Source organism: Streptomyces sp. NBC_00667 (assembly GCF_036226825.1).
GTDB lineage: Bacteria > Actinomycetota > Actinomycetes > Streptomycetales > Streptomycetaceae > Streptomyces.
This window is the reverse complement of record NZ_CP109022.1, coordinates 5,057,407-5,977,832: the sequence shown is the minus strand read 5'-3', so window position 1 is coordinate 5,977,832 and position 920,426 is coordinate 5,057,407. Positions and strand designations below refer to the sequence as shown.

Sequence of the window (920,426 nt, the reverse complement as noted above, 5' to 3'; positions counted from 1 at the left end):
GGGGACGAGCAGTTCGGCGAGGGCCGCCATCAGCCTCTGCCGGGCGGGCAGGTGCATCAGGACGAAGCGGGCGTGGACCAGGTGGAACCGCCCGGGGTCGAACCCGGGGTCGGTGAGGTCCGCCTCCAGGACGTCGAGACCGGGCTCGGGGTGGGTGGCGAGGAAGCGGGTGTCGCGGTCCACGGCAAGCACCCGCGTGACGCCGAGCTCCCCCAGCAGCCGGCGGGCCACGCTCCAGGTGCCCGCCCCCACGTCGAGGCAGCTCCACCCGGGCCCCGCGCCCAGCTCCCGCAGCCGGGCGATGGTGGTGTCGTCGTAGGTGAGCGCCCCGAGGTCGATGCGCTCGTCCTCCCCGGCGCGCCCGGGCGGGAACACGGCCTCGCCGTACCGGCCGGAGGCCGAGGAGCCCGCGGGCGCTCCACCGTCACTCGGATGCATTCGCCCACCGCCTCCCGTACCCGGCGGGCGGCACTGCCCCCGGGGGCCCGTCACTGGCAGTATCCGCCACCCGGCGGGGTCCCGCAGCAGGGGCGGGCCGCGGCGCCCGGATACCCTCGCCCGTGCACACGAGGATCTACGGGCGGGGGTTTCGACATGGGGCTCGGACGCACGGGGCTCGGACACGACCCCGGCCAGGCCACCAGCAGGACGGCGCCGGCGACCACGGGCTCCGGTGCCGTGTCCGCCGCCTGGCGCCGACGCGCGCTGCTGCCACCGCTGTTGTGGGCGGTCTCGGCCGGACTGCTGGTCGCGCGGACAGCCTTCGACTCCGACACGTTCCGCAACTGCCGTTACCTCGGCCCTTCCCCGCGGATGTACGTCACCTCGTGGGGCGGGCTCGCCTGTGTCCTCGGCTCCCTCCTGGCGTACGCCGTCCTGCGCCGCACGGCGCACCGCTTCGGACCGGCGGCGTGGTCGACGTGGCAGGGTCGCTGCGCGACGGTGTCGGCACTGCTCGCACCGCTGTTCCTGCTCGCGCTGCTGATGACGACCTACTGGCTGTACGCCCCGGATCCGAGCGGCGGCTACGACTGTTCGGGCCTCCACCGGCTCACGGGTCCGTGACACCGCGGCCGGGCCGGCCCTAGGCGCCCCTCTCGAAGGTGCCGAGGCCATTGGCGTCCAGATACTCCACCCGCATCCTGCCGTCGGTGAAGGTCACCCCGGTGCGGCCCATGGCGTTCTCGCCGGTGGTCTCGAAGCTGAAGGTGTTCCCGTCGTAGTGGGTGAGCGGGAAGTCCATCGGCTTCGGTCCCAGGTGCAGGACCAGTCCGCCGCCCGGGCCGGCCGTGACGGTGGCCCGCCCGTAGAACGGGTTGGTGTAGGTGCCGGTGTACGCGCTGTCCTCGCGGCCCGGCTCCGGGGTGGCGGGCGGCTTGGCGAAGTCCGTCTTCGAACGGCCCTCGCCGAGCTGCTGCTTGTAGGCCTCGGCCACCACGGGCAGCCAGTCCCGGCTGGGCTTGCCGTACTCGGCGGTGTCGAAGAAGTCGAGGGCGACGGTGTCGGGCAGGCCCGTGGGGGCGCCGTTGGTGAGCACCACGATGGCGAGCTTCTGGGCGGGGACCAGGGTGACGTTGGTGTTGGCGCCGAGTGCGAAGGCGCCGGCGTGGCTCAGGCGCAGCCGGCCGTGGTCGTCGTACCGCACGTTCCAGCCCAGGCCGTAGAAGCCGGGCTGGGTGTTCGGTTCGGCGGGCGGCCGGCTGATGCTGTGCGGGACGTGGGTCTCGGCCAGGCCCGCGCTGTCGATGACCTGCCGGCCGTCGATCTTTCCGTCGCCCAGCTGGAGGCGCAGCCAGCGGGCCATGTCCCGGGCGTTGGAGCTGACGCCGCCGGCCGCGGTCTGCGCGTCGGCGTCGCGGACGTAGCGCGGCTTCCACGTGCCGTCCGCGGTCTTGACGTGGGTCACGGCGCGGTCGGCCGCCTTCTCGTAGTCGCTGAAGCGGGAGCTGGTGTGCGTCATCCCGGCAGGCTTGTACAGCAGGTCCTCGGACAGCTTGTCCCAGGGCACGCCCTTGGCCTTGGCGACGGCCTCGGCGGCCGCGGTGAAGCCGAAGTTGGTGTACGCGTAGCTGGTGCGGAACGGGCTGAGGGGCTCGTAGCGCAGGTGGGACAGGATGTACGCCTGGTCGTAGCCCAGGTCCTCCAGGAGGTCGCCCGAGTGGTCGGGCAGGCCGGAGCGGTGCGAGAGCAGGTCGGCCGCGGTGACGTGCGAGCTGACCCAGGGGTCCTTGAGGGTGATGCCCTTGAGCGGGTCGTCGAAGCCGTCGGCGCCGAGGGCCTGTGCCAGCACGGTGGAGGCCACCGGCTTGGAGACCGAGGCGAGCTGGAAGACGGTGTCAGGACCGACCTTCCCGCCCGGCGAGGCGGTGCTGCGGACGCCGAAGCCCTTGAGGTAGACGACCTTGTCCTCGTGGACCACGGCCACCGAGACGCCGGGCACCCCGGTGCGCCGCATGCCGTCCTGCACCTGCGGGTCCAGCGCGTCCAGGGCCCTCGTCAGGTCGAAGCCGCCGGGGCTCGGCGGCGGTGCGGCGGCGAGGGTCCCCGCGGCCAGGGCGAGCCCGGCGGCCACGGTCAGCCCGATGCGCTTGCTGTCGCGTCGCATACGTCCATTGAACGCCGGTCCCGGGTCGGGCGCCCGGGGAGGGCCGGGGCAGGGAAAACGCGGCGGGACCGCGCTCGCGGCCCCGCCGCCCCGGTGGACCGGGGCCCGATCCGGCAGACAGGGCACGGCCCGGCCGACGCAGGCCCCCTCGGCCCGGACCCCGGCGGTTCGGGCCCCGTCGGCGCAGGCCCCCGGGGCTCACGGGCCTCAGGGCGGCATCAAGAGCTCCGCCGCGCCCGTACGGAGGGCGTCCAAGGGGCGCACCTCCCGGCTCAGCCATCGTGAGTTCCTCGAGCCGCCTGCCCAACTCCCGCCGTCCACGGCGCGCTTAGCCTCGGGCCGCCCACCGCACCCCGCCCGCTCACCCCCGGAACCCGGCATACAGAATGACCCGTATGTCGATGACAAACACCCCGAAAACGGCAACGCTCGCCGACGCACCGCTGATCAGTGCCACGCTGGCCCGTGCCTTCGACGACGACCCGATGATGCGCTGGTTCTTCCCCGACTCCCCCTCGCGCGGGGCGACGCTCGCCCGCTACTTCAGCACCCTCTTCACCCGCCAGTACGCCCTCCACGGCGTCTGCGAGCGCACCGGGGCCTCGGCCGCGTTCTGGGTGCCGCCGCAGGCGCGGGCCAAGGCCGTGCCCGACGCGGAGACCATCCGGCAGCTGATGGACATCCTCGGAGGCCGCGCCCCGCTGTTCCGGGACGCCGTCGGCGAGGCCGCCCAGCACACCCCCCAGGAGCCGCACTGGTACCTGGCGCTGATCGGCGCCGACCCGGCCGCCCAGGGCCAGGGCCACGGCGCGGCCCTGCTGCGCTCGGGCCTGGCCAAGGCCGATGCGGCGGGCCTGCCGGCGTACCTGGAGTCCTCCAAGCCGGAGAACCTGCCCTTCTACGAGCACTTCGGCTTCGCCGTGCGCAAGGAGGTGCAGCTCCCGGGCGGCGGCCCGGTGCTGTGGGGCATGTGGCGCGAGCCGGGCCGCCCGGCCGACGCCGCCTGAGCCGCTCACCGCACGCCCGAGGGCCCCGCACCGGCCGGTGGGGCCCCGGTGGGGACCTGCGGGATCAGGCGGACGCGAGGGAGATCTCCGTCGACTTGATCAGGGCGACCACGGAGGAGCCGGCGGCCAGGCCCAGCGCCTCCACGGCGTCCTTGGTGATCGCGGCGGTCAGCTCGCCGCCCTCGACGGACACCTTGACCGAGCCCATGGCGCCTCCGGTGGCGACGTCGGTGACGGTGCCCGGGATCTGGTTGCGGATCGAGACGCCCGCGACGGGGCCGGTCGCGAGGGCCACCTCGGTGGACTTCACGAGCGCGTTGACGGCGGAGCCCTCGGTGAAGCCGAGCTCCTTGACGGCGTCCGCGGTGATGGCGGCCGTGATGTCCTGGCCTCCGGCCAGACGGACCTTCACGGTCGCCATGGCTTCGCCGGCCGTAACGGAGGTGATGGTGCCGGGGATCTGGTTGCGGATGCTCAGGCTCATGCGAAAACGCCTCACAAGGCTCGGGGGAGGCAGGGCCGTTCGTGGTCCTGCTCATCGCCCGACGCTACTGCCCTGCGCGCCTCGTGTGCGGTACCGCACCAACCCGTCTGACCCCGCGTCTGCTGCGCTGCGCGCAAGCCCGTACGGCGCGTACATTCAGGTCATGTCGACGCGCGACCAGGTCGTATCGGCGCGCTACCGCGGGCCTCCGGTGCCAGGCTGAGGTGACACAGGACCTGCGGAAGGCAATCGCCATGATCACCAGTGACTTCGCCCCCGGCTCCCCCTGTTGGCTCGACCTCGGCACCCCCGACGTCCGGGCCACCGCGGCCTTCTACGGCTCCGTGCTCGGATGGGAGTACGAGTCCATGGGCGACGGGCAGGACATGGAGGGCGGGATCTTCCGGAAGGACGGGAAGGTCGTCGCCGGACTCGGCAAGCTCACCGAGGAGGGCGCCCGCCCGGCCTGGATGATCTACTTCGGCGTCACCGACGCCGACGCCACGACCCAGGCGGTGGAGCGCGCGGGCGGCACGGTCCGGGTGGCCCCGAGGGATCTCGGCGAGTGGGGCCGGATGGCGCAGTACAGCGACCCGCTCGGTGGACAGTTCGCCGTCTGGCAGCCGGGGAAGGACTCCGGCGTCGAGTTGGTGGACGAACCGGGTTCGCTGTCCTGGACGGAGCTGTACACGAGCGACGCCGCGGCCGCCAAGGAGTTCTACGGCGGCGTCTTCGGCTGGCAGTTCAGCGACACGGAGCTGCCCGGCGGCGGGGGCACCTACACCCTCATCACCCCCGCGGGGCTTCCCGAGGAGCGCATGCACGGCGGCCTGATGCAGCTGCCCGCGGAGCACCTGACCCTCACGGACGGACGGCCGTACTGGCACCCCGTCTTCGCCGTCACCGACTGCGACGCGGCGGTGGCCGAAGTCACCGCGAACGGCGGCAGCGTGCAGATGGGACCGCAGGACGCGGAAGGCGTCGGCCGGCTCGCCGTCTGCCTGGACCCGTCGAACGCCGACTTCGTCCTGCTCACCCCACCCCGCGGCTGATCCGTCCGGGCCGGTGGCCACCGCCCACGTGCGAGGGCGACACTCCCCCGGCCACGACTGACCCCACGGCCGCGCATGCGCTGATCAGAGCTCGGTTCACGGGGCACGTCCTCACACGGCACTGTCACCCGAATGGCCCAACATGACGTGCCACCCACATGGGTGAAGATCAAGCTGGCTAGTGCCCCAACAGATGCAATCCGTGAAAGGGGAACCACATGCGCCTTCGACGAATACTCGCCGCCGTCGTCACCACGGCAGCCCTCGCCGGACTCGGCCTCACAGGCGCCGCCACCGCCTCCGCCGCCACCGCACAGGGTGTCTCGTCCGACGTCACGCCTTCCCAGTGCAAGCAGGGCGGCGGAACGCCCGACCTGACGGACAACGTCTGCAAGGGCGGTACGTACGACGGGCAGAAGGTCGACTGATCCCTCCAAGGCGCCCCGCAGCCGCGTGCCGCGGGGCGCTCCCGCGCGGGCGCGGCGAACCGCCGGGGTCTGGCCTGGAGGAGACCCGGCTCACCCGACGGCGGCGCCCGCTCCGGTCAGCGGGTGCGGAAAGTGGCGGTGTAGACGTCCGTCCGGTTCCGTGGTGCGCCGGAGTGGGTCTCGGTGAGCACCGCCCGTACTCCCTTGCCGTCCGCAACCAGGCCTTGGTAGTCGCCGAGGAAGTAGCCTCCGGCGAACGGCGCCTGCAACCAGTCGAAGACCCGCGAGATACGTCGTTCGGCCTGCAGCTCCGGGTCCCCGTGCGGCAGCGTCGCCAGCTGGTAGGCGGTGGGCAGGGTGGTGGTGTCGCCCGGCTTGAGGAAGCGCAAGTCGTAGTAGGTGAGCGCGACCGTGCCCCGCTCGTCGACCGCGATCGACGGGGAGAAGGCCGGCACTCCGTCGGGGCTGATCAGCTCGGGGCTCCCCCAGGTGCGTCCGCCGTCGGTGGAGCGCACCAGCTGGATGGAGTCGAACTCGCCGGCGGAGAAGTCTGCGCCCTCGTAGGCCATGTAGAGCGTGCCCGTCCTGGGGTCGACGGCCGGGCTGGGCAGGGTGGACGAGGCGCGCAGCAGCTTGGTGGGATCGTTCGGGTCGACCTCCGGTACGGCGGTATCCCGTGCCACGGTGACCGGCGTGCTCCAGGTCTCTCCGGCGTCCGTCGAGGTGACCATGGCGTAATGGGCATCGAGGACGGTGGTCAGGTCGTCGGCGAAGGTGATCGTGTCGAAGAAGTCGTACAGGGTGCCCGTGCGCCGGTCGGCGACGATCAGATGGCCGATGGTCTGGGTGTTGGGCACGGCGCTGGTGTCGACGAACGGCCGGGCCTTGCTCCAGGTCCGGCCGCCGTCACGGGTGAGGGAGATGTATCCGGGGCCGTCGAGGGAGCTGGGGCCGGGCGGGTCGTTGTCGAGGCGGTCCCAGACCTGGTAGGCGGTGCCCTTGCGGATCGGGTCGGCGGTGAGTGAGGGCTTGTCGTTGAAGAACGGCTGCTCGTCGACGTGCGTGGTGGTGAGGTTCTGCCAAGTGCGGCCGTCGTCACGGGACGTGACTGTCAGGAGGGCGCTGCGCGTGCTCTTCGTGAAGTCGACGCCCTCCCCGCCTGCGTAGACCGTGCCGTCCGGTCCGGTGCTCACCCACGGGTCGGTGGCCCTTTCGTAGTCCGCGCCGCCGGGGGCGCACAGGCTGAACGGCAGCGTGCTCCGGTGGAAGGTGTGGCCGTCCGTGGTCCAGCCGGCCGCCAGGCCGCGGGCGCCACCGTCGTTCCAGCGGTCCTGCTGGAACACGGTGACGACGCGCCTGGGGTCGCGCGGATCGACGGCGAGGTACGGCTCGACCTCGGTGCCCGGGTAGACGACGCTGTCGGGGGACCTCGCTCCGATGGTGCATTGCGCGTACGGGTCACCCTGCGACACCTTGACCAGTGGTCGGCCATCGGGGTTCCGGTCTGCTGCGGCGGGAGTCGCGCCGGTGACCGTGACGAGCAGGAGAGCGGCGGTGGTGACGGCGGTCAGGGGCAGGCGGACGCGCATGCGGGGATCTCCTCCGGGCCTGGCGGCCGGGGTACGGGACCGCCGGCATCAGGGCGGCCTGGGGCGCGGAGGGATACCGGAACGCGAGGGTGGGGCGACTCCGCTTGATCCTTTTCGGCGTAGCTGCCGGCGCCCTTGAGGGGCCGAACGAGGGAGTCGTCCCGGGTGCGTGGAGGAGCACGGGGGAGCCGACCGGCGGGTGCGGTGCCGGTCGGCTCCTCGGTCGTGCTGTTACGTCGTCGTCTCGTGGACCCCCGAGCGGGTCGTGGGCCGCATGCCGGGTGGCGGTTGCCGACGGGGCCCGCCTCGTCTCAAAGGGGTTGGCACAGCGGGTTGGCCTGATGGACCTCTTCCACGGCCGGGATGCGTCGGGGCATCGGCAAGGGCCACTTCGACACGGGCGATCCGCCCGACGGGGCACCGGGTGCCGTCAGTCGCCACCCGTCGCGACGGGCGAAACCGCCTTGACTGGTTGCCCAGCCGTGCGCCGACCGGTCAAGTGATCGCCACCGTGGTCCCGTCAGGCAGGGCGCAGTAGTCGCCGGCGTAGGGGCGTGAAACCAGCTGTCCGCCGGCGGCCGTGCAGTCGTCTCTGGAGATGTTCACAGACGAGGCGGCCGCGGCGCCGACGGCGCCGACTGCGCTCATGCCGGCCAGGGTCGCCGCGGCCAGGGCGAGGCCCAGGATCCTTCGTACGCGCATGACTTCCTCCTCTCAGGCGCCTTCGTTCGGCCCTCGGGAAGGAGAGGTCTCAAGACGACGGCGCCCTCGTACTCAGCGTGGGCGCTCCGCGTGGGGCCCGCGCGGCGGGCCTGGGCGCCGGGCTCGGTCGGTGACTGCCCGGGCACGGAGCATGACGTCGCCGGCCGGCCTCGACCGCCCGCACCGGTACGCCGCGTGCGCGTCGGCGACGGCGGGCCGCGTGCGCGTCGGTGACGGCGGGCGGGTGCCCCGCGGTTCGCTAACGTGGTTCGTGGGCCGCGGCCCGGCAGGCACCGGTCGCGGCGCCGCCCGCCACTCCGGCCCCCGTCAGCCCGGTCACACAACCCTGGAGGTCACCGGACACGCCGCGGCTACAGGCCGCTGTGACCGAGGCGGAATCGGTGGCGCCGGCCAGTTCGGCCATCCTCGCGCAGGCGGGGATGTCCGCCCGGGCCGCGGGAGCGGCGAGGACCGCACCACCGACGGTGAGGGTCAGGCCGGCGAGGGCACCGGCGATACGGGTCGACGTGCGCATGGGACGCACCTGCCTTCCGGGTCGGTCGCGCGGTCCTGGTCCCGGTGGCCCGGACCCACGCGGTAGGGCCGCCTGCTGGCGCCCGCTCGCATCCCCCGAGCCGCACCGGGACCTGGCCACCGGGGCCGGCGCAGAGGGCCCAGGGCTTCCACTCACGGACCCCTCACTCCAGCGTCGCACCCTCTCCCCCGGCCGTCCTGGGCACGCCCCCCGGCCTCGCCGACCGGGTGGACGTCGCCGCTTTGCGCTCCCTGCTGCCCCTGCCGTCGGACGCCGGCGCCGAGCGCGGCCCCGACCCGCGGATCCGCCGGCGGGAAGGCGCGGGAGATCGCGGTCCTGGCCCGCGGCCCGGCCCAGGGCACGGACACGATCACCGCCGCACTCGCCCCGAACGCGCCGACACGGTGCGGTACTTCGCCGAGCAGTTCAGCGCGTCCTTCCCCTGGGCTTGAGGTGGGTCGCAGGGAGCGCCGGGGCCGGGATCGGGGGGCCGTCGTAGCCCTTTACCTCGCCGAACCGCGACCGTTCATCCAGTCGTCGCGGGCCTGCACGATTTCTTCGTGCGAGCGGCCGATCCAGTTCCAGAACCATCGGATCACAGCATGTTTTCCCAGGTCAGGGCGTTACCCGTCCCTTAAAGTCAGCAAAAGTCAGCATCGGAGCACCCTTCTGGTGGCCTCGACCCGGGGAATTCGTTTCTGCGAGCACTGGATTCCGGTCGCCCGATGAAGCGAATTGTATGTTTGTCCTCTGCGGTCCACCCGGGAACGGGAGGCGCGGCCGGAATGTGCGGGCCGGTCGGAGCGGCGTTCAACTCTCCTCGCTTGGCGCCTGCCAGAGTCGGGCCCGTGCTCATTCGTCATGTTCGCACGGTGGCCCTCTCAGCTGCCGCCGTGTTTGTCGTAACCACCTTCGCTGGCTGGGATCCGACCGCTCTCACAGCTGGGCGCGGGCCGGGCGATGTGGTCGTCCGCGTCGACCAGGCCGTTTATGGAGCGGGCGAGACGAAGGTCGCTGTCGTGTTGGGAGCGGAGGATTCACTGGCGGGACGCGGGTTTCATGGTATTCGACGGTTAGCACCGCGCTGTTCTGACGGGTCGGCTCGGCCCCCGCACGACGAGTTGGAACTAGCGCTTGCATGCACACTGTGGACCTGTCCGCGCTCACCGCAACCGGCACCTACCCTCTGACCCTCACCGGAACCGCGACTGGTACCTCGCCCCGATTCCCGGTGGCTCCGGCCAGGGAGTTGACGACTCCCCTCGTCGAGCGGAACGTCCGATCCCATCAGGTCCAGCGTGACGGCGCGGAGGTGGGGCCCGGCTGAGTGCGAATGCTGTGCAGCAGGTCGATGCGCTGGGGACTGTAGGGGCGGGCTTCGAGCCGATGGCCAGCCAGGTGCCTGTCGGCAGGGTGAACTGCCGCAGCCCTGTGGCACGGGCCCTTCGGGGCCGGGTCGGAAGAGGGTACGCAGAGCGGGCCGACCGGTTTCCCGTTCAGGTAGGTGCCGGTGGCGGTGCGCAGTCCCTGTACCCCTGTAGGACCGGAGAGCCGGCGGGCGTAGGCGTCAAGACGGGCGGCGCCGTCACGGCCGGCGGGGTGCCAGTAGGGCAGGACGACATCGACCTCCGCCCCCACCTGCGGGAAGTCGGTGCGCAGGTCCTGCATGTCCCTGGCAATCGACGAGTCGGCGGGCAGGGCCCGCTCGTCGCTGAGGCTGAAGACGGCGTCGCGGAAGGGCAGGGCGAGCAGGAGCAGCAGCGCGCTGGTGAGGGCGAAGACGGTGACGGGGCGGCGCATGACGGCGGTGGCCAGTGTGAGCCATCGGGCTGCGGATCGGGCGGAGCGGCGTCGGCGGGCCAGGATGTCGCGGCTCGCCAGGCGTTCACCGAAGCAGGCCAGAGCGGCTGGAATGATCAGGAGAGACGCGATCGCGGCCAGCAGGACGACGCTGATGCCCGCGATGGCCAAGGAGCGGATGAGGGTAAGCGGGAACACGAGGAGGCCCAGCAGAGCGGCGGCGACGATGCCCGCCGAGACGACGACGGTCCGCCCGGCTGTGCAGGTGGCGCGGATCAGGGCTTGATCGTGCGACACGCCGGAGGCGGTCTCCTCGCGGTACCGGGCGACGAAGAACAGGCTGTAGTCGACGGCCAGGGCGAGGCCGACGGCCGTAGTGAGGCTGAGGGCGAAAGCGGACACTGGGGTGACGATGACAAGGGCGCGCAGGATCGCGGTGGTGCCGGTCACCGCGACGGCGCCGACGGCCAGCGGCAGGAACGCTGCCGGGATGCTGCCGAACACCAGGAGCAGCAGCATGAGGGTGGCGGGCATGACCAACAGCTCCGTGCTCAGCAAGTCCCGCTCACTGTGGAGTTGCCGCGCGCGCGACGGCGGCCTGACCTGCGGCCTGGGTCTCCAGTGGGCTGTTGGGCCCGGTGGCCCGGGCGAGCACACGTTCCGCGACGTTGAGCTGGGTGCGCTCGTCCGCCTCGAGCCACAGGGCGATGAGGGCCGTACGGCCGTCGCTGGAACGGAGCAGCGGGTCGGGCGGAGGCGACGGCCGGTCCTTGGTGGCCTGGCCGAGTGGGCCCGTCCAGTACGAGTCGACGGCGGTGACACCCGGTTCCTGCCGCAGGTCCTCGACGAGCCGGGTGCCGGCGCTGCGCGCTGCGGCGTCGTCGACGGAGCCGGTGATGCGGGCGAGAAGCAGGAGAGGTGGCATGCCGCCGTGGCGCGACTGGCCGAGCATGCTGCGCACACGGGCCGACGGGGTGTCTTCGGCGATCCAGCCACCGGCGCCGAGGTGCGCGGAGACGCCACTGGACAAGAGGCCCGCGACGACGAGCAGCGCGGCAGCGGCCAGAACCAGCCGGTTGCGGCGCACGGCCCAGCGGGCCAGCGCGGCGAGGAGGCCCGGAGTGTGCGAACGGCCGGACTGCTGGGACTGCTCGCACATCACGGGTGGCTCCTGCATGGGGCGGGGACGGGCAGGCACGTCGGCGGGATCAGCGGGTGGGCGGGGTCTGGCTGGGTGCCTCGTAACCGAGGCGGATCAAGGCGCGCCTTGCGAGGTCGGTGATGCCCCGGGCGTTGAGGAACTCCAGCGTCGGCAGTTCGCAGCCCAGTCGACGGCGAGCGGCGATGACGGCCTCGACGGCCATGAGGGAGTCCAGCCCGAGTTGGTCCAGACGGCGGTCGCGGTCGAGTCGGGCGGGGTCGGTCTGCAGGATGTCGGCGAGGACCTGGGTGATGGCGTCGGCCGCCAGGGTGACGGCCTCGTCGGTGGTGGCGGTGGCGAGACGGTGGCGCAGGTGGTCGGGGCCGTCGTCCTGGGGAGTGTGGGCGGGGATGAGACCGGCCAGCCGGGGGGTCTGCACGGCCGGCATCATGCTGCGGATGCGGGCCCAGTCGATCCTGGCGGCGGCGCTGACGTCGGTGTCCCGGGCGATGGCGTCTTCGAGGGCGGTGCAGGCTTCGGCGGGTGTGAGGTTGTCCAGGCCGAGGCGGGCGAGCATGTTGGTGATGCCGTGGCGGGCTGCGTAGCCGGTGTCGCCGATGGCGCCCCAGGCCACGGTCGTACCGGGCAGCCCGGTGCTGCGCCGGTTGCGGCTGAGCGCTTCGAGGTAGCCGTTGGCGGCGGTGTAGTTGGCCTGGTAGGCGTTGCCGAACCAGGTGGTGACCGAGGAGCAGGCAGCGAAGAAGTCGAGGTCGCGGCCGCGTGTGAGGGAGTCCAGGTGTGCCGCGCCGAGCATCTTGGGCTCCAGGGCGGTGCGGAGGCGCTCGTCGGTGAGTTCGGCGAGCGCTGCGTCGTCCAGGGCCATCGCGGCGTGGATCACTCCGCGCAACGGGTGGGGTCCGGCGTCGACGGCGTCCAGCACCCGGCGTAGGTCGGCTTCCCGTGTGACGTCGGCCGTGTGGGCGGTTGCTTGGGCGCCGCGGTCGGCCAAGGCCTGGATGAGGTCGGCGGCGCCGGGGGTGTCGGCGCCCCTGCGGCCCAGGAGGGCGAGGTGGCGGGCACCGTGGTCGACGAGGCGGTGTGCGAGAGCGGCTCCGAGGCCGCTGAGTCCGCCGGTGATCAGGTAGGTGGCGTCCGGGGACAGCCGCAGGGGCGGGTGGGTCCTGTCGAGGGGCGGCGGCTCCTCGAAGGTGATGACGACCTTGCCGAGGTGGCGGGAGCGTTGCAGGGCTCGCAGGGCCTCGCCGATCCGGGCGGCGGGGTAGGCCAGGTGCAGCAGTGGTCCGTAGGTGCCGTCAGTGATCCGTTGTGCCATCTCATCGAAACAGGTGCCGGCCTGGGGCAGGCGGCTGGAGATGAGCTGGTGCGCATCGACACCGAAGAAGGCGATGTTGTTGCCGAAGGGCCGGAGGGCCAGGGGGGTGGACGCGTAGATGTCGCGCTTTCCGAGCTCCACGAAGCGCCCGCCGGGCCGCAGCAGTTCCAGACTGCGGCCGATGGCCTCGCCCGCGAGGGAGTTGAGGACGACGTCGACGCCCTGCCCTCCGGTGAGGTCACGGACCTGTTCGGCGAAGGCCAGGGTGCGTGAATCGAGGACGTGGGGGACGCCGAGCATGCGCAGCAGGTCGCGCTTGGCGGGGGTGCCGGCGGTGGCGATGACGGTGGCACCTCGTGCCTGGGCGAATTGGAGGGCGGCCAGCCCGATGCCGCCGGCGGCGCCGTGAATGAGGACGGTCTCGCCTGCCTGGAGGTGGGCGAGGCGTTCGAGAGCGTGGTGGACGGTGAAGTAGACCACGGGCAGGGTGGCGGCTTCGGCGAACGTCATGCCGGTGGGGATGGGGCCGACGAGGCGGGCGTTGACGGTCACCTGGGAACTGAGGCTGCGGGGTGTGAGGGCGTAGACGCGGTCGCCCGGTGCGAGGTGGGTGACGGTACGACCGGCGGAGATGACCGTGCCGGCGCATTCGAGGCCCAGGGCAGGGCCGTCCGGCAGCGGTGTCTCCGCTCCCGGCGGCAGGAGACCGACGGCGAGCATGACGTCGCGGTAGTTGAGCGCGGCCGCTTCGACGGCGATGGTGACCTCGTCGTCGGCGGGCCGCTGCGGGTGGTCGGGTGCCCAGGTGAGCCGGGGGTGCAGGCCTGCGTCGTGCAGGCGCAGGGTGAAGGGCACCGGGGCGGGGGCGTCGTGGGTGTCGGTGGCCGTGCGTAGGGCGACGGTGCGGGGGACGAAGCGTCCGCCGCGGGTGAGGACGACCTCGTCCTCGTCGGTGGGGTGGAGCAGTTCGGCAGCCAGGCGCCGGGCGTCGTCCGTGGGGCGGGGTCCGGCGTCCAGGGAGATGCGCCGGATGGTGAGGTGGGGGATCTCGTTGGCGAGGGAGCGGGTGGCGCCCCACAGCACTGCGTCCTGGGGAACCTGGGGCTGTTCGGGAGCGGAGTGGATGCCGCTGGGGCGCGTGATGATCCACAGGTTGGTGATGGATCCAGCCGGCAGGTGCGAGGCGGGACCGGCTAGGGCCCGTAGCGCGCCCAGACGGGTGACGGCCTGCTCGGATGCCTGGGAGGGGCCGGCGCCGGACTGCGCGGCGTCGAAGAGCAGAACGGTGTTCGGCGGTTGTTGATCGACCGCGAGCCGGTCCCAGTGCTGGGGGGCGTCGTCCAGCCCGGCGAGGTGGACGTCGGCGCCCGTGCCGGTGAGGGCGTCGGCGAGGGTGCGGATCAGGTCGCTGTCCGGGCTCTCACCGGCGAGCAGCCAACGGGTGTCCTGGACGGCCGGCGGCAACACGGGGGCGGGGCCGGCGGCGGCCCGTTCGGTGCGGCGGGCGCAGAGGACGGAGTACTCGAGATCGGGCAGGGGCTCGTCGTGTCCGAGCTGGGCGACCTCGTCGAAACCGCAGTCGCGCAGCAGCGGTTGCCAGGCGTCTGCGGGCAGCAGCGGGGAGTCCTGCCGGAGTGCGGTGTCGGTGAAGTCCCAGAAGCCGTCGAGGGTTCCGAAGCAGGGTGCCAGCAAGCCGGGTTCGTGGGTCTCGTGGGCGAGGAGCTGCCCGCCGTCGGCGAGGAGGTGGGTGATACGGGCGAGGGTCGCGCGCAGGTCTCGGGTGGCGTGCAGGACGTTGGTGGCGATGACCACGTCGAAGGACGCTTCGGTGAAGCCTTGCTCGGCGGGGTCCTGGTTGAGGTCGAGGGTCCGGTAGTCGACGAAGTCGAAGTCTGCGAAGCGGGCCTTGGCGTGGGGGAAGAACCCGGCCGACAGATCGGTGAAGGTGTAGGTGGTTCGTTCGGCCGGGAGGTGGGGCAGCAGCAGGGCCGTGCTGCTGCCGGTACCGGCGCCGACCTCCAGGATCCGCAGCGGCCGGTCGGACGGCCAGGTGCGGACCTGCTCGCGCACCAGGGCGCGGAGCAGTTGGTTGTGGAAGCGGGGCTGGACCGCGTCGCTGTAGAAGTACTCGATCAGGTGGCGGTCGGGTTCGTCGAAGAGCAGCGTCAGCGGATCGCGCTTGCCGCGCAGGACGTCGGCCAGATGCAGACAGCACCGGCCGAACAGGGCGATCTCCACTGCTTGGTGGGGGAAGTCCCGTACGAGCTGCTGGTACAGCTCCAGCGGCGGGGGGCCGTCCGTCTCGGGGAGGTGCCAGCGGGCGGGGCGGTCCTCTTGGGCCGGCCGGGTCTGGCGCACCAGGCCGCGGGTGGCGTGGGCGAGCAACTCGGCCAGCCGGGCGTGCTGGGGCCGCGTGCCGCCCGCCACCAGGTCACCGGTGTCGAACTCGACTTGCCCCGGGGGCAGCAGCTGGGCGAACGCGTCGGCGGTCAGACGGGAGCAGCACTCGCGAAGGCGTTGCAGTCCGACTCCGTGGCCCTCTGTGCGCCAGGCATGCTCCAGGCGGTCGCGGTGGGGCAGGCACGCCTGGACCAGGGTGGTGGGCGAGGGCAGCGGCGCGGGCTGTGCGGGGGTGGTGGCGCTGGGGGCGGCGCGCAGTACGTTGACGAGATGCTGTACGGGTTCGGTGGGGGTGTTGCCCATGCGGCGCAGCCGACAGCCGGTAAGTTCGAGGTATACCTGGCCCTCGGTGTCGGACAGGGTGATGTCCCAGCACAGTTCCTGGGGGCTGCTCTCGCGCAGGCGCACGTGGATCAGCCCCGTCTGCGGCGGGGTGTGCCACAGGCGCAGTGCTTCGACGGCGACCGGAAGGAACGGCAGGTACTCGCCGTCGACGGTGGTCAGGCAGCCACCCGCCTGCAGGGCTCCGTCGAGCAGCGCGGGATGGACGTGGTAGCCGTCGGCGGGCTCCGTCAGGGTGTAGGAGCCGAGAACTTCGCCCTCCCCCAGGCGAAGGTCGGTGAGGACCTTGAAGGCGGGGCCGTAGGCGAGGCCGGCGCGCCGGGCGCGGGCGTAGTGCTCGGCGGCGTCCAGCCGGGTGTGCAGACGCCCGCGCAGGGCGGTGAGGTCGACGGACGCCGGTGCGGAGGCCAGCAAGCGCCGTACACGGGCGCGGGCGTACGGCTGCCAAGGTAGGTCGTCGCCGGTGCGGGCGGCGATCTCCAGGGCCTGGTCGGGCTCGTGGAGGGAGACCTGCACGCGGAGGTCGGTGGTGTCGTCGTCCCAGGGCAGGTCGAGGGCGCGGGTGATGAGGAGGTGGTTGACCTCGACCGGGGCGTCGTGGACGAGCCGGCCGGCGGCGAGCGCCATCTCCAGGTAGGCGGTGGCGGGCATGACGACGGCGCCTGCGACCTGGTGGTCGGTCAACCAGGGCAGCCGGGTCGGCTCCACCAGGTTGGACCAGGCAGGGTGCTGAACGGAGACGCGCGCCCCCAGCAACGGGTGCTGGACGGGAGTGGTCTCGCCGGTGACGCGCAGCCACCACTGGGGGTCGCCACGCCAGTGCCGTTCGCGCTGCCAGGGGTAGGCGGGGAGGTCCGCGGTCCGGCCGGGGTGGGGGAAGAAGGCGTCCCAGTGGGCGCGGGCGCCGGCGGCCAGCAGCTGAGCGGCCGCGGTGTCGACGGCGGCAGGCCCGGGCACCGCCCGGGCGCAGGTCCCCGCGATCAGAGCCGGCCGTTCCAGGTCTTTGGTGGCCTTGCGGAGGTAGGGCCGCAGGACGGGGTGGGGGCCGATGTCGACGAAGGTGTCGTAGCCGTCGTCGAGCAGGGTGTGCAGCGCCGGTCCAAACAGGACGGGTTCGCGGACGTTGCACCACCAGTAACCGGCTCCGAGGTCCTCGCCCGGGCAGGTGGTGCCGGTGACCGTCGAGACGAACGGGATGCCGGTGGCGGCGGGGCGCAGCCCGTCCAAGGAGTCGAGCAGGGCGCCCTGGATGGCGTCCATGGCGCGGCTGTGGAAGGCGTAGTCCAGCTCTAGCATGCGGAAGAACACCGCACGCAGGTCCAGGTCACGGCCCAGGGCGCGGAGTTCTTCCTCGGGGCCGCACACGGTGACGTCCTGGTCACCGTTGACGGCGGCGATCTCCAGGGTGCCGGCATAGGGGGCGAGTTCCTTGGCCGCTTCCTCCGCGGACAGGCCGATCGCGGCCATGCGTCCCTGGCCGCGGGTGGCTGCCTGCGCACGGCTGCGTTCGGCGACCACGCGAGCGGCGGTGGGCAGGTCGAGGGCGCCGGCGACGTGGGCGGCGGCGATCTCGCCGACACTGTGGCCCAGGACGGCGGCCGGGCGGATACCGCGGGCCTTGAGCAGTTCCACCAGGCCGATCTGGAAGGCGAACAGCAGCGGCTGGGCGACCTCGGTTGCCAGGATGCGAGCGGGGTCGGCTCCGGCCATCTCCTCGCGCACCGACCAGCCCAGGTGGGGCTTGAGTGCGTCGTCGACCCGGGTGAGCGCGGCGCGGAAGACCGGCTCCTCGCGCAACAGGTCCGCGCCCATGCCGGCCCACTGGGAGCCGTTACCGCTGAAGGCGAACACCACCCGGCCGTCCGTGACCGCCTGTCCGGTGGCGGTGGCGGCGGGCAGCGGGTGTGCGCCCTGACCGACGGCCTCCAGTGCTTCGGCCGCCTGCTGGGCGTCGGAGGCGAGGGCGACGGCCCGGTGCGGGTGAAGGGTGCGGCGGCGTGCGGCTGTCCACGCGGCGTCGTAGAAGCCCTCCGGGCCCTCCTCTCGCAGCCGCTGGGCCATGCCGGCGGCCGCGGCTTCCAGCGCCTCGGGGGTACGGGCCGAGACCACCACCGGAAGCAGGCCGCCGTGTTGCAGCACGGGTGCGCCGGGCGCGGGAGCCGACGGCGCGGCGGCGAGGACGGCGTGTGCGTTGGAGCCGCCGAAGCCAAAGGAATTGACGCCGACCACCGGCCGCTGCTTGTCCAGGGGCCTGTCCTCGGTGCAGGGGTCGAGTTTCCAGCCGTGGAAGTCGATGTGGGGGCTCAGCGGCTGGGCGTGCAGGGTTGCCGGGATGTGGCGGTGGCGCAGGACGAGCAGGGCCTTGAGCAGCCCGGCCATACCGGAGGCGGCCTCCAGGTGGCCGGTGTTGCTCTTGACCGATCCGATCGGCAGGGGCGCGACCGTGCGGCGGGCGCCCAAGGCCCGGCCGATGGCGTCACACTCGATCGGGTCGCCCACCGGGGTGCCGGTGCCATGGGCTTCGAAGTACGAGAGGTCGTCGGCCGTCACGCGGGCCTGGGCGTAGACCTGCTCCAGGAGCGCCGCCTGTGCCTCGGCACTGGGAAGGGCCAGCCCGGTGGTACTGCCGTCGCTGTTCACGCCGCTCGCCAGGATCACCCCGTGGATGCGGTCGCCGTCCGCGAGGGCGTCGGTCAGCAGCTTGAGCGCCACCACGCCGCCGCCTTCGGCGCGCACGTAGCCGTCGGCCTCAGCTGAGAAAACCCGGCAACGGCCGGTGGGCGACAGCATGGAGGCGGCGGAGAACCCGGTGAAGCCGAAGGGGCTGAGCAGGACGCTCACTCCGCCGGCCAGCGCCATGCGAGTCCGGCCCGCCCGCAGGGTCTCGCAGGCCTGGTGCAGGGCGGTCAGCGCCGACGAGCAGGCGGTGTCCACCGTCATGCTCGGCCCGTGCCAGTCGAGCAGGTGGGAGATGCGGTTGGCGGCGTTGGTGGCCGCGAGACCAGCCATCGTGTACGCGTTGGGGGCGTCCGCGCCGGATGCTTGCAGGTCGGCGTAGTCGTGGCTCGACATGCCGACGAACACCGCCGTGTCGGAGCCGGCGGTCGCGACCTGGTCGATGCCGGCGTCGTCCAGGGCCTCGACCGCCATCTCCAGCAGCAGCCGGTGCTGCGGATCCATGCGCGCCGCCTCGCGCGGCGAGATCCGCTGGAAGTAGCCGGTGTCGAAACCGGTCACGTCCTCCAGGAACCCTCCTGCGGCCGTGTAGCTCTTGTTGCTCTTGCGCCGCTTGGTGTCGACGAACCGTTCGGGATCGAAACGGTCGGGCGGTACCTCGCCCACCAGGTCGCGTCCCTCCCGCAGCGCCTCCCACAGGCCGTCCAATCCGGAGATACCGCCCGGCAATCGGCAGGAGAGACCTACGATCGCCACGGCCTGCCTGTCGGGGTTTGCGGGGGCGACGGTCACAGAGTTCTCCCAGTGCACAAGAGGGGGCAGCGTCGGCGCTAGAGGTGATGGCGGTCCGGCGGTGTGTTTCCGTCGCCGAAGCATCCGCGATCTTACGGAGCGGTGGCACGGCCCTTTCACGCGTTGCTCCGTTCAGGGGAACGCGAGGGGTGATCTCAGCGCGCATCGAGGGGTACTTCAGCCAGCCAGCGCCCGTGCCTGCCCTGGCGTATTCACCACTGCGGGTGAACCTGCGTAGCGCCTCCACCGGTATCCACCTGCGGACATGCCGAATCGGGAGGTGGAAAGGCGTCAACCTGCCGCGCGTCGGCCCCCGGAAGGGAAGCGGCAAGCCACCGGTCCAGCGGCCGCCGGTAGGGTCGCCGTCGTCCCGATACCCGCCCCCAGGGCCCGCCACCTTCGCATCCGCAGGCAGGCGGATCCGTGTCGCCGTCGCGACTCCCGCGCGGCCGGGCGCAACCGTGCCGACGAAGGCCCACCCCAACGCGGCCACGACGACTTTTCCGGAAGGTAGGCCATGAGCAGTTCACAGGTTGCCGCACCCACCGTCCGCACCGACCTGACAGCATGCGACTGGTGGCGTCCGTGCACCGTGCAGGTGATCGGGGAAGTGCCGGCCGGGCAGCCGGCGCTGCGGGCGTTCCTGGACCGTCTGCTCGCCTCGTTCGAGGTGCAGGGCCACACAGTCTTCGACCGCTCCCATGGCGATGTCGACCTGGTGCTCATGTGCGGGGAGGTCCCGGACGGGCCCGAGCCTCTGCGGGAGCGGATCCCCGAGGGGTACCCGCCGCTGAGCGCGATGCTGCGCCAGCGCCACGGGCTTCGCCGCAACCCGCGCCACGTCGTCGCCGTGGTCGAAGTGCCGGAACTGCTCAGTGCGCTGCCCCATGCCGAGGTCGTCGCCACCGCACGCACGGCCATGGGCCGGCTGGGCGCGGCCAAGGTCCTGTTCGTGTCGCGCGGTGAGACTTCCGGCCAGGTCCGGGAGGTGACCTTCTGCAACATGGAGGGCGGCCACCCCACCGAGGTGGACGACATCGCCGACCGCATGCGCGATCGGCTGGTCACCGCGGCGTGCGCCCAGCAGGTCGCCGAGGACTACGACACCGTCCGCGACGCCATCACCACCGAGGCGTGGCAGGCCAGCACCACACCCGAGCAGCTGGCTATCGCGGGCCGCAGGATGGGCGAGCTGGGCCTGCTGTCCCCGCCGTTGAAGGTGTCCGACTTCGTCTCGGAGCAGCTGGCCGACATGTACGAGATCTATATGGGGGTGCGGGGCTTCAGCGAGGGCATGCTGTTCGCCTTCGACCCAGACCTCGACTGCCTGGTGGTCAGCGCTTCCGGCTCCTGGGACGTCGACAAGCGGTCCCTGACGCGCGACCAGGTCGTCGCCGTCGAACCGCGCCTGGCCGGCGGTCGACGCCTGCGCGTCTTGGCGCCGAGCGGCGTGCTGCCGATGCAGCCCTCGGTCGAGACGTGGGAGATCTGCGCCCTGATGGAGGCCTGCCCGACCGTCCGCGTCACCAAGGACGCGGACGGCGTGTGGGTGCCGGACCCGCACGGGGAACGCGAGGTTCCCCTCATCAGGGCCGGCATCCACGCCCACGTCGGCGTGACCTCCAGCGACGACGCGGTGATCGAGACCGTGGAAGCGGACCGCGAGCAGTTCCCCTACGGATTCGGCTGCGGCACGGACCTGACCGTCGAGATCGCCCGCAACACCGTCCGCCGCTCCCACGCGGTCAACGACCCGGACGATTCGCGCACCTACGTCCGCTGGCCCCTGCTGTACCACGGGGAGATGGCCGTCGAACTGTGGAAGCCCGGCCTGCACTCCCAGCCCTTCCAGGGCCTGCTCGACCTGTACGGCACAACGGTGCGGTTCACGCCCGACGACGTCCCCCAGCCGGTATGAGCCGAAGCTCACCCTCCCTCCGAAGAGAAGAAGCGTCATGCCCACAGCGGTGATCACCGGTGCCACTTCGGGCCTCGGACTGGCCTTCGCCGCACACCTGGCCCGGGACGGTTACGACCTGACCCTGGTCGCCCGCATTGAGCGCGACCTGGAGAGCACCGCTGACCGGTTGCGACACTCCGGCCACCGGATCACCACCATGGCCGCCGACCTGGCCACCTCACCCGGCAGCCGCCGCCTCACCGGCCGTCCGGCCCGGAGCGTCCCGGACCTGCTGGTCGACAACGCCGGCATCGCCCTCGCCGCGCCCTCCACCGGCGACCCCGGCGCGGAAGACGGTCGCCTGCAGCTGAACATCGGTTGTGTGCTGCGCACGACCCAGACCGTCCTGCCCGCCATGATGCGCCGCGGCTCGGGTACCGTGATCAACGTCGCGTCCGTCGCCGCACACGGACCGACCTGGCTGGCCGGCACCTACCCCGCCGGCAAGTCCCGGGTGCTCGCCTTCACCGAGTCCATCGCCCGCTCCGCGCCGGTCAGAAGCAGCGGCGTCCGCGTCGTGGCTCTGCTGTCCGGCTACATGCGCACGGCATTCCACGGGCGGGCGGGGCTGGAGGTCGGCCACCTGCCTTCGTGGATGTGGCTGAACAGCGAGCAGGTGGTCACCGCCACCATGCGCGACCTCGCCACAGGGCGCCCGGTCAGCCCCCCCGGCCGCCGCTACAGGGCCTGCGCCTGGGGCTTGCGTCACCTGCCCCGGACCCTGACCGCCGCATTCAGCCGGGACCTCGGCCGCAGCCAGCCGATCCTCCCCCAGGCCGGTGTCCCCCACCGTGCGGACACCGGGACATGACCGTCCTGACGGCTCACGCCGGACGCACCAAAAGGCCCCTCCCCCCACCCGGCGCGGCCGCCGTACCGCGCATCAGCCCCCGTCTCCTACCCGGCAACCGGACGCTGCTCGCTCTGGCCGCCGTCCTCTCCCTGGCCTCGGCCGCTGCCGGGCTGGCCGTGCCGTGGCTGGCCATGGACGTGACGGACGCCCTCACCCGGCACCAACCGATCACCCGTCCTGCCGTGAGCATGAGCGCCGCCGTCCTGGGAGCGGCCGGACTTCAGGCCCTATACGGATGGCTGCTGGCCGGAGTCGGCGAGCGGGCCGTGCTGCGCCTGCGCCGCCAGGCCATGGACCACCTTCTGCGACTCCCGCTGCGTACCGTCCGCGGCGAAGGCGCCGGAAGTCTCACCGCCAGGGTCACCTCGGACGCCGTGCTGCTGCGCGTACTCATCGAAACTGGTCTCGTCCACCTACCGGTGGCGCTGATCGCCACCGCGGCCACGCTCACCGCCATGGCCGTCCTCGACCCGGTACTCACCCTGATCGCCGCCGGCGCCTACGGCCTGGCCTGCGCCTGCATCGCCCTGATGACGGCTCGCATGAAACGCCTCGCCGGCGCCCAGCAGCGCGCCCTCGGACAACTCGCCCAAGCTCTCACGGCCCACCTCACCGCGCTCATCACCGTGAAGGCCTGCCGCTATGAGGCCGTGGCGTCACGGAAGCTCGGACACGCGGCGGCCGACGTACGCGCCGCATGCCTGCCCGCCTCCCGTCTCCAATGTCTCACCGGCCCGGTCGTGAGCCTGGGCCAGCAGGTCGCGGTCCTGGCCGTCGCCCTGGCCGCAGGGCAGCGGATCACGCACGGCGAACTGTCTCTCGCCTCCTTCAGCGGCTTCTTCCTCTACCTGCTGCACCTCACCTCCCCCATCGCCGTCACTGCCATCGGCATCGGCCACCTGCAGGCGGGGCTGGCCGCGCGTGGCCGCTTCCTTCGCCTCTTCGCCCTGACGGCGGAAGCAGACCGCACGGCACCACCCACGCCACAACTCCCACTCCCCGTAGCGGAAGCCGTAGTCTTCCACGACGTCACCTTCCGCCATTGCGAGGGCCCCCCGGTCTTGGACCGTGCGAGCTTCCACATCCCCGCGACCGGCCTGACCGCCCTCGTCGGCTGCTCAGGTGCGGGAAAATCCACGGTGCTGACTTTGATCAATCGTCTGATCCAGCTCGACGAAGGCGAGATCCGTGTCCTGGGAAGTCCCGTCGACAGCTGGCCGCTCAACGAGCTTCGCCGGCGCACCACCTACGTCGACCAACAAGCCACCCTGGTGGAAGGCACCGTCCGCGAGAATCTCCAACTCGGCGTGACGAGGCCGGTCAGCGACGAAGAACTACTGGACGCACTGGAGACGGTCGGCCTGCGCCAAGCCGTCCTGTGTCTCCCACAGGCCCTCGACACCACCCTCGGCCGCGACCAGGACCTTTCCGGCGGCCAACGCCAACGCCTGGCCGTGGCCCGGACCCTTCTCACCGACAGCGAGATCGTCCTGCTCGACGAGCCGAACTCCCAACTGGACGGCAGCAGCGAACGCCGCATCACCCGAGCCATCGGTGACCTGGCAGCCACCCGTTGCGTCATCGTCGCAAGCCACCGGCTGTCCACCGTCCACAACGCCCGGCACGTCATCCTGATCGGAGAGGACGGAACAGTTATCACCGGCAGCCACGAAGACCTCCTCGCCACCAACGGCCACTACAGAGAACTCGTCGCCGCCGAATGCGCAAGAGACCCCTCCGACCACCACCCGTTCTGACCGCTACCGGTCGCTTCAACTATGAGGACACGGTCCATGGCCAAGTACTCCCTGTCGAACAAGACCGTGCTCATCACCGGTGCCGCCGGCGGTATCGGCGCGGCCGGCGCACGAGCACTGCACGCTCGTGGAGCCAACCTGGTTCTTGTCGGCCGCAACGCCTCCTCGGTCGCAGACCTTGCACGTGAGTTGGGAGAGGAACGAGTGCTCTCCCTGGGTGTGGACGTCACCGATCGGTCGGCCTTGCAGAACGCTGTGGCTTGCACCGTCGAGCGGTTCGGCGCGCTCGACGTCGTCTTCGCCAACGCGGGGGTCGCACCCGACCTTCCCGCCACCATCGCCACCGTCGATCCTGAGCTGTTCGAGCGCATCATCGCGGTGAACCTGCTGGGTGTGTGGCGCACGGTGCGAGCGGCTCTGCCGCAGATCATCGCGAATCGCGGCCACATCCTGGTCACCTCGTCCATCTACGCTTACGTCAACGGCGCCGTTAACGCCCCCTACGCGGCGTCCAAGGCCGCAATCGAGCAGTTCACGCGTGCTCTGCGCGTGGAACTGGCCATGCATGGGGCCACCGCGGGTGTCCTCTATCCGGGGTGGGTGGAGTCCGCGATGAGCAGGCCTGCCTTCGGGGGCGACGCTCTCACGACCAGGATGCGCGAGGTCGCCTTTCCTCGCCCCCTCGCTGTCGCGATCAGTCCTGAAGCAGTGGCACGCCGGGTGGCCCGGGGAATCGAGCGACGTGCGGCAAGCATCACCGTTCCTCACCGCTGGCACCCGGTCGGGATCCTGCGCGGCATTGTCAATCCCGTCTCGGACCGGCTCCTGACCCGGCACACCAGGCTCCAGCCGCTTCTGCGGGCGCTTGAAAACAGCGCACGCGACGGAGCTGCAGGAGACCGCGCCGGCGCTGCCGCAGGTCATGAACTGTGCGGCGCACAGAGGGAGCTTGATGCCCGGAAACCGTTGGCGGGTCTTGAGCGCGAGTATCGAGGTGGCCGATGATGCGGCCCACGGCCGCCTGGGACACGCCGAGCACTCCGGCGATCACTCGAAGCATTCAAGGAATCACTGTACGTTTGGTCACTCCGAAAACGGGTGCATGCCGCTGGCTTGGCCGACGGTTGTGCGTCAGCGGGAGCATCACACGCCAGTGGATTGCGCTTGCGTCGGCCTTGTGCGCGCGTCTGGCGCGGGAAGTCGATGAAGTGGCACTGCGCAGGGGACATCACCCTGGCCGGTGAACGCGACCGACTGTTCACCACCAATGTCCAGGGGCACCGCACACATGCTGGAGTTCACTGACGCAACGGCCTCCAACTGCCGCCTCATTCACGTCACCACGATGGTTGTGGCCGGCGGATCTGGCGGCGAGCACATCATGGAAGACGACTAGTCCGGCAGTGTGCGCGGAGCCGACAGCGTTGCGCTGTCGTCCTACGCCCTAGCGTGGTTGCCGAGCGCCGGGGCCACCCTCTGTCGGCGTTCGGGCAGATGGTGGAAACGGTCGCTCGCGGCGGTGCACCCGGGATCCCGGCTCAGCGCCCGCGGGGAACGCGGGTGAGGCTGCGGCTACAGGCATCGCCGCAGGCGACGTTCAGTATCCTGCCGGACTCTTACGCCACAGAGGCCCTGGTCCGCATCGGATGCGACGCGCCACTTGGTGAGCAGGGCGTTCAGACGATTCACGTGGTGCATCCCCAGCCGACGCACATGAGCCGGCTCGTCGGCGTGGTCGAGGACCACTTTCTGGGATTGCGGATCGAGTGCGTCGATGAGGTTCCCGATCCGACCGACACCGAACGGTTCATCGCCGCACATCTGGAAAAGAGCCCCAGGTCAGAGCTGGTGTGCCGGGGGGAGTCCAACGGTGTAGCGCTGGCACCGAAGTTTTTCCTCAGCTGCTCTGGGATGGCGTAGTACATGACGCGTCCGCGGGTGAGGGAGGCGACCGCCGTATACGGGCCTTCACCGACCCGAGCCACCTCATGCGCCGACTCCGATACGGCCTCCGCCAGGTCCAATGCCGCAGCAACATCATCGTCGGATGCCTCACCGGAACAGGACTCAGACCGACGACACCACGACTACAAACTCAGCTACGCAACGTGACCCACTGACGGAACCACCGATCGATGCACCCGGGTGACCGATGGACTCAGAGATCGTTAGCGGACCGGAGGTGTGCCCGCGTCACTTCACCGGGCAGGGCGTCCGCACCCCCGTGTCCAGCTTGAAGGTATTCGATATGTTGACGGCATTGACCGGAGCAACCGGTTTCCTGGGCTCCTATCTTCTGCGTGAACTCTTGGCCACCGGAGGCGAGGTGGTGGCCTTGGTCCGTGGCTCCCTGGCAACCGCCGCGAGGCGAGTCCGTCACGCGGTCGAAGCCACCGGGTCGCCCCTGCCCGAGGACTTCGATCAGCGGGTCCACTTGCTGCGGTACGACCTGCACGACCACGCACTCGGCTTGGACCGCGCCGCCTACACCGCTCTGGCCGAGTCAATCGACGCGGTCTGGCACTGCGCCGGTTCCATCGCTCTGACCGGACCGTGGGACCAGCTGTACCGCACGAACGTGGACGGCACGAGGCACGTGCTGGAACTGGCCAGAGCCGCCGGCCCCACAACCAGGGTGATGCACACCAGCACCGCCTACGTCGCCGGCGCCCGACTGCACGGTCTGGTCCGAGAAGACGAACTCGATGACACGGCAGGGTTTCAGACGCCCTATGAGAAGTCGAAGTTCCTGGCCGAACAGGTGGTACACGACTGGGCTCGAAGGCATCAGCACCCTGTCACCATTCTCCGCCCCAGCGTGCTGGTCACCGACCGTCCCGTGCCTCCTGGTGCCCCACGGCACCCGCTGGCGGAGATCGCGGCGAAGATGTCCCTGCTCCACCAGGAAGAGAACATCCGCGCCTTGATCGAACTGACCGGCCGCGACACTCTCCACCTGAGAATCCAAGGGGACCCCGAGGCGCTGCACAATGTCGTCCAGGTCGAGCACGCGGCCGCGGCCATGGTGCGGATCAGCGGCCGAGCACCTGATCGTCTGGTGAACACCTGCCACATCGTGCACCCGCGCAACACCCCTGTACGGATGATCACGGACGCCATGCATGTCTGCTGTTCCCGGCTGAAGGTCGACATCGTGCGGGAGGCTGTGACGGAAGGGGAGGCCGAACGGGCCGCCATCGATGTGGGTGCCGGCATCAGTTCGTACGCGACCTTGCGCCGTGAGTACGACCGCACTCAGTACCTCGCTGCGGTCGGTCGGCTCCCCGATCCTCCCCCTGTCGACGAGGACTACTTGCTGTCGGCTCTCGCTATCCCCGCCTCAGTCGACGTCGCTGCCGATCGGATGCGAAGCCTGTGAGTCCGCATCGTCCGGGACGGGAGCCGTGATGACAACGGAATTCTGAGCGTGGCGGAGTGTCGAGAGGCGGTGGGTGGCCACGACCACCACCCGCGTCGCAGCGAGACGCTGGAGGGCACACATCACGCGCTGCTCTCCGGCATCGTCCAGCTGGGACGTCGGTTCGTCCAGACGTCCTGTCCCAGAATCCGGACGTGTCCGTGATCGGCCTGCACAAACCGCGGAGGTGCCCGATCCCCAACACGACAACAGTGACCGGTGAAGTGAGGTACAGCAGAAGAAGGAAGAACGCGTTGGAGGCGGCCGACGACAGGTCACCGGCGATGACTCCCTGGGTCGCGACCACGGCGACGGCCATCATGGCCACTTGCTGTCCCAGCCCCACCAAAGGCCCCATCAGTGACCGAAGGTGGGCCGCGGTGACCGACACGGCGCCCAGGTGGCCCGCGGTCCGTCCGAGTCGTGCGGCCGCCATGGCCTCGTGTCGGTGAGCCTTGACCCGCGTAAGCGCGGTCATGTATCCGAACGATTGCTGCCCGAAGTCCGCGAGTGCGGCCTGCCGGGCGTCGGCCGCACGCCTGGTTCGCGCGATCACGCTGATCAGGGGACTCCGACGACGCCGAAGGAGCCCACGGTGAGCAAGGTCAGGGCAGGATTCAGGCAGCCCGTTGCCGTGAGGGTGGCGACCGTCCCGAGCGCAGCCACCTGGATGTGGACCAACGCGGCCTCGGCTCATGCGTGCACGCGCGCGGCGCCGGACGTCACTCGGGTGGTGAGGTCACCGGCTCCCTGTGCCTGCGCGGCAGAGAGCTGCAGACGCAGTACATGGTCGATGACGCGACGTCGTAACCGGAGCAGCAGGGCCTCGCCGGCCCGGGCGAGCAGCCACCCGCTTCCCGCCTGGGTACCCGCCGCGCCCAGGGCCAAGGAGCTGAGCCGCATCACTGGGCCTGCGATCGGCTCTCTGCGGGCGAGGGCGATAGTCACGTCCCACACCGCCCACGGCAGGGCCAGTGCCGATCCTGTCGAGCACACGGCCAAGAGGGCGGCGATCACCAGCAAGGCACGGCTTCCGCGCGACAGGCAGGACAGGCGCAGATGTACCCGTGCCGCGGGTGCGGCACCGAGCCGAGGCACCGGGGCGCCGGTTGCCGTCGGGGCCCCCGTGAGACGTGCGGCGGCTCAGGTCGGGAGCGTTCCGAGCCCGCCGCCCTGCGCGGTCGCCGACTCGGTCGAGTGCGCGATACCCCTGCTCACCCGGTGGGCGTCGGCGCGTCTCGGGGCATTACGGTTCCCGCCCAAGGGTCATCATCTCTGTGACCTCCTGAGCGCGGGCCTGTTCCTCGGCGGCGAACCGCTCGGCGTCCAGCCGCTCGGCAACCTCCTCGTCCTGCCTCATCAGCCGGTCGAGGACGGCGTTCTGAGGGTCCCCGTCGCACAGGTCGGTGAAGGTGTCCTGAACCTCGGGGCTCCACAGGCCGATGTCCTTGACGCACGGCATGATGCGGGAGAACAGCGTGCGTCGGAACAGTCTCAGGTAACTGCTCTCCTCGATAATTCTGGCGGCTTTCGCAGCAGGAACACCGAAGTTCTCCAGCACCTCAGTACCGCGTAGTCGGTCGTGCATCAAGTGGCACCCCTCGATGACGAACTCCTCCCGGTCGGCCAGTTCACTCGCACTCAACTGCCGGTAGTGGTCACGCAGTGCCATCCTGCCGAAGGCCACGTGACGAGCCTCGTCCTGCATGACATACGCCAGCAGCTGACGCGGCAGGGGCTTGTTGGTGGTGTCCCGCAGCAACCCGAAGGCGGCCAGGGCCAGTCCCTCGATCAGCACCTGCATGCCGAGGTACGGCATGTCCCAGCGGGAGTCCGTGAGGGTGTTGTTCAGCAGGACGCGCAAACTGTCGTTGATCGGGTAGTGCATGGCGAGCTTCTCGGACAAGAAGCGGGAGAAGATCTCCACGTGTCGGGCCTCGTCCATGGTCTGCGTCGCGGCGTAGAACTTCGCGTCCAAGTCAGGGGCGCTCTGCACGATGCGGGACGAGCAGATCATGGCGCCCTGTTCCCCGTGCAGGAACTGGCTGAACTGCCATGCGGCGTAGTGCATCCGCAGTTCGCTGCGATCAGCCGTACTGAGCCGGTCCCAGTAGGAGGTGCCATGCAGTGGCAGCACCTCGTCCGGTGTCCCCAGCGGGTCGGCGGGGTCTACTGCGTGGTCCCAGTCGATCCGGCGCATGGCGTCCCACTGCCGGTCCTTGCCGCGCTGGTACAGCGCAAGCATCTGCTCACGGCCGCCGCCGTACTCCCACGTGAAGCTGGCGGCTCCACCGGCGGGCACGGCCCACCGGCCGGCCTCTGCTCCTGACCGGGGCGGTGGTGCCGACATGATCGTCCTCCTGGTGTTGGTGTGAGCGGCTGGTCCCGGTTTCCGGTGGTGTGGGACGTCACCGAAGTGCCCTCTGCCGGCTGTGGGCCGTCCGGGGGGTAGTGGCCACGACGCTGATTCCCGCACCGGGAGCGAGTGCCGTCAGGCAACCGCTCCCCGTGTCCGTCCGGCGTACGGCGCCCGCTGGTCATCCGCAACGGCCGACGACGAGCAGGCGGATGCGGCGCGCCAGGTCCTCCAGACTGCTCGCCGCGAGGAACTCGAGGGCCGGCACCTCACATCCGATGCTCCGGTTGACCTTCACGGAAAGCTCAACAACCATCAGTGAGTCGAGCCCGAGTTGGTCGAGTGCGCAGGCTCGGTCGATACGTTCGGGATCGGTCTGCACCACCTCGGCGACAAGTCCGGCCAGTTCGTCGCAGATCACGGACGTCGCGGCTTCCTCCGGCAGACCGGCGAGACGGGAGCGCAGCTCTTCCGACCGGCTGGTGCCCTTGTGACCACCGTGCTCCCGCCAGGTCGAGAACAGGGGTCGGTTCAGTCCGGGAAGAAGCTGTGCCACCCTTCCCCAGTCCACCCGGCCGAACACACCGACCTCACGTCCGCCGGCCAGTGCGCTCTCGACCGCCCGCCAGATCTCGTGTGGCGTCACTGAGCCGAGGCCCATCTGGTGCAGGGTCTGCTCGATGCCGGTGCGCACGACGAATCCGGTTTCGCCGACGCCGCCCAGTGCCATCGCAGTGCCGGGCCTCCCGTGGCTTCGGCGGCGCCGGACCAATGCCTCCAGGTACATGTTGGCGGCCACGTACGAGCTCTGCCGGAGATTACCTGCGAGAGCGGTCAGCGATGAGCAGACCAGGAAGAAGTCCAGTTCCCGGTCCCAGGTGAGCTCGGACAGTACGGCGGCACCGCGCACCTTGGGGTGCAGCACTGTCTCGATGCGGTCGGCCGTCAGCTCTGCCAGGGGGGCGTCGTCCAGCACCATGGCTGCGTGCAGGACGCCACGCACCGGATGTCCGGCTGCGTCGGCGTCGGCCAAGACCCTACGCATGGCCAGGCGGTCCCCGGCATCGGCGGCGACGACGGTGACCTGCACCCCCATGTCGGCCAGCCGCGCCAGCAGCGCCGGTGCCTCGGGCGAGGCGGACCCTCGACGACCGACGAGGACCAGGTGACGCGCGCCGTGCTGCGCCATCAGCTCCGCCAGGGCCGCTCCCAGTCCGCCGAGCCCGCCAGTGATCAGATAGCTGCCTGTCGGCGCCAGAGCCACCGGCGCAACGGGCTGCTCGACCGGCACCGGATCGCCCAGCTCGACGACGACCTTGCCCATGTGCTTGGAGTGGCGCAGGGAACGGAAAGCGTCGGTGATCCTGCCCGCCGAGTACACCTGGTGTGGAAGGGGCCGGTAGCGGCCGTCGGTGACACGGCGGCAGAGTTGGGCGAACTCCTCGGCCGCGACGTCGGGCATGTGCACTGGCAGGGTCGCCACGTCAACACCGAAGTAGGCGATGTTCCGCCGGAACGGGCCGAGAAGCAGCGGCGTGTTGGCGTAGAAGTCCCTCTTGCCCAGTTCCACGAAGCGTCCGCCGGGCCGCAGGCACTCCAGCCCACGGGAGATGGCTTCGCCGCTCAGGGAGTTCAGCACCACATCGACGCCCTGGCCGCCGGTCAGCTCCTTGACATCCTCGGCGAACCGCAGGTCACGGGAGTTGAGTACGTGCTTCACCCCGAGCATGTGCAGCAGGGCACGTTTGGCCGGTGTGCCCACGGTGGCCACGACAGCGGCACCCGCCAGCCGTGCGTACTGCAGGGCCGCCAGGCCGACGCCGCCCGCCGCCCCGTGGATCAGCACCCGCTCTCCGGAACGGAGCCTGGCCTGCCGTCCCAGGCTGTACTGGGCGGTGAGGAAGACTGCGGGCAAGGTGGCGGCTTCGGCGAAGGTCATCCCAGCGGGTACGTGCCCGAGTTGCTCGGCTCGGACAGTTGCGTGCGAAGAGAACCAGCCGATTCCTGAGCCGAAGACCCGGTCGCCCGGCTGGAATCCGCTGACGCCTGCTCCGACCGCCACCACCTCGCCCGCGCCTTCCAGCCCGAGAGCGGGGCCTGCGCTGTTCGCCACCGGCTGGTCGTCCGGGATCAGGCCGGTGGCCAGCATGACGTCCCGGTAGTTGAGGGCGGCGGCACGCACCGAGACCAGGACCTCCCCCGCCGCTGGCGCGCTGGCCTCCTGCGGCTCCCACACCAGCTGGTACGACATGCCGGGGTCGCGCAGGCTGAGCCGGTACCCCTCGGACTGACGACGCGACGGCGGTGCGGCCGCAGTCAGCCGGGGGACGAAGCGCCCTCCCTCGGTGAGCACGATCTCCCGTTCATCGCCGGGCTGCCGGAGCTCCTCGATCAGCCGGTCGACATCCCGCCCGGCCGCGGGCGATCCTTCCAGGGAAATGAGGCGGACCTCGATGTGCGGGTGTTCACTGGCGATCGTCCGGCCGAGCGCCCAGATGGCCGCCGCCTCGGGCGACTGGGGTCGCTCGGGCGCCGGGAAGACCCCGGTCGGCGGCAGGACGAGCCACAGGGCGACATGACGGCCGTCGAACCGACCGACCAGGTCACGCATGCGCTCGACGGTGTGGGTGATGGAGGTGACCGGATCAGCATGCGCAGCGGGTGAGCCGATCAGTGCCACGATTCCCACCTCGGTACCGGGTTCGGGGGGCAGCACGTCCTCCAGGCCCCGTCCGTCGAGCGGGAGCAGCGGCGCGACGAGCGTCCCGGCCAGCGATGCGGCCAGCCCGCCCGTCACGTCGGCGGCCACCATCCAGGTTCCGGTCGGAGCGGGCCGGTCAGCGGGCCGTCCCACCGTGGCCGCCGGAGCGCGCCGGGCGAGGATCACCGAGTCACTCGGGCGTTCCGGGTCCGGCGCTTCACCAGTGCATGCCACGGCGTCGAATCCGTTCGCCGTGAGCAGCGTCTTCCACTGTGCCCGGGGCAGCAGTGGTGATTGCGGCCGCAGATCGGTGTCCGTGTGGTTCCCGTAGCCGTCCAGCATGCCGAAGAAGCTGGAGACCCACAGGTGGTGGTCGTGGCTTTCCAGAGCCAGCAGCATGCCTCCGTCCGCCAGGAGTTCCGACAGCCGTGCGACAGAGGTGGTCAGGTCTTTCGCTGTGTGCAGCGCGTTTCCGGCGACCACCACGTCGTAGTGGCCGGGGTGGTAGCCCTGCTCTGTCAGGTCTTGGTCCAGGTCGAGGGTCCGGTACTCGATGAAGTCATATCCCGCGAACCGCTGCTTGGCCCCGGCCAGGAACGCGGCGGATCGGTCGGTGAACGTGTACCGAGTGCGTTCGGGAGGCAGTACGGGCAGCAGCGCCCCGGTCAGGCCACCGGTCCCCGCCCCCACTTCCACGATCCGCAACGGCCGGTCGTTGGCCCAGTGCCTGGTGGTCGCCGCCAGCAGTTCCGCCGCGTAATCGTTCTGTAGCCGCAGGTGAGCGGCGTTGCTGTGGAGCTGTGGGATCAGGTGCTGGTCGGCCTCACCGAAGAGAAGCTCTCGGGGGTCGGCCTCGCCGCTCAGGAGCTCGGGCAGTTGCATGCCGCAGCGCAGTCCGGGGAGTGTCAGGGTCAGGGCCTCGGGCCGATCGGCGATCAGCGCGCGGACCTGCTCCAGTGGGTCCGGGGCGGCGGCCGGGTCCGTCAGCCGCAACCGGCCAGTACCGGGGAGTGCCTCGGCCAGCCCTGTGTCGCACATCAATGCGGCAAGGTGCCGCAGATGGGCACCGTGCTTGGGCCGCTGGGCAGCCGCGCACAGCTCGTCGATGTCGAATTCGGTTTGCCCCGGCATCAAGGCTTCGACGGCCCGCCTGGCGAATCCGGCCACGATGGCCACGGTGCGGGCGGACACCTCGTCGTAGTGATCAACGCTCCGGCTGCGCAACCGGTCACGGGCCGGCCCGGTCTCGGCCATCAGGTCGGCAGGAGCGGGCAGCCGGACGGGAGCCGCCGCACCGCACGGAGCTGCCCGCAGGACCAGTTCCTGGAGTGTCGCGGGTTCGGCCGCCTGGTGATCGAACCGTCGCAGTCGGCAGCCGTCCAGCTCCACGGTGACCCGGCCGTCCAGGTCCGTCACCCGCACGTCCCAGATCGCTTCCCGGGAGTTGGCCCGGACCAGCCGCACGTGCAGGTATCCCTCGGCAGCCGGAGCGTGCCATCGCCGCACCGCCGCCAGCTGGACGGGCAGGAAGAGCCCGTCACCGGCCACCTCGGCCAGCAGCGGGGCGCCTGCCTGCAGTGCTCCGTCCGTGACCACGGGATGGGCGAGATAGCCGTTCAAGGGTTGTTCGGTACGGTAGGAGGCCAGCAACTCGGCCTCTCCCAGCCGGAACTCGGTGAGCACTTGGAAGGCCGGACCGTGCGTGATGCCGTTGTCGGCCAGCGCCTTGTAGTGCATGTCGGCGGGCCAGGGAGCCGCTTGGAGGCGGTTCCGTAGCTCGTCCAGGTCCGTTGCCGGGGGCGCGGGACGCATCAGTCGCCGGACCCTGCCCTGTGCGTGGGGCTGCCAAGGGGAGTCGTCCGCCCGACGGCTGGCGATGCTCACCGTTCCGGTCTGCGGATCGACACCGGTCTGCAGCATCAGGTCGTCCGTACTGTCGTCACCGGGGAGGACACAGGCGCTGGTGACGGACAGCTCGGTGACTTCCAGGGTGGATGTGTCGAGGAAGTGCTGACCGGCCGCGAGGGCGGCTTCCAGGAACGCGGTCGCGGGCAGCACGGTGGTCCGTCCCACACGGTGTTCGGGTAGCCACGGGACGCGCACGCTGCTCAGCACACCATGCCAGGCGGGTTGGGCGGTGAGTGCCCGCTGTCCGAGGAGCGGATGGACCGTCACACCGTCACTGCTCAAGCGGGACCAGCAGCTAGGGTCGGCTCCCCACAGCCGTTCCCGCTGCCAGGGGTAGCTGGGCAGGTCGACCGGTGGGGTGGGGTGAGGGAAGTGCCTCTGACCGTCGGTGGCCGCCCCGGCGGCCAGCACGTGAGCGACCGCGGTGTTCATGGCGGCCGGTCCGTCGGCCTGCCGGGCACCCGTACTGACCACCTCGACCGGCGACCGGTCACCGTGGACCAGACGGCGCAGGTAGGGACGGAGAACGGAGTGGGGCCCGATCTCGACGAAGACGTCGAGCTCTTCCGCTGTCAGGGCTTCGACGGCCGAGGCGAACTGCACGGGCTCGCGAACGTTGCGCCACCAGTAGTCGGCGTCCAAGGGCCTGTCGTCCAACACGCCACCGGTCACCGTGGAGGCGAACGTGAGCTGCGGCCGGCTCGGTTCCAGACCCTGCAGCCCGTGCAGCAGGACGTCCTTGACAGGGTCCATGGCCCTGCTGTGGAAGGCGTAATCGAGGTCGAGTTCACGCGCGAAGATGCCCCGCTCCCCCAGCACGTCAGAAAGCTTGGCCACGTCCTCGGCCGGTCCGGCGACCGTGGTGTCGGTGCGACTGTTGACTCCCGCTAGTTCCAGACGGTGCCCGAGAGCGGCGATCTCGGCGGTCAGTTCCTCCTCGGACAGCCCTACGGCAGCCATCCGGCCGGTGCCGACCGCCACTTCCTGCGCCAGGCTGCGTGCGGCCACCACCCGGGCAGCGGTCCTCAGATCGAGCGCTCCCGCCGTGTAGGCCGCAGCGATCTCCCCGACGCTGTGCCCGACCACTGCTTCCGGGCGTACTCCGTGGGAGCGGAGCAGTTCCACGACGGCGAGTTGGTAGGCGAACAGCAGCGGCTGCGCCACTGCGGTGGACTTGAGCCGCTCCGGGTCACCCGCGTTCATCGCCTCTTCGACGGACCAGCCGATCAGCGGCTCCAGGACCCGGTCCACGGACTCGACCGTCCGGCGGAAGACGGGCTCGGTGCGCAGCAGTTCGGCCCCCATGCCGGACCACTGAGATCCGTTGCCGGAGAAGACGAACGCCACTCGGCCCTGGGTGACCTTCCGGGCGGTCGCCGAGCCTGGCACGGAACGATCCCCACGCGCTGCCGCGAGCAGAGCCCTCGCCGCTTCCTGCGCGGTTGCGGCCATCACCACGGTGCGGTGGTCGTGCCGTGCGCGGCGGCGTGACGTGGTGTGCGCGATGCCGTAGAAGGTGCTCGCATCGGCGTCCTCCAGCCTCTCGGCGAGCCGTTCGCATGCCTCGGCGAGCGCGGCGGAGCCACGGGCGGAGACCGTGACGGGCACGGGACCCGCCGGCGGCGGCGGCTTGTGGCTCTCCGGGGCGCGTCCCAGCAGGACGTGGGCGTTGGCGCCGCCGAAACCGAACGAGTTCACTCCGACCACCGCGTCAGCGGTCACCTCGACGGTCTGCGACCGGACGGTGGGACTGAGGTTCAGTTGCCGAAAGTCGATGCGGGGATTCAGGGGTTCGGCGTGGAGGCTGGGTGGCACCGCACGGTGCCGCAGGACCAGGATGGCCTTGAGGAGGCCGGGAAGGCCGGACGCCGCTTCCATGTGCCCCAGGTTGGTTTTCACCGAACCCAACGGCAGCGGACCGACCGTACGCCGGACGGCAAGCGCCCGGCCGATGGCATCGCACTCGATCGGATCACCGATGGGCGTTCCCGTTCCGTGGGCCTCCAGGTAGACCAGACGGTCCGGATGCACCGACGCGGCGTCGTAGGCCCGGCGCAGCAGTGATTCCTGAGCTCGTGCGCTGGGCAAGGCGAGACCCTGGGTATGGCCGTCGTTGTTGGCCCCGCTACCCAGGATCACGGCATGGACCCGGTCACCGTCTGCCAGCGCGTCCTCAAGTCGCTTCAGCAGCAGCAGGCCACCACCCTCAGCTCGGACATAGCCGTCGGCGTCTGCCGAGAAGGCCCGGCAGCGGCCGGTGGGTGACAGCATGGAGGCGTTGGAGAACCCGGCGAACACCCCCGGGTCCAGCAGCACGTTGACCCCGCCGGCCAGGGCCAGCGCTGCCCGGCCGGCACACAGATGCTCGTAGGCGCGGTGCACGGCGGTCAGAGCGGAGGAGCAGGCGGTATCGAGGGCGAAACTCTCACCGTGCCAGTCCAGCAGGTGGGAGATGCGATTGGCGGTGTTGGCGAGCGCGGTCCCGGTCATCGAGTAGACGTCGCCCGCCGACGCTTTGGCCTTGGCCAACCGTCCGAAGTCGTGGCTGGAACAACCTACGAAGACAGCGCCGTCCGCCCCGGCGTAGTGTTCGGGATCGACGCCCGCATCGTCGAGTGCCTCGACCGCTAGCTCCAGCAGCATGCGCTGCTGCGGATCCATGGTGAGGACCTCACGGCGCGAGATGCCGCGGAAGAACTCGCAATCGAAGCCATGGATGTCCGGAAGGAAGCCGCCCGCGAACGTGTAGCTCCGCCCAGGACGGCGTCGTCCGCCGTCCAGGAAGTCCGCCGTGTCGAAGCGCTGCGCCGGTGCTTCGCTGACCAGGTCCTCGCTCTTCGTCAGTGCCGTCCACAAAGCGTCCAGATCGCTGATCCCGCCCGGCAGTCGACACGATGTGCCGATTACGGCGACGGATTGAGACGTTGGCAAGATGTTCTCCCAGGTCACTCCAAGGCAGTCCGCGACAGTCTCCAGTCCCGCGCCGGACCGCTCTGACACAATTCACCCGACCAGCCCACACGAGTGATCAAATCGTCTGGAAGTCCACGGACTACTGGTCACCCGGCGCCGGTGGGCAGGCTCGGTTCGGCAGCCGTTGCGCAGCGACGCAGTTCGGGTCTCCACCAGTTGGCCCGTCCGGCCAGCTGCATGACCGCGGGAACGAGGATGCCGCGGACCACGGTGGCGTCGAGTACGACGACCGCGGCCATCGTGGCTCCCAGGACCACCAGCAGGGTGACCTGAGACATCACCAACGCACCCATGCTGACCGCGACAACCAGGGCTGCGGCCGTGAACAGCCGGCCCGTGTGCTCGATACCGAACACGATGGAGCCGGTGTTCTGTCCCGTGCGCCGCCATTGCTCCGCCATCCGGGCGATGAGGAAGACCTCGTAGTCCACGCAGAGGCCGAAGGCGAGCGCACTCGCCAACAGCGGCATGGTGATCTCCAACGAGGGCTCTCTTCCGTCGACCGACGGTCCCAGAAGGTGCAGGTCCTGAAAGAGGAAGACCATCAGACCGACCGCAGCGACGACACTCAGGCTACCGAGCACCGCCGCCTTCACCGCCACGACCAGGCTCCTGGTGAACACCAGCAAGCCGACAAGGCTGCCCCCGAGCATCAGACCGGCCCACCATGGCAGCGCGGCGCTGATCTGTGCCTTGGTGTCCGCGAGTTGGACGGCAACACCTGCGACCTCGGCCGGTCCGGGTGCTGCGGCGGTACGCAGCGCGTCGACCAAAGCGGTCGTGGTCGCCGATTGGGGCGGCCCGGCCGCAAAGACCACCAGCAAGGTTCCGGTCCCGGGTGGCAGATCCGTCTGCCGGGCCTCGACGAGCCGCCCCTTGGCGTAGTCCCCCGCCAGGGTGCTCACTCCGTCTTGCCCCGGCAAGCCGGCCAGGCGCCGGGCGTAGGCGTCCAAGGCGGCCGATTGCCTCACCGGATCGGTTTTCGGCAGCACTACGGTCAGCTGTCGCTCCGGTGGGTGCGGGAAGTCGGCGCGGACACGGTCGGCGACGGCATGTGCCTCTGCTCGGGCTGGCAGGATGGACTCGTCCATCAGTGCCGGCCGCAGTTCGACAGCCGGCATTGCCAGCGTCAGAAGCAGTGCCGCTCCCGTCCCCGCCCAGAGCAGTGGCCTGCCAGTCACCGCTACGGCGATGCGACGCCAGGTCGGGCTGGCCGATGCCTCCAGCGGTGATCGGCGCCAAGGAAGTCCGCGAAAGGGATCGAACCGTTCCAGCCGGTCACCCAGAGCTCCGATCAGCGCGGGCAACACAACGAACGTCGTGATCGCGCAGCATACGACGACGATGATCGAGGCCACCGCCAACGAGCGGACCAAGCCCAGCGGGAATACGAACAAGGCCGCCATGCACCAGGCCATGGTCACCGCGCAGACCATCACTGAACGGCCGGCCGTGCACATCGCCCGGGCGACCGCCGCCTCACCGGTTAGACCCCGCCCCCGTTCCTCGCGGTACCGGGACAATGTGAACAGCCCGTAGTCCACGGCCAGTCCGAAACCGAGCGCGAAGCTCAGGTTGGCGGCGAAGACAGATACCGGGAACACCCAGGTACTTACGGTCAGAATCGCCAGCGCCCCGGATACGGCCACACCACCGATGAGCACCGGCACCAATGTCGCACCGATCGACCCGAAGGCCAGTACAAGTACGGCAGCGATCACCGGCAGGGCCAACAGCTCGGAACGGAGCAGGTCTTCCTTGACCAGGTCCGTGGCCTGCGCATTGATCCAGCTCGGCCCACTGGCCGACAGTGCCAAGCCGGGGGCTGCGGCCCGAAGCGCGGGCACCAGAGTGCGAGCCGTCCTGGCTTCCTGCGACTGGTCTCCCTTGAGATCGATCCGCAACAAAGCGCCCTTGCCGTCCGCCGAGCGCAGAGGCTCAAGCCCAGTGGTCCAGTACGACAAAGCCGAACCGACTCCGGATGTCCGCTGAGCCAGTTCCGTGGCCCGTCGGCCTTGTACCGCTACGTCATGAGAGTCGACCGGTCGACCTGGCCGTGCGTACAACACCAGGTCGGCCGTACCCGCACCGAACTTCTGTGCCACGGCCTCTGCGCGCTGAGCGGCCGTGCGCTCGGCGGTGTAGCCACCGTTGGACCAGTGACCTCCGACGGTGAAGCCGACTGCGGCACACGTCACGATCAGCAAGGCCGCCAGGCTCAGTACCAGTCGGCAGTGCCGGAACGACGTGCGTGCCATCGCGCCCAACGCGTCGGTCAGCATGTGAGCGCCGTCCTGGCAGTTACGTCGGGCGCGGGAGGGAGGGCGGGAAGAGCACGGCCGATCGATGCGACCGCCTGCTTCACCGACCGGGATGGTGGCAAGCAAGCGGCCGTCGACGTGCCACCATCATGACCGGCTTTCCTGGCGAGCATTGCCATGACAATTTCCCAGCATCGATCGAAGGAGCCGCACGCAGCGGTCGTGGAGTCTGATCAACGCGCAGGGCAAAGTTCCCGATGCGGGGAGTCACCCGTCCGTGGCAGTCGGGGTCGCTCGGCAAGTGGCGGCACGCCGCCGCATGGACCAGTTCCATCGAGGCAGCCGGACGTGCGAGCGCCTCGTTGTCGGACTCCTCGGCCGCACGCCACCCCCAGTAGCCGCTGGCCGCCGCAACCGCGGCCGGCGGCGAGAAAGCAAGATCGATCCAGACGAGATGCACGACTTCTTCGGCCAGAAAGCCCGCAGGGGCTTGTCGATACGCTCCTTGAAGACGACTGGATCCCAGCATTCAGGCACGACTAACGGATGCCGCCCACCGGGTGACTGCGTGCTGGGGTCAGCACCTCCAGGTAGGTGCTGGGCCGCTCCCACGGCTGCGCCGATCGCGTTCGGCGCCAGGTCCACCAGCCCTGCGGCGACGAGAGCCACGTGTCGTCGGCACGTGTTCCCTTGTGCGGAGTGTCTGTCACGCTGACACCCTCTCCCACGGTCGGTCACGCCCCGCCAGTCGCCGACTCGCGGCAACCGTCAATTACAGCTCGACCTCCGCGATCACTCTGCATTGCCCGGGTTATCGGATGTCGCGACGAGTTCGGACCGACGTGCGACCGGCGTTTTGCTCCGGGAGTATCACATCAGCTGGGCGGCTGACCGTGAGTGTCGGCCTCTGAGGCTTCATCTATGGCCCATCGGGCCTCGCGACCTCGCAGAGGCAGGCTGCGGTCGAGGCTGAAGCGTGTGGTCACTGCGAGGGGCAAGTGACGCAGTGCCTGAGACAGAAACCGGTAGCGCAGTCTCGGGATACTGAACGTGCGACCGTGCTCCAGATCCTTCAGGCTACGGAACCACCTTCTCGCTGGCCAGCCAACATCCATCGCGGCATGTAGGTGCCTAGGCGGCGGCTCGAGCGAAGGCGGCCCACGTGGAAGCAAGGCGGGTGCGGCCTACCCGGTCGAGCCGAGCGTCCAGCCGCCTCGGAGCCGTAAGTCTCCGGCGCGCACACGGCGCTCCGTCACAACCTGGCGGAGGGGACTGGGCAGGCGAGGGCGTTGTCTTGTACACAAGATCCACCACGCACACTTCATCGACGAATCGCGCGCCCGGCCAGATCCGAAGTCGCGATCGTCGAAGCTGGCGGCGCAGCGGCGGCCACCGCCGTCCTTCGCGTGCAAGCGGACTCGACTAACCAGCGGTTAGATCTAACTACTCGTCAGTAAAGTCAGCAAAGGGTCAGCATTCGTCCGACCAAACTTGGTTACAGCCTGCGACACATGAGCCGCCTCGACCGTCGACGCCGAAGGCTCTCACACCATGTCCGGCGGCCTCCCCTGCGAAACCAAAACCGGAGGGCCGGGTGCGAGCACGACACCCAGCCCTCGTCCACACAAACCAGCAGGTCAACGCACCCTTCCCCTGGGCTTCAGGTGGGTGGGAGGGAGTTCAGGAGCCGGAAGTGGAGGGCCGTCGTAGCCCTTTACCTCGCCGAACCGCGACCCGTTCATCCAGTCGTCGCGGGCCTGCACGATTTCTTCGTGCGAGCGGCCGATCCAGTTCCAGAACATGACGATCTCCTCCTCGAACGGTTCGCCGCCCAGGAGCATCACGCCCGCGTCCGAGGAGGCGCGCAGGGGGAGTTCCGTGCGGCCGCAGCCCAGGTAGAGCATCGCGCCCGGCAGGAGGGGGACGCCGTCGACGTGGGTTTCGCCCGACATCGACAGGACCGCGTACTCGAAGTCCGGGTCGAGCGGCAGCCGGGTTTCGGTGCCGGCCGTCAGAGCGAGGTCGGCGCCCACGATGGGGGTGTAGGCCGTGCCGGGCGAGGTGGCCGTGTCCAGGGTGCCCAGGATGACCGTCGCGGTCAGGCCCGGGGCCGTGACGCGGGGCAGGTCCGCGTGGTGCTGGAAGTGCGGGGCCACGTGGCGGTGCGCATCCGGGAGAGCCACCCACAGCTGGGCGCCGTGCAGGAAGCGGGCGTGCCGGCGCGGGCTCTCCTCGGAGTGGCTGATGCCGTGGCCCGAGGTCATCAGGCCCAGCTCGCGCGGCCGGATCGTCGCGAGGCTGCCCACGCTGTCGCGGTGCAGGACCTCCCCCTCGTGCAGCCAGCTCACGGTCTGCAGGCCGGTGTGCGGGTGGGGTGCCACCTGCATGCCCGGCTCGTCGGCGATGTCGTCGGGCCCGTAGTGGTCGACGAAGCACCAGGCCCCCACCATCCGGCGTCCCAGGTTCGGCAGCAGGCGGCGCACCTCGGTGGACTCCCCGAGCTTGACCGTACGCGGGCTGAGGAGCTCCCGTACCGGCTCGGCGACGACGAAACCGCGGCCGCCGCAGACGGAGAGGGCGGGCTGGCGATCGAGATTGCTCATACCGCACAACTTAGTACCGCCGGGGCCGCCGCGTTCCGTGGAATGCGGCGGGGTGCCACCGTGTTGGAGCGACCGGACACACCACCTGAACGGCGGAAGGAACGGTCATGGACGCCAAGGAGGCCCGGGAGACCCAGGACGCCGTGCGTGACGCGCAGACGGCGTACTACGGGCACGGAACGGCCGCCGAGCGCTGGGCGCGGGGCAGCCTCTTCTTCGACGCGAAGGAGTACGCGACGGCGGCCCGGGTCCTGGCCACGCTGACCGCCGAGGCCCCCGAGCAGCTCGCGCCCCGCCTGCTGCTGGCCCGCGCCTACTACCACTCCGCCCAGCTCTCGCGGGCCGAGCTGGAGCTGCGCGCCATCCTGGAGCGCTGGCCGGTGGAGGACTACGCGCAGCTGATGCTCGGCCGCACCCCGGAGCGCCAGGGCCGCGCCGCCGAGGCGGCCCCGTACCTGCGCCTCGCGGCCGCCATGGCGGGCGAGCTCCCGGCCTAGGTGTATTGACCCGCAGCGTTGTTCACTCGGCTGATGGGCGGCTTGCCGTCCAGTGCGGTGTGGCAGCGGTGGTGGTTGTAGGTGTGGAGGAAGTCTGCCAGGGCCGCTGTCCGCTCGTTGTTCGATTGGTAGGGCCGTAGGTAGGCCCATTCGTCGAGGAGGGTGCGGTTGAAGCGTTCGACTTTGCCGTTGGTCTGCGGCCGGTAGGGCCTGGTCTTCTTGTGGGTGATGCCGGCCGCGGCCAGGGTCTGGGTGAACTGCTTGGACTTGTAGCAGGAGCCGTTGTCGGTCAGGACGCGTTCAACGGTGATCCCGTGGGCGGTGAAGAACGCCTGGGCTCGCTGCCAGAAGGCGACGGCCGTCTGCTTGCGTTCGTCGGTGAGGACCTCGCTGTAGGCCAGGCGGGAGTGGTCGTCGACGGCGGAGTGGATGTAGCTGTAGCCGATGACCGGCGTGGAGCTTTTGCGCTGGTCGGTGGTGGCTTGGCGGTTGCGGTCGCCTGCCGCCCGGCCCACCACGCGCCATCCGCCGCCTTCGGGGATGTTCCCGAGCTTCTTGATGTCGACGTGGACCAGTTCGCCCGGTCGGGCCCGTTCGTAGCGGCGGATCGGCTGGCCGGTGGGCCGGTCCAGCCAGGCCAGCCGGTTCAGGCCGTGGCGGGCCAGGATCCGGTGGACGGTGGAGGCGGGCAGGCCCAGGACCGGGCCGATGCGGGCCGGCCCGAGCTTGCGGCTTCGGCGCAGGTCACAGACGCGGGCCTCGATCGTCGCGGGGGTGCGGTGCGGGGTCGTACGCGGCCTGCTGGAACGGTCGTGCAGGCCGCCCTCGCCTTCGGCCCGCCAGCGGCGGACCCATTTGTGGGCGGTGGGCCGGGATATGCCCATCTCGGCGGCCACGTGGGCGACCGGCCGCCCGGCCAGAACCCGCTCGACCAGGATCCGCCTGCCGTGAACCGTCAGCCGGGCATTACGGTGGGACACGAAGACCTCCGTGTGTGGTGTGGAGCCTAGACACCTCCACCACACCGGAGGTCTTCGCCATGATCAAGACCCGGCTCTGTTAACAACGCTCGTGATCAATACACCTAGGCCGTCGGCATGCGGCCCGCGGCAGGCGGCCTGCGGCCCCGCCCGGCCCCGTCCGTGCGGGGCCGGGCGGCCGTCTCCGATAGCCTGGGGCCAATATGAACCGTCTGACCACGCCTTTCGGCTCCTACGAGCTCACCCGCTTCCCCCAGGACCCGCGCGACCGACTCCGCGCCTGGGACGCCGCCGACGAGTACCTCCTGCACCACCTCGAATCCGGGACCGGGGACCGCGGACCGGTCGACCTCGGCGGCGGCCGGCAGATCACCGTCCTCGGCGACCGCTGGGGGGCGCTGACGACCGCCCTGGCCGCCTACCACCCGACGCAGATCACCGACTCCTCCCTGACCCGCTCGGCCACCATGGCCAACCTGGACCGGGCCGGGATCGGCACTGCCAAGGACACGGTGACCCTGCTGACCACGCAGGACGAGCCGCCCGCGCGGATCGACGTGCTCCTGGTCCGGGTTCCCAAGAGCCTCGCGCTGCTGGAGGACCAGCTCCACCGGCTGGCGCCGCGGCTGCACGCGGACAGCGTCGTGGTCGGCGCCGGCATGGTCAAGGAGATCCACACCTCCACGCTGCGCCTCTTCGAGCGGATCCTGGGGCCGACCAGGACCTCGCTCGCCGAGAAGAAGGCGCGGCTGATCTTCTGTACGCCCGCCGACGCGACCGGCGCGGCGAGTGCGCCCTCGGCGACGAAGACGGGTGGCGCGTCCGCCGACCCGTGGCCGGTGACGTACACCGTCGACGCGGACGGCGGTTCCGGCGCCGGGCTGACCGTGGTCAACCATGCGGGCATCTTCTGCGCGGACCGGCTCGACGTCGGCACCCGCTTCTTCCTGCAGTCCATCCCGACCAACACCGACGGCGCCCGCGTCGTGGACCTCGGCTGCGGCAACGGCGTCATCGGCACGGCGGTCGCGGTCGCCGACCCCCGGGCGGAGGTCGTGTTCACGGACGAGTCCTACCAGGCGATCGCCTCGGCGAAGGCCACGTTCCGTGCCAACGTGACGCGCGACCGCGACCGGGCCGACTTCCTGGTCGGTGACGGCGTGGCCATGCTCGACCCCGGTTCCGTGGACCTCGTCCTGTGCAACCCGCCGTTCCACTCCCACCAGGCCACCACTGACGCGACCGCGCTGCGGATGTTCGCCCAGTCCCGCAAGGTGCTGCGGCCGGGCGGCGAGCTGTGGGTGGTCGCCAACCGCCACATGGGCTACCACACCCACCTCAAGCGGCTCTTCGGCAACAGCGAAGTCACGGCGAGCGAACCCAAGTTCGTGGTGCTGCGGGCGGTCAAGCGGATGGAACGGGAACAGCGCCCGTAGGAGCGCCCGTAGGACCCAAGTGACCTGCCGGTACGTCCTACACTCGGCCGCGTGGGCAGCCAGGCGGATCAGGAAGCACCGGACGACGGCCGGAGCGGCGCCGGCCGTTACCGCCGCGAGGACGTGGCGCGGGCGGCGGGCGTCAAGGTGCGCAACCTGCGCTACTACCAGGAGCGCGGGCTGCTGCCCCCGCCCCGCCGGGAGGGCCGGCTCGCCTGGTACTCGGACGACCACCTGACGCGGCTGCGGCTGATCAGCGACCTGCTGGGGCGCGGCTACTCCGTCAACGGCATCGCCGAGCTGCTGCACGCGTGGGAGCAGGGCGGCGGACTGTCGCAACTCCTGGGCCTGGAACGGGCGATGACCGACGGCTGGGAGCGGGAGGAGCCGGTCACCATGACGACGGCCGAGCTGGGCGAGCTGTTCGGCCGGGCGGCGACGGCCGAGGACACCCGGCGGGCGGTGGAGCTGGGTTACCTACGGGTCGAGGGCGACCGGGTCACGCACCGCAGCCGGCGGCTGCTGGAGGCGACGCTGGCGCTGGTGCGTCAGGGCGTGCCGCTCGCGGAGATCCTGGACGCCGGGGACTTCGTACAGGACCAGGCGGCCGCGCTCGCCGACCGGTTCGTGGGGCTGTTCCGGCGGCACGTGATCGGTCCGGACGGGCTCGTCGGCCCGGACGGGGCGGAGCGGCTTTCGGCCACCCAGCTGGATCACATCTCGGAGGCGGCCGCGGCGCTACGGCCGGTGGCCGGCGAGGTCGTGGCCGCCGAGTTCGCCGTCGCGATGGCCCGGCGGGTGGAGGCGGAGGTCGCCGAACTGCTGCGTACGGAGGCCGGCGAGCGGCGTACGGGGCAGTAGGACTCGGCCGAAAAGGTACGTTCGAGCAACCTTGCCAACCTCCATTGGCACTCTTACATTCAACTCGTCGGTAACAAAGGTGCACAGCCGAGATACAGGGACGATCTCATGGCAACCTCACCGAACTTATCCGAACCACCCGGTACCGGGGACACCACCGGCGAGGACGACCGAAGGGGCACCGGGCGGGTCCGGTGGCGGCGTTTCGCCCTTCTGACCGTGCCCGCCGTGGCCGTGACCGCAGGCCTCGGGATCGCCCTCGCGCAAGGCGCGCTCGCCGCCTCCTTCGCCGTCTCCGGACAGCAGTTCAAGGTGTCGGCGAAGAGCCTGGAGGGCGAGGGCTTCGCCCAGTACGGCAGTGTCGACGTCAACGCCCGCGAGGACCTCATACCCGTGGCCGTCACCGCCATCAAGGAGGCCAAGCTCCACAGCCTGTGCCAGTCGGTGGTGACGACCCTCCCTCTCATCGGGGACATCTCGCTCAACCTCACCGCGGGTGATAAGGACCCCGTGGAGGCGAGCAACCTGTTCGTCGACGCCACCCAGCTCTCCGGTGACGCCGTGTTCAGCAACATCGAGATCGGCCGCGACGCGTCGACGCTCGACAAGGGACCGGCGGAGGCGGTGGGCATGCAGGACCTGTTCGCCCAGCAGGCCGACACGGTCGCCATCAGCAACCTGCACCAGACCGCGTGGGCCACCAACGCGGGCACCTTCAAGCTCTCCGGGCTGAGCATGGGAATCAGCAAGGGGAAGAAGGAATGCTTCTGAGCGGTCGCCGGAACGGTCGTGAGCCGTCCTCGCGGCCGAGCAGTCGCAAGCCGTCCTCGCGGCCGAGCAGCCGCCGGCTGTCGTGGCGGCGCTGGCGGCGCGGCAGGCCCTTCTGGGGCGGGCTGGCCGCCCTCGCGGCCGGGGCCTGGATCTGCGTCCTGCCGCTGGCCCCGTTGAAGATCATGCTCCAGCAGGGGGTGGCGGGCATCCCGTCCGTCCTGATGGGGATCGTCATGATCGTCCTCGGGCTCACGGCGTGGTTCGCCCCGCAGCAGCGCACCCTCGCCGGAATCCTCACCACCCTGATCGCGACCGCCGCCCTGGTGCTGTCGAACCTCGGCGGCTTCCTGATCGGCACCCTGCTCGGCATCCTCGGCGGCGGGCTGATCTTCGCCTGGCAGCCGTACGCCGCCCCGCGCGCCCCGGACGCCACCGAGGCCGCGGACCCCACCGCTTCCCGGGATCCCATCCCCGACCGGGACGCGGCAGCGGACCCCACCCGCTCCCCCACCCCGCTCCACGATTCCCAAGGAGTACAGCCATGAGCCGTACGCGCACCGCGTTCGCCCTCGGGATGGCCGCCGCCGCGGCCCTGACCGTGGTCTCCACCTCCGCCACCGCCGCGCCGTTACCGCTGGCCGGGTCGACCACCGTCACCCCGGCCGGGCACGCCTTCCGGGCCACGCTCAGCGGCAAGGCCACCCTCAAGGCCGGTTCGGTGACCGTCACCTGCACGGTCTCCGTCTCCACCGGTACGGTGCCGGCCGCCCCCGGCAACCACAACGCCGCCGGGCCGGTCTCCTCGCCGATCTCCCCGCCCACGTACAGCTCCTGCACGTCGAGCATGCCGGGCGTCACCCCGACGGTGACCACCAGCGGCGCCTGGTCGGTGTCGATGCAGAACGGCTCGCCCGTCACGGCCACCATGACGGTGCCGACCGGCGGCCTGGTCGTCCACACCACCGGCTTGGCCAGTTGTACGGTCACGGCCGCCCCGACGGGCCCGGCGAGCGTCGGCGGAGCCTGGGCCAACGGCGCCCCGTCCAGCCTGACCTTCACCAACGCCTCGGTGCCGGTCACCGTCACCGGCGGCTTCGGCTGCCCGACGAGCGCGACGTCGTCCACCTTCAACGCCCTCTACAAGGTCACCGACACCACCGACCCGGCGCAGCAGATCACCGTCGCCCCCTGAGTCACCCCCTGAGCCCGGCGCGCACGAGCGGGTCCGCCGGCCCCGGAGGACGTCCGGGGCCGGCGGGCCACACGCCCGGATGAATGGCGAGCGCCGTCAATTGCGTTGCACGAACGGCATCGGCGGAGCGAAGCTGCACGGCATGTCACAGAGCACCGAAACGTCACACCACACCCGACCCGAGGACCACGGCGCGGAGCCCCGCCGCCCGCGAGGTGTCGACGACCTCTTCTCCCACGGCCGCCTCACCGCCCTTCCGCGCAAGGCGGCACGACGCGAGCAGTTGCTGGCCCACCTCGCCGGAACCCTCTTCACCCCGGGACGCGAGTACACGGAGCCCGAGGTGAACGACGCTTTGCGCACCGTCCACGAGGACTGCTCGGCGCTGCGCCGCTACCTGGTCACCTCGGGCCACCTCACCCGTACCCGCGACGGCAGCAGCTACCGGCGGTCCACGACCACCCGGTAATGGGTCGTCAGCCGCCCGTCCTCACCCAGCACGTGGAAGGCGACGACCGGCGGCTCGTCGAGGTGGACGTGCTCGTCGGGGCCGCTCTGCGCCTCCCACGGCAGCCGCGTCGTGGACACCACGCCGGGCGCCACCAGCAGCGGCCGGCCCGCGAACGTCGTGGCGGCCCCGGTGTGGGCGTGGCCGCAGAGGAACGCCTTGAGGTGCGGGTGCCGTTCGGCGAGCGCCGCGAGCCGCTCCTCGCCGAACTGCCGGATGCCGTCCACGTACGGGATGTGCAGGGTGACGGGCGGGTGGTGGAAGGCCACCAGAACCGGTACCTCGCGCGGTGTTCCGGCCAGGACACCCTCCAGCCACTCCAGTGTCGACTCCGCGAGGAAACCCTGGTGTTCGCCGGGCACGGAGGAGTCGCACACCGCGAGTACGAAGCCGTCGCCGCGCACCACCTGGTCCACCGGCTCCGCGGTCGGCTCGGTCTCCCCGAGCAGTCCCTGCCGGAAGGCGAGCCGCTCGTCGTGGTTGCCCGGGCAGATGACCGACGGGTGGCGCGAGCGCAGCAGTTTGCGTGCCTCGTCGTACTCCTCGGGGGTGCCGTGGTCGGCGATGTCGCCGCTCACGAGCACCGCGTCGAGGTCGTACGGCAGACCGTCGAGGTACTCCATGACGGCGCGGGCGCGGTCGGCGGCACGCGCGTCGCCGTCGAAGTGGACATCGCTGAGGTGGGCGATCACTATCACGGACGGTGGCTCCTTCGTTTCGTCGGTGCCTCCCATCCAACCGGCCCCTCAGCCCGCCTTCCAGGGCCAATTGATCACCGGCGGCCTCCGGCGGCGCAGCCGCCGTCACCACCGGCGGCGTCAGCACCGCCGCCGCCGCCGGCGCCGGCACCGCCGCTAGCCGCGATACGTCTCCAGCAGCCTGAGCCAGATCTCGCTGACGGTCGGGAACGCCGGGACCGCGTGCCACAGCCGGCTGATCGGCACCTCTCCCGCGACGGCGATGGTGGCCGCGTGCAGGAGTTCCGCCGCGCCCGGCCCGACGAAGGTGGCGCCGAGCAGCACCTCCCGGTCCAGGTCGACGACCATCCGGGCCCGGCCCGGGTACGGGTCGGCGTACAGGCCGGCGCCCGAGACCTTCCCGAGGTCGTAGTCCACCGCGCGGACCCGGTGGCCCGCCTTCTGCGCCTCGGCCAGGGTCAGGCCCACGGCCGCGGCCTCGGGATCGGTGAACACGGCCTGCGGGAGGGCCGCGGTGTCGGCGATCGCGGTGTGCGCGCCCCAGCGGCCGGTGTCGGCCGGTTCCCCACCGGCCGCGCGGGCCGCGATGACGGCGCCGGCGATCCGGGCCTGGTACTTGCCCTGGTGGGTGAGCAGCGCGCGGTGGTTGACGTCACCGACGGCGTAGAGCCAGTCGTGGCCGGGGACCCGGCAGCTGTCGTCGACGCCGATCCAGTCCCCCGGGGTCAGGCCCACGGTGTCGAGACCGATGTCGTCGGTGCGCGGGGCGCGGCCGGTCGCCATCAGCAGTTCGTCACCCTCGACGGTCTCGCCGCCCTCCAGCACGACGGTGACGGGCCCGGTCGCCCCGTCCCGTACGACCGCCTCCACCGTGACGTCCGTACGGATCTGCGCGCCGGCCTCGCGCAGCGCCTCGGCGACCAGTTCCCCGGCGAACGGTTCCATCCTGGGCAGCAGCCCCGAGCCCCGCACCAGCACGGTGACGCGGGAGCCGAGGGCCTGCCAGGCCGTCGCCATCTCTGCGGCGACCACCGAACCGCCGACGATCAGCAGCCGCTCCGGCGCCTGACGGGCGGAGGTCGCCTCCCGGCTGGTCCAGGGGCGGGCCCCGACGATCCCGGGGAGGGGCGGGATCACGGCCCGGGTGCCCGTCGCGACCACCACGGCGTGGCGGGCGGTCAGGACGTGGTGCTCGCCCTCGGGGCTGGTGACGGCGACCTTGCGGATCCCGTAGAGCCGGCCGTGGCCCCGGTACACGTGGGCGCCGATGGAGTCGAGCCACTCGATCTGGCCGTCGTCCTTCCAGCTGCCGGTCCAGTAGTCGCGGTGCGCGTACACCGCCTCCGCGTCCAGGGCGCCCCCTACGGCTGCGGCCAGGCCGGGCACCCTGCGCGCATCGGCCCGGGCCAGCACCGGGCGCAGCAGTGCCTTGCTGGGGATGCAGGCCCAGTACGAGCACTCCCCGCCCACGAGCTCGCTCTCCACCAGCGCCGTGGTCAGCCCGGCCGCCCGGGTCCGGTCCACGATGTTCTCGCCGGCCGGTCCCCCGCCGAGCACCACCACGTCGTATTCCACCGCTTCAGTCATGCGGCCAGTGTCGCCGGGGGCCCGGGGCGCGTGCGGGCAATTTCAGGCCTCCGGCGTGCCGGAGCCGCCCTGGTCCGTGCCGGAGCCGCCCTCGTCCGTGCCCGCTCCCCCCGGTCGGTCCGAGGAGGCGGGCCGGTCCGAGGAGGCGATCTTCGCCCGGACCTCGTCCATGTCCAGGGCGCGGGCCTGAGCGATGAGGTCGGTCAGCGCCGCCTCGGGGAGCGCGCCGGGCTGCGCGAAGATCGCCACCTGGTCCCGGACGATCATCAGCGTCGGGATGGAGGTGATCTGGAAGGCCCCGGCCAGCTCCTGCTGCGCCTCGGTGTCCACCTTGGCGAAGAGCAGGTCCGGATTGGCCTCGGAGGCCTTCTCGTAGACCGGTGCGAACTGCAGGCAGGGACGGCACCAGCCGGCCCAGAAATCGATCAGCACGAAGGGGTTTTCGCTGACCGTCCGGTCGAAGTTCTCCTTGGTGAGCTCGATTGTCGCCACGGTGTCCGAACCTCCTGATGTAGCCGGTTGTCCTGCGTGAACGAACGATCCGTCCCCAGCATTCCTGGTGCGCCGCCGTTCCCTAGAACGGGTGAGCGGGCGCGGCCGTGCGGACCGTGGTCCAGCGGAGTTCGGTGAAGGCTTCCAGGTTCGCTTCGCCGCCGAAGCGGGCTCCCGTGCCCGACGCGCCGACGCCGCCGAAGGGGGCCACGGCCTCGTCGTTGACCGTCTGGTCGTTCACGTGCGCGATACCGGTCGGGATGCGGCCGGCCAGGTCGAGCCCGTGCGCCGCGTCGCGCGTGACGATGCCGAGGGAGAGGCCGTAGGGGCCGGCCGAGGCCAGTGCCACCGCCTCGTCCTCCGTAGCGAAGGACCGTACGGGCGCCACGGGGCCGAAGACCTCCTCCGTGTAGGCCGGGCAGTCGTCGGACACCGCGGCCAGCACCGTCGGCCGGTAGAACAGGTCCCGGTGGGTGCCGCCCGCCACCAGCTTGGCACCCTGCTCGGCGCTCGCCTCGACCAGGGCGTGGACGCGCTCCACCTGACCCCGGTCGATGAGCGGCCCCAGGTGCACGCGCTCGCGGTACGGGTCACCCACCGCCAGCGCCTCCGCACGCGCGGCGAGCCGCTCCACGTACTCGTCGTACAGGGAGGCGTGCACCAGGTGGCGCCCGGCGGTCATGCAGATCTGCCCCTGGTGGAAGAAGGAGCCCCACGAGGCCTGTGCGACGGCGGCTTCCACGTCGGCGTCCTCCAGCACGACGAGCGCCGAGTTGCCGCCCAATTCCAGATGCGCACGCGTCAGGTGACGTCCCGCCAGCTCTGCGACCGTGCGTCCGGCAGCGGTCGATCCGGTGAACGACACCACCCGTACGCGGGGATCGGCGACGACCGCCGCCCCCGTCGCGGCCCCGCCCGGCAGCACGTGCAGCAGCCCCGCGGGAAGCCCCGCCGCGGCGAACACCGCGGCCAGGGCGATGCCGCCGCAGACGGCGGTGCGCGGGTCGGGCTTGAGCAGGACCGAGTTGCCCAGGGCGAGGGCCGGTGCCACCGAACGGATCGACAGGATCAGCGGCGCGTTGAACGGGGCGATGACCCCGACCACCCCGGCCGGCACCCGCCGGGTGAAGGAGAGCCGGGGCGCCTCGCTGGGCAGGACCTGCCCGGCAGGACGCGAGGCCAGCGCGGCCGCCTCGTAGCACTCCTGCGCGGCGACGTGCAGCTCGAAGTCCGCCTTGCCGGGTATGGAGCCGGACTCCCGTACCAGCCAGTCCCGCAGTTCTTCGGCGTGCTCGGCGAACAGGTCCCCGGCGCGGCGCAGCACGGCCGCCCGCTCCAGGTGGGTGGCCCGGGCCCAGTCGCGCTGCGCGGCCCGGGCCCGTACGGCGGCCTCGGCCACGTCCGCGGGCCCTGCGAGGTCGAGGGTGGCGAGGGTGCGCCCGGTCGCGGGTTCGACGACCGGGGCGGTGCCGCCGGTCAGGGTGGGTCCGTCCTGCCAGAGCGTCGGGTCGAGGAGCGGCATGGCGCGGGGCCTCCGGGTCTGGGTGGGGCGGGGGGTGCGGCAGCACGCGCCATCGTGCCAGACCCGGGGCGGCACTTCTGTTCAGTTATTGGGCAGTTGGGGCGCTGGTTTGACCGGAAATGATCGACGGAGGTGAGGGCGGGGGGTGAGGGTTGGAGGCGGGGCGGGGCGGGGCGGGGGCGACTTCGCCCGCGGCCCGTCGTCCGGCTGTGGGGCCGGTTCTACGTCCGGGTCCGCGTCCGGCTCGCGTCCGGCTCTGGGTCCGGCCCGCGTCCGGTTCGGCGTCCGGCCCGAGTCCCGCCCGCCCGGTCAGCGCTCCAGGACCAGCGCGATGCCCTGCCCGACGCCGATGCACAGCGCCGCCATGCCCGTACCGGAGCCGGCCGCCGCGAGCTGGTGGGCGACCGATCCCGCCAGCCGGGCACCCGAGGCGCCGAGCGGGTGCCCGATCGCGATCGCACCGCCGCGCGGATTGACCACCGCCGGGTCCAGCTCCGGCCAGGCGGCCAGACAACCCAACGCCTGCGCCGCGAACGCCTCGTTCAGCTCCAGCACGGACAGCTCGCCCATCTCCCGGCCGGCCTTGGCGAGAGCCCGCTGGACGGCCTCCACCGGTCCGAGCCCGAACAGCTGCGGCTCGATCCCCGTGACGGCGCTCGCACTGATGCGGGCCAACGGCTCCCGGCCGGTGGCGGCGAGCCCCGCCTCGTCCGTCAGCAGCAGCGCCGCGGCCCCGTCGTTCAGCGGGGAGGCGTTGCCCGCGGTGACCGTGCCGGAGCCGTCCGTACGGAACGCGGGCTTGAGCCGCGCCATCGCCTCCGGGGTGGAGCCTTCCCGGATCGACTCGTCACGTACGAGCTCCGCTCCGGGGTACGGGACGACCTCGCCGTCGTAGAGCCCCTCGGCCCAGGCCGCCGCGGCCTTGCGGTGGCTCTCCAGGGCGAACAGGTCCTGCGCCTCGCGCGTGACGGCGTACTTGTCCGCGACGAGTTCGGCACCCTCGCCGAGCGAGCCCGTCCACTCCGCGGGCATCCGGGGGTTGGTCATCCGCCACCCCAGGGTGGTGGACCACATCTGCTGGTGCCCGGCCGGGAAGGCGCGCTCCGGCTTCTGCACCACCCACGGCGCGCGGGACATGGACTCCACCCCGCCCGCGATGGCCACGGAGGCGTCGCCGAGCGCGATGGCGCGGGCGGCCTGGATCACGGCCTCCAGGCCGGAGCCGCAAAGCCGGTTGACGGTGACGCCGGGGACGGACACGGGCAGTCCCGCGAGCAGCACCGCCATGCGCGCGACGTCCCGGTTGTCCTCGCCCGCCCCGTTGGCGTCGCCGAAGACGACGTCGTCGATGCGGGCCGGGTCGAGGTCGGGCGTACGGTCCACCAGCGCGCGCACCACGTGGGCGGCCAGGTCGTCCGGTCGGACACCGGCGAGCGCCCCTCCGAACTTGCCGATCGGGGTGCGGACGGCGTCGACGACGTAGACGTCGCGGACGGTGCGGATGCTCATGGGGTCTCTCCTGGGCGGATCCGTACGGGCGGAGCCGGGCCGGCGCCGGTGGCGGCACCGGCGCATGGCGCCGGGTGCGCCCGGATGGGGCGCGCCCGCAGTCTCCGTCCGCCGATCACCGCCTGTCAACGGCCTGCCCGGGGCACCGGACCTCGGGAGCCCGCCGGGCGGACCGGGCGGACCGGGCGGACCGGGCCGACCGGGCCGACTGATTCGGCTCAGCCGGAGTCGGCTCAGGTGAACTCGGCTCAGGTGGACTCGCGCCGTACCGCCACGGCTGTCATCAGGTCGTGCCGCTCGGTGAGGTGGGAAGGTTCCCGCACCGCGCGGTCCACGAGGGCGGCCAGGTGCTCCCCCGTGGGCATCTCGATCTGCACCGTACTGAGCCGGGGGCGCAGCAACCGCCCGATCAGCAGGTCGTCGGCGCCGATGACGGCCACGTCCTCGGGGACGCGCAGGCCGGCGTCCTGGAGGGCCCGCATCAGCAGCGTCGCGTAGTCGTCGTTGTACGCGAAGACACCGTCCAGCCCGAGCGACCGCCAGCGGGCCGCGAGCGCGGCGGCCGACGCCTCGTCGTAGGCGAGGGGCAACGGCTCCACCGCGGCGGACGCCACCGACCGGGCGCCCGCGAGCCGGGGCTCGGAGAAGAGCCCCAGTCCTTCCTCCTGCGGGACGACGACCCCGATCCGGCGCCGGCCCCGCTCGACCAGGTGGGCGGCCGCCCGGGCGCCGACTTCCGCCTGGTCCATGACCAGCGCGTGCGCCCCGGGCACCCGTCCGGGCCCCAGCGTTATCACCGCGCGGGCACCGGCCCGTTTGAGCGTCGCGACGTTGCCCGCACAGAGGGTGATCTCCCCGAGCGAGATCACCGCGACGGGGCGCAGCTCGGCCCAGGAACGGGCGGCCTCGTCGCCGGTGAGGCCGAGGCTGCCGTACTGCACGACGGTGTAGTCGAGGCGGCGCAGGGCCTGCTGGAGCTCGTTGAGGAAGGTGCGGTAGAGCGGGCCGAAGGGGACCTGGGAGGTGGGCAGCAGCACGATCCGGGTGTGCCCGGCCCGCAGGCTGCGCGCGGCGGCGTGCGGTACGTAACCCAGCTCCTCGGCGGCTTCGCGCACCTTGCGGCGGGTCGGCTCGCTGATGCGTACGGCTTCGGCGTTGTTCAGCACGTACGAGACCGTCGCGCGCGACACCCCGGCGACGCGGGCGACGTCGGCGCTGGTGGGTACGGCGGATGTGGCGGGTGTAGCGGGTATGGGAGATGTGGCGGATGAGACGGATGTGGCGGATGTGGTGGTGGTTTGGGTGTGAGGTGTCTGAGGCATTGCCCTGGAATCCTTGCAGACCGGGTACGCGTGGGGGGTTGGCGGATGGCCTGAAACACGCGTTGGCACGCCTAATCCGCTGGCGGGGGGCGGTGCGTACTTCGGCAGGGCGGGGTGGGGGCGCGAGGCGGGTTCCCCTGCGGGGTGTGGGGGAGGTGCGGGCCGACTGCCGCTGGCGGAGTGCCCTTGGGCGGTGTCGGGGGTGCTGGGGGCGTCCCGTCAGTCCACTGTCCTTTCGTGTCGGTCCGGTCCGTCAAGGGCGCTCGCTGCGCTCGCGTCGCTCCGCGATGGCCTGCGGCCACCCTTGACTGCCCGTCCCGCCCCGAAACGCCACAGACTGCCGGGAAGCCCCCAAGGAAACGGCCGGGAGGTCATGTTCCGATGACCCGGTCTCAACGACGCCCGCCCGAAGCCCCGGTCCAGGCCCGTCCTCTGCGACCCCTTCCATGCCCGGCTGTTGCGCCGCCCGAAGTTCCGGACGCCGGTCGGGAAATTCAGCCCCGCCGGCGATTGAGGCGCGGGGTCTGGGGCCGAGCCCCAGGGAGCCCCGAGCGCAGCGAGGGGGCCCACCCACCCACGCGACAGATCGCTACGCGCTCCCCCCGGCATAGCGTCCGCAGCCCGTCCCCGGCTGGGCATAAGCCGCCAACGACCGCTACGCGCTCCTCCCGGCTTGGCGTCCGCAGCCCGGCATGGGCTGGGCGTAGGCCGCCACGGTCGCTACACGGCTGACGTGCTCCGGCGTCGTACCGGCCACCGTTTTCGGCCCGTGGGGCGCCTGCCGGCGTTCGGCGCCGATCCGCAAATTCAGCCTCGCCGGCGATTGAGGCGCGGGGTCTGGGGCGGAGCCCCAGAAAGCCCCGAGCGCAGCGAGGGGGACCACCCACCCGCGCAACATTCGCTACGCGCTTCCCCCGGCGTAGCGTCCGCAGGCCGTCCGGGGCTGGACATAAGCCGCCACCGATCGCTACACAGCTGACGTGATCTGGCGTCGTACCTACCGCCATTCCCGGTCCGTGGGGCGCCTCCCAGCGTTCGACGCCGGCCAGCAAATTCAGCCCCGCCGGCGTTTGAGGCGCGGGGTCTGGGCCGGAGCCCCAGGGAGGCCCGAGCGTAGCGAGGGGGCCCGCCCACCGGCGCGACAGATCGCTACGCGCTCCCCCGGCACAGCGTCCGCAGGCCGCCCGGGGCTGGGCATGCCGGCGATCGATGCCCGGCTGTCGCGCTGTGGCGTCGAACACGGCACCGTTCCCAGCCGGAGGCCTACCGCCCCGGGCGTTCCCGCAGGACCGTCACCGCGCGCTCGTACCAGTCCCGGTTGGCCCGTTCGAAGGACAGGCCGCGGAGGCAGGTCAGGTAGGGGCCGACGCGGTCGCCGTGGCGGAGGAACTCCTCCTCGGCCAGCTCCCCGCGCATCGTGCGCAGGAGGGCGTCGAACAGCTCGATCTTGGCTTCGGCGAAGGTGATCCGCTCGGCGAGCTGGGCGACCAGCGCGTCGGTGTTCACGTGGTCGGCTGCCTGCACCTTCACCAGCAGGTCGTCCCGGATGAAGGAGGGCTTCGTGGCGGCCGCGGTGAACCGTTCGAGTTCACCGAGTCCGGCACTGGTGACTTTGAACAGGCGCTTGTTCGGCCTGGTCTCCTGAACCACCTCGCGGCCGGCGATGAGGCCTTCGTGTTCGAGTTTGGCCAGTTCGGCATACAGCTGTTGCGGGAGCGCGTGCCAGAAGTTCGCCACGCCCATGTCGAACGCTTTGGCCAGCTGGTATCCGCTCAGTTCCTCGTCGAGCAGTGCCGCCAGGACGGCGTGGCGCAGAGCCATCGGAGCGTTTCCTTCCTCTGGTCAGGGATGCCGGCCACATGATAGTCAAGAAACTGACTAATCACATTGAGGAGTGTGCCACGATGACCACCGCCGACCGCTTCCGCTCCGCCGTCGACAGCCGCGACCTGACCGCCATCGGGGAGCTGTTCACCGAGGACGTGCGGCTGTACAGCCCGGTGAAGTTCACGCCGTTCGAAGGCAGGCCGATGGTCCTCGGTCTGTTCGGCGTACTCCTGCGCACCTTCGAGGACTTCCGCTACGTCGGCCGGCTCGACGGCGCCGCCGAATCCAGCACTGCCGGGGCGGCCACCGACGCCGCCGTACTGGTGTTCCGGGCCACCGTGAACGGGAAGCAGATCCACGGCATCGACCTGCTGCACCTCGACGCGGAGGAGCGGATCAAGGAGATCACGGTGATGGTCCGCCCCCAGTCCGCGGTCATGGCCCTGGGTGAGGCGGTGCTGGCCGGGCTGGTGGCCGACGGCCTGGTCCCGGCCACGTAGGGCGGGCCACCGGCAGGCAGTAACCTCTCGCGCATGACGGCACTTTCACAGCACGGCAACAGCCACGTCGAGCAGCCCGGGCGGGACGGGGAGACGGCCACCACCGAGGCCGATCCGCACGCCATCGGGCCCGTGCGGACCTCGTACGCCCCCGACAAGGACGGCGATCCCGACCCGGGGGAGATCGTCTGGACCTGGGTCCCCTTCGAGGAGAACGACGGGCGCGGCAAGGACCGGCCCGTGCTGGTGGTCGCGCGGGAGGCGGGCGGGAACACGCTGCTCGCGGTGCAGCTGTCCAGCAAGCGGCACGACCACGACCGGGAGTGGGTGCCGATCGGCACCGGTCCGTGGGACGCCGCGGGGCGGGAGTCCTGGGTGGATGTGGACCGGGTGCTGCGGGTGCACGAGTCGGGCATGCGCCGCGAGGCGTGCGCGCTGGACCGGGGCCGGTTCCAGCTGGTGGTGAACCGGCTGCGGGAGCGGTACGGCTGGCAGTAGCCGGGCGGGGCTACAAGCGGCGCGGCGGCCCCGCCCGTTGTCCGGGTGGGGCCGCCGCCGTTCGGCCGCGCAGCGGGCCGGACGGTCAGCCGACGCAGTGCGCGACGTTGCCGGCGCAGTTGGTGGGCAGGTTGTGGATGACCTTGTCGTCCCGGAGCTCCACGATCCCGTTCACGTCGTTGTTGATGCCGCCGCCGTTCTCGGCCGCCCGGTTCTGTACGACGAGGCTGCGGACGAGGGTGACCCGCGCGGCGGGCAGGCCCGCCACCCAGTTGTTGATGCCGCCGCCGTTCCGGCCGGCGGAGTTCTTCTCGATCTTGATCCGCTCCAGGAGCGCGGTGCCTTCGTTGTCGATGGCGCCCCCGTCCCGGCCGGCCTTGTTCAGGTCGAAGACGGTCTCGCGGGCCTCCAGCGCCGCACGCACGCCGTTGAAGACGGCGCCGCCGTCGAAGCCGGCCCAGTTCGCGGTGAACTTGCTGTCGCTGATCGCGGTGTGGGCGGTGGGGCCGATGTTGCTGAGGGCACCGCCGTTGCCGTCATGCGCCTCGTTGTGGGTGAACACGCTGTGGTCCAGGACCCGGAGCGTGCCGTTGTTCTCGACACCGCCCCCGTTGATGCTGGAGGTGTTGCCCGCGACGGTCGTCTTCTTCAGCGTGACGCTGCCGTTCGTCGTGTTGAAGAGGGCGCCGCCGTCGACCGCGATGGCGATGTTGGTCAGGAGCTTGCTGTCGACCACCGTGACCCGGCCGTTGTTGTTGAAGATGGCACCGCCGTTCAAGCCGGCCTGGTTCCCGGAGAGGGTGCTGTCCTCCACCAGCAGGGTGCCCTCGTTGCTGATGCCGCCGCCGTTCGTGAGGGTGCGGCCGCCGTTGACCACGACGCCCTTCAGCGTCAGTTCGCCGGTCGGGGCGACGCTCAGCAGCCGGAAGAGGGTGGTGGCCGCCGTGGAGCGGATCAGGCTCGAGTCCAGGCCCTTGATGGTGACCCTGGTGGTGATGGGCGGCAGCGCGTTGCCGCCGGTGCCTGCCGTGAAGCGGTAGACGCAGCGGTGGGCCAGGTTGATCGTCGCGCCGTCGGGATTGGCGTTCGCCTGCACGACGGCGGCGATGAGTCCGGCAGCGCCGGCGTTGCAACTCACGTTGAGGTTCAGGGGCTGGGCCACGGCCACAGCCGGAGCTGCCGCGACGGCCAGGCCCAGGCTTGCCACCACAGCGGATCCGGCGAGCACGAGACGCTTCTTCATTCGCTTGTGTTCCTCTCAGTACCCAGGTGGGCCCCCGCGCCGTCGTCCTGCGTCCAGCCGTGGTGGAGTGGAGTGGGGAGGGAAGTGAGGGGCGCCGTCATGACGTGACAGGGTTAGCCGATGGGTCCCGGCGTGTCCCGGCACCTGCGTACGGACTCTCCGGAAATTCATACGAATGGTGGCCGCTGCACTCCGTGCCCTACGCCGACGGGCGCGCGGCCCCCTCCCCCGCCGTGCTGCCGAACCCCGCGAAGGCCCGCTCGAAGGCCTCCCGCGGCCCCGGATCGCGGTCCAGGACGGCGAACACCACCTGCTCGAAGGCGCCCGCGAACCGCCCGGCGAGCAGCGCCCGGAAGGCCTCGGCGACCTCACCCGGGTCGTTGCGGAACACCCCGCACCCCCAGGCGCCGAGCACCAGCCGCCGGTAGCGGTGCATCGCGGTGACCTCCAGCACCCGTTCGGCCCTCCGGGCGAGGACGGCCGGGATCTCGTGCGCGCGTTCCGGCTCCTGGCGGCGGATCGTGCCCGCGTTCGGCGCCGGGGAGGTGAGGAATCCCGCCCGGTACGGGGTCTCCAGCAGTTCGCCCCGGTCGTCGCGGAACACGGGCACGCCGGGCGAGTGAATCACCCGGTCGGTGTAGAAGGTGCTGCGGCCGGCGCGGTGCACCTCGTAGTACTCCGGCGCCTCCAGCAGCGTCTCGTAGAGCGCCGAGGCGCGGCACAGCGCTTCCTCCTGGGCCTTGGCCCCTCTGACGTAGCCGCCCCCGGGATTGCGGGCCGAGGCGAAGCACAGCACCGCGACCGAGGGCTCTTCGCCGGGGCCCCCGGCGAGCCTGCGGGCCGCGGCCGTACTGCTCTCCCCGGTGACCTGTACGACGGTCCGGTCTGGGCCCGCCTTCGGCTCATCACTTGGAATGACCTGGTTCGGCCCATATATCCTGGTTCCCGCCTTGGCTTCCGCCAGGGCGGCGGCCAGGGAGACCTGCCGTCCGGAGCGTGTCCGGTAACCGCCGGCCGCCGAGATGATCGCGTTGTGGCGCGCGATTTCACGCAATCTGCTGCTCACGCCGTGATCCTGCGGCGCAGGACGCGCTGACGGCAAGGGAATTTGTACCGGTCCGGCGGGTAGGCACAGGTGACATCCGAGCCGTCGACAGGTGACGGCCGACGACAGGAGATGAGGTTCCGGTCATGCACCAGGACTCACCCGCTCCGCCCTGGCAGCCCCCTCCCGACGTCCCCCTCTCCGAAGCCGCCGCCGAGGACGTGGTCCACGGCATCTGCTTCAAGACCGGCCCGCCGCGCCTGGTCGGCGCCGAGCTCGAATGGCTGGTGGTGGACGCCGAGCGCCCCTGGATACCGCTGGACGCCGGCCGGCTGACCGCGGCGCACGACGCCGCGGGGGCCCTGCCGCTGCGGTCCCGGTTCACCGTCGAGCCCGGCGGCCAGCTGGAGCTCAGTTCCGCCCCCGCCGCCTCCCTCACGGCCTGCGTGGACGGTCTGCAGGCCGATCTCTCGGCCGTGCGCGGCACCCTCGGCGCGCAGGGCCTGGCCCTGCTCGGTCTCGGCCGTGACCCGCGCCACCCGTACCGCCGCCTCCTCGACAGCCCGCGGTACCGGGCCATGGAGAGCTACTTCGACCGTACCGGGCCCGCCGGGCGCGCCATGATGCGTGCCTCCGCCTCCGTGCAGGTCTGCGTGGACGCCGGCCAGGAGGAGCCGGGCCCGCTCGGGCACGGCCGGCGCTGGCGGCTGGCGCACCTGCTGGGCGCGGTGCTGGTGGCCGCGTTCGCCAACTCCCCCGCGCACGAGGGACCGTACGCCGGATGGCGGTGCGCCCGGCAGGGGATCTGGAGCGACATCGACGCGCGGCGCGCGCTCGCCCCGCCGCTGGACGCGGAGCCACGCGGCGCCTGGACCCGGCACGCGCTGGACACCGAGGTGATGTGCGTGCGCTCCTCCGGGCCGTCCTGGCAGGTCCCGGGCGGGCTGACGTTCCGCGACTGGTTGCGCGCCGGGGGCCCCCGGCCGCCGGGCCGGGCGGATCTGGACTACCACCTGACGACCCTGTTCCCGCCGGTCAGGCCGCGCGGCCACCTGGAACTGCGGATGATCGACGCCCAGCCCGGTGAGGACGGCTGGCTGGTTCCGCTGGCGGTCACGCACGCACTGTTCGACGACCCCGAGGCCACCGAGACCGCCTACCGGGTGGTGAAGGCGCTCGCCGACGCGTACGGGGGCAGGCCCGCGCCCCGCAACCGGCTGTGGCGGACCGCCGCCCGGGCGGGGCTCGCCGACCCGGATCTGCGTGCGGCCGCCGTCGCCTGCTTCGCGGCGGCCGGCGAGGCGTTGCCCCGGCTCGGGGCGAGCACCCACGTCAGCGACACGGTCGGCGCTTTCGCCGAGCGCTACGTACTGCGCGGCCGCTGCCCGGCCGACGACCAGGACCAGCGGCAGCCCGCCGGGAAGGAAACGCGACCGTGACCACCGAATCCAGCCCCATCGGCTCGCGTGAGCGGGCCGCCGCGGCGCTGACCGCCGCCCGGGCCCGTACCACCGCGCTGACCGACGCCGTGTCCGACGAGGACCTGACGGCGCAGCACTCCCCCCTGATGTCGCCGCTGGTCTGGGACCTCGCGCACATCGGCAACCAGGAGGAGCTGTGGCTGCTGCGGCGGGTGGCCGGGCGCGAGTCCCTGCGGCCCGAGATCGACCCGCTCTACGACGCGTTCCAGCACCCCCGCTCCGAACGGCCGAAGCTGCCGCTGCTGGGGCCCGGCGAGGCCCGCCGGTACGCGGCGGAGGTGCGGGGGCGGGTCTTCGACCTGTTGGAGCGCACCGCTTTCGAGGGCACCCCGCTCCTGGACGGCGGGTTCGCCTTCGGCATGATCGCCCAGCACGAACAGCAGCACGACGAGACGATGCTGATCACCCATCAGCTCAGGCGCGGTGCGCCCGTACTCACCGCCCCCGACCCCGGCCCCCCGCCGGGTCCGCCGCTCCCGGCGGCCGAAGTCCTCGTGCCCGGAGGCCCGTTCACGATGGGGACGTCCACGGAGCCGTGGTCCCTGGACAACGAGCGGCCCGCGCACACCCGCGACGTCGCACCGTTTTGGATCGACACGGCGCCGGTCACCAACGCCGCCTACCAGGCCTTCATGGCGGACGGCGGGTACCACGAGCCCCGCTGGTGGGCCGACGAGGGCTGGGAGCAGATCCGCGCGCACGGGATCGAGGCCCCGCTGTTCTGGCACCGGGAGGGCGGGATCTGGCTGCGCCGCCGCTTCGGCGTCACCGAGCCCGTACCGGACGACGAACCGGTACTGCACGTCAGCTGGTACGAGGCCGACGCCTTCGCCCGCTGGGCGGGCCGCCGGCTGCCCACCGAGGCGGAGTGGGAGAAGGCGGCCCGCCACGACCCCCGCACCGGGCGCTCGGCCCGCTACCCCTGGGGCGACGCCGACCCGACGCCCGCTCACGCCAATCTGGGCCAGCGCCACCTGCGCCCCGCCCCGGCGGGCAGCTATCCGGCCGGCGCCTCCCCGCTCGGGGTGCGCCAGCTGATCGGCGACGTGTGGGAGTGGACCGCCTCGGACTTCCTGCCCTACCCGGGGTTCAGGGCGTTCCCGTACCGCGAGTACTCGGAGGTGTTCTTCGGCCCGGAGCACAAGGTGCTGCGCGGCGGTTCCTTCGCCGTGGACCCGGTGGCCTGCCGTGGCACGTTCCGCAACTGGGACCTGCCTGTCCGCCGGCAGATCTTCGCCGGCTTCCGGACCGCGCGTGGCGGTGGTGCGTGATGTGCCGTCACTTGGCTTATCTGGGACCGTCGGTGTGCCTGGGGCGGCTGCTGAGCGAGCCCGAGTACTCCCTGGTCCGGCAGTCGTACGCACCGCGCCGCCAGCGGTACGGCACGATCAACGCCGACGGCTTCGGCGTCGGCTGGTACGCGCAGGACGATCCGGTACCGGCCCGCTACCGCCGCTCCGGGCCCGTCTGGGGGGATCTGACCTTCGCGGACCTGGCCCGCGTGGTGCGCAGCACGGCGGCGCTGGCCGCCGTCCGGGACGCCACGCTGGCCGGGGCGGACGGGGAGGCCGCAGCCTCGCCGTTCGCTTCGGGGCCCTGGCTGTTCAGCCACAACGGGGCGATACGGGACTGGCCGCACGCGGCGGGCCCCTTGGCGGCCGCGCTGCCGCCGCACGAGCTGCTCCAGTTGTCCGCGCGTACCGATTCGGCGCTGATCTGGGCGCTGGTGCTGCGCCGGCTCCGGGAGGGGGCGGGTCTCGGCGAGGCCCTCGCGGGGCCGGTGCAGGAGCTGGCGGCCGCTTCCCCCGGGTCCCGGCTGAACCTGCTGCTGACGGACGGGACGGGCATCGCCGCGACCGCGTGGGGCGACTCCCTCTGGTACCTGTCCGATCCGGGGGCCGGGTCCACGGTCGTGGCGTCCGAGCCGTACGACGAGGACAGCCGCTGGACCGAGGTGGACGACCGCACCTTGCTGACCGCCACCCCCACCCGGGTCGATCTGATCCCGCTCAAGGAGAGTCTGTCGTGAATGATTTCCAGCTGACCCGGACCCTCGACGAGCACTCCGCGGATACCGCGCTGCGGGCGGACGTGCGCGGTGGCCTGACCCGCTCGCCGAAGGAATTGCCTCCCAAGTGGTTCTACGACGCCCGGGGCAGTGAACTCTTCGAGGAGATCACCCGGTTGCCCGAGTACTATCCGACGCGCGCCGAGCGGGAGATCCTGCTGGGACGGGCCCGGGAGATCGCGACGGAGAGCGGCGCGCGCACGCTGGTGGAGCTGGGTTCCGGTTCCTCGGAGAAGACCCGGCACCTGATCGAGGCGATGCCCGCGCTGGAGACCTACGTCCCGGTGGACGTCAGCGAGAGCGCCCTGCGGGGGGCGGCACAGACGCTGCTGGGAGAGCATCCGGGGCTGCGGGTGCACGCCCTGCTGGCGGACTTCACCCGGCCGCTGCGCCTGCCGGAGTCGGCCGGCCCGCGGCTGGTGGTGTTCCTGGGCGGCACGGTCGGGAACCTGAGGCCTCCGGAGCGCGCCGCGTTCCTGGCGTCCGTACGGGCGATGCTGTCGCCGGGTGACGCGCTGCTGATGGGTACGGACCTGGTGAAGGACGAGGCGGTGCTGGTGGCCGCGTACGACGACTCCCAAGGGGTGACGGCGGAGTTCAACAAGAACGTACTGGCGGTGATCGACCGGGAGCTGGGCGCTGATTTCCACACGGCCGACTTCGAACACGTGGCGGTGTGGAACCGGGAACAGGAGTGGATCGAGATGCGGTTGCGGGCCCGGTCGCAGGCGCTGGTGAAGATCCGGGCACTGGATCTGGTGGTGCCCTTCGAGGAGGGTGAGGAGATCCTGACGGAGATCTCCGCGAAGTTCCGTCAGGAGGGCGTACGGCGCGAACTGGCGGCGGCCGGGCTCGAGCTGACGCAGTGGTGGACGGACGCGGAGGGCCGTTTCGCGCTGTCCCTGTCGGTGGCCGACGGCCTGGAGGGCTGAGCCGGCACGCCCGGCAGCGTCGGCTGTCCCGCGTCGCCGCATACCGCTCGCTGAGCGGCCGCGGCGAGGTCCCGCCGGTCCGGGTGACGGCCCGGCGGGATCCGCGGCAGCAGCCGTACCTCGGCCCGGATCCCGCGGGCCCGGGCGATCCGCCACAGCGAGGCGGTCAGCGGATCGTCCCCGACGAACGCGGGCGCCCCGGCGAGGCTCCCGTCCGCCCCGGACCGGTACGCGAGCCGCACCGGCTGTACGGGGACCCGCGCGTCCAGCGCCGCCTGGAACACGGCCCGCCGGAAGGGCCCCTGGGCGCGCCCGCACCAGGTCGAGCCTTCGGGGAACACCGTCACGCGGTCTCCGGCGAGCAGGGACCGGCTGACGGCGTCCACGGTGCGCGGCAGGGCCCTGATCCGGTCGCGTTCGATGAACAGGGTTCCGGCCCCGGCGGCGAGGCGGCCGAGTACGGGCCAGGCGCCGATCTCGCTCTTGGCCAGCATCCGGCAGGGCAGGGCGGCGGCCACGAGGGGGATGTCCAGCCACGAGATGTGGTTGGCGACGACCAGGCGGCCGCCGTCGGGCCCGGGGCTTCCGTGCACGGTGATCCGTATGCCCAGGGCGCCCACCAGTGCGGCGGCCCAGGCCCGCACCAGGGCGTGACGGGGGCGCTGCGGCAGGAGCCGGACCGGCGGCGCGGCCAGGACCGCGAGCAGCATCAGGGCGGCGGCGCAGACGAGCCGCGCCACCGCGTGCGGGATGCTCGCCGCCCGCCCCTCGTGGCCGGCGCAGGCCTCGGGGGTGCAGGGTGCGGTGGGCAGCCAGACGCTCATGCGCCCGGGGCGAGCGAGAGGAAGTGGTTCAGGTAGCGCGGGTTGGTCCGGCGCAGTGAGAGCAGCACGTACAGGTCGGCGCAGCCGAAACCGGCGTCGAGTGCGGGCTCGCCGCACACCCAGGCGCCCAAGCGCAGGTAGCCGCGCAGCAGCGGGGGCAGTTCCGTGCGGTCGGGGAAGGCGATGCCTTCGGGGTTCCAGGGCAGGTGCGGGGTGACCCGGTACTCCTCGGGGGCGAGGTTGCGGGTCAGGACGTTCGCGCGGGTGGCGGCGGCCAGGACGCCGCCGTCGGCCAGCGGGATGGAGCAGCAGCCGGCGAGCCAGTTGTGGCCGGAGCGGTCCATGTAGCGGGCGAGTCCGGCCCAGATGAGGGCGATGACGGCGCCGTTGCGGTGGTCCGGGTGGACGCAGGAGCGGCCGACTTCCACGAGGTCGGGACGGATGGGGGCGAGGGCGGTCAGGTCGAATTCGGTCTCGGAGTAGAGACGGCCGGCGACCGCGGCGCGTTCGGGGGGCAGCAGCCGGTAGGTGCCGACGACCTGCCCGGTGTTCTCGTCCACCACCAGGAGGTGGTCGCAGTAGGCGTCGAAGGCGTCGGCGTCGATGCCCGGCTCGGGTCCGTCCAGGCGGGCGCCGAACTCTCCGGCGAAGACGAGGTGGCGCAGCCGCTGGGCTGCGCGTACCTCGTCCTCGTCGCGGGCGATCCGGACGGCGTAGCGGGGGGCGGGGGAGGCCGGGGATGCGGGGGGTGCGAGGGGGGACGGGGACAGGGGGGCGAGGGTCATGACTGCTCCTGATCCGGGCGCGGGGGCCAGGGCCGGCAGGTCGGCGGCCCGGCTCCTCTACTTCTTCCGTGACCGGCTGGATTCGACATGACCGCTCAGCGGCGGCGGGATGTGCGGACGCTGAACTCGGTGCCCGGACGGCTGGGGCGCACGCGGCCGCGGGGCCCGGGCCGGCCCCCTCCGGGGCCGACCGTCGGTACAAAGTTCGCGGGAGCGGACTTACTGGGGCACCGTAGTACCAGGCAATAGCGACCACTGTCGGGAGAGGCCCATGTCCAACCACACCTACCGGGTGACCGAGATCGTCGGCACCTCCCAAGAGGGCATCGACCAGGCCGTCCGCAACGGGATCGCGCGGGCGGGCGCGAAGCTGCGCAACCTGGACTGGTTCGAGGTCACGCAGGTGCGCGGGCACATCGAGAACGGCGAGGTCGCCCACTACCAGGTGGGCTTGAAGGTGGGCTTCCGGCTCGACGACGAGGAGTGACGGGCACCGCGGCCGGCCGCGGTGCCCGGCGGCGCGTCAGGTCCGGCCCTCGGTCTCCTGGGCGGTGGTGAGTTCCGGGGCGTCCGCCGCCCAGTCGGCGAGCACCACCCGGAAGCCGGCCTCCCGGGCGGCCCGGCAGACCAGTTCGTCGTCGTCCACGAGCATCCGGACCTCCCGGCCCCGGGCGATCCGGCCGAGCACCTCCAGCTTGGTCGCCCGGGCGGGGCGGCGGTCGCGGTCACCGCGCATCCACAGCCGGCCCTCCGGCAGCCCGTGCCGCGCCAGCCACTCGACGGTGTCCGCGCGGCAGCGCTCCGGCCGGCCGGTCAGGTACACCACCTCGCAGTCGGCGGCGCTCTCCACCGCCAGGGCCACCCCGCGCGCGAGCGGCGGATCGGCCGGGGCGGCGCCGAAGAAGCCGTCCCAGTCGCGCGGGCGGCGCTCCAGGAAGTGCTGGCGGTGGTCGGTGTCGGACAGGGTGTTGTCGATGTCGAAGACGGCCAGTGGCCGCCGGTGGGCGCTCTCACGGGACATGGGCAGAAGCCTAAGGGCCGCCGGGGCTGCGGGAATCCTGACGGCCCGGCGGCGTTGAGAGGTGTGTGATCCCGCGCATCTCGCTACTCGACCGGTCCCGCACGCGCCAGGGGCATCCCGACCCGCAGGCCCTGCGGGACACCGTGGAGCTCGCGCGCGAGGCGGAGCGGCTCGGGTACCACCGCTTCTGGGTGTCCGAGCACCACGGTGTGCCGGGCGTCGCCGGTTCCGCGCCCACCGTGCTGGCCGCAGCCGTCGCCGCCTCCACCCGGCGGATCCGGGTCGGTACGGGCGGGGTGATGCTGCCCAACCACCAGCCGATGGTCGTCGCCGAGCAGTTCGGGGTGCTGGAGGCACTGTTCCCCGGCCGCATCGACATGGGGGTGGGCCGCTCGGTCGGCTTCACCGACGGGATCCGGCGGGCCCTGGGCCGTGGCACCGAGGACGCGGACCGGTTCGAGGAGCAGCTCGCCGAGCTGCTGGGCTGGCTCGACGGGACCCAGCGGGCCCATCCCGGGGTGCACGCCCGCCCGGCGGAGGGGCTGCGGATCCCGGCGTACGTACTGGCCACCGGCGAGGGCGCGCGGATCGCCGCCCGGGCCGGGCTGCCGGTGGTGGGTGACCTGCGGGCCCGCAGCCGGGTCGCGCAGGCGGTGGCGGCCTACCGCGAGGAGTTCCGGCCCTCCCCCTGGGGCGCGCGGCCGTACGTGGTGGTCTCGGGAACGGTGGCGGTCGCGGCCACCGGGGAGGCCGCCCGGCGGATCCTGCTCCCGGAGGCGTGGGCCCTGGCGTACTCCCGCACCCGGGGGAGTTTCCCGCCCCTGAGGCCGGCCGGGGAGATCGAGGCGCTGGAGATGACGCCGAAGGAGCGCGAGCTGTACGAGGGCGCGCTCCAAGGGCACGTCCACGGCGCCGAGGAGCAGGTCGCGGCGGAGCTGACCGCGGTCGCCCAGGACCTCGGCGCCGACGAGCTGCTGGTGACGACCTCCACGTACGACCGTACGGCGCTGCTGGATTCGCTCGGCAGGCTGGCGCGGCTGGCGGGCCTGCACACGAGAGCCGAGGGCGACGCCCCTTAAACTGGGACGAATGCACCCCCACAGCGCTCCGGAGACCGACGCCCGCGACCCTTACGTGCGGGTGCGGGGCGCCCGGGAGCACAATCTGCGCGGCGTCGATGTGGACATTCCGCGCGACGCCCTCACCGTCTTCACCGGCGTCTCCGGCTCCGGGAAGAGTTCCCTCGCCTTCGGCACCCTCTACGCCGAGGCGCAGCGCCGTTACTTCGAGTCCGTGGCCCCCTACGCCCGGCGGCTCATCCACCAGATCGGCGCCCCGAAGGTGGACTCCGTCACCGGACTGCCGCCCGCGGTCTCGCTGGAGCAGCGGCGCTCCTCCCCCGGTTCCCGCTCCTCGGTCGGAACGGTGACGATGCTGTCCAACTCGCTGCGGATGCTGTATTCGCGGGCGGGCACCTATCCGCCGGGCGCGGAGCGGCTGGACTCCGACTCCTTCTCCCCCAACACCGCCGCCGGGGCCTGCCCGTCCTGCCACGGCATCGGCCGCATCCACCGCACCAGCGAGGAACTCCTCGTACCGGACCCCGAGCTGTCGATCCGGCAGGGCGCGATCGCCGCCTGGCCCGGCGCGTGGCAGGGCAAGAACCTGCGGGACATCCTGGAAGCGCTCGGCCACGACGTGGACGCGCCCTGGCGGGAGCTGCCCGCCGAGGACCGCGAATGGATCCTGTTCACCGAGGAGCAGCCGGTGGTCACCGTGCACCCGGTACGGGACGCCGACCGCATCCAACGGCCCTACCAGGGCACATACATGAGCGCCCACCGCTATGTGATGCGGACCTTCGCCGACAGCAAGAGCGCCACGCTGCGCGCCCGCGCCGAGAAGTTCCTCGCCGACTCTCCGTGCCCGCGCTGCGGGGGCCGCAGGCTCCGTCCCGAGGCCCTGGCCGTGACCTACGCGGGGCGGACGATCGCGGAGCTGGCGGCGCTGGCGCTGACCGCGCTGGACGAGGTACTCGCCTCGACGCCCGCGGCCGGGGAGGCGGCGCGGGTACTCGTCGAGGACCTGCGTGCGCGGATCGGCGCGGTCACCGAGCTCGGTCTCGGCTACCTGAGCCTGGACCGGAGCGCGCCGTCGCTGTCGGCGGGCGAGTTGCAGCGGCTGCGGCTGGCGACGCAGCTGCGGTCGGGGCTGTTCGGGGTGGTGTACGTGCTGGACGAGCCGTCGGCGGGCCTGCACCCGGCCGACACGGAGGCGCTGCTCGGCGTGCTGGACCGGCTCAAGGCGGCCGGGAACACGGTGTTCGTGGTGGAGCACGACCTGGAGGTGGTGCGGCACGCGGACTGGCTGGTGGACGTCGGGCCGCTGGCCGGGGAACACGGCGGGCGGGTGCTGCACAGCGGGCCGCCGGAGGCGCTGGCCGCGGTGGAGCGGTCGGCGACGGCCCGGCACCTGTTCGGGACGGGTGGGGCGTCCCCGGCCCGGGCGGCGCGCACCCCGACGGGTGCGGTCCGGCTCAGCGGGATCGAGCGGCACAACCTGCGGGGCGTGGACGCCGAGTTCCCGCTGGGCGTGTTCACGGCCGTCACCGGTGTGTCCGGGTCCGGGAAGTCCACGCTGGTCGGGCAGGCGCTGGCCGGGGAGGTCGGGGAGCGGCTCGCGGACGGGGCGTTCCCGGTACGGCGGCTGGTGGAGGTGGACCAGAAGCCGATCGGCCGTACCCCCCGCTCCAACCTGGCGACGTACACGGGGCTGTTCGAAGTGGTGCGCAGGCTGTTCACCGCGTCGCCGCAGGCGCGCGAGCGGGGGTGGAAGGCGGGGCGGTTCTCCTTCAACGTGCCGGGCGGCCGCTGCGAGACCTGCCAGGGCGAGGGCTTCGTGTCGGTGGAGCTGCTGTTCCTGCCCAGTACGTACGCCCCCTGCCCCGAGTGCGGCGGCGCGCGGTACAACTCCGGGACGCTGGAGGTGCGGTACGAGGGGCTGAACATCGCGGAGGTGCTGGCCCTGACGGTGGAGTCGGCGTCGGAGTTCTTCGCGGGGGTCCCGGCGGCGGCGCGCAGCCTGCGGGCGCTGGAGGACGTCGGACTGGGCTACCTGCGGCTGGGGCAGCCCGCTACGGAGTTGTCGGGCGGCGAGGCACAGCGGATCAAGCTGGCGACGGAGCTGCAGAGGCTGCGCCGCGGCCACACGCTGTACCTGCTGGACGAGCCGACGACGGGGCTGCACCCGGCCGATGTGCGGGTGCTGCTGCGGCAGTTGCACGGTCTGGTGGACGCCGGACACTCGGTGGTGGTCGTGGAGCACGACATGGAGGTCGTCGCGGGCGCCGACTGGGTCATCGACCTGGGACCGGGCGGCGGGGCGGACGGCGGCCGTGTGGTGGCGGCCGGAACCCCGGCGTCGGTGGCCCGGGCGCCGGGCAGCGCCACGGCCCGCTACCTCGCCCGGGCGCTGCGGACGGCGTAGCGGGGGGCTCAGGTGATCTGCCACTGCTGGTAGGGCGAGGACTGGACCGGCTGCTGGGTGACGGGGGCTCCGTCCGTGCCCGAGGCGGTGGTCAGCAGGAGCGCGCTCTTCTTGTTGGCCACCGAGTAACCGCCGGCGCCGAGGGCGGTGAGCTGCCAGCGCTGGCTGTCGCCGCCGGTGCAGGTCGCCTGGACCACGGCCGCTCCCGCCCCGCTGCCCGGGACGTCCGCGCAGAGGGTGGAGGCGCCGTTGACGAGGGTGTAGCTGCCGTCGCCGGCCGGGTCCAGCCGCCACTGCTGGTTGGCGCCGCCGTGCGGTGCCCAGGTGATCAGCTGGGTGCCGGAGGCGGTGGAGCTGCCCGGGTCGTCGAGGGCCTTGCCGGCCGCGGTGAGGGTGCGGGCGCCGCCCAGGGGGTCTCCGTACACCTCGAACTCGTAGAGGGAGTAGCCGTACGCCGTGCCGCGCTGGGTTCCGTGGACGCGGATGTAGCGGCCGGTGCCGGTCAGGCCGGTCAGGTCCTGGACCGCGCCCGCGCCGGTGCTGGTGGTGTAGACGGTGCGCCAGGTGGTGGCGTCGTCGGAGAGCTGGATCTGGAAGGACTTCCCGTACGCCGTCTCCCAGCGCAGCACCACGCGGTTCACGCGGCGAGCGGAGCCGAGGTCGACCTGGAGCCATTGCGGGTCGGCGTAGGCGCTGGACCAGCGGGTGGCCAGGTCGCCGTCGGTGGCGGAGGTCGCGGGGAAGTTCGCCGTCTCGGTGCTGGAGGCGGTGGTCGGGCGGCCCAGGGCCAGGTTGCCCGGCTGGGCGGCGCCGGGCCAGGCGGGGTGGTGGCCCACGGCGGCGACGATCGGGGTGAAGGCGGCGTACGTCGCGACCGGCTTGGGTGAGCCCCAGGTCTGCTGGGCCAGTGCGCGCAGCGGGTACATGATGCCCGCGGCGATCTGGTCCTCGCTCTCGGCGGTGGGGTTGTCGCACCAGACGTGGAGGAGCGAGCCCGGGTTCCTCGCCGGGTCCAAGAGGGTGGCGCCGCCCTCGAAGCGGTCCGCGGTCCAGGTTTCGTACATCCACTTGGTGTCCGGTTTGGCGCCGCCGAGTACGTAATAGGTGGGCGTCCAGGAGTCGTTGGCGACGGTGTGCCCGGCGGCGGCCAGCTGCTGCGGGGTGAGGCCGTAGCTGTACCAGTACTCGACGACGATGGCGGGGTTCGGGGTGAGCGTTCCGTCGCCGGACTTGATTCCGTCGTTCCACATGCGGGTGGTCTTGCCGCCGGCCCGGACGAGGGCGTCGGCCCAGTTGACGAACCCGTAGAAGGTGTCCTTGGCGGTGGCGTTCGCGCCGTAGTGGGCGCGGGCGTAGCCGAGGAGCTGCGGGTACTTGGCGTAGTCGGTGACGTACTCGTCGGCGCCGATGTGCCAGTACGGTCCCGGGAACAGGGGCAGGTACTCGGTGATCAGGTCCTTGATCAGCGTGTAGGAGGCGGGGAGCGAGAGGTCGATGAAGTCGGGGCTGAGGGCGCCGGAGCTGCTCTTGAGCCGCAGTTCGGGGTGCGCGGCCAGCAATGCGTTCATGTGTCCGGGGGTGTCTACCTCCGGGACGATGGTGACGTGGTATTTGCGGCCGAGGGCGACGAGGTCGGCGATGTCCTGCTTGGTGTAGTGGTCGGTGGAGACGATCTCCGGGTGCGTGGAGCTTTCGAGGCGGAAGCCGAAGGTGTCGGAGAGGTGGAAGTGGAAGGTGTTGAGCTTGAGGTAGGCCAGTTCCTTGATGTGCTGCTTGAGCCAGTCGACGGTGAAGAACTTCCGCCCCTGGTCGACCATGAGGCCGCGCTCCGCCTTGGTGGGCCAGTCGACCGCCGTTCCGGCGGGTACGGTCGTGGACTGGTGCAGGAGTTGCAGGACGCTGCGGGTGCCGTTGAAGACGCCGGCGGTGGTGCCCGCCTGGAGGGTGAGGGACGCGGCGACGGTCATCCGGTAGCCCTCGGCGGGCAGGGAGGGCTCGCCGAGGGCGAGCCCGATGTCCCCTGGCGCGGCGCTCCCGGTGACGACGGGGACGCTGCGTCCGGTCAGTGCGCGCAGGTCTTCCGCGAAGGTGGCCGCTTCGTCGGAGAGCTGGGCGGCGTGGGCGGGGTCGAGGGCGATGCGCGTGGTCCCGGTGAAGGTGTACGTGCCGGTGCCGGCCGTCCATTGCCGAAGGGCGGGCACGGTCTGCGGCGCCGCCCCGGCGGCCGCCGGGGCGGCGCCGGCGCTGACGCCGGGCAGGGCCAGTGCGCACACGGCGCAGACGGCGGCGATCAGGAACCTGAGCAGACGCATGGCTGCCTCCAGCCGGCTGTGGCCGCAGAGCGGGACGGTGCACAAGTGCAGCCCAGTGTCGAGAACATGTCAATACATGCTCGGAACACGGCTGGATCGAGCACTGCCGCGCAACAGGACGCCCGCCTTGCGCGCCGGAAGAAACGGTCTAGGCGTCGCCGGGCAGCAGGTGTTGCGGGAGTTCGCGAAAGCTCCACCGGCCCCGGTGGCGGGTGAACATCCAGACGAGGTCGTGGCGGTCGGGCCAGGCCGCGGGGACCCCCAGCACCTGGTGCACGCCGAGGGCGCGGACGAGGCGGGGGATGCCGGGGTGCTCCCAGCAGACGAGTACGGGCATCCGCGCGGCCAGCACCGCCTGCGCGAGGGCCGGTTCCGCACCGACGGCGAACTCGGTGCGTACGGGCAGGTGCAGGGCGGTGGCCAGCGGCTCGACGGTCTGCTTGCAGCGGGCGGGCGCGGACGGGCCGCCGGTCGCGAAGAGCGCCGCCGGGCGGGGCAGCGGGGCCCGGGCCGCCGGGGGGAACAGCCGCCGCAGTTCCTCGGCGCGGCGCTCGCCCCGGCCGGCCAGGGAGCCGGGGTGTTCGGTGCCGTCCTCGTCCTCGCCGGTGTCTCCCGGAGGCGGCTGCTCGCCATGCCGGATGATCATGACGAGGGCGTCCTCGGGAAGGGCCTCGGGGCCTGGGGCCGGGTGCGCGGACCGCGTGGTGCAGCCGGCCACCGCGAGCGGTGCGAGGGCGGCGGCCAGCACGGCTCGGCGGCGCGGTCCGGACCCGGCGGGGGCATGTGCCATGGGGCCACTCTCCCCCACGCCCGGACCCGGCCCCGGCGCGGCGCGGCGCACGGCCCCCACGAGCCCCCGGTCGGCGGATCGCGCCCCCCTTCCGGAGGCCGGGCGGTCCCCCGGCCGCGCGCAGCGGCCGGGGGTTACGCCTTGCGGACCGCCCGGAGCCACTCCTTGTTCATCGCGGCGATCGACGGCAGCGGGATGCCCTTGGGGCAGGCGGTGGCGCATTCGCCGGTGAGGGTGCAGCCGCCGAAGCCTTCGTCGTCCATCCGGGCCACCATGTCCAGTACGCGGGTCTCCCGCTCGGGCGAACCCTGCGGCAGCACGTTCAGGTGGTTGACCTTGGCGGAGGTGAACAGCATCGCGGAGCCGTTGGGGCAGGCCGCCACGCAGGCGCCGCAGCCTATGCACTCGGCGTGTTCGAAGGCGTAGTCGGCGTCCGCCTTGGGCACGGCGTTGGCGTGCGCCTCCGGCGCGGAACCGGTGGGGGCGGTGATGTATCCGCCGGCCTGGATGATCCGGTCGAAGGCGCTCCGGTCGACGACGAGGTCCTTGACCACCGGGAAGGCCGAGGCCCGCCACGGTTCGATGTCGATGGTGTCGCCGTCGGTGAAGGCCCGCATGTGGAGCTGGCAGGTGGTGGTCCGCTCGGGGCCGTGGGCGTCGCCGTTGATGACGAGGCTGCAGGCGCCGCAGATGCCTTCGCGGCAGTCGTGGTCGAAGGCGACGGGGTCCTCACCGCGCAGGATGAGGTCCTCGTTGAGGGTGTCGAGCATCTCCAGGAAGGACATGTCCTTCGAGATGCCTTCGACCTCGTAGGAGGCCATGGCGCCGGGGGATTCGGGGTTGCGCTGGCGCCAGACGCGCAGGGTGAGCTTCATGCGTAGCTCCGCTGGGTGGGGTGGACGTACTCGAAGACGAGGTCTTCCTTGTGCAGGACGGGCGCGATGCCCGTGCCCCGGTACTGCCAGGCCGCCGCGTAGCCGAACTCCTCGTCGCGGCGGGCGGCTTCGCCGTCCGGGGTCTGGGACTCCTCGCGGAAGTGCCCGCCGCAGGACTCGGCGCGGTGGAGCGCGTCGAGGCACATCAGCTCGGCGAGCTCCAGGTAGTCGACGATGCGGTTGGCCTTCTCCAGCGACTGGTTGAACTCCTCGCCGCTGCCGGGGACCTTGATCCGCCTCCAGAACTCGTCGCGGATCTCCGGGATGCGGACGAGGGCCTTGCGCAGTCCGGCGTCGGTGCGCGCCATTCCGCAGTACTCCCACATCAGTTCGCCGATCTCGCGGTGGAAGGAGTCGGGGGTGCGGTCGCCGTCGACGGCGAGCAGTTTCGCGAGGGTGTCGCGGGTTTCGCGGACGGCGGCCGCCGCCTCGGGGTGGGTGTCGTCCACGGTGTCGTGGTGCGGGTTGCGGGCCAGGTAGTCGTTGATGGTGGAGGGCAGGACGAAGTAGCCGTCGGCCAGGCCCTGCATGAGCGCGGAGGCACCCAGACGGTTCGCGCCGTGGTCGGAGAAGTTGGCCTCACCGATCGCGAACAGGCCCGGGACGGTGGTCTGGAGGTCGTAGTCGACCCAGAGCCCGCCCATCGTGTAGTGGACGGCCGGGTAGATCCGCATGGGGACTTCGTACGGGTTCTCCGCGGTGATCCGCTCGTACATGTCGAAGAGGTTGCCGTACTTCTCGGCGACCTTGTCCTTGCCCATGCGACGGATGGCGTCCGCGAAGTCCAGGTACACGCCCTGGCCGCCGGGGCCGACGCCGCGGCCCTCGTCGCAGACGTTCTTCGCGGCGCGGGAGGCGATGTCGCGGGGCACGAGGTTGCCGAAGGAGGGGTAGATCCGCTCCAGGTAGTAGTCGCGCTCGGCTTCGGGGATCTCGGCTGCGGGGCGGTTGTCGCCCTTGGCCTTGGGGACCCAGATGCGGCCGTCGTTGCGCAGGGATTCGCTCATCAGCGTGAGCTTGGACTGGTGGTCGCCGGTGCGCGGGATGCAGGTGGGGTGGATCTGGGTGAAGCAGGGGTTCGCGAAGTAGGCGCCGCGCCGGTGCGCCCGCCAGACGGCGGTCGCGTTGGAGTTCATGGCGTTGGTGGAGAGGTAGAAGACGTTGCCGTAGCCGCCGCTGGCCAGCACGACGGCGTCGGCGTAGTACGTGCTGATCTTCCCGGTGATCAGGTCGCGGGCGACGATGCCGCGCGCCACTCCGTCGACGGTGATCAGGTCGAGCATCTCGGTGCGGGCGTGCATCTCGACGTTGCCGGCGGCGATCTGCCGGGACAGCGCCTGGTAGGCGCCGAGGAGCAGCTGCTGGCCCGTCTGGCCGCGTGCGTAGAAGGTGCGCGAGACCTGGACGCCGCCGAAGGAGCGGGTGTCGAGGAGACCGCCGTACTCGCGGGCGAAGGGGACGCCCTGGGCGACGCACTGGTCGATGATCTCGACGGAGATCTGGGCGAGGCGGTGGACGTTGGACTCGCGGGCGCGGAAGTCGCCGCCCTTGACGGTGTCGTAGAACAGGCGGTGTACGGAGTCGCCGTCGTTGCGGTAGTTCTTCGCGGCGTTGATGCCGCCCTGGGCGGCGATGGAGTGGGCCCGGCGCGGGGAGTCGGAGTAGCAGAACTGGACGACGTGGTAACCCTGTTCGGCGAGGGTCGCGCCGGCCGCGCCGCCGGCCAGGCCGGTGCCGACGACGATGACGGTGTGCTTGCGGCGGTTGGCGGGGTTGACCAGCTTGGCCTCGAAGCGGCGGCGGTCCCAGCGGTCGGCGATGGGGCCGGCGGGCGCCTTGGTGTCGGCGATGGGCTCGCCGGTGGTGTAGGCGGTGTAGTCGCTGTTGTCGGTGTTGCTCATCTCAGCTCACCACTCCGGTCATGACGGCGACGGGCACGGACGCGAAGCCCGCGAAGAGGACGAGGGCCAAAACGTTCGCCAGGAACCTGAGGGAGCGCTCGCGCCGGGCGTTGCCGGCCCCGAGGGTCTGGGCGGCGCTCCAGAAGCCGTGCCGCACGTGCAGGCCGAGCGCCGCCATGGCGACGAGGTAGATCGTGTTGCCGTACCAGGTGGAGAAGGTGGCGAGGACGTTCTGGTAGGGGTGGCCGGCCCACGCGCGCGCGTTGACGGTGAGCGTGGTGAGGTCGAGGAGGTGCCAGACGATGAACAGGGCGAGGATGACGCCGCCCCAGCGCATGGTGCGGGTGGCGTAGCTCGCGCGGCGCCGCTTGTGGGCGTACTTGACGGGGCGCGCGTTGATGTCGCGGCGGCTGAGCTGGTAGGCGCAGGTCCCGTGGGCGACGACCGCGGCGACGAGCACGACGCGGACGATCCACAGGGCCCACTCGTGGTGCAGGAAGGGGGATCCGAGGGTACGCAGCCAGTGCGCGTAGCCGTTGAACTCCTCCGGCCCGAAGAAGATCTTCAGGTTGCCGAGCATGTGGACGACCAGGTAGCCGAGCATGATCAGGCCGGAGACGGCCATCACGGACTTCTTGCCGACGGTGGAGTCCCAGAGCGTTCGCGTGGTGGACGGCCGTCGATCCGTCCGCGGTGCCAGAGCCATGGGACGACGGTAGGGACCCCCGTCCTGAAAGGTCCAAGACATGATGGAGCTGCATTCGATAGGGAATGCCTATGTAGGGCGCTAGCCTGGGGTGATGCAGTTCCAGCAGCTCCTGTATTTCGTGGCCGTCGCCGAGACCCGGCACTTCACCCGGGCGGCGGAGCGGGTCCATGTGGCCCAGCCGTCGCTCTCGCAGCAGATCAGGGCCCTGGAGCGGGAGCTGGGGGCGGAGCTGTTCAGCCGGGCGCGGGGCAACATCGCCCTCACGGATGCGGGAGAGGCGCTGCTTCCACTGGCCCGGCGGATCCTGGCGGACGCGGACACGGCGCGGCTGGAGGTGCAGGAGCTGGCGCAGCTGCGGCGCGGGCGGGTGCGACTGGGAGCCACGCCGAGCGTGTGTACGGGGTTGCTGCCGGACGTGCTGCGCGCCTTCCACAGGGCGCACCCGGGGATCGAGTTGCTGATCGAGGAGAGCGGTTCGCTGGATCTCGTACGGGAACTCGCGCGCGGGGTACTGGACCTGGCCTTGATCGCGCTGCCGCTTCCCCCGTCGGCGCCCGCGCTGACGACGGTGGAGCTGCTGACCGAGGACCTGGTGGTGGTCTCGTCGACGGACCGGCCCGCGCCGGGCGGGGGGCGGCCGCTGACCGTCGCGGCGCTGCGCGAGGAGCCGATGGTGATGTTCCGGCACGGCTACGATCTGCGGGACCTGACGGTCGCGGCCTGCCGGGCAGCGGGTTTCGAGCCGGTGTTCACGGTCGAGGGCGGCGAGATGGACGCGGTCCTCGGCTTCGTCCGTGCGGGGCTCGGTATCGCGGTGGTCCCTGCGATGGTCGTCGAGCACGGCGGCCCCGGCCTGCGCGCCACCCCGCTCGCCGGCTCCCCGCTGCGCCGCACGATCGCCCTGGCCCACCGCACGGACGTGGCTCCCCCGCGCGCGGCACGCGAACTCAAGCGGATGCTGCTCTCCTGACGCCCGCACGCACCGGCCACGGGCCGGCTCCCGGCGCGGCGCGGGTCAGGACCGGCGTGGGGGCAGGGCCCGGTCGAGGCCGTCGGCCAGCATCGCGAAGGCCTGTCCGGCGTCGGCGACGGCGGTGGGATAGGCCGCGTCGGCGCTCTGCCCGGCGGCGAGGCGGCGCCAGTTCTCGCGGCCCAGTTCCTGTCGGACGGTCACCAGGTGCTGCGCCGCCAGCCGCGCGACGAGCGGGGCGACCTGCTCCGCCTCCAGCACCGCGGCGAGCAGCTCCACCTCGCGGGCGGTGTAGTGCTTCAGCCGGGACTCCAGGCTGGCGGTGGTGTAGAGCAGGTTCTGGAACGCGAGCACGTTCGGGTGGTCGCAGAGGCCGGTGATCGGATCGCGCGCGGCGAGCGCCGCCAGGAAGTGCGCCCGCACGGCCCCGACCGGGCTCTGCCCCGCCTCGCGGTCGCGGACGACGCGGGCGGCTTCGTCCTGGTGGTCGGCGAACCGGTCGAGCACCAGGTCTTCCTTGGTCGGGAAGTAGCGGAACAGGGTGGGTTTGGAGACCTCCGCCGCGGCGGCGACGTCGGCCACCGAAACGGCGTCGAACCCCCGCTCCATGAACAGCTCTATCGCCGTGGCCGCCAGTTGCTGCCGCGTGCGCAGCTTCTTGCTCTCGCGCAGGCCTGGTGCGCCGGTCGCGCCCGTCGTGTCTTCCATGCCCCCGAGCGTACCACGGAGATGTGACTCGGTTAATTTCATTACCCGGTTGCTTTTTCGCTCGTCGGCGGCTTTCCTTGGACCAACGACGAGGAGAGGAACTCCCATGACCGACGTACTGATCGCGGGCTCCGGCCCCACCGGACTGACCCTGGCCTGCGACCTCGCCCTGCGCGGTGTCGCGGTCCGGGTCATCGACCAACGCGCAGCGCCGCACCGCGAATCGCGCGGCAAGGGACTGCAGCAGAGCAGCCTGGAGGTCTTCGAGGCCCTCGGCGTGGCCGGTGCCGTGACGGCCGCGGGCAGCCGGGGCGTGGTCCTGCGCAAGTACTTCGACGGCGAGCACGTCACCGACACCCCGGTCGGTGACGGCGTGCTGATCGGGCAGTGGCAGATCGAGCAGGTCCTGCGCGACCGCCTGGCCGGGCTGGGCGTGCACGTCGAATACGGCTCCGCCCTCGCCGCGGTCACCCAGGACGCCGACGGCGTACGGGCGGAGCTGGCGGACGGCGGCGTGATCGCGGCCCGGTACCTCGCGGGATGCGACGGCGGGCGCAGCACCACCCGGCGCCTGCTCGGCATCCCCTTCGAGGGAAGTACCCGCGAAGAGCCGGCGATGGTTCTCGGGGACGTACGGGCGCCCGGGCTCAGCCGGGACTTCTGGCACCAGTGGTTCACCTCGGAGGGCGGCGGGATACTGCTCTGCCCCATGCCGGGAACGGACAGCTTCCAGCTCCAGGCCGCACCCGAGCCGGACGGCGCGGGCGGCTACCTGCCACCCTCGTTGGAGGGCTTCCAGCGGATCTTCGACCGGTGCGCCCGGGTGCCCGGGATCCGGCTTGCCGACGCCACCTGGCTGTCCAGCTGGCGGGTCAACGTACGGGTGGCTGCCCGCATGCGGGAAGGGCGGGCCTTCCTCGCCGGGGATGCGGCGCACGTCCACCCCATAGCCGGCGGACTGGGCATGAACACCGGCATCCAGGATGCGGCCGCCCTCGCCCGGACGCTGGCCGCCGCGCTCGCCGAGCCGGGCCGGCCGGACCTGCTGGAGACGTACGAGGCGGAGCGGCTGCCGGCGGCCGCGGAGGTCGTGGCCGACACGGAGCGGCGGTGGGACCGGGTCGTGGACGCCGTCCGCACGCCCGGCCGGGGGACGGAGGTGGGACGGGACTGACCCCGCACCTCGGCCCCGCTCCCTCGGACCGCTGTGACGCGGCTGAGGCTCCGGGCCCCCGGTCCCGACCCGGCTCGGGACCCGAGTACGCGTCAGGAGTGCGTGGGCACGGCGTCCGAGAGGGACAGCGCGTAGATCCGGTCCGGAGAGCCGGGGCGCGCGTAGTACCATCCCTGGGCCGTGTCGCAGCCGAGGTCGCGGAGCTGGGCCGCCTGGACGCCGGTCTCCACGCCCTCGACGGTGACGGCGAGTTCGAGGCTGTGGGCCAGTGCGACGATGCCTTCCACGATCTTGAGGTCGACAGGATTGGCCGGCTGCTGCTGCATCCCCTGCGTGAACGAGCGGTCCAGCTTGAGCACGCTGACCGGCAGGCGGCGCAGGTTGGCCAGGTTGGAATAGCCCGTGCCGAAGTCGTCCAGGGCGATGTCCACGCCGAGGGCGGCGAGCCGGCGCAGCGGTTCGAGCAGTTCGTCGTCGGCGCCGATCAGCGCCGACTCGGTGACCTCCAGGCACAGCGTGCCTGGGGCGAGGCCGGAGGCCTCCAGGACGCGGACGGTGTCGGCGACCAGGCCGGGATGGTGCAGCTGCGTCGGCGACAGGTTGACGTTGATGCGCAGGGAGGAGCCCGCGTGCTGGCGCTGCCAGTTGCAGGCCTGGCGCACGGACTCTTCGAGGACCCACCGGCCGAGGGGCACGATCAGCCCCGTGCGCTCGGCGAGCGGGATGAAACGGTCGGGTCCCAGCACCCCGTACTGCGGGTGCGACCAGCGCACCAGCGCCTCCGCCCCGTGCACGCTGCCGTCGTGCATGTGCACCAGCGGCTGGTACTCGATGAAGAACTCGCCGCGCTCCAGGGCCGCGGGCAGCGCGTTGGTCAGGCCGTGCCGGGTGATGGCGCGGGCGTCGGCCTCCTCGTCGGCGAACTCGAAGCGGTTGCCGCCCGCCGCCTTGGCCCGGTACATCGTGATGTCGGCGCTGCGCAGCACCTCCGCCGGGGTCCGTTCGCCCGCCGGGCCCTCGACGATGCCGATGCTGCCCCGGACCGTCAGCTCCCGCCCCTCCAGCCGGATCGGGGTGGACAGTGCGGACAGGACCCGGACCGCCAGTTCGGTGACGTTCTCCTCGGTGTCGTGGCCGGTGGTCAGCGCCACGAACTCGTCGCCGCCGAGCCGTGCGACGACCTCGCCCGGTCCCGTGGCGCAGCTCTGGAGCCGGTCGGCGACCTCCACCAGCAGCCGGTCGCCCGCCGAGTGCCCCAGGCTGTCATTGACCGCCTTGAACCCGTCGAGGTCCAGGTAGCACAGGCCGAAGCGGGGCCCGCCGGCCCCGCTCAGGGCCTTCTCCAGCCGCTCGAAGAACAGCGTCCGGTTGGGCAGGCCCGTCAGGGCGTCGTGGGTGGCCTCGTAGCGCAGCCGCAGGTTCAGCAGCCGGCGTTCGGTGGTGTCCTCCATCAGGGCCAGCTGGTACTGCGGGCGGCCTTCCGCGTCCCGCAGCAGCGACACCGTCAGGTTGGTCCACAGGACGGTCCCGTCGTTGCGGTAGTAGGGCTTCTCCACCCGGTAGTGCTCGCGTTCCCCGCGGACGAGTTCCCCGTACATCCGCCAGACGTGCGGGGTGTCGTCGGGGTGGCCCCACTCGCTGACGTTGCGGCTGCGGACGTGTCCTTCGAGGCCGCCGAACATCTGGAGCAGCGTGTCGTTGACCTCCAGGACGTTGCCTTCGAGGTCGGCGATGCCGATCCCGATGGCCGCCCCTTCGAAGACGGCCCGGAAGCGTTCCTCGCTGGCGTGCAGTGCCTGCTGGGCGTCGGCGCGGGCGGTCAGCGCGGAGCGGGCGATGGCCTCCTGCTCCTTGAGCGTGCGCTCGCGCAGGGCCCGGGCGAAGCCGGCCGCGATGCCGTGCTGGAGCCGGGCGCAGCGGGACCGGTACTCCTCGGTGCTCTCCGCCCCGGCGCCGTCGGGGCCGCAGTACAGCACCAGGTACGACTCGACGACCCCCAGGGTTCCGGCGAGGGCCTCGGGGTCGGTGCAGTGCACGGCGACGAGTTCGGCGCCCACCCGCTGGGCGGGCGAGGCGTCGAAGGGCCGGGCGTGCAGGGCCTCGGTGAGCGTGCGGGTCAGCGGGACCAGGTGCCGTTCGAACTCGGGGCGGGTCAGCGAGGTCGCCGTGACGGGGAAGATGGCCCGGCCCCAGATGGTCGCGAAACGCGCGATCCGGTCCTCCAGCCCGCTGTGCTGCTCCCGCACGGCCGCCCGGCCCGCATGCGGGCCGGGCGGCGTGTCGCGGGCCGAGGTGTCCTTCGGCGTCACGGTCCCGGCCTCCGGTGGACGGGCCGGGCTCGGGCTGACGGGCGGTGGGGTCGGGGCCGGGAGTCTCACGCCTTGCGTCCCACACCGGCGAAGCCCGAGAAGGCGAACGGGTCCTCCGGCGTGTCACCGTCCGCAGGGGTTTCGGTGCGGTCCGGGCGCCAGTCCGGCATCGACACCAGACCCGGTTCCAGCAGTTCGAACCCGTCGAAGAAGCGGGTGATCTCCTCGCGCGTGCGCATGACGAGGGGGTTGCGGATGTCCCGGTAGACGCCGACGGCCCCGACCGCGACGTCTTCGGAGAGCGGGATGCCCTCGTAGGAGGCGTGCGTGAGGATCAGCATGCTGCCCGGGGCGAGCGCGTCACGCAGCTCGGCGACGGCGGCGTACGGGTCGTCGGAGTCCTCCAGGAAGTGCAGGACGGCGACGAGCAGCAGGGCGACGGGACGGCTGGGGTCCAGCAGCCGGGCGACTTCCGGGGCGCCCAGGATGTCCTGCGGCTTGCGCAGGTCGGCGGAGACGACGCCGGTGCGGTCGTCACCGGCCAGGACGGCCTGGCTGTGCGCGACGGCGACCGGATCGTGGTCGACGTAGACGACACGGGCCTCGGAGGTGGCCTGGCGGGCGACCTCGTGGACGTTGCCGAAGGTCGGGATGCCGGAGCCGATGTCGAGGAACTGGGTGACGCCCTCGGCGACGGCGTGGCGCACGGCGCGGCGCATGAACGCCCGGTTGGCCTGCATGATCTTGGGAAGCCCCGGCAGGAATTCCATGGCGCGGCGGGCCGCCTGACGGTCGACCTCGAAGTTGTGCGAGCCGCCCAGGTAGTAATCGTAGATGCGGGACACGCTCGGCACCGATATGTCGATGCCTGGCGGGGCCCAGGCGGGGCGCTCCATCGGGGTCTCCAAGCCGTAGTCGTGCCGTGGTCCGGTCCGCGGTCGGTCGGGAACCGGACTCCTGTCCGAGCCGAATGTACTGATCATTGGCCAACGGAGCGAGTAAAAGCGGAAATTGGCGATCCGTTCTTGGTCACACACCTAACCCGGGCGGGGGTCACAGCGCCCTACATGACAGAAACCGACAAATACCTTTTGAGAATTGACCGGACTGTCATGGAAGACGCTCAAAAGCTGGCTCAAACCACTACGGTCCGAACTCCGCCCGTTCAGGCGAACCCGGGCCGACGCCCGCGTGCGCAGGCGCGCGCGGGCCCATGCTCCCGGGGTGAACAGAGCATGTGCCCGGCGCCTGCTGGCGGTACCGGTCCTGGTGTGGGCGGCGATGTCCGCCACACCGGCCGTGGCCGATAGCCGCGCCCACACGTCGATCGACCCGTGGGACGGCGCGGGACCCGCCGGGGTGTCCGCGGCCGCCCACAGCGGCTGGGCGGTGGCCGGCCGGGGTGGCGGACATCACGGAGACGGCCGCGCAGACGGCCACGGAAACGGTCCGGCAGACGGCCACGGAAGCGGACACGGAGACGGGCACGACGGCCACGGCTGGGGCCACCACCACCACTGCCCGCCACCCCCTCCGCCGCCCTGCCCCCCGAAGCCGACCCCGCCACCGACCCCGACGCCCACCCCCACGCCGACTCCCCCACCGCCTCCCCCCTCCCCGAAACCCACGCCGCCACCACCGAAACCCACCCCGCCGCCGCCCGCGCCGCCGAAGCCCGCGCCGCCACCCCCACCCGTGGCCGCCGCGCACCCCGCGCCGCCCCCGCCCGAACCGGCCCCGGAGCCGGAGCCCACTCCCCCGCCGAGGGTGACGCCCCCGCCCGCCCCCAAGCCGGTGGCCCGTCCCGCGTACCACACGCCGTCCCGCAAACCGCCCGCACACCACATCTCGCCGGTCACCTTCACGCTCATGACCGCGGCCCCCGCGGTGCTCGCGATCGTCGCGCTGCGCCCCCGCTAGGCCCACCCCCATCCCTTGTTTGGAGTCATCGTGTCGGAATGGCTCGTCCTGTCCCTGGCGATGGCCGCGGCCTGCGCCGTGGTGCTGACCATCGCCTTCTTCAACCACCGCCGGATCAGCGAGGACGACGATCCCAACGAGACCCCGGACGTCATCGAGTACATGACGATGATGATCGGGGTGATCTACGCGATCGTCCTCGGCCTGGCGATCGCCGGCGTCTGGGAGGGCCGCGGGGCCGCCCAGGAGTACGTGCGCCAGGAGTCCCAGGCCCTGCACGAGATCAGCGTCCGCTCCGAGGTCTATCCCGCCGATGTCCGCAAGACCATCCGCTCGGACGTCGACGCGTACGTGACGTACGTGGTGGACACCGAATGGAAGGAGATGGCCGACCACGGCGAGATCACCGACCGCAGCGGACAACTGCTGGAACGCATCCGCCGGGACGTCACGGACTACGAGCCGAAGACCGACCACGAGGGGCAGGCGTACCAGCCGCTGGTCGACCAGGTCGCGGCGGTGGACGACGCCCGCAACGCCCGCGGCCAGAGCGCCCAGGCCACCATGCCCGGCGTGGTGTGGTTCGGCCTGATCGTGGGGGCGCTCGTGACGGTGGGCCTGATCTTCACCCTCCAGATCCGGCGCTCGTTCCGGGAACTGCTGCTGGCGGGGCTGTTCAGCGCGCTGATCGCCTTCCTGCTGTTCCTGATCTGGGACTTCGACGCGCCCTTCGGACGGGGCATCGCGGCCACCGCCGAGCCCTTCTTCGCGCAGTTCCCGCACCTGGGGCTGAGCGACTGAGCGCCTCGGGCGTCCCGAGAGGTGCAGCCGGCCACCCGGTAAACCGGGGACGGGGCCCCCGTCCCCGGTTCGGCCCATCGTTGTGACCCGTTCGCCCGTTCCTGATCGCGGGCACCCGGGCCCCGGCCTAGCGTGACGGACGTCGAGGCGCACGTCCTTCCACGTGCGGAAACCATTCCGCGGCTGCTCCTCGGGGATCCGGAGAATCACTCATGGGTGCGATACGCAGCTCCGCCACAGCCCTGCTGAGCGCCGGCGCCACCGGCGTCGTCCTCGCGCTCGGCCCGGCGGGCACCAGTGCCGCCACCGCGGCCGAGGCCCAGCCGGTCACCTCGTTCGCCTTCGCCATCACCCCCTCCACGGTCGCCCCCGGCGGCCAGGTGGTGCTCTCCGTCAGCGGCTGCAACTCCGCCTTCGCCACCTCCTCGTCCGGCGTCTTCGACACCGTGAGCATCGCGCGCGGCCAGACCGCCCGGGTCACCGTCGACCGGGACGCCCGGCCCGGGGCGCTGTACTCCGTCACCTTCACCTGCAACGGCGAGACCGGTTCGGCCGACCTGACCATCGCCGGTGGTACGAGCCGTCCCACCACGAGTTCGACCGTCGGTCCCCCGCGCCGCCTCCCCTTGCCGCCCACGGCCCCCACGGCCCCCGCGGCCCCCGCCTCCGGCACCGCCACCCTCGGCGTGCGGGGCGGCCTCGGCGGCAGTGTGGCCGGGATGGACCTCCTGGAGTTCGGCGTCGGCGCCGGCTTCGTGCTGGCCGCCGTGGCCGGTACGGGCTACGTACTGCGCCGCCGCTCCTCGCGCGGCCACTGACCGTGGCGGACGTCCCTGCCGAGCGGCGGGAAACCCACGCGCCCCGAGCCCTCGTCAGGACTCGGGGCGACCGCGGTGCCGGGCTGACCGTGGAGGTCGGCCGGTCAGGCCCGGCTACCGATCGGGCGGCGACGGCGCATCACGTGGATGCCCGCGCCGAGGGCCGCCGTGGCGACGAGACCGGAACCGATGGCGGTCTCGGTGGCGGACGGGCCGAAGGAGCCGCCGATACCGCCCTGGGCACCGTTGCCTTCGAGGATCGTGAAGCGGTGCGTGGCGACGAGGCTGCTGTCGTTGCACCTGACGGACAGCGTCTGGTGGCCGGGAGAGGCGTGGTTGAAGATGCGTACGGTCGCGAATCCGATGGACCCGGCCGACAGTCTCGTCTCGGGAAAGTTGCCGTGCGACCAGACCGTGCCGCCGTGGGTGCATCCGGCCGCACTGACCTGCATCGTGGAGCCCTGGTGCACGGAGTACGGGTTGACCGTGACGTTGCTGGGACCGTTGCCTCCGCCCAGCGGCGGCCCGCCCGCCGGGTTCGCCGAGGCGAAGGGTGCGCTGAGGGCGACGGCGGCGCAGGCAGCCGCGGTCACGGTGAGTGCGCGCAAAACACGCATGGTGGAACCTCCAGCGGGAAGCGCCCCGGAGCGGTCGCCCGGGATGATCGACGAGAACGCCTCCCATCACGAACCCTCGGGGCGGCTCGCAACCAGCGCATTTCCGGCTTTGGGCCGCCCGGTTGAGCGACACGCCGAACAGCCGGAAGGGTTTCTGACGGATCCGCAGGTCACGACCCGTCAGGCATTTATGTGACGATTACCTGGATGGGCGCACCCCTTCCGGCCCCACCACCCGTTCGCCCGTCCCCGATCGCCGTCCCGGCCGTGCACCCTTAGCGTGCGTGAAGAAGGGCGTACAGGGGAGGGACTTGCACGCGGGTCGGGACCCCCGCGTCGGGAAGGGAGAGCCATGACCGAGGACGAGGGTGAGCAGCGGCGGAGGAGGCGCTCTCCGTGGGGACCACTCGCACTGGTCCTGCTCACCGGCCTCGCCATGATGCGCAACGGCGTGAACCTGAACGACGGGCCGCCACAGCCCGCCGCCGCGGCGGCCGTCGCGGTACGGCCCGACCAGGCGGCCGTGGCCCCGCCCGCGCCGCCGCCGGACCTGGAGGTGCTGGAGCACTCGTCGGTGCAGCGCATCCGGATCCCGGCGATCAAGGTGGACGCGCCGGTGATGACGGTCGGGCTGGACGCGCAGGGCTTCATCGACGCGCCGCCCCCGCAGGACCCGAACCTGGCCGGCTGGTACCTCAACGGTATCTCCCCGGGCCAGCAGGGCTCGGCGGTGATCGTGGGCCATGTGGACAACGCGCAGGGCCCGGCGGTGTTCTACGGCCTGGGCTCGCTGAACAAGGGCCAGCACATCGAGGTGGAGCGGTACGACGGGCGCACGGCGGTGTTCGAGGTGTACGGCGTGGAGGTGTTCTCCAAGGAGACCTTCCCGGGGGCCCGGGTGTACGGGGACACCGGCCACCCGGAGCTGCGCGTGATCACCTGCGGCGGCGGCTACTCGAAGGGCCGGGGCTACGACGGCAACGTGGTGGTGTTCGCCCGGATGGTGGAGGCACGCTGAGGGCCCCCGGGCGGGGGCCCGGCCCCCGCCCTCAGTGCGGCCGCGCCGCCGGGAAGACGGGGAGCGTCATCCGGTAGCCCCTGGCGAGCAGCTGGGGCAGGTACGTTTCGAGCGCCTCGACGCTCTGGGAGCGGTTGCCGCCTGCGTCGTGGGACAGCACGATCACTCCGGGCGCGGCGCCTGCCAGTACGCGGGAGACGATCGTGGTGGTGCCCGGTTCCGTCCAGTCGAGGGTGTCGACGGTCCAGGCGAGGGGCTCCATGCCGAGCTCCGCGCCGATCTCGAAGGCGGCCCGGTTCCAGGCTCCGTAGGGCGCCCGGAACCACTGGGGAGCCGTACCGGTCGTCTGCTCGACGACCTCGCTGGTGCGCTCGATCTCCGCGGCCAGGTCGGGGCGTCCCAGGGTGGGGATGAGCGGGTGGGTCCAGGTGTGGTTGCCGATGAGGTGGCCCTCGGCGGCCATCCGGCGCAGCAGGTCGCGGTTGTCGGTGGCCATCTCCCCGCAGACGAAGAACACCGCGCGGACCCGGTACCGGGCGAGGGTGTCCAGGATGCCGGGCGTGTAGCGGGGGTCGGGGCCGTCGTCGAAGGTGAGGAGCATCTCGCCGGACCGGCTCGTGCCTGCGGGCAGTTCCAGGATGGGCCGGGTGCGGACCGCGGGCTTCACCGCGGGCGGCCGGGCCGGGGCCTGCGCCGTCATCGGGGACAGCCGGTAGCTGTTGGGCGGGAGCCCCCGGGCGCGCAGGGCGGGGGCTCCCGGCGCGCCCCGGCCGGCCGCGCCCGCGCCGCCGGGTCCCGGCGCCGGGCCGGCCCCGCCGCCGGAGGCGGGGGTGTCGCTCTCGCCGCCGGTGATGAGGGAGACGGCTGCCGCGGCGCCGAGGAAGGCGGCGGTGCGCAGGAGCACGCGTCGCCCGACTGTCGGCTCGTCATTTTTCATTCTCAACTGGTATCAACGTCATGGGTTGAGACGCCCGCAGGCGCGATGGCGCCGACTGCCCGTCACCCGCCCGGCGCAGCCGGGGGGCCGGTCAGCCGCGTCGTACGAGCGGGAACGGAAGCGTCTCGCGGATCGTCAGACCGGTGAGGAACATGACGAGCCGGTCCACGCCGATGCCGAGCCCCCCGGTCGGCGGCATCGCGTACTCCAGCGCGTCCAGGAAGTCGTTGTCGAGCTCCATCGCCTCGGGGTCGCCGCCCGCCGCCAGCAGTGACTGCGCGGTGAGCCTGCGGCGCTGCTCGACGGGGTCGGTGAGCTCCGAGTAGGCGGTGCCGAGCTCGGTGCCGAAGGCGACCAGGTCCCAGCGTTCCGCCAGCCTCGGGTCCTTGCGGTGCTGCCGGGTCAGCGGGGAGACGTCGGTCGGGAAGTCCTTGTAGAAGGTGGGCAGCCCGGTCTTCTCCTCCACCAGCCGCTCGTACATCTCCAGCGCCACGTCGCCCCGGGTGTCGTCGGGCGAGTGGGGGACCCCGGCCCGGTCGCACAGGCGGCGCAGCGCCCGTTCGTCGGTGTCGGCGTCGACCTCCTCGCCCAGGGCCTCGCTGATGGCCCCGTACATCGTCTTGACCGGCCAGTACCCGGAGATGTCGTGGACGACGAGTTTGCCGTCGGCGTCGGCCTTGTGGGCGAGGGGCGAGCCGAAGGCGGCGGTGGCGGCGCCCTGGATCAGCTCGCGCGTCAGGTCGAGCATCACGTCGTAGTCCGCGTACGCCTGGTAGGCCTCCAGCATGGTGAATTCGGGATTGTGCTTGTAGGAGACGCCTTCGTTGCGGAAGGTGCGCCCCATCTCGAAGACCTTTTCCATGCCGCCGACGCAGAGCCGTTTCAGGTACAGCTCCGGGGCGATGCGCAAGTAGAGGTCGAGGTCGTAGGCGTTGATGTGGGTGCGGAAGGGGCGGGCGTTCGCCCCGCCGTGGATCTGCTGGAGCATCGGGGTCTCGACCTCCAGGTAGCCGCGGTCCAGGAGCCCCTGGCGCAGGGCCTGCACAGCGCTGGAGCGGGCCCGTACGACGTCGCGCGCGTCCGGGCTGGCGACCAGGTCGAGGTAGCGGCGCCGGACGCGGGCCTCGGGGTCGGAGAGGCCCTTGCGCTTGTCGGGGAGCGGGCGCAGGCACTTACCGGTGAGCTGCCAGGAGTGGACGACGACGGACAGCCGGCCCGTCCGGCTGGCGCCGACCTCGCCGGTCGCCACCACGTGGTCGCCGAAGTCGACCTGTGAGGTGAAGGAGTCCAGTACGTCCGGGCCCGCCTCGTCGCGGGTGAGCATCAGCTGGGTGTCGCCGGTCCAGTCCCGCAGTACGGCGAACACGACGCCGCCGAGGTCCCGTACGACCATCACCCGGCCCGCGAGGGTGACCTGTTCCCCGGTCCGGGTGCCGGGCGGGTAGCCGGGGTGGGCTTCCTCCAGGCGGGCGACGGTGTGGGTGCGCCGGGGGACGCCGACGGGGTAGGGGTCGGTTCCGGACGCCCGGATCCGGTCCAGTTTGGCGTGCCGGACCCTGACCTGCTCGGGCAGCCGCTCGACCATCGCCCGTTGGCCCGCCTCCGCCACGAGGTCCAGGCCGAGGGAGTCGATGGAGGGCAGGCCCTCGGTGGTGGCGGGCGCGGTGAGGCCCTTGGGGTGGGCGTTGCCCCACAGCTTGCGCAGGCTCGGTACGGAGACGAACCCTTCGGCGATGCCGGAGGCGAGGCTGACCCGGGCGAGGGAGCCGGCGTCCTGGTAGCACAGGAACCGCGGGTACCACTCGGGGCCGTACTTGACGTTGGAGCGGTACAGCGCCTCCAGCTGCCACCAGCGGGAGAAGAACAGCAGCAGCCTGCGCCACAGCCGCAGGACCGGCCCCGCGCCGATCCGGGCGCCCTCCTCGAAGGCGGAGCGGAACACGGCGAAGTTGAGGGAGATCCGGCGCACGCCCAGTCCGGGTGCGGCGGCGCAGAGCTGGGCGACCATGAACTCCATGACGCCGTTGGGGGCGGTGCGGTCGCGGCGCATCAGGTCCAGGGAGATGCCGTCCTTGCCCCAGGGGACGAAGGACAGCAGGGCGATCAGCCTGCGCTCGGCGTCGAAGGCCTCGACGAGCAGGCAGTCGCCGTCGGCAGGGTCGCCGAGCCGGTCGAGGGCCATGGAGAAGCCGCGTTCGGTCTCGGTGTCGCGCCAGGTGTCTGCCCGGTCCACGATGGTGCGCATCTCCTCCTCGGAGAGGGCGGAGTGGCGGCGGATGAGGGTGGTGGCCCCGGTGCGCCGGACGCGGTTGACGGCCTGCCGGGTGACGCGCATGTCCCGGCCGTCGAGGTCGAACTGGGCGACGTGCAAGATGGCCTCGTCACCGAGCTGGAGGGCGCCGAGCCCCGAGCGGGCGTAGGCGGTCGCGCCGTCCTCGGAGGCGCCCATGACGGCGGGCTGCCAGCCGTAGCGGCGGGCCACGGCCAGCCAGGCGTTGATGGCGGGGGTCCAGGCGGCGGGGTCGCCGACCGGGTCGCCGCTGGCGAGGCAGACGCCTGCTTCGACGCGGTAGGTGACGGCGGCCTTGCCGTTGGGGGCGAAGACGACGGCCTTGTCCCGCCGGGTCGCGAAGTAGCCGAGGGAGTCGCTGCGCCCGTAGGCGCCGAGGAGCGCGCGGATGCGGGGTTCCTCGTCCCCGTGCAGGGCGGCGGTCAGACGCTGGGAGCGGAAGAGGGCGGCGGCCGCGTTCAGCAGGGCGAGCGCGCCGAAGAGGCCGAGCACGAAGGACAGCGGGCGGGGCGGGCGGCCGTCGAAGCGGCGGTCGGAGAAGAGGCCGCCGAAGACCTCCTTCGCGGCCCAGTCGAGCCACTGGCCCTTGGGCAGGGTCCCGGGGAACAGGGCGACCAGGCCCCACCCGGCGAGGACGGCGAGGAGCAGCCCCAGCCCGAGGACGAGCATCGCCCGCCAGAACGCCCCGGGCCGGGAGGCGGCGTAGAACTCCTGGCGGGCGGCGATCAGGAGGGCGAGGGCGGCCGCGGCGAAGGCCAGGGAAACACCGCCGACCCAGTACTCGTCGGCCGCGATGAACAGGACGTCGACCAGGATCAGCAGGGCCAGATAGGTGACGACGATCCACCAGGCGACCTTCTTGCGGGCGCCGAGGGCGGCGGCGAGCAGGAAGAGGAAGACGGCGTAGGCGAGGTTCGCGCTGACGGGGATCACGAAGTCGTCGAGGAAGCGCACGACGGGGCGCAGCAGGCGGCGCAGTCCCGGGGAGAGGGACAGCAGGGCGCACAGCAGTCCGAGGGTTGCGAAGAACGCCCCGGACGCGTCGGGGACCCGGTTCAGGAACCGGTTGCGGGTCCCCCGGGCCTGCTCCGCGGTGGCACTCATGGTTCGCACTGTAGGGAGGGCCGGGCCGGTCCGCGCGGCGACGGGATAATCTCGGGGACGTGACGGAGCACGTGGGTACGGGATTCGAACGCGGTACGGACGGTCCGAAGGTGGTGCTGGCCGGGGTCGACGGCTCGGAGTCCTCGCTGCGGGCAGCGGCGTACGCGGCGGGGCTGGCGAGGCGGCAGGGCGCGCTGCTGGCGCTGGTGTACGTGCAGCCGGTGATGGCGGCCGGTGCCTCGCTGGGCGCGCCGGTGGCGGATACGACGGAGGAGATCGCGCAGGGCCTCGTCGCGGAGATCCGTGCGGCGGCCGAGCGGCTGAGAGGCATCTTCGAGGTGCGCTGGGAGTTCCACACCTTCCGCGGCGACCCGTACGCCGGTCTGGTGGACGCGGCGGATGAGCTGAAGGCGGACGCGGTGGTGGTGGGGGCCTCCGAGCAGGCCGGGCACCGCATCGTCGGCTCGGTGGCGGTCAGGCTGGTCAAGGCGGGCCGGTGGCCCGTCACGGTGGTGCCGTAACGGGCCGGGGCCGCGGGGCGGGCGCCGTACGAGGCGGGTGCTACCTGCCCATGGTCAGGCCGTCCTTCGCGGCGCCGCGGCTGAGGACCGCTTCGCTGATGGCGTCCCGCGCGGTCTCCCAGTCGTCGTTGCCGGGCTGCTTGGCGAGGCCGTCGGGAAGGTTGACGACCCTCCAGGGTGACTCGTCGGTCATCTGCGGGACGAACTCGGCTTTGGTGACCCGCCAGCGCTGTCCCGCGGCGGCCGGCGGGGCGAAGGTGAAGCGGCCGAGGGAACCGTAGTTGCCGCGCGGGTCCCGCTCGCCGGTGTGGTTGAACATCTCGCCCGCCACCTGGTCGCCCATGCCGTAGATGATCCAGGTCCCGTTGACCTTCTCGTAGGGCTGGGGGATGTGGGCGTGCGTGCCGAGGATCAGGTCGATGTCGGGGCGCCCGGCGGTCTGCGAGGCGGTCAGGGCCTTGCCCAGCGACAGCTGGGTCTCGTCGGGCTCGGTCTGCCACTCGGTGCCCCAGTGCACGCTGACGAGCACCACGTCCGCGCCCGCTTTCCGGGCGGCCCGCGCGTCCGCGATGATCTTGTCCTGCTTCATCAGGTTGACGGCCCACGGCTGCCCGTCGGGCATCGGGTAGCCGTTCGTGTCGTACGTGTAGGCGAGGTGGGCGACCTCGGCGGAGCCGGCCCGGTAGCGGGTGACGGTGGCCGCCTCGGCGGCCGTCCGGGCCGAACCGGCGTGCTTGAGGCCGGCCTTGTCGAACGTGTCGAGCGTGCGCCGCACGCCGTCGGCGCCGTCGTCCAGGGTGTGGTTGGAGGCGGTGGAGCAGCCGTCGTAGCCGGTGGCCTTGAGGCCGTCGGCGATCTGGGGCGGGGACTTGAAGGCCGGGTAGCCGCTGAACGGGCCGCCGTCCTCGCCGTAGACGGTCTCCATGTGGCACAGGGCGAGGTCGGCGGCGGACACCACCGGTCTGACGCCGGCGAACATCGGCCGGAAGTCGTAACCGTCGCCCTCGGCGTCGGTGGCGCCCTGCCGGATGATCGAGGTGTGCGGCAGTACGTCGCCGCTCGCGACCAGGGTGAACCCCTTGGCTCCGTCCGGGGTGGCGGAGCCGCCGGTGGAGGTCCCGGGGGCGTGGCCGCGGGCGAGGCGCGCGGACGCGGGCTTCCCGGTGGCGGAGCAGGCGGCGGCCGTGGCGGACAGCAGGAGGGCAGACAGCAGGGCCATGGCCTGGCGGGTGCGCTGGGTCATCTGTACCGGCTCTCGCTCGGAGGGACGCTCCGGACACCTGCGACACCTGGTCACTCAGGACCCGGAAATTCGTAGGACTATCTGATGAGCTGAATTCACAGAAGGCGACGTCGCAAGTCAAGGAACGGCGCCGCCGCGGTGGGGCCGGTTCACCCCCACGGCCGTTCGCCGCGCCGTTCGACCGTTCACCGTGCGGCGCGGCCGCCCACCGGAGGACCGGGGTGCTTGGGCGCAACGGCCGTGCCGGACGGTTCCCGGGCGGCCCCGTGCAGGTCAGGGTGGATCCGTCGGACCCGAGACGGGCGCCGGGACGGTCCCCGGCAGACCCGGCGAACAGCGGAAGGAGCCACTCGTGCCACCCTCCTCCACCCTCCGGCGTACGGATCCCGAGGCGCTGGCCGAACTCCAGCGCGAGCACGGGCGGGCGCTGTTCGGTTTCCTGGTCGGCCTGACGGCGGGGGACGCCCAGCGGGCCGAGGACCTCGTCCAGGAGACCCTGGTACGGGTCTGGCAGCACCCGGAGGTGCTGGCCAGCGGGCACGACTCCATGCGGCCGTGGCTGTTCACGGTCGCCCGCCGCCTCGCGATCGACGCGCGCCGCGCCCGGCTGTCGCGGCCGCAGGAGGTGGATCCGGACGGTCTGGAGCAGGCGCCCGCGCCGCAGGACGCGGTGGCCGGTTCGGTGACCGCGATCGACGTCAGGCGGGCCGTGGGCAGTCTGGGGCCGGAGCACCGCGAGGTGCTGATGCAGGTCTACTTCCGGGACCGCTCGGTGGCCGAGGCCGCCGCGGAGCTCGGCATACCGGCCGGAACCGTCAAGTCCCGTACGTACTACGCCCTGCGAGCCCTGCGCAAGGGCCTCCAGGGCTACGGCCTCGGCGCCTGAGGTACCGTCGGGACGGAGCGGCGGCGGACTGCGGCGGCGCGTCGACAGCCGGTCCGGAGAACGCCACGGATGGGCACGGACCGGACACAAGCCGCATCAAAAGTGTTATCAGTCCGGTCAAGTTGAGTAAACATCCTCCGCTCCGCGAGGCCCTCGGTGAAGGCTCGGGGCTGACGACGGGAAGCTCGACACGCGGGAGAAGGTGGAACGGTGCGGCCCGAGGGTACGAACGGCACCAGTGACGGTGGCGGTGGTGGGCTGGCGGTGCCCATGGCTTGGCTGTACGCGGAGTACATCGCCGACGAGCTGCTGCGCACGGGCCGGCTGATCCCCGTCAGCACGCTGGAGTTCCGGGCCGGCCGGGACACGCTCGCACTGACCATCTACCTCTCGGACGCGGCCGGCGAGCTCTCCGGGATCCGGGTGGTCTCGCAGCTCGACGAGTGGCTGTCGCTGACGGCCTACGGGCACCCGTGGCGCGACTGGGTGGAGACCCGGTTCCTCCAGCTCGGCGAGGAGGCCAGGGAGGACGGGCGCGAGGAGGACCCGGACCTGGAACTGGCCCGGGCGGCCTGGCGCTGGCTGGACCACACGGAGCTGTTCGCGACGAACCTCGACCCGGGACGGCACGGCCACGCGGACACCCCGGCGGGTCTGGACGAGAACGCCCGCGTCTGGACGCCCGCATGGCAACTGGGGCTTCCGCTCGGCCACTTGGCGATGCACTTGTTCTGAGGCCCGGGCCTCAGGTGCCCGCGCCACGGGCACCGGGCGCCTCGGCGGGGTCGGTGACGAGCCCGGTGAAGTCGGCCTCGTTGCGCTCGGCCCGGGTCACGTACCAGCGGGCGATGAGCCACATCACCGGGTACACGAGCAGTCCCAGCGCCACCCAGACCAGCGGTCCCGACGCGACCCGGGGCAGCAGGAACACCAACGGCAGCACCCCGACCAGCAGCGCGAGTGCGCTCAACGCGCAGAGCGCAGCCCGGAGCTGACTGCGCATCAGGGCGCGGACATAGGTCGCCCCGACGCTCGTCTGCTCCGAGATCTCCGACCGCGCCGGCGTGTGCGCGGGCGCCCTGCGCCGCACGCCCCGCGCCACCCCGGTCACGACCTCCCGCCGCCCCACCGCCTGCTGCTCCTCGGCCATGCCCCGGAAGTCTACGCAGCGCACCCGCTCCGAGCAGTTCGAAGCGTCCGGGCCTCGCCGGGCGGTGGGGCGGTGGGGCGGTGGCCGGGGGCTACTTGAGGAGTCGGGACAGGCGGCGGTCCGCGAGCGGTTTGCCGCCGGTCTGGCAGGTGGGGCAGTACTCCAGTGAGGAATCGGCGAAGGACACCGACCGGATGGTGTCCCCGCACACCGGGCACGGCTCACCCGCGCGGCCGTGGACCCGCAGGCCGCTCTTCTTCTCGGCCTTGAGCCGTCCCGCCGCCACCCCGTGGGCCCGCTCGACGGCCGTGCGAAGGGTTTCCCGGACGGCCTCGTACAGGTGCGTCACCTGGTCCTCCTCGAAGGAGGCGGCGAGCTTGAACGGCGAGACCTTCGCGGCGTGCAGGATCTCGTCGCTGTAGGCGTTCCCGATGCCGGCGATGACGCTCTGGTCGCGGAGCACGCCCTTGATCTGCCGCCGTTCCCCCGCCAGCAGGGCGGCGAACGCGTCACGGTCGAAGCCGTCGGCGAGCGGGTCGGGTCCGAGCCGGGCGATGCCGGGGACCTCCTGGGGGTCGCGGACCACGTACACCGCGAGCCGCTTCTGGGTGCCGGCCTCGGTGAGGTCGAAGCCCCCGCCGCCCTCCAGGACGACGCGCAGCGCCAGCGGCCCCTTGCCGGGGCGCGGCGGCTGGGCGGGCAGGGTGTCCTGCCAGCGCAGCCAGCCGGCCCGGGCCAGGTGGGTGACGAGGTGGAGTTCGCCGATCCGCAGGGCGAGGAACTTCCCGTACCGGGTGGTGGACCCGGCCGTCTGCCCTTCGAGGGCGGTGAGCGGGGGCTCGTACGTCTTGAGCACGCTGACCGCGAGCGGGAGGACGCGCTCGACCACCCGCCCGCCCAGGTGCTCGTCGAGGAACTCCCTCAGGGCCTCGACTTCGGGCAGCTCCGGCATGCTCCCAGCCTGCCGTCACCGCCCGCGGAACGCGAGCCGTGCACCGGCCCCGGTCGGCGGGCTACCCCAGCCCGAACTCGCACCACACGCACTTGCCGCCGCCCCTGGGGTCCACGCCCCACACGTCCGCCAGCCGGTCCACCAGCATCAGGCCGCGCCCCGAGACGCCCCCCTCGCCCGCATCGCGGCGCCGCGGCAGCGCGCTGGAACGGTCCTCGACCTCCACCCGCAGCCGCCGCCGGTCGCCCGGCAGGACCCGGAGCGTCACGATGGCCGGGCCGTCCGTGTGCATGAGGGCGTTGACGATCAACTCGTCCGCGACCAGCTCGATCTCGTCGGCCCGCTCCCGCGCACCCCATGCCCGCACGGCCGCGCCGATCATGTGCCGGGCCGCGACCAGGGCTTCCGGGTCCGCCGGCGCCACGTGCTGCTGGAGCCGGCCGCCGCCCTGCGGCGCGTCGGGCACCTGGCGGCGCAGCAGGAGCAGCGCCATGTCGTCGTCACCGCCGCGCTCGTCGATGACCCCGCACAGCTGGTCCGCGAGCTTCTGGAGGTCCGCGGGGCCGGCGCACACGAGCTCCGTCAGGTGCCCGATCCCGTCGTCGAGGTCCGTGCCGGGCTGCTCGACCAGTCCGTCCGTGCACAGTAGAAGCGTTTCTCCCGGATCCAGTTCGCAGGTCGTGACGGCGTACTCCAGCCGGCCGAACTCCGCCGACAGCCCCAGCGGCATCCCGCCCTCCACGGCCAGCCGGCGGCAGTCCCCGTCGCGGCTGCGCAGGAGCGGGTCGAGGTGGCCGGCCCGCACCAGCTGGAGCACGCCGGTCGCGAGGTCGGCCTCCACGTAGGTGCAGGTCGCGAAGCGGTCGGTGTCCAGCTCGTGCAGGAACACCGAGGCACGGGCCATGACGGTGGCCGGCGAGTGTCCCTCGGTGGCGTAGGCGCGCAGCACTATGCGCAGCTGGCCCATCACGGCGGCCGCGTGCGTGTCGTGCCCCTGGACGTCGCCGATGACGGCCCCGACCCGGCCGCCCGGCAGGGGGATGACGTCGTACCAGTCGCCGCCGATGTCCTGGCCCATGCGCGCCGACCGGTAGCGGACCGCGATGTCCGCGCCGGGGACGGACGGGATCCGGCGGGGCAGCATCGCCTGCTGGAGGCCCTCGGCGAGGTCGTGTTCCTGCTCCAGCAGCATGGCCCGTTGCAGGCTCTGCGCGATGCTGCTGCCGAGGGCGACCAGCAGGTTGCGCTCCTCCTGCGTGAAGCCGTCCTTGTCCTGGTAGAGCAGGCCGATGGCGCCTATCGGGCGGGCCTGGGCGATCAGGGGCAGGTAGGCGGCGGCCGAGATGTCCATCTCGGAGATCTTCGCCCAGAGGTCGGGGTAGCCCTCGGCGAACTCCTTCGCGGAGTCCAGGAAGCGGGGCTGGAGCGAGCGGACGACCTCGCTCATCGGGTACTGCTCGTCGATGCGGGTGTACCGGGTACCGGGGACGAAACTGCCTTCCGGGCCTTCGGCCACCAGGTGGATGCGGCCGGCCTCGACCAGTCCCATGACCATGCCCATCGAGCCGAGCCGTTCCAGGCCGTGCGCGTCCCCGAGGGCGTCGATGACGTCCTTGACGGTGCGGGCGTGCGCGAGGGCGGCGGTGGTGCTCTCGACGACCGACGTCTGGCGGCGGCGCTCCTCGTCCAGTCCGAGCCGTTCCGCCGAGTGGCCGAGTTCCTCGGTCGCGTCCCGGACGATGCCGATGATCCGGTACGGGCGGCCGTCGGGGTCGCGCATGACGCGGCCCTGGGTGTGGGTCCAGCGGAGCGTGCCGTCGTGGCAGCGGATGCGGAAGTAGGCGCCGTAGCTGTCCACGCCGCTCTTGAGGGCGCTGGAGACGAGCCCGTCGAGCCGGGCCGCCTCGTCGGGCGGCACGCGGGCGGCGAGGGTCTCGGGGCGGCCGTCGTACGCGCCGACGTCCGTGTCGAAGACTTCGAGGGCCGCCGCGTCCATGTGCATGAGACCGGTGAGCAGGTCCCAGTCAAAACTGCCCATCCGGTTCAGCGAGAGCGACCGGTCCGGGTGCGCGGGCCAGTCGTCCGGCAGCGATACGGCGGTCGGCACCGGTCCACCATGACACACCCGCCGGTCAGGCGCTCTCCCTGGAGGGGACCGGGTCGTAGGGCTGCTGGGGGTCGGGCGTCAGGTACGGGTCGTAGGGCTGCTGCGGGTCCGGGGGGAGGTACGGGTCATAGGGCGCCGAAGGGTCGTACCCGTGCGGGTCCGCCTGCTCCGGTGCCACGCCGTCGGGCCCCGTCGGCAGCCCGGGGTCCGCGTACGGCGGCACTGCCTGCGGGGCATCTTGCGGGGCGTCCTGCGGCAGGCTCGGCGCGGGGCCGTCCGGGAGGTCCGGGGGCAGCGCGGCGGGAGGGTCGGAGCGCGGCGGGGACGGCGGCTTGGGCAGCGGCCGGGACGGCTGGACCGGCCGGCTCTGGCCGGTGGGCGGCGTCGGTTCCGTGGGGCCGCCGGGGCCGGTCGGGGCGGCGGGGCCCTCGGGGGTGAGCGGGCCGCTCGGGATGCTTTCCGCCGGGTCGTAGGGGGGCAGGCCTTCGGGGGTCTTGTCCTGGGCGCCGTCGTCGCCGGTCCTGCGCTCCAGCCAGGTGTTGTCGGCGAGGTTCACGAGCACGAGGTGGTCCAGCTGCTGGACGGTCGGCTCGATGACGATGACCTGGTTGGCCTGGTAGCCGTTCCAGGGGTCGCCCTTGATCACCGGGTTCCCCTTGGGCGCGCGGGGCGGGGAGAGGGGGTTGCCGGAGCCGCAGCGGACGCGCGGCATGCCGTGGTCGTCGACGAGGACGGCCGTCCCGGCCTGGAGCACGGACTGGAAGGCGGCGGCCCGGCCGCCTTCCTGGAAGCCGTGGCTGGTGACCCGGGTGTCGGCGCGCAGGACGACGGGGGTGAGCGCGCGCAGGAAGTCGCCGATCTTGTCCTGGGCGATGCCGGAGGCCTCGGCGAAGGCGCCCGTCTTGGCGCTGTCGGCGGTGATGAGGCTCGACTGGTGTTCCACGTCGCAGCTGCCGAGCCGCTGGATGCCGCCGTACAGGCCGGGGGTCGCGGCGTTGACGGTGCGGATGCCCTGGCCGCTCTGGTTGGGCAGCGGGGGCTGGGCGGGGGCCGATTCCCCGGTGGCGGTGGAGGTGGTGAAGGGGTCCGGTCCCGCGGAGCCGACGGGCTGCAGGTGTACCTCCTGGGTCTGCGGGCCGGGAGCGCTCACGGGTTCCTCGGATCCTCCGCAGGCGGTGGCGAGCAGCCCGAGCAGGCCGATGGCTGTGAAGAGGGGTGCCCGGGCCGGTGTGTGACGGCGCGGCGCCTGACGGGGTGTCGGTGCGGGCACGTCGCTCACGAGATTCTCCCTTTTCGCCCCGGTTGCTCCCTCCTGTCTGCCGTATCCGCGTCCGCAGCGCAACCGGAACGCCACCCCGACTCCTTGAACATGTTCAAAGCCTGGCGTAGGGTCGCGACTGCGATTGAACGCGTTCAAGACTGTTCGGCGCACCGACCCTCGGGAGGGGCCGTGACGGTACTCGTGAACCTGATCGTCACGCTGGGCATGCTCTACGTCGTCCCCACCGGCCTGCGCCTGATCGACCGGACCGCCTTCCGTCGCACCGCCCGGCTGTGGCCCCTGCTCGCGGCCCCCGGGGCGCTGTGCCTGTGGCTGCCGCGCGGCGCCACCGCCACGGTGCTCGCCGCGCTGTACGCCGCTGCCGCCTTGGCCCTGGCCGCCAGGGCGCCGGTCCGGCTGCTGCGCACCCTCCCGCGAACCGGGTCCCCCGTGCCCGTCCCGTCCGAGGCCGCCGTCCTGACCGCGCTCGTCTCGCCCGCCGTCGCCGGCAGCGCCCTCGTCGCGGAACGCGCCGGCTACCGGCTCTTCGGCTTCGACCTCGACGTCCTCGCGCTGACCGTGCCGCACTTCCACTTCGCCGGGTTCACCGCGGCCCTGGTCGCCGGCCTGGTGTGCCGGGCGACGGTGACCGGCGGCGCACCCGGGACGGACGCCGGACGGGCGGACGCCGGACGGGCGGACGCCGGACTGCCGGACGCCGGACGGGCGGCCGCCGGGCCCGGGGCGCCGCCGGCCCGCTGGGCCGCGTACAGCGTGCCCAGCGGGACGCTGCTCGTCCTCCTCGGCTACTTCATCGGCGACTGGGCCGAGCTGGTGGGGGCAGCCGTACTGACCGCCGGGATGTGGGCGGTGGCCCTGGCGACCTGGCGCGGCATCCGGCCCGGCGCCCGCGACCGGACCACCCGCACCCTGCTGGCCACCTCGGCGGGGGTCCTTGTGGCGACGATGCTGCTCGCCCTGTGGTGGGCGACCGGCGAGGCGACCGGGATCACCCACCCCACCCTGACCTGGATGGCCGCGACCCACGGCCTCGGCAACGCCGTCGGCTTCGCCCTCTGCTCGCTGCTGGCCTGGCGCCGGCTCACCATGGACCGACAGGAGATGACCCGATGACCCGACTCCTCAGCACCGGCCGCGACGCGCTCAGCTACCCGGAACGGGGCGCGACGGAGCACCGCCCGCTGCCCGCGGGCTACAACCACCTCCACCACCGCACACGGATCGGCGACGGCCGGGCCGTCTTCGAGGCGGCCGGGGTCGCTCTGACCACCTTCGGCGCCCACCGTGCCTCGGGCATGCGGATCCGGGCCGAGACGGGAGCCGTCCGGCCCGGCACACGGGTCACGGTCGGGATCGGCTTCGGGCCCCTGCGCATCGACGCCCGCTGCCTGGTCCTGCGGACCGCGTACGAGAGCACCCGTGTCGGCTTCGCCTACGGAACCCTGGTGGGTCACCCCGAGTCGGGCGAGGAGTCCTTCATGGCGCTCATGGACCCCGACGGCACCGTCTGGTTCGAGGTGACCGCGTTCAGCCGCCCGGCCAGCTGGTACACCCGCCTCGGCGGCCCGGTGGTCCCCCTCCTCCAGCTCGGCTACGCCCGTCTGCTGGGCCGCACCCTGCGCAAGCTGGCAGCCGGGGCCCCCGGCGCCTGATACTGGAGGGGATGGACTGGTTCACGGCACCCGGCTACTGGTTGGGCCGGCTGGTCTTCCAGCGGGCCCTGGCCGGCGTCTACCTCTGCGCCTTCACCGCCGCCGCCCTCCAGTTCCGCGCCCTGATCGGGGCGCACGGCATGCTCCCCGTGCCGCGCTACGTGCGCCACGTCCCGTTCCGCCGCGCCCCGAGCCTGTTCCAACTGCGATACTCCGACCCGCTCTTCGCCTGCTGCGCCTGGGCCGGTGCGGTGCTGGCCGCGGCGCTCGCGGCGGGGGCCGGGGACGCCGTGCCGCTGGGGGCGGCGATGGCGATGTGGGCGGTGCTGTGGCTGCTGTACCTGTCGATCGTGAACGTGGGGCAGACCTGGTACTCCTTCGGCTGGGAGTCGCTGCTGCTGGAGGTGGGCTTCCTCGCCGTCTTCCTCGGCAACGCCCGGACGGGGCCGCCGGTGCTGGTGCTGTGGCTGCTGCGGTGGGTCGTGTTCCGGGTGGAGTTCGGCGCCGGGCTGATCAAGATTCGGGGCGACGCCTGCTGGCGCAAGCTCACCTGCCTCTACTTCCACCACGAGACGCAGCCGATGCCGGGACCGCTGAGCTGGTTCTTCCACCACCTGCCGAAGCCGCTGCACCGGGTGGAGTGCGCCGCGAACCACGTGACGCAACTGGTCGTCCCGGTCCTGCTGTTCACCCCGCAGCCGGTGGCCTCGTACGCCGCCGGGATCATCGTCGCGACGCAGCTGTGGCTGGTGCTGTCGGGGAACTTCGCCTGGCTGAACTGGATCACGATCGCGCCGGCGCTGTCCGCCATCGACTTCACGGGGCTCGCCGGGCCGCCCCCGGCCGCGGCCTTCCGCCCGGCGCCACTGTGGTACGTGGTCCTGGTGTGCGCGGTGACCGCGCTGGTGCTCGTCCTCAGCCGGCATCCGGTGGCCAACATGCTCTCCCGGCGCCAGGTGATGAACCGCTCCTTCGATTCCCTGCACCTGGTGAACACCTACGGGGCCTTCGGCACCGTGGGCCGGATCCGGGACGAGGTCGTGGTGGAGGGCACGGCCGAACGGACGCCCCGCACTGACGGCGACTGGCTCGAGTACGGCTTCAAGGGCAAACCGGGCGATCCGCGCCGCGCGCCCCGCCAGTTCGCCCCCTACCACCTGCGGCTCGACTGGCTGATGTGGTTCGCGGCCCTCTCCCCCGGTTACGCGCGGGACTGGTTCGGGCCGTTCGTGGAGCGGCTGCTGTCGGGTGACCGGGACACCCTGCGCCTGCTGCGCCACAACCCCTTCCCCGACGCGCCGCCGGTGTACGTGCGGGCCAGGCTGTACCGCTACCGGTTCACGACCTGGCGTGAGCTCCGCGCGACGGGCGCCTGGTGGCACCGGACGCTGCTGCGCGAGTACCTGCCGCCCACCCGGCTCGCGGAGGCGGCCTGGTCAGAGCCCGAGTAGCGCCGCCTCCTGTTCCGGCGTCACGCCCTTGGCCGGCCGGTCGGGACGCTGCGGGGCGATACCGCCGAGGCCGCGGAGCCAGGCCCAGGTGTCGGCCACGGTCTCCTCGACGGGCCGGCAGTGCAGACCTGCGGCGAGGGCCTTGGTGACGTCGCCGCCGAACATGTACGCGTGCAGTTCGCCCGGCGGGAGCCAGACGGGCAGGGACGTCCACGGCTCGATGCCGGCTTCCGCGATCCTGGCCGGGTCGGTCCAGCGGAGCTCCGCCCCGCCTCCGGTGACGCGCACGCAGGCTTCCAGCAGGCCGGCCATCGTGGTGTGCCCGGGCGGGGACGCCAGGTCGTACGCGCCGCCGAGCCCGGCCCGGGCGGCTCGCAGGGTCCAACGGGCCAGGTCCCGTACGTCGATGTACTGGATCGGAAGGTCGCGCGGGCCGGGGGCGAGCATCGGGCCGCCCCGCGCGGCGCGGTTCAGCCACCACGGCAGGCGGCCGACGTTCTCGTACGGGCCGAGGATCAGCCCGGCGCGCACCAGCAGGGCACGCCCGCCGAAGGCGTCGAGCGCGGCGAGTTCACCGCCCCGCTTGTCCTCGGCGTAGGCGGTGGCCTCCGCGTCGGGCGAGCCCCCGACGAGCGGGCCGTCCTCGGCCAGGCCTGCGGGGCCGGGGAACCCGTACACCGAGCGGCTGGAGACGTAGGCGTACCGCCCGGCCCGGTCCGCGAGCAGCCGGGCGGTGTCGCGCACGGCGGTGGGGGCCCCGCTCCAGGTGTCGACGACGAGGTCCCACTCCCCCTCGGCGAGCGCGGCCAGGCCGTCGGGGGCGGTGCGGTCTCCGTGGAGCGCGGAGGTTCCCGGAGGGGGCGCGTGGCGGCCGCGGTGGAAGACGGTGACGTCCCAACCCAGGTCCACGGCTTCTTCGGTGAGGGCGCGTCCGACGAATTCGGTGCCGCCCAGCATCAGTAGTCTCATGCCGGTCAGCCTGCCCGCCGGGGACCCGGTCCGGAACCCTTGATCGCTTTCAGCGATGACGCCCAGGGCGTACGGGGCCCGGGACCCGTCGGGGACGTGGGGCGCCCCCGCCGCCGGGTCGGCGCGGGGGCGCTGTGTCACCGAGGCCGCCAGGGCCGGTCGCTCTAGTCGATGCCGGGCAGGATGTGCGGCTCCGCCAGGTCGTCTTCGTAGCCCGCCAGCCGGATCGGCGCGGAACGGGCCCACACCTCGAGGCTGCCGAGTTCGTCGGAGCGGGCCTTGCCGTGCCGCCCCGAACGTTCCAGCAGGACCTGGTCGGACTTCGTCAGTTCTGTCACCGCGCACTCCTTTGTGTCGCGTAACCCGGCGGGCGAACCCCGCGTCGGGCAGGAATAAAGGGATACCGGACGCGGTGGCGCCGTGATGGAGCGAGGGAGGGCCGTGGTGGGGCCCTTTCATGCGCTCAAGAGTACACATATGAGCGGGCCCCCGCTCGATGGAAAGGCAAAATTCACTCGCGCCCTCTTGTGTCCTTCCCCTCTTCCCTGGGTCGGGAAGTCGTGTTCCCCGGGTCGGGAAGTCGTGGCACGGCGTGTCGGCGGCCGGTGCTCCGCCCGGGCCCGCGTGGGGGAGGACGGGCGAGCGGTACCGGAACCGGTGGCGCCGGGACGTGCGCGCGTACGACCGCCCGCCGCACGGCCCGGGACGACCGCGCCCCGGCCTCCACGAGGGAGACCGGGGCGCGAGCAGGGCTGTAGCGCTTACCAGTTGGCGGGCGCGTAGTCCTTGAGGAAGACGCCGTACAGGTCCTCGCCCGCCTCGCCGCGGACGATCGGGTCGTAGACCCGGGCCGCGCCGTCCACCAGGTCGAGCGGGGCGTGGAAGCCCTCCTCCGCGAGACGGATCTTGTCCGGGTGCGGGCGCTCGTCGGTGATCCAGCCGGTGTCCACGGCGGTCATCAGGATCTGGTCCTTCTGGAACATCTCCTGGGCGCTGGTCCGCGTCAGCATGTTGAGGGCGGCCTTGGCCATGTTGGTGTGCGGGTGCCCGGCGCCCTTGTAGCCGCGGCTGAACACGCCTTCCATCGCCGAGACGTTGACGACGTAGCGGCGGCCCGCCTCGGCCGCGGCCATCGCCGGACGCAGCTTGCTGATCAGGATGAAGGGCGCGGTGGAGTTGCACAGCTGCACTTCGAGGAGCTCGATCGGGTCCACCTCGGACACCGTCTGGATCCAGCTGTTGGTGTCGTGCAGGTCCGGGACCAGGCCGCCCGCGTCGATGGCGGTACCGGCCGCGATGCGCTCCAGCGAGGCGGAACCGGAGACCAGCGCGAGTTCGGTGATGTCCTGCGCGCTGAGCTTCTCGCCCTTGCCGGTGGGCAGGGCGGCGACCCGGTCGACGGTGCCGCTGCCGAACGTGCCGATCACCTCGGCGGAGGGCAGCTCGCCGGCCGGCAGCGGGGCGCTCTCGGCGGCGACCAGCTCGCTGTAGGCGCCCGGGGACCGGCGCACGGTCTGGGCCGCGTTGTTGATCAGGATGTCGAGCGGACCCTCTGCGGCGACCGAGTCGGCGAGCGCGACGACCTGCGCGGGGTCGCGGAGGTCGATGCCGACGATCTTGAGGCGGTGCAGCCACTCGGAGCTGTCCGGCATCGCCTTGAAGCGACGGATCGCGTCATTGGGGAAGCGGGTGGTGATGGTGGTGTGGGCGCCGTCGCGCAGTAGCCGCAGCGCGATGTACATGCCGATCTTGGCGCGGCCGCCGGTGAGCAGGGCGCGGCGGCCGGTCAGGTCGGTGCGGGCGTCGCGGCGCGCCCGGTTGAAGGCGGCGCAGTCCTGGCACAGCTGGTGGTAGAACGCGTCGACCTCGACGTAGCGCGTCTTGCAGACGTAGCAGGAGCGCGGGCGCTGGAGTATCCCGGCGATCGGGCCCTTGGTGGCGGCGGTCAGGGCGTTGCCCTGGGTCTCGTCGTCGATGCGCTCGGCGGAGCCGGTCGCGGTCGCCTCGGTGACGGCCTTGTCGTTGGCGGTCTTGGCGGCGCGGCGCTCTTGGCGGCGGCGCTGCTTGACCGTGCGGTACAGGCCGGCGGTGGCACGGCGTACGGTGACGGCGTCCGGGTGGTCGACGTCGAGCTTGTCCAGCTCGTCGAGGACGCTGAGGCAGAGGGCCAGCCGGTCGGGGTCGATGCCCGGGCCGTACGCCTGGTCGTCCCCGGTCACAGGGTTGTCTTCGGTCACCGTCATGGCCGCTGCCGTTCCTTGCTCACTCGTCCGCATCCGCCTGCTGCGGAGGTCCCAAAACCGCAACTGTACGACAGGGCACACGTCCGGCACCAAACCCGCGGGCGGGCTCCTCACGGAGTGCGAGGAACCATCACGGTACGCAAGGGAGCCGGGGTCGAAGCCGGGCGGGGCAGGGTCAGGAATAGGCCGGTCGGGTGGGGCATTGTGGACAACATGAGTGCCTTGGCGCTGTCGGTCCTGCTCTGCCTCGCGTCGGCCGTGGCGTACGCCGCGGGCGCGATCGTCCAGGAGCGGGTCGCGGACGGCTCGCCGGACCGTTTCTACGCCCCGCTCCACCGGCCCGTCTGGTGGGTGGCGGTGGCACTGAACGGCCTCGGCGCGGCACTCCACGTCCTCGCGCTGGCCTACGGGCCACTGAGCCTGGTGCAGCCGCTCGGTGCGCTGACCATCGTCTTCGCGCTCCCGATGGCGGCCGTGTTCGTACGGCGCCGGGCGGGCGCGGCGGCCTGGCGCGGGGCGCTGCTGGCGACGGCCGGGCTGGCCGGGCTGCTGGCGCTGACGGGCGGCGACCGGGACCCGGGGCGGACCCTGACGGGCGGCGAGCAGGGCCTGCTGATGAGCGTGACGGCGGCGGGGGTGACGGCGCTGGTCCTGGTGGCGCGCCGGGTGCGCCGGGTGGTGCTGCGCGGTGTGCTGCTGGCCGCCGCCGCCGGAACCGCCTTCGGCATGGCCTCGGTGTTCACCAAGTCGGTGGCCGACGGCTTCTCCCTGGACGCGCCGTTCTCCCGCTGGCCCGAACTGCTGGCCATCGCCGTCCTGGCGTCCGGCGGCCTGCTGCTGTCGCAGGCCGCCTACCGGGGTGCGGGGCTGACGGCGCCGCTGGCGACGGTCACGGTGGTGGACCCGGTGGTGGCCGCGGTGGTCGGCCTCTCGCTGTTCGACGAGGGCTTCCGGTACGGGTACGCGGGGACGGCGGCGGCCCTGGTGAGCGGCGCGGCGGCGGCGGCCGGCCTGATCCTGCTCACGGCCGCGCCGCCGCCCGTACGGGGGTCAGATGTCGACGCCCCGCCCGCGGAGGTACTTGAGGGGGTCGATGTCGGTTCCGTACCCGGGCCCGGTGCGCATCTCGAAGTGGAGGTGCGGTCCGGTGGTGTTGCCGGTGGAGCCGGAGCGGCCGATGCGCTGACCGCCGGAGACCTGCTGCCCGGCCTTGACGCCGAGGGCGGAGAGGTGGGCGTACTGGGAGTACCGGCCGTCGGCGTGCCGGATGACGACCTGGTAGCCGTACGCCCCGGCCCAGCCGGCGGAGAGGACGGTGCCGGGCCCGACGGCCTTGATGCTGGTGCCGGTCGGGACGGGGAAGTCGACCCCGGTGTGGTAGCCGCTGGACCAGGAGGAACCGGCGACGTGGTACGCCGTTCCGAGCGCGGCGTCGACCGGCGCGGTGAAGCCCGCGGACGCCGTCCCCTGCTTCGCTGACGCGGACTCGGCGGCCTTCGTCTGTTCGGGCTTGGCCTGCTCGGGCTGCGTCTTCTGCGGCTGTGTCTTCTCGGGTCGGGGGGCGGCCGGCTGTACGGGCTTGACCGGCTCGGCGACCCGCGGCGGCTTCTCCGGGTTCTGGGAGGGCGGCGCGACGGGGGCGGCGGTGATGCGCAGCGTGAGCCGCTGGCCGGGGAAGATCAGGTTCGGGTTGCCGCCGATGGTGTCCCGATTGGTCTCGTACAGCGCCTGCCAGCCGCCTTCGACGTGCTGGCCGGTGGCGATCGCCGAGAGCGAGTCCCCGGGGGCGACGACGTACGGGTTCGGCAGGACCGTGGTGTCGGTCGGTCGGGTCGGGCTCGGGGCCTGCACCCGGGTGGCCTCGGGAGCCGCCTGCTTCTGGCGCGGGATCGCGGCGGGTGCCCCAGCGGGGGCGGGGCCGCTGCGGCTCAGCCCGGCCTGCGGTCCGCAGGCGGGCCAGGCGCGGGGCCCCTGGCCCTTGAGCACCTTCTCGGCCACCGCGATCTGTTGGTCCTTGGTGGCCAGGTCGGCGCGGGCCGCGAAGGCGGTTCCGCCGAAGGCGCGCCAGGTGCTCTGGCTGAACTGGAGGCCGCCGTAGTAGCCGTTGCCGGTGTTGACGTGCCAGTTGTTGGTCGACTCGCAGGCAGCGACCTTGTCCCAGGTGCCGATGGAGGCCGCGTGGGCGGCCCCGGCTCCGATGAGCGGCAGCGCGATCCCGGCGCCACCCGCGGTGACGGCGAGCGAGGCGCGGTTGATGCTGCTCGGCTGGTACCGGCGGTGCCGGCCCCGTACACCCATGGGAGCCCCCCTTGAAGACGTGCCGGAACCGCACAAGCTAACGGCGCCGGTGGAGGCTGACAATAGCGACAACCGGCTGTCTCCGAGGGGGAATTGACGCTTTGCCCGCTGACCTGCCCCGACGGCGCCGCGAGGTGCGGTGTCGGGCGGCGCGGGCCAGGGAGGATCCGGAAGAGACGGCTAGCCCGCGGCGCGGCCCAGCGGCCCGGGCTGCGGGATCGGGGCCGGCCCCGGGGGCGGCGGCACCGGATCGGGCTCCGGCACGGGACCCGGGATCGGGGGCGCGGGACGCGGCACCGGGTCGGGCTCGGGGAAGGGTCCGGGCCCCGGCCGGGGCGCGGGGACCGGGTCGGGCTCCGGGGTGGGGGGCTGCGTCTGGTCTTCGTCTTCGTCGAGCACCACGAGGTTGAGCACCATACGCACCACCTTCCCCGGAACCGGGCGGGTACGCCCGTCGGCGTCCGTCGGCCGCCTACGGGCGCAGGGCCGCGGCCAGCCCGGTGGAGGGGCTGCTCAGGACGGGCACCGCCGTCCGCACCAGGTCCGCCGCGCCCGCCATCGACGCCTGGGCGAGGAGGATGACGTCCGCGTCGGCGACCTCGTCCGCCGCGCGGGCCACCCGGCTCAGGTACCCGTCGGTGTCCCCCGCCTCGAAGCACTCCCACGCCTCCGCGACCAGGTGCGTGCGTACGGTGACGGCCCGGCCGGCGGCCTCCTGCTCCAGCAGCTCCAGCGTCGGGGCGACGGTGGACCGGACGGCGGCGAGTACGACGATCCGGGGGCCGGCGTCCACGGCCGCGGCCGCCATGGGCCGGTCCACGCGGAGCACGGGCCGTCCGAGGGCGGGTGCGAGGGACTCGGCGACGGCCCCGATCGTCGAGCAGGTGACCAGCACCGGCCCGTTCGCCCCGGCGAGGGCCTCCCGCACGCCGGGAGCCACCGACGCGGGCCCGTGCGTACGGGCCCGCTCCAGCAGCTGCGGGACGACGAGGTGCCGCAGCACCGCCCCGGCGTGGTCGCGGTCCCGCAGCGCGTCGAAGACCGGGACGTGGACCGGGGAGGTGTGCAGCAGGGTCAGGGCCCGGCCGCTCACCAGCGGCCGGAGTCCGCGATCAGCTGGGCCTTCGCCGCCTCGGCCACCCCGGCGGGGGCGGCGGGAGCCTCGTCGGGATGTTTGGCGGCCCAGGCCGCCGCGTAGGGACACAGCGGGACCACGGGAACCCCTTCGGCTGCGGCGATCGCGTAGAAGGTCCTCACCAGCTGCCCGCCGATCCCGCGGCCCTCGTGGCCCGGCTCGACGATGGTGTGCACGGCGACCAGCGCGCCGGGCTCCCCGGCGAGCACGAAGTAGGCGATGAACCCGACCACCGCCCCGCCCTCGATGGCGAGCAGCCGCCCCGCCTTCCGGTCGTCCTCGAACTCGATCGCCTGGTTCTCGGCCATGCTCGCCCGCTCCCCTCAGACAGCCACCGCGTGGGGGCTGCGCTCCTGGTCCGTTCCGGGAACCGGGGCGGAGGGATCCGCCCCGAGTTCGATGATGCGGTTGTCGGCGTCGACGTGCACGACCCGGGGCTTCAACGCCCGCGCCTCGGCGTCCTCGACCTGCGCGTAGCTGATGAGGATGACGAGGTCCCCGGGATGCACGAGGTGCGCGGCGGCCCCGTTGATCCCGATGACCCCGGACCCCCGCTCCCCCTCGATGACGTACGTCTCCAACCGTGCCCCGTTGGTGATGTCCACGATGTGGACGAGCTCCCCGGGCAACAGGTCGGCGGCGTCCAGCAGGTCGGCATCGATGGTCACGGAGCCGACGTAATGCAGATCGGCCTGCGTGACGGTGGCCCGGTGGATCTTGGACTTGAACATGGTACGAAGCATGCGGAAACTCCCGGAATGTCAGCTCCCTGCCTGCTCCTCGCAGGTCAAGGGCGGTCTCCGGAGCCTACAACGACTCGCCGGCGTACGCACTGGGCCAGGGGACGGCCACGGCGACCGGCGCCGACGTGACGACCGGCTCGCGGGTCAGGGGTGGTCGTGCCAGGAGAGGGCGGCGATGCGCCAGCCCTCGGGGGTGCGGACGAACTGGAGGGTTTTGGTGCCGGCGCCCTCGAAGGGGGCGCCGTCCAGGATTCCGGACTTGCGGTAGCCGCCGAAGCGCGAGGCGATGTCCCCCTGGATCTCGGTGCTTTCGGAGGTCTCCCACTCCGAGAAGTCGACCAGTCGGCCCTCGGCCAGCAGCCGTTGGCGGGGTTCGATGAATTCCTCCACCGTGTAGACCGTGAAGTCCGGGCCCGTCTTGACGATGACACCGCCGGGGAGGAACAGTCGGCGGAGCCTGTCCACGTCGGCGGTCTTGCCGTCCCGGTTGTCGAAGGCGCCGAAGAAGTCGGCGGTCAGGGCGTCGAGTTCGGGCTTGTGCGACATGTCTTGCTCCCCCGGGTCGGATCGCCGGCCGCCTTCCGCGGGCCGGGCGCCGACCCATTGTCCACTTGTCCACGGCCCCGGACCCTGTCCGAGCGGCCTCCCGGGCCGGACCGGCCTAGCGCAGCAGGACCAGCACGGCGAGGAGCAGGGCCGGCAGCACCGGGACCGCTGCCACCACAGTGGCCGTCAGGCGTCGGCGCAGCACGCTGTAGCGGTGCTCGTACGCGGTCGCGAGTTCCTCGCCCCGGGCCACGACGGCGGCCAGCATCTGCCGCTTGAGGCGCAGGTGGTGCTCCGCGAAGAGGCCCGCGACCTCCTGCCGTTCGCCCGGGCCGAGCCAGGTCAGGCGTCCGGCGAAGGCCTGCGCCTCGGCGTGTGCCTCATGGAGGGCCGCCTGGCTGATCAGGTAGCCCTCCAGGCGCGCGAGGCCGGCCGCGGCCTCCCTCTGGGCCTTCTCGTCCATCGTCGCTCGCCGCCGTCCTGCTACCCGGCGGCCGTCGGTCCGGCGGAGTCGTCGCGGGGCGGGGAGACGGCCCTGTCCTGGTCGATCACGTCGCGCTGGCCCTCGTTCTCGATGCGCTCCAGTTCCGAGACCTCGAAGTGGTGCAGGTCGAAGGCCGGTGATTCGGAGCGTACGCGCGGCAGCGTGACGAAGTTGTGGCGCGGCGGCGGGCAGGAGGTGGCCCATTCCAGCGAACGGCCGTACCCCCACGGGTCGTCGACGGTGACGCGCGGCGCGTACTTCGCGGTCTTCCACAGGTTGTAGAGGAAGGGGAGGGTCGATCCGCCGAGCAGGAACGCGCCGATGGAGGAGACGGTGTTCAAGGTGGTGAACCCGTCGGCGGCGAGGTAGTCGGCGTAGCGGCGCGGCATGCCTTCGGCTCCCAGCCAGTGCTGGACGAGGAAGGTGAGGTGGAAGCCGACGAACAGCGTCCAGAAGTGGATCTTGCCGAGGCGTTCGTCGAGCATGGTGCCGGTCATCTTCGGCCACCAGAAGTAGAAGCCGGCGAACGTCGCGAACACCACCGTGCCGAAGACCACGTAGTGGAAGTGGGCGACGACGAAGTAGGAGTCCGTGACGTGGAAGTCCATCGGCGGCGAGGCCAGGATGATGCCGGTCAGACCGCCGAAGAGGAAGGTCACCAGGAAGCCGATGGACCACAGCATCGGCGTCTCGAAGGACAGCGAGCCCTTCCACATCGTGCCGATCCAGTTGAAGAACTTCACCCCGGTCGGCACCGCGATCAGGAACGTCATGAAGGAGAAGAACGGCAGCAGCACGGCCTGCGTGGCGAACATGTGGTGCGCCCACACCGTCACCGACAGCCCCGCGATCGCGATCGTCGCCCCGACCAGGCCGAGGTAGCCGAACACCGGCTTGCGGGAGAAGACGGGGAGGATCTCGGTGATGATCCCGAAGAACGGCAGGGCGATGATGTAGACCTCCGGGTGCCCGAAGAACCAGAACAGGTGCTGCCACAGGATCGGCCCGCCGTTGGACGGGTCGAAGACGTGCGCACCGAACTTGCGGTCCGCCTCCAGCACCAGCAGCGCCGCCGCCAGGACCGGGAAGGCGAACAGGACCAGCACCGAGGTCAGCAGGATGTTCCAGGTGAAGATCGGCATCCGGAACATCGTCATCCCGGGCGAGCGCATGCAGATGATCGTGGTGACGAAGTTGACGGCGCCCAGGATCGTCCCGAATCCCGACATGGCCAGCCCCATGATCCACATGTCGCCGCCGATGAACGGGGTCCGCTCCACGCTGCTGAGCGGGGTGTAGGCGGTCCAGCCGAAGTCGGCCGTGCCCTGCGGCGTGAGCAGGCTCCCCACGACGATGATGCCGCCGAACAGGAACAGCCAGAACGACAGCATGTTCAGCCGGGGGAACGCCACGTCCGGCGCCCCGATCTGCAGGGGCATGATCGCGTTGGCGAACCCGGCGAACGTCGGCGTCGCGAAGAACAGCAGCATGATCGTGCCGTGCAACGTGAAGATCTGGTTGTACTGCTCGTTGGAGACGATCTGCATACCCGGCCGGGCCAGCTCCGCCCTCAGCAGGAGGGCGAGCACGCCGCCGAAGACGAAGAAGACGAACGAGGCGATCAGGTAGAGGTGCCCGATCTTCTTGTGGTCCGTCGTCGACAGCCAGGCCACCACGACCTGTCCCACGGTTCTCCCCCGCGTGGGAATGGGCGCGATCGGCTCGGTGACAGTGGTCATGCGGATCCCCTGGACATCATCGGACGGCGACGGGCGGTCTGCCGCGCGGGCAGCCGGCTCGGGCTGCCCGCACACGTCGTCCCTGTCTACTGCCACGGCCGGGCGGACGCGCGGCGGCGTGCACGCGCGTACGGGTGAAGGTGGCGCCGGGTGAAGGTGGCGGCGCGGCGTCAGTCCCGCTTCTCGCCGCCCAGCAGGTTGCGGCGCATCAGGCGGGTGATGTCCTTCGCGGTGACGATGCCGACGAGACGGCCGTCGTCGACCACGAGGAGGCGGGTACCGGTGGCCGTGCTGAGCCGGTCGAGGGCCTCGGTCAGGAACTCGTCGGCGGAGGCGACCGCACACCTCGCGAGCGGGGTCGCCACGTCGCGCACCTGGGTGGTGTCCCGCAGCGGGTCCTGGACCGCTCCCAGCCTGCGCAGTTCGACGATGCCGCTGGGGCGGCCGTCGAAGTCGAGCAGCGGCACGGCGGAGTGGCGGGACGGGAGGGCCACCTCGTCGATGAAGCGGCGGACGGTCAGCCAGTCGGCGCCGGTGGCGACCGGGCTGCTCATCGCGTCGGCGACCCGGACGCCCTGCAGGGCCGTGCCGATGACGGCGCGCTGCCGTTCCGCGCCCGCGACCACCATGACGAACAGGCCGGTGAAGACCAGCCACAGTCCGCCCGAGGACCCGCGCAGCAACGAGACCCAGCCGGCGCCCATCAGCAGGACTCCGAGCACCTGGCCGCTGCGCGACGCCGCGCGGTCGGCGCGGTCGCGGTCCCCGGTGCGCCACCACAGCAGGGCCTGCACGACGCGACCGCCGTCCAGCGGAGCCGCGGGCAGCAGGTTGAACACCCCGAGGGCCAGGTTCACCCAGCCGAGCCATCCGAGGACCGCTGCGGGCACTGCCCAGCCCGAGAGGGTGTTCAGGCCGATGCCGGCGCCGAGGGCCGCCCCGCCGATGACCAGGCTGGTCAGCGGCCCGCTCACGGCGACCGCGAAGGCCGCCGCCGCGCTCTGGGGGCGGCCCATGCGGGTCATCCCGCCCAGGGCCCACAGCGTCACGTCCTGTACGGAAATCTTCTTGCGGCGGGCCGTCGCGGCGTGCGCCGCCTCGTGCAGCAGCAGGCTCGCCATCAGCAGCAGGGCCCCGACGGCGCTGGCGAGGGTGTACACGGCGTTCGAGTATCCCGGTGTCCAGAGGGGGAGGGTCCGGCGGCCGAGGCCGTACGCGAGGAAGACCGCCAGCAGCGGCACGCTCCAGTGCATGCGCAGCGGTACGCCGACCACGCGTCCCACGGGGACAGAGCCGTTCATGGCCTCTCCAGCCGGCCCGGCGTACCGGTCCACCCGGGGCGCACCGCGCGTCCCGTACCCCGTGGACCGGACGGCCGGGGCCTCACCTCCAGTGTCCCTCTCGCCGTGCCGCTACCCGGGTGACGGACCGTGCCCGGGGCTGTGGGAGGCGTCGCCCTGCGGGGCATCGCCGTGTGCGGCGTCGTGGCTCGCGTCCCCGTGGCTCGCGTCCCCGTGGCCGGGGGCGTCGTGGCCGGAGTCGGCGTGGCCGGCGCCCCCGTCGTGACCGGCGTCCCCGTGCTCGGGGCCGTGCGCGTCGCCGGTCTCCACCTTGCCGCCGAGGCGCTCCCGCAGCGGCGCCAGGGCTTCGGCGGAGGCGGCGGTGACCACCCACCGGTCTCCGACCAGGTAGGTACCGCCGTACCCGCGGGACTCCGCCAGCCACTCGCACTGGCCCTCGTCGGCGGTGAAGGTCGCGATCCGGTAGCCGGCCGCCCCCGCCCCGCACGCCCCTTCCCGCAGTTCTTCGGCGTCGACGGTGATCTCGGCGGTGCAGCCGAGGGCCGCCGCCAGGTCCTGGACGCTGACGCCGTTGGCCCGGGCGGAGGCGGCGGCGACCGGGCGGACCTTCGCGTGTCCCGTGGCGCACCCGCCGCACAGCAGGGAGGCGACCAGCACGGCCACGCAGGGCGCCAGGTGGCGGGCGGTGACGCGGGGTGGTTGCGGCATGTCTGGTCTCCCTCGCAGAGGTGGATGTGCCCTACCGGTCCGCGGGGACCTTCTTGCCGGCGTCGTCGACGGCGAACCACAGGCCCTGCTTGTTGTGTCCGTTGGTCTGGCCGGGCTGGGTGTCGCCGGTGAACAGGTAGACGGGCCAGCAGTCGATCGTCAATTGCTGTGACCCGTCGGGCCGCTTCACCGATCCGACGAGTCCGGCGGCGATTCCGGACACCTTCGTCTTGTCCACCGGCGCGGCGGGCTTCCAGGTGTCGAGGCAGGCGTCGAGGCAACCGAATTTCATGGGCCACGCACTGTCCTTGTTGAACCGGTAGAGGGTGCGCCCCTGTGCGTCGACGAGGATCTTCCCGAGTTTCGTGTCGGTGGCGACGGAGAGTTCCGTTCCCGTCCGGGCGTTCATATCGCCCATCCCGCTCCCCATTCCGCTGCCCATTCCCGAGCCCATGGCCCCGGTAGCGGGCGTGCCGGGTTTTTGGCCGCCCTTCTGGTCGACGGCCTTCTTGCCGTCGGCGGCCAGCGCGTGCCAGGTGCCGCCGACGCCTTCGCCCTTGGCCTCCCCGGCCTGGGTGTCCTTGGCGTAGCGGTACACGGGCCAGCCGCCGAGGGTGAGCTGCTTGCTGCCGTCGGCGCGGGTGACCTCGCCGAGCTGGGAGGCGTCGATGCCCTGGGCGGCGGAGGCGTCCGCCGCGGGGACGGGCGGCCAGGCGGTGGCGCAGTCGCCGGAGCAGTTCGATGTGGGGGGCTTGGCGGTGTCCTTGTCGAACCGGTAGAGGGTGAGGCCGGCGCTGTCGGTGACCACGCTGCCCACGTTCGCGATGTCCCGTACGGCGAGCTGGCCGGCCCGCACCGACGTCCCGGGCTCCACGCCGCCGTAGCCGGATCCGGCGGCGCCGGCCGCCCCGGCCGCGCCGGCCGCCGGGTCCGCCCCCGAGCCGCCGGAGCCGTATCCGCTGCCGTACCCGTTCCCTATCGCTTTGCTGTCCCCGACCGGCTGTACGGCATTTCCCGAGCGGCCGGCGTTGGTCCCGCCGCTCCCGCATCCGGCCGCCAGTACCAGTACCGCCATCACCGATCCGGCGGCGGCCGCCCCACGACGCTTGTTGTTCACGGTTGCTCACTCCCTGCGTTTCCATTCGGCGTTCACTCTTCCTGGGTCATTCATAAAGCCTGGGAAGCCCCCGGAATTCGAATGGACGGGAATTTGTCAGATCACGCCAAAGGCTGAACTGGGGCCGGCCGCAGCCGTTCACGGCCGGCTCGTTCCCGGACGCGCTCGTGGCCGGCGGCGCCCATTCCTGGCCGCGCCGATTCCTGGCCGCGCCGATTGCCGGCCGCACGCATTGCCGACCGTGCGCGAGGCCGGCCTCGCGCGAGGCCGGCCTTCCATTCCTGACCGTGGTCATTCCTGACCGTGCTCATTCCTGACCGTGCTCATTCCTGGATGCGCAGCGCCAGCGCCGGGCAGCGGCGGACCGCGCGCAGCGCCTTCGGCCGCAGCCGGCCCGGGACGGGCATGACTCCCTGGGCCGGGTAGCCGTCGGCGTCCAGCCGGACGATGTCGGGCAGCAGGTCCACGCACAGCCCGTGGCCCTTGCACAGCGTCCAGTCCACGACGAGCCGTTCGGGGTTCTCGTCGGCCGGCAGCGGCAGGGCGCCCAGGACGCGCCGCCCGCAGCCGCTGCCGAGCGCGTGGTCGCGGAACTCGTCGGGGAACACGGCGAGGGCGGAGGCCACGAAGGCGGAGGTTCCGTCGGGGTGGCTGCACGCCCCGCGGCCGAGCACCGAGCGCATCCGCGCCTGGACGGCTTCGAGGGCCGGCCGGCCGCCACCGCCGACGAGGGCGTCGACCGCGTCCGCGAGCGAGGGCAGCCCCCGCGCGCACGGCCCGCACTGCCCGGCGGACTCGTCCGCCATCCAGCGGGTGACGCGGGCGACTTCCCCGGCCGGGCAGGTGTCGTGGGGCAGCGGCAGCACGGCGCCCGCCCCCAGTACGGCGTCGTACGAGGCGAGCGAGTTGCGGGAGAGCGCGGCGGAGCGGGCGGCGGGCGGGGCCAGCCAGCGGCCGTGATAGCCGCCTACCAGGACGCCCTGGCCGGGTTCCGATCCGCACAGGTCCAGGACGTACGCCAGGGACGTCCCGGTCGGCACTTCGACGACCGTGGCTCCCCCGACGGTCAGCAGGACGGTGCCCGGCTCGTCGTCGAGGCCCGCCATGCGGTACTCGGCGGCTCCGAGCCGGGCGGCGACGGCCAGTTGGGCGTAGGTCTCGGTGTTGGACAGCAGGGTCGGCAGCCCGCCGAGGCCCCTTTCGCTGGTCCGCACCTTCTGCCCGGACGGCAGCGCGGGTCCGCCCTCGATCCCGTTGATCAGGGCGGTGCCCTCCCCCGTGACGAAGCGTTCGGGGAGGCGGGCCACCCGGACCCGGCGGTCCGCCGCGGCGCGTTCGGCGACGGCGGCGCGCAGCGAGCCCTCCACGTCGTCGCGGGTGACGCCGATGACCACGTCCTCGGCGCCGAGCGCGTCGGCGGCCAGGAGTGCCCCGTCGAGCACCAGGTGCGGGACGTGCAGCAGCAGGGCGGTGTCCTTGAGACAACTCGGCTCGCCCTCGCTGCCGTTGACGACGACGGCGGTGCGGCCGTCGCGGGCCCGGGCCGAGCGGGTGACGGCGCGGAGTTTGCGGGCGAAGGGGAAGCCCGCTCCGCCGCGCCCCTTGAGGTCCACGTCCTCGGCCAGCCGCACCAGTTCCTCGACGGGGTAGCGGGGCAGCGTCCCGTGCACGGTCAGGTGCCCGGCGAGGTCGAGGCGGGGTGCGGCGTCGAGCCCGGCCAGCAGACGGGGCATGCCCACGCAGCCGAGGGCCGGGCGGGACACGCCGGTCACTGGCGCCCCCGCGCGCCGCCGAGCGGTTCACCCGGGCGGTCTGCCACGCCGAGCCTGCTCGGTATGAACACCGCGGGATAGGGCGGCGCGCCGTACGGGGGTGCGGGGTACGGCGGGGGCGGATACGGCGGCGGGGCCGGCCTGGACTGCGTCCCCGGCCCGGCCGCGGCCCGGGCGGTGAGCAGCGGATCTCCGGGCAGCGGGTCTCCGGGCAGCAGGTCTCCGGGCAGCGGGTCTCCGGGCAGCGGACCGGAGCCCGCCCCGCCCGCGGCGGCCGGCTGCGTCTGGCGGGCCAGCCGTGCGGTGAGGCGGGCCGCCGCCCATTCGGCGGGTTTGCGGACGAACGGCCTCGGCGTGCGCGGCGGCCCCTGGCCGGGCGTGCGGGACGGGGGCGGCGCCACGACGGCCGGGCGGGCCGGGAGTGCGCGCAGCCGCGCCCGCAGCCGGATGACGAGGACGGCGGCGACACCGGCCAGGCAGAGCCCGTACGCCACGGTCACCCAACCGGCCGCGGCGCGGCCGGCTTTGAGGCCGTGCACCAGTGAGGCGCCCCAGGCGGGGTACGCGCCCATGTGCAGGGCCCGCCACCACAGCGAGCGGCCTTTGGTGGCGAAGGCGCTGCGGGCCGCGCCCGAGACGGCCACGGCGACGAAGAGGTACCCGGCCAGTGTGCCGAGCCCGATCAGCAGGGGCCGGTCGGGGTCGGCGAACGGCAGGACGGCGGATGCGGCGCCGGTCTGCGACTGCGCGACCTTGACCCATATGTGCAGGGCGAGGAAGCCCAGGCCGGCGACGCCGAGTCCGCGGTGCACACCCTGGGCGACGAGCCGGTGGCCGGAAGCCAGGAGCGTGCGATCGGTGGCGGCCAGGCCCCACAGGACCGTGGAGGTGAGTGAGACGAGGGACAGGACGCCCGCGCCGTAGTCCAGGAATTCCCACAGCCTGGTCAGCGCTCCCGCCCGGACCGCCACCGTCAGCGAGACGAGGCCGGCGAGGGCCGCGGCGGACAGTGCGGCGGGGTGCAGCCCTCCGGCGGCGGACAGCAGCGGCGGCCGGCGCACGGCGCGCCGTCCCGCCGCCGCGGTGGCCGCACCGGCGTGGCGTCTGGTGTGGCGGGCCCGGTGAGAGCGTGGCGTACGGGGCTGGGACAAGGGCATGTGGTTCTCCCATACGCCCGGGCCCGAGCACTCCACCTCACGCTCGGCGCCCGGGGTAGTCGTCGGAACTGCTCAGCGGCGGGCGGGAGATGAGGCCTCGCCCGGCCGGGGAGCGGGGGCCGGAGTGCAGAAGCATCGTGGAGCTTCGCAGCACCTCCACGGGATTTATCGAAACGTGATAATTTCTGGCGCCCGCGCAGTCATCGCATCGAACATCCCCGGAAGATTCCCTTCCAGTGGTGCGGTTGCGACGAGGTTGACGCCTTGTCCGCCGCCACACCTCCCCGACGGCAAAATTCAGGCAAGGTCGCGGGACTGCAAGTGGATGGCACGCTCCTGGAGGGAGTACGAGGCGCCCGAACCGCTGCCGGCACTGACGCCGGCGGGGAGCCGGGCGGCCCCGACAGGCCTGTCACCCTCCCACGGGGCAGGCCATACCCCGGCACGAACGAGGTAACGATGTGCGAACTGCTGAACCGCATCTGGTCCCGCCCGCGCGGCGAATGGACCCGGGTCCTGCGAAGGGAACTGCCCGCGCTGGCCGCAGGGATCGTGGAGGAGCTCCAGGAGAGCATCCCCGGATTCCGCGAGCTGATCGCCGACTCCGACGAAGAGGTGGTCAGACAGCGGGTGGAGACGGCGCTGCTCACCGCTCTCGGGTACCGGGAGCCTTCCTGTCACCCTGAGGGCGAGCGGTCGGGAACCGCCGCGCGGCCCGAACGGGAACCTTCCGAGAGCGGGCAGCTGGTGCCCCTCAAGGCCATTCCCTCGCAGCGTTCCCCCGAGGCGGCCGTCACCGCTGCCGAACGCGCTCGGCGGGAGCTCTTCACCGGCCTTACAGGTGACATGCCCATGTCTGAAATTGCCCTCTCGGAACTGGCCGCCACGGCCGGATGGCCCCTGCCGGCCACCGTACGCGCCGTCGCCCCGGCCACTCCGGGGGAGATGCAGCAGCTGGCGGGCGTACTGGACGACGCCCTCACCGGCATGGTCGGCGGGCAGCCGTGCCTGCTGGTCCCCGCCCCCGATCCGGAAGCCCGCGGGCCCTTGGAATGCGCGCTGCGCGGGCGGTTCGCCGCCGTCGGGCACCCCGTCGCCCTGCGGGACACCGCCTCCTCGCTGCGCTGGGCGCTGCGCCTGCTCAACCTGACGCCGGCCCGGCCCGGCACCGAGGCCCGCGCCGTCTTCGTGGACGACCACCTCTCGACCCTGCTGCTGCTCCAGGACGAACCCCTGGCCCACGCGCTGGCCGCGCGGTGGCTGCGGCCGCTGGCGGACTTGACCCCGCGCCAGAGCGAACGGCTGGAAGTGACCCTGCTGGCCTGGCTGGAGGGGGGCGGTGCGCCGGAGGCCGCCAAGGCGCTGAGCGTGCACCCCCAGACGGTGCGCTACCGCATGCGCCAGCTGGAGAAGCTCTTCGGAACGGGCCTGCGTGACCCGCGGACCCGCTTCGAACTGGAGATGGCCCTGCGCACCCGCCGTCTGATGGCGCAAGTACGGCGCCAGCACTCACGGGTGAGCCGCCGGGCCCGTGTCGTGACCGCCGAGTTCCGGCCTCCGCTGGGGGCGGGCCGCATGGCCCGGGTCAACGGGCTGTAGATCCCGCCGTCCGGCCCCGGTTCCCTCCTCGTCAACGCGGGGAGGGCCCGGGGCCGGACGCGTGTGCGGCCAGGGCCGCGTTGAGGTCGCGCAGTTCCTCGTACGCCCGGGAGCAGGAACGGCATCCCGCCAGATGCCGGCGGAGCCCCGCGCCCCGGGGTGCGGCCCGGCGCCGGACGGCCGAGCCGAGCAGCGGCGCGTACGGCCGGCACCGCTCGTCGCCGACCGCGGCCGCACCGAGGTGGGCGCACAGATAGGCCTCGCGCAGCCCCTCGCGGGCGCGGAAGGCGAGCGAGGTCACGGCGCTGGGGGTGATCCCGAACAGCACCGGCATCTGGTGGGGGCAGTCGTCCTCGACGAGCGTGTGCCACAGGACGGCCTTCCAGCGCCGGGGCAGGGAGTGGAAGGAGCGGGCGGCCAGTCGGCGCTCCTCCTCCGACAGCAGCCGCTGCTGCGGGTCCTCGCCGCAGGGGCCCGGGTGGCACCAGGCTTCGACGTCCGGGGTCAGGACGGTCCGGCCGTCTCCCGCCCGCCATTCGACGGCGGTGTGACGGACCACCGCCAGCAGGTACGGGCGCCAGTGCTCCCGCGGCCCGGCGCCGGAACGGACGGCCTGGAGGGTACGGACGAAGGCCTCCGAGACGAGGTCTTCGGCGTCCTGCGGGGCACGGCAGCAACCGCGCGCGCAGGCCAGCAGGGCAGCCCGGTGGCGCCGGTACAGCAGGTCGCAGACGTCGGCGTCCGCGGCGCCGCGAGCGTACGAGCGTCTGAGCCGCCGGATGAGTTCCCGGTCGCTCGGCGTCGCCCCGCCGATCGGCGGCGCGCCGTCATCGGCCGCTGCCCCGCCCTCGGGCCGTGCGACGTCGCCGGGCCGTGCAGCGTCGTCGGGCCGTGCAGCGTCGTCGGGCAGCGCGCAGTCGTCGGACAGCGCGCGCGCCGTGGGGCCGTGGGAGCCGGACATGACGATCGCTCCTCGTTCGTGTCGGTGCCGGCCGCCGCAGGGGCGACGGCACGGCGCGGTGCCGGTCCGAAGTCGGCTTCGGACCGGCACCGCTCTCGGGGCGACGCGGGGAGTGGGAGGGGGCGTCGCCCCGAGGGTTTCAGCGGCAGGCCCGCCCGCCGTTGATGCAGCGCACGGCACCGGCCATCAGCCCGTCCGACATGACGTTGATGAAGTCGCCGTGGTCGGTCACCGGCTTGTGCAGCTGTTCGGGGAAGCTGTCCACGGCGAACCGCGCACCGGGCGGCACCGCGTAGGTGATCCGCTGCACGAGCTGCGGGATGGCCTTGAACCCGGACGGGCAGGAGCCGTCGCGGCGGGCGAAGGCCACGTGGGTGCGGTGGTTGGCGCTGTCGGCGTTCTTCCCGTCCCAGCAGCTCTGGAAGTTGAAGGTCCGTACGACGTCACTGCCCTTCGGGCAGACCGGGTACTTGTCCTTCAACTGGCGGTTCTCGAACCCGGTGCAGCTCCAGGAGGCGTTCGCGTTGGCCGTGCCGTTGGTGAGGGCCTTCGCGTCACCGGTGATGATCCGCAGGAAGCGCGGCATCGCGGTGACCGGTCCCGTGGCACTGCCCTTGTAGTCGATCGTCACCTGCTTCGGCTGGAGGATGGTGCCGACGTTGGCGTCCTGGCCGCCGCCCGGCGCCTTCGCGTCCTTCTCCGCCCGGCCGTCGCGCAGCCGCAGCACCGGCCAGTAGTAGGTGGACTGGTCCCCGTTCGTGCAGGTGGTGCCGGACGCCGCGAGGCTGTTGTTGGTGGAGAACCCGTCCGTGGTCTTGTTGCCGACGTAGTCGTGCATGTGGTGCGCGCCGTTGCCCACGCCCGGCGCCACGATCACGTTGTCCGGGTTGAGGTGGCGGTTCTCGTTGCGTCCGCACTGGACGGAGAAGGACCCCTTCGACGCCCTCGCCTGGGGGGCGGGGGTGCGCACGTTGGGCTTCACCGTGCCGATGACGACGAAGTCGGAACGGGCCGGGCCGCCGGCCTTGCTCTTGGCGAGGCCCTGTGCGTCGGCGGGAGCGCCCGCCTCGGCGGCGGCATCGCCGGCGTCGGCGGCCGGCGCCTGCTTCATCGAACAGCCGCTGAGCGCCTCCAGCCCCTGCGGGCGGGCGGCGGACCGGCCGATGGCGTCGGCCATGCCGGTGATCGTCTTCTGCCGCTTGTCCTTCAACTCGCCGAGCAGGGCGTCACCCTGGGCGCGGCCGGTGGCGAGGCGCTGGTAGGAGTCGGCTATCTGGGTGTCCAACTGCGCCAGGTTCTGGTCGACTTCCGCCCGTACGGGCTCCGGCACCTCGCGGAGCCGGTCGCCCACGTCGGGACAGTCGATGGTGGCGGTCACCGGCGCCGAGCGCGCGGAGTCCTGTCCCGCGGAGGCCGCCTGTTCGACGATCACGACTCCGCCGCCGCCCAGGACGAGGGCGGACACGAGGGCGAAGGCCTTGTGGGACGGCCTCAGTCGGCGTTTGTGGCCTTTTGGGCTCATGCGATCACTTCACTTCGTCGGTCGGGGAACGGTGGAAGGGGCGGGCGAGACGTCCGCCAGCCCGTCGAAATCGACGAGGCCGCTGGCTTCGAGGACCGAGATGTGGTCCAGGACGGTGTTGTTGGCGTCCGTGGCCAGGTCCCGCACCATCGAGTTGCGCGTCTGCGCGCGGATCTGGGCGACCAGGGTGAACACCTTGCCGTGCGCCCGGCGCAGCAGCTGGACGAACAGGCGCTCGTACTCGTTGCCCTGGGCCCTGTCGAGCTGGTCGAGCCAGCCCTGTTGCTGGGCGCTGGGCCGGTCGGGCAACTCCATGCCGAGGGCCTGGCCCACGTCCCGGACGTGGCGGTCGAGAGCGGTGTGGCCTTCGATGAGGTGTTCGCCGGCGGTGCGGACGGCGGGGCGCGTGGCCCGCTGTTGCGCCTGCCGTCCTGCGGGAAGTTCCCACAGCCCGGCGAGCCGCACTTTGCGGACGAAGTCCCGGTCCTGGGGCGTCAGCGGCCCGAAGGCGGTGCTCAGCGTGCCGGCGCCGTCGTCGTCGGGGGACGGGGCGGTGGCGGCCGAGGCCGTGGTGCCGCCGAACTTCTGCACGGGGACCAGCAGCGCGACCAGCGTGAACGCGAGGGCGCCGATGACGATGAGCGTCCCCATCACGTGCCGCGAGGCGACCGACATGGCGGCGACGTTCGACCGGCGGAATGACAGCACTGTGCCTCCTTGCTGCGTGGGCAGGGAGGGGCGGCGTGGCCGGAGTGTCCGGCAGCGACGCCGTGTGCACCCGCGCTCCCTGGGTGCCAAGGGACGCTAGCGCCAGTCGGGGCACCCGTTCGGAAGGACCATCACGAACGGACAAAGATCCGGGCAACACCTCGTACGGCTGGTACGGTGCCGCGTTCGGCCTGTGCCGAGTGGCCGGTCAAACTCCATGGCGTGTCGGCCAGTTGTCCGGAATTGCCATCATTCGCGGGGACGAGGCCGATCAGCACTCGGGGAGGATCCGCCCCCGGCCCGGGTGCCACAGGGTTAACGGGAACCGTCGCCCCTCCGAAAGGAACGGCTTCCCTGTGCGCAGGAACCGCCTCACCCCGCTGCTCGCCGCAGCCGGCCTCGTCGCCACCGCCGTCCCCCTGCTGACCGCGCCCCCGGCGTCCGCCGCCCCGGCCGCCGAGTTCGTCGCGCAGCGGCCCGCATGGCACCGGTGCAGCCCGGACCAGCCGGCGTCGTACGAATGCGCGTCCGTCAAGGTCCCGCTGGACTACCGGCGCCCCTCGGGGCGCACCATCGAGCTCGCGATATCCCGGATGAAGAGCGAGAACCCGGCGAAGCGGCACGGCGTGATGCTGCTGAATCCGGGCGGTCCGGGCGGCCCGGGACTCGACCTGCCGCTCCAGGCGAACGAGCAGATGCCCAAGGACGTCCGGGAACAGTACGACCTGATCGGATTCGACCCGCGCGGAGTCGGCGCCAGCAGTCCGGTCAGCTGCGGACTGCGACCGGAGGAGGAGAACATCCTGCGGCCCTACCGGCCGGAGAACTTCCCCTCCGACGTGGCCTGGGCGCGGACCGTGGCCGACAAGTGCCGTGAGAAGGCGGGGGCGGTGCTGCCCTTCATCACCACCCGCAACACCGCACGGGACATGGACGCGATCCGCTCGGCACTGGGCGAGCGGAAGATCTCGTACCTGGGCTACTCCTACGGTACCTACCTGGGCGCGGTGTACACGCAGATGTTCCCGGCCCGCACGGACCGCTTCGTACTGGACAGCGGCGTGGACCCGCAGCGGATCTGGCGCGGCATGTTCCAGGTGTGGGCGAGCGAGGCGGAGCCGGCTTTCGCGCGCTGGACGCAGTGGACCGCGCAGCGTTCGGCGGAGTACGGGCTCGGCGATACCCCGCAGGCGGTGTCGCAGACGTTCTGGGCGCTGGTGGCCCGCGCCGACAAGGACCCGATCCCCCTCGACGGCATGAAACTGACGGGTGATGACATCCGGGCGCGACGGGCGCTGTTCTTCTACCCCGCCCAGGCGGCCCCCGCCGTCAAGGCGCTCAAGGACGCGGCCGACGGCAAGCCGGCGACGCTTTCACCGGCGCAGCGGGAACTGCTGGCTCCCGCTTCCGGGCCGGCCTCCGACAACGGCACCGCCGCGATGCTGGCCGTCGTGTGCGGGGACACGGAGTGGCCGCGCTATCCCGAGCAGTACGAGCGGGAGACGGTCCTGGACAAGGCGCGGTACCCGCTCTACGGGGACTTCACGTCCGGGATCAAGCCGTGTGCCTTCTGGTCGAGGCCGATCGAGGCCGCCACCCCGATGAGGACCGGCGCCCCGGTCCTGACCGTGCAGAACGAGTGGGACTCACAGACCCCCCTGGTCAGCGGCCAGGGCCTGCACCGCGCGCTGGGCGGCTCGCGGATGGTGCTGGCGGAGGGGGGCGAGGGCCACGGCGTGTACCTGGTCGATCCCGCCTCGTGCGTCAACGCGCCGGTCGGCGCGTACCTCACCACGGGCCGGCTGCCCGCGCGGGACGTGACCTGCCGTAGCGCGCCGGGCTCGGCCGAACGGCGCGCGGCCTCGCCGCGGCCGTCGCTGCCGTCGCCGTTCCTGTTCTGACCCTTCCCCGCCCCAGTTCCGACCCTGCCCCGCCTCCGCACGCGCGGTACCGGCGGGACGCCCCCGACGCCTCGAACGGCGCGGGGGCGTTCGCGTGTGTACGGGAGGCCTCAGGCCGGTCGGGAGTTGCGGGCCCGGGCCAGCAGTCCCGACAGCAGGACCTCCAGCGTCCCGCGCAGCGTGGGGGCGAAGTCGACGCACAGCGCGGCCAGCGACGGGTCGGCTTCGTAGGCCGCCAGCATGGCGGCGGAGGGGTGGGCGTGGGCCCAGACCGCGCCGCTGATCATGGTCGCGGACAGGACGAAACGGAAGGCGTCCTGCTCCCCCAGCTCCGGAAGGTGATGGGTGATCCGGCCGGCCAGGGCGGTGGCGTGGGCCATGGCGGCCCGCTTGTAGGCGGCGGCGACCTGAGGGGAGACGTTGCGCTCCAGCACGGCGGCCTGGGCGCTGATCAGGTCGCACAGCACCGGGCGGGCGACGAGGGCCTGCGCGAGGCAGGCCGCGATCCGGTCGGCCCGCTCGGGCGCGGGGGCGTCGTCCACCGCCCGGGCGAGCGCGCCGTCGAGGTGGACGACGAGCTCGTGGGAGGCGTCGTCGAGCAGTTGCAGCAGGACGGCCTCGCGGGACTCGAAGTAGCGCAGCACGTTCGACTTGGCGAGGCAGACCCTGCGCGCGAGCTCGTTCAGCGTCAGCTGGGCGACCGGCATCTGCGTCAGCATGGCGGCCGCGGTGTCCAGGATCGCCTGGCGGCGGGCGGCGCGCTGCTCCTCGCTGCGGGCGCGCTGGAACTTCGTAGGCAGGGTCACGCCACCAGCGTACAGACCTGCGGTCTGTTGTTATCAGACCAGCGGTCTGCTAGCTTCGGGGCAACATCAGACCAGCGGTCTGTTATCGCGCTTCCCCGAGGAGTACGCCATGTACGCCGTTCCCGACCAGTCCGGAAAGCTCGCCGTCGTCACCGGCTCCAACAGCGGTACGGGCAAGGAGGCCGCCCGCCGGCTCGCCGAGGCGGGTGCGCGCGTCGTGCTCGCGGTGCGTACGCCCGCCAAGGGAGAGCAGGCCGCCGCGGAGATCCTGGCCCGGCACCCGCACGCCCGGGTGGAGGTGCGCCGGATCGACCTGGCCGACCTCGCCTCGGTCGCCGACTTCGCCGACGCGTTCCTCGCCGACGGCGTCCCGCTCGACCTGCTGGTGAACAACGCCGGGGTGATGGCGCCCCCGACCCGGATGACCACCGCCGACGGCTTCGAGCTCCAGTTCGGCAGCAACTTCCTCGGCCCGCTGGCACTGACGGTGCGGCTGTTGCCGGCCCTCCTCGCGGCGCCCGCCCCGCGCGTGACGACGATGAGCAGCGCCACCGCCAACTTCGGCAAGATCGACTTCACCGACCTCCAGTGGGAGCGGCGGCGTTACGTCCCGATGCTCGCCTACGCCCAGTCCAAGCTGGCCGACCTCGTGCTGGCCCGCCATCTGGCCGTCCTCGCCGAGGGGCAGAAGTGGCCGCTGCTCAGCACCGCCGCCCATCCCGGTTACACGAAGACGAACCTCCAGACCGCCGGTGCCAGCCTCGGCCGGGGCAGGCCCTCGCGGCTCCACGGCCTCGTCAGCTCGGTGGACTTCCTCCCGAAGCAGGAGGTCGGACCGGGCACGGAACCGCTGCTGTACGCCGCCACGAGCCCGCAGGCGAGCGCCGGGGGCTACTACGGCCCGACCCGGATGTTCGGCCTCGTCGGCCCGGCCGGTGAGTCCCGCATCACCCGGCGCTCCCTGGATCCCGCCGCCAACGCCCGGCTCTGGGCCGAGGCGGAGCGCCTCACCGGTGTGGGCCCCGCAGTGGCCGCCGCAGCCGGCTGACCGGCGGGGGCGCGGCGGCGGGGGCGGTGGCGGCTCCGGAGCCCCGCAACGGGGTGAGCACTCCCGCGCCCACGAGCAGCAGACAGAACGCCCCGCCGGCCAGGCTGACGGCGGGGACCCCGTGTCGCGCGGCCAGTGCGGTGAGCGCGGCGGCCCCGGCCGGGCCCGAGGCGTTGTGCACGGTCCAGAAGGCGGAGGTGACCCGGCCCAACAGGTGAGGAGGAGTGACCTCCTGGCGCAGGGTCATGGAACAGACACCGCCCACGGTCAGCCCGAACATGAACAGGGCGGCCAGTACCGCGACGACCGGGACACTGCGGCTGACGCCCATCCCGGCGAACCCCACCGCCGTCGCGGCGACCGAGCCCAGCCAGCAGACCCCGAATCCGAGCCTGCCCCGCAGGGCTCCGGCGGTGACGGCGCCGACGAGCGTGCCCAGACCGCTCGTCGCCATCACGTAGCCGAGGGTGGCGGAGCCCTGGTGCAGATCGTGCCCGACCCGGTAGATCAACAGGTCGGTCGCGCCGACGGTGACGAAGGTCAGCAGCGTGAGCAGGACGGTCAGCGGACGCAGCAGCGGGTGCGCCCACAGGAACCGGAAGCCGGCCGCGAACACCTCGCGCAGCATTCCGGCTCCGCCCGGTCCGGGCCGCCGCTCCTGCTCCTCGTCGGGCCGTGGGGTGAACCGGACCCACAACAGGCTGACGGCGGACACCAGGAACGTCGCGCCGTCCAGCCCCAGGGCCCAGGCCGCGCCCACCCCGCCCGTGACGACCCCGGCGATCACCGGCCCGAGCAGGGTCCCCAGGGCGAAGGTTCCCATCAGCCGCCCGTTGGCCCGTACCAGGTCCTCGGGCGGCACCAGGCTCGGCACCGCCGTCACGTAGGCCACGTCGAAGAGGCCCTGCAACACGCCGACCGGCGCGGTCAGCAGGAACAGCAGCCAGATGCGGGGCCCGGCGAGCCACAGGAAGGGCACCGCCCCCAGCAGCAGGGCCCGCGCCAGATCGCAGACGATCATCAACCGACGGCGGTCCACCCGGTCGACCACGTAGCCGGCGAAGGTTGCGGTCACCACCGAGGTGGCGGCGCAGACCACCGTGACGAGGCCCATCCGGAAGACGGAACCCGTCGCGGTCAGTACCAGCAGCGGCAGCGCCACCGCGGAGGCGGAGCCGCCGAGGACGGACAGGGCCTGCCCGAGCCAGAAGACGTTGAAGTCCCGGTTGCGGGAGAGCGGCCTCAACCGAGGAGGGCGTAGACCGTGGAGGCCGTCGCGGCCGGTTCGGGCGAGCCCTCGGGGGTCATGGTGATGTCGGCGAAGGCCATCCGCTTGCCGAGCTTGGTGATCCGTACGTGGATCAGCACATCGGCGCCGGTCACGGGCCGCTGGAAGCTCGTGGACTGCTGGACGGTGGTCATCGGCCCGTACCCGCCGCGGGCGCCGGAGACGGCGATGACGGTGGCGGTGTCGGCAGCGGCCATCAGGGCCTGGCCCGAGAGCCCGCCGCCGTCGCGGGCCAGCGCCTCGGACCACGGCAGCCGCAGGACGGCGTCCCGCTCGCCGGTCTCCTCGACGGTGAGGCCGAGAGCGAGCACCCAGGGGGCGAAGTTCTCGGCGAGGATCTGTTCCGCGTCTGCCGGTGTGAAGGTCATCAGGGGATTGTGGCGGCCCGAGCGGGGCCGCCACAACACCCTTTTCCCTACCGGTTCACAGGCGCGCCGCGAGCTCCGTGCCCTGCCGGATGGCCCGCTTGGCGTCCAGTTCGGCGGCCACGTCGGCGCCGCCGATCAGGTGGGCGTCGACACCGGCCGCGCGCAGCGCCTCGTACAGGTCACGGCGCGGCTCCTGCCCCGTGCACAGGACGACGGTGTCGGCGGGGACCAGGCGCTGCTCGCCGTCGACGGTGATGTGCAGGCCCTCGTCGTCGATCCGGTCGTACGTCGCCCCGGCCACCGAGACGACGCCCCGGTGCTTGAGCTCGGCGCGGTGGATCCAGCCGGTGGTGGTGCCGAGGCCGGCGCCGACCTTGGTGGTCTTGCGCTGGAGCAGGTGGACGCGGCGCGGCGGCGCGGGACGCTCGGGCGCGACGAGCCCGCCAGGGCCGGTGTAGGCGGTGTCGACGCCCCAGTGGCGGAAGTAGACGGCCGGGTCCTGGGAGGCGCCCTCGCCGCTGTCCGTGAGGAACTCGGCCACGTCGAAGCCGATGCCGCCGGCGCCGACGACGGCGACGCGCTCGCCCACCGGGGCACCGTCGCGCAGGACGTCGAGGTAGGTCACCACGTTCGGGTGGTCGACGCCCTCGATGTCGGGGGTGCGGGGGGTGACGCCGGTGGCGACGACGACCTCGTCGAAGCCCTGGAGGGTCTCGACGTCGGCACGGGTGTCGAGGCGCACCTCCACGCCCCGCTCGACGAGCTGGTTGCCGTAGTAGCGGATGGTCTCCTCGAACTCCTCCTTGCCGGGGATGCGGCGGGCTATGTCGAGCTGGCCGCCGATGTGCCCGGAGGCCTCGAAGAGGGTGACGGCGTGGCCGCGTTCGGCGGCGGAGACGGCGCAGGCGAGACCGGCGGGGCCGGCTCCGACGATGGCGACGCGCTTCTTCAACTGCGTGGGCGACAGGACGAGTTCGGTCTCGTGGCAGGCGCGGGGGTTGACCAGGCAACTGGTGATCTTGCCGCTGAAGGTGTGGTCGAGGCAGGCCTGGTTGCAGCCGATGCACGTGTTGATGGTCTCGGGGGCGCCGGCGCGCGCCTTGCTCACGAAGTCCGCGTCGGCGAGGAACGGGCGGGCCATCGACACCAGGTCGGCGCGGCCGTCGGCCAGCAGTTCCTCGGCGATCTCCGGGGTGTTGATGCGGTTGCTGGTGACGAGGGGGACGGACACCGCGCCCATGATCCGCTTGGTGACCCAGGTGTAGGCGCCTCGCGGGACGGAGGTGGCGATCGTGGGGATGCGGGCCTCGTGCCAGCCGATGCCGGTGTTGATGATCGTGGCGCCGGCCGCCTCGATCTCCTTGGCGAGGGAGACGACCTCTTCCAGGGTGGATCCGCCGGGGATCAGGTCGAGCATCGACAGGCGGTAGATGAGGATGAACTCCTCGCCCACGGCCTCGCGGGTGCGCCGCACGATCTCCAGCGGGAAGCGGACGCGGTTCTCGTACGCCCCGCCCCAGCGGTCGGTGCGCCGGTTGGTGGCGGCGGCGATGAACTCGTTGATCAGGTAGCCCTCGGAGCCCATGATCTCGACGCCGTCGTAGCCGGCCAGCTTGGCGAGGCGGGCGGCGCGGACGAAGTCCTCGACGGTCCGCTCGACCTCGGTGTCGCTGAGCTCGTTGGGGACGAACGGGCTGATGGGGGCCTGGAGGGCGGAGGGGGCGACCAGGTCCTTGTGGTAGGCGTAGCGGCCGAAGTGGAGGATCTGCATCGCGATCTTCCCGCCTTCGGCGTGCACCGCGTCGGTGATCACCCGGTGCTCGGCGGCCTCGTCCTCGGTGGTGAGGCGGGATCCGCCCTCGAAGGGGCGGCCGGCGTCGTTGGGGGCGATGCCACCGGTGACGATCAGGCCGGCGCCGCCGCGGGCGCGCTCGGCGTAGAAGGCGGCGAGGCGCTCGAAACCGCCCTCGTGCTCTTCGAGGCCGGTGTGCATCGATCCCATGATCACGCGGTTCGGCAGCGTGGTGAAGCCGAGGTCCAGGGGGCTCAGCAGGTGCGGGTACCGGGTCATGGGGGGTGTGCCTCCTCGCGCGGGGGTGATGGACCTGTTCTAGCGAGGGGCGCAGTGTTTTGCAACTAGGTGCATAACCGGTCGGGGCCCCGGACCCCCGGTATTACCGGGCCCGGCGCCCCGGCCCGCCCGGCCCTGTGGCGCAGTTCACGCGCTCGGGCGGGACGGGGCGGCCGGGCCTGCGGGCGGGCGGCCCGGACGAACCGGGGCTCAGGCCCGGTGCAGGCGGACCGTGACGAGCTGGAACGGGCGCAGGGTCAGCGGGAGCGCGCCGCCGGGCGTGAGGGCGCCGAGCGCGGTGCGCGGCAGGGGCCGCTCCAGCAGGTCGCACTCGGTGGCCCCCCTCGGCGCGAAGTCCGCCGTCAGGGTGGCCGTGGCCCGCCCGCCCAAGGACTCGTACAGCCGGACGACGACGTCCCCGCTGCGGTCCTCGGCCAGCTTGACCGCCTCCACCACCACCGCGTCGTCGTCCACCGCCACCAGCGGCGCCACCGGACCCTCCCCGGACACCACCCGCTCCGGCAGGTTCAGCGCGTGCCCCTCGCGTACGGCGTCGGCGATCGACGCGCCGGGCGCGAGCGAGAAGGCCACGGTGTGGGTGCCCTGGTCGGTCTCCGGGTCGGGGTAGCGCGGGGCGCGCAGCAGCGAGAGCCGGATGGTGGTGGTCTGCCCGCCGTCGGGGCGCACGTCCCGGGTCACGTCGTGGCCGTACGTGGAGTCGTTGAGGACGGCGGCGCCCCAGCCGGGTTCCTCGGCGTGGATCCAACGGTGGGCGCAGATCTCGAACTTGGCCGCCTCCCACGAGGTGTTCGTGTGGGTGGCCCGGTACACGTGCCCGAACTGGATCTCGGCGGCGGAGCGGTCGGCCTTCACGTCGAGCGGGAAGGCCGCCTTGAGGATCTTCTCCGTCTCGTACCAGTCCACCTCGGTGCGGATGTCGACCGTCTTGGCGCCCGCCCGCAGCCCGATGGACTGCACCACGCCGGACGAACCGAAGGAGCGCACCACCCGGACCGTCGCCGAATCCCTCCCGGCTCCGGCCGCTTCCAGTGCGTCCAGCTCCACCAGGTCGGTGACCCGGTGGCGGTAGGAGGCGTCGAGGTCCCAGGCGTCCCACATGTTCGGGAAGTCGGGGTGGATCTGCAGCAGGTTGGCGGCGGCGCCCGGCGCGACGGTTTCCCGGCCGGCCTCCAGGTCGTACGCGGACACGATCAGCCCGCGCCCGTCGACCTCCACCCGCAGCCGCCCGTTGCCGAGCACGTACCCGCCGCCCGCCCGCTCCCCGACGGTGACGGGCGCCCCGGCCGGCTCCGGTGTCCCGGCCCCGCCGGCCGGGACACCGCGCCGGGTGTGCGGGGCGCAGTTGAAGACCAGTTCCCGTGTCCCCTCGCCCGCCAGTGCGCGCTGCGCGGCCAGGGTGATCGCGCCGAGCTCCTCCCGTACGCGGGCGTACGTCCCGCGTGCCTCGCGGTGCACCCAGGCGATGGAGGAGCCGGGCAGGATGTCGTGGAACTGGTGGAGCAGCACGGTCTTCCAGATCCGCTCCAGCTCCTCGTACGGGTACGCGTACCCCGCCACCCGCACGGCGGCGGTCGCCGCCCACAACTCGGCCTCGCGCAGAAGGGATTCGGACCGACGGTTGCCCTGCTTGGTCTTGGCCTGCGAGGTGTAGGTGCCCCGGTGCAGTTCCAGGTACAGCTCTCCGGCCCAGACGGGCGCGTCGGGGTACTCCGCGTGGGCCTTCTCGAAGAAGGCGTCGGGCCGTTCGATCTCCACGCGCGGCGCGCCCTCCAGGTCCCGCTGGCGCCTCGCCCTCGCCAGGTGCTCCCGGGTGGGGCCGCCACCGCCGTCACCCCAGCCGAAGGGCACCAGGGAACGCGAGCCGCGTCCCTTCTCCCGGTAGTTGCGGGCGGCGTGGGCCAGTTGGGCGCCGCCGAGGTCGCTGTTGTAGGTGTCGACGGGCGGGAAGTGCGTGAAGACGCGCGTGCCGTCGATGCCCTCCCACCAGAAGGTGTGGTGGGGGAACGCGTTGACCTGCGACCAGGAGATCTTCTGGGTCAGGAACCAGGTGGAGCCGGAGAGCTTGACGATCTGCGGCAGGGCGGCGGTGTAGCCGAAGGAGTCGGGCAGCCAGACGTTGCGGGTCTCGATTCCGAACTCGTCCAGGAAGAACTTCTTGCCGTAGAGGAACTGGCGGACCATCGCCTCGCCGCCCACCATGTTGGTGTCGGACTCCACCCACATGCCGCCCACCGGCACGAACTGCCCGTCGGCGATCTTCTTCTTGATCCGCCCGAAGAGTTCGGGCCGGTGGGTCTTGATCCAGTCGAGCTGCTGGGCCTGCGACATGGCGAAGACGAACTCCGGGTGCTCGTCCATCAGGTTCACCATGTTCGACGTCGTCCGCGCCACCTTGCGGACCGTCTCGCGCAGCGGCCACAGCCACGCGGAGTCGATGTGCGCGTGGCCGACCGCGCTGATCCGGTGCGCGCAGGCGTGGGCGGGGGCGGCGAGCACCCCGGCCAGCCGGGCCCGGGCGGCGGCGGCCGTTCCGGGAACGTCTTCGAGGTCCAGGGCGTCCAGCGAGGCGTCCAGGGCGCGCAGGACCTCGTACCGCCGGGCGTCGCCCTCGTCGAGCTGTGTCATCAGGGCGTAGAGGACGTCGAGGTCCTGTACGAGTTCCCACACCTCGCTCTCGAAGACGGTGAGGTCCATGCGGGCGAGGCGGTAGAGCGGCCGGTCCCCGCTGGTCTGCCGGTCCCCCTCGTAGGTGGGCCGGTGCTCGACCAGGACGGGGTTGGCGGCGGCTTCGACGTACCACTCGATCCGCTCGCCGCCCTCGGCACGGTCGGCGACGCGCACCCAGTCGTTGTACGGGTTGAGCGCCTTGAGCTCGCAGCCGTCCGGCCCGTGGACCAGGCCCTCGCACTGGAAGCCCGGCATCATGCGGTCGAAGCCGAGGTCGAGGACGGCTTCGACGGTGCGGCCCGCCCAGTCGGCCGGGACGGTGCCGGTGACCTTGAACCAGGTGGTGTTCCAGGCCGGACCCCACGGGTCCCCGGCCTGGCAGGGCTCGTAGCGGGCCGCCAGCGCCTGCGCCACCGGGACGGGCTCGTCCGGCGCGTCCCAGCGCTCGACGGTCAGCGGGAGCGAGCGGGAGTGGACGGCGGGTGCGACGCGCTCCTTGAGGACCCGGCGGAGGCGGTGTTCGGCAACGCTGCGGTCGTCGTGCATGACGGCTGCTCCAGGAGGGGGAAGGGCGGCGGGTGACGGGCGGTGGCTCAGAACTTGACGGCTCCCTCGCCCACGCCCTTGAAGAAGAAGCGCTGGAGGGCGAAGAAGAGGAGCATCATCGGGATCAGCGCGGCCATCGCGCCTGCGGCGATGATCCGCTGGTCGTTGACGGTGGTGGCGCCGGCCAGGGTCTTCAACCCGAGTTGAAGGGTGTAGTGCTCGCTGTCGGTCAGGACCAGCAGGGGCCACAGGAAGTCGTCCCAGGCGCCCATGAAACTGGTGATGCACACGACGGCCAGGGCGCCCTTGGCGGACGGCAGGAACACCCGGGTGAACCGGGTCCACTCGCCCGCCCCGTCCAGCAGTGCGGCCTCCTCGATCTCCCGGGGGACGGCGAGGAAGGCCGCCCGCATGACCATGATGTTGAGGACGGAGACGGCGCCCGGCAGCCACACCCCGACGAGCGTGTCGACCAGCCCCATCCCGCGCACGGTGAGGAACATCGAGATCATGACGGACTCGAAGGGGAACATCAGGGTCGCCACCAGCACGGTGAACACGCTCCTGCGGCCCTTCCAGCCGGTGCGGGAGAGCGCGTAGCCCGCCATCGAGCCGAAGACGACGTTCGAGGTGACGGCGAGGGCCGCCACCACCAGCGTATTGCCGGCGTACTGCACGAGTGGGAACGACTGGGCGACGCGGACGTAGTTGTCGAGGGTGGGCCGGGACGGCAGGACGCCGTCGTACACGTTCTCCGTCCGGCCGCGCAGCGAGGTCAGGAACTGCCAGACGATCGGCCCGAGCATGACGACCAGCACCAGGGTCAAGGTCGCGTACCGGCCGGCCAGTGCGGCCCGGCGGCGCCGGCGCCCCGCGCGTCGGTCCGCAGCCTCCCCGGCCCGGGCCGCGGCTCGTGTGCTCACCCCTCGTCCCCTCTCGAAAGGCGGCGGCCCAGCAGGCTGAACACCAGCGTCAGGAGGAACAGCAGGAGGGAGACGGCGGAGGCGTAGCCGGTCTCGCCGGCGAACCCGAGGCCGACCTGACGGATCAGGAAGGGCAGGGTGCGGGCTCCCCCGCCCGGGCCGCCGCTCTCGCCGCCCAGGATGTAGACCTCGGTGAACACCCGCAGCGCGGAGATCGCCGAGAGCGTGCCCACGAGGAGCATCATCGGTTTGACCTGGGGGACGGTGACGCTGAAGAACCGCCGGACGGCGCCCGCGCCGTCGAGGGCGGCGGCCTCGTAGAGGGAGACGGAGACGTTCCCGAGGGCCGCCAGGTAGAAGACCATGTAGTAGCCGAGGCCCTTCCACACCGTCACGATCATGGCGGAGACCAGCAGCATCGTGCTGTCCGTCAGGAACGGGACCGGCTCCGAGACGGCGTGGAGCCCGCGGAAGACGGTGTTGAGCAGGCCGTCGCTGCGCAGCACCCACTGCCACATCAGGCCGACGACCACCGCCGAGGCGATCACCGGGGTGTAGAAGGCCGAACGGAAGAACCCGATGCCGGGGATCTTCGTACGCACGAGGACGGCCAGGGCCAGTGGGAGCAGGACCAGGCAGGGCACGACGACCAGCAGGTACAGGACGCTGTTGCCGGTCGCGAGCCAGAAGTCGCGATCGGCGAAGGCGCGGCGGTAGTTGGCGAGGCCGGTGAAGTGGCCCCCGCGCAGGATCCGGGCGTCCGTGAAGGAGAGGATCACCGTGTTGAGGAACGGCCAGATGCCGAACACGAGCACGAGCAGCAGCCCGGGGGCGAGGAAGAGGTAGGGGGCCCAGCGCGCGGGCCCGCGCGGCGGGTGAGGGCCCGCGGCTGCGGCCGGGCCGGGCGCCGCCGTCATTTCCGCGCCGCGCCGGCGAGCAGCCTGTTCGCCTCCTCCTGCGCCTTCCTCACCGCCGTCCTGGCGTCCTGCTCACCCTTGATGGCCTTCTGTACCTCGCGGACGACCGCGTCGCCTACCTGGCTGGTCCACTGGACGGGGGTGTTCGCGTCGAGCTGGGCGCTCCTCAGCTCCTCGGCGCCCACCGCCCGGGCCAGCGTCTCGGCGTCCGTGCCGTCGCCCCTGTCGGAGAAGTACGGGTCCGCCAGGCCCTGGGCGTTGGACGGGTAGATGGTGGCCTTCTTTGAGAAGGCGACCTGGTTGGGGCCGTTGGTGACCCACTTGGCGAATTCCGCCGCCGCGTCCGGGTGCGGTGTGTCCTTGCGGATGCCGAGCGACTGGGCGTAGATGCCGATGTGGCCGAGCTGCCCGGTGACGGCGCCCGCGACCCGGGTGGTGGCGTAGACCTGGGGGGCGTTCTGCTTGATGTCCTTGACGAAGCCCGGTGAGCCGGGGCCGAACACGAGTTTGCCCGCGCCGTAGAGCTGGTTGATGTCATCGGACTTGAGGAGGGATTCCTTGGGCATGGCGCCCTTGGCGTAAAGGGATGTCATCCGCTCGACCCACGCGACGGCCTTGGGGGTGTCGAAGGTGAAGGCGTCCTTCGCGCCGTTCAGGATCGGGACGCCCATCTTCTGCCAGTCCCCGGGGAGCCGTCCCTTGGGGTCGGCCATGAAGGCGGAGTACCGGCCGCCGGACCGTGCGGCGATCTGCTCGGCGTAGTCGAAGAACTGCTCCAGGCCGGCCGGTGGCATGGCGGGGTCCAGTCCGGCCTCCCGGAAGAGGTCGGTGTTGTACGTGAGGATCTCGGGCGTCACGTACCAGGGGTAGGCGTACACGCTGTCGCCCTTGCCGGGCAGTTTGAACTGCTCCCAGGCTCCGGGGACGTACTCCCGGGCGATCTGCGGGTCGAGTACGGCGACGTCGGCGAGCATGCCGCGGTCGCCGAGGAGCTGGAAGGAGTCGGTGGAGAGGTTGACGACGTCAGGCAGGGCGCCGGCCTGGGCGTCGGCGACGAGCTTCTCGTTGTAGCCGTCGCCCGGCACGTCCTCCCACTTCACCTTCACGTCGGGGTATTTCCGCTCGAAGGCGTCGATGACTTCCCGGACGTAGGTGGTGAACACCGGTTTCAGCTGGAGGGTGCGGAAGGTGATGTCGCCGGCCACCTTCCCGGTCCTTACCGCTTCGTGTGCTTCTCCCGGGCCGCCGCTGACCCCGCATGCGGCGGTCGACAAGAAGGTGCCCGCCGCGAGGGCGGCGAGGACCGTGCGCGTCAGGGGGGAACGGGGCATCGTCGCGGCCTCCAGGGGGGATTCCGGCAGCGCTGCCGGAGAGCGGTGACCACGCTCGCCCGGATCCCGGGGCCCGTCAACGTGGCCGGGGAGGCACTGGCCGGGCCGCGGCGGGTCCCCCGTTCCCCCGGTCGGCTCCAGGCAGAGGCAGGCCTTTTCGTCAATACCGCGGCCACCTGGACTAATGCGCTTTAGTCAGCAACTCTCCGGCCGGTGTGCCCATTCCATGACGCATGCGCTTTCCCGCCGGATGTTGGCTCCTTGTGGACGTCTCCCCACCGGGGATCCGGATCCCGCACTAATGCGCTTTACCCTGCGGCCGGCGAAAGGTCGGCCGGGTCGGTGTTGGCGCCGCAGAGGACCACGGCGACCCGCGCTCCCGGCGCCCGCCGGATGCGGCCGAGCGCCGCCAGGGCCGTTGCGGCGCCGGGCTCGACCACGATCCGGTGGCCCTCCCACAGCCCGCGGCGGGCGGCCGTGATGTCCGCGTCCGGCACGAGCACCGAGTCGACGCCCTCGTACCGGGCCGCGGCCAGCGCGTCGGCCGAGACCCGGGGCGCCCCGAGCGAGTCGGCGGCCACGGAGTCCACCGGCACGTCGACCGGCCGGCCCGCCTCCAGCGCCGCGTTGAGCGCCCGGCAGTGCTCCGGTTCGGCGGCGACGACCCGCACGCCGTGTTCGCGGGCGGCGGTGGCCACACCCGCGAACAGCCCTCCCCCACCGACCGCCACGACGACCGTGTCCAGGCCGGGCAGAGCGGCCCGGACCTCGTCGAGCAGGGTTCCGGCGCCCGCCGCGATCAGCGGATGGTCGTAGGCGTGACTGCTCAGGGCGCCACTGTCGGCCGCGAACTCCCGGCACGCGGCGAGGGCTTCGCCGTAGCGGTCACCGACGAGGCGTACGTCGGCCCCGTAGCCGCGCAGCCGTTCCACCTTGACCCGGGGCGCGTTGGCGGGCAGGAACACGGTGGCGGGCACGGCCTGGGCGCGCGCCGCCCAGGCGCAGGCGAGGCCGGCGTTGCCCCCGGAGGCGATGGTGACGCCGGCGGGCGGGAGGGTGCCGGCGGCGCGGTGGGCGGCGAGGAAGTTGTGGGCGCCGCGGGCCTTGAAGGAGCCGGTGTGCTGGAGGTACTCCAGCGCGTAGAAGACGCCGTCACCGGCGGCCACCACTGCGGCGGGCCGGGTCACCCCGGCTATCCGGTCGGCGGCGGCGCGTACGGCGGCGTAGTCGAGCTGCTGTTCCATGGGCGTCGGCCCCTTTCAGGAGGCGTCGGGACGGGCCGCTTCGATGAGTTGGCGCAGGGCGCCGTAATACACCTCGTGGTCGGTCAGGGCGGGCAGCACGTCGGTGATCCCGGCGGAGAGCACCGGGAACTCGGCGGGGTCCAGGGCTGCCAGCGCGGCGCGCGAGGCGGCCGTGGCTCCCGCCGGGTCGCGGTGGTCCACGAATGCGGCGCTGCCGAGGGTGAGCAGGTACATCCGGCGGTAGACGGTCATCGCCTCGGCGGCGCCCATGCCGGCGGCGACGCTGTCGGCGAGGGCCGGTTCGACGAGCCGGGCCAGCAGCTGGCGGCCGAGCCAGGGCCGGCCGCCGCGCAGCACGAGCAGCCCCGGGTGTGCGACGAGCAGCCGGTAGAGGGCGCCGAAGCGCAGCTCGGTGGCCTCGGCCCAGTCGGTGGTGGGCGGAATCTCGGGCAGTCGGGCGGCCAGGTGCTCGGTGCAGAGGTCCAGCAGTCCGGCAAGGTCGACGCAGCGCCGCTGGACGGTGGCGTGCGAGACGTCGAGCCGGTCGGCGAGGGCGCGGAAACTCAGGGTGCCGGGGCCTTCCTCGTCCAGGATCGACAAGGCGGCTTCGGCGATCGCCCCGGGCGTGGCGCGGTCGAGGGCGGCTGATCTGCGCGGCATGGATACACCGTAACAGACAACGTCACATACGGCGCCACACATCCTTCCGCCGCCTCTAACGTGTGACGCGACTGCGCCCATATTGCTGGTGATCGGGACGAAAGCCCCCGACGCCGTTGACAGCGTGTAGTCGCACCGCTGCACTGAGCGCTCGACAGCCCGTCGGTACCTCCCCCACTCAAGGAGATCCCGTGCCGCCTCGCCCGCGTGCGTCGCTCCCCTGTCTGACCGCGGCCGCCCTGCTCGCCCTCGCCCTCGGCGCCGCGCCCGCGGCCGCCGGGCCCGCGGCCGCCGGGCCCACCACCACCTCCGACACCCCGCTCGCACTGACCCCGCCGATGGGCTGGAACAACTGGGCGCACTACATGTGCGACATCAACGAGGCCAAGGTGGTCGCGAACGCCGACGCGCTCGTGTCCACCGGGCTCGCCGCCAAGGGCTACGACACGGTGACCGTCGACGACTGCTGGATGACGAAGTCCCGCGACGCGGACGGCGATCTGGTCACCGACACCCGCAAGTTCCCGCACGGCATGGCATGGCTCGGCGACTACCTGCACGCCAAAGGGCTGCGGTTCGGCATCTACCAGGACGCCGGCTCCCTCACCTGCGAGGGCTACCCCGGCAGCGGCGCCCCCGCGGGCGGCGGCGCGGACCACTACGCCCGCGACGCCCGGCTGTTCGCGTCCTGGAACGTGGACTACGTCAAGATGGACGGCTGCAACCTGCAGGTGCCGCCCGGTGCCACGAAGGAACGGGCCTACCACGACGCCTACCACGCAGTCGCCGGGGCCCTGCGCGACAGCGGCCGGGACATGGTGCTGTCCGCGTCCGCGCCCGCCTACTTCCAGCAGGGCGAATGGGGCGGATCGGACTGGCACAAGGTGCTCCACTGGGTCGGCGAGACCGGCCAGCTGTGGCGCGAGGGACGGGACATCAAGGTCTACAACCCGAAGGCGCCCAACACCTCCCGCTGGAGTTCGGTCCTCGGCAACTACGGCTACAACCGCTGGCTCGGCCGGTACGCGGGTCCCGGCAACTGGAACGACCCGGACTTCCTGATCGCGGGCGCACCCGGGCTGAGCGCGGCCGAGAGCCGCAGCCAGGTCGGCCTGTGGGCCATGATGGCGGCCCCCTTCATCCTCTCCTCGCAGGTCTCCCAGCTGAGCCCGGCCGGGCTCGCCGCCCTCGGCAACACCGATCTGATCGCACTCGACCAGGACCCGATGGGCCGTCAGGGGGCCGTCGTCTCCTCGAACCCCACCTTCGACATCCTGGTGCGGCCGCTGGCGAACGGCGACCGCGCAGTGGCCGTCCTCAACCGCTCGGGCGCCGCCCGCGACATCAACGTGCCGCTCGGGGAGGTCGGCCTGCCCGGGTGCACCGCCGACGCCAAGGACCTGTGGAGCGGTCAGCGCCGCCTGGTCGGCGGTTCATTGACCGGAAGGGTGGCCGCCCACGACACCGGCGTCTGGCGGCTCACTCCGCGCGGCTGCGCCGGGGCGGTGCCGACCGGGCAGATCGCCGGAGCCGGCGCCAGGTGCGCCGACGGGGCCAACACGACCGCGGCCGGAGCCGTCGTCATGGCGGCCTGCACCGGCGCCCCCGACCAGCGGTGGAGCCTCGGCAACGGGCAGACACTGCGGCTGGCCGGCGCCTGCCTGTCGGCGGGCGACGGCGGCCTGGTGGAGCTGGCCCGCTGTGCGCCCGGTCAGCCGGGGCAGAGCTGGGAGCACGACCGCAGCGGCACCCTGACCGACACCGTGAGCGGGCTGTGCCTGACCGCCCCCGCCGCGACGACCGCCCCGGACGCCCCCGCCGAGCGGCTCCGGCTCGCCGCCTGCGGTGACCACCGGATCGACCAGACCTGGGCCCTCCCGGTCTGACGACGGCCGCCCCCTCAGCCCCGACCCGTCACAGCACCCCCACACCAGAGGACGACGCACACCCGATGCCACGCGTTCCCCGCCCCCGCAGGCGCCGGTCCGTCGCGCTCGCGACGCTTCCCACCGCGCTGCTGACCCTGATCCTCTCCGGCACCACCCCCGGGACCGCCGCCCCCGCCGCTGCCTCCCCCGCACGAGCGGACGTACGCGAGGCCCCGCGTCCCGCCGCCCGGCCGCGCAGCTTCGACACCGGCCCGGCGCGCGACGCCCTCCGGCGGCTGCTGCCCCGCCACGCCGGCCAGTTCACCCTGGTGCCCGACACCTCCGCCGGGGCCGACACCTTCACCGTCTCCGGCACCCCGGGCGCCGTCACCGTACGCGGCTCCACCGGTGCGACCCTGCTCACCGGCGTCGGCTGGTACCTCCAGCACGTCGCCGGCGCCGACATCGGCTGGCCCGGCGACAGCCTCGGCATGCTGCCCGCCACGCTGCCCGGCGTGCCCGCCCCCGTCACCCGCAGTGCAAAAGTCCCCCACCGGTACGCCCTCAACGACACCGACGACGGCTACTCGGGCCCGTACCGCACCTTCGAGGAACACCAGCGCCAGATCGACCTGCTCGCGCTGCACGGCGTCAACGAGGTGTTCGTCCAGACCGGCGCCGAGTACCCGTACTACCGGGCCCTCCAGCGGTTCGGGTACTCCGCCGACGAGCTGCGCACGTGGATCCCGGCCCCCGGCCACCAGAGCTGGTGGCTGCTGCAGAACCTCAGCGGCTTCGGCGGCCCGGTCACCGAGCGGCTGATGCGCGAGCGCGCCGACCTGGGCGCCCGGATCGCGGACCAGCTGCGGGGCCTCGGCATGACACCGGTACTGCCCGGCTACTTCGGCACCGTCCCGCCGGGCTTCGCCGCGCGCCACCGGGGCGCGACCACCGTGGCACAGGGCGACTGGGCCGGCTTCGACCGGCCGGACTGGCTCGACCCGGCCTCCCCGGCGTTCGGGGAACTGGCCGCCGCCTACTACGACGAGCAGCGGGAGGTCTTCGGCGACAGCGCCATGTACCGGATGAGCCCGCTGCACGAGGGGGGCCGGACGGGCTCGGTGGACGTCCGGGCCGCCGCGGGGGCCATCCAGCGGGCGCTCTGGGCGGCCCACCCGGGCGCCCTGTGGGCGGTGCTGGGCTGGCAGGACGACCCGACGAAGGAACTGCTGGCCGGGGTCGACACCTCGAAGCTGCTGATCCTGGACGGTCTGTCCGACCGGTACAACCGCCTGGACCGCGAGGCCCGCTGGGGTGGCACCCCGTACGCGATGGGCACGATCTACAACTTCGGCGGCCACACCACCATCGGCGCCAACACCTCGGTGTGGACCGAGCGGTTCGACACCTGGCGCGACAAACCGGACAGCGCCCTCCGGGGCACCGCGTACCTGCCGGAGGCCACCGGCACCAACCCGGCCGCCTTCGACCTCTTCACCGACCTGGCCTGGGAGCCGGGGCCGGTCGACCAGCGCAAGTGGTTCGCCGACTTCGCGGCCCGCCGCTACGGACGCCCCGACGCCCATGCCGCCGCGGCCTGGGAGGAGTTGCGCAAGGGCCCGTACAGCACCTCGTCGGGACTGTGGTCGGAGTCGCAGGACAGCCTCTTCACCGCCCGGCCGAGCCTGACAGCGACCGGAGCGGCCCACTGGAGCCCCCGATCCATGCGCTACCAGGCCGATTCGGTCCGCCGGGCCCTGGACCAACTGCTGGCGGTGCCCCCGGCGCTCAGGTCCTCCAGCGCCTACCGCTTCGACCTCGTGGACACCGCCCGCCAGGCCCTCGCCAATCACTCCCGGGTGTTGCTTCCCAAGATCCGGGCCGCCTACGAGGCCAAGGACCTGACGCGGCTGCGGCAGCTGACCGCCCAATGGCGCGACGGAGAGCGGAAGCTGGACGCCGTGACCGGCTCCGACCCCCACTTCCTGCTGGGCCACTGGCTGGCCGCGGCCCGCTCGCACGGCGCGGACCGCGCCGAGCAGGACCGGTACGAGTACGACGCGCGCTCGCTCCTGAGCGTGTGGGGCGGGCGGAGCACCAGCGAGGGCGGTTTCCTGCACGACTACGCGAACCGCGAATGGAGCGGCCTCGTATCGGAGTTGTACGCCGCCCGCTGGGACCGGTACTTCGCCTCGCTGGAGGAGGCACTGGTCAAGCGCGCCGCCCCGAAGGCGATCGACTGGCACGCCTTCGAGGAGGCGTGGGCGCGGCGCACCACCCGCCACCCGACGAGCCCGAGCGGGGACCCGCACGCGCTGGCCGCCTCCGTGGCGGCGGCCCTGCCGAAGGCCGGCGCCTGAGCCGCACCGGCGCGGGCGCCGACCGCCGGGGGTGAGCGTCACCCTCCCGTGGGAAATTCGGCACTCGTGCGAGGGAGAGGGCGCGCAGCGCGGCGGCGTGCGGTCCGGGTCGTCGGTTCACTGACCCGGACCCGACAGGGGCGGCCACCCGGAGTACTCCGGTGGCCGCCCCTTCCGACGCCGTCAGGAGTGCATGGGGCATGTCCGAGACCGAACGCGAGCGGCCCTCCGCGACGCTGGAGCTGCTGGCGCTGCTCGCGGCCACCGAGGGGGTGGTGGAGCTGCGCAAGCGGGGTGGACCGGCGGCCCGCCCGACCGCCGCCGGCTGTGAGGACTGTCTGGAGACCATGGCCCGGCGGGCCGCCGAGCGGGCCGGTCATCCGCTCGCCTGACAGGGGCGGCCGCGCGGCCCGCGGGCTCGTACAGTCGTAGAGGGACAGTCGTGGACGAACAGTCGTAGTCGTAGGGGGACAGTCGTAGGGGGGCCGGTCTCGGGGGCCGGTGCGAGCCCGGGCGGTGACCCTGATGAGCGATGTGCGGTCGGCGTCGGGGCGTCCGCGGGCCCGGACGGGCCTCGGCGCGCTCTGTGGAGTGCTCGCCGCCTTCGCAGGGCTGGCGGCGGCGCAGTTGGCAGCCGCGCCCATCCGTCCCGAGGCGTCCCCGGTGACCGCTGTCGGCGGGGCCGCGGTGGACCGTACGCCGGCGGCCGTCAAGGAGTGGGCGGTGCAGACCTTCGGCACGGCCGACAAGACGGTCCTGACCCTCGGCATCGTCCTGGTTCTGGCCCTGATCGCCGTGGCGGCCGGAACGCTCGCGGTGCGCCGGCCGCGCGCAGGCATCGCGGTCGCCGCGTGCTTCGGTGTCGTCGGAGCCGTGGCCGCGCTCGGTCGGCCCGGGGCGGCCTGGCCGGACGCCCTGCCCTCGCTGCTGGGCGGCCTCGTCGCGGCCACAGTGCTGTACCTGCTGGTCAGGGCCTTGAACCGGCCGCGTACGGGAGGCGCGCCGGCCGGTGGGGCCGGCGTGATGGACCGGCGGGGCTTCGGGCGGCTGGTGCTGGGCACCGCGGCCGTCTCGGCGGGCGCCTGGTACGCCGGGCGGCGCCTGGGCGCGTACGGGTCGGCCGGGGCGTCGGCCTCCCGGGCCGGCCTCGTCCTGCCGGCTCCCGCGGTACCGGCCCCGCCGGTGCCGGCCGGGGCGCAGGCGCGGGCGCCCGGGGTGTCGCCGTTCCTCACTCCCGCCCGTGACTTCTACCGGGTGGACACCGCGCTGGTCGTGCCGCGCGTCGACGCCGACGACTGGCGGCTGCGGATCCATGGGGACGGGGTGACGAGGCCGCTGACCCTCGGCCTGCGGGAGCTTCTCGCGCGCCCCCTGGTCGAACACGACATCACCCTCACCTGCGTGTCGAACGAGGTGGGCGGCCCGTACGCGGGCAACGCCCGCTGGCTCGGCGTCCGCCTCGCCGACCTGCTGCGGGAGGCGGGGGTGCGGCCGCCGTCGCAGGGCGGCCGGGCCGACCAGCTGGTGGCGCGATCGGTGGACGGGATGACGATCGGCACCCCGGTCGAGGCCGTGATGGACGGCCGGGAGGCACTGCTGGCGGTGGGGATGAACGGCGAGCCGCTGCCTTTCGCGCACGGCTTCCCGGTGCGGATGGTGGTGCCGGGCCTGTACGGGTACGTGTCGGCCTGCAAGTGGCTGCGCGAGCTGCGGCTGACCACCTTCGCCGCGTACGACGCGTACTGGGTGCGCCGGTCCTGGGCGCAGCAGGGTCCGGTCAAGACACAGTCGCGGATCGACACGCCGCGTGCGGGCGCGCAACCCGCGGCGGGCCGGGTGGCGGTGGCCGGGGTGGCGTGGGCGCAGCACCGCGGCATCACCCGGGTCGAGGTACGGGTCGACGGCGGCCCCTGGCACGAGGCCCGGCTGGCGGACGCGGACGGCGACGACACGTGGCGCCAGTGGCTGTGGCCCTGGGAGGCGGCGCCGGGCCGCCACACCCTGGAGGTCCGGGCCACGGACCGTACCGGCGCCGTACAGACGGGCGAGCGCAGGGGGACGGTCCCGGACGGGGCCACGGGATGGCACGCGGTGACGGTGCGGGTGCGGGCCGCCGACACGGTGCGTTCCGCCGCCCGCTCGGGCGGGGGCGCCGTACATTGAGGCGATGGAGCTGACCAGTACGTCGTTCCTGGTGACCCTGGTGGCGATCACCGCGCTCGCCATGCTCGCGGCGCTGCTGCTGTGGAACCGGCTGCCCGGGCCCGGCTGGCTGCGCTGGACCGCGCGGGTGCTGATGATCGGGCTGTGCCAGCTGACCGCCATCTGTGTCGTGGCGGCCTGGATCAACGGCAGCTACGGGCTCTACGCCTCCTGGGACGACCTGCTGGGCACCCCGGCCGGGAACGACTCCACGATGACGGGCCCCCCGGTGGGCCGGGCCACCTTCACGCTGGGCGAGGACGGCACCCGCAGCACGTACTTCCGGGGCTCGCACTCCAAGCTGGCCGGGCAGGTGATCGTCTGGACTCCCCCGGAGTACAACGCGGCGGGCGCGGCGAAGACCCGCTTCCCGGTGCTGACGCTGCTGCACGGTTATCCGGGCTCGCCGCGCTCGTGGATGGAGCTGGGTGACATGCCGGGGGCGCTGGAGGACCTGGTCCGGCTGGGCGCGGCGCACCCCTTCATCCTGGTGATCCCGGAGATCTACCCGGGCGGGGTGAACACCGACTGCAGCGACGTGCCGGGGCACAAGGTGGCCACCTGGCTGGCGGACGACGTGCCGGGGCTGGTCGCGCGGCACTTCCGTACGCTGCCCCAGCCCAAGGGGTGGGCGGTGATGGGCATCTCGACGGGGGCGTTCTGCGCGGCGAAGCTGCCGCTCCAGTACCCCAAGGCGTTCGGGGCCGGGGCGGCGCTGGACCCCGACGCGCTGACGGGTGACGCCGGGGTGCTGGCCGACCGGAGCCTGCGCGAGCGCAACAGCCCCATGTGGCTGGTCACGCATGCGAAGAAGGCGGACGTCGGCCTGTTCCTGGCCACGTCCGCGCAGGACAAGGACAGTCCGCCGCGACAGCTGGAGGCTTTCGCCAAGGCCGCCGCGGGGACGGGGGTGCGGGTCAAGACGCTGGTCCGCCCGGCGGGCGGCCACAACTTCCAGACGTGGACGGGGATGTACCCCGACGCCCTGGGCTGGCTGAGTTCGCAGGTTCCGGCCCCGTCCGCGCCGCCTCACTGACCGGGCTCCACGGCGGCCGGTGCGGCATCCACGGGCTGATGGCCGGCCGAGCCCCGACGCCGTCACGGACATTCCGACCACATCTACAGGCAGACTTGCAAGTCTGCCTGTAGATCATTTAGCGTGGGGCGCATGGCCGAAGCCCCGCCCCGCGACACCGCCGAGGAGCTCCAACTGGCCGTCGCCATGCTGGTCCGGCAGTGGCGGGCGGCCGCCGGGGACGGGGTGAGCCTGTCCCGGATGTCCGTGCTCAAGCGGCTGGACCGGCTCGGGCCGTCCACGGCCTCCGAGCTGGCGCGGGCCGAGAAGATCCGGCCGCAGTCCGTCATCGCCACCGTGAACTCCCTCCAGGCCGAAGGCCACGTCGCCCGCAGCCCGCACCCCACCGACCGGCGGCAACAGCTGATCGCCCTGACGCCGCAGGGGCGGGCCCTCGTACAACGGCGGCGCGAGGCGGGACACGGGCGGCTCGCCGAACTCATCGCCGAGCGGCTCGGCCCGGCGGAACAGCAGCTGCTCGCCGAAGCGGTTCCGCTGCTGCGGCGCCTGGCCGAGGACTGAACGCCCACCGAACCGAGGAGCCCTCATGACCGCCCCCGCGCCCGCCCTCACCCTGGACCGCGGCACCGCGCTGGTCCTCATCGACCTCCAGCAGGGCATCCTGGCCCTGCCCACCGCCGCGCCGGCGGCGCGGATCCTGGAGAACGGCATCGCCCTCGCCGAAGCCTTCCGGGCCCACCGGCTGCCGGTGGTCCTGGTCAAGGTGGCCTGGTCCCCCGACGGCGGCGACCTGCCCACCGCCAATGTCGACCGGCCCGGCCCCGCCTCGGCTCCGCCCGCCGCCTTCTCCGAGCTCCCCGCGCAGCTCGCGGCGCTCGGGGACGTCGTCGTCACCAAGCGGCACTGGGGCGCCTTCACCGGAACGGAACTCGACCTCCAGCTGCGCCGTCGCGGCGTCCACCGGATCGTGCTGGGCGGCATCTCCACCAGCATCGGGGTCGAATCCACCGCCCGCACCGCCTGGGAGCACAGCTACGACCTGGTCTTCGCCGAGGACGCCACCACCGACATGGACGCCGACTCCCACGCCCACAGCTTCGGCAAGATCTTCCCCCGCCTGGGCAAGGTGAGCGCGACGCAGGACATCATCACGGCCCTCAAGGCCCTGGACGACGAGCCGGTCAGCCGGGACTGACCTCCAGCCAGACGCACTTCCCGCCGTTGCCGGGGTGCGAGCCCCAACTGCGGGACAGGCGGTCCACGATGAGCAGCCCGTGCCCGCCCGGCCGCCCCGGATCGGCGGCCCGGGCGCGTACCGGCGGCGCCGGGTTGCCGTCGGTCACCTCTATCCGCAGTCGCTCCGGCGTCCAGTGCATGAGCAGCGTTCCGGCGCCCCCACCGTGCAGGGAGGCGTTGGACACGAGCTCGGACACCAGAAGCAGGACGTCCTCGGCTGCTTCGGGGAGCCATTTCCAGGAAGCGAGCGCCCGGCGCGCGAAGTCACGGCTGCGGGACACCGGGTCCGCCGCACCCTCCAGCAGCAGGACCCGCGCCCGGCCGGGGGACCCTCGCTGCGGCATGGCTCATCTCCTCGTGTCGCCTCGGCCCCACGGGCCTCCTTGCGCCGGCCGCCCGAGTGGCTAGCCGGGCTGTCGTTCCAGTGCTTGCGCCACGTCCGCGTACACCGGGAACACACCGTCCGCCCCGGTGATGCGGAACATGCGTGCGACCGGTCCGCTCAGACCGGCCAGCTCCAGCGCGCCGCCGGCCTCCTGGACCGCGATCCTGCCGTGCAGCAGCACGTTGAGTCCGGTGGAGTCGCAGAAGCCCAGCCCCGACACGTCGACCAGCAACCGGCCACCCGGGGTGACCGCCGCGTCCAAGGCGTCCCGCAGCGGCTGGGCCGTGTCATGGTCCAGCTCTCCGGCGAGCGCGAGGACGACGGTTCCGTCCACGGCCCGCACATCGACCGTGAACCGCTCATTGCCCGCTCCCGGCACCATCGGCACCACCTTCCGTCCAGCTGTGGGTGCACCTGCCCGGATCCCGCCGGTATACGCGTGGGCGGCTGCCACGCCACCGACGACCACCCCAGACGCCCCCGAAAACGGTCAGGGGCCGTTTCAGATTGCTCTGAAACGGCCCCTGAACTGCGACTTCGAAAAGTCGGGACGACAGGATTTGAACCTGCGACCCCTTGACCCCCAGTCAAGTGCGCTACCAAGCTGCGCCACGTCCCGTTGTGCCTCGGCACTGTGCCCCCCGCCAGGGGTTTCCCCCTCCGCGGCGGGCACATGCAGAACATTACCGCACGCCGGGGGGTGTACGTGCACGGGTGATCGACGGGGAGGCACGATGGGCGGGTGAACGTACGGGATCGCGATGACGAAGGGCGGGCGCGCAGCGCGCGGCCGCGGGACGGGCTGGGGCGGCCGTTGCCGTACGGGGCGCCCGGGGTGGAGCGGCAGCCCGAGGGGGTGGTGCGGACGCCGGCCGAGACGGTGGCCGAGGCGCAGCGGCTGCTGCACGACGGGATGCCCTTCCACGCGCACGAGGTGTTCGAGGACGCCTGGAAGTCCGGGCCGGGGGCGGAGGCTCCGTTGTGGCGGGCGCTCGCGCAGCTGGCGGTGGGGCTGACGCACGCCGCGCGGGGGAACGCGGTGGGCGGGGCGCGGCTGCTGCGGCGCGGAGCCGATGCCCTGGCCGGGCTGGAGGGGGCGGGGGCAGCGGGCCTGACCGGGGTGGATGCCCGGGGTGGGGTAGCTGCCCCGTACGGGATCGAGGTGGCCGGGCTGGTCCTGTGGGCACGGGAGCTCGCCGGGCGGGTGGAGGCCGGGCAGAAGGTTGACGCGGCGGCCGAGGCCCCGCTCCTCACCTCGCCGCCGGACCGGCCGGACTCCGCCTGATCGGCGGCCCGCCGGGCCGCCCCGCCGAGTCGGCCCGTGCTGGCCGGCCCGGAAAGAGTCCCGCGGACAGGGCTACGCCGGCTGGAGCAGGTCCCAGCGGTTGCCGTAGAGGTCCTCGAAGACGGCGACGGAGCCGTACGTCTCGTGGCGCGGCTCCTCCAGGAAGCGGACGCCCTCGGCGGTCATCCGGGCGTGGTCGCCGGCGAAGTCGTCGGTGTACAGGAAGAAGCCGACGCGCCCGCCCGTCTGGTCGCCGACCCGGGAGCGCTGCGCGTCGTCCTTGGCGCGGGCCAGCAGCAGCGCGGATTCGGTGGCGCCGGACGGGCGGACCACGACCCACCGCGAGCCGTCGGGCCGGGCGGTGTCCTCGACGAGGGTGAAGCCGAGGGCCCGGGTGTAGAAGTCGATGGCCTCGTCGTAGTCGTGGACCACGAGGGCGGTGAGGGCGAGGTGTGCGGACATGCCCCTCATTGTGCGGGTGCGTCGATCAGGACGACCTCCAGGGTACGGGGGCCGTGGACGCCCTCCACCCGGTCGAGTTCGATGTCACTGGTCGCGGAGGGCCCGGAGATCCAGGTCAGCGGCCGGGTGGGGTCGAGGCGTTCGAGTGCCTGCGGAACGGAGTCCACCAGCTGGCCGGGGACGCGGACCACGCAGATGTGGTGGTCCGGGATCAGGGTGATCCGCCGTCGCCCCTGGTCGGGGCCGCCGTCCAGGACGATCGTGCCCGTCTCGGCGACGGCCAGGGCGCAGCCCGTCACCACGCTGTCCACGGCGTCGAGTGCGTACGGGGTGGAGTCGGCCCGGTCCTCGACGCGGACGGCCTGCGCCCCGTCGAGCCAGGACGGGGGCAGGCCGGGCGGTACGAGTACGGTCCGCGCGCCGCGTGCGGCGAGCAGCCGGGCCAGGAGGGGCGCGAGGCCGTCCTCGTCGGTGCGGTGGACCTTCGCGCGGTACTCGCGAAGGTGGGCGGCGAGGAGGTCCGCGGACTCGGCGGGCGTGCGGTCGCCGTGGACGCGGAGGTAGTCGCGGGGGATCCCGTCCTCGCCGGCGGCCGCCTCCACCGGCGCCCGCCCGGTCCCGGCCCCGCCCGCGCCCGGCTCGCCCAGGGCGCGCCGGATCCGGCCCAGCACGCGGTCCCTGCCGCTCATGCGCGTCCTCCCCGCTCCCGGGCCCACCAGTCGCGGAACGGTTCCCGTGGCGGCCGGGGCAACTCCCGGCTGTCGGTCCAGGCGCTCCCCGGTCCGGGCAGCCGGCGCGGCCGCAGCCGCCGGGCCCGGGACAGCAGCCGCTCCCCCGCGCGCAGCGCGCCCGGGCGTTCCAGCAGCAGCCGGGCGGCGCGCATCGCGGCCCGCTCGGCGGTGTGGCCGCGCGCGGGGCGGATCCGTACGCGGATGCCCTCGCGGGTCACCGGGCCTCCCTGGGCCACGCGTTCGCGCAGGTGGAGGAGGACTTCGGGGATGTCGATGGCGACGGGGCACACCTCGTAGCAGGCCCCGCACAGGGTGGAGGCGTAGGGCAGTGACGCGTCGATCCCGCTGCCCGTGCCCCGCAGTTGGGGGCTGAGGATCGCGCCGATGGGGCCGGGGTAGACGGAGCCGTAGGCGTGGCCGCCGGCGCGTTCGTAGACGGGGCAGACGTTCAGGCAGGCGGAGCAGCGGATGCAGCGCAGGGCCTGGCGGCCCACCTCGTCGGCGAGGGTGTCCGTACGGCCGTTGTCGAGGAGGACGAGGTGGAAGGCGGCGGGCCCGTCGCCGTCGGCCCCTTTCGACGGGACCAGTCCGGTCCACATCGTCGTGTACGGGTTCATCCGCTCAGCGGTGGAGGAGCGCGGCAGCGTCTGGAGGAAGATCTCCAGGTCCCGGAAGGTCGGCACCACCTTTTCGATGCCCACGACGGAGATGAGCGTCTCGGGCAGGGTCAGGCACATCCGGCCGTTGCCCTCGGACTCGAAGACGACCATCGTCCCGGTCTCGGCGACCATGAAGTTGGCCCCCGAGACGGCGACTTTGGCGCGCAGGAACTTCTCGCGCAGGTGCAGGCGGGCCGCTTCGGCCAGTTCCCGGGGGTCGTCGCCCAGCCCGTCGGGGGCGGGCCGTCCCCAGCGGCCCATTTCGGTGCGGAAGACGTCGCGGATCTCGGCGCGGTTGCGGTGGATGGCCGGGACGAGGATGTGCGAGGGCCGGTCGTGGCCCAGTTGCACGATGAGTTCGGCCAGGTCGGTCTCGTACGCGGCGATCCCCGCCGCCTCCAGTGCCTCGTTGAGGCCGATCTCCTGGGTGGCCATCGACTTGACCTTGACGACTTCCCGCTCGCCGGTGGCCCGCACCAGCTCGGTCACGATCCGGTTGGCCTCGGTCGCGTCCGCCGCCCAGTGCACGGTGCCGCCGGCGGCGGTCACCGCCGCCTCCAGCCGCAGCAGGTAGTGGTCGAGGTGGCGCAGGGTGTGGTCCTTGACGGCCTTGCCCGCCGCGCGCAGCCGGTCCCAGTCGGCGAGTTCGGTGACGGCGCGGGCCCGTTTGTCGCGGATGGTGTGCGTGGCGCGGCGGAGGTTGGCGCGCAGCACGTCGTCCCGTACCGCCTCGCGGGCGGCGGCGGGGAAGGCGGGCATGCCGAGGTGGGTGGCCGTCATCGCGGGTGCTTCCCCTCTGTCGCGGTGGCGGTGGTGTCCGTCGAGGCCAGGATCTCGGCGAGGTGCAGGGTCCGCAGGGGGGCGCCGGCCCGGCGGAGCGTTCCGTCGAGGTGGGCGAGGCAGGAGTTGTCCGCGCCGCAGAGCACTTCGGCGCCGGTGGCCCGGGCGGCGCGGATCTTGTCGGCGCCCATCGCGGCGGACACGTCGGGGTTCTTGAGGGCGAAGGTGCCGCCGAACCCGCAGCACTCCTCGGCGCCGGGCAACTCGATCAGGTCCAGGCCCCTGACGGCGGCCAGGAGGCGCCGGGGACGGTCGCCGAGTCCCAGGGCGCGCAGACCGTGGCAGGAGGGGTGGTAGGTGACGGTGTGGGGGAAGTGGGCGCCGACGTCGGTCACGCCGAGGACGTCCACCAGGAACTCGGTGAGCTCGTACACGCGCGGTACGAGGCCGGCCGCGAGGTCCGCCAGCTCGGTGCCGCGCCCCTCTGCCGCCGCCCTGGCGCCGATGCGGGGGTAGTGCTCGCGGATCATGGCGACGCAGGAGCCGGAGGGCGCGACGACGTACGGATGGCCGGCGAGGGCCTCGGCGGTGCGGCGCAGCAGCGGTTCGCTCTCGTACCGGTAGCCGGTGTTGTACTGGGGCTGACCGCAGCAGCTCTGCGCCGCCGGGAAGTCCACGGCGACGCCGAGCCGCTCCAGCAGGCGTACGACGGCGACGCCGGTGCGCGGGTACAGCGCGTCGTTGACGCAGGTGACGAACAGGGCGGCACGCATGACGGGCACAATAGCGGCGTGAAGAAGTTCTCGGTTATCGGCATAGGCGCGGGCGACCCGGACCACCTGACCCTCCAGGCGGTCAAGGCGATCGGTGCCACGGACGCGTTCCTCATCCTGGAGAAGGGCGAGGAGAAGGCGGACTTGACCGGGCTGCGGCGGGCGATGCTCGAAGCGCACGCCCGCCCGGACCACCGGCTGGTGGAGGGCCGCGACCCGGATCGCGACCGGACACCGGCCGACTACGCCCCGACGGTGGACGGCTGGCGCAGCGCGCGGGCGGAGATCTTCGAGCGGTTCATCGCCGAGGACCTCGCGGACGGGGAGACGGGCGCGTTCCTGGTCTGGGGCGATCCCTCGCTGTACGACTCCACCCTCGCGATCCTGGACGAGGTGCTGGAGCGCGGTCGGGTGGCCTTCGCGCACGAGGTGGTGCCGGGCATCAGCAGCATCTCCTCGCTGCTGGCCCGGCACCGCACCCAATTGAACCGGGTGGGGCGCCCGGTGCAGATCACCACCGGCCGGCGGCTGGCCGAGGGCTGGCCGCAGGACGTGGACGACGTGGTGGTGATGCTGGACGCGCGGCACGCCTTCACCGCGCACCTGGACAAGGACCTCTTCATCTACTGGGGCGCCTACGTCGGCACGCCGGACGAGATCCTGGTCTCGGGGAAGCTGGCGGAGGTCGCGGGCCGGATCGAGGAGCTCCGGACCGAGGCCCGGGCCCGCAAGGGCTGGATCATGGACACCTACCTGCTGCGGCGCGGCTGAGGCCTACCGCGCGAGCTGGGCGGGGAGTTCGGCGGCGAGGCGTTCGTACTCCTCGGGCCGGGTGTAGAGCTGCCCGCAGACCCGGATGCCGCCGCCTCCCGGCCAGGGCCAGACCAGCACCCTGATCCGCAGCTCCCGCGCGATCCGCTCGCGCAGCTCCCGGGCGCTGTCGGGGGTTTCGGCGACGCCGGGCGGCAGCCGCAGGGCGCGCATGGCGAGCCCGGGGGTGTGCGGGAGCGGGGTGAGCCCGGGGAGTTCGGCGAGCAGGGCCGCGCCGTAGGCGGCGAGGGCGCTGTTGTGGGCCCGTACCTTGGCGGCGTCGAGCCGTTCCAGGAGGTCCAGTCCCTCGGGGGCGGCGAGCCAGCCGGTGTAGTCGGCGGTGGCCCGGTTCTCGACGGAGCGGGGGAAGCCGTCGCCGTCCTCCCAGGAAGGCACCAGTGCCCTGACGCGGCCGCGGTGGCGGGGTGCGACGGCGAGGAGGGCGCTGCCCGAGGGGGCGTAGCCCCACTTGTGCAGGTTCCCGAACCAGAAGTCGGCGCCGCCTGCGAGGGGGTCGGCCAGCATGCCGGGGGCGTGGGCACCGTCGACGATGGTGGTGACGCCCCGGGCGGCCAGGTCGGCGAGGAGCGCCGGGGTCGCGATGAGGCGGGCGGTGGGCGAGCTGATGTGGTCGAGCAGCGCCACCTTCGTGCGGGGTGTCAGGCCGGCCAGGACGGCTTCCCGGACGGCGTCCTCGTCGGGCAGGCCGGGGTCGAGCGCGACGGTGGTGACCGGGGCCCGGCGCGCGGCGGCGGCCACCACCGTGCCGTAGCCGTGGTCGGTGACGAGGATCTCGTCCCCGTCGGCCAGTTCGACGGCGTTCAGCGCGAGGTTGGCCCCTTCGGTGGCGTTGGAGATGAAGGCGATCCCGTCGGGTTCGGCCCCCAGGTGGGCGGCGACCCTGCCGCGGGCGCCGGCGATCCGGTCGGCCACGTCGACGAAGAAGGTGTCGGGGTCGGCGTGCACCTCCTCCAGCAGCGCCGCCTGGACCTCCTGCACGGCGATGGGCACGGCGCCGAACGACCCGTGGTTGAGGTGGGCGATCCCGGGGTCGAGGCGGAACAGCTGCGGCCCGCCCGGGAACGCCGAGGGGCGGGTCGGTGCGGCGGTCGGCGCGCTCTTCGGGTCGGTGGTCGGCTGGGTCACGATGCTCCTCCGGGACGGCGGCGGGCGGTGGGCGGTCCTGCGGAGCATGCGGGTGTCTGCGAGCCGACCGCCAGGGCCAATTGCGCCAGTGTGGCCGGGCGCCCCGGCCCTACTCGCGCCCGCTGGTCGCGCCGTAGTACTGGAGGTCCTGCACGTCCACCGTCCGGTCCACCGGGTACGGCAGTCGCACTTCCGCGGCGGTGCGGCCGTCCCGGACCACGCGGGCCGCACTCGTGCCCGGTTTCAGGGGCAGCAGCTCGCAGTGCAGGCCCGCGGGTGCCTCGTGCGCGGCCTGGACGGGGCCGACGGTCGTACGGAGGGTCGCGGGCTCCGTGAGGAAGCTGAGCACCTCCACCGTGTCGCGGGGTGCGGCGCTGCCCTTGCGCGGCGTCATCACCAGCGACTGCCCGCCCGTGGGGCCGGCGGCGGCGAACTGGGTGCGGGCCGTGAGGTAGAGGGTGTCCCGCACGATCCTGGGCGCGCTGCCGGTCTTGAACCGGGTCAGGTTGTAGGAGGTCAGGTCCAGGTACGTGTAGCCGTTGTGCAGGGAGGGGGCGAACTGGGTGCCCTCCGAGTAGTCGTTCCAGGTGGTCAGCTGCACCCAGTCGGCGCCGTCGTCGATGGCGTGCGCCCACGTCGAGCGGAGGGTGGAGGTGTTGCCCGCCTCGTCGTAGACGCCCTGGTTGGGGCGGCTGTCCTGGACGGACACGGGCTGCATCCAGATCTTGCCCGCCTGGTGGGCCCGGCGCACGTCGGCCGGGGCGCCCTCCTGGCCGACGTAGCTGCGGGTGCCCCATTCGGAGAAGCCGTGGCTGATCGGGGCGAACGCCGCCTGGTTCGTGTCGAAGTCGAGGAAGAGCGGCACGAGGGCGGTGCGGATGCCGTGCCGGGCTTTCAGCAAGTCCATGACACGGGACCACCAGCCCGCGCTCTTGGCCTCCGCCTTGAAGGGCGACACCACGAGCCGTCCGTCACCGAGCCGGTGCGCGGCGGGGTAGGCGGCCAGAGCGGCGAGGGCGTCGGCGAGGACCGCCGGGTCGTCGGAGGTCAGGGAGGTCATGTCGGGCATCAGCATGACCTTGAAGGCGGGGTCCACCGAGTGGGCCGCGGACATCAGCAGTTCGGCCCGGTCCCAGTTGCTCCCGGACAGCGACAGCAGGTCGAGGGTGAACCCGTCGATGCCGGCGTCGCGGGCGGTGCGCACCTCCTGCCGGAGGTTGGCCGACTCCCAGTCGCCGGATTTGGGCGGCACGGGCAGCGGGCGGTCGCGCAGCAGGCCGCCGTAGCGCTGGTGCTTGCCGTTCTCGCCCGCGGGGTTCAGGTAGTTGCGGGTGTAGTAGTCGGCGTCGGCGCTCGCGTTGTCGAGGGAGAGCGGGTAGGGCGTGAAGTAGTGCGCGAACACCAGCTTCTTGCCCGCGGCGCCGGAGCGCAGCGCGGCCGGTGCGGGCAGGTCGAAGGGCAGCGCTCCGGTCGGACGGGGCGCGCCGGTGTCGACCTCCTCGCGGGGCAGCGCCTTCGGCGGGGTTCCGGGGCTCGGGGCGTTGCTGGGGCTCGGCGTGGGGGTGGTGGTGGGGGCGCCGGACCAGGGGCCGCCGACGGCGGGCGCCGAACGTTCCTGGTGGGCTTCGGCGGTGAAGGGGTCCCAGGCGATGCCGGTCGCGGCGCAGACGCCGATGAGCAGGAACGCCGAGATCAGCAGTACCAGGAGGGGTCTGCGCCCCCGGAAGCGGGGGCGGCGCCGGTGCGAGGAGGGCCGCGCCGCCCGCTCTGCCCGCCGGTCCGCTCTCATCCGCCGCCCCTCCCGGAATATGCCCCGTGCGGGGCTGCACAGCAGTAGAGCGGATTCCCGGTGCCCGGACAACCGTTCGCGGAGGACCGGGCCGCGGCGCGTACGTCAGGGGGGCGAGGGCCCCTACGCCGACCGCAGGCCCCCGCCCGCGGTGCGACGGGCGGCAGACGGGCCGCGCGGACGGGCCCGGGAAGGGGGTCCGGGAACGAGGCCGGGAACGGGGCCGCCCCGGCCGGGCGCTTGGCCGGCCGGGGCGGAACACGCAGGACGCGGGGGGCTGTCAGCCCAGGGTCGCGATCGCCTGGTTGAAGGTGACGGACGGGCGCATCACCGCGGCGGCCTTGGCCGGGTCGGGCTGGTAGTAGCCGCCGATCTCGGCCGGGGAGCCCTGGACGGCGATGAGCTCGCCGACGATCTTCTCCTCGGACTCGGCCAGCGTCTTGGCGAGCGGGTCGAACGCCGCGGCCAGCTTCGGGTCGGCGGTCTGGCGCGACAGCTCCTGCGCCCAGTACAGCGCGAGGTAGAAGTGGCTGCCGCGGTTGTCGATGCCACCCAGCTTGCGGCTCGGCGACTTGTCCTCGTTGAGGAAGGTGCCGGTCGCGCGGTCCAGGGTGTCGGCCAGCACCTGGGCGCGGGCGTTGCCGGTGCTGGTCGCCAGGTGCTCGAAGGAGACGGCCAGCGCGAGGAACTCGCCGAGCGAGTCCCAGCGCAGGTAGTTCTCCTTGACGAGCTGCTGCACGTGCTTGGGGGCGGAGCCGCCGGCGCCCGTCTCGAACAGGCCGCCGCCGTTCATCAGCGGGACGACCGACAGCATCTTGGCGCTGGTGCCCAGCTCCAGGATCGGGAAGAGGTCGGTCAGGTAGTCGCGCAGCACGTTGCCGGTCACCGAGATGGTGTCCTCGCCGCGGCGGATCCGCTCCAGGGAGTAGGCGGTGGCCTCGACCGGGGGGAGGATCTTGATGGTGAGGCCCTCGGTGTCGTGCTCGGCGAGGTAGGTCTTCACCTTGGCGATCAGCTGCGCGTCGTGCGCGCGGCCCTCGTCCAGCCAGAAGACGGCCGGGACGCCGGTGGCGCGGGCGCGGGTGACGGCGAGCTTGACCCAGTCCTGGATCGGCGCGTCCTTGGTCTGGCAGGCGCGGAAGATGTCGCCGGCGGCGACCTCCTGCTCCAGGACCGTGTTGCCCGCGGCGTCGACGACGCGGACGGTGCCGGCGTCGGCGATCTCGAAGGTCTTGTCGTGGCTGCCGTACTCCTCGGCCTTCTGCGCCATGAGACCGACGTTCGGCACCGAGCCCATGGTGGAGGGGTCGAAGGCGCCGTGCGCGCGGCAGTCGTCGATGACGGCCTGGTAGACACCGGCGTAGCTGCTGTCCGGGAGGACGGCGAGGGTGTCGGCCTCCTGGCCGTCCGGGCCCCACATGTGGCCGGAGGTGCGGATCATGGCCGGCATGGAGGCGTCGACGATGACGTCGGACGGGACGTGCAGGTTGGTGATGCCCTTGTCGGAGTCGACCATGGCGAGGGCCGGGCCGTGGGCGAGCTCGGCCTCGAAGGAGGCCTTGATCTCGTCGCCGAGGTGCGGGACGCCGTCGAGGCCCTTGAGGATCGCGCCGAGGCCGTCGTTCGGGGACAGACCGGCGGCGACGAGGACGTCGCCGTAGCGGGCGAAGGTCTTCGGGAAGAAGGCGCGGACCACGTGGCCGAAGACGATCGGGTCGGAGACCTTCATCATCGTGGCCTTGAGGTGCACGGAGAACAGGACGTCCTCGGCCTTGGCACGCTCGATCTGGTCGTTGAGGAAGGTGCGCAGCGCGTCGACGTGCATGACGGACGCGTCCACGACCTCACCGGCCAGGACCGGTACGGACTCGCGCAGCACGGTGGTGGTGCCGTCGGCGGCGACGTGCTCGATGCGGAGCGTGCCGGCCTCGGAGATCACGGTGGACTTCTCGGTGGAGCGGAAGTCGTTCTCGCCCATGGTGGCGACGTTCGTCTTCGACTCGGCGCTCCAGGCGCCCATGCGGTGCGGGTGGGCCTTGGCGTAGTTCTTGACCGAGGCGGGGGCGCGGCGGTCGGAGTTGCCCTCGCGCAGGACCGGGTTGACGGCGCTGCCCTTGACCTTGTCGTAGCGGGCGCGGATCTCGCGCTCCTCGTCGGTCTTCGGGTCGTCCGGGTAGTCCGGGAGCGCGTAGCCCTGGCCCTGGAGCTCGGCGACCGCGGCCTTGAGCTGCGGGATCGAGGCCGAGATGTTGGGCAGCTTGATGATGTTCGCCTCGGGCGTCTTCGCCAGCTCGCCGAGCTCGGCGAGGGCGTCGGCGATCCGCTGGCCCTCTTCCAGGTGCTCGGGGAAGCTGGCGATGATCCGACCGGCCAGGGAGATGTCACGGGTCTCGACATTCACACCGGCCGTCGACGCGTACGCCTGGACCACAGGCAGGAAGGAATACGTCGCGAGGGCCGGGGCCTCGTCAGTGTGCGTGTAGATGATGGTCGAGTCAGTCACCGGATGCTCCGCTCCACAGTCTGCGTCTCTCGTCTGCAACATTGCTCGACATCAAGATATCTCGTGATCGGGCCGGTCTGGACAGCCCCCCGGCCGCGAGGTCGCGAGAGACATGTCACCAGGCACGCGAAAGCGCCGCCTCCGGTTCGGTTGCGACCGGAGGCGGCGCCGGGAGTGAGCGGTGCGGGTCAGGCGGCTATGACCTGCTTGGGGTCCTGCCCGTACTCGTTCGCGCCCCGGTGGCCTTCGGTGGCCATGAGGATGAGCATCCAGATCCCGCCGATGAAGGGGACCAGGCTGATGAGGTACCACCAGCCGGACTTGCCGGTGTCGTGCAGCCGGCGGACGGAGACGCCCAGGCTGGGCAGGAAGACGGCGAGGGTGTAGATCCAGGTGATGACCGGGTAGCTGTCCAGCGCGAAGTCGATGACCATCAGGACGACGACGACCGGGATGTTCCACAGGACGAACATCCAGTACTCCTGCCGGCGGGCCCTCCCGTCGAAGTCGGCATAGCGCTTGAGTACGTCCGTGTAGTAGTGCACGGGTCCCCCCAAGGAGCGGATTCGGCCACTCCTCCCGCAGGAGCGACCACAGGCCGGATTTATGCCCTCCTTACGGCGCTCTCAAGCCGTCCGCGAGCCGGAAGATGCCCCGGTTCCCTTACGGTGACGGGGAGTTGACGCTTCCGTGACACGGGCCGCGGTCGGCCGGGCGGCGCGCGAGAAGTGACGGAACCCTTACGGCGGCGCGCGGCGGACACCGGCGGCGCGGCGGACTCCGTAGCGTCCGGTGCATGCGCGTACTCGTCACCGGAGGAGCCGGGTTCATCGGCTCGCACATCGTCACTGCCCTGCGCCGGCGCGGGCACCACCCCGTGGTCCTGGACTCCCTGCTGCCGGCCGCCCACCCCGTCCCGCTGGAGGCCCCGGGCCCGGATTTCGTACGGGCGGACGTGCGGGACCGCGATGCGGTGCTGGCGGCGCTGCGCGGGGTGGACGCGGTCTGCCACCAGGCCGCCATGGTCGGGCTCGGCAAGGACTTCGCCGACGCGCCCGCCTACGTCGGGGCCAACGACCTGGGTACGGCGGTCCTGCTCGCGGCGATGGCCGAAAGTGGTGTCCCCCGACTCGTCCTCGCGGGCTCGATGGTCGTCTACGGGGAGGGCCGCTACGAGTGCCCCCGCCACGGGGCCGTCCGGCCCGGGCCGCGCCGGGTGGCGGACCTGACCGAGGGCCGTTTCGAGCCGCGCTGCCCCTCTTGCGGTGCGGATCTGGCCCCGGGCCTGGTGTCCGAGGACGCGCCCGCCGACCCGCGGAACGTCTACGCGACCACGAAGCTGGCCCAGGAGCACCTGGCCGCCGCCTGGGCGCGCTGCGTGGACGGCCGGGCGGTGTCGCTGCGCTACCACAATGTGTACGGGCCGGGGATGCCGCGCGACACCCCGTACGCGGGGGTGGCCTCGTTCTTCCGCTCCGCGCTGGCCAGGGGCGAGGCGCCACGGGTCTTCGAGGACGGGGCGCAGCGGCGCGACTTCGTCCACGTCGGGGACGTCGCCGCGGCCAACGTGGCGGCCCTGGAGGCGCTGGAGTCCCCGGGCGCCCTCCCGCAGGGCGCCTGCACCCCCTACAACACGGGCAGCGGTGAACCGCACACCGTCGGGGAGATGGCCTCGGCCCTCGCGGCCGCCCACGGCGGCCCGGACCCGGTCGTGACGGGTGAGTACCGCCTGGGCGACGTCCGGCACATCACGGCCGACTCCCGCCGGCTCCGCGCGGAGCTGGGCTGGCGCCCGGAGGTGTCCTTCGCGAAGGGCATGACGGAGTTCGCCCACGCGGCGCAGCGCGCCGTCGCCGTGTAGCCGTGTAGCCGTATGGCGGTATGGGTGTGCCGTCCCGGGCGGGGGACCTCACGCCGTGAGCGGCAGCGTCACCTCGAAGCGACAGCCGCCCGGGACGTTGTGGACCGTGGCGCGCCCGGCGTGGGCCTCGACGATGCCACGGACGATGGCGAGGCCGAGGCCCGCCCCGGCCGGGGGGGTACGGGCGGTCGTGCCGCGCCAGCCGGTGTCGAAGACCCGGGGCAGGTCATCGGCCGCGATGCCGCCGCAGCCGTCGGTGACGGACAGGACGACCGCCCCGGCCTGCCGCTGGGCGGCGATGGCGACGGTCCCGTCGGCCGGGGTGTGGCGGATCGCGTTGACCAGCAGGTTCGCCAGGACCCGGGTCATCTCCTTGCCGTCGACCTCCACCGGCACCCGCTCGACGGTGTCCCCGACCAGCCGGACCCCGTGTGCGCGCGCGAGCGGGTCCACTCCCGACAGCGCGTCCCCGACCAGGTCGTACACCGACATCCGGCTCGGGGTCAGGCAGAGCGCGCCCGCGTGGATCCGGGACAGTTCGAACAGGTCACCGACCATCGAGTTGAGCCGCTCGACCTCGGTGCGGATCTGCCGGTGGTAGCGGGCCGGGTCGGCGGCCATGCCGTCCTCCAGCGCCTCCGACATGGCCCGCAGTCCCGCCAGCGGGGTCCGCAGGTCGTGCGAGATCCAGGCCACCAGCTCGCGCCGCGAGGTCTCCAGGGCCCGCTCCCGCTCCCGGGAGGCGGCCAGCTTGGCGCTGGTGGCCGCCAGCTCGCGCGACAGCGCGTCCAGTTCGGCGGTGGTCTGGCCGGGCGGGGCCGCGAAGCTGCCGCCGTCACCGAAGTCGCGTGCCGCGCGGGACAGTTCCCTGCTGCGGGCGACCACCCACCGCCCCAGCAGGAGCGCGGTCCCCAGGGAGACCACCGCCGCCATCGCCGCGACGAGGGTGACCACGCCGAGGTCGTGCGGGGACAGGAACATGGCCTGGGCGACGGCGAGGGTGCCGGCCAGCATCGCGGTGACGGTGACGGCGGCGACGACCGTGAGCGAGACGGCGACCGAGCGGTGCCGCACCAGGCGCAGGACGCCCGCGCCGAGCACCCCGGCGCAGGCGGCCCCGCCGAGGGCGAACAGCGCGATGAGCAGGGTGTCGGTCATGCCGTCCGACCCGTCGCGGCGGACTGCGCGTCGGCGGCCCCGCCGGGGGCCGTGGGGTCGGCGGCGCCCGGGGGGTCACCGGGGTCGGGCAGCTCCGTGGCGCCGGTGGGGTCGAAGCGGTAGCCGACGCCCCACACCGTCTGGATCAGCCGCGGCCGGCCCGGGTCGGTCTCGACCTTGGCACGCAGCCTCCGTACGTGCACGGTCACCGTCGACAGGTCCCCGAAGTCCCAGCCCCACACCTCGCGCATCAGCTCCTCCCTGCCGTGCGCCCGCCCGGGGTGCCGCAGGAAGTGCGCGAGCAGGTCGAACTCCCGCAGGGTCAGGGTGAGTTCACGTCCGCCCTTGGTGGCGCGGTGGGTCGCGGGGTCGAGCGTGATCCCGGCGCCCGCGAGGGTCCCCGGTGCGCCGACGGGTCCGGCGGCGGCCCTGCTGCGCCGCAGGACGGACGTCACGCGCAGCACCAGCTCGCGCGGGCTGAACGGCTTGGTCACGTAGTCGTCCGCGCCCACCTCCAGGCCCGCGATCCGGTCGTCCTCGTCGCCCCGGGCCGTCAGCATGATCACCGGTACGGGACCGGTCTCGCGCAGCCTGCGGCACACCTCCAGCCCGTCCAGCCCCGGCAGCATCAGGTCCAGGACCACCAGATCGGGGCGGACCCGCCCGGCGCGGTCCAGGGCGGACGGCCCGTCACCGGCCTCCTCGACGGTGAACCCGGCGCGCCTGAGGTACTGGGCGACGACCTCGGAGACGGTCGGGTCGTCGTCCACGACGAGGACCCGGGCGGGGGGTGCTTCCATGCTCATGCCGTCCAGCCTCCCATCCGGCGCCCCGGCCCGGGGCCGCGCCCCGGCCCGGCCGGGGAGACGTCCGCGTTCCGTAAGGAGTGGCGGGCCCGATCCGGGCCCCCGGCTTCCTACGGTGGACCCGTGACCATGACCGCGACCGTAGACGTCGTACTCCCCTGTCTGAACGAGGCCGAGGCCCTGCCCTGGGTGCTGGACCGCATCCCCGCCGGCTGGCGGACCCTGGTCGTGGACAACGGCTCCACCGACGGCTCCGCCGGGATCGCCCGCGGGCTCGGCGCCACCGTGGTGCGCGAGGAACGGCGCGGGTTCGGCGCCGCCTGCCACGCCGGGCTGCTCGCCGCCGAGGCGGAAGTCGTCTGCTTCTGCGACTGCGACGCCTCCCTGGACCCGGGGCTGCTGACCGGGTTCGTGGCGGCGGTGGCGGCCGGCGAGGCCGATCTGGTGCTGGGCCGGCGCCGTCCGCAGGGCCGGGGCGCCTGGCCCGCGCACGCCCGGGCCGGGAACCTGGCGCTGGCCCGGATGCTGCGCCGCCGGACCGGGCTGGAACTGCGAGACCTGGGCCCGATGCGCGCGGCGCGGCGGACCGGCCTGCTGGGGCTCGACCTGACCGACCGGCGCTCGGGGTACCCGCTGGAGATGGTGGTACGGGCGGCCGACGCGGGGTGGCGGGTCCGGGAGGTGGACGTGCCGTACCTGCCGCGGTCCGGGAAGTCGAAGGTGACCGGCACCTGGCGGGGCACCTGGCACGCGGTGCGGGACATGAGCCGGGTGCTGGCGGAGCCCGCCGCCGGCCGACCGGTGGCCGGGGGTGCGCGGTGAGCACGCTGATGGTGATCGCGAAGGAGCCGCTGCCGGGCCGGGTCAAGACCCGGCTGACGCCGCCGTTCACCGCCGCCGGGGCGGCCGAGCTGGCGGAGGCCGCGCTGGCGGACACCCTGGAGGCGGTGGCCCGGACCCCCGCCGAGCGACGGGTGCTGGTACTGGAGGGGCGGCCCGGTCCGTGGCTGCCGCCCGGGTTCGAGGTGGTGCCGCAGGCGGCCGGGGGCCTGGACGAGCGGCTCGCGGCCGCCTTCGCGGGGTGCACGGGGCCGGCCCTGCTGATCGGGATGGACACCCCGCAGGTCACGCCCCAGCTGCTGACGGTCGACTGGTCGCAGTACGACGCGTGGTTCGGGCCGGCCGTGGACGGGGGGTTCTGGGCGCTCGGTCTGGCCGTGCCCGATCCCCGGTTGCTGCGGGGCGTGCCGATGTCCGTACCGGTGACGGGCGCCGTCCAGTACGAGCGGCTGCGAGCGGCCGGGCTGCGGATCGGGCGGCTGCCGGTGCTGCGGGACGTGGACAGCGCCGAGGACGCCCGGCTGGTGGCGGCCGACGCCCCGGCGGGTGCGTTCGCCGCCCGCCTGGCGCGGCTCGTCCCGGCGGTCCGCCGATGAGCGCGCGGGGGGTGGTCGCGGCCGCGGCCTGGACCGCGGACCCGTACACCGTCGCACTGCGCAGCGGTCGCGGGCCGCTGTTCCTGCGGCGCGGGGACGGCTGGCTGTTGCCGCTGGACGTGGAGCGCTGGTGCGAGGAGCCCGACGGGGCGGACCGGACGGTGCTCGACCGCTGCCGGGGGGCGGTCCTGGACATCGGCTGCGGTCCGGGCCGGCTGGTGTCGGCGCTGGCCGCCCGGGGGCACCGCGCGCTGGGGATCGACGTCAGCCCGGAGGCGGTGGCCCGTACGGCCCGCTCGGGCGGCACGGCACTGCACCGGTCGGTCTTCGACCCCCTTCCCGGCGAGGGGCGTTGGGACACGGCGCTGCTGATCGACGGGAACATCGGCATCGGCGGCGACCCGGCGGCGCTGCTGCGGCGGATGGCCGAGGTACTGGCCGGGGCGGGGACGCTGGTCGTCGAGTGCGCGGAGGTGGAGGTGGACGAGCGCTGCGAGGTCCGCGTCGCGGACGGCCGGGGCGGCCTCGGCTCCCCGTTCTCCTGGGCCCGCGTCGGCACGGCGGCGCTGGCCGCCCACGCGCGGGCCTCCGGCTGGACCCCGGCCCACCACTGGGCGGCCCGGGACCGGGTGTTCGTGGAACTGACCCGTACCCGCCCGCCGCGTCGGCCGGTCCGCTTCTGACCCGCTCGCTCCGGTGCCCGGTCAGGCCGTTGCGGTGCCCGGTGACGGCCGCGGCAGCCGGTGGGCGTAGCGGATGGCCGGGCGGCCGTCGACGCGGGTGTCTCCGGTGGCGGTGAAGCCGTTGCGGGTGAGGACGGTCATGGAGGCCGGGTTGTCGAGGGTGGTGAGCGCGGTGAGTGTGCGGAGCCCGTACGGGCCGGCGGCCAGTCGTCGGACCGCGCCGACCGCCGCCGTCGCCAGTCCGCGGCCGGCCGCGGCCTCGCCGATCCGGTAGCCGAGTTCGGCGCTCCCGTCCAGGACGTCCACGAGGTTGATCCGTCCGACCAGCTCCCCCTCGGCGTCGATCACGACGTGGAAGTGGCAGGCCCCCGCCTCCTGTTCGGCGAGCAGGGCACGGTGGCGGTCGGCGAAACCGGCGAAGTACGCGTCTCCCCGGTCCGGCACGGTGCGGGCGAAGTAGGCCCTGTTGGCCCGCTCGAAGGCGAACAGGGCGTCCGCGTGGTCGGCCCTCAGCCGCTCCAGTACCACCATGGCCCGGAGCATACGTGCGTACGTGCGTACGGCCGGAGCCCGTCACGCCTCGCGGCGGTCTCGGAGGCGCGAGCGCACCGCCGAGACCGCCGCGAGGAGCCCGGCCGCCACGGCCACCGCCCCCAGGACCAGCAGCAGGTTCCTCCCGTACGGGAGCGGCAGCGCCGACGGGTTGGGCGCGCCGCCCGGCCGCACCAGCAGCGGCAGGGTGACCAGCAGCACCGCCCCTGCGGTCACCAGCGCCCCGCGCAGCAGCCCGCGCGCGGGCAGCGCCGCCGTCAGCAGGCCGGCGCCCAGCACCAGCGGGGCGATGACCGCGTCGTGCAGGACGAGCGCCCCGCCCAGCCAGACGAGTACGTCCAGCGGGTCGGGCAGTACGGCCACCAGCCGGGCCCCGACGGCGATCAGCAGCAGCCCGAGGAAACCCAGGGTGCGGCGGTAGGTCTTCACAGCACCTCCAGGCGGGTGACCCACTTGGTCTGGAGCACTCCCGGCCGGTTGGGGGCGATGATCCGCGCCGGGTAGCCGTGGTCCGGGGAGAGCACCTGTCCGCCGAGTTCCAGCGCGAGCAGGGTCAGCGGGTCCTCGGCGTAGTCGCGGCCCATCTCCATCACCCGGTAGGCGCCGGACGTCTCCAGCGAGGTGACGCGCAGCCCGGCGCCGGGTGGGGCGCCGGCCCTGGCGAGCAGGTCCCTGATCCGCACCCCGCTCCACAGGGCGTCCACGCTCCAGCCCTCCACACAGGCGAGGGGCAGCCGGGCGGACGCCCGGGGCAGTGTCCGTAGCTGATCGAGCGTCAGGCGGAACGGATCCGGGCCGATCACCTCCAGCCGCCAGTCCTCCAGTGCCCCGGCGGTGATCCCGGCGGCCGCGGCCGTCCGGTTCACCGGCAGTCCCATCGGCCCGGCGCCGGGGTGCCTGGGCGCGAGCAGGTCCAGCCGTGCGAGCGGGGTGAAGGCCTGCCCGGCGGTGGTGAGCGTGACGACACCGACGGCGGCGCCGACGCCGAGGAGCAGCGCCCGCCGGTCCGGGCCGTCCTGCGCCGGGAGGGCGAGCGTCCCGGGTGAGCGGCGGCCCCAATGCGCCGTGATGTCGGGGGCCTTGACGGCGATGTGGAGCAGGATCGAGCCGGCCGCGACCCAGGCCAGCGCGAAGTGCGTCTGGACGAACCCGAAGGGCCACGGGTACCACTCGACGATGTTGAGCAGTCCGCTGAACACCTCCAGGACCGCCGACGCCACCAGCACGGCGACCGACAGCCGCTCCAGCGCGTGCCGCACCCCGCGCACCGGCGGCCAGACGAACAGGGCCGGGTACACCGTCCACAGCTTGGCCGGCAGCAACACGAGCGCCGCGAGCCCGGTCGCGACGTGCAGGCCCTGGCTGAGCCGGTAGCCCCAGACCGGCCGGGCGGGCAGCGCGTCCGCCGCCCAGGACGGCGGGTGCTGGAGGTAGTGGCTGATCAGTCCGGTGACGAAACAGACGGCGAAGGCCGCGCCGAGCCACCGCCCGACGGCGGTGGCGGTACGGGCGTCGTGCAGCCGGCCGGAGAAGGAGGGCAGCCGGCCGGGCCGGGGCCGCGGGCGGCTGCGCGGGGTGGGGTAAGTCATGCCCTCCATCACACCGCCGCGGGGACCCGCGCGGGCCGATGGACACCTTACGGAACGCGGACGTCGGGCAGGTCACGTGCCGGGCGCGGGCCCCCGCTGGCAGGCTGGCGCAATGAACGAGCCCCCTGACCGCCCCCGTGACCGCGCCCATGGCGGCGCCCGCCACGGCACTTGGACCGTCGTCACCGCGCTGCTGCTCGCCGCCCTGACCGCCGTCCTCGTGCCCGCCGTCCGCGACGCGGGCCACTACGCCGACCCGGCGGGACTCCTGTGGTGGTACGCCGCCGCCTGGGCGCTGTTCGCCGCGGCCGTGTGGTCGCTGCGCCGCGTCCCGCAGCGGCGTGTCGTCCCGCTGGTGCTGGCGGGTGCGCTGGCCGTGGCGGCAGTGGGGCTGGCCGGGCCTCCGCTGACCAGTACCGATTCCTTCCGGTACGCCTGGGACGGCCGGGTCCAGGCCGCCGGGATCTCCCCGTACGACCACGCCCCCGCGGATCCGGCCCTGCGGGGGCTGCGCGACGGCTGGCTCTTCCCGCACGGCCGGGCGGCCTGCGCCGGGCCGGACCGGGCCGCCGTCGAGCCGGGGGTGTGCACCCGCATCAACCGGCCGGCCGTGCACACCATCTACCCGCCCGTCGCGGAGGGGTATTTCGCCCTCGTGCACGTCCTGTCGCCGCCCGGGGTGCGCCACAAGGCGCTCCAGGCCGGTGGCGCGCTGACGGCGCTCGGCGTCACGGGGGTCCTGCTGCTGGTCCGGCGGCGTGCGGGCGCGGATCCCCGTGCGGCGGCGTACTGGGCGTGGTGCCCGGCGGTCGCGGTGGAGGCGGTGAACGACGCGCACGTGGACGGTCTGGCGGTGCTGCTGTCGGTGGCCGCGCTGGGGGTGGTGGTGCGCCGCCGGGCGGCGGGCGGGGTGCTGTTCGGGCTGGCGGTCGCCGCGAAGCTGCTGCCCGCCGTACTGCTGCCGGGAGCGCTGGCGGGCGTACGGCGGTGGCGGGACGCGGCCGCCCTGCTGCTCCCGGCGGCCGCGGCGGTGGGGGTGGCCTACCTGCCGTACGTCCTCGTGTCCCGCTCGTCCGTCTTCGGGTACCTCGGCGGCTATGCCGAGGAGGAGGGGTACCAGGACCCGGGCGCGGGCGGCCGGTACGCGCTGCTGCGGCTGGTGCTCCCGGTGTCCTGGGCGGTGCCGGCCGTGGCGGTGGGGATGGTGGCGGTGGTGGCGTACGTCTGGTGGCGCGGTGATCCGCTGCGGCCGTGGAGCGGGGCGCTGACGGTGACCGGTACCGCGTTCCTGCTGACGACCCCGGGGTACTCCTGGTACGCGCTGCTGCTGGTCGCGCTGGTGGCGCTGGACGGTCGCGCGGAGTGGCTGGGGGTCGCGGTGGCGGGCGCCGTGGCGTACGTCGCCCCGCGCCTGCTGGGCGGTGCGACGGTGCAGGTGGTGTACGGGCTGGCGGCCGCGGCGGTGGCGGCGGGGTGGGCGACCCGGGCCGGGAGGGGCGTCCGGTCCGGGTCGCCGCACACGGCTCAGCCGATGTGGAAGGAGTCCCCGTAGACCTTCCAGTCGAGCGGGGTGTCGAGGCTGAGGTTGCCCTTCTTGAGGAAGACCCGCTGGGCGGTGTCGACGCGACTGGTGTCGCTGTGCGCCTCCTCCTGCTTCATCGCCCAGACCCGAGCGTCGAGGAAGGCGTTCAGCCAGGTGGTCTCGTTGCCGCCCTGGGCCGGGGGCTTGGCCTTGCCCAGGGCGCGCTTGCGGATGTTGCGGAAGCTGGTGGAGTCGGTGCCGTCGCCGTGCATGACGATGGCGTCGTAGTACATGAACTGGCCGAGCGTGCCGACCCCGTCGGACTTGCCCTGCTTGACGGCGGGGTCGAAGTACACGCGGTCGCGCTCGTGGTCCTGGGCCTTCTTGAACTCGCCGTCCTGGGCGGCCTTCGCCCAGTCCTTGGTGAAGTTCGGGTCCAGGCCCTTGTGCGAGTCGGTGCCGTCCACCTTGCGCAGGGCCGGGAGGTACTTGGCGAGGACGTTGCCGGGCTTGACCTGCGTGTAGTACTCGACGAGGTCGAGCATGTCGCCGGTGCCCGAGCAGAAGCCGATGATGCCGGCCGTGTAGCCGCGTCCGTCGCCTATGTCCTCTATGTACTTGTACTGCGCCTTCCAGTCCAGCGAGGAGTTCTCGGCGCTGGAGACGATCTGCATGGCGATGTCCTTCTTCGCCGGGTCGTCGAGTCCCGTCGCCTTGGCGGCGGTTGCCGCGGCCGCCGGTGCGGTGGGGGCCGCGGTGGCGTGCGCGGCGACGGGGACGGCGATCAGGGCGGCGCCCAGGAGGGCTCCGACGGCGACGGTCCTGCTCTTGCGGTGGGGGGTGAACACAAGGCCTCCATGCGGGGGTTGAGGCTTCCGATTCCGTTAGGAAACTTTCCTACCAGACAACGGGGGCGCCGGAAACCCCCGTTGTCATTTCCGGAGCAATCCAATCCACAGGCGCCTTCGGTTCCGAATGCTTGGCGACGACCCGGGCACCGCGCCCCCTCCGGAAGGACGACCCGCCATGACCCGTACGCGAAACGGCCTCCCCGGCCACCCAAGGAGGTCCGCGTGCGGCAGCAACCGGTGACCTTCGGCGCGCCCACGGAACGCTCCGGCCCGGACCTCCCCGCCCTGATGGGGCGGATCGCCCGCGGCGACCAGGACGCCTTCGCCGAGCTGTACGAAGTGATCGCGGGACCCGTCCACGGGATCGTCGTCAGAGTCCTGCGCGACCGCGCGCAGTCCGAGGAGGTCACCCAGGAGGTGCTGATCGAGGTCTGGCGCCAGGCGCCGCGCTACCGCCCCGACAAGGGCAGCGTGATGACCTGGGTGATGACCATCGCCCACCGCCGGGCGGTGGACCGGGTCCGCTCGGCGCAGGCCGCGACGGCCCGCGAGCAGGACAACGCCGCGCGGGAGCACACGCGCGCCTACGACGAGGTGAGCGAGCGGGTGGAGATCCGGCTGGAGAGCGAACAGGTGCGCCGCTGCGTGCGCGGGCTCACCGAACTGCAGCGGCAGGCCGTCCACCTGGCCTACTACGGCGGGCTCACCTACCGCGAGGTCGCCGAGTCCCTGAGCACCCCGCTCCCCACGGTCAAGACCCGACTGCGCGACGGGCTCATCCGGTTGCGCGACTGCATGGGGGTCACCGTATGAGCGGCGGCGCCGACCAGTTGCACGCGCTGTCCGGCGCCTACGCCCTGGACGCGCTGGAACCCGCGGAACGGGAGGCGTTCGCGCGCCACCTGCCCTCCTGTCCGCTGTGCGCGCAGGAGGTACGGGAGTTCAGCGCCACGGCGGCCCGGCTGGGCTCGGCGGTCGCCCTGGCGCCGCCGCCCGCGCTGCGCGCCGAGGTGCTGGCCCGCATCGACACGGTGCGCCAGCAGCCCCCGGTCCGGCGGGGCATCGTGGCCCTGCGCAGACGCGCGCTCCCGCTGGCCCTCGCGGCGTGCCTGGCCGGGGCGCTGGCCCTGGGCGGCACGGCGCTGTGGCAGCGGGAGCAGGCCCGGGAGGCAGCCCGCGCGGTGCACGACCTGCGGGAGCTGACCGGGGTGCTGACGGCCCCCGACGCCCGTACGGTGACCGGCCGGTCGGCGTCCGGCGCGAGGGCGGCCGTGGTCGTCAGCGCGGCCCGGGACCGGGCGGCGTTCCTGGGCTCCGGACTGCCGGCCGCGCCGGCGGGCAAGACGTACCAGCTGTGGTTCGCGGACGGCGGGGTGATGCGTCCGGCCGGTCTCGTCGCGGGCGACGGCGGCACCCTCATGAGCGGCCCGGTGGGCCGTGCCACGGCGGTCGGCCTCACTCTGGAGCCGGCGGGCGGATCGGCGCGGCCGACGTCACAGCCACTGGTGCTGCTCGGCCTGGCCGCCGGCCCGGGCCGGTGACCGGCGCCCCGGCCGCCCCGGCCGCCGGGGCGCGGCTCAGAGCCAGCCGTTGCGCCGGAAGCCGCGGTGGATGACGTAGCAGGCCAGGGCCATGACGACGAGGACGGCCGGATAGCCGTACGTGGAGTGCAGCTCGGGCATGTGGTCGAAGTTCATGCCGTAGACGCCGCAGACCATGGTGGGTACGGCGACGATCGCCGCCCAGGCCGTGATCTTGCGCATGTCCTCGTTCTGGGCGACGGTCACCTGCGCGAGGTGGGCCTGGAGGATCGAGTCGAGCAGGGAGTCGTAGGAGGTGATCTGCTCGGTGGCGCGGGTCAGGTGGTCGGCCACGTCGCGGAAGTAGGCGCGGATCTCGGGCGGGATGACCGGTATCGGCTGGGTGGCGAGGAGCTGGAGCGGCCGGCCCAGTGGCGCCACCGCCCGGCGCAGTTCGAGCAGTTCGCGCTTGAGCTGGTAGATCCGGCCCGCGTCGCCGCGGGCGCCGTTCTCGCTGAAGACGGCGGTCTCGACGGCGTCCATGTCGCTCTGCACGGCGTCCGTGACGGCCACGTAGTCGTCCACCACGTGGTCGGCTATCGCGTGCAGGACGGCGGCCGGCCCCTTCGCGAGCTGCTCCGGTGCGGCTTCGAGGGCCTCGCGGACGGGCCCGAGGGTGCCCTGCCCGCCGTGCCGGATGGTGATGACGAAGTCCTGGCCGGTGAAGGCCATCAGCTCACCGGTCTCGACGACCTCGCTGGTCGCGGTCAGCTCCTCGTGCTCGACGTAGCGGACCGTTTTGAACACGGCGAAGAGGGTGTCGTCGTAGCGCTCCACCTTGGGCCGCTGGTGCGCGTTGACGGCGTCCTCGACCGCGAGGGGGTGCAGCCCGAACAGCTCCGCCAGGCCCGCGAGTTCCTCCTGGGACGGCTCGTGCAGGCCGATCCAGACGAAGGCGTCGCCGCTCTTGCGGACCCGGCGCAGCGCCTCCTCCGCGTCGGCGCACCCGTCCTGCCGGACGCCGTCGCGGTAGACCACGCAGTTGACGACCGCGCTGCCGAGCGGGGAACGGGCCGGGTGGCTGAGGTCGACGGCCCGGCGGTAGCCGCGGCGCACGACCTGGCGCAGGCTGCTGAACATGGACAACGGGGTACTTCCCTTCGGCGGATCAGCGGCCAGTCTGCCACCGCCGCCCCGCGCGCTCCTCGGCGCACACCACGAGGGGCCGCGCCCGCGCCTGCGGCTCCCGGCCGCGTCAGGCCCGGTCGACGAAGACGCTGGTCGACTTGACGCGGGCGACCGCCCGCGCCCCGACCTCCAGGCCGAGCTCCTCCACGGCCTCCCGCGTCAGCAGGGACACCACGCGGTGCGGCCCGGCCTGGATCTCGACCTGCGCGTCCACCGTGCCGAGCTTCACGGCGGTGACGATCCCCGGGAAGGCGTTGCGCGCCGAGGTGTACGGGGCCCCTTCCTCCTCCGCCCCCTCCTTCGCCAGCTCCACGCAGAAGGCCGCCAGGTCGGGGCCGTCGACCATCCGCCGCAGCCCGTCGCGCCGGGTCGGGAACCGTTCGGCGTCCGCCCAGCGGCGCGCCGTGTCGACGCTCACACCGAGCAGCCGGGCCGCCTGGCCGATCGTGTAGGAGTCCATGGACACACCCTAGGGCGTCACGTCGCGGGCAGGAGCGCCTCCTCCGCCGCCCGGACGATCACCGCCGCGACGGCCGCCAGGGCGGGCGAGTCCAGCTTCCACTGCTGCCAGTACAGCGGCACGTCCAGCGGCCGTCGGGGGGTCAGCAGCACCAGTTCCCCGGTCGCCAGCAGGGGTTCGGCCTGCGGCTGCGGCACCATCCCCCAGCCGAGTCCCGCGGCCACCGCGTCGCGGAAGCCCTCCGAGGTCGGCACGTGGTGCCGCACGGCACCGGCAGGGGGCTCCGCGTCCGCGCCGGCGAGCGATCGTACGAACCTGTCCTGCAGCTCGTCCCGGCGGTCGAACACGATGGCCGGCGCCCCGCGCAGCCGGTCGGCCAGGGACCGTGGGCCGGCCAGGTACCGGGCCAGGAAGGCGGGGCTCGCCACGGGCAGGTACCGCGCGAGGCCCAGCGCCCGTACCGTGCAGCCCGCCACCGGGTCGGGCGAGGAGGTCACCGCGGCCATCACCTGCCCTTCCCGCAGCAGCGCCGTCGTGTGCGCCTCGTCCTCGCGGTGCAGCTCGAAGCAGACCGGCGGGTCCTGCGGCACCCGCGTCAGGGCCGGCAGGAACCAGGTGGCCAGCGAGTCCGCGTTGACCGCCACCGGCAGCCGCACCGGGCCCCGCCCGTCCGCCATGCCCATGCCGAGCTCGGCCCGGGCGTCGCGCTCCAGCCGGGCCAGCTGCCGGGCGAAGCGGACCACCACCTGCCCGGACTCCGTGGCCCGTACGGGCTTGGTCCGCATCAGCAGTACCCGGCCCGTGCGCTGCTCCAGCGCCTTGACGCGCTGGCTCACCGCGGAGGGCGTCACGTGCAGGGCGGCCGCCGCCGCGTCGAAGGTGCCCTCGTCCACGACCGCCAGCAGGGTCCGTACCTGTTCGAGAGGTAGCTCGTCCATCACGAGTGCTAATGCTACGTAAAAATCTTTAGCTGTACTGCACAGACGTCGCCGCCTACGGTCGGACGCATGACACACGGCATCACCACAGCGGCCCTGGCGGGCTTCGGCACCGGCCTTTCCCTCATCGTCGCCATCGGCGCGCAGAACGCGTTCGTCCTGCGCCAGGGGGCGCGCCGGCACGCCGTCCTTCCGGTCGTCGCCATCTGCGCCGTGTCCGACCTGGTCCTCATCGTCCTCGGCGTCGCGGGCGTCGGCGCCTTCGTCACCGCCTGGCCGGCCGCGCTGACGGTCGTCGGCCTCGCCGGCGGCGGCTTCCTGATCTGCTACGGGGTCCTCGCGGCCCGCCGGGTGCTGCGGCCCGTCCCGGGCGCCGCCCTGAGCACCGACGGCGCCGCGGCCGGTTCCGCCCGCCGGGCCGTGCTGACCTGCCTGGCCATGACCTGGCTCAACCCGCACGTCTACCTGGACACCGTCCTGCTGCTGGGATCCCTCGCCGCCGACCGCGGCGACCTCCGGTGGGCCTTCGGCATCGGCGCCGCCGCGGCCAGCCTGACGTGGTTCACCACCCTGGGGTACGGCGCCCGCCTGCTGAGCGGGTTCCTGGCCCGCCCGTCGGCCTGGAGGGTCCTGGACGGGCTCGTCGCGGCGACGATGGTGACGATGGGCGGCATGCTGCTGGCCCGCGCCTGACCGCTCCGCGGCGGCGGGGCGACCACAATGGTTGCCGCCCCCAGCATCGAGGAGACCGAGTGCCCGACCGCCCTCCTGCCGGCGGGGCGCGCGCCTATGACGCCGCCGCCCGGCCCGCCCCGCTCGTCGTCGCGACCGGGGTCGTCATGGACACCCGCGGGCGGGTCCTCGTACTGACCACCGCGCACGAGCCCGCGCTGCCCGGCGGCGCGGTGACGGGCGCGGAGACGCCCGAGCAAGGTCTGGCGCGCCTGTTGCGGGAGGAGCTCGGCCTGGCCGTGCCGGCCGGCCGGCTGCTCGCCGTCGACGCCCGCCCGCCCGGCGCGCAGGGGTCGTCCCTCGTCGTACACGTCCACTTCGTCGGGCCGCTCGCTCCCGAACGGGTCCCCACGGTCCCCTCCGCGGGCGGTGCGGTCGCCGGGGCGCACTGGCTGACGCCCGAGGAGGCCTGCGAACGGCTTCCCGCCCCTGCCGCCCACCGGCTGCGCGCCGCCCTGGCGGCCCTCCACGCCGGTTCCTTCGCGCACTTGGCGGACGGGGTCGCCCAACCCGGCTCGCCCGCCGGGCTCGACCCCGCCCGCCGGGTGGAACTGGAGCACGCGGGCGCCTTCGACGCCGCCGGTCACCGCGCGTCGCGCCCGAAGGCCGTCACCGCGGCGAGCGTGCTGTTCACCGACCGGGCCGGCCGGGTCCTGCTGGTGCGCCCGGCCTACGGCAAGCCGGGCCGCTGGATCCTCCCGGGCGGCGGAGTCGACAGCGACCTCGGGGAGACCCCGCGGGCCGCCGCCGCCCGCGAGGTGCGCGAGGAGACGGGCCTGGACCGCTCCCCCGGGCGCCTGCTCGCCGTGAACTGGGCACACCGGCAGGGGCGTCCGGCCCGGATCCGGTTCCTCTACGACGGAGGTGTGCTCGGGCCGGCCGAACTCGACGCGATCCGCCTGCCGGCGAGCGAGCTGCTGGACTGGCGCACGGCGGCCCGGCGCGAGTTGCGCGGCCTCGTCAAACCCCTTCTGCGCCGGCAGATCGAGGCCTGCCTGACGGCACTGGCGGAGGGCACCGGCCCCCTGGAACTGTACGCGGGGCGCCCCTACCAGGGGAACGTCAGGACCCGTGAAGACGTACGAGGAGACCATGAGGAACCCTTGACCGAAGGTTGACCCCTTCCCTGGTGAGCCCCGTCGGGGCGACAACTACGTTCCCCTCCATGCCTCTACGACCCCCACCCCTTCCCGTACTCCCGTACCGCAAGCCGACGCGCGGGCGCGACTACTGGATACTCGACGACGTGCTGCCGGACCCGGACGCCGTCCGCCGGCGCTGCCTGGCCAGGGACGACTGGACGGAGGGCTACCCCCACAAGCCGGAGAGCTGGCCGGGACTGCGCACCATGCCCGCGCTGGAACCGGCGGAGCTGGCCCACGTCGAACGCCTGGTGCGCAAGGCGACCGGCGCCCCGAGGATATGGGCGCAACAGCCTTCCGGAGGCGGCACGTTCAACCACAACTGCGTCCAGGTCGTCGGCGCGGGCGAGTGCGAGCCGCGCCCCCACACGGACTCGCGCACCCTGTGCCGCTACGCGGCCGTGCTCTACCTCAACCCCCTGGTCCCCAAGGACTGCGGCACGAGCTTCTACCGCCAGCAGCTGGCCGGCGGCAGCCTAGGCGGCAACCAGGTGGCGGCGCCGCACAACAACCTCGTGGACGCCCTCGGCACCCGCTTCGTCTCCCCCGACTCCTTCGTCGAGGACGTCCGCGTACCCCACAAGGCCAACCGCCTCCTGCTCTACTCCGCCAACCTGATCCACACGGCCACCGGATACTGCGGCACCACCCTGGAGGAGAAGCGCATGACGGCCGTCTTCTTCTGGATGGCCTGACGCCGGACGCCCCGACGGGGATCCCCTGACCCCCCGCCGCGCGCGGCGGCGGTATCGTCGGGCGCGGGAGGTCGGGAGTGTGAACGCGAGCCGCAGCGGGCGGGCGGTGGGTGCCTGGGCGCACCTGCTGCTCGTCGTCGTGCTCGCGCTCGGGGTCTTCGTGATGCACACGGTCGGCCACCCAGACAGCCCGTCCGCGCATCCCCCCGCACACACGCCGGCCGCGATGGCGCCGGCCGCTCACGGCGGCGGCGCCCAAGCGGCGCCGCACGCTCCGGGCATGCGGATGGACATGGCCTCCCTCTGCGTGGCCGTGCTGGGCGCCGCGGTCCTCCTCGTGCTGCTGGGCGCTGCCCTGCGCCGGGGTACGGGGCGGGCGGCGCGGCCGGGCACGGGCGCGACGCTCCTTCCGGTCCCCCGACCGCCGCCACGGGCGCCCGACCTCGCCCTCCTGTCGATCCTGCGCATATAGGCCGAACGCCGCCGCGGGCCGCTCCACGCTGCCCGCGGGACTCCGTTCGTCCACCATCCGGCAGATCAGACACCACGAGGTTCCACCATGACCGGCACCACTCTCCGCCGTATCTCCCTCACCGCCACCGCGACCGCCGCCGGGCTGCTCCTCGCCGCCTGCGGACACGGCGGCGGAGCCGCGACGAGCGGCACGGAACACGGCGCCCCCACCGCCTCCCGGGCGGCGGCGTTCGGCGCGGCGGACGTCACGTTCGCACAGCAGATGATCCCCCACCACCAGCAGGCCGTGGAGATGGCCGCGCTGGCCGACGGACGGGCCCAGGACTCCGAGGTCAAGACGCTCGCCGCCGCGATCCGTACGGCGCAGGACCCCGAGATCCGGACCATGAAGTCGTGGCTCACCGCCTGGGGGCAGCCGGAATCGGGCAGCGCCATGCCGGGGATGAACCACGGCTCGGGCGCGCACGACGGATCCGGCATGTCCGGGATGATGTCCGACCAGGACATGAAGGACCTCGACGCCGCCAAGGGCGGAGACTTCGACAAGGAGTTCGCCCGCCTGATGATCGCCCACCACGACGGGGCGATCGCCATGGCCCGCGCCGAACAGAAGGACGGCCTGAACCCCTCCGCGAAGAAGCTCGCCGACGAGGTGGTCAAGGCCCAGTCGGCGGAGGTCGAGCAGCTGAAGAAGATCCTCGCCCGCCTCTGACCCCTCTGTGACCCCTTTGTGACCGCTCCCCCGTCCGGCCGCCCCACCGGGGCCGGCCGGACGGGCCGGACCCGCCCCAAGGGGCAGCCCTGAGGGGGTGCGTCCGAATCCGGTGAGGTTACGCCGGTCGTGACAGCGTGGCGCGACCTGGGAATGAGGTCTGTGATATGCCATAGGTCTATGCACAGGACGTTCGGTCTGGAACGGTTGCGTGCGCTGGCGGGCGGCAAAAAAGCCGGTACCTGGTCGTCGTGGGGCCGCCCCGGCCGAGGAAGCAGGTGCGCGTCGGTCCCAGAAGTGGGTGATGGTCGCCTCGACGTTGCCGGGATTCGCGGCACTGGCCGCGGCCTTGTTCACGTGGCTGCAGGTCGAACAGGCCGGCAAGGAGCTGGGCGTCTCTCAGGAAGGACAGATCACCAGTCGGTTCAATACCGCGGTCTTTGACTTGGGGTCAACCTCGATGCACGTCCGGATCGGCGGGATCTACGCCCTCGGACGCATCATGCAGGACTCACAACGAGATGATCCCACCGTCACCACAGTGCTGTCCGGTTACGTCCGCGACAAAGCCAAACGGCCCACCAGAAATCCCGCGCAGCCACTGCCCCCGACCGACGACGTCTACGCAGCGCTCACCGTCCTGGCCAACCGCCCGATGAATCCACAGCGGCTCGTTCCCAATCTGAAGGAAATCCGCCTGCCACTCTTCTTGAGTACCTCTGTACCGCTCTTCAAAGGCAACGGCTTGACCAAACTCAATTTCCGCTCCGTAGACCTGTCCCGATCCGACCTGAGCAGCGCGCAATTCTCGAATGTCGACTTCCGTCACGGGTTCCTGGATGAGGCGAACTTGAAAGGTACGGGGCTGGCCTCTTGCGACCTGAGTGAAGCACTCCTGACCGGCGCGAGTTTGGTGAATGCACGGGTCACCAAGTCCGACCTCAGTCACGCCCAACTTCGATCCACCGACCTGACGGGTGCATTCATTGCGGAGGAGACCAACCTCAGTGACGCCGATCTCTCGGAGGCAAACCTGACCGGTGCGAACCTGAGCCACCAGACCCTCATCCGGGTCAAACTGACCCGAGCGACCCTCACTCGCAGCAACCTCGCCGGCGCCGATTTACGTGACGCCGATCTGCGAGGCGTTGACTTCCGCAGCGCCGATCTCCGCGGTGCCGATTTGCGCGGCGCCGCTTTGGACGGGGCCAACCTGGAAGGCGCAAAGATGGACGAGCGCACACAGGGTGCGGCCTAGCCGGGATTACGGGACGGCCCTCAGCCCCAGGGGGCCGGGCCGGTGGAGGCGGACCAGGCGTGGAGCGCCTGGCGGTCGAAGCAGAGGATGCCGCACTGTTCGGCGTACTCGGCGGCCGGGGTCGTGAAGTCGCTCGTGGTCACGACCGCCGCCACGTCCGCCCCGTGGACGGCGTAACAGGTGCCGCCGAAACGCTGCATGTCCTGGGAGCCGACCTTGTTGGTGGCGCAGTAGCGCTTGCACTGGATGACGACGCGCCGCCCGTCGGGCGCGAGGGCGACGATGTCGGCGCCCAGGTCCCCCGCGCCCCCGACGACCCGCACGTCCCGGCAGCCGTCGCGTTCGCACAACTCGGCGACCGCCCCCTCGAACGCGTCGCCGTCGAGCGCGTCGTAGTCCACCCATTCGGCGGCCGTCTCGGGTGCGACGGGCTCCGGCTCCGCCGTAGCGATCTCCGTCGCGGCGATCTCCGCCGCCGCGCACTCCAGCGCCCGGGCCGCACGCCGCGCCGTCCGCCGCAGGCGCAGCCGACGTCCGGCGCGGGCGAAGCTCCACGCCGCCGTGGCGCAGGCCGCCACCACGAGGGCGGCCGCGGCCGGGTGCGCGGCGGCGGCCCCGGCCAGTATCCGTACGGCGAACCCGGCCCCGCACACCAGCAGCGCGACGGCGGCGAACCACCACGCGGTCGCGCGCAGACTGAAACGGCGTCTGCCCCCGGCCGCCGCGCGCGTCGGCCCGGGTATCCGCTCGGTCGGCATGGTCATCGGTGAATCGCCCCCCTGTAAGTACAAGATCGTTGCTGCCGTCTGCCCCGCGCGGACGGCGTTGAAGCGGTGGGCACACCCGCGACCCGGGCCCCGGCCGGCCTCTCCCGGACCCGACCGGACCCGCGGACGCGGCAGGACGAAGATTTTCGCGGGGCGGCGTTTACGCCTGCCGATCGGGGCCATACGCCTTGATGTCGGTGGGCCGGCGCTTCGAGCGGTGTGGCGGCCCATCGGGATCGGCGCCCGCGCGCGGCACCCCCTCCCCCCGGGTGTCGTGTGCGGGCCCCCATATCGCACGACCCATACCGGCACGATCCGCCGCCGTACCCCTCCGCCCGAAGGGCCGGTACGGCGGTTTCCGTTGCCCGCACCAACCCGCACACGTACGCACGCACGCACGAACCGACCGCACGGGGAAGGTTGAGGGATGTGGCACACAGAGGTGAAGTTCCGGCGCCCCGCGGGACGAGGTCCGGGCCGATGAGCGCCACAGTGGCGGACGAAGGGGTGCGCGCCGTCTCCCGTGGCGGCACGGCACGCGAATTCGCGGCGCGCAGCGGGCTCTTGACCCGGGGCGTGCTCTACGTACTGACCGGCCTGCTGGCCGTACGCGTCGGCCTCGGCACCGGCGGCGGCAGGGAGGCGGACCGGCAGGGCGCGTTGCAGGAGCTGGCCGGGAAGCCGCTGGGCCCCTTCCTCGTCTGGGCCGTGGGCATCGGCCTGGTCTGCATGCTGCTGTGGCGGCTCTCCGAGGCGGTGTTCGGCGCCGCCGGCCCCAAGGGCGACGCGGGAACGAAGCGGCTGGCCTCGGCGGCACGGGCCGTGTTCTACGCTGCCGCCGCCTACTCCGTCCTGTCCTTCGCGGCCGGCTCGGGCGGAACCCGCTCCAGCGACGAGCAGTCCCGGGACGTGACGGCGAAGGTCCTCGGCTGGCCGGGCGGCCAATGGCTGGTCGGCGCGGTCGGCGCGGCCCTGGGCGTCGGCGGTGTCGTCATCGCCGTACGGGCCGTCCGGCGCGAGTTCCGCAAGCACATGAACCTGGGCGGCCTCTCCCCGCAGTGGCGCCGGGCCGTCGAGCTGCTCGGCGTCGCCGGCGGCGTGGCCCGCGGCACGGTCTTCGCCGCGGCGGGCGGTTTCGCGGTGCATGCCGCAGTGCGCTACGACCCCGCGAAGGCGAAGGGCGTGGACGACACCCTGCGCACCTTGACGCAGACCCCGGCCGGGCCCTGGCTGCTGGTGGCGGTGGCCGTCGGGCTGGTGCTGTTCGGGATCTTCTCCTTGGCAATGGCCCGCTGGCGGGAGGTCTGACCGACCGCAAGGGCTGCTCCGCCACGTCCGCGTCCCCCGGCCGGTTCGGCCGGGGGACGCGGACGTTCGTCCGGGCGCCGGGTACCCGGCGTCCGATCACGGCATCACGTCATGTAGCCCGGGCTCCCTTCTGCGCCTCGGGCCTCGTCGGTGGTGGCCGTGGCCCCGGCCGAGCCGCCGGTGCCACCGCTCGTGGCCTCCTTGGCCTGGTCGACCGCTTCCCGGCCGGCCCGGCGCAGCCCCTCGGCCGTCTCCTGTCCCGCGTCCTTGGCTTGCTCCTGCGTGGTGGAAACGGCGTCCTGGGCGGCGGACTTGACGGACTCGACCGCCTCGGCGGCGGGTCCGCGCAGCTCGTCCCTGACGTCCTGGGCCGCTTCCAGGGCCGTCTGCTTGACGGGCTCCAGCAGTTCCTGGCCGTGCTCGCGCAACTGCCGGCCCGCCCGCTCCTCGGTCTGGGTGGTCGGCAGCAGGCCCCCTGCGAGCAGGCCTGCTCCGAAGGCGATGAGGCCTGCGGCGAGGGGGCTGCCCTGCGTCTGCCGCCGGGCCTGGGCGGGTGCCTGCTGGAGCGTCTCGGTCACGCCGCCCACCGCCTCGCGAGCGGTGTCCGCCACGCTCTCCGCGGCCTGGCCCGTGCTGTCGGCGATGCCCTGCGCGGTGTCGTACGCCGTGCCCATCACGCGCTCCCTCGCACCGGACAGCCCCCGTCGCACCGAGCGGACCCGCCGCTGCGCCATCCGGCGCGGGGCCATCTTGTCTGCGAGGAGATCGACGTTGCGCGCCAGGTGGGCGCGCCGGTACTCCACATCGGTTCTCAACTGATCGGGTGTCGCGCCCATCGGACGTCCTCCTTCACCGTTTGCACGGTCTGTTCCGGTTTGAGGTTGACGGTGCGCAGCTGTGCGCGTCCGTTGACGTAGAGGACCGCGCAGGCCACCGCCCAGACGGCTGTGACGATCAACGCGGCCCAGGCGATGTCCATGGCGTGGGCCAGGGCGAAGACGATCGTCAGGCTGCCCAGCAGCAGGGCCAGGTGGCCGGCGTAGCCTGCGCCGCCCAGCATCCCGGCGGCCTTGCCGGCCTTCGCCGACTCCTGCTTGATCTCGGCCTTCGCCAGTTCGAGCTCGTCGCGGACCAGGTGCGACAGGTCCGTGCCGATCTCGCCGACGAGGTCGCCGATCGACGGTTCGGCCTGCGGCTCGGTCGAGCGCCGGCCCGCCGTGGTCCACCGGGGTGGCGCCGACGGGACCGGTGGCCGTTCGCGGGCTGAGATGGCCACGGTCAGCCCCTTTCCGTCGCAGCGGAACCGTCGGTTCCCGGGAGGGAGCCCGGCGGGTGGACGGGCGGGGCGGGGGCGCCCTGCGGGTCCGGGGTCACGTGCGGGGGCTGCGACTGTCCGTAGGTGTCGAGCGGATCGGCGTACACGGCCCGGTCCCCGCCTCGCTCCGGGGCCGGCGTCGTGCCCGTGCCGGCGTTGGGGGGCGAGTCGGCGGCGTCCCGGTCGGGTCCGGCGGCCGGGACGGCCCGGGTGCCGGTACCGGAGCCGGAAGGCGCCGCGGCGTTGAGCCCGTGCACCACGCGCGCGGCGGCGAAGCCGGCCAGTGCGGCGCCGGCCAGGAACACGCCGGGACGGCGGCGCGCGAAGTCCTGGAGGTCGGTGACCAGGCCCTCGGGACCACGCTCTTCCATGCGGTCCGCGACCTGGCGGCCGCCTTCCGCTACGCGGCCGACCAGTCCGGCGGCGGGTGAACCGGCCGGGCCGTTCCCGCTCATCTCGCGCAGTTCGTCCGCGAACCGGCGCACGTTCTGGGCGAGCCGGCGGGTCTGGGACCCGGCCTGGTCCTGGAGTTGGCCCTTGAATTCGCCGATGAGGTCCTTGGCCTGGCTCGTGGCTTCGCCGACGACGTCCGCCGCCTGCTCCTTTGCGGTCTGGGCCACGTCGGCTGCCTTGTCGCCGGCCACCGCCGCGCTGTTCCCCAAGGCGTCCTGGGCCGTTCGCGCTACTGCCGCCGGCGCGCCCTGCGGTCGGCGGCCCGTGTCCTGGATGTCAGTCAAGGCTCCTCCTCGTGAGTCGAAGCAATCGATCGGTGCATATCCGGCGCGTACCCGGCCGATCGCGACAAACCCTAAACGGGAACAAAAAAGACATATTCGACTCAAGGTGGAATCCACGCCGAAACGGGTAGCAACCGTTCGGCAGTACACGAAGGCGGAGGGGTGCGTGATCGGTGATGGCCGACTGCAAGACCCCCGACTACCGCACGGGCAGGCGCGGGCGCCACTGGACGCACGCGCTGCGCAGCGCGCAGCGAGCCGGGGCCGTGATCGTCACGGATGACACCGGGGAGTCCGTCTCCTACTCGCACACCGACAGCGGTCCGGGCCGCCTGCGGCCCTGGGTCGGCGTGGACGGAGTCCGGTACGACAGTTACGAGGTACACCCCGAGTGGTAGCCCGCCCGCCGGCCGCCGGCGGAGCGAGGAGGGAACCGAAAGGGCCCGCCCCTGACGGGACGGGCCCTCGCTCCGGCAGCATGCGCACGCGCTACCAGCGGTACCAGCGGCCGCCACCGCCTCCCCGCGGTCGGGCCACGAAGCCGATCAGCCAGATCACCAGGACTGCCAGCGCGATCCACCACAGAATCTTGACGGCGAACCCGGCGCCGAAAAGGATCAGCACGAGCAGAAGAACGAGAAGCAGCGGGACCATGTTCATCACCCTCCGGCTGGCGCGGTCGGCCAGGGATTCGGCGTCTGCCCGCAGCTGCACCGTCCATGCACGCTCTTATGCAGTTCTTACGACCGGTGCGCGGCCCGGGCTTCAGGCCGTGGACAGAGCGCCGCGGCCGTGCCAGTCGAGGCAGACCACCAGTGCGTCGTCGTCCGCGTCGGAGTGGCGGTAGTCCCCGAGCGCCCGGAGCACCGCCGCGGGCACGTCCGCGGCGGGCAGCAGACCGGCGGAGGCGATCGCCCGGGCCAGCGCGTGCTCCTCGTACGGCTCGCCGCCGGGCGAGGAGGCGGCGTAGACGCCGTCGCTGACGAAGACCAGGCGGTCGCCGGGCAGGACGCGGAAGTCCTGGAGCGCGTACTCCGACTGGTCGAACATGCCGAGGGGGAACTGGGCCTCGAAGGGGATGCGCTCCACGACCTTGTCCCGCTGGCGCCACAGCTGCGGCGAGCCGGCGTCGACGACCTGGACCCTGCCCGTGGCCAGCTCGAAGGAGAGCAGGAGGGTGGAGACGTACGCCTCCCCGCGGTGGGTGGCGTACAGGGCCTGGTCGGCCAGGGCGGCCTGGTCCGCGATGCCCACCCCCGCGCGCCGGGCGTTGCGCAGCGCGTTGACCGCGAGGTTGGTCAGCAGGGCCGCCTGGATGCCTTCGCCCATGCCGTTGGTGATGGTGAGGGTGAGGTTCTCGGCCGTACTGGCCCAGTCGAAGTTGTCGCCGTGGATGGCGTACGCGGGCTCCAGCTGGGCGCCGATGGAGTACTCGGCCCGCGAGCAGGCGCGGGCCGGCAGCAGCTGCCACTGCATCTCCGCGGCCAGCGTGAGCCGGCTGACGCGGCGGGCCTGGAGGTAGATGTCGGTGTCGCGCTGGGCGACCAGGACCTCGTGCCCGAGCAGGCCGGCGATCTCCGCGAGGTCGTTGCGGGTCTCGGCGGTGGCGAGTTCGCCGGGCAGGGACACCGAGAGGATGCCGAACCGGTCCCCGCGGACGCTCACCGGCAGGTGCAGGACGATCATGCGGGGGCCGGCGTCCTCCTGACAGGTCACCTGACTTCCGAAGGCGCGCCCGGCGACGCTGGTGTGGACGGACAGCCCGGCGGAGGTCCGCGGCACCGCGGTGACGGGGTGCAAGGTGGCGAGGCTGTAGTCGGCCATCAGCAGCTCCACGGCATGCGCCCCGTAATGGGTGGCGAGGGCGGAGCGTGCCGCCTCGATCAGTGCATGCGGGGCGGCGGCGCGCAGGGCGCGCTCGACAGCCAGGAAGTTCGTCATCGTCGGGTCAGGCTCTCTTGGGAATCACAGTGGTGGGAGGCACAGCGGTGGGAAGGCAGACGGGGTCGGGGACACAGCGGGTGAGGCGCACACGGTTGGAGCACACAGCGGGTGAGACGTTCAGCGGTTGGAGCACACAGCGTTCGAGCAGAGCTGCGGATGCATGACACAGCGTCGGGGCGTAGGGCACATCGGGCAACACTGCGCGAGCGGCGGCTCGGGCGACGGCCGGGAGCTGCCGGGATGGCTAGGAGAGGGCGCGGGATGACACAGTAGGCCAATGCCCCCGTCCGGCCCTCCCCCCGACCACCTGGCGACCGCGCACGCCCTGGGCACGGTCTCGCAGCTGCTCGACGTGCTGTGGGCGCGCGGCCAGGAGGCGGCGGCGTCCGGGTCGGTCCCGCCGTCCCAGCTGCGGGCGCTCTTCGTCATCGAAGCGAACCAAGGCACCAATCTGCGGGCCTTGGGCGAGGTGTTGGGCTCCCGCCCTTCGGCGGTGAGCCGCCTGTGCGACCGCCTGGAGGCAGTGGGGCTGCTGTGCCGGAAGGCGAGTGCCCACAGCGCGCGCGAGATCGAACTGCACCTCACTCGGGCCGGGCAGGACACGCTCGATCAAATCCGCGCTTTCCGCCGTCGCGAGGTGACCGACGTGCTGGCCTCCATGTCTCCCGTGCAGCTCGCCGCGCTCGCCGACGGGCTCGCCGCCTTCGAGCACGCCGCCGGGACCCGCATGGGAGCCCCCCGCCACGATCCCGGATCCCCGACCGCCATCGCGGAAACTGCCTGAACGGGTCCGCGCTGCGCCCCGGCCCCGGAATCGGGGCTCCCGGTACGCACTCCCCCACCAGCGATTGTTGCCATGTGGAAACTATATCGCTAGCTTGGACAACCTGGTCGTGCATCAAGGCCGGAACTGCGTCTGTCCCCCGGAGAGGTGGAGCTGCCGCAGAACCCGAAGCGAGTGACGACCCCGAGGCCGGCCTCGCGCAGCCAATGGGAGGCCTTCTGTGCCGACGACTCGCATCCACCACCTGAGCAACGACCTGTTGAGCGTGACCACGGTCCGGACGGAGACCGCGTGGATCATCGCGGTCAGCGGAGAGGTCGACATCGATACCGTCGAACCCCTGCGTCGCAGTCTGGAAGCCGCGGCTTCCCCCCGGCAGGGCCTGCCGGTCCTGCTGAACCTGAGGGACGTGCATTTCGGCGGCTCGGCCCTGATCAACACCCTGCTGCGGGCCCGTCTGAGCCTCGGCCCCGGCCGGCTCGGCCTCGTGGACCCCTCGCCCCGCGTCGTCCGGCTGCTCCGCCTGACCGGCCTGGACGCCCACTTCGCGATCGGCCCCCGCCCGGCGGCCCGCCCCGAACCCGATCCGGTCCCGAAGGTCACGCACCGCCCCTGACCCCGGGCGTCCTCCTCTCACAGGAGAGTGGCCGCCACCGGAAATGGTGCGGCGCCGAGCGGGGTAGTCGGACGTTATGACCGACGTGAACCCGAACGAACAGCAGCCCGACAAGGACGTCGCCGACTGGGTGACCGGTGACGAGCCGGCCACCGGTCCGCAACTGAGCTACCTGCACACCCTGGCCCGGGAAGCGGGCGAGGACGTGCCGGAGGACCTCACCAAAGCGGAGGCGTCACGGCTGATCGACCGCCTCCAGCAGGCCTCGCCCCGGACCGCCGCCCCCCAGGGGACGGTGCCCGCAACCCCCGCCGACGAGGCGGCCACCCGGCCCGGCGGCACCGACAGCCCCTGACCGGGGGCCGGTGACCAGGAGCCCCGACCTGCAAGCCCGACTGGGAGCCGCCATGGGCGCCGTTTCCGAGCTGCGCGCCGCGGAGCACCGTCTCACCCGGCGCATGGCCGGCTGGGACTCGTTCTGGACGCGCCGGCTGCTGCCCGCGGTCGAGGACGCGGCCCAGCACACCAAGCTGTGGTGGGGCATTGCCCTGCTCCTGGCCGTCACCGGGGGCCGGCGCGGCCGCCGGGCCGCGGCTGCGGGCCTGACGGGGATGGCGGTGGCCGAAGTGCTGTCCAACGGTGTCGGGAAACGGCTCGTGCCCCGGGAGCGGCCGCCGAAGGAATGGTTCCATGCCGACGAGGTGGAGGACCGGCCCGACTCCTCGTCGTTCCCGTCGGGGCACACCGCCGCGGCCGTCGCCTTCACCGCGGCGTCGCCGAGAAGTGGCCGGAAGCCGGTGCGCTGTGCCTGGCGGTGGCCGTCGCCGTCGCCGTCGAACGGGTCCACAGCGGGGCCCACTACCCCAGCGACGTGGCGGCGGGCGCGGTCATCGGGACAGTCTCCCGGGCCCTGCCCCACGCCGCTCCCGCGGCCTTGCGCCGTGTGCGGCGGTTCTTCCCGCCGCCGGCCCCGGCCCTTCGTCAGTGGCCGGGGCGGCCGTGGCGCTCGTGACGGCCGTCGGCGCCTTCCTCGTTGAACCAGTAGTCCCCGGCGGCGAGGTAACGCCTGCGCGCCTCCCCCGCCACGGTGACGGCACTTCGGGTGGCGTCGGCCGCGGCGGCCACGGGGCGTTCGGTGCGGTCCTGACGGGGCTGGCGTTCGAACACGACAGGCTCCTGACGAAGCTGGGGGTGGGATCTCCCCCATGATGGCGCCGCACCCCGCCTCCCGCAGGTCGAGGCGGATCCGCCCGTCGGAGGGAGCCGTCCCGGGATGCGCGGTCCACTGTTCCGTGGCAGCCTGAACGGCCCCACGGCGCACGGTGCGCCGGGAGCCGTGCGGCGGGCCGGGGGCCGGTTCCCGTCCCCGTTCCCCTTCCCGCTCAGGACGTCTTGCCCGTACGCCCGAGGCCGATCGCGACCAGGACCGCCGCGGCGATCACCATCACCGCGTCGATCAGCAGGACCGTGTGCACCCCGTCGAAGAGCGAGGCCCGCGTGGTCGCGAGGACACCGAGCAGCGGGATCCCGATGGTGATGCCGACCTGCTGCGTGGTGGTGACGAGGCCGGTCGCCAGGCCCTGCTCCTCGTCCGGGACACCGCTGGTGACGGTCACGCCGTACGAGATGATCGCGCCGAGGTGGCACATGCTGGCCAGGGACACCGCGACGGTCGCCAGGACCGCGCCCGACTCCTCTCCCGCCCCCAGCAGCGCCGCGGTCAAGGCGCCCTGGCCGAGCAGCGAACCGATCAGGGTGCGCCGGGCCCCGAGCCGGCCGATCACCTTCGGCGCGTACGAGCCGGCGACGGCGGACGCGACGCCCTGGGCACCGAAGACCAGGCCCGTGCTGAGGGAGGACAGCTGCAGGGTCTCCTGGAGGTAGAGGGTCAGGACGAACACCACCGTGGACATCATGGAGAAGGTGACCAGGCCTGCGAAGTTGCCCCAGGCCACCGTGCGCCGCCTCAGCATCGGCAGCGACACCAGCGGGGCGGGCGACTTCGACTCGACCGCGACGAACGCGGTGAGCAGGGCCACCGCGACGACCAGCGTGCCCCACACGTCCGCTCCGCCGAAGCCGCGCTGGGCCGCCGTCGACAGGGAGTAGATCAGTGCGAGCAGGCCGCCGGTGACCGTGACGGCGCCGGGCACGTCCAGCCGGGGCCGGTGCGGGGTACGCGATTCGGGCAGCAGTCCGGGGGCCAGGACGAGCACGATCACCGCGGTGACGGCCAGGAGCCCCATCGTCGAGCGCCAGCCGAGGGTGTCGGTCATGACGCCGCCGAGGACCATGCCGATGGTGAAACCGAGGGACAGCAGGGTGCCGGAGATGCCGAGCGCCTTGTCCCGCAGCGGGCCCTCGGGAAACATGGTGGTGAGCAGGGACATGCCGGTGGGCACGATGACCGCCGCCCCGAGGCCCTGGAGGGCCCGCCCGGCCAGGAAGGACGCCGGGTCCCAGGCCGTCGATGCGAGCAGGGACGCGGCGCCGAAGAGGACGAGGCCGATCAGGAACAGCTTCTTGCGCCCGTAGAGGTCGGCGATGCGGCCGAAGAGGAGGAGGAAGCCGCCGGAGGGCAGGGCGAAGGCGGTGACCGCCCACTGCAGGGCGGACCGGCCCAGGCCCAGGTCCTCGCCGAGCACCGGCAGGGCCACGTTCAGTACGGAGAAGTCGAGGGCCACCATGAACTGGGCGGCGCAGAGCACGAAGAGGACGAGCTTGGCCCGGCCGGTCAGCCGGTCCTCGCGAGGAGCCGTCATTTGCGGCCCGGTGGTCGTCAGTTGGGTATCGATCGCCATGGCCACCACCTTGGTGGCCCGGGAACGGCCCTGGAGAGTGGGAACTTATCCTGTTGGTGGCACCACCAGGCAGCCGACAGGGGGAGTGAGTGGCTACACCGACCGACCAGCACCGCCGTTCCGAGCTGCGGGAGTTCCTGATGAGCAGGCGGGCCAGGGTGAGCCCGACGGACGCCGGACTGCCGGTCGGCGGGGGCCGCCGGCGGACGCCGGGCCTGCGCCGCGAGGAGGTCGCGGTGCTCGCAGGGGTCGGGGTGTCCTGGTACCAGTGGCTGGAGCAGGGCCGCGACATCACCGTGTCGCCCCAGGTCCTGGACTCCGTGAGCAGGGTCTTGAAACTGACCAGCGCCGAGCGCCGGCACCTGTACGTGCTCGCGGGACTGAACCCGCCCGCCCTGGCGGTGGCGCCGGGGGACCAGGACATGTGCGACGGGCTGAAACGGCTGATCGAGGCGTGGATGCCGTTCCCCGCGCACATCATGGACGCGTACTGGAACACGGTGCTGTACAACGACGCGGCGTCGATGGTGCTCGGGATGCGTCCGGAGATCGTGCAGAACTGCCTGGTCGCGTTCTTCACCGATCCCGTCTACAAGGCGCGGTCCCGGCACTGGGAGGAGAACGCCGGCGCCGTGGTCGCCCAGTTCCGGGCGGCGTGTTCGGAGTTCCCCGATGACGACGGCTTCCGCGCGGTCGTCGAGGAGGCCAGGGAGCTGAGCCCGGAGTTCGCCGCACTGTGGGAGCGGCAGGACATCCGGCCCGGTGGTCAGCTGCAGAAGCAACTGGAGCACCCGGTCGTGGGCACGCTGCACGTCGAGTCGACCCAGCTGCGGGTCCCGGCCCGCCCCGACCTGGCGATCGTGCTGCACACCCCGCTGCCCGGCACCGGTACGGCGGAGAAGCTGGAGTGGCTGAGCTCGCCGGAGGGCCGGCGGGGCTCGATGTACCCGGTCGCCGGCTGAACCGGCGCCCGCGGCCCGAACACTCGCCGCCCGCTTCCCGCACGGTCCTGGCGTCCTTCTCGACGCGGGTGGGCGCGCGCCGGGACCGGGTCAGACCGTGTCTTCGAGGAAGCCGCCCGACTGGTGCTGCCACAGCTTCGCGTAGGCGCCGTCCGCGGCGCGCAGTTCGTCGTGCGTGCCCTGCTCGATGATCCGGCCGCGGTCGAGGACGACGAGCCGGTCCATGGTGGCCACCGTGCTGAGGCGGTGGGCGACCACGAGGGCCGTACGCCCCTCCATGAGCCGCCACAGCGCGTCCTGGACGAGGATTTCGCTCTCGGAGTCCAGGGCACTGGTCGCCTCGTCGAGCAGCAGGACCGGCGCGTCGCGCAGGATCGCCCGGGCGAGGGCGACCCGCTGGCGCTGCCCGCCGGACAGCTTCACACCCCGCTCGCCCACCATGGTGTCGAACCCCTCCGGCAACGCGTCGGCGAACTCCGTGACGTGCGCCGCCTGCGCCGCGCGGCGGATCTCGGCGTCGGTGGCGCCCGGCCGGGCGAAGGCGATGTTCTCCCGCAGTGTGCGGTGGAACATCGCCGGGTCCTGCGGCACGTAGGCGATCAGGCTCCGCAGGTCGGTCTGGCAGAGCCTGCTGATGTCCTGCCCTCCGATGAGGATCCGGCCGGCGTCGATGTCCGTCATGCGCAGCAGCAGCCGGGTGAGCGTGGTCTTGCCGCCGCCCGACCGGCCCACGAGACCGATCTTCGATCCGCTGGGCACGGTCAGGTCGAGGCCTTCGAAGAGCGGCCGCGCGCCGGCATGGGTGAAGGTCACCCGTTCGAAGCGCACGTCGGCGCCGGCCCCGGACAGCAGCGGCTCGGGGCGCGGCGGATCGAGCACCGTCGGCCGCACCAACAGCAGTTCGGTGAACTGCGCGGCCTCCGTCATCGAGCTCTCCAGACGGCGGTAGATCTGGTTGAACTCGAACATGATCCGCGTCGCGTTGGAGTAGTAGGTGAAGGCGACCACGACCGCCTCCACGCCGTGTCCTCGCCCGGCGAGCGCGACGGCGAGGAACAGGCCGAGCGCGTTGGTCAGTACGGACATCGGCGCGACCAGCGTGTCGATGCGCAGGTTCCCGTAGTCCCAGGAGCGCAGCATGAGCCGCCGCGATGCGGCGACCCGCGACCGGTGCTCGGCGGCCTCGCGTTCCTCGGCACCGAACGCCCGGATCGTGTCGATGTTCATCAGGCTGTCCGCGACGTGGCCCGAAACCCGGGCGATGGCCTCCTCCCGCTCCCTGACGAGCGACTGGCGGCGGCGGATCAGGGGCGCCACACCGAAGGCGGTCAGTGTGATCATCGCCAGGAGGACCACGACGAGCAGGGGTTCGTAGTGCCACAGGACCACCGAGCCGAAGGCCAGCGGCACGAAGCTGCCCACGACCGAGAAGGTGAGCGTGTCGACGAGTTCCTCGAAGCGGGACGCGAAGCTCAGGACCCGCTTGGTCAGCGAACCGGCGAAGTTGTCGTGGAAGAACGCCGCGTCCTTGGCGAACAGTTCGTCCATGCCGATCACGTAAAGGCGCTCGATGCCGCGGGCGTCGAGGCGGTTCAGGCAGTGCAGTCCGATCCGCCAGAGCGCCTCGGCGAGCAGGAGGGTGGCGGCGAAACCGAGGACGTAGGGCAGCACCGAGCGGGTGCCGGTGCCGCCGTCCTCCGCGATGCGGCCGATGAGCTTCGCGACGACCAGCGGCGCGATGTAGTTGATGCCGATGTTGCCCAGCGCGGGGAGCAGCATCGCGGGTGCGGTCAGCCACTTGAGGCGGGCCAGCTCCCGCCCGTAGTACCGCAGGGCGAGGAGCGTTGCGCCCGTGTCCGGCGAACCTTCGCGTAATTCGTACGGTTTCATGTCAAACCCTGCCTTGTGGGACGGGCGGCCAGGAACCGCAGTGTCCTGCAAGGGCGCCCGGGCAGTCCAAGCCTTTTCCCCGCAGCGCACCCCTGTGCGCCACGGCACGCTCCTGTGCGCCGTGCGTCACCACCGCGCACTCGCCGGTTCACCCCTCGCCCGGGGTTACCGCCCGACTCCTGCGTCTGTGCAGGTGGAAACGGCTTGCGCCCCCGGGCCACCGACACGCCGCACCGGCGGTCCGGTCCGGCGGGACAGCCGGAGCCCGTCTTTCGTGTGTATCTACAAGAGGGGCCAGCTGACCAGCCAACTCCTTTAGGGGTTCGGTGACTTTTCGCCGGCAGGGCCCGGCGGATGTACTTGCGCTATTCCGCATTAACAGCACGTGAACGAAGCTTCGGAGGGGACAGTGGGGGGCTTTTTTATGATCACCCAGAGTTCTCCCGCCCGTGGTGACCAGCCCGGACCCACCGGAGCAGCACGTCGTCGACGCCCAGCCGCGCCGATCTCCCGCGGGTGTCGCGGACCGAGCTGATTTCGAGGCGGAACCGCCGATCCCCACTTGTTGCCCCGGGTGCACCCGGGGCGCCCCCACAGTCTGCGACAGAGGAGAGACCATGACCGCGCACACTCAAGAAAAGAGCATCCAGGAGCTCGAGCGCACCTGGATGGACGAGGCCATCGGCCTTGCCACCAACAGCGTGAAGAACGGTGGCGGTCCGTTCGGCGCACTGATCGCCAAGGACGGCGAAATCGTTGCGATCGGGAACAACAACGTCACCTCGCACCTGGACCCGACGGCCCACGGCGAGGTGACCGCGATCCGTGCAGCGTGTCAGGCGCTGGGCACCTTCTCGCTCGAAGGCTGCGTCCTGGTCACCTCGTGCGAGCCGTGCCCGATGTGTCTCTCCTCCGCTCTGTGGGCGCGGGTCGACCGGATCATCTTCGCCGCTGACCGCGATGACGCCGCGGTGGCCGGTTTCGACGACCGCAAGTTCTACGACCTGCTCGAGAAGCGGCCCGCGGAGCTGTGGCCGATGGAGATCGAGCGAGTGGACATGCCGAACCGTACGGCGCCGTTCGAGGCGTGGCTCGCCAAGGCCGACCGCATCGACTACTGAAACCCGGTCCACCGCCCTGTCCCGGCCCACGAGTGTGGCCAGGGCAGGGCGATTTCGTTTGTCCCCCCGCTCGTCGGAAAGGATCTCCCCCCGCCCGGCAGAGCCGGCGGCGGACGCCCAGGCCGAGCAGGTCGTGCAGGTCGTGCAGGTAGTACAGAACATCCAGGACCTCGGCAGGTAGCCGAAAGGGTGCCCCCGCGCGTGTGCGAACGAACGCACACGCGCGGGGGCACCCTTGTCGGTCCGGGTGAGCCGTCAGTCGCCCTCTGTTTCGAAGGTGCGCAGCAGATCGGCGGCGACGCTCACGGCGATCGTCGCGGGTTCCTTGCCGGTGACGTCGGCGAGCCCGATCGGGGTCTTGATCCGGTCGATGGTCGCCTCGTCGTGACCGCCCTCGGTGGCGAGGCGCTTGCGGAACCTCACCCACTTGGCCGCCGACCCGATCAGCCCGATGGAGCCGAGCTGCGGGGTGCGCAAGGCGGCGTCGCACAGCGCGGCGTCCTCGGCGTGGTCGTGGGTCATGATCAGGACGTGGGTACCGCGCGGCAGCTCCTCCAGCACCTCCTCGGGCAGCAGGGGCGTGTGGTGCACGTGCACCTGCGCCACCGAGTCCTCCAGGACGTCGAGCCGCTCCTTGGTGAGCATGTCGGAGCGGGTGTCGATCAGGTGGAGGTCGAGGTCCTGGCGTGCCAGGATGCGCGCCAGCTCAAGCCCGACGTGACCCACGCCGAACACCGCCACCGCCCTCACCACCGGCAGGGGTTCGAGCAGCACCGAGACCGTGCCGCCGCAGCACTGCACGCCGTGCTGGTTGGTCACCTTGTCGTTCAGGGCGAAGTCGATCAGTTCCGGCTCGGCCTTCCCCGCGGCGATCATTTCCCTGGACCGGTCGATCGCGACGGCCTCCACATTGCCACCGCCGATCGACCCCCAGGTCCCACTCTGCCCCACCACCAGTTTCGCGCCGGCGTCGCGCGGGGCATGGCCGCGCACGGTCGCGACGGTCACCAGCACGCCGCACTCCCGGCGTGCCCGCAACCGCGCGACCGCAGCGACCCACGTCATGTCAGGCACCACTCAACGCGGTGGCGTCGGTGCGGACCCTGCCGCCCGTGGCGTGGCCGTTGCCGGCATGACCGTTGGCAGCGCCGTTGACGACAGATCCCTCGCGCGCGTCACCGCTGCCGGAGGCATCGCCCTGGCGGGCCGCCTCGATGGCCCAGTACACCGCCTCCGGCGTCGCCGGCGCGGCCAGCTCGACGCTGACCCCGCTCGGGCCGAACGCGGCAGCGGCCTGCCGCAGCGCTTCGCGCACGCAGAACGCCAGCATCAGGGGAGGCTCGCCCACGGCCTTGGAGCCGAACACGGCGCCCTCTTCGTGGGCGTTCTCCATCAGCGTGACGTTGAACTCCTCGGGCATCTCCGAGAAGCTCGGCAGCTTGTACGTGCTCGCGGCCTGGGTCAGCAGCCGACCGCGGTTCGGCCCGTCACTGGCGTCCCAGCGCATGTCCTCCAGCGTCAGCCAGCCCGCGCCCTGCACGAAGCCGCCCTCGACCTGACCGATGTCGATCATCGGGGAGAGGCTGTCGCCGACGTCGTGAACGATGTCGACCCGACGGATGCGGTACTTGCCGGTGAAGCCGTCCACCTCGACCTCGGCCGCGGCGGCGCCGTAGGAGAAGTACTTGAACGGCGAGCCCCGGAAGGTCTTCGCGTCCCAGTGCAGGCCCTCGGTCCGGTAGTAACCGGACGCCGACAGCTGGACCCGCTGGAAGTACGCGGTGCGCACCAGGTCGTCCCAGGCCAGCTCCTTGTCGCTGCCCAAGGCGCGGGCGACGCCCTCGACGATGCGCACGTCCGAGGCGTTCGAACCCAGCTGGCTGGCGGCCACCTGCAACAGCCGCGCGCGCAGCTGCTCGCAAGCGTTCTTGACCGCGCCACCGTTGAGGTCCGCCCCGGAACTGGCGGCGGTAGCAGAGGTGTTGGGTACCTTGTCGGTCCGCGTGGGGGCCAGCCGCACCTTGTGCAGCGGGATGCCCAGCGTGGTCGCGGCCACCTGCAGCATCTTGGTGTGCAGGCCCTGGCCCATCTCGGTGCCGCCGTGGTTGATCAGGACGGAGCCGTCCTTGTAGATCAGCACGAGCGCGCCGGCCTGGTTGAAGGCCGTGAGGTTGAACGAGATGCCGAACTTGATGCCGGTGATCGCGAGCGCCCGCTTGGTGTGCGGGTGCGCGGCGTTGAACGCCGCGATCTCGCGCTTGCGGTCGGCGATGCCGCCGTTGTTCTCGACCTGCTCCCAGACGGCGGCGATCCGCTCCGCCTGAGGGACCGGCTGGCCGTACGGCGTCGCCTGCCCCAGACCCGGCTGGTAGAAGTTGCGCTTGCGCAGCTCCATCGGGTCCAGGCCGAGCAGCGGCGCGACCCGGCCCAGGATGTCCTCGATCACCAGCATGCCCTGGGGTCCGCCGAAGCCGCGGAAGGCCGTGTTGGAGACCTTGTTGGTCTTGGCGATGCGACCGGCGACCCTCGCGTTGGGGATCCAGTACGTGTTGTCGATGTGACACAGCGCACGGGCGCACACCGGCTCGGACAGGTCCAGGCTCCAGCCGCCGTCCGCGGTCAGCGTGGCGTCCAGCGCCTGGATGCGGCCGTCGGCATCGAAGCCGATCTTCCACTCGGCGTGGAACCCGTGCCGCTTGCCGGACATGGTCAGGTCCTGGGTGCGGTTGAGCCGCACGCGGACCGGCCGGCCGGTCAGCTTGGCGCCGAGCGCGGCAATGGCCGCGAAGCCGTGCGGCTGCATCTCCTTGCCGCCGAAACCGCCGCCCATCCGCAGGCACTGCACGGTCACCTCGTGGCTGTGCAGACCGAGGACGTGCGCGACGATCTCCTGGGTCTCCGAGGGGTGCTGGGTGCTGCTCTGGATGAACACCTGCTCGGCCTCGTCGATGTAGGCCAGCGCGGCGTGCGTCTCCAGGTAGAAGTGCTCCTGGTCGGAGAACTGGAACTCGCCCGTGAACACGTGCGCGGATTCGGCGAACCCGGCGTCGATGTCGCCGGTCTCCATCACGGGCCGGGCACCGTGGAAGCTCTCGGCCGCGATCGCTTCCTTCAGCGTGATCAGGGAGGGCAGTTCGTCGAGTTCCACCTCGACGGCGGCCGCACCGAGCCGGGCCGCCTCCAGGGTCTCGCCGAGCACCCAGGCCACCGCGTGACCGTGGAACATGACCTCGTCGGGGAACAGCGGCTCGTCGTGCTTCATGCCGGCGTCGTTGACGCCGGGCACGTCGGCGACGGTGAGCACGCGGACCACGCCGGGCACGGCGAGCGCGGGCTCGGTACGCAGTGCGGTGATCTTGCCCCGGGTCTTCATGACCTGGACCGGGTAGGCGTGCAGCGTGTCCTTGGTGCGGTACACCAGGTCGTCGGTGTAGAGCGCGGTACCGGTGACGTGCAGGACCGCACTCTCGTGCGGCATGGAGACGCCGACTACGGGCTTCTCGGGACGCTCGGACAAATGGCTCATGACGACACCGCCTCGGTGGTTTGCGCGTGCAGCTTCAGCAGGCTCTGGCCGAGCATGGCGGAACGGTAGATGGCGCTGGCGCGGTGATCGCTCATCGGCGTGCCCTCGCCCCGCAGCACCCGGGCCGCTGCCTCGACGGTCTCCGCCGACCACGGCTTGCCCTCCAGGGCCGCCTCGGTGGCGAGTGCGCGGATCGGGGTGGCGGCGACGCCGCCCAGACCGATGCGTGCCTTGCGGACGATCCCGCCGTCGATGTCGAGTGCGAAACCGATCGCCACGCTGGAGATGTCGTCGAAGCGACGCTTGGCGATCTTGTGGAAGGCCGTGACCGGCGACAGCGGCAGCGGGATGCGCACCGCGCGGATCAACTCGTCGGGACGGCGCACGCTCTGCCGGTAGCCGGTGAAGTACTCGGCCAGCGGGACCACGCGCTCACCGTCGGCGTCGGCGAGCACCAGCGACGCCTCCAGCGCGAGGAGCACCGGCGGGCTGTCACCGATGGGGGAGCCGGTACCCAGGTTGCCGCCGAGGGTGCCGCTGTTGCGGATGAGCCGGGAGGCGAACTGCGGGAACAGCTCGGCCAGCAGCGGGACGTCGCCGTCGAGGCGGCGTTCGATCTCGGTGAGCGTCACTGCCGCCCCGATCTCGATGTGGTCGGCTTCGACGCGCAGTTCCCGGAGTTCGGGCAGCCGGTCGATGGCGACCACGCATTCCGCGCGGCGGGAGCGGATGTTCACCTCGACGCCGTAGTCGGTGGAGCCGGCGACCACCACCGCGTCGGGCCGCTCGCGCAGCAGCTGCAGCGTTTCGGCCAGGGTGTCCTTCCGCAGGAACGTCGCGCCGTCCTGGGTGTACTCGGTGGCGACCGGTGCCGGCGGCGCCTGCTCGCGACGCTGCGCCAGCGGGTCCTCGTCGGTGGGCTCACCGACGGCGTACGCCGCGTCGCGGATCGGGCGGTAGCCGGTGCAGCGGCACAGGTTCCCGCTCAGCGAGTGCAGGTCGAAACCGTTCGGACCGTGCTCGTGGTCGGTGCTGTCGTCCGAGTCCGAGTCCGGGGCCGCGTGCGCGCAGCGGTCGGGCCGGTAGTACTCGGCGGCCATGCTGCAGATGAATCCGGGCGTGCAGTACCCGCACTGGGAACCGCCCCGGACCGCCATCTCCTCCTGCACCGGGTGCAGGGTGGCGGGCGCGCCGGATTCGCCGACGGTGGCCAGCCCCTCGGAGGTGATGACCTCCTGGCCGTCGAGCGCCGCGGCCGGGACCAGGCAGGCGTTGACCGCTACCCAGTCGGTGGGCTTGTCCACTCCGGGACGGGCCACCAGGACCGAGCAGGCGCCGCACTCACCCTCGGCGCAGCCCTCCTTGGTTCCGGTGAGACCACGCTCGCGCAGGAAATCCAGCACCGTGGTGTGGGGTGCGGCCGGAGAAATCGGGGTTTCTTTCCCGTTGACCGTGATACGCGCCGCTACCATGGCACGTCCTCATTTCGGCACGCGATCGATCGGACTATCTTAGTAGCCATTTCTGAGCTTTCTACTTCGGGGCGCAGCTCTAGAACCCGGAGCGCAACAAATCAGCACGCGACGACGTGCCTAAGCGGTGATGGAGACGCAAAGATGCCCGGGGCCACAGAAAAGGGCACACCGGGAAAGGGGACTGCTCAGCAGCCGTGTGCTACACGACCCGGAGCCCAGGCGATCTTGTGAGCGAGGCGAAGCAGCTCGGAGATGGTCGACATCCGACTTCGCCTCCTTCAAGTAGCTCACGAGTCGTTGTGTCGAATTTACGTCGCCGCAGTACATCGGTCAAGCCATTGTCGGGCCGATTCCATGAAAGCCGGCCCCTCCCCGCGGCAGGCCCTCGTGCGCGAGAACCGGTCGGGCCCGGCACACGTGAGGTGTGCCGGGCCCGATGGCCTGCGGTTCAGTTCAAGTGGTGGGTGTCGTTGAGCGCCCGCACGGTGGCGGTGCCGTCCCCTTCGTACGTCACCGTCGACAGGGAGGCCGCTGCGACCTCCATGCGGAACAAGGTGTGCGCCGGGGCTCGGAGGGCGAGGCGGACCAAGGTCCTGATGGGGCCGACGTGGGAGACGACGAGGACCGTGGCTCCGGCGTGGCGGGCCATGAGGCCGTCCCGGACGGCGGCGGCCCTGCGGGCGACCTGTTGCATGGTCTCCCCCGCGCCCGACGGTGGAACCTCGGGCGAGGCGAGCCATGCGCTCAGGTCGTCCGGGTGGCGTTCGCGGACTTCGGCGAAGGTCAGGCCCTCCCAGGCGCCGAAGTCCGCTTCCCGCAGATCCCGCTCCACCTGCACGCCCAGGCCCAGGCGCGCGGCCACGGCCCGGGCGGTCTCCCGGCAGCGTCGCATCGGTGACGTGACGACCGCCTCGATGCCGCCGCGGTGGGCGAGGGCCTCTGCTACGGCCTGCGCCTGGGCGCGTCCGGCCGGAGAGAGCCCCGGGTCGGACCCTCCGCTGCCGGAGAGCCGCCGCTGCGGGGTGAGCAGGGTTTCGCCGTGCCGCAGCAGCACGAGCGTCGTCACGTCGCTCACTTCGCGGTCTTGGCGAAGTGGTCCCGAACGGCGTCGGTCTGCTGCTCCATGACGTCGATGATGGCCTCGACCACGTTCAGGTCGGCGTCCTCGGCGATCTCCAGGACCCGCGACCAGTCGAAGAAGCTGCGGTCCGGCTCGTTGGTGACGGGGAGCACGCGGATGGTGGCCTCGTAGCTGGCGACGCCGCTGGTGGGGGCGATGGCCCGGTAGGACTGGGTCTTGTTGATCTCGTCCCGGGCGGCGATCTCCTGTTGGACGAGGCGGCCGTTGAGCGTGAGCCGGAAATCGTAGCGGGCCGGGACCGTGTCCACCGAGGCTCCGTCCACCCACGTCACGTCCGTGTGGATGTCCAGGTCGCCCGGGGACACGATCTCCAGGATCTGCATGGCGTCGCGGACGGTCGCCCACACGGTGTCCGGGTCGGCCTCGAGGATGGTGGAGTGGTACATGGTGTGCTTGCGCTGGATCGGCACGGGGTGGTCCTTCTTCTACTGGTTGACGAGTCCGGTCTTGGTGACGAGGTGGTTCCCGAGGACCAGGTGGTCGATCTCGGTGCCCATGAAGCAGTTCAGGGCGTCGGTGGGGGTGCACACGATGGGCTCCCCGGCGACGTTGAACGAGGTGTTGATCAGGCAGGGCGTGTCGGTGAGTTCGATGAACTTCCGCAGCAGGGCCGTGAGCCGTGGGGTTCCCTCGTCCGTCAGCGTCTGGATGCGGGAGGTGCCGTCCACGTGTACGGCGCCGGGGATGCGGTCCTTGTACTCGTCGCGGACGGGGAAGACGAACGTCATGTACGGGGAGCTGGTCTTGCGCCCCATGTCGAAGATCTTCGGGGCCTGCTCCTCGAGGACTAGGGGGGCGAACGGGCGGAACGGCTCGCGGTGCTTGACGCGGGTGTTGATGATGTCCTTGATGTCGCCGAAGCCGGGGTTGGCGATGATGCTGCGGTGCCCCAGCGCGCGCGGCCCGTGCTCGACGCGGCCCTCGAACCAGCCGATGACGACCTTCTCCGTCAGAAGCTTCGCCACGTGCTCGACGACCTCGTCGTCGTCCAGGCGCGAGACCGTGACCCGGCCGGCGAAACCCTCGAGGGCCTCCTCGATCGCGGCGTCGTCGTAGGACGGCCCCAGGTAGGGGGTGATGGGTGCGGCGGCGGCACGGATGTCCGCGGGGTCGGTGCCGGGGTGGTTCAGCCACGCGTGGGCCGCGGCTCCGATGGTGATGCCGGTGTCGGAGGCACCGAAGCTGACCTGCATGTCCTCGAAGCGGGAACCTTCGAACAGCGGGGTGTTGTTCAGGCAGTTCAGGGCGACGCCGCCTTCGAACAACAGCCGGTCGAGATCCGTCCTGTTCTCCAGGTGGCGGACCTGGTGGGCGGTGGCGACGTTCAGCATCTGCTGCGCGGCGGCGGCGACGCGGGCCTTGTACTCGAGGGTGTCTTCGAAGGGTCCGAAGTACTCCTCGAACAGGGCGTCGTGACTGTGCAGGTCGTCGGTCCGCAGGGGCTCGGTGAAGGTGTAGCGGCCGTCGTCGTGCAGCGTCAGGAAGTGTTCGAGGAACGGGTTCGGCGTCGGGGGCGCGGTGTACCCGGCCAGGCCCATCACCTTGTACTCGTCGTTGTTGGGGACGAAGCCGAGGAAGCGGGTGATGCAGGAGAACAAGGTGCCGATGGAGAACTCGGAGCCGGTGACGGAGTCGTCGAAGACGGTGATCCGGCCGTCGCGGATCTCGCCCGTCAAGGTCGAGAAGCGTTCGGCGCGGCCGTCGCTGACGAGGAACGCGGAGTCCTTCATGCCGGCGAGGTAGTACCCGGTCGTCGCGTGGGCCAAGTGGTGAGGGACGAAGCGGACCTTGGCCGGGTCGGGGCGGTGCCCGGTGCGGGCCTCGAAGTCGGCGAGGATCGCCTCGTGGCTGACGACCTGGTCGAACAGGTCGGATATGTTGCCCATGAGTTCGGCCTTCGCGGGCTGGGGCGCCGGCGATCTGCGGATCCCGTCCAGGATCTCGCCCAGTATCTGGCTGGACCAGTTCCAGGGGAAGGCGAACAGGTCGACGTCGTCGAACGTGATCCCGGCCTCGTCGAGGCACCAGTCGATCGCGCCCTTGGGGAAGTCGGTGGTCTTCTTCTCCCGGTTGAGGCGTTCTTCCTCCACCGCGGCGACCAGGCGTCCGTCGACCAGGAGTGCGGCGGCGGCGTCGTGGCCCAAGAGGTAGTGCTTGTTGATGCCGGTCGCGCCGAGGCGTTCGGAGAAGAACTCCGACACCCGGCTGAAACCATTACATCCCAGAACAATCACGGCATTCCTTCCCGTTGTGGGGCTACTTGGCGATCAGCAGGTCACGGAGCTTTTCACCGGCCGCGGGTGCCTGGCACAGGCCCGCACCGGTGAATCCGGCCGCGTACAGGAAGCGGCGGGTGGGGTGTTGGCCGATGAGGGGGGTGTTGTCGGGGCTGGCGTCGAAGTCGCCGGACCACGCGCGGTGCAGGCCGATGCCGTCCAGGGCGGGGAACAGGCTGCCGAGGTGGCCTGAGATGCGGCCGAGCCAGTCCTCACGTGCCTCCTCGGCCTTGGGCATGCCCATGGCCAGGAGGATGCGGTCCTTCCACGAGCGGATCCGCAGGCCGGACGAGGCGTGCATCGTCATGGGCATCTCGCGGTGCGGCGGGGGCGGAACGTCGGTGAACAGCATTTCGATCGCGTGGGGCGTCAGCGGCAGGTCGACCGACGCCATGGACGCCACCTCGCCGGACCAGGGGCCGGCCGTGCAGACGATGCTGTCGGCCTTGATCCTGCCCCGCGGGGTGTGGACGGTGTTGTCGTCGTCGATGCGGGTCACCGGTGTGTGGGTGAACAGGCGGGCGCCGTGATTGCGGGCGCCGGCGGCGTAGCCGCGGACGATGTCGAGGCCGTCCACGTGGTAGGCCTCGGGGGACCAGGCGGCGGCGAGCACGGCACGTTCGTTGATCAGCGGGTTGAGCTCGGACGCTTCGCGGGCACTGATCAGGCCGACTTGGACGCCGGCGGCCTGCTGGGCGTGGCGGGTGGCCTCGAAGCCGGCGATCTGCTGTTCGTCGGTGAACAGCACCATGAACCCGAGCCGCTTGAGGGCCAGGGGGGCCGCCGTGCGGCGGGCGAAGTCGTGGTAGGCGTTCAGGCTGCGCACGGCCATGCGCCCGGTGCCGGGATCGCCCGGGAAATAGGTGCGGACCATGCCCGCGGTGTGTGCGGACGAGCCGCCGCCGAGGCTTCCGCGTTCCAGCAGTACGGTGTTCACGCCGGCTTCGGCGAGGTGGTGGGCGGCAGAGGTTCCGATCACTCCCCCGCCGATGACGACGGCGTCGGCGCGGTCGGGAAGGGCGTTCGAGGTCTTCTCGGCTGCGGGCACGGCTACGCGGCTCCCTCGGCGCCCTGCTGGCGCAGGTGGTCCCCGGTCTCCCACGGGTACAGCTGCAGGTTCCAGCCGCCGAGGCAGTTGATGTAGAGGGCCATCTGGCTGGTGACGGCGTAGAAGTCGCCGCGGTCGAGGACGTCGAGGACGTCGAGGAAGCGCTGGGTGAACGCCCACAGCTTCTCCAGGCCGCAGTAGCCCAGGAACTCGGCGGGGACGCCGACCAGGAGGCGGGTCATGTGGACCAGGGACGCCATGGGCATGTCCTGTACGGCGGCACGGACGAGTCCGCCGTAGGCGGCGTAGCCCAGGGGCCGGGTCTCGCCGTTCACGAACAGCAGCGTGGGAAGGACGGTGCCGAAGTTGCCCGCCCGGGAGGGGATGACGCCCTGATGGAGGCCTTCCAGCTCGACCGGGGGCGCGAGCCAGATCTTCTCGGTCTCGGCGAGGATGTCCGCGATCAGTTGGGCGGCGTCCTCGTTGGCGGCGCGGAGCATCGGGATGCGGTGGCCACCCGGTCCGCCTGCGCGGCGGACTTCGGCGACGATCTGCTTCTTGGTGGAGTAGACGGCGTCCCAGATCGCCGCCCCGGCTTCCCGCAGGGCGGGCATGTCTGCTTCACGGATCCGGCCGACGGGGGTGGCCGGCATCGGCTCGGTCAGGGTGCCGTACTTGATGCCCAGGTGCTGCAAACCGGAGCAGAACACGGTGCCGTCGGGGGCCTCGCGCCGGTCGGGGATACGGGTGGCGTGGGGGGTGTGCAGCAGGGTGGGTATCGGCGCCACGTGGTAGAGGTGTTCTCCCGCGATGAGGGCGTGCCCCTGGAGGCTCTGGTAGGGCAGCGACTCCCACAGGGCGTCGGCGAGCGCCGGGTTGCGGTCGTCGAGATCGGCGGTGACCGTGATGCCCAAGTCGGGCCAGGAGATTGCAATCTGACGTTCGGACAGCTTCTCGGACATGATTTCTCCCCGTTCGTTGATCCGTCTTGCCCGAGGAGTACATCGTCAACTGGCTTGTTCCAGACAGGCGTTGAATACATGAAGCTTGATCATCCCGAGATGTACGTTCCTACGAGAATGACCCCGTCCACATACGAAGCCCCAGCTCAGGCGGCCGTCGGCGCGCGGGCTGCCTCGGCGCCGTTCGCCAATTCCGCTGCCGGATAAGGCGTGTTGTTCCTTTCGGCCCGCGGCTCGTGGGTGGCGGATAACAACGACCGGATCATCTGGCGGACGGCCCTGAGTACGCCGCGTCAGCACGGATCGTCCGGGTGGCTCCATTCGCCCATCGGGTCAGCGCGGGGTCTGCGGCGCGGGCCCTGGAGGCAGCGGCGCCATCCGAGGGGAGGCGATGCTGCCCGCCCCCACGCCGGTCGGGCACCATCGGGCAGCCGTGCGCTACCGGCCTGCCGTGGGCGCGCTGAACGTGTGCGGGGACTGGTATGACCTGGTCGACCTGCCCGGGGACCGCATCGCGGTCGCCGTCGGCGACGTGGTCGGCCATGGCCTGGGAGCCGCCTGCGTGATGGGGCAGTTGCGCAGTGCGCTGAGCGCGGCCGCCCGTGTCGCCGACGGCCCGGCCCGGGCCTTGGAAGTCCTGGGGCTGTATGCCCGCCATGTCGAGGGGGCCGAGTCGACCACGGTGGTGAAGACCTTTGTCGACTGGGACACCCACACGCTCACGTACAGCAGCGCCGGCCATCCGCCGCCTGCTCTGCTACACCCCGACGGCACGGTGACCTTCCTCGACCAGGCGACCGATCCGCCGCTCGGCGCCCGCCCCGAACACGTCCCGCGGCCGCAGGCCAGTACGGCTTTCGCCGAGGGCGCCACCCTGGTCATGTACACCGATGGGCTGATCGAGCGCCGCGACGAGGACATCGACGTGAGCCTGGGCCGCCTCGCCGACTCCCTCGTCCGTCATGGGGACACCGGCCCCGAGGTCCTGGCCGACGCTCTCCTGTCCGACCTCCTCCCGCCCGGCGGCATCACCGACGACACCGCGCTGGTCATCATCCGCCTGTGACCCGTGCCGTCGAGAATCACCTCCGTACCGCGGCGGAAGTGCGGGCGGCGGCGGTCTCCACGGTTCACGATCCGTCGCTCGGGTGCCGGGGCGGATCCTGCTGCCGCCGACGGTGCCGGACGGCAGCCACGACGAGCCGGATCCCGAGGCCGAGGACGATCAGGTCGGTGACCATCTGCCCGGTGACCACCAGCCTCGCGGTCTGGGACTTGGCGGTGATGTCGCCGAAGCCGACGGTGGCGAACACGGTGACGGCGAAGTACAGGCCGTCGGTGTGCGACAGGGGCCCTGCGAAGTTGGCCGGCGACAGCGCGGCCAGGACGACGTAGGCGGCGGCGAACAGCAGCAGGAAGAAGGGCACGCTGAGGGCCAGGGCCTCGACCGCGCGGACGACCGGGATCGGCGATCGGATGATCGTGCGGATCTGGAGGCCGACCAGCACGACGAACGCGACCAGCCCGGCGACCAGGATCGTGACGGCGAACCGTGTGGAGGTGCGGTCCAGGGGAAGGGCGTAGTAGAGGGCGAGCAGCGCGGCGACCGATGCCATCACCCTCAGCACCATCCACGCGATCCTGCCGGGGGAGAGCCCGGGCACGGACCGGTCGTCGCGTGCTGTCGTGGCGCGGCCCGTCATGACCTGCGCCGCACCCTGGCGAGGGCGCCCCGGAACGACAGACCGTGCTCCGTCCACACCAGGCCGAGTGCCGCTCCCAGCACCAGTACCACCCCGATCGCGATGAAGAAGGACATCAACGCGAACACGGTCCCGATCGACCCGTATCGCTCGTTGTAGCTGATGATCATGCCGGAGAAGATCACCGCGAACACCGCCATCATGCCCACCCAGCAGGCGCCGGTGGCGACGGCGCACGGCAGCAGCCTGCGCCAGGCCATCCTCCCGGCCAGCAGGAACCACATCGAGAACCAGAAGAAGACGAAGCTCAGCACCGTGTGCGTGATCCAGAACGGCACCGCACCGGTCCCCCGCAGCCCCGGTCCCGCCCCGGAGACCGCGAACGGCACGCCCACGACCAGTGCCAGCCACACGAAAGCGCGGAGCGAGTCCGCCGCGCCCCGGGCCCGTACGTCGAACACCCGCTGGTACAACTGCTGCACGGCCTTCGCCCCGGCCAGACCGGCCAGGACGAAGAACACCCAGGACAGCCCGTTCACCGCGGCGGAGATGGCGGAGGAAGGGGCGAACAGCGTTTCGACGTAGGCCGCGGCCTGTTCGTTGAGTCCCATGCGATGCGACAGCGACGACGCCGCCGACTGCCCGGCCAGAGCAGTCACGATCAGGAAGAACGGCACCGCGCACAGCAGCAGCGTGGAGGCCAGCAACATGGCCTGGCTGAGGAAGTCCACCGCGCCCAGCCGGTGCCACAGGGAATCGGCCCACGATCCGGTGTACTTCCCCCTCCCCCAGTCGGCCGTCCGCCGCACACGGCCGGCGCCTCCCCGCGCCGCGGACGCACCGTCCGACGCCGGGGGTCCGGCAGCCTCCGACGACCGCGCCCCCGGCTCGTCCCCCTCGCTCTTCGGAGTTCTGCTCGAGGCATTCATGTTCCTCTCCCGGTGATGCGTTCACCCGGAGGTCGGCGATCGGCTCGAGCGCGCGGATCCGAGACCCGGCACCCGGCGATCACACCGCCGGCGGCATATGCCCTACCTCCAGCCCTCGGACTCACACCCGACCTTACGGACCCGTCCGGGCATTCGACATGAACACGTACGCCATTGGTGCGCGACGGGCGAGCCCCGGCCTGCCACGCCCCGGCGGCCCTACTGCTTGCCCCCACTTCGCGCAACCGCTTCCAGCGGCTGCCGCGAGGCGGATTTGACTGCCGCGGGGTCTCTGCCAAGGTGGAAAGTGTCATGTCCGAATCCCGCGGCTCGGCCCGCGAAAGCGTTCCCGGGGGCCTGACGCCGAACGGCGACCCTGTTCTCGCTGCTCGGTTCACGCTTCCTCATGTACCCAAGACGTTCATCCGCAGGGCCCGCTTGGCGCAGTGCCTCACCCGGGCCCTGACCGGTTCGGACCGTTTGGTGCTGGTCAACGGGCCGGCGGGGGCGGGCAAGACCTTGTTGGCCGCCGACTGGGTCCGTACGGCGCTCCTGCCCGGCCCGATGGCGTGGCTGACGGTCGAGTCCGGCGACAACACCCCGGGAATCTTCTGGGCCTACGTCCTGGAGGCCTTGCGTCACCACGGAATCCCTCTGCCCGACGACATCGCCGGTCCCGCTCGCCCGAGCGAGGTCGACGACTCGCTGCTGGCCCGGCTCGCCGCACACCTGAACGGCCGGACCGACCCGGTGGTCCTCGTCCTCGACGAGTTCGAACGGATCTCCGCGCCGGAAGTTGCCGACGAACTCCAGTTCGTCCTTCACCACGCGGGGGCGGGGCTGCGCCTGCTCCTCATCAGCCGTACCGAGCCGCTGCTGCCGCTGCACCGGTACCGCGCCGCCGGCGAGCTGACGGAGATCCGCGCCGCCGACCTGGCGTTCCTGCCCGGGGAGACGGCCGAACTCGCGCGCTTGCACGGCCTGTCCCTGTCGGACGGGGGCACTCACGCGCTCACCGAACGCACCGGTGGATGGGTTGCGGGGCTGCGCCTGTGCATCCTCGCGGCGCAGCGGGCAGAGGACCCGGAGACCTTTCTGAAGGAATTCGAAACGGGGCAGAGCACCGTTGCGGACTTCCTGCTGGCCGAGGTGCTGGAAACCCAGTCCGCCGCGAGCCAGGACCTGCTGTTGCGGACCAGCATCTGCGAGCGGATCCACCCCGGCCTGGCGAACGCCCTCACCGGACGGGAAGATGCCGCTCCCGTCCTCGCGGAACTGCAGCGCGCGAACGCGTTCGTCGAGCCGATCAGCCACTCGTGGTACCGGCTGCATCCCCTCTTCGCCGAGATCCTGCGCGCTCACCTGAACACCAGGCACCCCGGGCTGGAACACGAACTGCACGGCACGGCCGCCCGATGGCTGAGCGACGCCGGCCTGGTTGCGGAGGCCCTGCCGCACGCCGCCGACGCGGGGGACTGGGCGTTCGCCGCGGACCGGCTCGTTGACGACCTGGCGATCGGACAGCTCTTCACAGGGCTGAACGCGGACCGGCTCCGCGCGTTGTTCACCAGGATGGCGCCGGACACGCCCGGTCCCGCCGCCGGCCTGGTTCGCGCCGCCTGTGAGCTGGCTCGCTGCGACGTCGGCCGAGGGCTCGCGGACCTGGGCCGTGCCGAGGCACATCTGCCGCCGGTCGAAGCACAGGACGCGTCGGCCGCCCACCTGAGCTGTGCGTTGCTGCGGGTGATGGCCGGCCGGCTGCTCGGCTCGGCGGACATGGTCGAGTCCGCCTCCCGGCGGGCCCAGGAGCTCGAGGGACGGGAGGCCCTCGCGGAGCGTCTGGAGGCGCATCCGGAGATGCGCGTACTCAGGTTCGCCGCTCTGGGATCGGCTCGGCTGTGGGCGGGCCGCTTCGACGCGGCCCGGGCGGCGCTGACCTCTGCGGTGGAGGCGTCTCACGGGCCCTCCACTGCCCAGACGCAGCACGATGCCCTGGGCCGGCTCGCCCTGATCGACTTTCTCGAAGGGTGGCCGGGCCGGGCCGAGGAGCAGGCGCGGCTGGCGATCGCGGAGGCGGAGCGGTTCGGCTTGCCGCCCTCGGGTCGCACCTCCCTCGGGCGGCTGGTGCTGGCGGGCATCGACATCGAGCGCGACGATCTCGTCTCCGCCCGGGCCCATCTCCACCGGGCAACCCCGTCGTCTCCTTGCGCCCGTGACCCGATCACCGCGTGGTGGTGGTCCGTCACGCGCTCGCGGCTGCTGGTTGCCGGCGGCGACCCCGTCCAGGCCCTCCAGGTCCTCGACGACATGCGGGAGACGCCGTCAGCCACCTCACCGCCCTTCTGGGTGGACGGTCAAATGGCGCTGGCCGCGGCCGCGGCCCATACGGCTCGGGGACACCCGTGGTCAGCGGTCGAGGTGCTGGCCGAGTGGCAGGACGCAGGGCTGCACTACGCGATCGCTTCGGCCCACGCCCGGCTGGCGGCCGGTGACCGCGACGCGGCCCGCGCGCTCCTCGACGCGTTGCCCGGCCCCAACGGCCACGGGCCGGCCGTGACGGTCCGGGCCCTGCTGGTGCGGGCGCAGGTGGCTCGCATGCTGGGTGACGAGGCCACGGCCCGGCATCTCATCGCCCGTGCCCTTACCGTCGCCCGGCCCGGGCGTCTGAAGCGGCCGTTCTTGGAGGCCGGCCCCTGGCTCGGGCAACTGCTCGGCAGCGGGTCCCCTCCGGGGCGGGCGCATGACTGGCTGTCGATCGGTCCGGTGGCAAAGGCGCAGGCCGCGGATGGCGTTGGGGCCGGCCCTGCTCCCGTGGCCGAGGCGCTCAGTGACCGGGAACGCGAAGTCCTGGGCCTACTGGCCCAGATGATGTCCACGCAGGAAATCGCCGCAGAGCTGTTCCTGTCCGTCAACACGGTCAAGACCCACTTGAAGAACATCTACCGCAAGCTCGCCGTGACCCGGCGTGGTGAGGCCGTGCGCCGGGCCCGGGAACTCCATCTGCTGTGACGCCCCTGCGACGGCCGGCCGAGGTCACCCGGCCAGGGTGATGCGCCGCTCCGCACGACGGCGCAGCATGGGGTACGCGGGGGCCTGGAGGGACTCCAGCTGCGAGGGATGCGTGTTCATGGAATACGAGTTCCGCATCGAGGGGCAGATGTCGAGGACGATGACCGACGCGTTCCCGGAGCTGGAGGGCTGCGTCGTGTCCGGACAGACCTTGCTGTTCGGTCAGGTCATCGACGAGGCGCATCTCTACGGGCTGCTCGCGCGGTTCCAGTCGCTGGGCCTCCATGTGGTGGAGATGCGCAGGACCGCTCTCTGACGGGACATGACTCATCGGCGGACGCAACTGCCGTGGCAGCGGGCTCATTTGCAACCCCCCTCACACGGGCAGGGCGCGTCGTGCGACCGCTCGGCGTCGGCTTCCGCATACAGGCGCGTGATCAGCGCGGGGGTTGTCCCTGACCCAGCAGTCCGGCCATCGTGGGCATCGGCCGGTCGAAGGCGCAGTCCAGGCTGCAGATCGCCCCGGCCGGCTCGGCCGGCAGGCGGCACGTCCTGCCCCGGGCACCACGACTTCGAGCGGTGCTCGGGGGCAGGTCAGTGTGGTGGCGGCGGAGGGCGTTCCGTAGCAGCTTCCGCTCACCCTCTCACCGCCTCACCGCAGGCGGCCGCTTCGGCATGTCCGTCAGGGCTCTCGCCGCACGACGCACAGGCCCCAGATGACGAAGGCGTACAGCGCGATCAGGATGATCGACCAGAACGGGTAGTACGGGATCGACAGGAAGTTCGCGATGATCAGCAGTCCCGCGATGCAGACGCCGGCGACCCGGGCCCACGTGGCGCGGGCGAAGAGGCCGGCGCTGACGAGCAGGGCGATCACGCCGAGGATCAGCTGGATCCAGCCCCAGCTGGTCAGGTCGAACTTGAAGAGGTAGTTGGGGGTGGAGACGTAGACGTCGTCGTCGACGATCGCCATGATGCCGCGGAGGACGTCCAGGACGCCGGCGATGAACAGCAGGATGGCGGCGAACGTCGTCAGTCCGCCTGCCGCCCCCTCGGCTGTGTCCGAGCGGTTGTGAGTCGTGGTCATGGGTCTTCCTCACTTCGTCGGTGCGACGCAGCAGCCAACGCTGCTTCTTCCAGCATGTGAGGCGGCTCGGCAGGAATGATCACCCGCGGCGGGTGATGTCCGCAGGCCGGATCGCTGGTGCTCTGGCATCCCACGGACGGAGAGGGCCGGAGCCTGTCACCCGTGACGGGTGAGGCGAGACCGGCTGTTCCCGGTGAGAGTGGTCAGCAGTACATCCACGCGGTGGACGTCTTACGCGACTGCCGAGGACCGTTCCCGTTCCCCCGCGGCACGATCGACGGGGTCGTCGTCGATGTGTCCGGCGATCGCTACGTCGACCACGAGGCACAGGTAGTCGACCACGAGGCACAGGTATACGTGCTGCTCGACTGAACGGGCGCGATGCCCACGGCCAAGGAACGAGCCGGAAGAAGGGAGCCGGAGATGGCCGGGAATGCGGACGGGGCGCAGGACGTCAACGCCCCTGACGAGTCGGACGCCCCCGTGTTCGACACTCTGGTCCAGATGACGCTCAACGCGTTCGAGCGATCCGGTCTGGACCCCGAGACGTACCTGCTGACCCGCATCGCGGCGCTGGTGGCCCTGGGGGCCTCCCCCGCCTCGTACCTGCTCAACGTCGGCGCCGCCGACGACATCGGCGTGCCCCCGGAAAAGGTCCGGGGCACCCTCGTGGCCATCGCCCCCGTGGTCGGCACCGCCCGCGTGGTGGCCGCCGCCGGCGGCATCGGTGAAGCTTTCGGGCTGCGCTTGTTGCCCGGCGGGGGAGAGGAAGAAGGAGCGGTGAAATGAATCTGGCCTACGACTACCCGGTCCTCGGAGCGTTCTGGACGGTCATGTGGATCTTCCTCTGGATCCTGTGGATCGTCCTGCTCTTCCGGATCATCGTCGACATCTTCCGGGACGACACGCTCGGCGGGGGCGGCAAGACCGGATGGCTCATCTTCGTGGTGCTGCTGCCGTTCCTCGGCGTGTTCGTCTACGTCCTGGCCCGGGGCAAGGGCATGGGCAAGCGCGAGGTGAAGCACGCCCAGGAGCAGAAGCAGGCTTTCGACGAATACGTCCGGGACGCCGCCTTCAGTGGGGCCGGGAGCGAGGCGGATCAACTCGCCAAGCTCTCCGAGATGCGCGCCAAGGGCGACATCACCGACGCCGAATTCCAGCAGGCCAAGGCGAAGATCCTCCACTGAGCGCCGGGAGGTCGCGTCGCACCGGCCGCCGGCGGCAGCCGGTGCGGCGCCCTGTGACGCTTCCTCGGGATCAGGCGGCCTCGGCCCGCAGCCGCCCGGCCTTGATGGCGTCGACGAGCGCCTGGTGGTCCCGCTCGTTCTGGTCGGCGTACCGCTCTGCGAACGTCACCAACGCCCGGTCGAACGAATCGCCGCCGCCCAGATACGCGGCGATGGCGATGCGGTCACCGGACCTGGCGTGCGCGCGGGCCAGCGTCGCCCCGCACAGAGCGCCGAACGTGCGCATGCCACGCGGCACCATCTCTTCGGCCACCGCCACCCACTTCCAGTCCCGCAACTGCCTCACGTAGAAGTCCCGCCGTCGCCCGTCGATTCCGTCGACCCGCTCCCAACCCAGGAAGATGTCGCTGGTGGCCTGCATCAGCCGCTGCCCGGAGACGACCCGCTCGCCCTGCGTCGGGTAGGCGCTGGGCCCGGCGTGGGGCGCCAGCACGGACTCGTCGGCCTCCTTTGCCTGGAGGAACAGCGGGTCCTTGCCGTCCCGGCCCAGCAGGAGCACGATCCAGCAGCGCGTGCCCACACTGCCGACGCCCACGACCTTGCGTGCCATGTCGGCCACCCGGTACTGCTCCAGCAGGAACCGCCGGTCCGACTGGAGGGTTTTGCCGTAACGCTCCATCAGTCGGGTGATCTGCTGCTCCAGCCGCTCGCGCGATGCGTCCGGCAGCAGGTCCTCCAGAGGGGTGATGAGCGGCGGATCGGGGGTGATCCGCCGCTTGCCGTCGACGATCGTGGTGAGCTTGTCGAAGACCTGAACGGTGTCGTGCGCCCGTGCCTTGGTCACGGCCTGCGCCCAGCGTTCACGGCCCCGCGCGGACAGGTCCGCCCCGAACCGGCCCTGTACCCATGCCTCGTCGAACTGGGCGTACCAGACGGCCAGGTTGCCGATACCGGCGAAGGCCCGCATGCTCTCGCGGTAGGAGCGCACGGTGGCCCGTACGATCTTCGCCCGCTCCTTGGTGCTGAAGCCGTTTTCCCGGCCGGCGATGACGAGGCTGGCGGCCAGCCGCTTGACGTCCCACTCCCAAGGGCCGGGCAGCGTCTCGTCGAAGTCGTTGATGTCGAACATGAGCCGGCGCTCAGGGGAGGCCAGCAGCCGGAAGTTCAGCATGTGGGCGTCACCGCACAGTTGGGCGCGGAGCCCCGTCCTCGGTGTGTCCGCGAGGTCCGACGCCATGATGGCGGCGGCCCCGCGGTAGAACCGGAACGGCGACTCGGACATCCTTCCGTAGCGGATCGGTACGAGTTCGGGCAGCCGCGTCGCCGACTGCCGCTCGATGATCTCCAACGGATCCGGCCGCTCGGGCCCCGGCGAGAACTCGACGTGGCTGGAGCGGGGTACGGCGGCCCGCGCCTCCTTGCCCAGCGCGGCCCGCTCCCGTGCAGTGCGGTGCCGCAGGGTGCGGCCGTCCAGGTGGTTCTCGGCCATGGCAGCGGCTCCAGGGATGGACACGTGACTCGGCAGGGCACTCGGGACGGGCAGGGTCAGTGGGCGGCGGTACCGGCCCGGGGCGAAGCCGCCGGTGCGGAGCCGCCGTCGTCCAGGAATTCGCGGATCGCAAAGCCCACCAGGACGATCACGGCGGTCCACACCACGACCGCCGTCGTCGGGTAGCTCCAGGTGAACAGCACGATCGCGGCGATCACCAGGATGGCCACCCCGATCCATCGCTTGAAGCGGTGGACGAACCGCCCGACCGCACCGAGACGAAGCCCCGCCGATGTCGTCACGTCGCGCAGGGCGCCGATGCTCCTGCGGCAACCGGTCCGCGTGAGGACGGCGATCCGGGACGGCCCCGCGAGGAAGGCGGCGACGGCGGTGAAGAGGGCGACCGCGGCGAGCGCCCGCACACCGGCCCGCAGGAACTTCACCAGTGCGTCGTACACGGTTCCCGCCGCGGCCTGGGACGCCCCGGGGGGCAGATGGTTGAGATAGACGTCGCGGGCGACGGTGAGGCCGATCCCGAGAACCAGCATGGCGACGAACACGGCCAGCGCGGCCCCGATGAGCGCGTGCCGGCGGTTGAACGCCACGTACACTCCGGCGGCCGCGAACAGCAACGCGATGACGGGCAGCCAGCCGCCGAGGATCTCCAGCACTCTCATGTAGGTCTTGATCTTGCCGACGTCTTCCGACGCGAACACCACGAAGTTCGTGTGGACGGCCGGGATCTTCGCTGCCGGTGAGAAGCCCGCGTCGACCAGCTGGTCCTTCACCTGGGCGACGATCGGACCGAGGTCGATGACGACCTGGTTGTTCTCGAGCTTGACCGCGCTGTCGGAATGACCCGTCAGCGCCTTGTCCAGCGCCGTGTGCGCCCTGCGGTTGCCGTTCACCCAGACCTTCTCGAACGCACTGCTGGTGACCACCCGCTCCACCGTGCTGCTGACCACCCGCTTGAGACCGCTCGAGATCGGTTTGTCCAGACCGCCCAGCAACGTGGCCAGCCGCGGTGGGGCACCTTTCTCCGCGGCCGCGTCCGTCAGCTCCTTGACCAGCGCGTCCACGTCGATCTGCGCCAGCACGGCGGCGGTGACCCGGTTGGTGACCGCCTCCTGCACGTCGGGATCGCTCGCCAGCGGCCCGACGGTGGCGACGTAGCGGTCGGTGTCCTGCACGATGCTGTTGGCCCACACCGCCACGACGGACAGCATCGACAGCAGCGCGGCGAGGAGGATCAGCACCGCCGAGCCGAGTGAGCGAAGCGGGTGGTGCCGTGGCAGACCTGCCGGCCGGGAACCCTCCAGGGCGTTCACCCGCTGCCGCAGATCGGCCAGCTCGCTGCGCTCCGCGGCCGAGAGCTGCTTGCCACCGTGGTCGCTCATGGCCCCCAGCAGATCTGTCCGGCGAACGGCGCGCGACCTGGGCCGAGCCAGTCGGGTGAACGGGTACCGAGGTGCGACGGCGGCACCCCGATGATGCAATTGGGTGAGGGGGTCACCGGGAGCATGAGCGAACACCAGAGGTGACGTCGTGAGCGACGAATTCGAAGAAGTGGGCGAAGTGGGCCCGATCGACTATCTGGTCGTCGAGTTTCCCGGTAACCGGATGACGGGCGAGGGCTTCCCCATCCTCGTCGATCTCGTGGACCGCGGCCTGATCCGGATCCTGGACCTGATGTTCGTCAAGAAGGACGACGACGGATCCGTGACCGGCATGGAGATCGCAGACCTCACCGGCGACGGCCGGCTCGACCTGGCCGTCTTCGAGGGAGCGTCGTCAGGGCTCCTGGGCCAGGATGACCTCGAGGAGGCGGGCGCCGCGCTGGAGCCCGGCAGTTCCGCAGGCATCCTGATCTACGAGAACCTGTGGGCCGCCCCCTTCGCCGCCGCGCTGCGTCGCGGCGGAGGCCGGATGGTCGCCTCCGGGCGGATCCCGGTGACCGACCTCGTCGACGCCCTCGAGGCGATCGAGGCCGCTCACTAGGGCAGAGCTCGACAGGACAGAAGGGACACAGCCATGCCAGGTCTCCTCCGCGGGGTAGCGCGCACCGCCGTCGTCGCCGGAACGGCGACCGCCGTGTCGAACCGTGTATCACGCCGACAGCAGGGACGATGGGCGGCGCAGCAAGAACCCCAGCCGGCGTCCTACGCCGAACCGCCGGCGGCTCCGGCGGCTCCGGCGGCTCCCGACATGACGAGCAAGATCGAGCAGCTGAAGCAGCTCGGCGAGCTTAAGAACCAAGGCGTGCTCACAGAGGCCGAGTTCGAGGAACAGAAGCGCAACATCCTCGCGTCATGAGTCGCTGGTCATGGGGCCGGGTGCGCTGACGCGGGCAAGGCGGGTCTGTCCCCGAGTACCCGAGTGGTCCCCACAAACGATCGAGGGCCGTTGCAGATTTCTCTGCAACGGCCCTCGACCTACGACTCTCTTGAGTCGGGACGACAGGATTTGAACCTGCGACCCCTTGACCCCCAGTCAAGTGCGCTACCAAGCTGCGCCACGTCCCGAGCGCCGCTGACCTGGGGTTTCCCCCGGCCGAACCGGCAGGGAAACAATACCGCACTTCACGGGGTGGCCGCGCGCACATTCACCTTCCGGGTCATCTGACGGACGGGGCCACCGGCGCTTGACCTCAAGCAGGCTTGAGGTTGCACGGTAGGTGCATGACGCAAACACACGGGGACACGGAGCTCCGCTACGAGGACCTGGGCCGTCTCCTCTCGCTCATGACCGGCGCCGAGAAGCACGGGGCCGCCGCCACCTCCACGCTCGACGTGCTCTGGGTGCTGTACGACCGGGTGCTGCGGGTCGGACCCGGAACCGCGCAGGACGTGGAGCGCGACCGGTTCCTGCTGTCCAAGGGGCACGGGCCGATGGCGTACTACGCCGTACTCGCCGCCAAGGGGTTCTTCCCCGTGGAGTGGCTCGGCGGCTTCGGCGGGTTCGACTCCCCGCTCGGGCACCACCCCGACCGCACCTTGATCCCCGGCGTCGAGATCGGCAGCGGCTCCCTCGGGCACGGGCTGCCGCTGGCCGTCGGCACCGCGCTGGGTCTGCGCGCGCAGGGGCTGGACGACCCGGCGGTATGGGTGCTGATCGGAGACGCGGAGCTGGACGAGGGGAGCAACCACGAGGCGCTCGCCTACGCCGGTTCGGCCGGGCTGGAGCGCCTGCACACCGTGGTGATCGACAACGACTCGGCGACCCACGGCTGGCCCGGCGGGATCGCCTCCCGCTTCGAGGCCGCCGGCTGGTCGGCGACCACCGTGGACGGCCGGGACCACGCCGCACTGCACGCCGCCTTCACGGCGCCGCACCCGGGCCGGCCGCACGCCGTCGTGGCCCGCGTCGAGAAGAAGTTCTGAGACCACGCGCACAAGGGGATGGGGAGAAATGGACACCATGCGGGAGCGGTTCATCACGGTCACGTCGAGGATGCTCGACGAGGACCCCCGGCTGGCACTCGTACTCGCCGAGATCACCATGGACGGGTTTCGCCCCGCCCTGCGGCGCCACCCCGACCGGGTGATCAACGTGGGCATCCGGGAGCAGCTCCTCGTCGGAGTGGGCGGCGGACTCGCCCTGACCGGGCTGCGGCCGATCGTGCACACGTTCGCCAGCTTCCTGGTGGAGCGGCCGTTCGAGCAGGTCAAGCTGGACTTCGGGCACCAGGACACGGGCGGCGTCCTGGTCAGCGCGAGCGCCAGCTACGACTGGCCTGCCGGCGGGTTCACCCACATGGCACCCGGCGACGTGGCCCTCCTCGACACCCTCGACGGCTGGACCGTGCACGTGCCGGGCCACCCCGACGAGGCGGAGGCGCTGCTGCGCGACGCGTACGCCGCCGGGGACGACAAGGTGTACGTCCGCCTCAGCGAGCAGACGAACACCGAGCCGCGTCCCGTCATCGGGCCGGGCCCGCACACCGTGCGGGAGGGGCGGGCGGGGGTGGTGCTGGCGGTCGGCCCGCTGCTGGACAACGTCCTCGCCGCGACGGAGGGCATGGACGTGACCGTGCTGTACGCGACGACCGTACGGCCCTTCGACGACGCGGCCCTGCGCGCCGCCGTCGGGCGGGGCACGCCGGCCGATGTGGTCCTGGTCGAGCCGTACCTCGCCGGGACGTCCACGGCTGCGGCGAACGACGCCCTCGGCGACGTTCCGCACCGGGTCCTGGGCCTGGGCGTCGGCCGCGCGGAACTCCGGCGCTACGGCACCATCGCCGAACACACCGCCGCCCACGGCCTGGACGCCCGCTCGCTGAGGGAGCGGATCTCCGCCTTCCTGCGCCCGGAGGGCCCGAACCGCGGGACGAGCCCGGCCCCAGGGCCCTAAGGCCCTAAGGCCCTAAGGGCTGTCCTCCCGCTCCCGCAGCAGCCCCGCGAGCTCCGCCGCGAGCGCCTTCACCGTCCCCAGCCCCTCGGTCCCCCACCGCCTCGGCGCCACGTCCACCGCGCACACCGTCCCGAGGACGGAGCCCCGCCGGTCCGTCAGCGGGGCTCCCGCGTAGGAGCGCACCCCGCTCTCGTCCACGACGGCGTTGCCCGCGAAGCGCGCGAAGTCCCGTACGTCCTCCAGGACCAGCGCCCGCCTCCGGACCACCACATGGGGGCAGTACCCGCGGTCGCGGGTCAGCACGCGGGCCGGGTAACCGCTCGGCGGGGCGTCGGGCCGGTGGTGGAGGCCCGCGAAGAACTGCCGTTCCTCACCGATGAAGTTGACCCCCGCGTACGGTACGTCCAGGGTCTGCGCGATCCGCCGCGCGAAGGCGTCGAGTTCCGCGTCGGGCCGCTCGCCGAGCCCCAGTTCGCGCAGCCGGACCGCGCGGGCGGGTGCCTCCCGGTCCACCGGGGTGAGCAGCAGATGGCCGGTCGATTCGTAGTACGTCATGACGGTTCTCCCGATCCTCCTAGGTGGCCAGGTCCGCCGCGCTCGCGGACCTGGCGTTGAACAGCAGGTGGTGGACGAGGGCGGCCAGCGCCCCCGTGCCGGAACTGGTCAGCCGGGCGTCACACCGCACGACGGGCACCTCCGGTCCGAGCCCCACCGCCTCCCGGACCTCGGCGGGCGTGTAGCGGTGGCAGCCGTCGAACTCGTTGACGGCGACGACGAATGCGATCCCGCGCCGCTCGAAGAAGTCCACGGCCGGGAAGCAGTCCGCGAGACGGCGCGTGTCCGCGAGGACCACCGCCCCCAGCGCGCCGGCGCACAGCTCCTCCCAGAGGAACCAGAAGCGCTGCTGCCCGGGCGTGCCGAAGAGGTACAGGACGTGCCCCCCGTCGAGGGTGATCCTTCCGAAGTCCAGCGCGACGGTGGTCGTCGTCTTCGTCTCCACCCCCTCCAGCGGGTCGGCGCCCTCGCCCAGGTCGCTCAGCCGCTCCTCCGTGCACAGCGGCTCGATCTCGCTCACCGCGCCCACGAAGGTGGTCTTCCCCGCTCCGAACCCGCCCGCGACCAGGATCTTCAAGGTCGCGGGCAGGCCCCGGCCGTCACAGCCTTCGGCGTAGGCCATCGAGCACCGCCCGCAGCAGGTCCAGGTCGTCGGCGGGGAGCGAGTCACCGCCCGGGAACCTCGGCGTCCGCGCCTCCACCGCCCCGTGTTCCATCAGGTCGGACAGCAGCACCTTCACCACCCCCGTCGGGAGCCGTAGCTGACCGGCCACCTCGGCGACCGTCACCGCCGCCGCGCCGGCGCACAAGCGCAGCGCGAGGGTGTGTTCCGCGCCGAGGGGCGCACGCGGGCGTACGCCCGTCGCCGTCACCACCGAGAGCAGGTCGAGCGCGGCGGCGGGCCGGGTCCGGCCGCCGCTCGCCGTGTACGGCCGCATGACCCGGCCCGCCGTGTCGTCCAGCCAGGGGGCGGTCTCCCGCCGGGTGCCGGACCCGTAGGCCCCCCGCGCCGCGGCCCTCATCGTTCGCCGTCGGCGACGGGCCGACGCGGCGGGGCCGCCAGGTAGGGACGTACGCTCTTCACCAGCATCGCCATCTCGTAGCCCAGCACACCCGCGTCGGCCTCCCGGTCCGCCAGCACCGCGAGGCAGGTGCCGGACCCGGCCGCCGATACGAAGACCAGCGCCGAGTCGAGTTCCACCACCACCTGCCGGACCTCCGCGCCGTCCGCGAACCGGGATCCGGCGCTGCGGCCCAGCGAGTACAGGCCCGAGGCCAGCGCCGCCAAGTGGTCGGCGCTGTCGGCGTCCAGGCCGTGCACGCAGCTGACCAGGCCGTCCGCCGTGAGCAGCACCGCGCTGCGCGTGTACGGCACGCGTTGCACCAGGCCGCCGAGCAGCCAGTCGAGATCCGAGAGCCGGCTTGTCCCGGTCGCCACTTCGCCGCTCATGAGGGTGCGCTCCTTGCTGGGGTGGGGGTGGGGGTGGGGAAGGGAGGCGGCCGGGGGCCGGTCGCCGGACGGCGTCATGCCGGGGGCTCCGACCCGGCCCTGTCGAAGCCGCGCCGGAAGGCCGCCATCAGGCCGGGATCGTGTACGGGCGGCTCGGCTTCCGGGGCCCGGCGCGGGGCGGGGGCCTCGCGCAACTCGGGCACGAGGTGCTCCTGGGCGCGGCGCCGGGGCAGCGTCGGCCGGTCGGGATCCCTCCGCGCGGCGGGCACGGTGACTGCCGCGGGCACCAGGCCTCCGGCGGCGGCGCCGGGGCCCGCGTGGCATGCGGCCCCCGCTCCGGCGCCGGGGCCCGCGTCCAAGGCGGGGCCGGCATCCAAGGCGGGGCCCGCATCCAAGGCGGGGCCCGCTTCGAAGCCCGGGCCGGCTTCGAAACCTGGCCCGCGCCCCCCGTCGGACACGGCGTACGGGGCCGGCCCGGCCACCGGCTCCGCGAGCGGCTCCGTACGCGGCCACGGCACCGGCTCCACCCGCACCGGCACCGGCTCCGGCTCCGCCCACGTCGGCACCGACGGGGCCGCGGCCGCCGGTTCGGCCCGGTGCGGCGCGGGCGGCACGCGTACCGGCTCCAGCACAGGCACCGCCGCCCCCACCCCGGTCCCCCACGACGTGGCCGTCGAACCGCCCTGCGCGTCGGCGGCGCCCGGCGCCTGCGCGCCCAGCAGCTCGTGCGGCAGTACGAGCACGGCACGCACCCCGCCGTAGATGTTGGACTTGAGCTCGACGGCGACCCCGTGCCTGCGCGCGAGCGCCGACACCACGAACAGGCCGATCCGGCCGTCCGCCAGCAGGTGCCGCACGTTGACCTGATCGGGGTCGCCCAGCAGGGCGTTCATCCGGTGCTGCTCCTCGGCCGGCATGCCCAGCCCCCGGTCCTCCACCTCGACCGCGATCCCTGCGGTGACGCGTTCGGCGCGCACCACCACGTCGGTGTCGGGGGCGGAGAAGACGGTGGCGTTCTCGATGAGCTCGGCCAGCAGGTGGACGACGTCGGCGACGGCGTGTCCGCGCACGGTGCCGCCCGCCGGGGGCACCACCTTGACCCGGGTGTACTGCTCGACCTCCGCTACGGAGGACCGCAGCACCTCGCTCAGGTCGATGGGCCGGGTCCACTGCCGCCGGGAGGCGGCGCCGCCGAGCACGGCGAGGTTCTCGGCGTGGCGCCGGATCCGGGTGGCCAAGTGGTCGACGTGGAAGAGCTCTTTGAGCAGGTCCGGGTCCTCGACCGTGTCTTCGAGGTCGTCCAGCAGGGAGATCTCGCGGTGCACGAGGGACTGGAGCCGGCGCGCCAGGTTGACGAAGACCTCGACCTTGCGGTCGCTGTCGGACGGGGCGGCGGCCTGTCCGGCCAGCCGTACGAGGACTTGGTGCGCCTGCTCACGGGCGCCGCGCAGCTCCTGCGCGAGCAGCCAGAACTCGTCCACGCCCGCGGGGTCGGTGCCCGGCGGGATCCCGCCCGGACCGCCGGGCACCGGACGGGGCGGGGCCTCGCCCCGCTCCAGCCGGTCTGCGGCCGCCCGCAGTTCCTGGCGGCCGCGGAGGCTGGAGCGGCGCAGCGCCTCGCACCGTTCGCGTACGGCCTTCGCCGCGCGCCGGCCCCCGAGCAGGGCTGCGGCGAGCGCACCGACGACGAGCAGCCCGCAGCCGGTGAGTGCCGGCCACAGCCGGGGGTCGCGGGTGCCCGCACCGCCACCGAGCTGCAGGGTGAAGATCACGGCGGCGGCGCCGCTGAGCCCGGCGGCGAGCGTGGGCAGGACGGCGGCCCGGACCAACTGGGGGCGTAACTGCCGGCCGGGGCCGGTGGCGGCGAGTCTCGACGGAGCGTGGCGGGCGGCGCGGTATCCGGACATCGGGGTCCTCGGTACGTGGGGCTTCCGGGCCCCCGGCACTGCCAAGGCCCGGTGTTGATCACCGGATACCCACGCTAGACCGCACGGTCCCACCCCGGGCCGCCAGTTGGGCAACTTCACCGGGGTCTTACCGCCTGGGAAGGAGCGCTCGTACGGCCGCCCGAATCCGCCGTCGGCGCCGTGCGGTCACCGGCGGCGGCGCGTGGCCGTTACGAGCCCACCGACTCCGGCTCCTCGTGCGGCAGCGCGGGCTTCGACCTGGCGGCGGCCGGACGGGCGGCGGGTGCCGTCACCGGGGCGGCGTTCGCGACGAAGGGGCGCCACCACGGCTCGGCAGGCGCGTCGGCGGCTCCCGGCTCGAAGGGCTGGCCGGGTACCGGCAGGGCGATCGCCGCACCGGCCGCCTCCGCCGCGGCGAAGGTGCCCTCGCCGGGCTCGTCCCACGGGTGCGGGGCCAGGTTGAAGGTGCCCCAGTGGATCGGCAGCATCGTGCCGTGCGGGGTGCCGCCCTGGAGGTCGAGGTGGGCGCGCATGCCCTCCTCGGGGGTCATGTGGATGTCGGGCCAGTACTCGGAGTACGCCCCGATCTGGATCATGGTGGCGTCGAACGGCCCGTGCGCGGCGCCGATCTCCTGGAAGCCGGGGAAGTAGCCCGTGTCACCGCTGTGGTAGATCCGGTGCGCGTCGCCCTGGACGACCCAGGACGCCCACAGGGTGAACTGCTGGTTGCGCAGGCCGCGTCCGCAGAAGTGCCGGGCGGGGGTGGCGGTGAGGGAGAGCCCGGCGACCTTGGTGCTCTCGTTCCAGTCCAGCTCGCGCAGCCGTTCCGCGGGGACGCCCCAGCGCTCCAAGTGGGCGCCGACGCCGAGCGGGACGGCGAAGACCGTGTCCGTACCGGCGAGCGCCTTGATCGTCGGGAGGTCGAGGTGGTCGTAGTGGTCGTGCGAGATCACCACGACGTCGACCTCCCCGAGCGAGGCCAGCGGTACCGGCACCGGGTGCAGCCGCTTGGGCCCGGCGAAGGGGAAGGGGGAACACCGCTCGCCCCAGACCGGGTCGAACAGCACGCGGCGGCCGTCGATCTCGGCGAGGACGCTGGAGTGCCCCATCCAGGTCAGCCGCAGTCTGCTCGCCGGCGGCTTGGCGAGCTCGGCCAGGGTCGTCGGGTACACCGGGACGGGTGCACCCGGGCTGCGCCGCAGGCGCTGCTCCTTGTGGAAGTAGATCTTGGCGAACTCCGCCATGGAACCGGAAGGCCTGGTCCGGGCCCCCACCGGGTTCTGGAAGACTCCATCGGCGAAGTTCGGCGAGCGCAGGATCCGCTCCAGCCGGGCACCGGACGGGTCCGCGCCGAAGGCTTCGGGCCGCAGGGCGCGCAGCCGGGGACGCAGGGGACGGGAGTCGGACAAGGCGCCTCCTGGGAGGATGGGGGCTGGACGGTCGTAGATGTCTACGACCATCCCAACGCACACCGGCCCCCGGGGATTCCGCTTGCGTCCCCCGGCGTGTCGCGCCCGACCCCCGCCGACCCCGCCGACCACGCCCTGCGACGCGGCAGGTCCGCCCCGCCCCGCCCCCTACAACGGCAGCAGGTCCGGCCGCTTCGCCGCGACGTGGTCCCCGGAGGACTCGCCGCGCAGCCGCCGCCCGATCCAGGGAACCAGGTGCTCGCGCGCCCACTGGATGTTGTCCCGCGTCACGTCCACCGAACCGCGCGGCCGCTCCGGCGGCCACGGCTGGTCGGGGTCGGCGGGTACGTCGAGGCCGAGCACCTGGGCGGCGCGCAGCGCGACCCGGGTGTGTCCTTCGGGTGACAGGTGCAGCCGGTCGGTGTCCCAGGCCCGCCGGTCCTGTACGGACTTGAGCGACCAGAGGTCGAGTACCGGGCAGTCGTACCGGTCGGCGATGGCGCGCACATGTGCGCTGTACGTCGCCACCTTGCCGCGCAGGTGCTTGAGGACCGGCACCCCCCGGGTGTCGAACCCGGTCGTGATCATGACCTGGCCGACGGAGCCGGTGAGGTCGGCCACGGCCGCCTCGAAGCGCTCGGCCACGTCGTCCGGGTCGGTCCCCGGACGGATGATGTCGTTGCCCCCCGCGCAGAAGGTGACCAGGTCGGGCGCGAGGGCCTTGGCCCTCGGCACCTGGTCGGCCACGATCTGGTCGAGCACCTTCCCCCGGACGGCCAGGTTCGCGTACCGGAAATCGTGTTCTTCCCGCTGATCGGCCAGGAGCACGGCGAGCCGGTCCGCCCAGCCGAGATACGAATCCCCGGGTCCCGGGTCCCCTACTCCCTCGGTGAAGCTGTCCCCGATCGCCGCGTACGAACCGATGGTCTTGAGTGTCGTCTTCGTCGCTGCCACAGCACCACATCCTTCACCCCCGCGGGCGACCTACGCCAACGTAATGAGGGTTTGACGGACCGTGATCTACGCCACGATGCACATGAGGAATAAGAAACGCGTGAGGCCGGGACCTCTTTCGGGGTTCCGGCCTCACGCGTCCGGGCGTCCCCGTCCCGCGGTGCGTCAGATGCTGACGCCCTTCGAGCGCAGGTAGGCGAGCGGGTCGATGTCCGAGCCGTAGGACGGACCGGTGCGGATCTCGAAGTGGAGGTGCGGGCCGGTCACGTTGCCGGTGGCGCCGGAGAGCCCGATCTGCTGTCCGGCGGTGACGCTCTGGCCGACCGAGACGGACAGCTGGGAGAGGTGGCCGTACTGGGAGTACTTGCCGTCGGCGTGCCGGATCACGACCTCGTTCCCGTACGCACCGCCCCAGCCCGCCGTGACCACGGTGCCGGCGCCGACCGCCTTGACGCTGGTGCCGGTGCTCGCGATGAAGTCGACACCGGTGTGGTAACCGGAGGACCACATGCTGCCCGCCTGCTTGTACGGGGTGGAGGTCCCGCCGCTGACCGGGGCGACGAATCCGGACGCCGTCACGGCGCCGGTGGAGGAGCCGGAGTCCTGCGTGGACGGGGCGTCGGGCTGCTCGGCCGCGGAACCGCTGCCGGAGCCGGCCTCGGAGGACGCATGGGCCCCGGCGGAGGACCGCTCGGAGGTGTCCGGAGCCGGGGCAGTGCCCGCGACACGGGAAGCCGGCTTGGCGGGGGTGCGGTCACCGTGCCCGCCGAGCGTCAGCCGCAGCCCCGGGTGGATGAGGGAGGGATCCGCGCCGACGGCCTCGCGGTTGTCGGCGTACAGCCGCTGCCAGCCGCCGGACACGTGGCGCTCGGCGGCGATCTTCGACAGGTAGTCGCCGGGGACGACGGTGTAGACGCCGGGGGCGGCGGCCGGAGCGGCGGCGGGCGCGGCCTGCACGGACACCGGGAGCTGCGGGGCCTGGACGGGCAGCGCGGTGTGGGCGGCTGCGGGGACGGCGTGGGCGCCGGCGGCACCCATCAGCGGCAGCGCGAGCGCTGCGCCGCCGGTACCGGCTGCGGCCAGTCCGCGGGGGATGGCACGGGACTTCGGTCGGCGGTGCTTGCCTTTTGCGGGCATGACGAATTCCTCTCCGTCGCCTGCGAGGTGAGCTGTCGGGTTCGGACTGGAGATGTCCGGTCGTACGCACAGCGGCGACGTACGACTTCACCCCGAGCCGTTCCGGCGGGAAGATCCGGAACAGCGGCTTACCTGGTTCCCCCGCTCCTGCCGCGCGCGTGAATAGTCGGGTGCGGTTCCCGGGCGGCGGCAGGATTCGGCGGTCCACCCGGATCGATCGCGAAGGTAATCCAGCGGGGCAGTGCACAACAAGCCATGAATTCCCTGACGGAATAGCAGATATGAGGAGCCGGCTGAATTCCCGTCACCCTGCGTCCATTCCGCTCCCCCAACGGCCGCGGCGACAAGGGAATTCGCGTTCCGCGATCAGGCACGCTCGGTCACCGTATGATCTGGCTCACGGCGTCCGGCGCGATCTCGCCCCCGGATATGGCAAGTTGGCCCCAACCCGCCCAATTCGGACAGCGCGACACGACCCGGCAGCCCACGGCCACCACCCCGGCCGCGACGGCCCACGACGATGCGGAGGATCCGTTCCGTGACCCAGCAGATAGCCGCCAACCCGCCCACGGGGCCCGAACTGTCCGGAGTGCGCAATTTCCGCGATGTGGGTGGCCTGCCGACCACCGACGGACGGAGGGTCAGGTCGGGACTTCTCTTCCGAAGCGGACATCTGGCACATGCCACCGAAAACGATGTGGAATTCCTGACCTCACTCGGTCTGCACACCGTTTTCGACTTCCGCAACGGTGCCGATCACGCGCTGGAAGGGCCGGACGTCGATCTGCCCGGCGTGCGGAACGTGAACATTCCCCTGACGGACCCGGCGGACGGCCGGGAGTTCTGGAAAATGGTCCGCGACGGCGATCTGGGGCAGCTCCGGGGTCTCCTGGGCGAGGGAAGGGCCGCCGCCCGGATGCAGAACTCGTACCGGACGATCATCAGGGACCGGACGGCCGAGCACAGCCGGGTCGTCCACGCGCTCGCCGAGGACAGCGTCCCGGCCCTGATGCACTGCGCGGCCGGCAAGGACCGGGCCGGTCTGTCGATAGCCGTCACCCTGCTCGCCCTCGGGGTCGAGCGCGAGGCGATCGTGGCGGACTACCTGGAGTCGAACGCCCCGCACAACCGCTATCGGGTGCGCCGCACCGACGACTCCCCCGACGCCCGCTCCCCCGAGGTGATGGAGCTGCTGGCCCCGCTCTTCGACGCCCGCGCCGAGTTCCTGACCACGGCGTTCGAGACGATCGACGCGACGTGGGGCGGGGTGGGGCCCTACCTGGCCGAGGGGCTCGGGCTCACGCCCGCGACCCTCGGCCGGCTGAGGGACCGGCTCCTCGACTGACCGGCGGCTCGACCCACCGGCTGCTCGGGCGGCCGGCCGCTCCCCTGGCCTGGACCGGCCAAGACGACCGGGGCAGGCCGTCAGCGGTTGCCGACGGCCTGCTTCACCAGCGTCCTGCCGAAGTCCCACATCAGGGCGCCCCCGCCGTGCGCCTCGTCCATGACCTCGCGGAAGGCGGTGACGAACCGGTCCACATCCGCCTCGTCCACGATCAGCGGCGGGATCAGCTTGATGACCTCCAGGTGGTCTCCGGAGACCTGCGTGAGGATCCGGTGCTTCTGGAGCAGCGGGACCACGACCATCTGCGCGAAGAGCCCCTTGCGGGCCGCCTGGAGCATCGTCCAACGGCTGCGCAGACCCAGGGAGGACGGCCGGCCGAACTCGATGCCGATCATCAGTCCGCGCCCGCGCACCTCGTGGAGCAGCTCGTACTCGTCCACCAGCGCCGCGAGCCGTCCGCGCAGCAGGTCGCCCGTCGCGCGGGCGTTGGCCACGATCCCCTCGTCCTCCATGACGGTGAGCACCGCCAGCCCGGCCGCCATCGCCTGCGCGTTGGAGCCGAAGCTGGCGGAGTGCACCAGCACCCGGTCCATGGAGGAGTAGACCTTCTTGAAGATCCAGTCCCTGCCGAGGGTCGCCCCGACCGGGACGTAGCCCCCGGAAAGGGCCTTGGCCACGCACACCAGGTCCGGTTCCAGGCCCGGCTCGTGCTGGTACGCGTAGAACTCCCCGGTTCGCCCGAGGCCGGTCTGCACCTCGTCGGCGATCAGCAGCGCCTTGTGGCGGCGCAGCAGGTCCTGTGCGGCGAGCAGGAACCCGGGCGGGGGCGCGAGGACCCCCTTGCCCTGGATGGGCTCCACGACGAAGGCGGCCACGTCGCCCGCTTTCAGCTCCCGCTCCAGCGCGGCCAGGTCGCCGAGCGGGATCCGGGTGTCGGGCAGCAGCGGGGCGAAGCCGTCGCGGAAGCCACCCTCGCCGTTGATCGAGAGGGAGCCGGCGGTCAGGCCGTGGAAAGCGTGGTCGCAGTAGAGGACCCTGGGGCGTCCGGTGGCGTACCGGGCGAACTTGAGGGCGGTCTCCACCGCTTCGGTGCCGCTGTTGCCGAAGAAGACCCGGTCCAGGTGGGGGCTGTAGGAAAGGAGCTTTTCGGCCAGCAGCCCGGGCAGGGGCTGGCAGTCGAAGCGGGTGAGGTCGGCGAGCTGGGCGTCCAGGACGTCGTGCAGCGCCCGGCGGACGACCGGGTGGTGGCGGCCGAGGCCCATCACGCCGAACCCGGCGAGCATGTCGAGGTAGTCGTTGCCCTCGGCGTCCCAGAAGTGGGCGCCTTCGGCCCGCACGTAGACCTTGTCGAAGCCGATGGTGTGCAGCATCCGGGGCAGCTGGTGGTTGAGGTGCCGGGCGTGCAGTTCGTACCGCTCGGCGCCGCGTTCGGCCAGCAGGGCGCCGAGGTCGAAGCCCTTGCCCCCTCCCGTGGCGGGCGTCATGCCGAGGTGTCCCGGTTGCCGCCGAGCGTCTCCCTGGCCGCGCGCAGGGACTCCTTGAGGGAGCCCATCGTGGCGAGGACGGCGGTCGGCTCGTAGCCGCAGTGCGCCATGCAGTTCGCGCAGCGGGGGTCCTTCCCGCGGCCGTACTTGCTCCAGTCGGTGTCGTCGACCAGTTCCCGGTACGTGGGGACGTACCCGTCGCTCATCAGGTAGCAGGGCCGCTGCCAGCCGAAGAGGGAGTAATTCGGAATGGCCCAGGCGGTGCAGGGAAAATCGGCCTTGCCCTCCAGGAAGTCGAGGAAGAGCGGGGAGTGGTTGAGCCGCCAGCGCCGCCGGTTGCCGCCGGCGAACGCCTTCTTGAACAGTTCCCTGGTCTGATCGACGCCGAGGAAATGTTCCTGGTCGGGGGCCTTTTCGTAGGCGTAGGCGGGCGAGATCATCATTTCGTCGACCTTGAGGTCGTCGTTGAGGTAGTTCAGCACCTCGATGACCGTCTGCGGTGTGTCGGTGTTGAAGAAGGTGGAGTTCGTGGTGACGCGGAAACCGAGCCTCTTGGCTTCCTTGATGGCCGCCACGGCCTCGTCGAAGACGCCTTCCTTGGCCACGGACTCGTCGTGCCGCTCGCGCAGCCCGTCGATGTGCACCGCGAAGGCGAAGTACGGGGAGGGCGTGAACTTCTCGATCTTCTTGCGCAGCAGCATCGCGTTGGTGCAGAGGAAGACGTACTTCCTGCGCGCCACCAACTGCCGGACGATCTCGTCGATCTGGGGGTGCATCAGGGGTTCGCCGCCGGCGATGGACACCATGGGCGCCCCGGATTCCAGCACGGCGCCGACGGCCTGGGCGACGGGCATGCGCTGCTTGAGCACCCCCGCCGGGTGCTGGATCTTCCCGCACCCCTCGCAGGCCAGGTTGCAGGCGTAGAGCGGCTCCAGCTCGACGATCAGCGGGAACTTCTCACGCTTGCGCAACTTCTGTTCGAGAAGATAGGTCCCGACCCTGATGGACTGTCGCAACGGCATGGCCATCTGGCTCACCTCCTGGGGAGCAGCAAAGAACGGTGCCAGTCATAAAACGCGGGCAGTACGGCACGCAATACACGGAAGGCCGATATTCCTCCGCGAACCGTGCCGATTCGGACGAGCTCATGCTCCGGAGCGTCCACGATCACCCGGACGGCCGCAACCGGACGGCTCGCGCCCCTGGTGGCGGTCCACAAGGTGGCGGCGGATTCCATGTCGACGGCGATGGCGCCGGTGGCGCGCAGCTGGGCGCGCTCCTGGCCCCGTACGACGTGGTCCGATCCGGTCAGTACGCCGGTGTGCACGGTCCGGCCGGGAACGGCCCGGGCCAGTGCCCCGGCGAGCAGGGGGACGCCGTCGCAGACGACGGTGCCCCGGGGGTCCCGGGCCTCCTCGGCGACGACGAGGTCGCCGGGGTTCATGCCGGGGGCGAGGCCGGCGCAGAAGCCGGTGGCGAGTACGGCGGCCCCGCCCATGCCGGGCGGGGCGAGGGCCCGGGTGACGGCCCGCTCGGCGGCGCGCGGTCCCATGCCGGTGCGCAGGACGGTGTACTCCTGCGGGGAGCCGCGGTCGCCGCCGCTGCGCAGGGCCAGCCGTTCGATGCGCAGGGCGCAGGCGACGAGCAGCGGTACGCAGGAGGGGTCGGCCCGGTCGCCCATCAGGCCTCCTCGGCCAGGGCCGCCGTGGCCTCGCGGACGGGACCGGCCGTGGTCACGTGGGCGGGACCCGCCGTGAACCGGCCCTCGGGGCCGAACGGTTCCCCGTACAGGTAGCGGCCGAGCGCGGTGAGCGGGAACACCTGCCGGTACAGGTGGTAGTTGATGGAGAAGTCCCAGGGGAAGCCGGTGCCGGTGAAGTACGGCTCGTCCCAGGAGCCGTCCTCGCGTTGGGTGTGTACGAGGTGCGCGATGCCGCGCTCCACGGCCTTGCCCCCGCGTTCCCCGGCCGAGAGCAGGGCCATGAGCGCCCACGCGGTCTGGGAGGGGGTGGAGGCGCCCTTCCCGGCCCAGGCGGGGTCCTTGTACGACCGCTGGTCCTCCCCCCACCCCCCGTCCTCGTTCTGTACGGACTCCAGCCAAGCCACCGCCCGCCGGATCGCGGGGTGCCCGGTGGGGAACCCCGCGGCGGTGAGGGCCGGGACCACCGAGCCGGTGCCGTACACGTAGTTGGTGCCCCAGCGGCCGAACCAGGCTCCGCTGGGCTCCTGTTCGGCCAGCAGCCAGGCGATGCCCCGCCGGGTCCGGGCGTCACCCGTCATGCCTTCGACTGCCAGCATCTCGACGACGTGGGCCGTGACGTCGGCCGAGGGAGGGTCGATGACCTCGCCGAAGTCGCAGAAGGGCAGCCGGTTGGGGAAGGGACTGGTGTTGTCGGCGTCGAAGGCACCCCAGGCACCGTTCTTCGACTGCATGCCGAGGTTCCAGGACACCCCGCGGGCGATGGCGGCCTCGACCTTCGCCGAATCGGGGTGCGCGATCCGGCGCAGGGCGAGGACCACCTCGGCGGTGTCGTCGATGTCGGGGTAGTTGTCGTTGTGGAACTCGAACGCCCAGCCGCCGGGGGCGAGTCCGGGCCTTCGGACGGCCCAGTCGCCGCTGCGCGTGATCTCCTCGCCGAGCATCCAGTCGGCCGCCTTGAGCAGGGCGGGGTGATCGGGAGGCAGGCCCGCGTCGGCCAGGGCGATGGCGGCCAGGCAGGTGTCCCAGACCGGTGACTGACAGGCCTCGATCATCCGGGTGGGACCTCCCTCGCCGTCGGGCCCGGGACTGCCGTCCTCGCGCCAGACGGCGAACCGGTCCAGGGACTCCAGGCCGGCCCGCATCACGGGGTGTCCGAGGTCGTAGCCCAGCAGGTGCAGGGCGATGACGGAGTAGACGGCGGGCGGCTGGATCCCGCCCCAGCAACCGTCGTTCTCCTGGCGCTCGATGATCCAGCGGGCGGCGGTGTCCATGGCGGCCTTGCGCAGCCGGCGCGGGGCGAAGCGCCGGTAGACCTGCAGGGCCTTGTCCATGCGCTGGAAGGCGCCCTCCCAACTGGTGAGCGGGGCGACCGGTCCGGCGGGGTTGGGGTTGCGCGCGTCGGTGTGCAGCTCGTCCAGTGCGAACGGTGCGGGGCGGACCGGGCGCAGGGCGGAGACCACGGTGAGCGGGACGATGGTCTGGCGGGCCCAGCAGCCGAAGTCGTAGATGTTGAGGGGCACCCAGGGCGGCAGGAAGACCAGTTCCGGCGGGAGTTCGGGCAGGTGCTCCCACTTCCACCAGCCGAACAGGGCCAGCCAGATCCGGGTGAAGACCCGGGCGGCGGCGATCCCCCCGTGGGCCCGGACCCAGGCCGAGGCGCGCGCCATGTGGGGGGCGTCGGGCGGGTCCCCGGCGAGCCGCAGCGCCACGTACGCCTCGATGGTGGCGGAGAGTTCGGGAGGTCCGCCGTGGAAGGTGGCCCAGGTGCCGTCCTCGCGTTGCTCACCCCGTACGAATAAGGCGGCGGCGCGTGTGGTGGCCTCGTCCCGGATGCCGAGGAACTGCCGCAGCAGCAGGTCCTCGGCGTCCATGGTGACGTTGGTCTCCAGGTCGCCCTTCCACCAGCCCGCCGGATCCTGCCGGTCGAGCAGGTGGCGGACGGCGCGCTCGGTGGCGTCCTGGACCCCGGGCAGCACGCCCGGTGTGGCGGCCGGGCCGGGCTCGGGCCCCGCGCCCGGGGTTCCGCCGCCGTCGGTCGTCGCAGTCATGGCTTCCCCTTCGTGCAGTGTCCTCTGCTGTGCTGGGGTCTGCCGTCGGCCGGTGCACGCCTAGGCAGTGCCGAACAGGTGGGCGGCGCCGGCCGGCGACTCATGATTCATATCCGCGCCCGGGCGATAATCACCTCTTGCGCACGACGACGAAGTCGGCGAGGGCGACGAGCTGGTCGCGCACCCGCTGCGGCATATCGACGTCGTCGAGGGCGCGGATCGCCACGGCGTGCTGCCGGCGGGCCTCGTCGGCGGTCCACCGGCGTCCGCCCGCCTCCTCGATGAGGGCGGCGCGGGCGGCGAACTCCTCTTCCGAGAAGTTCTCGAAGTCGTTGCTCTTGGCGTCGGCGGCCAGCAGCCGGGCCAGTTCCTCGCAGGCGGGTCCGCCCGCCGCGAGCGCGGCGACGACCGGCAGGGACTTCTTGCGCTGGCGCAGGTCGCTCCAGGTCTGCTTGCCGGTGGCTTCGGGGTCGCCCCAGATGCCGAGCAGGTCGTCGACGGCCTGGAAGGCCAGGCCGAGGTGGTACCCGTACTCCTCCAGCTTGTCGGCGGTACGGTCGTCCGCGCCGCCGAGGACGGCGCCGATGGAGACCGCGCAGGCGAGCAGGGCGCCGGTCTTGTTGCCCTCCATCTCCAGGCACTCCTCGACGCTGACCCGCTCGCGGTGCTCGTAGGAGATGTCCTGCGCCTGGCCGTCGATGAGTTTGCGGGTGGCGGTGGTCAGCCGGCGCGCCGCCCGGCCCGCCTCGACGGTGCCCAGCTCCAGCAGGACCTCGTTGGCGAGGGCGAACAGCGCGTCGCCGACGAGGATGGCCTGAGCGGGGCCGTGCACTTTCCACACCGTGTCGCGGTGGCGGCGCTGTTCGTCGCCGTCCATCAGGTCGTCGTGCAGCAGCGAGAAGTTGTGGACGAGTTCGACGGCCACGGCGCCGGGGATGCCGACCTCTGCGGCGACGCCCGCCGCTTCGGCGGAGAGCAGTGCGAGGGCGGGGCGCACGGCCTTGCCCTGGTCGCCGTCCGCGGGGTTGCCCTGGGCGTCGATCCAGCCGAAGTGGTAGGCGGCGACGGTGTCCATGGGTGCCGCGAGCCGGTCGACGGCGGCGCGGAGCACGGGGGTGGACAGCGTGCGGCCGCGTTCCAGGAGCGCCAGCGTGTCCGCTGCCTCCCCACCGGCCGTGCCCACGCTGCCGCCGGTGTTCTCGACAGCCGGATTCCCCGGGTTCACTGGCTCTCCTCTGGTTCCTGTACGTACTGCTGTGCGTGCTGCGGGTGTGCCGCTGGTGCTGGTGGTGGTCATGCCGCCTCTTGCAGGGGGTTTTCGCGGTGGCGGCCGAGCGCGGCGAGTGCGGCGTGTGCCGCGCCCACTCCGCTGCGGACGGCGCTCTCCATGGTCGCGGGCCAACCGGTGGCGGTCCACGCACCGGCGAGATACAGCCCCGGCGTGTCGGTCCGGAATCCGGGGCGGAGCCGGCCGACGCCCGGGGTGGGGGCGAAGGTGGCGGTGCGTTCGCGGGTGACGAAGAAGTCCCGTACCTTCGCCCCGCGTGCGGCCGGAAGCAGCCGCTCCAGTTCGGGCAGGTACTTGGTCCGCAGGACGGAGACCGGTTCGTCGATGTCTTCCTGGGCGGCGGACTGGGACAGGGCCAGGTACTGGCCGCCGTCGGTGAGTCCGGAGGCGTCGGTGCGGTCGAAGACCCACTGGACCGGGGAGCCCAGCGCGGCGAAGAAGGGGCGCCGGAGCACCTTGCGGTCGTAGACGACGTGGACGTTGAGGATGGGGGCGGTGCCGATGTCGAGGAGCTTGTCGGGGTCGGCCAGCGCCCCTGCCGGGAGCAGTCCGTGGGCCTCGCGCTGCGGGACGGCGAGGACGACGGTGGCGGCGTCCAGCGCCTCGGTCTCGGTGTCCACGCGCCAGTTCCCGTCCTGCGAACGGGAGATGCCGGTGACGCGGGCGCGCAGTTCGGTGCGTACGCCGGCGGCGTCGAGTTCCTTGCGGGCGAGCGTGTCGTGCAGGTCACCGAGCGGGACGGTGGCCCAGCCGATGTCGGCGGCGCCGTTCTCGGACAGCAGGCCGGTCTTGAAGACCATCGCCGCGAGTCCCAGCGAGGACTGGTCGGCGGTGGCGTTGAGGGTGGCGATGCCGACGAGGTCCCACAGTGCCTCGATGGCGCGCGGGGACTGGCCGTAGCGGCCGAGCCAGGTCGCGAAGTCGACTCCGTCGAGCGCCGGGTCGGTGGGGTCGAGGCGGCGCAGGGCGAGGGCGGCGCGCCCGACGCCCGCCCGCTCGGCGAGGGACAGGTGCGGATAGCGGGCCAGGGAGGACGCCAGGTGCAGGGGGACGGGCAGGGCGCTGCGGCGCAGCCGGCCCAGGCGCGGGCCGCCGGGGCGGGCGACGTCGAGCACGGGGACGTCGAGCCGCTCCTGCAGCGGTGCGAGGGCGGCGCCGCCGATGCGGTCGAGGAACCAGCGGTAGGCGGTGCAGCAGCGGAGGTAGACGTGCTGGCCGTTGTCGACGGTGAGGTCGCCGCGCTTGAAGGAGAAGGCGAGGCCGCCGAGCCGGGGCCGGCTCTCCAGGAGGGTCACCCGCAGCCCGGCGCCGGCCAGTTCGAGGGCGGCGGTGACACCGGCGAGGCCGCCGCCGACGACCACCGCGTGGTTCGCGCTCATGCGTCCTCCTTCGTCGTCCGGGAGGACGCCGGAGTGTCGGACGGGGTTGCTCCGGCGGCCATCAGCTCCGCCTCCTGGTGCTCTGGCGGGAGATGGTCCGCGCGTCGAGGCCGGACAGGCCCCGGACGGCGACGTACGCCTTCTCGCGGGTCGGCAGTGAGACGCGTCCGCGCAGGACGGCCTCGGGTTCGCGTTCGATGCGGTCCAGGAGGCGCCGGTAGATGCCGGCCATGGCGGCCACGCAGGCCCCGCTGCGCCGGTCGAGCATGGGCAGCAGCCGGTATCCCTCGGCGAACAGGGCGCGGGCGCGCCGGACTTCGTGGTGGACGAGCCCGGCGAAGTCGGCGCCGGCGGGGGCCCGGTCGGTGCGGAAGCCGTCGGAGCAGCCGAACTTGGCGAGGTCCTCGGAGGGCAGGTAGGTGCGTCCGTTGCCGGCGTCCTCGCGCACGTCGCGCAGGATGTTGGTCAGTTGGAGCGCGAGGCCCAGGGTGTCGGCGTACTCGGGGGCGCGGTCCGCGTCGGCGGCGCCGGGTGCGGTGCCGAAGACGCCGAGGGAGAGCCGTCCGATGGCGCCGGCCACGCAGCGGCAGTAGACCTTGAGGTCGTCCCAGGTCTCGTAGGTCTCGCCGCGGACGTCCATCAGGACTCCGTCGATGAGTTCGTCGAGTCCGCCGAGGGGGATCGGGAAGCGGCGCGCGGCGTGGGCGAGGGCGACGGCGACCGGGTCGGTGTCGTCCTCCTCGATCTCCTCGGCGCGGATACGGCCGAGCAGGGCACGGGTCTCTTCGAGCCGGACGAGCTTGGCGTCCGCGGGCAGCGTGCCGTCACCGATGTCGTCGACGCGGCGGGAGAAGGCGTACAGCGCGGACATCGCCTGCCGCTTGTCCGTGGGCAGCAGGCGGATGCCGTACGCGAAGTTGCGCGCCTGGGTTCCGGTGACGGCCTCGCAGTAGCTGTAGGCCGCGGAAATCGGTGCGGACAACGCGGTCGGCTCGGACGGTGTGGACGCGTGTGTGGGGCCCTGCACGTTCGGGCTCACCCCTTTCTCGGCGCTGAGCGCAGGACGGCGGCCACCTCGCGGAGCAGGCCGCTCCTGGTGGGCTTGGGCGGGCCGGGGGCTACGTCGAAGCCGGCGGCCGCGATCGCGTTCAGGGCGGCGCGCCCCCCTCCCACGAAACCCGCGAGCAGCAGCCGGAGCCTGCCGTTCACGCTGCCCACGAGCGGGGTGCCCTCGTCGAGCAGCGCTCGGGCGCGTTCGGATTCGAATGCGATCAGGGAGCGTACGGACGCTCCGGCGGTGGGCGCTTGCAGGTCCGTCTCGGTGACGTGGAAGCGGCGCATGTCCTGGCCGGGGAGGTAGATCCGGTCGCGGCCGAGGTCTTCGGTGACGTCCTGGAGGTGCTCGGCGATCTGCAGGGCGGTGCAGATCGCGTCGGAGTGACGGATCCGCTGGGGGGTGCTGGTCCCGGTGAGGGAGAGGACGAGCCGGCCGACGGGGTTGGCGGACAGCTCGCAGTAGGCGACGAGGTCCTCGTACGTGTCGTAGCGCGAGACCAGCTGGTCCTGGCGGTTGGCCTCGATGAGCCCGAGGAAGGGTTCGGGGGTGAGGCCGTGGGCGCGGACGACGGGCTGCAGGGCCTGGAGGAGCGGATGGCGCGGGGAGCCGCCCGCGGCGCCGAAAACGCGTTGCAGGTCTGCCTCGAAGGCGTCCAGCATGGCGAGCCGGTCGTCGGCGGCGGCCGCGTCGAGGCCCAGGAGTACGGCGTCGTGCCCGCCGGGGGCGAGGTCGCCGTCACCGATGTCGTCGACCAGCCGGGCGTACCCGTAGACCGCCATGAGGCCCGCCCGCCAGGCGCGCGGGAGGAAGGAGGGGGCGACGGGGAAGTTCTCCGTCCGCGCCTTGCCGAGGGTGGCGCGCGCGTGGGCGTCGGAGGCTGTGGGGGCCGGGTGCCGCCGGGGTCGGGTGCCGTGCCCCGGGGTCACCGCCCGCCGCCCGGGGCGGGGACGGCCACCGTGCCCGGGGGCCGGAGAATTCCCATAGCCATTGCCGTCACATCTCCCGTTCTACACTGCCGACCCAAGTCATCCTATTTCGGACACGCCGCCGGACTTTACCCGGGGTGCCCCGGCTTTTTCGACTGCGGGGAATCGTCCCCTCTCGGCACGATTGGAGAACTGGTCCAGCTTACGCTGTACAACGCCGCGCAGGCCTATCGGGTATTCGTCCGGAAGGGAATGTCGGGCACCCGGAATATGCGGCTCACACCGAGGCCCCCACCGCACGGAGCGGCAGGGGCCAGCGGTCGTCACGCGGAGTGCGCCGTCAGTGGCTGGTGGCCTTCTCGTAGGCCGAGACGACTTCCTCGGTGGGCCCGTCCATCAGGAGTTCGCCCTTCTCCAGCCACAGCACCCGGTCACAGGTATCGCGGATGGACTTGTTGTTGTGGCTCACCAGGAAGACGGTGCCGGCCTTCTCGCGCAGCTCGCGGATCCGGGCCTCGGAACGGACCTGGAACTTCCGGTCACCGGTCGCCAACGCCTCGTCGATCATCAGGACGTCGTGGTCCTTGGCGGCGGCGATGGAGAAACGCAGGCGCGCGGCCATACCGGAGGAGTAGGTGCGCATCGGCAGGGAGATGAAGTCGCCCTTCTCGTTGATGCCCGAGAAGTCGACGATGTCGTCGTAGCGCTCCTGGATCTGCTCGCGCGTCATGCCCATCGCCAGTCCGCCGAGGACGACGTTGCGCTCGCCGGTCAGGTCGTTCATCAGCGCCGCGTTGACGCCCAGCAGCGAGGGCTGGCCGTCGGTGTAGACGCGGCCGGACTCGCAGGGCAGCAGACCCGCGATGGCGCGCAGCAGCGTCGACTTGCCCGAACCGTTGGAGCCGATGAGGCCGATGGCCTCGCCCCGGTAGGCGGTGAAGGAGACGCCGCGCACGGCGTGCACCTTGCGCACGCCCGGGGAGTCGCCCTTGCCGCGGCGCATGATCTTGCTGAGCGCCGCGGTGGCACTGCCCTTGCCGGCGCTGCCGGTGTTGACGCGGTAGACGATGTGGACGTCGTCGGCGATGACGGTGGGGACGCGACCCCTGTTGTTCTCAGCCACGGCCGTAACGCTCCTCAGCCTTCCAGAAGTACACGAAACCGCCGGCGCCGATGACGACGGCCCAGCCCACCGCGAAGGCCCAGACGTGCGGCGGCAGGTGGTGCGGTCCGTAGCTGTCGATGAGCGCGAAACGGATCAGGTCCATGTAGATCGCCGCGGGGTTCCACTGGAGCACGTCCGCGATCCAGTGCGGCCGGCCCTTGAGCATCTCGCCGATCGAGAACATGACGCCCGAGGCGTACATCCACGTGCGGGTGATGAACGGCATGAGCTGAGCGAGGTCGGGGGTCTTGGATCCCATCCGCCCGAAGATCAGCGCCAGGCCGGTGTTGAAGACGAACTGCAGCGCCAGCGTCGGGATGACCAGCAGCCAGGACGGCCGCGGGTAGTTCCCGAAGGCGATGACGATGACGAGCACCACGATCATCGAGTACAGCAGCTGTCCGAGCTGCTGGAGCGAGAAGGAGATCGGCAGCGAGGCGCGCGGGAAGTGCAGCGCGCGGACCAGGCCGAGGTTGCCCGGGATCGCCCTGACGCCCGCCATCAGCGAGCTCTGGGTGAAGGAGAAGACGAAGATGCCGATCACCAGGAAGGGGATGTAGGCCCCCTTCGGCATGCCGCGTCCCGCGTTCAGGATCAGGCCGAAGATCAGGTAGTAGACCAGGGCGTTCAGCAGGGGGGTCGCCACCTGCCAGATCTGGCCGAGCTTCGCCTCGCTGTACTGCGCGACGAGCTTCGCCCGGGAGAAAGCCATGATGAAGTGGCGCCGCCCCCAGAGCTCGCGCACGTACCCGCCCAGGCTGGGCCGGGCGCCGCTGACGGACAGGCCGTACTTCCTGGCGAGCTCGGCGGGGGTGAGCCCCGCGTCTTCGGACGGCGGCTTGCTCGTGGCGAGGGCGCCGTCGTGGGTTGTGTCACTCACAAGTTGAAACTTTCCGTCTTCAAGATGCGGCAGAAGGGGGCATCGGACCCTGGGGCGCGGGCCCGGTGATCGGGCCCATGCTCCCAGACCCGAGCTTGTCAGATGACAGGTGGTCGGCCCAGCCGGGTCAACCGCCAGACCGTACGCCACTTCATGGGGCGACGAGGACCGCAGGGTACGGTCCAGCCCTCCTTGAACCCGCCGAACCAGGCTTTGAGCGCCGGTGCGGAAGGCCTGCGGACGAGGGTCAGGGCCATCCAGACGCCCAGGTAGACCGGCACCAGGGGGGCGGGCAGGTTGCGGCGGGCGAGCCACACGCGGTTACGGGCCACCATACGGTGGTAGACGGCGTGCCGGGAGGGGGCCGTCGTCGGGTGCAGCAGCACCATGTCCGCGCGGTAGTCGATCAGCCACCCGGCGTCGAGCGCCCGCCAGGCCAGGTCGGTCTCCTCGTGGGCGTAGAAGAACTCCCCCGGCAGGACGCCGACCTGCTTGAAGACCTCGGTGCGGACGGCGTTGGCGCCGCCCAGGAAGGTCGTCACGCGGGACGAGCGCAGCGGGTCGGAGGCCCGCAGCCGCGGTACGTGACGGCGCTGCGTCTCGCCCGTGTCCGGGTCGGCGATCCGGAAGCTGACGATCCCGAGCCGGGGGTCCTCGGCGAAGGCCTGCCGGCACAGCTCGGCGGTGTCGGTCCGCTCCAGCAGCCCGTCGTCGTCCAGGAAGAGCAGCGCGTCCACGTCGAAGCCGTCGCGGCCGGCGGAGCGGAAGGCCTCGATGCCGACGTTGCGGCCGCCGGGGATGCCGAGGTTCTCGGGCAGCGCCACGGTGCGCACGCCTTCCGGCAGGCCGGTGACCTCGACGCCCTGGCCCACGACGACGACCTCGACGGGGTCGCCTTCCTGGCGGGCCACCGAGTCGAGGAGCGCCTTCAGCTCGTCGGGGCGGTTGCCCATGGTGATGATCACGGCTCCCAGCCGCATCGGCGTCGTCACTTGAGCCTGCTGGAGGCCAGGATCGACACCAGGTGCAGCACCGTCTGGAGCAGCGCGATGCCGGCCAGTACCGCGACGCCGAGCCGGGAGAAGTACAGGTCGCCGCGGACCTGGTCCAGCACGGCCAGCAGCAGGATCAGCAGCGAGGCCTCGATGCCGAGGACGAGCCGGTGGAACTTGAGCGCGGAGGCGGCCCGGCGGGCGAGCGCCATGCCGGAGGAGCGCGGTTCGGCGGCGGCTTCCGCGACGGGCGCCTTGCCGGTCTGGTGGCGGGCGACGCCGACCAGGTCGGTCTCGGCCTTGATCAGGATCGCGCCGAGCGCCGCGAGGGTGCCGAGGAAGGCCCACAGCCAGTCGATCCGGCCGCTGCCCCACAGGTCGCTGGCGCGCAGACCGAAGCCGACCAGGACCGCCGCGTCGCAGAGGTAGGCGCCGACCCGGTCCAGGTAGACCCCGGAGAGCGAGAACTGCTCCTTCCAGCGGGCCACCTCGCCGTCGACGCAGTCGAGGAGCAGGTACAGCTGGACGGCGACCACGCCGAGGACGGCGCCCCAGACGCCCGGCACCAGCAGGGCCGGGGCGGCGAGGACACCGGCGAGGGTCATCACGTAGGTCAGCTGGTTCGGCGTGACCTTGGTGCCCACCAGGACGCGGGTGATGCGCAGGGAGATCTCTCGCATGTACAGGCGGCCGCCCCAGTGCTCGCCACTGCGCCGGTCCTTGACGCCCGCAGGGTGTACGACGGGCCGGAGTTCAGCTACGGATGGTCTTGGCATAGTCGGCGTAAGCGTCCCTGATCTCGGCTGCGGACAGGTTGAGGTGCTCCAGGATGGTGAAACGTCCCGGACGGGTCTGGGGGGCGTACTCGACGGCGGCGACGAACTCGTCCGCGCTGAACCCGATCTCCTCGGGGGCGGTCGGCAGGCCGTGGCGGCGCAGTACCTCGACGAAGAGCCCGGACTGCTCCTCGGCCCCCCGCAGGTGCATCGCGAAGGCGGCGCCCATACCGACCTGCTCGCCGTGGAGCGCGGAGCGGCCCGGGTAGAGCAGGTCGAAGGCGTGGCTGATCTCGTGGCAGGCGCCGGACGCCGGGCGGCTGTCGCCGCTGATCGACATGGCGATGCCGGTCAGGACCAGGGCCTCGGAGAGAACGGTGAGGAACTCGTCGTCGGTGCAGTCCCCGGGGTGGCGCAGGACGGCCTCGCCGGCGGTGCGCGCCATGGCGGCCGCCAGGCCGTCCACGGGCTCCCCAGTGATCTTGTGCGAGAGCTCCCAGTCGGCGATGGACGAGATGTTGGAGAGCGCGTCGCCGATGCCGGCGCGGATGAACCGCACGGGCGCTTCCTTGATCACGTCGAGGTCGATGACCATCGCGATCGGGGTGGGCACTCCGTAGGAGCCGCGGCCGTTGTCGTTGTCCAGGATGGACACCGGGGAGCAGATGCCGTCGTGGGAGAGGTTGGTGGCGACGGACACCATGGGCAGCCCGACCCGCGCGGCGGCGTACTTCGCCACGTCAATGATCTTGCCGCCGCCCAGGCCGACCACGGCGTCGTAGCGGCGGCCCTTCATGTCGTCGGCCAGCTTGACCGCGGAATCGATGGTGCCGTCCCCGACGGCGTACCAGTCCGCGTGCGGCAGGACGGGTTCCAGCCGGGCGCGCAGCGCCGTGCCGGAGCCGCCGCTGATCGCGATGGCGAGCTTGCCGGACGCGGAGATGCGCTGGTCGGCCAGGAGGCCGGCCAGATCGTCCATCGCCCCGCGGCTGATGTCGACGACAACAGGCGAGGGGATCAGCCGCGTCAGTACTGGCATGCGATGGTCCGGCCCTTGGCGAGGTCGTCGTGGTTGTCGATCTCGACCCACTTGACGTCGCCGATCGGGGCCACGTCGATGGTGAAACCGTCGTTGACGAGCTGCTGGTAGCCGTCCTCGTAGTAGAGGTCGGGGTCGCGCTCGAAGGTGGTCTTGAGTGCCTCGGCCAGGGCCTCGGCGGCCTCGGGCTCGATCAGGGTGACACCGATGTACTCGCCCGTGGCAGCGGCCGGGTCCATCAGTTTGGTGATCTTCCGGACGCCTTCGCCGTCGGCCGTGATGACCTTCATCTCCTCGTCGGCCAGGTTCTTGACCGTGTCGAGGGCGAGGATGATCTTCTGGCCGTTGCCGCGGGCGTCCAGCAGGGTCCGCTCGACGGAGACCGGGTGGACGGTGTCGCCGTTGGCGAGGATCACGCCCTGCTTGAGGACGTCACGCGCGCACCACAGGGAGTAGGCGTTGTTCCACTCCTCGGCCTTGTCGTTGTCGATCAGCGTGATCTTGACGCCGTACTTGGCCTCGAGCGCCTCACGGCGCTCGTACACGGCTTCCTTGCGGTAGCCGACGACGATGGCCACCTCGGTCAGCCCGACCTCGGCGAAGTTGCCCAGGGTGAGGTCGAGGACGGTGAGGCTCTCCTCGTCGCCTTCGGGGCCGACGGGCACGAGGGCCTTGGGCAGGGTGTCGGTGTAGGGACGCAGGCGGCGTCCGGCACCGGCAGCGAGTACAAGGCCGATCATGCTGGTTCTCCTTCGTCATGTACGGCGGGTGCCCCGGAGGAGACCCAGAAGCGGATGCTCTCCACGAGCACCACGAGTGCCACGGCCACGGCCAAGGCCGTGAGCGCGACGGGGAAGTCCGCGGCGCGCGTCGCCAGTGCGGCGGCCAGGACGGCGGTGACGAGCACCCGGCCTTCGTGACCGCCGGTCGTCCGCACCAGCCAGTGCGGGGGCGCGCCGGTGCCACCGCGGATGCGGTACACCGTGTCGTAGTGATGGTAGGCGACCGCCGCGACCAGTCCGAATGCCGCCGGGAGGGCTCCGGGGACGTCCGCCTTGGCGGCGAGGATCAGTACGGTCGTGTACTCGGCGGCCCGGAAGACGGGCGGGACGAGCCAGTCGAGGGCGCCCTTGAGGGGGCGCGCGACGGCCACTGCCGAACACAGCGCGTAGAAGACGGCGGCGGCGACGGTCTGCCAGGCGCCGAACGGCTGGGACCAGGCCGCCCACAGCAGGGCGGCCGTGCCGACCACGGCGGCGGCCAGGCCGGCGCCGGGTGCCGTCCGGCCGACGGACCGGGCCACGAGTTCGGCGAGCGGGCCCGAGTCGGCCAGGTCGGCCAGCGCCCGGGCGGCGCGGTCGGTCCTCTCGGCCTTGCGGGTCAGCGAGCGCAGGACGCGACCGGCGGTGGTGTAGAGGGCGCCGAAGCCGCAGCCGATGAGGAGGGCGTAGAAGACGATGCGGGGGCTGGTCACCGCGGTCAGTACGGCGATCATCGCCCAGCGCTCACCGATGGGGAGGATGATCATCCGCCGGACCCACACCGTCCAGCCGACGCTGTCGAGGCGGTCCGAGAGCGCGGCCGTCGGGCTCGTGTTCGCCGCGGCGTCGTGGTTGGCCTCGTTGAAGGCGAAGTCCACGACGTGCCGGCAGGTCATGAGGATCATCGCGCCGAGCGCGAGGGCCCAGACGTCGTCGTCGTGCCGGGCGGCGCCGAGCGCGAGGCCCGCGTAGAAGGAGTACTCCTTCGCGCGGTCGAAGGTCGCGTCGAGCCAGGCGCCCATCGTCGAGTACTGGAGCGAGTAGCGGGCGAGCTGCCCGTCGGTGCAGTCCAGGACGAAGGAGACCAGGAGCAGCACCCCGGCGGCGATGTAGCCGCCGCGCTCGCCGGTGGCGGCACAGGCCGCCGCTATGAGGGCGGTGATCAGCGAGGCGGTGGTGACCTGGTTCGGGGTCAGGCCGCGGCGCGCGCACCAGCGGGCGATGTAGCGCGAGTACGGGCTGATGAAGAAGGTGGTGAAGAACCCGTCGCGGGACTTGACGGCGGTGCGCAGGCGTACGGCTTCGTCGTCCACGGCGGCGACGGCGGCCGCGGCCGCGTCGCGTTCGGCCGTGGTGGCGGGGACGGCGGCGACGAGGGTTCCGAGGTCGGGGCGCTGGACGGGGGTCCCGGCGGCCTCGACGGCGGCCGCGAGGCGGTCCGCGTAGGGGCCCGGGCCTTCGGGTGCGAGGGCCGCGGCCGCGTCGAGGGCGGCGCGGGCACCCGGCTGGACGGCGAAGGCGCCGGTCACGGCGCAGGCGTCGAAGCGCGGGTCGGTGAGGGCGAGGCGCAGGGCGTGCGGGTGGCCGACGAAGCCGCTGTCGACGACGGCGACCCGCTGGTCGGCCGGTACGCCGGCCAGGGCGGTCGCGGTGTCTGCGGGTCCGCCGGCCGGGCGGACCTCGAAGCCGAGCGACCGCAGCTCGTCGGCGAGCGGTGATCCGGGTACCGGCAGGCCGGTGAGGATGACGGTCGGCAGACGAACCCACTCCTTGCAGCGAACACTGGACGGCCGCCGCGCTGGGCGGCGGCACGACGGCAGAGGCTATCGGATGAACGGAAGCCGGGGTTCACCAGCCGTTTACGCCCGCACAAGCCGAATGTCCCGGGCGGCGGCCCCGGCCCCGCCATCATCGACGATCACGCCGAGGGACTACAAACCGCCCGTGTGTTCCGCCGGCCGGTCCGCGGTGGCGGTCCGTGGTGGCGGTCCGTGTCCCGGTCCGCGGTGGCGGTCCGTAGCACTGCCTCCGGCGGGCCGGGGGTCTTCCGGGTGCCCGGCGGCCGGCCGTTGCCCCGCGCCGCCTACCACGCGTCGGGGGGCAGACATGCGCGGATCGGCGAAGTGGGGACAAGCCGCTTTTGTACGGCAGACTTGAAAGCCGAAGTCCGAAGCGAAGGATGGGTATGCCGATCACACCAGCCACCGCCGGGAACAGCGCGTCCGCCGGCACCGGGACCCGGGACCCGATCATGCTCGAACTGGTCGACGAGTCCGGCAACACCATCGGCACGGCGGAGAAGCTCTCCGCCCATCAGGCGCCCGGTCAGCTGCACCGGGCGTTCTCCGTGTTCCTCTTCGACGAGCGGGGCCGCCTGCTGCTCCAGCAGCGCGCCCTCGGAAAGTACCACTCCCCCGGCGTGTGGTCGAACACCTGTTGCGGCCACCCGTACCCCGGCGAGTCTCCGTTCGCGGCCGCCGCCCGGCGGACCCACGAGGAGCTGGGGCTGTCGCCGTCGCTGCTCGCGGAGGCGGGAACGGTGCGGTACAACCACCCGGACCCGGCGTCGGGGCTGGTGGAGCAGGAGTACAACCACCTGTTCGTGGGATTGGCCCAGGCCGCGGTGCGGCCGGACCCGGAAGAGGTCGGGGACACCGCTTTCGTCACCGCCGGCGAGCTGGCGAAGCGGCACGCGGAGGCACCGTTCTCCGCCTGGTTCATGACAGTGCTGGACGCGGCCCGGCCCGCGATCCGCGAGCTGACCGGTGAGGCTGCGGGCTGGTAGCCGTCGCGCCCTACGGACGGACGGGTGCGGCGACGGGAGCGGTGAGCGGCAGGGCCGCCCAGATCACCTTGCCGCCGGTGGAGGTGTGCTCCACGTCACACACCCCGCCGGCCTCGAGGGTGATCTCCCGGACGAGCAGCAGGCCCCGGCCCCCGGTCTGGCCGAAGTCGGCCTCCAGCGCCTTGGGGCGGTACGGGTGGTTGTCCTCGACGGCCACCCGCACCCATTCACGGCCCACCGCCACCTCGACGGCGACCTCCGGGGAGAGCAGGGCGGCGTGCCGGACCGAATTCGTCACCAGTTCGGAGACGATCAGCAGCAGGGAGTAGACCAGGTCCTGGTGGGCGGGCACCCCCTGCCGGCCGAGGAGGTCCCGGACCGCGCGGCGGGCCTGCGGAACGGATTCTTCAACCGCCGGAGCGGTGAACCTCCACACTCCCTCGTACGCGAGAGGGTCCGCCGGGGCAACCGGCTCACCACCCCTGGCCGGCGGGACACTCCCGCTGTCGTCCATCTTCACGCCCCCGTCTTCGCGCTCGATCGTCTCCACGGCTCAAGGGTGGACAACAGGCAGGTCCGGACCGCATCGCTGACCAGAAGTCAGCGTCAATCGTGCACTTTCTGACCGTTGGCGTATGACAGCGTCAGTTGTACGACCGTTCCTGACCCCTGGGCACGCCCTGCTCGGCTGTCCCGCGCACCCCGTCCACCTCGCCCGGCCGGGCGGCGACCTGGCCTTCCTTCGGCCGCGGCGCCAGGTGCTCCGGCCGGACCGGCCGGTCACGTCCCGCCGGTCGCCCCGGTCTGCGCCCATGAAGCCGGCCACCTTTCAGCGCCCCCGGACGGACACCGCGGATCACAGGTTCGGGCGACCCGGATAGCATCCGGCACATGGACGCTGCCCTCCTTCACACGGTGGCCGACGGGGTCGCCACCGTCGTCATCTCGCACCCGGCGAAGCGGAACGCCATGACGGCCGGCATGTGGCGGGCGCTGCCCGGGCTGCTGTCCGCGCTGGCGGACGACGCGTCCGTACGGGTGGTCGTGCTGACGGGGGCCGGGCCGACCTTCTGCGCGGGAGCCGACATCACCTCGCTGAGGGGCGACGACGACCCCCAGGCGCTGTCCGTGACGGCGGAAGAGGCCCTCGCCGCGTTCCCCAAGCCGACGATCGCCGCCATCCGGGGTTTCTGCGTGGGCGGCGGGAGCCAGCTGGCGGCCGCGTGCGACCTGCGCTTCGCGGAAGCAGGGGCGCAGTTCGGGGTGACCCCGGCGAAGCTGGGCATCGTCTACCCGGCTCCGTCGACGCGGCGGCTGGCCGCGCTGGTCGGCCCGTCGACCGCCAAGTACCTGCTCTACTCGGCGGAGCTGATCGAGGCGGAGCACGCCCTGCGCGCCGGGTTCCTGAACGAGCTGCTGCCCGCCGGGGAACTCGACAAGCGGGTCGGTGAGTTCGCCCGGACGCTGACGGCCCGCTCGCAGCTGACCCAGGCCGCGGCGAAGGAGTTCGCGGACGGCCGGACGGACCGGGACGCGTACTGGGCCGCCCAGGCCGCGGGAAGCGGCGATACCGCGGAGGGTGTCGCCGCGTTCCTGGAGCGCCGGGCGCCCGTCTTTACCTGGACCCCCCCAGCGGATTGACCGCGCGCAGCCGCGCGACGAGTTCGGCCGGCGCCTTCTCGGGGGACCCGGCGTCGTAGGGCGGCTGGGGGTCGTACTCGGTCATCAGTTGCACCGCTCGGGCGACGTCGTCGCCCGCGACGCGGCCGAGGAGGGTGAGGCCCATGTCGATGCCGGCCGACACCCCGGCGGCGGTCACGTACTTGCCGTCGAAGACCACGCGCTCGCCGGTGGGCTCGGCGCCGAACTCGGAAAGCCGGTCGAGGAACATCCAGTGGCCCGTGGCCCGGCGCCCGTCGAGCAGGCCGGCGGCGGCCAGCAGGAGGGAGCCGGTGCAGACCGAGGTGGTCCAGGTCGTGGTGGCGTCGACGGTCCGCAGCCAGTCGAGGACGGCGGGGTTCTGCATCTCCAGCTCGGGGTGCGGGCCGCCCGGCACGATGACGATGTCGGGCCGGGTGATCTCGTCGAGCCCCTTGTCGGCGACGAGCGCCAGCTGCCCGGAGTCCCCCCGCACGGGCCCCGGCCGCTCGGCGACGAAGACGACGTCGGCGCCGGGCAGACGCCCCAGGGTGTCGAAGGGCCCGACGGCGTCGAGCGCGGTGAAGCGGTCGTAGAGCAGTACGGCGATCTGCATGGCTCCTCCGGAGCGGTAGTGGTGTGCGGGGCCCGGCGGCCGCCGGTGGCGGCCCGGCCGGTGGCCGGCCGTCGACGCTCACGGCGGGCCGGGAGATGCGGTTCGGGGCGGACCCGGCCGGGGGGATGCGGTTCGGGGCGGCCCCGGGCCGGCGGCGATGGTCGCGGACGTCACGGGCCGAAGCGGCGGCGGTATTCGGACGGCGGCTGGCCGAGGGTGCGCAGGAAGGCGCGGCGGAGGGCCTCCGGGGTGCGGTAGCCGGATGCGCGGGCGATCTGGGCCACGCCCCCGCCGCCATCCTCCAGCAGCCGCCGCGCGTGCTCCACCCGTACCCGCTCCACGTACCGCCCCGGGGTCACCCCCGTCTCCGCCTGGAAGGCCCGCGCGAAGTGGCGCGGCGACAGCGCGGCCCGCGCCGCGAGCGCCTCCACCCCGAGGTCCTCGCCCGGGTGTTCGTTGATCCACTGCTGCACGTCCCGCAGCGGTTCCCGCCGCGCCGTCTGCGCCGCCAGCTGTGCGCTGAACTGCGCCTGGTTCCCGGGCCTGCGCAGGAACACCACCAGGTGCCGGGCGATCAGCAGCGCCACGTCCCGCCCGACGTCCTCCTCCACCAGCGCCAGCGCGAGGTCGATGCCGGCCGTCACCCCGGCCGATGTGGCCACCCGGCCGTCGCGGACGTAGATGGGATCGGGTTCGACCGTGACGGCGGGGTAGTCCCGGGCCATCCGCGCGCAGGCGTTCCAGTGCGTCGTGGCCCGGTGGCCGTCCAGCAGCCCCGCTTCCGCCAGCAGCAGTCCTCCCGTGCACACGGACACCACCCGCTCCGCGCCACCCCCGTGCGCGCGGAGCCAGTCGGTGAGCCCCGGGTCGAAGTCGCCCGTGTACCGGCCCCCGGGTACCAGCAGGGTGGTCCCCGCCCCGGGCCGCGCGCTCTCCAGGTCTCCGTCCGGGACCAGGGTCAGCCCGCTGGAGGTGCGTACGGGAGCGGCCCCGGGGGACACCGTCCTGATCCGGTACCCGGCGTGTTCCGGGAACCGGCCGACCCCGCTGAACACCTCCACCGGGCCGGTCACGTCCAGGCTCTGCACCCCGTCGTAGAGCAGTACGAGCACGTTTCGCGACGACATGCCTCCATCCTGTGACCCCGAGGGAATGGCCGCAATGCCGCACTTCCCACCTATCCGGCCACCGCTCGGGCCGTGGCGCCCGCGCGGATAGGATCGACGGACCATGACTGCAACCCTCGTCGCCAAGAACCTCACCGCCGCGCACGGTGAGCGCACGCTCTTCGCCGGCCTCGACCTCGTCGTCGCGCCCGGCGACGTCATCGGCCTCGTCGGCGTCAACGGCGCCGGGAAGTCCACCCTGCTGCGGCTACTCGCCGGGCTGGACGCCCCCGAGACCGGTGAGCTCCGGCTCTCCCCGCCCGGCGCCGCCGTGGGGCACCTGCCGCAGGAGCCCGAGCGCCGCCCCGGGGAGTCGGTCCGCGAGTTCCTCGCCCGCCGCACCGGTGTCGCGGCCGCGCAGGCGGAGCTCGACGCGGCCACCCAGGGCCTGGTCGACGGCACCCCCGGCGCCGACGACGCCTACGGGGAGGCCCTCGACCGCTGGCTGAACCTCGGCGGCGCGGACCTCGACGAGCGGGCCCAGGAGGTCGCCGACGACCTCGGTCTGTCCGTGGGCCTCGACCTGCCGATGACGGCCCTGTCCGGCGGCCAGGCGGCCCGCGCCGGTCTCGCCTCCCTCCTGCTCTCCCGCTACGACGTGTTCCTGCTCGACGAGCCGACCAACGACCTCGACCTCGACGGTCTGGAGCGGCTGGAGCAGTTCGTGAAGGGGCTGCGCGCGGGCACGGTCGTCATCAGCCACGACCGCGAGTTCCTCGCGCGCACCGTCACCAAGGTCCTCGAACTGGATCTGGCGCAGCAGCAGATCAACCTCTACGGCGGTGGCTACGAGGCCTACCTGGAGGAGCGCGAGCGGGCCCGTACGCACGCCCGCGAGGAGTACGACGAGTACGCGGACAAGCGCTCGGCACTCGAAGGCCGGGCCGCGATGCAGCGCGGCTGGATGGACAAGGGCGTCAAGAACGCCCGCCGCAAGGCCACCGACAACGACAAGATCGGCAAGAAGTTCCGCAGCGAGGCGAGCGAGAAGCAGGCCGCCAAGGCCCGCCAGACGCAGCGCGCGATCGAGCGTCTGGACGTGGTGGACGAGCCCCGCAAGGAGTGGGAGCTGCGCATGGAGATCGCGGCGGCCCCCCGATCGGGTTCGGTGGTCGCCACGCTTCGCGAAGCGGCCGTCAGCCGGGGCGACTTCCACTTCGGCCCGGCCAGCCTGCAGATCGACTGGGCGGACCGAGTCGCGATCACGGGAGCCAACGGGGCCGGCAAGTCCACCCTGCTGGCCGTGCTGCTCGGCCGTCTCGCCCCCGATTCCGGCGCGGCCACCCTCGGTTCAGGGGTGCTGGTCGGTGAAGTGGACCAGGCGCGGGGGCTGTTCCTCGGCGACGAGCCGCTGCTGGAGGCGTTCTGCGCCGCCGTGCCGGACACCGAACCCGCCGAAGTCCGCACGCTGCTGGCCAAGTTCGGCCTCAAGGCGGTCCACGTGCTGCGCCCGGCGGCCACCCTCTCGCCCGGTGAGCGCACCCGCGCGGCCCTGGCGCTGCTCCAGGGCCGCGGGGTCAACCTGCTGGTCCTGGACGAGCCCACCAACCACCTCGACCTGCCGGCGATCGAGCAGTTGGAGTCGGCGCTGGAGGCGTACGAGGGCACCTTGCTGCTGGTCACCCACGACCGCCGGATGCTCGACGCGGTGCACGTGACCCGCCGCCTGGAGGTCTCGGCCGGCAAGGTCGTCGAGCTCTAGCCGTCCCTTCCGGATCTTGCCTGACCCGCGCCGTCCGGCAAGATCCGGTAGAGACGGCCCAGCCGTCCCCTAGAGGCCGTCCGGGGCCCGCCGGGTGCGGGCCATCCGGCGCGCCACGAAGTCCCGCGGGAGGTGTCGGGCCGCGAGGACGTACGCCTGGTAGCGGCGGCTGGTGATGCTGACGGGGCGGCGCCTCGCCAGGTCCCTGAGGGCCTTGGCCACCACCGCTCCGGGCTCCAGCCACACCGCGTCGCGCAGGGCGCTGACGTCCATCCCGGCGCGCTCCTGGAACTCGGTGCGGGTGAAGCCCGGTACCACCGCGAGCACGCGCACCCCGTACGGCTCCATGTCGATCCGCAGGGATTCGCTGAACGCGGTGATCCAGGCCTTGGCGGCCCCGTAGGTCCCGGTCGGCAGGGCTCCCGCGACCGACGAGACGTTGATCACCGCGCCGCGGCGGCGCTCGCGCAGACCGGGCAGCGCCGCGTGGGTCAGCCGCAGCGGGACCTTGACCAGCAGGTCGAGCATCCGCTCCTCGTCTTCGACGGGGCTGTACGGGAAGGGGGCGGGCAGGCCGAAGCCCGCGTTGTTGACCAGCACGTCGACGGGCCGGGCCCGGTCGGCGAGCCGCTCGGCCACCTTCTCGCATGCGGCGGGGTCGAGCAGGTCCGCGGGCAGCACCTCGCAGGACGTCCCGTACGTGCGGCGGAGCTCCTCGGCGACGGCGGTGAGCCGGTCCTCGTCCCGGGCGACGAGGACGAGGTCGCAGCCCTTGGCGGCGAGGCCCCGCGCGAAGGCCGCGCCGAGGCCGGAACTGGCGCCGGTGATCAGGGCGGTGGTCACGTGCGTGTCACTCCTACGGTGTGGGGTCCCGGGTTCCGCCGGCGCGGCTTCACGCCGGCTGCGGCGTGAAGGACGTGGTCGCGGGCGACGCGTACGCCTGCGCGACGTGCACCAGGAAGCGGGCCTCCTCGTCCAGGTCGCCGCCTTCCGCGGAGGTCTGGACGGCGGCGGGCAGCTCCAGGGCCGAGGCCTCCCCCGACTGCTGTCCGGGCAGCCCGGCCAGCTTCGCCTGCCGGGCCTCCTTGAGCAGGCAGGCCAGCGCGGCCGCGGACCTCCGCTGCTCGGGCACCCCGCTGCCGGCGACGTGGCTGCGCGCGAGCTCCGCGAGGCCCGGGGCCACGTACTCCCCCAGGATCAAGATCGCGTCACGCGTCTCGATGACCTTGCGGTAGACCAGCAGGTTGCGCGGCAGTGGCGGCCAGATCAGCTCGGCGACCCGTCCCGCCCGCGGCTTCGACAGGACGACGTGCGGTACGGCCTGCACCAGGTCCCGCCACAGCGGCCACAGCCGCCACGCGGTGGCGATGTCGGCCGTCGTGCGGCGCAGCGTGAAGAGGGTCGGGACGACGATGGCGGCGGCCCGAAGCAGTCCGTGCAGGTTCATCATCAGGGGCAGGGCGGGCATGGCCCAGGTGCTGCCGAACAAAGCCTTGAGCAGGTACACGAACCAGAACACCCAGGCGAGGGCCGTGCCGAGGCCGAACAGCCGCAGCCCGAAGGCCAGTCCGCGGCTTTCGGTGCGGCGGCTGTAGCGGGCGCACACGTACACGCAGGTGGTGTTGGCGACGAGGTGCGCCGAGATCAGCACCAGCCAGTAGGCGAGCGAGGGGACCGGGTCCCCGACGGGCGGGATGGTGTGCGTCCCGTGTCCGGGCGCGAGGAAGTCGAGCGCGATCAGCGTGCCCAGCCAGATCACCGTGCCGGTCCAGGAGGCCAGTTGAAGGCTGCGGCCCCGGGTGGCGGCGGCCACGAAGTAGACCACGGCGCCGGCCGACAGGACGCCGATGAGGTTGCGGACCAATCCGATCGCGTGCGCGTAGTCGGCGTCCCGGCTCGTGGCGTAGGCGACGACGTCGGGCAGGTTCAGGGTCATCGCGGCCGCGGCGGTCGCGACGGCGAGCCACAGACCGCGCTGTTGCGGGGAGCGCAGGGCGCCCGGTGCGCGCAGCAGGACGGCGATCCACAGGACCACCACGCTGGGAACGGCGAGCCAGTCGCCGAAGGCCGTCAGGTCAGCTGCCATCGCGCACGCCCCGTCCGTACCCCATGGCGGACTCCAGGCGGGCGAGGGCGCCGCGGGGCGCGGTCCGCGACGGGGGGCCGTTGCCGGCGGTCCGCGTGCGGATCATGCTCGCGAGCATCTCCGCCTCCTGCTCCTGGCGGGTGGTGTAGTTGGTGCGCCCGAGGACCACGGGGGCCTCGCCGTCGGTCTCCTCGCCCTCCAGCGAGTGGTGGCCGAACAGGATGTGGCCGATCTCGTGGAGCACGATGTGCTCGCGGTGCAGCGGAGTGGTCTGGGCCTCGTAGAAGACGTAGTCCACGCCGGCCGTGCCGACCCACAGCCCGCAGACTCCGGATTCGGCGGCTTCCTTGGGCAGCGGGTGCAGCCGGATGGGGCGTCCGCGCTGTTCGGCGATGTCCGTGCAGAGGTTCTCGAGCGAGAACGGGCGGCTCAGGTCCAGATGGCCGAGAATCGTCTCGCACCGTTTCCGCAGGTTGAGATTCCGATAGGGCATGTGTTCCCTCTTCGGACCCTTTCTCGGGCAGCGTCGATAGGCGGCGTGCGTGGGCATGGGCGTTACATCCTGTGCCTTGAGGCGGCCCCGGGAGTGCGGTCCCTGAGGGGAATGCGGAAGCCCGTCCGCGTCAGGACGAACGGGCGTTCCACCCATGCCTACAGATCATGTACGGGAGTTGGCAAGACGGTGAGCCCAGGTGGGGAACCTATTCGGCCAACCCGTACGTGTTCGCGCGCGGGGGCCGCTACCGCTTGCGGCGCTCCTCCTTGCCGGTGAGGCCGGCCCGGCGCAGGGCGTCGGCCATCGCGCTGTTGGCGGGGGCCGGCGCGTTGCCGCCGCCCTGGCCGCCGCTGCGGTTCTGCGCCCCGGCCCGGCCCTGCCCGCCCTGGGCGCCCTGACCACGCTGACCGCCTTGCCCGCCCTGGCCGCGCGCGCCACCCTGGCCGCCCTGGCCACGCTGCTGCGGCGGGCGGCCGCCGCCGCGCCGCTCCTCGCGCTGCCTCGGGGCGCCCGGCGCGCGCTCGCCCGTCGCCTCGTCGTCGATCCGCAGGGTCAGGGAGATCCGCTTGCGCGGGATGTCCACCTCCAGGACCTTCACGCGCACGATGTCGCCGGGCTTGACCACGTCCCGCGGGTCCTTGACGAAGGTCTTCGACAGGGCCGAGACGTGCGCGAGGCCGTCCTGGTGGACGCCGATGTCGATGAAGGCGCCGAAGGCCGCCACATTGGTGACCACGCCTTCGAGGATCATGCCGGGGGCGAGGTCGCCGATCTTCTCCACGCCCTCCTTGAAGGTGGCCGTCTTGAAGGCGGGGCGCGGGTCGCGGCCCGGCTTCTCCAGCTCGCGCAGGATGTCGGTGACCGTCGGCAGGCCGAAGGCCTCCGTGACGAACTGTTCCGGCCGCAGCGAGCGCAGCACGCCGCCGTTGCCGATCAGGGCCGCCACCTCGCTGCCGACGGTCTTCGCCATGCCCCGCACCACCGGGTAGGCCTCGGGGTGCACGCTGGAGGCGTCCAGCGGGTCGTCACCGCCGCGGATGCGCAGGAAGCCGGCGCACTGCTCGTACGCCTTGGGGCCGAGCCGGGCGACGTCCTTGAGCCCCTTGCGGCTGCGGAAGGGGCCGTTGGCGTCGCGGTGGGCCACGATGTTCTCGGCGAGCCCGCCGCTGATGCCCGACACCCGCGAAAGCAGCGGTGCGGAAGCGGTGTTGACGTCGACGCCGACGCCGTTCACGCAGTCCTCGACGACCGCGTCCAGCGAGCGGGAGAGCTTCACCTCGGACAGGTCGTGCTGGTACTGGCCGACCCCGATGGACTTGGGGTCGATCTTCACCAGTTCGGCGAGCGGGTCCTGGAGGCGGCGGGCGATGGAGACGGCGCCGCGCAACGAGACGTCCATGCCCGGCAGTTCCTGCGACGCGAAGGCGGAGGCCGAGTACACGGAGGCGCCCGCCTCCGAGACCATCACCTTGGTCAGTCCGAGCTCCGGATGGCGGGAGATGAGGTCACCGGCGAGCTTGTCCGTCTCGCGGGAGGCGGTGCCGTTGCCGATCGCGACGAGTTCGACCGCGTGTTCCGCCGCCAGCCGGGCCAGCTTGGCCAGGGACTCGTCCCACTTGTTGGCGGGCACGTGCGGGTAGATCACATCGGTGGCCACGACCTTGCCCGTGGCGTCGACCACGGCGACCTTGACTCCGGTGCGGAAGCCCGGGTCCAGGCCGAGGGTGGCGCGGGTGCCGGCCGGGGCGGCGAGGAGCAGGTCGCGGAGGTTGGCCGCGAAGACGCGGACGGCCTCGTCCTCGGCGGCGGCGCGCAGCCGGGTCCGCAGGTCGATCCCGAGGTGCACCTGGATCTTCGTGCGCCAGGCCCAGCGGACGGTGTCGGCGAGCCACTTGTCGCCGGGCCGGCTGTGCTCCGAGGGGGCCGCAACCCCGAAGCGGCGGGCGATCATGCCCTCGTAGGTGGACGGGCCGGGCGTCTCGCCCGGCTCTTCCGGCTCCAGGTCGAGGACGAGCACGTCCTCCTTCTCGCCGCGGAGCATGGCGAGGACGCGGTGCGAGGGCAGCGCGGTGAAGGGCTCGGCGAAGTCGAAGTAGTCGGCGAACTTGGCGCCCGCCTCCTCCTTGCCCTCGCGCACCTTGGAGACGAGCCGGCCGCGGGTCCACATCCGCTCGCGCAACTCGCCGATCAGGTCGGCGTCCTCGGCGAACTTCTCGGTGAGGATGGCGCGGGCACCCTCCAGGGCGGCCGCCGCGTCGGTGACGCCCTTGTCGGGGTCCACGAACGCGGCCGCGGCGGTGGACGGGTCCGTCGAGGGGTCGGCGAGCAGGCCCTCGGCGAGCGCTTCGAGGCCCGCCTCCCGGGCGATCTGCGCCTTGGTGCGCCGCTTGGGCTTGAACGGCAGGTAGATGTCCTCCAGCCGGGCCTTGGTGTCGGCCGCCAGGATCCGGGCCTCCAGCTCCGCGTCGAGCTTGCCCTGTTCGCGCACGGAGTCGAGGATCGCCGCCCGCCGGTCCTCCAGCTCGCGCAGGTAGCGCAGCCGCTCCTCCAGGGAGCGCAGCTGGGCGTCGTCGAGCATCTCGGTCGCTTCCTTGCGGTAGCGAGCGATGAACGGCACGGTGGAGCCGCCGTCGAGCAGCTCGACGGCGGCCTTCACCTGCCGCTCCCGTACGCCGAGCTCCTCGGCGATCCTGCCTTCGATGGACATCGTCACGGTGCGGTCCTGCCTGCCTTCGTACGTGTGCATGGGATGCGTGGAAGGCTGCCAATTGTGGCAGGTGGCGGTGACGGACGCCCGAAAGACCCGGCTCAGGCCCTGCCGAAGAGGTCCTTCGGGAAGGCTCCGGCGCCGATGGCCTTCGCGACGAGCGCGCCGCCGAGTTCGGCGAGGCGGGCCAGGCCGTCCGCGCCGAGGTGCTCGTAGGGAGCGGCGTCGAGGCGGTCGGTGTCCGCCTCCAGCTGCTCGCGTACGGCGGCGCCTTCCTCGGTGAGGTCGCCGGCCGCGTCCAGGATGCCCCGCTCGCGCAGCCGGTCGGTGGCGGCGTCGAGGTCGGACTGCTCCCAGCCGCGGATCGACTTGATCCACTCGGGGGTCATGCCGCGGCCGGTGGCGGTGTGGCTGAGCAGGGCCTCCAGCGGGTCGAGTTCCGCGAGGAGGAGGGCGGCGAGGTGACCGTCGCCGCGGTGCTCGCGTAGCAGGGTGGTGGCGTGCCACAGCCGCAGGTGCGGCTCCTCGGGCACGGGCAGGTCCGCGTGGGCGGCGTAGAGGGTGCGGCCGTGGCGGGTGCAGGCCTCGGTGGCCCGCATGGCGAGGCCGGCGGCTTCGGCGACCTCGGGCGAGGCGATCGTCTCGTCGCCGAGGAGGCGGCGCAGCGTGCTGTCGGCGGCGCGCAGCCGGGCGGCGAGCGCCTGCTCGGGCGAGGCGGTCTCCCAGACCGCGGGCAGGTGCCGGGCTATCAGGTCGTGGCGGTAGTTGTAGAACGTGGCGGTCACCACCCCGGCGCCGACGGCCCCCATGGCGGCGGAGCGGGAGGCGAGGTTCACGGCGGCGCGGTCCGTGACGCCGAGGGCGGCGAACTCCTTGCCGAGGTCGGGCGAGAAGTAGATGGTGGCGTGCAGCGGGTTGATCGCTGCGTGCCAGCAGTGGCGGGCGGCGCGCGGGGGAAGAGTCATGCGGAGCAGATTACCGACTGCTTAGTATGCGGACCAGACACGATCCCGCCCCCTCCCGCGGGAACCCGCCGTTTCCGGCCGATCTTCGCCCACCCGAGGGCGCGACCGCGGCTGTTCGCGGCGCTGCGCCCCGGCCCGTGACGGCCGAATGGCGATCATGTGACAGAAGGCGCCATGGACATGACGCAGGCGTCGCGCGTGAATACGGTCGGAACACGCATCCGCGAACGGAACTGTCTCCCCTACCCCTTGGAGCTATTCGTGCACCGCAAAGTCATCGCCCCGAGCGTGCTCGCCGCTTCCCTGCTGCTGGTGATCCCGGCGTCGGCGGCCGGTTCCGTCCCGGGCGCCCCGGGCGTGGGCGACTCCTATTACCCGGCCAGCGGCAACGGCGGATATGACGTCTCCCACTACGACCTGCGCCTCAAGTACGACCCGAAGACGGACCTCCTGGAGGGCACCGCCACCCTCCTGGCCACCGTCACGCAGGATCTGTCCCGCTTCGACCTGGACTTCGGACTCAAGGTCAGCGAGATCCGGGTGAACGGCGCGAAGGCGAAGTTCGCGACCTCCGGCGCCCACGAGCTGGAAGTGACCCCGGCGCAGGCGCTGGAGAAGGGCAAGCAGGCCTCGGTCGTCGTCAAGTACGCGGGCAAGCCCTCGGAGTTCAAGATCGACGGCTGGTCGGCCTGGCAGCGCACCCCGGACGGCGGGGTCGCGGCCCAGGAGCCCGATTCGGCCGTCTGGTGGTTCCCGAGCAACGACCACCCGCTCGACAAGGCCACCTTCGACATCTCGGTCAGCGTCCCCGACGGCACCCAGGCGATCAGCAACGGCGTGCTCCAGTCGCAGACTTCGAAGCTCGGCTGGACCCGCTACAACTGGCGCTCGAACAAGCCGCAGGCCACGTACCTCGCCACCCTCGCCGTCGGCAAGTTCGACATCACCACCGGCAAGACCGCGAACGGGCTGCCCATCCTCAACGCGTACAGCAAGGACCTGGGCGACAACGCGGGCGCGGCGCGCGCGAGCGTGGAGCGGACCGGCGAGGTCGCGGAGTGGCTGGAGGGCGTCTTCGGCCCCTACCCCTTCAACGCCCTGGGCGGGTACGTGCCGAACGTGCCGTCCGGCTTCGCCCTGGAGACCCAGAGCCGGCCGTTCTACAGCCCGCGCCAGTTCGCCAACGGCGCGAACGTGTCGGTGGTCGTCCACGAGCTGGCCCACCAGTGGTACGGCGACAGCGTGTCCGTCGACAACTGGAAGGACATCTGGATCAACGAGGGGTTCGCCCGCTACAGCCAGTGGCTGTGGTCGGAGAAGGAGGGCGAGGGCACGGCGCAGGAGCTCGCCGAATGGACGTACCGGAACTACCCGACGGACGACCCGTTCTGGCAGGTCAAGCCGGGCGACCCGGGCGCGGACAACCAGTTCCACGGCGCCGTGTACGACCGGGGCGCCATCGCCCTCCAGGCCCTGCGCAACGAGATCGGCGACGAGAAGTTCTTCACGATCCTCAAGGGCTGGCCGACCGAGCACGCCTACGGCAACGCCAAGGTCGGGGACTTCGTGCGGTACGCGGAGAAGGTCTCCGGCAAGCCGCTGGCCCAGCTCTTCGACACCTGGCTCTACACCCCGGGCAAGCCCGCCTTCGCCCCGCCGGCCGGATCGCCGGCCGCCCGGTCCTCGAAGGCCCCCGCCGCCGAGCCGGTGGAGCCGAAGTCCTGGAAGAAGATCGCAGCGACGAACTCGGTCCACGAGCACTGACGGCGCCCCCGCCGGCGCCCCGCGCGCCGTCGCCCCTCAGCGGGCGGCGGCGCGTTCGCGTGCCCGCGCCGCGCGGGCGACGGGCAGGTAGCGCAACCGCTCGGGCAGCAGCGGTACGAGGACCCGTACGACCGCGCTGAACCGCCGGAGCCTGCGCTCCTGCGCGGGGGTCCACTCCAGCCCGATGGCGGCCCGTGCGTCGGGCGGCATGTAGCCGACGGTGACGAAGGCCCGCAGCCGCAGGAACGCGGCCCGCAGCACCGGCCAGGTGAGCCGCAGCAGCAGCCGTACCGGCAGCGGGCCGCCCTCGGGCCGGGGCAGGGGCACGTCGGTGGCGACGAGCTCACGGGCGACCGGGGTGGGCTCGATCTCCTCGGCCAGCATCCGGCGGTAGTAGACCCAGTACTCCTCGATGGTCTGCGGCATGTCCCGGTCGTGGATGCCCAGGATCCGGCCCACCTGCAGCCACTCCCGGTACAGCTGCCGCTCCTGGGCCGGGGTGAAGCGGCGCAGCAGGTACCGGCCGGCGTACAGGTAGACCGGGAAGCCCGTGGCGTGGACCCAGGAGTAGCAGGCGGGGTCGAGGGAGTGGTAGCGGCGCCCGCGGGTGTCGGTGCCCTGGATCCCCTTGTGCAGGCGGCGCACCCGGCGCCCCTCCTCGGCGGCCCGCTCGCCCCCGTACACCCACAGCTGGACGGAGCGCAGCGAGCGCTCGCCGCGCCCCCAGGGGTCGGTCCGGAAGACGGAGTGCTCGTCGACGCCGGCGCCGATCGCGGGGTGGGCGACCTGCATGGTGAAGGCCGCGGGGAGCATCAGCAGCGCACGGACGTCCCCGGCGATGGTCCACAGCACACCGCCGGCCGGGGGCGGCCCGGGGTCGCGGTGGTGGGTGGGTGTCCGAGTGGCGGACTCCGTGTCGCTCATGGTTCAAGTATGCGAGTTCCATACGGTCGCGCTGCGGACAGAAAGTCTCTGCACAGGTGTTACCCAGAGGTAACCGCGGCTGCTTGGATGACGGCGTCGATCTTCCCCCGCAGGAATGACGGAGCCCCCATGACGCACACCCTGAACCGCCACGGTCGCGCCGCCGCCACCGCCGTCGCGGCGGTCGCCGCCGGCGCGCTGGCCCTCACCACCGCCCCGGCCGCCACGGCCGCCACGGCCGCGGAGAGCTCCCCCGCCCCGCGCCTGAGCGTCCTGACGTACAACACGTTCCTGATGTCCACGAGCCTCTACCCCAACTGGGGCCAGGCGCACCGGGCCGCGGAGATCCCCAGGGCGTCCTTCTTCCAGGGGCACGACGTGGTGGTGCTCCAGGAGGCCTTCGACAACACCGCCTCGGACGCGCTGAAGTCCGGCGCCTCGGGGCAGTACCCGTACCAGACGCCGGTCGTCGGCCGCTCCAAGAGCGGTTGGGACGCCACCGGCGGCTCGTACTCCTCCACCACCCCGGAGGACGGCGGGGTCACGATCCTCAGCAAGTGGCCGATCGTGCGCAAGGAGCAGGTCGTCTACAAGGACGCCTGCGGCTCGGACTGGTGGTCCAACAAGGGCTTCGCCTACGTCGTCCTCGACGTGAACGGCACCAGGGTGCACGTGGTCGGCACCCACACCCAGTCCACCGACTCGGGCTGCGGCACCGGTGAGGCGGCGGACATCCGCGGCCGCCAGTTCCGCGCGATAGACGCCTTCCTGGACGCCAAGAACATCCCGGCGGGCGAAGAGGTCATCGTCACGGGCGACATGAACGTCGACTCGCACAGCGCCGAATACCCCTCGATGCTGGCCAACGCCGACCTGGCCCCCGCCGACTCCCGCACCGGGCACCCGTACTCCTTCGACACGGCGCTCAACTCCGTCGCCCGGTACCGCTACCCGACCGACCCGCGCGAGGACCTCGACTACGTCCTGTACCGCAAGGGCAACGCCCGCCCGGCGGGCTGGGAGAACACGGTGGTGAAGCAGGAGTCCGCGCCCTGGACGGTCTCCAGTTGGGGCACCTCCTACACGTACACCGACCTCTCCGACCACTACCCGGTGATCGGGCGCTGACCGGGTAGCACGCAACAACAGTCCGGGTGTGGGATCTTCGGCGGCCGTCTCCGCCGGAGGACCCACGTCGGTCGCAGATGGCCGGTGATCCCGGCAGCTAGTTGTCCCTCTTCCACGGCCTGTCGCCAGGCTGCAGCAGCGTCTCCGGCGGCCGGCCGCTTGCCCGCCTCTGTCCAGCCGTGGACGCGCCGACGAAGAGGATCATCAGAGCGCCCAGCGCTGACAGCGGCCAGGCGACCAACCAACCGGTGATCAGTAGCAATAGGCCAACAGCCAGCAAGCCACGCGTCCAGTCGGGCCCTTGCTCAGCCACCTCGGCTCCCTCCGTCGAGAGCGGACACGGTACGCCCCCGCTGCCTGGTGGGTACGCCTTTCGTGCGTTACATGGCAAGTTCCTTCGTCTTCGGCGCGACATGCGGGCCGGGATCCTGCTTCGGCACCGTCCACCGTAGGCGGGACTGCAGAACCAGGACGTGCCCCCTTTCGCCCTTCGGGCCGCGAGGGGGCGATTTCGATGTCCCGGCGGTCAGGCCTTCTCTCCGATCGCGGCCCGCAACCAGTCGAGCGTCCCCTGGCCGAGCAGCTCGTCCGCCAGTCGCTGCCCGGTTTCTGTTGTCAGCCGGGCCCTGCTGTTGTCGATCCATCGCTGCGCGTTCTCGTAACCCTGGGCCTTGTACTCGATTCCCTGGAGCATGCATTCCAGCTTGTCAGCGTCGCGCGCGCAGATGGCCTCCGGTGAGTCATTCGCCTCGTATTCCGCCACCAGGTCACGGATCGCGGCCGCGAGGACCTCGGGCATGCCGGCAATCTGGTCCGCCGTCACCGCTGCCGGGTCGGCACTGGTGGCGTACTTCTTGCCGAGGTGGTTCATGTCCCCGGTGCGGCTTTCCTGGGTGTCGTGCCATACGGCGAGGAACGCTGCTCGTGCGGGGTCGGCACCTTCCAGCTTCGCGATGATCGACGCGATGAGCGAGGTACGCCAGGAGTGCTCCGCGACGCTCTCCGGCTGGGTGATGCCGGCCATCCACCAGCCCGTGCGGCGCGCGTTCTTGAGCGTGCCCGCTTCGTAGAAGAAGCGCGCTACCGCGGACAAGTCGTCAGCCACTGTGTCTCTCCTTCACGCCTCGGCGAGGCGGATCGCGTACCGGATGCCCTCCAGCTCTCGGCGCGCAAGCGTCGAGGCCGTGGTGCCATCCAACAGCAGAGGCAGTTGTAGCCGCAGCGCCCGCCCGGCCGTCGAGCCGGTGTGGAGGAGGCCGGGGCGCGCCGCGAGCAGTGCCCACAACGTGTGCACGGTGAGATCGAAGAAGCCATGTTCCGGGCCAAGCCCCCTGACGAGGTGCTGGAACAACCGGTGGCCGTGCCAGGTCATCGCACCGGTCACGGCGATGAAGTCGTCCGACAGCTCGGGGCGCGACGATTCCCCGATCCAGTAAGCCCAGTAGCTCAGGTTGGCTGCCTCTCCCGCCTCGTCGTCTTGCAAGGTCGTGGCGATGAAGTGCTGCATGCGATCCCGATCACCCTGTCTCGCAGCCACGGTGGCGACGGAGCGGGACGTCAGCCACTGGGTAAGCCAGTCAGACGGCCACTCGGTCCTACGCTGCTGGGCCAGCCAGTCCACTGTGTCCGGAGCATCGTCGTATCCGGCCAGGTAGAGGGCCTGCCTACGTAGAAGGAACTGTCCTCCAGTTCGGGCCTCCTCTGCCATGCGCCGCATGTGGCCGAAGAACCTGCGGCGCTCTTCCCCGGAGAGAAGCGGGGCGGCCGGCTGCCGGGCCACGACGAAGGTGTGTGGGGGGTGGGAGGCTACGCATGGGTTCTGGCGTCACTCCGGTCAAAGGCCATGTAAGCACCTCAACGAGATCACGCTGCATGACCCAGGACCCCAAGGGGCTCTCGTGTGGGGATACCTCGTCGTCCAGCGCGCCGGCGAGTAGGACGTCGGCTTCCAGGGCCCTGTCCAGAGCCACGAGCAGGGTGGGGCTGGCACCCATCCGCATCAGCCGGTGCCTGTGTACCAGCACCTGGCCGACAGCTAGTGCAGTCAGCGGGCGGCGCCCGGTTTCCCACCCGGCGACGGTATCGACCGAGACGGCGAACCGCTCCGCGAGGCTTTCCTGTGTGTGGCCAAGCTGCTCACGGCTGACCCGGAAGACGTGGCCGGAGACCAGGCCGCCCCTACTTCGTCGCCGGCCGCCCTGACCAGTGGTCAGGGTGGAAGTGGAGTCGGTGCCCATGACGCTCCCTCCGCATAGGCGTCCCGCCAAATAACCGGGACCCATGGTCACTTCAAGCGGATGTCCCCGAAATCTAGGCTCATATCCGTGGTCACCGAGCTGCTCAGCGTAGCGGCTGGACGGGGCTGAGCGCCGCCACCGGGGACCCGGCCGATACCCATTGAAGACGGTAGGGAGCATCGTTGTGGAGTCTCTGAGCGAGTCCGAGAGGAAACAGATCACAGAGGTCATCGACCGGGCCCGCGTGCCGTACCACACGCGCCCGTCGGCCGAGGATGTCGCTCGCCTCGTGGATGACCTCATCACCTGTGGGCAGCGGCTACACGAACGCGTTGCCACGATCGCCATGTCCCAGCGCTCGCCCCGGGCTGCGGGTGCTCTGGCCGACTGGGAGTACTTCGTGACGGCAGGCCCTCTGGACCCGGGGGACTGTGCGAACTGGAACTACGCCCGAGGCCTGGGCCGCATCGTGTGCTCCCTGGAGAAGGCCATCAGGGAGTACCAGCCGAGCACCGCGCCGTGACCGAACATGCTCGCCAGTTCCTGTACGTCGTGATCGTGCTCGGAACCCTCGCCGTGATCGTCGTCGGCACCCACTGACGGCAGCCCCCGCCGGGGTGAACCATCCGGTCCGGACGGTCGGCCTGGCAGGGGCGGCGCCGCGGGCCGCCGCGGGGCGTTACGCCCCGTACAGCCCCTCGATCAGGTCGGCGTACTTCTCCCGGACGACCCTGCGGCGCAGTTTGAGGGACGGCGTGAGTTCCCCCGACTCCGGGCCCCACTCCTCGCTCAGCAGCCGGTACCTCTTGATCTGCTCGGTGCGGTTGAGCCGGGCGTTGGCCGCCTCCACCGCGCGGGCGACCTCCTGGAGCACCTCCGGGTGGCCGGCGAGCTCGGCGGGCGAGGCGGCCGTGATGCCGCGGGCCGCCGCCCAGGCCGGGGCCATCTCCGGGTCCAGGACGAGCAGGGCCACGAGGTAGGAGCGGCCGTCGCCGTGGACGAGGGCCTGGCCGATCAGCGGGTGCTCCTTGACGGTGTTCTCCACCAGGGCGGGCGAGACGTTCTTGCCGTTCGAGGTGATGATCAGTTCCTTCTTGCGGTCGGTCAGCCACAGGAAGCCGTCGTCGTCCATCCGGCCGACGTCCCCGGTGGGGAACCAGCCGTCCGCGTCGCTCGCCCGCTCCACCGAGCCGTCGGGGCGCAGGTAGCCGGCGAAGACGGTCTCCCCGCGGGCGAGTACCTCGCCGTCCTCCGCGATCTTGAGCTCGACGCCGTCGATCGGCCGGCCCACCGAGCCGAGCCGGAAGCCGTCCGGGCTGTTGACCGTGCACACCCCGGCCGTCTCGGTCAGCCCCCAGGCGTCCATGATCGTGATGCCCCAGCCCGCCCAGAACCGCACCACGTCGATCGGCATCGGCGCGGTGGCGCTGGCCGTCCACACCAGCCGGTCCATCCCGGCCCGGGACAGCAGCGGGTCCAGCACCCGCTCCTTGGCCCGGGCGTACGAGGCTTCGAGCGCGGCCGGCACCGGTTCGCCGCGCTCGCGGTGCCCGGCGACGGCGCGGGCCACGTCGCCCGCCGCTTCGATGGCGGCCCGCTGCTCCTCGGGGAGGGCGGCCAGGACGGCCCGTACGGCCGCCGCCAGCTTCTCCCAGACCCGGGGGACACCGAAGAACTGCACGGGGCGCAGCTCGCGGACGGCGCCGGCGACGGCGGCGGGGTCGGCTACCAGCCGGACGTGCGCGGCGCGCAGCAGGGGCAGGTAGATGCCGAGGATCCGCTCCGCGATGTGCGCGAAGGGCAGGTAGCAGATGTGCTCGGCGTGTTCGGGCAGGTCCGTGCGCCGGTCGAGACGGACCGCCTGGAGCATGATGTTGCGGTGGGTGAGCCGGACGCCCTTGGGGTCGCCGGTGGTACCGGAGGTGTACACGACGGTCAGCGGGTCCTCGGGCCGCGTCTGCTGCCAGGCCTTCTCGAAGTCCTCGGCCCATCGCGGCGGTACGCCGGCCGCGCGCAGCGAGGCGTAGGCGCGGTGCGGGCCCGCGTCCGCCTCCTCGGCGACGACCAGGGCCTCCAGGGCCACGGCGGGGTGGGCCAGCAGAGGTTCCCACCGGCCCAGTTCGCGCGCGCCCTCGACGACGGCGAACCGGGCCCTGCTGTGGCGGGCTATGTGGGCGACCTGCTCGGGCGCGGAGGTTGCGTACACGGTGACGGGGACGGCGCCGAGATGGACGAGGGCGAGGTCGGTGAGCCAGTGCTCGGGCCGGTTGCCCATCATCAGCAGGACGTGTTCGCCGCGCTCGACGCCGAGGGCCGCGTAGCCGCGGGCGAGGGCGGCGACCTCCTGGCGGGCCCCGCGCCAGGAGAGGGTCCTCCAGCCGTCTCCCTCGCGCCAGGAGAGCGCGGGGAGGTCCCCGTGTTCTGCGGCATTGCGGGCGAGCAGGGCGGGGAGGGTGAGCTCCTCGGGCGGTCCGGGCAGGGGGAGTGTCGTGGTCATGGGCAGCTCCTGGCCATTTCACATCGTTGGTGCGACAGCAATACTGTTGAACCCAAGCTGTGGAGCAGAGAGCGAGGCGCAGACGATGGCCGACCGGGCACCCGAGCCGATGCTCACCGTCGACGAGCTGGCCGCCCGGGCGGGTGTCACCGTCCGCACCGTACGGTTCTACAGCACGCGCGGGCTTTTGCCCCCTCCTGTGATCGGACCCCGTCGGGTGGGCCACTACGGCCCCGAGCACCTCTCCCGGCTCGCCCTGATCGAGGAGTTGCAGCACCAGGGCATGACCCTGTCGGCCATCCAGCGCTACCTGGACGCGCTGCCCGACGACCTGAGCGCGCACGACCTGGCGATCCACCGGGCGCTGGTGGCCGCCTGGGCCCCTGACGCGGCACTGGAGTCCTCGCGGGAGGAGCTGGAAAAGCGGGCCGGGCGGACGCTGACGGAGAGCGACCTGCGGCGGCTGACGGCGATGAACGTGCTGACACCGGCCGGCGAGGGGTTCCGGGTCGACGTGGGACTGCTGCGGCTGGGAGTCGCGCTGCTCGACGTGCCGATCGCCCACGAGACGATCCTGGCGGCGCGCACCGTCCTGCTCGACCACGCCCGGACGGCCGCGCACCAGTTGACGGCGCTGTTCCGGGACGAGGTCTGGGGACCGTTCACCGAGGGCGAGAGCGACCCGGAGCGGGTGGAGTCGATGAAGGCGCTGTCCGCGCACATGCAACCGATGGTCGTGCAGGCTCTGGTGACGGCGTTTCAGCGGTCGTTGAAGGAAGAATTGCGGGCTGCTTTCGTCTCGGAAGGGTAGGTTCGCGGGTATGGCGATCATTCACGAGACCACGATGACACCGGGCAAGATGGAGCTGCTCGCGGACTGGCTCCCGGCGCAGCCCTGGTACCTGCCCACCGGGCGCGCCCCCGGGCCGGCCCGTGCGGGTGGCTTCCGGCTCGACGACCCCCAGGGCGAGGTGGGTCTCGAATTCATGGTGCTCAGCGAGGAATCGGACGACGGGCCGGTCGCCTACCACGTCCCGCTCACCTATCGCGGGGCGCCGCTCGAGGGCGCCGAGTCGGCTCTCATAGGCACCTCGGAGCACGGTGTCCTCGGCCGGCGCTGGGTCTACGACGGCACCCGCGACCCGGTTCTGGTCGGACAGTTGCTGTCGCTGCTGCAGGGCCGGGCCGCGGCCCAGGCCCAGGGACTGTCGGACACGCGGGACCCGTCGGTCGTCACCGAGTTCGACGGGCGGACGCTGCCGGTCCCCCTCCTGCCCCCGCTGCGGCCGCAGGCCGAGCACACCGGGCGGGACACGGAGATCGCCCTGGGCGACGGTCCCAGGCTCGCCGTGTCGCGCGTACTGCGGCCGCTGGACCCGGCCGGTGCCCCGCACGGCGCCGTCGGCCGGGTCACGGCCGGCTGGAGCACCCCGGACGGGACCGGGCACCGCGGGGTCTTCGCAGCCCTGTACGCGGGTCGGGCCGGCTCGGAGGGATCCGCGCCGGCCCGTTGAGGCGCGTCGGGCTCCGGGCTCCGGGGGCGTGCCCCGGAGCCCGGCCCCGCGGTCAGTCGGTGTACGTCTCGCCGCGTTCCGCCTTGGCCACCAGCGAGGCCGGCGGGGTGAACCGCTCGCCGTACTGGGCGGCCAGCTCGCGCGCGCGGGCGACGAAGCCCGCCGGGCCGCCCTCGTAGCCGTTGATGTACTGGATCACGCCGCCGGTCCAGGCCGGGAAGCCGATGCCCATGATCGAGCCGATGTTGGCGTCGGCGACGGAGGTCAGCACGCCCTCGTCGAGGCAGCGGACGGTGTCCAGGGCCTCGGAGAAGAGCATCCGCTCCTTCATGTCCTCGAAGGGGATCTCGGCGTCGGGCTTGGCGAAGTGCTCGCGCAGTCCCGGCCAGATGCGGGTCCGCTTGCCCGCCTCGTCGTACTCGTAGAACCCCGCGCCGCCGCTGCGGCCGGGGCGGCCGAAGTCGTCCACCATCCGGTCGATGACCGCGTCCGCCGGGTGCTCGGTCCACGCGCGGCCTTCGGCCTCGAAGGCCTTGCGGGTCTCGTTGCGGATCTTGCGCGGCAGGGTCAGGGTCAGCTCGTCCATCAGGGACAGGACCTTCGCCGGGTAACCGGCCTGCGCCGCGGCCTGTTCGACCGAGGCGGGCTCGATGCCCTCGCCGACCATGGCGACGCCCTCGTTGATGAACTGGCCGATGACCCGCGAGGTGAAGAAGCCGCGCGAGTCGTTGACCACGATCGGGGTCTTGTTGATCTGGCGGACGAGGTCGAAGGCGCGGGCGATCGCCTCGTCCCCGGTGCGCCCGCCCTTGATGATCTCCACGAGCGGCATCTTGTCGACGGGCGAGAAGAAGTGCAGCCCGATGAAGTCGGCGGGCCGCTTCACACCCTCGGCGAGCCCGGTGATGGGCAGGGTCGAGGTGTTGGAGCAGAGCAGGGCGTCGGGGGCGATGACGTCCTGGACCTCCTGGAACACCTTGTGCTTGAGGGCGGTGTCCTCGAAGACGGCCTCGATGACGGCGTCACAGCCCGCCAGGTCGGCGGCGTCGGCGGTGGGCGTGATCCGGGCGAGCAGTTCGGTGCGCTGCGCCTCGGTGGTACGGCCGCGCGCGAGCGCCTTGTCGAGCAGCTTCTCGGAGTACGCCTTGCCCTTCGCCGCGGCCTCGGGCGTGACGTCCTTGAGCACGACCTCGATGCCCGCGCGGGCGCAGGAGTAGGCGATGCCCGCACCCATCATCCCGGCGCCGAGGACCGCGACCTTGCGCACCTGGCGGGGCGCGACGCCCCGGGGGCGGCTGCGGCCGGCGTTGACGGCCTGGAGGTCGAAGAAGAACGCCTGCATCATGTTCTTGGCGGTCTGGCCGGTGACCAGCTCGGTGAAGTACCGGGCCTCGATGGTCAGCGCGGTCTCGAAGTCGACCTGCGAGCCCTCCACCGCGCAGGCGAGGATGTTGCGCGGCGCCGGGTACGGGGCCCCGTTCAGCTGCTTCTTGAGGTTCGCGGGGAACGCCGGGAGGTTGGCGGCGAACCGCGGGTTGGACGGCGTACCGCCCGGGATCTTGTAGCCGGGGACGTCCCACGGCTGCTTCGACTCCGGGTTGGCGTCGATGAAGGCGCGGGCCTTGGCCAGCATCTCCTCGGGGGTGGCCGCCAGTTCGTGGACCAGGCCGTTGTCCAGGGCCCGCTGCGGGTTGTACTGGGTGCCCTGGAGCAGGACCTTGAGCAGCGCGTCCGCGATGCCCATCAGGCGCACGGTGCGGGTCACGCCGCCGCCGGCCGGGAGCAGGCCGAGCGTGACCTCGGGCAGGCCGATCTTGGAGCCCGGCGCGTCGAGGGCGATCCGGTGGTGGGAGGCGAGGCAGATCTCGTAACCGCCGCCGAGGGCCGCGCCGTTGATCGCGGCGACGACGGGCTTGCCCAGGGTCTCGATGCGGCGCAGCGAGCGCTTGATCGCGTTCCCGGTCTCGAAGGCCAGGGCCGCGTCCTCGGGGCGCAGCCGGATCATGTCCTTGAGGTCGCCGCCGGCGAAGAAGGTCTTCTTGGCGGAGGTGTAGATGATGCCGCGGATGGAGTCCTTCTCGGCCTCCGCGCGGTCGGCGATCGCCGCGATGGAGTCCTTGAAGGCCTGGTTCATCGTGTTGGCGGACTGGCCGGGGTCGTCCAGGACGAGGGTGACGACGCCGGTCTCGTCCTGTTCCCAGCGGATCGTGGTGGACTCGCTCATGTTCGCTACTTCCGTGTCGGAGGGTTCGGTGGTCACAGGACGATTCAGAGACGCTCGACGATGGTCGCGACGCCCATGCCGCCGCCGACGCAGAGGGTGACGAGCCCGTAGCGCTTGTCCTGGCGCTCCAGTTCGTCGATGACGGTGCCGAGGATCATCGCGCCGGTGGCGCCGAGCGGGTGGCCGAGCGCGATGGCGCCGCCGTTGACGTTGACCTTGTCGAGGGACAGCCCCATGTCCTTGACGAAGCGGAGCACGACGCCCGCGAACGCCTCGTTGATCTCGACGAGGTCGATGTCGTCGATGGTCAGGCCGGCCTTGGCGAGGGCCTTGCGGGTGGCCGGGGCCGGTCCGGTGAGCATGATGGTGGGCTCGGAGCCGGAGACGGCGGCCGAGACGATCCGGGCGCGCGGCGTCAGGCCGCTGCGCTCCCCCGCCTCGCGCGAGCCGATGGCGACGAGCGAGGCGCCGTCGACGATGCCGGAGGAGTTGCCCGCGTGGTGGACGTGGTCGATCTTCTCGATCCAGTGGTACTTCTGGAGCGCGACGGCGTCGAAGCCGCCGAGGTCGCCGATGTCGGCGAAGGACGGCTTGAGCTTGGCAAGGGTGTCGGCGGTGGTGCCCGGGCGGATGAACTCGTCGTGGTCCAGGACCACCAGGCCGTTGCGGTCGGTGACGGGGACGACGGACTTCGCGAAGCGGCCGTCCTTGACGGCGTTCGCGGCACGCTCCTGGGACAGGGCCGCGTACTCGTCCACGTCGCGCCGCGAGAATCCCTCGATCGTGGCGATCAGGTCGGCGCCGATGCCCTGCGGGACGAACCCGGTGTCCCAGTTGGTCATCGGGTCGGCGAACCAGGCGCCGCCGTCGGAGGCCATCGGCACCCGCGACATGGACTCGACGCCGCCCGCGAGGACGAGGTCCTCCCAGCCGGAGCGGACCTTCGCGGCGGCCATGTTGACGGCTTCCAGGCCGGAGGCACAGAAGCGGTTCTCCTGGACTCCGGCCACCGTGTCCGGCAGGCCGGCGGCGATCGCCGCGATGCGGGCGATGTCGGAGCCCTGGTCGCCGACGGGGCCGACGACACCGAGCACGATGTCGTCGATGGCGGCCGGGTCGAGACCCTCGTTGCGCTCGCGCAGGGCGTGGATGAGGCCGACGACCAGGTCGATCGGCTTCGTGCCGTGCAGGGCGCCGTTGGCCTTGCCGCGGCCGCGCGGCGTGCGGATCGCGTCGTATACGTACGCTTCGGTGCTCACTGGGTCAAGCCTTTCGGGGAGGTCTTGGGTTAGGTCCTGTCCGGGACCTAGCCGAGGAGGGAGCGGCCGATGATCTCTTTCATGATCTCGGTCGTGCCGCCGTAGATGGTCTGGATGCGGCCGTCGGTGAAGGCCCGCGCGACCCGGTACTCGCTCATGTACCCGTAGCCGCCGTGCAGCTGCAGGCAGCGGTCCGCGACCCGCTTCTGGAGCTCGGTGGCCCACCACTTGGCCATCGAGGCGTGGACGTGGTCCAGCTCGCCGTTCGAGTGGTCCACGATGCACCGGTCCAGGAACGCCCGCGTGACGGCGCACTCGGTCGCCATCTCCGCTATCTCGAACCGGATGTGCTGGAGCTTGGAGAGCGGCCGGCCGAAGGCCTCGCGCTCCTTCACGTACGTGGTCGTGATCTCCAGCAGGTGCTCGGCGGCGGCGATGGCCGCCATCGCGATGCCCAGCCGCTCCTGGGCCAGGTTGGTCATCAGGTGGAGGAAGGCGCCGTTCGGTTCGCCGAGCAGGTTCTCCTTCGGGACCCGTACGTCGTGGAAGAACAACTCGGCGGTGTCCTGCGCCTTCTGGCCGATCTTCTCCAGGTTGCGGCCGCGCTCGAAGCCCTCCGCCCCGCGCTCGACGACCAGCAGGGACAGGCCGTGCGCCCCGCCCTCGGGGGTCGTCTTCGCGACCACGATCACCAGGTCGGCCAGGATGCCGTTGGAGATGAAGGTCTTGGAGCCGTTGAGCAGCCAGTGGTCGCCCCGGTCCTCGGCGCTCGTGCGGATCCCCTGGAGGTCCGAGCCGGCCCCGGGCTCCGTCATCGCGATCGCCGTGATGGTCTCGCCGGAGCAGAAGCCCGGGAGCCAGCGGCGCCTTTGTTCCTCGGTGGCCAGGGAGGTGAGGTACGGCCCGATGATGTCGTTGTGCAGACCGATCGCGAGCCCCGGCGCGCCCGCCCGGGTGAACTCCTCGGCGATAACGGCGGCGTAGCGGAAGTCGGTGTTCCCTCCGCCTCCGTACTCCTCGGGTACGGCGAGCCCCAGCAGGCCCTGCCGGCCGGCGGCGCGCCAGGCGTCGCGGCTGACGATGCCGTCCTGCTCCCACTGCTCGTAGTGCGGCAGCACCTCTTTGGCGAGGAAGGTGCGTACGGTCTCGCGGAACGCCTCGTGGTCGGCGTCGAAGATGCGGCGTTGCATCGGGGCCCCCTAGAGCCAGCTCTTGACGGTTTCGATCAGCCGGGCCGGCTCGGGGCCGACGGGCGTGACGTTGAGCATGGTGACGCCCGCGCTGCGGAACGCCTCGACGCGCTCGCGGACGTAGCCGGCGGGTCCGCACAGCGTCATGAGTTCGCAGAACTCGTCCGGGACGGCGGCCGCCGCGTCGCGCTTGCGGCCGCTGAGGTAGAGCTCCTGGATCTTCCGGGCCTCCTCCTCGTAGCCGTACGCGACGGCGAGGTCGTTGTAGAAGTTCTTGCCGGCCGCGCCCATGCCGCCGACGTACAGGGCGATCTGCGGGCGCGCGAGGTCCCGGACGGCGGCCGCGTCCTCACCGATCGCGAGGAGGCCGCCCGCGACGACCTGGAGCGGGCCGAGCCCGGGGTCCCGGCGGGCGGCGCCCTCGGCGAGCGGGCCGCCCCACACGGCGTCCGCCTTCTCCGGCAGGAAGAGGGTGGGCAGCCAGCCGTCGGCGATCTCCGCGGTCATCGCCACGTTCGCCGGGCCGAGCGAGGCGACGTAGACCGGGACGGCCGGGCGCACGGGCCGGGTCAGCATCTTCAGGGGCTTGCCGAGCCGGCCGCCCTTCTCGGGCGGCAGGGGCATGTCGGTGATGCCGTGGTGCTCGATGGTCTCGCGGCGCCAGATCCGGCGGCACAGCTCGACCGTCTCGCGGGTGCGGCCGATGGGCTTGTCGTACGGTTTGCCGTGCCAGCCCTCGACCACTTGGGGGCCGGACGCGCCGAGGCCGAGCATGGCCCGGCCGCCGGACATCGCGTCGAGGCCGGCGGCGGTCTGGGCGATGAGGGCGGGAGTGCGCGAGTAGACGTTCAAGATGGCGGAGCCGATCCGCATGCGCTCGGTGCGGGCCGCCAGGTAACCCATGATCGTCGGGGAGTCGAAGCCCCAGGCCTCGGCGACCCACACCGCGTCGAGCCCGGCCGCCTCCAGCGCGGCCGCCTCGTCCGCGGCCCGGCGCGGATCGCCCGAGTAGTCGAGCATCATGGACAGTTCCATCAGGCGCCCTTCTCCAGCAGGTTCGGCACGTCCCAGTCCCGCGCCACGGATCCGGTGTCCGCCCCCGGCTGCGCGGGGCCGCGCGTGACGGTGGCCGGGGTCGCGGAGAAGCGGGGCGCGGGGGCGGGCTGGGTGATCCCGCCGAAGTCGGTGAAGGTGCCCCGGGCCGCGAGGTGCGGGTGGTGCGGTGCCTCGCCCAGGGACAGCACGGGCGCCACGCAGGCGTCCGAGCCTTCGAAGACGGCCGTCCACTCGGCCCGGGTACGGGACTTGAAGCGGGCGGCGACGGCCTCGCGCAGCTCGTCCCAGCGGGCGGGGTCCTTGCGGGCGGGAGCCTGCTCCGCGATGCCGAGAAGCTCCACGAAGGTGTCGTAGAACTGCTGCTCCAGTGCCCCGACCGCCATGTACCCGCCGTCGGAGGTCTCGTAGGTCCCGTAGAAGGGGCAGCCGCCGTCGAGCAGGTTGGCGCCGCGCCGGTCCTGCCAGCCGCCGGCCGCCATCATGCCGTGGATCATGGCGGTGAGGTGGGCCGTCCCGTCGACGATGGCGGCGTCCACGACCTGGCCGGTCCCTTCGGGGGTGCGGGCGTGCCGGAGGGCGGCGAGGACGCCGATGACGAGGTAGAGCGATCCGCCGGCGTAGTCGCCGACGAGGTTGGCGGGGACGGCCGGGGGCTCGCCCGGGCTGCCGATCATCCCGAGGGCGCCGGTGACGGCGATGTACGCGATGTCGTGCCCGGCGGTGTGGGCGAGCGGGCCGTCCTGGCCCCAGCCGGTCATCCGGCCGTAGACGAGCTTCGGGTTGCGGGCGTGGCAGTCGGCCGGGCCGACGCCGAGCCGCTCGGCCACCCCGGGGCGGAACCCCTCGATCAGTACGTCGGCCCGTTCCACGAGCTCCAGTACCCGGCCCGGGCCCTCGGGGGCTTTCAGGTCGACCAGGACGGAGCGCTTGTTGCGGTTGGTCACGTCGTACGCCGGATCGACGGCGAGTCCGCCGCCCCCGGGGCGGTCCACGCGGACCACGTCCGCGCCGAGGTCGGCGAGGAGCATCGCCGCGAACGGGCCCGGGCCGATCCCGGCCAGTTCGACGACGCGTACTCCGGCGAGCGGGCCGGTACCGGACACTGCCATCGAGCCCCCAGCGTTTCCCCGTGCGAGTCGGGTGGGTGTGTGAACGGGTGAGTGGTAAGCGGGTGAGTGTGTGACACAACTGATGTCACACCAGTGATGCTAGGAACGTGTTCCACTCAGCACAAGAGCGGGCGCTTAGCCATCTGCCCGGATCCGCGCGTCGAGTTCCTTGATGTGGCGTTTGAGCGCGACGGTGCGGTAGCTCTCCTCGACCCACTCGCACAGCACCTCCGCCGGGGGCGCCCCCGTCCCGCCCAGAGACAGGGTGACCCACCCGGCCCGGCCGAGGCCGTACCCCGTGGGCTCGGCGCCGGGAAAGGTCATCGCGTGGCCGTGCAGCGCCTCGTCCTTGAGCTTCACCGAGAGGCCGGGCGGCTGCGGGCCGTCGGTATTGCCCAGAAAGACGAAGATCTTCTTGTTGACCTTTACCACGCAGTCCTCGGGCCCCCAGGGGAACTCCTCGACTGCCTCGGGCAGCCCCAGGGCGAACTCGCGCACCTGCTGCCACTTGCGCACCGCACCTTTCACCGACGCCTCCACTTACCGCAGGTCACACCTGCTCGTACGGACAGTCGACCCTCACGCTAGCCTCAGCCACCGACACCAGCTGGGAGGAGCGTCATGAACGACCGGGTTCACCGCACAGAACGGCAACGCGCCTACGACCTCGTGCTTTTCGGCGCGACCGGATTCGTGGGCACCCTGACCGCCGAGTACCTCGCCGCCCGCGCCCCGGCCGGCTGCCGGTGGGCCCTCGCGGGCCGGGACCTCGGCAAGCTGGAGCGGCTGCGCGAACGCCTCGCCGCCCTGGAACCGGCGTGCGCGACCCTGCCGCTGGTCCGCGCGGACGCCTCCGACGCACGGGCCGTACGGGAACTGGCCGCCTCCACGCGGGTGCTGGCCACGACCGTCGGGCCCTACATCTGGTACGGCGCGGAACTGGTCGCGGCGTGCGCGGAGGCGGGCACCGACTACGTGGACCTGACCGGCGAGCCGGAGTTCATCGACCGGATGTACGTCGCCCACGACGCGCGGGCCCGGGAAACCGGCGCGCGGCTGGTGCACGCCTGCGGGTTCGACTCGATCCCGGCCGACCTCGGGACGTACTTCACGGTGAACCGGCTGCCGTCCGGGGTGCCGCTGCGGGTCGACGGTTTCATGCGCTCCAACGCCCTGCTCTCCGGCGGGACCCTGGCCTCCGGCCTCACCGCGATGAGCCGGGGTCCGCAGACCCTGGCCGCCGCCCGGGAGCGCCGGCTGTACGAGCCCCGGCTGCCGGGCCGCCGCGTACGGGGCTCCGGGGGCGCGCCGCGGTTCAGCCGCGAGACCGGCGCGTGGGCGCTGCCGCTGCCGACGCTCGACCCGCGCGTCGTGGCCCGCTCGGCCACCGCCCTGGAGCGGTACGGCCCGGACTTCCGTTACCGGCACTACGCGGCGGTGGAGCACCTGCCGGTCGCGGTGGGTGCCACGGCGGCGGTGGGGGCGACGCTGGCGCTGGCCCAGGTACCCGCCGCCCGGCGGTGGTTGATGAGCCGCTGGGAACCGGGCCGGGGCCCGGACGCGCAGCGGCGCGCGCGCAGCTGGTTCACCGTCCGTTTCGTGGGGACGGGTGGGGGACGGCGGATCTTCACGGAGGTCTCGGGCGGCGACCCCGGCTACGGCGAGACGGCGAAGATGCTGGCCGAGTCGGCCCTGTGCCTGGCCTACGACGCCCTCCCGGAAACCTCCGGCCAGCTCACCACGGCGGTGGCCATGGGCGACGCCCTGCTGGACCGCCTCCAGAAGGCCGGCATCCGCTTCCGCGTGGCGGCCGAAACGGCGGGCTGAGACCGACGGGGGCCCACCCGGGACCGGGCCGGACTCCTCCCCACCACCGCTACCCGGTCCGCGTGGCCTCGCGCAGGGCGCGCCGGCACAGGGAGTCGGCGCGGCGGGTGGTCTCGGGGAGGCGGTAGTGGGGGCTGAGGGCGAGGGTGTGGGCGCAGGCGTTGTCGAGCGAGACGCGGTGACCGACGGAGACGTAGACCGGCTTGATCCCGTCCTGGGTGCGCAGGGCCCGCCCCACGACGGCGCCGTCGGCCGCGAGGAGCGGGGCCGCGTCGCCCCGCCGGGCGCCGGGTTCCTCGTAGGTGAAGGTGAACGGGTTCTTCGCCACGCCGATGCTCGGCAGCCCGGTCACCACCCCCAGGTGGCAGGCGAGGCCGAAGCCGCGCGGGTGGGCGAGCCCGTAGCCGTCGCAGACGACGAGGCCCGGCGTGACGGTCAGGGCGTCGAGTGCCGCCAGCACGGTGGGCAGTTCGCGGAAGGCGAGCAGTCCCGGTACGTAGGGGAAGCTGACGCGCCCGACCGCGGTGCGCTCCTCGACCACTTCCAAGGTGGCCGCGTCGAGGACCACGGCCGCGGCGGCGACCAGGTCGCGTTCGTCGTCGTAGGCGACGTCCACTCCGGCGACGAGCCCCGCACCCGGAGGCGGCCCGGGCTCGTCCAGCACCAGGCCGCGGCGCAGTTCGTCCTGTATCGCTCGTGCTTCGGTCTCGTCGGCAGGGGTCTTGGAGGTCGTCATGAGGTGCGAGAGTAGCCTGGCGATCATGTTCATCATGGAGCTCACCTACACAGCGCCGCTCGAAGCCGTCGACGCACAGATGGACGCCCACATCGCGTGGCTGGACCGCTACTACGCGTCCGGCGTCTTCCTCGCCTCGGGGCGCAAGGTGCCGCGCGAGGGCGGCGTGATCCTGGCCGGCGGCATCTCCCGCTCGGAGGCGGAGGAGATCACCGCCGGGGACCCGTTCGTCGTGGCCGGCGTCTGCTCCTACCGCATCACCGAGTTCGTGGCCACGAAGACCTCGGCGGAGCTCGCCGCCGTGCGGGAGGAACTCCCGGCGGTCTGAGCGGCCGACGCTCCCGCCCGCGGCCGGGCTCCGCATCACGGGCGGGGCCCGCCCCGCTCGCCGGGCGCGCCGTTGCGGGGCCGCTACCGGCGGCTCCGGCCGCCGGCAGGCCGCCCCGGGTGCGCGACCCGCTCTCCAGGCGTCGCAAGAGCACCGCGACGGTCGGAACGGGCCCGCGGGGAAGCGGATCTCCTCACGGCAGGCGCGCCGGCCGGCTGCGTTTCAACGCCGCTCCAGCCTGCCCACCCGCCCCTTCTCCCCCGCCGCCCAGCAGCCGCCGTCGGGCGAGCAGTCGACGGTGTCGTACGAGCCCGCGTCCAGCGCCCGCCAGGTCCGGCCCCCGTCCGGCGTCACGTCCGTGCCGGTCGGGCCCACGGCCAGCGCGGTACCACGGGAGTGCGGGTACCAGGCCGCGCCGGACCGGTAGGCGGGCGGCGGCGCCTCGGAGGCGCGCCAGGTGCGTCCCCCGTCCGAGGACACGGCCGCGGCCAGCGGGGAGGCCTGGTCGGCGCGGTAGTCGCCGCCGACCGCGAGGCCCGTCGTACGGTCGCGGAAGGCGAGCGCGAAAACGCCCTTGGCCGGGTCCCCCGCCGGAACGGGCGATGCGGTGGCGCTCCAGGTACGGCCGCGGTCCCCCGACCGCAACACCCGGGAGACCGCGCCCCCTCCGGTGGCGATCAGGACGTCCCGCGGTCCGGCGGCGACCAGGCACTGTCCGCTCGCGGCGAAGCCCGCCTCGCCCGGCAACGCCTCCGGCATCGCGGCGGCCGGCAGCACCTGCCAGCTCCGCCCGCCGTCGTCGGTGGCCAGGAGCCTGAACCGGCCGTCCACCGGGTCGCTCAGCGCGAGCCCGTGGCGGGCGTCGAAGAAGGTCAGGCAGTCGTAGAAGGCCCGTGGGTCGGTGTTGCGGAAGCTTTCGGTCCATGTCGCGCCGCCGTCCTCGGTCCGCAGGACACGCGAGGCCTCGCCCTCCCCGATGGACAGCGCGACCGCCCGGCGCTCGTCGAAGGCCTCGATGTCGCGCAGTTCCAGCCCCTGGGCGACCGCTTCCGGCGGCGAGACGTCGCGCCAGCTGCGCCCCCCGTCCGCGGTGCGCAGCACCGTCCCCTTGGAGCCGGCCACCCAGGCCGCGGAGCGGCTGACCGCCGCGAGCCCGCGGAAGCGGACGGTGTCCTTGCCCGTGGCCTTGAGCACCCAGCCCGCCCCGCGCAGGTCGTGCGGGCCGTCACCCGGACCACCCGTGTCCGCCTGCGCGGACACGGCCGGGGCCGCCACCGCCAGCGCCACCAGGCACACCCCAACTCCCAGAAGTCTCATGGCGCGGGAAGCTAACGCACGCCGGATTTCCCGTCCAGGGTGCGTCGGGGGGCCCGGGTTCCTAGGCTGGCGGCATGCCTCCCGAGGACCCGCATCCGCAGCACACGGCGCAGGACCCGAAGCCCTACGCGGGCAAGCACATCACCGTCACCTACGGGACCGGCCGCTGTCTGCACGCCGCCGAGTGCGTCGGCGGGCTGCCCGAGGTCTTCGACTCCGGGCAGCGCCCCTGGGTGCGGCCCGACGGGGCCGAGCCGGAGCGGGTGGCGGAGGTGATCCGCCGCTGCCCCTCGGGGGCGCTCCAGTACCGGCTCACCGAGGGGCCGGCCGAGGAACCGGACCGGCCGACGAGCGTCGTACGGTCGTCGGCGGGCCAGTTGGTCCTGCGCGGCGAACTGGTGGTGACCGGGCCGGACGGCACCGTCCGACAGGAGACCAGGGTGATGCTTTGCGCCTGTGGGATGAGCGGTAATCAGCCGTACTGCGACCACTCGGGGCCCTGTGGCCACGACTGAACACCTTGCCGCGCCGACCCCGTTCGGTCACCCTGTGCGATCGGACGGTCGCGATCAAGCCAATCGGTGACACAGCTCACTCGAATGCGCCTGCACGGATTTGCCCTTTCGGGCGTCTATCCGGTTGCCGGTGCCCACCCCAAGCCCGGCGAGAGATCCGCCGCAAGGGAGCGAGCCTTGATCACTGTCATCGAGCAGGCCGTGCAGGCCCGACTGGTCGCCACCGCGCCGAAGGTCGAGACCGTGCCCGTCACGCTGTGCTACGACCGCTCGGATCCCTTCGCCGTCCGCATGGCGTTCCCCGGCCCCGCGACGCTGGAGGGCGTCGAGGTCTCCTGGACCTTCGCGCGCGAGCTGCTGGAGGCGGGACTGCGCCGCCCCGCCGGCTCGGGTGACGTGCGCGTGCGCCCGTACGACGGCGAGCGGACCAGCATCGAGTTCCACGCGCCCGAGGGCGTCGCGATCGTGCTCATGGGGACCCGCGACCTGCACCGGTTCCTGGAGCGGGCCGCGACGGTCACACCGCCGGGGCTGGAGCACCTCTACCTCGACCTGGACCACGGCCTGGCCGAGCTGATGCGCGGCCCCCGCTGAGCGCGCTCCGGCCGGCTGCCCCCGCGGGTAAATGCGTTGCGGGCGGCTCCGGGCGCCCGTAGCTTCGTAGGCGACCCATTGCCGTCGAAACGGAGTAGGACATTGCTCTTCTGAGGTTCGAGACACCGACCACGACCACCCTTCACCACCCGTCGGCTGTCTCCCCACGTTGCTCGCACCACTTCACGCAACCTGGAGGCCTCCATGAGTCTTGCTCCCACCTTCGTCACCTGCTCCGCCCTCTCCTTCGACTGGCCCGACGGAACTCCCGTCCTCGATGACTTCCACCTGGCCGTCGGCCCGGGCCGGACCGGCCTGATCGGCCTCAACGGGTCCGGCAAGTCGACCCTGTTGAAGCTGATCGCGGGCGAACTGACCCCGTCCGGCGGACAGGTCTCCGTCGCCGGGACGATCGGCTACCTCTCCCAGAACCTCATCCTCGACACCGCCCTGCGCGTGGACGAGGCGCTCGGCATCCGCACCACCCGCGCCGCCCTGCACGCCATCGAGGCGGGCGAGGCCACCGAGGCCAACTTCGCCGCGGTGGGCGACGACTGGGACGTGGAAGAACGGGCGCTGGCCACGCTCGACTCGCTCGGCCTCGCCCGGATCGGCCTGGACCGCACGGTCGGTGAGCTGTCGGGCGGCGAGTGCGTACTGCTGCGGCTGGCGGCCCTGCTGATCGCCCGCCCGGACGTCCTGCTCCTGGACGAACCCACCAACAACCTGGACCTGCGGGCCCGGCGGCGGCTCTACGCTGCCGTCCAGTCCTGGTCCGGCGTGCTGGTGGTGGTCAGCCACGACCGCGAGCTGCTGGAACGGGTCGACCAGATCGCCGACCTGCGCGACGGCGAAGTCCGCTGGTACGGAGGGAACTTCACCGACTACGAGGAGGTGCTCGCCGCCGAACAGGAGGCGGCCGAACGGATGGTCCGGGTCGCGGAGGCCGACGTACAGCGGCAGAAGCGCGAACTCGCCGACGCCCAGGTGAAACTGGCCCGGCGCAAGCGCTACGGCCAGAAGATGTGGGACAGCAAGCGCGAGCCGAAGATCGTGATGGGTGCCCGCAAGCGCGCCGCCCAGGAGTCGGCCGGCAAGCACCGCATCATGCACACCGAGAAACTGGCGGATGCCCGCGAGCGGCTCGACCAGGCGGTGGAGGCGGTGCGCGACGATGACGAGATCCGCATCGAGCTGCCCGCGACCCGGGTTCCGCCGGGGCGGCGGGTCCTGACCTTCGGTGACCTGCGCCCGGCCCACGGGCCCGTGATCGCGGGTGAGTGGGAACTGCGCGGGCCGGAGCGGATCGCCCTGGTCGGCGGCAACGGTTCGGGGAAGACGACCCTGCTGCGGACGGTCGCCGGCCTGCTCGCCCCGGTATCGGGTGAGGTGTCGGCGCACGTGCCGACCCGGTTCCTGCCGCAGCGGCTGGACGCCGACGTACTGGACGACGACCGCTCGGTCGTGGAGAACGTGGCCCGGTTCGCCCCGCACGCCACGAACAACGTGATCCGGGCGCGGCTCGCGCACTTCCTGTTCCGGGGTGCCCGGGCGGACCGGCCGGCCGGAACGCTGTCGGGCGGCGAACGGTTCCGGGCGGCACTTGCGGCGCTGCTGCTGGCGGAGCCCGCGCCGCAGCTGCTGATGCTGGACGAACCGACGAACAACCTGGACCTGGCGAGCGTGCGGCAGCTGACCGGCGCCCTGGAGTCGTACGAGGGGGCGCTGCTGGTGGCCAGCCACGACGTGCCGTTCCTGGAGTCGCTGGGCATCACGCGCTGGCTGCTGCTGGACGGCGGGGCGGGGCTCCGGCCGACGACGGCCGAGGAGGTCCGCGAGTCGCTCTGGCTCGGCTGAGCAGGAGCGGTCGGGGGGCCGGCGCGGCCGGCCCCCCGGCGCCGCGGGCGTCAAGACGGGGGCGGGGACCACCCGCGTGCGTGATTTCGGTTCCGATTTGCCCGTCCGCACGCCCTCCCACAGAGCCTCAAACTGCACAGATAACCGGACGTAACCACCCATAGAGAGGGGTGGGGCTTGGCTGGTCCTTGATGCCGTGCTTAACCTACGACTCCGTAGGCTACGGAACCGTAGGTAATTCGCTTGTTCCCCCTGGAGTACCCGTGACGATCACCTCCCCCCACCTCGGCAGCTCGGAGGCGTGGACCGACGCCAAGTTGCTGTTTGCGCTGGAAGAGGTGGTCGAAAAGGAACTCAACCGCCATCTGCAGGTCACCAAGGACTGGATGCCCCACGAGTACGTCCCGTGGAGCGACGGCCGGAACTTCCCGGGCTTCTTCGAGGACGGCGAAGCCTGGGACCCGCAGCAGTCCAAGGTCACCGACATCGGCAAGATCGCCCTCGTCGTCAACCTGCTGACCGAGGACAACCTGCCCAGCTACCACCACGAGATCGCCTCGCTCTTCGGGCGCAACGGCGCCTGGGGCACCTGGGTGCACCGCTGGACCGCCGAGGAGGGCCGTCACGGCATCGTGATGCGCGACTACCTCCTGGCCTCGCGCGCCGTGGACCCGGACAAGCTGGAAGCGTTCCGGATGCAGCACATGTCGGAGGGCTTCGAGTCCGACAACCGGCACTCGATGCTGCACTCGGTGGCCTACGTGGCCTTCCAGGAGCTCGCGACCCGCATCTCGCACCGCAACACCGGCCACCAGTCCGGTGACCCGGTCTGCGACCGGATGCTGGCCCGCATCGCGCAGGACGAGAACCTGCACATGATCTTCTACCGGAACCTGCTGGGCGCCGCCTTCGAGCTGGCCCCGGACCTGACGATGCAGGCCGTGCGGGACGTGGTGGTCAACTTCCGGATGCCCGGGCACGGCATGCCGGGCTTCGAGCGGATGGCCGCACAGATGGCGATCGGCGGGGTGTACAACCTGCGGATCCACCACGACGACGTACTGAGCCCGGTGATCCGGTTCTTGAAGATCATGGACATCGACGGTCTCGGCCCCGAGGGGCAGCAGGCCCAGGAGGAGCTCGGCGCGTTCATGGGCGGCCTGGACTCCGAGGCCCGCAAGTTCGACGAGCGGCTGGCCGCCCGCGCGGCGCGGCTCGCGGCGCGCAAGGGCTGACCTGGGCTGGGCAGGGCACAGCTGAGCTGAGCCACGACGCCCACACGGCAGGGCCGCGTTCCGCGTGCCCTGCCGGGGCTTCGGCGTACCCGCCCCGTGCCCGCCCCGTGCCGGTCAGGCGCGCGGGCGCAGGGCGAGGCGCTCGGACTCCGAGAGGCCGCCCCAGACGCCGAAGCGCTCGTCGTTCGCCAGGGCATACTCCAGGCACGCGGCCCGGCCCTCGCACGCCCCGCACAGCCGCTTCGCGTCGCGCAGCGATGAGCCGGGCTCGGGGAAGAAGAAGGCGGGGCCCGTCTGCGCGCACAGGGCGAGGTCGTACCAGGCGGGTGCGGCGGCAGTGGTCGGGCGGTCGCTCGTGTTCATCGACATGACGCAGATCCTCACCGCCGCCGATGGACGTCCGATCAACGCTTCATCAACACCGTGTCCTACGCACCGGGGGCGGGAGCGCTGGTGATGACCGCGAACCGGGCGCCGAAGGGGTCCGCTGCCTTCGCGAAACGGCCGACGCCTTCCATGGAGACGGGGGTGAGGCGGACCTTGCCGCCCGACTCCTCCACCCGGGCCGCCGCCGCGTCGCAGTCGGCTACCTCGAAGTACGGGGTCCAGTAAGGGCGTTCGGTGTCCTCCACCGGGTCCGCCGCGATCGGCACCAGACCGCCGAAGGCCTCCTCGTCGGGCGCGCCGGCCGGCTTGACCATGGTGTAGGTGCCGCCTTCGAAGGGCATCTCGGTGACCTCCCAGTCGAAGACCGCCCGGTAGAAGCCGGCGGCCGCACCGACATCGGGCGTGTACAGCTCCGCCCAGCAGAGGGTGCCCACCACCCTCACCTCGTCCATGCCCTTGTGCCGGCCGGGCTGCCACGCCGCGAACGCGACGCCCGCCGGGTCGGTGAAGACCGCCATGCGTCCCAGGTCCAGCACGTCCATCGGCTCGAACGCGACCGCGCCGCCCGCCTTGCGCACGGCTGCCGCCGTCGCGTCCAGGTCGGGCGTCCGGAAGTACACCGTCCACGCGGAGGGCCCCTGCTCGGGGGTGACGGTCATCCCGCCCGCGACGGTCTTCCCGCCGAGCCGGAACATCCCGTACCCGCCGACCTCCTCGCCGCCCGGCGCGTACTCCCACCCGAACAGGCCGCGGTAGAACCCGGCCGCGCCTTCGGTGTCGGGAGTCCCGAGGTCCAGCCAGACCGGGGAACCGTCCCTGTAGTCCGTGCTGAGCATGGCGGTACCCCTTCCCTTCGCCGGCGGCTGCTGCCTCCTTCGAGCATGGCACCCCCCACTGACAACGGCCGCCCGGCATCCCCGCCCCGCCCTCCGCGGCCGCCCTCGTCAGTGAACCCGGTCGCTCTTCGGACCGGTGCCCTTGGTCCTGGTCGGAGTTCCGTCCGGGGCGTACGCGTGGCGGAAGGTGAAGGCGTGCGGCGCGCTGTCGTGGTCGTGGAGGTGCTCCAGCCGGGAGACCCCGTCCTGCCAGGTGGGTATCACGCCGTCGGAGACCCACCAGAACACGTGGTTCGGGTGCCCCGTCCTCTCGAACCAGTCGCCACGCCTGTTCAGTGCCTCACGGTGCGGACCGGTGTAGACGGCGTCGAAGGCGGGGCGCAGGCCGGTCCACAGGGAGAGGGTCGCGGCCAGGGCGGTGGTTTCCCGCGTGTGGCCCTTGCCGTACCAAGTCGGTACGGCGAACTTTCCCCACGCACCCCAGTCCGCCTCGAAGAGCCCGCCCCGGTCGGCGTCTGCCGCTTCCGCGTGCGCGAGGTATCCGGGCTGCTGACTGATCTTCCGGTAGACGGCCTCACCGATGTCGTAGAACTCGCGCGTGAGAGGTGCGGGATCGGCGAGAGGCGACCTCAGGACACCGAACGTGTACAGAGCAAGGCGGGGCATGCGTTTCTCCCTGGGGGCTGCCTGGCGTGGATCCGGTTCGGTGGCTGACGCATGGGGGCGAGGGTTCGCGGGGGGGCCGACTCCTCCCGTCGCGGCGTGCCCGGCGTGCAGGAACCCCTGTGCGACCGTGGGCGACCACCGAGGACCAGACGAAGGTAGCTGCCTGCGCGGGTCATGTCGAAGTTGCGATTTCCCTGCCCAAGTGGCCTCTCGCGCAGGCCTTTTCGGGGCCGGGGCAGGGGCGTTGGCGCCGCCCGCCTGCGGGGTCAGTGGTCCGCACGTTTGGCGCGGCTGGGTTGGACGCGCTTGGGTTCGCCCGGCATCTTGGGGTAGTCCGGGGGGTACGGCATGTCGCCCAGGCCGTGGTCGTGCTCCTGACGGTCCGCGAGGTCCAGGACGGTGTCCAGGGCGAACGCGTGCTCGTCCATGTCGGCGTGCAGGTCACCGAGTTGCGCGAAGCGCCCCGGCATCGTGACGATGTCGAAGTCCCGCGGCTCCGCGTCGTCCACCTCGTCCCAGCGCAGCGGCGCGGACACCGGGGCGTGGGGGCGGGGGCGGACGGAATAGGCGGAGGCGATGGTGCGGTCGCGCGCCGTCTGGTTGTAGTCCACGAAGATCCGCTCGCCGCGCTCCTCCTTCCACCAGGCCGTCGTGACCTTGCCCGGCATCCGCCGCTCCAGCTCCCGCCCCAGGGCGATCGCACACCGCCTGACCTCGGTGAACGTCCACCGCGGAGCGATCGGCACGAACACGTGCAGCCCCCGCCCGCCCGAGGTCTTCGGCCAGCCGCGCAACCCCACCTCGTCCAGCAGCGCCCGCAGTTCATGGGCGGCGGCGACCGCGTGGTGGTAGTCGGTGCCCGGCTGCGGGTCCAGGTCGATGCGCAGTTCGTCGGGCCGTTCGGTGTCCTCGCGGCGCACCGGCCAGGGGTGGAAGGTGAGGCAGCCCAGGTTGGCGGCCCACAGCACGGCGGCCGGCTCGGTCGGGCAGATCTCATCGGCCGTCCGCCCGCTGGGGAAGGCGATGTGGGCGGTCGGGATCCAGTCGGGCAGGTTCTTCGGGGCCCGCTTCTGGAAGAAGGACTCCCCGTCCACCCCCTCCGGGTACCGCTCCAGCGTCGTCGGACGGTCGCGCAGGGCCCGGGTGATGCCGGGGGCGACCGCCAGGTAGTACTCGGCGACGTCCCGCTTGGTGAGGCCGCGCTCCGGGAAGTACACCTTGTCCGGGCTGGACAGCCGAACCGTCCGCCCGCCCGCGTCCAGCTCGATCGCATCACGCGCAGCACCCATGTCCGCCACGGTAGGGGGCCCCGGGCCGCCCCGCACACCGGGCGGATCCGGCCGGGCGCGCACACCGCGCGGCTCCCGCCGGCCCGCCGCAGAATCGAAGGCATGGATCTGCCGGTGATGCCCCCCGTGAAACCGATGCTGGCCAAGTCCGTGACGTCCATCCCGCCGGGCATGCAGTACGAGGCCAAATGGGACGGCTTCCGGGCCATCGTCCACCGCGACGGCGACGAGATCGAGATCGGCAGTCGCACCGGCAAACCCCTGAACAGGTACTTTCCCGAGCTCGTGACGGCCCTCAAGGACAATCTGCCCGACCGCTGCGTCATGGACGGCGAGATCGTGATCGTCCACGACCGCCGGCTCGACTTCGACCGCCTCACCGAGCGGATCCACCCGGCGGCCTCCCGGGTGAAGATGCTCGCCGAGACGACCCCGGCCAGCTTCGTGGCCTTCGATCTGCTCGCGCTCGGCGACGCTTCCCTCCTCGACACCCCGCTCGTCGACCGCCGCAGCGCCCTGACCCGTGCCCTCTCCACCTCTCGGCCCCCCGTCCACCTCGCGCCCGCCACCACCGACCCCGCAGTCGCGCACGACTGGTTCGAGCGGTTCGAGGGCGCCGGACTGGACGGGGTGATCGCCAAGCCCCTCGATCTCCCGTACCGGCCCGATGTACGCCTGATGTTCAAGATCAAGCACGAGCGTACGGCCGATGTCGTCATCGCCGGTTTCCGTTTCCACAAGAGCGGTCCGATCGTCGGTTCGCTGCTCCTGGGCCTCTACGACGGCCACGGAACCCTCCAGCACGTCGGTGTCTGCGCCGCCTTCCCCATGAAGCGCCGCGCCGAGCTGCTGACCGAACTCGAACCGCTGCGGATGCCCGATCCCGGGGGGCACCCGTGGGCCGCCTGGGCCGAGGAGGCCGCCCACGAAAGCGCCCGGCTGCCCGGCGCGCAGAGCCGCTGGACCGGCAAGAAGGACCTGTCCTGGGTCCCGCTCCGCCCCGAGCGGGTCTGCGAGGTGGCCTACGACCACATGGAGGGCGACCGCTTCCGGCACACCGCGCAGTTCCGCCGCTGGCGCCCCGACCGGCTGCCGGAGAGCTGTACGTACGCCCAACTGGAGGAGGTCGTCCGCTACGACCTGGCCGAAGTGCTCGGCACCCCCGGCAGCTGAGGCCCGCGGCCCCCTCAGCCCCTCGTGAGCTTCTCCCACTCCCCCCGGTCCGGCCCCACCGCGTTCGGCGCGTAGTGCGGCCGGTCCGCCAGCCACCGCGCCACCCGCGCCCGGACCTCCGGATCCGCGTACGCCCGTTCCGGCGGTTCGACCAGATGCAGCACCCGTGCCCGCGCCCGCATCACCTCCGGATCCTCCAGCGCGCACTCGAACAGTGCGGCCACCTCCCGCGCGGTCCCCGTACGCCCCGCCCTCGTCGCGAACCGCTCACCGATGGCCGCGTCCACGACCACCTGGAAGTCGAACCAGGGCTTCAAGGTCCGCACCGCCCACGCGTGGTACCCGGCGGCGAACCCGGGCGACCCGGGGTCCAGGTGCAGGGTGCGCGCCACCCGGCTCGCGGCCCACAGGGTCAGCGAAGTTCCCTGCCCCAGCGTGGGGTTGGTGTGGGTGATGGCGTCCCCGACGGGAACCAGCCCGCTCACCACCGGTCCCCGCTCGTCGCTCAGCGCGCTCCACCGGTTGTCCAGGCTCGCGGTGGCCAGTACCTCCGACAGCGGCTCCGCGCCCAGCCGCAGCCACGCCTCCCCCGGTGGGAAGGCCCGCGCCGCGGCCTCGAAGACGGCCGGGTCGCGCAGCGCCGAGCGCGTGGGGTCCTCGGTGTGCACGAACAGGGTGACGGCGAAGACCCGGTTGTCGGCGGGGAAGACGGCGCACCCGGCGAAGGCGCCGCCGGTGACGGCCCACGGACGGCGCGGCCTCTCCGCCGGCCCGCCCGGCAGCCGGTACCAGCGGCAGAAGTAGGCCAGCCCGGTGCGGTGCCGCTCCACCACCGGCGGCCGGCAGCCCGCCGCGGCCAGCCACCGCTCGGTGGCGCCGCGCCGCCCGCCCGCGTCGACGACCAGGTCCCCCTCGTACGTGCCGGCCACGGAGGTGACGCCCGTGACCCGGCTCCCCTGGAACCGGAGGCCGGTGACCGGCTCCCCGTAGCGCGCGACGACGCCCGGCTCGGCGCGCAGGGCGGTGGCCATGGCGCTCTCCAGCAGGATGCGCCGGGCCTGGATCATGACGAGGTCGTCGTCGCCGGGTCGCGTCGGCGGGCGTTCGTCGAACCAGTCGAGCTCGCTGCGCTCGCGCGCCCCCAGCCGCAGCATCTCGGCGTACACGTCGGGCAGTTCGCCGCGCAGTACGGTGCGTGCCGCGCCGAGCAGGGCGTGCGGCTGGGTGGCCTGGGGCACGGTGGGTCGGCGCCAGCCGAAGAAGTCGCGGTCGAGGGCGGTACCGGGGGCGCGGGAATCGCGTTCGAAGAGCTCGACGCTGTGTCCCCGCCGGGACGCGAGCAGCGCGGTCGCCTGCCCGCCGATCCCCCCGCCGATGACCAGTACGTGTGCCATGGAGCCCCCCTGAGCCGACGAACCGTACGACGATCAGACCGCCCAGAGCCTGCACGGGCCGGCCCCCACCGAAACCCCCGCACGGTTGTCCGAATCCGGCCCCGCGAGCCCGCCCGCGAGACCGTTCCTTCCCACGGGTATCCGAGGGGACAGACCTTCCGAACGGGCAGCCGCCTCGAACCGTCAGCCGTCAGCCGTCAGCCGTCCCGAACGAGTCGACGTCCCGTACGGCCATACGTCCCGAACGGCCGGAGCCGTGCGCCGGGGGCTGCGCTCAATCCGAGTCCCCCCGGTACGCCCGCAGCGCCCTGCGGGTCTCCGCCTCGACCAGGTCGGCGTTCAACGCCGCCGCGGCCCGCACGCCCTGCGCGGCGGCGCCCGCCAGCTGCTCCGTCGGCGCGGTGACGTTGCCGGCCGCCCACACCCCCGCCAGCGCCGTCGCCCCGGTCTCCGGGTCCGAGGCCACGCACGTGCCGAGTTCCACCCCGTCCCGCTGGACGGTGGTCAGGGGCAGCCCGAGGCTGGTCAGCACCCCGGCGCGGGCGGTGAAACGCGGCGCGACCACCAGGGCCCGGCAGGGCTGCACGGCCGCCCCTCCCGCCAGGAGCACGCCGCTCAGCCGGTCGTCCGCGTCGACGACCAGCCCCGTCACCTCCCCCTCGGCCACAGCGACCCCCGCGCGGCGAGCAGCTCCCGCTCACCGGTGCCCGGCCGCCAAGTGTGGGCCAGCAGCGTCACCCGGTCGCTCCACTGCCGCCACAGCAGGGCCTGGTGCACGGAGAGCGGCCCGGTCCGGGAAGCGGCGAGCACCGCCAGCGGCAGGTCCCGCACCTCCCAGCCGTGGCAGTACGGGCAGTGCAGCACGTCCCGCCCCCACCGGGCCCCCAGACCCGGCACGGGCGGCAGCTCGTCCACCAGCCCGGTGGCCACCAGCAGCCGCCTGGCCCGCGCCACCGAGCCGTCACCGCAGCGGACCAGGAACCCCCCGCCGGGCTCCCGGTCGGCGGCGATGGCGGTCCCGGCCGCCCCGCTGCGGATCTCGGCGCCGTAGCCGGCCGCCTCGGCCCGCCCCCGCTCCAGCAGTCCGGCCGGGCTCTCGCCGTCGTGTCCGAGGTAGCCGTGCAGGCGGGCCGCGGGGGCGTTGCGCGGGCTGCCCGCGTCCAGCACCAGGACCGAGCGCCTGGCCCGGGCCAGGGTCAGCGCCCCCGCCAGTCCGGCGGTCCCGCCGCCCACGACCACCACGTCGAACCGTCCCGCCCTCACCTTGTCCATGGGGCCGAGCGTGCGCCGGAGGCGGCCCGCTTGACAAATGAGGTTGCCGAACCGGCAAATGGAGGCATGCCCCCCGATGACCAGGAGCCGGCCCGGGACCTCGCCGGCGTCATCACCGCCGTCGGCCCCCGGCTGCGCGCGCTGCGCCGTCGGCGCGGCACGACGTTGGCACAGCTCAGCGAGGCCACCGGCATTTCGATGTCCACGCTGTCGCGGCTGGAGTCGGGGCAGCGCCGGCCCACGCTGGAGCTGCTGCTCCCGCTGGCCAGGGCCCACCGGGTGGCGCTGGACGACCTCGTCGGGGCGCCGGACACCGGGGATCCCCGGATCCGCGCGCGCCCCTTCGTCCGGCACGGCTGCACCTACGTACCGCTGTCCCGCGACTTCGGCGGGGTGCACGCGTTCAAGATGATCCTGCCGCCGAGCGACCCGTCGCAGGCCCTGCCCGAGCCGAAGGTCCACGAGGGCTACGAGTGGCTGTACGTACTGTCGGGCCGGGTCCGGCTGCTGCTGGGCGCGCACGACCTCGTCCTCACGGCGGGCGAGGCCGCCGAGTTCGACACGCGCACGCCGCACGCCTTCTTCAACGCGGGCCCGCAGCCCGCCGAGTTCCTCAGCCTGTTCGGCCCCCAGGGCGAGCGGATCCACGTCCGCGCCCGCCCCACCACCGTCTCCCCGGAAGGACGCCCATGAGCAACCAGCGCCCCGAACGCGCCGTCCCGCAGCCCAACGCGGTGGTCGGCGTCGGCCTCGTCGTGGTCGCCGAAGACGGCCGGATCCTGCTCGGCCAGGCCCACGACGGCCGCTGGGAGCTGCCCGGCGGCAAGGTGGACCCCGGGGAGGGCTTCGAGCAGGCCGCGGCCCGGGAGCTCGCTGAGGAAACGGCACTGCGGGCGGCGCCGGGGGACATCCAGGTGCTGGGCGTCCAGATCGACGCACGCTCCGGCCTGACCCGTCTGACGGCCGCCGCCGTCACCCACGCCGCCGAGGGCACCCCCGCCGTGACCGAGCCCCACAAGATCGCCCGCTGGTCCTGGTTCGCCCCGGCCGAGATCCCCTCCGCCCTCTACGCCCCCTCGGCGGCGGTCCTGCGCACCTGGCGTCCCGACCTCACCCCGGCGCTCCCCCACGTCCCCTCGCACGACTACCTCGCCACTCCGCACGAAGCGCGCTGAGGGCCCGCGCCGCGCGCCCGCCGGGGATCCCGGGACAGCCCTCAGGCCGGGGCCGGGCGGGGGGCGAAGTTGCCCTCCGCCAAGTCCTCCGCCAGGAGGCGCTTGGCGATGGCGTCCGCCGCCGCGCGCAGTGCCGCGCTGCGGGGCCGGCCGCCGTCGCGCTCCAGCCGGTCGCCCAGCCAGTCCGCCCACGCCAGGGAGATCACGCCGGCCTCCCGCTCCCCCGCCGGGGTGAGCGAGAAGAAGACGCCCTCGCGGCTCAGGTAGCCCTCCTCCACCATCCGGTCGAAGACCGGCAGCAACACCTCCGGCGGCAGCGACCGACGGGCCGCGACGAGGCCGATGCTCGCGTGCCCGACCGTCCGGGTCAGCAGGTCGACCTGCATCACCGTCCACGCCCCGGCGATGTCCAGCCGGGTGTCGCTGCCGTTCACGATCGCGCGCGCCGTGTCGGGGCCCATGCCCCGTACGAGATTGCCGACCGCCAGCTCCAGCAGCTTGGCCGAGTCCCCCGAGGCCGTGACCGGTGAGGCGAAGCCCTCGCCCATGTCCGTGGACGACGCCCGGGCGCTGTCGCGCAGCCGGACCTGCTTGAGGAACAGTGCGACGACGAAGCCCAGCGCCGCCACCGGCACCGTCCACAGGAACACCGTGTGCAGGGCATGCGCGTACGCGTCGATGACCGGCCCGGCGGCGGCCGGGTCCAGCCCGTGCACACCGTGCGGGCTGCGGGCGGCCTCGCCCAGCCGGGCCGGGTCCAGGCCGGTGGCGCTCGCCGCCTGTGCCACGCCCGTCGCGAGGCGGGGCGCGAGGGTGTTCGCGTAGATGGTGCCGAAGACCGCCGTGCCGAAACAGCTGCCGAGCGTACGGAAGAACGTGACGCCGGAGGTGGCAGTGCCGAGATCGCGGTAGTCGACGGTGTTCTGCACGGCGATCGTCAGGACCTGCATGCACAGTCCGATGCCGGCGCCGAGGACGAACATGTACAGCGACTCCAGCCAGGCGCCGGTGCCGGGCCCCATCAGGGACAGCAGGTACAGCCCGGCGCCCATCACCGCGGAGCCCACGATGGGGAAGATCCGGTAGTGCCCGGTCTTGGAGGTGACGTTGCCGCTGAACACGGAGGCGATCAGCAGCCCGATGACCAGCGGCAGGGTCCGTACGCCCGACACCGTGGCCGAATCCCCGTCCACGTACTGCAAGTAGGTGGGGAGGAACGTCATGGCGCCGAGCATCGCGAACCCCACGACGAAGCTGAGCACCGAGCAGACCGAGAAGACCGGGTTGCGGAACAGCCGCATCGGCAGCATCGGTTCGGCGGCCCGCGTCTCGACCACGCAGAACAGCGCGAGGGCCGCGGCGCCGCCCGCGAAGAGGCCGAGGATCACCGCCGAGCCCCACGCGTAGCCGTTGCCGCCCCAACTGGTGGCGAGGATCAGGGCGCTCGCGCCGACCGCGACCAGCGCGATGCCCGGGTAGTCGATGCGGGGCCTGCCCGCCGCCCGGACCGAGGGGATCGTCCGGGCCGCGGCGATCACCACCAGGATCGCGATCGGGACGTTGACGTAGAAGGCCCAGCGCCAGCTCAGATGGTCGGTGAACAGCCCGCCGAGCAGCGGCCCGATGACGGTGGCGACGCCGAAGACCGCGCCGATCGCCCCCTGGTACTTGCCGCGTTCGCGCAGCGGCACCACATCGGCGATCAGGGCCATCGAGGTGACCATCAGGCCGCCCGCACCGACGCCCTGGAGGCCCCGCCACAGGATCAGCATCGTCATGTTGCCGGACAGTCCGCACAGGAACGAGCCGGTGATGAAGACGACGGTCGAGATCTGGAAGACGAGTTTGCGCCCGAAGAGGTCGCCGAACTTGCCGACCAGGACCGTCGCGACGGTCTCGGCCAGGAGGTAGGCGGTCACCACCCACGACATGTGGGCCGCGCCGCCGAGGTCCGCCACGATCGTCGGCAGCGCGGTGCCCACGATGGTCTGGTCCAGCGCCGCCAGCAGGACGCCCAGCATGATCGTGCCGAAGACGACGTTGCGCCGCCGCCGGTCGAGCACGGGTGGTGCGGCGCCTACGGCGGGGGCAGTGGTCACACCTCGCACTCTCACAGCGCCCCCGCCCGGCCGCATGCGGCACGGGGCCGTGCGGGTGACGCGGAACCCGGATCAGCGCAGGTAGGCCAGGCCCGGGTGCTCCGCCGCGTACCCGTCGAGGAGCCGTCTGGCCACGGTCACCGAGTCCACCAGCGGGTGCAGGGCGAAGGCTTTGACCGCGTCCGCGCGCGAGCCGCTCGCCGCTGCGGCCAGGACCTCCCGCTCGACGGCCTTGACCGAGGTCACCAGTCCCACGGCGTGCAGCGGAAGCGGGTCGACGGCCACCGGGTGGGCGCCTCCCGCGTCCACCAGGCAGGGCACCTCGATGACCGCCTCCGCGTCGAGCACGCCGAGGGTGGAGCCGTTGGGCACGTTGAGGATCAGGGTGGCCCGCTCGTTGCGGGCGATGGCCCGCATCAGGGCGAGCGCCACCTTCTCGTACCCGCCGGACTCCAGGTCGCTCTCGTCGCGCGCGCCCACGCCGGCCGCCTCCCGGTTCTCGGCCATGTACGTGGCCTCCCGCTCGGCCCGGGTCCGGTCCCAGGCGGCCAGCGCCGACCCGGGTGCCTGCCCCGGCTGCCCGGCCCGGGCGTAGAACTCGCGCTGCTGGTCGCGCAGGAAGGCGCCGCGGGTCTGCCGGGCGTCCAGGTAACCGCGTACCGTCTCGCGGTTGAAGTAGTAGTAGTGCAGGTACTCGTTCGGGATCGCGCCGAGCGAGCGCAGCCATTGCGGCCCGAAGAGCCGACCCTCCTCGAAGGACTCCAGCGCCTTGGTGTCGGCCAGCAGCCGGGGCAGTTCGTCCCGGCCCGCCACGCGCAGGCCCCGGATCCAGCCCAGGTGGTTCAGGCCGACGTAGTCGATCCACGCCTCCTCGGGCCGGACCCCCAAGAGGCGCGCGAGGCGCCGGCCGAGGCCCACCGGGGAGTCGCAGATGCCGATGACCCGGTGTCCGAGCACCTCGGCCATCGCCTCGGTGACCAGCCCGGCCGGGTTGGTGAAGTTGATGACCCAGGCGTCCGGGGCGACGCGGGCGATCCTGCGGGCGATCTCCCGGACCACCGGCACGGTGCGCAGGCCGTACGCCACCCCGCCCGCGCCCACCGTCTCCTGGCCGAGGACTCCCTCGGCGAGGGCGATCCGCTCGTCGGCGGCACGTCCCTCCAGACCGCCGACGCGGATGGCGGAGAAGACGAAGTCGGCTCCCCGCAGGGCCTCGTCGAGGTCGTCGGTGGCGGCGACGGACGGGGCGTCCGGTACCCCGGCGGCCTGGTCGGCGAGGACCCGGGCCATGGCGGTGAGCCGGGCCGGGTCCTCGTCGTAGAGGGTCACGTGGGTCACCCTGCCCTCGGCGCGGTCGCCGAGGAGTGCCCCGTAGACGAGCGGTACGCGGAAGCCGCCCCCGCCGAGGATGGTCAGCCGCACGTCCCTACCGCCCTTCGCCAGTGCCACGATCGGCGACACGGCGGCCGGGACCCCCCTTGGGTCGGCGCGGCGCGGCACGCGATCAAGGCTTCCAGTGTCCCCCGCCGGGGGTGCCCGCGGGGGCACCCCGGCCGCGGCTTTGGCCGGTACCGGTCCCCCGGCACCGGTGCCCGAGCGCCGGTACCAGCCCCGAGCGCCGGTACCAGCCCCGAGCGCCGGTACCAGTCCCGGGCGCCGGTGTCAGTCCCCGAGCGACGGCACCGCGCGCAGCCGCGCGCCCTGCTGGTGCGCGAAGCCCTGGCCGGGCCCGACGGGTCCGGCCGGCCGGCCCTGCGGCGTGGAGAGGATCAGGGTGATCCGGGTGAGCCCCATCGCGTCCAGCATCCGGCTGGACTCCGCCACCATCCGGCAGCGCACCACACCCCAGCCGGGATCCGGATGGCGCACCGTGCGCACCGCCCCGTCCTGTTCGGCGGCGTCGGCGCCGTGGGTGCTGAGCCAGTGCGGGACGCCGTAGCGGTAGGCGGCCTCCATGAACGGGTCACGGGCCACTTCCTGACGGATGCTCCGCAGCCCCTCGTCGTCGGGGGCAGCGGCCAGCGCGGTCGCGAACCGGGCCAGCAGCGGGACGCACCAGGCCGGTTCGTGGTCCTCCAGCACGGCGGCGGCGTCCGGGTGGAACAGGACGAAGCGCAGGAAGTTGTCGTCCGGCAGGGCGGTGGGGTGCGGGCGCACCGTCTGGAAGAGCTTGTCGAAGGCCGAGTTGGTCAGGGCCACGTCCCAGCGGTGGTCCACCAGGAAGCTCGGGTAGGGCACGGCTTCCATGAGGGCCGCGTAGTCGCACAGGTAGTCGCGCTGGGCAGGGTCCTCGGGCAGCCGGTTCTCCTCGGCGGCCCGCCAGGTGGGCGGCGGGTCCCGGTCGACCATGACGCGGAACAGCCAGAAGCACTGCCGCTCGCTCATTTCCAAAGCCTCGGCCAGGGCGAGCAGTTTGCGGTCGGTCCATTCCTTTACCAGACCGCGTTCCCAATTGCCGTACGCGCGCACGCTGATGCGCAATCGTGCGGCGAGGTCCTCCTGGCTCAGGCCCAGTTCCTCGCGGCGCTGGCGCAAAAGCTCCTTGCGTCGCTCCGACCGCACTGCGCCACGGGCCGAGTCGTCGCCCGTCAGGCGTTCCTCGCCGGCTCGGGCGAGGCCATCGGACGGGCCCACCGCTGCGAGATGTGGCACCGAGAGCTCCCCCTCCTCACGGTCTGGATCTTCATTTCCGTGTGGCGATCCTGCTACCGACTTCATTCGAGTGTCAACTATTGTGGCAATTCCAGCCTTGAGACAGCTCATTCCCGCCACAGCTGTGGCAAGTTCTGGTCCTCCGGGGGGAGACCGGATAGATTCCCTGGGGCCGACCCCGTGCCCGTATTGACCCCGCGCGATCTAGGAGAACCACTGGTGACAGACGGCTTCCCGGCTCCCGTCGCGGTGGCCAACGCGTCTCTGGCAGCCACCGTCACGAGGGTCGCCGAACTCGCGGGCAAGATGGGCCGCGACGTGAACCAGGTATTCGACCTCCGTCGGCTCTCCGAGGCCTCAGGTGTCCCGACGGACGTGATCAAAACCCTGCTTGACGGCCGGCGGGCCGGCGAACCCGATCTGCAGACCCGCTTCCTCCAGCGGCTGGACCTGCTCCGGCGCACCCGGGTCAAACCCAACGGCCGCCGCTACACCCAGCAGGAGATCGCGGACGGAGCCGGCATGTCCCGGCAGCAGGCCGGCGCCCTCATCAACGGCGACCGGCGGCCCACGATGGAGCACTGCGACGCGATCCAGCGCTTCTTCGGCGTGCACGCCGGCTTCCTCACCGCCCACGACGCCGACGCCCTCACCGACGCCCTCCAGCGCACCGAGCAGCAGCTGCTCCAGGACTTCGCCGGACGCGAGCGCGAAACCGTACCCGCCGAGGCCGCTTCGGCGGGCGATCCGCTGGCAAGACTCCTGCAGAACCACGGTGTCCGGGGCATCGCCTGGCGCGCCGCCCAACTGCCCAGCGACAAGCACCGGGACAAGGTGACCGAATGGCTGGACATGCTCCTCGAAAGCGTCAAACCGAACGAATCATGACCCAGTCGAAAAGCCTGGATCTGATCCTTGAGTCCTGATCCGGATCCGCGCCGACGGGGAGAACGGTGAGCATAGGCAGAGAGCAGCGGCGGTTGTGCGCGGAGCTGGTGGCCGGCATCAAGCTGACCGCCCCCGTGGAGCCCGTGGACCTCTACGCCGCGCTCTGCGAGGGCATGAGCAGACAACGGAGCCGACCGGTGGAGTTCCGGATGGCCGCGTTCCCCGAAGGGACGGCCAGCGGGCTGTGGCTCGACCTGGCGCACCGCGACCTGATCGTCATCGAGGAACGCACGGCGCCGGACCACCAGTTGGTGATCCTGGGTCACGAACTGTGGCACATGAAGGCCGGCCACTGCAGCCACCACGTCGACGGCGCCGCCGTCGCCGCGCGGCTGCTGGCCGACGAGGCCGACATCGGCGAGACGGTCCGCCGCGTCGCCGCCCGCACCCGTGCCGACGTCCGGGAGGAGACGGAGGCGGAGACCTTCGGGCTGCTGCTCGGCAGCCGGTGCCGGAACTGGCTGGCCGGATCCGGCGGTCACCGCGCTCCGGCGCAACGGGACCAGCTCGCGGGCAGGATCGAAACGTCCCTCGGCTACCGGGGGCACAGGAACGAGCTTTGAACGGACAGGACTACTACATCCCCGCGGTGGCCATGGCGGTCTCCGTCGCGTTCAAGGTGCCGGCCCTGCGGGCCGACTGGCGCGATCCGCTGCTGCGTTCGGTGTGCGCCCTGCTGACGCTGGCCGGGGCGGTGTTCACCTTCGCCGCCCCGCCGACCATCGCGGCCGTCAACCGCTGGACCGGTGTCCCCAACTTCTCGGCCCCGCTGGTGTACTGCCTCATCACCGCGTTCAGCGCCTCCTGCCTGGTACTGATCTTCAACTGGCGCGGTGGCGAGCCCGAGGAGATCCGGCGCACCTCCCGCCGCTGGATCTCCGGCTACTCGGTGGTGATCGGCACGATCATCGTCGTGTACGCGCTCGGCTCCGCCCCGGTGGAGCGGCTGCGCGACTTCGACACGTACTACGCCAACACCCCGTACATCCGGTTGATGATCGCCGCCTACCTGCTGGCGCACAACGTGGCCGCGATCACGATGACGGCCATGTGCTGGCGCTGGGCCCTCCAGGTCCGCGGCTGGCTGCGCACCGGCCTGTTCATCATCGTCGGCGGCTACGTGTTCAGCCTCGCCTACGACGCCGCCAAGATGTCGGCGGTCGTCGCCCGCTGGAGCGGCCACGACCTGGACGACCTCAGCACCCTCGTGGCCCCGCCGCTCGCCTCCATGGGCGCGCTCGTCAGCGCCACCGGCTTCGTGCTGCCGCTGCTGTGCCAGCACCTCTCCGACAGCTGGCGCACCTGGTCGACGTACCGGCGCCTGGGCACCCTCTGGCACGAGATGCAGAGCACCGCGCCCGCCGGAACCCCCTCGGTCCGCATGTCCTGGTGGTCACCGGCCGAAATCCGGATGATCCAGCGGGAGTCGGACATCCACGACGGCTTCCTGCGTCTGGGGCCCTGCTTCGACCGCCGCCGCCGGGACCTCGCCTACGCGCAGGCCCGCGCGGACGGCGCCGACGAGGCCACGGCCCGCGCCGTGGCCGACGCCGCGATGGTGGCGGCGGCCGTGCGCACCAGCGCCACCGCCCCCGGGGGGACCGTCGGCGCGGACGGAGCGGAGCGGGTCCACGTCACGGCCGACGGGCCGCGCGACCTCGTACGCATCTCCCACGCCTTGCGGCACTCGCCCCTGGTGGCGGCGGCACGACGGCAGGCCGCCGCCGTACCGGGACTCTGACGCCGGGGCCTGGCCCGCCGCCCGCCGCGCCGCTCACCACCTACCGCGCCGCCTACCGCACCGCCTACCGCGCCGCCGCGACCGTCACCGCCGGGAAGAGGTCCTCGAACGGCCCGGCCGAATCTGAGCCGTCCCGGCCGTACGGCGCGTCGAAGCTCCACACCATGAACAGCAGGAACACGATCAGCGCGCTGAACAGCCCCGCCAGCAGCAGCTCCCGGCCCGAACGCCGGATCTGGAGCGTGAAGATCAGCCCGACCGTGACCACCCCGCCCACCAGCAGTCCGAACCACACCACCCCCGGCAGCGTGGACTCGTCGCTCTGCATCCGCGAGTGCCGGGCGTCGTCGGCCGCCGCGATGTGGTCGAGCAGCGGCTGGTAGGCCTGCGCCTGGAGTTCGGTGGCCGGGCTCTGGTGGGTGACGTCGGAGCGCAGCGTGCCGAGCAGCTTCGCGCCCTCCGTGGAGGCGGCCTGGCCGGAGGTGAGGCGCGGCCAGTCGACGCTCACGGTGTGGGAGACGTACGCGTCCACCTCCCCGCGGATCCGGTCGCGCACCGGGGCCGGGTAGACGTCGGCGCGCTGGGTGACCTCGTACAGCGACTGCGCCTCGCGCCGCACGCTGTCCTCGGCGGAGCCGCGCGCCTCCCAGACACCGGCGATGGCCAGGCCCAGCACGATCGCGTAGACCACGCCGACCATCATCGTCATGTACTCGATGACGTCGGGGGTTTCGCTGGTGTCCTCGTCCTCCGCGACCCGGCGGTGCCGGAGCAGGGTGCAGGCGAGGACGAGGGCGCAGACGAGCGCCATGGCGATGGCCAGGACCAGCCATTCGGACACGAGGGTTCTCCCGTTCGAGGGTCGCAGAAGTGGAAGGGCTACCGGGCGCTCTTGGAGCGGGGGCGCAGCGCGGCGGCGGCGAGCACGGCCGGGGTCGTGACGACGACCATCAGCATCATGGTGGACATGCCGTTCGGGCCCCTGCGCTCAAGGGCCGACGAGTGGTACGCCGGCACGTGGAAGCGGGTCACGGGTGCGGCGGCGGCCCTGCGCGGGGGCGGGGCGGAAGCCTTGGCCGGCGCCGCCTGCGCCCGTGACCCGGCAGCCGCCCGGACCGGCGGCGGCTGCGCCCCCTCCCCCGGCGCCTCCGGCCGGGCCGGGAGGCCGGGAGCCTGCCCGGCGTGGTGCACGGTCGGCCGCCGCTCACCGGGCGCCGTCACCCGTACCGAAGGCTCCGGGGTGACCGTCGGCGCCTTCGGTGCGGAAGGCTGCCGCGCGTGCCCGGCGGGCACGCAGACGTCGACCCGGGCGCCGTGGCCCGCGCCGTCGTCGGCGACCGCCACATGGCCGTGCAGCGGGCACAGCGCGCCCAGCATCCCGGCCCCGGCGACGTACTGCCAAGCGGTCACCACGCGACTGGTCCTCCCGATCCGTTTCGGCAGCAGCCTGCCGTGGATACAGCGGCTGCTCTTGAAGAAACGATCACGGCCCGGCTTCGACACGCGTGGGCGGATACACGAAGGGCGCGACCCGGTGGGTCGCGCCCTGTCATGCCTGCGTTGTCATGCCTGCGTTCGGCCTCAGGCCTCCGGGGAGCCGCCGAAGCGCTCGCGGTAGGACTCCAGGTCCTCCTCGGTCACCCGGGCGAAGAGCACCGGCGGCACGGTGAACGGCGTACCCGCCGGGACCGCGTCCAGCGACCTGGCCTGCTCCGGGGTGACCCACGTGGCCGTGTCGTCGGCGAGCGCGAACGCGGAGCGCATGGCGCGCGCCGAGGCCGGGATGAACGGCTCGGAGACCACCGAGTAGAGGTGGATGAGGTTCATCGCGGTGCGCAGCGTGAGCGCCGCGCCCTCCAGGTCGGTCTTGACTTCCAGCCAGGGGGCCTTCTCGTCGAGGTACGCGTTGCCGGCCGACCACAGGGCGCGCAGCGCGGCCGCCGCCTTGCGGTACTGGAGGGACTCCATGTGGCCCTCGTACTCGGCCAGCAGCTCGGCGATCTGCTCGCCGAGCTTGGCCTCGACCTCGCCGGCCGGGCTGCCCGCCGGGACCTCGTCGCCGAACTTCTTGCGCGAGAAGGTCAGCACACGGTTGACGAAGTTGCCGAGCGTGCCGCCGAGGTCCTTGTTGACGGTGGCGGCGAAGTGCTCCCACGTGAAGGACGAGTCGTCGGACTCGGGGGCGTTGGCGATGAGGAAGTAGCGCCAGAAGTCGGCCGGGAGGATCTCCAGCGCCTGGTCGGTGAAGACGCCGCGCTTCTGGGAGGTGGAGAACTTGCCGCCGTAGTACGTCAGCCAGTTGAAGGCCTTGACGTAGTCGACCTTCTTCCACGGCTCGCGGGTGCCGAGCTCGGTGGCGGGGAACATCACCGTGTGGAACGGGACGTTGTCCTTGGCCATGAACTGCGTGTAGCGCACGTCCTCGGCCTCGTACCACCAGGACTTGTAGTCGCGGTTCGCCGGGTCGGCGTCCGCCCACTCCTTGGTGGAGGCGATGTACTCGATCGGCGCGTCGAACCAGACGTAGAAGACCTTGCCGTCCGCGGCGAGCTCGGGCCAGGTGTCGGCGGGGACGGGGACGCCCCAGTCGAGGTCGCGGGTGATCGCGCGGTCGTGCAGGCCCTCGGTCAGCCACTTGCGGGCGATGGAGGAGGCCAGCTGCGGCCACTCCTCCTCGTGTTCCGCGACCCAGGCCTCGACCTCGTGCTGGAGCTTGGACTGGAGGAGGAAGAGGTGCTTGGTCTCGCGGACCTCCAGGTCCGTGGAGCCGGAGATGGCCGAGCGCGGCTCGATGAGGTCCGTGGGGTCCAGGACGCGGGTGCAGTTCTCGCACTGGTCGCCGCGGGCCTTGTCGTAGCCGCAGTGCGGGCAGGTGCCCTCGACGTAGCGGTCCGGCAGGAAACGCCCGTCGACCGGGGAGTACACCTGGCGGATCGCGCGCTCCTCGATGAAGCCGTTCTCCTGGAGGCGGCGCGCGAAGTGCTGGGTGATCTCGGCGTTCTGCTGCGAGGAACTGCGGCCGAAGTAGTCGAAGGACAGCTCGAAGCCGTCGTAGACCGCCTTCTGGGCGTCGTGCGCCTGCGCACAGAACTCGGCGACCGACAGGCCCGCCGCCTTGGCGGCGAGTTCGGCCGGGGTGCCGTGCTCGTCGGTGGCGCAGATGTAGAGGACGTCGTGGCCGCGCTGGCGGAGGTACCGGGAGTACACATCCGCCGGAAGCATCGACCCGACCATGTTGCCCAGGTGCTTGATCCCGTTGATGTAGGGAAGCGCGCTGGTGATCAGGTGTCGAGCCATCCTCGGATGCTCCATTTCATATGTGCGGTATGTGCGGTGACAACGGGCCGTGACGGACTGTGATGCTGTTCATCGTATCGAACCGCCGATAGGCCCGGCGCCCCGTTATTCCACGGGTGGACGTCACGCAAAAGCGAGGGAAGTGACCTCTGCGTCACGGCCCTCGCGCCGGGGTCATGTTACAGGCGCGACGGCGGCGTCCCGGACCCGTGACCGCAGCGTGGGACGCGGGCGGACGGCCGGCCGTCCCACGGCGTCGACGGCGTTTTGCCGGGTGGGAGCGCCCGCCGGGGGGCATATGCGTGTGCGCTGGTTGAGCCGTCACCCGATCGAAGGAGATCACGAGTCGATCGTCACCGAACGCTTTGCTTCCAGGTTTCCTCTCTGCGCCCACCGAATGCGCCCGCGCTGACAGGCTGACGGCAATGACACCGGGCAGACGAGAGCCGCGAAGGACGCTCGGCGTACGGGGGCGGGGCAGGGCAGGGCACGGCGAAGAGGGTTCAGGGCCTCCGGCGGATTTCAGCGGGTTCAGGGGACGAGGTGGAGCGGTGAGCGATGGCGGACCCGAGGAGTCCGGGGGTGCCGTGGGACTGCCGAGCCGGCGACGGCAGCCGACTCCCATGACCCAGTGGGACCCGCCCGCACGCCTGTCCTATTGGGCCTTCCATACCAATCGGCGGCCGGCCTACATGCGTTTCGCGTATCTTCAGCTCGGCTCCGACGCGGCCGCCGAGGACGCGGTGGACGCCACCTTCGACTCGATCATGAACGAGTGGCTCCGGATGCTTCACATGGACCGCCTCGACGCCTACGCCTGGACCGTCCTCAAGCAACGGATCGTCGACCGCCAGCACCGCCGCACGCCCTGCCCCGAACCGATGGACATCAGCGCCTTCGAGGCGGCCCTCAAGGAGGTCCACACCGACCAGTACGAGGTACTGACCGACACCATCCGCTTCTACTCGGCCGTCTCCCGGCTCGCCGAGCGGCAGCGGGACGCGGTACTGCTGCGCTACGGGCTCCAGTGCAGCCCCGGTGAGGCGGCAGCCGTGATGGGCGTCGACGAGGCCACGGTCCGTTCGCAGCTCGGGCAGGCCCACCGTCGGCTCGCCCGCCTGCTCGACGCGTCCGCCGAATCATGAGGCCGCGAGAAGGCCGGGACTGCGACGGCACCCCCCGCTCCCTGACCGAGTTCCTGAGCCGGGCGAGCGTGCGCGACCGCTACCCGCACTACGACCTCGGCGCGGCGGAGGCCCGGCTGCTGCGCCTCCCGCGCACCGGGATGGGCCACGCCCACGGCCACGCCAACGGCCGCTCCCGCCGCCGTTCCGGCTACGGCTGGAGCGACCCGGCGCGGGACGTGCCGCTCGACGCCGAGCGGGCCCGACGCGACCTCAAGGCCGTGTGCCTGGCCGTCGTCTGCGAACCGAAGGCCGAGGCCCGGCTCCGCTCCTTCACCGACCGCGGCCACACCGACCTCGTCGGGGCCGTGGTCTTCGGATGCCTCCTGCACCTGGCCGGGATGCGCGAAGGCGCCCGTTTCTGGTGGCAGTTCGCCGCCGGTTCGGGCCGCGCACGCACCGCGCCCGCCGCGTACTGCCTCTTCCTCGACCACTCGCGGCGGGGCGAGCACCACGACGCCCGGGTGTGGGCTGTCGAACTCGGCCGCCGCGGGTTCCGGCCGGGCGGCCGACGCGACCTGCGCGAGGTGCGGCTGTGCGCGCAGGCGGCCGTGCTGCGCTACGTCGACCAGCTCGACGACCCCGACCTGGGCCCGGTGCCGCTGCCGAAGCCGGGGCTGCCGTCGGTGATCACCGCGTTCCGGCCCCCGGCGGTGCCCGCGGAGCCCACCCGGATCGGCGTCGGCCCGCTGCGCCACCCGTCGCTGACCGCCGCGGCCCGCGCCGGCGGCCGCTCCGCCGGCCCCGGGGAGGCGTTGGCGGAGGCCCGCCGCGCCCTCGCCGTCGTACGGGTACTGGAACGGCATCCGCTGGGGGTACGGGCCGGCCGGCTCGCGCGGGAGGCGGGGCTGGCGGAGGCGGAGCTGCGGCCCCTCCTTTCGATGCTGTGCGAGGAGGAGTACGCGTACCGCCCGGCCGCCGGGGTCTACGGCCGGGGGCCGGCCCTCGACCGGCTCGCCGGCCCGGGCCGCGCGGGCCTCGCGGAGCAGCTGCAGCGGACCCTGGCGCTGGCGCGGGACAGCGCGGGCGCCGCCGTCTACCTCAGCCGGTACGCCGAGGGGGAGGTCCGGATCACGCAGATGGCGGACGGGCCCGGGGCGCCGCCGGTGCGGGAGTGGGTGGATTTCCGGGCCGCCGCGCACGCCAGCGCCGTCGGCAAGTGCCTGCTCACCCAGCTCGACCACGACCGGCGGGCCGATCACGTGGCCCGGCACCGCCCGGCCCGGCTCACCCCGCAGACCATCACCGACAGCCGGGTCCTGTTCAGCGCCCTGGACGCGGTGGCCCCGGGCGCCCCCGTCTTCGACCTGCGCGAGTACTCCCCCGGGGTCGTCTGCGCGGCCGTCCCGATCGCGGCGGGCGACGCCGCCGGCAGCCTTGCCCTCTCGCTCCCGGCCACCCATGCGCACCGGCTGCGGCACGCCACCGAGGCGCTGCGCCGCAAGGCCGTCCCGGTGCTCCTGGCCCTGCTCCTGACGGGGGCCATCCCCCCGGACGCCCCCGGCGCGGGGGCCCCGGCGGAGCCGGTGAGCGGGCCCGTGCCGCAGCAGGCGGGCGCCGCGGGGATCACCCCCGAGGTCCTGCGCCACCTGCGGAACCTGTTCCGTACGCCGCTGACGGGGGCGGGGAGCGCGGCCGCCCCCGAGGGCCCGCACCTGGTCAGCGACCCGGCCTCGGCGGCCGCGTACCTCTTCGACGCCGCCTCGGACGGCGGGCAGCCGCGCCTGGCCCTGCCGCAGACCTTCGGACCCGTCAGCCCGGGCACCCTGTCCGCGGCGGGGGGCCTGGTGGTGCTGCGGGCCTGGGACAGGGCGTAGGCCCCGTCGTCAGCCGCCCGGGGTGAAGGAGTCCAGGGCGGCGTCGAAGTGGCTGCGGGCCTCGCCGAGCCGGCCGACGGGGGCGGAGACCCAGACGTCGTACATGCGGCCGTTCTCGTCCCAGCAGAGGTCGAAGGTGTGCCTGGCCCCCTCGGCCGTGGTGAAGCCGTTCCAGGTGAACTCCCAGAGGGCGGCGGGCAGTCCGTTGTGGGTGGTGGCCACGACCGTGCCGCCGCGGTAGCCCGGGTTGGTGTCGGGGCCGTCCGCGTCGGAGGCCCTCATGACGGCGAGCGGGCCGCCGGAGGCAGCCGGCGTCGTCTTGATGCCGATGCGGAACGCGCCGTCCGGGGACACGTAGATGACGCGCTGGTCATCGGTGCTGCGCTGGTAGCCCTGGGGCACGGCCAGGCTGAAACCCTGCGGGTCGGCCACGGTCCGGTAACCGGCGGGTGCCCGCTTGGCGCTCGCGGCGGCCGGCTTGGAGTTCGGCGGCGGGGCCGGGGCGGAGGGGGTCGGGGTCGAAGGGGTGGTGTCCGGGGCCCGGGGGGACGTGGGGCCGGCGTTCGCGGGAACCGGAGAGACCACCGTGGCGGCGGAGGGGCCCGACCCCGCCCGCCCGGCCGGTTCCGCCGTCCCGCCCCGGAGCAGCGACGTCACGGCCAAGGTGGCCACCACGGCCACGGCGACGAGTGCGGCCGCCAGCCCGGCCCGCATCCCCGGCCCCATCGCCCGCGCCGGAACGACGGTGGCGGGCCCGGGCGGAAGGGAGTCGACGGGCCCGGGCGGGACGGCGTCGGCGGGCCCGGGGCCAGGGGGAGGCACGGCGAGGGGCACCAAGGGCACCCGTCCCGTGGTCACGTACGCCGACAGCAGCCGCTCCGCCTCGGCCGCCCCCAGCCGGCGCTCCGGATCGCGCTCCAGCAGTCCCCGTACGACCGGCAGCAGCGGCCCCGCCTGCGCCGGCGGCCGGATGTCGGCGTAGACGACGGCGTGCAGGACCCCGCCGAGCGAGTCCCGGTGGAACGGCGACTCCCCGGTCAGCGCCGCGCACAGCAGCACGCCGAGCGACCAGAGGTCGGAGGCCGGACCGGCCGCCGCGCCCTGCATCCGCTCGGGCGAGGTGTACTCGGGCGAGCCGACGAACGCGCCGGTCTCGCTGATCGTGGTGACCCCGGCCAGGTGGGCGATGCCGAAGTCCGTGAGCACCACCCGGCCCGTGCCGGCCTCCATCAGGACGTTCGCCGGTTTGACGTCCCGGTGCAGCACGCCTCGCGCGTGCGCCGCGCCGAGCGCGCCCAGCAGTGCGAGACCGGTCCGCGCCGTCTCCTCCACGCTCAGCGGGCCTTTGGCGGCAAGCCGGTCGGCGAGCGAGCCGCCGTCGACGAGTTCCATCACGATGTGCGGGCGGCCCTCGTGTTCCACCACGTCGTGGACCACGACGACGTGCGGGTGCCTGACCTGCGCGACCGTACGGGCTTCCCGCAGGGCGCCGCCGGCCTCGCGGCCGCCGTCGAGGTGCAGCTCCTTGACGGCGACGGCCCGGCCGAGCAACTCGTCCTCGGCCCGCCACACCGTCCCCATCCCACCCCGCCCCAGCCGCTTGTCCAGGCGGTAACGCCCGCCGATCACAGCACTGTTGCGCGACTCGCCCTGCGACACGTTCTCCCCCTAGACCCGTCCACGGCCATGATGCCGCACCGGCAACCGTCAGGGGGATCGGGCGGCGCAGCCGTCGTGTCGGTCATGTGTCGGTGGCCGTCGGTCAGTTGTCAGCGGTGCCTGGAACCTTGGGGAGGACCGGCCGGGTGTCCATCCGGCAGGCGGTTCAAGAGGGGGATTCCTCATGCATGACGTGGTGATCGTGGGCGGTGGCCCGGTGGGTCTGTTCCTGGCGTGCGAGCTCGGTCTGGCCGGCTGCTCGGTCCTGGTGCTGGAGCGGGAGCCGGAGCCCGGCTCCCCGTTCAAGGCGGAGCCGCTCGGGTTGCGGGGTCTGAGCGCCGCCTCCGTCGAGGCGTTCTACCGGAGGGGGATGCTGGACCGGCTGTTGACGGTGGCGACCGTTCCCGACGGCTTCGGCGCGGACCCCGCTCAGGCGCCGACACCCCCTCGTCGCGGTGGCCACTTCGCCGGCATGATGCTCGACGGGGCCAAGTTCGACGACAGCACCCTGCCGTTCCGGCTTCCCAGCCCGGCGTCCGCGGGGCTGCTGACGAGCCTCGAAGCAGTCGAGGCGGTGCTGTCCGAGCAGGCGTCGAAGCTCGGCGTGGACGTCAGGCGCGGCGTCACGGTCTCCTCCCTCACCCATGACGAAGAGGGCGTGGTCGCCCGAGCCGGCGCGGACGAGTACCCGGCGCGCTGGCTCGTCGGCTGCGACGGCGGACGCAGTACGGTGCGCAGGCTCGCCGGCTTCGACTTCGTCGGCACCGAGCCGCAGTTCACCGGCTACCGGTTGCACGCCGCCGTCGTCGATCCCGAGAAGCTGCGGTACGGGTTCAACCTGACGCCGACGGGCATGTACCTCCAGCTCGGCGAGGGGAACATCGGCATCATGGACTTCGACGGCGGCGCGTTCGACCGCTCGCAGGAGCCGACCCGCGAGCACCTCCAGGCCGTTCTGCGCCGGGTGTCCGGCACCGACGTGACGCTGGGCGAGGTCCATCTCGCCTCGACCTTCACCGACCGGGCGATGCAGACGACGACCTACCGGCGCGGCCGGGTCCTGCTCGCGGGCGACGCCGCGCACATCCACTCCCCCCTCGGCGGTCAGGGGCTCAACACGGGCATCGGCGACGCCGTGAACCTGGGCTGGAAGCTCGCGGCCACCGTGCTCGGGCAGGCCCCCGACGGGCTTCTCGACACCTACACCCGCGAGCGTCATCCGATCGGTGCGAAGGTGCTCGACTGGTCCCGCGCCCAGGTGGCGATCATGAGCCCGGACCCGCACGCCCAGGCGATCCAAGCGGTGGTCCGCGACCTGCTCTCGACCGTTGACGGAACCACCTACGTGCTCGACAGGATCTCGGGAACGTCGGTCCGGTACGACCTCGGCGCCGAGCACCCGCTCATCGGCCGCAGCGCCCCGGACCTCCGCCTCGAGGACGGCCCCGCTCTCGGCGACCTGATGGAGGACGGACGGGGCCTCCTGCTCGATTTCAGCGCCGGCGGATGCCTGAGCGGTCCGGCGAGTGCCTGGGAGAGCCGGATACGGTACGCGGCCGGGCCGGCCAGGAACGACCTCGGGGTGGGTGCCGTGCTCGTCCGGCCCGACGGCGTGGTCGCCTGGGCGGGCGATCGCCGGCCTGACCGCGAAGCGTTCGAGCGGGCGGCCGCCCGGTGGTTCGTCACTCCGGCCACCCACTGAGCGGCCCGGAACGCAGAAGAACCCCACGGGGGTGGGGTTCTTGCTCGTGTCCGAGGGGGGACTTGAACCCCCACGCCCGATAAAGGGCACTAGCACCTCAAGCTAGCGCGTCTGCCATTCCGCCACCCGGACCAGGTGGTCGGCCCCGGTTTCCCGCGGCGACATGGACAACAATAGCAGGGGATCGGGGGTGGTTCCGACCGGGTATTCGGCGCGGGGGCCGCGCTGACCTGCGGGCATGGCGCGGCCGGGCGGTCAGGGGCAGTGGATGACCTGTCCCGCGTAGGAGAGGTTGCCGCCGAAGCCGAACAGCAGGACGGGGGCGCCGGAGGGGATCTCGCCGCGCTCGACCAGCTTCGAAAGGGCCATCGGGATGCTCGCGGCGGAGGTGTTGCCGGAGTCCACGACGTCCCGGGCGACGACCGCGTTGACGGCGCCGATCTTCGCGGCGAGCGGCTCGATGATGCGCAGGTTGGCCTGGTGCAGGACGACGCCGGCCAGCTCCTCCGGGGTGATCCCGGCCTTCTCGCAGACCTTGCGGGCCAGCGGCGGGAGCTGGCTGGTGGTCCAGCGGTAGACGGCCTGTCCCTCCTGGGCGAAGACGGGAGGCGTGCCCTCGATCCGGACCGCGTGGCCCATCTCCGGCACCGAGCCCCACAGGACGGGGCCGATCCCGGGCTCCGCGCAGGCCTCGACCACGGCCGCGCCCGCTCCGTCGCCGGTCAGCACGCAGGTGGTGCGGTCCGTCCAGTCGGTGATCTCGGTCATCTTGTCGGCGCCGATGACCAGGGCGCGGGTGGCGGAGCCGGCCCGGATCGCGTGGTCGGCGGTGGCCAGGGCGTGGGTGAAGCCCGAGCAGACCACGTTGATGTCCATGACGGCGGGCCCGGCGCTCATGCCCAGCTTGGCGGCGACGCGGGCGGCCATGTTGGGCGAGCGGTCGATGGCGGTGGAGGTGGCCACCAGGACCAGGTCGATGTCGCCGGGGAGCAGCCCGGCGTGGGCGAGGGCCTTGCCCGCCGCCTGGAAGGCCAGCTCGTCGACCGGCTCGTCGGGGCCTGCGATGTGGCGGGTCCTGATGCCGACCCGCGAGCGGATCCACGCGTCGTTGGTGTCGACCATCGCCTCGAGGTCCTCGTTGGTGAGCACTCTCGCGGGCTGGTAGTGCCCTAGCGCCACCACGCGTGAACCGGTCATGGGCGGGATCCCTCTCGTACGAGTGTCAGGTTCACCCAGCTTTGCCTGCTACCGGCGGGTACGGGTGCGTGTGACCCGACAGGAATATGGGGCCCTACTTTGGAGAATTCAGAGGATCTTCCTGCCGGGGGCGCCCGGAACGGCGCATCCGCGAGAATGGGGCGGACAGGTGCGCGACGGACAGAGCGCACGTCAGAGCGACAGAACGGCGGACTGATCACATGGGACGGGTCACCGAACGCCGTCGCGTCGTCCGGATCCGCGGCGGCGTCGCCGGGACCCGGCCGGACACGCTCGTGGCCGAGGAGCCGCTGGAGATCCGGCTGAACGGCAAACCGCTGGCCATCACGATGCGCACCCCGGGCGACGACTTCGCGCTCGCGGCCGGCTTCCTGGTGAGCGAGGGCGTGCTCGCGCACGCGGCCGACCTCCAGGCCGTCACCTACTGCGAGGGGGCGGCGGAGGACGGGTCGAACACCTACAACGTGGTGAACGTGCGGCTCGCCCCGGGGGTTGCGCTGCCCGACATCTCCCTGGAGCGGAACGTCTACACCACCTCCTCCTGCGGCCTGTGCGGCAAGGCCAGCCTGGAGGCCGTCCGTACGGCGACCCGCTTCCCCGGGCTCGCGGCCGACCCGGTACGCGTGCGCGCGGCGGTCCTCGCGGAGCTGCCGGACCGGCTTCGTGCGGCGCAGAAGGTCTTCGACCGTACCGGCGGCCTGCACGCGGCGGCCCTGTTCTCCGCGGAGGGGGAGCTGCTGGACGTACGGGAGGACGTGGGCCGGCACAACGCCGTCGACAAGATCATCGGCCGGGCGCTGCAGTCCGGACGGCTCCCTTTGGGCGGCGCGGTGCTGCTGGTGTCGGGCCGGGCGTCCTTCGAGCTGGCGCAGAAGGCGGTGATGGCCGGGATACCCGTACTGGCTGCGGTCTCGGCCCCCTCCTCCCTGGCGGTGGACCTCGCACTGGAGTCGGGACTGACCCTGGTCGGCTTCCTGCGCGGGCAGGACATGAACATCTACGCGGGCGAGGAGCGCGTGACGCTCTAGCTCCTGCCCGGGCGGCAGGCGGGCCGGCCCTGCCCGGGCGGCGGGCGGGCCGGTCCTGCCATGACGGCCGGCCGGCCCGCCCGCTCCGGCGTGGGAGGGCGGATGCCTCAGTCGACGGTGACGGTCATCTTGCCCAGCGCCTCTCCTGCTTCCATGACCCGGTGGGCTTCGACGATCTCGTCGAAACGGAAGGTCCGCGCCGGTCTCGCGGGCAGGACTCCCGACTCGACCTTGGCGAAGATCGCGTCCAGGGGAACGTCGGAGAGCGGAAAGTCCGGGCCGCCCAGGACGAAGGCGCTGCCGAAGAAGCTCAGCTGCACACCGGACGGGAGGTCGGCGAGCGGGTCGAAGTCGCGTACCGGTTCGAAGCCGCCGAGGAAGCCGAGTTGGCAGACCCGACCGCGCGGGCGCACCGCGGCCAGGGAGTCGCGCAGGACGTTGTTGCCGACGAGGTCGAACACCGCGTCGACGGCGCGGCCGCCCCCGTCGACCTGGGCGGCCAGGCGGCCGTCGTCGATGAGGACCTCTGCGGCCCCGAGTTCCTTGAGGAGCGGCGCGTGCGCGGGGTTGCGGGTGGTCGCGAGTACGTCCGCGCCGTGGTCGACGGCGAGGTTGACCGCGGCCTGGCCCAGGGAGGACGTCGCCCCGCGCACCAGCACCCGCTCACCCGGGCGCAGGCCCAGGTTGCCGAACAGTCCGTTCCACGCCGTCGCGTAGACCTCGGGAACGGCCGCCAGCTCGGCCCATCCCAGTGACGAGTCGACCGCCGCCACGTTGGTGGCCGGCACCGTGACCAGTTCGGCGTAGCTGCCGTTGCGGGTGCGGCCCATGCCGCCGAGGATCGCCACGACCCGGGTCCCGGGGGCGAAGTGGCCCGAGGGGTCGGACTCGACCGATCCCGCGCACTCGATCCCGGGGACGGCGGCGACATCACCCCAGGCGCCGGCGCGCATGTACGCCTCGGCGTGGTTGAGGCCGAACGCCTTGACCCGGATCAGCACCTCTCCCTGCGCGGGCACGGGGTCGGGCAGGTCGGTGACGTGCAGTACCTCGGGAGGGCCGTAGGCGGATATGACGATGGCCTTCATTGAGCGGGCTCCATTCTTGAATGGTTATTCAATTACGAGGGCTGAAAAAAGGGCCACCTCATGCGGTGGCCCCGGGGCGCGGCGGCCCCGTCAGGCGAGGACGGCGAAGGCGTTGTCGACGATGGCGCGCAGGACCGTCCCGTCGGGATTCGCCTTCCCCACGACCATCAGCCCCTGACACGTCGCGACCAGCAGCTTGGCGCTGCCGGCCGGGTCCACCGAGGCGCGGACCTCGCCGGTGTCGCGGGCGTTGCGCAGGGCCGTGGCCATGCACTGCTCCAGGCGGGCCAGATGGCCGCGCACGACGGCGGCGGCCTCGTCGTCCTCGGCCGCGTTCTCGATCGCGGTGTTCACCAGCAGGCACCCCTGCCGGCCCTCCGGGCTGAGCAGGTCGACCACCAGTCCGTCGAAGTAGCCGCGCAGTGCGGCCAGCGAGGCACCGGGCGCGGCCAGCTCGCCCAGCTTCTGCGGGACGACCAGCTTGGAATACCGCTCCAGGGACCGCAGGAACAGCGTGCGCTTGCCGCCGGGGAAGGCGCTGTAGAGGCTGCCGGGCTTCACTCCGGTCGCCTTGACGAGGTCCTCGATCGAGGTGGCCCGGTAGCCCTGCCACCAAAAGCGCAGCATGGCCTGGTCCAGCACGGCGTCGGGTTCGAACTCGCGGGGGCGGGGCATGGCACGACCATACATGAGCGACCATTCAAGAACCAGGCCCACGCCCCTTCTCCGGGTCCGGCGCGGCGCGCCTCACTTCCTCGTGCGCCCCCGCCGGCCGTCGCCGCGCGCCGGCTTGGGGTCCGGGTCCGGCGGGTCGATGCGGTGCAGGTCCAAGGTCGCGGGGAGGGGGCTCGTACCGGGGCCGCCCGCCTGCGCCCAGGCGATGATCTCGTCGGTCGCGGTGTCGTCGAGGGCCCAGCCGAACCAGGTCGCCCTGGCGCCCCGGCGCCGGGCCTCGCTGGTGGGCTGGACGACGATCACGTTGGCCTGGGCGCAGGGGCCGAGGCACTCGCTCGTACGGACCGCCAGGCGGCCCCCGGAAGCGGCGGCGGCCTCCCGCAGCCGGGCCAGCTGGCCGGCGTGGTCGGTGCCGGGGTTCTTGCGGGGGTCTCCGCAACAACAGCCCCGGCACACCACCAGGGTGCACGGGCGTTCGGCATGGGCGGAGAGCGGGCGTATCCAGGTCACCGACGCACGTTACCGGGCCTGCGCGACGGGGTGTTGGACCGCCTGGGAGACCTCCGCCACACGGCGGCCGGGCAGTTCGGTGCCGTCGACGGGGACGGGGTCCTGGGCCCGGCGGCGGGCCAGCACCGCACAGACCATCAGCTGCATCTGGTGGAACAGCATCAACGGCAGCACCGCCAGGCCTGCCTGTGCGCCGAACAGCACGCCGGCCATGGGCAGTCCGGCCGCGAGGCTCTTCTTCGACCCGGCGAACTGGATCGCGATGCGGTCCTCACGGCCGAATCCGAGGCGCCCGGCCCCGTACCAGGTGACCAGCAGCATCACGGCGAGGAGTACGGCCTCCACTCCCATCAGCGCCGCCAGGCGCGGCAGGCTGACCTGCCGCCAGATCCCGGCGGCCACACCGGCGCTGAACGCCGCGTAGACGACGAGCAGGATCGAGCCCCGGTCCACGCGGCCGAGCACCTTCTTGTGGCGGACCAGGAAGCCGCCGACCCAACGGCGCAGGGCCCGGCCCAGCAGGAACGGCAACAGCAGCTGGAGTCCGACCCCCAGCAGGGAGTCGGCGCAGAAGCCGCCGGTGGCGCCACCCAGCAGCCCGGCGGCGAGCAGCGGCGTGACGAGGATGCCGACGAGGCTGGAGAACGAGCCGGCACAGAGGGCGGCGGGCACGTTGCCCCGGGCGATCGAGGTGAAGGCGATGGAGGACTGGATGGTCGAGGGGACCAGGCAGAGGAAGAGCACGCCCTGGTAGAGCGGCGGGGTCAGGACGCCGGGGACGAGCCCGCGGGCGGCCAGGCCCAGCAGCGGGAACACGGCGAAGGTGGCGGCGAGCACGGTGAGGTGGAGCCGCCAGTGGCGCAGGCCGTCCAGGGCCTCGCGGGTGGAGAGCCGGGCACCGTAGAGGAAGAAGAGCAGGGCGACGGCGAAGGACTGGGCCGCCCCGGCGACGGTGGCGGCGGCGCCCCGGGCGGGGAGCAGCGCGGCGAGGCCGACCGTCGCGAGCAGGGCCAGGACGTAGGGGTCCAGCGGGAACCGGGCGGACGGGCGGGGGCGGCGCATGCGGGTGCTCTCTGAATACGAGGGGCGGGACTTCCCCATGCTGGCGCCGGCGATGGTCATCGGGAAACCCGTACACCGCACTGACTGTCATCACGTACCGCAATAGCATGGAGCGATGAACGGTCCCGGTATGTACGACCCGGTCCAGCTGCGTACCTTCCTGACCGTCGCGCAGACGCTCAGCTTCACGCAGGCGGCGGGGCGGCTCGGGGTGCGCCAGTCCACCGTCAGCCAGCACGTGCGGCGGCTGGAGGAGGCGACGGGCCGGCCGCTGTTCGCCCGCGACACCCACAGCGTCGAGCTGACCGGGGACGGCGAGGCCCTCCTCGGCTTCGCCCGGACCATCCTGGAGGCGCACGAGCGGGCGGCGGCCTTCTTCGCCGGCACCTGGCTGCGCGGCCGGCTGCGCTTCGGGGCGTCGGAGGACTTCGTACTGACCCGGCTCCCCGAGATCCTGGGGACCTTCCGCCAGGAGCACCCCGAGGTGGACCTGGAGCTGTCCGTCGAGCTGTCGGGCACCCTGCACGAGCGGCTGGACGCGGGGCGCCTCGACCTGGTGCTGGCCAAGCGGCGCGGGCCGGATGACGAGCGCGGCCGTCTCGTGTGGCGGGACCGGATGGTGTGGATCGGGGCGCAGGGGCTGCGGGTGGACCCGGAGCGACCCGTTCCACTCATCGTCTTCCCGCCACCGGGGATCACCCGGGCGCGGGCCCTGGAGGTGCTGGAGCGGGACGGGCGGGCGTGGCGGATCGCCTGTACGAGCGGCAGCCTGAGCGGGCTGGTCGCGGCGGCCCGCGCGGGGCTCGGGGTGATGGCGCACACGCGGGGCCTGATCCCGCCGGGCCTGGCCCGCGTCGGCGGGCTGCCGGAGCTGGGACCGGTGGAGTTCGCGCTGCTCCAGGGGCGGCGGCCGACCGCCGCCTCGGACGCACTGGCGGCCGCCGTCCTCTCCGGCGGCGACCGGCTGAGCCGGCAGGCTTGAGCGGCGGGCCACGGCAGGCCCGCTCCGGACGGCCGGCCCCAGAGCAGGCCGTGAGGCGGTCCGCCGGAGCGCCCGCACCGGAGCACCCGGACGCCTCCGTGCAGGTCACACGTACCCCGGAAGGCCCGGGGGGATCTTGTGGAGGTTTCCCGGGGGGTGCCGGTCGGCCGGTCGCGTGGGATAGCGTCGCGGCGCCGCACGGAGAGGAGCGGGATGTTGCGCGAGTTCACCGTCCCACCCGTGGTCGCAGGCATGCCGACCGGCGGCCTGGCCGACATCGTCTTCCAGCATGCCCGCGAGGACCCGGACCGGGTCGTGCTCGGCCGCAAGACGGACGGGGTCTGGGGCGACGTGACCTCCGGCGAGCTGGCCGAGGAGGTACTGGCGCTCGCGAAGGGGCTGCTGGCCCAGGGCATCGGCTTCGGCGACCGGGTCGCGGTGATGTCCCGGACCCGGTACGAGTGGACCCTGTTCGACTTCGCCCTGTGGGCCATCGGCGCCCAGCCCGTGCCCGTGTACCCCACGTCCTCCGCCGAGCAGGTGCACTGGATCCTGCACGACTCCGGGTGCACGGGCTGCGTCGTCGAGAACGAGGACCAGGCCATGACCGTCGGCTCGGTCATCGAGCACCTCCCCGGCCTGCGCAGGCTGTGGCAGCTCGACGCCGGGGCCGTGGCCGAACTGGTCGCGGACGGGGCGGGGGTGGCGCCCGACGTGGTGCACCGGCACCGCCGGGCGGTGACGCCGGACGCGGTCGCCACCGTCATCTACACCTCCGGAACCACCGGCCGCCCCAAGGGCTGTGTCCTCACCCACGCGAACTTCATGTTCGAGGCCGACACGATGGTGACCCGATGGGAGTCGGTCTTCCAGGCCGGGTCAGGCGAACAGCCGTCCACGCTGCTCTTCCTGCCGCTGGCCCACGTCTTCGGGCGGATGGTGGAGGTGGCGGCCGTCCGCGCCCGGGTCAAGCTCGGGCACCAGCCGGTGCTGGCGGCGGCCGAGCTGCTGCCCGACCTCGCCGCGTTCCGGCCGACGTTCGTGCTGGGGGTCCCGTACGTCTTCGAGAAGGTGTTCGCGGCGGCCCGCCGCAAGGCGGAGGCCGAGGGGCGCACCGGCCCCTTCGACCGGGCGGTGGAAACCGCCGTGCGGTACGCGGAGGCACGCGAGCAGAAGGCCTTCGGTACCGGCCCGGGCCCCTCCGCCGGGCTGCGCATGGAGCACCAGCTCTTCGAGAAGCTGGTGTACGGCAAGGTCCGCGAGGCGATGGGCGGCCGGGTCCGGCACGCGATGTCGGGCGGATCGGCGATGTCGCGCCGGCTGGGCCTGTTCTTCGACGGCGCGGGCATCACCGTCTACGAGGGCTACGGCCTGACGGAGTCGTCGGCGGCGGCCACCGCGAACCCGCCGGGGGCGACGAAGTACGGGACGGTGGGCCCGCCCATCCCCGGCTGCACGGTGCACATCGCCGACGACGGGGAGGTCTGGCTGCACGGCGGCCACATCTTCTCCGGGTACCTGAACGATGCCCGCGGCACGCAAGAGGTGCTGCGCGGCGGCTGGCTGGCGACCGGGGACCTGGGCCGGCTGGACGACGACGGGTACCTGACCATCACCGGGCGCAAGAAGGAGATCCTCGTGACCTCCAACGGCAAGAGCGTCTCTCCGACGGCCCTGGAGGAACGGGTACGGTCGCATCCGCTGGTGTCGCAGTGCGTCTTGGTGGGCAACGACCGCCCGTACATCGCGGCGCTGCTGACACTGGACGTGGAGGGCGTCGCGCACTGGCTGTCGATGCGGGGGCTGCCGCAGCGCGCGGCGGCGGAGCTGGTGCACGACGAGGAGCTGACGGCGGAGGTGCGCAGGGCCGTGGTCGCCGCGAACACGCTGGTCTCGCAGGCCGAGGCGATCCGCACGTTCCGGGTGCTGGCCGGGCAGTTCACGGAGGAAGGCGGGCTGCTGACCCCTTCCCTCAAGTTGAAGCGGAGGGCGATCGAGAAGGCCTATGCGGCGGAGGTCGCGGCCATGTACGCGCACTGACGGCGCGCACGCGCCGGTCCGGAGGCCGGGGACCGGCCGTTAGGCCGCCCGGATGGCGGGAATACGTCCTGGGCGTGGCCGGTTGTCGTCCGACACGTCGTCGCAGGCGCACCGGCACGACCCCACCCCACCCGATCGCGAGGAACGACCCGACGTGAACCAGGTCCCCGGCATCAAGCTCAACAACGGCACCCTCATGCCCCAGCTCGGCTACGGCGTCTGGCAGGTCCCGGACGACGAGGCGGAGCGGGCGGTGGGCACGGCGCTGGAGGCGGGCTACCGCAGCGTCGACACCGCCGCGATCTACGGCAACGAGAAGGGCACCGGCAAGGCGCTCGCCGCGTCCGGTGTGCCGCGCGAGGAGCTGTTCGTCACCACCAAGCTCTGGAACGGCCCGTCGCAGCGCTGGGGCCGGGACGAGGTGCTGCGCGCGTTCGACGACTCGCTGGCCAAGCTGGCGCTGGACCACGTCGACCTGTACCTGATCCACTGGCCGCGCCCGATGCGCGACGACGTCCTGGCCATCTGGCGGACCTTCGAGGAGATCGCCGCGAGCGGCCGCGCGAAGGCGGTCGGCGTGTCGAACTTCCGCCCGGCGGACCTGGAGCGGCTCGGTGAGGTGTCCGACCTGGTCCCGGCGGTGAACCAGATCGAGCTGCACCCGCTCCTCCCCCAGACCGAGCTGCGCACCCTGCACGCCCGCCTGGGCATCACCACGGAGGCCTGGTCCCCGCTGGGGCAGGGCAAGGAGCTGCTGACCCTCCCGGCGGTGGCCACGGTAGCGGCCAAGCACGGGCGCAGCGCCGCACAGGTGGTGCTGCGCTGGCACCTCCAGTCGGGTCACGTCGTGATCCCCAAGTCCGTCACGCCGGAGCGGATCCGGGAGAACCTGGACGTCTTCGGCTTCGCGCTCGACACCGAGGACATGGCGGCACTGGACGCGCTGGGCTCCGGCCCCTCGGCCCGCCGGATCGGCCCGGACCCGGACGTCTTCGACGCCTGAGGGGCCCGGACCGGGCGGGTTGTCCGCGGGCCGGGGCCCGGCCGGCGGCTCGGCGTCGGCTCAGCCGGGGCCGAAGCCGCTGACGAAGCCCTGGAGGCGGTACGTCGGCTCCTGGCGCGGGGTGTCCTGGCCGGGCAGCCGTTCCAGGCGGTCCGCCAGCTCCCGTGCACTGACACCGCGGGGGCTGACGTGGGAGGCGTAGCGCCCGGCCAGCAGGTCGGCGGCCGCCCGGCGCGGGGTGCGGCCCTGCCCGTGGCCCGTGAACGGGGCGTCCCCGTACGGGCGCAGCCCCGCCTCGGCGGCGTGGGCGGTGACCTGCGCCGCCGCGTCCGGGGGGCCGTCCGTCAGGTGGGGGGCGAACACCTCGTCGATGTCGCTGCCCACGTCGTGCGCGGCGTCCTTGTCCACGGTGGTCAGGAAGACCCCGCCGGGACGCAGCACCCGCCCGGCCTCGGCGACCACGGCCGCCACCGCGCCCGGTTCCCGCAGCAGGTGCAGCAGCCACACCGCGCTCACCGCGTCCAGGGAGGCCGCCGGGAAGGGCAGCCGGGTCGCGTGGGCGAGTACGACCGGGACCCCGCGCCGCGCGGCCGTCGCGGCCCTCGCGTACGAGGCGTCGGCGCCCAGGACACGCAGGCCGGGGCGGGTCAGCCGGGTGGTGACGACGCCGGTGCCGCAGCCGACGTCCAGGAGGGTGCCCGCGGTGGGCGGGAGGAGGCCGAGGACGGCGGCGGCGGCCGCCCCGGCGCGCGGGGCGCCGCCGCGGGCGGCGTCGTGGGCGACGGCCTCCGCGGCGTGGTCGACCAGCGGCGCCGGCCCGGCCCCCGGCATCAGCGGGCCCCGTGGGCGGGGGCCAGCGCCTCCACTCGCTCGGCCAGGGCGAGGTCGGTCTCGGTGACCGCGTCGCCCGCGCTGTGGGTGTTCACCGACACCCGGACCGTGTTGTAGCCGAGGGTGAGGTCGGAGTGGTGGTCCAACTCGTCCTGCACGACGGCGATGTGGGCGACGAGCGCGCTCGCCGCGAGGTGGCTGCCCAGCCGGTACGTGCGCTGGATCCGGTCGTCTTCGAAGGCCCAGCCCGGGAGTTCCCGCAGCCGGTCCTCGATCTCCTTCTGGGAAAGCGGCTCGCCCGACATCCACACGCTCCTTCACGCTCCGGTCGGCCCGACTGCCTGACGTGGTGTCAAGGTTCCCACAGCACGTGCCGTCGGGAGGCCCCCCGCGCACCGGCACGTACCGTTTCTCGCGGTCTTCCGGCTAACGTCGGGCCATGACCTCTGCGGGTGTGGGCGCGCTGCTGCGTACGTGGCGGGAGCAGCGCGGTATCAGTCAGCTGGAACTGGCGGGGCGCGCCGGTTCCTCGTCCCGGCACATCAGCTTCGTGGAGAACGGCCGCTCCCGGCCCAGCGAGGAAATGGTGCTGCGGCTGGCGGAGCACCTCGACGTACCGGTGCGGGAACGCAACGTCCTGCTGGTGGCCGCCGGTTTCGCGCCCCGGTACGCCTGCACCCCGCTGGACGCGCCGGAGCTGGGCGTGCTGCGCGAGGGGCTGGAGCGGCTGCTGAACGCGTACGAGCCGTATCCGGCGCTGGTGGTGGACGCGACGTACCAGGTGGTCGCGGCGAACCGGGGCATCACGATGCTGCTGGGCGGCGTGGCGGAGCACCTGCTGGAGCCCCCGCTGAACGCGATGCGGCTCACCCTGCACCCGGAGGGGCTCGCCCCGCGGATCCACAACCTCCGCGAGTGGCGCGGGCACCTGCTGGCGCAGATGGAACGGCAGCTCGCGACGGCCCGCTCGCGGGCGCTGCGCGCGCTGTACGAGGAGGTGGCGGCGTACCCGGTGGCGGAGCGCGGGCGGCCCGGGGACGGGGAGCCGGCGGAAGCGACCGCCTACCTCGCGCTTCCGCTGGTGATCGAGCACGAGGGACACGTCCTGTCCTTCGTGTCCTCGATCTCCACCTTCAACACGCCGATGGACGTGACCGTCGCCGAGCTGGCCGTGGAGACCCTCCTCCCGGCCGACCCGGCGACGGCGAAGTACCTGCGCTCACTGGGCCCCTGACCGCCCCGGCGCGGCGCGGGCCGCCGGTGGCGGGTGGGGCTCAGAGCTCCGCGAGGTCGAGGCCGGCCTGGGCGGCGGCCGCCCGGACGGTCTGCTCCAGCAGGACGGCGATGGTCATCGGGCCGACACCGCCGGGCACCGGGGTGATCAGCGAGGCGCGGGCGGCGGCCGACTCGAAGTGGACGTCGCCGACGTTGCCCTCGTTGTACCCGGCGTCCAGGACGACCGCGCCCGGCTTGATGTCCTCGCCCCGGATGAACTCCGCCTTGCCGACGGCGGCGACCAGCACGTCTGCCTGGCGCACGATCGAGGGCAGGTCCACGGTGCGCGAGTGACAGTAGGTGACCGTGGCGTTGCGCTCCAGCAGGAGCATCCCGGCGGGCTTGCCCAGGATCGCGCTGCGGCCCACGACCACGGCGTGCTTGCCGGTGAGGTCGACGTCGTAGGCCTCCAGCAGCCGCATGATGCCGCCGGGCGTGCAGGAGACGAAGCCGGGGAGGCCGAAGCCCATGGCGGCGAAGGAGTGCATGGTGACGCCGTCGACGTCCTTGCCGGGGGCGATGGCCTCGAAGGCGGCGCGCTCGTCGATGTGGTGCGGGACGGGGTGCTGGAGCAGGATGCCGCTGATCTGCGGGTCCTCGGAGAGCTCGGTGAGCTTGGCGACCAGTTCCGCGGTGGTGGTCTGCGCCGGGAGCTCCACGTGGCGGGAGGTGATCCCGGCCTTGGCGCAACGGTTCTGCTTCATGCGTACGTAGGTGACCGACGCCGGGTCCTCGCCGACCAGCACGGTCGCCAGACAGGGGGCGGTGCCGGTGCGCTCGGTGAGCTTGGCGGCCTGGGCGGCGGTCTGCTTCGAGATGCGGCGGGCGAGGGCGGTGCCGTCCATCAGCCGGGCGGTCCGGTCCGGGGTGTGGGCCTGGGCGGTCGTCATGGGGTCTCCTGAGCGTCGCTGCGGTTTCGCGGTCGCGGTTCGCCCAGGCGCGCGGCAGTCGACGTACGGGATGCGGGTACGCCGGGCCGCTCCCCGGTGGTGATCCACCCGAACGCCAGTCACGGCCCGCCGCCCACTCTAGTCGACCCGGCGGACGGGCCCCTTCGGGCGGACCCCGGCGGGCGGACTCCTCGAGCGGCCCCGGCGGGCTGTGCGACAACCCGGTGGATCACCGGAACGGGAGCTGGGAGGATTCCGACATGACGCGCACTTTCGACGATCTCGTCGGCGAGGCGGACTCGGTCTCCGTGGAGGGCTGGGACTTCTCCTGGCTCGACGGCCGGGCCACCGAGCAGCGGCCCTCCTGGGGCTACCAGAAACTGCTGGGCGGGCGGCTGGCGGGTGTCCGCTCCGCCCTGGACATCCAGACCGGCGGCGGGGAGGTGCTGGCGGGCGCCGGGCCGCTGCCCCGCCTGACGGTGGCCACCGAGTCCTGGCCGCCGAACGTGGCCAGGGCCACGCGACTGCTGCACCCGCTGGGCGCGGCCGTGGTCGCGGACGCCGACGAGCCGCCGCTGCCGTTCGGCGACGAGGCCTTCGAGCTGGTCAGCAGCCGGCACCCGGTGACCGTGTGGTGGGACGAGATCGCCCGCGTGCTGACCCCGGGCGGCACGTACTTCTCGCAGCAGGTCGGTCCGGCGAGCGTCTTCGAGCTCGTGGAGTACTTCCTCGGCCCGCAGCCGCAGGAGGTGCGGCGGGCCCGGCACCCCGACGACGCCCTCGCGGGGGCGACGGCCGCCGGCCTGGAGGTCGTGGACCTGCGCTCCGAGCGGCTGCGTACGGAGTTCCACGACATCGGCGCCGTGGTCTACTTCTTGAGGAAGGTGATCTGGATGGTGCCGGGCTTCACGGTCGGGCACTACCGCGACCGGCTGCGCGAACTGCACGAACGGATCGGGCGTGAAGGCCCGTTCGTCGCACACACCGCCCGTTTCCTCATTGAAGCCCGCAAATCGGACTGAGGCGGGGGCGGGAGGAGGGCGGACGGATCAGGGCCGTATCGGGTTGCGCGGCCACAGCGTGGCGCAGGTCACTCAATTCAGCGCGTAACGAATCGACTCGGGCGTGCGATGAACCGACAGGTGTCCTCGCGCAGCCCGGAATACAGAACCCCCTCGGGTCTGTTTCCCGAGTTCGCGCGATGATGTCCCGCCCACCCTTAATTGTTCGCAACGAGAGGCTCCTTGTGTCGCTCAGCCCGTCCCGTACGTTCCCTCCGGAGATCGCCGAATCGGAGGCCCTCGTCGCGCTCGTCGAGCGCGGCCGCGAGCAGGGTCACATCAACGGTGACGACGTGCGTCAGGCCTTCGAGGCCGGCCGCATCCCGGTGGACCAGTGGAAGCGGGTCCTGCGCAGCCTGAACCAGGTCCTGGACGAGGAGGGTGTCGCGCTGCACGTCAGCGCGGCGCCCGCCACGAAGGCCGCCGTCAAGAAGCCCCGCAAGGCGGCGGCCGCGCCGGCCCGCACCGTGACCAAGAAGGCGACGGCCGCACCTCGCCCCATCGGCGCGCGCAAGGCATCGGCCACCGCCCCCGCCGCCGCGGCGGCGATATCCGCTCCGCAGGCCACCGCCGAGGACGAGGTGACGGCCGAGGCCGCCGCCGAGCCCAAGAAGCGCGTGGTCAAGAAGACCGCCGCCAAGAAGGCCACGGTCACGAAGAAGACGGCCGCGGCGAAGAAGACCGGCGCCAAGGACTCCGACGAGGCCGAGACCCCGGCCGTCGAGGGCGAGGACTGGGCGGCCGAGGACCTCGCCGACGAGGTCGAGGAAGAGGCCCCCAAGGCCGGCGGCACCCAGGGCTTCGTACTTTCCGACGACGACGAGGACGACGCCCCGGCGCAGACGGTCATGGTGGCCGGCGCCACCGCCGACCCCGTCAAGGACTACCTCAAGCTGATCGGCAAGGTCCCCCTCCTCAACGCCGAGCAGGAGGTCGAGCTCGCCAAGCGCATCGAGGCGGGTCTGTTCTCCGAGTACAAGCTCGAAGAGGAGGACGACCACAAGCCCGCGTTCAAGCGCGAGCTGGAGATCCTCGTCGAGGACGGCCGCCGGGCCAAGAACCACCTGCTGGAGGCCAACCTCCGTCTCGTGGTCTCGCTCGCCAAGCGCTACACCGGCCGCGGCATGCTCTTCCTGGACCTGATCCAGGAGGGCAACGTCGGTCTGATCCGCGCCGTGGAGAAGTTCGACTACACCAAGGGCTTCAAGTTCTCCACGTACGCGACCTGGTGGATCCGGCAGGCGATCACCCGCGCCATGGCCGACCAGTCCCGCACCATCCGCATCCCCGTGCACATGGTCGAGATCATCAACAAGCTGGCCCGTGTCCAGCGCCAGATGCTCCAGGACCTCGGCCGCGAGCCCACTCCGGAGGAGCTGGGCAAGGAACTCGACATGACCCCGGAGAAGGTCATCGAGGTCCAGAAGTACGGCCGCGAGCCGATCTCCCTGCACACCCCGCTGGGTGAGGAGGGCGACAGCGAGTTCGGTGACCTCATCGAGGACTCCGAGGCCGTGGTCCCGGCCGACGCGGTGTCGTTCACCTTCCTCCAGGAGCAGCTCCAGTCGATCCTGGGCACGCTCTCCGAGCGTGAGGCGGGCGTCGTCTCCATGCGCTACGGCCTCAACGACGGCCAGCCGAAGACGCTGGACGAGATCGGCCGCGTGTACGGGGTCACCCGCGAGCGGATCCGCCAGATCGAGTCCAAGACCATGTCGAAGCTGCGCCACCCGTCGCGTTCCCAGGTGCTGCGCGACTACCTGGACTGATCGGACCGGCTCACGAAACCGGCCCGGGCCCCGTACGTACGGGGCCCGGGCCGGTTTCGTGCAAGGGCTCCGGCTCAGGCGGTGGCGCGGGACTTGCGCGCGGCCATCACGGCGTAGCAGAAGACGCCCGCGAAGAGGAACAGGACGCCCTGGTAGACGGCCGCGTAGCCGGAGCCCGCCACCAGCCACATGGAGAAGGCGAAGGCGAGGCAGGCCAGGGCCGCGTCGCGGACCAGCCGGCCGCGCCGGACCCGGTCGCGCTGCCCGGAAGCCAGGAAGTAGACCTGGCCGGCGGTGGACAGCAGGTAGGGGACGGTCGCCGTAAAGGTGGTGACCAGCACCAGCACCTCGAACACGCCGTCGCCGCCGGCCGTGTAGTTGTAGACGGTCAAGGCGGACGCCAGGGCGGCGGTCACGAGGACGCCGGCCACCGGGACCCCTCGCCGCCTGGTCTCGAAGACCTTGGGGAAGAGGCCGTCCCGGGCGGCCGCGTAGGGGGTCTGCGCGCTGAGCAGGGTCCAGCCGTTGAGGGCGCCGACCATCGAGATCACCGCGGCGCAGGCGACGAGGGTGCCGCCCCAGGTGCCGCCGAACATGGCGTCGACGGCGTCGGAGAAGGGCGCCTGGGAGGTGACGAGCCGGTCGTGGGCGACCAGCCCGAAGACGGAGAGGGTGCCCAGCAGGTAGACGACGGCCGCGCCGGTGGTGCCGAGGACGGTGGCCCGGCCGACGTTGCGGGCCGGGTCGCGGACCTCGCCGGCGCTGACGGCGGCGGACTCGACGCCGAGGTAGCTGAACAGCAGGATCGCGGCGGAGGCGGAGACCGCGCCGACGGGGCTCTGGCCGGTGGCCCGGAAGGGGCCGAGGTTCGCCGGGTCGAAGGCGAACAGTCCGCCGACGGCCACCAGCAGCAGCGGGGCGAACTTGAGGACGGTCGAGACGAGTTGGACCGCGCCCACGTACCGGGTGCCGGCCAGGTTCGCGAGCGCCGGCAGCCACTGCACGGCGAGGGCGCCCAGGCACATGGACCACGTGTGGTCACCGAGCGCCGGGAAGAGCACGCGGAGGTAGCCGACGGCGGCCACGGCGAGGGCCGCGTTCGAGACCCAGGTGGTGATCCAGTAGCTCCAGGCGGCGAGGAACCCGGCGAAGTCACCGAAGGCGGCGCGGGCGTAGACGTAGGGGCCGCCGGTCTGCGGGTGCCGCTCGGCGAGCCGGCCGAAGACCAGGGCGAGGGCGATCGCGCCGAGGGTGAGCACGCCGAAGGCGACGAGGCTGATCGTGCCGAACGGGGCCACCGAAGCGGGCAGGAGGAAGATGCCGCCGCCGATGATGTTGCCCATCACCAGGCAGGTCGCGATCGGCAGACCGAAGCGGCGGACGTGCGGGCCGGCCGCGCGGTCCTCGGGGGTACTCGCCGGGGCGGGGGCGGGGGTGGTCCGCGGGCCGGGCTCCGGGGCGTGCAGGGTGGTGCTCACGGGTGGTGCGCCTCAGGTGTTTCATATGCTGGACGGGTCGGCACATCGTCGTCCACGCCAAAGGCCGCACCAAATCAGCGGGTTTCGTCCTGTACGGGCACCCCCGCGGACGGAAGTATTCCGCTTGCGGCGGTCTCCGGCCGCGAATCCTGCGCCGGAGCCGCCACCGGCACCTGCGGCCCGTCCGCCTCCCGCAGCCAGCGCCGCAGGACGTGGTGCACCGCTTCGGCGCCCACCAGCCCGGGCCCCGGATCCGACAGCTCCGGCGGCCACATCAAGAACGCGTGCCCCTGCTCCCCGCCGAGGCCGCCGTGCGAGCCGATCTGCTCCTCGAAGGCGTGCACCACCCCGGTCCGCGGATCGCACGCCGAATTGACCATGATGTCGGCCACGTGCGGGAAGGAGTCCGTGCGACGGACGGCCTCGGCCGCGCCCGGGCCGAAGGCTGCCAGCAGCGCCTCTGCCTCGCCGGGCCGGTCCAGCCGGGCCACCGCGCCGCCCGGGCCCAGCACCTCGCCGTCCACCAGCAGGAAGCCGACGCCCGGGTGGTCGGCCAAGGTGGGCAGCAGGGCGGGGTGGGCGCGCTCGATCCAGGCCCGGCCCGCCCGCCCCGGCACGTCCGGGAAGGAGATCAGCCCGAGGTTGCCCGACGCCAGCACCACCGGGTCGGAACCCGTCGCCCGGTGCGCCCCCTCCCCCTCCTCCACCGGCCGGTGGAGGGCCGCGAGTACCGCCGCCCGGGCCTCGGCGCCGCTGCGGGTACGACCGGCCCGGCGGGGTACCGGCAGCCCGCAGCCCGCCCGGACCAGGTCCTTCAAGGTGAGCCCGTACCGGCCGAGGAAGGTCTCCCCGGGGCTCTGGCCGTGGTCCGAGAGCAGCACGATCCGATAGGCGCGGGGGGCGTGCTCGGCGACCCGGGTGATCAGCGCGAGGCTGCGGTCGAGGCGGGCCAGCACCTGGTCGGTGTCGGGGCCGTGCGGTCCGCAGTGGTGCGCGACCTCGTCGTAGGCCACGAGGTCCGCGTAGACGGCGGCCCGCCCCGCGAGCATGTCCCCGACCACCGCCGCGACGACCACGTCCCGTTCGACGACGGTCGCGAAGGCCCGGATCAGCGGGTACAGGCCCCCGCGGCCGACGCGCGGGCTCTGGCGGCGCACCCGGGCCCGCAGCGACTGGCCGATCTCCCGGCCCACCTCGGCGACGAAGGAGACGGCGGTGCGGACGGCGTTGGCCGGGTCCGAGAAGTACGCGAAGTAGCCCGCGCGGGAGCGGTTGGCGCGCCCGCGCCGGGCGGAGAGGGAGAGCACCAGCGCGAGCTGGTCGGCGCCCCCGCTGAACAGGTTGCCGCGGCTGGCGCCGTCGAGGGTGAGCAGCCCCCCGTCGCCGGTGCGGGCGATGGCGCGGCGCTGGAGTTCGGCGGCGCTGGCGGGGCGGTTGCAGACCATCACCTCGCCGGTGTCCTTCTCGTACCAGCGGAAGGCCGGCACGTCGAAGGTGGAGCCGTGCAGGATGCCGAGCTGACTGGCGCCGGTCTGGCTGGACCAGTCCGTGCGCCAGGGCGTGACCTTGTGGCCCCGCTCCAGCAGGCCGGCCGCCGTCGGCATCAGACCGCGCTCCAGCGCGCGGTGCAGTTCCCCGTGGCCGACCCCGTCCAGTTGGAGGAAGACCAGGCCGGGCGCCGGGCGGCCCGCGCCGCGTGCCCGGGCGCCGGGTCCGCGGCGGCGGCGCCGGTCGGCGAGCCGGTAGAGCCTGCGGCGGTACGCCTCGTCGTCCCGTACGGCGAGCGCGGTGGACGTCGCCGACGCCACCGCGGACATCGCCGCGGCGACGACCACCGCCGTCTCGGGGGCCACCTCGCCGTGCCCGTCGGGGACCAGGCCGATCGCGATCAGCAGCAGCGAGCCGTTGAGGAAGAAGACGAGCAGACCGAGCACCAGTGCGGGCACCAGCAGCAGGGCCCGGACGAGAAGCGGCCACACCAGCGCGCTCAGCAGGCCGAAGGCCCCGGCGCCCCACGCGGCCGTCAGGCCGATGCGGGTGAGGCTGTCGCCGCCGGGGCCCGCCGCCTGGAGGCGGAAGTCCGGCAGCACGCCCGCGAGAACGAGCATGGTGAGCGTGGAGACCGCCCACACCAGGATCACCCGCACCAGCGCGCTGCCCGCCGTGCGCCACCGCCGTCGCCCCACGCCGCACCCCCGTTCCCGTTCTCCCCTGCCAGCGTCGCACGGGCGGGGTCACACGGGAGGGGGCGTGGGCAGGGGCGCTCGGATCCGGTCCTACGTCCCGTCGTAGCCGGCGGTCGGCATGGAGAGCCTGCGGTGCACCTCGGCCTTCATGGCGGAGGTGTACGTCGGCTCGTCCTGGCCCGCGGTCTCCAGCCGCACGCCGCGCCGCTCGCACTCGGCGGTGAACTCCTCGACGGAGCGCAGCGCGCGGGCCAGGACCCGGCGGTTGGCGGTGACGAACAGGTCGACCTGTCCAGCGTCGACGTCGCGCCAGAGCCCGCAGTGGTCGGCGCGCAGGCCGTAGACCAGCAGGTGCCGTGTCACGACGTACCCCTGTGCGGCGGCCCAGCGCGCGCACATGGCGTGCTGGCCGCGGGTGTCCACGGCGAAGGGATCGGCGTCGAGTTCTTCGAGCGGGGCCAGGCTGGCGATCGCGGCCACGCGCAGCGCATCCATGGCGCGAGACCCTACTCCGATCCCCGTACGGGGAGGAGGGGACGATCGGTCACGGTTGCGCGCGCATCGGCCTACCCTCGGGGGAAGAGGAGGGAGAGCCACGTGGCGGTGGAGATCACCTGGTGGGGGCATGCCACCTGCACGGTGGCGGACTCCGGCGTGCGGGTGCTGACGGACCCGCTGTTCGCGCGCCGGCTCGCGCACTTGCGCAGGCGGCGCGGGGCGCTGCCGCCGCCGGAGGCGGCCGACGCGGACGTGGTGCTGGTCTCGCACCTGCACGCCGACCATCTGCACCTGCCCTCGCTGGCCCGGCTCGCGCCCGGCACCCGGCTGCTGGTGCCGCGCGGAGCGGTGGGGGCCGTACCTGGGCTGGCCCGGCTCGCGGGAGTGCGCGGGCTGGCGGTGAGCGAGGTGGCGCCGGGCGATGAGGTGACGGTGGGCGGCGGGCTGCGCGTGCGGGCGGTCAGCGCGCGGCACGACGGCCGGCGGCTGCCGTTCGGGCCCCGGCGGGCACCGGCGCTCGGGTACGTGGTGCAGGGCTCGGCGCGGACGTACTTCGCGGGGGACACCGGGTTGTTCGACACGATGGCCGAGGAGGTCGGGCCGGTGGACGTGGCGCTGCTGCCGGTGGGCGGCTGGGGGCCGTACCTGGGGCCGGGGCACCTGGACGCGGGCCGGGCGGCGCGGGCACTGGCGGAACTGGCGCCCGCGGCGGCGGTTCCGGTGCACTACGGGACGTACTGGCCGATCGGTATGGACGCCGTCCGGCCGCACGAATTCCACTCCCCCGGGACGGAGTTCGTCCGCCTCGCGGCACGGCTGGCCCCCAAGGTGACGGTACGGGCCCTCGCGCACGGCGACCGGGTGCGGCTGCCGTGACGCTGTGGCAGGACGCGGCGCAGAGCACCCAGCAGGCAGTGGGCTACCCCGCGTTGTTCGTGCTGGTGGCGTTGGGGGCGCTGGTGCCGGTGATCCCGACGGGAGCGCTGGTGAGTTCGGCGGCGGTGGTGGCGTTCCATCAGCAGACGCTGCCGTTCGGCCTGTTGCTCGTGTTCGCGGTGGCCTCGCTCGCCGCCTTCCTCGGGGACCTCGCGCTGTACTGGCTGGGGCGCAGCGGAGTGCGCTCGCGGGGCGGCTCGCGGTGGCTGGAGCGACTGCGGGGCCGGGCCACGCCCGAGCGGCTGGCGCAGGCGCAGCTCCGGCTGGAGGAGCACGGGGTGCTGGTCCTGGTGGTCTCGCGGCTGGTTCCGGCGGGGCGGATACCGGTGATGCTGGCGTGCCTGCTGGCGGGGCTGCCGCTGCGGCGGTTCGCGCGGGGCGACGGGCCGGCGTGCCTGGCGTGGGCGGGCACGTACGGGCTGATCGGGATCCTGGGCGGGTCGCTGTTCTCGCAGCCGTGGAAGGGCGTGGCCGTGGCGGTGGGCGTGACGCTGCTGATCAGCGCGGCCCCGGCGCTGTGGCACCGGCTGCGTCCGGCCCCCTGAACGGGGTGCCATGAACGGGGTGCCATGAACGGGGTGCCATGAACGGGGTGCCATGAACGGGGTGCCTTGAACAAGGTGCCTTGACCGGGCGGGTCGCCCGGACGGCCGGGTCGGGCGGGCCCGGACCGCTTCCCCGGGGGGGTCGGGTGGGGTTCGGGTCAGTCCGCCAGCTCCGCCAGCACCGACCGGAGCCGGTCCAGCGAGGCCCGTACGTGGGGCAGCTCCAGGGGGTCCGGGGCGGTGAGGGAAGCCAGCCGCTCCCGGGGCCCGGAGCCCAGCAGCGGTCCCGTCGACAGGCGTACGCGCAGCGCGTCGGGTGCGTCCGCGAACCGCTGGGCGCCGGGCGTGGGCGCCCCGAGCCGGGCGCCGAGCCAGTCCTCCAGTTCCATCGCGTCGCCCACCCCCTGCCGGGACAGCCCGGCGCGCAGCGGCGTGAGGTCCGCGTAGAGGTGGCGGCCGGCCTGCGGGGGCCGGGCGAACGCCCCGGCGGCGAGCAGCTCGTGGTGCGCTGCGGTGGCCACGGCGCCGTGCAGGGCGGCGGCCGCGTAAGCCCGTTCCGCGACGGCGTCGGGTTCGCCGAGCGCGTGCGCGGCGGCCCCCGCGACCGGGCCCGCGACGAGCGCGCCGGTGGCGGTGAGGACGTCGAGCGTGCGCGCCCTCAGCCAGGTTCCGCGCGGGGTTGCGGGGAAGCGGACCACCGCAGCGGGCCAGCCGGCCGGCAGCAGGGAGCCGGACAGGTCAACCAGTACGGCGGCCCGGTCGGGGAGCATCTCGGCGGGGCTGAGCACCAGCGTCTCGTGCGGTCGGTGCACGGTGTCCCGCCAGCTTTCGTCGCTGACCACGAACAGCCCGGCGCTCTCGGCGGCCTCGCACGCCTCGCGGAGCATCTCGGGCGGCGGCACGGTGGCGGTCGGGTCGTCGGCGACGGACAGCAGCAGGACGCGCGGGTCACCGCCTTCGGCGCGCACCCGCCGGACGGTTTCCAGCAGCGCGTAGGGGTCCGGTACGCCGCCGCACTCGGCGGGGGTCGGGACGTGGTAGGCCCGCCGTCCCAGGAGCCGGACCTGCGGCGTCCACCAGGCGGGACAGGGCCTGGGCAGCATCACGTCGCCGCCGTACGCCCCGAGCAGCGCGAGCAGCAGGCCGGGAGCACCGGGCCCGGCGGCGACGTCCTCCGCCCGGGTCGCCAGCCCGCGCCGGGCCCAGAAACCGCACGCGGCCTGCCGGACCCCCTCCCCGCCGCCCGGGGGTTCCGGGGCGGCCCGGCCGGCGGCCCCGGCGAGGACGGCGGTCAGTTCGGGCAGGACGGGGAGACCGGGCTGGGGGGCGGGCGGCCCGTAGCGGACGTTGCCGCGCTCCTGTGCCGTGGTCCGCCCCGGCCCCGCCGGCCCCGCCGTCCCCGACATCGCGCCGCCGCCTTCCCTCGTTCCGTCGTTCGGCCTCCGGGGCGCCCTCACCGCCGGACCATGCCCGTTATACGGCTATCTACCCTCTATCGACCGCCCGGGCTCGCCGGGTGCGCCAGGCCCGCGGATCCGTCAGGCCCGTCTCCCGAGCAGCCCCAGCAGCCGGGTCTGGGCGTCCGCCCCCGGCGCGACCTCCAGCGGCGGCGCGAACATCCCGGACGGGGCGAGCGCGTCCGCGTACGGCATGACCTCCTTGAGGGAGAACTCGACGAGGCCGTCCGGCATCCGGTCGTCGGCGCCGATGGCCCGCGAGAGGTCCCACGCGTGCACGACGCAGTCGGCGGTGAGTTCCGCGCAGTACGCCGACCCGAGCGCGGGACCGTAGGAGAGCTTCACCGTCCTGTCGAGCGCACCGGGCGCGGCGAAGGCGGAGTGCGCGGCGACGGCCGCCCGGTCCCAGGCGACGACCGGGTCCTCGCCGAGGAGGTCGCCGGAGAGCTCTTCGCCGACCTCCTCCACCGTGCGCCCTTCGGTGACCAGCGGCGGCACCCAGAGCTGCTCGCCGGTGACGTGGTTGACCAGGTCCCGCACGGTCCACTCGGTGCACGGGGTAGGGGCTGCCCACTGCCCTTCGGCGATGGCGCGCACCCGCCCGCCGAACAGCCGCAGCGCTTCGGCGTGCTGTCGGAGCAGGGTCTCGGGCATGGCTCCCACCGCCCTCCGGCGTGGTCGGGCCCCCACGGGCCCCACTGTCCTCGTACCCGACTCGACCTGCCACCGACCAGGTCAGCGCCCGTGCCCGGAAAGGGGGGTGTCTACATATCAAAACGCATATCTCACATGGCGGTCCCGTCCTCTACGGTGATCACACGCTTCGACGAAGAGGAGTCACCGCCATGAAGGAGACCGCCGTCTACACGCACGGCCACCACGAGTCGGTCCTGCGTTCCCACCGCTGGCGCACCGCCGAGAACTCGGCCGCCTACCTGATCGGCGAACTGCGGCCGGGCATGTCGGTCCTGGACGTCGGCTGCGGTCCCGGCACCATCACCGCGGACCTGGCGGACCTGGTGTCCCCGGGCGGCCGGGTCACGGCGGTCGACGCGGCGGCGGACGTCCTGGAACAGGCCCGGGCGTACGTGGAGCGGCGCGCGCCCGCGGCGCCCGTCGAGTTCGCCACGGCGGACGTGCACGCGCTGGACTTCCCGGACGACTCGTTCGACGTGGTCCACGCCCACCAGGTGCTCCAGCACGTCGGGGACCCGGTGCGGGCGCTGCGCGAGATGCGGCGCGTGTGCCGGCCCGGCGGGATCGTGGCGGTGCGGGACGCGGACTACGCGGCGATGACCTGGTTCCCGCGGACGCCGGGCCTGGAGCAGTGGCTGGACCTGTACCGGCGGGTGGCGCGCGCCAACGGCGGAGAGCCCGACGCGGGCCGCCGGCTGCTGTCGTGGGCGCGCGCGGCCGGCTTCACCGAGGTGGCGTCCTCGGCGACGGCCTGGTGCTACGCCACCGCGGAGGAGGTCGCCTGGTGGTCCGGCCTGTGGGCGGACCGTACGACGGCGTCGGCGTACGCGGCGATCGCGACCTCCGGCGGTCACGCCACACCGGCCGGGCTGGCCGCGATCGCCGAGGCCTGGCACGCGTGGGGCGCGGCGCCGGACGCCTGGTTCTCGGTCCTGAACGGGGAGGTCCTGGCCCGCGCGTAGGCCCGGGGCCGGGGCGCGCGAGGGACCGGCGTCCGTCGGACGCCGGCCGCCACTCGTCATCCGCCATGGCCGCGGGCGTCAGGCGTCAGGCGTCAGGCGTCAGGCGTCAGGGCGTCTTCGGCCGCATGCGGAAGTCGTACGCCGGGGGCAGGGGACGGTCCGTGAGGGTGGACCAGATCTGCTCCAGGGTTTCCTCCCCCTCGCGCAGGTCCGGCACTTCGAAGCCGTCCTCGAAGACCCGCCGGGCCGCGCCGAGGTGGCCCTCCGCCGCCAGCAGCCGGGCCGCGAGGAGCCGGAAGCGGCCGTGTTCGCGCAGGGCCGGCCGCAGCCGGTCCCAGACCGAGCGGGCCGCGGTGAGGCGGCCGGCCGCCAGCAGGGCCTCCAGCGCCTCCCGCCCCAGCGCGGACTCCGCGGCGAGCCACGCTTCGCCTCCCCGGCTCTCGTGCGCCAGGTCGTCGAAGGCCTCGGCGTACCGGTCCGCGGCCCGTTCGGTGTCACCGGCCAGCGCGTCGGCCACCGCCAGGCACCGCAGCAGCGGCCACCGCGAGGGTGCGAGCGCCAGGCCCCGCTCCCAGCTGCGCACGGCCTGGGCCACGTCACCGGCGTGCCACTGCGCGACGCCCAGGTGGTACTCGGTCAGCGGGTCGGCGGGAGCGGTCTCCAGCATGTCCCGCCAGTGCGGGGCCACCAGGGTGTCCCCCGGCGGAGCCACCCTGCGCGGCGCGGGGAACACCCCTGTGCGCCACAGCTCCAGCCAGGGCGCCTGGGCCTCCCCCAGCGTCGACTCCGGGAACGGCGTGCCGGGCAGCTCGAAGCCCCCGCAGAGCACCTCCAGCGCGCCCCACCCGGAGCCCGTCGCCAGCCGCTCCCCCGGCGCCTCGTCGGCCGACCCGCGCCACGCCGCGTACGCCGCCTCCACCCGCTCGGCGGGCAGCGCGGAGTCCAGCGCGGCCGCGGCCGCGCCGCGCGCCGCCGCCCAGTCGGGGCCGTGCACGGCGGCCGGGTCCGCGCACAGCGGGCCGTACGCCTCCAGCCAGGCGAACTCCTCACCCGCCTCCAGGCGTACGTGCTCCAGCTGGGTACGGGCCAGCCCGGCCTGGATCTCGGCGTAGCCGCCCGTACCGGGCTCGGTCAGCCACTCCTGCCACCGCCGACCGCCGTCGCCCGAGCCCCACGTGAACAGCTTGCGCCCGCGCAGGAGCCCGGTGGAGGTCTGCACGAGTCCGCGGCCCTCGGCGTCGAGGGAGGCGATCCAGGGCCGGACGCCTTCCGGGACCTCGTAGAAGAAGTCGGCGGGGTGCTCGCTGCGGGGCGGGTACGTGCGGTCCGCGTCCTCCCACTGCGGGAGCGGGATCCGCCTCAGCGAACGCTCGTACCCGAAGTGCCAGGCCTCGTCGGCCGGGGCCAGCACACGGCTGCCGGGGGCATCGGGGACGGCGGTGTTCGACCACCAGTAGACGGGGGCGGGCCGTTCGTGCGGGTTGCGGACGCGGACGCCGACGTACAGGAACTCCGAGTCCTGCGGCAGCCACAGGTCCACCTGGAACGGCAGGTCGCGCAGCCGCTCCCACTCCCACAGCCGGACCATCACGCCGCCGTCGGGCGCGGGGACGAGCGCGGCGTGCAGCGGGGCACAGGACAGGGTGGTGTGACCGGTGGCGCCGGTGTTCCATTCCACGCCGCCGGAGAACCAGGCGCCGTTGAGGGCGAAGTTCGCGGGCTGGAACACCGGGTTCCGGTAGAGGAGTTCGCGTCCGGTGGGGAGGTGGACGAGCGAATGGATCCGGCCGCCGAGCCCGGGCAGTACGGTGACCCGCAGCTGGGCGTTCTCGATGACGACCGCTTCGAAGTCCCGTTTGCGCCGTTCGCGCCGGTACCCGTCGCGGATCCGGACGGGCAGCAGTGAACGCAGCGGTTCGTAGCCGATCTGGCGGGCCATGTCGCGCGGCAGCCCGTGGCGCGCCCGCTCGTCCAGTACGTGTACCTCGGCGGGCGCGCGCAGGGCGGGCAGTGGGTTCTCGGGGCCGGTCGGGGCGGCGGGGAGGGTGAGGAGAGCACGTCGGACGGTGGTGGCCATGGAGGAATGGAACACGCCGTACCGGCCGGTGCACAGGGGTTCTGCGGATCACCACCGGTCAGGATTACGCAAAGCGGTGGCCTTGGGTCCGGACGCCGCCGTCCGGGCGGGCATGTCAGGGCTCAAGTCGCAGCTTCGGCACGTCCGTCCGTTCGAGGCCGAACACCTGGGCGTAGAGGGAGAGTTCGGCTTCCAGGGCGCGGGTCATGGTGTCCGCGCGCCGGAAGCCGTGGCCCTCCCCGTCGAAGGCGACGTACGCGTGCGGCACCGAGCGGCCCCGCAGGGCGGCCAGGAAGCGCTCCGCCTGGGCCGGCGGGCAGACCGGGTCGTCGAGGCCCTGCAGCAGGACGAAGGGGGCGGTGATCCGGTCGGCGCGTGCCACCGGGGAGCGTTCGCGGCAGCGTAGGCCCAGGACCGGGGGCGGCCCGGCCAGGCCGTCGACGTAGTGGGACTCCAGGTCGTGGGTCTCCTGCGCGAAGCCCGTCAGGTCCAGCACGGGGTAGATGATCGCCGCGCAGGCGTACAGGTCGGTCGCGGCGAGGGAGGCCGCCGCCGTCCAGCCGCCCGCGCTGGCGCCCCGGATCGCGAGCCGGCCGGGGTCGGCGGTGCCCTCGGCGGCCAGTGCCCGGGCCACGGCCGCGCAGTCCTCCACGTCGACCACGCCCCACTGCTCGCGCAGCCGCTCGCGGTAGGCGCGGCCGTAGCCGGAGGAGCCGCCGTAGTTCACCTCGACCACGCCGATGCCCCGCGAGGTGAAGTAGGCGATGTGCAGGTCCAGTACGGGCGGCACGTGGTCGGTGGGGCCGCCGTGGGCCCACACCACGTACGGGGGCAGCTCGTCGGCGGGCGCCGGGCGTTCGGGGTGGTGCGGCGGGTAGACGTGGGCGTGGACCTCCCGGCCGCCGGGACCGAGGAAGGTCCGGCTCTGCGGCTCCGGGTAGTACGCGGGGTCCACGGGGTCGGCGGCCCGGGCGCCGATGACCCGGGCGTGACCGGAGGCGGTGTCCAGTTCGACCACCTCGTAGCCGCTGCGCGGGCTGGCGGCGACCCCGTACACCCGGGTGTCGTGGACGGCGAGGGTGGGCTGCCAGGCCGTCCAGGGCCCGGCCGCGTCGACCAGGTCGCCGGTGTCGGGGTCGAGCACGCCGAGCACCGAGGAGCCCTGGCCGTGCAGGACGGCGACCAGCCGGTCCGGGAGCGGGACGAGCCAGCCGAGGCCCGGCTTCCACAGCGGGCCGCCGAACTCCTCCTCGCGCGGACACAGGTTGACGGCTTCCCCGGTCTGCGGGTCGACGCGGTACGGGTTCCACCACCCGCTGCGGTCGCTCACCGCGAGGAGGGTCCCGTCGGCGGCCCACTCCGCCTGGGCCACGGCCTCGTCGGGGCCGCCGAGCACGGTGCGCGGCTCCGCCAGGACGTCGGGCCCGGTGCCGCCGGTCCCCGTGATGGCGGCCACCAGCAGTTCGGTGCCGTCCCAGGGCATCCGCGGGTGGTCCCACACCAGCCGGGCCGCGAACCGCCCGTCGGGGGAGATCCGGGGTCCGGTCGTGAACCGGTGCCGGTCGTCGGTCAGCTCCCGCACCAGGGACCGGTCGGCGGCGGCCGACCCGTCCAGGGGGACGGCGGCCGTCAGGCGGCGCACATCGGTGGGCGCGGGTCCCGTGAACTCCTCCAGCACGCACCACACCTCGCCGCCGCGCAGCACCGGATCGGCCCAGCGCAGCCCGCCGCCGGTCGCGGACACGGGGGTGAGGGGCCGCGGCGGGGGGTTGCCGGGCGCATCCGGCTCGTACGCGTACATCCGCTGGTCGGCGTGGTGGACGAAGACCACCAGCGGCCCGCCGGTCGGGCGTTCGGTACCGGCCCAGGGGCGGCCCCCGTACTCGGTGAGCCGGCTGCGGACGTTCCAGGGGGCGTCCAGCACCGACCGCGCGGGGCCCCCGTCCGCGGGCCTGCGGACCAGGGTGCGGCGGCCGCCTTCGGCGGGCCGGGGTTCGGTCCACCACACCTCGGGGCCGACGGTGCCGACGTACTCGGGCCGGCCGTCGAGCGAGGCCGCCAGCGCGGCGTCGATGGGCGAGGGCCAGCTCCCGTAGGGCTCGGCCGGGGGTGCCGTCATCGCCCGGCCCCCGTCACAGGGTGCGCAGCGCGCGGTCGAGCACCCGGACGCCGAAGTGCAGGGCTTCCACGGGGACCCGCTCGTCCACGCCGTGGAAGAGGGACCAGTAGTCGTAGCCGGGCGGCAGCTTGAGCGGGGAGAAGCCGTAGCCGGTGATCCCGAGCCGGGAGAACTGCTTGGCGTCGGTGCCGCCCGCCATGCAGAACGGCACCACGTGCCCTTCGGGGTCGAAGTGCTCGACGCTCTCGCGCAGGATCCCGTACGTCCGTCCGGTGACGGGCGCTTCGAGGGCCACTTCCCGGTGGTGGAACTCCCAGCGCACGTCGGGGCCGGTGAGTTCGTCGAGGGTCTCGATGAACTCCGCCTCGCCGCCGGGCAGGATCCGTCCGTCGACGTAGGCGGTGGCGTGCTCCGGGATGACGTTCAGCTTGTAACCGGCGGTGAACATGGTCGGGTTGGCGCTGTTGCGGAGCGTGGCCTCGGCCAGGCCGGCGGCCGGGCCGAGCTTGCCGAGGAGCCCGTCGAGGTCGAAGTCGCGGGCGCGCGGGTCCACGGACAGGCCCTGGAGGGCGGCGAGTTCGGTGAGGCAGGCGGTGACGGTGCCGGTGAGCCGGACGGGCCATTCGTGGGCGCCGATCCGGGCGACGGCCGCGGCGAGGCGGGTGACGGCGTTGGCCCGGTTGGGCTTGGAGCCGTGGCCGGCGGTGCCGTGCGCCGTCAGTTTCAGCCAGGCCGTTCCGCGTTCCCCGGCGGCGATCGGGTAGAGGGACCGGCCCGGGCCGGTGTGCAGGGTGAAGGCGCCGGATTCGCTGATGCCCTCCGTGCAGCCCTCGAACAGGTCCGGGTGGTGGTCGGCGAGGAAGCCCGATCCGTCGACCGCACTGTCCTCCTCGTCGGCGGTGTAGGCGATCACGATGTCCCGGCGGGGCTTGGTCCCGGTCCGCGCCCAGGCCCGTACGACGGCCAGCACCATCGCGTCCATGTTCTTCATGTCGACGGCCCCGCGGCCCCAGACGACGCCGTCGCGGACCTCGCCGGAGAACGGGTCCACGCTCCAGTCGGCGGCCTCGGCGGGGACGACGTCGAGGTGGCCGTGGACGAGCAGGGCGTCGGCGGACGGGTCGCTGCCCTCGATCCGGGCGACCACGTTGGTCCGCCCCGGGGTGCGTTCCAGCAGTACCGGCTCCAGCCCCGTGGCGGCGAGCCGCTCGGCGACGTACTCGGCGGCGGGCCGTTCCCGGCAGTCACCGCCGCCGCGGTTGGTGGTGTCGATGCGGATGAGGCCGGAGGTGAACTCGACCGCTTCGTCGAGCGCCGTCCGGTCCACCGTCCCGCCCGTCGGGCCGTCGGTGGCGTGCAGGGGCTGCGTGGGGTGCATGTCAGCCATACTGCTCCTCCACGGCCGCCGAGACGACCGTCGTGACCGCCTTGAAGGTACGGATGCCCTCGTACATGGTCTCGCTGGTGTACGCGACCCGGCGCTCGCCCGAACGTGCGACACCGGGGATCACCGTGGCGGCGGCCGGCAGGTGCTCGGCGTCGAACTCCACCTCGACGGTGAACGGGCCGTGCGCGTGGGGTTCGTGGCGGACGGCCAGGCGGGTGGCCCGCTCTGCGGCGGTCCGGATGTCGGCGGCGGTGCGGGCGGGCGTGCGGCAGACCGCCGCGTAGCGCGAGACGTGGTCCTTGACGGCGACGCGCTCCGCGCGGGGCGCGTAGCCGACGGCGTCGGCGCAGGTCAGGTCGTCTCCGGTGACCAGGACGACGGGCACCCCGTACTCGGCGACGACGTGGGCGTTCAGCAGGCCCTCGCTGGCGCGGACCCCGTTGAGCCAGACGCCGGTGATCGTGTTGGCGAGGTAGGTGTGGGCGAGTACGCCCTCGGTACCGGCTCCGGTGTGGTAGCCGACGAAGGCGACGGCGTCGACGTCGCCGTGCTGGACCCCTTCGACCATGGAGAGGGACTTGTGGCGGCCGGTGAGCATCTCGGCGCGCTCGTCGAGCTGCTCCAGCAGCAGGTTGCGCATGGTCCAGTGGGCCTCGTTGACGAGCACCTCGTCGGCGCCGCCGTCGAAGAAGCCGACGACGGCCGCGTTCACGTCGGAGGTGAACAGGGAGCGGCAGCGTTCCCACTGCGGGGTCCCGGGCAGGACGTCGGCGGGCCAGGTGACGCCGGTGGCGCCTTCCATGTCGGCGGAGATGAGGATCTTCATCGGGCCCCCGGTGGGTCGGGTCGCGGACGCTCCAGCCTAGGCCGTCTCTTCCGGATCCTGCCTGACCCGCGCCGGGGGCGCTGCGGGCCCGGGGCCACGCCCGGGGTCCGGGCGGCCGCACCCGGGACTCGGAATTCCACCCGAACCGGTGAGCCGCCCGGCCGCCCCCGCGGGCAACGGGCTCGCTCAGCCTTCGACTTCGGACGCCAGGTTGGAGAGCACCGTGTCGTAGATGCGGCCGAGGCCCTTGGGCGCGAAGGTGCGCTCGAAGAAGCCGCCGATGCCTCCGGCGCCGTTCCACACGGTGGAGACGACGACCCTGGACTTGCCCTCGCCGGCCGGGGTCACGGTCCAGGTGGTGACCATGGAGGAGTTGCGGTCCTTCTCGACGAGCTGGCCGTCGGTGGGCTCGCTGACCTCCAGCAGGCAGTCCCGTACGCGCTTGCTGGTGGCCTGGAGCTTCCAGTGGACCAGGGTGCCCTCGCCGTCGCCGCCCTCGCGCACCTCGTACTCGCTGAAGTGCTCGGGCAGCAGCTTGCCCCGGGTCCCGGTGTAGTCCGCCAGCGCGTCGAACACGGTCTCCGCGTCGGCCGCCATGATCCGCTCCGTGGTGGCCTCGACCTGCGCCATAGCTGTTCCTCCAGCAGTTGTGTCCGCTCGTCGCGGCAAGCCAACCACCTCGGGGGCGGGCGCCCAAATCGGCTCCGTCGGCCCCGGGACGGCCCGTACGGCCCCTGAACGCTCATCACATCGGGCCAATGGGCGGCGCAATCCGGGTTTCGGGGCGCGGTTTCCGGGACGATTCCGCCCAGAACCCTCGGCTGGGAGGCCCCATGCTCGACCCCCTGAACACGCACGGCTCCAAGAAGGAGCGCGGACCGCTCAAGAACCGCGCCGCCGTCCTGCTGTCGATCGCGACCGTCGCCGCCGCTCTCGCCACACCGGTGACGGCCGCCCCGCTGGCCCCGGCCGGCTCCGGCTCCGGCTCGGGACAGGCGGCGGCGCCGCTGCGCTGGACCGGCTGCGCGACCACCCGCTACCCCTCGCTGCAATGCGCCTCCCTCAAGGTCCCGCTCGACCACGACAACCCCAAGGGGCGGCAGATCGCCCTGGCGCTGACCCGGGTCCCGCACACCGCGGCGAAGTCGCAGGGCCCGCTGCTGGTCAACCCGGGCGGCCCGGGCGGCAGCGGCCGGGCGCTGGCCGGCTTCGTCGCCTCCGCGCTGCCCAAGGACGTGGCCGGCGCGTACGACGTGATCGGGTTCGACCCCCGGGGCGTGGGCAAGAGCGAGCCGGCCCTGGACTGCGCGAACGGCTACTTCGCCCCCGTGCGGCCGGACTCCGTCCCCACCGACGGGCGCGCCGAGCGGGCCAACCTGGACCGGGTCAGGTCGTTCGCGGAGTCCTGCCAGACCAAGCACGCGGACGTGCTCCCGTACATCGACACCGTCTCGGCCGCCCGTGACATGGAGTCGCTGCGCACGGCCCTGGGCGCGGCGAAGCTCAGCTATTTCGGCTACTCGTACGGGACCTACCTGGGCGCGGTGTACGCCAAGCTCCACCCGGACCGGGTGCACCGCCTCGTCCTGGACTCCGTCGTCGACCCGGGCGGGGTCTGGTACGAGGACAACCTCGCCCAGGACCGGGCCTTCGACGCCCGCCACAAGGCGTTCCTGGCGTGGGTGGCCCGGTACGACGAGAAGTACCGGCTCGGCGGTGACCCGGCGGAGGTCGAGCGGCGCTGGTACGAGATGCGGGAGGCGCTGCGGCACACGCCGGCGGGCGGGAAGGTCGGCGCGGCCGAGCTGGAGGACACCTTCATGCCGGGCGGCTACTACAACGGCTACTGGCCCAGCCTGGCCGAGGCGTTCTCCGCGTACGCCGCGGCCGGGGACGAGAAGCCGCTGGTGGCGGCGTACCAACGGTTCGGCGCGGTCGAGCCCGCGGCGGGCAACGGCTACAGCGTGTACACGGCGGTGCAGTGCCGGGACTCCGCCTGGCCGAAGGACTGGGACACCTGGCGGGCCGACATGTGGCGCACGCACGCCGAGGCGCCCTTCATGACCTGGAACAACGCTTGGTACAACGCGCCGTGCGCGTTCTGGAAGACGGAGCCCCTGGCCGCCCCGGACGTGAGGAACACCGACCTTTCGTCGGCGCTGCTCTTCCAGGCGACGGAGGACGCGGCGACGCCGTTCGGGGGCGCGCTGAGCATGCGGGACAAGCTCAAGGGCGCGGCGCTGGTGGTCGAGGAGGGCGGCGGGAACCACGGGATCGCGCTGAGCGGCAACAAGTGCCTGGACGAGAAGCTGGCGGCGTACCTGCGGACGGGCAAGGCGTCGGACGCCACGTGCCCGGCCCAGCCGGACCCGCAGCCGGCCGCGGCCACCCGCGCGGTCCCGCGTTCGGCCGGCGGCGCGGCCCTGCACGGGCTGCTGGGCTTCCGCGGCTGACCGTCACCGGGCAGGATCGTGCCCGTGACCACATCGAGCGACAGCCACCTCACCCGGATCACCGCTCCCGAGGGCGTCGCCCCGAGCCCCCAGTACAGCCACGTCGTCCGGGGGACGGGGACGTTCGTCGCCGTCTCCGGGCAGTGCGCGTTCGACGAGAAGGGCGAGGTGGTGGGTGTGGGCGACGCCGCCGCCCAGGCGCGACAGGTGTTCGAGAACCTGCGCCGGTGTCTGGAGGCGGCCGGGGCCGGCTTCGAGGACGTGGTGAAGCTGACCTACTTCGTCACGGACCTGGCCCACCTGCCCGCCCTGCGCGAAGCCCGCGCCGCCGTGATCCCGGCGGACCGGCTCCCCGCCTCCTCGGCGTTCCAGGTCGCCGCCCTGGTCCACCCGGAACTCCTGATGGAGGTCGAGGCCCTCGCGATCGTCCCGGCGGACCGCTGACCCCGTCCCGGGGTCAGCCGGCCGACCCGTCCGGGGCGGGCAGCGCGCGCAGGGCCTCGGTGGCCGCCACCGCGAGGCGGGGGTGGGACTGGGCACGGGTGAGGACGTCGCGGGCGCGGGGGTCGGCCAGCGCGCCGAGGCCTTCCACGCAGGCCAGGGCGACGCGCCAGTACGGGCTGTGCGGCGCCAGGAGCCGGGAGAGGGTGCGGATCAGCGCGGGCGCCGACTCGGGGGCCCGCAGGGCGGTGAGCAGGCGGACCGGGTGCAGGGCGTAGGCGGTGCGCAGTTCGTTCGTCGCCAGGGCCGCCGCCGCGCGGGCGGTGCGGGGGTCCCCGAGAACGGCGAGCGCCTGCGCGGCGGCCTCGCAGCGCGGCGGGTCCCGGTGGTTGAGCAGCAGCACCAGTGCCTCGAAGGCGCGCCGGTCCCCCGCCATCCCCAGCCGGTAGGCGGCCAGTTCACGCGCCCACAACGGCCGTCCGGGCGAAGTCAGGGCCCCCGCCAGCCCGTCGGGCCCGGCCGCCAGCAGCGCCTCGTACTCCGCCGACCGTCCCGCTTCACTACCCAGCCGCTCCAGCACGTCGTTCACGCTGCCACCCTAGGCCCGCAGCGGTGTACGTCACACGCGTTTGTCATCCCCGTGCTCTGGCCAACGGGTTACCGACGAGTTACGCTCCCTTCAACACGTACGGGACCGGCCTGGTGACGCAGCCGCCCCGTACCAGTCGGTCCGGTACCCCAAGTACCGCGAGCCCCGTACCGCGTGTTCGGGTACGGCGTTCCACCTACGGCGTGGCCCCGGGACAGGGTCCGCCGTCCTCCCGCCCTTCGGGCATCTCTGTGCGGAATCCCCGGCCGCGTGCTGTGCGCCGCGCGCCGCCCCCAGTCGTCACCCTCTTCCACTGGAGTCCCGCGATGGACCGTCCGTCCACGTCCAGTCAACCCACCCTCCAGACCGTCGCCGTCATCGGTCTCGGCACGATGGGCACCGGCATCGCCGAGGTGCTCGCCCGGGCCGGCCGCGAGGTCATCGGCATCGACGTCAGCGAAGGCGCCGCCCGCAGGGCCACCGCCGCGCTGGCCGCCGCGACGGCCCGGTCCGTCGCCCGGCAGCGGCTCACCGAGCCCGAGCGCGACGCCGTGCTCGCCCGTTTCCGCACCTTCACCGAGCTGGGCGCCGCCGCCGACGCCGACCTCGTCATCGAGGTCGTGCCCGAGGACTACGCGCTCAAGCAGCGGCTCTTCCGCGAACTCGACGCGATCGTCCGCCCGGACACCATCCTGGCCACCGGCACCAACGCCCTGTCGGTGACCCGGATGGCGGCCGAGTCCCAGCGCCCCGAGCGGGTCCTGGGCCTGCACTTCTTCAACCCTGCGCCGGCGATGAAGCTGGTCGAGGTCGTCTCCTGCGTGCTGACGGCCCCGCCCGCCGTCCAGGCGGTCACCGAGCTGGCCCGCGAGCTCGGCAAGGAGCCCGTGGCGGTCGGCGACCGTCCCGGTTTCGTCGCGGACGGCCTGCTCTTCGGCTACCTGAACCAGGCCGCCGCCATGTACGAGTCGAAGTACGCCTCCCGCGAGGACATCGACGCGGCCATGCGGCTCGGCTGCGGACTTCCGATGGGCCCGCTCGCACTGCTGGACCTGATCGGCGTGGACACGGCCCGTACCGTCCTGGAGGCCATGTACGCCTCCTCCGGCGACCGGCTGCACGCACCGGCCCCGATCCTCGGGCACCTCGCCGAGGCGGGCCTGACCGGGCAGAAGGCGGGGCGCGGTTTCTACACGTACGAGGCCCCGGGCAGCCCGGTGATCGTGCGGGACCTCCAGACCCCGCTGGACGGGTCGCTGCTCGGCGCGGGCCGCGCGGTCGCCTCGGTCGGCGTGGCCGGCTCCGGCACCATGGCGAGCGGTATCGCGCAGGTCTTCGCGCAGGCCGGCTACCCGGTGGTGCTGGCGGCCCGCAGCCAGGAGAAGGCGGAGGCCGCGAAGGCCGCGATCGGCAAGTCCTTGGGCCGTGCGGTGTCCAAGGGCCGGCTGACCGAGGACGGCGCGGCCAAGACCCTGGCCCTGATCACCCCGGCGGGTTCGCTGGACGCCTTCGCCGACGTGGACCTGGCGGTGGAGGCCGTCGCCGAGGACCTGGCGGTCAAGCAGGAGCTCTTCGCGGGCCTGGACAAGGTCTGCAAGCCGGGCGCGGTGCTCGCCACCACCACCTCCTCGCTGCCGGTGATCGCCGTGGCGCGCGCGACCTCGCGCCCGCAGGACGTGATCGGCATGCACTTCTTCAACCCGGCGCCGGCCATGAAGCTGGTCGAGGTGGTCCGTACCGTCCTGACCGCCGAGGACGTCCACGCCACGGTCCGCGAGGTCTGCGGGAAGGTCCGCAAGCACGCGGTCGACTGCGGGGACCGGGCCGGTTTCATCGTCAACGCGCTGCTGTTCCCCTACCTGAACAACGCGATCAAGATGGTCGAGGAGCACTACGCGGGCATCGACGACATCGACGCCGCGATGAAGCTGGGCGGCGGCTACCCGATGGGGCCCTTCGAGCTCCTCGACGTGGTCGGCCTGGACGTGTCCCTGGCCATCGAGAAGGTCCTCCACCGGGAGTTCCGCGACCCGGGCCTGGCGCCCTCGCCGCTGCTGGAGCACCTGGTCGCGGCGGGCTGCCTGGGCCGCAAGACCGGCCGCGGATTCCGTGAGTACGCCCGCCGGTGATCCGACTCCCGGGCGTCCTGACGCCCGGGCCCGCGAGCCGGATGCGTGGGGAGGGCTCTTCGGGTCCGCCGGACCCTCACGGCGGACGAACCCTCCCGACGAGCACTGTGTGCCCAGTGCCGGTCCTCCCCCGCATCCACCCCTGTCCCACCCCCCTCAGGCGCGCTCTCCTGCGCGAATGAAGTACTTTCGCTCTATGTCCCAGCCCGCCAAGACCTCGCCCCGCGCCGCCACGGCGTCCGACGCCCCGGAGAGCGCGGCCGGCACCAAGGCGGCCGCGCAGCGGCTCAAGATGCGCCGTGAGCTGGCGGCTGCCGCCATGGAGCTGTTCGCGACGAAGGGGTACGAGGCCACGACGGTCGACGAGATCGCCGCGACCGCAGGGGTGGCCCGCCGGACCTTCTTCCGGCACTTCCGGTCCAAGGAAGAGGCGATCTTCCCGGACCACGACGACACCTTGACCCGCGCCGAGGCGGTCCTCGACGTGGCCCCGGCGCACGAGCACCCGCTCGACACGGTGTGCCGGGGGATCAAGGAAGTCATGAAGATGTACGCCGCCTCGCCCGCGGTGTCGGTGGAGCGCTACCGGCTCACCCGTGAGGTGCCGGCGCTGCGGGAGCGGGAGATCGCCTCGGTGGCCCGGTACGAGCGTCTGTTCACGCGCTACCTGCTGGCCCACTTCGACGAGCAGGACCACAACGACGGCAACGACGATCCGCTGCTGGCGGAGGTCGCGGCCTCGGCGGTGGTCACGGCGCACAACCACGTGCTGCGGCGCTGGCTGCGTGCGGGCGGCCAGGGGGACGTGGAGGCGCAGCTGGACCACGCCTTCTCCATCGTGCGCAAGACCTTCGGTTCGGGGATCGGCGCGGGCCGTACCCTCACGGGCCCGCCGGCCGCGCCGGCGGCGGTCCGCACGGAGGGCGAGGTGCTGGTGGCGGTCGCCCGCACGGACGCCCCGCTCGACGAGGTCATGCGGACCATCGAAGAGGCACTCAAGAACAAGTAGCGACTCTGGTCACACCAGGCCGGCCCAGGGCCGCCCCCCGATGCGGGGGGCGGCCCTTCCGTTTGTCCGGGTTGCCCCTACTCGCCGGTAACTCTGATCGATCATCGCTCATCTGCGCAGGTCAAATGGCAAATGAGAGAAAGTTCTGGCACGCGGTGCCTTGCTGAGTGACACGGGGTGCCATACGTTGAAGTGGTCCGGATGTCCCCGCGATCCACGTCCACCCGGCACGGACCGCGCCCCGGATGCCTGCGTCACCAGGCCCCCGTACGCCCCACCACAGGCGTCGCCGCACCACCGCTTTCGCCGGACCGACGGCACCACACCACACCCGTACCGCGCAGCCGCGTATCCCCTCAGCGCACCCTCATCAGCGCTTAGCCGGAGGCAATACCGTGAAGGACATCCTGGACGCGATCCAGTCGCAGGCCGCAACGGCCGCCGACTTCGCGGCCCTGCCGCTCCCCGACTCGTACCGCGCGATCACCGTGCACAAGGACGAGGCGGAGATGTTCGCCGGGCTCACCACCCGCGAGAAGGACCCGCGCAAGTCCCTGCACCTCGACCAGGTCCCGGTGCCGGAGCTCGGCCCGGGCGAGGCCCTCGTGGCCGTCATGGCCTCGTCGGTCAACTACAACTCCGTGTGGACCTCGATCTTCGAGCCGGTGTCCACCTTCAGCTTCCTGGAGCGCTACGGGCGCCTGTCGGAGCTCACCAAGCGCCACGACCTCCCGTACCACGTCATCGGCTCCGACCTCGCGGGCGTCGTGCTGCGCACGGGCCCCGGCGTCAACGCCTGGCAGCCCGGCGACGAGGTCGTCGCGCACTGCCTGTCGGTCGAGCTGGAGTCCTCCGACGGCCACAACGACACGATGCTCGACCCCGAGCAGCGCATCTGGGGCTTCGAGACCAACTTCGGCGGCCTGGCGGAGATCGCACTCGTCAAGTCGAACCAGCTGATGCCCAAGCCGGACCACCTCAGCTGGGAGGAGGCCGCCTCCCCCGGCCTGGTGAACTCCACCGCCTACCGCCAGCTGGTCTCGCGCAACGGCGCCGGCATGAAGCAGGGCGACAACGTCCTGATCTGGGGCGCCAGCGGCGGCCTCGGCTCCTACGCCACCCAGTTCGCGCTGGCCGGCGGCGCCAACCCGATCTGCGTCGTCTCCTCCCCGGAGAAGGCCGACATCTGCCGTGCCATGGGCGCCGAGGCGGTCATCGACCGCAACGCCGAGGGCTACAAGTTCTGGAAGGACGAGCAGACCCAGGACCCCAAGGAGTGGAAGCGCTTCGGCAAGCGCATCCGCGAGCTGACCGGCGGCGAGGACATCGACATCGTCTTCGAACACCCCGGCCGCGAGACCTTCGGCGCGTCCGTCTACGTCACCCGCAAGGGCGGCACCATCACCACCTGCGCCTCCACCTCCGGCTACATGCACGAGTACGACAACCGCTACCTGTGGATGTCCCTCAAGCGGATCATCGGCTCGCACTTCGCGAACTACCGCGAGGCCTGGGAAGCCAACCGCCTGATCGCCAAGGGCAAGATCCACCCCACCCTTTCGAAGGTGTACTCGCTGGAGGACACCGGCCAGGCCGCCTACGACGTCCACCGCAACCTCCACCAGGGCAAGGTCGGCGTCCTCGCCCTGGCCCCCGAAGAAGGCCTGGGCGTACGCGACCACGAGATGCGGGCCAAGCACCTGGACGCGATCAACCGCTTCCGCAACATCTGACAGCCGACACGTCCGATCGTTCAAGGGCCAAAGGGACAGCCTGAGATGACAGAGCGCCAGAAAGACCGACCGTGGCTCATGCGGACGTACGCCGGCCACTCCACGGCCGAGGCGTCCAACGAGCTGTACCGCCGCAACCTCGCCAAGGGCCAGACCGGCCTGTCGGTCGCGTTCGACCTGCCGACGCAGACCGGCTACGACCCCGACCACATCCTCGCCCGCGGCGAGGTGGGCCGGGTCGGGGTTCCGGTCTCCCATCTGGGCGACATGCGGCGGCTGTTCCAGGACATCCCCCTGGAGCAGATGAACACCTCGATGACGATCAACGCCACCGCCATGTGGCTGCTGGCGCTCTATCAGGTGGCCGCCGAGGAGCAGGGAGCGGACATCTCCAAGCTCCAGGGCACCACCCAGAACGACATCGTCAAGGAGTACCTCTCGCGCGGGACGCACGTCTTCCCGCCCGGTCCCTCGCTCCGCCTGACGACGGACATGATCGCGTACACGGTCAACCACATCCCCAAGTGGAACCCGATCAACATCTGCTCGTACCACCTCCAGGAGGCGGGGGCGACCCCGGTCCAGGAGATCTCGTACGCGATGTCCACCGCGATCGCCGTCCTGGACTCGGTGCGCGACTCCGGGCAGGTCCCGGAGGAACGTTTCGGTGAGGTGGTCGCCCGTATCTCCTTCTTCGTGAACGCGGGCGTCCGCTTCATCGAGGAGATGTGCAAGATGCGCGCCTTCGGCCGGATCTGGGACCAGGTCACCCGCGAGCGCTACGGCATCGAGGACGCCAAGCAGCGGCGCTTCCGGTACGGCGTCCAGGTCAACTCCCTCGGACTGACCGAGGCGCAACCGGAGAACAACGTCCAGCGCATCGTGCTGGAGATGCTCGCGGTCACGCTCTCCAAGGACGCCCGGGCCCGCGCCGTGCAGCTGCCCGCCTGGAACGAGGCGCTGGGCCTGCCCCGGCCCTGGGACCAGCAGTGGTCTCTGCGCATCCAGCAGGTCCTGGCGCACGAGAGCGACCTGCTGGAGTACGAGGACATCTTCGCCGGATCCCACGTCATCGAGGCCAAGGTCGAGTCGCTGGTGGCCGAGTGCCTGGCCGAGATCGACCGGATCCAGGAGATGGGCGGCGCGATGGCCGCCGTCGAGTCCGGGTACCTGAAGGGCGAGCTGGTCGCCTCGCACGCCGAGCGGCGCGCCCGGATCGAGGCCGGCCAGGACAAGATCGTCGGCGTCAACTGCTACGAGCAGACCGAGGAGAACCCGCTCACGGCCGACCTGGACGGCGCCATCATGACGGTCGACCCGGCCACCGAGGCGCTGACCGTGGAGCGGATCGTCCGCTGGCGGGCCGAGCGGCAGGAGTCCTCGGACCGGCAGGGGAACGGCGACCCCTTCGTCTTCCCGACGGTGATGCAGGCCCTGGACCGGCTCAAGGAGGCCGCCGCCGGGACCGAGAACCTGATGGAAGCCACCTTGGAGTGCGCCCGCGCCGGTGTCACGACCGGAGAGTGGGCCAACGCCCTGCGCGAGGTGTTCGGCGAGTTCCGCGCCCCGACCGGGGTCTCCTCGGCCCCGGTGGCGGTCACCGCCGAGGAGGGCACGCCGATGGCCCTGGTCCGCGAGAAGGTCGCCCGTACCGCCGAGGACCTGGGCTCCGGCCGGCTGCGCCTGCTGGTCGGCAAGCCGGGTCTGGACGGGCACTCCAACGGCGCCGAGCAGATCGCCGTACGTGCCCGCGACGCCGGGTTCGAGGTGGTCTACCAGGGCATCCGGCTGACGCCCGAGGAGATCTCCTCGGCGGCGCTGGCCGAGGACGTGCACTGCGTGGGACTGTCCATCCTGTCCGGCTCGCACAGTGCGCTCGTGCCGGACGTGCTGGAACGCCTCCGTAAGGCGGGGGCGGGTGACATCCCCGTGGTCCTCGGCGGCATCATTCCGAACGCCGATGCCATCGCCCTCAAGGCGGCCGGAGTGGCCGCCGTGTTCACACCCAAGGACTTCGGTATCACGGAGATCATCGGCCGTATCGTCGACGAGATCCGGAAAGCGAACAAGCTCGACCCTCTGGAGGTCCCCGCATGACTACGCCCACGTCTCCCGTGAACCGGCTGCGGCCGCGCCGCTCCTGCCTCGCGGTGCCGGGATCGAACCCGCGCTTCCTGGAGAAGGCCCAGGGCCTGCCGGCCGACCAGGTCTTCCTCGACCTGGAGGACGCCTGCGCCCCGCTCGCCAAGGAAGGCGCCCGCCACACCATCGTGGACGCGCTGAACAACGGCGACTGGACCGGCAAGACCCGGGTCGTGCGCGTCAACGACTGGACCACGCACTGGACGTACCGCGACGTCATCACCGTCGTGGAGGGCGCCGGCCAGAACCTCGACTGCATCATGCTGCCGAAGGTCCAGGACGCCCAGCAGATCGTGGCGCTCGACCTCCTGCTGACGCAGATCGAGAAGACGATGGGCTTCGAGGTCGGCAAGATCGGCATCGAGGCGCAGATCGAGAACGCCCAGGGCCTCAACAACGTCAACGCGATCGCGCAGGCCTCCCAGCGCGTGGAGACGATCATCTTCGGGCCGGCCGACTTCATGGCCTCCATCAACATGAAGTCCCTGGTCGTGGGTGAGCAGCCGCCCGGCTACCCGGCGGACGCCTACCACTACATCCTGATGAAGATCCTGATGGCCGCCCGGGCCAACAACCTGCAGGCGATCGACGGCCCCTACCTCCAGATCAAGAACGTGGACGGGTACCGCGAGGTCGCCGGGCGCGCCGCGGCCCTCGGCTTCGACGGCAAGTGGGTGCTGCACCCCGGCCAGGTCGACGCGGCCAACGAGGTCTTCTCCCCCTCCCAGGAGGACTACGACCACGCCGAGCTGATCCTCGACGCGTACGACTGGTGCACCTCCGAGGCCGGCGGCAAGAAGGGCTCGGCCATGCTCGGCGACGAGATGATCGACGAGGCCAGCCGCAAGATGGCCCTGGTCATCGCGGGCAAGGGCCGCGCCGCCGGCATGCAGCGCACCACCAAGTTCGAGATCCCGGAGGCGTAGGGCCATGCAGTTCGGACGCACGTACGAGGAGTTCGAGGTCGGGGCCGTCTACAAGCACTGGCCCGGGAAGACGGTCACGGAGTACGACGACCACCTCTTCTGTCTGCTGACCATGAACCACCACCCGCTGCACATGGACAGCAACTACGCCGAGAACACCACCGACTTCGGCAAGAACGTGGTCGTCGGCAACTACATCTACTCGCTGCTGCTCGGCATGTCGGTCCCCGACGTCTCGGGGAAGGCCATCGCCAACCTGGAGATCGAGTCGCTGCGGCACGTGGCGCCGACCTTCCACGGCGACACCATCTACGGCGAGACCACGGTCCTCGACAAGACCCCCTCGAAGTCGAAGAACGACCGCGGGATCGTCTACGTGGAGACCAAGGGCTACAAGCAGGACGGCACCCTCGTCTGCGTCTTCCGGCGCAAGGTGATGGTCCCGACCGAGACGTACATCAAGGAGCGCGGCGGCGAGCAGCCCGGGCGCCCGCAGCTCAAGGAACAGGGGAAGTAAGAGCCATGACCCGACTTGCCCAGACCGCCGGCCTCAACGAGGTCCAGCGCGAGATCCTCAAGACGGTCCGCGAGTTCGTCGACAAGGAGATCATCCCGGTCGCGACCGAGCTGGAGCACCGCGACGAGTACCCGCAGCAGATCGTCGACGGTCTCAAGGAACTCGGCCTGTTCGGCCTGATGATCCCGGAGGAGTACGGCGGTCTGGGTGAGTCGCTGCTCACCTACGCGCTGTGCGTCGAGGAGATAGCGCGCGGCTGGATGTCCGTCTCGGGCATCATCAACACCCACTTCATCGTGGCGTACATGCTCAAGCAGCACGGTACGCAGGAGCAGAAGGACCACTTCCTCCCGCGCATGGCGCTGGGCGAGGTCCGCGGCGCGTTCTCGATGTCCGAGCCGGGTCTGGGCTCGGACGTGTCGGCCATCACGTCCAAGGCGGTGAAGGACGGTGACGAGTACGTCCTGAACGGCCAGAAGATGTGGCTCACCAACGGCGGCACGTCCACTCTGGTGGCCGTCCTGGTCCGGAGTGACGAAGGACACCCCGAGGGGACCGCGCCCCACAAGTCGATGACGACGTTCCTGGTCGAGAAGGAGCCCGGCTTCGGTGAGGTCCGTCCGGGCCTGACCATCCCGGGCAAGATCGACAAGATGGGCTACAAGGGCGTCGACACGACCGAGCTCATCATGGACGGACTGCGCATTCCGGCCAATCGTGTACTGGGCGGCCAGACGGGCCGAGGGTTTTACCAAATGATGGACGGGGTCGAGGTCGGCCGCGTCAACGTGGCGGCGCGTGGCTGTGGCGTCGCTCAGCGTGCGTTCGAGCTGGGTGTCTCCTATGCCCAGCAACGTCACACTTTCGGCAAGGCGATCGCCGAGCACCAGGCCATCCAGTTCAAGCTGGCCGAAATGGCTACCAAGGTCGAAGCCGCCCATGCGATGATGGTCAACGCAGCACGCAAAAAGGACTCCGGGGAACGAAACGACCTCGAAGCGGGGATGGCGAAGTACCTCGCCTCCGAGTACTGCAAGGAGGTGGTGGAGGACGCCTTCCGTATCCATGGCGGGTACGGATTCTCGAAGGAGTACGAGATCGAGCGCCTCTACCGGGAAGCCCCGATGCTGCTGATCGGTGAAGGTACGGCCGAGATCCAGAAAATGATCATCGGGCGACGCCTGCTTGAGGAGTACCGGCTCCAGGGCTGAAAGTCCCTTTTGCGGCGGATCGCCAGACGGTTTTCCGCAAAAGGGTCACTGCCAGTCACTGGCCGACGGTCATCGACTCGGCTTCTGGCTTGCCCAGTTGTTGCGTGCAACCGATAGCATTCCAGTAAAGCCGCCGTCCCGTCCCCCCGTTTGCGGCGCGGCATCACCCGCTACGAAGGTCATCCATGCCCCACAGCCAAACCTCTGCACCTCGCGTCGGCCTCCTCGGTGGACGCCTCGCGCGCGGAGCATCGCCGTGGCTCCTGCCGACCGTCGCCACCGCGGCGCTCAGCCTCACCCGGGCCCGCAAGTCCGGACGCTGGGCCGCGGCGGCCGTGCCCGCCACCGCTCTCGCGGCGGGCATGCTGTGGTTCTTCCGCGACCCGGAGCGCGAAATCGCCCAGGGCCGCGTCATCTCGCCCGCCGACGGCGTGGTGCAGAGCATCATGCCGTGGAAGGACGGGCGCACCCGCGTCGCGATCTTCATGAGCCCCCTGAACGTCCACGTCAACCGCGCGCCGCTGGCCGGCACGGTGACGTCCGTGGAGCACATCCCCGGCGGGTTCGTCCCGGCGTTCAACAAGGAGAGCGAGAACAACGAGCGCGTCGTCTGGCACTTCGACACCGAGCTCGGTGACATCGAGATGGTGCAGATCGCCGGAGCCGTCGCGCGTCGCATCGTCCCCTACCTGCCGGCCGGCACCAAGGTGGAGCAGGGCGAACGCATCGGTCTGATCCGCTTCGGCTCGCGCGTCGACATCTACCTCCCCGAGGGCGTCGAGGTCGCGGTCGAGGTCGGTCAGGCCACCACCGCGGGGGTGACCCGAATTGACCGTGACTGACCCTGAGACCCCTGCCACAGGCTGGGTTCCCGAGGCCAAGGACGAGGACGCGGACGCGGAAGACATGCCGCTCTCCCTGCGGCTGTCGATAGCGGACACCCTCACCCTCGGCAACGCGACCTGCGGATTCATGGCGGTGTACTTCACCACCACCGGGATCCTCATCCCGCACCTCACCGGCAGCGGCGAGTCGGGCATGGCCCGGCACAGCGCGGCGACCGCGGTGATACTGATGCTGCTCGCGGCGGTCTTCGACCTCTTCGACGGCATCGTGGCCCGCAAGCTGCGCAGCTCGCCGATGGGCGCGGAGCTGGACAACCTGTCGGACCTGATCAGCTTCGGGCTGGCGCCGGCGTACTTCGTGCTGGTGTACGGCATGGTCGCGGACGACGCGCACCAGAAGATGTCGGCACTGGCGGCGATCGTGGTGCTGCTGGCGGTGGTCCTGAGGCTGGCCAGATTCAGCTGCGTGACGATGAAGGACGGCATGTTCCAGGGCATGCCGAGCCCCTTCGGAGCGCTGACGGTCGTCTCCGTCGTCCTGCTGGGGCTCCCCTTCATCCCGACGCTGCTGGCGATCATCGGGGTGGCGTGGCTGATGGTGAGCCGGGTCGAGTACCCCAAGCCGCGGGGTGTCCTCGCGGTGGCGATGCTCAGCTGGATCATCGGGGCGATGGGGTTGCTGGCGGCCTGGGCGTTCGACGCCCCGGGCGGCCAGCTGCTGCTCCAGACCGGGTGCGCGCTGCAGATCGCCCTGGCGGCGACGATCCCGCTGTTCGCGACGACCCGTCGCGCGAACACGTTCCGGCACAACCGGCGCGAGGCGCGAGCCGCCACGCGCTAGCGTCGGCCGCTGTTCCTCGGAAGGGCCCCCGGGTGCCGTCAAGGCCCCGGGGGCCCTTCCACGTCCCGCCCCGGGGCCGACGGGGCTTCACAGTCCGACCCGGCGACCGGCGGGCCCGTACGCTTGATGTCGGAAAACTGCCAGCCGCAGGCAGGGGCGGACGGGATCCTGGAGGCATGTACACCGACATCGACCGCTGTGTGAGGGCCGTGCAGTCCAAGGACGCCCGCTTCGACGGGTGGTTCTTCACTGCCGTGCTGACCACGCGGATCTACTGCCGGCCCAGCTGTCCCGCCGTGCCGCCCAAAGTCGAGAACATGACCTTCCTGCCCAGCGCCGCCGCCTGTCAGCAGGCCGGGTTCCGGGCCTGCAAGCGGTGCCGGCCCGACACCAGCCCCGGCTCACCCGAGTGGAACGCCCGCGCCGACGCCGTCGCCCGGGCCATGCGGCTCATCCAGGACGGCGTGGTCGACCGCGAGGGCGTACCCGGGCTGGCGGCCCGCCTCGGGTACTCCACCCGCCAGGTCGAGCGGCAGCTGAGCACCGAGCTCGGCGCCGGCCCCCTCGCCCTCGCCCGGGCGCAGCGCGCGCAGACCGCCCGGCTGCTCATCGAAACCTCCGCCCTCCCCATGGGCGACGTCGCCTTCGCCGCCGGGTTCGCCTCCATCCGCGCCTTCAACGACACCGTCCGCGAGGTGTTCGCCCTCTCCCCGAGCGAGCTGCGCACCCGCTCCGCGAGGGCCCACCGCGACCAGCCCCGGATCCCCGGCTCGATCAGCCTGCGGCTCCCCTTCCGGGCGCCCCTCAATCCCGACAACCTCTTCGGCCACCTCGCCGCGACCGCCGTCCCCGGCGTCGAGGAGTGGCGCGACGGCGCCTACCGCCGGACGCTGCGGCTCCCGTTCGGCACCGGCGTGGTCGCGCTCGCCCCGCGGCCCGACCACATCGCCTGCCAGCTCGCCCTGACCGACCTGCGGGACCTCACCCTCGCCATCAGCCGCTGCCGCCGGCTGCTGGACCTCGACGCCGACCCCGAGGCCGTGGACGAGCAGCTCCGCTCGGACCCGCTGCTGGCACCGCTCGTCGACAAGGCCCCGGGGCGCCGGGTGCCCCGTACGGTCGACGCGGCGGAGTTCGCGGTACGGGCCGTGCTCGGCCAGCAGGTGTCCACCGCCGCGGCCCGTACGCACGCCGCCCGGCTGGTCACCGCGCACGGCGAGCCGGTCGCCGACCCCGACCCGGAGGGCGGGCTGACCCACTTGTTCCCGTCCCCGCAGGCCCTCGCCGCGCTGGATCCGCAGGCGCTGGCCCTGCCGCGCAGCCGCCGCGCGACCCTCACCACCCTGGTCTCGGCCCTGGCGGACGGCTCGCTCCCCCTGGGCGTCGACAGCGACTGGGAGGCGGCCCGCGCGCAGCTCGGCACACTGCCCGGCTTCGGCCCGTGGACCACCGAGGTCATCGCGATGCGGGCGCTCGGCGACCCGGACGCGTTCCTGCCCTCCGACCTCGGGGTCCGTCGCGCCGCCGCGGGGCTCGGGCTGCCGTCCACCCCGGCCGCGCTCACCGCGCGGGCGGCCGCCTGGCGGCCCTGGCGCGCGTACGCCGTCCAGTACCTGTGGGCCACCGACGGCCACCCCATCAACCACCTGCCCGTCTGAGGAGTACGACCCGCCATGAACAGCAGCAGCAAGCAGCACACCGTCGTCGACAGCCCTTACGGCCCCCTGACCCTCGTGGCCACGGACGGCGTTCTCAGCGGCCTCTACATGACCGGCCAGCGGCACCGCCCGCTGGAGGAGTCCTTCGGCGAGCGGGTCCCGCCCGCCGAGGAGCCCTTCCCCGACGTCGCGCGGGAGCTGGGCGCCTACTTCGCCGGGGAGCTCACCGAATTCACCGTCCCCGTGCGGCTGGAGGGCACGGCGTTCCAGCGCAGCGTGTGGGAACAGCTGGTACGCATCCCCTACGGGCAGACGTGGTCCTACGGTGAACTCGCCGCGAGGCTCGGCAAGCCGGGGGCGTCCCGGGCCGTGGGCCTGGCCAACGGCAAGAACCCGGTCGGCATCATCGTCCCGTGCCACCGGGTGATCGGCGCCTCGGGTTCGATGACCGGCTACGGCGGCGGCGTCGAGCGCAAGGTCCGGCTGCTGGCCTTCGAGGCCGGCGAGCGGGCCCTGCCGGTCTGAACGAGCGTCTTCGAAGGGCCGCCCGGCCGGGTCTAGATGACCGCGAGCGGCACCAGCAGTGCGAACCCGGCGCCCGCTTCGACCGCGTAGGCGTACAGGGAGGGGTGCTGGACGGGCGCCGCGAGCAGGACCACGCTGCGCTGCTCGGCCGCCGCCGCCACCCATTGCGCGTCGGCGCCGAGCTTGCCCTGGTACCAGCCCTCACAGCTGCCGGGCCCGGTGACGGCGAGGAGGTCGTCCTCACGGCGGTAGAAGGCCTGCCAGTCGGTGGCCGGGACCGACCAGGCGTCGAAGTCGGCGAACTCGGCCCAGCCGCCGTCGCGTATCGCACCGTCGAACAGCCACACCGGCGTGCCCTCGGGCGTGACCTCGGCGCCGGCCTGCTCGTCGGTGGTGAAGTGGACCATGGGGAGGGCGTCCGGTCCGTCGGCCGTGCTCGGCCAGGCGTACATCGTGATCATGCGCTGCATTCTGTCCTGGTCGAAGTAGGCCTCGGGTAACGGCGTCACGCGTCCGCCGGGCGACGTCCGTTCTCCAGCTCGACGGTGCTCGCGCCCGACTCCAGGACCCGGTAGGCCTCCTGGACGCGGCGGCCGAGCGATCCGAGGAGGTACGTGGTCACTTCGGCCGGTGCGACCAGCTTCCAGGAGAGCAGTTCCTCTTCCTGGAGCCTGATGGAGGCGAGTTGCCCCGCGTCCAGCACTCCGCCGTCGTAGAGGTACGCGACCAGCGGGGGACGGCCCGCGTCCACGCTCCAGTCCACGGCGAGCAGCCGGCCGAGCGGCTGGTCGATGCCGATCTCCTCGGCGCTCTCGCGCCGGGCGGCGGCCCGCGGCGACTCGTTCCGGTCGGACTCGATGGTGCCGCCCGGCAGGGCCCACCCCTCGCGGTAGTTGGGCTCGACGAGGAGCACCCGGCCCTCGGCGTCCCGGAAGAGGGCGGCCGCGCCCGCCAGCACCCGGGGCAGGCTCGCTATGTAGGTGGCGTAGTCATCCGTGGTGGTCACGCCGCCACCCTACCCAGACGTCCGGGGGTGCGTGGATCATGCCTCGGGCCCGGCGCGGCCGTCGTGCGCGCCGTCTCACTCCTCGGACCGCGTGCGGCGCCTCCCCCTCGGACGGCGGGCCCGATGCGGGTGATATGCGCCCATTTGGGGGGATGGGCCTCCGGTGTGTCCCAGGCCACCCATGGGCATAGGAGGATCCTCCGGATAGGCTCATGGCGGCGCGACTGCACTGTTCGATAGCAAGGGATCAGCAAAGGTGACGGACGGAGCAGTAACTGAGGCCGCGCGCGTGCTCATCGCCGCGGACAAATTCAAGGGCTCGCTCACGGCCGTACAGGTCGCGGAGCGGGTGACGGCCGGCCTTCGCAAGGCCGTACCGGGCGTGGAGATCGAGACCCTCCCCGTCGCGGACGGCGGCGACGGTACGGTCGCGGCCGCCGTCGCGGCCGGTTTCGAACGCCGGGAGGTACGGGTCACCGGGCCCCTCGGAGACCAGGTCACGGCCGCTTTCGCACTGCGGGGCGCGACGGCCGTGGTCGAGATGGCCGAGGCCTCCGGGCTCCAGCTGCTGCCCCAGGGCGTCTTCGCCCCGCTGACGGCGACCACGTACGGCTCGGGCGAGCTGCTCAGGGCCGCGCTGGACGCGGGCGCGCGCTCGATCGTCTTCGGCGTGGGCGGCAGTGCGACCACCGACGGCGGCGCGGGCATGCTCGCGGCCCTCGGTGCGGTGTTCCTGGACGCGAACGGTGAACCGGTCGGTCCGGGCGGCGGCGCGCTGGCCTCGCTGGCCTCGGCGGACCTGTCCGGCATCGACCCGCGCTTCGCGGACGTGGACTTCGTGCTCGCCAGCGACGTGGACAACCCGCTGACGGGCCCGAAGGGCGCGCCGGCGGTGTACGGGCCGCAGAAGGGCGCCTCCCCCGAGGACGTGGCGACGCTGGACGCGGCGCTGGCGCACTTCGCGGTGGTCCTGGAGAAGGCGATCGGCGCGAAGGCCGCCGAGTGCGCGCTGCTGCCGGGCGCCGGTGGCGCGGGCGGCATCGGCTACGGGGCGCTGCTGCTCGGGGCGACGTTCCGTCCCGGGATCGAGCTGATGCTGGAGGTGCTGGGCTTCGCTCCGGCGCTGGAGCGGGCCACGCTCGTGATCACCGGCGAGGGTTCGCTGGACGAGCAGACCCTGCACGGCAAGGCCCCGGCCGGTGTCGCGGCGGCGGCCCGGGCGGCGGGCAAGGAGGTCGTGGCGGTGTGCGGCCGGCTGCTGCTGGAGCAGGAGGCGCTGCAGGCGGCCGGGATCCGGCGGGCGTACCCGCTGACCGAGATCGAGCCGGACCCGGCGAAGTGCATCGCGAACGCCGGTCCGCTGCTGGAGCAGGTGGCGGCCAACATCGCGGCCGACGTGCTCTGACCCCGTCAGAACGCGGCAGAGGGCCGGTTCCCGGGGTGAACCGGCCCTCCGGCGTGTCCTGGGGCGGTAAATCCGGGCGCACCACGGCGGCCGTCACTGGTATGCACGGTTCATGGAGGAAACGAGCACCGACCCGATCCCGACCCCCCGCCTGCTGCTGCGCCCCCTCGACCGGGCCGGGGCCCGGCGCATCCTCGCCGGTCGGCCCGGCCCGGCGGACCGCTGGGGGCCCGGGTATCCGGACGCCGGGGACCGGGCGGGCGCGGAGAGGTTCCTGCGGGTATGGGCCGAACACGGCGAGCCGGGACCGTTCGGGGCCTACGAGATCCTGCTCCGCGCCGACGGGCGGGCCATCGGCGGGGCCGGCTTCCACGGCCCCGCGGACGCCCGTGGCCGGGTCACCGTCGGCTACGGCCTCGTTCCCGCCGCGCGGGGCCTGGGCTACGCCGCGGAGGCGCTGCGCGGGCTGCTGGAGCACGCCCGGCGGCACGGGGCGCGTGGCGTGGACGGTGACACCGACCTGACGAACACCGCCTCCCAGCGGGTCATGGCCGCCGCGGGGATGCGGTGCGTGCGCCAGGACGGGCGGCTGCGGTACTACGCCGCGAGCTGGACCGCGCGGTGAGCCGGACGGGCGCCGTGAGCCGGACGGGCGCCGTGAGCCGGACGGGCGCCGTGAGCCGGACGGGCGCCGTGAGCCGGACGGCGCGGTGAGCCGGACCGGACGGGAGCCGCGCTAGGCGGTGATCCGGTCCCGGGCCGCCGCGAGGACCTGCGCGGTGGCGACGACGCGGGCGAAGCCTCCGCCGTGGAGGTTGACGGCGGTGGCGGTGGCCAGCTCGTCCGCGCTCAGGCGGGCGCCGTCCGGGCCCACGAGGTCGAAGGTGTGCGTGGCGTCCAGGGGTACGAGGACGTCGTAGCCGAGGTTCCCGGCCATCCGGGCGGTGGTCTCCACGCACATGTTGGTCTGGATCCCGGCGACGACGAGCTGGCCGATGCCCTGGGCGGTGAGCCATTCGGCCAGGTCGGGGGTGCCGTAGAAGGAGGAGTTCACCGTCTTGGTGACGTGCAGCGCGGCCACCTCCCGGCGCTCCTCGACGAAGTCCTGGAAGGCGTGGCCGGGCTCGTCGGCGGCCAGGACGGAGCCCGCCGTCCGCGAGGCGTGCTGGACGAGCACCACCGGGCGCCCGGACTCCCGCCAGGCGTCCATCAGGGCCGCCATGTTGGCCTCGGCCGCCGGGTTGTTGCGCGGCCCCCAGTAGGACGCGTCGCCGAAGCCCTTCTGGACGTCGATGACCAGCAGGGCACTGTTCGGGGCGATTTCGATCTCGTTCGTCGTCATGGCCTCATCATGTCCGCGTCCGCCCCGGCCCGACAGGACTTCCGACGCCGCTGACCGATGGGATCCTGCCACGTTGGCAGCCGTATCCGGGCTCTGGGAAAATCGCGGCATGCAGCGCGTCGCGATCGTCGTCCAGCCGGGCATCCGGGCCTTCGACCTCGCCGTGATCACCGAGGTCTGGGGCCCCGACCGCAGCCGCTCCGGGGTCCCTTCCTTCGAGCTGCGCCGCTGCGCCGCGACGCCCGCTCCGGTGGCACTGCCCGGCGGGCTCACCCTCACGCCCGACCGGGGCCTGGACTGGCTGGCCGAGGCCGACCTGGTCGTCGTACCGGCGCTCTCCGAGCCCGACGGGCCGAGCCCCGCTCCCGTGCTGGCCGCCCTGCGCGAGGCGCACGCCCGCGGCGTGCCGGTGGCCGCCCTGTGTGCCGGGGCCTTCGTCCTGGCCGAGGCGGGGCTGCTGGAGGGCCGCCGGGCGGTGACGCACTGGTGGCTCGCCCCGAGGCTGGCCGCCCGCTACCCAGGGGTCCTGGTCGAGGAGGCCCCGCTGTACGTCGAGGACTCGGGGGTGTGGACCTCCGCCGGGGTGGCCTCCGGCATCGACCTGTGCCTGCACCTGGTGCGCGAGGCCCACGGCGCGGAGGCCGCCGCGGCGATCGCCCGCTCCATGGTGACGGGCCCGTTCCGCACCGGGGACCACGCCCAGTACCTCGACCGGCCCACCCCGGCCGCCGACCGTACCGCCGAGGCGCTGGCCGTCGTACGGGAGCGGGCACTGCGCCGGCTGCACGAGCCCATGGACGTGGCCACCCTGGCCCGCTGGGCCGGGATGTCGCCGCGCTCCTTCGCCCGGCACTTCGCCGCCGCCACGGGCACCACCCCGCACAAGTGGCTGCTGGGCCACCGCCTCGACGCCGCCCGCCGGCTGCTGGAGCGCACCGACCACCCGGTCCCGGAAGTGGCCCGCCGCACCGGGTTCGCCAGCGAGGTCACCTTCCGCCAGCACTTCACCGCACACGTCGGCCAGAGCCCGCGCGCGTACCGCGCGACGGCCGCCGCCATCCCAAATCACCGCGACAGTGTTAGAAATGGCTCATGACCGGACGTTCGGGTCGACCCAGGGGATCGCCGCCGGCGGGCCGGCCCCCGGGCCTGCTCGCGCGCTTCGCCCACTTCCCCGGGAGCGTCGCCGGCCAGGTGTTCCTCCTGCAGGCGGTGATCGTGCTGGTGCTGATCACCGCCGCCACGCTGGCGCTGGTGTTCCAGGCCCGGTACGACAGCGCCCGTGACGCCCGCAACCGTTCGCTCGCGGCGGCCGAAGCGTTCGCCCATGCGCCCGGTCTGCCCGCCACCCTGCGTTCGCCGAACCCCTCGGCCGCGCTCCAGCCCCTGGCCGACGCCGCCCGCCGGGCCTCCGGCGTCGACTTCATCGCCGTGATGAACAAGGACGGCATCCGCTACACCGACGCCCGGCCCGATCTCATCGGGAAGCGGGCCACCGGTGACCTCTCGCGCGCCGTCAACGGGGCGCCCTTCACCGAGACGTTCAAGGGCGCCCCCAGCGACGCGGTGCGCGCGGTGGTCCCCGTGCAGGACTCCTCGGGGGCCGTCGTCGGGCTCGTCGCCACCGGCATCGAGATCGCGAACGTCGGCGGGGCGGTCGGCAACCAGCTGCCCCTGCTGCTCGGCTCGGCGGCCGGCGCCCTGCTGCTGGGCACCGGTGGCGCCGCCCTCGTCAGCCGCAGGCTGCGGCGCCAGACCCGGGGGCTGGGCGAAGCCGAGATGACCCGGATGAACGAGCACCACGAGGCGGTCCTGCACGCCGTGCGCGAGGGGGTGCTCATCATCGGCGCCGACCACCGGCTGGTGCTCGCCAACGACGAGGCACGACGGCTGCTGGACCTGCCGCCGGACGCCGAACAACGGCACGTCACCGACCTCGGCCTGGACCCCCGTACCGCGGACCTGCTCGTCTCCGGGCGGATCGTGACGGACGAGGTCCACCTGTCCGGGGACCGCCTCCTGGCCGTCAACGTCCGGCCCACCAAGCCGTACCGGGGCATGCCCTCGGGCAGCGTCATGACGCTGCGCGACTCGACCGAGCTCGCCGCGCTCTCCGGGCGCGCCGAGGTGGCCCGTGGGCGGCTCCAGCTGCTGTACGACGCGGGGGTGCGGATCGGCACCACCCTGGACGTGGTGCGCACCGCCGAGGAACTGTCGGAGGTGGCCGTTCCGCGCTTCGCGGACTTCGTCACCGTCGAGCTGCTGGAGCCCGTGCTCCGGGGCGAGGAGCCCTCGGCGCTGTCCGGGACGTACACCGAGATGCGCCGGGCGGCGATGAGCGGGGTGCGCAGCGACCAGCCGTTGCAGCCGGTCGGGGAGATCATCCGGTTCGTGGTGCCGACCGCGCCGATGGCCGCGGCGCTGGCCGCAGGGCGGGCGGTGCTGGCCGCGGATCTGAACACCGCTTTCGGCTGGCGGGCCCAGGACGCCGAGGGCACCCGGGTGGCCCTGGAGTACGGGCTGCACTCACTGATCTCGGTACCGCTGCAGGCGCGGGGCGTGGTGCTGGGCATGGCCAACTTCTGGCGGGCCGACACCCCGGACGCCTTCGACGAGGAGGACCTGTCCTTCGCCGAGGAGCTGGGGGCGCGCGCCGCCGTCTCGATCGACAACGCCCGCCGCTTCACCCGGGAGCACGCCACGGCGGTCACGCTCCAGCGCAGCCTGCTGCCCCGGGTACTGCCCGAGCTGAGCGCCGTGGACGTCGCGTTCCGGTACCTGCCCGCGCAGGCGGGCGTGGGCGGTGACTGGTTCGACGTGATCCCGCTGCCGGGCGCCCGGGTGGCCCTGGTCGTCGGCGACGTGGTCGGGCACGGCGTGCACGCCGCGGCGACGATGGGCCGGCTGCGCACCGCCGTGCACAACTTCTCGACGCTGGACCTGCCGCCGGACGAGCTGCTGGGGCACCTGGACGAGCTGATCGACCGGATCGACCGCGACGAGACCGGGTCCCCCGAGGAGAGCGGGGACGGCGACGACCCGGCCGGCGTAACGGGCGCGACCTGCCTGTACGCCGTCTACGACCCGGTGTCCGGCCGCTGTTCGGTGGCGAGCGCGGGACACCCGGGCCCGGCGCTGGTCCACTCGGACGGCCGGGTGGAGTTCCCCGAGCTGCCGACCGGGCTTCCGCTGGGGGTGGGCGGGATGCCGTTCGAGACGGCCGAGCTGCGGCTGCCGGAGGGCAGCCGGCTCGCGCTGTTCACCGACGGGCTGCTGGAGGACCGCGACCGCGACATCGACACCGGACTGGAACTGCTCAAGGGGGCGCTGTCGACGACCGGACGCAGCCCCGAGCAGGCCTGTGTGGACGTGCTGTCGGCGCTGCTGTTCCCCTCGCCCAGCGACGACATCGCGCTGCTGATCGCCGACACCCGGCGGCTGGACGCGGACCACATCGCCGAGTGGGAGGTCCCGGACGACCCCGCGGCCGTCTCGCGGGTGCGCAACGCCGGTTCGGCCCAGCTCCAGGCGTGGGGTCTGGAGGAGATCGCCTTCACCGCGGAACTGATCCTCAGCGAACTGGTCACCAACGCCATCCGTTACGGGTCCGAGCCCATCGGGGTGCGGCTGCTGCGCGACCGCACCCTGATCTGCGAGGTGTCCGACGGGAGCAGCACCTCCCCGCACCTGAGGTACGCGGCCTCCACCGACGAGGGCGGTCGCGGCCTGTTCCTCGTCGCGCAGTACGCGGAGCGCTGGGGCACCCGTTACACCGAGCGGGGGAAGGTCATCTGGGCGGAGCTGCCGCTGACGGACGGCGGCGCGGAGCCGCTGGCGGCGCTGACCTTGGACCTGGACGAGCTGGAGGGGCTGGCCTGGTGACGCGGGGTCTGCCCGGGGCGCGGGCCTACGGGACGACCGTGCGGGCCAGGAGCACCGCCACGTCGTCCTGCGGGGCCGCCGGCAGGAGCCGCTCCAGGATCTCGTCGCACAGCTGCTCCAGTGGCCGGGCCGGCTGCCCGAGGGCCCGCGCCAGCTGCTCCAGTCCCTGGTCGAGGTCCCGGTAGCGGGCTTCGATCAGCCCGTCCGTGTAGAGCGCCAGGAGGCTGCCGGGCGGCAGCGGCACCTCCTCGGTACGGAAGTCCGTTCCGCCCGCTCCGAGCGGTGTCCCGGGCGGGCCGTCCAGGAAGGTCACCTTCCCGGTGGCGCCGACCACCGCGGGTGGCGGGTGCCCGGCCCGGGCGATCAGGCAGCCGCCGGCCGCCGGGTCGTGGACGGCGTAGACGCAGGTCGCCATCTCGTTCTCGCCGAGGTCCGCCACCGTGGCGTCGAGGGAGCGCAGCATCCGCTCGGGTGGCACGTCGTGGCGGGCGAGGGTCCGTACGGCCGTACGGAGCTGGCCCATGACGGCCGCCGCGTGGATGCCGTGGCCCATCACGTCCCCGATGACCAGTCCGGTCCGGCCCCGGGGCAGCTGGATGACGTCGAACCAGTCGCCGCCGACGTCGTGGGCGCTGGCGGGCAGGTATCGTCCCGTCAGTTCGAGGCCGTCGACGCGCGGCACGGCGCTGTTGGTGAGGCTGCGCTGGAGGGTGAGCGCCGCGCGCCGCTGTCCGGTGTACATACGGGCGTTGTCGATGTTGAGCGCCGCGCGGGCCACCAGCTCGTCGATCAGGACGCTGTCCTGCGCGTCGAAGGGCTCCCGCTCGCTCAGCCGGGTCACGGTGACCGCGCCGAGGACCGTGCCGCGCGCCACCAGCGGGACGAGCCGTGCCGAGCCGAGGCCGGCCAGGTACCTGCGCAGCGGGTCGGCGCGCGGGTCGGTGATGAGCGCGGGGACGTCGGCGGCGTACAGGTTCATGGGCCGGCCTTCGGCGATGACCCGTTCGTAGACGGTCCCGGCGGGGATCTTGAAGGTCTGGCCGGGGGCGAGGGCGGCCGTCGGCGCGGACGGGTCGGGGAAGCTGACGGCGAGCCTGCGCAGGACGCCCCGGTTGGAGAACGCGGCGTCATCGGGGCCGAGGACGGCTTCCAGCAGCTGTACGTCGGCGGAGTCGGCGAGCTGCGGGACCAGCAGGTCCACGATCTCGCGGGCGGTCTGGTCGAGGTCCAGCGTCGTCCCGATGCGGGTACCGGCCTCGGCGAGCAGGGCGAAGCGGGTACGGGCCCGCTCGGCCTCCAGCTGCGCCCGCTGGCCTTCGGTGATGTCGATGAGGGAGGCGATCACCCCGAGCGGGCGGCCGCCCGGGTCGAGCAGGGGGGCGTAGGAGCAGGACCAGGTCCGCTCGTGGCCGGGGTCGGCGGGGGTGTGCCCGGTGCGGCGGACGTCGACGACGGGGGTCCCCTGCTCCAGCACCTGCCGCATCATCGCCTCCAGTGCGACGGCGTTGACGCCCGGGACCACCTCGGTGAGCCGTTTGCCCAGGTGGGCGGCGGCGGAGACGCCGTTCATCCGGGCCAGCGCGTCGTTGACGCGCAGGAAACGCAAGTCGGTGCCGAGGGTGGCGAGGCCGATCGGCGACTGGGTGAACAGGCTCTGGAGCGCGGCGAGGGAGTCCCGCATGTGCAGGACCTCGGAGGTCTCCACGGCGACGAGCATGGCGCCCGGACGGCCCTGCGGGTCCATGGCGGGCACGATCCACATCTCCATCGTCACGCGGTGCCCGTCACGGTGGCGTACGGGCAGGGTCCCGACGACGGTCTCGCCCGCCTGGACGCGGCGGGTCAGGTCTTCGGCGAGCTCGCGGTTGGCGTCGGGGACGAGGACGGTGGTCCCCGGGCGGCCGATGATCTCCTCGGGGCGGTGGCCGAGCAGGTCCTGGGCGGCCAGCGACCACTGCACGACGCGGCCGTCGGCGTCCTCGCGCCACAGGGCGATCGGCAGCAGCTCCCGCAGTACGCCCGCGTACCCGACGACGCCCGGCGGCTGATCGGGTACCTCGCTCGTCAACCGGTATGTGTCCAACGCACGACCTCGCCCCGGGTGGGCCTGTTTCCTACCGGTTCACCCTAGCCGAGTGCCCGGCGCGGGGCGCTGCGGTCGCCGTGCGGCGGGCGGCCCGGCCGGACCGCCCGCCGGGCGGGTCAGAAGTCGACCTGGACGCGCGCGTCGGCGCGGCCCACGGACTCCAGCTCCCACATGGCGCAGTACAGGTTGCGGATGTACTCGATGTCGGCGTCCCGGGCGCGGGCCTCGGTCACGGGGTAGAGCACGGTCAGTTCGTACGACTTCTCGCGGTTGATGTCACCCTCCTTGTCCCTCCATTGGCCGCGCCCTTCCTGGAGCGTCAGTCCGGCGGGGAAGCGGGGGGTGACGACGTCGGCGATGAACTTGTTGAACTGCTCGTCGGTGATGGGCGGCTTGCCGTCGTGCCGCCCGGTGCCGAAGTAGAGGCTGGTGGAGACGTACGGTCTGCCCCGTTCCGCGGCCCCGTCCTGGTTCACCGCCGAGGCGGCGGCCGGGGGCTGGAAGGTGGCGTTCGAGGCCGGGCTCGCGGAGGCGAAGAACAGCACGGCCGCCGTGAGTACGGCGGCGGCCGCGGGCATCGATATCCGTATGGGGCGCATGGGGTCCCTCTCTGTGGCGGTGGTCTCGGGGGGTGGGGTCTGGGGGCCGGAGCCTGCGGGACTGCCGGAGGCGGTCAGGCGGTGCGGGCGGGGTCCGGGCCCGCCAGGTGCTCCTGCAGGAAGACCGCCGCGTCCCGCAGCCCGGCGGGGACGCCGGGGGCCCGGCGCAGGAGGCGGGCCGTCCTGCGCAGCGATCGGGCCGTCCGGGCGGAGCCGATGCCCGCGGCGCGCGGGGCGAGGTCCGTGATCAGGTCCTCCGCCTCGCGCCAGGCCCCGGCGCGGGCCAGGGCCGCGAGGAGTTCCGCCGCGAACAGGTGACGGTAGGAGGGGCCTGGGGCGGTGGCCGCCCGGTGCAGGAGGGGCAGGGCCCGGTCCCACCGGCGCAGCCGGGCCATGACCCACCCCTGGTGGCCGGTCAGCTCTTCCTGGTCGATCCACCACGCCCAGTGCGGGTCACGGCGCGAGACGCCGTCCAGGAAGCGGCTCTGGGCCCGGGCGATCAGCTCCAGGGGCTCGCGGTGGGCGCCGAGCAGGGCGGTCGCGTGTGCCCGGCGGATCAGGACGAGGGCGCTGACGCGGGGCGGCAACGGGCGCGGCCCGGCGACGCGCGAGGCGGTCTCCAGGGCGGCGCGCGGGTGCCCGGTGTGGGTCTGGAGCATGCTGTGGTTCAGCCGTACCAGCCGGGCCGTCCAGCGGTCGCCGCAGAGTTCGGCGAGGGCCAGCGCGCGGGCGTCGGCCCGGTACGCGTGCCGGTGGAGGCCCGCGTCGAAGAGGATCCATCCGATCACCTCGCACAGCTCGGCCAGCACCGCGATCCGGTCGTGGGAGTGGCCGCGCAGGCGTTCGGGGTCGGCGGAGAGTTCCGGGTGGCGCCGTACGGCCTCGCGGGCGGCGGGGACCGCGGCGCGCGCACCGCGCGTGGCGTCGAGGTGCACCAGCCGCTCGGTGGTGCGTGCCGCGTCCGCGGTGCGTGCCGCGTCCGTACGGAGTGCCCCCTGCGCGGCGGGAGCGGTCACCGGGTCACCGTCCACGCCTCGGTCCTGCGGCCGCCGCGGCCGAGCGCGGTGAAGGAGGAGGCGACCTCGGTCAGCCACTCCACCTCGTCGCGGAAGTCCTCGTAGGGCGGCCGGGCGGGGATCTCCGGGGACTCGGCCTCCTCGGCCCGCTCCTCGGGGTCCCGGCTCAGTGCGGCGCGCACCTGGAGGGCTTCGCCGAGGGGCGAGGTCGGATCCTCCGGCAGACCGAGCGAGCGGGCGACGCGGGAGAAGTCCGCGAGCGAGAGCGAGGTGCGCAGGATCAGCTGCCCGTCGCGGATCTCGATCACCCGCCGGTAAAGGCTGTAGTGCAGGTCCCTGGGCGGCAGCAGGTCACGCATCCAGGAGCGGGGCGGGTCCAGCGCGATGTCGGGGGACGCCTGGTGCAGGGCCCACCACAGGGGTCGCAGCCGGAGGTAGGCACGGTAGCTGCGGCCCCAGGCCCGGGCGCGGGTGAGGTGGATGCCCCAGGCCGGGATGGTCCATCCGGTGACCTGGAGCAGTGCGCCGATGCTGCCGCAGGCCCACTGGACCGGGTCGAGGCCCGCGCCGTCGAAGTGCAGCCGGGTGCCGGCGATCTGGATGCCGCGGGTGACGCAGTAGACCAGGATGAGCGTGGCGCCGACGGTGACGGTCCGCATGCCGGCCGCGAGCCACTGGCGGTTGGCCACCTTGGTGAAGCGCATCGACAGCCGGACCGTCTCGGCCTGTCCCACGGCGCATATCAGCAGGTAGAAGGACATGTAGAGGGCGTATCCGCCGTGGTGGATGCTCAGCAGGATCGTCGATGTCGCCGTGTCGGAGTGCGCCACCGGGCCCACGACGAAGGAGGAGGTCACGAGCACGCAGAGCGCGGCGCCGAAGAACAGCAGGCGCCGGCGGGCCATCCGCCGGGCCTGGGCGGGGGGCGAGGACCAGTGGACGAGGACCACTTGCTGCGCCGCCGTGAGCACGACCACCGCCACCTGGGTGATCAGCGAGGTGATGTTGGGGACGCCGAAGAACCCCGAGATGTGCAGCCTCAGTTGGTCCAGGTCGACGAGGAAGCTGATCCCGGAGCACAGGAAGTAGACGCACAGCGCCCACAGCGCCACGTCGTACTTGCGGCGCACCAGGTCCGGGAGCCGGTAGGCGAAGGCGGCGAGACCGACGAAGGTACAGATCCAGGCGAGGGCCGTGTAGACCGCTGTCACTGCGGTTCCGTCCTGCCGAGACCCTGCTCGATGCGGGCGACGACGTCGGCGGCCTCCGCGGGTACGGCCCAGGCGGGTTCGACCCAGCGTTTGGTGACCCTGGCCAGGATGAGCGAGGCCATGGTCTCGGCCTCCTGCTCCTCGTCGTCGCTGTAGCGGGAGCGCATGAGCAGTCCCCGTACGCCGGCGGGGTCGACGTTCGACAGGAGCGGCCCGGAAGGAGTGTGGTCCAGCGGTACCGAGCCGCGGTGCTCGAAGGCGATGTGGGCGAGTTCGTGGGTGATGATGTGTTCTTTGTGTGCGGGCGACGCGGACTTCTCGAAGGCGACGACATCGAAGTCGTCCAATTTCAGCCACAGGCCCAGCAAATGGCGTTCCGGGAAGGAGGTCGGAATCAGATGAATGGTTCGGCGGCGGCTCTCGCTGAGATAGCGGTGGAGTTCGTCGATTCCGCAGCCGTGCTCCATACCCCACTCCACCAGCATCGCCTCACAGGTACGGCGGACCCTTTTGAGCCGGCGCCTGCGCCGTCTGTCCTCCGATGCCGGCGACGCTGAGCCCGGTATCTTCATCCCTCAGTCCTCCGGCGGAACTCGTCGGCTGCCCTCCCCTGCCCGTGCCCGATGATCTCCGGGGCAGACGACGCGGTCATGATGTCACACGCCAACTCCCTTCTGTCCGTTGTGGGTTCTATCCGGCCACGCATCGCCGGATTCCGTCGAAAGCGGGCGGGGACGAATAGTGCGTCCGGGATATGCCGTGCGGTAATTCGACGCGATTCCCTAGGGGCGGTGGAGCTCTCGGGCGCGGACGGGATCGACGGTGCCGCCCTCGGGGACGGGCAGGAAGTGGTCCGACTGCCACGCCTGCGTGCGCTCCGCCTGGCGGCTGGTGGTGGTCACCCAGGGCGGGTACAGGCGGAATGCCCGCTTCCCGCCCGACCCGTCCACGGAGACGACCCCGTGCCGTCGGAGCGCGTCGAGGGGGAGGACGAACTGGCCGAAGCGGTCTGCGTCCCGGGTGCTGACGACGAACAGGTCGACGGGGTCCGTGGTGTCGAACGGCCGAATGGGGCCGCCCGGGGACCTCTGCCACACGGTGACGAACTGGCCGGCCTTCGTGGGGGTCGTCCTGGCCGCGCGGAACCGGACGCGCCGGCCGTCCAGGGTGAAGTGGTGGGCGGCGTACGCGGCGCTCTCGGGTTCGGGGACCGGCTGGGAGCAGGTGAAGCCGCAGGGATCGTAGACGAGCGCTTTCGCCGCGAGGAGGTCCCCGTGGGTGACGGTGGCGTCCCAGCGCGCCGTGGGGCCGGTCGGCGGACGGGGATCTGACGGGTACGCGCGGTCGGTCGGCATCGCCCCACCCTGTCACGCGTCGCCGCGGACAGGGCACCGCCGTCAGCCCACGGCGGCGGCGAATGCGGCGTGGGCGGCGGCGTCGAAGAGGACGAAGCGGACCTCCTCCACCGAGGTCGGCGTCGTGCGCACCGTCTCCACCGCGATGCGGGCGCCGTCGTCCATCGGCCAGCCGTAGACCCCCGTCGAAATGGCCGGGAAGGCGACCGTACGGGCACCGAGCTCGTCCGCGACGCGCAGGGATTCGCGGTAGCAGGAGGCGAGCAGCTCCGAGCGGTCCTCGTGGCGCGAGTACACGGGCCCCACGGTGTGGATGACGTACGAGGCCGGCAGGCGCCCCGCCGAGGTGGCGACGGCCCTGCCGGTCGGCAGGCCCTTGCCGTAGTGGGAGCGGCGCAGCCGCTCGCAGTCGGCGAGGATCTGCGGCCCGCCGCGCCGGTGGATCGCGCCGTCCACTCCCCCGCCGCCCAGCAGCGAGGAGTTGGCGGCGTTGACCACGGCGTCCACCCGTTCCTCGGTGATGTCTCCTTGGACGAGGGTGATGCGGAGCGACATCACGGTGCCTTTCGCAGGTGGCGCCAGACGGCCTTGGCGGCGTTGTGCCCGGACATGCCGTGGACTCCGGGGCCCGGCGGGGTCGCCGAGGAGCACAGGAACACCGCCGGATGGGCGGTGGTGTACGGGGACAGGGTGATCTTCGGGCGGAGCAGCAGCTGGAGCCCGGAGGCGGCGCCGCAGGCGATGTCCCCGCCGACGTAGTTGGGGTTGCGCGCGGCGAGCTGCGGCGGCCCGGCGGTGGCGCGGGCCAGTACGAGGTCGCGGAAGCCGGGCGCGAAGCGCTCGATCCGGCGTTCCATCGCCTCGGTGAGGTCTCCGTCCCAGCCCGACGGTACGTGCCCGTACGCCCAGAAGACGTGCTTGCCCTCGGGCGCCCGGCCGGGGTCGAGGAGGCTGGGCTGGGCGGTGATCAGGAAGGGGTTACGGGGGGCACGGCCGCCGGAGGCCAGTTGCAGGGCGGCGTCGATGTCGCGGGAGCGCGGGCCGATCTGGACGGTGCCGGCCCGGCGGGCCTCCTCCGCGGTCCAGGGGACCGGGCCGTCCAGCGCGTAGTCGACCTTGAAGACGGAGGCTCCGTACCGGTAGCCGTCGTAGGCCCGGCCCAGCCGGGCGATCCGCGCCAGTGCGGTCGGCGAGGTGTCGAAGACGTACGCGCGGGCCGGGGGCAGGTCGTCGAGGCGCTTGACCTCGAAGTCGGTGTGCACCGCGCCCCCGAGGTCGCGCAGGTAAGCGGCGAGGGCGTCGGAGATGGACTGCGAGCCGCCGCGCGGCATCGGCCAGCCGCCGGCGTGCGCGGCCAGCGCGAAGACCAGGCCGACGGCGCCGGTCCCGATCCCGTTCAGCGGTGCGATCACGTGCGCCACGAGACCGGCGAACAGCGCGCGGGCCCGGTCGTCGCGGAAGCGGCGCATCAGCCAGGTGGCGGGCGGCAGCCCGGAGAACCCGAAGCGGGCCAGGGTGAGCGGGTCCCGGGGCAGCGCGGTCGAGGGCAGGGACATGAAGTCCCTGGACAGGGTGTCCCACTTGCCGAGGAACGGCGCTACCAGGCGGCGGTAGGCGCCCGCGTCCCGCGGCCCGAAGGACGCGGCCGTCTGGGCGACCGAGCGGGCCAGCACCGCGGCCGTGCCGTCGTCGAACGGGTGCGCCATGGGCAACGGGGCGTGCAGCCACTCCAGCCCGTACCGCCCCAGCGGCATCGTCGCGAACACCGGCGAGCCGACGCCGAGCGGGTGCACCGCCGAGCAGGGGTCGTGCCGGAAGCCGGGGAGGGTGAGTTCCTCGGTGCGGGCCCCGCCGCCGATGCCGGCGGCGGCTTCGAAGACGGCCACGGACAGCCCGCGCCGGGCCAGTTCGACGGCGGCGGTCAGCCCGTTGGGGCCCGCCCCCACCACGACCGCATCGAGAATCGAGGGCACCTTACGACTCCTTCGTCCGGCGGCGGCACCGCATGTGAGACGGCGGTGCGTCCAGGCGGCACTGTATTGAAGACATGGAGCGGCCGGCCGTCATTCGCCGCGCAGCAGCTCGCGGATCCGCACCACCGTGGCCTCGTCGCGGCCCACGGCGAAGGGCAGCGCGTTGTCCCTGTCCACCCGGAAGGGCACCCCGGCGACGGTGCTCTGCTCGCCTCCCGCCTCGGCGACCAGCAGCAGTCCGGCCGCGTGGTCCCACGCCGAGGGCCAGCTGAAGGCCAGGCCGTCCATCTCGCCGCGGGCCACCTTGAGGTACTCCAGGCCGGCCGATCCGCAGGGGCGGGCCGCGACCCCGGGCACATCGAGCCGGGCCAGGGTGCGCTTGTCCTCGTCGGAGGTGTACAGCGGGTGGGCCATGGCGACGCGCAGCACGGCACCGGGCTCCGGGGAACCGCTGTGGATGCGCGCGCCGTTGACGTGGGCGCCCTCACCGCGCACGGCGGTCGCCAGCTCGTCCAGCGCCGGGGCGTACGTCCAGGAGGCGAGGATCTCTCCGCGGTGGGCCAGCGCGACCAGGGTGCAGAAGCCGGGGTCACCGCTGACGAACTGCCGGGTGCCGTCCACCGGGTCCACGATCCACACGGGCGCGTCGGCGCGCAGCGCCGCGTACACCGTGGGGTCGGCGTGCACGGCCTCCTCGCCGACGACGGCGGAGCCGGGCAGCAGCCGGGTCAGCGAGGCCGTCAGGTGCTCCTCGGCCTTGCGGTCGGCGACGGTGACCAGGTCGTGCGGGCCGCTCTTCTCGTCGACCTCGTGCTCGGCGAGCTGGCGGAACCTCGGCATGACCTCGACCGCGACCGCCTTGCGGACGGCCTCCTCGACGGCCGACAGGTCAAGGGCCGGAAATTCTGTGATCATGCCTCCATCACACCACGTCCGACTGACAAACCCCACCCGCTGTCCCGACGGACCCGAGGACTGCCGGTGGACGGCAGGTGTCCGTGTCCGGGCCGCGCTCAGCCGAGGTGCTGCCACAGGAAGGTGTGGGCGAGGGCCTGGTTGAAGGCGGCCTGCCCGTTGTCGGTGGCGCCGCCGTGGCCTCCGCCGGTGTTCTCGTAGAAGTGGACCCGGTGGCCGAGTTCGCGCAGGCGCGCGGCCGTCTTGCGGGCGTGGGCGGGGTGGACGCGGTCGTCGCGGGTGGAGGTCATCAGGAGCAGCGGCGGGTACGGGCGGCCGGCGGCCAGCTGGTGGTAGGGGGAGATCGCCCGCAGGTGGGGGCGGTCGGCTTCGTCGTCCGGGTCGCCGTACTCGCCGGTCCAGGAGGCGCCCGCCAGGAGCTTGTGGAAGCGGAGCATGTCCAGCAGGGGGACCTTGGCGACGATCGCGCCGAACAACTGGGGGTAGCGGGTGAGCATGGCGCCCATGAGGAGGCCGCCGTTGCTGGCGCCGAGGGCCCCGAGCCGCCCGGGGGTGGTGATGCCGCGCTCGACGAGGTCGCGGGCGACGGCGGCGAAGTCCTCGAAGGCGCGGGGCCGGCCGGCGCCGAGGGCGGCCTGGTGCCAGGCCGGTCCGTACTCGCCACCACCGCGGATGTTGGCCACGGCGTAGGTGCCGCCGCGGGCCAGCCAGGCCCGGCCGGTGACCGGGCTGTAGCGGGGTGTCTGCAGGTCCCGGAAGCCTCCGTACCCGTACAGCAGCACCGGCCGGGGGCCGCACGCGCCGTCGGGGCCGACGACGAAGTACGGCACCCGGGTGCCGTCCGCCGAGGTGGCGAAGTACTGCCGCGCCGCCATTCCCGTGGCGTCGAAGTGGGCCGGGGCCTGCTTGAGGGTCTCGGTGGCGCCGCCGATCTCGCCCCGGTAGAGGGTGGACGGCCGCAGGAAGGAGTCGACGTCGAGGAAGTACTCGTCGGACACGTACGGGTCCGTGTCGGTGATGCCCGCGGACGACAGCGGCGCCACGTCCGCCAGCGGCCGCCGCGCCCACTCCCCGCCGGGGCCGGGGGTGAGGACCTCGATGCGGGTCGCGACGTCGGACAAGGTCTCCAGGATGAGGTGGTGGCGGGTCCAGCTGTGCCCGGCCAGGGCGGTGCGCCCGTCGGGGGCGAACAGTACGGAGGCGGTGCGGTCACCGGCGAGGTACGCCTCGAAGTCGAAGGCGAGGAGGGAACCGGCCGGATGCCCCAGCCACGGGGACTTCGGGGTGACGATGAGCCACCGCTTCCAGGCGTACTTGCCCGCGTCGTCCGGTACGTCCAGGCGTACCGGCGTGTCGTCGGCGGCCAGGAGGAACAGCTCGTGGTGCCAGAAGTCCCGGGCCCTGGAGACGAAGTCCCGTTCGAAGCCCGGCGTGGGGTCCCGCCAGCCCGTGGCCGCGATGTCCGCCGCCTCCGCCTCGAAGACGGGCTGCGCCTGAGCGAGGGCCGTGCCGCGGCGCCACCGGCGTACGGTGCGGGGGTAGCCGGCGTCGGTGAGGGAGCCCGGGCCGGTGTCGGTGCCCACGTACACGTGGTCGGCGTCGATCCAGCCGATCCGGGTCTTCGCCTCCCCCACCTCGAACCCGTCCGGGACGAACGCCTTCGTGCCGAGGTCGAACTCCCGGACCACGACGGCGTCCGCGCCCTCCCGGGACAGGGTCACCAGCGCCCGCCGGTGGTCCGGGTAGCGCACCTGCGCCCCGTCCCACACCCACTCCACGCCCTCGTCGGCCCCCAGTGCGTCGACGTCCAGGAGCAGCTCCCATTCGGGCGCGTCCTTGCGGTACTGCTCCAGTGTCGTACGCCGCCACAGGCCCTTCGGGTGCTCCGCGTCGCACCAGAAGTCGTAGAGGAACGGGCCCCGGCGGACGGTGTAGGGGATCCGGTCGCCCGCGTCGAGGGCCTCCCGCACGTCCCGCCGCAGCGCTTCGAAGCCGGGTCCGCGGGTCAGCGCGGCGAGCGTCTCCGCGTTCCGCTCGGCCACCCAGGCGAGCGCGTCCGCGCCCTCCACGTCCTCGAGCCACAGGTACGAGTCTTCATCCGTCACGACGGGCGATTCTCCCCGATCTGCGGCAGCCGCGGGCGTGACCGGGCCTCAGGTCCGTGCCCGGCCGGCCTCCCGCGGGGTGTCGGGGGCGGAGAGGACCAGTTCCCGGCCGGGGCCGAGCGGGGCGAAGTGGCGGGCCACTTCCTCGTCGCAGACATCGGCGAGGTCGGCGGGCGCCCAGCGGGGGCTGCGGTCCTTGTCGATGACCTGGGCCCGGATGCCCTCGACCAGGTCGGGCGAGGCCAGCGCGGCGCAGGAGACGCGGTACTCCTGCTCCAGCACCCGCTCCAGCGGTCCGAGGTGCCGGGCCCGGCGCAGTGCGGCCAGGGTGACCTTGAGCGCGGTCGGTGACTTCGCGGCCAGCGTCACCGCGGCCTCCTTCGCCGCGGGCACGCCGCTGCAGAGCAACCGGGCGACGATCTCCTCGACCGTGTCGGCGGCGTAGCAGTCGTCGATCCACTCGCGCTGGGACGCCAGTTCACCGGCGGGCGCCAGGCCGACGTGCGCGGCGACGGCGTCGGGTACGGGTTCCCGCGCGAGGTCCGCCACCAGCGCACCGAGCCGCTCGGACGGTACGAAGTGGTCGGCGAGGCCGCACAGCACGGCGTCGGCGGCGCCGACGGACGCGCCCGTCAGGGCGAGGTGCGTGCCGAGTTCACCGGGCGCCAGCGAGAGGAGGTAGGTGCCGCCGACGTCGGGGACGAAGCCGATGCCGGTCTCGGGCATCGCGACGCGGGAGCGCTCGGTGACGATCCGCACGTCGCCGTGGGCGGATATCCCGACACCGCCGCCCATCACGATGCCGTCCATGAGGGCGACGTAGGGCTTGGGATAGCGGGCGATCAGCGCGTTGAGCCGGTACTCGTCCCGCCAGAAGTCCGCCGAGGCCCTGCCGCCCGTTCTGGCGTCCTCGTGGATCGCCCGGATGTCCCCGCCCGCGCACAGGCCGCGCTCTCCCGCCCCGGAGACCACCACGGTGTCGACGGCGGGGTCGTCGCGCCACGCGGTCAGGGCCTGCGCGATCCGCAGCACCATGGGGTGGCTGAGGGCATTGAGGGCCTTCGGACGGTTGAGGACCAACCGGCCGGAGCGGCCCTCGACGTGGACGAGGACGTCTGCTTCTGCGGTCACCGCAGGCTCTCCATGGGGCTGCGGGCGACGATGACGCGCATGATCTCGTGGGTCCCTTCCAGGATCTGGTGCACACGGAGCTCGCGGACGGTCTCCTCGGTGCCATCTTCCCCCACATGGCCGTGGCCGCCGTGGCGGATCCCGGATCCGCGCCTCGTTCGACCCGGTCGGCGACCCGGTACGGGACCACTCCTTATTGCACATATATTGCAGTTGCAGATAAAGGGTCAGAAGGAGTGGCGCAGTGGGCGGACCAGTGGTGCTCGGGATCGAGTCGTCCTGCGACGAGACCGGCGCGGGGATCGTGCGGGACGGGCGGCTGCTCGCGCACGTGGTGGCGTCGAGCATGGACGAGCACGCACGGTTCGGGGGCGTGGTCCCGGAGATCGCCGCGCGGGCGCACCTGCACTCCTTCAATCCCGTCGTACGGCGGGCCCTGGACCAGGCGGGGCTGCGGCTGCACCAGATCGACGCGGTCGCCGTCACCACCGGACCCGGTCTGTCGGGCGCGCTCCAGGTGGGCCTGGCCGGGGCGAAGACCCTCGCCTACGCGGCCGGGGTGCCGTTGTACGGGGTGCACCACCTGGCAGGCCATGTCGCCGCGGACACCCTGGAGCACGGGCCACTGCCCGAGCCCTGCGTGGTGCTGATCGTCTCCGGCGGCCACACCTCGCTGCTGCTCGTACGGGATCTGGTGCGCGAGCCGATCCTGCACCTCGGGGACACCCGGGACGACGCTGCGGGCGAGTGCTTCGACAAGGTGGCGAGGATCCTGGGGCTGCCGTATCCGGGCGGCCCGGCGATCGACCGGGCCGCGCGGGACGGCGACCCGAAGGCGGTGGTCCTCCCGCGCCCGCTGACCCGGCCCGGGGACGATCCGTACGCCTTCTCCTTCTCCGGGCTCAAGACGGCGGCGGCCCGCTGGGTCGAGCAGCACCGTCTGCGCGGCGAGGAGCCGTCCGTGGCCGACGGGGCCGCCGCGCTGCAGGAGGCCGTGGCCGACGTGCTGACCCGCAAGGCGCTGGCCGCCTGCCGCGCCCACCACGTGCAGACGCTGGTCGTGGTCGGCGGTGTCGCCGCGAACTCGCGCGTGCGCGCCCTGGCCGAACGGCGGTGCGCCGCGGCGGGGATCGAACTGCGCGTGCCGCCGATGACGCTGTGCACGGACAACGGGGCCATGATCGCGGCGGTGGGCGCCCTGCTCGTCCGCTCCGGCGCCGCACCCGCTCCGCTGGACGTGACCATCGACCCGTCCGCGCCGCTGGAGTACGCCTCCCTGACCCCGCTGCCCGTCGGTCAGCGGCCCAGCGCCGGGATGACCTGCTGACCGTAGGCGTCGATCGTGGCCTCCCGCGCGTCGTGCATGGCGTAGACGGCGAACTGGTCGACGCCCAGGTCGCGCAGTGCCCGCAGTTTCTCGATGTGGGCCTCCACCGGGCCGAGCAGGCAGAAGCGGTCCACGATCTCGTCGGGGACGAAGTCGGCCGACGGGTTCCCGGCGCGGCCGTGGTGGCTGTAGTCGTAGCCCTCACGGGACTTGATGTACTCGGTGAGGGCGTCCGGGACCATCGAGGAGTGTTCGCCGTAGCGGCCGACGAGGTCGGCGACGTGGTTGCCGACCATGCCTCCGAACCAGCGGCACTGGTCGCGGGCGTGGGCCGGGTCGTCGCCCACGTACGCGGGGGCCGCCACGCAGATGGTGATCTCGTCGGGGTCGCGGCCGGCCGCCGTGGCGGCCTCGCGGACCGCCTTGACCATCCACTCGGTGAGGTAGAGGTCCGCGAGCTGGAGGATGAACCCGTCGGCCTTCTCGCCCGCGAGGGCCAGGGCCTTCGGCCCGTACGCGGCCATCCAGACGGGGAGTTTGCCGTCGCGGATCCAGGGGATCCGGATCGGGCTGCCGTCCACGACGGCTTCCCGGCCCTCGGCGAGGTCGCGGATCACGTCCATGGCCTCGCCGAGGCGGGCCAGGGTGTTGGGTTTGCGTCCCGCGACCCGCATCGCCGAGTCGCCCCGGCCGATGCCGCAGACGGTGCGGTTGCCGTACATGTCGTTGAGGGTGGCGAAGGTGGAGGCGGTCACCTCCCAGGTGCGGGTACCCGGGTTGGTGACCATCGGGCCGATGTGCAGCTTCTGGGTATGGGCCAGGATCTGGCTGTAGATGACGAAGGGTTCCTGCCACAGGACGGCCGAGTCGAAGGTCCAGCCGTAGCGGAAGCCGTTGCGTTCGGCGCGCTTCATGAGGCTGACGACCTGGGAGGCCGGCGGGTCGGTTTGCAGGACGAGGCCGAAGTCCATCACGGCTCCTTACAGGTACTGGCAGGTCGAGCGGTGGACGAAGGCCCCGTGTCCGGGCCGGCCGGTGTACTCGCGCCGGTCGATGACGAGTTCGCCGCGCGAGAGGACCGTGTCGACGCGTCCGGTGATCCGCCTGCCCTCGTACGCCGAGTAGTCCACGTTCATGTGGTGCGTCTCGGCGGAGATGACCTGCTCGGCGTGCGGATCGTAGAGGACGATGTCGGCGTCGGAACCCGGCGCGATGGTGCCCTTCTGCGGGTAGAGGCCGAACATGCGGGCCGGGGTCGCGCAGGCGATCTCGATCCAGCGGCGGCGGGTGATGTGCCCGTCCAGTACGGCCTGGTGGAGGAGGTCCATACGGTTCTCCACGCCCGGCAGCCCGTTGGGGATCTTCGAGAAGTCCCCGCGTCCCAGCTCCTTCTGGCCGCGGAAGCAGAACGGGCAGTGGTCGGTGGAGACCACCTGGAGGTCGTTCGTCCGCAGGCCCCGCCACAGCGCCGCCTGGTGCTCGCGCGGCCTCAGCGGGGTGGAGCAGACGTACTTGGCGCCCTGGAAGTCGGGCTCCGCGAGGTTGTCGGTGGACAGGAACAGGTACTGCGGGCAGGTCTCCCCGAAGACCGGCAGGCCCTTGTCGCGGGCCGCGGCGAGCTCCGCGACCGCCTCCTCGGCCGAGACGTGGACGACGTACAGCGGGGAGCCGGCCACCCGGGCCAGCTGGATGGCCCGGTGCGTGGCCTCCGCTTCGAGGAGCACCTTGCGGACCTCGCCGTGGTGGCGCGGGTCGGTCTCGCCGCGCGCCAGGGCCTGTTCGACGAGGACGTCGATCGCAATGCCGTTCTCGGCGTGCATCATGATCAGACCGCCGTTGCCCGACGCCCGCTGCATCGCGCGCAGGATCTGCCCGTCGTCGCTGTAGAAGACGCCCGGGTAGGCCATGAACAGCTTGAAGGACGTGACGCCTTCGCCGATGAGGTGGTCCATCTCCTTGAGGGTGCCCTCGTTGACGTCGGAGAGGATCATGTGGAAGGCGTAGTCGATCGAACAGCGGCCGTCGGCCTTGTCGTACCAGGTGTCGAGTCCGGCGCGCAGGGAGCGGCCCACGCTCTGCACGGCGAAGTCGACGATGGTGGTGGTGCCGCCCCAGGCGGCCGCCCGGGTGCCCGTCTCGAAGGTGTCCGAGGCGGCGGTGCCGCCGAAGGGCAGCTCCATGTGGGTGTGGGCGTCGACCCCGCCGGGGATGACGTACTTCCCGCTCGCGTCGAGCGTGCGGTCCGCCGTCCAGCCGTCGGCGACCTGCGACCCGTGGGCCGCGAGGGCGACGACCCGGCCGTTCTCGATCAGGATGTCGGCGTGCAGTTCGTCGGCGGCCGTGACGACGAGTCCGCCGCTGATCAGGGTGCGGGTGCTCATGTACGTTCCCTCGCTGCTAGTTCAGACTCCGCAGGGCCTGTTCGAGGATCTCGGCGCCCTCTTCCGCCTCCGCGACGGTGAGGGAGAGCGGCGGCGCGATGCGCAGCACGCTGGTGTTGTACCCGCCGCCCTTGCCGAGGAGCAGCCCTCCGGCACGCGCGGCCTCCAGTACGGCGGCGGCGGCTTCGGGGTCGGCCGTGTCGGTGCCGGGCTTCGTCAGCTCCAGGCCGGCCATCAGGCCCCGGCCCCGCACCTCCCGTACCGCGGGCACGGTTGCGGCGATGGCCCGCAACCGCTCCAGGAGCAGGCCGCCGACGCGGCGGGCGTTGCCCTGGAGGTCGTGCTCCAACAGGTAGGCGAGGTTCGCGACGCCGGCCGCCATGGTGACCGGGGAGCCGCCGAAGGTGGAGATGGAGTTCGAGTCGATGCAGTTCATCACCTCGGGGCGGGCCACGACCCCGCCGATGGACATGCCGTTGCCGATGCCCTTGGCGAAGGTGAGGATGTCCGGCGGGCCGTTCTGGGCGTGGGCCTGCCAGCCCCAGAAGTGCTCGCCGGTGCGCCCCCAGCCGGTCTGCACCTCGTCGCTGATCCACAGGATGCCGTGCCGGTCGAGGACCTCGCGGAACCGGCCGTAGAGGCCGTCGGGCGGGGAGGTGAACCCGCCGACGCCCTGGAACGGTTCGGCGATGAGCGCGGCCACTCCCCCGCGGGTCTGGCCCAGTACGTCTTCCAGGTCTGCGACGGCCGCGGCGGTGAACTCGGCGTCACCGAGGTGGGCGAAGGGGCCCCGGGTGCGGACCGCGCCGTGGACGTAGAACGTCTGGAGCGGCGAGAGGCTCGTCGGGGACCAGCCGCGGTTGCCGGTGATGGAGACCGTGGAGAACGACCGGCCGTGGTAGCTGTTGCGCATCGCCAGGATCTGGTTGGAGCGGCGGTACGTCGTCGCGAGCAGCAGGGCGGTGTCGTTGGCCTCGGTGCCGGAGGTGGTGAAGAAGACCCGGGCGTCGGGGATGCCGGAGAGGGCGGCGACCCGTTCGGCCAGCTCCACCATCGGGCGGTTCAGGTACAAGGTGGAGGAGTGGATGATCCGCCCGGCCTGTTCGGAGACGGCCTTGGTGACCTCCGGCAGGGCGTGGGCGGTCATCGTGGTGAGGATGCCGCCGAAGAAGTCGAGGTAGCGGTTGCCTTCGGCGTCCCAGACGTGGCGGCCCTCGCCGTGGGTGAGTTCGATGGGGCGCTCGTAGTAGAGGGTGAGCCAGTCCGGCAGGACGGCGCGGTGGCGGCTGTGCAGGGGGATCGGGTTGCTCACGGCTGTACGAGTCCTCCGTAGGCGTCGGGGCGGCGGTCGCGGTAGAAGGCCCACTGGTCGCGGACTTCCTTGATCAGATCGAAGTCGAGGTCGCGGACGAGGAGTTCTTCCTCCTTGTCGCTCGCCGCCTCCCCGACGAACTGCCCGCGGGGGTCGACGAAGTAGCTGCTGCCGTAGAAGTCGTTGTCGCCGTACTCCTCTTGGCCGATGCGGTTGATGGCCGCGATGAAGTACTCGTTCGCGACGGCCGCGGCGGGCTGTTCCAGCTGCCAGAGGTAGGCGGACAGACCGCGGTGGGTGGCAGAGGGGTTGTATACCAACTGGGCTCCCGCGAGGCCGAGTTGACGCCACCCCTCCGGGAAGTGCCGGTCGTAGCAGATGTAGACGCCGACGCGGCCGACCGCGGTGTCGAAGACGGGCCAGCCGAGGTTGCCCGGGCGGAAGTAGTACTTCTCCCAGAAGCCCTTGACCTGCGGGATGTGGTGCTTGCGGTACTTGCCGAGGTAGCTGCCGTCGGCGTCGATGACCGCGGCGGTGTTGTAGTAGAAGCCCTCGGACTCCCGCTCGAAAACCGGTACGACGATCACCATGCCGGTCTCGCGGGCCAGGTCCTGCATCCTGCGGACGGTGGGGCCGTCGGGCACGGGCTCGGCCCACCGGTAGTGCTCGGGCTCCTGGACCTGGCAGAAGTAGGGGGCGTTGAAGACCTCCTGGAAGCCGATGACCTTCGCACCCTGGGCGGCCGCCCGGCGGGCGTGCTCCTCGTGCTTGGCGATCATCGATTCGGTGTCTCCGGTCCAGGTGGCCTGGACGAGTGCGGCGCGGACGACTTGGGCCATGAGGTGCCTCCTCGCGACGGGAACGCCGACTTCTACGCACGTAGACGGTGTCCGTAGGGAGTAGAACGTAGGCCTCGTCACAGCGTGGGGCAAGAGCGCCGTGCACTGTCGGCCCAGTCGATCACGTTACGTCGGCGCGTGATCGTTTGCGATCAGCAGACGGGCGGTTCAGGGCAGGGGGATCCCCGCGACGCGGAGGGCGTGGGACAGGTCGCGGTGTTTGCCCCCGGCGAGTACGGCGGCCGCGCGGAGCAGGCGCGGGGGGAACCACTGCGGGTCCCGGCGGGCCAGGGCGGCGGCCTCCTCGGCGGTGCGCAGCCGGACGAAGGCGGCGAGGAGCGCGTCGGCCTCCCGCTCGCGGCCGGCGGCGCCGAGAACGAGGGCGGCCTCGGCGATCTCGGCGGTGGGGCGGCCGGCGCCCTGGCGCAGCAGCGCGTCGCAGTCGGCGTCCCGCCCGGCCTCCCCGAGGGCGGCCGCGGCGGCGGCGAGCCGGTCGGGCGGGAGGGAGGCCGCCTCCCACAGCAGGGTGGCCCAGTCGGCGCCGAGCCCGGCGCGGCCCAGCTCGGCGGCGAACTCCGGGAGCAGGCCGGCGGGCCACGCGGCGGCCTCGCACAGCAGCGCGTGTGCCTCGCCGCCGCGACCCTGCGCCCGCAGCCCGACCAACCGCGCCACGGTCCGCGGCACCTCCACCGCCGCGCCGGCTCCTGGCCGGGGTGCGGGTACGGGTACGGCCGGTCGCGCCCCGGGCCCCCCGCCGTCCGGGGTGGGGGCCGCCGGATCGGCGGTGAACCAGGGCGACACCACCGGCCGCCCTGCGGCAGCCTCCGGCGACACCGCTGCCCCACCGCCGTGCCATACCGCCTCCACCGGCTGACCGGCCGGATGCTCCGGCGGAGCCGTCGGGGCGGCGTGGGCCGAGGGAGGGGCCGCCGGGCCGGCGGCGGGCCCGGCCTGGGGCGGGAGCGTCGGGCGGGGGTCCACGGTTCCCGGCGGGGCGGGCTCCGGAGCCGCCTTGGTGGGGGCGAGGTGGGCGAAGCGGGCGCCCCGGGGGGTGGCCTGCGGCGCCTGCGGGGCTTCGACGGGCATGGACGGCGGCCCCACCTCGGCCGGCGCACCCGCGTACCGGGCCCCTCCGGCTCGGCGACCGCCGCGCCGCCACCGCCCCTCGGCCCGCCCCGGCGACCCCGCACCCCGCTGCCCCGGCACACCGTCGAGCGGCGCCCCCGGCCGCTCGGCATCCGGCTCCCTCCGCCGAGGCCCGAGAGCGGGCGCGGGCGCGGGCGGTCGGACCACCGCATCAACCGCGGGCTCCTCGTGGCCGGCCTCCCGGAACGGCCCGAGCGGCTGCGCCCCCGCACGGGCTCCCGCCTCCGCGTACGAGGCCTCCTCCGCAAGTGCCCCGAACGGCTCCCCCACCGGACCGGGGCGCGGCACCACCGGGAGCGGGTGACCGGGTGTCGCCTCGCCGGGTGTCGCCTCGCCGGGCGGCGTCCGCAGGGACGCGAGGCGGCTCGTCAAGTCGTCCTGGCGGGCCCGGGCGCGGGACGTGTCGTCCCGGAGCCAGGACAGCTCCCGGTCCAGCTCGGCCGCCTCCGCCGGGGCCGTGGCCCGGTCCCGCAGCTCCGTCAGCCGCGCCAGGGCGGCCTCCGCCGCCGCCCGCTGCTCCGACGCCCGGGCCAGCAGTTCCCGCAGTTCGCGCTCCCCACCCGGCGCCCGGTCCCACGCGGCGACCGCCGCGACCCGCAGCCGGGCCGCGTACTCCACCTCCCCCGCCACCGCCCCCGCATCCCGCAGCAGCGACGCCAGCACGTCCCAGGGCGGTATCGCGGCGCCGTCCAGACAGGCCCGCATCCCCTCCGGGTCCCGCCGCAGGAACTCCCCGTACCACCCCGCCCCGGGATCTAGTCTCCGGGTCAACCCACGTAAGTAGTCAGCGAGTTGACCGATCAGCAACGAAGTCGCCGTCTCCATCCCCGCATTGGACCCCACCCGCGTTACGGGCGGGCTACGGGAATCTCAAAGCTTGACGGCGATCCCGGTGTGCGGCCGCTCGCCCCGCCGCACCAGTGCGGCGGGCAGGTCCACCGCCCAGAACTGCCAGGTGTACTTGCGCGACATCAGCTTCCGCACCCGCCGCAGCCCCGTCTCGTCCAGCAGCCGCGCCTGCCCCTCCACCGCGACGGCACCCTCCGGCACGCGTCCGCGCACATCGCAGGCGCTCACCGCGACCCGCCCGTTGTTGCGGATCCGCTTGACCTTCCACGAGTCGCTGCGCGTCCACACGTACAGCTCGCCCCCGTCGGCCACCGCCCAGACGGGGGTGGCGACGGGGGTGCCGTCCTTGCGGAAGGTGGTGAGGCTGACGTACCGCGCCTTGCCGAGCTCCTCCATCGTCATATCCCGACCCTAGGGGATCGCGGGGACTTCCGTCCCGGGTGCGGCTCCCCTCAGGCGGGGACGAAGGCGCAGCGGCGCAGCACCTCGTCCAGGGACAGGCCGAGCGCCTCGGCGACGGCGGCGACCGTGAAGAAGGCGGGCGTGGGGGCCCGGCCGGTCTCGATCTTGCGGAGGGTCTCGGCGGAGAGTCCGGCGCTGGCGGCGACCTCGACCATGCTGCGGCCGCCGCGGGCTTCGCGCAGCAGCGCGCCCAGACGCTCGCCGCGCTCGCGCTCTTCGGGGGTGAGGGGGGTACGGACCATGCCCCCATCCTACCCCGGCCCCCAATAATCATCCCGTTACAGTTATACCGGTATAGTTATTGGCATGATGGAACTCAAGACAGATGAATCGATCGACCGGATGCGCGCCGCGGGGCGGGTCGTCGCCCATGCGCTGGCCGCCGTACGGGACCGGGCGCAGGTCGGGGTCTGCCTGCTGGAGCTGGACCGGACGGCCCGCGAGGTGCTCCGCGAGGCGGGTGCGAGCTCGCCCTTCCTGGGCTACCGGCCGCGGTTCGCGCCGGCGCCCTTCCCCGCCGTGGTGTGCACCTCGGTCAACGACGCGATCGTGCACGGCGTCCCCGACGGGTACCGGCTGCACGACGGCGACCTGGTCAGCGTCGACTGCGGGGCGAAGCTCGGAGGCTGGGTCGGCGACGCAGCGGTCAGCTTCACCGTCGGCCGCGGGCGGTCGGCCGACCTGCGGCTGATCGGGACCGCCGAGGCGGCCCTCGCCGCGGGGATCGCCGCGGCCGTGCCCGGCAACCGGATCGGGGACATCGCCCATGCGGTTGGCACGGTGTGCCGCTCCGCCGGGTACGGCATCCCCGAAGGCTTCGGCGGCCACGGCATCGGCCGCAGCATGCACGAGGACCCGGGCGTGCCCAACGAGGGGCCGCCGGGACGCGGCGTGCGGCTGCGCCCCGGCATGGTCCTGGCGATCGAGCCGATGCTGACGTCGGGCGGCACGGACGACTACTACTGCGACGCTGACGGCTGGACCCTGCGGACCGTCGACGGCAGCCGCGCCGCCCACGCCGAGCACACGGTCGCGATCACCGCCGACGGTCCGCGGATCCTCACCGCCCTGTAGGTGGCGCGCCGTTACGGGTGGCCGTGCGGGTGGACGACCATCGCCGATCCCCCGCCCCGGCGGCTGGTCTCGGCCGCCGCCAGCCAGCGGCCGTCCGGGAGCCGCTGGACGCCGGTCGCGGCGCCGATCTCCGGGTTCTGCTTGAAGACGTGGCCCAGCGCCTCCAACTGGGCGCGGACCGGGCTGCCCCACAGGCCCGGTTCCAGCTCCGTGGTGCTCTGGTTGCGCTGGCTGGCCCGCGGCGCGGCGATCGCGTCGACGAGCGGCAGGCCCCGGTCCAGGTGCCCGAGGAGGGTCTGGAGCACGGTGGTGATGATGGTGGCGCCACCCGGGGAGCCGACGGCGAGCACCGGGCGACCGTCCTCCAGCACGATGGTCGGCGACATCGACGAGCGCGGCCGCTTCCCGGGGCCGGGCAGGTTCGGGTCGGGGACGCCGGGGGCGGCGGGGGCGAAGGAGAAGTCGGTCAGTTCGTTGTTGAGCAGGAAGCCGCGGCCCGGCACGGTGATGGCGCTGCCGCCGGTGGATTCGATGGTCAGGGTGTAGGAGACCACGTTGCCCCAGCGGTCGGCGACCGTGAGGTGGGTGGTGTTCTCCCCCTCGTACGTGGTGGGCGCCGCCTGGCCGGTGGTGGCGCACGGCGCCGGCTTTCGCGGGTCACCGGGGGCGAGCGGGCTGGTCAGTGCCCGGTCCGGCGTGATCAGGCAGGCTCGGGTGTCGGCGTAGCGCTGGGAGAGCAGTTCCCGGGTGGGGACCTGCTCGGCGGCCGGGTCGCCGACCCAGCGGCCCCGGTCGGCGAAGGAGATCCGGGAGGCCTCGATGTAGTGGTGCAGGTACTGCGCCTCGGAGAGCGCGCCGAGGTCGGTGCCCTCCAGGATGTTCAGCGCCTCGCCGACCGTGGTGCCGCCGGAGGAGGAGGGGGCCATGCTGTAGACGTCCAGGCCCCGGTAGCGCACCTGGGTGGGGGCCTGCCGCTTGGTCCCGTAGGCCCGCAGGTCCCCGGTGGTCAGGTCGCCGGGGCGGACGTTGCGGGTCGCGGCCGGGCTCACCGGGGGCTTGCGCACGGCGCGGACGATGTCCTCGGCGAGCGGGCCCCGGTAGAGGGCGCCGGTCCCCTTGCGGCCGAGTTCGGCGTACGTGGCGGCGAGGTCGGGGTTCTTGAAGGTGGACCCGACCACCGGCAGCGCCCCGCCCGGCAGGAACAGCTTCGCGGTGTCCGGGAAGTCCTTGAAGCGGTCCTGGTTGAGCTCGGTCTGCGCGCGGAAGGTGGCGTCGACGGTGAAGCCGTCCCGGGCCAGTTTCTCGGCGGGCTGGAGCAGCCGCCCGAGCGGCCGGCTCCCCCAGGCGTCGAGTGCGCTCTTCCAGGTCGCCGGGGTGCCGGGGACCCCGACGCCGCGGCCGCTGGTCTGGCCCTCGGCGAAGGGGATGGGGACGCCGTTCTCCTGGAACAGGGTGCTGGTCGCGCTGGCCGGGGCGGTCTCGCGCCCGTCGATGGTCTGCACCCGGTGGGAGGCGGCGTCGTAGTAGACGAAGTAGCCGCCCCCGCCGATCCCGGCGGAGTACGGCTCGGTGACCCCGAGCGCGGCGGCGGTGGCCACGGCCGCGTCCACGGCGTTGCCGCCCGAGCGCAGCACCTCGATGCCGGCCGCCGAGGCGTCGGCGTCGACGCTGGCGACGGCCCCGCCGTAACCGACGGCGACCGGGACCTTCGCGGGGGCGCCGGTCGCCGCGGAGGGCGGGGCGGCCGCGCCGGTGGACACCAGCGCCCCGGCGAGGGCGACGAGCGCGAACTGACGTGTGGCGGGACGACGCATCCGTACCTCCAGTCGACAGCCCGTCAGATCCCCTGTGACGGGCCCGGTCCGGCACTTTAGCCCCACGGCACCCCCCGCGTCAGGACCGCGCGGGGCGGGTTACCATCCGCGCCATGAACGACGACGTGCGCAACATCGTGCTCGGGGTGGTGGCCACCGCCATCAGCGGCGGTTTCGGCTGGTTCTCCCGGACGTACCTGTGGCGCCGCACCCTGCGCCGCAAGCAGGCCTTCTTCGGACTGCCCACCGGCTCGGACTGCGTGTTCGTGGTCAACCGCCAGATGGGCGGCACGGAGGGGTCGGTGCACCGCAACGACGCCTTCGCGCTGCTGGAGATATCCGCGTTGATCAAGGACTGCTCTGCCAACCTGCAGATCGTGGCCCACGACACGGCCCGCCAAGGCTTCGGGGAGCGGGCCGAGTTCTGTGTGGGCGGCCCGGTCTCCAACGCGCGCACGGCCGCGCACCTGGCCTCCATGCTGCCGGGTGTGCAGGTCGACGTCTCCACCGAGGCGGGTCCCGACCGGGGGGCGATCCGGGTCGGTGAGGAGATGTTCCGCTGGGACCGGGGCCGGGAGGACCACGTGCTGCTGGCACGGCTGACGACCGGGCCGGGGACGAGGCCGGTGTTCCTGATCTCCGGGCAGACCGCGATCAGCAACCAGGCGGGCGCGCGGTACCTGGCCCGCCACCACCAAGAGCTGGCCCGCAAGTACGGCAACGACTCGTTCTGCGTGGTGCTGAAGGTGGTCAACTCGCAGGCCTACGGCCCGGACGTGGTCGAGCTGGCGGCCGACGTCACGCGCGCGGCGCGGACACCCGCAGCGGCAGCCGCGTGATCCCGTTGATGAAGTTGGAGACCAGCCGCCGCGGCGCACCCGCCTGTTCGGGAGGGGGCATGAGCTCGCGCCACTGCGCGTAGAAGGTGCGCAGTTGCAGCCGGGCGAAGTGGGCGCCGAGGCAGACGTGCGGGCCGTCACCGAAGGAGACGTGCGGGTTGGGCGACCGGCCGGGGTCGAGGCGTTCGGGTGCGTGGAAGACGCGATCGTCGTGGTTGGCGGAGGCGTGGAAGACCACGACCTTGTCCCCGGCGCGGATCGGCTGCCCGGCCAGTACGGTGTCGACGGCCGCGGTGCGGCGGAAGCTGAGCACCGGCGGGTGGACGCGCAGGAGTTCCTCCACGGCCCGCTCCACGGGCACTTCGCCGCGGGCCAGTCGCCGGTAGGCGTCCGGGGCGCCGGCCAGGGCGAGCAGGCCGCCGGGCGCGGCGCTGCGCACCGTGTCGTTGCCGGCGACGGTCAGCAGGAAGAAGAACATCTCCAGTTCGCCCGGGCCGAGTTCCGATGCGGCCAGTGCCGTCATCACGTCTTCGGCGGGGTGCGCCCGCTTGTACGCGGCCAGGTCGCGGGCGTAGGCGAACATCTCGCCGAGCAGGGCCGGTGAGCGCGGGTTGAGGGGTTTCCCGTCGGGGCCGGGCTGCGGCGCGGGCGCGTCCTCGGGGTCCTGGTAGCCGATGATCCGTACGGTCCAGTCCAGCAGCAGTCCCCGGTCGGCGGCCGGGACGCCCAGCAGGTCGGTCAGGTTGAGCAGCGCGTACTCGTCGGTGACGGCGGTGACGAGGTCGGCGGCGCCGTCCACGGCCCCGTCGCGGGCGGCGCACAGCAGGCTGCGGGCGCGGTCGCGCACCCGGGCGGTGAAGGCGTCGACGTGGGCGGGGGTGAAGGCCCGGGCGACGAGCCGGCGCAGCCGCCCGTGGTCGCCGGCGCCGCGCCGCGGGTCCTGGTTGAGCATGGTGCGCCGCAGGAACGGCAGGTCGGCCGGGTCGGGGTCGCGGATCTGGGTGGCACCGAGCCAGGAGGAGTACGTGGCGTGGTCGCGCAGGACCCGTACGGTGTCGGCGTGCCGGGTGACGGCCCAGAACCCGGGGCCGGCGGGCCAGCCCAGGACCTCCGGTTCGGCCTGCCACGCCACCGGGTGACGTGCGCGCAGCAGCCGGTAGCGCTCGTGCGGGATGCCCGCGGCGTAAAGGCGGGGGTCGAAGACGTCGAGGCCGTCGGGGACGTCGGCGCCGTAGCCGGGGGCGTCGGTCATGGGGGCCACGTTGGCCCCCGTACACCCCTCCCCGCAAGGGGGCACGGGCGGTGGGGGCGGCCCGGCTTTCCTCCCGGGGGAATGCGGAGGATCGTGGGTGGTGACCGTAGGCATCGCTCCAGGGAGGCGCGTCATGCGCAAGGTCATGGACTGCAGGGAGTACCCGAGCGAGATCGGGTGCACCTTGATGATCACGGGTGAGGAAGAGGAAGTCCTCGGCGCAGCTGTCCAGCACGCCGTCGCCGTGCACGGCGAAGAGGACACTCCGGAGTTCCGTACCGCGCTGCGCGGCATGCTGAAGCCGGAGGTGCCCCAGCACGCCTGAGCCGCCCGGCTCCTGCGGCCCGGACGGGGCCCGTACCTAGCTCCTGCGGCGCAGTGCCGTCGTCAGGGCGGTGAGTTCCGTCAGGCGCAGAGGCGCGGCCAGGAGGAGGACGACGAGCGCGAGGACCGCGGCCCCGGCGCCGGTGGCGGCGAACCGGCCGGCTCCCTCGCATGCGCGGGCGGCGCCGTACCCGGCCGCTGCCGCGGGCAGGCACGCGGCCAGCAGCCGCAGGTGGGTGCCTGCCGCCGTGGCGGGGCCGCCGGTGAGGTCACGCGTGCGCGGGCCGAGCCGCCGGGCGAGGGCGTACGCGGTGACCGCGGCGCCCGCCGTGAAGGCGGCCGAGGAGGCGGCGGCCATGCCGGTCACGATCCACCGCACGGGCAGGAGTTCGTAGGCGGCGTAGGAGAGCCCGGCGTTCAGGGCGACGATGACCAGGTTCAGGAAGAACGGGGTCCGGGTGTCGGAGAGCGCGTAGAACCCGCGCGAGAGGACGTACTGGGCGCAGAAGGCGACCAGGCCGGGGGCGAACGCCACGAGTATCCCCGCCATCACCTCGGCGTCTGCGGCCCTGACCTCGCCGTACTGGAAGACGCAGGCCGTCAGCCAGGGTGCGAGCGCCGCGAACAGCGCGGCGGCGGGCACGATCAGGGCGGCGCCGGTGCGCAGGGCGTAGGAGACGTCGCGGCGGACGGCGCCGAGGTCGCCCGAGGCCGCGGCCGCACTCATCCGGGGCATCAGGGCGGTGACCAGGGAGACGGTGACGATGCCCTGCGGGACGATCCACAGCTGGTAGGCGTTGGTGTAGGCGACGTAGCCGACACCGCCCGCCACCCCGTCGGCCTCGGCGAGTTTCCCGGCCGTGGTCGAGAGCCGGGTCACGACCCAGTAGGCGAACTGGTTGGAGAGGACCAGCAGGACCAGCCACCCCGCGTTGCGCAGGGGGCGGGCGAGGCCGCTGCCGCGCCAGTCGAAGCGCGGGCGCCACCGGAAGCCGGCGGAGCGCAGGGACGGGAGCAGGGCGAGGGCCTGGACGACGATGCCCGCGGTGGTGCCGATGCCGAAGAGCCGGGTCTCGGCGGAGGTGAAGCCCCTGCCGCCGCTGTGTGAGAGGACGAGGAAGAGCCCGAACACGGCGATGACCACGAGGTTGTTGAGGACCGGGGTCCACATCATCGCCCCGAACCTGCCGCGGGCGTTGAGGACTTGCCCGAGCAGGGTGAACAGCCCGTAGAAGAATATCTGCGGGAGGCAGAACCGGGCCAGGGCCACCGTGGAGTCCACCTCGGCCGGCGTGTACGAGGCGGGGGTGTACGCCGAGGTGATCAACGGGGCGGCGAGGACGGCCGCGGCGCTCAGCGCGAGGAGCGCCGCGGTGCAGGCGGTGAGCAGCCGGTCGGTGTACGCGGCGCCGCCGTCGGGGTGTTCGCGGGCGGCCCTCATCAGTTCGGGCACGAAGACGGCGTTGAGCGCGCCGCCGATGAGCAGCATGTAGACGATGTTGGGGACGGTGTTGGCGACGGCGTAGCTGTCGCCGCGGATCTGGGTGCCGAGGGCCGCGAGGACGACGGCGGAGCGGACGAAGCCGGTGGCCCTGGAGACGATCGAGCCGGCCGCCATCAGTGCGCCGCTGCGCTGTACCGACGTCTTGCGCGGTGCGGTGCCCGGGCGTGCCGTGAGCGGCGCCGCTCCCGTGGCCGTCACCGGCTGCCCGGGTCGGTAAGTCGGTCCATCGGTGGTTCCCCCGCTCGGTCGTCGATCGGCACCGAGGGTAACCCGGGCCTGCTGTTGACACGAAGTCAATCGTTACCCGTACGTAACTTACCCATGGGTTACCTACGGTAAGCCACTCCCGTTACCGTCGGCACACTTTGTCACCGGCGCACGCGAGGAGCATCGATGCCCCGCACCACCAGCACCGCAGCAGCCGTGGCGGCCCTGCTGGCCGCAGCCGCCCTGGGCCTGTCCCCCCACCAGGCCCAGGCGGCGGCCGCGGACGCAGCCACCGCAGCTCCCTCCGGTCCCGCAGCCACCTCGTCCTCGTCGGAGCTGCGCTTCCACGACATCCCCGGCTCCGGCGGGATCACCCTCAAGGGCAACGTCTTCACCCCGGCGGGCGCCCAGAGCGGCCGGACGTACCCGCTGATCGTGCTGCCCACCAGTTGGGGCCTGCCGCAGATCGAATACATCGCCCAGGCGAAGCAGCTCGCCGACTCCGGTTACGTGGTGGTCAGTTACACCTCCCGCGGCTTCTGGCTCTCCGGCGGCCGGATCGAGGTCGCGGGGCCGCCCGACATCGCCGACGTCTCCGCCGTCATCGACTGGGCCCTGGCCCACACCCCCGCCGACGCGCAGCACATCGGCCTGGGCGGGGTCTCCTACGGGGCCGGCATCAGCCTGCTGGCCTCCGCGCACGACCCGCGGATCAAGGCCGTGGTCGCGCTCAGCGGCTGGGCCGACATCGTCGACTCCATCTACTCCGGCCGCACCCAGCACCTCCAGGCCGCCGGGCTGCTCGGCGCCGCCGGCTACCTCACCGGCCGTCCCGGACCCGAACTCCAGGGCATACTCGGCGACTTCCTCGGCTCCCGGCTGGACCGGGAACCGCAGATGATCGAATGGGGCAAGATCCGCTCGGCGGCCTACCAGGTCGACCGGATCAACGCGAACGGCCCCGCCGTCATGATGGGCAACGCCTGGGGCGACACCATCTTCCCGCCCAACCAGTATGCGGACTTCTTCGAGAAGCTGACCGGCCCCAAGCGCCTGGAGTTCCGCCCGGGCGACCACGCCACCGCCGAGGCCACCGGCCTGCTGGGGCTGCCCAACGACACCTGGACGAACGCCCGGCACTGGTTCGACCGTTATCTCAAGGGCGAGCGCAACGGCATCGACGCCGAAGCTCCCGTACAGATCAAGTCCCGCAGCGAGGGCGGCTACGAGGGCTACGCCGACTGGAAGTCCGTCGGCTCGGGCGGCTCCGAGAAGTTCGCGCTCCCCGACAGCGAGCACGTGTGGGCGAACATCGACTCCGGCGCCGACGGCGGGGTGGTCTTCCTCTCCAGCGTCCTCGACCAGCTCGCCAAGACGCCCCCGGCCGCATCGATCCCGCTGCTGCCCCGCGCCTTCGCCGCCGTCTGGCAGTCGCAGCGCTACGACGCCGACCGGCGCGTGCGCGGCACCGTCGCGCTGCACACCACCGTGACCCCCAGCGCCGGGGACGGCACCTTCGTCGCCTACCTCTACGACGTCGGCCCCCTGGGCATCGGCAAGCTGGTCACCAACGCCCCGTACACCTTCCACGGGAAGGTGCCCGGCCAGGCCTTCGGGGTGGACCTGGACCTCTTCTCCACCGCCTACGACGTGCCCGCGGGCCACCGGCTCGCCGTGGTCATCGACACGGTGGACCCGCTGTACATCGAACACAACCCGGCCGGCGCGCAGCTGACCTTCTCCTCACCGCGCACCGATCCCTCGTACGTCTCGGTGCCGCTGCGCGAGCAGTGATCCACGGCTGCTGCCGGCCGGGCCGGTTCCAGGGGTCAGCGCAGCGGCGTGCCCGGCAGCAGCGTGCCCGGATCGACCGGGGCGACGTCGACCGCCTCGGTCTTGGGGCTCCGGCGCTGGCGCCTGGCCACCCAGGTCGCGAGCCAGGACAGCAGCATGCACATGCCGATGTAGACCGGTGCGATGACCATCACCACCGGGATGAACGGCAGGTCGTAGTCCAGGTTCGAGGCGATCAGCTTCCCGGCGTGCAGGAACTCCTCGTAGGTGATCAGGAAGCCCAGCGAGGTGTCCTTGAGGGCCACCACCAGCTGGCTGATGATCGCGGGGAGCATCGCCCGTACCGCCTGCGGGGCCAGTACGTGAGTCATCACCTGCGTCTTGCGCATGCCCAGGGCGTACGCGGCTTCGCGCTGCCCCTTCTCCACCGCGTTGACGCCCGTACGGAAGACCTCGGCCAGGACCGAGCCGTTGTACAGGGTCAGCCCGGCCACCAGGGCGGGCAGGGGCTGCACCTGGAGCGCGACGAAGATGAAGAAGATCATCACGAGGACGGGCATGGCCCGGAAGAACTCCACCAGCAAGGTGGACAGCCAGCGCACCGGACGGTGGACGGACAGCCGCCCGGTCGCGAGCACGGCGCCCAGCGCGAGCGAGAGCACCGAGGCGTAGGCGAAGGCCTTGAGCGTGTTCCCGAGTCCGGTGAGCAGCAGGTCCTGGATGCCCTCGTACTCGAAGGGCGTCCACTTGGCCGAGGTGAACTGGTGGGTGTCGAAGAGCAGGTAGACGATCCAGCCCAGCAGGGCCAGGATCAACGCGGTCGACAGGACGCCGTAGAGGAGGTGCCGGCGCCGGGCCCGCGGGCCGGGGATGTCGTAGAGGGCGGTGGACTGGGTGTCCCCGTGGAGCGCGAGCGCGGTCATCGGGCGACTCCCCAGCGCTTCTCCAGCACGTTGAACAGCGCGCTGATGGACAGGGTGATGATCAGGAAGCCGACGGCGATCCAGACGAACGTCCAGATGATGCTGTAGCCCAGCTCGTTGAGGGTCTTGTAGGTGCCCAGCAGCTCGGTGACGCTGAACGCGCCGGCGATCGCGGAGTTCTTGGCGAGAGCGATCAGGGTGGAGCCGATCGGCGGGATGACGGAGCGGAAGGCCTGGGGCAGCACCACGCCGCCCAGGGTCTGGGTGAAGGACATCCCCAGGCTGCGGGCCGCCTCGCCCTGACCCTTGGGCACGGTGTTGATGCCCGAGCGCAGCACCTCGCAGATGAAGGCGGAGGTGTAGCAGCCGAGCGCGAGCACGGCGAACAGCTCGAAGGGAAGGACCACCCCGAAGCGGGGCAGGCCGAGCAGGACGGCGAAGAACAGCAGGGTGAGCGGGGTGTTGCGCAGCACGGTCACCCAGACCGTGCCGAAGACGCGCAGCGATCCGATGGGGGCGACCCGGAAGGAGACCATCACGAAGCCGAGCGCGAGGGCGAGGAGGGAGGCGTAGACGGTGAGTTCGAGGGTCCCGAGGAAACCCTCGAGGTAGATCGAGAAATTCTGGGTCAGTACGTCCATGGCGGTGTGCTCTCCCCTCAGCCCGCCGGGTAGCGGTCGATGGCGGGCGGTTGCGGGGCCGGTACGCCGGAGAGGCCGAGCGTGGCCTGGTAGGCCTTCTTCCAGTTCCCGTTCTCCTCGTTCTGGGCGAGGGCGTCGTCGAGGGCGAAGCGCAGGGCGTTGTCGGAGCGCGGGACGCCGATGCCGTAGGGCTCCTCGGAGAAGGGTCTGCCGACGACCTTGAGCTCGTCGGGAACCTTGGCGGCGTAGCCGAGGAGGATCGAGTCGTCCGTGGAGACGGCGTCGACCTGGTAGGTGAGCAGGTTGTCGACGCACACGGAGTACGTGTCGTAGGCGACGAGCACCGCCTTGGGGTACTCGCGCTGGAGGCGCTGGTAGGGGGTGGATCCGGCTGCGGAGCAGACCTTCTTGCCGGCGAGGTCGGCGGGGCCCTTGATGTCCTTCTCGTTCTTGCGCACGAGCAGGGACTGGCCGGCCATGAAGTAGGGGCCGGCGAAGCCGACCTGCTTCTTGCGGTTGGCGTTGATGGTGTAGGTGCCGACGTAGAAGTCGATCTGGCCGTTCTGGAGGGCGGTCTCGCGGTTGGCGGAGGCGATGGTCTTGAACTCGATGGTCTTGGGATCGAACCCGAGGGCGGCCGACATCATCTTGGCGATCTCGATGTCGAAGCCGGAGTAGCGGCCGCTGGAGGGGTCCTTCTCCCCGAGGTAGGGCTGGTCCTCCTTGGCGCCGACGATGAGGTGCCCGCGGCGCTTGGCCCGCTCCCAGGTGCGTGAGTCGGGCAGCCGGAAGCCGGTGGCGACGTGGTACACGGGCAGGGCCTCCGGCGGCGGCCCCTTGACCGGGGGGCTGCCGGAACGGCCGCAGCCGGTGGCGGCACCGAGTAGCGCGAGCAGGAGCAGGGCGAGCAGGCACACGGGCGTGCGGGAGCCGATGCGGCGTTTCACGGGCCGTCCCCCTCAGTGCTTGAGGATCTTGGAGAGGAAGTCGCGGGCCCGGTCGCTCTCGGGTGCGGTGAAGAACGCCTCCGGGGCCCGGTCCTCGATGATCTTCCCGTCGGCCATGAACACGACGCGGTTGGCGGCGGAGCGGGCGAAGCCCATCTCGTGCGTCACCACGACCATCGTCATGCCCTCGGCGGCGAGCCGGCGCATGACCTCCAGCACCTCGTTGATCATCTCGGGGTCGAGGGCGGAGGTGGGCTCGTCGAACAGCAGCGCCTGTGGGCTCATCGCGAGGGCGCGGGCGATCGCGACCCGCTGCTGCTGGCCGCCGGAGAGCTGGGCCGGGTACTTGTCCGCCTGGTCGGCCAGGCCCACCCGCTCCAGTAGCTGGCGGGAGCGTTTGTCGGCCTCCTCCTTCTTGCGCTTCCTGACCTTGATCTGCGCGAGGGAGACGTTGGCGAGGACCGTCTTGTGGGCGAAGAGGTTGAAGGACTGGAAGACCATGCCGACCTCGGCCCGCAGCCCGGCGAGCTCCTTGCCCTCGGCGGGCAGGGGTCGGCCGTCGAGGGCGATCGAGCCGGACTCGATGGTCTCCAGCCGGTTGATGACCCGGCACAGCGTCGACTTCCCTGAGCCGGAGGGGCCGATGACCACCACCACCTCCCCGCGGCCGACGGTGAGGTTGATGTCTTGGAGGACGTGCAGTTTCCCGTAGTACTTGTTGACGTCCCGCAGCTCGATCAACGGATCGACGGCCATACGCTGCCCTGCCCACTTGTCGGTGTCGAGGTCAGCGCAAACTATCCAGCCGCGGAAGGGCACTTCGCCTCGACACGCCTAAAGCTGACATAAAGGCCTTCGAGATCAGCCCTCCGAGGCCTCGGCGTAGGCCTGGGACAGCTCCGGCGATCCCGTCACCGCCCAGGACACGCCCGACTCGACCACGTTCAGCTCCCGGCCGGAGCCGAGCCGGATCACGGGCTGGCCGTTCGGCCACACCTGCCAGCGGGCCCCCTCGATGGTCCGGACGATCACGGTCCCGAGGTAGAAACCGGCGTCGTTGCCCAGCCAGGGCACGGCCTCCGGATCCCTTCGCCACCGCGGCATCAACTGGTCCAGCTCCTCCAACGACTCCGGGCTCCCGTCGAGTTCGAGCCCGGCCGACCTCGCCTGGGAGCGCAGCATCTCGCACTCCGCGAACAGCTCCGCGACGCCCTCGGGATCGTGCGCGAGGGCGGAGGCGAGCGCCGCACCCTGTTCCGTCGCGTGCCGGTTCCGCCAGTTGGCCAGGAAGGGGATGTTCATACGGACCAGCCTCGCACCGCCGTCCCCGCCTGGCCACAGGGCGCGCAGGACCGGGATCGCGGCTCGCCGGTCAGAGCTCCAGGTCCACGACGACCGGGGCGTGGTCCGAGGCGCCCTTGCCCTTGCGCTCCTCGCGGTCGACGTAGGCGTCCTTGACGGCCTTGGCGAAGGGCTCGTTGCCGTAGACCAGGTCGATGCGCATGCCACGGTTCTTCGGGAAGGCGAGCTGGCGGTAGTCCCAGTACGTGTACGGGCGGTCGTACTTGAGCGGGCGGGGCACGACATCGCTGAGCCCTGCGGCCCGCAGCGCCTCCAGGGCGGCCCGCTCGGCGGGCGTGACGTGGGTCATGCCGGCGAACAGGGCCGGGTCGAACACGTCCTCGTCGGTCGGCGCCACGTTGTAGTCGCCGAGCACCGCGAACGGCCGCGGGCCGGCCGCGTCTTCCGCGACGGCCGCGGCCAGGGCGCGGAACCACTCCAGCTTGTAGCCGTAGTGGTCGTGGGCGACCTCGCGGCCGTTCGGCACGTACACCGACCACACGCGCACGCCGTCACAGGTCGCGGAGATGGCGCGGGGCTCCTCGACGCCCTCGTACGCGGGGCCGTCGGGCAGGCCGACGACCACCTCCTCCAGGCCGACCCGGGAGATCACAGCGACGCCGTTCCACCGGCCGGTGGCGTTGACCACGGCCTTGTAGCCCAGCTCGCGCAGCGCGTCGTGCGGGAACTGGTCCGCGGAGCACTTGGTCTCCTGGACGCACAGGACGTCCGTGCCGGAGCTCTCCAGCCAGGCCAGCAGGCGCGGCAGCCGGGCGGTGATCGAGTTGACGTTGTATGTGGCGATACGCATGCCAACCAACCTACCGCCCGGCACCGACAGTCACAGGTCCCTGGCCTGCCCGGCCGTGAGCCGCCCGTGGTCGGTGCCGCCGAGGGCGCCCAGGACGTTGTCGTAGACGGGCCGGGCCAGGTCGGCGAGGTAGGCGTCGTGGATGTCGATGGCCCGGCGGGGCTTGACCTCGCGGACGTAGTCGATCACTTCGGCGATCTTGTTCCAGGGCGCGTGCACCGGCAGCATCAGGGTGTCGACGGGCACTGCGGGCACGGTCAGCGCGTCCCCGGGGTGGAAGAGGGAACCGTCCACGAGGTAGCCGACATTGGTGATCCGCGGCATGTCCGGGTGGATCTCGGCGTGCAGCTCGCCGTAGACCCGGACGTCGAACCCCGCGGCTTCGAAGGCGTCACCGTGGCCGACGGTGTGCACCCGGCCCGGGTAGGCGCCGGCCAGCTTCTGCGCGACGCTGCGCAGGGTCCACAGCCCGGCCGCCGGGTTCGCGTCGAGCGCGGCGCGCAGCCGGCCCTCCTCGAAGTGGTCCGGGTGCTCGTGGGTGACCAGCAGTGCGTCCGCCCCCAGCCCCGCGTCGGGTTCGCTGAAGGCGCCCGGGTCGATGACGAGCACCCGCCCGTCCTTCTCCAGCTGGACGCACGAGTGCAGGCGCTTGGTGAGTTTCATGATCCCCAGGCTAGCGCCCGGGCCGCGGTCGCTACGGGACGGCCGTGGAGACCACGTACACCCTGGGGTTCCCGGGTTTGGTGAGGTCGACCGTGACGTCCCGGGTGGGGCGGGGGTCCTTGGCGTCGAGGGTGATCCCGTACCAGGTGTGCTTGGGGCTCCAGCTCCAGCCGGCGACCTGCGCGTCGTGCTCGGAGATGGACACGCCCGGCGTCAGTCGCTCCCTGCTGGTGCCGATGTCGGCGAGGAAGGTGTCCAGCTCCTTCGGGGTCAGCGAGAACTGGGTGTAGAGCCGGCTGGTGTGCCAGTTGTTGGTCTCCAGGTAGCCGACGAGCGAGGCCATCATCGGGATCGGGACCTCGTAGATGCTGCGCTGCACCGCCGACGGCCAAGCCGTGCGGACCTTGACCGCGCCGACCTTGGCGGCCTTGTCGCGGCCGCTCTCGCGGCTCTGCTGGGCGGAGACGGCGAGGTAGCCGGCGGGGACGCCGACGAGCAGCAGGATGATGATCGCGGTGATCCAGCGGCGCCGGACGACGTGCCGGCGGTCCTCGGCCGGGGACCCGGGCGCGCCGTCCTCGTCGGGAGCGGAGGCCTGGCGGGGCAGCAGGGGCGGTGGGTTCACGGCTGCCGGTCCTGCTTCTCGGGGCCCGTCGCACCGGTGGTGTCGCGCAGGCCGAGGCGTGCGTAGCGCTCGTACCGCTCGACGCGCCGGCGCGTGGCCCGGCGGAAGCGGCGGGCGACCAGCCGGGCCAGGTCGGCGGCGCCGACCATGCCGGCCTCGGGGCCGAGCTGCGCCTTGGCGATCCGGGCCTCGGGGCGGTAGCCGCGGCCGGTGAGGTGGCGCCGGAAGGCGTCCCGGGCGGGGCCGATCAGCAGGTCGTCGGCCGCGCTGACGCCACCGCCGATGACGAAGCAGGACGGGTCGAGGGCCGCGGCGAGGTTGGCGATGCCCACGCCCAGCCACTGGCCGATGTCCTGGAGCAGCTCGACGCACATGGCGTCGCCCTCGCGGGCCAGCTCCGTGATGAGCGGCCCGGTGATCTCCGAGACGTTCCCGCCGACCTTCGCGATGATGTTGTACGCGACCGGGGAGTCGGCGGCGGCCAGCTCGCGCGCCTCGCGCACCAGGGCGTTGCCGGAGCTGTACTGCTCCCAGCAGCCGCGGTTGCCGCAGGGGCAGCGGTGGCCGCCGGGCACGACCTGCATGTGGCCGAACTCGCCGGCCACGCCGTAGCGGCCCCGCTTGACCTGGCCGCCCTCGAGGATGGCGCCGCCGATGCCGGTGCCCAGCGTGATCATGACCAGGTGGTCCTCGCCCCGGCCGGCGCCGAAGCGCCATTCGGCCCAGGCGGCGGTGTTGGCATCGTTGTCCACCATGACCGGCACCGCGAGCCGGGACTGGAGGGCGTCGCGCAGCGGCTCGTCGCGCCAGGCGAGGTGCGGGGCGAAGAGCACGCGGGAGCGGTCGGCGTCGACCCATCCGGCCGCACCGATGCCCACGGCGTGCACGTCGTGCCGGTCGGACAGGTCCAGAACCAGCTCGACGATGGTGTCCTCGACGACCTTGGGGCTCTTGGACTTGTCCGGGGTCTCGGTGCGGATCTTCTCCAGGATGACCCCGTCGGCGTCCACGACTCCGGCCATCACCTTGGTGCCGCCGATGTCGATGCCGACGGTCGGGACGCGCGGGGCGGTCAGCAGCGACCGGCGCTCACGGGTCCCGACGGTCCGCAGGACGGTGCCCCGCGCCGACCCCCGGTGGGAGAGCGAGAAGTCCCGGTACGTGCTCATCGAGTCGTGTCGTCCCTCGGGGTGCGGGTGGTGCCGGACGGGCGGTCAGGGCCTGATTCTGCCACCCGCTCCAGCTCGTGGCTCAGCTCGTCCAGCTCGGAGCCGCCCGCCATCTGCCGGGTGAGCTCGTCCAGGGTGATCGAGTCACGGGTGTGACTGCCCCCCATCGCGCCGCGCTTGAGGAGCACGAAGCGGTCTCCGACGAGGTGGGCGTGGTGCGGGTTGTGGGTGATGAGGACCACGCCGAGACCCGCGTCACGGGCCGCGGCGACGTACTTGAGGACGACGCCGGACTGCTTGACGCCGAGCGCCGCGGTCGGCTCGTCCAGGACGAGGACCTTCGCCCCGAAGTACACGGCGCGGGCGATGGCCACGCACTGCCGCTCGCCGCCGGAGAGGGTGCCGATCGGCTGGTCCACGTCGCGCAGGTCGATCCCCATCCGCAGCAGCTCCGCCCGGGTGGTCCGCCTCATGTGGTCCACGTCGAGCCGGCGGAAGGGCCCGCGGCCCCGCGTGGGCTCGGAGCCGAGGAAGAAGTTCCGCCAGACAGGCATGAGCGGGACGACGGCGAGGTCCTGGTAGACGGTGGCGATGCCGTGGTCCAGGGCCGCACGGGGGTTCGCGAGTACGGCCTCCTCGCCCTCGATCTCGAAGCTTCCGGAGTCGTGGCGGTGCAGACCGGCGATGATCTTGATCAGGGTTGACTTGCCGGCACCGTTGTCACCGAGGACACAGGTGATCTCTCCGGCCGAGACCTCCAGGGAGACGCCCTGGAGGGCGCGGATGTTGCCGTAGTACTTGCTGACGTCGGTCAGCCTGACCAGAGCGGTCGGGTCCTTCACCGTCACAGCGGTCGCGTCCTTCACCGTCACTTCGCCTCCGCCCGCTTGCGGACCCATGCGTTGAGCAGCGTCGCGAGCAGGAGCATCGCGCCGAGGAAGAACTTGAACCAGTCCGGGTTCCACTGGGCGTAGACGATGCCGTTGCTGGTCATGCCGAAGATGAAGGCGCCGACCGCCGAGCCGATGGCCGAGCCGTAGCCGCCGGTCATCAGACAGCCGCCGATGACCGCCGCGATGATGTACAGGAACTCGTTGCCGACGCCCTCGCCCGACTGGACGACGTCGAAGGAGAAGAGGATGTGCTGCCCGGAGATCCAGGCGCACAGGGCGACACCCATGTACAGGCCGATGCGCGTCTTGACGACCGGGACGCCGGTGGCGCGGGCCGCGTCCGCCCCGCCGCCCACCGCGAAGATCCAGTTGCCGGCGCGGGTGCGCAGCAGGATCCAGGTGGCCACCGCGACCAGGACCAGCCACCACAGGATGGTGACCTTCAAGGTGACCGAGCCGACGTTCCACTGCGAGGCGAACAGGGCCCGGGCGGAGGAGAAGCCCTCCATGTCGGCGATGGTCTTGGTGGAGACCGAGCCGCTGATCAGCTTGGTGAAGCCGAGGTTCAGGCCGGTCAGCATCAGGAAGGTGCCCAGCGTGATGATGAAGCTGGGCAGCTTCGTGCGGGTCAGCATGAACCCGTTGAAGAAGCCGATGGCCAGGGTGACCAGCAGCGACACCAGGACGCCCACCCAGACGTTGGCGGTCATCTGGTAGCTGAACATCGAGCTGAGCAGCGCCGAGGTGGTGACCATGACACCGGCGGACAGGTCGAACTCGCCGCCGATCATGAGCAGCGCGACCGGGACCGCCATGATCCCGATGGTGGAGGCCGAGTACAGGACCGTGCTCAGGCTGGAGGCGCGCAGGAAGCTGTCGGCGGCGAAGGAGAAGAAGACGAAGACGGCGGCGGCGCCGACGACCGCGCCCAGCTCGGGGCGGCCCAGGAGGCGGCGCAGCAGGGAGGTGGGCGCGAGCCGTTCGTCGGCCAGGGCCGGTGCGCTCATCGGGTGCCCCGCTTGATGTACTCCTCCAGCTCGGCCGCCTCGGCGCCGGTGACGATCTGCGGGCCGGTGAGCACGGGGCGTCCGCCGCCGAGCACGTCCGCGTTGTAGCGGTTGAGCCACAGCAGGTCGATCGCCTCGTACCCCTGGAGGTAGGGCTGCTGGTCGACGGCGAAGCCGAGGGCGCCGGACTTAAGGTCGCGGGCCACGGACGCGTTGAGGTCGAAGGTGTCCACCTCGGCCTTGCTGCCGGCCGCGTCCTTGGCCTTGATCGCGGTGGGGGCGAAGGGGGCGCCGAGGGTGACGATCGAGTCGACGGACGGGTCCGCCTGGAGCTTGGCCTGGATGGCCGCCTGTACGGAGGGCATGTTGGTGCCTTCGACGTACAGGTTCTCCATGGTCCCGCCGAACGCCTTCTTCGCCCCGGCGCAGCGCTGCTCGTGCCCGACGTTGCCCTGCTCGTGCAGGACGCAGACGGCCTTCTTCCTGCCGCGCTTGGTCAGCTCGGCGCCGACGGCCTCGCCCGCGATCTGCTCGTCCTGGCCGATGTGCGTCAGGGCGCCGTACTCGGCGGACTGGGCGGATCCGGAGTTGACGGTGACCACCGGGATGCCGGCCTTGACGGCCTTGGCGATGACGTCCTTGAGCGCCTCGGGCTTGGCGAGGCTGACGATGATGCCGTCAGCCTTCTGGTCGATGGCGTTCTGGACGAACTGGGCCTGCTGCTGTGCCTGGTCGTCGTGGGCGTAGACGAAGTTGATGTTGTCCTTCGCCGCTGCGTCCTTGGCGCCCTTCTGGACGATGTCCCAGAAGGTGTCGCCATCGCCCGCGTGGGTGACCATCGCGAAGGTCCAGCGCGGGGTGTTCACGGCGGGCCGGCCCGCCTGGGCGGTCTTGGCCCGCTCCTCGGCGCGCTTGCCGCCCGTACTGCTGCAGCCCACGAGGGAGGCCCCCAGTACCGCCGCGAGCACGGCGCCCATGACGCGCACCCCTGTCCGAACCCTAGCCACGTCGCCGCGCCTTTCCCTTGTCGTGCGTACCGTCGGGCATCTTTTCGCGCATCCCGTCGTACATCCCGTCGCCGTCACAGCCGATCGTCGTCAAAGCGGTCCATTCCGGTTCCAGCCGTCCAGTATCCGCCACAGTGGACCATGGACGACCATCGGGGCACTCCCGGGCAGATTGACAGGTCCCCGGTACGGGGTCACGTTGAGTGCATGCGCATCGGGATCATCGGAACGGGCCGGATCGGCTCGTTCCACGCGGCGGCCCTGGCCCGTCACCCGGACGCCGGCTCGCTGCTGCTGGCCGACGCCGATCCCGAGCGGGCCTCGCGGCTGGCGGACCGGCTCGGGGCCACCGCCGCGCCGAGCGTGGACCAGGTCTTCACCTGGGGGGTGGACGCCCTCGTCGTGTCCTGCTCGACCGAGGGGCACGCCGAGCTGGTCGTGCGGGCGGTCCGGGGCGGGCTGCCGGTGTTCTGCGAGAAGCCCGTCGCGCCGGGCCTGGAGCGGACCCTGGAGGTGCTGCGCGAGGTCGGCGCGGCGGGCGGCGTGCTCCAGCTGGGCTTCATGCGCCGGTTCGACGCGGGGTACGCCGCCGCGCGGGCACTCGTGCGCTCCGGCGCGCTGGGACGGCTGCACACCGTGCGGACGACGACGGCCGATCCGGCGCCGCCTCCGGCCGGTTACCTGCCGGCGTCCGGGGGGCTGTTCCGGGACTGCCTGGTGCACGACTTCGACATGGTGCGCTGGGTGACCGGGCGCGAGGTGACCGAGGTGTACGCGGCCGGATCCGACGAGGGCCTGCCGGGCTTCCGTGAGGCGGGCGACGTCCACACCGGCGCGGCCCTGCTCACCCTGGACGACGGGACGCTCGTCAGCAGCACCGGCACCCGGTGCAACGGCGCCGGGTACGACGTGCGCATGGAGCTGGGCGGTGAGCTGGACCAGATCTCCACCGGGCTGGACGACCGCACGCCCATCGCCTCCACCGAACCGCACGGGCCGCCCCCGGCGAGCAAGCCGTGGACCGGGTTCCTGGAGCGGTTCGGCCCGGCCTACGAGGCGGAGCTGGCGGCCTTCGTACGGCTGGTGCGCGGCGAGGGCCCCAATCCGTGCGACGGCGCCGAGGCGCTCGCCGCGTTCCGGATCGCGGAGGCCTGCGAGCTCTCGCGCCGCGAGCGGCGCCCGGTACGGCTGGAGGAGCTCCCGGGTCTGTGACGGGCCGTGTGATCCGCCGGACATCCTCGGTGCCGCCCGCCGCTACCAGCGCACCGGGTACCGCCGCACGCCCCGGACCATCGCGCCGGGAATCCACTCCAGCGGCCCGTCGGGGTCCTCGGCGAGGTCGGGGAAGCGTTCCACGAGCGCCCGGATCGCCACCCGGCCCTCCAGCCGGGCCAGGGGGGCGCCGATGCAGTGGTGGATGCCGTGCCCGAAGGCGATGTGGCCGCCGCCCTTGGCCGGACGGCGGATGTCGAAGCTGTCGGGCTCCGCGAAGCGGGCGGGGTCGCGGTCGGCCCCGGCGAGGGAGACGAGTACGGGCGAGCCGGCCTCGATGAGGACGCCGCCGATCTCCAGGTCGGAGCGGGCGAAGCGGAAGGTGGCGGTCTCCACCGAGCCGTCGTAGCGCAGGATCTCCTCCACCGCCCCGTCGATGAGGCCGTCCGGATCGGCCCGCAGCGCCGCGAGCTGCTCGGGGTGGGCGAGCAGCGCCCGCATGCCGTTGGTGATCAGGTGCACGGCGGTCTCGTTGCCGCCGAGCATCATCAGCAGGGCCATCGCGACCAGCTCCTGGCGGGTGAGCCGGTCCCCGCCCTCCTCCCGGCTCATCGTCCAGGCGCTGAGCAGGTCGCCGCCGGGGGCGGCCCGCTTGGCGTCGGTCAGCTCGCTGACGTAGGCCGTCATGTCGCGCCAGGCCGCGCCCTCGGACTCCACCCCGGTCGGCGCGACGATCTCCGCGGTCCAGGCGCGGAAGGCGTCCTGGTCGCTCTCCGGGACGCCGAGGATCTCGCAGATCACGATCATCGGCAGGGGCTGGGCAAAGGCCTCGATCAGGTCCGCGCGGCGTTCGGTGCGGGCCGCCATCGCGTCGAGGAGTCCGTCGACGATCTGCCGGATCCGGGGCCGCAGGGCCTCGATCCGGCCGGGGGCGAAGGAGGGGGCCACCAGCTTGCGCAGCCGGGTGTGGTGGGGCGGGTCCGAGCGCATCATGTTGGCGCTGGCCTCGGTCGTCTCGCGGTCGCTGTAGAGGCCGCTGCTCAGCCAGTTCTTGGACACCTCGGGGTGGGTCAGGGCCTGCCGGGCCTCCTCGTGACCGACGATCAGCCAGACCTCCTGCCCGTCCGCCGCTTTGACGCGGTGTACCGGGCCGCTCTCGCGCAGCCGCTTGTAGTGCGGATACGGGTTCTCGTCGAAGTCTTCGGCGATCGTACTGAGGTCCAGAATCGGCATGGGGTCACCCTAGACCGGCAGTTGACCTTGAGTGGGGCGGCTTTCGGCCAATCGGGAAGCTTGCGGCTCGCCGGCCGAGGGCGGTGCCGGCGAGGACCAGCACGGCGCCGGCGACACCGGCCGGGCCGGGACGGTCCCCGCCGAGGGCGATCCCGGCGGCGGCCGCCCACAGGGGCTCGGTGCCGAGCAGCAGGCTGACGCGGGACGGGGAGGTGGCGCGTACGGCCCACATCTGCACGAAGAAGGCGAAGAGGGTGCACAGCACGGACAGGAAGGCGAGTCCCGCCCATTCGGCCGGCCCGAACCCGGCGGCGGCCCGCCACGGGCTCGCGCCGGTGCCCGGCAGCGCGGCGAGGACGGTGAAGACCGCCACGGCGCTCGTCAGCTGGACGGTGGTCAGGGACAGGGGGTCGGCGTCCTGGAGGGCCTTCATACGGGCCATCAGCAGCACGTGCGCGGTCCGGGCGAGGGCGGCGCCCAGGATGAGCAGATCGCCGGCGCCGGGGGTGGTGAACCCGGCGCCCTGGGTCAGCAGCACCACCCCGGCGACGGACAGGGCCGCGGCGCCGAGGAAGCCGCGCGGGGGCCGGGTCCGGCGCACGGCGGCCTCGGCGAGCGGGGTGAACACCATGGTCAGGCTGATGATCAGCCCGGCGTTGGTGGCCGAGGTGTGGACGACCCCGTAGGTCTCCAGCAGGAAGATCCCGCCCAGTACGAGGCCGAGGGCGCCCGCGCCCCGCAGCTGGGCCCCGGTCAGCGACCGCAGCCGCCGCCACCCGGCGAGGGCGAGGACCGGCACCACGAGCGCGAACCGCAGCACGAGCACCGCGACCACGGTGTGCGGGGCGGTGATCCCCTTGGCGGCGAGGTAGCTGCCGCCCCAGACGACGGCGACGAGCAGCACCGGCAGATCGGTGAGCCAGGCCCTGCGGGGCGCGGTGGCGGGAGCGACGGCGGCGAGTGCGGACACGGGGGCTCCAACGGCGGGAGGCGGGCGGGGACTTCGTCGGCTCCCACGGAACGCGGCCCACCGTACCGGAGCGGATCACGCCGGGTCGCTGCGATTCCGCGGCGCCACCGGGGCCGAGAGGCCACCGGGCCACCGGGCCGCTGTGCGCTCCCGGTCCCCCTCCCGGTCAGACCGCGAACGTGCCGAAGGTGGCGCGGCCGGTCGGACGGTAGCTGTGGATGGCGATCCCCTTGGGGGTGGTGCGGTGGCCGGTCAGTTCGCAGGCCGTGGGGAGGCCGCCCGTGGGGAACAGCCGGTGGCCCGCGCCGAGGAACACCGGCATCACCATCAGGTGCAGCTCGTCCACCAGGTCCCGGGCGAGCAGCCACTGGGCCAGCTGTCCGCTGCCGTGGACCTGGAGTTCTCCGTCCAGCTTGTCCTTGAGCCGTACGATCTCGGCCTGGAGGTGTTCGCCGTCGATGACCGTGGTGTTCTCCCACTGCGGTTCGCGCAGGGTGGTGGAGGCGACGTACTTCGGCAGGCGGTTGAGCCGGCTCGCGACGGGGTTCGCGGGGTCGTCGTGGTGCGGCCAGTAGCCGGCGAAGATCTCGTAGGTGCGGCGTCCGAGGATGAACGCCTCCGCCCGGCCGAAGTTCTCCGTGATGAACTCGCCCATGACCTCGTCGTCGAAGGGCACGACCCAGCCGCCGTAGCGGAAGCCGTCGCTGGGGTCCTCCTCGGGCGCTCCGGGCGCCTGCATCACGCCGTCGAGGGTGAGGAAGGTGGTGAGGGTCAGCTTGCCCATGGTCGCGCGCTCCTTGTTCCGTACGGTCGGCTCGTCACGGTCCAGACTCCCGGGGCGCCGGAAACTCATCGCCGCGGCGCGCGGGCAACGCCGCGCGGAGCACGCGGAGGAAGGCCGTGGCGGCGGGACCGGCCGGACCGTCCGTACGCCAGGCGAGCGCGACCCGGGCCCGCAGCCCCGGCGCGGTGATCTCCCGCGTCCGCACCCCGAAGGCCGCCGCGGCCCCGGCTTCCAGGGCCGGGACGACGGCTACGCCCAGGCCGCGGGCGGCGAGCTGGGCGAGGACCCGCGGAGCGGCTGCCTCGAAGGCGACCCGGGGACGGAACCCTGCCTGCGCGCAGGCGCGCTCCAGGACCCCGCGCAGGCCCGTTCCCCGCGGCAGGCTGATCAGCGGCCGGTCGCGGAGTTCGGCCAGCGCGAGGCCCTCGCGGCCGCCGAGCGCGAGCACGGGGTGGTCCGGCGCCGCCGCGACCACCACGGGTTCGTCGATCACGACGTGGAGGGAGATGCCCGGTGGGGGATCTTCCCGGGCGAGCCCGATCACGGCGATGTCGAGTTCCCCGCGGTGCAGCGCGGCGAGCATCCGCTCCGAGGTGTCCTCGGTCAGGGCGATCTCCACCTGGGGGTGGTCGTCGTGGAAGCCGGCCAGGACCGAGGGCAGGTCGAACGCGTGGCCGAGGGCGCCGGAGACGAAGCCGATGGCCACCTGGCCGCGGAGCAGCCCGGTGAACTCCTCCACCGTCCTGCGCACCGCGTCGGCCGCGGCGAGCGCGGCCCGCGCGTACGGCAGTACCGCCTCGCCCACCTCGGTCAGGGTCACCGATCCGCCGGAGCGGTCCAGCAAGGGCTGCCCGAGTTCCCTTTCCAACTGCCGGACCTGGGCGCTCAGGCCCGGCTGGGCCAGATGCAACCGGGCTGCCGCGCGGGTGAAGTTGGCCTCCTGCGCCACGGTGACGAAGTACCGCAGCTGCCGCATCTCCATAAACGGTCATGCTAGCCGCGAGACGTAGGAAGTCTTGGACTCGGTGAAGCACCGCCGGGAGTCTTGGAGCCATGGCGAATACGACGCACAGGAGAGCAAGGGCGGACATCCGGGCCGCGATCGCGGACGAACGCCGGGAGCTGGCGGAGGTGTTGGAGGGTCTGTCGGCGGACGAGTGGGACGCGGCGTCCCTGTGCGCGGGTTGGCGGGTGCGGGAGGTGGCGGCCCACATGACGATGGGCATGCGCTATTCGCTCCCCGAGGTGGCGCGGGAACTGATCAGGGCCCGGGGCAGCCTCCACCGCATGACGGACCGGTGTGCCCGCGCGGACGCGGCCGCATTCTCCACGCGTGAGCTCGCCGGGCTGCTGCGCGACAACGCGGATCACCCTTGGACGCCGCCGGTCGGCGGGTTCGTGTCGGCCCTGGGGCATGACGTCGTCCACGGTCTGGACATCACGGTCGCCCTGGGACTGGGCCGCCGGGTGCCCGAGGACCGCTTGCGGATCCTGTTGGAGGCCGTCGACGCCCGCACCCTCAGGTTCTTCGGCGCCGACCTGCGCGGCACCACACTGCGTGCCACCGACCTCGACTGGTCCTTCGGCTCCGGGTCGCCGCTGTCGGGCGCCGCGCAGGACCTGCTCCTGCTGGCGTACGGCCGACGGCTGCCCCCGGGGCACCTGCAGGGCGAAGGCAGCGGTCGCTTCGTCACCGGGTAGGCGCCGGGAAAGGGCGCGCCCCGGGGATGTCGGCCCCCGGGGCGGTCTTCGGTGCGTCAGGAGGGGCGGGTCAGCCGCCGAGCTCCTGGTGGCGCGCGGCGTGGGCGGCCGCGCCGGCTTCCGTCAGGGAGCCGAACAGGCGCAGGCGGGAGAAGCCGCCGTCCGGGAAGATGTCGATCCGCACGTGCGTGCCGACCGCCGGGGTGTCCAGCACGAAGCGGTGGTTGGTGTCGGGCTGGAGGCGGGTGCGCGGCAGGAACTCCGTCCACTCGCCCTCCTCGCCGGACTTGACGGACAGCGAGGCCCAGCCGGCCGAGTTGCCCTTGAGGTAGGCGGTGTCGATCTCGACGGCGCGGATCTCGGAGTCCGCGACCAGCTGGTAACGGATCCAGTCGTTGCCGTTGTCACGGCGGCGGGCGGTCTCCCAGCCGTCGTCCATCTTGCGGGAGCGGCCCGGGTTGATGGTGTTGGTCGGCGGGGAGTAGAAGCGGTTGGACGCGTCCTCGACCGAGCCGCCGTTCTCCAGGGCGACGACGTCGAACGTGCCGAGCGCGGCGAGCCACTTGGGGTCCGGGCGGACCTCTCCGTAGACGCGCAGGCGGGCGACTCCGCCGTCCGGGTGCTGGTTCAGGCGCAGGTGCGTGAAGCGCTGCTCGACGTTGATCTCGAAGCCGTTGGCCGCGTGGCCGCCGACGGGGGTGCGCTCGACGAGCGTCGTCCACTTCACGTCGCCGGAGAGCAGTTCCTCCGCGGTCGGGGAACCCTCGACCGCGGCGCCCTGTACGGAGACGGCCTGCGGCATGTTGCCGCGGAAGTGGGCGGTGTCGACGACGATGCCGCGGATGACGCCGGGGGCGCCGAGGCGGATCAGGGCGTAGTCGTGGTCCTCGGCGGTCGGCCAGGGCTGCTCGGCGGAGACGCCGCGGCGGCGGCGGGTCTCCCAGCCGTCCATGACCTTGCCCTTGTGCCCGAAGTGCTCCGGGTCGAAGTGCGCGGGCTCCTCGATGAGCAGGTTCTCGCGCTCGGCGAAGAACTCGTCGTTGGCGGCGATGACACCGGCGCCGAGCGCACGCGCGGCGAGGTTCGCGTACTGGGTGAACGGGAAGTCCGCGGTGCGGTAGTCCGCGTACGGGTCGCCGCCCCCGTACGGGTTCGCGTTGCCGGTGAAGGCGGCCAATCCAGTTGAACGCTGTGCCACTTGTCAGTTCTGCCTTTCGAGGAGTCGGCCCGTGGGCTCGGTCGGGGTGCCGTGGTCGGCGATCTGCGTGCCGCGCAGCCAGGTGGACTTCACGACGCCGTGCAGGGTCTTGCCCGCGTACGCCGTGACCTGGTTGCGGTGGTGCAGGTGGGCGGGGTCCACGGTGAAGGTCTCTTCGGGGGCCAGGACGGCGAAGTCGGCGTCGCGGCCGGCCTCGATGGCGCCCTTGGCGGCCAGTCCGGCCAGGGCGGCCGGTGCGGTGGACATCCAGCGCGCGACCTCTTCCAGGGTGCGGCCGCGCTTGCGCGCCTCGGTCCAGATCGCCGGGAGGCCCAGCTGCAGGGAGGAGATGCCGCCCCACGCGGTGGCGAAGTCGCCGGTCTTGAGGTCCGCGGTGGAGGGGGAGTGGTCGGAGACGATGCAGTCGATGGTGCCGTCGGCGAGCGCGTCCCAGAGGAGGTCCTGGTTGGCTGCCTCGCGGATGGGCGGACAGCACTTGAACTCGGTCGCGCCGTCCGGGACTTCCTCGGCGGTCAGGGTGAGGAAGTGCGGGCAGGACTCGACGGTGATCCGTACGCCCTCGGCCTTGGCGGCGGCGATCAGCGGCAGCGCGTCGGAGGAGGACAGGTGCAGGACGTGGACGCGCGCGTTCAGCCGGCGTGCCTGGGCGATGAGGTTCTCGATCGCGGTGTTCTCGGCGTCGCGCGGACGGGAGGCGAGGAAGTCCGCGTACTTGGGCCCGGGCGTCTGGGGCGCGGATTCCAGGTGGTGCGGGTCCTCGGCGTGCACGATCATCAGGCCGCCGAAGCCGGTGATCTCGGCGAGGGAGGTGGCCAGCTGTTCCTGGTCGAGCTGGGGGAACTCCTCCACGCCGGAGGGCGACAGGAAGCACTTGAAGCCGTAGACGCCGGCGTCGTGCAGGGGGCGCAGGTCCTTGACGTTGTCGGGCAGCGCGCCGCCCCAGAAGCCGACGTCGACGTGTGCCTTGCTGCGGGCTACGTCCTGCTTGACGCGCAGGTTCTCGACGGTGGTGGTCGGCGGCAGGGAGTTGAGCGGCATGTCGAGGATCGTGGTGATGCCTCCGGCCGCGGCGGCGCGGGTGGCCGTCCAGAAGCCCTCCCACTCGGTGCGGCCCGGGTCGTTCACGTGGACGTGGGTGTCCACCAGGCCGGGGAGCAGGACGTCGTCGCCGAAGTCCTCCAGCCGGGCTCCGGCCGGTACCTCGGCCTGGTGCGGCAGTACGGCGACGATCTTCCCGGCGGCGACGGCCACCGAGGCGGCGCGCGTCCCCTCGGGGGTGATCACGCGGGTCGAGCGCAGTACCAGTTCCACGTCGTCGGACACGCCGGAACCTCCCCATCTACTTCCACAGAGCGAAATTCAACGTTCTGTTGACGGAGTCTTCACCGCGATCCAGAGCCAGTCAAGAGCCTCCGGACGGACCACTGACACCCTTGCGTCCCACTTGGATGTTTCCACGAGATGGAATTAAGATTTCACTATCCAGAATGTAGCTATCACCATCGGGGGGCGCCCGGTACCTTCACCACCACGTCCGTCTCCCGGACAAACCGCCTCTGACCGGCGGGGAAGGCGTCGCCCGGCCCTAGGGCCGACGCCGACCGACCGGTAGGCTGCTTCCTTGCCTGCCAGCACCGAAAGGACCGCGCCCGTGCCGACGTCCAGCGCCAGCACCACCGACGCTTCCGCCAAGCCCACCGCCGGCGGCGGTGGCGTCCAGTCCCTGGAGCGCGCCTTCGACCTGCTCGAACGCATGGCCGACGCGGGGGGCGAGGTCGGCCTCAGCGAGCTCTCCGCCGCCAGTGGTCTTCCGCTGCCGACCATCCACCGTCTCATGCGCACGCTCGTGGCGTGCGGGTACGTCCGCCAGCAGCCCAACCGCCGCTACTCCCTCGGCCCCCGCCTGATCCGCCTCGGCGAGTCGGCCGCCCGGCTGCTCGGCACCTGGGCCCGCCCCTACCTCGCCCGCCTGGTGGAGGAGACCGGGGAGACGGCGAACATGGCCCTGCTCGACGGCGACGAGATCGTCTACGTCGCCCAGGTACCGTCCAAACACTCCATGCGCATGTTCACGGAGGTCGGCCGCCGTGTGCTGCCGCACTCCACCGGCGTGGGCAAGGCGCTGCTCGCGTACACCCCCGCCGACGAGGTGCGCGCCCTGCTGGCGCGCACCGGGATGCCGGCCGCGACCGAGAAGACGATCACCACGCCCGAGGGCTTCCTGGACGCCCTGGAGCAGGTCCGCAAGGTCGGCTACGCCGTCGACGACAACGAGCAGGAGATAGGGGTCCGCTGCCTGGCGGTGTCGGTTCCGAATTCGCCGACCGCCGCGGCGATCTCCATCTCCGGCCCGGCGGGCCGGGTGACGGAGGCCCTGACCGAGTCGATCGTGCCGATCCTCCAGGGGGTCGCGGCCGAGCTGTCGGTGGCCCTGCAGAGCCAGAGCCCCGCGTAGGACGCCCGCGCGCCCGCGTACGCACGAGAGCCCCAGCGCCGAGAGCCCCGGCGCCGCCCGCGAGGGACGGCGCCGGGGCTCTCGCGTGCCTCAGCGCGCCGGGAGCGTCTGCGCGAGGCGGCCGTCGGCCATCCGCGCCGTGCGGTCCATCCTCTCCAGGTGGGCGTGGTCGTGGGTGACCAGGACCGTGGCCGTGGAGCGCTCGCGGGTCAGGGCGATCAGGAGGTCCAGCACGGCCGCGCCGCGCTCGTGGTCCAGGGCGCTGGTGGGCTCGTCGACCAGCAGCACGGCGGGCTCGTTCATCAGGGCGCGGGCGATGTTGACCCGCTGGCGCTGGCCCCCGGACAGCTGGTGCGGGCGCTTGTCGGCCTTGTCCGCCAGGCCCACCGCGTCCAGCAGTTCCAGCGCGCGCCCGCGCAGCCGCCGGGCCGGGCGGCCCGACAGGTGGGCCATCACCTGGAGCTGCTCGGCGGCGGTCAAGGACGCCGGCAGGTTGGGCTGCTGGAAGACGATCCCGATCTCCTCCCGGCGCAGCGCCGCCTTCTCGGCGGCGCTGAGACCGGCGGTGTCCCGGCCCGCGACGACCACCCGGCCCGAGTCCGGGGTGACGAGGGTCGCGGCCACGGCGAGCAGGCTGGACTTCCCGGACCCGGAGGGCCCGATCACGGCCGTCAGGGTGCCGCCGGGCACCTCCAGGCAGACGCCGTCCAGCGCGGTGAGCCGGCTGTCGCCGTCGGGGTAGGTGAGGGTGACGTCGTGGACGAGCAGGGTCATCGGGCGCTCCCGAGGGCGGTCAGCGGGTCGACGGCGGTGATCCGCCGGATGGACAGGGCCGCGCCCAGGGCGCCGAGCGCGATCATCACGGCGGCGGGGACGAGGACGGTCGCCGCGTCGAGTACGAAGGGCACCTCGCCGCCGCTGATCAGCAGGCCGAGCCCGGCCGCGAGCGCCGTGCCGAGCCCGGTGCCGGCCGCCAGCATGACGACGGCCTGCCCGAGGGCGTCCCGAAGCAGGTACCCGGTGGAGGCCCCCAGCGCTTTCAGCACCGCGATGTCGCCGCTGCGCTGGATCGTCCACACCGTGAAGAAGGCCCCGATGACGAGCGCGGAGATGGCGAAGAGGAAGCCGCGCATCAGCTGGAGCGAGCCGTTCTCGGAGGTGTAGGAGCCGATGGCGCCCAGTGCCCCGTCGAGGGTCTCGGTCCTGGTACCGGCGGCCCGGTCACCGGCGGCGATGTCGGCGCCGGGGGCGTCCAGGGCGACGACGGTGGCCACGGTCTCCGCGCCCCCGCCCGCGTTCCCGACGCGTTGCCAGTCGCCCAGGTCCGTCCACACCACGGGGGTGTGGCTGAACGCGGCGGTGCCGGACACGGCGGCCACGGTCAGTTCGAGCGGGCCGACCCTCAGCCGCGCTCCCGCGCCCAGCCCGCCGAGTTCCCGCGCGGCCTTCTCGGTCAGGACCACCCGGCCCGGCCCCAGACCGGCGCCGCGGGGCGCGAGCCGGCCGGCCGGGTCGACGCCGAAGACCGAGACGGCGGCGGTGCGCTCACCGGCGGCGGCGTTGGCCGTACGGACGGCGAGCGGCTCCGCCGAGCGGACCCCCGGCCGTGCCCGCCAGGTCCGCCAGGCGCTCTCGGGCAGCTGCGAGTGGGTGAAGGACGCCTTCTGGCCGCCGGCGGGGGCGGCGAAGGACAGGTGGGTTGCGGGCAGGGCGGTGACGGCCGAGACGTTCTCCCGGGCCAGTCCGGACGTGAGTCCGGACAACAGGCCGACGAGCAGCGTGATCAGCAGGACGACCGCGCCCATCAGGGCGAAGCGGCCCTTGGCGAACCGTAGGTCTCTCCAGGCGACGAACATGGTCCCCACCCTGGTGCGGGCAGGGGGTGCGGGGCATCGAGCCGGAGTGCGGTTCCCGGTATCGAAGGACGGAGCCCGGAATCGAACTTTCGGTTGACCGGAGGGCGCCGGGCCGCGCTTACGCTGGTCAGGCGATGTCTGCTCCCCCCTCCCCCGCCTCCCGTCCGCTGACTCCCGTCTCCCGCGTACTGCGGCTGTGCCTGCACGCCCTGTTCGCCGGGCTGCTCGCGCTGGCCGCCGGGCGGGCCGTCACGGACGCCGCGCCCCGCGCCGGGTGGGTGGTGGCCGTCTGCGCGGTGCTCGCCGCGCTCTACGCGGGCGGGGTGCTGACCCCCGCGGTGCGCCGCTCGCCGCGGGCCGGGGCGGTGTGGCTGGCGGCGCTGGGCTGCGCGTGGGCTGCACTGCTCGTGGTCTCCCCCGACGGGCTGTGGATCGCCTTCCCCCTGTACTTCCTCGAACTGCACCTGCTGCGGCTGCGCTGGGGCGTCGCGGCCGTCGCGGTGACGGCCTGCGCGGCGATCGGCGGTTACCTCGGGCAGAGCGGCCTGACCCACGGCGCGGTGACTCCGGGGGCGTTCCTGGGTCCTTTGCTGGGCGGCGCCGTGGCGGTGGCGACCGTACTGGGCTACCAGGCGCTGTACCGCGAGAGCGAACGACGGCGGCAGCTGATCGAGGAGCTCATCGCGACGCGGGCCGAGCTGGCCGCCGCCGAGCGGAGCGCGGGGACCCTCGCCGAGCGGGAGCGGCTCGCCCGGGAGATCCACGACACCCTGGCCCAGGGGCTGTCGTCCATCCAGCTGCTGCTGCGGGCGGCGGAGCGCTCCCTTCCGCAGGACGGGGCGGTGCACGCGGTGGCGCTGGAGCACATCGGCCGGGCCCGCGAGGCCGCCCAGGAGAACCTCGCCGAGGCGCGCCGGTTCGTACGGGCCCTGACACCGCCCGACCTGGAGCACGGGTCACTCGCCGCCGCGCTGGAGCGGCTGTGCTCGGCCGCTCCCGGACCGCAGGTGCGGTTCTCGCTGAGCGGCGCGCCCCGGGCGCTGCCCACCCCGTACGAGGTGGCGCTGCTGCGGATCGCCCAGTCGGCGCTGGCCAATGTGGTGCGGCACGCCCGGGCCGGGCGCGCCGAGATCACCCTCACCTTCATGGACGCCTCGGTCACGCTGGACGTCGTCGACGACGGCCACGGCTTCGACGTCTGCTCTGCCGCTTCGGGCGAGGGCGGCTTCGGCCTTCCCGCGATGCGCTCGCGCGCCGAGACGCTGGGCGGGCTGTTCACCGTGGAGTCCGCCCCCGGCCAGGGCACCGCCGTGGCCGTCACCCTGCCGCTGCCCCTGGAGGTGCCCTGATGACGATCCGGCTGCTGCTGGCCGATGACCACCCGGTGGTGCGGGCCGGGCTGCGGGCCGTGCTGGAGGCCGAGCCGGACTTCGCGGTGGCCGCGGAGGCGGCCACCGCGGAGCGGGCGGTGGAGCTGGCCGCCTCGGCGGGGGTGGACGTGGTGCTGATGGACCTCCAGTTCGGGTCCGGCATGCACGGCTCGGCGGCGACGGCCCTGATCACGGCCCGCCCGACGGCGCCGCGGGTCCTGGTACTGACCACGTACGACACGGACGCGGACATCCTGGCGGCGGTGGAGGCGGGCGCCTCGGGCTACCTCCTCAAAGACGCCCCGCCGGAGGAGCTGGCGGCGGCGGTCCGCACGGCGGCGGCCGGCCAGTCGGCGCTGGCGCCGGCGGTGGCACTGCGGCTGATGGACCGGATGCGCACGCCCGCGCAGGCCCTCACGAAGCGGGAGCTGGAGGTGCTCCAGCTGGTCGCGGACGGGCTGTCGAACCAGCAGATCTCCAAGAGGCTCTTCCTCAGCCAGGCCACGGTCAAGTCCCACCTCGTCCACGTCTACGCGAAGCTCGGCGTCGACTCCCGTACGGCGGCGGTGGCCGCGGCCGCCGGGCGCCGCCTGATCCGCAGCCGGTAGGCCCCGGCGGCGCCTACGCCACCCAGTGCGGCCGCTGCACCGCCGGGGTCAGCGGGACGCCCTCGTGGAAGGCGGTCGCGAGACGCCGGACGGCCTCGTCCAGGCGGTCCGCGGGCAGCGTGTACGGGATCCGCAGCCGGTGCTCGAAGGTGCCCGGGTCGACCCCGAAGCGGGCACCACGCCCAATGTGCACGCCGGCGGCCGCGGCCCGCTCCGACAGCGCGGAGCTGACCGGCTCCCCCAGGTCCACCCACAGGGAGAGCCCGCCCGGCGGCAGCTGCCACGACCATTCGGGGGTGTGCCGCTGGAGCGCGCGCACCAGGGCCCCGCGCCGTACGCGCAGCTCGGCGAGCCGCTCCGGCAGGGACCTGTCCAGCCCCTCCAGCAGGGGGAGCGCGACCAGCTGGTCCAGTACGGAACCGGTCATGTCGGCGGCGACCCGGACGGTGGTCAGCTCGGTGATCATCTTGGCGGTGGCGCGGATCCAGCCGACCCGCAGGCCGCCCCAGTGGGTCTTGCTCAGGGAGCCGATGGTCACCACGTGGCCGTCTCCCCCGGCCGGCGCCAGCGAGGCCAGTGGCGCGGGGGCCGGTACGTCCAGGGCGATGTCGGCGATGGTCTCGTCGACCACCAGCCACGTGCCGGTCCGCCGGGCGGCCGACAGCAGGCGCAGCCGCTGCTCCGGCGGCATCAGCGCGCCGGTGGGGTTGTGGAAGTCCGGGATGACGTAGGCCAGTCTCGGGACGGTCTGGCGCAGGGTGGACTCCGCTATCTCCATGTCCCAGCCCGCGTCGGAGACGGCGATCGACCCGGTGCGCACCCGGGCGTGCCGCAGCGCGTCGAGCGCGTTGGCGTAGGTCGGGCTCTCGGTGACGACCCGGTCCCCGGCCCGGCACAGCAGGCTCACCACCAGCGCGAAGGCCTGCTGGGCGCCGGCCGTCACCAGGATCTGCTCGGGGCGGGTCGGCAGGCCGCGCCGGGTGAACCGCTCCGCGACGGCCGTCCGCAGGGCGTGCAGCCCGAACGGGTGGTAGCCCGGGGTGCGGGCCGCCTCGGGCAGCTTGGTCGCGGCCCACGCCAGCGCCTCGGTCAGGGCCCCTTCCGGAGCGCCCATCGCGGCGATGGCGAGGTCCGTGCCGGGGTCCGCGTCGGCGCTGTAGCCCCCGGCGCCGAGGAGGGCGTGGGCGCCGACGGGGTGGTGCCCCTCGGGGAGGTCGGTCCAGGTGCCGGAGCCGCGGCGGCTGTGGGCGTAGCCGCTCTCGCGCAGCAGGTCGTAGGCGCCGGTGACGGTGGCCCGGCTGGCACCGACCGCCTCGGCCAGTTCGCGCTCGGCGGGCAGCCGCACGTGCAGGGCGATCCGGCCGTCGAGGATCAGGGTGCGCAACGCGTCGGCGAGCGCCCGGTAGCCGGGTCGGGCCAGCAGCCGTGGGGGCAGGAGCGCCGCGAGCTGGCGGCTGCCGATGGTCCTGTCCGCGGTCTGGACGATTCGCCCGTTCGCCATGCCAACCTCCCCTGATTGGCTCTGCCTGCCAGGCCAATCGAGGACCACACTCGCCGTATTGGCCACCGATTGGCAAGGAGATGCCGCTATGTCGATCCACCGTGACGCCGGGCTGTTGACCGACCGTGACGAGCGCGCCCTGCTGGCCGCCGCCGAGCAGCGGATCTCCGAGCCCCTGCGGTTCGCGGCCGCCGTGCGGGCGCTGCGCCGGTTCGCGCGGGGCGGGAAGGGGCCGCGCCGGATCGCGCAGGGCACGAAGGAGCCCCGCCGGTTCGCGCCGGGCCGCCCGCGCGGCTCCGCCGAGGGGCGACAATCGCTGTCATGCCGGCCTACACCCCGCACGCCACCCGAACCGGCGCCGACCGCCCGGTGATCGCCGGCCTGCTCCTCGCGGCGGGCGGCGGCCGCCGCCTGGGCGGGCGCCCCAAGGCGCTGCTGCCCTACCGCGGCCGCCCGCTCGTCGAGAACGCGGTGCGGGTACTGCGCGAGGCGGGCTGCGGCCCGGTGCACGTGGTGCTCGGCGCGTCGGCGGCGGAGGTGCGGGAGCGCGCCGGCCTGACGGGCTGTGTGGTCGTGGACAACCCGGACTGGACCGAGGGCATGGGCTCCTCCCTGCGGCTCGGGCTGCACTCGCTGGCCGGTACGGACGCGGCCGCCGCGCTGGTGTCGCTCGTGGACCAGCCGGGGATCGGGCCGGCGGCGGTGACCCGCGTGCTGGCGGCGTACCGCTCCCCCACCAGCCTGGTGGCGGCGGCCTACGACGGGAAGCGCGGCCATCCGGTGCTGTTCGGGGCCGCCCGCTGGAGCGACATCGCGAAGAGCGCGACCGGCGACCAGGGCGCACGGGTGTACCTGCGGGAACACGCGGAGGAACTCACGCTGGTGGAGTGCGCGGACGTCGCGGAGGCGTTCGACATCGACACCCCGCCCGATCTGGCGCGCCTCGCGTGACGCTTGTGCGGGCGGTAGTCGTCGTGGCACCCAGGGCCACCGGTCTGCGGAATATGTCGACCCGGAGAATCTCGACATCAACAAACCATTGAACTTCCACCATGAGGAAATTACTATCCACTGGTCAGAAGCGCCCTGAACCACAGACGGCGCCCGCGACCGTACAACGGAACTCTCCACACCCGACGGCACTGCGTGCCGTCTCGCGCGAGCATTCCCCCGCGGCCGCCAGGCACCGCCGCTGAAGGAGTGACAGATATGTCCGCACCAGCGCCGTCCCCGCTGGCCATCGTCGCCGCCGAGCCCCTGCCCCGCCAGGACGAAGTCCTCACCGAAGCGGCCCTGGCCTTCGTGGCCGAGCTGCACCGGCGGTTCGCCCCCCGCCGCGCCGAGCTCCTAGCCCGGCGCGGCGAACGGCGCTCCGAGATCGCCCGCACCTCCAGCCTCGACTTCCTCCCGGACACCGCACAGGTCCGCGAGGGCGACTGGAAGGTGGCGCCCGCCCCGGCCGCGCTGAACGACCGCCGCGTGGAGATCACCGGTCCGACGGACCGCAAGATGACCATCAACGCCCTCAACTCGGGTGCCAAGGTCTGGCTCGCCGACTTCGAGGACGCCTCGGCTCCCACGTGGGAGAACGTCGTCCTCGGCCAGCTCAACCTCATCGACGCCTACGAACGGCGCATCGACTTCACCGACCCGCGGACGGGCAAGTCGTACGCCCTCAAGGCCGCCGACCAGCTCGCGACCGTCGTGATGCGACCGCGCGGCTGGCACCTGGAGGAGCGCCACCTCACGATCGACGGCCGCCCGGCCTCCGGCTCGCTCGTGGACTTCGGCCTGTACTTCTTCCACAACGCGCAGCGTCTGATCGACCTCGGCAAGGGCCCCTACTTCTACCTGCCGAAGACGGAGTCGCACCTGGAGGCGCGTCTTTGGAACGACATCTTCGTCTTCGCCCAGGACTACGTCGGCATCCCGCAGGGCACCGTCCGCGCCACCGTCCTGATCGAGACGATCACGGCCGCGTACGAGATGGAAGAGATCCTCTACGAGCTGCGCGACCACGCCGCCGGCCTGAACGCGGGACGCTGGGACTACCTCTTCTCGATCGTGAAGAACTTCCGTGACGGCGGCGGCAAGTTCGTCCTGCCGGACCGCAACGCGGTGACGATGACGGCCCCGTTCATGCGTGCGTACACCGAACTCCTCGTCCGCACCTGCCACAAGCGCGGCGCGCACGCCATCGGCGGCATGGCGGCCTTCATCCCGTCCCGCAAGGACGCCGAGGCCAACCGGATCGCGTTCGAGAAGGTGCGGGCCGACAAGGACCGCGAGGCGGCCGACGGCTTCGACGGCTCCTGGGTCGCCCACCCCGACCTCGTGCCGATCGCGATGGCCTCCTTCGACGCGGTGCTCGGCGAGAAGCCGAACCAGAAGGACCGGCTGCGCGAGGACGTCTCGGTGGCCCCGGGCGACCTGATCGCGATCGATTCCCTGGACGCGAAGCCGACGTACGAGGGCCTGCGCAACGCGGTTCAGGTGGGCATCCGCTACATCGAGGCGTGGCTGCGGGGTCTGGGCGCCGTCGGCATCTTCGGCCTCATGGAGGACGCGGCCACCGCCGAGATCTCGCGCTCGCAGATCTGGCAGTGGATCAACGCGGGCGTGGTGTTCGAGCACGAGGGCGCCCTGGTGCCGGCCACCGCCGAGCTGACCCGTGAACTCGCCGCCCAGGAACTGACAGCCATCCGCGCCGAGATCGGCGACGAGGCCTTCGCGGCCGGCAAGTGGCAGCAGGCCCACGACCTCCTGCTCCAGGTCGCCCTCGACGCCGACTACGCGGACTTCCTCACCCTGCCCGCGTACGACCAGCTGATCGGCTGACGTCCCCGCACTTCGACTGAAACGCACAGCAGTCGAAAGGCGCGCATTCGATCGCACCGACTCCGCCCCCGTCGCCCCGAAGCGCCGGGGGCGGAGCCGTGTCCGGCTCGTGACGGACTCGACTCCCGACCGATTGGTCGGTCGTTACGTCATCGTAATCTGCGTGTACCTAGCGGTAACATCCGGCCGCGTGTCACCTTTCCGATGCCACCGGCGCCGGCGGTAACCCCCACTTCCAAGCCACGTCACGCCAGTTGCCCCTGGCGTCCGCGTGGCCGACCGCAGGAGTTCCGCAGTGATCGGATTCCGCAACGTCAGCAAGGACCGGGCCCGCAGTCGCGTGCGACGACTGGCCGGTGCAGGGATGGCCCTGCCGCTCGCCGTCACGGCACTGCTGGGCGGCGGCGCCGGCCCGGCCGCGGCCAGCCCCGGGAACGGGCCCACCGCCGTGGTTTCCATGGGCGACAGCTACATCTCCGGAGAGGCCGGCCGCTGGAAGGGCAACAGCCTGACCAACAGCGGCAGTCGTACCGGCACAGACCGGGCCTGGACCAGCGGCAGTACGTACGACCCCGCGAAGGTGTACGGAAGCACGGCCGGCGGTTGCGACCGATCGGATACGGCCGAGGTGCTGAGCGCGGGCGCGGTGGCCGACGTCGCCGTGAACCTCGCCTGCTCGGGGGCCGTTTCGGACAACGTGTTCCGGGCGTCCAACGGCGGCGTGTCCTTCAAGGGCGAGGCCCCACAGGCGGACCAGCTCGCGGCGGTGGCCGCGGCCGACGACGTCAAGGTGATCGCGCTGTCCATCGGCGGGAACGACCTCGGCTTCGCCGACATCATCAAGGAGTGCGCGTACGACTTCGTGCTCTGGAACTCCTACTGCTACGACGACCAGCAGGCGGGCGTCGACCAGAAGATCAACGGGGTCATGGCCAAGGTCGGCAAGTCGGTCGACGAGATCCGGGCCGTGATGCGCGGCGCCGGCTACTCGGACTCCTCCTACCGGATCGTGCTCCAGTCCTACCCCTCCCCGATCCCCCGGGGCGCGGAGAACCGGTACACCCAGAGCGACTGGAGCCGGCTCAACACCGGCGGCTGCCCGTTCTGGAACCGGGACTCCGACTGGGCCCGGGACTCGCTCGTGCCCCAGATAGCGAACGGCATCAAGACCGTCGCGGCAGCCAAGGGCGTCCAGTTCCTGGACCTGCGGGACATGCTCCAGGGGCGCGAGGTGTGCGCCGGGGCCAGCAAGCAGGTGACGTCGACGACGCCGGCGTCGGCGAAGACGAGCGAGTGGGCGCGCTGGATCGACAACAACGAGACGCAGGGCCTGGTCCAGGAGTCCATGCACCCGAACTACTTCGGCCAGCTGGCCGTCGGGCGCTGCCTCGCCCTGGCCGTGGCCCGGCCCGCGAACTCCGCGTCGGGCTGCAAGAACACCCCGGGCGGCGACCAGAGCGGCATGTACCTGACCCCCGCCTCCTGACCCCCGCCTCCTGACCGCCGTCTCCGGCCCCGTGTCCCCGGCCGGCACGCAGCGGTCCGCCGCGCCCCTCCCGGGCGCGGCGGACCGCTGCGTCGGTGATCGGATACTGGTTCCATGGACAGGACAACGGCTTCTTGGCGCAACACGACGCACGACTGGGCGAGCACCGTGGACACCGGTCACCTCGCCCTCATCCGCAGCGACCCGGCCGGTTTCGCGCCCGGCGGCCTGCGGCACCTGGTCCTCGAGGTCATCGCGTACGCGGCCGACGAGGCCGAGTCCGCTGGCGGCGGCGGGCGTTGCGCGGTCACCTTCCACGAGGACGGCTCGGTGTCCGTCGCCGATGACGGGCGGGGCACCGACACCCGGCTCGACGCCGACGGCCGGCCCGTGAAGAAGCCGGTCATGGCGACGAAGGACCTGCGGTTCTTCGACCACCCCGGGGCGCAGCTGCTGCCCGACGGTCAGCCGCGCCGGGGCATGTCGGTCGTCGCGGCCCTCAGCGAGTGGCTCGTGCACACCAATCGCCGGGCGGGCGGGGCCTGGACGCAGCGGTACGAGCACGGCGTTCCCGCCACCGGCCTGAACCCGATCGCCGGCGACGGGACGACCGGGACGGCCGTCCACTTCCGCCCCGGCGAGCAGGACCTGCGGGTGTCGCACGAGGGGACGCCCACCGAGCTGGCCGGGCTCGTCACGGCATGGCCGTACCTGACCGTCGACTTCGCCGATCGGCGGAGCGGCTGACTCCCGCCAGCGCCCGGGCGAAGGCCGCCCGGCAGCGGAGCCAGTCCGGGTCGGGCGTGCCCGTACCCAGCGCCAGCAGCTTGGGCAGCAGGTCCGCCGAGAAGGACCGGGCCGCCTCCGCGGGGACCAGGGACGGCAGGTTGTCGATGGCGATCACGTCCAGCGGGCGGGGTCCGGCGCGCAGCCTGCGCACCGGGACCGCCCAGTCGGTGAGCCGGTCGTAGACGGGCAGCAGGTGCAGCGGGGAGCCGGTGTCACAGGTGATGTCGGCGATGACCGTGAGCCGCCGTTCCCGGTCCGGGTCCAGGTCGGCCGGGGTGAGGAAGGGCGGTACCGGGCGGGTGGTGAGCACCGCGTTGACCAGGATGTCGTGTCCGAGCAGGGCGGCCCGGTCCAGCCGTGCGGTGTCGTTCCGGTCCCACCGGGTCACTCGTACCCCGGCGGTCGTCAGGGCGTCACAGGCGCCGCGGGCGCTGCGGCCGTACCCCCCGATGACGAGTGCCCGTAACTCCCCTGCCGCGGTGGGGGCGTCCCGCGAGGTCCGTAATCGCGCGTCGAGTTCCTCGCGCGGGAGCGGGACCAGCGGGGCGACGAGCCGGCCGCGGGCGTGCAGGACGGCCAGGGCCGCGCCCGCGTACCCCGCCCAGTAGCCGAAGGCCGCGAGCCTGCGGCCCTGCGCATCGGCCAGGTATTCCAGGTCGAGCAGGGTGCCGCCGCCCGCGGCGAACCGCGCCAGCAGCGCCGGGGCGTCCTCCTGGCCCTTGTAGGCGTGCCCGAAGTAGACGTGCCTGTGCCGTAAACGCTCCGGGACGGGCGGCAGTTCCTTCAAGCCGAGGACGAAGGCGGATCCGGGCGCGGAGACGGCCCAGGCTCCGGCGGGCGCGGTCCGGCAGCCCGCCTCCTCGTAGTCGGCGAGCGGGAAGACCCGGTGTGGGGACTCCTCCACGGTGATCCGTACACCCTGCCGCACGAGCTGTCCGGCGTCCTGCGGGGTGAGGGGGGCGCGACGTTCGGTGGGCCGTGTCTCGGTGCGCATCCACAACTGCGGTGACTGTGCCATCGGCGGTACCACCTGTCTGCTCAAGGACGCCCCGGGGGCGTCCGCGTGCACCATGTGACCGGGCCTCAGATCAGTTCACCGACGGGGTTCGGCAAGGAGTACGACAGTGCGAACGGGGGCTCACGATTCGGGCAGCAGGGCGCGCAGAGCGGTCCGCGCGCCCTGGGCGTAGGCGGCCCGGAGGGCCCCCGGGGGCATGCGGTCGCGCAGGATCCCGAGGGCGCGCGGCGCACGTGCGACTGCCGGGCGGGCGCGGCGCACCGCGCCCAGCAGGAGCGCGGAGCGCTCGTAGCGGCCCCCGGCGGCCTCCAGTTCGGCCAGCAGCTCGGCCGAGAAGGACTGTCCCAGCCGGTCGTCCAGGGCGAGCTGGGTCTCCAGGGCGCGCAGCAGTTCGGTACGGGCCCGCACCGGCCGGCCCGCGCGGGACGCGGCGACGGCCCGGGCGTACCGCTCCCAGGAGCGGGCCCACGCGTCGGCGGCCGGGGCGGGCGGCGTGCCCGCCGCCTCCTCTTCCTCGGGCGGTGTGCCCGCGGGACCGGTACGGGCGAGGGCCAGCGTCCGGGCGGCCCGCAGCGCCTCCCGGCCGGGCCCGAAACCGGGCTCGGCGGGCAGCAGTTCCAGTGCCTCGGCGTACTCGGCGGCAGCGTCCTCGTACCGTTCCTCCCACAGCGCCACCGTGCCGCGCACGTGGGCGAGGTAGGCCAGGCAGGCGTCCTCGCCCTCCTGTACGGCGGTGCTCCAGGCCTCCACCAGCAGCGGGTCGCAGGTGTCCGCCTCCCCGAACTCCGCCACCAGCCAGGCCGCCAGCCACAGCGCCCGGGCCGGCCGGGGCGCGGGGTGCAGGGCCAGGGCCCGTTCCAGATGGCGTCGGCCCTCGGCCACCAGCCCGCAGGCCGCCCACAGGAACCACAGGTCGACGGCGACCTCCAGCGCGGCCCCCGGACCCGCGGCGGACAGCGGGTTCATCGCGGCCCGCAGCTCCGCGAGTTCCCGCACGGCCAGCTCGCGCGCCTGTATCTGCGCCCCCTCGCGCCACAGCCCGGCGGCCCGCCGGGCGAGCCCGCGCCAGCGCTCGTGGTGGCGCAGGGCGGCGGTGTGCCCGTCGCCGTCCGGGCTGTGCGCGAGGCGCCGGGCGGCGTACACGCGCACCGAGAGCGGCAGCCGGTACCGGCCCGGGTGCTCACCGTCGGCCAGCAGGGCGGGGGCCAGCCGGGCGAGCGCCCCGGCGGCGGTGTCCGCGGTGAGCTCCCCGAAGCCGCAGACCTCGGCGACGGCGGCCGCGTCGAAGGGGCCGGCGAAGACGGAGAGCCGCTCCCACAGCAGCCGCTCGGCGGACGAGGAGAGCCGCAGGGAGCGCTCGGCGTCGACCAGGGTGGCCCGGCCGGCGCCGCCCGCGAGGAAGGCCAGGGGTTCGCCGGTCAGCCGTTGCAACGCCTGGAGGGGCGCGTACTGGTGCGCGCGGCCCGCCGCGAGCTCCAGCGCGCCGGGAATCCCGTCCAGCACCCGGCAAAGGGCGGCCACGGCGGCGGCGTTGCCCTCGGTCAGCTCGAAGAAGGGGTCGGCGCCGCGCGCCCGCTCCTCGTACAGCCGCACGGCAGCGAACCCGGTGATCCGGTCGACCGGCAGGGGTGCGGCGGGATCGGGCGGGGCGGGCGGCAGCGGCAGCGGCCGCACGGCGAGTTCCGCCTCCGCGGGCAGCGCGAGCCGGCGCTGCGAGGTGACCAGCACGCGCACCCGGGGCAGCCACCGCAGCAGGTTCTCCACCAGGGGGGCGGCGGCCTCGCCGAGCTGCTCGCACCCGTCGAGCACCAGCAGTACCTCGCGCCCCGCGAGCCCGTGGATCAGCCGGTGCTCCAGCACCACCCGGCGGAAGCCGGGCAGGGTGGAGACGTCCACCCAGACGGTGTCGAGGCCGTCTGCGCCCGTGACGGTGCGGACCGCGCGCACGGCGAGCCGGGTCTTGCCGACGCCCGCGGGGCCGGTGAGGGTGACCAGGCGCTCGGTGGCGAGCAGCGAGGCGGCGCGGGCCAGCTCCCGACGGCGGCCGACGAAGCTCGACAGCTCGACCGGCACCGCCTGACCCACGTCCGCAACGGGATCCCCCACACGCCCTCCCGCGATGCCCGCGCTGCGCACGACCGGCTGGTTCACCGATTGGGAACACAAAGAGAGATGATCGGCCGAAAGCCCGGTTGACAGGCCGCTGACCGGGAGATCCACCAAGGGGAGGACATGGATTCGGCCGTTTCCGCCGTCGACGACACCGACCGGGCGCTCGTCCACGCACTCCAGCTCGCGCCCCGTGCGAGCTGGGAGCGACTGGCCCCGGTGCTCGGCACCCGCCCCGATACCCTCGCGCGCCGCTGGGAGCGGCTCACCGGCGCCGGTGAGGCCTGGATATCGGGGCTCGGACTGCGTACGGGCACCAAGGCGCCCTGCATGGCGTGGGTGGAGGTGATGTGCGAGGCGGGGCACTCGCCGGCCGTCGGCGCGACCTTGGTGTCCGATCCGTACTCCCTGGGGCTGGAGCACACCACCGGCGGCCGGGACCTGCTGGCCTTCGTGGCCGTGCCCGACCTCCACGCGCTGTACCGGTACCTGTCCTTCCGGGTGCAGCGGATCCCGGGCGTGACCGGCACCCGCTCGTCGATGGTGACGGCGGTGCACCACGCCCCCGACCGGTGGCGCCTGGACCAGCTGACGCCGGCGCAGATCGGTTCGCTGACCGGAGGGAGCCGGCGCTCCTCGCCGCCGGCAGTGGCGCCGGCCGTCACCGCCATGACGGAGGAGGACCGGCCGCTGGCCCTGGCGCTGGCCGCGGACGCCCGGCGCAGCGTGGCCTCGCTGGCCCGGGAGTGCGGGATGAGCGAATCGACCGTACGGCGGCGGCTGGGCCGGCTGGAGACGGGACAGGGCCTGCGCTACAGCTGCGCGATGGCGTCGGGGTCGTCGGGGTGGCCGGTGGCGGCGACGCTGTGGGCGGAGGTACCGGAGTACGAGGTGGCCGAGTGTGCCGCGGCCGCCATGGGGCTGCGCGAGACGCGGACGTGCATGTCCGTCAGCGGACGCTGGAACTTCATGATCACCGCGCGGCTGCGCACCGTCGAAGGGCTGTCCCGCTACACCTCGGAGCTGTCCCGGCGGCTGCCGGGGATGCGGATCACGGACTCGGCGGTGGCGCTGCACGTACGCAAGTCGGAGGCTCAGGTACTGGACGAGCGCGGCCGGCGCATCCGGACGGTCACGCCCGACATCTGGGCGGACCTGCTCCCACCGCCGGAGGGGCCGGCTTGAACCGCACGGGCCGGGGTACCGGCCGTGCGGCGGTACGGACGCCACACCCGCAGTGGGTGACGTCCGCACCGCCGCACGCGGTACCCCAGCCCCCGGCCCCGACCGTGCCGGCCCTGCCGTCAGTGCACGAACGCCGGTTCCGCTGCCGCTTCCGCGGCCGGTTCCTTCTTGGCACCGAGGTGGTTGAAGGCCAGGTTCAGCACGATCGCCACCACACACCCCGTGCTGATGCCGGAGTCGAGGACGACCAGCATGTCCTTGGGGAAGGCGTGGTAGAAACCGGGCGCCGCGATGGGGATCAGGCCGATGCCCACCGAGGCCGCGACGATCAGGGCGTTCTCGCCCTTCTCCATGGCCGCGCCGGCGAGGGTCTGGATGCCGCTGGCGGCGACGGAGCCGAACAGGACGATGCCCGCACCGCCCAGCACCGGCAGCGGGACCACACCGATGACGGAGGCCGCCATCGGGCACAGGCCCAGGAGGATCAGGATCCCGCCGCCGGCCGCGACCACGAACCGGCTGCGTACCTTGGTCATCGCGACGAGGCCGATGTTCTGCGCGAAGGCGCTGCACATGAAGCCGTTGAACAGCGGGCTGAGCGCGCTGCCGAGGGTGTCGGCGCGCAGCCCGCCCTCGATGGTCCTGGCGTCCGCGGGCCGGCCCACGATCCTGCCGAGGGCCAGGATGTCGGCGGTGGACTCCGTCATGCAGACGAGCATCACGATGCACATCGAGATGATGGCGGCGACCTGGAACTGCGGGGCGCCGAAGTGGAACGGCGTGGGGAAGCCGACGATGTCGGCGTTGCGGACGGCGTCGAAGCTGGTCATGTGCAGCGGGATCGCGATCAGCGTGCCGGCGACGAGGCCGAGCAGGATGGATATCTGCTGGAGGAACCCGCGCAGGAACTTGCGCATCAACAGCACGATCACCAGGGTGAGGGCGGCCATGCCGATGTTCTTCATCGAGCCGTAGTCGGTGGCGGTGCGGTTGCCGCCCTGCGACCAGTTGAAGGCCACGGGGAGCAGCGAGACACCGATCAGGGTGATGACCGTACCGGTGACGACGGGTGGGAAGAAGCGGACGAGCTTGCCGAAGTAGGGCGCGGCGAGGAAGCCGACGAGTCCGGCGACGATGATCGCGCCGAAGATGACGGGGATGGCGTTCGCGCCTTCGCCCTTGCCGATGGCGATCATCGGGGTGACTCCGGCGAAGGAGACCCCGTTGACGAAGGGGAGTTTGGCGCCGATCTTCCAGAAGCCGAGGGTCTGGAGGAGGGTGGCGAGTCCTGCGGTGAAGAGCGAGGCGCCCATCAGGAAGGCGGTCTCGGTGGCGGAGAGACCGACGGCGGGGCCGACGATCATCGGCGGCGCGACGACACCCGCGTACATGGCGGCCACGTGCTGCAGACCGCTCGTGAACATTTTCAGCGGGGGCAGGGTCTCGTCGACCGGGTGCTTCTCCTCCGGTACTACGACTGCATCTTTGCGAAACCTGGGCGTAGCTGCCACGGCTTCCTCCGGTCGGTTGAACACGTCGCCAGGGACATGGGTGTCAGGGAGGTGGTGCGAAAGCTGTGCGAGTCGAGCCTGTGTTCAGTTGTGGCGGTGCCGGGAGTTGTGGCGGTGCCGGGAGTCGGGGCGGTGCGGGGAGTGGTAGCGGTGCGGGGAGTGGTGGCGGTGCTGTCCTGCCCCTGACAGATGCGGAAACGATTCGCCCGAGTCGTTCCCGTGGAGGGTGGTGCTGTGGCGCGGGCGCGGAGGCGGGGTGGGTTCCGGCGCGGTGCGTCGTTACGGCTCACCGTGCCCGGGAGCGCCTTCGGAAGGTTCGTCGGGCGCTTCCCGGGAACGGCTGCCGCGGACCCCGCTCGGGTCCGCGGCCCCCGGCCGGGGGCCGTCCCCCCCGGCCGGACTCTGGGGGTACCTCCCGGCGGTGGCCGGGCGGGGTACCGGCGTGGGTGGCCGGGGGGATCAGGCCCGTGCGCAGATGCGCGCCAGGCGCTGGGCCTCCTCCCGCGTGGACACGGCGATCGCGTCCTCGTCGGCGAAGAGAAGTCGGTTGTCCTCGACGATCTGCTTGCCGTTGACCAGCGAGAGCGTCACCGGGGCGGCCGCGCCGAAGACGAGCGCGATGACCGGGTCGGCGATGGAGGAGTGGGCCAGCGTGCCCAGGTTCCACATCACCAGGTCGGCGAGCTTGCCCGCCTCCAGCGAGCCGATGCTGTCGGCGCGGCCGAGGACCTGGGCGCCGCCGTACGTACCCAGGCGCAGGGCCTGGCGGGCGTTCAGGGCGCGCTCGCGGTGGACCGGGTTGAGGCGGTTGATGAGCAGCGCGTTGCGCAGCTCGGTGTGCAGTTCGCCGGACTCGTTCGAGGCGGTGCCGTCCACGCCGAGGCCGACGGGTACGCCGGCGGCGAGCATGTCCGGGACGCGGGCGATGCCGGCGGCCAGGCGGGCGTTGGAGGACGGGCAGTGCGCGACACCGGTCTTGGTGCGGGCGAACGCGGCGATGTCGGAGTCGTTCATGTGGACGCTGTGCGCCATCCACACGTCCTCGCCGAGCCAGCCCGTCGACTCGAAGTAGTCGGTCGGGCCCATGCCGAACAGTTCCTTGCAGAACTGGTCTTCCTCGACGGTCTCGCTGCCGTGGGTGTGCATGCGCACGCCCAGACGGCGGGCCAGCTCGGCGCCCTGCTTGAGCAGTTCGGTGGAGACCGAGAAGGGGGAGCACGGCGCGACGGCGACCTGGGTCATCGCGTCGAAGGAGTGGTCGTGGTGCTTCTTGACGGTCGCCTCGGTGTCGGCGAGCGCGCCTTCGAGGGTCTCGACGGCGTGGTCCGGGGGCAGGCCGCCGTCCTTCTCGCTGCGGTCCATCGAGCCGCGGGCGAGGGTGAAGCGCACGCCCATCTCGGACGCGGCGCGGATGATCGCGCCGGAGAGGTCGCCGGAGCCCTTGGGGAAGACGTAGTGGTGGTCCATGGCGGTGGTGACGCCGCCCTTGGCCATCATCGCCAGGGAGCCCTGGGCAGCCGTGTAGGCCATCTGCTCGTCGATGCGCGCCCAGGTCGGGTACAGCGCGACGAGCCAGTTGAAGAGGTTGTGGTCGGTGGCCAGACCACGCGTGATCCACTGGTAGAAGTGGTGGTGCGTGTTGACCAGACCGGGGGTCACGAGGTGCCCGGTGCCATCGATCCGGCGGACGACGTTCTCGAGGTTCTCGGGGGCCTTGCCCGCGCCGATGGACTCGATCCTGTTGCCGGCGACGACGATGTGACCCGAGGCGTACTCGGTGTCGTGGGCGTCGACGGTCGCGATCGCACAGTTCTCGATGACGATGCGCGTGGCGGCGCTGTCAGGGGCTGCCGATGCTGCCATGGGCTTCCTCGTGCTTTCAGTGGCGGTGCGGGCCGGCAAAGCCCAGGTGGTTTGAGTGCCGGAGCCGGGGGCCGTGACAGCTGACAGTACTGCCGCCCCCTGGGGCGCGTCCGGGTGCCGTTTCGGGAAGTCGTGGAGCTGTCGCGACGTCCCGGGGCCACTGCGGAGCCCCGGGACGCGCGTCCCGCATCAGAGGTTGGTCATGTCCACGGGGATACGGGCGTCGACGCCGTCCCGCAGGACCGTCGCCTCGATCAGGCCGTACGGCCGGTCCGCGGCGAAGTAGACCTCGTTGTCGTTCTTGAGGCCGAAGGGCTCCAGGTCGACGAGGAAGTGGTGCTTGTTCGGGAGCGAGAAGCGGACCTCGTCGATCTCCGAACGGTGGTTGATGATGCGCGAACCCATCTGGTACAGGGTCTGCTGGAGCGACAGGGAGTAGGTCTCCGCGAAGGCCTCGAGCATGTGCTTGCGGGTCTCGGCGTAGGACTTCTCCCAGTTCGGCATCCGCTGCTCGTCGTCCGACCAGTTGAAGCGCCAGCGGGCCGACACCTGGGTGGCCAGGATGCGGTCGTAGGCCTCCTTCAGGGTCGTGTACTTGTCCTTCACGTAACCCCAGAACTCGGAGTTCGTGGAGTTCATGACGACGAGGTCCTTGAGGCCGGAGATGACCTCCCAGTTGGTGCCGTCGTAGGTGACCTGAGTGACCCGGGTCTCCTGGCCCTGGCGCACGAAGGAGTGCTTCACCTCGTCCGACCCGATGAACTTCGAGTTGGCGTCGGAGGTGGGGATCCGGTCCCAGGCGTACTCCTCGATCCGGATGCGCGCACGCTGGATCGGCTCCTGGCTGTTGACGAACCAGCGCGCCAGGTGGATGCCGAACTGCTCGGCGGACTCGATGCCGTGCTCCTTGGCGAACGCGTACACCGTGTTCTTGGTGGTGTCCGTCGGGAGGCAGTTGGCGTTCGAGCCGGAGTAGTGGACGTCGTCCATGTCGCCCGAGAGGGCGACCGAGACGTTCAGGTCCTTGATGTGGTGGGTGTCGCCGTCCCGCGTGATCTTGACTACGCGGTTCTCTGCTTTGCCGTACTGGTTCTGGCCGAGAATCGTGGGCATGTCTGCTAGCTCCCTCGGTAAACGGAGTAGCCGAACGGGTTGAGCAGCAGCGGTACGTGGTAATGCTCGCCCGGGTTCACCGCGAAGGTGATGGTGACCTCGGGGAAGAACGCACCGCTGTCCCTTACGCGGGGGGCGTCCTGCTGCGCCTCGGCTTGCTTGTTGGAACGGTCTTTTTCAGCGAAGTACGTCTCGGTCTCGAAGTCGAGACGCACGTGGGTGGTGCCCTCCGGCAGGGCCGGAAGGTCCTTGCAGCGGCCGTCCGCGTCGGTGGCGGAGCCGCCCAGGGCCGCCCAGTCCCCGTCGAGGCCCGTGCGGGCCGACAGGGAGATGGCGACGCCCTCGGCGGGGCGGCCGATGCTGGTGTCCAGGATGTGCGTGGACACCGAAGCAGTCGTGTCAGTGCTCATGCGCTCTCTTCCTCCACGAGCCGGGTCAGACGGATCCGGTTGATCTTCACGAGCTCGCCGCGGGCGGTCTCCCGCTCCTGCTCCGGCGAGTTCTCGATCCGTACTTTGACCGCGTCCCGCATGAACTCACCGGTGGCACCGGTGGCGCAGATGAGGAAGACGTGGCCGAACTTCTCCTGGTACGCCAGGTTCAGTTCGAGGAGCTCGCTCCGGAGCTCCTCCGAGGCGCCGGCCATGCCGCGCTGTTCGCGGGCGGAGGTCGGGTCTCCCGGCTTCGGGCGGCCGATCGGCGCGTGTCCCGCCATCGCCTCGGCCAGGTCCTCGGCGGTGAGCTCCGCCATGGCGGACTCGTTGGCCGAGAAGAGTGCCTCGACGGTGGGGAAGGGGCGCTGGGCGAGCAGCTTGCTCCCCCATGCCGAACTGGCGCACACCTCGTGCAGCACGGCCGTGGCCGCGCTGTCGTCCAAGGCGTTGAACCGGGTGAGACCCGGGGTCGGACTCGAAGTCACGGTAGGCCTCCGTGGCCTGTTGTTGCTTTTGACGGGCTGCGCATAGCTAACGCCCTCGACAACACGCCGTCAACACTTTGTTGAAACTTCCCGTACACAAAAGCCGCCGCCCGGGTGAATCGGGGCGGCGGCTCGTCACGGCGGGTCAGCGGTCGTTCACGATTGGCTGTTCTTCTCCGCCCCCTCGGGGAGGCCGGACCCCTTGGGAGGGTTGGAGCCCTTGGGAGGGGTGGACCCCTTGGCGGGGCTGGAGTCCCGGTTCAAGTAGTTGTAGACGGTGAAGCGGCTCACGCCCAGGGCGCTCGCGACCGTCTCCACGCCGTGCCGCACGGAGAACGCGCCGCGCGCCTCCAGTATGCGCACCACGTCCTGCTTGGACTTCCGGTCGAGCTGGGCCAACGGTACGCCGTGCCGGCGCTCCAGCGCGGCCAGGATGTGGTCCAGCGAGTCGGAGAGCTGGGGCAGGCGCACGGCGAGCAGCTCCTGGCCCTCCCAGCTGAGCACGACGTCGTCGGGCTGCGCCTGGGCCGGGTCCATCAGCTCTCCGCCCATCGCGTCCACCAGCGGCTTGACGGCGGTGACGAAGGGGTGGTCACGGGGCTCGGTCATGGGGTGGTGTCCTCCGCGATCACATTGACCTGGAGCGACACGCGCGTGGCCCCGGCCTCCAGCGCATTGCGCAGCAGCGCGGCCACGGCGCCCAGCACCTCGTCGGACTCCCCTTCGGCGGTGTTGCCGAACGGGCCGACGTCCACCGCGTCGAGGCGGGCCTTCTGGATGACCTCGCGCGCGGCCACGGCGTGGTCGGGGGCCTCTTCGAGATCGAAGGGCTCGGTCGTGAACTCCACTCTCAATCGCACGCGGGCCAAGCTACCCCGCAGCTGGGACTTTTCGGCAGTGCGCACTTGACAGCCACGCAAACCTCGATGCAGTCTTCCATCAAGCAGAAACTAACTTCCGCAATACGGAAGGAGCGCACACCCCTCATGGGATACACGGACCAGCGCTTCGATGTGAACCTTTCGATCCTCTTCACGGAACTCCCGCTCCTGGAGCGTCCCGCGGCTGCCGCCGCGGCGGGCTTCACGGCGGTCGAGCTGTGGTGGCCCTGGATCGAGACCCCCACTCCCGCCCAGGCGGAGCTCGACGCCCTCAAGAAGGCTCTTGAGGACGCGGGCACCCAGCTGGTGGGCCTGAACTTCTACGCCGGCCAGTTGCCGGGTCCGGACCGCGGCGCGGTCTCCGTGCCCGGCGAGGAGTCCGACCGCTTCAACGCCAACATCAACGTGGCCGCCGACTTCGCGGCCTCGGTCGGCTGCAAGGCACTGAACGCCCTCTACGGCAACCGGGTCGAGGGCGTGGACCCCGCGGTCCAGGACGAGCTGGCGCTCAAGAACCTCGTCACGGCCGCCAAGGCCGCGGACCGGGTGGGCGCCGTCCTGCTGATCGAGACCCTCAACAAGCCCGAGTCGCCGCTCTACCCGCTGGTGAGCGCCCCGGCCGGCATCGCGGTCGTGGACAAGGTCAACGAGGCCACCGGCCTCGGGAACGCCAAGTTCCTGCTCGACCTGTACCACCTGGCGATGAACGACGAGGACCTCGGCGAGGTCATCGAAAAGTACGCCGCCAAGACCGGGCACGTCCAGATCGCCGACAAGCCGGGCCGCGGCGCCCCGGGCACCGGCGAGCTGCCCCTCGAAGAGCTGCTCGACCAGCTCAAGAAGGCCGGGTACGAGGGCTACGTAGGCCTGGAGTACAAGGCCGCGGACGCCGCCGCGTCCTTCGCGTGGCTGCCGGCCGAGGCCCGCGCCGCCAAGTAGGCGGACGAAGTCCGGGCGATCAGCCAGGCACCTCCCGCACTTTTCGTACGAAGCATTGAAGAGAAGGACCCCCCATCATGAGCACCTCCACCGCGCTTCCGTCGATCGCCTGGATCGGCCTCGGCATCATGGGCTCGCCCATGTCCGAGAACCTCATCAAGGCCGGATACCCGGTCACCGGCTTCACGCTGGAGCAGGACAAGCTGGAGCGCCTGGCCGCCGCCGGTGGCACCGCCGCCGGCTCGATCGCCGAGGCCGTCAAGGACGCCGACGTGATCATCACGATGGTGCCCGCCTCCCCGCAGGTCGAGGCCATCAACTACGGCCCCGAGGGCATCCTCGCGAACGCCAAGTCCGGTGCGCTGATCATCGACATGTCGTCGATCACCCCGCAGACCTCGGTCGACCTCGCGAAGAACGCCGCCGAGAAGGGCATCCGCGTCATCGACGCCCCGGTGTCCGGCGGCGAGGCCGGCGCCATCGAGGCCGTCCTGTCGATCATGGTGGGTGGCGAGCAGGCCGACTTCGACGCGGCCCTGCCGATCCTGGAGACGCTCGGCAAGACCATCGTCCTGTGCGGCCCGCACGGCTCCGGCCAGACGGTCAAGGCCGCCAACCAGCTCATCGTCGCGGTGAACATCCAGGCGTGCGCCGAGGCCGTCGTCTTCCTCGAGAAGTCGGGCGTGAACCTCCAGGCCGCCCTGGACGTCCTCAACGGCGGTCTGGCCGGCTCCACGGTCCTGACCCGCAAGAAGGACAACTTCCTCAACCGCGACTTCAAGCCCGGTTTCCGGATCGACCTGCACCACAAGGACATGGGCATCGTCACCGACGCCGCCCGCAACGTCGGTGCTGCCCTCCCGGTCGGCGCGGTCGTCGCCCAGCTGGTCGCCTCGCTGCGCGCCCAGGGTGACGGCGGGCTGGACCACTCGGCCCTGCTCCGCGCGGTCGAGCGCCTCTCCGGCGCCCAGGTCTGATCCCCGGACCTGCCCCCCTCCCTCCGGGGAGACACGAGTTTCGGACGGTGCCGGTGCTGACACCTGTCCTGTCGCGCCCAGGCGCCGGCACCGTCCGGATCACCTCCACACTCTTTCTTTCAACAAACTGTTGACGTCGTGTTCACGCCGAAATTAGGCTGTTCCGCATGACGGAAGACGCCTTCCGTCTCAGCAGTTACCCGTACGGAAGGTCACCATGTCGAAGCGCACGCTGACGACCGAGTCCGGCGCCCCGGTCGCCGACAACCAGAACTCCGCCACCGCCGGCGTCGGTGGCCCGCTCCTGATCCAGGACCAGCAGCTCCTCGAGAAGCTCGCCCGCTTCAACCGTGAGCGCATCCCGGAGCGCGTGGTGCACGCCCGCGGCTCGGCCGCGTACGGCTACTTCGAGGTGACCGACGACGTCACCGCGTACACCAGCGCCGCCTTCCTGAACACGGTCGGCAAGAAGACCGAGACCTTCCTGCGGTTCTCCACCGTCGCCGACTCCCTCGGTGGCGCGGACGCCGTCCGCGACCCGCGTGGCTTCGCGCTCAAGTTCTACACCGAAGAGGGCAACTACGACCTCGTCGGCAACAACACCCCGGTGTTCTTCATCAAGGACCCGATCAAGTTCCCCGACTTCATCCACTCCCAGAAGCGCGACCCCTTCACGGGCAAGCAGGAGCCGGACAACGTCTGGGACTTCTGGGCGCACGCCCCCGAGGCGACGCACCAGATCACCTGGCTGATGGGTGACCGCGGCATCCCCGCGTCGTACCGCCACATGAACGGTTACGGCTCCCACACCTACCAGTGGACGAACGAGAACGGCGAGGCCTTCTTCGTCAAGTACCACTTCAAGACGAACCAGGGCATCCGCTGCCTGTCCTCCGAGCAGGCCGCCGAGCTCGTCGGCAAGGACGCCAACTCGCACCAGACCGACCTGCTCCAGGCCATCGAGCGCGGTGTGAACCCGAGCTGGACCCTCTACGTCCAGATCATGCCCGCCGCCGAGGCCGCGGACTACCGCTTCAACCCGTTCGACCTCACCAAGGTGTGGCCGCACGCCGACTACCCGCTCCAGCGAGTGGGCCGTCTGGTCCTCGACCGCAACCCGGACAACGTCTTCGCCGAGGTCGAGCAGTCCGCGTTCTCCCCGAACAACTTCGTCCCGGGCATCACCGCCTCGCCGGACAAGATGCTCCAGGGCCGCCTGTTCGCGTACGCCGACGCCCAGCGCTACCGCCTCGGTGTGAACCACACCGTGCTGCCGGTCAACGCCCCGAAGGCGACGAAGGCCGACAACTACGGCCGCGACGGCGTCATGGCGCTGCGCAACGGCTCGCGCCACGACAAGAACTACGAGCCCAACTCGTACCAGGGCCCGGCCGAGACCGGTCTCGCGCTCGGCGCCCCGAAGGCCGTCTCCGGCTACACGGGCACCCACGAGGCCCCGGCCCACACCAAGGACGACGACTTCTTCCAGGCCGGTGAGCTCTACCGCCTGATGTCGGAGGCCGAGAAGCAGCGTCTGGTGGCGAACATCGCCGGCGGCCTGTCGCAGGTCACCCTCGAAGACGTCATCGAGAAGAACCTGGCTCACTTCCACGCCGCGGACGCCGACTACGGCCGCCGCGTCGAGGAGGCCGTCCGCGCCCTGCGCGACGCCTGAGCCACCCAGTTGTACCGGGGGCCTGACGGGAGGTCAGGCTCCGGGTGCTGAGCCCGAACCGCGTACCCGGATGAGGGGTGGTGCGCGGTGAGGGCGGACAGCGCCGGCCCTTGTGGCCGGCGCCGCGTGAGGACCGTGGCGAGCGTGCGAGCCAGTGCGGTGGTAATGGGTTCCGAGGCTCGTCTCTTGACCTGAGGGAGACGATGCCGGAGTTCTCGTCGCCCGCCCGCCACGGTCCCGGCAACTCGTGTACGGGGGCTACGCACAGAGCCCCCCGTACACGGGCCCCGACTCCGCCCGGCGGCGCGAACGTCCTGTCGCGCCAGCCTCGCACCGTCGGGCGGTCACCACCCAAAGCGCCGAGTCACGGACGGTCCCGTGACTCGGCGCTTTGTCATGCGCGGGCGCGGTTGCTCATGCCCGGGCGCGGTTTGTCATGCGCGGGCGCGGTTGCTCATGCCCGGGCGCGGTTGCTCATGCGCGGACGTACCGGGGAAGGCGGGCGGAGACGGCAAGGGCGCCCAAGAGGAGGACCAGGGTCACGAGCGCCGTGGCGGACAGGGCGGTGGACGGGGTACTGCCGTGGTCGGTGAAGGCCGTCCATACGGTGACCAGCAGCGCGACGCCGACCGCACCGGCCAACTGCTGTACCGCGTCCAGGACTCCGGAGGCCGACCCCACCTCGGACGGGGACACCCCGGCCAGGATGACGTCGAACAGCGGCGGGACCACCAGTCCCATGCCGAGGCCGGTGACCAGCGTGCCCGGCACCAGCCTCCACCCGTCCACCGCCCCGTCGGCGCAGCCGGCGAGCACCAGGAGCCCGAGGGCGGTGACGACGATCCCGCCCTGGATCACCACCCGTCCGTGCCGCTGCGCGAGGGACCCGGCAGGGCCGGCCGACAGGGCGATCCCGAGGGCCATGGGGGCGAGGGCGTACCCCGCTCCCTGCGGCGAAAGGCCGAGCGGGCCCTGGAGGAAGAGGGAGAGCACCAGCATGAGGCCGGTGAACGAGGCGAAGAAAACGAGGGCGACGACGATCCCGCAGGTGTAGCCGCGGTTGGCCAGCAGGCCGGGCGCCATGAGCGGCGAGGGACGACGCCGCTGCATCCGCGCGAAGACCACGAACCCGGCGGGTCCCGCGGCCGGCAGGAGGAGGGACCACAGGGGCCACCCGAGCTCCGGTCCCTGGACGAGCGGGAACACCACGGCCGCGGAGGCCGCGCCGGCCAGCAGCACGCTCGGTACGTCGAGCCGCAGCCCGGCGTCGGGCGTGCCCCGCGGGACCCAGCGCACGGCACCGGCCAGGGCGAGGAGGCCGAGCGGCAGGTTGACCAGGAACACCAGGCGCCAGCCGGAGCCGAACAGGTCCGCTCCGGCGAGCAGCCCGCCCACCACGGGGCCGGCGACGGCGCACAGGCCCATGACCGGCCCGAACAGACCGAAGGCCTTGGGAAGTTCGGCTTCGGGGAAGGTCTCCTTGATGATGCCGAAGCCCTGCGGCAGCAGCAGGGCCCCGAAGGCGCCCTGGACGGCCCGGGCGGTGATCAGCGTGCCGGGGTCGGGGGCGAGGGCGCACAGGGCGGAGGCGGCCGTGAAACCGGCGGCGCCGATCAGGAAGAGCCGCCGCCGCCCGTACCGGTCCCCCAGCCGCCCGGCGGTGATCAGCAGGGCGGCGAAGGGCAGCGTGTAGCCGGCTTGCAGCCACTGGGTCACGGCCCGGCCGCCGCCGAGGTCGGCGGCGATGACGGGGGCGGCGACGCCGGTGACGGTGGCGTCCAGAAGGTCCATCACTTCCGCGAGGAGGACGACGCAGAGGACCGCCCAGCGGCGCGGGTGCGGGTGCGGGTGCGGGTGCGGAAAAGGGTGGTGTGCGTAGGACAAGGCAGGTCTCCCCCGGAGCGTGGAATCAGCGGCGATGAACGCCGGGCACAGCAGAACGAACGTTGTTCGTCACGAACAACGTTCGCAACGAACGGCGTTCGCTGTCAACTGCTAGCCTGTCGCCATGGAGACGCCACCCCGCCGCAAGAGCACCCGCTCGCGCCCCGCCAAACCCCCGCTGAGCATGGCCGCCGTGATCGACGCGGGCCTGGGCGTGCTGCGCCGCGAGGGCCTGGACGCGGTGACGATGCGGAAGGTGGCGGCCGCACTCGACACCGGCCCCGCGTCCTTGTACGTCTACGTCTCGCAGCGCGAGGAACTGCTGCGGCTGATGCACGACGCGGTGATCGCGACCGTGCCGCTGCCCGGGCTCCCGGCGGATCCCCCGGGGGACTGGCGCACCCGGCTGACCACCCTCATCACCGACGTGGTGCACGCCCTCAACGCCCACCCCGGCATCGGGCGCGTCTCGCTCGGCTCCATCCCCGCCACGCCCGCCTGGCTCGGCCTCTTCGACCGCATCCTCGGTCTGCTGCTGGTCGGGGGCGTGGAACGCCAACGGGCCGCCTGGGGCTGCGACCTGATCGCCCTGTACATCGGAGCGGTCACCTACGAGGTCGCCATCGCCGCTCCCCCGGCGGGCGGCGGACCGGACGCTTTGCAGGAGGCCCTGGAACACCGGCACGCCCGTGTCTCCCTCGAGGAGCGGCTCGCCGGCCTCGACCCGGCCCGCCATCCGCATCTCGCTGCGAGCGCCGCGGAGTTGGCCGCCGGTCCGGCCGCGGCACGGCTCGCGCTCGGCGTGGAGGTACTGATCGACGGTCTCGCCCTCGGCCGAGCCGGGGCCGGGAACTGAACCGGGACGGCGAACTGAACCGGGACGGCGAACGGCCCCTGGAAACTAGTGGTTTCCAGGGGCCGTTCGTTCGTGCGCGGGTGCGTCAGGGGCTGCGGGATCAGACCGTGATCGGGCGGATCGCGGTCGGGGCGTGACCCGGCTCGGTCGCCAGCTCCTCGAACTCGGTGACGTCGCTCATGTCGACCGTCTTGCTCATCGAGATGTTGGTGACGCGCTCCAGGATCGCCTCGACGACGACCGGGACGCTGTACTCGGCGGCCAGCTTCTTGGCCTCCTCGAAGGCGGCGCCCAGCTCGTTCGGGTCGGTGACGCGGATCGCCTTGCAGCCGAGGCCCTCGACGACCTTGACGTGGTCGACGCCGTAGACGCCCAGCTCGGGCGCGTTGATGTTCTCGAACTCCAGGTTGACCTCGAAGTTGATGCCGAGACCACCCTGCGCCTGGCGGATCAGGCCCAGGTAGGCGTTGTTCACCAGGACGTGGACGTACGGGATCTTGTGCTGCGCGCCGACGGCCAGCTCCTCCAGCATGAACTGGAAGTCGTAGTCACCGGAGAGCGCGACGACCGGGTTCTCCGGGTCGGCGGAGGCGACGCCCAGCGCGGCCGGGATGGTCCAGCCGAGCGGGCCGGCCTGGCCGCAGTTGATCCAGTGGCGCGGCTTGAAGACGTGCAGCATCTGCGCACCGGCGATCTGGGACAGACCGATGGTGGTGACGTAGCGGGTCTCCGGGCCGAACGCCTTGTTCATCTCCTCGTAGACGCGCTGCGGCTTCATGGGGATGTTGTCGAAGTGCGTGCGGCGCTGCAGCGAGCCCTTGCGCTCCAGGTGCGAGGCGACCCAGGCGCTGTAGTCCGGGAGCTTGCCCTCGGCCTTGAGCTCCTTGGCGATCTCGATGAAGAGCTCCAGCGCGGCCTTGGCGTCGGAGGCGATGCCGAAGTCCGGGGCGAAGATCTTGCCGATCTGGGTGGGCTCGATGTCGACGTGGACGAACTTGCGGTCGCCGAGGTACGCGTCCAGGTTGTAGCCGGTGTGACGGTTGGCCCAGCGGTTGCCGATGCCGAGGACGAAGTCCGACTCCAGGAAGGTCGCGTTGCCGTAGCGGTGCGAGGTCTGGACGCCGACCATGCCGGCGCTCAGCTCGTGGTCGTCGGGGATGACGCCCCAGCCCATCAGGGTGGAGATGACCGGGACGTTGGTCAGCTCGGCGAACTCGACCAGCAGGTCGGCGGCGTCGGCGTTGATGATGCCGCCACCGGCGACGATCAGCGGGCGCTCGGACTCCAGCAGGAACCGGACGGCCTTCTCCGCCTGGGCGCGGGTGGCGCGCGGCTTGTAGACCGGCAGCGGCTCGTAGGTCTCGGGGTCGAACTCGATCTCGGTCAGCTGGACGTCGATCGGCAGGTCGATGAGGACCGGGCCGGGACGGCCGGAGCGCATCAGGTGGAAGGCCTCCTGGAACACGCCCGGGACCTGCGCGGCCTCCAGGACGGTCGTGGCCTTCTTGGTGACCGGCTTGGCGATCGAGGCGATGTCGACGGCCTGGAAGTCTTCCTTGTGGAGCTTGGAGACCGGGGCCTGGCCGGTGATGCACAGGATCGGGATGGAGTCCGCGATCGCCGAGTACAGGCCGGTGATCATGTCGGTGCCGGCCGGGCCGGAGGTGCCGATGCAGACGCCGATGTTGCCGGGCGCGGTGCGGGTGTAGCCCTCCGCCATGTGCGAGGCGCCCTCGACGTGGCGGGCGAGGGTGTGCTTGATGCCACCGACGTTCTTGAGCTCCCGGTAGAACGGGTTGATCGCAGCGCCGGGGACGCCGAACGCGTGCGCGACACCCTCGCGCTTGAGGATCTCCACTGCAGCGGCGGCGGCTGTCATACGAGGCATCGAGGTCTCCTGCGGTGTGGCGGTCAGGCAGTTTCCGTCATACGGAAGTTTTGTTCTGCTATACGGAACAAGCTAAGCGGCGAGTTCTGCGCACGTCAAGGCGCTTCAGCACCCCGGAACCCACCAAATGCCGCGTCTCGCTCGGTCTGTCGCACAAAAACGCCACCTCGGTGGCGGAATTCGGGGCGACGCCGCCCCGGCCGGTCGCGCGTCGTGGACCATGGACGTACGCACAGCGACGGAGGGGGTACGTGTCCCATGGCGGAAGCGGTACCGGTGCGGTGTCCGGCGTGCCAGCGCGAGAACGCCTATGCGGCGCCGGTCTACCCGTGCGCCTGCGGGAGCCCGATCACCCCGCCGCTGGACCTCGCGGCGCCCCCGCTGCCGCTGACGCACCGGACGTGGACGGACAGCTGGGTGACCGTGCGGTGCGCGGCCTGCGGGCGGGAGAGCGAGTGGCCGCACCCGGAGGTGGGGTGCGCCTCGTGCGGGACGGTGGTGCTGATCCCCGTCCACGCGCCGGAGCCGCCCGGGGCGGCCGCCGGTACGCGGGGCGCCGCGGGCGCGGGCGCGGGTGAGGACGCGGGACCGGGCGGTGGCGGGACCCGCGGGCCGGGGCCCGGACCGGCGGCTCCGCGCCGGGCGGGACCGGGGCCGGTACCGCTCCCGGGTGCGCCGGCGTCGCGTCCGCCCTTCCGGCCCGTGACCATCCGTACGGCCCGGGACGCGGTGGCGACGGCCGCGCTGTACCTGCGCTGGCTCGGCTTCCAGGACGTACGGCAGCCCGACGGGCCGCCGATACCGTCGGCGGCGGTGGACCTGCGGGCTCCCGGGGTGGTCGCCCAGGTGGACCCGAGCACCGCGCCGGCCGGGCTGCGGGCGGTGGAGTGCGTGTGGCTGAACGGGCTGACCGCCTCCGCGACCAGCGTCTACTTCTCCCTCGCCGGGTACACCTCGGACGCCCGGGCGCGCGCCGACGACCTGGGGATACCGCTGTTCGTCATGGACCTCACGGGCATGCCGCAGCCCGTCAACGACCCGGCGGACGCACTCGTCGGTGGGGGGCCATAGGCTCGGGACATTGCGTAGTCGCGTCCGCTGAGGAGAACGAGCCCGATGAGCCTGTACGACATCCCGCTGACCACCCTGTCCGACGAGCCCACCAGCCTGGCCGCCTACAAGGGCAAGGCGATCCTGCTGGTGAACACCGCCTCCCAGTGCGGCCTCACCCCGCAGTACTCGGGGCTGGCCCGGCTGCAGTTCGCGTACGAGGAGAAGGGCTTCACCGTCATCGGCGTGCCCTGCAACCAGTTCGGCGGCCAGGAGCCGGGCTCCGCGGACGACATCCAGACGTTCTGCGCGGCGGGCTTCGGCGTGACCTTCCCGATGCTGGAGAAGTCCGAGGTCAACGGCGAGAACCGGCACCCGCTGTACCAGGAGCTGGTGAAGACCCCGGACGCGGACGGGGAGGCGGGGGACATCCAGTGGAACTTCGAGAAGTTCCTGATCTCCCCCGCCGGTGAGGTCGTGGCGCGCTTCCGTCCGCGCACCGAGCCCGAGGCGCCCGAGGTGATCGCGGCGATCGAGGCGCAGCTGCCGGCCTGATCACCTCGGCGGTCCCGGCCCTGGCCCCGGCCGGGCCGTGGCCCGGGCCGGGGTCGGGTCGGGGCCGGGCTCAGCGGAGGTCGGCCTCGTCGTACTCCGCCGTCGAGCCGGCCTCGGTGAGCTCCCGCAGCTCCACCCGGCGGATCTTGCCGGACACGGTCTTCGGGAGCGGGCCGAACTCGATCCGGCGGATCCGCTTGTACGGGGACAGCACCGCCCGGGAGTGCGCGAAGAGCACCCGGGCCGTCTCCTCCCCCGGCTCCCAGCCGGCGGCGAGCGTGACGTACGCCTTGGGGACGGCGAGCCGCACCGCGTCCGGGGCCGGGACGACGGCCGCCTCGGCGACGGCCTCGTGCTCCAGCAGGGCGCTCTCCAGCTCGAACGGGCTGATCTTGTAGTCGGAGGCCTTGAAGACGTCGTCCGAGCGGCCCACGTAGGTGAGGTGGCCCTCGGCGTCGCGCGAGGCAATGTCGCCGGTGCGGTAGAGACCGCCCGCCATCGCCTCGGCCGTCCGCTCGGGGTCGTCGCGGTAGCCCGTCATGACCCCGGCGGGCCGGGTGCGCAGGTCCACGCAGACCTCCCCCTCGTCGGGGGACTCCTTGCCGGTGACCGGGTCCAGGAGCACGATCTCGTAGCCGGGCGCCGGACGGCCCATCGAGCCGGGCCTGACCGGGGCGCCCGGGAAGTTCCCGATCTGCAGGGTGGTCTCGGTCTGGCCGAATCCGTCGCGGACGGTCACGCCCCAGGCCTGGCGGACCTTCTCGATGACCTCCGGGTTCAGCGGCTCTCCGGCGGCGACGGCCTCGCGCGGCGGGTTGCGCAGCAGGCCGAGGTCGGACTGGATCAGCATCCGCCAGACGGTCGGCGGGGCGCAGAAGGTGGTGACGCCGCCGCGGTCCATCTCCGCCATCAGCCGCTCGGCGTCGAAGCGGGTGTAGTTGTACACGAACACGGTCGCGCCCGCGTTCCAGGGCGTGAAGAGGTTGGACCAGGCGTGCTTGGCCCAGCCGGGCGAGGCGATGTTGAGGTGGACGTCGTCGGGGCGCAGTCCGACCCAGTACATGGTGGACAGGTGCCCGATCGGGTACGACGCGTGCGTGTGCTCGACCAGCTTGGGACGGGCGGTGGTGCCGGAGGTGAAGTAGAGCATCAGGGGGTCGTCGGCCAGGGTCTCGCCGTCGGGCGTGAACCCGCTGTCCGCCTGGTACATGTCCTCCAGGCGGCGCCACCCGGTGGGCACCTCGTGTCCGGCGGCGATACGGGTGTAGGTGCCGGGCACCTCGTCGAACTTGCCGGTGTCCTCGGCGCGCACGATGACGTGGCGCACCTGCCCGCGCTCGACGCGGTCGCGCAGGTCCGCCGCGCCGAGCAGCGGGGTGGCGGGGATGACGACCGCGCGCAGTTTCATCGCGGCGAGCATCACCTCCCACAGCTCGCGCTGGTTGCCGAGCATCAGCAGGATCCGGTCGCCGGCGCCGACGCCCTGGTCGCGCAGCCAGTTCGCGGCCGAGTCCGAGCGCACGGCCAGCTCCCCGAAGGAGACCCCCCGGCTCGTGCCGTCCTCCTCGACGATCCGCAGGGCGTCGGCGCCGTTCCCGGTGGCGATGTGGTCGAACCAGTCCAGGGCCCAGTTGAAGCGCTCGGGGCGGGGCCAGGTGAAGCCGGCCCGGGCGGCTTCGTAGTCCCCGCGGCGGTCGAGCAGGAAGTCGCGGGCGGCCAGGAACTGTGCGGTGGCGCTGTTCTCCGTCATGGGGGAATCGTGCCGCGTGGCGCTGTGGATCACTAGGCCGACGTCAGCCCCGGATTGACCCGAAGCGGATGCGGCCGGCTCCGGCGGGGACCTCCTGCGTTCCCGGACCCGTCCCCATCTGCGCGAGGAGCCGCTCCCCCTCGGCGGCGATCTCCTCCTCGGCCGCCTGCGGCACCGGGTCGAACAGCTCGACGGTGAGCACCCCCGCCTCCGCTGTCCAGAGCCCGGCGAGGCATCCGTCGAGGAGGAGGGTGCGGTGGGCCTGGTTGCCCGACCAGCTGCGCCCCTTGAGCCGCGGGGGGACGACGCGGGCGCGGTCGGCGTGCGAGAGCAGGAGGTTGTCGAACTCGGGGAGGAAACGGGGCGGGGCGGGGGTGTCGGGGGCGGGGCGGGGTGCGTCGGGAAGGTCGAACAGCTCGACGCCGTTCTCGTCCCGGAAGACGACCAGGCGCGGCCGCAACCGCTCGAAGGCCTCCCGCAGCCGGGTCAGGCCCGCCCAGGTCTGCATGTCCTTCACGGAGGCGGGTCCGAAGGCGCCGAGGTAGCGCAGCACCACGTCGTCCAGGCGCTGGGGCTCCCCGGCCGGCCGGCCGAGCCAGTGCTCGGCGGTGGTGAGCCGGACCTGGCCGCTGCGGCCCCACACGCCGCGGGGCGTGACCTGTACGAGCGGGAGCCGGCAGCGGGCGGCCACGGACAGGGCCTGCGGGTCGGCGCCCGGCCAGTGGGTGAGGAGTTCCTCCCGGATCTCCCCCATGGTGCGCGGCTCGGCTTCCACGAAGTCCCGCGCGGTCCGCGCCAGCCGGTCCAGGTCGACTCCGGTGAGCCCGGAGCGGAAGTTGCCGAGCTCCCGGTCGCGGGCCTCCTGGACGAGCGGCCGGAGGGTGAGGGCGTCGTGCGCGGTGTGGGTGTGGAGGGTGGAGCGCATGGTGACCATGCGGACCACTTCCCGGGACTCCATCAGTGCGGCGAGCTCCGCGGGGCGGAAGCCGGCGAGACGGGCGTGCAGCTGGAAGTAGGGCGGCCGGACGTTCTGCGCCTGGAGCCCGACGAGGTGCGAGACGGCGTCGGCCGCGGGCATCGGCGTGCGGTGCAGCAGCAGCTGGCGCGCGAGCGTGGCACGGCTCAGTGCACGGGCGCCGAGGACCGGGTGGGTGGTCGATGAGGCCATGACCGCACGCTAACGCGGCTCGCGGACACCCTCTGTCCGCGACTTCCACGGCGGCCACCCCCTTTGCCCGTATATCGTGCTCTTCGCCCATGGAAAATCGCTCACCTCGGGAGCTGACTGCGATGCCGGAGCGCCCAGACCGCCGCCCCACGCCGCGCACGGGCCGACCGCGGCCCTCCGCGCCGACGCCGTCGGACCACCGCAGCGTGGTCGACTCCGCGGTCTACCGCGACGGCCGCCGCGTGGCCTCCCCCGCCACCCTGGCCGACACCTTCCGGCAACTGCGCGAACAGCCCGACGGCATGGCCTGGATCGGCCTGCACCGCCCGACCGAGTCCGAACTCCACTCCCTGGCCGCCGAGTTCAACCTCCACCCGCTGTCCGTCGAGGACGCCCTGGAGGCCCATCAGCGCCCCAAGCTGGAACGTTACGGCGACACCCTCTTCGTCGTCCTGCGCGCCGCCCGTTACCTGGACGCGCCGGAGGAGGTGGAATTCGGCGAGCTCCACGTCTTCGTCGGCCAGGACTTCCTCATCACGGTCCGCCACGGCGCGGCCCCCGACCTGTCCGCGGTCCGCCGCCGCATGGAGGCCGCCCCGGAACTGCTCTCCCTGGGCCCCGAGGCCGCCCTCTACGCCATCCTCGACGCGGTGGTCGACGGCTACGCCCCGGTGGTGGCCGGAGTCCAGAACGACATCGACGAGATCGAGACCGAGGTCTTCCGCGGCGACCCCGAAGTCTCCCGCCGCATCTACGAACTCTCCCGCGAGATGGTCGAGTTCCAGCGCGCCACCCGCCCGCTGGTCGGCATGCTCCACGGCCTGATGGCCGGCTTCGCCAAGTACGGCACGGACGAGGAACTCCAGCGCTACCTCCGCGACGTCGCCGACCACGTCACCCACACCAGCGAACGCGTGGACGGCTTCCGCCAGGCCCTGACCGAGATCCTGACGGTCAACGCCACCCTGGTCTCCCAGCAACAGAACGCGGAAATGCGCGCCCTGGCCGAAGCCGGCTTCGAACAGAACGAGGAGATCAAGAAGATCTCCGCCTGGGCCGCCATCCTCTTCGCCCCCACCCTGGTCGGCACCATCTACGGCATGAACTTCGAGACCATGCCGGAGCTCCACTGGGCGGCGGGCTACCCCTTCGCCCTCCTCCTGATGGCAGTCGTCTGCGTCAGCCTCTACGTCATCTTCAAGAAGCGCGACTGGCTGTAACGACCCACCTCACGCGCTTCATCGACCGAGCGCAAGCGAACCATGGCTCACGCCCCCAGCGGCCCGGTGGGAGAATTTAGCGAGAATGCGCGGCAAGGGGTCGCGGACTCCGCATCGTCGCCTCAACGGGCGCGGCGCCCGGCGCAGTCGTCGCTGACCGCGCTCCGCAGGAACTGGCCGTTCGGGAGGGGGTTTTCTCCCGACCGACTTCGGGACCGGCTGACGGGAGGCTGCGGCCGCGGGACGGACGCAATGCGCGCGATCAGTCCGCGTCAGCGCTCCAGGACGGCGTCGAGGTGTTCTTGCACCGGCTCGAACAGACGGTACGGGATGTACTCAGAGATGTCGGCGTGGGCCACCCACGCGAGTTCGGCCAGCTCGTCGGTGTCCACGACATGCGCGTGGCCGTCGGCTACCTCACAGGCGGTGTACGACATCGAGCGGCCGGTGTCAGGGTGAATCCGCTCCCCGAGCAGCTTCAGCGCCTGCACGGTGAGACCGGTCTCCTCCAGGGTCTCGCGTACAGCGGCCTCCTCCCGGGCTTCGCCCGGCTCAACCGCACCGGCGGGGAACTGCCAGGAGAGCCGGCGCCCCTCGCTGACCCGACGCCGCACGATCAGCACGCGGCCTTCGTGCACCACGACGGCCGCTGCGATGGCCGGTCGACACTCAGCGTTCTGCTGCTCCACGTTGCTCCTCCAGGTCGGGTGGCCGACCGCCCCGAGGGGCGATGCCGGCACGGTCACTGCGGCTCGGCCCCAGCACGGAGGAGCGGCGCGAGCAGATCGACCGCTTCCCTCCAGGGGAAGCGGTCCGCCCCGCCGCCGGACTTCGGACGGTGGGGCTCGTAGCTGCCGATCAGCACGCCCATCTTCCGGAGCTCGTCGATGCTGCGCCGGTAGGCACGGTGGGCGGCGAGCGCGGTGTTCACGTAGGGCAGCAGGACCGTGGGAACGCCCATGCCGGGGGCTTCGCAGAGGATGCCGAGGGCCAGGTTGTCGGCGAAGCCCGCTGCCCACTTGTTGACCGTGTTGAACGTGGCCGGCGCGACCGCGATGGCATCGGCCCGCGGGTACGTCCGTGCCTCGCCGGGCGAGCGCCAGGCGGACCGGACCGGGTACCCGGTCTGCTCCTCGATCGACAGGGTGTCGAGGAACTCGACACCCTGCGGGGTGGCGATGACCCCGACCTCCCAGCCCCGTTCCTGCGCCGCGGTGATGAGTCTGCCAACGTCGCCGGCGATGCCGGCGGCACACACGACGACGTACAGGAAGGGCTTGGACTGCGGCTCGGTCACGCGGGTACTCCCAGTCGGCGGCTGAAGTGGTGGAGCTCCGGCAGCGTACGTCGGCGGTCCCGCGCGGCCATGTCGGCGACCAGCTCGCGGACGGCGGGACGGCGTACGTCCTGGGCGGCGCAGGTCTCGGCGATCCGCAGGGCCTGGTAGCCGTCGGCCAGGCGGCCCTGCTGGGCGTAGGCGCGGGCGGCCTCGATCCAGAGTGCGGCGCGGCGCTCGGGGATGGGGATGTGGCGGTGCATGAGCGGGCGGGCCGCGTCGAGGGCGATGCCCGCGTCGCCGAAGGAGACCGCCGCGCTGATCCGGTGCAGGGTGACGTTCGTCGGGCTGAAGATGGCCCAGGCGTCCGGCCGGTCCAGAGCGACGTACCGGGCCACCTCCTCCGCTTCGGCGAGGAACTCCCCCGTGGCTGCACGATCGTCCGCGCGGCTCGCGGCCGTGGCTCCGCGCAGCAGGAGCAGCCCGAGGACGGCGAGGTGGTGCGGGGAGCGACGGTCGTACGAGCCGGTGAGCTGCGAAGCGGTGTGCTGGATCAGTGTGACGGCCTGGCCGGCGTGCTTCTCGCGGACGAGGACGTGCGCGTGGAGCCTGACACTGGCGGCGAGGACGAGGGGGTCACCGAAGCGCTCGGCCTCCGCCACGGCTCGCCCGACGGCCAGCCAGGCCGTTCCTGCATCCCCCTGCTTGAGGAAGAGGCTGGCCGAGGTCTGGTAGGCCGTGGCGAGGAAGCGGGACACCTCCTCGGGCCGTGACGAGCTGCCGAGGGCATGGCGCAGATCCGTGATCAGTCCGGGAAGCGTGCGCTCCAGCTCCGCGTAGTCGCACGTGGTCAGCAGCCTGCGAATGGCGGTGGCACGTAGGTGGAGCCGGTCCGTCGAGGCCGGCTCCGTCGTCGGGGTGGCGAGCACGCCGGGCAGGAGGGCCTGGACCAGCGCCGGGTGCGCGGCGGGCACGGGGGCGGTCAGCGCGGTGACACCGGCGGCGAGGAAGGTACGGCGGCGCATGTCGTCTGTCTCCGGATCGGGGGACTTGGCTTCCCGGGCGGCCTCAGCGAGCCCGAGGTGGGCCGGCGGGATCCGCAGCACCTGGGCGACTTCGCGGAGGACCCGGATGTCGTCGGTTCCGCGGCCGCCCTCCAGGCGGCTGATCTTCGACTGGTGATAACCCAGTTCGGCAGCCACGTCCGCTTGTGTGCGGCTCTGTAAGACCCTTGCCCGGCGGATCAGCGCACCGACGCGGTGTGCCTCGCCCTGTGTGTCGGCCATCTGCGCCACGGCCCCTTCTGCCGAGACCGATCCTGCCTGCTCAACCGAGCCTATCGGTAGGGAAATTGCGCGCCATGCAGAAGCTGCATGAACGATGCACGACCTGCGTGCTCCGTCGCGGGCTGCCCCCTCGGCCCGCTTGCCTGGTGGAACCGCACCCATCCAGGAGGCCGCCCATGGAAGTGCACGAGGTCACCCTGCCGGTGACGGGTACGCCGGAAGGCGCCGCCCGCGCACGGCGCACGCTGATGAACGAGGTCAGTGGCTGGCGCCGGAGCGCGGTCACCGACGACCTACACGGAGCGGAGACGGTGGCGGGCGAGCTCCTGGCCAACGCCGTCCGGCACGGAGGCCCCGGGACCGCATCCATCACAGCTCGCCTGCGCGGCGACCGGCTGCGTTTCGAGGTCCGCGACCAGAGCTCGGCCGTCCCCCGGAAGTGCGCCGTCCACCCGGAGGCCGAGCACGGCAGGGGTCTGTTGATCATTGCCGCCCTCGCCGACGAGCACGGCGTCGAACGAGGCTCCTCGGGCAAGTCCTGCTGGGCCGAATTCGACCTCGCCGCCCCGCCCGGACCACCCCACGGCCTCCGCCCTCCCCAATCCTCCCGACCAAAGGAGTTGATCGTGGCACTCACCCGCGCTTCGGCCTCGAACGCCGAAGTGATCGCCGTACGCCCCGGCAGCCCGCTCGTCGGCTCCGTCATCGTCGACGGCTCCAAGAACGCCGCCCTTCCCCTGCTGGCGACCGCGGCGGCCGTACGTCGGAACGTCCAGCTGGAGAACGTTCCGGCCAGCGCCGACGTCCAGGCGATGGTGGCCCTCCTCCACGGGACCGGCTGGCACGTGGCGCAGGCCGTCGGACGGCCGGACACCTTGCTCGTCATGGCCCCCGAGCACCCGTCTGCCGCGCCCGACCTGAGCGGCGCCTCGGCCATCCGGGCCTCGTACTACCTGGTGCCCGCCCTCCTCGCCCTACGGGGCAGCGCCCGGCTTCCCTGGCCCGGCGGCTGCCGGATCGGGCAGCGCGGGATGGAACTGCACTTCAAGGTGTACGAGGCGTTCGGGGACCACGTCACCGTCCGGGATGCCGGGTATGCCGTGGAGGCTGGCGGGCAGGGCAGCGGCGGCACGGTCTCGCACGCGCTGCCCTTCCGGTCGCGCGGCGCGACGATCGCCGCCGTGCTGCGGGCGGTCGTCGCCGACCGGGCGCTGCGCCTGGGACTCCCGAACCTCTCACCGGAGGTCTTGGCCGTGCTCGACGCGCTGCGCTCGGTGGGTTGGCAGGCCAAGGTGAATGACCGAGTCCTCGCCCTCGATCCGGCATCCACGCCCACCGACAAGATTCCGGCCTGGCGCGTGCCTGGCGACAAGATCGAGGCGGGGACGCTCGCCTGTGCCGTCGCCGCCACCGGCGGCAAGGCCCGGATCGACGGCATCCACGGCCGGGACCTCGTGCTGTTCCAGGCAACGCTCCAGCAGCTGGGCATCCCCACATCGGTGCGGGACGAGACGCTCCTCGTCGACGCCAGCAACGCCAACCCGACGGGCCGGCCACTGCGGGCCATCGCCACCCTCGCACCCAGGGGCCTGGACGCGGACTTCGAGCCGCCGCTGATGGCCCTCGCCCTGGGCCGGCCCGGCACCCACCTGTTCGCCGACTCGATCAACCCCGGCCGTCACGGCAACCTCCTGCCCCAGCTGGCGAGGCTCGGAGCCGACATCGAGGAGATCTCACCCACCGAGTGCCGCCTGACCGGTCCCCAGCGCCTCACCGGAGCCGGTGTTGAAGCCACGGACATCCGCACCGGCTCCGCCCTCATGGTGGCCGCCCTGACCGCCCGCGGGATCACGACCCTCGGCGGAGTCGACCAGCTGCGCCGGGGCCACGCCGACCTACCCGGCAAGCTCCTCCAGCTCGGCGCCGACATCTGCGAGGTCGCCCCGTGACCGCGAGCCGAACGATCCAACGGATCCTGGCCACCACGGACGTCCACTCCTCCCTCGGCGCCGACGCCTCCTTCCTCGGCCACCTCCACGAGGCACGGTCGGACAGCCTGCTCGTGGAATGCGGCGACTTCTTCGAGGGCACCGGCTACTACCAGCTCGGCCAGGGAGAGCTCGAACGGGACGTCCTGCTCGGCCTGTACGACGTCATCGCCCCCGGAAACCACGGCTGGACGCACTACTTCGAGCCCGCGCTGCACCAGCGGACCGTATGCGCGAACACAGTCGACGACTCGACCGACAACCCGCTGTTCCGGCGGCTCCACGTCGTGAAGATCGGAGGCCGGCGTACGGCCGTCACCGGGGTGATCGGGCTCCAGGCGTTCGACTCGATCCCGGTCGCCCAACGGCTGGGACAGCGGGCCGTCGAGCCGGTGCAGGCCCTGCGCGAGCTGATGCTGGCGCACCACCACGAGGTCGACTCCTGGGTGCTCCTCAGCCACTCCGGCTTCGAGGAGGACCTCGGGCTCGCCGAAGCCTGCCCCTTCCTGGACGTGATCTTCGCGGGCCACTGCCACAGCGGTCACACGGGCCCCACCCACATCGGCCGCACCCTCGTCCTGAAGGGCCGCGAGCTCGGCGTCGGCTACGCAGTCGCCACGCACGCCCCCGACCGCTGGGTCGGCCGGACCGCCCTCTTCTCTGACACCGCGGACACCACCCCATCCGTCCTGCCGCCCGAGCTGGCCTCCGTACGGGACCGGATCGCGGCGTTCGACGCACAGCTGGCCGAGCCGCTGGGCCGGATCGCGGAACCGTACCGGAACGAACAGCTCGATCGCCGGGCCCTGGTCCAAGACGTGGCCGACCGGCTCCGGAGCGGCCTGGGCAGGGACGCCGTCGTCCTGAACGAGACCGCCCTCCGCACCACGGTCCTGGGAGAAGTCCTGACCACAGGCGATCTGCTGACCATCGAGCCGTTCGCGAACTCCCTGGTCGAGGCCCGCATCGCACCGGCCCACCGCCACGACACCGAAGCCCTCCTCAGCCACCTCACCGAGCGGGTCGGACCGCTCATCACCTCTCCCGACCCGCTTCCGGCTGGCCTGACGAACGTGCTGACCACCGACTACCTGGCCGACAGCTGCCTGGGCGGCCGGCCCCGTCCCGCCGGCCTCAGCCTGGGCTCCGCGATCCGGAGCACCCTCACGAACGGAGACGACCAGTGATCCTGACCGGTCCGGAAATCATCTCCGCCTCGTGCGACGGGCGGCTGCGCATCGACCCCTTCTCCTCCTCCCAGGTCAACCCGAACAGCTACAACGTCCGCCTCGGGCCTACCCTGTTGACCTACACCGACGACGTCCTCGACTCCCACCGCCCCAACCGCACCCACCGCATCCAGGTCGGCAAGGACGGCCACACCCTGCAGCCGGGCGAGCTGTACCTCGGACACACCATGGAGGAAGTGGGCTCGGCCCGCTTCGTCCCGCTGCTCTTCGGCCGGTCCTCCGTGGGCCGGCTCGGACTCTTCGTCGAAATCACCGCGCCCATCGGCGACATCGGCTTCCACGGGCAGTGGACGTTGATGCTCACCCCGACCCGCCCCGTCCGCGTCTACGCCGGGATGAAGATCGGGCAGATCATGTTCTTCGTCTCCGAGGGCGCCATCGACCTGTACACGGGCAAGTACCAGGCCTCCGACGGGCCTCAGCCCTCCGCCTACTGGCGGGACGTCGACCCCTCGGCGGTGACGTCGTGATCCTGACCGGACCGGCCATCGCCGCCGCCCGCGACGCGGGCCACATCACCATCGACCCGTACGACCCCGGCCGCCTCTCCCCCAACGCATACGACTGGCGCCTCGGCAGCACCCTCCGCATCTGCCAGGGCGACTTGGACGCCGCCGCCCCCACCGCCTTCCGCGAACTCACCCTCCCCGACGACGGTTACGTCCTCGAACCCGGCAACCTCTACCTCGGCCACACCCTGGAGCGGACCGGATCCGAGACCTACGCGCAACTCCTCAACGGCGACCGGACCACCGGCTGCCTCGGCATCTGGGTCCACGTCTCCGCGCCCCTCGGCCACCAGGGCCACGCCATCCGCTGGACCCTGGAGATCAGGGCCACCCGCCCCGTGCGCATCCGGCCCGGCATGACGTTCGGCAAGCTCGTCTTCCTCAGCACCCACGGCACGCCGGCCAGCTACCAGCAGCACGGCCTCAAGTACCGCACCAGCGAAGGCATCGAGATCTCCCGCCTCTACGAGGAGAACCCCGGAGGCCGCCGGTGAACCGCCTCGTCGCCACCGCCCTAGACCTCACCTACCCGAGCCCCGGCGGGAGCGTCGAGCTCTTCCTCGACCTCTACACCGGCGAGCGGCCCGCCGTCCCCGCCCGCGCCTTCATGCTCGCCCCCGACGGGCCCCGCCCCCGGACACCCGTCGGCCTCGACCTCCTCCACGCCACCGGGAAGTGCATCGGCGGCGACCGCTTCAACCGGTACGTCACCCACCTCCGTCACGCCCTCACGGCCGCCGTCGACCCGCAGCAGATCAGCGTGTTGCACCTCCACCACCTGGCCTTCGGCGCCACCCCTGCCCTCCTGCGCGCCTTCCCCCGCCACCCCCGCATCGCGTTCGTCCACGGCACCGACCTCCTGTACGCCGAGAACCACAGCACCCAGCTCCGCGTCCTGCGCGAGGCAGCGACCGCGGCCGACGCGATCGTCGTCCCCACCCACGCGATGACCGACCGTCTGCTCAAGCTCGCCCCCAAGACCGACCAGCGCAAGATCGAGAAGATCCCGTGGGGTGTCCCCGACCAGCTCCTGACCGCTCCCCCGCCCCGACCCGCACGACGCCGCACCAGCCACCTGCGCGTCCTCTTCGCAGGCCGCGTGAGCTCCGAGAAGGGCCTCGAACCCCTTCTCCAAGCCGTCGCGGCCACGCCCTCCATCGAACTGAGCGTCGCCGCACCCCGGACCCAGTTCCAGGACCTCGTACCGGTCATCCGCCAGCACGGCGTCCACGTCCGCTACCTCGGCTGGTTCCGTCGACGGCAACTGTGGAAGGTCTTCGCCGACCACGACGTCCTGGCCGTGCCCTCCACCACCCTGGAGGCCATGGGCCTCGTCGCCCTCGAAGCCCAGGCCTGCGGCCTCCCCGTCCTCTACCAACCCGTCCCCGGCCTCACCGAGGCCCTCGCCGGCACCGGCATGTCCACCGACTTCACCACCCCAGCCACCGCGGCCCACGACCTCAAGCGCCTCCGCACCACACCGGGCCTGCTCGAACTGCTCCGCGCGGCCGGCCGCACCAACGCCGCCCGCTTCCCCCTCAGCGCCACCGCCTCGGCCATCACCGACCTGGGCCAACGGCTCACCTGACACCACCCGTGGCGCAGTCGGGCCAGCCCCGGCTACGTCACTAGGCTGGCCAGCGGACCACCCGCGGCCGTACGACGATCGGGAGACCATGACCACGCCCTCCACCGCCCGGATCGAAGACCTCCTGCAGACCGGCGTACGCGAGGAGGTCTACCCCGGCGCGGTCTGGGCGGTCGGGGACGCCGACGGCATCCGTGCGAGCGGAGCCGCTGGCCTCCTCGACCCCGACCGGCCCGACGAGCCCATGCGGCTGGACACCGTCTTCGACGTGGCCAGCCTCACCAAGATCCTCGCCGTCTGGTCCACGATCGGCACTCTCGCCGAAGAGGGCAAGCTCGACCTCCACGCCCCTCTGGGCACCTTCTGGGACGAGGTCGCCGGCCACCCCCTGGCCCGGGCCACGGCCCACCACCTCCTGACCCACACCGCAGGCCTGCCCCTCCGCGCCAACCTGAAGAACCTATACGGCACCGACCCCCAGGACATCCGCGACGGCGTCCTCCACGAAGCCCTCCACCGCCCGCCGGGCGAGGCCGTCGAGTACACCGACCGGGCCGCCCTCGTCCTCGGCTACCTCGCCGAGCACCTGTCGGGCCAGCCCCTGGACCGGCTCGCCACCGACCGCGTCTGGCACCCCCTGGGCATGACCCGCACCCGCTTCGGCCCCCTCCCCGCCGCCGAAGCTGCCCGCTGCGCCCCCACCGAGTACGACGAGACCACCGGCACCCACCTCAAGGGCACCGCCCACGACTTCTCCGCCCGCCTCCTCGGCGGCGTCTGCGGCATCGCCGGCACCTTCTCCGTCCTCGACGACCTCGCCCTCTTCCTCCGCCACATGCTCGCCCCCACCCAGGCAGCCTTCGGCCCCACCTGGATCAAGAACTCCCTCCACCTCCAGACCGGCACCCGCACCCCCGCCCGCGGCCTCTTCTGGCACCCCGCCCCCGGCACCGACCCAGCCGAGGACGTCTGGGTCCACTACGGCTTCACCGGCACCGGCATGTGGATCAGCCCCACCCAGGGCCGCTGGGCCGTCCTCCTCACCAACAAACTCCGCTTCAACCGCGACCGCGAACCCCTGACGCAGATCCGCAACGCCTACCGTCTCAGCGCATTCCCGGTGAATGTTCCGAGGATCCAAGCCTGACTGCAGCTGCGTCCGCGTGGTGGCTTACGCAGGCGTCAACTCCCTGAGTGCCCTTTGTAGCGCGTCGCTCATGTTGCGTTGGCTCGAATTGACACGTCACGGCAGCGGTGCGGCGGCCGCCACCCCGACCAGGTCCGGGAGCGCGACCCTGCGGGGTTACCGACTGAACGCTGAGCAAGTTGTCCGGAGGTGGAAACAAGAGGCAGTCGTAGGGGCGTGCCAGCGCCGCGGGACGCCAACGTCCGGAAGGTGATGACCGCCCAACGCAACCGGGACACTGCGCCAGAGCTGGCGCTGCGCCGCGCCCTTCACGCGTTGGGCTTCCGTTACCGCGTGGACCTGCCGATCCCAGGAATGCGGCGTCGGCGCGCTGACGTCACCTTCACGCGCTGGCGGACGGCGGTGTTCGTCCAAGGCTGCTTCTGGCACGCCTGCCCGACACATCAGCACGCTCCGAAGCACAACTCCGAGTGGTGGCGCAGGAAGTTCGACACCAACGTTCACCGGGACGAGGAGACCGACGCGCACCTCGCGCTCCTGGGCTGGCTACCACTCCGCATCTGGGAGCACGAAAGCGTGGACGGTGCTGTTCGGCGCGTGACGGCGGCCCTCGCCACCCGGGGCCATCCCCTCGCCCTGCGGCTGGACGCCCGGGACGTCGACACGTGACGTCAGGCCGGAACAGCACCGCCACGTACGACGGCGTCATCGCCCTGACTAGGACGGTACGGCTCCCGCTGAAGCACCCGGTTCGTCTGCCGCTGACGGGTGCACGTACCTGCCCTCATTGAACGGGGTGAACCAAGCATCGAACGACATGGGCACCACCCCCAGGGTGGAGCCGACCACGCTCTCATCGATGCCGTCCATCGAATCGTCGTACAGCCACTCGTGGTCCATGTCCTCGTACACGCTGTCGGCGAAGGTCGCGAGGGCAGCCGAAACGCCCTCTTCGAGGAGTCCGAACAGCTCGAGGTTCGCATTCGCCTGACGCAGCAGCAGTCTCAGGGCCAGCTCTTCGGCGATGCAGCTCAGCTGGCCGAAGTTCCCCGCCGTGAACCGGGTGGTCATGGCGATCACTGTCACCAGGAAGCGGCGGGCGAATCGGGTGTCGTACTGCAGGGCGTACCTCTCGGGCAGGTCCTCCAGGTGCCACAGGGAGCCGTCGCACTCTCCGATTGTGCTCTCCTCCCCTTCCAGGGTGTGCACGTCTTCGAACAACTCGTCGATCAGGACATCGATGGCGTAGACCAGGGCGCCGGCAGCCAAGCGAGCGTCCTCGGACGATACGACGGAGTCCCAATCGTTGCCGTCCTCGCCCTCGAGGTCATCTGGTCCACCAAACATGACGGGCGGGAAGGAACGCAGCTCGTCTGCCAATACGAGCATCCGGGCACGCACTTCCTCGGCCTTCGACTGAGCGTCGTATTCGCTTCCCTCGACAGCCGGGGGTGGTTCGGAATGACGTGCTTTCCGGGCCGCGGGATCGTCTGGCGGAACGTCGGGGCCGTCAGCCCCAGTGAGGCTCTCCTGGGCGAGCTCCGGATGCAGGTCGACCTCGCACCGTTTCACCTCCCAGTCCGCGAGCAGTTCGGACCGCATCAGCACCTCGCCCACCACTTCCCGGACCGCGTCCTCCGCGAACTCGAGCGCCTCGGCGTCGACGAACACCTTGAGCACTGCCCCGCTCGGGTGTACGGCAACGATCGTGTCGAGGAGGTCCACCTCCATGCCGTCTGGTCCCTCGATGCCGTCGATCGAAGCTAAGCCGTTCTCGATCAGCGCCACCGCTCCGGCACGCTGCAGCGGATCCATCGCCGACGCGCCTTCCGGGCTACAGATGTCTGCCGTCACTACGTACGTCACGCCTCCGAGCCTGGCAGACGGAACTGAGGTACGGGGCCAGAACCGGCTCGATCGTGGACCCCGTCGCACACCGCCAGCACCCTAGACATCATCGGCCATCAGCACCGAAGGGGGTTCCCAGACCTCTAATTTGTTCGAGCGGTGGTGACCATGCATCGCATTAAGCGCCTACTTATCGCTCCCCTGGACCCACACCCTTGCCCTGGTCGGCACCATCTACGGCATGAACTTCGAGACCATGCCGGAGCTCAAGTGGACGGCGGGCTACCCCTTCGCCCTCCTGCTGATGGCAGTCGTCTGCGTCAGCCTCTACGTCATCTTCAAGAAGCGAGACTGGCTGTAGGAGTCAGCCGACCCCTCACGCACCAACGGGAGGGGCACCGGCAGCGGTAGCCCGTCAGGCATGCACAAGGCCATCCGCCATCACCAGCCGAACGCGGCGCAGCGCCTGGAGATCGCTCAGGGGATCACCCTCGACGACCAGGAGGTCCGCGCGGAGGCCGGGAGCAGGCGCCCCGCTCGGTGTGCTCCGGCCGGCGCCCGCGCGGGCAGCGGGCCGGGCGTCGGACGCGGCGATCAGCTGGACGACCCCGCCCGACTACGTCCGCGACACCCCTGCTGCCCGCCATGGCGTAGGGCGCGGCAGAGTCGGGCCGACCGGTGCCCCGCATGGTCACCGTCCTGCACGCCGCCGTCGACCGCCCCGGACGCCACGCCTACCGGCTCGCCTTCGCAGCGGCCCACATCCATATCGCCGGTCCGCACTACTGCGCATGCTGCGCCGCGCCGGCCTGCGCGTCCACCACGCCGCCCGGGCCTCGGCGCCCGCGCCCTAGTCGACTCGGGAGTCTTCCTCTACGGCACGCCCGGGAACGTCGCCGCACAGCCGGCCGAATTCGATCGGGCGGGGGTGGACGAAGTTGTCGTCAACGTCTCGGGAGTGTATTCCGAGCATGGCCGACCGGACGCGGTACGGGACCTCCAGGAGATCCTCGCGGCCTTCCCGGAGGCGACGAACTGAACCATGAACGGGTACGAGAGGCAGAGGCATCACCGCGTGCCGCCCTCCCGCACGCGGTGAGGAGAGGCAGGACGGTGCCCGACGACATCGCCCGATGGCTGAACGAGCACGCCAACCCGTTGAGCACCCTGACCCCCGGCGCGCCGGTGGAGGACCTGGAACCCCTGGGCGAGACACTGCGGGGGACACGGATCGTCGGTCTGGGGGAATCCACCCACGGCACGGGCGAGTTCTTCCGCCTGAAGCACCGCATCGTGGAGTTCCTGGTCTGTGAGGAGGGGTTCACCACCCTCGCCATGGAGGCCAGCCAGTCCGCCGCCCGCGCGCTCGACGCGTACGTCCGTTACGGCACGGGCTCCCCCGAACGGCTCGTCACCAGGCTGGGCTTCTGGACCTGGCGCACCCGCGAGATGGTCGACCTCGTCGAGTGGCTGCGCGCCCACAACCGCGACCTGCCCGAAGGACGCCGGATCCGCTTCATGGGAACCGACCCCCAGCTCTGCGCCGACTCGGTCGAGGCCGTCGCCGCCTTTCTGCGCCGGACGGCGCCCGATCAGGCCGGGCGCATGGGCGCCTTGGACGTGCTGGCGCAGGCCCGCCCGGGCTCGCGTCCGGACCCGGGCAAGGCCCTGTTGCGGCGCGCCGAGGAGATCGCCCGCCTCGTCGCGGACCACGTCGAGCGGTCGGGTCCCGGCGACGACGCCGACGAGGCTCTGGAACACGCGCAGATCCTGGTCCGCGCCGCCGACCTGGTGACCAGGCCCTTCGAAGCCCTGGCCGGCGAGGACGGCGTGCTCGCCGCGCGTGACCGCTACATGGCCGGGGCCGTCGCACAGCTCGTGGACGACGACCCCGAGGCGCGCGTCATGGTCTGGGCACACAACGGGCACATCGCGAAGGGCACGTACGGGCAACAGGTGCCTGCCCTCGGCAGCAGACTCCGCGAACGGTACGGCAACGCCTACTACGCGTTGGCCCTCCTCTTCGGCAAGGGCTCCTTCCTGGCCCGCCGCGGCAACGACCTCCAGCGCCCACCGGCCCGCCACCGCATCGGCACCGGCCTCCGCTCCCTGGAGGCCAGGCTCACGCACGCCGTACCCGGCGACTACTACGCGGACCTCCGCGGCGCGGGTTCCCCCGCCGACGCCGCGCCCTGGCTGCACGCCCCGCACGCGCAGCGCAGCTTCGGCGCCAACGTCCAACGGTTCCTCTACCGCTTGAACACCGCCCCGCTCGTCCCGGCCGAGGACTACGACGGCATCGCGTTCGTGGCACGCTCGACCTGCTCCCACCTGCTGCCCCCGGCGGAGGACCGAGGTTCTCTCACGGCACAGGTCGAGCGCGGCGTTCAGAGTGAGCTGCCACATCGGTTCGGCCCCGGTACCCAATGCCGCAGGGCAGAACCAGACCGGCAGCTGTGCCGGCGCCGGCCCTGGGGTTCAGGGATTGCGGAGCCTCACGGCGCGGAGCTCAGGCGGACGGGGACGGGGCGATCTCGGCGATCAGGGCCTCGATCAGCTGCTTGATCTTGTCGCGGATCGGGCGGACGGCCTCGACGCCCTGGCCGGCCGGGTCCTCCAGCTTCCAGTCCAGGTAGCGCTTGCCGGGGAAGACCGGGCAGGTGTCCCCGCACCCCATGGTGATGCACACGTCGGACGCCTGCACGGCCTCGACGGTGAGGATCTTCGGGGTCTCGGCGGACATGTCGATGCCGACCTCGCGCATGGCCTCGACCGCGGCCGGGTTGACGGAGTCAGCGGGGGCAGACCCCGCCGAGCGGACCTCGACGCGGTCGCCGGCCAGGTGGGTCAGCCAGGCAGCGGCCATCTGGGAGCGGCCTGCGTTGTGGACACAGACGAACAGCACGGAGGGCTTGGACACAGCGGGTCTCTTCTCGCGGGCGGGGCGGGCGCGTATCGGCGGACGATGGCGTCAGCCGTCGCCGATGTGAAAGTATCAGCCCATGATGACGTCAGTCGACACTGATCTGATGAGGGTTCTGGCCGACCCGCTCAGGCTGCAGATCGTGACCTTGCTCGCGCGGGAGACGCTCTGCACGACCCACCTCGTGGAAGAGACGGGTGCCAAGCAGACCAACCTCTCCAACCACCTGAAGGTGCTGCGCGAGGCCGGGGTCGTGGACACGGAGCCGTGCGGGAGGTTCACCTACTACCGCCTGCGCCCGGAAGTCATCGAATCGCTCGCCGGTCGGTTCGCCGACCTCGCCCGGACCGCGCGCGCCACCGCAGGGGCGAACCTCAAGCGGTCCTGCCCCTGACAGGTCGTCCCTTCCGGACAGGTCGTCCCTTCCGGACAGGTCGTCCCCGCCGGACAGGGCGTCCCTTCCGGGTCTTGCCCGACCCGCGCCGCCCGGCAAGATCCGCGTGGGACGGCCCGGCCCGCTCAGCCCCCCTGCCCGAGGAGAACCTGCCTTGACCGCCACCGAGCCCCAGGCCGCCCCGATACCGGCCGACGCTCCCCCACCCGCGCCCGGCGCGGTCCCGCCCCGCAGCCCACTGGTCGCGCGTGCGTCCGCCGAACTGGTCGGCACCGCCGCCCTGGTCGCGATCATCGTCGGCTCCGGCATCCAGGCCACCGAGCTGACCCAGGACGTGGCCCTGCAGCTGTTGGCGAACTCCACCACAACGGTCTTCGGCCTCGGAGTACTGATCACCCTCCTCGGCCCGGTCTCGGGCGCCCACTTCAATCCGGCGGTGACCTTGGCGCAGTGGTGGACCGCCCGGCGCGGGGGCGCGGCAGTCACCGCGCGCGAGCCGGCTGCGTACGTGTCCTCCCAGATCGCCGGCGCCGTTGCCGGTGCGGTCCTCGCGGACGCCATGTTCGGCGAGCCCCTGGTGAAGTGGTCCACGCACGACCGCTCGGGCGGCGGCCTGCTGCTCGGCGAGGTGGTCGCCACGGCCGGGCTGATCCTGCTGGTCTTCGGCCTGGCCGAGACCGACAGGCAGCGCTTCGCGCCCGCCGCCGTGGCCTCGTACATCGGCGCCGCCTACTGGTTCACCTCCTCCACGTCCTTCGCGAACCCCGCCGTGACCATCGGTCGCGCCTTCACCGACACCTTCGCGGGCATCGCGCCGTCGTCGGTGGCCGGTTTCATCGGGATGCAGCTGATCGGTGCGGTCGTGGGGCTGGCGCTGGTCGCGCTGATCTTCCACAAGGCCAAGGACACCGAGGAGTCGTCCGTGGCGTGACGCCGTGCAGGGACGGGGTGAGGGCCGGCTGCGCGGCTCACCCGATCGCGGGGCTCCGGCGTTCCAGCAGGACGACGTCCCGCCACACGCCGTGGTGCCGGCCGATGCGCTCGCGGGTGCCGATGGTCCGGAAGCCGGCCCGCCCGTGGAGGGCGAGGCTCGCGGTGTTCTCCGGGAAGATCCCGCAGTGGATCGTCCAGATCCCGGCCGCCTCCGTGGAGACGATCAGGGCGTCCAGCAGGGCTCGGGCCACGCCCCGGCCGCGGGCGTCGGGGTGGACGTAGACCGAATGCTCGACCACCCCGGCGTACGCGCAGCGGTCCGAGACCGCGCTCGCCGCGACCCACCCCAGCACGGCCCCCGTGTCGTCCAGGGCCACGAAGCGGTGGTCGCCGAGCTTCGCTCCGTCGAACGCCGTCCACTCCGGAGCCCGGGTTTCGAAGGTGGCGTTGCCCTCGTCGATACCGCGTTGGTAGATCCCAAGGACCTCGTCCCCGTGCTCGGCCGTCATGGGTACGAGCCTGAACTCAGCTGCCATGGCCGCCTCCTTCCCCCAGGATGGCCCGGACGGCGTCCGGATGGACCGTCAGACAGGTGCGGTTGACCTCGTGGCGGCGGGTCACGGTGTCAGCAGCCGCCGGAGGAGGCGGGTGCGGCGCCGATGGCGAGGGTGGCCGGTGCCGCGCAACAGCCGCCGCCCTGCCCGGCGGGCTCGGGCTGATCGAAGAGGCCCGCGCCACCGCACACACCCGTCTCGGGAAGGGTGAGTTCGACCCGCTCGGCCGCTTCGCGGTCGCCGGCCAACGCGGCGGCGAGGGAGCGGACCTGCTCGTAGCCGGTGAGGGCGAGGAAGGTCGGGGCGCGGCCGTAGGACTTCATGCCGACGAGGTACACGCCCTCCTCCGGGTGTGACAACTCCTTGGCCCCGTGCGGGTAGACGGTGCCGCAGGAATGGACGTTGGGGTCGATCAGGGGGGCGAGCGCGGTCGGTGCCTGCAGTCGCTCGTCCAGCCCGAGGCGGAGCTCGCCGAGGAAGGAGAGGTCGGGGCGGAAGCCGGTCAGAGCGATGACCTCGTCGACCGGGTCGAGACGCCGCCCGTCCTCGGCGACGAGCACCGGCCGCTGCCCGTCGGCGGCACGCTCGACGGCGGCGGTGCGGAAGCCGGTGACCGCGGTCGCGTACCCGTCCTCCACCGCGGCCTTGGCCGCAAGACCGAGGGCGCCGCGCGCCGGGAGCTGGTCCGCCGCGCCGCCCCCGTAGGTCGAGCCGGTGATCCCGCGCCGCAGGATCCACACCGCATGCGTGCCCGGCGCCTCCCTCGCCACCTCCGCCAGGTAGGCGAGCGCGGTGAAGGCGGACGCCCCGGAGCCGACGACCGCCACGCGCTTGCCGGCGTAACGGGCCCGCACTGCGGGGTCCTTGAGGTCCGGCACCCGGTAGGCGATCCGGCCGGCGGCCGTGCGCTCGCCGAGCGCGGGCAGCCCGTCGGCACCCAGCGGACCCGGCACGGACCACGTACCGGAGGCGTCGATCACCGCGCGGGCCACGATCCGCTCCTCGCCGCCGTCCGCGCGGCGTACGTGGACGGTGAAGGGCTGAGCCTCGCGATCGGCATCGACGATCCGGTCCCGCCCGGCCCGCGCCACCCCGGTCACCTCCACCCCGAACCGCACCCGGTCACCCAGCACGGCGGCGAGCGGCTCGAGGTACCGCTCCGCCCAGTCGCCGCCCGTCGGGTAGGCCGTGCCCTCGGGCCGGACCCACCCCGTGGGCGCGAGGAGCCTCTCCGCTGCCGGGTCCACCACCTCCGACCAGGGCGAGAAGAGCCGCACGTGCGCCCACTCCCGGGCGGCGGCGCCTGCCTGGCGCCCCTTCTCCAGGACCAGTGGGGAGATGCCCCGTTCGGTCAGGTGCGCGGCGGCAGCCAGGCCCACCGGCCCGGCGCCGATGACCACGACGGGTGGGTGGCCGCTCTCGGTGGCGTTCACGACGAGCCCCTCTGTTTCGATGTCTGTCGATGTCTTGGTCAGCATGGCACCGCACTTCGATGAATGTCAACATAGACAGACATCTAAACAAACCCCTGTGGACCTCCCCTACCGATTCGACGCGTGTCAACATAGATGCATGTCAAACACGAAGGTGCTGCCGCTCCTGGAGCCGGATCCGGCGGACGGAGCATGCTGCCCGCCGCTCACCGAGCGCCCCTTCAGCGCCGAGGAGGCCGAGCGGACCGCGAAGATGTTCAAGGCCCTGGGCGATCCGGTGCGCCTGCGCCTGTTCTCCGCCGTCGCCTCCCACCGGGACGGCGAGGCGTGCGTGTGCGACATCTCCGACGTGGGCGTCTCCCAGCCGACGGTCTCCCACCACCTGAAGAAGCTCAAGGAAGCGGGCCTGCTCACCTCCGAGCGCCGCGGCACCTGGGTCTACTACCGCGTCGAACCGTCGGTCGTGGCCGCCATGGGCCGCCTTCTCACCGCGGCCGCCGACCGGTCGGGGTGAAGTGGGGCCGGGTCCCCGGAAGGCCCGGACCGGGCGGCGCTTCGGCGGCGCCCCGCAGCGTGCGGGGCTAGGCCGCGGGCGTCGCCAGGCCGCGCAGGATGAGGTGGACGCCGAGGGTGAAGCCGCGGGTGTCCAGCGCGGGGAGGCCGTCGGGGTGGGCGGCTGAGGCCCGGAGGGAAGCGGCCAGGGCGGGGTAGCGGGGGTCGTAGTCCGCCGGGGGGAGGTTGAAGCCGGCGGTGAAGGTCTCCAGCGCCGAGCCGAGGACGAGGTTGTCGATCGCGGCGGCGGCTTCGGCGGCGGCGGCCGGTGTGCACCCGGTGTCCATCAGGGCGTCGAGCAGGGCGTCGTAGCCGCGCAGGGCCTTGTCGGAGGCGACCCGGCGGCGGGCGACCAGCGGGATCATGTGCGGGTAGCGGAGGTAGACGCCCCGGTAGCCGTGGGCGTACGCGGCGATGCCCGCAACTCCGCCCGGGTCCGTCAGCGGGCCGAGGTCGATCTCGTCGTTGATCAGCTCCGCCACGGCGTCGAGCAGGTCTTCCTTGGACGCCACGTGGTGGTACAGGGACGCGCCGCGCACTCCGAGCCGGTCGGCGATGGTGCGCATCTTCAGGGCTTCCACGCCCTGTTCGTCCAACAGCTCCAGAGCCGCGCGGGCGATGAGCGCACGGCTGAGGAGGTTCTGGCTCGGCCGTGCCATCGGGGGCTCCCTCGTCTCGGGTTGCAGATTACCCGCCGGGAACGCTTCACAAGCCGTCGGGAGCACCGCTACATTCACGCCACCTCGTTTTCCTAACGCGGTTAGATTTAGCGCGCCGGCGCCGCCAACGGCTGCCCGCGCCCGGTGAGGTGAGCATGAACGACACGTCGAACCCCGATTCGGACGCCGAGCGGCTGCAGGCGCTCGGCTACCGCCAGGAGCTGCGGCGCAGCCTGGGCATCCTCGGAAACATCTCGATGGGGTTCGCGGTGGTCTCCCCCGTCGTGGCCCTGTACGCCGTCTCCATGGTGGGGACCACGGTGGCCGGCCCGATGTGGGTGTGGGCACTGCCGCTGGTACTCGTCGGCCAGTGCCTGGTCGTCAACGTCTACGCGGAACTGACCTCCCAGTGGCCCCTGGCCGGCGGCCCCTACCAGTGGGGCCGCCGGCTGCTGGGCCCGGCGTTCGGCTGGCTGGGCGGCTGGGTCTGGCAGTTCGCCGTCATGTTCGGCAACACCACGGTGGCGTACCTCGCGGCGCCCTGGGTGTACGCGCTCTTCGGGGCCGTCCCGACGCCCGGCGGGCTGGTCGCGGTGGCCGTCGCCATCCTGCTCGTGTGCATGGTGGTCAACGCCTACGGGATCACCATCCTGCGCTGGTTCGTGTCGCTCGGCATCGCCGCCGAAGCGGTCGCCTCCGTACTGGTGGGCCTGGTCCTCCTGTTGTTCTTCCGCGAACACGGCTTCCCGCTGTTCACGCAGACGCTCGGCGCCGAGGCGCTGTCCGGGGGATCCGCCGTCGCCGGGTTCCTCGCGGCCGTGGCCGTCGCGGGCTGGGCGTTCATCGGGTTCGACGCCTGCGTGTCGACCGCGGAGGAGACCAAGGACGCCGGCCGTCAGGTACCGCGTGCCATGTGGTGGGCGCTGCTGAGCGTGGGCGCCGTGGTCATCCTCAACGCGATGGCCGTCGCGCTCGCGCACCCGCACCCCGAGGCGGTGGTGGCCGGTCAGGACATCGACCCCGTCACGACCGCCGTGGTGCACGCGTTCGGCGGCTGGTCGGACAAGCCGTTCGTGGTGGTGGTGCTGACCGGGTTCCTGGCCTGCGCGATGGCGTCCCAGGGCGGCGCGGCCCGCGGGCTGTTCTCGCTCGCCCGCGACGGGGTCTTCCCGTTCTCCCGGCACGTGCGCAAGGTCAACGGGCGCAAGGCCCCGATCGGCGGGCTCGTCGCCTCGACCCTCATCAGCGGGAGCGCGCTCGCCCTCGGGCTCAACGCCACCGCCATCGGCAGCCTCATCTCCTTCGGGACCGCCGCGACGTACCTGCCCTTCTTCCTCGTCTCGCTCGCCGCGCTCCTCGCCCGGCTGCGCGGGAGCTGGGTGCCCTCCGGCCACATCCGGCTGGGCGCCAAGGGCACCTTCCTGAACGTGCTCGCCGTGGCCTGGACGGCCTTCGAGGTGGTGAACGTCTGCTGGCCGCGCACGGTCCTGGCGCCGCCGGACGCCCCCTGGTACCAGGTGTGGGCCGCCCTGCTCGGCACGGGCGTGGTGCTGGTCACGGGCCTGGTCTACCTGGCCGTCCGCCGCCCGCACGACCGGCTCCGCGACGCGGACGGCGACGGCAACGGCAACGGCGCGGCCGCCGTACCACCCCTCGCCGAAGGGCTGGAAGCCGCCGTCGAGGGCCCCTGATACGCGGGCGGCGGCCCAGCGCGCTCGGCCGCCGCCCCGCACCACCCGCCGCAACCTCCGAAGGGACACCGCCATGGAGCAGCCCCGCCCCACCCGCCGCGCGTTCTGTACGACCGCACTCACCGCAGCCGCGACCGTCATGCTCACCTCCCGCGGCGCCGGCCCGGCCGCGGCCCTGCCGTCCACCGGTACCTGGACGGTCCCCGCCGAGTGGGAGGCCCACTCCGGCTGCGTCATGTCCTGGCCCTGGGACCGCACCGACGGCTGGGGCGGGCTGCTCCCCCAGGCGCAGGCCGAGGTGGCCGCCGTCGCCAAGGCCGTCGCCCGCTTCGAGACGGTCCTGATGTTCGCCGAACCCGGCACGACCGCCGATGCCCGCCGCCTGTGCGGGCCCTCGGTGACCGTCGTCGAGTACCCGGTCAACGACTGCTGGACCCGCGACACCGGACCGGTCTTCGCGAGGGACGCCGGCCGCACCCAGCTCACCGGCCTGGACTTCCGGTTCAACGGCTGGGGCAACAAGTACCCGTACGACAAGGACGACCTGCTGCCCGTCGGCGTCTGCTCCTACCTCTCCGTGCCGCGCCGGCCGGTGGACCTGGTACTGGAGGGCGGCTCCGTCATCACCGACGGCCAGGGCACCCTCATCACCACCGAGGAATGCCTGCTCAACCCGAACCGCAACCCCGGGATGACCCGCGCCCAGATCGAGGCGGCGCTGCTCGCGGCGTACGGGGCGACCAAGGTGATCTGGCTGCCGTACGGACTGGACAACGACCTCATCACCAACGGTCACGTCGACCTCGTCGCCTCCTACCTCGGCCCGGCCAGGGTCCTGCTGCACACCCAGCCCGACACCTCCAGCCCCAACCACGCCCGCATGGAGGCCAACCGGGCCGTGCTCCAGGCCGCCACCGACGCCTGCGGACGGCGTTTCGGGATCGAGGAGCTCCACCAGCAGCCGCACTTCCGGGTGAACGGCGCGCTCGTGGACACGTTCAGCTACACGAACTACTACCTGACCGGCGCCGCCGTCGTCGTCCCCACGGCGCAGGAGCCGGACGACGCAGCGGCACTGTCGCGGTACGCCGGGCTGTTCCCGGGCCGGGAGATCGTCGGCGTCCCGGCCCGCACCCTGGCCTGGGGCGGCGGCGGTATCCACTGCATCACCCAGCACGTCCCCGCGGTGTCCTGATCACCGGTCCCGAGCATGACCGCTGCCCGGCCCGGCCCCCGGGACGCGCGGCGGACGGCTGCGCCCGGCTCCACGAGCCGGGCGCAGCGCGGTACGGGGCCACGGGCGGGGGCTATTCGACCTTCGCCCAGTCCAGCGTGCGTTCCACCGCCTTCTTCCAGCCCGCGTACCCTTCCTGGCGCTGGTCCTCCGACCACTGGGGCTCCCAGCGCTTGGACTCCTGCCAGTGCGTGCGCAGTTCGTCCGTGTCGCCCCAGAATCCGGTGGCCAGGCCGGCCGCGTAGGCGGCGCCGAGGGCGGTCGTCTCGGCGACGACCGGGCGGCTGACGGGGACGCCGAGGACGTCCGCCTGGATCTGCATGCACAGGTCGTTGGCCGTGACGCCGCCGTCGACCTTGAGCACGTCGAGGTGGACCCCGGAGTCCTGCTCCATGGCCTCGACCACGTCGCGGCTCTGGTAGCAGATGGCTTCGAGGGTGGCCCGGGCCAGGTGGCCGCTGTCGTTGTACCGGGCCAGGCCGACGATCGCGCCGCGGGCGTCGGAGCGCCAGTACGGGGCGAACAGGCCCGAGAAGGCCGGCACGAAGTACATGCCGCCGTTGTCCTCGACGGTGCGGGCCAGCCGCTCGCTCTCGGCGGCGTCCTTGATGATCTTCATCTGGTCGCGCAGCCACTGCACGGCGGAACCGGTGACCGCGATGGAACCCTCCAGGGCGTAGATCGCGGGGCTGTCACCGAACTGGTAGGCCACCGTGGTCAGCAGGCCGTGCTGCGAGCGGACCAGTTCCGTACCGGTGTTGAGCACCAGGAAGTTGCCGGTGCCGTAGGTGTTCTTGGCCTCGCCGGGCGCGTAGCAGACCTGCCCGACCGTCGCCGCCTGCTGGTCGCCGAGGACCCCGGTGATGGGGATCGCGGCGCGCAGGGGGCGGGAGGTGCGGGTCTCCCCGTAGGCCTCGCGGTGCGAGGAGGGGTTGATCTTGGGCAGCATGGCCCGGGGGACGCCGAAGAAGCCGAGCAGTTCCTCGTCCCAGTCCAGGGTTTCGAGGTTCATCAGCATCGTGCGGCTGGCGTTGGTGACGTCGGTCGCGTGGATCCCGCCGTCGGGTCCTCCGGTGAGGTTCCACAGGACCCAGCAGTCCGTGTTGCCGAAGAGGGCATGGCCCTGCTCGGCCGCCTCGCGCACGCCGTCGACGTTCTCCAGGATCCACTGGATCTTGCCTCCGGAGAAGTACGTGGCCGGCGGCAGCCCCGCCTTGCGGCGGATGGTGTCGCCCTGACCCGAGCGGTCGAGGGCGGCGGCGATGGAGTCGGTGCGGGTGTCCTGCCAGACGATGGCGTTGTAGTACGGGCGGCCGTTGCGGGGGTCCCACACCACGGTCGTCTCGCGCTGGTTGGTGATGCCGATCGCCGCGAGGTCGGCGGGGGTGAGGTTGCCGTGCCGCAAGGCGTTCTGGATCACCGAGTTGGTGCGTTCCCAGATCTCGACGGGGTCGTGCTCGACCCACCCCGACCGCGGGAGGATCTGGGCGTGTTCCAGTTGGTGCTTCGCCACTTCGTTCCCGGCGTGGTCGAAGATCATGAAACGGGTGCTGGTGGTTCCCTGGTCCACCGCGCCGACGAAGTCCGCCATGGGGTGCCGCCTCTCCTGTGGGATGGCCTGCTCGCTGCCCTGGGCAGCCGTGGTCACGCCTCCGGTCCCTCCGGGGCCGGCACGCGTCCGGGAGGCTCCGGCTCGGCGGTCGGCAGGAACCGGCCGATGAAGACCTTGTAGAGGGCCGCTCCGACCAGGCCGCCGATGAACGGACCGATGATCGGGACCCAGAAGTAGATGTTGCCGTACTGATCTCGCCACGCGTTCCCGTAGCCCGTGATGAAGCTCGCCAGACGGGGCCCGAAGTCGCGGGCGGGGTTGATCGCGTAGCCGGCGTCGGTACCCCAGGCCATGCCGATCGCCACGACGACCAGGCCGATGATGAACGGGGCCAGGTTGGCGCCGGGAGGCGTGCCCAACAGGTCCGTGATGGCCAGGATCAGGAACAGCAGGATCGCCGTGCCGATGATCTGGTCACGCAGCGCCCCCCATTCCGTCACCGGCAGATTGGGGTTGCCGTTGGCGGGGAGGGTGGAGAAGACGCCTTGCGTCTTCGTGTGCGTGGGGTCGATCGTCGAGAGCGCCTCGCTGTAGTTCCATCGCACCAGAAGCGCGGCCACGAAGGCGCCGGCCGTCTGCGCGAGGGCGTACGGGGCGACCTTGCTCCAGGGGAACCCCTTGAACGCCGCGAGCGCCACGGTGACCGCGGGGTTGAGGTGCGCGCCGCTGAGGCGTGCCGCGACGTAGACACCGAGGGTGACGCCGAGGCCCCATGCCCAGGCGATGCTGTCGTGGTTGCCGAGGCCGCCCGGGGGATCCGTGAGGCCTCCTCCTGCCACCACCTGGGCCACCACGCCGACCCCGAAAAGGATCAGGATCATGGTGCCCGCGAATTCGGCCGACAGTTCGCCGATCAAACCTGATTTCTTCAGCCGCTCAGCCATCGAAGCCCGCTTCCCGCCGGCCCAGGACCGGCCGTGGACTGCCCGGGTCCCTCCCGCTTCTCACGATAGGACGATCACTCGAGAACCGCACGGCGTCCCCGCGGGGGCGGGCGGTGAGCCGGGGCCGACCCGGTCACGACGGGGGCTCCGGCGGTCAGCCGACGCCCCAGGACCAGGTGTGGTCGGCGGCGACGAGGCAGGCGAGGACGACGAGGTCGGCGACCCCGAGGGCGAACCCGAGGCGGGCGCGGCCGGGGCGGCGCGTGCCGCGGCGCAGTGCCAGTACGGCCAGGACCATGGCGGCCGGGCCGAGGAGGAGGTTCATCGCGAGGAGTCCGACCAGGCCCAGGAGGAAGGAGGCGACGGCCATCCCGTCGGCCTCGCGGCCACGGTTGCGGGCCGGCCGGGTGCGGGAGGTGTGCCCGGAGTCGGCGACGCGCCCGGAGTCGGCGGCGCGGTGGGAGTCGGGGGCGCGGCCGGCGCCGTCCGGGCGGCCGGCCGCGGCCGCGTGGTGGCCGCGGCCGGTCTCGTCGGCGTGGTCGCTGCCGCGGTCGGTGTCGAGGATGCGGTCGAGGGTGCTGCGGACGCTCATGACGAACCTTCCTGTCGTTCGGTCCGGCGGTGGTGACGACCGGAGCGTTCACGGATGGCGAAGACCAGCAGCCAGCAGGCGATCGCGGCCGTGACGGCGAGGGAGACGGGGGCCGACACGTGTGCCACGGTCCCCAGGAGGACCCCCATCAGCATCAGGGCCGCTACGAGGAAGAGCATCGTGCTCCCTCCGGAAAATAGGTGACAGTTGTTCACTGACTACCCAGTCTAATAGCCCTCATGCGATCCCGTGTGGCGGGGGGGTTAACTTTCCGTCATGAGTCAGACCGCCGGAGCCCGCCAACTGCAACGCCTCAAGACCCGCCGGGCCCTGCTCGACGCCGCCCTGGCCCTCCTGGAGGAGCAGAGCCTCGGCAGCCTCGGCCTGCGCGAGGTGGCCCGCGCGGCCGGTGTGGCGCCGACCGCCTTCTACCGCCACTTCCGCGACATCGAGGACCTCGGCATCGCGCTGGTGGACGAGGCGCTGGAGAACCTGCACGCCACGGTCCGCTCCACCCTCGCCACCTCGGGCGACGCCGAGCAACGCATCGCCACGGCGGTGGAGTTGATGGCCGCCTTGGTGCGCTCCTACCCCGCGCACATCCGCTTCATCGTCCGGGAACGGCACGGGGGCGTACGCCGGGTCCGCGAGGCGGTGACGGGGCAGCTCGACGCGTTCGCGGTCGAAGTGGCCGAAAGCCTCGGGTCCGACCCGCTCGGCGCCGGCTGGAGCCGTGACGACCTCCTGATGCTGGCCCGGCTCTACGTCGACCACATGGTGATGACGGCTTCCGCGTTCCTGGCGGCCTCCCTGGAGGACAGCGAGTGGGACGCGGTCAGCCGCACCGCCCTGCGCCAGCTGCGGCTCATCCACGCGGGCCGGGTGCACTGGGTTCCGGCGGCGCCGGCCGGGCCGCGTGACGGCGTACCGGACACAAGCGCCTGAAACCACGCGCCCGCGCGGAGCCGGCCGTCACCGGGCGGGGCGCGGTGCGGGCGGTCGGGCCACCTCGTGGAGGGGCGGCCCCGGCTGGTCCGGCTGCGGGTGCGCGGAGGCTCCGAGCGGGCGCGCGCCGTGGCGTTCGGGGCGGTGTCCGATCTGGCTGAGGATCTCCTCGCGGGGCGTGTCCGTCTCCCCCGGCGGGGGCGGGACGATCCTGCGGGCGAGGACCCTGCCCACCCAGCGCCGGCCGCAGCGCGGGCAGGGCGCGGCGCCGCGCGGGGTGTAGGGCGAGGCCACCGGGACGCCGTCGCAGGAGAAGTACTCCCAGTGGCGGCCCTCCGCGTCGCGCCAATGTTGGACGTCGTAGTCGGTGCTCCATTCGTTCCAGCACCCGCCGCAGGCGAACGCCACGCGTTCGACGGCCAGTTCGGTGATCATCGCAGCCACCTCCTTCCGGCACTCCGGTGGTCCCGGGGGCCCGGTTCAGCCCAGCGTCGCGATGTCGATCACGAAGCGGTAGCGGACGTCGGAGCCGAGGACGCGCTCGTACGCCTCGTTGATCTTCCCGGCGGGGATCGGTTCGATTTCCGCGGCGACGCCGTGCCCGGCGCAGAAGTTGAGCATCTCCTGGGTCTCGGCGATGCCGCCGATCATCGAGCCGGCGAAGGAGCGGCGCCTGGACATGAGGGTGAACGCGTGGACGGCCAGCGGTTCCGGCGGTGCGCCGACGTTGACCATCGCACCGTCGAGGGCGAGGAGCGAGAGGTAGGCGTCGAGGTCGAGCTGGGCGCTCACCGTGTTCAAGATGACGTCGAAGCGGCCCGCGAGGTGCTCGAAGGTGCCGGGGTCGCTGGTGGCGTAGTAGTCGTCGGCGCCCAGGCGCAGTCCGTCGGCCTGCTTCTTGAGGGACTGGGACAGCACGGTCACCTCGGCCCCCATGGCGTGGGCCAGCTTGACGCCCATGTGACCGAGCCCGCCGAGGCCGACGACGGCCACCTTCTTGCCGCTGCCGGCGCCCCAGCGCTTGAGCGGCGAGTAGGTCGTGATGCCGGCGCACATGAGGGGGGCGGCCTCGTCGAGGGCGAGCCCCTCGGGGAGCGAGAGGACGAAGTCCTCGGTGACGACGATGTGGGTGGTGTAGCCGCCGTTGGTGCTGGTGCCGTCCCGGTCGGTGGAGCCGTAGGTGAAGACGGTCCCGTTGAGGCAGTACTGCTCCTCGCCCGAGCGGCACGGCGGGCACTCGCGGCAGGAGTCGACCATGCAGCCGACGCCGACCCGGTCCCCGACGGCGTGCCGGGTGACCTCCGGGCCGACCTCGGCCACGACCCCCGCGATCTCGTGGCCGGGGGCGACGGGGTAGGTCACCGGGCCCCACTCGCCGCGCACGTGGTGGATGTCGGAGTGGCAGATGCCGCAGTACTTGATGTCGATCAGGACGTCTCGCGGCCCGACACCGCGCCGTTCGACGGTGGCCGGGACGAGCGGTTCGCTCGCGGAGGTGGCGACGTAGGCCTTGGCGGTGCTCATGACGTGCCTCCAGTGACTGGGGCGGCCGAGGAGCGCGGCCCGGGGGGCGGCGGGGCCGGACCCGCCGCAGGGGCCCGTCCGGGCCACGGGGCTCGGTCTTCACCGTACGTCCATGCTGCCGCGGACGCTGGCGCTGTGGCAGCCCCCGCAGGTCACGGCGCCGGCCGCGATCGTCCGGGCTTCACAGGAGCCGCTGCGGGAGGGAGCCCGGCGCGACCGTGTGGGAGCGTACGGAGCCTTCCGGGGTGAGGTACTCGACCTCTCCCATCGGGTCGGCGGTGACCTCGCCGACCACCGCGGCCTGACTGCCGTACGGGTGCGCGCGCACGGCCGCGAGGACCTCCCCGGCGCGCTCCGGCGGGACGAACAGGCACAGGCAGCCGGCGCAGGCCGCGTCCAGCGGCGCCAGCCCCCGGGCGGCGAGGGCGACGCGCGCCTCGTACCGCACGGGCAGGGCGGCCTCGTCCACCCGCAGGGTCAGTCCGCGCCCGGCGGCGGTCCGGCGCAGTACCTCCGCCAGGCCTCCCGCGGTCACGGTCCGGGCGTGGTGGACGCCGGGGCGCGCCGCCCGCAGCAGGTCGGCCAGGGGCGCGCAGTCGCTCGGCACGTGGTGCTCGTAGCCGAGGCCGTCGCGGAGCGAGACGAGGTGGGCGGCGTGGCTGCCCAGCGGTCCCGTCACCAGGATGCGGTCGCCGGGCCGGACGAGACGGGCGCCCAGGGGCGGTCCGCCGGGGACGCCGAAGGCGGTCGCGGTGACGAAGACCCGGTCGGCCTCGCCGGCGCGGACGACCTGGGTGTCGACGGCGGCGATGGTGACCCCGGCCTCGGCGGCGGCGGCGCGTACGGAGGCGGTGAGGCGGCGGACGAGGTCCATGGGCAGGCCGGCCTCCAGCACGAGGGCGAGGGCGATGTGCCGGGGTTCTGCTCCGGTGGCGGCGAGTTCGTTGACGGCGCCGCACACGGCGACGCGGCCGATGTCGCCGTTGCCGAAGAAGGGCGGGTCGACCACGTACGTCCTGGTGACGGCCCGCGGAGCGGGCTCGGGGCCCGCGTGGCTCGGCGCGAGGGCCTCCTCGACCAGCGTCGGCGCGTGCGGGCCGAACCCGGCCTGGGCCGCGTCCCAGTCGTGTGAGTACGTCACGAAAGCCATCCCCCGATGCCCGCGAGCCCTGATGGGCCCATCATCCGGCGCGGGAGGCGTGCGGCATACCCGTGTCCGGTACCGGCCGCTGATGAGGGGTCAGTAGGGGCGCCGGGAGCGGCCGTCGTACCCGCGCAGCAGGACGACGGCCAGCGCGGCCGCCACGGCGGGCAGGACCGCGAAGCCGGCCAGCATGCCGAGTTCGGCGGTGGTGGTCTGGGGGGCGGCGCGGCCTGTGCCGGAGGAGACGTAGCCGCAGAACTGGAGGACCAGGCCGTACAGGAGGGGCCCGACGGCGACGCCCAAGCCCTCGCCGGTGCTGAACAGGCCGGACAGCACGCCGGCCTGACGGGACGTGGGCTCGGCCGGGTCCCGGGCGATGCAGTCGGGCAGCATGGCGTAGAGGAACAGGAGCTGGCCCGCGTGGCCGGTGCCGGCCAGGGCCATGGTGAGGAGCACCGCCCCTTCGGGCAGCGCGGGGGCCGCGAGGAAGAGCAGGCACCCGGTGGCGAAGAGTGCCGAGGCGAGCATGTGTCCGCGGCGGCCGCGCAGCCGTGACCACAGGGGCATGGTCAGCAGGTTGGGTGCGACGAACGCCGCGACCAGGGCGCCGACGCCGGTGGAGTCGTGCAGGACGTGCCCGGCGAAGTAGGGGGCGCCCGCCAGCAGGACGCCCGTGGCGACGGACTGGACGACCACGCACCGCAGCAGTGCCATGAAGGCCGGGTTGCCGCGCGCCTCGGCGAACCGGCGGCGCAGGCCCGGCTCGCTCTCGCGGGACAACGGGACTGCGTCCGCGCTTGCTTGCGCGCCTGCTTCCGGGCCGACGTCCGGGCCTGCTTCCGGAGCCGCGCCGCGAACGCCGGGTGTCCCGGGCTTCCCGGGCGTGCCGGACGTGCCGGCGAAGACGCAGAGCGTGCCGAGCGCGATGACCGCGCCGCCGAACACCCCGACCCAGCGGTGCCCTGCGAGGCCGCCCCCACCGGCGTCGACGAGGGCGGGGCCGGCGGCGCCGGTGACCAGGGCGGCCACGCCGATGACGGCGACCCGGCCGCCGGCCAGCCGCATCCGCTCGCGGTGCACCGAGGTGAGCTCGGCGGGCATGGCGACGTACGGGACCAGGAAGAAGGCGAACGCGGTCGCGGTGAGCAGGTAGCCGGCGGCAGTGAACCAGGCGCCGGCGGTGCCCGCGGCCGGGCCCGCGAAAGTGAGCGCGAAGGCCAGGGCCATCACGAGGCCCCCGGCGAGTACGTACGGGCGGCGCGAGCCCCAGCGGGTGCGGGTGCGGTCGCTGGCCCGGCCGACGAACGGGTTGAGGAAGGCGTCCCAGGCCTTGGGGAGGAAGACGACCGCGCCGGCCAGCGCGGCGCCCACGCCCAGGGTGTCCGTGAGGTAGGGGAGCAGGAGCAGCCCGGGGAGGGTGGTGAAGGTCCCGGTGACCAGTGACCCCGACGCGTACCCGAGCCGGAGCCGGGCGGACAGGCCGACGGCGGACGCGGCGGGCGCGGCGGATGCGGCCGGTACGGCGGGCGCGGCAGGTGCGGGGGACGGGGCCGGTACGGCGGGCGCGGCAGGTGCGGGGGACGGGGCGACCCGGGTGCGCTCGGACCCTGTGGTGGCCATCGGGCGGTTCCTTCCGACACGTGGAGCGGAGCTGACTGCCCCGCCCCACGGGCTGGGGGGGTCCTCGGGGGCGGGGCTCGCAACAGGGTGCGCCTCCCGTCATGGGCCCCGCTAAAGCCGGGACCGGCCGAGCGGCGCCGAGCCGAGGGGCACGAGTTCCTGCCATGCACCTTGCTGCCACCGTGACCGCCTGGCCCGCCCTTCGACCGGCGCTCCAGCATGGCTCCAGAGAATGGAGAGGGACATGACAGTCGACAATGGGACGGCCATAGACGGGCGGGTGCTCGCGGGCACCCGGCACCTGATCCACCGTCCGCCCTCGCGGGCCCACTACGGCCTCGACGTCCCCAGCCTGGGCGAGGAGAACTTCACCCTGGTGGGCGCCACTCCCGTCGCCCATCCGCTCTTCAACGACGGCCCGGCCCACTTCCACGACATGCAGATCGCCACGGAGACGATGGGCGAGATCGGCGCGTTCGTCGGGCAGCGCTACTACGGCGTGCCCGAGGACCGGCCGGGCCTCTTCTACCGGTTCACCCTCAACCTCACGGACCTCGCCGCCTGGCGCTCCGAGGGCCCCGGCGCCGGCCCGGTGCCCATGGCGACCCGGATCAGGGCGAGGCCCGCGAACGTGGTCGCCGAAGTGCCGCGCGGGCTCGACTTCCACATCGAGGTCGCCCTCGGTGACCGGCCGTGCGCCACCGGGTCGGCCGGCCTGGTGTTCCTGATGCCGAGGCTCTACCGGCGGCACGTCGAGCACTCCCGGCAGGCCCTGCGGGCCGCGCCCGAGCTCGACGACGCCCCGGACGGGCCGCTGTGCCCGGCCGGCGCCCGCGAGGTGGGCCGCTACGCCACCGAGAACGTCGTCGTCAGCGAACCGGCCGACGCCTCGCGCGGGCGGATCAGCACCTGGTTGCTCGGCACGGGCCTGAGCCCGGTCTTCGCCGGTGAGGACGGCCGGCTGTCCGGTCTGCACGTACTGGAGGCGCTGCGCCAGGCGTCACTGCTGGCCGCGGGGCGCGCGCACGGTCTGGACGCGCGCCGGAGCACGCTCGGCGCCTTGCAGGTGCACTTCCGCGGACAGGCGGAGCACGACATGCCGCTGCGCTGCGTGGCGGTGGCCGGGCCGCTCGCGCAGGGCGTCGACGGCCGGCCGGCCGTACCCGTCACCCTGACCCTCACCCAGCGGCGCCGAGCGGTGGCCGAGGCGCGCACCGCCGTGGTGCAGGACTACTGAGCGGCATGCTCTTCCGGATTCTGGGACCCCTGGAGGTCTGCGCCGACGCCGATCCCGGGACCTCGCACGCCCCGCAGGCCGCGAAGTTGCGGGTCGTGCTCGGGACCCTGCTGGTGCGCGCCGACGAGGTGGTGTCGGTCGGCACCCTCATCGACGAGCTCTGGCCGGACGCACCGCCGCGCACCGCGACGACCACCCTCCAGGTGTACGTGTCCCACTTGCGCAAAGTGCTCCGTGGCGCCGACCCGGACCACGGCGGGGCGGCGCTCGTCACCCGCCGCCCCGGTTACGTGCTGCGGGTCGGGGCGCGGGCGCTGGACACCATGGCCTTCGAGGAGCTGACCCGGCGCGGCCACCGGGCCCTGCGGGAGGGCGACTTCGCGGGCGCCGCGGAGTCCCACCGGCAGGCCCTCGCCCTGTGGCGGGGGCCCGTGCTGTCGGACACCCCGCACGGGCCGGTGCTGGACGGCGCCGCCGTACGGCTGAACGAGGCCCGGGTGACGGCGCTGGACGAGCGGATCCGGGCCGAGCTGCACCTGGGGCGCCACCGCGACCTGCTCGCGGAGCTGCACGAGTTGGTGGCGGAGCACCGGCTGCACGAGGAGTTCCACGCGCATCTGATGGTGGCGCTGTACCGGTGCGGGCGCCAGGCGGAGGCGTTGCGGGTGTTCACGCTGCTGCGGCAGACCCTGGTGGAGGAACTGGGCATCGAGCCCGGCCCCGCCTCCCGCGAGCTCCAGCGGCGCATCCTGGAGGGCGATCCGGCGCTGTCACGGCCGGGGGCGCGCGAGACGGCTGCCACCACCGGGTCGGGCCCGGCCGCGTGGTCCGCCGCGCCGGGGGCGGCGCTGCCCGGGAGCGATCCGTACTTCACCGGCCGGGCGGGCGAACTGGCCGAGCTGGAGCGGCTGCTGCGCACCGCGCCGGCCGGCGGCCGGGTCGCCGTGACGGGTCTGCCGGGCACGGGCAAGTCGGCCCTCGCGGTGGAGGCCGCGCACCGCGTGGCGGACGCGTTCCCCGACGGCCGCCTCTACCTCGACCTGCGCGCGGATGCCGACGGACCGCCGCACCGGGCGGTGGACCGGCTGCAGCAGGCCGGTCCGCGAAGGCCGGCGGGTGACGGCCCGGCGGCCGGGCCGCGGCGGGTGCTGCTGGTGCTGGACCACGTCGCCTCCGAGACGCAGGTGCGGCCGCTGCTGGCCGCCGCGCCCGACGCGGTGGTGCTGCTCACCGCGGGCCGGGTGCCCGCCGGGCTGCCGGGCCTGCGCTCGGTGGTGCTCGGGCCGTGGAGCCGGGAGGAGGTCCCGCGGCTGGCGGGGCTGTTCGCGGTCCGGGGCGCCCCCGGCGGGGTGGACGCCGCGGATCCGGACGCCGTCGCGGAGACGGCCGAGCTGTGCGGGCGACTGCCCCTTGCCGTGCGTGCCGCGGCCGCGCAGCTCGCGGCCCGCCCGCACTGGACGATCGCCGCCCTGGCGGACCGGCTGCGCGAGGAGCGCGGGCGGCTGGACGCGCTGCGGACCGGCGATGTCGACGTACGGGCCCGCCTGTGCGCGGCGTACGCGGCCTGCCCCGCACCCGCGCGGCGTGCCTTCCGGATGCTGGGCGCGCTGCCGCCCGGCCGGTTCGGGCCCCGGGAGGCGGCCGCCGCGCTGGACGTGGGCGAGCGGGAGGCGGCGGTGGCCCTGGAAGCCCTGGCCGACGAGCGGCTGGTGGCGCTGGAGCGGGACGGCTGCCGGCTGCCGGAGCTGCTGCGGCTGCTGGCGGCGGAACTGCTGGCGCGGGAGGAGCCGCCCGAAGTGGCGCGGGCGGCGGCGGAGCGCGTGTGCCGGGCGTACGCCGATGCCGCGGCGGAGCCGGGCCGGGCGCCGGACGCCGCGGCGCGCGGGCTCGTACACCTGGCGCGGACCGCGTACGAAGCGGGGCTGTGGGAGCTGACCGTACGGCTGACGGACGCGCTGGGCGGCTGGGTACGGGAAGACCTGGAGGCCGCCTACGGCCTGGCGCTGGACGCCGCCGAGCGGTGCTCGGACCGGGCGGCACAGGCGCGGATGCTGCGTGCGCTGGCGGACCTCGCCTGGCAGCACCGGCGCATGGAGCGGGCCCGCGAACTGTACGGCTCGGCCCTGGACCTGGCCCGCGGGGCCGACGACGGGGAGGAGGCCGGGCGCGCCCTGGTGGGGCTGGCGGAGCTGCGGCTGGACGCCGGGGCGGCGACGGACGCCGCGGCCCTGCTGGAGCCCGCGCTGGCCGCCCTGACGGGGCCCGGCCGGGCCCGGGGGCGGTACGAGGCCAGCCGTACGCGGGCGTTGCTGGCCCTGGCGCAGGAGGAGCCGGAGACCGCCCGGGCGTGGTTCGGGGAGTGCCTGGAGCTGGCGGGCGCCCTGCGCGACCACCGCCTGGAGGGGTACGCGCGGCGCTCGCTGCGGGCCCTGGGCACCGGTCCCGCGGCGGGCCCCGGGGGTGCCGTGGAGGTCCGGCCGGGCCTGTGGCGGCTGTGCCCGCGGCCGCACGCAGCCCCGGTCCGCGCATGAGCGGCCGCCCTGCCCGTCCACCGGGCACGCCCCCAGCCGGGGCGCCCGCCCCTGACGTTCGGAGAACCATGTCGGTATCGCTGGGCCCGCTCACGGAGCTGGTCGGCCGGGAAGTCGAAGGCGCCGTGCTGCGCGAGCGGTTGCGGGATCCGGCGGCGCGGCTGGTGACGTTGACCGGCCGGGCCGGCGTGGGCAAGAGCGTGCTGGCGGCCGAGGCCGTGCGGGCCGTCGGCGCCGCGTTCGACGTGGTCGGCGTGGTGGACGCGGTCGCTGTGGTGGACGCGGTCGCGGACGGCGAGGCGGCGTTGCTCGAAGCCGCCGGTCCGCTGCCGGACGGAGCCGGGCGGGTGCTCGTCGTACTGGACGGCTGCGACCATGCGGCGCGCCCGGCTGCGTCCGGGGCCGCGGCGGCGCTCCTGGCCGACCCGCGGGTGGTGGTGCTGGCCACCGCGCTGGAGCCGCTCGGCGTCTACGGGGAACAGCTGCTGCCGCTGGCTCCGTTGCCCGTCGCGGCACCCGGTCCGCGCGGGGCGGCCGACCCCGAGGAACTGCAGGAGGTGCCCGGCGTCGCCCTGTTCGTGCGGCGCGCCCGGGACGCGGATCCGTCCTTCGCGCTGACCCTGGAGAACGCCGGGGCCGTGGCCGAGCTGTGCGCCCTGCTCGGCGGCCTGCCGCTGGCGGTGGAACTCGCGGCGCGCCGGCTGCGGCTGTTCCCGCCCCATCTGCTGCTCTCCCGCCTGCGCGGCCGTATGACGGCGCTGGGCGGAGGACCGCAGCAGGCGCCCGAGCGGCACCGTTCGCTCGCCGCCCTCGCCGAGTGGAGCTGCCGCGGCCTGGACCCGGCGGCGGCCGACGCACTGCGGCAACTGAGCGTCTACGAACCGGGGTTCGGGATGCCGGCGGCCGGGGTGGCGGCCGAGGACGCCGTCGAGGCGCTGCTGGAGCGCGGCGTGGTGTCGGTGGTGGGCGAGGAGCGGGGGGAGCTGCGCCTGGCCGTGCCCGAGCCGGTGCGTTCGTACTGCCGGGACGCGCTGGTGGAGTCGGGCGGCGAGGCCGCCGCCCTGGACGCGCACGCGGAGCACTACCGGCTGCTGGTCGGCTCCGCGCAGCCCGCCCTCGCGGGGACGGAACAGGCGCTGCGACTGCGCGAGTTGGCTGCCGAGGCGGACAACGTGGCGGCGGCGCTGCGGTGGCTGCGGGAGCGGGGCGACGGCGAGGCCGTCGCCGCGGTGGTGCTGGGCTGCCGGCTGCCCTGGCTGGCGCAGGGGCGGCTGCGGGAGGGCCTGGAGTGGTGCGACGCGGCCGCCGAGCCGGCCGGGCCGGCGCTCGCGGACGCCCTGCGGGCCCGGCTGGCCGACATGTCCGGCGTCTTCGCACTGGCCCTGGGTGACCCGCAGGAGGCGGTGCGCCGCCACCGGCGCGCCCTCGCCCTGGGCAAGGGGGTCGGTGACCGGCGGCAGAACGCGCTGGCCTCCGCCCACCTGGGGGCGGCCCTGCTGGGAGCGGGGGACGTCCCCGGCGCCCGGGCGGTGCTGGTGACCTCGCTGAGCGCGCTCGAATCGATGGGCGTCACCCGGGGCGCGGCGGCGGCGGCCGCCTCCCTCGCCGCCGTCCTGCGGGCCGACGGGGACCGGCGCAAGGCGCTGGAGCTGCTGGAGCGGGCCGAGGAGGCGTTCCGCCGGATCCGGGACGGGCGGGGCCTGGCGGGTGCGCTGCGGATCTCGGCGGCGATGGCACTGGAGGGAGAGGAGCCGCAGCGCGCCGACCGGGCCCTGCGGGAGGGCCTGCGACTGTACGGGGACGTCGGGGAGCTCACGGAACTGCCGGGCCTGCTGGAGGAGTTCGCGCTCCTGCTGCTGCGCACGTCGCCCGCGCAGCGGCCCCGGTGCGTACGGCTGCTCGCGGCGGCGGACACCCTGCGCGGCCGGACGGGGGCGCGGGTGCCCGACGAGTGGCGTTCGGAGGCCGAGCGGGCCCGTACGGAGCTCAGTGCCCGGCTGGACTGGACGGACTTCGCCGTGGCCTGGGCGGAGGGGGTGCGGATGACCGCGCCGACGGCCGTGGCGGAGGCGCTTTCGGCGCCCGGGCCCTCGCGGCGTCCGGTGGTGTCGGCCGCCGCGGAGGCGCAGTCCCTCACCCCCCGCCAGGTCCAGGTGGCGCTGCTGGTCGCGGAGGGCCTGACGAACCGGCACATCGCGGCCCGTCTGGACATCTCGGAGTGGACCGTCGTCAACCACGTCCGCCAGGTGATGCGGCGCCTGGGCTGCACGTCTCGGGTGCAGGTCGCCGGGGCGGTGGGCCGATGGGCATGACCGGTCCCACCGTGTACGGCGCCTTGGACCGTCCGGGTCCCACCCCGGCCCGTCCCATGGACATCAGCCCGCCCGACGAGGTCGCCGCCCGGTTCCGCGCGGCCGGCTGGTGGCGGCCGCAGACCTTCCTGGACGACTTGTACCGTACGGCGGCCGTGGCTCCGCAGCGCCCGGCGATCGTCTCGGAGCGCGCCCACCGGCCCGCGGAGCGGCGCCGGGTCACGATCGGCTACGGGCGGCTCGCCGCGTACGTCGACCGGTTCGCCGCCGCCCTGCAGTCGCTCGGGGTCGTACCGGGCGACCCGGTGGCCTACCAGCTGCCCAACTGGTGGGAGACGGCGGCGCTGACCCTGGCCTGCCTGCGGGCCGGGGCCGTCGCGGTGCCGGTGCTGCCGACCGTACGGGCGCACGGGCTGCGGCGGATCCTGGACAGCACCCGGGCCCGGGTGTGCGTGGTGCCCGACGTCTGGGAGGGCTTCCCGCACGCCGAGGCGCTCGCGGACCTCGCCCCGCGGCTGCCGTGGCTGCGCCACCGGATCGTCCTCGGGGACGCCGCGGCGACCGGGGCGGTCGATTTCGAGGCGTACTTCCGGCGCACCGCGCACGAGCGCACCGCAGCGGGCCGCCCGGCCGGCCCGCGTCCGGGCCCGGCCGACCGGCCCGCGCTGCTGATCAGCGTGATGGGGCTGAGGGACGCCTACACGTCGATGGTGCACTCCCCCAACACCCTGTACGCCAACATCAGTACGCAGCACGAGCCGCGGGGGCCCGGACGCCGGCCGGGCGAGGTCTTCCTCAGCACGCTCCCGCTCACCTCGCTGGCCTCGCTGATCTACACGGTGTACTGGCCGCTGGCGGTCGGCGGCACCGGCGTCTACCAGGACGTCTGGGAGCCGGGCCGGTGCCTGGACCTGATGGCGGCGACCGGGGTCGACCAGGTCAACGCCGAGCCCGCCTACCTGTCGGAGCTGCTCACCGTGCAGCGCCGGCGGCCGCGGCGGACGGACCGGCTGCGGCTGGTGCTGTCCGGCGGGCGCACCAGCACCCCGGAGCCGCTGGCCGCCGGGTTGCGGGAGGTGTTCGGGGTGCCGGTGCTCTCCGTGTGGGGGGCGCCCGAGCTGGGCATGGGGACCCTGTCCGGGGACGTCGAGCACGGGCGGGACGGCGTCAGCGCGCTGACGGGCCTGGAGTTCTCGGCCGCCCCGGGGACGGGGACCTTGACGGTGCGCGGGCCCTCGGTGTGCCTGGCCACCTGGCCGCACGGCACCGCGGCCCCCCGGCCCACGTGGGAGCACGACGACGGCCGCCTCGACACCGGTGACCTGGCCACCGCAGGACGGCACGGCGGGGTGCGGGTCGTGGCCCGGGCCGGCGAGCGGACCGGGGCCATCTTCTTGGTGCCCGTCGCCGAGGTGGAGGAACGGCTGCTGACCCATCCCCGGGTACGGGAGGCCGCGGTCGTCGCCTACACCGATCCGGAACACGGGGAGCTGCCGTGCGCAGTGGTGGTCCCGGCCGCGCAGGACCGGCCGCCGGGGCCGGCGGAGCTGCGCGAGCACCTCGGCGGGCAGGGCGTCGCGGAAGCCTTCCTCCCGACCCGGCTGGAGATCGTCGGAGCGCTGCCCCGCGACGACCACGGCCAGGTCCGGCGCGACGCGCTCCGCGGCTGGCTGGCGCGACTGCGGCCCGGCGAACCCCGACCGGCGCCGGACACGGCGTGAAGCGCTATTCGCAGCCGGCCACGCGGCGGGCGAACGCCGCCAGTTCGGTGCGCCAGTGGGGGGCGAGGGGGGCGGCGGCCACCGCCGCGTCGGCGCGCTCCAGGAGTGCGGCGATGGTCTCCTCGGCACCGGCGCGGGCCCGCTCGTCGAAGAACACGTCGCGCAGGAACTGGGCGTCGCCGCCGAAGCCGGGGCCGCCTCGCAGGAAGCCGCGGATGCGCCAGGCCCCGTGCAGGGCTCGGGCGTACTCCTCGTAGCTTTCGCTCAGGTCCTCGCGGCCCGCGAGCGCGGCGCCGATGAGCAGGGCGTGCCGCAGGCCGTACCAGCCGGCGCCGCAGCCGCTGCCGCAGCCGGAGACGCACTGGCCGGGCCACGCGTCGTCGAGGTACTCGGTCGCCGCCGCGGCCTCGACGTGGGCGCCGATGGCCCGTTCCGTACGCAGCTCGTCCCACCACCGCCAGGCCTCGTACGGGAGCCGGACCGCGAGCCGGTCGCCGTAGGCGAGGGCGAGGTCCCCGGCGAGGACGGCGGTTCCCTCCCCGAACCGGCGGGGTTCGCCGCGCCAGCCGTTGCGTTCGTGCTCGGCGGCGTGGCTGATGTGCAGGGTGGGGATGCCGCGCCGCAGCGGCGCGTTGTCCCGCACGTCCTCACGGATCATCAGGCAGGTGTCGAGGAGTTCCAGCGCGGCGGCCGCGGCGACGGCGTCCTCGCCGTCCGGGTCACCGCCCGCGGCGAGGTAGCCGGTGAGGCAGATGACGGGGTGCGCCCGCTCGGCGCCGGCCTGCACCAGTTCGGCGACGCCCGCCACCAGTACGGCGCTCCGCGGATCGCAGGTGCGACGGGCCCGGTGCTCTTCGGCGAGCAGCCGGGCGAGCCGTTCCTCGACCCGGTCGAGCATGGCGTCGCGCACCTGTGCGGGTGTCTGCGTGCGCCACGGCTGGTGGTCGGTCGGTGTCGTCATGGTGCCCTCCCTGGTGGGCTACGGCCTCATGACCGACTTTCCCCGACGCCGCTCAAGGGGACCATCGAGGAACGCTACAGAGGGCGGCCCGGGGGGAGGCGGCGGCCCGGTCCGCCAGTTGTCTGTCACCCGACGGCGCCCCGGGAGCCGACCTTGCCATGAGCTTGCCATGCCCCCTCCGTCCCACCGCTCACCCCGCTCGCCCCCCGTCACCGGTGCCCCTCCGCGTCCGGCTGTCAGAGGGCCGTGGCACTCTCGGTGGTTCACCGGCCCAACGGCCTATCAGCAGGACACCACTGATGTGGGGGGAAACATGGCAGTCATTCGCAAGCGCACGGCGCTGCACACCGGCCTCGTCGCCGTCGCGCTGGCGGCGGGGGTGCTCGCGGCCCCGGCCGCGGCCCAGGCGGCCCCGGCGGCCCCGGCGGCCCCGAAGCCTTCGGCGGCGCAGGCCTTCGAGCCCGGCACCTCGCACGGCGCCGGCGAGGTCGCCCGCAGCAAGAACGCCGTACTGACGCTCCAGTCGGACGGCAACCTGGTGCTGGAGCACGTGTCCGGCGGGGTCCTGTGGGCCACCGGCACGTACGGCAACCCGGGTGCGACCGTGACGTTCCAGCAGGACGGCAACCTGGTCGTGTACTCCGCCGCCGGCAAGGCCCTGTGGGCCGCCGGTTCGTACGGCAACCCGGGCGCCCGTCTGGACCTCCAGTCCGACGGCAACCTGGTCGTCTACCGGCAGGACGGCTCGGCCGCCTGGAGCACCGGGACGTGGATGGTCGACACCGCGGTGTACGCGACATGGCAGATCGGCTCCGGAAACTGGACCTGGAGCCCCAACGCGATCCTCGCCATGGAGCGGACCGGCAAGCTCAGCATCCGCGACCGCAACACCCTGGTCGAGCGCTGGTCCACCGCCACCTGGGGGCCGGGCGCGTACGCCCGGATGCAGTCGGACGGCAACTTCGTCGTCTACGGGAAGGACGGCGGCGAGGGCAGGGGCGGCGCCCTGTGGTCCACCGGGACCTGGAACAACCCCGGTGCGCACCTGCTGTTCCGGCCCGACGGGAACCTCGTGCTCCTGGCGAAGGACTCCGACGCCGTCCTGTGGCAGAGCGCCACCGCCGACTGAGCCGGAATCGGCTTGTCTTTCGAGCGGGGCCCGTACAGACTGATCCCCGTTGAATCGAACGCGTTCAACTCTTTGTCTTCCTCGTGGGGGGTAGGAATGACTTTCAACCGCAAGCGTGCCGCCTGGACCGGTGCGCTCATCGCCGCCGCCGTCTCGGCCGGCGTGCTCGTCGCCCCGGTGGCCCAGGCCGCCGACGGCAAGACCGGCAACACGACCACGGCCAAGGTCCCGGCCAAGAAGCCCCAGGGCGTCCCGGCCAAGGCCGCCGCCGGGAACCGGCAGCGCGCGACGGCCCTCACCGCGACGGCCGGCACCGTCTCGCTGCGGCCGGGTGACGTGCTCGCCTCGAACGAGTACATCGAGACCGAGAACGGCTACCTGTTCATGCAGCCGGACGGCAACCTGGTCCTGGACCACAAGGCCGGCGCCGAGCTGTGGGCCTCTGGCACGTACGGCAACACGGGCGCCTACGCGGTCTTCCAGACCGACGGCAACTTCGTCCTCTACAAGAAGGACGGCGGCCCGGGCAAGGGCGGGGCGCTGTGGAACTCCGGCACCTGGGGCAACGCGGGCGGCCACCTGGACTTCCAGGACGACGCGAACCTCGTCGTCTACCGCGCGGACGGCTCCGCCAGTTGGGCGACCAAGACGTGGAAGGTGGGGAACAACACCCTCTCCGGCGGGCAGAACCTGGAGCGCGGCACCTGGATGTCGGCCGCCAACTCCATCCTGGCCCAGGACAACCGCGGCTACTTCGCGGTCTTCTACCGCGACAAGGACTACGGGCGGGGCTTTTGGAACTACAGCCCCGGCGCCTACACCCGGATGCAGAAGGACGGCAACCTCGTCACGTACAAGAAGGACGGCGGTGAGGGCAAGGGCGGCGCCATCTGGGACACCAAGACGTGGGGACAGAACGGCGCCTACCTCTCCTTCGGGGCCAACGACTCCACCCTGGTGCTCCACAAGGCCACCGGCGAGGTCCTCATCGACTTCATGACCGGCGACAACCAGCAGTAGGCCACCTGTCCGTCCCCCGGCCCGGGGTGGGGTTTCCCCACCCCGGGCCGGGGTGCTCCGGTCACGGCCCGCGCCGACCGCCTCCGGCTCAGACCAGTTCCGCGACCCCCAGGTGGAAGTCGACGGGCAGGGCCTGGCGGCCGGGGATGTCCAGTTTGCGGTAGACGCGGGTCAGGTGCTGTTCCACCGTGCTCACGGTGATGTAGAGCTTCTGCGCGATCTCCCGGTTGGTGTGGCCGTGTACGGCGAGCAGGGCGACCCGCTTCTCCGAGTCGCTGAGGCTCGCCACGAGGTCGGCGTCCGGGCCGTCGGCGCCCTCTCCGGGGCCGGGGCTGTCACCGGTGTGCCCCGGCAGGATCTTCACGCACAGGGCTTCGGCGCCGCACTCCTTGGCGACGTGCCAGGCCCGCCGGTTGACCATGGCGGCGCGGGCCGGTTCGCCCAGCTCCCGCAGGACCTGACCGAAGTCGGTCATGGCGCGGGCCAGTTCGTACTGGTCGCCGGAGCGGTGCAGTTCGTCGACCGCCTTGGCCAGCAGCGCCTGCCGCTCCTTCGGTTCGCGCAGCGATGCCCGCAGCCGCAGGGAGATGCCGCGCACCCAGGGGTCGTCGGCGTCGCGGGTGGTGAGCTGGTCCGCGAGGAACCGTTCGGCCTGGTGGGCCTCGCCGAGCCGGATCAGGGCCTCCGCCGCGTCCGTGCGCCAGGGCAGCACCCGGGGCCGGTCCAGGCCCCAGCGCCGCATGTGGCGGCCGATGTCGAGGAAGTCGCCGAGGGCGGCGTGGAAGCGGCTGGTGGCCAGGGCGTGCTGGCCGCGGGCGCGCAGGTAGTTCAGGCCGTGGACGCTGCCGGCCGGCTTGTCGGGGACGGGCCGGCTGAGGACGGCCGCGGCCGCCTCGGGGCGGCCCATGGCGGTGTACGCCCGCACCAGGGTGCCGGCGACCCCGCTGAGCAGGGCGCTGCCGCCGCGCTCGGGGACGGCGCGCAGCGCTCCCTCGGCGGTTTCCGCGGCGCCGGTGAGGTCGCCCAGGCGTAGCCGCGCCTCGGCGAGCAGCCCGGAGAACTCGGCCTGCCAGCCGGTGGCGCCGCGCTGGCGGGCCTGACGGACGAACCCCTCGCACCACGGCAGGGCGCGGGCGGCGCCGTGCAGGTGGAGGAGGGTGCGCAGGGCCTGCACGACGGGTTCGACGGTGCCTTCGGCGAGGGTGGCGCCGCGCAGGAACAGTTCGGCGGCGTGGGCGGCGGCGGCTTCCTCCGGCTCTGCGGGCAGCGCCCACAGGGCCGCCGGGTGGGTGGCGGTGCGGGCGGGGCGCCCCGTCAGGGGGGCGCCCCGGTCGGGGGTGGCGGTGCGGTCGGGCGCGGTCCACTGGGGGAACGCCGAGAGGCCGTCCAGTGGATCGTCGCCGGGGACTTCGCCGGGCCGGCGGGTCGCGGCGGGGCGCCGCCCGTCGGCCGCGCCCATCTGTTCCAGTACGGCGGCCGACTCGTCGATGCGGCCCTGGGCGGCCAGGATCCGGGCGAGGGGGCCGAAGGAGCGCGGTTCGAGGCGGCCTTCGGCGAGGGCGGCCAGGGGTTCCAGGAGGTGGCGTTCGGCGGCGGCCGGGTCGGTGCGTGCGGCGACGGCGGCGAGCCTGATGCCGATGTCGGCGCGCCGGGCGTCGTCCGGGCAGGCTTCGCGGGCGAGCCGCAGGAGGGCGGCGGCCCGGTCGGGGGCGCCGTCGGCGAGGTACTGGTCGGCGGCGGAGCGCAGTACGGGCAGGGCCCAGTCCTCGGCGGTGTGCCGGGCGGCGAGCAGGTGGCGGGCCACTTCGGTGTCGGGCGCGCCCGACGCGCGGGCCAGCAGGGCGGACCGGCGGTGCAGGTCGCTGCGGGCGGCGGGGTCCATGCGGTCCAGTACGGCGGCGCGGGCGGCCGGGTGGCGGAACCCGGGGCCGTCGAGCAGGCCTGCGGCGTCGAGGGCCGCGACCGCCCGGGCGGCGGCGGTGTCGGTGGTTGCACCCAGCCGGGCGAGGTGCGAGGGGCTCGCGAGCGCGTCGAGTGCCGCGATCGCCTCGGCCAGTTCGGTGGTGGCGGCCCCGCAGCGGTGGAGGCACGCCAGTACCGCTTGCGCGTAGGCGTCGCCGGGCCGGATCAAGGGGTCCTGGAGCAGGGCGCGCAGCAGCAGCGGGTTGCCGCCACTGGCCTGGTGCAGCCGGCCGGTCTCCGCTTCGGTGCGGTCGGGGAACATCGCGCGGACCGCCTCGGGGCGCAGGCGTTCGAGCCGGAGCCGCACGAAGTGGGGCAGCCGGAGCAGTTCGGTGCGCAGCAGCGGGTCGGCGCCGCGTTCGTGGAGGGACTCGGTGAACACCAGGAGGATCCGGGCCTGCCGGCTGCCGCGCGCGAGGTGCAGCAGGTGGCGGGTGGAGAGTTCGTCGACGTGGTGGAGGTCGTCGACGCAGATCACCACGGGTGCGGTGGCGCTGAGTTCGCGCACGGACAGCGCGAAGGCCTGCATGGCCTCGACCCGGCCCGCGTCGGCTGCCCGCGGCGGTCGGGGCAGCGTTCCGGCCGGGGCGTCGGCGGTCAGCTGTCGCAGTACGCCCAGCGGATCGCCCTTTTCGGCCGCCGTTCCCATACCGCGCAGTACGGCGCAGCCGCGGGAACGCGCCTGCGCGGCGATTGTTTCGAGGAATTCGCTTTTCCCGCAGCCGACGGCCGCTTCGACGAGAAGTAATCCGGCGTTCCCTTCCGCGCAGCCTTCGATCTGCGCATGGGCAAGGGATAGTTCCTCGGCACGGCGGAACAACACCATAAGAGTCCCCCAGTGTCCCCGGTCCGCGCGTCCGTTGAAATGAACGAATGCGGATGCAGGAATGATCGAGCAATGCTTGAGCGAGAAATCAGGCCTCAGTGTAGGCCTGGGCCCGACTCCTCACGGTGTCCGGAAGCTGCCAGGCATCAATCCCCGCGGCCGGTCGCGGGGAAGATGCGGCGGGGGACGCTGCGCGGGTGGCCGGGGGTACGCCACTCGCGCGGGTATCCGACGGACACCTCTTCGAAGCGCACGCCGTCGTGCCACGTGGTGCGCGGGATGTGCAGGTGGCCGTAGACCACGGCGGCGGCCCGGAAGCGCCGGTGCCAGTCGGCGGTCAGCCCGGTGCCGCACCACTGGGCGAACTCCGGGTGGCGCAGCACACGGGTGGGATTGCGGACGAGGGGGAAGTGGTTGACGAGCACCGTGCGCAGCTCGGGATCGCAGGCGGCGAGCCGTCGTTCGGTGTGGGAGACCCGGGCCCGGCACCAGGCCTCGCGGGACGGGTAGGGGTCCGGGTGCAGGAGGAACTCGTCGCTGCACACCACCCCCGCCGCGTAGGCCTCTTCGAGGGCCTGCTCCTTGGTGGCCGCCGAGGGGGTGCGGAAGGAGTAGTCGTACAGCAGGAACAGGGGCGCCACGACGAGGGGGCCGCCGGGGCCGGACCAGACGGGGTAGGGGTCCTCGGGCGTGTGCACGCCGAACGAGCGGCAGATGTCGACGAGCAGCCGGTAGCGCGCCTCGCCGCGGGGGCCCTCGGGGTCGTCGCGCAGCGTCCACAGGTCGTGATTCCCCGGTGCCCAGATCACCGTGGCGTATCGCCTGGTGAGCAGTTGGAGCACCCACCGTAGGTCTTCGGGTGACTCTCCGACGTCGCCGGCGATGACGAGCCAATCGGCGGGGCTCTCGGGATACAGCTCCTCGACGATCCTGCGGTTCTCCGGGAATGCGACATGGAGGTCGCTGATGCCCATGAGGTTTCCGTGCGGCATTCCGTGAGTTTGGACGGGCTGCGGCGCACCGGACACCCCTGCCCGGCCCCTGAATTGCCGCCCGGGGTTCCGCGCCGGGCTATGGCAGGCGCATGGCAATGCCGCCCCGCGGCGTGCCAGCGTCGGGGCAGGGGGCGCCCGCACGGGCCCGCGAATGGCAGTGGACTGGCGGCCGGGCGGCCTTCCCGGGCCCGATCGGCCCGGGCGCGGCACCTGTTCCTGGCCCCGGCGGCGCGGTGGCGAGAGCGTGGAGTCGTCAGGCCGACCCCGGCCGGGCACCGATACCGCGACCAGAGGGAATGCCGTGCTCACGAAGCTCCTGCCGGCGGGCGTCGCCACCGCCGAGGCCACCGCCGACCCGGCCGAAGTCTTCCTCTACCCGGAGGAGGAGAACCTGATCCGCAACGCCGTACCTAAGCGGCGGCTGGAGTTCGCCACCGTCCGCTGGTGCGCCCGCCGGGCGATGGACTCCCTCGGGCTGCCGGCGGCTCCGGTGGTGCCGGGCCGGCGCGGTGCCCCGCAGTGGGCGCCCTCGGTCGTCGGGTCCATGACCCACTGCGCGGGGTTCCGCGGGGTGGCCCTCGCCCGCTCGGCGCAGTTCGCGGCCGTGGGCATCGACGCGGAGACGAACACCGCCCTGCCCGCCGGGGTGCTGGAGTCGATCGCGCTGCCCCGGGAACTGCGCTGGACCCGGGAGCTGGCGCGGGCCGTCCCGGAGATCTCCTGGGACCGGCTGTTGTTCAGCATCAAGGAGGCCGTCTACAAGACGTGGTTCCCGCTGACGGGACAGGAACTGGACTTCACCGACGCCCTGGTGAGCATCGACGCCGCCCAGGAGACGTTCCGGGCGCGGCTGCTGCCGGACCCCGCGACCCTCTCGACGGCCGGGCCGCACGCGTTCAGCGGCCGCTGGTCCGCGGTGGACGGCGTGCTGCTCAGCGCGATCGCCGTACCTGCCGCCAGGCCCGTCGCCGCGGCCTCACGGCCCCTCGCTTCGGGCGCCCGGCCCCTCGCTTCGGGCGCCCGGCCCCTCGCCGCGGGCGCCCCGCCCCTCGCCGCGGGCGCCCCGCAACGACGAAGCGCCCCCCGCTTCTGCCCTGCGGGGAGCGCTTGCTGACGAGGGTCGCCGGCGGCGGTGCGGGGTTAACCCCAGCGGTCGTCCTCGGGTACCTGCGGGGCGCCGGTGATACCGCTGTTCCCCGCGATCGTGACCGACAGGTTTAACGCGTTCACCACGACGGACCCGGACATGAACTGCGCCCCCATGACGGCCAGGACTATACCCGCGAGTACGGTCAAGCACATGGCAGAGAATTTGCCCGAAATTACCCTCACGCCTTCCCCCAGTTGAAGATCAGGTTCCGAGCACCCGCACCTGTCCGAATTTTCCGGCTTTGGTGACCCCGGGTGATGCGAATAGAGTGCTCGACATCGATCATTCCCGCCAAGGGGCCGACGCTGGCGTAAAGTTACGTGGCAGCAATTACATCGATCAGTGGGGGCTGAGATGTTCACAGGGGAGGGACCGGATTCAGGCTTCGCAGAGCTGGACGACGTCAGCGCCACCGCGTACGGGCTGGCCGTCGAGTCCGGCCGCTTCGTACGCGAACAGGTCGCCGAGCAGTTGTCCCTGACGCCCGAGGAGATCGACCGGGTCGAGCGCGTACTGCGCGGCGTGCGCCTGCTGCAGTCGATGCCGGGGAACCCCGCCGAACTCACCCCCGTCACTCCCGACGTGGCCGCCGCTTCCCTGGTGGCGCCCGCCGAGCGACAGATCCGCGACCTCCAGCAGGCGGTCACCGACGTACGCGCCAAGCTCCTGTCGCTGACCCCCCTCTACTTCGAGGGCCGCAGGCTGCGCAACCGGCTCGAGGCCTTCGACATCATCACGGACGTCTCGCGGATCCAGGCGATGCTCGACCACCTGAGCCAGAACTGCAAGAGCGAGCTGCTCACGGTGCAGCCAGGTGGCGCGCGGCCGGCCGATCTCCTCGACCAGGCCCGGGAGTCGGCCCTGTCCACCCTGGCCCGCGGGGTGCAGATCCGCACGATCTACCAGCACACGGCCCGCAACGACCTGCCCACCCGCTCCTACGTCCGCGACGTGACCCGGCACGGCGCCGAGATCCGTACCGCCGACGAAGTGATCGACCGGCTGATCATCTACGACCGGGAGGTCGCCTTCCTGCCTGAACGTTCCTCCGTGGGCTGCGCTCCGGGCGCGGCGATCGTCCGCGAGCCGACGCTCGTGGCGTTCCTGTGCTCCGTCTTCGAGTACCTCTGGGACGGCGCGTCGGTCTACGTGGTGGAGTCCCAGCGGTCCACCGCCTCCTCCGACGAGCTGAGGTGGTCGATCATCCGGCTGATGGCGAAGGGGTACAAGGACGAGATGGTCGCCCGCCGGCTCGGCATGTCGGTACGCACCTGCCGGCGCCACATCGCCGACATCACCGAGGAACTGGAGGCGACGAGCCGCTTCCAGGCCGGCTACAACGCGGCCCGCCAGGAGATGCTCTCCGGCGATTCGGCCCCCTCGCCCGGCTGATCGTGCGCGCGCCGGGGCGGGACGCGCCCCGGCCGGACCGGTCACCAGCCCGTGTCCCCGTCGAGCGCCTCCGTGATGGCGTCCACGCAGTCCTGGTCGAGCATCGTCGTCACGTGGGCGTCCTGGAGCCGGCCGAAGCCCGCGTCGTACACGGCGGCGCTGACGACGTAGCCGCCGTCGAGCGGGAAGGTACGGAAGATCCACTCGTCCCCGGTGCCCGCCGTGCCGTCCGGCCGCTGGACGCGTACCGGCCTGCCGTCCGGGCCGAAGCCGAACTCGGTGAACCGGAACTGCATTCCCTGCCCGATGGCCTTGCTGTACGCCTCCTTGAGGGTCCACAGCCGCACCAGCGCGCCGTTGCGTTCCGCTTCCGGCATGCCCGACAGCAGCACCGACTCGTAGGGCGTGCAGATGTGGCGGCCGAGTCCGCCGCTGTACATCTCCCGGTCGGCCCGTTCCGCGTCGACGCCGATCAGGCCGCAGGTCGTCAGGCCGACGAGCAGCAGGTCCTCGGTGTGGCTGAGGCTGATGTCGATCTGGTCGCAGCCGCGCAGGTACGGGCGGCCGGTCGGCCCGTACGCCAGTTCCAGGTCGGCGGGATCACTGGCGAGCACCGCTCCCGCCGCGTGCTTGAGGAGCATCCGGGAGGCGATGTAGCGGTTGCGGACATCGGCGTGCGTCAGGTCCAGGAAGCGCGTCCAGTCGCGGCCGAGCAGCTCGCGCAGCCCGTCGCCGGACGGCAGGCCCGGTTCCAGGTCCCTGAGCCACGCGTAGATCAGGGCGGTTCCGTGGGTGGCGAGGTCCTCCCGGACCCGGTCCCATGACGTGCCCCCGGGAGCGACCGCCACGGGCTCGCCGAGCGGGGGGCCGAGCGTGGGACTGCCCGGGGCGGTCATCAGCGGTACTCCTTCACGAGGGTGTGGATGTCGCGCAGGCTGCGCGCCTCCATCAGGCGGTGCACCGGGACGCGGTGGCCCGACTCCTCGAGGAGCGCCACCAGCCGGAGCAGGTTGAGGGAATCCCAGCCGGGCAGGTCCACCAGTGCGGTGTCGGCGCCCGCCGGGCCGGGGAGGTCCAGGCCGAGGTCGTCGCGGACCGTCCGGAGGAACACGTCGACGTTATCGAGACTCATCCGCCGGCCTTCTCCCCAGGGTCGCGGTGACGCGCACGTGCCCGGGGACGTCCGGCACCCGCGTCAGATCATGGTGGAACTCCACCGAAATGTCCTCGCGCCCTGCTGGAGCAGCCCGCTCCGTGAACCCGCAGGAGGGGTAGAAGTCGCGGACGCGGTGGTTGCGTGCGGTGGGTACGTAGCGGGCGGTCACGGCGGACAGCCCGAGATCGCGGGCGTGGGCCAGCAGCACCGCCAGGACGGCCCGTTCGATGTCGCGGCCGAGCACGCGGCAGCTGAGCCACATGCCGTCCAGCCGCAGCGTCCCCGCCCCGAAGGTGCCGAGCACGGCCGCGACGAGGCCGTTGGCCCCGAACCGGTCCGCGGTGCGGGCGGCGAGCAGCAGCCTGGCCGGGTCGGCGGCCAGCGCCACCAGCTCCGGCTCGAGGTGGCCGCCGCCGGTGAGGTTGAACTGGTTGGTGCGCAGGCTCAGCTGGGACAGGCGTGCGTACTCGTGGGCGCGGGGCGGCCCGAGGTCGAGGGCGACCTCCAGCGCCCGCAGGAACTCCTCGTGGGAGGTGCCGGCGTGGAGCAGCGCCCGGCGCTCGCGTTGGCGGTGGTACTCGCCGGTCCGGGCCCGGTCCTCGTCGGTGAGCCGCAGGGTGTCGAACCAGCCGTCGGCGAGCAGCCGGGTCACGTGCAGCGCCGGTTCGTCGTCGAGGGGCACGACGGCCACCCCGGGCGCGCCCTGGCGTACGCGGGCCCGTTCGGCCGGTGAGTCGTCGGCGAAGACGAGCGCGTCGGGGCCGAGGTCCAGCGCTCGTGCGATGTCGAGGAGGTTGCCGTCCTTGGGCTGCCAGTTGGCGTTGATCCGGACGAAGTCCTGCTCGCGCAGCGTCATGTCCGGGTGGGTGCGCAGGGTCTCCAGGACCGGTTCCTCGTCGTTCTTGCTGCTGACGGCGAGCAGCACGCCCTGGGAGGCGAGTTGGCGCACGCACCTCTGGAAGGCCCCGAAGGCTTCGCCGCGCAGGGTGCCGGCGGCGGCGATGCCGTCGGGCCCGTCCTCGCCGAGCACTCCGTCCCACAGGGTGTGGTCGAGGTCGAGCACCAGGCACTTGCGGACGGGCCCGCGGACGGCGCGCGCCAGGTGGGCGACCTCGCGGGCGTACGCGGCGAGGAGTCCCGCGCCGAGCCGCACCTTGCCGTAGCGCTCCAGGCGGGGGTCGGTGACGGGGCCGCCGTCGCCCACGAGGGGTTCGAGGTCGATCACCACGAGCCGGGCGGCGGACTCGGTCAGGCGCAGCAGCCGGGCGTTGAACTCCCGCCAGACCGCGCCGAGCCGGGCCCGGGAGCGGTGGTCCACCAGCTGCCGGCTGGAGGAGCGGGGCAGCGGGAGCGTGTTGAGCACGAGCGTGCCGGGGACGGCGTCGGCGAGTGCGGCGCACCGGGACAGCACCTCCTCGCCGGCCGCCTCCACGTCCTCGGGCCGCCACACCGCCGGGACCTGCGCGAACAGGGTCTCGGCGTCGAGCAGGCACAGGGTGAGGTCGGGGGCGGGGGTGCGCAGCGGGCTGCGGGGGTCGGTGAGGTCGCGCAGGTACGTGCCGTACTCCCCCACCACCGGCCGCAGCAGCATGCCGTGGCGCGCCAGTTCGCCCGTGAGCGGGTCGATGACGTGGCCGACCGTGGACTGGCCGGTGACGGCCACCGTGACGACGGGGGTGTGCGGGTGGTGTGCCAGTACGGCGTCGGGGTCGACCCGGGCGAGCAGGCGGCCGGCCTTCGCCGGGTCCGCCGCGGCGCCGGTGCCGTGGGAGCCGCCGGTGCCGTGCAGGCCGCCGGTGCCGCTCTGGTCGGCGTCCTGCGCGAGGAGCGCCGGCACCTGGTCGTAGGCCTTCTCCAGGAGTCCCCGCGCGTGCAGTTCGCGCAGGCGGTCCAGTGCGTTGGTCATCGGTGCCTCACACCTTCTCCAGGGCGAGCCCGGCGCGGAACCACCGGCTGGATTCCACGCACAGGGCGAGCGCCCGCGTCCCCGTGGTGAACTGCGGGAGCAGCCGGTCCAGTTGGTGGAACGGCAGGGCGTTGCCCGTGTTGCCGGTCTCGGAGACGCAGGAGACCTCCCGGGCGGAGGTGGCCGGCAGCCGTTCCACGATCCTGGCGGTCATCCGCCCGGACAGCTGGGGCGGCAGCAGGAAGCCGATGTCGTCGAGGTTCCAGCCGAGGCCTCCGAGGAGCTCCCAGAGGATCTCGGCGGTGATCGTCGGCACGTGTTCCTCGATCGCCTTGTAGTCCTCGGCGAGCATCCGCCGCCCGGAGTGGCGGTCGGTGGTGCCGTACCAGTCCAGCAGCTGACCGGGCGCACGCCCCTGTCCGGTCCAGGAGTTGAGCACGGCCCGTACGGCGACGCGCTCGCCCTCGGGTTCGTCCGTGAGGACCGCGGCGCCCGCCCCGTCCCCGAACAGGACGTAGTTGACCAGTTCCTCGCGCGGCATCCGGGCCGCATCGGGGGTGGCCGACAGGAACCGGTGGGTGACGTCCCCGCCGACGACCAGGCCGGCCCGGCGTCCGCCACGGACGAGGGTACGGCCGAGGTCGAGGGCCTGGATCGCACCGGAGCAGCCCGCCTGGATCTGGAAGACCGGCAGGTGGCCGAGGCCCAGCCGGTCGGCGACCTCACTGGCGGTGGTGGGCAGGAGGGTGTCGGGGGTGGCGGTCGCGAGGATCAGGAACTCGATGTCGGCGGGGCCGAGTCCGCTGCCGTCGACGGCCTGTGCGGCGGCTTCGGCGCACAGGTCGGCGAGGGTGCCGCGGACCTCCCCGGTGGCCGGGTCCCAGCCGAAGTGGCGGGTCTTGGTGCCGACGAAGAGGTCGATCCACTCCTCGCCGACTCCCAGCAGGGCGGCCAGGGCGGTGTTGTCCACGGGGGCCCCGGGCAGCGCGGTGCCGGTCGCGGCGAGGTAGACGGTGCCGCGCTCGGCGGCCGTCGCGCTCATGCCGACCTCGCCATGATGACGTCGCCGAGGAACGCGGCGAGCGAGCCGACCGAGCGCAGCGCGGGCAGCATCTGCTGGACGGAGACTTCGCCGGCCCGGGGCAGCCGGGCCTCGACCCGGTTCTTGAGCTGCATGATCATCACCGAGTCGAAGCCGAGGTCCTCGTGGAAGCGGGCTTCGCGTACGACGCGTTCCCTGGGGTAGCCGCCCACCTCGCTGACGGCCGCGACGACGGCCAGGAGGACCGGGTCGTCGTCGCGGTCGGGTGCCGCGGCCGGCGGGGGCACCGGCGCGGCCACCGGCTCGGGCGCGGGAGCCGGGGCCGGGGCCTGCCGGTCCCAGTAGCGGTGGGCGGCGGAGAACACGTACGGGGCGAGGGCTTCCACCACGCGGTGTTCGGGCTCGTACAGCTCCTCCCACCGCGGGTCCAGCCCGCACCGGTGGAGGGCGGCGACCGTCTCGGCGAGCTCGCGGCCGGTCGCGGCCCCGCCGGGGGCCGGATGCAGGAACTCCGCCCCGGCGGCGCGCCCGCTCCGGCCGGCGATCTCCAGCAGTTGGCTGCGCGGCCCGATCTCGATCAGGTGGGTCGGGGCGATGTCCGAGACGAGCGCTCCCAGCGCGGTGTCCATGAGCACGGGTTCCTCGATCTGGTCCGCCCAGTAGTCGGCGTCCATGGGTTCGTGGCGCAGCATCCGGCCGTACCGGGTCGAGGCCAGCGGCAGCACGGGAGCCGCGCAGCGCACCGGCATCGTCCGCAGGTCCGCCGCGGCCGGGCCGAGCAGGGGTGAGTGGAAGGCGTGGGCGACGGGCAGCGATGTGGTCTTGACGCCGCGGAGGCCGAGCTCCTCGGCGATGCGGGCCAGGGCGTCGAGCGGGCCGGACAGCACCGTGTCGGTGGGGCCGTTGAGCGCGGCGGCCACCACTGCGGGCTCCCGGGCGAGGACCTCCGCCAGTTCGCCGGGGCCGGCGACGACGGCGGTCATACCGCCGCCCCGGGGCAGTTCGCTCATCAGGGCGCCCCGCCGGACCACCAGCCGGGCGGCTTCGCCGAGTTCGAGCGCGCCCGCGGTGACCGCGGCCGCGTACTCCCCGAGGCTGTGGCCGAGCACGGCGGCGGGGGTGACACCGAGCGAGGTGAGGGTGCGGGCGAGGGCGTAGCCGACGGCGAACAGCGCGGGCTGGGCGAACTCCGGCCGGTGCACCCGCTCGTCACCGCTGAGGATCAGCTCGCGCACCGAGGTCCCCAGGTGGCCGGCGAGGGCTTCGTCGGCCTCCCCGAGGTGGCGGCGGTAGGCGGGGGACTCGCGGTGGAGCCCGGCCGTCATGCCGGGGTACTCGGTGCCCTGCCCGGTGAAGAGGAAGGCCACCACCGGTCTGCCCCAGGGGCGGGCGGCTCCGGCCGTGTCGGGGCGCCCGGCCGCCTCGCGGAGCGCGTCCGCCAGCTCGTCGCTGTCGCGCACGGTGGCGGCGAAGCGGTACGGCAACCCGGTCTTGATCCGGTTGCTGCTCCAGCACAGGGCGGCCGCCGCGCCGCGCGGGCGCCGGGCCACCGCCTCGGCCTGCGCGGCGAGGTTGCGGCGCAGCGCCTCGGGGGTGTCGGCGCTGAGGGTGAAGACCCCCACGGCGCCCCGCGCCGCCCGGGCCCCGGTGGGGCGGGTGCGGGGCGCGCCGGGGCGGGGGGTGCGGGGTGCGGTGGCCAGGACGGCGTGGGCGTTCGTACCGCCCATGCCGAAGCTGCTGACTCCGGCGAGGCTCTCCCCGCGCGGCAGCCGCATCGGCGACTTGAGCAGTCGCAGGCCGCGTTCGGCGAGCCGCAGCCGGGGGTTCTCCCGGCCGGCGTGGAGGCTGGCGGGCACGATGCGGTGGTGCAGGGCCAGCGCCGTCTTGATCAGGCCGGCGATGCCCGCGGCGCCTTCGGTGTGGCCGAGGTTGCCCTTGACGGAGCCGATCGCGCACGGCGTCTCGCGCACGGCGCCGTGCACCGCGCCGAGCGCCGCGCACTCGATGGCGTCGCCCAGGACGGTTCCGGTGCCGTGGGCCTCGACGAACGCGATGTGCTCGGGGGTCGTGCCGGCCCGGCGGTACGCGGAGTTCAGTACCCGCTCCTGCGACCAGCGGTTGGGGGCGATGACCCCGTTGCTGCGGCCGTCCTGGTTGACGGCGCTGCCCCGCAGCACCGCGTAGACCCGCTGGCCGTCCGCGAGCGCGTCGTCCAGCCGGCGCAGCACCACGAGGCCGACGCCGTCGCCGCGGCCGATGCCGTCGGCGTCCGCGCTGAACGGTTTGCAGCGCCCGTCGGAGGCGGCGAGGCCGAGCTGTTCGTACACCAGGCCCAGTGAGGGCGACAGGACGATGTTGACCCCGCCGGCGAGGGCGGTGTCGCATTCCCCGGTGAGCAGCGAGGAGGCCGCGAGGTGGACGGCGACGAGCGAGGACGAGCAGGCGGTGTCGACGGCGAGGCTCGGCCCGGTGAAGTTGAAGTGGTACGAGATCCGGTTGGCCGCCATCCCGGCGCTGCTGCCCGCGCCGAGCAGCGGGGTCACCCGGGCGAGGTCGCTCATGGTGAGCCGGCCCCACTCGCCGCCCATCACTCCGACGAACACCCCGGTCTCGGTGCCGGAGAGTTCGCCGGGCGCACGGCCGGAGTCCTCCAGCGCACGCCAGGCGCAGGGCAGCAGCAGCCGGTGGTGGGGATCCATGGCGGCGGCTTCGCGCGGGGCGACGGAGAAGAAGTCGCTGTCGAAGACATCGGCGTCGTCGATGAAGCCGCCGCTGCCGCAGACAGCGGGGAACTCCCGGTCCTCCCAGCGCTGCGCGGGGACCGGGCCGATACCGCTCCCGCCGCGCACCAGCAGGTCCCAGTACGCCTGCACGCCCGCCGCCCCGGGGAACGTGCAGTCGATACCGACGAGGGCGATGTCCCCCATCAGCGCTGGTCCCGCGCGGGCGCCAGGGTGGCGGACGGGGCGTCTTCGGTGGCCGGGGCGGGCACCGGGAGGACCTGCTCCAGGTGCCGGACCAGTGCGGTCACGGTCGGGTGGTCCCACAGCAGGGTGGGTTCGACCTCCAGGCCGAACTCGTCCTCCAGGTCGCCGCAGAGGCTGAGCGCCGCCACGGAGTCCATTCCGTACTCGGCGAGCGGCACGCCCGGGTCGATGCTCTCGGGCGCGCGGCGCAAGTACAGCGAAAGCCGGTCCATCAGCCACTCGTGCGGCAGGACCCCGCCGCCCGTGGTGGTGGGGTGTGTGCCGGTCAGGGCGCTGGGAACGGTCATCGTGGTCTCCTTCGATGCGTACGGGGCGTGCGGCCGCCGGGGTCGCCCGGGGGGCGTCAACCGGGGATCGGGGTGGAGTAGAGGTCGTAGCTGATCTGGGTGCTGAACCGGAGCTGGACCTCGTGCCGGATCCGCGTCTCGCACTCCGGCGGCAAGTCCGCGACCCGGGTCCCCAGCCGCCGGGCGATGCGGTGCAGCGCGGCGGCGGCCCAGCACGGGTCGGCGAGGAACGGGTCGGGTCCGTAGCGGGCCTGGTCCCACAGCCCGAGTACGGCGGCCGCCGCCAGGAGCAGCGCGTAGCGGTCCATGAGGGCGAACCGCGCGGGCTGCGCCGTGGACGCGGACCCGGCGGCCTCCAGCCGCAGCACCCGCCGGCGGACGTCGCGCAGTTCCTCGACGAGCTGCCCGGCCAGGGTGCGCAGGGCGCGTTCGACGGGACCGCTGCCTTCGACGCCCGCGGCGACCACCAGCATCGACGCGGTGAGGGAGTCCCGCCCGCAGGCCAGGCTCAGCCGGTCGGTGCGCAGCGGCGGCAGGTCGCCGCGCAGCCTGAACAGCCCGGCCGGCGCCTCGTCCTCGATGAACCACGAGCTGCGGGCCAGGCGCGGCATCTGGGGGATGACGGTGGCCTGGCACGCGACGGTACCGGCGTGGCCGAGGCTGAGCACGGGCACGTCCCGGACGTGCTTCTGGAAGATCCCGAGGGTGCCCTCGCGGGTGTAGAACCCGGAGCCGAGGACGATCGACAGGTCGTACATGGTCTCGGTGAGCACCCGCGGCAGCAGGTACTTGAGCGCCGCCGAGTAGACGCTGGTCTCGGCGGGCAGCAGGTGCAGGGCGCGGGTGGCGACGACGGCGAGGCTGTCGTACAGCAGCAGGTTGACGAACGCGTTGGTCAGCGCGGCGCCGGTCCGGCCGTCGATTCCGCGGCCCTGCCAGCCGCCGGAGTTCTCCCGGTCGAAGCGGACGGCGGTGCGCAGGCTGGTGTCGAGCGCCGCGACGGCGGTCGCGGAGATCACCGTACGGCTGATCTGGAAGGACCGCAGGGCGGTCTCGATGCCGCTGCCCTCGGGCCCCAGCAGGGCGGACTCGGGCACCGGACAGTCGTCGAACTCGACACCGGCCCAGCGGCAGCCGCGCAGCCCGACGTGGGTGCGCCGGGCGGCGACCGCCGTACGGGCGTCGGTCAGCTGCTCGGGGTCCAGCAGCAGCACCGAGTGGCTGCGGCTGCCGGGCGCCGGGTCGGTCCGGCAGAACAGGACCAGGGCGCCGGCCCGTTCCAGGTTGTTGACCATCGGCTTGCCGCCGCTGATCAGGTAGCCGCGCGGGCCGCGGCGCGCGGTGACCTGGCTGCGGACGTAGTCGTTGCTGTGGGCGGTCTCGTGCTGGGCGATGGCCGCCTTGCCGCCGCCGCGCAGCAGTGCGGCGAGCCGGTGGCGCTGGCGGGAGCTCCCGGCGGCCCACACGTCGGAGGCCGCCATGAAGGTGGTCATGCCGTGTCCCATGGCCAGGCCCACGTCCCGGCGGAGCACCGGGCGCATGATCCTCACCAGGGTGTCCATGCCGTCGAGGCGTCCGCCCAGGGCGCGCGGCACGTACTCGTCGGTGATCCGGAAGTCGTCGAGCAGCGCCTCGCCGGCGGCGAAGGGCACGGCGGCCCGGTCCGCTTCCAGCAGCGCGGTGTAGCCGACGGGGTTGGCCGGGTCCGAGGGGTCGCCGAACAGTGCCTCCAGCCGGGCGACGCGCTCGCGCACCGCACTCTCCCGGTGGTGGGCGTCGCGGCCCTGCGCCACGGCCGGGTCGCCGAGCAGCGACGTCACCAACGCCGGCCTCCGTCGGCTCCTTCCGGCCGCAGCAGGTCTTCGCCGAACAGCACGTCGTCGGCGCGGGCCAGGGCCCGTACGTCCGGGGTGAGGACCTCGTACTCGCCGCGCACCACGCCGTCGAGGAACAGGGTGCGCATCAGGGTGCGCTGCACCTTGCCGCTGCTGGTGCGGCGTACGGCGCCGGGCCGGACCAGCAGCACGTTGCCGGCCGGGATCTCGAACTCCTTGCCGATCAGCGCCTGGATCTTCTGCGCGACGGTCCTCAGCTCCGCGGAGCCGGCGCCCCGCACCTCCTGGATGAGGACGAGGTGTTCGCGGCCGGCGTCCACGGAGAACGCGGCGCCCACACCGAAGGTCAGGGCCGGGCTGACGGTCCGGGCCGCCCACTCGATGTCCTGCGGGTAGACGTTGCGGCCGTTGATGATGATGACTTCCTTGAGGCGTCCGGTGACGTACAGCTCGCCGTCGTCGAACATCCCGAGGTCGCCGGTGCGCAGGAAGCCGCTCTCCTCGTCGTTGAGGCTGGCGCGGAAGGTCCGGATGGTCTCGGTGGGCCGCTTCCAGTAGCCGCGGGCCACGCTGTATCCGCGCAGCCAGATCTCGCCGACGGCGCCGGGCGGCAGCTCGTGGTGGGTCAGCGGGTCCACGATGCGCACCTCGATGTCGACCGGCTTGCCGCAGCCGACCAGCGTCTGCACCCGCTCCTCGGCGCCCGCGCCGGCGGCCCGGTCGCGTTCCAGGGCGCTCTTGTCGAAGTCCTTGCGCACGTGGGGGGTGCCGGGGGTGCCGCCGGAGACGACGAGGGTCGCCTCGGCCAGTCCGTAGCAGGGCCGCAGCGCCTCGGGCCGGAAACCGGCGGGGGCGAAGCGGGCGGCGAACTCGTCGAGGCTCTCGGGGCGGACGGGTTCGGCGCCGTTGAGGGCGAGGCGCCAGCGGGACAGGTCGAGGGCGGCGACCTGTTCGTCCTTGACGCGGCGCACGCACAGGTCGTAGCAGAAGTTGGGGCCGCCGCCGACGGTGACGCCGTACTCGTCGATGGCCTGGAGCCAGCGCAGGGGCCGCTTGACGAAGGACAGCGGGGTCACCTGCACGCTGTGCGTGCCCAGCCAGACGGGGTGCAGGAGGTGCGCGACGAGGCCCATGTCGTGGAAGTACGGCAGCCAGCTGCCGAAGCGGTCCTCGCGGGTGGTGTGGAGCAGCTTCTGCAGCGCGGCCTGGTTGGCGAGCAGGTTGCGGTGGGTGACGGTCACGCCGCGCGGTTCGGAGACGGACCCGGAGGTGTACTGGAGGAAGGCGTAGTCGTCCTGGCGTACGGTGACGGGCCGCCAGGCGTCGGCGTCGCCGATCCCGGGGACGTCGCTGACCACGCAGGCCGCGTCGGGGCGGGAGTTGCGGGCGAGCCAGAGGGCGACCTCGGGGGCGGCGGCCGTCTCGGTGAGGACGACCTTCGCGCCGGTGTCCTGGAGGACGGCGGTGGTGCGGTTCAGCCGCTTGTCGCGGCCGGCCTCGCCGGGCAGCGGAACGGGAACGGCGACGGCGCCCGCGTAGAGGCAGCCGGCGAAGGCCTTGAGGAACTCGACGGTCGAGGAGTAGGCGAGCAGGACGGGCTGCTCGCCCACCCCGTATTCCTGGAGGCAGGCGGCGATCCGTCTCGCCTCCCGGTCCAGCTCCCCGTAGGTGAGGTGTTCGGCCACCGTTCCGCCTGCGGTGTCGCGGAGGAAGATGTGCACATCCTCGTCGGCGAGTTCCGCCGCCCGCACGCGGAGCAGTTCGGTGAAGGTGGCGAAGCGTGACTCTGACATCCGCGGCATCCCCTCGCGTCTGCGGGCCCCCGTGGAGTGGCGGACCTCGTCTTCGCGCCGATGGTCCCCGTACGTCCTTAAGGGGCGCTTGCGCGCGTCGCACTCAGGGGGTGGCAGGGGTGCGCGGAGCCTGGGGGCGGGCAGGAGGCTCGGGGCATGAACACCAACACCGACACCAGTGCCGACGCCGGGGCCACGCAGCCGTCGGCGCTCGTCTTCCCCGGGATGCAGCCGACCGCCTTCTCCGAGGTCGCGAAGTTCATGCTGGTCAACCCGTACGCGCGCGAGCTGTACGCGATCGCGGACGAGGTGCTCGGCTACCGGCTGGCCGACCGCTACCAGCAGACGGAGGGCGACTATTCCCTGTACGGGCAGATCTCGTTCGTCGTGAACTGCCTGGCGCTGGCGCGCTGGGCGGCGGACCGGCTGGACGTCACCCCTGCCTTCGTCACGGGTCCCAGCTTCGGCGCGCGGGCCGCCGCCGTGCACTGCGGGGTCCTCGAATTCCCCGACGCGGTACGGATGACGGCACGGCTGGCGACCGTGATGGACGAGTACTTCGCACGCGAGCACCCGGCCCTGGTGACCCAGTCGATCGCGCGGGTGCCGCAGGAGAAGGTGGAGCTGCTGCGGCGGGAACTCGACGAGCGGGGCGAGTGGAGCGACGTCTCCTGCGTCGTCGACCACGACTTCACGATGCTGACGGTCCACGAGTCCGTACTGGACTGGCTCCAGCGGCGGATCCGCTCGCTGGGCGGGATGCCGATGTACACGATGAAGCCGCCGATGCACTCGTACCTCTTCGGCGGGCTGCGGGACCGGGTGGACGCGGAGGTCTTCGACGCGATGACCTGGTCCGAGCCCCGGCTGCCGGTGGTCGCCGACCAGGACGGCCGGGTGGTGACCACCGGCGAGGGCGTGCGCGGCATGCTGCTGGACGGCTTCGTACGGACGGTGCGCTGGCCCGACGTGGTGGACACCCTGGCCCGGGCGGGGGTCGGCCGGCTGTACGTGTCCGGGCAGGACGGGCTGTTCACCCGGGTGGCCTGCACCACGCGCGCCTTCGAGGTGGTGCCGATGACGCCCCGCTCCGCGATGCGCCCGGCGCCGCGCCGGATGCCGGTGGCGGCTGCCGCCTGACGCCTGCGCGCCCGAAGGGGGCCGGTGCCCGTCGGCACCGGCCCCCTTCGGCGTTCCCTCACACCGCGACCGTTACTTGCCGTCCACGGTGAAGGCGTAGAAGGTGCCGGAGGTCAGGCTGCCCGTGGTGCCGGCGCCCTGGCTGAACCGGGCGTAGCCGTTGCCCCAGTAGACGGTGCCGTCGACGACGGCCGGGCCCGCGTTGGAGGAGTACGGCGCGTCGAACTCCCACAGGTACTTGCCGGTCGCCGCGTCCAGTGCGTACATCGCACCGCTGGTGGAGCCGCCGAAGACGACACCGTTCGCGGCGGTCAGGGCGCCCCAGGCGTAGCCGTCGGTCTTGTCGGCGACCTGCCACAGGATCCGGCCCGTCTGCGGGTCGAGCGCCGCGAAGGAGCTGCGGGTGGTGGAGGCGCCGCCGGCCAGGGTGTACGGCATGCGGAAGAAGTTGGCCTCGGCGAGGTAGATCCGGCGCTCGTCGTTGGCGGTGCCCCACTCGATGCCGCCGATGTGGCCGCCGGGGCCGGCCGCCGCGCTCCAGACCACGTCTCCGGTGGTGGCGTCGAGGAGCCAGTACTCGCCGCTCTTCTCCCCCGCGCCGATCACCTTGCGGGCGTGGCCGTCGGCCGCCTTGATCGTGAACAGGTGGGCGCCGTCGCCGAAGTCGTAGTCGTTGCCCGGGTTGGGCGGGCAGTTGTTGGGCGGGAAGCCGGGGATGCAGCCGGTGTTCCAGGCGTCGAAGCGGCCGGAACCGGTGTGCCACTTGATGCGGCCGGTGGTCATGTCCAGTGCGAGCACCGAGTCGACGTAGTCGTCGGGCGCCAGGCACTGGCCGGGGGTGCCGCCGGCGCTCTGGCAGTCGCTGGCCGCCTGGGGCACCGTGTAGTTGTTGCCGGTGGTGAAGTACACCGTGTTGGTCGACGGGTCCAGGGCCGGGGTGCCCCAGACGGCCACGCCGCTGTATCCGCCGGTCTTGCCGCCGTTGTCGGGGACCGTGTATTGGCGCCACAGCAGGTTCCCGGTGGCGGCGTCGAGGGCGTTGACGCTGCCGCGGAAGGTGCAGCAGGGGTAGGCGGGATCGAGGGCGCCCTCGGACTCGCGGGAGGAGACGCCCTGGTAGATCACGCCGTTGTGGACGACGGGCGACTGGGTCAGGACCGACTTGTACTGCGAGTCGATCTGCTTGCTCCACACCAGGTTTCCGGTGGCCGCGTCGACCGACATGAGGACGGCCTTGTCCCAGTCCGCGATGTACACCCGGCCGCCGACCACGGTGGGGCTGGTGCGGGAGACCGAGTTGGGGTTACCGGTGTAGTCGGACACCTTGCGCGACCAGACGGGGTTGCCCGTCTTGGCGTCCACCTTGTGCAGGTAGCCGCCCCAGTCGGGGAAGTAGACCGCGCCGCCGGTCACCGCGGGGGTGGCGGACACGTCGCCGTGGGTGGTGAACGTCCACTTGGCCTTGAGCCGGCCGACGTTCCACTTGTTGATGGTGTCTTCCTGCGGGTTGGACCGGCTGTTGCGGATGTCGTGGCCGCCGGTCGGCCATGTCTCCGCGAGGTACGCGGCGTTGGTGGGCTGCGTGGTGACGAGGGTCGCGGTCATCGCCGCGATGGCGAGCAGGACGAACCTGCGGACCGCTCCCTGCCGTGACCAGGGTCTTGTGCGCATGGTGACTTCTTCTTCCGGGTGGTGACGGGTTCGGTGGTGAGGGTTCGGTGGCGACGGGCGGTGGAGACGGGCTCGGCGGTGACGGGTTCGGCGGTGGCCGGCCGTCTCCCGGCCGTGCCCGCGGCCGCGCCCGGGGTCAGCCGACCGGTACGGGCTTGCCGTGCAGTGCGGCGGCCCGTGCGGTGAGCTCCAGCCGGTCGGTCTTCTTGTTGGTGTTGAGGGGGAACTCGGTGAGCCGGTGGTAGTGGCGCGGGATCAGCTGGGCGGGCAGCAGCCCGGCCAGGTCCCGGTGGAACTCCTGGGGCGAGCGCTCCTCGCCGAGGTAGAAGGTGACGAGTTCGGTGCTGTTGGCGACGGGTACGCCGACCACCACGGCGCCGGACACGGGGGTGCCGGCGCGCAGCGCGTGCTCCACCTCGGCCAGTTCGACGCGGTAGCCCTGCACCTGCACCTGGGAGTCCGTGCGGCCCAGGTAGACCAGTTCGCCGCCGGCCAGGCGGCGTACGCGGTCGCCGGTGCGGTACCAGCGGGCACCGTTGCGCTGGAGGTACTTGCCGCGGCCGTCCTCCGGGTCGAGGTACCCGGCGGACAACTGGGGTCCCGACAGCCACAGTTCGCCCTCATCGGCGACGGGCTCGCCGTGCTCGTCGAGCAGGAGTTCCGCGTGGCCGTCGTGGAGCAGGCCGAGCGGGACCACGCCGTTGACGCCGAGCCGGGTGGACTCCTCGGGGTCCCAGCGGTGGCGGTGGGTGGTGATGGTCATCTCGGTGGGCCCGTAGACGTTGACCACCGCCGAGCGGGGCGCCGCCTGCTGCCAGGCGTCGGTGTCCTGGAACTGGAGCGCCTCGCCGCCGAAGAACGTCCAGCGCAGGGAGGGCATGCTGCCCGGCACCAGGCGTCCGGTGCGCCGGGACAGGGAGATCACGCTGGGGGCGGAGAACCATACGGTGATGCCGTGCTCGGCCACGAAGCCGGGCAGGTCGCGGTAGGCGTGCGGGGACACCGAGACCAGCGGCGCGCCGGCCGCCCAGGCGCACCACAGGTCGGAGACGGCCGAGTCCCAGTTCAGGTTGGCGGCCTGGGAGAAGACGTCGGCCGCGGTGAAGTCGTACCAGGCGTCCATCAGCGCGAAGTAGTGCGCCATGTTGCCGTGGGTCAGCCGGACGCCCTTGGGACGGCCCGTGGACCCCGAGGTGAACAGGACGTAGGCCACGTCGTGCGCGGCGGCGGACCGGGGAGCCTCCAGCGCCGTGTCCGCGCCGGTGGGCACCGGCCGCAGCCCGAGGTCCGACAGCTCCCCGGCCCCGGCCGGGTCCAGGTGGGGCGCGAGGACCGGGAGCCCGGCCAGGCCCGCCAGTTCGGCGGGCAGCCGGCCGGATGCCGCGCCGAGCAGGGCCGCCCCCTCCGTGTCGACGATCAGCGCGGACACCTCCGCGGCGGCGAGCATGGAGGCGATCTTCCCGGCCGGGAAGTCGGCGAGCAGGGGCACTGCGGGGAGCCCCGCGTACAGGCTCGCCAGGACGGCCACGTACGAGGTCACGCTGCGGCCGGCGACGATGCCGACGGCCTTCGGCGGACCGCCCGGGGCGGCGAGCAGGGCGCCCGCCCAGGCCAGGGCCAGCCGGTGGGCCGTCGTGTAGTCGACGGTCTCCTTCCCGACCCGCACCGCGACGCCGTGCGGCGATTTCTCCAGACCGCGCAGGAAACGAGCGTGCAGCGCGGTCCGCGCCAATGGTTCCATTACCGCTCCTCCTTGCCGGAATTACCGGCAAGCTCTCGTCGGACAAAACCGGGAGAGCGCACCGCGCCATTGTGCACGCATTTCCCGGGCGCATTGACACGCACCGAAAGCAGCCGCATTATTTCCCGTATGCCAGAACTCGCGAATCACACCTGGGACGGCGCTTTCGAGGCCGTCGTACGTCCGTTCCTGCCGTACCTCTCGCCGGGCGAGAAGCTGACCGGCGACGCCCGACTCCGTGACCTGGGCCTGGACTCCATGGGCACGGTCGAACTGCTCGCCGCACTGGAAAGCGCTTATGACGTCCGTTTCCTGGACGACGCCCTGAAACTGGAGAATTTCGCCAGTCCGGATGTGCTGTGGCGCACCCTGATGACCGAGACCGAATCCGCCGCGTGACATTTTCGATTTCCGCCAGGCCCGGCCCGGATCACCTCCGAGTCGGGCCCTTCCCTTTGCGCGGGACGCAACGGTTTCAGGGGACCAGCCTCATGAAACCGTCCTCGACCCTTTCGAGGAGTGATCTGATGTGTGCCAGCGCCAGCGGATCGGGCGCGTCGAGCGCGAGCTGCTGCTCTTCGACGGTTTCGCCGTACAGCATGCTGGTGGCGCATTTGAACCGCAGCGCCTCCCCCTCGTCGCCGAGGAGGTGTCCGGCGAGTACCACGATGCCGAGGTCCAGCATCCGGCGGGCCAGCGTCGGTGAGTCCGTCACCTCGTACTTGCCCAGTTCCGCGCGGACCGGTTCGAAGTCGGGGTAGACGTAGAACGCCCCGGTGGGCGGCCGGCAGCGGGCTCCTGCCGCGACGGTGATGCGGTGGACCTCGCGGGCGACGGCCCCGTGCAGCCGGGCGCTGGCGCGCAGCCGCTCGCGGATGTCCTCGGGCTCGTTGAAGGCGTACTCGGCCACCGACTGCATCGGGGCGGCCAGCGTCGACCACACCTCGCTCGCCACCGAGACCACGCCGGAGCGGATCCACTCGCCCCACGGTCCCCGGGGGAAGCGGGCCGCGCCGATGCGCCAGCCGCCCAGGGCCAGGCTCTTGCTGAGCCCGGTGACGACGACCGTGCTGCCGGGCGCCACTTCGGCGGGGCTGAGGAACTCGGTCTCCGGGTCGTGCACGACGTCCCGGTAGATCTCGTCCGAGATGATCAGCAGGCCCTCTTCCTCGGCGATCGCGCACAGTTCACGGATCAGCGCGGGCGGGGCGAGGGTGCCGGTCGGGTTGTCCGGCAGGGTCAGGACGAGGATGCGCGGGTCGCGGCCCAGCACGCGCGCCGCGGTGATGCTCTCGCGCAGCGCGGCCGGGTCGGGCACCCCGCCGCACTCCTCGGGGATCGCGACGGCGATGGGGTGCTTGCCGGCCAGCCGGGCCTGGGGGGCGTACGTGTTCCAGGCCGGCCGGGGCAGGATCACGTCCCCGGGGACGACGAGGCCGATGGCCATCAGCAGCGGCTTGCTGCCGGGCGCGACCACGATCTGGTCGGGCCCGGTGGGGATGCCCCGCCGGCCGAAGTAGCCGGCGACGGCGGCCCGCACCTCGGGTGAACCGGCCACCGGACCGTAGGCGTTGCGGGTCGCGCCCGCCGCGAGGCGTTCCATCAGCGGGGGGAACGGCGGCAGCCGCGACTCGCCGAAACCGAGGTGGACCAGCGACTCGCCGGCCGCCCGGCGCTGGGCCACGAGCTGGTTCAGCGCCAGGTTCGGCGACATCCTCATGTCGTTCATGCGGGGCTCCCCACCGGGGCGACGGAACGCGTCCCGAAGAGTTCGGGTCCGGCCGTCCAGGCGGGACCGGCGATCGCGCGGGCGATGTCGGCCGGGACGGAGCGGTCGAGGCGCAGCTCGTCCAGCCAGGCGGCGTCGGGGTCGTAGTGCGCGAGGAACGGCCGCCCGACCAGGGCGGGTTCGCGGGCCTGCACCATGTGCAGCTGGAGGAAACGGCCCTCGGCCGTCTCGACGACCCCGTCCACGGCCACCTTGCCGGGCGTCGCGGACATCACCGGGCCGCGGACGGTGCGGGCCAGGCCCGGCAGGGTCCGGTAGGCGTCCCGGAAGATCTCGGCGGCCCGGGCGAGCGGGACGCGGAAGTAGTCGTAGGGCCCGGTGTCCCGCTCGACGAACATGTAGTAGGGGACCGCGCCGAGGGCGAGTTCGGCGCGCCACATCTCGCTCCAGACGTCCGCGTCGTCGTTGACGCGGGCGATCAGCGGCGCCTGGCAGTAGACGAGCGCGCCGGTGGACTTGATGCGGGCGACGGCCCGCCGGGCGAGGTCGGTGCTGAGCTCTCGGGGGTGGCTGAAATGCGCCATGACGGCGAGGTTCCGCCCGGAGGCGACGACCCGTTCGAACAGGCGCAGCACGTCGTCGGCGTCCGGGTCGGTGACGAAGCGCTGCGGCCAGTAGGCCACCGACTTGGTGCCGATGCGGATGGTCCGTACGGTGTCGACCGCCAGCAGCGGCTCCAGGTGCGAGCGCAGCCGTTCGGTGGACATCACCATGGGGTCGCCGCCGGTCACCAGGACGTCGCCGGCGTCGGGGTGGGCGCCCAGGTAGGAGATCAGCCCGCTCGGGTCGGGTGCGGCGAACCGCAGGTCGGCGTCACCGACGAACTGGGCCCAGCGGAAGCAGTAGGTGCAGTACGAGTGGCAGGTCTGGCCCTGGCTCGGGAAGTAGAGCACCGTCTCGCGGTACTTGTGCTGGAGGCCGGGGATCTCGGCACCGTCCCGGGTGGGGACGTTCAGCTCCTTCTGCCCGGAGGGGTGCGGGTTGAGGCGGCCGCGGATCTGCTGGACCAGGGTCCGCAGGGCGGCCTTCGAGGCGGGGTCCGCGCTGAGCAGGGCGAGGTCGCGCTCGTTCTGCTCGGTCAGCATTCCCTTCTGCGGGAAGACCAGTTGGAACATGGGGTCGGCAGGGATCCGGTCCCAGTCGATGAGCTGCCTCAGTACGTACTCGTTGACCCGGAAGGGCAGCACCATCGACACGAGCCGGACGGTCTCCCGTATGTCGGCGGGCAGGCCGTGACGGTCCGCGATCTCGTCGAGCTGCCGCGGCCCGTACGCGCGGAACCGTGCCGTCCCGACAGAATCGGTTGCCAGCAGGGACATGCGGATATTCCTCCAGCCTGGTGCCTGGCAGTTCGGAGCGTGTGCTCGAACGCGGTTCGATGCTAGGAAGCCGATTCGGCCACGGGACCCCCAGCCGGACCCCTAATAGCGGCGCCGGACCAGGGGGTCCGGGCGGGGTGCGGCGGGGGTCCCTGGTCCGGGGTCCGGCCGGGGTCCCGGGCGGGGTCCGGCCGGGGTCCGGCTCACGGGAACATCGCGCAAGGGGGCGCGAAAAAGCCGCCCAGGACCGCGGGGGCGGGATCCTGGGCGGCTGCTCGGGGCGGGACGCGGGGTCAGGCCCTGCCGGTGCCCGCCTGGTGGGCGTCGGCGCTCGCGGAGGCGAGTTCGGCGGCGCGCGCGTTGTCGTTCTGGACGGCGCGCAGCCCGATCACGGCGAACACCGCCGCGCCGGCCATCACGATCGCCCCTGCGACGGACGCGGCGTGCACCTCGCTGGTGAACGCGGCGCGGGCCGCGTCGACGAGGTGGGCGGAGGCGTCCCCGGAGAGCTTCCCGGCGGTCGCGAGGGCGCCGCCGATGGTCTCGCGGGCCGGGTCCAGCGCGTCGGCGGGCACCCCGGCGGGGGCGTCCAGCGCGGGACTGTTGCGGTAGACGGCGGCGCCGATGCTGCCGAGGACGGCCACACCGAGTGCGCCTCCGAGTTCCTGGCCGGTCTGGAGCAGGGCGGAGGCCGTTCCGGCGCGCTCCGGCGGTACCTGGCCGACGACGAGTTCGGTGACCAGGGTGAGGACCGGGGTGAGGCCGACGGCGAGCGCGATGATGCCGATCAGGATGAGGACCAGGCCGTCCTCGGCGGGGACCTGGGTGAGCATGAGCAGGGCGACGGTGGCGATGGCGAAGCCGGTGCCGATGATGTGGGCGGGCTTGACGGTGCGGACGAGGACGGTGGCGACGGGTACGACGGCGCCGACCGCGAGCGTGCCGGGGATGGTCCACAGCGCCGACTTGAGGGCGCTCATGCCGAGGACCGACTGCATGTACTGGGTGCTGAACAGCGAGTACCCGACGAGGGTGAAGCAGGCCAGCATGTTGACGGTCACCGAGGCGCCGAAGGCACGGTTGCGGAACAGCTCGATGTCGACCATCGGGTCGCTGCTGGTGCGCTGGCGGCGCAGGAACACCGGTGCGAGGGCCAGGCCGACCACGATGGCGGCGATGTAGGGCACGGAGAAGCCGTCGACGGCGATCCGCTTGAAGCCGTAGATGACCGGGAGCACCACGGCCAGCGACAGCGCCGCGCTGAGCAGGTCGAACTTGCCGGCCGCGGCGTCACGGAACTCGGGGAGCAGGAACGGCGCCGACACCAGCAGGAGCAGCATCACGGGGACGTTGATCAGGAAGACGGAACCCCACCAGAAGCCGTTGAGGAGCGCGCCGCTGACCACGGGGCCCAGGGCCGCGCCGGCGGCCATGCCGGTGGACCACACGGCGACGGCGGTGCGCCGCTGCGTCTGGTCGCGGAACAGGTTGCGGATCAGCGCGAGGGTCGAGGGCATGAGGGTGGCGCCGCCGATGCCCTGGAGGGCGCGCGCGGAGATCACCATCTCGGGGTTGGAGGCGTAGGCCGCGAGCAGCGAGCCGGCCGCGAACACGACGGCCCCGATGAGCAGGAGACGGCGGCGGCCGATCCGGTCGCCGAGTGCGCCCATGGTGAGCAGGACGCCCGACAGGACGAAGCCGTAGATGTCGATCATCCACAGCTGTTCGCTGCCGGAGGGGCGCAGGTCCTCGCTGATGGAGGGGATGGCGAAGTAGAGAACCGTCAGGTCCATGGAAACGAGCAGCACGGGCAGGAGCAGGACGCCGAGGGCGATCCATTCCTTGCGGCCCGCTTTGGCCTCCGGTCCGGCGTGGTCGTTCTCGCTCAGGGAGCTGGTCATGGGGGCTGTCCAATGCTTTCGTGACGGGGGCGTGTACCAGTGAACGGAGCGCAGGGCCCGGCGCGCCCGGGCCGGGACGGGAACAGGGGTGAAGACAGGGGTGGGGCCGGGCGCGGAACAGGGGTCGTCGCGGTGGGTTTTCAGCCGTTCGCGGTGGCGAGCGCCGTCAGGGCCCTGCGGTCGGTCTTCCCGTTGGGGGTCAGGGGCAGACCGGGGAGCAGGGCGACCTTCCGCGGCACCATGTACTCGGGCAGGGTCTGCTTGCAGAACGCGCTGATCACGACGGGGTCGGCGGTGGAGCCGCGGGTGGGGACGACGTACGCGTACAGTTCCGGGTCTTCGTCGGGGCGGGGCCGCACGACCGCCGCGGCCGCTTCGACGCCGGGGAATTCCAGGAGCCTGCGCTCGATCTCGCCGAGTTCCACGCGGTTGCCGCGGATCTTGACCTGGAGGTCGGACCTGCCCACGAAGTACAGCTCACCACTGTCACCGCGGTATGCCAAGTCGTTTGATTTGTAGACCAGTTGACCGGAACGGGGGTTGAGCGGATCGGGTACCAGGGCGGCCCGGGTGGCTTCGGGGTCGTCCCAGTAGCCGGTGAAGAGGGAGGGCCCGCGCAGGTGGATCTCGCCGACCGCGCCCGGCTCCTCGACGGGCCGGCCCTCCTCGTCGATCAGCAGCATTTCGGCGCCGGGGTAGGCGAAGCCGATGGAGAGCTTGTCGACGCCCTCGGGCAGCGGATTCGGCACGTCCGTCAGGGAGAAGGCCATCGCCTCGGTGGGTCCGAAGCAGTTCACGACGCGGGTCCGCGGCAGTAGGGCTTGCAGCTGGCGCAGTTCCGGCAGGGGGAACGCCTCGCCGGAGAACAGGACGCCGCGGATCTGGTCGGCCAGTGCGGCCAGGCCCTTGGCCTCGTGGCGCAGGACGGGCCGCCAGACGGAGGGGACTCCGTCGACCTGGGTGGCGCCGGTATCGCTGAGGAAGCGCAGCAGCCGGCGCGGCCAGTGCATCAGCTCGCGCGGAACGGGGATCAGCTGGGCGCCGGTGCCCAGTGCCAGGCCGATGTCCAGGAGGGCGAAGTCGAACTGGAGCGGTGAGGTCGTGGCGACCCGGTCCTGGGCCGTGACGATCCGGTGCCGGAGCATCCCGCGGTAGAAGGACAGCACCCCGCGGTGGCTCATGACGACGCCCTTGGGGCGTCCCGTGGTGCCCGAGGTGAAGATCATGTACGCGGCGTCGGTGGTGACCGGCTCCCGCCGGTGGCGCACGCGCGGCGCGGGCGGGCGCTCCACCACCACGCCGTCGGGCCCGAAGCGGGCCGTGCCGATGGGGTCGGGCACGCCTTCGCGGCGGCCGGCGGTCGTCTGGAGGTGCAGCGCGGGCTCCGCGGCGGAGGTGATCGCCAGCAGCCGGGCGGTGGGCACTTCGGGGCTCACCGGGATGAAGGTCAGCCCGAGCATCGAGCAGGCCAGCAGCATCGCCACGGCCGAAGCGGAGTTGTCCGACTCCAGGACGACGCGGTCGCCGATGTCGAGGCCGAGGGCGTCCAGGGCGACGGCGTAGTCGTGGGCGCGGCGCTCCAGCTGCCGGTAGGTCAGGACCCGGGAGGTGCCGTCGTCGCCGGCCTCCCAGACGGCCGGGCTGTCCGGTGCGGTGCCGGCCGCGGCCAGCATGAACTCGTGGATCCGCTCGGCCGGTCCGTGGACCTCGGCCGGGCGCACCGTGCTCAGGGTCACCGTCGTGTCACCTCTGCTCGTCATCGCATCGTGGTCGGTCGGGGAAGGTCCGACCGGGGTGGGTCCGGTCTTCGTCGCGGGCATCAGGAGATCCGCTCCTTGAGTTCCGTCAGCCACCGGTCGATGACGGGGGCCGTCGTGTCGACGTGCTGTTCGACGATCGTGAAGTGGGTGCCGGGGACGGTCGCCACGGTGTCGGCGCCTTCCCAGTCGGCCTGCCAGTCGGCTTCGGGCGCGTCCGGAGCGATCGCCGAGTCCTCGGCCTGCGCGAACAGGTCCCCGGCCCGGACGAACAGCACCGGCGCCTCGATCCGGTCCTGGCGGAACTGCGGCAGCAGCTCGACGTACCGGCCCATCGCGGAGAGTTCGGCGCTGCTGAACGAGCCGAGCGTGGCCGCCTTGTCGGGGACGGCGAACGCCATCTGGTCGAAGAGCGCGTCGTTGGTCCCGCCCATGTAGTACGTGTCGAGCAGGACGAGTCCGGCCGGCCGCACCCCGTGGGCGCGCTCCAGGCGGGCCACCGTGGCGTGGGCGAGCAGGCCGCCCGAGGAGAAGCCGAGCAGGGCGAACGGTGCACCGTCCGCGGCCCGCAGCACGGCTTCGGCCAGTACGTCGACCGCCGCCTCGAAGGACTCCGGCAGCGACTCCCCGCGCCCGAAGCCCGGGGTGGGGATACCCGACACCGGCATCGAGAGCCGGGCCGCGAGCCGCGCGTGCTGGTGCACACCGCCGGCCACGGTCGGCGTGCTGAGGCAGATCAGTCGGGGCGCCTTCGGCCCCCCGGCGGCCTGCTGGTGGCGGGCGCCGTACGACACCGCCGCGGGCAGCTCCGGGAGGTCCGCCGCCGAGGCGAAGGAAGGCCGCAGCGCGGCCACGGACCGCAGCATCGCCAGCCCGGGCTGGAGGTTGCCCGACATGATCGCGTCGAGGAACAGCCCGTACAGGGTGTCGTCGAGCGGGCTCTGCGACGGCGCCGCCGAAGCGGCGTCCCGGCCCTGTTCGCCCTGCGCCGCCGCCAGCCGGGCGGCGAGCAGCCGGGCCAGTTCGAGCGGGTTCTTGCTGTCGAAGACGACCATCGCCGGCAGGGACAGCCCGCAGGCCGCGTTCAGCCGGTTGCGGAGCTCGACCGCGGTCAGCGAATCGAACCCGGCCTCCAGGAAGCCCGCTTCGGCGTCGACCGCGCCCACGTCGGCGTGTCCGAGCACCTCGGCCGCGTGCGTGAGCACGGCGTCCAGCACGGCCCGCTCCCGTTCGGCGTCGCCGAGACCGCGCAGCCGCTCGCGCAGCGCCCCCGCGTCGGTGGCCGCGGCCGCCGCACCGGCCCGGCGCCGGGCGGTGGGTGCCAGGCCCCGCAGCAGGGCCGGTACCTCGTCGGTACGGGCCCGCAGGGCGCCCAGGTCGACCCGGAGCGGGACCAGCGCCGGGGCGTCGGCGGCGACCGCCGCGTCGAAGAGCCACAGCCCCTCCTCTTCGGAGAGCGCGGGGGTTCCCGTACGGCGCATGCGCTGGAGGTCCGCCTCGCCGAGCCACTGGCTGAGGCCGGTCTCGGTGTCCCACAGGCCGAACGCCATCGAGGTGGCGGCCATGCCGCGGGAGCGGCGGTGCTGGGCGAGCGCGTCGAGGAACACGTTGGCCGCCGCGTAGTTGCCCTGCCCGGCGGCCATGACGAGGCCGCCGGCGGAGGAGAACAGGGCGAACGCGGTGAGGTCGAGCCCTGCCGTCAGCTCGTGCAGGTGCCAGGCTGCGTCCGCCTTGGCACGCAGTACGTGGTCCACCTGCTCGGGGGTGAGTGCGCCGATCAGGCCGTTGTGCGCGACACCCGCGGCGTGTACGACGCCGCGCAGGGGGTGCTCGGGGCCGACGGAGCCGATCAGGGCGGCGACCGCCTCGCGGTCGGAGACGTCACAGGCGGCGATGTCCACCTCGGCCCCCAGCGCGACGAGTTCGTCGCGCAGGCCGGCCGCGTTGGGGGCGCCGAGGCCCCGCCGGCTGGTGAGCAGCAGGTGCCGCACGCCGTGCTCGGTGACGAGGTGCCGGGCGACGAGGGCGCCGAGACCTCCCGTACCACCGGTGATCAGGACCGTGCCGTCGGCGTCCCAGGGGCTCGCGCCGCCCGCGGCGGTGGAGCGGGTGAGGCGCGGGGCGAGCACCGTGCCCCGGCGGACGGCCAGTTCCGGCTCGTCGGTCGCGAGGGCCGCGGCCAGCGCCTTCGGGGACACCTCGGCGTCCTCCAGGTCCAGCAGGACGAATCTGCCGGGGTTCTCCGCCTGCGCGGCGCGGACCAGGCCCCAGACGGGTGCCTGCCGTACGTCGACGGGGTCGCCGTCCGAGACGGCCGACGCGGCCCGTGTGACGAGGACCAGCCTGGAGCGTGCGAACGCCGGCTCCGCCAGCCACCGCTGGACGGCGGCGAGTGCGGTGTCCACCGCGGTCCGCACCCCGGCGGTGACCTGCGCCTCCCCGCCTGCGGCCGGGCCGCCGGGCAGCACCGGCAGGAGTACGGTGTCCGGCACCTCCGCGCCCGGCGCGCCGAGCGCGTCGAGGCCCGCGACCACCGGGACCCCGGCGACCTCCAGACCCGGCCCGGCGATCGTCCACGGCCCGCGCGGCCCGGACCCGCCCCGCACCGGCACCCAGTCGACGGCGAGCAGCGCGTCCCGGAAGCCGCCGACAGCGGGCAACTGCCGAGCGGCGACCGGCCGCAGCAGCAGGGCGGCCACGGAGGCCACGGGCGCCCCCGCCGGGTCGGCGAGGTCCAGGCGCACCGCGTTGCGCTGCCCCTCGACGGGGGCGAGCCTGACCCGCACGGCGGTCGCGGACGCGGCGTGCAGGGTGACGCCCGCCCAGGAGAAGGGGAGCAGGGCCTGCCCGCCGTCCTCGTCGGCGCCGAGACCGCCGAAGCCGAGGGCGTGCATCGACGCGTCGAGCAACGCCGGGTGGAGCCCGAACCGCCCGGCGTCGGCGTGCGCCTGCTCGGGCAGCTCGATCTCCGCGTACAGGGCCTCGCCGAGCCGCCAGGCGGCCGTCAGGCCCTGGAAGACCGGACCGTAGCCGAAGCCGCGTTCCGCGAGCCGGTCGTACAGCTCGTCGGTGTCGAGTGCCTCGGCGCCGACGGGCGGCCAGACGGTGGGGCCGCCACCGTCGCCCGGCACGGTGCCTCCGGCATTCCCGGTGCTCGCCGGGGCGAGGAAACCGTCCGCGTGCCGGGTCCACGGCTCGTCGGGCCGGTTCTCGGGGCGCGAGTAGACCTGTACGGCCCGCCGGGCACTGTCGTCGGGCTCCCCGACGACGACCTGCACGGCGACACCCGCGCGTTCGGGGAGTACGAGCGGCGCCTGGAGGGTGAGTTCCTCAAGGTGGGCGCATCCGACGTGGTCACCGGCCTGGAGCGCGAGCTCCACGAAGCCGGTTCCGGGGAGGAGGACGCTGCCGTGGACGGCGTGGTCGGCCACCCACGGCTGCGCGTCCGGCGAGATGCGGGCGGTGAAGGTCACCGCTTCGGAGTCGGGGGAGGCCAGGACGGCGGCCAGCAGCGGGTGGTCCAGCGCCCCCTGGCCGACCGCGACGGCGTCGGTGGCGGGCTTGGCGGCGTCGACCCAGTAGCGGCTGCGCTGGAAGGGATAGGTGGGGAGGTCGACGCGCCGGGCGCCGGTGCCGGCGTAGAGGGCCTGCCAGTCGACGCGCACGCCGTCCACGTGCAGCTGCGCGAGCGCCGTGACCAGCGACTCGGACTCACCCCGGTCCTTGCGCAGAGCAGCCGCGCAGAGGGACCGGTCCGTGGTGAGGCTCTGCTGGGCGAGGCCGGTCAGGACCCCGCCGGGGCCGATCTCCAGGAAGCGGGTGACTCCCTGCTGCTCCAGGGTCCGTACGGCGTCGGAGAAGCGGACGGCCTCGCGGACCTGCCCGACCCAGTACTCGGGGGACTGCCAGTCCAGCGACGGCTCACCGGAGACGGTGGACACCGCGGGGATGCGCGGCTCGGCATAGGCCAACCGGGAAGCGACGGCACGGAACTCGTCCAGCATCGGATCCAGCAAAGCCGAGTGGAAAGCGTGCGAGACGGCCAGACGGCTGGTCTTGCGGCCGGCAGCCGTGAAGTGCTCACCGAGGGCCAGCACAGCAGCCTCGACACCGGAGACGACGACCGAGTCCGGCCCGTTGACCGCAGCAATACCCACACCGTCGGTCAGGAGCGGCAGCACCTCTTCCTCGGTGGCCTGCACGGCGAGCATCGCCCCACCCGCAGGCAACGCCTGCATCAAACGTCCCCGGCTCACGACGAGTTCGGCCGCGTCCGCCAGGGACAGCACCCCCGCCACATGGGCGGCGGCCAGCTCACCGATCGAATGCCCGGCGACGACATCGGGCTTCACGCCCCACGCCTCCACCAACCGGTAGAGAGAAACCTCCAGCGCGAACAGTGCGGGCTGCGTCAACGCGGTCGCATCGAGCGCGGCCGCGTGTTCACCCCACACCACCTCCCGCAACGACCGACCCAGATGCCGGTCGACTTCTCCGCACACGGCGTCGAAGGCCTCGGCGAACACCGGGAACGCGTCATACAGCTCACGACCCATCCCCAGCCGCTGCGCCCCCTGCCCCGTGAAGAGGAAGGCGGTCTTCCCGGTCCGGCGGGCCTGGTCCCGTACGACCACGGGTGCGTTGCGGTCCTGGGCCAGTGCGGTCAGACCGCGCAGCAGTTCCGCCCGCTCCGTGCCCACGATCACCGCCCGGTGGGCGAAGGTGGTGCGCGAGGTGGCCAGGGAGAGCCCGATGTCCGATGCGTCGGTGTCCGTTTCGGCGGAGACCCGCTCCAGCAGACGTTCCGCCTGCGCGGCCAGCGCCTGCGGGGACTTCGCCGACAACACCCATGGAGTGGCCGGGAGTTCGGTTCGGAGGGCGCTCTCGCCGGGTACCGCGGCGGCTTCCTCGACGATCACATGGGCGTTGGTGCCGCTGATGCCGAACGACGAGACTGCGGCCCGGCGGGGCCGGTCCCCGGCCTGCCACGGGCGCGCTTCCGTCAGCAGCTCCACCCGGCCCGCCGCCCAGTCCACCTGGTCGGACGGGGCGTCCACGTGCAGGGTCTTGGGCAGGAGGCCGTGCCGCATCGCCATGACCATCTTGATGATGCCGGCGACGCCCGCCGCAGCCTGCGTGTGCCCCATGTTGGACTTGATGGAGCCCAGCCACAGCGGTTTGTCCGCCGGCCGGTCCTGGCCGTAGGTCGCGAGCAGTGCCTGCGCCTCGATGGGGTCACCGAGGGTGGTTCCCGTGCCGTGCGCCTCGACCGCGTCGACCTCGGCCGCCGTCAGCCCGGCGTTCGCCAGCGCCTGGCGGATGACGCGTTGCTGCGAGGGCCCGTTGGGGGCGGTCAGGCCGTTGCTGGCACCGTCCTGGTTGAGCGCGGAGCCTCGGACGACCGCGACGACGGGGTGGCCGTTGCGACGCGCGTCGGAGAGCCGCTCCAGGAGCAGCACGCCCGCGCCCTCACCCCAGGCGACTCCGTCCGCCGAGGCCGCGAAGGACTTCGAGCGGCCGTCGGGGGCGAGCCCGCGCTGCCGGCTGAACTCGACGAACATGCCCGGGGTGCCCATGACGGCCACGCCGCCGGCGAGCGCGAGGGAGCACTCCCCCGAGCGCAGCGCCTGGGCGGCCATGTGCAGGGCGACGAGGGAGGACGAGCAGGCGGTGTCGACGGTGACCGAAGGCCCTTCGAGGCCGAGGGTGTACGAGGTACGGCCGGAGACGAGGCTGCCGCCGCTGCTGGCCGCGGCTTCCACCCCGAGCGCGTAGTCGTGGTACATCACACCGGCGAACACCCCGGTCGCTCCGCCCTTGAGGGTGGTGGGGTCGATCCCCGCGCGCTCGATGGCCTCCCAGGACACCTCCAGCAGCAGCCGCTGCTGCGGGTCCATCATCAGCGCCTCGTTGGGGCTGATCCCGAAGAAGACCGGGTCGAACTCCGCCGCGTCGTAGAGGAACCCGCCTTCCTTGGCGTACGTGCGGCCCGGCGTGCCGGGCTCCGGGTCGTAGACCTCCGGGTCCCAGCCCCGGTCGGCGGGGAACCCGCCGATGGCGTCGACACCGTCCGCGACGAGCTTCCACAGCTCCTCGGGAGTGGTCACACCGCCCGGGTAGCGGCAGCCCATTCCGACGATCACGATCGGGTCGTCCGCGTCCGCTCCCCCGACGGAGGACGGGGCACGGGCGGGCGCGGGCGCGGAGTGGGCGGAGCCGGCGGCCTCGGCGCCGATGTGGTCGGCGACCGCCCGCGCGCTGGGGTAGTCGAAGATCAGCGTGGCGGGCAGCCGCAGCCCGGTCACGGAGCCCAGCCGGTTGCGCAGCTCGACGGCTGCCAGGGAATCGAAGCCCAGCTCGCTGAACGCCCGCTCCGGCTCGATCGCGTCGGCCGAGGCGTGCCCGAGTACACCGGCGACCTGGGTCCGTACGAGGTCGAGCAGCGCGGCGCTGCGGTCGGCGGCGTCCAGCCCTGCGAGACGGGCGGCGAAGCCCTCGGCGCCGTCCGAGGACCGGGCGGACCGGCGTACGGGGACGCGGACGATGCCGCGCAGGAGGGCGGGCAGCTCGTCGGCCCGGCCGCGCAGGACGTTCGCGTCGATGCGCAGGGGAACAACGGCGGGGTATCCGGAGCGCAGGGAGAGGGTGAAGAGTGCGAGCCCGTCGTCCTGGGACAGGGCGGGCAGGCCCTGGGCCGCCATGCGCTGCTCGGCGAGGTCCAGCATGGTGGTCATACCGGTGTTGACGCCCCAGAGGCCGAAGGCCATCGAGGTGGCCGGCAAACCCTCAGCACGCCGATGAGCCGCAAGAACATCCAGGAAGACATTCGCAGCCGCGTAATTGCCCTGCCCCGCCGCCAGCACCAGACCACCGGCCGACGAGAACATCACGAACGCCGACAGACCCATACCCTTCGTCAACTCGTGCAAATGCCACGCCGCGTCCGCCTTCGGACCCAACACCGCATCCAACCGCGCCGCCGACAACGCACCCACCACACCGTTGTCCGCCACACCCGCCACATGCACCACACCCGACAACGGATGCGCCCCATCCACCCCCGCCAACACAGCAGCCAACGCACCACGATCAGACACATCACACGCCACTACCGAGACGCTCGCGCCCAACCCGGCCAGGTCACCCACCAGTTCGGCAACACCCGGCGCATCCGGACCACGACGCCCCAACAACAGCAGATGCCGCACCCCGTGCTCGACCACCAGATGCCGGGCCACCAAAGCACCCAGACCACCCGTACCACCCGTCACCAACACCGTGCCCGAGCCATCCCACACCGGCCCGACACCCTCCACAGCCGGCACACGAGCCAGACGAGGCACCAACACCCCACCACCCCGCACCGCCAACTCCGGCTCACCCAACGCCACCAACCCGGCGACATCCAACGAACCATCCGAATCGACCAGCACGAACCGACCAGGATTCTCCGCCTGCGCAGCCCTCACCAGACCCCACACCGGACCCTGCCGCACATCCACCGGCTCACCGTCGACAACAGCCACCCCACCACGCGTGACCACCACCAACGACGCACCCTCGAACCGCTCACCCACCAACCACTCCTGCACCACACCCAGGACACGGTTGGCCAGGGCGTGCACGGCGGCAGGGACGTCGTCCCCGTCCGTGACGGGGCACTCGAAGACGACCGGGCCGTCGACCGGGCCGTCCTCGGGCAGGTCCGCCCAGCGCATGCCCGGCCCGTGGGCGGTGGCGGGCGCCGCGTCCGGCAGCGGGTTCCAGGTGATGTGGAAGAGGGAATCCGCGCCGTCCGTACCCAGCTGTTCGGTGGAGACGGGCCGGCCGACGACCGCGCCCACCGTCGCGACGGGCGCGCCGGTGGTGTCGGTCACCTGGAGCGAGAGGCTCTCCGGGCTGGGCTGGGTGATCCGCACCCGTACGGCGGTGGCACCCGTCGCGTGAAGGGTGACGTTCTGCCACACGAAGGGCAGTACCGTTTCGTCGCCGCCGGTGCCGTTCACGAGGGCGGCGTGCATGGCAGCGTCCAGCAGGGCCGGGTGCAGCCCGAACTCCGCGGCCTCCGCGTGGGCCTGCTCGGGCAGGGCGACCTCGGCGAACAACGTGTCCCCGAGCCGCCAGGCCGCCGTCAGGCCCTGGAAGACCGGTCCGTAGCCGAAGCCGCGCTCGCGCAGGCCCTCGTAGGCGCCGTCCAGGGGCAGTACGTCGGCACCGGCCGGGGGCCAGGCGGCCAGGGAGAAGTCGGGCGCTGCGGCATCCGGGGCGAGGACACCGTCTGCGTGCAGGGTCCACGGCAGGTCCGGCCGCTCCTCGGCGCGCGAGTAGACGCTGACCGACCGCCGTCCGGTGGCGTCCGCCGCCCCGACGACCATCTGAACGGTCACGGCGCCGCGCTCGGGGAGGATGAGGGGAGCCTGGAGGGCGAGCTCTTCCAGCACCCCGCACCCGACCTGGTCCCCGGCGCGGACCGCGAGTTCCACGAAGCCCGTGCCGGGCAGCAGGATGGACCCGAGCACGTCGTGGTCGGCGATCCAGCCGTGCGAGCCCACCGACAGCCGACCGGTGAACGTGACCACGTCCGTGTCGGGGGACGGCAGGACCGCACCGAGCAGCGGGTGACCGGCATCGGTCAGCCCGGCGGTCGCCATGCTGCCGCCACCCGTCCCGATCCACGAGTTCGCGAGGTACTCCTCGGTGCCGACCCAGTACCGGGTGCGCTGGAAGGCGTACGTGGGCAGCTCCACGCGGCGCAGAGGGGCGTCGGCGGGGGAGAACGCACGCCAGTCGACGCGGACACCGACGGTGTGGAGCCGTCCCAGGGCCGAGAGGAGCGATTCGGGTTCGGGGCGGTTCTTGCGGAGGGCGGGTACGAGGACCGCCTGCTCGGACTCCACACCCTGCTGCGCGAGGCCGGTCAGGATGCCGTCCGGGCCGATCTCCAGGAAACGGGTCACTCCCTGCTGCTCCAGGGTCCGTACCGCGTCCGCGAAGCGGACGGCCTCGCGGACCTGACCGACCCAGTACTCAGGCGACTGCCAGTCCAGCGACAGCTCACCGGAGACGGTGGACACCGCCGGGATCTGCGGCGTAGAGAACGTCAACCGGGAAGCGACGGCACGGAACTCGTCCAGCATCGGATCCATGAGGGCCGAGTGGAAGGCGTGCGAGACGGCCAGACGGCTGGTCTTGCGACCTTCGGCCGTGAAGTGCTCACCGAGGGCCAGCACAGCAGCCTCGATACCCGAAACCACCACCGACTGCGGCCCGTTGATGGCCGCAATACCCACACCCTCGGTCAGAAGCGGCAGCACTTCCTCTTCCGTCGCCTGCACGGCGAGCATCGCCCCACCCGCAGGCAACGCCTGCATCAACCGGCCACGCGACACCACCAGCTCTGCCGCATCAGCCAGCGACAGCACCCCCGCCACATGGGCGGCGGCCAGCTCACCGATCGAATGCCCGGCAACCACACCAGGCGTGACACCCCACGCCTCCACCAACCGGAACAGCGCTACTTCCAGCGCGAACAGTGCGGGCTGCGTCAACGCGGTCGCATCGAGCGCGGCCGCGTCCTCACCCCACACCACCTCCCGCAACGACCGACCCAGATGCCGGTCAACCTCCCCGCACACGGCGTCGAAGGCCTCGGCGAACACCGGGAACGCCTCGTACAGCTCACGACCCATCCCCAGCCGCTGCGCCCCCTGCCCCGTGAACAGGAACGCCGTCCGCCCACCGGGCTGAGCCTGACCCGTCACCAGGGCCGGGTGCTCCTCCCCCGCCGCCAGGGCCGCAAGGGCACCCAGCCGGCCCGCCTCGTCGCCCGTCACCACCGCGCGGTGGTCCATCGTGCTGCGGGCCGTCGCGAGGGTGTATCCGATGTCCTCGGGCCGATGGACGTCGGCCACTGCGAGCAGGCGTTCCGCCTGGCCCGCCAAGGCAGCGGCGGACTTCGCCGACAGCACCCAGGGCTGAGGGGTCGTGTGTCCCGCCTCGGCCGTCGGCTGTGCTTCGTCGGTGACCTCCTCCACGATGACGTGGGCGTTCGTCCCGCTGATGCCGAACGAGGAGATGCCGGCGCGGCGCGGCCGGCCCTCGGCCTGCCACTCCCGCGCCTCGGTCAGGAGCTCCACGTCCCCCGCCGTCCAGTCGATCTGGTCCGACCGCTCCTGCGCGTGCAGGGTGGGCGGCAGCACGCCGTGCCGCATCGCCATGACCATCTTGATGATCCCCGCGACGCCCGCCGCAGCCTGCGTGTGCCCCATGTTCGACTTGACGGAGCCCAGCCACAGCGGCCGCCCCTCCGGCCGCCCCTGCCCGTACGTGGCCAGCAGCGCCTGCGCCTCGATCGGGTCACCGAGCACCGTGCCCGTTCCGTGGGCCTCGACGGCGTCGACCTCCGCCGTCGTCAGTCCGGCGTTCGCCAGTGCCTGGCGGATCACCCGCTGCTGCGCAGGGCCGTTCGGGGCGGTCAGCCCGTTGCTGGCACCGTCCTGGTTGAGCGCCGAGCCGCGGACGACGGCGAGTACCGGGTGTCCGTTGCGGCGCGCGTCGGAGAGCCGCTCCAGGAGGAGCATGCCGGCGCCCTCGCCCCAGCCCGTTCCGTTCGCGTCCGCGCCGAACGACTTGCAGCGGCCGTCGGGGGCGAGGCCGCGCTGACGGCTGAACTCGACGAAGACCTCCGGGGTCGCCATGACGGCGACACCGCCGGCCAGCGCCAGCGAGCACTCCCCGGACCGCAGGGCCTGGGCCGCCATGTGCAGGGCCACCAGGGACGACGAGCACGCCGTGTCGACGGTGACCGCCGGACCCTCCAGGCCGAACACGTACGAGACGCGCCCGGAGGCGATGGCGCCGGTGCTGTTGTTGGCGGCGTAGTCGTGGTACATCATCCCGGCGTAGCAGCCGGTCATGCTGCCCCGCAGGGTCTCCGGGTCGATCCCGGCGCGCTCGAAGACCTCCCAGGCCGTTTCCAGCAGCAGGAACTGCTGCGGGTCCATGAGGGCGGCCTCGTTGGGGCTGATGCCGAAGAACGCCGGGTCGAACTCGCCCGCCCGGTGCAGGAATCCGCCCTCGCGGGCGTAGCTGGTGTGCGGGCGCTCGGCGGTGGGGTCGTAGATGCGGTCGAGGTCCCAGCCGCGGTTGTCGGGGAAGCCGGAGACGGCGTCCACGCCGTCGGCCACCAGCCGCCACAGCGCCTCGGGGGTGTCCACCCCTCCGGGGTAGCGGCAGGCCATGGCGACGATCACGATGGGGTCGTCGTCCTCGCCGGCGGTCCGGACCGCGGTGGCCGCGGCGGGGCCGGACCGGCTGTCCGCGCCGTCGAGTTCGTCCAGCAGGTGACGGGCGAGGGCGCGCGGGTTCGGGTAGTCGAAGGCCAGGGTGGCGGGGAGGCGTACGTCCGTGGCGGCGCTGACGGCGTTGCGGAACTCGACGGCGGTCAGCGAGTCGAAGCCCAGTTCGCTGAACGCGCGGCTCTCGTCCACCGCGTGTGGTCCGGGGTAGCCGAGGGTGACCGCCACCTGGGTGCGCACCAGGTCCAGCAGGAGGGCGACGCGCGCTTCCCGGTCCAGCCCGGCCAGGCGCCCGCGCAGCGAGCCGGCGTCCTCGGGCGCCGTCACCGCGCCGCGGCGCGGTCGTATGCGGACCAGGCCCCGGAAGAGCGGGGGCAGTGCGTCGCCGGCGGCCGCGAGGGTCCGTACGTCGAGCCGGATCGGCAGGACGACCGGGATGTCGACGGTCAGGGCGCGGTCGAAGAGGTCCAGGCCGTACTCGGCGGTGAGGGCGCCGATGCCGGTGCGGCTCATCCGCTGGAGGTCGGCTTCGGTCAGGGTGCCGGACATGCCGCTCGCCCACAGCCCCCAGGCGAGGGACCGGGCGGGCAGGCCGTGGGCGCGGCGGTGGGTGGCGAGGCCGTCGAGCAGGGCGTTGGCGGCGCCGTAGTTGCCCTGGCCGGGGGCGCCGAGGACCCCGGTCGCGGAGGAGAACAGGACGAAGGCCGACAGCTCCAGGTCCCGGGTCAGCTCGTGCAGGTGCAGGGCCGCGTCCGCCTTGGCCCGCAGGACGGCTTCCAGGCTCTCCGGGGTCAGCGAGCCGATGAGGGTGTCGTCGAGCACTCCGGCGAGGTGGACCACGCCGGTGAGGGGTACGCCGGCCATGAGCGCGGCCAGGGCGTCCCGGTCGCCCGCGTCGCAGGCGGCGAGGGTTGCTTCGGCTCCGAGGGCCCGCAGTTCGGCGAGCTGTTCCTGCGCGCCGGGGGCGTCCGCGCCGCGCCGGGAGACCAGCAGCAGGTTCCGTACGCCGTGGGCTTCGACCAGCCGCCGGGCGACGAGACGGCCCAGCGCGCCGGTGGCGCCGGTCACCAGGACGGTGCCGTTGCCGAAGTCGGGCTGCACGCGCCGCTCGGGGTCGTCGGTGAGGCGGGTCAGGCGGGCTCCGTGCACGGTGGTGCCGCGCACGACGGTGTGGGGTTCGCCGGCGGCCACCGCGAGGGCCGGCTCCGCGTCGCGGCCGAGGTCGGTCAGGAGGAACCGGCCGGGGTGCTCCGCCTGCGCCGAGCGGACCAGGCCCCAGACGGCCGCTCCGGCCAGGTCGGTGACGTCCTCGCCGGGCAGGGCGACGGCTCCTCGGGTGGCGATCAGCAGGCGCGAGGCGGAGTACCGCTCGTCGGCGAGCCAGCTCTGCAGCGCAGCGAGCACCCGGCCGGTGGCGGCCCGTACCCCGTCCGTGTCGCAGGCGGGCGCGGAGTGCAGGACGACGGTCTCCGGTACGGGCACGTCGGCGGGCAGGGTGTCCCAGTCGGCCGGGGCCGCGTCGGCGGCGGGGACGACGGGCAGCTCGGCCCAGTCCAGGGCGAAGAGGGACTCGTGGGCGACGGTGCGGGCGGCGGCGAGCTGCCGGGCGGAGACCTCGCGCAGGACGAGGGAGTCCACCGAGAGGACGGGGCGGCCCGTCTCGTCGCCCACGGCCAGCGCGAGCCCGCCCGAGCCGTCCGGGGTGATGCGGACGCGCAGCCGGGTGGCCCCGGAGGCGTGCAGCCGTACGCCCGTCCAGACGAACGGCAGGACGGGGCCTTCGGCGCCCGCGAACAGGTCGGTGAAGACGGAGCCGTGGAGGGAGGCGTCGAGGAGGGCGGGATGCAGCCCGAACGCGGCGGCGTCGGCGCGGGCCCGTTCGGGCAGGGCGACTTCGGCGAAGACCTCCGTGCCGGCGCTCCAGGCGGCGGTCAGGCCGCGGAAGGCCGGGCCGTAGGGGAGCCCGGCCGCGGCGAGCGCCTCGTACACCCCGGCCGTGTCGATCGGGGCGGCGCCGGCCGGCGGCCAGGCCGCCAGGTCGAAGGCGTCGGTGGCGGCCTTGGCGGGGCCGGCCGCGGCTATTGCGGCGGTGACGGGTCCGGCCGCGAGGACGCCGGCCGCGTGCAGGGTCCACGGCTGGTCGGGCTGGTCGTCCCGCCGGGAGTGGACGCTGACGGGACGCCGTCCGGCGGCGTCCGCCGCACCGACCTCGACCTGGAGGGCGACGGCTCCGCGCTCGGGCAGCACGAGCGGGGACTGCAGCATGAGCTCTTCGAGCGAGTCGCAGCCGACCTGGTCACCGGCCCGGACGGCCAGTTCCACGAAACCGGTGCCGGGGAACACCACGGAGTCGCCCACGAGGTGGTCGGCGAGCCACGGCTGCGCCGAGACCGAGACGCGGCCGGTGAGGACCACCCCTCCGGAGTCGGCCAGGGACACGACGGCGCCGAGCAGCGGGTGTCCGGCGGCGGCCAGCCCGGCGGCGGAGAGGTCTCCGAGGGCGCCCGTGCCCTCGACCCAGTAGCGGGTGCGCTGGAAGGCGTACGTGGGAAGCCCGACGCGGCGCGCGCCGGTGCCGGCGTAGAACGCCGCCCAGTCGACGGGCGCGCCGCAGGTGTGGAGCCGGGCCACGGCGGCGATGAGGGCCTCGGGCTCGGGGCGGTTCTTGCGGAGGGCGGGGACGAGGACGGCCTGCTCGGAGTCCACGCTCTGCTGCGCGAGACCGGTGAGGACGCCGTCGGGGCCGATCTCCAGGTACCGGACGGCGCCTTGGCGTTCCAGCGCGCTCACCGCGTCGGCGAAGCGGACGGCTTCGCGGACCTGCCCGACCCAGTAGTCCGGGGACTGCCACTGCGCGCCGACCCGCTCACCGGTGACGGTGGAGACGGCCGCCACGATCGGTTCGGAGTAGTTCAACCGCGATGCCACGGCTCGGAATGCGTCCAGCATCGGGTCCATGAGCGCCGAGTGGAAGGCGTGCGAGACGGCGAGCCGGCTGGTCTTGCGGCCGATGGCGGTGAAGTGCTCGCCCACGGCCAGTACGGCGGCCTCGGCGCCGGAGACGACGACCGAGTCCGGTCCGTTGACCGCCGCGACGCCCGCACCGTCGGTCAGGAGCGGCAGCACCTCTTCTTCGGTGGCCTGCACGGCGAGCATCGCCCCGCCCGCGGGCAGCGCCTGCATCAACCGCCCGCGCGCCACGACGAGTTCGGCCGCATCGGCCAGCGACAGCACCCCCGCCACGTGCGCGGCGGCCAGCTCGCCGATCGAATGCCCGGCAACCACATCTGGCGTGATACCCCACGCCTCCACCAACCGGTACAGGGAGACTTCCAGCGCGAACAGTGCGGGCTGCGCCAGCGCGGTGGCGTTCAGCGCGTCCGCGTCCTCGCCCCACACCACCTCCCGCAACGACCGCCCCAGATGCCGGTCCACCTCCGCACACACCGCGTCGAAGGCCCCGGCGAACACCGGGAACACCTCGTACAGCTCACGGCCCATGCCCGGCCGCTGGGCGCCCTGGCCCGTGAACAGGAAAGCGGTCGCGCCCTTGGTGACCACGCCGGGCACGACGTTCGGGTGCGGCTGCCCCTGCGCCAGCGCCGCGAGGCCGGCAAGGGCGCCCTCGCGGTCGGCGGCGAGGACGACCGCGCGGTGGTCCAGGGCGGCGCGGGTCGTGGCGAGGGAGTAGCCGAGGTCCGCGGCGGAGTCCTGTTCCGGGAGGCCGGTGACGTGCGCGTGCACCCGGGCGGCCTGGGCGGCGAGCGCGTCGGCGTCGCGGCCGGACACCGGCCAGGGCAGGACGGCGGGCAGCGCCGCCGTGTCGGGCGCCGGGGCGTCGGCCGCTTCCGGGGACGCCTCGGACGGCGCCTCGACGGGAGCCTCTTCGAGGATGACGTGGGCGTTGGTTCCGCTGACGCCGAACGCGGAGACACCGGCGCGCCGGGGCCGGCCCTCGGCGCGCTCCCACGTACGGGGTTCGGCCAGCAGCCGGACCCGCCCCGCGGACCAGTCGACGTGGCTGGAGGGCTCGTCCACGTGCAGGGTCTGCGGCAGCACCCCGTTGCGCAGGGCCATGACCATCTTGATGACGCTGCCGACACCGGCCGCGGCCTGGGCGTGCCCGATGTTGGACTTGATGGAGCCCAGCCACAGCGGCCGGTCCTCGGGGCGGTCCTGGCCGTAGGTGGCGAGCAGCGCCTGTGCCTCGATGGGGTCGCCGAGGGTGGTGCCCGTACCGTGCCCCTCGACGACGTCGACCTGCGAGGCCGGCAGTTTCGCGTGGGCGAGCGCCTGGCGGATCACGCGTTGCTGCGCGCGTCCGTTGGGGGCGGTCAGGCCGTTGCTGGCGCCGTCCTGGTTGACCGCGCTGCCGCGGACGACGGCGAGGACCGGGTGGCCGTTGCGGCGGGCGTCGGAGAGCCGTTCGAGTACGAGCATGCCCGCGCCCTCGGACCAGCCGGTGCCGTCGGCCGCTTCGGCGAAGGCCTTGCAGCGGCCGTCGGGGGCGAGCCCGCGCTGGCGGCTGAACGCGATGAACGGCGACGGGGTGGACATGACCATGACGCCGCCGGCGAGGGCCAGCGAGCATTCGCGCTGCCGCAGCGCCTGCGCGGCGAGGTGCAGGGAGACGAGCGAGGAGGAGCAGGCGGTGTCGACGGTGACGGCCGGCCCTTCGAGACCCAGGGTGTAGGAGATGCGGCCGGAGATGACGGCGGCGGCGTTGGCGGTGGTCATGTACGCCTCGGCGACTTCGCCCGCCGCGCCGATCAGGTACTCGTAGTCCTGGATACCGGAGCCCGCGAACACCCCGACGGGCTTGCCGCGCAGGGAGACGGGGTCGATGCCGGCCCGCTCGATGGCCTCCCAGGACACCTCCAGCAGCAGCCGCTGCTGGGGGTCCATGGTCAGCGCCTCGTTGGGGCTGATGCCGAAGAACCCGGCGTCGAAGCCGGCGACGTCCTGGACGAAGCCGCCTTCGTTGACGTAGCTGCCGCCGGACCCGGAGGTGTCCGCTCCGTCCCCTTCCCCGCCGCGCAGGCCGTCGAGGTCCCAGCCGCGGTCGGTGGGGAAGGTGGTGATGGCGTCGCGGCCCTCGGCCACGAGCCGCCACAGGTCGTCCGGGGTGCTGATGCCTCCCGGGTAGCGGCAGCTCATCGCCACGATGGCGATGGGTTCGTGGTCCTGGTTCTCGACCTCCTGGAGCCGTCGGCGGGTCTGGTGCAGATCCGCCGTGACCCGCTTGAGGTAGTCGAGAAGCTTGGCGTCGTCATTGGACATTCTGGGTCCCACCGAGTCCTTGTTCATGCCGAGAGGTCGAGTCGATCCGGGGTCGGGTGCACCGGGGCGCGGTCGCGCCGGTCAGGTGAGGCCGAGTGCGTTGTCGATGAAGGCGAAGACGTCGTCTGCGGAGGCCGATTCGAGCCGGCCGCCTATGCCGTGGGCACCGGCCGTCGCGTCGAGGGTCGCGGTGAGGCGGGTCAGCAGGCTCTGCAGCCGGGCGGTGATGCGGGTGGCTTCGATCTCGTCGGCACCGAGCGCTTCGGCGGCCTGTTCGAGACGGTCCAGCTGGGCGAGCACCGGCAGTTCACCGGCGTTCTCGTCCTGGCAGAGCTCCGAGTGGAGGTGGCCGGCGAGCGCCGCCGGGCTGGGGTGGTCGTAGATCATGCTGGTCGGCAGGGGCCGGCCGGTGGCCGTGACCAGGCGGCTGCGCAGGTCGACGGCCGCGACGGAGTCGAAGCCCAGGTCGGTGAAACCGCGGTCGGCGCCCACGTCGGCGGGGTCGTCGTAGCCGAGCAGGGCCGCCGTGTGGCCGCGTACCAGGTCCAGCAGTGTCCTCAGCTGGTCGGCCCGGCCGAGTCCGGCCAGCCGGGCGGCCAGGTCGGTGCCTTCACCGGCGCCCGTCGCGGGGTCCGTGCCGAGGGCGGCGACCGCCTCGGGCAGTGCGTTCAACAGGGGTCGTGGGCGGGCCAGCGCGTAGGTGGGGGCGAAACGTTCCCAGTCGAACTCGGCGACCACCGCGTGCGGGGCGACGCCCGCGAGGATCCGGCGGAGTGCGCCGACGGCGTGCTCCGGGCGCATCGCGGGTGCCCCGATGCGGCGCATCACGGCGGCGAGTTCGGCGTCGACCATGCCGCCGTCCCAGGAGCCCCAGGCCACGGAGGTGGCGGCGAGGCCGCGGGCACGGCGGGAGTGGGCGAGGCCGTCGAGGTAGGCGTTGGCGCTGCCGTACGCGCACTGCCCGGCGCTGCCCCACACGGCGGCGCCGGAGGAGAACAGCACGAAGGCGTCGAGGGGGGTGTCCGTGAGCATTTCGTCGAGGTGGCGGGCGCCGAGCACCTTGGCGGCGGCCACCTCGGCGAGGTCCGCGAGGGTGAGTTCGGCGAGCGGCGCGATGCGCTGGGGCAGTCCGGCCGCGTGGACGACGGCGGTGAGGCCGGTCAGTCCGTCCAGGAGGCGGCGTACGGCTTCGCGGTCGGCGATGTCGCAGGCTTCGACGGAGACCCGCACGCCCGACGTGCGCAGTTCCTCGGCGAGTTCGGCGGCGCCGGGGGCCTGCGGGCCGCGCCGGCCGGCCAGGACGATGTGCTCCGCGCCGTCGGCGGCCAGCATCCGGGCGACGTGCGCACCGAGTCCGCCGGTGCCGCCGGTGACCAGGACGGTGCCGCGCGGGTGCCACGGCCCGGCCGGGTCGGGCCGGATGGGGCGCGTCATGCGGCGGCCGTACGTGCCCTCGGGGCGCAGCGCGACCTGGTCCTCCCCGGTGGCTCCGCCGAGGATGTCGCACAGCCGTCCCGCGAGCCGTTCGGCGGCTTCGCCCTCGGGCTCCGCCCCGGCGGGGAGGTCGACGAGACCGCCCCAGGTGGCGGGGGTCTCCAGTGCGAGCGCCGCGCCCAGGCCCCAGACGGCGCTCTGGGCGGGGTGCACGGGCCGGGCGGTCGAGTCGGCCTCGTCGGTGGCGACGGCGCCCCGGGTGAGGCACCACACGGGGGCGGTGCACTCCCGTGCGGCCAGCGCCTGGAGCAGGGCGACGGTGTCGGCCAGGCCGCGGGACAGCTCGGGGTGCTCCGGGTGGTCGGTGTCGTCCAGGGCGAGCAGGCTCAGCACCCCGGCCGGCGCTGCGGGCAGCGCCGGGGGCAGTACGGGGCCGCCCGCGCCGGTCGTGTGCAGGACGGGCCGCGCACCCCGGGTGGTGAGCGCGTCGGCGAAGACGGCGGCGAGGGGGTCCTGGCCGGGGGCGTGGACGAGGAGCCAGTCACCGTCGAGCGGGGCGGGCCGCGCCGGGTCGGGGACGGGGACCCAGCTGACGCGGTAGCGCAGCGCGTCCACGGCGGAGGCCTCGCGGCGGCCGGCCCGCCAGGTGGTGAGGGCGGGCAGGACGGGGGCGAGGGTGTCGGCGTCGAGGCCGAGCCGCTCGGCGAGTTCCGCCGCGTCGGCGCGTTCGACGGCCTCCCAGAAGCCGGTTTCCGCCGGGTGGGCTGCGGCCGGGGCGGCGGTCGGGACCTGGTCGGGGCGCGCCCAGTAGTTCTTGCGCTGGAAGGCGTAGGTGGGCAGGTCCACGCGCCGGGGGCCGGACCCCACCCCGGCTGCCGCGGCGTTGAAGTAGGCCGCCCAGTCGACGTGGACCCCTTGCGCGTGAGCGGCGGCGACGGCTTCGGCGAGCGCCCGCTCCTCGCTCCGGCCGCGCCGCAGGGCGGCGGTGAACACCGGCCGGTCGGCGTCGGCGGCCACGTCGCCGTCGGCGTCGCCGAGGCAGTCGGGGCCGAGCGGGGTGAGCGCGGCGTCGGGGCCGAGTTCGAGGAAGGTGCGGACGCCCTTGGCCGCCAGCTGTCCCACCGCGTCGCTGAAACGGACGCTCTGGCGCACGTGGCGCACCCAGTAGTCGGCGTGGGCGGCTTCGTCGGCGCCGAGGAGTTCCCCGGTCACGGTGGAGACGATCGGGATGCGGGGGGTTCCGTAGCGGATGCTCTCGGCGACGGCGCGGAACGCGTCGAGCATCGGCTCCATCAGCGGCGAGTGGAAGGCGTGCGAGACGGCGAGCCGTTTGGTCTTGCGTCCCTGGGCGCGGAAGTGCTCGGCGAGCGCGGTGACCGCCTCCTCCGTGCCGGAGACGACGACGGCGCGGGGGCCGTTGAGGGCTGCGATGCCCACATCGGCGGTGAGCAGCGGTTCCACCTCCTCCTCGCCGGCTTCGACCGCGGCCATCGCACCGCCCCCGGGCAGGTCCTGCATCAGGCGGCCGCGGGCGGCGACGAGCCGGGCGGCGTCGGGGAGCGTGAGGATGCCGCTGACGTGGGCGGCGGCCAGCTCGCCGATGGAGTGCCCGGCGAGGAAGTCGGGCCGGACGCCCCAGGACTCGACGAGCCGGTACAGGGCCACCTCACAGGCGAACAGGGCGGGCTGCGCCCGGCCGGTGGCGTCGAGCGGCGCACTGTCCTCACCCCACATCGTGTCGCGCAGCGGGGTGTCGAGGTGGGCGTCGAGGGCGGCGACCGCCTCGTCGAAGGCGCGGGCGAACACCGGGTAGACGGCATGGAGTTCGCGGCCCATGCCGATCCGCTGGGAACCCTGGCCGGTGAAGAGTACGGCGGTCAGCGCGTCGGGGCGGGCTGCGCCGGTGACGGTGCCGGGGGCCGGCAGCGTCGGGTCGGCGGCGAGGGCGCGCAGGCCGCGGGTCAGCTCCGCGTAGCTGTCGGCGACGACCACGGCGCGGTGTTCCAGGGCGGCCCGGGTGGTGGCCAGGGACCAGGCCGTGTCGGAGAGGGCGTGGTCGGGGTGGGCGTCCACGTGGTCTGCGAGGCGGGCCGCCTGCGCGGCGAGCGCCTCGGGGCGGCGGGCCGAGACGAGGACGGGCACCGGGACGGGCCGGGGGGCCTCGGCCGTCCGGCCGCCCGCCCCGGGCGCCGTGGTCTCGTCCGCCCGGACCTGCGCCGGAGTGCCATCTGCCGGAATGCCGTCTGCCCGGGTCTCCTCCGACGGGGTCTCGCCCGCCCCGGGCGCCTCCTTCGGGGCCTCCTCCACGATCACGTGCACGTTCGTGCCGCTCAGCCCGAACGACGACACGCCCGCACGCTTGGCGTGACCCCGCTCCGGCCAGACGATCGGCTCGGTCAGCAGCCGTACGCTGCCCGCGCTCCAGTCGACGTTGGGGCTGGGTTCGTCCACGTGCAGGGTGCGCGGCAGCACACCGTGGCGCATCGCCTGCACCATCTTGATGACTCCGCCGATCCCGGCGGCCGCCTGCGAGTGCCCGATGTTCGACTTGAACGAACCCAGCCACAGCGGCTGGTCGGCGGGCCGCTCGCGCCCGTAGGCGGCGATGAGGGCCTGCGCCTCGATGGGGTCACCCAGGGTGGTGCCGGTGCCGTGCGCCTCCACGGCGTCGACGTCGGCGGGGGTCAGCCGCCCGGAGGCGAGGGCCTGCAGGATGACCCGCTGCTGGGAAGGGCCGTTGGGCGCGGTCAGGCCGTTGGAGGCACCGTCGGAGTTCATCGCCGAGCCACGGATGACGGCGAGCACCGGGTGGCCGAGGCGCCGCGCGTCGCGGAGCCTCTCCACGAGGACCATGCCCGCGCCCTCGGACCAGGTGGTGCCGTCCGCAGCCGCCGCGAAGGACTTGCACCGGCCGTCCGGGGCCAGCCCGCGGTCCTGGCTGAACCCGACGAAGGAGTCGGGGCTGGCCATGACGGTGACCCCGCCGGCGAGGGCCATCGTGCACTCCCCGGTCCGTACGGACTGGACGGCGAGGTGGAGCGCGACGAGCGAGGACGAGCAGGCGGTGTCGACGGTCACCGCGGGACCCTCCAGGCCCAGCGAGTACGCCACGCGGCCCGAGGCGACGCTGGCCAGCCCGCCGGTACCGCCGCCGCCCGGGTAGTCGTGGTAGACGACACCGGCGAACACACCGGTCCGGCTGCCCTTGAGGGAGGTGGGGTCGATGCCCGCGCGCTCGATGGTCTCCCAGGACACCTCCAGCAGCAGCCGCTGCTGCGGGTCGGTGTCGCGGGCCTCGCGCGGGCTTATCTTGAAGAAGTCGGCGTCGAACTCGCCCGCGTCGTGGAGGAAGCCGCCCTCGCGGCAGTACGTCTTGCCGGGCGTGGCCGGCTCCGGGTCGTAGAGGGCGTCCACGTCCCAGCCGCGGCCGTCCGGGAAGAGCGACACGGCGTCCCGGCCGGCGTCCACCAGCTGCCACAGGTCCTCGGGCGAGGCGATACCACCCGGGAACCGGCATCCCATCGCGACGATGGCCACCGGCTCCTGGTTGAGCTCCTCCGCTTCGCGCAACTGACGGCGCGTGCGCTGGAGTTCGGTGGTGGCGCGCTTGAGATAGTCCCGGAGCTTCTCGTCGTTGCTCATCGAACCTCAACCAATCTAGAGCTGATCGCTGGCTAGGAGATGCCGAATTCGCTGTCGAGCACGTCGAACAGCTCCTCGTCGGTGACCGTTTCGAGGTCGGTGCCGTCATCGGCGGGGCCGCCGCCCGTACCCCGGGCGTCGCGCCAGCGCCGTACGACGGCCTCGAGGCGGGACGTGATGGCGTCGGCGCGGGCGCCGATCACGGCGGTGTCCCCGCCGTCGGCGGGGAAGCCCGTGAGTACCGCTTCGATGCGGTCGAGTTCGGCCAGCGCGGCGGCGGCCGGGTCCTCGCCGACGGAGTCGGCGTCCAACCGCTCGCCCAGGAACGCCGCGGCGGCACGCGGCGTCGGATAGTCGAAGATCAGGGTGGCGGGCAGGTCACAACCGCTCGCCGCGGTGAGCCGCTTGCGCAGTTCGACGGCGGCCAGCGAGTCGAAGCCCATGTCGCGGAAGGCCAGATCGGCTTCCACGGTGGTGGTGGAGTCGTAGCCGAGGACGGCGGCGACGTGCGTACGGACCAGCCCGAGCAGCACGCGGCCCCGATCGGCGGCGGGCAGCCCGTCGAGCTTGGCGTGCAGATCGGCCGCCGCCCGCCGGGACTCTTCGGCGGTGGGGACGTCATGGGCGACGTGGGCACCGCCGCCCGTGGAGTGCGCGGCGTCGACCCAGTAGCGGCTGCGCTGGAAGGGATAGGTGGGGAGGTCGACGCGCCGGGCGCCGGTGCCGGCGTAGAAGGCCTGCCAGTCGACGCGCACGCCGTCCACGTGCAGCTGCGCCAGCGCCGCGGTCAAGGCCTCGGGCTCGGGGCGGTTCCTGCGCAGGGTGGCCACGAGGACGGCTTCGGCCGACTCGGCCGACTGCTGGGCGAGGCCGGTGAGGATGCCGTCCGGGCCGATCTCCAGGAACCGGGTCACTCCCTGCTGCTCCAGGGTCCGTACGGCGTCGGAGAAGCGCACGGCCTCGCGGACCTGACCGACCCAGTACTCAGGGGACTGCCAGTCCAGCGACAGCTCACCCGAAACGGTGGAGACGACGGGGATGCGCGGCGTAGAGAACGTCAGCCGGGAGGCGACGGCACGGAACTCGTCCAGCATCGGATCCATCAAAGCCGAGTGGAAGGCGTGCGAGACCTGGAGCCGGCTGGTCTTGCGACCTTCGGCCGTGAAGTACTCGCCGAGGGCCAGCACAGCAGCCTCGACACCCGAAACCACGACCGAGTCCGGCCCGTTCACCGCAGCAATACCCACACCCTCGGCCAGGAGCGGCAACACTTCCTCTTCCTTCGCCTGCACGGCGAGCATCGCCCCACCCGCAGGCAGCGCCTGCATGAGCCGGCCGCGGGTCACGACGAGTTCGGCGGCATCGGGCAGGGACAGCACACCCGCCACATGGGCGGCGGCCAGCTCACCGATGGAATGCCCGGCGACGACGTCAGGCTTCACGCCCCACGCCTCCACCAGCCGGAACAGCGCCACTTCCAGCGCGAACAGTGCGGGCTGCGTCAGCGCGGTCGCATCGAGCGCGGCCGCGTCCTCACCCCACACCACCTCCCGCAACGACCGCCCCAGATGCCGGTCGACCTCCCCGCACACCGCGTCGAAGGCCTCCGCGAACACCGGGAACGCCTCGTACAGCTCACGACCCATGTCGAGGCGCTGCGCCCCCTGCCCCGTGAAGAGGAAGGCCGTCCGGCCGCCGCGCCGCAGGGTTCCGGTGAGCACCCGCGGGTGCTCCTCCCCCGCCGCGAGCGCCGCGAGCGCACTCTCGCGGTCGCCGAGCACGACGGCCCGGTGGGTGAAGGCGGTGCGCGAGGTCGCGAGGGAGAGCCCGATGTCCGATGCGTCGGTGTCCGTTTCGGCGGAGACCCGCTCCAGCAGACGTTCCGCCTGCGCGGCCAGCGCCTGCGGGGACTTCGCCGACAACACCCAGGGCAGCACGGGGAGCGCGGCCCGCACAGCCGGCCCCTCCGCCTCCGCCCCGGCCGGGGCCTCCTCGATGATCACGTGGGCGTTCGTCCCGCTGATGCCGAACGAGGACACCCCGGCCCGCCGCACACCGCCGGGTGCCGTCTCCCACACACGGCCCTCGGTGAGCAGCTCAACGCTCCCGGCTTCCCAGTCCACTTCGTCCGAGGGCGCGTCCACGTGCAGGGTGGGCGGCAGGACGCCGTTCCGTATCGCCATGACCATCTTCATCACGCCCGCGACGCCCGCGGCCGCCTGGCCGTGCCCCATGTTGGACTTGATCGAACCCAGCCACAGCGGCCGCCCCTCGGGCCGCTCCTGCCCGTACGTCTCCAACAGCGCCTGCGCCTCGATGGGGTCACCGAGGGTGGTTCCCGTGCCGTGTGCCTCGACCACGTCGACGTCGACCGCCATCAGCCCGGCGTTCGCCAGCGCCTTGCGGATCACGCGCTGCTGGGCCGGTCCGTTGGGGGCGGTCAGGCCGTTGCTTGCGCCGTCCTGGTTGAGCGCGGAGCCGCGGACGACGGCGAGCACGGGGTGGCCGTTGCGGCGCGCGTCGGAGAGCCGCTCCAGGAGCAGCACCCCCGCTCCCTCCGAGCAGGCCACGCCGTCCGCAGCGGCGGCGAAGGACTTGGAGCGGCCGTCGGCGGCCAGGCCCTGCTGGGTGCTGAAGTAGACGAACATGTCGGGGGTCGCCATCACCGTCACGCCACCCGCCAGGGCCAGGTCGCACTCCCCGGACCTCAGGGCCTGGGCGGCCATGTGCAGGGCCACCAGGGACGAGGAGCAGGCGGTGTCGACGCTGACCGCCGGGCCCTCCAGGCCCAGGGTGTAGGCCACTCGCCCCGATACGACACTGCCCGCGGTGGTGCTGCCGGGTTCGAGGCCGAGGGCGTAGTCGTGGTACATGACGCCGGCGAACACCCCGGTCGGGCTCCCCTTGAGGGTGGTGGGGTCGATGCCGGCCCGCTCGATGGCCTCCCAGGACACCTCCAGCAGCAGCCGCTGCTGGGGGTCGGTCACGACGGCCTCGTTGGGGCTGATCCCGAAGAAGACCGGGTCGAACTCCGCGGCCTCGTAGAGGAACCCGCCTTCCCGGGCGTACGACTTGCCGGGCGTGCCGGGCTCCGGGTCGTAGACCTCCGGGTCCCAGCCCCGGTCGGCGGGGAACCCGCCGATGGCGTCGACACCGTCCGCGACGAGCTTCCACAACTCCTCGGGGTTCGTGACACCGCCCGGGTAGCGGCAGCCCATTCCGACGATCACGATCGGGTCGTCGTGGCGTCCGGGGCGGCGCTCGGCCTCGGCCAGGCGCCGGCGGGCGTCCCGCAGGTCGGAGGTGGCCCGCTTCAGATATTCGAGAAGTCGCTCCTCGTTGCTCACCGAGACCTACTCCCTCTGGTCGACAAAAAGTGGCGACTCGCTCGCGTTACCCAGTCCGGCGTTGATCGGTTCGAACGCTACTGAGCTGCCGAGAGGGCGGCCTACCCTTAGGCCACCCCTGCCCAGAGGGGTCACCGGAGCAGGGGAAACACGCAGAACGGCCGGGGTGCGTGACGGCTGTCGTCCAGCTGTCACGCACCCCGGCCGGGGTCTGCCGAGCCCGCCGGAGTGGGGCGGGTCAGGGGGTCGCGGGGGTACCGAGCTCGTTGTCCAGGATGTCGAACAGCTCGTCCGCGGTGACCTCGTCGAGGTCCTCGCCACGGTCCGGGATCTCCGGCGTGGCATACCCCTGGGCGTGGGTGGGTCCTCCGTCGAGCCGGCCGGCCAGCTCCCGCAGGCGCTCGGCGAGCCGCGTCCGGTCGGGGGTGGTGACGGGCGGCGCGGTGGGCGCGTCGGAGGCCAGCAGTGCCTCCCACCGTGCGATGTCGGCCTCCAGTCCGGTGGCCGGTACGGGGGCGGCGACCGCCGGAGCCAGCTTCCGGGCGAGGTACGTGGCGACCTCCGCCGCACTCGGGTAGTCGAAGATCAGCGTGGCGGGCAGCCGCAGCCCGCTGGCCGCGTTCAGCTGGTTGCGCAGCTCCACCGACCCGAGGGAGTCGAAGCCCAGCTCGCCGAAGGCGCGGTCGGGTTCGATCGCCTCGCCCGAAGCGTGGCCGAGCACGGTCGCCGCGTGGCCGCGTACGACGTCCAGGATGATCCGGGTCCGCTCCTCCTCGTCGTGACCGGCGATCCGTTCGGCGAGCGACACGCCCTGGGACGCCGTGCCACCGGCCCGCTTGCGGGCGGCCGGAACCAGCCCGCGCAGCAGCGAGGGCAGTTCGTCGGTACTGGTCCGCAGGGCCGCCGCGTCCACCTGGAGCGGCACGGTGACGGCCGCGCCCGACGCCAGCGACGCGTCGAACAGGGCGAGCGCCTGGGCCTCGGACAGGGCGGGAGTACCGGCGCGGCGCATCCGGTCCCGGTCGGCTTCGGTGAGGTGGGCGGCCATGCCGGTGTTGACGTCCCAGAGACCGAAGGCCATCGCCGTCGCCGGCAGACCCTCCGCGTGCCGGTGAGCGGCCAGCGCGTCCAGGAACACGTTCGCCGCCGCATAGTTGCCCTGGCCCGCCGCCAGCACCAAACCACCCGCCGACGAGAACATCACGAACGCCGACAGACCCAAGTCCCTCGTCAGCTCATGCAGATGCCACGCCGCATCGGCCTTCGGCCGCAGCACCGCATCCATCCGCTCCATGGTCAACGCACCGACCACACCGTTGTCCGCGACACCCGCCACATGCACCACACCCGACAACGGATGCGCACCATCCACACCCGCCAACACCCCGTCCAGCGCCTCACGATCCGCCACATCACACGCGGCAACCGTCACACGGGCACCCAACTCAGTCAGGTCCGAGGCGAGTTCGGCAACACCGGGAGCATCCGGACCACGTCGGCCCAACAGCAACAGATGACGCACCCCGTGCTCCACCACCAGATGACGGGCCACCAAAGCACCCAGACCACCCGTACCACCCGTCACCAAAACCGTGCCCGAACCGTCCCACTGCGGCTTGACACCGTCGGACACCGCCAGCCGCGCCAGCCGCGGCACCAGCACCCCACCGGCACGCACCGCCAACTCGGCCTCACCCAGATCCGCAACCACACCCAGGTCCACGGACCCATCGGTGTCCACCAGCACGAACCGGCCCGGATTCTCCGCCTGAGCCGACCGCACCAGACCCCACACCGGAGCCTGCCGCACGTCCACCGGCTCACCATCGACAACAGCCACCCCACCACGCGTGACCACCACCAACGACGCACCCTCGAACCGCGGCTCCGCCAGCCACTCCTGCACCACGCCGAGGACCCGCTGCGCGTGTGCCCGGACATCGGCGAGTACGTCACCGGTCGCCGCGGCGGCGCAGTCCAGCACCACCGTCGCCGGCACCTCGGCGGCGGGCGTCACGTCCTCCCAGGCCGTCCAGTCGCCCGCGGCGGCCGGGGCCGCTTGCGGCACGGGCTGCCAGCGGACGTGGAGCAGGGCGTCGCCCGCCCCCGCGCCCAGCTGCTCGGCCGAGACGGGCCGGGAGAGGAGCGACTCGACCGACAGAACGGGGTTGCCCTGCTCGTCCGCGACGGTGAGCGCGAGCCCGTCCTGGTGGGCGATCGGGGTGAGCCGCACGCGCAGCGCCCTGGCCCCCGCGGCGTGCAGGGCGACCCCGTTCCAGGCGAAGGGCAGCAAGGTGCGGCCGCCGCCCTCGCGGCCCGGAATCGCGAGCAGTCCGACGTGCATCGCCGCGTCGAGCAGGGCCGGGTGGAGGCCGAAGCGGGCCGCGTCGCCGTGGGCGTGCTCCGGCAGGGCCACCTCGGCGAACAGCTCCTCGCCGCGCTGCCAGGCGGCCGTCAGGCCCTGGAAGACCGGCCCGTAGTGGTAGCCGGCGGCCGCGAGGTCCGGGTAGGCGTCGCCGACGGGAATCTCCTCGGCGCCCGTGGGGGGCCATTCGGTGAGCCCTTCCGCCCGCTCGGCCGCCGCCGGTGACAGCGTGCCTTCGGCATGGCGGGTCCAGGGCAGGTCGGGCTGGTCGTCGGGGCGCGAGTGGATCGCCACGGTCCGCCGGCCGCCGTCGTCGGCGGGACCGACCGCCACCTGGACGGCGATGCCGCCCCGGGCGGGGAGGATCAGCGGGGCTTGGAGGGTGAGTTCCTCCAGCAGTCCGCAGCCCAGCCGCTCGCCGGCCCGCACGGCCAGTTCCACGAAGCCGGTGCCGGGCAGCAGGATGCTGCCGAGGACGTCGTGGTCGGTGATCCAGCCGTGCGTGCTCGCCGACAGCCGGCCGGTGAGCACGGTGCCGCCCTCGTCGGGCAGTTCGACGGCCGCACGCAGCACGGGGTGGTCGAGCCCGACTTGCCCGGTCTCCGCCGTGCCACCGGCGGCGGCGGGGGCCGTCATCCAGAAGCGGGAGTGCTGGAAGGCGTACGTCGGCAGCTCTACGCGGCGGGCACCGGCGGGGGCGTAGAACGCCTCCCAGTCCACGGCCACCCCGCTCGTGTGCAGCTGCGCCAGAGCCGCGACGAGTGCCTCGGCCTCGGGGCGGCTGCGTCGCAGGGCCGGCACGAGGACGGCCTGGTCGGATACGACGCTCTGCGCGGCGAGGCCGGTGAGGATGCCGTCGGGCCCGATCTCCAGGAACCGGGTCACGCCCTGCCCCTCCAGCGCCCGCACCGCGTCCGCGAAGCGGACGACTTCGCGGACCTGGCCGACCCAGTACTCGGGCGACTGCCAGTCCGAGCACAGCTCACCGGTCACCGTGGAGACGACGGCCACGCGCGGCGCGGAGTACGTCAACGCGGCTGCGACGGCACGGAACTCGTCGAGCATCGGGTCCATCAGGGCCGAGTGGAAGGCGTGCGAGACGGACAGCTGGCTGGTCTTACGGCCGACCGCGGCAAAGTGCTCGCCGACGGCCAGAACGGCCGCTTCCGCACCCGAAATCACCACGGACTGCGGCCCGTTGACGGCGGCGACACCGACACCGTCGCCGAGGAACGGAAGAACGTCCTCCTCGGTGGCCTGCACGGCGAGCATCGCGCCACCGGCAGGGAGCTCCTGCATCAGCCGGCCCCGCGCGACGACCAGCCGGGCCGCGTCCGCCAGCGAGAACACACCCGCGACGTGCGCGGCGGCCAGCTCGCCGATCGAGTGACCGGCGACCAGGTCGGGCGTGACACCCCAGGCCTCCACCAGCCGGAAGAGAGCCACCTCGACCGCGAACAGCGCCGGCTGGGTGACCGCGGTGGCGTTCAGCGCGTCCGCGTCCTCACCCCACACCACGTCCTTGAGTGACCGCCCGAGGTGGAGGTCGACCTCCGCGCACACCGCGTCGAACGCGGCGGCGAAGGCGGGGAAGGCCTCGTACAGTTCCCGGCCCATCCCGAGGCGCTGCGCACCCTGGCCCGTGAACAGGAACGCCGTCGAACCCTTGGTCACCGTGCCGGTCAGCAGGCCGGGGTGCGGTTGCCCCTCGGCCAGTGCGGCGAGGGCCTCCGTGCGGGCGCCCACGACCACCGCCCGGTGCTCCATCACGCCGCGCGTGGTGGCGAGGCTGAGGCCGATGTCCTCGGGGCGGTGCGCGTCCGCCACGGCCAGCAGGCGTTCCGCCTGCCCGGCCAGGGCCCGCGGGGTCTTCGCCGACAGCAGCCACGGCACGGCCGGCAGCGCGGCCCGCGTCTCCGGCTCGGTCTCCGGCTCGTCCTGGGGTGCCTGCTCCACGATCACGTGGGCATTGGTGCCGCTCAGGCCGAAGGAGGAGATGCCGGCCCGGCGCGGCCGCCGGCCCGGGGCCTCCCAGTCCCGTGTCTCGGTGAGGAGCTCCACGTCGCCCGCCGACCAGTCGATCTGGTCCGACCGCTCCTGCGCGTGCAACGTGGGCGGCAGGACGCCGTGCCGCATCGCCATGACCATCTTGATCATCCCGGCGACACCGGCGGCGGCCTGGGTGTGGCCCATGTTGGACTTGATGGAGCCCAGCCAGAGCGGCTGTCCCTCCTCGCGTCCCTGGCCGTACGTGGCCAGCAGCGCCTGCGCCTCGATGGGGTCACCGAGACGGGTTCCCGTACCGTGCGCCTCGACCACGTCGACGTCGGCCGCCGACAGGCCCGCGTCGGCCAGCGCCTGGCGGATCACCCGCTGCTGCGCCGGCCCGTTCGGAGCCGTCAGACCGTTGCTGGCACCGTCCTGGTTCAGCGCGGAGCCCTTCACCACCGCCAGCACCCGGTGCCCGTTGCGCCGCGCGTCCGACAGCCGCTCCAGCAGCAGCACACCCGCACCCTCACCCCAGCCCGTACCGTCCGCGCCCGCACCGAACGACTTGCACCGCCCGTCCGGGGCCAGGCCGCGCTGCTCGCTGAAGTACACGAGCATGTCGGGGGTCGCCATGACGGTGACTCCGCCCGCGAGCGCCAGCGAGCACTCCCCGGACCGCAGGGCCTGGGCCGCCATGTGCAGGGCCACCAGGGACGACGAGCACGCCGTGTCGACGGTGACCGCCGGACCCTCCAGGCCCAGCGTGTAGGCGACGCGGCCGGAGACCAGGCTGCCCGCCGTGCCGCCTGCGTAGTCGTGGTACATCACACCGGCGTACACACCCGTCCGGCTGCCCTTGAGCGCGGCCGGGTCCACGCCCGCGCGTTCGAGCGCCTCCCAGGAGATCTCCAGCAGCAGCCGCTGCTGCGGGTCCATGGTCAGCGCCTCGCGCGGGGAGATCCCGAAGAACGCCGGGTCGAACGCGGCCGCGTCGTAGAGGAATCCACCGTCACGTGCGTACGACTTGCCCGGCACGCCCGGCTCGGGGTCGTAGACGCCGGGGTCCCAGCCCCGGTCGTCGGGCAGCGGGGCGATGGCGTCGACCCCGCCCGCGACGAGCTGCCAGAGCCCGTCGGGCGTGGTGACGCCGCCCGGATAGCGGCAGGCCATGCCGACGATCGCGATGGGGTCGTCGTCCGCGCCCCGGACGGCGGGTGCGGCGGGTGCGGGCGTGGCGTCCGGGGTGCCGTCGAGGACTTCGAGGATGTGGGCGGCGACCGCTCCGGCCGTCGGGTAGTCGAAGATCAGCGTGGCGGGCAGCCGCAGGCCGGTCTCCTTGTCGAGCCGGTTGCGCAGTTCGACGGCGGTCAGGGAGTCGAAGCCCAGTTCGTCGAAGGCGCGCCGCGGTTCGATTGCGTCGCCCGAGGCATGGCCCAGTACGGCGGCGATCTTCGTCCGGACGAGGCCGAGGACGGCGTCGGCGCGGTCGGCGCCGGTCAGCCCGGCGAGCCGGTCGCGCAGGGCCGGGGAGCCGCCCCGGGCGGCGGCGCGGCGGCCGGGGGTTCGGACGAGGCGGCGCAGCAGGGCGGGGGTGTCGTCCACGTGGGCGCGCAGGGCCGTGAGGTCCAGGCGTACGGGGACGCTCGCGGGCTCGCCGGATGCGAGGGCGGCGTCGAACAGGGCGAGGCCCTGCTCGGCGGAGACGGCCGGGGTGCCGGCCTGCCGCATCCGCTCCACTTCGGCCTCGCCGAGCTGCGTGCCCATGCCACCGGGGGTGTCCCAGAGGCCGAAGGCCAGGGAGGCGGCGGCGAGTCCGCCGGTGCGGCGGTGGGCGGCGAGGGCGTCGAGGAAGGAGTTCGCCGCGGCGTAGTTGGCCTGGCCGGTGGAGCCGAGGGTGCCGGCGAGGGAGGAGAAGAGGACGAACGCGGTGAGGTCGTGGCCCTGGGTCAGCTCGTGGAGGTGCCATGCCGCGTCGGCCTTGGGGGCGAGGACCGCGTCGAAGCGTTCGGGGGTGAGCGAGGTGAGCACGGCGTCGTCGAGCACGCCGGCGGCGTGCACGATCCCGCGCAGGGGGTGCTCCGGGTCGATCGCGTCCAGCACGGCGGCCAGCGCGGCCCGGTCGGCCACGTCGCAGGCGGCGACGGTGACGGTGGCGCCCGACCCGGCGAGTGCGGTGGTGAGTTCGGCGACTCCGGGGGCGTCCGGCCCGCGCCGGCCGACCAGCAGCAGTCGGCGCATTCCGTGCTCGGCGACCAGGTGGCGGGCGACGAGGGCGCCGAGGCCGCCGGTACCGCCGGTGATCAGCACCGTTCCGTCGGCGTCCCACACCGGCGGTGTCGCGGCGGCGGCCGCCCGGACCAGCCGGGGCACCGACACGCGGCCTCCGCGTACCGCGAACTCCGGTTCGCCGTCGGCCCCTACGCGGCCGAGGCCCTCGGTGCCGTCGGTGTCGACCAGGAGGAACCGGCCCGGGTTCTCGGCCTGCGCCGCCCGCACCAGACCCCACACGGGGGCCTGCCGTACGTCGACCGGATCGCCGTCGGCGACGGCCACCGCGCCCCAGGTGAGGAACACGAGGGACGCCCCGGCGAAGCGCGGGTCCGCGAGCCAGGCGTGCAGCACGCCGAGGACCCGGTGGGTGACCGCGTGCACCGCGTCCACCACGTCCTGCGCGTCCTCCGTCCCGGCGGCGCAGTCGAGGACGACCGTGCCCTCGACCGGGCCGCCGTCGGCGGGGAGGTCCTCCCAGCGCAGCCACTCCTCCGCCGCGGCCGGGTCGGTCGGCTGCCACGCGACGCGGTACAGCGGGTTCTCGGCGCGACCACCGGCCCGCGTGTCGTCCATCGCACGGCCGACGACCCCGCCGACCGCGGCGATCGGCGTGCCGTCGGCGTCGGCGAGCTCCAGCGACAGGCTCTGCGGGGTGGGCCGGGTGATCCGCACCCTGGCCTCCCCGGAACCCGCGGCGTACAGCCGGACGTCCTTCCACACGAACGGCAGGACCGTCGCGCCGCCGTCGTCCGCGCCGTCACCGGCGGCTCCGTCGACCATCGCGGCGTGCATCGCGGCGTCCAGCAGGGCCGGGTGCAGCCCGTACGCGTCCGCCGCCGTGTCCTGCGGCAGCACGACCTCGGCGTACAGCGCGCCGCCGTCCCGCCAGGCGGCCGTCAGGCCCTGGAAGGCGGGCCCGTAGGCGAGACCGCGCTCGCGCAGGGTCTCGTACGCGCCGTCGAGGGGCAGTGCGGCCGCGCCCGGCGGGGGCCAGGCGCTCAGGTCGAAGGCGGGCGCGTCCGCCCCCTCGGCCAGTACGCCCTCGGCGTGCAGGGTCCAGTCGGGTTCGCCCCCGTGCTCCGGGAGGCCCTCCGGGCGTGCGTACACGCCGACCGTCCGGCGTCCGGAGTCGTCGGGCGCCCCGACCACGATCTGTACGGCGACGGCGCCTTCCTCGGGGAGGACCAGCGGGGCGTGCAGGGCGAGTTCCTCCAGGACCTCGCAGCCCGCGTGGTCACCCGCGCGGATCGCCAGTTCCACGAATCCGGCGCCGGGGAAGAGGATCGCGTCGCGCACCACGTGGTCGCAGAGCCAGGGCTCGGCGGCGACGGCCAGCCTGCCCGTGAGGACCACCCCGCCGGAGTCGGCGAGGGAGACCACGGCACCGAGCAGGGGGTGCTGGGGCGTGGACAGCCCGGCGGGTGCCTGGCCGCCGGGGCGGAAGGCGTCGATCCAGTACCGGGTGCGCTGGAAGGGGTAGGTGGGCAGGTCGACGCGGCGGGCGCCGGCGGGGGCGTAGAACGCCTCCCAGTCGACCCGTACGCCGTCCACGTGGAGGTGGGCGAGGGCCGCGATCAGGGTCTCTGCCTCGGGGCGGTTGCGGCGGACGGCCGGTACGAGGACCCGCTCCTGGTCGGAGTCGAGGCTCTGCGCGGCGAGACCGGTGAGGATGCCGTCGGGCCCGATCTCCAGGAACCGCGTCACCCCCTGGCCCTCCAACGCCCGGACCGCATCCGCGAACCGCACCGCCTCACGGGCCTGACCGACCCAGTACTCGGACGACTGCCAGTCCGCACCGCAACGACCGGCCACCGTCGACACGACACCGAACTTGGGCTCCGCGTAGGAAAGTTCGGACGCCAGGGCGCCGAACTCGGCCAGCATCGGGTCCATCAGGGCCGAGTGGAAGGCGTGCGAGACGGACAGCCGGCTGGTCTTGCGACCGGCCGCCGCGAAGTGCCCGCCGACGGCCAGGACGGCCGCCTCGACGCCCGAAACCACGACGGACTGCGGCCCGTTCACCGCTGCGATACCGACTCCGCCGGTCAGCAGCGGCAGGACCTCGTCCTCGGCGGCCTGCACGGCCAGCATCGCGCCACCGTCAGGAAGCTCCTGCATCAGCCGGCCCCGCGCCACCACCAGCCGCGCCGCGTCCGCCAGCGAGAACACACCCGCGACGTGCGCGGCGGCCAGCTCACCGATCGAGTGACCGGCCACGACATCGGGCCGCACGCCCCACGCCTCCACGAGGCGGAACAACGCGACCTCGACCGCGAACAGCGCAGGCTGCGTCAACGCGGTGGCGTTCAACGCCTCCGCGTCCTCACCCCACACCACGTCCTTGAGTGACCGCCCGAGGTGGAGGTCGACCTCCGCGCACACCGCGTCGAACGCGGCGGCGAAGGCGGGGAAGGCCTCGTACAGTTCCCGGCCCATCCCGAGGCGCTGCGCCCCCTGGCCCGTGAACAGGAACGCCGTCCGGCCGCCCTGCCGGGCCTGGCCGGTGATCAGGGCCGGGTGTTCCTCGCCCGCCGCGAGGGCGGCGAGCGCGGCCGTGCGGTCGCCGACCACCACGGCGCGGTGCTCGAAGAGGGAACGGGTCGCCGCGAGGGAGTGGCCGACGTCGACCGGCTTCGGGTCACCGTCGCGCAGGGAGTCGAGCAGGCCGCGGGCCTGGTCGGCGAGGGCCTGCGGGGACCTCGCGGACACCGGCCAGGGGGCGGCCGCCACGCCCGCCGGCAGGGCGGGTGCGGGGGTTCCGTCGGCTTCCGGCTGCTCGGGGGCCTGTTCCACGATGACGTGGGCGTTGGTGCCGCTCAGGCCGAACGAGGAGATGCCCGCGCGCCGGGGCCGGCCGTCGGCCTGCCATTCCCGCGCCTCGGTGAGCAGGGCCACGTCGCCCACCGACCAGTCGACCTGGTCGGACGGGGCGTCCACGTGGAGGGTCTTGGGCAGTACCCCGTGCCGCATGGCCATGACCATCTTGATGATGCCCGCGACACCGGCGGCGGCCTGGGTGTGCCCGAAGTTGGACTTCACCGACCCCAGCCACAGCGGCCGGTCCTGCGGCCGCTTCCTGCCGTACGTGGCCAGCAGCGCCTGCGCCTCGATCGGGTCGCCCAGCCGGGTGCCCGTGCCGTGCGCCTCGACCGCGTCCACGTCGGCCGCCGTCAGACCCGCGTCGGCCAGCGCCTGGCGTATCACCCGCTGCTGCGCGGGGCCGTTGGGAACGGTCATGGCGCTGGACGCGCCGTCCTGGTTGACGGCGGAGCCGCTGACGAGGGCGAGGACCGGGTGGCCGTTGCGGCGCGCGTCGGAGAGCCGCTCCAGCAGCAGTACGCCCGCGCCCTCGCCCCACCCGGTGCCGTCGGCGGCCGCGGCGAACGGCTTGCACCGGCCGTCCGGGGCCAGTCCGCGCTGGCCGGAGAAGTACACGAGCATGTCCGGGGTGGACATGACGGTCACACCACCCGCCAGGGCCAGGTCGCACTCACCGGACCGCAGGGCCTGGGCGGCCATGTGCAGGGCCACCAGGGACGAGGAGCACGCCGTGTCCACGGTGACGGCGGGACCTTCCAGGCCCAGCGTGTAAGCGGTGCGGCCGGAGACGAAGCTGCCCGCGCTGCCGTCGGCGTAGTCGTGGTACATCACACCGGCGTACACGCCGGTCCGGCTGCCCTTGAGCCGGGTCGGGTCGACGCCCGCCCGCTCGACGGCCTCCCAGGAGATCTCCAGCAGCAGCCGTTGCTGGGGGTCCATGGTCAGCGCCTCGCGCGGGGAGATCCCGAAGAAGGCCGGGTCGAAGGCGGCGGCGTCGTAGAGGAACGCACCGTCGCGGGCGTACGTCTTGCCCGGCACGCCCGGCTCCGGGTCGTAGACGTCGGGGTCCCAGCCGCGGTCGGCGGGGAAGCCGGACACGGCGTCGGTGCCCTCGGCCACCAGCCGCCACAGGCCTTCGGGCGTGCCCGCGCCGCCCGGGTAGCGGCAGGCCATGGCCACGATCGCGACGGGGTCGTTGCCCGCCGCGGTCAGCCGTGCGTTCTCTTCGCGCAGTCGCTCGTTGTCCGTGAGTGACTTGCGCAGTGCCGCTACGACCTGTTCCACCGATGTGCTCACGTCATCCTCGAATTCCGGGTCGGTCCGGTCGGTTTCAGCTGGGTTCGCCGCCGGCCAAGGCGGCACGAATGAGGTCGTCCACGCCCATGTCCTCGATGGCCGCGCCCTGGTCCGGTGTCCCGGGAGCCGTGACCGGGGCCGCCGAGGCTGCCGCGGGGGCCGATACCGAGGCTCCGCGGACGCCCGCCGTGTCGCCTTCCGCCAGTCCGAGCAGGGCGTCGAGCAGCCCGGACTCGCGCAGTCGCGCGGCGGGGATGGACAGCAGGGCCCGCCTGATGCCGTCCTCGTCCAGGTGCGGTCCGGCGGCAGGGCTCGCGGGGTCCGTCCCTGGTTCCAGCTCTTCCAGCAGGAACCCGGCCAGGGCCGCCGAGTTGGGGTAGTCGAACATCAAGGTGGCGGGCAGGCGCAGCCCGGTCGCCTTCTGGAGCCGGTTGCGCAGCTCGATCGCGCCGAGCGAGTCGAGTCCGAGCTCGGTGAAGCCCCGGTCCGCTCCCACCCCTGCCGGGTCGCCGTGTCCGAGTACGGCCGCCGCGTGGCCCCGGACGAGTTCCTCCGCGTAGCGGACCCGCTCGGGTCCGGCGGGGAGGCCGGCGAGCTTGGCCCGGACGAGGGAGCCGGCGGTGTCGGCGGCGCCCGTCGCGGGCAGCGCCGCGGGCTTGGCGGTCGGGCGGGCGGGCGGCCCGGCGAGGGCGCGCAGCAGGGCCGGGATCTCGTCGGCACGTCGGGCCAGCGCCGCGCGGTCTAGCCGGACGGGGGCCAGCAGCGCCTCGTCCAGGGCGAGCGCCGCGTCGAACAGGGCCACGCCGTCGGTGAAGGACAGCTCCAGCACGCCCGAGCGGCTCATGCGGCGCAGGTCGGCCTCGGTGAGTTCGGGGCCCTCGCCCACGGTGCCTTCCCACAGGCCCCAGGCGAGCGAGGTGGCCGCGAGACCGGCGGCGCGGCGCTCGGCGGCCAGCGCGTCGAGGAAGACGTTCGCCGCCGCGTAGGTGGCCTGCCCGGCGGACAGGATCTGGCCGCCGGCCGAGGAGTACAGCACGAAGGCGGACAGGCCCAGGTCCTTCGTCAGTTCGTGCAGGTGCCAGGCGGCGTCGACCTTGGGCCGCAGCACCTTGCTGACCTGTTCCTTGGTGACGGCTCCGACCAGGGCGTTGTCCATCACCCCGGCGGCGTGCACGACGCCCGTGAGCGGGTGTTCGGCCGGGATCTCGTCCAGCAGCGCGGCCAGGGCGTAGCGGTCGGCCGCGTCGACGGCGACGATCCGTACGTGGGCTCCCGCCGCGGTGAGTTCCGCGCGCAGTTCGGCGGCGCCGGGGGCGTCCGCGCCGCGACGGCTGGTGAGCACGAGGTGGCGTACGCCCTGCGCGGTGACCAGGTGCCTGGCCAGGACCGCGCCCAGCAGACCGGTGCCGCCGGTGATCAGGACGGTTCCGTCCGGGTCCCACGCCGAGGGTTCGGCGGGCCGGCCGGGCGCCGCGACGTAGCGCGGTACGAGGATCTCCCCGCGCCGGACGGCGATCTCCGGTTCGGCGGAGGCCACGGCGGCGGCCAGTGCGGCCACCGACTCGGGCGCTCCGTCGAGGTCGACGACGGTGAAACGGCCCGGGTTCTCCGCCTGCGCGGCGCGCATGACACCCCACAGCGGTGCCTGTACGCAGTCCACGGGTTCCGCGCCCGGCCGGCCGGTGGGGACGGCGTTGCGGGTGACGAGGACCAGGCGGGAGTCGGCGGAGCGGGAGTCGGCGAGCCACTGCCCGAGCCCGTCGAGGAGCCGGCCCACGGAGGTGCGGACCTGCTCGGGCACCCCGGCGTTGGTGCCGAAGACGTCCGAGACGTCGGGCGCGGTCAGTACGACCACGTCGGGGACGCGCTGCTCGGCGGCGAGGTCGGCCAGGGAGGCGAGTGAGGCGAGTGAGGCGACCGGGCGCATGCCCGGCAGCCCGGCCCCGACCACCACCCAGTCGTCGGTGGCCGCGACCGGCCCGGGAGCCGGCTGGTGCGCCTGCCAGTCGATGCGGAACAGGGCTCCGTCGCCGCCCGATCCGTCACCCGCCAGCTGCTGCGGGGACACCTCGCGCACGACGAGCGCATCGACGGTGGCGACGGGCTCACCGGTGGGTGCGGTGATCCGCAGTGCGACGGCGTCGGGGCCCGGCTTGGTGAGGCGGACCCGCAGCGCGGACGCCCCGGTGGTGTGCAGCGTGACGCCGGTCCAGACGAAGGGCAGGGCGGCCCGGACGGGGCCGTCGGCGTCCTCGTCGAAGATGCGCTCGGCGTGCAGGGCGGCGTCGAGGAGGGCCGGGTGGAGGCCGAAGAGGGCGGCGTCGGTGCGGGCGTGGGCGGGGAGCGAGATCTCGGCGTACAGCTCGTCGCCGCGCCGCCAGGCCGCCGTGAGGCCCTGGAAGAGGGGGCCGTACCCGTAGCCGAGTCCGGCGAGGTCCTCGTACATCCCGCTGACGTCGACGGGCCGGGCCCCGGCCGGCGGCCACGCCTCCAGGTCGGGGACGGCGGCCGCCGGCTCCGGGGCGAGGACGCCGCGGGCGTTGCGGGTCCAGGGTGCGTCGGCCGGCAGGTTCTCGGCCCGCGAGTACAGGGCTACGTCGCGACGCCCGGAGCCGTCCGCCCCGCCGACGACCACCTGCACCGCGACCCCCGTCTTCCCGGGCAGCAACAGCGGCGTCTCCTGAGTGAGTTCCTCCAGCTGGGCGCAGCCCACCTCGTGGCCGGCGCGGAGCGCCAGTTCGACGTACGCGGTGCCGGGGAGCAGGACGCTGCCGTGAACGGCGTGGTCGGCCAGCCAGGGGTGGGTGGAGGTGGATATCCGGCCGGTGAGAACGGGGGCTCCGGTCTCCGGGGAGGCGAGTACGGCGCTGAGCAGCGGGTGCCCGGCGGCGGCCTGGCCCATCCCGGCCGCGTCGCCGACCGCGGCGGGAGCGTCGAGCCAGTAGCGGGTCCGGAGGAAGGGGTAGGTGGGCAGGTCGACGTGCCGGGCGCCGGAGCCGGCGAAGAACGCCTCCCAGTCGACGGGGACGCCCGTGGCGTGCAGCTGCCCGAGGGCGGCGATCAGGGTCTCGGGCTCGGGGCGGTTCTTGCGGAGGGCGGGTACGAGGACCGCCTGCTCGGAGTCCACACCCTGCTGCGCGAGACCGGTCAGGATGCCGTCCGGGCCGATCTCCAGGAAACGGGTCACTCCCTGCTGCTCCAGGGTCCGTACCGCGTCCGCGAAGCGGACGGCCTCGCGGACCTGACCGACCCAGTACTCAGGCGACTGCCAGTCCAGCGACAGCTCACCGGAGACGGTGGACACCACCGGGATCCGCGGCGCGGAGAACGTCAACCGGGAAGCGACGGCACGGAACTCGTCCAGCATCGGATCCATCAAAGCCGAGTGGAAAGCGTGCGAGACGGCCAGACGGCTGGTCTTGCGACCTTCGGCCGTGAAGTGCTCACCGACAGCCAGCACAGCAGCCTCGACACCGGAGACGACGACCGACTGCGGCCCGTTGACCGCAGCGATACCCACACCGTCGGTCAGGAGCGGCAGCACCTCTTCCTCGGTGGCCTGCACGGCGAGCATCGCCCCACCCGCAGGCAGCGCCTGCATCAAACGTCCCCGGCTCACGACGAGTTCGGCCGCGTCCGCCAGGGACAGCACCCCCGCCACATGGGCGGCGGCCAGCTCACCGATCGAATGCCCGGCGACGACATCGGGCTTCACGCCCCACGCCTCCACCAACCGGTAGAGAGAAACCTCCAGCGCGAACAGTGCGGGCTGCGTCAACGCGGTCGCATCGAGCGCGGCCGCATCCTCACCCCACACCACCTCCCGCAACGACCGACCCAAATGCCGGTCGACTTCTCCGCACACGGCGTCGAAGGCCTCGGCGAACACCGGGAACGCGTCATACAGCTCACGACCCATCCCCAGCCGCTGCGCCCCCTGCCCCGTGAAGAGGAACGCCGTCCGCCCACCGGCTCGCGCCGAGCCCCCTACGCCGTCCCCGGCGGCGACGGCGGCCAGGCCCCGCAGCGCGCTCTCGCGGTCGTGGGCGTCAGCTGCGACCACCGCGCGGTGTTCCAGCGCCGCCCGGCCCGTCGCGAGGGTACGGGCGACGTCGGTGAGGTCCAGCTCCGGTTCGGCGAGGAGCCGGGCGTGCAGTTCCTCGGCCTGGCGGGCCGGTGCCTGTGGGTCGGCTCCGGAGAGCAGCAGCGGCAGGGCCGGCAGGTCGGCCGCGCCCGCCTCGGTCGGGACGGCTTCCGGGGCCTCCTCCACGATGAGGTGGGCGTTGGTGCCGCTGAGGCCGAAGGAGGAGACGGTGGCCCTGCGCGGCCGGTCCGCGCGGCGGGGCCACGGCCGTGCCTCCGTGAGCAGGCGGACGTTGCCGGCTTCCCAGTCGACCTCGGGCGAGGGCTCGTCCACGTGCAGGGTCTTGGGCATCAGCCCGTTGCGCAGGGCCATCACCGACTTGATGACGCCGCTGACCCCGGCCGCGGCCTGGGCGTGTCCGATGTTGGACTTGATGGAGCCGAGCCACACCGGGTCGTCGGCGGGCCGCCCCTGCCCGTAGGTGGCGAGGAGGGCCTGTGCCTCGATGGGGTCGCCCAGCCGGGTGCCCGTGCCGTGGCCCTCGACGAGGTCCACGTCGGCGGTGGTCAGGCCGCCGGCGGCGAGGGCGCGCTGGATGACGCGCTGCTGCGAGGGCCCGTTGGGGGCGGTCAGCCCGTTGCTGGCACCGTCCTGGTTGATGGCGGAGCCGCGGATCACGGCGAGTACGTCGTGGCCGAGCCGCTGCGCGTCGGAGAGCCGCTCGACGAGGAGCAGGCCCACGCCCTCCGCCCAGCCGGTGCCGTCGGCGCCGCCCGCGAAGGCCTTGCAGCGGCCGTCGGCGGACAGGCCGCGCTGCTGGGCGAACTCGACGTAGATCTCGGGCGTCGACATGACGGTGACGCCTCCGGCGAGTGCCATGTCGACCTCGCCCCGCCGCAGTGCCTGGCAGGCCATGTGGAGGGCGACGAGCGAGGACGAGCATGCGGTGTCGACGCTGACGGCGGGGCCTTCGAGGCCGAGGGTGTAGGCGACGCGGCCGGTCAGGATGGAGGCCGCGGTGCCGTTGCCGAGGTAGCCGGCGACGTCGTCGGGGATGTGCTGGAGGCGGGAGCCGTAGTCGTGGTACATCACGCCGGCGTAGACGCCGGTCTGGCTGCCGCGCATGGCGGAGGGGTCGATGCCGGCGCGTTCGAAGGCTTCCCAGGCGGCTTGCAGGAGCAGTCGTTGCTGGGGGTCCATCGCGATGGCCTCGCGGGGGCTGATCCCGAAGAACGCCGGGTCGAACTCGGCGGCGTCGTAGAGGAATCCGCCTTCGCGGGCGTACGTCTTGCCGTGCAGACCGGGTTCCGGGTCGTAGAGGGCGTCGGTGTCCCAGCCGCGGTCGGCGGGGAAGTCGGCGATGGCGTCGCGGCCTTCGGCGACGAGGTCCCACAGGTCCTCGGCGGAGCGTACGCCGCCGGGGAAGCGGCAGCTGATGCCGACGATCGCGATGGGTTCGTCGTCGGCCAGGCCGACGGGGGCGGCCTGGGCGGTGGCCTGTCCGGGCTCGGCGCCGTCGTCGTCCTGGGCGAAGTGGTCCTGGGCGAGGTGCTCGGCGACGGCCCGGGTGTTCGGGTAGTCGAAGACGAGCGTGACGGGCAGCCGCAGTCCGGTGGCCGCGTTCAGCGCGTTGCGCAGTTCGACGGCGGCGAGCGAGTCGAAGCCGAGTTCCTTGAAGGCCCGGTCCGCTCCGACGCTGTCGGCGGAGTCGTGGCCGAGGACGGCCGCGACCTGGGTGGCGACCAGGTCGAGCAGGGCCCGGCCGCGTTCGGCGGCGGTGAGGCCGGCCAGCTTGCGGGCGAGGCCGTCCCCGCCGGGGGCGCTGTTCGCGGCGGCGCGCCGGGTCGTGGCCGGCCGTGCGACGGCGGCGCGCAGCAGCGGCGGGACGTCGGTGCCTCGGGCGTGCAGGGCGGTCGGGTCGAGGGGCAGCGGGGCGAGCAGGGCGTGCCGGGTGCGCAGGGCCTCGTCGAAGAGTTCGAGGCCGCGGCTCTCGGGCAGGGCGGGCAGGCCGAGCCGGTTCATCTTCTCGACGTCGGCGTCGGTGAGTTCGCCGCCGAGGCCGGTGTTGACGGCCCACAGCCCGTACGCGAGGGCGGTCGCGGGGAGTCCTGCGGCCTGCCGGTGGGCGGCGAGGGCGTCGAGGAAGACGTTGGCCGCCGCGTAGTTGCCCTGTCCGGCGGGCAGGACGAGTCCGCCCGCGGAGGAGAACAGGACGAACGCGGACAGGTCGAGGCCCGCGGTCAGCTCGTGCAGGTGCCAGGCGGCGTCTGCCTTGGGCCGCATGACGGTGTCCAGGCTGTCCGGGGTGAGCGCGGCGATCAGGCCGGGGTCGACGACGCCCGCGGCGTGGACGACGCCGGTGAGCGGGTGCTCGTCGGGGATCGCGGCGAGTACGCCGGCCAGTGCCGTGCGGTCGGCCGCGTCGCAGGCGGCGATGCGGACCTGCTCGGCGCCGGCCTCGATCAGCCGGTCGCGCAGTGCGGCGGAGCCGGGGGCGTCCATGCCGCGGCGGCTGGTGAGGACGAGGTGCCGGACGCCGTGGCGGGTGACGAGGTGGTGGGCCAGGCGGGCGCCGAGACCGCCGGTGCCGCCGGTGATCAGGACGGTGCCCCGGTCGTTCCAAGGGGCGTCGGCCTCGGGGACGGCGGTCCTGACGAGCCTCGGGGTGAGGAAGCGGCCTTCGCGCAGGGCGAGTTCGGGCTCGCCCTGCTCCAGGGCCAGCGCCACGAGGGCGGGGTCGACGTCGGTGGGGGCGGTGTCCTCGGCGGGGTCGGTGTCGAGCAGGACGATCCGGCCCGGGTTCTCGGCCTGCGCCGCCCGGACCAGGCCCCACACGGGCGCCTGGGTCAGGTCCGGGGCGCTGGCGGCGCCGGTGGCGACCGCGCCGCGGGTGACGACGACCAGGGTGGAGCTGCCGAACCGCTCGTCGGCCAGCCAGGACTGCACCAGGCTGAGCACGTACGAGGTGACCGTGCGGGCGGCGTCGGGCACCGGCTGGCCGGCCGGGGTGGGGCAGACGGCCAGGACCACGGCCGGGGTGTCGGCGTGGATGGCCAGCCCGTACTCGTCGAGGACCACGGCGGAGGACTCGGCGGGCCGGGCCGCCGCCGGGAGGGTGGTCCACTCGATGTGCTGGAGGTCGTCGGTGAGGACGCCGTCGGCCGGCTCCAGCTGCTCGGCGGAGACGGGCCGGCAGATCAGCGACGCGACGGTCATCACCGGGCGGCCTGTCTCGTCGGCGACGACCATCGCCGACTCCTCGGCGCCACGGATGCGGCGTACGTACACGCGCAGTGCGCCGGCCCCGGCGGCGTGCAGCGACACGCCGCTCCAGGCGAACGGCAGCAGCGCTTCGGTTCCGCCCTCGCCCTGGTCGACCAGGACGTCGACGTGCATGGCGGTGTCGAGGAGGGCGGGGTGCATCCCGTACTCGACGGCTTCGGCGCGCACCGTGTCGGGCAGTTCGACCTCGGCGAACAGTTCGTCACCGCGCCGCCAGGCGGCCTTGAGGCCCTGGAAGGCGGGGCCGTATCCGTAGCCGCGCTCGCGCAGCCGCTCGTAGGCGCCGTCGACCTCGACGGGGGTGGCGCCGCGCGGCGGCCACTGCGTCAGGTCGGCGTCGACCTGTGGGGGTGCGCCGGTGGCGAGGAAGCCGGTGGCGTGGCGGGTCCAGGACTCCGCGGGGGCGTCGTCCAGGCGGGAGTGGATGTGCAGGGCGCGGCGGCCCGAGGCGTCGGGGGCGCCGGCGGCGACCCGCAGGGCGGCTCCGCCGTGCGCGGGCAGGACGAGCGGCGCCTCCAGCGTCAGCTCCTCCAGGAGGTCGCAGCCCACCTCGTCGCCGAGGCGTACGGCGAGCTCCACGAAACCGGTGCCGGGGAGCAGGATCGCGCCGTGCACCCCGTGGTCGCCGACCCACGGCTGTCCGGCGGCCGACAGCCGTCCGGTGAGGACGACGGAACCCGACTCGGGCGAGAACACGGCCGCGCTGAGGAGCGGGTGGGCGATCGGGTCGAGGCCGGCGGAGCCGACGTCGCCGGTGTGCGCGGGTACGTCGAGCCAGTAGCGCTTGCGCTGGAAGGCGTACGTGGGCAGGTCCACGAGCGGGCCGGTGCGCCCGGTGCGGCCGAGGACGGCGGGCCAGGCGACGGTGGTGCCGCGGGCCCAGGCCGCTCCGATGCCGGTCAGCACCTCGCGTGCCTCGTCGCGGTCGCGGCGCAGCAGGGCGACGAAACCGGTGTCCTCGCCGGTGGCCGAACCCGTTCCGAGGGCGGTGAGGACGGCGTCGGGGCCGATCTCCAGGAAGGTGCGTACGCCGAGCGCCTCGGCGCGGCGGACGGCGTACGCGAAGCGGACCGGCTCGCGGACCTGGCCGACCCAGTACTCGGGCGACCGCCAGTCCTCGCAGAGCTCACCCGTCACGGTGGAGACGACGGCCACGCGCGGAGCGGAGTACGTCAATGCGCCCGCAACGGCACGGAACTCGTCGAGCATCGGGTCCATCAGGGCCGAGTGGAAGGCGTGCGAGACGGACAGCCGGCTGGTCTTGCGACCGGCCGCCGCGAAGTGCTCGCCGACGGCCAGGACGGCCGCCTCGACGCCCGAAACCACCACGGACTGCGGCCCGTTGACCGCTGCGATACCGACTCCGCCGGTCAGCAGCGGCAGGACCTCGTCCTCGGCGGCCTGCACGGCCAGCATCGCGCCACCGGCAGGAAGCTCCTGCATCAGCCGGCCCCGCGCCACGACCAGCCGGGCCGCGTCCGCCAGCGAGAAGACGCCCGCGACGTGCGCGGCGGCCAGCTCACCGATCGAGTGACCGGCCACGACATCGGGCCGCACGCCCCACGCCTCCACGAGGCGGAACAACGCGACCTCGACCGCGAACAGCGCCGGCTGGGTGACCGCGGTGGCGTTCAACGCGTCCGCGTCCTCACCCCACACCACGTCCTTCAACGACCGCCCGAGATGGACGTCCACTTCCGCGCACACCGCGTCGAACGCGGCCGCGAACTCCGGGAAGGCCTCGTACAGTTCCCGGCCCATCCCGAGGCGCTGCGCACCCTGCCCCGTGAACAGGAACGCCGTCTTTCCGTCCTGGGCCGCGCCCGCACCGGCGAGCAGTTCCAGCGAGCGGGAGAGTTCGGCGCGGTCGGCGCCCAGGGCGACGGCGCGGTGTTCCAGTGCGGCGCGGCCGGTGGTCAGCGTGTGGGCGGCGGCGGTCAGTTCCTCGTCGGTGAGGCCGCCGAGGCGCTCCCGCAGGCGGTCGGCCTGGGCCCGCAGGGCCTCGGGGGTGGCGCCGGAGACGACCCACGGCACGGCGGGGAGCGTTGCTTCCGGTTCGGCGTCGAGGGCCGGCGCCTGTGGCGCCTGCTCGATGATGACGTGGGCGTTGGTGCCGCTGATGCCGAACGAGGAGATGCCGGCCCGGCGGACTCCGCCGCGGGCGACCCAGTCGCGGGCCTCGGTGAGGAGTTCCACGTCGCCCGCCGACCAGTCGACCTGGTCCGAGGGCGTTTCGGCGTAGAGGGTCCGCGGCAGGACGCCGTGGTCCATCGCCAGGACCATCTTGATGATCCCCGCGACGCCGGCGGCGGCCTGGGTGTGGCCCATGTTGGACTTGATGGAGCCGAGCCACAGCGGCTCGCCCTCGGGGCGTTCCCGGCCGTAGGTCTCCAGCAGGGCCTGCGCCTCGATGGGGTCGCCGAGGCGGGTGCCCGTACCGTGCGCCTCGACCACGTCGACCTCGGCGGCCGACAGACCCGCGTCCGCCAGCGCCTGGCGGATCACCCGCTGCTGGGCGGGACCGTTCGGCGCGGTCAGACCATTGCTCGCACCGTCCTGGTTGAGCGCCGAACCCCTGACCACGGCCAGCACGCGGTGACCGTTGCGCCGCGCGTCCGACAGCCGCTCCAGCAGCAGCACACCCGCACCCTCACCCCAGCCGGTGCCGTCGGCACCCTCACCGAAGGACTTGCAGCGGCCGTCGGAGGCGAGTCCGCGCTGGCGGCTCATGTCGAGGAAGGTGTCCGGGGTGGACATGATGGTGACGCCGCCGGCGAGGGCCAGGGAGCATTCGCCGGAGCGCAGCGAACGCGCGGCCATGTGCAGGGCGACCAGTGAGGAGGAGCAGGCCGTGTCGACGCTGACCGCGGGGCCTTCGAGGCCCAGTGCGTAGGCGACGCGTCCGGAGACGACGCTGGCGAGGCTGCCGTTGCCGTGGTAGCCGGCCACGTCCTCGGGGAGCGGGCCGAGCCGCAGGCCCCAGTCGTGGTACATGACGCCGGCGAAGACGCCGGTGCTGCTGCCCTTGACGGACCGGGGGTCGATCCCGGCGCGTTCGAAGGTCTCCCAGGCGACTTCGAGGAGGAGCCGCTGTTGCGGGTCCATGGCCTGGGCCTCGCGGGGGCTGATCCCGAAGAACGCGGGGTCGAACTGGGCGGCGTCGTAGAGGAAGCCGCCCTCGGTGGAGTAGGTCTTGCCGGGCTTGCCGATCTCCGGGTCGTAGAGGTCGGCGGCCCAGCCGCGGTCGGTGGGGAACGGGCCGATGGCGTCGGAGCCCTCGGCGACGAGCTGCCACAGTTCCTCGGGCGAGGAGACGCCGCCGGGGTAGCGGCAGGCCATGCCGACGATCACGACCGGGTCGTCGGAGGCGGCGGCGGAGCCCGCGCCCGCCGCGGGCCGGGTCTCGGCGGCCGCGGGGGCGGCCGCGCCGAGCAGCTTGGTGACGAGGTGCTCGGCCAGGGCGGTGGCCGTCGGGTAGTCGAAGGTCAGGGTGGCGCTGAGCCGCAGACCGGTCGCGGTGGAGAGGCGGTTGCGCAGTTCCACGGCGGCCAGGGAGTCGAAGCCGGTCTCGGTGAACGCGCGGGTGGCGGTGACCTCTTCGGCGCTCTGGTAGCCGAGGACGGCCGCGGCTTCGGTGCGGACCAGCAGCAGGACGGTGGCCAGGCGGTCGGCGGCGCCGAGTCCGGCGAGCTGGGCGGCGAGGGGTGCCGGTCCGGTGGCCGGGCCGGTGACGGCCGGACCGGCCGCGGCGGTGGGGCGGCGCACGGGGGTGCGCACGAGGGCCCGCAGCAGGGTCGGGACGCCGTCGCCGCGGCCGCGCACGGCGCGGTGGTTGACCCGTACGGGAACCACGGCCGGCTCGTGTCCGGCGAGCGCCGCGTCGAGCTGGGCGAGGTTCTCCTCGAAGGACAGGGAATCCAGGCCGAGGCGCTCGATGCGGGTGAGGGCTACGGCGTCGAGGGTGGCGCCCATGCCGGCGTCGCCGGCCCACAGGCCCCAGGCGAGGGAGGTGACGACCTGCCCGGCGGCGGCGCGGCGGGCGGCGAGGGCGTCGAGGAAGAGGTTCGCGGCGGCGTAGTTGGCCTGGCCGGCGCCGTCGAGGACGGTGGAGGCGGAGGAGAACAGGACGAACGCGGTGAGGTCGAGGTCCGCGGTCAGCTCGTGCAGGTTCCAGGCCGCGTCGACCTTGGGGCGCAGCACGGTGTCGAGCCGGGCGGGGTCGAGGGAGCCGACGAGCCCGTCGTCGATGACTCCGGCCGCGTGCACGACGGCGGTGAGCGGGTGCCGCTCCGGGATGGCGGCGAGCAGCGCCGCGAGGGCGTCCCGGTCCGCGGCGTCGGTGGCGCTGATGTCGGCGTCGGCGCCCAAATCCGCAAGTTCTGCCAGCAGTTCCCGGGCGCCGGGGGCGTCGGGGCCGCGCCGGCTGGTGAGCAGCAGGTGGCGTACGCCGTGGTGGCGTACGAGGTGGCGGGCGAGTGCGGCGCCGACGCCTCCGGTGCCGCCGGTGATCAGCACGGTGCCGGCCGCGTCCCACGGGGAGGGCCGGTCCTCGCCGGAGGCGGATGCGGGGACGGGGGCGAGTCGGGGAACGTACGCCTCGGCTGCGCGCAGGGCGAGTTCGGGTTCCTGCGCGGCGGCGGCCAGTGCCCGGCCGAGGTGCTCTTCTCCCGCCGGGTCGGTGTCCACGAGGACGAAGCGGCCGGGGTTCTCCGCCTCGGCGGAGCGTACGAGTCCCCAGACGGGCGCCTGCGCGAGGTCCACGTCGGTGCCGGGTACGGCGACGCCCCGGCGGGTGACGACCACGAGGCGGGAGTCGGCGTACCGGTCGTCGGCCAGCCAGTCCTGTACGACGGCCAGCGCGTCGGCGGTGACGGCCCGGACGGCGGCGGGCAGGTCCCCGGGCGGAGTCGGGAGGGTGAGGTGGACGACGTACGGCGCGGGGGCGTCCTCGGCGCGGGCCGTGAACGCGACCGTCTCCGCCGGGAGTGCGAGCGGGTTCCACTGCACGCGCAGCAGCGGGTCGGGGCGGTCGCCCGCGAGCTGGTCCGCCGTGACGGCCCGCAACAGCAGGGATTCGACCCGGGCGACGGGCGCGCCGTCGGGACCGGTGACGTCCACGGCGAGTTCCTCGCGGCCGCGCGCGGTGATCCGTACCCGTACAGCGGCCGCGCCGGAGGCGTGGAGGGTGACGCCGTTCCAGGAGAACGGGATCCAGGTGCCTTCGGGCCGGTTGCCCCGGGCGGCCAGGGCGTGGTCGGCGGGGTGCAGGGCTGCGTCGAGCAGGGCCGGGTGCAGTCCGAAGGCGGCGGCCTCGGCGCGGGCGGGCTGCGGGAGTTCCACGTCCGCGAACACCTGGCCGTCGAGGAGCCAGGCGGCGCGGACCCCGTGGAAGGAGGGCCCGTAGCCGTAGCCTTCGGCGGCCATGTCGCCGTACAGGCCGGAGACGTCCAGCGGCACGGCGCCCGCCGGGGGCCACGCCCCGTCCGGGGATGCGGCGGCCGCGGCGGGGGCCGCGGGGGCCAGGACGCCGGTGGCGTGGCGGACCCAGCCGTCCTCGGCGGCGTCGGCGCTGTCGGTGCGGGAGTGGCACTCGATGGTCCGGCGGCCCGCCGCGTCCGGGGCGGCGATCAGCACCTGGAGGGCGACTCCGCCCGTCTCGGGCAGTACCAGCGGCGCGTGCAGGGTCAGTTCCTCGACCAGCGCGCAGCCGGTCTCCGCGCCGGCGCGCAGGGCGAGTTCCACGAAGGCGGTGCCCGGCAGCAGGGTGGTGCCGGCGATGGTGTGGTCCGCGATCCACGGGTGGGTGCGCAGCGAGAGGCGGCCGGTGAGTACGGTGCTGCCGGCGCCGGCGACGTCGACCACCGAGCCGAGCAGCGGGTGCTGCGCGGCGAGCTGGCCCAGTCCCGAGGGGTCCCCGGTGGTGGTGTCCCGGGTCAGCCAGTACCGCTTGGGGCGGAAGGCGTAGGTGGGCAGGCCCTCGACGCGGCGGGTGGGGCGGCCCTCGTACACGGCGTCCCAGTCCAGCCGGGCGCCCCGCGCGTGGGCGAGGGCGGCGGCGCCGAGCGCCTCGCGGACCTCGTCCTTCCCGGCGCGCAGCAGCGGCGCGAAGACGGTGTCGGCTTCCCGCTCCTCGGGCAGGCAGTCGCGGCCGAGCGCGCTGAGGACGCCGTCGGGGCCCAGCTCCAGGAAGGTGCGGGCGCCCCCGTCGGCGGCCAGCCAGGTGAGGGCGTCGGCGAAGCGGACGGCCTCGCGGACGTGGCCGGTCCAGTAGTCGGGGGAGCAGAGCTCTTCGGAGGTGGCCGGGCGGCCGGTGACGGTGGAGACGAGGGGGATGGTCGGCGGGGCGTAGTGGAGGATGCCCGCGATGCGCCGGAATTCGGCGAGCATCGGTTCCATGAGCGGGGAGTGGAAGGCGTGGCTCACGTGCAGCCGCTTGGTCTTGCGTCCCATGGCGGCGAAGTGGTCGGCGAGGGCCAGCGCGGCGTCCTCCTCGCCGGAGATCACCAGGGCGTCGGGGCCGTTGACGGCGGCGATGGCCACGCGGGGGTGTTCGCCGAGGAGGGGCAGGAGTTCCGCCTCGGTGGCCCGGATGGCGATCATGGCTCCGCCCGGGGGCAGTTCCTGCATCAGCCGGCCGCGGGCGGCGACGAGGGTGGCGGCGTCCTCCAGGGTGAGGACGCCCGCGACGTGCGCGGCGGCGATCTCGCCGATCGAGTGGCCGGCCACGAAGTCGGGGCGTACGCCCCAGGACTCGACGAGCCGGAACAGGGCGACCTCGACGGCGAACAGGGCGGTCTGCGCGTAGCGGGTCTCGTCCAGCAGCGCGGCGGCGTCCGAGCCGGGGGCGGCGAACAGGACGTCCCACAGGGACGTGTCGAGCTGGAGGTCGAGCCAGCCGATGGCGTCGGCCATGGCGTCCGCGAACACCGGGTGGGCGTCGTACAGCTGCCGGCCCATGGCGAGGCGCTGGCTGCCCTGGCCGGTGAAGAGGAAGGCGAGCCGTCCGGCGGGCAGGGTGCCCGTACGGGTGGCGGAAGTGGTCCCTCCGGCGGCGAGGGCGTGCAGCCCTTCGAGGAGTTCGGCGCGGTCGGCGGCGAGGACGGTGGCGCGGTGTTCGAGGGCGGCGCGGCCGGTGCCGAGGGCGTGGCCGAGGTCGTCGGGGGTGAGGCCGGGGCGGTCGGCGAGGAAGGCGGCCAGCCGCTCGGCCTGGGCGCGCAGGCCGTCCTCGGAGCGGGCGCTGACGGGCACGAGGGCGGGCCGCGCGGGGGCCTTCGGGGGCACTTCGGCGTCGGGGTCCGGGCCGGAGGTCTGCGTGGGCGCGGCGGCGGCCTGCGTGGGCGCGCCTTCTGCGGCCCGGTCCGGTCCTTCGGCGGCGCGGTCCGCGACGACGGCCCGGTCGGCGGCAGCAACCCGGTCCTCGCCGGCGGTTCCGGCGTCCGGCTCCGGTGCGCGCGGCGCTTCCTCCACGATCACGTGGGCGTTCGTCCCGCTGATGCCGAAACCGGAGACTCCGGCCCGGCGGGGCCGCTCGCCGTTCACGGGCCACGGGACGGGCTCGGTGAGCAGACGGACGGTGCCCGCGGACCAGTCGACGTTGCCGGTGGGCTCGTCGACGTTCAGCGTCTTCGGCAGTACGCCGTGCCGCATCGCCATGATCATCTTCATCAGCCCGGCGACACCGGCCGCGGCCTGCGTGTGCCCCAGGTTGGACTTGACCGACCCCAGCCACAGCGGCCGGTCCTCGGACCGCTCCCGCCCGTAGGTCTCGATCAGCGCCCGGGCCTCGATGGGGTCGCCGAGCGTGGTGCCGGTGCCGTGCGCCTCCACCGCGTCCACCTCGGCGGCGGACAGCCCGGCGTCGGCGAGGGCCTGCAGGATGACGCGCTGCTGCGCGGCGCCGCTGGGGGCGGTGAGGCCGTTGCTGGCGCCGTCCTGGTTGACGGCCGTACCCCGGATGACGGCGAGGACCTGGTGGCCGTTGCGCCGGGCGTCGCTGAGGCGTTCCACGACGAGCAGGCCGACCCCCTCCGCGAAGGAGGTGCCGTCGGCGCCCGCCGCGAAGGCCTTGATCTGCCCGTCGGGGGCGAGGCCGCGCTGCCGGCTGAACTCGGTGAACAGGCCGGGGGTGCTCAGTACGGTGACGCCGCCGGCCAGGGCCAGGGAGCATTCGCCGCGGCGCAGCGACTGCACGGCCAGGTGCAGGGAGACCAGCGAGCCGGAGCAGGCGGTGTCGACGGTCAGCGCCGGGCCCTCCAGGCCGAGCGCGTACGCGACGCGGCCCGAGGTGACGCTGAGGGCGCCGCCGGTGACGAGGTACCCGGTCAGGGAGTCGGGGGCGTCCTGCACACGCGGCCCGTACTCGGAGGGGCCGGCGCCTATGAAGACGCCGGTGCGGGTGCCGCGCAGGGAGGTGGGGTCGAGCCCGGTCCGCTCCAGCGCCTCCCAGGCCGTCTCCAGCATCAGCCGCTGCTGGGGGTCCATGGCCAGCGCCTCGCGCGGGCCGATCCCGAAGAACTCGGCGTCGAAGTCGGGGGCGTCGTGGAGGAAGCCGCCGGTGCGGGTGTAGCAGGTGCCGGGGGTGGCGGGGTCGTCGTCGAAGAGGGCGTCGAGGTCCCAGCCGCGGTTGTCGGGGAAGGGCCCCACGGCGCTGGCGCCCCGGGAGACGAGGTCCCACAGCTCCTCGGCGGAACGCACACCGCCGGGGAAGCGGCCGCTGATGCCGACGACGGCGATGGGCTCGCCGTCGTGGCGCGGGGAGGCCTGGGCCTGGGCTTCGGCGGCGCGCGGCGCGGGGGGCCCGGCGGGAGCGCCGAGCAGTTCCGTGCGCACGTACGCGGCGAGCAGTTCGGGGCTCGGGTGGTCGAACGCGGCGGTCACGGGCAGGGCCAGGCCCGTCGCGGCGTTGATCCTGGCGTGCAGGTCGACCATGCCGATGGAGTCCAGGCCGAGTTCCTTGAAGGAGGTCCCGATCGTGACCACGGGCTCGGTGTCGGGCCTGGCCTTGCGGAGGATCTCGGCGGTCTGCGCGCAGACGAGGTCGAGCAGCAGCCTCGTCTGCTCGCCCTGCGGGAGTCCGGCCAGCCGGCCGGCCGGCTCGGCCCCCGGGCGGACGTCCGCGCCGGACGGTTCATCAGCGACAGGATCGAAGCCCGCGGACATCTGCACGCTCCCAGCTCGGTATCGATTGCCCCGGGCGCGGTTCCGGCCACGGGGTGATCGCACGCTAGGTCGGTCGCGAACGGGCGCGACACCCCTATCCCCCCAGGTGTTGACCCTGCCCGCGGCCGGCCCCCACGGCGTCCGGCGACCCGCGCCCGGGCGCCGGGTGGGACGACGTGCCAGCTGGGCAGGGGTGCGGGGCGCTACGGGCGCGGTCAGGGGGGTGGTCGGTGTTCTCGGCGCGCTCCCCGGACGCCTTCAATGGCACGCACTGCCCAGGGCGCCGCCTCCCGCGGGCCCCCGAGGCGAGAAGAGACGGGTGGAGCATGACAGTTGCCGATGTGAACGTGCGAGTGGCCGAACTGGGAGCGATCAAGGAGTCGGCCGAGCTGGGCCCGTCGCCGAGCGCGTCGCAGGCGCAGCACGCCCGGGGCAAGCTGACGGTGCGCGAGCGGCTGGACCTGCTGTTCGATCCGGGCACGTTCCGGGAGATCGAGCAGCTGCGCCGTCACCGCGCTTCCGGTTTCGGGCTGGAGGACCGCCGGCCGCACACCGACGGCGTGGTGACGGGCTGGGGCAAGGTCGACGGCCGCCGGGTGTTCGTGTACGCGCACGACTTCCGGATCTTCGGCGGCTCGCTCGGTGAGGCCCACGCGCAGAAGATCCACAAGGTGATGGACCTCGCGGTCGCGGCGGGCGCCCCGCTGGTCTCGCTGAGCGACGGCGCGGGGGCCCGTATCCAGGAGGGCGTGACCGCGCTCGCCGGGTACGGCGGCATCTTCCGCCGCAACGTCGCCGCCTCCGGGGTGATCCCGCAGATCAGCGTGATGCTCGGGCCGTGCGCGGGCGGAGCGACGTACTCCCCCGCCCTGACGGACTACGTGTTCATGGTCCGTGACATCGCGCAGATGTACATCACGGGCCCTGACGTGGTGCAGGCGGTGACGGGCGAGCGGATCAGCCACGACGATCTCGGCGGCGCGCAGGTGCACTCGTCGGTGTCCGGCGCGAGCGCGTTCCTGTACGACACGGAGGAGGAGTGCCTGGAGGAGGTGCGCCACCTGCTGTCGCTGCTTCCTTCCAACAACCGGGAGCTGCCGCCGTCGGTGGCGGCGGACGATCCGGCCGACCGGCGGTGCGGGGCGCTGGCGGAGCTGGTGCCGGCCGATCCCAACCGCTCGTACGACATGCGCGCCGTGATCGAGGAGATCGTCGACGACGGGGACCTGTTCGAGGTCCACGCCAACTGGGCGACCAACATCATCTGCGGTCTGGCCCGGCTGGACGGGCACGTGGTCGGCATCGTCGCCAACCAGCCCGCCTCCCTCGCCGGCGTGCTGGACATCCACGCCTCGGAGAAGGCCGCCCGGTTCGTGCAGACCTGCGACGCGTTCAGCATCCCGCTGGTGACGCTCGTGGACGTGCCGGGCTTCCTGCCGGGCAGCGACCAGGAGCACAACGGGGTCATCCGGCACGGTGCGAAGCTGCTGTACGCGTACTGCGCGGCCACGGTGCCGCGGGTGCAGGTGATCCTGCGCAAGGCGTACGGCGGCGCGTACATCGTCATGGACTCGCGCTCGATCGGCGCGGACCTGTCGTTCGCGTGGCCCACCAACGAGATCGCCGTGATGGGTGCGGAGGGCGCGGCGAACGTCGTCTTCCGCCGGGAGATCGCCGCCGCGGACGACCCGGAGGCGGCGCGCGCGCAGCGCGTCAAGCAGTACCGCCAAGAGCTGATGCACCCCTACTACGCGGCCGAACGCGGCCTCGTGGACGACGTCATCGACCCGGCCACGACCCGGCAGGTGCTGGTGGACGCCCTGGAGGCGCTGCGGGCCAAGCACGTGCCGCTGCCCGAACGCAAGCACGGCAACCCGCCGTTCTGACCGCCGCACGCAAGAGCGAGGAGTACGCCCGATGACCGAGCGGGCCGAACCACTGATGAGGATCGAGCGCGGGACCCCGGACGGCACCGAACTCGCCGCGCTCCTCCTGGTGTTGCTCGCCGCCGGCCGGCAGCGGCAGCACCCCGGCGCGGACGCCGCGCACGGGCCCCGGGCCGCCGCCTGGGGTCCGGCGCGCGGCTGGCGCCCGCCCGGCACCTGGACCGCCCGGTGAACCGGGCACCTTCCCCACGCACCACACCTCACGGAACGGGACACCGAACGACATGACCGCGACCACGACCACGACCACAGGCGCCTGGCTGCGCCGGTTCCACCCCGCCGAGGACGCGCCCGTACGGCTGGTCTGCCTGCCGCACGCGGGCGGCTCGGCCAGCTACTACTTCCCGGTGTCCCGGGCCCTGTCCCCGCAGGCCGACGTGGTGGCCGTGCAGTACCCGGGCCGCCAGGACCGCCGCCACGAGCCGTGCCTGGACGACGTACGGGAGCTCGCCGACCGGGTGGTGGCGCAGCTGCTGCCGTGGTGCGACCGGCCGGTGGCGCTGTTCGGGCACAGCCTGGGCGCGACCCTCGGCTTCGAGGTGGCGCTGCGGCTGGAGGAGGCCGGGCACCCGCCGGTGGCGCTGTTCGCGTCGGGCCGCCGGGCGCCGTCCCGGCACCGGGAGGACGAACGGATCCACCTCGCACCGGACGAGCGGCTGCTGGCCACCATCAAGGGGATGAGCGGTACGGATCCCGCCGTGCTCGCCGACGACGAACTGCTGCGGGCGGTGCTGCCGGCGATCCGCGGCGACTACAAGGCCGCGGAGAGTTACCGGTACCGGCCGGGACCGCTGCTGAACTGCCCGGTGCTGGTGCTGAACGGGGACGCCGACCCGGAGGTGACCGCCCTGGAGGCCGAGGGCTGGACCGACCACACGAGGGGTCCCGTGTCCTTCCACTGGTTCACCGGGGGGCACTTCTACCTGAACGAGCACGCCGCAGAGGTCATCGGCCTGGTCCGCAGGCGCCTCGCAGGGTCCTGAACGCGCGGGGGTCCGGCCACCGTGCGGGCAGCCGGACCCCCTCGCCTTCGGGTGCTCAGAGTTCCAGGCGCGTTCCGTCCGCCGGGATCTGCGCCCCGGCCCCGCGGACCTCCAGGTGCTCCTCGGAGCGGGGATCGGCCATCGGGTTGGTGTTGTTCAGGTGCGTGTACGCCCACCGGGTGTCCGGCCGCGTGGCGCGCAGCCGCCGGACGTGCTCCAGGCTGGCGCCCTCCCCCACCACCGGCAGGTGGCCCATCGCCGCCTGCGGTGCCGTCGTCCCCGCGGCGCCCGTCGCACCGCCGAACTCCCGCGCCGTGTGGAACGTACCGTCGAGCAGTACGTAGCCGGCGCCCGCCGTGAAGGCGTCGAAGCCGTCGGGCCAACCGGCCAGGCAGGGCGCGTACACGAAGGCGCCGCCCGTGGCCGGGTCCTCGAAGCGGTAGGCGACCACCCACGGTCCCGCTTCGGCCGACGTACGCGCGTACTTGGGGCGTTTGTCGCCGACCGCGAAGGCGGTGACCCGCAGCCCCCCGATGTCCCTCGCTCCGCCCGCCGCGAGCTCGGACCATTCCCAGCCGCTGTAGCCGCCGAGGATCCCGCGCACCGGGAAGCCGTCGTCCAGCGCCCCGAGTACGGCCCGGCTCGCCCACACCCGCAGCCCGCCGCCTTCGCGGAGCATCATCAGGCCGAGCGTGTGGTCGAGTTCGGCGTCGGTGAGCAGCACCCCGCGCACCGGGGTCTGGCGGGGGCCGGGGCCGGCAGCCAGCTCCGGGGTCGCGAGGATCTGCGCGCGGATGTCGGGCGAGGCGTTGACGAGGTACCAGTCGCGGCCGTTCGCGCTGACGGCGACGCCGTCCTGGCTGCGGGCGGGCGCACCCGAGGTGCACACGGGGCAGGCGCAGTTCCACTGCGGGCAGCCGCCGCCGGCCGCCGTGCCGAGCAGGATGACCTTCACCGGCGCACCGCCGCAACCGGGCGGGGTCCGCGCATGACCATCTCGGGCGCAGCCGCGCCGGGCGTGGCCAGCAGCAGGTCGACGACGCCGCGCCGGTCCGACTTGGAGCAGACGGGGTCGGTCGCGGCCGCGTCCCCGGTGAGCAGGAACGCCTGGCAGCGGCAGCCGCCGTGGTCGACGGAGCGCCGGTCGCAGCTGCGGCACAGGTCCGGCATCCATTCCTCGCCGCGGTAGGCGTTGAAGGAGCCGGACTTGTACCAGATGTCGCCGAGGGGGGTGTCCTTGACGTTGTCGAGGGTGAGGGTGGTGATCGCGCCGGCCGCGGGGCAGGGCAGCACGGTGCCGTCGGGGGCGACCGTCAGCTGGAGCGCGCCCCAGCCGTGCATGCACGGCTTGGGGTAGGGCTCGTAGTAGTCCGCGAGCACGTACACGATCTCCATCGTGCCTTTGAGCCGCTCGATGGCGGCCCGGACGACCGGTTCGGCCGCCGCCAGCTGGTCGGGGGTGGGCATCAGGGCGGCCCGGTTGCGCAGCGCCCAGCCGTAGTACTGGGTGTTGGCGAGCTCCAGGCGGTCGGCGCCCATGGCTTCGGCGAGTTCGATGAGGCCGGCGAGCTGGTCGTGGTTGCCGCGGTGCAGGACGGCGTTGACGGTCAGGGGCAGGCCGCGTGCGCGCACCAGCGCCGCGGCGGTGATCTTGTGGTGGTGGGCCCGGGCGCCGGCGAGGAGGTCGGCCCGTTCGGCGGTCGCACCCTGCACCGACAGCTGTACGTGGTCCAGGCCGCGCTCGGCCAGGTCCGCGAGGCGTGCTTCGGTCAGTCCGAGACCGCTCGTGACGAGGTTGACGTACGCGCCGAGGCCGCTCACGTGCGAGACGAGCTCGGGCAGGTCGGGGCGGGCCAGCGGCTCGCCGCCCGACAGGTGCACCTGCAGGACGCCGATCTCCCGGGCCTGGGTGAACACCTCCGTCCACTGCGCAGTGGTCAACTCCTTCTCGCGCTCGATGAGTTCGAGCGGGTTGGAGCAGTAGCCGCAGTGCAGCGGGCAGCGGTGGGTGAGTTCGGCGAGCAGCCCCAGCGGCGGGGCGGCGGCCGGTGTCTGCGGTGCGGGGGTCAGGTCCATCGGACGACTCCGTTCTCGGCGAGCCGTGCCAGCACCGCACCGACCTCTTCCTCGCGCACCCCGGCGTACGTGGCGCCCAGCGCCTCGGCGATCCCCGGTACGGTCGTCACCCCGTCGCACAGTTCGAGCACCGAGACGGCCGTGCGGTTGGGCACGAGCACGCCTTCGGGGTGGAGGACGACGTGGGTCTGCCGGGTCTTGTCGTAGATGAGCCGCACACCGCGGCCGAGTACGGGCCGCTCCACGGCCACTCCTTCTCGCAGGTCTCGCAGGTTCGGTTCCCCGTCACCCGGGCACGGTGACGGCGGCGCGTTCGATGGCGTCGAGCATCAGCCACAGCACCTCGCACTTGAAGCGGAGCGCGGCGACGGCCGCGTCCTGGTGCTCGCGGGTGGTGGCGTACCGGACGACGATGTCGAGGGTGCCCTTGCCCTCCCCGGAGACCGCTTCGATCCGGTCGGTGAAGTAGGCGAGGTCCTCGGCCCGGATCCAGTCGTAGTGGGCGAGCATGTCGGTGACCCTGCGGGTCATCAGGTGCCCGGCGAACATCTCCGTCAGGCCCGAGGCGATCGCCTCGGTCCACGGCCTCGTGCGGGCGAAGGTGACGTACGCGTCGACCGCGAACCGCACCCCGGGCAGCAGGTGGCGTTCGTCCAGCACCTCTTCGCGGGTCAGGCCCACGGCCTCGCACAGCCGCATCCAGCGCTCGATGCCGCCCTCGTCGCCGGGGGTGCCGTCGTGGTAGGCGAGGCGGTCCACCCAGGCCCGCCGGACCTCGGGCAGCGGGCAGTTGCTGATGATCGCCGCGTCCTTCTGCGGCAGCATGCGCTGGTAGTACCAGCGGTTCGCGGCCCACAGCCGCAGCTCGCGCCGGTCCAGGGCGCCGCTGTGCAGGCGCCGGTGGAAGGGGTGGGCGCCCCAGTAGGAGGAGGACAGCCCGCGCAGGGCGCCGATGAACTCGGACTCGCCCAGAAGTGTGGTCATATCGGTTTCCCGCCCGTGGTCCGTCGTCCTGTGACCGTGGCGGGCGCCGGTGTGCACCGGCCCCCGCCGTCCCGAGGGCCGGTTCACTTCTCCAGGCGCGCGGCGTACGCGGTGACCTCGAAAGCCGTCTCGAAGGCGACGAAGTCGGGGGTCGTCCACACCTCGGTGGTCCACGCCTCGGGGGTCTCGGTGATCTCAGCCATGGGGTGCTCCTTCGCTCGATGCCCTGCCGATTCGGGCAGAAACCTACGGCCGCCGGCGGCCGCCTTCGATCCCCTAAACACCCCTGACCACCGCCCGGCACCCCTGCCACGGGCGTCACCCGGCCGGCTGACCCCGTTGGCCGTCGGGCGCCGGGCCCGGCTTGCTGGACGGATGAGACAGCGATCACCGGGCGCGTCCCGGACCCAGAACCTGGAGACGCCCCGGGCGGCGGGAATGGCGGGCATCGTCTTCGCGGTCCTGCTGGCCGCGGCGATCGTGCTCGCCCGTCTCGCGCTGCCGGAAGGAGCCGGCGACTCCGCGGTGCAGCCCGACGCGGGACAGCGCAGCCAGCTGAGCACGGCCGTGGCACTCGTCCCCTTCGCCGGCATCGCCTTCCTGTGGTTCATGGGCGCCGTGCGCGCGCACACCGGGGAGGCCGAGGACCGGTTCGTCGCCACCGTCTTCCTGGGCAGCGGACTGGTCTTCGTCGCCTCCCTCTTCGGCGCCTCCGCGGCCGCCGGGACCGTGCTCTCCGCCCACCAGCCGCAGGACTTCGGCCGGTACTTCGCGTACGAGCTGCTCACGACGTACGGCATGCGGATGGCCGCCGTCTTCGTCTTCGCGACGTCCACCATCGGACGCAAGCTGGGCGTCTTCCCCCGCGCGCTGAGCGTGGCCGGGCTCGTGGCCGGCCTGGCGCTCCTGGTGGTGGGCTCCTCCGTGCCGTGGTCCGAGCTGGTCTTCCCCGCCTGGGCGCTCCTGATCAGCCTGTACATCCTGCGGGCCGCCCGCCCCGCTCCCTGAGGGCGCGGGAGCGGGCGGCCGTCACCCCGATGGTCCGCCCGGACGGGCCGGAACGGCGCGCGCACGGCACGCTGGTCCGGGGAGCCCAGGGGGTCACCGAAAGGACCGCACGTTGCTGAGGCTTGTCGTCGATCTCAACCGGTGCCAGGGGTACGCGCAGTGCGCGTTCCTCGCGCCCGACGTCTTCGCGATGCACGGGGACGAGGGGCTCCTCTACGATCCGCAGGCCGAGGAGGCCCAGCGCGAGCGGCTGGCGCAGGCCGCCGCCGCCTGCCCCGTACAGGCCATCCTCGTCGACGACCTGGACCGCGACCTGGCGGGTGCCGCGGAGGGCCGCGATGCATGAAGTGACCCTGGACCACCTCAAGCGCGAGGGCCGGATCGTCGTGGTGGGGGCCTCGCTGGCCGGGCTGCGCGCCGCCGAGACCATCCGCGACAAGGGCTTCACCGGCTCGCTGACCATGATCGGTGACGAGCCGTACGAGCCGTACGACCGCCCGCCGCTCTCCAAGGGCGTCCTGCTCGGCAAGTCGACCGCCGAACGCACCGCGCTGCCCCGCCGCCGCGCCATCGACGCCGAGTGGCGGCTGGGCACGGCGGCGACCGGCCTCGACATGGCCGCCCGGCGCGTCAGGCTCGCCGACGGCGACGAGGTCCCGTACGACCGGCTGCTGATCGCGACCGGCGTACGGGCACGGCCCTGGCCGAACGCGGCCGAGGGCGAGCTCGACGGGGTGTTCGTGCTGCGCACCCGCGACGACGGCGCGGCGCTCGCGCGACGGCTGGACGCCGGACCCCGCAGGGTCCTGGTGATCGGCGCCGGGTTCACCGGCTCGGAGATCGCCTCGGCGTGCCGGGAACGCGGGGTGCAGGTCACCGTCGCCGAACGCGGCGACGCGCCCCTCGTGGGCGCGCTGGGCGGGGTGATCGGGGCGGTGGCCGCCGAACTCCAGCGGGAGAACGGCGTCGACCTGCGCACCGGCGTCATGGTCACCGCCCTGGAGGGCGACTCCACCGGACGGGTGCGGGCCGCGCACCTGTCCGACGGCACCACGCTGGAGTGCGACGTGGTCGTCGTCTCGCTGGGCGCCCAGCGCAACACCGAATGGCTGGCCGGCTCCGGACTCGGCGCGGGGCCGCGCGGCATCGCCTGCGACGCGGGCTGCCGGGCCTTCGACATCCGGGGCATCGTCACTGACGACATCTACGTCGCGGGCGACGTGGCCCGCTCCCCGCACCCCCTGTTCGGATACCAGTTCCTGTCGCTGGAACACTGGGGCAACGCGGTCTCCCAGGCGGAGACCGCCGCCCACAACATGCTCAGCGTGAGCACGGACCGGCGGCCGCACATCTGGGTGCCGGCCTTCTGGTCCTCGCAGTTCGGGGTCAACATCAAGTCCGTCGGCGTGCCGTCGATGGGCTCCGAGATCATGATCGCCCAGGGTTCGCTCGCGGAACGCCGCTTCACCGGCGTGTACGGGTACCAGGGCCGCGTCATCGGGGCCGTCACCTTCGACAACTCCCGGTGGCTGCAGTTCTACCAGCAGCAGATCGAGACGACCGCGCCCTTCCCGGTGCCGTTCCCGACGGTCGACCGGCGCCCCGACGGCCACCGGCCCGTCCCGGCCGACTTCCCCGACCCGTCCGTGCCCACGCACGGGCCGACCATCACCCTCAGCGGATATTCGCCGGCCGACCGGCGGATGACGTTCACCCCCGCCGGGCACTGACCCGCAGGCCCCCGGAGGACCCGCAATGACCCACGGCATCCTGAGCGACATCCTGGACTACGCCAACCGCGCGAACCCGTACCCGCTGTACGAGGAACTGCGCAGGACTCCCGTCTTCCACGACGGGAGCGGGCCGTACGTCATCAGTACCTACTACGAGATCCAGAGCCTGCTGCACGACCCGAGGCTCAGCTCCGACGCCCGCAACCTGGCCGCGACGGCCGCAGACCCGCTGGCCGGGGAGGCCGAGGAGGAGGCGGCGCTGCCGCCCAGCTTCCTCAAGCTGGACCCGCCCGAACACGACCGGCTCCGCCGGATGACCAACCGGCCCTTCGGGCCGCCGCACTCCCCGCGCCGCGTGGACGGGATGCGCGACGACCTGCGCGCCATCGTCACGGGGCTCATCGACAACCTCGGGGACCCCGGACAGATCGACCTGGTCGACCAGTTCGCCTACCCGTTCCCCGTCACCATGATCTGCCGGCTGCTCGGGGTGCCGCGCGAGGACGAGCCCCGCTTCCACGTCTGGGCGGACACCCTCGCCGCGAGCCTGGACCCCGACCCGGACGCGGACCCCGCCGAACGGCAGCGCAAGACCCACGACTCCCGCATGGAGCTCGGCATGTACCTGGCCGGGCTGATCGAGGAGCGGCGCAAGCACCCCGGTGACGACATGCTGTCCCAACTGGCGGCCGGGCACGGTCAGGACGAGTCCATGTCCACCATGGAACTGCTCAGCACCGCCGCCCTGCTGCTGATCGCCGGCCACGAGACGACGGTCAACCTGATCACGAACGGGATGCTCACGCTGCTGCGCAACCCCGACGTACTGGAGCGGCTGCGCCGGGAGCCGGAGCTCGCGGCGCCGCTGGTGGAGGAGCTGCTGCGGTTCGAACCGCCGGTACAGCTGCTGCCGCAGCGCACCCCGCTCGTCGACATCGAGGTGGGCGGTGTCACCATCCCCAAGGGCTCCTCGATGTGGCTGATCCTCGCCTCGGGCAACCGGGACCCCAAGCGCTTCGAGAACCCCGACCGCTTCGATCCCGACCGCCGGGACGTCCAGCACCTGGGCCTCGGCAGCGGCATCCACAGCTGCTTCGGCGCCCCCCTGGCCCGCCTGGAGGCACAGCTCGCCCTCACCGAGCTGGCCCGCCGCCTGCACAACCCCCGCCTCCTGGAGGACCCGCCCCCGTACCGCCAGAACGCCGTCCTGCGCGGCCCCCGCCACCTCCGCATCGCCTGTGACGAGGTCCGCTCGGCCTAGAGCCGGGGTTCGACGACTGCCGGCCGCCCGCGCGTGCGCTCAGGCGGTCAGCAGTCGTTCGCGCAGGCGCAAGACCGTGGCCGGGGTGATGCCGACGCGGTCGAGGAGGTAGGCGCGGGGGGAGCCGTAGCGGGCCGTCAGATCGTCGAGGACGAGGGCGAGGACCGTCGCGGGGGCGCGGCCGTACGAGGGCCAGCCCATCGTGCGCCCGGGGTGGGCGGTGTGCCAGTCGGCGAGGAGGCGGGCCGTGGCCAGCTCGGTGAGGGCGAAGTCGGCCAGGACGTCCTCCCGGGAGACCCCGAGCAGCGTCAGCACGAAGGCGGCGATCAGCCCGGTGCGGTCCTTGCCGGAGGTGCAGTGGAACACCGTGGCCCCCGGCTCGGCCCCGGCGATCAGCTCCAGCGCGCCGCGGATCTCCTCGGCCCCGTCCTCGGTGACCTCGGCGGCGCGGTCCGCGAGGTAGCGCCAGGGGTCGACGGCGGGATCGATCGCGGCCTGGTCGTAGGGCCGGTGCTCGATGCTGAGGTTGGCGTACACGAACCGGTGCGCTTCGGGTACCCGCCCTTTGGCGTCGGCCTCCCACGGGTAGCGCAGGTCGATGACGGTCCGTATGCCGAGCTCCAGGAACCGCTGCCAGTCGGCGCCGCGGAGTTTGCCGAGGGAGTCGGCGCGGTAGAGCGCGCCCCAGGCGACCCGGCGGCCGTCGACGCAGCGGTAGCCGCCCAGGTCGCGGAAGTTGTGCAGGCGTTCGAACTCGATGTGGCGACTCGTCACGTGCGGGCTCCTGTCCGGTGCGGTGGTCTTCCGGTCAGGATGATCCCTCAGCCGTCGCGGCCCGCGCTCAGCGTTTGCGCGCCACCGTGAGGCCGTCCGCGATCGGCAGCGTGACCGACTCGACCCGCTCGTCGGCCCGCACGTGCGCGTTGAACTCCCGGATGGCCAGGGCGTTGCCCGTGGCGTCGGGGCGGACCGCCTCGCCGCCGTACAGGACGTTGTCCGCGAGCAGCAGGCCGCCCGGGCGTACGCGGGGCACGAGTTCGTCCCAGTAGGCGCGGTACCCGGTCTTGTCGGCGTCCAGGAACACCAGGTCGATCACCGGCTCGGGCGGCAGGTCGCGCAGGGTCTCCAGGGCGGGGGCGATCCTCAGATCGATGCGGTCGGCGACCCCGGCCGCCTTCCAGGCCTCCTGGGCGATGCTCGTCCACTCCTCGGAGACGTCGCAGGTGAGGACCTTGCCGCCGGGGAGCAGGCCCTGGGCGAGGGCGAGCGTGGAGTAGCCGGTGAAGGTGCCGACTTCGACGATGCGCAGGGCGCCGGCGAGCTTCGCCAGCAGGGTGAGGAGGACGCCCTGCTCGTGCGGGACCTGCATCTCGGAGGGGCCGCCGAGGGCGTGCGTGCGCGCGATCAGCTGCCGTTGGACGGGGGTGGCGGGTTCGGCCTGGTCGACCAGGTAGGCGTACACCTCGGGCGTGAGGGGCACGGTCTTCGCTTCGTGGGGGGCACGGGGCATGGAGTTGCTCGGTCCTTTCTCAGGGGGTGCGCGGTGGGCGCGGTGGCCGTCATGTCCGGCCGCCCCGCCCCGCACACCTGCTTATCCAGCGGGGCAACGACGGCGCTGGCCCCTCGGAAACGGCGCCTCCACCCCTCTATCCATGCCCTGTCACATGTGAAATATTACCTGCGCTCCCCGGCCGCCCCGCTGGCCGGCCCGTCGGCCGTCTCCCGGCCAACTCCTGGGAAGGACTCCCGCGTTGCGCAGACTTGCCGTGGCCGGAGCGGCGATATCACTCGCCCTCCTCGCCGCCACCCCCGCACTCGCCGCCTCACCCCCGCCGCCCCCACCCGCGACGGCCGGACAGCAGGCCCCGGCGGCCGCCCAGCAGGCCCCCGCCCCACCGCCCGCGCCGCTCGAACTCCAGCGCCAGGCCCTGCGCCGCCAGGCCCTCGAAGGGATCGCGGCCGGCGGCGGCAACGGCCCCGGCGCCCTGCGCGCCGAGTCCGACCGGACCCTCCCCCGCCAGGCAAAGGTCGGCGACCGGTACGTCGAACTCGCCCAGGAACGCAAGGACAAGGTCTTCGTGATCCTCGCCGAGTTCGGCGACCAGGTGGACACGACGACCGAGTACGAGGGCAAACCGCGGTTCGGCGGCACCCCCGGCCCCCGCCACAACACCATCGGCAAGCCGGCGGCCGAGGACAACCACACGCTGTGGCGCAAGGACTTCGACCGGTCCTTCTACCAGCGGCAGTTCTTCTCCGACGCGCCGGAGTCGGCGAGCATGCGCGCCTACTACCGGCTCCAGTCCTCGGGCCGCTACGACATGGACGGCACCGTCACCGACTGGGTCAAGCTGCCCTGGAACGAGGCGCGTTACGGCACGGACAACTGCTCCGAGCCGGGCCAGTGCCGGACCAACTGGGACCTGGTCCGCGACGCCACCACCGCCTGGTACGACTCGGAGCGGGCGAAGGGACGTCCGGCCGCCGACATCAAGGCGCAGCTGGCCGAGTACGACCAGTGGGACCGCTACGACGCCGATCACGACGGCAACTTCAACGAACCCGACGGCTACCTCGACCACCTCGTCATCGTCCACGCGGGCAAGGACCAGACGTGGGGCGGCGGCGCCCAGGGCAAGGACGCCGTCTGGGCGCACCGCTGGTTCGCGTACTGGGACCAGGCCGGAAGCGCGGGTCCCGCGGGGAACAAGGCGGGCGGCACCCCCGTCGGGGACACCGGCATCTGGGCGGGCGACTACCTCACGGGTGGCGAGAACAGCGGAGCCGGCCTGTTCTCCCACGAGTTCGGCCACGACCTCGGCCTGCCGGACCTCTACAGCTCGGACGGGGACAACGGCGTCAACTTCTGGTCGCTGATGTCGTCGGCCTCCTACCTCGGCAAACGTCCCTCGAGCACCGGCGAGTTCCCCGGCGACCTCGATCCGTGGAGCAAGCTCCAGCTGGGCTGGCTGGAGTACACCGAGGCGGACGCCGGCCGCAGGACCCGCGCGACCCTCGGCGTGTCCGGGTACAACACCGAGGACCCGCAGGCGCTGCTGGTGCACCTGCCGCCCTCACGGACCACGACCGAGCTGACCGACCCGTACGAGGGCGCGAGCCAGTGGTGGAGCGGCACCGGCGACTTCATGGACAACACGCTCGGCCGGACCGTCGACCTCACGGGCACGACCGGACCCGCCGCACTCGACGCCCGCGTCTGGTACGACATCGAGAAGGACTTCGACTTCCTGACGGTGGAGGCCTCCACCGACGGCGGCGCCGTCTGGACCCCGCTCCCGGCAACCGTCGACGGAACGCCGGTTCCGGCCAAGGGCGTCTCCGGCACCTCCGCCGGCTGGACGCGGCTGTCCGTCCCGCTCGACGCCTTCGCGGGCCGCGAGGTCCGGCTGCGGCTGCGCGTCACCTCGGACGGCAACACCCACGGCCGGGGCGTCACCTTCGACGACATCCGCATCACCGCGGGCGGCCGTGAGCTGCTGCACGACGGCGCGGAGCAGGGCGCGAACGGCTGGACGGCGCTCAAGTGGTCCCGCACGGAGGGCCGCAGCGGCAGCGAGGAGCACCCGCGCGCCTACTTCGTCGAGAACCGGCGCTACACGGGCTACGGCAGCCTGCTCAAGACGGGCCCGTACAACTTCGGTTTCACGGGCGACCGGGTCGAGTTCTTCCCGTACCAGGAGGGCGTGCTCGTCTGGCTCTGGGACACCGCGTTCAGCGACAACACCACCAAGGCGCACCCGGGCGGCGGCCTGCTGCTGCCGGTGGACGCCCGGCCGGAGCCGCTCAAGTTCACCGACGGCAGCCTCCTGAACGCCCGGGCGCAGACCTTCGACGCCCCGTTCTCGCTCCGCGCGAGCGGGCGGGTCGTGCTGCACAAGGCGGGGACCCCGCTGGTGATCCCCTCGCGGCCCGGAGTCGCGGTCTTCGACGACCGCCACGGCTCCTACTGGAACCCGGAAGTGCCGCAGCTCGGGGTCAAGGTTCCGGACACCGGCACCCGGGTCGCGGTGGTGAAGGAGGCTTCGGGCGGCGCTCTGACGACGGTCCAGGTGAGCCCTTCCCCCTGAGCCCTTCCCCTGAGCCGGACGGTGGCCCCACCGGCTCAGGGGGGCGCCGGGGCGCCCGGGCGGGGCCTACCCGCGGGGCACCACCGTCGCCAGGACCTTCGGCAGCGGGTACCAGTCCGCCGAGGCTATGGAGGCGTGGTGCCCCGCCATCAGCGCGAGCCGGTCCAGCGCCTGGGTCTCGGTCGGGTGGACGCCGTCGATGGCCGGGGCCACGCCCTGGGCGTCGGTGGCGATCAGCAGGTAGTGGTTGCGGTCGTACCAGCCGGTGTCGATGGAGCCGCCCGCGTACGCGGCCGCATCGCCGTCGAAGACCACGAACCAGGGCCGCAGCGAGGCATCGGCGTAGCGGGCCCGCGGATCGCCCGCCTCGGCGCGGTGCACGGCCGGGAAGGCGGCGGCGCTGCCCAGCCTGCCCGTGGAGGCGAGGCCGCGCAGGTGCGTCGCGTACTCCCGGTCCGTCCAGAGGGTGTCGGCGCCGTTGCCCTCCTCCAAGGTCCCGGGGATCAGCTCGACGAGGAACTTCCCGGCCATGGCGCCGCGGCTCGGCCAGGCCCCGGCGCGGGCCGCGGTGTCCAGGTCGGGGTAGCTGGCGGCCAGCTGCCCGGGACGGTAGACGGCGTCGCCCAGCTTGGCGGTGAGCAGCGCGTCGAGGTCGGCGGGACCGCGCCCCAGGTTGGCGGCGAAGCCGTCCTTGAGCTCCAGCTTGAGCACCACCGGGCGGTGGCCGGGGTGTGCGTCGTGCCAACTGCGGATGTCGGACAGGCAGCCCGCAAGGTTCTGGTCGCGGGATTTGGTGCGCAGCTGCGCGGGGCTGGTGGCGTTCTCGCAGTTGCTGTTGTTGCCGAAGGGGTTGTCGTGCGAGACCCGCCAGGAGCTGCCGAAGAAGTTCGTCCACACGTCGAGTTCGAGCATGGCCGCGCCGGAGTCCAGTGCGTCCGCGAAGTAGGGGTACTTGGCCTTCTCGTAGGCGTTGTGCACGCCGACGCCGGTGGATCCGATGTAGGACAGCCCGTCCTCGGCCCCGGCGGGGGCCGCCGCGCCCAGGGCGAGGCCCAGGCCGAGCGCCGCCACGGCCAGACCGGCCAAGGCCGTGTCCCTCCACCTGTTGCGCAGTCTCATCTCTTCGGCTCCCCTCGGGTCCTTGTCGCTCAAGTCGCCTGGAGGCTAAGGGAGTTCGGTGACGTACGGAAGGACGCGGGATGTCGGGAAAGGGGGCGCGACCGTCCGGCTGTGAGCACCGACACACCGGAATGCGGAACTCCTGCCGCCCGCGCACCGTCGGACGGGACGTCGGAGGAACGTCAGGGGGCGGGGAGCGCCACATGGTCGGCAAGGTGAGGGACCGCGCGGTTCGGGTCTCCGTGCTGCTCGGAATCTGCCTCGCCCTGGTGGCCGGCGGGGCCCTGGTGTGGGGAGAGCTGCGCGCCGTCGCCTCGAACCGCGCCGACGGCGACCCTGGGCAGGGCAGCTACCTCCAGGACCCCGAGCGCGCCGACCGTACGGCCGGTGACGTCCTGGACGGGATCGTCGCCGAGGGCGAGGACCCGCCGGCCGACGCCACGGCCTTCGCGGGGACGGAGTCCGGCTCCGGGGCGTCCGGAGCCCCGGACCCGGTGCGGTGGGCGGACGGCGGCTGGCGGCCCTCCTCGCCGCTGCGGGCCCGCACGGCCCCCTCCGAGCCCGCGATCGGGGCGCTGTTCTCCCCCGGCAACGACTGGGACGCCGACCACCACTGCTCGGCGAGCGTGGTCCACTCGCCCGAGGGCGACCTCATCGCCACCGCCGCGCACTGCGTGTACCAGGACGGCTTCCGCACCAACCTGGCCTTCGTCCCCGGCTACCGCGACGGGAAGGCCCCGTTCGGCGTGTGGGTGCCCACCCGTATCGACGTGGACCCCCGCTGGACGGGCGACGAGGACCCGGACCACGACGTGGCCTTCCTGCGGCTGCGCCGGCCCGGGCACCCGGGTGAGCGGCTGGAGGACGTCACCGGCGCGCTGACGATCCGCTTCCGGCCCCGACTGCCGCTGCCCGCCCGGCTGGTCGGCTACCCGAACGACCGCGAGCAGCCGCTGGAGTGCTACAACACCGCCCGGGCCGAAGGGCCCACGCAGCTGCGGCTGGACTGCGCGGACGTACCGAACGGCACCAGCGGCGGCCCCGTGCTGACCGACGGGCACACCCTGATCGGGGTCATCGGCGGCCGCGACGGGGGCGGCGACGAGACGACCTCGTACAGCAGCTGGTTCGACGACTCCGTCCACGGCCTCTACACGCGGGCGACCGGCGGGCGCTGACCTCGGGCGGCGGTGCGGCGGGGCGGCAGGCGGCTGGGTGGTTGTCCGGTGCGTCGTCGTCCATGCCGCAGAGTCTGTGTGGGGGCCCGGCGCCGGAGCAGGGCCCATCCGGGGCGCCCGGGAGCGCGGCGGGGGCGGACGGGATTCACGCGAGGGCGCCCGCGCGGCACCCGGTGCCACCCTGGTCCCTTCCCCCTTCACCGCGCCCAGTAGGCTGCGGGTCCACCCGCTTCCCGTCCCCGAGGTTCCGCGCCGTGAGCTCCGCCGCACCCCCCCGCCCCGTGACGGTCGTCGGCCTCGGCGCCGACGGCTGGGCCGGGCTCACCGCCGCCGCGCGCTCCGCGCTGGCCACCGCCGAGGTGCTGATCGGCGGCCCCCGGCAGCTGGACCTGCTGCCGGCCGGGGAGTGCCCCGGTGAACGCGTCGCCTGGCCGAGCCCGCTGCGCCCCGCCGTGCCGAAGCTGATGGCCGAGCACGCCGGCCGCCGGATCGCCGTACTGGCCAGCGGCGACCCCATGTTCTACGGGATCGGCCGGGCCCTCGCGCAGGAGCTCGGACCACACGCCCTGCTGGTCCACCCGCACCCCTCCTCCGTGTCGTACGCGTGCGCCCGCCTGGGCTGGCCGGTGGAGGACATCGAGGTGGTCACGGTCGTCGGCCGCCCGGTGGCCCGGGTCGCGGCCGCGTTGTACGAGGGCCGGCGGCTGCTGGTACTGAGTGCCGGGGCGGCCTCCCCGGGCGAGATCGCCGCTCTGCTAAGGGAGCGGGGCTTCGGCCCCAGCCGGATGCGGGTGCTGGAACAGCTCGGCTCCGAGGACGAGACCGCGTACGAGGGCCACGCCGACACCTGGGACCGGGCGCCCGGCGACCCCCTGAACGTGGTCGCCGTGGAGTGCCGGCGCGACCCCGGCGCCGACGTGCCGCGGCTCGGCGCCACCCCCGGCCTGCCCGACACCGCCTACGAACACGACGGCCAGCTCACCAAACGGCACGTCCGCGCGGCGACCCTGTGCGCGCTCGCCCCGGCCCCCGGCGAACTGCTGTGGGACATCGGCGGCGGCTCGGGCTCGATCGGCATCGAGTGGATGCGTACGCACCCCTCCTGCCGCGCCGTGACGGTGGAACGGGTCCCGGAGCGGGCCGAGCGGATCGCCCGCAACGCGGCGGCGCTCGGCGTGCCGGGCCTGCGGGTGGTCACCGGCGCCGCCCCGGCGGCGCTGATCGGACTGCCCGCCCCCGACGCGGTGTTCATCGGTGGCGGCCTGACCGCGCCGGGCCTGTTGGACGCGGCCTGGGCGGCGTTGGCCCCCGGCGGCCGGCTGGTGGTCAACACGGTCACCTTGGAGTCGGAGGCCGCATTGACCGACCGATACCGCCGGCACGGCGGTGAACTGGTGAAGCTGGCCGTCGCGCACGCCGTGCCGGTCGGCGGCTTCACGGGCTGGCGGCAGGCGATGCCCGTCACCCAGTGGACCGTGAGCAAGCCGTGGCCGACGGCGACAGAGACGAGGGAGCAGACATGACCGTGTACTTCATCGGAGCCGGCCCCGGCGCCGCCGACCTGATCACCGTGCGCGGCGCCCGGACCCTGGCGGCCGCCCCCGTCTGCCTGTACGCGGGCAGCCTCGTCCCGCGCGAGCTGCTGGCCGAATGCCCGCCGGGCGCCCGCCTAGTGGACACCTCGCAGCTCAACCTGGACGAGATCGTCGCCGAGTTCGTCCGGGCCGACGCCGCCGGCCAGGACGTGGCGCGGCTCCACTCCGGGGACCCGTCCGTCTTCTCCGCCGTCGCCGAGCAGATGCGCCGCCTCGACGCGGCCGGCATCCCGTACGAAGTCGTCCCGGGCGTACCGGCCTTCGCCGCGGCCGCGGCCGCGCTCAAGCGGGAGCTCACCGTCCCGACCGTGGGCCAGACCGTGATCCTGACCCGGATCGCCCAGCAGGCCACGCCGATGCCGCCCGGCGAGGACCTGGCCACGCTCGGCCGCAGCGGCGCACTGCTCGTCCTGCACCTGGCCACCCGCTACGCGGAGCGGGTCGTCGCCGAACTGCTGCCCCATTACGGGGCCGACTGCCCGGCGGCGGTCGTCGCGATGGCCAGCCGCCCCGACGAGCTGATCCTGCGCGGCACCCTCGCCGACATCGCGGACCAGGTGAAGGCGGCCGGACTGGTGCGCACCGCGGTGATCCTGGTGGGGCGCACCCTCGGCGCCGAGCAGTTCCGCGACAGCCACCTGTACTCCGCCGAACGGGACCGGCATGCCTGCTGATGCCGCCCCCGTGCGGCACGTCCTGATCCTGGGCGGCACGACGGAGGCCCGCCGCCTCGCGGAGGCCCTGGAGGCGGCCCCGTACCGGGTGACGACCTCGCTCGCGGGCCGGGTCGGCGCGCCGGTGCTGCCGCCCGGCGGGACGCGGATCGGCGGGTTCGGCGGCCCGGACGGCCTGGCTGCCTGGATCACCGCCCACGGGGTCACGCACCTGGTCGACGCCACGCACCCCTTCGCGGAGCGCATGAGCTTCAACGCGTCCCGGGCGGCGGCCCTTTCGGCGGTCCCGCTGCTGGCGTTGCGCCGTCCCGGCTGGACGGCGGGGCCCGGCGACGACTGGCACGTCACGGACTCCCTCGCCGGGGCGGCGGCGCTGCTGCCGGAGCTCGGCGCGCGGGTCTTCCTCACCACCGGCCGGATGGGCCTGCACCACTTCGCGCACCTCACCGCGCCCTGGTTCCTGGTGCGTTCGGTGGACGCCCCGGGCCCGCCCGCGCCCCCGCACCTCGAAGTGCTGCTGGCGCGGGGTCCGTTCACCCTGGACGAGGAGCGCGAACTGCTGGCCCGGCACCGGATCGACGTCCTGGTGACCAAGGACAGCGGTGGCGACGCCACCGCTCCGAAGCTCACCGCCGCCCGCGAGGCGGGCGTCCCGGTGGTCGTCGTACGCCGGCCGCCGGTGCCGACGGGCGTGGCGGAGGCCTCCTCGGTGGAGGCGGCCCGGCGCTGGCTGTCGGCCCACCCGGCCTGATCCCCACCCGGCCTGATCCGCCCACCCGGCCTGATCCGCCCGCGCACCGGGGCCGCGGCGGCGTCTGTATAGGCTTCCCGGACACGCTGATGGCCGGAAAGAGATGGTGCTCATGGAACCCGTACCGGGGCGAAGACGGCTGGTCTGGGCAGTCGTGCTGTCGGCCGCCGGGGCGGCGCTGGCGGTACTGCCCGCGGTGGGGGCGTACGCCCTGGGCGCCGACTCCGCGGTGAAGTCGTACTCCGTGCCCGGGGAGTCCATGGACCCGGCCTATCGGCGCGGCGACACGGTCTGGTGCGCCCTGGACGACACGGACGGGCTGCACGTCGGGCGCGGCGACGTCGTGCTGGTCTCCGCCCGGGAGTGGAATCCCGACGGACTGCCCCTGCTCAAGCGCGTGGTGGCGGTCGGCGGCGACCGGATCTCCTACCGCACCGGCGATACGTCACTCCTGCTCGACGGCACGCCCTTGGACGAGCCCTACCTGAAGGACCGTTCGGTGCCGGCGGTGGTCCCCTTCGACGTCACCGTGCCTGCGGGGCGGGTGTTCCTGATGGGTGACAACAGGGTCAACTCGGCTGATTCCTCGATGCACCTCGATGACGAGGGCAGTGGCTCGCTCCCCCTGTCGGCGGTGCGCGGCGAAGCCGTCGAGCGGCCGACGGCGCTGATCGTGGCGGGTGGGGCGCAGGTCCTCGGTCTGCTCGCCTTCGCCGTCGGCGCCGCTCTCGGCGTCGCGGCGTGGGTCGTCCGGCGCCGGGCGGCGGCGCGGGCACGGCGGGCCGCCGCCCCCTGGCCGGTTCCCGGGGCGTGAAAGGGACCGGAGCATGAAGGGGCCCCGGACGCGGCGACCCACGGTCGACGCGCCCGGGGCCCCAGGGCCTCAGCGACGGCCCGTCACGGGTAGCGGCGCGGGGTCCAGGTCAGGCGGGTCCCGTCGGGCCGCTCCGTGACCTGCGTCTGCGAGGAGCCGACCAGCAGGATCGTGCGCATGTCCACCTCTTCCGGTACCAGTGCGTCCAGCGTGACGATCCGGACGGACTGCTCGGGACCGCCCACGTCCCGCGCGACGACCACCGGGGTCTGCGGCGCGCGCAGTTCGAGCAGCAGCTCACGGGCCTGCGCCACCTGCCAGGTCCGGCTGCGCGAGCCCGGGTTGTACAGGGCGAGCACGAGGTCGGCCTGCGCGGCGGACCGCAGCCGCTCCGCGATGACCTCCCAGGGCTTGAGCCGGTCGGAGAGGGAGATCGTGGCGTAGTCGTGGCCCAGCGGGGCCCCGGCCAAAGCGGCGGCCGCGTTGGCGGCGGTCACCCCCGGCAGGACCCGTACGGGCACGTCCTTGTACTCGGCCTGACCCGCGACCTCCAGGACCGCCGTGGCCATGGCGAAGACCCCGGGGTCACCGCCGGAGACCACCGCGACCCGCTTGCCGCGCCGGGCGAGGTCCAGGGCGAACTCGGCGCGCTCGGACTCCACCTTGTTGTCGGAGCCGTGCCGGACCTGGCCCGGCTTCACCGGCACCCGGTCCAGGTACGTGGTGTACCCGACGAGCGCCTCGGCGTCCGCGAGCGCCCGCCGGGTCTGCGGGGTCAGCCACAGCGGGCCGGCCGGCCCGGTCCCGACGACCACGACCTCGCCCGGCCCCGACGGCACGCTGCCCGGGTTGCCGACGCGGCTGGGCACGACGGCGACGGCGAAGTACGGCACGCTGTCCGGGTCGGTGTCGGCGAGGACGCCGGTGCGCTCCCCCGCCATCGTGGCGCGCTCGACGTAGCGGGCCTCGGCGAGCCGGCCGCTGCTCTCCATGGCCCGGCGCACGGCGGGGAAGGTGCGCCCGAGCTTCATCACCACCGCCGAGTCGGTGGCGGCGAGCCGGGCGGTGAGCTCCTCCTCGGGCAGGGTGCCGGGCAGGATGGTCAGTACCTCCTCGCCCTCCACGAGCGGGGTGCCCAGCCGCGCGGCGGCGGCGCTCACCGAGGTCACACCGGGGATCACCTCGGCCTCATAGCGGTCGGCGAGCCGCTTGTGCATGTGCATGTAGGAGCCGTAGAAGAGGGGGTCGCCCTCCGCGAGCACGGCGACGGTCCGGCCGGCGTCGAGGTGCGCGGCGAGGCGGGCGGCGGAAGCCTCGTAGAACTCCTCCATGGCGCCCTGGTAGCCGCCGGGGTGGTCGGTGGTCTCGGTGGTGACCGGGTAGACCAGCGGCTCCTCGATGTGGTCGGCGCGCAGGTGCTCCGCGGCGATCGAGCGGGCGATGGACCGGCCGTGGCGCGCGGAGTGGTACGCGACGACATCGGCTCCGGCGATCACCTCGACGGCCCGCAGGGTCATCAGGGAGGGGTCGCCGGGCCCGAGCCCCACACCGTAGAGCTTTCCGGCGCCGGTGCTGTTCGCGGTGCTCATTCTTCCTCGCTCGCGATCGCGTTGACGGCGGCGGCCGCGATGGCGCTGCCGCCGCGCCGACCCCGCACGATCAAGTGGTCCAGCGCGGAGGGGTGTGCGGCGAGCGCGTCCTTCGACTCGGCGGCGCCGATGAAACCGACCGGGACGCCGATCACGGCGGCGGGGCGGGGCGCGCCCTCCTCGATCATCTCCAGCAGCCGGAACAGCGCGGTCGGCGCGTTGCCCACGGCGATCACGGAGCCCTCCAACAGGCCCCGGTCACGCCACACTTCGAGGGCCGCGGCACTGCGGGTGGTGCCCATCTTGGCGGCGAGCGCCGGGACGGCCGGGTCGGAGAGGGTGCAGATGACGTCGTTGTCCGCGGGCAGCCGCTTGCGGGTGACACCGCTCGCCACCATCTGTACGTCGCACAGGATCGGCGCGCCGGCGTGCAGGGCGGCCCGTGCCCGCAGCACGACGTCGGACGTGTAGCCCAGGTCCTGGGGCAGGTCGGTCATCCCGCAGGCGTGGATCATGCGCACCGCGACCTGGGCGACCGAGGCGGGCAGCCCGGAGAGGTCCGCCTCGGCGCGGATCGTGGCAAAGGACTGGCGGTAGATCGCCGCGCCGTCCTTCTCGTACTCGAACACTGTGTACTCGCTCATTTCTTCGCTGCGTCGTGGGAGGTGGTGCGGCGTGCGTCCCTGAGGGCCGCGGGAAGGTCGGGGGGCTGTACGCCGTGGCGGGGGGCACGGCCGGGGGCGCGGACGTCGTAACCGTCGGGGGTCGCGAGCACGTCCGCCCAGGCGGTCCCCCGCGGGTGTCCGCAGCGCCGTTCGCACCCCGACCAGTGCACGGGCAGCGGTCCGGCCGCGAGGGCGGTGACGGCCCGCGCGTCGGCGCGCACGTCGCTGTGGGACCGGGCGCATCCGGGGCGCCCCGTACAGGCCGTCACGGACCGCCAGGGATCGGTGGGGGTGGTGATCAGCCCGGCGTCGGCGAGGACGGCGAGGCCGCCGGCCGCGGTTGCGGCGGTCAGCCCGGGCACGACGACGCCGCGCCAGGGGGTCAGGCGCAGCTGCCCGGTGAGGCCGGCCAGGAGGTTCCACTGGGCGGTGGTGAGGCGCCCCAGGGGTGCGAGTACGGAGAGCGCCGCGCTCTGCCCGGGTCCTTCGACCAGACCGGGTTCGGGGGCGGCGCCCCGGGGCGCGCCGACGTCGGCCACGACGGTCGCGCGCACTGTGGCGCCCGCCAGCCGCTCGCCCAACTCCCCTACGTGGAGGGCTCGTTCGGCAGGCAGCTCGGCCACGCGCCAGGCCCGCGTCCCGGCCTCCCGGGCGGCGTCGAGGAAGTACCGGGCGGCGACCAGGGCGGCCCGCGGGGCGTCCGCCGCGGACACGAGCAGCCCTTCGCGGGCTCCGGCGGTCGTGAGCAGGGCGTGCCCGGGGTCGCGCGCGAGCAGGTTCACGTCCGCGTCGAGCGAGCTCACGTCGCCGCGACCGTCGTCGAGGGCGAAGAGGAAGCGCCCGGACAGCGCGACGGCCTCTTCGTCCCCGCAAAGCAGCCGGTCCAGTTCCGCGACCCAGGGCGCCACATCGGGCAGCCCGCTGCGGTCGAGCCCGGTCAGCGGCGAGGCGACGACGTTGCGAACCCGCTCGTGGGACGGGGCGGCCAGCAGCCCGGCGTCGGTCAGTGCGCCCGCGAGGTCCCCTCCGCACGACGCGCCCAGCCCACGCAGCTGCACGTTCCCGCGCGAGGTGAGGTCGACGTGCCCGTCGCCGAGCCGGTCCGCCGCATCGGCGAGCAGCCGGGCCGCGCGCGCTCCGAGCATCCCCCCGGGTATCCGCACCCGCGCGAGGTACCCGTCGTCCGCCGCATGCAACCGCAACGCGCCGGGACATGCGTCCCCGCGATCCCGTATGACGGGTTCATCCCGCGATGCGGCGGAAGGCGGCTGTGACATGGCCGCGAGCATACCCACGTTTGCCCACCCCCGACCTGTGTCCACCGCCACCCTGATCTGCGGCGCCCGCCCCCCGGGCCCCCAACTCCCCCTCCAGCCCCTGCCGCCCCTCTCCGGCCCCGGCCGCCCTCCAGCCCCGGCTGCCGCATCCGGCCCCGGCCGGCCCCATCTGGCCCCGCCGCCACCATCCGGCCCCGCCGCCACAATGCAGCCCCGCCGGCGTTTGGGGCGCGGGGGCCCGGGGGCAGAGCCCCCTCAACGACCCGCACCCCCACACCCACCCCACACGCACCCCCGCCACCCCGCCCCGGCCCCAGCCCACCTAAGATGACCACCGGCGGAGCCACACGGCCCGCCATCGCCGAGGACGGCGACATGGGAGGAAGCCCGGTGCGATTCCGGCGCGGTCCCGCCACTGTGAACCCCGCGGAGCATCCGGCAGGGTGAGTCAGGAACTCCCGCCGTCCACACTGCCCGGGGCGCGGAAACCCCGAGGAAGGCCTGCCGCCGCATGATCCTGCTGCTGTCGACGTCCGACACCGATCTGCTCAGCGCCCGCGCAGCCGACGGGCCCGTCCCGTACCGGTTCGCGAACCCCTCCCGCCTTCCCCTCGACGACCTCCCCGCCCTCCTCGACGGGGTCGAGCTGGTCGTCGTACGCCTCCTCGGCGGCCTCCGCGCCTGGCAGGACGGCCTCGACCTGCTCCTGGCCCCCGGCCAGCACCGCCCGGTCGTGGTCCTGACCGGCGAACAGGCCCCGGACGCGCAGCTGATGGAGGCCTCCACCGTCCCCATCGGCATCGCCGCCGAAGCGCACGCCTACCTCGCCCACGGCGGCCCCGCCAACCTGGACCAGCTGGCCCGCTTCCTCTCCGACACCGTGCTCCTCACCGGTCACGGCTTCGAGCCCCCCGCCGCCGCCCCCACCTGGGGCCCCCTGGAGCGCACCCCGGCCGGTACCACCGGTCCCCGCGTCGCCGTGCTGTACTACCGCGCCCACCAGATGAGCGGCAACACCGCCTTCGTGCACGCCCTCTGCGATGCCATCGAGGCCCACGGCGCCCGGCCGCTGCCCCTCTACGTCTCCTCCCTCCGCGCCCCGGAGCAGGAGCTGCTCACCGCCCTGGAATCGGCGGACGCCATCGTCACCACCGTCCTCGCGGCGGGCGGCACCAAGCCCGCCACCGCCTCGGCCGGCGGCGACGACGAGTCCTGGGACGCCGGCGCCCTGGCCGCGCTCGGCGTGCCGATCCTCCAGGCCCTGTGCCTGACCGGCTCCCGCAGCACGTGGGAGGAGAACGACGAGGGCCTCTCCCCGCTGGACGCCGCCACCCAGGTCGCCGTCCCCGAGTTCGACGGCCGTCTGATCACCGTCCCGTTCTCCTTCAAGGAGCTCGACGACGACGGCCTGCCCGCCTACGTGGCCGACCCCGAGCGTGCCGCCCGCGTCGCGGGGATCGCCGTACGCCACGCCCGGCTGCGCCACATCGAGCGCCGCGACAAGAAGGTGGCGCTGGTCCTCTCCGCGTACCCGACCAAGCACTCCCGCATCGGCAACGCGGTCGGCCTGGACACCCCGGCCAGCGCGGTCGAACTCCTTCGCACCCTCATCGCGGCGGGCTACGACTTCGGTCCGACCGCCGACGTCCCCGGCCTCGTCTCCGGCGACGGCGACGAGCTGATCCGCGCCCTGATCGAGGCCGGCGGCCACGACCAGGACTGGCTCACCGAGGAGCAACTGGCCCGCAACCCCGTCCGCATCCCCGCCGCCGACTACAAGCGGTGGTTCGCCGAGCTCCCGGCCGAACTGCGCGACAGCGTCAACGAGCACTGGGGCGAGGCTCCCGGCAGCATGTTCGTCGACACCTCCGCCAACCCCGAGGGCGACATCGTCCTGGCCGCCCTGCGCCGCGGGAACCTCCTGATCCTCATCCAGCCGCCGCGCGGCTTCGGCGAGAACCCGATCGCGATCTACCACGACCCGGACCTGCCGCCGTCGCACCACTACCTGGCCGCGTACCGCTGGATCCAGGCCCGCGAGGAGGACGGCGGTTTCGGCGCGGACGCGATGATCCACCTGGGCAAGCACGGCAACCTGGAGTGGCTGCCCGGCAAGAACGCCGGCCTGTCCGCCTCCTGCGCCCCGGACGCCGCCCTCGGCGACCTCCCCCTGATCTACCCCTTCCTCGTCAACGACCCGGGCGAGGGCACGCAGGCCAAGCGCCGCGTGCACGCCACCCTGGTCGACCACCTGGTGCCGCCGATGGCGCGCGCGGAGTCGTACGGCGACATCGCCCGCCTCGAACAGCACTTGGACGAGTACGCGCAGATCAGCGCCATGGACCCGGCGAAGCTGCCCGCCATCCGCGCGCAGATCTGGACGCTGATCCAGGCGGCGAAGCTCCACCACGACCTGGGCCTCGAAGAGCGCCCCGACGACGAGGGCTTCGACGACTTCCTCCTGCACGTCGACGGCTGGCTCTGCGAGGTCAAGGACGCCCAGATCCGCGACGGACTCCACGTCCTGGGCGGCGCCCCGACCGGTGAGGCCCGCGTCAACCTGGTCCTGGCGATCCTGCGCGCCCGCCAGATCTGGGGCGGTACGACGGCCCTGCCGGGCCTGCGCGAGGCCCTCGGCCTGGACGAGTCCGCGGCGACCCGCACCTCGGCCGACGCCGTGGAGGAGACGGCCCGCGCCCTGGTCCAGGCGATGGAGGACGCGAACTGGGACCCCTCGGCGGTGGCTTCGGTCGCCGCAGCGTACTCGGCAGACGTCGCGGCGGTGCTGGACTTCGCCGCCCGGGAGGTGGTCCCCCGCCTCGCCGGCACCACGGACGAGATCGCCCACGTCGTGGCCGCCCTCGACGGCCGCTTCATCCCGGCGGGCCCCTCGGGCTCCCCCCTCCGCGGCCTGGTGAACGTCCTGCCGACCGGCCGCAACTTCTACTCGGTGGACCCCAAGGCCGTCCCCTCCCGCCTCGCGTGGGAGACGGGCCAGGCCCTGGCCGACTCGCTCCTGACCCGCTACCGCACGGACAACGGCGAATGGCCCGCCTCCGTCGGCCTCTCCCTCTGGGGAACGAGCGCGATGCGCACGGCGGGCGACGACGTCGCCGAAGCCCTGGCCCTCCTGGGCATCCGCCCGGTCTGGGACGAGGCCTCGCGCCGCGTCACGGGCATCGAGCCCATCCCCCTCGCGGAACTCGGCCGCCCCCGCATCGACGTCACCCTGCGCATTTCGGGCTTCTTCCGCGACGCGTTCCCGCACGTCATCGCCCTCCTCGACGACGCGGTGCGCCTGGCGGCCTCGCTGGAGGAGCCCGCGTCCGAGAACTACGTCCGCGCCCACGCCCAAGCAGACCTCTCCCTCCACGGGGACGAACGCCGCGCGACGACCCGCATCTTCGGCTCGCGCCCGGGCACGTACGGCGCGGGCATCCTCCAGCTGATCGACTCCCGCGACTGGCGCACCGACGCCGACCTCGCGGAGGTCTACACGGTCTGGGGCGGCTACGCCTACGGCCGCGGCCTGGAGGGCCGCCCGGCCCGCGCCGAAATGGAGACCGCCTACAAGCGGATCACCGTCGCCGCGAAGAACACGGACACCCGCGAGCACGACATCGCCGACTCCGACGACTACTTCCAGTACCACGGCGGCATGGTCGCCACGGTCCGCGCCCTTCGCGGCACGGCCCCCGAGGCCTACATCGGCGACTCCACCCGCCCCGAGACGGTCAAGACCCGCACCCTGGTCGAAGAGACCTCGCGCGTCTTCCGCGCCCGCGTGGTGAACCCCAAGTGGATCGAGGCGATGCGCCGCCACGGCTACAAGGGCGCCTTCGAACTCGCGGCGACGGTGGACTACCTCTTCGGCTACGACGCCACCACCGGCGTCATCGCCGACTGGATGTACGACAAGCTGACGGAAACCTACGTCCTGGACCCCGAGAACCGCGCGTTCCTCGAACAGGCCAATCCCTGGGCCCTCCACGGCATCGCGGAACGCCTCCTGGAGGCCGAATCCCGCGGCATGTGGGAAAAGCCGGACCCCCAGATCCTCGAATCCCTCCGCCAGGTCTACCTGGACACGGAAGGCACCCTGGAATCCGAGGCCGAATAACCCCGGCGCAACACCCGCACAAGGGCCCCGGTCGTCCCACGCCCGGGGCCCGCGCCATTCCCCCGAACGACCCCGTCGACGGACGCAACCCGGCCGTTCTCCAGCGGGCATCGGCAGTCGGCGCCGGACGAATCCGCGGTGTCACGGCCCCATAGCGGCCGTGACACCCCGGCGTTCGGGGATCGGCGACTTCGTCACCTGATGCGGTGAACCGCCCCTTGGGGTGGGGTCGAGCGGGGTAGGGCAGTGCTGATCTCGTGCGGGGGGCCGGGGATTTGAGGGCCCCTCCGCGCCTCGGACGGAAAGGCCCTACACGCCGTGACACAGCCGTTTCAACTGCCGGATTTCTACGTGCCCTATCCGGCGCGACTGAACCCGCACCTGGAAGCCGCCAGGGCCCACGCCAGGCAGTGGGCCCGCGACTTCGGGATGCTGGAGGGGTCGGGCGTCTGGGAGGAGCGGGACCTCGACGCGCACGACTACGCGCTGCTGTGCTCCTACACCCACCCGGACTGCGACAGCGACGCGCTGAACCTGGTCACCGACTGGTACGTGTGGGTGTTCTTCTTCGACGACCACTTCCTGGAGACGTACAAGCGCTCCCAGGACCGCGCGGGCGCCAAGGAGTACCTCGACGGCCTGGCCGCCTTCATGCCCATGGACCTGGCCGACGGCTTCCCCGAGCCGGCCAACCCCGTCGAGGCGGGGCTGCGGGACCTGTGGCTGCGGACGGTACCGGCCATGTCGATGGACTGGCGGGAACGATTCTCCCGGTCGACGAAGAACCTCCTCGACGAGTCGATGTGGGAGCTCGCCAACATCGACATCGGCCGGGTGGCGAACCCCCTCGAATACATCGAGATGCGCCGCAAGGTCGGCGGCGCCCCCTGGTCGGCCGGACTGATCGAGTACGTCTGCGCCGAAGTCCCGGCACGGGTCGCGCACTCGCGCCCGCTCGGCGTGCTGCGGGACGCCTTCTCCGACGCCGTGCACATCAGGAACGACATCTTCTCCTACGAGCGCGAGGTCGGCGACGAGGGCGAACTGTCCAACGCCATCCTGGTGTTGGAGACGTTCCTCGGCTGCACCACACAGGAGGCCGCAGAATCCGCCAACGACCTCCTCACCTCCCGCCTCCAGCAGTTCGAGCAGACCGCGCTCGCCGAACTCCCCCAGCTCTTCGCCGACCACGCCATGGACCCCGCCGAGATCGCGGCCGTCCTCGCCTACGCCAAGGGCCTCCAGGACTGGCAGTCCGGTGGCCACGAGTGGCACATGGTCTCCAGCCGTTACATGAACAAGGAGGCCCGGCCCACCGCCCCGCTCTCCCTGCCGTTCCTCCCCAGCGGCCTCGGCACCACCGCCCTCGACGTCCGCTCGATCCTGGAGCCCCGCGCGATGGAGCTGCGCCGGCGCAGCTTCACCCACGTCCCGTACGAGCGGACCGGACCCTCCGTCATCCCGGACGTCTACATGCCGCACCGGCTCGGCCTCAGCCCCCACCTGGCGCACGCCCGCGAGGTGTCGGTGGCCTGGGCGCGGCGCACGGGCATGCTGGACCCGCAGCCGGGCGATCCCGGCTCGGCCATCTGGACCGAGGAGAAGCTGCGCGGCTACGACTTCGCCCTCTGCTCGGCCGGCCTGGACCCCGACGCCTCGCCCGAGGCGCTGGCGCTGAACGCCTCGTGGCTGACCTGGGGCACGTACGGCGACGACTACTACCCGGTGGTGTTCGGGCGCGGCAGGAACCTGGCCGCTGCCAAGGCGACCACCGCCCGCCTGATCTCCATGGTGCCCGTCGACCACGCCGGGCAGCCCGCGCCGGCCACCGTCATGGAGCGCGGCCTCGCCGACCTGTGGGTGCGCACCAGCGCCGGCATGTCCACCGGGCAGCGCACCGAGTTCCGGGCCACGCTCGTGGACATGCTGGAGAGCTGGCTGTGGGAGGTGGACAACCAGGTCCACCACCGCATCCCGGACCCGGTGGACTACGCCGAGATGCGCCGCCGCACCTTCGGCTCGTACCTCACCATGTACCTGTGCCGCCTCGGCCACCAGGGCCGGGGCATCCCGGAGGAGATCTACTCCTCGGGCACCATCCGGTCGCTGGAGAACGCCGTCGCCGACGCCGCGTGCCTGATCAACGACATCTTCTCCTACCAGAAGGAAGTGGAGTTCGAGGGCGACTTCCACAACTATATTGTGATCACGCGGAACTTCTTCGGCATCGGCTATCCGGAGGCGCTGCACATCTGCCACCAGCTGATGACGCAGCGCACGGAGGAGTTCGAACACATCGTCGCCAAGCAACTGCCGCTGCTCTACGACGACTGGAAGCTGGGCGAGGAGGCGCGGGCCGCTCTTGACGCCTACGTGCATGAACTGGAGGACTGGCACGCCGGCATCCTCAACTGGCACCGGAAGATCCGCCGTTACCGCCCGCAGGACCTGCAACGGCTGCCGGACGGACTGTCCACCGGCGTCCTGGACCCCGCCTTCGGCATGTCCGCGGCCCGGCTCTCCCTGCCCGCCTGACCCCCGCGGCGCGGGGGCGGTCCGCTCGGCCGCCCCCGGGCCCCGGGCCCCGGGCCCCCGAGGACTCCACCACTTCCACCGGGACGACCCGCGCCCGGTCGGTCAGCGCGCCGCCGGTCCGCTCCAGCCGGCCGGGACGTGCCCGAGCCTGACCCGCTGCGGATGGTCGCCGACGGGGACGGAGACCCGCTTGGTCCCGGTGGCGAAGTCGATGGCGGTGACCCGGTCGGCGCCGCTCTCGGAGATCACGCAGGCGCTTCCGTCACCGTCGACGGTGGCCCAGTACGGCTTCACGGCGGGCACGGGCGCGGCTTCGGTGAGCGTGGCCCGGTCCACGATCGTCGCGTAGTCGTCCATGGTGCCGGCGACGCAGAGCTTCGCGCCGTCGGGGCTCATCGACAGCCCGTGGTGGCGCGAGTCGTTGACCCAGGTGGTGCGGTCGGTGCTGGTGGCGGGATTGCCGGGCAGTTCCTTGATCCGGGTGATCCGGTCGGCGGCCACGTCGTACTCGACCACGCCGTTGAAGAAGGACACCTGGAAGTAGACCTTCGACTCGTCCGGACTGAACGACATGGGCCGCACGGCGTCCGAGAGGTCCGGGCGGCCGAAGGCGTCCAGGCGTTCGCGCATGTCGATCACCCGGACGGTGCGGAAGGTCTGGGTGTCGACGACCGTGATCTTCCGGTCGCCCTTCGTCCAGTCCAGCCAGGGCGCGTCCAGCGCGGAGGTCACGTCGCCGATGGAGCTGTTCCACAGGTAGCGGCCGCCCTGCGTGAAGACGTTCTCGTGCGGCTTGTCCCCGGTGGTGAAGGAGCCGACCTGCCGGCCGGTGGCGATGTCGAGCACGTGCACGGTGTTGGCGGTCGAGGCGGAGACGGCGACCCGGGTACCGTCCGGAGACAGCGCCATGTGGTCGGCGCGGTACCCGGCCACGGGGAAGCGCCAGTTGATCCTCCCGGTGCGGACGTCGAGGGAGACCACGTCGGCGAAGCTGGGCCGGGAGGCGACCACCGCGGAGCCGTCCGGGGTGGTGTACATGTCGTCCACGAACTGGTCGTGGCCTTCGCCCGCCGTGGCGCGGATGCCGAGGAAGAAGCCGAGCTTCACCGGGTTGAGGTAGATCTCCCGCAAGCGCTCGTCCTTGTCGGGGATCACGTTGATCCGGCCGACCTTGGCGAGATCGCCGGTGGAGGCGAGCACATCGGCGGTGCCTTCCCAGTTGTTCCCGACGAACAGCACCTCGCGCGGCGCGGAGGATCCGGGCTGCGGTGCGGGCGCCGCGCCGAGCGTGGCCGCGGCCAGGACGCAGGCGGACAGCAGGGCACGTGCGGGGAACCGGGGCATTCGCTCAACTCCGTTGCGGGAAGGCGCTGTTACCGGCCGGTAAAAATAGGTGCAACGCCGGAAGGGCGCAACCCCCGCGCAGGCCCGCATCCGCCCGCCCGTCAGGCGACGAAGCCGATCCGGCCCGCCACCGTCCGCGCACCCTCGCGGTGGATCGGTATCCCGCCACCCGTGAGGGCCGCGCCGGAGCCGCCGCGGCGGTTGGCGACGATCTCGGCGGCGATGGACAGCGCGGTCTCCTCCGGGGAGCGGGCGCCGAGGTCCAGGCCGATCGGCGAGCGGAGCCGCGCGAGTTCCAGTTCGGACACGCCCGCCTCGCGCAGGCGCTCGTTGCGGTCCTCGTGGGTGCGGCGCGAGCCCATGGCGCCGACGTACGCGACGGGAAGTCTGAGGGCCGTCTCCAGCAGCGGGACGTCGAACTTGGCGTCGTGGGTGAGCACGCACAGGACGGTCCGGGAGTCGATGGTCCCGCCGTCGACCTGGGCCTCCAGGTAGCGGTGCGGCCAGTCGACCACGACCTCGTCCGCCTCGGGGAAACGGTTCTTCGTGGTGAACACCGGCCGGGCGTCGCACAGGGTCACGTGGTAGCCGAGGAACTTGCCGATCCGCACGAGGGCGGACGCGAAGTCGATGGCGCCGAAGACGATCATCCGCGGAGCCGGGACGCTGGACTCGACGAGCACCTTGAGCGGCTCTCCGCAGAGCCGGCCGTCGGCGCCGATCTCCAGCACGCCGGTCCTCCCGGCGTCCAGCATGGCGCGGGCTTCCTCGGCGACGGTGCGATCCAGCTCGGGGTGCGCGCCGAGGCCGCCTTCGTACGAGCCGTCGCCGCGGACTGCCACCACCCGGCCCATCAGCTCCGCCGGGCCCTCGGCGACCCGGGCGACCGCCGCCGTCTCCCCGCGGGCGGCGGCGGCCAGCGCGGCCGCGAGCACCGTCCGTACGGGAGAGCCCGGGAGAACCGGGGTGACGAGGATGTCGATGACTCCGCCGCAGGTCAGACCCACGGCGTAGGCGTCGTCTTCGCTGTAGCCGAAGCGTTCGGTGACGCTCTCGCCGTCCTCCAGGGACTGCCGGCACAGCTCGTACACCGCGCCCTCCACGCATCCACCGGACACCGAGCCGATCACCGTTCCCTCGCCGTCGACGGCGAGGGCGGCCCCGGGCTGCCGGGGAGCGCTGCCGCCGACCGCCACGACCGTGGCGACGGCGAAAGCACGACCCTGCTCGACCCACCGGTTGAGTTCTTCGGCGATGTCCAGCATGTTCGGCCTCCTCGGAGGGGTTCGGTTCCAGTATCGGATGCGTGGAGGGTCAGGTGCCGCTCACGCGCGCCGCTACTTCACGCCCAGCCAGCCCTCGATCGGGTGGAGCGAGAAGAAGACGATGAAGATGACGGTGAGCGCCCACATGAACGCACCGATCTCGCGCGCCTTGCCCTGCGCGACCTTGATGGCCACGTAGGAGATCACACCGGCGGCGACACCGGCCGTGATCGAGTAGGTGAACGGCATGAGCACCACGGTCAGGAAGACCGGAATGGCGGTCGAGCTGTCGGCCCAGTCCACGTGGCGGGCGTTCTGCATCATCATCGCGCCGATGACGACCAGGGCCGCGGAGGCGACCTCACCCGGGACGATCTGGGTGATCGGGGTGAAGAAGAGGCAGGCGGCGAAGAAGAGGCCGGTCACGACGGAGGCGAGACCCGTACGGGCCCCCTCGCCGACACCGGTCGCCGACTCGACGAACACGGTCTGGCCGGAGCCGCCCGCGATGCCGCCGATGGCGCCACCGGCACCGTCGATGAACAGCGCCTTGGACAGGCCCGGCATGCGGCCCTGGTCGTCGGCGAGCTTGGCCTCGGTGCCGACGCCGATGATGGTGGCCATCGCGTCGAAGAAGCCGGCGAGGACGAGGGTGAAGACGATCATGCCGACCGTCATGACGCCGACGTCGCCCCAGCCACCGAACTCGACCTTGCCGAAGAGCGAGAAGTCGGGCATGGAGACCGCGGAGCCCGAGAGCTCGGGCGCGCCGTTCTTCCAGGCCTTCGGGTCGACGTTCGCGACGGCGTTGATGATCGCCGCGACGACGGTTCCGCCGACGATGCCGATCAGGATGGCACCGCGGATCTTGCGGGCCTGGAGCATGAAGATGGCCAGCAGGGTCAGGCAGAAGACGAAGACGGGCCACCCGGAGAGCTGACCGGCGGCGCCGAGGGTGACGGGCGGGGCGAACTCCGCGCCGTTCCCGACGAAGCCGGCCTTGTAGAGGCCGATCAGGGCCACGAACAGGCCGATGCCCATCGTGATGCCGTGCTTGAGCGCGAGCGGGATCGCGTTCATGATCATCTCTCGGAGGCCGGTGACGACCAGGAGACAGATCACGACGCCGTACATCACGCACATGCCCATGGCCTGCGGCCAGGTCATCTGCGGAGCGACCTGCGAGGACAGCACGCCCGAGACCGACAGGCCGGCCGCGAGGGCGAGCGGCACCTTGCCGACGAAGCCCATGAGGAGCGTCGTCAGGGCGGCGGCGAAGGCCGTGGCCGTGATCAGCGCCTTCTGGCTCATGGTGTCTCCGGCGGCGTCCTTGCCGGAGAGGATCAGCGGGTTGAGCAGGAGGATGTACGCCATGGCCATGAAGGTCGTGACGCCGCCACGAATCTCATTGCCGACGTTGGACCCTCTGTGGGTTATGTGAAAGTACCGGTCGAGCCAAGAACGCCCGGCGGGGGTACGAGTGCCGTCGCCGGCCTCTTCCGCGGTGGTCTTGGGCTCCACAGACGACTGGGTCATGGTGCCTAACTCCCAAGGTTCATAGGGGCACCCGCATGGGGATTGAAGATCGCGGGATTTGGGATGGTGCGTTTGGCTGCACGACCCGGGGTGACGGCCCGAGGCGACGCGATGGTTACTGGGGTGATGCGGGGTACTGCGGTACTGCGGGGTACTGCATGGGGGGTGCCGGTGGGACGGGCCGCGAGCGGTGCGGTCGGTCCCGCGTGTTCCGGACTTCGTACTCCGGGCGGTGCGGCTGGAAGTGTGACGTTCCCGTGTCACACCGCCCGGAGGATCCGTGGGGGTCGGTCCGGGGCCTCGCGGCCCGGACCACGCCGTCCTAGAGGGTGCCGGTGAGGGCCTCCGGACGGATCGGCGTCTTGTTGAGCTCCAGTCCCGTCGCCTGCCGGATCGCGGCGAGGACGGCGGGAGTGGACGACAGGGTGGGAGCCTCGCCCATGCCCCGGAGGCCGTACGGCGCGTTCGGGTCGGCGAGCTCCAGGACGTCGACCGGGAGGGCCGGCGTGTCGAGGATGGTCGGGATCAGGTAGTCCGTGAAGGAGGGGTTGCGCACCTTCGCGGTCTTCGGGTCGACGATGATCTCCTCCATGATCGCTACGCCCAGCCCCTGGATGGTTCCACCCTGGATCTGGCCGACCACGGAGAGCATGTTCAGCGCCTTGCCCACGTCCTGGGCGGTGGCGAGCTCGACGACCTTGACGAGGCCGAGCTCGGTGTCCACCTCCACCACCGCGCGGTGCGCGGCGAAGGTGTACTGGACGTGGCCGTTGCCCTGACCGGTCTTGAGGTCGAAGGGCACGGTCGGCCGGTGCCGGAACTCCAGCTCCAGGTCGATCGCGTCCTCGCCCTCCAGGACCTCGGCGATGTCCGCGAGGACCTCGCCGCCGTCGGTGACGACCTTGCCGCCCTCCAGGAGCAGCTCGGCGGTCGCCCACGCCGGGTGGTAGGACCCGTTCTTGCGGCGGCCGATCTCCAGGACGGCCTCGCGCACGGCCTCGCAGGTGTTCTTCACCGCGCCACCGGTCATGTACGTCTGCCGCGAGGCGGACGTCGAACCGGCGGAGCCGACCTGCGTGTCGGCCGGGTGGATGGTGACCTGCGTGACGCCCAGCTCGGTACGGGCGATCTGCGCGTGGACGGTGACACCGCCCTGGCCGACCTCCGCCATGGCCGTGTGGACCATCGCGACGGGCTCGCCGTTGATGACCTCCAGCCGCACGCGGGCGGTGGAGTAGTCGTCGAAGCCCTCGGAGAAGCCGACGTTCTTGATCCCGACGGCGTAGCCGACGCCGCGTACGACGCCCTCGCCGTGGGTGGTGTTCGACAGGCCGCCGGGCAGCGCGCGGACGTCCGCGCCCTCGCCGGCCGTCTCCCACTGGCGCTCGGGCGGCAGCGGGCGGGCCTTGACCCGGCGCAGCAGCTCGGCGACGGGGGCCGGGGAGTCCACGACCTGGCCCGTGGGCATGACCGCGCCCATCTCCATGGCGTTGAGCCGGCGGAACTCGACCGGGTCCATGCCCAGCTTCGCCGCGAGCTTGTCCATCTGGGCCTCGTAGGCGAAGCAGGCCTGGACGGCGCCGAAGCCGCGCATCGCGCCGCAGGGCGGGTTGTTCGTGTAGAGGGCGATCGCCTCGATGTCCACGTCGTCGATGACGTACGGGCCGGCCGACAGCGAGGAGGCGTTGCCCACGACCGCCGGGGAAGCGGACGCGTACGCGCCGCCGTCCAGGACGATCCTGCACTTCATGTGCGTGAGCTTGCCGTCCTTGGTGGCGCCGTGCTCGTAGTGCAGCTTCGCCGGGTGGCGGTGCACGTGGCCGAAGAAGGACTCGAAGCGGTTGTAGACGATCTTGACCGGCTTGTTGGTGGCCAGGGCCAGCAGGCAGGCGTGGATCTGCATCGAGATGTCCTCGCGGCCGCCGAAGGCGCCGCCGACGCCGGAGAGCGTCATGCGGACCTTCTCCTCGGGCAGCCCGAGGACCGGGGCGATCTGCCGCAGGTCCGAGTGCAGCCACTGGGTGGCGACGTAGAGGTCGACGCCCCCGTCCTCGGCGGGTACGGCGAGGCCGGACTCGGGGCCGAGGAAGGCCTGGTCCTGCATGCCGAAGATGTACTCGCCCTCGACGATGACGTCGGCGCGCTTGCGGGCCTCTTCCACGTCGCCGCGGACGATCGGCTGGCGGTGCACGATGTTCGGGTGCGGGACGTGACCGGCGTGGTGGTCGTCGCGGCCCTCGTGGATCAGCGGCGCGCCCTCGGCGAGGGCGGAGGCCTCGTCCGTGACGAGCGGCAGCTCACGGTAGTCGATCTTGATCTTGGCGGCGGCCCGGCGGGCGGTCTCCGGGTGGTCGGCCGCGACGAGGGCGACCGGCTCACCGTGGTGACGCACCCGGCCGTCGGCCAGGACCGGGGTGTCCTTGATCTCCAGGCCGTAGTTCTTCACCTCGGCCGGCAGGTCGTCGTAGGTCAGCACCGAGTAGACGCCGGGCATGGCGAGCGCCTCGGAGATGTCGATCGAGACGATCTCGGCGTGGGCGACGGTGCTGCGCAGGGTCTGGCCCCACAGCATGTCCTCGTGCCACATGTCCGAGGAGTACGCGAACTCGCCGGTGACCTTGAGGGTGCCGTCCGGGCGCAGCGTGGACTCGCCGATGCCGCCCTTGTGGTGCTTCTGGGTGACGTTGGTCGGCGTACCCGCCGGGACCGTACGCGTGTGCTGCGCCATGGTCAGACCGCCTCTCCCTGACGGGCGGCCGCCAGGCGGACCGCGTCGAGGATCTTCTCGTAGCCCGTGCAGCGGCAGAGGTTGCCGGACAGGGCCTCGCGGATGTCCTGGTCGGACGGCGAGCTGTTCTGCTCCAGCAGCGCGTCGGCCTGCACCAGCAGACCCGGGGTGCAGAAGCCGCACTGCACGGCGCCCGCGTCGATGAACGCCTGCTGGACGGTGGAGAGCTCCGCGCCCTCGCCGGTCCGGGAGTCGGCGCCCTTGGCGGACCACTGCCTGGCCTCGTCCAGGGTGACGCCGCCCTTGCCGCCGCAAGCGCCGCCGGTGCCGCAGCCACCACCGTGGCCGTGCGCCTCGCGCTGCTTGGCGAACTCCGCCAGGCCTTCGACGGTCACGACGTCGCGGCCCTCGACCTGGCCGGCGGCCACCAGACACGAACAGACCGGCACGCCGTCCAGACGGACGGTGCAGGAACCGCACTCGCCCTGCTCACAGGCGTTCTTCGAACCGGGCAGGCCCAGGCGCTCGCGCAGGACGTACAGGAGGGACTCGCCTTCCCAGACGTCGTCCGCTTCCTGCTGCCGGCCGTTGACCGTGAAATTGACGCGCATGATTACGCAGCCCCTTCGAGCGAGCGGCCGTTGCCGGATCCGCGGTACTGCTCCCAGGTCCAGACGAGCTGGCGGCGAGCCATGATGCCGACCGCGTGGCGGCGGTACTTCGCCGTGCCGCGGACGTCGTCGATCGGGTTGGCCGCGCCGGAGGCCAGGTCACCGAACTGCTTGGCGATCGACGGCGTGATGACCTTGCGCGACTCCCAGAAGCCGCCCTCTTCGAGCGCTGCGTTCAAGAACTCCTCGGCGGTCTTCGCCCGGATCGGGGTCGGCGCGGCCGATCCGATGCCGGTGCGGACCGTGCGGGTCCCGGGGTGCAGGGCCAGGCCGAAGGCGCAGACGGCGATGACCATCGCGTTGCGGGAGCCGACTTTGGAGTACTGCTGGGGGCCGTCCGCCTTCTTGATGTGAACGGTCTTGATGAGCTCGTCGGCGGCCAGCGCGTTGCGCTTGACGCCGGTGTAGAAGGCGTCGATCGGGATCAGACGGGAGCCGCGCACGGATTCCACCTCGACCTCCACGCCGGCCGCGAGCAGCGCGGGGTGGGCGTCACCGGCCGGCGAGGCGGTACCGAGGTTGCCGCCGACACCTCCGCGGTTGCGGATCTGCGGGGACGCGACCGTGTGCGAGGCGAGCGCGAGGCCGGGCAGCTCCGTACGGAGGTTCTCCATGATCTGGGTGTACGTGACCGATGCGCCCAGGCGGACCACGTCCTCGCCGACTTCCCACTCGCGCAGCACGGCGATGCGGTTCAGGTCGAGGAGATGCTCCGGCCGGCGGTGGTCGAAGTTGATCTCGACCATCACGTCGGTACCACCTGCGATCGGCACAGCGGTGGGGAACTCGGCCTTGGCGGCGAGCGCCTCCTCCCAGCTGGCGGGGCGAAGGAAGTCCATGAGCGGCTCTCTTCTTCCTCATCGTGTCGTTCACTTCAAGCCAGGTGGCCCAGAGTCCCTCGACTGGTCGTTCACGTGCCGTTAACGCGGTGTGAAGCCAGTACACAAGCCGCGCGTCCCCCGGGTGCAGTCACCGAAACCATGAAGGAGTTGGCTGACGGGCTCCCTCGTCTTGTAGATTCGTATGAAAGGCAGGATGCGACGACCTGCCCGTTTTCCAACGGCAACATCGAGACAGATCGGCGGCGACATCATGCGGCTGCGCGCACTGCTGGAAACCGAGGCGCTGGGGCTGCGGCTGCTGGGCGGCGAGGAAGAACTCGACCGGACGGTCCGCGGGGTCATGACGACCGACCTGAGGGATCCCAGCCGATACCTCTCCGGAGGCGAACTTGTCCTGACCGGCCTGGCATGGCGAAAGAATTCAGCCGACTCCGAGCCTTTCGTACGAATCCTCGCGAGCGCGGGGGTCGCCGGCCTCGCGGCGGGCGAGGCGGAGCTGGGGGACATCCCCGACGACCTGGTATCGGCCTGCCTGCGCAACCGGCTGCCGCTGTTCGCCGTGAACGAAGACGTCGCCTTCGCCACCATCACCGAATACGTGGTGCGGCAGGTCTCCGGAGAGCGCGCGGGGGACCTGGCGGCCGTCGTGGACCGGCACCGCCGCCTGATGACATCGGGACCCGCCGGTGGCGGCCCCGACGTGGTGCTGGATCTGCTCACCACGGACCTCGATCTCCGGGCCTGGGTGCTCTCGCCGACCGGCCGGCAGATCGCCGGGGCGGGCGAGCCGCTGGCACCGGGCGTCTGCGCGGCGCTGGCGAGCGAGCACCTCGCGGCGGTCCGGACGGGCCGCAGGGGGCCCCACCGGATCTCGCTCCAGGGTATTACCTACTCCCTGTTCCCGATCAGAGGACACGGCCGCGGTCCGGGCGCCGTCAACCGTGACGTGCGCGAGAGCGTGCTGTCCGACTGGCTGCTGGCCGTCGAGGCCGACGCGGGCGACTGGCCCGCCGAGCGGCTCGACCTGCTCCAGGGCGTCACCCAGCTGATCGCCGTCGAGCGGGACCGGCGGGACGCGGCGCGCACCGTGCGCCGCCGGCTGGCCCAGGAAGTGCTGGAGCTGGTCCAGACGGGCGCGCCGCCCGCGGAGATCGCGGCCCGTCTGCGGGTGGCCGCGCCGGTGCTCCTGCCGGGGCTGTCCGCCGCCCCGCACTGGCAGGTCGTCGTGGCCCGGGTGGACTGGGCCGGCGGGGACATCCCCGGCGGCCCGGTGGCCCAGTCGCTGCTGGAGGAGATCCTGGTCGACCCGTCGCTTTCGGGGCCGGAGCCGTCCGACCGGATCGCGGTGGCCCATGCGGGTGACGAGGCCATCGCGCTCGTACCGCTGCCCGCGCTTCCCGGGGAGCCCGGGGAGGACAAGGGCCCCGACCGGGCGCTGCACGCCGACGAGCTGCTGACGTCCGTACGGGATCCCCTGGCGGCCGGTCTGGCCGACGACGGGCGGCTCACGCTGGGTGTCAGTGCGGCCGTGCACTCCGCCGAGGGGCTGCGCGGGGCGCTGGAGGAGGCCCGGCACGCCCGCCGGGTCGCCGCCGCCCGCCCGGGCCGGGTGTGCGCCGCCGGCCACCACGAGCTCGCCTCGCACGTCCTGCTGCTGCCCTTCGTCCCGGACGACGTCCGGCGTGCGTTCACGGCGCGGCTGCTGGACCCGCTGCGGGACTACGACCGACGCCACCGGGCCGAGCTGATCCCGACCCTGGAGGCGTTCTTGGACTGCGACGGCTCCTGGACCCGGTGCGCGACCCGGCTGCACCTGCACGTCAACACCCTGCGCTACCGGGTCGGGCGAATCGAGCAGTTGACGTCGCGCGACCTCTCCCGGCTGGAGGACAAGCTCGACTTCTTCCTGGCACTGCGCATGAGCTGAGCCGTGGCGGCCCGCCCGGCCGGTGAACCACCGGGCGGCCGCCGTACGAATCGCGCCAGGACTCCGGGTGACGGCTGACGAGCCGTCCGGACTTTGTGAAAGAGTTCACCCGACCCCTTGGCCGGAGCCGTCGATCCGTGCTCTCATTTCGCCCCAGGGCTCAACGACGTGCTGCTCGATTGCTTCGGGGAGGGCAATGTGGCGGATACCGCCATGTCCGGTGCGGGATCCACGGGGGGCGACGACCCCCTCCAGCGGGCGATATGGCGGCTGCGCTCGCGCGGCTGTTGGACCGACGCGGCGGCCCTGCTGACGCCGCACGCGGGCAGTGCGCGGGCCGCCGTGCAGCGGACCGCGCTGCTGGTCGAGCGGTGCCTGTTCACGGGACAGGGTTGGGCGGAGGCGGAGGACGCCCTGCGGATCGCGGAGGCGGTGGCCCAGGACGACGACGAGCGGGGCGCGGCGGCGTGCGAGCGGGGCCAACTGGCGTACGCGGCCACGGTGCTCGGGGTCCGGGACCGCTCGGACGAGGCGCGGTCGGCACTGGGGCGCGCGGCGGCGCTGCTGTCCCTCGGGTCCCGGACCCGGCCGCTGCTGGACTTCCGGCGCGGTCTGGTCGCCGAGCACCTCGCGGAGGCCCCGGAGGCGGCCCGGCCGGCGTACCACCGGGCGCATGCGGGTGCTCTCGCCCACGGGGACACGCTGCTCCTGTCGTTCACGTGGCGGCACTTGGCGGCGCTGGCCCTGCGGGACGGTGAGGTGGCGGAGGCCCGCGACGGCTTCGCGGAGTCCCTGCGCATCCGAGAGGAACTCGGCTTCCTGATCGGCACGGCCCCGGCGCTGGCGGCGCTGGCCGAAGCCGAACCGGAACCGGAAGCCACTCGCCTCCGCGCGGAGGCCCGCCGCCTGTTCCACCTCCTGGGCGGCGTCCCGACATGGCTGGCGGACCAACTCACCCCCACCCCCGCCTGACCCCTGGCCGGGGACTCCGCGGGCGCCCGCACCTCGCCGCGCACCCGGCGGCGGGCCCCGCACCACCACCGGGCCCGCGCCGACAGCGAAGCCCCCGCCAACCCCTGGGCGGGGCCTCCTGGGGCTCCGGCACATCCAGCCCCGCCGGCGTTTGAGGCGCAGGGCCGGCAAATCCAGCCTCGCCGGCGCTTGAGGCGCGGGGTCCGGGGCGGAGCCCCGGGGGCCCGGCGCAGCCGGGGGCGCTTCGCGCAGCGGCGCCGCACCCGGACGGGCTCCCGGGCCGGGCGGGTGCGCAAGCCGGACTGGCTCCGGGCGGGGCCGGACGGGGCCGGACGGGGCCCGGGGGCGTCAGGCCTCGGCGCCGGCGAAGTGGTCCCGGACCAGGGCTTCGACCACCCCGACCTCGCCCGCGATCAACGCGTCCAGCAGCGCCGCGTGCTCCTCCGCATCCGCCACCAGCTCCGCCCGCCGAACCCGCGGAGCGCCCGGCAGCGGCAGCATCGCCCGGCGGTGCAGCTCCTGCGTCAGCCGCACCAGCTGGTCGTTCCCCGCCAGCGACAGCACCGCCCGGTGGAACGCCCGGTCCGCCTCCCCGTACGCCGCGAGGTCACCGGCCCGCGCCGCCTCCCCCGTCGCCGCGGCCGCCGGCCGGAGCTCCGCCCACGCCGCCGCCGGTACGTCCCGGGCCAGCCTCAGCATCACGGGAACCTCCAGCAGTGCCCGTACCTCCGCGAGCTCCGCCAGCGCCTGCGGGCTGCGCCCCAGCACCCGGAACCCCCGGTTCGGCAGGCACTCCACCGCCCCTTCCAACGCCAGCTGCTGCATCGCCTCGCGCACGGGCGTCGCGGAGACCCCGAACCGTTCCCCCAGCGCCGGGCCCGAGTAGATCTCGCCGGGTACCAGCTCGCCGTCGACCAGCGCCGCCCTCAGCGCGTCCAGCACCTGCCCGCGCACCGAATGGCGCCGCACCCGCCGTGCCTTCTGCGCGGGCACCGCCTGCATCGTCTCCTCGGCCGGCACCCGGTCGTGGGCCGTTCCGTACATCCGGTCCTCCTCCGGGTCTCGACCTGCTCCGAGAATAGGCGACACGCCCGGCCGGCTCCCGAATACACAGCCCACCCCCGTCTAGTAAGGTAAGGCTTACCTTGTAGCGATCAGCGATCGGTGTGCCGCCATGCCCCTCCAGACCCCGGCCGTCACAGCCGCCTACCGACGCCTGGCCGAGGTCCACCCCACCCTGGAGATCACCGAGGTCGGCCCCCACGAGCCGCTCCCCCGCGGTGCGGGATGGACCCGCGCCGACGAGCTCGCGGCCGGCGGCCCGGCCCTCGACGCCTACCTCGCCTGGGACACCGCCCAAGTGCTCCGGGACCACGGCCGCCCCGCCCGCCCCGACGTGGTCGCCGGGTTCGGGTTCCACCGCTACGCCTGGCAGGCCTGCCTGCTGATCACCGTCCCGTGGTTCTCGCACCGCCGCGTCCCGCGCCTGGCCGGCGTGGCGTTCCACCGGAGCCCGGACCGCCTCGCCGTCCGGCTCGACGGTTTCGCCTGCCTTCCCGACGACCCGGCGGCCGCCCTCCCCGGAGCCCGGGTCGTCCCCGACGAGGACGCCCTGCGCCGGGAGGTGCGGGACGCGGTGGCCGAGCACCTCGGACCCGTGCTGGAAGGTTTCGGCCCCCGCATGCGGCGCGGCCGCCGCGCCCTGTGGGCAATGGTGACCGACGAGGTGGTCGAGGGCCTGTGGCACGTGGGCGGGCTGCTCGGGGAGGAGGAGCGGGCCAGGACCGAGCTGGAGGCGCTGCTGCCCGCATCGGCCGCGCCCTACCCCACCGGCACGGGTTTCCGTACCCTCACGGCTCCCGACGGCTCCCCGCTGCCCACGCGCGACCGGGCCGGCTGCTGCCTCTTCTACACGATCCGCCCCGAGGACACCTGCCTGACCTGCCCCCGCACCTGCGACGCGGACCGCGTCACCCGCCTCGCGGCGGCGGCCGACGGCGCCCTCGTCCCGTAACCCTCGCGACACCACGGACCCCGCAGGTGTGCCCCGGGCCCACCAACCCACCCCTGCGGGTGATGTTGGTTCGAACGCAACTGACGTCACTTGCGCACCAGTTCGAGTCACAACACCCTATCCGGCGCGCGCCACCCCCCGAAGGCGTCCTCTTGCCCGGAAACCCGCGTGCACGGCCGGCCGGCTGCGCCACTATGACGCCGGAAGGCCGCATACGCGAGGCAAGGACATCCGCATGAGACTGACCGACATATCGCTGGACTGGCTGCTGCCCGGCGGCCTGTTGATCCTGGGCGTACTTGCGGCAGTGGCGGTGCTGGCCCGCGGCAAGCGCGAGAGCGAGAAGGCCGCGGCCGAGGACACGTGGGAGCGCAGCGAGGAGCGGCGCCGGCGCAAGGAAGCCGTCTACGGCACGGCCTCCTACGTCCTGCTGTTCTGCTGTGCGGCCGTCGCCGCCGCGCTCTCCTTCCACGGGCTGGTCGGCTTCGGCCGGCAGAACCTCAACCTGTCCGGCGGCTGGGAGTACCTCGTCCCCTTCGGCCTCGACGGCGCCGCCATGTTCTGCTCGGTCCTCGCGGTCCGCGAGGCGAGCCACGGCGACGCGGCGCTCGGCTCGCGCATGCTGGTCTGGCTGTTCGCCGGCGCGGCGGCCTGGTTCAACTGGGTGCACGCGCCCCGCGGGAGCGGCCACGACGGCGCGCCGCAGTTCTTCGCGGGGATGTCGCTCTCGGCGGCCGTCCTGTTCGACCGCGCCCTCAAGCAGACCCGCCGGGCCGCGCTGCGCGAACAGGGCCTGATCCCGCGCCCGTTGCCGCAGATCCGGATGGTCCGCTGGATGCGGGCGCCCCGGGAGACCTTCGGCGCGTGGTCCCTCATGCTGCTGGAGGGGGTTCGCACCCTCGACGAGGCCGTGGACGAGGTGCGGGAGGACAAGCGCGAGAAGGAGCAGGACCGGCACCGCAGGCGCGATCAGAACCGGCTCGACCGGGCGCGCATCAAGGCGCTGGGCCGGCAGAACAGGGCTTTCGGGCGTTCGCGCGGCCGCCAGGTCGAACTGCCGGGGCTGGCTCCCGGGTCGGGCTCCGCGCCGGTCGGCGCGGAGCCGGCCATATCGGAAGCGGAGAAGCTGCCCCTGCGACGCCGGCCCTCCCTGCAGGCCGTGAACGGAACCGAATCGGCTGACCCGGCCGGACCCCGCACGGTCGACCTCACCGCAGAGGACGACACCCAGACGATCCCCCGGCTCGACTCACTGGAGCGCAAGCTCAAGGACCTCGAGCAGCAATTCGGCTGACCGGGCACGACCGCGGGGCCGGTCCGGACGCGCCTGAGCGCACCCGGTCCGGCCGTCACGCGTCGAGTTCGAACCAGACCACCTTGCCCGCTCCCGGGGCCAGCGCGTCCACGCCCCAGTCGTCGGCCAGCGACTGCACCAGCACCAGTCCCCTGCCGTGCGTACCGTCGTCGGCGGTCGGTACGTGCGGTCGGGGCCGGCGGGAGGCGTAGTCGCGGACCTCGACCCGCAGCCGGGTGTCGGCGATGCACGCGGACACCTCCGCGCCCTGTTCGGTGTGGACGAGGGCGTTGGTGACGAGTTCGGTGATCAGCAGCTCGGCCACCTCGGTGGCCTCCGCTCGGCACCGGTGGCGCATCAGCTCCCTCAGGGACTTCCGGACCTCCCCCACGGCTTTCAGGTCCGCCCGGCGAACGCTGTGGACGATCTCCGGCGCGTCCACCGCTCCGCCGCCCTCGACGGACGGCTCACGCGGCACCGGCCGCCCTCTCCTCCACTGCTTTCCGGTCTTCGCCCCCACCCGCACGGCGATGTACCTCCCCCGTGTCGCCTTTCCGAATCGACCCGTACTCTCGAACAGGTCTACGGGATGCATGCCCCCCGGGGCAATCCGCACTCCTGCGGACTCAGGGGCGCGGCAGATTGCGCAGGTTGGATCGCGCCATCTGAACCATCCGGCCCACCCCGCCGTCCAGCACGATCTTGCTGGCGGAAAGCGCGAACCCGGTCACCATTTCGGCCTTGATCCTGGGTGGGATCGACAAGGCGTTGGGGTCGGTCACGATGTCCACCAGAGCAGGCCCCTTGTGCCGGAACGCGTCCTTCAGGGCCCCCGCGAGCTGCTTGGGTTTCTCCACGCGCACCCCATAGGCGCCCGCCGCACGGGCGATGGCCGAGAAATCCGGGTTCCGGTTCGTGGTTCCGTACGCGGGCAGGCCGGAAACCATCATTTCCAGCTCGACCATTCCGAGGGACGAGTTGTTGAACAGGACTACTTTGACGGGCAGCTCGTACTGCACCAGGGTGAGGAAATCTCCCATCAGCATCGAGAACCCGCCGTCACCCGACATCGACACCACTTGACGTCCGCGGTCGGTGAACTGCGCGCCGATGGCCTGGGGGAGGGCGTTGGCCATGGAGCCGTGGCTGAAGGAGCCGATGATGCGCCGCTTGCCGTTCGGGGAAAGATAGCGTGCCGCCCACACGTTGCACATGCCCGTGTCCACGGTGAAGACGGCGTCCTCGTCCGCCAGTTCATCGAGGACGGCGGCGACGTACTCGGGGTGGATGGGGGTGTGCTTCTCCACCTTGCGCGTGTACGCCCTGACGACGCCCTCCAGCGCGTCCGCGTGCTTCTTGAGCATCCGGTCCAGGAAGCGGCGGTCCGTCTTGGTGCGCACCCGGAGGTTCAGCACGCGCAGGGTCTCCCGCACGTCGCCCCAGACCGCCAGGTCCAACTTCGAGCGCCGACCGAGGTGTTCGGGGCGGATGTCGACCTGGACGATCTTCACGTCGTCGGGCAGGAAGGCGTTGTACGGGAAGTCGGTGCCGAGCAGGATCAGCAGGTCGCACTCGTGGGTGGCTTCGTAGGCGGCGCCGTAGCCGAGCAGCCCGCTCATCCCGACGTCGAACTCGTTGTCGTACTGGATCCACTCCTTGCCGCGCAGGGCGTGCCCCACGGGCGCCTTGACCCGCTCGGCGAACTCCATGACCTCGGCGTGCGCCCCGGCGGTGCCGCTGCCGCAGAACAGGGTGACCCGGTCCGCCCCGTCGATCAGCCGGACCAACTGCTCGATCTCGCCGTCCCCGGGCCGTACCGTCGGCCGCGCGGTGACCAGGGCGTGCTCCACCGTCTTCTCCGGGGCGGGGAGGGAGGCGATGTCGCCGGGCAGTGAGATGACGCCGACACCGCTGCGGCCGACGGCGTGCTGGATGGCACTCTGCAGCACCCGGGGCATCTGCTTGGGGTTCGAGATCAGCTCGCTGTAGTGGCTGCACTCGGTGAACAGCCGGTCGGGGTGGGTCTCCTGGAAGTACCCGAGCCCGATCTCACCGGAGGGGATGTGCGAGGCCAGCGCGAGCACCGGGGCCATCGAGCGGTGGGCGTCGTACAGGCCGTTGATCAGGTGCAGGTTGCCCGGACCGCAGGAGCCCGCGCAGGCGGCGAGCCGGCCGGTGATCTGGGCCTCGGCTCCGGCGGCGAAGGCGGCCGTCTCCTCGTGGCGGACCTGGATCCACTCGATGCCGTCGGTCCGGCGGATCGCGTCCACGACCGGGTTGAGGCTGTCGCCCACGACCCCGTACATCCGCCGCACACCCGCGCGTACGAGGATGTCGACGAACTGCTCCGCCACGTTCTGCTTGGCCATGGAAGGGGCGTCCTCTCCGGTTCGGCTCTGCCGGGTCCGCCTTCCATCCACGCACGAACCGCCCCGTTACGCCTCCCAGACCGCGGCCGCCGTGCGGTCGTCGGCGTAGCCCTTGAGGCGGAGCTGGACGTCCGCGAGGAACGCCGCGAGGCCCGGCGGCTCCGCCTGCGACCAGCGGGCGGCGAGTTCGGCCGGGAGCAGGCCCTCCTCGCGCATGGGAGCCGCGAGACCACCCGAGCAGAGCAGCAGGGTGTCGCCGGGCCGGGCCACGGAGGCCCGGAAGCGGAAACCCCCGGCCGCGTCCACCGGAGGGTGCGCGGTGTCCTCCGGTTCCAGGTCCTGCCACTGTCCGGCCCGCAGCCGGAAGAAGCCGCCCGCTCCCGCGCCGAAGCACACCCGGGTGCGGCACTGCGGATCCACCGGGAGCAGCAGCCCCCGCAGCCCGGCGGTGTAGCCCTCCTCCTCCAGCCCCAGCTCCGCCGCGTGGGCCCGCAGCCGGCCGTAACCCCGGTCGGTGAGCCGCTGGAGCCCGGAGCGCAGGGCCTCGCGGCTGCCGGCCCGGATGTCCTCGGCCAGCCGCTGCCGGCTCCGCCCGACGGCCGCCGCGACGGAGTGGCACAACTCGGCCGCGGCCTCCCGGGCCCCGGGCGCGGCCCGGTCGCCGCCCGCCAGGGCCACCAGGACCAGGGCGTCGTCACCGCTGCCGAAGCGGGCGGTCAGCAGGAAGTCCCGGCGGGCTTCGCCGCGGAACCGGGCGGAGTCCCCGCGCAGCGAGACGGCGCGCAGGGTGTAGGTGCCGTAGCGGGCCCCCTCCAGGACGGTGTCGGGGGTGATGTCGCCCAGCCCGGCCGGGTCGGCCTCGGGCAGCGCACCCGGCTCGGCCGCGTAGGTCGGGGCCCGGTCGCCGAGGTGGCGTACGCCGGGGCGGCCGGCGGGGTCGTGGCCCGGGGCTGCGGCGAGGGGACCGGGTGGCTCCTCGGGGGCGGCGGGCGCGGCCGGCGCCGGCTCCGCCGCGGTGTCGGCGGGCGGTGCGCTCCGGCGGCGCCGCAGCGGCATCCCCGCGGCGGGCGGATCCGGAGGGACGGGGGGCACGGTGACCTCGCCCAGGGCGTATCCGGTCGGCCCGGGTCGGCGCGGATCGGGCGGCGGCTCCTCGGCCGGTGGTGCGGGCTCCGCCTCCCGGCGCTGTCCGGGCAGCAGGGGGTCCGGCGGGTCCGCCGCCGCGGCGGGGTCCTCGCCGTCCTTCACCAGCACCACCGCCGAGTGGTAGCGGTGGTCCAGCGTGTCGTCCGGATCGGGCTCGCCTCCCGCGCCCTGGTCCTCGTAGAGCTTCTGCCACCAGTCGTCCGCGCGCCGCTGCCTCATGCGGCTATTCTCGGCCGCCCGCGCGGGCGGAAAACGCCGAATGCACGAAAGAGGCCCACCGGGCCGCCGCCCGGTGGGCCCCTCGCGTTCCCGTCGTACGGACCGGCGAATTCCGTCGTTCCGTTCGACCGTCCGGGGGTGCGGGCGCCGCCGCGACCGTGGTTCCGCCCCGGTGTCGGCGGCGGGCTCCCGCTCGGCGTGGGCTCGTGGCCTGCGGATGTTCTACTTCGGTGCCCTCACCTTGGCAGAGGGCCCGGGGATGCGGCGATGATGTCGGCGGCGGGTTCGCGCCGTGGCCGCTTCCCGCCAGGAACGGTACGAAGGGGTGGGTGGACGGGTTGCTGGGTGCGATAGGCCTGGACGAGGGCCAGGAGTCGGCGTACCGCGCGCTGGTGGCGCTGGGCGCGGCGGAGGTGCCCGATCTCGCGCACCGCCTGTCGCTGCCCGTGCGGCAGACCGAGGGGGCGCTGCGGCACCTGGAACGCCACGGCCTGGCGGCGCAGTCCTCGGCCCGTCCGGGGCGTTGGGTGGCGGCCCCTCCCGGGGTGGCGCTGGGCGCGCTGCTGACCCGGCAGCGGCACGAGTTGGAGCGGGCGGAGCTGGCGGCGACGGTGCTGGCGCAGGAGTACCGGGCGGAGGCCGCCGAGCCGTCGGTGCACGACCTGGTGGAGGTGGTGACGGGCGCGAGCGCGGTCGCCCACCGCTTCGTGCAGCTCCAGCTGGGGGCGGTGGAAGAGGTGTGCGCGTTGGTCGACAGCCGCCCGGAGGTGGTGACGGGCGCGGAGAACGAGGCGGAGGAGCGGGCCGTCGTCCGGGGCGTCGCCTACCGGGTCGTCATCGAGCGGGAGGTGCTGACCCGGCCGACGGGGATCCGCGAGGCGACGACGGCGCTGGCGCGCGGCGAGCACGTCCGGGTGACGGCGAAGGTGCCGACGAAACTGCTGATCGCGGACCGGAGTCTGGCGATGGTGCCGCTGACGGCGCCGGGCGCGGAGCCGACGGCGCTGGTGGTGCACGCGTCGGGGCTGCTGGAGTCCTTGTCGGGCCTGTTCGAGGCGGTGTGGCGGGAGTCCCTGCCGCTGCGGCTGGGCGCGACGGGCTCGGCGGAGCAGTCCCTGGACACCCCGGACGCCACCGACCTGGAGATCCTGAGCCTGCTGCTGGCGGGGATGACGGACGCGAGCGTGGCGAAGCACCTGGAACTGGGACTGCGCACGGTGCAGCGCCGGGTCAAGGGGCTGATGGAACTGGCCGGGGTCACGACACGGCTGCAGCTCGGTTGGTACGCGTACGAGCGGGGCTGGGTGCCCCGCTAGGTGTATTGACCCGCAGCGTTGTTCACTCGGCTGATGGGCGGCTTGCCGTCCAGTGCGGTGTGGCAGCGGTGGTGGTTGTAGGTGTGGAGGAAGTCTGCCAGGGCCGCTGTCCGCTCGTTGTTCGATTGGTAGGGCCGTAGGTAGGCCCATTCGTCGAGGAGGGTGCGGTTGAAGCGTTCGACTTTGCCGTTGGTCTGCGGCCGGTAGGGCCTGGTCTTCTTGTGGGTGATGCCGGCCGCGGCCAGGGTCTGGGTGAACTGCTTGGACTTGTAGCAGGAGCCGTTGTCGGTCAGGACGCGTTCAACGGTGATCCCGTGGGCGGTGAAGAACGCCTGGGCTCGCTGCCAGAAGGCGACGGCCGTCTGCTTGCGTTCGTCGGTGAGGACCTCGCTGTAGGCCAGGCGGGAGTGGTCGTCGACGGCGGAGTGGATGTAGCTGTAGCCGATGACCGGCGTGGAGCTTTTGCGCTGGTCGGTGGTGGCTTGGCGGTTGCGGTCGCCTGCCGCCCGGCCCACCACGCGCCATCCGCCGCCTTCGGGGATGTTCCCGAGCTTCTTGATGTCGACGTGGACCAGTTCGCCCGGTCGGGCCCGTTCGTAGCGGCGGATCGGCTGGCCGGTGGGCCGGTCCAGCCAGGCCAGCCGGTTCAGGCCGTGGCGGGCCAGGATCCGGTGGACGGTGGAGGCGGGCAGGCCCAGGACCGGGCCGATGCGGGCCGGCCCGAGCTTGCGGCTTCGGCGCAGGTCACAGACGCGGGCCTCGATCGTCGCGGGGGTGCGGTGCGGGGTCGTACGCGGCCTGCTGGAACGGTCGTGCAGGCCGCCCTCGCCTTCGGCCCGCCAGCGGCGGACCCATTTGTGGGCGGTGGGCCGGGATATGCCCATCTCGGCGGCCACGTGGGCGACCGGCCGCCCGGCCAGAACCCGCTCGACCAGGATCCGCCTGCCGTGAACCGTCAGCCGGGCATTACGGTGGGACACGAAGACCTCCGTGTGTGGTGTGGAGCCTAGACACCTCCACCACACCGGAGGTCTTCGCCATGATCAAGACCCGGCTCTGTTAACAACGCTCGTGATCAATACAGCTAGGCCGTCTCTTCCGGGGTCCTGGCCGGTGTGGGCCGGGGTGCTGTGGTGGGCGTGGGTCATCGGGACGCAGAGGGGTGAGACCTGGCCGCGGCACGGTGCGGGGACCCTGCCGGGGTGCGAGGCTGCCGGTATGACGACGGGGTTCAAGGGTTTCAGCGAGGCGGAACTGGCGTACCTGCGCTCCCAGCGCCTGGGCAGGCTGGCGACGGTGGACCCGGACGGGCAACCGCAGGCCAACCCGGTGGGGTTCTTCCCGCAGGAGGACGGCACGGTCCTCGTCGGCGGATCGGCGATGGGCAAGACGAAGAAGTGGCGCAACCTCAAGGCGAACCCGCGGCTGTCGCTGGTCGTCGACGACCTGGTGAGCACGCGCCCGTGGCGCGTGCGCGGCATCGAGATCCGCGGCCGCGCCACCTTGGAGGTCGGCACCCACGCCCTGGGCCCCCATTTCAGCCCCGAGGTCGTCCGGATCCACCCGGACCGCGTCTTCACCTGGGGACTGGACGACGCCGAGGCCTGAGCCGCGGGGTCCCGGAGCGGCCCGGCGGCGCCGGGGCGTCGTCGTGGAGGACGGCCCGACCGGTTCGGGCCGGTGCGGGCCGGGGCGGCGTCGTCGGCCGCCCCGGCCCGCTGACGGTCAGACCCGGCCGCCCCGCTTCGCGGAGTAGTTGGCCCGGCCCTGGGCCGTCTTCATCCGCCAGTCCCGCCGGAGTTCCGACCGGAGCCTCGCGTCCGTCTTGGCGACGATCCGCTGGTTCTCGCGCAGCAGCTTGCGGTAGCTCTCCAGCCGCCGCTCCGCCAGCGCCCCGGACTCCACCGCCGCCAGTACCGCGCACCCCGGCTCCGCGACGTGCGCGCAGTCGTGGAAACGGCAGTCGGCGGCGTAGTCCTCGATCTCCGAGAACACCTGCCCGACCCCCGACTCGGCGTCCCACAGCCCGACGCCCCGCAGCCCCGGGGTGTCGATCAGCACGCCGCCGCCGGGCAGCGCCAGCAGGTTGCGGGTCGTGGTGGTGTGGCGGCCCTTGCCGTCGACATCCCGGGCCTCCTGCACCTCCATCACCTCGGCGCCGAGCAGCGCGTTGGCCAGGGTGGACTTCCCGGCCCCGGAGACGCCCAGCAACACGCTCGTGCCGCCGGACACCACCGCTGACAGGACGTCCGTGCCCTCCCCCGTCAGGGAGGACACCGTCAGCACCTGCACGCCCGGGGCGGTGGTTTCCACGTCCTGCACCAGGTGGGCGAGCACCACCGGGTCGGGTACCAGGTCCGCCTTGGTCAGGACGACCAGCGGTTGCGCCCCCGACTCCCAGGCGAGCGCCAGGAAGCGCTCGATCCGGCCCAGGTCGAGCTCCACCGCGAGCGAGACGGCGATGACGGCGTGGTCGACGTTCGCGGCGAGGATCTGCCCCTCGGAGCGCTGCGAGGAGGTGGACCGTACGAAGGCGGTCCGGCGCGGCAGGTACGCCTTCACGTAGCGGGGGTTGCCGGCCGGCTCGACGGCGGCCCAGTCACCCGTACAGATGACCCGCAGCGGGTCGTGGGGGGTGACGAAAGCGGTGTCGGCGCGGACGGTGCCGTCCGCGGTCATGACGTCGCACTGTCCCCGGTCGACGCGTACGACCCGGCCGGGCAGCAGGCCCTGGGCCTCGTACGGGGCGAATTCGGCCGCCCACGCGTCGTCCCAGCCGAGGGCGGTGAGGGCGTGCGCGCGGGAGTGGGAAACGGAAGAAGACAAGGGGAACCCTTCACAGGGTGGCCCCGGCAGCGCGCGCTCGGCGGCGCGCGAAGAGGTGTGGGGTCAGCCGGAGGCCACGGAGGTGGCATTGACGGTCTTGCGAATGCGGGCAGCGCCCCGCGTCACGACAGTCATCAATGGACTCACCTCCGGGTCATGCACGAACTGGCCGTTCCCCGACCGGCACAACGGGTGGCGGCGGCCGGGAACGGGCTCACCGTAACAACGCCGCCGCGGCCGACGCCAACGCTTTTTCCGGCCCGTTCAAAAGGGCGGCGGCCTCACTGCTCCGGCAGGCGGACTCCCTGCTCGCACAGCGGAGCCACTGCTCGCGCAGGCGGAGTCAGTGCTTGCGCAGCCGCGCGGAATAGTCGTCCGGCGGCAGGAAGTTCGACCAGCGTTCGGGGAACTCCGAGGGCATTCCGGCGTCCTCGTCGTCCTCGGACTCCCCCTCGGCCAATGCCCGCCAAGCCGCCGCACGCGCGATCAGCTGGGCGGCCTCCGCCTCCCGCACCCGCTCGTTCGCCTCGCGCGCCGCCGCCGTCGCCAACGAGGGCCAGACCCGGTCGATGGCGGCGTTGACGGCGGCGCCGACGAGCACGGCGAACGCCGAGACGCCGATCCACAGCAGCACGGCCACGGGCGCGGCCAGGGACCCGTAGATCGTCGGCCCCTCGACGGTGTTGGTCAGGTAGATCCGCAGCAGGAACGAGCCGAGCACCCACATGGCCAGGGCCACGAGCGCGCCCGGCACGTCCTCGATCCACGGGGACCGGACCGGGACGGAGACGTGGTAGAGCGTCGTCAGGAAGACGATCGAGAGCAGCGTGACGGTCGGCCAGTACAGCACGGCGATCACTTCCGTGCTCCAGGGCACCCACCGCACCACGGCGTCGGGGCCGGCGACCATCAGGGGCAGGACGATCGCGCCGACCACGAGGGCGACCACGTACAGCAGGAACGCCAGCAGCCGGGTCTTGACGATGCCGCGCTGCCCGTCGAGGCCGTACATCACCGTGATGGTGTCGATGAAGACGTTGACTGCCCGCGATCCCGACCACAGGGCGAAGGCGAAGCCGATCGAGATGAGGTCGGGGCGGCCTCCCCGGGTCACGTCGTCCAGCATCGGTCTCGCGATCTCGTTGACGCCCCGGTCGGACAGGACGGTGCCGACCGCCCGCAGGATGTTCTCCTCGATGCTGGCGACGAACGTGCCGCCCGTCCAGCCGTCCACGTACCCGAGGAGACCGAGGAGGCCGACGAAGAGCGGCGGGAGCGAGAGGAGGGTGAAGAAGGCCGCTTCGGCGGCCAGACCGAGGATGCGGTACTCCACGCACGAGTTGACGGTGTCCTTGAGCAGCAGCCAGCCCATCTTGCGCTTGGACACGTTGCGGTAGAGCGCGCGGGCCCGGTGGAGCCGTCCCGGCCGCCCTGGGATCCGCTCGGGTGTTTCTTTTGCTGGCTGCACGTCCTTACGGTATCCGCATGGCAGCCACCACCCACACAGTGACCAATCAGGCTCCGCCCCTCGTGGGCTACGACGCGTACGCCGGCGACCGGGCCCTGTCCGAGGGCGTCGAGCGCCACCTGGCCGACGCGCCCCCCGCGCTCCTGGCGGAGGTACGGGAGGAGCTCACCTCCCTGGGTCGTGCGACCGGCTCGGAGCAGGCGCAGCTCTGGGGAGTGCAGGCGAACGCGAACCCGCCCGTGCTGCGCACGCACGACCGTTACGGGAACCGGATCGACGAGGTCGAGTTCCACCCGGCGTGGCACCGGCTGCTGGGGCACGCGGTGACCTCCGGGCTGACCGACGCGTGGGGCCGCCCGGCCGGGCACCTGCGCCGCGCGGCGGGGTTCTTCCTGTGGTCGCAGGCCGAGTCGGGGCACGGCTGCCCGGTCTCGATGACGCACGCGGCGGTGCCGGCGCTGCGAACCGACCCGGATCTGGCCGCCGAGTGGGAGCCGCGGCTGACCTCACACGTGTACGAGGAGGGTTTGCGGCCGCCCGGGGAGAAGGCCGGCGTCCTGTTCGGCATGGGCATGACGGAGAAGCAGGGCGGCAGCGACGTACGGGCGAACACGACGGTCGCCAAACCGCTGGACGCGTCCGGCGAGTACGTGCTCACGGGGCACAAGTGGTTCTGCTCCGCGCCGATGTCCGACGGCTTCCTGGTGCTGGCGCAGGCCCCCGGCGGGCTGAGCTGCTTCCTGGTGCCGCGCGTGCTGGCGGACGGCACCCGCAACGCCTTCGCGATCCAGCGGCTCAAGGACAAGCTGGGCAACAAGTCGAACGCTTCGAGCGAGGTGGAGTTCGACGGGACGTGGGGGCAGCGCGTCGGCGAGGAGGGCCGGGGCGTGCGGACCATCATCGAGATGGTCGCGGCGACCCGGCTGGACTGCGTGATCGGTTCGGCCTCCCTGATGCGCCAGGCGCTGACGCAGGCCGTCCATCACGCGGAGCACCGCTCCGCTTTCGGGGCGCGGCTCATCGAGCAGCCGCTGATGCGCAACGTGCTGGCCGACCTGGCCCTGGAGTCGGAGGCCGCGACGGTGCTGACGCTGCGCCTGGCGGCCGCGTACGACGCCGGTACGGAGCAGGAACGGGCGTTCCTGCGCCTCGCGGTGCCGGCGGCCAAGTACTGGGTGACCAAGCGGTGCACGCCGATGGTGGCGGAGGCCCTGGAGTGCCTGGGCGGCAACGGCTACGTGGAGGAGTCGGGGCTGCCGCGCCTGCTGCGCGAGTCCCCGCTCAACTCGATCTGGGAGGGGTCCGGCAACGTCCAGGCCCTGGACGTGCTGCGCGCCCTCCAGAGGGAGCCGCAGGCGCTGAACGCGTTCCTCCAGGAGGTGGGGCTGGCCCGGGGCGCCGATCACCGGCTGGATGCGGCCGTCAAGGACCTGCTCACGGACCTCGCGGACCTGGAGGGCATCGAAGCGCGTGCCCGGCGGGTGGTGGAGCGGATGGCGCTGGTGCTGCAGGGGTCGCTGCTGGTGCGGTGGGCCCCGGCGGAGGTGGCGGACGCGTTCTGCGCCTCGCGCCTCGGCGGTGACTGGGGGGCGGCCTTCGGGACGCTGCCGCACAGCCTGGGCCTGGGAGCGGTGGTGGAACGGGCCCGGATCGCCGGCTGAGAGCGGGCGGTGCACTGCCCGGATCGCCGGCCGGTGCCGGCGGGTGGTGCACGGGCCCGGATCGCTGGCCGGGAGCGGTCCCCAAACCGTTCCGCGCCGGGATCCGTGCCCGCTGACCCGAGACCGGGGGCGGCGCCGCGCCGACTCGGCGCCGCCCCTGGTCCGAGAAGCCCCGAGGAAGGAGCTGTCACGCCGCTCGGCGGCGTGCCGATAGTTTCGGTCGGGCGACCGGAGGTTGGCGAGGGTTGCATACCGTTGCAACCCTTCGCCTCCGGAACCAGTCGAACCAGTAACCGGTCGAACGAGTCACGCAGTCAGCTCCTTGACTGTCCACGGGGAGGTTCCGGTGGCCGACACCGCCAGCACGGTCGATGTGGCGCGCATCTCCGCCATGGACGCGCGGGAGGCGGCGCGTCTGCTCAAGGGCGTACGGGCGGCCGCGCTGGCCGGTGACCGCCTGCCGGCCGCCCCGCGCCCGGAGATCGCCGAATCCTGGCGGCGGATGATGGCCGGCGGGGTGCACCCGGACCGCGACGCGCGCTCGCGGCTGCTGTCGGCCGCCGAGACCGAGGAACGCCGGCAGGTCTCGCCGCTGCGGGAGATCCTCCCGGTGCTGCGCGAGGGCCTGTTGCCCGCGCTGGACGAGGCCCTGCACATCATGGTCGTCGCCGACGCGGACGGGCGGCTGCTGTGGCGGGAGGGGCACTCCTCGATCCTGCGCCGGGCCGACCGGCTGGGCTTCGCGGTGGGCGCCGACTGGGCGGAGGCGGTGGTCGGCACCAACGGGGTCGGCACCTCCCTGGTGACCCGCAGGCCGGTCCAGGTGTTCTCGGCGGAGCACTTCGTCTCCAGCCACCACGACTGGACCTGCGCCGGGGCCCCCGTCCGCGACCCCAGGGACGGCCGGCTGCTGGGGGTGGTCGACGTCAGCGGACCGCTGGCCACCATGCACCCGGCGACGCTGGCCTGGGTGACCTCGGTGGCCCGGCTCGCGGAGCGCGAGCTGCGGATCCGGCACCTGGAGTCCCTGGAGCGGCTGCGGACGGTCGCCGCGCCGCTGCTGGCGCGGCTGCCGGGGCGGGCGGTGGCCGTCGACCCCCAGGGCTGGACGGCCGCCACGACGGGGCTGGCCCCGGCGGACCGGATCCCGCTGCCGAAGGGGTTCGGGCCGGGGCGCGTGTGGGTGCCGCAGCTGGGTCACTGCGCGGTGGAGCCGCTGCCGGGCGGCTGGCTGCTGCGGATCGAGGAGTCGCGTGCCGGCAGCGGCGCCGCGAGCCGGGTGGTCCTGGACCTGAGCCGGGCCGGGTCGTGGTCGGCGACCGTCTACGGCGCCGCCGGCAGCTGGTCGCTGGAGCTGAGCCCGCGCCACGCGGAGCTGCTGTTCCTGCTGGCGGAGAGCCCGCGGGGGCGCTCGGCGGCCGAGCTGGCCGCCGAGCTGTTCGGTGACCCGAGCCGGACGGTGACCGTCCGCGCGGAGATGTCCCGGGTTCGCCGCAACCTCGCCGGGGTGCTGACGCACCGGCCGTACCGCTTCGCGCAGGACGTGGAGGTGGAGCTGATCCGTCCGGCGGTCGCCGCGCAGCTGCTGCCCCATTCCACGGCGCCCGCGGTGGTGCGGGCCCGCCTGGGCGGGACGGGTGACTGGGGGCCCCGGGAGGTCATGTGATTCCCTGACCGGCATGAGCACCATCACGCTGACCACCTGGTCCCTGGAAATGACCTCGCCGCAAGACCTCGTACCGGCGGCCGTCCCCGGCCCGGAGATCACGATCGCCCGGGCGGAGGTCCCCTCGCCCGAGTTCAGCCGGTTCCTGTACGCCTCGGTGGGCGGCGACATCCACTGGACGGACCGGCTGTCGCTGACCCGCGCCGAGTGGGCGGAGCAGCTGGGGCGGCCGGGCGTGGAGACGTGGGTGGCGTACGACCGCGGTACGCCGGCGGGCTACGTCGAACTCGAACCGCAGCCCGGCGGTGACGTGGAGATCGTCTACTTCGGTCTCCTGCCGGACTTCCGCGGCCGCCGCATCGGGGGCCACCTGCTGACCGTCGGCACGGCCCGCGCGTGGGACCTCGCGCAGCGGTGGCCCGGCCTGGCGCCCACGCGCCGCGTGTGGCTGCACACCTGCAGCCAGGACGGCCCGACGGCGATGGACAACTACCTGCGCCGGGGCTTCAAGGTGTTCAGGACCGAGACGGAGGAGAAGCAGCCGACCCCGACCCCGGGTCCCTGGCCGGGGGCGTAGCCCTGACCCGGGGTACGCGCGACTCGGCGTGGCGCCACGGCGGCGGTCCCCGTGCGGGCGCATGCTGGACCTCCGTCGAACGTAGGCGAGGGTCATGAGTGCCGCACGTCCACCAGAACCGGCCGACGAGGACGGCGAGCCCTCCGGGGGTGCTCAACGGCATCCCTCCGACCCCGGCCGCCGACGCGGGTTGCTGGCCCGCATGTACAGCTGGCAGGGCCTGCTGGGCACCCTGATCACCGCCGTGGCCGCGGTCGTCGTGGCGCTCATCGCCCGGACACCAGGGGAGCCGCACCCCGCACCCACCCCTTCTCCGGCCAGCGTCTCACCGACCACCCGTCCTCCGGTGACAGGGCCCGTGGTGGGCATCCATCTGACCCGGGAGCACGACGATCCCGCCGCGCCGGCGCCGGCCGTGCTCGTCGACTTCGAGGGAACGGTGACCGGGCTCGATGACGGTTCGACGGTCTTCGCGTTGGTCCGACGGCCCGATGAGCGTTCGAGCTGGCCGGCCGCCCTCGCCGAGGTCGACCGGCGCAACGGCACGTGGAAGGCCGTGGTCCACGTGCCGCGCCCGCAGCCCCCGCTGGTCATGACGGCCGGGGTGATCTCCAGCGATTTCGGCGCCGCGCAGCCACCGGGCGTCGTCAAGCCCCCCTACGTACCCGCCCCGTCCCCCGGGGGCCCAGAGCTTGAGAGACTGCGGGAGGACGGGCCCGCGGCGGCGGGTGTCGAGACTTCGGCGCCCTTCCGGTCCGTCGCGCCCGAAACGCCCCGGCCGGCGGTTTCGGCGTCGCGCTGACCGGAAACGGACGCCGGGGTTCCGGATCCGGTCGACGTGATCCACATCACGCTGTTCCACAATTCGAGACCACATCGTCCGAATCCTGGACACTAGTGGACTCCTCCAATCGGCCCGTGCCACGCTTCCGCCATGAATGGAGCTGGAATTGCCTTGGTGAGTCGGCGGCACGTCGACCTCGGCCGCATGTCCAGCGCCATCTGTCCGGCGCGCTGACCGAACCAGCAACCGCCGCACATCGCCGCCGTCCCCGCTGCCGCGGACGCGTCGACCCCGAGGCCGTACGGCCTCCGCCAGCCCCCTGACGGCTGAAATCCGCCCTGCCCGCCGACACAACCGGCCACGGCGCGGCCATCAGCCACACCCGCTCAGCGTGCAGGGGTCACGCCGCCGCTCCCCCTGCCCCTGCCTTGAGCCGCCGAAGAAGGACGTACCGCCATGGCCGCCACCCCCGAAACGCCCGCAGCCGCCGCGCCCGCGGCCGCAGCCGCGCGCCGCAAGAGCGGCCGTCACCGCGGTGAGGGCCAGTGGGCCGTCGGACACCACACCCCCCTCAACGGCAACGAGCAGTTCAAAAAGGACGACGACGGTCTCAACGTGCGGACACGCATCGAGACGATCTACTCCAAGACCGGCTTCGACTCCATCGACCCCAACGACCTGCGCGGCCGGATGCGCTGGTGGGGCCTCTACACCCAGCGCAAGCCCGGGATCGACGGCGGCAAGACCGCGATCCTGGAGCCGGAGGAGCTGGACGACAAGTACTTCATGCTGCGCGTCCGCATCGACGGCGGGCGGCTGACCACCGGGCAGCTGCGCGTCATCGGCGAGATCTCCGAGGAGTTCGCCCGCGGCACCGCCGATCTCACGGACCGGCAGAACGTGCAGTACCACTGGATCCGGATCGAGGACGTCCCGGAGATCTGGCGCCGTCTGGAGGCCGTGGGCCTCTCGACCACCGAGGCCTGCGGTGACACCCCCCGCGTCATCCTCGGCTCGCCCGTCGCCGGCATCGCCGAGGACGAGATCATCGACGGCACGCCCGCCATCGACGAGATCCAGCGCCGCATCGTGGGCAACCCGGCCTTCTCGAACCTGCCCCGCAAGTTCAAGTCCGCGGTCTCCGGCTCTCCGCTGCTCGATGTGGCGCACGAGATCAACGACGTCGCGTTCGTCGGCGTGAACCACCCCGAGCACGGCCCCGGCTTCGACGTGTGGGTCGGCGGCGGCCTCTCCACCAACCCCAAGCTCGGCGTGCGCCTGGGCACCTGGGTCTCGCTGGACGAGGTCCCGGACGTCTACGAGGGCGTCATCTCGGTGTTCCGCGACTACGGCTACCGCCGCCTGCGCACCCGCGCCCGCTTGAAGTTCCTCGTCGCCGACTGGGGCGCGGCCAAGTTCCGCCAGGTGCTGGAGGACGAGTACCTCAAGCGGCAGCTCACCGACGGCCCGGCACCCGAGCAGCCCTCCGGCCAGTGGCGCGACCACGTCGGCGTGCACCGGCAGCAGGACGGCCGGTTCTACGTGGGCTTCGCCCCCCGGGTCGGCCGCGTCGACGGCGCCACCCTGACCAAGATCGCGGACGTGGCCGAGCAGCACGGCTCCGGCCGCCTGCGCACCACCGCCGAGCAGAAGATGATCGTGCTGGACATCGACGAGGACCGGGTCGACTCCGTGGTCGAGGCCCTGGAGGCGCTGGACCTGCGGGTCAAGCCGTCCCCGTTCCGCCGCGGCACGATGGCCTGCACCGGCATCGAGTTCTGCAAGCTGGCCATCGTCGAGACCAAGGCGCGCGGCGCCTCGCTCATCGACGAGCTCGAACGCCGGCTGCCGGACTTCGCCGAGCCGCTGACCATCAACATCAACGGCTGCCCGAACGCGTGCGCGCGTATCCAGGTGGCGGACATCGGTCTCAAGGGGCAGCTGGTCCTCGACGAGAACGGCAACCAGGTCGAGGGCTACCAGGTCCACCTCGGCGGCGCGCTCGGCCTGGAGGCCGGCTTCGGCCGCAAGGTCCGCGGCCTCAAGGTCACCTCGGCGGGCCTGCCGGACTACGTGGAGCGGGTCGTCACGCGCTTCCAGGAGCAGCGCGAGGACGGCGAGCGCTTCGCCGCCTGGGTCGGCCGCGCGAGCGACGAGAGCCTGTCATGAGCGAGCGCGCCGCACCGTTCTACTGCCCGTACTGCGGCGACGAGGACCTGTTCCCCCACGAGGCGGGTCACGGCGCCTGGGAATGCAGGGCCTGCAACCGGGCCTTCCAGCTGAGGTACCTCGGGCTGCTCGCCCGGGGTGTTCAGTCCGACGGGCCCGGAGGGGAAGCGATATGACGACGACTCGGGAAACGGCGACGCAGGACGCCGGGGACCTCAGGGCACTGGCCGAGCAGGCGGGCCGCGACCTCGAGGACGCCTCGGCGCTGGAGATCCTCACCTGGGCCGCCGAGACCTTCGGGAAGAAGTTCGCCGTCACCTCCTCGATGGAGGACGCGGTCGTCGCCCACCTGGCGTCCCGCGCCTTCCCCGGCGTGGACGTGGTCTTCCTCGACACCGGCTACCACTTCGAGGAGACCATCGGCACCCGCGACGCGGTCGAGGCCGTGATGGACGTCAACGTCATCACCCTCACCCCGCGCCAGAGCGTCGCCGAGCAGGACGCCCAGTACGGCCCGAAGCTGCACGACCGGGACCCGGACCTGTGCTGCGCGCTGCGCAAGGTCAAGCCGCTGGAAGAGGGCTTGAGCGCGTACCAGGCGTGGGCGACGGGCCTGCGCCGCGACGAGTCCCCGACCCGGGCGAACACCCCCGTGGTCGGCTGGGACGAGAAGCGGCAGAAGGTCAAGATCTCGCCGATCGCCCGCTGGACGCAGGACGACGTGGACGCGTACGTCGCGGAGCACGGCGTACTGACCAACCCGCTGCTGATGGACGGCTACGCCTCGGTCGGCTGCGCCCCCTGCACCCGCCGCGTGGCGGAGGGCGAGGACGCACGAGCCGGCCGCTGGGCCGGGCGGGCCAAGACCGAGTGCGGACTGCACGGCTGATGACCGACATCGAAGAACCGACGGAGACGAGAACGATGAGCGTGAGCGACCAGGGCGCCACCGTGTGGCTGACCGGGCTGCCGAGCGCGGGCAAGACCACCATCGCGTACGCGCTGGCCGAGCGGCTGCGGGCCGAGGGCCACCGCGTGGAGGTCCTCGACGGCGACGAGATCCGCGAGTTCCTCTCCGCCGGCCTGGGTTTCAGCCGGGAGGACCGGCACACGAACGTGCAGCGGATCGGTTTCGTCGCCGAACTGCTCGCCAGCAACGGCGTCAAGGCGCTGGTGCCGGTGATCGCGCCGTTCGCCGACAGCCGGGAGGCCGTCGCGAAGCGGCACGCCGCCGCGGGCACCGCCTACCTGGAGGTCCACGTGGCCACCCCGGTCGAGGTCTGCTCCGAGCGGGATGTGAAGGGCCTGTACGCCAAGCAGGCGGCGGGCGAGATCTCCGGTCTGACCGGGGTCGACGACCCGTACGAGGCTCCGGACTCCCCGGACCTGCGGATCGAGTCGCACACGCAGTCCGTGCAGGAGTCGGCTTCGGCCCTGTACGCGCTGCTCACCGAGAGGGGTCTGGCATGACGACCGTCGCCCACCTGCACGAGGGGACCGACGCTCCCTACGCGCTGTCGCACCTGGACGCCCTCGAATCGGAGGCCGTGCACATCTTCCGCGAGGTGGCGGGCGAGTTCGAGAAGCCGGTGATCCTCTTCTCCGGCGGCAAGGACTCCATCGTCATGCTGCACCTGGCGCTCAAGGCGTTCGCGCCCGCGCCGGTGCCGTTCACGCTGCTGCACGTCGACACGGGCCACAACTTCCCCGAGGTGCTGGAGTACCGGGACCGCACGGTCGAGAAGCACGGCCTGCGCCTGCACGTGGCCTCCGTCCAGGAGTACATCGACGCCGGCAAGCTGCGCGAGCGCCCGGACGGCACCCGCAACCCGCTCCAGACCGTTCCGCTGACCGAGGCGATCCAGCAGCTGGGGTTCGACGCCGTCTTCGGCGGCGGCCGCCGCGACGAGGAGAAGGCCCGCGCCAAGGAGCGCGTCTTCTCCCTGCGCGACGAGTTCTCCCAGTGGGACCCGCGCCGCCAGCGCCCCGAGCTGTGGCAGCTCTACAACGGCCGCCACGCACCGGGCGAGCACGTGCGCGTGTTCCCGCTGTCGAACTGGACCGAGCTGGACGTGTGGCAGTACATCGCCCGCGAGGGCATCGAGCTGCCGCAGATCTACTTCGCCCACGAGCGCGAGGTGTTCAAGCGGAGCGGCATGTGGCTGACGGCCGGCGAATGGGGCGGCCCCAAGGAGGGCGAGACGACGGAGAAGCGTCTCATCCGCTACCGCACCGTCGGTGACATGTCCTGCACCGGTGCCGTCGACTCCGACGCCACCACGCTGGACGCCGTGATCACCGAAATCGCCGCCTCCCGCCTCACCGAACGGGGCGCGACCCGCGCCGACGACAAGATGTCCGAGGCCGCGATGGAAGACCGCAAGCGCGAAGGGTACTTCTAGAAATGACCTCCACCACCGATCAGGTCGCCGGGCTCGACGACCTGGCAGCGACCACGCTGCTGCGCTTCGCGACCGCCGGTTCCGTCGACGACGGCAAGTCCACGCTGGTCGGACGGCTCCTGCACGACTCCAAGTCGGTCCTGACCGACCAGCTGGAGGCCGTCGAGGCCGTCTCCGCCCGGCGCGGGCAGGACGCCCCCGACCTCGCGCTGCTCACCGACGGCCTGCGGGCCGAGCGGGAGCAGGGCATCACCATCGACGTGGCGTACCGCTACTTCGCCACCGCCCGGCGCCGGTTCATCCTGGCCGACACCCCGGGGCACGTGCAGTACACCCGCAACATGGTCACCGGGGCGTCCACCGCCGACCTGGCCGTGGTCCTGGTCGACGCCCGCAACGGCGTCATCGAGCAGACCCGCCGTCACGCGGCCGTCGCGGCGCTGCTGCGGGTCCCGCACGTGGTCCTCGCCGTCAACAAGATGGACCTCGTCGGCTACGAGGAGACGGTCTTCGCGAAGATCGCCGAGGAGTTCACCGCGTACGCCTCGGACCTGGGCGTGCCGGAGATCACCGCGATCCCGATCTCGGCCCTGGCCGGGGACAACGTCGTGGAGCCCTCGGCGCACATGGACTGGTACGGCGGCCCGACGGTGCTGGAGCACCTGGAGACCGTGCCGGTCAGTCACGACCTGACCGCCTGCCCGGCGCGCTTCCCGGTCCAGTACGTGATCCGGCCGCAGACCGCCGAGCACCCCGACTACCGCGGCTACGCGGGCCAGATCGCCTCCGGCGTGCTGCGCGTCGGCGAGGCCGTCACCGTCCTGCCGTCGGGCCGCACCTCGGTCATCGAGGGCATCGACGCGCTCGGCGAGTCCGTCGACATCGCGTGGGCGCCCCAGTCGGTGACGGTGCGGCTGAGGGACGACATCGACATCTCGCGCGGTGACCTGATCGCCCCCTCGGCGAGCGCCCCGGCCACCACGCAGGACGTCGAGGCGACGGTGTGCCACGTCGCGGACCAGCCGCTGGCCGTCGGCGCGCGCGTGCTGCTCAAGCACACCACGCGCACCGTCAAGGCGATCGTCAAGGAGATCCCCTCGCGGCTGACCCTGGACGACCTGTCCCAGCACCCGGAGCCCGGGCAGCTGGTCGCCAACGACATCGGCCGTGTCGTCGTCCGTACGGCGGAGCCGCTCGCGCTCGACGCGTACGCCGACTCGCGCCGCACCGGGTCCTTCCTGCTGATCGATCCGGCGGACGGGACGACCCTGGCGGCCGGCATGGCGGGCGAGGCCTTCGCGGCCCACGCCCACGAGGCCGAAGCCGAGCCCGTCCGGGCCGATGACGCGGGATGGGACTTCTGACCGTGTTCGCCGACATCTACTCGACCTTCGCCAAGGAAGGCGGCCGCGTGGGCAGCGGCCACCTCGGCAGCGGCCAGGGAGGGGTGGGGCGATGTGCGTGATGACGTACGCGCACCGCATGCGCGCCCACACCCCCCACGAGCCCTGCCCGCCCCTGCTCCGCAGACGAAGACCCGCGCCGTGACCCCACGGCGCCCCGAGAGGAAGCCCTCCCGTGCCTGCCACCGGTACCACCGCCCGTAAGACCCTGCGCCGCGGCGTCGTCGCCGCCGCTGCCCTGCCCCTCCTGATCGGCGCGCTCGCCTCCTGCGGCTACGGCTCGCAGGCGAAGGACGACGCCAAGCCGGCCGCCGCGGACGCCGCGGACGCCAAGAAGCTCTCCGCCACCGAGGTGCGCATCGGGTACTTCCCGAACCTGACGCACGCCACCGCCCTGGTCGGTCTCCAGGAGGGCCTGATCGCCAAGGAGCTGGGCGGCACGGCCGTCAAGCCGCAGACCTTCAACGCCGGTCCGTCGGAGATCGAGGCCCTCAACGGCGGCTCCCTCGACATCGGCTTCATCGGCCCCTCGCCGTCGATCAACGGCTACGTGAAGTCCAAGGGCCAGAACCTCCGGATCATCTCCGGCTCCGCCTCGGGCGGCGTCAAGCTGGTCGTGAACCCGGACAAGATCAAGACCCTGGACGACCTCAAGGGCAAGAAGATCGCCACCCCGCAGAAGGGGAACACGCAGGACGTCGCGTTCCTCAACTGGATCTCCCAGAAGGGCTGGTCGGTCGACCCCGAGTCGGGCAAGGGTGACGTCTCCGTCGTCCGCACCGACAACAAGGTCACCCCCGACGCCTTCAAGCAGGGTTCGATCGACGGCGCCTGGGTGCCGGAGCCCACGGCCTCCAAGCTGGTCGCCGACGGCGGCTCCGTGCTCCTCGACGAGACGTCCCTGTGGCCCGACAAGAAGTTCGTGATCACCAACGTCATCGTGTCGCAGAAGTTCCTCAAGGAACACGCGGACGTGGTCGAGGCCGTGCTCAGGGGCACGGTCAAGACGAACGAGTGGATCAACGCCAACCCGGAGAAGGCGAAGGCCTCCGCCAACGCGAAGCTGGCGGCGGACGGCGGCAAGCCGCTCGACGCGAAGGTCATCGACCCGGCGTGGCCGAGCATCCTCGTCACCGACGACCCGCTGGCGGGCACCCTCAAGACGGAGTCCGACTGGGCGGTCAAGGCCAAGCTCATCGAGCAGCCCGACCTGACCGGCATCTACGACCTGACGCTCCTGAACAAGGTGCTCAAGGCCGCCGGCAAGCCCGAGGTCTCCGACGCCGGTCTCGGCGTCAAGTAAGTCCGTAACCCGAATCCCCCAGGAGGTGACGACCATGGCCACCACGCTCGCCAAGGCTGCCGAGGGTGCGGTAGCGGAGCGGACGCACGCCGCGCGCATCGAGCACGTCTCGAAGTCCTTCCCCGGCCCGGCCGGACCGCAGCTCGTCCTGGACGACATCAGCCTCGATGTCGCCCCGGGAGAGTTCGTCACCCTCCTGGGAGCCTCGGGGTGTGGCAAGTCCACCCTGCTCAACCTGGTCGCCGGACTCGACGCGCCCAGCGCGGGCAGCATCGAGACCGCCGGCCGCCCCGCCCTGATGTTCCAGGAGCACGCGCTGTTCCCCTGGCTCACGGCGGGCAAGAACATCGAACTGGCCCTGCGGCTGCGCGGGGTCGCCAAGGCCGACCGCAAGCCGGAGGCGGAGCGGCTGCTGGAGCTGGTCCGGCTCGGCGGGGCGTACGGCAAGCGGGTCCACGAGCTGTCGGGCGGCATGCGCCAGCGCGTGGCCCTGGCCCGCGCCCTGGCCCAGGACAGCCGGCTGCTGCTGATGGACGAGCCGTTCGCGGCGCTGGACGCCATCACCCGGGACGTGCTGCACGGCGAGCTGACCCGGATCTGGGAGGAGACGGGCCTGTCCGTCCTGTTCGTCACGCACAACGTCCGCGAGGCCGTGCGCCTCGCCCAGCGCGTGGTCCTGCTGTCCTCGCGGCCCGGCCGGGTCGCCGAGGAATGGACCGTGGACATCCCGCAGCCGCGCCGCATCGAGGACGCGGACGTCGCGGAGCTGTCCCTGGAGATCACTGAACACCTGCGTGGGGAGATCCGCCGCCATGGCCAGCACTGACACCGCCCCCAAGGCCAAGAGCGACGACCTGGCGGGCCTGGAGGCCGGCCTGGACGCGCTCGACGCGGTCCAGACCCACCGCACCCCGGTCCGTGAGGTCCTCCTCAAGAAGATCCTGCCGCCGGCCGTCGCCGTCGGCCTGGTCCTCGTGGTCTGGCAGGTCCTCGTCGCGGCACACGTCACCGACGAGACCAAGCTGCCCTCGCCGTCCGCGGTGTGGGACGGCGTGACCGACATGTGGCTCAAGGGCACCCTGCTGGATGTCGTCTGGACCAGCGTCTCGCGCGGTCTGCTGGGCTTCCTGCTGGCGCTGGCCATCGGCACCCCGCTCGGCCTGCTGGTCTCGCGGGTGAAGTTCGTCCGCGCCGCGATCGGCCCGATCCTGTCCGGACTCCAGTCCCTGCCCTCCGTGGCGTGGGTGCCGCCGGCGGTGATCTGGCTCGGTCTGAACGACTCGATGATGTACGCCGTCATCCTGCTCGGTGCGGTGCCGTCCATCGCCAACGGCCTGGTGTCGGGCGTGGACCAGGTGCCGCCGCTGTTCCTGCGGGCCGGCCGCACGCTGGGCGCCACCGGGCTCAAGGGCACCTGGCACGTGGTCATGCCGGCCGCGCTGCCGGGCTACCTCGCCGGTCTCAAGCAGGGCTGGGCCTTCTCCTGGCGCTCGCTGATGGCCGCCGAGATCATCGCCTCCTCCCCCGACCTGGGCCTGGGCCTCGGCCAGTTGCTGGAGAACGGCCGGAACAACATCGACATGCCGGGCGTGTTCCTCGCGATCATCCTGATCCTCCTCGTCGGCATCGCCATCGACCTGCTGATCTTCAGCCCGGTCGAGCGGTGGGTGCTGCGCAGCCGCGGCCTGCTGGTCAAGAGCTGAGCTGAGTACCGTGTCCCGTTCCCCCGTACTCCTGGTCATCGCCCACGGCAGCCGCGACCCGCGGCACGCCGCGACCGTGCACGCCCTCACCCGGCGCGCGCGGGCGCAGCGGCCCGGCCTGCGCGTGGAGACGGCGTTCCTGGACTTCAACGCCCCGTCGGTGCCGCAGGTCCTCACCCGCCTCCACCTGTCGGGGGTGCGTGAGGTCGTGGCGCTGCCGCTGCTGCTCACCCGGGCGTTCCACGCCAAGACGGACGTCCCGGCGGTGCTGGCGGAAGCCGCCACCCGCCTGCCGGGCCTCTCGGTCCGGGTCGCGGACGTCCTCGGCCCGTCGCCGCTGCTGGTCCGCGCCCTGGAGCGGCGCCTCGCGGAAGCGGGCCTCGCCCCGGCGGACCGCGCCGGCACCGGTGTGGTGCTCGCGTCCGCCGGTTCCTCAGACCCGGAGGCGATCGCAGTGATCGCTGAAATCGCGCGGGAGTGGCGGCACACCGGTTGGTGCGCCGTGCGGCCTGCGTTCGCCTCCGCTTCCCTGCCCCGTACGGAGGACGCCGTACGGGCCCTGCGCGCCGAGGGAGCCCGCCGGGTGGCCGTGGCGCCGTACGTCATCGCCCCCGGCCGCCTCCCGGACCGCATCGCGGCGGGCGCGGCGGCCGCGGGCGCGGACCTCGTGTCCCCCGTCCTCGGCGCGGCTCCCGAACTGGCCCGCCTCCTCCTCCAGCGCTACGACGCGGCCGCCCTGACCCCGGTCCGGGCCCCGGCCCTGTCGGCCTGAACGCCCCGGCCGGCCGGGCGCACCCCAGCCCGCCCGGCGCTTGAGGGCACGGGCGCGGAGCCCACGTACGGGTCCGGGGCGGAGCCCCGGTGAACGGAGGAAGGGCGGGTCGGGGAGCAGCCCCGCGCAGCGGCCACCCCGCACCGGCACCGGCACCCGGCACCCGGCCGCTACCCCCGGGCAACCGCCTCGTCGGCCAGGGCCGTCAGGTCCAGGGCCGCCATCGCCCCCGGCGGCAACCCCTCCCGCGCGAAGATGTTCGCCGCGTGCCGCAGCGTCTCGTTGACCGGCGTCGCCACCCCGTGCAGCCGACCCAGCAGGCAGATCTCCCCGTTGAGGTAGTCCGCCTCCACCGACCCCGTCCCGCGCGCCAGGCTCTGCCACGACGACCCGCCCCGCACCCCCGCCGGCTGCTCGACCTTCCCGTCCCGCGCCGCCGACTGCTCGGCGTCGGAGGCGTAGCCGATCCCGGCGGCGGCGAACGCCGCCTTGCCCTCGCGGATCGCCCTGAGCAGCAGCGCCGCCTTCGCCGGATCCGGTTCCGGCCCCGTCGTCGCCTGGATCGCATTGCCCAGGTTCCCCAGCAGCTTCGCGTACTTCCACCGCATCACGTCCTCGACGACCGGCGCCCCGAAGCCCGCCTTCTCCAGGTCGGCGGCGATCGCCCGCGCCCGGGCGTCGCTCCCTCCGGCCGCGCGGCCCAGGTGCAGGATGCCGGTCAGCGGTGCGCACAGTGCCGAGACCACACCCGGCTCCAGGAAGGTGGCGGGGAGCCAGACGCAGACCCCGTACACGCGCGCGAAGCGCCGCAGGGCCAGCCGTTCGCTCTCCACGCCGTTCTGGAGGCACAGCACCGGCAGGCGCTGCGCGGCCGTGCCGCCGCCCGCGACCTCCGCGTCGCCCCACGCGTCCAGCGCCGCGATCGCGTCCTGGGTCTTCACGGTGAGCAGCAGCACGTCGTCCGGCCGCAGTTCGCCCAGCTCCGCCGGGCCGGTGACGACGGGCAGCCGGTGGACCCGCTCACCCCCGGCCGTCGTGAGCCGCAGCCCGTCCGCCGCGAGGGCCTGGGCGTGCGCGCCCCGGGCGACGAGGACGACGTCCAGGCCCGCTTCCGCGAGCCGCCCGCCGATGGTCGCGCCGATCGCCCCGGCGCCGATGATGATGTACCGCATGCCCCGAGCCTGGCACATCCCCCTCCCGGCGCCGGGAGGGGGGCTCCGGCCGCGGCGGCCGTGTCAGTCCCGGGTCAACTCGACCAGCTTGACGACGGTGTTCCAGTTGCGGGTCGTCGCGTCGAGGCCCTTGAGGAGGGCCGGTCTGTGGAGCACCTCGCCCAGTTTGGAGACGCCGAGGCCGCCCGGTGCGTAGAGGTAGACCACGCGGTCGCCGAGGCGGAACTCCTCGGGGAGGAAGGCCCGCGCGTCGATGGCCGCGTAGCGCTCCGGGGAGGGCTGCGCGGAGAGGAACGTGACGTGCAGCTGCCTGCCCTCGAGTTCGGCCGCGGGGAACGGGCAGGCTTCGGCCACGGCGCGCAGGTGGGGGCCGTCCACGACGAGGCAGGGGACGGGGAAGCCGAAGTGCGCCTCGATGGCCGCCTCCAGCCGGCGGGCGAGCGCGTCGGGATCCTGTTCCGTACTGCTGAACACGGCATTGCCGCTCTGGAGGTACGTCCGTACGTCGTCGAGGCCGAGCTGCTCCATCACGGCGCGCAGCTCGGCCATCGGGACCTTCTTGCTCCCGCCGACGTTGATTCCGCGCAGCAGGGCGGCGTAGGTCGTGCGGGCTGTGGGCTGAGGCCTCATGTCCCGAACGATAGGGCGCCCCACCGACGGTGCCGGCGGGCGGCGCGGACGGGAGCGGCACGGCGCGTCAGGGCAGCTCGGCCTCGATGAGGTCGGCGGCCTGCCGGGCACCGCCCTCGCCGGCCATCTGCGCGCGGATGGCCTCGGCGCGTGCGGCGACCTCGGGATCGCCGACGAGGGAGAGGACGGCGTCGCGCAGGGTAGGGGCGTCGGCCTCGTCCATCGGGACGTGCCGGGCGATGCCCAGTCCCTGGAGCATGTCGGCGTTGCCGAACTGGTCGACGGCCTGGGGGACGGCGACCATGGGGGTGCCCGTCGCCATGCCCTCCTGGCTGCCGCCGGCGCCCGCGTGGGTGATGAAGGCGTCGGCCTGCCGCAGGATGTCCAGCTGGGGGACCCAGCGGTGGACTTCGACGTTGGCGGGGATCTCGCCGAGTTCGGCCTCGTCGGTGAACTTGCCGATCTGGAGGACCACGTGCCACTCGGGCAGCTCCGCGAAGGCGTCCATGCAGGCGCGGTAGAAAGCGGGGAGCTTGGTGAAGGTGGAGCCCATGGAGACCAGGACCACCTTCTTTCCCTCGGCGGCGGCCGGCCGCCGCCAGGTTCCCTGGGTGGCGCCGCGGTCGGCCTGGCAGGTGCCGACGAAGGTGTGGACGGACTCGTCCACGCGGTCGGCGTGCGGCTGGAGGGCCTTCGGGATCAGCACGATGCTGCGGCGGGGCCGGCCCACCACGCGGTCGGGGTCGTCCTCCATGCCGTTCTCGTCCAGCCAGGCCCGGAAGCGCGCGTAGTAGGCCCGGCCGCGGTCGGTGGCGCGCAGCTGCTCCTTCATGGGCGCGGCGACCTCCTCCTCGTAGCCGGTCCAGGCGACCAGGTTCGGGGAGAGGGAGATGTCGGGGACGCCCCAGCGGCGGGCGAGGACGACCGCCGGGTAGGCGGTGATGTCGTGGATGACGAGGTCCGGCTCGTCGCCCTCGAAGGCGGCGGCGAGTTGGGGCAGTGCCTGGACGGCGTCTTCGAGGAAGGGTTCGAGGTGGTCGATGAGTTCGGTGCCCCACGCCTCGGGTTCGTCGTCGGTGGGCAGCGTCGAGCGCCAGACGACGGGGGTGGCGCCGGTTTCGGCGACCTTGTCGGCGAAGGGGGCGGGAATGGCGTAGCTGACGCGGTGACCGCGGGCGACGAGTTCCCGGATCACTTCGATGCTCGGGTTCACATGCCCGTGGGCTGCGATGGAGAACATGGCGATGTGTGCGGGCTTGGCTGTGGTCACGAGCCCGACCATAACGAGACGATACGTCTCGTGCAAACGGATTCACTCCGACGTGTGAGCCGCCCTGCCGGCCGTCCCACTGGCCGTCCCACCGGCCGTCCCGGACCACACGGTGACGGCGGGTCAGGCCGGCCACCGGCGGGGATGGCAGACTGGCCGGGACGTGGTGGCAGGGGACGATCCGGACAGGGACGGGCGGGACGGCGGCATGGACGAGGCGCGGGCCAGGGACGTACTGGCGGCGGCGGGGGTCGCCGGCGTGGCCGAACTGCTGGCCTTCGGCGAGAACGCCGTCTTCGCGGCCGGTGACCTGGTGGTGAAGGTGGGCCGGGAGGCGGCGCTGCTGGAGCGGGCCGAGCGGGAGGTGGCGGTCGCGGACTGGCTCGCCGCGAGCGGGGTTCCCGCGGTCCGGGCGGCCGAGCCCGGGGCCCGGCTGGTGGACGGGCACCCGGTGACGGTGTGGCACCGCCTCCCGGCGGCGGCCCGCCCGGCGGCCCCGCACGACCTGGCGCTCCTCCTGCGGCGGATCCACGCCCTGCCCGCACCGCCGTTCGCGATGCCGGCGCGGGACCTGCTGGGCGGGGTCGAACGCTGGCTCCGGCTCGCCGGTGACGCCGTCGCCCCGGCCGACGCGGCCTACTTGCGGGCCCGGCGCGACGCCTACGCCGGTCAGGTGGCCGCGCTGACCCCCCACCTGCCGCCCGGGCCGATCCACGGCGACGCCCTGCCCCGCAACGTGCACGTCGGGCCGGACGGGCCGGTCCTGGTGGACTTGGAGACCGTATCGGCCGACCTGCGCGAGCACGACCTGGTGGTGATGGCGCTCTCCCGCGACCGGTACGGGCTGCCCGACCGGTCGTACGAGGAGTTCGTGACGGCGTACGGATGGGACGTGCGCGAGTGGCCCGGCTGCGCGGTGCTGCGCGGCGCGCGCGAGACGGCGAGCTGCGCATGGGTCGCCCAGCACACCCCGGCCTCCCCGGCGGCCCGCGCGGAGTTCCACCGCCGCGTCACCTCGCTCCGCGACGGCGACACCGAAACCCGCTGGCACCCCTTCTGATCCCACCCCGCCCCCGCGGACGCACCTTCGGGGCTCAGGCCCCGGCCGCCACGAGCCCCCGAAGGGGCCACGCCGTGTCGATGACGGCGTCCGGGCTGCCCTGGCCCCGCAGGTACGACTGGAAGTCCCGGGCCCAGCGGGCGTGCCAAGCGCCCTGGCGGTCATGCAGGTCCGACGGGCTGAGTGCGGCCACCTCCGGGTGCCGGGCGGCTATCGCCCGCGCGACCTGGACCGCCGCCAGCGCGTCCGCCCCCGCGTCGTGCGCGGCGTCGAGGACGACCCCGTACACCCCGCACACCGCCTCCAGGGTCCGCTTCCCGCGGCGGTAGCGGTCCACGGCCCGGTCGATGGTCAGCGGGTCCACCACCGGCCCTGTCCGCGCCCCACCCAGCCTGTCCGCCAGGGACGGCAGCCCGTGCCGGGCCAACTCCGCCGTCAGCAGCGTCAGATCGAAGGCGGCGTTGTACGCGACGACCACCGAACCGCGCAGCCAGTGATCCGTCAGCACGGCCGCCACCTCGTCGGCGACCTGCCGTACCGGCCGGCCGTCCGCGACGGCCCGCGCCGTGCTGATGCCGTGGATCGCCGAGGCCTGTTCCGGGATGGGTATCCCCGGGTCCGCGAGCCAGGCACGCCGTTCCCGCACCTCGTCGCCGTGCACCTCGACCACCGCGGCCGTCACGATCCGGGACTCCCCCGGCTCCGTGCCCGTCGTCTCCAGATCGAATCCGACCAGCGCTCCCCCGTGCCACGCCGCCATGGCGTCCCTCCCCCGTACAGACTTCCGGTCAACGACTTTCAGCCTGCCATGGGGCACTGACAGTCAGGACACCGGCCGGGAATCCTCCCAAACCGACTCGAATTCCTCCCGATACGTGGTGAAAAGTCCGTGGTCGGCGTCCTTGGGGACCCCCCGGCCGCCCCCGCGCAGCACCAGCACCGGGGCCTCCATGCCCCGCGCCCGCCGCAGGTACGACTGGACCACCGCGATGCCCGAGGACTCCCCCTCCACCAGGTACGCGGTGAAGCGGGGAGTCTCGTCGAACACGTGGATCTCGAACCGCGACGCGTCCCGCAGCCCGGCCCGGACCCGCCGCACGTGCAGGATGTTCATCTCCACCGACCGGCTCAGCTCGCCCTTGCGCAGCCCCAGCTCCCGCTCGCGCCGCTTGACGGCGCTGCTCGCCGGGTTCAGGAACAGCAGCCGCACCCGGCACCCCGCCTCCGTGAGCCGGACGAGTCTTCGGCCGGAGAAGTTCTGCACCAGCAGGTTCAGGCCTATGCCGATCGCGTCCAGTCGCCGCGCACCCCCGAACAGGTCCTCGGCCGGCAGCTGGCGCTGGAGCCGTACCCGGTCGGGGTGGACGGAGATGACGTCGGCGTACCGGTCTCCCACCAGGTCCTCGACGGCGTCGATCGGCAGCCGGTCCGCCCCCGGGCTGCCCGCGCCGCCGCCCAGCACCTCCAGCAGCCGTGCCGACGCCCGCTCCGCCTGTTCGAGGACGGGCCGGGAGAGCGCCCGGTTGCGGGAGACCACGTTGCGGGTGACCTCCAGCTCGTCGAGGGCCAGCTCGATCTCCCGGCGGTCGTCGAAGTACGGCTCGAAGCAGGGCCAGTGCTGGACCATCAGCTCCCGCAGCTGGGGCAGGGTCAGGAAGCTCAGTACGTTGTCGTCGGCCGGATCCAGGAGGTACCCCTTGCGCCGGCTGACCTCGCGGACGGCGACCGCCCGCTGGACCCACTCCTGCCCGGCGGGCCCGGCCGCCGCGACGACCCAGTCGTCCTGGCCGTGCACGGGCTCGTAGATCGGCCTGAGCACCGCGCCGACGACGGCCCGCAGCCGCTGCTCGATGAGGTTCAGCCAGATGTAGGCGCGTCCCGCCCGCTGCGCGCGGGTGCGGACCTCGCTCCAGGCGTCCGCACCCCAGTCCAGTTCCGCACCGGTCCGCGCCCCGCCGGTCTCCGGCGGGGCCAGCGACACCGCCCCGGCCGGCACCCCGGCCTGCGCGCTTCCAGGGGCGTCCGCCGGGCCACCCTCGTGCCCGCTGTCACCAGGGGGCAGCTCCAGACCTCCCGAGCTCACCCGTGCACCGCCTTCTGCGTCTGGACGCCCGTCTCCAGTGATCACGGAAGGGTACTCCGCGCGCGCGGCCCGACGCAGCCCGATGGTCCGTACACCGACTGCCCGTTGACCCATTATCCGATGCCCGGACAGTCCGCTGACCCTGATATCAGCTCTCCGGGTCACCCGGTAGAACCATCCCAAGTCCGCGCGTGACGGCCTCCTTTCGGGGAAGATCTGGCAGAGACGTTGTCCATGCCCGATCAGCCGGGACGTCAGCCGACACCGAGGGAAGAGTCGTTATCTATGCAGGTCTGGCCGGGACAGGCGTATCCGCTGGGTGCCACCTACGACGGCGCCGGAACCAACTTCGCCGTCTACTCCGAGGCCGCTCGGCGGATCGAGCTGTGCCTGCTGCACGACGACGGCTCGGAGACGGCCGTCGAGCTCCGCGAGACGGACGCCTTCGTCCGGCACGCCTACCTGCCCGGCATCATGCCCGGGCAGCGCTACGGCTTCCGCGTCCACGGCCCGTACGAGCCCGAGCACGGGATGCGCTGCAACGCGGCGAAGCTGCTGCTGGACCCGTACGCGCGCGCCATCAGCGGCAGCGTCGCCTGGGGCGAGGAGGTCTACGGCTACCACTTCGGCCGCCCCGATTCCCGCAACGACCTCGACTCGGCCCCGCACACGATGACCTCGGTCGTGGTGAACCCGTACTTCGACTGGGCCAATGACCGGCCCCCGCGCCACGAGTACCACCACACCGTGCTCTACGAGGCCCACGTCAAGGGGCTCACCATGCGCCACCCGGAGCTCCCGGAGGAGCTGCGCGGCACGTACGGGGCGCTCGCCCACCCGGCGGTGATCGGGCACCTCACCAAGCTGGGGGTGACGGCGCTGGAGCTGATGCCGGTGCACCAGTACGTCAACGACCACCGCCTCGTCGACGACGGCCTGAGCAACTACTGGGGCTACAACACCATCGGCTTCTTCGCGCCGCACAACGGCTACGCCTCCGGCGACCGGGGCGAGCAGGTACTGGAGTTCAAGTCGGCGGTCCGCGCCCTGCACGAGGCCGGGATCGAGGTGATCCTGGACGTGGTCTACAACCACACGGCCGAGGGCAACCACCTGGGCCCGACCCTGTCGTTCCGGGGGCTGGACAACGCCTCGTACTACCGGCTGGCGGACGATCCGCGCCACTACATGGACACCACGGGCACCGGGAACTCGCTGCTGATGCGGTCCCCGCACGTCCTCCAGCTGATCATGGACTCGCTGCGCTACTGGGTCACCGAGATGCACGTCGACGGCTTCCGGTTCGACCTCGCGGCCACGCTGGCCCGGCAGTTCCACGAAGTGGACCGGCTGTCCTCGTTCTTCGACCTGGTCCAGCAGGACCCGGTCGTCAGCCAGGTCAAGCTGATCGCGGAGCCCTGGGACCTGGGCGAGGGCGGCTACCAGGTGGGCAACTTCCCTCCGCTGTGGACGGAGTGGAACGGCAAGTACCGCGACACCGTCCGGGACTTGTGGCGCGGGCAGCCCCGCACGCTCGCGGAGTTCGCGGGACGGCTGACGGGGTCCTCGGACCTCTACCAGGACGACGGTCGCCGGCCGCTGGCGTCGATCAACTTCACCACCTGCCACGACGGGTTCACCCTGCACGACCTCGTCTCGTACAACGAGAAGCACAACGAGGCCAACCGGGAGGGCAACCGGGACGGCGAGACCCACAACCGGTCCTGGAACTGCGGGGTCGAGGGGCCGACCGAGGACCCGGAGGTCGTGGAGCTGCGCGAGCGCCAGATGCGCAACTTCATGGCGACCCTCATGCTCTCCCAGGGCGTCCCGATGCTCAGTCACGGGGACGAGTTCGCCCGCTCGCAGGGCGGCAACAACAACGCCTACTGCCAGGACAACGACCTGTCGTGGGTGACCTGGCCCGAGCCGGGCAAACCGGCGCCCGCGCTGCTGGAGTTCACCCGCCAGATGGTGTGGCTGCGCCGTGACCACCCGGTGTTCCGGCGGCGCCGGTTCTTCCACGGCCGCCCGGTGGAGGGGACGCACGACGAACTCTCCGACATCGCCTGGTTCACCCCGCACGGCGAGGAGATGCGGGCCCGCGACTGGCAGGCGCAGCACGCGCGGTCGCTGACGGTGTTCCTCAACGGCGAGGCGATCTCCGAGCCCGGTGCGCGCGGTGAGCGGATCACCGACGACTCGTTCCTGCTGATGTTCAACGCGGGCGCCGAGCCGCAGGAGTTCACCGTCCCGGCCGGGCACGGCGCCCGGTGGCTGCTGGTGGTGGACACGGCGAAGCCGGATGTCCTGCCGCCCGGCACGGGCCCGCAGTACGCGGCCGGCGACCGGGTGCCGCTGACGGGTCGCTCCCTGGTGGTCCTCCAGCGCCCGGCCTAGGGACGGCAGCCGCTGCCGTCCCGTTGCGGCGGCCGGCGGCGCGCCGTCACCCGGATGCGCGGGGCGGTGGCACGGAATCCGGCTGCGCGGGTACGTACGTCTCATGAGCCAGTCATACGAAAGCGCCCGACCGGCACCTGACGCCCGGACAGTCGTCACGCCGGCCTCCACCTACCGTATCCAGCTCTGTCCCGAGTTCCCGTTCGCGGCCGCCGCGGCCGCCGTGCCCTACCTCGCCTCGCTCGGCGTGTCCCATCTGCACCTCTCGCCCTCCCTGGAGGCGGTGCCCGGCTCGACGCACGGGTACGACGTCACCGACCACTCCCGGGTGCGGGAGGAGCTGGGCGGCGAGACGGGCCTGCGCGCGCTCGCCCGCACCGCGCGCGAGCACGGCCTCGGCCTCGTGCTCGACATCGTCCCCAACCACATGGCGGTCCCCTCGCCGCTGCGCCTCAACCGGCCGCTGTGGGAGGTCCTGCGCGAGGGACCGCACTCCCCGTACGCGCGCTGGTTCGACATCGACTGGGAGGCCGGGGGCGGGCAGGTGCTGCTGCCGGTCCTCTCGGGACCGCTGGAGCTGGACTCGCTCGCCGTCGACGGCGAGCTGCTGCGCTACGGGGACCACGAGTTCCCGCTGCGGGAGGGGACCGCCGGGCTGCCGCTGCCGGAGCTGGTGGCGGCGCAGTGGTACCGGCCGGCGTTCTGGCGCGAGGCCCGCACCCGCCTCAACTACCGCCGCTTCTTCACGATCTCGGACCTCATCGGGGTCCGGGTGGAGGACCCGGTGGTCTTCGCCGCGACGCACGCCAAGATCCTGGAGCTGGTGCGCGACGGGGTGCTCCAGGGACTGCGGATCGACCACGTGGACGGGCTCGCGGACCCCGAGGGGTACCTGCGGCGGCTGCGCGCGGAGGCGGGCGGGGGCTGCTGGGTGGTGGTGGAGAAGATCCTGGCGCGCTCCGAACGGCTGCCCTCCTCCTGGCCGGTGGCCGGCACCACCGGGTACGACGCGCTGCTGCGGGTGGACGGGGTGTTCACCGATCCCGCCGGGGCCGCGGAACTCGCCCGGGACTACCGCAAGTCCACCGGCGCCGGCTCCTGGGAGGAGACGGCCGAGGCGTGTGCACGGGAGGTGCTGACCGGCGATCTGGCGGCGGAGCTGACCGCGCTGGAGGCAAGGGCCGGCAAGGAACTGCGGGATGCGGTCCTGGAGTTGCTGGTGGCGAACCCGGTCTACCGGCCGTACCCGGGCGGTCCGGGACTTCCGCCCGAGGCCCTGGAGCGGGCCGCCGCGCTGGTCGGCGCCGGCGCGGTGGACGGCGTACGGGACCTCCTGCGGCGCGATCCCGCCTTCGCGGCGCGCTTCGCCCAGACTTCGGCGGCCCTGCGCGCCAAGTCCCTGGAGGACCGGGCCTTCTACCGCTGGGCGCCGCTGCTGTCGGCGACGGAGGTGGGAGGGGACCCCGGGGACCCGGGGGTTCCGGTCGCGGAGTTCCACGCGTACTGCGCCGGCCTGGAGCGGGAGTGGCCCGCCTCGGGGACGGTGCTGTCCACCCACGACACGAAGCGCAGCGCCGACGTCCGGGCCCGGATCGCGGTGCTCTCCCAGGCCCCGGAGCTGATGGCGGGGGCCGGCGCCGTCCCGGACGCCCAGCTGGCGTGGGTGGCCCGGCAGAGCGCGCTGGGCCTGGGGCAGATCCCGGACCGGGTGTCCCGGCTCGAGGCGGCGCTGGTCAAGGGGGCCCGTGAGGCGGCGCTGCGCACGTCCTGGACCGATCCGGACGAGGAGTACGAGGGCGCCGTCGTCGCTCCGCCCGAGGTGGACCTCCCGCCGGAGCTGGCGGAGGCCGCGCGGGCCAACGTACTCGGCATGACCCTGCTGCACCTGGCCATGCCGGGGGTGCCGGAGGTCTACCAGGGCGCGGAGAGCGAGTACCGGGCGCTGGTCGACCCCGACAACCGCCGGCCGGTCGTCTTCCCCCGCGAGGAGCTGGCCCGGCTCGACGGGGGTGGTGTCCCGCACGGCCTGGCGGGGGAGAAACTGGCCCTGTCGGCGGCCCTGCTGCGGCTGCGGCGCACTCGGCCCGAGCTGTTCACCGGGTACCGGCCGCTGGCGGCCCGGGGTCCGGCCGCCAGCCACTGCGTGGCCTTCGCCCGCGCCGGCCTGATCGCGGTCGCCACCCGGCTCTCGCACCGGCTCGCCGGCGAGGGCGGCTGGCGCGACACGGCCCTCCCGCTGCCGCCGGGCCGCTGGACGTCCCTGCTGCACGAGGGCGCGTACGAGGGCGAGGCGCTGCTGTCGCACCTGCTGTCCGACACCCCGGCCGTGGCCCTGGTCCGGGCGGAATAGGCCCTTCCCCGGATGCGGGTCCCGGCCGCCGTCGCTCGTCGAGGACCGCGCCCGGGGCACGCGTCCGGCCCGCCGCCGGGGTTACCCTCCGGACATGGAACGCGCAGAGGTTCTGAAGCGAGTCATCGGCATCCTCACCGAGGCCCAGGAGATCCGCAGGGCGGCCGAAGCCGGGGAGGACGACGAGGTCCCGGCGTCGGAGGCGGGGGTCGTCACCCAGCTGCTGAACGAGATGCTGCCCTCGATCAGCGTCCCGGCCGAGTCCTCCCCGCAGCAGGTCGCCCGGCTGGTCGCCGAGGCGCTCGGTCCGGCCCTGCACACGATGGTCGCCGGTTTCAGCCTGGCCTTCACCAGCCTCGCCATGGCCCACGACAGCGGCCGTACCGACATCTCCTCGATCCAGGTCCTCCAGCGGCTCGCCCTCGAAGTGGAGTCGGGGGAGTTCGACGACGGCTCCTGAGGCCCTGGGCGCGGAGGTGCGGGCCGGGGGCACAGGCCGCGCCCGGCCCGCACGCGGGGGGCCGGTGCGACGCCCTCCGGATCACCGCCGGCAAGGCGTTGGCCAGGGCTTTCTCCCGAACATTGGACACAAGTGCGGGGCGCACGGAGCAGTACGGGGCGTGCGCGGCGGGCATGGCATGAGGTGTGACCCTCCTTCGAGACATGCGCTACCCCACCCCGCACCAACTCGCCCTGGCCGCCCGCGCCCTGGCGGACGAACACCCCGCCCGGGCCCGGGTGCGGCGGGTCGGCCGCTCCCGGGGCGGGGAACCGCTCTGGGTACTGTCCCTCGACGCCGCGCGGCCGGCCGAGAACGTACTCGTCGTGGCCGGGGCGCACGCCAACGAGCCCGTCGGCGGGGCCACCGCGCTCGCCCTGGCCCGCCGCGTCATCGCCGAGCCGGCCGCCGCGAACGGCTGCGGCTGGCACTTCCTGCTGTGCGCCGACCCGGACGGCGCGGCCCTGCACCGCACGCCCCGCCCGTACTCGCTCCTGGACTACCACCGGGCCTTCTTCCGGCCCCCCGGGCCCGAACAGCCGGAGTGGGCACCGTCCTTACTGCCCGCGGACCGGCTGCCGCCCGAGACGGTGGCCCTGACCGCGCTGATCGACAAACTGCGACCCGTCCTCCAGGTCTCCCTGCACGGCACCGACCTCGGCGGTTCCTGGGTGCAGCTGACCCGCGACATCCCCGGCCTCGCGGAGCCGTTCGCCAAGTCGGCCGCCGAGCTGCGCATCCCGGTCGAGACGGGGGCCTCGGACGCCACCGGCTGGCCCTCCCCCGGGCCGGGGATCTTCGTCATGCCGGAGCCGGGGACCGGCCCCGACGGGGCCTTCCACCCCGAGGACACCCGGCTCAGCACCTGGTACCACGCCCACCGCTACGCCGGCACCACCGCGATCGTCGAAGTCCCCATGTGGGCCTCCGACACGGTGGACGACCCGGCCCCGCACCCCGACCCCCGGGGCGCGCTGCGGATGCTCGCCGGCCGGCTCACCGCCGACGCCGCGCGGGTGGCCGCCGTGCGGGAGCGGATACCCGACGCGGCGCTGCCGGGCGCTCTCGCCCCGCTGCTGCGCGCGGTCGACTGGACGCTGGCGCTGATCCCGCCGATCGCCGCGGAGTGGACCGGCCCGGGCGCCCCCGCCGAGGCCACGGCGGCCCACATCGGCAGCATCGACGCCTTCGGGCGGCGGCTGTCGCTGCGCGCCGCCGCGATGCTGCTGCGGGTGCTGCGGGCGCAAGGGGATCCGGCAGCGGCCGGGCTGGACCGGCTGGTCACCGGCTGGTGCGAGGAGTTCGCGGCGCGGTTCCAGGCCCGCTGGGTGCCGGTGGCCACCCAGGTCGAGCACCAGTCCCGGACGGTTCTCGCGGCGTGCGAACGGCTGACGGCGGTCATCCGTTAGCGGGCGGCCGCACGGCGAGGGAATAGCGCTGCTTGGGCCTGCCGGCGGCTCCGAGCCGGTCGTAGAAACGGATCGCGCCCTCGTTCCAGTCGGGCGTCTGCCATTCGACGTGCCCGAGGCCCCGCTCCCGCGCGAGGTCCGTCACGGCGTCCATCAGCGCGGCGCCGAGCCCGTGCCCGCGCGCTCCCTCGGCGAGGTAGAGGCAGTCCATGTGCAGGTAGTGGCGCCCGTCCCAGAACGAGAACTCCTCGGAGCAGGCCGCGTACCCGACGACCTCGCCCCGCGGGGTCTCGGCGAGCAGCACCCACACCCGCGCCCCGTCCTCGAACAGCGCCGCCCCGAGCCGCTCCGCGAGCCCCGGCGCCCGCGGGTGCGACTTCTTGTAGGCGACGTGCTCCTGCACCAGTTCGACGATGCGCGCCAGATCCTCGGCCCGCGCCGCCCGCACCACACTCTCGTATTCGCTCACGCCCCCATCCTGCGCCCCGGCCGAGCGGCGGACGCAGGCGGCCTCAGCCCGCCGAGAGGCGGAACGTCATGCGGCCGAAGCCGATCTGGTCGCCGTCGCGGACCACCGCGGAGCCGGTCACGCGCTGGCCGTTGACGGTGGTGCCGTTGGTCGAGCCGAGGTCGGTGAGCACCCACACGCCGCCGCGCAGGGTGAGTTCGGCGTGCGCCCGGGAGACTGTCTCGTGGCTGAGCCGCAGGCCGTTGCCCGGGTCGCGGCCGATCCGCAGGGGCGCCGCGCTCGGGTGCGGCATCAGCAGCACGGGCAGTTTCTCCACGCGCCAGGCGCGGCGGACGCCGGCGCTGACGGCCGAGACGCGGCCCACCCACCCGAACAGCCGTTGCGTCCACGGGCTTTCGCCGCTCTCCCGCGTGCGGAGGTCGGCGGTCAGGGCGGCGAGCTCCTCGGAGCGGCGGGCGACCAGCGCGAGTTCCATGCGCCGCAGGAACGTGTCGTGGGACAGCCGGCCCAGGGCAGCCCCCTCCCGGAGCTCCCCCAGCACTCGGTCGCGCTGCGCGTCGGAGACCCGCGGCGCGGGATAGGCGGGGAACTCGAAACTGGACGTCACAGGGTGATTGTCGGCCCGTCGTGGGCAAAGTGTCCAGAACTCCCCCGCCCCGGCCGGGATGATGGGCCCGACGAGGGCGACAGGGCCAGGTACCGCCGGAGACGAGGGGACCGTCCGTGCAGTTCGAAGTGTGGGCACCGCAGACAGACCGGGTCGCCATGCGACTGAACGACACCGCCTACGAGATGACCCGCGATCCGGCGCCGGACCGTGCCGGCTGGTGGACCGCGGAGGCCCCGGCCGCCGACGGTGACCGCTACGGGTTCCTGCTGGGCGACGATCCTCGGCCCCTGCCCGACCCGCGCGGCCGCCGTCTGCCGGACGGGCCTGACGGCCTGTCGGCCGTGGTCGACTTCACGCCGCTGCACCCGGACGCCCCCTCCCCCCGGATCCCGTTCCAGGACGCGGTCCTCTACGAACTGCACGTCGGCACCTTCACCCCCGAGGGCACCTTCGACGCGGCCGCCGCCCGCCTCGCGCACCTCACCTCGCTCGGTGTCACGCACGTCGAGCTGATGCCGGTCTGCCCGTTCCCCGGCCGGCACGGCTGGGGCTACGACGGGGTGGCGCCCTGGGCGGTGCACGAGCCGTACGGGGGACCGGCGGGGCTGGCGCGGTTCGTGGACGCGGCGCACTCGGCCGGGCTGGGCGTGGTGCTGGACGTGGTCCACAACCACCTCGGCCCGTCCGGGAACCACCTCCCGGCCTTCGGACCGTACTTCACCGACACCCACCACACGCCCTGGGGCGCGGCGGTCAACCTGGACGCGCCCGGTTCGGACGAGGTCCGCGCCTACTTCATCGGCAGCGCCCTGGCGTGGCTGCGGGACTACCGGATCGACGGGCTGCGGCTGGACGCCGTGCACGCCCTGGCCGACGGGCGGGCGCTGACCTTCCTGGAGGAGCTGGCGGCGGCCGTGGACGCGCTCGCGGCGGAGACCGCCCGGCCGCTGTTCCTGATCGCCGAGTCCGACCAGTGCGACCCGCGCACCACCACCCCCCGGGGGGCCGGCGGCCTCGGTCTGCACGCCCAGTGGAACGACGACTTCCACCACGCCCTGCACTGTGCGCTGACCGGCGAGTCGCAGGGCTACTACGCCGACTTCGCGGCGGCCCCGTTCGCGGCCCTCGCCAAAACCCTGACCAGGGCCTTCTTCCACGACGGCACCTGGTCCTCGTTCCGGGGCCGCACCCACGGCCGCCCCGTCGACCGCCGTCGCACGCCCGCGCACCGCTTCGTCGGCTACACGCAGACCCACGACCAGATCGGCAACCGGGCGCTGGGCGACCGGCTCTCCGCCTCGCTGTCGCCGGGGCTGCTCGCCTGCGCGGCGACGCTCGCGGTGACCGGGCCGTTCGTGCCGATGCTGTTCATGGGCGAGGAGTGGGGCGCGCACACGCCGTGGCAGTACTTCACCGACCACCCCGATCCGGAGCTCGCGGAGGCCGTACGGACGGGGAGGCGCCGGGAGTTCGCCGCCCACGGCTGGAAGGCGGAAGAGATCCCCGATCCGCAGGACCCGGCCACCCGGGACCGGTCCTGCCTGGACTGGAGCGAGCCGGAGCAGCCCGGGCACGCCCGGCTGCTGGAGTGGTACCGCACCCTCGTGGCACTGCGCCGCGGCCACCCGGACCTGCGTGACCCGGATCTCGCCGCGGTCCGGGTCGCCCACGACGAGGAGCGGCGCTGGCTGACCTTCCGCCGCGGGGAGGTCCGGGTGGTGGTGAACCTCTCCCCCGAGCCGGTGACGATCGCGCTGGGCCGCAACGGGGTACGGGTGCTGGCCGCCTGGGAACCGCTCGAACAGCCGGGCGCGGACGGGCGGATCCACGTACCGGGCGAGTCGGCGGTGGTCCTGGGGCCCTGAGCCGCGCTAATACGGCCCGCCCGTGAGCCGCGCCGCGACGGCGAGGGCCGCTCCGGTGGGGGCGCCCGGCGCCAGGAGTTCCGTACGGTGCACCAGGCGCGGTGACTCCAGCGGTACGGCGACCCCCGCGCGGGCGGCCCGCGCCACCGGCAGCGGCAGCAGGGCCAGGCCGTGCCCGGCGGCGGCGAGGGCGCACAGGGCGTGCAGGTCGGTGCCGTCGTAGCGCAGGGCCGGGGCGGTGCGGACGGCGGGCGCGAGCCCGATCCCGGGGGCGTCGAGCCAGCGGGCGTCGGCCAGGTCGTCCAGCCGGACGGCGGCCCGCCGGGCGAACGGATGCCCGGCCGGGAACAGCACGGCGAGCTCCTCCTCCCCGATGCCGGTCACCCGCAGCGGGGCCACGTCGGGCAGCCGCAGCGGATCGCTGGGCGCGGCCAGGCCGTCGACGAGCCCGAGGTCGCAGCCCCCGGCGGCGACCACGGCCGGCACCTGCGCCGGGGGCAGCACCCGCAGGGTCACCCCGGTGGCGGGCAGGGCGGCCAGCAGCCGCGGCCCGACGGCGAGCGGGGACACGGCGAGGGTGACCCGCCCGGGCGGCGCGGCGGCCAGCCGCAGCACGTCGGCGCGGGCGGCGTCGAGGCGCAGCAGGAGCGGTCCGGCGTGTTCGAGCAGCCGCTCCCCGGCGGGCGTCGGCGCCACGGGCCGCCGGGTGAGCAGCCCGGTCCGCAGGTCCGACTCCAGGGCGGCGATGTGCTGGGAGACGGCGGACTGGGTGTAGCCCAGCTCCCGTGCGGCGGCGGAGAAGGAGGCCAGCCGGGTGACGGTGACGAAGGTGCGGAGCAGGTGCGGGTCCATGCGCCCCAGCCTGCCACCGGCTGACGCGGGCCCTCCCCCGGAGCCGGCCCCAGGCGGCCCTCCGCGGGCACCCCGTCACCCGCGCTCGGCGCGCCCGGGCGGGACCCGACCCCGACGTCCCTATCGTGGGGCGGGTGAGCATCCCCAGTGGCCCCGCGGGCCGCAGCAGGCCGCTGCGCGCGTCCCGGACCGACTCCGCCGGCGCGGTGTACGGCTCCCTCCTCGCCACCTCCGTGGTGGCCACCGCCGGGGCCACCGGCAGCTTTCCGAGGCTTCAGCTCGTAGTCCTTCTGATCATCACGGGGCTGGTGTTCTGGGCCACTCACGTGTACGCCCAGCTGGCGGGGGAACGGGTGGTCGGCGAGCCCTGGAGCCGGCACGAGATCCGCCGGGTCGCCCGGCACGAGTGGCCGATCGTCGAGGCCGCGGTCCTGCCCGCGGCCGCCGTCGCCCTCAGCGGCCTCCTGGGGCTGGACTACGCGGGGACGGCGTGGCTTGCCATGGGCGTGGCTGTGGCGCAGCAGGTCGTCTGGGCCTGCCTCGGCGCCGCCCGCGCCGGCGCCACGCGTCGCCAGTTGGCGGCCGAGGGCGTCGTCAACCTCGTCCTGGGACTGATCATCGTGGCCACCAAGGCCGCGCTGAAGCACTGAGGTGGGGCGAAGCGCCGAAGCGCCGAAGCCAGGCCGCCGACGAATTGCGATCAGTTCTGCTTATCGATCGTGCATGAACAATCGTTGGCGCTGAACAGGGCTCCTGCCCCAGGATGGGACGCATGATCACCACCACCGCACGGATCGCCCTGGTCGGCGACCGCTCCCCGCACGTGAAGTCCCACACCCGGATCCCGCTCCTTCTCGACGCCCTGGCCTCCCGCGACGGGCTGGTCCTCGACGCCTACTGGATCCAGACCGCCGACGCCGGCGCCGAGGCGGCCTCGGGGGCGCTGGCCCGGTTCGACGCGGTGTGGGTGCTGCCCGGAAGCCCGTACGCCAGCGAGGCGGGGGTGCTGGCGGCGGTCCGGGTGGCGCGCGAGGAGGGGATCCCCTTCCTCGGAACCTGCGGCGGCTTCCAGCACGCGCTGCTGGAGTACGCCCGCAACGTCTGCGGGATCACCGGCGCCGCGCACGCCGAGCACGACCCGGACGCCGAGGACCCGGTGATCGCGCCGCTCGCCTGCTCGCTCGTCGGCCACGAGGGCCTCGTACGCGCCGAGCCGGGGTCACTGGCCGAGTCGGTGCTCGGCGCCGAGCGCAGCCTCGAGCGCTACCACTGCAACTACGGTCCGGCGCCGCGCCACCTGCCCGCGCTGGAGGCCGGGGGGCTGCGGCTGTCGGGGCACGACGAGGACGGGCAGGTCCGCATGGCGGAACTGCCGGGGCACCCCTTCTTCCTGGCCAGCCTGTTCCAGCCGGAGCTCGCCGGCGACGGCACGAAGCCCCACCCGATCGTGAAGGCCCTCGCCGCGGCGGCCGTGGCGCACGCCGCCGCCGTCCGTGCCCGCGGGGCGCACGCCGCCCGATAAGCGTCGCAGGACCACCCGTCTGATCAGCTATGCTGTGCATGCACGTCGAACGGGTGGTCCGCCGCCCTTCGTGGTGGGTGTAGCTCAGTTGGTAGAGCACCTGGTTGTGGTCCAGGTGGCCGCGGGTTCAAGTCCCGTCACTCACCCTGTCGACCCTGTGGGGGTACGAGGTTCTCCTCGTACCCCCACAGGCGTTTCCCGTCCTCCTCGTGACGCCGGTCAGCCCCGCAGGAACGCCTCCACCTCGGTGACGAAGGCCACCGGGGTCTCCTGGGGCGGGTAGTGGCCGGCGCCGGGGATCGCGCGGACACGGCAGTCCGGGTACCAGGCCTGCCAGGTGGCCCGCATCACGTCGGCGGTGAGGGCCAGGTCGTACTCGCCGACGAGGACCAGCACCGGGACGGTGTTGCCCTTGACGGCCGAGGACAGGTCGAGGGGCTGCCAGCTCGCGAGGTAGGCGGCGAAGGCGTCGGGCCGCGAGACCTCGCGGGAATGGGCGACCATCCGGTCGAGCCAGTGGCCGCTCGCGCGCTTGCCGGTGACCAGGTCGAGGATGACGCGCCGGTTCTCGGCGTTCTCGGCGGCGCCGTAGAAGAGTTCACGGGTGGCGTCGTCCATCTCGTACGGTCCGGCCGGCACCGGGGCGAGCCCGATCAGCTTCTCGATCCGCTCGGGCGCCCGGACCAGGACCTGTTGTGCGGCCTTGCCGCCCATGGAGTGGCCCAGCAGCGAGAAGGTGTCCCAGCCGAGCTGGTCGGCGAGTTCCAGGACGTCGTCGGCGATCTCCGGGAGGCTGTACCGGCCGGTGACGTCCCGGCGCTCGCCGTAGCCGCGGTAGTCGAGGAAGGCGTACGAGAACCCCTCCGGGTCCAGGTGGTCGAGCACGGAGCCCCAGTTGGCGGACGTACCGAACCAGTCGTGCAGCACGATGACGCGGACGGGGCCGGTGCCGATCCTGCGGTGGGCGATGGCCATGCGTTCTCCCTCGGTGACGTGGGCGGCGTGGAAACGCGACGCCGACGTTCTGCCCAGCGCACCTGCCGCCACACCGCGGGAGCGGCACCCGCCGCGCGGCCGCCGCCCGCAGGACGGTGGGTCCTGGGACGGCGGCCGGCGTGCGGTGGGGGCGGAGCCGTCAGACGGTGCTGATCGCGGGGTCCGAGACGCCGGGGGCGCCCGTCTCCACGTGGCCCGCGAAGCGGCGCAGGAAGGTGGCGTCGGCGTCCGAGACGACCTTGACGTCGTACCACCGGCCCGTCGCGGTCAGGTCCACCGTGTACGTGGCCGTGCCGCCCGCCGCGACCCGCAGGGTCTGGGACGCGCCGGCCGCGCCGTTGTAGGCGTTGGTCACCGTCAGGTTGACGGCGGCCGTGCCGGAGTTGGTCAGGGTCAGCTTGAGGTTGCCGGTGGCGGCGTCGTGGCGGGCCGTCACCTCGGGGCCCGCCTTCTTGGCGGGGCCCTTCCAGGTGCGCAGGAACCCGTTCGGGCCCCAGACGCTGAGGTTGATCTGGTACCCGGTGGAGCTGCTGGTGCTCCAGGTGTCCGACAGGGTCTTGCCCGCCTCGACGGTGTAGGGCCACGGGCCGTCGGTGCGGTTGCCGGAGGTGCTGTGGAAGTGGGCGCCCAGGGTGGGGCCGGAGGAGAACGTCAGCGTGAACTTGCCCGTGGAGACGGTGGCCTTGCCGTCCACGTACGGGGCGTAGCCCAGGGCGCGCGTGGGCTTGGCGCCGCCCTCCTGCTTGGGCAGGGTGCCGGTGGCCGGGGGGACCGGGTGGTAGGAGGGGTGCGCGTTGTGGTCCGCCGGGACGTATCCGGCGGTTGAGGGCAGCGGCGCCGGGGAGGCGTCCGCCTTGGTGAAGTCGAACGCGGAGGTCAGGTCACCGCACACGGCGCGGCGCCAGGGCGAGATGTTGGGCTCCTGGACCCCGAAGCGCTTCTCCATGAAGCGGATCACCGAGGTGTGGTCGAAGGTCTCGGAGCAGACGTAGCCGCCCTTGCTCCAGGGGGACACGACGATCATCGGGACGCGCGGGCCCAGGCCGTAGGGGCCGGCCGTGTAGCCGCCGCCCCCGGCGTACAGGTCCTTCGAGACGTCCGCGGTGGAAAGGCCCCAGGCCGAGGAGGCCGGCGGGTACGGCGGGACGACGTGGTCGAAGAACCCGTCGTTCTCGTCGTAGGTGATGAAGAACGCCGTCTTCGCCCACACCGCCGGGTTGGCGGTCAGCGCGTCCAGGACCTGCGAGATGTACCAGGCACCGAAGTTGACGGGCCAGTTCGGGTGTTCGCTGAACGCCTCCGGGGCGGCGATCCAGGAGACCTGGGGCAGGGTGCCGGCCACGACGTCCGCGCGGAGCCTGTCGAAGTACCCCTCGCCGGCCTTGGCGTTCGTTCCCGTACGGGCCTTCTCGTAGAGCGCGCTGCCGGGCTGGGCGTCGCGGTAGCTGTTGAAGTACAGGAGCGAGTTGTCGCCGTAGTTGCCGCGGAACGCGTCGCTGATCCAGCCCCAGGAGCCGGCCGCGTTCAGACCGTCGCCGATGTCCTGGTAGATCTTCCAGGAGACCCCGGCCGCCTCCAGCCGCTCGGGGTAGGTCTTCCAGCCGTACCCCGCCTCCTGGTTCCCGAGGACCGGGCCGCCGCCGACGCCGTCGTTGCCCGTGTGACCCGACCACATGTAGTAGCGGTTGGGGTCGGTGGCGCCGATGAAGGAGCAGTGGTAGGCGTCGCAGACGGTGAAGGCGTCGGCGAGGGCGTAGTGGAAGGGGATGTCCTTCCGCGTCATGTACGCCATCGTCGTCGCGGTCTTGGCCGGGACCCACTTGTCGTACTTGCCGTTGTTGTAGGCCTGGTGGCCGCCGGCCCAGTCGTGGTTGAGGCCTTCGACGAACTGCATGCCCAGGTCGGCGACCTGCGGGTTGAAGGGGAGGACGTCCTTCGTGCCGTTGGACTGGTAGAAGACGGACTTGCCGTTGTCCTGGAGGACGGGCCGCGGGTCGCCGAAGCCGCGTACGCCCTTCATCGTGCCGAAGTACTGGTCGAAGGAACGGTTCTCCTGCATGAGGACGACGATGTGCTCGATGTCCCGGATGGTTCCGGTGCTGCCCTGTGCCGGAATGGCGGCGGCCCGGGCGATGCTCTCGTTCAGCATGGCGGCGGCGGCCGTGCCGCCCGCGATCTGCAGGAACCTGCGACGGTTGAGTTCAGCCACGGTGGAGACCTCTGGGGTGTGGAGGGGGGCGAGGGGCGCCCCAAGGACAGCGGCCCCGGGGGACCGGACGGAGATCCTTGTCTGACCTTGTGCCGTACAACTGGCGAACGAAAGGGCCCGGCCGGCCTCCCCGCGTCCCGCCGGTGGAACGGTACGTCGCCCCGCCCGCGCCCAACAGATGCCGTACGCGGGCTACTTGCCGAAGCCGCCCGCACAAACGCCACCGGCCGCCGGGCGGGGGCCCGGCGGCCGGTGGCGATGGACGGTGCGCCCGGCGGGGTCAGTCCTCCGTCGGGGTCAGGCGCAGGGAGATGCTGTTGATGCAGTACCGCTGGTCGGTGGGGGTGGGATAGCCCTCGCCCTCGAAGACGTGGCCCAGGTGCGAGCCGCACTTCGCGCAGCGGACCTCGGTGCGGACCATGCCGTGCGAGGTGTCCGCGATCAGCTCGACCGCGTCGCTGTCCTTCGGGTCGTAGAAGGACGGCCAGCCGCAGTGCGACTCGAACTTCGTGTCGGAACGGAACAGCTCGGAGCCGCACGCCCGACAGGAGTAGACGCCTTCCGTCTTGGTGTCCGTGTACTCACCGCGGAAGGCCGGTTCGGTGCCCGCGAGGCGCAGCACCTGGTACTCGGACGGGGTCAGCTCCGCCTGCCACTGCTCGTCCGTCTTCTCGACCTCGTACGCCATGACGCTCCCGCTCCCTCAGTTCGACGGCCGGGCGAGACCGATGCTCTCCAGGATCAGGGGACCCAGATCCGTGACGTCGCCCGCGCCCATGGTGAGAACGAGATCGCCCGGCTTCGCCATTCCCGCGATGACCTCGGCGACGGCGTCCTTGTCGTGCTCGGCGGCGACGTCGGCGCCCGCCGTGCGGGCTGCTTCGATGATGATCTCGCTGGTGACCCCGGGCAGGGGGTCCTCGCGGGCCGGGTAGATGTCCAGGACCACGGAGGCGTCGGCCAGCGCCAGGGCCAGGCCCATCTCCTTGCCGAGTTCCTGCGTGCGGGAGAAGAGGTGGGGCTGGAAGACCACGAGGATGCGGGAGTCCGCCGCGGCGCCGCGGATGGCCTCCAGGTCGGCGGTCATCTCCGTGGGGTGGTGCGCGTAGGAGTCGATGACCTGCACGCCCGCTGCCTCGCCCTTGAGCTGGAGGCGGCGCTTGACGCCGGTGTACTTGCCGAGGGCGGAGGCCAGGTTGTGCGCCGGGATGCCGAGCGCGACGCCGGCGGCGAGCGCCGCGACCGCGTTGTGCGCGTAGTGGCGGCCGGGCACGGAGACGGTGAAGGTGAGCATCCGCCCCTCCAGCACCACCGTGACCTCGCTGGTCAGGCCGCGCGGGGTGATCTTCGTGATCCGGACGTCGGCCTCGGCCTCCTCGCCGTACGTGACGACCCGCAGCCCCTCCCGGCCGGCGACGCGGGCGGCGATCTCGGCCGCACCGGCCTGGCCGTGGGCGACGACCAGGGTGCCGCCGGGGACGATCTTCGAGACGAAGGTCTCGAAGGACTCGTAGATCTCCTCCATCGACGCGTAGTTCGCGTGGTGGTCGAGTTCCGCGTTGAGGATGATCGCGACCTGCGGGGCGTACTTGTGGAAGCTGCGGTCGCTCTCGTCCGCCTCGGCCACGAAGATGTCGCCCTCGCCGTGGTGGGCGTTGGAACCGGGGGCGTCCAGGTCGCCGCCGATGGCGTAGGAGGGGTCCAGGCCCAGGGCCGAGAGGGACACCGCCAGCATCGAGGTGGTGGTGGTCTTGCCGTGCGTGCCGGCGACGGCGATCGGCCGCAGGCCGTCCATCAGGGCGGCGAGGGCGTCGGAGCGGTGCACGACCGGGATGCCGAGTTCGGCGGCGCGGGCCAGCTCGGGGTTGTCGGCGCGGATGGCACTGGAGACGACCACGCAGGTGGAGTCGTCCGCGAGGTGGCCGGCGGCGTGCCCGACGTGCACCGTGGCGCCGTGGGCGCGCAGCGCCCGGGCGGTGTCGGAGTCACGGGCGTCACTGCCGGCCACCCGGGCGCCGCGCTGGGCGAGGATCTTCGCGATGCCGGACATGCCGGCTCCGCCGATGCCGATGAAGTGGGGCCGTTCCATGGCGGTCGGCAGGCCGGGCTTCATTCAGGTCGCTCCAGTAATCGATTGCTAGGGGTGGGCCGGGGGCCAGCCTATTCGTTGTGGGCGAAGAGCTTGAGCACCGGAACGCCGACCTTGTGGCGCGCGCGGGAGGCCCAGTCGCGGTGGAAGAACTCCTCCACGAAGTGCGGGGCGGTCAGGACGATCACCTCGTCGGCCCCGGTCTCGTCCACGACGGACCTGAGCTTGTCGAGCGGATGGTCCTCGACGAGCTGCCCGACCGCCTTGGCCCCCTTTCTGCGCAGGGCCTCCAACGAGTGTTCGAGCGCCTGCGCGGCGGGGCGGCGGGCCTCGGAGCCCTCCGGCTCGTCGCCCTCGTGCAGCGCCTCGGGGATCTCGCCGAGCGCGACGTCGTCGATGGCGCGCAGCAGCCTGTCCTGGTCCCCCCTCGGTTGCATGAGGACGATGAAGGAGACCTCGTCGTCTCCGTGCAGGGTGGTGACGAAGTCCACGTCCACCGGGGTCAGCGGCTGCTCGATCATCAATACGCTCGTGAACACGGACGCCCTCTCCTTCATGGGCCGAGGCCGGTGGGCCGGCCTCTGCGGAAACCGTCCTGCCCCGCTCGCGCGCGGGCTTTGCGCGGCTATCTCTGCCCAGGTATGTGCCCAGCGGAAGCTAAGCGGAACGACGAATTCCGCCCCTGGTTCAGATTCGACGGTAACGGGTGAAGAGGAACCCGGCCTCCTCCAGCACACCGGCCGCCGCGAGCCGGTGCGGAACCGTGACGGAGGGCCCCCCGGAGATGCGCTGGGCGTCCCCCGCCGTGAGCATCGGGGAGATCGTCAGGCACAGCTCGTCCAGCACGTCGGCGGCCACGAGCTGCCCCAGCAGCCGGGGGCCGCCCTCGGTGAGCTGGCGGCGCAGGCCGCGCGCGGCCAGTTCCCGTACGGCCCGTACGGGGTCCACTGCCGCCCCGTCGCCCGCGAGCACGACCTCGGCCCCCGCTCCGGCAGCCTCGGCCACGCGGTCGGCGGGCGCGGCGGCGCCGGTGACGACCAGCGTCGGCACGAGGGGGGAGGTGAACAGGGGCAGGGAGAAGTCCAGCTCCATACTTGCGGTGATCACCGCGATGGCGGCCGCGGGACCCTGGCCCGAGGCGCTGCGGCGGTCCGCGAAGGCCTCCCGGGCGCGTGCCGGGCGGTAGCCCTCCTGGCGAACCGTTTCCGCGCCGACGACGATCACGTCGGCCAGGGCGCGCAGGGTGCCGAAGATCTGCATGTCGGTCTCGCCGGAGATCGGCTGCGAGCGGCCGTCGTGCTGGGCGGCTCCGTCCAGGGTCGAGACCATGTTTGCCCGCAGCCAGTGTTCCTCCGGGCCGAGCTCGGGGTACGCATAGGCCTCCGCGAGCTCGTCCAGAGACCACGGGCGGTCGTTCTGGTCTGCTGATGTCTGATCGGTCACAGGGAACAGGCGTCGCATCGATGCAGTGTGCCACGGCACGTAGAGTTGAGGGCTGTGTCAACCTCTCTCACGACCTCCGGTCAGGCCTCCGGGCGGCATCCGATAGCCGACGCGGGCCCCCAGGCCCTGTGTGCCCGGGCCCCCCGCGTGCCCGCCGAACGGCTGGTCGCCGAGATGGTGCCGCCGCCGCGGTTCGACGCGGTGCGCTTCGACACCTACGACCCCGACCCCACCCAGCCCAGCCAGCGCGAGGCCGTCACCGTGCTGAGCACCTTCGCCGCGGGACTGGGCGGGGCGCACGCGAGCGGCGCGGGCAAGCGGCGCTGGTTCTCGAAGAAGCCCGCCGCGACGGCCTCCCCGGGCGGGGTCTACCTCGACGGCGGCTACGGCGTCGGCAAGACGCACCTGCTGGCCTCCCTGTGGCACGCGACCCCGGCCGAGCCGGCACTGAAGGCCTTCGGCACCTTCGTGGAGCTGACGAACCTGGTCGGCGCTCTCGGCTTCCAGCAGACCGTGCAGACCCTCGGCGGGCACCGGCTGCTGTGCATCGACGAATTCGAGCTGGACGATCCGGGCGACACGGTGCTGGTGTCCTCGCTGCTGAGCCGGCTGGTGGAGCAGGGCGTGGCGCTGGCCGCGACCTCCAACACGCTGCCCGGCAAGCTCGGCGAGGGCCGGTTCGCCGCGGCTGACTTCCTGCGCGAGATCCAGGGCCTGTCCGCGCACTTCCGGCCACTGCGGATCGACGGCCAGGACTACCGGCACCGGGGGCTGCCGGAGGCGCCGGCGCCGTTCTCGGACGAACAGGTGGCCAAGGCCGCGTACGCGACGCCGGGCGCGAGCCTCGACGACTTCCCGGGGCTCCTGGACCACCTGGCGAAGGTGCACCCGAGCCGCTACGGAGCGCTGACGGACGGGATATCCGCGGTGTGCCTGACCGATGTCGGCCCGGTCCCCGACCAGTCGACGGCGCTGCGGCTGGTGGTGCTGGCCGACCGGCTGTACGACCGGGAGATACCGGTCCTCGCCTCGGGCGTGCCGTTCGACCGGCTGTTCAGTGAAGACATGCTGGCCGGGGGCTATCGGAAGAAGTACTTCCGCGCCATATCCCGGCTCACCGCCCTGGCGCGCGACGCGAAGGGGCTGGTGGCCCAGTAGGTTGGACGGCGCCGGGCCGTCCGCGTGTGACCGATCGTCATGCGCGGGGCCGGTCCGGTCGTTTCCCACTTCTGCGAAGGGATCCACCATGGCCACCACGCGTACCGCGCACACCGACTGGCAGGGCAACCTCCTCAAGGGCTCCGGCGTCGTCTCCCTCGACTCCTCGGGCCGGGGTTCGTTCGACGTCTCCTGGCCCTCGCGCGCCGAGGCCGCGAACGGCAAGACCAGCCCGGAGGAGCTGATCGCCGCCGCGCACTCCAGCTGCTACTCGATGGCCCTCTCGCACGGCCTCGACGGCGCCGGGACCCCGCCCACCCGGGTGGAGACCAAGGCCGACGTGACGTTCCAGCCGGGTGAGGGCATCACCGGCATCCACCTGACGGTGCGCGCCGAGGTTCCGGGGCTGGACGCCGACGCCTTCCAGGCCGCCGCCGAGGACGCGAAGAAGAACTGCCCGGTCAGCCAGGCCCTGACGGGTACGACGATCACCCTGAGCGCCGAGCTGATCTGACGCCGCCACTCCCGGCCGGCGGGGTGCCCGGCCGGCCGGGCGCCGCGCGGTGGGGCGAGTTCGCCGGGGCCACCGTCTCCCCCGGCGCCCGGACGGTGTGCGTCGACGCCTGCACCCGGCAACCGCCTCCGCGGTGGCCGGCCCCCGGAGCACCGATCCGTTTCCGATCCGCCCCACCGTGCGCCGCCGACCCCGATGTCGGATGATCGGACGAAGTCGACTGATCGGGGTGGACGGCGATGGCGAAGAAGGACGGTACGCGCGGCAAGGCCCGGGCCGGGTCCCCGCCCTCCCTGCGTGAGCTGCTCCGCGTACCGCCCGGCAGGGTCGACCTGACCGCCGTGGACCCGTCCGCGACCCCCGGCGGTCCCTCGCGCAAGGCGGACGCCCTGGCCGACACGGCCGCCAGGACGGCCGGGCCGCTCGCCTCGCTCCAGGAAAGGCTGTACGCGGCGAGCACCGCGGGTGACCGGCGCCGGCTCCTGCTCGTCCTCCAGGGCATGGACACCAGCGGCAAGGGCGGCACGGTCAAGCACGTGATCGGCCTCTTCAACCCCTCGGGATGCCGCATCCACGCCTTCAAGGCGCCCACCCCGGAGGAACGCAGCCACCCCTTCCTCTGGCGCGTCGAAAGGGTCCTCCCCCGGCCCGGCGAGATCGGCATCTTCGACCGCTCGCACTACGAGGACGTCCTGATCGCCCGCGTCCGCGAACTGGTTCCCCGCCGCGAGCTGAACCGGCGCTACGACGAGATCAACCGCTTCGAGGAGGCGCTCGCGCAAGACGGCGTCACCGTGGTGAAGGTCTTCCTCCACATCTCCTACGAGGAGCAACGCGCCCGGCTGCTGGCCCGGCTCGACAGCCCGTCCAAGCACTGGAAGTTCAACGTCGGCGACATCGAGGAGCGGACGCTGTGGCCGGCGTACCAGCGCGCCTACGAGCTGGCGCTGGAGCGCTGCTCCACGGACGCCGCGCCCTGGTACACCGTGCCCGCCGACCGCAAGTGGTACCGCAACTGGGCCGTCGGCAGGCTCCTGCTGGAGCATCTGGAGGACATCGGCCCGCGCTATCCGGGTGCTGATTTCGACGTAGGCGAGTGCCGCGCGCGTCTACTTGCCACATAGTCGGATATTTTGCCTGGCGTGACCCTCTCCGTAGCAGTGCGCAAAGCCGCGGCCACGGCCGTTCTCGGTGCCGCCCTCGCCGGTTGCGGGGGCGGCACCGGCTCCTCGCCGAAGCCGGCCAACGAAATCCGCACGGGCTCCCCGGCGGTCCCCGCACCCGCCTCGCCCTCCGCCGCCCCTTCGGGCTCCCCGCAGGCCGGCGCGCCGGCCCGGGTGCCCGTCCTGCCGCCCGGCCCGAACGGCCTGACGCCCGTCTTCGAGCGGGCGAAGCAGCACGGCGACAAGACCGTCGCGCTGACCTTCGACGCGGACATGACCTCCGACCAGGGGCCGCGCGCCGCCTCGGGGGAACGTTTCGACAACCCGCAGCTGATCTCGTCCCTGCGCGCCCTCAAGGTGCCCGCCACCATCTTCATGACGGGCCGTTGGGCGGAGGAGTACCCGGACCAGGCGAAGGCCATCGGCAGCGACCCGAACTTCGAGATCGCCAACCACTCGTACAGTCACCACGCCTTCAAGTCCCCCTGCTACGGGCTGCCCGCGCTCGACGGCGCCGCCGCCACGGCCGACGTGGACCGGGCCTTCGCCGCCTTCCGCAAGGCGGGCGCGGTCAACACCGTCCCCTACTTCCGTTTCCCCGGCGGCTGCTACGACGACCAGGCGCTGCGGGCGCTGTCCCCGGCCAAGGTGACGGCCGTGCAGTGGGACGTGGTCAGCGGTGACGCGTTCGCCAAGGACCCCGACGCGGTGGCGGAGCAGGTGCTGGCCGGGGTGAAGCCGGGGTCGGTGGTGGTCATGCACTGCACGCGCAGCGCGGCGCCGGTCACCGAGCAGGCCGTCCGCAAGGTCGTCCCGGAGCTGCGCAAGCGCGGCTACCGCTTCGTGAAGGTCTCCGAACTGATCGGGAAGTAGGGACCCGGTCGTCCCGGACGAGGCCGCCCGCGGTTCAGTGCGCCGCGGGCGCCTCGGTGACCTCGCTGGGGCGGACGATGACGAACCCCTCGCCGCTCAGCTTGAGCTGTACGGCCTCCCCCGAACCGCCGCGGATCATCGACCCGATCGACTGGGAGCGGTGCAGCCCCGTCTCCAGCGCGGCGCTCCATCCGACCACCGCGTCGGTGTCCACGTAGACGGGCGCCTGCGCGGTGACCGGGATGATGATCGGGTTGCCGTCGCAGATCACCGCGAGCTTTCCGGTCCCGGTGAACAGGCTGTTGAAGAGGCCGCCGCCGGTCATGCCCGCGCCCTTGACCATCTTGATCTCGTAGGACAGCGACGGGTCGAAGCACAGGACGTTGCGCCCGTTGATGGTCAGGGCGTCACCGGGCTCGAACTCGACGATGAAGCAGTTCGCGGCCTGGTGGGCGAACCAGGCCTCGCCCTGGCCGCGCACCGACATCAGGGGCAGCCCCTCGCCGGTCACGGCCCGCTTGAGCATGCCGCCTATGCCCTGCCCCCTGCGCTCGAACTGGAGGTTGCCGCGGAAGGCGACCATCGAGCCCTGACGGGCCAGCACCTCCCCGTTGACGGTGTACTTGACGGACTTGGCGTTCTGGAGGGTCATGCCGGCGACGGCGGAGGGCTGGACCAGGTTCTCGGACGCGAAAAGATCACTCTTCATGGGCCCGATCCTCGCCCGCAGGCAACCCCTGCGGCATCCTCCTCAAGTCGGAGGCTGGCAGACTGGGCCGGATGAGCACCGAGGACACCCAGGCCCGCCAGGACACCGCCCCCGCACCGGCCGTAGGGGCCGACAGTCCGTTCCGCAAGGAGCACGCGGCCCGCGACGAGGCCCCCCAGTTCGTGCTGCCGCTGGTCGTGCGGATCGAGAAGACCGCGCCGCCGGCCAGGACCGACGCGTTGGAGACGGCGGCCCGCGCGGTGCTGGTGCTGCTGACGGACGAACGCGCGCACGGCGAGGGCGAGTGGGCCGACGCCGTCCGGGACTGGCAGGACGCCCGGATCCGCAAGGTGGTCCGGCGCGCCCGCGGGGCGGAGTGGCGCAAGGCCGAGTCCCTGCCGGGGGTCACGGTCCGCGGCGCGGGCCCGTCGGGGGCCGGGTGCGAGGTACGGGTCTTCCCGCCGGTACCCCTCGACGGCTGGCCCAAGGAACTGGCCAAGCTCCAGGTGTCGGGCACCGACCTCGACGACCCGGAGCCGGTCCCCGCGGCGGCGCCCGGCGTACCCGTGCTGTGGCTCAACCCCGACCTGGACATGTCGGCCGGCAAGGCGATGGCCCAGGCCGGGCACGCGGCGCAGCTGGCGTGGTGGGAGCTGACCCCCGCGGAGCGCGGCGCGTGGCGGGAGTCCGGTTTCCGGCTGGCCGTACGGACGGCTCCGCGCGAGCGGTGGGCGCAGTTGAGCGGGAGCGGCCTGCCGGTGGTGCGGGACGCGGGGTTCACGGAGATCGCCCCGGGCTCCTGCACGGTCGTCTCGGACCATCCGGCGCTGCGGGCGCGGCTGTAGGTCCGCCGGGGGCCGGCCGCGGCGGAACCTCAAATGTTGCTCTGAACGTCCCCTCCGGCGGGTTGGCGGGACCTCGCCGGGGCCATCACACCGGCGTACGGACCGAGGGAAGGGGGGCGGGGACATGAAGCCCGTGGCACACCTGGGGGTGGGCATCGGCTGGCGGCCCGAGATCGCGGAAGCGGTGGAACGGCTGCCCGGCCTGGACTGGGTCGAGGTGGTGGCGGAGAACATCTGCCCCGGCCATCTGCCGGCCTCGCTGACGCGGCTGCTGGAGCGCGGCGTCCGCGTCGTCCCGCACGGGGTCTCCCTGGGCCTCGGCGGCGCCGACCGCCCGGACGCCGGGAAGCTGGCCGCGCTCGGGGAGCGGGCCGTGGCGCTGGGGGCGCCGCTGGTCACCGAGCACATCGCGTACGTACGCACCTCCTCGCCGGCGCTGGAGGCCGGGCACCTGCTGCCGGTGCCGCGCACCCGGGAGGCGCTGGACGTGCTCTGCGAGAACGTCCGGATCGCGCAGGACGCGCTGCCCGTGCCGCTGGCGCTGGAGAACATCGCCGCGCTGTTCCCGTGGCCCGGGGACGAGCTGACGGAGGCGCGGTTCCTGACCGAGCTGGTGGAGCGGACGGGGGTGCGGCTGCTCATCGACGTGGCGAACCTGCACACCAACCGGGTGAACCGGGGCGAGGACCCGGCGGCGGTGCTCGACGCGATCCCGCTGGAGGCGCTGGCGTACGTGCACGTCGCCGGGGGTGTGGAGCGCGGCGGCGTGTGGCACGACACGCACGCGCACCCCGTGCCGGAGGTGGTGCTGGACGTACTGGCGCAGCTGCGGGCACGGGTGGAGCCGGCCGGGGTCCTGCTGGAGCGGGACGACGACTTCCCGCCGGAGGGTGAGCTGGCCGGGGAACTCCGGGCCATCCGCGACGTGTTGACGGGCCGCCCGGTCCCACCCGCCCCGGCCCTGCGCGCTGCGTCTGCCGGGGGCTCGGCCTCCGCGGGCCGGCCCCGCGCACGTGCGGCTTCCGATGCCTCGGGCCCCGCCCCGGACGCGGTCGCGGTCGCGGTCCCGCAGACGGACGCGGACGCCGTGGAGGACCGGGCCGGCGTCCCGGAGACCGTGACGGACCGCGTCCGGACCCGGCTCGGGCTCCAGCAGGCCGCCCTGCTGTCCGCGCTCGTCGCGGGAACCCCCGTACCGGAGGGCTTCGACCGGCAGCGGATCCGGGTGCAGGCGCGGGCGCTGGCCGCCAAGCGCGCTTCGGTGGTGGCGAAGGTGGCGCCGGAGCTGCCCGCGCTCCTGGGCGGCGGGGACGCGTACCGCACCGCGTTCCTCGGCTACGCCCGCGGCCGCCCGATGAGGGCCGGGTACCGCCGCGACGCCCTGGACTTCGCCGAGCACCTGCTGATCCGCGGCCTGCCGGCCGACCCGGCGGCCCGCCGCCGTCTCACCGTCTGGTGGCGGGAGCGGGCCGGGGCGCGGCCGCCGCGCCGGGTCGTGCGGTGGGCACGTGCGCTCGTGGGGAGGGCGGCGTGAACGCGCTCGCCGTGGCGGTCTGGCTCGCCGTGGCGCTCTCCAGCGTGCTGCTCCTGCTCGGCGGGCGCGGGCGGCGCTCCTCGGCGTCCGGCGCGGCGGCGTACCTGCACGACCTGTCGGAGGCCGCGTTCCTGGTGGGCGGGCCCGGGGCGGTCGTGGACAGCGCGCTCGTGTCCCTCCTCTGCGACGGCCGGCTGGTGGTCGGCGGCCCCGGCATCGTCCACGCCCGGCCCGGGGTGCGGGCCGCCGACGTCGCCGAGCGCGCCGTGCTCCAGGCCCTGCTGCGGGCCCCGTCGGGGTGGCTGTACCAGGTGCGGTACGCGGCCATGGTCGACCCGGCCGTGCAGGAGACCGGGGACGCCCTGGCCGACCGCGGGCTGATCACCGTGCCCGGATCCGGGCGCGGGTGGCGCCGCTGGGGGCTGGCCCAGGCGGTGGTGTGCGCGGTGCTGGTGCCGGTGTCCCTGGTGCTCACCTTCGTGGCGTGGGCGCCGGAGCGCGGGTTCCAGGTGCCCTTCGTCTTCAAGGTGTTGCCCGCGCTGCTGATCGGGATCGCGTGCGGGGTCACCGGCTCGCGCCGGGCCCGTCGGCGGATCACGCCGGCGGGGCGGGAGGCGCTGGGCGCGATGCGGGCCCGGTACGCGGGCGACCGGACCCCGCGCGTGCAGACGGCCCTGTTCGGGCTGCGCGGTCTGCGGGACCCGTACCTGCGGCAGCAGTTGGTGCCGGCCGCCCGCGGCACCCGCCTGGCCGCTGCGCAGTCCGGTCCGCGGCGGGCCGGCGACTCCGGCTCGTCCGATGCGGCCGTCCCGTTCGGGCCGCTGGTGTGGTGTGCGGCGGCCGACGGCGGGGGCTCGGGCTCCTCCTGCGCGGGCGCCGGTTCCGGCTGCGGCTCCTCCGGTTCCAGCTGTTCCGCCTCCGCCTGTTCCACGGGCTCGGGGTGCTCGTCCGGTTCCGGTTGCTCCGGCTCGTCGGGCTCCGGCTGCTCGTCCTCCTCGGGATCCGGCTGCTCCTCGGCCTCCTCCTGCTCGTCCTCCTCCGGCTCCAGCTGTTCCAGCAGCTCCTGACCGCCCATCGGCCCGGCGCGGTACGACAAAAGGGCGGAGCGGGGCGACACCCGGCGCGGGGTGCTGTACAGCGACGCCCGCGCGGCATCTGATCGGATCAGCCGATGAGATGAGAGGGCCGCCATGCGCAGGAAGCTCGCACACCGCGCGGTCGTCGCGGCGGTCCTCTCCCTGGCTCTGACCGGTCCCGTCCCCGCCCGGGCCGCCACCGGGACCGACGGGGGCACGGGGGCCGCCGAGGCCGCAGGGGCTGCCGAGGCTGCCGGGGCCGAGGCCGTCGCCCGCAACCCGCCACCGCTCGACTTCGGGCCCTGCCCCGACGCCGAGATGCTGCCGGACCCCGTCCGGTGCGCGGCCTTGCGCGTCCCGCTCGACTACGCCCGCCCCGACGGCCCGCACATCTCCCTCGCCGTCAGCCGGGTTGCCGCCACCGGCCGCGGCGGAGCGGCCCGGCAGGGCGCCCTCGTCCACAACCCGGGCGGGCCCGGCGCCTCCGGGATGGCCTTCCCGCTCTATGGGACCCTGCCCTCCTGGCAGCGCGTCGCCGCCGCCTACGACCTCATCGGGTACGCCCCGCGCGGGGTCGGCCGCTCCGCCCCGCTCTCCTGCCGGGAGCCGGCCGCCCGCGCCGGGGCGCCCACCCAGATCCCGGCCGACCCCTCACCCGCGTACAAGGGGCAACGGGCCGCCGCCGCCCGGGCCTACGCCCTCGGCTGCGCCCGGCGGGCCGGCGCCGCCCTGCCGTACTACACGACCCTGAACAACGTCCGGGACCTGTACGTGCTCCGCGCCGCCCTCGGGGAACCGAAGCTGAACTTCCTGGGCGCCTCGTACGGCACCTACCTGGGGGCCGTCTACGCCACCCTCTACCCGGGCCACCTGCGCCGCATGGTCTTCGACTCGGCCGTCGACCCCGACCCGCGGCGCGTGTGGTACCGCAACAACCTCGACCAGGGACCCGGCTTCGAGCGCCGCTGGTACGACTTCCGCGCCTGGACCGCCCGCCACCACGCCGCGTACGGCCTCGGCGCCACGCCGGAAGCCGTGCTGGGTGCCTACGAGCGCGTCCGGGCCGCACTGGCCCGTACCCCCGCGGGCGGGGTGGTGGGGACGGGCGAACTGCACGCCGCCTTCCTCCAGACGGCCTACTACGACGACGTCTGGCCGGACCGGGCCCGGGCGCTGGCGGCCTACCTGCGCGGCGACCCGGGTCCGCTGACGGAACAGGCGGCACCGGACCCGGCGCGGGCCGCCGCCGTCGAGAACGCGACGGCCGTCTACACGGCGGTGCTGTGCAACGACGCCCCCTGGCCCGCCGACTGGGAGACCTGGGACCGGGACAACACCGAGGTGGCGCGCCGGGCGCCCTTCGAGACCTGGGCCAACGCGTTCCTCAACCTGCCCTGCGCCTCCTGGCCGGTGCGCGAGCGGCAGCGCCCGGTGGACGTGGCGGCCGGGCGGCCGGGGCTCCCCCGCACGCTGATCGTGGCGGCGGAGCGGGACGGGGCGACCCCCTACCCGGGCGCCCTGGAGCTGCAGCGGCGGCTGGCCCCGTCGGCCGCGCTGGTCACGGAGGAGGGAGCGGGCCAGCACGGGGTGGCCGGCGGTCACAACGACTGCGTCGACCGTCATGTGGAGCGGTACTTGCTGACGGGAGGCACCCCGAGGTGGCGTGCCTCGTGCGCGCCGCATCCGGAGCCCGCACCGGTGTCGCTGGACGAGCGGGCGGCGGGCACCCGGGGGAATGCTCCCAGGGCGCTGCTGCCGCCGGTCGTCTGAACTTCCGGGCGGGGTCTCCGGCTGCGTCGATTCGGGGGCGGGGCCTCCCGATCACCGGAACGCCGCTCCTCTCGCGGAGCGGACTCCTCCGGTCCTTCCCCCCAGGGGAGGTATCAGGCGAGCCCGGCCACCAGATCGGCGACGGACTTGCGGCGTCCGGTGTAGAAGGGCACCTCTTCACGGACGTGCATACGGGCCTCGGAGGCACGCAGGTGACGCATGAGGTCGACGATGCGCCACAGTTCGTCGGCCTCGAAGGCCAGCAGCCACTCGTAGTCGCCGAGCGAGAACGAGGCGACGGTGTTGGCCCGCACGTCGGGGTAGCCGCGGGCCATCTTCCCGTGGTCGGCGAGCATGCGGCGGCGGTCCTCGTCGGGCAGCAGGTACCAGTCGTACGAGCGCACGAAGGGGTACACGCTGACGTACTCGCGCGGGTTCTCGTCGGCCAGGAAGGCCGGGATGTGGGACTTGTTGAACTCGGCCGGGCGGTGCAGGGCCATGTTCGACCAGACCGGCTCCAGGGAGCGGCCCAGCTTGGTGCGGCGGAAGAGGTTGTAGGCGCTCTGGAGCTCGTCCGCCGTCTCCGCGTGCCACCAGATCATGACGTCGGCGTCGGCGCGCAGGCCGGAGACGTCATAGGTGCCGCGGACGGTGATGTCCTTGGCGGCCAGCTGATCGAAGAGTTCCTGGACCTCGTCGGCGAAGCCGGTGCGGTCCTCCGGGAGAACGTCCTTCAGCTTGAAGACGGACCACAGGGTGTAGCGAATGACCTCGTTCAGGTCCTTCGCCTTCTTCCCCGCGTTGGGAATCTTCTCTGGTGCAGTCATGTGCCTATTGTCCCGTGTGCTGATCAGTGGTCTGTGCCAGGGGTGCCGAACGTGCCCCCGAGCGCTCCGAGCACCACGTCGGCGGCCTTGCCGGCGCTCGCGACGCACGCCGGGATCCCCACGCCGTCGTAGAGCGCGCCGCACACCGCGAGGCCGGGAAGGGCCGCGACGGCGGCGCGGACGCGGGCGACGCGGGCGAGGTGGCCGACGGGGTACTGGGGCAGGCCGCCGTCCCAGCGCGTGACGGTGGAGGCGACCGGGCGGGCCGCGAGGCCCACGGCCTCGCCGAGGTCGCGCAGGGAGACCTCGACCAGCTCGGCGTCCTCGCGCTCCAGCACGGCCTCGTCGCCGTGGCGGCCCACGGACGTGCGCAGCAGGAAGAGGTCCGGATCGGCGCCCGACCAGGCCCACTTGTTGCTGGAGAAGGTGGAGGCCTTGATGGTGCGGCCGTCGACGGGCGGCACGAGGAACCCGCTGGCCCCGCCGTCGGTGATCGCGGGCGGCAGGTCGGAGCGCCGGAAGGCCATCGTCACCAGGGCCACCGAGGCGTACTCGACGGCGCGCAGCTCCGCGGCGGCCGCGGGCGCGAGCGCGTCGAGCAGCCGGGCGGAGGCTCCGGCCGGGGTGGCCAGGACCACGCCGTCGGCCTCGATGACCTCGGACCCGGCGATCACGCGCCAGCCGTCGGACGTGCGGATGACCTCTTGCACGGGACGACCGGTGTGCAGGCGCGCTCCGGCGGCCCGGCAGGCCCCGGCCACCGCGAGCGGGAGCCGTCCGACGCCGCCCTCGATCCCGGCGAAGACCGGACCGCCCGCCTGGGGCAGTGCCTCCGCCCGGCGCCGCAGTTCCCGTACGCCCTCGCCCAGCAGCGCGTGCGTACGGGCGGCCTCGTAGAGCTGCGGCACGGCGGCCCGCATCGAGATCCGGTAGGCGTCGCCCGCGTAGACACCGCCGAGCAGCGGTTCCACGAGCCGGTCGACGACCTCACGGCCGAGGCGGGCGGCGACGTACTCGCCGACGGCGACGTCCTCGCCGATCTCCGCCGGCGCCAGCGTCGGCTCGGCCTCGATCCGGGCCAGGCCCTCGGCGGAGAGCACCCCGGAGGCGGCGAGGGGCTCCAAGTCGCCCGGGACGCCCATGACATGGCCGTGCGGCATGGGCCGCAGGGCTCCTCGGGTCCACAGGTGGGCGGTGGCGGTGGCGGGCGACTGGAGCGCGTCGCCGAGCCCCACGGCCCGGGCCAGGGCCACGGCTTCGGGGCGGCGGGCGAGCATGGATTCCGCGCCGAGGTCGACGGGGGCGCCCGCCAGTTCGCCGGCGTGCAGCTTGCCGCCGAGGCGGGGGCCGGCTTCCAGGAGCGTGACGCGGACGCCGTCGGTGAGCAGCCGGTGGGCGGCCGCGAGGCCGGCGATGCCACCGCCGATGACGACGACGTGGCCGGGGGTTCCCGGCCGGTCCGTACGCGTGTCCGCTTCGTGCATGCGCACATCGTCTCAGACCGATCAACGCGGCCGGGCCCCGGTCCTCGCGGCGACCGGTCCCGGGACCGGCAACGGGAACGGGAGCGGGACCGCGAACGGAACACGCATTCGGCCGTTCGCCCGTAGCGTGTCCTGCACGTGACGGCGGCGCAGGCGGAGGACGGTGCGGACGATGGCAGCGGAACGACTGGTGGTGGTCGGCGGCGACGCGGCGGGGATGGCCGCCGCTTCCCAGGCCCGGCGGTTGAAGGGCCCGGCGGAACTCGCCATCACCGCCTTCGAGCGGGGGCACTTCACCTCGTACTCGGCGTGCGGCATCCCGTACTGGATCGGCGGACGGGTCGCGCAGCGGGACGAGTTGATCGCCCGGTCCCCCGAGGAGCACCGGGCCCGTGACATCGACCTGCGCATGCGCACGGAGGTCGTGGAGCTCGACCTCGCGGGCCGGCGGGTCCGCAGCCGGGACCTCGAATCGGGCGCCGAGGGCTGGACGGAGTACGACAAGCTCGTGCTGGCGACGGGCGCCCGCCCGGTCCGCCCCCGCCTGCCCGGGATCGGCGCGCACGGGGTGCACGGGGTGCAGACCCTGGACGACGGGCAGCGCCTGATGGACACCCTGGAGCGGACCCGGGGCCGCAGGGCGGTCGTGGTCGGCGCCGGCTACATCGGCGTGGAGATGGCGGAGGCCCTGGTGGGGCGCGGCTTCGAGGTGACGGTGCTGCACCGCGGCGAGCAGCCGATGGCGACGCTGGACCCGGACATGGGCGCGCTGGTGCACGGCGCGATGAACCGCATGGGCATCCTTACGGTGGCCGGGGCCGAGGTGACGAAGATCCTCACGGACGAGGAGGGCCGGGCGGTGGCGGTGGCCACGGCGGCGGGTGCGGAGTACCCGGCGGACGTGGTCGTGCTGGGCATCGGCGTCGAGCCGCGTACCGCCCTGGCCCGGGCTGCGGGGCTGCCGCTCGGCGAGTCGGGCGGGCTGCTGACGGACCTGTCGATGCGGGTGCGGGGCCACGAGGACATCTGGTCGGGCGGCGACTGCGTGGAGGTCCTGGACCTGGTGGCGGGCCGCAACCGGCACATCCCGCTGGGCACGCACGCCAACAAGCACGGCCAGGTGATCGGCGCGGGCGTCGGCGGCGGCTACGCGACGTTCCCGGGAGTGGTGGGCACGGCGGTGAGCAAGGTGTGCGAGCTGGAGATCGCGCGGACGGGACTGCGCGAGAAGGACGCGCTGGCGGCGGGGCTGCGGTTCGTGACGGCGACGATCGAGTCGACCACGACGGCGGGGTACTACCCGGGCGCGGCGAAGATGACGGTCAAGATGCTGGCGGAGCGGCGGACGGGGCGGCTGCTGGGGGTGCAGATCGTCGGCGGGGCGGGGTCCGCGAAGCGGGTGGACATCGCCGCGGTGGCCTTGACGGCCGGTATGACGGTGGAGCAGGTCGTGTCCCTGGACCTGGGCTACGCGCCCCCCTTCTCCCCGGTCTGGGACCCGATCCTGGTCGCGGCCCGCAAGGCGGTGTCCGCGGTGCGGGCGGCCGGGGTGTGAACCCTGCGGGGCCGCGCCCCAAAACGTCGGCGGGGCTGGAGAATTCCAGCCCCGCCGGCGCTTGGGGCGCAGGTCCGGGCGGGGCCCGGGGCCCGGGGAACGGTGGAAGGGCGGGGCGGGGAGTGGCGCCGCGGGCACCCGCCCCCGGGACCGGCTAGCGCTGCGTGCGGGTGTGGACGTAGTCCACGAGGCGGGTCAGGGCGTCGGGGTCCGTGGTCGGCAGGACGCCGTGGCCCAGGTTGAAGACGTGGCCCTCCAGGCCGGCCGCGGCCGCGAGGACCTCGTCCGTCTTGGCCCGCACCGCGTCTTCGGTGGAGAACAGCACCGCCGGGTCAAGGTTGCCCTGGAGCGCCTTGCCGGGGCCGACCCGGCGGGCGGCCTCGTCGAGCGCGACCCGGTAGTCGACGCCCACGACGTCCGCGCCGGCCTCGCCCATCAGGCCGAGGAGCTCGCCCGTGCCCACGCCGAAGTGGATGCGCGGGACCCCGTACGAGGCGACGGATTGCAGGACCTTGGCCGACGCCGGCATCACCGAGCGGCGGTAGTCCGCCGGGGCCAGCGCGCCGACCCAGGAGTCGAAGAGCTGGACCGCGGAGGCCCCGGCCTCGATCTGGACCTTCAGGAAGGCGGAGGTGATCTCCGCGAGGCGGTCCAGCAGGTCGGCCCACAGCTCCGGGTCGCCGTACATCAGGGCCTTGGTGTGCTCGTGGTTCTTCGACGGGCCGCCCTCGACCAGGTAGCTCGCGAGGGTGAAAGGCGCGCCGGCGAAGCCGATCAACGGCGTGGAGCCGAGTTCACCCGTGAGCATGCCGATCGCCTCGGTGACGTACGAGACGTCCTCCGGGGTGAGGTCGCGCAGCTGTGCGAGGTCCTCACGGCGCCGGATCGGCTGGGCCACGACCGGGCCGACGCCCGGCTTGATGTCCAGGTCGACGCCGATGGCCTTGAGCGGCACCACGATGTCGGAGAAGAAGATCGCCGCGTCCACCTTGTGCCGGCGCACCGGCTGCAGCGTGATCTCGGTGACCAGGTCGGGGCGCATGCAGGACTCCAGCATGGCCGTGCCCTCGCGCACCTTGCGGTACTCGGGGAGGGAGCGCCCGGCCTGCCGCATGAACCACACGGGGGTGTGCGGCACCGGCTCGCGCCGGCACGCCTTCAGGAAGGCGGAATCGTACGTCTGACTCGGCTGGCCCGTCGGGCGGTCAATGGCGCTCACGACCCAAATCTTCGCACGTATGAAGAAGTGCCCGGCCCGGTGCGGGTGTCCCTGCGCCGCAGGGACGCTCGTTCCGCCTAGTCTTCCCCGCATGGCTGCGGCTCAGGGACGATTTTCAGATGGCGCTGACGGTATGGACAGCGCGAAGGAGAGCTCCGTCCCGCTCCCGTTCCGGCGGGCGGTCGACGGCTTGAAGAAGGCGCGGCTGCGGTCGGGGATCGAGATCGACCCCACGAAGCCGCCCCGGAAACTGGCCCCGCACGCCTACGCCCTGGAGGCGGCGGTCGTCGACGGCGAGGACGATCTGGCCGACGGCCGGCTGATCCTGCTCCACGATCCGGCGGGGCACGACGCCTGGCAGGGCACCTTCCGCCTGGTGACCCTCGTACGGGCGGAACTGGAGCCGGAGATGGCCGCGGACCCGCTCCTGCCGGAAGTCTCCTGGTCCTGGCTGACGGGGGCGCTGGACGCGCGCGGGCTGACGTACGGGGAGGCGAGCGGGACCGTGACCATGGCGAGCTCGCACTACTTCGGCGGTCTCGCGGAGCGGCGTCCGGCCACCCAGATCGAGATCAGGGCCTCCTGGACGCCCCGCGAGGGGGTGGGCGGGGTGCCGGACACCGCGGCGCACCTGTCGGCCTGGTGCGAGCTGCTGTGCCAGATCGCGGGGCTGCCGCCGGTGGGGCCGACGGACTCGGGAACGGGTGTGGTCTCCCTGCCACAACGGCGGGGGCCGCACCACCCGTGAGGGAAGGGCCGTACGGCCCAGGGGGGCCCGGCGGGGTGCCGGGCGGGCGCGTGTCGCCGCTCCGGAGTGTCAGAACTGGGCGCCCGTTGCGGCCTTCTGATCATCACTTGATCGATCATGCGTCCGAATTGCCCGAATTGTTACTCACCAAATCGTGATCATTCCCTAAAGCCGAGCGGGTGACGTGCCGAAAGAGTCAGTGACCATCAGCACGGAGCGCACCGGCTTCCTTCCCCGAGCCGGACGTCCCGCCACTCCCCCAGGAGGCCTAGGTGTCCGTTCTTCTCGAGCAGCCCGCAAGCCTGGTCGCCTACCGCCCGAACAAGCCGACGGCCATGGTCGTCGTGGCCGACCCGCGCGTCCGTTCCACCGTGACCCGCCATCTGTGGGCCCTCGGAGTACGTGATGTGATCGAGGCGTCGTCCATCGCGGAGGCCCGCCCCCGCGTCGGCAGCCCGCGCGACATCTGCGTGGCCGACGTACACCTGCCCGACGGTTCCGGTCTCACCCTGCTCTCCGAGACCCGCGCCGCCGGCTGGCCGAACGGCCTGGCCCTGTCCGCCGCCGACGACATCGGCGCCGTACGCAACGCCCTCGCGGGCGGAGTCAAGGGCTACGTCGTCACCGGCACCCGTACCAACATCGGGCTCCCCACCCGTCCCGGTGCCGCCCCCATCGGCGCCGCGGCCGCCCGTATGCACCGCCGCCCCCCGGGTGCCCCGAGCCACCCGGGCGGCTACCGCGAGCTCTCCGGCCGCGAGGTCGAGGTCCTGCGCCTCGTCGCGGAGGGCCAGTCCAACAAGGCCATCGGCGTTTCGATGGGCCTGTCCGCCCTGACCGTCAAGTCCCACCTCGCCCGGATCGCCCGCAAGCTGGGCACCGGTGACCGGGCCGGGATGGTCGCCGTCGCGCTGCGGACCGGGATCATCCACTGACCCCGCCCGGAGGCTCCTGGGCGACGTCCCGGGGAACCCCCGGGAAACGTCCGCGCCGCACCCCCGCTCCACCCCCGCGCCCGTCGACGGAACGTTCCGGCGACGGGCGCGTCACATCCACGGATACCCTTGAGCGGTGACCGACGCCCAAGAGACCGCAGCAGACCTGCGCACCACCACCGGGGGCGGCCCTCCGGACGACGTCGACAAGGCGCCGATTCCCTTGCTCGAACCCCGCGAGGGGATCCCCCCGGTGGTCGCCGACGACGACGCCCTGGCCCGGGTGGTCGCGGCCTTCGCCGCGGGCACCGGCCCCGTCGCCGTGGACGCCGAACGCGCCTCCGGATACCGGTACGGCCAGCGCGCCTACCTCGTGCAGCTGCGCCGCGAAGGCGCCGGATCGGCGTTGATCGACCCGGTCGGGTGCCCCGACCTGTCCACGCTGGGCGACGCCCTGAGCGGTACCGAGTGGATCCTGCACGCCGCCACCCAGGACCTGCCGTGCCTGCGTGAAATAGGCATGACCCCCACCTCCTTGTTCGACACCGAGCTGGCGGGCCGGCTGGCCGGCTTCCCGCGGGTCGGGCTGGGCGCGATGGTCGAGGGCGTGCTGGGCTACGTACTGGAGAAGGGCCACTCCGCGGTCGACTGGTCCACCCGCCCGCTCCCCGAACCGTGGCTGCGCTACGCGGCGCTCGACGTGGAGCTGCTGGTGGACCTGCGGGACGCGCTGGAGAGGGAACTGGACCGGCAGGGCAAGCTGGAATGGGCCCACCAGGAGTTCGAGGCGATCGCCTCCGCGCCGCCCGCCCCGCCCCGCAAGGACCCGTGGCGCCGTACGTCCGGCATGCACAAGGTGCGCCGGCGCCGGCAGATGGCCGTCGTGCGGGAGCTGTGGGAGTCGCGCGACCGGATCGCCCAGCGGCGCGACGTGTCGCCGGGCAAGGTGCTGGGTGACGCCGCGATCGTCGAGGCGGCCCTGGCCCTTCCGGCAAACGCCACCGCGCTGTCCGCGCTGCCCGGCTTCGGGCAGCGGATGGGGCGCCGGCAGCTGGAGCAGTGGATGGCCGCCGTGGACCGGGCGCGGGCGCTTCCCGAGAGCGAGCTGCCGCAGCCGGGCGCGACCCCGGCCGGCCCGCCGCCCCCGCGCGCCTGGGCGGACAAGGACCCGGCCGCGGCCGCACGGCTGTCGGCCGCCCGCGCCGCCGTCTCCGCGCTGGCGGAGGGGCTGAACCTGCCGCAGGAGAACCTGATCGCCCCGGACACGGTCCGCCGGCTGTGCTGGGAGCCGCCGCAGCGGCTGGAGCCGGAGACGGTGGCCGAGGCCCTGGCCGGCTACGGCGCCCGCCCGTGGCAGGTCGAGCAGGTCACCCCGGCCCTGGTCGAGGCGCTGGCCGCCACCGCCTGATCTCCACCGAAGCCCCCGGCCCCCGCCGGGGGCTTTCGCGTGCCCGCTCGGCGCCGGACGGCGGCGCGCGCGGTGTGACCTTCGCCGCTCCGCGGCCCGGGGGTGTCCACATGAGTTACTCACAAGTAGCATGGGCCGGGTGAGCGCCCGCTCAGTGAGCGGCGCCACGCGCAGCAGTGCCACCCCGCACCTGGAGGAGAGCCAACGTGCCTCGTACCGTCAGGGACGTCGTCTTCGTCGACGGCGTCCGCACCCCGTTCGGCAAGGCGGGCCCGAAGGGCATCTACCACGAGACCCGTGCCGACGACCTCGTCGTGAAGGCGATCCGGGAGCTGCTGCGCCGCAACCCGGACCTGGACCCCGCGAAGATCGACGAGGTCGCCATCGCCGCGACCACGCAGATCGGTGACCAGGGCCTGACGCTGGGCCGCACGGCCGGCATCCTCGCGGGCCTCCCGCAGTCGGTCCCGGGCTACTCGATCGACCGCATGTGCGCCGGCGCGCTGACCGCCGTGACCGCCGTCGCGGGCGGTGTGGCCTTCGGTGCCTACGACGTCGCCCTCGCCGGCGGTGTCGAGCACATGGGCCGCCACCCCATGGGTGAGGGCGTCGACCCCAACCCGCGCTTCGTCTCCGAGAAGCTGGTCGACGAGTCCGCCCTGTTCATGGGCATGACCGCCGAGAACCTGCACGACCGGTACCCGACGATCACCAAGCTCCGCGCCGACGAGTACGCCGTGCGCTCGCAGGAGAAGGCCGCCAAGGCGTACGCCGACGGCAAGATCCAGCAGGACCTGGTCCCGATCTCGGTGCGCAACACCAACGAGGCCGCGGGTGAGACGGGCTGGGGCCTGGTCACCTCCGACGAGCCGATGCGCCCGGGCACCACGCTGGAGAACCTGGCCGGCCTCAAGACCCCGTTCCGTACGCACGGCCGGGTCACCGCGGGCAACGCCGCCGGTCTCAACGACGGTGCCACCGCCGCGATCATCGCGTCCGAGGACTTCGCCCGGGAGAACAACCTCCCGGTCAAGATGCGCCTGGTCTCGTACTCCTTCGCGGGTGTCGAGCCGGAGGTCATGGGCTACGGCCCGATCCCGGCCACCGAGAAGGCCCTCGCCCAGGCCGGCCTGTCGATCTCCGACATCGGCCTGTTCGAGATCAACGAGGCGTTCGCGGTCCAGGTGCTCGCCTTCCTGGAGCACTACGGCATCGCCGACGACGACTCCCGCGTCAACCAGTACGGCGGCGCGATCGCGTTCGGCCACCCGCTCGCCTCCTCCGGCGTCCGCCTGATGACGCAGCTGGCCCGCCAGTTCGAGGAGCAGCCGCACGTCCGCTACGGCCTGACGACCATGTGCGTCGGCTTCGGCATGGGCGCGACGGTCATCTGGGAGAACCCGCACTTCACCTCCGAGGGAGACGCCAAGTGAGCACCACCACTGAGCTCCTCAAGGGCGCGGCCGAGCTGTTCCCGGACGAGGTCGTGACCCAGGCGCACGTACGCCACCTGGACCTGCCCTTCGGCGCCGGGCGCTTCGCGCTCATCACGCTGGACAACGGCTTCGACCACACCAAGCCGACCACCTTCGGCCCGCAGTCCCTCGCCAACCTGGACGCGGCGATCGACCAGGTCGAGCAGGAGGCCACCGCCGGCTCCATCGTCGGCGCGGGCATCACCGGCAAGCCGTTCATCTTCGCGGTCGGCGCCGACCTCAAGGGTGTCGAGCTCCTCAAGAACCACGACGAGGCGCTCGCCATCGGCAAGGGCGGCCACGACGTCTTCAAGCGCCTGTCGGCCCTGGCCGTCCCCACCTTCGCGTACTACAACGGTGCGGCGATGGGCGGCGGCGTCGAGGTCGGTCTGCACTGCACCTACCGCACCGTCTCGAAGGCCATCCCGGCCTTCTCCCTCCCCGAGGTCTTCCTCGGCCTGGTTCCCGGCTGGGGCGGCTGCGCCCTGCTGCCGAACCTCATCGGCGCGGAGCGCGCGGTCTCGGTCATCATCGAGAACTCGCTCAACCAGAACAAGCAGCTGCGCGGCAAGCAGGTCTTCGACCTGGGCATCGCCGACGCGCTGTTCGAGGGCGCGGACTTCCTGGAGCAGTCGCTCCTGTGGACCGCGAACGTCCTGAACGGCACCACCGAGGTCGTCCGCGCCGAGATCGAGCGCGGTGACGCCTGGGACGCGGCCGTCGCCAAGGGCCGCTTCCTCGCGGACTCCAAGGTGCACGGAGCCGCTCCGGCCGCCTACCGCGCGCTGGAGATCATCGCCGCGGCCAAGGACGGCGACCTCCAGGCCGGTTTCGACGCCGAGGACAAGGCCCTCGCCGACCTCATCATGGGCGGTGAACTGCGCTCGGGCATCTACGCCTTCAACCTGGTGCAGAAGCGCGCCAAGCGCCCGGCGGGCGCCCCGGACAAGTCGCTGGCCCGTCCGGTCACCAAGGTCGGCGTCGTCGGCGCGGGCCTGATGGCCTCGCAGCTGGCGCTGCTGTTCCTGCGCCGCCTGGAGGTGCCGGTGGTCCTCACCGACATCGACCAGGAGCGGGTGGACAAGGGCGTCGGCTACGTCCACGCCGAGATCCAGAAGCTGCTCGGCAAGGGCCGCATCAACCAGGACAAGGCCAACCGCCTGACCGCCCTGGTGAGCGGTGTCCTGGACAAGGCCGAGGGCTTCGCGGACGCGGACTTCATCATCGAGGCCGTGTTCGAGGAGATGTCCGTCAAGCAGAAGGTGTTCGCGGAGGTCGAGGCGGTCGCCCCGGCGCACGCGATCCTCGCCACCAACACCTCCTCGCTGTCGGTGTCGGAGATGGCCTCCAAGCTCCAGCACCCCGAGCGCGTGGTCGGTTTCCACTTCTTCAACCCCGTCGCGATCCTCCCGCTGCTGGAGATCGTCCGCGGTGAGCAGACGGACGACGCCTCGCTGGCGACGGCCTTCGGCGTGGCCAAGAAGCTGAAGAAGACCGCGGTCCTCACCAAGGACGCCCCGGCGTTCGTCGTGAACCGCATCCTGACCCGCTTCATGGGCGAGATCCAGAACGTCATCGACGAGGGCACCCCGGTCGAGACCGCGGAGAAGGCCATCGAGCCCCTCGGCCTGCCGATGTCCCCGCTGGTGCTGCTGGAGCTCGTGGGCCCGGCGATCGGCCTGCACGTCTCCGAGACGCTGAACCGCGCCTTCCCGGAGCGCTTCACCGTCTCCCCGAACCTCAAGCGGGTCGTCGAGGCCGGCAAGCGCGGCTTCTACGTCTACTCCGCCGAGAACGGCTTCAAGCCGGAGCTGGACCCCGAGGTCGCCGCGCTCCTGGTGCAGGGCGACTCGGTCCTGACCGAGGAGCAGGTGCGCGACCGCGTCCTGGACGCGGTGGCGCAGGAGATCGGCCTGATGCTGGAGGAGGGTGTCGTGGCCGAGGCCCAGGACATCGACCTCTGCCTCATCACGGGTGCCGGCTGGCCCTTCCACCTGGGCGGCATCACGCCGTACCTGGACCGCGAAGGCGTCTCCGAGCGGGTGAACGGCAAGAAGTTCCTCGCGCCCGGCCTGGCGAGCGTCCCGGCCTGACGGGTCGCCCCGGCGCGAAACGGCCGATGCCGCACCACCCCGGCGGGTGGTGCGGCATCGGCCGTTTCCGGCGGCAGCGCCGGGGCGCTCAGTGGTCGAAGAGCGCCAGCGCGTTGGCCACGGGCCGTTCCGTGACCGGTTGGCCCGCGGTCTCCCGGGGCCTGTTGCGCAGTTTCCCGCCCACGACCACGGTCGTGGATCCGCCGCCGTCGAGGCCGACGGCGTTCTCGGCGCCGAGCGAGGCCATGAGGTCTGCGGCCTCGCTGAGCGTGGCCCCTGCGCTCACCCGGGATTCCCGGCCGTCGACCGTCACCAGGAGGAGGGTGCCGTCCGCGGTGACTCCGGCCGCCGTGCGCGGGGCCCTCCTGGTGAGCGCGGCGTTTTCCCCGAGCGCGGACACGCCGTCACGCAGCAGCCGGTAGCGTCCACCGACCGCCGTGTCGACGGGCCCGGGCACCGTCCGCCCCATCGCGTCCTTCATCCGCACCGAGGGCGTGACCACACTGCCCTTGGGTGCGTGGGTGCGCAGCCAGTCGACGCCGGACCCGATCGCGTACAGCGTGCTGCCGTTCTTCGGCATGCTCCCGCCGGCCGGTTTGCGTACGCCCACCACCCGCCCGTCGGCGTCGAGCAGCGCCTCCATGCTGCCCGGGGGGCCGGGCGGAGTCCAGTCGCCCCACTCCTGCGTGAACACCACCAGCTCGCTCGTGTCCGTGCACAGCCCGCCGTACGGCTCCTGCATCGGTTCCTCGGTGTCGGACAGCCGGTCGCCACCGACCCCTCCGCAACCCAGTACGCGGCCCGGGACCCGGTTGAAACCGTCCAGTTCGTGGGCTTCACCGTCGTCCGACGTCACCTGCTCCTCGGTGCTGATCTCCTCGACGCGGGCATCGAGCCGGCCGCCGGTGTATCCGAGGAGCAGGGCCGGCCGGCCGTTCGTCGCCTCGCTGAGCACCTTGCCGCCCTCGGCGTACAGACCCAGTGGATCGCCTTCGTATCCGCTGTAGTACTTGCCGGTGTGGATGTCGAAGTAGGAGGCGTTGACGGCTGCCAGCGCCCCGGCCGACCCGGCCATCTCCCGTACCGTCTCGGCGCTCGCGAGGTTGGCGCCGTGCAGGCCGCCCACCCGGGCCCGGGCGTCGGGGGCGATGGTCAGCACGTGGACGTGCGAGGGCGAGCGTCCGTCGAGTTTCCCGACGAACGTGCGGTAGCCGACGCCCTGGGGCAGGACGACGTCGCGGACCTGCTCGTCCGGGGAGTCCCGGCCGTCCGGGGTGCCCGCCGGGCCCGAACAGCCCGTCAGGGCGAGGGCCGTCGTCAGCAAGACCGCCAGGGCGGTGCTTCTAGCCGTGGAAGACATTCAGCGCCCCCGGGGACATGCCGAGGTCACCGATGTGGATGACCACCTCTGACGGATGGGTGTGCCCCGCGGGGTCCTCGTAGGTGCAGGTGAACCGGTCGTAACCCTGGTAGGACGCGGGCGCCTGGTAGGTGAGCGAGCCGTCGGGGGCGCAGCTGAGCCTTCCGCGGCGGGCGGGGGAGACCGCGCTCAGTCTCAGCCCGTCGGCGGTTGATCCGGGCAGGGTGACGTGTCCGCCCGGGGCGAGGAGCAGCGGCCGGCCGGGGACCACCCGGCGGCGCACGTGGAAACCGCGGTCCTCGATACCGGCGGACGGGACGAGTTTGTCGCCCTGGGCGATCATGAGGCCGACCACGACGCGCGGCATCACGACGGAGCCGTCCGGGGCGTCGTCCCGCACCCTGACCACGCAGTCGGCGGTGATCGCCCGGGTCTGCGGGGCGAAGGCGGCGTACCTGCCGTTGGGCAGCCGGCGCAGGTGCTGCAGCTCCTCCAGGACCACCGCGCCGCCCAGGTCCTCGCCCAGGAGGTAGCCGTACGTCCGGTGGGCCCCGCCGCTCGGGGTCACCGTCATGGCGAGCCGGAAGCGCTGCCCGGGTACGAGCGCGAGCGCCGGATCGGCGGTGGCCGCCAGGTCGACCACACCCGAGTACGGGCCCTGCGCGACCCAGGCGCGGACCAGCGGGAACCAGCCGCTCATCGCCTGCCTCCCGTGGTCCGGGTCTTGGTCAGGTACGCGAAGGCGGCGTCGTCGGGGAACTCCAGGGCCCGGGCGGGGTCGAGGGCCGTCTCCACGTTCCGGAAGCAGGCGGCCGGCAGCAGGACCCGCGCCCGCATCTCGTTCGCGACGAAGCGGGCACACTCGATCGCGCCGGCGTCCCGCAGGTGGGTGTTGTCGGCCACGCCCTCGGGGTAGTTGGGGTGCTCCCCCGGTGCCAGGTGGAGGAATACCGCCCTGGTGCCTTCCGGGCCGGCCTGCCGCCACCAGGCGACGCTCCACTCGTTCAGGTCGATCAGAGGTACCGACAGCCGCACGGCCACCTCGCGCATCGCGGCCGGGTACAGGTGCAGCGGTCGGCGCATGTTGCCGAACCGGTCGAACACCCGCCGCTCGTGGGGAGTGACGAGCACCGGGTGCGCGCCCCGGTCCCGCGCCTCGTTCACGTAGTGCCGCAGATTGGCCTGGAACCTCTCGAAGGGCGCGGCGAACACGTCCTCCCCCGGCTTCATGTCGTTGAGGCCGAAGGAGATCAGCAGCAGGTCGCCGGGGGTGATCTGCTCCAGGATCCACCCCAGGCGCCCGCGCTGCACGAAGCTGGTGCTGCTCGCCCCGGCCCGCGCGCAATTGATCACCGCGGGCCCGTGGAGGAACAGGGGCAGGGCCTGGCCCCAACCGGCCATGGGGGCCCTGCTGCGCTGGCGGTCACAGACGGTGGATTCGCCCGCCAGGAATACCGACGTCATGGTGCGACTGTCACGTACCTCTCAGAACTCCCCGAAGCCGCGTGCTCCGAGGTACAGCTGCGCCCGCTGGTCACCCACGGCGTTCGCATCCATCGTTTCGATCACCTGGTAGGCGCGCTCGCAGTTCGAGGTGTCGCGCAGGACGAAGAACTCCTCGGCGCGCTGCCGGTACCGGGGCTCCACCTCGAAGTCCCGGCCCATGGTCGCGATGATCTCGTCGACCGCGTGGTCGACGGTACGGCAGGCCGGACCGAAGCCGTCGCGCGCCAGGTCGAAGTAGCCGCGCTTGTAGTGCTTGCTGTAGAAGGACTCGTCGTCGAAGTTCGTGTAGACGACGGGCTTGCCCATGTAGGCCACGTCGAAGAAGACGGACGAGTAGTCGGTGACCAGCATCGAGCACTCGCGCATCGCGAGCTGCACGTCCCGGCCGGTCGAGGACACGGTGATCGACGGATGGTCGATCTTGAAGTGGTTGAGGTAGGGCCGGATCTCGTAGTGCGGCATGAACTCCAGCTCGACGCCGTAGTACTGGAGCGCCTTCAGCAGCCGCTCGTTGCGCAGCAGCGAGGAGAAGAAGCGGTAGTACTCGGACGCGGGGAACGGGATCTCGGGCTTGGCCGCCTTGTTGTAGGACGGTGCCACGATGTCCCGGCGCCAGGTCGGCATGACCAGCACCCGTCGCAGCCCGGGCACCGGCTCCAGGGCGTCGAAGCGCGGCAGGCCGGTCGCCGCGACGCGCTGGTACCCGTAGCCGCAGTGCTCGGCGTAGTAGGACCGCTCGCTGCGCCCCGTGGTGAGCACCATGTCGACGTTGGTGGCCTGGCCGTGGACCGAGGCGACGACGTCGTTGTAGACGACACCGTGCTGGAGGAAGACCCGCTTGTAGCGCAGCAGGTCGCCGTAGCCCCGCAGGAAGGCGCGCTTGTGCAGGCCCGGGAAGCCGAGGTAGGCCTCCAGGTCGTAGGCGTTGATCAGGCGTTCCGCATGGAGCAGGTACGCCCGGTGCTTCCACGACAGCCGGTCGATGACCTGCCCGAAGCGGGCGACCTTGTCCCAGTCGGGGGAGTCTCCGTTGAGGGAGTAGTAGATCTTGCACTTGGGCCGGTTCTGCCGGATCCAGGCGAACAGGTGGTAGCTGTTGTCCTGCGCGGTGTCCTCGCGCTCGCCGATGATCCATATGCCCCGGCCGTGCAGGTAGGGGTAGGTCAGCCAGTACATCAGGCGGGTGCGCCAGCCGGGGCGGCCAGGGAGCGAGTTGCGCAGTTCCCGGCCGAACCGGCGCAGCTTGTCCTTGCGCCGGGCCAGGAAGCCGCGCACCCAGCGGACGGTGACCTGTTCGTCGTCGTCGATCGACAGGACGAAGCGCCGGCGTCCCGAGGTGTGCACCCCCTTGAAGCGGTGCAGCATCTGCCGGGCCGCCACGTGGATGTCGTGGTGGAGGTCGCCGCTGAGCACGCGGACGGTCAGGGTCAGCTCCGCGTTGCGCAGCGTGTCGAGCGCCGACGGGCGGACCGTGGCGCGCCAGCCGGAGAGCCAGTCCTGGTTCTTGCGGGTACGCCAGCGGTCGCGCCGGTAGACCTGCTCCACGGGAATGGTCACCTCCCGCTCCCCGTCGGACAGCACCAGCTGGACGCGGTTGGTGAAGGCGGTGTCGATGTCCACGCCGGAGAAGACGAGGAGCCCTTCGAAATGCATCTCGTCGTCGTCCCAGACGAACGTCTCCAGGACGGCGCCGGCCCGCTGGATGCGCAGCAGCCTGGTCTGCACCGGGTCGCTCGCGAGCCTGCGGTACATCCCCTGTTCGTCGAGGAAGAGGGTGGGCAGGTAGTCGGGCTTGCCGAGCGGGTCGGCGAAGAGGTCGAGGTTGCCCGTGACGATCGCGTGGTGCTGGACCCTGGACTGGGGATGCGTCGCGTACTGGAGGATCACGTCGTCGGGGATCGGGCCGTAGACGGATTTCAGCAGGGGCAGGACCGCGGCGAGCTCCGGTCTGCTCATGATCCTGTGCATGTTGCGGACGTAGGGCTGGGTCGTACGGACCACGAAACGCTGGGCCAGGCGCACGACGCGGGCCGGGGCTCCGTGGACCGAGTCCAGGACGTACGCGGCCAGGCGGACCCGGTCCACCGCCTTGACGGGGTCGTTCCAGGGGTGGTCGAAGAGCGAGTCCTGCTTCTGCTCCTCGCGTTCGAAGAAGCGCGCGTCCGCTGCGGTGGTCACCGACTTCGCGTAGAGCACGGCCGGGACGGTGAACCAGTCGTCCTCGGGGCCGGGGCCCGGGCCGCAGCGGAAGCCGTGCGTACGGACGTGGGAGGTCTTGAAGAGCTTCCCGCCGAGCAGCGTGGAGAAGACCAGGTACGGTGCGTCCGCCAGTCTGCGGACGGGCTGCTTGGCACTGAAGTACCGCTGCCACGGCTCGTCCGCGCCGCGCCACGGGCCCGGGAAGTTGTCCGCCTGGCCCACGACCACGTCGGCGCCCCGGACCCGGCGGGCCGCGGTGAGCAGCCTGCCGACGGAGTCCTCGCCGAGGATGTCCCGGGCGCGTGCGAACATCACGTAGGGGGCCGCGACGTACCGCAGCCCGTGGTCGAAGGCGGTGCGCACGCCGAGGCGGTGCTGGGTGACGACGAGGGCGTTGCGGTAGTAGGCCGCGAAGGCCGCCAATTGCTGCGCGGTGCTGTCGCTCGACCCGTCGTCGACGAACACCACCTGGGTGACGGGGAAGCTGCGCTGCGCGACGAGCGAGGAGAGGAACTCGCGCAGGTGGTACTCGTCGTTGTGGCACTGGACCACGATCGCCGCCTCGTACTGCTCGGGCGGCGCGGCGGGGACGGCCGGGGCGACGTCCTGCCACCACAGCCAGGGGGTGCCCCGCTCGGAGGTGGTGACCTGCCGTCGCTCGGTCTCCGGGCGCAGGCCCAGGTTGCCGCTGACGGTCTCGTAGACCTCCAGGACGCCGGCCTTGCCGGGGTGGCGCAGGCCGGTGACGTCGAGGCCGCTGATGTTCAGGGCGGTGGAGGCGCGTTCGCCGTCGTGGCGGAGCTGGACGAAGAAGTTCCAGTGGCCCGCCTGGTCGGCCTTGTCCACGGCGGAGGCGAGGTCCACCGTGCTGTGGTAGCGGATCCAGTCCGCGTCGATCTCCACGCCGCTGACGGGGAAGCGGTAGTCCGTCTTGGTGCTGCGTCGCCGCAGCACCGCGATGAGCTCGACCTTGTCGTCGGGGCGGAACCGGCCGAACTGGTTGCGTATCGCGCCCGAGATGTGCAGTTCGCCGTCGACCAGCTCGACCGACGTCGCCTGGTTGTACAGGCGGGCGTCGGCGAGCTTCTGGCCGGTCAGCTCCAGCTCGGTGACCTCGAGGAACCGCTCGGCGTCGGGGTGGCCGAGCAGCGACGCCGACCAGAACACCCGGCCGTCCCGCTCGACGATGTCGGAGCTGATGACGCTGCGGCGGCGCATGTAGTCGGAGGCCGAGACCGCGATGTCGGCCCGGCCGTGCATCAGCCCGAAGGCACGCACCCGCTCCATGGGTCCGCACAGCTCGAATGCGGCGGGTTCGAGCGTGCGCAGGTACGGGGCCACGGCGGCCAGGAAACCGTTGTGGTAGGCGCGGTCGCCGGTGCGCAGCTCGGGGGTGTAGAGACGCAGGTCGTGCGAGAGGAACTTGGCGGCCTTGCGGGCCAGCAGGTCCGGGCGGCCCACGCTGTACAGGAAGCTGTCGGTGTACTGGTGGACCATGATGCGGTCGCGGATGCTGCGCAGTTCGCCCCGCCGGTTGGTGATCGAGGGCTGGTCCGACTCCCGCTCCCACATCCACCGGTAGACGGGGGTGGCGAGGAGGGTCAGGGACCGGGCGTGGTAGTTCGCGACGGTGGAGAAGTACGTGTCCTCGAAGAAGACGCCCTCGGGGAAGCGGATGCCGAAGCTGTCGAGGAAGTCGCGGCGGTACAGTTTGCCGGCCGCGATCGGGTCCTCGAAGAGCTCCGGCATGGCCCCCAGGCCCCCCACCGTCTGCTCGGCGGGGTACAGCTGCGGCTGCCAGACGGTGATCTCGTCGGTGGCGAGGTTGATGCGTACGACACGGCCGGCGGTGACCTCGGACCCCGTCGTGAGGGCGGAGGAGAGCAGCGTCTCGACGGCCTTGAGCGGAAGCTCGTCGTCCGCGTCGAGGAACATCACGAACTGGCCGGATGCGGCTTCGATGCCGTTGTTGCGGGGGGCGCCGCAGCCGCCGCTGTTGTGCGGCCGCTCGATGACGCGGACCCGGCCGTCCCGGCCGGCGAACTGGCGGGCGACCCCGAGGGTGTTGTCGGTGGAGCAGTCGTCGACGACGAGCACCTCGATGCCGCGGTGCGTCTGGGCCAGGGCCGACTGGAGCGCTCGGGCGAGCGTGGCGCTCGCGTTGAAGGCCGGGATGACGATGGTGACGCGGTACTGCGACGGGTCGACCGGGAAGCTCATCTGGGGTGGCGCTCCGGTTCGGCGTAGTCAGGTCGCGGCGACGGCTGGGACGGGATCTTGTGCAGCTGCATGGTGTCGGTCACACCACCCGTGTACTCGTCCGTGTAGGGCCGCGGGTACGGCTGGAAGCCGGGGTCCTCGTACGGCTCGGGCGCGGGGAACATCTGGTCGGCCCGCATCGCGCGCGCGTCGTCCTCGCCGCGGCGACGGTGGCGTCCGGCGTGCAGGTGGGGGGCGATGGAACCGGCGCGCGAGGGGGTGTTGCCCGGGTCGAGCCGTTCCATCGTGCGCGTGAAGTCGCGGGTGGAGAGCCAGAACTTGAACATGATGACGAGCTCGAAGGCGCCCATCAGCACGGCCGACACGGCGGTGGTCCACAGCACGTGGCCGATGACCGGGCCCACGATGAAGATGAACATCTGGAACTCGATGCCGCTGATGAGGTGCGGCCGGATGCGGCTCTGCACCAGGGCGTGGCGGACCCGCGCGTACCAGGGGAAGCGCTCGCGGAACTGCTGGTGCAGGTCGATGACCTCGGCCCGGTCGGTCTCGGCCTTCTCCCGCTTGAGTGCGTCGGCCTCGCCCAGGGGGTTCTCGCGCAGCAGGTCTTCGATGAAGACGACCTTGCGCTCCTCCTCCTCGAGCCCCTGCTCCGCCTGGCGGGCGAGGGTGACCGCCTCGATCTTGTTCCGCATGGACATGCGCATCTTGTAGATCTGGAGGGCGTCCACGTAGCGGAGCATGTCGAGGAAGATCACGGCGAGGGCCGCGAGGAGGTAGATCTCCTCGTCGTGGAGCAGGAACTGACCGCCCATCAGGGCCAGCGCGCAGAAGAGCACGCGGATGCGGTCGAAGACGTAGTCGAGCCAGCCGCCGAAGATGGTGCCGTTGCCCTTGAGGCGGGCGAGCTTGCCGTCGATGCAGTCGAGGATGAAGCTGACGTGGTAGAGGGCCGCGCCGATGCACAGGGAGAGCCAGTCGCCCTGGAGGAAGAACCAGGCCGAGCCGAGGCCCACGTAGAGCGCGGCCCAGGTCACGCGGTTGGGCGTCACGAAGTTCCAACGGGCGAACAGACAGACGAGGCGGGTCGCCACCGGGTCGACCAGAAGGACCGTCCACCAGGCGTCCCGCTTTTTGCAGGTCAGCTTCTGGACGGCCTTTAGTGACAGCTTGGACATAACCCCTCAGTCGTCGACGGCGTCGAACCTGGCCTACAGGGACGCCAACGCTCGAACCCACGAGCACGGGCGACAGCAGGCGCCGCCACCGTGACGCCAAACGTTCACCTATGTTTTAGATAAAGGGCGCTCAACGACCATAACAAGTCACATGTGACACCAGCCAGAGCGCAAGATGACAACTGAAGTCACCAAACCCCGTGTGAACCACCAGAACACCTCTTATTGAACGTCCCAGCGAGTGAACTCCAGGCCAGAGGATCCCAGTTGCTGGCGGGCGACACGCAGCCTTCCGTCCCTTCCGACTGTGGCGATCACCACACGGCCCCGGCGATCGAATGCGGCCGCCGGTGGAACCAAGGAGGGTTCTCCGGACTCCGCCCACCACACGCCCGTGTCGGGCCGCCCGTCCGGGTGCGCGCCGATGGCCGTCACTCCCCCGGCGCCGCCGCGCACGAGGACCGTGCAGCCCCACCCCTGGATGTCGGCGCCGGCCACCCCGCCGACCGGGCCGGCCCCGTCCGGGCCGCCGAGGCCGATCGGCACCTGCGCGCCCGGCCACCAGACGCAGACCTCGTTGCTGCCGGCGTAGCGGAAGCGGACCTGGCCGGCCTCGGGGGCCGCGCACAGGCTCCCCGGGTACGGGCTCACCGGGATCCGGCCGTCCTCCGCCCACCCCGAGGCCGCGTCCCGCCGGTACCAGTGCACCGCGGCCTGGGCGTCGCGCGCCCTTGCCACCATGTGCACCCCGCCGTCGGCGGCCGGGAAGGCGGTCAGTTCGTCGGCGGTCCGCATTCCTCCGAGCGTTTCCCAGCCGCTCAGGACCCCCTTGGGCGACTGCCTCCGCGCGCTGACACTGTGCCCGAAATTGCGGACGAACAGGTGCAGGACGCCCGCGGCGTCGAAGGTGGCCGCCGGAAAGCCGACTTCGCGGGCCTTCTGCCAGCTCGCGGCATTGGGGTTGCCGATCGAGGTCCAGGGGCCGACCGGACGGCCCGTCTGGTACTGCGTCGTACAGACCACCTCGACCGCGAAACCGCCCTCTTTGCGCTTGGTCCGGCTCAGCCCGATCAGGTGCGCGTAGCCCTCGGGACCCCGTAGCACGGTCAGCCCGGGCATCAGTTCCGGGCCTTCGAGCAGTTCCGGACCCCGCCACCCCTCTGCCTCGGTGGCCCCCTCGGTCCAGCGGACCACGCCGGCGGCCGTGGGCAGGTAGGCGGACAGCCGGCCGTCCGTCCCGGCCGACAGCCACCGGGTGGGCAGCGGGTAGCGGGTGGACGCCTCGGCAGGCAGGCCGGCTTCCGCGCCCGCCCTGCGGCAGTCGACGAAGACCGGGGTGCCGGCGGCCAGCTGGTAGCGCCGGGCGGCCCTGAGCGCACTGCGGGCCACCCGGCCGCGCGCCTCGGGCTCGTTGACCACCGGCAGCTTGCGTTCGCGGTCGACGCCGTCGTGAACGGGATCCGGATCGAGGGTCCGTACGCGCAGCGGCCGGATGTCGTGGAGGGCGTCGAGGATCTGGCCGGTGAGGTTGCCCGCCTCCGCGTCGAGGAAGAACGGTTCTCCGGGGAAGGCGCAGCCGCGCCCGCGCGCCTGGGTGACGGCCGCTTCCAACGCGCGGAGTTCGGCGTCGCCGCCGCCGTCGAGACAGACGACCTCGATCACGGAGCCGGCCGGTTCGGAGCGGATGAGGGGAACGGCCTCCGCGGGGCCGGCCACGACGATCGCCACCGGCGCCGCGCGGCCCGGCCGCGGGTCGGTACCCGGCAGGGGTTCGCGGGACGTCTCACCGCGTCGGGCACGGCGTCTGGTTGCTCGGGCCACGGCTTCCTCTCCTCTTACCTGGCGCCTCGCGGACTCCGGGATTTCCGCTTCACCACCGACCAGGAGGACGATAAGCGCTCTCCCGTTCGACTTAGAAATCTGCTTATAGTGCAGCGGCATTCGGACATCCGCCCCAGGCCCCCCGAGGATTCGAGCAGTATGACCCAAGACACCGCCACCCGCAGGCGCCGCCGGACCGCGGACCGGGGGGTACGCCCGCGCAAGCGCCGAGTGTTGCGGATCGTCCTGCTCGTGGTCGCCGTGCTGGTCCTGGGCGCCGCGGGCGCCGGCTGGTGGGCCTACAGCCACCTCAACGGCAACATCGACAGCGTCGACCTGGACCGGGCCATCGGGGACAACCGGCCGCCCAAGGTGGTCGAGAACGCGCAGAACGTCCTGGTGCTGGGGTCCGATTCACGGGCCGGCGCCAACGGGGACCTGGACCACGGCGACGTCAGCGGAGCGCGCTCCGACACCGCGATGCTGGTCCACATACCGGAGGGCCGGTCCAGGGCCACCGCGGTCAGCATCCCCCGCGACACCCTGATCAGCCGGCCCGAGTGCAAGGACGGGGACGGGGCCACCGTGCCGGCCGCGAACCGGGTCATGTTCAACTCCGTCTACTCGGTGGCCGGCCCGGCCTGCGTGGTCAAGACCGTCGAACAGCTCTCCGGGATCCGGGTGGACCACTTCGTCGAGGTGGACTTCGCCGGCTTCAAGGACCTCGTGGACGCCCTCGGCGGGGTCACCGTCACCCTCGACAAGCCGATGAGCGGAGCCAAGGGCGGCCTCAAGCTGGACGCGGGCACCCACCGGCTGAACGGCACCGATTCCCTCAAGTTCGTCCGTACCCGCTACGGCTACGGCGACGGCAGCGACCTCGGACGCATAGGCCTCCAGCAGAAGTTCATGCTGGCGATGCTGGCCGAGATGAAGAACCAGGACGCCCTCGGCAACCCGGCTCGGCTCTACAAGCTGGCGGACGCCGGCACCAAGTCGCTCACCACCGACTCCCAGCTCGCCTCGCTGACCGCCCTGGCCGACTTCGCGCAGAGCATGAAGGGCGTCGACCCGGCCACGATGGAGACCATCATGCTGCCGGTCGACTACGACAAGGTCGACCGGAACCGGGTGGTCGTCGCCCAGCCCCAGGCCTCCCAGCTGTGGGACGCCCTGCGCGCGGACCAGAAGATCCCCGCTTCGGCGAAGGACTCCCCCACCAAGGGCTGAACCGGCCGCCGCGCCCGCGCCCTTCGCCGATCAGACGATCAGACGACCAGCCGACCAGGACAGGACCTAGAACTTCGCGTCCTGGCCGGCGCGGGCGAGGCGGCTGTTGCGGCGGCTGTACAGGAAGTAGACGACGAAGCCGATGACCATCCAGACGCCGAACCGCAGCCAGGTCTCGGCGGGCAGGTTGAGCATCAGCCACACGGACGCGGCGATCGACAGGATGGGCACCAGCGGCACCCACGGCGTCCGGAACGACCGGTGCAGGTCCGGACGGGTGCGGCGCAGGACGATCACGCCGAGGGCGACGACCACGAACGCGAACAGCGTGCCGATGTTGACCAGTTCGGCGAGCTTCTCCAGGCTCGTGAAGCCCGCGACGACGGCGATGATCACGCCGAGCGTGATGGTCGCGCGGTAGGGCGTGCGGTACTTCGGGTGGGTGACGGAGAAGAAGCGGGGCAGCAGTCCGTCACGGCTCATCGCGAAGAACACACGGGTCTGGCCGAGCAGCAGGATCATGCACACCGTGATCAGGCCGACGGAAGCCCCGAGGCTGATGGCGCCCGAGAAGAAGGGCTGGTTCACCGACTTGAAGGCTTCGGCGAGCGGGGCGGTGGCCGACATCTGCGTGTACTTCTGCATGCCGGTGACCACCAGCGTCACGGCGACGTAGAGCACCGTGCAGATGATCAGCGAACCGAGGATGCCGCGCGGCATGTCCCGCTGGGGGTTCTTGGTCTCCTCCGCCGCGGTGGCCACCACGTCGAAGCCGATGAAGGCGAAGAAGACGAGGGAGGCCGCGGTGAAGATGCCCATGACGCCGAAGTTGGTGGGGGCGTAGCCGAAGATCAACTGCACCAGGGGCGCCTTCCAGCCGCTGCCCGGGGGCTGCTCCTGGGCCGGCGGGATGAACGGCTTGTAGTTGTCCGCCTTGATGAAGAACAGGCCGGCGACGATGACGAGCAGCACCACCGTCACCTTGATGGCGACGACGATCGCGGTGATCCGGGCCGACAGCTTCGTCCCCACGACCAGGATCGCGGTCAGAACCAGGACCAGCAGGAAGGCCAACAGGTCGAAGGTGCCTCCCCCGTCGGGCCCCGACAGGGCCGCGGGGAGGTCCCAGCCGAGGTTGGTGCTCAGCAGGTGGCGCACGTACCCGGACCAGCCGACGGCCACGACGGCGGTACCGAGTGCGAACTCCAGTACGAGGTCCCAGCCGATGATCCAGGCGGGCAGCTCGCCGATCGAGGCGTAGGAGAAGGTGTACGCCGAACCGGCCACCGGCACGGTGGAGGCGAACTCCGCGTAGCACAGTGCCGCGAGGGCGCAGACGATGCCCGCCGCGACGAAGGCGAGGGCGGTGGCGGGTCCGGCGTTGTTGCGCGCCGCGATGCCCGTGAGGACGAAGATGCCGGTGCCGATGATGACGCCGACCCCGAAGACCGTCAGGTCCCAGGCGGAGAGCGACTTGCGGAGCGCGTGTTCCGGCTCCTCCGTGTCGCGGATGGACTGCTCCACCGTCTTCGTCCGGAAGGGGCTTTTCAGGTTCCTGCTCACCGACGCACCTCCGGCTGGTGACGAGGCACACGAGAACGGGCCGGGAGGCCCACCCCCTCAAGGGTGATCTCCCGGCCCGTCACACGCAACCGCGCGCGGCCGGTCCGTCAGTCGACGGTGGCGGCCGGTGCGCTGTCGTAGCGACCGTCCAACTTGGCCACCAGGCCGGTGACCTGCCGGGCGATATCGGGCGCGGTGAGCCCGATCTCGGCCAGGATCTCCTTGCGCAGCGCGTGGTCGAGGAAGCGCTGCGGGATGCCGAAGTCGCGCAGCGGTACGTCGACACCCGCGTCGCGCAGGGCCTGCGAGACGGCGGCGCCCACACCGCCGGTACGGCCGTTGTCCTCGACGGTGACGACCACGCGGTGCTGCTCGGCGAGCGGGGCCAACGCCTCGTCCACGGGCTTGACCCAGCGCGGGTCGACCACGGTGGTGGAGATGCCCTGCTTGTCGAGCAGGGCGGCGATCTCCAGGCACATGGGGGCGAGGGCGCCCACCGAGACGAGCAGTACGTCCGGCCGGGTGACCTCCGGCGCGGGGGCGCGCAGCACGTCCATGCCGCCGATCCGGCCGACGGCGGGGACGGCGGGGCCGACGACGCCCTTGGAGTAGCGCACGACGGTCGGCGCGTCCTTGACGTCGACGGCCTCGCGCAGCTGCGCGCGCAGCTGCTCGGCGTCGCGCGGGGCGGCGAGGCGCAGGCCCGGGACGACCTGGAGGATGGACATGTCCCACATGCCGTTGTGCGAGGCGCCGTCGTCGCCGGTGACGCCCGCACGGTCCAGGACGAAGGTGACCCCGCACTTGTGCAGGGCCACGTCCATCAGGACCTGGTCGAAGGCGCGGTTGAGGAAGGTCGCGTAGACCGCGAAGACGGGGTGGACGCCGCCGGTGGCGAGGCCGGCCGCGGACGTCGCGGCGTGCTGCTCGGCGATGCCGACGTCGTAGATGCGGTCCGGGAAGGCCTCGGCGAACTTGTTGAGGCCGACCGGGTGGAGCATGGCGGCGGTGATGCCGACGATGTCCTCGCGTTCGTGGCCGAGCTTGACCATCTCGTCGGCGAAGACGGAGGTCCAGCTGGCGGCGGCGGTCTTCACGGGCAGGCCGGTGTCCGGGTGGATCACACCGACCGCGTGGAAGCGGTCCGCCTCGTGCTCCAGCGCCGGGGTGTAGCCGCGGCCCTTCTGGGTGAGGCAGTGCACGATGACCGGGCCGCTGAACCGCTTGGCGCGCTGGAGGGCCGATTCCAGGGCCTCGATGTCGTGGCCGTCGATGGGGCCGATGTACTTGAGTCCGAGGTCCTCGAACATGCCCTGCGGGGCGATGAAGTCCTTGAGGCCCTTCTTGGCGCCGTGCAGGGTCTCGAAGAGCGGCTTGCCGACGACCGGAGTGCGCTCCAGGAGCTCCTTGCCGCGGGCGAGGAAGCGCTCGTAGCCGTCCGTGGTGCGCAGGGTGGCCAGGTGGTTGGCGAGGCCGCCGATGGTGGGGCCGTAGGAGCGCTCGTTGTCGTTGACGACGATGACGAGCGGGCGGTCCTTGGCGGCGGCGATGTTGTTCAGCGCCTCCCAGGCCATGCCGCCGGTCAGGGCGCCGTCGCCGATGACGGCGGCGACGTGGTGGTCCTCGCGCCGGAGCACCTCGTTGGCCTTGGCGAGGCCGTCGGCCCAGCCCAGCACCGTGGAGGCGTGGGAGTTCTCGATCACGTCGTGCTCGGACTCGGCGCGCGAGGGGTAGCCGGACAGGCCGCCCTTGGTGCGCAGGCCGGCGAAGTCCTGGCGGCCCGTGAGCAGCTTGTGGACGTAGGCCTGGTGGCCGGTGTCGAAGAGGACCTTGTCCTTGGGCGAGTCGAAGACCCGGTGCAGGGCGATCGTCAGTTCGACCACGCCGAGGTTGGGGCCGAGGTGCCCGCCGGTCTTGGAGACGGCGTCGACGAGGAAGGACCTGATCTCGTCGGCGAGCTGGGAGAGCTCCTCCTGGTTGAGCCGGTCCAGATCGCGCGGTCCCTTGATGCGGGTCAGCAGCACCCGTGCCTCCTTGCAGTTGCTTGCTGGTCTGTCGAGTCTAATGTTCCGCTCGCGACGAGCATCATCGGGCGGTACCGGGACGGCCACGCCTTTGTCATACCTGTACACACCCCCGGGAAATCACACATCCCAAACGGGCGCATACCCGCACAGGCGTACGCACACATGTACGCACGTGTGCCCGGCGCCACGAAGAGTGGCACCGGGCACTGTGACGGTTCTTACCGCCGGGTCACGCCAGCGGCACTGCCGTCAGGCGCGTCCCGCCGTCTTCTGTGTCTTGCGGGTGACCGAGTCGATGACCACGGTGGCCAGCAGGACCGCGCCGGTGATCATGTACTGGATCGGCGTCGCGATGCCTTCCAGGGCCAGACCGTACTGGATCGAGGTGATGACCATGACGCCGAGGAGGGCGTTCCAGGTCCGGCCCCGGCCGCCGAAGAGGCTGGTGCCGCCGATGACGGCCGCCGCGATCACGTTCATCAGCAGGTCGCCGGCGCCGGCGCTCTGGTTGGCGGCCGCGATCTTGGAGGCCCAGAAGAGCCCGCCGACGGCGGCGAAGGTGCCGGCGATGGCGAAGACCGCGATGCGGATGCCGGTGACGTTGATGCCCGCGCGCCGGGAGGCCTCGACGCTGCCGCCGAGCGCGAAGACGTTGCGCCCGAAGGTCGTGCGGCGCAGCACGAAGTCCGTGCCGACGAGGACGACCAGGAACAGCACCACCGCGAGGGGCAGGCCCTTGTACTGGTTGAACACCGCGGCCGGGCCGAAGGTGAACACCGCGAGCACGCCGGTGCGCAGCACGATCTCGCCGACCGGCCGGGAGGGGACGCCCGCGGCCTGGCGGCGGCGGTTGTCGAAGAAGGTGGCGAGGAAGTACGCCGCCACCGCCACCGCGGCGAGCCCGTAGCCGGCGGCCACGTCCGTGAAGAAGTACGTGGTCAACTGGCCGACCACGCCCTCGGAGTCGAGGTTGATGGTGCCGTTGCTGCCGAGGATCTGCAGCATCGCGCCGGACCAGAACAGCAGGCCCGACAGGGTGACGGCGAAGGCCGGGGCGCCGATCCGGGCGAAGAAGAAGCCGTGGAGGGCGCCGATCAGCGCGCCGCCCGCGACGGCGGCCAGGATCGCGAGCCACTCGTTCACGCCGTGGGTGACGGCGAGGACGGCGACGATCGCGCCCGAGACGCCGCTGACCGAGCCGACCGAGAGGTCGATCTCGCCGAGCAGCAGCACGAAGATGATGCCGACGGCCATCATGCCGGTGGCGACCATGGTGATCGCGATGTTGGTGAGGTTCTCCGGGGAGAGGAAGTTCGCGTTCAACCCCTGGAAGATGCCCCAGATGATGATCAGGCCGAGGACGACCGGGATGGAGCCCAGGTCGCCGGCCTTCATCTTGCGGCCGAACTCGCTGAGGTAGCCGGCCAGGCCCTGCTCGCGGACGAGCAGGCGGGGGTCGACGGCCGGGATGGCGTCGGACGCGGCGGCCGGGTTGACCGGGTCGACGTGTTCCGTCCGGCCCGCGGGGCCCTTGCCCAGCGGATCGGCGGCAGGGTTCTGGGTGCTCACTTGCGGGCCTCCCCGGTGCGGGCCGCCCGGCGGGTCACGGCGTTGTCCGTGGCCCCGGTGATGGCGGAGATGATCTCTTCCTGCGAGGTGTCGGCGACGCTGAAGACGCCGTTGTTGCGGCCCAGCCGCAGCACCGCCACCTTGTCGGCGACGGCCTTCACATCGGCCATGTTGTGGCTGATGAGGATGACGGCGTGGCCGCGCTCGCGCAGCCGCTCCACCAGGTCGAGGACCTGGGCGGTCTGCTCGACGCCGAGGGCCGCCGTCGGCTCGTCGAGGATGACGAGCTTGGGCTCGCCGAGCATCGAACGGGCGATCGCCACGGTCTGGCGCTGACCGCCGGACAGCGAGGCGATGGGGATCCGGACACTGGGGATCCGGATGGACAGGGTGGTCAGGAGCTCGCGGGCGCGGCGCTCCATCTCCACCTCGTCGAGGATGCCGCGGCGCTTGAGCTCGCGGCCGAGGAAGAGGTTGCCGACGACGTCGATGTTGTCGCACAGCGCGAGGTCCTGGTAGACCGTCGCAATGCCCAGGTTCTGGGCGTCGTGGGGCTTGCTGATGGAGACCGGGCGGCCCTCCCACTCGATGACTCCGTCATCGATCGGGTGCACGCCGGCGATCGTCTTGACCAGCGTGGACTTGCCGGCGCCGTTGTCACCGACGAGGGCGACCACCTCACCGGAGTGGATCTCGAGTTCTACGTCGGTCAGGGCCTGGACGGCGCCGAACCGCTTCGAGACCCCTCGCAACGCCAGCACGGGCGCAGCGGACACATGAACCATCTCCTTCGCCGCCTGACCGGCGGGGATGTCGTGCAAAAGAGCAGGAACGCGAATGGGGCTGTGGGGGCCGAGGCCCCCGAATTGCGGGAGAAACGTTTCTGTACCGGCGCCCCGCGGTTGGCGGGGAAAGGGGGCGGGGCGCCGGACAGGCGTGGGTCGTCCCTCTCGGGTCGACGGGCCTTCGGGCCGGCCACTCGGGCCGGCCGTTCGGGCTCTTTACTTCAGGCCGATGGCGGCGCAGGCGGCCGCGTACTTGTCGGTGCAGATCTCGTCGGCCGTGTAGACGCCGTCCTTGACGACGGTGTCCTTGATGTTGGCCTTGGTGAGCGAGACGACCGGGATCAGCACGGACGGGACGCCCTTGGTGGTCGGGCTGTCGACGTTCTGGTTGACGATGCCGTCGATCTTCTCGTGCTTGGCGAGGGCGACGGCCATCTCGGCGGCGGCCGAGGCCTCCGGCGCGTACGGCTTGTAGACGCTCATGAACTGCTCACCCGCGACGATGCGCTGCACACCGGCGAGCTCCGCGTCCTGGCCGGTCACGGGGGGCAGGGGGGACAGGCCGGCCGCCTTGAGGGCGGTGATGATGCCGCCGGCCATGCCGTCGTTGGCGGAGTAGACGCCGATCACCTTGTCCTTGCCGAGCGCCGAGAGCGCGCCCGCCATGTTGGTGTTGGCGTTCTCCGGCTTCCACTCCTTGGTGTCGTACTCCTTGCCGATGTTCACCTTGCCGTCGAGGACGGAGTGCGCGCCCTTCTTGAACAGGGCGGCGTTCGGGTCGGTGACGGAGCCGTTCATCATGACGATCTGGCCGTCCTTGGCCTTGTCGCCCAGCGCGTCGAGCAGCGCCTTGCCCTGGACCTTGCCGACCTCTTCGTTGTCGAAGGAGGTGTAGGCGTCGATCGGGCCTTCGGCGAGGCGGTCGTAGGCGACGACCGGGATGCCGGCGTCCTTGGCCTTCTTGACCGAGCCGGCGATGGCCTTGGCGTCGACCGCGTCGACGATCAGGACGTCCACCTTGTTGGTGATCATCGTGTCGACCTGCGAGTTCTGCGTGGTCGCGTCCTGCTTGGCGTTGGCGTAGACGACCTTGGCCTTGCCGCCGGTGAGGTCGGCGACCTTCTTCTCGATGAGCGGCTTGTCGAACTTCTCGTAACGGGCCGTCTGGTTCTCCGGAAGGAGAAGGCCGACGGTTATCGCGTCGCCCTTGGCCGCGCCCGACTCCTTCGTCTTGTCGCCGGACTCCTTCGCGCTCCCACATGCGGCGAGGGAAACGGCCATCGCGCCGGCGGCCACGGCAACAGCGGCTCTGCGCATACGAGTGTTCATTGGTTGAACCTCCCTGACGAGGCCGCGACAGTGCGGCCGAGGTGGATGCGAGTCAACCCCGGCCGCAGTTTGCCGTCAAGGAGTGAATCCTTAACGAGATGACAACGGTGCCATCCGTTATCTAACTGAAGACATCAGGGCGGGAGCCCGTACTCCGATTCCATTTTCCGCCAAAAGCGTCGAATCGCCCATCTCGCTCAGTACCAGCGCCAGCGCGCCGAGCACCTCCGCGCGACCGCCCAGGGAGCCCGTGAGCACCGACAGCTGGCGGGCCGCGCTGGGGATCGCGTACCTCCCCACTGATTCACGGATGGGGGCCAGGACGAGTTCACCCGCTTCGGCGAGCGACCCGCCGAGCACCACCCGGCTGGGGTTCAGCAGGTTGCACAGGCTGGCCACGCCGCTGCCGATGTGACGGCCGACGTCGGTGATGACGCGACGGCACCCGGGGTCGCCCTCGCGGGCCAGCTCGACGACCCGGTCCATCGTCAACTCCGGTCCGTGGCTGCCCTGGAGGAGGGGCAGGACGTAGCGAGCGGCGGTGAAGGTCTCCAGGCAGCCGCGGTTGCCGCAACGGCAGACCGGACCCGATTCGTCGAGGGTGATGTGGCCGATCTCGCCCGCCGTGCCGCCGGGTCCCCGGTAGATCTGACCGTTGATCACCAGGCCGGAACCGACACCGCTGGCGACCTTGATGTACGCGAGGTCCTTGACTCCCCGGCCGCTGCCCCAGACCAGCTCGCCGAGGGCGCCCAGGTTCGCGTCGTTGTCCACGTACACGGGCACGCCCAAACGGCTGGACAGCTCCTGGCGCGGGTTGATCCCGGCCCAGCCCGGCAGGATCGCGGTGGAGCCGAGCGTGCCGGACTCGACGTCGATGGGGCCGGGGACGCCGAGGCCGACGCCGATGACCTTGTCGCGGCCCACCCCGATGCCCGCGATCAGCCGTCCGACCAGCGCCTCCGCGCGGTCGAAGCCCTCGGTCCAGGAGGCGTCCACGTCCAGCGGCTCGGAGTCCTCGGCGAGCACCTGGTGGGCGAGGTTGCCCACGGCCACCCGCAGGTGGGTGTGGCCGAAGTCCACGCCGATCACGATGCCCGCGTCCCCGCTGAGCGAGACGCTGCGGGCCCTGCGGCCGCCCGCCGAGGTGTCGGTGACCTCGACGGTCCCGCCTTCCTTGAGCTCGCGGACGATGTTGGAGACCGTGGCCGCCGACAGTCCGGTGGCGCGGGCGATCTCCGCCTGCGTCAGTGAACCCGCGAGCCGGACGGCCCGCACGACGCGTTCGAGGTTCGCGCGATGCAGCGACGACTGCGATCCCGGAGTCTGCACGACTCATCCACTCCTGCCCATAAGCGACGGCCGGCCGTCGCCCCCCGGCCGGCGATCAGGGCTGAGTGCTCCGAGACACCGGCGTCTCTCCAACTTGTGAACCTTAAGTCGAGCCTTTGGCCCCTCAGACGTCAAGAGGCTGACACGGCACGAAACGGCCACTATCGGCTATATAGGAGTAAAGAAGGTCGTCCATATCGTATGACGGACCCCAGGCGGGGGCGGTCTGGGGGCGGGGGCGGTCTGGGGGCGGGGGCGGCCCGGGCCGGGGGCGGTCCTACTTGAGGGTGGCGGAGGTCAGGCCGGCCTGGATCTGGCGCTGGAAGGAGAGGTAGACCACCAGCATCGGGATCATCGCGAGGGTCACGCCGGCGAACAGCACCGGCAGGTCCGTCTCGTAGCCCATCTGGTACTGGAGCTGGATCAGGCCCTGGGTGAGCATGTAGCGCTCGGGGTCCGACCCGCTCTGGGGCTGCATCAGCACGGAGGGCAGGATGTACTGGTTCCACTGGCCCAGGACATTGAATATCCCCACGCTGATCAGGCCGGGCTTGGCCATCGGCAGCATCACCTGGAAGAAGATCCGGGTGTCGGAGGCCCCGTCGATCACCGCCGCCTCGTGGACCGCCGTCGGCAGCGTCCGGAAGAACGAGTGCATGAAGAAGACGGTGAACGGCATCGAGTACGCCACGTACACGAGGATCAGACCCTGGTACGTGTTGAGCATGTCGAGGCGCTTGACCATGAAGAACAGCGGGACGAGCGCCAGGAAGACGGGGAACATCGCCCCGCTGACGAAGAAGTAGTAGAGGATCCGGTTCCCCGGGAAGGGGTAGCGGGCCAGTACGTACGCCGCCATCGACCCGAGCAGCATGGTCAGCGGGACGGAGAACACCAGCACGATCAGCGTGTGGGCGAAGTAGTCGCCGATGCCCTTGTCCCAGGCACGGGAGAAGGCGTCGAAGTGCCAGTGGGAGGGCCAGCTGAGGGCCGAGCCGCCGATCTGCGAGTCGGTCTTGAACGAGCCGAGCGCGAGCCAGATCAGGGGCAGGACGATCAGTATCGCCCAGACGGCCAGGAACCCGTGCGAGAAGACGTTGAGCACCATGCCGTCGGAGGGGCCCTTGCCGCCCTCCTTGGCGGGGCGGCCGCCGCCGGGCCGCTCGGCGGCGGGCTCTCCGGGAGCCTTGATCACTGTGGTCATCGGTGTCTCCCGCTCAGAACTCGATGCGCTCGCGGCGGGTGGCGCGCAGCGTGACGATGGAAAGGATCATGGTGAGGACGAGCATGACCACGCCCATGGCGCAGGCGTATCCGCTCTTGCCGAAGTAGAGGAAGTTGCGCATCAGCACGGTCGCCATGACCTCGCTGTGGTGGTCGGGGCCGCCGCCGAACTGGCCCGAGGTCATGGTGGACACCAGGACGAACATGTCCATCGCGGCGATGCCCAGGTACACGGCGGAGGTCTGTACCGAGTCCCACAGCAAGGGAAGGGTGACCTTGAAGAAGGTCTGGGCCCGCCCGGCGCCGTCCAGCAGCGCGGCCTCGTAGATGTCCTTCGGGATGGACTGCATGGCGGCGGAGAAGAGCACCAGGTAGAAGCCGACGCCGTGCCAGACGACCACCATGAGCAGGCACCACAGCACCAGGTTCGGCTCGTTCAGCCATTCGACGGGGTGGGCCGGGTCGACGAGGCCGAGCCGGGTGAGGAAGCCGTTGAGCAGGCCGCCGGCGTCGCTGCGGTACACGGCGCCGAAGAGCACGGCGAGGATGGCGAGGGAAAGGACCTGCGGGAAGAAGTAGACGATCTTGTAGAGGCCCGAACCGCGCACGCCCCGCACCCCGCCCGCGCCGCTGCGGCCGCCCGCGTTCACCATGAAGGCGAAGAACAGCGCGAGCAGGATGGTGATCACCGGGACGAACACCAGGAGCAGCAGGTTGTGCCACAGGGCGCCGCGGAAGACCTCGTCCTTCATCAGCGCCGCGTAGTTGTCCAGGCCGACGAACCGGAACGTCGGCGACTGGCCCGACCAGTTGGTGAAGGAGTAGCCGAACGTCTGGATGTAGGGCCAGATGACGAAGGTCAGGTACAGCGCGAGCGGCAGGATCAGGAAGCCGGTGATGAAACCGCCCCGTCCTGTGCCGCGGGCAACGTGGCTCATGGTGTCCGTCCCGTCCGTGACGTCAGCTGCGGCGGTTGTTCTTCGCGTTCGGGTCCTTGGCAGCCTTGTCTACCGCAGCCTGGGCTCGCTTGATCCATTCCTTGGGCTGGATCCGCTGGGCCATCAGCTCATTGGACGCGTTCTGGATCTCGGTGTCCATCTCGCTGTACCAGTCGGGGTACAGGTAGTTGAAGGTGTTGGTCCCGGCCGCCTTGACCGCCGCCACCGCGGACTGCGTGCCCGGGCGCAGCTTGACCCCGGGGTCCACGCCGTCCTTGACGACGGTGAGGGAGTTGGCCTGCTGGGCGAAGGTGGTCGACCATTCGCGTGACAGCATCGAGCGCAGGAACTCCAGGCCGCCGGCCTTGTTGGCGGCCTTCTCGGGGACGATGAAGGGCTCGCCCGCCCCGGCCCGGATGGCCTCGAAGGGCAGCTTGCTGTCGGCGAGCACCGGCACCGGCAGGAACTTCATGTCGAAGTCCTCCGGGGTCTGCTTGAGCTGCTCGTTCTCCAGCCAGGATCCGGAGGGGATGAAGGCGGCCTTGTACTGGTTCCAGGCGGTCTGGGACTCCGTGTGGGTGAGGCCGTTGGTGCCCGGCATCAGCAGGCCCTTCTCCACGACCTCGTACACCGCTTCGACCGCCGCGAGGGCGGCGGGGTTGCCCTCGAAGGCGTTCGGTTCGAGGTTGTCGATCGCCTTCATCGCGTCCAGGCCGCCCTTCTTGGCGATCAGGTCCATGATGACGACGTTGATGTAGTACGGGTACTTCCCCTGGTGGGCGAGGCCGCCGATGCCGGCTTCCTTGGCCTTCGTGCAGACGGCCAGGAACTCGTCCCAGGTCTTGGGCTCGCTCCAGCCCTTCTCCTTGAAGAGCTTGCCGGAGTACCAGAAGCCGAACACGGTGTAGACGTAGTACAGGGCGACGAACTTGCCGCCCTGGGTGCCCTGTTCGACGGTGCCCGGGATCAGCATGTCCCGCACCTTCTTGGACGGGTCGTCCAGGGAGGGCGCGTCGAGGACCTGGGTGAGGTCGGCGAGCTGGCCGCCCTTGGCGAGGACGTCGACCTTGATCTGCTGGGCGCCCGAGTCGTCGATGACGTCCGGCGGGTTGCCGCCGTTGAAGCGCGGCTGGAGCTTGCCGGTGATCTCCTGGGTGCCCAGGTGGGAGCTGGTGGTGCCCCACTTCTTGCCGAAGGCGGCTTCCCACGCCTTGGCGTAGTCGTCACCGAAGCCGCCCTTGAAGACGACGACGTCCATCTTGCCGCCCTTGGGTACGCCGAAGGGGTTGTCCTTGGAGACGGCCCCCTTCGCGGGACCCTTCGTCGTGGTGTCGCCGCCGGAGGCGCAGGCGGAAAGGAAGCTCATCGTCGGGACGGCGATCAGGCCGAGTGCCGCGGAGCGCTTGATCAGGTCCCGGCGGCCGAGGCCCTCACCGGTGCTGTTCTCGCCGTGGGCGGAGGTGGATCCCATGCTCAAGTCCTCGCCTTCGTCAGGGGTGTGAAGGAGGAAGGAACACACGGCGGATGCCGTGCACGCGGCATCGCCGCAGGTCCCCACCGTCCCCCCGTCCGGGGCCGCTCGTCTCGCGGTGGCCCGGACGGCCACAGGTATAGTCCACTTCCGCTCGGGTGAGCAAGATCGTGCACAAGTATCTGCCCCGGCTTTTCCGAGTTGAGACCTCACCGTCACCTGGCTGGCCGATACCCGACGGTCGGGACAAGCGGAAGGGCCGTACCCCCTTTCGGGGATACGGCCCTCGGGTGCCGCTCGGCGTCCGGGTGACTAGCCGCGGATCAGGTTGCGGAGCACGTACTGCATGATGCCGCCGTTGCGGTAGTAGTCCGCCTCACCGGGGGTGTCGATGCGCACGACCGCGTCGAACTCCACGCCGGTGTCGGTGGTCACCTTGACGGTGCGCGGGGTGGTGCCGTTGTTCAGCTCCTCCACACCGGTGAAGGAGAAGGTCTCCTCGCCGGTGAGGCCCAGCGCGGCCGCCGAGGCGCCCTCGGGGAACTGCAGCGGGAGCACGCCCATGCCGATCAGGTTCGAGCGGTGGATGCGCTCGTAGGACTCGGCGATGACGGCCTTGACGCCGAGGAGCGCGGTGCCCTTGGCCGCCCAGTCACGGGACGAGCCCGAGCCGTACTCCTTGCCCGCCAGGATCACCAGCGGGACGCCGGCGGCCTGGTAGTTCTGCGAGGCGTCGTAGATGAAGGAGACCGGCGCGTCGGCCTGCGTGAAGTCGCGGGTGAAGCCGCCCTCGGTGCCCGGCGCGATCTGGTTGCGCAGGCGGATGTTGGCGAACGTACCGCGGATCATGACCTCGTGGTTGCCGCGGCGGGAACCGTAGGAGTTGAAGTCGCGGCGCTCGACGCCGTGCTCCGTGAGGTACTTGCCGGCCGGGGTGTCGGCCTTGATCGCACCGGCCGGGGAGATGTGGTCGGTGGTGACCGAGTCGCCCAGCTTCGCCAGCACGCGGGCGCCGGCGATGTCGGAGACCGGGGTGGTCTCCATCGTCATGCCCTCGAAGTACGGGGGCTTGCGGACGTAGGTGGACTGCGGGTCCCACTCGAACGTGTTGCCGGTCGGGATGGACAGCGCCTGCCACTGGGCGTCGCCCGCGAAGACGTCCTGGTAGGACTTGTTGAACATGTCCTCGCCGATGGCGTTCGCCACGACGTCGTTGACCTCGGCCTCGGAGGGCCAGATGTCCTGGAGGTAGACCGGCTTGCCCTCGGTGTCGATGCCGATGGCGTCCTTGGTGATGTCCACCTTCATGGAGCCCGCGATGGCGTACGCGACGACCAGCGGCGGGGAGGCCAGGTAGTTCATCTTGACGTCGGGGTTGATGCGGCCCTCGAAGTTGCGGTTGCCCGAGAGCACCGAGGTGACCGCGAGGTCGGCCTCGTTGATCGCCTTCGAGATCTCCTCGTCCAGCGGACCGGAGTTGCCGATGCAGGTGGTGCAGCCGTAGCCGACCAGGTTGAAGCCCAGCTTGTCCAGGTACGGGGTCAGGCCGGCCTTGTCGAAGTAGTCGGTGACGACCTTCGAACCCGGGGCCAGGGTGGTCTTGACCCACGGCTTGCGGGTCAGGCCCTTCTCGGCCGCCTTCTTCGCCACGAGCGCCGCGGCGACCATGACGTAGGGGTTCGAGGTGTTGGTGCAGGAGGTGATCGCGGCGACGGTGACGGCGCCGTGGTCGATCTCGAACGAGGTGCCGTCGGCCAGCGTGACCAGGGTCGGCTTGGTCGGGATGCCGTCGGCGGAGGCCGGGGCGTCGGACGCCGGGAAGGACTCCTTGCCGGCCTCCTCGTCGTCGCTGACGTAGTTGCGCACGTCGACGGCGAACTGCTCGGCGGCGTTCGCGAGGACGATGCGGTCCTGCGGGCGCTTCGGGCCGGCGATGGAGGGGACGACCGTCGAGAGGTCGAGCTCGAGCTTCTCGGAGAAGTCGGGCTCGGCGGCCGGGTCCAGCCACAGGCCCTGCTCCTTGGCGTACGCCTCGACGAGCGCGACCTGCTGGGCGTCGCGGCCGGTCAGGCGCAGGTACTTCAGCGTCTCGTCGTCGATCGGGAAGATCGCGGCGGTCGAGCCGAACTCCGGCGACATGTTGCCGATGGTGGCGCGGTTCGCGAGGGAGGTGGCGGCGACGCCCTCACCGTAGAACTCGACGAACTTGCCGACGACGCCGTGCTTGCGCAGCATCTCGGTGATGGTCAGCACGAGGTCGGTGGCGGTGGTGCCGGTCGGCAGCTCGCCGGTCAGCTTGAAGCCCACGACGCGCGGGATCAGCATGGAGACCGGCTGGCCGAGCATCGCGGCCTCGGCCTCGATGCCGCCGACGCCCCAGCCCAGCACGCCCAGGCCGTTGACCATGGTGGTGTGCGAGTCGGTGCCGACGAGGGTGTCGGGGTAGGCCTGGCCGTTTCGGACCATGACCGTGCGGGCCAGGTGCTCGATGTTGACCTGGTGGACGATGCCGGTGCCCGGGGGGACGACCTTGAACTCGTCGAAGGCGGTCTGGCCCCAGCGCAGGAACTGGTAGCGCTCCTTGTTGCGGCCGTACTCCAGCTCCACGTTCTGGGCGAACGCGTCGTTCGTGCCGAACTTGTCGGCGATGACCGAGTGGTCGATGACCAGCTCGGCCGGGGCCAGCGGGTTGATCTTCGACGGGTCGCCGCCGAGGGCCTTCACGGCCTCGCGCATCGTGGCGAGGTCGACGACGCAGGGGACGCCGGTGAAGTCCTGCATGATCACGCGGGCCGGCGTGAACTGGATCTCCTCGCTGGGCTGCGCCTGCGAGTCCCAGTTGCCGAGGGACCGGATGTGGTCGGCGGTGATGTTCGCGCCGTCCTCGGTACGGAGCAGGTTCTCCAGCAGGACCTTCAGGCTGTAGGGAAGGCGGGCCGCGCCCTCGACCTTGTCCAGCCGGAAGATCTCGTACGACTCGTCGCCCACCTGCAGCGTGCTGCGGGCGTCGAAGCTGTTCGCCGACACGACAGTCTCCTTCATGCATGATTTCGCGCGTATAACCGCATCCTGCCGCCACGCCCCATGGCCAATCCGCTAAGGTCGGGCTAAGTTAGGTAACCCTTACCAGCGGGGGCGGCTGCGGTACGCCTTCGGCAGATATCTCGATGTCGAGATAACTCTAGTACATGTCCGGGGGAAGGGACGAGGTGCGCACCCTCAGTCCTGCCTCCACGGTCAGCTGGCCGGGCGATTCCGCTTGCCCGGATTCGATCAGCGCCACCAGCGCGGACACCGCCCGGACCGCGATCCGCTCCGGATCCAGGGTGACGGTGGTCACGGGCGGGTCATTGCGGGCGTACGCCGGATCCTCGCTGGCGCAGACCAGCAGCAGGTCGTGCGGCGTACGGATGCCGTGGCGCGCGGCGGCCGCCAGCGCCTGGCGGCCGCCGGGGTCGTAGACGCAGTAGACGGCGTCGGGCCGGGCGGGCCCGCCGAAGGCCCCGTCGAAGGCGTGACCTGCACCGTCGTCCGGATCGAAGGGAATCACCAGCGGGTCCGCACCGCGCCGCGCGCACCACTGTTCGTAGGCGGACGTGACGGCCCCGGTGTAGAACTCCCGCCCGTATCCGGAGTGCAGCGCGATGCGCCGGGCGCCGGAGGTCGCGAGGTGGTCGAGCACGTCTCGGGTCGTGCTCGCGTGGTCGTTGTCCACCCATGTGTCCGAGGGCCACGGGTCCGCCGGGCGGCCGTCGAAGACCAGCGGCATGCCGCGGGCCCGCAGGGCGCGCAGCACCGGGTCCCCCACCGGGCTGTCGAGCAGCAGCATCCCGTCGACGGCGAGGGTGTGCCACAGCGGCTCGCCGCCCCGGTCCGCGGGCAGCGTCGTCAGGGCGTAGCCGTGGGCGTGCGCGGCGGAGGTCGCGGAGGTGAGCAGCCGGGAGAAGTAGGCGATCCCCGCGAAGTCCCAGGCGGAGCCGGCGTACGTGGTCACCGCGAGGCCGAGGGTGCGGGTGCGGGGGCCGCGCCGGGAGCCGTACCCGAGGCCGGCCGCCACCTCGCGGACGCGGCGGCGCGTGCCGTCGGCGAGGCGTCCGGTGCCGTTGAGGGCGTGGGAGACGGTCGCGGTGGAGACCTCCGCGGCGCGCGCGATGTCGGCGATGGTCGGTCCGGGGCCGGGCACGGGGCCATCGTACGGGCGGGGGTGCGGGCGGGGGCAGGGGTGCGGGCGGGCGCCTGCGGGGCGCGGGCCGGAGCGGGGGCGGCGGAGGTGTGGCGGGGCGCGGCGAGGGGGTGGCGGGGCGCGGCAAGGGGGTGGCGGGGTGCGGAATCCGTCGCCCGGGGCGGGTTCTGGTTAACGGGTTAATCACCCAGTGTCCACGCCACGTACCGACTCCGCCCCACCGACGTCTGGAGTGGCCATGACCCCTTCCCCCCTGTCCCGGCGAGGACTCCTCGCGTCCGCCGGCGCCGCTTCGGCGGCCACGCTGCTGGGCGCGGGTACGGCTTCGGCCGCCGCCCCCGGCTCCTCCGGGGGCCGGGGCTCCGCCGCGCTGGTGTTCCACAACGCCCGGGTGTACACGGGCCGGTCGGGCGGCGCACCGGTGGAGGCCGTCGCGGTGGGCCGGGACGGCAAGATCCTGGCCACCGGTTCGAGCGCCTCCGTACGCCGGCACGCGGGCCGGGACACCGAGGTGGTCGACGCCCGCGGCAACACCGTCATGAGCGGGATCCACGACGGGCACGTCCACCCGCTCGGCGCCGGCGAACGGTCCCTGCGCCCCTCGCTGGCGAGCGCGGAGACCACCGTGGCGGAACTCACCGCCCTGCTGACCGGGTTCCTCGCGGACACCGGCGGGGCGGCCGCGGAGCCCGACGGCTGGCTGGTCGTGGAGGACTGGAACCCGGTCGGGCTGCTGCCCTCGGGGACCAGCCCGCACCACACGATGTTGGACGCGCTGCCGACGCGGCGCCCCGTCGTCCTGGTCGGCGGTGACGGGCACAACCTCTGGGCCAACCAGCGGGCCCTCGACATCGCCGGGATCACGGCGGCCACCCCCGACCCGGTCGGCGGCAAGGTGGTCAAGGGGCCCGACGGGCAGCCGACGGGCGTGCTCAAGGACGACGCGCAGGCCCTGGTGAAGCGGCACGTCCCGGAGCCGTCCGCGGCCGACCTGGTGGCGGCCTGCGCGAAGGTGCTGGAGCTGGCGGCGGCTTCGGGGGTGACGACCATGATGGACGCACTGGTCGGCCGGCACGAGCTGGAGCTGTACCGGGCGCTGTCGGCGGCGGGGAAGCTGCCGCAGCGGATCGTGCCCGCCATCCGGCTGGAGGCGGAGCAGGCGAAGGACCCGGCGGCCTCGCTGGCGTACGCGCGGGGGCTGCGGCGGGAGTTCGAGGGGGTACGGGGGCTGCGGTTCGGGATGGTCAAGGTGTTCCTGGACGGGGTCATCGAGTACCCGGCGCAGACGGCGGCGCTGCTGGAGCCGTACCTGGACGGAGCGGGCAGACCGACCGCCAACCGGGGCGAGCTGTACACCTCGGCGGCGGACTACGGCCGGCTGACGGCGGCCTTCAACACGGCCGGCTGGCAGATGCACGCCCACGGCCTCGGCGACCGGGCGGTACGTACCGCTTTGGACGGGTACGAGTACGCCAGACGGGTGACGGGGCATCGGGACGCGCGCAACGCGATCGCCCACCTCCAGATAGTGGATCCGACCGACCTGCCCCGTTTCGCCCGGCTCGGTGTCGCCGTGTGCATGCAGCTCCAGTGGGCATCGCGCGACACCTGGACGATGGAGGCGCTGCTGCCCTACATCGGGCCCCGCCGCCACCGTTGGATGTACCCGGCACGGAGCATCGAGAAGGCGGGCGCGCGGCTCACGGGCGGCTCCGACTGGCCGGTGGACGTCCTGCAGGTGTGGAACCAGCTGCGAACGGCGATCGACCGGCAGGGCGCCTTCGGCGAGGGCGAGCTGTACCGGGAGCTGGAGGGCCTGAGCCGGGACTCGGCCCTGCGGATGCACACCTCGGGCACCGCCTGGCAGTTGCGCCAGGAGCAGCTGACCGGCACGGTGGAGACGGGCAAGGCCGCCGACCTGGTACTGCTGGACCGGGACGTGACCCGCTGCCCGGTGGCCGACATAAGCGACATGGGAGTACGTATGACCCTGGTCGGCGGGCGCGTCGTGCACGACGCGGAGTCCGCGGCGGGCCGGGCGGCTTCGGCCCGAGCCGAACGGGCGCGGTCGGCCCCGCGCCCGGCGGCGTACGCGGCGGTCCACGGCGGCCGGCACCACGCCTGCGGACACTGAGCGGGCCCGCGGACACCGGGCGGGCGGCGGCCGGGCCGCCGCCCGCCGGTTGACTCGGGGTCAGCCGGCCGGCCCCCCGCCCCGGCGCCGGTCGGCCCCCGCGCCACGGTGGGTAACACCCGTCCGCCACACCCCGTTCGGCCCCCATCTCATATCTGAGATACGGTGCACCCATGGCAGACGACTACCTCGTACGCATCGGCAAGCTCATCCGTGACGCCCGGCAGCACCGGGGCTGGACACAGAGTCAGCTTGCCGAAGCGCTCGGCACCAGCCAGAGCGCCGTCAACCGGATCGAACGCGGCAACCAGAACATCAGCCTTGAGATGATCGCTCGCATCGGTGAAGCCCTCGACAGCGAAATCGTCTCTCTGGGCTACGCCGGACCCATGCACCTGCGGGTCGTCGGCGGCCGCCGTCTCTCCGGTGCCATCGACGTCAAGACGAGCAAGAACGCGTGCGTCGCACTGCTCTGCGCCTCGTTGCTCAACAAGGGCCGCACCGTGCTGCGGCGGGTCGCCCGCATCGAGGAGGTCTACCGCCTCCTCGAAGTCCTGAACTCCATCGGTGTGCGCACCCGCTGGATCAACGAAGGCGTGGACCTGGAGATCGTCCCGCCGGCCCGCCTCGACATGGACGCCATGGACGCGGACGCGGCCCGCCGGACGCGCAGCATCATCATGTTCCTGGGTCCGCTGCTGCACCGGATGGACCAGTTCCGGCTGCCGTACGCCGGCGGCTGCGACCTCGGGACCCGCACCATCGAGCCCCACATGATCGCCCTGCGCCGCTTCGGCCTGGAGATCACCGCGACCGAGGGCATCTACCACGCCCAGGTCGCCGCCGGAGTCTCCCCGGACCGCCCGATCGTCCTGACCGAGCGCGGGGACACGGTCACCGAGAACGCGCTGCTGGCCGCCGCCCGGCACGACGGTGTCTCCGTCATCCGCAACGCCTCCTCCAACTACATGGTCCAGGACCTCTGTTTCTTCCTGGAGACCCTGGGCGTCAAGGTCGAGGGCATCGGCACCACCACCCTCACCGTCCACGGCGTCCCCACCATCGACGTCGACGTGGACTACTCCCCCTCCGAGGACCCGGTCGAGGCGATGAGCCTGCTGGCCGCGGCGGTGGTCACCGAGTCCGAACTGACCATCCGCCGGGTGCCGATCGAGTTCATGGAGATCGAGCTGGCGGTCCTGGAGGAGATGGGCCTCGACCACGACCGCTCCGCGGAGTACACCGCCGACAACGGCCGCACCCGCCTGGTCGACCTGACGGTCCGCCCGTCGAAGCTCGAAGCCCCCATCGACAAGATCCACCCGATGCCGTTCCCCGGGCTGAACATCGACAACGTCCCGTTCTTCGCGGCCATCGCCGCCGCCGCCCAGGGCCAGACGCTGATCCACGACTGGGTGTACGACAACCGGGCCATCTACCTGACCGACCTCAACCGGCTCGGCGGCCGCCTCCAGCTCCTGGACCCCCACCGCGTCCTGGTCGAGGGACCCACCCGATGGCGCGCGGCGGAAATGATGTGTCCCCCCGCCCTGCGCCCGGCGGTGGTCGTCCTCCTGGCCATGATGGCCGCCGAGGGCACCTCGGTCCTGCGCAACGTCTACGTCATCAACCGCGGCTACGAGGAACTGGCCGAACGCCTCAACTCGGTCGGCGCCCAGATCGAGATCTTCCGCGACATCTAGGTCCTGTCCGGGCCGCCCGGACGGGGCCCGGGGAGGCGGCGCCGGGGCGTATCCCGGCCGGCCGCAGGGGCGATCGGAGTAACCCCGGGTGCACTGCCCGGGCGGGGCCGGGAACCTGGGTGCATGACCAGGCGCAGGGTGGTGGTGCAGGCACCCGACGAACGCGGTCTGCGCCAGGTCACCGTCGACGGCGCACCGGCGGGCAGCGCCTGGTCGCGGCGTGATCTGCGCAGGCAGCTGCGCCGCGCGGGGCTTCCGGGCGACACGGACCTGGAGGACCGGGCGGCCGTGTCCTGGCGCGGGGCGGACAGCAACTCCTGGCCCGACCACGCGGTCCGCCGGCGCGCCACGACCGCGCTGCTGGCCGCCGGGCTGCTCGTCTCCGCGCTCCTGCTCGCCGACATCGGCATCGTGGACGCGCTCGGGGGACTGACCTTCTCAGGACGTCTGACCGGAGTGCTGCTCGTGCTCGCGGGAGCCGTGCAGGCCGTCGCGGCGGCCTCGGCGTGCGACTTCTGGGGGAAGCGGACCCTGCGGTACTCGGGCGCGGTGGTGGTGGCGGGCGTGTTCATCGCGGTGGCGACCCAGGGCCTGCTGCTGGCCGTGTGGTTCCAGGAGAGGGAGTGGACGCCTTACCTACCGGTGTTCCTCGCCCTCTCGGCCTGGTCGCTGTGGGCGGCGTGGACGGTCTGGCGGGCACGGGCCTGGAAGGGGATCCCCTATCCGAAGAGCTTCACGGCGGGCGTGGCCGCCACCGTCCTGCTGGCCTCCGCCAATTTCGCCTACTCGGCGGTCTACCAGCCCCACGCGGCACTCGTCCACGTCAAGGTCGAGGCGACCTTCGGGACGCCGAAACCGGATCCGGAACTCCCCCTGACCTATCTTCCGGTGACGCTCCACGTGAAGAACGAGGGGGCCGTTCCCGGTTACATCGCCAACAGCATCTACTGGGTGTGGGGGCGGGAGTCCCGCTTCGACGCGAAGAAGACCGGGCTCGACCGGAGCGAATGGCGGGCGGACACCGAGGGCGGGGCCGACACGGAAGTCCACGTCGAGCCCACGGCGGCCCGGACCATCGACACCGGTTCCGTCATCCCGGAAGGCGCCTGGATGGCCGCGGGAACGGACTTCACCACCGAGCGGGTGGTCCAGATCCCCACGGACGCGCAGTACGACCTCGTCTCGACATACATGAGCGTCATCTTCGTGAGGGGGGACCGCGGAAAGATCGACCCGAAGTTCGTCAACCCGATCTTCTCGTGGCGTCAGAAGTCGGAGAGGTTCTTCGACTGCTCGGCCACCTCCTGCAACGAATACGTCCTGCACCATGGGAGGATCCGCCACAACAACAACATCATCAACGTGACGCGAAGGCCCCGTTACATCAGTTCGGCCCGCTGGTTCAACAAGACGACGAGCGGCATCACCTTCCTGATCTCCCCGTTCAACTCCAAGGGCCGCCTCTCGGCGGACGCCGAGGGCCCGGACCGCTACGGGGTCGACCAGTACGTCTCGGGCCTCAGGTCGATCCCCTACGCCTCGCTGCTGGACGTCAGGAGTTCCTGAATGCCGTCCCGCGATGGGGGGCCTCCCGTCTCGCGACGGACGGGTGTCCTCGGCGGCGGAGCCGACGGGCTCATCGACTGCTGGGGCCTGGTCACCCTCGACGAGTTCGAGCAGAAGCCGCGCTGCGGCTGGGTGGCCACCGACCTCCCGGAGGGCGCCGCCCCTCGCCGCATGGACCGCAAGGACTGGCCGTTCCAAGTGCTGGTGGCCGGGCCGGGAGGCGTGACGGAGCGCTGGTCCGACGAGCCCGTCCCCCAGAAGCTGCACGACGAGGCCGTCGCCTACTTCGAGGAGCGCGCCAGGCTGATTGCCGAACGGCCTTCCCGGGTTCCTGCGGACGGACCGGCGACGCCGCACGCCCCGGCGATCCACCAGCGTGCCGCAATCGTGTGACGGAGGGCGTTCCGGACCACCCCTCGTTCGGATGCTTCTTCGCCGATCGCCCTCTCACGGACCGCCCCGTGCCGCAGCCTGGCTGACCGGACGCGGCGTCCGGCATGAGCGCGACACCGAGGAGCATCTCGTGAACGCCTACTGGGACACCTACGCCACCGGCTGGGGCGTCAACGACTGGCCCGACGAGACGAAGTTCAGGGGCTGGACGCAATACGCGGAGCACGGTCCCGGACCGGACTTCGCGGGCGCCCCGAAGACCGTGCTCGAACTGGGCTGCGGGGACGCGACGGAGCTCGCCCACTTCGCCCGGCAGGGCGCCGAAGTCACCGGTATCGACCTCGCCGGGGCGCACGTCGAGCGGGCGCGTGAACGGTGCGAGGGCCTGGACGCCCGGCTGTTCCAGCAGTCCGCCGCCGAGTTCCTGACGCACACCACCGAGGGGTTCGACGCGGTGATCTCCCGCTTCGGCGCCGTGTGGTTCGACGACCCCCGCCAACTGTTCCCCCTCATCCGGCGGCGGATGAACCCGGGCGGTGTCCTGCTGTTCACCCACGGGCCGGCGGTCGAGGGCTGCTACGGCCCGCAGGGCATCTATCCGGGAGCGCTACGGGGGCGGCCGATCGCGGTCAGGCGGTGGTCCTACACGCCCCGGATGTACGAGGACATGCTCCGGCAAGCCGACTTCGCAGCAGTGGAGGCGCAGGTGTACCCGGCCCCCGACCCCGAGGACCTGGGGACGCTGATGGTCCGCGCGTGGGTGGCGCAGTGAACCGTCCCGACCTCGCCGCGGAGCTCCGTCGCCGCGCCCGGAGCGACCAGCAGGCCCGCGACCATCTGACCCGGACCGGTGAGCCGGGCGACCTGTTGCGGATCGACGCCGACAACACGGCCTGGCTCAAGGCCGTGGTCGCCGAGCACGGCTGGCCCGGGCGGGAGCTCGTCGGCGACCAAGGGGCCGACGACGCGTGGCTCCTCGTTCAGCACGCCGACCGCGATCCCGGATTCCAGCACGAGGCCCTGGAACTGCTCACGGGCGCCGTCGAAGCCGCAGACGCCCCGCCCCGGCACCTCGCCTACCTCACCGACCGGGTCCTCATCGCCCGGGGCCGGCCCCAGCTCTACGGGACCCAGTACACCGGTGACGACACGAGCAGCCTGCGGCCGCAGCCCGTCCATGAGCCGGAACGTCTGGACGAGCGGCGGGCAGCGATGGGGCTGGAGCCGGCCGCCGCGTACGACGAACGCATCCGGCGCGCCTACGGTCCCGCGACCGACAAGGAGACCACCGCATGACCGAGCCGTGGACCACCATCACCGCCCTCGCCCACCGCTTCGACGCGGTCGACGCCGCACTGGGCATGCAGCCCGAGGAGAGTCACACGCTCCAGATCCTCAAGATCGGCGAGGAGTTCGGCGAGGCGGCCCAGGCCGTGATCGGCGTCAAGGGGACCAACCCCCGGAAGGGGAACTCGCACACGTGGGACGACGTGCACGACGAGGTGGCCGACGTCGTCATCACCGCGATGGTGGCCCTCGCCCGGATGCGGCCCGACGCCGCCGGGTACTTCGCCCGTCAACTGCGGCTCAAGGCGGCCACGTTCCTGCCGGAGGACTCCGCATGACCGTGACGCCGCCCGGATGGCTGCCGCCCGAGGAGTACGTGGAGACCATCGCCCGGGCGACCTCGTACGCCTGCCTCTACTTCACCGACACCCGCGGCCGGCCCGTCCAGCTCCGGGCCACGTACGGCGCCGAGGTGTGGCAGTGGCCCGGCGGCAACATGGACCGCTGGGAAAGCCCCTGGGAGTGCGCGGTGCGCGAGTGTCTCGAAGAGACCGGCATCACCTTCGAGGGCGAGCAGAAGCTGCTCGCCTCACACTTCATCGGGCACCGCGGCAGGGAATGGCCGGCGAACCGCATCGGCTTCTGCTTCGACGGCGGCACGCTCTGCGACGAGCAGATCGAGAGCATCGTCCTCGACCCGCGAGAGCACACCGAGGTCCAGGTCCACGCCATGGCGGAATGGGCGCGCATGATGACCGCGCGGGACTTCGCCCTCCTGGAAGCCGTCGACACCGCCCGCCGTACGGGCACCGTCGCCTACCTGGAGGGCTGACGCAGCACGTGACCCGGGCGGGGGCGGGAATCAGCCGGTAGGAGGAGGCGGGCCGGCGGGGAGAGGGGCAGAATCGGGGGTTCGGGACGACGTCTGGGGGGCGGCCATGGCAGTGGACAGTACGACGGGGACACGCGCGGGTACGGAGGTCCCGGTGCTGGCCGGGGCGCCGTTGCTCGGGTCGTTGTTCGACCTGACCTCGGATTCGCTCGGTACCTACTTGCGCGCCCAGCAGCGCCACGGTGACGTCGTGCGCGTCAGCGCCGGGCCGCCCGGGCTGCGTACCGAGCTGTACTGCGTCTTCTCCGCGGAGGGCGCGCAGCAGGTCCTGGCATCGGAATCAGCCAACTTCCGCAAGGACAACCCCTTCTACCAGGAGATCCGGGAGTCCCTCGGCAACGGCCTGCTGACCAGTCAGGACGAGGAGTACCTGCGCCAGCGCCGGCTGGTCCAGCCGCTGTTCACCCGCCGCCGGGTGGACGGTTACGCGAGCGCCGTCGTCTCCGAGACCCGGGCGACGCTCGACGCCTGGGGCAAGGCCGCGGACGGGATCGTCGACGTCTCCGACGAGATGATGCACCTCGCCCTGCGCGCGGTGGCCCGCATCCTGTTCGGCACCGATGTGGACGCGACCGTAGACGTCATCGACCGGTCGTTCCCCGTCATCACGGAGTACGTGCTGCGGCGCGGCTACTCCCCCGCCAACATCCCGCGCGGCTGGCCCACCCCGGGCAACCGGCGGGCGGCGGCCGCGATGGAGGAGCTGTACGCGGTCTGCGACCGGATCATCGCCGAGCGCCGCGACGGCGCGGACGGCCGAGGTGGTGACGCAGGCGCGGTGGGCGAGGATCTGCTGACGCTGCTCGCCGCCGCGCAGAGCGCGGACGACGCCGCGTTCGACGCCACCGAGCTGCGCGACCAGGTGCTGATCTTCCTGCTCGCCGGTCACGAGACGACCGCCACCTCCCTCGCCTTCACCCTGCACCTGCTGGCGCGCCACCCCGAGCACCAGCGTCGGGCCCACGAGGAGATCTCCCGGGTGCTGGGCGACCGGGAGCCCGAGGCCGCCGACCTCGACCGGCTGCCGTACCTCACGCAGGTGCTCAAGGAGGCGATGCGGCTCTATCCCGCGGCCCCGGTGATCGGCCGCCGCGCCGTCGCCGCGAGCCAGGTCGGCGGCCTCACCGTCCCGGCCGGCGCCAACGTGATCCTCGCGCCCTGGGTCACGCACCGCCACCCCGCCTACTGGCCCGACGCCGAGCGTTTCGACCCGGAGCGGTTCACCCCCGAGGCGGAGGCCGCCCGGCCCCGTTACGCCTGGTTCCCCTTCGGCGGCGGCCCGCGCGCCTGCATCGGCCAGCACTTCTCCATGCTGGAGTCGGTGATCGCGCTCGCCGTGATGCTGCGGGAGTACGAGTTCGAGGCCGTGGACCAGGAGATCCCGGTCGGCGTCGGCATCACCCTGCGCGCCGACGGCCCGGCCCGCTGCCGGCTGCGCCGACGGACGCAAGCGGGTTAGGCCGGGCGCTCTCCGGGGCCCGAGGAGACCCCCCGGACGGGGCCAGCGGTACACCGCGTCCGCGGGCGCGCGCTGCCCGGCGGTGCACCGCGTCCGCCGGCGCGCGCCGGCCCGGCCGCGGATGACGGGGCGGCCCTCAGACCGCCGCAGGAGTGGTGTGGTGGCCCTGGAGGCGCGCCAGGTCCGAGGGCCGGACCTGGATGACCACCAGGGCGATCACCGCGGCCATCAGGGCGAACGCGGCCGCCACGATGAAGGCCGAGCTCACCCCGGACGCCAGCACCTGATCGCCCCAGGGGGCGGGGAGTTGGCCGGTGCGCAGGAACATGGCCCGCTGGCCCGGGTCGGCGGTGGCGAGGAAGGCCGGGACCTGGGTGTGGGCCTCGTTGCGGCTGGCGGTGCCGAAGACGGTGACCAGGATGGACAGGCCGAGCGAACCGCCCACCTGCTGCATCGTGTTGAGGAGTCCGGAAGCCGCGCCCGACTCCCGCGGGGGCACGTTGGACAGGGCCATCAGCGTCAGCGAGACGAACTGCATGCCCATGCCGAGGCCGAAGATGAGCATCGGACCCAGGATGCTCCCGAGGTACGTCGAGTGGACGTCGGTCTGCGTCAGCCAGGCCAGCCCCGCCGCCGAGCAGAGCGCGCCGCCCACCATGAAAGGTTTGGGCCCGAGCTTGGGAAGGAGCTGGGAGGCGAGGCCCGCGCCCATCCCGATTACGATGCTGACCGGCAGGAACGCGAGGCCCGCGCGCAGGGGGCTGAATCCCAGCACGTTCTGCACGAACAGGGTCAGGAAGAAGAACATGCCGAACATCGCGCAGGCGAGGAAGAGCATGATGCCGTAGGTCCCGGCGCGGTTGCGGTCGGCGAACATGTGCAGCGGCGTTATCGGCTGGGGCGAGCGCCGTTCGTTGATGACGAACAGGGTCAGCAGGACCACGGCGGCTCCGAAGGAGCCGAGGGTCAGCGCGTCGCGCCAGCCTTCCTGGGACGCGCGGATGAACCCGTAGACGAGGGCGACCATGCCGGTGGTGCACAACAGCGCGCCCGCGAAATCGAAGTGTCCGGGGTGGCGTTCGGACTCCTTGATGACCCTGACGGCCATCAGGGCGATGGCCACCGCGATCGGGACGTTGACGAAGAACACCCAGCGCCAGTCGAGCCATTCGACGAGGACACCGCCGGCCAGCAGGCCGATCGCGCCGCCGCCCGCCGAGACGGCGGCGAACACGCCGAAGGCCCGGTTGCGGGCGGGTCCTTCACGGAAGGTGGTGGTGATCAGTGCGAGCGCAGTCGGTGAGGCGATGGCGCCGCCCATGCCCTGGAGCGCGCGGGCGCCCATCAACTGGCCCTCGTTCTGGGCGAGTCCACCCAGCAGCGAGGCGAGACCGAAGAGCAGCACGCCGAAGATGAAGACGCGTTTGCGGCCGAGGATGTCGCCCGTGCGGCCGCCGAGGAGCAGCAGGCCGCCGAAGGTGAGGGTGTAGGCGTTGACGACCCAGGACAGGCTCTCGGTGGAAAAGCCGAGCGCGGTCTGGATGTGCGGCAGCGCGATGTTCACGATGGTGATGTCGAGGACCACCATGAGCTGGCAGCAGGCGATGACGAACAGGGCGAGGCCGTGCCCCTCGCCTTCCCGGACCTTGCCGTCGGTCCCCGTGCTGGTCGGCAACGTATTCCCGTCCACCCCTCCGACGCTAAACCCGCCCCTGGGGCCACACCACTCGAATGGCCTAACGTTCGACCGCTATACGGTGTGATATTTCACATGGCAGACTGCGATCATGGACGATTTCCTCAGGCTCTCCGTGGCCACCGGCCGGTTCACGTACGGCGCCCCGCGCGCCTTCTCCTTCGGTGACGACGGCCGGCTCCTCTGGTTCCTGCGCTCGACCGGCCCCACCGACCCCCTCGACTCCCTCTGGGTCCTCGACACCGCCTCCGGCGCCGAGACCCGCCTCGCCGACCCCCGTATGCTGCCGGCCGGCACCCTCCCCACCGCCGAACGCCGGCTGCGCGAGCGGATCCGGCTCGTCGCCGCCGGCATCGGCTCGTACGCCCTCTCCGGCGACGGCCGCCGCGCCGTGTTCGCGCTGCACGGGCGGCTGTACGAGGTCACCTCCGACGGCGCCGCCCCGCCCAGGGAACTCCCCGCCGCCGGACCCGCGATGGACCCGCGCCCCAACGCGGACGGCTCGCGCGTCGCGTACGTCACCGACGACGCCCTCCACACCGTGCCCGGCGGCCGGGTCAGCCCCGACGACGGGGCCCGTTGGGGCGTCGCCGAGTTCGCGGCCGCCGAGGAGCTCAGCCGCGACCGCGGGCACTGGTGGTCCCCGGACGGCGAGACCCTGCTCGCCGCCCGCGTCGACGAGTCCGCCCTCGGGCGGCGCTGGATCGGCGACCCGGCGCACCCGGAGCTCCCGGTGGAGGACTTCGCGTACCCGCAGGCCGGGGGCCCCAACGCGGACGTGCAGCTGTGGGTCCTCGGGCCGGACGGGCACCGGGTGCGGCTCGACTGGGACGCCGGGACCTACCCCTACGTCTCGGACGCCGCCTGGGAGTCGGCCGGGGAGGTCCTGCTGACCGTCCAGGACCGGCTCCAGCAGACCGTGCTGCTGCTCGGCGCCGACCCGCTGACCGGGGCGACCCGTGAACTGTCGCGCACCACGCACCCGCAGTGGGTGGACCCCCTGCCCGGGACCCCGGCGCGGCTCCCGGACGGGCGGATGCTCACCGCCGCCGACACCCCGGGCGGGGCCGCGCGCGCCCTCGCGCTCGACGGGAAGCTGCTGACCGGCGACGGCGTCCAGGTCCGCCGCGTGGCCGGGCTCCACGACGGCCGGCTGCTGATCGAGGCCGGACAGCGCGACCCCGCCGAGCAGCAGGTGCTGCTCCTCGACCCCGGAACCGGGGAGCTGACCGCGCTCGCCGACGGGCCGGGGGTGCACACCGTGCTCGCCTCGTCCGGGGCGCTGCTGCTGACCAGCGCCGGCGCCGACGGGATACGCCGTGGCGTGCGCACCGCCGACGGGCGCGAGTTCAGCCCCGCCGACCTGGCCGAACCGCTGCCCCACCGGGTGGTGCCGGTGCTGGAGCGGGTCACCGAGCGCCGTCTCCCCACCGCGCTGGTGCTGCCGCGCGGGCACGTCCCCGGCACCCGGCTCCCGGTGCTGGTGGACGGCTACGGCGGCCCCGGCTTCCAGGACGTCTCGGCGGAACCCCGGCGCTGGCAGCACCGCCAGTGGTGGGCCGACCAGGGCTTCGCGGTGGTCACCATCGACAACCGGGGCACCCCGTACGTCTCCCCCGCCCATACCCACGCCATGTACCGGGGTTTCTCCGAGGTCACCCTGGAGGACCAGGCGGCGGCCCTTGAGGCGCTCGGCGCCCGCCACCGGGACCTCGACCTCACCCGGGTCGGGGTGCGCGGCTGGTCGTACGGCGGCTACCTCGCGGCCCTCGCCGTGCTGCGCCGCCCGGACCTCTTCCACGCGGCCGCCGCCGGAGCCGCGCCGACCGACTTCCGCCACTACGACACCGCGTACACCGAGCGCTACCTCGGTCTTCCCCAGGAGCACGCGCAGGTGTACGAGCGGGACTCGCTGATTGCGGACGCGCCCCGGCTGACCCGGCCCCTGCTGCTCATCACGGGCCTGGCCGACGACAACGTCCACCCGTCCCACACCCTGCGCCTGTCCCGGGCCCTGACGGACGCGGGCCGCCCGCACCGGCTGCTGGCACTGCCCGGGGTCACCCACATGACGCCGGGCGGCACGAGGGAGAAGGTCATGCTCCAGGAACTGGACTTCTTCCGGCGTGAGTTGCGCCTCTGAGACCGCGAGGCCCGACGGGGGGGATCAGGCCCAGAGGACGAGTGAGGGGCCCCGGAGCCGATCGTGTCGGCTCCGGGGCCCCTCTTCTCCCCGGGGTCCCCGTCAGTCCCCCGGGAAGTGACAGGCCACCTCGCGCGAGGCGGCGATCCGCAGCAGCGGGCGCTCGGTGCGGCAGATCTCCTGGGCCTTGGGGCAGCGCGGGTGGAACGTGCAGCCGGGCGGCGGGGCCGCCGGGCTCGGCGGGTCGCCGAGCAGCACGATCCGCTCGCGCCTGCGCTCCGCCGCCGGATCCGGCAGCGGGACCGCCGACAGCAGGGCCCGGGTGTAAGGGTGTTGGGGGGTGTCGTACAGGAGGTGCTTCTCGCCGATCTCCACGATCCGGCCCAGGTACATGACGGCGACCCGGTCGCTGACCCGCTTGACCACCGACAGGTCGTGGGCGATGAACACGTAGGCCAGGCCCAGTTCGCGGCGCAGCCGTTCCATCAGGTTGACGATCTGGGCCTGGACGGAGACGTCGAGGGCGGAGACCGGCTCGTCGGCGATGATCAGCCGGGGGCTGGTGGCGAGCGAGCGGGCGATGCCGATCCGCTGCGCCTGGCCGCCGGAGAACTCGTGCGGGTAGCGGTCGATGTGCTCGGGGATCAGCCCGACCAGTTCCATCAGTTCGGCCGCCCTGCGGCGGGCGTCCGCGGCCGTCCGGCCCTGGACCAGCAGCGGGTCGGAGATGATCCGGGCCACCGTCTGGCGGGGGTTGAGGGAGGAGTGGGGGTCCTGGAACACCATCTGGATGTGCTTGCGCAGCGGCCGCAGGGCGCCCTGGGAGAGCCGGCTGATGTCCCGGCCCTCGAACTCGACGCTGCCCGCCGTCGGTTCCAGCAGCCGCACCAGCATCCGGCCGGTGGTGGACTTCCCGCAGCCCGACTCCCCCACGAGGCCGAGGGTTTCGCCCTCGCCCAGGTCGAAGGAGATCCCGTCGACGGCGCGCACGGGCGCCCCCCGGCGCCCGGTCACCGACCGCCGGCCGGGGAAGGTCATGGTCAGGTCGCGTACGGAGAGCAGCGCCTGCGGTGTGGCGGTCATCGGGTCACCTCTGCCGGGGCTCCGGCTCCGGCGAAGTGGCAGGCGACGGTGCGCGCGGGCCCTTCCCCGTACGGTTCGAGCTCCGGGCGTTCAGCGGTGCAGCGCGCCGCCGCCTTGGGGCAGCGCGGGGCGAAGGCACATCCGGGAGCGGGGGTCAGGAGGGACGGCGGCGAGCCGGGGATGGCCCGCAGGGGTGCGTCATCGGCGTCGTCGAGCCGGGGCAGGGAGTCCAGCAGGCCCCGGGTGTACGGGTGGGCCGGCTCGGCGAAGAGCTGGTCGACGGGCGCCTGTTCCGCGGCCCGGCCGCCGTACATGACCAGCACCTCGTGGGCGACCCGGGCCACCACGCCGAGGTCGTGGGTGATCATCACGACTCCGAGTCCGCGGTCCTGCTGGAGGCGGGCGATCAGCTCCAGGATCTGGGCCTGCACGGTGACGTCGAGGGCGGTGGTGGGCTCGTCGGCGATCAGCAGGTCCGGTTCGCAGGCCAGAGCCATCGCGATCATCGCGCGCTGCCGCATGCCGCCGGAGAACTGGTGCGGGTACTCCCCCGCCCGGCGGGCGGGTTCCGGGATGCCGACCTCGCCGAGCATGTCGACGGCCCGCTTGCGGGCTGCGGCGCGGCCGGCTTTGAAGTGCACCCGGAAGTGCTCGGCGATCTGCTCGCCGACGGTGTAGTAGGGGTGCAGGCTGGACAGCGGGTCCTGGAAGATCATGGCCATCTTGCGGCCGCGCAGCCGGGACAGCTCCCGCTCGGACAGGCCGGTGAGTTCCTGCCCCTCGAGGGCGACGGACCCGCCGATCTCGGCCTCCCGGTGCAGGCCCATGACGGCGAGCGAGGTGACGGACTTTCCGGAGCCGGATTCCCCCACGATGCCGAGGGTGCGCCCGGCCTCGACGGTGAATCCGAGCGAGTCGACGGCGCGTACCGGCCCGCGCGGGGTGGTGAAGGTGACGCACAGGTCGCGTACTTCAAGGAGAGCGGCCATCAGTACCTCACCCTCGGGTCGATGACGGCGTACAGGAGGTCGACGACGAGGTTGGCGACGACGATGAAGAACGCGGCGAGCAGCGTGACGCCGAGCACCACCGGCTGGTCGGCGCTGACGAGCGCCCCGTAGAACAGCCGGCCGATGCCCGGCAGTCCGAAGATGGACTCGGTGATGACGGCGCCGGCGAGCAGCCCTCCGAGGTCCATGCCGAAGATGGTCAGGATCGGGGTCATCCCGGAGCGCAGCCCGTGCTTGACCACGACGGTGCGTTCGGGCATGCCCTTGGCGCGGGCGGTACGGATGTACGGCTCTGCCATCGCCTCGATCATCGAACCGCGGCTCTGGCGGGCGTACATGGCGGCGTACAACAGTGCGAGTGCGGTCCAGGGCAGCAGCAGGTTGGAGGCCCAGCCGAGCGGGTCGTCGCCGAAGGAGTGGTAGGAGGGGTAGGGCAGCAGTCCGGCGACGCGGATGACTCCGTAGATCAGCATCACGGAGGTGAAGTACACCGGCAGCGAAGCCGCGGCGACGGCACCGACCATGAGCGCCTTGTCGGTGGCGGTGTCCTTGCGCAGCGCGGCCGTGACCCCGGCGCCGAGGCCGAGCAGCAGCCACAGCACGGCGGCGCCCAGGGCGAGGGACGCCGAGACCGGCAGGCGGTTCATGAGGAGGTCCCAGACGGGCAGGGCGTTCTCGTACGAGTAACCCAGGCACGGGAAGTCGCACTGGACGGCGTACTGGCCGGTGCCGAGGGTGCGGCCGGTGAAGATGCCGCTCAGGAAGTCGAGGAACTGCCGCCACAGGGGCAGGTCGAGGCCGAGGTACTGCCGTACGTCGGCGAGCCGTTCGGGACTGCAGGTCTTGCCGCAGGCGGCCGCGGCGGGGTCGGAGGGCAGGACGTAGAAGATGAGGAAGGTGACGGCGGCGATGGCGAGGAGCACGCCGGCCAGGGCGAGCAGCCGGCGGATCAGGTAGAGGATCACGTGCGGCCGCCCCTCGGGTCGAGGATGTCGCGCAGGGCGTCGCCGAGGAGGGTGAAGGCGAGTACCGCCAGGAAGAGGAAGACGCTCGGGATGACGAAGTACATGGGGTCCGTCTCGTAGTAGGCGACGGATTCCGCGATCATCTGGCCCCAGGACGGGGTGGGCGGGCGGACGCCGACGCCGAGGTAGCTGAGCGCGGCCTCGGTGCTGATCATGCCGGGGATCAGCAGGGTGGTGTAGGCGATGACCGGGCCCGAGACGCCGGGGAGGATGTCGCGGGTCAGGATCCGCCAGGCCCCGGAGCCGCCGACGCGGGCGGCGTCGACGTATTCGCGGTGTTTGAGGGAGAGGGTCTGGCCCCGGACGACGCGGGCGACGCCCGGCCAGCCGAACAGGCCGATCACGGCCGTCATGAGCACGATGCGGTTGACGTCCTTGGCCACCGACAGCATCGCGATCATGAAGATGAGCGAGGGGAAGGACATGGTCAGGTCCATCAGCCGGGAGAGCACCGCGTCGGTGCGCCCGCCGAAGTAGCCCGCGGCGATTCCGGCGGCCGTGCCGGTGACCACCACGATCGCGGTGGCGGCGAAGGCGATGAGGAGGGAGACCTGGGCGCCGCTCACGACGCGGGAGAACAGGTCGCGGCCGCTGACGGGTTCGACGCCGAGCCAGTGGGCCGGACTGATCCCGCCGAGTGTGCCCAGTGGCTGGCCGCCGAGGTAGGGGTCGATGGCGGTCTTGTCGAACTCGTCCGGGGCCCAGCCGCCGAGAGCGCCCAGCCAGGGGGCGGTGAGGGCCATCAGGACGAAGAGGAGGACGACGCAGAGACTGACGCGGACGGCGGGGCGGCGGCGCAGTTCCCGCCGGGCGAGCTGCCAGGGGCTGCTGCCGGTGGCCGGCGCCGGGGGAGCGTCCTTGACGGCGTCGGGCTGCGGCGCCCCGCCGGGAGCCGGGGCCGCCGGCGTCCGGCCGTCGGCCCCGGGTGCGGTGGTGGTCATGGTGTCGGGCTCCGTGTTCCTCAGCCCTGGCTCTTCGAGGGGTCCTTGAGGCCGACGGTCGCGTAGTCGACGGTGCCCGTCCACACGGGGTGGCCGAAGGCACCCGCGATGTTGGGGCCGACCAGCAGCGGCTTGCGCTCCAGCAGGACCGGGACGGAGGGGGCCTTCTTCATGACCTCCGCGTCGAGGTCCACCCAGGCCTGCGCGGCCTGCTTGGCGTCGGACATGGCGTTGATCTCGTCGATCCGCTTCATGGTCGCCTCGTCGCGGAACTGGCTGTAGTTGCCCTGGTTTCCCTTCTCCTTGATGGTGCGTCCGTCGAACACGAAGGGCATCCAGGTCGAGCCGGAGGGGTAGTCGGGGCACCAGCCGGTGAGGGTCATGTCGGGGGTGGTGGACAGGTCGCCGATGACGTCGTAGTAGGCGCCCGGGTCGACGGTGTCGATGACGACCTCGATGCCGACGCGGGCCAGGCCCTGCTGGAGGGCCTCGGCCTTGCCCTTGTCGCCGGTGGAGACGGCGAGGGAGACCTTCAGCTTGTCCTTTCCGGCGGCCTTGAGCAGGTCCTTGGCCTTGTCCGGGTCGCCGGTCGGGGCGATCTTGAGGGTGTCGGCCTGCTTGCCCCCGGTGAGGGCCGGGGGCAGGTAGGCGGTGGCGACCTCGTTGAGGGCGGGGCCGCCGCCCGCGGTGATCACGGATTCCTTGTCGACGGCGTACTGCATGGCCTCGCGGACCTTCGGGTCGTTGAAGGGGGCGCGGGAGTTGTTCAGGTGGAGCATCTCGGTACAACCCTGGGACTCGGCGAGGAGGCGGGCCTTGACGTCCGCCTTGGGCAGCACCTTGGGCGCGCTTTCGGGGCGCATGTTCGAGTACTCGATCGCGGACGCGTCCGGGCCCGTGCCGGCGATGATCCGGTCGTCGATCTGACCGCCCTTGAGGCCCATGACGACCACGAACTTGTCGGGGTAGGCCTTTCTGACGGTGTCGGTCTTGGCGTCCCAGTGCTCGTTGCGGACCAGGACGAGCTTCTTGTCGCGGTCGTACGACTCGATCTTGTACGGGCCCGAGGAGAACGGGCGGGCGTCGTACTGCGTGCCCTTCTCCTGGGACTGGGGGACGGGAGCGAAGGTGGGCAGGGTGGCGGTGGCGGAGAACTCGGCGACGGGGCGCTTGAGCTGGAAGACGATCGTGCGGTCGTCGGGGGTCTTGACGGAGTCGAGGTGCTGCCCCTGGAGCGGCCCCTTGTACCCCTCGGTGCCCGCGAGGTACTGGGCGGCGTAGTCGGGGCCGCCGGTGAGGTCGGGGGCGAAGGAGCGCTCGACGTTGTACTTGATGTCCTGGGCCTTGACGGGCGAGCCGTCCTCGTACTTCACGCCCTCCTTGAGGGTGAAGGTCCAGGTCTTGCCGCCGTCGGAGGGGGTGCCGAGATCGGTGGCGAGGTCGGGGACGAGTTCGCTGCCCGCCTTGCCGGGCTCGGGCTTGAAGGTGACGAGCGTGCGGTAGAGGAGCCGGGTGCCGAAGTCCATGGCCGGCATCACCCAGTTGCGGGCCGGGTCGAGGTGGGAGAAGTCCTGGTTGGACAGGACGGTGAGGGTGCCGCCCTTGACCGGGGTCCCGCCCAGGACCTTGCCGTCGTTGCCGGCGGCGGGGTTGGGGGCACCCGAGCCGCCGGCCGAGCCCTTCTTGGTGTCGGAGCAGCCCGAGGCGCCGAGGGCGAGGGCTGCCACCAAGGCGGTGGCGAGGGCGAGTTGGGTGCGCTTGGTCATGGTCACTCCAGTGAAGGGCCGCGCTCTATGATGTGACCGGTAACATAGTAATGTGAAATTGTACTGACAAGAGGTTGGCGCCGCCGTTATCCAGCCGTGTCCAAAAAGGGCCGCCGACAAGGGAGTTGGGATCCCCGTACGGCGGCCCTCGGGAGACGGACCTCAGACGCCCGAACCCAGCCCGCCCGGGGGCCGGCCGACGGGCTCGTCCCGCCCCTGCGCCCACAGCGAGCGGACGTGACCGAGGTGGCGGACCATGCACGCCTCGGCCGCCGCCGAATCGCCGCTGATCATCAGGTCGAGCAGCTCGATGTGTTCCTCCGCCGAGGAGACCAGCTTGCCGGCTTCGTCCAGGCCCGTCAGGCCGTAGAGCCGGGAGCGCTTGCGCAGGTCGCCGACCGTCTCGACGAGCCGGTCGTTCCCCGAGAGCGCCAGCAGACTGAGGTGGAAACGGCGGTCCGCCTCCAGGTAGCCGATCAGGTTGTGCTCACGGGCGCTGGCGACGATCTCCTCCGCGATGGGGCGCAGGGCCTCCAGCTGCTCGGGGGTCGCGACTTCGGTGATCCGGCCGATCGTCGGCACCTCGATCATCGTGCGCAGTTCGGTGTACTGGTCGAGGTCCCGCTCGCTGACCTCGGTGATCCGGAAGCCCTTGTTGCGGACGGGTTCGACCAGCCCTTCGCGGGCCAGGTCGAGCATGGCCTCTCGCACCGGGGTGGCCGACACGCCGAGTTCGGCCGCCAGACCGGGGGCCGAGTAGACGCTCCCGGGACGCAGCTCGCCCGCTATCAGGGCTGCTCGGAGGGCGTGACCCACCTGGTCACGGAGCCGTTCCTGGGCCTTGATGAGACTGTGCTGCTTCAGGTCACCCATTGCTGTTCCTCCGCGCATCGAGAGGGACAGCGTACAATGTCACGTTGCTCTGCCGGTCCCCGTCCTCTGGAACAGTGCGACCGCCACGGCCAGATCCTCCCAGGCCATGCCCACGCTCTTGAAGAGCCGCGGACCATTTTGTCTTCCCGGCGCCGGATGGCGGCCGGCGACGAGGTCGGCGAGGGTACCGGTGATGTGACCGGGGCCGATCGCCCCCTCCGCCTCCGGGATCAGCAGGTCGCCCGCCTCGCGCAGGGCCACCGCGCGCGACTCCACGTACACCGCCGAGCGGCGCACCAGAGCGGTGTCGGTCTCCCGGGCGTCCGGTTCGTGCGAGCCGACCGCGACGACCGTCGCCCCGGGTCGGACCAGCCGCCCGTCGAACAACGGGGTACGGGCCGTGGTGCAGCAGAGCACCACATCGGCCCCGGACACGTCCTCGGGGCCACCGGTGCGGGCGGCGAGCCCCAGGGCCCGCGCGTGCGCCGCGAGCCGTTCGGCACGGTCCGGGGCCCGGGCGACGACCGTCACCCCGGCCAACTCCCTTTCCGCGAGCAGGGCTTCGAGGTGCCCGTACGCCTGCGGTCCCGCCCCGAAGACGACCAGCGCGAGCGGCCGGTCCCGCGGCGTCAGGTGGCGCAGGGCCAGGGCCGACACGGCCGGCGTGCGCAGGGCGGTGAGCGCGGCGCCGTCGAGCAGGGCGACGGGGCGCAGGGTGGGGCCGTCCAGCAGGAGGTAGGAGCCGGTGATCCGGGGAAGCCCGAGCGCGGCGTTGCCCGGCGCGACGCCCGCGATCTTCACCCCGGCGTACGCGCCCGCCGCGGCCGGCATCAGCAGCAGCTCCCCGCCGGGCACGGGCACCGCGGTGCGCTGCGGGCACCCCTCCGGGTCCAGGCCGGCGCGCAGGACCCCGGCCAGGGCGTCGGCTGCCTCGGCGGGGGTGAGCAGCCCCGCCATGTCCGCGCCGGAGAGCTGCGCGATCACAGCAGGAACCCGGCGCCGAGCTCGTCGTACGGGTCGACGGTGAAGGCGTGTTCACCGGTGCGGTAGGCCGTCCCCGTGACCTCCGTGACCAGGTCGTCCGCGTCCCCGCCCACGACCCGGCCGGTGAAGACCGTGCCGACGACCGACTCGTGCAGCAGGTCCTCCCCCGCACCCAGCCGGCCGTCCTGCGCGAGCAGTGCGAGCCGCGCGGAGGTACCGGAGCCGCAGGGCGAGCGGTCGGTCTGCCCGTCGGCGAAGACCGTCACGTTGCGCTGGTGCGGTCCGAAGGGGGTGTCGGGGAGTTCCTCGTAGAGGATCACCCCGTACACGCCGGAGAGCAGCGGCCCGCCCGGGTGCCAGGTACCCGGGTGCGTGGCCAGCGCCGCCCGGATCTCCTGGCCGGCGCGCACCAGCGAGGGCAGCGCGGCGGTGGAGACCTCCAGCCCGAGGTCCCGGGCCGGGACCGAGGCGTAGCAGGCCCCGGCGTGCGCGATGTCGGCTTCGGCCAGGCCGAGCGTGGTCGCGACCGGCACCTTGCGGGCGCCGACCCGGGCCGGGACGCCCCGGTAGGTCACCCCCGTGGAGCGGCCGCCGGAGCGGTGCACGGTGGCGGTGACCCGCCCGGACGGCACGTCGATGCGGACCTGGACGCTGCCGTCGTCCGGGGCCGGGACCCGGCCGGAGTCCACGGCCCAGGCGCCGAGGGCCATGGTGCCGTGGCCGCAGGCGGTGGAGTAGCCGTCCTTGTGCCAGAACAGCACCCCGAAGTGGGCCCCGTCGTCGTCGGGCGGCACGACGAACCCGCCGTACATGCCGGCGTGCCCGCGGGGCTCCTGCACCAGGAGCCGCCGCAGGTCGTCCAGGGCGCCGCGGCGCGGGGCCGTCGGGGAGCCGCCGGGCCCGATGGCGGTGGCGCAGCGCTCGGCGACCGTGTCACCGGGTACGGCCGGCATCCCCGCGCAGGCGGTGTCGACGATGCGGAAGGGTTCGCCGGCCGCGTGGTAGTCGGTGGTGCGGACGGTGGTGGGGGCGGTCGCACGGACCACGGCCGGGTCGGCGGTCACAGCGGGAAACCTCCGGGGGACGGGTCGGCGGTCACAGCAGGAAACCTCCGGGGAACGGGTCGGCGGGGTCCAGGAAGTACTGGGCCGTACCGGTGATCCAGGCCCGCCCGGTGACCGTGGGGATCACCGCGGGGAGGCCGCCCACCGTGGTCTGCTCCACGAGCCGGCCGGTGAACTCGGTACCGATGAAGGACTCGTTGACGAAGTCGGTGCCGAGCGGCAGCAGCCCCCGGGCGTGCAGCTGGGCCATCCGCGCGCTGGTGCCCGTACCGCAGGGCGAGCGGTCGAACCAGCCGGGGTGGATCGCCATGGCGTGCCGGGAGCGGCGGGCGTCCGAGCCGGGGGCCGCGAGGTAGACGTGCTTGACCCCGGCGATGGCGGGGTCCTCGCGGTGGACGGGCCGGTCGGCGGAGGCGTTGACGGCCCCCATGACGGCGAGTCCGGCCGCCAGGAGGTCGTCCTTGCGGGCCCTGTCGAAGGGGAGGCCGAGGGCGTCGAGGTCGACGAAGGCGTAGAAGTTGCCGCCGTAGGCCAGGTCGTAGCTCACCGTGCCGTAGCCGGGGACCTCCACCTTCAGGTCGAGCCCCGCACAGTACGAGGCGACGTTGGTGAGCGTGACGGCGGTGGCCGATCCGCCCTCGACCCGGACGTCCACGCTCACCAGGCCGGCCGGGGTGTCGAGCCGGACCGTGGTCACCGGTTCCACGGCCGGGACCAGGCCGGTCTCGACCAGGACGGTGGCCACCCCGATGGTGCCGTGCCCGCACATGGGCAGCAGGCCCGACACCTCGATGTAGAGCACGCCGAAGTCGGCGTCGGGGCGGGTGGGGGGCTGGAGGACGGCGCCGCTCATCGCGGAGTGGCCGCGCGGTTCGTACATGAGCAGGGTCCGGACGTGGTCCATGTGCTCGATGAAGTGGAGCCGCTTGTCGGCCATGGTGTCGCCGGGGATGACCCCGATTCCCCCGGTGATCACGCGGGTCGGCATGCCCTCGGTGTGCGAATCCACCGCGTGGTAGATGTGGCGCGTGCGCATGGGTCCCCCAACGGGTCCTAGTTGAGGCCCTCGGCGAGGGCCTTTTCGGTGGCGGCGCGGACGGCCGCCTCGATCTCGCCGGTGAGCGGGAAGCGCGGCGGGCGGGTGGCGCCGCCGGGACGGCCGGCCAGGTCCATGGAGAGCTTGATGGCCTGCACGAACTCGGTCTTGGAGTCCCAGCGCAGCAGCGAGTGCAGGGACTTGTAGAGCGGCAGCGCGGTGGCGAGGTCGCCGGCGACGGCGGCCCGGTACAGGGTGGCGCAGGACTGCGGGAGGGCGTTGGGGTAGCCGGCGATCCAGCCGACGGCGCCCGCGAGGGCGAGTTCGAGGAGTACGTCGTCCGCGCCGATCAGCAGGTCGAGTCCGGGCGCGAGCTCGGCGATCTCGTAGGCGCGCCGTACGTCTCCGCTGAACTCCTTGACGGCGACGATGCTGCCGTCGGAGTGCAGCCGGGCCAGGAGCCCGGGCGTCAGGTCCACCTTGGTGTCGATGGGGTTGTTGTACGCGACGACGGGCAGGCCCGCCCGCGCCACCTCGGCGTAGTGGGCGCGGACGGCGTCCTCGTCGGCGCGGAACGCGTTGGGGGGCAGCAGCAGGACGGATCCCGCTCCGGCCTCCGCCGCCTGTTCGGCCCAGCGGCGCGCTTCGGCGCTGCCGTAGGCGGCGACCCCGGGCATGACGCGGCTGCCGTCGCCGGCCGCCTCGACGGCGGTGCGGACGACCCGGGCCCGCTCCTCGTCGGTGAGGGTCTGGTACTCGCCGAGGGAGCCGTTGGGGACGACGCCGTCGCACCCGTTGGCGATCAGCCAGGCCACGTGCTCGGCGTAGGCGTCGTAGTCGACGGCGAGGTCTTCGCGCAGGGGCAGCGCGGTGGCGACCATGATGCCGTGCCAGGGGCGGTTGCGGGGCTGGGCGGGCGCGGGGGTGTGCGCGTGGGTCATGAAGGACTCCCTAGAGTGGTGTGTGACATTTTACTAAGGGACGTGAGGGGGCCACAAGGGCCCGGACGTGCCGGATCCGGATCGGATCAGTGAGGGTCCTGCGGCAGTTCGGCCAAGTGGCGCAGCGGTACTGGGCAGGAAAGGGGACGCCGGTCGGGGGCCGCTCCCGCGGCGGAGGAGGTTTCCCCCGCCAGGGCGGCGACGGCCGGGCCGCACATCCGGCCCTGGCACCAGCCCATCCCGGCCCGCGTGAGCAGTTTGACGGTACGGGCGTCCCGTGCGCCGAGATCACGGGTGGCCTGCCGGATCCGGCCCGCCGGGACCTCCTCGCAGCGGCACACGTCGGTGTCCTCGCGCAGCCAGCCGGTCCAGCCCTCGCCGGGGCGGTGTGCGGCGGCCATCGCCCCGGCGAAGGCCCGCAGCCGCGCGCGGCGGCGGACGAGCGCGGCCGGCGCGGGCCGGCCGGCGAGGGAGAAGGCCGCCAGTTCGCCCTCGGTCAGCGCCAATTGGGCACCCCCGATGCCCCCGGTCTCGCCCGCGGACCAGATGCCGGGGACGGAGGTGCGCTGCCCGGCGTCCAGTTCCAGGGCGACGGTCCCGTCCGCGCCGGGGCGGGTGGCGCAGCCGAGTGCCGTCGCCAGCTCCAGCTGGGGCACGAGGCCGTGGCCGACGGCGACGGCGTCGCAGGGGATCCGCCGCCCGGTGCCGGGCAGCGGCCGCCAGTCGCCGTCCAGCCGGGCCACGGTGACGGCCTCGACCCGGCCCCGGCCGTGGGCTTCGGTGACGGCGTGCCGGGTCAGGGGGCGGACGCCGTGGCGCAGCAGCGCGCTGCCGTACGCGGCGCCTTCGGCGAGCTTGCCGGGGTTGCGCAGCAGGGCGGGCAGCCGGCCCGCGTACGCGGTGTACGAGGCCGCCTCGACGACGGCCGGGACGGTGGCTCCGGCGGCCGCGAGGGAGCCGGCCACGGCGAGCAGCAGCGGCCCGCTCCCGGCGACGACCACCCGCTTGCCCGGCAGCACCAGGCCGCCCTTGAGCATGGCCTGGGCCCCGCCGGCCCCGACGACCCCGGGCAGGGTCCAGCCGGGGAAGGGCAGTTGCCGCTCGTAGGCGCCGGTGGCCAGCAGGACGGAGGAGGCCCTGAGCGTGACGGACCGCTCCTCGGGGCCCGCGACGGCGTGCAGCGTCCAGCGCCCGCCGTCCGGGACCACCGTCCAGACGTGGTGCGCCGGGAGGTAGGTGATCCGGCCTGCCGATTCGTGGGCGCGCAGGGCGGCTTCGCGGGTGGCGAAGGCGGCCCATTGGTGGTGCAGCGCCTCGGGGCGTTCGGCGCCGAGGCCGGGCGCGGGCCGGCGGTAGAACTGGCCGCCGGGGCGCTCCCCCGCGTCCAGCAGCGCGACCCGCAGGCCGAGGCGGGCGGCGGTGACGGCGGCGGCCAGCCCGGCGGGCCCGGCGCCGACGACGGCGAGGTCGGGCACGGCCGGGCCGGATACGGCGCGCTCCGGCGACGAGGGGTCAGACGGCGAGGTCGGCACGGCCGGTCCCTTCCTGGGTGGTGACGGTGTCCCCGGCCCGCGCCGGGACCAGGCAGGCCCGCTGGTTCGGCCGGCCGTTGACCGTGACGAGGCAGTCGTAGCAGCTGCCGATCCCGCAGAACGCCCCGCGCGGGGCGCCCCCCTCACGCGTGGTGCGCCAGGCGAGGATCCCGGCGTTCCACAGCACGGCGGCGATGCTCTGGCCGGACTCCGCGGTCAGTTCGCGGCCGTCGAAGCGCAGGACGTACGTCGCCCGGGGGGCTCCGCCCACGAGTGCGCGGGGCGAGCGGTCACCGGGGGGCCGGCTCATCGGACGTCTCCTTCTTCGGGCGCGGCTCGGTAGGGGACTTCGCAAGGGGCTTCGTACGGCCGGCTCACGGCTGCCCCTCCGGGTCGGGCTCCCGCGCGAAGGGCCGCTCCGGCCGGAAGGGTGCGGGGTCCAGCGGTGGTTCGGATCCGGTCAGCGCGGCCGTGATCAGCACGCCGGTGGCCGGGGCCAGGCCGATGCCCGCACCCTCGTGCCCGCAGGCGTGCAGCAGCCCGGGCACCCGGGGGTCGGGGCCGATGGCCGGAAGGTGGTCGGGGAGGTAGGGGCGGAAGCCGTGGTAGGTCCGCAGCACCCGCACGTCGGCCAGTACCGGGAACAGCGCGGCCGCCTGGGACGCGAGCCGGCGCAGGGCGTCCACCGACAGGGAGCGGTCGAAGCCGACCCGCTCCCGGGTGGCCCCGATGAGCACCGGGCCCGAGGGGGTGCCCTCGACCACCGCCGAGGACTGCAGGGCTGCGGAGCCGCTGGCCACGTCCGCGATGTAGTCGGCGGCGTAGACCTTGTGCCGCACGACCCTCGGCAGTGGCTCGGTCACCAGGACGAAGCCGCGGCGCGGGAGCACCGGCAGGGTGGTCCCGGCGAGTTCGGCGATCCGGCCGCCCCAGGTGCCGGCGGCGTTGACGACGGCCGGGGCGAGGAGTTCGCGGGTGCGGGTGCGCACCCCCCGTACGGCCCCGCGCTCCAGCACGAGGTCCGTCACCTCCTCGCCGAGGTGCACCGAGGCCCCGTCGGCGGCCGCCGCGGCCAGCAGCCGGGCAGCCGCCTGGGCGGGCTGGACCTGCGCGTCCTGCGGGTAGTGGAAGCCTCCCGCGAGCCCCGGAGCCAGATGGGGCTCCAGCTCGGGCAGGTCGGCGTCCCCCACCTCGACGGCGGTGACGCCCGCCGCGCGCTGGCCTTCCGCGAAGCTCCGCAGCGCCCTGAGCGAAGCCTCGTCCGGGGCGACGACCAGGCCGCCCTTGTCCTCGTACTCCATCTCCTGCCCGAGGAGGGCCGCCAGTTCGCGCCACAGGCCCGCGGACAGCAGGGCCAGGTCGAGCTCCGCTCCGGCTTCCTTGTCGGAGACGAGCAGGTTGCCCTCGCCCGCACCGGTGGTGCCGCCGGCGACGGATCCGCGGTCGACGACGGCCACGCGCAGGCCCGCGCGGGTGGCGTAGTACGCGCACGCGGCTCCGACGACACCGGCGCCGATGATGACGGCGTCCAGACCATTTCTGTTGGGCACGGCAGTAATATGTCACATTCTTTATCGAGTGCCTAGGGTCGGCCGGGGCTCGCCGGCCCCGCCCGGGCCGGTCCCTCCCCCCGTTGCGGCAGGGACCGGCCCGGAGCCGTGATCAGCTGCGCAGCGGGCCCTCGCAGCTGTAGCCCGACGTCCCCGCCGTGTGGTTGCTCCAGATCTCCACGGGGCCGAAGGAGCAGTTCATGTCGGTGAAGTTGGTGGAGACGGGGGCCGTCCGGTCGAGGATGAAGTAGTCCACCGTCTCGGACATGTCCTTGAAGTTCTGGTCGTCGCTGCGCCAGTTCTTGAGGTTGGCCGTGATGCGGCCGGTACAGGTGAACCGGCGCTTGCCGGGGTCGCCGTTCTCCACGCAGTCGGGGGTGTTGTAGGTGGCCGCCGCGAACGAGGACTTCACGTTCGCGAGCGCGGAGTCGCGCAGCCGGTCGTTGGCCGTGAAGCTGGTGTTCGGCACGTAGAGCTGGTCGACCTTGGCGATCTGCGCGTCCAGGAACTTGTCGTAGTCGCGCTGGAGGTAGGTGTCGGCGCCCATCCGGTGGCGCCACGCGTCGTACCCGGCGACGTCGTTCTCGCGCAGGTGGGTGTACATCTCGCGCAGCAGGCTGGGCTTCTCGGTCCACAGGAACTCGAAGAACGTGCCCGCGTAGTTGTAGAAGCGGAAGCCGTCGCCGTCGTAGGTGGCGTTCAGCAGCTGTTCGACCGACATCCGGGGGCCGCCGCCGGCGGTGTCGTTGATGACGCCCTTGACCAGGGACTTGCGGACGGCGATGCCGTTGTCGCGGGTCGCGCCGTCGAAGAACTCGGCGGTGCCCTCGTCCATCGCGGTCGTGCGGTCGCCCTCGTACCAGGGGCCCTCGCCGAAGGAGCCGGGGACGGCGAAGCGGCCGTTGAGGTAGTGCGTGTACTCGTGGCGGAACAGCTCTTCGAGGGTGAGGGTGGAGTCCTGCGGGACGCGGCGCTGGTAGGTGTAGAAGGTGGCGCCGTTCTCGATGTACATGCCGCCGTTGTTGGTGCCGTAGCCGTTGAGCATCGTCTGGTAGGTGACGTAGTCGGCGCGGGAGGCGTACAGCACGATGTTCAACGTGGTGTTGGGGTCGCCGGCGAGCGGCTGGTCCGTGCCGAGCACGCGGTGGAACTGCGTCTTGACCTGCTTGCTCGCGTAGTAGAGCTGGTCGACGGTGGCCCGGTCGAGTGCGGTGCGGACCTTGATGCCGCCGTTGTCGTACGTGTAGGTGTTGGGGAAGAGCATCTTCTCGATGTCCTCCTTGCACACCCCGTACTGCTTGCACGCGTTGTAGGTGTTCAGCCAGCTCACGACCTTGGCCCAGGGCTCGCTGCCGTTGCCCCACGTCGTCTTGACCTGCGCGAGGAGCGTGCCGAGGTCGGCGGTGATCTGGTCCTGGAGGCCGTCGACCTGGCCGAAGCGGCCGTACTCACCCAGCCCGTCGCGGACGGCCCATTCGTTCGGGGTGCCCTTGAGGTGCGTGTATCCGGCGAAGGCCTTGAAGGCGGCCCGGTAGGAGGGGTCGGCCTTGACCGCGGCGTGGAAGTCGGAGTCCTCGTTGCCCGGGTACACGCCGAGGTAGTTGATGGTGAGGGCGGCGAGGGCGGCCCCGCCCCAGTTGGCGTCGCCGCTGGTCGCGGGGTGCGAGGCGTCCAGGGTGGCCAGGACCTTCTTGATGAGGCCGAGCTGGCGGTGGCGCATGCCGGGCCCGACGGAGTAGAGGGCTTCGCGCAGGGTCCGGGCGTTGGAGGCGGTGGCGTCGAAAGTGTGCGCGGCGTTGCCGAAGTCGGTGACGGCCCGGGTCATGGCGTCGACGGTCGCGGCGTCGGTGAGGTCGATCTCGTCGCGGGAGAAGTCGTGGTAGATCGCGGCGTGCAGGAAGGTGAACATCTCCTCCAGGTGGGAGGAGTTGCGGCCGTCGTGGGCGGCGGCCAGGGCGGATATCCGGCGGGAGACGGCCTGGACGTGCGCGTCGTCCATGACGGGTGCCAGGCGGGCGTCCCAGGTCCATATGAGGCCGCGCAGGCAGCCGTCCGCGAGGACGGCCGGGTCGGCGAGGAAGTCGGCGAACTGCTCGGGCGACAGCGCCTTGATCCCGTCGAGGGTGCAGGGCACGTTGACGGCCAGGCCCCGGGTGGTGGGAGCGCCCTGGGCGGGCTTGCCGCTCTTGTCCGTGCGCTGCGCGGAGGCGGCGGCGCCCGCGGCCGGGGCGGCGCCGGGAACCTTGCCGTCGGATATCGCCAGGCCGCCGGGGGCGGGGGCCGGTACCGCGGTGGTCGGCGCCAGGGCGTCGGCCCGGTGCTCGACCTCGTCGAACGGGTTCGGCGCGAGGGCGCCGGGGGCTCCGCCGGTGGTGCCGGCCGCGGAACCGGAGGTGAAGGTCGCCGGGACCGGAGCGCCCGCCTCGGCCGCGTGGGTCACGGCCTGGCCGGCGGAGGCGAGGAGCGTGACGGCGACGGCGGCGGAGAGGAGGGACGAACGCACAGCTCTGTGCTGGGACACCAAGGACTCCTGTGGGGAAGGGAGGGCCGCGGGTGCGGCGTGCGAGATGCATGAGGTGCGTAGTGCGTGAACTGCCCTGCTTCACGCGGCGTTTGACGGGGATTAACGCGGCGCGGTGTGAGCTGTAACATAGTAATGTGAAATTGCACTGACAACCCCTGTGCGCCCACCAGTTCGCTTGTCTTCCAGGGAGCCCCCGTGACCGATGCCTCCTCCCGCCTCCACATCGGCAGCCATGACCTGCCCGTCTCTGCGGAGCTGTCCCGTTTCATGGCGGGCGGCTGGGCCCCTTCACCGCTGAGCGGCTCGAGCGGGATTCCGGCGTCCGCCGTCACCCCCGCCCGCCGGGCCCGCCTGTCGGCGCTCTTCCCGGGCGAGCGGCTCATCGTCCCGGCCGGCGAACTCAACGTCCGCTCCAACGACTGCGACTACCGCTTCCGTCCGCACAGCGCGTACGCCTGGCTGACGGGTCTGACCGGCGAGGACCAGGTGGGCCACGTCCTGGTTCTGGAACCTTCGGGCCCGAACGGACACGAGGCCGTGCTGTACCTGCGCCCGCGCTCACCGCGCGCGGACGGCAACGAGGAGTTCTACCGGGACCGCCGGTACGGGGAGTTCTGGGTGGGCCGCCGCGCCGACCTGGCCGAGGCGCAGGCCCTGACCGGCATCCGCTGCGCCCACCTGGACTCCCTCGGCTCACCGACGGGCCGCGACGCCTCCCGTGACGCCGGACTCGCCACCGCGCTCTCCGAGTTGCGGCTGGTGAAGGACGCCTGGGAGGTGGACCAGCTCCAGTCGGCGGTGGACCACACGGCGGCCGGGTTCGAGGACGTCGTACGGTCCCTGCCGCGCGCGCTGGAACACCCGCGCGGCGAGCGCTGGATCGAGGGGGTCTTCGGCCTGCGCGCCCGGGCGGAGGGCAACGGGACCGGGTACGACACGATCGCCGCCTCGGGCGCGCACGCGTGCGTGCTGCACTGGATCCGCAACGACGGCCGCCTGGACCGGGGCGATCTGCTCCTGCTGGACGCGGGAGTGGAGACCGACACCCTCTACACGGCGGACATCACCCGCACCCTCCCCCTGTCGGGACGGTTCTCCCCGGTCCAGCGGCAGGTGTACGAACTGGTCCTGGCCGCCCAGGAAGCGGGCATCGCCGCGCTGCGGCCGGGCGCGAGCTTCCGGGACTTCCACCGCGCGGGCATGCGGGTGATCGCGGAAGGGCTCGCGGAATGGGGGGTCCTCAAGGACGCGGAGGGTGACCTGCACCGGCGCTACACCTTGTGCAGCAGCGGCCACATGCTGGGGCTGGACGTCCACGACTGCGCGAAGGCGCGGGCGCAGACCTACCTGGACGGGGTGCTGGAGGAGGGCCAGGTCCTCACGGTGGAACCGGGCCTCTACCTCCAGCCCGACGACGAGACGCTGCCCGCCGAACTGCGCGGCATCGGGGTGCGCATCGAGGACGACCTGGTCATCACGGCGACGGGCGCCCGACTGATGTCGGGCGCCCTGCCGCGGACGGTCAGCGGGATCGAGGAGTGGATGGGAACCCTGCTGGAAGGCTGAAACCGCCGGCAGGCCGGTGTCGGGCGCACCCCGCGGAGCACCGGCTCACAGCCCGCCCGACGAGGCACCGCACTCGGTACAGACGGAGACGCCGGCCGTTGCCGACACGGCCGGCGCCCCTTCCCCCTCTCGTTTCGCCGCCGCCGAGTTGGCGGTCAGGACGTGCTTGAAGCGTTGCTGGCGACGCAGCTCGCGGACGTCCATGGAGTGCATACGGCCGACTCCGGATGAGGTCCAAGCGGCACATCCCGTGCCCAGGACAGCGCAGATCAGCGCGATTCTCAGGAGCATGTCTGGCACAGCGGTTCCTCTCCGGTAACTGGTGGCAGGGCGTCGGCCGTCTGGCCCGCTCACCCACGTCATAACGTCCCGGCATATGCGGGGTTGCGCCTTGTCAGCCGATTGCCACAACCGCAGAAATGATAAAAGACACTGGTCAAGCCCCGTTTACCGCACACTCGCCATCACCTGAACGGCCCGCACCCTCCCCGGCTCCGGAACCGTTTATGGACTATGACAAATGCAAACCACGCAGAAATTTTTCTCCGGAGCGCGGGCGGTCTGGGGCTCGGCATGAGTGCCGGCACCACGAGGGCGGGGAAATGGACGTACACGAGCTGGACCCCCGACAAGGGCGCGACCCTGCGCAGCCAGCGGCGTGAGGTGGACCTCCACTACTCGTCCTCGATCTTCGAGGACTTCCTGGAGGCGATGAACCGGATCCAGGACGAGTTCAGCCGGCGCTCGCCGCTCACGGGGCCGGCCGAGACCGTCGTCAGCGAGTGCTCGGGCGAGATCCCCCGTGTTTGAGCAGTACGAGCGGCACGACGGCAGCGGATGGCACGTCGCCCACCAGCAACCGCTCCTGGGGCCTGACGAGGTGGACATCCCGTGGGATCCGGCCGAAGAACTGGCCCACCTCCTCCAGGAGGCCAGGCAGCCGAGGCCGGCGGAGACGTTCGACCACTACGGCTTCGACGAGACCGGCGAAACCGGCGCCGCCGTGGGCGCGGTCACCGAGCCGGCGCCGGGAGTCTTCGAAAGGCCGGTCCCGCCGACCCGCACCGGGCACCGCCGGACCCCGGCGAAGACGTCTGTGGTGACGCTGTTCGGAACGGGCAGTTTCTTCACCGCCCTGCTGGTCGCCGTCATCGCCGCCGTCGTGAGCATCTTCAGCGGTCTGGCCATCTGCGAGGCCCTGCGTCACAGCGCCGGCCCGCGCACGGCGGACGACGTCGTCAACTGGTGGCCGCTGCTCATCTACGGGCCGTGGGTGACCGCTTCGCTGTCCATCCTCCGGGCCGCCCTACATCAGCGGCGCGCGGTCCATTCCTGGTCCATCGTCCTGTTGTTCTCCACCCTCGCCACGCTCCTGTGCGTCGCCCAGGCACCCAGCACGCTCGCCGCCCAGGCGGCGGCCACGCTCCCACCGATCGCCGCGCTGGCCTGCCTCCAGCAGCTCGTCCGCCAGATCACCCTGACACGACCGCCCCGGCAAGCCGTTCCACGACACCGCGGCCGCACGTTCTCCCTGCTCCGGCCACCGACCGTCGTGAGCAGCCCGGACAGCGCGATCCCCGACTACCCGGTGATGGACCAGAGGGCCGCCCGTGCCGCTACCCCTCCGAGATTCCGCTACGGATCGTGAACTCCCGCCCCTCCGACACTGCTTCCCTTCCCCCCGGCCGAGGAGCGTGATCACTTGCACTACGAGAACGAAGATCAAAACGCATTAGTCACGGGCTGCGCCCGGTCTCAGCCCTACGGGTGTGCGCCGTGACCGGCGGCCCTCCACGGGGCCCGGGCCGCGCCGGGGCCACGCCCCGCCGCCCGGGTGGCGCACCCCCTCACCCCCCACACGTTTCCCGACGTCTCCTGAGAGGACAGCACCATGCCCTACGAGCTCACCCACGCCGAGCGACTCCGGTACAAGCGGAGCCAGGACGCCGCATACCACGCGGGCGAGGAAGCCGTCACGAACCTCCAGGCCGCGCTCTCCCTCGCCGGCCTGACCCTGCCCTCGCTCTGCAACGACGGACCGGTCGGCTGCCGCGGTCTCGTCCGGCTCGGGGGGTGCAGCACGGACGTGGCGAACCGACTCGCCGAGGTCATCGCCGCGGGGGCCCACGCCCTGCAAGGCGAGCACCTGTGAACTGAGCTCCGCAGCCGGGCGCATTAGGCCGAACTGATGATGTTGGCCGCGCGGATGTCGCGCGTGTCGGTCGGCCTATGCACAATGCGTTTGCCGATGTAGGCCGTGGGGTGAGGTGACCTCTGCGTGATGTCTTGAGCTGGAGGTACACCGCCCATGTCGGGCAACGGCAATCCCACCGTCAGAAGGCGCCGCCTGGGCGCGGAACTCCGGCAGCTCCGCAAGGCCACGGGCATGACGTCCTCGCAGGTGGCGCAGCGTCTGATGGTGTCCCAGCCCAAGATCAGTCCCATCGAGACCGGGCGGCGCCCCATCAACCCGCGCGACGTCCGCGACCTGTGCCGGATCTACGGGATCACCGACCAGGCCGTCGTCGACTCGTTGATGCGGATGGCGAAGGAATCGGGCCGCCAAGGCTGGTGGGTGTCCTGCGGCGACGTCCCCTACGGCGTCTACATCGGGCTGGAGACGGCGGCGGCCTCGATCCACTCCTACGACGCACTGCTGGTGCCCGGGCTGCTGCAGACTCCTCCTTACGCGGCGGCGGTCATCGCCGCGTCCTTCCCGTACCCCACGGAGGAACAGGCCGCCGTCAGCCTGGACGTGCGCCTGCGGCGCCAACACCGCGCGCACCATCCCGCCCGCCCGTTGCGCTTATGGACCATCCTGGACGAATCAGCACTGCACCGGACGGTGGGCGACCGCGAGGTCATGCGGGAGCAGCTGGAGCACCTGAACTCCCTTGGCGCCCAGCCGCACATCACCGTGCAGGTCCTGCCCCACAGCTCAGGGGCCCACCCCGGGGTCTTGGGGCAGTTCTCCCTCCTCACGTATCCGGAGTCCGAGTCGGGGGTCGTCTACCTGGAACGCTTCACCAGCGACCTGTACTTGGAGAAGCACGCCGACCGGTACCCGTACCAGATCATGTTCGACCACCTGCAGGCCCAGGCCCTGGGCGCCGACGACTCCCGGCATCTGATCAACGACGTGATCAAGACGTACGGCGGGGCCCGCTGACGGTGTCAACGGGCCCCGCCGGGCCACCTACCAGCGGCCTCCGTCGTCATGGCCGTAGCCCGACGAGTTGTCCCAACCACCGCCGTTCCAGTTGCCGTTGTCGTTCCAGTTGCCGTTGTCGTCGTTCCAGTTCCCGTGGTCGTCGTTCCAGTAGCCGTTGTCGTGGTCGTCGTTCCAGCCGGCGTTGCGCCAGTTGCCGCTGTCGTCGTCGTTCCAGCGGGAGGAGTTGCCGCAGTCGCGCGAGTCGTGGCCGCGCGAGTAGTTGGAGTGCTGCTGGCTGTGTTGCGGAAGGCTCGTGTGGGTGGCGGCGAACGCGCCGCTCACCGGCATGAGGCCGAGCGTCACCCCGGCGGCCCCCGCCACGACAGCTGCGATGATCCCACGGCGCATAACGATGCACCTCCGAGAATTTGGGGATGTTCCTTACGAAGAGGACATTTCCACCCTCTCTCTTCCCCCACCCGCTGTCAAAGGCACCCGCACCGCACCGTCAGTCCAGGACGGCGATGCCGTCGAGTTCGACGAGCGCCTGCTCGTCCCACAGCCTGACGGCCCCCACCACCGCCATCGCCGGATAGTCCCGGCCCGCCAGGGCCCGCCAGATACGGCCGAGTTCCGGAGCGTGACACCGGTACGACTCCACGTCCACCGGATACACCGTCACCCTGGCCAGCTGCGCCGGGGTCCCACCCGCCGCGGCGAGCGCCGTCAGCAGGTTGGACAGGGCGCGCTCGAACTGCTGCGGCAGGGTCTCCCCCACCACCTTGCCGGAGCCGTCCAGCGCGGTCTGTCCGGCCAGGAACACCAGGCGGGAGCCGGTCGCCGCGACGGCGTGCGAGAAGCCCGCGGGCGGGGCGAGTTCCGCCGGATTGATGCGTTCCACGCTCATCGCGCGGCCACCTCCCGGTAGAGCTCCTTCGCGATGATCGTGCGCTGGACCTCGCTGGCCCCCTCATAGATGCGCGGCGCACGCACCTCCCTGTACAGGTGTTCCAGCAGGTGGCCCCGTTGGAGGGCGACCGCGCCGTGCAGTTGCACCGCGTGGTCCACGACGTACTGGGCCGTCTCCGTCGCCAGGAGCTTCGCCATGGCCGCCCGCCTCGGCACCTCCGGGGAACCGTTGTCATAGGCGCCTGCGGCCGCGTAGACCAGCAGCCGGGCGGCCTCGGTCCGCGTCGCCATCTCCGCCACCCGGTGCGCCACCGCCTGGAGGTCCGCCAGGACCCCGCCGAAGGCGCCGCGGCCCGCGGTGTGCGCGAGCGTCGCGTCCAGTGCCGCCCGGGCCATGCCCACGGCGAAGGCGCCGACGCTGGGCCGGAACAGGTTCAGGGTGTCCATCGCAACGCGGAACCCGCGCCCCGGCTCGCCCAGTACGTCCTCGGGGCCGACCGGGACCCCGTCGAAGGAGAGCGAGCCGATGGGGTGCGGGGACAGCATGTCCAGCGCCTCGCCCGTCAGGCCCGGCCGGTCCGCCGGGACGAGGAAGGCGGTGATGCCCCTTGCCCCGGGACCCTCACCCGTACGGGCGAACACGGTGTAGAAATCCGCCTCCGGGGCGTTGGAGATCCACCGCTTCTCCCCGGTGAGCCGCCAGCCCCCGCCGTCCGCGCCGCTGCCGGCGGCTGCGCCGGGCCCCCCGCCGTCCCGCTCCGCCGACAGCGCCAGCGCCGCCGCGTCCGAGCCGGCGCCCGGCTCGCTGAGGGCGAACGCGGCCACCAGCCGGCCCGCCCGCACCCCCGGCAGCCACCGCTCCCGCTGCGCCGGGCTGCCGGCGCGCAGCACCGGGTACGCCCCCAGCCCCTGGAGGGCCAGCGCCGTCTCGGCCTCCGTGCAGCCGTATGCCAGCGACTCCCGCAGCAGGCACAGCTCCAGCGCGCCCGAGACGAACACCCGCTCCAGCAGGCCCTCCTCCCCGAGAGCGGCCAGCAGCGGCCGGTTGACCCGGCCCGGCTCGCCCTTCTCGGCCAGCGGTCGCAGCCGCTGCGCCGCCAGCGCGCGCAGCCGCCCGCACCATTCCTCTTCGTCCACCCCGAGCGCGAATCCGGTCATGCAAACAACCCCGCATCTATCGCGTCCTGTTGACTGCCGTCACCGTCACGATACGCTCGTCACGCGACCCGCGACCGTCCCGAGGGGGCGAACCAGCCTTGGAGCTCAAGCCTTCCGCGCACGTCGACACCTTTACCCGCGACCGTCTCCCGCCCGGCGAAACCTGGCCGCGCCTGCTGTTCGACCTGCCCGAGCTGGCCTATCCGGACCGGCTGAACTGCGGGTCGGAGCTGCTGGACGCCACCATCGACCGGTTCGGGCCGCACCGCCCCGCATTCCGGGGGGCGGACGGCGAGGTGTGGTCGTACGGGGAGCTGCGCGAGCGCGTCGACCGGCTCGCCCACGTCCTCACCGCCGATCTGGGTGTCGTACCCGGCAACCGGGTGCTGCTGCGGGGGCCGACCAGCCCGTGGCTGGCCGCCTGCTGGCTGGCGGTGATGAAGGCGGGGGCGGTGGCGGTCACCGTACTGGCCCAGCAGCGCGCGCAGGAGCTGGCCACGGTGTGCGCGATGGCCCGGGCGGGCCACGCCCTGTGTCACGTGGACGCGCTGGACGACCTGGTCAAGGCCGAGGTGCCGGGCCTGCGGATCACCCCGTACGGCGGCCGGGACCCGGGCGACCTCCTCCGGCTCGCCGCACGGCACTCGGGGCCGTTCCCCGCCGCCGCCACCTCCGCCGACGACGTGGCCCTGATCGCCTTCACCTCCGGTACCACCGGCCGCCCCAAGGGCTGCATGCACTTCCACCGCGACCTGCTGGCCGTCGCCGACACCTTCTCCCGCCATGTGCTGCGCCCCCGCCCCGACGACGTGTTCGCGGGCAGTCCCCCGCTCGGCTTCACCTTCGGGCTCGGCGGCCTGGTGGTGTTCCCGCTGCGGGCCGGGGCGTCCTCGCTGCTGCTGGAACAGGCGGCGCCGCGGCAGCTGCTGCCGGCGCTCGCCGAGCACCGGGTGACGGTCCTGTTCACCGCGCCCACCGCCTACCGGGCGATGCTGGACACCCTGGGCCCCTATGACGCGGGTGCCTACGACCTCGGCGCACTGCGCCGCTGCGTCTCGGCGGGCGAGAACCTCCCGGCCGCGACCTGGCAGGCCTGGTACGAGCGCACCGGACTGCGCATCATCAACGGCATCGGGGCCACCGAACTGCTGCACATCTTCATCTCGGCCGCCGACGAGGACGTCCGGCCCGGCACCACCGGCCGCGCGGTGCCGGGCTGGGAGGCCCGTGTCGTGGATCCGGCGGGGCGGCCCGTGGCGGACGGGGAGCCGGGGCTGCTGGCCGTCCGGGGACCGGTGGGCTGCCGGTACCTGGCCGATCCGCGTCAGACGGAGTACGTGCGGGAAGGATGGAACCTGACCGGGGACACGTACGTGCGCGACGCGGACGGCTACTTCCGGTACGTCGCCCGCGCCGACGACATGATCATCTCGTCGGGCTACAACATCTCCGGTCCCGAGGTCGAGGAGGCCCTGCTGCGCCACCCGGACGTGGTGGAGGCCGCGGTGATCGGGCGCGCCGACGAACGCCGCGGTCAGATCGCGGTCGCGTACACCGTGCCGCGCGACGGGGTCACACTGACGGAGGAGACGCTGCGGGCCTTCATGCGCACCGAGCTGGCGCCGCACAAGTGCCCGCGCGCCTTCGTCTTCGTCTCCGCTCTCCCCCGGACGCCGACGGGGAAACTTCAACGCTTCCGCCTGCGCGATCTAGAGTGAACCCGTGGCCGAGCAGCACACCCCGCGATCCCTGATCGTCACGTTCTACGGTGCCTACGGGAGGGCCTTCGACGGCCCGGTCCCGGTGTCCGCGCTGATCCGCCTGCTGGGCGCGGCCGGCGTGGACGCACCTTCCGTCCGCTCGTCGGTGTCCCGGTTGAAGCGGCGGGGCTTCCTGCTGCCCGCCCGGGCGGCCGACGGGGCAGCCGCGTACGAGCTGTCCGAGGAGGCCCGGCAGCTGCTGGAGGACGGCGACCGGCGGATCTACGGGTCCCCCCGGCTGTCGCAGGAGTGGCTGGTCGCCGTCTTCTCCGTCCCGGAGCAGGAACGGCACAAGCGGCACCTGCTGCGCTCCCGGCTCGCCCGGCTGGGCTTCGGCGCGGTGGCGCCGGGCGTCTGGATCGCCCCGGCGCACCTGTACGAGGAGACCGGCCGCACCATGGAGCGGCTGCACCTGACGCCGTACGTGGAGCTGTTCCGCGGCGCGCACCTCGGTTTCGCGCCGACGGCCGAGGCGGTGGCCCGCTGGTGGGACCTGACGGCGCTGGCCAAGCAGCACGAGGAGTTCCTCGACCAGCAGGAACCGGAGCTGCGGGCCCTCCAGTCGGGCCCCGGTCCGACCCCCGAGCAGGCCTACCGCGGCTACCTGCTGGCCCTGGACAGCTGGCGCCGGCTCCCCTACGCCGACCCGGGGCTGCCGAGGGAGCTGCTGCCGGCGGACTGGCCGGGCGACCGCGCGGCGGCCGTGTTCGCCGAACTGCACGCCCGGTTGCGGGACGCCGGGGCCGCGTTCGTGCAGCCCTAGGGCCCGTCGTCCCTGTCGTCGGGGCGGTGCCGGCACGGCCGGGACGGCCCCCGGCGGTGAAATGGGGTGCGGGCGGGCCGGGCGGTGGACAGGATGGGGTCGCATGACCTGGACTCTCACCACCGACTTCGCCGCCTTCGTGGCCGCCGCCCGCCCGGCCGTCGCCGCACGGCCCGTGGAGAACACCTCCCTGCTGACCGCCATGGACGCGCTGGAGCGGCGCGGCCCGACGGCCTACGGGCCGGACACCCCGTTCTTCGGCTGGTGGACCGGCGCCGACGGGGCCGTGTCCGGCGGGCTGCTGCGCACCCCGCCGCGCCCGCTGCTGCTGGGCGCGGTGCCGGCCGATGCGGTGGAGGCGCTGGGCGCCGCGCTGTCCGTGGAGCCGTTGCTCGCCGGGGTCGACGGCTTCAACGTCCGGCGCCGGGATGCGGCCGTGCTGGCCGCGTCCTGGGGCAAGCCGTCGCGGATCGAGGCGGAGGACCGGCTGTACCGGCTGGCCGGCCTGATCGCCCCGCACCCCGTGCCCGAGGGCCGGCCCCTGGTCGCGACCGAGGCGCACCTGCCGCTGCTGGTGGAGTGGGTCAACGCGTTCAAGCGCGAGTCCGGTGAGCCGGGAAGCGCTTCCGAGACGACCCTGCGGGACCGGCTCTCGTACGGCGGGATGCTGCTGTGGGAGCACGCCGGTACGCCCGTGTCGATGGCGGGCTTCTTCCGCCCGGTCGGCTCGGTCTCGCGGGTCGGCCCCGTCTACACCCCGCCGGAGCTGCGCGGCCGGGGCTATGCCGCCGGGGTCACGCACGCGGTGAGCGAAGCGGCGTACGGGGCCGGCGCCACGGAGGTGCTGCTCTACGCGGACCTGGCCAACCCCACCAGCAACGGCGTCTACCAGCGGCTCGGCTACACCCCGGTGGAGGACCGGGTCGAGCTGGCGGCCGTCTGATACGCCGCCCCTACCCGCGCCCGGTCGGCGGTTTGCGGCTGCCGGCCCGGTAGGGCGCCGGCCAGGGCGCGGCCGGGCCGGTGTAGGACTGGTCGGCGGCGGCGTGCAGGGTCCAGTGCGGGTCGTAGAGGTGCGGCCGGCCCACCGCGCACAGGTCGGCGCGCCCCGCCAGGAGCAGTGAGTTCACGTCGTCCCAGGAGGAGATCGCACCGACGGCGATCACCGGGACGCCGAGGGCGTTGCGGATCCGGTCGGCGTACGGCGTCTGGTACGAGCGCCCGTACTCGGAGGCCTCGTCCGCCACCACCTGGCCCGTGGAGACGTCGATGGCGTCCGCGCCGTGGGCGGCGAACGCGGCGGCGATGCGTTCGGCGTCCTCGGGGCCGGTGCCTCCGGGGGCCCAGTCGGTCGCCGAGAGCCGGACGGTCATGGGGCGGTCCTGCGGCCACGCCTCGCGCACCGCGTCAAAGACCTCCAGCGGGAAGCGGAGCCGGTTGTCCAGGGAGCCGCCGTAGGCGTCGGTGCGGTGGTTGGTGAGCGGGGAGAGGAACCCGGACAGCAGGTATCCGTGGGCGCAGTGCAGTTCCAGCAGGTCGAAGCCGGCGTCGGCGGCCCGGCCGGCGGCCGCGACGAAATCCGCCCGGATCGCGGCCATCTCGGCGGTACCGACGGCGCGCGGGACGGCGGAGACGCCGGGCCGGTACGGCAGCGGGGAGGCCGCCACCACGGGCCAGTTCCCCTCGGGGAGGGGCTCGTCCATGCCCTCCCACATCACCCGGGTCGAGCCCTTGCGGCCGGAGTGGCCGAGCTGGACGCCGAGCGCGGCTCCGGGCGCGCTGGTGTGGACGAAGTCCGCGATCCGCTTCCAGGCGGCCGTCTGCTCCGCCGTGTACAGGCCCGCGCAGCCCGGGGTGATCCGCCCTTCGGCGCTCACGCACACCATCTCGGTCATGACCAGGCCGGCGCCGCCGAGGGCCCGGGCGCCGAGGTGCACCAGGTGGAAGTCGCCCGGCACCCCCTCGCGCGCCGAGTACATGTCCATCGGTGAGACCACGACCCGGTTGCGCAGGGTGAGTCCGCGCAGGGTGAAGGGGGTGAACATGGGCGGGGTTCCCCCGTCGTCGGGGCAGCCGAAGTCCCGTTCCACCGACCGGGTGAAGCGCGCGTCGCGCATCCGCAGGTTGTCGTGGGTCACCCGGCGGCTGCGGGTGAGGAGGTTGAACGCGAACTGCCGGGCGGGCTGGTCGACGTACCCCGCGATCTCCTCGAACCACCGCATGCTGGCGGCCGCCGCGCGCTGGGTGCTGGCCACCGCGGGCCGCCGGGCGGCCTCGTAGGCGGCCAGGGCGGCCGGTACGTCGTCGGGCTGCGCGGCGACGGCCCCGGCGAGCGCGAGGGCGTCCTCCACGGCCAGTTTGGTGCCGGAGCCGATGGAGAAGTGCGCGGTGTGCGCGGCGTCCCCGAGCAGGGCCACGTTCCCGTGGGACCAGTGCGCGTTGACGACGGTACGGAACCGGGTCCAGGCCGACTTGTTGCCGCGCAGGGGCCGTCCCCGCAGGGCCTCGGCGAAGGTCTTGGCGCAGCGGGCCGCCGATTCGTCCTCGTCGCACAGGTCGAGGCCCGCGGCCCGCCACACCTCCTCCCGCATCTCGATGATCACCGTGGAGGCGTCGGGCGCGTACGGGTACCCGTGCAGCTGCATGACACCGTGCTCGGTCTCGGCGATCTCGAAGCGGAAGGAGTCGAAGGCGAAGTCGGCGGCGAGCCAGATGTAGCGGCAGCGGCCGGTCGTCACGGTCGGCCGGAAGTGTCCGGCTCCGCCCTCCCGGGTCGCGCTGTGTACCCCGTCCGCCGCGACCACCAGGTCGTACGAGGCGGCGAGCGCGTGCGCGTCCGGTGCCCCGGTGTGGAAGCGGAGCGTCACGCCGAGGTCGGTGCAGCGCCCGTGCAGGATCTCCAGCAGGCGCCGACGCCCCAGGGCGGCGAAGCCGTGGCCGCCGGAGGTCAGCATCCGGCCCCGGTGCACCACGGTCACGTCGTCCCAGCGCGTGAACTCCGCGCTCAGGGCGGCGTGCACGACGGTGTCGGCGCGCTCGATGCCGCCCAGCGTCTCGTCGGAGAGGACCACCCCGAAGCCGAAGGTGTCGTCGGGGGCGTTGCGTTCGCGGACCTCGACCGTGTGGCCCTGCCCGGCCAGCAGCGCGGCGCAGTACAGTCCGCCGGGTCCCCCGCCCACCACGGCCACCCGCAGTTTCGTTCCGAGGGGCACGGCGCTACCTGCCCTTCCACTCCGGCGGCCGCTTCCCGGTGAAGGCGGCGTGGAACTCGGCGTAGTCCTTGCCGTGCATCAGCAGTGCCTGCGTGTTGGCGTCGAGTTCGACCGAGGCGGCCAGCGGCATGTCCAGCTCGGCGGTGAGCAGCGCCTTGGTCTGCGCGTAGGCGAGGGCGGGTCCGGCGGCCAGGTGCGCGGCCAGCTCGGCGGCCCGGGTGTGGGCCTTGCCCTCTTCGGTGACCTCGCTGAGCAGGCCGATCCGCTCCGCCTCCGGCGCGCGTACGGGCTCCCCGAGCATCAGCAGCCGGGTGGCGTGCCCGAGGCCGACGACGCGGGGCAGCAGGTAGGCGGCGCCCATGTCGCCGCCGGAGAGGCCGACGCGGGTGAAGAGGAAGGCGAAGCGGGCGGTGGGGTCGGCGATGCGGAAGTCGGCGGCGAGCGCGAGCACGGCCCCGGCTCCGGCGGCGACGCCGTGGACCGCGGCGATGACGGGGAAGGGGCATTCGCGCACGGCGCGGACCACTTGGCCGGTCATCCGGTTGAAGTCGAGGAGTTGGGCGGTGTCCATGGCCAGGGTGGCGCCGATGATCTCGTCCACGTCTCCGCCGGAGCAGAAGCCGCGTCCCTCGCCGCCCAGGACGAGGGCGCGCACGGAACGTTCGCGGGAGAGTTCGGCGAGCAGATCGCGCAGGTCGGCGTAGGCGCCGAAGGTGAGCGCGTTCAGCTTCTCGGGCCGGTCGAGGGTGACGGTGGCCACGCCGTCCTGCCGGGTCACCCGGAGGTGGCGCCACCGTTCGGTCGCTGGGGTGGAACCGATGAAGGGGCTCACGGTCCGACGGTATCACCGAGTCGTGACTGCCGTCACAGAAACGCGATGACTCTCCGGAGAGCCGGCCTGTGGGGGCCGGCCCCGGGTGAGTGCGCGTATGACTATGCGGGCAGCTGCGTGCCCGGCGCCGCGAGGGTCGCCACGAGGACGGCCTTGATGGTGTGCAGCCGGTTCTCGGCCTCGTCGAAGACGACGGAGTGCGCCGACTCGAACACCTCGTCCGTCACCTCCAGGGACTCCAGGCCGTGCGTGGCGTGGATGTCGCGGGCCACCTGGGTGCCGAGGTCGTGGAAGGCGGGCAGGCAGTGCATGAACTTCACGTCCGGGTTGCCGGTCGCCCGCAGCACGTCCATGGTCACCGCGTACGGGGAAAGCAGCCGGATCCGCTCGTCCCAGACCTCCTTGGGCTCGCCCATGGACACCCAGATGTCCGTGACGACGAAGTCGGCCTGGGCGACGCCCTCGGCGATCTCCTCGGTGAGGGTGATCCGGGCGCCGCTCGCCCCGGCCAGCGCGCGGGCCGCCGTCACCACCGACTCGGCCGGCCAGTACGCCTTCGGCGCGACGATCCGTACGTCCATGCCCAGCAGCGCGCCGGTCACCAGGTAGGAGTTGCCCATGTTGAAGCGGGCGTCACCGAGGTAGGCGAAGGCGATCCGCTCCAGCGGCCGGCCCGCGTGCTCGGTCATGGTGAGCACGTCGGCCAGCATCTGGGTGGGGTGCCAATCGTCGGTGAGGCCGTTGAAGACGGGTACGCCCGAGTACGCCGCCAGCTCCTCGACGGTGCCCTGGCTGTCGCCGCGGTACTCGATGCCGTCGAACATCCGGCCGAGGACGCGGGCGGTGTCGCGGACCGACTCCTTGTGGCTCATCTGGGAACCCGTGGGGTCGAGGTAGGTGGTGCTCGCGCCCTGGTCGGCGGCGGCCACCTCGAAGGCGCAGCGGGTGCGCGTGGAGGTCTTCTCGAAGATCAGCGCGATGTTGCGGCCCTTGAGGTACTGCTGCTCGGTGCCGTTCTTCTTGGCGGCCTTGAGGGCGGCGGCGAGCTCGAGCAGACCGCGGAACTCGGCGGCGGTGAAGTCGAGCTCCTTGAGGAAACTGCGGCCGACGAGGTCGGTGGCCATGGGGACGCTCCAAGGTGACGCTGACAGGGGATGTTGGAAGTCTATACGACCTTCCGTATTGATATACAGACCCCCCTGATGCGCTGCGACCCTCCCGCCCCTGGGTCAGATGGCGTCCCGCTCCACGGGGCAGCTCATGCACCGCGGGCCGCCCCGGCCGCGGCCCAGCTCGCTGCCGGGGATCTCGATCACCTCGATGCCCTCCTTGCGCAGATGGGTGTTGGTGGTGACGTTCCGCTCGTACGCGACGACCACGCCCGGCTCCACCGCCAGCACGTTGCAGCCGTCGTCCCACTGCTCGCGTTCCGCCGAGTGCACGTCCTGGGTGGCGGTGAGCACCCGGATGCCACCGAGGCCGAGGGCCGCGGCGATGGCCCGGTGCATGTGCTCCGGCGGGTGGTCGGTCACTTTCAGCTCGCTCGCGCCGGCGCCCGGCTCGATCGTGTAGGAGCGCAGCATGCCCAGGCCCGCGTACTGGGTGAACGTATCCGCGTCCACCATCGTCATCACCGTGTCCAAGTGCATGAAGGCCCGCCGCTTGGGCATGTCCAGCGCCACGATGCTCGTCGCGGACCCCGCGGCGAACAGTCCGCGCGCCAGCATCTCCACCGCCTGCGGCGTCGTCCGCTCGCTCATCCCGATCAGTACGGCGCCGTTGCCGATGACCAGCAGGTCACCGCCCTCGATGGTGGACGGGTAGTCGGCCAGGCCCTGCGACCAGTAGTGGAAGGCGCCGGAGGAGGTGAACACCGGGTGGTGCTTGTAGATCGCCTCGAAGTGCACGGTCTCGCGCTGGCGGGCGGGCCAGCGCATGGCGTTGATGGAGACGCCGTCGTAGATCCAGGCGGAGGTGTCCCGGGTGAACAGGTGGTTGGGCAGCGGCTGGAGGAGGAAGTCGTCCAGCTCCAGCGCGTGGAAGCGGACGGAGACCGGCTCGACGTGCCGCTCCAGGAACTCGCGCTTGGTCATGCCGCCGACCAGCGCCTGCGCCAGCCGGTCGGAGGTGAGGCCGTCGAAGATCTGCCGCAAGTGATCGGTGGCGAGGGGGCCGTACTCCTTCTCGTGGAAGACCCGGTCCAGGACGAGGTGTCTCGCCTCCGGGATCTCCAGGGCCTCGCGGAGCAGGTCGCCGAAGAGGTGTACCTCGACGCCCCGGTCGCGCAGCACGTCCGCGAAGCCGTCGTGCTCCTGGCGGGCGCGGCGCACCCACAGCACGTCATCGAAGAGGAGGGCGTCCTTGTTGCTCGGTGTGAGTCGCTTCAGCTCCAGGTCGGGCCGGTGGAGGATGACGCGGCGCAGCCGCCCGGTCTCGGAGTCGACATGGAATCCCATGCCCTACACGTTCCCAGACCGGACGGCCTTTTGACCCGGCGTCGGCCGGACCCTGTCCGCGGAACGCTCAGCGCAGGCCGAGAAGCGCCGCCGGGGTACCCACGAGCTCGGGGGCGGACAGTCCCAGCTTGGGGGTGATGACGTTCGGGATCCCGAAGTTGCTGCCGTCCGGCATCGACAGCGGGGCGCCCACGATCGCGCCGGGGGTCCGGGCGTGCAGCTTCGTCTCGGGGGCGTCCAGGGAACCCTCGCCGTCCGTCTCGGGGCGGCCCGCCAGGTTCGGCAGCGGGGAGCTGACGAGCGTGTGGCCGAGGTCCATGGTGACGGGGACCACCGGGAGCAGGGGGGTCGGGAGCAGGTCGCCGGTGTGCAGGCGCGGCGCCTCGGGCGCGCCCACCATCGGCACCGGCACCCCGGTGGCCACGCGCGGGGCGTCCACGCCCAGCGTGGTCTTCACGGCGTCCAGCGGGACACCCACCGGAACCGAGTCGGCCACGGCCGGGGTGGCCGCGCCGGCCGCGGCCATACAGGTCATGAGCGCCGCAATGCTTCCGCGCGCGGTCATCTTCATAGGTGACGTTCCGTCCTTCCAGGGTCGCGGACATTCCGCTGCCCTGGATGAACGATCCCGCCGGTGGGTTTCCCGGAGTTCTCGGGCAAAGTTCCCCCATACGACCTAATTAGCGGCCGTACGGGGGCGGCGCCTTTACGCGTGCGCGGCGCCGTTGCACGCGGGCCGGTGGTCACAGGCGCGGGCTCGTGGTCACAGGCGCGGGCCCGTGGTCACAGGCGCGGGCGGGCGGTCACAGGCGCGGGTCGACCGGCTCCGACTCCAGGGCGAGCACGGCGAACACCGCCTCGTGCACCCGCCACAGCGGCTCGCCGTCCGCCAGCCGGTCCAGCGCCTCCAGCCCCAGCGCGTACTCGCGCAGCGCGAGCGAGCGCTTGTGCCCGAGGAAGCGCCCGCGCAGCCGCTCCAGGTGGTCGGCGCGCGTGTACTCGGGGCCGTAGATGATCCGCAGGTACTCGCGGCCGCGCACCTTGAGCCCCGGCTGCACCAGCCGGCCCTTGGCGTCCCGGGCGTAGGCCTGGAGCGGCTTGACCACCATGCCCTCGCCGCCGGCCCCGGTGAGCTCCAGCCACCACTCGGTGCCCGCGCGTACGGAGTCCTCGTCGGCGGTGTCCACGTAGAACCGGCCGGTCCGGCGCAGCAGGCCGGTGCCGGCCGCCTCGTCGGCCGCCACGAGCCGGTCCAGCCAGGCCAGCTGCTCGTCGTGCGGCACCGCGGCCAGCGACCGCCCGGCCGCCGCGAGCAGCTGGAACGGCGCGAACCGTACGCCGTCCAGCCCGTCGGTGGTCCAGCAGTAGCGCCGGTAGGCCTCGGTGAAGGCGGCCGCGTCGGCGGCCCGGGCGTGCTGGCGCTCCAGCAGGGCGCCGGTGTCCACGCCCCGGGCGCCGGCCGCCGCGAGAGCGGCGAGGGCGTCGGGGAAGACGGCCCCGGAGGCGGCGCCGACGGCGGCGTACTGGTTGCGGAGCAGGCCGGTGGACTTGAGCGACCAGGGCAGGAGTTCCCCGTCGATCAGCAGCCAGTCGGTGGCCAGTTCCTCCCAGAGTCCGGCGTCGGTGACCGCCGCCCGGATCCGGCCGAGGACCTCCTCGGTGACCTCGGGGTCGGTGAAGAACGGCCGGCCGGTGCGGGTGTGGACCGAGCCCGTGGGTCCTTGCGGCACCCCGAAGCGCTCGCGGGCGGCCGCCGCGTCACGGCAGACGAGGACGGTGGCCCGGGAGCCCATGTGCTTCTCCTCGCACACGACCCGCCCGATCCCGTCGGCGCGGTACTGGGCGAACGCCTCCGCCGGGTGCTCCAGGTAGCCGTCGGCGGCGGCCGAGGCGGGCGCCGGCGCCATGGTCGGCGGCAGGTACGGGAGCAGCCGGGGGTCCACCGCGAAGCGGCTCATCACTTCGAGGGCCGCGGCCGCGTTCTCCTCGCGCACGGTGACGTTGCCCAGGTGCCGGGTCTCCACGACGCGGCGCCCGTGGACGTCGGCCAGGTCGAGGGGCCGTCCCCCGTGTCCTCCGGGGGCCTCGGCGGCCAGCGGCTTGACCGGCTCGTACCAGACCTTCTCCGCCGGTACGTCGACCAGTTCGCGCTCCGGCCAGCGCAGGGCGGTCATCTTGCCGCCGAAGACGGCTCCCGTGTCCAGGCAGATGGTGTTGTTGATCCAGGAGGTGTCCGGGACCGGGGTGTGGCCGTAGACCACCGCCGCCTTGCCGCGGTAGTCCTCGGCCCACGGGTAGCGCACGGGCAGGCCGAACTCGTCCGTCTCGCCGGTGGTCTCCCCGTACAGGGCGTGCGAGCGGACCCGGCCGGAGGTGCGGCCGTGGTACTTCTCGGGCAGCCCGGCGTGACAGACCACCAGCCGGCCGCCGTCGAGCACGTAGTGGCTGACCAGGCCGGCGATGAACGTCCGGACTTCCCGGACGAACTCCTGCGGCTCGCGGCCGAGCTGTTCGACGGTCTCGGCGAGGCCGTGGGTCAGCCGCACCTTGGATCCCTTGAGGTAACGGCCGAGCTTGTTCTCGTGGTTCCCGGGCACGCACAGGGCGTTGCCGGAGGCGACCATGCCCATGACGCGGCGCAGTACGCCGGGGCTGTCCGGTCCGCGGTCGACGAGGTCGCCGACGAAGACGGCGGTGCGGCCCTCCGGGTGGAGCCCGTCGGTGTAGCCGAGTTTGGCGAGGAGGGTCTCCAGCTCGGAGGAGCAGCCGTGGACGTCGCCGATGATGTCGAAGGGGCCGGTGAGGTGGGTGAGGTCGTTGTACCGCTTCTCCCGGACCACCTCGGCGGTCTCGGCCTCCTCGACGGTGCGCAGGACGTGCACCTTGCGGAAACCCTCGCGCTCCAGGCCGCGCAGCGAGCGGCGCAGCTCGGAGCGGTGGCGCTGGATGACCCGGCGGGGCAGACCGGCCCGGTCGGGGCGGGCGGCGTTGCGTTCGGCGCAGACGGCTTCGGGCATGTCGAGGACGATCGCGATGGGCAGTACGTCGTGGTCGCGGGCCAGCTTCACGAGCTGACGCCGGGCCTCCGGCTGCACGCTGGTCGCGTCGACCACGGTGAGGCGGCCGGCGGCGAGCCGCTTGGCGGCGATGTAGTGGAGGACGTCGAAGGCGTCCTTGCTGACGCTCTGGTCGTTCTCGTCGTCGGCGACCAGGCCCCGGCAGTAGTCGGAGGAGATCACCTCGGTCGCCTTGAAGTGCCTACGGGCGAAGGTGGACTTGCCCGACCCCGTTGCTCCGATCAGGACCACGAGGGACAGGTCGGTGACGGGGAGGACGCGGGTACGGGCGGCCCCGGTCCCGGTGGTGGGCTCGGTCCCGGTGGTGGTCCCGGTCTCGGTGGTGGTCCCGGGTTCGGTGGTGGTCATGCCGCCTCACCCTCCTTCGGGGTCTCGGTGTGGTCCTGGGCGCGGGTGAAGACGGCCATCTGGGTCGGCGGCCCCACCTCGGGGTCGTCGTCGCCGACGGGTGCATGGGCGACGGCGTAGCCGAACCGGGCGGCGACCTGCTCCGCCCAGCCGCGGAACTCGGCGCGGGTCCACTCGAAGCGGTGGTCGCGGTGGCGGACCCGGCCGGCGGGCAGCGACTCCCAGCGGACGTTGTACTCGACGTTCGGCGTGGTCACGACGACGGTGCGCGGGCGGGCCGCGCCGAACACCGCGTACTCCAGGGCGGGCAGCCGCGGCAGGTCCACGTGCTCGATGACCTCGCTGAGCACCGCCGCGTCGTAGCCGGCCAGCCGCTTGTCGGTGTACGCGAGCGAGCCCTGGATCAGCGCGACACGGGAACTCTGACGCTCCCCCAGGCGATCCAGCCGCAGGCGCCGCGCGGCGATGCCGAGGGCGCGCACGGAGACGTCGACGCCGATGATCTCGGTGAAGGCCACGTCGTCGAGCAGGTCCCGTACGAGGTGTCCCTCCCCGCAGCCCAGATCGAGTACCCGCGCCGCCCCCGCGGCGCGCAGCGCGCCAAGGATCGCCGCACGGCGCCGCGCGGCGAGCGGAACGGGCCGCTGCGGGGCCTCTTCGCCGTCCACGGCTCCCTCGGGGACGGCGTCATGGGGCCCGGTGTCCTCGGGTACGGCGTCATCGGACTGGGTGTCATCGGGCTCCGTGTCATCGGGACCGGCGCCCTCCGCTTCCGTGAGGCGCAGGAGTTCCAGGCGCCCCAGCGCGTCCTGGGTGAGCCGCTTGTGCCGGGCCAGGTAACGGGCGGTGATCAGGGCGTGCTCGGGGTGCTCGGCCAGCCATCCGTCCCCCGCGCGGAGCAGCTTGTCGACCTCGTCCGGGGCGATCCAGTAGTGCTTGGCGTCGTCGAGGACGGGGAGCAGCACGTACAGCCCGCGCAGGGCGTCGGCGAGGCGGACCTCACCCTCCAGCACGAGCCGCACGTACCGGCTGTCGCCCCACTCCGGGAACCGCTCGTCGAGCGGTACCGGGGTGACGGTGACCTTCTCCCAGCCGAGCAGTCCGAAGAGCCGGTGCACGAGCTCGGCGCCGCCCCGGGCGGGGAGCGCCGGTATCTCGATGCGCAGCGGCCGCGCCCGCCCGGCGAGTTCGGGCCGGGCGGTGCAGTGTCCTGCCAGCGCGCTGCGGAACACTGCGCTGAGCGCGACGGCGAAGAGGGAGGACGCCGCGTAGGGGCGGTCGTTGACGTACTGCGCGAGCGCGGCGTCCGGCGCCCCTCCCCGGCCCTTGCCCCGCCCTTGCCGCACGAGCGCGAGCGGGTCCACCTCCAGCAGCAGCGCGGCCGTGCACCGTTCGGCCGAAGCCTCGGGGTAGAAGACGTGGGCGGTGCCGTGGGAAGTGCTGAACGCCTGCGCCCTCGCGGGGTGCTTGTGCAGCAGGAAGCCCAGGTCGGTAGCCGGTTCTTCGGCCGTGCCGGTGGTGGTGATCGTCAGGAACATGCGGTTCAGCATGACTGCCGGTTCGGGCCCGGGCCAACGGATTTCGCGGCGGAGCCCAGGGCCCCTCCGGGCGATCTCCCCGGGCCCGAGAGGATCGCCCGGACAGCCCTCAGGGGTTCCGGGTGCGGGGATTGCCGTACTGCCGGTCGGTGACGGGCTCGGCCCAGGTGGTCTCGGGCGTACCGTCGCCGGTGCTTTCCCACATGGCGAGGTGTTCCATGAACCGGTCGGGGGCGGCACCGTGCCAGTGCTCCTCGCCGGGCGGGCAGCTGACGGTCTCGCCGGGACGGGCTGCGAGGACGGTGCCGTCGCGGGTGCCGACGAGGGCGGTGCCGGATACCACGTGCAGGGTCTGGCCGACGGCGTGGGAGTGCCAGTTGGTGCGGGCACCGGGTGAGAAGCGCACCAGGTTGACCCGCATGCGGGAGGGTTCCTGTCCGGCGACGATGACGTCCCACCAGACGTCGCCGGTGAACCATTCGGCCGGTGCCTTGCCGGTGGGCTGCTGCGTGACGAATTCCATGCGGCTCCTCCTGAGGGTGGTGCGGCGGTTGACGGGCCGGCCCCGGGCGATCACGTCGCTGATCGTGCCGGGGCAGCCGGCATTGCTGCGGATGCCGCGCGGGGTGCGGCCACGGGCGGCGTCGGTGTGGGGGATCCGCAATGCCGGCGTTGCGGGCCGGGTCGAGGCGGCCGGGCACTTCCACGGAGCGGTCTGCGCGGCGCGGCCCCTGTCCGGGCGGTCTCCGAGGTCCGGCCCGCGACGTCGGATGCGGTGCGTCCCGGGGCGGAGTTCCCTGCGTCGGCGAGCGCCCGATGACGTCCGGTACGAGGGTGACCGCTGTCTGCGCCGGGCGGGACCGGAGCGGCCTGGCCGGTCCGGTCCGCCGGCGCTGCGACGACCGTCGGCGGGGCGCGCCGGGCTCCGCTGGGAAGCGGCCCTTCGACGAAGGGGCAGCTGGTCCACCCCGTGGGCCACAGCGGCACCCACGAGGACGTGGCCCTGCCCGGGCGAGCGTCTCGCTCCCGCGGCGGCAGCCACGGCACCTTGGGCAGCGGGGTGGGGGAGGCGGGGGCGGCCACCGCCGGCCCTGCCGCAGGGGGCACCGAACGGGATGGAGCGGCCGACGCCCGCGGCGGCGAGTGCGGCGTCTCCACCGACCCGGCGGGCGGCAAGCCCGCCGGGGCCGCGGTACGGAACGGGCTGCGGCGACCGGTCACATGACCGGCCGGGGAGGGGAAGCCGAGGGGACGCCGCCGACGCGGGCGGACGTCGAGCCGCCCCTCACGCGGGGGGGCACGGCCGGTGGCGCGGCGCGGCCGGGAGCCCGGGAGGCCGGGAGGCCGGCGGTGCGGCCTGGCGGCCCAGCGCTGTCGGTGGACAACCGGCCTGCGAGGGGGCGGCGGGGCCTTGCGCGGCAGCGCGGGCTACCCCGCGCGCAGGCGCGCGGCCAGGGCCTCGATGGCAGCGGGGTCGATGCGGCAGCAGCCGCCGAGGAGGCGGGCGCCGGTGGTTCGCCAGGCGGGAAGGTCCCAGGGGGGCGGGGTGGGCGGGGAGTGCCACTGGCCGGTGGCCGCGTCCCAGACCGAGCCGTCGTTCGGGTAGGCCAGCAGCGGCTTGCGGGTGACGGAGGCGGCCGCTTCGAGGGCGGGGCCCACGTCCTGGGGGTCGCAGCAGTTGACGCCGAGCGCGATGACCTCCGGGGTGTCGGCCGCCAGGGCGAAGGCTTCGGCGAGGGGCTGGCCGGCCCGGGTGCGGCCGCCGGCCACGGTGTAGCTGAGCCAGGCGGGTGCGCCCGTCCCCGCGAGCACGCCGAGCAGGGCCTCGGCCTCGGTGGTGTCCGGGACGGTCTCCAGGGCCAGCACGTCGGGCCCCGCCTCCAGCAGCGCCTCGATGCGGGGCCGGTGGAAGGCGGCCAGCTCCGCCACGCCGAGGCCGTACCGGCCGCGGTACTCGGAGCCGTCCGCGAGCACCGCCCCGTACGGGCCCACCGAGGCGGCCACCCAGACCTCGTGGTCCGCGGCCCGGGCCGCGCGGCCGGCCGCCTCGACGCTGCGGCGCAGCAGTACGCCGGCCTCCGGCGCCCGGTACCCGATCTGGTAGCTCGCGGTGATGAGCACTTCGGCGCCGGCCCGCGCGTACGCGGTGTGGGCGGCCTCCACCTGGTCCGGCCGCTCCGCGAGCACCCGGCCCGTCCAGAGGCCGCCGGACAGGTCGCAGCCCTGGGCGGTGAGCTGGTTGCTCAGTCCGCCGTCCAAGAGCACCACCCGCTCGGCGAGTGCCGCGGCGAGCGGGCCTGACGCACGGGGCACGGGCCGTGGCCTCCCCTCAGCCGATCTGGGACAGCACCTGGGCGGAGATCAGCTCCAGGTGGTCGAGGTCGTGGAGGTCGAGAAGCTGGAGGTAGACGCGGGAGCAGCCGATGGCGCCGTACGCGCCGATCTTCTCGACCACCTCGGCCGGGGAGCCGGCCAGGCCGTTGGCCTTGAGTTCGTCCACGTCCCGGCCGATGACGGCGGCCCGGCGGGCCACCTCGGCGTCGTCCTTGCCGACGCACACCACCAGGGCGTTGGAGTAGACGAGGTCCCCGGGCCCGCGGCCGGCTTCCCGGGCGGCCTCCCGGACCCGGCCGAACTGCCGCTCGCTGTCCGCGATCGACGCGAACGGCATGTTGAACTCGTCCGCGTACCGGGCGGCGAGGCGCGGGGTGCGCTTCGCTCCGTGGCCGCCGATGAGGAGGGGCACCTTGGTCTGGGCGGGCTTGGGCAGCGCCGGGGAGTTCTCCAACTGGTAGTGGACGCCCTGGTAGTCGAAGGTGGCGCCGGGCTCGGTGGCCCACAGACCGGTGACGATGGCGAGCTGCTCCTCCAGCCTGGCCATCCGGTCGGCCGGGAAGGGGATCCCGTACGCCTTGTGCTCCTGCTCGAACCACCCGGCTCCGAGGCCGAGTTCGATGCGGCCGCCGGACATCTGGTCGACCTGGGCCACCTGGATGGCGAGCACTCCGGGCAGCCGGAACGTGCCGGCTGTCATCAGCGTGCCCAGCCGGATCCGCTTGGTCTCGCGGGCCAGGCCGGCGAGGGTGATCCACGCGTCGGTGGGGCCGGGCAGGCCGTCGGTGGACCCCATGCTCACGTAGTGGTCCGACCGGAAGAATGCGTCGAAACCGAGCTCCTCCGTGGCCCGGGCGACCCTGAGGAGGGTTTCGTAGCCGGCGCCCTGCTGCGGCTCGGTGAAAATGCGAAGATCCATGTTCCTATCCTGCCTCGGGCCCACCCCTGCGGGGTGAATCTCCGTCAACCGGACGGCCCGCGGCGCGCCGCGCCAGTGACCAGCGTGGAAGGTGGTCGTTGGCTCGGACGGAGCCGGACCGCCCGGCCCGCGTGCCGGCGGCTCCCGTCCGGTGCGTCCGTCCACCGCCCTTCCCTCGTGGAAGGGCCAGGGCCGAGGAGGCCGCCATGTCCCACGAGGCCGTGCCGGAGACCCGCCAGCAGAACCCGCAGAGCTACCAGTCCGGGCAGGCCGGGCAGGCCGGGCAGAACGGGCGCGCCGGTCGGGCGGCGCACGACGAGGCCCCCGCCCCGGCAGACGACCAGGACCGGCGGGAATCCGCCGCGCCCGCCCCGGCCGGCGGCGCGCCGAAGGGGCTGCTCCAGCAGATGGAGGAGCTGATGGCGGCGCTGAACGCCGACCTGTCCCGGCTCGACGCCGACCTCCAGTCCTCCACGGACCGCACGCCGCCGATCACCCCTCCGGCCCGGGGCGGCTCGGCCCCGGGCGGCGCGGCACACAGCTGACACGGCGCAGGTCAGCGCGACGTAAGGCGGCGCCCCTTCCGGGCAGCGACGGCACTCGTACCGGTCCGCCTGACCGGTACCGCCGGTCCGGCGCCGTGCCGGCGTGCCGGTGGCCCGCACCCTGCCCCGTCGGGGACCGTACGGCGCCGCCGGGCGCCTCAGGTCACGCCGGAGGCGGAGCCGCGCTCGCGCACGCTGATGCGGCGCAGGAGGGCCCGTACCCGGTCGCTCGACTCGTCAGCCGCGTCGATCGACTCTATGCACTGCCAGTACAGCGTCTCGTCGTCCGTGCCGCAGGCCACCCCGACCAGGGCTATGCCTACCTCGCCGAGCAGCGCCTGGAGCCCCAGCAACGCCTGCCGCGGATCTGACACTTCGGTCAGCTGCGCGGCCCGCGGTGGATAGTCGGGCACACTGACCTCGCCCACGGCGGCTCTGTCGAGCAACCCGCAGCCTCTGCCTCCCGCCTCACCCAGTCCCCGTGCCTCCGCTCTCAGCTCCGGCGGCCCGGTGACCGCCAGCCAGCTCCCTATCCCCTGCGTCAGCGCCTGTGCCTGCCAGGCCTCACCGACGATGTCCCACGCAGCCCCGCTCTGTGCCAGCGCGTGCCGGCCGGCCGCGATGAGCCGTACCGCATCCATATGCCGTCCCCCGTCCGCACGACATCCCGCCGTTCCCTCACTACCCAGAGTGAGGGCAAGCAGCCAGTAAAGCCAGGGGTAATCGGAAATCTGTGGACACAAACAAGGTTGTGGATGACGCCATCACTCCGAAGAGTGACGATTCGGGCCGGAACCCCCCTTCGGGGGGAAGCGGAGTTCGTTCTTCTCGATCTTCGCGGCGAGCGCATCCAGCACGTCCACCCCGAGGACCTCGCAGAACTGCAGCAAGTACGCCAGCACATCGGCCACCTCATCGGCCACCCGGTGCGCGCTTTCGGGCCGTTCCATGACCTTCGCCGACTGTTCCGGCGTCAGCCACTGGAAGATCTCGACCAGTTCGGAGGCCTCCACGCTCAGGGCCACGGCCAGGTTCTTCGGGGTGTGGTACTCGGCCCAGTCCCGGGCGGCCGCGAAGTCGGCCAGCCGCCGCTGGAGCCGGTAGAGCCGTTCGTCCGCCTTTCCGCCGGCCGTGTCGTGCATGTCCTGCGTGCCCTGCGCGTCCCGGGTGCCGTGCGCGTCGTGCGCGTCGGGCGCGTCGTGTGCGTCATGCGTGTCGCTCATGGACCCAGGTCTACCACCGAGACGCCCGGCAGGACGCGGGCGGTTCCCGCCGTCTCCTCGCCGATCGCCCCGACCAGCCGGATGTGGCCGCGCGCGCAGGACAGCAGGGCGAGGCGCAGCAGTTCGGCGCGCTGACGACCGTCCAGGCCCTGGTCGAAGCCGTCCGCGAGCACCGTGAGGGCCTGTTGCGCCGAGAGCAGTTCGGCGGCCGGGTCGACGGCCAGCACGCCCGGCCCCGTCAGCAGGACCAGCGCCAGGGCGAGGAAGCGGAGCTCGCCCGCTCCGAGGCGGCCGAGCTCCGTGGCCGGCGCGGCGGGGCCGCGGTCCAGCAGCGCCGCCACCGAGCCGTCGGGGCGCGGCCGTACGTCGAGCCCGGCCACCGGTCCCGCACAGCCGGTGCGGGCGGCTTCGGTGAGCAGCGCGTGGCGGGTGCCGCATTCGTGGCGGGTCCGGCGCAGTACGTCGGCCAGGTTCGCGCAGTCGACCCGCAGCCGCCCGGGTCCCGGCCGGACGGGTGCCCGCATCCGGTCCGGGCGGGGGTCGCAGGGGAACACCGAGCGCAGCGCGACCACCACCTGCTCGGCGGCGGCCAGCACGCGCCGCTGCCCGGCGGTGGCCCCGGCGACGCGCAGCGGGAGCAGGGCGGTGCCGAGCCGGTCGTCGGGGAGCGGGGCGCGGGTCATGCCGGTGGCTCCGCCGGTGAGCCAGGCCGCCTGGACGGAACGCCGGCCGGGGTCGCGCAGGGCGGTGGTGAGCAGGATCTCCCCGTCCAGGCTGAGCCGTTCGCCGACGAGGCGGAGCGCGGGCTCGGCCTGGACGGCGAGGTCGAGCCGGACCGGCCCGACGGGCCCGTCGACGGTGCAGCCGATCCGGAAGCCGCGCCGGCGTTCCGCGTCGGGCACGGCGCGTTCGGGCACCCGGGCGCGGGGATCGGGGAACGCCTCGGCCAGGGTGGCGCCGGAGGCGAGCTGGGACAGGGCCTCGTAGGCGGCCAGCACATGGGACTTGCCGCTGCCGCTGGGCCCGGTGAACAGCGTCACCGGCTCCAGGCGGAACACGGCCGACCGGTGCACCCCGAAGGCCGCCAGCCGTAACTCGGTCACGGAGGGCCGCTGATATCCCGCCCGCGCCGCGCCCCCTCCTCGGGGCCCCGCCTGCGGCCCGGGGCCGAGCCCCGCGGCCGGGCCGGCGGCCCGCACCGCGGGCGGCTGCGCGTCGTGTGCCGTGTCCCACTCACTGTCCGGCCGGGTGTCCAAGGTGGCGTCCATGCGCCGGACAGTACGGGCCGGCACGAACCGGGGCGCCCCGGCGAACCGTTCCGTCGCCGGGACCTTCCTACGATCGGGGGACGGCCGCGGCCGCGATGCCCTCCACCTCGGTGCCGACCGGCGCCAGCAGGAAGACGTTGCGGTCCACCCGGTGCATCCCGCTGCCCAGTCCGAAGACCACGCCGCTGCTGAAGTCGAGGATCCGCTTCGCCACTTCGGTGTCCGCCCCCGTCAGGTCCAAGAGCACCGGGATCTGCGCGATCAGGTACTCCGCCACCTCACGGGCGTCCGCGAAGATCTGGACCCGGATCACCACGAAGCGGCGCTGCTGCTCGGCCGCCGAAGTCCCCTGCCCCGCCGGGATCGTGCGGTGGTCCACCCGGGAAGGCCACTCGTTGCGACTGCGCAGGGGGACCACCTGCGCGAGTCCCTCCCACTGTTCGTCCGTGACGTCGTACCTGCTCACCGGACCGCCTCGGCCGCGCGCTTCATGTGCATCCCGCCATCCTCTCGCGTTTCACCCGTTCAGCCCAACAGCGACACGACGCGCGCGGGGCCGGTCGGCCCGTGGGCCACCCCCGGGTTCGCGAGCGCATCCGGAACACCGGGATCCAGCCGAAAACAGACCAGAAACAGACCAATGCGGGGCTGCGGGAAACAGACTCCGCCCGGGTCCGTTGGGACGTACATGAAGGCAATCACGTACAACGCGTACGGAACTCCCCCGGCCCTCTCGCTCGTCGACGTACCGCACCCCCGGGTCGGCCCCAGCGAGGTCCTCGTCCGGGTCAAGGCCGCCGGCGTCAACCCGGTGGACTGGAAGCTCGCCGCCGGTTTCCTCGACTCGACGCTCGAAGTCCGCTTCCCCGTCGTACCCGGCTGGGACGTCGCCGGGGTGGTCGAGGCGGTCGGCGACGACACCTTCGACTACGCCGTCGGCGACGAGGTGTACGGGTACGTCCGCAAGGAGTGGGTGGAGCTCGGCACTTACGCGGAGCTGGTCTCCGCCCCGGTGCGCACCATCGCCCACAAGCCCCGCAGCCTCGGCTTCGAGGAGGCCGCGGGCATACCGCTGGCCGGTCTCAGCGCCTACCAGTCGCTGACCCGCGTCGGAGCGAGCGCGGGCGAGACCGTCGTCATCCACTCGGCGGCGGGCGGCACCGGGTCCTTCGGCGTGCAGATCGCGGTGGCGCTCGGCCTGCGCGTCATCGGCACGGCCGGTGCGCACAACCACGACTACCTGCGCTCGCTCGGCGCCGAGCCCGTGCTCTACGGCGAGGGGCTGGCGGACCGCATCCGGGAGCTGGCGCCCGAGGGCGTCGACGCCGGCCTCGACTTCTACGGGGACGGGATCGAGCTCCTCCAGTCACTGGTCACCAAGCGCGACCGGGTGGCCTCCCTGGCCGACCCGGACGGCGCCGCCAAGGGCGCGCACCGCCCGTGGACCCGGCCCGACACCGCAGACCTGGCCTTCCTGGCCGACTTGGCCGACGCCGGGAAGCTGACGGTGAACGTGGCGCACGCCCTGCCGCTCGACGAGGCGGCCAGGGCGTGGGAGCTCAGTGCCACCGGCAAGATCCGGGGCAAGATCGTCCTCACCGTCTGAGGAAAGGGACTGCCCCGCGCCCACAGCGCCCAAGCGGTCCGCTCCGGCGCTGTGGGCGCGGGGCGGGTTGCTCAGGCGGGGGCCCCGGCGTACCGGTTCGCCGGGCGGGGCAGGCCGTAGTTCTCGCGCAGCGTGCGGCCGGTGTACTCGGTGCGGAACAGACCGCGGCGCTGGAGGATCGGCACGACGTGGTCCACGAAGTCGGTCAGGCCGGTGGGCAGCACGGGCGCCATGATGTTGAAGCCGTCGGCGGCGCCCCGCGTGAACCACTCCTCCAGCTGGTCGGCGATCTGCTCCGGGGTGCCGGCGAAGACCCGGTGTCCGCGACCGGCGCCGAGGCGCGCGATCAGCTCGCGCAGGGTGAGTCCGTCGCGCCGGGCGAGTTCGGCGACGAGGGTGAACCGGCTCTTGTTGCCGTTGATGTCCCGTTCCTCGGGGAGTTCGGGCAGCGGGCCGTCGAGGGGGAGACCCGTGAGGTCGGTACCCAGCATTCCGGAGAGCTGCGCGAGACCGTACTCGGGCACCTGGAGGTCGGTGAGCTGCTGCTCCAGGGCCTTGGCCTCGGCTTCGGTGGAACCGATGACGGGCGCGATGCCGGGCAGGACCAGCAGGTCGCCCTCGGCGCGGCCGTACTTGGCGAGGCGGGACTTGAGGTCCTTGTAGAAGGTCTGGCCGTCGGCGAGGGTCTGCTGCGCGGTGAAGACTGCCTCGGCGTACTGCGCGGCGAACTCCTTGCCGTCCTCGGAGGAGCCGGCCTGCACGAGGAGCGGGTGCCCCTGGGGGGAACGCGGCACGTTGAGCGGCCCGGCGACGCCGAAGTACTCGCCGCGGTGGGCGGCGGGGTGCAGCTTGCCGGTGTCGGCGTAGACGCCGCGCTCCTTGTCGAGGACGATCGCGTCGTCCTCCCAGCTGTCCCAGAGCTTCGTGGCCACGTCGAGGAACTCGCGGGCGCGGTCGTAACGGAGGCGGTGCTCCAGGTGCTCGTCCCGGTTGAAGTTGCGGGCCTCGTCAACGGTGCCGGAGGTGACGATGTTCCAGCCGGCGCGGCCGTTGCTGATGTGGTCGAGGGAGGCGAACTTGCGGGCGGTGTGGAAGGGCTCGTTGAAGGTCGTCGAGACGGTGGCGATCAGGCCGATGTGCTCGGTGACGGCGGCGATGGCGGAGAGCAGGGTGAGCGGCTCGAAGCCGCCGAGGGCGTTGTAGCGGGCCTTGCCCCACAGGGCGAGGCCGTCGGCGAAGAAGATCGAGTCGAGCCGGCCGCGCTCGGCTGTGCGGGCCAGTTCCTGGAAGTACCGCAGGTCGGTGACGCGCTCGGGGCTGCTGCCGGGGTGGCGCCAGGCGGCGTCGTGGTGGCCCGCGTTCATCAGGAACGCGTTGAGGTGAAGGGTCCGGGGTGCGGTCATGGTGTGGTCCTCGGGGTGGGTGCGGGGTGCTCTGCAAAGGGGCGGCTGCGGGCGGGGTGCCCGGGCCCGGCCCGTCGGGTTCAGGCCGGGACGCGCCAGAGACTGAGGCGGCGTTCGACCGTGACGAGGAGCTGGTTGAAGGCCACCCCGATCGCGGAGATCGTCACGATGCCCGCGTACATCTGCGGAATGGCGAAGTTGAACTGCGAGGCGTTGATCAGATAGCCCAGTCCCGCCTTGGCGCCGATCATCTCGGCGGCGACGAGGACCAGGATCGACACCGCGCCGGCCAGCCGGATGCCCGTGAAGATCGCGGGCACCGAGGCGGGCAGGATCACCTTCTGGAACAGCCTCGGGGTGGACAGGTCCATCGAGCGGGCCAGTTTCACCAGCGTCGGGTCGGCGTTGCCCACCGCGCTGATGGTGTTCAGCAGGATCGGCCAGACGCAGGCGTAGACGACGATCGACACCTTCGACGTCTCCCCGATGCCCAGCAACAGGACGAACACCGGCAGCAGCGCCAGGGCCGCCGTGTTGCGGAACACCTCCAGCAGCGGCCCGAGCAGGACGGCGACCGGCCGGTACCAGCCGATCAGCAGGCCGAGCGGGACGGCGACGACGACGGCGATGGCGAAGCCGCCGAACGAACGGGTGAGGCTGGCCCGGGTGTGTTCGGCGAGCTGTCCGTCGCCGAGCAGCTCCCACCAGGCGCGGGCCACTTCGCTGACCGGGGGCAGGAAGGTCGCGTCGACCAGGCCGAGCCGCGGCGCCGTCTCCCAGACGACGAGCAGGGCGATGATCGCCGCCGAGCGGAGCAGCCCGGCACCCAGCCGGCGCAGCGCCGACGCGCCGATGGCGGCGGCGCGGCCTGGCGGGCGGGCCGCGGCCCGGGCTGCGGCCCGGGCTGCGGGCGGCGCCGGACGCGGGGGGTTCCGTACCGCCCCGGTCGCGGTGGCAGGCGCGCCGGCGGCGGCGTGCACGGCGGTGGTGGGCACGGCGGCGGCAGGCGGCGCGACGGCCGCCGCGGGGGCGTCGTCAGCCGCCTCCGGCGCGACGAGGGCGGTGGTGTCGGTTCCGGCGCTCATACGGTGGCCTCCTCCTTCTCCAGTTGCCGGGCGCGGACCACTTCGTCGTGGAGCAGCGCCCAGATCTCGTGGCGGTAGCGGGCGAACTCCGGGCTGGACCGCAGGTCCTCGCCCGTCGCCCCGTCACCGCGGTCGCCGAACGACACCGGGACGACCGCCTTGACCCGCCCCGGGCGGGAGGTGATGACGGCGACCCGCTGACCGAGGTACACGGCCTCTTCGATGCCGTGCGTGATGAACACGATGGTTTTGCCGGTGCGCTGCCAGATGCGCCGCAGCTCGTCCTGGAGCGATTCGCGGGTCTGGGCATCGAGGGCGGCGAACGGCTCGTCCATCAGCAGTACGTCCGGGTCGTAGGCGAGCGAGCGGGCGATGGCGACGCGTTGGCGCATGCCGCCGGACAGCTCGTGCGGATGCCGGTCCTCGAATCCGGTCAGGCCGACCAGGTCCAGGAACTCCCGCGCCCGGTCCCTGCGTTCACGGCGGGGGACGCCCCGCGCCTCCAGGCCGAATTCGATGTTGCCGAGGGCGGTCCGCCAGGGCAGCAGCGCGTACTGCTGGAAGACGATGCCCCGGTCGAGCCCGGGCCCGGTGACGGGCTCGCCGTCGAGCAGGATCCGGCCGGAGGTGGGCCGGGTCAGACCGCCCAAGAGGTCCAGCAGGGTGGACTTGCCGCAGCCGCTGGGGCCGACGACCACGAGGAACTCGCCCGCCCGGATCTCCAGGTCGATGCCGTCGAGGGCGGTGAACTCCCCCTCGCCGTCCTCGCGCTTCTTCTCCTTGGTCGGGAAGGTCTTCGTCACGGAGTCGAACACGATCTTCGCCATGGCGGCCGTCAGCCCTTTCCGAGTCCGTTGAACTCGTTGGTGTAGAGATCGCCGGGCCTCAGCCGGCCCTTCTTGATCTCGCCGCGGCCGCCGAGCCAGTCGAGCCAGATCTGGAACTCCTTGTCGGCGATGCGGCCGCCGGGCTCGGCGACCCCGTAGGAGCGCCAGTACTGGAGCGTCGAGGTGTCCTCGTTGCGGCCGCGCTTCTTGATGATCTCCGTCATGCGGGCGACGACCTCCTCGCGCGGGGTGGTACGGGACCACTCGATGGCCTTGGCCACGCCGGTGGTGAAGGTCCGTACGGTGTCGGGGTTCTCCTTGATGAAGCGCCGCGTCATCACGTACGAGCCGGCGCTGAACGCGCCCAGCAGCTCGAAGTCCTTGAACAGCGGGCGTATCCCGCCGGCCGCCAGGGCCTTGTCGCGCAGGACGCCGCTGAGCACACCGACCTCGATCTGCTTCTGCCTCAGGGCCTGTTCGGTGTTGACGGGCGGGACGACGAGGGATTCGACCTTGCCCGCGTCCGCTCGGGAGAGGCCGTTGCGCTCCAGGTAGATGTCGAGGAGGGCCTGGGCGTGGGCGCCCAGGGTGTTCATGCCGACCTTCTTGCCGATCAGGTCGCGGGCGGAGCGGATCGGGCTGTCCTCCAGGACGTAGTAGCCGAGGTAGGTGTCCTTGTCGGAGCCGTAGTAGGAGACGACGGCCTGGATCTGGGCCTTGCTCTCGGCGAGCTTGACGACCGCGCCGTTGAAGGCGCCGCCGAAGTGGGTCTGGCCGGTGGCGGCGGACTGGATGTCCTGGGGGCCGCTGATGGTGTTGCCGACCCATTCGAGGGTGAGTCCGCCGAGGTGGCCGAGGTCGGCGGCGAGCTCGGGGAGGGTGACCGAGCCGACCGCGCCCTGGTACTTGAGGGTGGTGACCTGCTTGCCGGAGCCGCCGTCGGCGGTGGCCGTGCCGCAGCTCACCGCGGCCGCCGAGATGCCGAGCAGGGTGAGGAACTGGCGCCGGGAGGTGGGGGTCGAGGTGAAGGCTGCGGGCATGGCGGGTCCTTGTCGCGGGATCTGGGAAAGGGTTACGGGGCGGGGGTCAGGACGGCGCCGGCCGTGGCGCGCAGGGCTTCGGCGAACTCGTCGACCGCCTGGAAGAGGTCCAGCTCCGCCTCCGGCCGCAGCCGGTCGGGGCCGGAGCCGCGCTCGACGGAGGAGTCCAGGACGAACCGGCCGGCGGTGACGTGGCGGGCGCCGAGCGCGGCGAGGACCGGGCGCAGGGCGTAGTCGATGGTCAGGACGTGGGCGAGGCTGCCGCCGGTGGCGAGCGGCAGGACGGTCTTTCCGGCGAGACCGTCCTGCGGGAGCAGGTCGAGGAAGGCCTTGAGCAGACCGGTGTACGAGGCCTTGTAGACCGGGGTCGCGATGACCAGGCCGTCCGCTTCGGCCACGGCTTCCAGGGCCCGGCGGATCTCCGGCTCGCCGCGGCGGGCGGACAGGAGGTCGGCGGCGGGCAGCTCGCGCAGGGCGAGGTGCGCGGTCTCGAAGCCCGCGTGGGTGAGTCTGCGCAGGACGTGGTCGGCTACGACGGCGGTGCGGGAGTGGACGGAGGGGCTGCCGGTGAGGGCGAGCAGTCGGGGCACGGGGGTCTCCTGGTGCGGCGGGTCGCGGGGCGGTGAGGGTCAGTCGGTCGCCGTGGAGGCACCGGACGGGATCCCGAAGGCGGGGTCGGGCACGGCCTCCGGGCTGATCAGGCGGGACGGGACCCCGTCCGGGCCGACCGGGACGTCGCCGTCGACGGTGACGCGGCGCAGGGTGCGCTCGTGGTCTTCGGAGTCGTCGACGCCGTAGTGCTGGGTGGCGCGGTTGTCCCAGATCGCCACGTCGCCGGCCTGCCACCGGTGGCGGACGGTGTTCTCGGGGCTCTCCACGTGCGCCTGGAAGAGGTCGAGGAGGAGTCGGGAGTCCCGGCCGGTGAGGCCGCTGATCCGCTGGACGAAGTTGCCGAGCAGGAGAGTGCGTTCGCCGGTCTCGGGATGGACGCGGACGACCGGGTGCTCGGTGAGGAAGGTGGTGGAGGTGAACACCTCGCGGTACTGGGCGAGGGCCTCGGGGAGGGCGTCGGGACGCAGGGCCGCGTAGTCGTACTCGTTGGAGTGGACGGCGCGCAGGCGGTCGGCGAGGGCGCGGAGCGGCTCGGGGAGGTGGGCGTAGGCGGTGGCGGTGTTGGCCCAGAGGGTGTTGCCGCCGTAGGGGGGGACGGTGACGGCGCGGAGGATGGAGAAGGCGGGGTAGGCGGGCACGAAGGTGACGTCGGTGTGCCACTGGTTGGCGCGGGCGCCGTGGTGCGAGTCGATGCCGAGGGCGTAACGGCCGTCGGCGGAGGGGACGGTGGGGTGCGCGACGGGCGTGCCGAGCAGGTGCGCGAAGGCTTCGTGGCCGGCTTCGTCGAGGTGCTCCTGGCCGCGGAAGAAGACGACCTTGTGGGCGAGGAGCGCGGCGCGGATGTCGGCGACGGTGGCGGCGTCGAGGTCGCCGCCGAGGCGGACGCCGTCGATGCGGGCGCCGATGCGCCCGCCGATCCTGGTCACGGTGACGGCGGTGGTGGCGGTGGTCATGGGGGCTCCCTGAATGTGCGCGCCGGACTCCACCGGCGCGGGGAAGGCGCCGGTGGGTGGCAGCGGTGGTGACGGGACCCGGCGCTCGGGCCGGGCGGGGGTACGGCGTTCAGGCCGACGGTGATACGGCGGTGGCGCGCGCCCGGGCCGTTGGGGGTGCGGCGCTCCGACCTGCGGGGTGCGGCGGTGGTGCGGCGCTCCGGCCCGCCGGGGTACGGCGTTCGGGCCGGGCGGACGCCTCGGGGGCGGCGCTCAGGCGCGGCGGGGGGCCGGACAGCGGCCCTGACACTCGCCCGGCGCGGTACAGCGGCCGGGGGTGTGGAGCCGCGGGGCGAGGAGCTCGTTCGCGGACATGTCCCGGAGCGTGGCAGCGGCCGGCTCGACGGTCAACCCCCGCCGAGCGACCCCGGAGCGGCCCGTCCCGCGCACCCCCACACCCCCCTGACCAGCACGTTCATCCCCCACCGCAGGGCACGCCGATCCCGCCTGAGCGGCCGGAAACGGTGGCCGGATTTCACGCCTCTGCAACGCCCCCGCCACGCCGGCGCCCCGGACCCGGCGTGAACCAGGGGGTCCGGCCACTCGCCCCGGCCGCCCGGGCCGCCCCGGCCGCCCGGGCCGCCCGGGCCGGCGGCGCGGGCTCGGCGGCGCGGGCCGGCGGCGCGGGCCGGCGGCGCGGGCCGGCGGCGCGGGCCGGGGTGTCTGACCTGGGAGTGCGAGATCACATCCGGGGGTTATGGTCTCGATTGAGCGGCCCCCCTAGCATTCGAGCCATGACGGTCCTGCCTGACGACGGGCTCTCCCTGGCCGCCGAGTTTCCTGACGCGACACATGAGCAGTGGCAGCGCCTGGTTGAGGGCGTACTGCGCAAGTCGGGCAAGGAAGTCACCGGCGAGGCAGCTGAAGACGCTCTGTCCACGACGCTTGAGGACGGGCTCCGCACCCGCCCGCTGTACACCGCACGCCCCGGCGGGGACGCCACCGGTTTCCCCGGCTTCGCCCCCTTCGTACGCGGCGGCCGGCCCGAGGGCACCTCCGCCTCCGGCTGGGACGTGCGCCAGCGGCTCGCCGGGACCGATCCGGCGCGGGTCAACGAGGCCGCGCTGGCCGATCTGGAGAACGGCACCACCTCCCTGTGGCTGACCCTCGGCGAAGGCGGCTTCCCCGTCACCGGCCTCGGCCGCGCCCTTGAGGGGGTCTACCTCGACCTCGCCCCGGTCACCCTCGAGGCCGGCGCCCAATACGCCGACGCCGCCCGCGCCTTGCTGGCCCTGTACGCCGAACGCGGGGTGGCCCCCGGGGCCGCCCGCGCCTGCCTGGGCGCCGACCCGCTGGGCCACGAGGCCCGTACCGGTGAACCGCTGGAGCTCGCGGAAGCCGCCGCCCTCGCGGCCGGCACGGCCGACGCCTGGCCCCACGTACGGGCCCTGACCGTGGACGCCCTGCCCTACCACGAGGCCGGGGGCAGCGCCGCCGAGGAGCTGGGGCTGTCGCTGGCCACCGGCGTGGCGTACCTGCGCGCCCTCACGGAGGCCGGTCTCGGCCAGGCGGCGGCCCTCGGGCAGCTGGAGTTCCGCTACGCCGCCACCGCCGACCAGTTCCTGACCATCGCCAAGCTGCGCGCCGCGCGCCGCCTGTGGGCCCGCGTCGCCGAGGCCTGCGGGGCCCCGGAGGCGGGCACGCAGCACCAGCACGTGGTGACCTCGCCGGTGATGATGACCCGGCGCGACCCGTGGGTGAACATGCTGCGCACCACCGTCGCCTGCATGGCGGCGGGCGTGGCCGGCGCGGACGCCGTCACCGTGCTGCCCTTCGACCACGAGCTGGGCCTGCCGGACGCGTTCGCGCGCCGGATCGCCCGCAACACCTCCACCATCCTGCTGGAGGAGTCGTACCTGTCCCGGGTGATCGACCCGGCCGGCGGCTCGTACTACGTCGAGCAGCTCACCGACGAACTCGCCCACGCCGCCTGGGCCTTCTTCCAGACCATCGAGAAGGCCGGCGGCCAGGCGGCCGCCCTGCGCTCCGGTCTGGTCGCCGAACGGCTCGCCGCCACCTGGGCCGAGCGGTCCGAGAAGCTGGCCAAGCGCCGCGAACCCGTCACCGGCGTCAGCGAGTTCCCGCTGCTGTCGGAGAAGCCCGTCGTGCGGGAACCCGCACCCGCGGGACCCACGGGCGGTCTGCCGCGCGTGCGGCGCGACGAGGCGTACGAGGCGCTGCGCGCACGCAGCGACGCACACCTCGCCGCGACCGGCGCCCGGCCGAGGATCTTCCTCGCCGCGCTCGGCCCGGCGGCCGCGCACACCGCGCGCGCCACGTTCGCCGCGAACCTGTTCCAGGCGGGCGGCATCGAGCCGGTCCACGACCCGGTGTCCGTGGACCCGCAGACGGCGGCCGCGGCCTACGCCGCGAGCGGCGCGGACGGCATGGCGGTGCTGTGTTCCAGCGACGCGCTGTACGAGGAGCAGGCCGGGGCGGTGGCCGCCGCGCTGCGCTCGGCGGGCGCGACGACCGTGTTCCTCGCCGGGAAGCCCGGAACCGCCCAGGACGCAGTGGACGAGTACGTCTTCGCCGGCTGTGACGCCGTCGCCGTGCTGTCCTCCGTACTCGACCGGATGAAGGTGGCGTCTTGAGCACCGCGATCCCCGATTTCTCCGAACTCCCGCTGGACTCCGGGACGGCGCCGTCCGGTTCCGAGGAGCAGTGGCGGGCCGCCGTCAAGGAGTCCACCGGTACGGCGGCCGCGGACCTGCTGTGGGAGACGCCCGAGGGCATCGGCGTGAAGCCGCTGTACACCGGGGCCGACCTGGAGGGCCTGGACTTCCTGCGGACCTACCCGGGCGTGGCGCCGTACCTGCGCGGCCCGTACCCGACGATGTACGTCAACCAGCCCTGGACGATCCGCCAGTACGCCGGTTTCTCCACGGCGGAGGAGTCCAACGCCTTCTACCGGCGCAACCTCGCGGCCGGCCAGAAGGGCCTGTCGATCGCCTTCGACCTGCCCACGCACCGCGGCTACGACAGCGACCACCCGCGGGTGACGGGCGACGTCGGCATGGCGGGCGTGGCGATCGACTCGATCTACGACATGCGGCAGCTGTTCGACGGGATCCCGCTGGACAAGATGACGGTGTCGATGACGATGAACGGCGCGGTGCTGCCCGTCCTCGCGCTGTACATCGTGGCGGCGGAGGAGCAGGGCGTCTCCCCCGACAAGCTCGCCGGGACCATCCAGAACGACATCCTCAAAGAGTTCATGGTCCGCAACACCTACATCTATCCGCCGAAGCCCTCGATGCGGATCATCTCGGACATCTTCGCCTTCACCTCGCAGAACATGCCGAGGTACAACTCCATCTCGATCTCCGGCTACCACATCCAGGAAGCCGGGGCCACGGCCGACCTGGAGCTGGCGTACACCCTGGCGGACGGCGTGGAGTACCTGCGCGCCGGGCAGGCGGTGGGTCTGGACGTGGACGCGTTCGCACCGCGCCTGTCGTTCTTCTGGGCGATCGGCATGAACTTCTTCATGGAGGTCGCGAAGCTGCGCGCCGCGCGACTGCTGTGGGCGCGCCTGGTCAAGCAGTTCGACCCGAAGAACGCCAAGTCCCTGTCGCTGCGCACCCATTCGCAGACCTCCGGCTGGTCGCTGACCGCGCAGGACGTCTTCAACAACGTGACGCGCACCTGCGTCGAGGCGATGGCCGCGACCCAGGGGCACACCCAGTCGCTGCACACCAACGCCCTGGACGAGGCGCTCGCCCTGCCGACGGACTTCTCGGCGCGGATCGCGCGCAACACCCAGCTGCTGCTCCAGCAGGAGTCGGGTACCTGCCGGTCGATCGACCCGTGGGGCGGCAGCGCGTACGTCGAGAAGCTCACCTATGACCTCGCCCGGCGCGCCTGGCAGCACATCCAGGAGGTCGAGGCGGCCGGCGGTATGGCGCAGGCCATCGACGCGGGCATCCCGAAGCTGCGCGTGGAGGAGGCCGCGGCGCGCACGCAGGCGCGGATCGACTCGGGGCGGCAGCCGGTGATCGGCGTGAACAAGTACCGGGTGGAGAACGACGAGGCGATCGACGTCCTCAAGGTCGACAACTCCTCGGTGCGCAGCCAGCAGATCGAGAAGCTGCGGCGGCTGCGCGAGGAGCGGGACGAGGCGCGTACGCAGGACACGCTGCGGGCGCTGACGAACGCGGCCGGCAGCGGGGAGGGCAACCTGCTCGCGCTGGCGGTGGACGCGGCGCGCGCCAAGGCGACGGTCGGTGAGATCTCGGACGCACTGGAGAAGGTGTACGGGCGGCACGCGAGCCAGATCCGTACGATCTCGGGTGTGTACCGCACCGAAGCAGGCGAGTCCCCGTCCGTGGAGCGCACGCGTGCGCTCGTCGACCGGTTCGAGGAGGCCGAAGGCCGCCGTCCGCGCATCCTGGTCGCCAAGATGGGCCAGGACGGGCACGACCGCGGCCAGAAGGTGATCGCGACGGCCTTCGCCGACCTGGGCTTCGACGTGGACGTCGGCCCGCTGTTCCAGACCCCGGCGGAGGTGGCCCGCCAGGCCGTCGAGGCGGACGTCCACGTGGTGGGCGTCTCGTCGCTGGCGGCCGGTCACCTGACCCTCGTACCGGCGCTGCGCGAGCAGTTGGCGGAGGAGGGCCGCGAGGACATCATGATCGTGGTGGGCGGGGTGATCCCGCCGGCGGACGTCCCGACGCTGCTGGAGATGGGCGCGACGGCGGTCTTCCCGCCGGGCACGGTGATCCCGGACGCGGCGCACGACCTGGTGACGCGGCTGGCCGCGGACCTCGGTCACGAGCTGTAGGGGCGGCGCGAGACGATGGCTCCGAAGATCGACGTCGAGGCCTACGCCAAGGGGGTGCTCGACGGGAAGCGCGCGTTCATCGCGCGTGCCATCACCCTCGTCGAGTCCACCCTGCCCGCCCACCGGGGCTTGGCGCAGGCGCTGTTGACGGAGCTGCTGCCGCACGCGGGGCGCGCCCGGCGGATCGGCATCAGCGGGGTGCCGGGCGTCGGCAAGTCGACGTTCATCGACGCGTTCGGGACGATGCTGACGGGCCTGGGCCACAAGGTGGCGGTCCTGGCCGTCGACCCCTCGTCGACGCGGACGGGCGGCTCGATCCTGGGCGACAAGACCCGGATGGAGCGGCTCGCCGTGGACCCGGCGGCCTTCGTGCGGCCCTCGCCGTCGGCGGGGACACTGGGCGGGGTCGCCAAGGCGACGCGCGAGTCGATGATCGTGATGGAGGCGGCGGGCTACGACGTGGTCCTCGTCGAGACCGTCGGCGTGGGCCAGTCGGAGACGGCGGTCGCGGGGATGGTCGACTCGTTCCTGCTGCTGTCGCTGGCCCGTACGGGCGACCAGTTGCAGGGCATCAAGAAGGGCGTCCTGGAGTTGGCGGACGTCCTGGCGGTCAACAAGGCGGACGGCCCGCACGAGCGCGACGCGAAAGCGGCGGCGCGCGAACTGTCGGGCGCGCTGCGGCTGATGCACCCGACCGACGCGGCGTGGACCCCGCCGGTCCTGACGTGCAGCGCCCGCGAGTCGGCGGGCCTGGACGAGGTCTGGAACCGGCTCGAACAGCACCGCCGGCTGCTGGACGCGGGGGGCCGCCTCGCCGCCAAGCGGGCGGCGCAGCAGGTCGAGTGGACGTGGTCCATGGTCCGGGAGGAGCTGCTGGAGCGGCTGCGCGCCGACCCGGCGGTACGGGCCCTCGCACCCGGCCTCGAAGCGGCGGTCCGGGAGGGCACCGTGACCCCCACGCTGGCGGCGGACCGGATCCTGGGCGCCTTCGGGGGGCTCTGAGCCGCAGCGCTCGGGGCCTGAGCCCGGATCCCGTGCGGGCCCGGGCCCCGAGCCGGGTCGGGCCCGGACCCGGGCCCGGGCGCCCGGCGGGTCAGGCTCCGACCAGGACCGGGTCGCCCGAGGACAGTGCCGCCCGCAGCACCCGGGACTGCTCGGCCGGGTCGTCGGTGGCGAGCAGAGCGGACAGGACCGCGATCCGGGCCTGTCCCGCGCGCAGGGTGCCCGTCGGCACGGCTCCGGCGGCGACGAGGTCGACCGCGCCGCCGTGCGTGTAGATCTCCGTGACCGGGCCGGCCGCCACGCGCGTGGTGAGCGCGACGAGGACCCCGCGGGCGACGGCGGCGGCGACGGCGTCCACGATTTCCGGCGTGGCGTTGCCGGCGCCCGTACCGATCAGGACGATCCCGCGCGCCCCCGCCTCCACGGCGGCGTTCAGCAGCGTCGCGTCACCGTCGGCGTGGTGCATGACCATGTCCACGCGCGGCGGGAGTTCCGGCATCGCGGGCAGTGCGAGCGGGGCCGGTCGCTGCGGGGTGCGCAGTACGGTGACCTTCCCGAAGCCGACCTTGCCGAGCAGTTCCTTCGAGGGGTCCGCGAACGCGTCCAGGGCCACGGCCTGCGTCTTCACGGTGCCGCGGGCGGCGTGCACCCGGCCGGCGAAGGCGACCAGTACGCCGAGCCCGCGCGTGGTGGCGGCGGTCAGCAGCGCGTCGTAGAGGTTGCCGGGGCCGTCGCCGTCGGCGGAGCCCATGGGCAGCTGCGAGCCGGTGAAGACCACGGTGCGGGGGTCGTGGTGGTGCAGGTCGAGCAGGAAGGCCGACTCCTCCAGGGTGTCGGTGCCGTGCGTGACGACGACGCCCTCCACGTCCGGGTCGGCCAGCACCTCGTGGACCGTGCGCAGCAGGGTGAGCTGGTGGGCGGTGGTCAGCCGGGGGCTGTTCACGCTGAACAGGTCGACCACCTCGACGGTGACGCCCTCGGGCAGGGGCGCGGTGGCGATCACCTCGCTGCCGTCGGCGTCGGCGGCGAACCCGGAACCCTGCCAGCGGCTGGCTATCGTCCCGCCGGTGCTGATGACGACGACGCGTCCCATCCCTTGCCCCACCTTCTCTCGTACGACGTCCGCACAGATTTGCTACAACCGGCAATGATAGAGAGATCTACGCGCAATGCGATTGCCGATTGCGGCACGACGGGCCGGAACGCTTGGGTGATAATTGCGTGATGGACGCCATTGACCGGGAAATCTTGCGCGAGCTCCAGCGCGACGGCCGCCTCAGCAACCAGGAGCTGGCCCAGCGCGTGGGCCTGACCCCCTCCCCCTGCATGCGCCGGGTGCGGCAGCTGGAACAGGACGGGGTGATCCAGGGCTACCGCGCGGTGATCGACCCCGAGGCCGTGGGCCGGGGCTTCGAGGTGCTGGTCTCGGTCGAAGTCCGCCGCGACCGCGCCGCCGTGGAGGCCTTCGAAGCCGCGCTCCAGGACATCCCCGACGTCATCGAGGCCTACCGCCTCTTCGGCAGCCCCGGTTGCCTGCTGCGCATCGCGGTGGCGGACCTGCGGGCGTACGAGCGCCTGTGGATCGAGCAGCTCACGGCCCTGTCGGGGGTCACCGAGGTCAACTCGCAGATCATCATGAAGCGGATCAAGGAACCGACCGGCCTGCCGGTGTAGCCGGGACCGGCCCCCGTCCCGTCAGCCCGCGGCGGCCCGCGTCCGCACCACCCCCACGTCCACCGCGTCCACCGGCACCCGCGGATCGGACTGCACCTGGGCCAGCACTCCGGCGAAGGACGCGGCGAGCGCCTCCACCGTGCTGCGCTCGTAGGAGTCGGAGCGGAAGTCGAGGGTGAACCGCGTACCGGCCCCGGCGACGCGCAGCGTCAGCGGGTACGGGGAACACCCCGTGGAGCGGACGCCCTTGAGGGTGATGCCCGCCGAGGTGGCGGCCCCGCACGAGCCGTCCGGACCGTACGGGCCGTCCGGGCACGCTTCGTGGACCACCAGCGAGTCGAACGGCCTCGCCGGGCCCTCGCCCGGGTGACGGTCAAGCGCCCGCACGAGCTGCGCCACCGTGTCGCCCCGTGCGTAGCGGACCCGTACCGCGACGGTGCGGGCGAACAGGCCGACCGGTTCCCGGGCGCCGGGCGGTTCGGTCGGCCGACCGGTCTCGCTCACGCCGAACACCACGTCGCGGCGGCCGGCCAGCCGGGCGAGCAGGATCGCCCAGGCGCCCCGCACCAGCGTGTCCGGGGCGATCCCCAGCTCCGCGGCGCGCCGGGACAGCCCCAGCGCGTCGCCCGCCGCCACCTCGACCTCGACCCGGCCGGTCCCGGCCCCGTCCGCAGGCCCGGCGGCCAGGGGGGCGGACTGCGCCGGGGCGTGCGCCTCCCCCCGCAGCGGCCCGAGCCCGTGCAGGTGCTCCCCGCGGCCCGGCGCGGCCGCGAGCAGCGAGGCGTCCCCGCCGACGCCGTAGAGCCGGGCCAGGTCCTTCATCAGCACCGCTGCCGACCGGTCGTCGAACAGCGCGGGGTGCGCGGTGACCACGAGGTGCGCGCGGTCCCCGAGGCCGATCAGGGCGAGCCGGACCAGCGGCGGGGCGAGCGGGTCGAAGCGGGCGGCGCGCTCGGCGGCGAGGAGCCGCCCGCTCTCCGCGTCACGGACGGCCTCGTCGGCTCCCGCCAGGTCGAGGTGCCGCCAGGGCAGCGGCACGTCCTCGGGGACGATCCGCACGAGGTCGCCGCCGGCGGCCGTGACGAACCCCGCCCGCAGGTTGGGGTGGCGGACCGCCAGGGCCTGCCCGGCGGCCCGCATCCGTACGGGGTCCACCCGGCCTTCCACCGGGATGACGAACTGCACGGGGTGGACGGCGGGCGGGGACCCGGCCGGGCCGGCGGGACGCAGGAGGGCCGACTGGGCGGCGGATACCGGCCGCACCTCGGCCAGCCGCCCGTAGCGGGCCTCCCACTCCTCGATCTCCGCCTGCGCCACCGTCACCAGCGGCACGTCCGAGGGCGTCAGGCCACCGGCACCCGGCCGCCGGGCGTCGCGGGCCAGGCCGGTGAGCGCGGTGACCCAGAGGCCGGCCAGCTCCGACACCTCCGCCTCGGACAGCACGCCCGCCGGGAAGCCGAAGGAAGCGGTGAGTTCGCTGCCCGCCCCGCCCTCGGTCGCCCGGGCTTCGATCTCCAGCGCCGAGGGCGCCGGCGCCTGCCCGTCCGGCGCCGGAACCCGCTCCTGCCCGTCGGCGGCCGGTAGCCAGCCGAGGCCCCGCAGACCGACCGGCATGTCGCCCTCGCCGAAGCGGCGCAGGAACCCGAAGCCGATCTGCGGCTCCGGGTACGCCGCCAGTTCGGGGGCGGTCCCCGGGTTGAGGTGGCGCAGCAGCCCGTAGCCGAGTCCCTCGCCCGGGACGGCGCGCAGCTGCTCCTTGACGGTCTTGAGGGCGCGCCCGGCGGCGGGGCCCCCGGCGAGTGCCTCGTCCAGGTCGATGCCGCCGGCGTCCAGGCGTACGGGGAACGCGGCGGCGAACGGGCCGAGGGTCCGGTCCGGATCGGCGCCCGCCGCCGCGTCGAGGTTGCGGCCGTCGCCTTCGAGGCGGATCAGGGAGGAGGTCTGCGCACCGCCCCGGCCCCGGCGCCATTGGGCCAGCGCCACGGTCAGGGCGGTGAGCAGTACGTCCTCGGCCCGGCAGCGGAAGGCGGCGGGGACGGTGGTCAGCACGGGTTCCCCCACCGCCGCCGGGACCCGTACCCGTACGGTCTCCATGGTGGCCGTCACGTCCACGGCGGGGTCGGGACGGCGGCTGCCGAGGACGGCGTCCGGAGCCGCGAGGACCTCCCGCCAGGCCGGCAGCTCGGCGACCTGCTCCGGACGGGCCGCCTGTCGTTGCCGTGCGTGCGCCCAGCGGCTCACGGAGGCTCCCGCCCGGGGCAGCGCGGCGCGCCCGCACCGGGCCCGGGCCCAGGCGTCGGCCAGGTCGGGCAGCAGGATCCGCCAGGACGCGGCGTCGGCGACGAGCCGGTGCAGGACGACCAGCAGCCGTCCGGTGCCGCCCCGCCCCACGGCGCTGCGGTCGAACCACACGAACTGGGCCATCACCCCGGCGGCCGGGTCCAGCCGGCCGGCGGCCGCGTCCAGTTCGGCGGCGATGAGGTCTTCGTCCCACGGGCCGCCGCACGGGATCCGGCGCACCAGCGTGGCCGGGCCCACGAGTTGGACGGGCTCGATCCGCAGCCCGGGTTCCGGGTACTGCACCAACCGGGTGCGCAGCACGTCGTGGCGGTCCAGGACCGCACCGAGGGCCGCCATCAGGGTCGACCGGTCGGTCTCCAGGGGGAGTTCGAGCAACTGCGCCCGCGCGGACCGGTCCGTGACGCCGCCCCGGCCCAGCAGTTGCCGGGCCGCGGGGAGCAGCGGCATCCAGCCGGTGCCGTCGCCCTCCGGTTCGGCGGGCTCCGGGGTGTCGCGGGTCCGTCCGGCGGCGACCACCGCCAGGTCGGCCACGGTGCGGTGCTCGAATATGTCCTTCGGGGTCACGTCGGCGCCCCGGGAGCGGGCCCGGGCGGCGGCCTGGACGGAGCGGATGCTGTCACCGCCGGCCAGGAAGAAGTCCTCGTCCACGCCGACCCGTTGCAGACCGAGCACCTCCCCGACCGCCTCTGCGAGCACCTCCTCCGTGGCGGTGCGCGGGGCGCGGTGGACGCGGTCGGCGAGGTCGGGTGCGGGCAGCGCCGCCCGGTCCAGCGTGCCGTCCGCCGTCAACGGCATCCGGTCGAGCACCGTGAAGGAGGCCGGCACCAGGTGGTCGGGCAGCCGCGCGCAGACGAAGCGCCGCAGCTCGGCCCCGTACCCGCCGCCGACGCCGTCCTCGCCGCCGCCGAGTACGACGTAGGCCACCGGGCAGGGGCTGCCGCCGTGGCCCTCACCGGCGACTACCACGGCCTGGGAGACGGCCGGATGGGCCGTCAGCGCGCCCTCCACCAGCGCCGCTTCGATGCGCAGCCCGCGCACGGTGACCTGCGCCGCGGCGGGGCCGAGGACCTCCAGCCGGCCGTCTGCGCCCCATCGCGCCAGGTCGCCCGTCCGGCACATCCGGCCACCGGCCGGGCCGAAGGGGTCCGCGACGAACCGCTGCGCCGTCGCGCCGGGCCGCCCGGCGTGGCCGCGGCCGACGTCGCCGGCGCCGGCGACGTACAGTGCGCCGACCGCCCCAGGCGGCACGGGCGCCAGACCCGGCCCGAGTACGTAGGTCCGTACGCCGGTGGCGTCCGGGCCGTGCTCGGGGAACTCCGGGAGGCAGAAGGCGTCGGCCCGGCCGTAGGCGTCGACCACCCGTACACCGGGAACGGCCGCCCGGGCCCGGTCCGCGAGCCACGCGGGCAGCGGCTCTCCGGTGAAGACCAGCGCGCGTACGCCGGTCCCGGGCGGGATCCGGTCCGCCAGGGCGGCGAACGCGTACGGGGTCGTACTGATCACCTGCGCGGGGCGGCCACGGGACTGTGTCAACGCCTGCTCCGCATAGCTGAGTTCGACGCTGCCTCCGGCGCAGAGCGGGGTGAGGATCTCGTACGCCGACGCGTCGGAGCCGGACCGGGACCCGGCGAGCATCCGCCGGCCGGCGAGGACACCGAGGCGCCGGGTCAGCCTGCGGACGCCGTCGGCCAGGTTCCGGTGGGTGACGACGAGCCCACCGGGCTCTCGGGCTCCGTACAGCACGCAGGCCAGGTGGTCGGGGAGCGGGCCGGCGCCCCGGACCGGGCCTCCGGCAGCCCCGTCGCCGATGTCCTCCACGCACAGCAGCGGGACGTCTCCGCAGGGCAGGGTGGCCGCGGTGGCGGAGCCGGTCAGGATCAGCACCGGGCGCGCGTCGGCGAGTACGGCGTCGAGCGGCGGCGCGCCGGCCCGGTCGGGATCCAGCGGCAGGCAGCCCGCGCCGGACTTGAGGACGGCGAGCAGGCCGACGACGTGCGCGGCGCTCCGGGGCAGCGCGAGCCCGACGAGGCTCTCGGGACCGGCGCCCCGCCGGATCAGCTCCCGCGCCACCCGGTCGGCCCGGGCGTCCAGTTGCCCGTAAGTGAGGGAGCGGTCCGCATCGAGGACGGCCACGGCGTCCGGAGTGGCCCGCGCCTGACGCGCGAAGAGCGCGACGACCGTCTCCCCGGGCCCCGCGGCGGCCGTCTCCCCGGGTCCCGCGGTGGCCGCGCCGCCGGCCAGCCCCAGCAGCCGTTCGCGCTCGTCGTCGTCGAGGACGTCCACGGCGCCGACCCGGACGCCCGGGTCCGCCACGATCCGGCGCAGCACGCGCAGGAACCGGGCGGCGAGCCCCTCGATCGTGCCGCGGTCGAAGAGGTCGGTGGCGTAGGAGAGGCGGACCCGCGCTCCTCCGGCCGGGTCCGGGACGATGAGGAAGGACAGGTCGCAGGTGGCGGCGGCGGTGCAGGCGGGCTCGAAGGCGACCCGGAGGCCGGGGACCTCGATCTCGGGCGGGGCGGGCTGCCAGGCGCACCGCACCTGGAACAGCGGGTGGTAGGCGGTGGAACGCTCGGGGGCGATGAGCTCCACCAGCCGCTCGAACGGCACGTCGTGCAGGTCGTACGCGTTCAGCGCCTTGGTGGCGGCCGTCCCGAGGAGGTCCGAGAAGGAGGGGTTGCGGGTCAGGTCCAGCCGTAGCACCCAGGTGTTGACGAAGAAGCCGACGAGGTCGGCGAAGGCTTCCTCGGTGCGGTCGGTGACGGGGCAGCCGATCGTGAGGTCGTCGCCCGCGCCCAGCCGGTGCAGCAGCACGGCCAGGGCGGACTGCATCGTCACCGGTACCGTCGCGCCGTGGCCGGCGGCCAGCTCCTCGATCCCGGACAGCAGCTTCGGCTCGATCGTGAACTCGTACAGGTCACCGCGGTAACTCGCCGCCGGGGGACGCGGGCGGTCGGTGGGCAGCGCCGACGGCTGGGGGACGCCCGCCAGTTCCTCGCGCCAGTAGGACACCTGGGCCGCCGCGAGGCCGGCGGGGTCGTCCTCGTCGCCCAGCAGGTGGCGCTGCCACACCGTGTAGTCCTGGTACTGCACGGGCAGTTCGCCCTGCCCGGGTGCGCGTCCCGCGCGCCGCGCCCCGTAGGCGGCGAACAGGTCGCGCGCGAGGGGCCTGCCCGACTCGTCGTCGCAGGCGATGTGGTGGGCGACCAGCACCAGCAGGTGCTCCTCGGGTGAGCACCTGAGCACGCTCGCCCGTACGGGGATCTCCGCCGTGAGGTCGAACGGATGGGACACGGCGCGCGCCACGGCGGTCGGCACCTCCTCGGGCGCCACGTCGGTCACCGGCACGGACAGCGGCACGCCGGCCGGCGGCACGATGCGCTGGAACGCGTCGCCGTGCTCGTCCTCGACGAACAGCGTGCGCAGGCTCTCGTGCCGGGCCACCAGGTCCCGTACGGCCGCCTCCAGCGCGTCCGTGTCCAGTTCGCCCCGCAGGCGCAGGACGAAGGGCACGTTGTAGGTGGCCGAGGGGCCTTGGAGCCGGTGGAGGAACCACAGGCGGCGCTGGGCGAACGACAGGGGGATCATCTCCGGCCCCGGGGGCGGCGTCCGGTGTGCGCTTGCCGGGTGACCGGATCGTTCGTGGTGCCGATGTCAGACATCCCGCCCCATCCCCACGGCCGACCGGCCGTGTCCGCGTGTCGTCGCGATGCCTCGCCGGTCGCCCGGGAGGTGCTCGGAACCTTCTGACGGGCAGGTTAGGGAAGCGCGCCGTATCGACCCGCTGAGCGGCGCTCGAACTTCGGACGAGGCCCGCTGGGAAGTGTCTGCAAGGGGCGCGTCCCCGTCCGCGCGGCATGCGCGAGCGCGGCGTGGCCCGCCGCGAGCCAGGTGAGGGCGTACAGCCATCCCCCGAGGACGTCGCTGGGCCAGTGCACGCCGAGGTAGATCCGGCTGAGTCCGACGGCCACCGCCCAGCAGACGAGCAGTGCCGTGCCGGTACGGGCGACAGCGGGGCGGGTGGTGCGGTACAGGGCCCAGGACAGCAGCCCGGCCACGAGGGCGGAGGTGGTGGTGTGGCCGGAGGGGAAGGCGTAACCGGTGGCGGTGGTCGCCCAGTCGGCCGTGGCGGGGCGCGGCCGGTGGACCAGGAAGAGCGCGGCGTAGCGGGTGGCCTGGGCGAGGAGGAGGAAGAGGAGCGCGGCGGGGACGGCCAGCCGCCGCTCCCGCGCGTCGCGGCCCGCGATCATTCCGGCCGCCACCGCGCCCAGGTAGGGCAGGGGCCAGGTACCGGTCGCGGTGAGGAGGCGGGCGCAGTCGGCGGCCCAGGGGGGCCGGTGGCGTACGGACCAGACGTGCAGGCTCCGGTCGAGGGGGAACGGGAGGCCGTGCCGGACGGCGACGGTGACGGCGAGCAGGGCGAAGAGCGCGGCGCACACGGCTGCCGCCCCCGCCGCCGCCACCGCTCGGGTCACCTCGGCGCGACCAACGGGCGCAGCCGGGTGGCGCGGGCCCGCTCCACCAGGGGGGCGCCGCGTCGGGCCGCGACGGTCAGGCACCAGCCCACGGCGGCGCCGACCACCAGGCCGAGCACCGCGTCGTGGGGGTAGTGGGCGCCGACCCAGACCCGGGACAGCGCCATCAGGAGGGCGGCCAGGGCGGCGAGGGCGCCGATGCCCCGGTCGACGAGCCAGAGCGCGGCCGCCGCGGCGGCCGCGAGGGCGGCGTGGTTGCTGGGGAAGGACCAGTCGTCCGGGCCGGGGCACGCCTCCAACGTGACGGTGTGCAGGGTCCGGCAGGGGCGCTGTTCCCGGACCAAGGCCTTGATCAGGGCGTTGGCCGCGTAGGCGAGGACGACGACCACCGGCGCGGCCAGTGCCATCGCCAGGCGCGGGGCGTTCCCGGGCCGGGCGCGCCACCAGGCGGCCAGCATGAGTACGGCGAACAGGCCCAGGCCGTACGCCGACCAGTGCGAGACCAGTGCGTCGAGCCAGCCCGGCGACCGGCCGGCGAGCCCGGTGACACGGGTGTACAGGCGGCCGTCGAGGGAGGCTCCGTCGAGGGCGGGAAGTGCGCTCGGGGCGGGGACGTGTGCGGGAAGGGTCATGGATCGCCGCTCCCTACTACGGGTGACGTAGACGGTTCACGTCACTGTAGGAGACGGCGGTCCGTTGCGCAGGCGAGGCGTAGGCCAGGCGGCGCACCGGGGGTCAGTGGGAGTGCTCCTCGGGCGCTTCGGGCTCCCGGGGCGCTTCCGGAGCGGCCGGAGTCGCCGGAGCGGGGGGAGCCGCCTGGCCGCCGGCCCGCACCGTGAAGGCGGCGGTGTGGACCTTGCCCTGGTGCTGGAAGTCCAGGAAGAGCCGGTAGGCGCCCGCGCTGGGGGCCGTGGCCGTGAACGAGACGTCCGGCCCGGGGCCGCCGGCGTTCGGGTGGACGTGGAGGTAGGCCAGGTCTCCGTCGCGCAGGGCGACGAGGTGGCCGTAGGCGCCGAGGTAGGGCTCCAGGTCGGTGACCGGCTTGCCCTCCTTGCTGACGGTGAGCCTCAGCTCCCCCGCCTTCCCCGGGTCCAGCGTGCCTGCCAGCGCCACCTGGTAGCCGTCCACCTCGGCGGTGGGCGCGACCGGGGGCAGCGGGGCGGGGGCGTACGGGCCGGGCACGGACACGTCCGCTCCGAGGGTGACGCCCTTGGCGCCGGCGGCGGCGGGGGTGAAGTCCGCGAAGACCTTGTAGGCGCCGGGCGCCGGCAGGTCGACGGGGGTCGACCAGGTGCCGTCCTCGGCGCGTACCGGGTGCAGGTGCCGGTAGACCGTCAGGTCGCGCGAGGCGACGATGAAGTGCAGCTCCTTGCCGTGTTCCGTCTTGAACGCGGTGACCTTGCGGCCTTCGCGGTCCTTGACGGAGAACCTCAGCTCCCCCGCCCCGGGCGCGACCTGCCGGGTGTCGAGGGCGAGCGTGTAGCCACCCTCCGAAATCTGCAGCCCTCCCGCCGCCGGCCCTTGGGCCGCCCCCTCCTCATGGCCCGCGTGCCCGCCTCCGGCGGCGGGCGCAGCGGCCTGCGCCGCATGGGCGGCGTGCTCCGTGGACGCGGGGGCACTCACGGGACCGACCCCCTTGCCGACCCCGTACGCGGCTCCGAAGGCCGCGGCGAGCGCGGCGGCATAAGCGGTGATCCTCACTCCGGTGTTCATGGCTGATCTCCCGTACGACGTGGGCCCGCGTTCGGCGGTTCGATGCACTTCACCATACCCCTGGGGGGTATCAAGTCAAGTCGGATCGGACCTTGCGCCGGATACCCATGGGGGGTATACCTGGAAGCCGACAGGGATACCCCCACAGGGTATTCCGACCGACGAAGGAGAGATCCATGTCTTCCTGCTGCACCCCCGAAGGCAGCTGCGGCACCGGCGCCGCGCAGACGGCCGTCGCCATCGCCGACAGCACCGCCACGACCTACCGCGTCTCCGGCATGACCTGCGGCCACTGCAAGAGCGCCATCACCGCCTCGGTGAGCGCGCTCGACGGCGTCCTGTCCGTAGAGGTCGACGTGGACGGCGGCCTGGTCACCGTGACCACGGCCGGCGAGCCCGACGACGCGGCGGTCTCCGCCGCGATCGACGACGCCGGCTACGAGCTCACGGGCCGGGCCGCCTGACACCCGCCCGGCCCGGCCGCCGGGGCCCGCCGCCGCACCCTGCGCCATCCGCCCGGGCCCCGGGCCCCGGCCCCCACCCCGCTCGAACGAGGAGCAGTTCTCATGACCACCACCACAGCCGGCGCCGCCCAGGTCGAGCTCGCCATCGGCGGCATGACCTGCGCCTCGTGCGCGGCCCGCATCGAGAAGAAGCTCAACCGCATGGACGGGGTCGAGGCCACCGTCAACTACGCCACCGAGAAGGCGAAGGTCACCTTCGACGCCGATATCTCCGTGGCGGACCTGATCGCCACCGTCGAAGCCACCGGCTACACCGCCCGGGAGTCCGTCAAGGCCCCGGAGAACGGCGGCCCCGAGGCGCCCGCGCAGGAGGCCGACGAACTGCTCCCGCTGCGCCAACGACTGGTCGCCGCCGTCTGCCTGGCCGTGCCGGTCGTCGCGCTGGCCATGGTCCCGGCCTTCCAGTTCGAGTACTGGCAGTGGCTCTCCCTGACCCTGGCCGCGCCCGTGGTCACGTACGCCGCCTGGCCCTTCCACCGCGCCGCGTGGACCAACGCCCGGCACGGCGCCGCCACGATGGACACGCTGATCTCGGTGGGTACCACGGCCGCGTTCCTGTGGTCGCTGTGGGCGCTGTTCTTCGGCAGCGCCGGGACACCCGGCATGACGCACGCCTTCGAGTTCACCATCGCCCGCACCGACGGCGCCGGGAACATCTACCTGGAGGCGGCGGCCGGAGTCACCGCCTTCATCCTGGCCGGCCGGTACTTCGAGGCCCGCTCCAAGCGCAAGGCCGGCGCCGCGCTCAAGGCGCTGCTGGAACTGGGCGCCAAGGAGGTGACGGTGCTGCGCGGCGGCCGCGAGGTCACCGTCCCCACCGCCGAACTGCAGGCCGGCGACCGCTTCCTGGTCCGCCCCGGCGAGAAGATCGCCACCGACGGCACCGTGGTGGAGGGCTCCTCCGCCGTGGACGCCTCCATGCTCACCGGTGAGTCCGTGCCCGTCGAGGTCGGGGTCGGGGACCCCGTCACCGGCGCCACCCTCAACGCGGGCGGACGGCTGGTCGTCGAGGCCACCCGGGTCGGCGCCGACACCCAACTGGCCCGGATGGCCAAGCTGGTGGAGGACGCCCAGAACGGCAAGGCCGCCGCCCAGCGCCTCGCCGACAAGATCTCCGCCGTGTTCGTACCGGTCGTCATCGCCCTGGCGCTGGCCACCCTCGGCTTCTGGCTCGGCTCCGGCTCGGGGCTCACCGCCGCGTTCACCGCGGCCGTCGCCGTACTGATCATCGCCTGCCCGTGCGCCCTGGGCCTGGCCACCCCGACCGCGCTGATGGTCGGCACCGGCCGGGGCGCCCAGCTCGGCATCCTGATCAAGGGCCCCGAGGTCCTGGAGACCACCCGCAAGGTGGACACGATCGTCCTGGACAAGACCGGCACCGTCACCACCGGCAAGATGACCCTGCTCGCCGTGCACACCGCCGAGGGCACCGCCGAGAACGACGTACTGCGCCTGGCGGGCGCGCTGGAGCACGCCTCCGAGCACCCGATCGCGCAGGCCGTGGCCTCCGGCGCGGCAGCCCGGGTGGGCGCCCTGCCCGCCCCCGAGGACTTCGCCAACATCCCCGGACTCGGCGTCCAGGGCGTCGTGGACGGGCACGCCGTGCTCGTCGGCCGCGAGAAGCTGCTGACCGAGTGGGCGATGGTCCTGCCGGCCCACCTGGAGCGCGCCAAGGCCGCGGCCGAAGCCGCGGGCCGTACCGCGATCGCCGTCGCCTGGGACGGGGAGGCCCGCGCGGTCCTGGAGGTCGCCGACGCCGTCAAGGACACCAGCGCCGAGGCGATCAGGCGGCTGCGCGCCCTCGGGCTCACCCCGATCCTGCTCACCGGCGACAACGAGGCGGTGGCCGAAGCCGTCGCGGCGGAGGTCGGCATCGACGAGGTCATCGCGGAGGTCATGCCGCAGGACAAGGTCGACGTCGTCAAGCGGCTCCAGGTCGAGGGCCGCAGCGTGGCCATGGTCGGCGACGGCGTCAACGACGCGGCCGCCCTCGCCCAGGCCGACCTGGGCCTCGCGATGGGAACCGGCACGGACGCCGCGATCGAGGCGGGCGACCTGACCCTGGTGCGCGGGGACCTGCGGGCCGCCGCCGACGCCATCCGCCTCGCCCGCAAGACGCTCGGCACCATCCGCTCGAACCTGTTCTGGGCCTTCGCCTACAACGTGGCCGCCCTGCCGCTCGCCGCGGCCGGACTGCTCAATCCGATGATCGCCGGAGCGGCCATGGCCTTCTCCTCCGTCTTCGTCGTCGGCAACAGCCTGCGTCTGCGCGGCTTCCGGGCCGCCGACAACTGAGGAGTCCCCGTGGCCGGTTACTCAGCACACAAGGAAGACGTCATCAGACGCCTGCGGCGGATCGAGGGCCAGGTCCGCGGGGTGCAGCGGATGGTGGACGACGACGTCTACTGCATCGAGGTACTGACCCAGGTGTCCGCGATCAACGCCGCACTCCAGTCCTGCGCGGTGACGCTGCTGGACGAACACCTCGCCTGCTGCGTCACCGAGGCCATCGCGCAGGGCGGCGACGACGCGAAGGTCAAGGTCGGCGAGGCCACCAAGGCGATCGCCCGGCTGATCCGCACCTGATCCGGACACGACGAACTGCCCTTCCGTGGAGCCGACTTCACGGGAGGGCAGTTCGCCGTTCCCGCTCCCCCGCGACGCCCGCCTACCCGGCGGGGGTATGCCGCCCGGGGAGGGGCGGCCCGTACGATGAACCGCTCGCGAGGGGTGAGGGCCGAAAGGGGTGCGCGTGCGGCGACTGGGAGATCTGGAGGCCGAGATCATGGACCGGCTCTGGCTGTGGCAGCGGCCCGCTTCCGTCCGTGAGGTCGTCGACGACATCAACCTGGGGCGCCGGGTCGCCTACACCACCGTCATGACCGTGGCCGACATCCTGCACCGCAAGGGCTGGCTGCGCCGCGAGAAGTCCGGCCGCGCCTGGATCTACGAGGCGGTCCGCAGCCGGGAGGAGTACACGGCGGCGCTCATGCAGGACGCCCTGGGCGACAGTCAGGACCGCAAGGCCACCTTGCTGCGGTTCGTGGAGCGCATGTCCCACGAGGACGTCGAGGCACTGGACGCGGCCCTGCGCGCCGCCCGCCCCTGCCCCCGCCCCGAAGCCCGGGGCAGCGAGCGGTGAACCACCACGTCCTGCCGCCGCTCGGCCTGGCCCTGGTCACCGGGTTGGTCCTCCCCTGGCTGCTGGTCCGGGCCCGCTGGGCGCAGCAGGCGCCGCGCCTGGCGCTGGCCGTGTGGATCGCCTGCGGCACCGTGTTCGCGCTCGCGGCGGCGATGCTGCCGGCGCAGCTGCTGCTGCCGGCGCACACCAGCCACCGGCTCGTCGACCTGGCCCTGACGCTGCGCCTCCCGTCCCCGCGCCGGCTGGCGGCCGGTTCGGCCCGGGAGTTCCTCGCCGCGGGCGCGGCGCTCGCCGTCGCCGCGCTGCCCGCGACCGGATTCGTACGGGAGCTGGTGCGGGCGCGGCGGGCCCGGACGCGCCACGCCGAGCTGCTGCGGCTGGTCGGCCGGCCCGACCCGCACCTCGGGGTGACCGTACTGGAGGACGCGCGGCCCGCCGTGTACTGCCTGCCGGGGCGCTCGCGCCGGGTGGTGGTGTCCTCGGGCGCGGTCGAGATGCTGACGCGGCCCCAACTGGCCGCGGCGCTCGCCCACGAGCGGGCCCACATCGGCGGCCGGCACCACCTGCTGGTCGCCGCGGCCGGGGCGTACTCGGGGAGGGTGTTCCGCAGGCTGCCGCTGGCCCGGATCGGCGGGAGGGCGGTACCGCTCCTCCTGGAGATGGCCGCCGACGACCGTGCGCTGCGCGGCTGTTCCCGTGACGCGCTGGCCCACGCGCTGTACGCGCTGGCCGCCGGGCGGGCGCCGCACAGGGCGTTCGCGGCGGGCGGCCCCTCGGCCGCGCTGCGCATGAGCCGCATCCTGGCGCCGCCCGCCCCCGGCCGTCCGGTGCTGCGCGGGCTGCTCGCGGTGGCCTCGGTGGTGTCGGTGGTCGCGCCGCTGGTCTTCGCCTGCTGCTCGGTCCCGGGATAGCCGCCGCCCCGATCCCCGCATTTACTAAGCGAATTCGTAGATTTCTCGTCGCCACCGGCCACTTGAATTCCCCGCTATTGTGGGCGCGTACGGGCCGAGGACCGGGACGGCGAGGGGTGCGGGACGAATGCTGCTGGCTGACGTGCGATCGGCAGCGCCCGGTGACGCGACGGCGATATCCCGGCTGCTGGGAGCCTCGATTCGGCAGGGGTACGGCGCCGCGCTCGGGGAAATCCGGACCGCGCGCCTGGTGTCGGACCAATGCTCCCTGCCCCTGATAAGAGCGGAAATTGAAATTCCCGGCGGTGCGCCCGGCCGGCTCGGCTGGCTGGTGGCGGCCGATGCCGACGGGCAGGTCGTGGGGGCCGTCTCGGGCGGTGTCCCCGTCGCCGCCGAAGGCGAGCTGTACTCCCTGTGCGTGGCCGCGGAGCGGCGCCGCGGCGGGATCGGGACGGCGTTGCTGGCGGCGGCGACGGAGCGCATGCGGCCGTACGGGGCGACCTCGCAGTGGATCGGCCTCCCCACCGGACTGCCCGCCGGAGCCGACCCCGCCCTCGCCTTCCTCACCCGGCACGGCTTCACCGGAGCCACCCCGCTGCGCCTGCGCCGTACGCTCTGACGCCCGCCGCTCCCGCGGCCCGTGGCAGATCCACGCCATCGCGTGTTCACGCAGCCCGTTCCCCTGGTCGGGGACCCCGCTCCCAGGACAGGATTTCCCCAGCGGCGCGGTCCCGGCGGCACGGGCGCCACGCCTCGGACGGCCGGACCGAGCGAGCCCCTGGAGGAGCGATGCACACACCGAGCGGCACTTCCCTGCCCGTCGTGCCCGCCGCGCTCGCACCGGTCCTGCCGTCCGCACGACTCGCGGGCGCCGGCGCCCCGGTGTTCGTCGGCGCCGGGATCCGTGACGCGGCGGAGTTCCTGCCCGGCCTGGAGTCGCTCTCGCCCGTGGAGGAGCACGCGGCCTGGCTGCACGGAGCGCTGCTCGGCCCGTACAGCGCCGACATCACCCGCTGCCTGGGGCTCGCCCGCGAGGTCGGCGGCCCCGTACTGGACCTGGGCTGCGGCGCCGGGCGGCTCGCGGTGCCCTTCGCCCGTCACGGCTTCGAGGTCGAGGCCGTGGACCGCGACCCGGACTGTCTGGAGCGGCTGGGCGCCTGGGGCCGGCGCACGGGCCCCCAGGTGTCGGCCCGGCTGGCCACCACGCGGGCGGATCTGGCCTCGCTGCGCCTGCGGCGGGCGTACCGGCTGGCGCTGCTGGCCGGGGCGATGGTCTGCGCGGTGCCGCCCGCCGCGCGCCCGGGGCTGCTGGCCGAGGTCGCCGGGCACTTGGCCCCCGGCGGTGTCCTCGCCCTCGACTACACCGCCCACCGGCTCCGCGGCCTGGCCGAGGACCCCCGGCGGACCTGGGCCTTCCAGGTCCCGCGGTTCGACGGCGTCGAGGAATGGGCCGTCGCCCGGCAGGTCTTCGACCTGGAGGACATGAGCGAGCGGATCACGTACTGCTCCGTGCGGACCGGGAAGCGGAGCAGCGAAAGGGTGGTCCTGACGACCGACAAGTGGATCGTCGACCCGGCCCGGCTCACGGCCGAACTGCACGCGGCGGGCCTGCGCGTCGAACGCCGTTCCCGCCATCGCCTCGACGAGCGGACCGAGAGCGTCTTCCTCGTCTGCCGGGCCGCCGGCTGACTCCCGCCTCCCCCGCCCGCACCCTCTCGCCGAGGAGGGGCAAGAGGTACGATGCACTCAAAGGTTTGGGTGGACCAACGGCGGAGTGGGTGGCGGAGGAATGGCTGTCGTGGAGGAGTCGACCGGCCGCGAGGCGGTGATCCAGCGCCTCCGCGACGTGGGCCTGCGCGTCACGGGACCGCGCCTGGAGGTACTGCAAGTCCTGACCGCCGGCGGCCACATGGACGTGGAGGCCATCACCGCGGCGGCCCGCGAACGGCTCGGCACGCTCACCAGCCAGGCCGTCTACGAGATGCTGCGCCACTTCCTGGAGACCGGCCTGGCGGCGAAGTTCGACCGCCCGGGACTTCCGGCCGTCTTCGAGATCGCCGGCCCCCCGCACCAGCACGCGCTCTGCCTGCGCTGCGGCCGGGTGGAGAACGTGCGGGCCGAAGTGCCCGAGCCGACCGACGAGGTGCTCCTCGACTGGCGCATGGGCGGCGGCGCGGAAGTGGTGTTCAAGGGCCTTTGCCCCGATTGCCTGCGGACGCAGGAGCGACCGTAGGAGGTCCCGCGGGAGCGGCCGAACGGCCTGCGTGACGCCCGTCACATACGAATCGAGGCGGCGGGAGCTCCTCCAGCCACATGTGTCAAAGTGTGACTGTCGATTCGTAAGACGAGGGGGTCACTGCGCGATGGCAGCGGGCGATGGCAGGGACGGCATCCAGTCGGCCGACAGGGTGTTCGCTCTCTATCAGGAGCTGCGCCTGCGTGGGGTGTCCGACTTGGGCGACGTCTCCCGCGAACTCGGCCTGGCCCCCGAGGAGTACGAGCGGCGGCGGGCCGAACTGATCGAGCTCGGCCTGATCGTGCCGACCGGGACCACCCACGCCACGCGCGCCGACCTCCAGGCCGGTACCTGGGAGTCCGCGGCGGACGCCGTCGCCGTGGTGGACCCCGAGATCGCCCTGCTGCGCATGCTGAGACGGGAACGTGAGCGGCTGCGCGAGCACCTGGACGAGTCCGACCGGGCGTACGGCTCGCTCGAAACGCTGGTCGGCACGTTCCTGCGGCCCGGTTCGCTGAGCGGCTCCGAGGTCGAGGTGGAGATCCTCGACGACTACGGCCGGATCCAGCAGGTGCTGGAGGACATCACGGACGTCATCCAGCAGGATCTGGCCTCGATGCACGTGACGGCCCTCGTCCGCGAGGTCGCCGACCGGGTCCTCAGCCGCGACCGGCGCCAGATCGACAACGGCGTGCGCATCCGCGCCATTTACCACCAGCGCATCACCACCTCGCCGGAGGCGACGGAGATGCTGCGCCGGCGGGTCGAGGCGGGCGTCGAGATCCGCATGTCCCCCGCCGTCCCCATGAACATGATCATCGCGGACCAGCAGTTCGCCGTGCTGCCCGTCCACCCGGAGGACCGGTCGGCCGGCGCGATCCTCGCCCGCGGCCCGGCACTCGTCCGCTCCTACCGGGCGCTGTACGAGCACTGCTGGCACGCGGCCACACCGTACGGCGACGACGCAGCCCCCGAGGTCGGCGGCGACGGGCTGTCCGAACAGCAGCGGGCCGCACTCAAGATGCTCGCTTCCGGCATGAAGGACGAGAAGGTCGCCCGGACGCTCGGCGTCTCGCTGCGCACGGTCAGCCGCATGCTGTCCGAACTGATGCAGGAGATGGGGGCGTCGAGCCGGTTCGAGGCCGGTGTGCGCGCCCAGCGCCTCGGCTGGCTGGACTGACGCGCCGCGCGACGCCGCACGACGCCGCACGACGGAAAAGCCCCGCTGGCGCCCGACCCGTTGGGGAAAGGCGTGCGCGGGGCTTTCAGCCGTGGACGGCCGGCGCGGCCGCAACCTAGTCCCAGCCGTTGTCGTCCGACGCGGAGCAGGCGGTGGGGGCGGTCGCGGTACAGGACGGGCGAGCGGACATGGTTCCTCCAGGAAGCCGGAATGGCGATCGACGAGCGACGTCTTCGCGACCCGTGCCGCCGGGATGCGTCGAAGACCCCTCCATTGTCGTATGGCATCCGGGAGCCGGCCGGATTCCTGTAGCGGGTCTGAGGCGGAACTGGAGCCGCCCGGACCGGAGTTCACATTGACGTTACGCTGACATACCTTTGGTCGGCTCAAAAGAGCTGTTAGGCTGGCGATCCGGCCTTCTCGACCCTCCAGGAGAGAGGCGTCGGCGAGGCAGGAGCGTGCCGCCGCTCCTGCCTCACTCGTTCCCGGTGCACGCCGGTCGTCCGCGTCTCCCGCTCCTCGGCCAGCGCCCCCCGGTACACGTCCAGCGTCCGCGCGGCGGCGGCCCCCCAGCTCAGCGACCGCGCGTGGACCACCGCCGCCTCCCCCATCGCGGTACCCGCCCCGGGGCGCTCGACGAGGTGGCGCAGCCTCCGCGCGTACGCGGCCGGATCATGGCCGTCCACGAGCATCCCCGTCACCCCGTCCCGGACCGCGGTCGGCAGACCGCCGACCGCCGCCGCCAGGACCGGGGTCCCGCAGGCCTGGGCCTCCAGGGCGACCAGCCCGAACGACTCGCTGCGCGAGGGCACCACCAGGACGTCCGCCGCCCGGTACCACTCGGCCAACTCCCGCTGCGGCACCGGCGGGCAGAGCCGCAGTACGTCCGCCACACCCAGCTCGCGCGCCAGGTCCCGGGCCGCGTCGCGGGGCCCGGCGCCCGAATGCCCGCCCACCACGGGGACGACGATCCGCGAGCGCAGCCCCGGAACCGCCGACAGCAGTTCGGCGATCGCCCGCACCATGACGTCGGGGCCCTTGAGGGGCTGGATCCGGCCCGCGTACATCGGGACGAACGCGTCCACCGGCAGACCGAGCCGGGCCCGCGCCGCCGCCCGCCCCCGGCCCGGCCCGAAGGTGGCGAGGTCCACGCCCGGCCGGACGACCTCGGTCCGGCGGGCGCAGGCCCCGTACAGCTCCCGCAACGCCCGGGCCTCGTCGGCCGTGTTGGCGATGAGCCGGTCCGCCGAACCGGCCACCTGGTGCTCGCCCCGGATCCGCAGCTCGGGCTCGGGCGGGTCCCCGTCGGCGAGGGCGGCGTTCTTCACCCGGGCCAGGGTGTGGGCGGTGTGCACGAGGGGGACCCGCCGGCCGGCGGCGGCGATCCGGCCGGCCAGCCCGGAGAGCCAGTAGTGGGAGTGGACCAGGTCGTAGCGCCGGTCCTCCTTGAGCAGCGCCAGCGAGAACGGCAGCACCAGCCCGGGCATGGCCTCCTTGGGGAGCGCCGCGCGCGGACCGGCGGGCAGGTGGCGGACCTGTACGCCCGGAGCCAGGTCGACCCGGGCCGGTCCCTCCTCGCCACGGCACCGGGTGTACAGGTCGACTTCGACGCCGTGTTCCGCGAGGGCCCGGGACAGCTGGACCATGTAGACGTTCATGCCGCCCGCGTCCCCGGTGCCGGGCTGGTGCAGCGGCGAGGTGTGGACGCTGAGCATGGCGACGCGCAGGGACACGTGGATCTCCTAGCGGAAAGGGGGGTTCAGAAGCCGAACACCGGTCCCGAGGGCGGCGCCAGCCGGGTGCCGGGTGGGGGCGGTACGAGCGCCTCGGCCGAGACGGGCGGTCCCGGTACGGTTCCCAGGGCCGAGGCCAGCCGGTCAGCGCCCTCCGGCATCACCGGCCGCGCCCACGCGCTGAGCGCCCGGGCGACCGCCAGTTGCGCCGACAGCGCCGGCAGGTGGCGCCCGTCCGCGGCGGGGCGGAGTACGCCGTGTGCGTTGACATGGCCGAAGTCGCCGACCGCGCGGACCACTTCGTCGAGCAGGGCGACGGCCCGGCGCGGATCGAAGGCGTCCGGTCCGTACGCTTCGCGCAGGTCCTCCACGGCGCGAAGCAGCCGTCGTTCCAGGACCTGCCAGCCGGTGCCGCCGGGGAGCGCCGCCGGGGCCAGGCCGCCGCACTGCGCGCGGACGGCGGCGAACAGCCGCGAGAGCCAGCCGTTCCAGTTCTCGTCCAGCTCCCGGCGGGCCGCCGCCAGTCCGTCGGTGCGGAAGTGCGTGCGCCGGCCGAGGGGGCGGGCCGCCAGGACGTGGCGGCGCAGGGTGTCGGACCCGTACTCGGTGATCAGGTCCAGGGCCCACGCCCCGCGGCCGGCGCCGGGCCCGTCGTCCTCGATGACGAACGCCTCGTTGACGCAGAAGTCCTGCGCCGGCTTCACACCACGGGCGGACAGCAGGACCGGCAGCAGCACGGCGTGGCAGAAGGCGTGGCCGAACCCGCAGAAGTGGACGGCGCGTTCGGGCATCGAGCGGTCGTCGCCGTAGCCGAAGAGGTGCATCGCGGCGGTTTCGAAGCACCCGTCGATCCGGTGCTCGGGGAAGCCGTCGACGGGCACGGGCAGACCCCACTCCGCCGGGTTCGTCACCGCGACGTCCGGCAGGCCGTCCTCCAGCAGCGACTCGCACAGCGCGGCCAGCCTGGGCGGCAGGCCGGCATCGGCCCAGTAGGCGGCCAGGGCGTCGCGGAACGGCTCCAGCGGGATGTACAGGCGCCGGCAGCGCCGGAGTGCCGCGGGCGTGCCGCACCGGGCGCACCGCGCGCCGAGGAGGTCGCCGCCGTCGTTGGGCCGGGCGCACTCGTGGCACGTACCACCCTCACTCGGCGCCGCGCAGTGCGGACACGAACCCGTCACGTGCGCCCCGTACAGCCAGCGCCCGCACGGTTCGCAGTACGGCATCAGGCGCGTGCGGGCGGCGATGACGCCCTCCGCGTGGAGCCGGCGGAACAGCTCCGCCATCCGGCGGCCGTAGTGCGCGTCCTGGCGGGGCCGCACGATGCGGTCGAACTCGATCCCCGAGCGCAGCCAGTCCGCGGTGATCGCCTCCCGGAACCCCTCGGCGACCTCCTCCGGCTTGCGCCCCGCGCGCAGGGCCCGGACGTGGACGGAACTGCTGTGGTCGGCGGTGCCCGTGGTGAACAGGACCGGTTCGCCTTCGGCGCGCAGGTACCGCGACAGGACGTCGGCGGCGACGTACGGTCCCGCGAGGTGGCCGACGTGGAGTTCGCCGTGGGGGGCGGGCGGGGTCGCGGTGATCCAGACGGGGGTGCTCAATGGGACCTCCTTGACGCTGTGGTGCACAATGCTCAGCGAGGCTCGAAAGGGGTGGAGCTGGTTAAGGATTCCTGCGGATCGTCGAATGGCATTCTTCGCTCGGTCTCCCTGCGGTACGTGGGACGCGCATACGGCCGAATTCACGACTCCGGACTTCCCGGTGACAATGCGGATGCCGGGTCCCGATAAGCCTGCCAGAGGAAACAAGCGGCGGAGCCGGGAAGTGCTTGCGCATTCACGCCGTTGCGCGGACACGCCAAAGGGGGTGCCTTGCGGCCCCTCCGGGTGCCCAACAGGCTGTTCCCATGGAACACTTCGCGACCGATCCCATAGACCGAAGCGCCCCGGAATCCCTGCTCGTGGTGGCCGCGCACCCGGACGACATCGAGTTCTGCGTCAGCGGCACGGTCATGCGGTGGATCGCTCAGGGCACGACCCGGGTGACGTACTGCATCGTGACGGACGGCGGCGCCGGCGGATACGACGAGCAGCTGCCCCGCCAGGCGATGGGGGACCTCCGCCGGGCCGAACAGGTGCATTCCGCCAAGCGCAGCGGGGTGGACGACGTCCGCTTCCTCGGATATCCCGACAGCTACGTCGAGGCCGGCGTCGAGCTGCGCCGCGACCTGTGCCGGGTGATCCGTCAGGTCCGTCCGCAGCGCGCCGTGATCCCCAGCCCCGAGATCAACTGGTCGCGCGTCCCCGACCTGCACCCCGACCACCGGGCGGTCGGTGACGCGGCCCTGCGGGCGATCTACCCGGAGGCGCGCAATCCGTTCGCCCACCCGTCCCTGCTCAAGGAGGAGGGACTGGAGCCGTGGATCGTGCCGGAGCTGTGGCTGATGACGGGGCCCACCCCGAACCAGTACATCGATGTGACGTCGGTCTTCGACCGCAAGGTGGAGGCGCTGCGCATCCACACCTCGCAGACGGCGCACTTCGATGATCTGGCGGGGCTGCTGCGGCAGTGGCTGGGTGAGCACGCGACGGCCGCGGGGCTGCCCGCGGGACGCATGGCGGAGGCCTTCCAGGTCGTCAGGATCGACTGAGTCCCGGTCCCCGCGCCGACCGGGACCGGGACCGTGAGGCGTGCCGTGCGCCGCGCCGGTCCCCCCGGCGTCAGCGGTAGATGAGCAGTTCCTCTTCGACGGCGCCCGCCAGTTCGTAGCGGGTCCCGACCAGCGGGCGGCCCGAGTACAGGCGGATCAGCGTCGGCGCGTCGCCCCGGAACCGGGCGGCGGGACGGCCGTCCACCGCGTTGCCCAGTACCAGCGCCTCGTGCTGCCCGGCGACGTCCGCCAGCAGCCGGGGCGTTCCGCGCCTGCGGCTCGTCGTGCGGAGCAGGGGCAGGGAGAGCTCCAGGGCGGTCCCGCCGTAGGCCCCCGGCTCGCCGAGCGCCTCCCGTACGTCGCCCGCGTGGATCCACTCCCCCAGCGCCACCGCGTCCAGGGTGCCGTCACCGGCGGCTATGGCCGCACCGGCCTCGGTCAGGCCCCGCTCCAGCTCGTCCAGGATCCCGGCCACGGGCCGGTCGGCGCGTTCCGCGACGTCGGCGGCGTTGGCGGCGGGGAGGAAGACCCCCTCCTCCAGCCGGCCCTCCACGATGCGGACGAGGGCGGCCGCGCAGTGGGCGAGCACGTCCCGCACCGTCCACCCCGGGCAGGCGGTGCGCAGCGCGTACGCGGCCGCCGGCGTCCGGCGCAACAGCGGGAGCAGGGCGTCCCGTTCGGTGCGCAGGAGGCGGTCCGGGAGCCAGGGGTCGCGCATGTCCTCTACGACTGACATGGCATCAGTAGCGGTAGTGGTCGGGCTTGTACGGGCCTTCGACCTTCACGCCGATGTAGGCGGCCTGCTCCGGGCGCAGGGTGGTGAGCTTGACGCCCAGCGCGTCGAGGTGGAGGCGGGCGACCTTCTCGTCCAGGTGCTTGGGCAGCACGTACACGTCGGTCGGGTACTCCTCCGGCTTGGTGAACAGCTCGATCTGGGCCAGCGTCTGGTCCGCGAAGGAGTTCGACATCACGAACGACGGGTGACCGGTCGCGTTGCCCAGGTTCAGCAGACGCCCCTCCGACAGCACGATCAGGACCTTGCCGTCGGGGAACTTCCACGTGTGGACCTGCGGCTTGACCTCGTCCTTGATGATGCCCTCGATCTTCGCCAGACCGGCCATGTCGATCTCGTTGTCGAAGTGGCCGATGTTGCCCACGATCGCCTGGTGCTTCATCCTGGCCATGTCCGAGGCCATGATGATGTCCTTGTTGCCGGTCGTGGTGATGAAGATGTCCGCGGTCTCCACCACGTCGTCCAGCGTCGCGACCTGGTAGCCGTCCATCGCCGCCTGCAGCGCGCAGATCGGGTCGATCTCGGTCACGATCACCCGCGCGCCCTGGCCGCGCAGCGACTCCGCACAGCCCTTGCCGACGTCGCCGTAACCGCACACGACCGCGACCTTGCCGCCGATCAGCACGTCGGTGGCCCGGTTGATGCCGTCGATCAGCGAGTGCCGGCAGCCGTACTTGTTGTCGAACTTCGACTTCGTCACCGCGTCGTTCACGTTGATCGCCGGGAACAGCAGGTTGCCCTCGGCCATCATCTCGTACAGGCGGTGGACACCGGTCGTGGTCTCCTCCGTCACACCGCGGATCCCGGCGGCCAGAGCCGTCCAGTCGATGTCCGTCTTGGCCAGCAGGGCGAGGACGAGCGCCATCTCCTCGTTCCCGGCGGTCGAGGGGTCGGGCACCGCCCCGGCCTTCTGGTACTCGACGCCCTTGTGGACGAGGAGGGTGGCGTCACCGCCGTCGTCGAGGATCATGTTCGGGCCGGCGTGCCCCGGCCAGGTCAGGGCCTGCTCCGTGCACCACCAGTACTCCTCCAGGCTCTCGCCCTTCCACGCGAAGACCGGGATCCCGGCCGCCGCGACGGCGGCGGCCGCGTGGTCCTGCGTCGAGTAGATGTTGCACGACACCCAGCGGACCTCCGCGCCCAGGGCGACCAGCGTCTCGATCAGGACGGCGGTCTGCACGGTCATGTGCAGGGAGCCGGTGATGCGGGCGCCGGCCAGCGGCTGCGCCTCGGCGTACTCCGCGCGGATCGACATCAGGCCCGGCATCTCGTGCTCGGCCAGGGTGATCTCCTTGCGGCCGAAGGCGGCGAGGGAGAGGTCGGCGACCTTGAAGTCCGTGAATCCGGCTGTCATGGGGGACGCTCCTTGAACGTGGGGGAAGGCGGGGGTCACCGGGCTCAGACTCCGGCGGCCTTGCGCAGGGCGTCGGCGCGGTCGGTGCGTTCCCAGGTGAAGTCGGGCAGTTCGCGGCCGAAGTGGCCGTAGGCGGCGGTCTGGGCGTAGATGGGCCGCAGCAGGTCCAGGTCGCGGATGACGGCGGCCGGGCGCAGGTCGAAGACGTGGGAGACCGCCTCCTGGATGCGCTCGTCGGGCAGGGTCCCGGTGCCGAAGGTCTCCACGAACAGGCCGACGGGCTCGGCCTTGCCGATGGCGTACGCGACCTGCACCTCGCAGCGCGAGGCCAGACCGGCCGCGACCACGTTCTTGGCGACCCAGCGCATCGCGTACGCGGCCGAGCGGTCCACCTTGGACGGGTCCTTGCCGGAGAACGCGCCGCCGCCGTGGCGGGCCATGCCGCCGTACGTGTCGATGATGATCTTGCGGCCGGTCAGGCCCGCGTCACCCATCGGGCCGCCGATCTCGAACCGGCCCGTCGGGTTGACCAGCAGCCGGTAGCCCTCGGTGTCCAGCTTGATCCCGTCCTGCGCCAGCTGTCCGAGGACGTGCTCCACGACGAACTCGCGGATGTCGGGGGTCAGGAGGGAATCGAGGTCGATGTCGGCGGCGTGCTGGGTGGACACGACCACGGTGTCGAGGCGGACGGCCTCGTCGCCGTCGTACTCGATGGTGACCTGGGTCTTGCCGTCGGGCCGCAGGTACGGGACGACCCCGTCCTTGCGGACGTCCGTCAGCCGCCGGGCCAGGCGGTGGGCCAGTGCGATGGGCAGGGGCATCAGCTCGGCGGTCTCGTCGCAGGCGTAACCGAACATCAGGCCCTGGTCGCCGGCGCCCTGCCGGTCCAGCCCGTCGCCCTCGGCGCCGTCGGCTTCGCCCTCGACACGCTGCTCGTAGGCGGTGTCGACGCCCTGGGCGATGTCCGCGGACTGTTCTCCGATGGACACCGACACCCCGCACGAGGCGCCGTCGAAGCCCTTCTTCGAGGAGTCGTAGCCGATCTCCAGGATCGCCGCGCGCACGAGTGCGGCGATCGGCGCGTACGCCGTGGTCGTCACCTCGCCGGCGATGTGGACCTGGCCGGTGGTGATGAGGGTCTCGACGGCCACCCGCGAAGCCGGGTCCTCACGGAGCAGCGCGTCGAGGACGGTGTCGCTGATCCGGTCGGCGATCTTGTCGGGATGGCCTTCGGTGACGGACTCGGAGGTGAAGAGCCGCTTGCTCATGCCCGGCCCACCTCCAGCGGGAAGAAGTGCTTCTCGATGGCGCCGAGGGTGCGGATCTCGTCGACCTCCAGGGTCTCCATCTGGATCGGCTTTCCGCTGTGCTGCTCCAGCAGGAAGACGAACTCCACGAAGGACAGGGAGTCGATCAGCCGGTGCTCGATGAGGTCCAGGTCGGGAGCGATGTCGTCGAGCTCCGAGTGGCGGGCGAGGAGCCAGTTCTTCAGCTGCTGCAGACCGTTCGACATGGTGGTTCTCCTTGGGGAAGTGGTGCCTGTGGAGGCTCGGGTTGCTTGTACGGGTCCGGCTGGGCCGGGCAGGGGCCGCGGCAGGGGCGGGCCGGGCGAGCCGGGCTCCAGGACGGGGGCCGCGACGGCCACCGCGTAGTCCACGTCGTGGCTGATGGACACGGTGATCGCGGTGATCCCCGAGTCCGCGGCCATGACGGCCGCCGCACGGTGGAGTTCGACGAGCGGCCAGCCGCCCTCGCAGCGCCTCACGACGATGTCCCGCCAGGGCAGGAACCTGCCGCCGACACGGAGGGTCTTGAACGCCGCTTCCTTGGCGGCGATCCGGCCGCACAGGCTCAGCACGTCGAGCCTGGTGGAACAGCGGCAGTCGGCGAGTTCGCCGGGGGTGAGCATCCGCTCGAAGAAGTCCTCGCCGTACTCGGTGAGGAGCCGGCGGACGCGGGTGACGGACACGATGTCCATGCCGAGGTTCGCCCATCCCATCACGCCCGCCGGAGGGGCGACGGGTCGGGTCGGCACGTCAGATCGCCGGCCCGGCCGCGTTCGCCCGCAGGACCGCGGCCGTAGCCGCCTCCCAGCTGCCGTGGCGCCTGGTGAGTGCGGACAGCCAGCGTTCCAGGCCGAAGGCGACGCAGCTGGTGAACGCCGGGCCGCCGCCGGACGCGAGCGGGATGTCGCACCGGTCGCCGAAGAAGTTGCGGTGGGTGTTGACCGAGGCGATCGCGAGGTCCTCGTACAGGAACTCGTGCTTGACGGGGGTCAGCCGCTGGAGGACCGCCTTGGAGCTGTCCTTGTCGAAGAAGGGGTCACAGGCGGCCTCCTTGCGCAGCGGCACGTCCAGGGCCTCCGCGAAGGAGGTGATCCGCCCGGTGAAGGACGCGAGGTGTGCCTCGGCGTGTTCGCGGGTGCCGATGGCGACGATCTCACGCATCCGGAAGCCCAGTTGGCGGCGGAGCCCTTCGTAGTGCTCCTCCTTGCGGAAGCACCATCCGACCACGGTGACGAGTTCGTCGTCGGCGGCCTCGCGGCCCTGGTGGTCGATGTACACGGCGTAGCACGACGCCGAGGGGAGGCCGAGCGCGGCCGGCTGCAACGCGTCGCACGGGAAGCAGCCGGTGTCGGTACAGAACTCGCTGGTCGCTCTGGCGTCCAGGTTCAGGGGGGCCGCGACGACGGCCTGGTGGGGGAAGTTGTCGTAGTAGTCGAGCCGCGCCAGATCGGCGGCCGGCAGCAGCGGGGGCATGGTCATCGGGCGGGCACCGGCCCGGACGCCCCAGCTCTCGAAGGTGTCGTCGAGGAGCCGCAGCAGGGCGGTTCCCTCGGGGCCGAGGGACGGCAGGCCCTGGGTCGGGGCGGGGGTCGCGGTGGTCGTGACGGTCATGGTGGGGTCACCTCTCGGACGGCGAAGGGCCGTTCAGACGACGGGCAGCACGTCGTCGGTGAAGATCCCGGTCTTCAGGAAGAAGCCGAGGGGCTTGCGGATGGTCTTGCGCTCGAAGGGGCGGCGCCGCTCGTCGGCGACCAGTGCGTTGCGCAGGGCCAACGGGTCGGCGATCCCGGCGTCGCGGTAGACGTGGGGGTTGTAGAGGGAGTTGACGCTGTAGACCACGTAGCGCTTGAGGTAGGCCTCCACCTCGGCGAGCCGTGCGGCGGAGACGCTGTCGCGCATCCGGTGGAAGAGCAGGGACACGAGTTCGCGGCCGAAGGCGATGTGCCGGGACTCGTCCTGGTGGTGGATGCGGTTGACCTCGCGGATGGTGTGGCACAGCGAATCGTCCTGTGCCATACGGGTGTTGTAGTGGTCCACGAGCTCTTCGAAGAACAGGATCCGGGCGAAGACCAGGAAGTTCTCCACCTCCGGCTCCCAGGCGGAGTCGGCGCGCATGGCGGTGGATCCGTAGATCTTGTCGCCGTAGCGTCGGCAGAACTCGGCGAAGAACCACATGTGTTCGTTCTCTTCGCCGATGAAGTGGTGGAAGAAGTCGGACGGGACCTCGAAGCCGGGCATGTGGATCCGGCCGACCACCTCGATGAGCAGTTCGCGGATGCCGTGGACGTTGAGGCTGTAGAAGTTGATGCTCTCCCACTTGGACAGGCGGCGGATGGTCTCCTCGCCGAGCTCCTCGTAGAAGGGGGTGCCGTAGACCGTGAGCAGTTCGGGGGTCATCCACATCCGGCCTTCTTCGAGCTTCTCGGGCCAGTCGAACTGCTGGTAGGGGTTGTAGTACTCCTCGATGGAGCGGGAGCTGAGCCGGTCCAGGACTTCCAGGAACCGGTCGGTGACGGGCAGGGGGGCGCTGACGCCCATGGTGACTCCTCGGTGTGGTGGTGGGCGCCCGGGCCGCGTTCCGGTGCCTCGGGTCTCGGGGCGCAGGGCCTCCCGGCCTCGGGGCGTCAGGGCCCCAGGGCGTCAGGGCCTCAGGGCCGGACTTCGTAGACGGCGTTGACCGGGGTCTCGGTCGCGCGGCGCCAGCGGGTGAAGCCGGCCTCCTCGGCGATGGCGCGGAAGGCCTGCTCACCGGAGTGGTTGCCGAGGGCGTGGGGTCCGCGCTGGGCGACGGCCACGGGCAGGCACATCACGGCGGACAGCGCCATGAACATGCGGGCGGCGGGGGTCTGGGTATCGATGTCCGCGGGCGAGACGTTGGACTCGACCAGCATCCAGGTGCCCTCGGCGTCCAGCGACTTGTGCACGTGCTGGGCGGCGGCGACGGGGTCGCCCATGTCGTGCAGGGCGTTGAAGAAGGTCACCAGGTCGTAGCCGCTGCCGGGGTAGTCGTCGGCGGAGGCGACCTCGAAGACGACGCGGTCGCCCAGCCCGGCCTCGTCGGCGAGCTGACGGGCGAGCGCGATGGCCTCTTCGGAGTAGTCGAAGCCGTGCACGGTGGCCCCGGGGAAGGCCTTGGCGATCAGCAGCGTGGTGTGGCCGACTCCGCAGCCGACGTCGGCGACGGTGCCGCCCGCGGCCAGCTTGGCGGTGACCCCCTCCAGCGCCGGGAGCCAGTCGGGGACGAGCCGGTGCTCGTAGGCGGGCTGGAAGAAGCTGCCCATGCCGGTGTCGAGGGCGGGGTCGTGTTCCGCCCAGCCGACTCCGTCGCCGGTGCGGTACGCGTCCACGAGCAGGTCCTCGGTGGCGTAGAGCGCCTTGAGGGCGGTGAAGAACCCGGCGGCGAAGGTGACGGCTCCCGGGTCGGCCAGTACGGGGACGTGGGCGGCCGGCAGGGCGTACGTGCCGGCGTCCGCGTCGCGTTCGACGTACCCGGCGCTGAGCTGGGCGTGCAGCCACTCCTCGGCGTAGCGGGGGCTGATCCCGGTGCGTCCGGCGAGCGCGGCCGGGGTCAGCGGGCCGGTCTCGGCGAGCGCGCGGTAGAGGCCGAGGCGCTCGCCGAGGGCGACGGTCAGGCCGCGCACGGCGGCCCCGGCGTCGCTGATGACGCGCTGGTGGAACTCGTCGGTGGTGCTCATGCCGCTCTCACCCCGGTGGTCGGAAGGTCACAGGTGAACAGGAAGGAACGGGGGATCCGCGGGACGCTGCGCGCGGGCACCGGGTAGGGCCAGCGGCCGAAGTCGGCGCCCGGCTCACCGGGCTGGCGCACTTCGCGCACGGCCCAGCCGCAGTCGGCCAGCAGCTGCTCGGGGGTCTCGGTGCCGAACAGCCACGGGTTCCCGTCCTCGGCGAGGCAGTTGAGGAAGGGGCGGGAGAGCGGGTTCTCCAGCGCGGACTTGCTGATGACGTCGCCCAGCAGGACCGAGCCGGGCGCCGACTGCGTGCCGAGCGTGGAGATCAGGTTCCGTACGGCGGGCTCCGGCAGGAAGAAGAGCAGTCCCTCGACCACCCACAGCACCGGCTCGTCGCTGTGCCAGCCGGCCTCCTTGAGGGGGCCGGTCCAGTCCTGGGTGAGGTCGACCGGGACGGTGACGCGGGTGCGCCCGGCCGGATCGGGCTCGTCCGCCAGCATCTGCGCCTTGGCTTCCAGCAGGGCGGGGCGGTCGAGTTCGTAGACGGTGACGCCGTCGGGCCACGGCAGGCGGTAGAAGCGGGTGTCCATGCCGGCGGCGAGGAAGACGACCTGGCGGATGCCGCCTTCCTCGACGGCCGAGACGATGGCCCGGTCGAGGTACGTGGTGCGGATGGCGAGGAACGGCACGGTGCCGGCCCCCGCGTAGCGCTCCAGGAGTTCGAAGCCGATCGTGTCGGCGACGGTGCGCGCGTGGGGATCGGCGAACAGCCGGTCCTCGCGGTCGGTCTCCAGGGCCCGCGCTGCGGCGGTCCACTGGGCGGTGCGGGATACGGCCTCCACTGGAGGTCTCCCTTCACATGGGGTAGGGGGTTTCAGACGGCGGAGCGGGCCCGTACGACCGGGTCCTGCGCGGCTGCGGGGTCGGCGCCGCGGTCGGCGGGCCGGCGCCGGAAGATGCTGTGCAGGACCATGCTGAAGACGACGGTCCCGTCGCGGTCCACGAGCGTGCAGCGGGGCTGCACGACGCCGGTGCCCGGATTGAACGGGGAGGGGCGCGAGCCGAGGATCTCCACGCGGGCGGTGAGCACGTCACCGGGGCGCACCGGCCGCAGGTAGCGGACTTCGTCCACGCCGGGGGATCCGGTACAGGCGCTGTAGGCGAGCAGTCCGTCGACGTAGCGGCGCATGAACATCGAGGCGGTGTGCCAGCCGCTGGCGATCAGTCCACCGAACGGCGATTCGGCCGCGAGCGCCGGGTCCGTGTGGAAGGGCTGCGGGTCGAAGCGCCGCCCGAAATCCAGCACCTCCTCGGCGGTGACGGTGACGGTGCCCAGCTCGTGGACGTCACCGGTCCGGAAGTCCTCGAAGTAGCGCATCACACGGCCCCTTTGGCGGAGAGGAGTTTCTCTGGCGTGAACCAATCTACGAATCGCCCATTTATTTTGTCAACCCAAAAGAAGCGAATCAGGTTCCGGCCAGCGCCTGTTCGACGTCCTGCCACAGGTCATCGGGGTCCTCGATGCCGACCGACATCCGCACCAGCCCCGGACCGATACCGGCACGCTCCAACGCCCGTTCGTCCAGCTCACGGTGGGAGGTGCTGGCGGGATGTGTCACCAGCGTCTCCACACCCCCCAGGGAGAGCGCCAGCCGCGCCAGCCGGACGCCCTCGACGAACACCCGTCCGGCCTCCCGGCCTCCGGCGAGCTCGAAGGAGAGCAGCCCGCCGCCGCCCGAGAGCACCTTGCGCGCCACGGCGTACGAAGGCCCTCCGGGGAGCCAGGGCCAGTGGACGGCGGTGACGGCCGGATGGGCTTCCAGCCGGGTGGCCAACAGGCCGGCGTTGGCGCAGTGCTCGCGCATGCGCAGGGGCAGGGTGACGATTCCGCGCAGGGTCAGCCAGGCCGCGAACGGGTCCGCGGCGGCACCGAGTTCGACCGTGCGCGGCCATATCCGGTGCCGGAGTGCGTCGTCGGCGAAGACGGCCGCCCCGCCGAGGACGTCGGAGTGGCCGGCCAGGTACTTGGTGGTGGAGTGCAGCACGATGTCCGCGCCGAGTTCGAGGGGCCGGCACAGGACGGGTGACGCCAGGGAGTTGTCCACCGCGCCGATCACCCCGTGGCGGCGGGCGGCGGCCAGCAGGCCGGGCAGGTCGGGGACCCGCCCGGTGGGGTTGGCGATGGTCTCCAGCAGGAGCAGCCTGGTGCGCGGGCCCACGTGCGACTCGAATTCGGCCACGTCGTCACCGCCGATGTAGCGGACCTCGACCGAGTAACGGTCGGCGAGGTCGGCCAGGGCCGCGTACGTCCCCCCGTACAGGCACCGTTGGGCGATCACCTGGTCGCCGGGGCGCAGGAGCGCGAGCAGGACTCCGCTGATGGCACCCATGCCGGAGGCGAAGGCGAGGGCGGACCGGCCGCCTTCGAGGTCGGCGAGGGTGTGCTCCAGCGCGCGGACGGTGGGGTTGCCCCGGCGGCCGTACACGTACTGCCCGTCCGGGCCGGCCATCGCCTCCGCGAGTTCGGCGGCCGAGTCGAAGGCGAAGGCGGACGACTGGACGAGGGGGACGGAGAGCGGACGGCTGCCGTTGCCCTGAGGTGCGTTGACGACGTGCACGGCGCGGGTCCGGATGTCCTTCATGACGTCTCCTCTTGATGTCTTGGGGGATGGAGGTACGGGGGGACGGGGGGATACGGAAAAGGGGCCGCCCGACGTCCGGAAGGACATCGGGCGACCCCTGGCCGAGCGCCGTTTCACACGCCGGCCGTCTCACCCTGCGGCGCGGGCGCGGCGGCGGGCGCGGCGGCGGGCTTGTCGCTCTTCATCGCGAGGAGCGTGACCAGGGCGCCCACGGCGGCGATGCCGGCGGCGCCGAGGAACGCGGCGCCGAATCCGTCGGTGAGGGCGGGCAGGTTGCCCAGTTCACCGGCGCCCTGGGTGGTGGCGAGGGCGGTCAGTGCGGCGAGGCCGAGGGCCGAGCCCACGTTGTAGGTGGTGTTGACGATGCCCGAGGCCAGACCGGCCTGCTCCTGGGGGGCGCCGGACATCGCGGCCATCATCGCGGGGATGTACGCGAGCGCCATGCCGAGTGCGGCGACGAGGGAGGCGGGCAGGACGTCGACCAGGAAGGTGCCGGTCGGCTCGACCGCGGACAGCCACACCAGCCCGGCGGCGAGGGCGAGCAGACCTCCGGCGATCAGCGGCTTCGCCCCGAACCTGGCCATGAGACGGGCGGTGATGGCCGTCATGAAGATCATCAGCAGGACGGTCATGGGCAGCAGCGCGGCCCCGGAGGCGAAGGCGCCGTAGTGCAGCACCTGCTGGAGGTAGAGGTTGAGGAAGTACCACATCGGGATCCAGGCCGCGCCGAGCAGCGTCATCGCCAGGTTGGCCGAGCCCAGACGCGGGATCCGCCAGACGCCGAGCGGCATCAGCGGCTCCCGTACGGTGCGCTGGAGCACGAAGAAGAGGGCGAGCAGGGCTGCCGCGGCGACCAGTTCGAGCACGGTGGCGGTGGCTCCCCAGCCCACTTCGGGGGCCCGGACCACGGCGAAGACGGCGAGCGCGAGACCGCCGGTGACGGCGACGGCGCCGAGCACGTCCACCGCACCGCGGCGGGCCTGGACGGCGGGCAGCAGCTTGGTGGCGGCGAGGGTCAGGACGCCGATCGGGATGTAGATGATGAACACCCAGGGCCAGCTGACCCACTGGGTGAAGACGCCGCCGAGGAAGACGCCCGCGGTACCGCCGGCCGGGGCGGCGGCGCCGTAGAGGGCCATGGCCTTGCCGAGTTCCTTCGGGTTGTGGCCGAAGAGCATCATCAGCAGGGTCATGGCGGAGGGTGCGATGAGCGCGCCGCCGACGCCCTGGACGGCGCGGCCGACGATCTCGACCCAGGCGGTCTGCGCGGCGGCGGCGAGCACGGAGCCGACGATCATGGTCGCCCAGCCGGTGGCGAAGATCCTGCGCGCCCCGAAGAGGTCGGAGAGCCGGCCGCCCAGCAGGAGCAGCCCGCCGAAGACGATGACGTAGGCGTTGAAGACCCACTGCAGCTCGCCTTGCGAGAAGCCGAGGTCCTTCTGCATCTCGGGGAGTGCGACCCCGATGATCGAGGTGTCCATGATGACCATGAACTGGGCGGTGGCGAGCACGGCAAGTGCCCACCAGCGCCGGGGATTGACGGTTGACATTGCCCTGACTCCTCTCCTACACATACCCCTAGGGGGTACCTTCGCGGAGCAACGTAGCATACCCCCTGGGGGTATGTAAGAGCGGAACCTGGGATGCGGCTCGAGCCGCGACCCGAGCCGGAGGCGCGATCATGGGGGCCATGAAGCACCCGGCACTCCCCACCACCGAGTCGGCCGTGACCGCCGTACGCGAGATCGCCGACGCGTACCGCCTGACGATGACCGTCGACCACGACATCGGCGCGGACCGGACCTCGCGCCGCTCATCGGCGGAACTCTTCAAGGCGACCGACCCCGACGGCACCCTCCCCCACGAGGCGTTCATCGACCTCCTGGGGCGCCCCGCGGTGTGGGTCCGTCTCTTCCCCGAGGAGGACGCCCTCATCACCGTCGAGGGCGTGGAGTTCCACGACATCCCCCGCGACTCCGTCCCGGCGTTCCTCCGCTCGGTCTACGGCGGCCTGGCCCACGTGACGGCCCGTTTCTTCCCGCCGGGCTACCGCCTCACCGTCCCCCTGCCGGGCGATGAGACCTACCGCGAGCGCCTGTCCACCCCCACCCTCACCCCCTGGCTCTCCTCGGTCCTGCGCCCCTGACGCTCATGCGCTGCGCACCGCCGACGGTGAGCGTCGCCGCAGCCGAGCGGCTGCTGACGGAGAACGGCAGTAACCTCGGCGGTACCGGGGGCTGCGCCGGGCCCCGGAGGAACCCAGGGAGCGCGAGGACAGGAACGTGACCGACCCCTTGCACGACCCCCTTTTCTTCCGGGACCCCTACTCCACCTACGACCGCTTGCGCAGTGCGTCGCCGGTCCAGAAGATCCCCACCGGGTCCCGCGGCCACCATGCGTACCTGGTCACCGGTCACGCGGAGGCCCGGCAGGCATTCACCGACCCCCGCCTGTCCAAAGACGCCGCCCGCTTCTTCGCCGGCCGGCCGTCCGGGCGCGACCTCCATCCGGCCGTCGCCAGGAACATGCTGGCGAGCGACCCTCCCGGGCACACCCGGCAGAGGGTGGCGGCCGCGCCGCTGTTCACCACCGGCCCCGTCGGGGGTATGCGCCCGTACATCTCCCAGGTGGTCGACCGCCTGCTGGACGGGTGGGCGCAGGGCGCCGAGGTCGACCTGGTGAAGGGGCTGGCGGTGCCCCTGCCGGTCACCGTCATCTGCCAGTTGCTCGGAGTGCCCGAGTCCGATCGCGACATGGTCTCCCGCTGGTCCAACGACCTGTTCGACGCGGATGACCCGGACATCATCGACGCCGCGTCACACGCCGTCGGCGAGTACATGACCGACCTCGTGGGGGCGGCCCGGGACACACCGGGGGCGGGCGTGCTCCCCGCGCTTTTCCAGCGCGGCGAGGCAGGGCTCCTCGACGAGGACGACGTCACGTCCCTCGCCGTCCTCCTCCTGGTGGCCGGGCACGAGACCACCACCCACTTCATCGGGAACTCGGTCCTGGCCCTGCTCCAGCACCCGTCCTCACTCGCCCGGCTGCGGCGGGACCCCGGCCTGATCGCCGGATCGCTGGACGAACTGCTGCGCTACGACTCGCCCGTGGGGATCGCCACCTTCCGGTACAGCACGGAGGCCCTCGAACTCGGCGGGGTCGAGATCCCGGCCGGCTTTCCCGTGCTCATCGCTCCCGGAGCGGCGAACCGTGACCCTCTCCCCTTCGCCGATCCGCAGCGACTCGACCTCGACCGGAACGCCGGCGGCCACCTGGCATTCGGTCACGGGATCCACCGGTGCCTCGGCGCACCCCTGGCCCGGGCGGAAGCGGAGATCGCCCTCCGGGCGCTCGTGACCCGCTTCCCCGGCTTGCGTCTGGCCGTCCCCGCGGAAGAGCTCGAATGGCGCCGCACGCGCCTGACCCGCGGCCTCAGGTCCCTGCCGGTCGTGCTCTGAGCGGCCGTCACCCGCTCCGGTGGACGGCGGCCGGCCCGGGGTGGAGCCGCCGTCACCCGCTCCCGTGGACGGCGGCCGGCCCGGGCCGGAGTCACTCCTTGCTCAGCCGTACCGTGTCGCCCGCCGCTCCGCCCGCGAGGACGTCGATGCGCACGCCGGTCGCGGGGTCGGTGAAGCTCTGTCCCGGTGCGTACGCGGCCCGGTCCAGCGGGGTGCAGCCGGCGGCAGGGGTCGTGGCCGGGTTCGCGTTCATGATCTGCACCGGGCCCTCGCCGGTCCGGGCGGCGGAGTCGACGGCGTAGATGAGGACTCCGGTGGAGCAGGCCGCCGCGTCATTGCCCTGGGCACGGCGGGACTCCGCGACGTACGCCGTCGTCCCACCGGTCCGCAGCACGGCGATCTTGGTTCCCCCGGGCCGTTCCACCGGGGTCAGCCGTACCGTTCGGCGACCGGTCGCGGGCAGACAGGCGACCTGGTCGTCGCGGGTCCACCCGAGCTTCCAGGAGTGCCAGCCGAGGTACTGCGGGGCGTGGCCGGCGATGTCCCCCATGACGTCCCAGCCGCCCACGTACCGGTGGGTGGCGCCGGTGAACGCGTACAGGTCGGGCAGCCCGAAGGTATGGGCGCTCTCGTGGGCCGCGACCTTGTGGCCCCAGTGCCACATGTCCTGTCCGAAGGTGACGGCCCACTTGAGGCGGCTGCCGTCGGCGGTGACGCCCGGCGTCGCCGGGTCGTACAGGTAGGTCGGTGAGAAGGGGATGGCCGTCGCCGTCCTGGTGGGGACGACGTAGACCATGTCGTAGCGGGAGAAGTCCGCGTAGGGGTCGGCGGCCGTGACCGCGTCGCGGAGGTACTTCTCGTGGGCCTCGAAGGTGAGCCCGCGCGCGAAACCGTAGGAGGTGGAGTCGGCGGGCATCCGGACCCAGCGCCGCAGCGGGGTGTTCTCCAGGCGCAGACGGCCGTAGCTGGCGCTGCCCATCCAGTCCGCGGCGGGCGCGAGTTGGGCGGTGTAGGGCTCGGTGGAGTCGGTGGCCGGGGCGTTGGGGAAGTCCACGTACAGCGTCAGGACGCGGCGGGTTCCGGTGGCGGGCTGGAACCGGGTCCGGTCGGTGTCGTGGCCTTCGTCCGTCCAGCCGGTCCGGCCCGGGAGGGCGCAGCCGGCGGCGGCCGGCGAGCCGGCGGCAGCAGCCGCGGTGGGGGCGGCGACCGCGGTGGGGGCGGACAGGCAGGAGACGAGGGTGACGGCCGCGGCGAGCGGCCGCAGGCGGTGGAGCGAGCTGGTCATGGCTCTCCCGTTCGGAGGCGGGTCGAAGGGACACGAGGCAGGTCACACACGGGCTGGCCGCGTCCGCGAGGGTCCTACGCACGCCCCCCGGCCAGGTCCATCAGGCGGGAGAGCACGCGACCACCGGATGCGGTGACGCCGTCGTGCTCCCATTCGTTGGTGACCCACACCCGGGTGGCGCCGACCTCGCGCGCCGTGCACAGCGAGAGCCCGGCGTCCACGTACATGTCGTCGTGGTAGACGAGTGCAGCGAGCGGGACCCGGTTGGCGGCGAGGCGGTGACGGTCGTACAGCGGTGGCCAGTCGGGGCGTTCGGCGAGCAGGTCGGCGGCGTCGGCGAAGGGGCGCAGGCCTTTGATCTCGCGGAACATCCAGGGGTAGATCATTTCTCCGGTGAGCAGGAGGGGGTCGGCGTCCTCGGCGAACTCGGGGAACGCCGCCATGGCCCTGGCCGCCGCCCAGCCGCTCGGCCCCGCGCCCTGGCCGTACAGGGTCTCCTGCATGACGGCGAAGAGCGGGTTGTCGGTGAAGCCGGTCAGCGTCATCACCTGGTGCAGGAAGGTGTCGGTCGGCCTCCCGTCCTCGTCGAGGGATTCGTCGAGGAGCCAGTGGATCCGCTCGAAGCCGTCGCCCATGCCGAGGGCGAGGCCGAGCGTGCGCAGGCGGCGCGGGGTGAGCCGGTCCCCGTCGGGCAGGCGCACATCGGTGGCGGCCAGGAGCCGGGCGATCTCGCGCAGCCGGGCGGCGTCCCCGGGGTAGCGGGCGTAGAAGTCGCGGACGCGGTCCCGTACCCGGGGGTAGGTGCGGGCGTAGACCTCGTCGGCGGTGGCCGAGAGGCCGGGCAGGCCGCCGGTCACGTAGCACGCACGCAGACCTTCGGGGGCCTGGGAGAGATACGTGAGGGTGAGGAAGCCGCCGTAGCTCTGGCCGAGGGTCTCCCACGGCTCGTCACCGCACAGCTGTCGGCGGATCAGTTCGGCGTCGGAGACGATCGAGTCGGCGCGGAAGTGGCCCAGGTGGCCGGCCAGCCGATCCGGTGAGGCGAAGCGGGAGGCCGCCCGGGCGGTGACGGGGCTGGAGCGGCCCGTTCCGCGCTGATCGAGGAGGAGGACCCGGTGGGTCTTGAGCGCCTGGGGGAGCCAGCCGGGTGAACCGGCCGACGGCCTCGGCGACTTGCCGCCAGGACCGCCCTGCAGATAGAGCAGCCAGGGTAGTTGGCGGCCCGCGTGGCGCGCATCGGCGACCTCCCGGGCGAAGATCCGGATGGTCGGGCCGTGCGGGGCCGCGTGGTCCAGGGGGACGGTGAAGACGTGGTCGACGGTGGCGTACGCAGGGTTCATGGGTCCCCTTCGCGGCCTCGTGACCGCACGGTGAGGTAGGGCGTCGCCCGACAGCTTGGCGCGACCACCGCTCGGCGTGGAGCTCCCACTTGCCCATAACCCCGCGCTATGGAGGCACGACAATTGTGGGTGCCATTTCACATAACTATGTTATCGGTCACATTCCAGCCGTCCGCGCTGCCCGACCGTTCACGGAGTGACCACTGATGAAGAAGCGCACTCTCCACGCCATAGCCACCGGCCTGGCGGCGACCGTCGCACTCGGCATGGCCGGCTGCTCCCACGGCGGCCGCTCCGGCAGCGGTCAACAGGACGAGGAGGCGAAGAACGCCGCGAAGAACCCCGCACTCGCCAACGCGGGGGCCACGGTCGGCGGCACTCCGCAGAAGGGCGGCACGCTGACCGTCCTGTCGAACCAGGACTTCACCCACCTCGACCCGGCCCGCAACTGGGTGATCGGCGACATGGACTTCGGCACCCGGTTGCTCTACCGCACGCTGGTGACGTACAAGGCGGAACCGGGCGCGAAGGGCGGAGAGCTGGCCCCCGACCTCGCCGAGGACCTCGGTGTCTCCTCCAACGGCGCCAGGACCTGGACCTTCAAGCTGAAGAAGGGCCTCACGTACGAGGACGGCACCCAGATCACCGCCCAGGACGTCAAGTACAACGTGGAGCGGTCCTTCTCCCCCGACCTGCCGGGCGGCCCCGACTACGCCGCCCGCTACCTGGCCGGCGCCGAGGGCTACCGGGGCCCCGCCCAGGGGCAGCACCTCGACTCGGTCAAGACCCCCGACGACCACACGATCGTCTTCGAACTCCGCAAACCCTTCGCGGAGTTCCCCAACGCCACCGTCCTGCCCACCTTCGCCCCCGTGCCGAAGTCCCGGGACAAGGGCCCCCAGTACGACAACCGCCCGTTCTCCTCGGGCCCCTACAAGATCGAGTCGTACGACCGGGACAAGCGGCTGGTACTGGTCCGCAACCCCCACTGGGACCCGACGACGGACACCGTGCGCAAGGCCTACCCGGACAAGCTGGTCGTGGTGATGGGGCTGAGGGCCAACCAGGTCGACGACCGGCTCATCGCCTCGGAGGGCGTGGACGCCTCCGCCGTCTCCTGGGGCAAGCTGCGCCCCGAGAGCACCCCCAAGGTGCTCACCAAGGCCGACGTCAGGGCGCGGCTGCTGGCCGAGTCCACCAACTGCACCGAGATGGTGCAGATGCACACGGGCCGCGCCCCCTTCGACGACGTCAAGGTCCGCCAGGCCCTGCTGTACGCCCTGGACCGCGAGGCGGTGCTGACCGCCTCGGGCGGGCCGGCCCTCAACGACCTTTCCACCGCCCTCATGCCCGGCTCGCTCTTCGGCGGCAAGCAGCCCGACACCCTGGGGATCCCGGCCACGGGTGACGTGGAGCGGGCCAAGCAGCTCCTGCGAGAGGCCGGCAAACCGGACGGGATCACCACCCGTATCACCGTCTCCAACGGCGACAAGGCGGTGGCCGAGGCGATCCAGCACTCCCTGGGCCGGGCGGGGATCAAGGTCACGATCGATGCCGTCGACCCGTCGGCCTTCTACGACACCATCGGTGACACCAAGAACCGCACCGACCTCGTCTACACCGGCTGGTGCCCCGACTACCCCTCCGGCTCCACCTTCCTTCCCTTCGTCTTCGACGGCCGCTACATCAAGGAGAAGGGGAACTCCGGCAATCACTCGCTCTTCCGCGACGAGGCGACGATGAAGCGGATGGACGAGATCGCCGACATGACCGACGCCGCGCAGGCCAACGCGGCTTGGCGGCAGCTGGACGGGGAGATCCTCGCCAAGGCCCCGACGACGCCCGCCGTCATCGAGCGCATGCCACTGCTGCTCGGCACCAACATCGCCGGCGCCTTCGGCCACACGTCCTTCGGCGGCCAGCTCGACTACGCCACGATCGGGCTCAAGAACCCGGCGAAGAGCGGCAACTGATGCGGCAACCGAAGCGGCAACCGAAGCGGCAACCGAAGCGGCAACGGAACAACTCTGTGTGACATTTCACATACTACTCACGGGGACATGCTCCTGTCCGAAACCCGTCACCGCTCCATAACATGCGCGACATGGAACTGGAGGTACGGCACCTGCGCGTGGTGTGCGCGATCGCCGAGGCCGGCAGCCTCACCCGGGCCGCCGCCGCGTTGTCCATGACGCAGCCGGGCCTCAGCACGCAGTTGCGCCGCATCGAGTCGATGCTCGGCGGTGTCCTGTTCGACCGGCGGCGGACCGGAGCCACGCCCACGGCCTTCGGTGAGCTGGTGCTGGCCCGGGCGCACGCCGTCCTGCCGGGCATCGACGCGCTCCTCGCCGACACCGCCCGCGCCGCCCGCCACCTGGCGTCCCCGGACCGGATCCGCGTCGGATCGGTCGGCGCTCCCCTCATCGGCCACCTCGTCCTGGCCATGCGGACGTTGCTCCCCCGGGCCGAGGTGACGTCCCGGTGCCACTACTCCCCCGTCACGCTCCTGGACGACCTCGCCGCCGGCCGCCTGGAGGCGGCGGTCCTCGGCGACCACCCGGAGCAGGTCCTGCCGCCGCGCGACGGGGTCGTCCTCACCCCCGTCGTCACCGAACCCGTCTTCGCCCTGCTGCCCGCCACCCACCCCCTGGCCGGTCAGGAGGCCGTGTCCCTGACCGAACTCGCCGATCACGACTGGGCGATGCCCCGGCCCGACGGCGACCGCACCCGCGAGTACTGGTCCTCCGTGTGCGCGCTGACCGGCCGCCGCCCCAGCGCCCCGCACGAGGCCGAGGGGCGCCAACTGCTCGAACTGGTCCGCGCGGGGCTGGCCGTCAGCCTCTGCCAGGCGACGTTCGCCGAAACCCCCGGCGTCGCCGTCCGCCCCCTGGCGGGAAACCCGCTCTGGTACCGCCACGTCCTGGCCTGGCACCGCGACGGCCCGCTGTCCTGCCACGGGGACGCCCTCCTACGCGCGGTGGCGGCCGGCTACCTGGCCACCTCCGCCGCCAGCCCGGTCTACATGGCCTGGCGCCACCGCCACCCCACCCTGTCCCAACCCCCACCCGCAGCCCCCCGGCCGGCCGCCCCTTAGGGCCCCGCCCCGCCCACGAGAAAGCCGCCTCCCCCACCACGCGTACGCCCGGTGCAGGAGACGGCTACCTCACGCGCGCCATTCCAGCGCGAAGGACATCACCCTGACGCTCATGGCACCCACCGCCAGAACGCCAGTCAGGCGCCCTTCGCGACCGGCTCCAGGATCGCCACGCACTCCACGTGGTGGGTCATCGGGAAGAGGTCGAAGACGCGGAGCGTGCGGACCTTGTAGCCGTTGTCCGCGAAGTACGCCAGGTCGCGGGCCAGGGCCGCCGGGTCGCAGGCAACGTAGGCGATGCGGCGGGCCGAGAGGGAGGCGATGTGGCGGACCGTCTGCTTGCCGGCGCCCGCGCGCGGGGGGTCGAGGACGACGAGGTCGCACTCGGTGATGCCGGTCTTCGGGAGGGCCTGGTCCACCTTGCCCTGCTCGATGCGGACCCGGGGGAAGTCCGCCAGGTTGTGCCGGGCGTCCTCCACCGCGCGCTTGCCGGACTCGATGCCCAGCACCGCGCCCGTCTCGCCGAGCCGCTCCGCGAGCGCGCCCGCGAAGATGCCGACGCCGCAGTAGAGGTCGAGCGCCATCTCGCCCTTGCGCGGCATCAGCCCCTGCATGACGGCCTTGATCAGCGTGTCGGCGGCCTGCGGGTGGACCTGCCAGAAGCCGCCCATGCCGACGCGGTAGGTGCGGCCGTCCGCGCGCTCGCGCACGAAGGGGCGGCCGTGCACCCGGTGGATCCCGCCGTCCTTCTCCTCGACGCGCAGGACCGAGACGGGCTTGTCCAGTTCGACCAGGGGCAGCCGGCCGCCGGGACGCGGGGTCAGGACGACCTGGCGGTCGCCGGAGCCGGAGGCGGCGATGGCCTCGACCGTCGCCATCTGGGGCCAGTCCTGCTGCTCGATGCCCAGCTCGCTGACGCCCTGAGCGGCGATCATGCAGTGGTCGATCGGCTCGATGTCGTGCGAGCGGTGCTTGCGCAGGCCGACGCGGCCGTCCTCGTCGATCGCGTACTGGACCCGGGTGCGCCACTGCGGCACCTGCCCGGCCGGCAGCTTGTCGCCCTCGGCCGGCATGACCGTGCCGTCCCAGCCGGCCTCCTCGGGGGTGAGCCCCGCGAGCCGCTTGAGCTGCTCGGCGACGACCTCGCCCTTGAGCCGGCGCTGGGCGCCCGGCTTGGCGTGCTGCCAGTCGCAGCCGCCGCACTTGCCCGGACCGGCGTACTTGCACGGCGCCTCGACGCGGTCCTTGGAGGCGTCCAGGACGGTGATCGCGTCGGCGCGCAGGAAGCGGGAGTCGACGTCGCCCTCCGTGACCCGGGCGATGACCTTCTCGCCGGGAAGGGTGTGCCGGACGAACAGGACGCGGCCCTCGGCGGTACGGGCGATGCAGTGGCCGCCGTGCGCGACGGGGCCGACCTCGACCTCGTACTCCTCCCCGACCAGTGACTGCTTCTCGATCTGCTCGGTCATGGTGGGGAGACTCCAAAACATAAAAGCGGGAACGGCCGGACGACCGACCCACCAGTTTACGTGGATCGCGTCCGGCCGTTCGCCACACCGGCCGCCCGGCGTCCAGGCCGCCCGGCGTCCCGGCCGCCCGGCGCCCCGGCCTCCCGACCGACCGGCGGCTACTTCCCCGCCCGGTCCTTGGGCCGCGGGGTGTCCACCGGTCCGCGGCGCACGGCACCGGGGGCGTTCCACTCCTGCCGCTTCTTCGCCCGCTTCTTCGCGAGCTCCGAGGACTCCAGCTGGTACGGCACCGAGGTCACCATGACACCGGGCGTGAACAGCAGCCGCCCCTTGAGCCGCAGCGCGCTCTGGTTGTGCAGCAGGTGTTCGTACCAGCGGCCGACGACGTACTCCGGGATGTAGACGCTGACCGCGTCGCGCGGGTTCTCGCTGCGCAGGCCCTTGACGTACTCCACCACCGGCCGGGTGATCTCGCGGTACGGGGAGTCGAGGATCTTGAGCGGCACGTTGATCCCGCGCCGCTCCCACTCCGCCTTGAGCGCCTTGGTCTCGGCCGCGTCGACGCTGATGCTGAGCGCCTCCAGGGTGTCGGAGCGGGTCAGCTTGGCGAAGGCCAGGGCGCGCAGCGTGGGCTTGTGCACCTTGGAGACCAGCACGATCGAGTGGACCCGCGAGGGCCGCACGCTGTCGTCGCTCGGCCCCTCGTCGGCGGCGATCTCGTCGGCGACGCGGTCGTAGTGCTTGCGGATGGCGGTCATGGTGCCGTAGAAGATCAGCATTCCCAGCAGGGCGACCCAGGCCCCGTGGGTGAACTTGGTGGCGAGGACCACGACCAGCACCAGGCCGGTGAAGAAGGCGCCGAAGGCGTTGATCGCGCGGGAGCGGAACATCCGGCGCCGCACGGCCTGGTCCTTCTCGGCCCTCAGGTGCCGGTTCCAGTGCCGGACCATACCGGTCTGGCTGAGGGTGAAGGAGACGAAGACGCCGACGATGTAGAGCTGGATCAGCTTGGTCGAGTCCGCGCCGTAGATCCAGATCAGCAGGACGGCGGCGCCCGCGAGCAGCACGATGCCGTTGGAGAAGGCGAGCCGGTCGCCGCGGGTGTGTAGCTGACGGGGCAGATAGCGGTCCTGGGCGAGGATCGAGCCCAGCAGCGGGAAGCCGTTGTAGGCCGTGTTGGCGGCCAGGAACAGGACGAGCGCGGTGGCGGCGGCGAGCACGATGAACAGGAAGCTGCCGTCGCCGAAGACGGCCTCGGCGACCTGGGAGATCACCGGGTTCTGCACGTACTGCGGTCCGACCGCCATGCCGTTGTGTAGCAGGTCCGTCGCGGGCTTCTCGGCCATCCTCACGTCGGTCGCCATCGCCAGGGCGATGATTCCGCAGAACATCGTCACGGCCAGCGCGCCCATCAGGGCGAGGGTGGTCGCGGCGTTCTTGCTCTTGGGCTTGCGGAACGCGGGCACGCCGTTGCTGATCGCCTCGACGCCGGTCAGTGCGGCACAGCCCGAGGAGAAGGCGCGCAGCAGCAGGAAGACCAATGCGAAACCGGCGAGTCCCTGGTGCTCCGCCTTGATCTCGAAATCGGCGGTGGGCGCCTTCATGGTCTCGTCGAGGACGAGGCCCCGCCAGGCACCCCACGCGATCATGATGAATACGCCCGCGACGAAGACATAGGTGGGAATCGCGAAGAGTCGCCCCGATTCCTTCATGCCGCGCAGATTCATCAACGTGAGGAGCAAGATCATCCCGATCGCGCAGAGCACTTTGTGCTCGACGACGAAGGGGATGGCGGAGCCGAGATTCTCCACTCCGGAGGCGATCGACACGGCGACGGTCAGGACGTAGTCGACCAGCAGCGCGCTCGCCACAGTGAGACCGGCCTTGGGCCCGAGGTTGGTGTTGGCCACCTCGTAGTCGCCGCCGCCGCTCGGGTAGGCGTGGACGTTCTGCCGGTAGGACGCGACCACGGTGAACATCAGCACCACGACCGCCAGCGCGATCCAGGGACTGTAGCGGTACGCCGACACGCCCGCGATCGACAGGACCAGCAGCACCTCGCCCGGGGCGTACGCCACCGAGGAGAGCGGGTCCGAGGCGAAAACAGGTAGGGCGATCCGCTTGGGGAGGAGCGTTTCTCCGAGGCGGTCGCTGCGGAGCGCCCGGCCGATCAGGATCCGTTTGGGCACGTCGGTCAGTTTGGACACGCCAAGGATCGTAAGCGTTCGAAAACCGGCTGACGAACCCCCCGCCCCTATCAGCGGGCAATCACGCTCCAATGAGCCCCCGCTCGCAGCCCAAATGGTCACACTGGTGACCGCCCGTGTGTAGCTTGGGCCATGGTCTGAGACCCTGTTTAGCCAGAGCATGCAATGAGGCTGGTAACCAGCGAGCCGCTGTCAGCCGGAAGGACGGCCGTGCACATCGTCATCATGGGCTGCGGAAGGGTGGGCTCCGCCCTCGCGCAGACCCTGGAACAGCAGGGTCATACGGTCGCAGTCGTCGACCAGGACCCCACCGCATTCCGTCGACTGGGGGCATCGTTCGGCGGCCGCCGCGTGACCGGGGTCGGCTTCGATCAGGACACGCTGCGGGAGGCGGGCATCGAGGAAGCCGGCGCCTTCGCCGCCGTCAGCAGCGGTGACAATTCCAACATCATCGCCGCCCGCGTGGCCCGCGAGATGTTCGGCGTCGAGAACGTCGCCGCCCGCATCTACGACCCCAAGCGCGCCGAGGTCTACCAGCGCCTGGGCATCCCGACCGTGGCGACCGTGCGGTGGACGGCCGACCAGATGCTGCGCCGGCTGCTGCCCTCGGGCGCGGAGCCGCTGTGGCGCGACCCGAGCGGCGGTGTGCAGCTCGCCGAGGTGCACACCTCGGCGAGCTGGATCGGTCACAAGGTCAGCACGCTGCAGGACGAGACGGGCGTCCGCGTGGCGTTCCTCACCCGGCTGGGCGAGGCCATGCTGCCGACGTCGCAGACGGTCCTCCAGGAGGGCGACCTCGTCCACGTGATGATGCGCACGGACGAGATCGAGAAGGTCGAGGCGGTCTTCGCCCAGGGGCCCGAGGAGGCACACGCATGAGGGTCGCGATTGCCGGAGCCGGCGCCGTCGGCCGCTCCATCGCGGGCGAGCTGCTGGAGAACGGCCACGAGGTGCTGCTCGTCGACAAGGCGCCGACCGCCATCTCCGTGGAGCGCGTGCCGCAGGCCGAATGGCTGCTGGCCGACGCCTGCGAGATCACCTCGCTGGACGAGGCCGCGCTCCAGCGCTGCAACGTGGTCATCGCCGCCACGGGTGACGACAAGGTCAACCTGGTCGTCTCCCTGCTCGCCAAGACCGAGTACGGGGTGCCCCGCGTCGTGGCGCGGGTCAACAACCCGAAGAACGAGTGGCTCTTCAACGAGTCCTGGGGCGTCGACGTCGCGGTCTCCACGCCCCGCCTGATGTCGGCCCTGGTGGAGGAGGCCGTCAGCGTCGGCGACCTGGTGCGGCTGCTCCGGTTCAGCCACGGCGACGCCAACCTCGTCGAGTTGACCCTGCCGCCCGACTCCTCGGTCGCGGGCACGCAGATCAGCGAGATCAGCTGGCCCGAGGACACCTCGCTGGTCACGATCATCCGGGGCAACCGGGTGCTCACCCCGCACGGCGAGGAGACCCTGGAACCGGGCGACGAGCTGCTGTTCGTGGCCGCCCAGGCCCGCGAGGAGCAGCTGGAGGACCTCCTCCAGGCCCGTCACTGACGCCCCGCACACGCGCGAAGGGGCCGCCGACCACATGTGTGGCCGGCGGCCCCTTCGCCGTCTCGGCGAGACTTCGCCGTCTCGGCGCACCCGTTGCGGGCTCGGTGGCCCAGGCGCCGTCCCGGGAGTCCGGCTCCGGCGGTTACGCCCGTCGCTCGCGCGCCGCGGCCTTCGCCGCCTTCTCGGCGGCCTCCTCGGCCTCGTACTCGGCGATGACGTCGATCGGCGGGGGCGCCTTCGCCAGGAACACCCAGGTGAAGTACACCGCGAGCACCATCGGCGGCAGCTTGAGCGCGATCAGCACCCACCCGAGCTGGGTCGCGTCCCCCCACCAGTACAGCGGGAAGAGGATCGCGTACTTGGCGAGGAAGATGATCCCCCACGCCAGGCTGGCCTTGGTGTACGCCTTCTTGCGCCCGGGGTTGCGCGTGCGCCAGGACAGGTTCTCCTTGAACACCGGCCCGAGGATGACTCCGAGCAGCGGGAAGCCGATCAGCGCCGAGAGCGTGAAGGCCACCCCCAGCCCCGCCCCGTAGATCATGCCGGGCAGGTAGAAGCCCTTGGCGGTGCCGGTGAAGAGGGCGAAGGCCACGCCCACGCCGACGCCGAAGACGCCGCTGAACGCGTGCTTGACGGTGTCCTTGCGCAGCAGCCGCACGATCACCAGCACGACCGCGACGACGGCCGCCGCGATGGCGGACATCACCACGTTCTTGTTGATCGTGTAGATCATCACGAAGAGCAGGCCGGGGAGCATCGTCTCCACGGTGCCCCGGATGCCGCCGAAGGCGTCGAAGAGCGCTGCCTGCGTCGCCGCCTTCTGGTCGTCGGCGGGGTCGGCCTGGCCGCCCGGGCCGGCGCCGTCCGGGGCGGGGGTGTTCGGTTTGTCGAGTGACGTCACCGGCTAGTGCTCCTGTCCGAGCGGTCGGAGTTCGTACTTCGGGTTGAAGAGGACCCGGCGCCCGTGACTCATCGCGATCCGTCCGGAGGCGATCATGCGCCGCCCGGGCTCGATTCCCACGATCGAGCGACGCCCGAGCCACACGACGTCCAGCGCGGCGGAGCCGTCGAACAGCTCCGCCTCCAGGGCGGGCACGCCGGCCCGCGGGCGCAGGGTGACCGTCCGCAGGGTACCGGTCACCTTGACTATCTCGCGGTCGTAGGAGTCGCAGATCCGCGTGCATCCCGCGGCTTCTGCGTCCTGCTGCAGCTCCGCCGAATGCAGCTCCTCCTGGGAGGTGGAAAGACGCTCGATCATCCGGCGGAACCGGCCCGCCGGCCTGGCCGGTTTCGCGGGCTTCTCGGGACGCGGTTCAGCACTCATACAGGAAGCGTACCGGCGTGCCCGCCACCTCTCGAAGCAGTACCCCGTGCCCGGTCCGGTGAGGAAGTGCCGCGGGTGCGGGGGTCCGCCCCGAGCTTGCGGCGCGGCTGCCCCCGGGAGACCCGCGGGTGGTTGCTCCCGGCCCCCGGGGTCCCGGTGCGCTGCCGGCCGTGGTGCGCGACGGAGCCGACGACGCGGTCACCCGCCCCCGCGGGCCCGGAACGCCCCCGCGGGCCCGGAAAGGCCCCCGGGGCGCGCGTAGGCCCGCCAAGACGCGCGAAGGCACGCCGGGACGCGCGAAGGCCGGTGGGCCGCACCCGCGAGGGATACGGCCCACCGGCCCGAAAGCGAGGAGCAGGAGGAGCAGCAGGAGCGGAGGGTCAGCGGACCTCGGTGATCTCCGGCCCGCGCTCCAGCTGGCCCATGTCACCGCCGAAGCGGGAGCCCTCCGCCTCACCGGTCTGCTGCACGCCGTCCGGCACCATCTGGGCGTCGTTCGGCAGCTTGAGGACGATCGGGTCGCGGGGCGCCATCGGGCCCTCACCGCGCACGACGACGGTGTCCCGGAAGATCTGCTCCAGCACACCGCCGGCCTCGGGGCGCACCGCGGCCTGGCCGGAGATGACGCCGCGCAGGAACCAGCGCGGGCCGTCGACGCCGACGAACCGCACCAGCTGCGCACCGGTCTGCCCGTCGGGCAGCGGTACGGGCACCTGCGCGCGCAGCTCCCAGCCCAGCGGGCCCTCGACCTCGTCGATGATGCCGCCCTGCTGGGTGATGCCCGCGGCGATCTCCTCGCGGACCTCGCCCCAGATGCCTTCCTTCTTGGGCGCGGCGAAGGCCTGCAGCTGCACCGCGCTGTCGCCCAGGACGACGGTCGCGGCGACGATGGCGTCACCCGCGACCTCCACGCGCAGCTCCATGCCCTCGACACCGGGTACGAGGATGCCGCCGAGGTCGACCCGGCCGTCTTCCGGCTTGCCGGGCACTTCGGAAACGTCCCAGGGGCCGTCGGGCCGGGGCGCCGGCGGCAGGTTCACTCGGCGGGGCGTGGCGTCGTCGAGCTGGTCGGCGTCGTTCTGCTCATCGCCGTGCTCGTTCTCGACGACCTGCTCGGCCGCGCCGCCGTCGTTGACGGAGTCGTTCTTCTTGCGACGTCCGAACACGTCACTGTCCTTCCCGGTCGGTTACGACCGAAGCGTAGCCATTCCCACCCTGCTGACCAGCTCCGGATCCGGCCACGGCCGCATGACCGCCGGTGGAGCCGAAACCCCCCTCGGCCCGGGCCGAGCCGGGAAGTTCCGCCACCTCGTGGAAGCGCACCTTCTCGACCCGCTGGACAACCAGCTGGGCAATGCGGTCGAAACGCTCGAACCTGACGCTCTCGCGCGGGTCGAGATTGACCACGATCACCTTGATTTCCCCACGGTACCCGGCATCCACCGTCCCCGGGGCATTCACCAGCGCGAGCCCGCAGCGGGCGGCCAGGCCCGAGCGGGGGTGCACGAAGGCGGCGTACCCGTCGGGCAGGGCGATCGAGACGCCGGTGGGCAGTACGGTCCGCTCACCGGGCGCCAGCTCGGCGGCCTCGGTGGTCACCAGGTCGCAGCCCGCATCGCCGGGATGGCCGTAGGAGGGCAGCGGCACCTCGGGGTCGACGCGGCGGATCAGCACGTCGACCGGTGCGCGGTCGTTCTGAGTCATCAGGGGTTCACCTCGAAGGCGCGCGAGCGCCTGACCTGGTCCGGGTCGGCCATTGCCGCCCGGATCTCCTCGGGCCTTCCGTTGTCGATGAAGTGGTCGACCTTCACCTCGATGAAGAGGGCGTCGGCGCGCACGGCGACGGGGCCCTGCGGGCCTCCTATTCGGCCGACCGCGGTGGAGTAGATCTTCCGCCCGGCGACGGCGGTGACCTCGGCCTCCAGGTACAGCACGGTGCCCAGCGGGACCGGCCGGACGAAGTCGGTCTCCAGCCGCCCGGTCACCGCGATGACGCGCAGCAGCCAGTTCAGCGAGCCCAGCGTCTCGTCGAGCGCGGTGGCCAGTACGCCTCCGTGCGCGAGACCGGGCGCGCCCTGGTGGGCGGGCTTGACGGTGAACTCGGCGGTGACGCTCACGCCCTCGCCCGCCCTGGCCTCCAGGTGGAGCCCGTGCGGCTGGCCCCCGCCACAGCCGAAACAGTGCTCGTAGTGCGCACCGAGGAGTTCGCCGGGTGCCGGCGCGTCGGGGTGCCGGACCGGCGCCGTGGCGTCGGCCGGGGGCGTCAACGCTGTGTTTCGTCCACTCACAGCCGCTGACCTTACCCGCGCGGCTACCCGCGGGTCGCCCCGTGGCAGGCTTGAGGCATGCAGCTCTCCCCCGCGCACCACGACGAACGCCTGACCGCCCCCCGCTCCTGGTGGGCCATTGCCGTACTCACCGGCCTGGCGTGCGCCCTGATGCTGCTCCCGCTGGGCACGCTGCCGCTGCTGGCCGGGCTGGTCGGAGGTACGGCGCTGACGGGGATGCTGGTGAGTTCGTACGGCTCCGCGCGCGTGCGCGTGGTGAACGGTGCGCTGGCGGCGGGCGAGGCCCGGATCCCGGTGGCGGCGCTGGGCGAGCCGGAGGTCCTGGACGCGGAGGAGGCCCGGGCCTGGCGCACCTACAAGGCCGACACCCGCGCGTTCATGCTGCTGCGCAGCTACGTCCCGACGGCGGTCCGCGTCGAGGTCACGGACCCGGCGGATTCGACCCCCTACGTCTACCTCTCCACCCGCGAGCCCGAGGCACTGGCGACGGCGATCCGCTCGGCGCGGACGCAGGCCGGCTGACGGCTCTCCCGGGTCCGGCGGCCGGCTAGCGGCGCTCTTCGGGGTCCGTCCCCTCGATGGCGGCCCTGGCGGCCTCGGGAAGGGGCCCTGGCGCCCGCTCAAGGGGCGGCAGCGCGGGGAGGGCGTCCCAGGACACGGCGCGCGCCCGCAGGTCGTCCCGGACCTTGTGGGCGAGTTTGCGGGTGTCGCGGCGGTTCATGACGGCGCCGACGGCCGCGCCCACCATGAAGGGAATCAGGTTCGGCATGTTGCGGACCATCCGCTTGGTGATCTGCTGCCGCAGTTCGCGCTTCATCTGACCGCCCAGCGCCGCGTTCAGCGTCGTCGGCTTGGTCAGGTCCACCCCGCGCTCCTCCGTCCAGGACGTGAGGTAGGCGAAGGTGCGCTCCATGAGGTTCCCGGGGGGCCGCAGCCCGTAGACCTCGTGGAGTTCGGCGATCAGTTTCAGCTCGATCGCGGCGACCCCGGTGACCTCCGCCGCCAGTTCCGCCGGCATCGCGGGCGGCACGGGCAGCATCGCCGCGGCGCCGACACCGGCTCCGACGGCGGACGTGGCGTGGGCGGCGCCGGCGATCAGCTTGTCGGCGAGCCGGTCGGGGTCGAGGCCCGGGAACTGCGCGCGCAGGGTCGCGAGGTCCCGAACCGGAACGCGCGGTGCGTTCTCGATGACGCGTTCGGCGATGTACAGGGCGACGGCCCTGGAACCTGCGCGGCCCTTGCGCACACCGTTCTTGACGGCTTGCATCCGACGGGTCCCGGACGTGCGGGGCCCGTCGTCGGCCACCGTGGCCGGCGGCACCGCTGGGGCGGTGTCGGAGGGCACGGCGGGATCGCCGGAGGTCACGCGGCCCGCCTCCGAGCCCGTTTCCACCCGCGTCTCCGCTGGATCACCAGACTTCCGGAAGCGGTGCTTCCGGAAGGGCGACGACCCTTTCACGGCCGAGGCCTCTCAGTCGCAGTCGCGACAGATCGGCTGGCCGTTCTTCTCGCGCGCCAGCTGGCTGCGGTGGTGCACCAGGAAGCAGCTCATGCAGGTGAACTCGTCGGCCTGCTTGGGCAGGACCCGGACGGCCAGCTCCTCGTTGGAGAGGTCGGCACCGGGAAGCTCCATGCCCTCCGCCGCGTCGAAGTCGTCCACGTCCACATTCGAGTGGGACTTCTCGTTGCGTCGAGCCTTCAGCTCTTCGATGCTGTCGTTGTCTACGTCGTCGTCGGTCTTGCGCGGAGTGTCGTAGTCCGTTGCCATGGTTCGCTCTCCCCCTCTGGGATTTAGCGGTGTCTCAGCGCACGTAACGCGCGAGAGGCCGGACTTGTGCCCGACCTGAGGCGGAGATTTTGCCTCACATCAAGGTCTGTTACTCAATCGACACCCAGCCGGGCCCCCGAAGGAGCTTGTGGCTGGGATGACGACCGGGACCGTACACGGTCCGGAGGCCGCCTTGCACAAACGCCACCCCGTGTATTTCCCGCCATTTGGGGGGCCGGAAACCCGGACTTCCCGGGCTTTCCGGCCCCCTTGGGGTCACGGAACGCGCACGGCCGGACACTCGCCCATGTGATCGATCACACAGCGACCATCTGACCGGTGGGCCAAGAATTCGGCCGATAGCGAACGCAGGCGCGTCCTGGTCACAGGGGCAACGTGACACGCATCACGAGGCCACCGCCCTCCCGGGGCGTCGCCTGGATGCGGCCGCCGTGTGCGCGCGCCACGGAGCGCGCGATGGACAGACCGAGCCCCACACCCTTGTCGCTGCCCGTTCGCTCCGTACGCAGCCGCCTGAACGGCTCGAAGAGGTTGTCCACCTCGTACGCGGGAACCACGGGACCCGTGTTCGATACGAGCAGCACCGCCTGGCCGTGCTGGACCTCGGTCGTGACCTCCACCCAGCCGCCCTCCGGCACGTTGTAGCGGACGGCGTTCTGCACCAGGTTCAAGGCGATCCGCTCCAGCAGCACGCCGTTGCCCTGGACGACGGCGAGCGACCGCTCGCCGCGGATCTCCACGCCCTTCGCCGCGGCCTCCGCCCGCGCCTGGTCGATGGCGCGCGAGGCGACCTCCGCCAGGTCCACGGGCTTGCGCTCGACGATCTGGTTCTCGCTTCGGGCCAGCAGCAGCAGCCCCTCGACCAGCTGCTCGCTGCGCTCGTTGGTGGCCAGGAGCGTCTTGCCGAGCTGCTGGAGTTCCACCGGCGCCCCGGGGTCGGAGAGGTGCACCTCCAGCAGCGTCCGGTTGATCGCGAGCGGTGTGCGCAGCTCGTGCGAGGCGTTCGCGACGAACCTCTGCTGGGCGGTGAAGGCCCGCTCCAACCGGTCGAGCATCTCGTCGAAGGTGTCGGCGAGCTCCTTGAGCTCGTCGTCCGGCCCGTCCAGCTCGATCCGCCGGGTCAGGTCGGTGCCCACCACCCGGCGGGCGGTGCGGGTGATCTTGCCCAGCGGCGAGAGGACCCGGCCGGCCATCGCGTAGCCGAAGGCGAAGGCGATGATGCTCAGGCCCAGCAGCGCCATCAGCGACCGGCTCAGCAGGTCGTCGAGGGCGTGCCGGCGCTGGTCGAAGATGCACTGGCTGATCGCCGAGTAGAACTGGTCGAAGGACATGTCGGCGCCCACGCCGGAGCAGGTCGTACTGGTGACCTCGATCTTCGTACCGCCGACGATCTTGAAGGGCAGGGCGTTGCCCTCCCGCAGGGCCTGCGCCGCCAGCAGGTAGATGATCGACAGCAGCAGGATGCCCGCGATCAGGAACATCCCGCCGTAGAGCAGCGTGAGGCGTATGCGGATGGTCGGCCGCAGCCACGGGAAAGGACCCTCGGGCTGGCCGGGGTCCCAGGTCGGTTTCGGGGGTGCCGCTGGTGGCGCCGGAGTCGCTGCCATGGCGTCAGATCCGGTATCCGGAACCCGGCACGGTCACGATGACGGGCGGCTCCCCGAGCTTGCGGCGCAAGGTCATGACCGTCACGCGCACCACGTTCGTGAACGGGTCGGTGTTCTCGTCCCAGGCCTTCTCCAGCAGCTGCTCGGCGGAGACCACGGTCCCCTCGCTGCGCATCAGGACCTCCAGCACCGCGAACTCCTTCGGCGCCAGCTGCACCTCCCGGCCCTCGCGGAACACCTCGCGCCGGTTCGGGTCCAGCTTGATCCCGGCGCGCTCCAGCACGGGCGGCAGGGCGACCGTCGTACGCCGGCCCAGGGCGCGCACGCGGGCGGTCAGCTCGGTGAAGGCGAACGGCTTGGGCAGGTAGTCGTCCGCCCCGAGCTCCAGCCCCTCGACCCGGTCACTGACGTCCCCGGAGGCGGTCAGCATGAGCACGCGCGTCGGCATGCCGAGCTCCACGATCTTGCGGCAGACGTCGTCGCCGTGCACCAGCGGGAGGTCCCGGTCGAGTACGACCACGTCGTAGTCGTTCACTCCGACGCGCTCCAGGGCCGCGGCGCCGTCGTACACGACGTCCACGGCCATGGCCTCCCGGCGCAGGCCGGTGGCCACCGCATCGGCGAGCAGCTGCTCGTCCTCGACGACGAGTACGCGCACGTCGTTTCCTTCCTTCGAGCCCAGAAGGGCACACGTGTATTGCGTCGCCCATCCTGCCCGTTTCGGCGGTAAACCGGCTGTAAGGCGCCATGGGCCCCCCGCAGCGGCCGATTCCGTACGGACGGTTGCGACGATTCGATGGACTCACGAGGTTTCTGCGCCCAGGGTGCCGGGGAGGACGAGGGAACACCCCATCCACTCCTGACGGCGGACTGCCACGGGCAGCACCGCCGCGACCCACGAAGAGGGGGCGCACCCACCATGGACGCATTCACCGCGGGTCTCCTGCAGCGCATCAGGGCCACGCAGTCGGACCTCAGCAAGGCCCGTGCGACGGGCGACGACTACCTCGCGGATGTGGAACAGGCCGAGCTGGAGGACCTCCAGCGCCTCGCGGCCGAGCACGGCGTTCCGGTCACCGCTGCCTGACCGGGAGCTGCCCGACCGAGAGCCGCCCGACCGAAGGCGCCCGACCGAAGGCACCTGACGCAGAGCCGCCCGACCGAAGGCCCGACCGACACTTCTCGAACCCCGGTACTCCTTCCTGGATCCCGGCCGCCCCAGGGCGGCCGGGATCCACTCACGTCCGGGACCGTCCGCGGTCAGTCGTGCCAGGCCCCGGCTTCCTCCAGCAGCGGCTGCAGCGAGGCGAACACGGCGGGGGTGGCGGCCAGCGCCAGCTCCCCCGAGGCCGGCTCGCCCGGCCGGCCGCCCGTCAAGGCGCCGGCCTCCCGGGCGATGAGCGCGCCCGCGGCGAGGTCCCAGGGGTTCAGCCCCCGCTCGTAGTAGCCGTCCAGCCGCCCGGCGGCGACGTCGCAGAGGTCCAGGGCCGCCGATCCGGCGCGGCGGATGTCCCGCACCCGCGGCAGGATCCGCCGCACCACCTCCGCCTGCTGCTCCTTGCGGTCCTGGAGGTAGGCGAACCCGGTGGCCACCAGTGCCTGGTCCAGCGGCGCGGCCGCGCGGCACCTCAGCCGGACGTCCCCCTGCCAGGCCCCTGCGCCGAGCACGGCGTGGTACGTCTGGGCGCGCATCGGCGCCGCCACCACCCCGACCACCGTCTCGCCGCGGTACTCGGCGGCGATCGACACGCTCCAGCTGGGCAGCCCGTACAGGTAGTTCACGGTGCCGTCCAACGGGTCCACGACCCACCGCACGCCGCTCGTCCCGGGGCTGTCGGCGCCCTCCTCGCCGAGCAGCCCGTCATGGGGCCGGCGCTCCGCGAGGATGCCCGTGATCAGCTTCTCCGCCGCGATGTCCATCTCGGTCACCACGTCGATCGGGCTGGACTTGGTCGCCGCCACCGCAAGGTCCGCCGGCCGCCCGTCGCGCAGCAGCTCGCCCGCCTTCCGGGCGGCGTCGAGGCCCACCGCCAGCAGTTCCGCTTTCAGTGCGGCCGGGTCCTGTTCGTCGGTAACCATGCTCGTCCCACTCCCTACGCGTACGGACTGTCGACGCCCGCGGCCGCCGGCCGGGGTGCTCGCGCGGGACAGCAGCCCACCGCGCAGAGGTCGTGGCTGGGGCCGAGCGCCCCGAGCGCGCACCGCTCCACCGCTTCGCCGCGTTCGGCGGCGGCCCGCTCCAGCACGAGGTCCCGTACCGCCGCCGCGAACCGCGGGTCGGCGCCTACCGTCGCCGACCGGGCGACGGGCAGGCCCAGTTCGGCGGCCTTGGCCGTCGCCTCGGTGTCGAGGTCGTACAGGACCTCCATGTGGTCCGAGACGAAGCCGATCGGCACCATCACCACCGCCGGGGCGCCCGCCTCGTGCAGGGCCTCCAGGTGGTCGCAGATGTCGGGCTCCAGCCAGGGGATGTGCGGGGCACCGCTGCGCGACTGGTAGACCAGCTCCCAGGGCAGTTCGGTGCCCGTCTCGGCGCGCACCGCGTCCGCGATGAGCCCCGCGACCTCCAGGTGCTGCCTGACGTACGCGCCGCCGTCGCCGTGCTCCTCGACGGGGCCGGAGGTGTCGGCGGCCGCGGTCGGGATGGAGTGCGTGGTGAACGCCAGGTGCGCGCCGGCGCGCACGTCCTGCGGCAGGGCGGCCAGCGAGGCGAGCACGCCCTCGACCATCGGCTGTACGAAGCCCGGGTGGTTGAAGTAGTGCCGCAGCTTGTCCACCCGGGGCAGCTCGGCCACGCCCTCCTCGGCCAGGGTGGCGAGCGCGTCGGCGAGGTTCTCCCGGTACTGGCGGCAGCCGGAGTACGAGGCGTACGCGCTGGTGGCGAGCACCGCGATGCGGCGGCGGCCGTCGGCGGCCATCTCCCGCAGCACGTCGGTGAGGTACGGCGCCCAGTTCCGGTTGCCCCAGTACACGGGCAGGTCCGGGCCGTGCTCGGCGAATTCCTTGCGCAGGGCGTCCAGGAGCTCGCGGTTCTGGCCGTTGATGGGGCTGACGCCGCCGAAGCGGAAGTAGTGCTGCCCGACCTCCTTGAGCCGTTCGCGCGGGATGCCGCGCCCGCGCGTGACGTTGTCCAGGAACGGCACGACGTCTTCGGGGCCCTCGGGGCCGCCGAAGGAGAGCAGCAGAAGGGCGTCGTAGGGGGCGGCGTCGGGGGCGCGGAGCTGGTCGGACATGCGTCGAATCCTGCCACCCAGGCGGCCGCGGCGGGAAACGGACCCGGCGGCCGACATGACGCGTCCCACGGGTAAGGTCACCCTTAGTAAGTCCGTTTCCTCGCCATGCGGGTGCCTTGTCGGCGGTCGTAACCTGTTCAGGCCTTTGACATCCCCTACGGAGGGCCCGTGCCCAGTCCCTACCGCGCGATCTTCGCCGCCCCAGGCACCAAGGGGTTCAGCGCAGCCGGGTTCATCGGCCGCATGCCGCTCTCCATGGTGGGCGTCGGCATCCTGACCATGATCTCGGAGATCACCGGCCGCTACGGGCTGGCGAGCGCGCTCACCGGAGCCCTGGCCCTCTCCGCCGCGGCGGTCGGCCCCCAGATCTCCAAGCTGGTCGACCGCTACGGGCAGCGGCGGGTGCTGCGCCCCGCGACCCTCTTCGCCGTCGCGTCGGTGGCCGGGCTCCTGATCGCCGCGGCGAACGGCTGGCCGGACTGGACCCTTTTCGTCTTCTCCGTCCTCGCGGGGTGCGTACCGAGCGTCGGCTCGATGGTCCGCGCCCGGTGGACGGCGATCTACCGGGACACCCCCAGCCTGCACACCGCGTACTCCTTCGAATCCGTGGTCGACGAGGTCTGCTTCATCTTCGGGCCGATCGTCGCCATCTCCCTGTCCACGACCTGGTTCCCGGAGGCCGGGCCGCTGGTCGCCGCGCTGTGCCTGCTGGTGGGCGTGTGGTGGCTGACGGCGCAGCGCGCCACGGAACCGGAGCCGCATCCGCACGACGAGCACGGGAACCGGTCGTCGGCCCTGCGCTCCCCGGGACTCCAGGTGCTCGTTGCCACGTTCGTGGCGACCGGGGCGATCTTCGGCTCGATCGACGTCGCCACGCTCGCCTTCGCCGACGAGCGCGGCCACAAACCGCTCGCGAGCGTGATCCTCGCCGTGTGGGCCCTCGGCTCCTGCCTCGCCGGGATCGTCTTCGGCCTGCTGCACCCCAAGGGGACGGCCGAACGTCGATGGGTACTGGGCATCTGTGCGATGGCCGTGAGTATGATCCCCCTCCTACTGGCCGGGAACTTGCCGTTTCTGGCCGTGGCGCTCTTCGTCTCGGGCCTCGCCATCGCTCCCACGATGATCACCACGATGGCCCTGATCGAGGCGCACGTACCCCGCGCGAAGCTGACCGAGGGCATGACCTGGATCAGCACCGGCCTCGCGGTCGGTGTCGCGGTCGGCTCCTCCGTGGCCGGCCTGGTCATCGACGCGGCCGGCGCCAGGAGCGGGTACGTCGTCTCCATATCGGCGGGAGCGGCCGCGGCCGCGGTGGCGTTCGCGGGTTACCGCCGGCTGACGAGGCCGGCGCAAGGGGAGGAGCCAGCTACCGATGGGGACGGCGACAGCAGGGCGGAACGGGCGGGCAGGGGCGGCGGGGACGCCGGCCGCGTGGCGTAACTGGGCGGGGAACGTCAGCGCGACGCCCGTGCGGGTGGTGACCCCGGCCTCGGTCGGGGAACTCCAGGAGGCGGTCCGCAGGGCCGCCGGGGACGGGCTGCGGGTGAAGGCGGTCGGCACCGGCCACTCCTTCACCGCGGCCGCCGCGACCGACGGGGTGCTCATCCGCCCCCAGGCGCTGCGGGGCATCACGGCGGTCGACCGGGCCGCCGGAACCGTCACGGTGGCGGCGGGCACGGTCCTCAAGGACCTGAACGCGGCCCTCGCCCGGGAAGGCCTGTCGCTCACCAACATGGGCGACATCATGGAACAGACGGTCGCGGGTGCGATCAGCACCGGCACCCACGGCACCGGCCGCGACTCGGCCTCCATCGCCGCCCAGATCCGCGCGCTGGAACTGGTCACCGCGGACGGCAGGCTGCTGACGTGCTCCGAGAAGGAGAACCCCGAGGTCTTCGCGGCGGCGCGGCTCGGCATCGGGGCGCTCGGCATCGTCACCTCGGTGACCTTCGCCGTCGAGCCGCTCTTCTTCCTGACCGCCCGTGAGGAGCCGATGGGCTTCGACCGGGTGACGGCCGAGTTCGACGAGCACGTCGCGGAGAACGAGCACTTCGAGTTCTACTGGTTCCCGCACACCGGCAACTGCAACACCAAGCGGAACAACCGCAGCCAGGGCCCGGCCGCCCCGCCCGGAGCGGTCAGCGCGTGGGTCGAGGACGAACTGCTGTCCAACGGCCTGTTCCAGGCGGTCAACTCGCTGGGCCGAGCCGTTCCCGCGGCCATCCCCTCCATCGCCCGCGTCGCGAGCCGCGCGCTGTCGGCGCGGACCTACACCGACATCCCGTACAAGGTGTTCACCAGCCCGCGCCGGGTGCGTTTCGTGGAGATGGAGTACGCCCTTCCGCGCGAGCGCGCCGTCGGGGCCCTGCGGGAGCTCAAGGCGATGGTCGACCGTTCCGACCTGCGGATCAGCTTCCCCGTGGAGGTGCGGACGGCTCCGGCGGACGACATCACCCTGTCCACGGCCTCGGGGCGCGAGACGGCGTACATCGCGGTGCACATGTACAAGGGCACGCCGTACCAGGCGTACTTCACCGCGGCCGAGCGGATCTTCACCGCGCACGGGGGGCGGCCGCACTGGGGCAAGGTGCACACCCGGGACGCCGAGTACTTCGCCCGGCTCTACCCGCGCTTCGGCGAGTTCACCGCCCTGCGCGACCGGCTGGATCCGGACCGGCTGTTCGGCAACGACTACCTGAGGCGGGTCCTGGGCGCCTGACGGCGGTTCAGGAGGAGCTCGGCTCCGGGGTGGGCGTCGGTGTCGGCGTCGGCGCGGGCGTCGAGGACGGGGTGGGTGCGGGCTGCGGGGTGCGCTCCGGGTCCGGTCCCGGCCGGCTCGGGGCCGGCGACGGCGCCCGGTCCGCGGAGCGGGAGGGGGCCGGACCGGGCTCCGGGCTCCGGCCGCCGCGGGAGCTCCCGGGACCCGGGGAGGTCCCGCCGCCCCCGCCGTCCTCGGGCGCGGGGCGCCGGCGGTGGTCGGCGGCCTTGCGGGTACCGCCGGACAGGAGGGTGCCGCCGCCGTCGCTGACCGAGGTGCCGGCCGCGGCCTCGTAAACGCCGAGCCCTCCGATGGCCATCGCGAAGGCGGCCCCCGACGCCACCGCCGTGCGCTTCCAGCCCCGTACGCGGGTGCCGTGGACGGTGGCCTCGCCGAACTCCCCGGCCGCCGGGGGCCCCGGCGGGCCGGACCCGGGCCGGGCGCCGGTGCGGAGACGGTCGCCGGTACGGAGGCCGTCGCCGGTGCGGAGGCGGTCGCCGGTGCGGAGGCGGTCGCCGGTGCTGCGGAACACGTGCTGGATGACGGGGCCGCCGGCGGTGGCGACCACGCTCACCACCCCGGCGCCCAGGATGGTCCCGTACACCCCCAGCTTCGAGGCGAGCAGCGCCGCCGCGACGGTGGCGAGGGAGGAGCCGGCGATCTGAGCGACGCTCAGGTCGAGCTTCTGCTTCTCCGGTGCGGTGCCGTCCTGTGCCATCCCGTGTCTGCCTGCCTCTCGCGCCTCTCCTGCCTCTCCTCTTCCGGTAGTTACAGACACCTGGACGAAAGGGATAGTTCCGCTTCTGCGGATTCTGTGAAGCAAGACACCCGAAAACGGACCGCGCCGCAGGTGGGCCATGCCCGGGCCCCGTTCCAGGGCAGGCCAACTCCCGCCGCCCGGGACAACTTCGGCGGCGCGGCGGTCCACCCAGGTGGCCCGAATGGAGTACTGTGGCGAGCCCTGGGGCCGTCCTTCCTTTCGGATGTCCGGACCCGGGAGAGGGGGCCGACGATGGAGAAACGGCACTCAAGACCGGCGATGCCGCGGTGTTGCACAGGTTTCCGATGCGCACAGTAATCGTTCGGTCACTGTGTGTGCCCAACAGGTAACCGTGCCATAACGGCGATCAAGGGCGCATGCCCGACACGCCGGTTTAACTCGGCAAGGTTGTGGCAGGCTGCACCCGGGCAGGCCACACTCGACTAGCGGAAGCAGCGACGCACGTGACGTCGGCAGGCACCACCCGGGAGGTCCCCATGCCCGAACTGCGTGTCGTGGCCGTCTCCAATGACGGCACACGACTGGTGCTCAAAGCTGCCGACAGCACGGAGTACACGCTTCCGATCGACGAGCGTCTACGGGCTGCCGTGCGCAACGACCGCGCGCGCCTGAACCAGATCGAGATCGAGGTGGAGAGCCACCTCCGCCCCCGCGACATCCAGGCCCGCATACGGGCCGGTGCCTCCGCTGAGGAGGTCGCCCAACTCGCGGGCATCCCCGTCGACCGGGTACGCCGCTTCGAGGGTCCGGTCCTCGCGGAGCGCGCGTTCATGGCCGAGCGGGCCCGCAAGACACCCGTGCGCCGTCCCGGCGAGAACACCGGGCCGCAGCTCGGCGAGGCGGTGCAGGAGCGGCTGACGCTGCGCGCGGCCGACAAGGAGTCCGTGCAGTGGGACTCGTGGCGCCGCGACGACGGCACGTGGGAGGTCCTGCTGGTCTACCGGGTCGCGGGCGAGCCGCACTCCGCCAGTTGGACGTACGACCCGCCGCGCCGGCTGGTCGTGGCCGTGGACGACGAAGCCCGCTCGCTGATCGGTGAGTCCGACGACCTGCCGGCGACGCCCGAGCCCAGCTTCCCCTTCGTACCCCGCATCGCGCGGCTGCCGCGCGACCGGCCGCTGGACCGCACGCTCGACCGCCAGCCGGAGCGCAGCACCGTGCCGGCTGCGGACCCGGAGGAGGAGCGGGACTCGCTGACCAGCCTGCTGGAGGCGGTCCCGAGCTTCCGGGGCGACATGGTGGTCCCGGAACGGCCCGACGCCCCGGCGGAGGAACCGGAGGCGGAGGAGCCCCCGGCCGCTTCGGCGGGCGCCGGTACCGCGTACGCCGATGTCCTGATGCCCCGCACCGTCGCGGGCCACCGTGAACGCCTCACCGGCACCACCGACCGCCAGGCGGAGGCCGACGGCGTCCGCCCGGGCCGCCGCGCGGCGGTCCCGAGCTGGGACGAGATCGTCTTCGGCACCCGCCGCAAGAAGCAGGAGTAGCCGGCTGGGGCCCGGAACGCCCACGGCGGGCCGGGCCACCTCGCGCAGCCCCGCACCCCGCGCCGCTCAGCCGGCGGAGCCCCCGGTCGCGACCGGGCGGTCCGGGTCCGAGGACCAGTCCGACCAGCTGCCCGCGTACAGGGCCGCCGGGATCCCGGCCACCTCCAGCGCCAGCACCTCGTGCGCCCCGGACACCCCCGACCCGCAGTACACGCCGACCGGCGCTCCTTCCGCCGCGCCCAGCGCCTCGAACCGCGCCCGCAGCGCCTGCGCCGCGAGGAAACGCCCGTCCGGTCCCACGTTCTGCGTGGTCGGCGCCGACAACGCCCCCGGCACGTGGCCGCCGACCCGGTCGATCGGCTCGACCTCGCCCCGGTACCGCTCCCCCGCCCGCGCGTCCAGCAGGATCCCGGCGCGGGCCAGTGCGGCCGCCCCGTCCGCGTCCAGCACCTCCATCGCTCCCGGGTTCGGCTTGAAATCGCCCTCCCTGGGGGACGGCTCCTCGGTCGTCAGTTCCCCTCCCGCCGCCGTCCAGGCGGGCAGACCCCCGTCGAGGACCCGTACCCGCTCGTGCCCCGTCCAGCGCAAGAGCCACCACGCGCGGGCCGCGGCCCACCCCAGTCCCCCGTCGTAGACCACCACCGGAGCGCCCGCCGAGACCCCGGCCCGTCGCATCGCCGCCCCGAAGTCCTCCGGGTCGGGCAGCGGATGGCGGCCGCCCAGCCCCGTCGCGCTGACCGGACCGGCCAGTTCGCGGTCGAGGTCGACGTACACCGCGCCCCGCAGGTGCCCCGCCTCGTACGCGGGCCGCTGGTCGGGGCCGCCCAGCTGCCAGCGGACGTCCAGGAGCACCGGCGCATGGGTTCCGGCCAGCTCGTCCATCAGTTCGGGAGCCGAGATAATCGCAGTCATGGGCCCATCTTCCTCCCCACGGCCCGACCTCACGTAACAAGCCGGACATCAACGCGCCGCAGCACACCGCAACGCGCCGCACCGATTCGGTCATCTCTCGCCCACCCGCCATCCGTCCGGCCCGGTCGAGCCGCGCCGGAGCGCGCGAAGTGGAAGCATCAGAGCGCGACACGGGGGCAGGGCTACGACGGAGGAGACGGCTGACATGAGCGAGGCACCGGAAACGACCAGGCGCCCGCCCGGCGCGCCCTGCTGGGTGAGCCTGATGGTCCACGGCCTCGGCACCACCGAGGACTTCTACGCCGACCTCTTCGGCTGGGAGTACGTCCCGGGCCCCGTCCCCTTCGGCCCCTACGTCCGTGCCCTCCTCGACGGCCAGGAAGTGGCGGGCATCGGCGAGATGCCGCCGGACCGGCTCCTGCCGGTCGCCTGGACCACGTACTTCGCCACGGATGACGCCGACTGCACGGCCGAGTCGATCAGGGCGTGCGGCGGCACGGTCGCGGTCGGCCCGCTGGACGCGGGCAACGCCGGCCGCCTGGCCATCTGCTCGGACCCGCTCGGGGCGATCTTCGGGATCTGGCAGGCCGGTGCCCACCTCGGCGGCGCACTGCACGGCCACCCGGGGACGCCGGTCTGGAACGAGCTGCTGACCCAGGACACCTCGACCGTCGGGAAGTTCTACGAGCACGTCTTCGGCCACGAGGCCCGGGAACACCACGACGCCTCGGCCGACTTCGACTACCTCGTCCTGCGCCTCCAGGGCCGTCCGGTCGCCGCCGTGCACGGTGTGGGCCGCGCCCTGCCGCACGACCGGGGCTCGCACTGGATGACGTACTTCGAGGTGAGGGACCCCGACGCGGCCGCCGCCCGGGTGACGGAACTCGGAGGACGCGTCATCCAGCCTCCGCGTGACCGGCTCAGCGGCCGCGTGGCGACGGTCGCGGACCCGGAGGGCGCGGTGTTCACCCTCGTACGGTCTTGGCCGCAGCCCTCTCAGGGCGCGTAGCCCGCCCGCCCCCACGGGCGCAGCTTCTCCGGGTTGCGGACCGCCCAGATCCGGGCGACGCGCCCGTCGCGGACGTCGAAGGCGGCCACGGTCATGACGACGCCGGCGCGCTGGGCCACCAGGCCCGGCGCGCCGTTGACCGACCGCTCCAGGAGTTCGAGTCCGGGGGCCTTGTCGGCGATCGCGACCATGTACTGGGCGATGCGGGCGCCGCCCTCCAGCGGGCGCAGGGCGGCGCCGGCCAGGCCCCCGCCGTCGGCGGTCATCACGGCGGCCGGGTCGAGGAGACCGACGAGGGCTGCGATGTCCTTGGTCTGCCACGCCTCTTTGACGTGCCTCACCACGCCGGCCCGGCCGGCCGTCGTCACCGGGGGCCTCGCGGCCACCACGCGCCGCCGGGCGGAGGCCGCCAGCTGCTTGCAGGCCGCGGGGGTGCGGCCGAGAACGCCGGCGATCTCGGCGAACGGGTACCGGAAGACGTCGTGCAGCACGAACGCCACCCGCTCCGCCGGCGTCATCGACTCCAGGACGACGAGGAAGGCCATGGTCACCGACTCGTCCAGGACGATCTGGTCGGCGGGGTCCGCGGGGCCGGTGGGGCCGGTGCCGCCCGTTTGGTCCCCTTCGGTGCGGTCGGGCAGCGGCTCGGGCAGCCACGCGCCGACGTAGCGTTCTCGGCGGGCCCGCGCCGAGCCGAGCAGGTCCAGGCAGATGCGGCCGGTCACCGTCGTCAGCCAGGCGCCGGGGGACAGGATCTCCTCCCGCCGGCTTCGTGGCAGCCCGTACCAGCGGGCGTAGGCGTCCTGTACGGCGTCCTCTGCCTCGGTCACCGAACCCAGCAACCGGTAGGCGACGTTGATCAGTTGGCGTCGCTCGCCGACTGTCCCGTCCGTGCCGGTCCCGACAGTCCCCATGCTTGCGGCCGCCCCCTCGCCTTACCTTTCGCAGGCCCGTTTCGTCGGGCTGGTGAGACCTTATCGATCTACTGCCCGAGGGCGGGAAAAGGGGTTGTGACATGGCTACTCAGGTGACGGCGACGTCGGGCGCGCGGCGAGGCGCCTCGTTCCTGCGGATCGCGATCGCCCTGCAGACCCTGACCATCTTCCTCCAGGCGGTCTCCGCCGGACTGCTGCTGACCTCGTCCTACGGGGAGACGTTGCACGGTGTCGGAGCACGTGTGATGTACGGGGCGTCGATGCTGTACGTGCTCGCGGCGGTGCTGGCCTGGAAGCCGGGCGGCGGCCCCTCCCGGCCGGTCCGGCACGCGTCGGGTTTCCTCGTCCTCGCCTCTGTACAGGTCGTGCTCGGCGTCGCGCACGTCCCGTCAGTCCATCTCCCTCTGGGCGTGCTGATGTTCGGTCTGAGCGTCCTGGCGCTGGCCCGGCGCTGAGGTCCGGGAGTGCTCAGCGGCCGAGCGCGAGGCGCAGGGTGATCCCGTACCGCGTCCGCAGCCGGCGCAGTTCCCAGACCGACAGCGCGGTCACCGAGGCGGGCGGCCCGATGAGGAAGAGGATCCGCACGGGCAACGGCGCGAGCACCGGCACGTCGTCGAACAGTTGCAGCACGAACATCGCCCACACCAGCACCGGTGTGATCAGCGGCGGCAGCACCTCGTGGACGTCGCCGGTGCGGAAGGCGTGGTGGACGCAGAGCACCGCCGAGGCCATGCCGAACGGCAGCAGGAACAGCGCCATCAGCCCGGACCCGAAGCCCAGCAGGCTCATCGAGCCGGCCGTCCCCCGGGTCACGGCGAGCCACAGCAGCAGCGCCGTACCGAAGAGGGTGCCCAGGGCGGTCAGCGGCCCGCGCAGGCGCCCGCGGTAGAACGCGGGGCCCGGGGGCCTGGCGCTCATCACGAAGACGGCGAGGGCGATCGGGCCCAGCACCAGCAACAGGGCGGCGCTGATGACGACTTCACCGACCTTGTCGTTGAGGATCGACCCCGCCGACTCGCGCAGCGGATAGGCGAAGAGCAGCCAGCAGGTGGCCACGATCCCGATGGCGGTACGGGCGATCTGGGCCCGCTCGATGGACTCGTCGATGATCCGGTCCGGCCGCCCGGGCCGGTAGATCCGCGCCGCCAGCACGAACGGGAGCAATAGGAAGGTGACGCACCCGTTCCTGTCCCGATCGCGCGGCGCCGTCCCCGGTCTGTCCGTGTAGATGCTCAACTCTCCGGCCCCCATGACGATGATGATCACCGCATGATAGGACGAGCCGTCATTTCAGGCGGAGTTGACCGGGAGGACGTCCGGGGAGAGGGCGCCCGCGTGGGCCGCGGAGGAGGTCATGCGGCGGCGGTGGTGACGGCGGCACAGGACCTCGTAGCCGATCTCCTCCGCTGGGCGGTTCACGTCCCCGACGACGACCTGGGCGCCCTCGACCACCATCTCGCCGCCCACCGTACGGGCGTTGTGGGTGGCACGGGCCCCGCACCAGCACAGTGCCTCGACCTGGAGCTGTTCTATCCGGTCGGCGAGCTCGATCAGGCGCTGCGAGCCGGGGAAGAGCTTGGTGCGGAAATCCGTGGTGATGCCGAACGCGAAGACGTCCATGTCGAGGTCGTCGACGATACGGGCCAGCTGGTCGATCTGGGCGGGGGCCAGGAACTGGGCCTCGTCCACGATCACGTAGTCGGCCTTGCCGCCCTTGGAGAGCTGGTCCACGAGGTACGCGTACAGGTGCATGCCCTCCCCCGCCTCGACCGCCTCGGTGACGAGCCCGAGACGCGAGGAGAGCTTGCCCTGGCCCGCCCGGTCGTCACGCGTGAAGATCACGCCCACCAGACCGCGCGCCGAGCGGTTGTGGGTGATTTGCAGAGCCAGGGTGCTCTTTCCGCAGTCCATCGTTCCGGAGAAGAACACCAGCTCGGGCATGGGAAGTACGGACCTTTCGGGTCGTGGTCTGATCTGGGCGGGGGGGCGGGGGCGGGGCGGGGTCAGGTGCGGACTTCGAGGAGGGGGACCAGCTGCTCGGCCGCCGTCATCGAGCCGTGCATGCCGACGAGCGCCGACTCGTTCGGCTCGTTGCGGCTCGCGGTGATCGCGACATCGGCGTGGGCGGCGGCGATCACGTCGCCGATCCGGCCGAGCACGCGCTCGTCGCACTCCCCCGCAGGCCCGAACCAGCCCAGCTCCAGGGCCTCTTCGCGGCTCGCGACCCAGAAGCGGTCGCCGAGCACCTCGCGCCAGACGGTCAGCACGTCGGCCTCCGCGCCCGGTACGGCGTACACGTGGCGCGCCCTGCCCTCGCCGCCGAGGAGGGCCACGCCGGCGCCCAGCTCCCAGTCGTCGTCGAAGTCGACCCGGGACTCCTCGTCGAAGGGGACGTCCACCATGCCGTGGTCGGAGGTCACGTACAGCGCAGTGCGCGGCGGAAGCTGCTCGACCAGCCGCTGCACGAGCCGGTCCACGTACATGAGTTGGCCGCGCCAGGCGTCGGAGTCCACGCCGTGCCGGTGGCCCGCGCCGTCGAGTTCGCTGTAGTACGTGTACACGAGCGAGCGCTCGCCGGCGGCGAGCTGGATCGCCGCGAGGTCCATCCGCTCCTCGCCCGTCATCCGGCCGTGGAAGGTGCCGCCGCTGAGGGCGATCTTCGTGAGCGGGGTGGACTGGAACGCGGGCGCGGACACCTGCGCGGTGTACACCCCCGCCGCGTCCGCGAGCTGGAAGACGGTGGGGTAAGGCTGCCAGGCCTTCGGCTGGGTCCACGGCTGCCAGCGGAGCTGGTTCATCAGCTCGCCGGAGGCGGGGTTGCGCACGGCGTAGCCGGGCAGGCCGTGCCGGGCGGGGGGCAGTCCGGTGCCGACGGAGGCCAGCGAGGTGGCGGTGGTCGCCGGGAACCCGGCGGTGATCGGAAGGCCGGTGCCGCCGCGCGAGCCGGCGAGGAGGGAGGCCAGGTACGGGGCCTCCTGCGGGTGGGCCTTGATCTGCTCCCAGCCCATGCCGTCGACCAGGAAGACGCAGTTGCGGTCGGCCGGGGTCAGCTCGGCGATCCCGGCGGTGAGGCCGGGGACGCCCTGGCCGGCCGCGAGGGTCGGCAGGAGGTCGGCGAGGGAGCCGGTGCCGTACTGCGGTACGGGGGCACCGGCGACGTCCAGCAGCTCCGGCTCGTCCCAGTTCGGCGGTGCGGAGTAGGACATCAGCGGGCGGCGGCCGTGGCCGCGGTCGCCTCGGACAGCGCCTGGGCGAAGACGAGGGTCTGGCGGACCGTCTCCGGGCCGTCACCCGCCTCGCTGACCCGCAGGCTGAGGTCGTCGGCGGTGGAGTTGCCGGTGTATCCGTGGTCGGAGTCGCAGTTCGGGTCGCCGCAGGCGGCGGGCTCCAGGTCGATGCGCGAGACGGCGCCCCAGCCGATGGTCAGCACGACCTCACGGGGCAGGGTGCCGGGGGTGTAGGACTCCGGGTTCGCGACGACGCGGCTGAGCACCACCGAGGAGATGCTGCCGAGCTTGACCGATTCGGTGGAGGTGGTCGCGTACGGGGACGGGGAGCCGGCATCGGCCGCCTGCTCGTCGGTGTGGCTGACGATGAAGCGGTTGTGGGTGAGCACGAGGACCGTGACGTGGCGGCGCACCTCGTTGGAGTCGAAGGTCGTCTCCTGGTGCACCAGGTACGACGAGATCGGCTCGCCGCCCACCGCGGCCTCCACGGCCTCGGCCACGAGGGCCGGGTAGTAGCCGCTGCGCTCGATCGCCGCGCGCAGCCCCTGGGTCGTCGTACCGGATTTCGCCATGAGGTCCATCCTAAGGCCCGTCCGGGGGACCTGGACCGCGCCGGGACCCGTCCTAGTAGCCGGGGTAGCTGGGCAGCGTGCGCGGTCCCAGGTCGGTGCGGGCGGGGGGACGGGCCACGCGGACGGTGGCGCTCAGCACCGAGAGCCCCTCGGTGGCCACCACGACCGGCTCCAGGGACACGCCGGCCACCTCCGGGTGGTCGTCGACCAGCCGGGACACCCGCAGCAGGAGCTCTTCGAGGGCCGGGGTGTCGACGGGGTCGCTTCCGCGCCAGCCGAAGAGGAGGGGCGCGGCGCGCAGGGAGCGGATCAGGCCGGCGACGTCACGGTCGGTGGCCGGGACGAGCCGGTGGGAGGTGTCGCCGAGCAGTTCGGAGGCGACGCCGGCGAGCCCGAAGGAGAGGACGGCTCCGGCGGCGGGGTCGATGACGCAGCGCACGACGGTGTCGACGCCGCGGGGCACCATCGCCTGGACGACCGGGAGCAGTTCCTGGGGCTTGCCGAGCAGTTCGGTGAGTTCCTCGTAGCTGCGGCGCAGTTCGGCCTCGGTGGTGAGGTCGAGGCGCACGCCGCCGAGGTCCGCGCGGTGGCGCAGGTGCGGGGCGGTGGTCTTGAGGGCGACGGGGTAGCCCAGCACCCGGGCGGCCCGGGCGGCGGCGTCGGCGCTCGGCGCGGGGAGGGTGGCGTGGAGGCGGATCCCGTAGCGGGCGAGGAGGGTGCGGGCGTCGGCCTCGGAGAGGGTGAGGACGGCGTCGTGGGAGACGCCCGCGAGGAGGGCGGCGAGCTGGGCGGCGGCTCCGGCCTCGTCGATGTCCTCGAACTCGGGGACCTGGCCGGCGTCCGCGTTGGCCTGCCGCCACTGCCCGTAGCGTACGGCCTCGGCGATGGCCCTGACGGCCCGCTCGGCGGCGGGATACGCGGGGATGCCCGCGCGCGCCGCGGCGAGCGCCGGCACGCCCGGCGACGACGACGCCGCAGCCTGCGGCGCGGGTTCCGGCCCGGCCGGCGTCGGGGGCGAGGGGGCCGCCGGGTGGGCGCGGCCCGGGGACAGGGCGTCGGCCAGTGCGCCCAGTTCCACGTGGACCACCGCCACCGGCTTGCCCGGAGCCGCCGCCACCGCCTCCCGCAGCGCACCCGCCAGATCGCCGGCCAGCTCCTGCTCCCGCACCCACGGGATCGCCGTCACCACCACCGCGTCGTTGTCCGGCGAGGCCAGCGCCACGGCCAGGGCCGCCCGGAAGTCCTCAGGCGAGGCGGCCGTCGTCAGGTCCAGCGGCGCCAGCGGCCGCAGCCCTTCCGTCAGGCAGGCGTCGTACGTGAGCACCCCCAGCGACTCGGAGTTTCCGAGGATCGCCACCCTCGGCCCGGCCGGCAGCGGCTGTCCGGCCAGCAGCAGGCCGACGTCGACCAGTTCGGTGACCGTGTCGACCCGGATGACGCCCGCCTGCCGCAGCAGCGCCGAGACCGTCGCCTCGGGCAGCCGGGTCCCGGGTACGACGTGCCCGGCCGGGGTGTGGCGGCCGCCGCGGGCCACGACCACCGGCTTGACGGCGGCCGTCCGCCGGGCGAGACGGGTGAACTTGCGCGGGTTGCCCAGGGTTTCGAGGTACATCAGCGCCACATCGGTGGCTTCGTCGTCGTACCAGTACTGGAGGATGTCGTTGCCCGAGACGTCCGCGCGGTTGCCCGCCGAGACGAACGAGGACAGCCCCGCGCCCCGCCGCAGCAGCCCCGACAGCAGGGCGATGCCGATCGCGCCGGACTGGGTGAACAGGCCGATCCGGCCCCGCTCGGTGGCCGGTGCCGGGGCCAGCGAGGCGTTGAGCTCGATGTCGGGCGCGGTGTTGATCACCCCGAAGGCGTTCGGTCCGATCAGCCGCATCCCGTAGGACCGCACCTGCCTCAGCAGGTCGCGCTGGCGCTCCTGTCCCGCCGGCCCGCTCTCCCCGTATCCGGCGGAGAGCACCACCAGTCCCTGTACGCCGTGCTCCCCGCACGCCGCGACCGCGTCCGGCACCCGCTGCGCCGGGACGGCGATCACCGCGAGGTCGACCGGGGCCGTGATGCCGGCGAGCGAGCGGTAGGCCCGTACGCCGTCCAGCAGGTCGGTGTCGGTCGCCTCGTTGACCGCGTAGAGGTGCCCGTGGAAGCCGGCGTCCCGCAGGTTGCGCAAGACCGCCGCGCCGACGCCCGCGCCGGAGCGGCTGACGCCGATCACCGCCACGGAGCCGGGTGCCAGCAGCCGCTGGACGGAGCGGGCCTCGGCGCGCTGTTCACGGGCGCGCTGCACGGCGAGCGACTCGGCGGTGGGTTCGAGGTCGAGGGTGAGGTGGACGGACCCGTCCTCGAAGCTGCGCTTCTGCTGGTAGCCGGCGTCCGTGAACACCTTGATCATCTTGCTGTTGGCGGGCAGCACTTCGGCGGCGAACCTCCGGATGCCGCGCTCGCGGGCCACCGCGCCGATGTGTTCGAGGAGCGCGGAGGCCACCCCGCGGCCCTGGTGGGCGTCCTGGACCAGGAAGGCGACCTCGGCCTCGTCTGCGGGGGCGGACGCGGGCCGGCCGTCGGGGCCGATCCGGTCGTAGCGGACGGTGGCGATGAACTCTCCGCCGATGGTCGCGGCGAGGCCGACCCGGTCCACGTAGTCGTGGTGCGTGAAGCGGCGCACGTCGCGGTCGGAGAGCCGGGGGTACGGCGCAAAGAAGCGGTAGTACTTCGACTCGTCGGAGACCTGTTCGTAGAAGCTGACCAGCCGTCCCGCGTCATCGGTGGTGATGGGCCGGATCCGGGCGGTGCCGCCGTCGCGCAGGACGACGTCCGCTTCCCAGTGGGCCGGGTACGAGAGGTCCGACTCGGTGGTCATGGGCACACCCTAAGGGGCGCATCCCCCTGTCGGCGCGTGCGCGGCGCATGAGGCACATCAGGGCGAACCGGTGCAAGCTGGGGGAGGTCGAACGGCGGTGGATACGGGACGAAGGTCGGTCCGAGCATTCCGGGTGTCGTGAGAGACTGGTCTAGACAACCGAAAGAACCTGAAGGGCATCACCATGGCAGAGCGCCGCGTCAACGTCGGCTGGGCCGAGGGCCTGCACGCTCGTCCCGCCTCGATCTTCGTCCGCGCGACGACCGCTTCCGGCGTCCCGGTGACCATCGCGAAGGCGGGCGGCGACCCCGTCAACGCCGCTTCCATGCTGGCGGTTCTGGGCCTGGGCGCCCAGGGCGGCGAGGAGATCGTCCTCACGTCCGAGGCCGAGGGCGCCGAAGCCGCGCTGGACCGCCTGGCGAAGCTCGTCGCCGAGGGCCTCGAGGAGCTCCCGGAGACGGTCTGACCCCGTCCCCGGCCCTTCGGGTCGTCCTGCGCGGTGGAGCCGCGGCCCCCGGACCACCGGGCGCCGCGGCTCCGCTGCTTTCCGGCCGCAATTCCCGCGCGTCCTTCGGCCCGCATTTCAGCCACGGGAAATAACCGGCCGCTCGCGCATTCACCCCACCGGGGCAGGGAAATTCCCATTCCGCGCAGCCGGGGCCGGTGCCGAGAATGACCGGATACCTTTGTATACGGCCACTGTTAATGTCGGCCGCTCCCCGTGTTTACGGCAGGTTGCGAAGTCCTCACGCGCGTATCGCGCAGCCGGTAGCATCCGGCCGCACGTTCCACGTGCAGCCCGGTCAGCGTCCGGGCGCGCTCGGCGTCGCCCCGCACCACCGCGTCCACGATCGCGCCGTGCTCCGCCCAGGAGTCGGCCGGCCGGGCCGGGGGCCGCACCACGTACATCCAGGCGATCTTGTGCCGGGTCTGGGTCAGCACGGAGATCAGCCCGGGGCTGGCCGAGGCCTGCGCGAGCGTTTCGTGGAACCAGCCGCCCAGGGCGCGCAGGTCCTCCCCCCGCCCGTTCCTGGCCCGTTCGCGGCCCAGCCGGACCAGCCCGCGCAGCACCTTGAGGTGCCCTTCGGTCCGCCTGCGGGCGGCCCTCGCCGCGGCGAGCGGTTCCAGCAGCGCCCGCAGCTCCAGCAGGTCCGCCGCCTCCTGCTCGGTCGGCTCGGCGACACAGGCTCCCGCGTGCCGGCGGGTGGTGACGAACCCCTCCGCCTCCAGGGTGCGCAGCGCCTCGCGGACGGGGACGCGCGAGACTCCGTACCGGCGGGCGAGGACCTCCTCGGTCAGCCTGCCGCCCGGTTCGAAGACCCCGGAGACGATGTCGTCACGAATTGCGGTGCATACCGCGTGCGCGGGAATACGCAAGACCGGACTCCGCTCTCATTCCGACTGCCGGCTACCGGCGTTACCGCCACGACCGTACTGCGACTCTATTGCAACACACGACGATTTCCGAGAACGGCCGGAAATACGAAACATTTGCCGGGCAGCCGGAGAAGCGGGGCAGGAGGCGCAGGACGCGCGAGGCGGTGATACGCGCAAGGCCCCGGCTCGGTGAGCCGGGGCCTTGGACGGAAGCGGTGCGGTGCGGTGCGGTCAGACGCTGACGCCGTGCGAGCGCAGGTACGCCACCGGGTCGATGTCCGTGCCGTACGTGGCACCGGTACGGGCCTCGAAGTGCAGGTGCGGGCCGCTGGAGTTGCCCGTGGAGCCCGAGAGGCCGATCTGCTGACCGGGGGTGACCTGCTCGCCGACGGAGACGCTCAGCGAGGACATGTGTCCGTACTGGGTGTAGGTGCCGTCGTTGTGCTTGATGACCACGTTGTTTCCGTAGGCGCCACCCCAGCCGGCCTCGACGACGGTGCCCGCGCCCACGGCGTGGACGGTGGTGCCGGAGGCGGCGTGGAAGTCGATGCCCGTGTGGCTGCCGGAGGACCACATGCCGCCGCCCGCCTTGTACTGCGTGCTGACGTACGAGCCGTCGACCGGGGCCACGAAGGTGTTGAGGCGCTTGCGCTCCTCCTCGCGGGCCGCCCGCTCGGCGGCGTCACGCTCGGCCTTGGCCTTGGCCTCGGCGAGGCGCTTGGCCTCGGCGGCGCGGGTCTTGGCCTCGGCTTCGGCCTGCGCCTTGGCGGCGGCGACCTCGGCGGCACGGTTCTGGGACTCGGCCTGGGTGTGGATCTCGTTCTGGAGGTCCTCGGCGACGACCACGGCGCCGAGGCCGGTGTCCTCGATCGAGGGGGCCACGGCCTTGTCCGCGGCGAACGCGGGACCGGCCAGGGTGCCGACGACGCCAGTGGTGGCGAGGGCGGCTATGCCGGCGTAACCGGCGGTCTTGCGGCTCAGACGACTGGAACCACGGTGCTTACCGGCGGCACGACTGCCAAACGCCATGAAGGGTTTGATCCTTTCCTTCCCTCTCGCCTACCGGGTTAGCTGACGGGTTCGGAGCAGGAAGGTCTCCTACGGGCCCCTCTTGCGAGGTGGTCCGATTCACCCCAGGGACGCATGTGGGTCCCCGGCTCCCCAGGCTCGCGCCTGACGGGGACTCGGCGATCGCTGTCCGGTGCCGCGGGTGCGGCGGGCACAACTGACGGACAGCACGGCCGACGCTAGGCGGATCATCAGTCAATCTCCAAACAGACACGCCTTTTTGTTACCTACGCCACACCACATTCGATCAACCACACCACCAAACAGACAAAAAGGGACTCCGGCGGACAAGCCGCCGGAGTCCCCTGCACCAATCGGGCACGTGCTCCCGTCAGTTGGTGACGACGGTGACCTCACCGATCCCGAGGGCCCGGACGGACTCCTCGATCTGCGCCGCGTCACCGACCAGGACCGTGACCAGCCGCTCCACCGGGAACGCGGCGACGGCCGCCGAGGTCGCCTCCACCGTGCCGGTCGCGGCGAGCTGCGCGTACAACCGCGCCTGGTAGTCGTCCGGGAGCTCCTGCTCGACCTGGTCGGCCAGGGTTCCCGCGACCGAGGCCGCCGTCTCGAACTTCAACGGGGCCACCCCCACCAGGTTCTGCACCGCGACGTCCCGTTCGGCGTCGGTCAGGCCGCCCTCCGCGAGGGTGCGCAGCACCGTCCAGAGGTCGTCCAGCGCCGGGCCGGTGTTGGGCGTGTCCACCGAGCCGCTGATGGCGAGCATCGAGGCGCCCTTGCCGTCGGCGGTCGAACGCAGCACCTGGGCGAAGGCGCGCACGCCGTAGGTGTACCCCTTCTCCTCGCGCAGCACCTTGTCCAGGCGGGAGGTGAGGGTGCCGCCCAGGCAGTACGTGCCGAGCACCTGGGCCGCCCAGACGCGGTCGTGCCGGTCCGGGCCGATGCGGCCGATGAGCAGCTGCGTCTGGACCGCGCCGGGCCGGTCCACGATGACCACGCGGCCGGTGTCGTCGGCGGTCACCGGGGGCACGGGCAGCGGCGCGGCGCTGTCGCCGGTCCAGCCGCCCAGGGTGTCCGCGAGGACCGCGTCGAGGTCGATGCCGGTCAGGTCGCCGACGACCACCGCGGTGGCGGTGGAGGGGCGCACGTGGGCCTCGTAGAAGGCGCGTACGGCCGCGGAGTCGATCCGGGCCACCGTCTCCTCGGTGCCCTGGCGGGGCCGGGACATCCGCAGGGCAGCCGGGAAGAGCTCCTTGGAGAGCTCCTTCGCGGCGCGGCGCTGCGGGTTGGCCAGCTCGTGCGGGATCTCGTCGAGCCGGTTGCGCACCAGCCGGTCGACCTCGCCGTCCGCGAAGGCGGGGGCGCGCAGCGCCTCGGCGACCAGGCCGAGGGCCTTGGCCAGGCGGGAGGCCGGGACCTCCAGGGAGACCCGGATGCCCGGGTGGTCGGCGTGTGCGTCGAGCGTGGCGCCGCAGCGCTCCAGCTCGGCGGCGAACTCCTCGGCGGAGTGCTTGTCGGTGCCCTCCGACAGGGCGCGGGCCATGATGGTGGCCACGCCGTCCAGGCCCTCGGGCTCCGCGTCCAGCGGGGCGGCGAGGTTGATCTCGACGGCGATCACCTGCTGGCCCGGGCGGTGGCACCGCAGCAGGGTCAGGCCGTTGGGCAGCGAACCGCGCTCGGGGGCCGGGAAGGCCCAGGGCTTGGCCTCGCCGGCCTGCGGCTGCGGGTGGAGGGTCATCGTGACGGCTGCGGTGTCGCTCACTGCTCCGCCCCTTCGTTCTCGGTCTCGTCGGTCTCGTCGGACTCCGCAGAGAGCGGCTCGTACACGAGCACCGCGCGGTTGTCGGGGCGCAGCCGGGCCGCGGCCACGGCCTGTACTTCCTCGGCGGTGACGTCGAGGACGCGCTGGACGGCGGTCAGGGCGAGCTGCGGGTCGCCGAACAGGACCGCGTAGCGGCACAGTTCGTCGGCGCGGCCGGCCACCGTGCTCAGCCGGTCCAGCCACTCGCGCTCCAGCTGCGCCTGTGCGCGCTCCATCTCCTCGGCCGTCGGGCCCTCGGCGGCGAACCGCGCGAGTTCCTCGTCGACCGCCGCCTCGATGGCGGGCACCTCGATCCCGCTGGAGGTCTTCACGTCCAGCCAGCCCAGGGAGGGCGCGCCCGCGAGCCGCAGCAGGCCGAAGCCGGCCGCGACGGCGCTCTGGTCGCGCCGGACCAGGCGGTTGTGGAGGCGGGAGGACTCGCCGCCGCCCAGGATGGTCAGCGCCACGTCGGCGGCGTCGCACTCGCGGGTGCCGTCGTGCGGGAGCCGGTAGGCGGCCATCAGCGCGCGGGCCGGGACCTCCTCGACGATCTCCTCGCGGAGCTGGCCGCCCATGACCTCGGGCAGCGCGCCGTCGCGCGGCGGCTGCTTGCCGTCGTGCGCGGGAATGGTGCCGAAGTACTTCTCGATCCAGGCGAGCGTCTGCTCCGGGTCGATGTCGCCGACCACCGACAGGACGGCGTTGTTGGGCGCGTAGTACGTGCGGAAGAAGGTGCGGGCGTCCTCGAGGGAGGCGGCGTCCAGGTCGGCCATCGAGCCGATGGGCGTGTGGTGGTAGGGGTGGCCCTCCGGGTAGGCGAGGGCGGTCAGCTTCTCGAACGCGGTGCCGTAGGGGACGTTGTCGTACCGCTGGCGGCGCTCGTTCTTGACGACGTCGCGCTGGTTCTCCATGGACTCCTCGTCCAGGGCGGCCAGCAGCGAGCCCATGCGGTCCGCCTCCAGCCACAGCGCGAGCTCCAGCTGGTGGGCGGGCATCGTCTCGAAGTAGTTGGTGCGCTCGAAGCTGGTGGTGCCGTTGAGCGAACCGCCGGCGCCCTGGACGAGCTCGAAGTGCCCGTTGCCCGGTACGCTCGCCGAGCCCTGGAACATCAGGTGCTCGAAGAGGTGAGCCAGACCGGTCCGCCCCTTGACTTCGTGGCGGGAGCCGACGTCGTACCAGAGGCAGACGGCGGCGACCGGAGTCAGGTGATCCTCGGAAAGCACCACGCGCAGGCCGTTGGCCAGCCGGTGCTCGGTCGCTGTCAGGCCGCCGGAGCCGGCCTGAGCTGTGGCCGTGTGACCCATGGGCATGTGGTCCCTTCGATCGCGATGCAGAGATTTCTGTCAGACCTGCCACTGTATGCAAGCGCGTCGGCAACCGGAGAAGTTCCCGGGTTCCCCCGCCCGGGGCTCCGTCCGGGGGGACCCCAGGGCCGGAGTCGGCGTTGTCGGTGCCACGGGCCACAATGGTCCGCGTCGACGTCGACACCGGGCGAAACCGGTCGGATCCCCGGCCGGACCGTCGGCCGGACCGGCAGACTCCGTACGAACCCGCCAGACCAGACCGCCTGACCTACCCGCCAGACCAGACCGCCAGACCCCGAGTACACCCTTTCTTGGTTAAGGAGCCGCGCAGCGATGGCCCGCCGCAGCACGAAGACCCCGCCGCCGGAGGATTTCGAGGAGAAGATCCTCGACATCGACGTCGTCGACGAAATGCAGGGCTCCTTCCTCGAGTACGCGTACTCGGTGATCTACTCCCGTGCCCTGCCGGACGCCCGCGACGGCATGAAGCCGGTGCACCGGCGCATCGTCTACCAGATGAACGAGATGGGCCTGCGCCCCGACCGCGGGTACGTCAAGTGCGCCCGCGTCGTCGGCGAGGTCATGGGCAAGCTGCACCCGCACGGCGACGCGTCGATCTACGACGCCCTCGTACGCATGGCGCAGCCCTTCTCGATGCGGCTGCCGCTCGTGGACGGCCACGGCAACTTCGGTTCGCTCGGCAACGACGACCCGCCGGCCGCCATGCGTTACACCGAGTGCAAGATGGCCGACGCCACGTCACTGATGACGGAGTCGATCGACGAGGACACCGTCGACTTCGCCGCCAACTACGACGGCCAGGAGCGCGAGCCGGTGGCGCTGCCCGCCGCCTACCCGAACCTGCTGGTCAACGGCGCCTCCGGGATCGCGGTCGGCATGGCCACCAACATGCCGCCGCACAACCTCGGCGAGGTCATCGCCGCCGCCCGGCACTTGATCCGGTACCCGCAGGGGGACCTGGAGGCGCTGATGCGCTTCGTGCCGGGCCCCGACCTGCCGACCGGCGGACGGATCGTGGGACTGTCCGGCATCAAGGACGCCTACGAGAACGGCCGCGGGACGTTCAAGATCCGCGCGACGGTGGCCGTGGAGAACGTGACCGCCCGCCGCAAGGGCCTGGTCGTCACCGAACTGCCCTTCACGGTCGGCCCCGAGAAGGTCATCGCGAAGATCAAGGACCTCGTCGGTTCGAAGAAGCTCCAGGGCATCGCCGACGTCAAGGACCTCACCGACCGCTCGCACGGCCTGCGCCTGGTCATCGAGATCAAGAACGGCTTCCACCCGGAGGCCGTACTGGAGCAGCTCTACAAGCTGACGCCGATGGAGGAGTCCTTCGGCATCAACAACGTCGCGCTGGTCGACGGACAGCCGCTGACGCTGGGCCTCAAGGAGCTGCTGGAGGTCTACCTCGACCACCGCTTCGAGGTCGTACGGCGGCGCAGCGAGTTCCGCCGGGGCAAGCGGCGCGACCGCCTGCACCTGGTCGAGGGCCTGCTGGTGGCCCTCATCGACATCGACGAGGTCATCCGGATCATCCGGGACAGCGACAACTCGGCTCAGGCCAAGGAACGGCTGATCGAGCGGTTCTCCCTGAGCGAGATCCAGACCCAGTACATCCTGGACACCCCGCTGCGCCGGCTCACCCGCTTCGACCGGATCGAGCTGGAGTCCGAGCGCGACCGGCTGACGGGCGAGATCGACGAGCTGACCGGGATCCTGGAGTCCGACAGCGAGCTGCGCAAGCTGGTCTCCTCCGAACTGGCCGCCGTCGCGAAGAAGTTCTCCACCGAACGGCGTACGGTCCTGCTGGAGTCGGGTGCCGCGCCGGTCGGGGCGGTTCCGCTGGAGGTCGCGGACGACCCCTGCCGGGTGCTGCTGTCCTCGACGGGGCTGCTGGCGCGTACGGTGACCGCCGAGCCGCTGCCGCTGGAGGAGGGCGGCCCCCGCGCCAAGCACGACCTGATCGTCTCGCAGGTCACCGCCACGGCCCGGGCCGAGGTCGGCGTGGTCACCTCCTACGGGCGGCTGCTGCGGCTGTCGGTGATCGACCTGCCGCAGCTGCCGGACACCCACACCGCGCCCAACCTGGCGGGGGGCGCCCCGGTCGCCGAGTTCCTGTCGGGCCTGGAGGCGGACGAGCAGGTGATCTGCCTGCTCTCGCTGGACGAGTCCTCGCAGGGCCTGGCGCTGGGCACCGAACAGGGCGTGGTCAAGCGGGTCGTGCCGGACTACCCGGCGAACAAGGACGAGCTGGAGGTCATCACCCTCAAGGAGGGTGACCGGATCGTCGGCGCGGTCGAGCTGAGCACGGGTGAGGAGGACCTCGTCTTCATCACCGACGACGCCCAGCTGCTGCGCTACCCGGCGGGTCAGGTGCGTCCGCAGGGCCGCCCGGCGGGCGGTATGGCCGGCATCAAGCTCTCCGAGGGCGCCAAGGTGATCCACTTCTCGGCGGTGGACCCGGGACGCGAAGCCATGGTGTTCACGGTGGCGGGCTCCCACGGGACGCTGGACGACTCGGTGCTGTCGGGGAAGCTGACCCCGTTCGACCAGTACCCGCGCAAGGGCAGGGCCACCGGCGGCGTGCGCTGCCAGCGGTTCCTCAAGGGTGAGGACGTGCTGACGCTGGCCTGGGCGGGCAACGCTCCCGTCCGTGCGGCGGCGGCCGGTGGCGCCCCGGCCGAGCTGCCGGCGGTCGACCCGCGCCGGGACGGCTCGGGCACGTCTCTGCCGGCCGTCGTCGCGGCGTTGGCGGGTGGCGCGCTGTAGCGGAAGCAGTCGGTTCGGGTGGTACGGACGGGGGACGTACCACCCGAATGCCGACTAGTGTTTTCCCGTTGGTGCTTGTGGTGGGGGCGGGGGAATACTGATGAGCCGTCAGTCGGGTGGGATGATCGGAGACTGGGCCGAGGCTCAGCGCAGGCAGCAACGGACGCAGTTGATCCAGCAGCGTGAGGCGGAGCGCCGCCGACGGGCCTGGGACCGGGACGTGAGCCGGGGCGAACGCGAACAGCAAGCCGCCTATCGGCAACGCCGTGAAGCCGAGGCACGGAGCCGCACTGAGGGCATCGAGGCAGAGGTTGCGGCGCTGCAGAACCTGCTTGCGCAGGGTTGCCGGGCTACGCCGTTCCGGATGGCCTCGTTGGTGCGGAGCGAGGTGCTCGAACCGTTCCGTCCCGGCTCCCTGGCCCATCCGGTGGCAATACCGCGCATCGAGCAGTTCCAGCAGCAGAGCAGTGGCATGGCACTGGGCTCCTACCGGCGGGTGCAGGCAGAGCGCGAGGAGCAGGCCCGGTACGCACGGGCCCGGCAGAAGGCCCAGTCGGCGGAGACCCGGCGCCAACAGCAACTGGCCGAGAACCGACAGCAGTACGAGCGATGGGCAGCCCAGCAGCTCGCCGCGATCCGGGCACACAACCGTGGGCTGGACGAGCTGGCCGGACGTCTGCGCGCCCGCGACGCCGAAGCGGCGGTCGAGTACTTCTCGGCCGCGCTGTACGCCTCCTCGGCCTGGCCGGAGAACCTGCCGCGGCAGGTGTCCGCCGCGTACGACCGGGCTGCCCGGCAGTTGGTGCTGGACTGGGAGCTGCCGCGCTTCGAGGTGGTGCCGCAGACCAAGGCGGTCCGCTACGTGCCCAGCACGGACCTGGACAAGGAGACCGCCCGCCCCGTCACGCAGCGCCGGACGCTGTACCGGGACCTGCTGGCCCAGTGCGTGCTGCTGGTGCTGCGCGAGCTGTACGCGGCGGACGAGTTCGGCGCGCTGGACTCGGTGGTCGTCAACGGATTCGTGGACGACCACGATCCGGTGACCGGGCAGGAGGCGCAGATGGTCCTGGCCACCGTGCGAGCCGATCGCGAGGCCTTCGCCGGGCTGCGCCTGGAGCAGGTGAGCGCGGTGGACTGCCTGCTCGACGGGCTGGGCGGACAGCTGTCGGCCCGGCCGGACCAGTCGGCGGCGGTGCGGCCCGGGCGCCGGCCCGGCGAGGTCGGTGGCGTCGTCAGCCACGGCGGGCACGCGGGCGGCGGCGAGGAGGAGCCCGACCTGTTCACGATGGACCCCATCGCCTTCGAGAACCTGGTCGCCGAGCTGTTCCGGGCGATGGGCATGGAAGCGGTGACCACGCAGCGGTCGGGTGACGGCGGCGTCGACGTGGAGGCACTGGACCCGGCGCCGATCCGGGGCGGGCGGATCGTCGTCCAGGTCAAGCGCTACCGCAACACGGTCCCGCCGACGGCGGTGCGGGACCTGTACGGCACGGTCCAGGACAGGGGGGCGAACAAGGGGGTGCTGGTCACCACCGCGTCCTTCGGGCCGGGGTCGTACACCTTTGCCAACGGCAAGCCACTGGAGTTGGTTCCCGGGACCGAACTGGTGGCGCTGCTGCACCAGCACGGGCTCCGGGGACGCCTCGGCGACGGCGGCCGCCCGGCGGCGGCGCGCGGTGCGGCGTCGGCGCCCGCGCCCACGCCGGCATCCCCGCCCGCGACGGACCCGGCCGCGCCGGACCCGGCCTCGTACAACGTGCTCGGCATGTCGTGGTCGGGCAGCGTCGCTCTGGACGTCTGCGCGCTGGTCTGCGAGGGCAGCCGGGTGCTGAGCGAGGACCACTTCGTCTTCTTCAACAACCTCCGGACACCGGACGGTTCCGTGCGGTCCGGGACGCACACGGCGCCCGACAAGGCGGCCGTGGAGGTGGACTTCGACGCCCTGCCCGAGCGTGCCGACCGCCTGGTGCTCGTGGCCGCCATCGATCCGGAGGTCAATCCGGACGCCGATCTCGCGGGCTTCACCGAAGCCCGGATCCGGCTCCTCGACTCCGCCGGGCAGGAACTCGACCAGCTGGAGGTCTCCGACGGACGGCACGGCGAGACCGCGCTGGTGCTCGGCTCCTTCCGTCGCCGCCCGGGCGGCGACTGGAAGTTCGTGATCGGCGGCAAGGGCTACCGCGGCGGTCTGGGGGACCTCCTCGGCGACTTCGGCATCGAGGTCGCCTGAGCCCCGGCTAGGTCTGCTCCGGCTCGTCGAGCGAGGTGTCGTCGGGCGCGGCTTCCTCTTCCCGGACGGGCCGGGCGAGGTACCGCAGCACGCCCCACATGCTCTCGGGGCTCACCTGACGCGGCTGCGGCTCGCGGCAGGCCTCCAGTTCGCGCAGCAGACCGGCGCCTTCCATGGCGGAGCCGATCAGGACCAGCTGCGTCAGCCGTGCCTCGCCCCGCCCCCAGGGGGCGGTGGCGAAGCGGAGGAAGCGGCCCACCGCCTGGACCTCGTAGCGTTCCTCGTGCCCGGGGACGCCGAAGTAGACGTAGCCCTTGATCCGGTAGAGACCGGCCGGCCGGCGGTCGAGGAAGTCGATGAACCGGCGCGGGTGCATCGCCTGCTCCGATACGAATTCCACGCTTTCGTACCCGGTGTGGACGTGCCCGGTGTGGACGTGCCCGGTGTGGACGTGCCCGGCGTGGACGTGCCCGGCGTGGCCGTGCCCTGCGTGGCCGTCCTCGCCGTCCGCGGCCTCCCCGGCCAGCAGGTCCTCGAAGGACAGCTGGCCCTGTGGCTGGGTCCAGGGCCGGCGGTCGAAGAGCAGTTCGGGGTCGACCCGCCCGTGGTCGACGGCCACCACCGGCGTGCCGGGCGCGCACAGTGCGGCGATTTCCGCCTCGGTGCGGGCCCGCTCGGCGGCGTCGATCCGGTCGGTCTTGTTCAGGACCACCAGGTCGGCGACCGCAAGATGGCGGTCGGTCTCCGGGTGCTTGGCCCGCGTCGCGTCGAACTCCGCGGCGTCCACGACCTCCACCGTCCCGCCGTACCGGATCGCGGGGTTCTCGCTGGCCATCAGCATCCGGATCAGTTCCTGCGGTTCGGCCAGGCCGCTCGCCTCGATGACGATGACGTCGATCCGGTGCGCGGGGGCGGAGAGCTTCTCCAGGTACGCGTCGAGTTCGCTTCCGTCGACCGCGCAGCACAGGCAGCCCCCGCCGAGCGAGACCATCGAGTCGCCGAGCTGCCCGGCCACCGCCATCGCGTCGATCTCGATCGCGCCGAAGTCGTTGACGACGACTCCGATGCGCGTGCCGCCGCGGTGGGCGAGGAGATGGTTGAGCAGGGTGGTCTTACCGGATCCGAGGAACCCGGCGAGGACCACGACGGGGATGGTGCGAGCGCTCCGGTCGGGCTGCCTGGGGGTAGGTGATGTCGGGTGCACCCGGCCGATCGTAGTCAGCCGAGCGCGGGAACCGGCTGGGGCGGCGTGGGGCCGCTGTAGCGGGCGGCGGGGCGGATGATCTTCGAGTCGGCGGCCTGTTCCAGGATGTTGGCGCTCCAGCCGACCACGCGGGCCGCGCAGAACGTCGGGGTGAACATCTCGCGCGGCAGTCCGCACAGCTCCATGACGACGCCGGCGTAGAACTCCACGTTGGTGTGCAGCTCACGGTGCGGTTTGAGCTCGGCGAGGATTTCCTCGACGTGCTGTTCGACCTCGACCGCGAAGTCCACCAGCGGGCCGCCGAACTGCCGGGCGACGTCGCGCAGCATCCGCGAGCGCGGGTCTTCGGTGCGGTAGACGGGGTGGCCGAAGCCCATGATCCGGTCGCCGGCGAGCACGCGTTCGCGGATCCACGCGTCGATCCGGTCCGCCGTGCCGATCGCGTCGAGGGTGTCCAGGGCCCGGCTCGGGGCGCCTCCGTGCAGCGGCCCGGAGAGTGCCCCGATCGCCCCGGTCAGACAGGCGGCGATGTCGGCACCGGTGGAGGCGATGACGCGGGCGGTGAAGGTGGAGGCGTTGAAGCCGTGGTCGATCGTGGAGATCAGGTACTGCTCGACCGCGCGGGCCTTGGCCGGCTCGGGCTCCTGACCGGTCAGCATGTACAGGTAGTTGGCGGCGTACGGAAGGTCGTCGCGCGGGTCCACCGGTTCCAGGCCCTGCCCGAGCCGGTGCAGCGCGGTGAGCAGGGTCGGCACGGCGGCGCAGGCGGCGAGCGCGTCGGCCGCCCGGCGGTCGGGGCTCAGGTCGTAGACGGGGCGGAAGCCGGCGGATGCGCCGAGCAGGGACAGCGCCGTGCGCAGACCGGCGAGCGGGCCGGACAGGGAGGTGGCCCGGGCGAGGGCCGGCAGGGCGTCGCGCACCTCGGCGGGCAGGTGGCGCAGCGGCACGGTCTCGGCGGTGAAGGCGGCTCGCTCGGCGGCGTCCACGGGCAGGGCGCCCCGGAACATCAGCTGCCACACGTCCTCGAAGCTGCGGCTCGCTGCGAGCTCGACGGCCGAGTACTGGCGGTAGTGGTAGAAGCCTTCGAGGCCCCGTACGTCCCCGAGCTGCGTCTCGGTGACCACGACGCCCGCGAGTCCGCGGGGTACTTCGACGGTGAGGTTCATGGATCGACCATCCATCATGGATTCAATCCTTGTCAATATTGATTGAATCAACCTATGTAGGGTGGTGGTCATGAACGAGCAGGCGGATGGCCGGCGGCGGCTCACCACCCGGCAAGCGGCGGAAGCGCTCGGAGTGAAGCCCGCGACCGTGTACGCGTACGTGAGCCGCGGGCAGCTCACCAGCCGGCGGGACCCGGTCGGGCGCGGCAGCAGCTTCGACGCGCACGAAGTCGAGGCACTGGCCCGGCGCAACCGGCGCGAGGCGGCCGGTCCGGCGGCCGCCTCGGGAGAACTTTCGGTCCGGACCTCCCTCACCCTGATCGAGGACGACCGGTACTACTTCCGCGGCGTGGACGCGGTCGAGCTGGCCTCGCGGCACCGCTACGAGGAGGTCGCCGAGTGGCTCTGGACCGGGAAGCCGGCTCCCGGCGCCCGGTTCACCGCGCCGCCGGAGCCCCTGGCCGCCGCGCGCCGTTCGGTGGCGGCGCTGCCCGAGCACAGCGGTCCCGTCGACCGGCTCCGGGTGGCGGTCGCGGCGGCGGCCGTGGCGGATCCGCTGCGGTTCGACCTGTCCGAGACCGCCGTACTGGGCTCCGCGCGCTGCCTGATCCCCACGCTGGTCGGCGCGCTGCCCGAGGTGGGTCCCGCCCAATGGGGCGGTGACGTCCGACTGGCCCGGCGGCTGTGGTCCCGGCTCACGCCGCAGGAGCCGGACCCGGACGCCCTGGCCGTGCTGGACCTCGCCCTGGCCCTCCTGGCCGACCACGACCTGGCCGCCTCCACCATGGCCGTCCGCGTGGCGGCGTCGGCGCGGGCCCACCCGTACGCGGCCGTCTCGGCCGGACTCGGGGCCCTCGAAGGGCCACTCCACGGAGCCGCCGGGCGACTGGCGCACACGATGCTGGTGGAGGTCCTGGAGCGGGGCGCGGCCGCGCCGGTGGTGGCGGAGTACCTGCGGGCGGGACGCCGGGTGCCGGGGCTCGGCCACCGGCTCTACCGGGGGCAGGACCCGCGCGCCGGGGCGCTGTTCGCCCGGCTGGAACAGTTGCCGCAGGCCTCCCGGGCGCTGCGGGCGGCCCGGGACGTGGCCGAGGTGATGGCCCGCCACGGCGGCGGCCTCTACCCCAACGTCGACTTGGCGGTGGCGGTGCTGACGGTGTCGTACGCCATGCCGGCCGAGGCGGGCGAGACGGTGTTCGCGGTGTCCCGGACGGCGGGCTGGATCGCCCACGCCCTGGAGGAGTACCAGGAGCGCCCCCTCCGCATGCGCCCCAGCGGCCACTACACCGGCCCCCGCCCACCGCAGCCCCTCCCCTGACCGCTCGGCCCGGCTCCAGGGCCGGCGGGGTGCGACCTCCCTCACTCCGGCCGGCTCGGTGGGAGCAGAGGAACCAGCCCGCGGCCCGGCCCGCACCCCTGGTGGGCCGGCAGGCCCTGCGCCCCGCCGGGGGCCTCCAGTTCCCGCCCCCGCCCGGTGCAGCGGGCGACGCGACCCCCGCGGCAGCGGCGTCCGCAGGGGCGCCTGCCCACCCCGGGCGGCCCGCCCGCGGCGTGGACCGGGATTCCGCTTGTGCCGAAGCCGACCTACGGTGCTACCCATGCGGTTCCTCCTCACCAGCGCTCGGCGCCTCGGGCTGCCCAGACGGGCCGTCTCCCAGATCCTGCTGACGCAGCTGGCCATCGCGGCCGGGGTCGCGGTTCTGGCCACCGGGCTGTTCCTGGCGCCGCTCAGCTCGCAGCTCGACGACCAGGCCATGCGGCGGGCCCTCGCGATCGCCCAGAGCGCGGCGGCCGACCCGGCGCTGGCCACCGGCCTGCTGGACTCCGCCCCCGTCCCGGACAGCCCGGTGCAGGCGGCTGCCGAGCGGATCCGCCGGGCGACGGGTGCCGAGTACGTGGTCGTCGTGGACCTGAACGGGATCCGCCGTTCCCACCCCAGCCCCGACCGCATCGGGAAGCCGGTCTCCACCGACCCGGGCGACGCCCTTGCCGGCCGCGAGGTGATGGAGATCGACGAGGGCACCCTGGGCCGCTCGGCCCGCGGCAAGGTCCCGCTGCTGGCCGCCGACGGGGAGATCGTCGGCGCCGTTTCGGTCGGCATCGCCTACGACAGCGTCCGGGACCGGCTGATCGGGGCCGTCCCGGGCCTGCTCGCCTACGCGGGCGGCGCCCTGGCAGCCGGGGCGCTCGCCGCGTACCTGCTCTCGCGCAGGATCCAGCGGCAGACCCGCGACCTGGCCTTCTCGGACATCTCCGCCCTGCTCGCGGAGCGGGAGGCGATGCTGCACTCCATCCGCGAAGGCGTGATCGCCCTCGACCGCGGCGGGCGCGTCCGCCTGGTCAACGACGAAGCCGCCCGGCTGCTGGGCCTCGCGCCGCACTCCGCCGACGCGCTCGCGGGGCGCGCGCTGGACGACGTACTCGGCGCGGGCCGCACCGCCGACGTCCTCTCGGGCCGCGTCACCGGCCGCGACCTGCTGACCGTCCAGGGCGCCCGGGTACTGGTGGCCAACCGGATGCCGACCGAGGACGGCGGCGCCGTCGCCACCCTGCGCGACCGCACCGAGCTGGAGCGCCTGGCCCGGGAGCTGGACTCCACCCGCGGTCTGATCGAGGCCCTGCGCGCCCAGGACCACGAGCACGCCAACCGGCTCCACACCCTCCTCGGCCTGTTGGAGCTCGGTCTCCACGACGAGGCGGCGGAGTTCGTGACCGAGGTCGCCGGAGTGCACCGCAGCACCGCCGAGCAGGTCACCGAGAAGGTGCGCGACCCGCTGCTGGCCGCTCTCCTCGTGGGCAAGGGCGCGGTCGCCGCGGAGCGGGGCGTCTGCCTGCGCCTCGCCGACCGGACCCTGCTCCCGGACGGCCTCGTCGATCCGGGCGGCCTCGTGACCATCACGGGCAACCTGGTGGACAACGCCCTGGACGCGGCCGCGGCCTCGGCGGCGCCGTGGGTCGAAGTGGAGCTCCGCGCCGAAGGGCGCTCGGCGCTGCTCCACGTCCGGGACAGCGGCCCGGGCATCCCCGCCGGCCGGAGCGAGGAGATCTTCACCGAGGGCTGGTCGACCAAGCAGCCCTCGGCCCACCGCGAGCGCGGGCTGGGGCTCGCTCTGGTGCGCCGTCTGGCCGAGCGGCAGGGCGGTACGGTCCGGGCCGGTGGGACAGCGGACGGAGGGGCGGAGTTCTCCGTCGTACTCCCGGAGGCCCTGCGATGAACGAGACCCCGATGCACGTATTGGTCGTCGACGACGACATGCGTGTTGCCCGGATCAACGCGGCGTACGTGGCGAAGGTTCCCGGTTTCCGGGTTTCCGCCGAAGTCCATTCGGCGGCCGCGGCCATGGAGTTCCTGGAGTCCCATCCGGTCGACCTGATCCTCCTGGACCACTACCTCCCCGACGAGAACGGCCTGGACCTGGTGCGCCGCCTGCGCCAGAACGGCCACCGCACCGACGTCATCATGGTCACCGCAGCCCGGGACCTCACCACCGTCCAGGCCGCCATGCGCCTCGGCGCCCTCCAGTACCTCGTCAAGCCGTTCACCTTCACCGGGCTCCGCACCCGGCTGGAGGCCTACCGGACCCTGCGGCACGCCCTGGAGGCCGGCGGTGAGGCCGAACAGGCGGAGGTGGACCGCCTGTTCGGCGCACTGGCGGCGGCCGAAAGCCCCAACGACCTGCCCAAGGGCCACTCGCCGACCACCGCCGAACTCGTCCGCCAGGTCCTGCGCACCGCAGCCGGGCCCCTGTCGACCCAGCAGATCGCCGACCTCGCGGGCATCAGCCGCCAGACCGCCCAGCGCTACCTCAAGCTGCTGGACCGCTCCGGCCGGGTCACGCTCGCCCTGCGCTACGGCGAGACCGGCCGCCCGGAACACCGCTACAGCTGGCGGCCCCAGGACCACGGCCCGGCGTAGCCCCTGTCCGGGCGCCGGAGAAGAGCGCCCGGCCAGGGACCCGCCGCGTCACACCGCACCCGTCCCGGCCAGGGACCGGCCGCGTCCCAGCGAGCCCCGCGTCACACCGCGCCCGCCCCGGTCAGCGACCGGACCTCCGTCTCCGCGTGCTTCGCCGCGTCCGGTTCCTCGGCCGAGGTGAGCGTGCCGAGCCAGCCCGCGAGGAACCCGAGGGGGATCGACACGATCCCGGGGTTCTGGAGCGGGAAGTACTGGAAGTCCACTCCCGGGAACAGGGACTCCGGGCTGCCGGAAACCACCGGGGACAGCACGACCAGCACCACCGCCGGCACCAGCCCCCCGTACACGGCCCAGACCGCCCCCCGTGTGGTGAACTCCCGCCAGAACAGCGAGTACAGCAGCACGGGCAGGTTCGCCGAAGCGGCCACCGCGAAGGCCAGTCCGACCAGGAACGCCACGTTGAGGTCCTGGGCCAGCAGCCCCAGGGCGATCGCCACCGCTCCGATCCCGACGGCCGCCGTCTTGGCCACGGCAACCTCGCTGCGCTGCCGGCCGTGACGGCGCCCCAGCGACGCGTACAGGTCGTGCGCGACGGAGGCCGAGGACGCGAGGGTGATCCCGGCGACCACCGCGAGGATGGTCGCGAAGGCGATGGCGGCGACGAAGGCGAACAGCACCGCGCCCCCGGTGGAATCGATGCCCCCGCCCAGGAAGCCCGCGAGCAGCGGAACCGCCGTGTTCCCGGAGGCGTTGGACGCCCGTACCTCGCCGGGCCCGAGCAGCGCGGCCGCTCCGAACCCGAGCACGATGGTCATCAGGTAGAACCCGCCGATCAGCACGATGGCCCAGACGACGGACCGGCGGGCCGCGCGCGCCGTCGGCACGGTGTAGAAGCGGGACAGGATGTGCGGGAGGCCGGCCGTGCCCAGGACGAGGGCGAGGCCCAGGCTGATGAAGTCGAAGCGAGCGGTCCAGTCGGCCCCGTACTTGAGGCCGGGGCTCAGGAACCGGGCTCCGTGTCCGCTGCGCTCGGCGGCGCTGGTCAGCAGCTGGTTGACGTCGCCGTGGAAGCGCAGCAGCACCAGTACGGTCAGGGTGACCGCGCCGCCCATCAGCAGCACGGCCTTGACGATCTGGATCCAGGTGGTGGCCCGCATGCCGCCGAACGACACGTAGACCACCATGAGCGCGCCGACCCCGATCACGGTCAGGGTCTTGGCGCCGGTGCCCGAACCGCCGATCAGCAGCCCGACCAGGCTGCCCGCGCCGACCATCTGCGCGACGAGGTACAGCACGGAGACCACGACAGAGGAGGTGCCGGCGGCGATCCTGACCGGCCGCTGGCTCATCCGGGCCGCGACCACGTCGGCGAGGGTGAACCGGCCGCAGTTGCGGACCAGTTCGGCGATGAGGAAGAGGACCACCAGCCACGCGACGAGGAAACCCACCGAATACAGCATGCCGTCGTAGCCGAAGAGGGCGATGAGGCCGGAGATGCCGAGGAAGGAGGCGGCCGACATGTAGTCGCCGGCGATGGCGAACCCGTTCTCCAGCGGGGAGAAGAGGCGGCCGCCGGCGTAGAACTCCTCTGCCGAGCCGTGCCGGTTGCGGCTCACCCATGTGGTGATGCCCAGGGTGATCGCGATGAAGACGCTGAACAGGACCAGCGCGAGGGCTTGGTGCTCGGTGCTCAACGGCCCTCCTCCCGGGCCTGTTCCCGCTGCCGGCCCCGTTCCTGTTCGAAGACCGTCCAGCGCAGGTCGAGCGCCGCCCGGTCGCGGCGCAGCCGCGCGTGCCGGGCGTAGGCCCAGGTCAGGAGGAAGGTGGTGAGGAACTGGCCGAGGCCCGCGAGCAGGGCCACGTTGACCGCGCCCACGACGGGCCGGGCCATCAGACCGGGCGCCGCGGTCGCGGCGATCACGTAGGCGACGTACCAGAGGAAGAAGCCGGCGGTCGCGGGGATGACGAACCCGCGGTAGCGGCTCCGCACTTCCCGGAAGGCCTCGCTGCGCTGCACTTCGAGGTAGATCTCGGACGCGCCGGGTGCGGGCCGGCCGTCGGCCTCCGGGCCCGCGGGATCCGTCGCGGCGCCCTCACCCCAGCCGACTGCCGGCGCGTCGTACCAGGGGTCGTCCAGCCGGATCGTTCCGGCATCACGACCTTCGTGCTTGTCCACCGAACTCTCCTTGTCCGCGACCGCATTGGCCGCGCGCCACAAGGATGGGGCAATGGGGTCTTTCCGGACGGCCGTACCGGCGCTCTTCACCCGTTCAGGTGAGGGAAGGAGAGGGAAGAGCGCCGGCGTGCCGGGATCCGCCGGGAGCCGGGCCGGCTCAGGCGTCGATGCGCGAGCGGTCCAGGGTCGCGGCGGAGCCGGTGATGAACTCCTTGCGGGGAGCCACCTCGTTGCCCATGAGGAGGTCGAAGACCGACTCGGCGGAGTCCAGGTCGCCGATGTTGATCCGGCGCAGCGTCCGGTGGCGCGGGTCCATGGTGGTCTCCGCGAGCTGGTCGGCGTCCATCTCGCCCAGGCCCTTGTAGCGCTGGATGGCGTCCTTGTAGCGGATGTTCTTGCGCTGGTACTCGAGCAGCGTCTGGCGCAGCTCGTTGTCCGAGTACGTGTAGACGTACTTGTCCTGGCCCTTCTTCGGCTGGACGAGTTCGATCCGGTGCAGCGGCGGCACGGCGGCGAAGACCCGGCCCGCCTCGACCATCGGCCGCATGTACCGCTGGAAGAGCGTGAGCAGCAGACACCTGATGTGCGCGCCGTCCACATCGGCGTCGACGAGCAGGACGATCTTGCCGTAGCGGGCGGCGTCGAGGTCGAAGGTCCGGCCCGAGCCGGCTCCTATGACCTGGATGATCGCGCCGCACTCGGCGTTCTTGAGCATGTCCGAGACCGAGGACTTCTGGACGTTGAGGATCTTGCCGCGGATCGGCAGCAGCGCCTGGAACTCGGAGTTCCGGGCGAGCTTCGCCGTACCGAGCGCCGAGTCGCCCTCGACGATGAAGAGCTCGCTGCGCTCCACGTCGTCGCTGCGGCAGTCGGCCAGCTTGGCGGGCAGCGAGGAGGTCTCCAGCGCGGTCTTGCGGCGCTGGGCCTCCTTGTGCTGGCGGGCCGCGATACGGGTCCGGGCAGCCGCGACGATCTTCTCCATCACGGCGCGGGCCTGCTGCTTGTCGTCGCGCTTGGTGGAGGTCAGGAACGCCTTGAGCTCCTTGGCGACCACTGCGGCGACGATGCGGGTGGCCGCGGAGGTCCCGAGGACCTCCTTGGTCTGGCCTTCGAACTGCGGCTCGGCGAGACGGACGGTGACCACCGCCGTCATGCCCTCCATCGCGTCGTCCTTGACCACGTCGTCCTCGGCGACGCGCATCAGCTTCGCCGAGCGCAGCACCTCGTTGACGGTCTTGGCGACCGAACGCTCGAAGCCGGAGACGTGGGTGCCGCCCTTGGGCGTGGCGATGATGTTCACGAAGGACTTGACGTTGGTCTCGTACCCCGTGCCCCAGCGCAGGGCGATGTCGACGCCGAGCTCGCGCGTGACCTCGGTGGGGGTCATGTGACCGCGCTCGTCCAGGACGGGGACGGTCTCCTTGAAGGTCCCGGTGCCGCTCAGCCGCAGCACGTCACAGACGGCCTTGTCCTGGGCGAGGTACTCGCAGAACTCGCTGATGCCCCCGTCGAAGCGGAAGACCTCCTCGGTCTTGCCGGCGCCGTCGACGGCCCGCTCGTCGCGGACGACGAGCGTCAGCCCGGGGACGAGGAAGGCCGTCTGGCGGGCGCGCTGGTAGAGCGTCTCCAGATTGAGCCGGGCGTCCTTGAGGAAGATCTGGCGGTCGGCCCAGTAACGGATCCGGGTGCCCGTCTTGCCCTTGGCGATCCGCTTGGTCTTGCGCAGGCCGTTGGCGGGGTCGAAGGGACTGTCGGGGCCCTGCTCGGTGAACATCCCGGGCACGCCGCGCCGGAAGCTGATGGCGTGCGTCGAGCTGCCTCGGTCGACCTCGACGTCGAGCCGGGCGGAGAGCGCGTTGACGACGGAGGCGCCGACGCCGTGCAGGCCGCCGGAGGCCGCGTAGGAGCCGCCGCCGAACTTGCCGCCGGCGTGCAGCTTGGTCATGACGACCTCGACGCCGGAGAGGCCGGTCTTGGGCTCGACGTCGACGGGGATGCCGCGGCCGTTGTCGCGGACCTCGACGGAGGAGTCCTCGTGGAGGATCACCTCGATGTGGTCGCAGTAGCCGCCCAGGGCCTCGTCGACGGAATTGTCGATGATCTCCCAGAGGCAGTGCATCAGGCCCCGGCTGTCGGTCGAGCCGATATACATGCCGGGGCGCTTGCGGACGGCCTCAAGACCTTCGAGGACGAGCAGGTGCCGCGCGGTGTAGTTGGAACCGTCCCGGTCTGCTCCGGACAGCAGCGCGCTGGAAGGCACGGACGTGTCGGCGGTCACGCAGTTCGCTCCTCGCTGAATTTCTTTTCTGGCCCGGTTGGGCGCAGGGGTGGCTCGGTCGCCCGTCAGAGGGTACCGAGGCCTGGTAGAGCGGATGCAACGCCACCCTCGTCGCTTCCCCAGCCTAGTGCAGATCCGCACGGATGTTCGATCCCCCGTGGGGGTGACGCAAACATCACGTTCCCTTCGACGCATGAACCATTTAGGGTTCGGGCACGTCCTCATGAACAACCGGCGCTCATGCCGGCGAGGACGGAACTGCAACAAGCGAACGACTGACAACGCGAAACCGTAAAGCAACGCAATACGGCTCCTTCGCCGCCAACCGGCAACAGCCGGCCAGCTTCGGAAGGAAGTTTCGAAAGAAAGCCGCGAGCGGGAACGTTTTCGGCCTGGTTGGATGTTGACCCTGGTACGACAGCTCGTCGAGCTAGAGAAGAGGCGACGTGACTACTGTTCTGACACCCGCGACCCCGCTGACGGCCGCTGACCGATGCGACCGTTGCGGCGCCCAGGCATATCTGCGCGTCGTCCTGCTGAGCGGTGGTGAACTGCTCTTCTGCGCCCACCACGGGCGTAAGTTCGAGCCGGAACTCAAGAAGATCGCCGCGGAAATACAGGATGAGACCGAGCGGCTTACGTCCGCTCCGGCTGCCAATGCCGCCGACACCGAGGACCGCTGACACAGGCCTACCCTCGCATCCGACGAGCCAGGACCGGCCAGGCCGGTCGACGGGCGGCTCCCCCTGTGACCCAGGAGGAGCCGCCCGTCCTCATTTCCGCCGGTACGCCCAGGGGCCGGAGTGCAGGCCCTACAGCCCTTCGAGAGGGACTGGACGGCGCGCTGAGCCCCTCGGGGCGCCCGCCGTGGGCAGCGGCCGGTCGACCCGCTGCACGACCCTCTCCGGGCTGCTCACGAAGCCGGACATCGCGGAGATCCGGGTGTACACCCCCGGGCTGTCGGGGCGCCCGCAGCCCCGCCCCCAGGACACCAGGCCGATGAGCCGCCCCTGGGCGACGAGCGGACCGCCGCTGTCGCCCTGGCAGGCGTCCTTGCCGCCCTCCTGCTCCCCCGCGCACACCATGGACTCCGGCAGGTACTGCCCGTCCGAGTCGCCCGGGTACGCCTTCGCGCAGACCTCGTCCGACAGCACCGTGACGTGCGCGGCGCGCAGCCCGTACGCGTAGTCGCCGAACCCGCTCGTGTCGCCCCAGCCGTACACCGCGGCCTGTGTGCCGGGCTCGTAGGCCGGGTGCCCGGCACCGGCCATGGGCAGGACGTACTGGGCCGGGACCGCCTCGGCGAGTTCCAGCACCGCGATGTCCCCCGCGTTGCTCTTGGGGTCGTACTCCGGGTTCACCCGGGCCGAGCGCACCGCGATCTCGCGCCCGTCGGACGCCCGCAGCTCCGTGCGCCCCGTGATCACCCGCAGGTCGGGCACCGCCTCGACCGGGCCGCCCAGCACCTGCCGCCCCAGGCAGTGCGCGGCGGTCACCACCTTGGCGGGGGCCACGAGGACGCCTCCGCAGAACTGGCCGCCCCGCGTACCTCCGAACCGGTCACGGCTGGCCAGGGCCACGACCCACGGACTGTCCGCCACCTTCACGGGCTGGCCGCCGATCACCACCCCGTCCGCGGCCGCCCGGGGCAGCTGGGCCGGATGCGCCGCGGCCGCTCCCGCCACCAGCGTCAGCACGCCCGCCAGGGCACGGGCAAAGAAACGACGCATGAGGCCTCCTGACTCTGGGTGTGCATGACTCCACCCAGAGTGGGATGCCCGGTGGCCGTGCGCACCCGCGCGGCCACCGGCGCCGCCCTGCCGCCGTCCGTGGGCGGGCCGGTCAGTCGAGGTAGTCGCGCAGGACCTGCGAACGCGACGGGTGGCGCAGCTTCGACATGGTCTTGGACTCGATCTGGCGGATCCGCTCGCGGGTGACCCCGTAGACCTTGCCGATCTCGTCCAGCGTCTTGGGCTGCCCGTCGGTCAGGCCGAAGCGCATCGACACCACGCCCGCCTCGCGCTCGCTGAGCGTGTCCAGCACCGAGTGCAGCTGCTCCTGCAGGAGCGTGAAGCTGACGGCGTCGGCCGGGACCACGGCCTCGGAGTCCTCGATGAGGTCACCGAACTCGCTGTCGCCGTCCTCGCCGAGCGGGGTGTGCAGGGAGATCGGCTCGCGGCCGTACTTCTGGACCTCGATGACCTTCTCGGGGGTCATGTCGAGTTCCTTGGCCAGCTCCTCCGGGGTGGGCTCGCGGCCCAAGTCCTGGAGCATCTGGCGCTGCACACGCGCCAGCTTGTTGATCACTTCGACCATGTGCACGGGGATGCGGATGGTGCGGGCCTGGTCGGCCATGGCGCGGGTGATCGCCTGCCGGATCCACCAGGTCGCGTAGGTGGAGAACTTGTAACCCTTGGTGTAGTCGAACTTCTCGACGGCACGGATCAGGCCCAGGTTCCCCTCCTGGATCAGGTCCAGGAAGAGCATGCCGCGGCCGGTGTAGCGCTTGGCGAGCGAGACCACGAGACGGAGGTTCGCCTCCAGCAGGTGGTTCTTGGCCCGGCGGCCGTCCTCCGCGATGATCTCCAGCTCGCGCTTGAGCTTGGGCGCCAGCTTGTCGGAGTTGGCCAGCTTGTCCTCGGCGAAGAGGCCTGCCTCGATCCGCTTGGCGAGCTCGACTTCCTGCTCGGCGTTGAGGAGGGGGACCTTGCCGATCTGCTTGAGGTAGTCCTTGACGGGGTCGGCGGTGGCGCCGGCCACGGCGACCTGCTGGGCCGGGGCGTCGTCCTCGTCGTCGGAGATGACGAAGCCCTTGTTCTCGCCGCCGTCCTCTTCCTCCTCGGACTCGGCCTTGACGGCGGGCCCCTCCTCGGGGGTCTCCTCGTCGGCTTCGTCCGCGTCCTTCTTGGCCGCGGTCTTCTTCGCCGCCGTCTTCTTGGCGGTGGCCTTCTTGGCAGGCGCGGTCTTCTTGGCCGCCGCCTTCTTCGCCGCGGTCTTCTTCGCGACGGGTTCGGTTCCGGGCTCCTCCACCAGGGCGTCGGCGGCGTCCGGCTCCGCCGTCGCGGGCTCCGGTGCCGCGGCCTCGGCGGCCGGCGCGGACTCCGTCTTCGCCGCCACGGTCTTGGTCGCCGTCCGCTTGGCCGGGCTCTTCGCTGCGACGCTCTTGCGGGGGGTGCGCTTGGGCGACTCCGCGGCACTGACCATCAGCGTCACACCCTCTTCCTCGAGGATCTGGTTGAGGCTGCGCAGAACATTCTTCCACTGGGTCGCAGGAATCTGGTCAGCCTCGAAGGCCCGACGCACGTCATCGCCGGCGATCTGCCCCTCGGCCTTGCCCCGCTCGATGAGCGCCATCACAGACTCGGAATCGGCGATCTCCGGCGGGAGCGTACGGGATGTGCTGGCCGACACGAACAACCTCTCGGAACGATGGGAACGGCTTCCGACCCCGGCCTGGTGGTGCTGGACCGTGGCCGACGACCACCGACTGGGAATGGGCCGGGGGCGCGGGCAGGGGCCGGGGAGCTGCACAGCACCCGCAAGGGGCTGTCTTCCCTCCGTCGGCCATCACCTCTTGAGTCATCGCGTGACGTCGCGGAGCGTTACGCCCAATCTTCGTGGCCCGAGTCACACCACTTTTCCGCCAATGCCGGTCATACGGTCATACGCGCACTTCGTGAGGCTGTTCGTCAGGCTGCGCGGGCCCCCCACACCGGTGTCGCCGGGTCCCAAGGGGGCCCGGCGACACGTGGTGGAACCCCGCGTGGTGAAAGCCGCCCGGTGCACCCCCGGCGCGCCCGCGGGTCGGCCTCCCAGTGCTCGCGCGTCGGCCTCTCAGTGCTCGCGCGGGGCCGGGACCACGCGCTCGACCTCCGGGTGCACGGTGAGCAGCTGACGCATGGCGTTCTCGGCGCCGACCGCGTCCCCGGCCGCGAGCGCCTCGACCATGCGGGCGTGGTGCGCGACGCAGGTCTCGCTGGGACGGTCGCAGGCAGTGACCGGGCTGCCGGAGACCTGGAGGGCGGCGCCGACGATGCCGGAGAGGTGCTCCAGCATGCGGTTGCCCGCGACCTGGATGAGCAGCGCGTGGAACTCGTTGTCGGCGCGGGCGAAGGTGATCGCGTCCCCCTGGCCGAGGGCGTGGCCCATGATCTCGACCATGTCGGCGAGCCGCTGCTGGATGTCGGGGCGGCCGTGACCGGCGGCGAGGCGGGCGGCCAGCGGTTCGATGGTCCAGCGGAGCTCGTTGAGCTCGCGGCGCTGGTCGTCGCGCTGGGGGCCGAACGCCCGCCACTCGATGATGTCGGGGTCGAGCAGGTTCCAGTCGGCGACCGGGCGGACCCGGGTCCCCACGTTCGGGCGGGCGCTGACGAGGCCCTTGGCCTCCAGGACGCGCAGTGACTCGCGGACGACCGTCCGCGAGACCTCGAAACGCTGGCCGATCTCCTCGGGGACCAGGGGACGGTCCGCTCCGAGGTCGCCGGAGACGATCATCTGGCCGAGCTGCTGGACGAGTTGGCCGTGCAGTCCGCGGCCCCGGCTGCCTGCCGCTCGGCGGCCGACGCGGCTCAACTCGACGTCGGCGCCGTCCCAGTGGGGCGGCCCGACCCGGTCGGACCCGGGGGTCTCCGCGAAGGGGTAGCGGTCGAGTTCGCCCGGGCCTGCGAGACCGGAGTCGGCGTGGCGGGCGGCGGTCATCATGGTGTGCGCAAGGGTACTCACGAATCCTTTGTCGGCTGTGCCCCCACCACCCTTGAGGTCTTTGGTGAAAAGCACACGAAAGGGTGATCGGTGCCACCTACTCAATTGACGACTTATCGTAAAGAACCGGGCCTATTGCGGGGAGTTGCGATCCCTTTCGCGTGATGCGGACTCCAACGATCCCGATCGCGCCCGTCCCGCTCCGGAACGGTCAGCATCGGTCTCTCACCAGCGCACTCGGCCACGCAGTCCTGTGAACCCATAGGCGCACAACAGGACGATCAACGACAACACCAGAGCCGTCCCGACGGGTTGGGCCATCATCCGCAGGACGCCCAGTACCAGACGGTCCGCCTCGGGGGGCCAGTGCGCCGCGGACATCCCCCGCAGCCGCGGGACGATCCCGTCCGCCGGGTACGCGGACGGCCCGGCCAGCACCTTGCGCACCAGGGGGACGACCGCCACCGGCACTGCGAGCACCGCGGCCAGGCCGGCCGCCGTGGAGCGGAAGACGGCGGAGGCCAGGACCCCGGCCCAGGCGCAGCCCGTGAGCAGGCCGGCCCAGCTCACGGCCGGGATGATCCACTGCGTCGGCGAGCGCAGGGGAGCCGCTCCGAAGACCAGCTGGACGGCGCAGGCGTCGGCGAGGAGGGCGAGGGCGCCGATCAGGAGGGCGAGGGCGGAGCAGACGCCGAGTTTCGCGGTGAGCAGCCCCAGCCTGCGCGGCACGGTGCCCCGGGCCGCCGCCAGCGCGGGGTAGCGGTACTCCTCGCCGAAGGCCAGGGCGCCGAGGAGTCCCGCGCCGAGGGCGGCGGGCGGCAGCGGAAGCAGCTCGGGCCAGGCAGCGAGCATCCGGTCGCGGGGGGCGGCGCCGGTCCGGGCGAGCAGTACGGCGGTGATCACGGAGGCGGCGATCACCACGGCCGCGGTGAGCCAGGGGGTGGCGGTGCCGAAGACGCGGAGCAGCTCGTAGCGCAGGGGACGCAGCGGGCCGCCGACCCTGCGGACCGCCGAAACCACGAGATCTGCGCCGCGGGTGCGTTCCAGGGCGGCCGGGACGTCCGGGAGCGCGGCATGAGCATCGCCGCCGTCCTGGGCGGGCCCGGTCGCAGACCAGCTGCCGGCCCAGGATTCGGCGGGCAGTCCGGGGCCGCCGGGGAAGCCCGACACGGCGTGCACGTCGGGGGTGACCTGAGACCCGGCATGGTGCCCGGCCTGATGCCCGGTCTCCCCTCGCGTCTCCGCACGGGCGTCGATGCGCACCTCGGCGCGGGCGTCGGTGGCGCGGGCCTCGGTGCGGGCCTGCGGGACGGGCCGGGTGGGTGTCCCCGCGTCGCCCGCATCACCGGCGTCCCCGGTCTCGTCGGCGAGCTGGTGGACCAGGACCCCGTTGCGGAAGGCCGCTTCGCCGACCTCCGCGCAGTTGCTGCCGTACACGGACAGGCGGGTACCGCTCTCCGCGACGATCTCGACGGCGCGCTGGGCCGCCCGGGCCTCGCGCCCCAGTACGTCGGCCAGCCGGGCCGCGTGCGGGGTGCGTACGGCGACCCTCGGCCGGAGCCGGGTCCGGGCGAAGTCGGCGGCGTCCTGGTCGGCGACGAGCCGGCCCGCCTCGATGGAGACGACCCGGTCGGCGCCTCGCGCGGCTTCCTTGGCGTCGTCGGTGGTGAAGAGCACCGCGCCACCGAGGGAGGCGTGTCTGCGCAACAGCCCGTACAGCCAGCTGCGTTCGCGTGGGGACAGGTCGGCGGCGGGCTCGTCGAGCAGTAGTGTGCAGGGGTCGGCGAGGAGCGCCGCGGCGAGTGCGAACCGGCGCTCCATCGCGCGCGAGAGGGAGCCGAGCCGGTGGTCGCGCAGGCCGGCGATGCCGACGACCTCCAGCATGGTGTCGGCCCGGGCGGCCGGCACACCGGCGGCCGCGCAGAGCATCCGCAGCTGGTTGCGCACGGTACGCGACGGGTTGCCGGGCACGTCCCCGAGCAGGACTCCGACCTCACGGCCGGGCTGCGGGACCTGGTGCAGCGGGCGGCCCCGGAAGTAGGTGACGCCGCGGCCCGGTTCGAGTTCGAGCATGAGCCGCAGGGCGGTGGTCTTGCCCGAACCCGGCTCGCCGAGCAGGGCGGTCACGCACCCGGGGCGGGCCTCGAAGGTGAGGTCGTCCACGGCGGGCGGAAGGTCTCGGCGGGGTGTGCTGGTGAGTCCGATGGCCTGGAGCATCGCTTCTCTCGCGGGGGGTGAGACCGCTCTGCGGCAGGATGAGTACCGCAAGCAAGATAACGCGATATGTCCGATTTTCGGGGCAGGCGGGCCGTGGACTCGGCCGTGTCGCCCCGCGAGCACGCCCCGTCGGGGGTGAGCCCGGCGATCCGGGGTGGGGCGGTGGCTCGCCCCGGGAGGAGCCGGGCCGGGAGGAGCCGGGCCGAATGGAGCCGGGCCGGGGTGGCGGGGCGTCAGACCTCGGGGCGCAGCATCGGCGGGTTGAGCAAGGTGGCCCCGCCGGCCCGGAACAGCTGGGCGGGGCGACCCCCCTGACGGGTCGTGGTCCCTCCGGCCGGCACCAGGAACCCGGGGGTCCCGGTGACCTTGCGGTGGAAGTTGCGCGGGTCGAGCGCCACGCCCCACACGGCTTCGTAGACCCGCCGCAGTTCACCGACCGTGAATTCCGGCGGGCAGAAGGCCGTGGCCAGGGAGGAGTACTCGATCTTGGAGCGGGCCCGCTCCACACCGTCCGCGAGGATCCGCTCGTGGTCGAAGGCCAGCCCCGCGGAGGCCTGTTCGCCGGCCGCGAGGAGTTCGTCGACGGGAGCCCAGCGCGCGCTGTTGGCGTCACCGCCCGCCCTGGGCGCGGGCAGGTCCGGCGCGAGGACCAGGTGCGCCACGCTGACCACCCGCATCCGGGGGTCCCGCTTCGGGTCTCCATAGGTGGCGAGCTGTTCGAGGTGAGCGCCATTGCCCACGCCCGGAACCTCCGGATCGTGCGCGCACAGGCCGGTCTCCTCGGAGAGTTCCCTGGCCGCGGCTGCCGCCAGATCCTCCTCGTCGCGCACGAAGCCGCCGGGCAGGGCCCAGCGTCCCTGGAACGGCTGCTCACCTCGCCGGACGACCAGCGCGCAGAGCGCGTGGCGCCGTACGGTGAGCACGACCAGGTCGACGGTGACGGCGAAGGGCGGAAAGGCCGACGGGTCGTAGGGCGACATGCCGCGATCATAGTCGTCTGCCTGACGATAAACAGAGCTTTGGTGAGCCCGGAGACGGTGATCCGGAGCTCAGCCTCCAAGTTGCAGCGCATCGGCCGCCTCCTCCACCATGCCGAGCCCCAGACGGCTGACGCGTACGGCGAAGGGTTCCCCGGCCACCCGCAGCCCCGAAAGCCGCAGGGCGCCGAGCGGGGCGCCCGCGAGCGGTGCGAGCGCGACCGTTCCGGCCGGGGCGTCCGGGCGGATCCCGGCGAGCGCGGTCAGGACGTGGATCCCGGCCGCCGCCGCCACCGCGGCGGGGCGGCAGGCCGCGGGGTGCGGGAAGGGGGCGCTGCCCGCGGTGCGCTGCTCCGCCGCGTACATCTCCGGCAGCCGGTACCCGAACCTCTCCGCCGCGTCGAGCAGGCCCCTCAGCAGCCCGGCGGCCTCCTTCTCGAAGCCGGCCTGGGCCAGGGCCGCCACCGCGACCGCGCTCTCGTGTGCCCGCACCGCGCCGGAGCGGTGGCCGAAGGGATTGTGGCCCGGTTCGCGGGCGGCCATGCTCCGCAGGCCCCAGCCGCAGTCCATGGCGGGGGCTCCGAGCAGCCGGGCGAGCTGTTCGGTACGTACCCGGTCGAGCAGGCCGGGGGCGAGCCGCGCGCCGCCCAGCAGTCCGGTGTCCAGCAGGTGGGCGGCGGCGCCCGTCAGTCGGGGCAGCGGCCGCCCGTCGGGGTGCAGGGCCGCGGCCGGGCGCCCGCCGTCGGGGCCGTCGACCCAGAACGCGGTCCGGAACCTGGCCCGCAGTTCGCCCGCCCACTCCCGCCACTCCCCGGCCCCGTCCCGCCCGAACCCGGCGAGCAGGTCGGCCCCGAGCAACGCGGCCCGGTGCGCGTGGGCCTGGGTTTCGCAGCGCCGGGGTCCCGGGTCGGGGTCGGGCAGGAAGCCGTCTTCGCCCATGGCACCGCGCAACCACCCGAGGCAGCGCTCGGCGGCCGGCAACAGCCGGGCCACCTCCGCCTCGGGCAGCCCCCAGCGCCACGCTTCGGCCAGCACCGCCGGGAAGGCGAGGGTGGCCTCCGTACCGGTGCAGCCCGGCGGCAGCTGGGGACCGGCCCCGCGCAGCGGCCCGGGGATCTTCCCCGCGTCGGGCCCCCGTCCGGTCTGGGTCCGGGCCAGGATGCGCAGGGTGGCTCCGGCCAGGCCGGTGCCGAGCGGCAGCGCCATCCGGGCGGCCCACAGCGATTCCGCCGGGGCGAGGCCGAGCCGCCAGGGCACCCCGGCCGCGGCGAAGGCGTCACCCGGATCGGCGGGGTCCCGCAGGAGCAGGGCGCCCAGATCCTCGGCGCTGGTCCGGAACCAGGCCTGCGCCCTCGGGTCGTCGCCCTCGGCCCGGGCTCCGGACAGCGGGTTGGCCACCTGCCCGGCCGGGGCCCGCGCGGTGCGGTCCCCGGTGGTGCGCAGCTCGATGGTGCGGGATGCGCCCGGCCCCAGTTCGAGCTGCCAGCGGAGCAGGCCCGAGGAGGCGAGCACGTCGTCGGGAGCCGGCTCGGCGACGGTGACGGCATGCGCCCCACCGGTGCTCCAGCGCAAGCCGGCCGCGTGCACCCCCGCGGGCAGCTCCGCTCCGGCACGGCCGGCCGCCACCGCGGCGAGTTCCGCCAGGTCGGAGCCGAGCGCGAGCTCCACGGGCAGGCGCACCGGCCGGGCCGCGTAGCTGTGCAGGGTGATCCGCTCGGTGCCGTCCGCGTGGCGGACCCGCTCGACCCCGATGTCGGGGTCGGGGCCGGACTCGGCTCCGGTGCGGACGGTGGCGGTGAAGGCCGCCCGGTCCGCCCCGAGGCTGCGCCCCTGGACGGCGACCGGATCCCGGCCGCCGACACGCAGGACGCACCGGGAGAGCAGCCGGCGCCCCGCGCGGTAGATCCCGTCGAGCCCCCGACCGGTCAGTTGACCGTGCTCGGGCGAGATGACCAGGCAGGGCGCGGCGACGCAGATGACGGCCCCGTGCACGGGCGGCAACTCGGGCCTGCGGGCCGGGGGTACGGGCTGAGCCATGCGTCGCCTTGTCTGCGCTCCGGTCGGTTTCGCTGGTCGGCGGGGCCGGTCACCCACCACCCCCCAGCTGAACGTCCCTACCCCTGCCCGGGTCACGGGCCCCGCCGACGCCCGAGCTTTGCGCCCGTCCGGCGAGCCGCCCCCGGCGCTCCCCCACCCGAGCCGTAAGCCGCCCAACGCCAGGTCGATCCCCCGTCCGGCTCGCGAGCAGCCGGGGGCCCCACGCTGCCGGTTCACCGGTCGCTCCCCGCGCCCCGGCGGGAGGGGCGGCGGTCCGTCCTCGGGCGACGGCCGGCCGGGCCGGTGCCCGCGGCGGGCCGCTCGCGGCGCGGCTCACGGCGCCTGCGTTCCTGCCGCAGGCACTCCCTGAGCCCCTCCGGATCGATGCCTTCGTTGCAGGCGTGGTGGAGGAGCTGGGCGAACCTGTAGTCGGCGTCCGCCTGCAGGGCGAGCCCGAGCGCGATCCGTGCGGTCGGCTCGTCCCCGGTGGACCAGGACACCCAGCCCGCCAAGGTCAGCGGGGCGGCGGCGTGTTCCCCGTACGCCCCGACGCAGCGCCGGGCCAGGGCACGCCACAGCCGCAGGGCCACGCCCGCCTCCTCGTCCTCCATCCATTCGGCGGCGATGTCACGGACCTCCCGGTCCTGGAGGCCGATGATCACCGCGGCGGCCTCGTCGTGGCCGAGCAGGGCGTCGTCCCAGCCGTCGGCGCCGGGGCCGGTCCCGGCAGGCGGCGCGAGGGTCATGCGCCGCATCAGGGTCCGGGCCATCGCGAGGGTCTGCGCCCCGACCTCCTCCCGGCTCGTCCCGTCGAGGATCTTCGGGACCAGGGCGACGGCGGCGCGTTCCAAGGCCTTCTCCTGCTCGACGGCTTCCGCCCCTCCGAGAGGTGCCAGGCGGGCCTCGATCTCCTTGAGGGATCCGCGGACCTGGATCCCGGCGAAGGTGGCTGCGGCGGCCATGACCGAGGTGCCCGGCAGGGCCATCGGGTTGCCTTCCGCCGGACAGCAGCGCTCGTCGGGACAGGTGTAGGACCAGTAGCGGCCGCCGGAGAGGCACAGGGCTTCCAGGACGGGCACGTCGAGCGCCCCACAGGCAAGCCGCACCCGGTGGGCGAGCGGCCGCAGCCGGGTCATCACCCGCTGCGCGCTCTCCCCGGCGAGCGGGTCCCGGCAGAGGAAGACGACGATGCCGTCGGGCTTGCCACCCCGGCGCTCGCTGCCCCGGATCAGGGTTTCGGCGGCCTGCCGGGCGGTGTCCTCCCATTCCGGGGGCGCCGCCGGGATGCCCACCCGGAGACGGCCGCCGAAGCGCCCGCCGTCGCCGTGGACGGCGACCAGTACCAGCGAGTCCGTCGGGTGGAAGCCGAGCATGTACGGCAGTGCGTCGGCCAGCTCGGCCGGGCTGCGCAAGGTGATCTGGGAGGGCGTGGGTGATCCGGACGGGCTGGTGGACCGCCGTCCGGACGGACTGGGTGATTCGTTGTTCTTCGTCATGCGTCGACGGTCCCGCGCCTGATCATTTCGCGAAAGGCCTGTGGATAACTCCCCGACCCGTCCAGATTTCAACATCCACAGGCCGGGTGCGGCATTGGCGCGATGTCAGAGGCATCGGGTTGCATGGGGGGCATGAACGCAGACCTGAGGTCCTCGGCCGATTCCGTACTCGCCCGTCTGGTGGGCGACGCCACGGGCACCGCGCGGCTGCGCGAGGACCAGTGGCGGGCGATCGAAGCCCTCGTCGCGGGCAAGCGGCGTGCGCTGGTGGTCCAGCGCACGGGCTGGGGCAAGTCGGCGGTCTACTTCGTCGCCACCTCGCTGCTGCGGGCGAGCGGAGCCGGTCCGACCGTGATCGTCTCCCCGCTGCTCGCGCTGATGCGCAATCAGGTCGAGGCGGCGGCCCGGGCGGGCATCCACGCCCGCACCATCAATTCCGCCAATCCCGAGGAGTGGGAAGGGATCCAGGCCGAGGTCGCGGCCGGCGAGGTCGATGTCCTCCTGGTGAGCCCGGAACGGCTCAACAACCCGGACTTCCGGGACCAGGTGCTTCCCAAGCTGTCCGCCGCCACGGGCCTCCTCGTGGTCGACGAGGCGCACTGCATCTCCGACTGGGGGCACGACTTCCGCCCCGATTACCGCCGGCTGCGCACCATGCTGGCCGATCTCCCGCCGGGCGTCCCCGTGCTGGCCACCACCGCCACGGCGAACGCCCGGGTCACCGCCGACGTCGCCGAGCAGCTGGGCACCGGCGCCGGAACGGACGCCCTGGTGCTGCGCGGGCCGCTCGACCGGGAGAGCCTGAGCCTGTCGGTACTGTCCCTTCCCGACGCCGCGCACCGGCTCGCGTGGCTCGCCGACCACCTCGGCGAGCTCCCCGGGTCCGGGATCATCTACACGCTGACCGTGGCGGCCGCCGAGGAGGTCACCGCCTACCTGCGCCACCGGGGCCACACGGTCTCGTCGTACACGGGCAAGACCGAGAACGCCGACCGGGAGCAGGCCGAGAACGACCTGCAGGCCAACCGCGTCAAGGCCCTCGTCGCCACGTCCGCCCTCGGCATGGGCTTCGACAAGCCCGACCTGGGTTTCGTGGTGCACCTGGGCTCGCCCTCCTCCCCCATCGCCTATTACCAGCAGGTGGGCCGCGCGGGCCGTGGCGTGGAGCACGCGGAGGTGCTGCTCCTGCCGGGCCGTGAAGACGAGGCCATCTGGCAGTACTTCGCCTCCGTGGCCTTCCCGCCGGAGGAGCAGGTGCGCCGGACGCTGGACGTACTGGCCCAGGCGGGGCGGCCGTTGTCGCTCCCCGCGCTGGAGCCGCTGGTCGACCTGCGGCGCACCCGCCTGGAGACGATGCTCAAGGTCCTGGACGTGGACGGCGCCGTACACCGGGTGAAGGGCGGTTGGACCTCGACGGGTGAAGCGTGGACCTACGACGCCGAGCGGTACGCGTGGGTGGCCCGGCAGCGGGCGGCCGAACAGCAGGCGATGCGCGACTACGCGTCGACCACCGCGTGCCGGATGGAATTCCTGCGCCGCCAGCTCGACGACGAGGAAGCCGTGCCCTGCGGCCGCTGCGACAACTGCGCGGGAGCCCGCTTCACCGCGGAAGTCTCCAGCACCGCCCTGGACACCGCCCGAGGGGAACTGGGGCGGCCCGGCGTCGAACTGGAGCCCCGCAAGATGTGGCCGACGGGCCTCACGGCCGTGGGCGTGGACCTCAAGGGCCGTATCCCGGCCGGGGAGCAGGCTTCCACGGGGCGTGCGCTCGGCCGGCTCTCCGACATCGGCTGGGGCAACCGGCTGCGCCCGATGCTCGCCCGGCAGTCGCCCGATCAGCCGGTTCCGGACGATGTCGCGCAGGCGGTGGTCGCGGTGCTCGCCGACTGGGCCCGGGGCCCGGGCGGTTGGGCTTCGGGGGCTCCTGACGCTCCCGCACGACCGGTCGGGGTCGTCGCGTTGCCCTCGCGCAGCCGTCCGCAGCTGGTCGGCTCCCTGGCGGCGCGGATCGCCGAGGTCGGGAGGATGCCGCTGCTCGGAGCGCTCTCCTACACGGACGAGGCACCGGAGTTCGGCCTTCCCTCCTCCAACAGCGCCCAGCGCGTCCGAGGGCTCCATCTGGCCTTGACCGTACCTCCTGCCCTGGCTGCGACACTGGCGCAGGCGGACGGTCCGGTGCTGCTCGTGGATGACCGCGCGGAGAGCGGCTGGACGCTCGCGGTGGCCGCCCGGCTGCTCCGCCGGGCGGGCGCGAAGGAGGTGTTCCCCCTGGTGCTGGCGCTCCAGCCATAACGAATGCGTCATGCACGGCGTGGCGGGGCAAGGATATGAACGGCATACCGGCGAATTCCGGTCGGTGGCCCCAAATGCTCATTGCCCCACGCTCGCGGGCCACGCGAGAATCGGAGAGCTCCCGCTCGGCTCGTCGGCACTCCCCAGGGCCGTGCCGCGGCGCGCCCACATCCCAGCCGTGCCCGTCCGCGGGCGTGTACCCGAAGGGAGGACCGTGACCATCGGATTCGCCCCGCCCTCGACCACGTCCCTGATCACGGCCACCGGCGGCGCCAGCCGGCACGGCAGACTGCTCGAACCCGCCGAATGGTCGGCGGCGGGGGTGCCCCTGCTGAGCAATCCGCGCGAGGTCGTCAGCGGGCTGCACTCCAGGCACCACCCCGTGCCGTCCACCGCCGTGATCGCCGTGCTCGACCCGGAGGAACGGCTGGTGGCGAGCGCCTCGTTCGTGCAACGGTCGGCCTCGGCCGACGGCTGGGAGTACCGCAACGCCCTTCTGTCCCGGCTGCGCCGCGTCCTGCCGCACGACCTGCGGCGCCGGACCCCCGTGCGCACGGCGGTGCTCTTGTACTGCCGTGAGGGCGACGAGCGGTGGACCGAGGAGGACGGCGCCTGGATGTGGGGGCTGCGGGACGCGTGCACCCTGCACGGGTTGCGCTGCGGTGCGTACATCACGCTGACGCACGGGGGCTGGCAGGTGCTCGGCGAAGACCGCGGCGGCCGCAGACCCAGTTCGGACTCCCGCCCCGAGTTCCTCGGCGCCACGTCGGCCGAACCGGCCCGGGCGCCCCTGCGCACCGGCGGCGGCTCGGCCGAGGCGTTGCGTCACACCGCCGCACGCTGAGCCCGTCGCCGGCCCGGTGCGGCTCCGTAGCACTCCGCCCGGGCCCGGCCCGGCGGCGCGGGGCTGCAGCGGGGCCGACTCCCGGCCCGCCCCGCTCTCCCCGCCCGTACCGGAGTACGGGCCGTCAGACCCCCGCGCCGAGCACGGAGTTGATCTGCTGCGCGTCGCCGCACACGATCAGCAGCGCACCGGCCCGGGCGAGCGCGACCGGCAGCGCGCCGGCCACCGCGTCGAGCGGACCGCCGTTGGCCGCGAAGACCACGACCGGACGGCCCGCGGCGCGTTCGGCCTGCGCCGCGTCCGCGTAGAAGACGTCGTCCCGGGCATCGTGCTGCGCCCAGTACTCGGCCTCGCCGAAGGACAGTTCGTGGGCGGCCCACGGGTGCGGGTCGCCGGTGGTGAGCACCAGGATGTCACCGGGCGCGCGCCCGGTGTCGAGCAGTAGGTCGACGGCCTCTTCGGCCGCGTCCAGCGCACCCTCGGCCGAGGCCGGGATCAGCTGGACCTGGGGCACCGCCGCCGAGACGGACGGCGTGGTGGGGGCTGCGGCAACGGGTCCGGGGGTGGTGGCCTGCGCCGCACGCTGCACGGGCGGGGCGGGCCTGGGGACGCCTCCCGCGCGGCCGGCCGCTGCGGGGGAGGGACCGGGGCGCCCGGGCCGGGGTACGGCTGCGGGACGCGGACCAGGTACGGGGCGGGGGGTCTGCGCGGTGCGGCTCGCGGCCGGCGTGACGCGGGGACCCTGGGCACTCTCGTGAATCTGAGGCTCCTCGGGGGTGAGAGGCATGAGTTGACATCTATCAAACACCGGTACGAAACGTACCGGCGTATGGCACGTGGACGCGATCAGAAATCGAAGCCGAGTTGGCCTCCGTTTTCCAGCTCCGTCGATTCCTCGCTGCGGCGCACCTTCTTGAGGTGCCGCCACCGGGGCAGCGCGTCGAGGTACGACCACGAGAGCCGGTGGTACGGGGTGGGGCCCAGCTCCTCCAGGGCCGCCCGGTGCACGGGCGAGGGGTAGCCGGCGTTCGCGCCGAACGCGAAGTCCCTTATCGCGTCGACCTGTTCACCGAGTTCGGCCATCATCCGGTCGCGCCGGACCTTGGCGATCACCGAAGCAGCGGCGACCGCGACACAGGACTGGTCCCCCTTGATCACCGTACGGACCCGCCAGGGGGACCCGAGGTAGTCGTGCTTGCCGTCGAGGATCACCGCGTCCGGCCGCACCGGCAGGGCCTCCAGGGCGCGCACCGCCGCGAGCCGCAGGGCGGCGGTCATGCCCAGCTCGTCGATCTCCTCCGGCGAGGCGTGCCCGAGGCCGTGGGCGGTGACCCAGTCCTCCAGGATGTCGAGCATCGCGTCCCGGCGCTTGGGGGTGAGCAGTTTGGAGTCGGTGAGTCCCGCGGGCGGCCGGCGCAGGCCGGTGATCGCCGCGCACACGGTGACCGGACCGGCCCAGGCCCCTCGTCCGACCTCGTCGACCCCGGCGATGACCTTGGCGCCGGTGGTGGCACGGAGGGAGCGCTCGACGGTGTGGGTGGGTGCTTCGTACGGCATGGCGCCAGCAAGGGTACGCCGCCCCGCGCCGCCTGCACACCCCGCCCCGGGCCGGGGACACGGGCCGGGTTGCCCGCGGGGTCACACCCGGAGCATCGGCACCATCACCTGGTCGATCAGCTGAGCGACATCCTGGTCTTCCCATTCGCTTCCGTACATCTTTGCGCGGTACATCAGCATGGCGGGAATGACGTCGACAATGAACGGAATGTTCGCGTCCGCTCGCACTTCCCCCCGCTCGATGCCGCGCCGCACAAGGGCTTGGATCACTCCCTGGGCGGGTTGGTGCAGCCCGTTCCAGATCACGCCGCGGAACCGGTCCGCATTGTCGGGGTCGCATTCGTGAAGTACCGCGCGCAGGGCAACGCCGGCGCGTGAGCGCATCACGTCACACATCCGCACACACAACCCGTAGAGGTCATCGCGGATCGACCCGGTGTCCGGGATCCGGCCCAGCGGCGGCAGTCCGGCGCCGAGCACCTCGGCCACGAGCGCGGCCTTCGACGGCCAGCGCCGGTACAGCGCCGCCTTGCCCGTCCGCGCGGCGGCCGCGACGCCCTCCATCGTGAGCGCGTTCCAGCCAACGGTGCTCAGCTGCTCCAGCGCCGCGTCCAGGATGGCCCGTTCGAGCTCCGGGCCCCTCCTGCGCCCCGCAGGCGCCTGCGACCAGGGGGAACCCGTCATGCTCCATACCTCCGACCGGCCAGCGCGCCCAGCGCACGCATTTTCGGCCTTAGTGAACGCTTGCGTTCACTAAATGTAGCTCCTACGGTGGTGCGCGAGTGAACGGATGCGTTCACTATTTCACTTCGGGGGGATCCTCAGTGACAAGCGTTCAACTCGACAAGCCGCGGATATCGGGAGCCGCCCGCCACCCGGGCCGCCCCGGTGTGGCGCTCGCGGTGATTGCCGCGTGCCAGCTCATGGTCGTGCTCGACGCGACGATCGTGAACATCGCGCTGCCCCACATCCAGACCGCGCTCGCCTTCTCCACCACCGACCTTTCCTGGGTGCTCAGCTCCTACACCCTCACGTTCGGCGGCCTGCTCCTGCTCGGCGGCCGGGCCGGCGACATCCTCGGCCGGCGCCGGGTCTTCATGACCGGAATCCTGCTCTTCACCCTCGCCTCCCTCCTCGGCGGATTCGCCCAGGAACCCTGGCAGCTCCTGGCCGCCCGCGCCCTCCAGGGAGTCGGCGGCGCCATCGCCTCGCCGACCTCGCTGGCGCTGATCACCACGACGTTCGCGGAAGGTCCCGAACGCAACCGGGCCTTCGGCGTGTTCGCCGCCGTCTCGGCCGGCGGCGGCGCGATCGGCCTGCTGGCCGGCGGCATGCTGACGGAATGGCTCGACTGGCGCTGGGTCCTGTTCGTCAACGTGCCGATCGGCGTCCTGATCGCCGTCCTCGCGCCGCTGTTCATCAGCGAGTCGGAACGCCACCCGGGCCGTTTCGACATCGCCGGAGCGCTCACCTCCACCGGTGGCATGGCCTCGCTGGTCTACGGATTCATCCGCGCGTCCGAGGACGGGTGGCGCGACTCGCTCACGATCGGCTCCTTCGCCGCCGCGCTGGTGCTGCTCGCGCTGTTCGTCGTCATCGAGTCCAGGGCACGCGAACCCATCATCCCGCTGCGGATGTTCGCCGACCGCAACCGCGCCGGCACCTACGTGATCATGCTCGGCCTGGCCGCGGCGATGTTCGGCATGTTCTTCTTCATCGTCCAGTTCGTGCAGAACGTGCTCGGCTTCTCACCGATCCAGTCCGGTCTCGGCTTCCTGCCCGTGACCGTCGCCATCGTCACGGCCGCCGGGCTCTCGCAGCGGTTCCTGCCCCGCTTCGGCCCCAAGCCGTTCATGGTCGCCGGGTCCGCGCTCACCGGTTCGGGCCTGGCATGGCTGAGCTTCATCGAGACGGACAGCTCGTACGTGTCCGGGGTGCTCGGGCCGATGGTGCTGTTCGGCTTCGGCATGGGCCTGAACTTCGTGACCCTCACCCTCACCGCCGTCTCCGGGGTGGCACCCCGCGAGGCGGGCGCGGCCTCGGGGCTGCTCAACGCCAGCCAGCAGGTCGGCGGCTCGCTCGGCCTGTCCATCCTGGTCACCGTCTTCGGCACCGCGAGCCGTGACGAGGCCACCAAGCAGGTCCCGGCCTTCATGGCGAAGGCGGACCCCGGTCAGCTGGCCGCGTTCAAGGAGACCCATCGGCTGCCCGACCCGTGGGGCGACCTCGTCCTCACACAGGGCATCTCCACCGCCTTCCTGGCGGCCGTCGCGATGGCGGGGCTCGCCCTGGCGACCGCGCTCCTGGTGATCCGGGTACGCAAGAGCGACCTGGAGGCCCTCAGCGGAACCGCCGCCGAGGCCGGTCCGACGGCCTGAGCGGGCAAACCGTACGCAGGCCCGGGCGCCCCGGAACATCCGGCGCGCCCGGGCCGCATTGCGCGTCGCCGCCTTACTCGCCCGGCCGCGTTGCGCGCCCGGGGCTCCTCCTCACGCGTCGCCGCACTATGCGCCGGGTGTCCCGGCCCTCAGCGCGGCGCGTCCGGCAGCCACGCCGGGAGGGCCTCGGTCCGCGCCAGCCACGCCTGCGGCAGCGCCGCGTCGCCGCGCGCGCCCAGGACACCGCCGACGATGGCGCACGTCGTGTCCACGTCCCCGCCCACCTGCGCGGTGGTCCAGAACGCCCGCTCGTAGTCGTCCAGCGAACGCGCCGCCGACCACAGGGCGAACGGCACCGTGTCGTGGGCGCTGGTGCGCCGGCCGCAGCCCAGGACCGCCGCGACCGTGGTGGCGTCGCCGTAGTCCAGCATGTCCCGCGCCCGCCGCAGCCCCGCGCCCACGGCGCTGCGCGGCACCAGCGCGATCACGCCGTCCAGCAGGTCGGCGGCCTTCGGCGGCCCGGCGTCGTCCGCCGCGAGCGCGGCCGCGGCGGCTACGGCCATCGCCCCGCACACCGCCTCGCGGTGCTGGTGGGTGGTGTACGCGGAGATCTCCGCCTGGTGCGTGGCCTGCTCGGGATCGTCCGCGTACCAGGCGCCGAGCGGTGCGATGCGCATGGCGGCGCCGTTGCCCCAGGAGCCCTGCCCGTTGAAGAGCTCGGCCGCCAGGGTGCGCCAGTCCGCACCCTCCCGGATGAGCCGCAGCATCCGGTTGACGGCGGGCCCGTAGCCGCGGTCGAAGTCGTGGTGGTGGGCGAAGGAGGCGGCCAGCGCGTCCTGGTCGATGCGCCCGTGGTCGGCGAGGACGGCCATCACCGAGCAGGCCATCTCGGTGTCGTCGGTCCACTGCCAGGTCTCGCTGCCCGCGGGCAGCTCGCGCCGCTTGAGCAGCGGGTAGTTCACGGGGACGAAGTACTGGGAGCCCAGGGCGTCCCCCAGGGCCAGCCCGCGAAGGCTGGACATGGCGCGTGCGTAGCGCCTCTCGGGAGTGGAGTCAGCGGTCATCGCACGTCACTTTAGTCGTCGAGGTCGTAAGGCTCCGGTGTGGTCCACCGCTCAAACGGGCGGTCCAGGCGGTACCGGCCGTCCGGACCGAGCACGAGTGTCCTGAATTCACCATTCCCGGGGTTGCTCAGGGCCTCGAACTCGGCCACCGACCAATGGAACCAGCGCATGCAGAACAGCCGCATCGTCAGGCCGTGCGTCACGAGCAGCACGTTCTCGGGATGGTCGGGAGCCTCGAAGCTGCGGTACAGGCTCTCCAGGAAGGACCCGACCCGGTCGTACACGTCGGCGCCCGACTCGCCCTGCGCGAAGCGGTAGAAGAAATGCCCGTACGCGTCCCGGTAGGCCTTCTGCAGGCGCACGTCGTCGTGGTCCTGCCAGTTCCCCCAGTCCTGTTCGCGCAGCCGCGGTTCCTCCCGCATGCGGACCCGCGTCGGGTCCAGCCCCAGCTCGCGGAAGGTCTGCAGGGTCCGGCGGTAGGGGGAGACGTAGGCGCTGATGCGCTCGTCTCCGAACAGGTCGCGCAGCCGTGCGCCGGCCTGCCGGGCCTGCTCGCGCCCGGTCGGCGTCAGCCGCAGGGCGTGGTCGGGCTCCCGCTCGTACACCGTGTCATCGGCATTGCCCTGGGATTCCCCGTGCCGGACGAGGACGATGCGCCGTGGTCGTACCATTCCACGACCTTATTCGGCCACCGGCGCGTGATTCGAACGGGCACGCCGGTCGGAGCGCCGCTCGTCCTACGGTCATACCGTCCACGAGGGTTCGAGGTCGACGACGTCACCGGTCAGCGCCTCCACGTCGGCCTCGGTCTGCGCGCGCAACGAGAGCCGCTCGACCCGCTCCTGCCGGTACTTGCCGTGTTCGGCGGCCGCCCGCCACATCGACAGCACCAGGAACTCCCGCCCCGGGGCTTCCCCGAAGAGGCCGCGGATCATGCCCGGCGACCCTGCCATGGCCGGGTTCCAGACCTTCTCCTGCATCAGTGCGAAGTGCTCCACCCGCCCCTCACGCACCCGGGTGTGGGCGACCCGGACCACGTCGGCGTCGGAGAAACGCGGCTCGAAACCGGTCTTCACGTCGAAGCGGTAGTCGAAGAGCGTGACCCGCGCGTCGGTGAAGGTGCCGTTCTGGGAGGCGGCCAGCCGGTCGTGCGACCGTGCCATGAAGGAGTCGTAGAAGGACCGGCTCTCCCAGAACGCGAAGACGTGCGCCACCCCCTGCCGGCCCCGGCTCCATCCGCCGCCCTGCCCCCGGAATCCGGGCTCGCCCGGCAGCCCCGCCCATTTGCGCTGCCCACGCTCGAACCCGCGTCGGTCCGTCACCGTGCAGCGAATCCACTTGACCAGCACCGCGCCATCGTACGGGCCCGGCGCGGCCCGGGTCAGTCCTCGGCGCGGAAGATCCCCACGAGATCAGCCGCGTCCCGCTCGGACAGCCGAAGGCCGAACTCCCGGGCGAGCGAAGGGATCACCTCATCGGCAGTCACGGTCCGGCTCTCCACCCGCCCGTCCGGGTACCAGCGGGTCAGCTCGCGGCCCAGGAGAGCCACCCGCACGTCCTCGCCGGGCAGTTGGACGATGACCTTGCCGAGGAAGGCCGAGCGCGGGTGCGAGGAGCTGTAGTGGTTCAGCACCACGTAGTCGACGGGGTGGTAGGGCTGCGGGGTGAAGGCGTAGAGGTCGCGCCAGGTGCCCTCGCGCAGCCAGCGCAGGACGAGGAGCCCGTCCTCCTCCTGGTGGACGGCGTACGTCCACTCCCCCTGCCGCACTTCGGCACCGGGCCGCCCGAGCGGGACGGGCTCGAACGGTCCGGGATACCCGTATCCCGCGTCGCACAGCCAGGGTTCACCCTCGACGGTGACGACGAGGACGGCGTGCGTCACCGGCAGCAGGGTGTCCCCGCGGGCCCTGTTGCGGGCGCCGCGCCCGGCCACCTCGAAGCCGATCCGCTGGAGGGCTGCGGCCAGCAGCGAGTTCTGCTCGTAGCAGTAGCCGCCGCGGCGGCGGTGCACGAGCTTGTCCTGCAGCGAGGTGACGTCCAGCTCGACGGGGCGGCCGAGCGTGACGTCCAGGCTCTCGAAGGGTATGGCGGCGGTGTGCGCCCGGTGCACTGCGTACAACGTCTCCAGGTCGGGCCGCAGTTCCCGTCGCGCGCCTTCGCCTTCGCCGCCCTCCCCGATGCCGATCCGCGCCAGATACGCGTCGAGGTCCAGCTCGTCACCGCTCCACATGGCTCTCCCACTCCCCCGTGTGAAATCCGGGAGCCGCGGCGATCACCACGCCCCCGCACCATGATCGTCCCGCGGCCCCGCACCCGCCACCCCCTTCACCCCTGGCCCCGCGCCGCCCTCCGGCCCCCCGCGCCCCCGGTCGTGCGCTCAGAGGTCGAGCAACTCCGCGAGGGTGCCGCCGAGGACGCGATCGCGCAGCGCTCCCGGGCTGGTCACTCGTTCCACGGTGGCGCGGGCGAGGAACGGGTCACCATAGGGCGCGTCCGAACCGAACAGCGTGCGGTCAGGCACCTCGCCGATGGCCAGCCGCACCGCGAAGATGATGTTCGCCGTCGACAGTTCCAGGTACATGTTCGGGGTGTCCCGGGCCAGCTCGATGGCCGTCAGCCAGTTCGTTCCGCCGAGTTGGCTGATCACCAGGGGAACGCTCGGGTGGCGGCGCGCGAGAGCGGCGAGGGCCGCCAGGTCTGACGCCGTGGTCGGCGCGAACCCGTGCACGACGACCGGCAGCCCACCGTGATCGGCGGCCGCCCGCAGGACCGGCTCGATCAGACCGGCCCCGCCCGGTGGCGGAGTCAGCTCACCGATCCCCCGAAAGCCCCGGCCGACGACCTCCCGCTCGACCTCCGCCGCGATCTGCTGAGCCGGCAGCTCCAGGCGGACCTTGCCGAAGCCGATGAAACGGTCGGGATGCGCCGCGCATGCCGAGGCGTGTTCCTCCCGTGCGGCCTCGTAGCCGTCCGGTCCGTCGGAGCGTCCGCTGATCGTCTCGTCCAGCACACTCATCTCGTGCCGGAACGAGGCCAGATCGGTGGCCCGCTCCGGATGCGGCCGGGTGCCGAAGAGCACGGCACGGTCGACTCCTGCCTCGTCCAGCAGGGCGATGTGGCTGTCCACGGGATCGTGGACGTGGCTGTGCGCATCGATGATCAACGGATGCTCCTGGTCACGGCCCATGACGGTGACGGAATGCCGCCGCCCGTCCCATCGTTGAAGGCTGACACCATGACAAGGTCAAGCCGGCGGAGATGGCGATGTTGATCGGGCAGTTGGCCAAACGGACCGGGACGAGCGAGCGCCTGCTCCGCTACTACGAACGCGTCGGCCTGCTCACCTCGGTTCGCCAGGCCAACGGATACCGCGACTACGACGATGCGGCCGAGCAGAGGGTCAGGCAGATCCGCTCCCTGCTGGCGGCCGGGCTGCCCACCAGTTTGATCCGGCAGGTGCTGCCCTGTGCACTCGCCGACGGCTCCCTCCGTCCGTGCCCGGGAGTGCTGGACAAACTCCGCGCCCAACTCGCCCGCCTCGACCAGCGCGCGCAGGACTTGGCACGAGCCCGCCAAACCCTGCAGCTGGCCATCACGGAAGCAGAACGAGCCGCATAGCAGCACGGTGCGCCGGGACACGGCCGCACCCGGCAGGACAGCCGCGTCGGCAAAACGCAGGTGGGGTGTCCGCGTTGTGCGGACACCCCACCCGAGCTGCTGATTCACGCCCTACGAGGGCTCACGATCAGCTGCAACCGCTGGTCGAGCCGCAGCCCTCGCAGATGTAGCAGGAGCCGGCGCGCTGCATCTTCGTACCGCAGGAGAAGCACAGCGGGGCGTCGGCCGAGACGCCGAGCTGCATCTCGACGAGTTCGGCGCTGGAGTGCGCCGTCTTCGGAGCCGGGACCGTGACCGGGGCGGCAACGGCAGGCTTCGGCTGCTCCGAGGGGACGGCCGCGAGCGGGGCCGACTGGGCCAGCGACTCGGTGTCCAGTTCCTCCTCGTCCATCGGCTCGTACGAGCCGGTGTCGAGGTGGCGCTGACGCTCTTCGGCGGTGTGGATGCCGAGCGCCGAGCGGGTCTCGAACGGCAGGAAGTCCAGCGCCAGGCGGCGGAAGATGTAGTCGACGATCGACTGCGCCATCCGCACGTCCGGGTCGTCCGTCATGCCGGCCGGCTCGAAGCGCATGTTCGTGAACTTCGAGACGTAGGTCTCCAGCGGCACGCCGTACTGGAGGCCGACGGAGACGGCGATCGAGAAGGCGTCCATCATGCCCGCGAGGGTGGAACCCTGCTTGGACATCTTGAGGAAGACCTCGCCCAGGCCGTCGTCCGGGTAGGAGTTCGCGGTCATGTAGCCCTCGGCGCCGCCGACCGTGAACGAGGTCGTGATCCCCGGGCGGCCCTTCGGCAGGCGCTTGCGGACCGGGCGGTACTCGATGACCTTCTCGACCGCTGCCCGGATGGTGTCCTCCGCCTTGGCGGTGACCTCCTCCTTCTCCTCTTCCTTCTTCTTGGCGGAGAGGGGCTGGCCGACCTTGCAGTTGTCGCGGTAGATCGCGAGCGCCTTGACGCCCATCTTCCACGCCTCGAAGTAGATCTCCTCGATCTCCTCGACGGTCGCCGACTCCGGCATGTTGACCGTCTTGGAGATCGCGCCGGAGATCCACGGCTGGATCGCGGCCATCATGCGCACGTGGCCCATCGGGGAGATGGAACGCTCGCCCATGGCGCAGTCGAAGATCGAGTAGTGCTCGGTCTTGAGGCCCGGGGCGTCGACGACCACACCGTGCTCGGCGATGTGGGAGACGATCGCCTCGATCTGCTCCTCCTGGTAGCCCAGGCGGCGCAGGGCCTGCGGGACGGTGCCGTTGACGATCTGCATCGAGCCGCCGCCGACGAGCTTCTTGAACTTGACCAGGGCCAGGTCCGGCTCGACACCGGTGGTGTCGCAGGACATCGCCAGACCGATGGTGCCGGTCGGGGCGAGGACGGAGGCCTGGGAGTTGCGGAAGCCGTTCTTCTCGCCGAGGCGCAGGACGTCCTGCCAGGCCTCGGTGGCCGCCGCCCAGATCGCGTTGTCCAGGTCGTCGGTGCGCGGCGCGACGGCGTTCGCGTCGGCGTGCTGCTTCATCACGCGCTTGTGCGACTCGGCGTTGCGGGCGTAGCCGTCGTACGGGCCGACGATCGCGGCCAGCTCGGCGGAGCGCCGGTACGCCGTACCGGTCATCAGCGAGGTGATCGAGGCGGCGAGGGTGCGGCCGCCGTCCGAGTCGTAGGCGTGGCCCGTGGCCATCAGCAGGGCGCCGAGGTTGGCGTAGCCGATGCCGAGCTGGCGGAAGGCGCGGGTGTTCTCGCCGATCTTCTGCGTCGGGAAGTCCGCGAAGCAGATCGAGATGTCCATCGCGGTGATGACCAGCTCGACGACCTTGGCGAAGCGCTCCGCGTCGAAGGACTGGTTGCCCTTGCCGTCGTCGTGGAGGAACTTCATGAGGTTCAGCGAGGCGAGGTTGCAGGACGTGTTGTCCAGGTGCATGTACTCGCTGCACGGGTTGGACGCGGTGATGCGGCCGGACTCGGGGCAGGTGTGCCAGTTGTTGATCACACCGTCGTACTGGATGCCCGGGTCGGCACAGGCCCACGCCGCCTCGGCGAGCTTGCGGAAGAGCGCCTTGGCGTCGACCTTCTCGATGACCTCGCCGGTCATGCGGGCACGCAGGCCGAACTCGGTGCCGTTCTCGACGGCCGTCATGAACTCGTCGTTCACGCGGACGGAGTTGTTGGCGTTCTGGTACTGGACGGACGTGATGTCGTCGCCGCCCAGGTCCATGTCGAAGCCCGCGTCGCGCAGGGCGCGGATCTTCTCCTCTTCCTTCACCTTGGTGGCGATGAAGTCCTCGACGTCCGGGTGGTCGACGTCCAGGACGACCATCTTGGCCGCCCGGCGCGTGGCGCCGCCCGACTTGATCGTTCCTGCGGACGCGTCGGCGCCCCGCATGAAGGAGACCGGGCCGGAGGCGTTGCCACCGGAGGAGAGGAGCTCCTTGGAGGAGCGGATGCGGGAGAGGTTCAGGCCGGCGCCGGAGCCGCCCTTGAAGATCATTCCCTCTTCCTTGTACCAGTCGAGGATCGACTCCATGGAGTCGTCGACGGCCAGGATGAAGCAGGCGGAGACCTGCTGCGGCTGGGGCGTTCCGACGTTGAACCACACCGGGGAGTTGAAGCTGAAGATCTGGTGCAGGAGGGCGTACGTCAGCTCGTGCTCGAAGATCTCGGCATCCGCGGGCGAGGCGAAGTAGTCGTAGTCCTCGCCGGCCTTCGTGTAGGTCTTCACGATCCGGTCGATGAGCTGCTTCAAACCGGTCTCGCGCTGCGGGGTGCCGACCGCGCCGCGGAAGTACTTGCTGGTGACGATGTTGACCGCGTTCACCGACCAGAAGTCGGGGAACTCGACGCCACGCTGCTCGAAGTTGACCGAGCCGTCGCGCCAGTTGGTCATGACGACGTCACGGCGCTCCCAGCTCACCTCGTCATACGGGTGCACGCCCGGGGTGGTGTGGATGCGCTCGATCCGCAGGCCGCTCTTGGCAGCCTTGGTTCCCTTGGCGCGGGAACCTCGTGCCGAGCCGCTCGCCGTCTCTGTCATGCCGCCTCCCATATGCGGGCAAAAACGCCCTGATGTGCCAGCGATATTCCGCAGCACGGTGCCGTGTGTCTGTATCTACGTATCTACGAATCTCGCCTGACCGACCGGGCCGGGGCCGCGCTGCGGCCCGTCCGGTCAGTCGGCGGCGGAGGCGGGCACGGGGACGACCGCGGGGGTCCCCCCCGGCTCGCACTCATGGGGATGAGACTGCCGTTCACGGAGCTCCGCGATGGCGGTCTCGAAGTCTTCAAGGGTGTCGAACGCTTTGTACACGGACGCGAACCGCAGGTACGCGACCAGATCGAGCTCCTGCAGCGGGCCGAGTATGGCCAGGCCCACGTCGTGCGTGGTCAGCTCGGCACTCCCGGTGGCGCGCAGCGCCTCCTCGACCCGCTGGCCGAGCTTGGCGAGGGCGTCCTCGGTGACCGGGCGCCCCTGGCACGCCTTGCGGACGCCGGAGATGACCTTGGAGCGACTGAAGGGTTCGGTCACACCGCTGCGCTTGATCACCATCAGCGAGGCCGTTTCCACCGTGGTGAAACGACGGGAGCAGTCGGGGCACTGACGGCGTCGGCGGATCGACGTGCCGTCATCGGTGGTGCGGCTGTCGACGACCCGGCTGTCGGGGTGCCTGCAGAAGGGGCAGTGCATGGTTCCCTCACCCTCCCTCTTAGGCACGACTGATCACCCCACCGGGCCCCTGAGCGGCAGGAACGAGGCTCTGCCGGGGGCTGGTGAAGCAGCCACCAGCATATGCGATGCCGGGAGTCCGAGCGGACCCGGGACCACAACTTCTGGGTGGCAGCGCTCATCCAACCACTAGATCTTGGGTTGTGGTGGATTTACTGCCCGCCGCGTGTCGCGGGCTCCGATGCAGGGTTCCCGGGGCCGGCGGTGCCACACTGGGCGCGGCCCGCCCGGTGACGATCCGACCCGGAAGGGTACCGTAGGCGGCATGGGAGCAGCCGAACCCGCGTTCGGTCTGACTGTCGGTCCATACACCTCTCGATGTGCTCCAGGTGGACCATCTGCGATATTTCACTCGAACGTGTGTTTGGCGCAACCTTTCGAAAGCAACTACCGTTGTCCAGCTAGGGAGAACATTTCGAGAGGGGCCGACGTGACCACGACCGCAGACAGTGCCACCATCACTGCCCAGAACCGCTCCCAGAGCCGAGTTGAGCCGGTGCATGCCATGAACGACGCACGTCAGAACCCGGAGGCGGAGTCCGTGCGCCCCGCACGCTCGCTGCCAGGGCGACCTCCAGGCATTCGCGCCGACAGCTCCGGGCTCACGGACCGGCAGCGCAGGGTCATCGAGGTCATCCGCGATTCGGTGCAGCGCCGGGGCTACCCGCCGTCGATGCGCGAGATCGGCCAGGCGGTCGGCCTGTCGAGCACGTCGTCGGTCGCCCACCAGCTGATGGCCCTCGAGCGCAAGGGGTTCCTGCGGCGCGACCCGCACCGCCCGCGGGCCTACGAGGTGCGCGGCTCGGACCAGCCCAGCTCGCAGCCCACCGACACCACCGGCAAGCCCGCCGCCTCCTACGTTCCCCTGGTCGGACGGATCGCCGCCGGCGGCCCGATCCTCGCCGAGGAGTCGGTGGAGGACGTCTTCCCGCTCCCCCGCCAGCTGGTCGGCGACGGCGAACTCTTCGTCCTCAAGGTCGTCGGTGACTCGATGATCGAGGCGGCCATCTGCGACGGCGACTGGGTCACCGTCCGCCGTCAGCCCGTCGCGGAGAACGGCGACATCGTCGCCGCGATGCTGGACGGCGAGGCCACCGTCAAGCGGTTCAAGCGCGAGGACGGCCACGTCTGGCTGCTTCCGCACAACGCCGCGTACCAGCCCATCCCCGGCGACGAAGCCACCATCCTCGGCAAGGTCGTCGCCGTTCTGCGCCGGGTCTGACACCCGTCGCCCCCATCCAGCTCCGGGACCTCTGCGCCGGTCCCGGAGCTGCTTCGTGCCGTGAGGCCGGGGGCCGCCGGCCGTCGGGCTGCCTACCGTGCCCGTCGAACTGCTTCGGGACCGCCGAACCCCTTCATGCCCGTCGGACTACTTGCCGTCCGCCTGCGCCGAAGCGTCGATCGCGGCCAGCGAGCGGCGGACCTGGTTGCGGTCCGTGGTGTACCAGAAGTCCGGCAGGGTGGCGCGCAGGAAGGTTCCGTAGCGAGCCGTGGCCAACCGCGGGTCGAGGACCGCGACGACACCCCGGTCCCCGGTAGCCCGTACGAGCCGGCCCGCGCCCTGGGCCATCAGCAGGGCGGCATGCGTGGCCGCGACCGCCATGAAGCCGTTGCCCCCGTGCTCCTCGACCGACTTCTGCCGGGCGCTCATCAGCGGGTCGTCGGGGCGGGGGAACGGGATCCGGTCCATGATCACCAGCTGGCAGCTGGGCCCGGGCACGTCCACTCCCTGCCACAGCGACAGCGTGCCGAACAGACAGGTCTTCGGATCCGCGGCGAACGCCTTGATCAGCTCACCGAGCGTCTCCTCCCCCTGGAGGAGGATCGGGTTCGACAGCCGTCCGCGCAGCTCCTCGGCGGCCGCCTTGGCGCCGCGCATGGAGGAGAACAGCCCGAGGGTCCGGCCACCGGCCGCCTCGATCAGCTCCGCCAGCTCGTCCATCATGTCGCCGCGGGTTCCCTCGCGGCCAGGGGTGGCCAGGTGCTTGGCGACGTAGAGGATGCCCTGCTTGGGGTAGTCGAAGGGCGAGCCGACATCCAGCCCCTTCCAGACGGGCACGTCGTCGCCGCCCACGCCTTCCGGCGACAGGCCGAGCGAGCCGGCGACGCCGTTGAAGTCGCCGCCGAGTTTGAGCGTGGCGGAGGTGAGGACCACCGACCGGTCTTCGAACAACTTCTCGCGCAGCAGGCCGGACACCGAGAGGGGAGCGACCCGCAGGGTGGCCCCGAAACGGTCATGGCGTTCGTACCAGACGACGTCGTACTCCGAGCCGAGGACGATCCGCTCCGCCACCGCGTGGACGCTTTCCACCGCGGCCAGGGCCTGCTTGCGGACGGCGTCCTCGTCCTGGACGGACTTGTCGCGGGTGGAACCGATCGCGGAGATCACGTTGCGCGCGGCGTCGCGCAGGGACATCAGCGCGTACGCGAGGTCTTCGGGAATCTGCTCCAGCCGGCCGGGCAGGGCCAGCTCCATGACGCGTTCGAAGGACTCCGATGCGGTCTGGAGGGAGTCGGCGGTCTTCTCGTCGACGAGCTTGGCCGCGCGCTTGACGGCCCGGTTCACCTGGCCCGGGGTGAGCTCACCGGTGGCGACGCCGGTGACGCGGGAGACGAGTTCATGGGCCTCGTCCACGATCAGTACCTCGTGCGGGGGCAGCACGGGGGCGCCCTCGATGGCATCGATCGCGAGGAGGGCGTGGTTGGTGACGACGACGTCCGCGAGCTTCGCCCGCTCGCGGGCGGCCTCGGCGAAGCACTCGGCTCCGTAGGCGCACTTCGTCGCGCCCAGGCACTCACGGGACGAGACGGAGATCTGCGCCCACGCCTTGTCGGACACGCCGGGCGTCAGGTCGTCGCGGTCGCCGGTCTCTGTTTCGTCCGCCCAGTCCCGCAGGCGCAGCAGGTCCTGGCCCAGCTTGCTGGTGGGAGCGGCCGCTTCGAACTGGTCGAAGAGGCCCTCCTCCTCGTCCTGCGGCGCACCCTCATGGAGCCGGTGCAGACACAGGTAGTTGGAACGTCCCTTGAGCATGGCGAACTGCGGCCGGCGGCGGAGCTGGGGATGCAGCGCCTCCACCGTCCGGGGCAGGTCGCGCTCGACGAGCTGCCGCTGGAGGGCCAGGGTCGCCGTGGCGACGACGACGCGCTCGCCGTGCGCGAGGGCCGGCACCAGGTAGCCGAGGGACTTACCGGTGCCGGTGCCGGCCTGGATCAGCCGGTGGGAGTTCTCGTCGATCGCTTCGGCGACGGCTTCGGCCATGGCCACCTGGCCGGGCCGCTCCGTGCCGCCGACGGCGGAGACGGCGGCGTGCAGCAGGTCGGGGAGGGAGGGCTTCGTCATAGCAATGCCAACCCTACGGGGCCGCACTGACAGCAGCCGCATCGCAGACGTCCCCGCCGTCGGTTCACGGCCGGTGGAGGGGGTTGGGAACGGTCCCGTGGGTGACCGCGTGCGGGCGGTCCGGGCGGTCGCGGTAGCCGTCCTCGTGCAGCCGGTTCCGGTTGAGGCACAGCCGGTCGATCCGCTCCGTGAGCAGGTCGAAGAGCTCGTAGCGGTCCTTGAGCTCGGGGAAACGGGCCTGATGGCGGAGGATCTCCGCCCGTACGAGGGACCAGAACTCGCTCTCGGGCACTCCCATCCGGTCCTCGCAGATCGCGGACAGGTAGCGGAAGACGCCGACGAACAGTCCGGAGTGGATGAACTGCGTCAGGTAGGCGGGCGGCTCCGTCAGCAGCGCGGCACGCACCTGGGCGGGCATCGCCTCGTGCTCGGGCAGCGGCTCCCGGCTGATGTTGACGTCGTCCACGAAGTCCTTGACCGCGAGCCGGACGGGGGCGTCACCCTCGTCGAAGATCACGATGGTGTTCTCGCCGTGCGGGGAGAAGACGGTGCCGTACCGGTAGAGGAAGTGGAGCAGCGGGGGCAGCAGGGCGGCGAAGAGCCTCTGGAGCCAGACGGTGGGGGACAGTCCCGAGCGGGCGACGAGCTCGGCGGTGAAGGAGCGTCCGCGCGGGTCGGTGTGCAGGAGGGAGGCGAGGGTGCGGGCCCGCTCGCCGGGGGCGAGCCGGCCGGTCAGGGGCTCGCGCCAGATCGCGCCGAGAAGTTCCTTGTACTGGTACGGGACCTCGGGGAGCCGGTCGTAGACGGGATGCCGGACGGTCACGGAGGCCACCTCGCCGAGGAGGAGGACCCGGCACTCGTCGCGCAGGAACGGGTCCTCGTCGCGCAGGGAGTGGATCCAGGCGGTGACTGCGGGCGCGGCGAGGGTCAGGTCGCAGGGCAGCCCGCGCCAGACCATGGTGTTCAGGACGGAGAGCGGCAGCTTGACGCTGTGCCGATCGGGACGGGTCAGGTTGAGGAAGGTACGGATCGACTGCTGGGGCAGTCGTACGTCGGGATCCGCGGGCAGCGGTACCAGCGCGCCCGAGGCGAGGGCGGGCGCGAAGAGCGGGAGCACTATCTCGTCCCACTGCCAGGGGTGCACCGGGAGGTAGAGGTAACCGCGGGGGTCGAGGCCGCGGTCGCGCAGCGTCCGGTCGAAGGCGGCGCGGGTGACGGCGTCGAGCTCCGCGGAGTACAGGCGCGCGGGGTCTTCCATCGCGCCGGTTCCCCGGTACTCGGCCAGGGAGGTGTGGGCGGCGAGCCAGGGCAGCCGTTGGCGGGTGCGGGATTCGGGGGCCCAGGCGGCGGTGTCGGCCGCGGACATCCCGACGCGGCCCTTGTTGAGCACGAGCCAGGGGTGGCCGGTCTGGTGCCCTTCGAGCGCGGCGTAGTCGAGGTCTGCGAGGACGTCGGCGGTGAGGGCGTGGTGGTCGAGGCGGGCGTCGGCGGAGAGGGTGGCGCTGAGCTCGCGGACGAGGTGGCCGAGGGTGCCGCCGTCGAGACCGAGGAGGGTACGGGCGCGGACCAGGAACTCGAACGGGTCCCCGAAGGGGGTCGGGGGCTGGGAGGTCGGGGGCTGGGGGGTCGGGGGCTCTAACGAAGGGGGCTGTGGGGAAAGGGGCGGTGGGGTGAGGGTGATGGTGCCGGCGTTGACGTCCCAGCTGCCGTAGGAGCGGCGGCGGGCGCGGAAGCCGAGGGTGCTGCCGTCGTCCAGGGCGAGGCTCCAGGCGTCGCCTGCTGCGGCGGGGGCCGGAACGGGACTGATGATCTCCTCGTACGCGAATTCCCCGAGCATCTTGGCGAGCAGCCGACGGGTGGCGGTTTCCCAGGTCACGCCGTTGATCTCGGGTGGTGTGCTCGGGTGCTGGGGCGACGGTGCCACCGCCTCCGGGAAGTGGGGGCCGGTGGAACCTGACGCGGCGGAGAAATTCGACACGGGACTCCTCGGATATCGGGAACTTCGGTCCACGGCGCGGAGTTTTCAATTGCAGACGCGTTGAGTGCGAGGTGTTGAGTGCACACGCGTTGAATGCAGAAGCGTCGAGCGATGACGGTGCGAGGACTGCGGGGCGGCATTCAGAGGAGATTGCGCAGCGCCCGTTCCCGGATCATCAGCGCGGCACGCTTCTCGGGGAGGTCGATTTCCGCGGAACAGCGGAAACCGGAATTCTGGAAGGCTGATACGGAGGGGGTGTTACGGATGTCCGGTTCGGCGATCACGCGAGCACAGCGTGGCCGGTTGTCGAACACCAGGTCTGCGACCGCGCGGAGCAGGGTGGTGCCCAGACCCCGGCCGCGGTTCGTGCCGTCACCGATCAGCAGGTGGATACCCGTGTCGTGGGGGCGCGCCGGGTAGTGCCGGGCGAGCGGGTCGAGGTCGGCCCGGTAGAGCTCCCAGTAGCTCATCGGTGTGCCGTCGAGCAGACCCAGGCAGGGGATGCTGCGGCCGTCGCTGTCCAGCTGTGCCCTTAGGTGGGCGGCCGTGACGGTTGCGGGGCCGGCGAGTTCCCAGTAGGTGGCCACGTCGGGGTCGTTCATCCAGCGGGTGAGGAGTTCCAGGTCGTGGCGCGGTCGTACGGGTTCCAGGCGGAACGCCCCGACCGGGGTGGCGACGGCGCTCCATGCGGCCGGTGAGTCGAGCAGGTCTGCCTCGGCGAGCAACGGCAACCGTTGGGCGTTGAGCCGTGGTGAGGCGGGTTCCCCGATGACCGAGGCGGTGGCGGCGGCCGTGCGGGTGGGCCGATGGGGGTGCGGGTGGAAGGCATCGGCTCTTCTCCGGGTCGATGGGGCGCGTCGGTCGGTCAGTCGGTCGGTCGTCGAGTCGCTGGGTCGTCGTGCGGTCAGCCGCTGCGCCGTCGAGTCGTCGGGTCGTTGGGTCGTTCGCTCGTTCAGTCGTGAAGGGGGTTGGTGATGGTGACGTAGACGGACTGGGTGTCGACCGGGCCGACGAGTTCGTCCAGGCCGCCCAGGCGGGTGAGCAGATTCGCCTTGCAGCGGAGGGTGGGCGAATCGAGCAGCAGCGCGGGGAGCGGACCGAGGCGGGAGGCTTTGCCCAGGAACCGGCGGAAGGCGGCGAGCAGGACGCGTTCATCCGCGAGGTGCTGCGATCCGAAGGCTCCGATCAGCCCGAAGACGTTGTTGATGCCGAGGTAGTAGGCGAAGCGTTCGTCGGTGACGGCGTCGGCGACGAAGGTGTCGCTGGTGGTGCCGATGCCGGGCAGCCTGGCTTCGAGTTCCGCGCGGTGGGAGTCGCGGAAGTAGTAGCCCTGGTTGTCGCGGTAGCGGCCACCGATGGGCCAGCCGGCCGGGTCGAGGAGCACCAGGGTGTTCTGCTGGTGGGCTTCGAGGGCGATGCCTGCGAGCGCGTCGATGGCGAGGACCGGGAGGACGACGTAGTCGAGGTAGCGCAGGAACCACTCGGCGGCTACCGCCGGGGTGGGCCGGCCGGTGGACGCGGCGAGCCGGGAGACCGTCTCGGCGAGCCGTGAGCGCATCGTGGTCCGGCCGGGCCAGGGGCGGGGAGCGGTGAGTGCGGCGATGCAGACGGCGTCGTCACCGGAGCGGAAGGGGTTGTGGCGTAGCAAGGCGTCGAGTCCTTGGACGGGTGTGCCGTCGGGGGTGTCGACGGCGACCCAGGCGGGGTCGCGGACGATGTCGAAGCCGGGGTGGGCCGCCTGCCACTGATCGGCGAGGCCGGTGCGCAGCAGCCGGTGCACCTCGACTCCGCGGTGGAGTTCCTTGCGGAGGTTCTCGCGGCGGGAGTTGGTGATGCGAAGGCCTAGGGACAGCTTGAGCATCGCGGGGGCGCCGGGGCGGTGGACGGTCCGGACGGAGGAGGTGGGGTACCACGGGTCGCCGTACGGGCCCAGGTCGGTCAGGAGTCCCGCGTCGCGGAGGGCGGCGACGGCGGGGCGGGCCAGCAGGTCATGGGCCTGCCAGGGGTGGAGGGGCAAGGGGGTGGTTCCGGCGGGCGTCGCCAGCCCGGGGGCGAGGCGGGAGAGGAGCTGGGCGGCGGGGACGAGCCGGCCGCGTTCGGTCCAGGCGGAGTCGGTGGCGAGCACGGAGGGGTCGATGGCGAACCAGTGGAGGGGGAAGGAGCCGTGGAGTTCGGGTGAGTAGTGGCGTACATCGGCTTCGGAGAGTCCCTCCCGGCTCTTGGGGTCGGGCTGGAGGGGGTGACCGAGGAGGAGGGACTGTTCGGCGGTGAGGAAGCGGTCCGCGGCGATGGGGGCCGGTGGGGTGGGTCGTTGACGCCGGTCGGCGATGAACTCGGCGGTGCGGCGCACCGAGTCGGCTACCCGTCCGACGAGGTCGGCGGCGCGGCCGGTGCCCTCGCGGGCGATCAGGGCGGCAAGGGTGACTGCGTCCAGGGCGGGGGCGTCGGCGGGGGCGCCTTCGAGCCGGGCGGGGGCGAAGCGGTGCCAGCCCGACGGGGACCAGTGCCGGACGGCGACGAGCAGCGCCACGCCGGATGCGGGGAGGGGGATGCGCAGCAGGGTGCCGACGGGCCCGTCGGGGCGGCCGATGCCGCTTTCGCGGACCCAGCACCGCAGCAGGTTCTCCACCGTCGCGGCCTCGGCGGCGATCCCGGGGTCGGGGTGGTCCAGCAGATCGGGCAGCGCCGCCGGATCGGGGCCGAGGAGCCCGGCCCCCGCCGGCCGGGGCCGCATGGTCGGCCGCTTCTGCCTCGGCACGCCGACCGCCGCGGGTGCAGCGGGCCGGCCCCGCTCACCCGGCAGCGCCTCGTGGGCGCCCGTGGTGGGCCCGGCCTCAGACGTGCCGCCTGCGTGGACGTGCCCGGCTTCGGGTCCCGGGGGCGGGGTGGCGCCGCCGGGGCTGGGGTGGTGCGCCGCGGCTCCGCCGGAGGGCGGTGCGCCCACCGGGTCGTGCCCGAGGCTTTCCACACCTGCCTGGGCGGTCCCGAAGGCCGGGGCCGGGTCGACCGCCTCGGCCCCGGGTGCCGGGTCACCGCCCAGACTCCGGCTCAGGGCAGCGCCCTGCACCGCGGCCGGGCCGGACGGCGGCGCCGCTTGGGCGCCGACGGCTCCCTCGGCGCCGGGTGCCGGGGACGGGCCGACGGCTTGCCCCGGGCCGGGGTGGTGGGGCTCGGCCCTGCCGGGGGGCGGGGTCCAGTCCGGGGTGTGCCCGGGGGCTGACAGGCCCGCCTGGGCGGTGCCAGTGGCGAGGGCCGGGTCCGCCGGCCCGGTCACGAAGTCCGGGCCACCGCCCGGCCCCGGTCCCGCACCCTGACCCGGAGCAACGTCCCGGCCGGGGCCAACGCCGAGCCCTCGGGCGGTGCCGGGGCCCGCAACGAACACGGCCCCGGGGGCTGGGTCGCCGCCCAGGGGCGGGCTGCCGCACGGCATGCCGACCTGACCCGGAGCAACGTCCTGGCCAGGGGCAACGCCGAGCCCTCGGGCGGTAGCGGCCAACGCGGCAGGCGCGGCCCCCGGGGTCGGGGCCCCGCCCGGGGTTGGCTCGCCGGACGGGGTGCCGGCCTGACCTGGGGCAGCGGCCTGGCTTCGGGGAGTGCCTGGGGTTGGCATGGCCCCCGGGGTCGGGGCCCCGCCCGGGGAGGGACTGCCGCACGGGGCGCCGGCGTGGCCTGGGGCAGCGTCCTGGTTTCGGGGAGTGCCCGGGGCGTGGGCGGGGTCCGGGGTGGGTGCCGGGGGTGTGGTCGCGGTCGGGGTGGGGTCTGGGGGTGGCGTGGGCATGGGGGGTCCTTGGGGTTCGGTCAGTGGGGCCGGCGGGCGGCGGGGACGGCGTCGGTCAGCCGGTCGAGGACGGCTCCGGCCTGCTCGTCGGTCAGCGTCAGCGGCGGCAGGAGGCGCACGACGCTGGAGTGACGGCCGCCGAGTTCGACGATCAGGCCCCGGTCCAGGCACTCCTGGCGGACGGCGGCCGCCAGCTCGGGAGCGGCGGCTCCGGTGTCGGGGTCGACGACTTCGACGCCGATCATCAGACCGCGGCCCCGCACGTCCCCGACGCAGGGGTGGTCGGCGGCGAATCCCCGCAACGCCGTCAGCATCCGCTCCCCCAGCACGGCGGCCCGCTCCGCAAGACGGTTCTGCCGGACGTAGGCCAAGGTGGCGGTTCCCGCCGCCATGGCCAGCTGGTTGCCGCGGAAGGTACCGGCGTGGGCACCGGGCGCCCAGACGTCCAGCTCCGCCCGGTACACGATCACGGCCAGCGGCAGGCTGCCCCCGATCGCCTTGGACAGGACCATCACGTCGGGCACGACCCCGGCGTGGTCGACTCCCCAGAAGGCGCCGGTGCGCCCCACACCCGTCTGCACCTCGTCCGCGATCAGCGGGATGCCCCGTTCGGCGGTGATCTCCCGCATCCGGCGCAGCCACGCGTCCGGCGCCGGGTGGACTCCGCCCTCACCCTGGACCGGCTCCACGATCATCCCGGCCGGCGCCGGCACCCCGCTCTTGGGGTCGTCCAGCAGGCTCTCGGTCCACCGCGCCGCCAGCCGCTCCCCGTCGGCACCGGCGACCCCGAACGGAGGGCGGTGGTCCTGGGGGAACGGCAGCCGGGTGACCCGTACGGCTTCGGCGCCGCCCGAGGCCTCCAGCGCCCCGGCCGTCATGCCGTGGTACGCCCCGGTGAAGGCCAGCAGCCCCGAGCGCCCGGTGGCGGTACGGACCAGCTTGAGCGCGGCTTCGACCGCGTCCGTCCCGGCGGGCCCGCAGAACTGGACCCGGGCGTCCGCCGCCAGCGCGGGCGGCAGGTTCGCGAACAGCTCGGTGGTGAACGCGTCCTTGACCGGGGTCGCCAGGTCCAGCACGTGCAGCGGAGCACCCGAGTCGAGCACCCCCCGGACGGCTTCGAGCACCACGGGGTGGTTGTGTCCCAGCGCGAGCGTGCCCGCGCCGGAGAGGCAGTCGAGGTAGCGCCGCCCGTCGGCGCCCTCGATCGTCAGCCCCCGGGCCCGTACCGGGACGATGGGCAGGGAGCGCGCGTACGTCCGTGCGGCGGATTCCCGTAACGCCTGCCTGCGCAGGATGCCCTCGGCCGCGACCGGCGCCCTGTTGCCCTGCTGCGGCACCTGTTCCGCCGCCGCAGGGCCGGCCGGCCCTTGGGCCACCGCCGTGTTCTGCGCCTCGCCCTCGGCTGCGGCCGGCTCGGTCAAAGGCTCGCTCCACGCCACGACTGTCGGTCCTCCCGCCCGGATCTCTCTTCCGGATTGCGTCTCGAACAGGAACGCTGCTGCCCCATCCCCCGTACGTACCAACGACGGTGAAGGCGGCGGATCACGGGTGACCGGAAGATCCTTGCCCTCGGCGGACCCCGCAGGGACCCGGCGGAGGGTGAAGGAACCGCGGCCCCGGCCTGTGTCGTCCTCAGCCGCAGCGGCATAGTGGGGTGCTGCGCCCGGCGCGCGCGAATGGCGAGCCGGCCGCACCGCACCCCGTTCAACGCCTCGAACCACCAGGGGGACTTACGACATGCGACCGAACCGACCGGTCACCGCGGCCCTGTGCGCGGCCGCGCTCGCGCTGACCGCCGCGGCCTGCGGACCCGGCGACGGTGAGGCCGGCGGCGACGCCAAGCCGACCGTGGCGGCCAGCCTGCCGTCCGGCGCCACCGACGGGATCAAGATCCCGGACGACATCAAGGAAAAGCTGAAGCAGCACGGCATAGACATGGAGAAGTGGAAGGGGGGTGCGTGGAAGAACTGGAAGCGGGAGGACTGGCTCCGCGAGGCGGGCGACTACATCAACCCGATCATCGAGGGCCTTTGGGACCCGGACCGGATGCGTGACGCCGACAAGACGCCGCAGCCCCCGGCCGTGGACCCGGACGCCGGCAAGGACCAGGGCGTCACCGACCCCACTCCCGCGCCGGTTTCCGCGAAGCAGGCGGCCGCGCCGTACCACGCCAACGTCCCGGCGTCCGGCAAGGTCTTCTTCGACGGGCCCGAGGGCTCGATGGTCTGCTCGGCCACGGTCGTCAAGGACCCGGCCCACCCCGGCAAGTCCAACCTGGTCTGGACGGCGGGCCACTGCGTGCACGCCGGCAAGGCCGGCGGCTGGTACCGCAACATCGCCTTCGTCCCGTCCTACAACAACGCGGGCAAGACGGCGCCGGAGCTCAAGGGCGCCCCTCGCGACCAGGTGGCCCCGTACGGCGTGTGGTGGAGCGACTGGGCACAGACCTCGGACCAGTGGATCGCGACCGGCGGCCCGACGGGCGGGGCGGGTGCCCCGTACGACTTCGCGGTGCTGCACGTGACCCCGGAGAAGGGCTCGGGCAAGTCCCTGGAGGAGACGGTCGGTTCGGCGCTCCCGGTGGAGTTCGCCGCCCCGGCGGTGCAGAAGGTCGCGAGCATCACGGCGACGGGCTACCCGGCTGCGGCGCCGTTCGACGGCCAGCGGGCGTTCCAGTGCACGGACAAGCCCGGCCGGCTGTCGCTGACCGCGGCCTCCCCGGTGATGTACCGCATCGGCTGCACCATGACCGGCGGTTCCTCGGGTGGCGGCTGGATCGCGGCGGGCGCCGACGGCAAGCCCGCGCTGGTGTCGAACACGTCGATCGGTCCGGCGAAGGCGGGCTGGCTGGCCGGCCCGCGGCTGGGCCCGGAGGCCAAGGGCGTGTACACCGCGGTGAGCAACAAGTTCAAGTAGCAGCGGCGACGCGGCACTTGCGGGAGTGACACGAAGGAGGGCCCCCGCCCGAGGCGGGGGCCCTCCTTCACACGGCGCGGCCGGTCAGTGCTTCGCGGGCACGTACGGTGCCAGGTCCGCGGCCAGTTCCTGGTGGACGCGCGCCTTGAGCAGGGTGCCCTCCGGGGTGTGCTCCTCGGAGATGACCTCGCCCTCGGCGTGCGCCCGGGCGATCAGCGAGCCGCGGGTGTACGGCACCAGTGCCTCCACCTCGACCTCCGGCCGGGGCAGCTCGGTGTCGATGAGCGCGAGGAGCTCCTCGATGCCCATGCCGGTCCGGGCGGAGACGGCGATGGAGTGCCGCTCGATGCGCAGCAGGCGCTGGAGGACCAGCGGGTCCGCCGCGTCCGCCTTGTTGATCACCACGATCTCGGGCACGTTGACCGCGCCGACCTCGCGGATGACCTCGCGGACCGCCGCCAGCTGCTCCTCCGGGGCCGGGTGCGAGCCGTCCACGATGTGCAGGATGAGGTCGGAGTCGCCGACCTCCTCCATCGTGGAGCGGAACGCCTCGACCAGGTGGTGGGGCAGGTGCCGGACGAAGCCGACGGTGTCGGCCAGGGTGTAGACGCGGCCGGAGGGGGTCTCGGCCCGGCGCACGGTCGGGTCGAGGGTGGCGAACAGGGCGTTCTCCACCAGGACGCCCGCACCGGTGAGGCGGTTGAGGAGCGAGGACTTGCCGGCGTTGGTGTAGCCGGCGATGGCGACCGAGGGCACCTTGTTGCGGCGCCGTTCCTGCCGCTTGATGTCGCGGCCGGTCTTCATCTCCGCGATCTCCCGGCGCATCTTCGCCATCTTCTCGCGGATCCGTCGCCGGTCGGTCTCGATCTTGGTCTCACCGGGGCCTCGGGTGGCCATTCCGCCACCGCCGCCGCCGCCCATCTGCCGGGACAGCGACGCGCCCCAGCCGCGCAGTCGCGGCAGCATGTACTGCATCTGCGCGAGCGCGACCTGTGCCTTGCCCTCTCGGGACTTGGCGTGCTGGGCGAAAATGTCGAGGATGAGGGCGGTCCGGTCGACCACCTTCACCTTGACGACGTCTTCGAGGGCGATGAGCTGGCCGGGGCTGAGCTCTCCGTCGCACACGACGGTGTCGGCGCCGCTCTCCATGACGATGTCGCGCAGTTCACGTGCCTTGCCGGAACCGATGAAGGTGGCCGGATCGGGCTTGTCGCGGCGCTGGATCACGCCGTCGAGCACGAGAGCACCTGCCGTCTCGGCGAGGGCCGCGAGCTCCGCGAGGGAGTTCTCGGCGTCGTCCACGGTGCCGGAGGTCCACACACCGACGAGTACGACGCGCTCCAGGCGGAGCTGTCGGTACTCGACCTCGGTGACGTCCTCGAGCTCGGTGGAGAGGCCGGCGACGCGGCGCAGCGCCGCGCGCTCGGAGCGCTCGAACTGTTCGCCGTCGCGGTCCCCGTCGATTTCGTGGCTCCAGGCGACGTCCTCTTCCATCAGGGCATCGGCCCGAAGGCTCTCGGTGAAGCTCGGCGAGTCCTGCACGTCCTGTGCGTCCCGCGCGTCCTGGGAAGGGGAAGAGGAGGAGGTCATTGGATCCTTACGTCGATTCGAATGCGTCCGCGCCCGACCGCTGCCGAGGCTGCCGCCGTGCGTGACATGACACGGTCGTGACATAGCACTGCAATGTCCAACGTGTCACACCGCCCGGAGATTCCCGGACCCGGGGGCCCACGGCCGGGCGGACCGGCCTGTCGATGGTGACATGCCCGTTCGGCGCCCGTCACACGCTTTTCGCACGGGCGCCACCCGGATCGGGCCGGGCGCCCGCGCGGTCTCAGGCCTTCTTCGGGGTCGCCCTGGGCGCGGGGGCCGCGTTCGGCGCGGCCTTGGGGGCGGGGGTCGCCTTGGACTGCGCGCTCCATTCGGGGTGTCCCGGCATCGGCGGGGTCGTCGCGCCGTACAGCCACGGCTTGAGGAAGGGTTCCAGGTCCCGTCCCGCCTCCCGGGAGGCGAGGCGCACGAAGTCCGCCGTGCCCGCGGTGGAGTCCGCGTGCTCGGCCACCCAGCGCCGCTCGACCCGGTCGAAGGCGGCTGCGCCGATCTCCTGGCGCAGGGCGTAGAGGATGAGCGCGGACCCGTCGTAGACCACCGGCCGGAACAGTCCGATCTTCTCCCCGGGCGGGGCCGGCTTGGGCGCCGCCGGCGGGCCGCCCGCCGCCCGCCACTGGTCGGAGCGCTGGTACGCCTCGCGCATGCGCCGCTCCAGGGAGTACTTGCCGAGGCCGTCCGCGTAGAGCGCCTCGTACCAGGTGGCGTGTCCTTCGTTGAGCCACAGGTCGGACCAGGTCCGCGGGGTCACGCTGTCGCCGAACCACTGGTGGGCGAGCTCGTGGACCATGACGGAGTCGACGTACCACTCGGGGTAGGTGCCGGCGGTGAACAGCCCGCTCTCGAAGAGCGAGAGGGTCTGGGTCTCCAGCTCGAAGCCGGTCTTGGCGCGGGCGATGAGCACGCCGTAGTTCTCGAAGGGGTAGCGGCCGACGCGTTCTTCCATCCACGCGATGTGCGCGGAGGTCTTCTTGAGCCACGGCTCCAGCCGCTGCCGGTCGGCGGCCGGCACCACGTGGCGCAGCGGCAGCCCGTGCGGTCCGGTGCCCGACGGCACGGCGGAGGCGCCGACCGAGACCTGGGCGAGCTCCGTGGCCATGGGGTGCAGGGTGCGGTAGGTCCAGGTGGTGGGCTGGCCGGAGCGCTGGACCGGGAGGGCGGTGGGCACTCCGTTGGCGACGGCCGTGAGACCGGCCGGGGCGGTGATCCGGAAGGTGAAGAACGCCTTGTCGGCGGGGTGGTCGTTGCAGGGGAAGACCCGGTGGGCGGCGTCGGCCTGGTTGGCCATGGCGAGCCCGTCGTCGGTGGTCACCCAGCCGCCGTCGTCGCGGCCGCGCGGGTCGCTGGTGTGCCGTACGACGACGCGCAGCGGCGTGTGGGCCACGACGGGCCGCGCGGGGGTCAGCACGAGGTCCTCCCCGGCGCTCTCGAAGCGTGCGGGCTCCCCGTTGACCTCGGCGGACGCGACGGTGCCGTGGGTGAAGTCCAGGTTGATGCGCTCCAGGTCCTCCAGGGCCCGGGCGTCGATGACGGTGACGGCGTCGAGCGGGCTGCGGTTGTCCTTGTAGGTGAAGGACAGGTCGTACGAGAGGACGTCGTAGCCGGGGTTGCCGAGCTCGGGGAAGAGGGTGTCGCCGATGCCGAGTGGCTTGGGCGGCGGCAGCACCGCGGCGACGAGGGTGAGGGAGGCCGCGGCGAGCAGCGCGGCGCGCAGGCGGGGGGAGGTGAGCTGCATCCACCATCGCTTACCAGTGCCCGGCGCCCCCTTGCGACCGGCGCGCGACGGCGCCACCCGAACGGGTTCGCAGGCCGGTGGACCGGCCTACGCATGACCGACGCGCCGTGGACCGGCCGGCGCGCGACGACACGCGCGACCACGCGTCGTGGACCGGACCGCACCGGGTACGGGCAGCCCGGCGTGCCGGCTACGCCCTGCTGACGTCGTACACGCCCGGCACGTCGCGCATCGCCCGCATCAGCGCCGGGAGTCCGGCCGCGTCGGGGAGCTGGAGGGTGTACGTGTGCCGGACCCGCTGTTCGACGGGCGGTTCCACGGTCGCGGAGACCACCTCGACCCCCTCGCGGGCGATCGCTTCGGTCAGGTCGGCCAGCAGGTGCGGGCGGCCGAACGATTCGGCGAGCAGGGTCACGCGGCAGTCCGCCGTGTCCCGCCAGTGCACGGCGACCGAGGTACGGCCCACGGCGCGCATCTGGGCCACGGCGGGGCACTGGACGCGGTGCACGGTGACGGCCCCGCCCCGTACGACGAACCCGGCCACGGCGTCCGGCGGCACGGGGGTGCAGCAGCCGGCCAGCCGTACGTGCGCGTTCGGCAGGTCGGCGACGGCGTTGCCGCTCCCCCCGCGCGCGCCCACGACGGACAGGGGCGCCCGTGCGGCGGTGGTGGTGGCCGCGGCGTCGTCGGGGTGGGTCGCGAGCCAGCTGCCGATGGCGATGCGGGCGGCGGGGGTGGTGGCGTGCTCCAGCCAGTCGGCGGCCGGCCCGGAGGAGGAGTCGTGGGAGAGCAGCAGTTGGACGGTGTCGCCGTCGGAGAGCCGGGACGACAGGGAGGTGAGGCGCCCGTTGACGCGGGCGCCGATACAGCCGTGGGCCGCCTCGCCGTACTGGGCGTAGGCGGCGTCGATACAGCTGGCGCCGCCCGGAAGGGTCAGGGTGCGCGGGGCGGCGGCGGCGCCGTCCACCGCGAAGACGGTGACTTCCCGGTCCTGGGCGAGTTCGGCGCGCAGGACGGTCCAGAAGGTGTCGGGGTCGGGCGCGGACTGCTGCCAGTCGAGCAGCCGCGACAGCCAGCCGGGCCGGGTGGGGTCGACGCGTTCCTCGTCGCAGTCGGCGGGTTCGCCCGTGGTGTACGGGTTGCCGAGGGCGACCACGCCGGCCTCCGCGACGCGGTGCATCTGCCGGGTCCGGACGATGACTTCGGCGACGTGCCCGTCGGGCGTGGCGACGGCGGTGTGCAGCGACTGGTAGAGGTTGAACTTCGGGACGGCGATGAAGTCCTTGAACTCGGAGACCACCGGGGTGAAGCAGGTGTGCAGTTCGCCGAGCACCCCGTAGCAGTCGGCGTTCTCGCCGACGAGGACGAGGATGCGTCCGAAGTCGGAGCCGCGCAGCTCGCCGCGTTTGCGGGAGATGCGGTGGACGGATACGAAGTGCCGTGGCCGTACGGCCACTTCGGCGGCGATCCCGGCGTCGCGCAGGACGGCGCGCACGGAGTCGGCGATGGCGGGCAGCGGATCGTTCTCGCCCGTGTGGGCGGCGATCAGCGCGCGGGTCTGCTCGTACTCCTCGGGGTGCAGGATCGCGAAGACGAGGTCTTCCAGCTCGGTCTTGAGGGCCTGTACGCCGAGCCGTTCGGCGAGCGGGATGAGGACGTCGCGGGTGACCTTGGCGATGCGGGCCTGTTTGTCGGGGCGCATCACGCCGAGCGTGCGCATGTTGTGGAGCCGGTCGGCGAGTTTGATGGACATGACGCGGACGTCGTTGCCGGTGGCGACGAGCATCTTGCGGAAGGTCTCGGGTTCGGCGGCGGCCCCGTAGTCGATCTTCTCCACCTTGGTGACGCCGTCGACGATGAAGCAGACCTCGTCGCCGAACTCCTCGCGGACCTGCTGGAGCGTCACTTCGGTGTCCTCCACGGTGTCGTGGAGGAGTGAGGCCGTCAACGTGGTCGTCTCCGCGCCGAGTTCGGCGAGGATCAGGGTGACGGCGAGGGGGTGTGTGATGTACGGCTCACCGCTCTTGCGCATCTGGCCGCGGTGGGAGGTCTCCGCGAGGAGGTACGCGCGCCGCAGGATGGACAGATCGGCGTCCGGATGGTGGGCACGGTGGGCTTCCGCCACGTGTCCGATGGCGTCGGGGAGCCGGTCGCGGGACGGGGGGCCGAGCAGCGCGGCACGCCCGAGACGGCGCAGGTCAAGCCTGCTGCGGCTCCGTCTGCGCAGCTCAGGGCGCGCTTCGGGGTGTGCTTCGGGGTTCGTGGCCTCTGCACTCATGGGAACCTCCGGCGGCTTCGACCGGCGGTGGTGGGCATGGGGTGAGCCCTCAGGGCCGGTGCCTGATGTTACCGACCCCACCACGTGGCGCAGTCCACCTCTCGCACAGCGTGAAACGGATCACCCATTAGAGGGAAGCTGCGCGGCAATGCCCGGGCCAGGACAAACCTAGGCGAAGGCCGTTTCGGTGAGCCAGGCCGACTCGCACTCGCCCGAGGCCACGATGACGGCGGGTCCGGTCATGTCGATCCGGCCGTCGGGGTGTTCGGTGATGAGGAGGGTGCCGCCGGGGAGGTCGACGGTGTAGGTGACGGGCTGACCGGTGAGGGCCGGGTCGGCGCCGTCCCGGCGGATGGCGGCCACGGCGACGGCGCAGGCGCCGGTGCCGCAGGAGCGGGTCTCGCCGGAGCCGCGTTCGTGGACGCGCATGGCGACGTGCCGGGGGCCCCGGTCGACCACGAACTCGACGTTGACCCCGGTGGGGTAGGTGGACGCCGGGCTGAACGGCGGGGCGGTGAACAGGTTCCCGGCGTCGTCGAGGCTTTCGACGAACGCCACGGCGTGCGGGTTCCCCATGTTCACGTTCCGCGCGGGCCAGGTGCGCTCGCCGACCGAGACGGTGACCTCGCCCGCGGGCAGTTCGGCGCGGCCCATGGACACGGTGACGTCGCCGGTCTTGGCCAGGTGCACGTGCTTGACGCCGCCGCGCGTGGCGACGGCGAGGTCGCCGGGCTCGACGTGGCCGGCGTGCTGGAGGTAGCGGGCGAAGACCCGCACACCGTTGCCGCACATCTCGGCGACGGAGCCGTCGCTGTTGCGGTAGTCCATGAACCATTCGGCTTCGCCGGCCATGTGCGCGGCCTCGGGATGGGCGGCGGACCGCACCACGTGCAGCACCCCGTCCGCGCCGATTCCGGCCCGCCGGTCGCAGAGCTTGGCGACGGCGCCCTCGGGCAGCTCGATGGCGTTGTCCGGGTCCGGGACGATCACGAAGTCGTTCTCGGTTCCGTGGCCCTTGAGGAAGGAGAGGGTGCTGTGCGTCACGGGCCCATCGTAAGCGACGGGCCTCAGCGCAGCCGGGCCACCCGGTACACGGCGAGCGCGACGACGGCCAGCGCGACCAGCGCGTACAGCGCGGCCATGCGCCAGTCGGGGAGGCGGCCGCCGCCCCGCGGGCGGAGCCCGGGCAGGGAGTAGCCGACCCGGCGCGCGGCCATCATCCCCCAGCCGGCGGCGCAGGCGCTGATCAGGAAACCGAGCATGGCGACGACGGCTCCGCCGTCACCGAACTCGAAGGCGAGGGGGAACGCGAACATGAGCGAGCCTGCGGCGGCCAGCATCACGATGGGGGTGATCTGCCAGATGCGCAGGCGGCGCTGGGGGCGCAGTTCAACCTCGAACTCGGGGCCGGTGGCGCCCTCGGCCGCGGCGTCCGGCGCGTCCGGGCCGTCGGGGGTCAGCCGCGCGGGGTCGGCGGGCAGCCCGAGCGAGCCGGGACCGTCGGGCCCGGCCGGCTGCGGTCCGGGCTCCTGTCGCGGAACCGTCCCGGAGGCGGGGTCCGCGGCGGGCCCGGCAAGGCCCGGAGCGAGCCGGGCAGGCTCCGCGGCGGGCCCGGCAGGCTCCGCGGTCCCGCTGTGGAGCAGGTCCGCCTCCCGTCCGGTGTCGTCCCGCCCAGTGTCACGAGGGCCGGCCTCCATAGCCACGCGCCCTCCCCACTCGGACTTCGTACGCCGCTGTTCAGCAGTTTGATGATGGCATGGTCCAGACCCCCAGACGGGCGCACGGGGCTTCCCGATGCCATCACGTGATCAGGCTGTGACCGCTCGTTCGACCAACGACTGCGCGAGTCCGGGGAGTTCCCCGCGGTCCTCGGCCGCTCCGCTGAGCCAGTGCACGCGCGGGTCCCGGCGGAACCAGGAGTCCTGTCGGCGGGCGAACCGCTTGGTGGCGCGTACGGTCTCGGCCCTGGCCTCGTCCTCGGTGCACTCGCCCGCGAGGGCGGCCAGCACCTGCTGGTACCCCAGCGCGCGGGAGGCGGTGATGCCCTCGCGCAGCCCCTGGGCCTCCAGCGTCCGGACCTCGTCGACCAGACCGGCCTCCCACATCCGGTCCACCCGCAGGGCGATCCGCTCGTCCAGCTCCGGCCTGGCGACGTCCACGCCGATCTGGA

Annotated in this window: 753 protein-coding genes, 4 tRNA genes, 11 pseudogenes and 4 riboswitches (2 of these 772 only partly in view); of the genes and pseudogenes, 303 read left to right on the top strand and 465 right to left on the bottom strand. The window is 72.7% G+C overall.

The window, feature by feature from the left end; translation table 11 throughout:
• Window positions 1-438 carry the 5' portion of a class I SAM-dependent methyltransferase gene (locus tag OHA81_RS27335; protein WP_329200178.1) on the bottom strand. It extends 402 nt beyond the left edge of the window, so 438 of the gene's 840 nt are visible here — the first part of the coding sequence; its start codon is at window positions 436-438; its stop codon lies off the left edge, out of view.
• 156 nt (window positions 439-594) lie between these two features.
• Here OHA81_RS27335 and OHA81_RS27330 point away from each other — a divergent pair, with 156 nt between their 5' ends.
• Window positions 595-1,065 (top strand): hypothetical protein, encoded by a 471-nt coding sequence (locus OHA81_RS27330; RefSeq protein ID WP_329200177.1) that lies wholly within the window; start codon window positions 595-597, stop codon window positions 1,063-1,065.
• A gap of 19 nt (window positions 1,066-1,084) precedes the next feature.
• Here OHA81_RS27330 and OHA81_RS27325 read toward each other — a convergent pair whose 3' ends face one another.
• Complete coding sequence (locus OHA81_RS27325) at window positions 1,085-2,605, bottom strand: serine hydrolase (RefSeq protein WP_329200175.1); 1,521 nt, start codon at window positions 2,603-2,605, stop codon at window positions 1,085-1,087.
• 386 nt (window positions 2,606-2,991) lie between these two features.
• Here OHA81_RS27325 and OHA81_RS27320 point away from each other — a divergent pair, with 386 nt between their 5' ends.
• Window positions 2,992-3,612 carry a GNAT family N-acetyltransferase gene (locus OHA81_RS27320; protein WP_329200173.1) on the top strand — a complete coding sequence of 207 codons (621 nt, stop codon included), beginning with the start codon at window positions 2,992-2,994 and terminating at the stop codon, window positions 3,610-3,612.
• Between the two features lie 64 nt (window positions 3,613-3,676).
• Here the strand turns inward: OHA81_RS27320 and OHA81_RS27315 are convergent, their stop codons facing one another.
• Window positions 3,677-4,096, bottom strand: coding sequence for a TOBE domain-containing protein (locus tag OHA81_RS27315; RefSeq protein WP_329200171.1), 420 nt, complete (start codon window positions 4,094-4,096; stop codon window positions 3,677-3,679).
• 254 nt (window positions 4,097-4,350) lie between these two features.
• On the opposite strand from OHA81_RS27315, the gene OHA81_RS27310 reads away from it, so the two are divergent.
• Together OHA81_RS27310 and OHA81_RS27305 are read left to right on the top strand one after the other, a co-directional pair.
• A complete protein-coding gene (locus tag OHA81_RS27310) occupies window positions 4,351-5,148 on the top strand; it encodes a VOC family protein (RefSeq protein ID WP_329200169.1) in 798 nt (265 codons plus the stop codon).
• A gap of 218 nt (window positions 5,149-5,366) precedes the next feature.
• Window positions 5,367-5,576, top strand: a complete 210-nt coding sequence (locus tag OHA81_RS27305) for a hypothetical protein (RefSeq protein WP_329200168.1) — start codon at window positions 5,367-5,369, stop codon at window positions 5,574-5,576.
• A 116-nt stretch (window positions 5,577-5,692) separates the two neighbouring features.
• On the opposite strand, the gene OHA81_RS27300 is transcribed toward OHA81_RS27305, so the two are convergent.
• The 7 genes and pseudogenes from OHA81_RS27300 to OHA81_RS27265 all read right to left on the bottom strand — a co-directional run bounded on the left by OHA81_RS27300 (window position 5,693) and on the right by OHA81_RS27265 (window position 18,850).
• The gene (locus OHA81_RS27300; RefSeq protein WP_329200166.1) at window positions 5,693-7,165 is read right to left on the bottom strand and encodes a sialidase family protein; all 1,473 of its coding nucleotides are present in this window, start codon (window positions 7,163-7,165) and stop codon (window positions 5,693-5,695) included.
• A 495-nt stretch (window positions 7,166-7,660) separates the two neighbouring features.
• A complete protein-coding gene (locus OHA81_RS27295) occupies window positions 7,661-7,867 on the bottom strand; it encodes a hypothetical protein (protein WP_329200164.1) in 207 nt (68 codons plus the stop codon).
• A 259-nt stretch (window positions 7,868-8,126) separates the two neighbouring features.
• Window positions 8,127-8,402, bottom strand: a complete 276-nt coding sequence (locus OHA81_RS27290) for a hypothetical protein (protein ID WP_329200162.1) — start codon at window positions 8,400-8,402, stop codon at window positions 8,127-8,129.
• A 426-nt stretch (window positions 8,403-8,828) separates the two neighbouring features.
• Window positions 8,829-8,989, bottom strand: a pseudogene (locus OHA81_RS27280) (pirin family protein); the annotation flags it as partial.
• 700 nt (window positions 8,990-9,689) lie between these two features.
• Window positions 9,690-10,736 (bottom strand): MMPL family transporter, encoded by a 1,047-nt coding sequence (locus tag OHA81_RS27275; protein WP_329200161.1) that lies wholly within the window; start codon window positions 10,734-10,736, stop codon window positions 9,690-9,692.
• A gap of 31 nt (window positions 10,737-10,767) precedes the next feature.
• Complete coding sequence (locus tag OHA81_RS27270; protein WP_329200160.1) at window positions 10,768-11,361, bottom strand: hypothetical protein; 594 nt, start codon at window positions 11,359-11,361, stop codon at window positions 10,768-10,770.
• A gap of 49 nt (window positions 11,362-11,410) precedes the next feature.
• Complete coding sequence (locus OHA81_RS27265; RefSeq protein WP_329200158.1) at window positions 11,411-18,850, bottom strand: SDR family NAD(P)-dependent oxidoreductase; 7,440 nt, start codon at window positions 18,848-18,850, stop codon at window positions 11,411-11,413.
• A gap of 553 nt (window positions 18,851-19,403) precedes the next feature.
• On the opposite strand from OHA81_RS27265, the gene OHA81_RS27260 reads away from it, so the two are divergent.
• From OHA81_RS27260 to OHA81_RS27235, 6 genes are all read left to right on the top strand, one after another.
• Window positions 19,404-20,804, top strand: coding sequence for a hypothetical protein (locus OHA81_RS27260; protein ID WP_329200156.1), 1,401 nt, complete (start codon window positions 19,404-19,406; stop codon window positions 20,802-20,804).
• Between the two features lie 37 nt (window positions 20,805-20,841).
• A complete protein-coding gene (locus OHA81_RS27255; protein WP_329200154.1) occupies window positions 20,842-21,657 on the top strand; it encodes an SDR family NAD(P)-dependent oxidoreductase in 816 nt (271 codons plus the stop codon).
• Entirely contained in the window at window positions 21,654-23,456 is a 1,803-nt protein-coding gene (locus OHA81_RS27250; RefSeq protein ID WP_329200152.1) for an ABC transporter ATP-binding protein, read from the top strand. The genes OHA81_RS27255 and OHA81_RS27250 overlap by 4 nt, the downstream gene beginning before the upstream one ends.
• A 36-nt stretch (window positions 23,457-23,492) precedes the next feature.
• The gene (locus OHA81_RS27245; protein ID WP_329200150.1) at window positions 23,493-24,461 is read left to right on the top strand and encodes a short-chain dehydrogenase/reductase; all 969 of its coding nucleotides are present in this window, start codon (window positions 23,493-23,495) and stop codon (window positions 24,459-24,461) included.
• Between the two features lie 555 nt (window positions 24,462-25,016).
• Entirely contained in the window at window positions 25,017-25,376 is a 360-nt protein-coding gene (locus OHA81_RS27240; protein WP_329200148.1) for a hypothetical protein, read from the top strand.
• A 304-nt stretch (window positions 25,377-25,680) separates the two neighbouring features.
• Entirely contained in the window at window positions 25,681-26,835 is a 1,155-nt protein-coding gene (locus tag OHA81_RS27235; protein WP_329200146.1) for an SDR family oxidoreductase, read from the top strand.
• A gap of 732 nt (window positions 26,836-27,567) precedes the next feature.
• Here OHA81_RS27235 and OHA81_RS27230 read toward each other — a convergent pair.
• The 5 genes from OHA81_RS27230 to OHA81_RS27210 all read right to left on the bottom strand — a co-directional run bounded on the left by OHA81_RS27230 (window position 27,568) and on the right by OHA81_RS27210 (window position 41,676).
• Window positions 27,568-27,891: an ABC transporter transmembrane domain-containing protein gene (locus tag OHA81_RS27230; RefSeq protein ID WP_329202568.1), complete on the bottom strand. Its 324-nt coding sequence runs from the start codon at window positions 27,889-27,891 to the stop codon at window positions 27,568-27,570.
• 229 nt (window positions 27,892-28,120) lie between these two features.
• The gene (locus tag OHA81_RS27225) at window positions 28,121-29,224 is read right to left on the bottom strand and encodes a ferritin-like domain-containing protein (protein ID WP_329200144.1); all 1,104 of its coding nucleotides are present in this window, start codon (window positions 29,222-29,224) and stop codon (window positions 28,121-28,123) included.
• 187 nt (window positions 29,225-29,411) lie between these two features.
• Window positions 29,412-36,788 (bottom strand): SDR family NAD(P)-dependent oxidoreductase, encoded by a 7,377-nt coding sequence (locus tag OHA81_RS27220; protein WP_329200142.1) that lies wholly within the window; start codon window positions 36,786-36,788, stop codon window positions 29,412-29,414.
• Window positions 36,789-36,898: 110 nt separating this feature from the next.
• Window positions 36,899-39,094 carry an MMPL family transporter gene (locus OHA81_RS27215; RefSeq protein WP_329200140.1) on the bottom strand — a complete coding sequence of 732 codons (2,196 nt, stop codon included), beginning with the start codon at window positions 39,092-39,094 and terminating at the stop codon, window positions 36,899-36,901.
• Between the two features lie 1,616 nt (window positions 39,095-40,710).
• Window positions 40,711-41,676: a pirin family protein gene (locus OHA81_RS27210; RefSeq protein WP_329200138.1), complete on the bottom strand. Its 966-nt coding sequence runs from the start codon at window positions 41,674-41,676 to the stop codon at window positions 40,711-40,713.
• Between the two features lie 107 nt (window positions 41,677-41,783).
• On the opposite strand from OHA81_RS27210, the gene OHA81_RS27205 reads away from it, so the two are divergent.
• The gene (locus OHA81_RS27205) at window positions 41,784-42,173 is read left to right on the top strand and encodes a tetratricopeptide repeat protein (RefSeq protein ID WP_329200136.1); all 390 of its coding nucleotides are present in this window, start codon (window positions 41,784-41,786) and stop codon (window positions 42,171-42,173) included.
• Here the strand turns inward: OHA81_RS27205 and OHA81_RS27200 are convergent.
• Window positions 42,170-43,153 (bottom strand): IS481 family transposase, encoded by a 984-nt coding sequence (locus tag OHA81_RS27200; protein WP_329192635.1) that lies wholly within the window; start codon window positions 43,151-43,153, stop codon window positions 42,170-42,172. The two genes, OHA81_RS27205 and OHA81_RS27200, sit on opposite strands and share 4 nt — an antisense overlap.
• A 203-nt stretch (window positions 43,154-43,356) precedes the next feature.
• On the opposite strand from OHA81_RS27200, the gene OHA81_RS27195 reads away from it, so the two are divergent.
• The 6 genes from OHA81_RS27195 (at window position 43,357) to OHA81_RS27170 (ending at window position 47,882) form a co-directional block, all read left to right on the top strand.
• Window positions 43,357-44,589 carry a methyltransferase gene (locus tag OHA81_RS27195; protein WP_329200135.1) on the top strand — a complete coding sequence of 411 codons (1,233 nt, stop codon included), beginning with the start codon at window positions 43,357-43,359 and terminating at the stop codon, window positions 44,587-44,589.
• 51 nt (window positions 44,590-44,640) lie between these two features.
• Entirely contained in the window at window positions 44,641-45,450 is an 810-nt protein-coding gene (locus tag OHA81_RS27190; protein ID WP_329200133.1) for a MerR family transcriptional regulator, read from the top strand.
• Window positions 45,451-45,558: 108 nt separating this feature from the next.
• Window positions 45,559-46,221: a DUF6230 family protein gene (locus OHA81_RS27185; RefSeq protein WP_443056696.1), complete on the top strand. Its 663-nt coding sequence runs from the start codon at window positions 45,559-45,561 to the stop codon at window positions 46,219-46,221.
• Entirely contained in the window at window positions 46,212-46,766 is a 555-nt protein-coding gene (locus OHA81_RS27180) for a DUF6114 domain-containing protein (protein WP_329200129.1), read from the top strand. Before OHA81_RS27185 ends, OHA81_RS27180 begins: the two co-directional genes overlap by 10 nt.
• A complete protein-coding gene (locus tag OHA81_RS27175) occupies window positions 46,763-47,413 on the top strand; it encodes a hypothetical protein (protein WP_329200128.1) in 651 nt (216 codons plus the stop codon). Before OHA81_RS27180 ends, OHA81_RS27175 begins: the two co-directional genes overlap by 4 nt.
• A gap of 142 nt (window positions 47,414-47,555) precedes the next feature.
• Window positions 47,556-47,882: a DUF2087 domain-containing protein gene (locus OHA81_RS27170; protein WP_329200127.1), complete on the top strand. Its 327-nt coding sequence runs from the start codon at window positions 47,556-47,558 to the stop codon at window positions 47,880-47,882.
• Here OHA81_RS27170 and OHA81_RS27165 read toward each other — a convergent pair.
• The 7 genes from OHA81_RS27165 to OHA81_RS27135 all read right to left on the bottom strand — a co-directional run bounded on the left by OHA81_RS27165 (window position 47,855) and on the right by OHA81_RS27135 (window position 56,872).
• Window positions 47,855-48,619: a metallophosphoesterase gene (locus OHA81_RS27165; RefSeq protein ID WP_329200125.1), complete on the bottom strand. Its 765-nt coding sequence runs from the start codon at window positions 48,617-48,619 to the stop codon at window positions 47,855-47,857. The genes OHA81_RS27170 and OHA81_RS27165 overlap by 28 nt on opposite strands.
• Window positions 48,620-48,775: 156 nt before the next feature.
• Entirely contained in the window at window positions 48,776-50,206 is a 1,431-nt protein-coding gene (locus OHA81_RS27160) for a dihydrolipoyl dehydrogenase family protein (RefSeq protein WP_329200123.1), read from the bottom strand.
• 42 nt (window positions 50,207-50,248) lie between these two features.
• A complete protein-coding gene (locus OHA81_RS27155) occupies window positions 50,249-50,698 on the bottom strand; it encodes a thioredoxin family protein (protein WP_329200121.1) in 450 nt (149 codons plus the stop codon).
• Between the two features lie 82 nt (window positions 50,699-50,780).
• Window positions 50,781-52,220: an aldehyde dehydrogenase family protein gene (locus OHA81_RS27150; RefSeq protein WP_329200119.1), complete on the bottom strand. Its 1,440-nt coding sequence runs from the start codon at window positions 52,218-52,220 to the stop codon at window positions 50,781-50,783.
• A 309-nt stretch (window positions 52,221-52,529) separates the two neighbouring features.
• Window positions 52,530-53,729 carry a thiolase family protein gene (locus OHA81_RS27145; protein ID WP_329200117.1) on the bottom strand — a complete coding sequence of 400 codons (1,200 nt, stop codon included), beginning with the start codon at window positions 53,727-53,729 and terminating at the stop codon, window positions 52,530-52,532.
• Window positions 53,730-53,977: 248 nt separating this feature from the next.
• Entirely contained in the window at window positions 53,978-55,051 is a 1,074-nt protein-coding gene (locus OHA81_RS27140; RefSeq protein ID WP_329200116.1) for a LacI family DNA-binding transcriptional regulator, read from the bottom strand.
• A 1,263-nt stretch (window positions 55,052-56,314) separates the two neighbouring features.
• Window positions 56,315-56,872 (bottom strand): PadR family transcriptional regulator, encoded by a 558-nt coding sequence (locus OHA81_RS27135; protein WP_329200114.1) that lies wholly within the window; start codon window positions 56,870-56,872, stop codon window positions 56,315-56,317.
• Window positions 56,873-56,955: 83 nt separating this feature from the next.
• On the opposite strand from OHA81_RS27135, the gene OHA81_RS27130 reads away from it, so the two are divergent.
• The gene (locus tag OHA81_RS27130) at window positions 56,956-57,378 is read left to right on the top strand and encodes a nuclear transport factor 2 family protein (protein WP_329200112.1); all 423 of its coding nucleotides are present in this window, start codon (window positions 56,956-56,958) and stop codon (window positions 57,376-57,378) included.
• Between the two features lie 33 nt (window positions 57,379-57,411).
• Window positions 57,412-57,876: a type II toxin-antitoxin system PemK/MazF family toxin gene (locus OHA81_RS27125; protein ID WP_329200110.1), complete on the top strand. Its 465-nt coding sequence runs from the start codon at window positions 57,412-57,414 to the stop codon at window positions 57,874-57,876.
• An 85-nt stretch (window positions 57,877-57,961) separates the two neighbouring features.
• Here the strand turns inward: OHA81_RS27125 and OHA81_RS27120 are convergent, their stop codons facing one another.
• Together OHA81_RS27120 and OHA81_RS27115 are read right to left on the bottom strand one after the other, a co-directional pair.
• Entirely contained in the window at window positions 57,962-59,119 is a 1,158-nt protein-coding gene (locus OHA81_RS27120; protein WP_329200109.1) for a hypothetical protein, read from the bottom strand.
• Between the two features lie 199 nt (window positions 59,120-59,318).
• Window positions 59,319-60,185, bottom strand: a complete 867-nt coding sequence (locus OHA81_RS27115) for a TIGR02452 family protein (RefSeq protein ID WP_329200107.1) — start codon at window positions 60,183-60,185, stop codon at window positions 59,319-59,321.
• 125 nt (window positions 60,186-60,310) lie between these two features.
• Between OHA81_RS27115 and egtA the strand changes: the two genes are divergently transcribed.
• From egtA to egtD, 4 genes are read left to right on the top strand one after another with little or no spacing between them, the layout of a single operon-like run.
• The gene (gene egtA / locus OHA81_RS27110) at window positions 60,311-61,603 is read left to right on the top strand and encodes an ergothioneine biosynthesis glutamate--cysteine ligase EgtA (RefSeq protein WP_329200105.1); all 1,293 of its coding nucleotides are present in this window, start codon (window positions 60,311-60,313) and stop codon (window positions 61,601-61,603) included.
• Window positions 61,600-62,916: an ergothioneine biosynthesis protein EgtB gene (egtB, locus tag OHA81_RS27105; protein ID WP_329200103.1), complete on the top strand. Its 1,317-nt coding sequence runs from the start codon at window positions 61,600-61,602 to the stop codon at window positions 62,914-62,916. The genes egtA and egtB overlap by 4 nt, the downstream gene beginning before the upstream one ends.
• A complete protein-coding gene (egtC, locus tag OHA81_RS27100; protein ID WP_329200101.1) occupies window positions 62,916-63,674 on the top strand; it encodes an ergothioneine biosynthesis protein EgtC in 759 nt (252 codons plus the stop codon). The genes egtB and egtC overlap by 1 nt, the downstream gene beginning before the upstream one ends.
• On the top strand, window positions 63,671-64,645 hold the full coding sequence (gene egtD, locus OHA81_RS27095) for an L-histidine N(alpha)-methyltransferase (RefSeq protein WP_329200099.1): 975 nt from the start codon (window positions 63,671-63,673) through the stop codon (window positions 64,643-64,645). Before egtC ends, egtD begins: the two co-directional genes overlap by 4 nt.
• Here egtD and OHA81_RS27090 read toward each other — a convergent pair.
• Both OHA81_RS27090 and OHA81_RS27085 read right to left on the bottom strand, forming a co-directional pair.
• Entirely contained in the window at window positions 64,528-65,469 is a 942-nt protein-coding gene (locus tag OHA81_RS27090; RefSeq protein WP_329200097.1) for a lysophospholipid acyltransferase family protein, read from the bottom strand. The two genes, egtD and OHA81_RS27090, sit on opposite strands and share 118 nt — an antisense overlap.
• Entirely contained in the window at window positions 65,466-66,254 is a 789-nt protein-coding gene (locus OHA81_RS27085; RefSeq protein ID WP_329200096.1) for a GNAT family N-acetyltransferase, read from the bottom strand. Before OHA81_RS27085 ends, OHA81_RS27090 begins: the two co-directional genes overlap by 4 nt.
• 271 nt (window positions 66,255-66,525) lie before the next feature.
• Between OHA81_RS27085 and OHA81_RS27080 the strand changes: the two genes are divergently transcribed.
• Window positions 66,526-66,741: a dodecin gene (locus OHA81_RS27080; protein ID WP_329200094.1), complete on the top strand. Its 216-nt coding sequence runs from the start codon at window positions 66,526-66,528 to the stop codon at window positions 66,739-66,741.
• 36 nt (window positions 66,742-66,777) lie between these two features.
• Here the strand turns inward: OHA81_RS27080 and OHA81_RS27075 are convergent, their stop codons facing one another.
• Complete coding sequence (locus OHA81_RS27075) at window positions 66,778-67,275, bottom strand: phosphatase domain-containing protein (protein ID WP_329200093.1); 498 nt, start codon at window positions 67,273-67,275, stop codon at window positions 66,778-66,780.
• A 65-nt stretch (window positions 67,276-67,340) separates the two neighbouring features.
• Between OHA81_RS27075 and OHA81_RS27070 the strand changes: the two genes are divergently transcribed.
• Complete coding sequence (locus tag OHA81_RS27070) at window positions 67,341-68,354, top strand: LLM class flavin-dependent oxidoreductase (protein ID WP_329200092.1); 1,014 nt, start codon at window positions 67,341-67,343, stop codon at window positions 68,352-68,354.
• Between the two features lie 10 nt (window positions 68,355-68,364).
• Window positions 68,365-70,761 (top strand): excinuclease ABC subunit UvrA, encoded by a 2,397-nt coding sequence (locus tag OHA81_RS27065; RefSeq protein WP_329200090.1) that lies wholly within the window; start codon window positions 68,365-68,367, stop codon window positions 70,759-70,761.
• A gap of 8 nt (window positions 70,762-70,769) precedes the next feature.
• On the opposite strand, the gene OHA81_RS27060 is transcribed toward OHA81_RS27065, so the two are convergent.
• The 5 genes from OHA81_RS27060 to OHA81_RS27040 all read right to left on the bottom strand — a co-directional run bounded on the left by OHA81_RS27060 (window position 70,770) and on the right by OHA81_RS27040 (window position 77,405).
• Complete coding sequence (locus OHA81_RS27060; protein WP_329200088.1) at window positions 70,770-73,073, bottom strand: family 20 glycosylhydrolase; 2,304 nt, start codon at window positions 73,071-73,073, stop codon at window positions 70,770-70,772.
• 148 nt (window positions 73,074-73,221) lie between these two features.
• On the bottom strand, window positions 73,222-73,863 hold the full coding sequence (locus tag OHA81_RS27055; RefSeq protein WP_329200086.1) for a hypothetical protein: 642 nt from the start codon (window positions 73,861-73,863) through the stop codon (window positions 73,222-73,224).
• Window positions 73,864-73,997: 134 nt separating this feature from the next.
• Entirely contained in the window at window positions 73,998-74,738 is a 741-nt protein-coding gene (locus tag OHA81_RS27050; RefSeq protein ID WP_329200084.1) for a succinate dehydrogenase/fumarate reductase iron-sulfur subunit, read from the bottom strand.
• The gene (locus OHA81_RS27045; RefSeq protein WP_329200082.1) at window positions 74,735-76,699 is read right to left on the bottom strand and encodes a fumarate reductase/succinate dehydrogenase flavoprotein subunit; all 1,965 of its coding nucleotides are present in this window, start codon (window positions 76,697-76,699) and stop codon (window positions 74,735-74,737) included. The genes OHA81_RS27050 and OHA81_RS27045 overlap by 4 nt, the downstream gene beginning before the upstream one ends.
• Before the next feature lies 1 nt (window position 76,700).
• On the bottom strand, window positions 76,701-77,405 hold the full coding sequence (locus tag OHA81_RS27040) for a succinate dehydrogenase cytochrome b subunit (RefSeq protein ID WP_329200080.1): 705 nt from the start codon (window positions 77,403-77,405) through the stop codon (window positions 76,701-76,703).
• Between the two features lie 94 nt (window positions 77,406-77,499).
• Here OHA81_RS27040 and OHA81_RS27035 point away from each other — a divergent pair, with 94 nt between their 5' ends.
• The gene (locus OHA81_RS27035) at window positions 77,500-78,378 is read left to right on the top strand and encodes a LysR family transcriptional regulator (RefSeq protein WP_329200078.1); all 879 of its coding nucleotides are present in this window, start codon (window positions 77,500-77,502) and stop codon (window positions 78,376-78,378) included.
• Window positions 78,379-78,423: 45 nt separating this feature from the next.
• On the opposite strand, the gene OHA81_RS27030 is transcribed toward OHA81_RS27035, so the two are convergent.
• The gene (locus OHA81_RS27030; protein WP_329200076.1) at window positions 78,424-79,086 is read right to left on the bottom strand and encodes a TetR/AcrR family transcriptional regulator; all 663 of its coding nucleotides are present in this window, start codon (window positions 79,084-79,086) and stop codon (window positions 78,424-78,426) included.
• Between the two features lie 106 nt (window positions 79,087-79,192).
• Between OHA81_RS27030 and OHA81_RS27025 the strand changes: the two genes are divergently transcribed.
• Window positions 79,193-80,260, top strand: a complete 1,068-nt coding sequence (locus tag OHA81_RS27025; RefSeq protein ID WP_329200074.1) for an FAD-dependent monooxygenase — start codon at window positions 79,193-79,195, stop codon at window positions 80,258-80,260.
• 92 nt (window positions 80,261-80,352) lie between these two features.
• Here the strand turns inward: OHA81_RS27025 and OHA81_RS27020 are convergent, their stop codons facing one another.
• A complete protein-coding gene (locus OHA81_RS27020) occupies window positions 80,353-82,506 on the bottom strand; it encodes a putative bifunctional diguanylate cyclase/phosphodiesterase (protein ID WP_329202567.1) in 2,154 nt (717 codons plus the stop codon).
• Window positions 82,507-82,634: 128 nt separating this feature from the next.
• Complete coding sequence (locus tag OHA81_RS27015; RefSeq protein WP_329200072.1) at window positions 82,635-83,465, bottom strand: SAM-dependent methyltransferase; 831 nt, start codon at window positions 83,463-83,465, stop codon at window positions 82,635-82,637.
• Window positions 83,466-84,264: 799 nt separating this feature from the next.
• Between OHA81_RS27015 and OHA81_RS27010 the strand changes: the two genes are divergently transcribed.
• The 3 genes from OHA81_RS27010 (at window position 84,265) to OHA81_RS27000 (ending at window position 86,108) form a co-directional block, all read left to right on the top strand.
• Window positions 84,265-84,489: a hypothetical protein gene (locus OHA81_RS27010; RefSeq protein WP_329200070.1), complete on the top strand. Its 225-nt coding sequence runs from the start codon at window positions 84,265-84,267 to the stop codon at window positions 84,487-84,489.
• A 30-nt stretch (window positions 84,490-84,519) separates the two neighbouring features.
• Window positions 84,520-85,290, top strand: a complete 771-nt coding sequence (locus tag OHA81_RS27005) for a bestrophin-like domain (RefSeq protein WP_329200068.1) — start codon at window positions 84,520-84,522, stop codon at window positions 85,288-85,290.
• 212 nt (window positions 85,291-85,502) lie between these two features.
• The gene (locus OHA81_RS27000) at window positions 85,503-86,108 is read left to right on the top strand and encodes a hypothetical protein (RefSeq protein WP_329200066.1); all 606 of its coding nucleotides are present in this window, start codon (window positions 85,503-85,505) and stop codon (window positions 86,106-86,108) included.
• Window positions 86,109-86,212: 104 nt separating this feature from the next.
• On the opposite strand, the gene OHA81_RS26995 is transcribed toward OHA81_RS27000, so the two are convergent.
• Window positions 86,213-86,725 carry a hypothetical protein gene (locus OHA81_RS26995; RefSeq protein WP_329200064.1) on the bottom strand — a complete coding sequence of 171 codons (513 nt, stop codon included), beginning with the start codon at window positions 86,723-86,725 and terminating at the stop codon, window positions 86,213-86,215.
• 352 nt (window positions 86,726-87,077) lie between these two features.
• Here OHA81_RS26995 and OHA81_RS26990 point away from each other — a divergent pair, with 352 nt between their 5' ends.
• Window positions 87,078-87,743 (top strand): class F sortase, encoded by a 666-nt coding sequence (locus OHA81_RS26990; protein ID WP_329200062.1) that lies wholly within the window; start codon window positions 87,078-87,080, stop codon window positions 87,741-87,743.
• Window positions 87,744-87,774: 31 nt separating this feature from the next.
• Here OHA81_RS26990 and OHA81_RS26985 read toward each other — a convergent pair whose 3' ends face one another.
• Both OHA81_RS26985 and lysX read right to left on the bottom strand, forming a co-directional pair.
• Window positions 87,775-88,680 (bottom strand): polysaccharide deacetylase family protein, encoded by a 906-nt coding sequence (locus OHA81_RS26985; protein ID WP_329200059.1) that lies wholly within the window; start codon window positions 88,678-88,680, stop codon window positions 87,775-87,777.
• Between the two features lie 91 nt (window positions 88,681-88,771).
• Window positions 88,772-92,074, bottom strand: coding sequence for a bifunctional lysylphosphatidylglycerol synthetase/lysine--tRNA ligase LysX (gene lysX / locus OHA81_RS26980; protein WP_329200057.1), 3,303 nt, complete (start codon window positions 92,072-92,074; stop codon window positions 88,772-88,774).
• Between the two features lie 59 nt (window positions 92,075-92,133).
• Here lysX and OHA81_RS26975 point away from each other — a divergent pair, with 59 nt between their 5' ends.
• A complete protein-coding gene (locus tag OHA81_RS26975) occupies window positions 92,134-92,595 on the top strand; it encodes a universal stress protein (protein ID WP_329200056.1) in 462 nt (153 codons plus the stop codon).
• 40 nt (window positions 92,596-92,635) lie between these two features.
• Here the strand turns inward: OHA81_RS26975 and OHA81_RS26970 are convergent, their stop codons facing one another.
• Window positions 92,636-93,838, bottom strand: coding sequence for a CapA family protein (locus tag OHA81_RS26970; RefSeq protein ID WP_329200054.1), 1,203 nt, complete (start codon window positions 93,836-93,838; stop codon window positions 92,636-92,638).
• A gap of 352 nt (window positions 93,839-94,190) precedes the next feature.
• Here OHA81_RS26970 and OHA81_RS26965 point away from each other — a divergent pair, with 352 nt between their 5' ends.
• Window positions 94,191-94,724 (top strand): sigma-70 family RNA polymerase sigma factor, encoded by a 534-nt coding sequence (locus OHA81_RS26965; RefSeq protein WP_190184884.1) that lies wholly within the window; start codon window positions 94,191-94,193, stop codon window positions 94,722-94,724.
• Between the two features lie 210 nt (window positions 94,725-94,934).
• Entirely contained in the window at window positions 94,935-95,459 is a 525-nt protein-coding gene (locus tag OHA81_RS26960) for a hypothetical protein (RefSeq protein ID WP_399278460.1), read from the top strand.
• Window positions 95,460-95,469: 10 nt separating this feature from the next.
• Here OHA81_RS26960 and OHA81_RS26955 read toward each other — a convergent pair whose 3' ends face one another.
• The 4 genes from OHA81_RS26955 to OHA81_RS26940 form a co-directional block, all read right to left on the bottom strand.
• Window positions 95,470-95,874, bottom strand: a complete 405-nt coding sequence (locus OHA81_RS26955) for a hypothetical protein (RefSeq protein WP_329200052.1) — start codon at window positions 95,872-95,874, stop codon at window positions 95,470-95,472.
• A 91-nt stretch (window positions 95,875-95,965) separates the two neighbouring features.
• The gene (locus OHA81_RS26950) at window positions 95,966-96,826 is read right to left on the bottom strand and encodes an Fpg/Nei family DNA glycosylase (RefSeq protein ID WP_329200050.1); all 861 of its coding nucleotides are present in this window, start codon (window positions 96,824-96,826) and stop codon (window positions 95,966-95,968) included.
• A 61-nt stretch (window positions 96,827-96,887) separates the two neighbouring features.
• Entirely contained in the window at window positions 96,888-98,951 is a 2,064-nt protein-coding gene (locus OHA81_RS26945) for a SpoIIE family protein phosphatase (RefSeq protein ID WP_329200048.1), read from the bottom strand.
• Window positions 98,952-98,958: 7 nt separating this feature from the next.
• Window positions 98,959-100,212 (bottom strand): DUF6777 domain-containing protein, encoded by a 1,254-nt coding sequence (locus OHA81_RS26940; protein WP_329200046.1) that lies wholly within the window; start codon window positions 100,210-100,212, stop codon window positions 98,959-98,961.
• A gap of 171 nt (window positions 100,213-100,383) precedes the next feature.
• Here OHA81_RS26940 and OHA81_RS26935 point away from each other — a divergent pair, with 171 nt between their 5' ends.
• Genes OHA81_RS26935 through OHA81_RS26925 form a run of 3 tightly spaced genes read left to right on the top strand, consistent with a single transcriptional unit; the run spans window position 100,384 to window position 103,318 of the window.
• Window positions 100,384-101,328, top strand: coding sequence for a YndJ family protein (locus OHA81_RS26935; protein WP_329200044.1), 945 nt, complete (start codon window positions 100,384-100,386; stop codon window positions 101,326-101,328).
• The gene (locus tag OHA81_RS26930) at window positions 101,325-101,867 is read left to right on the top strand and encodes a DUF1990 family protein (RefSeq protein ID WP_329200042.1); all 543 of its coding nucleotides are present in this window, start codon (window positions 101,325-101,327) and stop codon (window positions 101,865-101,867) included. The genes OHA81_RS26935 and OHA81_RS26930 overlap by 4 nt, the downstream gene beginning before the upstream one ends.
• An 11-nt stretch (window positions 101,868-101,878) precedes the next feature.
• Window positions 101,879-103,318: a lipase maturation factor family protein gene (locus tag OHA81_RS26925; RefSeq protein WP_329200040.1), complete on the top strand. Its 1,440-nt coding sequence runs from the start codon at window positions 101,879-101,881 to the stop codon at window positions 103,316-103,318.
• On the opposite strand, the gene OHA81_RS26920 is transcribed toward OHA81_RS26925, so the two are convergent.
• The 3 genes from OHA81_RS26920 to OHA81_RS26910 all read right to left on the bottom strand — a co-directional run bounded on the left by OHA81_RS26920 (window position 103,304) and on the right by OHA81_RS26910 (window position 106,530).
• Complete coding sequence (locus OHA81_RS26920; protein ID WP_329200038.1) at window positions 103,304-104,287, bottom strand: NAD-dependent epimerase/dehydratase family protein; 984 nt, start codon at window positions 104,285-104,287, stop codon at window positions 103,304-103,306. The two genes, OHA81_RS26925 and OHA81_RS26920, sit on opposite strands and share 15 nt — an antisense overlap.
• A gap of 164 nt (window positions 104,288-104,451) precedes the next feature.
• The gene (locus OHA81_RS26915) at window positions 104,452-104,625 is read right to left on the bottom strand and encodes a hypothetical protein (RefSeq protein WP_329202667.1); all 174 of its coding nucleotides are present in this window, start codon (window positions 104,623-104,625) and stop codon (window positions 104,452-104,454) included.
• A gap of 423 nt (window positions 104,626-105,048) precedes the next feature.
• Window positions 105,049-106,530: an SDR family NAD(P)-dependent oxidoreductase gene (locus tag OHA81_RS26910; protein ID WP_329200035.1), complete on the bottom strand. Its 1,482-nt coding sequence runs from the start codon at window positions 106,528-106,530 to the stop codon at window positions 105,049-105,051.
• Window positions 106,531-106,743: 213 nt separating this feature from the next.
• Here OHA81_RS26910 and OHA81_RS26905 point away from each other — a divergent pair.
• Window positions 106,744-107,556: pseudogene (locus tag OHA81_RS26905) on the top strand (DMT family transporter); the annotation flags it as partial.
• Between the two features lie 24 nt (window positions 107,557-107,580).
• Here the strand turns inward: OHA81_RS26905 and OHA81_RS26900 are convergent.
• The 13 genes from OHA81_RS26900 to OHA81_RS26840 form a co-directional block, all read right to left on the bottom strand.
• Window positions 107,581-108,828: a transglycosylase family protein gene (locus OHA81_RS26900; RefSeq protein ID WP_329200033.1), complete on the bottom strand. Its 1,248-nt coding sequence runs from the start codon at window positions 108,826-108,828 to the stop codon at window positions 107,581-107,583.
• Window positions 108,829-109,008: 180 nt separating this feature from the next.
• Window positions 109,009-109,245, bottom strand: coding sequence for a hypothetical protein (locus OHA81_RS26895; RefSeq protein ID WP_329200032.1), 237 nt, complete (start codon window positions 109,243-109,245; stop codon window positions 109,009-109,011).
• Between the two features lie 55 nt (window positions 109,246-109,300).
• Window positions 109,301-109,921: an aspartate/glutamate racemase family protein gene (locus OHA81_RS26890; RefSeq protein ID WP_329200030.1), complete on the bottom strand. Its 621-nt coding sequence runs from the start codon at window positions 109,919-109,921 to the stop codon at window positions 109,301-109,303.
• Window positions 109,918-110,271, bottom strand: coding sequence for a GNAT family N-acetyltransferase (locus OHA81_RS26885; RefSeq protein WP_329200028.1), 354 nt, complete (start codon window positions 110,269-110,271; stop codon window positions 109,918-109,920). Before OHA81_RS26885 ends, OHA81_RS26890 begins: the two co-directional genes overlap by 4 nt.
• Window positions 110,272-110,286: 15 nt before the next feature.
• The gene (panD, locus tag OHA81_RS26880) at window positions 110,287-110,706 is read right to left on the bottom strand and encodes an aspartate 1-decarboxylase (protein WP_132754471.1); all 420 of its coding nucleotides are present in this window, start codon (window positions 110,704-110,706) and stop codon (window positions 110,287-110,289) included.
• 144 nt (window positions 110,707-110,850) lie between these two features.
• Window positions 110,851-111,252: a nuclear transport factor 2 family protein gene (locus OHA81_RS26875; RefSeq protein WP_329200024.1), complete on the bottom strand. Its 402-nt coding sequence runs from the start codon at window positions 111,250-111,252 to the stop codon at window positions 110,851-110,853.
• 115 nt (window positions 111,253-111,367) lie between these two features.
• A complete protein-coding gene (locus OHA81_RS26870; protein WP_329200022.1) occupies window positions 111,368-111,715 on the bottom strand; it encodes a hypothetical protein in 348 nt (115 codons plus the stop codon).
• 20 nt (window positions 111,716-111,735) lie between these two features.
• The gene (gene ctaD, locus OHA81_RS26865) at window positions 111,736-113,475 is read right to left on the bottom strand and encodes an aa3-type cytochrome oxidase subunit I (RefSeq protein WP_329200020.1); all 1,740 of its coding nucleotides are present in this window, start codon (window positions 113,473-113,475) and stop codon (window positions 111,736-111,738) included.
• Window positions 113,476-113,645: 170 nt separating this feature from the next.
• Window positions 113,646-114,776 carry a site-2 protease family protein gene (locus OHA81_RS26860; protein ID WP_329200018.1) on the bottom strand — a complete coding sequence of 377 codons (1,131 nt, stop codon included), beginning with the start codon at window positions 114,774-114,776 and terminating at the stop codon, window positions 113,646-113,648.
• 111 nt (window positions 114,777-114,887) lie between these two features.
• Window positions 114,888-115,484 carry a hypothetical protein gene (locus OHA81_RS26855; RefSeq protein WP_329200016.1) on the bottom strand — a complete coding sequence of 199 codons (597 nt, stop codon included), beginning with the start codon at window positions 115,482-115,484 and terminating at the stop codon, window positions 114,888-114,890.
• A 31-nt stretch (window positions 115,485-115,515) separates the two neighbouring features.
• Window positions 115,516-116,601, bottom strand: a complete 1,086-nt coding sequence (locus OHA81_RS26850; RefSeq protein ID WP_329200014.1) for an SCO0930 family lipoprotein — start codon at window positions 116,599-116,601, stop codon at window positions 115,516-115,518.
• A 323-nt stretch (window positions 116,602-116,924) separates the two neighbouring features.
• On the bottom strand, window positions 116,925-118,373 hold the full coding sequence (locus OHA81_RS26845; protein WP_329200013.1) for an NADH-ubiquinone oxidoreductase-F iron-sulfur binding region domain-containing protein: 1,449 nt from the start codon (window positions 118,371-118,373) through the stop codon (window positions 116,925-116,927).
• Complete coding sequence (locus tag OHA81_RS26840; protein WP_329200011.1) at window positions 118,370-119,530, bottom strand: hypothetical protein; 1,161 nt, start codon at window positions 119,528-119,530, stop codon at window positions 118,370-118,372. Before OHA81_RS26840 ends, OHA81_RS26845 begins: the two co-directional genes overlap by 4 nt.
• Window positions 119,531-119,989: 459 nt before the next feature.
• Here OHA81_RS26840 and OHA81_RS26835 point away from each other — a divergent pair, with 459 nt between their 5' ends.
• The gene (locus OHA81_RS26835) at window positions 119,990-121,129 is read left to right on the top strand and encodes a PucR family transcriptional regulator (RefSeq protein ID WP_329200009.1); all 1,140 of its coding nucleotides are present in this window, start codon (window positions 119,990-119,992) and stop codon (window positions 121,127-121,129) included.
• Window positions 121,130-121,160: 31 nt separating this feature from the next.
• Here the strand turns inward: OHA81_RS26835 and OHA81_RS26830 are convergent, their stop codons facing one another.
• The 3 genes from OHA81_RS26830 to OHA81_RS26820 form a co-directional block, all read right to left on the bottom strand.
• Window positions 121,161-122,090: an RNA polymerase sigma factor gene (locus OHA81_RS26830; RefSeq protein ID WP_329200007.1), complete on the bottom strand. Its 930-nt coding sequence runs from the start codon at window positions 122,088-122,090 to the stop codon at window positions 121,161-121,163.
• Between the two features lie 139 nt (window positions 122,091-122,229).
• Window positions 122,230-123,612 carry a DUF1996 domain-containing protein gene (locus OHA81_RS26825; protein WP_329200006.1) on the bottom strand — a complete coding sequence of 461 codons (1,383 nt, stop codon included), beginning with the start codon at window positions 123,610-123,612 and terminating at the stop codon, window positions 122,230-122,232.
• Between the two features lie 9 nt (window positions 123,613-123,621).
• Window positions 123,622-124,320, bottom strand: coding sequence for a DUF4142 domain-containing protein (locus tag OHA81_RS26820; protein ID WP_329200005.1), 699 nt, complete (start codon window positions 124,318-124,320; stop codon window positions 123,622-123,624).
• A gap of 356 nt (window positions 124,321-124,676) precedes the next feature.
• Between OHA81_RS26820 and OHA81_RS26815 the strand changes: the two genes are divergently transcribed.
• A complete protein-coding gene (locus OHA81_RS26815) occupies window positions 124,677-126,221 on the top strand; it encodes an alpha/beta hydrolase (protein WP_329200003.1) in 1,545 nt (514 codons plus the stop codon).
• Between the two features lie 110 nt (window positions 126,222-126,331).
• On the opposite strand, the gene OHA81_RS26810 is transcribed toward OHA81_RS26815, so the two are convergent.
• Window positions 126,332-127,021 (bottom strand): TetR/AcrR family transcriptional regulator, encoded by a 690-nt coding sequence (locus OHA81_RS26810; RefSeq protein WP_329202564.1) that lies wholly within the window; start codon window positions 127,019-127,021, stop codon window positions 126,332-126,334.
• 115 nt (window positions 127,022-127,136) lie between these two features.
• Here OHA81_RS26810 and OHA81_RS26805 point away from each other — a divergent pair, with 115 nt between their 5' ends.
• The gene (locus tag OHA81_RS26805; RefSeq protein ID WP_329200001.1) at window positions 127,137-128,075 is read left to right on the top strand and encodes an SDR family oxidoreductase; all 939 of its coding nucleotides are present in this window, start codon (window positions 127,137-127,139) and stop codon (window positions 128,073-128,075) included.
• Here the strand turns inward: OHA81_RS26805 and OHA81_RS26800 are convergent.
• From OHA81_RS26800 to OHA81_RS26760, 9 genes are all read right to left on the bottom strand, one after another.
• On the bottom strand, window positions 128,035-129,321 hold the full coding sequence (locus tag OHA81_RS26800) for an MFS transporter (protein ID WP_329199999.1): 1,287 nt from the start codon (window positions 129,319-129,321) through the stop codon (window positions 128,035-128,037). The two genes, OHA81_RS26805 and OHA81_RS26800, sit on opposite strands and share 41 nt — an antisense overlap.
• A complete protein-coding gene (locus OHA81_RS26795; protein WP_329199998.1) occupies window positions 129,318-129,731 on the bottom strand; it encodes a PaaI family thioesterase in 414 nt (137 codons plus the stop codon). Before OHA81_RS26795 ends, OHA81_RS26800 begins: the two co-directional genes overlap by 4 nt.
• A 55-nt stretch (window positions 129,732-129,786) precedes the next feature.
• Window positions 129,787-131,802 (bottom strand): NADPH-dependent 2,4-dienoyl-CoA reductase, encoded by a 2,016-nt coding sequence (locus tag OHA81_RS26790; RefSeq protein ID WP_329199997.1) that lies wholly within the window; start codon window positions 131,800-131,802, stop codon window positions 129,787-129,789.
• Window positions 131,803-132,012: 210 nt separating this feature from the next.
• Window positions 132,013-135,036, bottom strand: coding sequence for an alpha-mannosidase (locus OHA81_RS26785; RefSeq protein WP_329199996.1), 3,024 nt, complete (start codon window positions 135,034-135,036; stop codon window positions 132,013-132,015).
• Window positions 135,037-135,083: 47 nt separating this feature from the next.
• On the bottom strand, window positions 135,084-135,959 hold the full coding sequence (locus OHA81_RS26780; protein ID WP_329199995.1) for a carbohydrate ABC transporter permease: 876 nt from the start codon (window positions 135,957-135,959) through the stop codon (window positions 135,084-135,086).
• A complete protein-coding gene (locus OHA81_RS26775) occupies window positions 135,956-136,876 on the bottom strand; it encodes a carbohydrate ABC transporter permease (RefSeq protein ID WP_329199994.1) in 921 nt (306 codons plus the stop codon). Before OHA81_RS26775 ends, OHA81_RS26780 begins: the two co-directional genes overlap by 4 nt.
• A complete protein-coding gene (locus OHA81_RS26770; RefSeq protein ID WP_329199993.1) occupies window positions 136,873-138,207 on the bottom strand; it encodes an ABC transporter substrate-binding protein in 1,335 nt (444 codons plus the stop codon). The genes OHA81_RS26775 and OHA81_RS26770 overlap by 4 nt, the downstream gene beginning before the upstream one ends.
• A gap of 308 nt (window positions 138,208-138,515) precedes the next feature.
• Window positions 138,516-139,451 carry a serine/threonine dehydratase gene (locus OHA81_RS26765; RefSeq protein ID WP_329199991.1) on the bottom strand — a complete coding sequence of 312 codons (936 nt, stop codon included), beginning with the start codon at window positions 139,449-139,451 and terminating at the stop codon, window positions 138,516-138,518.
• 15 nt (window positions 139,452-139,466) lie between these two features.
• Entirely contained in the window at window positions 139,467-140,111 is a 645-nt protein-coding gene (locus OHA81_RS26760) for a TetR/AcrR family transcriptional regulator (protein ID WP_329199990.1), read from the bottom strand.
• Between the two features lie 191 nt (window positions 140,112-140,302).
• Between OHA81_RS26760 and OHA81_RS26755 the strand changes: the two genes are divergently transcribed.
• From OHA81_RS26755 to OHA81_RS26725, 7 genes are all read left to right on the top strand, one after another.
• Window positions 140,303-141,997, top strand: coding sequence for a ricin-type beta-trefoil lectin domain protein (locus tag OHA81_RS26755; RefSeq protein ID WP_329199988.1), 1,695 nt, complete (start codon window positions 140,303-140,305; stop codon window positions 141,995-141,997).
• 65 nt (window positions 141,998-142,062) lie between these two features.
• A complete protein-coding gene (locus OHA81_RS26750; protein ID WP_329199986.1) occupies window positions 142,063-144,339 on the top strand; it encodes an alpha-N-acetylglucosaminidase in 2,277 nt (758 codons plus the stop codon).
• A gap of 200 nt (window positions 144,340-144,539) precedes the next feature.
• Window positions 144,540-144,731: a hypothetical protein gene (locus OHA81_RS26745; RefSeq protein WP_329199984.1), complete on the top strand. Its 192-nt coding sequence runs from the start codon at window positions 144,540-144,542 to the stop codon at window positions 144,729-144,731.
• A 133-nt stretch (window positions 144,732-144,864) separates the two neighbouring features.
• On the top strand, window positions 144,865-146,502 hold the full coding sequence (locus tag OHA81_RS26740; protein ID WP_329199982.1) for a molybdopterin-dependent oxidoreductase: 1,638 nt from the start codon (window positions 144,865-144,867) through the stop codon (window positions 146,500-146,502).
• 4 nt (window positions 146,503-146,506) lie between these two features.
• Window positions 146,507-147,577, top strand: coding sequence for an alpha/beta hydrolase (locus OHA81_RS26735; RefSeq protein ID WP_329199980.1), 1,071 nt, complete (start codon window positions 146,507-146,509; stop codon window positions 147,575-147,577).
• Window positions 147,578-147,709: 132 nt separating this feature from the next.
• Window positions 147,710-148,138: a MarR family winged helix-turn-helix transcriptional regulator gene (locus OHA81_RS26730; RefSeq protein WP_329199978.1), complete on the top strand. Its 429-nt coding sequence runs from the start codon at window positions 147,710-147,712 to the stop codon at window positions 148,136-148,138.
• Between the two features lie 25 nt (window positions 148,139-148,163).
• On the top strand, window positions 148,164-148,772 hold the full coding sequence (locus OHA81_RS26725) for a hydrolase (protein ID WP_329199977.1): 609 nt from the start codon (window positions 148,164-148,166) through the stop codon (window positions 148,770-148,772).
• On the opposite strand, the gene OHA81_RS26720 is transcribed toward OHA81_RS26725, so the two are convergent.
• The 3 genes from OHA81_RS26720 to OHA81_RS26710 form a co-directional block, all read right to left on the bottom strand.
• On the bottom strand, window positions 148,759-149,157 hold the full coding sequence (locus OHA81_RS26720; protein WP_329199975.1) for an ATP-binding protein: 399 nt from the start codon (window positions 149,155-149,157) through the stop codon (window positions 148,759-148,761). The genes OHA81_RS26725 and OHA81_RS26720 overlap by 14 nt on opposite strands.
• Before the next feature lie 60 nt (window positions 149,158-149,217).
• Window positions 149,218-149,580: an STAS domain-containing protein gene (locus tag OHA81_RS26715; protein WP_329199973.1), complete on the bottom strand. Its 363-nt coding sequence runs from the start codon at window positions 149,578-149,580 to the stop codon at window positions 149,218-149,220.
• A gap of 163 nt (window positions 149,581-149,743) precedes the next feature.
• Window positions 149,744-149,817, bottom strand: a tRNA-Pro gene (locus OHA81_RS26710).
• A 123-nt stretch (window positions 149,818-149,940) separates the two neighbouring features.
• On the opposite strand from OHA81_RS26710, the gene OHA81_RS26705 reads away from it, so the two are divergent.
• Entirely contained in the window at window positions 149,941-150,483 is a 543-nt protein-coding gene (locus tag OHA81_RS26705; protein ID WP_329199972.1) for a DUF309 domain-containing protein, read from the top strand.
• A gap of 72 nt (window positions 150,484-150,555) precedes the next feature.
• Here OHA81_RS26705 and OHA81_RS26700 read toward each other — a convergent pair whose 3' ends face one another.
• The 4 genes from OHA81_RS26700 to OHA81_RS26685 are packed head-to-tail and all read right to left on the bottom strand — an operon-like array spanning window position 150,556 to window position 153,888.
• Complete coding sequence (locus tag OHA81_RS26700) at window positions 150,556-150,945, bottom strand: VOC family protein (protein ID WP_329199970.1); 390 nt, start codon at window positions 150,943-150,945, stop codon at window positions 150,556-150,558.
• 5 nt (window positions 150,946-150,950) lie between these two features.
• Window positions 150,951-151,634 carry a LutC/YkgG family protein gene (locus tag OHA81_RS26695; RefSeq protein WP_329199969.1) on the bottom strand — a complete coding sequence of 228 codons (684 nt, stop codon included), beginning with the start codon at window positions 151,632-151,634 and terminating at the stop codon, window positions 150,951-150,953.
• On the bottom strand, window positions 151,631-153,115 hold the full coding sequence (locus OHA81_RS26690) for a lactate utilization protein B (protein ID WP_329199968.1): 1,485 nt from the start codon (window positions 153,113-153,115) through the stop codon (window positions 151,631-151,633). Before OHA81_RS26690 ends, OHA81_RS26695 begins: the two co-directional genes overlap by 4 nt.
• Window positions 153,112-153,888: a (Fe-S)-binding protein gene (locus OHA81_RS26685; RefSeq protein ID WP_329199966.1), complete on the bottom strand. Its 777-nt coding sequence runs from the start codon at window positions 153,886-153,888 to the stop codon at window positions 153,112-153,114. The genes OHA81_RS26690 and OHA81_RS26685 overlap by 4 nt, the downstream gene beginning before the upstream one ends.
• A gap of 18 nt (window positions 153,889-153,906) precedes the next feature.
• Between OHA81_RS26685 and cobF the strand changes: the two genes are divergently transcribed.
• Window positions 153,907-154,659, top strand: a complete 753-nt coding sequence (gene cobF / locus OHA81_RS26680; protein ID WP_329199964.1) for a precorrin-6A synthase (deacetylating) — start codon at window positions 153,907-153,909, stop codon at window positions 154,657-154,659.
• Window positions 154,660-154,662: 3 nt separating this feature from the next.
• On the opposite strand, the gene OHA81_RS26675 is transcribed toward cobF, so the two are convergent.
• The 4 genes from OHA81_RS26675 to OHA81_RS26660 all read right to left on the bottom strand — a co-directional run bounded on the left by OHA81_RS26675 (window position 154,663) and on the right by OHA81_RS26660 (window position 160,681).
• Window positions 154,663-155,844: an aminotransferase class V-fold PLP-dependent enzyme gene (locus tag OHA81_RS26675; RefSeq protein WP_329199962.1), complete on the bottom strand. Its 1,182-nt coding sequence runs from the start codon at window positions 155,842-155,844 to the stop codon at window positions 154,663-154,665.
• Between the two features lie 109 nt (window positions 155,845-155,953).
• The gene (locus tag OHA81_RS26670; protein WP_329199961.1) at window positions 155,954-157,633 is read right to left on the bottom strand and encodes a glycoside hydrolase family 71 protein; all 1,680 of its coding nucleotides are present in this window, start codon (window positions 157,631-157,633) and stop codon (window positions 155,954-155,956) included.
• 280 nt (window positions 157,634-157,913) lie between these two features.
• Window positions 157,914-160,136 (bottom strand): NADP-dependent isocitrate dehydrogenase, encoded by a 2,223-nt coding sequence (locus tag OHA81_RS26665; RefSeq protein ID WP_329199959.1) that lies wholly within the window; start codon window positions 160,134-160,136, stop codon window positions 157,914-157,916.
• 188 nt (window positions 160,137-160,324) lie between these two features.
• On the bottom strand, window positions 160,325-160,681 hold the full coding sequence (locus OHA81_RS26660; protein ID WP_329199957.1) for a DUF805 domain-containing protein: 357 nt from the start codon (window positions 160,679-160,681) through the stop codon (window positions 160,325-160,327).
• Window positions 160,682-160,932: 251 nt separating this feature from the next.
• On the opposite strand from OHA81_RS26660, the gene OHA81_RS26655 reads away from it, so the two are divergent.
• On the top strand, window positions 160,933-161,997 hold the full coding sequence (locus OHA81_RS26655; protein ID WP_329199955.1) for an NAD-dependent epimerase/dehydratase family protein: 1,065 nt from the start codon (window positions 160,933-160,935) through the stop codon (window positions 161,995-161,997).
• Window positions 161,998-162,045: 48 nt separating this feature from the next.
• Here OHA81_RS26655 and OHA81_RS26650 read toward each other — a convergent pair whose 3' ends face one another.
• Both OHA81_RS26650 and OHA81_RS26645 read right to left on the bottom strand, forming a co-directional pair.
• Window positions 162,046-163,155 (bottom strand): sensor histidine kinase, encoded by a 1,110-nt coding sequence (locus OHA81_RS26650; protein ID WP_329199954.1) that lies wholly within the window; start codon window positions 163,153-163,155, stop codon window positions 162,046-162,048.
• Window positions 163,152-163,961, bottom strand: coding sequence for a response regulator transcription factor (locus OHA81_RS26645; RefSeq protein WP_329199952.1), 810 nt, complete (start codon window positions 163,959-163,961; stop codon window positions 163,152-163,154). Before OHA81_RS26645 ends, OHA81_RS26650 begins: the two co-directional genes overlap by 4 nt.
• A 129-nt stretch (window positions 163,962-164,090) precedes the next feature.
• Here OHA81_RS26645 and OHA81_RS26640 point away from each other — a divergent pair, with 129 nt between their 5' ends.
• From OHA81_RS26640 to OHA81_RS26630, 3 genes are read left to right on the top strand one after another with little or no spacing between them, the layout of a single operon-like run.
• Complete coding sequence (locus OHA81_RS26640) at window positions 164,091-164,783, top strand: glycosyltransferase family 2 protein (RefSeq protein WP_329199951.1); 693 nt, start codon at window positions 164,091-164,093, stop codon at window positions 164,781-164,783.
• Window positions 164,780-165,397: a TIGR04282 family arsenosugar biosynthesis glycosyltransferase gene (locus OHA81_RS26635; protein ID WP_329199949.1), complete on the top strand. Its 618-nt coding sequence runs from the start codon at window positions 164,780-164,782 to the stop codon at window positions 165,395-165,397. The genes OHA81_RS26640 and OHA81_RS26635 overlap by 4 nt, the downstream gene beginning before the upstream one ends.
• The gene (locus tag OHA81_RS26630; protein ID WP_329199948.1) at window positions 165,394-166,080 is read left to right on the top strand and encodes a class I SAM-dependent methyltransferase; all 687 of its coding nucleotides are present in this window, start codon (window positions 165,394-165,396) and stop codon (window positions 166,078-166,080) included. Before OHA81_RS26635 ends, OHA81_RS26630 begins: the two co-directional genes overlap by 4 nt.
• 21 nt (window positions 166,081-166,101) lie before the next feature.
• On the opposite strand, the gene OHA81_RS26625 is transcribed toward OHA81_RS26630, so the two are convergent.
• The 3 genes from OHA81_RS26625 to OHA81_RS26615 are packed head-to-tail and all read right to left on the bottom strand — an operon-like array spanning window position 166,102 to window position 168,221.
• The gene (locus OHA81_RS26625) at window positions 166,102-166,611 is read right to left on the bottom strand and encodes a GNAT family N-acetyltransferase (RefSeq protein WP_329199947.1); all 510 of its coding nucleotides are present in this window, start codon (window positions 166,609-166,611) and stop codon (window positions 166,102-166,104) included.
• A 42-nt stretch (window positions 166,612-166,653) separates the two neighbouring features.
• Entirely contained in the window at window positions 166,654-167,061 is a 408-nt protein-coding gene (locus OHA81_RS26620; RefSeq protein WP_329199945.1) for a hypothetical protein, read from the bottom strand.
• Window positions 167,058-168,221: a molybdopterin-dependent oxidoreductase gene (locus OHA81_RS26615; RefSeq protein WP_329199943.1), complete on the bottom strand. Its 1,164-nt coding sequence runs from the start codon at window positions 168,219-168,221 to the stop codon at window positions 167,058-167,060. Before OHA81_RS26615 ends, OHA81_RS26620 begins: the two co-directional genes overlap by 4 nt.
• Before the next feature lie 112 nt (window positions 168,222-168,333).
• Here OHA81_RS26615 and OHA81_RS26610 point away from each other — a divergent pair, with 112 nt between their 5' ends.
• Entirely contained in the window at window positions 168,334-169,773 is a 1,440-nt protein-coding gene (locus tag OHA81_RS26610; protein ID WP_329199941.1) for a glycosyltransferase family 87 protein, read from the top strand.
• Here OHA81_RS26610 and OHA81_RS26605 read toward each other — a convergent pair.
• Complete coding sequence (locus tag OHA81_RS26605; RefSeq protein ID WP_329199939.1) at window positions 169,746-170,591, bottom strand: chitosanase; 846 nt, start codon at window positions 170,589-170,591, stop codon at window positions 169,746-169,748. The genes OHA81_RS26610 and OHA81_RS26605 overlap by 28 nt on opposite strands.
• Window positions 170,592-170,882: 291 nt before the next feature.
• On the opposite strand from OHA81_RS26605, the gene sigK reads away from it, so the two are divergent.
• Window positions 170,883-171,407: an ECF RNA polymerase sigma factor SigK gene (gene sigK / locus OHA81_RS26600; protein WP_443056798.1), complete on the top strand. Its 525-nt coding sequence runs from the start codon at window positions 170,883-170,885 to the stop codon at window positions 171,405-171,407.
• Complete coding sequence (locus OHA81_RS26595; protein ID WP_329199935.1) at window positions 171,404-172,135, top strand: anti-sigma factor; 732 nt, start codon at window positions 171,404-171,406, stop codon at window positions 172,133-172,135. Before sigK ends, OHA81_RS26595 begins: the two co-directional genes overlap by 4 nt.
• 36 nt (window positions 172,136-172,171) lie before the next feature.
• Here OHA81_RS26595 and corA read toward each other — a convergent pair whose 3' ends face one another.
• From corA to OHA81_RS26580, 3 genes are all read right to left on the bottom strand, one after another.
• Window positions 172,172-173,254 carry a magnesium/cobalt transporter CorA gene (gene corA / locus OHA81_RS26590; protein WP_329199933.1) on the bottom strand — a complete coding sequence of 361 codons (1,083 nt, stop codon included), beginning with the start codon at window positions 173,252-173,254 and terminating at the stop codon, window positions 172,172-172,174.
• Window positions 173,255-173,369: 115 nt separating this feature from the next.
• Entirely contained in the window at window positions 173,370-173,762 is a 393-nt protein-coding gene (locus OHA81_RS26585; RefSeq protein ID WP_329199931.1) for a TOBE domain-containing protein, read from the bottom strand.
• 17 nt (window positions 173,763-173,779) lie between these two features.
• Window positions 173,780-174,700 (bottom strand): LysR family transcriptional regulator ArgP, encoded by a 921-nt coding sequence (locus OHA81_RS26580; protein WP_329199930.1) that lies wholly within the window; start codon window positions 174,698-174,700, stop codon window positions 173,780-173,782.
• Window positions 174,701-174,769: 69 nt separating this feature from the next.
• Between OHA81_RS26580 and OHA81_RS26575 the strand changes: the two genes are divergently transcribed.
• The 6 genes from OHA81_RS26575 to OHA81_RS26550 all read left to right on the top strand — a co-directional run bounded on the left by OHA81_RS26575 (window position 174,770) and on the right by OHA81_RS26550 (window position 179,713).
• The gene (locus tag OHA81_RS26575; protein WP_329199928.1) at window positions 174,770-175,393 is read left to right on the top strand and encodes a LysE/ArgO family amino acid transporter; all 624 of its coding nucleotides are present in this window, start codon (window positions 174,770-174,772) and stop codon (window positions 175,391-175,393) included.
• A gap of 59 nt (window positions 175,394-175,452) precedes the next feature.
• Window positions 175,453-176,550, top strand: coding sequence for an NUDIX hydrolase (locus tag OHA81_RS26570; protein ID WP_329199926.1), 1,098 nt, complete (start codon window positions 175,453-175,455; stop codon window positions 176,548-176,550).
• A gap of 47 nt (window positions 176,551-176,597) precedes the next feature.
• Window positions 176,598-177,269 (top strand): DUF6445 family protein, encoded by a 672-nt coding sequence (locus OHA81_RS26565; RefSeq protein WP_329199925.1) that lies wholly within the window; start codon window positions 176,598-176,600, stop codon window positions 177,267-177,269.
• Between the two features lie 79 nt (window positions 177,270-177,348).
• Entirely contained in the window at window positions 177,349-177,741 is a 393-nt protein-coding gene (locus OHA81_RS26560) for a DUF6153 family protein (protein ID WP_329199923.1), read from the top strand.
• Between the two features lie 87 nt (window positions 177,742-177,828).
• Window positions 177,829-178,455, top strand: a complete 627-nt coding sequence (locus tag OHA81_RS26555) for a DUF305 domain-containing protein (RefSeq protein WP_329199922.1) — start codon at window positions 177,829-177,831, stop codon at window positions 178,453-178,455.
• A gap of 304 nt (window positions 178,456-178,759) precedes the next feature.
• Window positions 178,760-179,713 (top strand): pentapeptide repeat-containing protein, encoded by a 954-nt coding sequence (locus OHA81_RS26550; protein WP_329199920.1) that lies wholly within the window; start codon window positions 178,760-178,762, stop codon window positions 179,711-179,713.
• Window positions 179,714-179,733: 20 nt separating this feature from the next.
• Here OHA81_RS26550 and OHA81_RS26545 read toward each other — a convergent pair whose 3' ends face one another.
• Window positions 179,734-180,477, bottom strand: a complete 744-nt coding sequence (locus OHA81_RS26545) for a restriction endonuclease (RefSeq protein ID WP_329199918.1) — start codon at window positions 180,475-180,477, stop codon at window positions 179,734-179,736.
• Between the two features lie 483 nt (window positions 180,478-180,960).
• Between OHA81_RS26545 and OHA81_RS26540 the strand changes: the two genes are divergently transcribed.
• Window positions 180,961-181,788: a DUF1206 domain-containing protein gene (locus tag OHA81_RS26540; RefSeq protein ID WP_329199916.1), complete on the top strand. Its 828-nt coding sequence runs from the start codon at window positions 180,961-180,963 to the stop codon at window positions 181,786-181,788.
• Window positions 181,789-181,892: 104 nt separating this feature from the next.
• Here OHA81_RS26540 and OHA81_RS26535 read toward each other — a convergent pair whose 3' ends face one another.
• From OHA81_RS26535 to OHA81_RS26525, 3 genes are read right to left on the bottom strand one after another with little or no spacing between them, the layout of a single operon-like run.
• Window positions 181,893-182,624: a DUF3618 domain-containing protein gene (locus OHA81_RS26535; protein ID WP_329199914.1), complete on the bottom strand. Its 732-nt coding sequence runs from the start codon at window positions 182,622-182,624 to the stop codon at window positions 181,893-181,895.
• Complete coding sequence (locus OHA81_RS26530) at window positions 182,600-183,064, bottom strand: phage holin family protein (protein ID WP_329199912.1); 465 nt, start codon at window positions 183,062-183,064, stop codon at window positions 182,600-182,602. The genes OHA81_RS26535 and OHA81_RS26530 overlap by 25 nt, the downstream gene beginning before the upstream one ends.
• Window positions 183,065-183,066: 2 nt before the next feature.
• Window positions 183,067-183,840: a hypothetical protein gene (locus OHA81_RS26525; RefSeq protein WP_329199910.1), complete on the bottom strand. Its 774-nt coding sequence runs from the start codon at window positions 183,838-183,840 to the stop codon at window positions 183,067-183,069.
• A 176-nt stretch (window positions 183,841-184,016) separates the two neighbouring features.
• Between OHA81_RS26525 and OHA81_RS26520 the strand changes: the two genes are divergently transcribed.
• Entirely contained in the window at window positions 184,017-184,238 is a 222-nt protein-coding gene (locus tag OHA81_RS26520) for a hypothetical protein (RefSeq protein ID WP_329199908.1), read from the top strand.
• Between the two features lie 91 nt (window positions 184,239-184,329).
• Here the strand turns inward: OHA81_RS26520 and OHA81_RS26515 are convergent, their stop codons facing one another.
• On the bottom strand, window positions 184,330-184,494 hold the full coding sequence (locus tag OHA81_RS26515) for a hydrophobic protein (RefSeq protein WP_190184981.1): 165 nt from the start codon (window positions 184,492-184,494) through the stop codon (window positions 184,330-184,332).
• A gap of 111 nt (window positions 184,495-184,605) precedes the next feature.
• Complete coding sequence (locus tag OHA81_RS26510) at window positions 184,606-185,781, bottom strand: PP2C family protein-serine/threonine phosphatase (protein ID WP_329199905.1); 1,176 nt, start codon at window positions 185,779-185,781, stop codon at window positions 184,606-184,608.
• Window positions 185,782-186,061: 280 nt separating this feature from the next.
• On the opposite strand from OHA81_RS26510, the gene OHA81_RS26505 reads away from it, so the two are divergent.
• From OHA81_RS26505 to OHA81_RS34650, 5 genes and pseudogenes are all read left to right on the top strand, one after another.
• The gene (locus OHA81_RS26505) at window positions 186,062-186,568 is read left to right on the top strand and encodes a MarR family winged helix-turn-helix transcriptional regulator (protein WP_329199903.1); all 507 of its coding nucleotides are present in this window, start codon (window positions 186,062-186,064) and stop codon (window positions 186,566-186,568) included.
• Between the two features lie 220 nt (window positions 186,569-186,788).
• Window positions 186,789-187,184: an STAS domain-containing protein gene (locus OHA81_RS26500; protein WP_329199901.1), complete on the top strand. Its 396-nt coding sequence runs from the start codon at window positions 186,789-186,791 to the stop codon at window positions 187,182-187,184.
• 76 nt (window positions 187,185-187,260) lie between these two features.
• Window positions 187,261-187,539: a DUF3072 domain-containing protein gene (locus tag OHA81_RS26495; RefSeq protein WP_329199900.1), complete on the top strand. Its 279-nt coding sequence runs from the start codon at window positions 187,261-187,263 to the stop codon at window positions 187,537-187,539.
• Window positions 187,540-187,591: 52 nt separating this feature from the next.
• Window positions 187,592-187,894: pseudogene (locus OHA81_RS34655) on the top strand (phosphatase PAP2 family protein); the annotation flags it as partial.
• Complete coding sequence (locus OHA81_RS34650) at window positions 187,867-188,196, top strand: phosphatase PAP2 family protein (protein ID WP_329375126.1); 330 nt, start codon at window positions 187,867-187,869, stop codon at window positions 188,194-188,196. The pseudogene OHA81_RS34655 and the gene OHA81_RS34650, both read left to right, overlap by 28 nt.
• On the opposite strand, the gene OHA81_RS26485 is transcribed toward OHA81_RS34650, so the two are convergent.
• Window positions 188,166-188,351, bottom strand: coding sequence for a hypothetical protein (locus OHA81_RS26485; RefSeq protein WP_329199897.1), 186 nt, complete (start codon window positions 188,349-188,351; stop codon window positions 188,166-188,168). The two genes, OHA81_RS34650 and OHA81_RS26485, sit on opposite strands and share 31 nt — an antisense overlap.
• A gap of 215 nt (window positions 188,352-188,566) precedes the next feature.
• Window positions 188,567-189,985, bottom strand: coding sequence for an MFS transporter (locus tag OHA81_RS26480; protein ID WP_329199895.1), 1,419 nt, complete (start codon window positions 189,983-189,985; stop codon window positions 188,567-188,569).
• Between the two features lie 140 nt (window positions 189,986-190,125).
• Between OHA81_RS26480 and OHA81_RS26475 the strand changes: the two genes are divergently transcribed.
• Window positions 190,126-190,947, top strand: a complete 822-nt coding sequence (locus tag OHA81_RS26475; RefSeq protein ID WP_329202562.1) for a helix-turn-helix transcriptional regulator — start codon at window positions 190,126-190,128, stop codon at window positions 190,945-190,947.
• Between the two features lie 90 nt (window positions 190,948-191,037).
• Here OHA81_RS26475 and OHA81_RS26470 read toward each other — a convergent pair whose 3' ends face one another.
• Window positions 191,038-192,837 carry an ABC transporter ATP-binding protein gene (locus OHA81_RS26470; protein WP_329199893.1) on the bottom strand — a complete coding sequence of 600 codons (1,800 nt, stop codon included), beginning with the start codon at window positions 192,835-192,837 and terminating at the stop codon, window positions 191,038-191,040.
• A 617-nt stretch (window positions 192,838-193,454) separates the two neighbouring features.
• Between OHA81_RS26470 and OHA81_RS26465 the strand changes: the two genes are divergently transcribed.
• Window positions 193,455-193,958: a nucleoside deaminase gene (locus OHA81_RS26465; RefSeq protein ID WP_329199891.1), complete on the top strand. Its 504-nt coding sequence runs from the start codon at window positions 193,455-193,457 to the stop codon at window positions 193,956-193,958.
• 255 nt (window positions 193,959-194,213) lie between these two features.
• Here OHA81_RS26465 and xdhC read toward each other — a convergent pair whose 3' ends face one another.
• The 8 genes and pseudogenes from xdhC to OHA81_RS26425 all read right to left on the bottom strand — a co-directional run bounded on the left by xdhC (window position 194,214) and on the right by OHA81_RS26425 (window position 204,386).
• On the bottom strand, window positions 194,214-195,023 hold the full coding sequence (gene xdhC, locus OHA81_RS26460) for a xanthine dehydrogenase accessory protein XdhC (protein WP_329199889.1): 810 nt from the start codon (window positions 195,021-195,023) through the stop codon (window positions 194,214-194,216).
• 1 nt (window position 195,024) lies between these two features.
• Window positions 195,025-197,484, bottom strand: coding sequence for a xanthine dehydrogenase molybdopterin binding subunit (xdhB, locus tag OHA81_RS26455; protein WP_329199887.1), 2,460 nt, complete (start codon window positions 197,482-197,484; stop codon window positions 195,025-195,027).
• A complete protein-coding gene (locus OHA81_RS26450; RefSeq protein WP_329199885.1) occupies window positions 197,481-198,956 on the bottom strand; it encodes a xanthine dehydrogenase small subunit in 1,476 nt (491 codons plus the stop codon). The genes xdhB and OHA81_RS26450 overlap by 4 nt, the downstream gene beginning before the upstream one ends.
• Before the next feature lie 451 nt (window positions 198,957-199,407).
• Window positions 199,408-200,019: pseudogene (locus OHA81_RS26445) on the bottom strand (histidine phosphatase family protein); the annotation flags it as partial.
• A gap of 11 nt (window positions 200,020-200,030) precedes the next feature.
• Window positions 200,031-200,510: an SRPBCC family protein gene (locus OHA81_RS26440; RefSeq protein ID WP_329199883.1), complete on the bottom strand. Its 480-nt coding sequence runs from the start codon at window positions 200,508-200,510 to the stop codon at window positions 200,031-200,033.
• Window positions 200,511-200,525: 15 nt separating this feature from the next.
• Window positions 200,526-202,301 carry a carbamoyltransferase family protein gene (locus OHA81_RS26435; protein WP_329199881.1) on the bottom strand — a complete coding sequence of 592 codons (1,776 nt, stop codon included), beginning with the start codon at window positions 202,299-202,301 and terminating at the stop codon, window positions 200,526-200,528.
• Window positions 202,302-202,356: 55 nt separating this feature from the next.
• Complete coding sequence (locus OHA81_RS26430; protein WP_329199879.1) at window positions 202,357-203,424, bottom strand: NAD(P)/FAD-dependent oxidoreductase; 1,068 nt, start codon at window positions 203,422-203,424, stop codon at window positions 202,357-202,359.
• Between the two features lie 2 nt (window positions 203,425-203,426).
• The gene (locus OHA81_RS26425) at window positions 203,427-204,386 is read right to left on the bottom strand and encodes a hypothetical protein (RefSeq protein ID WP_329199877.1); all 960 of its coding nucleotides are present in this window, start codon (window positions 204,384-204,386) and stop codon (window positions 203,427-203,429) included.
• A gap of 385 nt (window positions 204,387-204,771) precedes the next feature.
• On the opposite strand from OHA81_RS26425, the pseudogene OHA81_RS26420 reads away from it, so the two are divergent.
• Window positions 204,772-205,452 (top strand): annotated as a pseudogene (locus OHA81_RS26420) (PP2C family protein-serine/threonine phosphatase); the annotation flags it as partial.
• A 64-nt stretch (window positions 205,453-205,516) separates the two neighbouring features.
• Here the strand turns inward: OHA81_RS26420 and OHA81_RS26415 are convergent.
• Complete coding sequence (locus OHA81_RS26415) at window positions 205,517-206,089, bottom strand: potassium channel family protein (protein WP_329199876.1); 573 nt, start codon at window positions 206,087-206,089, stop codon at window positions 205,517-205,519.
• Entirely contained in the window at window positions 206,086-206,898 is an 813-nt protein-coding gene (locus tag OHA81_RS26410) for a YhjD/YihY/BrkB family envelope integrity protein (RefSeq protein ID WP_329199875.1), read from the bottom strand. The genes OHA81_RS26415 and OHA81_RS26410 overlap by 4 nt, the downstream gene beginning before the upstream one ends.
• Window positions 206,899-207,330: 432 nt before the next feature.
• On the opposite strand from OHA81_RS26410, the gene OHA81_RS26405 reads away from it, so the two are divergent.
• On the top strand, window positions 207,331-210,027 hold the full coding sequence (locus OHA81_RS26405; RefSeq protein WP_329199873.1) for a LuxR C-terminal-related transcriptional regulator: 2,697 nt from the start codon (window positions 207,331-207,333) through the stop codon (window positions 210,025-210,027).
• Window positions 210,028-210,145: 118 nt separating this feature from the next.
• Window positions 210,146-210,343, top strand: coding sequence for a hypothetical protein (locus tag OHA81_RS26400; RefSeq protein ID WP_329199871.1), 198 nt, complete (start codon window positions 210,146-210,148; stop codon window positions 210,341-210,343).
• Window positions 210,344-210,709: 366 nt separating this feature from the next.
• On the opposite strand, the gene OHA81_RS26395 is transcribed toward OHA81_RS26400, so the two are convergent.
• Window positions 210,710-211,114 carry a DUF7144 family membrane protein gene (locus tag OHA81_RS26395; protein WP_329199869.1) on the bottom strand — a complete coding sequence of 135 codons (405 nt, stop codon included), beginning with the start codon at window positions 211,112-211,114 and terminating at the stop codon, window positions 210,710-210,712.
• A gap of 222 nt (window positions 211,115-211,336) precedes the next feature.
• Between OHA81_RS26395 and OHA81_RS26390 the strand changes: the two genes are divergently transcribed.
• Genes OHA81_RS26390 through OHA81_RS26380 form a run of 3 tightly spaced genes read left to right on the top strand, consistent with a single transcriptional unit; the run spans window position 211,337 to window position 212,301 of the window.
• Window positions 211,337-211,486, top strand: a complete 150-nt coding sequence (locus tag OHA81_RS26390; RefSeq protein WP_329199867.1) for a hypothetical protein — start codon at window positions 211,337-211,339, stop codon at window positions 211,484-211,486.
• Between the two features lie 51 nt (window positions 211,487-211,537).
• Window positions 211,538-211,903: a carboxymuconolactone decarboxylase family protein gene (locus OHA81_RS26385; RefSeq protein WP_329199865.1), complete on the top strand. Its 366-nt coding sequence runs from the start codon at window positions 211,538-211,540 to the stop codon at window positions 211,901-211,903.
• On the top strand, window positions 211,900-212,301 hold the full coding sequence (locus OHA81_RS26380; protein WP_329199863.1) for an SHOCT domain-containing protein: 402 nt from the start codon (window positions 211,900-211,902) through the stop codon (window positions 212,299-212,301). The genes OHA81_RS26385 and OHA81_RS26380 overlap by 4 nt, the downstream gene beginning before the upstream one ends.
• A gap of 70 nt (window positions 212,302-212,371) precedes the next feature.
• Here OHA81_RS26380 and OHA81_RS26375 read toward each other — a convergent pair whose 3' ends face one another.
• A complete protein-coding gene (locus tag OHA81_RS26375) occupies window positions 212,372-213,790 on the bottom strand; it encodes a DUF2252 domain-containing protein (RefSeq protein WP_329199861.1) in 1,419 nt (472 codons plus the stop codon).
• Between the two features lie 56 nt (window positions 213,791-213,846).
• Entirely contained in the window at window positions 213,847-215,187 is a 1,341-nt protein-coding gene (locus OHA81_RS26370) for a hypothetical protein (RefSeq protein ID WP_329199860.1), read from the bottom strand.
• Window positions 215,188-215,335: 148 nt separating this feature from the next.
• On the opposite strand from OHA81_RS26370, the gene OHA81_RS26365 reads away from it, so the two are divergent.
• Together OHA81_RS26365 and OHA81_RS26360 are read left to right on the top strand one after the other, a co-directional pair.
• A complete protein-coding gene (locus OHA81_RS26365) occupies window positions 215,336-215,788 on the top strand; it encodes a DUF6325 family protein (protein ID WP_329199858.1) in 453 nt (150 codons plus the stop codon).
• A 33-nt stretch (window positions 215,789-215,821) separates the two neighbouring features.
• Window positions 215,822-216,103 carry an SHOCT domain-containing protein gene (locus OHA81_RS26360; protein WP_329199856.1) on the top strand — a complete coding sequence of 94 codons (282 nt, stop codon included), beginning with the start codon at window positions 215,822-215,824 and terminating at the stop codon, window positions 216,101-216,103.
• Window positions 216,104-216,238: 135 nt separating this feature from the next.
• On the opposite strand, the gene OHA81_RS26355 is transcribed toward OHA81_RS26360, so the two are convergent.
• Window positions 216,239-216,312: transfer RNA gene (locus OHA81_RS26355), tRNA-Pro, on the bottom strand.
• 156 nt (window positions 216,313-216,468) lie between these two features.
• On the opposite strand from OHA81_RS26355, the gene OHA81_RS26350 reads away from it, so the two are divergent.
• Window positions 216,469-217,170, top strand: coding sequence for a transketolase (locus OHA81_RS26350; RefSeq protein ID WP_329199854.1), 702 nt, complete (start codon window positions 216,469-216,471; stop codon window positions 217,168-217,170).
• A gap of 28 nt (window positions 217,171-217,198) precedes the next feature.
• A complete protein-coding gene (locus OHA81_RS26345) occupies window positions 217,199-218,140 on the top strand; it encodes a transketolase family protein (RefSeq protein ID WP_329199852.1) in 942 nt (313 codons plus the stop codon).
• A 12-nt stretch (window positions 218,141-218,152) separates the two neighbouring features.
• Here OHA81_RS26345 and OHA81_RS26340 read toward each other — a convergent pair whose 3' ends face one another.
• From OHA81_RS26340 to OHA81_RS26305, 8 genes are all read right to left on the bottom strand, one after another.
• Window positions 218,153-218,695 carry a GAF domain-containing protein gene (locus OHA81_RS26340; protein ID WP_329199851.1) on the bottom strand — a complete coding sequence of 181 codons (543 nt, stop codon included), beginning with the start codon at window positions 218,693-218,695 and terminating at the stop codon, window positions 218,153-218,155.
• Between the two features lie 19 nt (window positions 218,696-218,714).
• Complete coding sequence (locus OHA81_RS26335; protein ID WP_329199850.1) at window positions 218,715-219,317, bottom strand: GTP-binding protein; 603 nt, start codon at window positions 219,315-219,317, stop codon at window positions 218,715-218,717.
• Window positions 219,295-219,717, bottom strand: coding sequence for a DUF742 domain-containing protein (locus OHA81_RS26330; RefSeq protein ID WP_329199848.1), 423 nt, complete (start codon window positions 219,715-219,717; stop codon window positions 219,295-219,297). The genes OHA81_RS26335 and OHA81_RS26330 overlap by 23 nt, the downstream gene beginning before the upstream one ends.
• Window positions 219,714-220,145 carry a roadblock/LC7 domain-containing protein gene (locus tag OHA81_RS26325; protein ID WP_329199846.1) on the bottom strand — a complete coding sequence of 144 codons (432 nt, stop codon included), beginning with the start codon at window positions 220,143-220,145 and terminating at the stop codon, window positions 219,714-219,716. Before OHA81_RS26325 ends, OHA81_RS26330 begins: the two co-directional genes overlap by 4 nt.
• 74 nt (window positions 220,146-220,219) lie before the next feature.
• Window positions 220,220-222,052, bottom strand: coding sequence for an ATP-binding protein (locus tag OHA81_RS26320; RefSeq protein WP_329199844.1), 1,833 nt, complete (start codon window positions 222,050-222,052; stop codon window positions 220,220-220,222).
• Between the two features lie 209 nt (window positions 222,053-222,261).
• Window positions 222,262-223,461: an MBL fold metallo-hydrolase gene (locus tag OHA81_RS26315; RefSeq protein WP_329199842.1), complete on the bottom strand. Its 1,200-nt coding sequence runs from the start codon at window positions 223,459-223,461 to the stop codon at window positions 222,262-222,264.
• Between the two features lie 168 nt (window positions 223,462-223,629).
• Window positions 223,630-224,415: an SGNH/GDSL hydrolase family protein gene (locus OHA81_RS26310; RefSeq protein WP_329199840.1), complete on the bottom strand. Its 786-nt coding sequence runs from the start codon at window positions 224,413-224,415 to the stop codon at window positions 223,630-223,632.
• A 165-nt stretch (window positions 224,416-224,580) separates the two neighbouring features.
• Complete coding sequence (locus tag OHA81_RS26305) at window positions 224,581-225,552, bottom strand: LysM peptidoglycan-binding domain-containing M23 family metallopeptidase (RefSeq protein WP_329199838.1); 972 nt, start codon at window positions 225,550-225,552, stop codon at window positions 224,581-224,583.
• 2 nt (window positions 225,553-225,554) lie between these two features.
• Window positions 225,555-225,731, bottom strand: a riboswitch (cyclic di-AMP (ydaO/yuaA leader).
• A gap of 359 nt (window positions 225,732-226,090) precedes the next feature.
• On the opposite strand from OHA81_RS26305, the gene OHA81_RS26300 reads away from it, so the two are divergent.
• Window positions 226,091-226,897, top strand: a complete 807-nt coding sequence (locus tag OHA81_RS26300; protein ID WP_329199836.1) for a tyrosine-protein phosphatase — start codon at window positions 226,091-226,093, stop codon at window positions 226,895-226,897.
• A gap of 80 nt (window positions 226,898-226,977) precedes the next feature.
• On the opposite strand, the gene OHA81_RS26295 is transcribed toward OHA81_RS26300, so the two are convergent.
• The 15 genes from OHA81_RS26295 to OHA81_RS26225 form a co-directional block, all read right to left on the bottom strand.
• The gene (locus OHA81_RS26295; RefSeq protein WP_329199834.1) at window positions 226,978-228,381 is read right to left on the bottom strand and encodes an aspartate aminotransferase family protein; all 1,404 of its coding nucleotides are present in this window, start codon (window positions 228,379-228,381) and stop codon (window positions 226,978-226,980) included.
• Window positions 228,378-229,409: an adenosyl-hopene transferase HpnH gene (hpnH, locus tag OHA81_RS26290; protein WP_329199832.1), complete on the bottom strand. Its 1,032-nt coding sequence runs from the start codon at window positions 229,407-229,409 to the stop codon at window positions 228,378-228,380. The genes OHA81_RS26295 and hpnH overlap by 4 nt, the downstream gene beginning before the upstream one ends.
• 5 nt (window positions 229,410-229,414) lie before the next feature.
• A complete protein-coding gene (locus OHA81_RS26285; protein WP_329199829.1) occupies window positions 229,415-230,062 on the bottom strand; it encodes a phosphorylase family protein in 648 nt (215 codons plus the stop codon).
• Complete coding sequence (gene shc / locus OHA81_RS26280; protein WP_329199828.1) at window positions 230,062-232,131, bottom strand: squalene--hopene cyclase; 2,070 nt, start codon at window positions 232,129-232,131, stop codon at window positions 230,062-230,064. Before shc ends, OHA81_RS26285 begins: the two co-directional genes overlap by 1 nt.
• Before the next feature lie 130 nt (window positions 232,132-232,261).
• Window positions 232,262-233,356 carry a polyprenyl synthetase family protein gene (locus tag OHA81_RS26275; protein ID WP_443056684.1) on the bottom strand — a complete coding sequence of 365 codons (1,095 nt, stop codon included), beginning with the start codon at window positions 233,354-233,356 and terminating at the stop codon, window positions 232,262-232,264.
• Between the two features lie 68 nt (window positions 233,357-233,424).
• Window positions 233,425-234,798, bottom strand: coding sequence for a hydroxysqualene dehydroxylase HpnE (hpnE, locus tag OHA81_RS26270; RefSeq protein ID WP_329199824.1), 1,374 nt, complete (start codon window positions 234,796-234,798; stop codon window positions 233,425-233,427).
• Between the two features lie 61 nt (window positions 234,799-234,859).
• Window positions 234,860-235,780 carry a presqualene diphosphate synthase HpnD gene (hpnD, locus tag OHA81_RS26265; RefSeq protein WP_329199822.1) on the bottom strand — a complete coding sequence of 307 codons (921 nt, stop codon included), beginning with the start codon at window positions 235,778-235,780 and terminating at the stop codon, window positions 234,860-234,862.
• Window positions 235,781-235,833: 53 nt separating this feature from the next.
• The gene (gene hpnC / locus OHA81_RS26260) at window positions 235,834-236,781 is read right to left on the bottom strand and encodes a squalene synthase HpnC (RefSeq protein ID WP_329199820.1); all 948 of its coding nucleotides are present in this window, start codon (window positions 236,779-236,781) and stop codon (window positions 235,834-235,836) included.
• 340 nt (window positions 236,782-237,121) lie between these two features.
• The gene (locus tag OHA81_RS26255; protein ID WP_329199818.1) at window positions 237,122-237,904 is read right to left on the bottom strand and encodes an ABC transporter ATP-binding protein; all 783 of its coding nucleotides are present in this window, start codon (window positions 237,902-237,904) and stop codon (window positions 237,122-237,124) included.
• Window positions 237,897-238,826 (bottom strand): ABC transporter permease, encoded by a 930-nt coding sequence (locus OHA81_RS26250; RefSeq protein ID WP_329199816.1) that lies wholly within the window; start codon window positions 238,824-238,826, stop codon window positions 237,897-237,899. The genes OHA81_RS26255 and OHA81_RS26250 overlap by 8 nt, the downstream gene beginning before the upstream one ends.
• A 98-nt stretch (window positions 238,827-238,924) precedes the next feature.
• On the bottom strand, window positions 238,925-239,806 hold the full coding sequence (locus OHA81_RS26245) for a glycosyltransferase family 2 protein (RefSeq protein WP_443056797.1): 882 nt from the start codon (window positions 239,804-239,806) through the stop codon (window positions 238,925-238,927).
• Window positions 239,807-239,814: 8 nt separating this feature from the next.
• Window positions 239,815-240,594: a CDP-alcohol phosphatidyltransferase family protein gene (locus OHA81_RS26240; RefSeq protein WP_329199812.1), complete on the bottom strand. Its 780-nt coding sequence runs from the start codon at window positions 240,592-240,594 to the stop codon at window positions 239,815-239,817.
• Entirely contained in the window at window positions 240,572-241,633 is a 1,062-nt protein-coding gene (locus tag OHA81_RS26235) for an iron-containing alcohol dehydrogenase family protein (RefSeq protein ID WP_329199810.1), read from the bottom strand. Before OHA81_RS26235 ends, OHA81_RS26240 begins: the two co-directional genes overlap by 23 nt.
• Window positions 241,621-242,373 (bottom strand): phosphocholine cytidylyltransferase family protein, encoded by a 753-nt coding sequence (locus OHA81_RS26230; RefSeq protein WP_329199808.1) that lies wholly within the window; start codon window positions 242,371-242,373, stop codon window positions 241,621-241,623. The genes OHA81_RS26235 and OHA81_RS26230 overlap by 13 nt, the downstream gene beginning before the upstream one ends.
• Window positions 242,370-244,151 carry a DUF5941 domain-containing protein gene (locus tag OHA81_RS26225; protein WP_443056796.1) on the bottom strand — a complete coding sequence of 594 codons (1,782 nt, stop codon included), beginning with the start codon at window positions 244,149-244,151 and terminating at the stop codon, window positions 242,370-242,372. Before OHA81_RS26225 ends, OHA81_RS26230 begins: the two co-directional genes overlap by 4 nt.
• Window positions 244,152-244,579: 428 nt before the next feature.
• On the opposite strand from OHA81_RS26225, the gene idi reads away from it, so the two are divergent.
• Complete coding sequence (gene idi, locus OHA81_RS26215; protein ID WP_329199803.1) at window positions 244,580-245,179, top strand: isopentenyl-diphosphate Delta-isomerase; 600 nt, start codon at window positions 244,580-244,582, stop codon at window positions 245,177-245,179.
• 10 nt (window positions 245,180-245,189) lie between these two features.
• Here idi and OHA81_RS26210 read toward each other — a convergent pair whose 3' ends face one another.
• Entirely contained in the window at window positions 245,190-245,693 is a 504-nt protein-coding gene (locus OHA81_RS26210) for an ATP-binding protein (protein WP_329202560.1), read from the bottom strand.
• A gap of 377 nt (window positions 245,694-246,070) precedes the next feature.
• On the opposite strand from OHA81_RS26210, the gene OHA81_RS26205 reads away from it, so the two are divergent.
• Window positions 246,071-246,820, top strand: a complete 750-nt coding sequence (locus OHA81_RS26205) for an enoyl-CoA hydratase/isomerase family protein (RefSeq protein WP_329199801.1) — start codon at window positions 246,071-246,073, stop codon at window positions 246,818-246,820.
• Here the strand turns inward: OHA81_RS26205 and OHA81_RS26200 are convergent.
• Both OHA81_RS26200 and OHA81_RS26195 read right to left on the bottom strand, forming a co-directional pair.
• Window positions 246,795-247,433, bottom strand: a complete 639-nt coding sequence (locus OHA81_RS26200; RefSeq protein WP_329199799.1) for a DJ-1/PfpI family protein — start codon at window positions 247,431-247,433, stop codon at window positions 246,795-246,797. The two genes, OHA81_RS26205 and OHA81_RS26200, sit on opposite strands and share 26 nt — an antisense overlap.
• A 170-nt stretch (window positions 247,434-247,603) precedes the next feature.
• Window positions 247,604-248,560 carry a GlxA family transcriptional regulator gene (locus tag OHA81_RS26195; RefSeq protein ID WP_329199797.1) on the bottom strand — a complete coding sequence of 319 codons (957 nt, stop codon included), beginning with the start codon at window positions 248,558-248,560 and terminating at the stop codon, window positions 247,604-247,606.
• Window positions 248,561-248,663: 103 nt separating this feature from the next.
• Here OHA81_RS26195 and OHA81_RS26190 point away from each other — a divergent pair, with 103 nt between their 5' ends.
• Window positions 248,664-250,301: an ABC-F family ATP-binding cassette domain-containing protein gene (locus tag OHA81_RS26190; RefSeq protein ID WP_329199795.1), complete on the top strand. Its 1,638-nt coding sequence runs from the start codon at window positions 248,664-248,666 to the stop codon at window positions 250,299-250,301.
• A gap of 69 nt (window positions 250,302-250,370) precedes the next feature.
• Here the strand turns inward: OHA81_RS26190 and OHA81_RS26185 are convergent, their stop codons facing one another.
• The 5 genes from OHA81_RS26185 to OHA81_RS26165 form a co-directional block, all read right to left on the bottom strand.
• Entirely contained in the window at window positions 250,371-251,144 is a 774-nt protein-coding gene (locus tag OHA81_RS26185; protein ID WP_329199794.1) for an SDR family NAD(P)-dependent oxidoreductase, read from the bottom strand.
• A gap of 49 nt (window positions 251,145-251,193) precedes the next feature.
• Window positions 251,194-252,387 carry an MAB_1171c family putative transporter gene (locus tag OHA81_RS26180; protein ID WP_329199792.1) on the bottom strand — a complete coding sequence of 398 codons (1,194 nt, stop codon included), beginning with the start codon at window positions 252,385-252,387 and terminating at the stop codon, window positions 251,194-251,196.
• Window positions 252,377-252,880, bottom strand: a complete 504-nt coding sequence (locus OHA81_RS26175) for a hypothetical protein (protein WP_329199790.1) — start codon at window positions 252,878-252,880, stop codon at window positions 252,377-252,379. The genes OHA81_RS26180 and OHA81_RS26175 overlap by 11 nt, the downstream gene beginning before the upstream one ends.
• Before the next feature lie 247 nt (window positions 252,881-253,127).
• On the bottom strand, window positions 253,128-255,596 hold the full coding sequence (locus tag OHA81_RS26170; protein WP_329202558.1) for a Tex family protein: 2,469 nt from the start codon (window positions 255,594-255,596) through the stop codon (window positions 253,128-253,130).
• A gap of 95 nt (window positions 255,597-255,691) precedes the next feature.
• Complete coding sequence (locus OHA81_RS26165) at window positions 255,692-256,555, bottom strand: SCO6745 family protein (protein ID WP_329199786.1); 864 nt, start codon at window positions 256,553-256,555, stop codon at window positions 255,692-255,694.
• Between the two features lie 261 nt (window positions 256,556-256,816).
• Between OHA81_RS26165 and OHA81_RS26160 the strand changes: the two genes are divergently transcribed.
• On the top strand, window positions 256,817-258,319 hold the full coding sequence (locus tag OHA81_RS26160) for a M1 family metallopeptidase (RefSeq protein WP_329199784.1): 1,503 nt from the start codon (window positions 256,817-256,819) through the stop codon (window positions 258,317-258,319).
• 36 nt (window positions 258,320-258,355) lie between these two features.
• Here the strand turns inward: OHA81_RS26160 and OHA81_RS26155 are convergent, their stop codons facing one another.
• Entirely contained in the window at window positions 258,356-259,243 is an 888-nt protein-coding gene (locus OHA81_RS26155) for an oxygenase MpaB family protein (protein ID WP_329199782.1), read from the bottom strand.
• A 129-nt stretch (window positions 259,244-259,372) separates the two neighbouring features.
• Here OHA81_RS26155 and sph point away from each other — a divergent pair, with 129 nt between their 5' ends.
• Complete coding sequence (gene sph / locus OHA81_RS26150) at window positions 259,373-260,371, top strand: sphingomyelin phosphodiesterase (RefSeq protein ID WP_329199780.1); 999 nt, start codon at window positions 259,373-259,375, stop codon at window positions 260,369-260,371.
• A 526-nt stretch (window positions 260,372-260,897) separates the two neighbouring features.
• Here the strand turns inward: sph and OHA81_RS26145 are convergent.
• Window positions 260,898-261,476, bottom strand: coding sequence for an HD domain-containing protein (locus tag OHA81_RS26145; protein WP_329199778.1), 579 nt, complete (start codon window positions 261,474-261,476; stop codon window positions 260,898-260,900).
• A 12-nt stretch (window positions 261,477-261,488) separates the two neighbouring features.
• A pseudogene (locus tag OHA81_RS34645) lies at window positions 261,489-262,608 on the bottom strand (helix-turn-helix domain-containing protein).
• A gap of 184 nt (window positions 262,609-262,792) precedes the next feature.
• Here OHA81_RS34645 and OHA81_RS26135 point away from each other — a divergent pair.
• On the top strand, window positions 262,793-263,131 hold the full coding sequence (locus OHA81_RS26135; protein ID WP_329199774.1) for a hypothetical protein: 339 nt from the start codon (window positions 262,793-262,795) through the stop codon (window positions 263,129-263,131).
• Window positions 263,132-263,287: 156 nt separating this feature from the next.
• On the opposite strand, the gene OHA81_RS26130 is transcribed toward OHA81_RS26135, so the two are convergent.
• Window positions 263,288-265,105: an AMP-dependent synthetase/ligase gene (locus tag OHA81_RS26130; RefSeq protein WP_329199772.1), complete on the bottom strand. Its 1,818-nt coding sequence runs from the start codon at window positions 265,103-265,105 to the stop codon at window positions 263,288-263,290.
• Between the two features lie 85 nt (window positions 265,106-265,190).
• On the opposite strand from OHA81_RS26130, the gene OHA81_RS26125 reads away from it, so the two are divergent.
• Both OHA81_RS26125 and OHA81_RS26120 read left to right on the top strand, forming a co-directional pair.
• Complete coding sequence (locus OHA81_RS26125; RefSeq protein WP_329199770.1) at window positions 265,191-265,916, top strand: MerR family transcriptional regulator; 726 nt, start codon at window positions 265,191-265,193, stop codon at window positions 265,914-265,916.
• A gap of 10 nt (window positions 265,917-265,926) precedes the next feature.
• On the top strand, window positions 265,927-266,619 hold the full coding sequence (locus OHA81_RS26120; RefSeq protein ID WP_329199768.1) for a maltokinase N-terminal cap-like domain-containing protein: 693 nt from the start codon (window positions 265,927-265,929) through the stop codon (window positions 266,617-266,619).
• Window positions 266,620-266,671: 52 nt separating this feature from the next.
• Here the strand turns inward: OHA81_RS26120 and OHA81_RS26115 are convergent, their stop codons facing one another.
• From OHA81_RS26115 to OHA81_RS26090, 6 genes are all read right to left on the bottom strand, one after another.
• The gene (locus OHA81_RS26115; protein WP_329199766.1) at window positions 266,672-268,843 is read right to left on the bottom strand and encodes a 3-hydroxyacyl-CoA dehydrogenase NAD-binding domain-containing protein; all 2,172 of its coding nucleotides are present in this window, start codon (window positions 268,841-268,843) and stop codon (window positions 266,672-266,674) included.
• A gap of 44 nt (window positions 268,844-268,887) precedes the next feature.
• Window positions 268,888-270,102 (bottom strand): acetyl-CoA C-acetyltransferase, encoded by a 1,215-nt coding sequence (locus OHA81_RS26110; protein WP_329199764.1) that lies wholly within the window; start codon window positions 270,100-270,102, stop codon window positions 268,888-268,890.
• Between the two features lie 47 nt (window positions 270,103-270,149).
• Window positions 270,150-271,292 carry an acyl-CoA dehydrogenase family protein gene (locus OHA81_RS26105; protein ID WP_329199763.1) on the bottom strand — a complete coding sequence of 381 codons (1,143 nt, stop codon included), beginning with the start codon at window positions 271,290-271,292 and terminating at the stop codon, window positions 270,150-270,152.
• 9 nt (window positions 271,293-271,301) lie between these two features.
• A complete protein-coding gene (locus OHA81_RS26100; RefSeq protein ID WP_329199761.1) occupies window positions 271,302-272,327 on the bottom strand; it encodes an LLM class F420-dependent oxidoreductase in 1,026 nt (341 codons plus the stop codon).
• Window positions 272,327-273,457: a CaiB/BaiF CoA transferase family protein gene (locus OHA81_RS26095; RefSeq protein WP_329199759.1), complete on the bottom strand. Its 1,131-nt coding sequence runs from the start codon at window positions 273,455-273,457 to the stop codon at window positions 272,327-272,329. Before OHA81_RS26095 ends, OHA81_RS26100 begins: the two co-directional genes overlap by 1 nt.
• A gap of 135 nt (window positions 273,458-273,592) precedes the next feature.
• Window positions 273,593-273,997: an MmcQ/YjbR family DNA-binding protein gene (locus OHA81_RS26090; protein WP_329199757.1), complete on the bottom strand. Its 405-nt coding sequence runs from the start codon at window positions 273,995-273,997 to the stop codon at window positions 273,593-273,595.
• Between the two features lie 81 nt (window positions 273,998-274,078).
• Here OHA81_RS26090 and OHA81_RS26085 point away from each other — a divergent pair, with 81 nt between their 5' ends.
• The gene (locus OHA81_RS26085; RefSeq protein WP_329199756.1) at window positions 274,079-275,284 is read left to right on the top strand and encodes a saccharopine dehydrogenase family protein; all 1,206 of its coding nucleotides are present in this window, start codon (window positions 274,079-274,081) and stop codon (window positions 275,282-275,284) included.
• A gap of 49 nt (window positions 275,285-275,333) precedes the next feature.
• Here the strand turns inward: OHA81_RS26085 and OHA81_RS26080 are convergent, their stop codons facing one another.
• Complete coding sequence (locus tag OHA81_RS26080; RefSeq protein ID WP_329199755.1) at window positions 275,334-276,020, bottom strand: endonuclease V; 687 nt, start codon at window positions 276,018-276,020, stop codon at window positions 275,334-275,336.
• A 25-nt stretch (window positions 276,021-276,045) separates the two neighbouring features.
• Here OHA81_RS26080 and OHA81_RS26075 point away from each other — a divergent pair, with 25 nt between their 5' ends.
• Complete coding sequence (locus OHA81_RS26075; protein ID WP_329199754.1) at window positions 276,046-276,348, top strand: YciI family protein; 303 nt, start codon at window positions 276,046-276,048, stop codon at window positions 276,346-276,348.
• Between the two features lie 222 nt (window positions 276,349-276,570).
• On the opposite strand, the gene OHA81_RS26070 is transcribed toward OHA81_RS26075, so the two are convergent.
• Window positions 276,571-277,665: a WD40/YVTN/BNR-like repeat-containing protein gene (locus OHA81_RS26070; RefSeq protein ID WP_329199751.1), complete on the bottom strand. Its 1,095-nt coding sequence runs from the start codon at window positions 277,663-277,665 to the stop codon at window positions 276,571-276,573.
• 74 nt (window positions 277,666-277,739) lie between these two features.
• Here OHA81_RS26070 and OHA81_RS26065 point away from each other — a divergent pair, with 74 nt between their 5' ends.
• The 4 genes from OHA81_RS26065 (at window position 277,740) to OHA81_RS26050 (ending at window position 281,866) form a co-directional block, all read left to right on the top strand.
• Complete coding sequence (locus OHA81_RS26065; protein WP_329199749.1) at window positions 277,740-278,180, top strand: (4Fe-4S)-binding protein; 441 nt, start codon at window positions 277,740-277,742, stop codon at window positions 278,178-278,180.
• A gap of 177 nt (window positions 278,181-278,357) precedes the next feature.
• A complete protein-coding gene (locus OHA81_RS26060) occupies window positions 278,358-278,774 on the top strand; it encodes an SsgA family sporulation/cell division regulator (RefSeq protein WP_329199747.1) in 417 nt (138 codons plus the stop codon).
• A gap of 204 nt (window positions 278,775-278,978) precedes the next feature.
• Window positions 278,979-280,631 (top strand): ABC-F family ATP-binding cassette domain-containing protein, encoded by a 1,653-nt coding sequence (locus OHA81_RS26055; RefSeq protein WP_329199745.1) that lies wholly within the window; start codon window positions 278,979-278,981, stop codon window positions 280,629-280,631.
• Between the two features lie 263 nt (window positions 280,632-280,894).
• A complete protein-coding gene (locus OHA81_RS26050) occupies window positions 280,895-281,866 on the top strand; it encodes an acyl-ACP desaturase (protein WP_329199743.1) in 972 nt (323 codons plus the stop codon).
• Window positions 281,867-281,980: 114 nt separating this feature from the next.
• On the opposite strand, the gene OHA81_RS26045 is transcribed toward OHA81_RS26050, so the two are convergent.
• The 4 genes from OHA81_RS26045 to ligD all read right to left on the bottom strand — a co-directional run bounded on the left by OHA81_RS26045 (window position 281,981) and on the right by ligD (window position 285,044).
• Window positions 281,981-282,235: a WhiB family transcriptional regulator gene (locus tag OHA81_RS26045; protein WP_329199741.1), complete on the bottom strand. Its 255-nt coding sequence runs from the start codon at window positions 282,233-282,235 to the stop codon at window positions 281,981-281,983.
• A gap of 59 nt (window positions 282,236-282,294) precedes the next feature.
• Window positions 282,295-283,089, bottom strand: coding sequence for a VOC family protein (locus OHA81_RS26040; RefSeq protein ID WP_329199740.1), 795 nt, complete (start codon window positions 283,087-283,089; stop codon window positions 282,295-282,297).
• A gap of 108 nt (window positions 283,090-283,197) precedes the next feature.
• On the bottom strand, window positions 283,198-283,755 hold the full coding sequence (locus OHA81_RS26035; protein WP_329199738.1) for a DUF3291 domain-containing protein: 558 nt from the start codon (window positions 283,753-283,755) through the stop codon (window positions 283,198-283,200).
• 266 nt (window positions 283,756-284,021) lie between these two features.
• Window positions 284,022-285,044 (bottom strand): non-homologous end-joining DNA ligase, encoded by a 1,023-nt coding sequence (gene ligD, locus OHA81_RS26030; protein ID WP_329199736.1) that lies wholly within the window; start codon window positions 285,042-285,044, stop codon window positions 284,022-284,024.
• A 102-nt stretch (window positions 285,045-285,146) separates the two neighbouring features.
• On the opposite strand from ligD, the gene OHA81_RS26025 reads away from it, so the two are divergent.
• Complete coding sequence (locus OHA81_RS26025) at window positions 285,147-286,217, top strand: ATP-dependent DNA ligase (RefSeq protein ID WP_329199735.1); 1,071 nt, start codon at window positions 285,147-285,149, stop codon at window positions 286,215-286,217.
• Window positions 286,218-286,231: 14 nt separating this feature from the next.
• Here OHA81_RS26025 and OHA81_RS26020 read toward each other — a convergent pair whose 3' ends face one another.
• Both OHA81_RS26020 and OHA81_RS26015 read right to left on the bottom strand, forming a co-directional pair.
• Complete coding sequence (locus tag OHA81_RS26020; protein ID WP_329199733.1) at window positions 286,232-287,611, bottom strand: NAD(P)/FAD-dependent oxidoreductase; 1,380 nt, start codon at window positions 287,609-287,611, stop codon at window positions 286,232-286,234.
• Between the two features lie 274 nt (window positions 287,612-287,885).
• Window positions 287,886-288,883, bottom strand: a pseudogene (locus OHA81_RS26015) (NAD(P)/FAD-dependent oxidoreductase).
• 66 nt (window positions 288,884-288,949) lie between these two features.
• On the opposite strand from OHA81_RS26015, the gene OHA81_RS26010 reads away from it, so the two are divergent.
• Entirely contained in the window at window positions 288,950-289,576 is a 627-nt protein-coding gene (locus tag OHA81_RS26010) for a helix-turn-helix domain-containing protein (protein ID WP_329199731.1), read from the top strand.
• Window positions 289,573-290,058: a nucleotide triphosphate diphosphatase NUDT15 gene (locus OHA81_RS26005; protein WP_329199729.1), complete on the top strand. Its 486-nt coding sequence runs from the start codon at window positions 289,573-289,575 to the stop codon at window positions 290,056-290,058. The genes OHA81_RS26010 and OHA81_RS26005 overlap by 4 nt, the downstream gene beginning before the upstream one ends.
• Before the next feature lie 41 nt (window positions 290,059-290,099).
• Here OHA81_RS26005 and OHA81_RS26000 read toward each other — a convergent pair whose 3' ends face one another.
• From OHA81_RS26000 to OHA81_RS25990, 3 genes are all read right to left on the bottom strand, one after another.
• Window positions 290,100-292,193 (bottom strand): MDR family MFS transporter, encoded by a 2,094-nt coding sequence (locus tag OHA81_RS26000; protein ID WP_329199727.1) that lies wholly within the window; start codon window positions 292,191-292,193, stop codon window positions 290,100-290,102.
• Window positions 292,194-292,229: 36 nt separating this feature from the next.
• The gene (locus OHA81_RS25995) at window positions 292,230-293,579 is read right to left on the bottom strand and encodes a 6-phospho-beta-glucosidase (RefSeq protein WP_329202556.1); all 1,350 of its coding nucleotides are present in this window, start codon (window positions 293,577-293,579) and stop codon (window positions 292,230-292,232) included.
• Between the two features lie 240 nt (window positions 293,580-293,819).
• On the bottom strand, window positions 293,820-294,809 hold the full coding sequence (locus OHA81_RS25990) for a helix-turn-helix domain-containing protein (RefSeq protein ID WP_329199725.1): 990 nt from the start codon (window positions 294,807-294,809) through the stop codon (window positions 293,820-293,822).
• A gap of 219 nt (window positions 294,810-295,028) precedes the next feature.
• Between OHA81_RS25990 and OHA81_RS25985 the strand changes: the two genes are divergently transcribed.
• The 3 genes from OHA81_RS25985 (at window position 295,029) to OHA81_RS25975 (ending at window position 297,498) form a co-directional block, all read left to right on the top strand.
• Window positions 295,029-295,697 carry a helix-turn-helix domain-containing protein gene (locus OHA81_RS25985; protein WP_329199723.1) on the top strand — a complete coding sequence of 223 codons (669 nt, stop codon included), beginning with the start codon at window positions 295,029-295,031 and terminating at the stop codon, window positions 295,695-295,697.
• Between the two features lie 65 nt (window positions 295,698-295,762).
• Window positions 295,763-296,320, top strand: coding sequence for a toxin-antitoxin system, toxin component (locus OHA81_RS25980; protein WP_329199722.1), 558 nt, complete (start codon window positions 295,763-295,765; stop codon window positions 296,318-296,320).
• Window positions 296,317-297,498 carry an MAB_1171c family putative transporter gene (locus OHA81_RS25975; RefSeq protein WP_329199721.1) on the top strand — a complete coding sequence of 394 codons (1,182 nt, stop codon included), beginning with the start codon at window positions 296,317-296,319 and terminating at the stop codon, window positions 297,496-297,498. The genes OHA81_RS25980 and OHA81_RS25975 overlap by 4 nt, the downstream gene beginning before the upstream one ends.
• Before the next feature lie 64 nt (window positions 297,499-297,562).
• On the opposite strand, the gene OHA81_RS25970 is transcribed toward OHA81_RS25975, so the two are convergent.
• The 3 genes from OHA81_RS25970 to metG form a co-directional block, all read right to left on the bottom strand.
• Entirely contained in the window at window positions 297,563-298,339 is a 777-nt protein-coding gene (locus tag OHA81_RS25970; protein ID WP_329199719.1) for a bestrophin-like domain, read from the bottom strand.
• Between the two features lie 38 nt (window positions 298,340-298,377).
• Window positions 298,378-298,911, bottom strand: coding sequence for a hypothetical protein (locus OHA81_RS25965; protein WP_329199717.1), 534 nt, complete (start codon window positions 298,909-298,911; stop codon window positions 298,378-298,380).
• A 168-nt stretch (window positions 298,912-299,079) separates the two neighbouring features.
• Window positions 299,080-300,795, bottom strand: coding sequence for a methionine--tRNA ligase (metG, locus tag OHA81_RS25960; RefSeq protein ID WP_329199715.1), 1,716 nt, complete (start codon window positions 300,793-300,795; stop codon window positions 299,080-299,082).
• Between the two features lie 692 nt (window positions 300,796-301,487).
• Here metG and OHA81_RS25955 point away from each other — a divergent pair.
• Complete coding sequence (locus OHA81_RS25955) at window positions 301,488-301,940, top strand: RNA polymerase sigma factor (RefSeq protein WP_229873781.1); 453 nt, start codon at window positions 301,488-301,490, stop codon at window positions 301,938-301,940.
• Window positions 301,941-302,734: 794 nt separating this feature from the next.
• Window positions 302,735-303,454: pseudogene (locus OHA81_RS25950) on the top strand (IclR family transcriptional regulator domain-containing protein); the annotation flags it as partial.
• Window positions 303,455-303,805: 351 nt separating this feature from the next.
• Here OHA81_RS25950 and OHA81_RS25945 read toward each other — a convergent pair.
• Entirely contained in the window at window positions 303,806-305,455 is a 1,650-nt protein-coding gene (locus OHA81_RS25945) for a serine/threonine-protein kinase (RefSeq protein WP_329199712.1), read from the bottom strand.
• A gap of 184 nt (window positions 305,456-305,639) precedes the next feature.
• Here OHA81_RS25945 and OHA81_RS25940 point away from each other — a divergent pair, with 184 nt between their 5' ends.
• Window positions 305,640-307,157, top strand: coding sequence for an FAD-dependent oxidoreductase (locus OHA81_RS25940; protein ID WP_329199710.1), 1,518 nt, complete (start codon window positions 305,640-305,642; stop codon window positions 307,155-307,157).
• A 47-nt stretch (window positions 307,158-307,204) separates the two neighbouring features.
• On the opposite strand, the gene OHA81_RS25935 is transcribed toward OHA81_RS25940, so the two are convergent.
• A tRNA-Leu gene (locus tag OHA81_RS25935) sits at window positions 307,205-307,289 on the bottom strand.
• A gap of 123 nt (window positions 307,290-307,412) precedes the next feature.
• On the bottom strand, window positions 307,413-308,354 hold the full coding sequence (locus OHA81_RS25930) for a beta-ketoacyl-ACP synthase III (protein WP_329199709.1): 942 nt from the start codon (window positions 308,352-308,354) through the stop codon (window positions 307,413-307,415).
• A 221-nt stretch (window positions 308,355-308,575) separates the two neighbouring features.
• Here OHA81_RS25930 and fdhD point away from each other — a divergent pair, with 221 nt between their 5' ends.
• Complete coding sequence (gene fdhD / locus OHA81_RS25925) at window positions 308,576-309,403, top strand: formate dehydrogenase accessory sulfurtransferase FdhD (protein WP_329199707.1); 828 nt, start codon at window positions 308,576-308,578, stop codon at window positions 309,401-309,403.
• Window positions 309,404-309,510: 107 nt separating this feature from the next.
• On the opposite strand, the gene OHA81_RS25920 is transcribed toward fdhD, so the two are convergent.
• From OHA81_RS25920 to OHA81_RS25905, 4 genes are all read right to left on the bottom strand, one after another.
• Window positions 309,511-310,491, bottom strand: a complete 981-nt coding sequence (locus OHA81_RS25920; RefSeq protein WP_329199705.1) for a zinc-binding dehydrogenase — start codon at window positions 310,489-310,491, stop codon at window positions 309,511-309,513.
• 90 nt (window positions 310,492-310,581) lie between these two features.
• A complete protein-coding gene (locus tag OHA81_RS25915; protein WP_329199703.1) occupies window positions 310,582-311,166 on the bottom strand; it encodes a TetR/AcrR family transcriptional regulator in 585 nt (194 codons plus the stop codon).
• 72 nt (window positions 311,167-311,238) lie between these two features.
• Window positions 311,239-311,676, bottom strand: a complete 438-nt coding sequence (locus OHA81_RS25910) for a (2Fe-2S) ferredoxin domain-containing protein (protein WP_329199701.1) — start codon at window positions 311,674-311,676, stop codon at window positions 311,239-311,241.
• 9 nt (window positions 311,677-311,685) lie between these two features.
• Window positions 311,686-312,738, bottom strand: coding sequence for a bile acid:sodium symporter family protein (locus OHA81_RS25905; RefSeq protein WP_329202553.1), 1,053 nt, complete (start codon window positions 312,736-312,738; stop codon window positions 311,686-311,688).
• A gap of 130 nt (window positions 312,739-312,868) precedes the next feature.
• On the opposite strand from OHA81_RS25905, the gene OHA81_RS25900 reads away from it, so the two are divergent.
• The 3 genes from OHA81_RS25900 to OHA81_RS25890 all read left to right on the top strand — a co-directional run bounded on the left by OHA81_RS25900 (window position 312,869) and on the right by OHA81_RS25890 (window position 316,763).
• A complete protein-coding gene (locus OHA81_RS25900) occupies window positions 312,869-313,720 on the top strand; it encodes a LysR substrate-binding domain-containing protein (RefSeq protein ID WP_329202551.1) in 852 nt (283 codons plus the stop codon).
• Window positions 313,721-313,936: 216 nt separating this feature from the next.
• Window positions 313,937-315,760 (top strand): AMP-dependent synthetase/ligase, encoded by a 1,824-nt coding sequence (locus tag OHA81_RS25895; protein ID WP_329202549.1) that lies wholly within the window; start codon window positions 313,937-313,939, stop codon window positions 315,758-315,760.
• A 154-nt stretch (window positions 315,761-315,914) separates the two neighbouring features.
• The gene (locus tag OHA81_RS25890) at window positions 315,915-316,763 is read left to right on the top strand and encodes an aldo/keto reductase (RefSeq protein WP_329199700.1); all 849 of its coding nucleotides are present in this window, start codon (window positions 315,915-315,917) and stop codon (window positions 316,761-316,763) included.
• A 60-nt stretch (window positions 316,764-316,823) separates the two neighbouring features.
• On the opposite strand, the gene OHA81_RS25885 is transcribed toward OHA81_RS25890, so the two are convergent.
• Both OHA81_RS25885 and OHA81_RS25880 read right to left on the bottom strand, forming a co-directional pair.
• Window positions 316,824-317,594: a class I SAM-dependent methyltransferase gene (locus tag OHA81_RS25885; RefSeq protein WP_329199698.1), complete on the bottom strand. Its 771-nt coding sequence runs from the start codon at window positions 317,592-317,594 to the stop codon at window positions 316,824-316,826.
• Entirely contained in the window at window positions 317,594-317,899 is a 306-nt protein-coding gene (locus OHA81_RS25880; protein ID WP_329199696.1) for a 4a-hydroxytetrahydrobiopterin dehydratase, read from the bottom strand. Before OHA81_RS25880 ends, OHA81_RS25885 begins: the two co-directional genes overlap by 1 nt.
• Window positions 317,900-318,033: 134 nt before the next feature.
• On the opposite strand from OHA81_RS25880, the gene OHA81_RS25875 reads away from it, so the two are divergent.
• Complete coding sequence (locus OHA81_RS25875) at window positions 318,034-318,828, top strand: helix-turn-helix domain-containing protein (protein WP_329199695.1); 795 nt, start codon at window positions 318,034-318,036, stop codon at window positions 318,826-318,828.
• A gap of 40 nt (window positions 318,829-318,868) precedes the next feature.
• Here the strand turns inward: OHA81_RS25875 and OHA81_RS25870 are convergent, their stop codons facing one another.
• Window positions 318,869-319,759 (bottom strand): bifunctional 5,10-methylenetetrahydrofolate dehydrogenase/5,10-methenyltetrahydrofolate cyclohydrolase, encoded by an 891-nt coding sequence (locus OHA81_RS25870; RefSeq protein ID WP_329199693.1) that lies wholly within the window; start codon window positions 319,757-319,759, stop codon window positions 318,869-318,871.
• 34 nt (window positions 319,760-319,793) lie between these two features.
• Window positions 319,794-319,892, bottom strand: a riboswitch (ZMP/ZTP riboswitch).
• 127 nt (window positions 319,893-320,019) lie between these two features.
• On the opposite strand from OHA81_RS25870, the gene OHA81_RS25865 reads away from it, so the two are divergent.
• Together OHA81_RS25865 and OHA81_RS25860 are read left to right on the top strand one after the other, a co-directional pair.
• Window positions 320,020-320,781, top strand: a complete 762-nt coding sequence (locus tag OHA81_RS25865; RefSeq protein WP_329199691.1) for a methyltransferase domain-containing protein — start codon at window positions 320,020-320,022, stop codon at window positions 320,779-320,781.
• A gap of 224 nt (window positions 320,782-321,005) precedes the next feature.
• Window positions 321,006-322,589, top strand: coding sequence for an RNA polymerase sigma factor (locus OHA81_RS25860; protein ID WP_329199689.1), 1,584 nt, complete (start codon window positions 321,006-321,008; stop codon window positions 322,587-322,589).
• A 74-nt stretch (window positions 322,590-322,663) separates the two neighbouring features.
• Here the strand turns inward: OHA81_RS25860 and OHA81_RS25855 are convergent, their stop codons facing one another.
• The 3 genes from OHA81_RS25855 to OHA81_RS25845 form a co-directional block, all read right to left on the bottom strand.
• On the bottom strand, window positions 322,664-324,067 hold the full coding sequence (locus OHA81_RS25855; protein ID WP_329199687.1) for an amino acid permease: 1,404 nt from the start codon (window positions 324,065-324,067) through the stop codon (window positions 322,664-322,666).
• 74 nt (window positions 324,068-324,141) lie between these two features.
• Window positions 324,142-326,253: a phage holin family protein gene (locus OHA81_RS25850; protein ID WP_329199685.1), complete on the bottom strand. Its 2,112-nt coding sequence runs from the start codon at window positions 326,251-326,253 to the stop codon at window positions 324,142-324,144.
• Between the two features lie 90 nt (window positions 326,254-326,343).
• Window positions 326,344-326,748 carry a hypothetical protein gene (locus OHA81_RS25845; protein ID WP_329199683.1) on the bottom strand — a complete coding sequence of 135 codons (405 nt, stop codon included), beginning with the start codon at window positions 326,746-326,748 and terminating at the stop codon, window positions 326,344-326,346.
• Window positions 326,749-326,850: 102 nt separating this feature from the next.
• Between OHA81_RS25845 and OHA81_RS25840 the strand changes: the two genes are divergently transcribed.
• Window positions 326,851-327,627 (top strand): MBL fold metallo-hydrolase, encoded by a 777-nt coding sequence (locus OHA81_RS25840; protein WP_329199681.1) that lies wholly within the window; start codon window positions 326,851-326,853, stop codon window positions 327,625-327,627.
• Entirely contained in the window at window positions 327,624-328,232 is a 609-nt protein-coding gene (locus tag OHA81_RS25835; protein WP_329199679.1) for a DedA family protein, read from the top strand. Before OHA81_RS25840 ends, OHA81_RS25835 begins: the two co-directional genes overlap by 4 nt.
• A gap of 158 nt (window positions 328,233-328,390) precedes the next feature.
• Here OHA81_RS25835 and OHA81_RS25830 read toward each other — a convergent pair whose 3' ends face one another.
• Complete coding sequence (locus OHA81_RS25830) at window positions 328,391-329,638, bottom strand: aminotransferase class I/II-fold pyridoxal phosphate-dependent enzyme (RefSeq protein ID WP_329199677.1); 1,248 nt, start codon at window positions 329,636-329,638, stop codon at window positions 328,391-328,393.
• A gap of 132 nt (window positions 329,639-329,770) precedes the next feature.
• Entirely contained in the window at window positions 329,771-330,343 is a 573-nt protein-coding gene (locus OHA81_RS25825) for a TIGR03086 family metal-binding protein (protein ID WP_329199675.1), read from the bottom strand.
• 191 nt (window positions 330,344-330,534) lie between these two features.
• Here OHA81_RS25825 and OHA81_RS25820 point away from each other — a divergent pair, with 191 nt between their 5' ends.
• Window positions 330,535-331,347, top strand: coding sequence for a methyltransferase domain-containing protein (locus OHA81_RS25820; protein ID WP_329199673.1), 813 nt, complete (start codon window positions 330,535-330,537; stop codon window positions 331,345-331,347).
• Between the two features lie 106 nt (window positions 331,348-331,453).
• On the opposite strand, the gene OHA81_RS25815 is transcribed toward OHA81_RS25820, so the two are convergent.
• From OHA81_RS25815 to OHA81_RS25795, 5 genes are all read right to left on the bottom strand, one after another.
• Window positions 331,454-333,424, bottom strand: a complete 1,971-nt coding sequence (locus OHA81_RS25815) for a DUF5107 domain-containing protein (protein ID WP_329199671.1) — start codon at window positions 333,422-333,424, stop codon at window positions 331,454-331,456.
• 115 nt (window positions 333,425-333,539) lie between these two features.
• On the bottom strand, window positions 333,540-335,543 hold the full coding sequence (locus tag OHA81_RS25810) for a prolyl oligopeptidase family serine peptidase (RefSeq protein ID WP_329199669.1): 2,004 nt from the start codon (window positions 335,541-335,543) through the stop codon (window positions 333,540-333,542).
• A gap of 13 nt (window positions 335,544-335,556) precedes the next feature.
• Window positions 335,557-336,930: a M20/M25/M40 family metallo-hydrolase gene (locus tag OHA81_RS25805; protein ID WP_329199667.1), complete on the bottom strand. Its 1,374-nt coding sequence runs from the start codon at window positions 336,928-336,930 to the stop codon at window positions 335,557-335,559.
• Window positions 336,923-337,756, bottom strand: a complete 834-nt coding sequence (locus tag OHA81_RS25800) for a M55 family metallopeptidase (RefSeq protein WP_329199665.1) — start codon at window positions 337,754-337,756, stop codon at window positions 336,923-336,925. Before OHA81_RS25800 ends, OHA81_RS25805 begins: the two co-directional genes overlap by 8 nt.
• Before the next feature lie 186 nt (window positions 337,757-337,942).
• Window positions 337,943-338,386, bottom strand: a complete 444-nt coding sequence (locus OHA81_RS25795) for an SRPBCC family protein (protein ID WP_329199663.1) — start codon at window positions 338,384-338,386, stop codon at window positions 337,943-337,945.
• Window positions 338,387-338,589: 203 nt separating this feature from the next.
• Between OHA81_RS25795 and OHA81_RS25790 the strand changes: the two genes are divergently transcribed.
• Both OHA81_RS25790 and OHA81_RS25785 read left to right on the top strand, forming a co-directional pair.
• The gene (locus OHA81_RS25790) at window positions 338,590-340,209 is read left to right on the top strand and encodes an alpha/beta hydrolase (protein ID WP_329199662.1); all 1,620 of its coding nucleotides are present in this window, start codon (window positions 338,590-338,592) and stop codon (window positions 340,207-340,209) included.
• A gap of 24 nt (window positions 340,210-340,233) precedes the next feature.
• Window positions 340,234-340,653, top strand: a complete 420-nt coding sequence (locus tag OHA81_RS25785; RefSeq protein ID WP_329199661.1) for a RidA family protein — start codon at window positions 340,234-340,236, stop codon at window positions 340,651-340,653.
• A 13-nt stretch (window positions 340,654-340,666) separates the two neighbouring features.
• On the opposite strand, the gene OHA81_RS25780 is transcribed toward OHA81_RS25785, so the two are convergent.
• A complete protein-coding gene (locus OHA81_RS25780; RefSeq protein ID WP_329199659.1) occupies window positions 340,667-341,239 on the bottom strand; it encodes a HEAT repeat domain-containing protein in 573 nt (190 codons plus the stop codon).
• Between the two features lie 326 nt (window positions 341,240-341,565).
• On the opposite strand from OHA81_RS25780, the gene OHA81_RS25775 reads away from it, so the two are divergent.
• The 11 genes from OHA81_RS25775 to OHA81_RS25725 all read left to right on the top strand — a co-directional run bounded on the left by OHA81_RS25775 (window position 341,566) and on the right by OHA81_RS25725 (window position 354,775).
• Entirely contained in the window at window positions 341,566-343,368 is a 1,803-nt protein-coding gene (locus OHA81_RS25775) for a 3-hydroxyacyl-CoA dehydrogenase family protein (protein ID WP_329199657.1), read from the top strand.
• A 196-nt stretch (window positions 343,369-343,564) separates the two neighbouring features.
• Window positions 343,565-344,377 (top strand): TetR family transcriptional regulator, encoded by an 813-nt coding sequence (locus OHA81_RS25770; protein ID WP_329199655.1) that lies wholly within the window; start codon window positions 343,565-343,567, stop codon window positions 344,375-344,377.
• 395 nt (window positions 344,378-344,772) lie between these two features.
• Complete coding sequence (gene ccrA / locus OHA81_RS25765; RefSeq protein WP_329199652.1) at window positions 344,773-346,110, top strand: crotonyl-CoA carboxylase/reductase; 1,338 nt, start codon at window positions 344,773-344,775, stop codon at window positions 346,108-346,110.
• Window positions 346,111-346,155: 45 nt separating this feature from the next.
• On the top strand, window positions 346,156-348,207 hold the full coding sequence (locus OHA81_RS25760) for a protein meaA (RefSeq protein WP_329199650.1): 2,052 nt from the start codon (window positions 346,156-346,158) through the stop codon (window positions 348,205-348,207).
• The gene (locus OHA81_RS25755; RefSeq protein WP_329199648.1) at window positions 348,204-349,178 is read left to right on the top strand and encodes an HpcH/HpaI aldolase/citrate lyase family protein; all 975 of its coding nucleotides are present in this window, start codon (window positions 348,204-348,206) and stop codon (window positions 349,176-349,178) included. The genes OHA81_RS25760 and OHA81_RS25755 overlap by 4 nt, the downstream gene beginning before the upstream one ends.
• Before the next feature lie 4 nt (window positions 349,179-349,182).
• Window positions 349,183-349,695 (top strand): MaoC family dehydratase, encoded by a 513-nt coding sequence (locus OHA81_RS25750; RefSeq protein ID WP_030155134.1) that lies wholly within the window; start codon window positions 349,183-349,185, stop codon window positions 349,693-349,695.
• A 5-nt stretch (window positions 349,696-349,700) separates the two neighbouring features.
• Window positions 349,701-350,906: an acyl-CoA dehydrogenase family protein gene (locus tag OHA81_RS25745; protein WP_136212901.1), complete on the top strand. Its 1,206-nt coding sequence runs from the start codon at window positions 349,701-349,703 to the stop codon at window positions 350,904-350,906.
• A gap of 185 nt (window positions 350,907-351,091) precedes the next feature.
• On the top strand, window positions 351,092-351,748 hold the full coding sequence (locus OHA81_RS25740; protein ID WP_136212902.1) for a phosphatidylserine decarboxylase: 657 nt from the start codon (window positions 351,092-351,094) through the stop codon (window positions 351,746-351,748).
• 64 nt (window positions 351,749-351,812) lie between these two features.
• Window positions 351,813-352,592, top strand: a complete 780-nt coding sequence (gene pssA / locus OHA81_RS25735; RefSeq protein ID WP_399280444.1) for a CDP-diacylglycerol--serine O-phosphatidyltransferase — start codon at window positions 351,813-351,815, stop codon at window positions 352,590-352,592.
• A 176-nt stretch (window positions 352,593-352,768) separates the two neighbouring features.
• Window positions 352,769-354,250, top strand: coding sequence for an AlkA N-terminal domain-containing protein (locus OHA81_RS25730; protein ID WP_329199643.1), 1,482 nt, complete (start codon window positions 352,769-352,771; stop codon window positions 354,248-354,250).
• Window positions 354,251-354,265: 15 nt separating this feature from the next.
• Window positions 354,266-354,775 (top strand): methylated-DNA--[protein]-cysteine S-methyltransferase, encoded by a 510-nt coding sequence (locus OHA81_RS25725; RefSeq protein WP_329199641.1) that lies wholly within the window; start codon window positions 354,266-354,268, stop codon window positions 354,773-354,775.
• 32 nt (window positions 354,776-354,807) lie between these two features.
• Here the strand turns inward: OHA81_RS25725 and OHA81_RS25720 are convergent, their stop codons facing one another.
• Both OHA81_RS25720 and OHA81_RS25715 read right to left on the bottom strand, forming a co-directional pair.
• Window positions 354,808-355,236: a hypothetical protein gene (locus OHA81_RS25720; protein WP_329199639.1), complete on the bottom strand. Its 429-nt coding sequence runs from the start codon at window positions 355,234-355,236 to the stop codon at window positions 354,808-354,810.
• A gap of 44 nt (window positions 355,237-355,280) precedes the next feature.
• On the bottom strand, window positions 355,281-355,781 hold the full coding sequence (locus OHA81_RS25715; protein ID WP_329199637.1) for an NUDIX hydrolase: 501 nt from the start codon (window positions 355,779-355,781) through the stop codon (window positions 355,281-355,283).
• Between the two features lie 256 nt (window positions 355,782-356,037).
• Between OHA81_RS25715 and OHA81_RS25710 the strand changes: the two genes are divergently transcribed.
• Complete coding sequence (locus OHA81_RS25710) at window positions 356,038-357,186, top strand: glycerate kinase (RefSeq protein WP_329199635.1); 1,149 nt, start codon at window positions 356,038-356,040, stop codon at window positions 357,184-357,186.
• Between the two features lie 112 nt (window positions 357,187-357,298).
• Window positions 357,299-357,811, top strand: a complete 513-nt coding sequence (locus OHA81_RS25705; RefSeq protein WP_329199633.1) for a GNAT family N-acetyltransferase — start codon at window positions 357,299-357,301, stop codon at window positions 357,809-357,811.
• A gap of 111 nt (window positions 357,812-357,922) precedes the next feature.
• On the opposite strand, the gene OHA81_RS25700 is transcribed toward OHA81_RS25705, so the two are convergent.
• Entirely contained in the window at window positions 357,923-358,528 is a 606-nt protein-coding gene (locus tag OHA81_RS25700) for a cysteine hydrolase family protein (RefSeq protein WP_329199631.1), read from the bottom strand.
• Window positions 358,529-358,637: 109 nt separating this feature from the next.
• On the opposite strand from OHA81_RS25700, the gene OHA81_RS25695 reads away from it, so the two are divergent.
• On the top strand, window positions 358,638-359,624 hold the full coding sequence (locus OHA81_RS25695) for a GlxA family transcriptional regulator (protein ID WP_329199629.1): 987 nt from the start codon (window positions 358,638-358,640) through the stop codon (window positions 359,622-359,624).
• Complete coding sequence (locus tag OHA81_RS25690) at window positions 359,621-362,410, top strand: SpoIIE family protein phosphatase (protein WP_329199627.1); 2,790 nt, start codon at window positions 359,621-359,623, stop codon at window positions 362,408-362,410. Before OHA81_RS25695 ends, OHA81_RS25690 begins: the two co-directional genes overlap by 4 nt.
• 25 nt (window positions 362,411-362,435) lie before the next feature.
• Here the strand turns inward: OHA81_RS25690 and OHA81_RS25685 are convergent, their stop codons facing one another.
• From OHA81_RS25685 to OHA81_RS25630, 12 genes and pseudogenes are all read right to left on the bottom strand, one after another.
• Window positions 362,436-364,493, bottom strand: a complete 2,058-nt coding sequence (locus OHA81_RS25685; protein ID WP_329199626.1) for a SpoIIE family protein phosphatase — start codon at window positions 364,491-364,493, stop codon at window positions 362,436-362,438.
• Window positions 364,494-364,612: 119 nt separating this feature from the next.
• Complete coding sequence (locus tag OHA81_RS25680) at window positions 364,613-365,095, bottom strand: DUF3574 domain-containing protein (protein ID WP_329199624.1); 483 nt, start codon at window positions 365,093-365,095, stop codon at window positions 364,613-364,615.
• Between the two features lie 74 nt (window positions 365,096-365,169).
• Entirely contained in the window at window positions 365,170-366,126 is a 957-nt protein-coding gene (locus OHA81_RS25675) for a DNA-binding protein (RefSeq protein WP_329199623.1), read from the bottom strand.
• Entirely contained in the window at window positions 366,108-367,322 is a 1,215-nt protein-coding gene (locus OHA81_RS25670; RefSeq protein ID WP_329199621.1) for an MAB_1171c family putative transporter, read from the bottom strand. The genes OHA81_RS25675 and OHA81_RS25670 overlap by 19 nt, the downstream gene beginning before the upstream one ends.
• Window positions 367,319-367,789, bottom strand: a complete 471-nt coding sequence (locus tag OHA81_RS25665) for a hypothetical protein (protein WP_329199619.1) — start codon at window positions 367,787-367,789, stop codon at window positions 367,319-367,321. Before OHA81_RS25665 ends, OHA81_RS25670 begins: the two co-directional genes overlap by 4 nt.
• A 315-nt stretch (window positions 367,790-368,104) precedes the next feature.
• Window positions 368,105-368,677 (bottom strand): MepB family protein, encoded by a 573-nt coding sequence (locus tag OHA81_RS25660; protein ID WP_329199617.1) that lies wholly within the window; start codon window positions 368,675-368,677, stop codon window positions 368,105-368,107.
• Between the two features lie 42 nt (window positions 368,678-368,719).
• A complete protein-coding gene (locus OHA81_RS25655) occupies window positions 368,720-369,232 on the bottom strand; it encodes an O-acetyl-ADP-ribose deacetylase (protein WP_329199615.1) in 513 nt (170 codons plus the stop codon).
• On the bottom strand, window positions 369,232-370,650 hold the full coding sequence (locus OHA81_RS25650) for a phytoene desaturase family protein (RefSeq protein WP_329199613.1): 1,419 nt from the start codon (window positions 370,648-370,650) through the stop codon (window positions 369,232-369,234). The genes OHA81_RS25655 and OHA81_RS25650 overlap by 1 nt, the downstream gene beginning before the upstream one ends.
• Before the next feature lie 90 nt (window positions 370,651-370,740).
• Window positions 370,741-371,565 (bottom strand): inositol monophosphatase family protein, encoded by an 825-nt coding sequence (locus tag OHA81_RS25645; protein ID WP_329199611.1) that lies wholly within the window; start codon window positions 371,563-371,565, stop codon window positions 370,741-370,743.
• Window positions 371,566-371,663: 98 nt separating this feature from the next.
• Window positions 371,664-373,670: a prolyl oligopeptidase family serine peptidase gene (locus tag OHA81_RS25640; protein ID WP_329199609.1), complete on the bottom strand. Its 2,007-nt coding sequence runs from the start codon at window positions 373,668-373,670 to the stop codon at window positions 371,664-371,666.
• 48 nt (window positions 373,671-373,718) lie between these two features.
• Complete coding sequence (locus tag OHA81_RS25635; protein ID WP_329199607.1) at window positions 373,719-374,801, bottom strand: enoyl-CoA hydratase/isomerase family protein; 1,083 nt, start codon at window positions 374,799-374,801, stop codon at window positions 373,719-373,721.
• A pseudogene (locus OHA81_RS25630) lies at window positions 374,798-374,935 on the bottom strand (acyl-CoA dehydrogenase family protein); the annotation flags it as partial. The gene OHA81_RS25635 and the pseudogene OHA81_RS25630, both read right to left, overlap by 4 nt.
• Before the next feature lie 122 nt (window positions 374,936-375,057).
• On the opposite strand from OHA81_RS25630, the gene tsaD reads away from it, so the two are divergent.
• Window positions 375,058-376,128 carry a tRNA (adenosine(37)-N6)-threonylcarbamoyltransferase complex transferase subunit TsaD gene (tsaD, locus tag OHA81_RS25625; RefSeq protein WP_443056795.1) on the top strand — a complete coding sequence of 357 codons (1,071 nt, stop codon included), beginning with the start codon at window positions 375,058-375,060 and terminating at the stop codon, window positions 376,126-376,128.
• Here tsaD and OHA81_RS25620 read toward each other — a convergent pair.
• The 7 genes from OHA81_RS25620 to OHA81_RS25590 all read right to left on the bottom strand — a co-directional run bounded on the left by OHA81_RS25620 (window position 376,098) and on the right by OHA81_RS25590 (window position 383,359).
• A complete protein-coding gene (locus OHA81_RS25620; RefSeq protein WP_329199603.1) occupies window positions 376,098-377,099 on the bottom strand; it encodes a TIGR03842 family LLM class F420-dependent oxidoreductase in 1,002 nt (333 codons plus the stop codon). The genes tsaD and OHA81_RS25620 overlap by 31 nt on opposite strands.
• A gap of 9 nt (window positions 377,100-377,108) precedes the next feature.
• Window positions 377,109-378,509 (bottom strand): dihydropyrimidinase, encoded by a 1,401-nt coding sequence (gene hydA / locus OHA81_RS25615; RefSeq protein WP_329199602.1) that lies wholly within the window; start codon window positions 378,507-378,509, stop codon window positions 377,109-377,111.
• A 16-nt stretch (window positions 378,510-378,525) separates the two neighbouring features.
• A complete protein-coding gene (locus OHA81_RS25610) occupies window positions 378,526-379,821 on the bottom strand; it encodes an aspartate aminotransferase family protein (protein WP_329199600.1) in 1,296 nt (431 codons plus the stop codon).
• Window positions 379,818-380,660 (bottom strand): nitrilase-related carbon-nitrogen hydrolase, encoded by an 843-nt coding sequence (locus tag OHA81_RS25605; protein ID WP_329199598.1) that lies wholly within the window; start codon window positions 380,658-380,660, stop codon window positions 379,818-379,820. The genes OHA81_RS25610 and OHA81_RS25605 overlap by 4 nt, the downstream gene beginning before the upstream one ends.
• A gap of 168 nt (window positions 380,661-380,828) precedes the next feature.
• Window positions 380,829-382,577, bottom strand: coding sequence for a hypothetical protein (locus tag OHA81_RS25600; protein ID WP_329199596.1), 1,749 nt, complete (start codon window positions 382,575-382,577; stop codon window positions 380,829-380,831).
• A 99-nt stretch (window positions 382,578-382,676) separates the two neighbouring features.
• Window positions 382,677-383,057: a PPOX class F420-dependent oxidoreductase gene (locus OHA81_RS25595; protein ID WP_329199594.1), complete on the bottom strand. Its 381-nt coding sequence runs from the start codon at window positions 383,055-383,057 to the stop codon at window positions 382,677-382,679.
• A 50-nt stretch (window positions 383,058-383,107) separates the two neighbouring features.
• Window positions 383,108-383,359 (bottom strand): helix-turn-helix domain-containing protein, encoded by a 252-nt coding sequence (locus tag OHA81_RS25590; RefSeq protein WP_053786654.1) that lies wholly within the window; start codon window positions 383,357-383,359, stop codon window positions 383,108-383,110.
• Between the two features lie 64 nt (window positions 383,360-383,423).
• Here OHA81_RS25590 and map point away from each other — a divergent pair, with 64 nt between their 5' ends.
• Complete coding sequence (map, locus tag OHA81_RS25585; protein WP_329199591.1) at window positions 383,424-384,191, top strand: type I methionyl aminopeptidase; 768 nt, start codon at window positions 383,424-383,426, stop codon at window positions 384,189-384,191.
• 11 nt (window positions 384,192-384,202) lie between these two features.
• Here the strand turns inward: map and ggt are convergent, their stop codons facing one another.
• Window positions 384,203-386,005, bottom strand: coding sequence for a gamma-glutamyltransferase (gene ggt, locus OHA81_RS25580; protein ID WP_329199589.1), 1,803 nt, complete (start codon window positions 386,003-386,005; stop codon window positions 384,203-384,205).
• A gap of 113 nt (window positions 386,006-386,118) precedes the next feature.
• Here ggt and OHA81_RS25575 point away from each other — a divergent pair, with 113 nt between their 5' ends.
• Window positions 386,119-386,844 carry a hypothetical protein gene (locus tag OHA81_RS25575; RefSeq protein WP_329199587.1) on the top strand — a complete coding sequence of 242 codons (726 nt, stop codon included), beginning with the start codon at window positions 386,119-386,121 and terminating at the stop codon, window positions 386,842-386,844.
• Here the strand turns inward: OHA81_RS25575 and OHA81_RS25570 are convergent.
• Window positions 386,804-388,096 carry a cytochrome P450 gene (locus tag OHA81_RS25570; RefSeq protein ID WP_329199585.1) on the bottom strand — a complete coding sequence of 431 codons (1,293 nt, stop codon included), beginning with the start codon at window positions 388,094-388,096 and terminating at the stop codon, window positions 386,804-386,806. The two genes, OHA81_RS25575 and OHA81_RS25570, sit on opposite strands and share 41 nt — an antisense overlap.
• Window positions 388,097-388,229: 133 nt before the next feature.
• On the opposite strand from OHA81_RS25570, the gene OHA81_RS25565 reads away from it, so the two are divergent.
• Entirely contained in the window at window positions 388,230-388,421 is a 192-nt protein-coding gene (locus OHA81_RS25565) for a DUF1059 domain-containing protein (protein ID WP_329199583.1), read from the top strand.
• 36 nt (window positions 388,422-388,457) lie between these two features.
• On the opposite strand, the gene murJ is transcribed toward OHA81_RS25565, so the two are convergent.
• On the bottom strand, window positions 388,458-390,122 hold the full coding sequence (gene murJ, locus OHA81_RS25560; RefSeq protein WP_329199581.1) for a murein biosynthesis integral membrane protein MurJ: 1,665 nt from the start codon (window positions 390,120-390,122) through the stop codon (window positions 388,458-388,460).
• A 195-nt stretch (window positions 390,123-390,317) separates the two neighbouring features.
• Here murJ and OHA81_RS25555 point away from each other — a divergent pair, with 195 nt between their 5' ends.
• On the top strand, window positions 390,318-391,925 hold the full coding sequence (locus tag OHA81_RS25555; RefSeq protein WP_329199580.1) for a CocE/NonD family hydrolase: 1,608 nt from the start codon (window positions 390,318-390,320) through the stop codon (window positions 391,923-391,925).
• 35 nt (window positions 391,926-391,960) lie between these two features.
• Here OHA81_RS25555 and OHA81_RS25550 read toward each other — a convergent pair whose 3' ends face one another.
• The 12 genes from OHA81_RS25550 to OHA81_RS25495 form a co-directional block, all read right to left on the bottom strand.
• On the bottom strand, window positions 391,961-392,848 hold the full coding sequence (locus OHA81_RS25550) for an amino acid ABC transporter permease (protein ID WP_329199578.1): 888 nt from the start codon (window positions 392,846-392,848) through the stop codon (window positions 391,961-391,963).
• The gene (locus tag OHA81_RS25545) at window positions 392,845-393,489 is read right to left on the bottom strand and encodes an amino acid ABC transporter permease (RefSeq protein WP_329199576.1); all 645 of its coding nucleotides are present in this window, start codon (window positions 393,487-393,489) and stop codon (window positions 392,845-392,847) included. The genes OHA81_RS25550 and OHA81_RS25545 overlap by 4 nt, the downstream gene beginning before the upstream one ends.
• Before the next feature lie 17 nt (window positions 393,490-393,506).
• The gene (locus OHA81_RS25540; protein WP_443056668.1) at window positions 393,507-394,436 is read right to left on the bottom strand and encodes a glutamate ABC transporter substrate-binding protein; all 930 of its coding nucleotides are present in this window, start codon (window positions 394,434-394,436) and stop codon (window positions 393,507-393,509) included.
• A gap of 12 nt (window positions 394,437-394,448) precedes the next feature.
• Complete coding sequence (locus tag OHA81_RS25535; protein ID WP_329199574.1) at window positions 394,449-395,192, bottom strand: amino acid ABC transporter ATP-binding protein; 744 nt, start codon at window positions 395,190-395,192, stop codon at window positions 394,449-394,451.
• A 105-nt stretch (window positions 395,193-395,297) separates the two neighbouring features.
• A complete protein-coding gene (locus OHA81_RS25530; protein WP_329199572.1) occupies window positions 395,298-395,738 on the bottom strand; it encodes a DUF6278 family protein in 441 nt (146 codons plus the stop codon).
• A gap of 70 nt (window positions 395,739-395,808) precedes the next feature.
• Window positions 395,809-396,588, bottom strand: coding sequence for an exodeoxyribonuclease III (locus tag OHA81_RS25525; RefSeq protein WP_329199570.1), 780 nt, complete (start codon window positions 396,586-396,588; stop codon window positions 395,809-395,811).
• A 30-nt stretch (window positions 396,589-396,618) separates the two neighbouring features.
• Window positions 396,619-397,251: an MBL fold metallo-hydrolase gene (locus OHA81_RS25520; RefSeq protein ID WP_329199568.1), complete on the bottom strand. Its 633-nt coding sequence runs from the start codon at window positions 397,249-397,251 to the stop codon at window positions 396,619-396,621.
• A 31-nt stretch (window positions 397,252-397,282) separates the two neighbouring features.
• Window positions 397,283-397,876 carry a hypothetical protein gene (locus OHA81_RS25515; protein WP_329199567.1) on the bottom strand — a complete coding sequence of 198 codons (594 nt, stop codon included), beginning with the start codon at window positions 397,874-397,876 and terminating at the stop codon, window positions 397,283-397,285.
• Window positions 397,873-399,045, bottom strand: coding sequence for an ROK family glucokinase (locus OHA81_RS25510; RefSeq protein WP_329199566.1), 1,173 nt, complete (start codon window positions 399,043-399,045; stop codon window positions 397,873-397,875). Before OHA81_RS25510 ends, OHA81_RS25515 begins: the two co-directional genes overlap by 4 nt.
• Window positions 399,042-399,944, bottom strand: coding sequence for an ATP-binding cassette domain-containing protein (locus OHA81_RS25505; RefSeq protein WP_329199564.1), 903 nt, complete (start codon window positions 399,942-399,944; stop codon window positions 399,042-399,044). The genes OHA81_RS25510 and OHA81_RS25505 overlap by 4 nt, the downstream gene beginning before the upstream one ends.
• Window positions 399,914-400,945 (bottom strand): ABC transporter permease, encoded by a 1,032-nt coding sequence (locus OHA81_RS25500; RefSeq protein ID WP_329199563.1) that lies wholly within the window; start codon window positions 400,943-400,945, stop codon window positions 399,914-399,916. Before OHA81_RS25500 ends, OHA81_RS25505 begins: the two co-directional genes overlap by 31 nt.
• On the bottom strand, window positions 400,942-401,952 hold the full coding sequence (locus OHA81_RS25495) for a sugar ABC transporter substrate-binding protein (protein ID WP_443056666.1): 1,011 nt from the start codon (window positions 401,950-401,952) through the stop codon (window positions 400,942-400,944). The genes OHA81_RS25500 and OHA81_RS25495 overlap by 4 nt, the downstream gene beginning before the upstream one ends.
• Window positions 401,953-402,159: 207 nt before the next feature.
• Between OHA81_RS25495 and OHA81_RS25490 the strand changes: the two genes are divergently transcribed.
• Window positions 402,160-403,164, top strand: coding sequence for a Gfo/Idh/MocA family protein (locus OHA81_RS25490; protein ID WP_329199560.1), 1,005 nt, complete (start codon window positions 402,160-402,162; stop codon window positions 403,162-403,164).
• Between the two features lie 42 nt (window positions 403,165-403,206).
• Here OHA81_RS25490 and OHA81_RS25485 read toward each other — a convergent pair whose 3' ends face one another.
• From OHA81_RS25485 to OHA81_RS25470, 4 genes are all read right to left on the bottom strand, one after another.
• Window positions 403,207-404,397 carry a cytochrome P450 family protein gene (locus tag OHA81_RS25485; protein ID WP_329199558.1) on the bottom strand — a complete coding sequence of 397 codons (1,191 nt, stop codon included), beginning with the start codon at window positions 404,395-404,397 and terminating at the stop codon, window positions 403,207-403,209.
• A 4-nt stretch (window positions 404,398-404,401) separates the two neighbouring features.
• On the bottom strand, window positions 404,402-405,367 hold the full coding sequence (locus OHA81_RS25480; protein WP_329199556.1) for a DMT family transporter: 966 nt from the start codon (window positions 405,365-405,367) through the stop codon (window positions 404,402-404,404).
• A gap of 166 nt (window positions 405,368-405,533) precedes the next feature.
• Window positions 405,534-406,151, bottom strand: coding sequence for a dihydrofolate reductase family protein (locus OHA81_RS25475; protein WP_329199554.1), 618 nt, complete (start codon window positions 406,149-406,151; stop codon window positions 405,534-405,536).
• 34 nt (window positions 406,152-406,185) lie between these two features.
• Window positions 406,186-407,133, bottom strand: coding sequence for a LysR family transcriptional regulator (locus OHA81_RS25470; protein ID WP_329199552.1), 948 nt, complete (start codon window positions 407,131-407,133; stop codon window positions 406,186-406,188).
• Window positions 407,134-407,204: 71 nt separating this feature from the next.
• On the opposite strand from OHA81_RS25470, the gene OHA81_RS25465 reads away from it, so the two are divergent.
• The gene (locus OHA81_RS25465) at window positions 407,205-407,852 is read left to right on the top strand and encodes a maleylpyruvate isomerase family mycothiol-dependent enzyme (RefSeq protein ID WP_329199551.1); all 648 of its coding nucleotides are present in this window, start codon (window positions 407,205-407,207) and stop codon (window positions 407,850-407,852) included.
• A 70-nt stretch (window positions 407,853-407,922) separates the two neighbouring features.
• On the opposite strand, the gene alc is transcribed toward OHA81_RS25465, so the two are convergent.
• Window positions 407,923-409,050, bottom strand: coding sequence for an allantoicase (gene alc, locus OHA81_RS25460; RefSeq protein WP_329199550.1), 1,128 nt, complete (start codon window positions 409,048-409,050; stop codon window positions 407,923-407,925).
• A 3-nt stretch (window positions 409,051-409,053) separates the two neighbouring features.
• Window positions 409,054-410,394: an allantoinase AllB gene (allB, locus tag OHA81_RS25455; RefSeq protein ID WP_329199549.1), complete on the bottom strand. Its 1,341-nt coding sequence runs from the start codon at window positions 410,392-410,394 to the stop codon at window positions 409,054-409,056.
• A gap of 328 nt (window positions 410,395-410,722) precedes the next feature.
• On the opposite strand from allB, the gene OHA81_RS25450 reads away from it, so the two are divergent.
• The gene (locus OHA81_RS25450; RefSeq protein WP_190186535.1) at window positions 410,723-411,526 is read left to right on the top strand and encodes an IclR family transcriptional regulator; all 804 of its coding nucleotides are present in this window, start codon (window positions 410,723-410,725) and stop codon (window positions 411,524-411,526) included.
• Window positions 411,527-411,616: 90 nt separating this feature from the next.
• On the opposite strand, the gene OHA81_RS25445 is transcribed toward OHA81_RS25450, so the two are convergent.
• Together OHA81_RS25445 and OHA81_RS25440 are read right to left on the bottom strand one after the other, a co-directional pair.
• Window positions 411,617-412,300 (bottom strand): ABC transporter ATP-binding protein, encoded by a 684-nt coding sequence (locus OHA81_RS25445; protein ID WP_329199546.1) that lies wholly within the window; start codon window positions 412,298-412,300, stop codon window positions 411,617-411,619.
• Complete coding sequence (locus OHA81_RS25440; protein WP_329199544.1) at window positions 412,297-413,382, bottom strand: ABC transporter permease; 1,086 nt, start codon at window positions 413,380-413,382, stop codon at window positions 412,297-412,299. Before OHA81_RS25440 ends, OHA81_RS25445 begins: the two co-directional genes overlap by 4 nt.
• Before the next feature lie 134 nt (window positions 413,383-413,516).
• Here OHA81_RS25440 and OHA81_RS25435 point away from each other — a divergent pair, with 134 nt between their 5' ends.
• Window positions 413,517-414,731: a sensor histidine kinase gene (locus OHA81_RS25435; RefSeq protein ID WP_329199542.1), complete on the top strand. Its 1,215-nt coding sequence runs from the start codon at window positions 413,517-413,519 to the stop codon at window positions 414,729-414,731.
• Window positions 414,731-415,360 carry a response regulator transcription factor gene (locus OHA81_RS25430; protein WP_329199541.1) on the top strand — a complete coding sequence of 210 codons (630 nt, stop codon included), beginning with the start codon at window positions 414,731-414,733 and terminating at the stop codon, window positions 415,358-415,360. The genes OHA81_RS25435 and OHA81_RS25430 overlap by 1 nt, the downstream gene beginning before the upstream one ends.
• Window positions 415,361-415,373: 13 nt before the next feature.
• Here the strand turns inward: OHA81_RS25430 and yczR are convergent, their stop codons facing one another.
• The gene (gene yczR, locus OHA81_RS25425; RefSeq protein WP_329199540.1) at window positions 415,374-416,861 is read right to left on the bottom strand and encodes a MocR-like transcription factor YczR; all 1,488 of its coding nucleotides are present in this window, start codon (window positions 416,859-416,861) and stop codon (window positions 415,374-415,376) included.
• An 88-nt stretch (window positions 416,862-416,949) separates the two neighbouring features.
• Here yczR and OHA81_RS25420 point away from each other — a divergent pair, with 88 nt between their 5' ends.
• From OHA81_RS25420 to OHA81_RS25400, 5 genes are all read left to right on the top strand, one after another.
• Entirely contained in the window at window positions 416,950-417,234 is a 285-nt protein-coding gene (locus tag OHA81_RS25420) for a hypothetical protein (RefSeq protein WP_329199538.1), read from the top strand.
• The gene (locus OHA81_RS25415; RefSeq protein WP_329199536.1) at window positions 417,183-417,812 is read left to right on the top strand and encodes a nucleotidyltransferase family protein; all 630 of its coding nucleotides are present in this window, start codon (window positions 417,183-417,185) and stop codon (window positions 417,810-417,812) included. The genes OHA81_RS25420 and OHA81_RS25415 overlap by 52 nt, the downstream gene beginning before the upstream one ends.
• Window positions 417,813-418,070: 258 nt before the next feature.
• Window positions 418,071-419,699: a malate synthase A gene (gene aceB, locus OHA81_RS25410; RefSeq protein ID WP_329199535.1), complete on the top strand. Its 1,629-nt coding sequence runs from the start codon at window positions 418,071-418,073 to the stop codon at window positions 419,697-419,699.
• Between the two features lie 295 nt (window positions 419,700-419,994).
• Complete coding sequence (locus OHA81_RS25405) at window positions 419,995-421,185, top strand: GDSL-type esterase/lipase family protein (RefSeq protein ID WP_329199533.1); 1,191 nt, start codon at window positions 419,995-419,997, stop codon at window positions 421,183-421,185.
• Window positions 421,186-421,299: 114 nt separating this feature from the next.
• Window positions 421,300-421,932: an ATP-binding protein gene (locus OHA81_RS25400; protein WP_329199531.1), complete on the top strand. Its 633-nt coding sequence runs from the start codon at window positions 421,300-421,302 to the stop codon at window positions 421,930-421,932.
• On the opposite strand, the gene OHA81_RS25395 is transcribed toward OHA81_RS25400, so the two are convergent.
• Together OHA81_RS25395 and OHA81_RS25390 are read right to left on the bottom strand one after the other, a co-directional pair.
• The gene (locus tag OHA81_RS25395; protein WP_329199529.1) at window positions 421,880-422,992 is read right to left on the bottom strand and encodes a saccharopine dehydrogenase; all 1,113 of its coding nucleotides are present in this window, start codon (window positions 422,990-422,992) and stop codon (window positions 421,880-421,882) included. The genes OHA81_RS25400 and OHA81_RS25395 overlap by 53 nt on opposite strands.
• A gap of 120 nt (window positions 422,993-423,112) precedes the next feature.
• Window positions 423,113-425,098, bottom strand: a complete 1,986-nt coding sequence (locus OHA81_RS25390; RefSeq protein ID WP_329199527.1) for an ATP-binding protein — start codon at window positions 425,096-425,098, stop codon at window positions 423,113-423,115.
• Between the two features lie 126 nt (window positions 425,099-425,224).
• Between OHA81_RS25390 and OHA81_RS25385 the strand changes: the two genes are divergently transcribed.
• Entirely contained in the window at window positions 425,225-426,286 is a 1,062-nt protein-coding gene (locus OHA81_RS25385; protein WP_329199525.1) for an Lrp/AsnC family transcriptional regulator, read from the top strand.
• A 119-nt stretch (window positions 426,287-426,405) separates the two neighbouring features.
• Here the strand turns inward: OHA81_RS25385 and OHA81_RS25380 are convergent, their stop codons facing one another.
• The 7 genes from OHA81_RS25380 to OHA81_RS25350 all read right to left on the bottom strand — a co-directional run bounded on the left by OHA81_RS25380 (window position 426,406) and on the right by OHA81_RS25350 (window position 432,552).
• A complete protein-coding gene (locus tag OHA81_RS25380; RefSeq protein WP_329199523.1) occupies window positions 426,406-427,797 on the bottom strand; it encodes a nucleobase:cation symporter-2 family protein in 1,392 nt (463 codons plus the stop codon).
• 459 nt (window positions 427,798-428,256) lie between these two features.
• Window positions 428,257-429,660 (bottom strand): 8-oxoguanine deaminase, encoded by a 1,404-nt coding sequence (locus OHA81_RS25375; protein WP_329199522.1) that lies wholly within the window; start codon window positions 429,658-429,660, stop codon window positions 428,257-428,259.
• Window positions 429,661-429,849: 189 nt separating this feature from the next.
• Window positions 429,850-430,773: a factor-independent urate hydroxylase gene (gene pucL, locus OHA81_RS25370; protein ID WP_190186549.1), complete on the bottom strand. Its 924-nt coding sequence runs from the start codon at window positions 430,771-430,773 to the stop codon at window positions 429,850-429,852.
• A gap of 5 nt (window positions 430,774-430,778) precedes the next feature.
• Complete coding sequence (gene uraH / locus OHA81_RS25365) at window positions 430,779-431,183, bottom strand: hydroxyisourate hydrolase (protein ID WP_329199518.1); 405 nt, start codon at window positions 431,181-431,183, stop codon at window positions 430,779-430,781.
• Entirely contained in the window at window positions 431,180-431,692 is a 513-nt protein-coding gene (uraD, locus tag OHA81_RS25360) for a 2-oxo-4-hydroxy-4-carboxy-5-ureidoimidazoline decarboxylase (RefSeq protein ID WP_329199516.1), read from the bottom strand. Before uraD ends, uraH begins: the two co-directional genes overlap by 4 nt.
• A gap of 156 nt (window positions 431,693-431,848) precedes the next feature.
• Window positions 431,849-432,301 (bottom strand): helix-turn-helix domain-containing protein, encoded by a 453-nt coding sequence (locus tag OHA81_RS25355; RefSeq protein ID WP_329199514.1) that lies wholly within the window; start codon window positions 432,299-432,301, stop codon window positions 431,849-431,851.
• Entirely contained in the window at window positions 432,298-432,552 is a 255-nt protein-coding gene (locus tag OHA81_RS25350; RefSeq protein ID WP_329199512.1) for a thiamine-binding protein, read from the bottom strand. The genes OHA81_RS25355 and OHA81_RS25350 overlap by 4 nt, the downstream gene beginning before the upstream one ends.
• 126 nt (window positions 432,553-432,678) lie before the next feature.
• Between OHA81_RS25350 and OHA81_RS25345 the strand changes: the two genes are divergently transcribed.
• From OHA81_RS25345 to OHA81_RS25335, 3 genes are all read left to right on the top strand, one after another.
• Entirely contained in the window at window positions 432,679-433,512 is an 834-nt protein-coding gene (locus OHA81_RS25345; RefSeq protein ID WP_329199510.1) for a TIM barrel protein, read from the top strand.
• A gap of 77 nt (window positions 433,513-433,589) precedes the next feature.
• Window positions 433,590-434,489, top strand: a complete 900-nt coding sequence (locus tag OHA81_RS25340; RefSeq protein ID WP_329199508.1) for a 2-hydroxy-3-oxopropionate reductase — start codon at window positions 433,590-433,592, stop codon at window positions 434,487-434,489.
• Between the two features lie 217 nt (window positions 434,490-434,706).
• Complete coding sequence (locus OHA81_RS25335; RefSeq protein WP_329199506.1) at window positions 434,707-436,164, top strand: catalase; 1,458 nt, start codon at window positions 434,707-434,709, stop codon at window positions 436,162-436,164.
• Between the two features lie 474 nt (window positions 436,165-436,638).
• Here OHA81_RS25335 and OHA81_RS25330 read toward each other — a convergent pair whose 3' ends face one another.
• A complete protein-coding gene (locus OHA81_RS25330) occupies window positions 436,639-438,048 on the bottom strand; it encodes an MFS transporter (protein ID WP_329199505.1) in 1,410 nt (469 codons plus the stop codon).
• 124 nt (window positions 438,049-438,172) lie between these two features.
• Here OHA81_RS25330 and OHA81_RS25325 point away from each other — a divergent pair, with 124 nt between their 5' ends.
• Complete coding sequence (locus OHA81_RS25325) at window positions 438,173-438,904, top strand: TetR/AcrR family transcriptional regulator (protein ID WP_329199503.1); 732 nt, start codon at window positions 438,173-438,175, stop codon at window positions 438,902-438,904.
• A 100-nt stretch (window positions 438,905-439,004) separates the two neighbouring features.
• Here OHA81_RS25325 and gcl read toward each other — a convergent pair whose 3' ends face one another.
• Window positions 439,005-440,792: a glyoxylate carboligase gene (gene gcl / locus OHA81_RS25320; RefSeq protein WP_329199502.1), complete on the bottom strand. Its 1,788-nt coding sequence runs from the start codon at window positions 440,790-440,792 to the stop codon at window positions 439,005-439,007.
• Between the two features lie 258 nt (window positions 440,793-441,050).
• On the opposite strand from gcl, the gene OHA81_RS25315 reads away from it, so the two are divergent.
• On the top strand, window positions 441,051-441,863 hold the full coding sequence (locus OHA81_RS25315) for a hypothetical protein (protein WP_329199501.1): 813 nt from the start codon (window positions 441,051-441,053) through the stop codon (window positions 441,861-441,863).
• A gap of 45 nt (window positions 441,864-441,908) precedes the next feature.
• Complete coding sequence (locus OHA81_RS25310; RefSeq protein ID WP_329199499.1) at window positions 441,909-442,397, top strand: glutathione peroxidase; 489 nt, start codon at window positions 441,909-441,911, stop codon at window positions 442,395-442,397.
• A gap of 70 nt (window positions 442,398-442,467) precedes the next feature.
• On the opposite strand, the gene OHA81_RS25305 is transcribed toward OHA81_RS25310, so the two are convergent.
• Complete coding sequence (locus OHA81_RS25305; protein ID WP_329199497.1) at window positions 442,468-444,147, bottom strand: AMP-binding protein; 1,680 nt, start codon at window positions 444,145-444,147, stop codon at window positions 442,468-442,470.
• 43 nt (window positions 444,148-444,190) lie between these two features.
• Window positions 444,191-445,315 carry a winged helix DNA-binding domain-containing protein gene (locus OHA81_RS25300; protein ID WP_329199496.1) on the bottom strand — a complete coding sequence of 375 codons (1,125 nt, stop codon included), beginning with the start codon at window positions 445,313-445,315 and terminating at the stop codon, window positions 444,191-444,193.
• Window positions 445,316-445,437: 122 nt separating this feature from the next.
• On the opposite strand from OHA81_RS25300, the gene OHA81_RS25295 reads away from it, so the two are divergent.
• Window positions 445,438-446,535, top strand: a complete 1,098-nt coding sequence (locus OHA81_RS25295) for a magnesium and cobalt transport protein CorA (protein WP_329199494.1) — start codon at window positions 445,438-445,440, stop codon at window positions 446,533-446,535.
• A 272-nt stretch (window positions 446,536-446,807) separates the two neighbouring features.
• Here the strand turns inward: OHA81_RS25295 and OHA81_RS25290 are convergent, their stop codons facing one another.
• Genes OHA81_RS25290 through OHA81_RS25280 form a run of 3 tightly spaced genes read right to left on the bottom strand, consistent with a single transcriptional unit; the run spans window position 446,808 to window position 449,097 of the window.
• On the bottom strand, window positions 446,808-447,224 hold the full coding sequence (locus tag OHA81_RS25290; RefSeq protein ID WP_329199493.1) for an NUDIX hydrolase: 417 nt from the start codon (window positions 447,222-447,224) through the stop codon (window positions 446,808-446,810).
• A 53-nt stretch (window positions 447,225-447,277) separates the two neighbouring features.
• The gene (locus tag OHA81_RS25285) at window positions 447,278-447,832 is read right to left on the bottom strand and encodes a flavoprotein (protein ID WP_329199491.1); all 555 of its coding nucleotides are present in this window, start codon (window positions 447,830-447,832) and stop codon (window positions 447,278-447,280) included.
• Window positions 447,829-449,097, bottom strand: a complete 1,269-nt coding sequence (locus OHA81_RS25280) for a helix-turn-helix domain-containing protein (RefSeq protein WP_329199489.1) — start codon at window positions 449,095-449,097, stop codon at window positions 447,829-447,831. The genes OHA81_RS25285 and OHA81_RS25280 overlap by 4 nt, the downstream gene beginning before the upstream one ends.
• Before the next feature lie 74 nt (window positions 449,098-449,171).
• Here OHA81_RS25280 and OHA81_RS25275 point away from each other — a divergent pair.
• From OHA81_RS25275 to OHA81_RS25240, 8 genes and pseudogenes are all read left to right on the top strand, one after another.
• Window positions 449,172-449,621 (top strand): annotated as a pseudogene (locus tag OHA81_RS25275) (ATP-binding protein); the annotation flags it as partial.
• 138 nt (window positions 449,622-449,759) lie between these two features.
• A complete protein-coding gene (locus tag OHA81_RS25270; RefSeq protein WP_329202545.1) occupies window positions 449,760-451,046 on the top strand; it encodes a UDP-N-acetylglucosamine 1-carboxyvinyltransferase in 1,287 nt (428 codons plus the stop codon).
• Window positions 451,043-452,272: a bifunctional metallophosphatase/5'-nucleotidase gene (locus OHA81_RS25265; RefSeq protein WP_329199488.1), complete on the top strand. Its 1,230-nt coding sequence runs from the start codon at window positions 451,043-451,045 to the stop codon at window positions 452,270-452,272. The genes OHA81_RS25270 and OHA81_RS25265 overlap by 4 nt, the downstream gene beginning before the upstream one ends.
• Complete coding sequence (gene dcd / locus OHA81_RS25260) at window positions 452,269-452,805, top strand: dCTP deaminase (RefSeq protein WP_329199486.1); 537 nt, start codon at window positions 452,269-452,271, stop codon at window positions 452,803-452,805. The genes OHA81_RS25265 and dcd overlap by 4 nt, the downstream gene beginning before the upstream one ends.
• Window positions 452,802-453,338 carry a dCTP deaminase gene (locus OHA81_RS25255; protein WP_329199484.1) on the top strand — a complete coding sequence of 179 codons (537 nt, stop codon included), beginning with the start codon at window positions 452,802-452,804 and terminating at the stop codon, window positions 453,336-453,338. The genes dcd and OHA81_RS25255 overlap by 4 nt, the downstream gene beginning before the upstream one ends.
• Window positions 453,335-454,432: a glycosyltransferase family 4 protein gene (locus tag OHA81_RS25250; RefSeq protein WP_329199482.1), complete on the top strand. Its 1,098-nt coding sequence runs from the start codon at window positions 453,335-453,337 to the stop codon at window positions 454,430-454,432. The genes OHA81_RS25255 and OHA81_RS25250 overlap by 4 nt, the downstream gene beginning before the upstream one ends.
• Window positions 454,433-454,520: 88 nt before the next feature.
• Entirely contained in the window at window positions 454,521-455,579 is a 1,059-nt protein-coding gene (locus OHA81_RS25245) for a serine hydrolase domain-containing protein (protein ID WP_329199481.1), read from the top strand.
• 189 nt (window positions 455,580-455,768) lie between these two features.
• Complete coding sequence (locus OHA81_RS25240) at window positions 455,769-456,248, top strand: very short patch repair endonuclease (RefSeq protein ID WP_329199480.1); 480 nt, start codon at window positions 455,769-455,771, stop codon at window positions 456,246-456,248.
• Window positions 456,249-456,296: 48 nt separating this feature from the next.
• Here the strand turns inward: OHA81_RS25240 and OHA81_RS25235 are convergent, their stop codons facing one another.
• Entirely contained in the window at window positions 456,297-457,445 is a 1,149-nt protein-coding gene (locus OHA81_RS25235; protein ID WP_329199479.1) for a hypothetical protein, read from the bottom strand.
• A gap of 202 nt (window positions 457,446-457,647) precedes the next feature.
• Between OHA81_RS25235 and OHA81_RS25230 the strand changes: the two are divergent.
• Both OHA81_RS25230 and OHA81_RS25225 read left to right on the top strand, forming a co-directional pair.
• Window positions 457,648-457,788 (top strand): annotated as a pseudogene (locus OHA81_RS25230) (CorA family divalent cation transporter); the annotation flags it as partial.
• Window positions 457,789-458,540: 752 nt separating this feature from the next.
• A complete protein-coding gene (locus OHA81_RS25225) occupies window positions 458,541-459,992 on the top strand; it encodes an erythromycin esterase family protein (protein WP_329199477.1) in 1,452 nt (483 codons plus the stop codon).
• Here OHA81_RS25225 and OHA81_RS25220 read toward each other — a convergent pair.
• Window positions 459,937-460,293 (bottom strand): arsenate reductase ArsC, encoded by a 357-nt coding sequence (locus OHA81_RS25220; protein ID WP_329202543.1) that lies wholly within the window; start codon window positions 460,291-460,293, stop codon window positions 459,937-459,939. The two genes, OHA81_RS25225 and OHA81_RS25220, sit on opposite strands and share 56 nt — an antisense overlap.
• Window positions 460,294-460,429: 136 nt before the next feature.
• Between OHA81_RS25220 and OHA81_RS25215 the strand changes: the two genes are divergently transcribed.
• Together OHA81_RS25215 and OHA81_RS25210 are read left to right on the top strand one after the other, a co-directional pair.
• Window positions 460,430-460,744 (top strand): ArsR/SmtB family transcription factor, encoded by a 315-nt coding sequence (locus OHA81_RS25215; protein ID WP_329199475.1) that lies wholly within the window; start codon window positions 460,430-460,432, stop codon window positions 460,742-460,744.
• A 154-nt stretch (window positions 460,745-460,898) separates the two neighbouring features.
• Window positions 460,899-461,675, top strand: coding sequence for an aquaporin (locus OHA81_RS25210; RefSeq protein WP_329199474.1), 777 nt, complete (start codon window positions 460,899-460,901; stop codon window positions 461,673-461,675).
• A gap of 37 nt (window positions 461,676-461,712) precedes the next feature.
• On the opposite strand, the gene OHA81_RS25205 is transcribed toward OHA81_RS25210, so the two are convergent.
• Entirely contained in the window at window positions 461,713-462,213 is a 501-nt protein-coding gene (locus tag OHA81_RS25205) for a GNAT family N-acetyltransferase (RefSeq protein ID WP_329199473.1), read from the bottom strand.
• An 89-nt stretch (window positions 462,214-462,302) separates the two neighbouring features.
• Complete coding sequence (locus OHA81_RS25200) at window positions 462,303-463,709, bottom strand: FAD-dependent oxidoreductase (RefSeq protein ID WP_329199471.1); 1,407 nt, start codon at window positions 463,707-463,709, stop codon at window positions 462,303-462,305.
• A gap of 94 nt (window positions 463,710-463,803) precedes the next feature.
• On the opposite strand from OHA81_RS25200, the gene OHA81_RS25195 reads away from it, so the two are divergent.
• On the top strand, window positions 463,804-464,178 hold the full coding sequence (locus tag OHA81_RS25195) for an ArsR/SmtB family transcription factor (RefSeq protein ID WP_329199469.1): 375 nt from the start codon (window positions 463,804-463,806) through the stop codon (window positions 464,176-464,178).
• A 67-nt stretch (window positions 464,179-464,245) separates the two neighbouring features.
• Here the strand turns inward: OHA81_RS25195 and OHA81_RS25190 are convergent, their stop codons facing one another.
• Window positions 464,246-464,875 (bottom strand): TetR/AcrR family transcriptional regulator, encoded by a 630-nt coding sequence (locus OHA81_RS25190; protein WP_329199467.1) that lies wholly within the window; start codon window positions 464,873-464,875, stop codon window positions 464,246-464,248.
• A 155-nt stretch (window positions 464,876-465,030) separates the two neighbouring features.
• On the opposite strand from OHA81_RS25190, the gene OHA81_RS25185 reads away from it, so the two are divergent.
• Window positions 465,031-466,566: an APC family permease gene (locus tag OHA81_RS25185; RefSeq protein ID WP_329199465.1), complete on the top strand. Its 1,536-nt coding sequence runs from the start codon at window positions 465,031-465,033 to the stop codon at window positions 466,564-466,566.
• A 73-nt stretch (window positions 466,567-466,639) separates the two neighbouring features.
• A complete protein-coding gene (locus tag OHA81_RS25180) occupies window positions 466,640-467,761 on the top strand; it encodes an agmatine deiminase family protein (protein WP_329199463.1) in 1,122 nt (373 codons plus the stop codon).
• Between the two features lie 112 nt (window positions 467,762-467,873).
• On the opposite strand, the gene glpK is transcribed toward OHA81_RS25180, so the two are convergent.
• The 4 genes from glpK to OHA81_RS25160 form a co-directional block, all read right to left on the bottom strand.
• Window positions 467,874-469,391: a glycerol kinase GlpK gene (gene glpK / locus OHA81_RS25175; protein WP_329202540.1), complete on the bottom strand. Its 1,518-nt coding sequence runs from the start codon at window positions 469,389-469,391 to the stop codon at window positions 467,874-467,876.
• Between the two features lie 53 nt (window positions 469,392-469,444).
• On the bottom strand, window positions 469,445-470,296 hold the full coding sequence (locus OHA81_RS25170) for an MIP/aquaporin family protein (RefSeq protein ID WP_329199461.1): 852 nt from the start codon (window positions 470,294-470,296) through the stop codon (window positions 469,445-469,447).
• A gap of 154 nt (window positions 470,297-470,450) precedes the next feature.
• The gene (locus OHA81_RS25165) at window positions 470,451-470,888 is read right to left on the bottom strand and encodes a hypothetical protein (protein WP_329199459.1); all 438 of its coding nucleotides are present in this window, start codon (window positions 470,886-470,888) and stop codon (window positions 470,451-470,453) included.
• On the bottom strand, window positions 470,885-471,067 hold the full coding sequence (locus OHA81_RS25160) for a hypothetical protein (protein WP_329199458.1): 183 nt from the start codon (window positions 471,065-471,067) through the stop codon (window positions 470,885-470,887). The genes OHA81_RS25165 and OHA81_RS25160 overlap by 4 nt, the downstream gene beginning before the upstream one ends.
• A 97-nt stretch (window positions 471,068-471,164) precedes the next feature.
• On the opposite strand from OHA81_RS25160, the gene OHA81_RS25155 reads away from it, so the two are divergent.
• On the top strand, window positions 471,165-471,833 hold the full coding sequence (locus OHA81_RS25155; RefSeq protein WP_329199455.1) for a TetR family transcriptional regulator: 669 nt from the start codon (window positions 471,165-471,167) through the stop codon (window positions 471,831-471,833).
• A 27-nt stretch (window positions 471,834-471,860) separates the two neighbouring features.
• On the opposite strand, the gene OHA81_RS25150 is transcribed toward OHA81_RS25155, so the two are convergent.
• From OHA81_RS25150 to OHA81_RS25135, 4 genes are all read right to left on the bottom strand, one after another.
• Window positions 471,861-472,268, bottom strand: a complete 408-nt coding sequence (locus OHA81_RS25150) for a hypothetical protein (RefSeq protein ID WP_329199453.1) — start codon at window positions 472,266-472,268, stop codon at window positions 471,861-471,863.
• Between the two features lie 45 nt (window positions 472,269-472,313).
• Window positions 472,314-473,357 (bottom strand): NAD(P)-dependent alcohol dehydrogenase, encoded by a 1,044-nt coding sequence (locus OHA81_RS25145; RefSeq protein WP_329199451.1) that lies wholly within the window; start codon window positions 473,355-473,357, stop codon window positions 472,314-472,316.
• A gap of 181 nt (window positions 473,358-473,538) precedes the next feature.
• Window positions 473,539-474,507, bottom strand: coding sequence for an AIR synthase-related protein (locus OHA81_RS25140; protein ID WP_329199450.1), 969 nt, complete (start codon window positions 474,505-474,507; stop codon window positions 473,539-473,541).
• A 90-nt stretch (window positions 474,508-474,597) separates the two neighbouring features.
• Window positions 474,598-476,121 (bottom strand): MFS transporter, encoded by a 1,524-nt coding sequence (locus OHA81_RS25135; RefSeq protein WP_329199449.1) that lies wholly within the window; start codon window positions 476,119-476,121, stop codon window positions 474,598-474,600.
• A 244-nt stretch (window positions 476,122-476,365) separates the two neighbouring features.
• Here OHA81_RS25135 and OHA81_RS25130 point away from each other — a divergent pair, with 244 nt between their 5' ends.
• From OHA81_RS25130 to OHA81_RS25115, 4 genes are all read left to right on the top strand, one after another.
• The gene (locus tag OHA81_RS25130) at window positions 476,366-477,358 is read left to right on the top strand and encodes an AfsA-related hotdog domain-containing protein (protein WP_329199447.1); all 993 of its coding nucleotides are present in this window, start codon (window positions 476,366-476,368) and stop codon (window positions 477,356-477,358) included.
• Window positions 477,359-477,363: 5 nt separating this feature from the next.
• Window positions 477,364-479,889, top strand: a complete 2,526-nt coding sequence (locus OHA81_RS25125) for an AfsR/SARP family transcriptional regulator (protein ID WP_329199445.1) — start codon at window positions 477,364-477,366, stop codon at window positions 479,887-479,889.
• Window positions 479,890-479,957: 68 nt separating this feature from the next.
• Window positions 479,958-482,201: an ATP-binding protein gene (locus OHA81_RS25120; RefSeq protein WP_329199443.1), complete on the top strand. Its 2,244-nt coding sequence runs from the start codon at window positions 479,958-479,960 to the stop codon at window positions 482,199-482,201.
• A complete protein-coding gene (locus OHA81_RS25115) occupies window positions 482,198-483,922 on the top strand; it encodes an AMP-binding protein (RefSeq protein WP_329199441.1) in 1,725 nt (574 codons plus the stop codon). Before OHA81_RS25120 ends, OHA81_RS25115 begins: the two co-directional genes overlap by 4 nt.
• Before the next feature lie 4 nt (window positions 483,923-483,926).
• On the opposite strand, the gene OHA81_RS25110 is transcribed toward OHA81_RS25115, so the two are convergent.
• Window positions 483,927-484,883 (bottom strand): polyprenyl synthetase family protein, encoded by a 957-nt coding sequence (locus OHA81_RS25110; RefSeq protein WP_329199439.1) that lies wholly within the window; start codon window positions 484,881-484,883, stop codon window positions 483,927-483,929.
• A gap of 313 nt (window positions 484,884-485,196) precedes the next feature.
• Between OHA81_RS25110 and OHA81_RS25105 the strand changes: the two genes are divergently transcribed.
• Together OHA81_RS25105 and OHA81_RS25100 are read left to right on the top strand one after the other, a co-directional pair.
• Entirely contained in the window at window positions 485,197-486,012 is an 816-nt protein-coding gene (locus OHA81_RS25105) for a hypothetical protein (RefSeq protein ID WP_329199437.1), read from the top strand.
• 96 nt (window positions 486,013-486,108) lie between these two features.
• Entirely contained in the window at window positions 486,109-487,032 is a 924-nt protein-coding gene (locus OHA81_RS25100) for a hypothetical protein (protein WP_329199435.1), read from the top strand.
• An 88-nt stretch (window positions 487,033-487,120) separates the two neighbouring features.
• Here OHA81_RS25100 and OHA81_RS25095 read toward each other — a convergent pair whose 3' ends face one another.
• Both OHA81_RS25095 and OHA81_RS25090 read right to left on the bottom strand, forming a co-directional pair.
• A complete protein-coding gene (locus tag OHA81_RS25095) occupies window positions 487,121-489,820 on the bottom strand; it encodes a helix-turn-helix transcriptional regulator (RefSeq protein ID WP_329199434.1) in 2,700 nt (899 codons plus the stop codon).
• 146 nt (window positions 489,821-489,966) lie between these two features.
• A complete protein-coding gene (locus OHA81_RS25090; RefSeq protein WP_443056794.1) occupies window positions 489,967-490,794 on the bottom strand; it encodes a metallophosphoesterase family protein in 828 nt (275 codons plus the stop codon).
• A gap of 322 nt (window positions 490,795-491,116) precedes the next feature.
• Between OHA81_RS25090 and OHA81_RS25085 the strand changes: the two genes are divergently transcribed.
• Window positions 491,117-491,929: a 4'-phosphopantetheinyl transferase family protein gene (locus OHA81_RS25085; protein WP_329199432.1), complete on the top strand. Its 813-nt coding sequence runs from the start codon at window positions 491,117-491,119 to the stop codon at window positions 491,927-491,929.
• 390 nt (window positions 491,930-492,319) lie between these two features.
• The gene (locus tag OHA81_RS25080) at window positions 492,320-493,357 is read left to right on the top strand and encodes a LuxR C-terminal-related transcriptional regulator (protein ID WP_329199430.1); all 1,038 of its coding nucleotides are present in this window, start codon (window positions 492,320-492,322) and stop codon (window positions 493,355-493,357) included.
• 41 nt (window positions 493,358-493,398) lie between these two features.
• On the opposite strand, the gene OHA81_RS25075 is transcribed toward OHA81_RS25080, so the two are convergent.
• The 8 genes from OHA81_RS25075 to OHA81_RS25040 are packed head-to-tail and all read right to left on the bottom strand — an operon-like array spanning window position 493,399 to window position 504,363.
• Window positions 493,399-494,253, bottom strand: a complete 855-nt coding sequence (locus tag OHA81_RS25075; protein ID WP_329199429.1) for a 4'-phosphopantetheinyl transferase family protein — start codon at window positions 494,251-494,253, stop codon at window positions 493,399-493,401.
• Complete coding sequence (locus OHA81_RS25070; protein WP_329199427.1) at window positions 494,253-494,489, bottom strand: phosphopantetheine-binding protein; 237 nt, start codon at window positions 494,487-494,489, stop codon at window positions 494,253-494,255. Before OHA81_RS25070 ends, OHA81_RS25075 begins: the two co-directional genes overlap by 1 nt.
• Window positions 494,476-496,419 (bottom strand): HAD-IIIC family phosphatase, encoded by a 1,944-nt coding sequence (locus OHA81_RS25065; protein WP_329199425.1) that lies wholly within the window; start codon window positions 496,417-496,419, stop codon window positions 494,476-494,478. The genes OHA81_RS25070 and OHA81_RS25065 overlap by 14 nt, the downstream gene beginning before the upstream one ends.
• A gap of 7 nt (window positions 496,420-496,426) precedes the next feature.
• On the bottom strand, window positions 496,427-497,461 hold the full coding sequence (locus OHA81_RS25060; protein WP_329199424.1) for a 3-oxoacyl-ACP synthase III family protein: 1,035 nt from the start codon (window positions 497,459-497,461) through the stop codon (window positions 496,427-496,429).
• Window positions 497,458-500,388, bottom strand: a complete 2,931-nt coding sequence (locus OHA81_RS25055) for a type I polyketide synthase (protein ID WP_329199423.1) — start codon at window positions 500,386-500,388, stop codon at window positions 497,458-497,460. Before OHA81_RS25055 ends, OHA81_RS25060 begins: the two co-directional genes overlap by 4 nt.
• Window positions 500,388-500,735, bottom strand: coding sequence for an acyl carrier protein (locus OHA81_RS25050; protein ID WP_443056661.1), 348 nt, complete (start codon window positions 500,733-500,735; stop codon window positions 500,388-500,390). Before OHA81_RS25050 ends, OHA81_RS25055 begins: the two co-directional genes overlap by 1 nt.
• A 56-nt stretch (window positions 500,736-500,791) precedes the next feature.
• Window positions 500,792-502,555: an acyl-CoA dehydrogenase gene (locus tag OHA81_RS25045; protein WP_329199422.1), complete on the bottom strand. Its 1,764-nt coding sequence runs from the start codon at window positions 502,553-502,555 to the stop codon at window positions 500,792-500,794.
• A complete protein-coding gene (locus OHA81_RS25040) occupies window positions 502,552-504,363 on the bottom strand; it encodes a fatty acyl-AMP ligase (RefSeq protein ID WP_329199420.1) in 1,812 nt (603 codons plus the stop codon). Before OHA81_RS25040 ends, OHA81_RS25045 begins: the two co-directional genes overlap by 4 nt.
• A gap of 156 nt (window positions 504,364-504,519) precedes the next feature.
• On the opposite strand from OHA81_RS25040, the gene OHA81_RS25035 reads away from it, so the two are divergent.
• Window positions 504,520-505,503 (top strand): ACP S-malonyltransferase, encoded by a 984-nt coding sequence (locus OHA81_RS25035; protein ID WP_329199418.1) that lies wholly within the window; start codon window positions 504,520-504,522, stop codon window positions 505,501-505,503.
• 72 nt (window positions 505,504-505,575) lie between these two features.
• Here the strand turns inward: OHA81_RS25035 and OHA81_RS25030 are convergent, their stop codons facing one another.
• A complete protein-coding gene (locus OHA81_RS25030) occupies window positions 505,576-507,174 on the bottom strand; it encodes an outer membrane protein assembly factor BamB family protein (protein WP_329199416.1) in 1,599 nt (532 codons plus the stop codon).
• Window positions 507,175-507,310: 136 nt separating this feature from the next.
• Entirely contained in the window at window positions 507,311-508,915 is a 1,605-nt protein-coding gene (locus OHA81_RS25025) for an AMP-binding protein (protein WP_329199413.1), read from the bottom strand.
• Between the two features lie 129 nt (window positions 508,916-509,044).
• On the opposite strand from OHA81_RS25025, the gene OHA81_RS25020 reads away from it, so the two are divergent.
• Window positions 509,045-509,314 (top strand): phosphopantetheine-binding protein, encoded by a 270-nt coding sequence (locus OHA81_RS25020; protein ID WP_329199411.1) that lies wholly within the window; start codon window positions 509,045-509,047, stop codon window positions 509,312-509,314.
• A 76-nt stretch (window positions 509,315-509,390) separates the two neighbouring features.
• Here the strand turns inward: OHA81_RS25020 and OHA81_RS25015 are convergent, their stop codons facing one another.
• From OHA81_RS25015 to OHA81_RS24975, 9 genes are all read right to left on the bottom strand, one after another.
• On the bottom strand, window positions 509,391-510,644 hold the full coding sequence (locus OHA81_RS25015) for a pyridoxal phosphate-dependent aminotransferase (protein ID WP_329199409.1): 1,254 nt from the start codon (window positions 510,642-510,644) through the stop codon (window positions 509,391-509,393).
• Window positions 510,641-512,023, bottom strand: coding sequence for a KamA family radical SAM protein (locus OHA81_RS25010; RefSeq protein ID WP_329199407.1), 1,383 nt, complete (start codon window positions 512,021-512,023; stop codon window positions 510,641-510,643). Before OHA81_RS25010 ends, OHA81_RS25015 begins: the two co-directional genes overlap by 4 nt.
• 293 nt (window positions 512,024-512,316) lie before the next feature.
• Window positions 512,317-513,924 (bottom strand): MFS transporter, encoded by a 1,608-nt coding sequence (locus OHA81_RS25005; RefSeq protein ID WP_329199406.1) that lies wholly within the window; start codon window positions 513,922-513,924, stop codon window positions 512,317-512,319.
• A gap of 140 nt (window positions 513,925-514,064) precedes the next feature.
• Window positions 514,065-515,684: an AMP-binding protein gene (locus OHA81_RS25000; protein WP_329199405.1), complete on the bottom strand. Its 1,620-nt coding sequence runs from the start codon at window positions 515,682-515,684 to the stop codon at window positions 514,065-514,067.
• A 59-nt stretch (window positions 515,685-515,743) separates the two neighbouring features.
• Window positions 515,744-532,285 carry a type I polyketide synthase gene (locus OHA81_RS24995; RefSeq protein WP_443056659.1) on the bottom strand — a complete coding sequence of 5,514 codons (16,542 nt, stop codon included), beginning with the start codon at window positions 532,283-532,285 and terminating at the stop codon, window positions 515,744-515,746.
• A gap of 54 nt (window positions 532,286-532,339) precedes the next feature.
• Window positions 532,340-537,334 carry a type I polyketide synthase gene (locus OHA81_RS24990; RefSeq protein ID WP_329199402.1) on the bottom strand — a complete coding sequence of 1,665 codons (4,995 nt, stop codon included), beginning with the start codon at window positions 537,332-537,334 and terminating at the stop codon, window positions 532,340-532,342.
• 32 nt (window positions 537,335-537,366) lie between these two features.
• Window positions 537,367-540,681, bottom strand: a complete 3,315-nt coding sequence (locus tag OHA81_RS24985; RefSeq protein ID WP_329199400.1) for a type I polyketide synthase — start codon at window positions 540,679-540,681, stop codon at window positions 537,367-537,369.
• Window positions 540,682-540,919: 238 nt separating this feature from the next.
• Complete coding sequence (locus tag OHA81_RS24980) at window positions 540,920-551,488, bottom strand: SDR family NAD(P)-dependent oxidoreductase (RefSeq protein ID WP_443056658.1); 10,569 nt, start codon at window positions 551,486-551,488, stop codon at window positions 540,920-540,922.
• Entirely contained in the window at window positions 551,457-567,953 is a 16,497-nt protein-coding gene (locus tag OHA81_RS24975; protein WP_443056657.1) for a type I polyketide synthase, read from the bottom strand. Before OHA81_RS24975 ends, OHA81_RS24980 begins: the two co-directional genes overlap by 32 nt.
• 320 nt (window positions 567,954-568,273) lie before the next feature.
• Here OHA81_RS24975 and OHA81_RS24970 point away from each other — a divergent pair, with 320 nt between their 5' ends.
• The 3 genes from OHA81_RS24970 to OHA81_RS24960 are packed head-to-tail and all read left to right on the top strand — an operon-like array spanning window position 568,274 to window position 570,876.
• On the top strand, window positions 568,274-569,833 hold the full coding sequence (locus OHA81_RS24970) for an acyl-CoA carboxylase subunit beta (protein ID WP_329199396.1): 1,560 nt from the start codon (window positions 568,274-568,276) through the stop codon (window positions 569,831-569,833).
• A 31-nt stretch (window positions 569,834-569,864) separates the two neighbouring features.
• Window positions 569,865-570,065, top strand: coding sequence for an acyl-CoA carboxylase epsilon subunit (locus OHA81_RS24965; protein ID WP_329199394.1), 201 nt, complete (start codon window positions 569,865-569,867; stop codon window positions 570,063-570,065).
• Window positions 570,066-570,117: 52 nt separating this feature from the next.
• Entirely contained in the window at window positions 570,118-570,876 is a 759-nt protein-coding gene (locus OHA81_RS24960; RefSeq protein ID WP_329199393.1) for a thioesterase II family protein, read from the top strand.
• Between the two features lie 55 nt (window positions 570,877-570,931).
• Here the strand turns inward: OHA81_RS24960 and pqqB are convergent, their stop codons facing one another.
• The 5 genes from pqqB to pqqA all read right to left on the bottom strand — a co-directional run bounded on the left by pqqB (window position 570,932) and on the right by pqqA (window position 574,139).
• Window positions 570,932-571,831, bottom strand: a complete 900-nt coding sequence (pqqB, locus tag OHA81_RS24955) for a pyrroloquinoline quinone biosynthesis protein PqqB (protein ID WP_329199391.1) — start codon at window positions 571,829-571,831, stop codon at window positions 570,932-570,934.
• A complete protein-coding gene (gene pqqE / locus OHA81_RS24950; RefSeq protein ID WP_329199389.1) occupies window positions 571,828-572,952 on the bottom strand; it encodes a pyrroloquinoline quinone biosynthesis protein PqqE in 1,125 nt (374 codons plus the stop codon). The genes pqqB and pqqE overlap by 4 nt, the downstream gene beginning before the upstream one ends.
• On the bottom strand, window positions 572,943-573,197 hold the full coding sequence (gene pqqD / locus OHA81_RS24945; protein ID WP_329199387.1) for a pyrroloquinoline quinone biosynthesis peptide chaperone PqqD: 255 nt from the start codon (window positions 573,195-573,197) through the stop codon (window positions 572,943-572,945). Before pqqD ends, pqqE begins: the two co-directional genes overlap by 10 nt.
• 40 nt (window positions 573,198-573,237) lie before the next feature.
• Window positions 573,238-573,936 carry a pyrroloquinoline-quinone synthase PqqC gene (gene pqqC / locus OHA81_RS24940; RefSeq protein WP_329199385.1) on the bottom strand — a complete coding sequence of 233 codons (699 nt, stop codon included), beginning with the start codon at window positions 573,934-573,936 and terminating at the stop codon, window positions 573,238-573,240.
• Between the two features lie 83 nt (window positions 573,937-574,019).
• Complete coding sequence (gene pqqA / locus OHA81_RS24935) at window positions 574,020-574,139, bottom strand: pyrroloquinoline quinone precursor peptide PqqA (RefSeq protein ID WP_190187566.1); 120 nt, start codon at window positions 574,137-574,139, stop codon at window positions 574,020-574,022.
• A gap of 172 nt (window positions 574,140-574,311) precedes the next feature.
• Between pqqA and OHA81_RS24930 the strand changes: the two genes are divergently transcribed.
• The 4 genes from OHA81_RS24930 to OHA81_RS24915 all read left to right on the top strand — a co-directional run bounded on the left by OHA81_RS24930 (window position 574,312) and on the right by OHA81_RS24915 (window position 577,938).
• Window positions 574,312-574,944, top strand: a complete 633-nt coding sequence (locus OHA81_RS24930; protein ID WP_329199381.1) for a hypothetical protein — start codon at window positions 574,312-574,314, stop codon at window positions 574,942-574,944.
• Between the two features lie 115 nt (window positions 574,945-575,059).
• Entirely contained in the window at window positions 575,060-575,290 is a 231-nt protein-coding gene (locus tag OHA81_RS24925) for a ferredoxin (protein WP_329202536.1), read from the top strand.
• Window positions 575,283-576,674: an NAD(P)/FAD-dependent oxidoreductase gene (locus tag OHA81_RS24920; RefSeq protein ID WP_329199379.1), complete on the top strand. Its 1,392-nt coding sequence runs from the start codon at window positions 575,283-575,285 to the stop codon at window positions 576,672-576,674. The genes OHA81_RS24925 and OHA81_RS24920 overlap by 8 nt, the downstream gene beginning before the upstream one ends.
• A gap of 25 nt (window positions 576,675-576,699) precedes the next feature.
• Complete coding sequence (locus tag OHA81_RS24915; RefSeq protein WP_329199377.1) at window positions 576,700-577,938, top strand: cytochrome P450; 1,239 nt, start codon at window positions 576,700-576,702, stop codon at window positions 577,936-577,938.
• A gap of 39 nt (window positions 577,939-577,977) precedes the next feature.
• Here the strand turns inward: OHA81_RS24915 and OHA81_RS24910 are convergent, their stop codons facing one another.
• Together OHA81_RS24910 and OHA81_RS24905 are read right to left on the bottom strand one after the other, a co-directional pair.
• Window positions 577,978-578,712 carry a tyrosine-protein phosphatase gene (locus OHA81_RS24910; protein WP_329199375.1) on the bottom strand — a complete coding sequence of 245 codons (735 nt, stop codon included), beginning with the start codon at window positions 578,710-578,712 and terminating at the stop codon, window positions 577,978-577,980.
• Between the two features lie 67 nt (window positions 578,713-578,779).
• Complete coding sequence (locus OHA81_RS24905) at window positions 578,780-579,448, bottom strand: O-methyltransferase (RefSeq protein ID WP_329199374.1); 669 nt, start codon at window positions 579,446-579,448, stop codon at window positions 578,780-578,782.
• Window positions 579,449-579,689: 241 nt separating this feature from the next.
• On the opposite strand from OHA81_RS24905, the gene OHA81_RS24900 reads away from it, so the two are divergent.
• Window positions 579,690-582,026 (top strand): immune inhibitor A domain-containing protein, encoded by a 2,337-nt coding sequence (locus OHA81_RS24900; protein ID WP_329199371.1) that lies wholly within the window; start codon window positions 579,690-579,692, stop codon window positions 582,024-582,026.
• A gap of 66 nt (window positions 582,027-582,092) precedes the next feature.
• Here the strand turns inward: OHA81_RS24900 and OHA81_RS24895 are convergent, their stop codons facing one another.
• Window positions 582,093-583,145 carry a phosphatidylinositol-specific phospholipase C domain-containing protein gene (locus tag OHA81_RS24895; protein WP_329199369.1) on the bottom strand — a complete coding sequence of 351 codons (1,053 nt, stop codon included), beginning with the start codon at window positions 583,143-583,145 and terminating at the stop codon, window positions 582,093-582,095.
• Between the two features lie 203 nt (window positions 583,146-583,348).
• On the opposite strand from OHA81_RS24895, the gene OHA81_RS24890 reads away from it, so the two are divergent.
• The 5 genes from OHA81_RS24890 (at window position 583,349) to lepB (ending at window position 588,157) form a co-directional block, all read left to right on the top strand.
• Window positions 583,349-584,323 (top strand): trypsin-like serine peptidase, encoded by a 975-nt coding sequence (locus OHA81_RS24890; protein ID WP_329199367.1) that lies wholly within the window; start codon window positions 583,349-583,351, stop codon window positions 584,321-584,323.
• A gap of 254 nt (window positions 584,324-584,577) precedes the next feature.
• Window positions 584,578-585,846: a precorrin-6y C5,15-methyltransferase (decarboxylating) subunit CbiE gene (gene cbiE, locus OHA81_RS24885; protein WP_329199365.1), complete on the top strand. Its 1,269-nt coding sequence runs from the start codon at window positions 584,578-584,580 to the stop codon at window positions 585,844-585,846.
• On the top strand, window positions 585,843-586,592 hold the full coding sequence (cobM, locus tag OHA81_RS24880; RefSeq protein ID WP_329199363.1) for a precorrin-4 C(11)-methyltransferase: 750 nt from the start codon (window positions 585,843-585,845) through the stop codon (window positions 586,590-586,592). Before cbiE ends, cobM begins: the two co-directional genes overlap by 4 nt.
• The gene (locus OHA81_RS24875; RefSeq protein WP_329199361.1) at window positions 586,582-587,343 is read left to right on the top strand and encodes a cobalt-precorrin-6A reductase; all 762 of its coding nucleotides are present in this window, start codon (window positions 586,582-586,584) and stop codon (window positions 587,341-587,343) included. Before cobM ends, OHA81_RS24875 begins: the two co-directional genes overlap by 11 nt.
• A 112-nt stretch (window positions 587,344-587,455) precedes the next feature.
• Complete coding sequence (lepB, locus tag OHA81_RS24870) at window positions 587,456-588,157, top strand: signal peptidase I (RefSeq protein WP_329199359.1); 702 nt, start codon at window positions 587,456-587,458, stop codon at window positions 588,155-588,157.
• An 83-nt stretch (window positions 588,158-588,240) separates the two neighbouring features.
• On the opposite strand, the gene OHA81_RS24865 is transcribed toward lepB, so the two are convergent.
• The 3 genes from OHA81_RS24865 to cobG are packed head-to-tail and all read right to left on the bottom strand — an operon-like array spanning window position 588,241 to window position 591,688.
• Window positions 588,241-589,746, bottom strand: a complete 1,506-nt coding sequence (locus tag OHA81_RS24865) for a precorrin-2 C(20)-methyltransferase (RefSeq protein WP_329199357.1) — start codon at window positions 589,744-589,746, stop codon at window positions 588,241-588,243.
• Complete coding sequence (locus OHA81_RS24860) at window positions 589,743-590,390, bottom strand: precorrin-8X methylmutase (protein ID WP_329199355.1); 648 nt, start codon at window positions 590,388-590,390, stop codon at window positions 589,743-589,745. The genes OHA81_RS24865 and OHA81_RS24860 overlap by 4 nt, the downstream gene beginning before the upstream one ends.
• A complete protein-coding gene (gene cobG, locus OHA81_RS24855) occupies window positions 590,387-591,688 on the bottom strand; it encodes a precorrin-3B synthase (RefSeq protein WP_329199353.1) in 1,302 nt (433 codons plus the stop codon). Before cobG ends, OHA81_RS24860 begins: the two co-directional genes overlap by 4 nt.
• 358 nt (window positions 591,689-592,046) lie before the next feature.
• Window positions 592,047-592,146: riboswitch (cobalamin riboswitch) on the top strand.
• A 53-nt stretch (window positions 592,147-592,199) separates the two neighbouring features.
• Here cobG and cobN point away from each other — a divergent pair.
• Together cobN and OHA81_RS24845 are read left to right on the top strand one after the other, a co-directional pair.
• A complete protein-coding gene (gene cobN / locus OHA81_RS24850; RefSeq protein ID WP_329199351.1) occupies window positions 592,200-595,808 on the top strand; it encodes a cobaltochelatase subunit CobN in 3,609 nt (1,202 codons plus the stop codon).
• Window positions 595,809-596,126: 318 nt separating this feature from the next.
• Entirely contained in the window at window positions 596,127-598,343 is a 2,217-nt protein-coding gene (locus OHA81_RS24845; RefSeq protein ID WP_329199350.1) for a terpene synthase family protein, read from the top strand.
• A 102-nt stretch (window positions 598,344-598,445) separates the two neighbouring features.
• Here OHA81_RS24845 and OHA81_RS24840 read toward each other — a convergent pair whose 3' ends face one another.
• From OHA81_RS24840 to OHA81_RS24815, 6 genes are all read right to left on the bottom strand, one after another.
• On the bottom strand, window positions 598,446-599,687 hold the full coding sequence (locus OHA81_RS24840; RefSeq protein ID WP_329199348.1) for a YncE family protein: 1,242 nt from the start codon (window positions 599,685-599,687) through the stop codon (window positions 598,446-598,448).
• Window positions 599,688-599,788: 101 nt separating this feature from the next.
• Window positions 599,789-600,952 carry an XdhC family protein gene (locus OHA81_RS24835; RefSeq protein ID WP_329199346.1) on the bottom strand — a complete coding sequence of 388 codons (1,164 nt, stop codon included), beginning with the start codon at window positions 600,950-600,952 and terminating at the stop codon, window positions 599,789-599,791.
• Between the two features lie 72 nt (window positions 600,953-601,024).
• Window positions 601,025-602,488, bottom strand: coding sequence for an NCS2 family permease (locus OHA81_RS24830; protein ID WP_329199345.1), 1,464 nt, complete (start codon window positions 602,486-602,488; stop codon window positions 601,025-601,027).
• Between the two features lie 322 nt (window positions 602,489-602,810).
• Window positions 602,811-605,216, bottom strand: a complete 2,406-nt coding sequence (pucD, locus tag OHA81_RS24825; RefSeq protein ID WP_329199343.1) for a xanthine dehydrogenase subunit D — start codon at window positions 605,214-605,216, stop codon at window positions 602,811-602,813.
• Between the two features lie 2 nt (window positions 605,217-605,218).
• Window positions 605,219-605,827 (bottom strand): (2Fe-2S)-binding protein, encoded by a 609-nt coding sequence (locus OHA81_RS24820; RefSeq protein ID WP_329199341.1) that lies wholly within the window; start codon window positions 605,825-605,827, stop codon window positions 605,219-605,221.
• Between the two features lie 2 nt (window positions 605,828-605,829).
• Complete coding sequence (locus OHA81_RS24815; RefSeq protein ID WP_329199340.1) at window positions 605,830-606,726, bottom strand: FAD binding domain-containing protein; 897 nt, start codon at window positions 606,724-606,726, stop codon at window positions 605,830-605,832.
• A gap of 253 nt (window positions 606,727-606,979) precedes the next feature.
• Between OHA81_RS24815 and OHA81_RS24810 the strand changes: the two genes are divergently transcribed.
• Both OHA81_RS24810 and OHA81_RS24805 read left to right on the top strand, forming a co-directional pair.
• Window positions 606,980-608,656, top strand: coding sequence for a PucR family transcriptional regulator (locus tag OHA81_RS24810; protein WP_329199338.1), 1,677 nt, complete (start codon window positions 606,980-606,982; stop codon window positions 608,654-608,656).
• Between the two features lie 198 nt (window positions 608,657-608,854).
• Complete coding sequence (locus OHA81_RS24805) at window positions 608,855-609,628, top strand: hypothetical protein (protein ID WP_329199337.1); 774 nt, start codon at window positions 608,855-608,857, stop codon at window positions 609,626-609,628.
• Between the two features lie 348 nt (window positions 609,629-609,976).
• Here the strand turns inward: OHA81_RS24805 and OHA81_RS24800 are convergent, their stop codons facing one another.
• Window positions 609,977-610,672, bottom strand: a complete 696-nt coding sequence (locus OHA81_RS24800) for a GntR family transcriptional regulator (RefSeq protein WP_443056651.1) — start codon at window positions 610,670-610,672, stop codon at window positions 609,977-609,979.
• A gap of 130 nt (window positions 610,673-610,802) precedes the next feature.
• On the opposite strand from OHA81_RS24800, the gene OHA81_RS24795 reads away from it, so the two are divergent.
• Together OHA81_RS24795 and OHA81_RS24790 are read left to right on the top strand one after the other, a co-directional pair.
• Window positions 610,803-611,642: a (2Fe-2S)-binding protein gene (locus OHA81_RS24795; RefSeq protein ID WP_329199336.1), complete on the top strand. Its 840-nt coding sequence runs from the start codon at window positions 610,803-610,805 to the stop codon at window positions 611,640-611,642.
• 235 nt (window positions 611,643-611,877) lie between these two features.
• Entirely contained in the window at window positions 611,878-612,936 is a 1,059-nt protein-coding gene (locus OHA81_RS24790) for a DUF2637 domain-containing protein (RefSeq protein ID WP_329199334.1), read from the top strand.
• A 55-nt stretch (window positions 612,937-612,991) separates the two neighbouring features.
• Here the strand turns inward: OHA81_RS24790 and OHA81_RS24785 are convergent, their stop codons facing one another.
• The 3 genes from OHA81_RS24785 to OHA81_RS24775 form a co-directional block, all read right to left on the bottom strand.
• Window positions 612,992-613,294: an ATP-binding protein gene (locus OHA81_RS24785; protein WP_329202533.1), complete on the bottom strand. Its 303-nt coding sequence runs from the start codon at window positions 613,292-613,294 to the stop codon at window positions 612,992-612,994.
• A 268-nt stretch (window positions 613,295-613,562) separates the two neighbouring features.
• Complete coding sequence (locus OHA81_RS24780; protein WP_329199332.1) at window positions 613,563-615,305, bottom strand: pyruvate dehydrogenase; 1,743 nt, start codon at window positions 615,303-615,305, stop codon at window positions 613,563-613,565.
• A 66-nt stretch (window positions 615,306-615,371) separates the two neighbouring features.
• Window positions 615,372-616,670 carry a protein phosphatase 2C domain-containing protein gene (locus tag OHA81_RS24775; RefSeq protein ID WP_329199331.1) on the bottom strand — a complete coding sequence of 433 codons (1,299 nt, stop codon included), beginning with the start codon at window positions 616,668-616,670 and terminating at the stop codon, window positions 615,372-615,374.
• 338 nt (window positions 616,671-617,008) lie between these two features.
• Between OHA81_RS24775 and OHA81_RS24770 the strand changes: the two genes are divergently transcribed.
• On the top strand, window positions 617,009-617,986 hold the full coding sequence (locus tag OHA81_RS24770) for a helix-turn-helix domain-containing protein (protein WP_329202531.1): 978 nt from the start codon (window positions 617,009-617,011) through the stop codon (window positions 617,984-617,986).
• On the opposite strand, the gene OHA81_RS24765 is transcribed toward OHA81_RS24770, so the two are convergent.
• Window positions 617,983-618,966, bottom strand: coding sequence for an IS481 family transposase (locus tag OHA81_RS24765; protein ID WP_329192635.1), 984 nt, complete (start codon window positions 618,964-618,966; stop codon window positions 617,983-617,985). The two genes, OHA81_RS24770 and OHA81_RS24765, sit on opposite strands and share 4 nt — an antisense overlap.
• A 238-nt stretch (window positions 618,967-619,204) precedes the next feature.
• Between OHA81_RS24765 and OHA81_RS24760 the strand changes: the two genes are divergently transcribed.
• Entirely contained in the window at window positions 619,205-619,594 is a 390-nt protein-coding gene (locus OHA81_RS24760; RefSeq protein WP_329199330.1) for a PPOX class F420-dependent oxidoreductase, read from the top strand.
• 117 nt (window positions 619,595-619,711) lie between these two features.
• Here the strand turns inward: OHA81_RS24760 and rsgA are convergent, their stop codons facing one another.
• Together rsgA and OHA81_RS24750 are read right to left on the bottom strand one after the other, a co-directional pair.
• The gene (gene rsgA, locus OHA81_RS24755) at window positions 619,712-620,812 is read right to left on the bottom strand and encodes a ribosome small subunit-dependent GTPase A (protein ID WP_329199329.1); all 1,101 of its coding nucleotides are present in this window, start codon (window positions 620,810-620,812) and stop codon (window positions 619,712-619,714) included.
• 343 nt (window positions 620,813-621,155) lie between these two features.
• Complete coding sequence (locus tag OHA81_RS24750) at window positions 621,156-622,280, bottom strand: YihY/virulence factor BrkB family protein (protein WP_329199328.1); 1,125 nt, start codon at window positions 622,278-622,280, stop codon at window positions 621,156-621,158.
• Between the two features lie 17 nt (window positions 622,281-622,297).
• Between OHA81_RS24750 and OHA81_RS24745 the strand changes: the two genes are divergently transcribed.
• The 15 genes from OHA81_RS24745 (at window position 622,298) to OHA81_RS24675 (ending at window position 636,720) form a co-directional block, all read left to right on the top strand.
• Window positions 622,298-623,941 (top strand): acyl-CoA dehydrogenase family protein, encoded by a 1,644-nt coding sequence (locus OHA81_RS24745; protein ID WP_329199327.1) that lies wholly within the window; start codon window positions 622,298-622,300, stop codon window positions 623,939-623,941.
• A gap of 391 nt (window positions 623,942-624,332) precedes the next feature.
• Window positions 624,333-625,607 carry a GAF domain-containing protein gene (locus OHA81_RS24740; protein WP_329202529.1) on the top strand — a complete coding sequence of 425 codons (1,275 nt, stop codon included), beginning with the start codon at window positions 624,333-624,335 and terminating at the stop codon, window positions 625,605-625,607.
• Window positions 625,608-625,620: 13 nt separating this feature from the next.
• Window positions 625,621-626,184, top strand: coding sequence for a GNAT family N-acetyltransferase (locus tag OHA81_RS24735; RefSeq protein WP_329199325.1), 564 nt, complete (start codon window positions 625,621-625,623; stop codon window positions 626,182-626,184).
• Between the two features lie 94 nt (window positions 626,185-626,278).
• On the top strand, window positions 626,279-626,986 hold the full coding sequence (locus OHA81_RS24730) for a hypothetical protein (protein WP_329199323.1): 708 nt from the start codon (window positions 626,279-626,281) through the stop codon (window positions 626,984-626,986).
• 132 nt (window positions 626,987-627,118) lie between these two features.
• The gene (locus tag OHA81_RS24725) at window positions 627,119-627,202 is read left to right on the top strand and encodes a putative leader peptide (RefSeq protein WP_312847410.1); all 84 of its coding nucleotides are present in this window, start codon (window positions 627,119-627,121) and stop codon (window positions 627,200-627,202) included.
• 222 nt (window positions 627,203-627,424) lie between these two features.
• Entirely contained in the window at window positions 627,425-629,137 is a 1,713-nt protein-coding gene (locus OHA81_RS24720) for a nitrite/sulfite reductase (protein WP_329199321.1), read from the top strand.
• Window positions 629,134-629,313: a hypothetical protein gene (locus OHA81_RS24715; RefSeq protein ID WP_329199319.1), complete on the top strand. Its 180-nt coding sequence runs from the start codon at window positions 629,134-629,136 to the stop codon at window positions 629,311-629,313. Before OHA81_RS24720 ends, OHA81_RS24715 begins: the two co-directional genes overlap by 4 nt.
• On the top strand, window positions 629,310-630,026 hold the full coding sequence (locus OHA81_RS24710) for a phosphoadenylyl-sulfate reductase (RefSeq protein ID WP_329199317.1): 717 nt from the start codon (window positions 629,310-629,312) through the stop codon (window positions 630,024-630,026). Before OHA81_RS24715 ends, OHA81_RS24710 begins: the two co-directional genes overlap by 4 nt.
• Window positions 630,027-630,061: 35 nt before the next feature.
• A complete protein-coding gene (cysC, locus tag OHA81_RS24705) occupies window positions 630,062-630,607 on the top strand; it encodes an adenylyl-sulfate kinase (RefSeq protein WP_329202528.1) in 546 nt (181 codons plus the stop codon).
• Window positions 630,604-631,539 carry a sulfate adenylyltransferase subunit CysD gene (gene cysD / locus OHA81_RS24700; protein ID WP_329199315.1) on the top strand — a complete coding sequence of 312 codons (936 nt, stop codon included), beginning with the start codon at window positions 630,604-630,606 and terminating at the stop codon, window positions 631,537-631,539. The genes cysC and cysD overlap by 4 nt, the downstream gene beginning before the upstream one ends.
• A 2-nt stretch (window positions 631,540-631,541) precedes the next feature.
• Complete coding sequence (locus OHA81_RS24695) at window positions 631,542-632,903, top strand: sulfate adenylyltransferase subunit 1 (RefSeq protein WP_329199313.1); 1,362 nt, start codon at window positions 631,542-631,544, stop codon at window positions 632,901-632,903.
• A gap of 214 nt (window positions 632,904-633,117) precedes the next feature.
• The gene (locus OHA81_RS24690) at window positions 633,118-634,245 is read left to right on the top strand and encodes an aliphatic sulfonate ABC transporter substrate-binding protein (RefSeq protein ID WP_329199311.1); all 1,128 of its coding nucleotides are present in this window, start codon (window positions 633,118-633,120) and stop codon (window positions 634,243-634,245) included.
• A gap of 34 nt (window positions 634,246-634,279) precedes the next feature.
• The gene (locus OHA81_RS24685) at window positions 634,280-635,071 is read left to right on the top strand and encodes an ABC transporter ATP-binding protein (RefSeq protein WP_329199309.1); all 792 of its coding nucleotides are present in this window, start codon (window positions 634,280-634,282) and stop codon (window positions 635,069-635,071) included.
• Entirely contained in the window at window positions 635,058-635,948 is an 891-nt protein-coding gene (locus OHA81_RS24680) for an ABC transporter permease (protein WP_329199307.1), read from the top strand. The genes OHA81_RS24685 and OHA81_RS24680 overlap by 14 nt, the downstream gene beginning before the upstream one ends.
• Window positions 635,949-635,958: 10 nt before the next feature.
• A complete protein-coding gene (locus OHA81_RS24675) occupies window positions 635,959-636,720 on the top strand; it encodes a sirohydrochlorin chelatase (RefSeq protein ID WP_329199306.1) in 762 nt (253 codons plus the stop codon).
• A gap of 170 nt (window positions 636,721-636,890) precedes the next feature.
• On the opposite strand, the gene OHA81_RS24670 is transcribed toward OHA81_RS24675, so the two are convergent.
• The 3 genes from OHA81_RS24670 to mgt all read right to left on the bottom strand — a co-directional run bounded on the left by OHA81_RS24670 (window position 636,891) and on the right by mgt (window position 639,804).
• Complete coding sequence (locus tag OHA81_RS24670) at window positions 636,891-637,892, bottom strand: ketopantoate reductase family protein (RefSeq protein ID WP_329199304.1); 1,002 nt, start codon at window positions 637,890-637,892, stop codon at window positions 636,891-636,893.
• A gap of 63 nt (window positions 637,893-637,955) precedes the next feature.
• Window positions 637,956-638,522 (bottom strand): DUF1697 domain-containing protein, encoded by a 567-nt coding sequence (locus tag OHA81_RS24665; protein WP_329199302.1) that lies wholly within the window; start codon window positions 638,520-638,522, stop codon window positions 637,956-637,958.
• Window positions 638,523-638,589: 67 nt separating this feature from the next.
• Window positions 638,590-639,804 carry a macrolide-inactivating glycosyltransferase gene (gene mgt / locus OHA81_RS24660; protein WP_329199301.1) on the bottom strand — a complete coding sequence of 405 codons (1,215 nt, stop codon included), beginning with the start codon at window positions 639,802-639,804 and terminating at the stop codon, window positions 638,590-638,592.
• A 196-nt stretch (window positions 639,805-640,000) separates the two neighbouring features.
• Here mgt and OHA81_RS24655 point away from each other — a divergent pair, with 196 nt between their 5' ends.
• Window positions 640,001-640,852, top strand: coding sequence for a phosphotransferase enzyme family protein (locus OHA81_RS24655; protein WP_329202526.1), 852 nt, complete (start codon window positions 640,001-640,003; stop codon window positions 640,850-640,852).
• A 34-nt stretch (window positions 640,853-640,886) separates the two neighbouring features.
• Here the strand turns inward: OHA81_RS24655 and OHA81_RS24650 are convergent, their stop codons facing one another.
• Both OHA81_RS24650 and OHA81_RS24645 read right to left on the bottom strand, forming a co-directional pair.
• A complete protein-coding gene (locus OHA81_RS24650) occupies window positions 640,887-641,612 on the bottom strand; it encodes an exonuclease domain-containing protein (protein ID WP_329199299.1) in 726 nt (241 codons plus the stop codon).
• A gap of 63 nt (window positions 641,613-641,675) precedes the next feature.
• On the bottom strand, window positions 641,676-642,935 hold the full coding sequence (locus OHA81_RS24645; protein ID WP_329199298.1) for an SAV2148 family HEPN domain-containing protein: 1,260 nt from the start codon (window positions 642,933-642,935) through the stop codon (window positions 641,676-641,678).
• 285 nt (window positions 642,936-643,220) lie between these two features.
• Between OHA81_RS24645 and glgX the strand changes: the two genes are divergently transcribed.
• The 4 genes from glgX to OHA81_RS24625 all read left to right on the top strand — a co-directional run bounded on the left by glgX (window position 643,221) and on the right by OHA81_RS24625 (window position 649,593).
• Complete coding sequence (glgX, locus tag OHA81_RS24640; RefSeq protein ID WP_329199296.1) at window positions 643,221-645,335, top strand: glycogen debranching protein GlgX; 2,115 nt, start codon at window positions 643,221-643,223, stop codon at window positions 645,333-645,335.
• Between the two features lie 103 nt (window positions 645,336-645,438).
• On the top strand, window positions 645,439-647,685 hold the full coding sequence (gene treY, locus OHA81_RS24635; RefSeq protein WP_329199294.1) for a malto-oligosyltrehalose synthase: 2,247 nt from the start codon (window positions 645,439-645,441) through the stop codon (window positions 647,683-647,685).
• 94 nt (window positions 647,686-647,779) lie between these two features.
• Window positions 647,780-648,145, top strand: coding sequence for a hypothetical protein (locus OHA81_RS24630; protein WP_329199292.1), 366 nt, complete (start codon window positions 647,780-647,782; stop codon window positions 648,143-648,145).
• Between the two features lie 185 nt (window positions 648,146-648,330).
• Window positions 648,331-649,593 carry a M14 family zinc carboxypeptidase gene (locus OHA81_RS24625; RefSeq protein ID WP_329199290.1) on the top strand — a complete coding sequence of 421 codons (1,263 nt, stop codon included), beginning with the start codon at window positions 648,331-648,333 and terminating at the stop codon, window positions 649,591-649,593.
• On the opposite strand, the gene OHA81_RS24620 is transcribed toward OHA81_RS24625, so the two are convergent.
• Entirely contained in the window at window positions 649,583-650,062 is a 480-nt protein-coding gene (locus OHA81_RS24620) for a GNAT family N-acetyltransferase (RefSeq protein ID WP_329199288.1), read from the bottom strand. The genes OHA81_RS24625 and OHA81_RS24620 overlap by 11 nt on opposite strands.
• Window positions 650,063-650,105: 43 nt before the next feature.
• Window positions 650,106-650,669, bottom strand: a complete 564-nt coding sequence (locus OHA81_RS24615) for a DUF1707 and FHA domain-containing protein (RefSeq protein WP_329199287.1) — start codon at window positions 650,667-650,669, stop codon at window positions 650,106-650,108.
• A 116-nt stretch (window positions 650,670-650,785) separates the two neighbouring features.
• On the opposite strand from OHA81_RS24615, the gene treZ reads away from it, so the two are divergent.
• Window positions 650,786-652,537 carry a malto-oligosyltrehalose trehalohydrolase gene (treZ, locus tag OHA81_RS24610; protein ID WP_329199285.1) on the top strand — a complete coding sequence of 584 codons (1,752 nt, stop codon included), beginning with the start codon at window positions 650,786-650,788 and terminating at the stop codon, window positions 652,535-652,537.
• Between the two features lie 6 nt (window positions 652,538-652,543).
• On the opposite strand, the gene OHA81_RS24605 is transcribed toward treZ, so the two are convergent.
• The gene (locus OHA81_RS24605) at window positions 652,544-653,389 is read right to left on the bottom strand and encodes a LysR family transcriptional regulator (protein ID WP_329199282.1); all 846 of its coding nucleotides are present in this window, start codon (window positions 653,387-653,389) and stop codon (window positions 652,544-652,546) included.
• 134 nt (window positions 653,390-653,523) lie between these two features.
• On the opposite strand from OHA81_RS24605, the gene OHA81_RS24600 reads away from it, so the two are divergent.
• The 3 genes from OHA81_RS24600 (at window position 653,524) to OHA81_RS24590 (ending at window position 655,057) form a co-directional block, all read left to right on the top strand.
• Window positions 653,524-654,039, top strand: coding sequence for a hypothetical protein (locus tag OHA81_RS24600; protein ID WP_329199281.1), 516 nt, complete (start codon window positions 653,524-653,526; stop codon window positions 654,037-654,039).
• A gap of 122 nt (window positions 654,040-654,161) precedes the next feature.
• A complete protein-coding gene (locus tag OHA81_RS24595) occupies window positions 654,162-654,911 on the top strand; it encodes a CTP synthase C-terminal region-related (seleno)protein (protein WP_329199279.1) in 750 nt (249 codons plus the stop codon).
• A gap of 73 nt (window positions 654,912-654,984) precedes the next feature.
• Window positions 654,985-655,057, top strand: a tRNA-His gene (locus OHA81_RS24590).
• 73 nt (window positions 655,058-655,130) lie between these two features.
• Here OHA81_RS24590 and OHA81_RS24585 read toward each other — a convergent pair.
• The 6 genes from OHA81_RS24585 to OHA81_RS24560 form a co-directional block, all read right to left on the bottom strand.
• On the bottom strand, window positions 655,131-655,886 hold the full coding sequence (locus OHA81_RS24585) for an alpha/beta fold hydrolase (protein WP_329199277.1): 756 nt from the start codon (window positions 655,884-655,886) through the stop codon (window positions 655,131-655,133).
• 160 nt (window positions 655,887-656,046) lie between these two features.
• Window positions 656,047-658,116: a phosphocholine-specific phospholipase C gene (locus OHA81_RS24580; RefSeq protein ID WP_329199276.1), complete on the bottom strand. Its 2,070-nt coding sequence runs from the start codon at window positions 658,114-658,116 to the stop codon at window positions 656,047-656,049.
• A 280-nt stretch (window positions 658,117-658,396) separates the two neighbouring features.
• The gene (msrB, locus tag OHA81_RS24575; protein WP_329199275.1) at window positions 658,397-658,804 is read right to left on the bottom strand and encodes a peptide-methionine (R)-S-oxide reductase MsrB; all 408 of its coding nucleotides are present in this window, start codon (window positions 658,802-658,804) and stop codon (window positions 658,397-658,399) included.
• Window positions 658,805-658,819: 15 nt separating this feature from the next.
• Complete coding sequence (gene murC, locus OHA81_RS24570; RefSeq protein WP_329199273.1) at window positions 658,820-660,229, bottom strand: UDP-N-acetylmuramate--L-alanine ligase; 1,410 nt, start codon at window positions 660,227-660,229, stop codon at window positions 658,820-658,822.
• A 47-nt stretch (window positions 660,230-660,276) separates the two neighbouring features.
• On the bottom strand, window positions 660,277-660,744 hold the full coding sequence (locus OHA81_RS24565; RefSeq protein WP_329199271.1) for an indole-3-glycerol phosphate synthase: 468 nt from the start codon (window positions 660,742-660,744) through the stop codon (window positions 660,277-660,279).
• A 148-nt stretch (window positions 660,745-660,892) separates the two neighbouring features.
• On the bottom strand, window positions 660,893-661,666 hold the full coding sequence (locus OHA81_RS24560; RefSeq protein ID WP_329199269.1) for a pyrimidine reductase family protein: 774 nt from the start codon (window positions 661,664-661,666) through the stop codon (window positions 660,893-660,895).
• An 84-nt stretch (window positions 661,667-661,750) separates the two neighbouring features.
• Between OHA81_RS24560 and zapE the strand changes: the two genes are divergently transcribed.
• The 4 genes from zapE to OHA81_RS24540 all read left to right on the top strand — a co-directional run bounded on the left by zapE (window position 661,751) and on the right by OHA81_RS24540 (window position 665,356).
• Window positions 661,751-662,806: a cell division protein ZapE gene (gene zapE, locus OHA81_RS24555; RefSeq protein ID WP_443056793.1), complete on the top strand. Its 1,056-nt coding sequence runs from the start codon at window positions 661,751-661,753 to the stop codon at window positions 662,804-662,806.
• 88 nt (window positions 662,807-662,894) lie between these two features.
• Window positions 662,895-663,320, top strand: coding sequence for an OsmC family protein (locus OHA81_RS24550; protein ID WP_329199265.1), 426 nt, complete (start codon window positions 662,895-662,897; stop codon window positions 663,318-663,320).
• A gap of 239 nt (window positions 663,321-663,559) precedes the next feature.
• Complete coding sequence (locus OHA81_RS24545; protein ID WP_329199263.1) at window positions 663,560-664,444, top strand: PPK2 family polyphosphate kinase; 885 nt, start codon at window positions 663,560-663,562, stop codon at window positions 664,442-664,444.
• 18 nt (window positions 664,445-664,462) lie between these two features.
• Window positions 664,463-665,356, top strand: coding sequence for a polysaccharide deacetylase family protein (locus OHA81_RS24540; RefSeq protein WP_329199261.1), 894 nt, complete (start codon window positions 664,463-664,465; stop codon window positions 665,354-665,356).
• 34 nt (window positions 665,357-665,390) lie between these two features.
• On the opposite strand, the gene OHA81_RS24535 is transcribed toward OHA81_RS24540, so the two are convergent.
• Complete coding sequence (locus OHA81_RS24535; RefSeq protein WP_329199259.1) at window positions 665,391-666,065, bottom strand: AIM24 family protein; 675 nt, start codon at window positions 666,063-666,065, stop codon at window positions 665,391-665,393.
• A gap of 71 nt (window positions 666,066-666,136) precedes the next feature.
• Here OHA81_RS24535 and OHA81_RS24530 point away from each other — a divergent pair, with 71 nt between their 5' ends.
• The 4 genes from OHA81_RS24530 (at window position 666,137) to OHA81_RS24515 (ending at window position 671,290) form a co-directional block, all read left to right on the top strand.
• Entirely contained in the window at window positions 666,137-666,910 is a 774-nt protein-coding gene (locus tag OHA81_RS24530; protein WP_329199257.1) for an aminoacyl-tRNA hydrolase, read from the top strand.
• Between the two features lie 124 nt (window positions 666,911-667,034).
• Entirely contained in the window at window positions 667,035-668,444 is a 1,410-nt protein-coding gene (locus tag OHA81_RS24525; protein WP_329199255.1) for a DUF692 domain-containing protein, read from the top strand.
• Window positions 668,441-669,511, top strand: a complete 1,071-nt coding sequence (locus OHA81_RS24520) for a TIGR04222 domain-containing membrane protein (protein ID WP_329199253.1) — start codon at window positions 668,441-668,443, stop codon at window positions 669,509-669,511. Before OHA81_RS24525 ends, OHA81_RS24520 begins: the two co-directional genes overlap by 4 nt.
• Window positions 669,512-669,634: 123 nt before the next feature.
• On the top strand, window positions 669,635-671,290 hold the full coding sequence (locus tag OHA81_RS24515) for an alpha/beta hydrolase (protein WP_329199251.1): 1,656 nt from the start codon (window positions 669,635-669,637) through the stop codon (window positions 671,288-671,290).
• Between the two features lie 113 nt (window positions 671,291-671,403).
• Here OHA81_RS24515 and hemQ read toward each other — a convergent pair whose 3' ends face one another.
• Together hemQ and hemG are read right to left on the bottom strand one after the other, a co-directional pair.
• Window positions 671,404-672,117: a hydrogen peroxide-dependent heme synthase gene (hemQ, locus tag OHA81_RS24510; protein ID WP_329199249.1), complete on the bottom strand. Its 714-nt coding sequence runs from the start codon at window positions 672,115-672,117 to the stop codon at window positions 671,404-671,406.
• A 23-nt stretch (window positions 672,118-672,140) separates the two neighbouring features.
• The gene (gene hemG, locus OHA81_RS24505) at window positions 672,141-673,601 is read right to left on the bottom strand and encodes a protoporphyrinogen oxidase (protein WP_329199247.1); all 1,461 of its coding nucleotides are present in this window, start codon (window positions 673,599-673,601) and stop codon (window positions 672,141-672,143) included.
• Window positions 673,602-673,773: 172 nt separating this feature from the next.
• Here hemG and OHA81_RS24500 point away from each other — a divergent pair, with 172 nt between their 5' ends.
• Window positions 673,774-675,156, top strand: coding sequence for an FAD-dependent oxidoreductase (locus OHA81_RS24500; RefSeq protein ID WP_329199245.1), 1,383 nt, complete (start codon window positions 673,774-673,776; stop codon window positions 675,154-675,156).
• Window positions 675,157-675,310: 154 nt separating this feature from the next.
• Here OHA81_RS24500 and hemE read toward each other — a convergent pair whose 3' ends face one another.
• Window positions 675,311-676,375: a uroporphyrinogen decarboxylase gene (hemE, locus tag OHA81_RS24495; protein WP_329199243.1), complete on the bottom strand. Its 1,065-nt coding sequence runs from the start codon at window positions 676,373-676,375 to the stop codon at window positions 675,311-675,313.
• A 91-nt stretch (window positions 676,376-676,466) separates the two neighbouring features.
• On the opposite strand from hemE, the gene OHA81_RS24490 reads away from it, so the two are divergent.
• The 5 genes from OHA81_RS24490 (at window position 676,467) to OHA81_RS24470 (ending at window position 683,034) form a co-directional block, all read left to right on the top strand.
• On the top strand, window positions 676,467-677,123 hold the full coding sequence (locus OHA81_RS24490; RefSeq protein WP_329199242.1) for a DUF3000 domain-containing protein: 657 nt from the start codon (window positions 676,467-676,469) through the stop codon (window positions 677,121-677,123).
• Between the two features lie 272 nt (window positions 677,124-677,395).
• Window positions 677,396-678,058 carry a helix-turn-helix transcriptional regulator gene (locus tag OHA81_RS24485; protein ID WP_007267191.1) on the top strand — a complete coding sequence of 221 codons (663 nt, stop codon included), beginning with the start codon at window positions 677,396-677,398 and terminating at the stop codon, window positions 678,056-678,058.
• 136 nt (window positions 678,059-678,194) lie between these two features.
• Window positions 678,195-679,466, top strand: coding sequence for a ribonuclease D (locus OHA81_RS24480; protein WP_329199239.1), 1,272 nt, complete (start codon window positions 678,195-678,197; stop codon window positions 679,464-679,466).
• 206 nt (window positions 679,467-679,672) lie between these two features.
• Entirely contained in the window at window positions 679,673-680,899 is a 1,227-nt protein-coding gene (locus OHA81_RS24475; protein WP_329199237.1) for a thiolase family protein, read from the top strand.
• Window positions 680,896-683,034 carry a 3-hydroxyacyl-CoA dehydrogenase NAD-binding domain-containing protein gene (locus OHA81_RS24470; RefSeq protein WP_329199235.1) on the top strand — a complete coding sequence of 713 codons (2,139 nt, stop codon included), beginning with the start codon at window positions 680,896-680,898 and terminating at the stop codon, window positions 683,032-683,034. The genes OHA81_RS24475 and OHA81_RS24470 overlap by 4 nt, the downstream gene beginning before the upstream one ends.
• An 88-nt stretch (window positions 683,035-683,122) precedes the next feature.
• Here the strand turns inward: OHA81_RS24470 and OHA81_RS24465 are convergent, their stop codons facing one another.
• The 6 genes from OHA81_RS24465 to OHA81_RS24440 form a co-directional block, all read right to left on the bottom strand.
• On the bottom strand, window positions 683,123-684,394 hold the full coding sequence (locus OHA81_RS24465) for a phosphodiester glycosidase family protein (protein ID WP_329199233.1): 1,272 nt from the start codon (window positions 684,392-684,394) through the stop codon (window positions 683,123-683,125).
• Window positions 684,378-685,094 (bottom strand): Ig-like domain-containing protein, encoded by a 717-nt coding sequence (locus tag OHA81_RS24460; RefSeq protein WP_329199231.1) that lies wholly within the window; start codon window positions 685,092-685,094, stop codon window positions 684,378-684,380. The genes OHA81_RS24465 and OHA81_RS24460 overlap by 17 nt, the downstream gene beginning before the upstream one ends.
• The gene (locus OHA81_RS24455) at window positions 685,091-685,858 is read right to left on the bottom strand and encodes a rhamnogalacturonan acetylesterase (RefSeq protein ID WP_329199229.1); all 768 of its coding nucleotides are present in this window, start codon (window positions 685,856-685,858) and stop codon (window positions 685,091-685,093) included. The genes OHA81_RS24460 and OHA81_RS24455 overlap by 4 nt, the downstream gene beginning before the upstream one ends.
• Window positions 685,859-685,879: 21 nt before the next feature.
• Entirely contained in the window at window positions 685,880-690,319 is a 4,440-nt protein-coding gene (locus OHA81_RS24450) for a bifunctional glycosyltransferase/CDP-glycerol:glycerophosphate glycerophosphotransferase (RefSeq protein ID WP_329199227.1), read from the bottom strand.
• A complete protein-coding gene (locus OHA81_RS24445; RefSeq protein WP_329199225.1) occupies window positions 690,316-691,497 on the bottom strand; it encodes a CDP-alcohol phosphatidyltransferase family protein in 1,182 nt (393 codons plus the stop codon). Before OHA81_RS24445 ends, OHA81_RS24450 begins: the two co-directional genes overlap by 4 nt.
• 222 nt (window positions 691,498-691,719) lie before the next feature.
• Window positions 691,720-693,318, bottom strand: coding sequence for a hypothetical protein (locus OHA81_RS24440; protein WP_329199223.1), 1,599 nt, complete (start codon window positions 693,316-693,318; stop codon window positions 691,720-691,722).
• A 159-nt stretch (window positions 693,319-693,477) separates the two neighbouring features.
• Between OHA81_RS24440 and OHA81_RS24435 the strand changes: the two genes are divergently transcribed.
• Window positions 693,478-694,548: an LCP family protein gene (locus tag OHA81_RS24435; RefSeq protein ID WP_329199221.1), complete on the top strand. Its 1,071-nt coding sequence runs from the start codon at window positions 693,478-693,480 to the stop codon at window positions 694,546-694,548.
• Window positions 694,549-694,614: 66 nt separating this feature from the next.
• On the opposite strand, the gene OHA81_RS24430 is transcribed toward OHA81_RS24435, so the two are convergent.
• From OHA81_RS24430 to OHA81_RS24380, 11 genes are all read right to left on the bottom strand, one after another.
• Window positions 694,615-696,111, bottom strand: a complete 1,497-nt coding sequence (locus OHA81_RS24430) for an amino acid permease (protein WP_329199219.1) — start codon at window positions 696,109-696,111, stop codon at window positions 694,615-694,617.
• A gap of 107 nt (window positions 696,112-696,218) precedes the next feature.
• On the bottom strand, window positions 696,219-698,135 hold the full coding sequence (gene dxs, locus OHA81_RS24425) for a 1-deoxy-D-xylulose-5-phosphate synthase (RefSeq protein ID WP_329199218.1): 1,917 nt from the start codon (window positions 698,133-698,135) through the stop codon (window positions 696,219-696,221).
• A gap of 252 nt (window positions 698,136-698,387) precedes the next feature.
• On the bottom strand, window positions 698,388-699,677 hold the full coding sequence (locus OHA81_RS24420) for a sugar ABC transporter permease (protein ID WP_443056792.1): 1,290 nt from the start codon (window positions 699,675-699,677) through the stop codon (window positions 698,388-698,390).
• 26 nt (window positions 699,678-699,703) lie between these two features.
• Window positions 699,704-700,492, bottom strand: a complete 789-nt coding sequence (locus OHA81_RS24415; protein WP_329199216.1) for an ATP-binding cassette domain-containing protein — start codon at window positions 700,490-700,492, stop codon at window positions 699,704-699,706.
• A gap of 216 nt (window positions 700,493-700,708) precedes the next feature.
• A complete protein-coding gene (locus tag OHA81_RS24410; protein ID WP_329199214.1) occupies window positions 700,709-701,821 on the bottom strand; it encodes a sugar ABC transporter substrate-binding protein in 1,113 nt (370 codons plus the stop codon).
• A 117-nt stretch (window positions 701,822-701,938) separates the two neighbouring features.
• Window positions 701,939-703,153, bottom strand: a complete 1,215-nt coding sequence (locus OHA81_RS24405) for an ROK family transcriptional regulator (RefSeq protein WP_329199212.1) — start codon at window positions 703,151-703,153, stop codon at window positions 701,939-701,941.
• Window positions 703,154-703,430: 277 nt separating this feature from the next.
• Window positions 703,431-704,357, bottom strand: coding sequence for a carbohydrate ABC transporter permease (locus OHA81_RS24400; RefSeq protein WP_329199210.1), 927 nt, complete (start codon window positions 704,355-704,357; stop codon window positions 703,431-703,433).
• 13 nt (window positions 704,358-704,370) lie between these two features.
• Window positions 704,371-705,315 carry a carbohydrate ABC transporter permease gene (locus tag OHA81_RS24395; protein WP_329199208.1) on the bottom strand — a complete coding sequence of 315 codons (945 nt, stop codon included), beginning with the start codon at window positions 705,313-705,315 and terminating at the stop codon, window positions 704,371-704,373.
• A gap of 22 nt (window positions 705,316-705,337) precedes the next feature.
• Window positions 705,338-706,786, bottom strand: coding sequence for an N-acetylglucosamine/diacetylchitobiose ABC transporter substrate-binding protein (ngcE, locus tag OHA81_RS24390; protein WP_329199206.1), 1,449 nt, complete (start codon window positions 706,784-706,786; stop codon window positions 705,338-705,340).
• A gap of 312 nt (window positions 706,787-707,098) precedes the next feature.
• A complete protein-coding gene (gene acnA, locus OHA81_RS24385) occupies window positions 707,099-709,813 on the bottom strand; it encodes an aconitate hydratase AcnA (protein WP_329199204.1) in 2,715 nt (904 codons plus the stop codon).
• Window positions 709,814-709,967: 154 nt separating this feature from the next.
• On the bottom strand, window positions 709,968-710,969 hold the full coding sequence (locus OHA81_RS24380; protein WP_329199202.1) for a LacI family DNA-binding transcriptional regulator: 1,002 nt from the start codon (window positions 710,967-710,969) through the stop codon (window positions 709,968-709,970).
• Between the two features lie 238 nt (window positions 710,970-711,207).
• Between OHA81_RS24380 and OHA81_RS24375 the strand changes: the two genes are divergently transcribed.
• The 9 genes from OHA81_RS24375 (at window position 711,208) to OHA81_RS24335 (ending at window position 720,403) form a co-directional block, all read left to right on the top strand.
• On the top strand, window positions 711,208-713,103 hold the full coding sequence (locus tag OHA81_RS24375; protein WP_329199200.1) for an amidohydrolase: 1,896 nt from the start codon (window positions 711,208-711,210) through the stop codon (window positions 713,101-713,103).
• A 173-nt stretch (window positions 713,104-713,276) separates the two neighbouring features.
• Window positions 713,277-714,806 carry a helix-turn-helix domain-containing protein gene (locus tag OHA81_RS24370; RefSeq protein ID WP_329199199.1) on the top strand — a complete coding sequence of 510 codons (1,530 nt, stop codon included), beginning with the start codon at window positions 713,277-713,279 and terminating at the stop codon, window positions 714,804-714,806.
• Between the two features lie 123 nt (window positions 714,807-714,929).
• Window positions 714,930-716,372 carry a hypothetical protein gene (locus OHA81_RS24365; protein WP_329199197.1) on the top strand — a complete coding sequence of 481 codons (1,443 nt, stop codon included), beginning with the start codon at window positions 714,930-714,932 and terminating at the stop codon, window positions 716,370-716,372.
• Entirely contained in the window at window positions 716,373-716,765 is a 393-nt protein-coding gene (locus OHA81_RS24360) for a DUF7639 domain-containing protein (RefSeq protein ID WP_329199195.1), read from the top strand.
• Window positions 716,766-716,895: 130 nt separating this feature from the next.
• Entirely contained in the window at window positions 716,896-717,537 is a 642-nt protein-coding gene (locus OHA81_RS24355) for a class I SAM-dependent methyltransferase (protein ID WP_329199193.1), read from the top strand.
• Window positions 717,522-718,061: a DUF6624 domain-containing protein gene (locus OHA81_RS24350; RefSeq protein ID WP_329199191.1), complete on the top strand. Its 540-nt coding sequence runs from the start codon at window positions 717,522-717,524 to the stop codon at window positions 718,059-718,061. Before OHA81_RS24355 ends, OHA81_RS24350 begins: the two co-directional genes overlap by 16 nt.
• A complete protein-coding gene (locus OHA81_RS24345) occupies window positions 718,058-718,390 on the top strand; it encodes a MazG-like family protein (RefSeq protein WP_329199189.1) in 333 nt (110 codons plus the stop codon). Before OHA81_RS24350 ends, OHA81_RS24345 begins: the two co-directional genes overlap by 4 nt.
• Window positions 718,387-718,884, top strand: coding sequence for an NUDIX domain-containing protein (locus OHA81_RS24340; protein ID WP_329199187.1), 498 nt, complete (start codon window positions 718,387-718,389; stop codon window positions 718,882-718,884). The genes OHA81_RS24345 and OHA81_RS24340 overlap by 4 nt, the downstream gene beginning before the upstream one ends.
• A 106-nt stretch (window positions 718,885-718,990) precedes the next feature.
• Window positions 718,991-720,403, top strand: coding sequence for a cytochrome P450 (locus tag OHA81_RS24335; protein WP_329199185.1), 1,413 nt, complete (start codon window positions 718,991-718,993; stop codon window positions 720,401-720,403).
• Window positions 720,404-720,539: 136 nt separating this feature from the next.
• Here the strand turns inward: OHA81_RS24335 and OHA81_RS24330 are convergent, their stop codons facing one another.
• Window positions 720,540-722,078, bottom strand: a complete 1,539-nt coding sequence (locus OHA81_RS24330) for an MFS transporter (protein WP_329199183.1) — start codon at window positions 722,076-722,078, stop codon at window positions 720,540-720,542.
• A gap of 112 nt (window positions 722,079-722,190) precedes the next feature.
• Between OHA81_RS24330 and OHA81_RS24325 the strand changes: the two genes are divergently transcribed.
• On the top strand, window positions 722,191-724,242 hold the full coding sequence (locus OHA81_RS24325) for a S9 family peptidase (protein ID WP_329199181.1): 2,052 nt from the start codon (window positions 722,191-722,193) through the stop codon (window positions 724,240-724,242).
• A gap of 102 nt (window positions 724,243-724,344) precedes the next feature.
• Here OHA81_RS24325 and OHA81_RS24320 read toward each other — a convergent pair whose 3' ends face one another.
• From OHA81_RS24320 to OHA81_RS24255, 14 genes are all read right to left on the bottom strand, one after another.
• Window positions 724,345-725,325, bottom strand: coding sequence for an ABC transporter ATP-binding protein (locus OHA81_RS24320; RefSeq protein WP_329199179.1), 981 nt, complete (start codon window positions 725,323-725,325; stop codon window positions 724,345-724,347).
• Window positions 725,322-726,314, bottom strand: coding sequence for an ABC transporter ATP-binding protein (locus OHA81_RS24315; RefSeq protein WP_329199178.1), 993 nt, complete (start codon window positions 726,312-726,314; stop codon window positions 725,322-725,324). Before OHA81_RS24315 ends, OHA81_RS24320 begins: the two co-directional genes overlap by 4 nt.
• Window positions 726,314-727,300 carry an ABC transporter permease gene (locus OHA81_RS24310; protein ID WP_329199176.1) on the bottom strand — a complete coding sequence of 329 codons (987 nt, stop codon included), beginning with the start codon at window positions 727,298-727,300 and terminating at the stop codon, window positions 726,314-726,316. Before OHA81_RS24310 ends, OHA81_RS24315 begins: the two co-directional genes overlap by 1 nt.
• Window positions 727,297-728,301 (bottom strand): ABC transporter permease, encoded by a 1,005-nt coding sequence (locus tag OHA81_RS24305; protein WP_329199174.1) that lies wholly within the window; start codon window positions 728,299-728,301, stop codon window positions 727,297-727,299. The genes OHA81_RS24310 and OHA81_RS24305 overlap by 4 nt, the downstream gene beginning before the upstream one ends.
• A 20-nt stretch (window positions 728,302-728,321) precedes the next feature.
• Window positions 728,322-730,067: an ABC transporter substrate-binding protein gene (locus OHA81_RS24300; RefSeq protein ID WP_329199172.1), complete on the bottom strand. Its 1,746-nt coding sequence runs from the start codon at window positions 730,065-730,067 to the stop codon at window positions 728,322-728,324.
• Between the two features lie 162 nt (window positions 730,068-730,229).
• Window positions 730,230-730,940: a GntR family transcriptional regulator gene (locus OHA81_RS24295; RefSeq protein ID WP_329199170.1), complete on the bottom strand. Its 711-nt coding sequence runs from the start codon at window positions 730,938-730,940 to the stop codon at window positions 730,230-730,232.
• Window positions 730,941-730,979: 39 nt separating this feature from the next.
• On the bottom strand, window positions 730,980-731,897 hold the full coding sequence (locus OHA81_RS24290; RefSeq protein WP_443056791.1) for an ornithine cyclodeaminase family protein: 918 nt from the start codon (window positions 731,895-731,897) through the stop codon (window positions 730,980-730,982).
• Between the two features lie 23 nt (window positions 731,898-731,920).
• Complete coding sequence (locus tag OHA81_RS24285; RefSeq protein ID WP_329199166.1) at window positions 731,921-732,988, bottom strand: proline racemase family protein; 1,068 nt, start codon at window positions 732,986-732,988, stop codon at window positions 731,921-731,923.
• Between the two features lie 31 nt (window positions 732,989-733,019).
• The gene (locus OHA81_RS24280) at window positions 733,020-734,024 is read right to left on the bottom strand and encodes a proline racemase family protein (RefSeq protein WP_329199164.1); all 1,005 of its coding nucleotides are present in this window, start codon (window positions 734,022-734,024) and stop codon (window positions 733,020-733,022) included.
• 17 nt (window positions 734,025-734,041) lie between these two features.
• The gene (locus OHA81_RS24275; protein ID WP_329199162.1) at window positions 734,042-734,965 is read right to left on the bottom strand and encodes a dihydrodipicolinate synthase family protein; all 924 of its coding nucleotides are present in this window, start codon (window positions 734,963-734,965) and stop codon (window positions 734,042-734,044) included.
• An 86-nt stretch (window positions 734,966-735,051) separates the two neighbouring features.
• Window positions 735,052-736,497 carry an FAD/NAD(P)-dependent oxidoreductase gene (locus OHA81_RS24270; RefSeq protein ID WP_443056640.1) on the bottom strand — a complete coding sequence of 482 codons (1,446 nt, stop codon included), beginning with the start codon at window positions 736,495-736,497 and terminating at the stop codon, window positions 735,052-735,054.
• Window positions 736,478-736,807: a (2Fe-2S)-binding protein gene (locus OHA81_RS24265; RefSeq protein WP_329199160.1), complete on the bottom strand. Its 330-nt coding sequence runs from the start codon at window positions 736,805-736,807 to the stop codon at window positions 736,478-736,480. The genes OHA81_RS24270 and OHA81_RS24265 overlap by 20 nt, the downstream gene beginning before the upstream one ends.
• Before the next feature lie 64 nt (window positions 736,808-736,871).
• Entirely contained in the window at window positions 736,872-738,047 is a 1,176-nt protein-coding gene (locus tag OHA81_RS24260; RefSeq protein WP_329199158.1) for an NAD(P)/FAD-dependent oxidoreductase, read from the bottom strand.
• Window positions 738,048-738,159: 112 nt separating this feature from the next.
• Window positions 738,160-740,568, bottom strand: coding sequence for a collagenase (locus OHA81_RS24255; protein WP_329199156.1), 2,409 nt, complete (start codon window positions 740,566-740,568; stop codon window positions 738,160-738,162).
• Between the two features lie 198 nt (window positions 740,569-740,766).
• Between OHA81_RS24255 and OHA81_RS24250 the strand changes: the two genes are divergently transcribed.
• The gene (locus tag OHA81_RS24250; protein ID WP_329199154.1) at window positions 740,767-742,137 is read left to right on the top strand and encodes an aminopeptidase P family protein; all 1,371 of its coding nucleotides are present in this window, start codon (window positions 740,767-740,769) and stop codon (window positions 742,135-742,137) included.
• A gap of 45 nt (window positions 742,138-742,182) precedes the next feature.
• Here OHA81_RS24250 and OHA81_RS24245 read toward each other — a convergent pair whose 3' ends face one another.
• Window positions 742,183-742,350 carry a hypothetical protein gene (locus OHA81_RS24245; RefSeq protein WP_329199152.1) on the bottom strand — a complete coding sequence of 56 codons (168 nt, stop codon included), beginning with the start codon at window positions 742,348-742,350 and terminating at the stop codon, window positions 742,183-742,185.
• A gap of 360 nt (window positions 742,351-742,710) precedes the next feature.
• On the opposite strand from OHA81_RS24245, the gene OHA81_RS24240 reads away from it, so the two are divergent.
• The 4 genes from OHA81_RS24240 to OHA81_RS24225 all read left to right on the top strand — a co-directional run bounded on the left by OHA81_RS24240 (window position 742,711) and on the right by OHA81_RS24225 (window position 745,306).
• Window positions 742,711-742,947 carry a hypothetical protein gene (locus tag OHA81_RS24240; protein ID WP_329199150.1) on the top strand — a complete coding sequence of 79 codons (237 nt, stop codon included), beginning with the start codon at window positions 742,711-742,713 and terminating at the stop codon, window positions 742,945-742,947.
• Window positions 742,940-743,785 (top strand): hypothetical protein, encoded by an 846-nt coding sequence (locus OHA81_RS24235; protein ID WP_329199148.1) that lies wholly within the window; start codon window positions 742,940-742,942, stop codon window positions 743,783-743,785. Before OHA81_RS24240 ends, OHA81_RS24235 begins: the two co-directional genes overlap by 8 nt.
• A gap of 243 nt (window positions 743,786-744,028) precedes the next feature.
• The gene (locus OHA81_RS24230; protein WP_329199146.1) at window positions 744,029-744,289 is read left to right on the top strand and encodes a hypothetical protein; all 261 of its coding nucleotides are present in this window, start codon (window positions 744,029-744,031) and stop codon (window positions 744,287-744,289) included.
• Between the two features lie 156 nt (window positions 744,290-744,445).
• Complete coding sequence (locus OHA81_RS24225; RefSeq protein WP_329199144.1) at window positions 744,446-745,306, top strand: helix-turn-helix domain-containing protein; 861 nt, start codon at window positions 744,446-744,448, stop codon at window positions 745,304-745,306.
• Window positions 745,307-745,333: 27 nt separating this feature from the next.
• Here OHA81_RS24225 and OHA81_RS24220 read toward each other — a convergent pair whose 3' ends face one another.
• The 3 genes from OHA81_RS24220 to OHA81_RS24210 all read right to left on the bottom strand — a co-directional run bounded on the left by OHA81_RS24220 (window position 745,334) and on the right by OHA81_RS24210 (window position 747,355).
• Window positions 745,334-745,696: a hypothetical protein gene (locus OHA81_RS24220; RefSeq protein ID WP_329199142.1), complete on the bottom strand. Its 363-nt coding sequence runs from the start codon at window positions 745,694-745,696 to the stop codon at window positions 745,334-745,336.
• A 100-nt stretch (window positions 745,697-745,796) separates the two neighbouring features.
• Complete coding sequence (locus OHA81_RS24215) at window positions 745,797-746,195, bottom strand: RidA family protein (RefSeq protein WP_329199140.1); 399 nt, start codon at window positions 746,193-746,195, stop codon at window positions 745,797-745,799.
• Window positions 746,192-747,355 (bottom strand): acyl-CoA dehydrogenase family protein, encoded by a 1,164-nt coding sequence (locus OHA81_RS24210; RefSeq protein ID WP_329199138.1) that lies wholly within the window; start codon window positions 747,353-747,355, stop codon window positions 746,192-746,194. Before OHA81_RS24210 ends, OHA81_RS24215 begins: the two co-directional genes overlap by 4 nt.
• A 98-nt stretch (window positions 747,356-747,453) precedes the next feature.
• On the opposite strand from OHA81_RS24210, the gene OHA81_RS24205 reads away from it, so the two are divergent.
• The 3 genes from OHA81_RS24205 to OHA81_RS24195 all read left to right on the top strand — a co-directional run bounded on the left by OHA81_RS24205 (window position 747,454) and on the right by OHA81_RS24195 (window position 750,821).
• A complete protein-coding gene (locus tag OHA81_RS24205; protein WP_329199136.1) occupies window positions 747,454-749,073 on the top strand; it encodes an AMP-binding protein in 1,620 nt (539 codons plus the stop codon).
• A gap of 4 nt (window positions 749,074-749,077) precedes the next feature.
• Entirely contained in the window at window positions 749,078-749,878 is an 801-nt protein-coding gene (locus OHA81_RS24200) for a PaaX family transcriptional regulator (protein ID WP_329199134.1), read from the top strand.
• Window positions 749,879-749,981: 103 nt separating this feature from the next.
• Window positions 749,982-750,821 carry a GNAT family N-acetyltransferase gene (locus tag OHA81_RS24195; protein WP_329199132.1) on the top strand — a complete coding sequence of 280 codons (840 nt, stop codon included), beginning with the start codon at window positions 749,982-749,984 and terminating at the stop codon, window positions 750,819-750,821.
• 10 nt (window positions 750,822-750,831) lie between these two features.
• Here OHA81_RS24195 and OHA81_RS24190 read toward each other — a convergent pair whose 3' ends face one another.
• The 10 genes from OHA81_RS24190 to OHA81_RS24145 form a co-directional block, all read right to left on the bottom strand.
• Complete coding sequence (locus tag OHA81_RS24190; RefSeq protein ID WP_329199130.1) at window positions 750,832-753,090, bottom strand: bifunctional salicylyl-CoA 5-hydroxylase/oxidoreductase; 2,259 nt, start codon at window positions 753,088-753,090, stop codon at window positions 750,832-750,834.
• A 4-nt stretch (window positions 753,091-753,094) separates the two neighbouring features.
• Window positions 753,095-753,922: an enoyl-CoA hydratase family protein gene (locus OHA81_RS24185; RefSeq protein WP_329199128.1), complete on the bottom strand. Its 828-nt coding sequence runs from the start codon at window positions 753,920-753,922 to the stop codon at window positions 753,095-753,097.
• A gap of 101 nt (window positions 753,923-754,023) precedes the next feature.
• Entirely contained in the window at window positions 754,024-755,046 is a 1,023-nt protein-coding gene (gene argF / locus OHA81_RS24180) for an ornithine carbamoyltransferase (protein WP_329199126.1), read from the bottom strand.
• Window positions 755,047-755,151: 105 nt separating this feature from the next.
• Window positions 755,152-756,378: an arginine deiminase gene (locus OHA81_RS24175; RefSeq protein WP_329199124.1), complete on the bottom strand. Its 1,227-nt coding sequence runs from the start codon at window positions 756,376-756,378 to the stop codon at window positions 755,152-755,154.
• Between the two features lie 67 nt (window positions 756,379-756,445).
• Complete coding sequence (locus OHA81_RS24170; RefSeq protein ID WP_329199122.1) at window positions 756,446-756,913, bottom strand: hypothetical protein; 468 nt, start codon at window positions 756,911-756,913, stop codon at window positions 756,446-756,448.
• A 268-nt stretch (window positions 756,914-757,181) separates the two neighbouring features.
• Window positions 757,182-759,803: a polynucleotide kinase-phosphatase gene (locus tag OHA81_RS24165; RefSeq protein ID WP_329199120.1), complete on the bottom strand. Its 2,622-nt coding sequence runs from the start codon at window positions 759,801-759,803 to the stop codon at window positions 757,182-757,184.
• Window positions 759,800-761,341: a 3' terminal RNA ribose 2'-O-methyltransferase Hen1 gene (locus tag OHA81_RS24160; RefSeq protein ID WP_329199118.1), complete on the bottom strand. Its 1,542-nt coding sequence runs from the start codon at window positions 761,339-761,341 to the stop codon at window positions 759,800-759,802. Before OHA81_RS24160 ends, OHA81_RS24165 begins: the two co-directional genes overlap by 4 nt.
• A 109-nt stretch (window positions 761,342-761,450) precedes the next feature.
• Complete coding sequence (locus tag OHA81_RS24155) at window positions 761,451-761,864, bottom strand: (R)-mandelonitrile lyase (protein ID WP_329199116.1); 414 nt, start codon at window positions 761,862-761,864, stop codon at window positions 761,451-761,453.
• Between the two features lie 905 nt (window positions 761,865-762,769).
• Complete coding sequence (mmuM, locus tag OHA81_RS24150; RefSeq protein WP_329199114.1) at window positions 762,770-763,654, bottom strand: homocysteine S-methyltransferase; 885 nt, start codon at window positions 763,652-763,654, stop codon at window positions 762,770-762,772.
• Window positions 763,655-763,670: 16 nt separating this feature from the next.
• Window positions 763,671-764,594: an LLM class F420-dependent oxidoreductase gene (locus tag OHA81_RS24145; RefSeq protein WP_329199112.1), complete on the bottom strand. Its 924-nt coding sequence runs from the start codon at window positions 764,592-764,594 to the stop codon at window positions 763,671-763,673.
• 206 nt (window positions 764,595-764,800) lie between these two features.
• Here OHA81_RS24145 and OHA81_RS24140 point away from each other — a divergent pair, with 206 nt between their 5' ends.
• Window positions 764,801-765,139, top strand: coding sequence for a hypothetical protein (locus tag OHA81_RS24140; RefSeq protein ID WP_329202665.1), 339 nt, complete (start codon window positions 764,801-764,803; stop codon window positions 765,137-765,139).
• Between the two features lie 158 nt (window positions 765,140-765,297).
• On the opposite strand, the gene OHA81_RS24135 is transcribed toward OHA81_RS24140, so the two are convergent.
• The 4 genes from OHA81_RS24135 to OHA81_RS24120 form a co-directional block, all read right to left on the bottom strand.
• Window positions 765,298-765,780, bottom strand: coding sequence for a DUF6099 family protein (locus OHA81_RS24135; protein ID WP_329199110.1), 483 nt, complete (start codon window positions 765,778-765,780; stop codon window positions 765,298-765,300).
• Window positions 765,781-765,903: 123 nt separating this feature from the next.
• Window positions 765,904-766,281, bottom strand: a complete 378-nt coding sequence (locus tag OHA81_RS24130; RefSeq protein ID WP_329202522.1) for a nucleotide pyrophosphohydrolase — start codon at window positions 766,279-766,281, stop codon at window positions 765,904-765,906.
• A gap of 77 nt (window positions 766,282-766,358) precedes the next feature.
• Entirely contained in the window at window positions 766,359-767,630 is a 1,272-nt protein-coding gene (locus OHA81_RS24125) for an AAA family ATPase (RefSeq protein ID WP_329199108.1), read from the bottom strand.
• 67 nt (window positions 767,631-767,697) lie between these two features.
• Entirely contained in the window at window positions 767,698-768,096 is a 399-nt protein-coding gene (locus tag OHA81_RS24120; RefSeq protein ID WP_329199106.1) for a cell division protein SepF, read from the bottom strand.
• A gap of 222 nt (window positions 768,097-768,318) precedes the next feature.
• On the opposite strand from OHA81_RS24120, the gene OHA81_RS24115 reads away from it, so the two are divergent.
• The gene (locus OHA81_RS24115) at window positions 768,319-769,236 is read left to right on the top strand and encodes an NADP-dependent oxidoreductase (RefSeq protein WP_329199105.1); all 918 of its coding nucleotides are present in this window, start codon (window positions 768,319-768,321) and stop codon (window positions 769,234-769,236) included.
• Window positions 769,237-769,307: 71 nt separating this feature from the next.
• Here OHA81_RS24115 and OHA81_RS24110 read toward each other — a convergent pair whose 3' ends face one another.
• The 6 genes from OHA81_RS24110 to OHA81_RS24085 all read right to left on the bottom strand — a co-directional run bounded on the left by OHA81_RS24110 (window position 769,308) and on the right by OHA81_RS24085 (window position 775,156).
• Window positions 769,308-770,639, bottom strand: a complete 1,332-nt coding sequence (locus OHA81_RS24110) for an LLM class flavin-dependent oxidoreductase (RefSeq protein WP_329199103.1) — start codon at window positions 770,637-770,639, stop codon at window positions 769,308-769,310.
• Between the two features lie 80 nt (window positions 770,640-770,719).
• Window positions 770,720-771,724 carry an ABC transporter permease gene (locus tag OHA81_RS24105; RefSeq protein ID WP_329199101.1) on the bottom strand — a complete coding sequence of 335 codons (1,005 nt, stop codon included), beginning with the start codon at window positions 771,722-771,724 and terminating at the stop codon, window positions 770,720-770,722.
• On the bottom strand, window positions 771,721-772,551 hold the full coding sequence (locus OHA81_RS24100) for an ABC transporter ATP-binding protein (RefSeq protein WP_329199099.1): 831 nt from the start codon (window positions 772,549-772,551) through the stop codon (window positions 771,721-771,723). Before OHA81_RS24100 ends, OHA81_RS24105 begins: the two co-directional genes overlap by 4 nt.
• An 8-nt stretch (window positions 772,552-772,559) precedes the next feature.
• Window positions 772,560-773,591 (bottom strand): ABC transporter substrate-binding protein, encoded by a 1,032-nt coding sequence (locus OHA81_RS24095; RefSeq protein WP_329199097.1) that lies wholly within the window; start codon window positions 773,589-773,591, stop codon window positions 772,560-772,562.
• A gap of 32 nt (window positions 773,592-773,623) precedes the next feature.
• On the bottom strand, window positions 773,624-774,181 hold the full coding sequence (ssuE, locus tag OHA81_RS24090) for an NADPH-dependent FMN reductase (RefSeq protein WP_329199094.1): 558 nt from the start codon (window positions 774,179-774,181) through the stop codon (window positions 773,624-773,626).
• 39 nt (window positions 774,182-774,220) lie between these two features.
• Window positions 774,221-775,156, bottom strand: coding sequence for a TauD/TfdA dioxygenase family protein (locus OHA81_RS24085; RefSeq protein ID WP_329199093.1), 936 nt, complete (start codon window positions 775,154-775,156; stop codon window positions 774,221-774,223).
• Window positions 775,157-775,929: 773 nt separating this feature from the next.
• Between OHA81_RS24085 and OHA81_RS24080 the strand changes: the two genes are divergently transcribed.
• The 3 genes from OHA81_RS24080 to meaB are packed head-to-tail and all read left to right on the top strand — an operon-like array spanning window position 775,930 to window position 780,980.
• Window positions 775,930-777,789 (top strand): methylmalonyl-CoA mutase family protein, encoded by a 1,860-nt coding sequence (locus OHA81_RS24080; protein ID WP_329199091.1) that lies wholly within the window; start codon window positions 775,930-775,932, stop codon window positions 777,787-777,789.
• On the top strand, window positions 777,786-779,978 hold the full coding sequence (gene scpA, locus OHA81_RS24075; RefSeq protein ID WP_329199089.1) for a methylmalonyl-CoA mutase: 2,193 nt from the start codon (window positions 777,786-777,788) through the stop codon (window positions 779,976-779,978). Before OHA81_RS24080 ends, scpA begins: the two co-directional genes overlap by 4 nt.
• A 15-nt stretch (window positions 779,979-779,993) precedes the next feature.
• The gene (meaB, locus tag OHA81_RS24070) at window positions 779,994-780,980 is read left to right on the top strand and encodes a methylmalonyl Co-A mutase-associated GTPase MeaB (protein ID WP_329199087.1); all 987 of its coding nucleotides are present in this window, start codon (window positions 779,994-779,996) and stop codon (window positions 780,978-780,980) included.
• Window positions 780,981-781,071: 91 nt separating this feature from the next.
• On the opposite strand, the gene OHA81_RS24065 is transcribed toward meaB, so the two are convergent.
• Window positions 781,072-782,073, bottom strand: a complete 1,002-nt coding sequence (locus OHA81_RS24065) for an asparaginase (protein ID WP_329199085.1) — start codon at window positions 782,071-782,073, stop codon at window positions 781,072-781,074.
• A 131-nt stretch (window positions 782,074-782,204) separates the two neighbouring features.
• Between OHA81_RS24065 and OHA81_RS24060 the strand changes: the two genes are divergently transcribed.
• Complete coding sequence (locus OHA81_RS24060) at window positions 782,205-782,654, top strand: Lrp/AsnC family transcriptional regulator (RefSeq protein ID WP_329199083.1); 450 nt, start codon at window positions 782,205-782,207, stop codon at window positions 782,652-782,654.
• 21 nt (window positions 782,655-782,675) lie between these two features.
• Here the strand turns inward: OHA81_RS24060 and OHA81_RS24055 are convergent, their stop codons facing one another.
• From OHA81_RS24055 to OHA81_RS24040, 4 genes are all read right to left on the bottom strand, one after another.
• Window positions 782,676-788,540 carry a condensation domain-containing protein gene (locus tag OHA81_RS24055; protein ID WP_329199081.1) on the bottom strand — a complete coding sequence of 1,955 codons (5,865 nt, stop codon included), beginning with the start codon at window positions 788,538-788,540 and terminating at the stop codon, window positions 782,676-782,678.
• Between the two features lie 170 nt (window positions 788,541-788,710).
• Window positions 788,711-789,427, bottom strand: coding sequence for a phosphatase PAP2 family protein (locus OHA81_RS24050; RefSeq protein WP_329199079.1), 717 nt, complete (start codon window positions 789,425-789,427; stop codon window positions 788,711-788,713).
• On the bottom strand, window positions 789,424-790,059 hold the full coding sequence (locus OHA81_RS24045; protein WP_329199077.1) for a phosphatase PAP2 family protein: 636 nt from the start codon (window positions 790,057-790,059) through the stop codon (window positions 789,424-789,426). Before OHA81_RS24045 ends, OHA81_RS24050 begins: the two co-directional genes overlap by 4 nt.
• A gap of 103 nt (window positions 790,060-790,162) precedes the next feature.
• Window positions 790,163-791,140, bottom strand: a complete 978-nt coding sequence (locus tag OHA81_RS24040) for a hypothetical protein (protein ID WP_329199075.1) — start codon at window positions 791,138-791,140, stop codon at window positions 790,163-790,165.
• Window positions 791,141-791,316: 176 nt separating this feature from the next.
• Here OHA81_RS24040 and OHA81_RS24035 point away from each other — a divergent pair, with 176 nt between their 5' ends.
• The 9 genes from OHA81_RS24035 to OHA81_RS23995 all read left to right on the top strand — a co-directional run bounded on the left by OHA81_RS24035 (window position 791,317) and on the right by OHA81_RS23995 (window position 799,133).
• Complete coding sequence (locus OHA81_RS24035; protein WP_329199074.1) at window positions 791,317-791,604, top strand: heavy-metal-associated domain-containing protein; 288 nt, start codon at window positions 791,317-791,319, stop codon at window positions 791,602-791,604.
• A gap of 102 nt (window positions 791,605-791,706) precedes the next feature.
• Complete coding sequence (locus tag OHA81_RS24030) at window positions 791,707-793,959, top strand: heavy metal translocating P-type ATPase (RefSeq protein ID WP_329199072.1); 2,253 nt, start codon at window positions 791,707-791,709, stop codon at window positions 793,957-793,959.
• Between the two features lie 9 nt (window positions 793,960-793,968).
• Complete coding sequence (locus OHA81_RS24025; RefSeq protein ID WP_329199070.1) at window positions 793,969-794,250, top strand: metal-sensitive transcriptional regulator; 282 nt, start codon at window positions 793,969-793,971, stop codon at window positions 794,248-794,250.
• A 166-nt stretch (window positions 794,251-794,416) separates the two neighbouring features.
• Window positions 794,417-794,806, top strand: coding sequence for a BlaI/MecI/CopY family transcriptional regulator (locus OHA81_RS24020; RefSeq protein WP_329199068.1), 390 nt, complete (start codon window positions 794,417-794,419; stop codon window positions 794,804-794,806).
• Window positions 794,803-795,717 carry a M56 family metallopeptidase gene (locus tag OHA81_RS24015; protein WP_329199067.1) on the top strand — a complete coding sequence of 305 codons (915 nt, stop codon included), beginning with the start codon at window positions 794,803-794,805 and terminating at the stop codon, window positions 795,715-795,717. Before OHA81_RS24020 ends, OHA81_RS24015 begins: the two co-directional genes overlap by 4 nt.
• Before the next feature lie 127 nt (window positions 795,718-795,844).
• Window positions 795,845-796,336: a GNAT family N-acetyltransferase gene (locus tag OHA81_RS24010; protein ID WP_329199066.1), complete on the top strand. Its 492-nt coding sequence runs from the start codon at window positions 795,845-795,847 to the stop codon at window positions 796,334-796,336.
• A gap of 170 nt (window positions 796,337-796,506) precedes the next feature.
• On the top strand, window positions 796,507-797,406 hold the full coding sequence (locus OHA81_RS24005; protein WP_329199064.1) for an SAM-dependent methyltransferase: 900 nt from the start codon (window positions 796,507-796,509) through the stop codon (window positions 797,404-797,406).
• 100 nt (window positions 797,407-797,506) lie between these two features.
• Window positions 797,507-797,950: a Fur family transcriptional regulator gene (locus OHA81_RS24000; protein WP_443056636.1), complete on the top strand. Its 444-nt coding sequence runs from the start codon at window positions 797,507-797,509 to the stop codon at window positions 797,948-797,950.
• A gap of 130 nt (window positions 797,951-798,080) precedes the next feature.
• Complete coding sequence (locus OHA81_RS23995) at window positions 798,081-799,133, top strand: helix-turn-helix transcriptional regulator (RefSeq protein ID WP_329199060.1); 1,053 nt, start codon at window positions 798,081-798,083, stop codon at window positions 799,131-799,133.
• Between the two features lie 398 nt (window positions 799,134-799,531).
• On the opposite strand, the gene mshA is transcribed toward OHA81_RS23995, so the two are convergent.
• Complete coding sequence (mshA, locus tag OHA81_RS23990; protein WP_329202520.1) at window positions 799,532-800,848, bottom strand: D-inositol-3-phosphate glycosyltransferase; 1,317 nt, start codon at window positions 800,846-800,848, stop codon at window positions 799,532-799,534.
• Between the two features lie 44 nt (window positions 800,849-800,892).
• Window positions 800,893-802,464, bottom strand: coding sequence for a class I tRNA ligase family protein (locus tag OHA81_RS23985; protein ID WP_329199058.1), 1,572 nt, complete (start codon window positions 802,462-802,464; stop codon window positions 800,893-800,895).
• 305 nt (window positions 802,465-802,769) lie between these two features.
• Between OHA81_RS23985 and OHA81_RS23980 the strand changes: the two genes are divergently transcribed.
• Window positions 802,770-803,513, top strand: a complete 744-nt coding sequence (locus tag OHA81_RS23980; RefSeq protein WP_329199056.1) for a PIG-L deacetylase family protein — start codon at window positions 802,770-802,772, stop codon at window positions 803,511-803,513.
• 70 nt (window positions 803,514-803,583) lie between these two features.
• On the opposite strand, the gene OHA81_RS23975 is transcribed toward OHA81_RS23980, so the two are convergent.
• From OHA81_RS23975 to OHA81_RS23925, 11 genes are all read right to left on the bottom strand, one after another.
• On the bottom strand, window positions 803,584-804,249 hold the full coding sequence (locus OHA81_RS23975) for a maleylpyruvate isomerase family mycothiol-dependent enzyme (RefSeq protein WP_329199054.1): 666 nt from the start codon (window positions 804,247-804,249) through the stop codon (window positions 803,584-803,586).
• Between the two features lie 4 nt (window positions 804,250-804,253).
• Entirely contained in the window at window positions 804,254-805,660 is a 1,407-nt protein-coding gene (ahcY, locus tag OHA81_RS23970) for an adenosylhomocysteinase (RefSeq protein ID WP_329199052.1), read from the bottom strand.
• Between the two features lie 44 nt (window positions 805,661-805,704).
• On the bottom strand, window positions 805,705-806,928 hold the full coding sequence (metK, locus tag OHA81_RS23965) for a methionine adenosyltransferase (protein ID WP_329199050.1): 1,224 nt from the start codon (window positions 806,926-806,928) through the stop codon (window positions 805,705-805,707).
• Window positions 806,925-807,695 (bottom strand): holo-ACP synthase, encoded by a 771-nt coding sequence (gene acpS, locus OHA81_RS23960; RefSeq protein ID WP_329199048.1) that lies wholly within the window; start codon window positions 807,693-807,695, stop codon window positions 806,925-806,927. The genes metK and acpS overlap by 4 nt, the downstream gene beginning before the upstream one ends.
• Window position 807,696: 1 nt before the next feature.
• Window positions 807,697-808,557 (bottom strand): hypothetical protein, encoded by an 861-nt coding sequence (locus OHA81_RS23955; RefSeq protein WP_329199046.1) that lies wholly within the window; start codon window positions 808,555-808,557, stop codon window positions 807,697-807,699.
• Between the two features lie 33 nt (window positions 808,558-808,590).
• Window positions 808,591-809,484: a diiron oxygenase gene (locus OHA81_RS23950; RefSeq protein WP_329199044.1), complete on the bottom strand. Its 894-nt coding sequence runs from the start codon at window positions 809,482-809,484 to the stop codon at window positions 808,591-808,593.
• Between the two features lie 110 nt (window positions 809,485-809,594).
• Window positions 809,595-810,641 (bottom strand): class I SAM-dependent methyltransferase, encoded by a 1,047-nt coding sequence (locus tag OHA81_RS23945; RefSeq protein WP_329199042.1) that lies wholly within the window; start codon window positions 810,639-810,641, stop codon window positions 809,595-809,597.
• A complete protein-coding gene (locus OHA81_RS23940) occupies window positions 810,638-811,477 on the bottom strand; it encodes a class I SAM-dependent methyltransferase (protein ID WP_329199040.1) in 840 nt (279 codons plus the stop codon). Before OHA81_RS23940 ends, OHA81_RS23945 begins: the two co-directional genes overlap by 4 nt.
• Before the next feature lie 32 nt (window positions 811,478-811,509).
• Window positions 811,510-812,013, bottom strand: coding sequence for a MaoC family dehydratase (locus tag OHA81_RS23935; RefSeq protein ID WP_329199038.1), 504 nt, complete (start codon window positions 812,011-812,013; stop codon window positions 811,510-811,512).
• An 88-nt stretch (window positions 812,014-812,101) separates the two neighbouring features.
• Complete coding sequence (locus tag OHA81_RS23930; RefSeq protein ID WP_329199036.1) at window positions 812,102-813,277, bottom strand: trans-sulfuration enzyme family protein; 1,176 nt, start codon at window positions 813,275-813,277, stop codon at window positions 812,102-812,104.
• 113 nt (window positions 813,278-813,390) lie between these two features.
• Window positions 813,391-814,827 (bottom strand): MFS transporter, encoded by a 1,437-nt coding sequence (locus OHA81_RS23925; RefSeq protein WP_329199035.1) that lies wholly within the window; start codon window positions 814,825-814,827, stop codon window positions 813,391-813,393.
• A gap of 140 nt (window positions 814,828-814,967) precedes the next feature.
• On the opposite strand from OHA81_RS23925, the gene OHA81_RS23920 reads away from it, so the two are divergent.
• Together OHA81_RS23920 and OHA81_RS23915 are read left to right on the top strand one after the other, a co-directional pair.
• Complete coding sequence (locus tag OHA81_RS23920; protein ID WP_329199033.1) at window positions 814,968-815,423, top strand: hypothetical protein; 456 nt, start codon at window positions 814,968-814,970, stop codon at window positions 815,421-815,423.
• A gap of 136 nt (window positions 815,424-815,559) precedes the next feature.
• Window positions 815,560-816,735, top strand: a complete 1,176-nt coding sequence (locus tag OHA81_RS23915; RefSeq protein WP_329199031.1) for a cytochrome P450 family protein — start codon at window positions 815,560-815,562, stop codon at window positions 816,733-816,735.
• Between the two features lie 91 nt (window positions 816,736-816,826).
• On the opposite strand, the gene OHA81_RS23910 is transcribed toward OHA81_RS23915, so the two are convergent.
• Together OHA81_RS23910 and OHA81_RS23905 are read right to left on the bottom strand one after the other, a co-directional pair.
• The gene (locus tag OHA81_RS23910; protein WP_329199029.1) at window positions 816,827-818,020 is read right to left on the bottom strand and encodes a M6 family metalloprotease domain-containing protein; all 1,194 of its coding nucleotides are present in this window, start codon (window positions 818,018-818,020) and stop codon (window positions 816,827-816,829) included.
• 74 nt (window positions 818,021-818,094) lie between these two features.
• On the bottom strand, window positions 818,095-819,360 hold the full coding sequence (locus OHA81_RS23905; protein WP_329199027.1) for an alpha/beta fold hydrolase: 1,266 nt from the start codon (window positions 819,358-819,360) through the stop codon (window positions 818,095-818,097).
• A 206-nt stretch (window positions 819,361-819,566) separates the two neighbouring features.
• Between OHA81_RS23905 and OHA81_RS23900 the strand changes: the two genes are divergently transcribed.
• Both OHA81_RS23900 and OHA81_RS23895 read left to right on the top strand, forming a co-directional pair.
• A complete protein-coding gene (locus OHA81_RS23900; RefSeq protein WP_329199025.1) occupies window positions 819,567-821,333 on the top strand; it encodes an ABC transporter substrate-binding protein in 1,767 nt (588 codons plus the stop codon).
• A 131-nt stretch (window positions 821,334-821,464) separates the two neighbouring features.
• Window positions 821,465-822,454 (top strand): LysR family transcriptional regulator, encoded by a 990-nt coding sequence (locus tag OHA81_RS23895; RefSeq protein ID WP_329199023.1) that lies wholly within the window; start codon window positions 821,465-821,467, stop codon window positions 822,452-822,454.
• Window positions 822,455-822,591: 137 nt separating this feature from the next.
• On the opposite strand, the gene OHA81_RS23890 is transcribed toward OHA81_RS23895, so the two are convergent.
• Together OHA81_RS23890 and OHA81_RS23885 are read right to left on the bottom strand one after the other, a co-directional pair.
• A complete protein-coding gene (locus OHA81_RS23890) occupies window positions 822,592-823,923 on the bottom strand; it encodes a class I SAM-dependent RNA methyltransferase (protein WP_329199021.1) in 1,332 nt (443 codons plus the stop codon).
• A 158-nt stretch (window positions 823,924-824,081) separates the two neighbouring features.
• Complete coding sequence (locus tag OHA81_RS23885; protein WP_329199019.1) at window positions 824,082-826,130, bottom strand: APC family permease; 2,049 nt, start codon at window positions 826,128-826,130, stop codon at window positions 824,082-824,084.
• Window positions 826,131-826,340: 210 nt separating this feature from the next.
• Here OHA81_RS23885 and OHA81_RS23880 point away from each other — a divergent pair, with 210 nt between their 5' ends.
• Both OHA81_RS23880 and OHA81_RS23875 read left to right on the top strand, forming a co-directional pair.
• The gene (locus OHA81_RS23880; RefSeq protein WP_329199016.1) at window positions 826,341-827,009 is read left to right on the top strand and encodes a potassium channel family protein; all 669 of its coding nucleotides are present in this window, start codon (window positions 826,341-826,343) and stop codon (window positions 827,007-827,009) included.
• On the top strand, window positions 827,006-827,668 hold the full coding sequence (locus OHA81_RS23875; RefSeq protein WP_190186165.1) for a potassium channel family protein: 663 nt from the start codon (window positions 827,006-827,008) through the stop codon (window positions 827,666-827,668). Before OHA81_RS23880 ends, OHA81_RS23875 begins: the two co-directional genes overlap by 4 nt.
• Before the next feature lie 142 nt (window positions 827,669-827,810).
• On the opposite strand, the gene OHA81_RS23870 is transcribed toward OHA81_RS23875, so the two are convergent.
• The 5 genes from OHA81_RS23870 to OHA81_RS23850 all read right to left on the bottom strand — a co-directional run bounded on the left by OHA81_RS23870 (window position 827,811) and on the right by OHA81_RS23850 (window position 831,280).
• Window positions 827,811-828,569 (bottom strand): DUF3159 domain-containing protein, encoded by a 759-nt coding sequence (locus OHA81_RS23870; protein WP_329199013.1) that lies wholly within the window; start codon window positions 828,567-828,569, stop codon window positions 827,811-827,813.
• A 3-nt stretch (window positions 828,570-828,572) separates the two neighbouring features.
• Window positions 828,573-828,992 (bottom strand): OB-fold nucleic acid binding domain-containing protein, encoded by a 420-nt coding sequence (locus OHA81_RS23865; RefSeq protein ID WP_329199011.1) that lies wholly within the window; start codon window positions 828,990-828,992, stop codon window positions 828,573-828,575.
• A gap of 380 nt (window positions 828,993-829,372) precedes the next feature.
• Window positions 829,373-830,158, bottom strand: a complete 786-nt coding sequence (locus tag OHA81_RS23860; RefSeq protein WP_329199009.1) for a DUF3710 domain-containing protein — start codon at window positions 830,156-830,158, stop codon at window positions 829,373-829,375.
• A gap of 1 nt (window position 830,159) precedes the next feature.
• Window positions 830,160-830,696: a dUTP diphosphatase gene (gene dut / locus OHA81_RS23855; RefSeq protein ID WP_190186170.1), complete on the bottom strand. Its 537-nt coding sequence runs from the start codon at window positions 830,694-830,696 to the stop codon at window positions 830,160-830,162.
• A complete protein-coding gene (locus OHA81_RS23850) occupies window positions 830,696-831,280 on the bottom strand; it encodes a PaaI family thioesterase (RefSeq protein WP_329199005.1) in 585 nt (194 codons plus the stop codon). Before OHA81_RS23850 ends, dut begins: the two co-directional genes overlap by 1 nt.
• A gap of 57 nt (window positions 831,281-831,337) precedes the next feature.
• Between OHA81_RS23850 and OHA81_RS23845 the strand changes: the two genes are divergently transcribed.
• Complete coding sequence (locus tag OHA81_RS23845; RefSeq protein ID WP_329199003.1) at window positions 831,338-831,802, top strand: DUF3093 domain-containing protein; 465 nt, start codon at window positions 831,338-831,340, stop codon at window positions 831,800-831,802.
• A 25-nt stretch (window positions 831,803-831,827) separates the two neighbouring features.
• Here OHA81_RS23845 and OHA81_RS23840 read toward each other — a convergent pair whose 3' ends face one another.
• The 4 genes from OHA81_RS23840 to OHA81_RS23825 all read right to left on the bottom strand — a co-directional run bounded on the left by OHA81_RS23840 (window position 831,828) and on the right by OHA81_RS23825 (window position 835,334).
• Window positions 831,828-832,739: a hypothetical protein gene (locus tag OHA81_RS23840; protein WP_329199001.1), complete on the bottom strand. Its 912-nt coding sequence runs from the start codon at window positions 832,737-832,739 to the stop codon at window positions 831,828-831,830.
• Window positions 832,740-832,751: 12 nt separating this feature from the next.
• Window positions 832,752-833,048: a DUF4193 domain-containing protein gene (locus OHA81_RS23835; protein ID WP_136212598.1), complete on the bottom strand. Its 297-nt coding sequence runs from the start codon at window positions 833,046-833,048 to the stop codon at window positions 832,752-832,754.
• Window positions 833,049-833,431: 383 nt separating this feature from the next.
• Window positions 833,432-834,676, bottom strand: coding sequence for a sensor histidine kinase (locus tag OHA81_RS23830; protein WP_329198998.1), 1,245 nt, complete (start codon window positions 834,674-834,676; stop codon window positions 833,432-833,434).
• Between the two features lie 4 nt (window positions 834,677-834,680).
• Window positions 834,681-835,334, bottom strand: a complete 654-nt coding sequence (locus OHA81_RS23825; protein WP_030036265.1) for a response regulator transcription factor — start codon at window positions 835,332-835,334, stop codon at window positions 834,681-834,683.
• Window positions 835,335-835,595: 261 nt separating this feature from the next.
• On the opposite strand from OHA81_RS23825, the gene OHA81_RS23820 reads away from it, so the two are divergent.
• On the top strand, window positions 835,596-835,763 hold the full coding sequence (locus OHA81_RS23820; RefSeq protein ID WP_329198996.1) for a hypothetical protein: 168 nt from the start codon (window positions 835,596-835,598) through the stop codon (window positions 835,761-835,763).
• A gap of 173 nt (window positions 835,764-835,936) precedes the next feature.
• On the opposite strand, the gene OHA81_RS23815 is transcribed toward OHA81_RS23820, so the two are convergent.
• Window positions 835,937-836,755: an inositol monophosphatase family protein gene (locus OHA81_RS23815; RefSeq protein WP_329198994.1), complete on the bottom strand. Its 819-nt coding sequence runs from the start codon at window positions 836,753-836,755 to the stop codon at window positions 835,937-835,939.
• A gap of 14 nt (window positions 836,756-836,769) precedes the next feature.
• Window positions 836,770-837,909 (bottom strand): ferrochelatase, encoded by a 1,140-nt coding sequence (locus OHA81_RS23810; protein WP_329198993.1) that lies wholly within the window; start codon window positions 837,907-837,909, stop codon window positions 836,770-836,772.
• Window positions 837,910-838,077: 168 nt separating this feature from the next.
• Here OHA81_RS23810 and OHA81_RS23805 point away from each other — a divergent pair, with 168 nt between their 5' ends.
• Together OHA81_RS23805 and OHA81_RS23800 are read left to right on the top strand one after the other, a co-directional pair.
• Window positions 838,078-839,349, top strand: a complete 1,272-nt coding sequence (locus tag OHA81_RS23805; protein ID WP_329198991.1) for an MFS transporter — start codon at window positions 838,078-838,080, stop codon at window positions 839,347-839,349.
• The gene (locus OHA81_RS23800; RefSeq protein ID WP_329198990.1) at window positions 839,282-840,628 is read left to right on the top strand and encodes a D-arabinono-1,4-lactone oxidase; all 1,347 of its coding nucleotides are present in this window, start codon (window positions 839,282-839,284) and stop codon (window positions 840,626-840,628) included. Before OHA81_RS23805 ends, OHA81_RS23800 begins: the two co-directional genes overlap by 68 nt.
• A gap of 7 nt (window positions 840,629-840,635) precedes the next feature.
• On the opposite strand, the gene OHA81_RS23795 is transcribed toward OHA81_RS23800, so the two are convergent.
• Complete coding sequence (locus OHA81_RS23795; RefSeq protein ID WP_329198988.1) at window positions 840,636-841,385, bottom strand: hypothetical protein; 750 nt, start codon at window positions 841,383-841,385, stop codon at window positions 840,636-840,638.
• Window positions 841,386-841,924: 539 nt separating this feature from the next.
• On the opposite strand from OHA81_RS23795, the gene sepH reads away from it, so the two are divergent.
• Window positions 841,925-842,935: a septation protein SepH gene (sepH, locus tag OHA81_RS23790; RefSeq protein ID WP_329198986.1), complete on the top strand. Its 1,011-nt coding sequence runs from the start codon at window positions 841,925-841,927 to the stop codon at window positions 842,933-842,935.
• A gap of 66 nt (window positions 842,936-843,001) precedes the next feature.
• On the opposite strand, the gene OHA81_RS23785 is transcribed toward sepH, so the two are convergent.
• Window positions 843,002-843,847 carry a sulfurtransferase gene (locus tag OHA81_RS23785; RefSeq protein WP_329198984.1) on the bottom strand — a complete coding sequence of 282 codons (846 nt, stop codon included), beginning with the start codon at window positions 843,845-843,847 and terminating at the stop codon, window positions 843,002-843,004.
• Window positions 843,848-844,052: 205 nt separating this feature from the next.
• Between OHA81_RS23785 and OHA81_RS23780 the strand changes: the two genes are divergently transcribed.
• A complete protein-coding gene (locus OHA81_RS23780; protein WP_329198982.1) occupies window positions 844,053-844,856 on the top strand; it encodes a VOC family protein in 804 nt (267 codons plus the stop codon).
• On the opposite strand, the gene sigJ is transcribed toward OHA81_RS23780, so the two are convergent.
• Entirely contained in the window at window positions 844,844-845,770 is a 927-nt protein-coding gene (gene sigJ, locus OHA81_RS23775) for an RNA polymerase sigma factor SigJ (RefSeq protein ID WP_329198981.1), read from the bottom strand. The genes OHA81_RS23780 and sigJ overlap by 13 nt on opposite strands.
• 101 nt (window positions 845,771-845,871) lie before the next feature.
• Here sigJ and OHA81_RS23770 point away from each other — a divergent pair, with 101 nt between their 5' ends.
• Complete coding sequence (locus tag OHA81_RS23770; RefSeq protein ID WP_329198979.1) at window positions 845,872-846,246, top strand: hypothetical protein; 375 nt, start codon at window positions 845,872-845,874, stop codon at window positions 846,244-846,246.
• Window positions 846,247-846,259: 13 nt separating this feature from the next.
• Here the strand turns inward: OHA81_RS23770 and OHA81_RS23765 are convergent, their stop codons facing one another.
• The 5 genes from OHA81_RS23765 to OHA81_RS23745 form a co-directional block, all read right to left on the bottom strand.
• On the bottom strand, window positions 846,260-846,955 hold the full coding sequence (locus tag OHA81_RS23765) for a hypothetical protein (RefSeq protein ID WP_329198977.1): 696 nt from the start codon (window positions 846,953-846,955) through the stop codon (window positions 846,260-846,262).
• A 126-nt stretch (window positions 846,956-847,081) separates the two neighbouring features.
• Entirely contained in the window at window positions 847,082-847,732 is a 651-nt protein-coding gene (locus OHA81_RS23760; RefSeq protein ID WP_329198975.1) for a thymidine kinase, read from the bottom strand.
• Window positions 847,733-847,794: 62 nt separating this feature from the next.
• Window positions 847,795-848,997 (bottom strand): alkaline phosphatase family protein, encoded by a 1,203-nt coding sequence (locus OHA81_RS23755; RefSeq protein ID WP_329198974.1) that lies wholly within the window; start codon window positions 848,995-848,997, stop codon window positions 847,795-847,797.
• Window positions 848,997-849,590 carry a DUF5998 family protein gene (locus OHA81_RS23750; RefSeq protein ID WP_329198972.1) on the bottom strand — a complete coding sequence of 198 codons (594 nt, stop codon included), beginning with the start codon at window positions 849,588-849,590 and terminating at the stop codon, window positions 848,997-848,999. The genes OHA81_RS23755 and OHA81_RS23750 overlap by 1 nt, the downstream gene beginning before the upstream one ends.
• Window positions 849,591-849,642: 52 nt before the next feature.
• A complete protein-coding gene (locus OHA81_RS23745) occupies window positions 849,643-852,453 on the bottom strand; it encodes a bifunctional acetate--CoA ligase family protein/GNAT family N-acetyltransferase (protein WP_329198970.1) in 2,811 nt (936 codons plus the stop codon).
• 184 nt (window positions 852,454-852,637) lie between these two features.
• Here OHA81_RS23745 and OHA81_RS23740 point away from each other — a divergent pair, with 184 nt between their 5' ends.
• A complete protein-coding gene (locus OHA81_RS23740) occupies window positions 852,638-852,919 on the top strand; it encodes an HPr family phosphocarrier protein (protein ID WP_215022735.1) in 282 nt (93 codons plus the stop codon).
• A gap of 236 nt (window positions 852,920-853,155) precedes the next feature.
• Here the strand turns inward: OHA81_RS23740 and OHA81_RS23735 are convergent, their stop codons facing one another.
• From OHA81_RS23735 to OHA81_RS23720, 4 genes are all read right to left on the bottom strand, one after another.
• A complete protein-coding gene (locus OHA81_RS23735) occupies window positions 853,156-853,830 on the bottom strand; it encodes a GntR family transcriptional regulator (RefSeq protein ID WP_329198966.1) in 675 nt (224 codons plus the stop codon).
• A 231-nt stretch (window positions 853,831-854,061) separates the two neighbouring features.
• Window positions 854,062-854,859, bottom strand: coding sequence for a M23 family metallopeptidase (locus OHA81_RS23730; protein ID WP_329198964.1), 798 nt, complete (start codon window positions 854,857-854,859; stop codon window positions 854,062-854,064).
• Between the two features lie 12 nt (window positions 854,860-854,871).
• Window positions 854,872-855,030, bottom strand: a riboswitch (cyclic di-AMP (ydaO/yuaA leader).
• A 199-nt stretch (window positions 855,031-855,229) separates the two neighbouring features.
• A complete protein-coding gene (locus OHA81_RS23725; RefSeq protein ID WP_329202518.1) occupies window positions 855,230-856,597 on the bottom strand; it encodes a M16 family metallopeptidase in 1,368 nt (455 codons plus the stop codon).
• 20 nt (window positions 856,598-856,617) lie between these two features.
• Entirely contained in the window at window positions 856,618-857,964 is a 1,347-nt protein-coding gene (locus OHA81_RS23720; protein WP_329198962.1) for a M16 family metallopeptidase, read from the bottom strand.
• A gap of 333 nt (window positions 857,965-858,297) precedes the next feature.
• Here OHA81_RS23720 and OHA81_RS23715 point away from each other — a divergent pair, with 333 nt between their 5' ends.
• Window positions 858,298-860,754, top strand: coding sequence for a DNA gyrase/topoisomerase IV subunit A (locus OHA81_RS23715; RefSeq protein ID WP_329198960.1), 2,457 nt, complete (start codon window positions 858,298-858,300; stop codon window positions 860,752-860,754).
• 100 nt (window positions 860,755-860,854) lie between these two features.
• Window positions 860,855-862,984, top strand: a complete 2,130-nt coding sequence (locus OHA81_RS23710; protein WP_329198958.1) for a restriction endonuclease — start codon at window positions 860,855-860,857, stop codon at window positions 862,982-862,984.
• 7 nt (window positions 862,985-862,991) lie between these two features.
• On the opposite strand, the gene OHA81_RS23705 is transcribed toward OHA81_RS23710, so the two are convergent.
• Together OHA81_RS23705 and OHA81_RS23700 are read right to left on the bottom strand one after the other, a co-directional pair.
• Window positions 862,992-864,128 (bottom strand): CobW family GTP-binding protein, encoded by a 1,137-nt coding sequence (locus tag OHA81_RS23705; RefSeq protein WP_443056633.1) that lies wholly within the window; start codon window positions 864,126-864,128, stop codon window positions 862,992-862,994.
• 74 nt (window positions 864,129-864,202) lie between these two features.
• A complete protein-coding gene (locus OHA81_RS23700; RefSeq protein WP_329202514.1) occupies window positions 864,203-865,369 on the bottom strand; it encodes a citrate synthase/methylcitrate synthase in 1,167 nt (388 codons plus the stop codon).
• 55 nt (window positions 865,370-865,424) lie between these two features.
• Between OHA81_RS23700 and OHA81_RS23695 the strand changes: the two genes are divergently transcribed.
• The 3 genes from OHA81_RS23695 (at window position 865,425) to OHA81_RS23685 (ending at window position 869,270) form a co-directional block, all read left to right on the top strand.
• Window positions 865,425-866,672 (top strand): citrate synthase, encoded by a 1,248-nt coding sequence (locus OHA81_RS23695; RefSeq protein WP_329198956.1) that lies wholly within the window; start codon window positions 865,425-865,427, stop codon window positions 866,670-866,672.
• Window positions 866,673-866,952: 280 nt separating this feature from the next.
• Window positions 866,953-868,569, top strand: coding sequence for a sensor histidine kinase (locus tag OHA81_RS23690; protein WP_329198955.1), 1,617 nt, complete (start codon window positions 866,953-866,955; stop codon window positions 868,567-868,569).
• Window positions 868,566-869,270, top strand: coding sequence for a response regulator (locus OHA81_RS23685; RefSeq protein ID WP_329198953.1), 705 nt, complete (start codon window positions 868,566-868,568; stop codon window positions 869,268-869,270). The genes OHA81_RS23690 and OHA81_RS23685 overlap by 4 nt, the downstream gene beginning before the upstream one ends.
• 101 nt (window positions 869,271-869,371) lie before the next feature.
• On the opposite strand, the gene OHA81_RS23680 is transcribed toward OHA81_RS23685, so the two are convergent.
• The 3 genes from OHA81_RS23680 to OHA81_RS23670 all read right to left on the bottom strand — a co-directional run bounded on the left by OHA81_RS23680 (window position 869,372) and on the right by OHA81_RS23670 (window position 873,724).
• Entirely contained in the window at window positions 869,372-870,964 is a 1,593-nt protein-coding gene (locus OHA81_RS23680; RefSeq protein WP_329198951.1) for a solute symporter family protein, read from the bottom strand.
• Window positions 870,961-871,446, bottom strand: a complete 486-nt coding sequence (locus OHA81_RS23675; RefSeq protein ID WP_329198950.1) for a DUF485 domain-containing protein — start codon at window positions 871,444-871,446, stop codon at window positions 870,961-870,963. The genes OHA81_RS23680 and OHA81_RS23675 overlap by 4 nt, the downstream gene beginning before the upstream one ends.
• Before the next feature lie 157 nt (window positions 871,447-871,603).
• On the bottom strand, window positions 871,604-873,724 hold the full coding sequence (locus OHA81_RS23670) for a DNA gyrase/topoisomerase IV subunit B (RefSeq protein ID WP_329198948.1): 2,121 nt from the start codon (window positions 873,722-873,724) through the stop codon (window positions 871,604-871,606).
• 446 nt (window positions 873,725-874,170) lie between these two features.
• Between OHA81_RS23670 and OHA81_RS23665 the strand changes: the two genes are divergently transcribed.
• Window positions 874,171-874,407 (top strand): DUF7455 domain-containing protein, encoded by a 237-nt coding sequence (locus tag OHA81_RS23665; RefSeq protein WP_030239625.1) that lies wholly within the window; start codon window positions 874,171-874,173, stop codon window positions 874,405-874,407.
• 129 nt (window positions 874,408-874,536) lie between these two features.
• Here the strand turns inward: OHA81_RS23665 and OHA81_RS23660 are convergent, their stop codons facing one another.
• The 7 genes from OHA81_RS23660 to OHA81_RS23630 form a co-directional block, all read right to left on the bottom strand.
• Window positions 874,537-875,454: a S1 family peptidase gene (locus OHA81_RS23660; protein ID WP_329198945.1), complete on the bottom strand. Its 918-nt coding sequence runs from the start codon at window positions 875,452-875,454 to the stop codon at window positions 874,537-874,539.
• A gap of 112 nt (window positions 875,455-875,566) precedes the next feature.
• Window positions 875,567-877,141 (bottom strand): RNA polymerase sigma factor, encoded by a 1,575-nt coding sequence (locus OHA81_RS23655; protein ID WP_329198943.1) that lies wholly within the window; start codon window positions 877,139-877,141, stop codon window positions 875,567-875,569.
• A gap of 417 nt (window positions 877,142-877,558) precedes the next feature.
• Window positions 877,559-878,446 (bottom strand): FadR/GntR family transcriptional regulator, encoded by an 888-nt coding sequence (locus OHA81_RS23650; RefSeq protein ID WP_329198941.1) that lies wholly within the window; start codon window positions 878,444-878,446, stop codon window positions 877,559-877,561.
• A gap of 204 nt (window positions 878,447-878,650) precedes the next feature.
• On the bottom strand, window positions 878,651-880,642 hold the full coding sequence (locus OHA81_RS23645; protein WP_329198939.1) for an ATP-binding cassette domain-containing protein: 1,992 nt from the start codon (window positions 880,640-880,642) through the stop codon (window positions 878,651-878,653).
• Between the two features lie 233 nt (window positions 880,643-880,875).
• The gene (locus OHA81_RS23640) at window positions 880,876-881,622 is read right to left on the bottom strand and encodes an NUDIX hydrolase (RefSeq protein ID WP_329198937.1); all 747 of its coding nucleotides are present in this window, start codon (window positions 881,620-881,622) and stop codon (window positions 880,876-880,878) included.
• 69 nt (window positions 881,623-881,691) lie between these two features.
• The gene (locus OHA81_RS23635; RefSeq protein WP_329198935.1) at window positions 881,692-883,656 is read right to left on the bottom strand and encodes a glycogen debranching N-terminal domain-containing protein; all 1,965 of its coding nucleotides are present in this window, start codon (window positions 883,654-883,656) and stop codon (window positions 881,692-881,694) included.
• Between the two features lie 233 nt (window positions 883,657-883,889).
• Window positions 883,890-885,152, bottom strand: a complete 1,263-nt coding sequence (locus tag OHA81_RS23630; protein WP_329198933.1) for a DUF4192 domain-containing protein — start codon at window positions 885,150-885,152, stop codon at window positions 883,890-883,892.
• Window positions 885,153-885,275: 123 nt separating this feature from the next.
• Between OHA81_RS23630 and OHA81_RS23625 the strand changes: the two genes are divergently transcribed.
• Together OHA81_RS23625 and OHA81_RS23620 are read left to right on the top strand one after the other, a co-directional pair.
• Entirely contained in the window at window positions 885,276-887,444 is a 2,169-nt protein-coding gene (locus tag OHA81_RS23625) for a RecQ family ATP-dependent DNA helicase (RefSeq protein WP_443056631.1), read from the top strand.
• Window positions 887,445-887,658: 214 nt separating this feature from the next.
• Entirely contained in the window at window positions 887,659-888,288 is a 630-nt protein-coding gene (locus OHA81_RS23620; protein ID WP_329198928.1) for a hypothetical protein, read from the top strand.
• Between the two features lie 124 nt (window positions 888,289-888,412).
• Here the strand turns inward: OHA81_RS23620 and OHA81_RS23615 are convergent, their stop codons facing one another.
• From OHA81_RS23615 to OHA81_RS23605, 3 genes are all read right to left on the bottom strand, one after another.
• Window positions 888,413-889,075: a hypothetical protein gene (locus OHA81_RS23615; protein WP_329198926.1), complete on the bottom strand. Its 663-nt coding sequence runs from the start codon at window positions 889,073-889,075 to the stop codon at window positions 888,413-888,415.
• Between the two features lie 59 nt (window positions 889,076-889,134).
• Entirely contained in the window at window positions 889,135-889,845 is a 711-nt protein-coding gene (locus OHA81_RS23610; protein WP_329198924.1) for a ribonuclease HII, read from the bottom strand.
• A gap of 81 nt (window positions 889,846-889,926) precedes the next feature.
• Window positions 889,927-890,529: a TetR/AcrR family transcriptional regulator gene (locus OHA81_RS23605; protein WP_329198922.1), complete on the bottom strand. Its 603-nt coding sequence runs from the start codon at window positions 890,527-890,529 to the stop codon at window positions 889,927-889,929.
• A 140-nt stretch (window positions 890,530-890,669) separates the two neighbouring features.
• On the opposite strand from OHA81_RS23605, the gene OHA81_RS23600 reads away from it, so the two are divergent.
• On the top strand, window positions 890,670-892,223 hold the full coding sequence (locus tag OHA81_RS23600) for an MFS transporter (RefSeq protein ID WP_329198920.1): 1,554 nt from the start codon (window positions 890,670-890,672) through the stop codon (window positions 892,221-892,223).
• A 149-nt stretch (window positions 892,224-892,372) separates the two neighbouring features.
• On the opposite strand, the gene OHA81_RS23595 is transcribed toward OHA81_RS23600, so the two are convergent.
• The 5 genes from OHA81_RS23595 to OHA81_RS23575 form a co-directional block, all read right to left on the bottom strand.
• Window positions 892,373-893,287 (bottom strand): ADP-ribosylglycohydrolase family protein, encoded by a 915-nt coding sequence (locus OHA81_RS23595; protein WP_329198918.1) that lies wholly within the window; start codon window positions 893,285-893,287, stop codon window positions 892,373-892,375.
• Between the two features lie 11 nt (window positions 893,288-893,298).
• Window positions 893,299-893,958: a histidine phosphatase family protein gene (locus tag OHA81_RS23590; RefSeq protein ID WP_329198916.1), complete on the bottom strand. Its 660-nt coding sequence runs from the start codon at window positions 893,956-893,958 to the stop codon at window positions 893,299-893,301.
• A gap of 72 nt (window positions 893,959-894,030) precedes the next feature.
• On the bottom strand, window positions 894,031-894,636 hold the full coding sequence (locus OHA81_RS23585; RefSeq protein ID WP_190186214.1) for a YdbC family protein: 606 nt from the start codon (window positions 894,634-894,636) through the stop codon (window positions 894,031-894,033).
• A gap of 32 nt (window positions 894,637-894,668) precedes the next feature.
• On the bottom strand, window positions 894,669-895,517 hold the full coding sequence (locus OHA81_RS23580) for an arylamine N-acetyltransferase family protein (RefSeq protein WP_329198914.1): 849 nt from the start codon (window positions 895,515-895,517) through the stop codon (window positions 894,669-894,671).
• 147 nt (window positions 895,518-895,664) lie between these two features.
• Entirely contained in the window at window positions 895,665-896,474 is an 810-nt protein-coding gene (locus tag OHA81_RS23575) for an amidohydrolase family protein (RefSeq protein ID WP_329198913.1), read from the bottom strand.
• A gap of 71 nt (window positions 896,475-896,545) precedes the next feature.
• On the opposite strand from OHA81_RS23575, the gene OHA81_RS23570 reads away from it, so the two are divergent.
• The gene (locus OHA81_RS23570) at window positions 896,546-896,905 is read left to right on the top strand and encodes a MerR family transcriptional regulator (protein ID WP_329198910.1); all 360 of its coding nucleotides are present in this window, start codon (window positions 896,546-896,548) and stop codon (window positions 896,903-896,905) included.
• Window positions 896,906-897,032: 127 nt separating this feature from the next.
• On the opposite strand, the gene OHA81_RS23565 is transcribed toward OHA81_RS23570, so the two are convergent.
• Window positions 897,033-899,933, bottom strand: a complete 2,901-nt coding sequence (locus OHA81_RS23565) for a vitamin B12-dependent ribonucleotide reductase (RefSeq protein ID WP_329198909.1) — start codon at window positions 899,931-899,933, stop codon at window positions 897,033-897,035.
• Window positions 899,934-900,068: 135 nt separating this feature from the next.
• Window positions 900,069-900,584 (bottom strand): transcriptional regulator NrdR, encoded by a 516-nt coding sequence (nrdR, locus tag OHA81_RS23560; RefSeq protein ID WP_329198908.1) that lies wholly within the window; start codon window positions 900,582-900,584, stop codon window positions 900,069-900,071.
• A gap of 469 nt (window positions 900,585-901,053) precedes the next feature.
• Here nrdR and lexA point away from each other — a divergent pair, with 469 nt between their 5' ends.
• The gene (gene lexA / locus OHA81_RS23555) at window positions 901,054-901,845 is read left to right on the top strand and encodes a transcriptional repressor LexA (protein ID WP_329198907.1); all 792 of its coding nucleotides are present in this window, start codon (window positions 901,054-901,056) and stop codon (window positions 901,843-901,845) included.
• A gap of 147 nt (window positions 901,846-901,992) precedes the next feature.
• Here lexA and OHA81_RS23550 read toward each other — a convergent pair whose 3' ends face one another.
• The 5 genes from OHA81_RS23550 to OHA81_RS23530 form a co-directional block, all read right to left on the bottom strand.
• Window positions 901,993-903,963 (bottom strand): ATP-dependent DNA helicase, encoded by a 1,971-nt coding sequence (locus OHA81_RS23550; protein WP_329198906.1) that lies wholly within the window; start codon window positions 903,961-903,963, stop codon window positions 901,993-901,995.
• A 64-nt stretch (window positions 903,964-904,027) separates the two neighbouring features.
• Window positions 904,028-905,800: an IucA/IucC family protein gene (locus OHA81_RS23545; RefSeq protein WP_443056790.1), complete on the bottom strand. Its 1,773-nt coding sequence runs from the start codon at window positions 905,798-905,800 to the stop codon at window positions 904,028-904,030.
• A 281-nt stretch (window positions 905,801-906,081) separates the two neighbouring features.
• Window positions 906,082-906,711 carry a GNAT family N-acetyltransferase gene (locus OHA81_RS23540; protein WP_329202510.1) on the bottom strand — a complete coding sequence of 210 codons (630 nt, stop codon included), beginning with the start codon at window positions 906,709-906,711 and terminating at the stop codon, window positions 906,082-906,084.
• A 182-nt stretch (window positions 906,712-906,893) separates the two neighbouring features.
• On the bottom strand, window positions 906,894-908,885 hold the full coding sequence (locus OHA81_RS23535) for an IucA/IucC family protein (RefSeq protein ID WP_443056789.1): 1,992 nt from the start codon (window positions 908,883-908,885) through the stop codon (window positions 906,894-906,896).
• An 854-nt stretch (window positions 908,886-909,739) separates the two neighbouring features.
• Window positions 909,740-911,056, bottom strand: a complete 1,317-nt coding sequence (locus OHA81_RS23530; protein ID WP_329202507.1) for a diaminobutyrate--2-oxoglutarate transaminase family protein — start codon at window positions 911,054-911,056, stop codon at window positions 909,740-909,742.
• Window positions 911,057-911,456: 400 nt separating this feature from the next.
• Here OHA81_RS23530 and OHA81_RS23525 point away from each other — a divergent pair, with 400 nt between their 5' ends.
• Window positions 911,457-912,635 (top strand): trypsin-like serine peptidase, encoded by a 1,179-nt coding sequence (locus OHA81_RS23525; protein WP_329198905.1) that lies wholly within the window; start codon window positions 911,457-911,459, stop codon window positions 912,633-912,635.
• An 84-nt stretch (window positions 912,636-912,719) separates the two neighbouring features.
• On the opposite strand, the gene hflX is transcribed toward OHA81_RS23525, so the two are convergent.
• The 6 genes from hflX to miaA all read right to left on the bottom strand — a co-directional run.
• Window positions 912,720-914,225 carry a GTPase HflX gene (gene hflX / locus OHA81_RS23520; RefSeq protein WP_190186222.1) on the bottom strand — a complete coding sequence of 502 codons (1,506 nt, stop codon included), beginning with the start codon at window positions 914,223-914,225 and terminating at the stop codon, window positions 912,720-912,722.
• Window positions 914,226-914,469: 244 nt separating this feature from the next.
• Complete coding sequence (locus tag OHA81_RS23515) at window positions 914,470-915,978, bottom strand: M1 family metallopeptidase (protein WP_329198903.1); 1,509 nt, start codon at window positions 915,976-915,978, stop codon at window positions 914,470-914,472.
• Between the two features lie 190 nt (window positions 915,979-916,168).
• Window positions 916,169-918,256 carry a RelA/SpoT family protein gene (locus OHA81_RS23510; protein ID WP_329198902.1) on the bottom strand — a complete coding sequence of 696 codons (2,088 nt, stop codon included), beginning with the start codon at window positions 918,254-918,256 and terminating at the stop codon, window positions 916,169-916,171.
• Window positions 918,257-918,424: 168 nt separating this feature from the next.
• Window positions 918,425-919,300 (bottom strand): diaminopimelate epimerase, encoded by an 876-nt coding sequence (dapF, locus tag OHA81_RS23505; protein ID WP_329198900.1) that lies wholly within the window; start codon window positions 919,298-919,300, stop codon window positions 918,425-918,427.
• A gap of 23 nt (window positions 919,301-919,323) precedes the next feature.
• Complete coding sequence (locus tag OHA81_RS23500; RefSeq protein WP_443056628.1) at window positions 919,324-919,959, bottom strand: hypothetical protein; 636 nt, start codon at window positions 919,957-919,959, stop codon at window positions 919,324-919,326.
• A 105-nt stretch (window positions 919,960-920,064) separates the two neighbouring features.
• A protein-coding gene (gene miaA / locus OHA81_RS23495; protein ID WP_329198898.1) for a tRNA (adenosine(37)-N6)-dimethylallyltransferase MiaA crosses the window boundary here: on the bottom strand, window positions 920,065-920,426 show its end. It continues 577 nt past the right edge of the window; only the last 362 of its 939 coding nucleotides appear in the window; its start codon lies beyond the right edge, outside the window; the stop codon is at window positions 920,065-920,067.

Coding starts and splice junctions, on each gene's coding strand:
- OHA81_RS23755 (WP_329198974.1), bottom strand. CDS start 848,997: ATGTCCTACTCCGCACCGCCGAACTGGGACGAGCCGGAGCTGCTGGAC.
- OHA81_RS26750 (WP_329199986.1), top strand. CDS start 142,063: ATGCCACGCGTTCCCCGCCCCCGCAGGCGCCGGTCCGTCGCGCTCGCG.
- OHA81_RS26080 (WP_329199755.1), bottom strand. CDS start 276,020: ATGACGACCTCCAAGACCCCTGCCGACGAGACCGAAGCACGAGCGATA.
- OHA81_RS23770 (WP_329198979.1), top strand. CDS start 845,872: ATGGCTACTCAGGTGACGGCGACGTCGGGCGCGCGGCGAGGCGCCTCG.
- OHA81_RS26105 (WP_329199763.1), bottom strand. CDS start 271,292: ATGCAACGCCGCATCTTCGACGCCGACCACGAGGCGTTCCGCGAGACC.
- OHA81_RS24545 (WP_329199263.1), top strand. CDS start 663,560: ATGGCGAAGAAGGACGGTACGCGCGGCAAGGCCCGGGCCGGGTCCCCG.
- OHA81_RS24340 (WP_329199187.1), top strand. CDS start 718,387: ATGACCGTGACGCCGCCCGGATGGCTGCCGCCCGAGGAGTACGTGGAG.
- OHA81_RS26295 (WP_329199834.1), bottom strand. CDS start 228,381: ATGACGCCCGCCACGGGAGGGGGCAAGGGCTTCGACCTCGGCGCCCTG.
- OHA81_RS26725 (WP_329199977.1), top strand. CDS start 148,164: ATGACCGCCCCCGCGCCCGCCCTCACCCTGGACCGCGGCACCGCGCTG.
- OHA81_RS24410 (WP_329199214.1), bottom strand. CDS start 701,821: ATGAACACTCGTATGCGCAGAGCCGCTGTTGCCGTGGCCGCCGGCGCG.
- OHA81_RS23725 (WP_329202518.1), bottom strand. CDS start 856,597: ATGACCCTCCACCCGCAGCCGCAGGCCGGCGAGGCCAAGCCCTGGGCC.
- OHA81_RS24670 (WP_329199304.1), bottom strand. CDS start 637,892: ATGCGGTACATCATCATCGGCGCCGGGGCGATCGGCGCGACCATCGGC.
- OHA81_RS24305 (WP_329199174.1), bottom strand. CDS start 728,301: ATGACCACCACCGCACCCGGGGCCGACGGCCGGACGCCGGCGGCCCCG.
- OHA81_RS23795 (WP_329198988.1), bottom strand. CDS start 841,385: ATGGCACAGGACGGCACCGCACCGGAGAAGCAGAAGCTCGACCTGAGC.
- OHA81_RS24325 (WP_329199181.1), top strand. CDS start 722,191: ATGGACGATTTCCTCAGGCTCTCCGTGGCCACCGGCCGGTTCACGTAC.
- OHA81_RS25315 (WP_329199501.1), top strand. CDS start 441,051: ATGGCGGAAGCGGTACCGGTGCGGTGTCCGGCGTGCCAGCGCGAGAAC.
- OHA81_RS25000 (WP_329199405.1), bottom strand. CDS start 515,684: ATGACGAGCAGAGGTGACACGACGGTGACCCTGAGCACGGTGCGCCCG.
- OHA81_RS25310 (WP_329199499.1), top strand. CDS start 441,909: ATGAGCCTGTACGACATCCCGCTGACCACCCTGTCCGACGAGCCCACC.
- hpnH (WP_329199832.1), bottom strand. CDS start 229,409: ATGGCCATGCCGTTGCGACAGTCCATCAGGGTCGGGACCTATCTTCTC.
- OHA81_RS25470 (WP_329199552.1), bottom strand. CDS start 407,133: ATGGAGATGCGGCAGCTGCGGTACTTCGTCACCGTGGCGCAGGAGGCC.
- OHA81_RS23900 (WP_329199025.1), top strand. CDS start 819,567: ATGAAGAAGCGCACTCTCCACGCCATAGCCACCGGCCTGGCGGCGACC.
- OHA81_RS23930 (WP_329199036.1), bottom strand. CDS start 813,277: ATGAAGGACATCCGGACCCGCGCCGTGCACGTCGTCAACGCACCTCAG.
- OHA81_RS24055 (WP_329199081.1), bottom strand. CDS start 788,540: ATGATCCCCCTGTCGTTCGCCCAGCGCCGCCTGTGGTTCCTCCACCGG.
- OHA81_RS27055 (WP_329200086.1), bottom strand. CDS start 73,863: ATGGCACATGCCCCCGCCGGGTCCGGACCGCGCCGCCGAGCCGTGCTG.
- OHA81_RS25335 (WP_329199506.1), top strand. CDS start 434,707: ATGTCGAAGCGCACGCTGACGACCGAGTCCGGCGCCCCGGTCGCCGAC.
- OHA81_RS26610 (WP_329199941.1), top strand. CDS start 168,334: ATGAACGAGCCCCCTGACCGCCCCCGTGACCGCGCCCATGGCGGCGCC.
- gcl (WP_329199502.1), bottom strand. CDS start 440,792: ATGCCTCGTATGACAGCCGCCGCCGCTGCAGTGGAGATCCTCAAGCGC.
- OHA81_RS24045 (WP_329199077.1), bottom strand. CDS start 790,059: ATGACCCTTCCCGCACACGTCCCCGCCCCGAGCGCACTTCCCGCCCTC.
- OHA81_RS26625 (WP_329199947.1), bottom strand. CDS start 166,611: ATGGTGGTACTGGAGCGGCTGAGGGCCGACCACGCGGACGCCCTGTTC.
- OHA81_RS25160 (WP_329199458.1), bottom strand. CDS start 471,067: ATGCTCTTCCTCGTAGCGGCCCTGATGCTGATGGGGGTCCTCCTGGGG.
- OHA81_RS27060 (WP_329200088.1), bottom strand. CDS start 73,073: ATGCGTCTGCTCAGGTTCCTGATCGCCGCCGTCTGCGCCGTGTGCGCA.
- OHA81_RS27310 (WP_329200169.1), top strand. CDS start 4,351: ATGATCACCAGTGACTTCGCCCCCGGCTCCCCCTGTTGGCTCGACCTC.
- OHA81_RS23800 (WP_329198990.1), top strand. CDS start 839,282: ATGGGGACGGCGACAGCAGGGCGGAACGGGCGGGCAGGGGCGGCGGGG.
- OHA81_RS26195 (WP_329199797.1), bottom strand. CDS start 248,560: ATGTCGTCGCGAAACGTGCTCGTACTGCTCTACGACGGGGTGCAGAGC.
- OHA81_RS25080 (WP_329199430.1), top strand. CDS start 492,320: ATGTTCACAGGGGAGGGACCGGATTCAGGCTTCGCAGAGCTGGACGAC.
- OHA81_RS26450 (WP_329199885.1), bottom strand. CDS start 198,956: ATGGTAGCGGCGCGTATCACGGTCAACGGGAAAGAAACCCCGATTTCT.
- OHA81_RS25545 (WP_329199576.1), bottom strand. CDS start 393,489: ATGGACGTACTGACCCAGAATTTCTCGATCTACCTCGAGGGTTTCCTC.
- OHA81_RS24105 (WP_329199101.1), bottom strand. CDS start 771,724: ATGAGCGCCGGAACCGACACCACCGCCCTCGTCGCGCCGGAGGCGGCT.
- OHA81_RS26775 (WP_329199994.1), bottom strand. CDS start 136,876: ATGACGGCGGCGCCCGGCCCGGCCGCAGCCGCGGGCCCTCACCCGCCG.
- OHA81_RS25005 (WP_329199406.1), bottom strand. CDS start 513,924: ATGACCAGCTCCCTGAGCGAGAACGACCACGCCGGACCGGAGGCCAAA.
- OHA81_RS26425 (WP_329199877.1), bottom strand. CDS start 204,386: ATGTCCGAGAAGCTGTCCGAACGTCAGATTGCAATCTCCTGGCCCGAC.
- OHA81_RS26545 (WP_329199918.1), bottom strand. CDS start 180,477: ATGACCATGCCGACCGAGCGGATACCCGGGCCGACGCGCGCGGCGGCC.
- lepB (WP_329199359.1), top strand. CDS start 587,456: ATGGAACCCGTACCGGGGCGAAGACGGCTGGTCTGGGCAGTCGTGCTG.
- OHA81_RS25825 (WP_329199675.1), bottom strand. CDS start 330,343: ATGCCCGAGACCCTGCTCCGACAGCACGCCGAAGCGCTGCGGCTGTTC.
- pucD (WP_329199343.1), bottom strand. CDS start 605,216: ATGGCGCAGCACACGCGTACGGTCCCGGCGGGTACGCCGACCAACGTC.
- shc (WP_329199828.1), bottom strand. CDS start 232,131: ATGACTGCGACGACCGACGGCGGCGGAACCCCGGGCGCGGGGCCCGAG.
- OHA81_RS25590 (WP_053786654.1), bottom strand. CDS start 383,359: ATGGTCCGTACCCCCCTCACCCCCGAAGAGCGCGAGCGCGGCGAGCGT.
- OHA81_RS26770 (WP_329199993.1), bottom strand. CDS start 138,207: ATGCCCCGTTCCCCCCTGACGCGCACGGTCCTCGCCGCCCTCGCGGCG.
- OHA81_RS26385 (WP_329199865.1), top strand. CDS start 211,538: ATGGCCGGGAATGCGGACGGGGCGCAGGACGTCAACGCCCCTGACGAG.
- OHA81_RS24715 (WP_329199319.1), top strand. CDS start 629,134: ATGAGCGAGCGCGCCGCACCGTTCTACTGCCCGTACTGCGGCGACGAG.
- OHA81_RS26565 (WP_329199925.1), top strand. CDS start 176,598: ATGCCTCTACGACCCCCACCCCTTCCCGTACTCCCGTACCGCAAGCCG.
- OHA81_RS25090 (WP_443056794.1), bottom strand. CDS start 490,794: ATGGGCATCAGCGACCTCCATGTCGCATTCCCGGAGAACCGCAGGATC.
- OHA81_RS26555 (WP_329199922.1), top strand. CDS start 177,829: ATGACCGGCACCACTCTCCGCCGTATCTCCCTCACCGCCACCGCGACC.
- OHA81_RS24170 (WP_329199122.1), bottom strand. CDS start 756,913: ATGACCTGTATGGCCGCGGCCGGCGCGGCCACCCCGGCCGTGGCCGAC.
- OHA81_RS27135 (WP_329200114.1), bottom strand. CDS start 56,872: ATGGCTCTGCGCCACGCCGTCCTGGCGGCACTGCTCGACGAGGAACTG.
- OHA81_RS26340 (WP_329199851.1), bottom strand. CDS start 218,695: ATGACGTACTACGAATCGACCGGCCATCTGCTGCTCACCCCGGTGGAC.
- hydA (WP_329199602.1), bottom strand. CDS start 378,509: ATGAGCACCCGCACCCTGATCAGCGGCGGACTCGTCGTCACGGCCGCC.
- OHA81_RS26650 (WP_329199954.1), bottom strand. CDS start 163,155: ATGACCGACACCCTGCTCATCGCGCTGTTCGCCCTCGGCGGGGCCGCC.
- OHA81_RS24230 (WP_329199146.1), top strand. CDS start 744,029: ATGCCCTACGAGCTCACCCACGCCGAGCGACTCCGGTACAAGCGGAGC.
- OHA81_RS24060 (WP_329199083.1), top strand. CDS start 782,205: ATGGACGCCATTGACCGGGAAATCTTGCGCGAGCTCCAGCGCGACGGC.
- OHA81_RS24665 (WP_329199302.1), bottom strand. CDS start 638,522: ATGAGGCCTCAGCCCACAGCCCGCACGACCTACGCCGCCCTGCTGCGC.
- OHA81_RS26045 (WP_329199741.1), bottom strand. CDS start 282,235: ATGTCGATGAACACGAGCGACCGCCCGACCACTGCCGCCGCACCCGCC.
- OHA81_RS27075 (WP_329200093.1), bottom strand. CDS start 67,275: ATGTCCCGTGAGAGCGCCCACCGGCGGCCACTGGCCGTCTTCGACATC.
- OHA81_RS24960 (WP_329199393.1), top strand. CDS start 570,118: ATGACCGCGACCACGACCACGACCACAGGCGCCTGGCTGCGCCGGTTC.
- OHA81_RS27035 (WP_329200078.1), top strand. CDS start 77,500: ATGCAGTTCCAGCAGCTCCTGTATTTCGTGGCCGTCGCCGAGACCCGG.
- OHA81_RS25140 (WP_329199450.1), bottom strand. CDS start 474,507: ATGGCTTTCGTGACGTACTCACACGACTGGGACGCGGCCCAGGCCGGG.
- OHA81_RS26790 (WP_329199997.1), bottom strand. CDS start 131,802: ATGACCCGGTACCCGCACCTGCTGAGCCCCCTGGACCTCGGCTTCACC.
- OHA81_RS25770 (WP_329199655.1), top strand. CDS start 343,565: ATGTCCCAGCCCGCCAAGACCTCGCCCCGCGCCGCCACGGCGTCCGAC.
- OHA81_RS23980 (WP_329199056.1), top strand. CDS start 802,770: ATGGAACACTTCGCGACCGATCCCATAGACCGAAGCGCCCCGGAATCC.
- OHA81_RS23955 (WP_329199046.1), bottom strand. CDS start 808,557: ATGACCGTCACGACCACCGCGACCCCCGCCCCGACCCAGGGCCTGCCG.
- OHA81_RS23995 (WP_329199060.1), top strand. CDS start 798,081: ATGGCAGCGGGCGATGGCAGGGACGGCATCCAGTCGGCCGACAGGGTG.
- OHA81_RS25875 (WP_329199695.1), top strand. CDS start 318,034: ATGACCTCTGCGGGTGTGGGCGCGCTGCTGCGTACGTGGCGGGAGCAG.
- OHA81_RS25430 (WP_329199541.1), top strand. CDS start 414,731: ATGACGATCCGGCTGCTGCTGGCCGATGACCACCCGGTGGTGCGGGCC.
- panD (WP_132754471.1), bottom strand. CDS start 110,706: ATGCTTCGTACCATGTTCAAGTCCAAGATCCACCGGGCCACCGTCACG.
- OHA81_RS25555 (WP_329199580.1), top strand. CDS start 390,318: ATGCCCCGCACCACCAGCACCGCAGCAGCCGTGGCGGCCCTGCTGGCC.
- OHA81_RS25870 (WP_329199693.1), bottom strand. CDS start 319,759: ATGACGACCGCCCAGGCCCACACCCCGGACCGGACCGCCCGGCTGATG.
- OHA81_RS24160 (WP_329199118.1), bottom strand. CDS start 761,341: ATGTTCCTGACGATCACCACCACCGGCACGGCCGAAGAACCGGCTACC.
- OHA81_RS25730 (WP_329199643.1), top strand. CDS start 352,769: ATGTACACCGACATCGACCGCTGTGTGAGGGCCGTGCAGTCCAAGGAC.
- OHA81_RS26700 (WP_329199970.1), bottom strand. CDS start 150,945: ATGTCCGCACACCTCGCCCTCACCGCCCTCGTGGTCCACGACTACGAC.
- OHA81_RS27015 (WP_329200072.1), bottom strand. CDS start 83,465: ATGGAGCGCCCCGCCTGGGCCCCGCCAGGCATCGACATATCGGTGCCG.
- OHA81_RS23510 (WP_329198902.1), bottom strand. CDS start 918,256: ATGAGTGCAGAGGCCACGAACCCCGAAGCACACCCCGAAGCGCGCCCT.
- egtC (WP_329200101.1), top strand. CDS start 62,916: ATGTGCCGTCACTTGGCTTATCTGGGACCGTCGGTGTGCCTGGGGCGG.
- OHA81_RS24775 (WP_329199331.1), bottom strand. CDS start 616,670: ATGAGGCAGCGGCGCGCGGACGACTGGTGGCAGAAGCTCTACGAGGAC.
- OHA81_RS26345 (WP_329199852.1), top strand. CDS start 217,199: ATGGACACCATGCGGGAGCGGTTCATCACGGTCACGTCGAGGATGCTC.
- OHA81_RS25395 (WP_329199529.1), bottom strand. CDS start 422,992: ATGGCACAGTCACCGCAGTTGTGGATGCGCACCGAGACACGGCCCACC.
- OHA81_RS26000 (WP_329199727.1), bottom strand. CDS start 292,193: ATGCGGCCGGGCGGGGGCGCTGTGAGAGTGCGAGGTGTGACCACTGCC.
- OHA81_RS26190 (WP_329199795.1), top strand. CDS start 248,664: ATGACTGCAACCCTCGTCGCCAAGAACCTCACCGCCGCGCACGGTGAG.
- OHA81_RS23550 (WP_329198906.1), bottom strand. CDS start 903,963: ATGACGAAGCCCTCCCTCCCCGACCTGCTGCACGCCGCCGTCTCCGCC.
- OHA81_RS25095 (WP_329199434.1), bottom strand. CDS start 489,820: ATGGTGTTGTTCCGCCGTGCCGAGGAACTATCCCTTGCCCATGCGCAG.
- OHA81_RS25740 (WP_136212902.1), top strand. CDS start 351,092: ATGCCCCACAGCCAAACCTCTGCACCTCGCGTCGGCCTCCTCGGTGGA.
- cysD (WP_329199315.1), top strand. CDS start 630,604: ATGACGACCGTCGCCCACCTGCACGAGGGGACCGACGCTCCCTACGCG.
- OHA81_RS24865 (WP_329199357.1), bottom strand. CDS start 589,746: ATGAGCACCGCGAACAGCACCGGCGCCGGAAAGCTCTACGGTGTGGGG.
- OHA81_RS27275 (WP_329200161.1), bottom strand. CDS start 10,736: ATGCCCGCCACCCTCATGCTGCTGCTCCTGGTGTTCGGCAGCATCCCG.
- OHA81_RS26535 (WP_329199914.1), bottom strand. CDS start 182,624: ATGGGCGCGACACCCGATCAGTTGAGAACCGATGTGGAGTACCGGCGC.
- OHA81_RS26360 (WP_329199856.1), top strand. CDS start 215,822: ATGCCAGGTCTCCTCCGCGGGGTAGCGCGCACCGCCGTCGTCGCCGGA.
- OHA81_RS26875 (WP_329200024.1), bottom strand. CDS start 111,252: ATGTCGCACAAGCCCGAACTCGACGCCCTGACCGCCGACTTCTTCGGC.
- OHA81_RS26515 (WP_190184981.1), bottom strand. CDS start 184,494: ATGGTCCCGCTGCTTCTCGTTCTTCTGCTCGTGCTGATCCTTTTCGGC.
- OHA81_RS25010 (WP_329199407.1), bottom strand. CDS start 512,023: ATGTCCCTGCTGGCAACCGATTCTGTCGGGACGGCACGGTTCCGCGCG.
- sigK (WP_443056798.1), top strand. CDS start 170,883: ATGGGGCGGATCGCCCGCGGCGACCAGGACGCCTTCGCCGAGCTGTAC.
- OHA81_RS25805 (WP_329199667.1), bottom strand. CDS start 336,930: ATGGCTGACATGCACCCCACGCAGCCCCTGCACGCCACCGACGGCCCG.
- OHA81_RS24375 (WP_329199200.1), top strand. CDS start 711,208: ATGACCCCTTCCCCCCTGTCCCGGCGAGGACTCCTCGCGTCCGCCGGC.
- OHA81_RS24220 (WP_329199142.1), bottom strand. CDS start 745,696: ATGCGCCGTGGGATCATCGCAGCTGTCGTGGCGGGGGCCGCCGGGGTG.
- OHA81_RS24175 (WP_329199124.1), bottom strand. CDS start 756,378: ATGGGATTCCATGTCGACTCCGAGACCGGGCGGCTGCGCCGCGTCATC.
- OHA81_RS26180 (WP_329199792.1), bottom strand. CDS start 252,387: ATGGCAGCTGACCTGACGGCCTTCGGCGACTGGCTCGCCGTTCCCAGC.
- OHA81_RS23875 (WP_190186165.1), top strand. CDS start 827,006: ATGAGGGTCGCGATTGCCGGAGCCGGCGCCGTCGGCCGCTCCATCGCG.
- OHA81_RS26005 (WP_329199729.1), top strand. CDS start 289,573: ATGAGCAACCAGCGCCCCGAACGCGCCGTCCCGCAGCCCAACGCGGTG.
- OHA81_RS27000 (WP_329200066.1), top strand. CDS start 85,503: ATGGGTGCGATACGCAGCTCCGCCACAGCCCTGCTGAGCGCCGGCGCC.
- OHA81_RS26575 (WP_329199928.1), top strand. CDS start 174,770: ATGACACACGGCATCACCACAGCGGCCCTGGCGGGCTTCGGCACCGGC.
- OHA81_RS24785 (WP_329202533.1), bottom strand. CDS start 613,294: ATGCGCCACCGGTGCCGAGCGGAGGCCACCGAGGTGGCCGAGCTGCTG.
- OHA81_RS23830 (WP_329198998.1), bottom strand. CDS start 834,676: ATGGCAGCGACTCCGGCGCCACCAGCGGCACCCCCGAAACCGACCTGG.
- OHA81_RS26740 (WP_329199982.1), top strand. CDS start 144,865: ATGAGCGATGTGCGGTCGGCGTCGGGGCGTCCGCGGGCCCGGACGGGC.
- OHA81_RS25575 (WP_329199587.1), top strand. CDS start 386,119: ATGAACGACGACGTGCGCAACATCGTGCTCGGGGTGGTGGCCACCGCC.
- OHA81_RS25510 (WP_329199566.1), bottom strand. CDS start 399,045: ATGAGCACGTACCGGGACTTCTCGCTCTCCCACCGGGGGTCGGCGCGG.
- OHA81_RS26645 (WP_329199952.1), bottom strand. CDS start 163,961: ATGAGCATGGAAGCACCCCCCGCCCGGGTCCTCGTCGTGGACGACGAC.
- OHA81_RS24650 (WP_329199299.1), bottom strand. CDS start 641,612: ATGGCGGCGTGGCACGGGGGAGCGCTGGTCGGATTCGATCTGGAGACG.
- OHA81_RS25845 (WP_329199683.1), bottom strand. CDS start 326,748: ATGGATGCGCTGCGCGTGGCCGCGATCGCCAGCCTGGCCCCGCTCGAA.
- OHA81_RS25620 (WP_329199603.1), bottom strand. CDS start 377,099: ATGGACTTCGGCCTCGTCCTGCAAACCGACCCGCCGGCCTCCCAGGTC.
- OHA81_RS25820 (WP_329199673.1), top strand. CDS start 330,535: ATGAAGGAGACCGCCGTCTACACGCACGGCCACCACGAGTCGGTCCTG.
- OHA81_RS27195 (WP_329200135.1), top strand. CDS start 43,357: ATGAACCGTCTGACCACGCCTTTCGGCTCCTACGAGCTCACCCGCTTC.
- OHA81_RS26585 (WP_329199931.1), bottom strand. CDS start 173,762: ATGGACTCCTACACGATCGGCCAGGCGGCCCGGCTGCTCGGTGTGAGC.
- OHA81_RS26305 (WP_329199838.1), bottom strand. CDS start 225,552: ATGCCCGCAAAAGGCAAGCACCGCCGACCGAAGTCCCGTGCCATCCCC.
- OHA81_RS26475 (WP_329202562.1), top strand. CDS start 190,126: ATGAGCAGGCGGGCCAGGGTGAGCCCGACGGACGCCGGACTGCCGGTC.
- OHA81_RS25435 (WP_329199542.1), top strand. CDS start 413,517: ATGTCTGCTCCCCCCTCCCCCGCCTCCCGTCCGCTGACTCCCGTCTCC.
- OHA81_RS24435 (WP_329199221.1), top strand. CDS start 693,478: ATGACCCAAGACACCGCCACCCGCAGGCGCCGCCGGACCGCGGACCGG.
- OHA81_RS24275 (WP_329199162.1), bottom strand. CDS start 734,965: ATGACCCACGCGCACACCCCCGCGCCCGCCCAGCCCCGCAACCGCCCC.
- OHA81_RS25420 (WP_329199538.1), top strand. CDS start 416,950: ATGTCGATCCACCGTGACGCCGGGCTGTTGACCGACCGTGACGAGCGC.
- OHA81_RS24515 (WP_329199251.1), top strand. CDS start 669,635: ATGCGCAGGAAGCTCGCACACCGCGCGGTCGTCGCGGCGGTCCTCTCC.
- OHA81_RS24780 (WP_329199332.1), bottom strand. CDS start 615,305: ATGGCCAAGCAGAACGTGGCGGAGCAGTTCGTCGACATCCTCGTACGC.
- OHA81_RS26715 (WP_329199973.1), bottom strand. CDS start 149,580: ATGGTGCCGGGAGCGGGCAATGAGCGGTTCACGGTCGATGTGCGGGCC.
- OHA81_RS26825 (WP_329200006.1), bottom strand. CDS start 123,612: ATGAGCCCAAAAGGCCACAAACGCCGACTGAGGCCGTCCCACAAGGCC.
- OHA81_RS27040 (WP_329200080.1), bottom strand. CDS start 77,405: ATGGCTCTGGCACCGCGGACGGATCGACGGCCGTCCACCACGCGAACG.
- OHA81_RS24195 (WP_329199132.1), top strand. CDS start 749,982: ATGACCTGGACTCTCACCACCGACTTCGCCGCCTTCGTGGCCGCCGCC.
- nrdR (WP_329198908.1), bottom strand. CDS start 900,584: ATGCACTGCCCCTTCTGCAGGCACCCCGACAGCCGGGTCGTCGACAGC.
- OHA81_RS25690 (WP_329199627.1), top strand. CDS start 359,621: ATGACCGGACGTTCGGGTCGACCCAGGGGATCGCCGCCGGCGGGCCGG.
- glgX (WP_329199296.1), top strand. CDS start 643,221: ATGCAGGTCTGGCCGGGACAGGCGTATCCGCTGGGTGCCACCTACGAC.
- OHA81_RS23730 (WP_329198964.1), bottom strand. CDS start 854,859: ATGGCGTTTGGCAGTCGTGCCGCCGGTAAGCACCGTGGTTCCAGTCGT.
- xdhC (WP_329199889.1), bottom strand. CDS start 195,023: ATGACGTGGGTCGCTGCGGTCGCGCGGTTGCGGGCACGCCGGGAGTGC.
- msrB (WP_329199275.1), bottom strand. CDS start 658,804: ATGGCGTACGAGGTCGAGAAGACGGACGAGCAGTGGCAGGCGGAGCTG.
- OHA81_RS26830 (WP_329200007.1), bottom strand. CDS start 122,090: ATGTCCGGCTCCCACGGCCCCACGGCGCGCGCGCTGTCCGACGACTGC.
- OHA81_RS24530 (WP_329199257.1), top strand. CDS start 666,137: ATGAGCACCGAGGACACCCAGGCCCGCCAGGACACCGCCCCCGCACCG.
- OHA81_RS26175 (WP_329199790.1), bottom strand. CDS start 252,880: ATGCCCTATCGGAATCTCAACCTGCGGAAACGGTGCGAGACGATTCTC.
- OHA81_RS27325 (WP_329200175.1), bottom strand. CDS start 2,605: ATGCGACGCGACAGCAAGCGCATCGGGCTGACCGTGGCCGCCGGGCTC.
- OHA81_RS25040 (WP_329199420.1), bottom strand. CDS start 504,363: ATGTCAGAGTCACGCTTCGCCACCTTCACCGAACTGCTCCGCGTGCGG.
- OHA81_RS27175 (WP_329200128.1), top strand. CDS start 46,763: ATGAGCCGTACGCGCACCGCGTTCGCCCTCGGGATGGCCGCCGCCGCG.
- OHA81_RS24005 (WP_329199064.1), top strand. CDS start 796,507: ATGCACACACCGAGCGGCACTTCCCTGCCCGTCGTGCCCGCCGCGCTC.
- OHA81_RS24455 (WP_329199229.1), bottom strand. CDS start 685,858: ATGACGTCGGTATTCCTGGCGGGCGAATCCACCGTCTGTGACCGCCAG.
- OHA81_RS26330 (WP_329199848.1), bottom strand. CDS start 219,717: ATGAGGGCCGCGGCGCGGGGGGCCTACGGGTCCGGCACCCGGCGGGAG.
- OHA81_RS26655 (WP_329199955.1), top strand. CDS start 160,933: ATGCGCGTACTCGTCACCGGAGGAGCCGGGTTCATCGGCTCGCACATC.
- OHA81_RS25940 (WP_329199710.1), top strand. CDS start 305,640: ATGCATGACGTGGTGATCGTGGGCGGTGGCCCGGTGGGTCTGTTCCTG.
- OHA81_RS24000 (WP_443056636.1), top strand. CDS start 797,507: ATGGCTGTCGTGGAGGAGTCGACCGGCCGCGAGGCGGTGATCCAGCGC.
- OHA81_RS24560 (WP_329199269.1), bottom strand. CDS start 661,666: ATGCGACGCCTGTTCCCTGTGACCGATCAGACATCAGCAGACCAGAAC.
- OHA81_RS25865 (WP_329199691.1), top strand. CDS start 320,020: ATGACGCGCACTTTCGACGATCTCGTCGGCGAGGCGGACTCGGTCTCC.
- OHA81_RS23950 (WP_329199044.1), bottom strand. CDS start 809,484: ATGGGCGTCAGCGCCCCCCTGCCCGTCACCGACCGGTTCCTGGAAGTC.
- OHA81_RS25145 (WP_329199451.1), bottom strand. CDS start 473,357: ATGAGCACCGCCAAGGCCTACGTCGCCACCTCCGCGAGCGAACCGCTC.
- OHA81_RS26040 (WP_329199740.1), bottom strand. CDS start 283,089: ATGCTCAGCACGGACTACAGGGACGGTTCCCCGGTCTGGCTGGACCTC.
- OHA81_RS25015 (WP_329199409.1), bottom strand. CDS start 510,644: ATGAACGACATGAGGATGTCGCCGAACCTGGCGCTGAACCAGCTCGTG.
- aceB (WP_329199535.1), top strand. CDS start 418,071: ATGTCCGCACCAGCGCCGTCCCCGCTGGCCATCGTCGCCGCCGAGCCC.
- OHA81_RS23720 (WP_329198962.1), bottom strand. CDS start 857,964: ATGGGTCACACGGCCACAGCTCAGGCCGGCTCCGGCGGCCTGACAGCG.
- OHA81_RS27300 (WP_329200166.1), bottom strand. CDS start 7,165: ATGCGCGTCCGCCTGCCCCTGACCGCCGTCACCACCGCCGCTCTCCTG.
- OHA81_RS26115 (WP_329199766.1), bottom strand. CDS start 268,843: ATGAGCGAGTCCACCACGATCCGCTGGGAACAGGACGAGACCGGCGTC.
- OHA81_RS24415 (WP_329199216.1), bottom strand. CDS start 700,492: ATGGTTCATGTGTCCGCTGCGCCCGTGCTGGCGTTGCGAGGGGTCTCG.
- OHA81_RS25885 (WP_329199698.1), bottom strand. CDS start 317,594: ATGCCGGGGGCCGGGCCGGCGCCGCTGGTCGACCACGCCGCGGAGGCC.
- OHA81_RS26010 (WP_329199731.1), top strand. CDS start 288,950: ATGCCCCCCGATGACCAGGAGCCGGCCCGGGACCTCGCCGGCGTCATC.
- OHA81_RS23925 (WP_329199035.1), bottom strand. CDS start 814,827: ATGTCAACCGTCAATCCCCGGCGCTGGTGGGCACTTGCCGTGCTCGCC.
- OHA81_RS25345 (WP_329199510.1), top strand. CDS start 432,679: ATGGGATACACGGACCAGCGCTTCGATGTGAACCTTTCGATCCTCTTC.
- pssA (WP_399280444.1), top strand. CDS start 351,813: ATGCCGCTCTCCCTGCGGCTGTCGATAGCGGACACCCTCACCCTCGGC.
- OHA81_RS26375 (WP_329199861.1), bottom strand. CDS start 213,790: ATGGCCGAGAACCACCTGGACGGCCGCACCCTGCGGCACCGCACTGCA.
- OHA81_RS25280 (WP_329199489.1), bottom strand. CDS start 449,097: ATGGCCGACACACAGGGCGAGGCACACCGCGTCGGTGCGCTGATCCGC.
- OHA81_RS27150 (WP_329200119.1), bottom strand. CDS start 52,220: ATGCCGCTCCTCGACCCGACGCTCTGGCAGGACGGACCCACCCTGACC.
- OHA81_RS27210 (WP_329200138.1), bottom strand. CDS start 41,676: ATGAGCAATCTCGATCGCCAGCCCGCCCTCTCCGTCTGCGGCGGCCGC.
- ahcY (WP_329199052.1), bottom strand. CDS start 805,660: ATGACAGCCGGATTCACGGACTTCAAGGTCGCCGACCTCTCCCTCGCC.
- OHA81_RS24835 (WP_329199346.1), bottom strand. CDS start 600,952: ATGCTGGACATCGCCGAAGAACTCAACCGGTGGGTCGAGCAGGGTCGT.
- OHA81_RS23750 (WP_329198972.1), bottom strand. CDS start 849,590: ATGGCGAAATCCGGTACGACGACCCAGGGGCTGCGCGCGGCGATCGAG.
- OHA81_RS23745 (WP_329198970.1), bottom strand. CDS start 852,453: ATGACCACCGAGTCGGACCTCTCGTACCCGGCCCACTGGGAAGCGGAC.
- pqqA (WP_190187566.1), bottom strand. CDS start 574,139: ATGGCTGAGATCACCGAGACCCCCGAGGCGTGGACCACCGAGGTGTGG.
- OHA81_RS26640 (WP_329199951.1), top strand. CDS start 164,091: ATGACCGCGACCGTAGACGTCGTACTCCCCTGTCTGAACGAGGCCGAG.
- ctaD (WP_329200020.1), bottom strand. CDS start 113,475: ATGACCACTGTCACCGAGCCGATCGCGCCCATTCCCACGCGGGGGAGA.
- OHA81_RS25185 (WP_329199465.1), top strand. CDS start 465,031: ATGAACGACACGTCGAACCCCGATTCGGACGCCGAGCGGCTGCAGGCG.
- OHA81_RS25570 (WP_329199585.1), bottom strand. CDS start 388,096: ATGACCGACGCCCCCGGCTACGGCGCCGACGTCCCCGACGGCCTCGAC.
- OHA81_RS27320 (WP_329200173.1), top strand. CDS start 2,992: ATGACCCGTATGTCGATGACAAACACCCCGAAAACGGCAACGCTCGCC.
- OHA81_RS26285 (WP_329199829.1), bottom strand. CDS start 230,062: ATGGGCGACCGGGCCGACCCCTCCTGCGTACCGCTGCTCGTCGCCTGC.
- OHA81_RS25195 (WP_329199469.1), top strand. CDS start 463,804: ATGTCAAACACGAAGGTGCTGCCGCTCCTGGAGCCGGATCCGGCGGAC.
- OHA81_RS25745 (WP_136212901.1), top strand. CDS start 349,701: ATGACCCGACTTGCCCAGACCGCCGGCCTCAACGAGGTCCAGCGCGAG.
- OHA81_RS26520 (WP_329199908.1), top strand. CDS start 184,017: ATGGCCGACTGCAAGACCCCCGACTACCGCACGGGCAGGCGCGGGCGC.
- OHA81_RS26920 (WP_329200038.1), bottom strand. CDS start 104,287: ATGAGACTACTGATGCTGGGCGGCACCGAATTCGTCGGACGCGCCCTC.
- OHA81_RS26805 (WP_329200001.1), top strand. CDS start 127,137: ATGTACGCCGTTCCCGACCAGTCCGGAAAGCTCGCCGTCGTCACCGGC.
- OHA81_RS24295 (WP_329199170.1), bottom strand. CDS start 730,940: ATGGGTGACCTGAAGCAGCACAGTCTCATCAAGGCCCAGGAACGGCTC.
- ggt (WP_329199589.1), bottom strand. CDS start 386,005: ATGCGTCGTCCCGCCACACGTCAGTTCGCGCTCGTCGCCCTCGCCGGG.
- OHA81_RS26735 (WP_329199980.1), top strand. CDS start 146,507: ATGGAGCTGACCAGTACGTCGTTCCTGGTGACCCTGGTGGCGATCACC.
- OHA81_RS26870 (WP_329200022.1), bottom strand. CDS start 111,715: ATGGACGAGAAGGCCCAGAGGGAGGCCGCGGCCGGCCTCGCGCGCCTG.
- OHA81_RS26630 (WP_329199948.1), top strand. CDS start 165,394: ATGAGCGCGCGGGGGGTGGTCGCGGCCGCGGCCTGGACCGCGGACCCG.
- OHA81_RS24290 (WP_443056791.1), bottom strand. CDS start 731,897: ATGGCGGGGCTGCTCACCCCCGCCGAGGCAGCCGACGCCCTGGCCGGG.
- OHA81_RS24745 (WP_329199327.1), top strand. CDS start 622,298: ATGGCAGCCACCACCCACACAGTGACCAATCAGGCTCCGCCCCTCGTG.
- OHA81_RS24460 (WP_329199231.1), bottom strand. CDS start 685,094: ATGAGCGGCTGGTTCCCGCTGGTCCGCGCCTGGGTCGCGCAGGGCCCG.
- OHA81_RS24990 (WP_329199402.1), bottom strand. CDS start 537,334: ATGAGCAACGACGAGAAGCTCCGGGACTATCTCAAGCGCGCCACCACC.
- OHA81_RS25205 (WP_329199473.1), bottom strand. CDS start 462,213: ATGGCAGCTGAGTTCAGGCTCGTACCCATGACGGCCGAGCACGGGGAC.
- OHA81_RS25055 (WP_329199423.1), bottom strand. CDS start 500,388: ATGGGGGACATCGCCCTCGTCGGTATCGACTGCACGTTCCCCGGGGCG.
- OHA81_RS26690 (WP_329199968.1), bottom strand. CDS start 153,115: ATGACGGCCACCCACCTCGGCATGCCCGCCTTCCCCGCCGCCGCCCGC.
- OHA81_RS25355 (WP_329199514.1), bottom strand. CDS start 432,301: ATGACCGAGCCCCGTGACCACCCCTTCGTCACCGCCGTCAAGCCGCTG.
- OHA81_RS24215 (WP_329199140.1), bottom strand. CDS start 746,195: ATGAGCGTGGAACGCATCAATCCGGCGGAACTCGCCCCGCCCGCGGGC.
- OHA81_RS25165 (WP_329199459.1), bottom strand. CDS start 470,888: ATGAGCGTCCGCAGCACCCTCGACCGCATCCTCGACACCGACCGCGGC.
- OHA81_RS23810 (WP_329198993.1), bottom strand. CDS start 837,909: ATGTCCGACCAGCTCCGCGCCCCCGACGCCGCCCCCTACGACGCCCTT.
- OHA81_RS24450 (WP_329199227.1), bottom strand. CDS start 690,319: ATGAGCTTCCCGGTCGACCCGTCGCAGTACCGCGTCACCATCGTCATC.
- OHA81_RS23895 (WP_329199023.1), top strand. CDS start 821,465: ATGGAACTGGAGGTACGGCACCTGCGCGTGGTGTGCGCGATCGCCGAG.
- OHA81_RS26595 (WP_329199935.1), top strand. CDS start 171,404: ATGAGCGGCGGCGCCGACCAGTTGCACGCGCTGTCCGGCGCCTACGCC.
- OHA81_RS23780 (WP_329198982.1), top strand. CDS start 844,053: ATGAGCGAGGCACCGGAAACGACCAGGCGCCCGCCCGGCGCGCCCTGC.
- OHA81_RS24585 (WP_329199277.1), bottom strand. CDS start 655,886: ATGGCCATCGCCCACCGCAGGATCGGCACCGGCCCCGTCCGCGTCATC.
- OHA81_RS25500 (WP_329199563.1), bottom strand. CDS start 400,945: ATGAGCGCACCGGCCCTGGCCGACGAACGGCTCGCGCCCACCTCCCTG.
- OHA81_RS26120 (WP_329199768.1), top strand. CDS start 265,927: ATGGCGATCATTCACGAGACCACGATGACACCGGGCAAGATGGAGCTG.
- OHA81_RS25800 (WP_329199665.1), bottom strand. CDS start 337,756: ATGAAGATCCTCATCTCCGCCGACATGGAAGGCGCCACCGGCGTCACC.
- OHA81_RS24030 (WP_329199072.1), top strand. CDS start 791,707: ATGACCACCACCACAGCCGGCGCCGCCCAGGTCGAGCTCGCCATCGGC.
- OHA81_RS25725 (WP_329199641.1), top strand. CDS start 354,266: ATGAACAGCAGCAGCAAGCAGCACACCGTCGTCGACAGCCCTTACGGC.
- OHA81_RS26950 (WP_329200050.1), bottom strand. CDS start 96,826: ATGCCGGAGCTGCCCGAAGTCGAGGCCCTGAGGGAGTTCCTCGACGAG.
- OHA81_RS23865 (WP_329199011.1), bottom strand. CDS start 828,992: ATGAGTGCTGAACCGCGTCCCGAGAAGCCCGCGAAACCGGCCAGGCCG.
- OHA81_RS24790 (WP_329199334.1), top strand. CDS start 611,878: ATGAGACTGACCGACATATCGCTGGACTGGCTGCTGCCCGGCGGCCTG.
- OHA81_RS24315 (WP_329199178.1), bottom strand. CDS start 726,314: ATGGCCGCTCTCCTTGAAGTACGCGACCTGTGCGTCACCTTCACCACC.
- OHA81_RS24930 (WP_329199381.1), top strand. CDS start 574,312: ATGAGACAGCGATCACCGGGCGCGTCCCGGACCCAGAACCTGGAGACG.
- OHA81_RS27180 (WP_329200129.1), top strand. CDS start 46,212: ATGCTTCTGAGCGGTCGCCGGAACGGTCGTGAGCCGTCCTCGCGGCCG.
- OHA81_RS23660 (WP_329198945.1), bottom strand. CDS start 875,454: ATGCGTCGTTTCTTTGCCCGTGCCCTGGCGGGCGTGCTGACGCTGGTG.
- OHA81_RS25645 (WP_329199611.1), bottom strand. CDS start 371,565: ATGATCACAGAATTTCCGGCCCTTGACCTGTCGGCCGTCGAGGAGGCC.
- OHA81_RS23835 (WP_136212598.1), bottom strand. CDS start 833,048: ATGGCAACGGACTACGACACTCCGCGCAAGACCGACGACGACGTAGAC.
- OHA81_RS24970 (WP_329199396.1), top strand. CDS start 568,274: ATGACAGTTGCCGATGTGAACGTGCGAGTGGCCGAACTGGGAGCGATC.
- OHA81_RS26860 (WP_329200018.1), bottom strand. CDS start 114,776: ATGAACGGCTCTGTCCCCGTGGGACGCGTGGTCGGCGTACCGCTGCGC.
- OHA81_RS23785 (WP_329198984.1), bottom strand. CDS start 843,847: ATGACTGCGATTATCTCGGCTCCCGAACTGATGGACGAGCTGGCCGGA.
- OHA81_RS25375 (WP_329199522.1), bottom strand. CDS start 429,660: ATGGCAGCATCGGCAGCCCCTGACAGCGCCGCCACGCGCATCGTCATC.
- OHA81_RS25060 (WP_329199424.1), bottom strand. CDS start 497,461: ATGAGCGCGACGGCCGCCGAGCGCGGCACCGTCTACCTCGCCGCGACC.
- pqqE (WP_329199389.1), bottom strand. CDS start 572,952: ATGGACCTGACCCCCGCACCGCAGACACCGGCCGCCGCCCCGCCGCTG.
- OHA81_RS24810 (WP_329199338.1), top strand. CDS start 606,980: ATGCGGCTGCGCGCACTGCTGGAAACCGAGGCGCTGGGGCTGCGGCTG.
- OHA81_RS27260 (WP_329200156.1), top strand. CDS start 19,404: ATGAGCAGTTCACAGGTTGCCGCACCCACCGTCCGCACCGACCTGACA.
- OHA81_RS24125 (WP_329199108.1), bottom strand. CDS start 767,630: ATGGACGCCACCTTGGACACCCGGCCGGACAGTGAGTGGGACACGGCA.
- OHA81_RS25295 (WP_329199494.1), top strand. CDS start 445,438: ATGCCGGAGCGCCCAGACCGCCGCCCCACGCCGCGCACGGGCCGACCG.
- OHA81_RS26070 (WP_329199751.1), bottom strand. CDS start 277,665: ATGAGACTTCTGGGAGTTGGGGTGTGCCTGGTGGCGCTGGCGGTGGCG.
- OHA81_RS24535 (WP_329199259.1), bottom strand. CDS start 666,065: ATGAAGAGTGATCTTTTCGCGTCCGAGAACCTGGTCCAGCCCTCCGCC.
- OHA81_RS26405 (WP_329199873.1), top strand. CDS start 207,331: ATGTCCGAATCCCGCGGCTCGGCCCGCGAAAGCGTTCCCGGGGGCCTG.
- OHA81_RS27080 (WP_329200094.1), top strand. CDS start 66,526: ATGTCCAACCACACCTACCGGGTGACCGAGATCGTCGGCACCTCCCAA.
- corA (WP_329199933.1), bottom strand. CDS start 173,254: ATGTTCAGCAGCCTGCGCCAGGTCGTGCGCCGCGGCTACCGCCGGGCC.
- meaB (WP_329199087.1), top strand. CDS start 779,994: ATGGCTCCGAAGATCGACGTCGAGGCCTACGCCAAGGGGGTGCTCGAC.
- OHA81_RS24800 (WP_443056651.1), bottom strand. CDS start 610,672: ATGTACGGAACGGCCCACGACCGGGTGCCGGCCGAGGAGACGATGCAG.
- hemG (WP_329199247.1), bottom strand. CDS start 673,601: ATGCACGAAGCGGACACGCGTACGGACCGGCCGGGAACCCCCGGCCAC.
- sigJ (WP_329198981.1), bottom strand. CDS start 845,770: ATGGGGACTGTCGGGACCGGCACGGACGGGACAGTCGGCGAGCGACGC.
- OHA81_RS25695 (WP_329199629.1), top strand. CDS start 358,638: ATGCAGCGCGTCGCGATCGTCGTCCAGCCGGGCATCCGGGCCTTCGAC.
- OHA81_RS25830 (WP_329199677.1), bottom strand. CDS start 329,638: ATGTCGGGGACGGCGGGGCCGGCGGGGCCGGGGCGGACCACGGCACAG.
- OHA81_RS26235 (WP_329199810.1), bottom strand. CDS start 241,633: ATGCCAGTACTGACGCGGCTGATCCCCTCGCCTGTTGTCGTCGACATC.
- cobN (WP_329199351.1), top strand. CDS start 592,200: ATGATCCTGCTGCTGTCGACGTCCGACACCGATCTGCTCAGCGCCCGC.
- OHA81_RS24740 (WP_329202529.1), top strand. CDS start 624,333: ATGGACGCGCGGGAGGCGGCGCGTCTGCTCAAGGGCGTACGGGCGGCC.
- OHA81_RS24370 (WP_329199199.1), top strand. CDS start 713,277: ATGGCAGACGACTACCTCGTACGCATCGGCAAGCTCATCCGTGACGCC.
- OHA81_RS25530 (WP_329199572.1), bottom strand. CDS start 395,738: ATGAACATCCCCTTCCTGGCCAACTGGCGGAACCGGCACGCGACGGAA.
- OHA81_RS24115 (WP_329199105.1), top strand. CDS start 768,319: ATGAAGGCAATCACGTACAACGCGTACGGAACTCCCCCGGCCCTCTCG.
- OHA81_RS23610 (WP_329198924.1), bottom strand. CDS start 889,845: ATGCCGTACGAAGCACCCACCCACACCGTCGAGCGCTCCCTCCGTGCC.
- OHA81_RS26415 (WP_329199876.1), bottom strand. CDS start 206,089: ATGACGGGCCGCGCCACGACAGCACGCGACGACCGGTCCGTGCCCGGG.
- treY (WP_329199294.1), top strand. CDS start 645,439: ATGAGCCAGTCATACGAAAGCGCCCGACCGGCACCTGACGCCCGGACA.
- OHA81_RS27085 (WP_329200096.1), bottom strand. CDS start 66,254: ATGACCCTCGCCCCCCTGTCCCCGTCCCCCCTCGCACCCCCCGCATCC.
- OHA81_RS23760 (WP_329198975.1), bottom strand. CDS start 847,732: ATGCCCGAGCTGGTGTTCTTCTCCGGAACGATGGACTGCGGAAAGAGC.
- OHA81_RS26025 (WP_329199735.1), top strand. CDS start 285,147: ATGGATCTGCCGGTGATGCCCCCCGTGAAACCGATGCTGGCCAAGTCC.
- OHA81_RS26335 (WP_329199850.1), bottom strand. CDS start 219,317: ATGGCCTACGCCGAAGGCTGTGACGGCCGGGGCCTGCCCGCGACCTTG.
- OHA81_RS23710 (WP_329198958.1), top strand. CDS start 860,855: ATGAGCCGTCAGTCGGGTGGGATGATCGGAGACTGGGCCGAGGCTCAG.
- OHA81_RS27270 (WP_329200160.1), bottom strand. CDS start 11,361: ATGTGCGAGCAGTCCCAGCAGTCCGGCCGTTCGCACACTCCGGGCCTC.
- OHA81_RS25720 (WP_329199639.1), bottom strand. CDS start 355,236: ATGATCACGATGTACGCCTGGCCGAGCACGGCCGACGGACCGGACGCC.
- OHA81_RS26615 (WP_329199943.1), bottom strand. CDS start 168,221: ATGACTTACCCCACCCCGCGCAGCCGCCCGCGGCCCCGGCCCGGCCGG.
- OHA81_RS24240 (WP_329199150.1), top strand. CDS start 742,711: ATGAGTGCCGGCACCACGAGGGCGGGGAAATGGACGTACACGAGCTGG.
- OHA81_RS23635 (WP_329198935.1), bottom strand. CDS start 883,656: ATGGCTCAGCCCGTACCCCCGGCCCGCAGGCCCGAGTTGCCGCCCGTG.
- egtA (WP_329200105.1), top strand. CDS start 60,311: ATGCACCAGGACTCACCCGCTCCGCCCTGGCAGCCCCCTCCCGACGTC.
- OHA81_RS24965 (WP_329199394.1), top strand. CDS start 569,865: ATGACCGAGCGGGCCGAACCACTGATGAGGATCGAGCGCGGGACCCCG.
- OHA81_RS24820 (WP_329199341.1), bottom strand. CDS start 605,827: ATGCGCGTCAATTTCACGGTCAACGGCCGGCAGCAGGAAGCGGACGAC.
- OHA81_RS25180 (WP_329199463.1), top strand. CDS start 466,640: ATGGAGCAGCCCCGCCCCACCCGCCGCGCGTTCTGTACGACCGCACTC.
- OHA81_RS27025 (WP_329200074.1), top strand. CDS start 79,193: ATGACCGACGTACTGATCGCGGGCTCCGGCCCCACCGGACTGACCCTG.
- sph (WP_329199780.1), top strand. CDS start 259,373: ATGACGCACACCCTGAACCGCCACGGTCGCGCCGCCGCCACCGCCGTC.
- OHA81_RS25520 (WP_329199568.1), bottom strand. CDS start 397,251: ATGAAACTCACCAAGCGCCTGCACTCGTGCGTCCAGCTGGAGAAGGAC.
- OHA81_RS25905 (WP_329202553.1), bottom strand. CDS start 312,738: ATGCGCCGCCCCCGCCCGTCCGCCCGGTTCCCGCTGGACCCCTACGTC.
- OHA81_RS24695 (WP_329199313.1), top strand. CDS start 631,542: ATGACCTCCACCACCGATCAGGTCGCCGGGCTCGACGACCTGGCAGCG.
- OHA81_RS34650 (WP_329375126.1), top strand. CDS start 187,867: ATGGTTCCATGCCGACGAGGTGGAGGACCGGCCCGACTCCTCGTCGTT.
- OHA81_RS23845 (WP_329199003.1), top strand. CDS start 831,338: ATGCAGCTCTCCCCCGCGCACCACGACGAACGCCTGACCGCCCCCCGC.
- OHA81_RS26855 (WP_329200016.1), bottom strand. CDS start 115,484: ATGCCGCAACCACCCCGCGTCACCGCCCGCCACCTGGCGCCCTGCGTG.
- OHA81_RS26995 (WP_329200064.1), bottom strand. CDS start 86,725: ATGCGTGTTTTGCGCGCACTCACCGTGACCGCGGCTGCCTGCGCCGCC.
- OHA81_RS25755 (WP_329199648.1), top strand. CDS start 348,204: ATGACTACGCCCACGTCTCCCGTGAACCGGCTGCGGCCGCGCCGCTCC.
- OHA81_RS26095 (WP_329199759.1), bottom strand. CDS start 273,457: ATGGCAGTGTCCGGTACCGGCCCGCTCGCCGGAGTACGCGTCGTCGAA.
- OHA81_RS26550 (WP_329199920.1), top strand. CDS start 178,760: ATGGTCGCCTCGACGTTGCCGGGATTCGCGGCACTGGCCGCGGCCTTG.
- OHA81_RS27225 (WP_329200144.1), bottom strand. CDS start 29,224: ATGTCGGCACCACCGCCCCGGTCAGGAGCAGAGGCCGGCCGGTGGGCC.
- OHA81_RS25135 (WP_329199449.1), bottom strand. CDS start 476,121: ATGGCCACCACAGGGTCCGAGCGCACCCGGGTCGCCCCGTCCCCCGCA.
- OHA81_RS26085 (WP_329199756.1), top strand. CDS start 274,079: ATGAACGACCGGGTTCACCGCACAGAACGGCAACGCGCCTACGACCTC.
- OHA81_RS26760 (WP_329199990.1), bottom strand. CDS start 140,111: ATGCCGCGCAGATCAGCCGCCCTCGACCGCGCCACGCCCGGGGCGATC.
- OHA81_RS26205 (WP_329199801.1), top strand. CDS start 246,071: ATGGACGCTGCCCTCCTTCACACGGTGGCCGACGGGGTCGCCACCGTC.
- OHA81_RS24710 (WP_329199317.1), top strand. CDS start 629,310: ATGACGACGACTCGGGAAACGGCGACGCAGGACGCCGGGGACCTCAGG.
- OHA81_RS25400 (WP_329199531.1), top strand. CDS start 421,300: ATGGACAGGACAACGGCTTCTTGGCGCAACACGACGCACGACTGGGCG.
- OHA81_RS27245 (WP_329200150.1), top strand. CDS start 23,493: ATGGCCAAGTACTCCCTGTCGAACAAGACCGTGCTCATCACCGGTGCC.
- ngcE (WP_329199206.1), bottom strand. CDS start 706,786: ATGGGATCCACCTCCGCCCACGGCGAGAACAGCACCGGTGAGGGCCTC.
- OHA81_RS24100 (WP_329199099.1), bottom strand. CDS start 772,551: ATGGCGAAGATCGTGTTCGACTCCGTGACGAAGACCTTCCCGACCAAG.
- OHA81_RS24490 (WP_329199242.1), top strand. CDS start 676,467: ATGGCTGCGGCTCAGGGACGATTTTCAGATGGCGCTGACGGTATGGAC.
- OHA81_RS27170 (WP_329200127.1), top strand. CDS start 47,556: ATGTCACAGAGCACCGAAACGTCACACCACACCCGACCCGAGGACCAC.
- OHA81_RS25775 (WP_329199657.1), top strand. CDS start 341,566: ATGGACCGTCCGTCCACGTCCAGTCAACCCACCCTCCAGACCGTCGCC.
- OHA81_RS26075 (WP_329199754.1), top strand. CDS start 276,046: ATGTTCATCATGGAGCTCACCTACACAGCGCCGCTCGAAGCCGTCGAC.
- OHA81_RS24360 (WP_329199195.1), top strand. CDS start 716,373: ATGCCGTCCCGCGATGGGGGGCCTCCCGTCTCGCGACGGACGGGTGTC.
- OHA81_RS24840 (WP_329199348.1), bottom strand. CDS start 599,687: ATGCCCCGGTTCCCCGCACGTGCCCTGCTGTCCGCCTGCGTCCTGGCC.
- OHA81_RS25030 (WP_329199416.1), bottom strand. CDS start 507,174: ATGCGCACAAGACCCTGGTCACGGCAGGGAGCGGTCCGCAGGTTCGTC.
- OHA81_RS26720 (WP_329199975.1), bottom strand. CDS start 149,157: ATGCCGCAGCGAGGGTCCCCCGGCCGGGCGCGGGTCCTGCTGCTGGAG.
- OHA81_RS26785 (WP_329199996.1), bottom strand. CDS start 135,036: ATGCACGACGACCGCAGCGTTGCCGAACACCGCCTCCGCCGGGTCCTC.
- OHA81_RS25815 (WP_329199671.1), bottom strand. CDS start 333,424: ATGGCCACCACCGTCCGACGTGCTCTCCTCACCCTCCCCGCCGCCCCG.
- OHA81_RS24335 (WP_329199185.1), top strand. CDS start 718,991: ATGGCAGTGGACAGTACGACGGGGACACGCGCGGGTACGGAGGTCCCG.
- OHA81_RS25665 (WP_329199619.1), bottom strand. CDS start 367,789: ATGGAGCACGGCTGCGGAATCGACGAACTCCACCGCTATCTCAGCGAG.
- pqqC (WP_329199385.1), bottom strand. CDS start 573,936: ATGACCACACTTCTGGGCGAGTCCGAGTTCATCGGCGCCCTGCGCGGG.
- OHA81_RS25150 (WP_329199453.1), bottom strand. CDS start 472,268: ATGATCACCGAACTGGCCGTCGAACGCGTGGCGTTCGCCTGCGGCGGG.
- OHA81_RS23890 (WP_329199021.1), bottom strand. CDS start 823,923: ATGACCGAGCAGATCGAGAAGCAGTCACTGGTCGGGGAGGAGTACGAG.
- OHA81_RS25445 (WP_329199546.1), bottom strand. CDS start 412,300: ATGACCCTGCTCGTCCACGACGTCACCCTCACCTACCCCGACGGCGAC.
- OHA81_RS26370 (WP_329199860.1), bottom strand. CDS start 215,187: ATGAGCGACCACGGTGGCAAGCAGCTCTCGGCCGCGGAGCGCAGCGAG.
- OHA81_RS25750 (WP_030155134.1), top strand. CDS start 349,183: ATGCAGTTCGGACGCACGTACGAGGAGTTCGAGGTCGGGGCCGTCTAC.
- OHA81_RS24875 (WP_329199361.1), top strand. CDS start 586,582: ATGCCTGCTGATGCCGCCCCCGTGCGGCACGTCCTGATCCTGGGCGGC.
- OHA81_RS26795 (WP_329199998.1), bottom strand. CDS start 129,731: ATGACCTTCACACCGGCAGACGCGGAACAGATCCTCGCCGAGAACTTC.
- OHA81_RS23815 (WP_329198994.1), bottom strand. CDS start 836,755: ATGGTTACCGACGAACAGGACCCGGCCGCACTGAAAGCGGAACTGCTG.
- OHA81_RS25920 (WP_329199705.1), bottom strand. CDS start 310,491: ATGAAGGCCATCGTCATATCCGCCTACGGCCCTCCCGAGGTACTGCAC.
- OHA81_RS25880 (WP_329199696.1), bottom strand. CDS start 317,899: ATGTCGGGCGAGCCGCTTTCCCAGAAGGAGATCGAGGACCGGCTGCGG.
- OHA81_RS26990 (WP_329200062.1), top strand. CDS start 87,078: ATGACCGAGGACGAGGGTGAGCAGCGGCGGAGGAGGCGCTCTCCGTGG.
- OHA81_RS24345 (WP_329199189.1), top strand. CDS start 718,058: ATGACCGAGCCGTGGACCACCATCACCGCCCTCGCCCACCGCTTCGAC.
- OHA81_RS24465 (WP_329199233.1), bottom strand. CDS start 684,394: ATGTCTTCCACGGCTAGAAGCACCGCCCTGGCGGTCTTGCTGACGACG.
- OHA81_RS24760 (WP_329199330.1), top strand. CDS start 619,205: ATGACGACGGGGTTCAAGGGTTTCAGCGAGGCGGAACTGGCGTACCTG.
- OHA81_RS23910 (WP_329199029.1), bottom strand. CDS start 818,020: ATGACCAGCTCGCTCCACCGCCTGCGGCCGCTCGCCGCGGCCGTCACC.
- OHA81_RS24995 (WP_443056659.1), bottom strand. CDS start 532,285: ATGAACAAGGACTCGGTGGGACCCAGAATGTCCAATGACGACGCCAAG.
- OHA81_RS25655 (WP_329199615.1), bottom strand. CDS start 369,232: ATGTCGCTCCGCATCACCCTCGTCCAAGGAGACATCACCGAGGAACGG.
- OHA81_RS23695 (WP_329198956.1), top strand. CDS start 865,425: ATGAACGAGCAGGCGGATGGCCGGCGGCGGCTCACCACCCGGCAAGCG.
- OHA81_RS24140 (WP_329202665.1), top strand. CDS start 764,801: ATGTCCCACGAGGCCGTGCCGGAGACCCGCCAGCAGAACCCGCAGAGC.
- OHA81_RS26985 (WP_329200059.1), bottom strand. CDS start 88,680: ATGAAAAATGACGAGCCGACAGTCGGGCGACGCGTGCTCCTGCGCACC.
- OHA81_RS23700 (WP_329202514.1), bottom strand. CDS start 865,369: ATGGATGGTCGATCCATGAACCTCACCGTCGAAGTACCCCGCGGACTC.
- OHA81_RS25930 (WP_329199709.1), bottom strand. CDS start 308,354: ATGACCGGTTCACGCGTGGTGGCGCTAGGGCACTACCAGCCCGCGAGA.
- OHA81_RS23690 (WP_329198955.1), top strand. CDS start 866,953: ATGCGGTTCCTCCTCACCAGCGCTCGGCGCCTCGGGCTGCCCAGACGG.
- OHA81_RS25915 (WP_329199703.1), bottom strand. CDS start 311,166: ATGCCCCGCCCCCGCGAGTTCGAACCCGACGCCGTGCTGGACCAGGCC.
- OHA81_RS24210 (WP_329199138.1), bottom strand. CDS start 747,355: ATGACCGGATTCGCGCTCGGGGTGGACGAAGAGGAATGGTGCGGGCGG.
- OHA81_RS24135 (WP_329199110.1), bottom strand. CDS start 765,780: ATGGATGCGGTACGGCTCATCGCGGCCGGCCGGCACGCGCTGGCACAG.
- OHA81_RS26510 (WP_329199905.1), bottom strand. CDS start 185,781: ATGACGAACTTCCTGGCTGTCGAGCGCGCCCTGCGCGCCGCCGCCCCG.
- OHA81_RS24225 (WP_329199144.1), top strand. CDS start 744,446: ATGTCGGGCAACGGCAATCCCACCGTCAGAAGGCGCCGCCTGGGCGCG.
- OHA81_RS23920 (WP_329199033.1), top strand. CDS start 814,968: ATGAAGCACCCGGCACTCCCCACCACCGAGTCGGCCGTGACCGCCGTA.
- OHA81_RS24655 (WP_329202526.1), top strand. CDS start 640,001: ATGGACGAGGCGCGGGCCAGGGACGTACTGGCGGCGGCGGGGGTCGCC.
- OHA81_RS24040 (WP_329199075.1), bottom strand. CDS start 791,140: ATGAACACCGGAGTGAGGATCACCGCTTATGCCGCCGCGCTCGCCGCG.
- OHA81_RS25105 (WP_329199437.1), top strand. CDS start 485,197: ATGGCAGTCATTCGCAAGCGCACGGCGCTGCACACCGGCCTCGTCGCC.
- OHA81_RS24155 (WP_329199116.1), bottom strand. CDS start 761,864: ATGGAATTCGTCACGCAGCAGCCCACCGGCAAGGCACCGGCCGAATGG.
- cobM (WP_329199363.1), top strand. CDS start 585,843: ATGACCGTGTACTTCATCGGAGCCGGCCCCGGCGCCGCCGACCTGATC.
- OHA81_RS23580 (WP_329198914.1), bottom strand. CDS start 895,517: ATGTGGAGCGGTGACGAGCTGGACCTCGACGCGTATCTGGCGCGGATC.
- OHA81_RS26065 (WP_329199749.1), top strand. CDS start 277,740: ATGCCTCCCGAGGACCCGCATCCGCAGCACACGGCGCAGGACCCGAAG.
- OHA81_RS27215 (WP_329200140.1), bottom strand. CDS start 39,094: ATGCTGACCGACGCGTTGGGCGCGATGGCACGCACGTCGTTCCGGCAC.
- sepH (WP_329198986.1), top strand. CDS start 841,925: ATGCCCGAACTGCGTGTCGTGGCCGTCTCCAATGACGGCACACGACTG.
- OHA81_RS23715 (WP_329198960.1), top strand. CDS start 858,298: ATGGCCCGCCGCAGCACGAAGACCCCGCCGCCGGAGGATTTCGAGGAG.
- OHA81_RS24720 (WP_329199321.1), top strand. CDS start 627,425: ATGGCCGCCACCCCCGAAACGCCCGCAGCCGCCGCGCCCGCGGCCGCA.
- OHA81_RS27205 (WP_329200136.1), top strand. CDS start 41,784: ATGGACGCCAAGGAGGCCCGGGAGACCCAGGACGCCGTGCGTGACGCG.
- OHA81_RS26970 (WP_329200054.1), bottom strand. CDS start 93,838: ATGACCCAGCGCACCCGCCAGGCCATGGCCCTGCTGTCTGCCCTCCTG.
- OHA81_RS24550 (WP_329199265.1), top strand. CDS start 662,895: ATGGCCACCACGCGTACCGCGCACACCGACTGGCAGGGCAACCTCCTC.
- OHA81_RS26730 (WP_329199978.1), top strand. CDS start 147,710: ATGGCCGAAGCCCCGCCCCGCGACACCGCCGAGGAGCTCCAACTGGCC.
- OHA81_RS24320 (WP_329199179.1), bottom strand. CDS start 725,325: ATGACCGCCACACCGCAGGCGCTGCTCTCCGTACGCGACCTGACCATG.
- hpnE (WP_329199824.1), bottom strand. CDS start 234,798: ATGAGCGCGAACCACGCGGTGGTCGTCGGCGGCGGCCTCGCCGGTGTC.
- OHA81_RS26955 (WP_329200052.1), bottom strand. CDS start 95,874: ATGGCCGAGGAGCAGCAGGCGGTGGGGCGGCGGGAGGTCGTGACCGGG.
- OHA81_RS25660 (WP_329199617.1), bottom strand. CDS start 368,677: ATGCCGACCGACCGCGCGTACCCGTCAGATCCCCGTCCGCCGACCGGC.
- OHA81_RS26400 (WP_329199871.1), top strand. CDS start 210,146: ATGGAATACGAGTTCCGCATCGAGGGGCAGATGTCGAGGACGATGACC.
- pucL (WP_190186549.1), bottom strand. CDS start 430,773: ATGCCCACGATTCTCGGCCAGAACCAGTACGGCAAAGCAGAGAACCGC.
- OHA81_RS26465 (WP_329199891.1), top strand. CDS start 193,455: ATGACCGCGCACACTCAAGAAAAGAGCATCCAGGAGCTCGAGCGCACC.
- OHA81_RS26840 (WP_329200011.1), bottom strand. CDS start 119,530: ATGCCCTTGTCCCAGCCCCGTACGCCACGCTCTCACCGGGCCCGCCAC.
- murC (WP_329199273.1), bottom strand. CDS start 660,229: ATGAAGCCCGGCCTGCCGACCGCCATGGAACGGCCCCACTTCATCGGC.
- OHA81_RS23685 (WP_329198953.1), top strand. CDS start 868,566: ATGAACGAGACCCCGATGCACGTATTGGTCGTCGACGACGACATGCGT.
- OHA81_RS26380 (WP_329199863.1), top strand. CDS start 211,900: ATGAATCTGGCCTACGACTACCCGGTCCTCGGAGCGTTCTGGACGGTC.
- OHA81_RS27120 (WP_329200109.1), bottom strand. CDS start 59,119: ATGAAGAAGCGTCTCGTGCTCGCCGGATCCGCTGTGGTGGCAAGCCTG.
- OHA81_RS27255 (WP_329200154.1), top strand. CDS start 20,842: ATGCCCACAGCGGTGATCACCGGTGCCACTTCGGGCCTCGGACTGGCC.
- OHA81_RS26470 (WP_329199893.1), bottom strand. CDS start 192,837: ATGAAACCGTACGAATTACGCGAAGGTTCGCCGGACACGGGCGCAACG.
- OHA81_RS24280 (WP_329199164.1), bottom strand. CDS start 734,024: ATGCGCACGCGCCACATCTACCACGCGGTGGATTCGCACACCGAGGGC.
- glpK (WP_329202540.1), bottom strand. CDS start 469,391: ATGGCGGACTTCGTCGGCGCGGTGGACCAGGGAACCACCAGCACCCGT.
- dut (WP_190186170.1), bottom strand. CDS start 830,696: ATGACTCAGAACGACCGCGCACCGGTCGACGTGCTGATCCGCCGCGTC.
- OHA81_RS26100 (WP_329199761.1), bottom strand. CDS start 272,327: ATGGAACTGTCCATGATGCTCGACTACTCGGGCGATCCGCGCCGGGCC.
- OHA81_RS24300 (WP_329199172.1), bottom strand. CDS start 730,067: ATGACCAAGCGCACCCAACTCGCCCTCGCCACCGCCTTGGTGGCAGCC.
- OHA81_RS25955 (WP_229873781.1), top strand. CDS start 301,488: ATGCGTTTCGCGTATCTTCAGCTCGGCTCCGACGCGGCCGCCGAGGAC.
- OHA81_RS23615 (WP_329198926.1), bottom strand. CDS start 889,075: ATGCCTCTCACCCCCGAGGAGCCTCAGATTCACGAGAGTGCCCAGGGT.
- OHA81_RS26910 (WP_329200035.1), bottom strand. CDS start 106,530: ATGACGGTGACCGAAGACAACCCTGTGACCGGGGACGACCAGGCGTAC.
- ligD (WP_329199736.1), bottom strand. CDS start 285,044: ATGGGTGCTGCGCGTGATGCGATCGAGCTGGACGCGGGCGGGCGGACG.
- OHA81_RS27330 (WP_329200177.1), top strand. CDS start 595: ATGGGGCTCGGACGCACGGGGCTCGGACACGACCCCGGCCAGGCCACC.
- OHA81_RS27315 (WP_329200171.1), bottom strand. CDS start 4,096: ATGAGCCTGAGCATCCGCAACCAGATCCCCGGCACCATCACCTCCGTT.
- OHA81_RS25475 (WP_329199554.1), bottom strand. CDS start 406,151: ATGGGCAAGCTGACCCTCACCACCTTCCTCACCCTCGACGGCGTGATG.
- OHA81_RS24595 (WP_329199279.1), top strand. CDS start 654,162: ATGATCACCACCACCGCACGGATCGCCCTGGTCGGCGACCGCTCCCCG.
- OHA81_RS23905 (WP_329199027.1), bottom strand. CDS start 819,360: ATGAACCCTGCGTACGCCACCGTCGACCACGTCTTCACCGTCCCCCTG.
- OHA81_RS27295 (WP_329200164.1), bottom strand. CDS start 7,867: ATGCGCGTACGAAGGATCCTGGGCCTCGCCCTGGCCGCGGCGACCCTG.
- OHA81_RS25340 (WP_329199508.1), top strand. CDS start 433,590: ATGAGCACCTCCACCGCGCTTCCGTCGATCGCCTGGATCGGCCTCGGC.
- hemQ (WP_329199249.1), bottom strand. CDS start 672,117: ATGACTGCACCAGAGAAGATTCCCAACGCGGGGAAGAAGGCGAAGGAC.
- OHA81_RS27065 (WP_329200090.1), top strand. CDS start 68,365: ATGCACCCCCACAGCGCTCCGGAGACCGACGCCCGCGACCCTTACGTG.
- OHA81_RS24730 (WP_329199323.1), top strand. CDS start 626,279: ATGAGTGCCGCACGTCCACCAGAACCGGCCGACGAGGACGGCGAGCCC.
- OHA81_RS25190 (WP_329199467.1), bottom strand. CDS start 464,875: ATGGCACGGCCGAGCCAGAACCTCCTCAGCCGTGCGCTCATCGCCCGC.
- OHA81_RS25525 (WP_329199570.1), bottom strand. CDS start 396,588: ATGCGTATCGCCACATACAACGTCAACTCGATCACCGCCCGGCTGCCG.
- OHA81_RS25700 (WP_329199631.1), bottom strand. CDS start 358,528: ATGACGACGAACGAGATCGAAATCGCCCCGAACAGTGCCCTGCTGGTC.
- map (WP_329199591.1), top strand. CDS start 383,424: ATGATGGAACTCAAGACAGATGAATCGATCGACCGGATGCGCGCCGCG.
- argF (WP_329199126.1), bottom strand. CDS start 755,046: ATGGCCACCGACCTCGTCGGCCGCAGTTTCCTCAAGGAGCTCGACTTC.
- OHA81_RS26540 (WP_329199916.1), top strand. CDS start 180,961: ATGAGCGCCACAGTGGCGGACGAAGGGGTGCGCGCCGTCTCCCGTGGC.
- OHA81_RS24245 (WP_329199152.1), bottom strand. CDS start 742,350: ATGCACTCCATGGACGTCCGCGAGCTGCGTCGCCAGCAACGCTTCAAG.
- OHA81_RS25465 (WP_329199551.1), top strand. CDS start 407,205: ATGGCGAATACGACGCACAGGAGAGCAAGGGCGGACATCCGGGCCGCG.
- OHA81_RS26165 (WP_329199786.1), bottom strand. CDS start 256,555: ATGACTCTTCCCCCGCGCGCCGCCCGCCACTGCTGGCACGCAGCGATC.
- OHA81_RS23545 (WP_443056790.1), bottom strand. CDS start 905,800: ATGCTCGGGGAATTCGCGTACGAGGAGATCATCAGTCCCGTTCCGGCC.
- idi (WP_329199803.1), top strand. CDS start 244,580: ATGCCGATCACACCAGCCACCGCCGGGAACAGCGCGTCCGCCGGCACC.
- OHA81_RS23565 (WP_329198909.1), bottom strand. CDS start 899,933: ATGACAGAGACGGCGAGCGGCTCGGCACGAGGTTCCCGCGCCAAGGGA.
- OHA81_RS25565 (WP_329199583.1), top strand. CDS start 388,230: ATGCGCAAGGTCATGGACTGCAGGGAGTACCCGAGCGAGATCGGGTGC.
- OHA81_RS23625 (WP_443056631.1), top strand. CDS start 885,276: ATGGGGGGCATGAACGCAGACCTGAGGTCCTCGGCCGATTCCGTACTC.
- cysC (WP_329202528.1), top strand. CDS start 630,062: ATGAGCGTGAGCGACCAGGGCGCCACCGTGTGGCTGACCGGGCTGCCG.
- OHA81_RS24920 (WP_329199379.1), top strand. CDS start 575,283: ATGCATGAAGTGACCCTGGACCACCTCAAGCGCGAGGGCCGGATCGTC.
- OHA81_RS23945 (WP_329199042.1), bottom strand. CDS start 810,641: ATGAGCACCACCGACGAGTTCCACCAGCGCGTCATCAGCGACGCCGGG.
- OHA81_RS24400 (WP_329199210.1), bottom strand. CDS start 704,357: ATGACCACAGTGATCAAGGCTCCCGGAGAGCCCGCCGCCGAGCGGCCC.
- OHA81_RS23630 (WP_329198933.1), bottom strand. CDS start 885,152: ATGACGAAGAACAACGAATCACCCAGTCCGTCCGGACGGCGGTCCACC.
- OHA81_RS24130 (WP_329202522.1), bottom strand. CDS start 766,281: ATGCACGACACGGCCGGCGGAAAGGCGGACGAACGGCTCTACCGGCTC.
- OHA81_RS26670 (WP_329199961.1), bottom strand. CDS start 157,633: ATGAGAGCGGACCGGCGGGCAGAGCGGGCGGCGCGGCCCTCCTCGCAC.
- OHA81_RS25155 (WP_329199455.1), top strand. CDS start 471,165: ATGAGTCAGACCGCCGGAGCCCGCCAACTGCAACGCCTCAAGACCCGC.
- lysX (WP_329200057.1), bottom strand. CDS start 92,074: ATGAGTGCCACCGCGGAGCAGGCCCGGGGGACCCGCAACCGGTTCCTG.
- xdhB (WP_329199887.1), bottom strand. CDS start 197,484: ATGAGCCATTTGTCCGAGCGTCCCGAGAAGCCCGTAGTCGGCGTCTCC.
- OHA81_RS26745 (WP_329199984.1), top strand. CDS start 144,540: ATGTCCGAGACCGAACGCGAGCGGCCCTCCGCGACGCTGGAGCTGCTG.
- OHA81_RS25075 (WP_329199429.1), bottom strand. CDS start 494,253: ATGACCGCCCCGGGCAGTCCCACGCTCGGCCCCCCGCTCGGCGAGCCC.
- OHA81_RS26885 (WP_329200028.1), bottom strand. CDS start 110,271: ATGGCCGAGAACCAGGCGATCGAGTTCGAGGACGACCGGAAGGCGGGG.
- OHA81_RS23640 (WP_329198937.1), bottom strand. CDS start 881,622: ATGTCGCCCTACGACCCGTCGGCCTTTCCGCCCTTCGCCGTCACCGTC.
- OHA81_RS23595 (WP_329198918.1), bottom strand. CDS start 893,287: ATGACCGCTGACTCCACTCCCGAGAGGCGCTACGCACGCGCCATGTCC.
- OHA81_RS27090 (WP_329200097.1), bottom strand. CDS start 65,469: ATGAGCGTCTGGCTGCCCACCGCACCCTGCACCCCCGAGGCCTGCGCC.
- OHA81_RS24830 (WP_329199345.1), bottom strand. CDS start 602,488: ATGACCCAGTCGTCTGTGGAGCCCAAGACCACCGCGGAAGAGGCCGGC.
- OHA81_RS25900 (WP_329202551.1), top strand. CDS start 312,869: ATGTACGACCCGGTCCAGCTGCGTACCTTCCTGACCGTCGCGCAGACG.
- OHA81_RS25325 (WP_329199503.1), top strand. CDS start 438,173: ATGGAGACGCCACCCCGCCGCAAGAGCACCCGCTCGCGCCCCGCCAAA.
- OHA81_RS25550 (WP_329199578.1), bottom strand. CDS start 392,848: ATGACCGCGCTCGCGCTCCACGGGGACACCCAGTCCACCGCCCTCTAC.
- OHA81_RS24815 (WP_329199340.1), bottom strand. CDS start 606,726: ATGGACTTCCTTCGCCCCGCCAGCTGGGAGGAGGCGCTCGCCGCCAAG.
- OHA81_RS25385 (WP_329199525.1), top strand. CDS start 425,225: ATGGATTCGGCCGTTTCCGCCGTCGACGACACCGACCGGGCGCTCGTC.
- OHA81_RS25115 (WP_329199441.1), top strand. CDS start 482,198: ATGACCGGTCCCACCGTGTACGGCGCCTTGGACCGTCCGGGTCCCACC.
- OHA81_RS24165 (WP_329199120.1), bottom strand. CDS start 759,803: ATGACCACCACCGAACCCGGGACCACCACCGAGACCGGGACCACCACC.
- OHA81_RS24605 (WP_329199282.1), bottom strand. CDS start 653,389: ATGGACCCGCACCTGCTCCGCACCTTCGTCACCGTCACCCGGCTGGCC.
- OHA81_RS27030 (WP_329200076.1), bottom strand. CDS start 79,086: ATGGAAGACACGACGGGCGCGACCGGCGCACCAGGCCTGCGCGAGAGC.
- OHA81_RS26930 (WP_329200042.1), top strand. CDS start 101,325: ATGACCCGACTCCTCAGCACCGGCCGCGACGCGCTCAGCTACCCGGAA.
- OHA81_RS25605 (WP_329199598.1), bottom strand. CDS start 380,660: ATGGCCCAAGTCGTCCGCGCCGCACTCGTCCAGGCCACCTGGACCGGA.
- OHA81_RS24860 (WP_329199355.1), bottom strand. CDS start 590,390: ATGAGCGAGTACACAGTGTTCGAGTACGAGAAGGACGGCGCGGCGATC.
- OHA81_RS25535 (WP_329199574.1), bottom strand. CDS start 395,192: ATGGCCGTCGATCCGTTGATCGAGCTGCGGGACGTCAACAAGTACTAC.
- OHA81_RS23590 (WP_329198916.1), bottom strand. CDS start 893,958: ATGGTACGACCACGGCGCATCGTCCTCGTCCGGCACGGGGAATCCCAG.
- OHA81_RS27145 (WP_329200117.1), bottom strand. CDS start 53,729: ATGAGCATCCGCACCGTCCGCGACGTCTACGTCGTCGACGCCGTCCGC.
- OHA81_RS24080 (WP_329199091.1), top strand. CDS start 775,930: ATGACGGTCCTGCCTGACGACGGGCTCTCCCTGGCCGCCGAGTTTCCT.
- OHA81_RS26835 (WP_329200009.1), top strand. CDS start 119,990: ATGTGCGAACTGCTGAACCGCATCTGGTCCCGCCCGCGCGGCGAATGG.
- OHA81_RS26055 (WP_329199745.1), top strand. CDS start 278,979: ATGAGTCTTGCTCCCACCTTCGTCACCTGCTCCGCCCTCTCCTTCGAC.
- OHA81_RS26480 (WP_329199895.1), bottom strand. CDS start 189,985: ATGGCGATCGATACCCAACTGACGACCACCGGGCCGCAAATGACGGCT.
- OHA81_RS26155 (WP_329199782.1), bottom strand. CDS start 259,243: ATGAGCGACACGGAGTCCGCCACTCGGACACCCACCCACCACCGCGAC.
- OHA81_RS24525 (WP_329199255.1), top strand. CDS start 667,035: ATGAAGCCCGTGGCACACCTGGGGGTGGGCATCGGCTGGCGGCCCGAG.
- OHA81_RS26895 (WP_329200032.1), bottom strand. CDS start 109,245: ATGGTGCTCAACCTCGTGGTGCTCGACGAAGACGAAGACCAGACGCAG.
- OHA81_RS25100 (WP_329199435.1), top strand. CDS start 486,109: ATGACTTTCAACCGCAAGCGTGCCGCCTGGACCGGTGCGCTCATCGCC.
- OHA81_RS24265 (WP_329199160.1), bottom strand. CDS start 736,807: ATGAGCCGGCCCCCCGGTGACCGCTCGCCCCGCGCACTCGTGGGCGGA.
- OHA81_RS26240 (WP_329199812.1), bottom strand. CDS start 240,594: ATGCCAAGACCATCCGTAGCTGAACTCCGGCCCGTCGTACACCCTGCG.
- OHA81_RS23645 (WP_329198939.1), bottom strand. CDS start 880,642: ATGCTCCAGGCCATCGGACTCACCAGCACACCCCGCCGAGACCTTCCG.
- OHA81_RS26245 (WP_443056797.1), bottom strand. CDS start 239,806: ATGCGGCTGGGAGCCGTGATCATCACCATGGGCAACCGCCCCGACGAG.
- OHA81_RS26125 (WP_329199770.1), top strand. CDS start 265,191: ATGGCCGACCGGGCACCCGAGCCGATGCTCACCGTCGACGAGCTGGCC.
- OHA81_RS27050 (WP_329200084.1), bottom strand. CDS start 74,738: ATGAAGCTCACCCTGCGCGTCTGGCGCCAGCGCAACCCCGAATCCCCC.
- OHA81_RS25415 (WP_329199536.1), top strand. CDS start 417,183: ATGCCGGCCTACACCCCGCACGCCACCCGAACCGGCGCCGACCGCCCG.
- metG (WP_329199715.1), bottom strand. CDS start 300,795: ATGGCTCGACACCTGATCACCAGCGCGCTTCCCTACATCAACGGGATC.
- OHA81_RS25760 (WP_329199650.1), top strand. CDS start 346,156: ATGACAGAGCGCCAGAAAGACCGACCGTGGCTCATGCGGACGTACGCC.
- OHA81_RS25705 (WP_329199633.1), top strand. CDS start 357,299: ATGGAGGAAACGAGCACCGACCCGATCCCGACCCCCCGCCTGCTGCTG.
- OHA81_RS26495 (WP_329199900.1), top strand. CDS start 187,261: ATGACCGACGTGAACCCGAACGAACAGCAGCCCGACAAGGACGTCGCC.
- OHA81_RS24890 (WP_329199367.1), top strand. CDS start 583,349: ATGGTCGGCAAGGTGAGGGACCGCGCGGTTCGGGTCTCCGTGCTGCTC.
- OHA81_RS24395 (WP_329199208.1), bottom strand. CDS start 705,315: ATGAGCCACGTTGCCCGCGGCACAGGACGGGGCGGTTTCATCACCGGC.
- OHA81_RS27130 (WP_329200112.1), top strand. CDS start 56,956: ATGACCACCGCCGACCGCTTCCGCTCCGCCGTCGACAGCCGCGACCTG.
- OHA81_RS23740 (WP_215022735.1), top strand. CDS start 852,638: ATGGCAGAGCGCCGCGTCAACGTCGGCTGGGCCGAGGGCCTGCACGCT.
- OHA81_RS25245 (WP_329199481.1), top strand. CDS start 454,521: ATGACCACGCCCTCCACCGCCCGGATCGAAGACCTCCTGCAGACCGGC.
- OHA81_RS25110 (WP_329199439.1), bottom strand. CDS start 484,883: ATGACGACACCGACCGACCACCAGCCGTGGCGCACGCAGACACCCGCA.
- OHA81_RS23515 (WP_329198903.1), bottom strand. CDS start 915,978: ATGCAGCTCACCTCCCCCCGCCTGCGCGCCGCGCTGCTCGCCGCGGCC.
- OHA81_RS25680 (WP_329199624.1), bottom strand. CDS start 365,095: ATGCGCCCCATACGGATATCGATGCCCGCGGCCGCCGCCGTACTCACG.
- OHA81_RS26695 (WP_329199969.1), bottom strand. CDS start 151,634: ATGAGCGGCAGGGACCGCGTGCTGGGCCGGATCCGGCGCGCCCTGGGC.
- OHA81_RS24685 (WP_329199309.1), top strand. CDS start 634,280: ATGGCCACCACGCTCGCCAAGGCTGCCGAGGGTGCGGTAGCGGAGCGG.
- OHA81_RS26130 (WP_329199772.1), bottom strand. CDS start 265,105: ATGACCACGACACTCCCCCTGCCCGGACCGCCCGAGGAGCTCACCCTC.
- OHA81_RS24630 (WP_329199292.1), top strand. CDS start 647,780: ATGGAACGCGCAGAGGTTCTGAAGCGAGTCATCGGCATCCTCACCGAG.
- OHA81_RS26020 (WP_329199733.1), bottom strand. CDS start 287,611: ATGGCACACGTACTGGTCATCGGCGGGGGGATCGGCGGGCAGGCGACC.
- OHA81_RS25070 (WP_329199427.1), bottom strand. CDS start 494,489: ATGAGTCTCGATAACGTCGACGTGTTCCTCCGGACGGTCCGCGACGAC.
- OHA81_RS26580 (WP_329199930.1), bottom strand. CDS start 174,700: ATGGACGAGCTACCTCTCGAACAGGTACGGACCCTGCTGGCGGTCGTG.
- OHA81_RS25065 (WP_329199425.1), bottom strand. CDS start 496,419: ATGACCAACGCACTGGACCGCCTGCGCGAACTGCACGCGCGGGGACTC.
- OHA81_RS25025 (WP_329199413.1), bottom strand. CDS start 508,915: ATGGAACCATTGGCGCGGACCGCGCTGCACGCTCGTTTCCTGCGCGGT.
- OHA81_RS24095 (WP_329199097.1), bottom strand. CDS start 773,591: ATGCCCGCAGCCTTCACCTCGACCCCCACCTCCCGGCGCCAGTTCCTC.
- OHA81_RS24915 (WP_329199377.1), top strand. CDS start 576,700: ATGACCCACGGCATCCTGAGCGACATCCTGGACTACGCCAACCGCGCG.
- OHA81_RS27160 (WP_329200123.1), bottom strand. CDS start 50,206: ATGACTGAAGCGGTGGAATACGACGTGGTGGTGCTCGGCGGGGGACCG.
- OHA81_RS24905 (WP_329199374.1), bottom strand. CDS start 579,448: ATGCCCCGTGCCCCCCACGAAGCGAAGACCGTGCCCCTCACGCCCGAG.
- OHA81_RS24500 (WP_329199245.1), top strand. CDS start 673,774: ATGGCAGCGGAACGACTGGTGGTGGTCGGCGGCGACGCGGCGGGGATG.
- OHA81_RS25595 (WP_329199594.1), bottom strand. CDS start 383,057: ATGACGATGGAGGAGCTCGGCAAGGCGCGGTACGTCAGCCTCACCACC.
- OHA81_RS27250 (WP_329200152.1), top strand. CDS start 21,654: ATGACCGTCCTGACGGCTCACGCCGGACGCACCAAAAGGCCCCTCCCC.
- OHA81_RS24145 (WP_329199112.1), bottom strand. CDS start 764,594: ATGGATCTTCGCATTTTCACCGAGCCGCAGCAGGGCGCCGGCTACGAA.
- OHA81_RS25120 (WP_329199443.1), top strand. CDS start 479,958: ATGTCGGTATCGCTGGGCCCGCTCACGGAGCTGGTCGGCCGGGAAGTC.
- fdhD (WP_329199707.1), top strand. CDS start 308,576: ATGGGACGGGTCACCGAACGCCGTCGCGTCGTCCGGATCCGCGGCGGC.
- OHA81_RS26900 (WP_329200033.1), bottom strand. CDS start 108,828: ATGGGTGTACGGGGCCGGCACCGCCGGTACCAGCCGAGCAGCATCAAC.
- metK (WP_329199050.1), bottom strand. CDS start 806,928: ATGAGCAAGCGGCTCTTCACCTCCGAGTCCGTCACCGAAGGCCATCCC.
- OHA81_RS23570 (WP_329198910.1), top strand. CDS start 896,546: ATGGCGATGTTGATCGGGCAGTTGGCCAAACGGACCGGGACGAGCGAG.
- OHA81_RS24680 (WP_329199307.1), top strand. CDS start 635,058: ATGGCCAGCACTGACACCGCCCCCAAGGCCAAGAGCGACGACCTGGCG.
- OHA81_RS27045 (WP_329200082.1), bottom strand. CDS start 76,699: ATGAGCAACACCGACAACAGCGACTACACCGCCTACACCACCGGCGAG.
- OHA81_RS23605 (WP_329198922.1), bottom strand. CDS start 890,529: ATGACGGGTTCCCCCTGGTCGCAGGCGCCTGCGGGGCGCAGGAGGGGC.
- OHA81_RS26925 (WP_329200040.1), top strand. CDS start 101,879: ATGGACTGGTTCACGGCACCCGGCTACTGGTTGGGCCGGCTGGTCTTC.
- OHA81_RS24035 (WP_329199074.1), top strand. CDS start 791,317: ATGTCTTCCTGCTGCACCCCCGAAGGCAGCTGCGGCACCGGCGCCGCG.
- OHA81_RS25485 (WP_329199558.1), bottom strand. CDS start 404,397: ATGCCGATTCTGGACCTCAGTACGATCGCCGAAGACTTCGACGAGAAC.
- OHA81_RS24725 (WP_312847410.1), top strand. CDS start 627,119: ATGAATGGAGCTGGAATTGCCTTGGTGAGTCGGCGGCACGTCGACCTC.
- mgt (WP_329199301.1), bottom strand. CDS start 639,804: ATGGTCGGGCTCGTGACCACAGCCAAGCCCGCACACATCGCCATGTTC.
- OHA81_RS23975 (WP_329199054.1), bottom strand. CDS start 804,249: ATGTCAGTCGTAGAGGACATGCGCGACCCCTGGCTCCCGGACCGCCTC.
- OHA81_RS27290 (WP_329200162.1), bottom strand. CDS start 8,402: ATGCGCACGTCGACCCGTATCGCCGGTGCCCTCGCCGGCCTGACCCTC.
- mshA (WP_329202520.1), bottom strand. CDS start 800,848: ATGCTCAGCGTCCACACCTCGCCGCTGCACCAGCCCGGCACCGGGGAC.
- OHA81_RS26320 (WP_329199844.1), bottom strand. CDS start 222,052: ATGTCCGGATACCGCGCCGCCCGCCACGCTCCGTCGAGACTCGCCGCC.
- OHA81_RS23525 (WP_329198905.1), top strand. CDS start 911,457: ATGCGACCGAACCGACCGGTCACCGCGGCCCTGTGCGCGGCCGCGCTC.
- cobG (WP_329199353.1), bottom strand. CDS start 591,688: ATGTCACAGCCGCCTTCCGCCGCATCGCGGGATGAACCCGTCATACGG.
- OHA81_RS26035 (WP_329199738.1), bottom strand. CDS start 283,755: ATGCCCCGCCTTGCTCTGTACACGTTCGGTGTCCTGAGGTCGCCTCTC.
- uraH (WP_329199518.1), bottom strand. CDS start 431,183: ATGAGCACTGACACGACTGCTTCGGTGTCCACGCACATCCTGGACACC.
- OHA81_RS25020 (WP_329199411.1), top strand. CDS start 509,045: ATGCCAGAACTCGCGAATCACACCTGGGACGGCGCTTTCGAGGCCGTC.
- OHA81_RS26685 (WP_329199966.1), bottom strand. CDS start 153,888: ATGCGTGCCGCCCTGTTCGTCACCTGCGTCAACGACGCGCTGTACCCG.
- OHA81_RS25790 (WP_329199662.1), top strand. CDS start 338,590: ATGCTCGACCCCCTGAACACGCACGGCTCCAAGAAGGAGCGCGGACCG.
- OHA81_RS26230 (WP_329199808.1), bottom strand. CDS start 242,373: ATGATCGGCCTTGTACTCGCTGCCGGTGCCGGACGCCGCCTGCGTCCC.
- OHA81_RS24445 (WP_329199225.1), bottom strand. CDS start 691,497: ATGTCCAAGCTGTCACTAAAGGCCGTCCAGAAGCTGACCTGCAAAAAG.
- OHA81_RS25810 (WP_329199669.1), bottom strand. CDS start 335,543: ATGACGGCACCCCCGGCCGAGCCCTACGGGAGCTGGCCCTCGCCCATC.
- OHA81_RS24895 (WP_329199369.1), bottom strand. CDS start 583,145: ATGAGACTGCGCAACAGGTGGAGGGACACGGCCTTGGCCGGTCTGGCC.
- OHA81_RS27140 (WP_329200116.1), bottom strand. CDS start 55,051: ATGCCTCAGACACCTCACACCCAAACCACCACCACATCCGCCACATCC.
- OHA81_RS24365 (WP_329199197.1), top strand. CDS start 714,930: ATGACCAGGCGCAGGGTGGTGGTGCAGGCACCCGACGAACGCGGTCTG.
- OHA81_RS23820 (WP_329198996.1), top strand. CDS start 835,596: ATGGACGCATTCACCGCGGGTCTCCTGCAGCGCATCAGGGCCACGCAG.
- OHA81_RS25505 (WP_329199564.1), bottom strand. CDS start 399,944: ATGGGTCCGCAAGCGGGCGGAGGCGAAGTGACGGTGAAGGACGCGACC.
- OHA81_RS27185 (WP_443056696.1), top strand. CDS start 45,559: ATGGCAACCTCACCGAACTTATCCGAACCACCCGGTACCGGGGACACC.
- yczR (WP_329199540.1), bottom strand. CDS start 416,861: ATGGCGAACGGGCGAATCGTCCAGACCGCGGACAGGACCATCGGCAGC.
- OHA81_RS25795 (WP_329199663.1), bottom strand. CDS start 338,386: ATGGCGCAGGTCGAGGCCACCACGGAGCGGATCATGGCGGCCGACGCG.
- OHA81_RS26350 (WP_329199854.1), top strand. CDS start 216,469: ATGACGCAAACACACGGGGACACGGAGCTCCGCTACGAGGACCTGGGC.
- OHA81_RS24795 (WP_329199336.1), top strand. CDS start 610,803: ATGCCCCTCCAGACCCCGGCCGTCACAGCCGCCTACCGACGCCTGGCC.
- OHA81_RS25300 (WP_329199496.1), bottom strand. CDS start 445,315: ATGGCCTCATCGACCACCCACCCGGTCCTCGGCGCCCGTGCACTGAGC.
- OHA81_RS24735 (WP_329199325.1), top strand. CDS start 625,621: ATGAGCACCATCACGCTGACCACCTGGTCCCTGGAAATGACCTCGCCG.
- OHA81_RS25220 (WP_329202543.1), bottom strand. CDS start 460,293: ATGGCCGCTGCCTGGCTGACCCACCTGGCCGGCGACCGCGTCGAGGTC.
- OHA81_RS26325 (WP_329199846.1), bottom strand. CDS start 220,145: ATGAGCGGCGAAGTGGCGACCGGGACAAGCCGGCTCTCGGATCTCGAC.
- OHA81_RS24085 (WP_329199093.1), bottom strand. CDS start 775,156: ATGACCACCGCCACCACCGCCGTCACCGTGACCAGGATCGGCGGGCGC.
- OHA81_RS25200 (WP_329199471.1), bottom strand. CDS start 463,709: ATGCTGACCAAGACATCGACAGACATCGAAACAGAGGGGCTCGTCGTG.
- OHA81_RS27125 (WP_329200110.1), top strand. CDS start 57,412: ATGACGGCACTTTCACAGCACGGCAACAGCCACGTCGAGCAGCCCGGG.
- OHA81_RS26200 (WP_329199799.1), bottom strand. CDS start 247,433: ATGCAGATCGCCGTACTGCTCTACGACCGCTTCACCGCGCTCGACGCC.
- OHA81_RS25125 (WP_329199445.1), top strand. CDS start 477,364: ATGCTCTTCCGGATTCTGGGACCCCTGGAGGTCTGCGCCGACGCCGAT.
- OHA81_RS26210 (WP_329202560.1), bottom strand. CDS start 245,693: ATGGACGACAGCGGGAGTGTCCCGCCGGCCAGGGGTGGTGAGCCGGTT.
- OHA81_RS26395 (WP_329199869.1), bottom strand. CDS start 211,114: ATGACCACGACTCACAACCGCTCGGACACAGCCGAGGGGGCGGCAGGC.
- OHA81_RS23575 (WP_329198913.1), bottom strand. CDS start 896,474: ATGGGCCGTGACCAGGAGCATCCGTTGATCATCGATGCGCACAGCCAC.
- OHA81_RS26765 (WP_329199991.1), bottom strand. CDS start 139,451: ATGGAACAGCAGCTCGACTACGCCGCCGTACGCGCCGCCGCCGACCGG.
- OHA81_RS25035 (WP_329199418.1), top strand. CDS start 504,520: ATGAACACCAACACCGACACCAGTGCCGACGCCGGGGCCACGCAGCCG.
- OHA81_RS24010 (WP_329199066.1), top strand. CDS start 795,845: ATGCTGCTGGCTGACGTGCGATCGGCAGCGCCCGGTGACGCGACGGCG.
- OHA81_RS25215 (WP_329199475.1), top strand. CDS start 460,430: ATGATGACGTCAGTCGACACTGATCTGATGAGGGTTCTGGCCGACCCG.
- OHA81_RS25050 (WP_443056661.1), bottom strand. CDS start 500,735: ATGACCGTTCCCAGCGCCCTGACCGGCACACACCCCACCACCACGGGC.
- OHA81_RS26505 (WP_329199903.1), top strand. CDS start 186,062: ATGCCCCCGTCCGGCCCTCCCCCCGACCACCTGGCGACCGCGCACGCC.
- OHA81_RS24110 (WP_329199103.1), bottom strand. CDS start 770,639: ATGACCGCACCCCGGACCCTTCACCTCAACGCGTTCCTGATGAACGCG.
- OHA81_RS27305 (WP_329200168.1), top strand. CDS start 5,367: ATGCGCCTTCGACGAATACTCGCCGCCGTCGTCACCACGGCAGCCCTC.
- OHA81_RS25305 (WP_329199497.1), bottom strand. CDS start 444,147: ATGACGGAGAACAGCGCCACCGCACAGTTCCTGGCCGCCCGCGACTTC.
- OHA81_RS25490 (WP_329199560.1), top strand. CDS start 402,160: ATGCGCATCGGGATCATCGGAACGGGCCGGATCGGCTCGTTCCACGCG.
- OHA81_RS23935 (WP_329199038.1), bottom strand. CDS start 812,013: ATGCGCTACTTCGAGGACTTCCGGACCGGTGACGTCCACGAGCTGGGC.
- OHA81_RS24065 (WP_329199085.1), bottom strand. CDS start 782,073: ATGGGACGCGTCGTCGTCATCAGCACCGGCGGGACGATAGCCAGCCGC.
- hflX (WP_190186222.1), bottom strand. CDS start 914,225: ATGACCTCCTCCTCTTCCCCTTCCCAGGACGCGCGGGACGCACAGGAC.
- OHA81_RS25170 (WP_329199461.1), bottom strand. CDS start 470,296: ATGGCTGAGCGGCTGAAGAAATCAGGTTTGATCGGCGAACTGTCGGCC.
- OHA81_RS25440 (WP_329199544.1), bottom strand. CDS start 413,382: ATGTTCGTCGCCTGGAGAGACCTACGGTTCGCCAAGGGCCGCTTCGCC.
- OHA81_RS25130 (WP_329199447.1), top strand. CDS start 476,366: ATGACAGTCGACAATGGGACGGCCATAGACGGGCGGGTGCTCGCGGGC.